This is a genomic window from Mesorhizobium sp. YL-MeA3-2017, from assembly GCF_030814575.1.
Classification (GTDB): Bacteria; Pseudomonadota; Alphaproteobacteria; order Rhizobiales; family Rhizobiaceae; genus Mesorhizobium; species Mesorhizobium terrae.
Map to the genome: position 1 here is coordinate 4,127,555 of NZ_JAUSVH010000001.1, position 908,447 is coordinate 5,036,001.

Sequence of the window (908,447 nt, forward strand, 5' to 3'; positions counted from 1 at the left end):
ATTCCGACGAATGGCAGGTCTTTCGACGCGTCACCTTGCCGTTGCTTTTGCCGGCGATCCTTTCCGGCGCGATGCTTGCCTTTGCCTCCTCGCTCGACGACTTCCTCATCAGCATGCTGCTGGCGGATGCCGGCCAAACCACTCTGCCCGTCTACATCTACGGAATGCTCCGCCTCGGTGTGTCGCCAGAGGTCAACGCGGTCTCGACGCTGCTTCTGGTGTCGTCCGTGGTGATCGTCCTCATTGCCTTGCGCCTGCAAGGCATGAGCAAAAACAAATAGCCATCAGAAACAGACAGGGGAAAACCATGCTTCGAACATTGAAACTCGTCCTGGCCGCCGGCATCGCCGCCTTTGCAGGTGTCGCCCACGCCGCCGACACGCTGCATATCTACAACTGGAACGGCTACATCTCGCAGGCGATGCTGACCAAGTTCACCGCCGAAACCGGCGTCGCCGTCGCGCTCGACACCTACGACAACAACGAGACTTTGCTTTCGAAGCTGCGCAGCGGTTCCGCCGGCTACGACATCGCGATCGCCTCGACCGATTTCATTCCGATCATGAAGTCGGAGCGGATGATCCAGCCGGTGAACATTTCCGAGCTGCCGAACTACGACCATCTCGACGGGCAGTGGAAGAAATCCGCCTGGGATCCGGGCAACGTCTATTCGATCCCATATTTCTGGGGCGTCACCTCCTATGCCGTCGATACCACAATCTACAAGGGACCAACCGACAGCCTGTCGTTGCTTTTCAATCCGCCTGCGGAATTGCAGGGCAAGATCGGCATGTTCTCCTCGCCGACTGAGGTGATCGCGCTGGCGATGCGCAGTCTGGACATCGAGCCTTGCACCACCGATCCCGAAAAGCTCAAGGCAGTGGACGCGCTGCTGCAGGCACAGAAACCGTTCGTGAAAATCTATGACTCGTCGGGCGTCATGGGGCGCCTGGTTTCCGGCGAAACAGCCATTTCGCAGGTCGCCAATGGCGAAGCGCTGACCGCCAGGCAGCAGAAGCCGTCGCTGAAATTCGTCTTCGCCAAGGAAGGCGGCGTCGCCTGGATCGACAATGTCGTGGTGCCGGCTTCTGCAGCCAGGCCCGACCTTGCCAAGAAATTCATCTCCTTCCTGATGGACCCCGCCAACGCGGCCCTGCAGCAGAAGGATGTCGGCTACCCGACTGGCGTCAACGGCACCGAGCCGATGCTGCCGAAGGAGATCGCCACGGCGCCCGAGGTTCAGGTTCCCGCCGACTACAAGAAGGTGGTCAGCCCGGTCTGCTCTGCAGAGGCCACCAAGAAATACGACCTGATCTGGACGCGCCTGCGCCAGTAGCAGCCCGTCTGCACGAGACAACAAGAAGACGGCCGCGAGGCCGCCAGGCTGAACTTTGTGCTGCCGCTTTCGTCCTTCCCTCGACGTTTGGACGGAAGCGGCTTTCCTTTTTTATGCCGGCACCGGCATCCGTGCAGACAATGGAGACATCGATGTCGAAGACCGTGAACAGCTATCTGATGCCGTTCTCCAACGTGGCGCATCTGCCGCTGGCCGAGAAATTCGAGGCCACGCGCATTGCCGGTTACGATGCGCTTTCCCTGATGCCCTACGAAGTGGATCAGCTTGAGGTCGCCGGTATTTCGCCGAAGGAAGTGCGCCGGCGTGCCGACGATGCGGGCATGCGCATCCTGCGGCTTGATCCGCTGAACACCTGGTCGCGTGTCTGGCTGCCCGACAATATGGACGACGCCTACATTGCTACCGTCGACACCAGGCAGGAGCGGGTGTTCGCGCTCTGCGCCGAACTCGGCTGCCGGTCGATCAGCCTCAACGCGACGTTTCCGCTAGGCTCGATGCCGATGGACGCGATCATCGAGGACTACGCCAAAATATGCGCCGCCTCGGCGCGCTTCGATCTCGACTGTTCGCTGGAATTCATTCCGCTATGGGGCGTGCCGACGCTCGCCATGGCCTGGCAGGTCGTTGAGGGCGCCGGCGCCAAAAACGGCGGGCTGGTCTTTGACACATGGCATTGCGTGCGGGGCAAGTCGAACCTCGCCGACCTGCGCAAGATCCCCGGCGACAAAATCCATTGCGTCCAGCTCAATGACGGCCCGCTCGAACTGCCGGCTGGCGTGACCATCAAGGACGATTGCTACGACCGCAAATTCCCCGGCGACGGTCAGTTCCCCAATGTCGAGATCGTGCGCGTCCTCACCGAGACCGGTGGCCTCAACCAGGTCGGCGCGGAAGTCTTCTCGCCCATGCTGAAAGCCATGAGCGCCAGAGAGGTCGGTGAAATTTCGCGCATGTCGGTGGAAGAGGTGCTGAGACTGGCGCTGAGCTGAGCGATTTGGTCGCGAGAGCCGGCGATCAACCGATCTTCTGGAACAGCCGGTTGCCCGGATCGATCTCTGCCTAGCCGGCTGGTAACCCGAGCTCGACCAGCGTCCGGATGAAACGCTGGCCCGCTTCGAGAAAGACCGGACTGGCGTTTCGCTTCGGCGGCGCGACATTGAGTGCCGTCGAACCGGGTCGCAAAACCATGGCTTTCGCCAGCGCCGCCTTTGCCTCGTCCGTCCGTCCGGAACCCTGCAGCGCGACGGCCAGCACCATATAGGGCCGCCCCGATGCCGGCGTGATGGCGATCGACTTCTGCAGCCACGGCACCGCTTCCTCACTGTGGCCGAGAAGCAGATTGGCCCAGCCTATTCCGAGCAGCCAGGTCCAGCGCGAGACTGCTGGCGTGTCGAAGCGATCCGCCTGTTTGAAGTTTGCCAGCGCGTCATCAAAGCGCCCGAGCTGAATCTGGGTAAGGCCCAGTTGATAGAGCGCCGACCCGTTCCATGGATCGAGGCTCAGCACCTTTGCGCAGGCCACCAGGCTTTCGACGAAATTGTTGGTGGCGGTGAGGAAACGGCAATAGGCTTCCAGCCCCGGCAGGTAGTTGGGCTTGGCCTGCAGCGCACGCTCCAGCCGTGATCTGGCGGCGCTCTCCGCCGCCGTACTCTCGGCGGCGCTGTACCAGTTCATCTGAATCCCGCGTGTCTGCAACGCGGACAGCGTGACCTGCAGGTCGAGATTGTCGGGCGCGTTGGCGAGCGCGCTTTCCAGCATCGTCTGCGCGGCCGTGAAGCGCTCGCGCGTCGTCTGGTTGATCGAGGCGAGCGCCTGCTCGACCACGACCTTTGTGCTGCCTGTCAGTGGGCTGGCCACGCCAGCTCTCGGATAAAGTACGGCGTTGATGCGGACGGCGAGTTCGTGTCCGACGCCGGCGGCGAGCCGGGATTGCTGGAGCGCCAGGTCTGTGTTTTCCGTGTCGACCGCCACAGAGGTGGTCCACTTGACCTCGCCGGTCGCGGCATTGGTCATGCGCGCTTCCAGCGTCCAGCTGTTTGCGCTCCGCTGCAATTCGCCGCTCACCACGAAGTCGGTGTCCGCCGGGCGTGTTGGCGCGTTGGCGAGTGAAGCGGTTGTTACATCCGACCGTGGCGTCACCACGCGGATCGTATCGATCTTGGCAAGGCCGTCGGCAAGGCGGTCCGTGACGTTCGTCGCCATCGATGTCGCTTGCGGGTCGCTGCCTCCATCGACGAAGGGCATCACGGTGATCGTCGGCGTGTTCTCAGGGGCAACGACGCCTGGCGCGAACATCGGCGCGGCGACGGCAAAACCGATGACCGCGCAAAGAACGGCGATGACCGCAGCGACGCGGCTACGCAGGCCGAACGAGAACTGCCGTTTCTTTGCCGGGCCGGCGACTGTAGCTGCAGCGTGGCCACCGGCTTGTTGTGCCAACCCCTCCTGCTCCGAAGCGGACGAAAGCCCGGCAGACGCGGCAAAACTGGCCGGATCGCCCGACACCTCGGCATCGAACAGATAGCCGCGGCCGGAGACGACCTTGATCAGCTGGCGTCCTTCGTCGCCGAGCGCTGTCCTGATTTCGCGAATGCACTGGAACAGGCTGTCTTCGCCGACATGGATGTTCGGCCAGATAGCCTCCATCAGTTCCTGTTTGCTGACGACGCGCCCGGCATTGGCGGCGAACAGGCGCAGCATGTCGAAGGATTTCGGGCGCAGCCGGATTGGCTCGCCGCCAGGCGCGCGGAGTTCGATACGTCGCTGATCAAGCTCAAATCCGGCAAACCGGAGCACCCCAACCCCCACAATCCGGAACCGTGCCAAGACCCGTTCAAATATCAGAAAATCTTCAGAAAGTCATCGACACCCGTTCAGGACAGCCCAGCCCGCCTGATGACATGAAATGCCGCAGATGCCGTTTCAGGGCAGGGCAGTTCGCGCGGGGGAATAGTATTGAAATCAAAGGCATCCGGACAGAAGCCTGTCCGTAGTGGCGAGGTTGCGCATACCCCATGCGCCCCACAGCCGAGATCGCCGAGCCCCGACTTTTTTCGGGTGCATCGGCTTTGCGCGGCGCGTGCGCCGCTGAGGCCCCCTTTTACCGCCGACATTGAAGCATGCGGAGCATAATCGTGAGTGCTGTAGGAATTTCCACGACGCCGGCCAATCGGTCCGCGCTGCGTATCGTCATCGCCTCGTTGACAGCCGCGCTGACGGCCTCCGTCGCACCGCTGGCGCTGATCGTGGCAGCGGGACCAGCGCTGGCCGACAGCATCGGCCAGAACGGCGGGAATGGCGGCAATGCGCCGAATTCCTCGACGGCGGGCTCCGGCGGCGGGGCTGGCCCCGCCGGGGACAGTTCGACGACGGGTACGGGCGGTGGCTGGGGAGCTACGGGCGGTTCCGGCAATGGCGGCGGCGGCGGCGGTTCGGACAGCGGCGGCGGCGGCGGCCAAGGCAAAGGTTACGGGTCGGGCGGCGGCGGCGGCGGCGCCGGCGGCGCCGGGCTCACACTGACCACGGGCCTTACCAACAACGCCACGATCGCCGGCGGCAATGGCGGCAATGGCGGGTCCGGCGCTTCACTATACAACCAATCGTACAACGTTGGTGGAGGAGGAGGAGGCGGTGGCGGAGGCTCCGGCATCATCGTCACGACAGGCGCGAATCTTACCAATTCCGGAACGATTACGGGCGGTGGCGGCGGCGGCGGGGCCGGGGGCGTCGGCCCGGGCGCTGGCGACGGCTTCGCAAATCCGTACGGCAACGGCGCAGGCGGCAACGGCGGCAACGGCATCACCGCAACGATTTCCAGTGGGCTGACGATCACCAATTCCGGTACGATCCGGGGCGGGGGCGGCGGAACAGACTTCCTGAATTACCAGCCCTATCGCCCGCAAGCCGGCGGCTACGGCATCATCGGCCAGAACCTGACCATCAACAACAGCGGCACGATCCTGGGCGGCGCGCGCGGGGGCGCGGGCGGCCTGTCTGGCAGCCTCAACACCGCGATCGTCATCACCGGCGGCACCAACAGCATCACCGCGCTCGCGGGCAGCAACATCGGCGCGATCGAGCTCGGCGGTAATACGAAGCTGGCGGGCATCTTCAACAATACGGTCCAGGTCAATGGCGGCGTCACCGTGACCGTCACCGGGGCAGACGCGTCGGGTGACGTTTCCGGCATCACGACGCTGACGAACTACGGGACCATCTCGGTCGGAAGCGGCCGTACCCTGTCGGCGGCCACCATCGGCAATGCTGGGACGATCAGCCTGGCTGACGCAGCAGTGCTTTTCGGCACCGGCAATACGCTGAACAACGGCGGTACCATCAATGTCGGCACCAACGGCATCGTGATGGACAATGGTAACATCAACAACAATCCCGGCGGCTTCATCAATTTTAATGGTCCGGGCGGTACGGCGATACTTTCTCCCGGAGCCGGATACGCCGTCAACAATAGCGGCACCATCAATGTCGTCGGCGGCGACGTCAACGTGCAGATGAGCCCCATCAACAACCAGAACAACGGCATGCTGTCGCTCACCGGCGGCGACATGTTCAATGTCTCCACCTTGGAAAATTCGGACACGGCGACCATCAATGTCGGCGCGGGCCGCAAGCTCAGCCTGCAAATCCTCAACCTCAATGGCGGCAGCGTTACCGGAACAGGCACGATCGAAGCCGCAAATTCGTTCAATATCTCGAATACCGGTACGATCGACGCGAAGCTGACCGGCACGGCTTATCTGCTCAAAGGTGCGCCCGGCACGATGGTCCTGACGGGTGCCAACAGCTATACCGGCGGTACGACGGTCAATGTCGGCATGTTGATGGCCGGATCGGCGGGCGCTTTCGTGGGCAACACGGCCTATACGGTCAATACCAACGGCGTGCTCAATCTAAGCAGCTTCGGGCTCACGATGTCGTCGCTATCGGGCACCGGCGGAATTGTCGCGCTTGGCTCGGCCGCTCTCACCGTCAACCAAACTGCGAACACCACCTACGCCGGCGCGATCACCGGCAGCGGCAGCTTGGCCAAGAGCGGTTCGGGGACATTCGTCCTCACCGGTCCCAACACCTATTGGGGCGGCACCACGGTGTCGGGTGGCACATTGCGTGCCGGTTCGGCCACAGGGTTCGTGGCGAACACCGATTACACGCTCACCGGTGGCACGCTTGACCTCAACGGCTACGACCTCACCATGTCGAGCCTCTCGGGCAGCGGCGGTGCGGTGGCGCTCGGCGCGGCCAATCTTACCGTCGACCAGGCTATCAATACGACCTTTGCCGGTGGGATTACCGGGACGGGTGCGCTCACCAAAAGCGGAACCGGCATACTCGCGCTGCTGGGTACCGGCAGCTATAGCGGTGGCACGACCGTGAACGACGGCACGTTGCGGGCGGGATCGGCGGGTGCCTTTGTGGCCAACACGGCTTACACGGTCAATGGCGGCACGCTCGACCTTAACAACTACAATCTCACCATGTCATCGCTGTCGGGTACCGGCGGCACCGTGGCGCTCGGTTTGGGCAATCTCACCGTCGATCAAGCGACGAACACCACCTTCGCCGGTGCTACCTCGGGTGGAGGCACCCTCACCAAGAGCGGCGGCGGCGCGCTGACATTGACCGGCGCCAATGCCCATACCGGTGACACCACGATCAGCGGCACCGGGGCATTGCGCATTGGAGACGGCGGCACCAGCGGTTCGATGGCTGGGAACATCATCGACAACTCCGTGCTCCAGTTCAATCGGTCGGATACCTCCACATATGCCGGCAACATCTCGGGAAGCGGGGTAGTCGAGCAGATCGGCACCGGCAGGACGATCCTGACCGGCACGCACAGCTATAGCGGCCTCACATCGATCCACGGCGGCACGCTGCAGCTTGGCGATGCCGGCACGACCACCACCATCGCCGGCCCCGTGAAGGTGTGGGGCGGCGGCACATTGGACGTCGTCAATGCCAATATGAGCGCCATCGGCAACGTCGAGAACGCCGGCACCACGAATTTCCGCAATGCGGCAAACGCTGGTACCGCTCAGATTACCAACGATGCGGGCGCGACCCTCGCCTTCCACGATACCAGTACGGCAGGTACGGCCAACATCACCACTCATGGTGGCAGCGTTGCCTTCAACAACGATAGCAAGGGCGGCAGCGCCACGATCACCAGCGTCTCCAACGGTTCGCTGGCGTTCAACGACACCAGCAATGCCGGTGCCGCCACCATCATGAACACCTTCGGTTCGTTGACCTTCAGCGGCGATAGCAAGGCTGGAACCGCTGGCATCACCAACCACAGCAGTTTCGCGTTCAGCAACAACAGCTCGGCCGACAGCGCCGTCATCACCAATCTCGGCGGTACGCTGAATTTCAACGGCACGAGCCTGGGTGGCAGCGCGACCATCATCAACTCCGCCACCGTCGCCTTCAACGACACCAGCAGCGCCGGTCGTGCCAACATCGAAAACAACACGGGGCTCAGTTTCAACAATTTCGCCACGGCGGGCGATTCCATCATCACCAACAAAAGCGGCGCGACGCTGGATTTCAACGACACGAGCAACGCCGGGGGCGCCAACATCACCAATGATGGCACCGCGACATTCTCTGCCGACGCGAGCGCCGCAAACGCCATCATTACAAACAACAACAGCCTGACGTTCCAGGGCAACAGCACGGCAAGCGCCGCGGCCATTACCAACAATGCCGTCTTGAACTTTACCGGCAATGCCACGGCATACAGTGCCACCGTGACCACCGACGCCGGCGGCGCCACCCGCTTCCAGGGCAGCAGCAACGGCGGCACCGCACGCTTCATCACCAAAGCCGGCGGCCTCTTCAACATTTCCAGCCTGACCGGGACCGGCACGACCGCGGGTTCGATCGAAGGCGCCGGCGCATATTATCTCGGTTCGAAGACGCTGACCGTCGGCGGCAACCACCAGTCGACCGAAGTCGATGGCGTCATAGCCGACAATGACGGCGGCGCCATTGCTGGCACCGGCGGTTCGCTCGCCAAGACCGGTGCCGGAACGCTGACGCTTTCAGGCGACAACACCTACACCGGTGGCACGACGCTGCTGGGGGGCGCCGTGCAGGCTTCGAGGGACGCCAATCTGGGCGCAGCCTCCGGCGCCCTGACCTTCAACGGTGGAGCGCTCAAACTCGGCGCCGCGTTCAATCTCGCCGCGACGCGCCAGATCACGCTCGCCGCCGCCGGCGGCACGATCGACACCAACAGCTTTGGCACTGAGATATCGCAAGGCATCACCGGCACCGGCGGATTGACCAAGACGGGTCTTGGGACCCTGACGCTTTCCGGCGATAGCGACTATACCGGGCCAACGACGGTGAGTGACGGCAAGCTGCTGGTCAACGGTTCGATCAAGTCGACCGTCACGGTCGACACGGGCGCCACGATCGGCGGCACCGGAAAACTGTCGAATACGATCGTCAACGGCACGCTTGCGATCGGCAACAGCCCGGGCAAGCTGACCGTCGATGGCGACCTGACCCTTGGGGCAAGCTCCACCAGCCTGTTCGAACTCGGTGCGCCCGGCATCGTGGGCGGGCCGCTAAACGATCTTGTCTATGTCACCGGCAACCTCACGCTCGGCGGCACCTTGCAGACGCCGGCTGCCGTCTCCGGTTACTACCGGCTCTTCAACGTCGATGGCACCGTCTCCGGCGACTATTCCAGCGTGCCGACGGACGCCAGCGTGCAGACCGCGATCCCCAACCAGGTGAACCTCTTCATCCAGCATGCGGGCCAGATCGTGCAATTCTGGGACGGCGCGGACAGCGCCGGCAATGGCTCGGTCGACGGCGGCGCGGGGACCTGGAGCGCGGGTGGCACCAATTGGACGGGCGCACCCGGCGCCGCTAATTTCAACGACCAGTGGCACGGCTCTGTCGGCGTGTTTTCCGGCACCGGCGGCCTGGTTTCGGTCAGTGGGCCGGTCGCGTTCGAAGGCATCCAGTTCACGCAAGACGGTTACAAGATCGCCGGCGACGACCTGATCCTGAGCGGCGACAGCGCCGGCAATACGGCCGCAAGTTTCATCACTATTGCAGGTGGTGCGAATGCGGAGATCGAGTCGGTGATCACCGGTGCCGCCGGCATCGGCATCGACAAATACGGCAGCGGCACACTGACATTGACTGGCGCCAGCACCTATACCGGCGCCACGACGATCAAGGCGGGCACGCTGGCGCTGGCCGGCAAGGGCAGCATCGCGCAATCCAGTGTCGTGGCGGTGGAAGACGGCACATTCGACATTTCGGCAACGACCTTGCCGTTCCCCGCGATAACCAGCCTTGCCGGAACCTCCTCGGGAACGGTCCAGCTCGGCACGAAGGGGCTGGTCATTGGAAACGGCTCGACCGAGTTTGCCGGTTCGATCAAGGGCAATGGCGGACTGGAAATCGCCGGTGGCACGCAGACCTTGTCCGGCGTCAACACCTACACCAACGCCACCCAGATTGATAACGGCGCCAAATTGGCGCTGAAGGGAGCGGGTTCGATCGCCACTTCCGCCTATGTCGGCTTCGCGCTCGGTGGCACGCTGGATATTTCGCAGACGACGACCGGCGCCAGTGTCCGTGGCCTTGCCAGCACGACGGGGACCGGCATCGTTGCGCTTGGCTCGAAGACGCTGACCATCACCAACGGTTCCGTGTTCGGCGGTTCGATCCGCGATGGCGGCATCGCGGGCGGCTCGGCTGGCAATGTGGTGATCGCCAACGGCGCCACGCAGATGTTCTCCGGCGTCAACACGTATGCCGGTTCGACCACTGTCGATGCCGGCGGTACCCTGCAGCTTTCCGGCGACGGCAGCGTGTTTACCTCCAGCGGCGTCGTTGCCAACGGTGTCTTCGACATTTCCGATCAGAGTACGGGCTCCGGCCCGGGCATCAAATCGCTGACCGGCGGCGGAGCCGTCTATCTCGGCGGCCGGGATCTCACCATCGCCAACGCCGGCGGCACTTTTTCCGGCGTGATCAGCGATTGCGGCGCGACGGGTACGGACTGCTACGCCGGTTCGACCGGCGGCGGCCTCGTGCTCGCAGGTGGCACGCTGACGCTGACGGGCGCCAACACCTACAGCGGTGGCACTACGGTGGGTTATTTCGGAGCGCCGGAAAGCACGACGCTGGTGGTGACCAACAATCAGGCGGTCGGCACCGGTCGCGTCCTCTTGAACGCGGCGGGTATCTTCAAGGCGGGCGCTGACGGGCTGACCTTCAACAACCGCTTCGCGGTCAGTCCGAGCTACGGCACGATCGACACCAACGGCCACACCATGACGATTGCCGGCGTTATCGCCGACAACGGCGATCCGGGCACCCTGCACAAGATCGGCGCTGGCACGCTGGTGCTGACCAATGCCAACACCTATGGCGACGGCACGGTCGTCAAGGCCGGCACGCTGCAGCTCGGCAACGGTGGCACCACCGGCTCGATCCTGGGCAACGTCGAACTCGGCGGTATCCTCGCCTTCAATCGCTCCGACGCCTACACCTCCTCCGGCGTCATCTCGGACATGGCGGGCAGCCACGGCCAGGTCGTGCAGAATGGTACCGGTGTCGTGAAACTGACCGGCACGAACAGCTATTCGGGCGGCACTTTCCTCAACAAGGGCGTTGTCGCTGTCTCCAACGACGCCAATCTTGGCAACGCGGCTGGAGGGCTTACCTTCGATGGCGGTACGTTGCGCTACGACGCGGCGTTCGATCTCGCCGCTACGCGTACGGTTACGCTCGGCAATGGCGGCGGCACTTTCGACAGCAATGGCTTCACCGCGGGCGTTGCATCAAACATTGTCGGTTCGGGCGGACTGACCAAGACCGGCACCGGCTCATTGGTGCTGTCCGGCACCAACAACTACACCGGCCAGACCACGGTTTCGGAAGGCGCGCTCACCGCGAGCAAGGCCAACGCCTTCTCGTCCCACAGCGCGGTTTCGGTGGCGAGCGGCGCGCGCCTCGATCTCGGCGGTCTCGACCAGGTCATCGGCACGCTGTCCGGTGCCGGCTCCGTCGCCATGGGTAGCGGTGCCCTGACCGTGAACGAGACCAGCAATTCCACCTTCTCCGGCGGCATCTCCGGCGGCGGAAGCTTCACCAAGACCGGCGCTAGCAAGCTGATGCTGTCGGGAACGAGCACCTACACCGGCCAGACCTTCGTCAAGCAGGGCACCCTGTCGGTGAACGGCTCGATCGCATCGTCGTCGGGCATCACGGTGGACGCTGGCGGCACGCTCGGCGGCACCGGCACGGTGTCTTCGGTCACCGTCAACAGTGGCGGCACGCTGGCGCCGGGCAATTCGATCGGTACGGTCAACGTCGCCGGCAATCTGGCGTTCGGTGCTGGCTCGACCTATGCGGTCGAAGTCGATCCCGCTGCTGCCGACCGCACCAATGTCACCGGCACCGCCAATCTGTCGGGTGGCACCGTTGCGACCAGTTACGCCACGGCGACCTACATCCAGAAGACCTACACCATTCTCAACGCGTTGGGCGGGCTCGGCGGCACCACATTCGCCGGGCTGACCGGGACGACGCCGACCGGCTTCACCCAGAAGCTCGCCTATGACGGCACCAACGCCTATCTCGTGCTCGACCTCGACATACGCGAGCCTGGAAATCCCGGCGGGCCGGGCAACCCAGGCAATCCTGGTGGGCCAAGCTTCGATCCGCTCAACCGCAACCAGCGCTCTGTCGCCAACACCATCGTCGGCTATTTCGACGCCAAGGGCGGTCTGCCGGCGGAATTCGGCGCTCTTGACCAAACCGGTCTCTCGCTTGTGTCCGGCGAGGCAACGGCGGGTGCGATCAGCGCTGGCATCCAGAGCACGGATCAGTTCCTCGGCCTGCTGGCGGGCGAGGCGTTGACGGGTCGCGCCGCGCCGGCCGCTTCCGCTGGAAGCGGTACGGCCGCCTATGCCGAAGAGCCGACCGATGGGAAGGCGCAAACCGAACTTGCCGCTCTCGGCGGCAAATCCGGTCGTGTCGCCGATCCTCTTGCCAGGATATTCGACAGCCGCTGGCAGAGCTGGGGTGCGGCCTATGGCGGCTCGGCCGAGATCGGCGGAGACGCGGCCGCCGGCTCGCATGATACGGACCTGAACACGTTCGGGCTTGCCGGCGGCATCGCCAGGCGGTGGAACGACGGCGTGCTCGGCATCGCGCTTGGCGGCGGCTCATCCGACTTCCACCTCGCCGACAAACTGGGTGGCGGTCAGGCGCGCTTCTTCAATGCCGGCGCATTCGCAAGGCACGACTTCGGCGACGCCTATGTTGCGGCGGCTGCCGCCTATACATTCTATGATGTCGAAACCAGCCGGACCGTGCTTGGCAATTCGCTCTCGGGCGATTTCAACGCACACGCCTTCTCCGGACGCGTCGAGGCCGGTTATGGCATCGAGACGCCGGTTGCGACGCTCACGCCTTACGCGGCCTTCCAGGCGATCGCCTACCGGATACCGGGTTATGCGGAGACCGGCCTCGGCAGCTTCGGGCTCGCCTACAAGGGCAACACCACGACCGTCACCCGCACCGAGCTCGGCGCCCGGCTGGACCGTACGGTCGGCCTCGAGAACGGTGCAGCCTTGGCGCTTTCGGGACGTCTCGCGCTCGCCATCAATGGCGGCGACAGCATCGGCTTCACGGCCGGCTTCCCGGCGTTGGCCGGTACTTCCTTCTCCATCGAGGGGGCAAATCCGGACCACTATTCAGCGCTGGTCGATGCCGGTGCCGAATACAGCACCGCATCTGGTTTCTTCGCTGGGCTCTCTCTCCAGGGCGAGTTCTCCGGCAATGTCCAGAACCTGTCTGGAAAGGCCAAGGTCGGCTTGCGCTGGTGAGGTAACGGCATCATCGCTACTGGCGTTCAGACGAAATGAAAACGGCGGCCCTCAGGCCGCCGTTTCTGCAATGAAGGAGCGGGGTTTCCTAGATCTTCACTGTCCCGTCTGCCGGTTTTATCGCGTGAAGCTTTGGGCGTTGCCCGCGTCGACATTGATGATGTTGCCGGTCGATTTGGCCGACATGTCGGAAGCCAGGAAATAGACCGCTTCGGCGATGTCTTCGGGAAACACCGAACGTTTCAGCATCGAACGCTTGCGGTAATGTTCCTCCAGATCGTCCGGCTGCATCGCATAGGCGGCGGCGCGTTGTTCGCGCCATTCGCCGGTCCAGATCTTGGAGCCGCGCAACACCGCGTCGGGATTGACCGTGTTGACGCGGATCTGGTGCTCCGCGCCCTCCAGTGCAAGACAGCGCGCAAGGTGGATTTCAGCGGCCTTGGCCGTGCAATAGGCTGCGGCGTTGGGTGAGGCGGCCAGGCCGTTTTTCGAAGCGATGAAGACGATGTTGCCGCCGAGCTTCTGTTGCTTGAAGGTGCGGAAAGCCTCGCGCGAAACCAGGAAATACCCCTTGGCGAGGATGTCCATGTTGCGGTTCCACATCGACAGTTCCGTATCTTCGATCGGTGCCGAGGATGAGATGCCCGCATTGGAAACCAGGATGTCGACGCCGCCGAATTCCACCGCGCTGTCGGCATAGGCGGCCGCGACGCCGCTCTCGTCCGTCACGTCGAGCCTGGCAGCGCGCACGAAATCCTTGCCGAAGGCGTGGCCCAGTTCTTCATGCGTGGCGGTGAGCGCCGCCTCGTCGATGTCGGCAAGCACCACGCAGGCGCCTTCCCGCAACAGCCGTATCGCCGTCGCCTTGCCGATGCCGCCGGCGCCGCCGGTGACGAAGGCGATCTGGCCGGCCAGCGATTTCGGCTTCGGCAGGCGCTGCAACTTCGCTTCTTCCAGCGGCCAGTATTCGATGTCGAAGGCTTCCTGCGCCGGCAAGCCGACATAGGACGACACGGCGGAAGCGCCGCGCATGACATTGATGGCATTGACGTAGAATTCAGCCGAGACGCGTGCCGTCGCCTTGTCGGCGGCGAAGGTGAACATGCCGACGCCCGGCATCAGATAGACGACGGCGTTAGGGTCGCGCATGGCGGGTGAATCCGGATGCTTGCAGCCGTCGTAGTAGGCTTGATAACCGACACGATACGCTTCGATAGCGGCGGGCAGGGCATCGGTCACGGCATCGATGTCGGGCTTGGCCGGGTCGAAGCCAATGACCAGCGGCCTGATCTTCGTGCGCAGGAAATGGTCGGGGCAGGATGTTCCGAGTGCCGCCAGCGCGTCGAGTTCGCGGGAATTGACGAATTCCAGCACTGCTTGAGAGTCGTCGAAATGACCAATCTTGCGCATGCCAGACGATGAAATCATGCCCCGGATCCGGGGCATCAGCCGCGCCGCGATGGCACGGCGTTCCTGTACGCCAAGCGGCGCGACCACGGCGCCGCCAAAGGCCGGCTTGCCCTTGGTCTCGTGTTCGAACCACTCGATCGCCTGGTTGATCGTGTCGATCGTGGTCGTGTAGCAGGCCTCCGGCGTGTCGCCCCAGGTGAACAGGCCGTGGCTTTCCAGAACCGCGCCCTTGGCCGCCGGGTTTTCCTGGCAGAACTTTTCCAGCCAAAGTCCGAGTTCGAAGCCCGGCCGTTTCCACGGCAACCAGCCGATCGCCTCACCGAAGACCTTTCTGGTCAGCTCGCGTGAATCCCGCGCGGCGGCCAGCGCGATGATGGCGTCGGGGTGCATGTGGTCGACAAAGGGCTTCGGCACATAGGCATGCAGCGGCGTGTCGATGGAGGCCGCGCGCGGATTGAGGTTGAAGGTGCAGTGCGGCAGATAGCCGACCATCTCGTCTTCATGCGCGAGACCGCGATAGAGCCCCTTCAGCGCACGCAGCTTGTCCATATAGAGGGTGGCGAAGCCGTCGAGCTTGATCGACGCGCTGTCGCCGCCCGAGCCTTTAACCCAGAGCACCTCGGCATCCTCGCCGGTCAGCGGGTCCTTCTGCAGGACTTTGGATGAAGTGTTGCCGCCACCATAATTGGTGACCCGTTTGTCGGATCCCAAAAGGTTCGACCGGTAGACGAGCCGTTCCGGCTCCGTCATCGCGGCAGCCTTGCGATCGTCCCACAGATTGGCGAGCCGTGCGGACTGTTTGTCGGGCATCTCGGATCCTCCCGCCGCGCCGCCTCGGGCGCGATACTTTGTGCATCAATTCAAGCCACGACGTGCACTTTGTCAATCGCAAAAGATCAAACTAAATCACAGTGCATTGCAATATGACGTATGTGCAGCGCAATATGATTGATATTTTCCACAAACCGCTTGCGTGATTGTCTGTTTTGCGTAACTTAGCTCATGACACCTAGTTTCTGGTGTCACGGGAGGATTTGGCTTGAACGATTTGGTCCGCCAGCGGCAGATCATCGAGCTTTTGCGTGATCGGCCCTTTGCGTCGGTGCGCGAGCTGCAGGAGCGTCTCGGCGTGTCGGCCGCGACGGTGCGGCGCGACATCGACAAGATCGACCTGTCCGGCGGAGCGCGCAAGGTTTATGGCGGCGTCTCCGCGTTGGACGGTTCCGCCCAGGCGCCGGCGTTTGCGCGTCCCTATGATGAGAATCGCGACCTTGCCGTCGATGCAAAGCGCCAGATCGCCGATCTCGCCGCGACCCTGGTCGTCGATGGCGACACCGTCATCGTCAATGGCGGCTCGACCTGTTATCACCTCGGCGTCAAGCTTGCCGACCGCAACATCCGTCTCTTCACCAGTTCCATGCCGCTCGCCGCCTATCTCGGCGAGCACGGCAAATGCAGCCTGACCATCGCCGGCGGTGAACTCCACCGCGAACCGGGCGTGATCTATTCACCGTCGCAGCCGGCGAATTTCTTCGCGTCGAAATTGTTTGTCGGCGCGCAAGGGGTCAGTGCCGACGGTCTGCTGGAATCGCATCCGCTGATGGTACGGGCCATCCAGGAACTGAGCCACAATGTCGACCAGGTCATCGTGCTGGCCGACAGCCGCAAGTTTTCCATCCATGCCCGTCATGTCGCGCTGCCTTTGTCGCGCGTCGGCATGCTGATCACCGACGACGGTTTGTCGGACCAGCACGCCAAGATGCTGGACGCGGCGGGCATCGCGCTGCGCATCGCCCCGAATGGGTGGCTTGCATGAGCGGAGCGCTTGCGGTTTTTGACCTTGGCAAGACCAACTCGAAACTCTTCGTGTTCGCGCCCGATGGCACGCTGCTGGATGAGCGGCGCACCAAGCCGGTGTGGAAGCCGTTTCGCGGACGCAATGTGCTCGACGACGATCGCCTGTTTTCCTGGATGAGAACGGAACTCGCCGAAGTCGTCGCCGCGCACGATGTTGGCGGCATGACGGTCTCGGCGCATGGCTGCGCCTTCGCGCTCGTGCGCGGCACCGAGCTTTTGCACCCGATCCTGGACTATGAGCAGGAAATCCCGCAGCCGACCGCCAAAATCATCGATCCGATGCTGCCGGATTATTCGGAGACCTACACGCCCTGGCTGCCGCTGGGTTTTTCCATCGCCCGCCACATCTACTGGCTGGCGACGGAAGAGCCGCAGACATTTGCCGCCACCGAGGCGATCCTCTGCTATCCGCAATATTGGGGCTGGCGCTTCGCCGGTCGTCCGCTGGCGGAATGGTCCTATCTCGGTGCGCATAGCCAGCTATGGGCGCCCTTGAAACGCGACTTCTCCTCGCTGGTTGACCGGTTGGGCTGGCGCGAGAAATTCTCCGAGATCGCGCCGGCCGGCGCCGTCATCGGCGAGGCCAGGATCGAGCTGGCCGATGGCACAAGCCGGTCGATCTCAGTTCACAACGGCGTGCACGATTCCAACGCCGCGCTCGCCTACTACCGCATGACCGGACTGACGGGTTTCACCCTGGTCTCGACCGGCACCTGGGTCATCATCATCAATCTCGACTGTCCGCTGGGCGCCCTCGACCGCGAGCGCGACATGATCGCCAACGTCACGGTCGACGGCGAACCGGCGCCTTCGCTGCGTTTCATGGGCGGCAGGGAATATGATCTGATCAGCGACGGCTGGAATCGGCCGATCTCGCAGGAGGCGGTCGAGCGTGTCATGGCGCGCGGCATCTTCGCCATGCCGTCCTGGGCAGCAGGCGGACCGTTTCCTGAGATCAGGGGCCACATCGTCGGCGGCGAGGTGGAAGGAGAGGAACGTGCCGCGGTGGCAGCACTCTATGTGCTGATGATGACGGACCTGTCGCTCGATCTGATCCATTCCGACAATCTGCTTGTCGTCGACGGCGGTCTGGCCAAGATCGATCTGCTCACCGCCATGTTGGCTCAGTTGCGCCACCGGCAGACGGTCGTTCATTCAACGACGAGCGAGGGCTCCGCCACGGGTGCCGCCGCACTCGCCTTCAAGGCGCTCGGGCGGTCGCCGTTCCGGGACGAGACTGTCCCCATCGCGGCAAGCGAGGTATCCGGCCTCGAAACCTATCGCGACCGCTGGCGCGAACTGGCCGACCGGGCCCGCGCGGCCGCGCGGGCAGAGCTACGAAGCGCCAATGGTGTGGCAGGAGTTGGCGCATGAACGCGGCCGCCCCTTATGTCAGCCTCGCCGGCATGTCGAAATCCTTCGTCGGCATTAAAGCGCTGAAGGATGTCTCCTTCGACGTGCGTCCGGGTGAAGTGCATGCGCTTCTCGGCGAGAACGGTGCCGGCAAGTCGACCTTGATCAAGATGATGTCGGGCCTCTATGCGCCCGATGCCGGCACCATCACGGTCGACGGCAGGCAGGTGAAATTCGCCTCCACGCGCGACGCGTCGGCCGCCGGCATCGCCACCGTCTATCAGGAGCTGTTGCTGTTTCCCGAACTGACGGTCGCTGAGAATGTCTTCCTCGGCAATTATCCGCGCCGGCCGGGTGGCTGGATCGACTGGGGCGAGGTGAGGGCGCGCACGCGCGCGCTGCTCGACCAGCTCGATACGTTCGACCTCGACGTCGACGCCAAGGTGCTCACGCTATCGGTGGCGCAGCGCCAGCGTGTCGAGATCGCCAAGGCGCTCTCCAAGAACGCGCGCATCCTGATCATGGACGAGCCGACCGCCTCGCTGGTGGAATCGGATGTGCAGCGCCTCATGACGGTGGTGCGCCAATTGCGCGAGCGCGGCGTCGGCATCGTCTATGTCAGCCATCGCATGTCCGAGATTTTCGCTTTGGCCGACCGCGTCACCGTGCTGCGCGACGGCGGCTTTGTCGGCACCAGGGACATCGGCGAGGTCGACGAAGCCAAACTGGTTTCCATGATGGTCGGTCGGCCGATCGACAGCCTGTTCCCCAAGGCCGAAGCCGCCATCGGCGACACTGTGCTGGAGGTGAGGAACCTCAATCATGGCCGGCATGTCCGCGACATTTCCTTTTCCCTGCGGCGCGGCGAAATCCTCGGCGTCGCCGGCCTGGTCGGCAGCGGCCGCACGGAACTCGCGCTCACCCTGTTCGGCATGACGCCGGCGACCTCGGGCGAAATCACCCTTGAGGGCAAGGCGGTGCGCATCACGTCGCCGCGCCAGGCGCGCGACCTTGGCATCGCCTATGTGCCGGAGGACCGCGGCCAGCAAGGGCTGGTGAAGCAGATGGCCATCCGCAAGAACGTCTCGATGGCGTTGATCGAGCACTTTTCGACAGGCATCTTCATCAAGGCCGGCGAGGAAGCGCAGCGTGCGCTCGCGGCTGTGAAGCGCTTCAGTGTCCGCTGCCGCAACATCGGCCAGGCGGTTGGCGAATTGTCCGGCGGCAATCAGCAGAAGGTGGTGATCGCCAAGTGGCTGGAGACCAGTCCCAAGGTGCTGATCCTGGATGAGCCGACGCGCGGTGTCGATGTCGGCGCCAAGGCGGAAATCCACACCATCATGGGCGAGCTGGTGAAGCAGGGGGTGGCGATCCTGATGATCTCGAGCGAACTGCCGGAAGTGCTCGGCATGAGCGACCGCGTCCTGGTGATCAGCGGCGGCTGCATCACCGGCGAGATCGCCCGGGCCGACGCCACGCCGGAACGGGTCGGCATGGCGATGACCGCGCACCGGGCTGGAGAGGCGGCATGATGACAACCGCCGTCGACCTTCCGCCGACCCGGCCGGTCTCTGGCGTGCAGAGACCCGGGTTCCTCAGGCGCCTGTTCTCGGACTATGGCCAGGAACTGGTCGTGCTCGGTGCCATTGTCGCGCTGTTCGCGGTGGTGACGCTGGTCAATCCGCGCTTTGTCAGCGCCAACAATCTGACCACGATCTTTTCCGGCAACGCCTATATCGCCGTCGCCGCCATCGGCATGGCAATGGTCATCGTCACCGGCCATATCGACGTGTCGGTAGGTGCGCTCATCGGCGTGCTGGCGACTATTTCCGGCACGCTTGCCGTCGCCGGCTATCCTGTCTGGGTGGCATGGCTGGCACCCGTCTTGGTCGGCATGGCCGTCAACGCGATCATCGGCGTCCTGGTCGCCTATGCGCGCATCCCATCCATCGTGGTGACGTTGGGCGCGCTGTCGATCCTGCGCGGCGGTTTGATCAGCGTGACCGGCGGCACCTGGATCACCAACCTGCCACCCGATTTCCTGATCGCGCAGAAAGATGTGTTCGGCCTGCCGGTCCCGCTCGTCACCATGGTCGTCCTCACTGTTCTCGCCGCCCTGTGGATGCGCTTCTCGGCCTTCGGGCGTTCGCTCTATGCCATTGGCGGCAATGCGGAAGCAGCGCTCGCCACCGGCATCCCGGTCGAGCGCCGCACCGTTGCGGTGTTCGTCATCCATGGCGCCTTTGCCGGGCTGGCCACGATCCTGTTCGCCACGCAGCTGCAGGTGATCCAGTCCACCGTGCCGCCCAATCTCGAACTCACCGTCATCACCGCCGCCGTCATCGGCGGCGTGTCGATCCTCGGTGGCTCCGGAACCGTCATCGGTTCGACGCTGGCAACGATCCTGTTCGCCACGATCGGCTCGGCGCTGATCTTCGTCAATGTTTCGGCCTATTGGCTGCGCGCGGTGATCGGCCTGCTGATCCTGGCAACCGTGCTTGCCGACATGCTGCGCCGTCGTAGCCGGATATGAGGATGGCCGGATGAACCTCAGATCCCTGATCCGTCACGAAACGTTCCTGGCTTTGCTACTGGTCGTCGTGCTGATCGTCTTGTCGTTCCAGTCGGACCGTTTCTTCACCGTCTCCAACCTGCTCAACCAGGGCCGGCTGATGACCGAGATCGGGTTGATCGCGATCGCCATGACCTTCGTCATCGCAACCGGTGGGATCGATCTTTCGGTCGGCTCGATCCTTGGGCTGACCGCGATCCTGACCGGCGTCTTCTGGCAGAATGTCGGCATGCCGCTGCCTGCCGCTGCTGCGGCCGCGATCGCGGTCGGCACGCTGGCCGGTTTCGTCAATGGTGCCATCATCACCCGTTTCGGCGTGCCGCCGTTGATCGCGACGCTGGCGACATTGGCGCTCTATCGTGGTCTTGCGGAAGGCATCAGCCAGGCGCGCTCGGTTCGCGGTTATCCGGACTGGTTCTATGTTCTTGGTCAGGGCGAGGTGCTGAGCGTTCCGACCCAGCTCTGGATCCTGGCTGCGGCAGCGGTCGTCGCTTCCATCATCTTGGCCTATACGCGCTGGGGCCGCACGGTCTACGCCATTGGCTCCAACGAAGTCGCCAGCCGGTTTTCCGGCCTTTCGGTGGAGAGGACGAAGCTCGCGCTCTACACCGCCTCGGGTTTCGCCGCCGCCGTCGCCGGGGTGATCTTCGTGTCGCGCGTCTCGACCACGCGCTCCGATATGGGCACCGGCATCGAGCTCGATGCCATCACCGCCGTCGTGCTTGGCGGCACCTCGATCTTCGGCGGTCGCGGCACCGTCGTCGGCACCATGATCGGCCTCTGCCTGATCCAGGCGTTGAAGAACGGTCTGTCGCTCGCCGGCGTCAAGGGCGACGGCACCATCATGCTCATCGGCGCGGTACTCATCCTGGCGATCCTCGCCAGCAACCTCTTCGAGAGGAGCGGCACTCGATAAAACAAGGGAGAAGCGTCCTTCACTGCCGCTCATCAGTGTCCGGACGAACAATTGGAGGATGAAATGCGTAAAATAGTGCTTCCCGCACTCCTGGCTCTGTCCTTCTCGACAAGCCTCAGCCATGCCCAGTCGCCGTGGACCGGCGGCGACGAATTGCCGACCAACCCTCTCGCCTGCGATGCAACGCCGGCAAAGGTGGCTTCCAAGCCTTACGATGGCGGCAAACCGACCAATGCGCCGGACCGCAAGGGCAAGACGCTGAAAGTTGTGGATGTGCCGAAACTCGTCGGCATCGGCTACTTCAACGCCACGTCGAAAGGCATCGCCGACGCGGCCAAGGAAATGGGCTCGATGGAGGCCAAGACCGACGGTCCGAGCAAGGCCAATATCGACGACCAGATCACGCTGATCGACAACTACATCACCTCCGGCGTCGACGGCATCCTGTTTGCCGCCAACGACCCGGTCGCCATCGCCCCGGTGCTGAAGAAGGCGCTCGCCGCCGGCATCAATGTCGTCGGCTACGACGCCAATTCGACGCCGGACGCCCGCCAGTGGTTCGTCAACCAGGCCGAGTTCAACGGCATCGCCAAGGCGATGGTCGATTCCATGGCCAAGGAAGCCGGCGAGGATGGTGCCTTCGCCATCGTCACTTCCACCTTCACCACGCCGAACCAGGCGCGCTGGATTTCCGAAATGGCGGCCTATCAGGCCAAGTGCCATCCGAAGATGAAGTGGCTGGAAACCGTTGAGGCACAGGAGGACAACATCCTCTCCTTCAACCAGACCAACACGCTGCTCAACAAATATGGCGATGAGCTCAAGGGCGTCTTCGGCATGACCAGCGTTGCGACGCCTGCCGCCGCCGACGCGGTCACCCAGGCCAAGAAGTGCGGCAAGGTTGCCGTGGTCGGTCTCGCCACGCCAAATGCGATGAAGCCCTATGTCTCGACCGGCTGCGTGAAGTCGGTGGTGCTGTGGAACCCGGTCGATCTCGGTTATGCGGCCGCCTATGTGCTGCGCGCGACGGCCGACGGTACCTTGGCCGCAGGCGCCACCTCGGTGAAAGCGGGCAAGTTGGGTGATCTCTCGGTTATCAACGGCTCCGAAATCCTGCTTGGCGCGCCCACCGTGTTCACCAAGGACAACATCAACAACTTCGACTTCTGAGGTTGAGCGGGGACGATAGCCCCCCTTCCGCGCCGGCTTCAGGCCGGCGCGGTTACTGCATCGGCCAGAAAATCGGAATCGATTTTCGGTAGGCACGATGCAGCAGATAAAAAGTGCCAGAGCGTCCTTTGCGCGTCCAATTGGACGCGCGGCGCTCTAACCGGCCTGCAAGCGGTGATCGAGGAGGATGGCATGGAAATGATGATCGACGCCGATGCGGTCGAGGCGAGCAATGCCGCGCGTGAGCGGGCCTTGCGCGCCGATTATGCCGCGCTTGGCGAGCAGCTCGACCGCCGCGGCATCGCCATCGCCGAAATTTTGGACAAGGCCGAGGCCTTCGCGGTTGCCATCCCGTCCTGGGGCGTCGGCACCGGCGGCACGCGTTTCGCGCGCTTTCCGGGCGAAGGCGAGCCGCGCGACGTCTTCGACAAGATCGAGGATTGCGCCGTCATCCAGCAGCTCACCCGCGCTACCCCCACCGTTTCGCTGCACATTCCGTGGGACAAGGCCGATCCGCGGCGCCTGAAACAGGCGGCCTCGCGCTTCGGCCTCGGCTTCGACGCTATGAACTCCAACACCTTCTCGGACACCGCCGACCAGAAGCTTTCCTACAAGTTCGGCTCGCTGTCGCATGCCGACGCGGCCGTTCGCCGGCAGGCGGTCGACCACAACATCGAATGCATCGAGATCGGCAGGGAAATCGGTTCGAAGGCGCTGACGGTGTGGATCGGCGACGGCTCCAACTTTCCAGGCCAGGTGAATTTCGCCCAGGCCTTCACGCGCTATCTGGATTCGATGAAGGCGATCTACGCGCAGCTGCCGCCGGACTGGCGCCTGTTCACCGAACACAAGATGTACGAGCCGGCTTTCTATTCCACCGTCGTGCAGGATTGGGGCACCAACTACATCATCGCCCGCGAACTCGGGCCGAAGGCTTTCTGTCTGGTCGACCTCGGTCACCATGCGCCCAACGTCAACATCGAGATGATCGTGTCCAGGCTAATCCAGTTCGGCAAACTGGGCGGCTTTCATTTCAACGACAGCAAATATGGCGATGACGATCTCGACGCCGGTTCGATCGATCCCTACCGGCTGTTTCTCGTCTTCAACGAACTGGTCGAAGCCGAACTCTCCGGCGTCGACGGGTTCAACCCCGCGCATATGCTCGACCAGAGCCACAACGTCACCGATCCGATCGAGAGCCTGATGCTGTCGGCGGTCGAGGTGCAGCGCGCCTATGCGGCGGCGCTGCTGGTCGACCGCAAGGCGCTGGCGGCGTTCCAGGACGGCAACGACGCCTTGATGGCCACGCAGACGCTGAAAGCCGCCTACCGCACCGATGTCGAGCCGATCCTCGCCATGGCTCGTTTCAACCGTGGCGGGGCCATCGACCCCGTCGCTGCCTACCGCGCCAGCGGCTACCGCCGCAAGGCGGCGGTGGAGCGGCCGGCCGTCGCGTCTGGCGGTGGGGGCATCGTCTGACGCGGCGGCCGCGGGGTGTCTTTGTATGCGAAATCTCGATCGGGAGCCTGATCATGTCCAAGCGCATCGCCTTCCGGATGGTGCTCAATCCCGGGCAGGCGGCCGAATACAAGAAGCGGCATGACGAGATCTGGCCGGAACTCGCCAAGGCGCTGCGCGACGCCGGCATCTCGGACTATTCGATCTGGCTCGATCCCGAAAACCAACCATCTCTTCGCGACGCTTTTGCTGGCCGACAACAACACCATGGACAAGTTGCCCGAGACCGAGATCAACCGCCGCTGGTGGGATTTCATGGCCGACATCATGCTCTACGACGCGCGCAATCAGCCCGTCGTCGTGCCGCTCGACAACGTCTTCCACATGGCGTGAGAGCGTGTCGAAACCACCGCGGGGTGCCTGCATGCCGCGACCACAACAACGAAGGCCGATGCCGCGAAGTCTTTCCGGTGCCGACAGCAGAAAATGAAAGGCCGATACGATGAAGGATGCAGCGCTGCGCAAGGAGATGGTGGCAATCTGCCGTCGGATGAATGCCGCCGGCATCAACCAGGGCACGGCCGGCAATCTTTCGCTGCGCGCTGGTGACGGCTTTCTCGTCACCCCGTCGGGCATGCCTTATGAAACCATGGTGCCCGAAGACATTGTCGAAATGGATTTCGACGGCACCTATGCCGGGCGCCGGCCGTCATCGGAATGGCGCTTCCACCGCGATATCCTGAAGACGCGCGGCGATATCAACGTCGTGTTGCATTGCCATTCGGTCTACGCCACCACGCTGGCCTGCCACTACAAGACCATCCCGGCCTTCCACTACATGACCGGCGTTGCCGGCGGCTCGACGATCCGCTGCGCCAAATACGCGACGTTCGGCACGCAGGCCTTGTCCGACCATGCGCTGGTGGCGCTTGAGGGGAGGCTTGCCTGCCTGCTCGGCCAGCACGGCCAGATATCGCTGGGCGCGACGCTGGAGGCGGCGCTGTGGCTGGCCATCGAGGTTGAAACCCTGTCGCGCATGTATGTCCAGGTGCTGACCCTGGGCGAGCCGCCCGTCTTGCCCGACGACGAGATGGCCCGCGTGATCGAGCAGATGCGCAAGATGAGTTATGGCCTGGCCCCCGATGCCGAAGGCATCAACGACGCCGCCCGTGCCCGGGGCGGCTGACGGGCAGGTTCGCCGGCGCTGCCGCTATTCTCGTCGGCGCCGCCATGACGTCCATCACCCGTTTGCTTGAAGCCAGCTCGGCAGGCCACGTGCCTTTCACGCGGTCCGTTCGCAAATTACGGTCGGATAAGAACAATACCAGTTTAACACCTGAAAAAAATTCTGCATAAAGGTGCTGTCTCGAAGTGGATGGTTCCGATGGGCGATCAGGCGATCCTCGATTTTCTGGCTGCTGCACTGGCGGGTGAGAGCGGCGAACCGCTCTACCGCCGGCTCGAAGATGCCTTCAAACAAGCGATTGGCGCGGCCCGCCTCAAGCGCGGGGCCGTCACTCCCAGCGAGCGCGTGCTTTGCGATGCGCTCGGCATTTCGCGCGTCACCGTGCGCAAGGCGATCGACGGCCTCGTCGCCGACGGCCTGCTCGACCGACGCCAGGGCGCCAAGACCGTCGTCGCCTCGCGGGTGGAGAAGTCGCTGGCGACCATGACCAGCTTCTCGGAGGATATGCGTTCGCGTGGGCTCGAGCCCGGTTGCGTGTGGATTTCGCGTGTGATTTCGCGGCCTTCGCCGGTGGAAATGATGGCGCTGGGCATTTCGGCCGGCGAGAAGGTGGTGCGGCTGACCCGTCTGCGCACCGCCGACAACACCCCCATCGCCATCGAGACGGCGACATTGCCGGCGCGCTTCGTGCCGGATCCGCTCGCGATCCAGGCCTCGCTCTACGATTATCTCGAAGCCAATGGCGCGCGTCCGATGCGCGCGCTCCAGCGCATGCAGGCGAAGCCCGCCAGCGAAGAGGAGCGCCGGCTGCTGGCAATTCCCGAGGACGCCAGTCTGTTGATCATGGAGCGCCGCTGTTTCCTTGCCGACGGCCAGATCGTCGAATTCACCCAGACCAAGTACCGCGGCGACGTCTACGATTTCGTCATCGAGCTGACGCGATAATACCAGTTTAAAGCCTGTTGCAATCTGGTCTTATATTGCTACCGTGTTCCCATCGAGGGAGTGCCAGCGTGCCGATTGATATCCAGGCCCTGAAGAGCGGGTTGATCGTCTCGTGCCAGCCGGTAAAGGGCGGTGCGATGGACAATGCGGTGATGGTCGTCGGCTTTGCGCTCGCTGCCATCGACGGCGGCGCCGCCGGTCTGCGTGTCGAATCCGCCGATTATGTCGCCGCCGTGCGCAAGGCGACGCCGCGGCCGATCATCGGCCTTATCAAGCGCGACCTTGACGACAGCTCGGTGCGCATCACGCCATGGCTGGAAGATGTCGAGGCGCTGGCAGCCGCCGGCGCCGACATCATTGCCTATGACGCCACCCAACGCCCGCGCCCGGTTGCCACCAGGGTACTGGTCGACGCCATTCATGCGCGGGGTCGGCTGGCCATGGCCGATTGTTCCATCATCGCCGACGCTGAGCAGGCGCTGGCGGAAGGTGCCGACATCGTTGGTTCCACCCTTGCCGGCTATACCGGCTCGGTCGAGCCGACCGAACCCGATTTCGCGCTGATCGGTGCGATGCGCCGCTTGACCCCCTATGTGGTTGCCGAAGGCAACATCCGCACCCCGAAACAGGCCTCGCAGGCGCTGGTCGCTGGCGCCTCGATGGTGGTCGTCGGCTCGGCCATCACCCGGCCTGAGCATGTCACCGGTTGGTTCCGCGCCGCCCTCGATGAAACCGTCGCCAAGGCGGGTGCCCGATGGCCGTGAGCGAAGCCGAGACGGTCCTGGCGCTCGACATCGGCGGCACCAAGATGCTGGCCGCGCTTGTCGCGGGCCGCGAGGTCGTCGAAACGTCAAGAATGCCGACACCGGCCGGCGGCAATCCGGACGAATGGCTTGCCGCGCTGTTCGGCGAAATCTCGGCATGGCGGGGGCGCTATCGCAAGGTCGGCGTCGCCGTCAGCGGCGTTGTCGATGACGGGCTCTGGTCGCCGCTCAATCGCCGCACCCTCGACATCCCCGACCGCTTCCCGCTGGTCGCATCCGTCAGGCGCCTCAGCGGCCGCGACGCGGTGCTGGCCGCCAACGACGCCCAGGCTGCCGCCTGGGGCGAGTATTCATACGGAGCAGGGCAGGGCGTCGATATGGTGTTCCTCACCATTTCGACCGGCATCGGCGGCGGCATCGTCGTCAATGGCCGCCTGCTCGGAGGCATGGCCGGAAATTTTGGCCAGTTCCGCGGCCTGGACGAGGCGGCAGGCACGCTGGAGGACAGCGTGACCGGCCGCTGGATGGCGGCCGAGGCGGCGGCTTATCTGCCGGGCGCCACGGCGCGCGACGTCTTCGAGGCGGCAGGCACCCACGACTGGGCAAAGAGCATTGTTACCACCTCGGCCGGCCGCACCGCGGTCCTGTGCCGCAACCTCCAGGTCGCGCTCGACCCAAGGCGCATCGTCATCGGCGGCGGCATCGGGCTGGCGCCCGGCTATCTGGAAGCCGTGCGCGCGGCACTTTCCAGCCTGCCGCTGCGGCTGATGCCGCAGCTCCATGCCGCCACGCTCGGCGAAAGCGCGGGTGTCGTCGGCATCGCCAGCCTTTCAAACCAAGAAGACCAATCGGGAGGAAACTGAAATGACATTCGCAACCATCAGAAAGGGCGGCCTTCTGGCGGCCCTCGTCGCCAGCCTGCTGGCAAGCCCGGCCTTCGCCAAGGTGACCGTGCTGGGCTGGCCAGGCGGTCCCGAGGAGACCGCGCTGCGCGCCGCGGCCGACGCCTACAATGCCAAGGCCGGCGTCGCCGACAAGGACAAGGTCGAACTTCTGTTCTTCAACCGCGACGGCTTCTGGGACAAGCTGCAGGCAGACCTTGCCGCCGGCTCCAAGGCTTTCGACGTCAATCTGCTCGCCACCTACTCGATCGGCCGCTACGCGCCCTTCATGGAGCCGGTCGAACTCTCCGGGGAGGCGAAGTCGGTCTATGGCGACGCCGTGCTGAAGACGATGCAGTTCGACGGCAAGCAGTTTGGCGTGCCCACCGACCTGTCGCTGCACTTCATGTATTATCGCAAGGACCTGATCGACGCCTTGCTGAAGGACGATGCCGCCAAGGCCAGATATGGCGAGATTTCCGAAAAGCTGCTGGGCAAGAAACTGCAACCCAAGGCTCCGGACGAGTGGAACTGGGACGACTACGCCGCGACAGCGCTCTACTTCACCCAGGCCGTGAACCCCGACAGCCCGACCCGCTACGGCACTGTCCTGCAGCTGAAGAACCTCCTGTTCAACATCATGATCTGGCAGTCGGTGCCGCGTGCCTATGGTGGCGACTGGATGGACGCCAGCGGCAAGATCACTGTCAATTCCGACGCCTATCGCAAGGGGTTGGAGATCTACAAGCTGCTCTACGACAACGGCGCCACGCCGCGCGATTCGCTCTCCTATGAATTCGCGGAGGCCAATGCCGCCTATGCCTCCGGCCAGGTGGCGGCGATGCTGCAGTGGAACGCAGCCGCCGGCGATCTGACCAGCAAGGAGAAGTCGCCGGCCGTCGCCGAGGCGACCGAAACCATCGCGCCGCCTACCGGGCCCGCCGGGCGCTTCACCCACATTCACGGCCTCGGCTTCGGCCTCAACAAGAATGCCGAGAACAAGGACGGTGCCAGGGCGTTCCTGAAATGGCTGTCGTCCAAGGAAGCAGCACTCATCTACGCCAGGAACAGCGGCGCGCCGGCGCTGACCCCGGAAGTGGTTTCCGAAGTGGCCAAGGAGCGTCCCGATCTCGTCAAGCTCGGCGACTATGCCGGCAAGTACGGCTACGTCATGACCGGCGGAACCTCGGCGAAGGCGCTCACGGTCTATGAACTGCAGGCCAAGGAATTCACCGGCTACTGGTCCGGCCAGCAGAGCATCGACGATGCGCTGAAGAATGCCGAGAAGGGCATGGCCGAACTCCTCAAATAAACAGGGCCGATGGCGGCGGCCCGTCCGCCGCCGTCGCCGGGACAAACCGGTTCGATGACCACGCTCACGCAACGCGCCCAATCCTCGGAATTCAAGCTGCTGGCGACCCCGCTGGTGCTGTTCCTGCTCGTGTTCCTGGGCTTCCCCGCCGTCGTCAACCTCGTCTATTCGCTGTCCGAGGTTTCCTTCGAAACTCTGCGCCAGCCGCGCCTCACCGGCTTCTCCAACTTCGTCTCTGTGTGGAGCGACGGCGCCTTCTGGCGGGCGACCTGGTTTTCGCTGCGCTTCGGCCTGTTGACCGCTCTGCTCGAATGCGCGCTCGGCCTGTTCCTCGCTATCTTTCTTTCGCCGCTCATCGAAAAGCGCAGCTGGCTCCTCGCCATCCTGATGCTGCCGCTGATGGTGGCGCCGGCGCTCGTCGGCCTGATGTACCGGCTGGTGCTGCACGAGTTCGTCGGTCCGGTGCCCTATTATCTGTGGGCCTATTTCGGCGCGAGTTTTTCCTTCCTGGGACCGGGCTCGGCCTTCTGGATGCTGATCGTCGTCGAAACGCTGCAGTGGACGCCGTTCGCGCTTTTGTTGTTCTACATGGCCTATCAGGCCATCCCGACCGATGTCGTCGAAGCGGCCGCCATGGACGGCACCAACCGGCTGGAGCGGTTGTGGTATATCGAGCTGCCGCTGATGCTGCCCACCATCGCTGTCGCGCTGCTCATTCGCTTCATCGACGGCTTCCGCGTCTTCGACAATGTCTATGTGCTGACCGGCAGCGGACCGGGCGGTTCCACGGCCTCGCTGTCGATCTACATCTACGAGGCCTTCTTCAAGCAAGGCGCCATCGGCAAGGCGGTCGCTGCGTCGGTCATCCTGTTTGTCGTGTCGTTCGCTGTCCTCTATGGCTTGAACGCCTTTGCCGGACGCCGGAAGGGAGCCGCCCGATGATCGCCGCCCTTCGCTGGATCGTTTTCGCGATCGCCGCGCTTGCCATGAACTTTCCGATCCTGGTCACGCTGGTCACCTCGTTCAAGAGCGCCCGCGAACTCTCCACCAATCCGGGTCTGTGGGTCCGCGCGCCGACATTCGACAACTACCTCACCGTCTTCCACGTGTCGGAGCGGCTGAACATCTTCCTCTACCTGGCAAACAGCATGGCGGTCGCCCTGCTGGGCACCGGGCTTGCCGTGGCGCTGGCCCTGCCGGCCGCCTACGCGATTGCCCGGGGTAAGGTCGGCGAGCGCACGCTTTTGCCGCTCATCGTCAATCTGCGCGCCGTGCCGCTCATCATCTTCGCCATCCCGCTCTACATGATGTTCCAGTGGCTGGCGCTGCTCGACACGCGGCTGGGCCTCGGGTTGATCCTGGCCATCGTCAACCTGCCGCTGGCTCTCGTCATCCTGGTCAACGCCATTCGCGACATACCGGCCGAGCTTGACGAAGCCGCGTTGATGGACGGCGCCAGCCGCACGCAGATCCTGTTGCGCATCCTGGCGCCGGTCTGCCGTCCCGCCATCGTCACCAGCCTGATCTTTGGTTTCATCACGGCCTGGAACGAATTCCTGTTCGGACTGATGCTCACCACCTCGAAAGCCGTCCCGATCACCGTCGGCGCCTCCTTCTTCTTCGCCGCCAGCGGCGGCGGCGTGCAATGGGGCGTGGCCTCCGCCGTCATGGTCGTCGGTGCGCTGCCGCCGGTGCTGCTCGGCCTGGTTATGTACCGGCAGATCAGCGGCTCGATGACCGCCGGCGCCGTCAAGGGCTGAGACGGCGGTCGACGGTGTTGTCGCACCATGCGGATCGCTGACCGGCCGGTCTCACCCGGCGCTTACCGTCAGCTCGACGCGGTCGGCCGAGAAACGGGTCTGCGAATACTGGATCGGCCTGCCGTCGCCGTCGACATTGATGCCGCGCGCGACCAGCACGATGGCGCCGGGCGAAAGCTTGAGGTCGCGTGTGTCGGTGTCGTCGGCGTGCCTTGCCTCGATCGTCGTCGAGGCGCGGCGATAGTCGTTGATGCCGGACAGCGCGAGCGCCTCGGTGATCGAGTGTTTTTCCGCGAAGTATGAGGCGATGTCGGGAAACCGCGCGGCGGGAAACCAGGCGGTGGAGCGCGATACCGGCACCCCGTCGGCCAGGCCGCGCATTTCCAGGCGAATGACGTCCTCGCTGGGTCGAAGGTCGAGCGCCGTGGCGATGGTTGCCGTGGCCGGTTCATGGGTATGGCCGAGAAGTTCGATCTGCCGCTCGCGCACCTGGCCCTCCAGCCCAGCGGAAAAGCGCGTCCTTGCGCCGATCGGATAGGTGAGCCGCTTCTGCCGCCGCACATAGGTGCCGCGACCCTGCTCGCTCCGGAGTACGCCTTCGTGGATGAGGGCGGCGATGGCCGCGCGCACCGTGTGTCGGTTCACCCCGAAGCGGGCCGCGAGTTCGGCCTCGGGCGGCAAGCGCCCGTTTTCGTCTTCGAGGCCAGCGCCGATGCCGCGTCGGATCTCGTCGCCGATCTGCCGCCACAGCGCCACGCCGACGCCGCGGTGAAGCGCTGATTTCGCCAAATCCCCCTCCATTGCGATTGCTGTCATCTGCCCGTCATCCAACGGAGCTAAGACAAGTTAAGATATCTAGTTGTCTAGATCAATAGACAAATTTGAGGTCGCTATGAAAATGGATGCCGATCAAGCCGCGAGACGGGACCGCATGGCGGTGCTGGCGCGCTGCAGCACGACAAGGCTGAACGCGCTGTGGGCGACACTCGGGCTGCAGCCGGTCCATACGCCGTTGCGTGGGCCGGAAGCCGGCCTGGTCATGCTGCGTGGCCGCGTCGGCGGCACCGGCGAGCCCTTCAATGTCGGCGAGGCGACCGTCACCCGCGCCAGCATCAAGCTGGAGGACGGCTCGGTCGGCCATGCCATGGCGTTAGGCCGCGATCCGACGAAGGCCAGGCTTTCGGCGATCATCGACGCGCTCTGCCGCAACGCGGCAACGGCCGCGCGTATCGATGCCGAATTGATCGCTCCGATGCGGCGCGAACTCGACGCCGCCGACGAGACGCGTCGTCTCGAGACGGCGGCGACCCGCGTCGATTTTTTCACCATGGTTCGCGGAGAAGACTGATGTTGAGCGAAGCGATCGCCCTCGAAGGCGGGTTCTCCGATCCGGTCCTCAATGCCCAGTCCGTCTTTCGCGCCGTGATGGATGCGATGGCGCGACCCGCCACCATCGTCAAGGTGGATGCCGTGGTGACACCGCCTTCGCCGCTCGGCCGTGCGGCCGGCGCCATCGCCTGCGCGCTGATCGATGCCGACACGCCGTTCTGGCTGGATGCCGCGCTGGCCGAAAGCGCGGCCCTGCGCTCCTGGCTCGCCTTCCACACCGGCGCCCGTGAGATGGCGACGTGCGACGACGTCGCTTTCGCCCTCGTCGGCGCTCCCACCACCATGCCGGCCCTGGAGCGTTTCGCCCAAGGCAGCCAGGAATATCCGGACCGTTCGGCGACGCTGATCCTGCAATTGCCGAGCCTCGAAGGTGGCGCGCCGCTAACCTTCGAAGGGCCGGGCATCCGCGACCGCGTAACGCTCGCGCCGCGCGGCCTGCCAAAGGACTTCGCCCATCAGTGGAGCGCCAATCGCAAGCGTTTCCCGCGCGGCGTCGACCTGATCCTCACCGCGGGCGATGCCATCGCCTGCCTGCCGCGCTCGGCGCGCCTCGTCGAGATGGAGGGCTGATCGATGTATGTTGCAGTCAAGGGCGGCGAAGTTGCCATCGACAATGCCCATCGCCTGTTGGCCGACCGCCGCCGTGGCGACAGGACCGTGCCCGCGCTTACGCTCGACCAGATCGCCGAACAGCTGACCATCGGCGTCGACCGGGTGATGAGTGAAGGTTCGCTCTACGATCGCCGCCTGGCAGCGCTCGCCGTCAAGCAGGCGCGTGGCGACCTCATCGAGGCGATCTTCCTGGTGCGCGCCTACCGCACCACGCTGCCGCGCTTCGGCCACAGCGAACCGGTCGACACCGGCGCCATGCTGGTCGAGCGGCGCGTGTCGGCCTGCTACAAGGATTTGCCGGGCGGACAACTGCTTGGGCCCACCTTCGATTACACGCACCGTCTGCTCGATGAAGAGCTGGAAGGCGATCCCGAAATCGAAAGCGGCATCCTGCGCACCGGGGCCGCCGAGCCCATCGCGCGCGTCGCCGACATTCTGGGACAGGAAGGCCTGATCGAGGAGGACGATGTCCTTGATGCGGCGCTGGAGCCCGGCGACATCAACCAGACCCCGACCGAATTCCCGATGTCGCGCGCCATGCGGTTGCAGTCGCTGTCGCGCGGCGACGAGGGCTTCCTTCTCGCGCTCGGCTATTCGACCCAGCGCGGCTATGCCCGCAGCCATCCCTTTGCCGGTGAAATTCGCATCGGCGAGGTCGATGTCGAAATGTTCATGCCCGAGCTCGGTTTCGCCGTGCCGGTCGGCCGCGTCCAGGTCACCGAATGCCAGATGGTCAACCAATTCAAGGGTTCGGCCAAGGCGCCGCCGCAGTTCACGCGCGGCTACGGCCTCGTCTTCGGGCAATCCGAGCGCAAGGCGATGGCGATGTCGCTGTGTGACCGCGCGCTGCGCGCCGAGGAACTGGGCGAGGACATCGTCGCGCCGCCGCAGGACCAGGAATTCGTGCTGTCGCATTGCGACAACGTCCAGGCCACCGGCTTCGTCGAACATCTGAAACTGCCGCACTATGTCGACTTCCAGGCCGAGCTCGGTCTGGTTCGCACCATGCGCGCCGAATACGAGCAGCGCGAGGCGGCTCTTGAAACAAGGGAGGCCGCCGAATGAACGCGCACACCCAGGCATCCAACTACAACTTCGCCTATCTCGACGAGCAGACTAAGCGCATGATCCGGCGCGCCATCTTGAAGGCGATCGCCGTGCCAGGCTACCAGGTGCCGTTCGCCAGTCGCGAAATGCCGATGCCTTATGGCTGGGGCACTGGCGGCGTGCAGGTGACGGCGTCGATCCTTGGCCCCGACGATGTGCTGAAGGTCATCGACCAGGGCGCCGACGACACCACCAACGCCGTCTCCATCCGCAAGTTCTTCGAGAAGGTCGCGGGCGTCGAGACGACGACCAGCACCGGCGATGCCACCATCATCCAGACCCGCCACCGCATTCCGGAAGCCCCGCTGAAGGAAGGCCAGGTGCTGGTCTACCAGGTGCCGATCCCGGAACCGCTGCGTTTCCTCGAACCGCGCGAGACCGAAACCCGCAAGATGCATGCGCTGGAAGAATACGGCCTCATGCATGTGAAGCTCTACGAGGACATCGCCAAGAATGGCCATATCGCCACCACTTATGCCTATCCGGTCAAGGTCGAGGGCCGCTATGTGATGGACCCGTCGCCGACGCCGAAATTCGACAATCCCAAGATGCATATGTCGGAAGCGTTGCAGCTGTTCGGCGCTGGTCGCGAGAAGCGCATCTACGCCGTGCCGCCTTACACCGAGGTGGTCAGCCTCGACTTCGAGGATCATCCCTTCGAGGTTCAGCGTTTCGACAAGCCCTGCGCGCTGTGCGGCGCCGAGCAGGTCTATCTCGACGAAGTCGTGCTCGACGATCGCGGCGGACGCATGTTCGTCTGCTCCGACACCGACCATTGCGAAAGCCGCCGGGCCGACGGCCATCGCGGCGAACTCTCCGGTGAGGCCCTGTCATGAACGTCGCTGTGAATATCGACCAGCCGAATGTCGAGGTCGGCGACCTGCCGCTGATGTCGGTCAGGTCGGTCAGCAAGCACTACGGCGCCCGCATCGGCTGCGCGGATGTCAATTTTGATATCTGGCCGGGTGAGGTTCTGGCCATCGTCGGCGAGTCCGGCTCCGGCAAGACGACACTGCTCAATTGCATCTCGACCCGCCTGCCGCCAAGCGCTGGCACAGTGTCCTACCGCATGCGCGATGGTGAGATGCGCGACCTCTATGGGCTGGGTGAAGCGGAGCGGCGCCTGCTTTTGCGCACCGACTGGGGCTTCGTGCATCAGAACCCGGCCGACGGACTGCGCATGACGGTTTCGGCCGGCGCCAATGTCGGCGAGCGGCTGATGGCGGTCGGCGACCGCCACTATGGCAATATCCGCGCCACCGCCACCGACTGGCTCGGCCGCGTCGAGATCGATGCCGACCGCATCGACGACCAGCCGCGCGCCTTCTCCGGCGGCATGCGCCAGCGACTGCAGATCGCGCGCAATCTGGTCACCGCGCCGCGCCTGGTCTTCATGGACGAGCCGACCGGCGGCCTCGACGTTTCGGTGCAGGCGCGCCTGCTCGACCTGTTGCGCGGCCTCGTCCACGATCTCGGTCTCGCCGTCATTATCGTCACGCACGACCTCGCCGTCGCCCGCCTTTTGTCGCATCGCATGATGGTGATGAAGGACGGCCGCGTCGTCGAACATGGTCTCACCGACCGTCTGCTCGACGATCCGCAGGCGCCCTACACGCAACTGCTCGTTTCTTCGATCCTGCAAGTCTGAGGCGCGATCATGGCTCCTGTGCTTACCGTTTCCGGTCTCGGCAAGACCTTCATCATGCATCTGCGCGGCGGCATCGAGCTGCCGGTGATCGCGGACGCGGCATTTGTGCTGGAAGGCGGCAAATGCGCCGTGCTCGGCGGCCCGTCCGGCGCCGGCAAGAGCTCGATCCTCAAAATGCTTTACGGCAACTACGCCGTGAACGAAGGCGGCATCGAGATCCTGCATCGCGGCCAAATCGTCGATCTGGCATCGGCCGCGCCGCGCACCGTGCTCGAAATTCGCCGCGAAACCATCGGCTATGTCAGCCAGTTCCTGCGTGTCGTGCCACGGGTCAGCGCGCTCGACATCGTCGCCGAACCGATGGTGGAACGCGGCACCGATCGCCGCAAGGCCGCCGACAGGGCAGGCGAATTGCTGAGCCGTCTCAATTTGCCGGAACGCCTGTGGGCTCTGCCGCCCGCAACCTTCTCCGGCGGCGAGCAGCAGCGCGTCAACATCGCACGCGGCTTCATCATCGGGCACCCGGTGCTGCTGCTCGATGAACCGACTGCATCGCTCGACGCGACCAACCGCGCCGTGGTCGTCGACATGATCGCGGAGAAGAAGCAGGCCGGAGTGGCCTTGCTTGGCATCTTCCACGACACCGACGTGCGCAATGCCGTGGCCGACGTCATCATCGACGTGACCGGTTTCGCGCCCGACAAAAAGGCCGCCTGACCATGACTCGCCTGTCGGAAACGCCGCTGATCGACCCGACCGCGCAGCTGGAGAACTGCACGCTCGGCCGCTACACCGAAGTGGCGGAGGGCTGCCGTCTAGTCGAGACCGAGATCGGCGACTACTCCTACATCATGCCGAACGGCCAGACCTGGTGCGTGACGATCGGCAAGTTCGCCAACATCGCCGCCTCTGTGCGCATCAACGCCACCCATCATCCGATGTCGCGCGCCACGCTGCATCACATCACCTACCGCGCCGGCGACTATTTCGAGGATGCCGCGCACGAGGACGACTTCTTTGCCGCCCGCCGCGCCCGCCGGGTGACGATCGGCCACGACACCTGGATCGGCCATGGCGCCACCATCCTGCCGGGCGTCACCATCGGCGATGGTGCGGTGGTCGGCTCCGGAGCCGTCGTCACCAGGGATGTCGCGCCTTACACGATCGTCGGCGGCGTGCCGGCTAAGCTTATCCGCGAGCGTTTTCCCGTCGACGTCGCTCGGCGCATGCAGGCTTTGGCCTGGTGGGACTGGGACCATGCCGCGCTGCGCGCCGCGCTCGACGATTTCCGTGATCTCAGCGCCGAGGCGTTCCTCGACCGGTATGAAGGCCGGTCCGGCCACCAGATATCCGTGAATGGTCATGGAGCTGACATGAACGGTACATCCGACCGTCATCGAGAAGCGGTAACCGGATAACGAATTTGGGCGCGCCTTCGGCCGCAGGCCGGAGGCTGAGCCACGGCAAGCAACATGCGTGCATCGACGACCACTCCAGGGCCGAGGCCCGAAGCAGGAGCGATTTCATGAACGCCATTTCCGTACGCAACCTGTCGAAAGCCTTCGGCAAGAAGCGCGCGCTCGACAATGTCTCCATCGACATCGCCAAGGGCGAGATGGTGGCGCTGATCGGCGCTTCCGGCTCCGGCAAGTCGACGCTGCTGCGTCACATCTGCGGGCTGGAGACCGGCCAGTCGGGCTCGAGCACTATCGAGATCTTCGGCGCGGGCCTGCAGGCCAACGGCCGCCTGTCGAACGGCGCGCGTGACCTTCGGCGCAACATCGGCGTCATCTTCCAGCAGTTCAATCTGGTCGGCCGGCTGTCGGTCCTGTCCAATGTGCTGGTCGGCAATCTCGGCCGCATTCCGGTCTGGCGCGGCACGCTCGGCCTGTTCTCTTCCGAGGAAAAGCGGCTGGCTCGCGAGGCGTTGGCCAAGGTCGGCATTCCGGAAGTCGCTTGGCAGCGCGCCTCGACATTGTCCGGCGGCCAGCAGCAGCGTGCGGCAATCGCCCGCACTCTGGTGCAGCGCGCGAACATCCTGCTCGCCGACGAGCCGATCGCTTCGCTCGACCCGTCCTCGGCCCGCCGTGTCATGGAAGTGCTGGCCGGCGTCAACCGCGAGAACGGCATCACCTGCGTGGTATCGCTGCATCAGGTTGAATATGCGCGCCGCTATTGCCCGCGCACCATTGCGCTGAAGGACGGCCGCGTCGTGTTCGATGGCCCATCCACCATGCTCACCCACAAGACGCTGGTCGAACTCTACGGCTCGAACTCCGAAGAGTTGATCCTGCCCGAAGCTGTTCCGGACTTCGTGCCCGACTACACCCAGCCGGAACCTGCAACCGCCAAGAGCCCGGACCTGGCGCCGGCCTTCGCCTGACAAGAACCCAACAGGAGACGTTGACATGAACATTGTGCTCAAGGCCATCGCCGCCACGGCGATCGCCTTCACTCTGACCTGTGCCGCCTATGCCGAGGAAGTCAATTTCGGCATCATCTCGACCGAGTCCCAGCAGAACCTCAAGCCGAAATGGGAACCCTTCCTCGCCGACATGAAGAAGGAAACCGGCCTCGACGTGAAGCCGTTCTTCGCGTCCGACTATGCCGGCGTCATCGAAGGCATGCGCTTCGGCAAGGTGCAGATGGCCTGGTACGGCAACAAGTCGGCCATGGAAGCCGTCGATCGCGCCGACGGCGAGATCTTCGCCCAGACCGTCTCCGTCGACGGCAATCCCGGCTACTGGTCGCTGATCCTGGCGCCGAAGGACAGCAAGCTGAACACGGTCGAAGACCTGTTGAAGTGCGACAAGACGCTGAACTTCGGCCTCGGCGACCCGAACTCGACCTCCGGCTTCCTGGTGCCGACCACCTTCGTGTTCGCCGCCAACAAGATCGACCCGAAGGCCTGCTTCAAGACGCTGACCAACGCCAACCATGAAACCAACGCCATGGCCGTTGCCAACGGCCAGCTCGACGCTGCCGCCAACAACACCGAGAACATGGCCCTCATCGAGAAGAACCAGCCGGAAGCCTTCAAGAAGATCAAGATCATCTGGAAGTCGCCGCTGATCCCGTCCGATCCGCTGGTCTGGCGCAAGGACCTGCCCAAGGAAGCCAAGGACAAGATCAAGAACTTCATCCTGACCTACGGCACCGACAAGTCGAAGGGCGACGTCGCCAAGGAGAAGGCGGTTCTGGCCGGCCTGCAGTGGGCGCCGTTCCACGCCTCGACCAACGACCAGCTCCTGCCGATCCGCGTGATGGAACTGACCAAGGCCAAGGCCAAGGTCGAAGCCGACGCCAATCTCTCCGAAGCCGACAAGAAGGCCAAGATCGCGAAGATCGAAGCCGAGAAGGCCGGCTACGAAGCCAAGATCAAGGCCAACGGCCAGAGCTGATCGGCCTCAGGGCCGTCGATAGCCTCAACCCCAACGCCGGCCGGCTCATCGGCCGGCGTGCCCAGCGAGTACCACGATGACGCAATCGACCCATATTGGCGAAGCCACCAAACCACGTCCCGAGGTCGGGCGTGACTGGACCCGCGACGCCTGGACCGCCGTCACCTGGATCAGCCTGGCCTTGCTCCTGATCTGGAGCTGGGCGCCGGCCGAGATGTCCCGTTGGACCTATCTTTTCACCGACGCCGGCAACATGGCGCAATACGCCTCAGGCTTCGCACGGCCGAATTTCGGCGAATGGCGCTACTATTTCCAGGAAATGCTGGTCACCATCCAGATCGCGCTGTGGGGCACCTTCCTCGCGGCGGTGCTGGCGGTTCCCTTCGGCATCCTGTCCGCTTCCAACATGGCGCCCTGGTACATCGTCCAGCCGGTTCGGCGCCTGATGGATATGTTCCGTTCGATCCACGAGCTCGTTTATGCGGTGCTGTTCGTGGTCGCCGTCGGCCTCGGCCCGTTCGCCGGCGTCATGGCGCTGTTCATCCACACCACCGGCATCCTCGCAAAGCTGTTTTCGGAAGCCGTCGAGGCGATCGATCCGCGTCCGGTCGAGGCCATCCGCGCCACCGGCGCCACGCGCCTGCAGGAAGTGGTCTTCGGCGTGGTGCCGCAGGTTCTGCCGCTGTGGCTGTCCTTTGCGCTCTATCGCTTCGAATCCAACGTGCGGGCAGCCACCGTGCTCGGCGTCATCGGCGCTGGCGGCATCGGCCAGGTGCTCTTTGAATCCATCCGCGGCTTCTACTATCCCGAAGCGGCCGCCATGCTCATCATCATGCTGGTCACGGTGTCGCTGATCGACGTCATCTCGCAGCAGCTGCGCAAGTTGTTCCTGTGATGCGCTACGCCGTCTATTTCACCCCTCCGCAGGACGATGCACTGACGCAAACCGCCGGCGACTGGCTGGGACGCGACGCGTTTTCAGGCGAAAAGCGCGAGACACCCTCATTCAACGGTTTGCCGGCTCACGAAATCGCCGGGCTCGTCGGCGACCCGTGCCGCTACGGTTTCCACGGCACCATCGTGGCGCCGTTTCAGCTGGCCGATGGAGTTGGCCTGGCTGAGCTCGAGCTCAGCTTCGAGCGTTTCTGCCGGCAGACGGCACCCTTCAGCATCGAGAGGCTTCGGGTCGGGCAATTGGGGTCGTTCCTGGCGCTGTTGCCGACGGCGCCGGAATACCAGCTCGCGGCCTTCGCCGCCGACGCTGTCCTGCATTTCGCGTCGGTCAGGGCGCCGCTGTCGGAAGCCGAGATCGAGCGGCGCAATCCATCGGGCCTCACCCCGCGCCAGGCCGCCTATCTCAGGCGCCATGGCTATCCCTATGTGATGGACGAATTCCGCTTCCACATGACGCTGACCGAGCGGCTGCCGGCCGAGACGCTGTCGCGCGTGTTGCCGGTTCTGGAAAGCCATTTCACGCCCTTCACCGCGCGCCCGTTCCCCGTGGAGGGCTTGGCACTGTTCGTGGAGCCGGAGCCCGGCGCGCCCTTCACCGTGCATTCCTACCGGCGGCTGCGGCCGCTCGAAACCAGAAAGTCCGCCTGAGATGTCCCAAGAGATCGTTTTGAAGAATGCGCGCATCGTCCTCGAAGACGAGATCGTCAACGGGGCGCTTGTGCTGCGCGGCGGCAAGATCGCGTCGATCGATACCGGTATCGTCTCGGCGGGCGAGGATTGCGAAGGCGACTATGTGATCCCAGGCCTGGTCGAACTCCATACCGATCATCTCGAATCCCATTATTCGCCGCGCCCCGGCGTGCGCTGGGACTCGATCGCCGCCCTCCAGGCGCATGACGCGCAGGTGGTGGCTTCCGGCATCACCACTGTCTTCGACTGCCTGCGTCTCGGTTCCGACGAGGATGGCGGTTTCCAGAAGGGCGAGATGCGTGTCATCGCCGACGCCATCGAGGTGGCAGTCGCCGAGGACAGGCTGCGCGCCAGCCATCTGATCCACCTGCGCTGCGAGGTTTCGGCGGCCGATGTGCTCGACCAGTTCGAGGATTTCGACACCGACAATTTCGTGCGGCTCGCCTCGTTGATGGACCATGCGCCGGGCCAGCGCCAGTTCCAGACGCTCGAGCAGTACGCGCTCTACTACAAGACCAAGCGCGGGCTGGACGACGCGGCCTTCGAGCGCTTCATGGCCAAGCGCGTCGCCGCCTCGCAGAAGTATTCCGCCGCGCATCGCAAGACGATTGCCGATGCCTGCGCCGGACGCGGCATCGCCATCGCCAGCCATGACGACGCTACTGTCGAACATGTCGAGGAATCGATTGCCTTCGGTGTAAAGCTGGCCGAATTCCCGACCAGCATGGAAGCGGCCAGGGCATCGCATGAGGCTGGCATTTCGGTGATGATGGGCGCGCCCAACATCGTGCGTGGCAAGTCGCATTCCGGCAATATTGCGGCGCGCGAATTGGCCGAGGCCGGCGTGCTCGACGTGCTCTCGTCCGACTATGTGCCGTTCAGCCTCATGCAGGCGCCGTTCATCCTGGCCGACGGCCCGCAGGGCAGGCCCCTCAACGAAACGGTCCGTCTCGTCACGGCGGCCCCGGCGCGCACGGTGGGCCTGACCGACCGTGGCCGCATCGCGCCCGGTCTGCGCGGCGATGTCGTGCGCGTGCGCCACAACAAGGGCGTGCCGGTGGTGCGCTCGGTCTGGCGCGAGGGCCGGCGCGTTGCCTGATCCCGTGTCGGGTTCCCGGGGTTCGCCCGGCAGGCTCATTATCGTCGTCGGCCCGAGCGGCTCCGGCAAGGACAGCGTTCTTGGCTATGCCCGCGAGCGCCTGACTGAGCGAAGCGACATCCTGTTCGTCCGCCGCATCGTTACGCGCCCGGCGACCGCCGACGCCGAGGACCATGACAGCCTGAACGAGACCGATTTCGCGGAAGCCGCGCGGGCAGGGCGCTTTGCTGTCAGCTGGCAGGCGAACGGGCTGAGCTATGCGTTGCCGCGTACCGTGCTCGACCATGTCGAACGCGGCGGCACCGCCGTCGCCAACGGCTCGCGTGGAGCGCTCGACGACATCCGCGCCGCCTTTGCCAATGTCATCGTGGCGGGCCTGACCGCCCGGCCGGAAATCATCGCGGCCCGGCTTGCGTCGCGTGGACGCGAGACCGCCGAGGACATTCAGCGCCGCGTCGAGCGCGGCCTGAAGCTCGGCGCCTACGGCCAGGACATCACCATCGACAACAGCGCCGAGCTTCACCTCGCCGGCGAGGCGCTGGTCTCGATCATCGTCAGCCGGTTGTCTCTGGCGTCCTGAAGGGGCGGCGGCCGGCTTCAACGATCCCGCAGGATCATTTCCGACGCTTTTTCGGCGATCATGACGACGGGCGAATTGGTGTTGCCCGACACGATGGTCGGCATGATCGAGGCATCGACGACGCGCAGGCTGGTCAGGCCGTGCACGCGCAGCCTGGCGTCGACCACCGCCATCGCGTCCGAGCCCATCTTGGCTGTGCCGACCGGGTGGAAGATCGTTGTGGCGATGTCGCCCACCTTGCGCACCAGGTCCTCATGGCCGGTGAATTGCGGACCGGGCAGCATTTCTTCCGGTTCGAAACGGGCAATGGCCTTTGTCCGCATCAGGCGCCGCGCATGCTCTATCGAAGCGACCGCCACGTGCCGGTCGCCCTCGGTCGAGAGATAGTTCGGGCGTATCTTCGCCATCTCCCTGGCGTCGGCGCTTTCCATGTGGACCGTGCCCCGGCTTTCGGGCCTCAGATTGCAGACAGAGACCGTCACGGCCGGGAAGCGGTGCAGCGGTTCGCCCAGCCGGTCGGTCGAGAGCGGCTGCACGTGATATTCGAGATCCGGCGTCGCCAGCCGCGCATCAGAGCGCGCGAAGATGCCAAGCTGGCTCGGCGCCATCGACAGCGGCCCGCTGCGCCACAGCGCGTATTCCGCGCCCATGGCCGCGCGGCGCAGGAGGTTGTGGTAGCGCTGGTTCAGCGTGTCGGCGTTCTTCACCTTGAACACGGTGCGGATCTGCAGATGGTCTTGCAGGTTCTCGCCGACGCCGGGCAGCGCGTGTCGAACCTCGATCCCCAGCCGCGACAAAAGCTCCGGCTGGCCGACGCCGGACAGTTCGAGGATTTTTGGCGAGTTGATGGCGCCGGCGGCAAGCAGGGTCTCGCCGGCTTTCGCGACATGCAGGCCGCCTTCATGGCGGAAGACGACGCCGGTCACCCGGCGGCCGTCGAACTCCAGCCTCTCGGTTTCGGCGCCGGTCAGTACGCGCAGATTAGGGCGATTGGCGATGCCGCTCAGGAACGCCTTGGAGGTATTCCAGCGCACACCCTTCTTCTGGTTGACCTCGAAATAGCCGGAGCCCTCATTGGTACCGGCGTTGAAATCCTCGGTGCGCGGAATGCCGAGTTCTTCCGCACCGTCGCGGAAGGCGTCGAGGATCGGCCATGACAGGCGCTGCTTTTCCACCCGCCACTCACCGCCGGCGCCGTGCATCGCGCCGGCGCCGCCATGATAGTCCTCCGACTTGCGGAAATAGGGCACCACATCGTCCCAACCCCAGCCGGCATTGCCTGCCTGGCGCCAGCCGTCATAGTCGGCCGCCTGGCCGCGCATGTAGATCATGCCGTTGATGGAAGAGCAGCCGCCCAGCACCTTGCCGCGCGGATAGTTGAGGCTGCGTCCGTTGAGGCCGGCGTCCGGCTCGGTCTTCATCAGCCAGTCGGTGCGCGGATTGCCCATGCAATAGAGATAGCCGATCGGGATATCGACCCAGTGGTAGCGGTCGCTGCCGCCGGCCTCGAGCAAAAGCACCTTGTTACGCGGGTCGGCCGACAGACGGTTGGCCAGCACGCAGCCGGCCGAACCGGCGCCGACGATCACATAGTCGAATTCGCCGAACGGAGCGGGGCTGGTCACGACTGCGCCTGCATCTGAGCGATCCGTTCCCACATCGGGCTCATCGCCTGGTTGATCTCGCCATAGAGTTGGTAGCGCGCGGCATAGGCTTGGGCAATCGCGCCATTAGGCGCATAGCGGCGCGCCGCCGACGTCATCGCCGTGGCACCGGCGGCAAAGTCAGGGAAGATGCCGACACCGGTTCCGGCCGCGATGGCCGCGCCCAGGGCGCCGGTTTCGCGGCTTCGTGCCACGGTCACGGGCACGCCCAGCACATCGGCGAAGATCTGTGCCCATACGGCGCTGCGCGAGCCGCCGCCGGAAAGCACTGCCTCATCGAAGCCTGCACCGGCGCGGGTGAGCGTCTCGATATGGCGTTTGTGCTCGAAGACGACGCCTTCGAACAGCGCTCGCAGCATATGCGCGCGCCCGTGCCAGCCGGCGATGCCGTAGAAGCCGGCACGGGCCCGCCCGTTTTTCTGCGAGCCGTAGAGGAACGGGTGGTAGATCGGCACATCGCCGGCCGGATCGACCGAGGCGACCAGTTCGCTGGCGTGTTCGAATGGGGATTTTCCGTGGCCGGCCTCGTGTTCGAGGAATTCGCGCGCGATCCATTCGAGATTGGCGGCCGAGGTGGCGCTGGATTCGATTGCCAGATAGCGCTTGGGATCGAAGGTCGACAGCATGAAGATCGACGGATCGCGGATCGGCTCATCAGTGATGACCTGGTTGATGCTCCAGGTGCCGGCAATGATCGATGCGGCACCGGTGCGCGTCACGCCCGAGCCGACGGCGCTGGCCACCACGTCGAACAGGCCGGCCACCACGGGCGTACCCGCCTTCAGACCGGTCAGTGCTGCGACCTCCGGCGTGATATGGCCGGCGATCTCGGCGGATTCCAGCGCCGGCGGCAAAAGGTCCATGCAGTCGTTGAGGCCATAGGCGGCCAGCAGCTCCTGCTCATAACGACGTGCCGGCATCGACAAGAGCCCGCAGCCGGACATGTCGGTGGTGTCGCTCGACCGCGCTCCGGTCAACCGGTTGACGACGAAATCCTTGCACAGGAACACGGTGCCGATCCGGTCGAACAGGTCCGGTTCGAAGCGCTTGATCCAGGCGAGCAGCGTCGGCGTTTGCGCCGCCCATGGCTGCTGCAGGCAGTAGGGATAGGTGCGGTCGCCGACATTTTCGCCGGCCCATTCGGCGACGATGCCGACGCCGCGTGTGTCGAGCGACTGGATGCCGATCAGCGGCGCGCCGTCGCGGTCCAGCGCGTAGAGCCCGTTGCCGTGTCCGGCGCAGCCGATCGCGGCGATATCGCCGGCGTCGATGCCTGCTTCATCGATGCAGCGGCGGATCACCGTGACGGCATTGGCCCAGAGTTCGTTGAGATCGCGCTCGACATGGCCGGGTTTCGGCATCGACGAGCGGCCGTCGAGCGCGGCCATCGCCAGCTCCCGCCCGGCCGTGTCGAAGATGATGGCCTTGATGACGGTATTGCCGGCATCGAGGCCCAGTATGTAATTACCCATCAATCTCCTCCCGAAGTGTGCCGAGGACACTAACGTCCGACGTTTTCCCTTACCGGCCGCTTCGCGCTGTGTTCCCTTCTCCCCTTGCGGGAGAAGGTGGATCGGCGCGCAGCGTCGAGACGGATGAGGGGTGTTGGAAGAAATGAGGCGTTTCAAGGGTGTCCCCTGTCTTAACCTCATTCGAAGTCCGGAAGGATCGCACTCCGTCCAGCACCCCTCATCCGACCTCGCTTACGGCGGCTGTGCCGCCGAGCTCGGCCACCTTCTCCCTCAAGGGGAGAAGGGATGGCATCAGTCATCTTACGCCTGGTTGTACAGGTCGAAGGCCTTGGCGCCATCAGCGCCGTCATGGATGATCGCCATCAGGCCGCGCACCACCGCGCTCGGATTGGCGTGCTGGTAGATGTTGCGGCCATAGACCATGCCGAGCGCGCCTTGGCGCATCAGCGCCGCCGATTTGTCGAACACCGCGCGCAGATCCTCCTTGCCGCCGCCGCGCACCAGCACCGGGCAGCGCGCCGCCTCGACCACGCGGTGGAAGTCTTCTGCATTCGTGGTCGGGTCGGCCTTGACGACGTCGGCGCCCATCTCGCGCGCCAGCCGGGTCAGCGTCACGATTTTCTCGACGTCGCCGTCGACCATGTAGCCGCCATGTTCCGAGACCGGCAGCATGGCCAGCGGTTCGATCATCAGCGGCATGCCGTATTTCTCGCAATCGGCGCGCACGCGGGAAATGTTCTGCACGCACTGTTTGAACAGGTCCGGCTCGTCGGGCAGCATGAACAGGTTCACCACCACGCAGGCGGCGTCCATCTCGATGGCGCCGATCAGCGGTTCGGCCTCGTTCTGCAGCAAAGCCCACATAGCCCGGTGGCGGATCTTGTTGTAGGGGTTGCCCATGTCGAGACGCATCACCAGCGCCGGCTTGTCCTTGCCGGGAACGTCCTGCAGCAGGTCGGCCTGGCCGTAATTCATCTGGATGGCGTCGGGGCCGGCCTTCACCAGTCTGTCGACCACGCCGGCCATGTCCTCCAGCCCGACCAGGAAGCTCGGCTCGTTGCACACGCCATGGTCGATGGCGACGTCCAGGCAGCGGCCATTGCCGAACAGCCGGTTCATGCGGGCTTTTTTGTTCACGCGCATATCGCGCTCCTTTTCTTGTCGGTCTTGGAAGGGTTGGAAAGGTCGACGCCGTGCTGGTGCTTGAGCAATGCCAGGAACGCCGCGCGTTCCCGCGAGGCTTGCCCGGCGTCCCAGTTCTTGCGGGTGGCGAGGAGATCGAGCACGGCATCGACAAGCTCGCTCGTCAGGTCGCCGGTAATCGCGATGGTGGTGCGGCGCAGGAAGATGTCGGCCAATGTCTCGACCTGTTCGCGCTCCACGATCAGCCGGATTTCGCCTTCGCTGTAGTCGCAGCCCGGCAGCATTGCATCGGAGGCTACGGACAAGCCGGCTGCAACATCGCGCGCGGAAGTGCCGTAGCGCTCCAGAAGCACCTGCGCGCGCGCCTCGCTGATCTTGTGTTCGGCTGCCAGCTCCGCGCACCACACAACTGTATCAGGCGGAAAGTTCCGCCCGCCACCGATCGCCATGTCTTCGGTGCCGACTTTGCGGGAAAGCCCAAGCCGTTCCAGCGACATGTCGGCGGCCAGCGCGCCGAACGAGCGGAAGGTCGTCCATTTGCCGCCGATCATGCACAGCGTCGCCGGCAGGTGCCCGCTGGCCTCGACGAATTCGCAGAAATGGTCGCGTGGAATGCGTCCGGTGAAACTGTCGTCGCTGGCCGGCAGCGGCCGCACGCCGGCGAAGCGGAAGACGATCTCTTCAGGGGCGATCTCGATCGACGGGAAGACGAAGGCGAGCGACTGCAGGATGTATTGCAGCTCGTCGTCCTCGCAGCGCACCTGGTCCGGATCGTCGACGCGGATATCCGTCGAGCCGATCAGCACCTTGCCGAGATAGGGGAACAGGATGCAGATACGGCCATCCTCGTTCTCGTAATAGATCATCTGGCCGGCGAGCGCGTCGTAAAGCTCCCGGTTGTCGACGATGATGTGCGAACCCTTGGTGCCGCCCATCATGCGTGGTGCCGCGGCGCCGATCGCCGCATTCGTCAGGTCGATCCAGCCGCCGGTGGCGTTGATGACGAGGCGAGGGCGCACCGGCAGCGTCTCGCCCGAGATCGTGTCGGTCAGGATGAGGCCGTCCGCGTTGGAACCGACCTGTACGTAGTTGAGCGCCTGCGCCGAAGGCGACGCCGCCATCGCATCGTTCAGCATTTCAAGCCCGAGCCGCTCCGGCCGGCTCACCCAGGCGTCGTAATAGGTGGCCGAGCTGCGCGTTGCCGGGTTGATCGCCGGCCATGTCTTCAGCGTTTCTCTGGCACCGCGAAAACGATGCACGGGCATCAGCCGGCGCGAGGCGGTGAAGACGTCATAGAGCGTCAGCCCCGCCTTGATCACCACCGCGCCGCGCCGGCTGGGCCGCCGGGTGAGGCCGAGGAAGCGCACCGCGCCATTGGCGATGCCGGAGAAAATATCGAAGATCGGCACGGTCGTCGGCAGCGGCGCGACATAATGTGGGGCGTTGCGCAACAGCCGGTCGCGCTCCAGAAGCGATTCCTTCACCAGCTTGAATTCGCCGTTCTCCAGATAGCGCAGGCCGCCGTGCACCATGCGCGACAGTGCTGCGCTCGCCCCGCCGCAATAGTCGCCTTTCTCGGCCAGCAACACGTCGACGCCCTGCAAGGCGAGCTCGCGGAAGACCGAGATGCCGTTGATGCCGCCGCCGATGATGAGCACGGCAATGTCCGGCCGCTCTCGCAGCGCGGCGAGTGTTTCGTTGCGCGTCATTTTGGAAATGCCTCGGGGTTACTCAGGCATCCATCTGGGTGAGATGCATGGCTATCGCTTTGTCTATGACGGCGAGTTCGTCGGAACCCAGCCTGATCTCGCCGGCGCGCGCATTGTCGATCGCCTGCTCGGGATTGCGGGCGCCGCACAGCGCGAAGGTGATGCCCGGCTGCGCCAGCGTCCAGGCGATGACGATCTGCGCCATGGATGCCTTGTGCTGTTCGCTGATCGGCTGGATCGCTTTTTTCAGCGCCGCCACCTTCTGTCGGTTGGATGCCGAGAAGCGCGGATTGTCCTTGCGCTGATCGTCGCCGGAGAAGGCCCGGCCGGGGTCGATGGTGCCGGTCAGCAAACCGAGCGCCAGCGAGGAATAGCTGAGCGTCGCCACATCGTGCTTCCGCGCGATCGGCAAAAGCGTGCCTTCGATCTCGCGATCGATCATCGAATAGCGTTCCTGGATGGCGTCGAGCTGGCCGGCTGCCACATACTGCTCGAGGTCGTCCGCGCTGATATTGCTGGCGCCGATCGCGCGGATTTTTCCCGCCGTCTTCAGTTTCTCCAGCGCGGCCATCGTTTCGGCGATCGGCGTCGTCGGGTCCTGCCAGTGGGTGATGTAGAGGTCGATATGGTCGGTGCCGAGCCGCCTCAGGCTCTGCTCCAGCTCATAGGTGATGCCGTCGGCGCCGAGATAGCGGTGCACCGGTTTGTCGTCCTGGTCGAAGAAATGGTTGCCTTTGCCGGAATGCCAGTTCAGCCCGCATTTGGTGGCGATCACCACCTTATCGCGCTTGCCCTTGATCGCCTTGCCGACGATCTCCTCGCTGCGGCCAAGCCCGTAGGCGGGCGCGGTGTCGATCAGGCTGACGCCGGCGTCGATAGAGGCTTCGATGGCGCGGATCGAGGCCTGCTCGTCGGTGCCGCCCCACATCCAGCCGCCGATTGCCCAGGTGCCGAGACCGACACCGGACGCCTGGATGCCGGATGCGCCGATGGGGCGTTGGATCTGTCTGGAACTCATGCTGCTTCTCTTTCGGCAAGGTCGAGGATACCGAGGCCGGTGGCCTCGTCGGTGACGATGATGTCGAGATGGTTGCCGCGCATCGCCGACAGGATCGGCGCGATCTTGCTCGGCCCGCTGGCAATGCCGATCGAGCGCGGAATGGTGGCGAACTCGTCCAGCGTCAGCGAGACCAGCGAGCGGTTCAGCGTGTAGTCGCTGAGCTTGCCATCCCGGTCGATCAGATGCGCCAGCAATTCGCCCGATGCACCGGAACGCTCGATCGCCTGGCGGTCGGCGCTGGAAGAGGGGTGCAGGTCGTAATAGGAAGAATCGTCGGTCAGGATCGAACCGATGCCGACCACAGCGACCGTGGCTTCGCGCGCCCGGCGGAACACATCGGCCACCGCGCGCACCCCCATCAGCATCTCGCGCTGTTCCGGCGTGTCGGCAAACAGCGGCGCGTGGATCTGGTAGGCGCGGCCGCCCAGCCTGTCGGCCATCAGCGAGGCGACGTGATTGACGTCGGTATAGTGCTTGCCCTGCACCAGCCCGGTGGCGGGGATGACCTCGACGTCATAGCGGCGGCCTGGCTTCAACCCCGCGACCAGCGCGCTGACACCCTTGCCGCCGGTGATCGAGATGGTGTCGCCGTCCTTGATGGTTTCGAGCAAAAGATTGGCTGCCGCTTCGCCGACGCGCTGCAAGGCCGTCTGCGGGTTTTCCGAGACCGTCGGCACCACCACCGCGCGCTCGATGCCGCCGAGCGCGACAAGCCGCGCCTCGAGGTCGACCAGATGATCGATCGGCGACTTGATCTTGATCTCGACCAGGCCGAGCTGATGGCCGCGCTTGATCAGCCGGTTGACGGTGGCATGCGAGATGCCGAGCTCCTTGGCGATCTCGGCCTGCGTCTTGCCTTCCACATAGTGGAGGACGAGCGCCTGGTGCATCTGGCGCACGGTCGAGATGTCGTCGCGAGTGTTGGGGGGTGCCATCGTGCCGCGCCTCGATCTCAGGATTTCTGGCGATGCAGGAAGTGGTCGGCCGACACGGCGGCCAGGAGGATGCAGCCCTTGATCATGTCCTGCCAGTAGACCGAGATGTCGAGTAGGATCAGCGAACTGGTCACCACCGAGAGCAGCGCGATGCCGAGGATGGCGCCGAAGATCGTGCCCGAGCCGCCCTTCAGCGAGGCGCCGCCGATGACCGCCGCGGCGATGATGTTGAGCTCCATGCCGGCGCCGAAGGTCGGCGTGGCGGCGCCGAAGCGGGCCATGTAGATGACGCCGGCGACGCCCGACAGCGTCGCGCACAGCACCGTCACCCAGAATTTCACCTGGTTGGTCTTGATGCCGGAGAACTGCGCTGCCTTCTCATTCGAACCGGTATAGAACACCTTGCGGAACGCGGTGGCGCGCCTGAGCAGGAAATCGAAGATCGCCACCACCACCACGAAGATGATGATGACATAAGGCACGCCCTGGAAGCTGCCCTGGCCGATCGCCTTGAATTCCGGCGGCAGCGTGAACAAAGACAGCGGCGTGCCCTTGGTGATGACCAGGCACAGCCCGCGCACGATCACCATCGCCGCCAGCGAGGTGATGAAATGGTTCAGTCCCACCACCGTCACGAAGAAACCCATCACCGCGCCGATCAGTGCGCTCACTGCGATGCCGATCAGGCTGGCGGTCCATGGGTCCAGCCCCATCAGGAACAGCGCGCCTGAAACCACCATCGAGAAGCAGACCACCGAGCCGACCGACAGGTCGATGCCGCCGACGATCAAAAGGATCGTCATGCCGACCACGACGATGCCTTCGATCGAGAAGCTCATCAGCATGGCGCGGAAATTGCCCCAGGTCAGGAAGTGCGGCGAAGCGAAGCTCATGGCGATGCACAGCGCCAGGATGATCACGATCAGGCCGGCCTCGCGCATCGAGGCGAGCCGGGCGAAGCTGGAACGGCCGGCGCCCGTGGCCCTGATCTCGGCATGCATGACGGTTTCTCCACTCTCAAGCGACATTGTGGGCCTGTCCTTGGCTCGTTTGCGCCGGCTTAACGCCCGACGCGAGCATGATGATGGTTTCCTCGTCGAGTTCGCCCGCGCCGAGTTCGCCGGCGATGGCGCCTTCGCGCACGACCAGCACGCGGTCGCACAGGCCGATCAGTTCGGGCAGTTCCGAGGAAATGACGACGATGCCGACGCCCTGGTTGGCGAGGTCGCGCAACAGGCGATGGATCTCGACCTTGGCGCCGACATCGATGCCGCGCGTCGGCTCGTCCATGATGATGACCTTGGGCGAAACCGAAAGCTGCTTGGCGATCGCCACCTTCTGCTGGTTGCCGCCGGAAAGCGTCGATACGGCAACGTCGATGCCGGCCATGCGCACGCCGAGCCGCTTGGCGAGGTGTGTTGCCTGATTGGCTTCCGCGCGGCGGTCGAGCAGGCCAAGGCGCCCGGTGAGCTTGCCGAGGTCGAGCGCCGAGACATTGGCGGCGATCGACAGATCGAGGAACACGCCCGAGCCCTTGCGGTCCTCCGAGAGATAGACGAGGCCGGCACGCACGGCGTCGGCATAAGAGCGGATGGCAAGCGGCTTGCCGTCCAGCGCGACACTGCCGGCGCTGGCCTGCCTTAGTCCGCAGATCGTCTGCGCGATCTCGCTGCGTCCGGCACCGATCAAGCCGCCAATGCCGAGGATTTCGCCGGCTTTCAGGTCGAGATCGACATCGACGAAACGGCTGCCGTCCGACAGGCCGCTAACAGAGAGCAGGGACCGTCCCGGTACCGCGTCGGCGGGGAGCTTGTCGGGATAAAGCTGGGTGATCTCGCGGCCGACCATCTTGCGCACGACATCGTCGGGCGAGGTCGCCGCGATGGCCTCGGTCGCGACATAGCGCCCGTCGCGAAAGACGGTGACGCGGTCGCACAGCGAAAAGATTTCGGCCATGCGATGGCTGATATAGATGACCGAGATGCCGCGCGCTTTCAGGCCGCGCACGATGGAGAACAGGCGCTGCGCTTCCGTCTCGGTCAGCGCCGCGGTCGGCTCGTCGAGGATCAGCACCTTGCAGTCGAGCGTCAGCGCCTTGGCGATCTCGACCAGCTGCTGGCTGGAAATGGAAAGGTCGGCGACTTTGCTGCGCACCGGAATGGGCGCAAGCTGGTTCATCGCCTTCTCGGCCTGCGCATAGACTTCCGCGTAATTCATCAGCGGCGCGCGCCGGGTATTGATCGCAGCCATGCAGATGTTTTCGGCAACCGTCGCGTCCTGGCAGAGCGCGATTTCCTGATGCACCAGTGCGATGCCGAGCTTCTGTGCCGCCGCCGGCGAGGCGATGGTCACGGGCTTGCCGTCGATCAGGATTTCGCCTTCGTCGGCCTGCAGCACGCCGCCGATCATGTTCATCAGCGTCGATTTGCCGGCGCCGTTCTCGCCGCACAGCGCGTGCACCTCGCCGCGGCGCAGTTCGAAGGCGACGCCGCTCAGCGCCTGGACCGGCCCGAACGCCTTGGAAAGGTTGCGGATCTGAAGGACGGGCGCGTCGGTCACGCCATGCTCCTGCGAAAGGTTCTGAAAAAGTGCTGGAAGGGAAAGCCCCTTCCAGCGAGAGCGATTGTGGGCCGAAGCTTACTCTTCGATGCCCTTGGTGCCACGCCGCTTGAGATACTTGTCCCAATAGAAATCGTCGGCGTTGTCCTTGGTCACGATCGAGAAGCCGTTGTCGACGAACGGCACCTTCATCGCATTGGAACCGGCGCGCTTGGCGTCGTTCATCGGGTCGATCAGCTCGGGATGCTTGGCCAGCCACAGAAGCATGAAGCCCATATAGCCCTGCATGCCCTGGTTGGGGTTGACCGAACCATAGATCTCGCCGGCCTTGATCATGTCGAGGATCTTGGCGTTGACGTCGGCCAGCATCACCTTGATCTTGCCGCCGCCTTCCTTGGCCGCCTGCGCGGCGCCGATCGCCGAGTTGGCTTCCGGCATGAACACGGCGCCGAGGTCGGGATGCGCCTGGGCAAGGCTCAGCACCGCCTGATAAGCCTTGGTCGGGTCCTGGTTGGACGCGGCGCGGCCGACTAGCTTCATATCCGGCCACTTGGTTTCCATGCGCTTGACGAAGGCCGAGACACGCTTGTCGTGATTGTCCTGGCCGGGGTTTTCGAGAACGGCGTATTCGCCCTTGCCGCCCATCGCGCCGGCAACGGCGTCGGCGGCGTAGGTGCCTTCCGCGAGATTGTCCGAGGTGATGAAGGAGACGCGTTTGGAATTGGGCGAGTCGGCCGCGAAGGTCACCACGGCGGTGCCCTGGTCGACGGCGCGGTTGATCGGCTCGATGAACGGATCGGAGTTCATCGGGTGCACCAGGATGCCGGCCGGCTTCTGGGCCAGCGCCTGGTCGAAGCTGGCGATCTGCTTGTTCACGTCATATTCCGGCGTGCCGGTATAGGCGGTCTCGCAGCCGAGCTGCTGGCCGGCCTGCTTGAACATCTCATAGACCGGGAACCAGTATTCGACGCCCGAGACCATGACGTTCATCACGTATTTTTCGCCGGGCTGGCATTTGAACGGATTGGCGGTTTCGGCGAGTGCCGGGGCCGGGCTCATAAAGGTCGATGCCGCCGCCGCCATGGCGAGCGTGCTTAAGAATTTGCGCAAGTTTCCTCCCTTGGCCGAAGCCATTCTTCAATAACCGTCGCGGCGCTTGGCACGCCGCTTCATGGATTGATTTGCAGCCGGACTTCCTCCCGAAGCCGGCAGCTGGATCATTGCAGCGCACGATGATACTGTCAATAAAATTCATATACTGAAATATATTTCACATCAATGGACGTTTGGGTTGAAAAACCGCACCATCTTAATTCGTCATTCCCGACCTCGTGAGGGAGCGCAGCGACCGGAGAGTGTCGGGAATCCATGCCGGACCGCCGATAGTGGCATGCCGGTCCAAAATTGCGCGTATGATCTTGAGCACAGAACATTTCGTGCTGCTTTTCTGACCGCTACCCGCTTTGAATCCGGATCGGCTCCACGTTATGAACGTTCCGGCATGGATTCCCGACACTCTCCGGTCGCTACGCTCCCTCACGAGGTCGGGAATGACGAACCGAGAGACCGAGCCGCTGGTCCAAAGGCTATGGTTGATCGGCAGCGCCGGAAGGCGGTTCGAGGAGAGGCAATGAGCGTCGGCATCAAGGACTTCGGTTTGACCTGCGGCACGCTGCCTTCCGGCACGTTGAATGCCGTCACCGACGTTCCGGGCGTGCGCGTCGGCCATGTCACGCTGCGCGACGGCGACATCAACACCGGCGTCACCGCCATCCTGCCGCATGGTGGCAATCTTTTCCGCAGGAAGGCGAGGGCCGCCTCCGAAGTCATCAACGGTTTCGGCAAGACGGTCGGCCTCGTGCAACTCGATGAACTCGGCACCATCGAGACGCCATTGCTGTTGACCAACACGCTGTCGGTCGGCACCTGCGCCACCGCGCTGATCCGCGAAGCCATTCGCCAGAACCCGGACATCGGCCGCCGCACGGGCACCGTCAATCCGCTCGTCGCCGAATGCAATGACGGCCCGCTCAACGACATCCAGGCGCTTGTCGTGAGCGAGGCGCATGCACTGGCCGCCATCGAGGCCGCCAGCGAAGGCCCGGTCGAGCAGGGCAGCGTCGGCGCCGGCACCGGGATGACCTGCTTCGGCTTCAAGGGCGGCATCGGCACGGCGTCGCGTCGCATCAGGCTCGACAGCCGCGATTATCATCTGGGTAGCCTCGTGCTTTCCAATTTCGGCCGCGCCGGCGATCTCGTCCTGCCCGATGGCCGCCGCCCCGATCCGCGCCGACCGACTGAGGCCGAGAGCGGTTCGGTGGTCATTGTGCTGGCGACCGACATTCCGCTCGAACACCGCCAGTTGAAACGCGTCGCCCGCCGCGCCGGTGCCGGCATCGCCAGGCTGGGTGCTTTCTGGGGCCATGGCAGCGGCGACATCGCCATTGCCTTCTCGACCGCGGATCCCGTCGATCACGACGAGAAGCGCGGTGTCGTGCCTCTTCAGGCTTTGAGTGAAACGCGTATCGATGCTCTGTTCCAGGCCGCCGCCGAGGCGACCCAGGAAGCAGTGCTGAACTCCATGCTCGCCTCGCCTGCCTTCGAGGGCAGGGGCGGCGCGCGCCGGCCGTCCCTGGCGGATTGGTTGCGGGCTAGCGCCTGACTTCCCTTCTCCCCCTGTGGGAGAAGGTGGCTCGGCGCGCAGCGCCGAGACGGATGAGGGGTGTTGGACGGAGCGCTACCCTGACAGATTTGGGACCGTGGTGAAGCCGGCACTTGTTCCCGCGCGGCCTCATTTCTTCCAACACCCCTCATCCGACCTCGCCTGCGGCGGCTGCGCCGCCGGCTCGGCCACCTTCTCCCACAAGGGGAGAAGGAAATGCACATCCCCGTCCCTCCACAAACCCTCCCTCAACACCGAAGTCTGTGGACATTAGTCTTGACAGAAATACATATGTTCAATACCCGTCAGGCATTCGAATAGCCTGATGTGGGAGGAGTGACCGGTATGGCTTCCAATATTGCGTTGACGGGCCTGGCCCGCGATCTTGAGGAACGCGGCAAGTCCGGAAAGCCGATCCGCATCGGCCTCATCGGCTCGGGCGAGATGGGTACCGATATCGTCACCCGCGTGGCGCATATGTCCGGCATCGAGATCGGCGCGATCTCGGAACTGAACATCCCCAATGCCCACAAGGCCGTCGACATCGCCTTCCAGGAAGGCGGCCATTCCAGGGAAGCATCGAACGCCTCGGCCATGACGGCCGCCATGGAAGCCGGCAAGGTCGCCGTCACCAACGATGCCGACCTGATCATCAACAACGACCTGATCGACGTGGTCATCGACGCCACCGGCGTGCCGGCCGTCGGCGCCGAGATCGGCCTGCGCGCCATGGAGCATGGCAAGCATCTCGTCATGATGAATGTCGAGGCCGACGTCACCATCGGCGCCTATCTCAAGAGCGAAGCCGACCGCCTCGGCGTCACCTATTCGCTCGGCGCGGGCGACGAGCCGTCCTCCTGCATGGAGCTGATCGAATTCGTCTCGGCCATGGGCCATCCCATCGTTGCCGCCGGCAAGGGCAAGAACAACCCGCTCAACATCGACGCCACCCCTCCCGCCTATGAGGAAGAGGCCGCGCGCCGCCACATGAACGTGCGCATGCTGGTCGAGTTCGTCGACGGCTCCAAGACCATGGTCGAGATGGCGGCGATCGCCAACGCCACCGGTCTGGTGCCCGACAAGGCCGGCATGCATGGCCCGGCCGCCACATTGGGCGAACTGAACAAGGTGCTGGTGCCGCAAAAGGACGGCGGCGTGCTCTCCAGGGTCGGCGTCGTCGATTATTCGATCGGCAAGGGCGTTGCGCCCGGCGTCTTCGTCGTCGCCGACATGTCGCATCCGCGCGTTTCCGAGCGCATGGAAGACCTGAAGATGGGCAAGGGCCCGTATTTCACCTTCCACCGGCCTTATCATTTGACCTCGCTGGAAGTGCCGCTTACTTGCGCCCGCGTCGTGCTCTACGGCAAGGCCGACATGGTGCCGCTGGCCAAGCCTGTCGCAGAAGTCTGCGCCGTCGCCAAGAAGGACATGCAGCCGGGCGACAAGCTCGATGCCATCGGCGAATATTGCTACCGCGCCTGGATCATGGCGGCCCCCGAGGCGCGCGCCGCCAAGGCCATCCCCTGCGGCCTGCTGCAGGGCGGTTCGGTGACGGCGCCCATCAAGAAGGGCGAGCTCATTACCTATGTCAACGCCGCTCCGGCGCCTGGCTCCAAGATCGCCGAGCTGCGCGCCCGGCAGGACAAGCTCGTCTACGGCAACTAAGGCAATCGAGGAAGCATCATCATGGCCACCGCCAGGAAAGCCGCCAACAGCGACGCGGCGCAACCCAACCTGCCTTTCGCCTTCCGCCAGTATACGGCTGAGCAGCTGCGCGAAGTGCTGCACAAGATGTATCTCATCCGCCGCTTCGAGGAAGGTGCCGAAGACGCCTACATGCGCGGTCTGATCCACGGCACCATGCACCTGTCCATCGGCCAGGAAGCAAGCGCCATGGGCATCTGCATGCCGCTCACCGATCAGGACCAGATCACCTCCACCCATCGCGGCCACGGCCATTGCATCGCCAAGGGCGCCGATGTGAAGCGCATGTTCGCCGAGTTCTTCGGCAAGACCACCGGCTACTGCAAGGGCCGTGGCGGCTCCATGCACATCGCCGACGTCACCAAGGGCAATCTCGGCGCCAACGGCATCGTCGCCGGCGGTATCCCGATCGCGGTCGGTGCCGCCCTTGCAGCCAAGAAGCTCAAGACCGGCAAGGTCGCGATTTCGTTCTTCGGCGACGGCGCCAACAATGAAGGCGCCTTCCACGAGGCGCTCAACATGGCCGCCGTCTGGAAACTGCCGGTCATCTTCGTGTGCGAAAACAACGGCTACGGCATGTCGACCTCGACCGAGCGTTCGACGGCGGTCAAGAACATCGCCGACCGCGCCAGCGCCTATGCGATGCCGGGCGTCATCGTCGACGGCAACAACTTCTCCGAGGTGGCGCAGGCTGCGAATGAGGCCGTCGAGCGCGCTCGCGCCGGCGAAGGCCCGACGCTGATCGAGTCCAAGACCTATCGCTACCGCGGCCACTCCAAGAGCGACCGCAACCGCTACCGCACCAAGGAAGAGATCGAGGACTGGATGGCCAACCGCGACCCGATCGCGCTGTTCGAGGCCGAGCTGAAGGAATTCGGCATCATCGACGACGCCGGCATCGAAGCGGTGCGCGAAGCAGTGAAAAAAGAGATCGCCGACGGCATCGAATTCGCCAAGGCGAGCCCGAGCCCCGAAATCCGCGACCTTGAGAATTACGTCTATACGGAGGTTGCGTGATGGACGTCGCAGTGCGTGAACTGAGCTATGCCCAGGCCATCCAGGAAGCCATGGCGATCGCCATGGAGCAGGATGAGCGCGTCTTCCTGATGGGCGAGGATATCGGCGTCTATGGCGGCGCCTTCCAGGTCACCGGCGATCTGGTCGAGCGTTTCGGTACCGACCGTGTCATGGACACGCCGATTTCCGAACTGGGCGGCGCCGGCGTCGCCGTGGGTGCGGCGTTGACCGGCCTGCGTCCCATTTTCGAGTTCCAGTTTTCCGATTTCGCCACGCTCGCCATGGAGCAGATCGTCAACCAGGCCGCCAAGATGCGCTTCATGCTGGGCGGCGAGGTTTCGGTTCCGGTGGTGATGCGTTTCCCGGCCGGTTCCGGCACGGGTGCCGCCGCGCAGCACAGCCAGAGCCTGGAAGCCTGGCTCGGCCACGTGCCCGGCCTGAAGGTGATCCAGCCGGCGACGCCGCATGACGTCAAGGGCATGCTGCTTGCCGCTGTCGCCGATCCAGACCCGGTCATGATCTTCGAGCACAAGCTGCTCTACAAGATGAAGGGCCCGGTTCCGGAAGGCCACTATACCGTGCCGATCGGCAAGGCCGACGTGCGCCGCAAGGGCCGCGACCTCACCATCGTCGCCACCTCGATCATGGTGCACAAGGCGCTGGAGGCGGCAGCCGCGCTGGAAGCCGAAGGCATCGACATCGAGGTCATCGACCTGCGCACCGTGCGGCCGATGGACAAGCAGACCATCATCGACAGCGTCAAGAAGACCTCGCGGCTTCTGTGCGTCTACGAGGCGGTGAAGACGCTGGGCATCGGCGCTGAAATCAGTGCCGCCGTCGCCGAAAGCGACGCGTTCGATTATCTGGATGCACCGATCGTGCGCCTTGGCGGCGCCGAAGTGCCGATCCCCTACAATCCCGAGCTGGAAAAGGCGACGGTGCCGCAGGTGCCGGACATCATCGCGGCGGCGCGCGATCTCGCCAAGGGAAAGCGCTGACGATGCCGGTCGAAGTCATCCTTCCCAAGGTCGACATGGACATGGCGACCGGGCAGATCTCGCGCTGGTTCGTCGCGGAAGGCGCCACCGTCAAACAGGGCGACGTCCTGTTCGAGATCGAGACCGACAAGGCGGCGATGGAGATCGACGCGCCGGCTTCCGGCACGCTGCGCAACATCACCGGCAAGGAAGGCGTCGACATTCCGGTCGGCGCGCCGGTGGCCTGGATTTATGCCGAGGGCGAGGACGCCGGCGCTGTTGCCGCCGCCGCGCCTGCGGCCGTTGCGGCCGAGCCGCAGCCTGTCGCCAACGGCAAGGCCGAAACACCGATGTCCTCCTCCCAGGACAAGGCCGCGCAGACCGCGCTCGCCGTGCAGGAAACGCCTGCGCCGGCCGGCGCGGTCCGCGCCACGCCATTGGCGCGCCGCTTGGCGCGGGAGGCGGGGCTTGACCTGTCCGCCGTCACCGGTTCCGGTCCGCATGGTCGTGTGGTGAAGGCGGATGTCGAGGCGGCGATTGCCGGCGGTGGCGTCGCCAAGGCCGCATCAGCACCTGCTCCGGCCGCAGCACCTGCCGCTGGCAGCGCACCGGCTGTCAAGCCGATGTCGGACGAGGCGGTGCTGAAACTGTTCGAGCAGGGCTCCTACGAGCTCGTCCCGCACGACAATATGAGGAAGACCATCGCCCGGCGTCTGGTCGAGGCGAAGTCGACCATCCCGCATTTCTACCTCACACTCGATTGCGAACTCGACGCGCTCTTGAAGCTGCGCTCCGAGCTCAATGCCGCCGCCCCGATCAAGAAGACCGACAAGGGCGACGTGCCCGCCTACAAGCTCTCGGTCAACGACATGATCATCAAGGCGATGGCGCAGGCGCTGGTTGCGGTGCCCGATGCCAACGCGTCATGGACCGAGACCGCCATGGTCAAGCACAAGCATGCCGATGTCGGCGTGGCGGTGTCGATCCCCGGCGGGCTGATCACGCCGATCGTCAGGAAGGCCGACCAGAAGACGCTGTCGGTCATCTCCAACGAGATGAAGGACCTCGCAAAACGGGCGCGCGACCGCAAGCTGAAGCCGGAAGAGTATCAGGGTGGCACCACGGCCGTTTCGAACCTCGGCATGTTCGGCATCAAGGATTTCGCCGCCGTCATCAACCCGCCGCATGCGACGATCCTGGCGGTGGGTGCCGGCGAGGAGCGGGCGGTGGTCAAGGGCGGCGAGATCAAGATCGCGACCGTGATGTCCGTGACGCTGTCGACCGACCACCGTGCCGTCGACGGTGCGCTGGGTGCCGAACTGCTCGGTGCCTTCAAGCGCATCATCGAAAACCCGATGACGTTGCTGGTTTAGGATTGGCGCGACTCTCCCTTCTCCCCTTGTGGGAGAAGGTGGCTCGGCGCGCAGCGCCGAGACGGATGAGGGGTGTTGGAAGAAACGAGGCGGTGCAAAATTCGCCTCGATACCATCCTAAATTCGGAGAGGTTGCACTCCATCCAGCACCCCTCATCCGACCTCACCTTCGGTTCGGCCACCGTCTCCCGCAAGGGGAGAAGGCAAGAGCGCTTATTCCTTCGCCTAACCCTAAAGCTTGAAACCCAGCCCGTTCAGCGTCTGCGCGATTTCAGTCCAGTTCGCGCAAGCGGCATGCGCGCCTTGCGCCTTCAGCTTCTCGCCATGGCCGGCAAAGGTGTGTCCGCCGCCGGTGTAGCCGATCGCGATCATGCCGGCAGCCACCGCGCCCTGCACGCCGAAGGGCGAATCCTCGATCACCACGCAGTTGGCCGGGGCCACGCCCATCTTCTCGGCGGCGTGGAGAAAAATGTCCGGCGCCGGCTTGCCGCGCTTGACCATGGAGGAGGAAAAGATCGCGTCGCCGAAATGCGGCGCCAGGCTGGTCACGTCGAGGCTGTGATGAATGCGTTCCAGCGACGAGGACGACGCCACGCAGCGCCCCGTCTTCAGTGTGCCGAGGAACGGCGCGATGCCGTCGGTCGGGTTGAGCTTTTCGCTGAACAGGTCGCGGGTCACCGTCCACAGGTCGATTTCCTGCTCCGGCTTAAGGTGATGGCCGGTCAGTTCCTTGATGCGGATGATGATGTCGGCCTGCTTCATGCCGACGCATTGGGCGATGATGCCGGGGCCGACGCCGCTCATGCCATGCTTTTCGTAGACGCGCTCATAGGCTTCCGCGGCCAGCGGCTCGCTGTCCACCAGAACGCCGTCGCAATCGAAGATGATCAACTGTTGTGCCGTCACGCCGTGCCTCTAAGCATCCGATGATTTCGGCACATCGCTATCGGCAATGAGACAAATGTTCAAGCTTTGCGTTCAGGCGCGACGACTGATTTCCGGCTTAGTTTTCGTGTCGAGCGCAGTGCGCATCGCCTGCCTCGACTGCGCGCTGTCGGGCATGATCCAGTTCGGCTCGGCGCCGAGGAAGCGGTCGAGGAAGGCCACCGCATAGGCCGGCATCTCGGTCACGTTCTCGCGATAGGACCACCAGGTGCGCAAATCGTCGGCGCACTGGTCGATGGTCGGGGCGTGCCCGAACTCCTGCTCGTGCACGGCCGCGATCGCCGACACGCAATAGTTGGTGTAGAGGAAACCTTCCGGCCAGAACCGCACGATCTCGGCCATGCCGGCGTCGACCGGCGGCAGGTCGGGCCGTTCGCCGGCGCCGACAACCTTGACCGGGTTCTGGCGGATCAGTTCGCGCAGCACCAGCCCGGCGGCGAAGATGATGAAGTCGGCGCGGTTCACCTCGGCGAAGCGCTTCTGCGCGTCCATGATCTCGATCCAGTCGAGAAAGGCCCTGGTCAGCCTGGTCTCGTCGATCTCGAAACGCAGGCCATAGGTCGCTTCCACCGAATGCGCGTTGGCGCGGAACGTCGCCCTGAACCAGCGCAAGCGCCGCAGCTGATGGCCGAGGTCCGGCATCAGCGCCAGTTCGTCTTTGAATCGCAGGTCCATGCACGTTCGTCCTTTGCCAAAGACAGTAGCACAGGCGCCGGCGTCTCCAAATGTCGTGGATCACCGGCCTTCATGCTTTCTCGAAAAATCATACATATTGACATTAAAGAAAACAAATGTTCTCTAACTTCATCCTGACGCCGGCGTAGAAAGTCGCGGGCTTCAGGGGCTTGGGAGGAGACGTCCTGATGGCAATCTGGCAGTGGGCCTTGCTTTCGCTCGCGCTCGTATGGGGGCTGCAGTCCCTCGGCGTATGGCTGCAGATGCGCCACTATTCGGATGTCTTCAAAGGCATCACCCAGAAATATGCCGACGGCTTCGTCGGCGCCGGCAACCATCGCGGCCGCTTCGCCAGGGGCACGATCGTTCTGGTGGTGGTGACGCCCGACCTGATCGTGCGCCGCCTGCTCGTCATGAGCGGCCGTTCGGTGTTCGCCAAGTTCAAGCGACATGAAGAATATGAGGGCGTTGCCCTCGACCGTATCCGGTCCAATCCCGCGATCAAGGGAGAGGGGGAGCCCGGTGTGGCCGAGGCCGTGAAGCGGGCGATCGAACAGATCGACCGGGCACGGTCGGAGCCGGGAAGGAAGCCGGGTCTCGCCGGCTTGAAGACAGTCAGCGCATAGAGCGAACACCACCGCCGTTGGGGACAGACGGCAGGCGGTCCAAGGAGGAGATATGTCTGTAATTTCATTGTTGGCGCAGCACGCCGACATGGCCGTCCAGCACCTGCATGTCGCGGGTGCTGTGGTCCAGGACGCGGCCTTGCACGGCAAGCTCGCGGTTACCCATGCCAGCGACAATCTCGTCGTTCTGGCGCAGGCCGACGCCGGCCCGATCACGGTCGAGCAGTTCAAGGAAAAGCTCAACGAAGTCGCCAAGGAGGAGCAGCTCGGCTGGCTCACCGCCATCGGCAAGTACTTCATCGGCATCTTCCAGAAGGGCGGCGAGGTCTTCGCCGGCTTCGTCACCGGCATCATCCCGACGCTGGTCGTGCTGATGACTGCCTTTTACGCCGTCACCGAGCTGGTCGGCGAAGAGCGTGTGCACGGGCTTGCCCGCGGCGCCGGTCGCATCGCGCTCACCCGCTACACGGTGCTGCCGCTGCTCGCCGTCTTCTTCCTCACCAACCCGATGGCCTATACGTTCGGCTCCTTCCTCGAAGAGAAGCACAAGCCCGCCTTCTATGACGCGGCCGTGTCTTACGTGCACCCGCCGCTCGGCCTCTTCCCGCACATCAATCCGGGCGAATATTTCGTCTGGGGTGGCGTGCTGGTCGCCCTGCTCGAGCTTGAGAAGAAGGGCGCCGTCGTTGCCGGCTACCACATCAAGGTGGCCATCTGGTACGCCATCGTCGGCCTCGTCGTCATCCTGCTCAAGGGCATGCTGACCGAGCGCATCACCGCCATCATGGCACGCCGCCAGGGCGTCGAGCTGTAAGCGGCGGGGAGGACATCATGGCAAAGACCTACAAGGCCGTAAAAATCTCCAGGGGCTCCGGAGGCTGGGGCGGCCCGCTCGTCATCGAGCCGACCGCGCAGCGCAACAAGGTCGTCTCCGTCACCGGCGGCGGCATCCACCCGATCGCCCAGCAGATCGCCGAGATGACCGGCGCCGAAGCCGTCGACGGCTTCAAGGCGCCGCCGATCGAAAGCGAAATGGCTGTCGTCGTCGTCGATTGCGGCGGCACCGCGCGCTGCGGCGTCTATCCGCGCAAGCGCATTCCGACCGTCAATCTGACGCCGGTCGGCCAGTCCGGGCCGCTCGCCCAGTTCATCCAGGAAGACATCTATGTTTCGGGCGTCAAGCCGGCCAACATCGTCATGGCCGACGGCTCCGAGGCGGTAACCACTGCAGGGGGAGCAGCGGCCATGAATTCGAGCAACAGCAATTCGCCTTCGGCGGCCGCCCGGTCCACCGAGATCGAAAACGGCGGCGGTCTTGTCGGGCTGATCTCTTCGATCGGCCGCGTCATGGGCCGTGTCGTCGGCATCTTCTTCAATGCCGGCCGCCGTACCATCGACCAGGTGGTGCGCAACGTCCTGCCGTTCATGGCCTTCGTCACCATGTTGATCGGCCTGATCCTCTATACCGGGATCGGCGACGTTCTGGCGCAACCGATGGGTCCGCTGGCCAACAACATCGTCGGCCTGCTGATCATCTCGGCCATCTGCGGCCTGCCGTTCCTGTCGCCCATCCTGGGGCCAGGCGCGGTCATCGCCCAGGTCATCGGCGTCGCCATCATCGGCCCGCAGATCGCCAATGGCACGATCTCGCCCGCAATGGCGCTGCCGGCGCTGTTTGCCTATAACACCCAGGTCGGCTGCGACTTCGTTCCGGTCGGTCTGGCGCTCGGCGAGGCCAAGCCCAAGACGATCGAGATCGGCGTGCCGGCGGTCCTCATCAGCCGCCAGATCATGGGTCCCGTTTCCGTGCTGCTTGCATGGGTAGTCAGTCTGCTGGTCCTGTAACGAAAAGAAGGAGTTTCGCCGCATCATGACGGTTCTGTTGGAAACGCGGGTAACCGCAGTTGGACCCGAAGTGGCGGATCTCGCCGAGGGCGGCGTGGTCATCCTGTTTGCGGATGGCTCGCCGCCGGAGCTCGCCGAGGTTTCGGTGATGCATAAGGCCGTACAGGGCCCCAGCGACGGCGCGCCGCAGGTCGGCGCGTCGATCGCCATCGGCGCGGTGTCGGCAACGATCACCGCGGTTGGCTCCACCGCGTGGAGCAAGGTGCGCGAAATCGGCCATGTCGTCATCTCGTTCAACGGTGCGACACATGCCGAACGGCCGGGCGAAATCTGCGCCAGTGCCGTCGATGCCGGCGCGCTCGTCCAGGCCCTGAAGCAGGATGCGCTGATCACCATCGCCGCCTGATACGCCTGGCGTCGCGGCCTGCGCAGGGCTCGCGGCGCTTTTTCTTTTGCTGCGCGCCCATTCCGGGTCGGAGCAATTCCAGGAAAAGTGTGTAGCGGTTTTCCGTCCGGAATTGCGTCAAGACAAGAAGAAGGCGCGTTTCACCGTTTCGGTGAAACGCTCCGGGTCCGGAATATCTGATAGGATTGCCCGTATGGAACGCTCGACCATCGTCAGAGTGCATGAAGGTTTGCACGCCCGCCCCGCCACCCGCTTCGTCAGGCTCGCCAAGAGCTTCGAATCGGAAGTCGAGATCGTGAAGGCGGGCAAGGCGGTCAGCGCCAAGAGCTCGGTCAAGCTGATGCTTCTGGGCGTCAAGGAGAACCAGGAAGTCACCGTGCGCGCCAACGGCGCCGATGCGGTCGAAGCCGTCGAGGCGCTGATCGGCTATCTGGAAAACCCGCGCGCCGGACTTGACGAGGACGATGCCACCAGTGAGCACAAGGAGATGAATGGCGAGGCCGCGAAGCCGGTCGTTGCCACCACCCCGATGCAAGTGGCCGCGCCCGCTGGCGGCCTGCGCGGCGTTGCCGCCAGCGAGGGCGTCGCGGTCGGCCAGGCCTTCGCACATTTCCCACCCGAAATCCGCCCGCAGGCGCGCACACTGTCACCTGAGGAAGCCGAAGCCGAGATCGTGCGTTTCGGCCATGCCGTCAAAGTTGTGCAGGCGCGCATGGACAAGGCATTGGCCAGCGAAGGGCTTGCCGGTGGCGATCGTGGCATTGTCGCCGCGTTGCGTGACCTTGCCGCCGACGACACCTTGATTGGCGACGCCGAGGCGATGATCCGCAGCGGCTCCGATGCCGTCGCCGCCGTCATTGCCACCGCCGCCAAACTCGCCGCCGAATTCGGTTCGGTCGACGATCCTTATCTCAACGCCCGCGCCGACGACGTGCAGGCGGTCGGCCGCCAGATTTGTCTGGCCCTGCTCGGCCAGGACGATGTCAGCCTTGAGGACATTCCGCAGGGCGCCATCCTGATCGCCGACGACATCGGCGCCTGGGACCTGTCGCGCGCGCCGCTGAAACGCATCGGCGGCATCGTCTGCGGCCACGGCGGCGCCACGTCCCACATCGCCATCATCGCTCGTTCGCACGGCATTCCGGCGGTGCTCGGGCTTGGCGCCCGCGTCTCGGAGTTGCGGACGGCGAAGGAAATCGCCCTCGACGGCAATGGCGGCACGGTGGTCGCCGATCCGGCCGATGCGGTGAAGGCCGAGCATCTCAGCCGCATCGAGGAGGCGGCGAAGGAACGCCACGCGCTCGACGTGTTCAAGGACGTGACGCCGAAGCGCGCCGACGGCACCGTCATCGAGGTGGCCGCCAATATCGGCTCGCTGGAAGAGATCGAGGCCGCGCTAGCCGCGGGTGCAATGGGCGTCGGCCTGTTCCGCACCGAGCTCCTGTTCATGCGCCATATGCACCTGCCGTCCGAGGACATGCAGGCCGAAACCTATGCTGCGCTGGCGCGGGCTTTCGCACCGCACCCCGTCATCGTGCGCACGCTGGATATCGGCGGCGACAAGCCGGTCGCCGGCATCGAATTCCCCGAGGAGGAGAACCCCTTCCTCGGCTGGCGCGGCATCCGCATGTGCCTCGACCGCCCGGATATCTTCAAGCCGCAGCTGAGAGCCCTGCTGCGCGCCGCCGTGCACGGCAACGTCAAGGTGATGCTGCCGATGGTGTCGGATATCGCCGAGGTGCGGCGGGCGCGGGCGCTGATCGATGAATGCGCGGCCGAGCTTGCGCGCGACGGCGTGCCGTTCGCCCGTTTCCAGCTCGGCGTGATGATCGAGACGCCGGCGGCGGTGCTGATCGCGCCGGCACTCGCCAGGGAGGTCTCGTTCTTCTCCATCGGCACCAACGACCTTACCCAATATGTCATGGCCGCAGACCGCCTGAACCCGACGGTGGGCGCCCTCAACGATGTCGCCAATCCGGCGGTGATGGTGGCGATCGCGATGACGGCGAAGGCCGGCGTCGAGGCCGGCATCATGGTCGGCATGTGCGGCGAGGCCGCCGCCCGGCCGGACCTGATCCCGGAATTCCTGCGCATGGGCCTGACCGAACTGTCGATGAGCCCGGCCTCGATCTCGCGCGCCAAGAAGCGCATCGTCGAGCTGGGCAAAGCGTAAGAGCCTTCGTCGCGCTGCGTTGAAGCTGCTTCTCTCTCCCTGTTTACGGGGAGAGATGTCCGGCAGGACAGTGAGGGGCAGAGCCAGCTTTTGCTCGCTTCGAGCCGCCCCTCATCCGGCCCTTCGGGCCACCTTCTCCCCGTGAACGGGGAGAAGGGAGAGAGCGCCTACGGCAGATGCGCCAGCAGCGTCGCGAACACCGTCGTCAGCTCGTCCAGCGGATCGTTGCCGTTGCAGGCCGCCAGGATGCGGTCGAGCCGGGCATCGGTGGCGAGCAGCGCGATCTCCAGTAGGTCGGGCTCGGGCTTGGCGCCGGTGTCGACGCTGGAAAGCCCGACCGCCAGCGCTACCGGCGCCAGGCAGGAGATGACAAAGCTGCGCCCCGGGCCGACCGCCGCCGTCGGCGCCTCGCTCTGCCGCAACGGGTCGTGGTTCAGGAATTCGATCAGCAGCGCCGCGCTCAACGCGGCGACCAGCGCCACGCGACCGGCCCAGTCGTCCTCGCGGGCGAGCCTCGAAAAAAGCTCGGCGTGCTGCCTTGCCATGGCGGTGTGGACGGCGGCGAAATTCGCCTCGCGCAGCCGGGCGCCGTCGGCCTTCTTTTCGGCAAGCACCGCCTTGGCCAGGGCGTACATGTCGCGCCGGAAAGCACGTTCGCCGGCAAGCGCTGCCTCGCCGGTCGCGAAATAGGTGCCGATCGGCTTTGGCGCCAGCCCGCTCATGCGGCCGCTGCGCTCGCCCGGCACGAAGGTCTCGGCGATCGACATCATGTCGTCGAAGGCGCTGGCGGCATGGCCGAGCAGCCCTTCGATCTCGCGGATGGGGAAGGGCTGGCGCGCGCTGTCCTCGCCCGGCCGGCCGGGCTGGGCCGGGCTGTCGTGCCGGTGCCTGCGGATGACGCGGCGCACGTCGCGCAGCCGGTCCTTCAGGTTGACACGGACCTCTTCGGAGATTTCACGCAGCATCGTGTGCTCTGCCCCTTATGCTGAAGCCGGTATAGGCGGCATGGTCGTATGAGCCAATTGTTTATATCGTGCAGGACCGGTCAAAAGGCGATAGTGGCCGTATGGCGAATCGCTGAACGGTTCGGCGGCAGCGCATTCGGGGAGGGATTGCATTGGCTAGGAAGCCGCAGCGGCAGGCAGCGTCGGGAATGGCGGCTGGCGGGGCAGCCGAAAACGGAGCAGTGGCGGCCGAAAGCAAGGCCGACCGCCTGCGCATCCGCGCCGCCTGGATGTATTTCATCGAGCAGATGACCCAGAACGAGATCGCCGATGTGCTCGGCGTCGGCCGTGTCACCGTCGTGCGCATGCTGGCCGAGGCGCGCGCCCGCAACGAGGTCAAGATCGCCATCGAGAGCGACTTGTCCGAGATCGTGCGGCTGGAACGGTCGCTGGAAAAGGTCTTCGGCCTCGAACAGGCGCTGGTGGCGCCGTTGTCCAGCCCCGACGCAGACCCCATCCCCGGCATCGCCGCCAAGACGGGTGCCTATCTGTCGGAGGCCATGCGCTCCGGCATGCGCGTCGGCGTCGGTTGGGGCCGCACGCTGTTTTCGACGCTGCCCTTCATCGGCGCCAAGTCGCTCAGCGACTTCAAGGTCATCTCGCTGCTTGGCGGCGTCGGCGTGGCCCGCCGCTACAATCCGGCCGAGTTCGCCTGGCGTTTTGCCCAGGTCTTCCAGGGCGACGGTTATCTGATCCCGGCGCCGGCGGTGGTCGACAGCGTCGAAACCAAGGTCGCGCTGGTGGAGCGCTGCGGCCTGCAGGAAATCTTCGAGATGGCCGACGCGCTGGACGCTGTGCTGTTGTCCATCGGCGGCATCGCCTCGGCCACCACCTTCTATCGCGGCGGCTTCCTCAAGGAGGCGGACCGCGAGGCGCTGGTGGCGCGGGGCGCCGTCGGCGATCTTCTGTTCCACTTCTTCAACCGCAATGGCGACCTCGTCGACGATCCCGTCAACGACCGGGTGATGTCGGTCGAGGTCGACCGCTTGCGCCGGGCGCCGCTGCGCATCCTCACCTCCGGCGGGCAGGAGAAGATCGAGGCGCTGCTCGGCGCCATGCATCTCGTCCAGCCGACGGTGCTGATCACCGACGAGGAAAGCGCGCGCCGCATGCTGGAGATGAAGGTGGCCGGCACACGCTGATCCGAGCAGCGTTTGGACCTCGCTCAGTCCGGTTCAGGCTGCCTCGTCGCCGCGGTAATGGCTGGGCGGCGCGCCGATCACCCGCTTGAAGGCGCGGCTGAAGGCGGCTTCCGATTCATAACCCAGTCGGTTCGCCACCACGGCGATCTTGAGGCGGTCGTGCACCAGCCATTGCCTGGCCTGGTGCATGCGAACCTGCGTCACATATTTGGCCGGCGTCTCGCCGACGATCGTCGCGAAACGTTCGGCGAAACCGGAGCGCGAGGCGCCCATCGTGCGCGCCAGCGTTTCCACGCTCCAGTCGCGGTTCGGTTCCAGGTGGATCGCCGCCAGCACCTTGCCGATCTCGCGGTCGCGCACCGCCGCGATCCAGCCCTTGGAATCGCCGCAGCCGCGTTCCACCCATGACCGGATGATCGAGGCCGCCAGTACATCGGCCAGCCGCGCCACGATGCCGCCGGAGCCGACGCGTTCCATCTTCACCTCGCGCGCCATCGCTTCCAGAAGATGCGGGATGGAGGGCTCGTAGGCTTCGAGTTCATGCGTGCGCATGGCGTCGGGCATCATGCCGAGCAACGGGTGCAGGCTGTCGAGGTTGAAATACATCGTGCCGCAGAACAACAGCGTGCCCGGCGTGCAGCCTTCATTCTTCATGCCATAGACGTTCTTGCAGATTTCGGTGACCTGGTAGCCCTGCAGCGGTGCCGTCGGCACGTCGGGCGCGCTCGCCAGCGCATGCGGCGCGCCGCGCGGCACCAGCACCGCGTCGCCGGCCTTCATCTCGACCCATTCGCCCGACGGCATCCGCATCCAGCACGCCTTCTGGCCGATGAAATAGAAGCGGGCGGCGCTCTGTTTCGGAAATTCCAGCCCCCACGGCTCCTTCATCTCGCAGCGCCCGTACTGGACGCCGTCGAGCCTCAGGCCGCGCAGGATGTCGGTTAGCGCATCGCCGGTCAGGGAAGAGGCGGCGAGGGGAGTTTTGGACGAACGGTCAAGCATAATGGGGTTTCTAGCATGGAAACTCCAGGCGGTCATCTCCATTTTTTGCACTGCAACCAAATCGGAGACTGACTATGACCGACCCCGCGACAGCGGCGCTGGACGCGCCCGTGCTGTCTTCAGCACTGCCCGAGGAACGAACCGCACCGGCCTGGGGAGCCGTCGTCTCGCTGGCGCTCGGCGTCTTCGGCCTGGTGACCGCCGAATTCCTGCCGGCCAGCCTGCTCACGCCGATGGCGCATGATCTTGGCGTCAGCGAGGGTGCCGCCGGCCAGGCGGTGACCGCCACCGCCATCGTCGGCGCCATCGCCGCACCCTCCATGGCGATCATGACCCATAGGCTCGACCGCAAGGTCCTGATGTGGGTATTGACGCTCCTGCTCATCGTTTCAAGCCTCATCGCCGCTTTCGCCTCGTCGCTCACCATGCTTCTGGGCGCGCGCGTCGTGCTCGGCATCGCGCTGGGCGGTTTCTGGGCGATGTCGGGTGCCATGACCATGCGTCTGGTGCCCGCCTACCTGTTGCCGCGCGCCATGTCGATCGTGCTTGCCGGCGTGTCGGTCGCCACCGTCTGCGCCGCGCCCATCGGCGCCTATGTCGGCGACATCTGGGGCTGGCGCAGCGCCTTCCTGATCGCCGCCATCGTCGGCGCCGTCACGCTGCTCGTTCAGGTGGCCACCATTCCCAGCCTGCCGCCGGCCGGTGTCGCCGGACTGCGCACGCTGCTGGACGTGGCCAAGCGCCCCGCCATCCGCGTCGGCCTGCTCTTCATCCTGCTCATCGCGTCGGGGCATTTCGCCGGCTTCACCTATGTCCGCGCCTTCCTCGAAAAGGTGCCGGTGTTCGATGTCGAAAACGTCTCGCTGGTGCTGCTGGCTTTCGGCATAGGCGGCTTCTTCGGCAATCTTGCCGGTGGCTTCCTGGTCGAACGCAGTCTGAAGCTCGCCGCCGGCCTGGCGCCGCTCTTGATCGCCATCTCCTCGCTGCTCTTGCTCGTCTATGGCGCTTCGCCGGCCATGTCGGCCATCGCCGTCACCACCTGGGGCTTCGCCTTCGGCGCGATCCCGGTGGCGGTGCAGACCTGGATGGTGCGTGCAGCGCCCGATCATGCCGAAAGCGCCGGCGGCCTGATGGTTGCCGCCTTCCAGGTGGCGATTGCCATGGGCGCCATCTTCGGCGGCCTGCTCGTCGACAATGCCGGCGTCGCCAGTGCCTTCGGCTATGCCGGTCTCGCCACGCTGTTGGCGGCGGTCACCGCCTTCCTGCTCGGGCCGAAGAAGGGCACCTTCGCCTGAACCTGAAATCGGCGGCGCGGGCACCTGTCCGCGCCGCTTCGGCGTTGCCCTGCCCAGGCGGCGCAAAATCGCGTCATCCTTTGGCCCCGGGCTGGCCCCGCCCGAAATCGAGGTTATGCTGCGGCGCTGAATCAGGGAGAGTGCCGAATGCCGACGACCATGAAGGGGCCAGCGATTTTCCTGGCCCAGTTCGCGGGCGATGCCGCGCCGTTCAATTCATTGGGCCCGATCGCCAAATGGGCCGCCGGCCTCGGTTACAAGGGCATCCAGATCCCGACTTGGGACGCGCGCCTGTTCGATCTCGCCAGGGCTGCTTCCTCCAAGGCCTATTGCGACGAGGTCAAGGGCATGTGCGCCGACGCCGGCGTCGAGATCACCGAACTCTCCACCCATCTGCAGGGGCAGCTCGTCGCCGCGCACCCGGCCTATGACAGCCAGTTCGACGGTTTCGCTCCGGCCGCCCTGCACGGCAAGCCGAAGGCGCGGCAGGAATGGGCGGTCGAGCAGATGCGGCTTGCCGCCGCCGCCTCGAAGAGCCTTGGCCTGAAAGCCTCCGTCTCCTTCACCGGCGCTCTGGCTTTCCCCTATTTTTATCCCTGGCCGCAGCGTCCGGCCGGGCTGATCGAGGAAGCCTTCGCCGAGCTTGGCCGGCGCTGGAAGCCGATCCTCGACGTCTATGACCAGAATGGCGTCGATCTCTGCTATGAGCTCCATCCCGGCGAGGATGTTTTCGACGGCGCCACCTTCGAGTTGTTCCTCGAAGCGGTCGGCGGCCACAAGCGCTGCAACATCAATTACGATCCCTCGCATTTCCTGTTGCAGCAGCTCGACTATCTCGCCTTCATCGACATCTATCACGAGCGCATCAAGGCCTTCCACGTCAAGGACGCCGAGTTCAACCCTACCGGCCGCCAGGGCGTCTATTCCGGCTATCAGGGCTGGCTGAACCGGGCCGGGCGCTTCCGTTCGCTGGGCGACGGCCAGGTCGACTTCGGCGGCATCTTCTCCAGGCTGGCGCAATATGGCTACGACAGCTGGCCGGTGCTGGAATGGGAGTGCTGCCTGAAACATCCCGAGGATGGCGCCGCCGAAGGCGCTCCCTTCATCCAGCATCACATCATCCGCGTCACCGAAAAGGCTTTCGACGATTTCGCCGGCGGCGGCACCGACAAGGCGCAATTGCGCAAGATGATGGGTTTCTGAGCCTAGAGGCGGCGCGCAACGATCAGGGAGGACAAAAATGGTCAGCGGCACGAAGATTGAATCGGGGGCCGGCCCCATCCGCTACGGCATGGTCGGCGGCGGGCAGGGCGCCTTCATCGGCGCGGTGCACCGCATCGCCGCCCGCATGGATGGCGATTTCCAGCTCGTCGCCGGCGCGCTGTCGTCCAGCCCCGAGCGTGCCCGCGTCTCCGCCGCCGAACTCGGCCTCGATCCAGAGCGCAGCTATGGTTCCTATCTCGAAATGGCCAAGGCCGAGGCGAAGCGTGCGGACGGGATCGAGGCCGTTGCCATCGTCACGCCCAACAATGTGCACTTCCCGGCCGCCAAGGCCTTCCTGGAAACCGGCATCCACGTCATCTGCGACAAGCCTTTGACGGCAACCCTGGCCGAGGCCAGGAAGCTGGAGGCGCTGGTCGAGAAGACCGGCAAGGTCTTCGTGCTCACCCACAACTACACCGGCTATCCGATGGTGCGGCAGGCGCGCGAGATGGTGGCCAGGGGCCAGCTCGGCGACATCCGCCTCGTCCAGGCCGAATACCCGCAGGACTGGCTGACCGAGGACCTTGCCGCCACCGGCCAGAAACAGGCGTCGTGGCGCGCTGACCCGAAGCAGTCCGGCGCCGGCGGCGCATTGGGCGACATCGGCACCCATGCCTATAACCTCGCCCGTTTCGTCTCCGGCCTGGAGCTGGACACGCTGTCCGCCGACATCGATGCCTTCGTGCCCGGCCGCCTGCTCGACGACAACGCCCATGTGCTGTTGCGTTTCAAGGCGAAGGGCAAGGAACACCCCGCCAAGGGCATGATCTGGGCAAGCCAGGTGGCGCCGGGCCATGAGAACGGGCTGCGGCTCAGGGTCTACGGCTCGAAGGGCGGTCTCGAATGGGTGCAGGCCGATCCGAACTATCTCTGGTACACGCCTTTCGGCCAGCCCAAGCAATTGCTGACGCGTGGCGGGGTCGGTTCGCTGCCGGCTGCCGGCCGTGTCACCCGCGTGCCGTCCGGCCATCCCGAAGGCTATCTCGAAGGCTTTGCCAACATCTATCAGGAAGCCGCCAGGGCCATCCGCGCCGCCCGCAGGAAGGGTGGCAAGCCGGGCAAGGACGTGGTGTTCCCGACCGTGCAGGACGGCGTCGAGGGCTTGGCTTTCATCGAAGCCTGCGTGCGCTCGGCCAAGAAGAACGGCGCCTGGACGAAGCTATAGGCGCTGCCCCTAACGCCGGCGCATCTCGATCGGTATGTCCAGATTGATGGCCGCGCTGGCGATCGAAGCCGGCGGCGCGGGAACGGGTGAGGCGCGGCGCACCAGCGCCACCGCCGCCTCGTCGACCGCCGCGTCGCCGGAGCCTCTGGCAAGCGAGGCCGATATCACCGTTCCGCTGGAATTGACGGCGAAGCGCACATAGGCGACGCCGCCGCGCCTGATGCCGGACGGCATCCTCAGATAGCGCCGGATATGGGCGACCACCTGCGCATTCCATTGTCTCGGCGATATCGCGCCGCCGCCGTTTTGCGCCGCTCCCTTGCGCTCTGTGGCGCCGTTCTGGGCGGATTTCTGCGCGGCGGCACTGTTGGCCGCCACCTTCTTTTGCGGCTTTTCAACCTTCTGCGGCGTCTCGGCCTTGGCCTGTTTCACCGGTTCGGGTTTCTTTTCGACCGGCTTTTTCTTCTCTACCGGCTTGGCCACCGGTTTCGGCTTTTCCGCCACCGGGCGCGGTTCCGGAATGGCCATCGCCACCTCGGGCAAGGGCTGCTCGACCAGGTCCGGCACGACCTCCTGCGCCGCCTGGTTTTCGGCCACCCGTTCCATCGGTTCCGGCGTCGCCTCGACGGTCTCTTTGGTCGGTTCGGCCGCCTCCGGCTCGATGGGCTTTATCTGTTCCGTGACCTGTTCAGGCGTCTCCGAAGCGGTGGAATCGACGAGATCGGCGGCGTCGAGCGGCACGGCCTCCGGCGCCACGGCCATCGGCGGCAGGTCGATCATGATGGCGTTCTCCGCCGGCGGCGCCGAAAGCTCGATGGGTGCCTGCCGGCCCAGATACCAGCCGCCGGCAGCGTGCAGCGATACCACGACGAGCGCGGCGCCCGACCACAGCGTCAGCTCGCGGCGGCTGATGCCGCCAAGCACGCCGCCAGGCAGGGCCAGGGCCGTCATTGGGCTGCGCCCGGCAAAGCGGGTGCGCCTGCCGGCACCGTCTCCAGCCCGACCAGTGCCACCTTCAGATAACCGGCGCCGCGCATCAGGTTCATCACTTCCATCAACTCGCCATAGACGACGCCTCGGTCGGCGCGCAGGAAGATGCGCCGCTGCTTGTCGCCCTTGGCGATGACATCCAGCTGCTGTTGGAAAGCCGACCGCGCCACCGCCTCCTGGCCGATCGCCAGGCTGAGATCGTCCTTCAGCGTGACATAGAGCGGTTCCTCCGGCCGTGGCGCCGGCGTCGCCGTCGAGGCCGGCAGGTCGACATTGATGTCCACCGTCGCCAGCGGCGCCGCCACCATGAAGATGATGAGCAGCACCAGCATGACGTCGATGAACGGCGTCACGTTGATCTCGTGGTTCTCCTGGAGATCGTCGTCGTCGAACGATTGTTTGATGCCGCCGGCCATCCTGTCGGTCCTAGGCCGCGGTTGCCGGGGCGTGGTGCCCGTTGGCCGATTTGGAGACGGGCAGGCGCTCGATAAGCGCATGCGGCGCGGTGCGGTCGAGATCGCGGCTCACCAGCTGCTGCACGCCGGCCGCCGCATCCGCCAGCCCCTGGCGATAGCCGGTGATCGAGCGCGCGAAGACATTGTAGATAACCACGGCCGGGATCGCCGCCACCAGGCCCACCGCCGTTGCAAGCAGCGCTTCGGCGATGCCGGGTGCGACGACGGCTAGGTTGGTGGTCTGCGCTTCCGAAATGCCGATGAAGGCGTTCATGATGCCCCACACCGTGCCGAACAGGCCGACGAAGGGCGCGGTGGAACCGATCGTTGCGAGCACGCCGGTGCCGCGGCTGAGCCGCCTGCCGGCCTGCGCCTGGATGCGCATCAGCCGGGATTCGACGCGTTCCTTGATGCCGGCCTTGATGTCGGCGACATCGCCGTTCCCGTCATCCTGCCGCGACAGTTCCAGTTCTTCGACGGCGGCCCGCACCAGCACGCCGCCGATGCCGGCATTCTTGCCGAGCACTTGCGCGGCGTCTTCCAGTCGGCGCGCGCCCGTTATTACGCGCAAGGCTTTGCCGAGCCGCGCCTTGGCGCCGGCGACCTCCAGCGATTTGGCCAGCCACACCGTCCACGTCACCAGCGAGGCGAAGGCGAGGCCGATCATCACCGCCTTCACCACCCAGTCGGCCGCCATGAACATGCCCCAGGGCGACAGATTGTGCGGCAGCGTCGCCTTGGCGACCGGCGCGGGGGCGACGGTTTTTGCCACGGGTGCAGTGGCCTGGACGGGAGCCATGGCCGGAGCGGTATTTTTGACGGGAGCGGTCGCGGGCGCCGCCTGCTGCGCTAGCGCCGGGCCGACGATCACCGCCACGAAACCGGCCAGGGCAACGATACGGGCCATCCGGCCGAAGGGGGGCTTCCGGCCGGTCCGGCTCGCAGCATTGGGGCGCATGGCATCTCGCAAGGTCTCGTCTCCCGATTGTGGAACCGGGAGAGCTGGCGGCCAAAGGCCGTCCGTTCGACATCCCGGCTCATACGAGCGAGAGCGGCCTATCATTGTTGACTGCGATTATCAAGAAATAGCGGCTTCACATTTCGCGCCTTTTCCCGGCGAAATGGGTGAACCGCGCGGCCGGGGGAAATTGTTTAAGCCGGCACCGCCGTCGTCAGCGGCACGCCAAGCCCCACCTTGACCCTGTCCATGGCCACGAAAGTGCGGAATTTCTTGACGTTGTTGTTGGCGAAGAACAGGCGCCGCGTCAGCGCCTCGTAATCGGCCATGGTGGCCACGGTTATGACGAGGATGAAATCCGCCTCGCCGGTCACGTAGTAGCACTGCTGCACCTCGGGTGCAGCGGAGAACTCCCGCTTCGCAGCGTCGAGCAGCGCCGCCGTCTCGCTGACCACTTCCACCTCCACGAAGATGGTGATGGCCTGGCCGACCTTGGTGGGGTCGACGATGGCGACATTGGCCTGGATCACGCCGGTTTCCTCCAGCCGCTTGATACGGCGCTGCACGGCGGGCGCCGAAAGGTTGACCGCTTCGCCGATCAACCGCTGCGGCGTGGCATTGTCCTTCTGCAATATGGCGAGGATCGCCAGGTCGAAACTGTCGAGATCGATCTGGGGTAAAGGCTTGGCCATGTCTCGCCTCACGAAAAAAACTTGCGCGCTAACCGCCGGAATACAGCGCAATTTGCGCCGTTGATGCAATACGGTTTCAGCCAACCTGCCGGAGGTGCCATGTTTCTGCTGAACACCCATCCCGACCACAATGCACCGCTAATGCCGGCCGATGCCGATTGCCTCGGCCCCGCCGGCGTCGCACAGGTCGAGCGTTTCCTGGCCTTTCGCGACAATGCCGCCGCGACGCCGATGCCGGCGCTGCCGTCGCTGGCGAAGGCGCTGGGCGTCGGCACCATCCACGTCAAGGACGAGGGCCAGCGCCTCGGCCTCGGCTCCTTCAAGGCGCTCGGCGGCTCCTATGCGGTGATGCGGCTTGTGCTGGAAGAAGCCGCGCGGCACCTCGATTGCGAGGTCGGCTTCGCCGATCTTTCCCGCCCGAGCGTGCGTGCTGTTGCTTCCAGGATGACCTTCGCCTGCGCCACCGACGGCAACCATGGCCGCTCTGTCGCGCAGGGCGCCCAGCTGGTCGGCGCAAAATCCGTCATCTTCGTCCATGGCGGCGTCAGCGACGAACGTGTCGCCGCCATAGCTCGTTTCGGTGCCGAAATGGTCCGTTTCGAAGGCAGCTATGACGAGTCCGTCGCGGAAGCCGCGCGCGTTGCCGAACGCGAGGGCTGGACGATCGTTTCGGACACGTCGTGGCCGACCTACGAGCGTATTCCCGGCCTCGTCATGCAGGGCTACACGGCGATCGCGCACGAGGCCTTGCGCCAGCTCGACCGGCCGCCCACCCATGTCTTCGTGCAGGCCGGCGTCGGCGGTATCGCCGCGGCACTTGCCGCACATTTCGCACTCACTCTGGGCGTCGACCGTCCCACCTTCATCGTCGTCGAGCCATCCCGCGCCGCCTGTCTTCTGGCCACGGCGCGCGCAGGCCGCCTGGCCAAGGTGGCGCATGACGAGCCGACCGTGATGGCGATGCTCGAATGCTACGAGCCGTCCATGATCGCCTGGCGGGTGCTGGCGCGCGCCGCCGATGCCTTCATGGCGGTCGAGGAAGAAGATGCCGTCGCCGCCATGAACCGGCTGGCGGGGCCGTTGGGCGCCGATCCGGCGATCGTCTCCGGCGAAAGCGGCTGCGTCGGCCTCGCCGGCCTGGTCCGCGCGCTCGCCGACCCGGCCCACAAGCGTGCGCTCGGGCTGGGCGCATCCTCCCGCATCCTCCTGATCAACACCGAGGGCGCCACCGATCCCGGCCTCTACGAAAAGCTGGTGGGTATCAGCCCGGCCGAGGTCGCCCGCCGCACCATGGAGGTTACGCCCGCATGACCGACCTGACCGCCCTGGAACGCGACATGACGGCGTGGCGGCGCGACCTGCACGCCCATCCCGAATTTGGCTTCGAGGAGAAGCGCACCGCCGCCTTCGTCGCCGCCAGGCTGCGCGAATTCGGGCTCGACGATGTCACCGAGGGCGTCGGCGGCACCGGCGTCGTCGGCACGTTAAAGCGCGGCACCAGCAACCGTGCCATCGCCCTGCGCGCCGACATGGATGCCTTGCGCATCGCCGAGCAGGGCACGGCCGACTACCGCTCCCGGATCGCCGGCACCATGCATGCCTGCGGCCATGACGGCCACACCGCCATGCTGCTCGGCGCCGCTAGGCGGTTGGCTGAAGAGGGTGGTTTCGACGGCACCGTGCGTTTCGTCTTCCAGCCGGCCGAGGAATGGGGCAGGGGCGCGCTCGCCATGCTCGACGATGGCCTGATGCAGCGCTTTCCGTTCGACGAGATCTACGGGCTGCACAATATGCCCGGCCTGCCCGTCGGCCATTTCGAAACCCGCGCCGGCGCCTTCATGTCGGCCGAGGATAATTTCGAGATCGTGCTGAAGGGCGTCGGCGGCCATGCCGCCCGGCCGCACTGGGGCAATGAGGTGTTGGTCGCCGCCTGCGCGCTGGTCATGAACCTGCAGACCATTGTCGCCCGTCGCCTGAGCCCAACCGACATCGGCGTCGTTTCGGTAACGGAACTGATCACCGACGGCACCCGCAACGCGTTGCCGGGCATCGCCCGCATCCTGGGCGATGCCCGCAGCTTCCGCCCGGAAGTCTCGGCCGAGATCGAGCGCCAGATGCGCGTCATCGCCGAAGGCACCGCACAGGCCTACAATGTCGGCGCCGAGGTCACCTACACGCGCGAATTCGTGCCGCTGGTCAACGACGCGGCGCTGGTCGAGGAGGCGTTCGCAGCCGCCGCGACCATCTACCGGCCGGACGCGATCGCCACCGCGAACGAGCCGATGACCGGCTCCGAGGATTTCGCGCGTTTTCTCGATCATGTTCCGGGCTGTTTTGTATTCCTCGGCAATGGCGAAAAATCCGCGCCGCTGCACAACCCGACCTATGATTTCAACGACGCCGGTTTGCTTCACGGCGCCGGCTTCCACGTCGCTATCGTCAGGCGGCGTTTGGCGGAAAGGTAGCGAGGCTCGTTCCCTTCTCCCCTTGTGGGGTGAGAAACGGTCCGCGTAGCGGACGAAAAGCCAATTGCTTGGCTTTTCGAGTTTCGAACGCCCCGAGCCCTGAGAGGGGCAGGGGCGCAGCTTTGTCCAAGCCCTCGGCATAGCCTCGGGCGTTCGAACCCTTTGAAAGGTCCACCGGACCTTTCAATTCACCTGCGGTGAACCGGGTTCTCACCCCGCAAGGGGAGAAGGTAAGCGCGGTGTCACTCGCCCCGCATCGTCGCCTGGAAGGTCGGCAGGTGCTTCTTCTGCGCTTCCAGCATGCGCTCGCGATAGACGCCGTAGATGACGTCGGTGTCGTGTAGCGTCACCCCGGCGATGGTCGGCGAGGCGAACACCGGCAGCTCGACGCCGCGCTTCGACAGCTGGTCGGCGGTGCGGGCGATCAGCTCATGCGCCAGGATCATGGCCAGCACCGTCGATGAGCCCGAAACCGGGCGGCTCCAGCCCTCCACCGGCACGATCGCGTCCTCGATCGGCGAGCAGGTGTCGATCACCAGGTCGGCGGCGTCGGCCAGCCGCTTGCCGGAGGAGTGCGTGGCCGGCTTGTCGAGATTGTTCTTCGAGGTCACCGCCACCACGAAGATGCCGCGCTTCTTGGCATAGAGCGCGGTGTCGATGCCGGAAGCATTGCGGCCGCTATGGCCGAAGATGATAATGGAATCGCCCTTGTTCAGCGGCTGGTGGTCGAGGAATTTCTCGGCGTAGTTCTCGGTGCGCTCCAGCCACAAAAGCTCGCGCACGCCGCCGGCGCCCAGCACATTGTGCCACATCACGCGCGGGTCGGTCAGCGGGTTGAAGCCGACATAGGTGCCATAGCGCGGGAACATCTCCTGGCAGGGCAGCACGGAATGGCCCGAGCCGTAGAGATGCACGAGCCCGCCATTCTGCAGCGAATCCGCGAAGCGGCTCGCCGCCTGCTCGAAGGCTTCGCTATTTACTTTCGATGCCTGTTCGATGAGGGCGGCGAGGCGGGGGATGTAGAAATCGGACACTTGGATACTCCTGCTGGTGTCAGTTTCGATTGTTGGCGGCAACGCGGCCGGCGCGCAGCGTCGAGCGGATCTCGTAGCGATCGCCGCGCATCACCGAGACGGTGAATTCGAAGGGGCCGCGCTCGTCGGTGGTGATGCGTTCGACGACGAAGGCCGGCATGCCGGCGGCAAGGCCGAGCAGTTCGGCGTCGGCCGCGGCCACGGTGCCGACGCGATAATTCTCGCGCGCCTCCACCGGCACGATGCCGTAGCGCTTCTCCAGCGCTTCGTAGAGCGAGCCTTGCAGCAGCCCGGAATCGAGGAAACCCGGCACGCGCGCGCCGGCAAGCAAGGCCGTCTGGATGCCGATCGGCTCGTCATTGCCGAGCCTCAGGCGGCGGATGCGCACCACCGGGTCGCCTTCCTCGATCTCGAGCGCTGCCGCTGCAATGGCGTCCGCCTTGCTCAGGCTGCAGTCGAGCAGCCGCGAGCCGGCAACCACGCCCATATGGCCCATTTCCTGGGTGAAGCTGGTCAGTTCGCGCGTGCCGGCCACCAGCGTGGTCGAGCGCACGAAGGTGCCGCGGCCGTGCTCGCGCCGCAGCAGGCCGCTTTCCTCCAGATTGCGCAGCGCGTGGCGCAGCGTGATGCGGCTCACCCCGAACAGCGCGCACAGCCGGTCCTCGGCCGGGATCTGGTCGCCCGTCGCCCATTCGCCGCTTTTCACGATGGCGCGGATCGCTTCTTCCACCTGGAACCACAGCGGTTCCGGGCGGCGGCGGTCGGGTTGCTGAAAACTGGTTTCGCTCATCGTATCTGCCTCCACAGAGGGCCAGTCGTGCCGGCAAGTGCGGCGCCGACCAGCCCGGCTAGCGAACCGAAGGCGCCGGGCCTGATGTCGATGCCGCGCAGATGCGGCGGCAATTGGCGGCGCAGCGCGTCTAGAAGCGGCTGCCGGATCGTGTCCAGCGCGTCGGCAATGCCGCCGGAAATCAGGATCGCCTGCGGATCGAGCAGGGCGACGGCGCCCGCCAGCGCGGTGCCGAGGCTGCGCATCGGCGCTTCGAGCCCCGAAATGGCCCCGGCATCGCCGGCCCTGGCCGCTGCGATCAGTGCCGCGCCGTCGGTTAGCCCGAGGCCCTGTGCTATGGCGTCCAGCGCCCGGCCCGACGCGGCGCGTTCCAGCCAGCCGCTGCGGTCCTCGCCGGCATCGTCGAGGTCGGCGCAGGCCCAGCCGAAGGAACAGGCCCCACCTTGCGCGCCGGCAACGATGCGGCCGCCGGCCAGCACCGCCGAGCCGATGCCGGTGCCGATGGCAAGCAGCAGCGCGTCGGTCAGGGTCTTTGCGCCGCCTTCCACCGCTTCCGCCAGCATGGCGATCTGCGCGTCGTTGCCGACGGCCACGGTCAGGCCGGGAAAGCTGGCTTGCAGATCGACACTGTCGAGATAGGGCAGGTTGGGAATCCAGCGGCAAGTGGTGCCGTCGACCAGTCCCGGCACCGCGAAGCCGATCGCGGCGATGTCGCCGGCTTCGTCGGCCAGCGCGCGGAGCCGGGCGAGGAAACCATCGAGCGTCACTGGCGCCGCCTCGCGCGTCAGCATGCGCAGCGCCCGCACGTCGCCCTCATGCAGGGCGGCGCGCAGATTGGTGCCGCCGAGGTCGATGGCCAGCGTGCGCGTCATGGATGGCGGTCGCTCAAACAAGTCGTGCAGTCGCCGTCGCCTCGGTCAAGGCCCGGTCTGCATGGGTGTCGCGCGGTGGAAATCATTCATCCTCTCGGGCAAGCGGCCGTGTTTCCTATGGCCGCTCGCATGGACAAGTGATTATAACGACATGTCGCGAACCGCAAGACCTTTCGATGGCCTGTTTTGTGCCGTTCGCGCTCTTCCATCTCTTCAACATGATATTATTTAATTGATTTATATACATAAATCTAGAAATGGCTGCTTCTGCAGGGATGCGAAAAAGCGCAGTTCGCCCCGCCTCGAAAAGATTGCGCTTGCAACGTCGTTATAACTTGTCATAACGTCGCGCCGGTTTAGCAGACGATGGGAGGGAGTGAATGTCGTTGGCTTGGACTTCGAAATTGGCGTTGGCCGCGGGCCTCGCTTTTGTGCCCGGCTGGGCTTCGGCCGCGGCGGTGAACATCTCCTATCTGACGCATTGGTCGCCGGAGACGGTGGCGCTTCTGGAAAGCGCGGCGAAGGACTACGCCAAGACCAATCCCGATGTGTCCGTAACCGTTCGCGCCGTGCCGTTCGGCGACCTGTTGACCACGCTACGCTCGCAGGGCGGCAGCGCCGAGGGCCCGACCATCGGCGGCATCTATGATCTGTGGCTGCCGGAACTGGTGCGCGACAAATTGGTGGCGCCGGCGCCGGACGCGGTGGCGGCCGAGGTCAAGAGCGCCTGGCCCGCGGGCGTCGTCAGCGCCGCTTCGGTCGGCGGCGCGCCCTACGGCATTCCCAACGAGATCGACGTCTATGCGCTGAACTACAACAAGGACCTGTTCAAGCAGGCCGGCATCGCCGCCGCGCCGAAGACCTGGGACGAGTTCCGCGCGGCGGCGAAGAAACTCACCAACAAGGATGCCGGCCAACAGGGTTTCGGCATGATCAATTCCTGGGCGGCGGGCGTCGTGCATCCCTTCGCCTCGCTGCTGGTTTCCAATGGCGGCGAACTCGTCGCCGGCGGCAAGCCGGCGCTCGACAGCAAGCAGGCGGGCGAAACGTTCGGGCTCTATGAGAGCCTGATCAAGGACGGCTCCAGCGATCCGTCTATGGCAACCGCCGACGCCAACACCACCGGCCCGTTCCTCGACAATTTCGTCTCCGGCAAAACAGGCATGATCATCATGGCCAACTGGTGGGAAAGCGCGCTGAAGACCGGCATGGGCGCCAAGTTCTCCAACATCGCCACCGCCCCCATTCCGGTCGGCCCGAGCGGCGACAAGCCGCATTCGATCTCCTATTCGTGGATGACGGTGGTCAACGCCAAGGCCGGTGCCGCCGAGCAGAAGGCGGCGTGGGATTTCCTGGCCTGGCTGAACAGCCCGAAATCCGGCAAGAACGGTGCCTCCGCCATGTCCGACATCCTGATGTCGATGGGCATCCTGCCGTCGCGCAGCTCCGACATCGAGGCGCACAAGGCAAAACTCGGCACCGAGTTCCTGGCTGGCTATGTCGGCGTGCTGGCCGACGCCAAGCCGTTCCCGGTGGTGGCCGGCGGGCAGGAATTCTCGGAATCGCTGCAACAGACGCTGGAAGCGCTGCAATACGGGCAGATTTCTGCCAAGGACGCCGAGGCGAAGGCGCAGGCCGACGCGGTCTCGATCCTCGATCGCGCCGCCAAGTGATGGCAGCCGCAAGCGGACGGCGGGTTTCGGAAGTCGGTCGATGAGCAAGGGCTATCGCGCTTCGGCGGGCATCATGCTGGCGCCCGCCGTGACGCTGATCGGCGCCTTCATCCTCGTGCCGATGCTGCTCACCGTCTGGCTGTCGTTCCAGGACTGGTCGACGCAGACACCGTTTTCCGCAGCGCGTTTCATCGGCCTCGCCAATTTCCAGGACATTTTCGGGTCGACCTCGGTCGGCCGCGATTTCAAGGGCGCTCTGGTCAATACGGCGATCTACACCGCCCTGTCGGTCGCCATCATCCTGCCTCTGTCGGTCCTGTTCGGCCTGCTTGTCCATCAACGCGACGTTGGTGGTGGCACGCTGCTCAGGACCGTTCTCTTCTCCACCTACATGGTGCCGATGATCGCGGTGGCGCTGGTCTGGTCAAAGCTCTATTCGCCGAGCGAGGGGCCGTTCAACCAGATGCTCGGCTTCATCGGCATCGGCCCGCAGCCCTGGCTGTCTTCGCCGCGCTCGGCGCTGGTCTCGATCGTCCTTCTCAATGTCTGGCAGCAGGTCGGCTATTTCACGGTGCTGGCCATCGCCGGCCTGACCCAGATCCCCGGCAGCCTCTACGAGGCCGCGACGCTCGACGGCGCCAGCCGCGCCGAGCAGTTCCGCTTCATCACCTTGCCGCTGTTGCGGCGCACGCTTCTGTTCAGCGCCGTCATCGCCATCATCAACGCCGTCCAGGTGTTCGAGCCGGTGGCGCTCATCACCCAGGGCGGCCCGGTCGGCTCCACCAATGTGCTCACCTACCACATCCGCCGCGTCGGCATCGAACGCGCCCAGGGCGGGCTGGGTTCGGCCATGGCGGTGATGCTGATGCTCACCCTCATCGTCGTGGTGTGCGCGCTGTTTGCCTTCATGAACCGGAAGGACGACGAATGAGCGCCGCCGTCCAGGCTGGGTCGTCCAGCGCGCTGCCGCGCCGCCATCCGTCGGGGCGCAAGGCGCTGGTGGTCACGATGATGCTTGTCGTCGCCGTCGCCTCCGCCTTCCCGCTGGTGTGGATGGTGCTGTCCAGCCTGAAGACTGTCGCCGAGAGCATGCAGGTGCCGCCGGTTTGGCTGCCGCGCACGCCGAGCCTCGAGGCTTATGAAAAGGTCGCCGGCGTGGTCAATGTCGGGCGCTCGATGTGGAATTCGCTGGTCATCGCCACCATCACCACGGCCGGCATCCTCATCACCAGCCTGATGGCCGGCTACGCCTTCGCCAAATACAGTTTTCCGGGCCGCTCGCTTCTGTTCTCGGTGCTGATCGCCACCATGTTCCTGCCGCCCATCGTCACGCTCATTCCGCTCTACCGCATGGTCGGCTCCATCGGCCTCGGCGCCAGCCTCGCCGGCATCATCGTGCCCAATCTCGCCAACGCCTTCGGCATCTTCCTGATGCGGCAGTTCATCGCCGGCGTGCCCGACGAGTTGATCGACGCCGCCCGCATGGACGGCGCCTCCGAACTGCTCATCCTGTTCAAGATCGTGGCGCCAACCGTGGCGCCGGCCATCGCGGCGCTGGCACTGTTTGCCTTCGTCTATCACTGGAACAGCTATCTGTGGCCGCTCACCGTGCTGCAGGGCAATGCTGACAGCTACCCGATCGTCATCAGCCTTAGCCGGCTGTTGAGCTACAATCGCGGCGCAATGAACACCGGCCTGGTCATGGCCGGCGCCACGCTCGCCGTTCTGCCGCCGCTCATCCTGTTCGTCTTCCTGCAACGTTTCTTCGTCGATTCCATCGTGAGTTCGGCGGTCAAGGGGTGAGAAGCGGTCCGCGTAGCGGACGAAAAGCCAACTGCTTGGCTTTTCGAGCTTCGAACGCCCGAGGCTATGCGGAGGGCCGGGGCGGCAGTCCGCGTAGCGGACGAAAAGCCAACTGCTTGGCTTTTCGAGCTTCGAACGCCCGAGGCTATGCCGAGGGCCGGGCGGCGGTCCGTGTGGAACTCCGTCATTCCCGACCTCGTGAGCGACCGAAGGGAGCGGAGAGTGTCGGGAATCCATGCCGGAACATGGGCGACGACAAAACCGGTCGAAGCCGGGACACGCAAAGCAAAGAAGGGCATAGCGCCACTGTTCACGATCTTGTGATCGATCCGCCGACGCACTCCGGATCGCGCTGTCACAATGGCGACACACGCTTGAAAATATGGCTTGCTGTAATGCTTCGACGGTGAGACGAAGCGTTTTAACCGACTTCGTCCTTTACCCCTTCGCGCCGGGGGCACCCGCATGGCAGTCCAGAAACACGCTCCGCTGGCCATCCGGCGCTCGGTCCTGCCGAGTGTCTGGGATTTGATGGCGCTTTTGTTGGTGGTCGGCGTCATCGTGCTGATCGCCTATGGCGCGGAAGTCACCACGGCACCGCTGTCGACGCTGGATACCACGCCGCTGTCGCTCGATCCGGCCAATCTGCCGGTCTACGCCTTGCGCACCACGCTGCGCATGCTGCTCGCCATCGTGCTGTCGCTGATCTTCACCTTCATCTACGCGGCGGCGGCGGCCAAGAGCCGGCGCGCCGAGATGGTGCTGATCCCCATTCTCGATATCCTCCAGTCGGTGCCGATCCTTGGCTTCCTGACCTTCACCGTCACCTTCTTCCTCAACCTGTTCCCCGGCAGCGTGCTGGGCGCCGAACTGGCCTCGGTCTTCGCCATCTTCACCAGCCAGGCCTGGAACATGACCTTCTCCATGTACCAGTCGATGCGCAATGTGCCGGGCGACCTCGAGGAGGCGACGCGCAGCTTCCATCTCAGCGGCTGGCAGCGCTTCTGGCGGCTCGACGTGCCTTTCGCCATGCCGGGCCTGGTGTGGAACGCCATGATGTCGATGTCGGGCGGCTGGTTCTTCGTCGTTGCTTCCGAGGCGATCACGGTGGGCAACACCACGGTCACGCTGCCGGGCATCGGCTCCTATGTGGCGCTCGCCATCCAGCAGCAGAACATCGCCGCCATCGCCTATGCGGTCATCGCCATGCTGGTGGTCATCATCCTCTACGACCAGTTCCTGTTCCGGCCGTTGGTTGCCTGGGCCGACAAGTTCCGTTTCGAGACCACGGCTTCCGCCGAGGCGCCGGAATCCTGGATGCTCGACCTTCTGCGCCGGGCCCGCCTCGTGCGCGTCCTGTCCGCACCCTTCGCCTGGGCGATGCGCACGGTGTGGAACCTGCGTCTTCCTTCCTTGCCGTCGCTGCCGTCCTTCGATCTCGGCGGCCTCGGCGGCAGCGATGCCGCCCGCTCGCGCCTCGTCGACCGGCTGTGGATCGGCCTGATCGCCGCCGGCGCCGCCTACGCCGCCTATGTCTCGATCTCCTATCTGCGCACCGGCATCGGCTGGTCGGACGTGCCCGTCGTCGTCGGCGACGCCTTCATCACGCTGTTGCGCGTCATCGTGCTGATGACGCTGGCAACGCTGATCTGGGTTCCGGTCGGCGTCTGGATCGGCCTGCGGCCGAAGCTTGCCGAAAAGGTGCAGCCGCTGGTGCAGTTCCTCGCTGCCTTCCCGGCCAACATCGCTTTCCCGATCTTCGTCGTGCTCATCGTGCACTACGACCTCAGCCCGAATATCTGGCTCTCCCCGCTGATGATCCTGGGCACCCAGTGGTACATTCTGTTCAATGTCATCGCCGGCGCCTCGGCCTTCCCGAGCGACCTGAAGGAGGCGGCGCGCTCCTTCCATATCGAAGGCTGGCGCTGGTGGGTGAAAGTCATCCTGCCCGGCATCTTCCCCTATTATGTCACCGGTGCCATCACCGCCTCGGGCGGTTCGTGGAATGCCAGCATCGTTGCGGAAGTGGCGAGCTGGGGCTCGGAGCAGCTCACGGCGCGCGGCCTCGGCGCCTACATCGCCCAGGCCACCAGTAGCGGCGATTTCCCGCGCGTCGTGCTCGGCATCATCGTCATGTGCGTTTTTGTTACCCTGTTCAACCGTCTGGTCTGGCGCCCGCTCTATGCGTTCGGCGAGCGCCGGCTGCGTCTGGCCTGATCCAAAGGAGATCGTCGCCATGCTTGATCTCACCGCAAAGAAGCCGCTCATCGACATCCGCCAGGTGTCGCGTTCCTTCCCGAAGGGCAGCGGCAAGGACGTGACGGTGCTCGAAAATGTCGACCTGACCATCCGCGAGGGTGAACTGGTCGGCCTGCTCGGTCGTTCCGGTTCCGGCAAGTCGACGCTGCTGCGCATCATCGCCGGCCTCGTCGAGCCGTCCTCGGGCGTCGCGCAATGCCGCGGCGCCGAGATCGACGGCCCGCCGACCGGCATCGCTTTGGTGTTCCAGTCCTTCGCGCTGTTTCCCTGGCTCACCGTGCTGCAGAATGTGGAACTCGGCCTCGAGGCCCAGGGCGTCGACCGCGCCGAACGCCGCTCGCGCGCCTTGGCCGCCATCGACTTGATCGGCCTCGACGGTTTCGAAAGCGCCTTCCCGAAGGAGCTCTCCGGCGGCATGCGCCAGCGCGTCGGCTTTGCCCGTGCGCTGGTCGTCCACCCCGACCTTCTGTTGATGGACGAGCCGTTCTCGGCGCTCGACGTGCTGACCGCCGAAACGCTGCGCACCGACATGATCGATCTGTGGGTGGAAGGCCGCCTGCCGATCAAATCGGTGCTGATGGTCACCCACAACATCGAGGAGGCGGTGCTGATGTGCGATCGCATCCTCGTCTTCTCCTCCAATCCCGGCCGCGTCGCCCGCGAACTGAAGGTCGACCTGCCGCATCCGCGCAACCGTCTCGACCCGGTGTTCCGCCAATTGGTCGACAGCATCTACGCGCTGATGACGCAGCGCGCCGAAACCCGTACGCCGGCCATGGAAGGCATTCCCGGCACCGGCATCGGCCTGGTGCTCAACCACGTCTCCACCAACATCCTGGCCGGCCTGATCGAGGCGCTGGCCGGCGCGCCCTATGACGGGCGGGCCGACCTGCCGGTGCTGGCGGGCGCGTTGCAGATGGAGGCCGACGAGATCTTCCACCTCGGTGAAACGCTGCAGCTCTTGCGCTTCGCGCAACTGAGCGAAGGCGACATCGTGCTGACCGAGGCAGGCAAGCGCTTCGCCCATATGGAAACCGACGAACGCAAGAAGCTCTTTGCCGAACACATCTCGGCCTATGTGCCGATCTTCGGGTTGATCCGCCGTGTGCTCGACGAGCGTCCCTCGCACGCCGCGCCCGCCGCCCGCTTCCGCAACGAGCTGGAAGACTACATGACCGAGGACTATGCCGACGAAACCTTGAAGACGGTGGTGTCCTGGGCGCGTTACGCCGAGCTGTTCGCCTATGACGAACAGACCGAGCTGTTCAGCCTGGAGAACCCGCAGTAACAAGCAGGATGCGCGGCGCTGGAGCGCCGCGCTGTATTCTGGCTTAGGCCAGCCAGCCAGCAGCGGCGCCGGCGAGAAGCAGGATGCCGATCGCCGCGCGATAGAACACGAACGGCCAGGTCGAGAACCGCTCCAGGAACCGCATCAGGCCCCAGATCGCCGCGAAGGCCGACAGGCTGGCGATGATCAGGCCGAAGATCAGCACGTGCCAGGCTTCCGAAGGGATGTGCGCCTTGTGCAGCACCCAGATCTCGTGCAGCCCGGCCAGCGCGATCGCCGGAATGCCGATCAGGAAGGAGAAGCGCGCCGCTTCCTCGCGCTTCAGGTCGCGGAACAGTGCGGCCGTCAGCGTCGAGCCGGAGCGCGAGATGCCGGGGATGAGTGCGCCGGCCTGGGCCACGCCAACGATCAGCGCGTCGCGCAGCCGCATGTCCTCGACGCTGCGGCGGTGCTTGGCGATGCGTTCGGCGAGACCCAGCAGCACCGCCAGCGCCACCATCGACACGCCGATCACCACGATGCCGCGCAGCGGCGAATCGCAACGATTGAGCAGCGGCGACAGCGCGAGGCCGACAACGACGATGGGGATGGTCGCCAGCACGATGCCGACCGCCAGCCGCCAGGTCGGGCTGGAATAGTTGCCGGTGCGCACCGCGGTCACCGTGCCGCCGACCAGCCCGGTGACGTCGCGCCAGAAATAGCTGATCACCGCGGCCAGTGCTGCCAGCTGCATGGCGGCGGAAAAGGCCGAGCCCGGATCCTGCCAGCCGAGCAGCGCCGGCACGATGCGCATATGCGCGGTCGACGAGATCGGCAGCAACTCGGTTATGCCCTGCACCACGCCGAGCACCGCGACCTTCGCGTAACCCAGCGTCGCAAAGCCGATGTCGACGCCTTCCGAACAAGCATTCGCCATTAGTGGTCCCTCTCCACACCGCCGAAACCGCACAACGCAGGCCCCGGGCGCCTCAGTTCTAGCTTCTCTCGCGAAGCAGGCTGGCCGGATTAAGTCACGGTCTGTTGAACTTTCCGTGATCGTGGCTGTGGAAAGGTCAGATCCAGCCTTGCAGCCATTTGAGGCCGAAGGCGCCGGGCGCCAGTATGCCGGCCGCCCAGATCATCGCCGAGGTCACGTTGGCAAGCTGGAAGGCCATCGGCGACATGTCGCAAATGCCGGCCACCAGCGGCATGGAGGCGCGCAGCGGCCCGGAAAAGCGGCCGACGAAGACGCCGAGCGTGCCCCAGCGCTCGAAGAAGCGGTGGCCGCGCTGCAGCAGGTCAGGATTGCGCGACAGCGGCCAGTAGCGCACCACGTCGCCCTTCAGCTTCAGGCCGATCCAGAACGACAGCCAGTCGCCGAAGAAGGCGCCGATCGCCGCCGCCGCCCAGAGCGGCCAGAACGAGATGCCGCTTTCGCCGACGAGGAAGCCGACGCCGAGCAGGATGACGGTGGCCGGCACCAGCAGCGAAATGAACGCCAGCGATTCGCCGAAGGCGAGCAGCATGACGACGAAGAAGCCCCAGCCCTGATGGGCCCTGATGAACTCGACGGCGGTCTGGGTGAGTGCTTGAAGATCCATGCCTTGCACCTAGCCGATGGCGTCGCCTTGCGAAACCGGTTTCGGCGGGCGACGGCGGAAATCCGGCCGGTGAATGGTTTCCGGAACGTCGCTGGCGACAAGCTGTAGCGGGAGCAGGACCGACCTCCGCCAATGTCTACAAAATTAGTGGCATTAGCAAAAATTCACACCATCGGCCCGCCCGCCGTCGCGGGATTTTCTTGAAGCTTGGTTCGAAAGGTCGCTCATTCCTTTGTTTTCGCCCTGGCCGCTGCGAGGCTGATGATGTCAGCCAGAAGGGCCTATCCATGAGCAAGACCACCATCCAATCCATTCCCGTTCTCGACTTTTCCTTGTTCGAGACCGATCCGAAAACCTTTCTGGACGCGCTCAAGCCGGCCGCCCGCGACGTCGGCTTCTTCTACCTCACCGGGCATGGCATCGCGCAAAGCCTCATCGACGACGTGCTGTCGGCGTCGCGCCGCTTCTTTTCGCTGCCCGAGGCCGACAAATTGAAGATCGAGATGGTCAACTCGCCGCATTTCCGCGGCTACAACCGCGTCGGCCAGGAACTGACCAAGGGCCAGCGCGACTGGCGCGAGCAGATCGACATCGGCTCGGAGGCGGCGGCACTTCCCGTCGACGGCGGCCAGCCGGCCTGGACCCGCCTGCAGGGCCCCAATCTGTGGCCCGACGCCTTGCCGGAGCTGAAGCCGATCCTGCTCGAATGGCAGTCCGAGCTGACCAAATTGTCGACGCGCCTTCTGAAAGCCTTCGCGGTGGCGCTGGAGCAGGACCGCGACATCTTCGAAACCATCTATGCCGGCACGCCCAACCAGCTCATCAAGATCATCCGCTATCCCGGCCGCGACGCCACTGGCAGCGAGCAGGGCGTCGGCGCCCACAAGGACAGCGGTTTCCTCACGCTGTTGCTGCAGGAAAAGCAGAAGGGCCTGGAGGTGGAGACCGAGGACGGCCGCTGGATCGAGGCCGAACCCAGGCCCGGCACCTTCGTCGTCAACATCGGCGAATTGCTGGAACTGGCCACCGACGGCTATCTGAAGGCGACCGTGCACCGCGTCGTCACCCCGCCGGCCGGCACCGACCGGCTGTCGGTGGCGTTTTTCCTCGGCGCGCCTTTCGACGCCGAAGTGCCGTTGCTTGATCTCGCGCCGCATCTCAAGGCACAGGCCGGCGGCGTCACCCGCGATCCGCACAACCCGCTTTTCCGCAATTCCGGCCAGAACGCGCTGAAGAGCCGCCTGCGCTCGCATCCCGATGTCGCCGCCCGCCACCATGCCGACCTGTTGGTCGCGCAGGCGCGCGCCGAGGCCGTGCCCGTCGCCTGAACCGAAACGCCGACCCTCCCATGCCTAACCATCGAGATCGACCGAAGGAGCAAACGCTATGACGCTGGAAAACCTCTCCGCCGAAACGCTCGCTTTGCATGGCGGCGGCTGGCGCGCCGACCCGTCCACCGGCGCCGTCGCCGTGCCGATCTATCAGACCACCTCCTACCAGTTTCAGGATACCGGCCATGCCGACCGGCTGTTTTCGCTGGACGAGGTCGGCCACATCTACACCCGCGTTTCCAATCCCACCCAGGACGCCTTCGAGCAGCGCATCGCCGCGCTCGAAGGCGGCGCGGCGGCTTTGCTCTTGTCGTCGGGGCAGGCGGCTTCGGCCTATTCGGTGCTGAACCTTGCCGGTGCCGGCGACAACATCGTCTCCTCCACCGGCCTCTATGGCGGCACCTGGGCGCTGTTCGCCGCCACGCTCAAGCATTTCGGCGTCGAGGTCCGCTTCGTCGATCCCGCCGATCCGGAGAATTTCCGCCGGGCGACGGACGAGCGCACGCGCGCCTATTACGCGGAATCGCTGCCCAATCCGAAGCTGCAGGTCTTCCCGATCAGGGAGGTGGCCGATATCGGCCGCTCGCTCGGCGTGCCGCTGATCGTCGACAACACGGCGGCGCCCTTGATCATTCGCCCGTTCGACCATGGCGCGGCCGTCGTCATCTATTCGGCCACCAAATATATCGGGGGCCACGGCACCTCGATCGGCGGCGTCATCATCGATGGCGGCAATTTCCCCTGGGAAGAGCACACCGCGCGTTTCCCGACGCTGAACGAGCCGGACCCCAGCTATCACGGCAAGGTCTGGGTGGAGGCGGCCAAACCGCTCGGCCCCGTCGCCTATGTGCTGCGCATCCGCACCGTGCTCCTGCGCGACGTCGGCGCCGCCATCAGCCCGTTCAACGCCTTCCAGCTCCTGCAAGGCCTGGAGACGCTGCCGCTGCGCATCCGCCAGCACAACGAGAACGCGCTGAAGGTGGCCGAATTCCTGCGCGGTCACCCCAAGGTGAAATCGGTGATCTTCCCGCGGTACCAGCTGGGCGAAGACAAGCGCCGGGCCGAGGCCTATTTCCAGCCGGGCAGCTATGGCGCGCTGGTCGGTTTCGAGCTGAAGGACGGGCGCGAGGCAGGCCGCGGCTTCATCAACGGGCTGAAGCTGTTCTACCATGTCGCCAATATCGGCGACGCGCGCTCGCTGGCCATCCACCCGTCCACCACGACGCATTCGCAGCTGTCGGCGGAAGATCAGCTCGCCTCAGGCGTCACCCCCGGCTACGTGCGGCTGTCGGTCGGCATCGAGCATCCCGACGATATCATCCGCGACCTCGAACAGGCGCTCGACGGCGCGGTGGGCGAGGAGAAGCTCAAGGCTGCCTGACCACAGCGGCTTTGTGCATCCGGGGGCGGGGGCGCAACGACAGCATGGACAGATCGGAGGAACCCGAACATGACCAGAATTGTACCCGTCCTCGACCTCAGCCGTCTGGAGCAGGGTGCTTCCGAGCGGCGCACCTTCCTGGCCGATCTGCGCTCGGCAGCCCGCGATGTCGGCTTTTTCTATCTGGCCGGGCACGGCATCGCCGTCACCGAGATCGATGGCGTTCTGGCCGCCGCCAGACGCTTCTTCGAATTGCCGGAGGACGAGAAGCTCAAGATCGCCATGGTCAACTCGCCGCAGTTCCGTGGCTACACCCGCACCGGCGGTGAGTTGACGCGGGGCAGGGCCGACTGGCGCGAACAGCTCGACATCGGCGTCGAGCGCCCGGCGATCGCGCAGCGGCCGGGCCTCGCCCCCTGGGCGCGCCTGCAGGGACCGAACCAGTGGCCGGCGCTTTATCCTGATCTCAAACCCGCGCTGTTGTCGTGGCAGGCGCAGGTGACCGCGGTGGCGATCCGCCTTTTGAGAGCCTTCGCGCTGTCGCTTGAACAGCCGGAAGACGCCTTCGACGCCATCCATGTCGGCGAGCCTAATCACCGCATGAAGATCGTGCGTTATCCCGGCCGCGATCTCACCGGCGGCGACCAGGGCGTCGGCGCCCACAAGGATGGCGGCTTCTTGACCCTGCTATTGCAGGACCAGCATGAGGGTCTGCAGGTCGAATATGACGAGCGCTGGGTGCCGGTCGATCCCATTCCCGGAACGCTGGTCGTCAATATCGGCGAACTGCTCGAACTCGCCTCCAACGGCTATCTGCGCGCCACCGTGCATCGCGTGGTCACGCCGCCGGCCGGGGTCGAGCGCCTGTCGGTGCCGTTCTTCTTCGGCGCCAGGCTGGATGCCACCATCCCGCTGCTCGACCTGCCGCCGCATCTTTCGACGGAAGCGCGCGGCCCGGCCAGCGATCCCGAAAATCCGCTGTTTCGCGATGTCGGCACCAATGTCCTGAAAAGCCGGCTGCGCTCGCATCCCGACGTTGCCAAACGGCATTATTCCGACCTCATCGAAAGCGGCTTCGCCCCGGTCGCGGCCTGAGCTTTCCGTAGGGTTCCTCTGCTCTCGGCCGGGCGTTCGCCCGGCTTTCTTTTTCGCGCCCAACGCCCGTCATTCCGGGCAAGCGAGCAAAGCGAGCGCCGACCCGGAACCCAATGGTCATGGCGCGTCGAGCACGGCCCGGTCCTCATCTTGACACGTTCGGGCTACTCAAGCCGCCCGCTTCATCGATGCTCACGCGAAATGAGGACCCGGCTGCGCTGCTCAATAGGTTCCGGGTCGGCGCTCGCTTGCCCGGAATGACGGGGTTCCACCGCGCGGCTTCTCCTTCTCCCGCAAGGGGAGAAGGGAAGGTGCGCACCCCCTCCGCTCCTTCAACCTCCAAACCCGGCCCTTCGCGGCAAAGCGCTTCCCGAACGACGGCAAATTTGGATTGCCGTTCCTTAGTCTACAAATCTTATAGAGTTACCGTCTGCCTGGGTCGGCGAAAGGGGCTGAGCGCGATCGTTTCGGATCGGCCCGATTGGGAACCAGGAGTTATCGAGATGACATTTCTATCGCAACCAGGCAGCCTTTGGCGACGCGCGGTCGCGGCCTCGCTGATCGTCGCCACCGGTGCGTTCGCCACCGTGGCCGAGGCCGGCCCGACGCTGGACAAGATCAAGCAGCGCGGCGCCATCAAGGTCGGCGTCGGCACCACGCCCGGCTTCTTCGCGCCCGACGACGCCGGCAAGTGGAAGGGCTTCTTCGTCGATTACGGCAAGGCGCTCTCCATCACCGTGTTCGGCACGCCCGACAAGGTCGAGTTCACCAATTCCTCGCCGCAGCAGCGCCTGCCGGCCTTGCAGGCCGGCGAGTTCGACATCCTGCTTTCCGGCGTGACGGTGACGATCGCCCGCGCGCTGCAGCTAGGCTTCCATTTCGGACCGACGGTGTTTTATGACGGCCAGGGCATCCTGGTGCGTAAGGACCTCGGCGTGACCAAGGCCGCCGAACTCGACGGCGCCACCATCGGCGTGCAGAGTGGCACCACCGGCGAGCTCAACATCGCCGATTTCTTCCGCAAGACCGGCAAGAAGTTCACGCCGGTGACGATCGAGGAGACCGGCGAGTTCATCAACGCGCTGGAATCGGGCCGCGTCGACGCCATCACCCAGGACAGTTCCGACCTCGTCGGCAAGCGCACCCAGCTGAAGAAGCCGGACGATTTCGTCATCCTGCCCGAGCGCCTGTCCAAGGAGCCGCTGGCGCCCGCCGTCGCCGGTGGCGACGACCGCTGGCTGGAACTGGTCAACTGGACCGTCAACGTGACCATCCAGGCCGAGGAATGGGGCATCACCTCCAAGAATGTCGACGAATTCCTGAAGTCGCCCGACCCGGCCGTGCAGCGTTTCCTCGGCGTCGATCCCTCGCTCGCCCAGGCCACCGGCCTCGACCCGAAATGGGCCTACACCATCATCAAGACGGTGGGCAATTACGGCGAGATCTTCGACCGCAACCTGAAGCCGCTCGGCTGGGAGCGCGGCTACAACAATCTGTGGACGCAAGGCGGCCTGCTTTATTCGCCGCCGTTCCGCTGAGCCGTCCTCCGTCATGGCGGTGATCGAAACCGTGCCGGGCCCTGGGCGGCCCGGCCCCTTGCGGCGGCTGGTCGGCTGGTGGGGCGACCGGCCGTGGCTGCAGCTCGCCATCGTCGCGGCTGTCGTCGCGCTTTTCTGGCTGCTCGGCGCCAACATCGCCGAGACGATGCGGCGCATCGGCGTCACCCCTGGCTTCGACTTTCTCGGCCGCTCCGCCAATTTCGAGATCGGCGAGACGATGATCGCCTTCAAGGCCGGCGATCCCTATGTCCAAGCGATCCTCGCCGGCCTCTTGAACACGCTGAAGGTCGCGCTGCTCGGCTGCGTCTTCGCCACCATCCTCGGCGTGGCGCTGGGCGTCGCCGGCCTGTCCGGCAACCTGCTTCTGGCCGGGCTGATGCGTGGATACATCGAGCTCATCCGCAACACGCCGCTGCTCTTGCAGCTGTTCTTCTGGATCGCGCTGGCCAAGGCGTTTCCGCCGCCCCGGCAGGCATTGTCGGCCTTCGGCGCGCTGTTCCTCTCCAACCGCGGCGTCTTCGTGCCGGCCCTCGCCGTCGACGGTTTTTCCGCCGCGACCCTGCTGCTTTTGGCCGCCATCGGCCTGTCCTACGGCCTCTTTCTCTACACGGCGCGCCGACAGCGTCGCCTCGGCCTGAGCCGCGCCCTGCTTGCAACGCTGGTTCTCCTGGTCGCCGCCGGTCTCGCTTTGCCGGCCACCGGTGCTGCGATAAGCTTCGACCTGCCGGTTCTCGCCGGTTTCAACATTCGTGGCGGCCACAGCCTGACGCCGGAATTCGCTGCACTTCTCGTCGGCCTCACCGTCAAGTTCTCGGCCGCCATCGCCGAGATCGTGCGCGCCGGCATCCAGTCGGTGCCGTCGGGCCAATGGGAGGCGGCCCGCGCGCTCGGCCTGCATCCGGGCCAGATCATGCGGCTTGTCGTGCTGCCGCAGGCGCTGCGCGTCATCACGCCGATGATCACCTCGTCCTATCTCGACCTCACCAAGGATTCTTCCCTCGCGGTCGCCATCGGCTATCCCGACCTCGTCTCCATCATCAACACCACCGCCAACACCACCGGCCAGTCCTTCGAGGCGCTCGCCATCCTCATCGGCGTCTATCTCGTCCTGAACCTGTCGGTGTCGGCCCTCATGAACATCTACAACCGCAAGGTCGCCCTGCGCGGCGGAGTGCTGCGATGAGCCTGGTCGATATCGCTTCCTTGCCGCTGATGCGCCGCCCGGTCGATCTCAAGCCTCTGTGGAACGGCCTGTTCGGCACCAAGCTCAACACGGCGCTGACGCTGCTGACGCTCGCCTTCCTTGCCTGGATCGTGCCGCCGCTGCTCAGATGGCTGGTGCTCGACGCCATCTGGACCGGCACCGCGCAGGATTGCGCCGCCGCTTCCGGTGCCTGCTGGGCCTTCGTCACCGCCAAAATGCGTTTCATCCTCTTCGCTTTCTACCCGCAGGATCTGCAATGGCGGCCGCTGGCGGCGTTGCTCCTTCTGCTCGGCCTGCTTGCGGTCACCGCGCAGCCGAGGTTCTGGCGGCGCGAATTGCTCATCGCCTGGCCGCTCGGCGTCGGTCTCGCCTGGGCGCTGCTGTCCGGCGCGCTGACCGGCTCTCCGGTCGCCTCGAACCAGTGGGGCGGCCTGCCGGTGACGCTGCTGGTCTGGGCGGTGTGTTTTGGCCTGTCCGTCCCGCTCGCCGTGCTGCTCGCTTTGGCGCGGCGCTCGAAGATGGGCGGCCTGCGCACGCTCTCCGTGCTGTTCATCGAGCTGATGCGCGGCACGCCGATGGTCGCCATCCTCTATGTGGCGATGCTGATCCTGCCGATGGCCATCCCCGGCGGCCAGTTCCTCGACAAGACGCTGCGCGCCATCGTCATGATCAGCCTGTTCTGGTCGGCCTATGTCGCCGAGGTGGTGCGCGCCGGCCTGCAGGCCATCCCGCATGGCCAGGAGGAGGCGGCCAAGGCGCTCGGCCTCGGCTACTGGCGCACCATGCAGCTCATCGTGCTGCCGCAGGCGCTGCGCAAGGTCATCCCCGGGCTGGTCAACCTCGCCATCGGCTTCCTGCTCGCCACCTCGCTGCTCGCCGTCATCGGCATCCTCGACCTGCTCAACGCGGCGCGCGCCTCGACCACCGACCCGAAATGGCTCGGCTTCTACGACGAAGCCTATCTCGTCGTCGCGGTCATCTATTTCGTCTTCTGCTTCGGCGGCTCCCGCTACAGCCGCTGGCTGGAGCGGCGGCTGGGGGCGGTGCGGAATTGAATTTCACCGACCCTTGAAGTGATGAGTGCCGACGCCTCTATCTCCCCCCTTGCGGGGGAGAAAGCGATTTCAGCATCTTAGCGAGCACGCCCGCAGGGCGGCACAGTCTAAGTGCTAGAAATCGCAAGAGAGGGGATTTGTCGGCAATGCGCCAGCCAGTCAGACCGTCACATCGCGGCTTTGCCCGCTCTATGCGCGCCGACGCGACCATGCTTTGCAGGCTTTGCGCAACCGCCAACTCAACGGCTTGAAGTTCAAGCGACAGGTGCCGCTCGACGGCTATATTCTCGACTTCGCCTGTTTCGAGGCCAGGCTGATCATCGAGGTCGATGGCAGTCAGCATGCAGATTCACAAGGTGATGTCGCTCGCGATCGGCATTTCGAGATGCGAGGATTCCGCATCCTACGTTTCTGGAACGAGGAGGTGGAGAGGAACCTCGACGCGGTCTGCGAGGCGATCTTGCTGGCTGCCGACGGTCGCGGCTGAACATCCCCTTTCTTGCGATTTCTAGCACTTAGTTGCGCCACCCTGCGGGCGTGCTCGCTAAGACGCTGAAATCGCTTTCTCCCCCACGAGGGGGAGATAGAGGCGCGTTCGCTCACCCGTCTCCGGGCTCGTTACACCCCTAGCGCCTGCGTCAGATCGGCAATCAAATCATCCGCGTCCTCGATGCCGGCCGAAAGCCGGACCAGCGAATCCGAGATGCCGATTTCGGCGCGCTTCTCGGCCGGGATCGAGCCATGTGTCATCAGCGCCGGGTGCTCGATCAGGCTCTCCACCCCGCCCAGGCTCTCGGCCAGCGCGAACAGCCGCGTGTGTTCCAAAAAGCGCTTGGTGCCGGCGAGGTCGCGGTCGAGTTCCACCGTGATCATGCCGCCGAAGGCGCTCATCTGCGCCTTGGCGATTGCGTGCTGCGGGTGGCTTTCGAGGCCGGGATAGATGACGCGGCGCACATCGGAGCGCGCCTCCAGCCAGCGCGCGATCTTCAGCCCGTTGGCCGAATGCCGCTCCATGCGCAGCGCCAGCGTCTTCAGGCCGCGCAGCGCCAGGAAGCTGTCGAATGGCCCGGAAATGGCGCCCACCGCGTTCTGCAGGAATTTCAGCTGGTCGCGCAGTTCGGTGTTCTCGCCAACCACGACGACCCCGCCGACCATATCGGAATGGCCGTTGAGATATTTGGTCACCGAATGCACGACGAGATCGATGCCGAGCTCCAGCGGCCGCTGGATATAGGGGCTGCAGAAAGTGTTGTCGGCCACCGCGATCAGCCCCTTCCTGCGGGCGAGAGCGGCGACGGCGGCAAGGTCGACCACGCGCAGCAGCGGGTTGGTCGGCGTCTCCACCCACAGCATCTTCGTCTCCGGCCGGATCGCCGCTTCCACGGCGGCCAGGTCGGTGAAATCGACGAAGCTCACCTTCAGCCCGGCCGAGCGCTTGCGCACCCGCTCCAACAGGCGGAACGTGCCGCCATAAATGTCGTCGGTGGCCACGATATGGGCGCCGGAGTCCAGCAGTTCGAAGATGTTGGCGATCGCCGCCAGCCCCGACGCATAGGCGAATGCCGCCGTGCCGCTTTCCAGATCCGCCACCGCGCGCTCGAAGGCGAAGCGGGTCGGGTTCTGGCTGCGGGCATATTCGAAACCCTTGTGCACGCCGGGCGACTGCTGCGCATAGGTCGAGGTGGCGTAGATCGGCACCATGACGGCGCCGGTCGTCGGGTCGTGGCTCTGCCCGCCATGGATGGTGCGGGTGGAAAAGGCAAGCCGGTTGCGGCCCTGTATGGTCATCGGTTGCGCCTCAGATGGTTGATGAGATCGATGCGGGTGATGAGGCCGACGAATTCGTCATTGTCGAAGACGATGGCCACCTCGTTGCGGTCGAAGACGGGCAACAGCGCATCCAGCGTCTGGCTGGCCTGCAGCGTGTGCAGTTCGGCGCTCATCGCGCTGTGCACCGGCTGGTCGAAACGTTGCCAGCGGCCGTCATAGGGGCCGTCGACCTGGGTGAGTATGTCGCTTTCGTCGATGATGCCGACCAGCCGGCCTTCGTCCAGCACCGGCAATTGCGAGACGTCGCCGCGCCGCATGCGGCCATAGGCGGTCAAAAGCGTGTCATCCGGCCCGACGAACACCGTGCCGCCCTCGCGGTGCGAGCGGGCGACAAGGTCGGAGAGGTCGCCATGCTGCTCGCGTTCGGCCAGGCCCTGTTCGGCCAGCCAGAAATCGTCGAACACCTTGGACAGATATTTGTTGCCGCTGTCGCACACGAAGGTGACGACGCGTTTGGCGGTCTTCTGCTCGCGGCAATAGCGCAGCGCCGCCGACAACAGCGTGCCGGAAGACGAGCCGGCCAGGATGCCTTCCTTGGACAAGAGGTCGCGCACCGCCAGCATCGAATGCCGGTCGGAAATCGAATAGGCCTTCTTCACCAGCGAAAGATCGCAGTTCGGCGGCACGAAATCCTCGCCGATGCCTTCCACCGTCCAGCTGCCGGCCTCGATCATCTCGCCGGTCTTGACCAGCGGCGCCAGCACCGAGCCGACCGGGTCGGCCAGCACCATTTCGGTCTTGGGCGAGACCCCGGCGAAGAAGCGGCCGAGGCCGGTCAGCGTGCCGCCGGAGCCGACACCCACCACCACCGCATCGACATCGCCATCCAGCTGGCGCCAGATTTCCGGGCCGGTGGTGATCTCATGCGCCAGCGGGTTGGCCGGGTTGGAGAACTGGTTGGCATAGAAGGCGCCGGGAATCTCGGCGGCCAGCTTTTCGGCCATGTCCTGGTAATATTCGGGATGGCCCTTGCCGACGTCGGAGCGGGTCAGCCGCACCTCGGCGCCGAGTGCCCTGAGATGCTGCACCTTCTCGCGCGACATCTTGTCGGGCACGATCAGGATGATGCGGTAGCCGCGCGGAATGCCGACCTGCGCCAGCCCCAGCCCGGTGTTGCCGGCGGTGGCCTCGATAATGACGCCGCCGGGTTTCAGCCGTCCGTCGCGCTCTGCCTGGTCGATCATCGAGCGGGCGATGCGGTCCTTGATCGAGCCGCCGGGGTTCTGGCTCTCCAGCTTGATGAAGAGGCGGCACTTGCCGGTGTCGAACTTCTTCAGTTCCACCACCGGCGTCTCGCCGATCAGGTCCAACACCGAGGCGACCGGCGGCTGCAGCCGCTTCATCGCCTCGACCGGTTCTGCCTGCACTTTCGTGTTCATCGGGGGGCTCCCTCTCGGGGTCGCCGGATCGCTGTCCGGCATGCGTCCTGATCGCAGAAGCGACCGCTCTTTGTCGAAGGAAGAAATTTCCTTTGAAAGGCGATCAGTAGAATGTCGTTTCAGTTCTCCGGAATTGATCTGCCTTGTCGCCGTCTCCTGCCTGCGCATGAGAATGGTTTTCGCCGGTCGTGTCCATTCAATATGGTGCGCCGGTGGCGTCGGGGAAGTGGGGGAGGCCAATTGCACCATGGAGATCAAGGCGAGCGCGGCGCGCCTTCCTTCTCCCCTTGCGGGAGAAGGTGGATCGGCGCGCAGCGCCGAGACGGATGAGGGGTGTTGGACGGAGCGCTGCTTTGCGAATGTACGGCGGTGTCGATAGGGGATGCTGATTTTGAAACGTCTCGTTTCTTCCAGCACCCCTCATCCGACCTCGCCCAAGGCGGCTGCGCCGCCAGGGCTCGGCCACCTTCTCCCACAGGGGGAGAAGGGGAGGCGAGTTGTCGCCGTCAGCGCGAGTTTCAGCCCCGAGCCATGCTTCCCAACGGGTTGAGGGCTTACCCGGAATGAGGGCGTCAGAACATCCCTCAGCCTTTATCGACCCGCACCGTCTCGCCATCGGCCGGGACCAGCAACCGTTCCGGGCCGATGCCAGCCGCGTCGGCGGTTCTGCGCAGCGTTGCGCGGTCCACCGTTGCGTGGTCGAGCGCTTCCATATGCACGGCAATCACCTTGGCCTGCGGCGCCGAACGCGCCACCTCGACGGTCTGGCTATCGTCCATCACGATCAGCTCGCCGTCCCAGCGCGCGCCGCAGGAATGGGTGACGATGATGTCGGGCCTCGTCCTGGCGATGGTCTCAACCACCGGCGGATAAAGCACCGTGTCGCCGGCCCAGTAGAGTGACGGCTCGCCGGCCGCTTCCAGCGAAAAGCCGATCACCTGCCCCATCTTCTCCACCACCGGCCCCAGCCCGTGGCTGCCGTCGCGGCGGGTCAGCCTGATGCCGTTCCAGGTGAGTTCCGAGGTGAGCGGCGTGACGTCCTTGAAACCGAAGCCACGGATCTTGTCCTCGTCGCCGGGCTGGCAGATCAGCGGCAGGTCTTTTGGGATCACCGCCTGCGCCACCGTGTCGAAATGGTCGGCGTGCAGATGCGAGACGATCAGCAACTCGACGCCGTCGAGGATGTCGTCGACGCTGGCCGGCAGGTCGACCATCGGGTTGGGCGAACGACCGGTAAAGGAAGGCCGGCTGTGCTTGGCGCCAAGGTCGGGGTCGACCAGCAGCGTCCTGCCGGCGACCTCGATCTTCAGCGCGGCGTTTCGGAAGAGACGAATTTTCATGATGTCCTCGGCTGGGTCTGGGGCGTCGGCCTTGCCGAACGGGTCGGCTTTACCGAACAGCTTGGCTTGGCAAAACAGGTCGGCGGGCGGAAGGCGATTCCGGCATCTTAACCGCGCGTGTCGTCATGGCGAGGACCAGCGATAGGGCCAGCAACGCGGCATGGATGTTTCTTCGTGAAAACCGGCGGGACGTTAAGAAGTCGAGGGCCATTTTGAGGGCAGATCGCGGCCTGTGAATAAAAACAGGGGCCTCGCAGACGCCGTTTCCCGCGAAGCCTTGATGGCGCGTGCCAAAATTTTTTGACTCCGGCGCCGCCACCAGCTTCGTGTTCACATCGCGCGGTCGCCGGCGCGCCGGACGACTGCGGCGATCCGGTTCGCCACGGGACGGGCGCCGCCGGAAAAATACATGCAAACACATGTTTTCACGCGGGTTTCCGATTGGCGGGCGCCGCCACGAAGCTACCGCATCGCAGCAAAAGCAGCCTGCGAGGCCAATTATTTTAGCCTTAAAATGATATTTGCAAACGCATTTAAACTGCGCTAGCCTCCCCTTGGGAGAGCCGGTCTGGGCGCGATTGTCGAGCAACCGGTCGAGAAGATCAAGAATACGCAATCAGGAGGAACCGTCCATGACCGCAGCCGCCGCGCTCGCCAATTTCGCCGAGCTTTTGTTGAGTGGAAAGATCGAGGTCGTCGATCTCTCGGCCCCGCTCGGGCCCGACACGCCCTTGCTCAAGCTGCCGCCGGAATTCGCCGTCGACACGCCCAAGATCGAGATTCACACCATCTCCGAATACGACAAGAACGGCCCGTTCTGGGCCTGGAACTGGCTGAAGATCGGCGAGCATTCGGGCACCCATTTCGACGCCCCGCACCACTGGATCACCGGCAAGGAATATTCGGACGGCTATACCGACACCATCTCGGTGCAGAACTATGTCGCGCCAGTCAATGTCATTGATTGTGCAGCGGAATCCACCGCCAACAACGACTATCTGCTCACCGCCGACGCCATCAGGGCCTGGGAAGCCAAGCACGGCGCCATCGGCAAGGGTGAGTGGGTGGTGATGCGTTCCGACTGGGACAAGCGCAACGGTTCGGAGGCCGCCTTCCTGAATGCCGACGCCAATGGCCCGCATTCGCCGGGACCGACGGTCGACGCCATCGAATACATCATCGAGCGCGGCGCCATCGGCTGGGGCACGCAGTGCATCGGCACCGACGCCGGTGCCGCCGGCGGCATGAACCCGCCATACCCGGCGCACAATCTGATGCACAAGGCCAACCGCTACGGCCTCGCCAGCCTGTGCAATCTCGACAAGTTGCCCGCCAAGGGCGCGATCCTGATCGCCGCGCCGCTCAAGATCGTCAAGGGCACCGGCAGCCCCGTGCGTGCCATGGCCCTGGTGCCGAAGGGCTGATTGTAGAGGCCGATCATCGTGGCTTACGATCACGTCATCATCGGCAGCGGCATCAACGGCCTCGTGGCGGCGGCGATGCTGTCGAAACAGGGCGCGCGGGTGCTGCTTCTGGAGCGCGAGCAGCGCCTCGGCGGCTGCATGTTCAGCACCGAGGCGACGCTTCCGGGCTTCACGCATGACGTGATGGCGGCCACGTTCGTTCTGTTCCTGACCGGGCCGGCTCACGCTGCGCTCGGGCAGGACCTTGCCCGCCACGGCCTGGAATTCTGCCACACGCCGCATCCGACGGCGGCGCTGCGTCCCGACGGATCGAGCGTGGTGTTGACCACCGACCGCGCCGCCAATGTGAAGGCTTTCAATGCGCTTTCGTCCGGCGACGGCGACCGCCATGCCGTCGATGTCGGTTCGATCGAGGCCAGCGCCGAACTGCTGTTCGGCTTGCTCGGCGGACAACTGTGGAGCTTCGCCACGGCGAAGCTTCTGGCGCGCGAGGCGTGGCGGCGCGGGTTGCGTGGGCTGGTCGACTATTTCGGCGGGGCCCTGGCGCCGGCACGCGGCTGGCTGGAAACAAACTACAAGTCGCCGCGGATACAGGCCCTGCACGCGCCGTGGGCCCTGCATTGCGGGCTCTCTCCGGAAGACACCTATTCCGCCCAGATGGGCAAGGTCATCGCCTTTGCCCTGGAGGCGGCTGGCGCGCCTATCGTCAAGGGCGGTGCCGGCAAGGCGGTCGAGGCGTTCCGCGCGCTGATCGAGGAACAGGGTGGCGTGATCCGGACCGGTGCGGATGTCGAGCGCATCCTGGTTCGCGGCGGCAAGGCTGCCGGCGTTCGGCTGGCCGGCGGAGAGGAAATCGATGCCTCGAAATCCGTCATCGCTTCCGTCGCGCCGAGCCAGCTCTATGGGCGCCTGCTCGATACCGATGCTCCATCTCCGGCAAAGGATGCGACACGCGCCTACCGTCATGGCCGCGGCAATTTTCAACTGCACTATGCGCTGGATCGTGCGCCGCGCTGGCGGACCGAGGGTCTGGAAAAGGTCGCGCTCATCCATCTCACCGACGGCATCGACGCGGTTTCCAAATCGCACAACGAGGCGACCCGCAGCCTGCTACCGGCAACGCCGACCATGTGTGTCGGGCAACCGGCTTCGCTCGATCCGTCGCGCTGCCCGGAAGGCAAGGCGATCCTGTGGATCCAGGTTCCGGATGCGCCGCGCGCCATCAAGGGCGATGCGGCCGGGCAGATCGCCACGCAAGGCACATGGGACGAGGCGACGCGCGAGGCCTTCGCCGACCGCCTCGAGGCGATCCTGGCTAATCATATCGAAGGTTTCCGCGAAACCGTGCTGGCGCGACGCGCCTATTCGCCGGCCGATCTCGAAGCGATGAACATCAATTTGGTCGGCGGCGATCCCTATGGCGGCGCTTGCACGATCGACCAATTCTTCGTGTGGCGGCCGTTCGCCGGTTCGGTCAATCACCGCAGCGCGATCAAATCGCTGTATCATATCGGGGCCTCGACGCATCCGGGCCCTGGTCTCGGTGGTGGATCGGGTTTCCTCGTGACCAAGGAGTTCCGGTGAACGAACGCACGACCATCAGCGACGACGTCGACGGCCCGCGCCTCGGCGAAATCGGGTTGCAGCAATTCGCGCCCTACCTGATGAACCGCATCATGGGCCGCTACAACGCTTCGCTGCGCGAGGATCTGGCCAAGCTCGGCCTGACCACGCCGAAGATGCGCGCGCTGGCCGTATTGTCGGTGATCGACAATCTGGTGATCGGCAGGCTTGCGGTCTACGCGGTGGTCGAACAATCGACATTGAGCCGTGCGCTGGATGCGCTCGAGGCCGACGGGCTGGTCCGCCGCACCGTCGATCCCGAAGACAGCCGCGCCACGCGCATCTCCATCACCGAAGCCGGCCGTGCCGCCTTCGAGACGCTGTGGCCGACCATGCGCCACTCCTACAACCATATGTTCGCCGGCATCGACGCGGCCGAGCAGGCAGCCTTCGTGGCGACCCTGCAGAAGATGCTGGTGAATGTGCGCAAGCACGAATTCTAGGCGCGGCAAACCGGAAACGGCCGTTGCTGGCGCGTGGCTTCAACAAGGGGAACGACATGGGCAAACAATTACTGATCGCCGTTTTGCTGGCTTCTGCCGCTTGCGTAACGAATGCTGCCGCCGAGCCGATGCCGGGGGTTCGCGGCATCAACCACATCGGTCTCACCGTGCCGGACATAAAGGCGGCCGAGGCCTTCTTCGTCGACGTGATGGGATGCCAGAAGGCGATGAGCTTCGGCCCCTTCCGCGACGACAAGGGCGAATTCATGAAGGACCTGGTCGATGTCGACCCGCGCGCGGTGATCAACCAGATCACGCTGCTGCGCTGCGCGTCAGGTTCGAACATCGAGCTGTTCGACTACAGCGCACCCGACAAGAAGGAGGTGCGGCCACGCAATTCCGACGATGGCGGACACCACATCGCCTTCTACGTCGACGACATCGACGCTGCCGCGAAGTATCTGGCCGCCAAGGGCATTCGCACGCTGAAGGGGCCGCTGCCCGTCAATGACGGCCCCGCGGCAGGCCAGTCGATACTTTACTTCTTCGCGCCGTGGGGACTGCAACTCGAGGCCATCTCGTTTCCGAAGGGCATGGCCTACGAGAAGAATGGCGGCCCGGTGTTGTGGTCGAACACGGACCCGGCCAAGTAGAGGTTACCCCAATGGCAGAGCGCTCATTCGCCAAGGAAGTCCAGAAACTCAAACTGGGCGGCGGCGAGGAATTCACCGGCGAGGGGATTCTCGCCATCACCAAGGCGCTGCTGCAGTGCGGCGTCGGTTATGTCGGCGGCTATCAGGGCGCGCCGATCAGCCATCTGATGGATGTGCTGGCCGACGCGCAGGAAATCCTCGGCGAACTCGGCGTGCATTTCGAGGCGAGCGCCTCGGAAGCCACCGCGACCGCCATGCTGGCGGCCTCGGTGCATTATCCGATCCGCGGTGCCGCCACTTTCAAGTCGACGGTCGGCACCAATGTCGCGTCGGACGCGCTGGCCAATCTGGCCTCTGGCGGCGTTACCGGCGGCGCGCTGATCATCGTCGGCGAAGACTATGGCGAAGGCTCCTCCATCATGCAGGAGCGCAGCCACGCCTTCGCCATGAAGAGCCAGGTCTGGCTGCTCGATCCGCGCCCGAACCTGCCGTCCATCGTCGCGGCGGTGGAACATGGTTTCGAACTGTCGGAAGCCTCCAACACGCCGGTCATGCTGCAGGTGCGCATCCGCTGCTGCCACGTGCATGGTTCCTTCACGGCTAAGGACAATGTCCGGCCCGCCATGACGGTCGCCGACGCGCTGGACAATCCGCGCCGCGACACCCAGCGCATCGTGCTGCCGCCAGCCTCTTTCCTGCATGAGAAGGAAAAGATCTCCAAACGCCTGCCGGCGGCGATCGACTACGTCAAGCGCCACAGGTTGAACGAGACTTTTGGCGGTTCCGGCAAAGTCGGCATCGTCATGCAGGGCGGCATGTACAACGGTGTCATCCGCGCGCTGCAGCGGCTCGGCCTCGCCGACGTCTATGGCGAGACGGAAGTGCCGCTGCATGTGCTCAACGTCACCTATCCGCTGGTCGAGGACGACCTCACCGCCTTCTGCGCCGACAAGGACGCGGTGCTGATCGTCGAGGAGGGCCAGCCCGACTATATCGAGCAGGCGCTGGGCTCGATGCTCTACAAGGCCGGCGCCACGGTGAAGCTGGAAGGCAAGGGTGTTTTGCCGATGGCCGGCGAATATTCCGGCGACGTCATGTTGTCGGGCATCGGTGCCTTCATGCGCAAGCACGCCGGCGACATGCTGGCGCCGGAAATCCGCGCGCCCAACGTGCCGGCGCCGCCGATCTTCGACGATCTCGCCAAGACAGTGCCGATGCGCCCGCCGGGCTTCTGCATCGGCTGTCCCGAGCGGCCGATCTTCGCCGCCACCAAGCTTGCCGAGCAGGAGCTTGGCAAGCATCACATCGCCTCCGACATCGGCTGCCACCTGTTCTCGATCATGCCGCCTTTCGAATTGGGGGCAACGACGATGGGTTATGGTCTGGGGCCCGCTTCGGCGTCGGCCTTCAATTCGCCCGACGCCAAGCGCCGCTCCATCTCCTTCGTCGGCGACGGCGGCTTCTGGCACAATGGCCTGACGTCTTCGATCGGCAATGCCGTGTTCAACAAGAACGACGGCGTCATCGTGGTGGTGGACAATTATTATTCGGCGGCGACCGGCGGGCAGGACATCCTGTCGTCACGCGCCTCCAACCGCACGAAGTCGACCAAGCATCCGATCACCGATGCCATCAAGGGCATGGGCGTGAAATGGGTGCGTCACATCGAGCGCACCTACGATGTCGGCGCCATGCGCGAGGCGCTGAAGGAGGCACTGACGACGGAGGAGAAGGGACCGAAGGTCATCGTCGCCTCGTCCGAATGCATGCTCAATCGCCAGCGCCGCGAGGCGCCGCTGAAGAAAAAGGCGATCGCCGACGGCAAGCGCATGGTCAAGACCAAATTCGGCGTCGACGAAGACGTCTGCACCGGCGATCACGCCTGCATGCGCCTGTCCGGCTGTCCGTCGCTGACGGTCAAGCATCTCGACGATCCGCTGCGCGACGACCCGGTGGCGGCGATCGACGAGAATTGCGTCGGCTGCGGCAATTGCGGCGAGGTGGCGGACGCCGCTGTGCTCTGCCCGTCCTTCTATCAGGCTGACGTGGTTTCGAACCCGACCGGCTGGGACCGCTTCTGGTTCGGTCTGCGCCAGCGCGTCATCGCGGCGCTGCAAGGCTGGCGCGAGCGCAGGCGGCCCGTCTTCGGAGATGTCTCGGCATGAAATTCGGTTTGCCGGAAGGTCCGGATACCACCGGCCGTATCGTCAAGATCTGCATCCTCGCCGTGGGCGGGCAGGGCGGCGGTGTGCTCTCTGGCTGGGTGACTGACGTTGCCCAGCGTTCGGGCTGGCATGTGCAATCGACCTCGGTGGCCGGCGTCGCCCAGCGCACCGGCGCCACCATCTATTATGTCGAGATGCTGCCGCGCGATCCGGCGCGGCCCAACGACCGTCCGGTGCTGTCGCTCAGCCCGTCGCCGGGCGACGTCGATATTCTGATCGCCGCCGAGCTTGCCGAGGCGGGCCGGGCTGTGCTGCGCGGCTTCGTAACGCCTGACCGCACCGCCTTGATCGCCTCCAGCCACCGCATGCTGGCAGTGTCGGAAAAGATCGTGCCGGGCGATGGTCGTGCCGATTCCGACACGGTGTCGCGTCGCGCCGGCGAGGCCGCCAGGCGGCTGATCCATTTCGACATGGAAGAGATGGCCAAGAAAGCCGGCAGCGTTGTTTCGGCGAGCCTGTTCGGGGCGCTGGCAGGCTCGGGTGAACTGCCATTCTCCCGCGAGGCCTTCGAGGCGACGATCCGGGCCGGCGGCAAGGGCACCGAGGCAAGCCTGGCCGCCTTCGCGCTCGGCTACGACCGCGCCACCGGCGTCGAAGCGCCGGTTGCCGCGACTGGCGCGAAACCGAAGCAAGCCGAAGGCACCGCTCTGCCCAAGTCTCTGGAGCGGGGATGGCAGGCCTTGTCCGCGCGCGCCGCGGCGTTGCCGCAGCCCGTTCGTGAAATGGCGGAACCCGGCCTGCGCAAGGTGGTCGATTTCCTCGACCTTGCCTATGGCGATGAATATCTTGATCGGCTTGAAGGCATCGTAGCCGTCGACACCGAGGCCGACGGCTACGCGTTTGCGCGGGAAGCGGCGAAATACGTTGCCAACGCCATGGTCTATGACGACATCATTCGCGTCGCCGACCTGAAGACCCGGTCGGAGCGCTCGCGGCGCGTACGCGACGAGGTGCATCTGCGCAAAAACCAGACGCTTGCCACCACCGAATATTTCCACCCGCGCATGGAGGAAATCTGCGGCGCGTTGCCCGCCGGCCTCGGCGCCGCCATCGAGGCGCGGCCAAGGCTGATGAAGGCGCTGAACCGCTTCGTCGACCGTGGCCGGCGCATCCGCACCGACAGCGTCTTCGGTTTCGGCATGTTGTGGACGGTTGCCGGCATGCGCCGCTGGCGGCGCGGACTGTTGAGGCACAGGGTCGAGACCACGCATATGCAGGCATGGCTCAATGTCGCCGAGACCGAGCGCAGCGGCGACTACGCGCTGGGCGTCGAGGTGCTGAAATGCCGGCGGCTGGTGAAGGGCTATTCCGACACGCATGCGCGCGGCCAGTCCAAGTTCGACAAGGTGCTGGCCTGCCTGCCCATGTTGCGCGGGCGCACCGACGCCGCCGACTGGATCAGGCGGTTGCGCGAAGCGGCCTTGGCCGACGCCGACGGCGTGGCGCTCGACGGCGCCATCAGGACGGTGCGGTCCTTCGCCGACGATCCCGGCAAGCTGGCGGGCTGATCGCCATCGAGGCCGACCTGATTGACGGACCGGGCAGTTACTTTATGCTTTGATCATCGCGGATGGAGTCGAGGCCATCCGCTGGTCGTGCGGGATGCGCGGCCGCACGAGTGGATAAGGACGCCCGCATCATGCGGCAGGGGCGGTTCATCAATGGCTGAAACGGATATCCAGGGCTGGGTCGACAGCGAGACCAAGGCGGTCGAGGCGCCGGCCGATCATGGCGACGAGACGCGGCTATGGCTGCGGCTGTTGACGTGCACGACGCTGATCGAGGCCGAAATCCGACGCCAGCTGCGCGAGGAATTCGACTTCACCTTGCCGCGTTTCGACCTTCTGGCGCAACTCGAACGCGCCGAAGACGGCATGGTGCTGGGCGAGGTCTCGCGCCGCATGATGGTTTCGGCCGGCAATCTCACCGCGCTGGTCGAGCGACTGGTCGAAAGTGGCCATATCAGCCGCACCACCTCGCCGACCGACCGTCGCGTCCAGATCATCGCGTTGACCGAGTTCGGCAGGAAGGAATTCCGCAAGATGGCCGACCGCCACGGCGACTGGATCGGCGCGCTGTTCAAGGATTTGTCGGCGCGCGATCGGGACGTGCTGATGAAGGAACTCGGCAAGCTGAAAGGTTCGATCCGCGGCGCGCTGGCGGATGACGCCTGACTGGAAATCTTGGACACGCTGGCGGATGACGCCCGCGTCCCAGACATGAAAAACGGCCGCGCAGTTCACTGCGCGGCCGCCTTTGTCACTCCCGCATCACCTCGCGGGCGGCACCGGGCACTCGGCCGCGCTTCAGGCTGGGCAGCGCCAGCATCAAAAGCACGAACAGGCCGGTGGCGAGCTTGAGGTCGGGCGGCGGCATGCCGGCGGCAAGGCACAGCGAGACCAGCTGGTAATAGACGACGGCGCCGACGAAGGGCGCCGCGAGCTGCCGCAGCACTGTCTGCTTGCCGGTAATCGCCTCACCGATCATCAAAGCGGCCAGGCCGTTAATGAGGATGCCGAGGCCCATATTGACGTCGGCGAAGCCCTGGCTCTGCACCATCAGCGAGCCGCTGAGCGCCGAAAACGCGCTGGCCAGGCCGACGCCGCCGATGGTGGCGGTCCACACATTGATGCCTTGCGCTTCGGCCATGTCCGGATTGGCGCCAACGGCGCGGATGGCGGTGCCGCGTTCCGTCTTGAAGAACAGATAGAGCAGGACGAGCACGAGAAGACCCAGCGCCCCGGCGATGACGATCTTGGTGCTCGGGAAACCGGGCTGGCCGACGGGCGACCACTCGAACAGCGAAGGCATGCCGAACACCGAAAGGTTCGAGCGGCCCATGATGCGCAGATTGATCGAATAGAGCATCGTCATCATCAGGATGCCGGCGAGCAGCGTGTGGATGCGGAAGCGCAGGTGGATGAAGGCGGTGCAGCAGCCTGCGATGAAGCCGGCGATCAGCGCGGCGGCGATCGCCGTCAGCGGCGACTGGCCGGCGGCGAGCAGCACGCCGGCGACGCAGCCGCCGAGCGGGAAGGCGCCTTCGCTGGTCAGGTCGGGGAAGGAGAGCATCCTGAACGGGATCATGATGCCGAGCACGACGAAGGCCAGAATGAGGCTCTGCGCCAGCGTGACGGGAACGAGCGCGACGAAGCTCGAAAAGATATCCTGGATCATGGCCATATCGGTCAGCTCGCCAGCAGCATGCGGTCGCTCTTGACGGCGAAGTGGCCGATCAGGTCCGCGACGGTGGTTTGTTTTTTCTCATCGCCGCCGATTTCAAGGCGGACCTTGCCGGCGTCGAGCATGAGGATGCGATTTCCGTAGTCGACGGCGTGCTGCATGTTGTGTGTCACCATCAGCGTGGTGAGTTTCAGCGCTTCGACGGCACGGATGGTCGCCTTCATGACGATGTCGGCGGTGCGCGGGTCGAGTGCGGCGGTGTGTTCGTCAAGCAGCAGGAGCTCCGGCTCGCCGCCCACCGCCATGATCAGCGAAAGCGATTGCCGCTGGCCGCCGGAAAGCAGTTCGACGCGCGTGTCCAGCCGGTTCTCGAGGCCGAGGCCGAGCAGCGAGAGACGCTCCTTGTAGGCGGCCAGGCGCGTGGCGTTGAGGCCCTGGCGCAGCCGGCGCTTCTGGCTGCGCAGATCGGCCAGTAGCATGTTTTCGGCCACCGTCATCGAGGCGGCGGTGCCTTTCATCGGATCCTGGAAAACCCGGGCGAGCTTGGTCGCACGCTTGTGGACGGGCATTCCCGTCACGTCGGTCTCGTTGATCTGGACACGGCCGGAATCGAGCACTAGTGCGCCGGAAATGGCGTTGAGCATGCTCGACTTGCCGGCGCCGTTGGAGCCGATGACGACGCCGAAATCGCCCGTCTTGAGCGACAGGCTCAAGCCATCGAGTGCGATCTTCTCGTCAGCCTGTCCCTTGAAGAATATCTTGCGTGCCGATTTGATTTCCAGCATCCGCGCCCTCCTGGCGCAAGGCTTCGGCAGTCGTCCTGGATTGCCGGATGCGATGCGCAGATGAAATCTGTCAGGCGTTGTCGTCCGTCCCGATCGGCCGCCGCCCGGTTGTTATGAAGAAGCGGCGCCCGAGCGTTCAGTTCAGGCGCCGCCATGCAGTCCTTACCTTGCCGAACTCAGTCGGCGAAGCACTTGCAGCCGTCGAGCGCGGCCGGGATCTTGATGCCGAATTCGCCGGCGACCTTCTTCGAGATCAGCGGGCTGTGGTCCGAATAAGCCGGACGGAACGGCGGGATTTCCTTGGGGTCCTTGCCCTTCAGGATCTCCGCAGCGATCTTGCCGGCGGCCATGCCGACCTGCTCGTAGTTGACGGCGAAGCTCGCCGGAACGACACCCTTGCGCACGGCGCCGTCGTCGGAGTTGACGATCGGGATGCCGGCCTGGCGGGCGGCGGCCGAGACGGCGGCAATCGCCGGCTGCAAGAGGTTCGAAGCCGGCGTGTAGATTACGTCGGCCTTGCCCTTGAGCGAAGCGATGCGCTGCTGGATGTCGTTGACGTTGTCGACGCCGACGGGAACGACCTCGAAGCCGGCCTTGGGGGCTGCTTCCTTGATCTTCTCCAGCACGGCCACGTCATTGGCTTCGCCAGGATTATAGGGCACGCCGAAACGCTTGGCTTCCGGCAGAAGCTTCTTGGTGAATTCCATCACGGCCGCCACGTCCTGCAGGTCGGACGAGCCGGTGATGCCGGTGTCGCCGGCTTCCCACGACGGGACCAGCTTGGCCGCGACCGGATCGGTGACGGCGGTGAAGACGATGTTGATGCCGCTGCCGGCAAGCTGCTGCTTGGCGATCTGCGAGACCGGCGTGGTGACGGTGTAGATCAGCTTCGGCTTCTCGGCCTTCAGCTTTTCGATCATCTGCGGTACCAGCGTGGCGTCGAAATTGGTGTGGCTCTCGGTGAACACCACATCCTTGCCTTCAACGAAGCCGTTTTCGGCCAGCGCCTTCTTGAAGCCGGCGATCGAGGCGTTGAGCTGCGGATGCTCGCCGAAATTGGCGATGCCGATGCGGATAGGGTCGGCTGCCGCCGCGACGACGCTGGCGATGAGCGAACCCGCAAGTACTATTCCGGACAACCAGCCGGACTTCGACAAAATCATGTTTTCCTCCCAGATTTGGCAAGCCGCCGTCTCTCCCCGGCGCCCCAGACTGCATCATAACGGGTCGGCAAACCTTGTCAAAAGGTTTATATATAAACTATCCCCTGTGGATGTTTGATATATTATTTTGCCGATAGGTCCGCCAAATATATGATCCTTGCGTGGAGGAAAAGTGCGATGCGGGGTGAGGAGCCTTCGACCAAGACGGAAGCGGCCTATTCGCGGTTGAGGCGTGACATCCTCACCACGCGGCTGGAGCCCGGCTCGCCGCTGAAGCTCGGCGCGCTGAACCAGGCTTACGGCTTCGGCTGGACGCCGCTGCGCGAGGCCCTGTCCAGGCTGGAAGCGGAAAAGCTGGTCACCGCCGTCTCCAACCGCGGCTTCGCCGTCGCGCCCGTGTCGCGCGCCGAACTGGAGGACCTCATCCGGGCGCGGGAAGTGGTCGAGCTGCCGCTGCTGCAGGAATCGATCGAGAAGGGCGGGGCCGAATGGGAATCGGCCGTGGTCACCGCGCATTACCGGCTTTCGCGTTGCAAGTTCACGCCGGACGACCCGTCCGAGGCGGCGGTCGAGGAGTGGGACGAGCGTCACGCCGCCTTTCACGCCGCGCTCGTCAGTGCCGCCAGTTCCGCCTGGCTGCTGCGTTTCCAGGCGATGGTCTACGACCAGTTGCGCCGCCACCAGCATTTTCTCAGTCTTGCGCCGATGCTGCGCGCCGCGCGCGGCCGTGGCGGCAATTTCGAAATGGCGGTCGCTGCCTTGCACGATGCCATGGGCATCGACCATCACACCGCGCTGATGGATGCCGCCTTCGATCGCGACATCGAACGCGCCCGCGGGCTGATGACCGAGCACATCTCCTTCACCCTGCAGGCTTTCGTCACCTTCGAAGGTGTCGACGCCGGCAAGGCGGCGTAGCGTTTCCACCACGATTTTTGCAGTTCGCTCCCCGTTCTCTTCAGGTCCTGGGCCGAAGGCCTGCGCTTTCGTTTCGCCCTTTCCCTGTGGGGAAGCCTTCATCGGCGATGACTATCGCGGCATTCCAATAACTTTAAGCTTGAAATATCTTTCGATCCAGACCACACTCGTCTCATGGTTGACGCGCGGTCCGCTGGACCGTGAAGCAAGCGGAGATGGCCATGAAGATCGTATGCATCGGCGGCGGACCGGCCGGGCTCTATTTTGCCCTGCTGATGAAGAAGCAGAACCCCGAGCATCAAGTCACCGTGGTCGAGCGCAATCGGCCCTACGACACTTTTGGCTGGGGCGTGGTCTTCTCCGACGCCACCATGCAGTCGATGCGCAAATGGGACCCCGAGACAGCGGCCACCATCGAGGACGCCTTCAATCATTGGGACGACATCGAACTGGTGTTCAAGGGTCGCAAGATCCGCACCACCGGCCATGGCTTCGTCGGCATCGGCCGCAAGAAGATGCTCAACATCCTGCAGGACCGCTGCATCGAACTCGGCGTCGAGATGGTGTTCGAGCGCGAGGTGACGGGCGATCAGGAATTCCCCGACGCCGACCTCATCATCTCCTCGGATGGCGTCAATTCGCGCATCCGGGCGAAATATGCCGACGTCTTCAAGCCCGATATGGTGGTCCGGCCGAACCGCTTCATCTGGCTCGGCACCAACAAGGCCTTCGATGCCTTCACCTTCGATTTCCAACGCACCGAGCATGGCTGGTTCCAGGCGCATATCTACCGTTTCGACGACACCACCTCGACCTTCATCGTCGAGACCACCGACGAGGTGTTCCAGGCGCACGGCATCGACAAGATGGATCAGGACCAGTCGATCGCCTTCTGCGAGAAGCTGTTCGCCGAGACGCTCGACGGCCACAGCCTGATGACCAATGCCCGCCATATGCGCGGCTCGGCCTGGCTGAATTTCGGCCGGCTGATCTGCGGCAAGTGGAGCCATTTCAACGGCAACAGCCATGTCGTCTTGATGGGCGACAGCGCCCACACCGCGCATTTCGCCATCGGCTCGGGCACCAAGCTCGCCATCGACGACGCCATCGAACTGACCAACCAGTTCAACATTGCCGGCCACGACGCCAAGAACATCCCGGCCGTGCTCGAGGCCTATGAAGAGGTGCGCCGCGTCGACGTCGCCCGCATCCAGAACGCGGCGCGCAACGCCATGGAATGGTTCGAGGTGGTTGGCACGCGTTATGCCGACACGCTGGAGCCGGAACAGTTCATGTATTCGATGCTGACGCGCTCGCAGCGCATCAGCCACGAGAATTTGCGCCTGCGCGACAAGGACTGGCTGGAAGGCTATGAGCGCTGGTTCGCCGAGCGCGCCGGCGCGCCCGCCCAGCCCAATGGCAGGCCGGTGCCGCCGATGTTCACGCCGTTCAAGGTGCGTGGCATGACCTTGCACAACCGTGTCATCGTCTCGCCGATGGCGATGTATTCGGCCAAGGACGGCATGCCGAACGATTTCCATCTCGTTCATCTGGGTTCGCGCGCCATGGGCGGTGCGGCACTGGTGTTCCCGGAAATGACCTGCGTGTCTCCCGACGCGCGCATCACCCCCGGCTGCCTTGGCCTGTGGAACGAGGAGCAGAAGCAAGCCTGGAAGCGCGTGGTCGAATTCGTTCACGGCGATACGCCGGCCAAGATCGGCATCCAGCTTGGCCATGCCGGCCGCAAGGGCGCGACCAAGCTTGCCTGGGACGGCATCGACCAGCCGGTGACCGAGGGTGGCTGGCCGCTGATCTCGGCTTCCGCCATTCCCTATCTCAAGCATTCCGAGGTGCCGCGCGCGGCCACGCGCGAGGATATGGAGCGGATCAAGGGCGATTTCGTCCGGGCCGCGAAATGGGCCGACGAGATCGGTTTCGACATCCTCGAACTGCATTGCGCGCACGGCTATCTGCTGTCCGCCTTCCTGTCGCCGCTGACCAATCGCCGCCAGGACGAGTATGGCGGCGATCATGCGGCGCGGGCGAAATATCCGCTGGAAGTGTTCCACGCCATCCGCGCCGTCTGGCCGGAAGAGAAGCCGATCTCGGTACGCCTTTCCACCAACGACTGGTCCGACGGCGGCAACACGCCGGAGGATGCGGCGATCTTCGCCCGCATGTTCAAGGATGCCGGCGCCGACCTGATCGACTGCTCGTCGGGCCAGGTGGTCAAGGAGGAGGCGCCGGTTTACGGCCGCCTGTGGCAGACGCCGTTCTCCGACAAGATCCGCAACGAGGTGCAGGTTTCGACCGTCGCCGTCGGCGCGATCTCGGAGGCCGACCACGCCAACTCGATTATCGCCGCCGGTCGCGCCGACCTCTGCGCCATCGCGCGCCCGCATCTCGCCGACCCGGCCTTCGTCATGCACGAGGCCGCCAGGATCGGCTATGCCGGGCAGCTCTGGCCGAAGCAGTATTATTCGGGCCGCGCGCAATATGAGACCAATCTGGCGCGCGCGGCGGCCGAGGCGGCGGGCCGCAAATGAGCCAGCCGCGTCACGCCCTTGTCACTGGCGCCGGCAGCGGCATCGGCCGCGCCATCGCGCTGGCCCTGGCGGCCCGTGGCCATGTCGTGTCGCTGGCCGGCCGTCATGCCGCGCCGCTGGACGAGGTTTCCAGGGAGATCGCGGCGACGGGCGGCAAGTCCGTGGTGATCGATGGTTTCGACGTGACCGATGCGGCGGCGATTGCCGTCGGCAGCGCCAGGGCGATCGCCGCTTGCGGCGAGGTGGCGGTACTGGTCAATTGCGCCGGCGAGGCGCCGTCGGCGCCGTTCGAACGCACCGACGCGGCGCTGTGGAACCGCGTCATCGGCATCAACCTGACCGGCACGTTCCTGGTCACGCAGGCATTGCTGCCGTCGATCCGCAAGGCCGGCAAGGGCCGCATCGTCAACGTCGCCAGCACTGCGGGCCTGACGGGTTACGCTTACGTCTCCGCCTACTGCGCCTCCAAGCACGGCGTTGTCGGGCTGACCCGGGCGCTGGCGCTGGAACTGGCGCGCAGCGACATCACCGTCAACGCCGTCTGCCCCGGTTTCACCGACACGCCGCTGCTCGATGGCGCGGTCGAGACCATCGTCGGCAAGACGGGGCGCACCGCCGACGAGGCACGCGCCAATCTGGCACGCTCCAATCCGCAGGGAAGGCTGGTCGCGCCGCAGGAGGTCGCCGACGCCGTGCTGTGGCTGGTGTCGGAAGGCGCCAGCGCCATCACCGGCCAGGCGATCGCGGTTGCCGGCGGCGAAGTCATGACCGGCTGACGATAAATCACAAAAGGGGAGGAACGGATGACCGACAAGGCACTGGAAAAGGGCATTACCGAACACGGTACCGGGTTCGGCGGCACCGAATGGAACATTCTTGGCCAGCGCTATTTTCCAAAGGCGACCTGCGCTTCCAGCTTTGCCTTCGAGACCAACAGCGATCCCGGCCAGTTCGTGCCGGTTCACATTCACCCGATGCAGGAGGAATTCATCCTCGTGCAGGAGGGGCAGCTGGAATTGAAGCTCGACGGCAAGTGGTTCACGGCAAAGGCCGGCGATCTGGTGCGCATGCCGCGTGGCATCCCGCACGGTTATTTCAACAAGTCGGACAAGCCGGCGCGCGCGCTGTTCTGGGTCTCGCCGGCCGGCAGGCTCGAGGATCTGTTCAAGAAGCTGCACAAGCTGACCGATGTCGAGGAAGTGGTGAGGCTTTCGGCCGAGCACGACGTGGATTTCCTGCCGCCGTCGGCCAGCGACTGACGGCGAGACAAAAATCGGGCGACGCCTCTGCGGCTCGCCGAACCAAGCCAAGGATGGATGAGTGATGACCAACGCGATGCTGGACAAGAAGCGCCCGTTCAAGGGCCACAAGGCCAAGCATTTCCTCTTCGAGACCGACGAGGACGGTCGTGTGGCGACGATCACGCTCAACCGGCCGGAGCGCAAGAACCCGCTGACCTTCGAAAGCTACGAGGAACTGGGCGACCTGTTCCGTTCCTTGCACAAGGCAAGCGATGTGCGCACGGTGGTGTTGACCGGTGCCGGCGACAATTTCTCCTCGGGTGGCGACGTGTTCGAGATCATCGAGCCGCTGACTAGGATGGCGATGCCGGAACTCTTGTCCTTCACCCGCATGACCGGCGATCTGGTGCGCCAGATCCGCGCCTGCCCGCAGCCTGTCATCGCCGCCGTCGACGGCATCTGCGCCGGCGCCGGCGCCATCCTGGCGATGAGCGCCGATTACCGTGTCGCCACGCCCGAGGCCAAGACCGCCTTCCTGTTCACCCGCGTTGGCCTCGCCGGCGCCGACATGGGCGCCTGCGGCATTCTCCCGCGCATCATCGGCCAGGGCCGCGCGGCGGAGCTTCTGTTCACCGGCCGCTCGCTGTCGGCGGCCGAAGGCCACGCCTGGGGTTTCTACAATGCCCTGCATGAGCGCCCTGTGATGTTGGCCGAGGCGCAGCGCTTCGCCCGCAATCTCGCCGACGGCCCCTGGTTCGCGCATGCCATGACCAAGAAGATGCTCGACCAGGAATGGTCGATGGGCATCGAGGAACTGATCGAATCGGAAGCGCAGGCGCAGGCCATCTGCATGGCCACCGGCGATTTCCGCCGCGCTTTCGAGGCTTTCGCCGCCAAGTCGAAGCCGGTCTTCGAAGGAAACTGACGATGGACAGCCAACAGCGTTCCAGCGGCCCGACGCGCGACCATCTCGACTGGCCGTTCTTCGCCGACAGTCACAGGGCCTTGGCCGCCGATCTCGATCGTTTTGTCGCCGGCGGCGGCCTTGGCCATGTCGACCATCACGATGCCGATACCGCCTGCAAGGGCCTGGTGCGCAAGCTGGGCGCCGGCGGCTTCCTGCGCCACTGCGTGCCGGCCGAATTTGGCGGCGCCGCGACGGAGATCGACAGCCGCTCGCTCTGCCTGATCCGCGAAACGCTCGCCTATGCCGACGGGCTGGCGGATTTCGCCTTCGCCATGCAGGGGCTGGGCACCGGCGCCATCAGCCTGTCGGGCTCGCCTCAGATCAAGCAGGCGATCCTGCCGAAAATCGCCAAGGGTGAGCTGATCTCGGCCTTTGCATTGACCGAGCCGGAGGCCGGTTCCGACGTTGCGGCGATGAGCACGTCAGCCGAACGGCGGGGCGAGGAATTCGTGCTCAATGGCGAGAAGGTGTTCATCTCCAACGGCGGCATCGCCGATGTCTACACTGTCTTTGCCCGCACCGGCGAGGCGCCGGGCACGCGCGGCATTTCGGCCTTCGTGGTTTTCGCCGACACGCCGGGTTTCCACATCGCCGAGCGCATCGAAACCATCGCGCCGCATCCGCTTGCCCGCATCCGCTTCGACAATTGCCGCGTGCCGGCGGCGAACCTGCTCGGCCAGCCGGGCGAGGGATTCAAGATCGCCATGCGCACGCTTGACATCTTCCGCCCGTCCGTCGCCGCCGCCGCTCTGGGTTTCGCCCGCCGCGCGCTGGATGAAGCCGTGGCGCATGCCAAATCACGAAAAATGTTCGGGGCGACGCTGGCCGACCTGCCGACCGCGCAAAGCACGCTGGGCGAGATGGCGACGGCCATCGACGCTGCATCGCTGCTCACCGTGCGCACCGCCTGGCGGCGCGACGTGCAGAAATTGCCGATTACGCGCGAGGCCGCAATGGCCAAGATGACCGCCACTGAGAACGCGCAATGGGTGATCGACCAGGCGCTGCAGATGTTCGGCGGTCGCGGCGTGCGCGTCGGCGAGATCACCGAGAGCCTTTACCGCGAAATCCGCGCGCTGCGCATCTATGAGGGCGCCACCGAAGTTCAGAAGCTGATCATCGGCCGTGAGTTGATGAAAAGTGCCGGGAAATGACTGGAGTAGACATGAACGTGACCGTTAAGCCCGAACACAAGGCCGCCACGACGCCGCACCGGGTGCTGCAGCCGGAAGGCTGGGCCAAGCCCATCGGCTATGCCAACGGTATGGAAGCACGCGGCCGCACCATTTTCGTCGGCGGCCAGATCGGCTGGAACAGTCAATGCAAATTCGAGGCGCATGATCTGCCCGGCCAGATCAGGCAGACGCTGGAAAACATCGTCGCCATCCTGCGCGAGGGCGGCGCCGGCCCCGAACACGTCACCACCATGACCTGGTATGTGCTCGACCGCAAAGCCTATTCGGCTTCGCTGAAGGAGATCGGCGCGGCCTGGAAGGCGACCATGGGCCGCAATTTCCCTGCCATGGCAGTCGTCCAGGTCTCCGGGCTGGTCGAGGACGAGGCGCTGGTGGAAATCCAGGCGACGGCGGTGGTGCCAGACTAAACAGGTTCGACGTTTTTTGCTCGGCCGTGGGCGCTGCCCCTCACCCTTACCCTCTCCCCGTGAAGAACGGGGAGAGGCGGCGGCGGCGTTGCGGCCAATCTCTCTTCTCCCCGTTCTTCACGGGGAGAAGATGCCGGCAGGCAGATGAGGGGCGGCGTCATCTTGGCAATGCTTAAGCCAACAGCTCAAGCGTTCTACAGCCGGGTGCGAACGTTCCAAAGTTCCGGGAACAGCACCACCTCCAGCATCTTGCGCAGATAGGAGACGCCGCCTGTGCCGCCGGTGCCGCGCTTCAGGCCGATGATGCGCTCGACCGTGGTGACGTGGTTGAAACGCCAGCGCCGGAAATAATCCTCGAAATCGACCAGCTTCTCGGCGAGCTCGTAGAGATCCCAATATTTCTGCGGTGCCGCATAGACCGCCTTCCAGGCTTCCAGCACCTGCGGATTCTCTTCGCGGGTCTCGCGCCAGTCGGTGCGGCTCGCATCGGGGCCGATATCGAAGCCGTTGCGTGACAAAAGCTGCAGCGCCTCGTCATAGAGGCTGGGTTCGGCCAAGATGCCCTCAAGCTTGGCGATCAGCTCCGGGTCATGGGCGTGCGGGCCGAGCATCGCCGTATTGCGGTTGCCGACCAGGAATTCGACGGCCCGGTATTGATAGGACTGGAAACCCGACGACTGGCCGAGCGAATTGCGGAACTCGGTGTATTCGCTGGGTGTCATCGTGCGCAGCACGTCCCAGGAATTGTTGAGCTGTTCGAAGATGCGCGCCACCCGGGTCAGCATCTTGAAGGCAGGCTGTGGCCGGTCGGCCCGGATCGCGCGCATGGCCGAGCGGATCTCATGGATCGCCAGCTTCATCCACAGTTCGGACGTCTGGTGCTGGATGATGAACAACAGCTCGTCATGCGCGGTCGATAGCGGCTCCTGCGCATCCAGCACGCGTTCGAGATGCAGATAGTCGCCATAGGACATACGCTCCTTGAACGACATCTCAGCGCCTTCCTTGGAAGGGTCGTAAGGCTTGCTCATGTCACCAGGGCCTTCTTGCGGTATTGCGGTTCGTCCCAGCGCCGGTTGGTCATGACGTCCTCCAGCACACCGACCGCACCGAGCACTTCCTGCTCGCCTATATAGAGCGGCGTGAAGCCGAAGCGGATCGCGTCGGGCGCACGGAAATCGCCGATGACGCCGCGTGCGATCAGCGCCTGCATGATGGCGTAGCCTTCCGGGTGCCGGAACGAAACCTGGCTACCGCGTTCGGCGCCATTGCGCGGCGAGGCAAGCGTCAATTCCGGGCAGCGTGTCTCGACCTCGCGGATGAAGAGGTCGGCGAGCGCGATCGACTGCTTGCGGACATCCGCCATCGAAACACCTTCCCAGGCGTCCATCGCGGCATCAAGTGCTGCCATGGCGATCACCGCCGGCGTGCCAACGCGCATGCGGTCGATGCCGGCACCTGAGCGGTAGTCGAGGTCGAAGGCGAAGGGGCTTTCATGGCCGAGCCAGCCGGAAAGGGCAGGGCGCACCTTGTCGGTGTGTTTTGGCGCGACATAGATGAAGGCCGGCGCGCCCGGGCCGCCATTCAGATATTTGTAGGTGCAGCCAACGGCGAAGTCCGCCTTGGTGCCTTCAAGGTCGACGGCGAGCGCGCCGGCCGAATGCGCGAGGTCCCAGACGGTGATGACGCCGGCGGCATGGGCCTTGGCCGTCAGCTTCTTCATGTCGTGCAGGCGGCCGGTGCGGTAATCCACTTCGGTGATCATCAAGACGGCGACGCTTTCATCGATCGACGCCTCGACCGCTTCGGGTTCCACCACCTTCAGCTCGTAACCCTTGTCCAGCGAGCCCAGCAGGCCTTGCGCCATGTAGAGATCGGACGGGAAATTGCCGCTGTCGGACAGCACCACCCGTCGCGACGGGTTGAGATCGAGTGCAGAGGCCAGCGCCTGATAGACCTTGATCGACAGCGTGTCGCCGACGACGACGGTGCCTTGAGGCGCGCCGATCAGCCTGCCGATGCGGTCGCCCAGTTTGCGAGGCTGCATCATCCAGCCCGAAGCGTTCCAGCCGCGGATCAGCTGTTCGCCCCATTGGGCGGTCATCATGTCCTGCACGCGCTGGACGGCACTTTTCGGCAGCGGCCCCAGCGAGTTGCCGTCGAGATAGAAGACGCCTTCCGGCATGTGGAATAGGGCGCGTGTTCTGGCGAAATCGGTCATGGTCAATGGGCGTCTTTCAGGCGGAAGCGCTGGATCTTTCCAGTCTGGGTTTTCGGCAATGCGTCGATGAACTTCATCGAACGCGGATATTTGTAGGGCGCGATCGTCGCCTTGACGTGATCCTGCAGCCGTTTGCGGGTCAATTCGTCCGGCGCCACTCCCGCCATCAGCACGACATGCGCCTGCACGATCTGCCCGCGCTCCTCATCGGGTACGCCGATCACCGCGCATTCCTTGACGTCGGGGTGCGAAAGCAACGCCGCTTCCACTTCCGGGCCCGCGATGTTGTAGCCGGCGGAAATGATCATGTCGTCGGAGCGCGCGGCGAAATGGAAATAGCCATCCTCGTCCTGGATGAAGGAATCGCCGGTCAGGTTCCAGCCGTCGCGCACATATTTGCGCTGGCGTTCGTCGGCAAGATAGCGGCAGCCGGTCGGGCCGCGTACGGCCAGCCGGCCGACCTCGCCGCGCGGCACTTCGTTCATGTCGTCGTCGACGATCTTTGCCTGGTAACCGCTCACCGGCTTGCCGGTACAGGCCGGCTTGGAATCGCCGAAGCGGTTCGAGATGAAGATGTGCAGCATCTCGGTGGCGCCGATGCCGTCCAGCATCGGCTTGCCGGTCTTTTCCATCCATTCTTCGTAGACCGGCGCCGGCAGCGTTTCGCCGGCCGAGACCGCGGCGCGCAGCGAGGACAGGTCCGCGCCCTTGTCCATCGCCACCAGCATGGCGCGATAGGCGGTCGGCGCCGTGAAGCAGACGGTGGCGCGATAGGTCTGGATGATCTCGATCATGTTGGGCGGCGAGGCGTTTTCAAGCAGCGTCGCCGCCGCGCCAAAGCGCAGCGGGAAAATGGCCAGCCCACCCAGGCCGAAGGTGAAGGCGAGCGGCGGCGACCCGACAAAGATGTCGTCCGGCGTCACGCCCAGCACCTCCTGGGCATAGCCGTCGGCGATGATCAGCAGATCACGATGGAAATGCATCGTCGCTTTCGGCTCGCCCGTCGTTCCCGAGGTGAAGCCGAGCAGGGCGACATCGTCGCGCCCGGTGTTGACCGCCTCGAAACGCACGTCCTTGTCCAGCGCGACACGGTCGAGTTCGGCGTCGTGGTTGGCGGTCCCGTCGAAGCCGATGACCTGTTTGAGGAAATGGCTCTGCTTGGCGCAGGCCACCATTTCTTCCATCAGCCGCGTGTCGCACAGCGCCAGGCTGATCTCGGCCTTGTCGACGATCTGGGCGAGTTCGCCGGCGCGCAGCATCGGCATGGTGTTGACCACCACAGCGCCGGCCTTGGTCGCCGCCAGCCAGCAGGCCACCATGGCCGGGTTGTTCGCCGAACGGATCAAGACGCGGTTGCCCGGCTTGACGCCGTAATTCTCGACCAGCGCATGCGCCAGCCGGCTGGTCCAGTCGGCCAGTTCCTTATAGGTGCGGCGGCGTCCGTTGCCGATCAGCGCGGTGTGGTCGCCGAAACCCTTCTCCACCAGCCGGTCGGTCAGCTCGACGCCGGCATTGAGGCGGTCGGGATAATCGAAACGGTCGAGGAGAAAGTCGGGCCAAAGATCCGGAGGCGGGAGGTTGTCGCGCGCGAACGTGTCGATATGCGCCGTCGGCCCAAGCATCTCGTTCGATCTCCCAGCTTCCATATGATGTGCGCCGGCCGTCTTCATGCGGGTTTTGGTCATATCCGGCGTGGCGGTGCCGGTTCTTGGCCCGAACGGCCTTCGCCGCACGATCCGGATCGATCCCGCCGGGACGAACGCTCGCATAGGGCATGGGTTATTTCAAGCATAAAGTTTATCGTTGAAGCCTGCCTCCATGTGGCTATTGTACGGCACGACGGGATCGGCCAAACAGCCGGTGGTGGGCAGGAGACGCTTCGGATGATCGTTCGCAAAGTGCAGGATTGGGATGGCGCCTATTCCAACGGTGTCAACATCGCCGGCGGCGATCGGTGGCCGGAGGCCTGGGTGGCGCCGGCGGCCGCCTATCGCAAGGAACTCTCGGCCGCTGGCCGCGCGCAACTCGACATCGCGTATGACGGAGGCGAACGCAACCGCCTCGACCTGTTCCTGCCCGCCGGGGCTCCCAAGGGCCTGGTCGTCTTCGTGCATGGCGGCTACTGGATGGCGCTCGACAAGAGTTTCTGGTCGTATCTGGCGCGCGGCGCCGTTGAAAGCGGCTATGCGGTGACAATGCCGTCCTATACGCTGGCGCCGCAAGCGCGCATAACCGACATCACCGCTGAGATCGGCAAGGCCATTGAAAAGGCGGCGGAACTGGTGAGCGGCGACATCCGCCTCACCGGCCATTCCGCCGGCGGCCATCTGGTCACGCGCATGATTTCCACGACATCGCCGCTATCGGACGGCGTCCGTCGCCGCATCGTCAACACCGTCTCCTTGTCCGGCGTGCATGACCTGCGGCCGATCATGAAGACGGGGATGAACGACACGCTGAAGATCGATCAGGCCGAGGCCCTCGCCGAGAGCCCGGCTCTGCTGCCGCCGATGGATGGTGCGCGCCTGGTTTGCTGGGTGGGCGGCGGCGAGCGCTCCGAATTCATCCGCCAATCGGAATTGCTCGCCAACATCTGGACCGGCCTCGGCGCCGCGACCGGCTTCTACGCCGAGCCGGACCGCCACCATTTCAATGTCATCGACGGGCTGGCGGATGCCGCGCACCCGCTGACCCGAACCCTGCTGGAAGGCTAGCGCCTGTCTCAGGCCTGCCGCGTCTCGAAGCGACAGGCGGGCGCGCCGCAGGCCGCGCATTCGGTTTCGCGCGCGACAACATCGTCGCGGCCAAGCACCATGCGGCCGACCGCTGTCGCCATGCCGGCGATGGCGTGGCAGACGGGCTGCGATGAAGGACCGTAACCGGCGGCGAAGGGACTGTTGCGCACAGTCAGTTCGATGCCGGCCGCATCGCGGCTGAACGACCAGACACCCCAGCCGAGATCGGGGGCGGTGCCGGCCACTGTCGAGAGCAGCGCGTCGGCGTCGCCGCCGCCATGCGCCTTGTAGGCGCGGGCGCTGTCGCCGCCCATCTCGATGACCGAGGCGGCAAGCGCCTCGAAGGCGTTCCGTCGCCCCGTATCGTCGAGGCGGCGGAACAGGCCCATCAGGGCTTCCGGCCGCATCAGCATGTAGCGGCGGCTCTCGTCGAGCACCTGGCCGTTGGCGCTGTCGAAATCCAGGCGCTGGCGAAAGGGCGCCTTCACGATGCCGCCTCGGCGAAGCCGCGAACCGCTCCGTCGAACGCGTCGCGCACGACGTCGACATCGCTGGCCAGGACGACGAGGCTGTAGCCTTCCGCCCGCCGCTGCCGCGCCTTGTCGAGGCTGCCGGTGAAGATACCGCAGGGCACGCCGGCCCTGCTGCAGGCATCCTTCACCAGCCGGCAGGCGTCCTCGATGGCGCTGGCGTCCTTGCCGCGCGCCGCATAGGAGATGCCGAGATCGCCGGTGCCGATCAGCACAAAGTCCAGTCCGGGAACCGTCATGATCTCTTCGACATTCTCGACGCCCTTGGCGGTCTCGATCATGATGCCGACCGCGACCCGGTCCGCCCGTTCGAGATAGGTGCCAAAGCCGATTGCCAACGGCCTGACGCCACCACCGGAACGATGGCCGTGCGGCGGAAAGCGGGAGGCCGCGACCGCCTGTTCGGCCTGTTCGCGCGTCTCGATCAGTGGCACCAGAACGCCGTCGCATCCGGCGTCCAGCGCCGAACCGATCGCCGTCGTTGAACAGTCGGCGACCCGCGCGATCGTCGGCACGTCGCCGCCGGTGATGCCCACCGCCGTTTCCAGGGAGCGGCGATCCCACAGCCCATGCTGCAGATCGATGACGAGGGCGTCGGTGCCGGTTCGCGCGGCCATCTCGACGATGGAGGCGTGACCGAGCGTCAGCCAGACCACGCCGAGCTTTTCGTTGGCTGCAAGCCGTGCCTTCAGCCGTCCGGACAGGACAATGGACATCCGTTGATCTCCGCTACTGGAAGTTCGAGGTGACGAAGCGCCCATGCGCGTAGAAGATCGGCTCCCGCTCGGCGCGGTCGAGCGTGACGCCCGTGACCAGGCCGATGACGATGAGATGCGAGGCGCGCGCGATGATTTCACCGACGCGGCACTCGAAGACCGCGCGGGCGCCGACCAGCAATGGCGCACCGGCTTCTCCACGCACCCACGAGCCCGCCGAAAACCGGGCGACGCCCTTGGCAGTGGTCATGCCGCCGAAAACCCGCGCGACATTCTCCTGGTCCGCCGCCGGCAGGTTGACCGAAAAGGCCATGTCCTGGCTGGTCAGCGAGGCGAAGGTGCTGTTCCTGTGCACGCAGGCCAGAAGCGACGGCGGCTCGGCGCTGAACGAACAGACGGCGGTGGCCGTCAACCCGAAGCAGCCATGCTCGGTATCTTCCGCCGCCAATATGGCGACCGCGCCGGCCATGGCGCGCATGCCTTGCTTGAAGCCGCGCGGATCGACCGTGCCGTGCGCTGGCAGCGTGCCGGCGGTGGTCGTGGCGTCCATCAGTTCATCCTCAGGCCGGCCTGCCGCATCAACGGCAGCACGCGGTCGCAGAAGAACGGCAATTCGTAGGTGTAGTTGACGAAGGAAAGGGCGGCGCCCGCATAACCCTGCTCCATGATGCGGATCAGGTCGTCGACGATTTTCTCCGGCGTACCGACCAGCGGATAGGTGCCGGCGCCGCCAGCGAAGCGCTGGCGATATTCGGTGAACGCCTTCTCGTCATGCGAATGCGCGAATTCCTTCTTCTTCTTCATATGCTCGTCGACGGCGCCCTGGTCGGCGAGCTCCAGCGCATAGCGGCGGTAGTAGTCTTCCGCTTCCTGCTGCGTCTCGCGGCACACCACGTGGCAGACGGTGTAGACGCCGACATCGCGGCCTACTTCGGCGGCGCGGCCGGCAATGTCGACGACATGGGCGCGGCCCTCGGAAATTTCCGAGAAGGTCGAAAACAGATAGTCGCAATGTCGTGCCGCGTAGTTGCGGCCCGGCGCCCCGAATGCGGCGTTCATCGTCACAGGGCGCGGCGCCTGCAGGCTCGCCGGCCGGCTCACCACGCCCTTCAGATCATAGAAGTCGCCGGCGAAGTCGAACGGCTCACGCGATTTGTAGGCGCGCTCGATGATGGTGATCCACTCCTCGGCCTGGTCATAGGTGCGTTCGCCGACCGTCTGGCCGAACATGGCGAACTCGTCGGGATTCCAGCCACAGACGATGTTGAGGCCGGCGCGACCGCCGGAGATATGGTCGACGGTGGCGAGCGCCTTGGCCGCTTGCAGCGGATGCACCAGAGGCACGTGCACGGTCATGAACAGGGCGATGTTTTCCGTCGCCGTCGCCAGCCCCGCCGCCCAGGTGAAGGTCTCGAACGACCATTCTCGGGCATGGGTGACGCCGCCGAAACCGCGCCAGCGCGCGATCGGCAGCAGGAACTCCATTCCCGCGCGGTCGGCGATGCGGGCGGCATTCAGATTGTCGTCCCAGCGGGCGCGCCAGCGTTCCGGCGCGGTGGTCATCGCCAGCCCGCCATCGGCGTTCATCGAAAAGACGCCAAGCTTGAACTTGTTCGGCCCTTTTAGCGGATGCGGCTTCAACATCATGGCTGTCCCTGGCCGGCGGCGCGGCCCTTGTCCTGGCTGGAGTTTTCCAACTCTCTGCTGAGAGCGACGAACCTGTCTTCGGCGTGCTGGATGAAGGTGGTCATATGGTCGAAGGCGGCCATGGCGTCGCGGCGGATGAAGGCGTCGTAGAGCTTGCGCATGCCGGCAAGCACGACGGCTTGGGTCGGCAGGTGCGAGAGGGTACCGAGACGCACGACCTGAACGTGGTCGGCGAAGCGGGCGATGGCTGAGGCCAGCCGGTCGTTGTCGACGGCTTCCAGCCATGAACGGCGGAAGCTGACATTGGCCTGGAACAGCAGGTCCGCGTCGGCGGTGGCAACCGCCGTTTCGGCATCGGTAAGCGCAGCAGCCAGCCTTTCCATGCCGGCGGCGTCGAGATTGCGGGCTGCGTGGGCCGCCGCGCGCGGCTCCAGGCAGCGGCGCACCTCGAAGATATTGGCGACATCGGTCGGGGTCAGCGTCGGCAGCATGAAGCCGCGCGTGGTTCCCACCAGATAGCCTTCATGGGTCAGCTGCAGCAGCGCTTCGCGCACCGGCATGCGCGAGACGCCGAGATTGCCCGCGATCTCGACGTCGACGAGCCGGTCGTTGGGGCCGAGCCCGCCATGATGAATGCGGTCGCGAATGTCCTGATAGATCTGCGCGCGCAGGCTGCCGCCGCCATTCTTGAACGGCCTGGACACGTCATTGGACATCGGAACCTCCGCATATACGGTATACTGTTTCTCGCGTATCTATCATCGTATCGGCGGCGTTCTGTCGTGTCGTGATACGAACAATATGGAGAAACAGGGCAGTTTTTCGAAACTACGCCCCATTCCGATCAAAGCGCAAGCGTGCGGATAAAAAATTTTAGGCTTGAACGGTATACTGTTTCATGCGTTACTGAGGCAACAAGAAAGCGAGGCCGCTTGCCGTCCGGCAAACAGGCGCGCGGGAATCTGGGAGGTATCGCGAGCATGACCTTGAGCAGCCGTCGTGCATCCGCCTATCCGGCGAATGTCCGGCCTTTTCCGCCGCTGGAAGGCATCCGGCCGCAGATCCAGGATCTCCGCACGGAAAACATCGCCCAGCTGGCGGCGAAGGCGCAGAGCCTCGGCGACGTCATCCCGCTCTGGTACGGCGAGGGCGACATGGTCACGCCGGCTTTCATCAACGATGCGGCAAAGGCCGCGCTCGATGCAGGCCAGACATTCTACATTCCCAACATGCGCGGCATGGGTGCGCTGACCGAGGCGCTATCCGAATACCAGTCAGCACTTCATGGCCGACCCATCGCGGTCGACCGGTCGACAGTGACACCGGGTGGCATGCACGCGGTTCTTTTGGCCATGGAACTCCTGGTCGATGTCGGCACCAACGTTGTCTACATCGAGCCGCAATGGCCCAACATTCACAATGCCATCCACTTCGTCGGTGGCGAGCCGCGGCCGGTGGCGCTCGCCTTTGACGGCGAATGGCGGCTCGATCTCGATGCGGTTTTCGCGCGTTGCGACGCGCGCACCCGCGCCATCTTCCTGTCGACCCCGAGCAACCCGCTGGGCTGGACCGCCACGCGAGAGGAACTGCAGGCGCTGCTCGATTTCTCGCGGCGCACCGGCATCTGGATCGTCTCCGACGAGGTCTATGGCCGTCTCTATTTCGACGGCAAGGTCGCGCCGTCCATCCTGCAGATCGCCGAGGACGACGACCGCGTCCTAGTGGTGAACAGCTTCTCCAAGGCCTGGGCGATGACCGGCTGGCGCGTCGGCTGGCTGTCGCATCCGACCGGCGTCGCCGATCAGCTGGCCGCCATGACGCAATATGCCAACAGCGGCACCGCCGCCTTTGTCCAGGCCGGCGCCGTCGCCGCGCTGCGCCAGGGCGAGCCGTTGGTGGCGGAGATCCGCGACCGCGCCAAGCTCGGTCTCGACATCGCCTATGAGGCGCTGGTCAAGCTGCCGGGCATCATCCTGCCTTCCAAGCCGAAGGGCGGCATGTACGCCTTCTTCGCCTTTGAAGGGCAGGAGGATTCCCGCGAGGCCTGCGCCCGCGTCATCGAGAAGGCCCGCGTCGGGCTTTCGCCCGGCTATCTGTTCGGCAATGCCTCGCGTTCGTTCCTCCGAATGTGCGTGTTGCGCGATCCCGAACAGATCCGCATCGCCGCCGACCGCATGGTTTCAGAACTTGCATGACGAAGGGTCGCGTCCGGACAGACCCATGACAAACGCAGCCGGCCGAACCGGCGCACCAGGATAAGGGGAACCAAATGCTTCTCAACCGCCGCAATTTGATGGGCGCCTTCGCGGCGCTGACGATCGGCCTCGGCGTCGCCGGCGCCGCCCATGCCGAAACGCTGCTCGTCGGCGCCTATCCGGCCAACCCGCCATGGGAGAACAAGCTGGAGAGCGGCGAGTTCCAGGGCTTCGAGGTCGATCTGGTCAAGGAAGTCGGCAAGCGCCTTGGCGCCGAGGTCGAAATCCAGGATCTCGGCTTCCAGGCCCTGTTCTCGGCCACCGCCTCGGGGCGCATCGATCTGGCGATCTCGTCGATCACCATCAACAACGATCGCCTGAAGAGCCAGTCCTTCACCCAGGGCTATTATGACAGCGACATCGCCTTGGTCGCCAAGAAGGACACGCCGCTGAAGACGCTGGACGACATGAAGGGCAAGACCGTCGGCGCCATCTCGGCGTCGGTCGGCGAGGCCTGGATCAAGGCCAACACCGAAAAGTACGGGATCAAGGAATATCGCGGCTACGACACCCAGCAGAACCTGATCCTGGACGTGCAGTCGGGCCGTCTTGACGGCGCCATCGGCGATATCGCCGGCTTCCAGTTCGCCTTCATGAAGATGCCCGACATGGCCGTGGTGACGGCCATTCCGACCGGCGACAAGTTCGGCATCATGATGAAGAAGGGTTCGCCATGGCTCGAAAAGGTCAACGGCGCCATCGACGCCATCAAGAAGGACGGCACCATGGCTACCCTTCACAAGAAATGGCTGGGCAGCGAAGCAGCTGCCGATTCCTCGGTCAACAAGATCCTGCCCATCCCACAAGCACAATAAATCAGGGCAGGGCTTGAGCGATGCCGGCGACACGTTGGATGCCGCCGGCATCGCATTTTCGGAACCATTGCAAGCACGGCCCGCAGGCCGCAATCATGACCCGGCCGGCCGATGCCGGCGACAAGCGCGGGCCGGATGAAGATCGATCCGGCGGCAGCCGTATAAAGGCAGGCGGATCGTCACGATGGGATTGTTAGAGACCTTCTTCAACTGGGACGTTCTGGTCCGCGCCTTCCCGATGCTGTTGCGGGGGCTCGGCAACACGCTGCTGCTCGGCTGCGCTGCCATCATCTTCGGCGGATTGCTCGGCCTTGGTGTCTGCCTGATGCGTCTCTATGCGCCGAAGCCGTTGCGCCTCTTGGCCGTCGGCTTCATCGACATCTTTCGCGCAACGCCGATCCTGGTCGTGTTGATCATGATCTACTACGCGCTGCCTTTCGTCGGCGTCCGCCTTTCGGCCTTCACCTCGGCGACGCTGGCGCTGTCCCTGGTGTTGGGCGCCTTCACGGCGGAAGTCTGCCGCGCCGGCATCGAGAACATCCCGAAGGGACAGTTCGAGGCCGCCGCCGCGCTCGGTCTGCCGTTCTGGGCCGCGATGCGCAAGGTGATCCTGCCGCAGGCGCTGCGCATCGTCGTGCCGCCGCTGACCAGCAACGCGGTCTCCATTTTCAAGGATACCGCGCTCGCTTCCGTCGTCGCCATGCCGGACCTCTTGAAGCAGGCCACCGACGCCCAGGCATTGATGGCCAACCCGACGCCGCTGGTCGGCGCGGCGTTGATCTACCTGGTCTTCCTGTGGCCGCTGGTCAGGCTGGTCAGCTATCTGGAGCAGCGCTCCAAGGCGGAACCGCGCGCCTGAGGCGCGCCGGTCCTCACCCCATGCGGGCGAGGATCACCACCGGCCGGCCGCGCCTGTCGAGCAGCTGCAGCTTGCGGCGTGCGCGGTCGATGCGCCACGAGCGCACCTCGCCAAGTGCGGACAGGAACTTGGTTTCCTGGTCCATCACCGCCGGCGTGCAGGCCATTTGCGTGCTCATCATCGAACCAAAGCGAATACGGTTGCCCGCGATCGCCGCCTTGCCGCCATAGCCGTTGCAGCCGCCCTTGCCCGAAACCGTGCCGGAGCGATCGATCTCCAGCGTGGTCTGCGCATTGTCGATTACGCCGCGGCCGCGAATGTCCTCGGCCAGCCATTTGCCGGTCAGGCCGATTTCGGCTTCCGGCTCCGCCGCGACCCGCTCGACGCGGATCTCGGTGTTGTCGGGACCGCCGTCGAAGACGGTGTGGCGGGTGGTGTTGATGAACAGCAGGCGTTTGCCCTGCGTGATCCGCGCCTGCAACGCATAGGTATTGCCCTTGCGGATGCGGCTGTCGTCGAAACTCAGCCGAAAGCGGATCGGGCTGGCCGTTGCGCCCTTGATGACCTGGCGGGCAAGCGTGCGCGCCGGCGCGTCGGCGAGCGAAATGTCCACCAGCGTGACCTCGACCGTGGAATTCGGCGGCAGCATCATGCGCTCGCGATAGGTCACCGTCCCTGTGAGCGTGCGGGGGCGGGCCTGCGCATAGGTTGCGGGCACGACGAGGGCCGCCGCCATCAGTCCGATCATGTTGCGCCGGTTCAAGGTCATTTTGCTTTCCTTTCCATCGGTCGGTCCGCTTCCGTTTGTCTTACGAGGCAGTCCGCTGTTCCAGTCTGGTGCCGGTCATAGAAAGCCGAGCATGAACCCGCGCTGAACGGGTCGGCAAGACCGCGGCTGTGTTTCGATGACGGGCCGTCCCGCCGTTTTGAAATCCCGCCACGTCGCCTCTCCCCTTTGTCGGCCTGGCCGGATCGGCTATCATCGCACGAGGCCGCATCCCTGGTGCGATTGCCCTGTTTGACTTTTGTCAGTCGTCGTGAATAATGTCGAAAACGAGATTTCGACCATGGCGATCAGGGCAGCGGACCAGATCATACACAAGGCGGCGTGGCTTTATTACACGCACGGGCTGCGTCAGGACGAAGTGGCGAAGAAGCTCGACATTTCGCGTGCGTCCGTCGCCACCTATCTGCGCAAGGCGCGCGAGACCGGCATCGTCAACATCTCTACGTCGACCCAGCTTTTCACCGAGGATGCGCTGGCGCGGGAAGTCGAGGATGCGTTCGGGCTGAACACCGTCTGGATCGTGCCGCTAGACCTTCAGGCGCTGGACGCCGGCGCCGAAGTGCCGGCTCTCGCCGCCAGCGTTTTTGTCAGCCTCGTCAACCGGGGCGACCGTGTCGGTGTTGCCTGGGGCCGCACCGTCTATGCGGTCGCCGACGTCATGTCCTTCGCCGATCTGCAGGATGTCACCGTCGTGCAGCTGTGCGGCAATCTCGGCGCGCCCTACACTCAGCGCCCCGACCAGTGCACGATGGAGATCGCGCGGCGTCTCAACGCCAAGGGTCTCAATTTCTATGCCCCGCTGGCGCTCAGCTCCGAACGGCTGGCGCGCGAGTTGCGCGACGAACCCGTCATCCGCGAGCAGCTTTCGCTGGTTGCCGGCTGCGATCTCGCGCTGTTTTCGGTCGGCACCATCGATACCGAAAGTCACATCGTCAAATGCGGTGCCCTGACGCCTGCCGAGATGTTTGCGCTGCGTGACCAGGGTGCGGCGGGCGTCATCGCCGGCCAGCTCATCGACGCCACCGGCAACCTGCTCGACTGCGACTACAATCGCCGCGTCATCTCGGCCGATCTCGGCTCGATGCGCGCCATCCCCAAGCGCATGATGGTGGTGCAGGAGGACAGCAAGCTGGAACCGCTACAGGCCGCCCTTGCCGGCAGCCTCTGCTCCCATCTCGTGCTCACCGCCGCCATGGCCCGTCGCTTGCTCGATGCCAACTCCTCCGGCCTGTCGCAAAAGCAAGACCGGCCTAGCCTATAGAGAAAAACGATGGCCGTGCGGCGAGCGGAAATGTTCGCCGGCGGCCGATGCCTGTAACTCGAACCGGAATGTGGACGACCCGATGAAGAATCTCTGGAATGACGCCGAAGCCGAAGCCGTCGTCAAAACCTATGCAGCCAAGGGCGTTGGTCGCGATCTGGCGCTACGGGTCTACACCACGCGCCTGCTCGGCGGCGAGCCGCGGCTTGTCCTGCACGGCGGCGGCAACACCTCGGTGAAGACCAAGGTCACCGATTTCGTCGGCGACGAATGGGACGTGCTGTGCGTCAAGGGCAGCGGCTGGGACATGGCGGTGATCGAACCGCAGGGCCTGCCGGCGGTGAAGATGGCGCCGCTGCTTAAAGCGCGCAAGCTGAACAGCCTGGGCGATGAGGACATGGTCGCCCTGCAGCGCGCCAACCTCATCGACCCGTCCTCGCCGAACCCGTCGGTGGAAACGCTGCTGCACGCCTTCCTGCCGCACAAGTTCGTCGACCACACCCATTCCACCGCGATCCTCGCCATCGTCGACCAGGGCGCCGACAGCGAGGCGCTGTCGAAAAAGGTGTTCGGGAACAAGATGGGCTTCGTGCCCTACATCAAGCCCGGTTTCGACCTCGCCAAGGTGGCCGCCGACGTCTACGACGCCGATCCGTCCGTCGAGGGCCTGATCCTCGACAAGCACGGCATCTTCACCTTCGGCGACGATGCCAAGCACGCCTATGACCTCATGATCCACTATGTGACCATGGCCGAGGACTATGTCGCGAAGAACGGCGCAAATCCGCTGAAGCCGGCGGCGCTGCCGGCCAAGCTGGCAAGGCCGGAAGAGATTGCCTCGATGCTGCGCGGCGCCGTTGCCGTGTCCAGGGGCGAGGGCCGCTTCGACCGCATGGTCAGCGATTTCCGCACCTCTGATGCCATCCTCGAATTCGTCAATTCCGCCGCGATCGCCGATTATGCCGCCGCCGGCGTCTCGACGCCGGACCTGTCGATCCGCATCAAGACCGGGCCGATGGTGCTGCCGGCGCCGGACGCGGGCGATCTCGCCGCCTACAAGGCCGAGGTCGGCAAGCGCGTCGCTGCCTACATGGCCGACTACACCCGCTATTTCGAGGAAAACGATGCGCTGGACGACGTCAAGCGCACCATGCTCGACCCGATGCCGCGCCTGTCGCTGGTGCCGGGGCTCGGCATGTTCGGCCATGGCCGCACGCTGAAGGACGCCAAGATCGCCTCCGATGTCGGCGAGATGTGGATCGAGGCGGTGAGGGGAGCGGCAAGCGTCGGCACCTTCCGACCGCTCGCCAAGTCCGACCTCTTCCCGCTCGAATACTGGTCGCTGGAACAGGCCAAGCTCGCCTCCAACAAGCCGAAGCCGCTGACCGGCCAGGTCGTGCTGATCACCGGCGGCGCTGGCGCCATCGGCGCTGCCACCGCCAAGGCTTTCGCCCGCGAAGGCGCCCATGTCGTCGTGGTCGATCTCGACGGCGCCAAGGCGGCGGAGGCGGCCAAGGCAGCCGGCAACAACTCGATTGGCGTAGGCGGTGACATCACCAAGCCAGCGGAAGTGCGGGCGGCCTTCGACCAGGCGGTGAAGACCTTCGGTGGCATCGACATCGTCGTCTCGAATGCTGGTGCCGCCTGGGAAGGCATGATCGCTGACATCGACGATGCGCTGCTGCGCAAGAGCTTCGAACTCAACTTCTTCGCGCACCAGAACGTGGCGCAGAACGCCGTGCGCATCATGCGCGAACAGGGCACCGGCGGCGTGCTCCTGTTCAACGCCTCCAAGCAGGCCGTGAACCCCGGTGCCAAGTTCGGCGCCTATGGCCTGCCCAAGGCCGCGACGCTGTTCCTGTCGCGCCAATACGCGCTGGAATACGGCCCGATCGGCATCCGCTCCAACGCCGTCAACGCCGACCGCATCCGCTCCGGCCTGTTGACCGACGCCATGATCGCCAGCCGCTCCACCGCGCGCGGGCTTTCGGAAAAGGACTACATGTCCGGCAATCTGCTCGGCCAGGAAGTCACCGCCGAGGATGTCGCCCAGGCCTTCCTGCACCAGGCACTGGCCGAGCGCACCACCGCCGACGTCACCACCGTCGACGGCGGCAACATCGCGGCCGCGATGAGGTAATCAGCCTTCGCCGCCGAGTTCGCCGCGCGCCTTGCGGCCGCGCGCGATCTCGGTGTCGAGCGCCGCGAGCTTCGGCTCCCAGAAGGTGCGAAAGCGATCGAGCCAGCCATCGACGTCGCGCAGCGGCGCGGCGTCGATCGTATAGAGGCGGCGCGCGCCGTCGATACGCACGGAGGCGAAACCGCCTTCGCGCAGAACGCGCAGGTGTTGCGACACCGCGGCCTGGGTGATGCCGAACTCGGCCTGGATGATTTCGACGACCTGGCCGGAGCGCCGCTCGCCCTCGGCAAGCAGTTCGAGGATGCGTCGCCGCACCGGGTCGCCGAGGATGTCGAAGGCGTGCATCAAGTGCCCTCCGCCGTCTCGCCGGTGTAGAAAGCCGCCGTCTGCCGCGCCGCGTGCGTGGCCCGGCTTTCCGCTTCGCCGGAAGCGATATCGGCCCGGCGCCAGCCCTCCGCGCTGCCGCGCATATAGGCCTTGCCTTCGGAGGAGGCCGAAAACGTCGCCTCGTCGAACGGTGTTCCGGCGAGATACCCCACCAGGCCGAGCAGGCCGAGATCCCAGCCTATGCCGACGGCGCCGGGGCCGAATTTTGTCCAATGATCGTTGATCGGACAGATGTGGACGAGTGTCAGCTCGGCCTCCTGGCCCTTGGGCTCCAGTCGAAGCTCGACCCAGCTTACCCCGCCACCGAATTCCCACGTCACGTAAAGATGCCTGGGCGGTTCGCAGCGTTCGATCGTGCCGCCGGCATTGCCCTCGAGCTGATAGTGTCCGCCAAGCTTCAGGTCGCCGGAGATCGGCAGGAACCAGCGCCGCAACCGTTCGGGGTTGACGATGGCATCCCAAAGGTCCTGGGCCGTCGTGGCGTAGCTCCGGCTGAGCGTGACGGCGCGCATGGGCTCGCCTTGGCGCTTCAGCGTCTCGACCGACCGCGTGACCGCCCCAAGATAGGTTTCGACATCGAATTTCATCGGAAACCTCGTAACAAGCTTTCACTTATATAAGTGTAAGTTTATATCTTTGGCCGGTTCCGTCAACGGCGTTTGGGAACCGCATCGCCGTCATCGCTTGAACGGGCACCGCCTCTAGCCGGCACTTGGCGATGAGGTGCGAAATGCGGGTTTCGAGCGGCAATAAAAAAAGCGGCCCGCCGAAGCGGGCCGCCGTCCAACAAATCTTTGCCTGGCGCCTACTTGGCGTTCGGGTTCGGCATCCACTTCGGCATGGCGACATCGGCGTGGGCGAACTGGGGCAGCTTTGCCGACAGATCTTCCATGTTCTTGATGTCCTTGTCGATCAGCTCCTTCTGGGTGATCAGTGTCGGCGGCACGACGACGCTCTTGCCCGGGTCTTCGCCGGCCAGAAGCTGCGCCAGCGCGCGCACCGAGACCTGGCCGACCACGGCCGGGTTGGTGGCAGCGGTCGCTGCCCAGGCGCTGTCGGGCTCGCGCATTGCCGCGATGTCCGAGGTCGAGATGTCGGCCGAGTAGATCTTGACGCCCTTCGAGAGGCCGGCCTCGTCAACCGCGATCTTCACGCCCTTGGCGAATTCGTCGTAAGGCGCGAACATCACCTTGATGTCCGGGTTCGCCGACAGCACCGAACGCGCCTGGTTGGCCACCGAATTGGCGATCGGGTTGTCCAGCGTGCCGAACTGCGCGGCTTCCTTGATGCCCGGATACTTCTTCTTGAAGTCGACCCAGGTCTCGTTGCGGCGGTCGAGCGGCGCGATGCCGGCGACATAGACATAGCCGGACTTCCAGCTTTCGCCATTGTCTTTGATCGCCTGCTCGAGCGCGAGGCGGGCAAGGTCGCGGTCCGACTGCTCGATCTGCGGGATCTTCGGGTTTTCGACATTCACGTCGAAGGCCACCACCTTGATGCCGGCGTCGACCGCGCGCTGGGCCGCGTCCTTCATCGATTCCGTCAGGCCGTGCTGGATGATGATGCCGTTGACGCCAAGCGCGATGGCCTGGTCGACCATGTCGGCCTGCAGGGCTGCGTCCTGCTTGGAGTCCAGCACGCGCAGGTCGACGCCGAGCGCCTTGGCCTGCGATTGAACGCCGGCCAGATAGGCCTGGAAGAAGTCGCCGGTCGACAGATAGCGCACCAGCGCGATCTTGACCTGGCCCGGCTTGTCGAAGGGCGCCGGCTTGTCCTGCGCCAGCGCTGGCGAGAAGCCCAGCACCGTGGCGCCGAGCAGGCCGACGACCAGCTTGGCGAGTGTTCTGCGATCAAATTTCATCTAAGTCCTCCGCTTGGTTTTTAGTCGTTGATTGCCGCAATTACCGTTTGGCCCTGGTCGACAGGGCGAAAGTGAAGACGAGCGCGACCACGAGCACTCCGCCCTTGACGAAATCCTGGGTGTAGTAGGGAGCGTTCATCATGGTCAGTCCCTGCAAGAGCACGCCGACGAACAGCGCGCCGACAGCAGTGCCGAACGCATTGGGTTTGGAAGCACCCAAAACGGCGAAGCCGATCAGCGCCGCCGCCACCGCGTCGAGCAGCAGATTGTTACCCGAGGCGATGTCGCCGCGTCCAAGCCGGGCGGCGAGCAAAATCCCGCCGATTGAGGCGAATATGCCGGAAATCACGTAGGCCCAGATCTTGTATGCCTTGACAGGCGCGCCGGCGAGTTCGGCCGCCCGTTCGTTGGAGCCGACGGCATACATCATGCGTCCGAAACGCGTGTATTCGAGGAAGAACCAGATCGCTACCGCCAGCACCACCAGCACCACGACGGAAACCGGCACCAGGTTCGGCGCGAAGAAATCGAAGCGGTAGCGGCCGAGCGCCAGGAACGCGTCGCTGAATTTGCCGGGTGCCACCGAGCCATCGGGCATGGTCATGCCGGTGGCAATCGAGCGGCCTTCGGTCGGGATGCGCTGCAGGCCAAGCAGCAGGAACATCATGCCGAGCGTCGCCAGAAGATCCGGCACGCGCATATAGACGATCAGGAAGCCGTTGATCAGGCCGATCAGCACGCCGATGGCGAGGCAGACCAGCACCGCCACCAGCGCGTTCTGGTTCAGCACCACCATCACATAGGCGGCAGCCATCATCGAGCTCGTTGCCACCGAGCCGATGGAGAGGTCGAAACCGCCCACCACCAGCGTTGCGGTGACGCCAAGCGCCAGGATGCCGGTGATCGCCACCGACTGGAAGATGAACACCGCGCTCTGCGGCGACACGAAGCCGTCGGCGGTGGAGGCGAAATAGGCCACGAGCGCCACGAACAGCACCAGGAAGCCGTAGCGCACGGCAATGTCACGCAGGCTCATCTAGGCGCGACCTTCGCTGCCAAAAAACATGCCGGATTGCCGCGCCATTTGCGCCCCCTTCAAACTGTTCATTTCAGGCCGCGCCCCGCACCGTCTGGCCGGCGACTTCCGCCAGCAGCCGGTCCATGTCGACGCGTTCGTTCTTGTGTTCGCCGACGATCGTGTGCTCGGACATGACCAGGATGCGGTCCGCCGTCTCCAACGCCTCGTCGATTTCGGTGACGAAGACCAGCGTCGCGCGGCCGGCGGCACTTGCCCTGAGCTTGGCGGCGATGTCGCGGCGCGCGGCGATGTCCACGCCCTGGAATGGTTCGTCCAGCATGAACAGTGCGGAGGGCTGCGCCATCCAGCGCGCCACCATCACCTTCTGCTGGTTGCCACCCGACAAGGTCGACATCTCGTCCTTTTCGGTGCGGCAGACGATGCCGAGTTCGTCGATCTGCCGGCGAGCGATGGCGCGCTCAGTGCCTCGGCGCAGCACGCCAAAAGCCGAAATCCGCTTCAGAAATGGCAGGCTCATATTCTCGAAGATGTTGAAGGCGCCGACGATGCCGTTCTCGGCGCGGTCCTTGGCTACCAGGAAGGCACCGGCGCCGACCGCCTCGGCCGGCGAACGCGGGGCATAGGCGCGTCCGTTCAAGGTCATCGCGCCACGATGCGGCCGGCGCAGTCCGAACAGCGTTTCGGCGAGCGCCGTCTTGCCGACACCGACCAGGCCGGTCACCGCGACGATCTCGCCATCGCCGAGCGACAGCGAGATCGGTCTGGCGCCGTCGGCGATCACCAGATTTTCGGCGGAGAAGATCGTGTTGCCGCCGGATTTGGCGGCGAAGGCGTTCTGATGGACCTTGCGGCCGAGCATGGCGTTGACCGCGCCCTCATAGTCGAGCGGCGCCTTGTCGAATGTGCCGACGATCTGGCCGTCGCGCAGCGAAACGATGCGGTCGGCCAGGCGGCGGATGTCCGACATGCGGTGCGAGATATACAGAATGGCAACGCCATGCGACTTCAGCCGGTCGACCAGCGAAAACAGCCGGTTGGCCTCGGCGCTGGACAGCGACGACGTCGGCTCGTCGAGGATCAGAACCTTGGGCTCATGCGCCATGGCGCGAGCGATCGCCACCATCTGGCGGTCGGCCAGGGTCAGATCGCTGATGGCGGCGCTGAGATCGATGTCGAGGCCCATGCGCTCGGCCACGGCACGCGCCTCGCGTTGCACGCGGCGCGGGCTGAAGAGCAAAGGCTGGCCCTTGCCGCTCAGCCGGTCGAGCGTCAGGTTGGTGCCGACATCGAGCGCGGCGACGACGCCGTCGTTGATGTTCTGGTGCACGGTGACGACACCGGCGCGGATCGCCTCCGCCGGGCTCTTCGGCGCGAAGTCGGCGGCGCCCAGTGTCATGGCGCCGCCATCACGCGAATGCACGCCGCTGATCACCTTCACCAGCGTCGACTTGCCCGCCCCATTGGCGCCCATCAGCACCGTCACCTCGCCTGGATGCAGGTCGAGGCTGACGCCGCCGAGAACTTGGATCGAGCCGAAGGATTTCTTCAAATCCGCAATGCGGAACACGGCTTCTGCGGCCATTTTCTCCTCCTTGACCCTGACGCTAGGAACAATCTCGTCATTTGTCAACACGATTGACAAATGACAGAACCACTCCTAGCCTTTTACCTGTCATGACCGTTCGCTAACAGAAACGGCGACGCGGATCGGGAGGCCGACATGGCAAAAAATGCTTCTTTCGAGGCGCTGACTGTTGAAACATTGCCCGCGAGGCTCGGCGGCCTTGCGGCCCTGGCCGATCATCTCGGCAAGGACGTTTCGGCCTGGCGCGTTCGCGAGGTAGGCGATGGCAATCTGAACCTCGTCTTCATCGTCGAGGGCGCGAAGGGCTCGGTCGTCGTCAAGCAGGCTTTGCCCTATGTCCGGCTGGTGGGCGAAAGCTGGCCGTTGCCGCTGAAGCGTTCCTTCTTCGAATATCATGCGCTGGTCAGGCAGGAAGTGCGCGCCGGCAAGGGCTCGGTGCCAGCCATTCTGCATTTCGACGAGGCGCAGGCGCTGATCGTCATGGAATTCCTGACGCCGCACATCATCCTGCGCAAGGAATTGATCGCCGGTCGCCAGCCGCCGCGCATCGCCGAGGATCTCGGCCTGTTCGTGGCGCGCACCCTGTTCCGCGGCTCCGACCTGCATATGGCCGCGCGGGAACGCAAAGCCGATCTGGCGTTGTTCGCCGACAATGTCGAACTGTGCGACATCACCGAGAACCTGGTCTTCACCGATCCCTATTTCGAAGCGACGCTGAACCGCCATACGCCGGCGCTCGACCCGCTGGTTGCCGAATTGCGCGCCGACCGCGACCTGAAGGTCGAGGCCCAGCGTCTGAAGCACCTCTTCGCCGCCAATGCCGAGACCTTGCTGCACGGCGATCTGCATACCGGCTCGATCATGGTGACAGACGCCGATACGCGCGTCATCGATCCCGAATTCGCCTTCTACGGGCCGATGGCCTTTGACGTCGGCATGCTGCTTTCCAATTTCTGGATGTCCTATTTCTCGCAGTCCGGCCATGAACAGGATGGTTCGCGCGAGGCGATGCGCGCTTACCTGCTCCAGACCGTCACCGGTATCTGGTCCGTCTTCCGCGCCGAATTCTCGCGCCTGTGGCGCACCGAGCGCACCGGCATGCTCTATGCCCGCAGCCTGTTCGAGGATCGCGGCGACGCGCTTGGCGCCGAACAGGCGCTTGACGGGGTGCTGCACGACCTCTGGCAGGATCTGCTTGGTTTCGCCGGGGTCGAGGCGCATCGCCGCATTCTCGGCCTCGCCCATAATGCCGATTTCGAGACCATCGAGGACGAGGCGGAACGCGCCGTCTGCGAGGCCAAGGCACTGCGCTTCGGTCGCCATATCGCGGTCAACCGCCGCGCCATCCACAGCATTGAAGAGGTCAACGCGCTGGCCGCGCTGATCGAGAAGGGAGCATACGCGTGAACGTTGGCGGCAAGCATTTTCGCACCATCTGGCTGAACGAGGACGGCCGCTCGGTCGACATCATCGACCAGCGCTGGCTGCCGCATGAGTTCCGCGTCGTCACCCTGTCGACGGTGGACGATGTCGCCGTCGCCATTCGCGACATGTGGGTGCGCGGCGCGCCGTTGATCGGCGTCACCGCCGCCTATGGCATGGCCATCCAGATGCGCCAGGATGCGTCCGACGCCGCCCTCGACGATGCCTGGGAAAAGCTCAACGAAACGCGTCCGACCGCGATCAACCTGCGCTGGGCGCTGGATGAAATGCGCAAGCTCCTGAAGCCGCTGCCCGTGGCCGAGCGCGTCGCCGCCGCCTACAAGCGCGCCGCCGAGATCGCCGACGAGGATGTCGAACTCAACCGCTCCATCGGCGGCAACGGGCTCGCCATCATCAAGCAGATCGCCGCCAGGAAGAAGCCGGGCGAACGGGTCAACATCCTCACCCATTGCAACGCCGGCTGGCTGGCGACGGTCGATTACGGCACCGCCACCGCGCCGATCTATCTGGCGGTCGAGGCCGGCATTCCGGTCCACGTCTATGTCGACGAAACGCGCCCGCGCAATCAGGGCGCGCAGCTCACCGCCTGGGAAATGGCCGGCCATGGCGTGCCGCACACCTTGATCGTCGACAATGCCGGCGGCCACCTGATGCAGCATGGCGAGGTGGATATGGTCATCGTCGGCACCGACCGCACCACCGCCAATGGCGATGTCTGCAACAAGATCGGCACCTATCTGAAGGCGCTAGCCGCCAAGGACAACGACATCCCCTTCTATGTCGCGCTGCCGTCACCGACCATTGACTGGACCGTCTCCGACGGGCTGACGGAAATCCCGATCGAGGAGCGCTCGGGCGACGAGGTTTCCTACGTTCAAGGCAAGGCCGCTACCGGTGAGATCGTCCAGGTGCGCGTGTCGCCGGAGACGTCGCCGTCCGGAAATCCCGCCTTCGACGTGACGCCGGCGCGCCTCGTCACCGGCCTCATCACCGAACGCGGTGTTGCCAAGGCTTCGCGCGACGGGCTGGCGGCTTTGTTCCCGGAACGCAGGCAAGGCTGACCCCGGCCGCCGGCCGGTATCTCCCGTTCAACTCTGCCCCGACGAAAGCCCGCCATGGCTGATTGAGCCTTGGCGGGCTTCGCGATTCGCGCAATATGGGCGTTTCGGCGCGGTTGCCGCTTCGCGATCGTGGCCGGGCGTATGGGAGGTGTGAGATGAACGTCGTCGACAAGCACAGGGGTAGCCAGCCCACCGGCGCTGCCGCCTTTGCCAACCAGCCGCACCCCTACAATCCACCGGTGCCGTTCTCGCTCGACCCGATCGAGGCTGTCCGCGTCAATCTCTCCGCCGCCGAGCGGCGCACTGCGTCGCTGGCCGGCCGCCGCACGGTCAAGAAGGAATGGCAGGCCGCCTGGCTGGTCCGCGCCTTGCAGTGCATCGATCTCACCACGCTGAGCGGTGACGACACCGCCGGCCGTGTCCAGCGCCTCTGCGCCAAGGCACGTCAGCCGCTGCGCGCCGACCTGCAGGAGGCGCTCGGCCTTGGCGGGCGCACCATCACCACCGGCGCGGTCTGCGTCTACCACCGTTTCGTCGCCACCGCCGTCGAGGCATTGCAGGGTTCCGGCATTCCGGTCGCCGCCGTCTCCACCGGTTTCCCGGCGGGGCTGTCGCCGCTCGACACGCGGCTGAAGGAGATCGAGGCTTCGGTCGCCGACGGTGCCGAGGAAATCGACATCGTCATCACCCGCGAGCATGTGCTGACCGGCAACTGGCAGGCGCTCTACGACGAGGTGAAGGCCTGCAAGGAGGCCTGCGGGCCTGCCCACATGAAGACCATTCTCGCCACCGGCGATCTGCAGACGCTGCGCAATGTCGCGCGCGCCTCGTGGGTTTCGATGATGGCCGGCTCCGATTTCATCAAGACCTCGACCGGCAAGGAAGCGATCAACGCCACGCTCCCGGTCACGCTGGTGATGATCCGCGCCATCCGCGAATACCGCGAAATGACCGGCCATGTCGTCGGCTACAAGCCGGCCGGCGGCATCTCCACCGCTAAGGATGCGATGGCCTATCTGGCGCTGATGAAGGAAGAGCTCGGCAACGACTGGCTGCAGCCGAACCTGTTCCGCTTCGGTGCGTCGTCGCTGCTTGCCGACATCGAGCGGCAGCTCGAACACTATGTCACCGGCCGTTACGCGGCCTTCAGCCACCACGCGATGGCTTAACGGGCCGGACGGGGATCCTGCATGTCGATTGCTGAGATATTGGACACGATGGAATATGGCCCGGCGCCGGAGAGCGACAAGGAAGCGCGTGCCTGGATCAAGGGTCTGGGCGGCGAGACCAAGCTGTTCATCGGCGGCGCCTGGAAGAAGGCGAAATCAGGCGAAAGCTTCGAGACCATGTCGCCGTCGAACGGCGAGGTGCTGACACGGCTGGCGCAGGCCAATGCCGCCGACATCGACGCCGCCGTCAAGGCAGCAAGCAAGGCCCAGCCAGCCTGGGCGGCACTTCCCGGGCATGTCCGCGCCCGCTACCTCTATGCGATCGCCCGTCTCGTCCAGCGCCACAGCCGCCTGTTCGCCGTGGTCGAAACGCTCGACAACGGCAAGCCGATCCGCGAGACCCGCGACATCGATATCCCGCTGGTCGCCCGCCATTTCTACCATCACGCCGGCTGGGCACAGCTGATGGACGGCGAACTGGCCGACAAGGAACCGCTCGGCGTCTGCGGCCAGATCATCCCGTGGAACTTCCCGTTGCTGATGCTCGCCTGGAAGATCGCGCCAGCCATTGCGCTCGGCAACACTGTTGTTCTGAAGCCCGCCGAATACACATCGCTCACCGCGCTGCTCTTCGCCGAAATCTGCCAGAAGGCCGGCCTGCCCGAAGGCGTGGTCAACATCGTCACCGGCGATGGCGCGACAGGCGAGGCGATCGTCAATCATCCGGGCGTTGCCAAGATCGCTTTCACCGGCTCGACCGAAGTCGGCCGCCGCATTCGCGAGGCGACCGCCGGTTCGGGCAAGAGCCTGACCCTGGAACTCGGCGGCAAATCGCCTTTCATTGTCTTCGACGACGCCGATCTCGATGCGGCGGTTGAAGGCGTGGTCGACGCCATCTGGTTCAACCAGGGCCAGGTCTGCTGCGCCGGCTCGCGCCTGCTGGTGCAGGAAAGCGTGCAGGAGCGCTTCATCGCCAAGTTGGTGAGCCGCATGGAGACGCTGCGCGTCGGCGACCCGCTCGACAAGGCCATCGACATCGGCGCCATCGTGCACCCGGTTCAATTGGCGCGCATCCGCGAACTGGTCGATGTCGGCGTCAAGGAAGGGGCGATCCTGCATCAGCCCAAGGCGGGAGTGCCGGCCAAGGGCTGCTTCTATCCGCCGACGCTGCTCACCGGCGTGCATCCGGCCGCCACCGTCTCGCGTGTCGAGATTTTCGGGCCGGTGCTGGTCGCCACAACCTTCCGCACCCCGGCGGAGGCGATCGAGCTCGCCAACAACACCGAATATGGCCTTGCCGCATCGATCTGGTCGGAGACGCTGTCGCTGGCGCTCGACATCGCCCCGAAGCTGAAATGCGGCGTCGTCTGGGTCAACGGCACCAACATGTTCGACGCCGGTGTCGGCTTCGGCGGTTACAAGGAATCCGGCTATGGCCGCGAAGGCGGCCGTGAGGGGCTGGCCGCTTATTGCAAGCCGAAATGGCTGGCGAAGGCCAAGCCGATTGCCGTCTTGCCAACAGTCGAAGCCAATGGCGACGTCGTCTCGACCGGCTTCGTCGATCGCACCGCCAAGCTTTATGTCGGCGGCAAGCAGGCGCGGCCGGATGGTGGTTATTCGCGCCCCGTCGTCTCGCCCTCCGGCGCGCTGGTCGGCGAGGTCGGCGAAGGCAACCGCAAGGATATCCGCAACGCCGTCGAAGCCGCGCGCAAGGCGACCGGCTGGGCGACGACCGCGGAGCACAGCCGCGCGCAGATCCTCTATTACATCGCCGAAAACCTCGATGCCCGATCGGGCGAGTTCGCCGACCGTCTCGCCGCCATGACCGGCCGGCGCAAGCAGGATACGGCCAGGGAGGTCGCCGCCTCGGTTTCGCGGCTGTTCGCCTACGGCGCCTGGGCCGACAAGTTCGAGGGCGCGGTGCACAAGCCGCCGCTGCGTGGCGTTGCACTCGCCATGAACGAGCCACTCGGCATCCTTGGCATCGCCTGCCCGGAAGAGCATGGCCTGCTCGGCTTCGTCTCCACCTTCGCGCCGGCGATCGCCATGGGCAACCGTGTCGTCGTGGTGCCGTCATCGCGTCAAGCGCTGGCCGCCACCGACTTCTATCAGGTGCTGGAGACTTCGGATGTGCCGGACGGCGTCGTCAACATCGTCACTGGCGACCGCGACGCGCTGGCGCTGGAGCTGGCCAAGCACGAGGAGGTCGACGGCATCTGGTATTTCGGCGGCCGCGAAGCCGCAGCCAGGATCGAAAAGGCGTCAACCGGCAACCTCAAGCAGGTCTGGGCGGAGACCGTACAGCGCGACTGGTATGACGCACGCCAAGGCGAGGGCAGGGAGATCCTGTCCCGTGCCGTCCAGGTGAAGAACATCTGGGTGCCGTACGGCGAGTAGGGCATCGTCGAAGCTGCCTTTCTCGGCCCGCTTGCGGGGAGAGATGCCCGGCAGGGCAGAGAGGGGCAGAGCGAATCTTCGCCAGCCTGGCGCCGCCCCTCATCCGCCCTTCGGGCACCTTCTCCCCGTAAAACGGGGAGAAGGAAGAGAGCGCCATCGCTCCGAATCGGCTACCCGGTTCCGGACGAACCGAGGAACATCGCCTTGACCATCACCATGTACGGCATCCCGAACTGCGACACGATCAAGAAGGCGCGCGTCTGGCTGGAAGGCCGCAAGGTCGCCTACGCCTTCCACGACTACCGCGCCTCGGGCCTCGAAGCCGACCGCCTGCAGGGCTGGATCGACCGGCTCGGCTGGGAAGTGCTGCTCAACAAGGCGAGCACCACCTTCAAGGAATTGCCCGACGACAACAAGCAGGGCATCGACGCCAGGAAAGCCAAGGCGCTGATGCTGGCCAACCCGACCATGATCAAGCGCCCGGTGCTCGATCTGGGCGACCGGCTGCTGGTCGGCTTCAAGCCGGATGTCTACGAGCGCGAGCTCGGCTGAGGCGAGCTTCCTAGGCCTGCTTTCGTAGATAGTCCGCAAGCGCGACCGCATTGTTGAAACGCTCTTCATGGGCGCCGTAGAGCAGGGTGACGCGGCCATGTTCCAAAAGGCTGGCGAGTTCGCTGAGCGGCTCTTGCCTGCCGGACAATTCTTCATGATAGCGCGCCTGGAATTCATCCCAGCGTTCGGGCTTGTGGTCGAACCATTTGCGCAGGGCATCGCTCGGTGCTATGTCCCTCAGCCATAGCGTCAGCGCCGCCTTTTCCTTGGTCATTCCGCGCGGCCAGACGCGGTCAACCAGCACGCGCTGGCCGTCGGAAGCCGCCGGCGGCTCATAGACCCGTTTGACCGCAATATCGAATGCCATGGCCGTTTCCCCATGGCACCGGGCAGCATAACCGCCCGGTTGCCGTTCAGGCTGCCCGGCGCGTCAGGCCCATTCGCCCTTGCGCATCACCGGCACGGTCGAACCATCCTTGTTGACGCCGTCGATGTCGACCTTGCCGGAGCCGATCATCCAGTCGATATGGATGAAGCTCTTGTTGCCGCCGCGCGCCGCGATCTCGTCCTGGCTGAGTTTGTCGCCGCCGACAAAACACTTCGAATAGCACTGGCCGAGCGCGATGTGGCAGGAGGCGTTTTCGTCGAACAGCGTGTTGTAGAACAGGATGCCGCTGGCCGAGATCGGCGAGGAATGCGGCACCAGCGCCACTTCGCCCAGCCGGCGCGCGCCAGCATCGGTGTCCAGCACCTTCTGCAACACGTCTTCGCCCCTGGAGGCTTTCGCCTCGACGATGCGTCCTTCCTCGAACCGCACCGAAATCTCGTCGATCAGCGTGCCCTGGTAGGAGAGCGGCTTGGTCGAGGACACGTGGCCGCTCACGCGCATGGCATGCGGCGTGGTGAACACTTCCTCGGTCGGGATGTTGGGGTTGCAGGTGATGCCGTTCTTGGCGGTCGAGGCGCCGCCCATCCATTCGTGCCCGTCGGCGAGACCGACGGTGAGGTCGGTGCCCGGACCCCTGAAATGCAGGGCATGGAAATTGTGACCGTTCAGCCAGGCCGTGCGTTTGGCCAGCGCCGCATTATGCGCCTTCCAGGCACCGATCGGATCGTCATTGTCGACTCGGCTTGCCGAAAAGATCGCGTCCGCCAGCTTGGCCACCGCGACATCGTCGGTCTCGCCCGGAAACACTTGGCGTGCCCAGGCCAGTTCCGGATAGGCGATGATGTTCCAGTTGATGTCGAAGCCGGTGATCTTCTCCAGCGCTGGCTGATAGGCAATCGAATTCGCCTTGTTGGCGCGCGAAACCTTGGCGGGGTCCTGGGCTGACAAAAGCGACGGGTCGTCGCCGCGCACCGCAAGCCGCGCCGCATTGTTGGCGAAGGCCTTGGCCATGCCTTCATAGAGCCAGCCGGCGGCGCGGTCGAAACCGGCGTCGGCGCCATAACGGAAGCGCGCCAGCGTGATCTCGTCGTCGTTGAAGATCGGCGTCACCAGTCCGGCCCCGGCCTTGTAGGCATGCTCGATGATCTTGCGGGTCAGCGGAAGTGCCGCGATCGACGATGTCAGCACCAGGTCCTGGCCGGGCTGCAATTGCAGGCCAACCTTGATCGCGACCTCGGCCATGCGGTCGAGCTTCACCGGGGCGATGGCTGCGGAAAAATCGCGGGCGTGGCTGGTCATGGTCTGGCCTCGGCTGTTGGTGACATTGTTTCTACATAGACCGCCGGGGCCGGGCTTTCCACAACAAGCCATTGGTCCTCGGTCAGGCGAAGGCCGGTTCTGTCGGGGTGACGAAGGTGGCCATGGTCGCCGCGATCTCCTCGCGCAGCCATGCCTTGAAGTCGCGCACCTTGCGGCTCTCGGGGTCTTCAGTCGCGGTTACCATCCAGTAGCCGAGGCCGCTCGGCGCCCGCACGCCAAACGGCGCCACCAGGCGCCCGTCGGCCAGCGCGTCGGCGCACAACAATTGCCAGCCCAGCATGACGCCGTGGCCGGCGATGGTCGATTCCAGGCACAGCATCGGGTCGGTGAACGAGGCGCCCTTCAGCAATGTCAGCGGTTCGACGCCGGCGGCCCTGAACCAGCTCTCCCAGGCGATCATCGTGCGCTCGTCGGTGATCGCATAGGCGTTGGCGAGGTCGGCGACCGTCTTCAGCTTCGCCGCGATCGCCGGCGCGCAGACCGGGAAGATTTCCTGCTCGATCAGCAATTCGGCGCGCAGCCCCGGCCATTTGCCGTTGCCCAGCCGGATGCCGATGTCGACTTCCGAATTGCCGGGATCGACCAGCCGCACCGAGGCGTCGATGCGCAGAAGCACGTTGGGAAAGCGGGTGAAATGACGCGACAGTCTCGGCATCAGCCATTTCGAGGCAAAGGCTGGGGCAGCCGACACCACCAGCGTGCAGCGCGAAGCTTCGTCCGCCAGTGCCACCGCCTGCGTCAGCTCGCGAAAACCCTTGCCCAGCCGCGTCGTGAACTGGTCGCCGAAATCGGTCAGCGCCAGCCCGGCCGGCGTGCGTTCGAAAAGTGCGAGCCCGAGCTGCCGCTCCGTCCGGTTGATCTGTTGGCTGACGGCGCTCGGCGAAACACCGAGCTCGGCCGCTGCCGCCGACAATGAGCCCAGCCGCGCCACGGTTTCGACGGCGCGCAATCCGTTGAGATGGATTCGGTTCAAGGGGGCCATGAAGTTTTTCTAAACCGTGCGCACGTAAATCTCAATTGAATCCAAAGCGCATAGTGGCAAAATCGCCGGCAGAAACAGATCGAGGGATCTGCGGCCATGAAGCTTTTCTCCTTGCTGAACCCGTTTCGGGAAATCGGGCTGTACCGTCTGGCGGACGGTGACGTCGCCGGCTGGGTTCGCGACCCGCTTTCGCATCCCGTTCTCGACACGATGTCGGAACGCGAATTGGGCGACATGCCGTTCAGGCTGACCGCGCGGCGCACCACGTTCGAGACCACGCCGCGCTGCTGCGGCGCCTGACGGGCGCCGGCCAACTGGCCCAAGCGAAACGCATTGCTTCGCAAGCGCACGGTTTTATTGTGCGCTGCAATGAACACGACCTCGCCATCGCCGCTGCGGTTTGCCTTCGCCGGCATGATCGCGATGGCCGTCGCCATGGGCATCGGCCGCTTCGTCTATACGCCGATCCTGCCCGGCATGATGGAGGCGCTTCACCTTTCCCCCGGCGATGCCGGCCTGATCGCCTCGGCCAATTATCTCGGCTATCTGTTTGGCGCCTTTGCCGCCGCCGGCGGCTGGGCGCATGGTCGCGAGCGGGCGCTCATGCTGGGCGCTTTGGGCGCCAGCGCGGTCCTTGCCGGGCTCATGGGCCTCACCGACGCCATCTGGGTCTTTCTCGTGGTGCGCTTCCTGGCCGGCGTCGCCAGCGCTTTCGTCATCGTCTTCCTGGCCTCGATCGTCTTCAGCCATCTCGCGGTTACCGGCCGCAACGGCTTGCAGGCGCTGCATTTCGGCGGTGTCGGCCTCGGCATCGCCGCCTCGTCGCTGATGATGGCGATCCTGGTTTCGGCTCATGCCGGCTGGCAGGCGGGCTGGCTGTGGTCGGCGGCGCTGTCGGCGGCGGGTTTCGCCGTCGTAGCGCTGATGATCGATCGCGGCCCGGCGGCAAGCGTTTCCTCCGCCCGCGAGCCCGCCTTGCCGTGGAACGCGCCGCTCATCAAGGTCATCGTCGGCTACGGCCTGTTCGGTTTCGGCTACATCATCACCGCCACCTTCCTGGTCGCCATCGTGCGCCAGGGCGGTGGCAGCCGGCTCTTCGAGGCGATGGTGTGGATGGTCACCGGCATCGCCGGGGTGCCGTCGGTCTGGCTCTGGCAGAAGGTTGCCCAACGCAGCGGTCTTTATGTCGCTTATGCCGTGGCCTGCCTGGTCGAGGCTGCCGGCGTCACCGCCAGTGTCGCCATGAGCGCGCCGCTCGGGCCGCTGCTCGGCGGTTTCTTCCTCGGCTTCACCTTCATCGCCATCACGGCGCTCGGCCTGCAGGCCGGCCGGGTGCTGGCACCGCAGGCGCCGCGGCGTGCTTTCGCGCTGATGACCACCGCCTTCGGCCTCGGTCAGCTCATCGGCCCGCTGGTCGCCGGCGCGCTCGCCGAACGCGCCGGCGGCAGCTTCTTCGTGCCGTCGATCGCGGCTGCGGTCGTTCTTGTCGTCTCCTCAGCGATCGTCTGGTCGGCCGGCAGACACGCCAGGCGGTAAGGCCAAGAAGAAGCCGCCGCCGCAACGTGACGAAAAAGTAATTCGGCAGCCGGATCAGTCACCATTCCTTTGCCGCAAAAACTGTGACTTGATGCAGGCGAATCGCAACAGCGGCGCGCATATGCCGCGCCAGCAAGGAATTCGCCGCCGTGTTCGTATCCTTCTTCCCGAAGCCGAAGCTGTTCTTCCTTTCGGCGGCGGCGTGGAGTCTCTTCCTCGTTCTGCTGTGGTTCTTCGGTGGTCAACAGTTCGGTTCCGTCTTCGGTCTCGGACCGGCTGATCCGGCAGCCCCACCGAACATTGGCATTAGCGTATTTTGGTCGAACCCGTTCCTTTGGTTCTATATTTATTACACGGCAAGCGTACTGATATTCTATGCATTTTGGGCATGGTTCTCTCCGCACCCTTGGCAAAATTGGTCTATTATTGTCGCTTCTGTTGTCTTGTTCTTGATCTATTTTACTGTGCAAGTCAGCGTGGCAGTTAATAACTGGTACGGGCCGTTCTACGACTACGTGCAAGGCCTTATGTCAGGAACCAGGAAATCGACCAGCACCGAATTTTATTGGGGGGTCGCCAGTTTTGCTTGGTTGGCGCTACTCGGCATGAACGTGCAGGTGGTCAACGCCTTTGTCGTTCAACATTGGATCTTCCGCTGGCGCACGGCCATGAACGACTATTTCATGGCGAACTGGGACAAGCTGCGTCATATCGAGGGCGCCTCGCAGCGTATTCAAGAAGACACGATGCGCTTTTGCCAGATCATGGAGGATTTGGGCGCAACTTTCGTAAGATCGATCATGACGCTTATTGCGTTCCTGCCGGTCCTGATCCAGCTGCAGGTTCACATCACCGAGTTGCCGATCGTCGGAGTCATTGCTCATCCGCTCGTTGTTGCAGCGTTGGTCTGGTGTTTCTTCGGTACCATTGTGGTGATGCTGGCCGGTGTTAAGCTGCCCGGCTTGCAGTTTCGCAATCAGCGTGTCGAAGCCGCCTACCGCAAGGAACTTGTCTATGGCGAGGATCATGCCGACAGGGCGCAGCCGCTGACCACCAAGGAATTGTTCAACAACGTCCGCCGCAACTACTTCCGGCTCTATGGCCACTACATCTATTTCAATGTGGTGCGTTATACCTATCTGCAAGCCGATGGCATTTATTCTCTTTTGATCTTGGGACCTTCGTTGGTGGCAGGTAAGATTACGTTTGGCATATTCAGTCAGATTTCGAACGCCTTTGACCGAGTGGCCAACTCGCTGCAGTTCCTGCTGAATTCTTGGTCGACCATCGTCGAGCTGCAGTCGATTCATAAGCGCCTGCGCGCCTTCGAGGCGACGCTGGAAGGCGAACCGCTGCCGGATATCGACCAGCATTATCTCGATCGCCAGCAGGCCGGCATGGAGCCCAAGGACCAGCCGGTGCACTGACCGGCGCGTGTGGTGGGCGGCTCAGCCGCCCACGGCGGCGGGCTTGGTGGGTTTGCCTCTGCCCAGATAGTCGCGGTAGCTGATGCACTCGACGTCCGATTTCACGCAAACCTCGCCGGCGAAACGCTCCAGCGCGTTCCAGTAGGTGCCGTCGTTCATCAGCGTGAAGTGGAAGCCAAGCTCGAGCGGCACGCGCTCGCCGGCATATTGTTTGTCGAAGGCGGCGCGGAACGCGTCATAGGTGCGCTCCTCGAATTCCTTGGCCTGGCTCGGCCGCTCGAAGCCGCCGGAATGACGCACGAACAGATTGTAGTCCATCGCGATCACCGGCCGCCGTTTCGGCCCCTCGGGAATGAGCGGGAGCGAGAAACGCGTCAGGCCGCCGGCCGTGGTTGGCACGGCGGGGCCTTGCGAGACGCCGCTGGCGTCATAGGCGAAGCCGGCTTCCGGCAGCGCCTGGTAGAGGCCCTTGCCGGTCGACAGATACGGGGCGCGGAAACCGGTCACTGCTTTGGCAAGGTCGCGCCAGCCGGCCGGCTCGGGCGAGATGCCGTTGATCGCATAGGCGTTTTCCAGGATGCGCCGCGATGCCGCCAGTTCCGCCTGCCAGTCGGCCTTGCTCCAGTCCTTGCCGTCGAAATGGCCGCAGGCATGGCTGCCGAGATCGTGGCCCTCGGCGACCGCCAGGTTGATCTGTTCCAGCCGCTCGGCCACCTCGTCCTTCGAGGCGGCGAAACCGATATTCGACTTGCCGCTGCCCTTGGTCGGCGTGACATAGTCCTTGCGGGTGTCCTTCGACAAAAGGAAGACGCAGGACAGGAAATAGCTGAAATGCGCACCGGTGCGCGCCGCCAGCGCGCGGCTGCGTTTCCATTGCGCGATGTCGCGCGCATTGTCGAAGGAGATGATGACGATCTGCTTCGGCTTGGCCGGCACGGGCGACCGCGGCGGGTCCGCGAGGGCCGCCGTCGTCGTGGCAAAAGCCAGGCTGGAATACGCAAGCACGCGGAACGAACGGAACATTCTCGGACAATCGAAACGGGATTTCACAGGGCCAGACAGGCGCCAGATAGGCCATACGCCGCAGTCGGGCAACCGCGACTGGACTTCGCGCTAGCCTTCAAATGTGGCGCCGATAGGTCGCCAAAGCCAGTGCGCGAACGCGCCGTCCCGCCGATTTTCCGGCTCCCCCCTTCCATGCCGACAAAATTTCGCTACAAGGCGGGGCTCATCTTTAGGCTCGGTCCGCTTGGACTGGGCGGCAACGGTTTGATCGATGTCCGACGACAGTTTTATCCGCGAAGTCAATGAAGAGATCCGTGGCGACCGCGCCCGGGCGCTGTGGGATCGTTACGGCCCCATGCTGATCGCGGCCGCCGTGCTGATCGTGCTCGGCACCGCCGCCTTCGTCGGCTACCGTTATTGGGACACCTCGCGTGCCAACCGTTCGGGTGACGCGTTCTCGCAGGCGCTGAAACTCGCCAATGACGGCAAGCAGGACGATGCGCTGGCCGCCTTGGCCGCGCTCGAGAAGGACGGTTACGGCGCTTATCCGCTACTGGCGCGCATGCGCGCCGCCACCGTCAAGGCCGACAAGGGCGATTTCGCCGGCGCCGTGAAGGATTTCGACGAGGTCGCCGCCGACAGCGCGATCCCGGCTTCGATCCGTGACATGGCGCGGCTTCGCGCCGGCCTCATCCTGATCGACCACGGCTCTTTCGCCGATGTCTCCAGCCGCGTCGAGGCATTGACCGCCGACACCAGCGCGCTGCGTCATACAGCACGCGAGGCGCTCGGACTGGCCGCCTGGAAGGAAGGCAAGTCGCAGGACGCTTTAAAGCTGTTCGACCAGATCGCCGCCGACGAAGGCGCGCCGCGCAATGTGCGCGATCGCGCCACGCTGATGGCCGAGCTGATCCGCGGCACCGGCAACGCGTCGTGATGGGCAATGAGCTTCAAAGTCGCCATCATCGGCCGGCCTAACGTCGGCAAATCCACGCTTTTCAACCGCTTGGCCGGTCGCAAGCTGGCTCTTGTCGACGATACCCCCGGCGTCACCCGCGACCGCCGCGTTCATCCCGCCAAACTCTACGACATCTTTTTCGATGTGATCGACACGGCCGGCTTCGAAGACGCGCCGGCTGGGTCGCTGCCTGGCCGCATGCGCCTGCAGACCGAGATCGCCATCGAGGAAGCCGATCTCATTTTCTTCCTGATGGACGCCAAGGCCGGCTTGATGCCGGACGACCGCACCTTCGCCGAAGTCGTGCGCCGGTCCGGCAAGCCGGTGGTTCTGGTCGCCAACAAGGCCGAGGCGCGCGGCGCGCAAGGCGGCATGCTGGAGGCCTGGGAACTGGGCCTCGGCGAACCCGTGCCTGTTTCGGCCGAGCACGGCCAGGGCATGCCGGATCTGCGCGATGCCGTCATCGAGGCGCTCGGCGAGAAACGTGTGTTCGGCGAAGAAGACGACGCCGACGAAGAGATAGCCGCCTCCGAGGTGCTGATCGGCGAGGACATCGCCGATCCGGACGCCGAGGAAATCCCGGCCTATGACGAGGCTAAGCCGCTGCGCATCGCCGTGGTCGGTCGGCCCAATGCGGGCAAGTCGACGCTGATCAACGCGCTGATCGGCGAAGAGCGTCTGCTGACCGGGCCGGAAGCCGGCATCACCCGCGATTCGATCTCCGTCGACTGGGACTGGCGCGGCCGGCGCATCAAGCTGTTCGACACCGCCGGCATGCGCCGCAAGGCCAAGGTCCAGGAAAAGCTGGAGAAGCTGTCGGTCGCCGACGGCTTGCGCGCCATGCGCTTCGCCGAAGTGGTCGTCATCGTCTTCGATGCCACCATCCCGTTCGAAAAACAGGATCTCCAGATCGTCGACCTCATCGTCCGCGAGGGCAGGGCGCCAGTCATCGCCTTCAACAAGTGGGACCTGATCGATCACCCGCAGGAGGTTCTGGCGGACCTGCGCGAAAAGACCGCGCGGCTGTTGCCCCAGGTGCGCGGCATCCAGGCCGTCACCGTGTCGGCCGAAACCGGCCGCGGCCTCGACAAATTGATGGACGCCATTGTCAGGACGCACAGGGTCTGGAACAGCCGCGTCTCCACCGGCAAGCTGAACCGCTGGCTGGAAGGCATTCTGGCGCATCACCCGCCGCCCGCCGTCGCCGGTCGCCGGTTGAAGATCAAATATGTCACCCAGGCCAAGACCCGTCCGCCGGGTTTCGTCGTCTCGTGCTCGCGGCCCGACGCCATGCCGCAGTCCTATGTTCGCTATCTGGTGAACAGCTTGCGCGATGCCTTCGACATGCCGGGCGTGCCGATCCGCATGGCGCTGCGCACCTCCGACAATCCTTTTGCCGGCCGGGCCAAGAAGAAGAGCTGAGCCACCGCTACCAGCCTCGCTGCCGTTAACCTCCCGTCAAGGTTAATGCCGTTAACCGACCATCAAGGTTAATGCCGCATTGTGACCCTTCAGAATGGGGTTCCGTAGCGTCCTGGAGAGTTCAGTGCATCGACGTCTCGTAAAGCGGCTCGTGGCCGCCGCCGGTGGTCAAAAACGCTCCTTGCTCTCGCCGCTCGCCGTTGGTCTTGGCATCTGGATCGGCTTCCCGACCGCGGTCGCCTATCAGGACATGACCAGTCTGGTCTCCGGCCTCGAATCCTCAACCGTCCGCTGGAACGCCTATGTGCAGAAGTCGGCTGCCGGCTCGATTCACGCCGCCGAACTGCCCTTTGTCGACAAGGACGCGGTCACCGGCTCGCTCGCCGGTTCGGGTGTGCGCTTGCCTGGCGTCGGCACCGTCGCGCTGAGCGGCAGGGTGGCCAAGACCGGCGAGACCTCGGACGAGGTCAGGGTTTCCCGCGCCGGCAAGAAGGACCGCATCGTCAAGATCGTACCGGTGGCGCCGCCGAAGAATTTCTCCGCCGGCTCCATCTTCCAGCGCACCTCCTCGCTGCTACGCCCAAGCATGGACAGCGGCCTGAAACTCGGTTTCGCCAAGCCCGACATCAAGGGCAAGGAAGTGCAGATCGCGGCGGCCTTCCACCTGCGCGAGGACAAGAAGCCGGACACCGGCGTGCCGACCATGCTGGCCAGCCTCGTCAACAATGACAGCGCCGACATCCTGGCCACTGCCTATGCGCCTTCCGCGCCCGACTACGCCAAGGCGTCTCCGTTCGAATCGCTGCTGCAGGACGAAAAGCCCGGCGGCGGCCGCTTCATCCCGCCGATGTCGAAAGGCGATCATGCCTGGATGAAGAACCCGCTGCCGGCCTCGGTCTTCTCCAAGCCGGAACAGAAATGCCTGGCCAACGGCATCTATTTCGAGGCGCGGGGCGAATCGTTGCGTGGCCAGGCAGCCGTCGCCCAGGTCATCCTCAACCGCGTCCGCAATCCTGCCTATCCCAATTCCATCTGCGGCGTCGTCTACCAGAACGACGACTGGCTGAACCGCTGCCAGTTCTCCTTCGCCTGCGACGGTCGCCGCAAGCGCATCGAAGATCCGGCGCGCTACAAGATCGCGCAGGACGTGGGCATGGCTGTCACCGCCGGCAAGATCTTCATCCCCGAGGTCGGCTCCTCGACCCATTATTACGCCGCCTATGTGAATCCGGGCTGGGCGCGGGCGATGAAGAAGATGACCAGGATCGGTCTGCACATCTTCTATCGCACCTATGGTGGCGGCTGGAGCTGAGCCGGCGATATACGCACCGGACGCGCCGCGAAGGCGGGCGGAGAGCGGAGATTCTCTCCGTTGACGCCACGCTCCACACCGGGCACGATGTCGCACTTATTCAAGTTATTGATTTATAAGGCAAAAATACTTGCCGACAAAGCTTCCCCCTCGGCTTGACGGGGGAAGGGCCTCTAACTATGTTGCCCGCGACTTGGAAGCGGGCGAACGGCGACGTTTTGGCCGGGCAGGGAGGTTGCGATGGCCGACAAGAACGGGCCAGACGGAACCGGACGGACAAGCGGCAAAGGTACGCCGGGCTTCCACGACGACGATCTTGAGCGCCGCCGGCGCGAGCTTGGAGCAGTTCTTGCGACAAGGCGCCCGGACCGGAGCCAGGGGAAAGAGGCTGAGGGAGCCGGACGTGCCAGCGGGTATGGCCAGGCTTTCAAGTTGTCCAGCGAGTTCATTGCCGGCATCGTTGTCGGTGTGGTGATCGGCTGGACGATCGATCGTCTGGTGGGCACATCGCCCTGGGGGCTGATCGTCTTCTTGCTGCTGGGCTTCGTAGCCGGCATATTGAACGTGCTGCGCTCGGTTGGCGCGGTCGCGGAGCTGGACCAGCGTGGCGGCAAGCCGCCTGAGCCGAAAGAATGAGATCCGGCGCCCGTTGGCGGCGTCAGGGACAAGATGCAAGAAGCCGTATTCGCGGTTTTGGAGAGGGTTTAGAAAGTGGCAGCTGCTGACAAGGTCGATCCGATCCATCAGTTCCATATCAACAAGCTCATTCCGCTCGAGATCGGCGGTTATGACATCTCCTTCACCAATTCCGCGCTGTTCATGGTCGCGACCGTGGTTCTGGCGTCGGCATTCCTCTATTTCTCCACCTCTGGCCGCGCGCTCGTTCCGTCGCGCCTGCAGTCGGTTGGCGAAATGTCCTACGAATTCGTCGCTTCGATGCTGCGCGATTCCGCCGGCTCGCACGCCATGAAGTTCTTCCCGTTGGTGTTCTCGCTGTTCATGTTCGTGCTGACGGCGAACCTCCTCGGTCTGTTCCCCTATTTCTTCACCGTCACCGCGCACATCATCGTCACTTTCGCGCTGGCCGCGCTGGTCATCGGCACGGTCGTGATCTACGGCTTCTACAAGAACGGTTTCGGCTTCCTGAAGCTGTTCGTGCCGAGCGGCGTCCCGGTCTATCTGCTGCCGCTGGTCGTGCTCATCGAGGTCATCTCGTTCCTGTCGCGTCCCGTCAGCCTCTCGGTTCGTCTTTTCGCCAACATGCTGGCCGGCCACATCACGCTGAAAGTCTTTGCAGGCTTCGTCGTGTCGCTGAGCTCGCTCGGCGCCATCGGCATCGCCGGCGCTATCCTGCCGCTGATCATGGCGGTTGCCATTACGGCGCTGGAAGTGCTGGTCGCCGCCCTGCAGGCCTATGTCTTCGCCATGCTGACCTGCATGTATCTCAACGACGCGGTTCACCCCGGCGGACACTAAATCTACCCGGCGCAAGCCGGCCAACCGAAGCATTTTAGATTCATCAAGGAGTTAAGTGAAATGGACGCAGAAGCAGCTAGGTACATCGGTGCTGGTATCGCTTGCCTTGGCATGGGCGGCGCGGGCATCGGCGTCGGCAACATCTTCGGCAACTACCTGGCGGGCGCCCTGCGCAACCCGTCGGCAGCCGACGGCCAGTTCGGCCGCCTGATTTTCGGCTTCGCCGTGACGGAAGCTCTGGGCATCTTCTCGCTGCTCATCGCTCTGCTGGCGCTGTTCGGCTGATCCCGCTTTACGCCAGCCGCCCGCGTGATGGTGGGCGGCTGCGCGACAAGGCCAGAATGACAGGAAGCACGCGATGTTCGTGACATCAGCCTATGCTGAAGACGCCGTGCCTGCTGCTACCGGCGACCACGCCGCGCAGGGGCAGACGACTGCTGGCACCGCCGTGCCGGCCGAAGGCGGCCATGGTAAAGCCGTTTTCCCGCCCTTCGACCCGGCGACCTTCTCTTCTCAGCTCGTCTGGCTGGCGATCACTTTCGGCCTGTTCTACCTGTTCCTGAAGAAGGTGGCGATGCCGCGCATCGCCTCCATTCTCGACGTGCGTTCCAACCGGATCGCGCAGGACCTTGACCAGGCAGCCAAGCTGAAGGGCGAGGCGGATACCGCGGTCGCCGCTTACGAGCAGGAATTGGCCGAGGCCAAGATCAACGCCAACTCGATCGGCCAGAAGGCCCGCGACGAAGCCAAGGCCGAAGCCGACGCTGCCCGCAAGGATGTCGAGGCAGGCCTTGAGAAGAAGCTTGTCGAGGCCGAGGCGCGCATCGCCACGATCAAGGCCAGCGCCATGAAGGATGTCGGTGCCGTCGCTGAAACGACCGCCACCGCCATTCTGGAAAGCCTGGTCGGCAAAGCCGACAAGGGCGAAGTGGCCGCTGCCGTCAAAGCCGCGCGCTGAGGAGACCGCTATGGACGCCACATCTCTCGCGACAGTCTGGGCGACGGTAGCGCTCTTTATCCTGATCGCCTTGATGATCTACCTGAAGGTGCCGGGCGCGATGTCGAAGTCGCTCGATGCCCGCGCCGACAAGATCCGCTCGGAGCTGGATGAAGCCCGCAAGCTGCGTGAAGAAGCGCAGGCGCTGCTGGTCGAATACCAGAAGAAGCGCAAGGATGCCGAGAAGGAAGCCGCCGACATCGTCGAGGCCGCCAAGCGCGAAGCCAAGGCCCTTGCCGAGGAAGCGCACAAGAAGACCGAGGATTATGTCGCGCGCCGCACCGTCGTCGCCGAGCAGAAGATCGGTCAGGCCGAGCGCGAGGCAATCGCCGAGGTTCGTGCCAGCGCCGTCGACCTGGCGGTCGAGGCCGCCCGCAGCGTGCTTGCTTCCAAGGTCGACGCCAAGGCCGCGGCCGACCTGTTCAAGGCCTCCGTGCAGGACGTGAAGTCCAAGCTCAACTGAGCGCAGCGTTTCGTTTGATTTGAGAAAGCCGCCGGGGAAACCTGGCGGCTTTTTTCGTTTGGGGGATCACGCCCGGAACAGAATGCCGGGGCGTCCCTCGAGCGTCCGGAACGAGGCGCGGTGTTCTAGTCTTCGGAGGCGACACTGTCCTTGCGGAACGGCGCGAAGGACACGCGATGCAGGCGATGCAGCGGTCCGTGCGAGGCGATGGCCGAGCGGTGGCGGGCGGTGGCGTAACCCATATGCACCTCGAACCCGTAGTGGATATGGCACTGGCCACAGCCGGTCATCATGCGATCACGCATCACCTTGGCGACGATCGAGGCCGCCGCGATCGACTGCGAGCGCTGGTCGCCCTTGACCAGCGCGCGTCCCGCGCAGGGCAGGCCGGGCGGCACGTCGCGGCCGTCGGCCAGTGCCAGCTTGGGCTCGAGCGAAAGGCCGCACAGCGCCCGCCGCATAGCCTCCAGGCTGGCGCGCAGGATGTTGGTGTCGTCGATGCCTTCCGCCGAGATCGAGGCCATGGAAACGGCCTGGGCCCTGGCCAGGATCGTCTCGAACACGGCTTCGCGCTGGGCAAGCGTCAGCCGTTTGGAATCGTCGAGACCGTCGGGGATGTTGTCGGGATCGAGCACGACGGCGGCGGCCACCACCGGGCCGGCCAGCGGCCCGCGCCCGGCTTCGTCCATGCCGGCCACCGGCCACAGCCCTTCGGCGATGGCCTTCCTCTCGATGGAGAAATCCGGCCGCTCGAGGATTTCAAACAGAAGCGGAGAATCGGAACGCGCGCGAGCCATAATGCGGCGAAACTCGCATCGGTCCCGATTCTCCGCAAGCCCTCCCGGCCGGCTGGGGCGGCGGGCCGGAGGGTACCGTCTGACGGCCGGGGTCAGGGCCGGACGGGATCTTGTGTCGAGTGCCGGAGATGGTGCCGGCGCCCGATGGGGCAGGGCGATCCTGCCCGCCGGTCTACAGCAGCATCAGCTGCTCGAAGGGCCTTGTGGCCGGCGTGAACAGGTCGGTCCTCAGTTGCCTGCGCTCGACGTTGAGACCGAGCCGCTTGGCGGCGATCTCGAAGCGGCGGCCGATCTGCCAGGCATAAGGACCCGCACCCTTCATGCGTTTGCCCCATTCCGAATCGTAGTCCTTGCCGTCGCGCATCGACCGGATCAGCGACATGACGTGCCGGTAGCGGTCGGGGTAGTGGCGCAGCAGCCAGTCCTTGAAGATCGGGCTGACTTCCAAAGGCAGCCGCAGCACCACGTAACCCGCCTCGCGGGCACCGGCGGCGCGGGCGGAATCGAGAATGCGCTCGACCTCCGGATCGGTAAGGCCGGGAATGATCGGGGCCACCATCACCGAGGTCGGGATGCCGGCATCCGTAAGCTGCTGGATCGCCTCCAGCCTTTTGGTCGGCGTCGATGCGCGCGGCTCCATGGTGCGGGCCAGCATGCGGTCCATCGTCGTCACCGACAGCGCCACCTTGGCCAGCCCGCGTTCGGCCATGCGCGACAGGATGTCGATGTCGCGGGTCACCAGCGCCGATTTGGTGACGATGCCGACCGGATGGCCGCGCGCCTCCAGCACTTCGAGAATCTCGCGCATGATGCGGTATTGCCGCTCGATCGGCTGATAGGGGTCGGTGTTGGTGCCAATGGCGATGGTGCGCGGCTGATAGCCTTCCTTGGAAAGCTCCTTGTCCAGCAGCCGCGCCGCATCCGGCTTGGCAAACAGCTTGGCCTCGAAATCCAGCCCCGCCGACAGGCCCATGAAACTATGCGTCGGCCGCGCGAAGCAGTAGACGCAACCGTGCTCGCAGCCGCGATAAGGGTTGATCGAACGGTCGAAGGAAATATCGGGCGATTCATTGCGCGTGATGATGGTGCGCGGCTTCTCCACCTGCACTTCGGTCTTGAACGGCGGCAACTCCTCGAGCGATTCCCAGCCATCGTCGAACACATGACGGCTCACCGGTTCGAAGCGGCCCGACGGATTGATGCCAGCGGAACGGCCGCGATTGCGATCCGGCCGCACGCGCATACCGCTCTGTTCCATGATCGCATTGGCCATCTCGGCCCGTCCGGCGCCGAAGGCGGCAATGTCGGCACGCACGACCTGTTCCATTTTGGCTCTTTCCCAAGGGCTGTCTGCTGGGCGTCGAATCGCTGTTCTCATGAAATTATTCCTATTGCCTCCATGAGAACAAATCAAGAACTTTCGTCATCGAACTCGAAACTGGCGCGCGGCGCGGCTTTCCGCTATTCGGCAAAGATGCTCAGTGTGCTGATCGAAACCCGCAACGACGAGGAAGGGCTTGCGCGCACGCTCGCCTCGCTCGTCGGTGGCGTCGTCGAGGGCATGGTGCGCGAAGTGATCGTTTGCGATCTCGGCTCCACCGACCAGACCGCCAAGGTGGCCGAGCACGCCGGCTGCCGCTATCTGGCAACCGGTGGCATCAAGGCCGGCATCGGCGTGGCCAAGGGAGACTGGCTGCTTCTCTTGGAGCCCGGCGCCAGGCTGGTCGAAGGCTGGACGGATACCGTTGCCGATCATATCGGACGCCTTTCCACGCCGGCCCGTTTCGCGCCGACGCGCGGCGCGCGCCAGCCGCTGCTGCGGCGCCTGTTCGGCCGGCGGTCGCCGCTTGCCCATGGGCTGGTGATCGCCAGGAAGCAGGCGGCGGCGCTGGCCGGCACATCAGGCGAGGTGGAAGCGATTGCGCGCGCCGCGCGGGCGACGACCCTGCCGGCGGAGATCTGGCCCGCCGCCAGGTAGGTAGATACCACCGGCTCAGGCGCCGGGCGGTGCCCCGGCGATCGAGCCTCGCACCACCAGGTCGACCGGCCACACTTCGCCGCGGGCGCCGTCTTCCAGTTCCGAAAGCCGCGCCACCAGCCGCTCGGCCACCCGCGCTCCAGCGGCGCGGATCGAGGAGCGCGTCGTCGTCAGCGGCACCGAAAAATTCTCCGGTTTCAGCCAGGGAAAGACGTCATCATGCGCAATGACCGAAACGTCGGCGGGAACCGCTAAATTGAGGTCGCGCAGGGCTCGCATGACGCCGAGCGTCATGAACAGGCTGGAGCAGATGATCGCCGTCGGCTTGTCGTCCTGCTCGAACAGCCGCCGCGTCGCGCGGTAGCCGTTCTCGTCGGTCATCGCGTTGGAGATCAGCCGATGGTCCGGCAGCGCGAGGCCGCCGGCGTTCAGCGCCTTGCGCACCCCGCGCTCGCGATGGATGGCGAAGGTCTTCCAGTCTTCGCCGTTGACCAGCGCGATGCGGTTGTGCCCCAACTGGATCAATAGCCGTGCCGCTTCGTGGAAGGCGCCTTCATTGTCGATGTCGAGGAATGGATAGGCAAAGTCCAGCCCCTCGGAGCGGCCGTGCACGATGTAGGGAATGTGCAGCTGGTCGAGCAGCGTCAGGCGCTTGTCGGCCGGGCATGGCGACGAGACATAGACGGCGTCGACCTGCTTGTTGGCGACGATACGGCGATAGGTCGTCTCTTCCTCGTCGGCAGCCGTCGGGCTCAGCACCAGGTCGAGTTCATGCGAGCGCGCGAAATCGCCGAGCCCCGACAGGAACTCGACGAAATGCGGGTCGATATCAACCGTCGCCCCTGTCGGCATGACATAGCCGATCATGCCGGTCTTGCCGGTCGCCAGCCTCCTTGCCGACGGGTTTGGCCGGTAGCCGTGACGCTTGGCGGCGTCGGCGACGCGCCGGCGCGTGTCCTCGTTGACCTCGGGATAACCGTTCAGCGCGCGGCTCACCGTGGTCTGGGACAATTGCAGCATCTGCGACAGCTGCTTGAGGTTCACAGGCGCCTCCGGTCTTCAAAGCGCTTCGAATCCGATGCTGGCCTTTGCCGCCGGCATCGTCGGGGAAAATCAGCATAAGCTTGAAAAAGTCCGGTTTGAAGAAAATTTGCTGCTGCACTGCCAAAAAATAATGCTGCACCGCGATTTTCACCATGTCTTTCACCTATTTAAATCGATTTATTAACCGTGCCCTTGACTCTTCGCGGATTCGATGGCGAGATGCGGGAAGCCAAAGCGCTTTGAGTACCGGTTTCGAAAGGTTGCAGTCCCTTTCTTGCTCGGGCACAGTCGAGGTGATGTCGGCGGCGGAATGGAGGTTCCGTCGGTATTTCGATCCATTGGGAGGATTGCAATGAAGAAGACGTTTTTGCTGGGTACGGCGCTTGTGGCGCTGGCCTTTGCCGCATCCGCCGGGGCAGCCGAACTGAAGTTCAAGCCCGGCGAGGATTCCAAATTTCACTGGGCCAATTTCGATGACCTGAAGAAGGTCGACCTGAAGGGCGAGACGCTGACCATTTTCGGTCCGTGGCGCGGCGAGGACGAGGCCCTGGCCCGTTCGGTGCTGGATTATTTTGCCGCCGCCACCGGTGCCGAGGTCAAATACTCCTCGTCGGAGAACTACGAACAGCAGATCGTCATCGACACGCAGGCGGGCAGCCCGCCCAACGTCGCCATTCTGCCGCAGCCCGGCCTGATCCAGGATCTCGCCTCCAAGGGCCTGTTGTCGCCGCTCGGTGACGACACCGCCAAATGGGTCAAGGACAATTATGCCGCCGGCGATTCCTGGGCGGCGCTCGGCACCTTCAAGGACAAGGACGGCAAGCCCGGCTTCTACGCCCTGCCGTACAAGATCGATGTGAAGGGTCTGGTCTGGTATTCGCCGGACAATTTCGACGAGGCCGGCTACAAGGTCCCCAAGACCCAGGAAGAACTGACCGCGCTCGAGCAGAAGATCATCGCCGACGGCCACAAGCCCTGGTGCATCGGGCTCGGCTCCGGCGGCGCCACCGGCTGGCCGGCGACCGACTGGGTCGAAGACATCATGCTGCGCACGCAGACGCCGGACGTCTACGACAAGTGGGTCTCCAACGAGATCAAGTTCAACGACCCGCGCGTCGTCAACGCGCTCAGCATTTTCGCCAAGGTCGCCACCGACGACAAAATGGTCGACGGCGGTGCCGCCGCTGTCGCCGCGACCGACTTCCGCGACAGCCCGAAGGGCCTCTTCGCCGTGCCGCCGAAGTGCTACCTTCACCATCAGGCGTCGTTCATCCCGTCCTTCTTCCCGGAGGGCGTCAAGCTCGGCCAGGATGCGGATTTCTTCTATTATCCGGCCTATGCATCCAAGCCTGAACTTGGCACGCCGCTCGAGGTTGCCGGCACCCTGGTGATGATCACCAAGGATTCCAAGGCCTCGCGCGAATTCATCAAGTTCCTGCAGATGCCGCTCGCTCACGAATTGTGGATGGCACAGAAGAGCTTCGTCACCCCGCTCAAGGAAGCCAACAAGGAAACTTACGGCAGCGCCGCGCTCAAGAAGCAGGGCGAAATCCTGACCGAGGCGACCACCATCCGCTTCGACGGGTCCGACATGATGCCCGGCAAGATCGGTGCCGGTTCCTTCTGGACCGGCATGGTCGACATGGTCGGCGGCAAATCGCCGGAGGCGGTCGCCAACGACATCCAGAAGAGCTGGGACGCGATCAAGTAAAAATCCAGGAGTGCGGCCTCCCAGGGCAGGCCGATCCGGGCGAATAGGTCCCGGATCGGGCTCGGGGAGCCTGGGAAGGGGAACCGGCAATCAGCCCGGGTGGCGTCCATCGCGCTGCCCAGGTCTGGCGAAGTCATCGATCCGCAGCGAGGGGAGGAACCCATGGCGGCTCAGATCTTATCGGCCATTCTCGTCATAGTGATCGGCGTCGGCGGCTGTGTCGCCTATTTCTGGGGCGCCAACAAGCTCGTCGACCTCATCTTTCCTTCACGCGGCGTCTCCGGCGCGGCTGCCATCAACAATCTGCGTCGGCAAGGCATGGTCCGGCCCTGGCTGTTCGTCGGCCCGGCCATGATCATCCTCACCATCTACCTGATCTACCCGGTCATCGAGACGCTCAGGCTCTCCTTCCTCGACCGCGGCGGCACCTCCTTCGTCGGGCTGGCCAACTATCAGTGGGCGCTCGGCGACCGCGAGTTCCGCAACTCTATCCTCAACAACATCTTGTGGCTGGCCGTGGTGCCTGCGGCCTGCACCTTCCTCGGCCTCATCATCGCCGTTCTCACCGACCGCATCTGGTGGGGCACCATCGCCAAGAGCCTGATCTTCCTGCCGCTTGCCATCTCCTTCGTCGGCGCCAGCGTCATCTGGAAGTTCATCTACGAATTTCGCGGCGATGGGCAGACGCAGATCGGCATCCTCAACTCCATCGTCACCGGCCTGGGCGGCGACCCGCAAGTGTGGATCTCGCTGCCGTTCTGGAACAATTTCTTCCTGATGATCATCCTGATCTGGATCCAGACCGGCTTTGCCATGGTCATCCTGTCCTCGGCGCTGCGCGGCATTCCCGAAGAAACCATCGAGGCCGCCGTGATCGACGGCGCCAACCCGTTCCAGATTTTCTGGAAGATCATGATCCCGCAGATATGGGGCACCATCGCCGTGGTGTGGACCACCATCACCATCCTGGTTTTGAAGGTCTTCGACATCGTGCTGACCATGACCAACGGTCAATGGAACAGCCAGGTGCTCGCCAACCTGATGTTCGACTGGATGTTCCGCGGCGGCGGCGATTTCGGCCGTGGCGCCACCATCGCCATCATCATCATGATCGCGGTCATCCCGATCATGGTCTGGAACATCCGGCAGGCCAACAGGGAAACGGGAGGGCACTGAGATGGCCGGCGCATCCGGAAAATCCTTCATCGGCCGCTTCGGCGTCCACCTTGCCGTGCTGTTTTTCGTCGCCCTGTGGACGGTGCCGACGCTCGGCATCCTGATCTCGTCGCTGCGCGACAAGGATCAGATCGTCGTGTCCGGCTGGTGGACGGCGCTCGCGACCTCCAGCCAGACATCGGCCGGCCGCCTCGGCACCGCCAAGGACCAGGCGCAGAAGGACGGCAAATACATCATCACCGGCAATTTGCTCGCCGCCGGCGACGCCGGCACCGTCACTTCCTTCGGCACCCGTTCGCAGGAACCCGGCAAATACCAGGCCGGCGCTCCGGCCGATCTCGGCGACGGCGTGACCCTGCAGGTGAACGCCGACGGCTCCTACTTGTTGTCCTCGCCCAAGGCCTTCGAGGGCGATCGCGGCCAGCGCGTCTATTTCGAAGCCTCGGCGCCGCCGAAGTTCACCACCGACAACTATCGCAACGTCCTGTTTTCCGAAGGCATCGGCCGTTCGTTCCTGAATTCGCTGACGGTGACGATCCCGGCGACGATCATCCCGATCCTGATCGCGGCCTTCGCCGCCTACGCCTTGGCCTGGATGCGTTTTCCCGGACGTGCGCTGCTGATCGCGGTGATCATCGGCCTGCTTGTCGTGCCGCTGCAGATGTCGCTGATCCCGCTGTTGAAGCTCTATAACGGCGTCGGCCTGTTCTTCGGCGTGCCGTCGAAGACCTATCTCGGCATCTGGCTGGCGCATACCGGCTTCGGCCTGCCCTTCGCCATCTATCTGCTCAGGAGCTACATCGCCGGCCTGCCGCGCGAGATCATGGAATCGGCCCGCATCGACGGCGCCAGCGACTTCGAGATCTTCGTCAAGATCGTGCTGCCGCTGTCCTTCCCGGTGCTTGCTTCCTTCGCCATCTTCCAGTTCCTGTGGGTATGGAACGACCTTCTGGTGGCGATGGTGTTCCTCGGCACCGACGCCGATCAGATCGTGCTGACCGCCAAGCTCAACGCCTTGCTCGGTTCGCGCGGCGGCAATTGGGAAATCCTGACGACATCGGCCTTCGTGACCATCATCGTGCCATTGTTTGTGTTCTTCTCGCTGCAGCGCTACTTCGTGCGCGGCCTGCTCGCGGGCTCGGTCAAAGGAGGTTGATGGTGAAGCAGGCAGTGCAGCGCATGGCCGAGATGCCGGCACCGGCGGTCGATCGCGACTGGTGGCGTGGCGCGGTGATCTATCAGGTCTATCCGCGCTCCTACCAGGACACCGACGGCGACGGCATCGGCGATCTCAAGGGCATCACCTCCCGTCTCGGCTACATTGCCTCGCTGGGCGTCGACGCGATCTGGATCTCGCCTTTCTTCAAGTCGCCGATGAAGGATTTCGGCTACGACGTCAGCGACTATTGCGACGTCGATCCGATGTTCGGAACGCTTGCGGATTTCGATGCGCTGGTGGCCGAGGCGCATCGTCTCGGCCTCAAGGTCATGATCGACGAGGTGCTGTCGCACACCGCCGACATCCATCCCTGGTTCGTCGAAAGCCGCTCCAGCCGCTCCAATGCCAAGGCCGACTGGTATGTGTGGGCCGACGCCCGGCCGGACGGCACGCCGCCCAACAACTGGCTGTCGATCTTCGGCGGTTCCGCCTGGCAGTGGGACACCCGCCGCCAGCAATATTACCTGCACAACTTCCTGGCCGAGCAGCCTGACCTCAACTTCCACAACGCTGAGGTTCAGGACGCGCTGCTCGAGGCCACCCGCTTCTGGCTGGAGCGCGGCGTCGACGGTTTCCGCCTCGACACCATCAATTTCTATTTCCACAGCCAGGGCCTGGAGAACAATCCGGCGCTGCCGCCGGAGGAGCGCAACGACCAGACCGCGCCTTCGGTGAACCCTTACAACTACCAGGACCACATCTACGACAAGAGCCGCCCGGAAAACCTCGGCTTCCTCGAACGCTTCCGTGCTCTGCTGGACGAGTATCCGGCCGCAGCCGCAGTCGGCGAGGTGGGCGATTCACAGCGTGGCCTCGAAGTGGTCGCGGCCTACACTGCTGCCGGCAAGCGCGTGCACATGTGTTATTCCTTCGATTTCCTGGCGCCTGAAAAGATCAGCGCGGCCAAGGTGCGCGCCGTGCTCGAAGCATTCGGCCGCGTCGCCAGCGATGGCTGGTCGTGCTGGGCCTTCTCCAATCATGACGTGGTGCGCCATGCCTCGCGCTGGGCCGCCGGCGAAGCCGATCCGGTTTCTTATCTCAAAGTGGTCTCGGCGCTGCTGTTTTCGCTGCGCGGCTCGGTCTGCATCTATCAGGGCGAGGAGCTTGGCTTGAGCGAAGCGAACCTCGCCTTCGAGGACCTTCAGGATCCCTACGGCATTCGCTTCTGGCCGGAATTCAAGGGCCGCGACGGTTGCCGCACGCCCATGGTGTGGGATGCGGCTGCCGCCAATGGCGGCTTCTCCAAGACAAGGCCCTGGCTGCCGGTGCCGGGCGAACATCTTTCCAGGGCGGTCAATGTGCAGGAAAGCGACGAGGCTTCGCTGCTGCAGCACTACCGTCGTTTTCTCGCCTTCCGCCGCGCCCATCCGGCGCTGGCCAGGGGTGAGATCGAGTTCATGCCGAGCGACGGCGACACCGTGGTGTTCGCGCGGCGCGAAGGCAATGAACGCATCGTCTGCGCTTTCAATCTGAGCGGTCGTCCGACCGAAGTCGACCTTGGCGCTGGACGCGCCTTGCAACCTTTGCCGGGACATGGTTTCTCATCGCAGTCTGGAACAACCGGCAAGCTTCGCCTCGGCGGCTATGGTGCGTGGTTCGGGCGTGTCGCCTGAGTGGAAATGAACTGAACGGGAGGAAATAATGGCCGATCTGACGCTGAGGCAGGTGAAGAAGTCCTACGGCAACATTCACATTCTTCATGGCATCGACCTCGACATCAAATCGGGCGAGTTCATTGTTTTCGTCGGCCCGTCGGGTTGCGGCAAGTCCACCTTGCTGCGCTCCATCGCCGGCCTGGAGGAGATCACCTCGGGCGATCTCAGCATTGCTGGCGAGCGGGTCAACGACGTGCCGCCTTCGAAGCGCGGCATCGCCATGGTCTTCCAGTCCTACGCGCTCTATCCGCACATGACCGTCTACGACAACATGGCCTTCGGCATGAAGATCGCCAAGGAGAACAAGGCCGAGATCGACCGCCGCGTGAAGCAGGCGGCTGAAATCCTGCAGCTGACCAAATATCTCGACCGTCTGCCCAAGGCGATGTCGGGCGGCCAGCGCCAGCGCGTCGCCATCGGCCGCGCCATCGTGCGCAATCCCAAGGTCTTCCTGTTCGACGAGCCGTTGTCGAACCTTGACGCCGCACTGCGCGTCGCCACCCGCATCGAGATCGCCAAGCTGAAGGAATCGATGCCCAACACCACGATGATTTACGTCACCCACGACCAGGTCGAGGCGATGACGCTGGCCGATCGCATCGTCGTTTTGAAGGACGGGCATATCGAGCAGGTCGGCACGCCGATGGATCTCTACCGGAAGCCCGGCAATCTTTTCGTCGCCCAGTTCATCGGCTCTCCGGCCATGAACATCCTGCCGGGAACCGTGGACAAGACGGGCAGCTCGACCACGATCAGCCATCTCGGCGGCCGCAAGGCATCGGTGCCGATCGCCACGCCCGCCAGCGCGCAGGGCACTTCCGTCTCCTTCGGCGTGCGCCCCGAGGATCTCTTCGTCGCCACCGGCGCCGATTATCTGTTCGAAGGCAAGGTCGATTATGTCGAGCAACTCGGCGAGGTTCAGCTCGTCTATATCGACATCGGCCGCGCCGACCAGCCGCTGACCGCCAAGCTGCCGGGCAACGTCGCCGTCCAGCGCGGCAGCGTGCTGAAGCTCACCGCCAATGCCGAAGATCTGCATATCTTCGACGCCGACGGCCGTTCCTTCGCCCATTATGAGGCGACCGCCAAGGCCGCCTGAGGCACGATACCAAAAGAGGCTGCCGGAGACGGCACCGCTGGAGACGAAAAAGAGGGCCGCTAGGCCCTCTTTCTGTTTCGCGGTCCCTCTTCGTTTCGAAAGACCTTGATGTTGCGGCGATGAAAGTCAGTCGTCGCGCACGACGGTCAGATGCACCGCCTTTTCCGTCGGCACCCGCTCGGTGATGCGGTAGCCCAGCGCCGCGAAGTCGATGCCCGAGAACAGGTTTTCGCCGGAGCCCAGCAGCACCGGCGCGACGGCGAGATGCAGGTTGTCGATCAGCCGGGCCTTGAGATATTGCTTCAGCGTCGACACGCCACCGCCGACGCGAATGTCCTTGCCCTGTGCCGCTTCCTTCGCTTTGGCAAGCGCTGCCTCGAAACCGTCGGTGACGAAATGGAAGACGGTGCCGCCTTCCATGGTGAGCGGCGCGCGGGCGTAGTTCGTCAGCACGAAGACCGGCACATGATAAGGCGGGTTGGTGCCCCACCAGCCTTTCCAGTCCTCGTCCGGCCAGGGGCCGCGCACCGGGCCGAACATGTTGCGGCCGAGGATCCAGGCGCCGAGATTGTCGAAGCTGCGCGCGGCGAAGTCTTCGTCGGAACTCATCTGTCCGCCGCTCCCGCCGTGAATTGCCTTGAAGGTGGGGGTGTCGAAAAACCACTCGTGCAGTTTCATGCCGTTTTCGCCGAGCGGGTTTTCCAGGCTCTGGTTCGGCCCGGCGCCGTAACCGTCGACCGATATCGAGAATGCGCGCACGACCAGCTTGGACATTGCAAAATCCTCCAAAACCAATTGCAATTTGCAACTGGTTTATAGAGCGACAGATTTCAAATTGCAACCGGTTTTTGCACGGTCGATATTTCGGAGGATGAGCGTCGCCGGGAAATGGCATCCGGCGCTCGGCTGGCGGACGGCGGGAGATGCCGGCGGGCAGTCGGCTATGCGGTCTCGTGGAAAATCAAAAGCGGCGGGCAAGCCCGCCGCTTTTCGCAGTCCGTAGTCAGCCGCGCTTAGCGGTTGCCAAAATTATTGACGCGGTAGTCGATGGCCGCCTGGGCTGCCTTGTCGGCGGAGGTCTGCCGGTCGCCATTCAGCCACTGCAGCGTTGCGTCATGCTGGCGGATCGAGGCGGTGGGCAGCGTGTCGACCTTTGCCGTGGCCGCATAGGGGCTCGAACCGGCATAGGCGTCGAAATTGTCGCTGCCTGCAAAGGCGGCACCGGCGGTGACCAGAAGGGCGGCGGCGGTAAGGGCAATCGTTCTCATTTTCGTAACTCCAAGGTTCGGTTTTCCATCCGTCAATCGGCGTGGTTCTTGGGAGGTAATCGCGTCGTTCGGATATCAAGGAAATGGCGATGGGCCCCTAAAGGTTCCAATCACAAGAATGTTCATGCGTCGTGTGAAAATGCCCCTTGAAATTTGATCGGGCCGATACGAAAGGCGGAAATAACCAATATTTTACAGTGTGTTATGGGTGTGGTGCGGTCGCGTCTCGCGAAAGATACCGCCTGGCGTTCACCAGAGCCGACCGCAGTGTCGCCGCTGGCTGAACGTTGTTTCGCGGTTTGGTTTGGGGCAGCCGGCAACCGGAAAAAGGGGCGGGGACACGGGTGTCCTGAAACGAGAAAAGCGGTGGGCAAGCCCACCGCTTTTTTCACCGCCGTCGGCAAAGCCGACGGCCCAGTCTTTTGGCTATTAGCTGTTGCCGCCGAGACGCGGAGCGCCATCGGTGACCGGCTTCACGGTCGCGCCCAGATCATGGGAAACAGCCGAACCCTTCTGGGTCGAAGCGGTGTAGGAGCTGTCAACGTTCGAATAGGTGTAGTTCGAACCATAGTGGTCGCTGCCATTCGCAAAGGCAGAGCCGGCGGCAACCAGGAGGGCAGCGGCGGTAAGAGCGATCGTCTTCATTTTCGTACTCCAAATCTCAATGTTGCGTCCGTCAAGCGTCGTGGTCTTGGGAGGTAACTCGCGTCGTTCGGACAACACTGAAATGGGTTTGGGGGGTGAAAGGTTCCAATCACAAGAATGTTTATCAGCCATGCGAAATTGTCCCTTGAAGTTTCGTAAGCATGACATATGACCTTATTATTTTGTAGCAATTTCAATATCTTGCATTGTCACGGTCGCGGCGGTCGGTCCGGCATAATGAGCCGGCGTTCAGGACGGTCTGAACGCACCGTCAACGAACGGTGACCAATCTGCGGGTTTATGGGCGGTTTTTAGAGAACGGGCAGGGACGCCCGGTCATGCCGAGCGCACGGCTGATCCGGCCTGGTGGGTGCCTGTTCGGGAGGACGCGCCGCTCTCTAAGGAACTCTCTATATAGGGAGCGTCGCAAGGGCAGCGATGTCGATTGGAAAGCGTGCGGCGGGGATGCTTCATGGCGGCATGTCCCAGACGCAAAAAAGCGGCGGGCAAGCCCACCGCTTTTTGGTACCGGCAGTCGGCGCGAGCCGACGGCCGTATCAGCCGTAACTTAGCTGTTGCCGCCGAGGCGCGGAGCACCGTCGGTGATCGGCTTGACGTCCTTGATGCTGGCGTCGTGCGACACCGAACCACCCTTCACCGAAGCGGTGTAGGAAGAGTCGACCGTGGCATGCGGGTTCGAGCCGGCATAGGCGTTGAAGTTGTCGCTGCCAGCGAAAGCCGAACCAGCGGCAACCAGGAGAGCAGCAGTAGCAAGAGCAATCTTTTTCATTTTCGTACTCCGAATTTCAAAGTTCTGTCCGTCATGCGGCGTGTTCTTGGGAGGAATTCGCGTCGTTCGGACAGGGCATATCTGGGAGCGGCCCAGTCGACTTTCCAATCACGAAATTGTTCCGCGTGGATCAAGAAAACGCCCCTTGAAATTTCGCGGTCGGATTCCATCCTTTTTACTTAATCCTTTAATTTCAAATAGATAGATGAATTCACGCCTGGGCGATATGGAAAAAAATACTAAGCCGGCGTTCATAGCCTGGTAGACGCATCGTCAACGCCCGGTGCCCCAAAAGGCGTCTGTACGGGGCTTGAAGGGCCATTCCTTACCCGCCTCTGGCCTCACGCGCCTCCCGCCGCTGAGGCTTGAGCAGGCCCGTCTGGCAAGGCTAGAACTTTGTCGATAGGCTCTAAAAAACGGGTCGGTTTCATCGCCCGCCACCGGCGGGCCGGCTGTTACAACGGCCGCCAACAGGGAGAACATCATGCTGCGCAAGACGGATTTCTTCATCGACGGCAAATGGGTCGCGCCGGCGGCGCCGCGGGAGCTGGAGGTGACCAATCCGGCCGACGAGCAACCCTTCGCGGTCATCTCGCTGGGTTCGGCCGCCGATGTCGACAAGGCCGTCGCGGCCGCGCGGCGCGCCTTCGACGGCTGGAGCCGCACCAGCCGCGAGGAACGCCTGGCAGCGCTTGAGCGCCTGCTCGTTTCCTATAACAAGCGCATGAACGACATGGCCAAGGCCATCTCCGACGAGATGGGCGCGCCGATCAAGCTGGCGCTGGAATCGCAGGCCGCCTGCGGTGCCGGCCACATCAAGGCCTTCATCCGCACCCTGAAGGATTTCCATTTCGAGACGCCGCTCTCCGAGCGCGACAAGCAGGAGCACATCGTCTACGAGCCGATCGGCGTCTGCGGCCTGATCACGCCGTGGAACTGGCCGATGAACCAGGTCACGCTGAAGGTGGTGCCGGCCATCGCCGCCGGCTGCACGGTGGTGCTGAAGCCGTCGGAAATCGCGCCGATCTCGTCCATCGTCTTTGCCGAGATGATGGAGGACGCCGGCTTCCCGGCCGGTGTGTTCAACATGGTCAATGGCGACGGCCCCGGGGTTGGCGAGGCGATGTCGCGTCATCCGGGCATCGACATGATGTCCTTCACCGGCTCGACGCGCGCCGGCATCGCGGTTGCCAAATCGGCCTCGGAAAGCATCAAGCGCGTCGCGCTGGAACTCGGCGGCAAGTCGCCCAATATCGTCTTCGCCGATAGCGACCTTCCCGACGCGATCGCGCGCGGCCTTGCCCATTGCTTCGAGAACACCGGCCAGTCCTGCAACGCGCCGACACGCATGCTGGTCGAGCGCCCGGTCTATGACCGCGCCGTCAGCCTCGCCGCCGACTATGCCGCCACCGTCAAGGTCGGCAATCCGGCGGAGGATGGCGACCATATCGGGCCGCTTTCCTCGGAAGTGCAGTTCAACAAGGTGCAGAGCCTGATCGAGGCCGGCATCAAGGAAGGCGCGCGTGTCGTCGCCGGTGGCCTCGGCCGTCCGGAAGGCTTCAACCGCGGCTATTATGTCCGCCCGACCGTCTTCGCCGACGTTAACAACGACATGACCATCGCCCGCGAGGAGATTTTCGGGCCGGTGCTGGCGATGATCCCGTTCGATTCCGAAGACGATGCCATCGCCATCGCCAACGATACGCCCTACGGCCTTTCCGGCTATGTGCAGACCCAGGACAAGGTCAAGGCGCAGCGTGTTGCACGCCGCATCCGCGCTGGCATGGTGCAGATCAACGGCGCCGACCGTCCTTATGGCAGCCCCTTCGGCGGCTACAAGGCGTCCGGCCTCGGTCGCGAGGGCGGCAAATGGGGTCTTGAGGATTTCCTCGAGGTCAAGGCCATCTCCGGCTGGGACGAGCAGGTCGGTTAAGTCCGTCCGCACGGCGGACCGAAGGTCTGCGAAACAAGAAAGGCGTCGCCCGGTGCGACGCCTTTTTCTTTTCGGCGGGCTCCGCGTTGCCGCACGCCGCCGTCGAGCCGCGCGCTCAGCCGCCGTCGACCTGCGTGTTGCGTATCCCCGCCGGCCTCGAACCGCCGCTATCTTCGTCACCGTTCCGCCGGCTTCGGGCCCGCGTTCCGCCTTTTTGTTTGTTCTGAGCCGTCGGCAGCTGTTTCCGCGCGGCCGATATGTGGTTCTGCGTCGCTGGCGGTTTCTCCAGCGTTCCGGCATGGATTCCCGACACGCTCCGCTCCCTGCGGTCGCTCACGCGGTCGGGAATGACGAGACGCGTGGATGGTCTCGCCGATTGTCCATGCCCGGCTTTGCATCAGGGGCGCTGCGAACAACAGCGATCCCTAAAACCGTTGGTGTGAACAACGGCGGTCATCGAAACCGACGCGAACGACAGCTACTCTCAAAGCCGTTGGCGATTGACGAAAGCGTTTCAGAACATTCGTCATTCCCGACCGCGTGAGCGACCGCAGGGAGCGGAGCGTGTCGGGAATCCATGCCGGAACGCCGATGCGCCGGAGCGGTGCAGGATGTGGATTGAATGCGCGGCGGTGCGCGCAAGTCCAAAGAAAGAACCTCGCCTGTTCAGTCGCTTGCCGAAAACTGCGCAAGAAACCACGTCTAGATTTGCCCACACGTTCGGGGTTTGCACGACAATCGGCCCATCGCCCTCACGGGAACCTGGTGCGCACCGGGTATCAGGGAGGGCGCCGGTGCCGGACTGGCAGCGCTAACGGTGGCGCTGTCTGGTGACGAGCCCTAAGTCCGGGCCCTGGAAAAACCCGGCCGCCGAAAATGGCGGCTTCGAGGTCCGAAGTCTGCCGTCGCGAAGGACGGCGAGGTCGGTCCGGGGCAAGAACACCGGCGGGGCGCCCGGAAGGCGCCAGTATCAGAATAGCATGAGGCACCGACCCGGCGCCCCGCTTCCCACCTCCCGCAAGGGAGTGTTTTTTGACAATGGCCAGGGCGGATTTCCGCAGCGTGGCGATGAAGAAGTGTATCAACGCAACCGCGCGTCGGCGCGACTGCACCGCCTCCGTCATTCCGGCCGAGCGCAGCGAGAGCCGGAACCCATTGGCCGCACCATCGTCGAGCCCGGCCCGGTCCTCGTTCTGAACAGTTCACGCAGCCGGACCGGCGCCGCGTGCTTCATTCCCGTTGACGCGACCTTCGTTCCCGGCCGTGCTGCTCAATGGGTTCCGGGTCGGCGCTCGGCTCCGCCTCGCTGGCCCGGAATGACGAGTGCTTGGGATGCCGCTCCGTCACATCCCTCCGATGGCAAGAAACAGAATGAAGGCGACAACTCCACCGCCGTCATTCCGGCCGAGCGCAGCGAGAGCCGGAACCCATTGGCCGCCCATCGTCGAGCCCGGCCCGGTCCTCGTCCTGGACCGTTCATGCAGCCGAACCGACGCCGCGTGTTTCATTCCCGTCAACGCGACCCTCATTCCCGGCCGTGCTGCTTTATGGGTTCCGGGTCGGCGCTCGGCTTCGCCTCGCTGGCCCGGAATGACGAAGGAGTAGGATGCCGCCACGTCACATTCTTCGAGAGCATGGCCCGGTCCTCGTCCTGGCCAGAACCGAAGCCTCGTATTTCAGGTCGGCTTGCAGGCTCAACTACCAGTCGCAAGATAGGCTTGCGCGATCGCCCGCATCCTGTCGCGGTCGAAGCTCGGGCCGTGGCCGCCATGGCCGGTGCTGATCGGCAATTCGAGCAGCCGCCGCATGGTGTGGCGATAGGCAGCGCGGTCGGAATCGGGAAGATCGTCGAGCAGCGTGTCGTCATAGATGGCGTCGCCGCTGAAGAAGAGCCCGTCATGTTCGTCGAACAGCGCGATCGAATCCGGCGAGTGGCCAGGCAGATGCAGGACGGTGAAGCGCCGGTCGCCAAGGTCGACGCTGTCGCCTTCGGCAAGAATCCGGGTCAGCGGCGCCGGCTCGATGCGGTAGCTTTCAGCCCTCCAGCCGGGATGCGGCAGGCGCGAAACGGCACCCTCCAGTTCGCGGAATTCATGCGCGTAGGTGGCGGCATCGCCCATGCGGGCGAATTCGGCGGCACTTTGCGCCGGGCCGGCGCGGTCGGCGAATTCGTGCAGCGAGCCGACGTGGTCGAGATGGATGTGGGTGGCAACGACCAGCAGCGGCTTGCCGGCCGGCGTGTCGATCTCAGGCGCCAGCGGGCAGATACCCATGCCGGTGTCGACCAGAAGATCGACGTCGCGCCCTTTGAGGTGCCAGATATTGGCGCTCATATAAGGATGCACGAAGGGCTCGGCGATCAGCGTCAGCGCCGGGTCGAGTGCCTGTTTGCCGAACCAGCCGGTCATCGTCGCCCTCACACGAAAGGTTTGCCGACCTGGTATTTGGCCGGCACCAGCCGGTGCAGATAGGCAAGGCCGGCATCGGACAGGTCGTTGGTGTCCTTACGCAGGTAATCGTCGGGCATGTGCCGGGTCTTGGCGGCGACGCTGCTCAGCGGCACCTTCCTGAACACGGTCTTCTTGCCATCATATTGCAGAGCCACCGAGCCGCCGCCCTCGGCGGCGACGCCCGCCGCGAAGGCGCCGGCATCGAAAGCCTCCTGCGCATCCACCGGGCTCACCGCGCCGATATAGCCGCGCGGCATGTAGCCCAGCGCGTCGACGCGGGCGCGTTTGCCGGGCAGCCTCTCGGCCAGCGCCTGTTCGAAGGCGCGGTTCAGGTCGCTGCCCGAAAGCTTGACGTTGCCGTGGGCATCGCGCTCGACCTTGTCGGAACCGACAATGGTCTCGACCAGCGAACGCCCGTCCGCGGTGGAAACACCTTCGGAAACGGCGACGATGCAGCGCTTGTGCTTGGCCATGGTCGCCTTCACGTCGTCGATGAAGCGGTCCACCGAAAAGGCGCGCTCGGGCACATAGACGAGATGCGGCCCGCTATCCCCGTCCAGCCGCCAGGCGGCGGACGCGGCGGTGAGGAAACCGGCATGGCGGCCCATGACGATGCCGACATAGATGCCGGGCAGGGCGCGGAAGTCGAGGTCCACCGACAGGAAGGCGCCGGCGACGAACTCCGCCGCCGAGATGAAACCCGGCGTGTGGTCGTTCTCGACCAGGTCGTTGTCGATGGTCTTCGGCGCATGCACGAAGGCGATCTTGCCGCCCGCCGCGTCGGTGAGGATCTGCTGCGTGCCGGAGGTGTCGTTGCCGCCGATATAGATGAAGGCGTCGGCGCCGATCTTCTGCAGCCCCTTCAGCACCAGTTCGCAATAGGCGGCGTCCGGCTTGTCGCGGGTGGAGCCGAGTGCCGCCGACGGCGTGCGACCGATCAGCCGCAGCTGGTCCTCGCGCATGTCGGTGAGGTCGACATAGTCGCCGTCGCGAACGCCGCGAACGCCATGGCGGGAGCCGAGCACACGCGCGCCGGGATGGTTCTTGCGGATTTCGAGGACCGCGCCGACCACCGTCTGGTTGATGACCGCGGTAGGGCCGCCGCCCTGGGCGATGATGAAAGTTCCGGCCATCCTGCGATCCTCCCGATCCGTCTCAGCCAGAACTTTCGCCTGTATTCAGGCGTGACGCAACGGGAGATTTAATCGATTAGGAGGAGGCAGTCGGGGGTGGGCAGTCGGCAGTCGGGAATGGGCGATCTGCAGCTGTATTGGGCAACTTGCCAATGAATTTACGACTTGCGCTCGACGGGAAGGCAACGGAGCAGTCTCCGACTGCCGACTGCCGACTGCCGACTGCCGACTGCCGACTGCCGACTGCCGACTGCCGACTGCCGACTGCCGACTGCCGACTGCCGACTGCCGACTGCCGACTGCCTCATGCAACCACAATCGGCACCTTGGTCGGCGAGGCACGGACGCGGTTATAGAGGTCGATGACGTCCTGGTTGATCATGCGCACGCAACCGGACGAGGCCTGGGTGCCGATGGTCCACCACTCGGGCGAGCCGTGCACGCGATAGCCGGTATCCTGGCCGTCCTTGTAGATGTAGTGCGCGCGGGCGCCGAGCGGGTTGTCGAGGCCGCCCGGCTGGCCGCTCGCCCATTTCACCAGCTCCGGCTTGCGCGCGATCATTTCCCTGGGCGGCGTCCAGGTCGGCCATTCCTTGGTGTACTGGATCACGGCGCGGCCGCTCCATTCGAAGCCGGCCTTGCCGATGCCGACGCCGTAGCGCACGGCCTCGCCACCTTCCTGCACCCAGTAGAGATGCCGCTCGTTAAGCCGCACGACGATGGTACCGGGTGCCTCGCCGGTCGGGTCGACGACGATCTGGCGGCGAAACTCCTGCTTGACCTTCTGGAAGGGAATGGCCGGCACGACGAAGCCGTTGTCGGTCAGCGAGGCGTACATGGTGCCGTTGTCGGTGATGTTCTTGTCGACGCTGATCGGCGGGATCGGGCGGATCGAGCCGGTCGACATGTCGTCGAGCTGGGGCATGCCGCCCGACGGTCCGACCGGACCGAGCGAGGGGATATCGAGGGTCTGCGAGCAGCCGGAGGCGCCAAGCAGGGTCATCACGCCGAGGCCTGAAAGCACGGCGCGGCGCGAGATGAGGTGGTCGGATTCCGGGCTGGCGACGCCGGATGAATGCGTCAGGTCTTGCGGTTTACGCATGCACTCTTTACCCCAAACGAACAGCCGGGATCACATGCCCGGCGATAGAGCGCATTTTCAGGATTCATGGTTTAAAAAGCGTGAAAGCCTTGGGTGGCTTGGATTTGCGCTTCAGACAAGCCAGCGTGGCCGGTGATTTTGGACGCTTGGAAAGGTGCCAGGCATCAAAAGACCTCGGTTCCGTCACAATGCCGGCACGGCTCCCGGCTATCCGTTTCCCCGATCCTAAAGAGTTGATTTCGAACCTGGAACGGGCCTTCGCATGGCGGACCGCAACGACCGATATGGCACTGCTTTCAGCGGCCATCATGGCCATCGCGTGCGTTGCCGCCATCGCTGCAACGAGCGTGCCGACCGGCGCGAATTGACGCCCGTCTGCGCTTCTCGAAATTGCTGGAAAAACCTCTTTACATCGGCCTGAAGGCAGGGATTTATCCTCTTCTTTAACAGGAGAGATCCATGTCTTTCGAGAATTGGGCGGCCTTCGCCGCCGCGTCCTCCATCCTGCTTCTCATTCCCGGGCCAACCATCCTGCTCGTCGTTTCCTACGCGCTGGGACAAGGCTGGCGCACGGCGCTGCCCATGGCGGTCGGCGTGGCGCTGGGTGATTTCACCGCCATGACGCTGTCGATGCTCGGCATCGGCGCTCTGTTGGCCGCCTCGGCCACGGTGTTCACCGTGCTCAAGGTGATCGGCGCCGCCTATCTCGTCTATCTCGGCATCAAGCTGTTCCGGGCCGGCGGTGCGCTGGAAGCCACGCCGCGCCACGACGCCGTTTCGGCGGCCAGGATGATGGGCCATGCCTGGCTGGTCACCGCGCTCAATCCCAAGAGCATCACCTTCTTTGTCGCCTTCCTGCCGCAGTTCCTTGACCGGCACGGCAATTTCTGGACGCAGATGATGATCTTCGAGGCGACCTTCCTGACGCTCGCCTTCGCCAATGCCTTTGGTTACGCGCTGGTCGCCTCGCGAGCCCGCAACATCGTGCGCAATCCGAAAGCCATCCGCATTTTCAACCGCACCGGCGGCACGCTGCTGGTCGGCGCTGGCATCGCCACCGTGGCGATGCGGTCGGGCAACTGATGCCGCGGGCGGGGCCGAGATCCGGCCCCGCAACCGCACTCACCATTTGACGCTGAGACCGAGATTGCCTTCCCACACGCGCCGTTTGTCGCCGCCGAGATTGGTGGTGTAATCGGCGGTGGCGAAGACGCTCAGCGTGTCCGACAGTTTCGCCACCACGCCGCCACCCAGTTCCAGCGAGGTGCCGCCGCGTTCGGCCGAGATCGGGTCCGCGCCGAAGTCCAGTTGGTCGGTGCCGCCGAAGTCATGCCAGAGATTGGCCTTGAGGTAGGGCTGCACGACGGCGCTGCCGGCTGGCATGGTTCCTTGCAGGCGCAGGCCGAGACGACCGGTGAGGCTGTTGTCATTGTCGAAGGAGACGGACGAGAAGCGGTCGGCCTTACCGTCGAGCGACAGGTGCTGCCAGATCAGCTGCGCCTGCGGTTCCAGCGACCAGTCGGCGTCCAGCGGAATTGGATAGCCGCCCTCGAGTGAAAGCGTGACGCCCGTACCGTCGACATTGATGCCGATATCGCGGTTCGACGTCGCCTTGCCGTTGAACCAGGTGCCCATGGCGACGCCGTCCAGATACCAGCCGCCGGGGCCGATATGGGTCCAGTAGGCACCGAACGACGTGCCACCCATGTCCAGTTTTCCGACGCTGAGATTGTTCCAGCCAAGCGCCTGGCCGCGGATGTCGCCATCCATGCGGGTATGGCCGATGAACAGACCGGCCCGGTTCTCGTGACCGGAGGGGCCTTCCCAGCCGATCAGGTCGGTGCCCGCCTGGAAGCCGAAAAGATGTCCGTCGAAAGTCGGCGAGACGGTGCCGCCCCAACTGACTTCCGCGTTCTGGCCAAAGAGGCGCCCCCAGCTGGCGGGCACCATGCCGACGCCACCGAGCAGGGATTGCTCGCCGCGCCGTTCGTGGAACGTGCCGAGCGTAGCGCTCATCAGATGGTAACCGGCGGGGGGCAGTGCCGCGTAGGTCGGCACTTCGACGCGATAGAGCGGAACGACATCGCCGATCACCGGAGTGGCGCCGGGTGAGGGCGGTGCGACGCCTGGCGATGGAAGCGGCGTAACCTCCGTTGACACTTCCGGCGGCGGCGGTGGCGGTTCAGCTGGCGGAACTGCCGGTGGCGGAGGCGGGGCGACCGGTGCGGCGTCGGTCGGCTGGACCGGCGGAGCGGGATCGACGGGGTTCGGATTGGCTGGTGTCGATTCCGGCGGCACCGGCGGCGGCGGGGTTACAGGTGGCGGAGCCGGCGGCTCCGGCGCGGGCGCCACCGGTTGCGGTGGCGGCGGTGCAGGCTCCAGCACGCCTGGACCGGGCGCTACTGTCGGCGGTGGTTCGGTAGAGGGCGTGTTCACGAGGGTGGAGCGCAAATACCAGTTCTCCGCGCTGCCGGCGGTGACGCCGCCTCTGAACAGGAAGTACTCGTAGGCGCCGGCCGCTACCGGCCCGTTCAACGCAAAGGCGTTGCTTGCCGTGGTGCCGCCATTGACCGCCTGCACCACCATGATGCCGTTCTGCGTGGTGGCGGCTCCCGCGCCGCCGACATTGATGACGCTGATGCTGGTTTCGCCGCTCGCCTTGCCGCCGGAAACCACCAGCTTGTCGGAGGCGGAACTATCGTCGCCAAGCGCCGTTTGCAGCAGGAGCAGACCGTTGTTGCCGGTGTAGTTGCCGGCGATGGTGAAGGTGTCGGTCAGGCTGTTGCCGCCATTGGTGAGATCAATGCGCCCGGCATTGATGACATTGGCCATTTGCCCGGCGGTGAAGGCCGAGACCCCGCCATTGGCGCCGCCACCGTAGAGCGTGCTGGCCACGTCGACCGTCAGCGTCCCGGTTCCCGTGCCGGGATCGCCGAGCGTCAACGTGCCGTCGAAGACAAGCTGCGTGTCGTTCGTGGCGCTGATCGTTTCCCAGTTCTGCAGCCTGGCGATGCCGGTCATGCTGACATTGGAAAGGGTGAGCGTATCGACGCCGAGTCCGCCGCTGATCGCTTTGGTGGCGCCCAGATTGCCATTGTTAAGATTGCTCAGCGTGGCGGTGTCGTTGTCGCCGCCGAGGTCGATCGTGCCGTAGATGATGCCGCCATTGTTCCAGGTGAACGTGTCCTGGCCGACGCTCATCAGCACGTCGCCGCCGATCGAGCCGCCGGTGACGGTGACGCTGTCATTGCCGCCACTGGTGCTGATGTTGCCGCCGATCGTGCCGCCCGAAACGATGATGATGTCGTCGTCGAAGCCGGTCACGAGATTGCGGTCGATGATGCCGCCCGACATGTTGAAATAGTTCTTGTCGAGTTTCATGTTGACGCGGCCGATGCGGCCGCCGGTCATGATCGCGTAGTCGCCATCGTCGAAGAAATCGACGATGCGCCCACCTGACATGAAGAAAGTGTCGCGTGCGTCGCCTTGATTGAGCGAGCCGATTTGGCCGCCGGTCATCTGGAAATCGTCGATGCCTCCGCCTTGCTGGACATTGCCGATCACCGTTCCGGCGCTGATGATGAAAGAATCGGGGCCGTCGCCCTCATCTACCGTGCCGGTGATGGTGCCGGAATGCATCTCGATGCGGTCGGCGCCGGCGCCATAGGTGACGTTGCCGGTGATCTGGCCGGTGCCGCCGGCCGGAAAAATCAGCGTGTTGTTGCCACTCGTGTCGACGAGGTTTCCAACGGTTGTGCCGCTGTCGCAGATGACGGTGTCGTTGCCTGGAGAAGAGGAGAGGATGCAGGCGGCTGACGCCGGCGAGAGCGGTGCAATACCGAGCAGGAGTGATGTCGAAGCCAGCAAAGTCAGTTTTCGGGCGGCAGAAGTTCTAGCCCGCTTGGCCGCGGCCGAAATACATTGCTGCATCAATATGTTCCCCTCGAAAATCGCTTAAATGACGCTTGCTCGCCGACCTTCCACTCTTGAAACCCCATGACCGTCCCGGTCACCCCGCCTGGCCGATTGCCACAAAGAAGCCATGATTTGCCCTGCGCCTCCAAACACAGTTCGTTTCCATGGTTTATAATTTGCGAATATTAGGAATAACCAAGATGAAGACGACAGACACAACCGGCCTCGCGCTTTCGGGCACCTCGGAAACGGCCCTGCAGCACTATCTGCGCGGGGTTGGCGAGTTGCAGCGCTTCGTCGGCGATCCCGTTGGTTCGGCCGACGCCGCGATCGCCGAAGCGCCTGGTTTCGTCATGGCGCATGTATTGAAGGGGTATCTGTTCGGCCTGTCGACCGAGCGCGAGGCAATGGCGGTTGCCCGCTCCTGTCATCAGGCGGCGCTGCCGCTAGCCGCCAGCGCCCGCGAGCAGGGCCATGTCGCCGCGCTCGGGCATTTGGCGGCCGGGCGCTGGCACGAGGCGGCGCGTATCCTTGAGGATATCGCCATCGAGTTTCCGCTCGATGCGCTTGCCCTGCAGGCCGGCCACCAGATCGATTTCTTCACCGGCAACGCCCGCATGCTGCGGGACCGTATCAGCCGTGCACTGCCGGTCTGGAACAAGGCCTTGCCAGGCTATCACGCCATTCTCGGCATGCAGGCGTTCGGGCTTGAGGAGATGGGCGATTATCAGCGCGCCGAACGGTTCGGCCGCCAAGCGATCGAACTCGAACCGCGTGATGGCTGGGCTCAGCACGCGGTGGCTCACGTCATGGAGATGCAGAGCCGGCAGCGCGATGGCATCGCCTGGATGCGGTCGAATAGAGACGGCTGGACGAAGGAGAGCTTTCTCCAGGTGCACAATTGGTGGCACCTCGCGCTGTTCCACTATGATCTCGGCGAGACGGACGAGGTGCTGTCGCTGTTCGACGGGCCGATCTACGGCAAGCGATCGACACTCGCGCTCAACATGGTCGATGCCTCGGCGATCCTGTGGCGCCTGCATCTCGGCGGCGTCGATGTCGGCGACCGCTGGGTGGCGCTCGCCGCCAACTGGACGCCAAAGGCGGCGGCCGGCAACTATGCCTTCAACGACGCACACGCGATGATGGCCTTTGTCGGAGCCGGGTTGGAGACACCGGCCCAAACCCTGCTGGAAGCCCAGCGCGAGGCGATGTCAGCCAGCGACGACAATGCCGCCTTCACCCGCGATGTCGGTCATCCGGTCACGCTGGCCGTAAAGGCCTTCGGCGATGGCAATTACGCCGAGACGGTGCGGTTGCTGCGGCCGATCCGCGCCGTCGCGCCCGCATTCGGTGGTAGCCATGCGCAGCGCGACGTAATCGATCTGACGCTGATCGAGGCCGCCCTGCGCGACGGCGATGTGCCGCTGGCAAGGGCGCTGAGCGCCGAACGCGCGCTCGCCCGCCCGGAGAGCCCGCTGTCCGCCTTGTTCACGCGCCGCGCCACCGCTCTCGACATGAATTGACGCGACGCCAGCCTTACAGTAAAACCTGCCTGACTATATTTTTCGAGACTCGAAAAAAAGATGAGCAAGTGCTGAAAGGCTTTCAGGCCTCGAAGTGTCTTGGGGAGGTTTTCGGGTCTCGGTAAGCTGGTGCCGGTCCGCAGGCAGGCGGACCGAACGGGAGGAGAAGGCATGTATCTCGGGCTCGATCTCGGCACGTCCGGCGTCAAGGCGCTGCTCATCGACGGGCGGCAGGCTGTCATCGGCTCCGGTCATGCCTCGCTGGACGTGTCGCGTCCGCATCATGGCTGGTCGGAACAGGATCCCGCCGAATGGGTCCGTGCCTGCCGCCAGGCGATCGCCGAACTGAAGGCCGCTCATTCTCGCGAATTCGCGGCCATCAAGGGCATCGGCCTGTCCGGTCAGATGCATGGCGCGACGCTGCTCGATGCCGGCGACGCGGTGCTGCGCCCCTGCATTTTGTGGAACGATACGCGCAGCTTTGCCGAAGCGGCCAAGCTGGACGCCGATCCGCGTTTCCGCAAGCTCACCGGCAACATCGTTTTCCCGGGCTTTACCGCGCCGAAACTGGCCTGGGTGAAAGCCAATGAGCCGGCCGTCTTCGCCCGGGTGGCGAAGGTGCTTTTGCCGAAGGACTATCTCAGGCTCTGGCTGACCGGCGAGCATATTTCGGAAATGTCGGACGCGGCCGGCACCTCCTGGCTCGATGTCGAAAAGCGGCGCTGGTCACCGGAGCTACTTGCCGCCACCGAGCTCGATGAAAGCCATATGCCTACGCTCGTCGAGGGCACCGACAGGGCGGGCGGGTTGCGTGCCGAACTGGCCGCCGAGTGGGGTTTGACCCCGGGCATTCCGGTCGCCGGCGGCGCGGGAGACAATGCCGCCTCCGCCTGCGGCATGGGTACGGTCGGTGCCGGTCATGCCTTCGTTTCGCTGGGCACGTCGGGCGTGCTGTTTGCGGCCAATGCCGCCTATCTGCCCAATCCCGAAAGCGCGGTGCACACCTTCTGCCACGCTCTGCCGCAGACATGGCACCAGATGGGCGTGATCCTGTCCGCCACGGATTCGCTCAACTGGCTGTCGGAGATCACCGGCAAGGGCGCCGGCGAACTGACGGCCGAGCTTGGCGATACGCTGAAAACGCCGAGCGGCGTTTCCTTCCTGCCCTACCTGTCCGGCGAGCGCACGCCGCACAACGATGCCGCCATTCGTGGCGCCTTTGTCGGCCTGGCGCATGAATCGAGCCGTTCGGCGCTCACCCAAGCAGTGCTGGAAGGCGTAGCCTTTGCCTTCCGCGACAGCCTCGAGGCCTTGCGCAAGGCCGGAACGACGCTGGAGCGGGTCACGGCAATCGGTGGTGGCTCGCGTTCGCGCTACTGGCTGAAGGCAATCGCCACGGCGCTGGGTATTCCAGTCGATGTGCCGGCCGATGGCGATTTCGGCGCTGCCTTTGGCGCGGCGCGGCTCGGGCTGATCGCCGCGACCGGGGCCGATCCGCTTGCCGTCTGCACGGCCCCGGCCGTTGCCGCGACCGTCGAGCCCGAAAAGGCCCTGGCCGCGGCTTTCGAGGACGCCTATCGGCGGTACGGCGCCCTCTATCCGGCGATCAGGGGGACGATGTGACCGGCCGGACTGCGCCTGCGCCGACGGGCCCGTGCCCGTCGCCTTTCGCTTTATTGGGCGGGAATTTTGTCGAGGAAGCCGGTGACTGTCTTCAGCCGGCCGTTCTCGACAAAGCCGATGTCGGTGCCTTCGATGACCGAATCCACGCCCTCCGGTCCGAGGTTCCAGGAAAAGCGGATGAACTCGCCGAAACCGTCCGGCGTGCCGCGCAGCGAGAAGCGGAAGCCGGGGAAGCGCTGCTGCACACCTTCGATCAGCGCGGTGAGGCCGGCATGGCCGTCGCCCTGCATGATCGGGTCGCGGTAGCTGACATCGTTGGTGAAGGCCGCGTCGAGCAGGCCGACCCGACGCGCCGCATCGGTTTCGTTCCAGGCGGCGATGTAGTTGTGGGTGATGGCGGCGAGGTCGGTCATGGTCCGTTTCCTTTGTTTCGGGTTTCGACACGAGCCTTTTCGCCCGTCCCGCAAACGGAACCAATTACGCGGCAGGTAATCGGCACGATGTCGATGGGGCCGTTGTCCCGGATAGCGGGCAGGGCCCGTCCAAAGCATTCCAGAGGAGAAAGAGCATGAGCACCGGTTTCTTCGGCGATGTTGGCAAGATCGGCTATGAAGGGCCGGATTCGACCAATCCGCTCGCCTATCGTTTCTACAACAAGGACGAGGTGGTGCTCGGCAAGCGGCTGGAAGACCATCTGCGCTTCGCCGTCGCCTACTGGCATTCCTTTGCGTGGCCGGGTGGCGATCCGTTCGGTGGACAGACCTTCGAGCGGCCATGGTTCGGCGACACGATGCAGGCGGCTAAGCTGAAAGCCGACGTCGCCTTCGAAATGCTGTCGTTGCTCGGCGTGCCTTATTATTGCTTCCACGACGCCGACGTTCGGCCGGAGGGCGCAACCTTCGCCGAAAGCGCTACGCGGCTCGACGAGATCGCCGATGTCTTCGAAGCCAGGCAGAGCGAGACCGGCGTCAAGCTTCTGTGGGGCACCGCCAACCTGTTCTCTCACCGCCGCTACATGGCCGGTGCCGCCACCAATCCCGACCCGGAAGTGTTTTATTACGCAGCTGCCACGGTCAAGAAATGCATCGATGTCACCAAACGCCTCGGCGGCGAAAACTATGTGCTGTGGGGCGGCCGCGAGGGCTACGAGACCCTGCTCAACACCGATCTCAAGCGCGAGCGCGAGCAGGCCGGCCGCTTCCTGTCCATGGTGGTCGACTACAAGCACAGGATCGGCTTCAAGGGCACCATCCTGATTGAGCCGAAGCCACAGGAGCCGACCAAGCACCAGTACGATTACGACGTCGCCACGGTCTACGGTTTCCTCAAGGATTTCGGGCTGGAGAAGGAGGTCAAGGTCAATATCGAGCAGGGTCACGCCATCCTGGCCGGACACTCGTTCGAGCATGAGCTGGCGCTGGCCGATGCGCTCGGCATCTTCGGTTCCATCGACATGAACCGCAACGACTACCAGTCGGGCTGGGATACCGACCAGTTCCCGAACAACGTGCCGGAAATGGCGCTCGCCTACTATCAGGTGCTTCAGGCCGGCGGCTTCACCACCGGTGGCACCAATTTCGACGCCAAGCTGCGCCGTCAGTCGCTCGACCCGCAGGACCTGCTGATCGCTCATATCGGGGGCATGGACTGCTGCGCGCGTGGGCTCAAGGCCGCCGCGCGCATGATCGAGGACAAGGCGCTGTCGGCTCCGCTCGAGGCGCGTTACGCGGGCTGGGCCAATCCGCAAGCCAGCAAGGTTCTTGCGGGCAGCGTCACGCTGGAGGATCTATCGGCGAAGGTGCTCAAGGACGGGATCGAGCCTGAACCCCGCTCCGGCCGGCAGGAATATCTGGAGAATGTCGTCAACCGGTATGTCTGACAGCGCTGGCATAAAGCGCGGCGGGATCACCATCAGGCGCGGGATCGAAGCCGATTTCCCGGGCCTGAAGCGTGTGCTGCAGGAAACCTTCGAGAGCACCTGGCTGCCGGAAATCACCCCGGCTGCCGCGCGCAACTATGTCGAAGGCAATGTCGGCCACCGTTTCGTGGACGAACAGGGCCGTAATTTCCTCGTCGCGCTGGTCGGTGGCGAGGTTGCCGGGCTCGTCAACTGGCGGGACGATTTCATCGATGCCTTGCATGTCGGTTCGCGTCACCAGCGTCTCGGCGTCGGTCGCGCCCTGATGGTGGAGGCCGAGAAAGCCATCGAGGCGTCCGGCTACATCCAGGTTCGGCTGGAGACCGACAGCTTCAACCAACAAAGCCAGGCCTTCTACAAAGCGCTGGGCTACGAGGAAAAAGACCGCTATCCCGACCTTGAATGGGAGAGCGGATTGACAACGGTGTTGTTCGAAAAGAAATTCTAGGAACGGTTAGCCGGATAAGTCGTTGGCGGAATGAAATCACCGTTCCAGCACGATTTCGTGACTCAATTTTCTCAATCTGCCTTTCAATCGCCTTGAGCTTGCCTTCAAGAAGCCGTCACAGGTTTCCTATATACAGGCCTCGCCAACACGAATCGAAAGGAGGCGAAGAATGCAGATCGAACACGAAATCGACGCCCTTCTGTCGCGTGAGCATGCCGGTTCGATCATCGACCGGTTGATGTCGATGCCGCGTCCCAACGACGACGCCAAGGTATCGAACGAATGGGATCGCGCCGTGGCCGGCCGTTTCGAGATACACCTGGCCAAGCAGATGCGCGACCTGATCGACGGTGGAGACAACCGCCGCGCTGCCTGATCGGCGCGGCGTCAGCCGCGTCTCAACCTGACCGGCGCCTCGCCGAAAGCTCTTGAAAACGCTCTTGAGAATGCCGCAGCGGACGAAAAGCCCGTTCGCCCGGCGATGTCAGCCATGGCGATGCGTGTGTCCACCACCAGTCGTCTGGCGGCACCGAGCCTGAGCCTGAGGTAGTAGGCCCCGGGTGTTTCGCCGATCGAGGCTCGAAAGATGCTCTCCAGCGTGCGGGCAGTGATGCCCGCACGTCGGGCGATGGCCGCGATCGTCAGCGGTTGGTCGACATGCGCTTCCATCAGCCGGATCGCCTGCGCCAGGCGCGGATCGTAGCCATCGAGGCGGCCGAGCGAGACCAGGGGTTGCGCGTCGGTGGCGGCGCGCGCCTGATCGTAGATAAAGACCGAGGCGACATCGAGCGCCACAGCCATGCCAAGCCGCGAGCGCACCAGGTGTAGCATCAGGTCAAAGGTTGGCGAGGCGCCGCCCGAGGTGAAGACCGGACCGTCGATGACATAGCGGTCGGGGCGAACGTCGGTGCCGGGAAAGGCTGCGGTGAAATCCTCCATGTCTTCCCAGTGCGTGGTCGCGCTGCGCCCTTCGAGCAGTCCCGCACGCGCAACCAGCCATGTTCCGGCTTCGACGCCACCGACCGCGCGTGCCGTGCGCGCCGCGCGCCGCAAGCCGGAAAGCAGCGCCGAAGTCGCGTAGTTCTGCGTGCCGAAGCCAGCGATCACCACCAGCATGTCGGCGGCCTCGGCGGGGTCGAAGCGTCCGGACACAGCCACCGGCAGGCCACATGTCGTCACCGGTGCATCGCCCGTCATCGACACCAGCCGGTAGTCGAACAGCGTCTCGCCGGTGATGCGGTTTGCCGCGCGCAGCGGATCGACGGCGGAGGCCACGCACATGATCGACGAGCCGGAGAACACTAGCAGCGTCACCTTGAGCGGCGCGCGCTCGGCAAAAAAGATTGTCTGCCTTTCGGATTTGGCCATGTTTGTTTCGTAAAGCGCAAAGCAGACTTCGGCAAGCGGCGCAATGATCGGTGAAAAGCATTTCGGGAGGAAAGCTATGCCGCTTGCGATGAACCGCGAGGTCTTCATTACCTGTGCCGTGACCGGTTCCGGTGGCACGCAGGACCGCAGCCCGCATGTGCCGCGCTCGCCCAAGCAGATCGCCGATTCGGCTATCGAGGCGGCCAAGGCGGGTGCGGCGATCGTCCATTGCCATGTCCGCGATCCCGAGACAGGCAAGCCGCGCCGCGACGTGCATCTCTACCGTGAGGTGACCGAGCGCATCCGCGATGCCAATGTCGATGTGGTCTTGAACCTCACCGCCGGCATGGGCGGCGACATGGTGTTCGGCCCGGTTGAAAGCCCGCTGCCATTGAAGGAGCAGGGCACCGACATGGGCGGCGCCTCCAACCGCGTCGAACATGTGCGCCAGTGCCTGCCCGAAATCTGCACGCTCGACTGCGGCACGATGAATTTCAACGAAGCCGACTACGTCATGACCAACACGCCGGGCATGTTGCGTGCCATGGGCGGCATGATGACGGCGATGGGCGTCAAGCCGGAGATCGAGGCCTTCGACACCGGCCATCTCTGGTTCGCCAAGCAACTGGTCGAGGAGAAGATCCTGGCTCCCGACGCGCTGGTGCAGTTGTGCATGGGCGTGCCGTGGGGTGCGCCGGACGACCTCAACACCTTCATGGCCATGGTCAACAATGTGCCGAAGGAATGGACCTTCTCGGCCTTCGCGCTCGGCCGCAACCAGATGGCTTATGCCGCTGCGGCGGTGCTTGCCGGCGGTAACGTGCGCGTCGGTCTCGAAGACAATCTGTGGCTGGACAAGGGCGTGCTCGCCACCAACGCGCAACTGGTAGAGCGCGCGGTTTCTGTCGTCGAAAATCTGGGCGCCCGGGTCATCGGGCCGGAAGAGGTGCGCAAGAAGCTCAACCTCGTGAAGCGTGCGCCGATCGCGGCGTGATCGGAAAGTGTCGATCACGGAGAGGAGTTCGGCATGACCACGGTCAAATTCACCGCGATGAAGGATGGCGACAAGGACGACTATGCGTTCCTGACCGCCCATGAGATCGACTATGCCGCCAAGACAGGCGACCGCCTGCTCGACGCGCTCGTCCAACTCGACGAGGGATTGTCGGGTTACAAGATCAGCCGTCTCGGCCATTCGCTGCAGGCAGCCACACGCGCCTGGCGTGACGGCGCCGATACCGACTGGATCGCCTGCGCGCTCCTGCACGATATTGGCGACATATACGCGCCCTACAATCACGACGAATACGCGGCCACGATCCTGAAACCGTTCGTGCGCGAACAGTGCACCTGGGTGGTGGAAAAGCACGGCGACTTCCAGCGCCTCTATTACGCCCATCATCTCGGCGGTAATCGCCATGCGCGCGATAAGTTCACCGGCCATGCCTACTACGACGACTGCGACCAGTTCTGCGAACGCTGGGACCAGTCGAGTTTCGATCCCGACTACGAAACCCTTCCGATCGAGTTCTTCCGGCCCTTCGTCATCGAGGTCTTCGCCCGCAAGGCATACGATCCTTCCGTCATCCGTGCCGGCGAACGCGTCGCACTGGTCAACCCCGAAATCGCCAAGGAAAGAAGCGGAGCGCCCGCATGAGCACAATCGTCAAAGCAGCTGCCATCGGAGGCGGTGTCATCGGCGCGGGCTGGGTCGCGCGCCTCTTGCTCAACGGCATCGACGTTTCGATCTTCGACCCCGATCCTGAGGCCTCGCGCAAGGTCGCCGAGGTGATGAAGGGCGCGCGTCGCGCCTACAAGCAGATGGTTCCCGGCGGCCTGCCCAAGGAAGGCAAGCTGACCTTCGCCAAGACCATTGCCGAGGCGGTCGCCGACGCCGATTTCATCCAGGAAAGCGTGCCCGAGCGGCTCGACCTCAAGCACAAGGTGCTGGCCGAGATCGACCTGCATGCTCCCGCCAACGCGATTGTTGGCTCGTCCACCTCCGGCATCAAGCCGTCCGATATGCAGGTGGCGATGAAGAAACACCCCGAGCGGCTGGTGGTCGGCCATCCGTTCAATCCGGTCTATTTGCTGCCGATCGTCGAGATCGTCGGCGGCGCGCAGACCTTCCCGGAAGCGATCGAGGTCGCCAAGGAGATCTACGCGTCCATCGGTATGAAACCTGTCGTCATCCGCAAGGAGATCGAGGCTTTTGTGGGTGACCGCCTTCTGGAGGCGGCCTGGCGCGAGGCGCTGTGGCTGATCAAGGACGGCATCTGCACCGTCGAGGAACTCGACGACATCATGCGCTACGGCTTCGGCCTGCGCTGGGCGCAGATGGGCATGTTCCAGGTCTACCGCATCGCCGGCGGCGAGGCTGGCATGCGCCACTTCATGGCGCAGTTCGGCCCCTGCCTGCAATGGCCATGGACGAAGCTGACCAACGTGCCGGAATTCAACGACGAGCTGGTTGACCTGATCGCCGGCCAGTCCGACGACCAGTCGCAAAAATGGTCGATCCGCGAGCTGGAAAAGATCCGTGACGACAATCTCGTCGCGATCATGGATGCCCTGTCCAAACAGAACAAGGGCAAGGGCTGGGGCGCCGGCGCGCTGCACAAGAGCTATACCAAGCAGCTCGCCGACCTGGCTTCGATGAAGACGAAGACTTCGGCCGCCGCAGCGAAAGCCAAGGCGTCCAAGCCGGTGAAGAAGGCAGTCAAAAAGACCGCCGGAAAGAAGGGCTGAGCCATGGATTTCGGCCTGACCGAAGAACAGCAGCTCATCGTCGACACCACGCGTGCCTTTGTCGAGAACGAGCTCTACCCGCATGAACAGGAGGTTGAGCGCACTGGCCATCTGCGCATGGACCTCGTCAAGGAGCTGCAGGCCAAGGCGATCACCGCTGGTCTTTACGCGGCGAACATGCCGGCCGAAGTCGGCGGCGCCGGCCTCGATACGCTGACCTGGCTGCTCTACGAGAAGGAACTCGGCCGCGCCAACTATGCACTGCACTGGACCTGTGTCGCCAGGCCCTCGAACATCCTGCTCGCCGGTACGCCGGAGCAGCGGGAGAAATATCTCTTCCCCTGCATCCGCGGTGAAAAGTGGGATTGCCTGGCCATGACCGAGCCCGGTGCCGGCTCCGACCTGCGCGGCATGAAGGCGAGCGCGGTGGAGAAGGGCGGCGACTGGGTGCTGAACGGCACCAAGCATTTCATCTCGCATGCCGACATAGCCGATTTCGCCATCTGTTTCATGGCGTCGGGCGAAGAGGACAGCTCGCGCGGCAAGCGCAAGAAGATCACCGCTTTCTTCGTCGACAAGGGCACGCCCGGTTTCACCGTGCGCGACGGCTATCGCAATGTCTCGCACCGCGGTTACACCAATGCGGTCCTGGAATTCGACGACTGCCGTATCCCCAAGGAGCAGATACTGGGCGAAGTCCACAAGGGCTTCGAAGTTGCCAACAGCTGGCTCGGCGCCACCCGCTTGCAGGTCGCTTCGACCTGTCTCGGCCGCGCCGAGCGCGCGCTTCAGCACGCCATCGACTATGCCGCGCAGCGCGAGCAGTTCGGCCAGCAGATCGGCAAGTTCCAGGGCGTCTCTTTCAAGCTGGCCGATATGGCGATGGAATTGAAGGCGGCCGAACTCCTGACCCGCGAAGCCGGCTGGAAGTACGACCAGGGCACCGTGACCGACCAAGACATGGCGATGGCCAAGCTGAAGGCCACCGAGGTGCTCGCCTTCATCGCCGATGAGGCGATCCAGATCCATGGCGGCATGGGCCTGATGGACGATCTGCCGCTGGAGCGCATCTGGCGCGACGCCCGTGTCGAGCGTATCTGGGAAGGCACGTCCGAAATCCAGCGCCACATCATTTCCCGCGCCCTGTTGAGGGCGGTTGGGGGATAATCCAGCGAAATGGCGAAGACCGGCATCAGGGAAACCGACCTATATCTGCCTGTGAAGCGCCTGCTCGAAACGCAGGGCTACATGGTCAAGGGCGAGGTTGGCGCCGCCGACATCGTGGCGGTGCGCGATGGCGACGATCCGGTCATTGTCGAACTGAAGGCCGGCTTCTCGCTTTCCCTGTTTCATCAGGCCATCCAGCGTCAGACAATCAGCGACGCGGTCTACATCGCCGTGCCGCGTGGAACAGGCCGGGCTTCGCTGAAGGCGCTGGTCGACAACAGGAAGCTGTGCCGGCGGCTTGGTCTTGGCCTGATTACGGTCCGACTTGCGGATGGTTTCACGGAAATCCATTGCGATCCCGCGCCGTACAAGCCGCGGCAGTCGAAGCCACGCAAAACGCGGCTGCTGCGCGAATTCGAAAGATTGGTCGGCGATCCGAACCTCGGCGGCGCGACCCGCCGCAACCTGGTGACCGGCTACCGCCAGGAAGCACTGCGCTGCCTGAAACTGCTTGACGAACAGGGCCCGACAAAAGCGGCCGAAGTCGCTCGCCAGACGAATGTCGCGCATGCCCGCCGCCTGATGACCGACAACCACTATGGCTGGTTCGAGCGCGTCAGCGCCGGCATCTACGCGCTGAGCCCGAAAGGTGTGACGGCAACGTCGGAATATCTGTCCGAACTTGAAAATCTCCGCGCGGCGGCATCCGGCGCCGACAACATTTCTGTGATTGCAAAGCCATGACATTGCCTCGTATCCGCGACCTTTCCCGTTTGCTGCGTCCGAAATCCATCGCGGTTGTCGGCGGCGGCTTCTTTGCGCCCAACGTCGTCAAGCAATCGCTGAAGATGGGCTTTGCCGGCGAAATCTGGCCGGTCCACCCGACAAAGGACGAGGTCGCCGGGGTCAAGGCCTATCGTTCGCTCGCGGAGCTGCCGCACGCGCCGGATGCTACCTTCATCGGCGTCAATCGCCACCTCACCATCGACGTGGTGCGCGAATTGAGCGCGGCCGGTGCCGGCGGCGCCATCTGCTTCGCGGCCGGTTTTCGCGAGACCGCGCATTACGAGGCTGAAGGGCAGGATTTGCAGCAGGCGCTGATCGAAGCTGCCGGCGACATGCCGATCATCGGCCCGAACTGCTACGGGTTGATCAACTATGCCGACGGCGCGCTGTTGTGGCCCGACCAGCATGGCGGTCGCCGTTTGGTGGAAGGCGAGAAGGGCACCGCCATCATCACGCAATCCTCCAACATCGCATGCAACCTCACCATGCAGATGCGCGGCCTGCCGGTTGCTTTCCTGATGACGGCGGGCAATCAGGCGCAGACCGGTCTCTCCGAAATGGCGCTTGGCCTCATCGAGGACGACCGCGTTTCCAGCCTCGGCCTGCATATCGAGGGGTTCGACAAGGTCGACGGTTTCGAGCGGTTGGCGGCGCGGGCGCGCGAATTGAAGAAACCGATCGTCGCCATGAAGGTCGGCCGCTCCGAACAGGCGCGTGCCGCCACCATCTCGCACACTGCCTCGCTTGCGGGTTCAGACGCTGCGTCGGATGCTTTCCTCAAGCGGCTCGGCATTCCGCGCGTCGACACCATTCCGTCTTTCCTGGAGACGCTGAAGCTCCTGCACGCGGTAGGGCCGCTGGAGAAGCCGACCTTGTCCTCCATGAGTTGTTCCGGCGGAGAGGCATCCGTCATGGCCGATACAGCCGAGGGCCGGCTCGTGCATTTCCCGGCTTTGACTGAGGCGCATGGCGCGCGCGTGCAGGAGACGCTCGGCCCGCTCGTCGCTGTGGCCAATCCACTTGACTACAACACCTATATCTGGGGCAAGCAGGAGGCGCTGACGGCGACTTTCTCTGCGATGGTCTCGGGCGGTTTTGGCCTGAACATGCTGGTGCTGGATTTCCCGCGCACCGATCGCTGCTCGGACGCCGACTGGTGGCCGACGGTCAATGCTTTCGAGGAAGCGTTGAAGACCAACGGCGCGCGTGGCGCCATCGTTGCCTCGATGGGCGAAAACCTGTCGGAAGATCATTCCACTGAACTGCTCCGGCGCGGCATCGTGCCGATCCATGGTATAGCCGAAGCTTTTGATGCCGCCGAAGCAGCGGTCTTTGTCGGTGAAGCTTGGCGCAAGCCTGCCGTTCCCGCGTTGCTCGGAGGTCAATCCGGCGCGTTCGGGCAAGGCCGCAATACGCCCGATGAAGCCGCTGCAAAGGCCATGCTGGCGGCAGCCGGGCTGCCGGTGCCGCGCGGTCGTCGCGCGGCAAGCGTCGCCGAAGCCGTCGATGCGGCAGCTGCACTCGGTTTTCCGGTGGCGCTCAAGGCACTTGGCGTCGCCCACAAAAGCGAGCTTGGTGCTGTGCGCCTCAACCTCAAGAGCATCGAGGATGTGCGCGATGCCGCCACGGCACTGCTTCCGCTCGGTCGCGGTCTCTATGTCGAGGCCATGGTGGCGGGCGGCATCGCGGAGCTGATCGTCGGCCTGACCCGCGATCCGATCTTCGGCCCGGTGATGACGGTGGGAACTGGCGGCGTGCTGGTCGAACTTCTGAAGGACAGCGCCACGCTGCTCCTGCCTGCCACGCGACCCGAGATCGAGACGGCGCTGCGCAGCCTTAGACTGTTTCCGCTGCTCGACGGCTATCGCGGCCGGGCAAAAGCCGACCTTGGCGCGGCCATCGCGGCCATCGAGAAGATCGCCGGTTTCGCCATCGCCCATGCCGACGAGATCGAGGAACTGGACATCAACCCGCTGATCGTCTGCGCCGAAGGCAAGGGCGCATGGATCGCCGATGCATTGATGGTTACCACCGCCCACACGGCCACGGAAAAGATGGCAGGCGCTTTCGCCGAAGGAGAAGAAGAATGTCTGACGTCGTAACAACCCGCCGCGAGGGTGTCATCCTCGAAGTCACGCTCGATCGGCCGAAAGCCAATGCCATCGACCTGAAGACATCGCGCCTGCTGGGCGAAACCTTCAAGGCTTTCCGCGACGATCCGGAACTGCGCGTCGCCATCGTCAAGACCGCCGGCGACAAGTTCTTCTCGGCCGGCTGGGACCTGAAGGCGGCAGCCGCCGGTGACGCGGTGGATGGCGACTATGGCGTTGGCGGCTTTGCCGGCCTGCAGGAATTGCGCGACCTCAATAAGCCGGTCATCGCCTGCGTCAACGGCATGGCGGTGGGCGGCGGCTTCGAACTGGCGCTCTCTTGCGACCTGATCTACGCCTCCGACCATTCGAGCTTCGCGCTGCCGGAGATCCGCGCCGGCACGCTGGCCGATGCCGCCACCATCAAGCTGCCGAAGCGCATTCCCTATCACGTCGCCATGGACCTTTTGCTCACCGGCCGCTGGATGGACGTACAGGAGGCGCACCGCTGGGGCCTTGTAAACGAGGTGCTGCCGGCCGACAAACTTGAAGATCGCGTATGGGAGATTGCGCGCCTGCTGGCAGGCGGCCCGCCGCTTGTCTTCTCCGCCATCAAGGAGGTCGCGCGCGCGGCCGAGGCCATGACTTTCCAGGATGCCATGAACTGGATCACCAAGCGCCAGTTCCGCACCGTCGACGAGCTCTACGCCTCCGAAGACAATCTCGAAGGCTTCAAGGCTTTCGCCGAAAAGCGCGACCCGGTGTGGAAGGGAAGGTGAGCGGCCAACTGCCATGACCGACTATGCGAAGCTGATCGACGCCGAGACCTGGGCCTTCATCGAGAAGACCAATTCCTATTATCCGCCCGACACCATCGACTACACGATCGAGCAGCAGCGCGTCGTCTATGACCGCATGTGCCGCGAGTTCTTCGCCGGTTATCCCGAGGGCGTTACGGTGGAAACGACCGCGATCGAGACGCCTGATCGCGCCATTCCCATCCGCATCTATCGCCATCGGGACGAGGCAGCGAAGGCATTTGTGCTTTATTTCCACGGCGGCGGCTTCGTTGTCGGCGGTCTCGAAAGCCATGACGATGTCTGCGCAGAATTGTGTGCCCGAACCGGTTATGAGGTCGTCTCCGTCGACTATCGGTTGGCGCCGGAGCATCGCCACCCGGCCGCCTTCGACGACGCGGTGGCAGCGTTCCATTGGGCTGTCTCGAGCACTGCCTTGCCGATCCTGCTGGTCGGCGACAGCGCGGGGGGCAATCTGGCCTCGGCGGTTGCGCACGCCACGCGTGCCCACCCGCGCCGCGCAGTCGGCCAGGTGCTAATCTATCCCGGTCTCGGTGGCGATCAGACCAAGGGTTCTTACATCACCCACGCTGAAGCGCCGATGCTGACCATGCGGGATCTGATCTTCTACAAGGATATCCGCACCGGCGGTGAGGGCAGGATCGGCGATGCTACTCTCGCGCCGCTGCTCGATCGCGATTTTTCCGACCTGCCGCCCACCATCGTCATCACCGCCGAATGCGATCCACTGTCTTCGGATGGGGAGGCCTATAGGGACCGTATCCTCACCACCCGCGGCAAGGCTTTCTGGCATGAAGAACAAGGGTTGGTGCATGGCTATTTGCGCGCCCGCCATACGGTGAAGCGCGCCCGCGAAAGTTTTACGCGGATCGTCGAGGCAGTCGGCCGGCTGGGTGCTGGCGAATGGGTGTGGTGAGCCTACACCCTACGACGATGAGGCGCTGATCGACGGCCTGGGTTTCTCCCGCCGCCATATGCCGAACAGCTCAGCGCAGAAACGGTCCGGCCTGCATCGTCGCCGGTACCGCCACGCCGAGACGTTCCAATATGCTCGGCGCCAGTTGCAACTGGTCGAGCAGCGCGCCCGGGTCGGGGCCTTCCGCGGCGCCGAAATAATAGAGCGCGAAATCCTGCTGTTCGTCCTCGCGCCCGCCATGGTGGCCGCGGTCGGTCTGGCCGTGGTCGGCGGTGACGACCACCTCATAGTCTGCGTCCAGCCATTGCGGCAGGAAGGCCGCTAGCATGCCGTCCATGGCGTAGCAGGCATGGTCCATTTCGATGCAGTCGTGACCGAAGCGGTGTCCCATCGAGTCCAGCGTGCAGGTATGCAGGATGCCATAGTCGATCGAAAAACGCCGGGTCAGCATGGTCAGCGTGGCAAACAGGTCGACGTCGCTCGGCGTCATCTGGTTCTTGTGGTTGTAGCCGGTCATGGTGTGGAACCGGCCATGCGTGATCGGTCCGCCCGGTTCGTCATATTCCATGTCCTCGACGAGATCGAAGGGATAGCGCCGGAAGAACTCGGACCAGTAGGAATGGGTCACGGCGCCGGTCTTGCCGCCGGCCTTCGATATTTCGGAGAACAGGTCCGGCTGGGTGACGCGGAAGCGGTTCTCGTTGGAAAGGATTCCGTGCTGCTGCGGCGGCACCCCGGTATGGATCGAGGCGTAGCAACAGGCTGAGGTGGACGGCAGCACCGAGCGCATCTTCCACACCCGTGCCGCGCCCGATTGCACCCATCCCTCAAGGTTGCCGAACAGCCGCCGCCAGTTGCGGTACGGCACGCCGTCGAGAATGATGAGCAGAAGCTTGGATTTGAGCGCCATGCGGCAGTTTCCTTCTCCGCCGCATGGCGCGGCATTGCATTTCTCAGGCCTTCAGCCAGCACGAGGCCAGGGCATAACCGTCCATCATCTCGCCTTGCGGATTGGCGACCCAGCCATCCACCTTGCTGGTGGCCGCCGCATCGATGAACTGGTTGAAGAACGGCACGACCATGCCGCCCTGGTCGCGCACCAGCATCGCCATGTCATGGAACAGCACCTTGCGCTTGTCCTGGTCGAGTTCGCCGCGTGCCTTCATCAGCAACTGGTCGAATTCGGGCCGTTTGAAACGCGTGTCGTTCCAGTCTGCCGTCGAGACAAGCGCCGTCGCGTACATCTGTGCCTGGGTGGCGCGCCCGCCCCAATAGGAAAGCGAGAACGGCTTCTTGTTCCACACTTCCGACCAGTAGCCGTCGCCCGGCTCGCGCTTGATCTCGATCTTGATGCCCGCCTTGGCGCAGCTCTGCTGGTAGAGCTGGGCGGCATCGACCGCGCCGGGGAACGCGACATCGGAGGTGCGCAGCAGGATCGAGCCGCTGTGGCCCGACTTCTTGTAATGCTCGGCGGCCTTTTCCGGATCGAACTTGCGCTGTTCGATGTCGGCCGGGAAAAGCGGATAGGCCTGGTTGATCGGGAAGTCATTGCCGACGGACCCGTATCCGAACAGGATCTTGGTCAGTAGCTCCTCGCGGTCCATCGCAAGCTTGAGCGCCATCCTGAGGTCGTTGTTGTCGAAGGGCGCGGTGTCACAGAACATGTTGAAGGGATAGAAGCCGCGGCCTGAAGTTGCCTCCACGGTGACGCCGGCAACGCGCTTGACGAGGTTCACCACCTTCGGCTCGACGCGGTTGATGAAATGCACCTGGCCGCCCTGCAGCGCGGCCAGCCGCGCCGTCGCGTCGTTGATGACCACGATCTCGATCTGGTCGGCATGGCCGAGCTTGTCGCCGCCCCAGTAATTGGCGAAACGTTCGCCGCCATGGCGCACGCCCGGTTCGTTGACTTTGACCTTGTAAGGCCCGGCGCTGATGCCGGCATTCGGATTGTCCTTGCCGCCGTTCGGCTGGATGACCAGGTGATAGTCGGCCATCAGGTAGGGGAAGTCGGCATCCGGTTCGGCCAGCGTGACGATCACTTCCTTGCCGGCAGCCTTCATCGTCTTGATGTTCTTGAGCACGCCGAGCGCGCCCGATTTGGACTTCTCGTCGGCATGGCGTTCCAGCGTGGCGGCCACATCCTCGGCGCCAACGGTCTTGCCGTTGTGGAATTCAATGCCGTCACGGACCTTGATGGTCCAGACCTTGGCATCGTCGGACGAGCCGATCTCCTCGGCGATCATGTTCTCGAGACTGCCGTCCGGCTTCAGCCGGTTGAGGAACTCGCCCCACTGCTTGCAGAAATTGAAGGTGACCTGGCTGAGGTTCAACGCGGGATCGAGGCTGTTGGTCGACTCACCACCCTGCAGGCCTGCCTTGAGGATACCGCCCTTCTTCGGGGTCTGCGCGAAGGCGCGATCGGCAAGCGTACCCGCCATGGCTGCGGTCACGCCGAGTGCCGCGGCGCGGCCGAGAAAATCGCGGCGGCTGATGCCGCCCTTGCCGGCCAGTTTGGCGAGATGGTCGAGTTCGGTTGTCATGGTCTGCTTCCTTCCCTGTTTCGGGCCAGTCTGGCCTCAAGATGGTCACAGTGGCGGCCGCTCGTTGCGGGCCGATGACAGTTAGTTGCCGGCGCTCTCCATGCGCCGGCCCTTGATTGCGCCTTCCAGCCAACCCTGTTCCATCTCCGGCACGGAAGAGAGCAAAAGGTCGGTATAGGCATCGAAGGGCGGCGCCAGAACCTGGCTCTTCGGCCCGTAGCGAACCACCTCGCCGCGATACATGACGGCGATCGCGTCGGCGATCGACTTCACCGTGGCGATGTCGTGGGTGATGAACAGATAGGCTACCTTCTCTTCCTGCTGGAGCTCGAGCAGCAGTTTCAGAATGCCGTTCGCCACCAGCGGGTCGAGCGCCGAAGTCACCTCGTCGCAGATGATCAGCTTCGGCTTGGCGGCAAGCGCGCGCGCAATGCAGACGCGCTGCTTCTGGCCACCGGAAAGTTCGGCCGGATAGCGGTCGAGGAAACCCTTGCCCATCTCGATCTTGTCGAGCAGTTCGGCGACGCGCTGGTCGCGTTCCTTGCCCCGCATGCCGAAATAGAACTCGAGCGGCCGGCCGATGATGGTGCCGACGGTCTGGCGCGGGTTCATCGCGACGTCCGCCATCTGGTAGATCATCTGCAATTGTCTGAGGTCTTCCTTTGGCCGTTCGGCCAGCCGTTTCGACAGTGTGCGCCCGTCGAAGCTGATCGATCCCTCCAGCGGCGGCAGCAGCCCGGTGATGGCGCGCGCCAGCGTCGACTTGCCGGAGCCGGATTCGCCCACCACCGCCAGCGTCTGGCCGGGATGGAGGTCGACCGAAACATCCTTGAGCACCTTGACCGTGCCGCCGCCATAGGCGGCCGTGACGTTCTTGACCGAGAGGACGGGCGCGGGGCTTGCCGGCTTTTCGGTGTGGTCTATCTCGTGTACCGAAACCAGCGCGCGGGTGTAGTCTTCGTGCGGCTCCTTGATGATCTGGTGGGTGTCGCCGCGTTCGACCAGCCGGCCGTGCCTCAGCACCATGATGTCGTCGGCCACCTGCGCCACCACCGCAAGGTCGTGGCTGATGTAGAGGGCCGCGACGTGCGTGTCGCGGATCGCGTCCTTGATCGCCGCCAGAACGTCGATCTGCGTCGTCACGTCCAGTGCCGTCGTCGGCTCGTCGAAGACGATCAGGTCTGGCTCGGAACACAGCGCCATCGCCGTCATCACGCGTTGCAGCTGGCCGCCGGAAACCTGGTGCGGGTAGCGGTTGCCGATGGTTTCGGGATTGGGCAGGCTGAGTTTCTTGAACAGCGCGATTGCGCGCTTTTCCGCCTCGGCACGCGTGGCAACGCCGTGCAGCAGCGCGGCTTCCACCACCTGGTCCATCAACTTGTGCGCGGGGTTGAAGGCGGCTGCCGCCGACTGTGCCACATAGCAGACTTCGCGTCCGCGCAGCTTGCGTACCCCCTTGGTGCCGAGCTTCAGGATATCACGCCCGTTGAATACCACCTCGCCGCCGGTGATCTTCACGCCGCCGCGACCATAGGCCATGGAGGAGAGGCCAATGGTCGATTTTCCAGCGCCGGATTCCCCGATCAGGCCAAGCACCTTGCCAGGTTTCAGCGTCAGCGAAACATCGTGCACCAACGTCACCTTCTTCGGCGCTTCGCCGGGCGGAAACACCCTGGCTTCGATCCTGAGGTTGCGGATATCGAGCAGCATGTCGGGTTTGGGTGTGGTCGCCTGCGCCTTAGCCATTGCCGCGCCCTCCCTTCAGGTCCGAGGTGCGGTTCAGCACCCAGTCGGCGACGAGGTTGACGGAAATGGCGAGCACGGCAATCGCGGCAGCCGGGATTAGGGCCGCGGGAATGCCGAAGACAATGCCGTCCTTGTTTTCCTTGACCATACCGCCCCAGTCGGCGTCCGGCGGTTGCACGCCGAGACCGAGGAAGGACAGCGCCGACAAGAACAGCACCGCATAGATGAAGCGCAGGCCGAGTTCCGACACCAGCGGCGACAGCGCGTTGGGCAGGATTTCGCGGAAGATGATCCAGCCCATGCCTTCGCCGCGCAATTTGGCGGCCTCGACGAAATCCATGACGTTGATGTCGACCGCCACCGCGCGCGACAGCCGGTAGACGCGGGTGGAATCCAGAATGCCCATCACCAGGATCAGCGTGACAACCGTTGTCGGAAGCACCGACAGCACCACAAGTGCGAAGATCAGTGTCGGGATCGCCATCAGGAGATCGACGAAGCGCGACATCAGCATGTCGAACTTGCCGCCGACTGTCGCTGCCGTGAAGCCGAGAATGGAGCCGAGGCAGAAGGACAGCGCGGTCGCCAGTACCGCGATGAAGATGGTGATGCGGGCGCCGTAGATCATGCGCGAGAGCAGATCGCGGCCGAGATTGTCGGTGCCCAGCAGATGGTCCGACGACATCGGCGCCCAGACATCGCCGACGATCTCGCCATTGCCGAAGGGGGCAATCCAGGGCGCGAAGATGGCGCAGATCAGGAACAATGCGGTGAGGATCAGGCCGATCCAGGCGGTGATGGGGATATGTCTCAAACCAGTCACGCGGCCCTCATTTCGGATGCCTGAGCCGGGGATTGGCAAGGATGGCGGCGATGTCGGCGATGATGTTGAGCGTGATGTAGACGGCCGCGAAGATCAGCCCGACGGCCTGCACCACCGGCACATCGCGCTTGGCGACATGATCGACCAGATATTGCCCCATGCCGGGATAGACGAAGATCACTTCCACTACGACGACGCCGACCACCAGATAAGCGAGGTTCAGCATCACCACGTTCACCACCGGCGCGATCGCGTTGGGGAAGGCGTGTTTGCGGATGATCTCGAAAGGCGACAAGCCCTTCAGTTCGGCCGTCTCGATATAGGCCGACTGCATGACGTTGAGGATCGCCGCACGCGTCATGCGCATCATGTGAGCAAGCACCACAAGTGTCAGCGCGGTCGCCGGTAGCGCGATGGCCTTCATGCGTTCTAGGAAGGGCATACCGTCATAGACGGTCGAGATGCCCGGGAAGATCTGCCACTGCACCGCGAAGAAATAGACGAGCAGGTAGCCGATGAAGAATTCCGGCAGCGAAGTCGAGGCCAGCGCCAGGCCTGAAATCAGCTTGTCGACGAAACCGTTGCGGTAGCGCACGGCGAGCAGGCCGAGCCCGATGGCCAGCGGCACTGAAACCGCTGCGGCCCAAAAGGCGAGGAACAGCGTGTTCCACAGCCGTCCTTTGATGGAGGAGGCGATGTCCTGGCCCGACGAAAGCGCGGTGCCGAGATTGCCGGTCAAAACACCGCCCAGCCATTTGAAATAGCGGATGTAGGCGGGGTCGTTGAGGCCGAGTGCCTCGCGCAGGTTGGCCAGAGATTCAGCCGTCGCCGACTGGCCGAGGATGGACTGGGCGACGTCGCCCGGCAGGATCTGCGTGCCGACGAAGATCAACACGGAGACGGCGAAGAGGAGCAGAATGCCCAGCGCGATGCGCTGGGCAATCAGTTTCAGGATCGGCGAACTCATGCCCACGGACACCGGGCCCGGTTCACGCCTGCAGCCAGCATTTGGTCAGGGCGTGACCATTCATCAATTCGCTGTTCACGTCGTCCACCCAGCCGCCGACCTTGGCGCTGGTTGCATCGATATAGTCGTTGAACATCGGAACGATGACACCGCCTTCATCGCGCAGCATCACGCCGGCCTGGCGGTAGAGCGTCTTGCGCTTGGCCGCATCGAGTTCCGAGCGCGCCTGCAGGATCAGCTTGTCGAAATCGTCGCGGAAGAAGCGGGTATCGTTCCATTCGGCATTCTTGAGATAGGCGACCGAATAGACCTGATCCTGCGTCGGGCGGCCGGTCCAGTAAGACATCGAGAAGGGCTGCTTGTTCCACACTTCCGACCAGTACCCGTCGCCCGGCTCGCGCTTGACGTCGATCTGGATGCCGGCTTTCGCGGCGCTCTGCTGGTAGAGCTGGGCGGCGTCGACCGCGCCCGGGAAGGCGACGTCCGAGGTGCGCAGCAGCACCGGGCCGGAATGCCCCGACTTCTTGAAATGGAACTTCGCCTTGTCGGGATCGTATTTGCGCTGCTCGATATCGTCGGAGTACAGCGCGTAGGCCTTGCTCACCGGCATATCGTTGCCGACCGTGCCGTAGCCGCCGAGAATCTTCTGCACCATCTCGTCGCGGTCGACGGCGTATTTCAGCGCAAGCCTCAGGTCGTTGTTGTCGAACGGCGCGGTGTTGCAATGGGCGATGAAGACATAGTGGCCCTTGCCGGCGACGTTGCGGATGGTCACGCCCGGCACGCGCTTGACCAGCGACACGATCTTCGGTTCGACGCGGTTGATCATGTGGACCTGGCCACCCTGCAATGCAGAGGTGCGCGCGGTAGCGTCATTGATGACGATGATCTCGATCTGGTCGGCGTGGCCGCGCTTGGCCTGGTCCCAATGGCCCTCGTGGCGGGCGCCTGCGTGGCGCACGCCCGGCTCGTTGGTCACAACCTTGTACGGGCCGGTGCCGATGCCGGCGGTCGGGTTGTCCTTGCCGCCATTCGGCTGGATCATCAGGTGATAGTCGGCCACCACATAGGGCAGGTCGGCATTCGGTTCCTTCAGCTTGATGACGACGTTGCCGCCATCAGCCTTGACGGTATCGAACTCGGAGATGAAGGCCAGCGCCGCCGATTTCGAGTTCTTGTCGCCATGGCGCTCCAACGTCGCCACGATGTCCTGCGGCGTCAGCTCCTTGCCGTTGTGGAAGGTCACGCCCTTGCGGATCTTGAAGGTCCAGGTCTTGGCGTCGTCTGAAGCTTCGTAGCTTTCGGCAAGCTTGGGTTCGATGCCGCCGGTCGGCGTCACTTCCACCATCTGCTCGCCCCAGCAGCGACCGAACGTGTAGGGAACCTGGCTGGCCCAGAGTGCGGGATCGAGGCTGTCGGTGGCGGCGCCGCCCTGCATGCCTGCCTTCAGCGTGCCGCCCTTGACCGGGCCTTCGGCCTTCGCCGCGTCGGAAAGCAGCGTATTGGCAAACGCTGCGCTAACTCCGAGCGCCGCCGCGCGACCGAGAAAGTCGCGACGGTTCAGCTTGCCGGCAGCCACACGACGGCTCAGATATTCGAGTTCATTCGACATTGGTTCCTCACTCTTTTGGTTCGACCGTTTTGGTCGATTTCTTATTCTTGTGAGGAGGATAATGGACGTAAGGGAAACTTAGGCGCAAGGCAGGATGCGACATGCAGTGCCGCATATGGCGTGTCGTTTTTGAGCAGGTCGTGCGCGTGCGGTTTTTCGCCTTTTCGGAATTGGCGGCTCAGTTGCCGCTGATCCTCGGCTGTTGCGGGCAAAAATCGTGGATTCAGCGGGTCGAACGCGGATTCCTGGCCTAATGACGGGCGCCTTCTGCGCCATCGCTGGAAGAGTATCCTGTTTGCGACGCGGTGCGAGCGAGGCCGTGTCGATGTTCCTGTAACGCGCGGGTGGGCCGCGCGTAACCCCGTACCCTCGACATCAAAGGCGGTACCGGATGCCGAGAGCCTCTAGTTCAGCGGGATGTCGTTGTCGGCCTTGCCGTCCTGATATTCGGCCGAGAGGGCATCATATTTGCCGGCGATGGCGGCGATGCGGCCTTCCAGCCGAGCACGATCGGCCTGCGGCAATTCACGGACCAGGCGACGCAGCGAATAGCTTTTCCAATAGGCGTTCTCGGCATTGTAACCGCCCGGCTCGAGCGTGAAGACCTCTTTCAGGATCTTCAGATCGTGCGGGATCGCGAACGAGTCGCGCGAATCCTCATGGCTGAACAAATAGTAGAAATTGTCGAAGCCGGTCCAGGTGATCGCCGACAGGCACAGCGAGCAGGGCTCGTGCGTGGCCAGGAAGATGGCATCCTTGGTGTCGACGCGTTCGGCCTTCGGCATTTCATAGAAGCGCTTCAGGCAGTGCACCTCGCCGTGCCACAGCGGGTTCTCGGTCTCGTTGTTGGTTTCCGCCAGCACGAGCGAGCGGTCGCTCTTGCGCAGGATGGCCGCGCCGAACAATTTATTGCCGTGTTCGATGCCGTCTTCGGTTTTCGGCACGATGTCGTGCTCGATCACGTCGAGCAGCCGGTCGATCAGCGAAATATCGGTCATGCCTGGAAGTCCTCGGGCAAATGGATTTCGTAGGGATGCGAGAAATAGAATTCCTCGAGGTTGGTGCCGTCGCCACCGCGGTCCACCACCAGGAAATCCTGCGGCTGGCCGATCGGCGTCAGTACCCAGTGCCACAGGTTGCGCTTGTAGTTCACGCCCTGGCCAGGCTTGGTCAGGAAGGCATGCGGCTCACCGGGCCCCGAGCCGTCATCGTCGCACACCACCACCAGGAATGGCCGCGGCGACAGCGGTATGAAGGCCTGGCTGCCCAGCGGGTGGCGCTCCACCATCGCCAGCTTCAGTGGAAACGCGTAGGGCGCGCATTTGAAGATGTTGATGATGACGCGGCCGTTCGGTCCGCCGGCCTCGGCCGTGGCCAGCGCATGGTAGCGTTCGCACTTGCCATCGTTGATCGGATAGTGGTGGGCGCCCTCGGTCTCGATGACCTCGCCGAACCGGGCGAAGGCTTCGCGGGTGAGCGGTTGCGTCTTGACGATCCGGTCCATGCGCAAATCCATCCTGCCGGCTAGCCCCTGGTGAACGGCGTGCCGAGTTTCATGTGTCGGTTGACGTCCTTGTAGAGGAGGTAGCGGAAGTTGCCGGGACCACCGGCATAACAGGCCTGCGGGCAGAAGGCGCGCAGCCACATATAGTCGCCGGCCTGCACCTCCACCCAGTCCTGGTTTAGGCGATACACCGCCTTGCCCTCCAGAACGTAGAGCCCGTGCTCCATCACATGTGTCTCGGGGAAGGGGATGACGCCGCCCGGGCCGATGGTGACGATGGTGACGTGCATGTCGTGGCGCAGGTCCGTCGGATCGACGAAGCGGGTGGTCGCCCATTTGCCTTCCGTGTCGGGCATTGCGATCGGCGCGATGTCGTTCTCATTGGTGAAGATCGGCGTGGGCGCCTCGATGCCGTCGACGAATTCATAGGCCTTGCGAACCCAATGGAAGCGGGCGGTACCGCTGCTTTCGTTGCGTAGGCTCCATTTGGCCGCCGGCGGCAGGAAGGCGTAGCCACCCGGCTTCATTACATGGCTCTTGCCGTCGAGGCGTACGGTGATCTCGCCCTCGACCACGAACAGCACGCCCTCCGCGCCGGTGTCCGGCTCGGGTTTGTCGCTGCCGCCGCCCGGTTGAACTTCCATGATGTATTGCGAGAAGGTCTCGGCAAAACCCGACAGCGGCCGGGCGATGACCCAAAGCCGGGTCTTGTCCCAGAAGGGCAGGAAACTCGCTACGATATCGCTGAATTCGCGCCTGGGGATCACCGCATAGGCTTCGGTGAAAACTGCGCGGTCGGTGATCAGGTCGGTCTGCGGCGGCAGGCCGCCCTTGGGCGCGTAATAGGTGCGGTCGGTCATCTTCATCATATCCATCGGTTCAGACCTAAGCAGGCAAGATATCTTTCAGGCGCAGCAACGCGATGCGTTCCACCTGCTTGCAGGCGGTCTCGAATTCCTCGCTACGGCTGTTGCCGATGCGGGTTTCGAAGGCTGCCATGATCTCTTGTTTGGACTTGCCCTTCACCGCGATGATGAAGGGGAAGCCGAAAGTGGTGACATAGGCGGCATTGAGCTTCGAGAACAACTCGCGCTCCTGATCGGTCAGCGCGTCGAGACCGGCGGAGGCCTGTTCCCTCGTCGATTCCTCGGTCAGTCGCTTGGCTTGCGCCAGCTTGCCGGCAAGGTCCGGGTGCGCGGTCAACACGCCGAGGCGCTCGGTCTCGTTGGCCGAGCGGAAGGCGCGGCAGAGCGCGTTGTGCAGGCCGCCGGCGCTGTCATGCGCCGGGCCGAGTTCCAGTTCATAAGCGCGCTCGGCGATCCAGGGCGAATGCTCGAAGATGCCGCCGAAGCGCTGCACGAACTCGCTCTTGTCCATGCGCGAGGGGCGCAGCGCCGCCGGCTCGTAGGGGTGATGTTCGCGCCAGTGGTTGGCAATGTCGATCCGGCGCGGCAACCATACCTTGTCGTGGTTTTTCACGTAGTCGACGAAACGCTGGAGCGCGGCTGCGCGGCCGGGCCGGCCGATCAGGCGGCAATGCAGGCCGATGCTCATCATGCCGCCGCGCCCTTCCTTGCCTTCGGCATAGAGCGTGTCGAAGGCGTCCTTCAGATAGGCAAAGAACTGGTCGCCAGAATTGAAACCCTGCGGCGTGGCGAAACGCATGTCGTTGGCGTCGAGCGTGTAGGGGATGACCAGTTGCGGCGGGATGGCATTGCCGTGGCCGTCATGGTCGAGCCAGTAGGGCAGGTCATCGTCATAGGTGTCGGAAATCCAGGCGAAACCGCCCTCGGCGGCCGCGAGCTTCACCGAGTTCACCGAGGTGCGGCCGACATAAAGCCCGGCCGGACGCTCACCCACCACTTCCTTGTGCAGACGGATCGCTTCCACCAGGTCAGCGCGCTCGACCTCTTCGGCGTGATCGCGGTAGTCGATCCACTTCAGGCCATGCGAAGCGATCTCCCAGCCGGCATCGGCCATCGCCGCGACCTGGTCGGGCGAGCGGGCGAGTGCGGAGGCAACGCCATAGACCGTCACGGGCACGCCGGCCTCCGTGAACATGCGGTGCAGCCGCCAGAAGCCGGCGCGGGCGCCGTATTCATAGATGGATTCCATGTTCCAGTGGCGCTTGCCTGGCCAGGGCGCCGCGCCCACCACTTCGGACAGGAAGGCTTCCGAGGCGGCGTCACCATGCAGGATGCAGTTCTCGCCGCCTTCCTCGTAGTTGACGACGAACTGTACGGCAACGCGGGCTCCACCGGGCCATTTCGGGTCTGGCGGATTGGCTCCGTAGCCGCACATATCCCGTACGTAACGCATCATTCCTCCCTGCCGGTTGCTCCGGAAGTAATGCCAAGATATCCAAAGCGTTGAACGGCCATTACCACGAAATTTTTGAAACTGCTTTTTGGCTTCGTCCGCTCGACCGGGGCTTATGCATCGCCTTTAATTGGCGCACAATTCATCACTATGTTCGATTGTACCGAGATGGGAGGCGGCAGTTGGCAGAAACCTCGCACACCAATGGCGGGCGTCTGACGACGCACGTGCTTGATACGGCGACAGGCAAACCGGCGGCCGGGCTGCTCGTCGATCTGTTCCGTCTCGACGACGGCAAGCGCGTCCACCTCAAATCCGTGACCACCAACAGCGATGGCCGTTGCGACGCGCCACTGCTGGCCGGCGACGAATTCAGGCCGGGCGAATACGAGCTGGTGTTCTCGGCCGGCGATTACCTGCGCCGCCAGGGCACCAAACTGCTCGAGCCTGCCTTTCTCGACATCATCCCGATCCGTTTTGGCATGGCCGAAACCAAACATTATCACGTGCCGCTGCTGGTCTCGCCCTACAGCTACTCGACCTACAGGGGAAGCTGAGCGCATGGCCAAGCTGAAAACCCGCGCCGAGTTGCGCTTCATCCTCAACGGCCGCGATGTCGCGCTGACCGATGTCGCGTCCGACCAGACGCTGCTCGACTGGCTGCGCCTGTCGCGTTCGCTGAAAGGCTCGAAGGAAGGCTGCGCCGAAGGGGATTGCGGCGCCTGTACGGTTCTGGTTGGCAAGCTTGTCGCCGGCAAGCTGGTCTATGAGAGCGTGAATGCCTGCATCCGCTTCATGGGCTCGCTCGACGCCAGCCACGTCGTCACCATCGAGCATCTGGCCGGCGAGGCCGACAAGCTGCACCCCGTGCAGCGGGCGATGGTCGATTTCCACGGCTCGCAATGCGGTTTCTGTACGCCGGGCTTTGTCATGTCGCTCTATGCGTTGTGGATGAGGTCGCCCGAACCGTCCGACGCCGAAATCGAAAAGGCGCTGCAGGGCAATCTCTGCCGCTGCACCGGCTATGAGGCGATCATGCGGGCGGCGCGCGCCATCTCCAGCTACGGCAAGGCGGCAAAGGACCCGCTGCAGGTCGAACGAAAGGCCGTGATCGCGCGTTTGACGGAGCTGCGGGACGGCGCCCGCGTCGAGGTCGGCACTGGCAAGCACCGCTTCATCGTCCCGGCCGATGTCGACGATTTCGCCAACCTGCTGGAAGCCGAACCCAAGGCCACCATCGTTGCCGGTTCGACCGATGTCGGCCTGTGGGTGACCAAGCATATGCGCGACATTTCGCCGGCGGTGTTTATCTGCGGTCTGGAAGGCCTGCGCACCATCTCGGAAGACAAGGGCGTCATCGTCATCGGCGCCGGCGTCACCTACACGGAAGCCTTCGCACTGCTCGCCAAGCGCATTCCGGCACTCGGCCCGCTTATCGACCGTATTGGTGGCCAGCAGGTTCGCAACATGGGCACGATCGGCGGCAACATCGCCAATGGCTCGCCCATCGGCGACACGCCACCGCCGCTGATCGCGCTCGGTGCAACGCTGACTCTGCGCAAGGGCAGCAAGCGCCGCACCATCTCGCTTGAGAAATTCTTCATCGCTTATGGCAAGCAGGACCGCGAGCCCGGCGAATTCGTCGAATCCGTGCAGGTTCCAGCGCCGGCCGCCGACGAAAAATTCGCCGTCTACAAGATCACCAAGCGGCGCGACGAGGACATCACCGCCACGCTCGGTGCCTTCAGCCTGAAACTGGCCAAGGATGGCACGGTGGCCGCGATCCGCATCGCCTATGGCGGCATGGCGGCAACGCCGAAACGCGCCACTGCCGTTGAAACCGCGCTGCTCGGCAAGTCGTGGACCGAGGCGGCGGTGGAAGCGGCGATGGAGAAATACGCGGAGGATTTCGCGCCGCTGACCGATATGCGCGCTACCGCCGAATATCGTGCACTGGCGGCGAAGAACCTTCTGCTGCGCTTCTATGCGGAGACCACCGGCACCAAGGCACCGTTCCAGGTGTCGCGTTACGAGGCGGCGTGAGATGACCAAGCACACTCCCAACCTCAAGGCGCAAAAGATCGTCGGCGGTGTCCACACCGACCAGCGCCACGATTCCGCGCACAAGCATGTCGCCGGCACCGCGGTCTATATCGACGACCTGCCGGAGCCGGCCGGCACGTTGCATGTCGGGTTGGGGCTCGCCGCCGTCGCGCATGGCAAGCTGAAGACCGTCGATCTGTCGGCGGTGCGTACCGCGCCCGGCGTGGTCGACGTTTTGACCTACCGGGACGTCCCCGGTGAGAACGACGTGTCGCCGAGCGGCATGCATGATGATCCAATCTTTGCCGAGGGCAAGGTTCAGTTCCACGGCCAGCCGGTCTTCGCGGTCATCGCCGAGACGCGCGAGGCGGCACGCAGCGCCGCGCGGCTGGCCAAGATCGAATATGAGGAATTGCCGGCGATCCTCAACATCTGGGGCCTCGACCCGAACAAGGATCGGCAGGTGGTGACACCGCTGACCCTGAAGCGCGGCGATCCCGATGCGGCGATCGCTGCCGCGCCCCGCCGCATCAAGAGCAGCATGCGGCTCGGCGGCCAGGACCATTTTTATCTCGAAGGCCAGGTATCGCTGGCCGTGCCGGGGGAAGACGACGAGGTTACCGTCCATTGCTCCACGCAGGGGCCGAGCGAAACGCAGCATTTGGTTGCCCACGCACTCGGCGTGCCCAGCCACTCGGTGACGGTGGAAGTGCGCCGCATGGGCGGCGGCTTCGGCGGTAAGGAAACGCAGGCCAACCAGTGCGCGGCCATCGCCGCCATCGCCGCCAAGAAACACAAGCGCGCGGTGAAGGTTCGCCTTGACCGCGACGAAGACATGACGGCCACCGGCAAGCGGCATGATTTCGTCATCGACTACGACGTCGGTTTCGACGACGAGGGCAATATTCTGGGCGTCGACTTCATGTTCGCGCTCAATGCCGGCTTCTCGGCCGACCTCTCCGGCCCGGTCGGCGATCGCGCGCTGTTCCACTGCGACAACGCCTATTTCTACCCGCACGTGCATGCCAAGTCGGCGCCGCTCTACACCAACACGGTCTCCAACACCGCCTTCCGCGGCTTCGGCGGCCCGCAAGGCATGGTCGGTGCCGAGCGTATCATCGAGGAAGTGGCCTTCGCCGTCGGCAAGGACCCGCTCGAAATCCGCAAGCTCAATTTCTACGATGCGATGGGCGCGAAGGGCGAACGCAACGTCACGCCCTATCACCAGAAGGTCGAGGACAACATCATCCACCGCATCGTCGCCGAGCTCGAGCAGAGCGCGGACTATGCACGGCGCCGCCGCGAGATCGCGGCGTTCAACGCCAACAGCCGCTTCGTCAAGCGCGGCATCGCGCTCACACCGGTGAAGTTCGGCATCTCCTTCACCAAGACCGAGTCCAACCAGGCCGGCGCGCTGGTGCATGTCTATAACGACGGTTCGGTGCACATGAACCATGGCGGCACCGAAATGGGCCAGGGTCTGCACCTCAAGGTGGCGCAGGTGGTGGCCGAGGAATTCCAGATCGACCTCGAGCGCGTCAAGATCACCGCCACCACCACCGCCAAGGTGCCCAACACCGCGCCCACGGCGGCGTCTTCCGGCGCCGATCTCAACGGCATGGCCGCCCAGAACGCGGCGCGCCAGATCAAGCAGCGGCTGATCGACTTCGCCGCCGAGAAATATTCCGTACCGGCCGACCAGGTGGTGTTCCTGCCCAACCGGGTGCGTGTCGGCAACCAGGAGATTTCCTTCAACGATCTGGTCAAACAGGCCTATCTCAACCGCATCCAGCTTTCGGCGGCCGGTCACTACAAGACGCCGAAAATCCACTGGGATCGTGCCAAGGGGCGTGGTCACGCCTTCTACTATTATGCCTATGGCGCGGCCTGCTCCGAAGTCACCATCGACACGCTGACCGGCGAATACATGGTCGAACGCACCGACATCCTGCACGACACCGGCCGCTCGCTGAACCGGGCGATCGACATCGGCCAGGTCGAGGGCGGTTTCGTCCAGGGCATGGGCTGGCTCACCACCGAGGAATTGTGGTGGGACGGCAAGGGCCGGCTGCGCACGCATGCGCCGTCCACCTACAAGATCCCGCTGGCGTCAGACCGGCCGAAGATCTTCAACGTGGCGCTGACCGACTGGTCGCAGGCCTATGAGCCGACCATCCATCGCTCCAAGGCCGTTGGCGAGCCGCCGCTGCCTCTGGGCATCTCGGTTTTGCAGGCTCTCTCCGACGCGGTGGCGAGTGTTGCCGACCACAAGATCTGTCCGCGCCTCGACGCGCCGGCGACGCCGGAGCGGGTGCTGATGGCGGTCGAACGACTGAAGAAGGAAGCGCGCGGCAGGGTCTGAAGCCGCCGCGCGGGCAATTTGAAGCGAAAAATGCTATATTCCCAGGGCGGGAATGCGATCATGACCTCGAAAGTCCAGGATCTGAAAGAATTTCTCGGCAGTGCTGGCGCGATTGCACTGGTTGAGGTTGCCGGCACGCGTGGCTCCACCCCGCGAGAGAAGGGCGCGTATATGCTCGTCTCGCCGGAAGCCATTTACGGCACGATCGGCGGCGGTCAGCTTGAATACATGGCGATCGACAAGGCCCGTCAGATGCTGGGCGTTCCGCTGAAACGCGGCGGCAAGCAGGTTGCTGCGCAGCGCATCGATGTCCGCGAGGTCTGTGCGACGCTGGATGTTCCGCTCGGGCCGGAGATCGGCCAATGCTGCGGCGGCCGCGTCGAGGTGCTGATCCGATTGGTGGACGAGACGCGTGCAGCCGAGTTGGTCGCGGCGGCGGAAGCCGAGGAGGATCACCTGCCGCATCTCTACATCTTCGGCGGTGGCCATGTCGGCAAGGCGCTGGCCGCCTCCATGTCGCTCTTGCCGGTGCATGTCGTCGTCGTCGAGAGCCGCGCAGAAGAACTGGACGGCATCACCGACGCGGTCGAGACAAGGTTGACGGCGATGCCGGAGGAAATGGTGCGCGAGGCGCCGTCGGGCTCGGCCTTCGCCGTGCTCACGCATGACCACGCGCTGGATTTCCTGATCGCCGCCGAGGCGCTGAAGCGCACCGACACGGCCTATGTCGGCATGATCGGCTCCAAGACCAAGAAGGCGACGTTCAGGAACTGGTTCCTAAAGACCGCGGGCGGCACCGAGGCCGAATTCGAACGGCTTGTCTCGCCGATCGGCGGCGATGCCGTCAAGGACAAGCGCCCGCCCGTGATCGCGGCTCTGGCCGCCGCCGAGATGATGACGGCGCTCTCGTTGCACCAGGCACGGGCAGGCGCGGAAGTCGCTTAAGCCTTCGCGTTGCCGCCCTAATTGACGCTAAGCACCGCCGCCCCTTCACTCCTTCTCCTGAGTGTGGGCTTCCAGGAACCACAGCGATTTGTCGAGCGCACGCGAATAGGCGGTGAAGATGTCGGCGGTGTCCGCGTCGCCGGCTTCGCTGGCCTCGTCGATCGCCGTGCGGGCGGACTTCGCCACCGCCGCATAGTGGCTGATCAGCGCGGCGAGATGATCCTTGGTCTTGTGGATGTCAGTCGGGTAGGGCTTCAGTGGGCTGGCCTTTGCCACTTCCTGCGACGTGCCGATGGCCGTACCGCCCAGCTGCACCGCGCGCTCGGCGATGGTGTCGACATGGTCGTCCAGTTCGGTCCTGAAACCGTCCAGCATTTCGTGGATCGCGATGAACTGCGGTCCCTTCACATTCCAGTGCGCCTGCTTGGTGATGAGCGCGAGGTCGATGGCTTCTGCCAGCCGCGCGTTGAGAATGGCGATCGAGGTCGCCCTGGTGTTGGATTTCAGGTCGTTCTTGGTGTGGATGGAAGCCATTGGGGGTCTCCTGGTTTCGCTGCGGATTTGCAGGATGGGGGAATGGCGGACCAAGATTGGCGTCCCCGTGCGGTTCCCGCAAGCCGCAATCATCGACCCTGCGACTCGTTCCGCCTATTTTCCGGCCAGGATGTCCTTGATCAATTTCTGGCAACGATCCGCCATGAAGTCGAGCAGCAGCCGCACCTTCGGGTCCTGCAGCTTCTTGTGCGGATAGACGGCGGCGAATTGCACCGGCGTCGGTGGCGTCTTGGTCAGGATGACCTTCAGCCGCTGCTCGCGGATGAACGGTTCGACCTCGAAGCGTGGCTTGTTGATGATGCCGCGTCCCGCCAGCGCCCATTCGGTCAGCACGTCGCCGTCGTCGCTGTCGAAGGGGCCGTGCACTTCGAACTTCACCGGGCCTTCCGGCATCTGCAGCATCCAGAAGAATTCGCGCGAACCGGGATAGCGCAGCATCAGGCAATCGTGCTTCTTGCCCATCATCTCGCTGGCATCGCTCGGTTCGCCGCGCGCCTCCAGATATTTGGGCGAGGCGACCAGCACGCGCTCGCATTCCATGATGCCGCGCATCCTCAGCGAGGAATCCTCGATCACACCCAGCCGGAAGGCTACATCGATGCCTTCCTTGAGGATGTCGACATTGTGATCGGAGAGCCGCAGGCGCACTTCGATGTCGGGATATTTGTCGTGGAAATCCGGAATGCCGGAGGCGATCAGTCGGCGCCCGAGGCCGAGCGGCGCGGTGACGCGGATGGTGCCGCGCGGCTGGCCGGACAGCGCCGAAACCGCCGCCTCGGCCTCGGTGATGGCGTCCAGAACCTGCTTGGCACCGCTATAGAACACCGTGCCGTGCTCGGTCGGCATCAACTGTCTCGTCGTGCGGTTGAACAGCCGCACGCCGAGGTGTTTTTCCAGTTCCTTGATGCGGTTCGAGGCGACGGCCGGCGAAATGCGCATATCGCGACCCGCCGCCGACAGGTTGCCCAATTCGACGACGCGGACGAAGACGGCGATGTTATCGAGATAAGCCATTGTGTCGGCGTCCCCCTCTGCGCCTGATTTAAGATAACGCTACTATTTTCCAATTTTTTTTGAAAGTCATCGTGTTGTCTACCTCTTTCCGTTTGCGCGGCAGCCCGTAATGTCGCCTCATCGGCACGAAAGGGTGGAGCATGCTGGACTATGTGATCATCTGGGATTGGCTGGCATTCGCGGTGCGGTGGCTGCACGTCATCACCGGTATCGCATGGATCGGCTCGTCCTTCTATTTCGTCGCGCTCGACCTTGGCCTGCGTCAGCGGCCCGGCCTGCCTGCCGGCGCCCATGGCGAGGAATGGCAGGTCCATGGCGGCGGCTTCTACCATATCCAGAAGTACCTGGTGGCGCCGGCCGAAATGCCGGAGCATCTGACCTGGTTCAAATGGGAATCCTACGCCACCTGGCTCTCGGGTTTCGCCATGCTGGCCATCGTCTATTACGCCGGCGCGGACCTGTTCCTGGTCGACCGCAACGTGCTCGACGTTTCGGCACCCGTCGCCATCCTCATCTCGCTGGCCTGTCTGGCGTCGGGGTGGATCGTCTACGACCTGCTCTGCCGCTCGCCGCTCAAGAACCACGACACGCTGCTGATGCTGGTGCTCTACTGCGTGCTGGTCTTCATGGCCTGGGGCCTGACGCATCTGTTCACCGGTCGCGCCGCTTTCCTGCACCTCGGCGCCATCACTGCCACGATCATGTCAGCCAACGTGTTCATGGTCATCATTCCGAACCAGAAGATCGTCGTCGCCGACCTGATCGCCGGCCGCAAGCCGGACCCGAAATACGGCAAGATCGCCAAGACCCGTTCGACGCACAACAACTACCTGACGCTGCCGGTGTTGTTCCTGATGCTGTCGAACCATTATCCGCTGGCGTTTGGCACGCAGTTCAACTGGATCATCGCTTCGCTGGTGTTCCTGATCGGCGTGCTCATCCGCCATTATTTCAACTCCCAGCACGCCAGGAAGGGCAACCCGACCTGGACCTGGCTGGCCGCTGCCATCCTGTTCGTGATCATCATGTGGCTGTCGACCGTGCCCAAGGTGCTAACCGGCGAGCAGAAGGTCTCCTCGGCCGCCGGGATCTACACCGCCTCGGCACATTTCCCTGCCGTGCGCGACACCGTGCTCGGCCGCTGCTCGATGTGCCACACGCCGGAGCCGGCCTATGAAGGCATCTACCATGCGCCGAAGGGCGTCGTGCTGGACAATGATGCTGCCATTGCCGAACACGCCAAGGAGATTTATCTGCAGGCCGGCCGCAGTCATGCGATGCCCCCGGGCAACGTTACCCAGATCACCGACAAGGAGCGCGCGCTTCTGGTCACCTGGTTTGAAGAGTCCGGGAAAAAGCAGAACTAGACCAGCGATGTCCTTATCGGGCGCCTTCGCGTTTCGTTTCTGACCGCCCTCGCTCGTTTAGCGGGGCACGGCGGCTGCCGCGGCAAGGGCTAAATCCTCCCCGCTTGTCGGAGGATGGCGGCCTCAAGAGCGAACGATGTTCGCGTATTTTGACATGGAAGTTGGAGCGATATGACCACTACCCTCCTGCGCGGCCGCACCCTCTCTTTCCTGCGTTGGCCGGAAAGCGTCGACGATCATGCCGCCTATGCCTATGAGGAGGACGGCGCCATTCTGGTAGCCAATGGCAAGATCGTCGCCTCCGGTCCTTATGCTCAGGTCGCCGCTCGCGCCGGTTCCAGCGCCCGGGTGATCGACCACCGCCCGCATCTGCTCATGCCGGGCTTCATCGACGCGCATGTACACGTGCCGCAGATGCAGATCATAGCCAGCTACGGCGCCGAACTGCTCGACTGGCTCAACACCTACACTTTCCCTGAAGAATCGACCTTCGAGAACGCCCAGCATGGTCGCCGCATCTCGCGCCTGTTCCTTGATGAGATGATCCGCCACGGCACCACCACGGTCGCCGCCTACTGCTCCGTGCACAAGCAGTCGGCCGAGGCATTCTTCGCCGAGGCCTATGATCGTGACATGCTGGTGATCGCCGGCAAGGTCATGATGGACCGCAACGCGCTCGAAGCCGTGCACGATACGCCACAGTCGAGCTATGACGATACCAAGGCGCTGATTGCCGCCTGGCACGGCAAGGGCCGTGGCCTTTATGCGATCACGCCGCGCTTCGCCATCACCTCGACGCCCGAGCAGATGGAAATGGCACAGGCGCTGGCGCGTGAGCATCCCGACCTGCATGTGCAGACGCATCTGTCGGAAAACCATGCCGAGATCGCCTTTACCCAGCAGCTCTATCCTTGGGCGAAGGACTACACCCATGTGTATGAGCACTACGGCCTGATGGGTTCGAAGACGCTCCTCGGCCACTGCATCCATCTGTCCGAGCGCGAGGCCGATGTCTTGTCGGACACTGGCTCGGTGGCGGTGTTCTGCCCGACGTCCAATCTGTTCCTCGGCTCCGGCCTGTTCGATTATCAGCGCTTCCGGCGCCGGGAGAAGCCGCTGCGTATCTCCACCGCGACCGATGTCGGCGGCGGCACCAACTATTCCATGCTGCGCACGATGGACGAAGCCTACAAGGTGATCGCCCTGCAGGGCGAGAAGCTCAATCCGTTCCAGTCCTTCTGGCAGATCACACGCGGCAATGCCGAGGCCCTGTCGGTGGTCGACCGTGTCGGCACGCTGGAAGCCGGAACGGACGCCGACATCGTCGTGCTCGATTCTGCCTCGACGCCATCGATGCGGCTGCGTTCAGAGCGTATCAAGACGCTGGCCGAGGAGCTTTTCCTCATGCAGACGCTTGGCGACGACCGCACGGTCAAGGAGGTCTATGTCGCTGGCAAGCCGGCCAAGAGCGATCTCGTGGTGAGCAATTCCTGATCGGCACTTGACCTAAGGGCCGATTACCGTAAACGCGAAAGGCTGGTCCAAGCCGTTCTGGGAGGAAACATGGCCGCGAGCGACGATATCGAGGCGATCAAGCGCCAGGAGGCGGCGCTCGTCTTCGAAAGGTTCGACGAGGCCGTTGCCTTCGAAATCGGCAGCGCGATCCGGACACGGGCTCTCCGGGAGAACCTGCCGATCATCGTTGATATCCGCACATTCGACCGGCCGCTGTTCTATGCCGCGATGCCAGGCTCCAATGCCTCCAATCCGGATTGGGCGCGGCGCAAGATCAATGTGGTGAAACGCTATCTGCGCAGCACCTATCGTCTGGTGCTGGAACAGCAGCGCCCGGATCGCACCTTCAAGGTGGGCGAGGGACTGGACATTGCTGAATACGTGCTGGCCGGCGGTGGCTTCCCCGTGACGGTGAAGGGCGCTGGTGTTATCGGTGTCATCGCCGTATCCGGCCTGCCGGAGCGCGAGGACCACAACGTCGTCGTCGACGCGCTCTGCGATCATCTCCGCGCCGATCGCGCCAGCCTTACCCTTCCCGCCGCCGAAGCATGATCCTTCGGCCGCATTGACGTGACAGCCGCACAAGGCCCGCAGATGACCCTCGACCCGAAGACCTTCCTCACCTCGATCTTCGATGCTGCGGTGGCCGCGGCTGACCCCGAATTGACCATTCGCCAGCATTTGCCGGCGAAGCCGAAGGGCCGCACCGTCGTGATCGGCGCCGGCAAGGGCTCGGCACAGATGGCGGCGGCCTTCGAAAAGGTGTGGGATGGGCCGGTCGAAGGGCTGATCGTCACGCGCTACGGTTATGGCGCGCCGACGAAACATCTCGAGGTGGTGGAGGCCGCGCATCCGGTTCCCGACGCCGCCGGCCTCGCCGCCGCCAAGCGGCTGCAACAGGCCGTTTCCGGCCTCTCCGAGGATGATCTCGTAATCGCGCTGATCTGCGGCGGCGGTTCCGCGCTGCTGCCCGCACCGGCGGGCGACCTCACATTGACGGACGAGATCGCCGTCAACGAGGCGCTGCTCGCCTCGGGCGCGCCGATCTCGGCCATGAACACCATTCGCAAGCATGTCTCCGCCATCAAGGGCGGGCGCCTTGCCGCCGCCGCCTGGCCGGCCAGGGTTGTGTCGCTGGTGGTGTCCGACATTCCGGGCGACAATCCGGCCCTTGTCGCCTCCGGCCCCACTGTCCCGGACACTGGCAGCCGCGCCGACGCGCTTGCCGCGATCGCTGCCTACGGCATGAAGTTGCCAGAGGCAGTCATGGCGCACATCAATTCGCCAGCCGCCGACGCACCGCATCCGGACGATCCGAAATTCGTGCGCAACGAGGTGCATGTCATCGCCTCGGCAGCCGTCTCGCTGGAAGCGGCCGCAGAAGAGGCGAAGCGCCAAGGCATTGAAGCCGTCATCCTTTCCGACGCGCTGGAAGGCGAGGCGCGGGAGGTGGGCTCCGTCCATGCCGCGATCGCGCGCGAAGTGGCGACACGCAACCGGCCGTTCAGGAAACCGGTGCTGATCCTCTCCGGTGGCGAGACCACGGTGACCTTACGCGCGAAGGGCAAGGGCGGCCGCAATTCGGAGTTCCTGCTCGCTTTCGCCATCGGTATCGACGGCGTCGCCGGCATCGATGCCATGGCCGCCGACACCGACGGCATCGACGGTTCGGAAAACAATGCCGGCGCCTTCTGCACCGGCTCGACCGTCACGCGCATGCGCGCCGCCAACGTCGACGCCAAGGCCATGCTGGCCGGCAACAATGCCTGGACGGCGTTCAACGCAGTCAACGATCTCTTCGTGCCGGGGCCGACCGGCACGAATGTCAACGACCTCAGGGCTGTTCTGGTGCGGTAGGTAGGGCTCTACAGGCGAGCCCGGCGCTGCCTCACACCTCGTGCAGATAGAGGTGGTAGTCCAACTCGCTCACCGTGCGGGCGACTCGCAGATATTCCGCCCATTTGATCTCGACGAAGGTCTTGTGTAGATCGGGGCCGAGCGCTGTCGCGAGGAAGGACGAACCGCGCGCGGCGTCGATGGCGGCGCGCCAGTCCACCGGCATCTTGCTCTTGGCTTCGCCGGCCGCCTCATAGCCGTTTCCGGTCACTTCCGCACCCGGATTGAGCTTTTCCTCCAGCCCCTTCGCAACGCCGGCCAGAATTGTCGCCGCCACCAGATAGGGATTGGCATCGACGCCGGAAGGGCGGTGCTCGATACGGCGGTTCCTGGCTTCGCCGGCCGGCACGCGCAGTGCTACCGAGCGGTTGTTGACGCCCCAGGTCGGCGCTACTGGTGCATAGGACTGCGACACGAAGCGCCGCCATGAATTGGCGTGCGGTGCAAACACCAGCATGGATTCGGCCATGGTCTCGGCCAACCCACCCAGCGCATGGAGCAGCAGTGGTGACCATGTGCCGGGCATGGTTTCGGTGAAGACGTTCTTGCCGGCGCCGTCGAGCAACGAGACATGGAAATGCATGCCGGAGCCGGCATATTTTTCGATGGGCTTGGCCATGAAGCAGGCGGTGACGCCGTGGCGGCGTGCCTGCATGCGCACCAGCCGCTTCAGCATGACGAGATCGTCAGCGGCACGCATCACGCCCTTGCGGTAATTCAGCGTCAGCTCGTACTGGCCGGGCGCATATTCCGAAATCACTGTTTCGGCCGGAATGCCTTGCGCTTTGGCTGCCGCATAGATGTCCGAGAACAGCGGTTCCATGCCGTGCAGATGATCGACCGAATAGACCTCCGTCTTTCCGCTCCTGCGTCCATCTAGCACGGCATTCGCCGGCTGCACCTTGCCGTCGGCATCGCGCTCATTGGCCAGCAGGAAGAATTCCAGCTCAAAGGCGCCGGCAGGATGCAGGCCCTTGGCCGCCAGCGCCTCGACCTGGCGGGCGAGCGCATGGCGCGGGTCCGATGTCATGGCTTGGCCGTCGAGATGATACATCGCCATCAGCACCTGGCCGCGCGGCGGGTTGGTGCCGTGCAGCGGCACCAACGTACCGGGGATCGGCCAGGCGCGCAGGTCGCCGTCGCCGGAATCCCAGATCAGGCCTGTCTCGTGCACGTCCTCGCCGGTGATGTCGAGGCCGAGGATCGAGATCGGCATGTGGCGGCCGTTCTCATACACGCCCATGAGTTCGTGTCTGCGCAGGATTTTACCGCGCCCGACGCCGTTTGCGTCGGTCAGCACGATGTCAAAGGCTTCGATTTCGGGGTGGGCTTCGAGGAAGGCAGTGGCTTCGGCGAGCGTCGAGCCGGAAGGTGAGGTCATGATGGCACTCTGAAGGGTGATTGTGTGGCTTGTCTCATGCCGCGAGCTTGGCGGCAACATCGGCGAAGGCGGCGATCAGCCGTTTCACCTGGCTTGCCGTGGTGACGGGCGAGACGAGCATCATGTTGTGGAACGGCGCGATCAGCACGCCGCGATTGACCAGCGCGACATGCACGGCCGCTTCCAGTTCCGGCACGTGCGCGCCTTCGGCCTCGGCGCCATTGCTGAGCGGGCCGGGCGCGCAGATGAACTCGACGCGGGCGCCGACGCGCATCACATGCCAGGGCAGCCGGTTGCGCTCGATTGCGGCGGCAAGCCCCTTGGCCAGTTTGTCGGCCAGCCGTTCCATATGCGCGTAGTTCTCCGCCGTCATCACCTGTTCCAGCGTTGCGCGCATGGTGGCGAATTGCAGTGGGTTGGCCGACAGTGTCGTGCCCATGCCGGAATAGCCGGGCTCCTTGGCGTGGTTGTAAGCGGCGTAGCGCGAGGCCGTTTCTTCGCTCATGCCCCAGATGCTGGCCGGCACGCCGCCCGCCACCGGCTTGCCGAGCACGAACAGGTCCGGTTCGAGACCGCGGGTTCCGGTGTAGCCGCCACGGCCGGTCGAGATCGTGTGCGTCTCGTCGATCAGCAGTAGCGTGCCGGTCTCGCGGGTCAGGCGCCGCAGCGCTTCATGGAAACCGGGTTCAGGCAACACCATGCAGGAATTGGTCAGCACCGGTTCGGTGATAACGCAGGCGACATCCTTCGCCTTCAGCGCCGCTTCCAGTGCCGGCAGGTCATTGAACTCGACGATTTTGGCACGCTGGGTGAGGTCGCGGAATTCGCCGGCCAGTCCCGGCCGGTTGATCGGCTTGCCGTCCTTGATGCGCACCATCGTCTCGTCGACCGAGCCGTGATAGCAGCCGTTGAAGACGAGGATCTTGTCGCGGCCGGTCACCGCGCGGGCCACGCGCAGCGCGAAGCGGTTGGCGTCGGTGGCCGTGGTGGCGATCTGCCAGTAGGGCAGGCCGAAAAGCTCCTGCAGCAGCGTGCCGACCGCCAGCGCGTCCTCGGACGGCAGCATGTAGGTCAGGCCGCGTCCGGCCTGCTTGCGGATGGCACGCGCGACTGGCGCCGGCGAATGGCCGAACATCGAGCCGGTATCTCCGAGGCAGAAATCGTCCAGCCGGTTGCCATCGATGTCGGTGATCGTGGCGCGTGTCGCGCTGTCGACCAGGATCGGGAAGGGCGTTGGCCAGTCGGTCATCCAGTGCATCGGCACGCCGTCGAAATAGCCGGCGATGCCGTTGCCGGTGCGGGCCTGCGATTTCGGGCGGGCTTTTCGGAAAATTTCCGCTTCGGTTGCGCGCAGTTTTGCGACACGTTGGGCATCGATGCCGCCGATGATACTGTTCGACCTGGTGCTTACGCTCATTCATTCCCCCTGTTGGCGCGGGGCACTCTAGCCAGAGGCGGCGACAAACCGCAATTGGCCGCCGCGCCAGGGAGCATTGGTTCAGGGGTAGGGGTGACGGCCCGGCATCCAGCCGTCATTCGTCGTGCATGGCGGCGATGGCCCGCCGCATCAGCGCGAGGAACTGTTCTTTCTCGTCATCGCTGAAATTCGCCAGGGCCGCCCCGTTTTGGGCGCGGGCGGCGTCGGTGGCCGGGCCTTGCAGCGCCGCTGCGATCCGCGTCAGGTGGACGGATTGTGAGCGGCCATCGTTAGGGTTGGAACGCCGCACGATCAGCCCGTCGCGCTCCATCCGGGCGAGTGTATTGGCCATGGTGGCCTGTTCGACGTCGAGCCTGCGCACCAGTTCGCTCTGACTCAGCCCGTCCTCGTCCCATAGCGCCAGCAGCGTCATGAACTGCGCCGGCGCCAGTCCAAGCGGGCGGATGCGTTGTTGCAACCCCTTGGCGAACAGGCGTGCCATCTGGTTGGCGAGGAAACCGGCGGAGCGTTCTTTCTGAAAGGGCATGGTGTAGAGATAGCTGTTGAATAGCATGCTATGCAATGATATATAGCTTGCTATTCAAATTGGTGGAGGATCGCATGAAAGCGAAGATCCACGCGGCGGCCGGTTCCGTCGCGCTGCTTGCTGTTGTCTGTTTCTGGCTGTCGACGGCGGTCGCCGAAATCTCGGGCGACGCCGATACCGTCGCGGCGGTCAAATCGGGCATTCTCGTCGGCATGGTCGTGCTGGTTCCGGCCATGGCGATTGCCGGTGCATCGGGCTTTTCGCTGGGCAAGGGCTGGAAGAGCCCGGTCGTGGCGCGCAAGAAGCGTCGTATGCGCGTCATCGCCGCGAACGGCATGCTCATCCTTTTGCCGTCGGCCTATCTGCTCGCGGGCTGGGCGGGGCAGGGCCGCTTCGATGCGGTATTCATGATGGTGCAGGCGCTGGAACTGGCGGCCGGCGCCGTCAACATCGTGCTCTTGTCGCTGAATATGCGCGACGGGTTGGCTTTGCGGCGCAGACCGTCGGCGGTGGTGCGCGCCGGCTGATGCTTAAGCAGTGATGTCGATGATCCCGCAGTCGCCGGTGGCACTGCCGAAGGCGACGCGGCGTTCCTCGCGGTCCCATGCCAGCGCCGTGATGGCGCCCTTGCCGGGGCGGCGCAACAGCACTTCCTTGGCATCGGCGAAGCGGGCGGCGATCACCATGCCGTCCTCATAACCGATCGCCACGACGTCTTCGCTCGGGTGGCATGCCACTGCGGTGACCATGGTGTTGCCGCGCGTGCCGAGTTCCAGTGGTGCCTTGCCCATCGGTCCGTCCTTGGCCTGGAACGGCCATACGATCGCCGCCGGCGCGCCGGAACTGGCCAGCCATTTGCCGCGCGCGCTCCATGACAGGCTCTTCACCTTGGCGGGGTAGCCTGACATGCGCATGTGCTTGCCGTCGGCCAGCTTCCAGCCATGCAGGGCGTTTTCCTGCATCGTGGTCACGAGGAAATTGCCGTCGGGCGAGAAGGCGACGCCGGTATGGGCGCCGGCCCATTCCAATTCCGTCGGCTTGCCTTCAGTGGCGGGGAAATGCAGCGTCGCGCCATTGTAGCGGGCAACGCCGAAGCGCATGCCCTTCGGTGCGAAAGCCAGTCCTTCAACCGTGCGCGGGTGTTGGAATTCCTTGGTCTTGCCGTCGGCGAAGCGCACGAAGGCGCTCTTGCCAACGCCATAGGCGATGGCGCCCTGGGGACCTGCGGCGACACTGGTTACCCATTTCCTGCCGGCCGTCGCGAGTTCCTCGACCACGCCATTGGCCTTGACCGAAAACACCTTGCCGTCCTCGCCGCCGGTCACCAGCCTGTCATTGGCCGTGTCGTGGAAAGCGGTCAGCAGCCCGTCATTGGCTTGAACGGTCTTGTGACCGTGGTCCAGCCTGTGCACGGCGCCGTCGGCGAAGGCGAAATGCGGCACGTCGTCAAGGAAGACGGCGGTGATGCAATGGCCATCGATATCAAGCGGGGCGACTGTCGGCATCAGGCAGAATTCCGTGCAAATATTCGAATGGCGGCGCCGAAAAATTCAGCCCCTCACCGGCTTTCGTAGCCGGTGAGGGGCTTACTCGACCTTTCCGCTCCAGGCAAGGAAGCGCGCCGCGACACTCAGGCCGCCTGGCAGGCCTCGAAGCTCGACTTCAGCCGTTCGGCGTCCAGCTTGCGGCCGATGAATACCAGCCGGCTTTCATGCTTCTCGCCGTCTTTCCAGGCGCGCTGATGGTCGCCTTCGATGATCATGTGCACGCCCTGCAGCACATAGCGGTCCGGATCGTCCTTGAGCGCGATGATGCCCTTCAGGCGCAGGATGTTCGGCCCTTCCATCTGGGTGATCTTCTCGATCCAGGGGAAGAACTTCTTCGGGTCCATCTCGCCGCCGCGCAATGACACTGACTGCACCGTCACATCGTGGATAGGCGAAGCGTGGTGATGATGGTCATGATCGTGGTGGTGGTGATTATGATCATGATGATGGTGGTGATGGTCGTGGTCGCAGTCCGGGCCGCATTCATGATCGTGGTCGTGATCATGCGCGTCGAGGAAATGCGGGTCGTTGTCCAGCGCGCGCTTCAGGTCGAAGGCGCCACGGTCGAGCACTTCCGACAGCGCAACGCCGGAACGTTGGGTGCGGTGGATGCGGGCCGAAGGGTTGATGGCGCGGATCGTCGCCTCGACGCTGGCGAGTTCTTCAGGCGTCACCAGGTCGGTCTTGTTCAGCACGACCACGTCGGCGAAGGCGATCTGGTCCTCGGCCTCCTTGGAATCCTTCAGGCGCAGCGGCAGGTGCTTGGCGTCGACCAGTGCGACGACCGCGTCGAGCTTGGTCTTGGAACGCACGTCGTCGTCCATGAAGAAGGTCTGGGCCACCGGTGCCGGGTCGGCAAGACCGGTGGTCTCGACCAGGATCGCGTCGAAGCGGCCGGGCCGACGCATCAGGCCTTCGACGGTGCGGATCAGGTCGCCGCGCACCGTACAGCACACGCAACCGTTGTTCATCTCGTAGATTTCCTCGTCGGATTCCACAATCAGGTCATTGTCGATGCCGATCTCGCCGAATTCGTTGACGATCACGGCATAACGCTTGCCATGGTTTTCAGAGAGAATGCGGTTGAGCAGCGTCGTCTTGCCGGCGCCGAGATAGCCGGTCAGCACGGTTACGGGGATCTGCGTCTGTGTCTCGCTCATATCGGGGCCTCGAGAGGGAATTTGCCTCCATATAGGACGCCGCTGGCGCTTTTGCACCTGCCAAACCGCTGATCCAGGATGGTTTGCCGCCTCGATCGCACTGCCTTTTCGCAGCGCGATAATCCTTTGTCATCTAACTGAAATAATGATCTGTCATTAGCCACGGCGACTGTTGCGTGGCTTGCCGGCAAAGCGCTTCGTTTGGCCGGCCTCTTTGAACAATGATTGCCAATCCGAGCGCCACGGCTATTGTTGCCCGGTCCGGCGCGGTCGAGGAGACTGACCATGGCCAAGGCTGATAAAAGTGCGACGATGAGCCGGCTGCATTCCGCAGCCCGGCTGGCGCGAACCGCGCTCGCTGCCAGATTGCTGGCGCACGGGTTTTATGCCGGGCAGGACCAGATCATGCTGGCGCTGAGCCGCGAGGACGGCCAGACCCCCGGCACTCTGGCCGACCGGCTGGGCGTACGTCCGCCCACCATCACCAAGACCATCAACCGGTTGCAGGCGCAGGGCTTCCTCGACAAGCGCGCTTCCAATGCCGATGCCCGCCAGGCGCATATCTTCCTCACCGATTCGGGCCGCGAGACCATCCACGCCATCGAGAAGTCGGTGAAGAAGACCGAGAAACAGGCGCTGCGCGGCCTCGACAAGAAAGACCAGAAGACCCTGTTCAAGCTGCTCGCCCGCATCGAGGCGAACCTGTCGGACGAAGAGATCGTGCTCGCCGACGAGGAAGAGGAAGAACAGGACGCCTGACGCCCGGCTTCGGCTTACGCCGCTTGGGCCTGGCCCGGCGCTTTGCGACGGATCAATGACGACCAGCGCCCCGGTGTCAGGCCAAAGGCCTTCTTGAACTGCCGGTTGAAATGGCTCTGGTCGCTGAAGCCGGCCGCCGCCGCGATTTCCGCCAGCGGCATGTCTGCCCTCATCATCCGTTTTGCCTGTTCCAACCGCCGCATCAGAAGGAAGCGATGTGGGCTGGTGGAGAAGGCGGCGCGGAAATGGCGTGACAGCGCATAGCGGTCGAGGCCGGTGACCGCTTCCAGCGCGTCGGACCGCACCAGTTCCAGTGCATTTTCCCTGAGATAGTCGCGCGCACGATTGGCCGCGCTCCAAGCCGTTTTACCCAACACCTTGTCCGGGCGGTTAGCGTGCCGCAGCAGGAAGCCGGCAAGCTCGGCCACGAAATCGTCGACAAACAGCGGGTCCAGCCCACGGTCGAGTTCGTCGAACGCACCGGCGAGCGTTGTACGGAACGCCGCGTCGTCGACGACTGCCTCGGGCACGAAGGGCAGCGGCGCGCCACCCATGGCGTCGGCCAGCAGCGACGGTTCCAGATAGAGCATGTGATAGCGCAGTTCCGTGTCGGTGCCGGCGCCGCCATCATGCACCTCGTCCGGGTGTAGCACCATCAGCTGGCCGGGCAGGCTGTGGCGTTCCGCGCCCCGGTAGTGAAAGCTCTGCACGCCCGACAATGTCACGCCGATCGCATAGGTGTCGTGTCGATGCGGGTCGAAGACGGGGCCATGAAACCAGGCTTCCATGCGCTCTATGCCGTTCAGATCAGGCGCCTGCACGATGCGGTCGCCGCCGTCATGCGCGCACAAACGTCCAAGACCCTGGAAGGCCTCATTGGATAAATCGGTCGGCATCATCTCGGTCATCGGAACTGATATAGGAAGCTGCCATGTTCGACACCAAGTTTACAATCGTGCTGAGGGAAGATCTGGCCGTCTGGCAGAAACTCAACGTCGCCGCCTTCCTCAGCACCGGTGTCGCCGCCCAGTTTCCGCAGATGATCGGCGAGCCCTATCGCGACCGTGCCGGCAACATCTACAACGCCTTGTCGATCCAGCCGGTTATTGTTTTGTCGGCCGACCAGACCACCTTGTCCACCATCCACCGCCGTTCGCTGGAACGGGGTGTGACGATCTCGCTTTATGTCGAAGAGATGTTCTCGACCGGCTTCGATTCGCTGAACCGCGAGACCTTTGCCAAATTCGCCCCGGACGACGCGAAAGTGGTCGGCATTGCCATGCGCGCCGACAAGAAGATCGTCGACAAGATCACCAAGGGCGCGCGTATGCAGGCCTGAGTGCCGAGCTGCTGCCTCGGCACCGTGGAATCCCGCGCCAGCGGCATCTTTTATATTGCCGCCGGCCGCCGTTTCCCGCACAAGCTGGTCACGATCGAACTTCGTGACGCCTTGCAGCCGTGAACCAGCCCAACAGACAGGAAGAAAGTGCGACGCCACCGGCGGCGATCGCCTACATGCTGTCTGTCTACGTCTCGTTCTCCTTTCTCGACACCTCTTCCAAATATCTGGTGCTGGCAGGCATCGCCCCGCTCTTCATCGCCTGGATGCGCTTCACCGTGCATGTCGTGCTGGTCATGGGTCTGTTCCGCTCCTGGCAGGGGCTGGCGCGCTTTCGGGCTGCGAACCTGCCGGCGCATATCCTGCGCGGCGTGCTGCTGCTTGGCTCCACCTTGTTCAACATCCTGGCGCTGCGCACGCTGCAGCTTGCCGAAACCACGTCGATCTATTTCTTCGGGCCGATGGTCATCACCGCACTGGCCGGCCCGTTGCTCGGCGAATGGGCCGGCTGGCGGCGCTGGTTGGCGATCCTTGCCGGCTTTGTCGGCGTGCTGGTCATCACGCGGCCGGGCGTCGGCGTCTTCGGTGTCGGCCATCTCCTGGCGCTCGGCTCGATGCTGTCCAATTCCTTCTACGTCATCATGACGCGGCGCATGGCCGCCAAGGAGACGCCTGAGAGCCTGATCCTCTATTCGGCGCTTGTGCCATCCTTGCTGCTCCTGCCGACCTTGCCCTTCTCGGCGACGCTGCCGCCGGATGGCTGGCACTGGCTCATCCTGCTTCTGCTTGGCGTTTTCGGAGGTCTTGGCCACTGGCTGCTGATCCGAGCCTACAAGCTGGCCACCGCCACCGCGCTGGCGCCTTATCCTTATTCGCAGATGATCTGGATGATCGGCTTCGGTTATTTCATCTTCGGCCAGTTCCCGGACGGATGGACGCTCGGCGGTGCCGCCATCATCGTCGCCAGCGGCCTCTACATCCTGCACCGTGAGCACAGGCTGAGGGTTCGCAACCGCGCCGCGCTCGACGCCGAAACCGGAGAGCTGGCAAAAAAGCTTTGATTTGCCGTCGTTCGATGGCATAAGCCGCTTTTAAACAGTTTAAATTGAGCGGGAGCCAAGGGCGCTGGCACAGAAGATCAAGCTTTCGACCATTGCCGACGCACTCGGCGTTTCAACCGCCACAGTTTCGCTGGCGCTGCGCGACAGCCCGCTGGTGGCTGGCGCGACCCGCGAGAAGATCAAGGAACACGCCCGCGAGATCGGTTACATCTACAACCGCCGCGCCGCTTCGCTGCGCACATCGCGCTCCGGCATCGTCGGCGTCGTCGTGCACGACATCATGAACCCGTTCTATGCCGAGATCCTGCGCTCCATCGAGCACGAGCTCGACCGCAGCCGGCAGACCTTCCTGCTCTCAAACCACTACGACCAGCTCGACAAGCAGCGCACCTTCATCGACACGCTGCTGCAGCTTGGCGCCGATGGCGTCATCATGTCGCCGGCCATCGATACGCCGGCCTCCGACATCATCATGGCGGAGGAAAATGGCCTCCCCGCCGTGCTGATCGCGCGCGATGTCGAAGACGCGCATGTGCCCGTTTTTCGCGGCGACGACGCCTATGGAACGGCGCTCGCCACCAACCATCTGATCTCGCTTGGCCACAAGCGCATCGCCATGGTCGGCGGCACCGACCAGACCTCGACCGGGCGCGACCGCTATCAGGGCTATGTCAACGCCATGGAGGCGGCAGGGCTTGAGATCATGCCGTCCTGGCGCATTCCCGGACCCCGCACCAAGCAGGGCGGGTTCGAAGCCGCCGCGCAGTTCCTGGCGTTGAAGGACAAGCCGACCGCAGCCTGCTGCTGGAACGATCTCGTCGCCATCGGCCTGATGAACGGCATCGCCCGCGCCGGCCTGATGCCGGGCGTCGACATCTCGGTGACCGGTTATGACGATCTCGAGGAAGCGCAGATCGCGACGCCGGCGCTGACCACTGTGTGGAACGGCCAGCGCGAAGTCGGCCGCCGCGCCGCCAGCGCGCTGCTCGACAAGCTGAACGGCCAGACGGTGCGCCCTTCGCAGGAGCTCATCAAGCCGGAACTCCACGTGCGCCAGTCGACCGGCCGCCCGGTCGAACGGCACTAGCCGCCCTTCACGTCAGCCAGTTCTCCCGCTCACACGTGTTTGCGGCCGCCGGCGGCGCGGAACCATTCGTCCGGATAGGGATACCACCAGTCCTGGATGGTCGGCTTGTGGTCGATGATCACCATCTTCGAGCGGCGAAAGGCATCCAGCCCTTGCCGGCCGAGTTCGCGGCCGAGCCCCGAGGCCTTCCAGCCGCCGAAGGGCAATGCGTCATTGTCGATCAGCGGGTTGTTCACCCACACCATGCCGGCTTCCAGTTGTTCGGCCGCTTCATGCGCTTCGGCGAGATCGCTGGTGAAGATCGAGGCACCCAGCCCGAATGGGCTGTCATTGGCCAGCCGGATCGCCTCGTCGAAATCCTTCACCCGGCAGATCGCCGCCACCGGTCCGAAACACTCCTCGCGGCAGATCGCCATATCGGGCGTCACCCCGGTCAGGATGGTCGGCTCGTAGAACCAGCCGGTCGTCTGCGCCGGCGGAATGCGTCCGCCCGTCACCGCGGTCGCACCGTTGCGCACGGCGTCATCCACCAGACGCATCACCTTGGCGCGGGCGGCTTCGCTGACCAGCGGGCCGATCTCGCTCTTGTCGAGCCCGTTGCCGATCCTGAGTGCCCGCGTCCGCTCGGCGAACAGTTCGACGAAACGGTCATGCACGCTGTCGACCACATAGAAGCGCTCGGCCGAGGTGCAGACCTGTCCGGTCAGATGGAATGCGGCGGTCACCGCGCCGGCGGCGGCGACGTCCAGCGGCGCATGCGCCGACACGATCATCGGATCGCTGCCGCCCGCCTCGATGACGCAGGGTTTCATGCGTTCCGCGCAGGCCACCGCCACCGCGCGGCCGGCCGCAACGGACCCGGTAAAGGCGACCGCATGCGTGCGTTCCGAGGCAATCAAAGCCTTGCCCGTCTCGGCTCCGCCCGGCAGGCAGGAGACCAGCCCTTCCGGCAGCGTGGCGAACACGCGCATGAATTCGAGCGTCGACAGCGTCGTCGCCTCGGCCGGCTTGATCACGCAGCCGTTGCCGGCGGCCAGCGAGGCGGCCACCGTCCAGCACATCAAAAGGATCGGGAAGTTGTAGGGCATGATGTGCACCGAGACCCCGTAGGGTTCGTAGCGTGCATATTGGAACGAGCCGGCCTGGGTGGTCCCGGCCACCTTGCCGGCGTCGTCGCGCGCCATTTCGGCATAGTAGCGGAAGATCGGCGCGCAATTGGCGATCTCGCCGATCGCTTCCGGATAGGGTTTGCCCATCTCGCGCACCATCAGCTCGGCGCAATGCGTGAAATCGGCCGCCTCGATGGCGTTGGCCACCGCGTGCAGCTGCTTGGCGCGGCTCTTGGCATCGAGCCTCTTCCAGCCGAACTGGGCTTTGGTCGCCGCCGCAAGCACCGCGTCGATCTCCGCATCGGTCGCCGCCGCGATGGCTCCCACCGTCTCCAGCGTGGCGGGGTCGATCACCGCCTTGGCCGTGCCCATCATCGGCCGATAGCCGGGATTGACGAACAGGGCCGGTTGATGGGCCGAGAAATCCATATGCACCTCCCGATCCGCTCAGCGGATCATGTAGACCTTCTTGATCGTCTCGTGGACCGTGCAGACGCCCTTCCAGTCCTGCGGGAAGAACGCCGCCGTGTCGGGCTCGATCTCGATGACCTCGCCGGATTCGTGCACATAGGTGCAGCGGCCTTCCAGGAAGTGGCAGAACTCGTCGCGGGTGACGTGGCATTCCCATTTGCCGGGCGTGCAGATCCACAGGCCGCATTCGGAACGGCCCTCCGGGCCCTTGTGCAGGACCTTGCCCGAGGTGTGCGACTGGCCCTCGATCATGGTGGGGATGACGCCCCAGTCGACCAGGTCGGCCATGGCAAGCGGCGATTTCCAGACAGGTGTCGGCATGTTTGTTCCTTGGTTGGGCCGGTTTCAGGCCAGCATGTAGATGTTGCGGATGGTCTCATGGACCGTGCATTCGCCGGTCCAGCCGGCGGGGAACATCGCGGCGGTGTTCGGTGTGACCTCGACGACTTCGCCGTCGTCGCTGCGATAGGTCGCGCGACCGGCGACGAAATGGCAGAACTCGTCGCGGGGAATGGCAAGCCGCCAGCGGCCAGGCGTACACACCCAGATGCCGGACTCCGGCTGGGTGTTCGGCCCCTTGTGCACCAGCCGCCCGGTGGAGTGGGAAGCGCCCTCGATCGCGTTGGGCTGCACGCCCCAGTCGACAAGGTCGGTGCGGGTCGAGGCTTGGGTCAGATGCGGGGCCGAGCTCATGCCGCGGCCTCCGCCAGCAGGCCTTCCAGCAGGCGCGCCGCCTTGGCCGGGCCGTCCTGCGCCTGCATATGTGCCGAGGTGGCGGTGAGGCGGGCCTTGAGGCGTGGATTGGTCAGGCAGTCCTCCAGTCTGGCGACGAGCTCGGCCTCGGTCCAGTCATAGCGCGGCATCTTGAAGCCGTGGCCGGTTTCCTGCACGCGCGTCGCATTGTCATGGCCGTCCCACACATAGGGCATGATGATGGCCGGCTTGCCGAAGAACAGGCTTTCGGTGAAGGAGTTGTTGCCGCCGTGGTGGATGACGGCGTCGACCTGCGGGATCACCGAGGGCTGCGGGAACCAGCCGTCGATGATGACATTGGCAGGCACGTCCCCGTATTGCTCCTTGTAGCCGCCGACATTGACGAGCGCGCGGTAGCGGGTTTTGCCGATCGCGGCGATGATGCGCTTGAGCAGCTCCGTGTCGCCGGCCCCAAGACTGCCGAAGGAGACGTAGATCAGCGGCCCGTCCTTGTTGGCGGCGAAGGCCGGCACCTCATATGGCACCTCCTTGCGCACGCAGCCTTCGAGGTACTGAAACCGCCCGGGGTCGAGCGGATGACGACGTTTGAACTTCGCCGCCTCCGGATAGAGCAGGAGGTTGAGATAGGGCGACGCCTCGAAGAACTGGCCGAGCGGATAAGGCGCTTCGCCGGAACCGGCGAGGAAGGCGTTGAAGTCATCATGGATCGGCCTGATCACCTGGTTGAAGTGGTCGCGATAGGCGGCATGCCCGGCATGATCGTTTTCGCCGCAACCGGAGAGATGCGGCGGGATATCCTCGTCCTCGATCTCATTTTCGGAGCACGAGATGATGCGCACCCACGGCTTGCCATACTGCTTGATGGCCGGAAACAGAACGACATTGTCGACGCAGATCACGTCAGGCCGGATTTTGGCGAGAATGCCTGGCAGATCCTTCTGCGCCCATTTGGCGCTGTCGACGATCGCCGTCCAGCAATCCTTCACATAGTTGTCGACCTGGTCGTAGGGCGATTTGCGGAAATTGGGGATGTGGCCGTTGATGAAGTCTTCCCAGAATTTCGCCATCTGCTCGGCCGGCATCGGCTCGGACAGGTTCACCGGATGGGCCTCGAAACCGTAACCTTTGTAGACGTCGACAAAGCCGGGGTCGGAGAGGAAGACCGCCCTGTGCCCGCGCGCCTCCAGCGCCTGGGCGATGCCGACCGAATTCAGCGCCGGGCCGAACGCCGCTTCCGGAAAAAACGCCACCGTCTTTTGCATCATGTCCTCCTCCTCAAATCACTCGGGAAAAATGCGCGTGTCGGCCGCGCTCCAGCCGGCTTCGACGCTCTCGCCAACGCGCGGCGGGCGCCGGTCGGCGGCATCGGCGGTAAGGCGGATCGTGAATGGCGCCGGGCAGGCGTCGGTGCGGATGTGCACCTGCAGGTCCAGCCCGTGATAGGCGAGCGCCTCCACCGTCCCGCGCACGCGGTTCTCGGTCGGCTCTGTCGGAAACAGCGCGATGCGCTCCGGCCGCACCGCCGCCACCGCGGCCGCACCCGCTGCGAGATTGGCCGGTACGGCGCCTGAAACCTTGGCGCCGCTCGCCAGATCGAGCCCGTCGCCATTGGCGCGGCCGGGCAGGAAATTCATGACGCCGATGAAATCCGCGACGAACCGGTCGGCCGGCCGCTCGTAAATGGCGTGCGGCGTGTCGCATTGCAGCAGCCGGCCGTTGCGCAGCACCGCCACGCGGTCGGCCATCACCAGCGCTTCTTCCTGGTCGTGAGTGACGACCACGAAGGTGATGCCAACCTCATGCTGCAGGCGCTTCAGTTCCAGCTGCATGGCGCCGCGCAGCTTCTTGTCCAGCGCGCCGAGCGGCTCGTCGAGCAGGAGCAGGCGCGGCCGCTTCACCAGCGCGCGCGCTAGCGCCACACGCTGCTTCTGGCCGCCCGACAATTGGTCCGGCTTGCGGTCGGCTAGCCCTGCGAGCTGCGTCGTCTCCAGCATCGCGTCGACCCGCGAGCGGATTTCGGCCGCAGGCAGCCTTTCCATCTCCAGACCATAGGAGATGTTGGCGCGCACGGTCATGTGCGGAAACAGCGCGTAGGACTGGAACATCAGGTTGACCGGGCGCCGGTTAGGCGGCACCCGCGCGATATCGTTGCCATCCAGCAGGATGCGCCCTTCGCTTGGCATTTCGAAACCGGCGAGGATGCGCAACAAGGTGGTCTTGCCGCAGCCTGACGGACCGAGCAGGGCGAAGAACTCGTTCTCGCGGATGTCGATCGACACGGCGTCGAGCGCGGTCACCGCGCCGAACCGCTTGTTCACCTGGTCGATGCCGAGCAGTGTCGCCTTTGCGCTCATGATGCGATGACCCCGCGGTTGAGGCGTTGCGACAAAGCGAGCGCCGTCACGCTTACCGCCATGACGATGCTGGCCAACGCGTTGATCTCCGGCGTGATGCCGAAACGGATCATCGAATAGATCTGCATCGGCAGCGTTGTGGACGAGCGCCCGGCGCCGGCCGTGAAGAAGGCGATGATGAATTCGTCGACCGAAAGCGTGAAGGCGAGCAGCGCGCCGGCAATGACGGCCGGCAGAATGACCGGCAGCGTCACGCGGCGAAACGTCGTCACGCCCGATGCGCCAAGATCGGCCGACGCCTCGATGATCGACCAGTCGAAGCTTTTTAGCCGCGCCCGCACGACGGAGCAGACGAAGGCGAGATTGAACACCACATGCGCCATGATGATGGTGTGCAGGCCCATCGGCATGTCGAGCATTGAAAAGAAGGAGAGCAGCGCGATCGCCAGCACGATGTCGGGAATGATCATCGGCGCGAACACCAGCGCTTCCAGCATGCGGCCGCGCCTGCGGCGAACCTCCATGCCAAGCGCCAGCAACGTGCCGAGCAGTGTGGCGACGGTGGTCGATATGAGCGCTACGATCAGCGTGTTGAATGCCGCCGACAGTATGGCGCGGTTACCCGCCAGCGCCGCATACCATTTCAGCGAGAAGCCGGACCAGGCCGTCGGCAGTCCACCCTCGTTGAAGGACAGCGCCACGAGCACGGCGATGGGGATATAGAGGAATATGAAGACGGCGATCAGAACGAGCTTCAGCCCGTGCGGCATGGAAGCACTATTCATCGGCGCCCGCCTTGGCCCTGCCGATGCCTGAGGCGCGTTCGGCCACCATTGCCTGGATCGTCAGCAGGAGCATCATGATGGCGATCAGCGTCATCGACAGCGCCGCGCCGAACGGCCAGTCATTGGCTGTCAAAAACTGGTCGTAGACGAGGTTGCCGATCATCTGGAAGCGGCCGCCGCCGAGCAGAGCCGGCGTCACGAAATTGCCGATCGACAACACGAACACGAACACCGCGCCGGCGGCGATGCCGTGGAAGGTCAGCGGTAGCGTCACGCGCCGGAAGGTGGTGGCGGCCGAGGCGCCGAGATCGCGCGAGGCCTCGCGCAGTTCCTGGTTGAGCCGCGACAGCGGCGCATAGCAGGCTAGAATCACGAAGGGCAGGTAGTTATAGACAAGCCCGGCGATGACCGCGCCTTCGGTGTAGAGCAGGGAAGGCGGCTCGCCCTGATAGCCGAACCAGCGCAGCAATTGCGTCACCAGGCCTTCGCGGTTGAGCAGCACGATCCAGGCGTAGGTGCGGATCAGGTAGTTCGACCAGAACGGCAGCACCGCGAGGAAGAGCAGCACCGGTTGCCGCCGTCGCGGAGCCGAGGCAATCGCATAGGCCGCCGCATAACCGACGACCGCTGCGATGACGGTGGCGAGCCCGGCGATCCGCGCCGAATTGAGGAAGATGCCGGTATAGAGCGGGTCCAGCACTCGGCCGAAATTTTCGAGCGTGAAAGTGTATTCGATGCCGCCATAGATGCCGCGTCGAAAGAAGGCGAGCGCCAGCACCAGCGCGCAGGGCAGCACCATGAGCGCGGTGAGCCAGGCGAGCGCCGGCGCCATCAACACAGTCGAACGGGTTTGCACTTGCGACACGGGTTGCACTTGATCCGGTATTGGGAGGGCTTCTGACCCCGGCGGCGGGTCTTCGCCGCCGGGGGATGGCGGTTTATTGCGCCGCCTTGATCTCGCTGACCGTCTTGGAATAGTCGCGCTGCGCATTGCCGACGTCGCGCAACTGCTCGAATTTGACGAGTTCCACGACTGGAATGGTCAGGTTGGGGAACTTGGTGAGGAACTCGGCCGGAAGGCTTTCCATCGCCGGCTTGTTCGGCACCTTGTAGTCGATGTTCAGCGCCGCCCAGGCATGCGTCTTGGCATCGAGGATGTAGTTGATGAACTTGAAGGCCTCGTCCTTGTGTTCGGACGCCTTCATCACCACCATCGTGTCCAGCCAGAGGTCGGAGCCTTCTTTCGGGATCACATATTTGATGGCCGGGTTCTTATCGATGCCGTAGTTGCACCAGCCGTCCCAGGCCTGCACCATCAGCGCCTCGCCGGACACCAGCTTGGAATAGAAGGTGGTGTCGTCATAGGCGAGCAGCGTTTTCTTGGCCGCGATCAGCGTGTCCTTCACTTCGGCCAGCTTGGTCGCATCGGTCTCGTTCACCGAATAGCCCTTGGCCAGGAAGCCGGCGGCAAGCAGCCAGCGGTCGGTCGCCAGCATCGTCGTCTTGCCCTTCAGGTCGGCGGAAGGCGCCAGAAGATCGTTCCATGACGACGGAGCCGCCTTGACCAGATCCGAACGATAGCAGAGGCCGGTCGTGCCCCAGGTGTAGGGCACCGAGAAGGTGTTGCCCGGGTCGTAGGGCAGCTTGGTGGCTTCCGGGTACAGATTGGCGAGATTGGGCACCTTGGCGTGGTCGATCGGTTCGACCAGGCCGAGCTTGTTCAGCACCTCGGCGAAAGGCGATGATACGAACACCACGTCGTAGCCCTTGCCGCCCGAGGCGACGAGCTTGCCCATGATCTCCTCGTTGGTGGCATGCACCACCACCTCGGCGCCGATGCCGCTGGTGGCCTTGAAGGCGTCGACCGTGTCGGGCGCCATGTAGCCGTCCCAGTTGGAAATCACCAGGTCGGCCGACGCCGCCGGCGAAGCCAGCGCGAGCGCAAAGACAAGCATCGCCGAACCGGCTCCGCGCCGGCGGCATGGCAGGACAGTCATGTCGAAACCTCCAATTGTTCGAGCGTCAGCGTTATGGCTGGTCGAAGGCGGCTATGATCCGCTTCTCCGAAGTGTTCCCAGTTTCTTGTCGTTTTGAGAGACAGTACTATTGTGAGAAAAAAAACGTCAATCGATATTTTTTCGCCTACTTCATCGAAGCCACTTGTCCTTTTTGAGACAATCGGCCAAGTCTGAGGGCGACGGCACCAAGCCCAGAGTTGTCATGCAAGCAGCAGACCGCCGACCTCGCGCCAACCATCTGGATCTCGCGCAGCGTATTCTCGACGTTGTGCGGCAGCGGGGTTTCGGTATTGGGGCACGGCTGCCGGAACAGCAGATCGCGCAGCTCTGCAATGTCTCGCGCACCCCGGTGCGAGCGGCGCTGCGGCTGCTGACCGAGCGCGGCATGGTGGAGTGGCAGGCCGAGACCGGTTATCGGCTGGCCATCGATCCGGCCTGGCAGATGGTCGGCGCGGCCGAATTGCCCAGCGCCGAGGAAGACGACATCGCCGACGCCATCCTGCGCGACCGCTCCGCCCGCCGCATCGACGAGACGATTACCGCGAGCGGACTGATCAGGCGCTATGCGGCTGGTCGCGGCGCGGTACTAAAGGCGCTAAAGAAACTGGAAACGGAAAACCTCATCGAACGGGCGCCGGGACAATCCTGGGTGTTTCGGCCATCGCTCGACGGCAGCGAGGCCCGCGCTGAAAGCTACGAGTTCCGCCTCGTCATGGAGCCGGCCGCGATCCTGGCGTCCGGGTTCCGGCTGGACGGTGCGCGCGCCGTTACGCTGCGCCAGCGCATGGAAGCGCTGTTGGCCCTACCGGACACGGCCTTCGACATCCGCGCCTTCCAGGCGATCGACGCCGAGTTTCACGCCATGATCGCGCAGGGCGCGGCCAATCGCTTCATGGCCGAGGCGCTCGCCGGCCATCTCAAGCTCCGGCGCCTGCCGGGCGCGATGTCGGGCGTCAGCGTCTTCCGGCTGCGGCAATCCACGCACGAGCATCTCGGTATTCTCGATCACCTCGAGAGCGGCCAGTTTGAGGTCGCTGCCGACCTTCTGCGCGCGCATTTGCGTGTTTCGCGCAACCAGCGTCCGCATGCGGCCAGTCGCGGGGCGCCAGCCCTGTTCGGCGCCATCGGCAGGCCGAACTGACGTCCCATGGCAGGCGGCGCGCGTCCCACCATCGCCCTGTTTCCGGAAGCCAGTTTCGGCGCCGCGCTGAATTGCGTCGGCATCGCCCAGGCGCTGCAGGCGCGTGGCGCCCGTGCCGTCTTCATCTGTCACGCCGGGTTTTCCGGTGTCTTCGCCGACTACGGTTTCCAGGAATACCAGCTGCCCACCGACGACCGGCTGTCCGAGAGCGAGCGGCAGAACTACTGGCAGGCTTTCGTGAAACGGCATCTGCCGCATTTCCGGCTCGACCCGATCGATCAGATCGAGACCTATGTCGCGCCGACCTGGGAGGCGATCGTCGATACGGTCATCAAGGCCGAGGCGCCGCTCTGCGAGCTTTTGCCGAAGCTTCACCCGGATGCCATCGTGCTCGACAATGTCGCCATGTTCCCGGCGCTGGCCAATGCCGGCTGCCCATGGGTGCGGGTGGTGTCCTGCGCGGAAACCGAACTGCCCGATGCCGCCGTGCCGCCCTATCTCTCGGGATTTGCGGCAGAGGACTCCGACGGCCGCCATGCCTTCGAGGCCCGCTATGTCGATGCCGTCGCCCCCGCCCATGAGCGTTTCAACCGGTTCCGGGCCAGTCGCGGCCTGCCGCCCCTGCCGCCGGGTTCGTTTCTCGAGCCGTCGCCGTCGCTCAACCTTCTGCTCACGCCGGACATCGTGCGCCGGCAGCGCGCCGCGCCGCTCGATCCCGCCAGATATGTCTATCTCGAAGGCTGCGTGCGCACCGAAGGCCCCTACGAGGTGCCGGTGTTCCCGCGGGATGCCGGGCCGCTGGTCTATATGAGCTTTGGCAGCCTCGGTTCCACCGACGTCGACCTCATCGAGCGCATGCTCAAGGTGTTCGCCGCCATGCCGGCGCGCTTCCTGGTCAATGTCGGCAATCTGCGCGATGCCTATCGCGCCGTGCCCGACAATGTCCATCTCGACACCTGGTTCCCGCAGCCGTCGGTCGTCGCCATGGCCGACCTGTTCATTCATCACGGCGGCAACAACTCCTACTGCGAGGCGCTGCGCTTCGGCGTGCCGTCGCTGATCATGCCCTATTGCTGGGACGGCCACGACAATGCCCGCCGCGCCGAGGAAACCAGCACCGGCAAATGGCTGGACCGCGCCCATTGGACGCCGGACGAGCTTGCCGCCGCTGTTGGCGGTCTGCTAGGCGACGATGCCATGCGCGCGCGGTTGGCGGCCAACGCCGCGCATATGGCGGCGCGCCCCGGCGCCGAGCGCGCGGCCGAAGCCATTCTGGCGCTTCTCGACCACTGACCATCAATAACCCAGGAGGACAAAATGCAGATTGACGACCAACGCCCACGTTCCGGCCCTCTGCCCGGCAAGCCGCTCGCAACCTCGGACAAGATTACGGCATGGCGGATAGTGGTGGTGGGACATGACTGATACTGCGAAATGGCTCGAACAGCAGGCGATCTCGGAAGTCGAGTGCCTGGTTCCTGATATGAATGGTGTGCTGCGCGGCAAGATCGTACCCGCGCCGAAACTTCTGGCTCCGGCCGCCGACGCGGCGATCATGCTGCCGAACAGTGCCTTCATGGTGGCGATCACCGGCCACTACAGCGGCGCCGCCGACGACGAAAGCGCCTACCAGGATGCCGATATGCGGCTCCAGCCGGACCTCGCCAGCCTTTGCCCGGCGGCGGGAAATCGCCCCGGTCGCGCTTATGTCTTCGCCGACGCTTTCGCTCAGGACAGAACGCCCTGGCCATCCGCGCCGCGGCAAGTGCTGAAATCGGTGATCGAACTCTATGCGGCGCGCGGCTGGCGTCCGGTGATGGCGCCGGAGCTCGAATTTTATCTGACCGCGCCGAACCCCGACCCCACCGTGCCACCGGCCGCGCCGATCGGCCTTTCGGGTCGTGCCGAGACCTCGGCCAATCCCTACGGAATGGAAGCGCTCGGCGAGTTCCAGCCGGTCATCGATGAGATCTACCGCCGCGCGCAGGTGATGTCCCTGCCGCTGGACACGATGATCCACGAAACCGGCGCCGGCCAGCTTGAGATCAACTTCAAGCACGGCGATCCGCTGCAGCTCGCCGACCAGGTGCTTCTGTTCAAGCGTCTGGTGCGCGAGGCTGCGCGCGAGCACGGGCTGGCGGCCACCTTCATGGCCAAGCCGATCGCCGAGCAGGCGAGCAGCTCCATGCATCTGCACATGTCGGTGGTCGATGCGGTGAGCGGCCTCAACCTGTTCGCCGGCGAGGACGACCGCGACAGCGTGCTGTTCTCGCAGTTCGTCGGTGGGCTTCAGGCCTATGTTCCGCAGGCCATGCCGTTGTTTGCACCGAACGTGAACTCGTTTCGCCGGCTGCGTCCCTCGCTCAGCGCGCCCACCAATGTCGAATGGGCGCGCGACAACCGCACCTGCGGCCTGCGCGTGCCGGCATCGAAGCGGATCGGCCGGCGCGTCGAGAACCGGTTGCCGGGCGCCGACGCCAATCCCTATCTCGCCATGGCCGGGTCGCTGATCTGCGGCTATCTCGGCATCGAGGAGGGACTTGAGCGCAGGCCCGAGGCGCCCAGCAACGCCTACAAGGTGAAATCCACCTTGCCGCGGACGCTGGAGGACGCGCTGTCGCGCCTGGCCGAGTGCGAACCAGTGCGCCATCTGCTGGGGCAGACCTTCACCGACGCATTCCTGCGCCTGAAGCAAGTTGAGCTCGAGAACTTCCAGGGTGTCATCACCGCCTGGGAGCGCGATCATCTGTTCGCGAAGGCATGATCATGGGCTTCAATTCAGGTCTTGATATTGAACGCTCCTATTATGCGGCGACGGCCAATCCGTCGCCGCTTCATGCGCCGCTGACGGGCGAGGTGGATGCCGATCTTGTCGTGGTCGGTGGCGGCTGCACCGGCCTGTCGGCCGCGCTCCATGCCGCCGAGCGTGGGATGAAGGTGGTGCTGCTCGAAGGCGGGCGTATCGGCTGGGGCGCCTCCGGCCGCAATGGTGGCCAGATGATCGTCGGCCTGCGCAAGGGGGCGGCGGAACTGGTCAAGCTCTATGGCCGCGAACGCGCAAAGGCGTTGTTCGACCTCGCCTTCGAGGCCTGGGGGCTGGTGCTGGAGATGATCGAGCGCCATGCCATCGACTGCGACCTCAGGAAAACCGGCCATCTGGTCTGCGCGATCAGCGCTGGCGACATGGCCTGGTTCGAGCGCGAGCTCGAATGCCTGACCACCGTCATGGACTATCCGCACATGCGCATCCTGTCGGCGGCAGAATCGCGGGCGGCCGTCGATTCGCCCTATCACGGCGCTCTCTACGATGCGCTTGGCGGCCACATGCATCCGCTCAACTACACGCTTGGCCTCGCCCGCGCGGCGATAGCGGCGGGGGTGACGATCCACGAGGCGTCGCCAGCCTTGCGGGTGGACCGTCGCGGCGGCATCCGGGTCGAAACGGCGAAGGGTGCGGTACGCGCCCGCCACGTCGTTCTCGCCGGCGACGCCCTGCTGCACGGCATCGATACGAAGGTGGAAAGCCGCATCATGCCGGTGGGCAACTACATCGTCGCTACCGAACCGTTGGTTGATGCTGGCGAGGTCATCCCGAGCAATGCCGCCGTCTCGGACTCGCGTTTCGTCGTCAACTACTACAGGCTCTCAGCCGATGGGCGCCTGTTGTTCGGCGGCGGCGAGCGCTACACGCCGAGCCCGCCGGCCGACATCCAGGCCTTCGTGCGGCCGCATATGGAGCAGACCTTCCCGCAGCTCAAAGGCCGCCGCATCGACTATGCCTGGGGCGGGCTGGTGTCGGTCACCACGTCCCGCTTTCCGCATGTCGGCCGTGACGGTGAGGTCTATTTCGCACACGGCTATTCCGGCAAGGGCGTCATCTTGTCGACGCTCGCCGGCAAGCTGCTAGTCGAAGCGATCGCCGGCGAAACCGGCCGCTTCGACTTGTTCAAGGGACTGAACCCGATGCCGTTCCCTGGCGGTGCGGCCTTGCGAGGGCCGCTCTATGTGCTCGGCATGTTGTGGTACGCCATGCGCGATCGCCTGAAGCACTGACGGCCATTTCCACCGTCGCGCGCTGGCCCTGAACGGTCGGCGCGGCCCGGCGCCAAAGTGGCGCCAAGTTATTGTTTTCATATCATAATATCACGCCAGAAAACGGCGCTCCGAGATATCGTTTCCGGGGCGCCGTTCGCGTTTCGCTGCAGTGCGAAAACAAACTTGACTCATTTAGTAAAGTTATTTAGGCGCGGTTGCAAGGGCCGCGAGAGGGCGTTGCTGGCCCCTGAAAGTTCCATGGAGGGGCGTTATGCAGAAGCTTGCCATCGTGTCGTTGTTGTCTTCCTCGATCCTGGCCGGACCGGCCTTCGCGCAGGACGCGCAAAAACCGGCCCGCGGCACCACGACCACGCTGGACAAGATCATCATCACCGGGCGCGACGACCGCTCGATCTCCACGGTCGCGCAGTCGGTGCAGGTGATCGATCGGGCCGAGGTCGAAACGGCTGTCGGGCAGAACGAAAACGCCTCCGACTTGGTCGCGCGTCTGGTTCCGGGTTATGCGCCGCGAAACCAGACCATCTCCGGCGCCTCGGAAACTTTCCGTGGCCGCAGCGTGCTGATCATGGTCGACGGCGTGCCGCGCAACACGCCGCTCCGCGACGTCTCGCGTATCCTGGCCACCATCGATCTCGACACGGTCGAGCGGGTCGAAGTCATCAACGGTGCCTCCAGCCTCTACGGCGCCGGCGCCACTGGCGGCACCATCAATTTCATCACCAAGCGCGGCACCTCCGACACGCCGAAGGTCACCGTGCGTACCGGCGTCTCCGGCTTCACCGAGAATCTCGGCAAGTCGGCCGGCCCGACCGGCAATGTGCAGGTCGAGGGGCGCAGCGGCGATTTTGACTATTTCGCTTCCGCTTCGGGCAATTTCAGCCGCACCACCTATGACGGCCACGGCAAGGAGATGGCTTCCGACGCGATGCTGGGGCAGGGCGGTGGCGACCGCACTGGCTGGGGCGATCTCTCCGGCGTGCTCGGTTACGAGAACGGTTCGAAGCGTTTCGAGGTGAGCGCCGACTGGACCTATGCCCGCCAGAAGCCCGACTGGTTCACCAACTATCTGGTGAACCCGGTCGCGCCCAATTTCACCGATCCTTACACCGGTGAGCCGCTGGTCGAGGATTCGAAATATCTGACGGCCAAATACACCGACAGCGACTTCGCGCTCGGCAAGCTCGAGGTGAAGGCCTTCTACAACGACATCTTCAAGCAGTCGCCCTTCACCAAATTCTCCAGGGTGAACTCACAGGTCTATATCCCTACCAATCCGGCCCGTCCGACGCTTTTGCCGCTGAACCGGGACCCGACCGCCTCCTTCAATCAGACGGCGCTGGAGGTGCAGCGCACCGGCGTCAACCTCACCATCAACACGCCGGTCGACTTCGTCACCCAGGGCAGCAACCTCACCTGGGGCGTCGACTATACTTTCGACAACACCACCCAGTCGCTGCTCAACGGCCAGGACGCGATCGCGCCTTCGACGCAGAATTCAGTCGCCGCCTTCGCCCAGGCCGAAGTGCCGGTCACCGAGCGTTTCCGTATCCAGGGCGGCGTCCGCTTCGAGCAGTTCTATCTGGATGTCGATAACTTCAAGCGGCCGGCCGCGGCCATGCTCGTCGGCTCCAACCTGGTCGCCCTGCCGGCCATAGATGTCGTTGGCGGATCGTTCGACTACAACGCTGCCACCTTCAATGCCGGCGCCGTCTTCGACATCACTCAGGAACTGCAGGCCTTCGGCAATTTCTCGCAGGGCTACAGCCTGACCGACATTGGTGGCTTCACCCGACGCGCCGGCTTGAACACCAATGCCGAGACCTGCGACGCCTACGGCACCAGCATCAGGCCGCTGCTGCCTTGCACCAACGCGCCGGACTACAAGGTCAGCTACGCCGACATCGCGCCGGAGCCGCAGCTCGTCAACAACTGGGAGGCTGGTCTGCGCGGCGACTGGGGCAATGTGCGCGGTGGCGTCAGCGCCTATCTGTCGACCTCCGACAACGGTGTCAGTTACGACATCGCAGCCAACCGCGTCTCCCAGCAGAAGGAGCGCATCTGGGGCTTCGAGGCCAACGCCGAATATGACCTCACAGACATGTTCACGCTGGGTGGATCGGTCGGCTATGTCGAGGGCAAGTACGACGCCAACAAGGACGGCAAGATCGGTTCGAACGAGTATCTGCCCAACAACCGCATCCCCACCACCTACAAGGGGTTGGCCTATGTCGTCACGCATTTCGACAACAACCTGACGCTGCGTACCGAGCTGGAGATGTTCTCCGGGCGCGACCGCATTCCCACCCAGCAGCTAGACGGTGCGGTGCTGGCCAATATCGGCGTGACCAAGAAGTTCGCCGGCGGCCAGGAGCTCAATTTCGCGGTCCGCAACCTGTTCGACACCTACTACATTAACCCGACCGCCTCGGCGACACGCGGTGCCGACGTGCCCGGCCTCGGACGCACCATCGCCGCGTCCTTCAAGGTCACCTTCTGACGGCGGTGGCATGAGCGTTTCACTCACCCTCGAACGATCGGTCGCGACACTGTCCGGCTTCGCACCGGCGCGCGAGGACGACGCCGAACGCTACGTCGCCGCCTTGCATGCGGTCACTGCGCTGGAGGAGGGATTTGCCCTCCTCGTCGAGTTCGCCGTACCGATCTTGCTGTCGCCGGAGCAGAAGAAGGCGCAGAATCTCTGGTACAAATCGAGCCGGGAACGCCTGAACCGCGCTTGCGTCGCTTGCGCCATCGTACGCCCGACCGCCGATGAGGAGATGCAGCGCACCTTCCAGGGCCTGTTCGCCTTCCCGTTGTTGGCAACGCGCGACCGTGCCGAAGCGCAGGCTTTCCTGGCCCAGCATCTGGCGGGGAGGGTGCCGGCATGAGCCCGGTCGCGTCGCCCCGCATATCGCCGGCCAACTCGCGCATGCGGCTCTTCGCCGTTCTTGGCGGGCTCTATCTGGCGCAGGGCATCCCCACCTATCTGTTCGCCGCCGCGATCCCGCCGATCCTGCGCGAGCAGGGCGTTTCGCGCACCGCCATCGGCATGCTGTCGCTTTTGATGCTGCCGCTGGTGCTGAAGTTCCTGTGGGCGCCTTTGATTGACCGCTACCGTCCGTTCGCGCGGGCGCATCGCGCCAGCTGGGTCATCATTACCCAGCTTGGCATCATCGCGGCGTTGCTCGGCATGCTTGTCGTCAAACCCACCGACGTCATGGCGATCTTCTGGATCGGCTTTTTCGTCGCCATGCTTTTATCGGCACAGGATATCGCCACCGACGGTTACGCCGCCAAATATCTCGACCCGGCCGACCGGCCTGTCGGCAATGCCATCCAGGGCGGCGCCGTGGCGCTTGGCGTCGTAATTGGCGGCACGCTCGGCCTTGTCCTCTATCACCGCTTCGGCTGGGACGCCGCCATGGTCACGATCGCGGCGCTTTCGTTCATTCCGCTGGTGGCCGCGTTCGCCATGCGCGAGACCGACCCGGCCGGCACTGCGGAGGCCGCGCTCAGCAAGCCGTCGATCCGCAATTTCCTCGCCCGGCCCGAAGCGCGGCGGATCCTGTGGATCGCGCTGGTCTACCGCGCCAGCGAAGGATTGGTGAAGTCGATGGAGGGCGCCTATCTCGTCGATGCCGGCGTGCCGCTCGACTGGATCGGCTATCTCTCCGGTGGCGCCGCCGTCACCGTTGGCCTCGGCGGCTCCTTCATCGCGGCGCTGCTCCTGCACAAATACGGTTCGGCAACGGTGCTGGCGCTGCTTGGTGGGCTGCGCACCATCTGCTTCGCCATCTTCATGCTGCACGCATTCGCGTTGTTCACGGGCGCCGCGCCAATCTTCGGCGCTTCCTTCCTGCAGACGATGGTGCGTTACATGGAAATCGTCGCGCTCTACAGCCTGTTCATGTCGGTCACTTCGTCCGACCAGCCGGGCACCGATTTCACCATCCTGTCCTGCGCCCAGCTCATCGTCTATCTCGTCGGTTCGATGCTGGCCGGCCGTCTCGCAGATCTTCTGGGCTACGGCCCGCTTTTCGTGCTGGCGACTGCGATCTCAGGCCTCGCCGTGATCATGACCTATGGCATGCTGCGCAGCGCGGCGGCCGCCGAGCGTCAGGCGGAGGCCATCTCATGACCGCGCGCGGGTTGATGGTTTCAGCGGTGCGTTTCCATGCGTCCGCGCAGCGCGACGGCGATTGCCGCCGCAACGACAGCCAGGCCCGCGCAACCGACCAGCGGCAGCATCGGTGCCAGGTGAAAGGCGAAGCCGCCGACCAGGGCCCCGACCGTCTGCCCGACAATATGGGCGCTCGACAGCCAGCCGGCGGCCGCCCCCTGTTCCTGGGTGTCGACGCGTCGCGCAAGCCAGGCCGTATAGGCCGGCGTCGCCAAGGCCGTGCCGAAACCGGTCGTCACAAGCGCCGCGGCGCCAGCGCCATAACCTTGCGCCATGACGAGGCCGGCCATTCCGGCCACGATCAATCCGGTGCCGGCAAGAATGCCGCTGCGCTCGCTCCAGCGCAGTCTAGGGATGGCAAGAACCTGCACCGTGATCATGGCGACGGCGACCAGCGCCAGCGCGGCACCCGTTGCGGCGGTCGCCCCGCTGGCATTGAGGCCGAGCTTCCATTGCAGCAGCGGCCCCAGCATGATCTGCACCTGCCCGAAACCGGCGGTGAGGCTGACGCCTATCAGCAGGAAGGGCAGGATGCGGTGGTCGAGCGGCGAGAGCCTCGGCACGGCAACGGCCCCCGGTTCCAACTTGGTAGCGCCTTTGGGCGCCAGCCACAGAAGCAGCGGCGCCAGGGCGAACAAGGCCACGGTCAGTTGCGCCGTGATCGCGGCCAACGCACCCGCCAGCGAACCGGCCAGTCGGCCAAGATTGAGGCCGGCGCCGAGCAGGCCGAAGGCGGCTTGCCGACGCTCGGCTTCGATCGTGCCGGCGAGCCAAGCCTGAGCCGTCGGCATCACGCCGGCGGCCGCGAAACCGTAGATCAGCCGGGAGGCGACCAGCCCGGCCAGCACGAAAGCATAGGCGCTTTGCCCCATCAACAATTGCGCTACCAGAAGCGCCTGAGCACCCAGCATGGCAAGCCCGAGCAGGCGCATCAGGCGGCCATGGCCGATGCTGCCGCCGACGCTGCCCCACAACGGCGCGCCGACCAGGAAGGCGAGGGTGCCCGCGGCCACCGCAAGACCAAGATCGATGGTCGCCAGCCCGAGCCGCGCCATGATCAGCGGTATCAGCACGACGAAGGCCGACTGGCCGAAACCAATAGACATGACGCCGAGTGCGAGGCGTCGAACGAGTTTTGTATCAGTGGTGGAAATGGGTGGGGTCATGTTTCGTCAAGTTGCCGCGGATTATTTCGAGTAATTCCAATTCCACAGCAGTTTTATGATTACAAGTACTTTAGGCGATCGAGATGTATTTTGATATAAATCGAGAAATACAAGACATTATATTGCCGTCGGTCGACAGGTTGCTCAATTCCTTGATCCGGGAGTGGGGCGGCTGCCGCTTCGATACCGCCGCGCGTTTTGCCTCCTCTCTCGGCGCGGCCGAGGTTCTCGTCCTCGATCTGCCGGCCAGCGATGTCGTGGTGTTCGTGCCGGTGCGGCACAGGTCCAGTGTCGGCTATCACGGTTTCGCGGGGCCGCTGCGGTTGCTGTCGGGCGGCAGGACCGACCCGGTCGAAATCGGCCTTTTCGACGTGCTCGCCATGTTGCTGCGCGAGCCCGACATCTGCGAACACTCCAGCCTGGCCAGTCGGCTCAACCTGTTCCGGCGTGCGGCGGCTAGTGTCGCGGCGGTGGCAGAGGTAGCGACCGCGCGGGGCAAGGTGCGGCCTTTCGCCGACGGTATTCCCGATTTCATCGGGGCGGAAAGCGCGCTGCGCTTCGGCCACGCCGTGCACCCCACGCCGCTGAGCCGCGACGAATTCTCCAGCGAGGATTCGCGCCGCTTCGGCCATGAATATGGCGGCTCGTTCCAGTTGCGCTGGTGGGCGGTCCATCCAGATGTCTTCGTCAGCGGCTCCGTCGCGCCACACGATGTCGGGCGAATGGTGCAGGGGCTCGCCGGCGGCGATACCGGCCTGCTCGCAAAGGCCGAGTGCGCCGAAGGCATGCGGCTTTTTCCCATGCATCCCTGGCAGGCCTCGCGGCTGATGCTGATGCCGGCGGTGCAGGCATTGTTCGAGGCTGGCTTGGTGCGCGATCTCGGCCTCGGTGGCCCGCCTTGGCGCGCGACGACCTCGCTGCGCACCATTCACTGCGCCGATTGCGACTGGATGATGAAATTCTCGCTCGATCTCAAGCTCACCAATTCCCGCCGTGTTATCGAGCGCCGCGAATGCGACCGCGGCATGTCCGTGCACAGCTTGATCAAAGGCGCTCTGGGCGAGCGGTTGGCGCAAGAATGCCCGACGCTTACCGTGCTTGGCGAGCCGGCCTGGATGGCGCTGCGCGACGGCCTCGACTGCGCCGTTTTGGCTAGCACGATCGTCTCGTTTCGCGAGAATCCCTTCCGGCACGGCGATGCGCCGAAGGCGGCGGTGCTTGGCGCGCTTTGCGAGCGCCACCCCGGCCAGGCGCAAAGCCACCTGTCCGATCTCGTTCATTTTGTTGCGAAGCGGGAGGGGTTGCAGCCGCAGGCCGCCGCCGAACGCTGGTTCGAGCGTTTCCTGGACGTGGCGGTCGAACCTTTCTTCCTCGCCTTCTCTGAATTCGGACTGTTGTTCGGCGCCCATCAGCAAAATCTCGTCGTGGGCTTGGATGACGGCTGGCCGGACCGGCTCTATTTCCGCGATTGCCAGGGCACCGGCTATGTCAGCGAATTCCTACCGCTGCTGCGCAAGCACCTGCCCTCGGCCGGCGGCAAGGGCGATCACGTCTTCGACGCACCTGCCGCCGCGCAATTGCTCGGCTACTACCTGGTCATCAACGGCGTCTTTGCCGCTATCTCGGCGCTGGCCGATGCCGGGCTTTCCAGCGAGGACGACCTGCTCGCGTATTTTCGGCGGCTGCTGGAACGGCTCGCGGCGCGGCCATCCGGCAACCTGGCCTGTCTCGACTATCTGCTCCGTTCACCGACACTCGGCACCAAGGGCAATTTCCTGTTTTCGTTGAAAAACACCAACGAAAACACTGAGGTCACCGACCCGCTTGCCGGCTACGTCCAGATGCCAAACCCGCTTTTCACGAGGAAGCCTGCATGAACATCCAGCAGAGAGAAAGGCCCGGCGAAACCGCCGGCATATTGGCCACGAGCAAGCACTATCTGGGGTCGGACGACGGTGCCTTCGAAGTCCATTTCGACGGCGCTCATCTCAAGCTCGCGTCATCCGTCGGTGCCGCGATGGCACGGGCGACGCTCACCCGGCATGAGGCGGGCCTGCTTCTCGAAGACATTGCCTTCGAGCCGGGCCGGCGGGATCAGCCGCAGATGCTGGCGGCGCTGGCCGACGCTATCTTTTGTCGTTTCCACGAGGTCAGGCAGATACTGCTGCCACCGGTCGAGGAAGCCTGGCCGGTGATCGCGCTCGCCACGGCGCATACCGACGAACCCGTTGCCAGCAGACAGCGCACAATTGTCGAGAGGTCGAAGTTCAACCAATTGCCGCTTTTGTGGCGCAGGCAGGCCTCGCACCTCACCTATCCCACGCTCGAAACCGGAATCGGTCCGGCCGACCGGTTGCCGCCGCTGCGCCCGCCGCGCCCGAACGGCATGCTTTATGAACGCTGGTTGCCGGAACTTGGCCTCACCATCGCTTTCCGGCCAATTGACCGCCACCGCGATCTCGATCTCTTCCATGATTGGATGAACGATGGCCGGGTGTCCTTCTTCTGGGAACTGGCGCAGAGCCGCGAGGAGCTCAATGCCTATCTCTCCGCACAGGAACAGGACCCACACATTTTCGGCGCCATCGCCAGCCTGGACGGCGAGCCGACCGGCTATCTGGAATTCTACTGGGCCAAGGAGGATCGGCTCGGACCCTGCTACGAACCGCAGGACTACGATCGCGGCTGGCACGCGCTGATCGGCAACAAGCGCCATCTCGGCCGGCCGAAGACCTTGGCGTTGTTCCGCTCGGTCACGCACTATTTGTTCCTGGACGATCCCCGCACCCAGCGCATCGTCGGCGAACCGCGCGCGTCGAACCACAAGATGCTGAGCTATTGCGCCCACGCCGCCTACGACAAGGTCAAGGAGTTCGATTTCCCGCACAAGCGCGCCATGCTGGTGTGCTGCGAGCGCGAGCGCTTCTTCCACGAGGTGCCGCTGTGACGGCGCCCGGTATGGCGCTCGGCCCGTTGCAGAAAGGGCGGGTCGTCACCGGCGAGCTGTGGCGGCGGGCCAACCGCGCCATCCTGGCGCGTGCGATCTCCGAGCTCACCTACGAGGAGGTGTTGACCGCCCGCCCGCTCGATGCCGCCAACAGGCGTTGGGAAGTGCCGCTCGGCGAAGGGCTCGCTTACCGCTTCGGCGCGGCGCGGCGCATCTGGGGTCAATTGTCGATCGATCCCGAAACGCTTGTCCGGGCCGCGCCCGAGGAAAAGCCGGCCGACGATGCCGTCGCCTTCTTTGTCGATGCGCGGACCGTGCTCGACATCTCGGCGCCCACGCTGAGCACCTATGCCAGGGAGCTCTACAACACCCTCATGGCCGATACGCGCATTCTTGCCGAACGCCAGCCGCTGACCGCCTTCGACCTTGCCCGTCTGCCGGATCTCGATTTGCAGCGCCTGCTCGACGGCCATCCGAAGGCTCCCGCCAACAAGGGCCGCATCGGCTGGGGGCTGGAGGCATTTCAGGCCTATTCGCCGGAATTCGGATCGGAGTTCCAGCTGTTCTGGATCGCCGCGGCGCGCTCGCATCTGCGCCTGTCGCTCGATGCCGGTCTGGATGAAGCGGCACTTCTCAATGCGGCGCTCAACCGTAGCGAGCGGGCGCGCCTGGAAGCCGCGCGCGATGCGGCCGGCATCTCCGCCGACACGCATGCGCTCGTCCCGGTCCATCCCTGGCAGTGGCAGGCCATGCTCGCCGCAACCTATGCCGGGGAGATCGCCGCCGGCCGCATCGTCCCGCTCGGCCAGTTCGGCGATCGTTTCGCCGCGCAGCAGTCCTTGCGCACGCTGGCCAATGTCTCGCGGCCCGAGGCGCTGCATGTGAAGCTGCCGCTCACGGTGCTCAACACCTCGGCCTGGCGCGGCGTGCCCGGCAAATACATGGACATCGGCCCCGCACTGTCGCGCTGGCTGGCCGGGATGGCGGCAACCGATCCGGCGTTGGAACCGGTCCGGGTTCTGGGCGAGGTGGCTGGTGCCTTCTATCCGCACCCACAGTTCGAGCGCATCCCCGAAGCGCCTTACCAGCATCTCGAAATGCTGGGTGCCATCTGGCGCGAAAGCCCGTTGCAGGGGCTGCCGAAAGGGCGGCGACCGATGATGATGGGCGCGCTCCCGCAATGCGATGCGGGCGGCCGTCCCGTCATCAGCGCGCTGATCGAATTGTCCGGTCTCGGTCACGAAGCCTGGCTGGAGCGCCTGTTCTCAACCGTCTTCGTGCCGCTTTACCACTTCCTGTGCCGCTACGGCGTCGGCTTCATCGCGCATGGGCAGAACATCACGGTTATCCTCGAGGGCGATGTCCCGGTCGGCGTCGCGGTCAAGGATTTCCAGGGCGATCTCGATCTCGTCGATGTCGATTTCGTCGAACTCGCCACGCTCGATCCGGCGGTGCGCGCCACGCTGAAGAAGCGCCCGCCGGCGCATCTTTTCCAGCATCTGCAAACCGGCCACATCGCCAGCGTGCTGCGTTTCGTCTCGGCCGCGCTGGCCGATTTCGACGGGTTCGACGAGGCCGTTTTCTATCGCGTTCTGGCCGATTGCGTCGTTCGCTACCAGTCGCGACATCCGGAACTCGCCGAGCGGTTCCGCCTGTTTGACCTGCTCCAGCCAAAGATGCCGCGCATCGCCATCAACAAGGTCCGCTTCGCCATCGGTTATGGCGACGCTGGCGAACGCCCGGTCCCGGCACTCGGCACCGAACTCGACAATCCATTGTATCTCGGCCTGACGATCGGCCGGGGCAAAGCGGCCTGACCAACAACGGAGCTGTCCCATGACATCGCCAGTCCTCGACCTCGCCGGCATCGGTGTCGGCCCATTTCACTTAAGCCTCGCCGCGCATCTCGACGCCATCCCGGCCGCGAAGGCGCATTTCTTCGACGACAAGCCGGCCTTCGACTGGCATCCGGGCATGATGCTGGAGGGCGTCGAATTGCAGACCTCCTTCATGAAGGATCTGGTGACGGCGACACTGCCGACCAGCCCCTGGACCTTCGCCAGCTACCTGGTCTCGCAGAAGCGTTTCTATGAATTCCTCAACGCCGATTTCGATGCGATCCCTCGGCGCGAGTTTGCGCGCTATCTGGCTTGGGTCGCCGGTAACCTCGACAATCTGCGCTTCGGCCGCCCGGTGCGCGAGGTTCGTTTCGAGGACGGGCTGTTCCACATCCGCCTTGATGACGACGCATGCATGGCCCGCAACCTGTCGCTCGGTGTCGGCCTGAAACCGAACATCCCAGCCTGGGGGCAGGTGGCCCATGGCCAGTCCTGCTTCCATACCAGCGAAGCTGCTTACCGGCTGGAGGGTCTCAAAGGCCGACGCATCGTCGTTGTCGGCGGCGGCCAGAGCGGCGCCGAGATCATGCAGCATCTGTTGTCGCGACCCGAAGCAGCAAGCCAGTCGATTGCCTGGATCAGCCGCCGGCAGAACTTTCAGACGCTTGACGATTCCCCCTTCACCGACGAATTTTTCACGCCGCACTATGTCGAGCGTTTCCACGCGCTGCCGCATTCGCGCCGCCAGGCCACGGTGGCGCAGCAGAAACTGGCCGGCGACGGCATTTCGGCCTCGACGCTGCGCGCCATCTATCAAAAGAGCTATGCGCTGCGTCATCTGTCGGCCGACGAGCACGACCTCGCCTTCATGCCGCATCGCGAGGTTCTCGATTTGCGCTGCGAGGGCGGCGAGTTCCGGCTGGTGATGCGCAATGGTTTCGACGGCAGTGTCGAGATGGCCAGCGCCGATGCCATCGTTCTGGCCACCGGCTATGTCTTCACCGTGCCGGAGTTCCTGGCGCCGCTGGCCGATCGGCTCGATCTCGACGAGCGCGGTCTCTATCGGCTGCGCGACGATTTTTCGGTGGAATGGGATGGCCCGGCAAGCGCGCGCATCTTCGCGCTCAACGCTGGTCGCCACAGTCACGGCATCGCCGAGCCGCAGCTCAGCTTGATGGCATGGCGCAGCGCGGTCATCGTCAATGCACTGCTCGGCCGCCGGCATTTCGACCTATCGCCGCGGCCCTCGGCCATGCGCTGGACCGCCGATGCGGCGCCGGCACTGTCGCAAGCCGCGTTGCAGCAGCCTCAAGCGAGGGGGTGAGCCACCGGCGTCCAGATCACATCCTCGATCCTGTGGGCGCCGGTCGCCAGCATTGCCAGCCGGTCGAAGCCGAGCGCGATGCCGCTTGCCTCGGGCATCGTCGCCAGCGCGGCGAGGAAATCCTCGTCGATCGGATAGCGTTCGCCATAGATCTTTTCCTTGGCGTCCATGTCGGCGCCAAAGCGGATGCGTTGTTCGACCGGGTCGGTGAGTTCGCCGAAGGCGTTGGCCAGTTCCACGCCGCAGCAATAGAGCTCGAACCGCTCGGCGACGCGCGGGTCGGCTGGGCTCGGCCGGGCAAGGGCGGCTTCGGGGATGGGGTATTCGCACAGGATGGTCGCGCGGCCCATGCCGAGTTCGGGTTCCACTTTCTCGACCATCACCCGGCTGAACAGATCGGACCAGCTGTCGTCCGCCGCCGTGCGAAGGCTGGCTTGCGCAACCGCGGCATGAAGCGCGTCGCGGTCCGTGTCGCCGTTGGGCGAGACCGTGGCCAGGAGGTCGATGCCGGCATGGCGCCGAAACGCTTCGGCCACCGTCAATCGCTCGGGGGGCAGGAAAGGATCGGCCTCGCGGCCGCGATAGACAAAGCGTTTTGTGCCGGCGCATTCGGCCGCCAACGACAAAAGTTCAGCGCAATCCGCCATCAGCTGGTCGTAGGTCTCGCCGACCCGGTACCACTCGATCATGGTGAACTCGGGATGGTGCAGCGGCCCGCGCTCGCGGTTGCGGTAGACCGGGCCGAGACTGAAAATGCGCTTTTCGCCGGCGGCCAGCAGCTTCTTGCAGGCAAATTCCGGCGACGTATGCAGGTAAAGCGGCTGCCGGCCGCCATCCGGCCCGATCGCTTCCGTGGCGAAGGCGGACAGATGCGTCTCGTTGCCCGGCGATGTCTGCAGGATCGCCGTCTGCACCTCGATGAAATCGCCGCTGGTGAACCAGTTCCGGATCGCGGCGGCGATGCGGTTGCGCATCATCAACCGGGGTCGGCGGTCGGCGTGGACGTCAGGAGTCCACCAGGGCGAGGCTTCAATCATCGGTGCACTGTTTTGCTTTGAACACTGGCGGCGGTTCTTAAGATGCGCTAAGGCGCCTCACAAGGCATCGTCGAGCCGGATTTTGCCAAACAACTATGTAAGGTCGTGCCATGGTGAAGGTCATCGCCTCCTCCCTCCGCAAGGGCAACGTCGTCGATAAAGACGGCAAGCTCTATGTGATCCTGTCGGCGGAGAACATCCATCCCGGCAAGGGCACGCCTGTCACGCAGCTCGACATGCGCCGCATCTCCGACGGCGTGAAGGTGTCGGAACGCTATCGCACCACCGAGCAGGTCGAGCGCGCCTATGTCGAGGACCGCGAGCACACCTTCCTCTACCAGGACGGCGAAGGCTTCCATTTCATGAACCCGGAGACCTACGACCAGATCGCGGTCTCCGAAGACGTGGTCGGCGACGCGGCACCCTATCTGCAGGAAAACATGACGGCGACGGTGTCGGTGCACGAAGGCGTCGGCATCGCGCTTGTCCTGCCGCAGCGCGCCGTGTTCGAAGTGGTCGAGACCGAGCCGGTCACCAAGGGTCAGACGGCGTCGTCTTCCTATAAGCCTGCAATTCTCTCCAACGGCGTCAAGACCACCGTGCCGCCTCACATCGTCACCGGCACGCGGGTGGTGGTGATGACCACCGACGGCTCCTATGTCGAGCGCGCCAAGGACTGAGCGCGGCCGACACGAGCCCTACAGGCGGTGGTCTGCGCGTCGACGCAGGGCTGACGGCCAAGCGTCGTTCCTCTTTGCTGGATTTGCCCGCGTTCGCTTCAACCCCTGGTGGAAAGCGGCGCCGGGGGGCGCCGCGCAATCCTGCAGTCGCCATTTCGCTTGAGCGTTCCGGTAAGCCGACTTTTTTTGGGTGAATCCGGTTTGACTTGACCAAAGGCGTGATGCCGGCCTTAATTTAGGCTATAAGAATAAAGGGTTTGCAGGGCAGGGGCACTGCTTGGGGAGCGATTGGGGATCGGCTGGGCCGCGCATGGCGCGATCCGTGCACTGTGCTCGCATGAGGTGTGAGCGCGGCTTTGCGTGTGTCGGTTTGTGCCGGCGCCGCCGTCGGTTGCAGCCGTGCCGGTCGCATTCACAGTCCCATTTCATCTCCTCAATCACGTTAATCGACAAATCGTCAGCGCAGCCGGCATGGCAGCGCGGGCATGAGCGTGCGTTAGTAACGGGTGGGGGTACCCATGTCATATCGTCAGCCGCAAAAGGCACGTCAGGGTCGCGTGTTGCCGGCCAGGCCGAACGTAGCCAAGGCGGCGAAATCGAACCATGGGCCAGCGCTTGCGCTGAACTGGAAGCTGTTCTCCGCCATCCTGGCCTTTGGCATTGTCGCCGAGGCAGCGCCGCTTCGAGCCGCCCCCAATGACTGGCTCGGCACGTCCTCGGACTTCACCGACAATACCAATTGGAACGGCGGCACCGCGCCGGATGTGGGCTCCACGTCTATGGACGTCACGTTCGGTCCAGCGGCGGCAAACACAACGATCAATCTTGGCAATCCGGCGTCCGCTGGCAATCGCTCCGTCGGAGGTGTCACCTTCAGCGATCCCACTCGAGCCTATTCGATCGATATCTCGAACAGTTCCAATCTGGGTATCAACGGCAATGTCGTCAACGCCACCGGCCTGACGCAGACATTCACCGTCACCGGTGTGGCCTCGTCTCTCACGTTCAATGGCATCGATGCCGGGCAAAACGTTGTCTACCGGGCAGAGAGCAGCGGGAGCTTGCATCTGGATTCCACATCGGGGGCCGTCGGTGGCGCTGGCGCCAGGTTTGTCCTCGATGGTGGATCTCTGACCGTTGCCGGCTCTGGGTCGTTCTCGCTCGGATCACTTGAAGGCAGCGGCTCCGTCTCCAACACCGGTCCGTTCCCTGCCACTTTGAGCGTCGGTGCACTGGGCATCGGCTCTATTTTCGATGGACAGATCGCCAACTCTAGTGGGCTCGGTTTGGAGAAGATCGGCAGCGGAACACTGACCCTCAACAATGGCTCCAACAGCTACGCCGGCGGCACCACAATCCTTGGGGGAACGCTCAGCCTGGGAGCCACTGGTGCGTTGGGCACAAGCGCGGTAACTGCCTACAACGGCACCACCATCGATATTCAGAATAATGTCAACATCGCAAATACGCTGTTCTTCGACACGCGCATTGCGATGAATGTGTCCACCGGTACCGGAATCTACAGTGGCCGGATCGTCGATATCGGCGACGCTTCCGTGTTGGTCAAGACCGGTGCGGGAACCCTGGTCCTGGCCAATAACACCCCCGGGAGCGGTAACGTGATCTACGGTGGGCTTGAACTGCAGGCTGGTATCCTGCGATTTGACGACACGTCGGCAACCTCGACAGGCCAGGTCGTTTTCCTGGGCGGTTCCCTGCAGGCTGGCGCCAGCGGTACGCTGAACAACAACGGCTATTATTTCGGCGACAGCGGCGGCACCATCGACACCAATGGCTTCGATGTCACGCTGATCGGGTTGGTCGGGGATCAGGGCGCGAGAACAGGTCCTTTTACCAAGATCGGCGTCGGCACACTCACCTTGACCAACACGCTCAGCACCTATTCGCGGGCAACGCATCTCGTGGCCGGTACGCTCGCCGGTGGCGCAGCCAATGTCTTTGGCAACAATAGCGCCTTTACCATCGGCGCCCCGGCAATACTCGATCTTGGCGGCTACAATCAGTCCATCGGTTCCCTCTCGGGCAATGGCCTCGTCACCAACACCGGCGGCCCGGCCGCGATGCTGACGACGGGCGGCGACAACACGTCAACGACCTTCGCCGGCACCATCGAGGATGGCTCGCCGGCCGGCGTGGTCAGGCTTACCAAGACCGGCACCGGCACGCTGACGTTGACGGGTACGAATACCCATACCGGCGGCACGACGGTTGCGGATGGAGTAATCTCGGTCTCGAAAGACGCCAATCTGGGTGGTTTGGCCGGCGGTGTGACGATCACCAGCGCTTCGGCCTATGTGCCATCCACGGGGCTCGGCGCCGGATCGACACTGCAAACGACCAGCACGTTCACTAGCAATCACACGATCAACTTTGGTAACTTCGGCGGCCGCATCGATACGGCCACGGGCACGACGCTGACTTTGGCGGGCACCCTCACTGCCGGTGGCGGCGCAAATTTCGTCAAGCAGGGCGCAGGCACGCTTGTGCTGACCGGCGACAGCAGTGGCGGTTTCCTCGGCACGACGCGTGTCGACGGCGGCCTGTTGCGGATCGAGGCGGGCGGCCGGCTCGGCAGCGGTTCCGCGGCCGCCGGCTACATCTCGGATGGCGCCGCCGTGCAGGTGACGGGGCCTGGATCGAACTGGTCCACCTTTGGTCAGATCGTTGTCGGCGATCGTGGTTCAGGCACGATGTTGGTGGATTCGGGCGGCACGGTCAGCAGCGGCTTTAGCGGCATCATCGGGGCTGGCGGAGCGAGTTCCGTCACCATCACCGGCTCTGGCTCGCAGTGGGCGAGCGGCGGCACCGACTTCTTTGTCGGCCATTTCAACAGCGGCGCGCTGACCGTCGCGGACAGCGGGGCGTTGAGTGTCAGCGGCGGCACCGGCACGATCCATGCCGGCCTGTCGGCGAATGGAGCCGCAGGCACGATCAACATCGGTGCTGCGGAAGGTGCTGCCGCCCAGGCGGCCGGCCAGCTGCTTGCCGGCACCGTGGCGCTCGTCTCCAATGGCAGCAGCCTGGTCTTCAACCACACCGATCCGGCTTACACCTTCTCGCCCTCGATCACCGGCACAGGTTCGTTGCACCAGATCGCCGGCACCACCATCCTCACCGGCAACAACGACTATAGCGGCGACACCATCGTCGATGGCGGCAAGCTGGTTGCAGGAGCCGATACGGGATTTTCGGCCAATTCGGTGGCGTTCGTGAATTCCGGCGCCACGCTCAGCCTCGCCGACGGCGTCCATACCGATGTGCTGGGCCTCTTTGACGGTGCTTCCGGCGGTGGCGTGGTCAATATCGGTACCACGAATGACAATACAACGCTGTATGTTGGCGCAGCCGGCGCCGTCGACAGCGATTTCAGCGGCCAGATTACCGGTGCCGGTTCTCTGGAATTGGATCGCGGCTCACTCACGCTGAGAGGGGCGAGCAGCATCGGCGGCAACCTGCTGATCGCGCCCGACGCAACCGTGACCTTGACCGGGCCTGGCGCATCCTTCGATACCGCCGTTGGGGCGGGTCTCACCACCATGGGGGTTGCAACAGCCGGCTCGTTGAACGTGCTGGCAGGGGCGCACCTGTCGACCAGCAATCTCCTTGTTGGTGGCGCGTTTCTGGTCGACGGCATGAATACGAAAACGACTGTTTCGGGCTTCACCTTCGTCGGATTCATGGCCAATGCCGCTGCGATGACGGTCAGCGGCGGTGCGGTTGTGGATAGCCTAAGCGGGGCCCTTATCGAGAACCCGTTTGCTCCCGCGAGTGCCGTGGTTACCGGACCGGGCTCCACCTGGAATGTGTCGACCTTCCTCGGCGTCGGCCACTTGTTCGGTGGCGGCACGGGTTTGCTGACGGTTTCGGCGGGTGGCGCCGTCAATATCGCGGGCGACATGATTGTCGCCTCCGATCCCACTTCCACCGGATTGGGCCCGTCGCAGGTGGTGGTGACCGGCGCGGGATCCAGACTGACAACCAAAACGCTGATGATCGGTCTGCCGCCCTGCGGCTGCGGCGATTTCCTTCCCGGCGAGCTGATCGTGGCGGATGGAGGCTCCGTCGTCGTTACAACAGGCCCGGTCAAGATCGATCAAGGCTCGACGCTGTTCATTGGCAATGGTGGGAAATCCGGGTCGGTGATTGCGCCTTCCATCACCAATGACGGCGCCATTGTGGCTGATTTCACCGACACCGCGGTCATAGGCTTCCCGATTGAGGGGACCGGCTCGCTTGCCAAGTACAATTCCGGCACGCTGGTGCTGAATGGCGCCAACACCTATACCGGCGCCACGACGGTCCATGGCGGCAAACTGGTTGTCGGCGACGACACCCATCCCGGCGCCAGCCTGACCAGTGCGGTGACGGTGAGTGCGGGCGCATCGCTGGGCGGTATTGGAACCTTGGGTGGATTGGTAGTCGGCAGCGGTGGCACCGTCGCGCCTGGCAATTCGATCGGGACGTTGAACGTGGCGGGCAACATCGCCTTCGATCCGGGCTCGACCTACGCGGTCGAAACCAATGCGGCCGGTCAGTCCGATCGCATCGCGGTGACCGGCACGGCGACGCTTGCCGGCGGTACCGTCTCGATTTCGGGCCCGCTCCAGCTTGGCCATCGCTACACCATCCTGACCGCCGGTGGCGGCGTTGCCGGCACCTTCGCCGGCCTGTCGGCTGCTACCAGTTCTCCGTTCCTGGCACCGGCGCTGGCCTACGATCCGAATTCCGCCTATCTCGATGTCGTCCGCAGCGGGCTCGCCTTCGCCTCGGTCGGCCAGACGCCGAACCAGATCGCCACGGCTTCGGCGCTGGACGGCATGAGCCTGGACAATCCCCTGATCGGCGCCGTCGCATCGCTGTCTATCGATCAGGCTCGTTCCGCCTTCGATGGCCTGTCGGGTGAGGTGCATGCCTCGACGGTGACGGCATTGATCGAAGATAGCCGCCTGATACGCGCGGCGATGAATGACCGGCTCCGTTCTGCCTTCGAGACGGTTGGTGCCGCGCCGCTGCCTTTGATGGGTTATGACGAAGCGGCGGGCGGCAATGCCGCGCTGGAGGCGACGGCTTCGATCGCGTCGGCGAGTCCAGCGACAGCATCGGCTGCCGAACGTTACGGCGTCTGGGGTTCGGCCTTCGGTTCATGGGGCTGGACCGACAGCGATGGCAATGCGGCAAAGCTGTCGCGCTCGACCGGCGGTTTTGTCACCGGCATCGACGGCCTCGTCACCGACGACTGGCGGCTCGGTTTCCTTGCCGGCTACAGCCATTCTTCGTTCAAGGTGGATGACAGACGGTCATCTGCCTCCAGCGACAACTATCATCTCGGCGCCTATGGCGGCACGCAATGGGGTGCGCTCTCCTTGCGCTCCGGCCTTGCCTACACCTGGAGCGACATCGACAGCGGTCGATCCGTGTCTTTCCCCGGTTTCACCGACGCGCTGTCGTCCAGCTATCGTACCGGCACCACGCAGATCTTCGGCGAACTCGGTTATGGCATGAAGGCCGGCAATCTCGCCTTCGAGCCCTTCGCCAACCTGGCCTACGTCAATGTCCACACCAATGCCTTCACCGAGAAGGGCGGCGCGGCGGCGCTGACGGTCCGCAGCGGTTCCAGCGCTGTCACCTTTACCACCTTCGGCATTCGCGCATCTACCGACTTCGACCTCGGCGGCGTCAAGGCGACCGCGCGCGGCATGATCGGTTGGCGACACGGTTTCGGCGATGTCACGCCGACCGTCACCCAGGCTTTCACCGGCTCCAGCGCCTTCACCATCGCCGGCGTGCCGATCGCACGCGACAGCGCCGCACTCGAAGCCGGTCTCGACGTCGCGCTGACACCGACCGCTACGCTCGGCATCTCCTACCAGGGCCAGCTCGCCGCCGATGCCCGCGACCATGGGGTGAGGGCCGATTTGAACGTCAAGTTCTAGGGCGACGGCCGGTGATGACAACGCCCGCGTCGTCAGGCCGGCTCGGGCGTGATGTCATGTCCGCCCGCAATGCCCGTGGAGACCAGTGTTTCGAAATACTCGACCTTGATATCGAAGGATTTGAGCAGCTTCTGCGTGCTCGGCTTCACAACCGCGTCGTCAAAGTCGCCCTTTATGAAATGAGCAGCTGACGCCATATCTTCCCAAAAACTCATGACGACCAGTTCATTGTCGGTCCCTTTCACCTTGCGGGCCAGGGTGGCACCAAGATGGCCGGGCAATTCAGCCATCTCGACAAAGGTGGTTTTCTGGAGATGGTCCGCATAGACGGCCAACACCTCGTCCGAACCAGCGACGGCTCGCCAGAAACGAATGATCATCCGTTGTTTTCTCCTCGGTATGAACAAGGTCGCACCTTGAGAGAAGTCGCCCTCTCCCAGCCTCGTGACGATAGCTCAACGCTTCATGTCTCGCGAGCGATTGGTCGGGCGTCGGCTCCGATTTGGTCGCAGGTCTGCCTTCGTGCCTGTTTGCGAATGCGGGTGGCTGATTTTCTGCAAGGCGGCGAGGCGCCTGGTCATCAGGAAAGAGCATTATCCCGTGCGTTTTGGTGGGGCAGTCGTTTCCCGGATCACCAGCGGGCCGTCGATCTTGATCGTCATTGGCCTGAATTGTTTGTTGTGCGCCACCATATCGACGAGCACTTCCGTCGCACGCTGGCCCATTTCATAGTTCGGCAGCACCAGCGTCGACAGACGCGGATGGGTATAGCGCGCCAGTTCCTGGTCGTCGTAGCCCATGATGCTCAGTTCTTGCGGAACGTTGATGCCTTTCTCGTTGGCGGCCTCCAGCGCGCCCAGTGCCATCAGGTCGTTGCCGCAGAAAATGGCGGTCGGGGGATTGTCGGTCGACAGCAGGTCGCGGGTGTGGTGGTAGCCAGTCAGCGGCAACCAGTCGCCGCTGCGCACCAACGTCTCATCGAACGCGATGTCCACGGTTGCGAGCGCCTGCCGATAGCCCTTCAGGCGATCGACGGATGCGTCCATCCACGGCTCGCCATTGATGAAGCCGATGCGGCGGTGTCCAAGGCTGGTCAGATGCGCGGTCGCGGTGAACCCGCCGGCGACTTCGCCCGGCAAAATCGACATATGACGACGGGCTTCGGCGTAGCAGTTTAACAGCACGGTGGGGATGCCGTTGAGTGCAGGGGGCACCGTCACGCGCCGGGTGAAGATCGACGCATAGATCACGCCGACGATCGATTTGTCGCGCCGGATTGCTTCGACCGTCGCCGCCTCGAGCTCGGGGTTGGAGCGCGTCACATAGGCGGCAACCAGGAAATCCTGTTCGAAGGCGAAATCGCGAGCGCCGTCGAAGCTGACGACCGGGTGTGGACTGGTCGAAATCTCATCGACGATGAAGGCGATGGTGCGCGCGTCGCTGGCGGGCGCGATCTCACGCCTGATCCCCGGCAGTTGATAATTCACCTGCCTCGCCGCTTCGAGAACGCGTTGCCTAGTTTCCTGCGAGATGCGCGCGCCGGTCATCTGGTTGAGCACCAGGGACACGCTCGACTGCGACACGCCGGCGATGCGGGCGACATCCGTCATCGTCGGCCGCCCCTGGCGCTTTTCGGTGCCGTTATTCTGCGTCACGGCGCTGGCTTTCGATCTGGGTCCATAACCGTTCCCGCAGATGGCGATCATCGAGGAGTCGCGATGATCATACGCGCTAGATCTTAATGTTTTCAAGCGATGATCATAAATTTAGCAAGAATGATAATCTTATCATTGGTGACGGATATTGATCGCGACAGCTATGTCGCGATCGCCAAATTTGATTGTCGAGTCAGCTAATTGGCCGATTATTGGCTAAAGAATGGACCTTTTTGGTTCGAGCTGTGTCGCGCCCGCAGCGCTTTCCGAAACAGCGGCGCCACGCAATCTGGCCATTGACTGCTAATAAAATGATCGTAGGATAACTTGGTGATCCGCAAACCGCGCGTTTGCCCGGCTGGAGGAGCCGGCTGTTCAATTGGAGGAGCCTCTCATGTCACTGACCCGCCGCAGCTTTTTGTATGCAGCAAGCGCCGTTGGCGCGCTGACCCTGGTATCCGGCCTCGCCACGGCCGCGGAATTGCCGTCGCTCAAGAAGAAGGAAACCTACAAGGTCGGTTTCGCCCAGACCGAATCCAACAATCCTTGGCGTATCGCCCAGACCGAGAGCATGAAGGCCGAGGCGGCCAAACTCGGCTATCAGTTCGTCTACACGGATGCGGCCGGTTCCGCTGCCAAGCAGGTCGCCGACGTCAACTCGATGATCGCCCAGGGCGTCGACCTGATCTTCCTGGCGCCGCGCGAGGAGAAGCCGCTGATCCCGGCGGTGCTGGCAGCGAAGAAAGCCGGCATCCCCGTCATCCTTCTGGACCGTAGCGTCGACCCGAAACTGGCGACCGCTGGCAAGGACTACGTCACCTTCATCGGCTCGGACTTCGTCGAGGAGGGCAAGCGTGTTGCTGAATGGCTGGTCAAGAATGCCAATGGCAAGACCAAGATCATCGAGCTCGAAGGCACCACCGGGTCTTCGCCAGCCAACGACCGCAAGAAGGGTTTCGATGACGCGATCAAGGCTGCCGGCGGGTTCCAGATCGTCGCTTCACAGTCCGGTGACTTTTCTCGCGACAAGGGACGCCAGGTCGCCGAGGCGCTGCTTCAGGCGCATCCCGACGCCAATATTGTCTACGCCCACAACGACGAGATGGCGCTGGGTGCCATCGCGGCGCTTGAGGCCGCTGGCAAGAAGCCGGGCAAGGATGTGCTTGTCCTGTCGATCGACGGCGGCAAGGAAGCGGTAAAGGCGATCGCCGATGGCAAGATCGGCGCCGTGGTCGAGTGCAATCCGCGTTTCGGCCCGATCGCCTACAAAACGCTGAAGCGCTATGCCGCCGGCGACAAGATCGAGGCGTGGGTGAAGAACACCGACAAGTTCTACGACACGGCCAACGCTTCGGCCGAGGTTGGCAGCGCTTACTGATCGCATCCCAGGACTTGGCGGCCGGAGCGTCACGAGGACCGTTCCGGCCGCACTCTTTGGCCATGCCGCGACTGGGTGTAATGATCGTCGACAACGGGAGGGTTGCGATGCTGTTGTCGATGAAAGGCATCAACAAGAGCTTCGGCGATGTCCAGGTTCTGACGAACGCCGGGCTGGACATCGAGCCGGGCGAGATCATGGCCCTGATCGGCCAGAACGGCGCCGGCAAGTCCACATTGATCAAGATCTTGACGGGTGCGCATTCCTGCGATGCGGGCACCATACGGTTCCAGGGCAGGGACGTGCGCTTCGCCTCGACCGCCGAGAGCCAGGCGGCTGGCATCGCCACCATCTATCAGGAAATCAACCTGGCGCAGAACCGCACTGTGGCCGAGAACATCTTCCTGGCTCGCGAGCCGCGTCGTTTCGGCCTCGTCGATCGGGCCAGAATGCAGGCTGCGGCAAGGACCGTTCTCAGTCGGTTCAAGCTGGACATCGACGTGAACCGGCCGTTGCAGGATTTCGGCGCCGCCACTCGGCAGATGGTGGCAATCGCGCGCGGAGTCACCCAGAACGCAAGGCTTCTCATCCTCGACGAACCGACCTCCTCGCTGGACGAACAGGAGGTGGAGGTGCTGTTCGAAACGATGCGGACGCTCAAGGCAGACGGCGTTGCCGCCATCTTCATCAGCCACCGGCTGGATGAGCTTTACGCGATTTGCGACCGCGTCACCATCATGCGCGACGGCCGCACTGTCGCGGTTAGTCCGATGAAGGACATATCCAAGGTCGCGCTGGTCAAGACCATGCTGGGCAAGGAACTGGCCGCCTTCACAGCCAAGAAGCGGGCGCATGGCGATGGCGACGGTAACTCACTCGTCAATGTCAGCAATCTCGGCGCCGGCGTCAGGGTGCGCGACGTTTCGCTGGCGATCGGTAAGGGCGAAATCGCCGGCCTTGCCGGCCTTCTGGGGGCGGGCCGCACTGAAACCGCCAGGCTGATCTATGCCGCCGACCGCAAGGAGCGCGGGTCGGTAACCATGGCCGGCCGTGCGGCCGACTACGCCGCGCCCGCAGATGCGATCCGCGACGGCATGGGCTTCGTTTCCGAGGATCGCAAGGTCGAGGGCATCGTGCCCGAGATGAGCGTGCGCGAGAACATGACATTGGCGATCTTGCCAAGGCTGCAGAAGGCCGGCCTTGTCGACAGGGTTGCCCAGCGCGGCATCGTCGAGAAATATATCCAGGCACTCGGCATAAAATGCTCCTCGCCCGAGCAGCCAATTCGGGAACTCTCCGGCGGCAACCAGCAGAAGGTGCTTTTGGCCCGATGGCTGTGCATGGACCCGCGCCTGTTGATCGTCGACGAGCCGACGCGCGGCATCGACGTCGGCGCCAAGGCGGAGATCCTCAAATTGCTGCGCGGTCTTGCCGACGAAGGCCTGAGTGTCCTGATGATCTCGTCGGAACTCGAAGAGTTGATCGCGGCCGCCGACAGCGTCACTGTTCTCAGTGACGGCAAGTCGGTGCGACGGCTTGCGTCGGACGAGATCACCGAGGCCAATCTCATGTCAGCGATGGCTCATCAGGAGGTGACCGCTTGAGCGCGGCGGAAGGGGCCGCCAGCCGGCGCAAACTGCCTTTCAATCTTGCCTCTTGGTTGAGCCGTTATGGCACTTTCGTCGCTTTGATCCTGCTCATTGTCTTCAACGCCATCGCCACGCCGAACTTCTTGTCGCTGCAGACCTTCAACGTGAACCTGACCCAGGTGGCCACGATCGTCATCGTCGCGGTCGGCATGACGTTGGTGATCGCCACCGGCGGTATAGATCTTTCCGTCGGCTCGCTGATGGCGATCGCCGGCGCGCTCGCGCCGATGATTCTGCAGGGCACGATCGTGCCCACGGTCAACCCATTGCTTACGCTGCCTCTGGCGTTCATTCTGCCGCTCATCGTGGTGGCGATGCTGGGCTGGTTCAACGGCTTCCTCGTCACCCGCTATTCGATCCAGCCGATCGTGGCGACGCTGGTGTTGTTCACCGCCGGGCGAGGCATCGCCCAGGTCATGACCAACGGCAATCTCCAGGTGTTCAAGAACGACGCCTTCCAATTCGTTGCGCTCGGTTATGTGTTTGGAATTCCGACGCAGGTGCTGATCATGATCGTGGTGGTGGCCGCAGCCGCCTTCCTGGTCAAGAGAACCGCTCTCGGGCGGCAGATTCTCGCGGTCGGTGGCAACGAGAAGGCGGCGCGTCTCTCGGGCATTCCGGCGCAGCGGGTCAAGCGTCTCGTCTATCTCATCAGTGGTGTTCTGGCAGGCCTTGCCGGGTTGATCGTGGTGGCGCGCAATTCGGCCAGCGATGCCAATCTGGTCGGGCTCGGCATGGAACTCGACGCCATTGCCGCGGTCGCGGTCGGCGGCACGCTGTTGACGGGCGGCAGGGCGAACATTCTTGGCACTCTGCTCGGCGCCTGCGTCATCCAGCTCGTCCGCTACACGCTTCTCGCCAACGGCGTGCCCGATGCTGCCGCCCTTGTCGTCAAGGCGGCGCTCATCGTCGCCGCCGTCTACATCCAGCAAAGCGCGGGCCCCGGTCGGACATGACGCAGACACCTTCGAGCCAGACCATCCTGGAGGCATTTGTTCCGCGCTCCAATCTGCAGCTTGCCAGGTTATGCGTCATCACGGTGGTGGTCGCTCTGCTGATTTTCGGCGCGCTGCGCTACGACCACTTCCTGTCGAGCTACAACATCCTGTCCTTCCTGCGTTACAATTCCATGTTCATGCTGATTGCACTGGGCATGGCGCTGGTGATCATGACGGGTGGCATCGATCTCTCGGTCGGTGGCACGGCTGCCATGGCGAGTGTCGTCGCAGCGTTGTTGTCGCCCTATGGCTGGGCGGTCGGGCTCGCTGGCGGATTGCTCGCCGGCCTCGGCGTTGGAATGATCAACGGCCTTGTCGTGACGCGGCTGCGCATTCAACCCTTCATCGCCACGCTCGCTGCAATGCTGGCCAGTTATGGCACCGCATTGCTGCTGGCCGGCAATCAGTCGGTATCGGTTTCCTACGACACCGCTTTCACCTTGATCGGTCAGGACGATTTCCTTGGCTTTCCGATCCCGGCCTGGATCGCGATCGCTGCCTATGTCGCGGGTTGGGTCGCACTGGAGCGACACCCCGTCGGTCGCCGTATTCTGGCGATCGGCGACGGCGAAGCCACCGCGAAGCTGATGGGTTTGAAGGTGGAACGCACCCTGTTTGGCGTCTATGCCGCCTCCGGGCTTCTAGCGGGTCTCGCCGGCGTCATCCTGGCCGCCCAGTTCGGCGCCGGACAGCCCACCGAAGGTGTCGGCTGGGAGCTCTTTGCGATCTCCTCGGTCGTCGTCGGCGGCACCGTGCTTTCAGGCGGCGTCGGCTCCGTCGGGGCAACGATGGCGGGCGCGCTGCTGCTCGCCATGGTCTTCAACATTCTCAATTTCGAGAATGGGCTCGGCGTCATCTCCCTGTCGGCCTACTGGCAGTCGGTCATCCGTGGTGCGTTCCTGCTGGTCGTCGTTGTCCTGCAGGCAAAGCTCGCCAGCGCCAGGCAAAACCCCTAGCTTCCCGCGCAAGGCCCGGTTGCTGCGCGGGTCCGCACTAGATCGTTGGATAGTGGCAGGCGACCTTGCGGCCTGGCCGATGCTCTCTTGGCTCCGGTCGCTCCGTACGGCATCGGTCGGTGGCGATCGGACATCTGGGATGGAAACGGCAGCCGGATGGCGGATTGAGCGGACTTGGCACGTCGCCGGTCAGGATGATGCGCCGGCGCGTGCCGCTCGGCGTCGTCTCCACGACGGGAACGGCGGAAATCAGCGCCTGGCTGTAAGGATGAGCCGGTGCCGAAAAGACCTCTTCCGCCGGGCCTTCTTCCACGATCGAACCGAGATACATGACCGCGATGCGGGTCGAAACCTGTCGCACCACCGACAGGTCGTGTGCGATGAAGATGTAGGTAAGTTTCAACTTCTCCTGGAGATCGGCGAGCAGGTTGACGATCTGCGCCTGCACCGACACGTCAAGCGCCGAGACGGGTTCGTCGAGCACGACAAGGTCCGGGTTGAGCGCGATAGCACGCGCGATGCCGACACGCTGGCGCTGCCCGCCGGAAAATTCATGCGGATAGCGCATGACGTGATCCGGCAGCAGGCCGACAAGATCGAACAGTTCCGCCACGCGCTTGGCGATCTCGCCCGACGAAAGCTTGGTGTGGATGCGCAGCGGCTCCGCCACCAGGTCGCCGACGCGCCGACGCGGGTTGAGCGAGGCCGAAGGGTCCTGGAAGACCATTTGCAGACGCCGCCGCAGCGGCCTGAGTTCGCCCAGCGACTTCGAAGTGATGTCGTCGTCTTCGAACAGCAATTCGCCGTCGGTGATGTCATAGAGCCGGACCAGGCAACGCGCCAGCGTGGACTTGCCGCAGCCGGACTCACCGACCAGCCCGACGGTCTCCCCACGCCGGACCGTCAGCGAAACATTGTCCACCGCATGGACGGTTCGCTTGCCCTCGCTGGAAAAGCGGCTGCCGATCGAGAAACGTTTGCCGAGCGCGCGCGTTTCGAGAATTGGCCGGTCTTGGTCGGTCATCGGTCCGCTCATGCTTGCGCCACCCGGAAGCAAGCCGCAGCGTGGGTGCCGTCGCCAAGGTTCGGCTTGCCTGCCACGCAAGGTTCGTACTGTACCGGGCAGCGTGGCCCGAAGGCGCAACCTTGCGGCAATCGCAGCAGCGACGGCGGTGAGCCGGGAATGGCCGGCAGTCGGCGCGGCTTCTCGCCAGTCAGCGGCGGGATCGAGCCGAGCAGGGCACGCGTGTAGGGGTGTCGCGGATCCGAGAACAGCTCCGCACGACCGCCGCGTTCCACCACGCGGCCGGCATACATGACCATGACGCGGTCGGCGAGTTCGGAAACAACGCCCATGTCATGCGTAATGAAGACGACCGCGGAATTGTGCGTCGCGCGCAGCTTGCGCACGAGATCGAGGATGCCGGCTTGCACGGTGACGTCGAGCGCGGTGGTCGGCTCGTCCGCCACCAGCAGCGCGGGATTGCAGGACAGCGCCATGGCGATCACCGCCCGTTGGCGCATGCCGCCGGAAAGCTGGTGCGGGTAGCGCGACATCGCCTCGCGCGGATTGGGGAAATTCACCTCGGCCAACAGTTCCTCGACGCGCTCCAGGGCCTTGGTCTTGCTGATAGTTCTATGCGCGCGGATCTGTTCGGCGATCTGCCAGCCGATCGTGTAGACCGGGGTCAGTGCCGTCATCGGGTCCTGGAAGATCATGGCGATCTCATTGCCGCGCAGGCGCCTGAGTTCGCGCGCCGGCAATCCCACCAATTCACGGCCCTTGTAGCGGATCGAGCCTTCGATCACCGCATTGGGGTCGGTGATCAGGCCCATGACCGCCAGCAGTGATACGGTCTTGCCGGAGCCGGATTCGCCGACCACGCCGAGGATCTCGCCTTCCTCGAGGTCGAAGGAAACGCCGTCGATGGCCCGCACCAGGCCGTCATCGGTGCGGAACGATACCCGAAGGTCACGCACAGACAGCATCATGACGTCCTCACGCGCGGATCGAGAAGAATGTAGACGAAATCGACCACTGCGTTGGCAACGACCACGAACATGGAAGCGTACATGACCGTCGCCATGATCATCGGCAGGTCGAGGTTCTGCAGCGCGTCATAGGTGAGTTTGCCGATGCCATGCAGTCCGAAGACCACCTCGGTAAGCAAAGCCGAGCCGCCCACCAGTGCGCCGAAGTCGAGTCCGAACAGGGTCACGAAAGCGATGAGTGAAGTGCGCAGCGCGTGGCGCAGCAGGATGCGCGTCTCCGACAGGCCCTTGGCGCGGGCCGTGCGGATATAGTCTTCCTGCATCGATTCGATGATCGCCGCCCGCAGCACCCGCCCATAGATGCCGATATAGAGGATGGCGAGCGTGATCCATGGGATGACCAGTGTCAGGAACCAGCCCTTCGGGTCGTCGGAGAAATTCTTGTAGCCGAGCGGCGGTACCCAGGAGAACAACCAGCTGTCGTGGTAGCGGCTCTGGGTGATCAGGTTCATCACCTCGCCCAGCCAGTAGACTGGCATGGAGATGCCGAGCAGTCCCAGCGCCATCAGTAGTTTGTCGAGCCAGCTGTCGCGGGTCGCTGCTGCGACGATACCGATGATGACCGACACGACCACCCACAGGATCGCCGCCCCGAATACCAGCGAAAGCGTGACCGGGATGGAATCCAGCACCGCCGGCACCACTTTCCAGCCGCGATTGACGAAGGAGGTCAGGTCGCCGGTGATGAAGATCTTCTCCATCATCCGCACATATTGCACGTAGAGCGGTTGGTCGAAACCGAAGTTGTGGCGCACCGCTTCCAGCACTTCGGGGGAAGCGTTGCGGCCAGCGATGCGCGCCGCCGGGTCGGCGCCCGGCGTGGCGAAGAAAATCAGGAAGACGATGACCGAGATGCCGAACATTACGAACAGCATCTGACCGAAACGGCGCAGGATCGCGTAGATCATCAGTCGCGCCCCAGCCGAACCTTGGAGCGCGGGTCGAGCGCGTCGCGCAGACCGTCGCCGAAGACATTGAGCGCCATCACGGAAATCGCGATGGCAAGGCCCGGCGCCAATGCCACCAGCGGTCGCGTATAAAGCAGCGCCTGCCCATCCTGGATGATCGTGCCCCAGCTTGCGGCCGGTGGCTGCACGCCGATCGAAAGGAAGGAGAGGGCTGATTCCGTAAGCATGTTCAGTGCCATCATCAACGGCACGAACACGATGAGCGTGGTGGTGATGTTGGGCAGGATGTCGCGCCAAAGGATGCGCGATCCCGGCACGCCGAGATTGATGGCCGCCATCACGAATTCGCTGTTGCGCAACGACAGAACCTGTCCGCGGATGGGGCGCGCCACATAGGGCACATAGACGATGCCGATGATGATGACAGGCAGCCATAGGCTGCCGGATTGGATGACGATCGGCCCGATCGAAATGCCTTGCGCAATCGTGACGATGGAAAGCGAGATCGCCAGAAGATAGATCGGAAATGCCCACAAGACGTCGAGAAAACGCGACAGCACCGTGTCGGTGATCCCGCCGAAATAGCCGGCGATCAGGCCCGCCGCCGTGCCGAGGATCAGGGTGAAGATGGTGGCCGCCCCGGAGATCAACAGCGAGCTGAGCCCACCATAGAGCATCCTGGCCATGACATCCCGGCCCTGGCTGTCCGCGCCGAGAAAGTAGTTGCCAAGCCGCCAGGTCGGACCGAGCGGCGTGTAGCCAAGCCCGAGCCCCTCCGTCGACTGCTCCATCACCGGAACGTCGACGCCGTCGATCTGGATGGTGGCGTCGAGCGTAGAGGCGAATGGGTCCACACCTGCCCAGTGCGCATACAAGGGCGCACTGAAACAGGCGAGGACGATGAGGAGGAACACGGCCAGGGACGCCATGGCGGCCCTGTTCCTTGTCAGCTTCGCAAGCGCGACGGCCCAAGGCCCTCGCGTCTTGCGCGGCACGGCAACGGCTTCAATCGACACGGACGTGTCCCCTCGCGGTTCGTTACTGCACCCAGGACTGGGTGATCATCCAGTTGAACTGCCGATTGAACTTGAAATTGCCCAGGCGCTTGCTGACGAAGTCGAGCCGCTTCGGCGTAAAGAGGCCGACGGCCGGCGCCTTGTCGGTCACCTGCTTATCGATTTCGGCCCACATCTTGTCGGCCGCTTTCTGGTCGGTGACGCCGAGGTCCAGTGCCTTCTGCATCTTGGCGTCGATATCCTTGTCGCAGAAGCCCGAAATGTTGATCGAAGCGTCGGAGCCTTCACGGAAAGATGCGCAGCTGAACAGGATGTTCAGGAAGTCCGAAGCTGCGGGATAGTCCTTGTACCACTGGGTCACCGACATCTGCACTTTGTTGTTGGTGTTCTGGATGTAGGTGAACTGGATGTTGGTCGAGATCGGCTTGACGTCGGCGGCATAGCCGATGCTGGTCAGCACGCTCTGCAGATAGACGCCGATCGACCGCGATACGGCGGTGTCCTCGACGATGATGGTCACCTTCTGGCCCTTGGTGCCGGATTCCTCGACAAGCTGCTTGGCCTTGTCGAGATCAGGTGCCGACCATTTGGCGCCGGGGTTCTTGGTGAAGGGGCAATAATCCTCGTGGCCGGGGAAGTCTGGCGGCAGAACCTGGCACACCGGAGCGCCAAGCACCTTGCCGCCGAACAGCTTGACCAGAGTGTTGCGATCGACCGCATAGGCCACTGCCTGCCGCGCCTTTTCATTGTCGAACGGCGCGAGGCGGGTGTTGAGCGGGGCATACCACCATGCGGAAAGTGGCGAGATGTGGAGTTGGTCCTTGAACTTGGTGCCGAGCTCGACCAGGCGGTCGCTTGGCAGCGGGTCGAACATCCAGTCCGCTTCGCCGTTCTGGATCGCGGTGACCGCCGCTTCCTCGGAGAGGCCGAAATCATATTGGACGACATCGGGATAGCCGTCCGGCTGGGCTTCCTCGCTCCACTGCTTGAAATGCGGATTGCGGGAAACTGTCATGCCCTTGTTGGGGTCGAAGGCGGAGATCATGTAAGGGCCGGTGCTGGGAATGGGCCTGGATCCCATGTCTTCTGCGGGCGTATCCGCCGGCAGGGTCACGGCATGCGGCAACGCCAGCTTGTAGAGAAGTTCGGCATCCGGCTTGATGATGTTGATCGTAACCGTTCCGGCCGCCTCGTCGCCGACGATGCCGCCTTCGAGCGTACAGCTCTTGGTGTCGGCCAGGCATTTGTCGGCGCCGACGATGCCGGCATAGAAGGTGCCGGAGGTTGGTCCCGAAATCTTGAAGATGCGCTGGAACGAGGCGACCACGTCCTTCACGCCGAGGTCCTGGCCGCTGGAGAACTTGATGCCCTTGCGCAGCTTGAAAGTGAAGGTCTTGCCGTCATTGCTGACTTGCGGCAGCGCCTCTGCCAGGTCGGGGACGATGGTGAAGCCGTCCATGCCTTCGGCTTTGCGAAAGGCGACCAGGCCGTCATAGATCGGCTGGTACATCTGCCAGCCCTGATCGGTGTAGTTGATATGCGGGTCGAGCGTTCCGGCCGCGGCGCGGGCCAGAAGGCGAATGGTGCCACCGCGATGTTCCTTGAGATATTCGGCCTGTGCCGGAGCCAGCCATGTGCCGGCCAAGAGTGCCGCGGCCGAAGCCGCCAAGAGCAGTTTCTTCATTCTTGATTCCCCTTTTCTTAGCTGTCGTTGTGGTCCAGGAAGTCTCCCACCACCCGCATGCAGCGTTCTTGCTCTTCCACATGCGGCATGTGGCTGGAATGCTCGAATATCTCCCAGCGCGATCCCTTGATGCCGTCCTTGTAGGGCTGCACGGTCGCGGGTGTGGCCTCGTCGTAACGTCCGGAGATGATCAGGGTGGGAACATCGATGGCTGCCAGGCGGTCGACGATAGTCCAGTTCTTCAGCGTGCCGATGACGTGGAACTCGTTCGGCCCGTTCATCACATTGTAGACGGTGGGATTGCGCGCCACCTGGGCGAAGCTTTCCGCCACTTCCGGCGGAAAGGGCACGACACGGCAGACATGCCGCTCGTAAAACACCATCGTTGCCTGCTGATAGTCCGGATGGTCGGTCGTGCCGGCCTTTTCATGCCGGGTCAGGGTTTCCTGGACGTCCTCCGGCAGGTCGGCGCGAAGCCGGTTCGCTTCTTCGACCCACAGCTTCATGGAAGCCGGCGAATTGGCGATCGTCAGCGACTTCAAGCCTTGCGGGCGTGTCACTGCATATTCAGCCCCCAACATGCCGCCCCAGCTCTGGCCGAGCACATGGAAGCCACTGCGGATGCCAAGGTGGTCGACCAGGTTTTCAAGCTCGTCGATGAAAAGTTGTGGCGTCCAGAAATCGGCGCCCTTCTCCGGCAACAATGTGGAATTGCCGCATCCCAACTGGTCATAATGGATGACGGCGCGACCCCCGCAGGCGAGAAGCTTGTAGGCATCGACATAGTTGTGCGCGACGCCGGGGCCGCCATGCAGGATCACCACCGGCGCTTTGTCGCCGAGCTCGCCACTGATCCGGTACCAGGTTTCGTAGCCACCGAAGGCGGCGCGTCCTTCCTTGCGATTGATCCCTGACGACATTCCGGTTCCTGGCATTGTTGAAGGCATATTGTCGGTACCCCGCGCCACCGCCGTCTAGTTCTTGGCCCGGTTGGCCTGCACCCATTCCTCCAGCATCTGCACGCCGAACGCCGTGGCGCCCTGCCTGGCGAGCGGACGATCGGTGTCGGTCAATTCCTTGCTTGCGATGTCGAGGTGCACCCAGGGGCGGTCTTCCGTGAAATGGCGCAGGAAGGCCGCGGCGTAGGGGGCATCGCCATCTTCCATATCCTTGGCGTGATGCCTGAGATCGGCGAATGGCGACTTCAGGCCCTCGTCGTAGGCGCGGTCAAGCGGCAGTCGCCAGAACCGTTCGCCCACCGTTTCCCCCGCCGCGATCATCTGCGAGGCGAGCGCATCGTCGGTGCTGAACAGCCCTGCGAATATCGAGCCCAGGCCTCGGGTCACCGAATAGGTCAGCGTGGCCAGATCGACGATCACCGATGGGTTGAAACGTGTGGCGGCGTAGTAGAGACAGTCTGCCAGCAACAGGCGACCCTCCGCGTCCGTGTCGAACACTTCGACAGTCTGTCCCGAGGCAGTGGTGATGATGTCGCGGGGTTTCAACGCGGTGCCGGACGGCATGTTTTCGGCGATGCCGAGCACGCCGACCGCATGGACGGGGCTGCCCTGCCTGGCCAGCGCGATCAGCAAGCCGACCACGGCGGCCGCGCCACCCATGTCCCCCTTCATGTCGAACATCTGCGATCCGCCCTTGATGCAGAGGCCGCCGGAATCGAAGCAGACGCCCTTGCCGACGAAGGCAAGTGGCTGCGCGGGCGAGCCTTTGCCGCGATAGCGCAGAACGGCGACGCGCGGCGCGCGCACCGAGCCTGCTCCGACAGCGAGCAACGCGTTCATGCCGAGCTCCGTCAGCTGCGCCGCATCGAGCATTTCGACCTCGATCCCGGCTTCGCGCAAAGGCTCCAGATGATCGTGGAAACTGTCGGGGTGGAGATGGTTCGGCGGCAAGTTGACCAGCGTCCGGGCATATTCGACGCCGTCGGCGATCGCATTGATCCGCGCCAGCGCCGGGGCGAGTTCCGCGTCGCTTGCGCCGACCAATTGTACCCGCAGGGTTCGATCCGCTCCGGCACCCTGCCGCTGATTGCGCATGTCGAAACGATACCTGCGCAGCCGCATGCCAAGCGCGACGCGCGCCAGGATTTCGGCACCGGACTGGCACACATCGGCAGTGGGGTCGAGGACAAGGGTGGCCGTGCTTTCGCCCTTGCTTTCCAGATGCGCGGCCAGGGCGCCGCCGGCGCGCGCCAGCGACAGCGCGGTCACGGCTTCGGCCTTGCCCAATGCCAGGATGATCACGCGCTTGGCCGCGATTGCCTGCGGGGCAATGACATCGATGCAAGTGCTGGATTCTGCCAATGTGGCCGGGTCGGAACAAGCGCGGGACAAAATCCCACCGATCTGAGCGTCCAGTGCCGCAGCCCGTGGGCCGAAACCACTGCGGGCGGTTTGCAAGATCACGATGACGGAGGCTTCCTTGGAAATCTCGTCTGCCGCTTCGAAGACAGGCACTGGCGATTGAGGCATAAGCAGGCATTCTCCCATGCTATGGCGACGCCGGGCGAGGGCTGCTTGCGACATGCTCCTTGCGTCGAAATGCGGTTCGTCACCCATTTCGAGCTTTTGAGGTCATGCGTCAGGCTGCGTCGGCCACCGGTCAAATCCGGTAAAGCCGGCTATCGCCGTTCGTTGAATGGTGTCGGAGTCCCGAAGAGTCGTTTTCTCGTGACGACTTAGTTGTTCTTGCCTTTTTGGTATCCCCGAACGTGGGAGGTGATCAAACGCCAATTTTGTCCATATCGATTGACAAAAACTCAACTGAGAATTCATGATCGAGGAATGGCCTTACCCTCACTCAATGGCATGCGCGCTTTCGAGGCTGCCGCACGTCTCGGCAGCATCAAGGATGCGGCGGAAGAGCTGCATCTGACGCCTTCGGCGGTCAGCCGTCACATCCGTGCGCTCGAACGGAACCTCGGCCAGGAATTGTTCGAACGCGGATTTCGCCAGGTAACGGTGACGCAGCGGGGGTCCTATTACGCGCGCAGCCTCTCCGAAGCTTTCGACGCCATCTGGCGCGCAACCGACGATGTCAGCCTTTACGATGGGCCGCGTCGCAGCAAGCTCCAGCGTGTCAGGCTGCTGTGCGAACCGACTTTTCTGAACCTCTGGCTGGCGGACCGGCTGCCGAGTTTCCGTCGCGAGCATCCGTCGGTGGATCTGGAGATTTCGACTTCCGGCAAGCGGACCAACTTCGATTTGGCTATCGTCGACGAGTTTGTCTACAAGGCCGGTCCGGCGCTCACATTGATGATCCCGCTCCTGCTGACGCCGGTCTGCGCGCCTTCGCTGCTCGATGGTCCCGTACCGCTCAACTCGCCCGCAGACCTGCTCAACCATCACCTGATCCACGAATGCGAGACCACGAGGTGGAAGCAGTGGCTGGAGCAGGAGGGTATTCAGGATGGCATGCCGCATTCGGGTGCGGTTCTGCATGATTGCACCTTGATCATGCGAGAGGCGATGAACGGTGCCGGCATCGCGCTTGCCGACACGATCATGGCGCAGGACCTTTTGCGCCAGGGCAGGCTTGTCGCTCCGCTGGAGGCCCGCCACACCTATCCGGCCGGCTATTATCTGCAGCAGCGCCGCAGTGTCGGCAACAAGCCGGGCACCGGCCTGTTTCAGGATTGGCTGCTTTCCGAGGTTGCCGACCACAAGCGGGCAATGGCCATCGTCTAGGCGAAACACCAGCCTCAACGATTGCTCGTATCGCATAATCTGATTGAACGTTCATTCAATTTCTGTGGACGCGCTCCTTAACTCGTGGCAGATTTGGTTCGAGGGAGAGACGCGGCAATCATGAAAAATTGGGATGCGATCATCATCGGCGGTGGCCACAACGGTCTCGTCAATGCCTGCTATCTGCAGCGCGCCGGCCTGGATGTCGTGGTTCTGGAGCAGAAGGATTGGGTTGGCGGAGCCGCCACGAGCCGCTCGCTGACGCCGGGCTTCATCTACTCCAACTGCTCCTATGTCTGCTCGCTGTTCCGGCCAGAGATCATGCGCGACCTGGAGCTGCCGCGCTTCGGATTGCAGGTCATACCCTATGAGGGCGGGGCCGTGTTCACTCGCGACGGCGACTATCTCGCCAATTATCGCGACCACGATGCGCATCGCCGCGAATTCGCGCGGTTCTCGCCGCGCGACGCCGAAGCATATGGGCGCTATTCGCGCGACGTCACCCGTCAGTGCCGCTTCATCCAGCCGCTGCTGATGCGGACCGCCCCCGATCCGACGAGCTTCAAGCCGCGCGACATCGGCGAGCTGCTCTATCTGGGAAAGAAGTTCGCCGGTTTGACCGCCGAGGAGATGGCGCTGACATTGCGCTTCTGGACGATGTCGATTTCGGACTTCCTTGACGAATATTTCGAGACCGATGTCATCAAGGCGAACTTCGCTCTGTCGGGCATTATCGGCACGGCACTTGGGCCAATGTCGCCCGGCACGGCCTATGTTTTGCTCCACCACTATATGGTCGAGGTCGACGGCTCGGTCGGTGCCTGGGGTTATGCGCGCGGTGGCATGGGTGCCGTCACCCAGGCGCTGGCGGCCTCCTTCCAGGCTGCTGGCGGCACCATCCGCACCGGCGCTGAGGTCGAGCAGGTGCTGGTCCGCAACGGCCGCGCGCGCGGCGTGGTCCTAGCCGACGGCGAGGAGGTTCTCGGCAAGCTTGTCGCGTCCAATGCCGACGTCAAGCGCACGTTCCTCGGACTGGTCGAGGCCAAGGAACTGCCCGACATATTCCTTCGACGGGTCAAGAACTTCAAGATCCGCGGTTCGTCCGGCAAGGTGAACATCGCGCTCGATTCCATGCCGGTCTTCCCGGCATTGCCCGAGGATTCGCCCTGCTATCGCGGCGACATGCATTTCACGGATTCGGTCGAGCGCATGGAGCGCGCCTATGACGACTGGAAGGCAGGTCGCTGGTCCGCCGACCCCTTCCTCGACATGGTTATCCCGACCACGCTCGATTCGACCATGGCCGCCCCTGGCAAACATTTCATGAGTTGTTTCGTGCAATACGCGCCGCCAAAGGTGCAAGGGCGCGAATGGACCGATGCCGACCGCGACGGCTTCGCCGAAAGCGTCATCGCCCAGATCGCCGAGTATTCGCCGGGTTTCAGGGACCGGATCGTCCATATGGAGGTCCGCACGCCACGCGAGATCGAGGCCGAAACCGGCCTCACCGAAGGCAACATCTTCCAGGGCGAACTCACCTTCGACCAGCTTTTGTTCAATCGCCCGGTGCCGGGCTATGCCCAATACCGGTCACCGGTCGACGGCCTCTATCTGTGCGGTTCGTCCACGCATCCGGGCGGCGGTGTCATGGGCGCACCCGGTCGCAATGCCGCCTGTGAAATTCTGCGCGATCTCAAGCGCAGCGCCAATCATGTGAGCGGAGCCCACGATGTCATTTGATGCGATCGTCGTCGGCGGCGGCCACAACGGCCTGGTTGCGGCAACAGTACTTGCCAAGGCCGGCCGCAAGGTAACCGTGCTGGAGGCCGGCGATGCGTTTGGTGGCGCTGCGCGTACCGAGAGCTTTGCCCCCGGTTTCCGGACTTCCGTCGCGCATGTTCTCAATCGCCTGCATCCCGATGTCATAAAAACACTGGAGCTTGAGAAACATGGCCTGGCGCTCGATCGGGTCCAGCCGGTCCCGACCGTCGTGCTGGCGCAGGATGGCGAAGCGCTGGTATTGCATGGCGCTTATGGCGAACGCCTGACCGGCGTTCAGGTCCAGGAGGAACGAGCCTGGCTCGACCTGCGTGCGCAGCTCATTCGCTATGCGGGAATTCTCAAGCCGATGCTGGCGCGGCGGCCGCCCGATCTCTCCGGCATGTCCTTCGCCGAAAGCTCCGCACTTGGCATGACTGCCCTCTCTTTGCGTCGGCTTGGCAAGGAGGACATGCGTGATTTCCTGCGCATGCTGTTGATGAATGTGGCCGATGTCGCCGACGAACATCTCGGCGACGACAGGCTGAAGGGGCTCCTCGCGTTCGATGCCGTGCTCGGCAGCCATCTCGGTCCGCGCTCGCCCACCTCGCTGCTCGGGCTCTATTACCGTCTGGCGGGCGAGGTCGGTGGACAGGCGGGCGCGCAGCTCATCCCCAAGGGTGGGCTTGGCGAAATCATCGCCGCCATCACGACGAGCGCGGAAAGGGCCGGGGTTCGGCTGCGCAGCAAGGCCAAGGTCGCCAAAATACAGATCGAAAAAGGCCATGTGGTCGGCATCTTGCTGGAAGATGGCGAGCGGATCAGCGCGCCGATCGTCCTGGCCGCGGTCAACCCGGCTGCGCTCTTCATGGAACTCGTCGGTCCACGCCAACTCGACACCGGCCTGGTGCGCAAGGTCAAGAACATCCGCATGCACGGCTTCGCTGCCAAACTGCATCTCGCGCTCGACGAACCGCCGCGCTTCACCGGGGTCAGTCCCGATGACCATCGGGGCAGGCTGGTGATCGCGCCGTCGACCGACCATGTCGAACTGGCCTTCAATCCTTCGAAATATGGCGAGTTCTCATCGGAGCCGGTGATGGAGATCACCTTGCCCAGCCTTTCGGATCCGTCACTGGCTCCGGCGGGGGCGTGTATGCTGTCGGCCGTTGTTCAATTCGCGCCCTATGCACTGAAGCAAGGTTGGGATGTTGGCAAGTCGCTGTTCCTGCAGGCGATCATGGCGCAGCTGGAACGCTTTGCGCCGGGCATTGGCAAAAGCGTGCGGCACGCGGAACTCCTGACGCCGCTCGACATCGAACAGCGCTATCATATGCCCGGTGGCCACTGGCACCATGGCGAACTGCAGGCCGACCAGATGCTGATGTCGCGCCCGATCGCTGGCTGCGCCGGTTACAACACACCCATCGACGGTCTGTTTCTGGCGGGATCGGGTTCTCATCCTGGCGGCGGCGTTTCAGGTGTGCCGGGGCTCAACGCGGCACGACGTGTCTTGGCGAGGGGATGAGGCGATGCGCAACACCGATATGACCAATGCCCCATCCGGACACGTACTGCGGATTGCCAGGCAGCAGCATTTCCGCACCCTTCGTTTGCCGACGCCATTCCAGCCACGCATCGAAGCGTTGGCCGCCAGGCAGGATTGGTACAGCTGGAGCGGCTACAAGGCGCCGTTGTCGCTGTGGGATGAAGAGCTCGAATATTTCGCAATTCGCAGCCAGGCGGCGCTCTTCGACATTTCTCCCATGGTCAAATACCTCGTCGAGGGCGATGATGCCGAGGCGTTCCTCAATCGGGTAACGCTCCGGGACGTCGCCAAGCTCAAACCCGGCAAGGTTCACTATACGGCGTGGTGCGACGATGGCGGCCATGTTCTCGACGACGGCACGCTATTTCGGTTCTCCACCGACAGGTTCCGTCTGTGCTGTCAGGAACGCCACCTGCCATGGCTGTTGGACAGCGCTATCGGTTTTGATGTCAGTGTATCTGAGGAGACCGAAGCGGTTGCCGGTCTGGCCCTGCAAGGTCCGACCGCCTATGCCGTCTTGCGCGATGCCGGCTTTGCCGGTGTAGAGAAGCTACGGATTTTTGATCTTGCCGATTTTCCGCACGAAAACGGCGCGGTGACGATCTCGAGAACCGGATTTACCGGTGATCTCGGCTACGAATTGTTCGTGCCGTCCGATCTGGCGCTCAGCCTGTGGGACCGGCTGGTGACGGCCGGCCGCGAGCACGGCATCCGCCCGATCGGTTACACCGCACTCAACCGGGCGCGCATCGAGGCGGGATTGATTGTCGCCAACGCGGATTTTGTCACCGCGGACCACGCCATTCGCGCCGATCGTCCGTGCATGCCCGACGAGATCGGGCTCGGCTTCATGGTCGATCCCGACAAGGGGCATTTCAACGGGCGTTGAGCGATCCTGGCCGCGCGGCGCGACAAGACGCTGAAGCGCATTCTGGTGGGTCTGGAAATCGAGGGCAACGTTCTGGCCGAACACGCCATCGTCTATCATCGTGGCAAACGCGAAATCGGCCTGGTCACCGCCGCGATCTGGTCGCCGACGGCAAAGCGCAACATCGCGATTGCCAGTTTGCAGCGACCTTACGGCGATACGATCGTTGACGATCTCTGGGTCGAAATCTATGCGATGCGGGAATTGCAGTATCACAAGATGATGAAGCGGGCGAAAGTCGTGCCGCGACCCTTCATCAAGCTGGAGCGTCGCTCAGCCTTCCCGCCGGGTGAGCGTTAGAGGCAAGGGATGCCGGTTGCTTGCGGGTCGCAACGATGCGACCGTCGGTGCGGTGCCGGCCTCGCGTTTATCTGGCGGCGTCGGCTAGCGCGGCAAGCTCGGTGTGCGTCAGCGTGATCGTGTAGTGATAGTTCGAGCCTTTCGCATACATGTCGCGTGCGACGATCGACAGCGATACGCCACCGTCTCGCGTGGAGACATCCTCCTTGGCCAATCGGCGGTCAAAAAGCTCTTTGACATCGCCGTCGCGTTTCGCGGGTCGCACACACATACGCATCTATGTTCGCCTCCTGCCTGGTTTTAACGCGGACCGAACTCTTGTCCGAACAACAGCGCTCGAAGAGCGGCCGGTTGATCTCTGCCGGCCTACAATCGACCCGACGCGCACCGCCAACCATGAAATGGCTCACACTGGGTCGCGTCCGCCGATCGGCTCGCGGCATCGGCCCGTGTTTATCTGTCCTGCGAGACCGTGGGTTTTGCGGTCGACGGGTCTCGGGTGTATAATTTCGCTGTTCAGTCGGCGGCCGAAATCGGGCTCGGCTGCATGGGGCGACACACCAGCCCTTTGAGGAGGGAGTGCTATGTCATTCCTTCATCTGGACACGAAATATCCCTCGCGGTTCCTGAGCGATTGGGGCGTACCCATCGTCGCCGCCATCATCATTCTGTTCTCGGTCTACTTGATGATCTGAGGCGTCCCGAAGATGGCGGAACTGGTTGTTTTGAGGTCCGCGTGCGACCGGAGGCGATCTGCGCCGGCCGAACTGAAAACTGCCATGTCGGCAATCGCTGAAACGGGCTTGCCGCGAGGCATTTCCCGCTTGCCCCAACAATACATGTAAGTTTCGCATTCCTGTAACAAAGCTGCTAGCATCAGCTTGTCGTTCTCAGTATGACAGCTGCACTTTGTTGTCGGCTGGAGCGGTTGGAAGGCGGATGGGTTACGTGTCAATCAACATGCCGAGGTAGTGACTTTGGCTCAACGGCAAAAACAGATCGCGTCACAGGAAAACGAGGAGCGGAAACTCCGCTATCTGGTCGTTCATGACTGGATCCTCGATTTCATTGCCACGAACAATTTGAGCGGCGGCGACAAATTGCCGAGCACGACTGAACTCGCCAAGTTGACAGGCGTCAGCCTGATCTCGGTGCGTCATGCGCTGGACAAGCTGGAACATTCCGGCCGGATTCACCGTCATCAGGGCATCGGGACCTTCGTCGCCAGGGATCGCATCGTCAGCGAACCCAGTCGGGCTGGGCGCCTTCTGGAAACGCTTTCACCTTCGGGCAGCGGGCCTGAGCTTGCCACGGAACTGCTCGGCATCAACATCGGTTCGCCCAGCCCCGAGATCGCCAAGGCGCTGTCGATCGAACTCGGCCAGCCGGTCTGGGAGATCATCAGGCGGCGCAGCTTTCGGACAACCCCGGCGATCCTGGAACAGGCGGTGTTGCCGCTCAGCCTCGTGCCGGCGATCGACGACAAGGATCTCGAAGCGGGCGACTCGCTTTATGCCTTGCTTGCCGAACGCTACGGCCTGCGGGACGACTATGTCGAACAATCGCTGGAAGTGGACAGGCCGACACCCACCGAGCGCGAGATACTCGACCTCGGTTCGCGCGACCAGGTCGTGCGCATCAGGGGCGTTTCCTTCACCGCCGACGGCAAGGCCTTCGATTGTTATCAGCAGACCTACAAGGCCTCGGATTTCGTATTCTATACGTCCGGGTCGGGAAGCCGGCACCTGCTGCAGCCAACCGACATGAAACAATGGGTGGTGCTGCCACTGCATGGCAGCAAGCGCTCGGTTCTGCCGGTTGCGAAGAAGTCGTCCGGGCGCTCAGGCCGTTAAATCGGCCAGCGCGGACCGTTCCGGATCAGGATGGGGAATGCTGGCCAGCAACGCGCGCGTATAGGGCGCCTTGGGCGAACCGACGACCGCTGCAGCGTTGCCTTCTTCCACGATCCTGCCTTGATGCATGACGGCGATGCGGTCGGCGTAGTGAACCGCTGTCGACAGGTCGTGCGTGATCATAAGGATACCCATTTTGGAATCCGTGCGCAGCTCATTGAGCAGTTCGAGCACGCCGGCGCGCACTGATACGTCGAGCATCGAAACCGGCTCATCGGCCAACAGCAGTTCCGGCTTGAGCACGATGGCGGCTGCAATTGCAACGCGTTGCCGCTGACCGCCGGAAAGCTCATGCGGGAACCGGTTGAGATAACGTTCGACGGGCGTCAGCCCGACGCGTTCGAGAGCCGCGCAGATCAGCATCTCGCGCTCCTTCGCCGTGAGGCCGATGCCATGAACACGCAACGGTTCCTCGACCGTGGAGCGGACGCGATAGCGCAGGTCGAGCGACTCGTAGGGATCCTGGTAGATCATCTGGACATGGCGTCGAAGCGGTCGCCAATGGCGGCTCTTGAGATGAGTGACGTCGTGGCCGTTGATACGAATGGAACCGCTGCGCGCCTTGATCATGCCAAGCACGGCCTGCAGCGTCGTCGTCTTGCCGCTGCCGGATTGGCCGACAAGTGCCACCATCTCGCCGCGGTCAACATGGATCGAGACGTTCTCGACGGCGGCGGGGATTTGAGGGTCTTGCCCACGTATCATGTCGCGGAAGGTGCGGGCGCGTGGGTATGATACGGTGATATCCCGCACGTCGAGCAGGGGCGAGGCACTTGGTGCCTTGTCCGGCGCCGCTGAACCGCTTTGGTTCGCCTTTGCCGCCGAGAACACGTCAGGCGTCGCCTCGAAAAGCTTGCGAGTGTATTCGTGCTGGGGGCGATGATAGAGATCGCCAACCTCTCCCTGTTCGATCACTTCGCCTTTCAGCATCACGGCCGCGCGGTGGCAGCTCTGGGCGACGACGGCGAGATCGTGGGTGACGAGCACAAGCGCCAGGTTCAGCTCCTTGCTGAGCCGCACCAGCAGCTTCATCACCTGATCCTGCACCATCACGTCCAGCGCGGTCGTCGGTTCGTCGGCCAGCAACACCTTGGGTTCGCAGGCCAGGGCCATCGCGATCATGGCGCGCTGGCGCATGCCGCCGGAAAGCTGATGCGGAAAGCGCCCGGCGTGATCCGCAGGTATGCCGACCAGTTCCAGAAGCTCACCGATCCGGCGCGCCATGGCGACACCGCGCGCGACACCGTGCATCTGCATGGCCTCCGCGATCTGCCAGCCTATGGTCTTGACCGGATTGAACGCACTCATCGCGCCCTGGAACACCATGGCGATGTCCTTCCAGCGGTGGGGGGCGATGCTTGCCTCGCCGTTCCGCAGAATATCCTGTCCGCCAAGCAGGATGCGGCCGGACACTTCCGCGTTTGCCGGCAAAAGTCCCATGGCGGCAAGGATGGTGGTTGTCTTGCCGGAACCGGATTCGCCGACCAGTCCAATGCGCTCGCCAGGTGCGAGTTCGATGTTGACGTTCTTCACGACATGAAATTCGGCGCGGCGGCCGCCGGCATTGGTGCCGAACCAGATATTCAAGTCCTGGATTGCGAAGGCGCTGCTCAACCTGGAGTTCCTTGTCATATCGCGTCCGGTCCACGGCCGACGAGCGGGCGCAGTTTCCAGCCATGCAATGAAAGATATGAGACCTTGAGCCGTGGGTTCAGCCCGTCTTCGATGGAGCGGCCGAGCATGTAGCAGCCCATGATCAGCACGGCGACGGCAACGCCTGCCGGGACGATCGCCCACCAGGCGCCGCTGCTGACGGCCGCACGGTCGAAGGCGTGCTCCATAATGGTGCCCCAGGTGATCGCCGTGGGGTCCGAAAGGCCGAGGAATGCGAGCGCGGTCTCGTTGAAGATGGCGACTGTGATGGCCAGCACCGTGTTGGCGACAAGAAGCGGCCCGATCTGCGGGATGATGTGGCGCATGATGATGTGGAGATGGCTGGCGCCCAGCGCCTCGACCCGCTTCACATAGACCCGTTCGCGCAGGCTCTTGACCTGGGCGCGGATCAGTCGTGCCGTGCTGGTCCACATCAGGGCGCCGATGACGATGATGACGTGAGACAGGCTCGGCCCCCACACCGCGGCGATCACGATCATCAGCACGATCTGCGGGATGACCAGGAAATAGTCGGTGATGCGCATCAGAACAGTATCGACCCAACCGCCGAAATAGCCCGAAAGAACGCCGATCGTGGCGCCGATGCCGATGGCGATCAGTGTCGCGATGGCGCCGACGATCATGGAAATGCGGCCGCCGCGCAACACAAGGCTGAACACGTCGATGCCGCCATCGTCGCAGCCGAACCAGTGTTGCCAGGAAGGCGGCTCGAAAACGGCGCATGTCGCTTCATGGACGCTGTAAGGTTCGATCAGCGGCGAAATGAGCGCGAGCAGAACGAACACGGCAACGATGGCCGAGCCCACCAGTGCCGCGGGTTGATGCAGCACATCGTTCAACATCGGCCAGAAACCGAGACGCGTCTCGGTTTCTGGGGCAGTGGCCCCAGGCAGGGAAAGGGTCATGTCGTTATCCGGGGATCAAGCTTGTAGTAGATGAGGTCGGCGATCAGGTTGAAGGTGATCACCACGACGGTGATGGCGAGGAACCCGCCCTGCAGCATCGGATAGTCGCGCTTGAGCACCGCAGTGTAGAGCGCGCGGCCGATACCCGGCCATGAGAAGATGACCTCGATCAGGATGGAGCCGGTGACGACCGCACCGAGCGACATTGCCACCATGGTGACGATGGGCAGCATGGCGTTGCGCAAGGCGTGCGCGCGGATGAGCCGGTGGCGCGGCACGCCCTTGGCCTTCGCCGTCAGGATATAGTCCTCGCCCAGCGTTTCCAGCATGGCGGAACGGACGATAAGCGCATTCTCGGCGAAGAGTGTCAGCGCCAGCGTCGCCACCGGCAGGATCATGTGTTTGAGCGTGTCGAGAAAGACATCCCACTGCGAACCGCCGATGGCGAATGGGTCGCTCATGCCTGCGGAAGGCAGGACCCCGGCGAAGATGATGAGAAGCATCATGCCCAGGAATTGCGTTGGGAACGCGTAGAACAAGACGGCGATATTGGTGCTGAGGTGATCGGTCGCGCTGCCCCGGCGCACGGCGGAAATCACGCCGACGAGGCCGCCCATCATCAGCGCCAGGACCGTTCCCGTCGCCACCATGGGGATGGTGTTGCCAAATGCCTCGATCAAATTGTCGAGCACGGGCTGACGGTTCATGTAGGAAACGCCAAGATTGCCGTGCAGCGTCTGTTGGAGATAGAGCAGATATTGCTCCCAAATCGGCTTATCGAGGCCGAACTGCGCGGTAAGCGCCTGCTTGAGCGCCGGGGATGCGTTCGGCACACGCGATATCTGGCTAATAGGCCCGCCAGGAAGGACGCGGAACAGGATAAAGTTAAGCGTCAGGGCAACGAAAACCGTGACCACAGCGAAAACGATTCGCTTCCATACAAAGGCCGAACCCCGCAATGCCTCGCTCCTCCCAAGCACCTTGACATGCACTTATCATACTCAGTAGCCTGAATATGAAGCAAGTACCCATTTTGGGGATTCTTGCATCTCGGGAGATGACAATGAAAAAGAAGCCTCACCAGAGTTGGAACATGCGTACCCTAACGTTTGCCGCAGCGGTCGCCGCCGCGACGGTCTTTCAGGCGCCGTTTACGCCAGCTGCCTCCGCGGCCGAGATCCTGCGCATCGGCGCCACGCAGCCGATCGACTCACTCAATCCATTTGTCTCGGATTCAGACTACAGCTCGGTCATGTACCAATATGTGTACCCACATCTGACCGAATATGATGCCAAGCTGCAGATCGTGCCATCGTTCGCGACCAAGTGGGAGGTGTCGGAAGAAGGCAAGGTCTGGACGTTCCACACCATTCCGGGAGCAAAATGGTCGGACGGCGAGCCGCTGACGGCAAAAGACGCGGCCTTCACCTTCAATATGATCCGCAAGTTTCAGACCGGAACTACAGGCAAACTGGCCGGCTGGGTCGCCCACATGGCGGATGCCCAGGCTTCCGACGACAACACCCTGGTGCTCACCTATAAGCTGCCGGTCGCCAATGTGCTGACGCAACTCCAGGCGCTTCCTATTCTCCCGCGGCATGTGTGGGAGCCCCTCACGGAAGGAAATGGCGAACAGATATCGACCTTCCCCAACACGGCACCGGTTGTGGCGGGTGGTCCCTTCGTGCTGACCAAGCACGACAATGAGCAGATTGCGCTCTTCGCTCGCAATCCGAACTGGTGGGGTAAGAAAAAGCCGGTCATCGACGGTTTCGGCCTGCAGTTCTTCGCCAATGACGATGCCATGATCACCGCCCTCGTGACCGACAAGCTCGACATGATTGGCGAGCAGACACCACCGACTGCCGTGGAGACCCTGAAAAAGGCCGGCATGACGGTGCTGAGCGGGCCGAGCGTTGGAATGAAAACGCTCATCATCAACACCAGCCCGGACAAGCCCAAGAACCGGGAACTGCTTGATCCGAAGGTGCGCGAAGCGCTGGAATACGCCATTGATCGCGAGACTATCGACAAGATCGTCTGGCTCGGGTTCTCGGCGCCCGGTTCGACCATCGTAGCACCGGCAACCGGCTTCCACGACGAGGCGATCAAGCCGCTGCCCTATGATACCGACAAGGCCAACGAAATCCTGGAGGGCAAGGGGTTCAAGAAGGGGGGCGACGGTATCCGGGTCGTGGACGGCAAACGCATGTCCTACGAAGTGATCTTCCCGACGGAAGAGAATGGCACGGGCGATCGCGCTTTCCAGATCATCCAGGCCGGCTTCAAGAAGATCGGCATCGAGGTAACCCAGCGCAAGATGGATCCAGGTGCGGCCACCGAGGCCATTCACGCGCCTGAGGCCAAATACCTTGATTACGACTTCGCGATGTGGAGCTGGGTGCCGCCGGTGGAGCCGGACTTCATGCTGAGCATCGTTACCTGCGGGGCGCGCGGCGGAAACAGCGACAGCGGTTACTGCAACGCCGACTACGACAAAATGTATCTGAAGCAGGGCACGCTGCTCGACAAGAAGGAGCGGTTGGCCGAGATTTCGGCGATGCAGAAGCACATTTTCGAAGCGCGTCCTTACATCGTGCTCAACTATCCAAACGTCATCGAAGCCCACAGCCCGAAATGGGATGGTTTCGTGCTTTCGCCTCTGGTCGGTTCGGTCAACAATCTGTCGACTGAGACGCTGATGAACGTCCACAAGGTGAAATAAGCATGATCGAGGTGCGGCTCAGCAGCGACCGTGCGGTCCTTAAGAATGCGGACATCCTGGTGATGCCCGCATTCGCCGGGCCCCACGGCCCGGAGTTTGCCGACGCCGGGCTGTCCGGCAGTTCGGCGCATGGTCAATCCGTCGCCATGCTGCGTCGCGACGGTCTGTTCAAGGGCACGTCCGGCCAGCTTTCGGCGCTGCTGGTGCCCTCGCAGGACGGACCGGCCGTGCTTGCGGTTGGCGTCGGGTCGCGGGAAGCCTTCACCGCAAACATCCTGCGCGAGGCCTTGATGCCCGCGGCGCATTTCTTGCGGGACAGGGGGCGATGTGTCGTCAGCCTGGACGGGCTCGGTTCAGACCAGGCCTCGATAGCGCGAGCTGCGGCGGAAGCTTGCCTGATCGGTACCTATGACCGGTCTGACAAGGCGGAGACGGTCGTCGACCTGCTGGCGACCGGCGCCAACGTGAAACGCGGCTTCGAGATTGGCAGGGTCGCGGGCAGGGCGGTCAACTGGGTGCGCGACCTTGTCGAGACGCCGGGCGGCGATCTCATCCCGGAGCGTCTGGCGCAGGTGATTGCCGAACGCGCGCAGCAGTTGGGCATCGATGCCGAGATATGGGACGAGGCGGAACTCGCCAAACGCGGCTTCGGAGCGACGCTGGCGGTGGGCCGCGGCAGTTCCAACAAACCGTTCGTGTTGTGTCTCAATCCGGCTCGGTCGAAGGCGCGGTTGGGATTGGTTGGCAAAGGCATCACCTTCGATTCCGGCGGCATCAACCTGAAACGCACCCTTCAGGAAATCGCCTGGATGAAGGCCGACATGGCCGCCGCTGCCGCGGTGGCTGGCGCCATTTTCGCGGCGGCGGAAATTGGCCTAGACCCGGACGTGACCGCACTGTTGCCGCTGGCGGAGAACATGCCGGGCGGTCATGCCTTGCGCCCCGGCGATGTCGTTCGTCATCCCGACGGACGGCGCACTGAAGTTGTCGACACCGATTGCGAGGGCCGCTTGGTGTTGGCCGACGCTGTCGCCTATCTGGCGCGCGGCGGGGTCGGTGAGATCATCGACGTTGGTACGCTGACGGACGGCGGTGGCGTTGGTCCCTTGCTGTGGGGTTGCTGGTCTACGTCGCCCTCCCTCGCGCAAGAGCTGGGTGGAGCCGGCGAGATCGCGGGCGAGCCGGGCTGGCACCTGCCGCTGCGAGTGGAATACGAGCGTCTGATTGAGTCGAGTGTCGCCGACATCGCTAATGCCCCGCTCTCGGTGCCCGACAGTGGTCAGTTAGCCGCCACTTACTTGCGGACATTTGCCGGCAATACGCCCTGGCTCCACCTCGACAATGGGTCGAGCGCCTATCTGGATCAGGGCTTTGCCCCCTGGCCTGTCGGAGCCACCGGCTCGCCGGTGCGGGCATTGTTGCAGCTCCTGCTCAGCCGCGCGGGTGAACAATGACATCTTCGGAAACCGTGCTGCGCCGGCTGCGCGAGCTGGCGCATGAGTTCACGCAACATTGGCCTGTGCCGGGCGGGATCATCGTCGCCGTTTCGCGTGACGCGACCCTGCTCGAGCTGCCCTTCGGCCAGGCCAATATCGACGCAGCCTTGCCCGTGGGACGCGATCATCTGTTTGCGATCGGTTCGATCAGCAAGGCCTTTGTCGGCCTGACGATCCTGCAGCTTGCCGGGGAGGGAAAGCTCGACCTCGACAAGCCCATCACCACCTATCTGCCCTGGTTCAGCGTCGGCTCAGACTATCCGATGTTTTCGCTCCGCCACCTGCTGAACCATTCCGCTGGATTGCCGGCTGGCACGGACTCGTTGCCGGACGAACTCGGTCAGGGGTGGTGGCTGAGGGAGCTATCGACCGGTTTTGAGCCCGGAACAGCCTTTCACTATTCCAACATCGGCTACATCCTGCTGGGGCTTGTCGTGTCTGCCGTAACCGGCAGGCCGACGGTGGAGGCGTACAGGGAAAGACTGCTCGAGCCGCTTGGAATGGCGGATAGTGTCGCCTGCATCTCCAACCGGGAGCGTCACCGCTTCGCCGTGGGCTATGCGCCGATGGCAGACGATCGCCCTTGGGTTCCTGGCGATGTCTTGGCGCCCGCGACATGGTTCGAAACCAACACCTCCGATGGAAACATCGCCGCGACCGGCCCGGATCTCGCGCGTTTCGTGCGTATGCTGCTCGGTGCCGGCCGCCTGGATGGAAGAGCGGTTGCCAGCGAGAATGCATACCAGCAGCTGACCGGCCTTCTGGCGCCGTGCGGCGAACCGATCGTGGAATTTCTGGCAGACGCCGGCGTCGAAAAGAGCGTCTATGGTCTCGGCATCAATGTCGAAACGATCAGGGGTGCTCGCTGTCTCACCCATGGCGGCGGCATGGTGGGTTACGCCACCTTCATCCTGGCAGACCTTGACCACGACGTCGGCATCGCCGTGTTGACCAACGCCAATGGCGACTGCCCGGCAGCGCAGGTGCTTGCCCGCGCCGCGCACGCATGGCTGACAGGCGCGGAAATGGAAATGCCGGCCACGGAGCTCGATCTGGATGTGCGCGATCCTCTCGCCTTCGAACCCGCGATGCTGGGCGATTTCTCTGCCCGCACGCCCGAAGGCGAATTGATAACGCTCACCTTTACAGTCGACGAGAACGGCAAGGTTTTGGTTTCGGGCAAGAGCGCTACGGCGCGCGTCTTCAAAACCTGGTCGACGCGATATGTCACTAATCATCCAGCCTTGAGCACGTTCCACCTGACCTTCGCTTCGACGCAGAATGGCGACGATCAAGAGGTCATCTGGAACTGCGGCCCGCTCGAACTGCGCCGCGTGCCGGCGCCGTTGACCAAGAGCGGCAAGGCTGCGCCCGCATGTGTTGGTCATTATCGCTCGCATTCGCCCTGGTTCACCAATTTCCGCATCGTGTCACGTGGCGGGCGGCTGTTCCTGATCGCGCCGGGCGGCGTCGAGGCACCTGGCGAAGACCTGGAACTGGTGGAGTTGAAGTCAAGTGTCTTTCGGATCGGGGCCGAACTCCATGCGCCGGAGCGCTTGGTGCTCGGACCAATGGTCGACGGCAAGATTGTTTCGGTGACCAGGGACGGCAATCGCTATTCGCGGACTTTCACCGATTGATCCAGGCCGGCGACGCCGCGATCGGCGGGCCGACCGTCAAAACCGATTTCTTTGTCTCCACGAATATTCGTTCCCGCATTGACAGCTCATCATACTCATTATAATAAGTATGCAAACTGTTCTCCAGGAGAGATTTTATGCCAGCATACAAGACGCCTTCGCGCACGACCCGGAGTCGCGACTATTTCGCTCGCTCCAGCGAGATCATCCCAAGCGGCGTCAACAGCACGGCGCGTGCGGTGTGGTCGGGCTGGGATCCCTATCCCCTGTTCGTCGACCGTGGCACCGGCTCGCATATCTTCGATGTCGATGGGAATGAATACATCGACTACCTGCTCGGGCTTGGGCCGATGATCCTCGGCCATCGGCCGCAGAAGATCACGGAAGCCGTCGTTGATTTTATCCAGAACCGCGGCACCGTCTTTGCCATGCCCGCCGCCGAGGAGATCACGCTCTCCGAAAAGATCATCGCCGCCGTGCCGGCGATCGAACAGGTGCGCCTGTGCAACACGGGAACCGAGGCGGTTCTTTATGCGGTTCGCCTGGCGCGCGCCTTCACCGGCCGAAAGAAGCTGATCCGCTTCGAGGGCATGTATCACGGGTTTTCGGATGGTGTTTACTGGAGCAAGCACCCGACCATCGAAACTGCCGGTCCCGACAAGGCGCCGAAGGCGATCCCGCAGGGGCCTGGCATGCCGGCCGGTCTCGACGACTCGCTCGTCATCCTGCCGTGGAACGATGTCGAGGCTCTGCGTGACGCGATCGCCCGGGAAGGGCACAATATCGCCGCCGTCATTACCGAGGCGGTCATGTGCAACACCGGCTGCATCCTGCCGGAGCCGGGTTATCTCGAGGCGATGCGGGACCTGACCGCCAAGGCGGGGATCATCCTGATCTGCGACGAGGTCATCACCGGCTTCCGGCTCAGCCTGGGCGGCGCGCAAGGCTATTATGGCCTGCAGCCCGACCTTTCCACCTTCGCCAAGGGGCTCGGCGGCGGTTTTCCTGTCGCGGCGCTCGGCGGCCGCAAGGACATCATGGCGCTCGTCGCCGACGGCACCGTCTCCATGGCCGGCACATATGCCGCCAACGGAATTGCCGTGACAGCTGCCAATGCGACGCTCGACCATCTGGCAACTCCCGGCCTCTACGATACGCTCTACGGGCGCTGCCAGAAATTGTTCGACGGGCTGGCCAAGGTGATCGCGGACAATGATATCCCGGCCTATGTGACCGGCGTCGGGCCTGTCATGCAGCTGTGGTTCGCCGACCAGCCGATCCGCAACTATCGCGACGCTGCCCGCCATGCGCGTCACGATGTGTTCCGGACGTGGTGGGAGGAGATGCTCGATCGCGGCGTTCTCTTCCACCCGGGTGCGTTCGAGAACCTGTTCATCTCCTTCGCCCATACCGACGACGACATCGCGCAAACGGTCGCCATCGCGGGCGAGGCGATGCGCGCGGTGAAGGCAAAACACTAAACTTACGATCCAGCGCCTTTTCATGCAGGCATGATGCTTGCAAAGCTGAGGCGCTGTTTCCTACCAGGCATCGCAATGAAGAACGATAACGTCATTCTCGGTATCGATCTTGGCACGTCGGCCATCAAATGCGTGGCGATGTCTGCCGCGGGACAGGTCGTCGCCACCGCCGAGGCGTCGTTCCCGGTGACACGGGAATTGCCGGGCCAGGCCGAGCAGAATCCGCTCGACTGGCTGGCGGCGATGGAGACGGCGATCAGGCAGCTTGGCGGGGGTGTCGCCGCGAGCGTCTCTGCCATTGGCCTGACCGGCCAGCTGCCCACTCTTGTCTGTATGGAAGGCGATCGACCGCTTGCCTCCGCGATCACCTGGATGGACAGTCGTGCCGACGCCTGGACGTCAAGCTTCCTCGACGAGGCGAAGCGGCGGATGATGTATGAGCGTACGGGCATGCCCATCGACGGGCGTTACCTCGCGCCGATGTTCCGCCATCATCTCGACTGTTTCGGCGGTAGTGTCGGGTCGATCCTCTCGGCCAAGGACTTCCTGCATTTCGCATTGACCGGCGAGCTGACGACCGATCCGTCGACAGCCGCGGGTTATGGGCTCTACGATCTGGACGCGAAGACCTGGTCGCAGGAGTTGTGTGCCATTTGGGGTGTCTCCGAAGCCCTGTTGCCCGTCATTGGGCCGGCCCGCTCGACCAGCCCGCTCACGGCTGACATGGCCGCTCGTCTCGGTCTGCACTCCGGATTGCCGGTGACGGTCGGTTGCGCCGACTCCGTCGCCAGCGTCCATGCCATGACCGGCTTGGAAGAGGGCACGGTTTGTGTCACCACCGGTTCCAGCACCATCATCATGGACAATCTGCGCAAGTCGTTGCGCGATCCCCTGCGGCGTTATCTTTTGACGCCGCATGTCGTGGACGGCGTGTTCGGCCGCGAAATGGACCTGCTCTCGACCGGCACGAGCTATCGCTGGCTGAACGACCTTCTCGGCTGGGACAACGGGCGGATCGACACGGCCGCCGCCGCTTCGCAGGCCGGCGCCAACGGCCTGATGTTCGCACCCTATCTCGCCGGCGGCGAGCAGGGGGCGTTGTGGAATCCCAATCTGCGCGGGGTCCTGCATGGCCTGACGGTGCAGCATGGCGCGCATGATATCGCCCGCGCCTATTTGGAGGGCGTGCACTTCGAGATCCGGCGCTGCATCGACATTCTGGCGGAGACTTCGCGGATCGAGAGCGTCGTTCTGGCGGGCCATGCCGTTTCCCATCCTTCGACGCGGCAGATGTTGGCCGATATCCTCGGTCGCCCGGTGACGACCTACGACCATTCTTCTCCGGCCGCGATTGGCGCCGCGCTGCTGGCTGCTCCGCAGGAGGGTCGCCCGGCATCACTTAGCGCAAGCGTGGTGACCCCTTCCGCCGCTTCAACCGACTACGAAAAAATCTACAGGCGCTATTCAGCGCTCTTCCCCACGATTGCCGAGGCATCCGACTGATATGACGAAACTGGACGTGACCTGGGCGGCAGATCGCGCCGCGATGGCGGAGCTTGCCGCGGATTATGTTTGTGCCTCGCTGGCGGACGGCTCGGCAACGAGCCTCGCCCTGCCGACCGGGGATACGCCGATCGGAATGTACAAACATCTGGTGGAACGCTGCCGCCGCGGCGAAATCAGCTTCAGCAATGCCGAACTGTTCAACCTAGACGAATATACGGGCATGTCGCCCAACAACCCGCGCAGCTACCACGCCTTCATGCGACGGCATCTTATCGATCATATCGACGTGCCCGCCGAGCAAGTTCATCTGCTTCGCGGGAATGTCGCCGATCCCGCCGAGCAATGCCGCGACTTCGACCGCGCGATTGCCGCCGCTGGCGGCATCGACCTTGCCATATTGGGGCTTGGAGCCAACGGGCACATCGCCTTCAACGAACCCGGCGTGTCGTGGGAGCTCGACACCCATGTCGTCACGCTCGACGAAAAGACTCGGCACGCCCACAGGCCGAACTTTCCCGATGAGGCCAGCGTGCCAAGCACCGGCGTGACCATGGGCGTCAACACGTTGCGTTCCGCAAGGAAAGTGTTGTTGCTGTGTGCAGGTGAGAGCAAGCGCGAGGCGTTGGCTGCTCTGCTCGCCGGTCGGGAAGATCGTGCCTGGCCGGTCACCAGCCTGCTCGGACACACCGATTTGTCGATCTTGGCGGAAGCGGCGTTGATGCCGGCCTCAAAGCAATTTGCCTGAAGCGCGCTCGGCATTCTGCCAGGTGACAAGAATAGAACAAAGTGGGAGCCGAACATGACCTGGACTGGTGTCTTTCCTGCGGTGACAACCAAGATGGATGCTTCGGGTACGATCGATTTCGAAGCAACCCAGGCCAGCCTCGATCGGCTGATCGGCAACGGAGTGTCCGGTGTCATCGTGCTGCCAATGTTGGGTGAAAACGCGGCGCTGACGCAGGCCGAGCGCGATGCGGTCGTGCGCGCCGCCAAGGAAGTGGTCGCCGGGCGCGTGCCTCTGCTTTCCGGACTGGCGGAACTGTCCACGGACAACGCGATCGCCGCCGCCCGCAACTATCAGAAATTGGGCGCGGAGGGCTTGATGGTATTCCCCAGCCTCGCCTACCGCACCGACCGACGCGAAACCGCAGCCTGGTACAAGGCCGTTGCGGGAGCAAGCGATCTTCCGGTGATGATCTACAACAACCCTCTCGCCTACAAGGTCGACGTCGATGTCGAGACCCTGAAGATGCTGGAGGATGTTCCCGGCATCGTCGCCGTCAAGGAAGAGACCGGCGACATCCGGCGCGTGACCGACCTCTTCAATGCGTTCGGCGACCGTTTCGATATCTTCTGCGGCGTCGACGATCTTATCCTGGAGAGCCTGGCGCTGGGCGTTGTGGGTTGGGTGTCAGGCATGACCAATGCCTGGCCCGCCGAATGCGTGAAACTGTTCGAGACAGCGAAGCGCGGCGATTTCGCCTCGGCATTGCCGCTCTATCGCCTGCTGACGCCGGCGTTTCATCTCGATACTGACGTCAAGTTGGTCCAGTACATCAAGCTCGCCGAACATCTGGTCTACGGCGCTCCCGAACACGTTCGGCTCCCACGGTTGCCTGTCGTCGGCGAGGAACGTGCGAGAGCTGAGGCGATCATCAGCGATACGATCGCGTCCCTGAAAAAACGCAGCTGATCGATCTTCCGACGGCGCGGAGCGACACAGCGCGAACACATTATGCCAGAGGCGTCAGGCTGAAACCTGGCGCTGTCGGCGCGTGTTTTTCCGTCTCCATATACCTAGGTATATCGGGCAGAACCCAACGTATAGCGATCTGACGAAACCAGATACTGGCGCAACGTGCTGCCAGGGAGTAAGCCGGCAATTGTCAAACGGACGGGATGCGTCCCGCCGGGACCAACAGGAACAACGAACCATGCCAAGCGACAGTAGTCGAGAGAGCACGCCGCTGCGGTCGCCCGGTCGGGTCTAGTTCCTAGTCTCACCCGCGACGCCTGCAGTGGCGCGCCATTGAGGTGAGACATGAAAATCACAATCTTTGCCCATCGCTGCATCCGGGCCATCGCACGTCTTTGCGGTGGCGTCGGATATGCGGCGCACCCAGCCCACAGGCAAACCGCTGAGATCATCCGGCTTCCGGCCGCGCCCACCCGGCGCGTCGCCCGCGGACCGGTAATCCGTTGGCGGACAAACCCCGTATCCGGCCGGCTCGAATGCCGCTGGACCGTTGTCACCAACGCGCCTGTCGACAGCGCCGAGACGTCGCGCTTTGAGCGTTTCGGTGCCATTCTCGACGACCGTCAGCGCGCCCATGCATGGGACTGAGACCTTGATCAGAACCTTGCACATCTATCTGCCCGACAGACGACGAAGCGGGTCCGCCGCCACCGGCTAACCACCGGAGCGGCGGACACTTTCCTGAAACAGCTCTTCAAGAACCGACAGTAATCGGCGTGGCCCGGAATGACGTCGCACGCCCGCTCGACGGGTGAACGACGTATTGCGTCCGTGCCGTCCTCCAAAACGACATGAGGATCAAGACCATGAACATGATGATGAAGGGAGCGCTTTCCGCCACAGTGCGGAAGGACGAGCGAAAACTGTCGATGCGGGCGGTTCGGGAGGCGCAGAACAGCATCGACCTGACGCTGTCGAACGTAAAGGGCCACAGCGATGGCCTCGTCGTGATGGACGCCATCGAACGCCTGGCGAAGGATGGGCCGAACGAGGTGGCGCATGACAAGCGCCCGCATGCCCTCGTGCAATTCCTGGCCGCCTTCAAAAATCCCTTCATCATGGTGTTGATGGTGCTCGCCGCCATCAGCGCCTTCACTGACATCTGGCTGCCCCTTCAGGCGGGCGAAGATGCCGACCCGACCAAGGTCACCATCATCCTGGTCATGGTTCTTCTCAGCGGGGTGATGCGTTTCGTTCAGGAGTACCGGTCCGGAAAAGCGGCCGAGGCTCTAAAAGCCATGGTGCGCACGACGGCGACGGTGCTGCGCCGCGCATCTGCTGGAGCCAGGCCGGAAACGATCGAGATTCCCATGCGCGAGCTTGTCGCCGGGGATATCGTGCGGCTTTCGGCCGGCGACATGATCCCGGCCGATATACGGCTGATCGAGTCGCGCGACCTGTTTGTCAGCCAGGCGTCGCTCACCGGTGAAGCCATTCCCGTCGAGAAATACGACACGCTTGGCGCCGTGGCCGAGAAGTCCGCTGCCGGTATCGCGACCGAACAGATGGACATGCTGGATGTGCCCAACATCTGCTTCATGGGTACGAATGTGGTCAGCGGAACGGCTACCGCCATTGTCGTCGCCACCGGTGCGCGGACCTATTTCGGGTCGCTCGCGAAATCCATTGTCGGCACGCGGGCACAAACCTCGTTCGACCGCGGCATCAACAGCGTCAGCTGGCTGCTCATCCGTTTCATGCTGGTGATGGTGCCGATCGTCTTCCTGATCAACGGCGTGATGAAGGGCGATTGGGTGGAGGCGCTTCTGTTCGGTCTGGCGGTTGCGGTCGGCCTGACGCCGGAAATGCTGCCGATGATCGTCTCCTCCAATCTGGCCAAGGGCGCGGTCGCAATGGCACGGCGCAAGGTCGTGGTGAAACGTCTCAACGCCATCCAGAACTTTGGCGCCATGGACGTTCTGTGCACCGACAAGACGGGCACGCTCACCCAGGACAAGATCATCCTTGAACATCATGTCGATGTTCGCGGCGCTCGTGACGACGCCGTCCTGCAACTGGCCTGGCTGAACAGCCATCACCAGAGCGGCGTCAGGAACCTGATGGATCAGGCTGTGGTGCGCTTCGCCGAACAGGCGCCCAAGCCTTTCCACTTGGCGCAGACCTACAGCAAGGTCGACGAACTGCCATTCGATTTCGTGCGCCGCCGCCTCTCCGTCGTCGTCGAAGGCGTCTCCGGCGAACATCTGCTCGTCTGCAAGGGGGCCGTCGAAGAGATGCTGGCCATCTCCACCAAGGTTTCCAAGGGAGGTGGGACGCGGGACCTGGACGACGCCGAACGCAACCGGCTTATGGCGATGGCGCGTGCCTACAACGCGGATGGTTTCCGTGTGCTGGTCGTCGCCACGCGCGAGTTTCCGGGCGTCCACTCCAAGGCCCGTTATGGCATCTCCGATGAGAAGGAGCTTGTCGTTCAAGGCTTCCTCACCTTCCTCGATCCACCAAAGGAGACCGCCGGGCCGGCGATCGCGGCACTTGCCGAGCATGGCGTGACGATCAAGGTGCTGACCGGCGACAATGAGGTGGTCACCACCAAGATCTGCCGCGAGGTCGGTTTGGAACCCGGCCAGCCTGTCCTTGGCCGCGAGATCGAAGCGATGGACGAACAGGCATTGCAGCGGCTAGTCGAGGAAAGGACGATTTTCGCCAAGCTGACGCCGTTGCAGAAGTCGCGTGTGTTGAAGGCGCTTCAGGCCAATGGCCATACGGTCGGCTTCCTCGGCGACGGTATCAACGATGCGCCGGCACTGCGTGACGCCGACGTCGGCATCTCTGTCGACAGCGGTACCGACATCGCCAAGGAGTCTGCCGACATCATCCTGCTCGAGAAGAGCCTGATGGTGCTGGAGGAGGGGGTGGTTAAGGGACGCGAAACCTTCGGCAACATCATCAAGTACCTGAACATGACCGCCAGTTCGAACTTCGGCAATGTGTTCTCGGTGCTGGTGGCGAGTGCCTTCATCCCGTTCCTGCCGATGTTGGCCATCCATCTGCTCATCCAGAACCTGATGTATGATATCTCGCAGCTCTCGCTGCCATGGGACCGGATGGATAAGGAGTTTCTGAAGAAGCCCCGCAAATGGGACGCCAAGAACATCGGGCGCTTCATGATCTGGATCGGGCCGACCTCGTCGATCTTCGACATGACGACTTTCGCACTGATGTGGTTCGTCTTCGGCGCGAGCAAGCCGGAATTGCAGTCGCTGTTCCAGTCGGGTTGGTTCATTGAAGGCCTTCTGTCGCAGACGCTGGTGGTCCACATGCTGCGTACTCAGAGGATCCCGTTCATTCAAAGCACGGCCGCACTTCCGGTCATGCTGATGACCGGGCTGGTCTGCGTGCTTGGCATCTACATTCCGTTTTCGCCTCTGGGCGCGATGGTGGGGCTGCAGCCACTGCCTTGGCAGTACTTCCCGTGGTTGGTCGCCACACTGCTCAGCTACTGCGTCGTGGCCCAGACCATGAAGACGATCTACATCCGTCGTTTCGGACAGTGGTTCTGAGACCAAGGCTACGGCAGATGACGGGGTTCGGGCGGCTTTGGCTGCCCGAACCTGCTTTAGCAAGACCGGACTGCCGGCAAGACCGGACTGCCGGCAACACCGGACTCATTCCTGGAATTTGACGGCGTTGCCGATGCTTCCCTTGAGCTCAGCCGCCGGACGGAGGTCAATCATGTTCATCGACGCTCTTGCGCTGCTCTTTGCTGCCGACCATTCCCGCCGCAACCCGAAGCGCAGGCGAGGCAATCGAACGCCAACACGGTATCTGGAACGGCGGAAGCCGCTTGGTCTTGGCAGCGAGTTTGCTCGACGCATTGACGATGAACTGAACCGCGGGCTGTGCTGGGCGTTCGCCGCATCGGGCACGACGCTGTTCAAGATCGCGGCCCGCCTTGCGAGAAACGGCATCCTCACGCGTCGGCAATCGTTGCGTCTCATGTGCTGGTCGACGCGCCTTCACCGCATCGCGATCATGCTGTTGCGGCGCAAGGACTGGTGATCGAAACTGGTCACGCGGGGCATATGCCGCCGGCTGTCATCTTTCCGTAGACCGGACCCGGTATGCGCTGCTTGAGCCATCGAGATTGCTTCCATGAAATTTCAGCAGACATTTGAATTCTACCCCTTTCTGGACACGGTCGTGGCGCTCGTCGCCGCCTTTGTGCTCGGCACGCTGATTGGGGCCGAGCGCCAGTATCGCCAGCGCACGGCCGGACTGCGTACCAATGTTCTTGTGGCGGTTGGCGCCGCCGCCTTTGTCGACCTCGGACTGAGGGTGGCTGGATCGGCGGAGGCCGTGCGGGTCATCTCCTATGTCGTCTCTGGCATCGGCTTCCTCGGCGCCGGCGTTATCATGAAAGAGGGCATGAATGTGCGTGGCCTCAACACCGCGGCAACGTTGTGGTGCTCGGCCGCCGTCGGCTGTTGCGCGGGAACCAGCATGATCGCGGAAGCGACGCTTCTCACGGCATTCGTTCTTGCCGGAAACACGCTGCTCAGGCCGCTCGTCAACATGATCAACCGCATCCCGATCGATGACCGCGCGACGGAGGCGACCTACGAAGTCAGCATCATCTCGAGCCACGAGGCGATGCCTCAGATGCGGGACCTTCTGGTCGAGCGCCTTGAACAGGCCAACTATCCGGTCAGCGACGTCGAGATCGTCGAGCGTGGCGACGATACGGTCGAAATCGTGGCGACCCTCGTTTCCACCGCCGTCGATCCGCACGAGATCGAAGCCGTCACCACCTTCCTCGAACGGCAGGCCGGTGTCACAAACGCCACTTGGGACGGCAGCACCAAGGATTGAGGACAGGGTGGTTTTTCGGGGCTCGTGTATCGTGGTGAATGCATGAAAGACGCCGCTGGCCAGGGATGGATGCTGTGTATAATGCGCCGGCTTGCCAATGATGAGCGCGATGAAGATCAGGCAGAAAATCCCGTTCCGTCACGACCAATTGTTCGTCATCGTGCTGTTGCTCGTGGCGATGGCGGCCATCTTCGTGGCCGACACGGTGACCGACTACGCGATCGCGGCCGCCGTCTTCTACACGGCGGTCATTCTGGTCGCCACCCGCATGCTGCCGCGTCGCACGGTCGTGGCGCTCGCCTGCACCTGCGTTGCCCTGACGCTGCTGAGCTTCGCGCTCACCCATTCCGGCCTCTATGAGGTCGGTCTCGTCAACACCGGCATCAGTATCGTGGCGATCGGGGTCACCACCTATCTGTCCTTGAAGCTGGTGACGGCGGAGGCCGCCGCGCATGATAGCCGCGAGCGCCTGCTGCGCATGGCGCGCGTCACCAGTCTTGGCGAGCTCACCGCCTCGATCGCGCATGAGGTGAACCAGCCGCTGGCGGCGGTCGTGACCAGCGCGGGTGCCTGCAAGCGCTGGCTGGCCCAGGATCCGCCCAGCATCCAGAACGCCCAGCGCGCAGTGGATAGGATCGTGGAGGAGGCAAACCGCGCCAGCGCGGTAATCGCGCGGGTGCGCGGCATTGCCAGCGGCAAGGCACCGCAGAAGGACAACTTCGATTTCAACGATCTGGTGCGCGAGATCGTGGCGCTGGCGCACGACCAGATCGACAGTCACGACATCTGGCTAAGACTTTACCTGCAGCAGGGGCTGCCGATGGCGGTCGCCGATCGGGTGCAGGTTGGGCAGGTCGTTGGCAATCTGGTGCTCAACGCGATCGAGGCGATCGCGGTCTCGGCCAACGGGGCCAAGGAGCTGGAGATCACGTCGGAGATCGAGAATCGCGACAGGATCCGTTTCTCGGTGGCCGACAGCGGTATCGGCTTGCGCCCCGGGGAGGCCGAGCATCTCTTCGATGCTTTCTGGACGACCAAGAAGGACGGCATCGGTCTCGGCCTCACCATTAGTCGCACGATCATCGAGGCGAATGGCGGACGGATATGGGCTGAAGCCAATGACGACGGTGGCGCGGTTTTCCTGTTCAGCCTGCCAGCCGCGAAGAAGGAAACGGAATGAGCGCAAGAGTGCCCGACGCAGCGATAGCGCAGCCGATCGTCTACATCGTCGACGATGATCGCTCGGTTCGCGAATCCCTGGAAGATCTTCTTGCGTCGATCGCGCTGCGAACCCGGTCCTTCGCCTCGGTGCAGGAGTTCCTCGGTTCAGAGTTGGCCGACGCGCCCGGATGCCTCGTTCTTGATGTCAGAATGCCGGGGCAGAGCGGCATGGATTTCCTTGGGCATATGGCGCAGCAGGGCATGCATCTTCCGACCGTGATGATCACGGGCCACGGCGACATCGCCATGGGTGTCAAAGCCATGAAGGACGGCGCGATCGAATTCCTGACCAAGCCGTTCCGCGATCAGGACCTGCTCGACGCCATTCACCACGGCATCGAGATCGACCGCGGCCGGCGCCAGCAGGCGGCGGCTGCGTCCGAGCTGCGCCAGCGCTGGGAGACGCTTACGCCGGGCGAACAGGACGTGGCGCGACAGGTGGTGGAGGGGCTTCTCAACAAGCAGATCGCCGCTGATCTGGGCATCAGCGAAATCACGGTCAAGGTGCGCCGCGGTCACCTGATGCGAAAGATGGGGGTCAGGACGCTCGCGGAACTGGTCAGGCTGTTCGATCGAATCCACGGAACAGCGCGTTGAAACAGTGCCGGTCCAAACGAATGGCGACCTGACGGGACCGGCTTACCATCGAGTGGTTGGATCGGGCGTCGGGATGGCGTCGAGCAGCTCGCGGGTATAGGCGTGTTGGGGCCGCTCGAACAGTTCGGTCGTCGCCGCGTCCTCGACGATTTCACCGGAGCTCAGCACGATCACCCGGCTGCAAAGGCGGCGGATGACGGAGAGATCGTGGCTGATGAAGGCGAGCGTCAGCCCAAGAGCCTTCACCAGTTCTTCCAACAGCATCAACACCTGCGCCTGCGACGACACGTCGAGGCCTGACACGATCTCGTCGGCCAGGATGAAGTCGGGCCGCATCGCGATGGCGCGCGCTATGCCGACGCGCTGGCGCTGGCCGCCAGACAGTTCATGCGGGTAGCGCCGGGCGAAATGGGCAGGCAGTCCGACCTGCTCAAGCGCCTCCGCGACACGCTTGTCGCCGGCCTTCGCGCGCAGGGGCGCGGCAATGATGCGGCCGATCGTCAGTCGTGGGTTGAGCGACGACATCGGGTCCTGGAAGATCATCTGGATGCGCGGCCTGATCGGCCTGAGTTCGGCGTCGGACAATTGACTGATGTCGCGTCCATCGAACCGCAGTTGGCCGCTGCTTGGTTCGGCCAGCCGCACCAGCGTGCGCCCAAGCGTCGTCTTGCCGGAGCCCGAACCGCCGACAATGCCGAGGATCGCCCCGCGCGGAATGTCGAAGGTTAGCCCCTTCAGGATTTCCAGCCTGGGTGCCGGACCGAACAGCGGTTTGCGTGTCATGTCGGCGACATCGACGCGAAGATCCGAAATCTCGAAGATATTGTCAGGCATGGGCGCTCCTCGACGAGCGCCACGTCGCGTCGCTTGCCGCGACTTCGGCAGCGACCACATCGAGCACGCCGGGCGGTACCGGTGTCAGCGACGAGGAGGGATCGGTATGGCGAGGCGTCGCCGCAAGCAATGCGGAAGAATAGGGGTGTTGCGGAGCGGCGAAGAAACGCTCGGTTGTGGTGTCCTCCACCACCTTGCCGGCATAGAGCACCGAAAGCGTGTCGCATGTCTTGGCGACGACGCCGAGGTCGTGGGTAACGAAAAGCAGGGCCGTGCCGTGGCGCACCTGCAACTCGCCGATCAGCTTGAGAATCTGCTTCTGCACGGTCACGTCCAGCGCCGTCGTCGGTTCGTCGGCGATGATCAGCTTCGGTTCGGCGGCAAAGGCGGAAGCGATCAGGATGCGCTGGCGCATGCCGCCCGACAGTTCGTGCGGGTAGAGGCGCATGGTGCGCTCTGGCTCGGGAATCCGCACTTCCGCCAGCATTTCCAAGGCGCGGTTCGTGGCATCTGCCCTGGTCCAGCCAAGGATATCGACCAGTCGGTCGGTGATCTGCGGGCCGATGCGCCGGACCGGGTTGAGCGCCGTCAACGGGTCCTGCGGGATCAGCGCCGCCTTGGCACCGATCAGCCGCCGCCGTTCGGCCGGAGAAACCTTCTGCAGATCCTGTCCATCCAGCAGAATCTCGCCCTCGATGATCTCGACAGCCTTGGGCAAAATGCCAAGCACCGCCTTGCCGATCATGCTCTTGCCGGCGCCGCTTTCGCCCACCAGACCGCGCACGGTCGCGGCGGGCAATGCGATGTCGACCGAGCGGAGCAGTCGTTGCTCGGTGCCGCGCAGGCGGGCGGAAAGTCCGCGTATCTCCAGGAAAGTGCTCATCGCAGCACCGGGTCGAAGCGCTCGCGCAGGCCTTCGCCGAGTTGCGCGAACGAAAGCACCGTCAGGAACAGCGCGATCAGCGGGAACACCAGCACCCACCACGCCTGGTAGATACTGGTGCGGCCCTCGGCGATCATGCCACCCCAGGTCGGCTGGTCGGTGGAGATCGACAGGTTGACGAAGGACAGGATCGCTTCGACGATGACGGCGATGCCCATTTCCAGGGTCAGCAGCGCCACGATGGTCGGCAGCACGTTGGGCAGGATCTCGGCGACCAGTGTCCGTAGCCTGGTGAAGCCCGCCACCTTGGCGCTGTGCACATAATCCATCTTCGACTGGTTCAGCGTTTCGGCCCGCACCACCCGGCAGAACCGTGTCCAGTCGATGATGACGATGGCGAGGATGACCGAGGTCAGGCCAGTGCCCAGCACGGCAATCAGGAGAATGGCGAACAGAACCGGTGGAAATGCCATCCAGATGTCGACCAGCCGGCTGATCACCCGATCGGCCCAGCCGCGATAGAAGCCGGCGAGGAGGCCGAGCGCGGAACCGATCAGGCAGGTGACCGTACCGGCCACCAGGGCGACGATGAGTGCAACACGCGCGCCATGGATGATGCGCGACAGCACATCGCGACCAAGGCTGTCGGTGCCTAACCAGAAGCCCGGCTCGGCACCGGACATCCAGGCCGGCGGCAGGCGACCCAGCATCAGGTCCTGCGCCAGCGGGTCATGTGGACTGATCAGCGGTGCGAATATGGCCGCAAGCACGAACAGTGTCAGCCACGTGCCGGAGAGCCAGAGCCTTGCGCCGGTGCGCCGGCGTACCGAACCGCGACCGTCAAGCATGGCGCAGCTTCGGGTTCAGAAAAGCGTATGTCATGTCCACGGCGAGGTTGATGAAGGTGAACAAAATGGCGAACAGAATGACGATGCCCTGGATCAGCGGCAGGTCGCGGTTGATGACCGCGTCGATCGCCATGTTGCCCAATCCCTCATAGGAAAACAGCCGCTCGATGATAACGGTGCCGCCGATGAGGAAGGTGAATTGCACGCCGACCAGTGTTAGCGTTGGCAGGATCGAGTTCGGCAGGGCTTCCGACAGGATCACCTTTGTTTCCGAGTAACCCTTGGTGCGGGCAAGCACGGAATAGTCGAGATTGACGGTTTCCTTGAGCGATTGCTTGAGCAATTGCGAGATGATCGCCGCCAGCGGCAGCGCCAGTGCCAGTGCCGGCATGAACATGTGGCCGAGCAGGTCCGCAGTGATGTCGAAGCGCAAACGCAAGATGCTCTCGAACAGGTAGAATTGGCTGGTAAAGGGCAGCTCCAGTCTGGGCGAGACTCGGCCCGAAATCTGGAAGATCGGCCACAACACGCCGAACAGCAGGATCAGCGCCAGCCCCCACAGGAAGTCGGGCACGGACAGGCCGATGCCGTTGGCGACATCGATGCCGACCTCCGCCTTGCGGCCGCGCAGGCGCGTGCCGACGATCGCCAGTGTCCCTCCGATGACCACTGCGATAACGAGTGCCATGAGCGACAGTTCGAGTGTCGCCGGCAACCGGTCGAGCACCAGCGACAACACCGGCTGGCGTGTCGAGATCGAAGTGCCGAAATCGCCATGCAGCACGTTACCAAGCCATATGGCGAATTGCTCGATGATGGATTTGTCGAGACCGTAGAGTGTCTTCAATCGGTCGATATCGGCTTCGGACGCGCCGGGCGGCAGCATCATGGCGATGGGGTTGCCGGGCACCACGCGGATGACGACAAAAACGATCACCGCCACGCCGAACAGGGTGATCAGCGTGGTCAAGAGCCGGGAGAGGGTAACGCGAACGAGCATCATGATTGGATTGTGCTGCTGGCCGCGCGGAAGCCCGGCCAGCAGTGTTCCACGCTCAGGCGCGGCGGATGAGATGCGGCAGCAGCGCGCCGGACTTGTGCGGCGTCACCACCAGGCCGTCGCGGTGGACGATGGGCTGCGCGAATTGCAGAAGCGGCAGCACCAGCCCTTCCTCGGCGATGTAGCGGTCGACATCCTTCCAGCCCTGGATGCGCTTGGCCTCGTCCTTCTCGCCCCACAGCGGTCCGATGCGATCGCTCAGCGCCTGGCCATGCCAGCCCGAGTGCGGGCTCTTGTTGAACATGGCGAAGCCGGTCGAGGTGGTCGGGTCGCCGACGGAGTTGCCCCAATTATAGAAGGCGGCAGGTGCCAGCTTGTGGGCGGCCCGCAGCTCGTAGTGCTGGGCGATCTCGTAAACCTCGATCTCCGCCTCGATACCGACCTTGCGCCACATGCCGACGATCGCCTGGATCATCTCGTAGTCTTTCGGCTTGAAGCCGCGCGTTGTCTGGATCTTGAACTTGACCGGCTTTTCCGGCGAATAGCCGGAGGCGGCCAGCAATTTCTTGGCCAGTTCGGCATCGTGCGTGACCTTGATCGAGGCATCGTAGGCCGCATATTCCGGCGTATCGAGCGTTGCCAGCGGCACGCCGTAGCCACGCAGCAGGCGGTCGATCAGAAGCTGCTTGTCGACGGCGTGGATGGCGGCAAGGCGCACATTCTTGTCCAGCATCGGATCGACATCGGAAATGAAGATCATAGCGATGTCGGACACCGTCTCGCAGGAGCCCTTGAGCTTGCCGGCAATCAGCCGGTCATACTCCTCGTAAGGGATTTCCAGCGTGACGTCGGAATTGCCGGATTCGATCTCGGCGACGCGGCTGGCGGCGTCGGTGACGAATTTGATGGTGACGGTGTCGAAGTCCGGCTTGCCGTTCCAGTAGTTGGGATTGGCCTTCAATCGCACAAAGGCGTTGCGTTCATAGCGCTCGACCATATAGGGGCCGGTGCCGATCGGCTTCTGCTCGAAACCGGCGGCGCCGACCTTTTCATAATAGGCCTTGGGAAGCACGTAGCCGGTCAGGAACGACATCCATTTGAAGATGGTCGGGTCGAACCGCAGCACATCGGCCTCGATCCGGTTGCCATTGACCTTGAAGTTCCCGACAGTCGACCAGACGAACTGGATCGGATTTCCCGTTTCGGCTTTGCCGGCCCGTTCCAGCGACCAGGCGACGTCTTCAGCGGTGAAGGGACTGCCATCATGCCATTTGACGCCTTCGCGCACGGTCAGGAAGATTTTCGTGCGGTCTTCGTTCCAGCCCCATTCGGTGATCAGGCCCGGCGCGAAGCTGAGATCCGGCTTCTGGTGAATGAACATGTCGAAGACGGACTGGTAGAAACCCTGGATCGTCGGGTTCACCGCCGATGGGCCGACCGTCGGGTCCCACGAGGGCAGGTTGACGTTGTAGGCGATGGTCAGTTCGTCCTTGCCCGCGGCAAACACTTTGCCAGGCAGCGTCAGGCTCGCCGCTGCTACGCCAGCGCCGGCCAATTTAAGCAGGGTGCGTCGATTTGGATGTCCGTTCATGTTTGTGTTCCCCATTGTTTTGATCGTTGTGACGTGAGGCGGTCGATGCCGCGCAACTAGAGTGCTGCGGTGGCTTCGATCTCGATGAGAAATTCCGGCATTGCGAGTGTCTGGACGCCAATCAAGGTGTTGGCTGCCGGCGCGGCGTCGCCAAAGAAGGCTGCGATCTCGGCCGTGATCGGGCCGAGTTTGTCGGGCGTATGGTTGACGACATAGGTCCTCAGCCGAACGACATCGGCGGGCATGGCGCCCACTTCCGCCAGCACGGCCTTGAGATTGGCCAGCGCCTGGCGTGCCTGCGTGGCAAGATCGCCAGGGCCGACGAGCTCGCCGGCGCTGTTCCAGGCGACTTGGCCGGCCAAATGCAGGGTGCGTCCGCTGTTCTGCTCCACGGCATGAGAGAAGCCGAACGGCAGCGATTGATACATGCTGTCCGGGTTGATTGCCTTGCGCTTCATATTGTTCCTCCTGCCTCTTGAACCCGCCTCAAACAGCGGGCCTTTTTGTTGCTAGTCGCCGTCAGCCGCCGGCCAGCTGTTTGGCGAGAAGGAAACCCGAACCCGCGCCGACGCCGGCGCCGGGCCAGGTTGCCGCGCCCGCCAGGTGGAAATTACGCACCGGCGTGCTCCAGTCGGCAAAGCCGGGAGCCGGGCGGAAAAGGAAATTCTGCGCGAGATGATGGCTACCGCAGATCTGGTCGCCGCCGACCAGATTGGCATTGCCGCGTTCGAGATCCAGCGGGCTCATGACTGTACGTTTGATAATCTTTGCCGAGAGCCCAGGTGCATAGCGCTCGATGATCGAGATCGCCCGGTCGGCGTAGGCTTCCCGCACCGTTTCCCAGTCGCGGTCCGTGATGATGCCCGCGGCATCGCCCTTGATCTCGGCCGGCACGACGCGCGTCTGCAGCCACAGAACGTGTTTTCCGTCCGGTGCGCGGCTGGGGTCGATCGCCGTCGGCTGCCCAACCACGACCACCGGCTCCGCGGGTAGAAGCCCGGCCTGCGCTTCCTGATAGGCTCGCGCCATCACGTCGAGCGAAGGTGCGACATGCACATAGGCGAAACGTTGTAGCGCCGGGTCCGCCCAGTCCGGCAGCGAGTCCACCGCTAGGTGGATCATCATCGTGCCGGGTGCATGCCGGAATTCACGCACTTTGCGATCGAAACGGGCATTGCCGGACCCTTGTGGCAGCAGCCCGGCCAGGGCGCGCGGCGAAATGGTTGCGACGACGGCGCGGCTGGCCTCGATGCGGCGCCCGTCAGCCAGGACCACGCCGACGGCGCGGCCGCCTTCGACCACCAATTGCTCGACGCGGGCGTTGCATTCGATGGTGCCGCCATGCGTCTCGACCATGGCGGCGAGCGCCTTGACGATGGTGTCCGCTCCGCCCTTGCCCAGCACCATGCCGAAGTTCTGGTTGGCCATGCCTTCGAGGTAGGGGAAGACGGCGCCGCCGGCGATATCGGGAGCAAAATCCAGATGCATGCCCCAGGCGCCCAGCAACGCCTTGACCTCGGAACTCTCGAAAGTCTCGTCCAACCAGGCTCGTGGGGAGGACAGCAGGAAGCGCCCCAGATCGAGCGTGCCCGAAAGTCCGTCCCGTCGCAGCAGCGTGAACAGGATACGTGCAAGTGCACGCTTTTTCATGGGCGCGCCGAGAATGGAGAACAGTCGCTCGGCGCGTGCCGGAAACGCCTTGATCAGACCTTCCCAGGTCTCGGCGTCGCGCGTCGAAAAGGCCCGGATACGCGCCGTGGTAGCGGCAGGGTCGGTGGAGACGCCGAGCCAGCGGCCATCGGGAAAGACCGAGGCGAAACAATCCTGCACAGGGGCGAATTCCAGTCCCAGCCGGGTCAGTTCCGCGCCATAGGTCCGGTTGAAGGCCGAGCCCGCGAACAGGCTGAGGTTCATCGCCGCGAGGTCATGGCGAAAGCCAGGCTCGGTCAGTTCGAGCGTCTTGACTGCGCCTCCCGGGAGATCGGCTGCTTCGAACAGACCAACCTTCCAGCCGCGCTTGGCGAGATGAGCGGCACAGGCAAGTGCGTTGTGCCCCGCGCCAATGAGAATGGCGTCATATTTGGTCATGAATTAGTTCACCCTTAAAACAATATTTGCATATGCAAGTAATCTCGTCCAGCCTGATTTTCGGGAAAAACCGGTGGACCGGGATTGCCGGGCGGGTGGCCGACAAGATCCGGAAAGGCGTGGTCTGGCGAAAGCGACCGAGCTTGGCCATCGGTTCTCGGCGGATCTCCCCGAAGAAGGAGATCCGTTTTAACAAGGAGGTGCCGTTCGCCGGGGAAAACCGTTCGCTACTGCCCGCAAGCAAGGTGATATTGGGGCGACCTTTGCCGGCCCGATTTGGCCGCGAGTTATCGGCCTGCTGGCCGTGAGAGGTAGTCGCGGTGACGTCCTACGGCCGCAGGAAGCGGCGTACGAGGCTTGAAGGGGAGCCCGATCAGTTCGTCAACTGGCGGTGTTTCTCGGCGGCCACGGCCGCATTGCCACGCAGGTTGATCGACAGCCAGATGTTCGGGTTCTGCTGCGACTGGCGCTTGACGAAATAATAGCCCGTCGCATCCCACGGCCGCACGACGTCGGCGAGGTTGTCGAGAACGAATTCGCCCCGGTCCGTCTTTACCGTGAGAATGGTGTGACCTTCTCCGTTCAGGTCGTGCACGATCGTCATCAGCAGCGCCTGGCGCGGAAATCCAGCGTCGAGAAGCAGCTTGCGCTTGAAGAGCGCGTAGATCTTGCAATCGCCCTTGCCGTCGACGGGGTAATCCCAGTGATCCAGTCGCGTGCCCCAATGTTCGAGATTGCCCTCTGGGACGATAAATCCGTTCACCTGCCGGTTGATGCGATCGAGCTCGTTCCAGGTTTCGCGCGTCAGCTTCAGGCTCTTCGCCGGCAGGGACGGAACCTTGCACTCTTCCGGTCGCCGCCCGCAGAAATCCATCCAGCCATAGGGAACACTGGTTTTGCCGCCGGTGGCGGCGAAGCTCGCAGAGCCGACGACCATGCTGCGGGCCGACGCCGTCTGGAAGTCTTTCACGTATCGATCGAAGGATAGAATATAGGCGTCCTTGCCGCCTTGCGATCCGACAGGCCCGGCGCTCGTTGACGTAACTCCGCCAAGCAGCGCCAAAAAGGCGCCAACCACAAACCCACGCAACATCACCGTCACCGCCACGCAACGACACCATTGTCAGCCTTAGCTAACGCGATGATGGCGGCCCGGGTCAACTAAATGTTTAATAAAAGGTTAACGATAGGCGTCCCTATGAAGATAGGCTGCGCAACGATCATGTTACCGCAGCCTACCGAGCATCCGATGCGTCGCGGCGCAGCCCCTAGATATCCAGATTGGCGACGCTCAGCGCGTTCTCCTGGATGAACTCGCGGCGCGGCTCTACCTCGTCGCCCATCAGTCGGGCGAACAGCGAGTCCGCGTCGGTCGCGTCGGTGACCTTGACCTGCAGCAGCGAGCGGACGTTCGGATCGAGCGTCGTTTCCCAAAGCTGCTCGGCATTCATTTCGCCAAGACCTTTGTAGCGCTGCATGGTCAGCCCCTTCCTGCCGGCCGCGAAGACGGCGTCGAGCAGGGCGAGCGGGCCGGCTATCGCCTCCGAGGCCTCGCGGCGGCGCAGCAGCGGCGGCTCGGCATAGACCTCCGCGAGGCGGGTGGCGTAACGGTCGAGCTGGCGCGCATCGGCCGAATTGATCAGCCCCATGTCGAGTTGCACCACCTCGCGCACGCCACGCACGGTGCGCTCGAACAGATAACCGCCCAGCTCGTCATTGGAGGTGGCGGTACGGCCTAGCCAGCCGCGCTCGGTGTCCTCGGCGATTGCGTCAAGGCGCTTGGCGATCGTCTCGGCCATCGCGTTGGCGCGGCCAAGATCGTTGAACACAGCCGGGTTGAGGCCGCCGGCGATCGCCGTCTGCTCCACGGCGGCACGGTTGTAGCGTGTATGCAGTCCGTTGATCAGCTGGCGCACGCCAAGCGCATCGGTAACAGCGGAAGCGAGGTCTTGGCCGGTGCGCACTTCGCCCGACGACAGGGTGAGCGAGGCGTCTTCGAGGCCGGAGGAAATCAGGAAGTCCTCGAAAGCGCTTTCGTTCTTGATGTATTGCGAGCTCTTGCCACGGCTCACCTTATAGAGCGGAGGCTGCGCGATATAGAGATGGCCGCGCTCGATCAGTTCCGGCATCTGCCGGAAGAAGAAGGTGAGCAGCAGGGTACGGATGTGGGCGCCGTCGACGTCGGCGTCCGACATGATGATGATCTTGTGGTAGCGCAGCTTGTCGGCGTTGAATTCGTCCTTGCCGATCGAGGTGCCGAGCGCGGTGATCAGCGTGCCGATCATGTCCGACGACAGCATCCGGTCGAAGCGGGCGCGCTCCACGTTCAGGATCTTGCCGCGCAGCGGCAGGATCGCCTGGTTCTGGCGCGAGCGACCGCTCTTGGCCGATCCGCCCGCCGAGTCACCCTCGACGATGAAGATTTCGGATTTGGCCGGGTCGCGCTCTTGGCAGTCCGCCAGTTTGCCGGGCAGCGAGGTGATGTCGAGCACGCCCTTGCGGCGGGTGAGCTCGCGCGCCTTGCGTGCGGCCTCGCGCGCGGCGGCGGCTTCCACCACCTTGCCGATCAGCGTCTTGGCATCGGAAGGATGTTCTTCCAGCCATGTGCCGAGCGCTTCGTTGACCAGGCTTTCCACCACCGGCCGCACTTCCGACGACACCAGCTTGTCCTTGGTCTGCGAGGAGAATTTCGGGTCCGGCACTTTCACCGACAGAACGGCGGTAAGTCCTTCGCGGCAGTCGTCGCCGGTCAGCGTCACCTTTTCCTTCTTGGTCAGGCCGGACGTATCGGCATAGCCGGTGACTTGCCTGGTCAAGGCTCCGCGGAAACCGGCCAGATGGGTGCCGCCGTCGCGCTGCGGGATGTTGTTGGTGAAAGCCAGCACGTTCTCGTGGTAGCTGTCGTTCCACCACATGGCGACTTCCACCGTGATGCCGTCGCGTTCGTTCCTGATGGCGATCGGCTTCTCGATCAGCGGCTTCTTGGAACGATCGAGATATTTGACGAACTCTTCCAGGCCGCCTTCATAATGCAGTTCCTGGATCTTGACGTCGGCATGGCGCTTGTCGGCCAGGATAATGCGCACGCCCGAATTCAGGAAGGCCAGTTCGCGCAGCCGGTGTTCCAGTGTACCGTAATCGAACTCGGTCACGCCCTTGAACGTGTCGGAGGAGGGCAGGAAGGTGATTTCCGAACCGTTGCGGCCTTCATAGGTGCCGGCGACCATTTCCTGCTGATAGGTACCCGTCACCTTCAGCGGTGCATCGGCATCGCCATGGGTGAAGCTCATTTCGTGGATCTTGCCATCGCGGCGGACCTTGATGCGCAGCCACACCGACAACGCATTGACCACCGAAACGCCGACGCCGTGCAGGCCACCGGATACCTTGTAGGAGTTCTGGTCGAACTTACCGCCGGCATGCAGCTGGGTCATGATGACCTCGGCCGCCGAAACGCCTTCGGTGGGGTGCAGGTCGGTTGGAATGCCGCGACCATTGTCGATCACGGTGCAGGAGCCGTCGGGATTGAGCGTCACCGTCACCAGGTCGGCATGGCCGGCAAGCGCCTCGTCGATGGCGTTGTCCACCACCTCATAGACCATGTGGTGCAGGCCCGAACCGTCGTCGGTGTCGCCGATATACATGCCAGGCCGCTTGCGCACGGCGTCCAGGCCCTTGAGAACCTTGATGGAATCGGCGCCATACTCGGCGCTGCCGCCGTTGGCGTTTTCGCTCTGATCGCTCATGAAAACCTGTTTGTTCGATACCGTTCTTGAAGGCGCAGGAAGCGCCCGAATCGTGCTCGTCCCGAATAGAGAGATATAGGAGCAAAAGGCGGTTTTTCCAAGGTTTGCCGGGCCTTTGGGCGGGGAAAACATCGGTATCGGCCGAGGTCGGGATCGAAGCCGCAGCCGCGCTCGTCGATCGGCCGCATGGACGCCGCTTTCCGGGCTCACTACATTGAATACAGCAGCGGAAGACCTTGATGGACACAAAGCCCGCCCCCTTCGTTCCGCCGGCGCCGAAGCCGCGCACCGTGCCGCCTTCGACGTTGGAGATGATGCGCATCGTCTACCGCAATCCGCTGGAGCTGTGGGGCGAGCCTTCCTACAACGAGCCGTGGATTTCGGTGAACGGCATCGGCGGGCCGCTGGTCGTCGCCAACGACCCGGCCTTGATCCGCCACGTGCTGGTCGACAATGCCAGAAACTACAAGATGGCGACGGTGCGCCAGAAGATCCTGCGCCCCATCCTGCGCGATGGCCTGCTCACCGCGGAGGGCGAGGTGTGGAAGCGTTCGCGCAAGGCGATGGCACCGGTGTTCACGCCGCGCCACATATTCGGCTTCGCCGCGCCGATGCTGAAACGCACGGTCGAGTTCGTCGAGCGCTATCAGGACGGTGTGGTCAGCGATATCGCTCACGACATGACCATGCTGACCTACGACATCCTGGCCGAGACGCTGTTTTCCGGCGAGATCGCCGGCGAGCCGGGCAGCTTCGCCAAGGAGATCGACCGGCTGTTCGAGACGATGGGCAGGGTCGACCCACTCGACCTTCTGCGCGCGCCGGACTGGCTGCCGCGCCTGACCCGCATCCGCGGCCGCAAGGCGCTGGCCTACTTCCGCAACATCGTCACCAACACCGTCGCCATGCGTGAACAGCGCCTGAAACGCGACCCGGACGGCGCGCCGCAAGATTTTCTCACACTGCTGCTCAAGGCGGAGGGGCCGGACGGGCTGACCCGCGCCGAGGTCGAGGACAACATCATCACCTTCATCGGCGCCGGCCACGAGACCACCGCAAGGGCCTTGGGCTGGACGCTTTATTGCCTAGCCGAGGCGCCGTGGGAGCGCGAGCCGGTCGAGGCCGAGATCGATGCCGTGCTGGCGCATGAGCCGGATCCGACCAAATGGCTGGACCTGATGCCGTTGACCCGTGCCGTCTTCGAGGAGGCGCTCAGGCTCTATCCGCCGGCGCCGTCGATCAACCGCGAGCCGATCGAACCGGAAACCTTCAACGGGCTTTACATCCCGCCGCGCGCCGCCGTTCTGGTCATGCCCTGGGTGGTGCACCGCCATCGCAAACTATGGGACAGGCCGGACGCCTTCCTGCCGGAGCGCTTCCATCCCGCCAACCGCGACCGCATCGACCGTTTCCAGTATCTGCCCTTCGGCGCCGGTCCGCGCGTCTGCATCGGCGCCTCCTTCGCCATGCAGGAGGCGATCATCGCTCTCGCCATCCTGCTCTCGCGTTTCCGCTTCGACACCGTGGCCGAGACGAAACCATGGCCGGTGCAGAAGTTGACCACGCAACCGCAGGGCGGTCTGCCAATGCGAGTGACAAGGCGATGAGCGCTGCCGGCGCGGCTGTTCTGGTGCATGTCACCGGGCGCGTGCAGGGTGTCGGTTTTCGCTACTGGACTTTGGAAGAGGCCGTGCGGCTCGGCATCAAGGGCTGGGTGCGCAACGAGCCCGACGGTTCGGTCCGAGCTCTGATCGTCGGCTCCGACGAAGCGGTGGCCGCAATGCTGGACGCGTTTCGGCGGGGGCCGCCCGGCGCTGAGGTCGGAAATATCGAGGCGGCGCCGGCTGATCTGCCCAGCCGGCCGGTGGATTTCAAGATCACCCATTGACCGGATGAACCAATCCGCCGTCTAGCGCATCGTGCTTACCGAAAATCGATTCCGATTTTCGGTAAGCACGATGCGCAAATTCAAAGTGTTAGAGCGTCCTTTGCGCGTCCGAACGGACGCGCGGCGCTCTGATGCGCTCAAGGCTTCGGGAACGGCTCGACCGTGCCTTTGAGCTTGATGGTGATCGGCTGACCGAAACGGTCCTTGGATTTGCCGGCCGGGGCGCGGATCCAGCCTTCGCTGACGCAATATTCGCTGACATCCTCGCGTTCGCGACCGTTGAACAGGATGCCGACGCCACGCTCCAGCACTTCCGCGTCGAAATAGGGGCTGCGCGGGTCGTTGCTCAGCCTGTCGGGAAAGGTCATAGGGTTCTCCAATGGCACAAGGTGCGTGCGCGAAGGCGCGGACGCGCAAGGTCAAATTTGGAAAGCGCTGTTAAGGGCATTTGCCATCAGGGTAAAGACCTGGGGCTAGTCACGCCCTTGAAAGATGTTCTCGACATGCACCGGCCAGCGCCAGGGCAGTACGGCGACCATGTCGAAACGGATGGAGAGCTTGCCGAAATCCGGCTGGCGCGACAGCCACAGATCGGCGGCACCCTCTATCCGGCGCTCGGAACCGCTCGAAACCGCCTCCATAGCCTCGGTTAGTGTCCGCCGTGCCTTGACCTCGACGATCAACACCAGATCGCCACGCCGAGCGATCAGGTCGATCTCGCCGAGTTTTGTGCGATGGCGGCGCGCGAGGATGCGATAGCCTTTGAGCATCAGCGCCGCTGCCGCCAGCCACTCCCCGCGATGGCCGCGGCGGTAGGATTTGCGTCGTTTCGCGGTCGTGGCGTCAGCCACCGCCGGCGTCCTTCAATTCCAGCAGCCGGCGATACAGGGCTTGTTTCTGGCCGCCCGTCATCTTCGCGGCCTCGGCCGCCGCCTTCGAGGTGGGCATTTCCGCGCTCAGCGACAAAAGCAGCCGGTCGATATCCGCCGGCCCCTCGGTCCGTTGCAGCGGCGGACCGACGCAGATGACGATCTCGCCTTTCGGCGTGTCGGCCTCGGCATAATGTGCGGCAAGCGCGCCGAGCGTGCCCGGCCGCATCTCCTCGAACGTCTTGGTCAGTTCCCGCCCGATCGCGGCGGGACGTGCGGCGCCCAAAACCTTCGCCATGGCGCCAAGTGTTTCCGCCAGCCGGCGCGGCGATTCGAAGAAGATCAGCGTCGCCGGCACCGCCAGCAGTTCCTCGAGCCGCGTCTGCCGCTGCCCGGCCTTGGACGGCAGGAAACCGGCGAACAGGAAGGTGTCGGATGGCAGGCCGGAGGCGGTTAGCGCTGCCAGCGGAGCCGACGGTCCGGGGATCGGCACGACGCGGATGCCGCGCTCGATCGCTTCTCCCACCAGCCGATAGCCGGGATCGGACACCAGCGGGGTGCCGGCGTCCGAAATCAGCGCGACGCTTTGTCCGCCTTCGAGCGCGGCGATCAGTTTCGGCCCGGCCTCGGCGGCATTGTGTTCGTGATAGGCGGTGGTGCGGCGGCGTATGCCGTAGCGTTCGAGCAACACGCGCGAAACGCGTGTGTCCTCGCAAGCGACAAGGTCGGCGGCTGCCAGTGTTTCCAGGGCACGCAGCGTGATGTCGGCAAGATTGCCGATCGGCGTCGCCACCAGGTACAGCGCGGGCTGCAACGGCCGGACGGCAATTTCCGTCTGCCCGATCACATAAGTTCTTTTTGCCGCATCGGCGCTCATCGTGCCCTCCGTTGGCCCTGTTTGGCACGGCACGCCTTGCGTTGCAAAAGCGCTGTCATTGCCATGCCTTTGCCACAGTGAGGCAGGACACAGACAGCGGCGGATTTGCGGGTGATTCTCGGAAGGTATGATGCAGCACCTTCGCACTCAGGACGTTGCCGGACCCGGCTGCGGGACGCCCTCTGCATTCCTGATTGGCCGGCTGGAAACGGCGCCGCCTTGTGTCCGACGAGGTTGATGCGTCCCCAACATCCCCCTTTTTGACGGAGCAGTGATCCCACGATGGCCAATCGCTTCGATATTTGCATAACCAGGCTGGAAACCCGCGCGGCCCGCGAGGCGTTGCCGTCACATCCGATAGGCGACCAGAACCGCGCCCGTCGCGATAAGGACGACGCCAAGCCAGTTCGTGGCGGAGAGGCGCTCGCCCAGAAACGCGGCGCCAAAGACAGCCACAAGCACCACGCTTAACTTGTCGACCGGCGCGACCTGCGCCGCCTGCCCAAGCTTCAGAGCGCGGAAGTAGCACAGCCAGGAAGCGCCCGTCGCCAGTCCCGACAGGACGAGGAAAGCATAGGTCCTGGTCGAAATCGAGCCGAGTGCCTGCGCCTGGCCCGTGGCCATGACGATGGCCGCCAGCACCAGGAGAATAACGACGGTGCGAATGAGGGTGGCGAAGTCGGAATTGATGTTCTCGATGCCGACCTTGGCGAAGATCGCCGTCAGCGCGGCGAAGGCCGCTGACGACAGCGCCCAGAATTGCCAGGAAGAGAGAGCGGAATTCATCGGGCTGGCTCCTGGAGCGATTTGCGGGAGGGTTTGCCGATGCTGACCGCATCCGAAGCACTAGCGCAAGAGACACAATGGAAAAGCGGCGGCGGCGCTATCTGGCGAGATCGGCCACCACCGCGTCCAGCACGATCATGCCGGCCGGTGTGGCGCGCAGCCGCGAATTGCCGATGGATGCGACCAGCCCTTCTTCCTGCAGGATCGACAGGCGGGCAGAGGGCAGGGCGCGACCTGAATATTGCTCGTAGCGGGCAAGGTCGATGCCTTCGGCAAGCCTCAGCCCCATCAGCAGGAACTCGTCGGCTTCTTCCGAACGGGTCAGCACCTCGCCGCCGGTCACGCCATGCCCCTTGGCTTCGACGAGGTTGAGCCAGGTTTCCGGCACCTTTTCCGCCACCGTCACCACCCGTGTGCCCTTCTCGACGAAACGGCCATGGGCGCCGGGGCCGACGCCGACATATTCGCCATAGCGCCAGTAGGTCAGATTGTGCCGGCTCTCCGCGCCCGGGCGGGCGTGGTTGGAAATCTCGTAGGCTGGCAAGCCATGGGCGGCTGTGATCTCCTGCGTCAACTGATAAAGGTCGGCGGCGTGTTCGCCGTTGGGGATTTCGAATTTCTTCGCCGCATGCAGCGCGTAGAACGGCGTGCCTTCCTCGATGGTGAGCTGGTAAAGCGACAAGTGGTCGGCGGCATAGCCGATTGCCTCTTTCAGCTCCGCCGCCCAGGCTTCCGGTGTCTGGCCGGGACGGGCATAAATCAGGTCGAAGGAAAGCCGCGGGAAGATTTCGCGGGCGAGCCCGATCGCATGCAGGGCCTCGTCCACATTGTGCAGCCGGCCGAGGAACTTCAGGTCGCGGTCGTTCAACGCCTGCACGCCCAGCGAAACGCGGTTGACGCCCGCCGCGCGATAGCCGCGAAAACGCTCGGCCTCGACGGATGAGGGGTTGGCCTCCAGCGTCACCTCGATGCCGCCTGGAACAGTCCAGTTCCTGGCGACGGCATCCAGCACCGCGCCGACGGTTTCCGGCTTCATCAGCGAAGGCGTACCGCCGCCGAGGAAGATCGAGGTCACTTCGCGCGGGCCGGTGCGTTCGCGCATCGTCGCCAATTCCTGCTGGAAGGCGCTGGCGAAACGTTCCTGGTCCACCGGTTGGTGGCGGACATGGCTGTTGAAGTCGCAATAGGGGCACTTCGCCGCGCAGAACGGCCAGTGGATGTAGACGCCGAAGCCGGGCGACCGATCAAGCAGCATCAGGCCGAGCCCAGCCTTGCTCGCGCGAATTTCTGGAAGGCCCGGGCGCGATGCGAAAGCGCGTCCGGCTGGCCGGGTTTCCAGCCATGCTTCTGTTCTGCCGTCATCTCGCCGAAAGTCTGGTCATAGCCCTCTGGACGGAACACCGGGTCGTAGCCGAAGCCTTTTTCGCCGCGCGGCGGCCACACCAGGGTGCCGTGGGCCTCGCCGCGGTAATATTCGGCCTGGCCGTCGGGGAAGGCAAGGCAGATGACGGCGACGAAACGCCCCTTGCGCTGTGCCGCTTCGCCGGCACCCACTTTCTGCAGTGCATCCTCGGTCTTCTGCATCGCCATGCCGAAATCGCGGCTGCCGTCGGGCTTTTCCGCCCAGTTGGCGGTGTAGACGCCGGGCGCGCCGTCGAGCGCGTCGACGCACAGGCCGGAATCGTCCGACAGCGCCGGCAGGCCGGTCGCCTGGGCGGCGGCGAAGGCCTTGATATAGGCGTTTTCCTCAAACGTCGTGCCGGTCTCGTCGGGTTCCGGCAAGCCGTATTCCTTGGCGGACTTCGCCTCGAAGCCGAATGGACCCATCAGGTCGGCGAATTCCTTAAGCTTGCCGGCATTGTGGCTGGCAACGACGATCTTCTTTCCATCGAGCGAATGCATCTAAAGCTTCCAGATTTTCGGTTCGGCGAATTCCAGCGAATTACCGGAAGGGTCGCGCAGATAGATGGAGCGGCCGCCCTGCGGCCATTCGAACTCGGCCTCGATGGCCACGCCATGCGATGCCAGACGTGTCTTCCAGCGGTCCAGTTCCTCAGGCGTCGCCGAGAAGCACAGATGACCCGGGCCGACGGTGCCATGCGGCGGCACCGGCAGGCGGGCATCGGGCGCCGGCGTATGTCTGGTCGCTTCCGCGTTGAACAGCAGAAGCACGCCTTGGCCGCAGCGGAAAAACACATGGCGGCCTGCCACCTTGCCGATCTGCTCCAGGCCGAGAATGTCGGCATAGAACGTTTCCGCCGCCTCCAGATCGGTGACGTAGAGCGCGGATTCAAGGATGGCGGCAGGCTGCATGGCTCGCCTCAAGCCACCGCCATCTGCTGCAGCGACACAAGGCGGCCAATGCCTTTCTTGGCCAATCCCATCAGTGCCGCGAACTGCTCCTCGGAAAAGGGCTCGCCCTCGGCAGTGCCCTGGATTTCGACGATGCCGCCCTTGCCGGTCATGACAAAATTGGCGTCGGTGCCGGCCGACGAGTCTTCCAGATAGTCGAGGTCGATGACCGGCTGGCCGTCATGGATGCCGCAAGAGATCGCCGCGACATGGTCCTTCAACACCTTGTCCAGCTTCACCATCTGCCGCGCTTCCATCCAGCGCAGGCAGTCATACAGCGCTACCCAACCGCCGGTGATCGAAGCGGTGCGGGTGCCGCCGTCGGCCTGGATGACGTCGCAATCGACGGTGATCTGTACTTCGCCGAGCGCCTGTAAATCGACCACGGCGCGCAGCGAGCGGCCGATCAGGCGCTGGATTTCCAGCGTACGGCCGCCTTGCTTGCCGGCCGAGGCTTCGCGGCGCATGCGTTCGCCCGTCGAGCGCGGCAGCATGCCGTATTCCGCCGTCACCCAGCCCTTGCCGGAATTGCGCATCCAGCCCGGCACCTTCTCTTCCAGGCTCGCCGTGCACAGCACATGTGTGTCGCCGAACTTCACCAGGCAGGAGCCTTCGGCGTGTTTGGAAACGCCGCGCTCGAAGGAGATGGCGCGCATTTCGTCTGGCTGGCGTTTGGAGGGGCGCATGGAACGTCTTTCTTCTTGTTTCTTGTGGTTTGGGGACTCGTGGCCGGCTTGTAACTGCAATAGGGGGCGAGGCGCAAAGGAAAACGGGTTGCTTGCGCGGCCCCGGCTCCGATCTATATCGTAAGTCCCGGAGGTCCTATTGCCGATGACCAAGCCGATCGTCGACCCGACATTGCAATCGCCTGCGTTCCAGTCGCTCGACATCCGTTCGCGCGACATATTTCGCCGTATCGTCGATTCCTACCTGAGGGACGGCGAGCCGGTCGGCTCGCGCTCGCTGTCGCGCATCCTGCCGTCGTCGCTGTCGCCGGCCACCATCCGCAACGTGATGAGCGATCTCGAGCATCTCGGCCTCATCTATGCGCCGCATGTCTCGGCCGGGCGTCTGCCGACGCAGGCCGGCCTGCGCTTCTTCGTCGACGCTCTCCTGGAGTTTGGCGATCTGACCGACGAGGAACGTCGCAGCATCGAGACGCAGGTGAAGGCTGGCGGCAACGGCATGTCGCTCGAACACATGCTGACCGAGGCGAGCCAGATGCTGTCGGGTGTTTCGCGTGGCGCCGGGCTGGTGCTCACCGCGAAGAACGAGGCGGCGCTCAAGCACATCGAGTTCATCCAACTGGAGCCGGGCCGGGCGCTGGCGGTGCTGGTCTCGCAAGGCGGCGATGTCGAGAACCGTGTCATCGACCTGCCGGCCGGCACGACGCTGTCGCAATTGCACGAGGCGTCCAACTTCCTCAACGCGCATATCCGCGGCCGGACACTCGCCGAGGCGCGCGGCGAGATCGCGCGCCTGAAGGAGGAAACCCGCGCCGCCCTCGACACGCTGTCGCAGGATCTGGTCGAAAAAGGGCTCGCCGTCTGGGCCGGCACCGAAAGCGGCCTGCCGGCGCGCCTGATCGTGCGCGGCCGCGCCAATCTGCTCGAAAACGTCACCGCCCAGGCCGACATCGAGCTTCTGAAACATTTGTTCGAAGACCTCGAAACCAAGGACGGGCTGATCCAGCTGCTTGATCTGGCGGAAGAGGGCTCCGGGGTCCGCATATTCATCGGTTCCGAGAACAAGCTGTTCTCGCTGTCGGGCTCGTCGCTGGTCGTGGCGCCCTATCGCGACAAGGATGCCCGCATCGTCGGCGCACTGGGCGTCATCGGCCCCACACGGCTGAACTATGCGCGCATCGTTCCGATGGTCGACTATACGGCGCAGCTGATTTCGCGCATGCTGCGCTGAGACAGTCGCCGCCAGCCAAGGAGGGAACGCCATGGCGTTGGAAGAAATCCAGGCTCGCATCAGCCTGCTTCTGCAGGAAATGGTCAACCAGCCGGAAGACGAGCACGAAGTGCAGGAACAGCTGCGCGAAAAGCTGTCGGAACTGCGCGCGCTTGGCCTGCCGCTGCCGGACGATCTCGTCGAGCTGGAAAAACAGCTCGATGCCGGCTTCGTGATGAAGACCTGACCCACAAGCCCATTCCTGGTGTGGTGGCTGGCCGGTCGCCTCCCTATGTTCGTGCCCAAGACGCAATGGGTGACGCGAAAAGGGGGATGGCGTGAACCGTATCGCGAATGCGCTCGCTCTGTTGCTGGCCTTGCCGGCCTGTTCCGCCTTCGCCCAAGAAACCGGCGTTCTCAAGGGCGAGGCTGCCTTTGGCGGCTGGCGCGACGACCGGCCGGGCGTGCGCCGCCTGTTTGCGCCACAGGATTTGCCGAAGCCATTCGCGACCGAATCCGCCGGCAATGGCGCGGAGGAGGTGGAACGACCTGAAAATGCCAAGCCGACCCTGCCGCCGGGTTTTTCCGCCGAACTGGTCGCGTCCGGCCTGCGCAATCCGCGCGTGGTGCGCGTCGCTCCCAATGGCGACATTTTCGTCGCCGACAGCAGCACCAACCAGATCCGCACTTACCGCCTCGCGGCGACGGCAGGTCAGCCGGCACAATCGGAAATCTTCGCCAAGGGCCTGCGGGCGCCCTATGGCATCGCTTTCTACCCACCCGAAAAACCCGAATGGGTTTATGTCGCCAACACCGGTTCGGTCGTGCGCTTTCCCTACAAGCCGGGCGATCTTGAAGCCTCCGGGCCGCCGCAGGCCGTGATCAAGGACATCCCGACCGGCGGCCACTGGACCCGCGACATCGCCTTCTCGCCGGACGGCAAGGTGCTTTATCTCTCCGTCGGCTCCGCCTCCAATGTCGCCGAGGGCGACGCCAAGGCGCCGAAGGGCGGGCTGGAAGGCTGGACACGAACCCAGGTCTTGGGTGCCCCCTGGGGCGACGAGCAAGGCCGCGCCGCGGTCTTCGCCTTCGATGCCGACGGCAAGAACCGCCGCACAGTAGCCACCGGCCTGCGCAACTGTTCGGGGCTTGCTGTGCAACCGGCCACCGGCGAACCTTGGTGTGTCGTCAACGAACGCGACGCGCTGGGCGACAACCTGCCCTTCGAATATGCGACGTCGGTGAAGGAAGGCGCCTTCTATGGCTGGCCCTGGTATTACATCGGCGATCATCAGGATCCGCGCCATGCCGGCGCGCGGCCCGACCTTGCCGGCAAGGTGACTGTGCCGGACGTGCTCATCCAGCCGCATTCGGCGCCGCTCGGCATCGCCTTTTACGAAGGCGATCAGTTTCCGGCGGCATACAAGGGAGATGCCTTCGTCGCCCTGCACGGGTCATGGAACCGTGCCCTGCGCACCGGCTACAAGGTGGTGCGGCTCCTCTTCAAGGATGGCAAGCCGACCGGCGAGTACGAAGACTTCATGACCGGCTTCGTCATCTCCGACGACGCCGTCTGGGGCAGGCCCGTCGGCGTGGCCGTCGCGGGCGACGGCTCGCTGATCGTCACCGAGGATGCCAGCGGCACCATCTGGCGCGTCACCTATAACGGCCAGAAGTAAGCGCCTCGGGAAGGACGTCTACCGGGTATCAGCCGAATTTGCGCTGCGCGTCGAGCGCCAGGCCCAAGCCCACCGAGCCGAAGGCATCGCCCTGCACGACCTTGGCCTGCGGCACCAGCGCCAGGATGCTGCGCCGCGCCAGCGGGATGGCAGTCGAGCCGCCGGTTAGGAACACGGCGGTGATGTCTTCTGGGCGTATGCCGGCCTGCCTCAGTGTCTCGGCGACGGTGTCCGTCACCCGGCCTATCTCGGTGCGGATCGTCTGTTCCAGCCCTTGTTTTGTCAGGCTGGCGGTAAATGTCGCGCCGGGCAGGTCCACGTCGATGTTGGCCTGTTCGGCGTCGGTCAGCTCGATCTTGGCCTTTTCAACGCGGCCGGCGAGCGCATGGCCGAAACGATGCTCGACCACTTCGATCAGCCGGTCGACAAGGTCGGGCTGGGCTGCCTCGTAGCGGATCTGGCGCAGATCAAGCATCGCCTTCGGCGTATAGAGCAGGTTGATGCGCTGCCAGGTGGCGAGGTCGATGAAATAGCCGGCGGGCAGGTTGCGCTTGCCGTCCTTGGTCTGGGTCAAATAGCCGAGCTGCGGCATCACATGGGCGATGCTGAGCAGCCGGTCGAAATCCGTGCCGCCGATGTGAATGCCGCGATTGGCGAGGATGTCGTCCTTGCGGTCGTTGGCGGTGGCGCGCTCTGGTGACACGCGCACGATGGAAAAGTCCGAGGTGCCGCCGCCCATGTCGACGATCAGCGCCAGTTCTTCGCGGCTGACCGTATGTTCATAGTCAAGTGCTGCCGCAATCGGCTCGAACTGGAAGTCGATATGCTTGAAGCCCTGCTTGCGCGCCGCCTTTTCCAACTCGCTTTGCGCGGCCGCGTCGGCGGTATCGTCCTCGTCGACGAAGCGCACTGGCCGCCCCAGCACCACGTTTTCCACGGCCTGGTCGTTGTGGTTGTCCAACTGCGTTTTCAGATGGGCAATGAACATGCCGATGATGTCGGTGAAGGCGATGGAGCGCGCCTTGATGCGCGTCTTCTCATGCACCAGCGAGGATCCCAGCACGCTTTTCAGCGCCCGCATCAGCCGTCCCTCGACGCCGTCGGTATAGTTGCCGATGGCATTGCGGCCGAACAGCGCACCGCCATCCTCGAAATTGAAGAAGATCGCCGACGGCAGCGTCGCGCTGCCGCTTTCGAGCGCCACCAGCCGCGGGCGGCCGTTCTCGATCACGCCGACGGTGGAATTGGAAGTGCCGAAGTCTATGCCGCCGAAAGCCGGTCGCATCGTCTCGTCCTGAATGTTGAGCGTGAAAGGGCGCGGTCCTGTCGGGCAGGGTCGCGGCGGGACCGTGCGCCTACAGGACCGGGCGGCGAATGTCGATGGCTTTCCTGCCATCTTCCCTGAAAATTGACCGGCTGGACCAGCATCCGCGCATTTTCAGCAGCGGCCGGTTCGTGCGATAGAAGCGGTCGCCAATCGCTGCCGAGGCTCGACCATGACCCTTGCCGGATTTCTTGCCTATTCCGCCGCGCTCGCCGTGGCCGCCGCCATTCCCGGCCCAGGCGTAACCGCCTTGGTGGCGCGGGCGCTGGGCTCCGGCTTTCGTTCGTCGCTGGCCATGTCGCTTGGTCTCGTGCTCGGCGATCTCACCTATCTGACCGCCGTGGTGCTGGGCCTGGCACTGGTGGCGCAGAGCTTCGGCATGGTGTTCCTGGTCATCAAATGGCTCGGCGTGCTCTATCTCGCCTATCTCGGCTGGTGTTTCTGGACCGCTGGCATCACCCCGGAGACCATTGAAGCCAGGCGTGGCCGGGACGGGTTCCTGCCCTCCGTGCTGGCCGGTCTCACCGTCACGCTGGGCAATCCGAAGACGATGATCTTCTACCTCGCCATCACGCCGACCATCGTCGACCTGAAGTCGCTGACCTTCGCCGATTACGGCATCCTCGCCGCCATCACCGCATGTGTGCTTCTGGTGGTCCTCGTGCCCTACCTGGCGCTCGCCGCCAAGGCGCGCTGGTTCCTGCGCTCGCCGCGCGCGCTCAAGGTGTTGAACCGTACAGCCGCCGGCTTCATGGTTGGCGCCGCGGCAGCGATCGCCGCCCGTCCATAAGGGTGTTTCGGCAAAATCGAACCTGAAACAGCGTTTTCCAAGAAAAATTCTTCCGAAGCGATGCGGTTTTCAGTACGCCGCCCACTCGGATATTTTCCGGTGGCGGCCTATCTTCCTGTGTTGAAAAACCGCATAAGCCAGCCTCGTCTCAGGGAGCAAAACCAATGAACAAACCTGTCTCCTCATCCCGCGTCCCCGGTCGCGGCCGCGTCTACAACTCCATCACCGAGACGATCGGCGACACGCCGCTGGTGCGGCTCGACAAGTTCGCGAAGGAAAAGGGCATTGTCGCCAACCTGATCGCCAAGCTGGAATTCTTCAACCCGATCGCCTCGGTCAAGGACCGCATCGGCGTCGCTATGATCGAAACCCTCGAAAAGGCCGGCAAGATCACGCCGGGCAAGACCACGCTGATCGAGCCGACCTCGGGCAACACCGGCATCGCGCTGGCTTTCGCCGCGGCCGCCAAGGGCTACAAGCTCATCCTCACCATGCCGGAGACCATGTCGGTGGAGCGCCGCAAGATGCTGGCGCTGCTCGGCGCCGAGTTGGTGCTGACCGAGGGGCCGAAAGGCATGAAGGGCGCAATCGCCAAGGCCGACGAGCTCGCCGCCTCGCTGCCGGACGCCGTCATTCCGCAGCAATTCGAGAACCCGGCCAATCCCGAAATCCATCGCCAGACCACGGCCGAGGAGATCTGGAACGACACCCATGGCGAAATCGACATCTTCGTTGCCGGCATCGGCACCGGCGGCACCATCACCGGCGTCGGCCAGGTGATCAAGCAGCGCAAGCCTTCGCTACATGTCGTGGCGGTCGAGCCGGATGCCTCGCCGGTGCTGTCGGGCGGCCAGCCCGGCCCGCACAAGATCCAGGGCATCGGCGCGGGCTTTGCCCCAAAAATCCTCGACACCACCGTCTATGACGAGATCGTCAAGGTTTCGAACGAGGATTCCATTGCCAACGCCCGGCTTGTCGCCCGCCTCGAAGGCGTGCCGGTTGGCATCTCCTCGGGTGCCGCGCTGCAGGCCGCGATCGTCGTCGGCTCGCGCCCCGAGAACAAGGGCAAGAACCTCGTCGTCATCATCCCGTCCTTCGCCGAGCGTTATCTGTCGACCGTACTGTTCGAAGGGCTCGGAGCCTGAGGTTCTCCTCCAACTGACTGGAAGGGTTGGAGAAATTCTCCTTCCCGGTACGCTGGCATGATCGTTTTCCTCCCTTTTTGGGGAGGAGGCGGTCGTACTGGACCTCTCGAAAAAACCCGTGGCGCGGCTTGAGCGCGCCACGGCTTCCGGTGCACATCTCTCCCGTCCGGTTTGAGTCCGGATTGGGAGGATCACATGTACAAGCTTTATACCCGCGCCGGCTCCGGCGGTTTCGTCATCGAGGCGGCGCTGAAAATCGCCGGCGTGCCGTTCGAGCAGATCGAGGTGCCGAAGCGCGCCGAGCCCGATCCGGAATTCCTGAAGATCAGCCCGATGAACCAGGTGCCGGTGCTGGTGCTGCCGGACGGTCACGCCGTGCCGGAAACGGCGGCGATCTGCATTCTTCTGGGCGAATTGCACCCCAATGCCGGGCTCGGGCCGGTGGCGGGAGAGCCAGGCAGGGCGGACTTCCTGCGCTGGCTGGCCTTCATGACGTCCTCCGTCTACATGGCCAATCTGCGCTATTATTACCCGCACCGCTCGACCACCGACACCGCCGGCATCGAAGCGGTCAAGAAAGCCGCCATCATCGAAATGGATAAGGAAATCAGTGTCCTGGACCGTGCATTGGCCGGCCGCGACTGGCTGGTTGGCGACAGCCGCACCATTGCCGACATCTATATGCTGATGCTGGTGTGCTGGTATCCGGGCCTCGACAAGCTTCCGACCTGGCCGAATGTCCAGCGGGTCTGCGCCCGCTTGCGCGCCGATCCGATGCTTGCCGCCCTCAACGATCCGCACGAGATGTGGGCTGCCTGAGGCGCGGAAATCGGGGCCGATGTGGATAATTCGGCCCCAAGGCGCCCAGAGTCAAATAATTTTGGCAAGCGGAACCAAGGGCTTGCGGAAATTTCGGCGCCACGCGGCGCCAAACGAATTCACCCAGGGCAATTTCCGCGCAAAATGCGTCCATTCCGATCGCATCGCGGCGGTTTTCTTCGAAGTTTGTTCAATTGACCAGCGCGGCCTGCTTTGCCGTGAGGAACCGCCGCACGGACTCGTCGCGCTCCAGCCCGATCGCCCGTTCATAAGCCTGCCTTGCCTCGTCGGCGCGGCCGAGGTCGCGCAGCAGGCCGGCCCGCGCCGCCCAGTAAGGCTGATAGTCGTCAATGCGGCGATCGTCGCCGATGGCGTCCAGTGCCGAAAGCCCGGCGGCCGCTCCTTGCGTCTCGGCGATCGCCACGGCGCGGTTGATCGCCACCACGGGCGAACCGGCGACCAGCGCCAGCGCGTCGTAGAAACTGCACAGCGCCTGCCAGTTGGTGACGCCGGTGAAGCGCCGCGCCGCATGCACCGACTGGATCGCCGCTTCGATCTGGTAGCGGCCGAGTTCGCGCGAATGGCCGGCGTGCCTCAGCAGCGCGTCGGCCTCTCCCATCAGCTTGGTATCCCAGCTGCCCATGTCCTGCTCGCTGAGCGGCACGAAGTCGCCGCTGGCGTCGCGGCGGGCGCCGCGCCGTGCTTCGGCGTAGAGCATGAGCGCCAGCAGCGCCAGCGCCTCCGGCTCGTCCGGCATCAGTCCGGCGACAAGCCGGCCGAGCCAGATCGCCTCGGTCGCCAGGTTGCGGCGCCGTGTCTCGGTGCCGGCCGGGTCGGTCCAGCCTTCGGCGAAGGCGGCATAGATCGCCTCCAGCACCGCTGAAAGCCGCTCGGGGAATTCCGCCCGTTCCGGAATGCGGAAGGGAATGCCGGCCTCCCGGATACGCGCCTTGGCTCGCACCAGCCGCTGGCTCATCGTCGCCGGCGAGACCAGGAAGGCGGAGGCGATGGTGGCGGCATCGAGGCCGAGCACGGTCTGCAGGATGAGCGGTGCGCGCACGCCGGGCTCGATGGCCGGATGCGCGCAGGCGAAGATCAGGCCGAGACGGTCGTCCGGCAGTTTTTCGCGCACGGCCTCCTCCTCCATCTCCTCGCTGATCAGCTTCAGGTGGGGGTGCGCCGCCTCGTTGGTCTGGCGGCGGCGGTGCTGGTCGGTGGCTCGACGGCGCGCCACGGTGAGCAGCCAGGCCTCGGGATGCGCCGGCACGCCGGAAACCGGCCATGTCGCCAGGGCTTTGGCGAAGGCGTCGGCCAGCGCGTCCTCGGCGCCGGCGACGTCGTGCGAGCGGGCCGAGAGGAAGGCGACCAGCTTGCCATAGCTGTGGCGGGCGGCCGTTTCCGCCGCCGCCCGCGCCAGGGCTGCCTTGTCCGTCATCGGCGGCGTACGGTCAGTGCGTCGGCCAGATCGGCCGCACCTCGACCGTGCCATGGCTGGCGGCGGGGCAGCGCGCCGCCCAGGCAAGGGCCGCGTCGAGGTCCGGCGCCTCGATCAGATAGAAGCCGCCGAGCTGTTCCTTGGTGACGGCGAAGGGGCCGTCGAGCACTTCGGTCTTGCCGTCGCGGATACGGACCGTGGTCGAGGCATGCGAGGGCTGCAGCCTTTCGCCCGCCACCATGGCGCCGGCCTTGGCCAGTGCCGCGTTGTAGGCCTGGTAGGGCTCGGTCATCAGCCCGACCATCTCGGGCGTCATCTTGGCGAAAGCCGTTTCGTCGGCATGGATGAGAAGGATGTATTGCATCGGAAATCTCCCACTTTTTCAAAGGCCGCATCGTTGCCAGCCGAACGAATGTCGCGCGAGCTTGCCCGATTTCGACAGTGGTTGGAAAATTTTCTTCGATGGCGGTCGAAAAAAGCAGAACCGCCGGCGCGGGAGGACGCCGGCGGTTCAATTCATGCGGAAATCGACGCGGCTCGAGCCGGCGCCGGCGTGCCTCAGACGCGCGCGGCAACCGCCGGGCGCTGCGGCCGGTAGGTGGTCGTGCGATGATCACCAGCGGGGCGGGCAACCCGGCTGTCGTGGCGGCTCTCGAGCGTCATCAATGGGCGCTCACGCCGAGCGTATGGGCGCGGCGGGCGCAGGCCGGGCCCGGGCCGCGCATGTAATGACGCTCCGGCCGGTAGGTCGGTGCGATGAATTCGCGGATGGCGGCGGCGTAGCCCTTGAACTGGCTCCAGATGGTCATTTCTCTATTCCCTGTCTCGATTTTCGGATGCCCGGTCCGAATTGGATGCATCCTAACGAGAAGGCGTGAATAGTCGGTGAACGGGATGTTAATCTTCGGGCAAAACCTTTCCCGATCGTGGCCGGAAAGTGGCGGATTAGCGGTGTTTTGGTGCTTTTTGACGCCTTGCCGGATGGTGTTGTTTTCGCGCCACACCGGCTTTCGTTTGGGACTCGAAAAAGCGCGGTTCGGGTTCGGAGTGAGAGCGCGCTTTTTTTGGCGTGGAGAGGGTGGTGGGATCTTGCCCGGGGGGAGGCAGAGCGGTTCTAAATGAGCCTCCGATCTTGCCGCCGCGCACGCCTTGCGCACCGCCGAAACGTATCGGGCCTGACCTGAGAGGATGCGCAATGGACATGTGGCGGTTTATCGATTGTATCAATCCGGCGGGCGAACGCCCGGCGCGGCCGGAAGACCTGCAGCGGTTCGAGGAGACGACGGGCATCTATCTTCCCGACGACTACTGCGCCTTCCTCCTGGCATGCGCCGGCGGCATCTGCCGCCAGACAGTGTCGTTCGATTTTTCGAACGGCGTCTGGGCCGGTTACGTGCAGGATGTCGGCGGTTTGCAGGAGGACCCGGTTTATTCCCTGCTGCACAACTGGAAATCTCCACCCTGGCCGCTCCGCAAGGATCTGTTGTGGATCATGAACGACCATGGCGGCAACCCGATCTGCCTCAGGCTCGACGAGGGCAATGAAGGCAAGCTCTGCTTTGTCGATCACGAGCTTGCACCCGAGAACAACGAGTGGACCCTGGAAGAAGCCTCCGCCGACGATTGGGGTTATGTCCTGCCCCTGGCCTCGTCCTTTACCGCCTTTGTGAGCAACCTTCGGCGCAAGTGAGCGTCGTCGTCAGGTAGCGCTAGGCCAAAAACGCCTTCTCGAAGGCCACGCGGCCCTTTGGCGAGAAGGTGACGACGCGGCTGTCCTTTTCGCGCCGCGCCCATTTCTCGGCGAGGATCTTGTCGAGGATGGCGGCGCCCAGCCGTCCGGCCAGATGCGAGCGGCGCACGCTCCAGTCGAGACAGTCGCGGCAGACCGGCCGGCGCGAAGGGCCGGGATCGCCAACGTCGATGCCGACGGCGGCGAAATGCGCGGCACCCTTCGGGCCAAGCCCGATCGCCCCGCCGTCCCGCACCAGTATGTCGCGGGCAAGGAAGCCGTCCAGCATCTTGACGGCATGTTCGCCGGCCAGATGATCGTAGCAGACGCGCGCCTCGCGCATGGCGGGTTCACGGGGGCCGGGCCGGGCCCGTTTCGGGCCGGCGCCGGCGGCGACGCCCATGATCGCTTCCAGCATCGACGCCACCTGCGGTCCTGCGAGGCCGTAATAGCGGTGCCGGCCCTGGGCCGCGACGGTGAGCAGCCCGCCCTCGATCAGCTTGGCGAGGTGCGACGAGGCGGTGGCCAGGCCAACGCCGCCTTCCAGCGCCAGTTCGCTCGCCGTCAGCGCCGAACCAGTCATCAGCGCGGTCAGCATGTTGGCGCGTGCCGGGTCGCCGACCAGGCTGGCGACGCGGGCAATGTCCGGTCCGTCTTTCATAGTTCGATCTCCATCAAAGCATTATCGCCAGGGAAGCACTAATCTGGTGGCAGTTCAAGGAGACGGCAGCGCCGCCGATGCGGACTGCTGACACTCTAACGATCTTTGCCAGGCAATGTTTCGATCGCGCTCGAAGCATCGGCATCAACCCATAAGGAGACGACCATGAGCATCACCTGCTTCACCCGCTACGAGATCGACCCGTTCAGGAAGGATGCGTTCGAGGAGTATGCACGCGCCTGGGGGCAGGCCATTCCACGCTGCGGCGCTGATCTGATCGGCTATTTTGCTCCGCATGAAGGTTCGGCCACCACCGCCTACGCGCTCTATACGGTCGAGAATCTCGCGGCCTATGAAGCCTATCGCGCCCGTCTCGCCAAGGACCCCGAGGGCAAGGCCAATTTCGAATTCGCCCGGCGCGAGCGGTTCATCCTCAAGGAAGACCGCATCTTCCTGAAACTGGCCTCAGTGCCGCATGCGCCGCTGGTGACGCCGTGATATCGGGCGACGTTTTCATGCTGGCCGGCGGTGCCGGCGAACCGCGATTGCTGGTCAGGCGTTTGGTCTCGGCAGGTCCGGCGGTCCTCTACGTCCATGGCGCGACGTTTCCCTCGGCGCTGTCGGTCGCCTACCGCTTCGAAGGCCATTCCTGGATGGACGACCTGCATCGGCGCGGCTTCGATGTGTGGGCCTTCGATTTTGCCGGTTATGGCGGTTCCGGCCGTCCGGCTTCCTTTTCGCGCTCGCCGGTTGGTCGGCCGCCCGGCGGTCGCGCGCCGGCGGCCTGCCGGCAGCTTGCCCGGGTCGTCGCACATGTGCTGGCCGCCACCGGCGGTTCGCGGGTTTCGTTGATCGCGCATTCGTGGGGCTCGCTTGTCGCCGGGCGTTACGCGGCGGCCAGGCCGGAGACGGTCGACCGCCTGGCGCTTTTCGGGCCGATCGCGCGGCGCGAGGCAACCGGGCAGACGGTTGCGGATTTTCCGGGCTGGCGCCTGGTGTCGATTGCCGACCAGCTGTCGCGTTTTGTCGAGGACGTGCCGGCGGGGCATCCGCCTGTCCTGATCGAGCCGCAACTCGCATCCTGGGGGCCGGCCTATCTCGCCACGGATCCCCGAAGCGGGGCACGCACGCCGCCTGCCGTCCAGATCCCGTCCGGTCCGGTGGCCGACATCGCCGCCGCATGGGCTGGCCGCTTGCCTTACGACCCGTCACGCATCGAGGCGCCGACGCTGATCGTGCGCGGTCAATGGGACAGCGTTTCCAACGACGCCGACGCCGCCTGGCTGATGGGGCGGCTGGGAGGCCGGGTCAAGCTCGACCGCAAGCTTCCGAAAGGCACCCATCTGATGCATCTTGAAACCGGCCGCGCGGCATTGTTTGAAACGGTCGGCCGTTTCCTCACAGGAGAAACGAACCCATGATCGCCGTCATTTTCGAAGTCACCCCGGCGGAAGGCAGGCGTGACGCCTATCTCGGCATCGCCGCCAATCTGCGTCCGCTTCTCGACGGGATCGACGGGTTCATCTCCATCGAGCGGTTCCAGAGCCTGTCCGATCCGGCACACGTCCTGTCGCTGTCGTTCTGGCGCGACGAGGAGGCGGTGAAACAATGGCGCAACACCGAGGATCATCGCCAGGCCCAGAAAGCCGGGCGCGGCGGCGTCTTTGCGGATTACCGCCTGCGCATCGCCCATGTGGTGCGGGACTACGGCATGTTCGAACGCGCGGAGGCCCCGGCCGACAGCCGGGGCGTGCATGACGGCGCGGCGCTCTAGCGGCGGCGAAGCGCCGGCTGGTCAGGCATTGCCGATGAGCACGCCGGCGGCGAAGACCAGCGCGCCGCCAAGCACCACCTGGAAGGCGGCGCGCAGGAAGGGCGTTTCCATGTAGCGGTTCTGGATGAAGGCGATCGCCCACAATTCGAAGAACACCACGATCGCCGCCACCGTCGTCGCGGTCCAGAAATCGGTGATGAGATAGGGCAAAGCGTGGCCGAGGCCGCCCAGCGTCGTCATGATGCCGTTGGCGAGCCCCCGCTTCAGCGGCGAGCCGCGCCCCGACAATTTGCCGTCGTCATGCGCGGCCTCGGTGAAGCCCATCGAAATGCCGGCGCCGATCGAGGCCGAAAGACCGACCAGGAAGGTCTGCCAGGTGTCGTGCGTGGCGAAGGCGGCGGCGAAGATCGGCGCCAGCGTCGAGACCGAACCGTCCATCAGGCCGGCCAAACCCGGCTGCACATAGGTGAGGATGAACTGCCGCCGCTCGGTCGCCGCCTCCTGGTCGCGCACTTCGCCCGGCACATAGCGCTGTTCGAGCTTGTGGGCGAGGTTTTCGTGGCCCTGTTCGGCCGCTGCTAGGTCGCCGAGCAGCTTGCGGGTCGAGGCGTCGGAAGTGCGTTTGGCGGCCTCCAGATAGAAAAGCTGCGCCTGCCGCTCCATCTCCTCGGCCTGGTGACGCACCTTGTCGATGCCGAGCGGCCGTACCAGCCAGTCCGGCTTGCGCTCGTAATAGCCTTTCACATGCTCGCGCCGGATCAGCGGAATGCGTTCGCCGAAGCGTTTGCGGTGCAGTTCGATCAGCATGGCGCGGTGCTTGTCCTCTTCCGTCGCCATTTCATCGAACAGCCGCGCGGAGCTCGGGAAATCGGCTTCCAGCCCTTCGGCGTAGGAGCGGTAGATGCGCGCGTCGTCCTCTTCCGAGGAGATGGCGAGCGCCAGGATTTCCTGTTCCGAGAGCGAGGAAAAGGGGCGGCGGCCGAAACCGAAGACACGGGAAAGCATGATGGGATGTCTCTAGTTTAGAATTATTCTAAACTATGCAATCAATACGGTGCGGTCAACCGGCGCGACGCCTGCGCGGGGCGTGGCGTGCACAAAAATGTGAGTTGTCTTTTTATCGGCGAATGTTTGCCTATATCGAAGGGCAGCCCGCATCGGTGCAAACAAAGGCAGGAGCTTCTTCGCATGACGGCAGCCAAGCGCGAAAAATCCTTCGACCCCAAACCCGTTCTCGACCTCATCGTATCGATCGAGGCGGATTTGAAACGGCTGAAGGAGATGGTCGCGCTGAGGGTCGAGGCTTTCGACCCCGCCAATCCGCACAACAAGACGACGGATGGCAAGCTGACCAAGGAAGGCGTGGAATGCTGCTATCGCATGTTCGACAAGGGCGAGACGCGTTATTCCGTTTCGCAGCAGATGAAGATTTCCTTCGCCGCCGCCACCCATCGCTTCAGTTCCTGGCGCAAGGCCGGCGGCGCCAAGCGCAAGAAGGTGCTGCTGGGCTGAACAAGCTGGCGGCCGGCAAAAGGGCGCCAAGGGCGGCCGTACGGATCACCCGGTTGGATTGTCGATAGCATATGAAAAACGGGCGCCCTGGGGCGCCCGTTTTGTTTTCGAGGTCGTGCGACCTATTTTAGTTCAGCACCGGGCAGCGCGGGTCGCGGCGGGCGAACACCACGCTGGCGCGGTCGCCGCTGCGGGTGATGCCGCGCACTTCGATGGTGCGGCGGCCGACACCGACCACGCGCACACGGCGCAGGCCCATGCGCTCGGCCTTGTCGAGCGCGCGGTTGGGGCTGCATTCGGCGCGGCGGTATTCGCCGTCGTCACCGCGGTCGCGGTCGCTGCGCCACTCGTCGGGGCGGCGGCGCCGGCCGTTGTCGTCGTCGCTGCGCCATTCGTCGGAACGGCGGCGGTCGCCGCAATATTCGCGGTCGGGGTCGCAGCGGCGGTCGCGGGTGACGATCTTCGGACCGTCCGGCCCGATCTGGATGTTGAGCTCTTCGGCCGAGGCCGTGGCCAACGGCATGCTGGTCAGCGCCATGGTGAGGGCGATGGCGGACAGGGACAATATCTTGCGCATGGGAGGCCTCCTCTCTTCGCCGCCCAATGGTCAGGCGGCGTCTTCCGTTTCAAGTCAGATTTCGCTTACGGCAGAAACAATTGGTGAGCACCGCCGATGTCCCCGATGAGCCGTGAAGGCGAAGCATGCAAACATTGTCACGGTCACATCTTTTCAATGGCGCTCAGCCGCGCTTGGCGCACATGATGACGGCGAATGTGTGTTCGGGAAGCCTCTGATGACTGTCCAGCCCCCTGCAATCGCCGATGTCCGCGCCGCCGCCAGCCGCCTCGCCGGTTTGATCGTCGAGACGCCGCTGATCGAATCCAGCGTGCTCAACGAACGCTTTGGCGGCCGCATCCTGTTCAAGCCGGAAACGCTGCAGCGCACCGGTTCGTTCAAGTTTCGCGGCGCCTACAACAAGATTTCGTCCCTGTCGCAGGAAGAGCGTCGCCATGGTGTCGTCGCCTTTTCCTCCGGCAACCATGCGCAGGGCGTGGCTGCCGCCGCTGCCATCTTCGGGCTGAAGAGCGTCATCGCCATGCCGAGCGATGCGCCCGAAACCAAGGTCGCCAATGTGCGCCGGATGGGCGCCGAGGTGGTGCGTTTCGACCGTTTCCGCGACGACCGCATGGCGGTGGTGCGGCCCTGGATGGAGCGTGGCATGGCGCTGGTGCCGCCCTTCGACGATCCCGCCATCATCGCCGGCCAGGGCACGATCGGGCTGGAGTTGATGCGGCAGGCGGCGGCGCTCGGCGTCACCCTCGATGCCGTCGTCATGCCTTGCGGCGGCGGCGGCCTGTCGAGCGGCATTTCGCTGGCGGTGAAGGATGCTTCGCCCGGCACCGATGTCTGGGTGGCGGAGCCCGAACATTTCGATGATACACGCCTTTCGCTGGCCGCCGGCCGGCGTGTCGCCATCGAGCCCGGACACAACTCGATCTGCGACGCCATCCTCACTGCCGAACCCGGCATCGTCACCTTCGAGATCAACCGCCGGAACCTCGCCGGCTCCGTCGCCGTCTCGGACGCGGCGACAGCGGCGGCCATGCGCGACGCCATGGCGCACCTCAAGCTGGTGGTGGAACCGGGCGGCTGCGTCGGCCTCGCCGCGCTGTCGTCGGGCGAGATCGAGCTCGCCGGCAAATGCGTGGCGGTGGTGCTGTCTGGCGGCAATGTCGACTTTGGCACCTATGCGAAGATCTTGGCTGCCGCCTGATTTCTGGATCGGCAGACGGCGACGGACAGGAGGACTTTCCCGACTACCCGCTCAATCCAGCGTGCGGCGGAAGCGCACCAGCGCCAGGCCAGCGAACAGCACGACGAAGAAGGCCAGCCAGCCGACCTCGCCGGCGATGGCGGGAAAATCCGCGCCCTTCAGCATCACCGCGCGGATGATGCGCAGGAAATGGGTGAGCGGGAAGATTTCGCCGAAGCTTTGCGCCCAGTCCGGCATGCCGCGATAGGGGAACATGAAGCCTGACAACAGGATCGAAGGCAGGAAGAAGAAGAAGGTGAGCTGCAGCGCCTGCATCTGGGTGCGCGCCACGGTGGAGATGGTGTAGCCCAGCAGCACCAGCGCCAGCACGAACACCAGTATGGCGCCGAGCAGCAGCGGCAGCGAGCCGACGAAGGGCACCGAAAACAGCGATTTCGCGGTAAACAGCACCACAACCACCTGCACCGCGCCGACCGCCAGATAGGGCAGGATCTTGCCCAGCATGATCTCCAGCGGGTTGGCCGGCATGGCCAGCAGGTTCTCCATCGTGCCGCGCTCGGTTTCGCGCGTCAGTGCGATCGAGGTCATCATCACCATGGTCATCTGCAGGATGACGCCGAGCAGGCCGGGCACGATGTTGTATTGCGACACGCCTTCGGGATTGTAACGACGGTGCACCACCACCTGCAGCTGGCTGCTGGCGGTCTCGGCGGCGGCCGCCTGCATGCCTTGCGCCCTGAGCAGCGCCTGCGAGGCGACGGTGCCGAGCGTCGAGATGGCGCCGCTGGCCACCGCCGGGTCGGTGGCGTCGGCCTCGATCAGGATCTGCGGGCCGTCGCCGCGCTCGACGCGGCTGGCGAAATCGGCCGGGATCGTCACCACGAAGGAGACGGTGCCGCTCTCGATCAGGAATTCGGCTTCCTCGGCGCTTTGGGCGACATGGTCGAAACGGTAGTAGCCGGTGTTTTCCAGCGCCGACACCATGGCGCGCGTGTACTGGTCGTTGCTGGTCGCCACCAGCGCCGCCGGCAGCCGCTTGGGGTCGTTGTTGATGGCGTAGCCGAACAGCAGAAGCTGGACGAGCGGCACGCCCAGCATCATGGCGAAGGTGATGCGGTCGCGCCGCATCTGGATGAATTCCTTGATCAAAAGCGCGCCGAGCCTGGCGAAGGAGAACAGGGTCATGGCGCGCTCTCGATTAAGGTCGGAAGCTGTCGCCCGCGATCCCTTCTCCCCTTGTGGGAGAAGGTGGCCGAGCCGAAGGCGAGGTCGGATGAGGGGTGTTGGACGGAGTACCGCTTATCGAGACCGGGAGCGCAACCGAAACGCGCGGTACTTTCCGCATCGTCTCGTTTCTTCCAGCACCCCTCATCCGTCTCGGCGCTGCGCGCCGAGCCACCTTCTCCCGCAAGGGGAGAAGGGGTCGCCATCAATCTCGCCATGTCACCACAGAACCCGATCACGACATATTGTCCTTCGAGCCGGCCATGAACTGGATGAAGACGTCTTCCAGGCTGGTTTCGCCGGGCATCACCGTCACGCCGTCATGCGTCTTCTCGACATCGGCCAGGGCGCGCTCGAGTGCTGCGCGGTCGGAACCGACGACATGCAGAGTCGCGCCGAACGGCGCCACCTGGTCGACGCCCGGCCGGCCGGTAAGCTCGGCGGAAAGGCGGTCGAGGCGGGGTCCCGCGACGATGAAGGTGGTGAGCCCGGCATTGGCCACCACTTCGGCCACGGTGCCGGTGGCGATCAGCTTGCCGTAGGAAATGTAGGAGATGCGGTGGCAGCGCTCGGCCTCGTCCATGTAATGGGTGGAGACCAGCACGGTCAGTCCGCCATGGGCGAGGCGATGGATTTCGTCCCAGAACTCGCGCCGCGCCTTGGGATCGACGCCGGCGGTCGGCTCGTCCAGCAAAAGCAGGCGCGGCTTGTGCATGATGCAGGCGGCGAGCGCCAGCCGCTGCTTCCAGCCGCCAGACAGCGTGCCGGCCAGCTGGTTGCGCCGGGTGGTCAGGCCGAGTTCCTCCAGCGTCGCGCCGATATGGTCCTCCAGCGGTTTCAGCCGGTAGAGGCGGGCGACGAATTCGAGGTTTTCGGCAATCGTCAGGTCCTCGTAGAACGAGAAGCGCTGCGTCATGTAGCCGACCTCGTGCTTGATCTTCAGGCTTTCGGTCCTGAGGTCGTGGCCGAGAACGGTGCCGTCGCCCTCGTCGGGGGTGAGCAGCCCGCACATCATGCGGATGGTGGTGGTCTTGCCCGAGCCGTTGGGACCGAGGAAACCGACGATCTCGCCCTCGGCCACGCTCATGGTGACATGGTCGACCACGGTGCGGTCGCCGAAGCGCTTGACCAGGTTCTTGACGTCGATGGCGTACATCAGGCGCTGCCGCTGGCGGTCGGGTTGAGGAATGGCAGTCGGCAATCGGCAGTCGGCAGTCGGAACTGCGAATGACCGCAAATGAACCTTGAGGCTTTGCCCATCTCGAATTGCCCTTTTCTGCCGACTGCCGACTGCCGACTGCCGACTGCCGACTGCCGACTGCCGACTGCCGACTGCCGACTGCCTACTGCCGACTGCCTACTCGCTACTCGCCAAATCCACATCCACGATCTGCCCCGGCTGCAGCGGGCCGGCGTTGCCGAGCGGCTTGGCTTCGACCAGGTAGACCAGCTTCTGGCGGTTCTCGAGCGAGTAGATGACCGGTGGCGTGAATTCCGGATCGGGCGAGACATAGCTGACGCGCGCCTTCAATCCGCTCGGGCAGCCGTCGCAGCGCACGGTAAGCTCGCCGCCGACCTTGACCGAGGAGAGACGCGGCTCCGCAACATAGACGGTGAGCTTCACCGCACCGTCCGGCAGCACCGAAAGCACCGGCGAGCTCGGGCCCGCCGTATCGCCGGGATAGCGGATGATGTCGTTGACGCGGCCGGCGGCGGGCGCCTGCAAGGTGCGCTTGGACAGCCGCCACTCGGCCTGCTCCAGCCCGGTCTGCGCCTGCTTGACCTGGTTTTCCGCGGCCTTGATCGTTTCCGGCCGCGCCGGCAGGCGGCCGACCGCAAGGTTGGCCGTGGCCTGGCCGATGGCGGCGTCCGCCACCTCGGCCTGGGTGGCGGCATCGTCATATTGCGCCTGGGTGGCGACGCCGCGCTTCAAGAGGTCCTGCGTGCGCGCCAGCGTGCGTGCGGCGTCCGCCGCCTGCGCCTTGGCCGAGCGCAACGACGCCTCCAGCACCGCGATCTCTTCCGGCCGCTTGCCGACCTGGAGATCGGCGAGCTGGGCCTCGGCCTGGGCGAGTGCCGCCTTGGCCTGCGCCACCGCGATCTGGGCATCGGCGCTTTCCAGTGTCGCCACCGGCTGGCCGGGGCCGACGCGGTCGCCGCGCTTGACCGAGACGGTCTTGACCTCGGCCACTTCGATCGGCGCGAGCAGCGCATAGTCGCCCTCGACATAACCGACCGCCAGCGGCGCACCCGGCCCGCAGGCGGAGAAAAGTTGGGCTGCCAGCGGCAACGAACAGAGCAAGCTCATCTACCTTTCTCCCTTGGCAACACACTCCGTTCCTTCTCCCCTTGCGGGAGAAGGTGGGTGGCGCCGGCTCGCCACCCAGCCTTTGCCGTGGCCGCCAAAAAATTGGCACCTCATCGCTTCGTCTCCCGCGCGGCCAGCATGGCGTCGAGATTGGTGTTCAGCACGGCCAGCACCTTGGCCGCCTCGTCGTCGCCGATCGTTTTCCAGCCCATGCGCCGCATCACCGGCTCGCGGCCGATGCGGAAATAGACGGTCTGGCCGATCAGCGAGAAGACGGCGAGGCGCGCGCTTTCGCTTTCCGCCGGCTCGCCGGTGGCGCGTTCCCAGATATGGCAGAGCCGCCGGTGCGTGGGCTCGAACACGCCGCCATAGATGCGGTCGAGCGTCGGCGTCGGATGGGCGAGTTCGCGCAGCATGAATTGCACGATCTCACCGGCGTCGGGGCTGGCGACGATGAAGGCGACCATGCCGTGCAGCACGGTCTTGAGCTGCTGGCGCGCCGCCTCCGGCGTCAGCGATGCCGGGTCGGGACCGTCGAGCCCGCCCAGCGCCTGGCCGGCGATCGACTGGATGGTCGCAACGATATGGTCGGCGACGGCGGCGCGCAGGCCCTCCTTGCCGCCGAAATGATAGGCGATGGAGCCGATATTGGCCTTGGCCGCGGCGGCGATCTCGCGGGTCGACGTGCCGTCGTAGCCTTGCCGGCCGAACAGCTTCAGCGCCGCGTGGATCAGCGCCGTCTGCGTCATGTCGGCGGGCGAGGGCGGCGGTCGGGTCGGGGCGTTGGCCATGACCGGAGTTTAATCAATCGAATGATTAATGTCCATGGCAGGCGCGGTGCATGCCCGCGATCCCGCCAGCCGCCGGAGCGGCGGCCGGGTTGGCGGTGACAAACCTCACGGGTTTGTGAGGCGCGGCGCGGGCAGGGTTGCGGCAGGATGGGGATGAGCGTCCGCCGCTTTCGACCGACGGTCGCCGCTTGATCGGGTCGCGGCTTGCGGCTGGGTTTTTCCGGCTCTCGTATCGAAAAGTGAATTTCGGAGAGATGACAATTATCGCGTATTGGGATGCTAGATCTATTTATTTAGATAAAAATAAATAACTTAATAATCGCGTTAAATAATAACTGCGCGAGATGATACGATATATTTTACTTCAAGATTGAGACAACTGCGCAAATTGCGGACGTGGCGACGGTGAACAAAATTTAATTTTCAATATCGTTGCGCGTGACGGGATGCTCTGGAAGAGTGAGGTGCGCCCACCCAAAACCCAGTTATCGTCCGAGCTCGCAACAAACGGGCGCCAAGGAAGGAGAAGTCGTCATGTCTTCGCTGCCCACTATCGTTTTGGTTCATGGTTTCTGGGGCGGTGCCGCCCATTGGAGCAAGGCAATTATCGAGCTTACCAAGCTTGGGCACACCGGCCTGCATGCCGTCGAAGTGCCGCTGACCTCGCTCGCCGACGATGCCGAACGCACGCGCAAGATGGTCAGGCAGATTGACGGGCCGGTGGTTCTGGTCGGCCATTCTTATGGCGGCGCGGTCATCACCGAGGCGGGCGACCTGCCCAATGTGGCAGGGCTGGTCTACATCGCCGCTTTCGCGCCGGATGCCGGCGAAAGCCCCGGCGGCATCAGCCAGGCCAAGGCGCCGGCCGCCTTCCCGAACATCGCCCCCGACAGCGACGGCTATCTCTGGATCAAGCCCGACAAGTTCCATGAGAGCTTCTGCCAGGATCTGACCGCCGACGAGGCGCTGGTGATGGCGGTGACGCAGAAGGCGCCGCTCGGCTCGACCTTTGGCGACAACATCACCGCGCCAGCCTGGAAAAAGAAGCCGGTCTGGTACCAGGTGTCGTCGGAAGACCGCATGATCCACCCCGAAAACCAGAAGATGATGTCGCAACGCATGAAGCCGAGGAAGATCGTCGAGCTGAACGCCAGCCACGCCTCGCTGGCATCGAAGCCGAGGGAAGTTGCGGCACTGATCGACGAAGCCGCGCGCAGCGCCGCCTGATCCGACGCCATGGGGCGGGGCGGCGATGCCGTTCGGCCTCGTGGCATCATCGGTCGCGAATCTTCGCTCTTGCGTGCAGCGAAAGCTGCCTTATGGTTTGCCCCCGATGGCCAAGGAAGTCGAACGCAAGTTTCTCGTGAGAGACGAGGGGTGGCGCAAGGCGGTGGAGCGCAGCGTCTCCATCATCCAGTTTTACCTGGCCATCTCCTCCGAACGCTCGATCCGTCTGCGCATCAGCGATGGCCGCGCCGCCAAGCTGACGCTGAAATTCGGCTCGGACATGAGGATACGCGACGAATTCGAATATCCGGTGCCGCTGGCCGAGGCCCGCGAGATGATGGGTTTTGCCGTCGGCAACGTCATCCGCAAGGTTCGCCACCATGTTCGCCACCGCGGTTATGTCTACGAGGTCGACGTGTTCAACTCGACGCTGGACGGGCTGGTGGTGGCCGAGCTGGAAACCAAGGACATCGTGCCCGACGACAAGCTGCCGGCCTGGCTCGGGCGCGAGGTGACCGGCGAGCTCCGCTACTCCAACGCCTCGCTGGCGCTGAATGGCTTTCCCGAGCTGGTGACGTGAGCCCGCGCCTGCATGCGACGCTGCCGCTGGCAAGCGACGTGACGCGGCTTCTGAGGCAGGAGATTACCCGTGCGCTGGAGCATCTGGCGCTGGCGCGGGCGGAACCGGAGGAGCGGCTGCACAAATGCCGCCGCCGGCTGAAAACCGTTCGTGCCCTGCTGCGCCTCGTCCGCTCCGGCGACGAAGCCTTCTTTGCCGAGGAGAATGCCCGCTATCGCGATGTCTCGGCGCGGCTTTCGGGGCTGCGCGAGGCGAGCGCCATGGTCGAGACGGCGGAGCGGCTCGGCAGGGCCTATCCGCGGCGGGCAGCATCGGTTGCGGTGCTGCGGCAGATGTTGGCCGTGCGCCGGGAGGCGGCGATGCAGGACACCGCCGCGTTCGGCACCGCAGTCGACGCAGCACTCGCCGCCTGCCGTCATGGCCTGCTGTGGCTCGGCGCGCTTTCCCTGCCGGCCGATGCCGATGCGGCGAGCACCGTTGTCGTAGACGGCGCGCAGGCTGGCCTTGGTCGGGCCCGAAAGGCGTTCAAACGGGCGCGTTCGCGAGGCCGGGACATCGATTTCCACACGCTGCGCAAGGCGGTGAGGGCGCATGCCACCCAGCTTGCCTTGCTGGAAGGGTTGTGGCCGGAGCGGAGATCGGCACGACGCCACCGGCTGGGCGTTCTCGACAAGCGGCTCGGCGCGCTGAACGACATCGCCGTTCTGGGTGCCCTTGTGCGACGGCAGCCGCCGGCGCTGGATCTGGAGCCCGAGGTGCTGGCCGACGTGGAGAAATGCCTGAAGCGCGAAGGCAAGCGGTTGAGGAAGCAATGCCTGGCCGACGCAAAGCGGCTCTTCGCGCGCGATTGGAAGCGCAAGATTGTGCGCTTGACCGACAGTCTGCGGCAGCGGCTTGCCGCCACGCCGGTCACGGCGCTGCGAGCGGCGTAGGCACGCGGTTCCTTTGTGGGCGGGATGACGCTGCCCTAGCGGATCCCTGCTTCCCGCACCGCCGCCGAAAAGCTGCGGCTGACCGGCAGCAAGGTGCCGTCCTTCAGCTTCAGCAACAGCTTGCCGTCGCGGCGCGCGGTGCCGGCCACCGCTTCCAGCGCCACCCAATGCGAGCGGTGGATCTGCAGGCCGGGCTCGCCCTCGGTTTCGCCGATTGCGTCGGCCATGCGCATCAGCACCAGCGTCGAGCCCTTCTCGGTGTGCACCTCGACATAGTGATCCTGCATGGAGAGCCGTGTCAGCCGGCCGCGTGAGGGCAGCGGCAACCGTTCGAGCAGCGGTGGCCGCCTCTCGGGCCGGGGCGGCGCGACATCCACGGCGGCTGGCGTGGTCGGCGTTTCGGCTGGTGGCACGGTGTCGGCGCTGGTCTCGCCGGCGATCAGAACCGAGGCCAGCGAAATGGCCGCGGCGATCAGCGCGCAGTTGAGGAACAGGGTCAAGGCCGCGCGCGGCGACGGCATTGGCGCCGACAGAACCGCCGCGTCGAACGCCAGAACCACCAGCGCGATGGGCAGGCCGGCGATCGCGCCGGTGATCAGCGCTCGCAGTAACCGTGGCGCGTCGCGGCCCTCGAACAATGTCTGGCCGGCCAGCCGCACAATGGCGTAGCCGATCGTGAAGGTGGCGAGCGCCAGCGCCAGCCAGTAGGCCAGGCGCGGCAACAGCGCCAGCCGCTCATAGGTGCCGAACGGACCGGTCACGCCGAGCACGGCGGTGGCGAGCAGGATCAGCCCCCAGAAGCGCGGCGAGAAGGCGAGAGCCTGCATTTCGCGAAGCGTGGAATGCATGGGGCCGTGCTTCACGTATCGGATCGTCCCTTCCCGAAACCACGTTTGCCGAAGCGGCACCCGACCGCGATGGTGCCGGCCAGCCGAGGCGGTGACGACACTGGTAGCGCGCCGCCCCGCCGCCTTCAACCGACGAGATTTTCGACAGGAGCATTCCATGCCATCGCAGTCCACCACCCCCGGTCTTCTCGACATCGTCACCCACACGCCGCTCTGGGTGTGGCCGCTGATCGCCTATGCGCTCTATGCCGGCTGGGCCCGTACGCGGGACCGCATCGTCTCCCCGGCACGCCTGCTGGCCTTGCCGGTAATCCTGGTCCTGCTCGATGTCTTTGAACTGGTGCGCCACGGCCTTTCCGCGTTCGGCGCCGCCGGTCTCGCCTTCGGCATCGCCGCCGGCACGCTGGCCGGTCTGGCAGTGGCGCGCCACACGCCGACCTGGGCCCTGCCTGACGGCCGGTTGGCGGTGAAGGGACATTGGCTGCCCTTCGCCATCGTCGTCGCCATTGTCGTGGTCAGCTATGCGCGCGGTGTCGCGCTGGGCGTCGCCCCCGCGCTCGCCGCCGATACCCGCTTCGTTATTGCCAACGCCATGCTGGCCGGCTTGCTGCCGGCGCTGATGCTGGCCCGCACGCTTGGCTCCCTGCCGCGCGGGTATTTGAGGATGGCGTGAGGCGCGGTGCCTTTCCTTCTCCCCTTGTGAGAGAAGGTGGATCGGCGCGAAGCGCCGAGACGGATGAGGGGTGTTGGAAGAAACGAGGCGATGCGGAAAGTAGCGTTCGCTTCTGCTGTGGTTCCAGTTCGGACAGGCCGCACTCCGTCCAGCACCCCTCATCCGACTTCGCCTATGGCGGCTACGCCGCCGGGGCTCAGCCACCTTCTCCCACAAGGGGAGAAGGAAAGGATGCTACCACATCCACCAGCTTCTCAGGATTGCGCACCGTATAGATGGCCGAAATGGCGCCGTCGGCGTTGACCGCGAAACCCACGGTCTGCTCGATCTGGCCGGCGATCGAGACGACCAGCCCCGGTGCACCGTTGATGATGGCGGGCGCCACCACGGTACGCGCCGGGTCGGGGTTCTTGCGCACCACGCCGAGCATGAATTTCACGACGACATCGCTGCCGGAAAGCACGTTGATCGCCGCAAGCACCTTGCCGCCGCCATCGGCGACATATTCGACGTCGCTGGCCAGCAGCGCCTTCAGCGGCTCGACATCGCCGCCGAGGGCGGCCCGCTCGAATGCCGCCACGAAACGCGCCACGTCCTCGCCGGTGGCCGGGAAACGGTTCTGGTCTTGCCTGAGCATCTTGCGGGCGCGCGAGGCCATCTGCCGGCAGGCCGCCGGCGTGCGCTTCAGCGTTTCGGCGATCTCCTCGAACGGCACGTCGTAGAGGTCGTGCAGGAACAATGCCGCCCGCTCCAGCGGCGACAGCCGTTCCAGCGCCCGCATCACCGAAAAGGAAATGTCGAGTGCGGCGTCGTTGGCGTCCGGTTCGACCGCGCCGGCCTTTTCCACGATCGGCTCCGGCAGCCATGGCCCGACATAGGTTTCGCGCCGCGCCTGCGCCGAACGCAAACGGTCGAGGCAAAGATTGGTGACGATGCGCGACAACAGCCTTGCCGGGTGCTCGGCTTCCGCAGTCGCTGAAAACCGCAACCAGGCATCCTGCACGATGTCCTCCGCCTCGCTGGCGGAACCGAGATAACGATAGGCGAGCCGGATCAGCCGGGGGCGTTCGCCAAGATAGGCGGCCAGCCGGTCCTGTTCTTCAACCATGGGTCATCCTGGCCATTGATCTGCCCGGCACTTCGTCGGCTCTCTTCGTTTCGGCGGCAAGCCACGCCAGAACGGGCTCGCAGGTATTGCCGTGGCCGAGCCCGCGTTTCAAGAGCGGGTAGAAGGAGCCCGAAACCGTGGCCGCAGCAAGCCCCGCCAGGCCACGCTTGCCCCAGCGCGCCTCGCAGGCCCCGACGATCTGCGGCAGCGTCGGGTCGTTGGCCAAAACCGCTTCGGCATAGTGACGGGCAAGCGCCATCTCGCGCGGCGCTCTGCTTGCGTCATCCGAAAGCATGGCGCTGATGGCGGCCATCGGCACGCCGGCCTCGCACGCCCTGGCGATGGCAAGGCGCAGGCAGGAGCCGCAGTCGGTGTGTCGCACCGCGGTGATGCGGGCGGCGAAATAGGGCGCGGCCTCCAGCCCGAAGCGGTGGTCGGTGAAGTACGAGACCAGCGCCAGCTTGAAGCCGCCGCCGGCGTCGAGGTCGACGAGTTCGGTGAGATAGGCGGTGTCGTAGCCGTAGCGGGCGCCGAAGCGGCGGAAGGCGTGTTTGAGCAACGGGCCGAGCATCAGGCGGTCCTCTTTTGTGGGTCGAAGGCGGGAATGGCGGCGAGCGGCAAGAGGCCGGGCAGCACGATCAGCGCGATGTCGCGCAGCGCGTCGGCGAATGTCGTGCCGTGTTGCATCTCGGCGAGATGCAGGAGCGCATGGCCGCCGAGGAAGATCGAGGCGACGATGAGCATCCAGCGGTCGCGCTTCAGTGCGCCAATGATGAGGCCGGCAGCCGCAGCGATGAAGGCCAGCCCAATGTCGCGGATGAAATGCGGGTTGGCCGGGCCGGTGGCGGTGACGCCGGGAATGGTGACGTACCAAAGCGCCGGTGCCGCCAGCATGAACAGGCCGTTGGCGCCCTGGTAGAGGCCGATGAGGATGAGCAGGGTTCGCATGTCGTTTTTCTCCTCAGCCCATGACGGGACAGGGTGGAGAGGTGTGACATGAGGCGGGAGATTTTTTGGGGGGCGGGCGACGGCTTTCCTTCTCCCGCAAGGGGAGAAGGAAGGGCGCTCACCCCATCCTTAGCTGTGCCTTTGCGTCCTTCACTGACGCGGCAAAGGTCACCAGCGGGCGCTTGACGCCGTGGGTGATCAGCATGCGCCTGGTTTGCGGCGAGGCACCGGCGATGATGAAGCGCACGCCGGCTTTCTTGGCCTTGTGCGCGGTGCTTTCGATGACATTGGCTGCGGTGGAATCGAACAGCGGCACGCGGGAACAGTCGAGGATGAAGTTCTTGCGCTGGTCGGCGATGCGGTCGAGCACGGCGGCAACGGTCGAGGCCGCGCCGAAGAAGAAGGCGCCGGAGATGTGGTAGACGACCGTGTCGGGATCGCTGGCCTCGCTGGCGTCATAGGCGCGGCGGTCGCCATTGGTGGCGTCGGCGACATCGTCGGCCACCAGCGGCTGCTCGCTTTCGGCGATCGCCACCGCTTTCGCCATGCGGTCGATGAACAACACCGCGCCGAGTGCAAAACCGACGACGATGCCTTCGGTGAGATCGCGGAAGACGACGATCAGGAAAGTGGCGCCGAGCACCACGGCGTCGGCCGGCGAGGAGCGCAGCAGCGCGGCGATGGCCTGCTTCTCCACCATGTTCCAGCACACCACGGCCAGCACGCCGGCAAGGGCGGCCAGCGGGATGTAGCTGGCGAGCGGCGCGGCCACCAGCATGAAGACGAGCAGGAAGGCCGAATGCAGCATGCCGGAGACCGGCCCATGCGCGCCGGCCCGCACATTGGTGGCGGTGCGGGCAATGGTGCCGGTGGCGCAGATGCCGCCGAACAGCGCCGAGCCGATATTGGCGAAACCCTGCGCCACCAGTTCGCAATTGGAGCGATGACGGCGCCCGGTCATGCCGTCGGCGACCACCGCCGAGAGCAGGGATTCGATGGCGCCGAGCAGCGCGAAGGCAATCGCGTCCGGCAAGACGGCGATGGCCTTGTCGAGGCTCATCGGCGGCAGCGCCGGCAGCGGCAGGCTGCGCGGAATGCCGCCGTAACGCGAGCCGATCGTGTCGGCCGGCAGCGCCAGCAGCGCCACGACCAGCGAGGCGAGCGCCACCGCCACCAGCATGCCCGGCCAGTGCGGCCGCCATTTCTTCAACGCCACCACGGTGACGATGGAAAGAAGCGCGATGCCGGCGGCGGACGGGTTCAGCGTGCCGCCTGCCTGCCACAATGCCATCAGCTTCGGAACGAAGGGGCCAGGCTCCTTACCGGGCAGTTTGAGGCCGAGCAACTCGACGATCTGGCCGGAAAAGATGATGACGGCGATGCCGGCGGTGAAGCCGACCGTGACGGGGTAGGGGATGTATTTGATGTAGGTGCCGAGCCTTAAGTATCCGATGGCGAGCAGGAACACGCCGGCCATCATGGTGGCCAGCAAAAGCCCGTCCACGCCCTGCCGGTCGGCGGTGGAAGCCACCAGAACGATAAAGGCGCCGGCCGGCCCGCCGATCTGGAAGCGGCTGCCGCCGAGCGCGGAGACGATGAAACCGCCGACGATCGCCGTGAACAGGCCGCGCTCCGGCGTCACGCCGGAGGCAATCGCAATCGCCATGGACAGCGGCAGCGCCACGATGGCGACGGTGAGGCCGGCCAATGCGTCGGCGCGCAGCTGCGGCAGGCCGTAGCCTTCGCGCAGCACCGTCACCAGCTTGGGCGTGAACAGTTCGGAAAATGTCGGCGCTGCTCTGTGGGCCTGCCGGCGCTGGACCTGTTCCATGGCGTGCCTTCCGCAAAAGCGGCGGCATCGTCGGCATCGCAATGATCTTGCGTAACGTCGGCGGTCGCCGTCGCGAACCAAAAAGCCGACCCTGGCGGGAATCCTACATGGAGCCCTTGAGCCGCACGCCCCTGCCGCCGCGTTCGCTGGCCTGGTTGTCGCCGATCAATTCCACCCCGGCCTCGTCGAGCGCCTGGATGACCTTCATCAGCGTATCGACCACGCCCCGCACCACGCCGTCGCTGGCCTCCATGCGCTGGATGGTCGGCAGCGAAACGCCGGCGCGTTCGGCGAGCGTCTTCTGGTCGATGCCGGCCAGTGCCCGCGCCGCACGCATCTGAGCTGCGGTGATCACCGGTCAGAACTCCCGTCTGAGTCTGCAATATGAATGTATGATACCTTCATAGTGATGTGTCAAACATGAATATGGGTTGAAAATACCTTAACTCGGCTCTTCGTCGCCGTTCTTGCCGCGCGGCAGGAAGCGGGCCGCCAGCCAGCACAGCATGGCCCAGGCGAAGCCGGCGCACCAGCCCGCCAGCACGTCGGACGGCCAGTGCACGCCGAGATAGAGGCGCGACACGCCGACCATCAGCGTCACCAGTACGGCCAGAACGAAAACATAGATCTTGGTGACGCGGCCGGGCAGGAAGCGCGCCGCCAGCGTGCCGAGCGTCAGATAGGTGACGGCGGCTAGCATGGCGTGGCCGGAGGGGAAGGACAGCGACGTCTCGACCGCGAGCTTCGAGACCAGATCGGGGCGCGGCCGGTCGATGCCGATCTTGAGCAGGCTGGACAGGATTTGGCCGCCGCCGACCGTTGCCAGCACGAAGAAAGCGGTGCCCCATCGCTTGATGAGCAGGAAATAGATGATGGTGGCGGCGGTGATCAGTATCAGCACTACGGCGCTGCCGAGCGCTGTGATGTCGCGTACCGCACCCTCCAGCCGAGGCGAACCGATCGGATTGCTCGGGTTGCCGGCTTCGCGGAAGGCGAGCAGGATCTGCGTGTCGAATGTGTGCGGGGCGACGTCGCGGGCCACCTCCATCAGTTCGAGAAAGCCCCACAGCCCGCCGGCCACGACGATGCCGGCCAGAAGAACGGGGAACTCGATCTTGTCGAAGAGGGAAGAAAGGGTCTTTCGCATCAATCCTGCCGCTATTGCCGCGCCGGCTTTCGAGGTGGGCGGGCTTTAGCCAATCCCGGCGCTGGTGTCATCGGCCCTGCAAATAGGGCCCAAGCGTGACCAATGCCACTGCCACGATGGCGAGAGCGACACCCGCGCCCTGTATGGGGGTAAGCCGTTCGCCGAAGAAGGCCAGCGCCACGGCATTGACCGCGACCAGCTGGATAACCGCCGAGAGGCTGAGCGAAATCGACATGCCGAAGTCGCGGATCAGCTTCAGCATGATCAGGTTGCCGAGGGTGTAGAGGGCGAGCGTGATCAGGATCTTGCCGAGGCTCGGCGCCAGCGCCCAGTGCTTGGCCGCCGTCGCGGCGAGCAAAAAAATCACGGTGGAAACACCGAGTTGCGCCATGCCGAATACGTTCACCGATTGCCTCCGCCAAGCCCTTATGCCCTGCGCAAGCTTGTTTCCGAATGGTGGACGCCGGTCAAGGGGTGGGAGCGGTCCGCATGAGCGGACGAAAAGCCGAGGGTCTGGCTTTGTGCTTCGAAGGTTACGAGCCCGCGAGCGGCTGGCGCATGTCGGCGCCGACCGGTTTCCGGGCCAATGCGCTAGCGCACCAGAACCGTCTTCGGAAACTCGATCACCTGGCCCTTCGGCTTGGCGTGCTGGGCCGTGACGATGGCCTCGATAAGGATGTCCAGCGCCTCGCAGGCCTTCCTGCTGGTTTGGTCGTTGCCGCGCAGATAGTGGCTTGCCCGCTCGAGATGCAGGCGCGCGGCGGCAAAATCACTGTTCATCGAATACTCCGTTTGGCCCACCGCTCGACAAAGCATGGAACGATTCGGTTGCGGGAACAGAAATTCCCGCAGTGGCATTTGATTCAAAATTGCTGATTTTGACGGTCTCGCGGGCCCTTGCCGGCGGCGGCGCGAACGCTGCAAGATGGCCTCCATGTCGTGGAACCTTGATGAGACTGTGGCGACGTCCGCGGGAGTTGTGGCGGCGGGCCGGGCGGGCAGCGGGCCGGCCCTGGTGCTGGCGCATGGCTGGCCGTGGTCGTCCTTCTCCTGGCACCGGCTCATCCCGGCCCTTGCCAGGCACTACCATGTCCACTGGTACGACATGCCGGGCTATGGGCGCTCGGAAAAGCGGGCGGCGCAACGCACCGGGCTCGATGTGCAGGGGCAGGTGTTCGCCGAGATGCTGGCGCATTGGCGCTTGGAGAACCCGGCCGTTGTCGCCCATGATTTCGGTGGCGCGACTACGCTGCGCGCCCACCTTCTGCATGGCTGCGACTTTGATCGTTACGTGCTGATGAATGTCGTTGCCATGCGCCCCTGGGGCTCGGCGTTCTTCGACCATGTCGGCCGCCATGTCGAAGCATTCCTCGGTCTGCCGCCGCACATCCACCGGGCGGTGGTGGAGGCCTATATCAAGGGCGCGCTGGTGACCGAGCTGGCGCCGGGCGATTTCGAACGGCTCGTCGAACCCTGGTTGAGCGAGGAAGGCCGGCAGAGCTTCTACCGGCAGTTCGCCGAGGCCGACGAACGCTATACGGCCGAGGTCGAGCCGCTGTTCGGCGAAATCCGTTGTCCGGTGGCGATCATCTGGGGCGAGGACGACCCCTGGATACCGCTGGAACGAGGCCGGGCGCTGCATCGCCTCGTCCCGCAGGCATCGTTCGAAACGCTGGCCGGCGTCGGCCACCTGCCTCAGCTCGAGGCGCCGGATCGTGTGCTGGAGCGGTTGGGGGTGTTTCTCTCTGGCGGCGATGCGGGATGAGGGGCGTCATCCCGGAAGCCGGAGTGCAGCGAAGGCTATCCCGGACCCATTGGCTGCATCATCGTCGTGAACGGCCCAGTCCTTGTGCTGAGCCGTCTGCGTTTCCCTGATCGTGCCTTTCGCCGTCGACTGCCCGAACTTTGATCCCGGCCGCGCTGCTCAATGGGTTCCGGGTCGGCGCTCGCTTTGCTCGCTTGCCCGGAATGACGGGCGAGGGGCGTGCTACCCCTTGCCCGCAATCTTCGCCGCGATGGCCTTGGCTTCCTGGCCGGCGGTGTAGAAATGGCCGAGCACGCTCGGGCGCATGGAAATGAACCACAGGCCGGGCTGGTTGCCTGGCTCGGCGCCATTGGTCTTCGGCGCGCCGTTGCTGTTCAGCACGCCGAGCCCGTCCAGCATCGGCTCCAGCCCGGTGCGGTAGCCGGTGGCGGCGATGACGATGTCGGCCTCTATCGCCGAGCCGTCGGCCAGCACGATTTGCTCGGGCTCGAAGCGGGCGACGGACGTCACCACCTTGATGCGGCCGGCCTTGATGGCGGCGATGGCGCCGTCGTCGGCGGCGATCGCCACATGGTCGTCCCTCAGCCGGCTGATGGCGCCCTTCTTCACCGGCGCGAAACCGAGTTTGCGGAGATCGCCGAACATCGCGCGCTGCAGGAGCGCCACCATGAAATTGCCGATCGGCACCGGCAGCGCGTTGGTGATCCTGGAAAAGCGCTGCACGGCGATCTTGCCGATGCGCTTGGGCAGGACCGAGGGGCCGGCGCGCCCCGCCACCGTGATCGACGCCGCCTTGGCGCCGACCAAATAGTTCAGCGCGTCGAAGCCGGAATTGCCGGCGCCCACCACCAGCACGCGCTTGCCTTCATAGTCTTTCGGGCTGCCGAATTTCGCGGCATGGATCAGCCTGCCGCCGAATGTCGCCGCACCTGGCCAGTCCGGCATCCACGGCACCTGGTCGTGGCCGGTGGCAATGATGACGTTGCGCGCATGGCGCACGCCCTTGGCGGTATGGACGGCAAAGTGGTCGCCGTCGCGCGTGACACGCTCGACCGCCATGCCGAATTCGACGGCGATGCCGCGTTGCCTGGCGAACTGTTCCAGATAGGCAATGACCGCGGCCTTGGGCGGAAAGGCCGGCACGCCGCGCGGATAGGGCATGCCGGGCAGAAACGACATGTCGCGATGCGTGTTGAGCGCCAATCGCTCATGGCGCTGGTGCCACGGCTCGGCGATGCGCTGTTCGCGTTCGAACACACTGGCCTTGATGCCGTGCCGGGCGAGTGCGTCCGCCGCCGCGAGCCCAGCCGCGCCGGCGCCGATCACGATCACCGGTTCGATCGTTTCGGTCATATTTCCACCAAATCCTTCCGCGACACCGACGCCGCAACCAAGAACGAGGCAAGGCCGGACGGGTTCGACCCAACCACGTCTCGCTCTACTTGCGCTATGTGGCATGGACGGCGATATGGCAATAGATGGTTGAGGGGTGGTGGTGGCTGCTGATTCGAGGTTCGGGTCGCGCGGCCGCTAGTTGGGTATCATCTGGGCATTGACCATGGGTTCGCTCCGCAAGAGCATAGACCGCTTCCTCGACGATCGTGCACCGGCCATTCCGCGGGCCGAGCTGCCGCTCGCCAAACGCTTGGCAATGCTTGCCCAGCATGGCGATTTCTCGCTCGCCTATTCGACGGCGACGCAGCCGCTTCTTTCCTATTTCGGCGACGAAAACGGTTATGTCGCCTTCCAGACGATGATGGGCCGCCACTACGCGCTGGCCGATCCGGTCGTTGGCGAGGCTAATCGCGCTGCGCTGATTAACCGCTTCGTCGAGATCGCCGATTCGCCGTGGTTTGTGCAGATCGGCGAGGCGAGCGCGAAAATCCTGTCCGGCCTCGGCTACCAGGTCAGCCGCATCGGCTTCGACACCAGGCTGTCGCTGCCGGCTCACGATTTTTCCGGCAAGCCCAACGAGACCGTGCGCTATTCCGAGCGCTGGCTGGTCAAGAAGGGTTTTACACTGACCGAGGACAAGGGCGGGCTGGTCGATGCCGACGAGGTGCGCCGCCTTTCCGACGAATGGCGCGCCGGCCGCATCGTCAAGCGCCGCGAGATGGCTTTCCTCAACCGCCCGTTCCCGATCCTGCCCGGCCCCGGCATGCGCCGCTTCGTGCTGCTCGATCCGGACCGCAAGCTGACTGCGCTGCTCGACTTCGACCCGATCTACAAGGACGGCAAGGCCGTCGGCTACACCACCGCCTTCAAGCGCAAGCTGGCGGACGCGACGCCGCATGCCGAGATCGGGCTGACCAAATTCGCCGTCGACCAGTTCCGCGGCGAGGGTGTCGCCTCGGTGACGCTGGGTCTGTCGCCGCTCGCCGACACGGCGCCCAGCGGCTTCCCCGAAAGCACCTTCTGGCGTGGCGCCTTCGGCCGGGCGTTCGACTCCAAACTGGTCAATCGCCACCGCTTCAACCTGCAGGGCCAGGCGGCGTTCAAGCGCCGCTTCCACGGCACCGAGGAACCCGCTTACATCGCGTTCCGGCGCGGCACCGCCTCCGGAATGCTGGCGCTGCTCAGATTGCTTAAGGCGATTTGAGGTAGAGCGCCGACGCCCTATCTCCCCCCTTGCGGGGGAGAATGGATTTTCACGATCTTAGCGGCGCTCGGCCGCCAGGCCGATCTTGGCGCCACTAAGTCGTAGAAAATCCAAGAGAGGGGATATTCAGCTATGAGCGCCCCTCCGTTTATGCTCGGCTGAAGTCCAAGACGTCGATGCTCGTTCGAAGGTGAAAAGCCGCAACCTTGCGGCTGAATATCCCCTCTCTTGCGATTTCTAGCACTTAGACTGCGCCGCCCTACGGGCGTGCTCGCTAAGATGCTGAAATCGCTTTCTCCCCCGCAAGGGGGGGAGATAGTAAGGCGCCGCCCTACGTCCTCAGCCGATATCCGGTCTTGAAGATCCAGGCGACGACGCCGATGCAGACGGCGAGGAAGCCCAGCGTGATGGCGAGGCTGATCTCCACCGACACGTCGCCATGGCCGAAGAAGGCCCAGCGGAAGCCGCTGACCAGATAGACGACCGGGTTGAACAGCGAGATCGTGCGCCACACGCCCGGCAGCATGTCGATCGAATAGAACGAGCCGCCGAGGAAGGTCAGCGGTGTCACCACCAGAAGCGGGATCAGCTGCAGCTGTTCGAAGCCGTTGGCCCAGATGCCGATGATGAAGCCGAACAGCGAGAAGGTGACGGCCGTCAGCACCAGGAAGCCGAGCATCCAGAACGGGTGCTGGATGTGGAGTTCGACGAACAGCGAAGCGGTTGCCAGGATGATCAGGCCGATGCCGATCGACTTGGTGGCTGCCGCCCCGACATAGGCGATCACCACTTCCAGATAGGAAACCGGCGCCGACAGCAATTCGAAGATGGTGCCGACGAATTTCGGGAAATAGATGCCGAAGGAGGCGTTGGAGATCGACTGGGTGAGCAGGGTGAGCATGATCAGCCCCGGCACGATGAAGGCGCCGTAGCTGACGCCGTTCACCTCCGTGATGCGCGAGCCGATGGCGGCGCCGAACACCACGAAATAGAGCGAGGTCGAGATGACGGGCGAGATGACGCTCTGCATGATGGTGCGCAGCGTGCGCGCCATTTCCACCTTGTAGATCGCCCAGACGGCGCGATGGTTCATGCCTGCCTCCTCACCAGGGAGACAAAAATCTCCTCCAGTGAACTGTTTTCGGTGTTGAGGTCGCGGAACTGGATGCCGGCCTGGTCGAGGTCGCGGATCAGCGAGGCGACGCCCGGCCGTTCCGCCTGGTTGTCATAGGTGTAGGTGAGTTCGTTGCCGTTCTGGGAAAGCTCGAGATTATAGCCGTCGAAACCGGCGGGCACCGCAGTGAGCGGCGTGCGCAGCTCCAGCTTGAGCAGCTTGCGGCCGAGCTTGCGCATCAGTTCCGCCTTCTCCTCGACCAGCACGATTTCGCCCTTGTTGATGACGCCGACGCGGTCGGCCATCTCCTCGGCTTCCTCGATATAATGGGTGGTGAGGATGATGGTGACGCCGGATTCACGCAGCCGCCGCACCAGCGCCCACATGTCCTTGCGCAGTTCCACGTCGACGCCGGCGGTCGGCTCGTCAAGGAACAGGATCTTCGGCTCGTGCGACAGCGCCTTGCCGATCATCACCCGGCGCTTCATGCCGCCCGACAGCGTGATGATCTTGGAATCGCGCTTGTCCCAGAGCGACAGGTCCATGAGCGTCTTCTCGATGAAGGCCGGGTCGGCCGGCTTGCCGAACAGGCCGCGGCTGAAGGCCAGCACCGAGCGCACGGTCTCGAAGGATTCCACCGTCAGTTCCTGCGGCACCAGCCCGATCAGGCTGCGCGCGGCGCGATAGTCCTTCGAGATGTCGTGGCCGTCCACGGTGACCGTGCCGCCCGAGCGGTTGACGATGCCGCAGATGATGGAAATCAGCGTCGTCTTGCCGGCGCCGTTGGGGCCGAGCAGGGCGAAGATTTCACCACGCTTGATGTCGAGATTGATGTTCTTCAGCGCGCTGAAGCCGGTGGCATAGGTTTTCGAGACACCGGAAACGGAGATGACGGATTGCATGGGGGCAAAGGTCTGATTGGAAAGGATTTGCGATTGTGAATGCTCAATGTCGGTCAGCCGGCCGCGAAGTCAATGCCGCTGCTGACACTTCGGAACATCTCCTGACATACTGACCGGACCGCCCGTCGTCCAGGCACGATGACTGGGACGATCGTGGCGCCCGGAAATTGTGCTATAGGGGAGTGGGGCGAGGGTAAGTTCCGGCAAGCGCATGGCGCGTGCCGTCTGGAGGATTGCCCATGCGCGCCACGATGGCCGTTGCAGCCGCTGCCCTGCTTGCGTTCTCGACCCTTGCCGCCTTGGCCAAGGAGCCGCCGCCGAGCGGCGCCAAGAAGCTTTCCGAGCTCGTCGCCCTGGTCGAGCAGCGCGCGGATTTCGCCTACATCGCCGACGTCGAGTGGAGCGACAAGGGTTACGACGTCACCTACTTCACCAAGGACGGCGCCAAGGTCGAAATCAAATACGATCCTGTCACGGCAACGCCGATGAACCTGCAATAATGTGTGTGCCGGCAGCCCGCCAAACCTGCGACCTTGCGCCTCGCGTGGCGCAGAGCCGCGCGGCGGACAGCCGCTTTGACGGGCCCGTCGGGCAGGAGTAGCTTTGCCTTATTGAATACAAGCAGGAGTCGTCATGGACCCGCTCATGTTGTCGCGCATCCAGTTCGGCGCCAATATTTCGTTTCACATCCTTTTTCCTACCATCACCATCGCCCTCGGCTGGGTTCTTCTTTTCTTCAAGCACCGATACAACGTCACCGGCGACACGGCCTGGATGCGCGCCTACTTCACCTGGGTGAAGGTCTTCGCCATCACTTTCGCCATGGGTGTCGTCACCGGCATCACCATGAGCTTCCAGTTCGGCACCAACTGGCCGGGCTATATGGAAACCGTCGGCAACATCGCCGGCCCGTTGCTTGCCTATGAGGTGCTGACCGCGTTTTTCCTGGAGGCGGCCTTCCTCGGCATCATGCTGTTCGGCTTCCGCCGCGTGTCGAACCGCGTGCACACCTTCGCCACCTTCCTGGTCGCCTTCGGCACGACGGTCTCGGCCTTCTGGATCATCGCGCTGAATTCCTGGATGCAGACGCCGACCGGCTTCGAGATGCGCAACGGCCAGGCCCATGCGGTCGACTGGTGGGCGATCGTTTTCAATCCGTCCATGCCCTATCGCCTGACGCACATGCTGCTGGCCTCGGGCCTCACCGTCTCCTTCCTGGTCGCAGGTCTCTCGGCGCTGCGCTACATCTGGGGCGACCGTTCGGAATCGATGTGGAAAGCGCTGCGCACCGGCGTCTTTCTCGGCGCGGTATTGATCCCAATCCAGATTTTCGTCGGCGACCAGCATGGTCTCAACACGCTCGAGCATCAGCCCGCCAAGATCGCGGCCATGGAGGCCAACTGGAAGACCGGTCCCAACATCCCGCTGGTGCTGTTCGCGCTGCCCGACGAGAAGACCAAGGAAAACAAATTCGAGATCACCATCCCGAACGGCGCCAGCCTGATCCTGCGCCACAGCGCCGATGGCGTCGTGCCGGGCCTCGACCAGTTCGAGGGCAACCACCCGCCGGTCTTCCCGGTGTTCTGGGGTTTCCGCATCATGGTGGGCACCGGCTTGCTCATGCTGGCGGTATCGTGGGCGGCGAGTTTCTTCCTGTGGCGGCGCCAGAGCCTGCCGCAGCCCCTGGCACTCTTGATGGTGCCGATGGGTCTCTCGGGCTGGGTGGCGACGCTGGCCGGCTGGTACACCACCGAGATCGGTCGCCAGCCCTGGCTGGTGACCGGCGTGCTGAAGACCGCCGACGCGGTCGGTCCCATCGCCGGCGGTCAGGTCGCCTTCACGCTCGCCATCTATCTCATCCTCTACGCGCTGCTGCTCGTCGCCTATCTCGGCGTACTGGTGCATCTGGCGCTGAAAGCCGCCAAGGACGGCGACACCTCGCCGCTGCCTGGCGCGATGAATGCGGCACTTTCCCAGCAGGCTGCGGGGGAGTGAAACAAGGCAAGGTCGGTACCGGTAAATCGGAAGCGGTTTGAAACGAAGGGGAGTTGACGATGGCTCACAGTCGCAAGGACGAGGCGAGGGCGCTCAGCGCCGACGAACGGACGCATGTCGATCAATCCCGTCACCCGCAGGTGCAGGAACTTTCCGATACGGCTCTCGCCGATCTGATCAAACTGGTGCGCGAGCGCCGCGACAAGGCGCAGTCGGAGGCGGCCCGCCGTCGCCGCGAAATGCGCGGCAAGGCGGCGGCCAAGGGGGCACGACCCTCCGCCGACGACACGGGCTCGCGGCTGAAGGTCGAGGTGCTTGCGATGGCGATGCGCCGCCTCAATGGCGAGGCCGAACGCCGTCGCAGCAAGGCGGGTCGCGAGGCGCTGATCGCCAACGCGCGCAATGCCCTTGCCTTGCGCCAGTCGCGTGTCGCGGCCAACAAGGGCGGGTCGACCCACACCGCCGGCGAAGGCATGAGGGCCGTGGAAAACACCAAGGCCGAAAACCTGACCCGTCGCAGCGAAGTGGGTCGGGTGTCGCAAGCCACCAAGGTTGCGCAGGCCAAGCGCGATAGCCGCTGACCGGCGTCTGAAATCGGATTGTTGCCGCGGGCACGGCATCGGGAAAGGAACGCAGCGTCATGACCCTCGACTGGCCAACTCTTCTGCCCTTGATCTTTGCCGGCTTGATGGGCCTGGCCATCCTGGTCTATGTCGTGCTCGACGGTTTCGACCTCGGCATCGGCATCCTGTTCTCGCTGGCCGGCGACAAGGACAAGGATACGATGATCGCCGCCATCGGCCCGTTCTGGGATGCCAACGAGACATGGCTGGTGCTGGCGGTCGGCTTGCTGCTCGTCGCCTTCCCGATGGCGCATGGCGTCATCCTCACCGCGCTCTATCTGCCGGTCTTCGTGCTGTTGATCGGGCTCATCCTGCGCGGCGTCGCCTTCGACTTCCGCGCCAAGGTGCCGTCGGGCAAGAAGCAGCGCTGGAACCGCTTGTTCTTCGCCGGTTCGCTGATCGCCTCGCTGGCGCAGGGCTATATGCTGGGCGTCTATGTGCTCGGCCTGCAGAGCGGGCTGGCGGCGACGGCCTTCGGCGTGCTGGTGGCGCTCTGCCTTGCCGCCGCTTACGCCGCGATGGGCGCCGCCTGGTTGATCTACAAGACCGAGGGCGACCTTCAGACACGGGCGGTGCGCTGGCTGCGTTCCGCCCTGGTGCTGACGGTGCTCGGCATGGCCGCGATATCGCTGGCCACCCCGCTCGCCAGCCCGCGCATCTTCGCCAAGTGGTTCGTCTTCCCGGAGATGCTCTATCTGTCGCCGCTGCCGATCCTGTCGGCGCTGCTGTTCATCTGGCTGTGGCGGCAGACCTTCCACCTGCCAAAGGAGGGCGACCGCCACTCGCTGTTGCCGTTCCTGACGCTGGCAGCGATCTTCACGCTCGGTTTCGCCGGTCTCGCCTGGTCGTTCTATCCCTATGTGGTGCCGGACAAGCTGACCATCTGGCAGGCGGCCTCGGCGCCGGAAAGCCTGGTGGTCATCCTGGTCGGCGCCATCATCGTCTTGCCGATCATCATCTTCTATTCGTTCTACGCCTACCGGGTGTTCGCCGGGAAGGCGACGGACCTGACCTACGACTGAGAAACCGATGATGCCGGGCTGCAAATGGCGTGGCGCTGGCATGAGGCGATGCGATTTAGCGACGACCGTCGGGAATGACGGACCCAAGCCTCGAAGATCTTGCCATCACACGGGGCGACCGGGCATGCGAACCAACCCTCAACTCTTCGGGCTGGCCATGACCAGCACCGGCTTGTCGGCGTAAAGGTCCGGGAACATCGTCTTCAGGTTCTCGATCTTCGGCAGGTCATTGTAGACGATGTAGGGATAGGTCGGGTTCCGGGCGAGGAAGTCCTGATGGTAGTCCTCGGCGGGGTAGAACGCCTTACCGGTCTCCAGCGTCGTCACGATCTTGTTCGGGAACGCCTTCGTGGCTTCGAGCTGCGCGATGTAACCCTCGGCGATCTTCTTCTGCTCGGCATTGGTTGCAAAGACAGTGGAGCGGTACTGCGTGCCGTAGTCCGGCCCCTGGTAGTTGAGCTGGGTCGGGTCGTGGGCGACCGAGAAATAGATCTGCAGGAGCTTGCCATAGGTGATCTTGGACGGGTCGTAAGTGACCTCGACGGATTCGGCGTGACCGGTGTCGCCGGAGCCGACCGTCTCATATTCGGCGGTATCCTTGGTGCCGCCGGCATAACCCGAGACGGCGCCGGTGACGCCCTTGACGTGCTGGAACACGCCTTGCACGCCCCAGAAACAGCCGCCGGCGAAGACGGCTTTTTCCGTGCCGGGGGCCGATTTCTCGTCGAGCGCCGGTGGCGGGATTTTTACCGCCTCCTCGGCCGCGCGCGACGGCGCCTGCAGGAAGGTCAGCGCCGCCGCCGCGACAACGAGGCTGGCGGCGGTGCCGGTGGCAAACACTTTCCACGGCTTGCGCGAAGAATTGCGGTGTCTGGGCATGGCTTGGCTCCTTCATGGCGCCGGCGGCGTTTCCGGCACTATACGATGGCTGGTCTCGAACGGCTCTCACGATCCCGTGCTGTTGTCCGGCGGCGGATTGGGGACGGCCTCCCCCTCATCGGGCCGGCTCCCGTGCTACGCACCCTTCTCCCCGCGGGGGAAAAGGGTTTGGCGCCGACGCTGGCCGCCTCTTCTGACCGGAGAGGCCGGGTGAGGGGCTCCGAAATTTACTGCGTCTTCGGCTTCATCTTGTCGGCAGGCTTCATGGCGTCGGGTTTCATCGCGCCCTCGGATTTCATGGCACCCGCGTCCTTGCATGCCTTCATCGCCTTTTTCTTCATCATGGAATCCTTTTCCATGCCGGCCTTTTTCTTGCAGTCGGCCATCATCTTGCTGGCCGCCATCTTGTCGGCGGGCTTCATGGTGTCCATCGCGCTGGCGCCGATGGCACTGAACGCGGTCGCCGCAAAGGCAAGCGCCAGGGCCGGCAGGCTGATGGTGGAAAGACGGATCATGTTCTGCTCCTTCGAGGTTGGGCGGCGCATCTGACGGCGCCTGTTTTGCCGGGCCACGGCCCGGCAATTCCTGGACAAGGCCCGCCGCTCGGCGGGCCGGCGTTCGGCTACTCGGTGGCGGCGGCGAGGATCGGGCCGCCATGCGGCGCCTGCACCAGAACGGCGGTGGCAAGACCGCTCTTGGCCGCCGGCAGCGGCAGGGTGGTGGCCGCTCCCGTCCAGCTTCCCAGCCGGGTCAGAGCGCGCACGACATTGGCGTGCGGCAGCGTGTGGCCGCTGTTTTCGCCGCGCCCGACCGGCACCTCGACGACACCCGGCCGGTAATGGACCAGCCAGACATCCGCCCCGCCGGCCGGCGCGGTGCCGGCTCCGATGGCAGCACTACCGCCGGCGAGCGAAAGTGCTGGACCGGCGACGGGCTTGTCACGGCTGATCAGCGTCTCGATTTCGGAAAGCTGATTGCCGATCGTATCGGTGTGGCCGTTGACCACCATCTGCGGCGTGAACGGGCCGCTGCGGCCGAGGCCCGGCTCGTAGCTGACCTGCCTCTCTGTGAATTCCGGCCTGCCGAACGTGTCCTTCCAGCCGAGATAGTCCCAGTAAGTGACGTTGAAGGAGAGTGCCAGCACGCTCGGCCGGTCCTTCAGCTTGATCAGATTGGCGTTGGCGGGCGGACACGAAGAGCAGCCCTGGCTGGTGAACAATTCCACCACGGTGAGCGGCCTAGCCGTCGCTGCGCCGGTGGCCGCGAGGGCGAGGGCAATGCTGATGGCGAGGCGTTGTGCCCCGGTTCCCATGCCGCGCCTTGATCCGCTTGCGTTCATCGCCGCTCTCCCGTCTCGGACCGGTCCTGGCCGGTCACATCGGGGGTTTCGCCGGGGCGCGGCACTTCGTTACGCCGATCACCGCTTCGTGATCGAGCACCCTGTCGCGCGGCAAAAAAAGAACCCGCCGAGGACAGGGTCCGGGCGGGTTGAGCAGACGAGAGGGAACTGGAGGTTCCGGTGGAACTATTGTGTCAGCGTCGTTCCGGACGGGCGCTGCGAGAAGGCGCATTTGCCAGTGACGGAGTAGAAGAAGTCGGCGTTGACGATCGGCGCCGGTACCGGGCTGCCGCCGTCCTCCCAGGCCTGCTGGCTGGTCTGGCCGCACGGCACGGCGTTGAAGATGTTGACTTTCGTGCCGGTGGCCACTTCGACACCGTCGATATAGAGCCGGTTCGACGTCGTCGGGTCATCGCTTCTGACCTTCGTCGGATTGCCCTGGGGGACGTCCATCTGAAGGAACAATGTATCCATCTTGGTGACGTCGATGGCCGCGCCCTTGCCGCCGGTTGTGTCCAGCGTGATCGAGCAGGTCGTCATCTTGTTGCCGTTGATGATGGCGCCGGCGGGAGGGTTGTTCGTCGTACTGGTGGTCGTGCAGGTCTGCGTCTGCACCGCCTGGAAGACGCCGTTGAGGTTCGGCACCGAGATGGTGGTTGTGCCGTAACCCTTCGGGTCGCCGCCCTTGTTGTAGGTATAGGTGATCTTCATCAGCATCAGGGGAGGGTTGGTGCTGCCATAGGGCGTGCCGAACAGCGACACGGTTTTGTCCCACCAGCCCGACACCTTGGTGACGTTGAAGGTTGCCTGCACCAGCGCCGGCGGCTTGGTTGCCGACGAATTGACGTTGATGGTGACGTTGTTGATCGCGGCGACGCGCATGAAGTTGGTCGGCATGCTGTAGCTGGCCGAGGTATCGACCTTGGCGGTGCCGATATTGTCGACCGTGAAGCTGTTGAGCGTCGCGGTGCCGTCGGCGCCGTTGGCCGCGTAGAAGGCCTGCAGCTTGTCCTGCCTTTGCGCCAGCGTTGAGTCGATGGGCAGCGTGGTTATGGCCAGCGTTGCCGCGTCCAGCGCGTTCTGCATGTTGGAGCGCGTCTGCACGCCCGACGTGTAGTCGGCCGACACGCCCAGCACCGCAAACAGCGGCACCATGGAGATGGCGAACAGCGGCGTATAGGAGCCATTCTCGGATTTCAGGAAGTGCTTGAAGGACTTCAGCATGGACATATCCCAGCGACGATCTGGGCGGCAGATAGCACGCAGTCTTCAAACTCCCCGCTAACGGAACCCGTAAAGATTTAACGGTCGTGCGGATTCCCTTGGAACGCCGCCGCTTGCCCGCGCATCCGGCCCCTGATAAAGGCCGCGCCATGAGCACGCCCATTTCCAACATCCGCAATTTTTCCATCGTCGCCCATATCGACCACGGCAAGTCGACGCTGGCCGACCGCCTGATCCAGACGACTGGCGCGCTGGAGGCGCGCGAGATGACGGAGCAGGTGCTCGACAACATGGACATCGAGCGCGAGCGCGGCATCACCATCAAGGCGCAGACCGTCCGTCTCAACTACAAGGCCAATGACGGCCAGGACTATGTGCTGAACCTCATCGACACGCCCGGCCATGTCGACTTCGCCTACGAGGTGTCGCGGTCGCTGGCCGCCTGCGAGGGTTCGCTCTTGGTCGTCGACGCCTCGCAGGGCGTCGAGGCGCAGACGCTGGCCAATGTCTACCAGGCCATCGACAACAACCACGAGATCGTCGTGGTGCTGAACAAGATCGACCTGCCGGCCGCCGAGCCCGAGCGTATCCGCGAGCAGGTCGAGGAGGTCATCGGCATCGACGCCAGCCAGGCCGTGCTGATCTCGGCCAAGTCGGGCATCGGCATTCCCGACGTGCTGGAGGCGATCGTCAAGCAATTGCCGCCGCCGCGCGAGGGCGATGCTTCGAAGCCGCTCAAGGCCATGCTGGTCGATAGCTGGTACGACGCCTATCTCGGCGTCATCGTTCTGGTACGCGTCATCGACGGCGTACTCAAGAAGGGCCAGACCATCCGTATGATGGGAACCGGCGCGAAGTATCCGGTCGAGCGCACCGGCTTCTTCACGCCGAAGATGGTGCAGGCCGAGGAGATCGGCCCTGGCGAATTCGGCTTCATCACCGCCTCGATCAAGGAAGTGGCCGACACCCGCGTCGGCGACACCATCACCGAGGACAAGCGCCCGACCACGACCGCGCTGCCGGGCTTCAAGCCGGCGCAGCCGGTGGTGTTCTGCGGCCTGTTCCCGGTCGACGCCGCCGATTTCGAGGACCTGCGCGCCGCCGTCGGCAAGCTGCGTTTGAACGACGCCTCGTTCTCTTATGAAATGGAAACCTCAGCCGCGCTCGGCTTCGGCTTCCGCTGCGGCTTCCTCGGCCTGCTGCATCTCGAAATCATCCAGGAGCGGCTGGAGCGCGAGTTCGACCTCGACCTCATCGCCACCGCGCCGAGCGTCGTCTACCGGCTCAATCTGCGCGACGGCACGACCAAGGAACTGCACAACCCGGCCGACATGCCGGACGTCATGCAGATCCTGGCCATCGAGGAGCCGTGGATCCGCGCCACCATCCTCACCCCCGACGACTATCTCGGCGGCATTCTGAAACTCTGCCAGGACCGGCGCGGCGTCCAGGCCGACCTGTCTTATGTCGGCAAGCGCGCCATGCTGGTCTACGACCTGCCGCTGAACGAAGTGGTGTTCGATTTCTACGACCGGCTGAAGTCGATCTCCAAGGGCTACGCCTCCTTCGACTACCACCTGACCGACTATCGTGAGGGCGACCTCGTCAAGATGTCGATCCTGGTCAATGAGGAGCCGGTCGACGCGCTCTCCATGCTGGTGCACCGTACGGCGGCCGAAAAGCGCGGCCGCGCCATGTGCGAGAAGCTGAAGGACCTGATCCCGCAGCACATGTTCAAGATCCCGATCCAGGCGGCCATCGGCGGCAAGGTGATCGCGCGCGAGACCATCTCGGCCCTGCGCAAGGACGTGACCGCCAAGTGCTACGGCGGCGACGTCACCCGCAAGCGCAAGCTGCTCGACAAGCAGAAAGAGGGCAAGAAGCGCATGCGCCAGTTCGGCAAGGTCGACATCCCCCAGGCGGCGTTCATCGAAGCCTTGAAGATGGGCGATAACTGACGACGGCGGTCTGACCGCAGGTCAGTCGCAGGGAAATCGATCCGGTGGATCGATGCGAGTGCAAGTCCGGGTGGGAACTGCCGGAGGCAGCGGGTCCCACCCTGGGGCACCGGTCGATGACGGACCGCGACGCCTTACTTTCCATTCTTGGAACAAGGCGCGCCTACCGCCCGCCCCACTATTTCTTCACGGAAAAATCCACGGTCTGCTTCAGCGTGCCGTCGACGGAGATCTGCACCTGATAGGTGCCGACCGGCCAGCCGGCGTTCGGCTTGGTCATGGCGGAATCGACGTGGTTTTCCAGCGCGCCGATCTCGAAGCTGACTTCGTCGATCTTGTAGTTCGCCGGCGCCGCGCCGCCGGAATCGACCGCGATCCAGCTCACGGTGAGTTTTGACCCCGAAGCCACGTCGTCGGTCATGTCGGCGGAGAGGAAAATCTTCGCCGTGTCGGGCGTAAATGTCGTCTGGGTCTCCTCGGCGCCCTCGCTGGCCGACAGGACGATGTTTTCAAACCCTTCGGCCTGCGCGCGCGCAGAAAATGCCCCGACCGCCACCAGTGCCGCCGCCCCCATGATCATCGACCGAATGCGCATGCTCTTCCCCAAGATTGAACCCGCCGCCCGCGCCCGACTCACGCGATGCGCGCCAGCGGCTGCATGGTAGAACGCAGGGGCTGGGGTTTGTCTATGAGGGGGTGAGACGCGGTCCGCGTCAGCGGATGAAAAGCCAATTGCTTGGCTTTTCAAGCGACGAACGCCCCGAGTTTACGAGAGGCCGGGTGCGGTTGGGTTGTTCGGTCCAGCACATCCCCCAGTGGGGAAGACGGTGCTATCATCGCGCCCAAATAATACGGCGCCGCCGCATTAGCTTGTGGCTGTGCTTTCGAAATGGAATTGGGGATACCTTTCAAGCAATAGCCCGTCAGGGTGGAGTAAGCGGTTCATTTAGTTTACAGGTCGTCTCTACTGCTTCAGGGGTTGGACGATCGTGGAGAATGGCATAAAGCCCGAGCCCTTTTTGAAGTGGGCTGGGTCGAAACGGAAACTCCTTCCCGCCCTAGAGGGGCTTATTCCGAAATCATTTGGAACGTATATAGAACCTTTTTTAGGGTCGGCTTCCCTTTTTTTTCATCTGGCGCCGACTGACGCATACTTGGCCGATGCGAACAAAGACTTAATTAATACTTACTTGGCTGTTCGCGATAATCCAGAATTGGTTTCGCGACATTTGAGCCGCATGCGCGTTGATCGAGAGGTTTATTATTCGATTCGATCTAAACGTTCTAACGGCCTATATAAGAGAGCGGCTGAGTTTATTTATCTGAATAAAACTTGTTGGAACGGCTTGTACAGGGTGAACCTAAAGGGGGAGTTCAATGTTCCATATGGTGCACCAAAAAATTCCAAGGTCTTCGAAAAGGAGAATTTATTCGGCTGCTCATGCGCTCTGTCTAGCTCGTCGATCAAATTAGCTTGTGCGGATTACAGTGCCGTTGAGAAGATAGCAAAAAAAAATGATTTTGTATTTTTGGATCCGCCCTATGTTACAACGCATAGCAACAATGGTTTTATTGAATACAATGAAAAGATATTTAGCTGGGATGACCAGGTTCGGTTGGCTTCAATGTGTGAGAGGCTTGCAAACCGAGGTGTTCGTGTTCTCATAACAAATGCAAGTCACGACGCGTTGCGGAACCTATATGCCGGATTTGAATCAAAGGAGATTGTTCGGAAGTCCACCTTGGCTTCGAGTTCAAAATTCCGGAGAGAGGTTAAAGAAATTGCGTTTTTTGCATAGGCAAATCAATGGCTGAAAATATTGCGCTAATTGAGCCGCATAAGATTCATCCTAATGAAGAGAATCCGAGAATAATATTCCGTGAGGATGAGCTTCTGGCTCTGGAAGACAGTATTAAAAGGCAGGGCATACTTGTTCCTCTGACTGTCTTTGCGGATGGAAAAAACTATACCATCCTTGACGGTGAGAGGCGGTGGCGTTGCGCATCGAAGCTTGGGTTGTCTCAAGTCCCGGCGATTGTTCAACCCAAGCCAGACAAGCTCCAGAACATCATGATGATGTTCGCGATACATAAAACTAGACGAGACTGGGATCCTCTTCCCACAGCACAAAAACTACAGCAGCTAGAGAATGAGCTGGAGCGACGGTATAGTAGTAAGCCGACAGAAGACGCTTTGGCATCTGCAGCCTCCATTACGAGGGGGAGGTGCGGAGATATCGCCGTATCCTTGGCTTGCCGGAAGACCTGCAATCCGAACTCATGGAGGAATTGAACAAACCCCGATCCGAACAAATTCTAACGGTGGATCATGTGCTTGAATCAACTCGAGCTGTGGAAGCTATTGTTAAACGAGACATAGTCACAGTTGAGGAGGGGGAGAGGCTTTCTAGTGCGTTGATCGACAAGTTTAGGTCGCAAGTGGAACGAAGCACTGTGGGTCCACGTCAGCTGCCAAAAATTGCAAGGGCAGTGGAAAGAGGTGACGTATCTGTTTCGTCTGCGCAGAATGTGTTGCGTAAACTGATCGTCGATCGTTTTTATACAACGGATGATGCTTTCCGTGAAGTGGGGGCTGAATCAGAGGCGTCCAGAGATCTTCAGTTGGCTGCGGATCGTTTAGCGGAAAAAATCGGGGAACATCTTTTAAAGAGATACCCGGTGTCTAGGCCTCTGAAAGAATCTTTGGTTATTCTTGGTAAGAAAATAGAAATTTTAATTAGCTGATATTCTCCTAATGGCGGCGGGTTCATATAGGACATTGTCTGAATCGTCTTTGGCGGCGGCTGCTGACGCTGAACAACATTTTGCCGATCTGGGGTATGTAATTAGACGTGAACCAAATGAACTTGGGTTTCCGTTCACACCAGCTTTTGTTGCGGTACGCAAGCCAACAAGAGTGGTTGTGGAGGTCGTTTCCGAAATTGATGCTGACCGTGTTGATGAATGGAAATGTTATTGCAATGCTTGTGAGACGGACACTCAGCTTATGTTCGTAACAACAAAAGCCGTCTCTGAAAATACGATGGCGCTGTTGGCAAAGAGGAAAATAGGCTTAATTTCATTCGCAAATAATACCAGAATCCACCTTCTTGATGCGAGCGACATCGCATTTCAGATAACTTTGCCTGTTCTTGCCGGGCTTTCTAAGCCGCTTAGAGTGGAATTGGGTCCGGCTTATGAGAATTTTGATAAAGGCAACTGGCGCGAGGGGTTCGAGGATGCATGTATTGCCTTGGAAAATCGCGTTCGCCCCTATCTCTGGGCAGCAATTCAGTCGACACGACTGACTATCTACTCAAAAAAAGGGAAGCCTGCGAATCCAACCAGAGCTTCCGTATTCAAGATGACGTTGGGGCAATTGGCACATACACTTCGCAATGCAGCTCCTGTAAATCACTTAGACTCATTTATTGCGGATCTTATAACGAAGATTAACTCGGAGCGAATTAAGGTAGCTCATAAGAAATATAAAGCAGAGAAGACTTTACGACAGAAAGTTCCTCTTCATACGGTGTCGATTATAAGCTGTATGAAGAAATTCAGCTAGTGTATTCTGTGAAATTGGTGGGCATAGTGCCGCGGCGCCTCCGCCGCCATCGCCTTCCCTTCGCACGCGCACATCAATTGTTGCGATGCGAAAGGCCGTCCGTTAGGCTCGGTCACCTTCCGGTGGCTGAATGGGCTTGGGTCGCCCGCCGGGTTCTGTCTGGTCAGGGAGTTGATCTTGACGACGGCGACCATCGCGCGGCTTGAAGCCGCGCCAGCCCAGGCCGTGCGCGCCCGGCTTCTTTATCTCGACGGCTGGCGCGGCCTTTCCATCGCGCTGGTGCTCATCGGCCATTTCCTGCCGGTGCCGGGCATCAATCTGGCTCTGCTCGGCGTCGAGTTCTTCTTCGTTTTGTCCGGCCGGCTGATGGCCGAGATCCTGTTCATCGAGAATTATCCGCTAAAAGCTTTCTTCAAGCGGCGTTTCTCGCGCATCTACCCGGCGTTGCTGGTGTTCGTGCTGGCCGGCATGGTGCTCTTCGCCGGCACCTTCGTCGCCTATAAATGGAAGGCGGCGCTCACCGCGCTCACCTTCACCTATAATTATGTCGGCATCCTCATCAACCGCGCCGGTGCGCTCGACCACATCTGGTCGCTCTGCGTGGAAGAGCACGCCTATGTGGCGCTGGCGCTGATCAGCGTGCTGGTCGCCCGGCGCCGGCTGGCCGTCGTGCTGGCCGCACTTGCGGTGCTTTCGATGGTCAGCGGGGCGGTGTCCTACTGGGTGTTCCAGCTCGGTTTCGATGCCAGCTACTGGCGCACCGACACCCACATCGCCTCGATCCTGGTCTCGGCGCTTCTGTGCTGGCTGAAGACGTTTCCGCGCTGGCGCGCCGCCATGCAGCACCCGGCGATCGCGCCGGTGGCGGTTTTGTTAGGCACGCTGTTCTTCCTCGACGCGGTGCCGATGCCGCTGCACTACATGGCCGGAACCCTGTTCCTGGCGATCGCGGTCAACACGCTGGATTTCGCGCCCGTGCGGCTGACCGGCCTGTTGTCGTGGCGCCCGGCGGCGCAGCTCGGCCTGTGGTCCTATTCGCTCTATCTGTGGCAGCAGCCCTATTACAAGTTCGTCTATTTCAAGGGCAGTCCGGCGCTGCCGATGCTCGGCCTCACCTTCGCCTGCGCGCTTGGCAGCTATTATCTCGTCGAAAACCCGGCGCGGCGCTGGCTGAACCGCAATTGGTGAGACGGCGCTGGGTCGGTGAAAGGGCGGGGCTGGCGGTTTCCCTTCGCCGGCGGCTTGCGTTAAGGGCTTGGGCAAAGTTGCTTCCCATGCCGGACCACGCAGACCATGAACGCCAGATCCCGACCCCAATCCAACAACCCGCTGTTCCCGGGCCCGCTGTTCCTGGGCATCGACACCGGCGGCACCTATACGGACGCGGTTCTGTGGTCGGAGGGCTCGACGGGGTCCAAGGGCACCGTGGTCGCCAAGGCGAAGTCGCTGACCACCCGGCACGATCTCGCCGTCGGCATTTCGGGCGCGGTCGGCCAGGTGCTCGAAAAGACCGGCGCCGATCCGGCCTCCATCAAGCTGGTCTCGATGTCGACGACGCTCGCCACCAACGCCCTGGTGGAAGGGCAGGGTGGGCGCGTGGCGCTGATCATGATCGGCTTCGGCGAGGCCGATCTGGAGCGCGACGGCCTCAAAAGCGCGCTCGGCACCGACCCGGTGTTCTTCTGCCCCGGCGGTCATGACGTGCACGGCAATGCCGCCGCCCTCGACCTTTCCGAGCTGGAAGCGGCGCTGCCGGAGCTTGGCCGCTCCGTCTCGGGTTTTGCGGTCTGCGCCTATTTCGCCACGCGCAACCCCGCCCACGAGCTCGCCGCGCGCGAACTGATCCGCGAAAAGACCGGCCTGCCGGTCACCTCCAGCCACGAATTGTCGTCCAAGCTTGGCGGGCCGCGCCGGGCGCTGACGACACTGCTCAATGCGCGGCTGATCGCCATGATCGACCGGCTGGTGGCGGCGACGGAAGGGTTTCTGGCCGAGCGCGGCATCGCAGCACCGCTGATGGTGGTGCGTGGCGACGGCGCGCTGGTCTCGGCCGATTTCGCCCGCCAGCGGCCGATCGAGACCATTCTTTCGGGCCCCGCCGCCTCGCTGGTCGGCGCCCGCCACATGACCGGGCTGGACGATGCGGTCGTCTCCGACATCGGCGGCACCACTACAGACGTTGCCGTGCTCGACAAGGGCCGGCCGCGGCTCGATCCGGAAGGCGCCACCGTCGGCGGCTTCCGCACCATGGTGGAGGCGGTGGCCATGCGCACCTTCGGTCTCGGCGGCGATTCCGAAGTGGCATTGGAAGAGGGCGGGCTGTCGCCGAAGATCCTGCTTGGGCCGCGCCGTGTCGTGCCGCTGGCGCTGGCCGGCCTTGCCCATGGCGAGGCGGTGATCGCCGAGCTGGAACGGCAGCTGCGCGCGCCGAACCCCGGCCGCATGGACGGACGCTTCGCCGTGCGCACTGGTGTGCCGGAGCGGCTGGCGGCGGGGCTGACCACGCCGGAGGCCAAGCTCTACGAGGCAATCGGCGCCGTGCCGCTGCCGATCGACCGGCTGCTGACCTCCAACGCGCAGAACGCGACGCTGAACCGGCTGGTGGCGCGCGGCCTGGTGCATGTCTGCGGTTTCACCCCGTCGGATGCCGCGCACACTCTGGGCAAGCAGGCGAACTGGGATGCCAAGGCCGCCCGGCTCGGCGCCGAACTCTTCGCCCGCCGCAAGGACGGGCGCGGCCAGCCCATAGCGGCCTCGCCGGAAGAGATTTCGGAACGCGTGCTGGTGGCGCTCACCCGATTTTCGGCTGAAGTCATCCTGGAAACCGCCTTCGCCGAGGACGGGCTGGATGGCGCCGCCACAGTGGCACACGCGCTGGTGCAGCGCGCGGTCGACGCCCATCCCGGCATCGCGCGGCTGACCGTGGCGCTCGACCGGCCGGTGATCGGCCTCGGCGCCTCGGCGCCGTTGCACTACGCGGCGCTGGCTCCGCTGGTCGGCAATGAATGCGTGGTGCCGGTCGACACCGATGTCGCCAACGCGTTGGGCGCGGTAGTCGGCCAGGTGCGGGTGACGGCGGAAGCCCGCGTCAGCCAGCCGAAGGAAGGTCTGTTCCGGGTTTCCTCGGGCGAGGGCGTGCGCGACTTCCTCAATGAGGCGGATGCGCTCGCCAAGGCCGAGGCCGATGTCAGGAAGCTGGTCGCCAGCCGCGCCAACGAGGCCGGCACCGACACCGCCGAGATCGATGTGGCGCACGATATCCGCGCTTCCGTCGTCGAGGGCCAGCGCATGTTCATCGAGGCGCATATCGTGGCAACGGCCGCCGGCCGGCCGCGTATCGCTGCGTAACCGGGTTTGCTCCCCCGCGACACCGGCTTTGCGACTGACGACGAATTGACCGGGCAGCGCTGGCGTGCCAAAGGCCGCGCATCCTACCCGCCCTTCTCCCGGGGCGGCATTTCTGGAGACTGTAGATGACCGATCGGATCGAGATCGCCGGATTGCAGATCGCCCGCGAACTCCATGACTTCGTCGCCAACGAGGCTGTTGCCGGCACCGGCGTGAACGCCGCCGACTTCTGGGCCGGCTTTTCCAAACTGGTGCACGATCTCGCGCCGACGAACCGCGCGCTCCTGAAGAAACGCGACGATTTCCAGGACAAGATCGACCGTTGGTATCGCGACAATGGCGCGCCGGTCGATGTCGCCGTCTACAAGGATTTTCTCAAAGAGATCGGCTACCTATTGCCTGAAGGCCCTGCCTTCAGCGTCTCCACCGACAATGTCGATGCCGAGATCGCGGTGGTGGCCGGCCCGCAGCTGGTGGTGCCGGTGATGAATGCGCGCTACGCGCTGAACGCCGCCAATGCCCGCTGGGGTTCACTCTATGACGCGCTCTATGGCACCGACGCCATTCCCGAGACCGACGGCGCCGAAAAGAGCAAGCACTACAACCCCAAGCGCGGCGAGAAGGTGATCGCCTGGGCGCGCAATTTCCTGAACGAGGTTGCACCGCTGGATGGTGCACTGTGGCAGGATGCGCGCTCCTTTTCGGTCAATGCAGGCGCGCTGCGCGTGTCGCTCGCCGGTGGCCGCACCACCGGCCTCAAGCGGCCGGACCAGTTCGCCGGCTATCTCGGCGAGGCGGCCGCGCCCGGCCAGTTCCTGCTCGCCAACAACGGCCTGCATATCGAGATCCTGATCGATCCCAGTTCGACCATCGGCAAGACCGACGCCGCCCACATTTCCGACGTCTGGCTGGAATCGGCACTCACCACCATCATGGACTGCGAGGATTCGGTCGCGGCCGTCGATGCCGAGGACAAGGTCGTCGTCTACCGCAATTGGCTCGGCCTGATGAGGGGCGACCTCCAGGAGGAGGTGGTGAAGGGCGGCAAAAGCTTCACCCGCAAGCTCAATCCCGACCTCGATTACACCGCGCCCGACGGCTCGACCTTCCCGCTCAAGTGCCGCTCGCTGATGCTGGTGCGCAATGTCGGCCACCTGATGACCAATCCGGCCATCCTGTTGTCCGACGGTTCGGAAGTGCCCGAAGGCATCATGGACGCGGCCATCACCGGCCTGATCGCGCTGCACGATGTCGGCGAAAACGGCCGCCGCGCCAACTCGCGCGAGGGTTCGGTCTATGTCGTCAAGCCGAAGATGCACGGACCGGAGGAGGTCGCCTTCGCCGTCGAGATCTTCGGCCGCGTCGAGAAGCTGATCGGCATGAAGCCCAACACGATCAAGATGGGCATCATGGACGAGGAGCGGCGCACCACCGTCAACCTCAAGGAATGCATTCGTGCTGCCAGAGAACGGGTTGTGTTCATCAACACCGGCTTCCTCGACCGCACCGGCGACGAGATTCACACCTCGATGGAAGCCGGCGCCATGCTGCGCAAGGGCGACATGAAGCAGGCGGCCTGGATCTCGGCCTATGAGAACTGGAACGTCGACACCGGGCTGGAATGCGGCCTCGCCGGCCATGCCCAGATCGGCAAGGGCATGTGGGCGATGCCCGACCTGATGGCGGCGATGCTGGAACAGAAGATCGCCCATCCCAGGGCCGGTGCCAACACCGCCTGGGTGCCGTCGCCGACGGCCGCCACGCTGCATGCCACGCACTATCACAAGGTGGACGTGCACGCCGTGCAGGAAAGCCTGAAGAGCCGGCCGAAGGCCAAGCTCGACGACATCCTGACCGTGCCTGTGATCAAGCGCCCGAACTGGACGCCGGACGAAATCCAGCGCGAGATCGACAACAACGCGCAAGGCATACTGGGTTATGTCGTGCGCTGGATCGACCAGGGCGTCGGCTGCTCCAAGGTGCCCGACATCAACGATATCGGCCTGATGGAAGACCGCGCCACGCTGCGCATCTCCTCGCAGCACATCGCCAACTGGCTGCATCACGACATCTGCTCGCACATCCAGGTGCTGGATTCGCTGCAGCGCATGGCCGTCATCGTCGACACCCAGAATGTCGGCGACCCGAACTACCGCCCGATGGCGCCGGACTTCGACCAGTCCATCGCCTTCCGCGCCGCCTGCGACCTGGTGTTCAAGGGCCGCGACCAACCGAACGGCTATACCGAGCCGGTCCTCCACAAGCGCAGGCTCGAGCTCAAGGCGAAACTGAACGGCGGCGCTGGCGCTTAGTCCAGATGGCGCCATCGCGCTGCCCGTGCCCGGCTAAGCATCGAGTCCGCTTGTAGGCAGCGCGGCGATCGGTTAGGCGAAGCTGGGATGAAACTGCTCGCCATCGATTGTTCCGCCAGCCTGTGCGCCGCCTGTGTCTACGACGCGGCGACCGACACGATGCTGGGTCGGCATGTTCTCGATCTCGGCAAGGGCCATGCCGAGCATTTGATGGCGGTCATCGACAAGGCACTTGGCGAGGCTGGCGTCACCTATGCCGATCTCGGTGCCATCGCCGTCTCCGTCGGGCCCGGGTCTTTCACCGGCATCCGCGTCGGCGTCTCGGCCGCGCGCGGGTTGGCGCTGGCGCTGAAAATCCCGGCGATCGGCGTCACCACGCTGGAGGCGCTCGCCGCGGAAGTGGCCACAGCCTTCCCGAACCGCACCGTCCTGGCCGTGCTCGATGGTGGGCGCGGCGAAATCCATGCCGCCCTGTTCGGCGCCGATGGGGCTGCCGTTCATGGTCCTGCCATCGCCACGCTGGCCGAAGCGGCGGCAATCGCCAACGAGAACAAGCCGGTGCTTGCCGGCAACGCGGCTCGGACGGTCGCCGAGGCGGCTGGCGGCGCCTTCGATTTCGGCCCGCTTGCCGCCACCGCCGACATCGCCACCTATGCGCGCCTGGCTGCCCGCAAGGGGCCGGGCGACAAGCCAAAACCCGTCTATCTGCGCGATGCCGATGCTAAGCCGCAGGCCGGCTTTGTGCTGCCGAGGGCGGGCTGATGCGTATTCCTTTTCTCACCTCGCGCCGCGACTATGCGCTGGAACCTTTGTCGGTCGCCGATGCCGCCGCCATCTCGGCCCTGCATCGCGAGGATTTCGTGCGGCCCTGGACCGACGGCGAATTCGCGACGTTGCTTTCGCAGGACACCGTCTTCGGCTTCACGGCGCGTGAAGTCGGCCAGGGCGCCAAGCCGCCGGTCGGCTTCGTGCTGGCGCGGCTCGCCGCCGGCGAGGCCGAAATCCTGACCGTGGCGGTTGCCCGAACGCATCGCAGGCAAGGGCTCGGCTGGCAATTGATGGATGCGGTGCTGCGCAACCTGCACGCCGAACGCGCCGAGGCGCTGTTCCTGGAAGTCGATGAGACCAATGTCGCGGCGCTGGCGCTCTACCGCCGGCTTGGTTTCCGCGAAGTCGGCAAGCGGCCGAATTATTATCGCTCGCCCGAGCATGGACCGACCGGCGCGCTTGTCATGCGCCGCGATCTCCGCTAGCGCCGTTACGCAGCGCCCGGGGGCAGGATGATCGGAAAAATCAGGACAGTTCTGGCTTTTGGATGTGTCGTTGCGGCGACCGTCGTGCTGGTGCCGCTGCAGCTCATTTCGATGAAGACGCGATTGTGGCCCGAAACCTTCATCCTGAAGATCTGGCACCGCGCCGTGACGCGCGCGCTCGGCATCAGGGTGCACACCCACGGCACGCTGTCCAATCAGCGTCCGCTGCTGGTCGCCTCCAACCACATCTCCTGGACCGACATCCTCGTGCTCGGCTCGCTGGTCGATGTGAAGTTCATCGCGCGCGCCGACATGGAAAACTGGCCGGCGATCGGCAAACTGTCGAAGCTGCAGCGCACCGTCTTCATCGAGCGCGAACGCAAGCGCAGCTCGGGGGATCAAGCCAACGAGATCGCTTCGCGGCTGGCCAAGGGCGATGCCATGGTGCTGTTCGCCGAAGGTACCACCGGCGACGGCAACATGGTGCTGCCGTTCAAGACCACGCTGTTCGGTGCCGCCTCGATGGCCATCGCGGAAGGCGCGGCGGAAGAAGTGTTCATCCAGCCGGTGGCGATCGCCTACACCCGTCTCCACGGCGTGCCGCTCGGTCGGCGCTGGCGCCCGGTGGCGTCGTGGATCGGCGACCAGGATCTCGGCCCGCACCTCAAGCAGCTGCTTGCCGAGGGTGGGTTGGACGTCGAGGTGCATTTCGGCGAACCGATCGCCTTTTCCAAACGCTCCAACCGCAAGGAGACGGCGCGGGTGGTGGAAGCCCGTGTGCGCGAGATGATGCAGGCAGCACTCGGCGAGCCGGTCAAATAGGGCATCTTCCCTTCTCCCCTTGTGGGAGAAGGGACGCGGGCGCAGGGTCGCGCCTCGAACCCCTGTCCTTCAATGCGGAAAAGCGTTAGAAGCCGCCGCATGGAACTGGAAACGCTTTCGCTGAACACCGAAAACGGCGCCGAAACGGCACCGGCGCCGAAGAAGGTCTTCGTCAAGACCTATGGCTGCCAGATGAACGTCTACGATTCACAGCGCATGACCGACGCGCTGGCCGCCGACGGCTATGCCGCGACCGAAATCATCGAAGACGCCGATCTTGTGCTGCTCAACACCTGCCACATCCGCGAGCGGGCGGCGGAGAAGGTCTATTCTGAGCTTGGCCGGATCCGCGAGCTGAAGCAGGAAAAGGCGGCGGCGGGTCGCGAAATGCTGATTGGCGTCGCCGGCTGCGTGGCGCAGGCGGAGGGTCGCGAGATCATCCGGCGGGCGCCGGCGGTCGATCTGGTCATCGGACCGCAGACCTATCACCGCCTGCCGGACGTGCTGCGCCGGGTGCGTGGCGGCGGCCGTGTCGTCGAGACCGAATACGCTGTCGAGGATAAGTTCGAGCATCTGCCGCAGCCGAAGCGCGCCGACGTGGCCAAGCGCGGCGTTGCCGCCTTCCTCACCGTGCAGGAAGGCTGCGACAAGTTCTGCACCTTCTGTGTGGTGCCCTATACACGCGGTTCGGAAGTCTCGCGCCCGGTTACGCAGATCGTTGCCGAGGCCGAGCGCCTGGCCGAGGCCGGCGTGCGCGAGGTGACGCTGCTCGGCCAGAACGTGAATGCCTGGCACGGCGAGGGGGCGGACGGCGCCGAATGGGGGCTTGGCCGGCTGCTCTATCGTTTGGCGGAAATCCCCGGCATTGCCCGCCTGCGCTATACCACCAGCCATCCGCGCGACATGGACGACGAACTGATCGCCGCCCATCGCGATCTGCCGACCTTGATGCCTTATCTGCACCTGCCGGTGCAGTCGGGCTCCGACCGCATCCTCAAGGCCATGAACCGCCGCCACAAGGCTGTGGATTATCTGCGCCTGCTCGATCGCGTTCGCGCCGCCCGTTCCGATATCGCCCTGTCGGGCGATTTCATCGTCGGGTTCCCCGGCGAGACCGATGCGGATTTCGAGGACACGATGCGACTGGTGCGCGAAGTGGGCTACGCGTCGGCCTTTTCGTTCAAATATTCGCCGCGCCCCGGCACGCCGGGCGCCGAAATGCCGGACCATGTGCCGGAAAAGGTGAAGGATGAGCGCCTGCATACGCTGCAGGCTCTGCTCGTCGAACAGCAGCAGGCCTTCACCCAATCCATGGTCGGTCGCACCATGACGACGCTCATCGAGAAGCCCGGCCGCCAGGCCGGCCAGAAGGTCGGCCGATCGCCATGGTTGCAGCCGGTGATTGTTGATGAAAAGGCCGGCGAAATCGGTGACATTATCGAGGTGCGAATCACGCATCCGGGCTTCAACAGCCTGTATGCCGAACCTATCTGAATGCCTGATCAGATGAGGAGAGACGTTTGAGCGCCACTGAATTGAAGAATGCGCCCCCAAGCACTGCATCCGGGGCCTCGGATATGGCGCATATCGTCCTGACCTTCGACAACAACAAGCTGGCCAGCGCGCTGTATGGCCAATTCGACGAGAACCTGGCGCGGCTTGAACAGAAGCTCGGCGTCGACATCCGCTCGCGCGGCAACCAGCTGACCATCAAGGGTTCGCCCACGGCTGCAGAACAGGCGCGGCGCGCTTTGGACAACCTCTACGACATTTTGCAGAAGGGCGTCGATATCGGCCAGTCCGACGTGGACGGCGCCGTGCGCATGGCGGTGGCCGCCGACGATCAGCTCGTGCTGCCGACGCTTGAGCGCAAGGGCAAGGTGTCGGCCGCCCAGATATCGACGCGCAAGAAGACGATCTATGCCCGTTCGCTGAACCAGGACGCCTATATGCGCGCGCTGGAACGCTCGGAACTGGTTTTCGGCATCGGTCCCGCCGGCACCGGCAAGACCTATCTGGCCGTCGCCCATGCCGCGATGTTGCTTGAGCGCGGCATGGTCGAGCGCATCATCCTGTCGCGGCCCGCGGTGGAAGCGGGCGAACGGCTCGGCTTCCTGCCTGGCGACATGAAGGAAAAGGTCGATCCCTATCTGCGCCCGCTCTACGACGCGCTCTACGACATGATGCCGGCCGACAAGGTCGAACGTGCCATTGCCGCCGAGGTCATCGAGATCGCGCCGCTCGCCTTCATGCGCGGCCGCACACTGGCGCATGCCGCCGTCATCCTTGATGAGGCGCAGAACACCACCCCGATGCAGATGAAGATGTTCCTGACGCGTCTGGGCGAAAATTCGCGCATGATCATCACCGGCGACCCGACCCAGATCGACCTGCCGCCGAACACGCGTTCGGGCCTGGTCGAGGCCCTGCGCGTGCTGGACGGGGTGCCCGGTGTTGTTACCGTGCGTTTCAACGAGGGCGACGTCGTTCGCCACCCGCTGGTGGCCGAGATCGTTAAGGCTTATGATCGCGACGGCAAGGTTGCACGCGGCCTGGGTGCCGAGAACTGAACCAGCGTGTCTTTTGCCCATCAGGACAAGGTCCGATGACATCGCCTGATCTGCCGCTGGATATCGACCTTGCGGTCGAGGAAGGCGCGTGGCCGCCGGAATCCGTACTTGAGGCGCTGGTCGGTCGCGCTGCGGGGGCAGCCTTTGGCGAACTTGGCCTTGCCGATAATGGCCGGGCGGAACTCAGCGTGGTCTTCACCAACGACGCGGCGATCAAGACGCTGAACGCCGAATGGCGTGGCAAGGACAAGCCTACCAACGTCTTGTCCTTTCCTGCGTTTCCCACAGCCAAAGGTGGCCCGCTGCCGCCGATGCTGGGCGATATCGTGCTGGCGGCCGAGACCGTGGCGCGGGAGGCGGACGAAGAAGGCAAGCCGCTCGAAAACCACATCAGCCATCTCGTCATCCACGGCCTGTTGCACTTGCTGGGTTATGATCACGAGACCGACGACGAGGCGGAAGAGATGGAGGCTGTCGAGCGCCTGGCGCTGGCAAGACTTGCCATTCCCGATCCGTATGCGTAACTAAACGATCAATTGACCGGAAGACGATGAACGAGAAATCAGAGACTGCCGCCCCCACGGACGCCGGCAGTGCCGTAAAGGCTTCCGCGAAGACGGAAGAAGCTCCCAGTCCGAGTACCAGCGCCGGCAGCGTAGCGAGCGAGCCTTCTCCTGCCGGGCCTTCCCTGTTCGAGCGTGTTATCGGCCTGTTCAGGCAGCGCAACGGCACCTCGCTGCGCGAGGAAATCGCCGACGCGCTGGCCGAGACCGAAACCGGTGCGGAATCCTTCTCGCCTGGCGAGCGCGCGATGCTCAACAACATCCTGCGTCTGCGCGAAGTGCGTGTCGAGGACGTCATGGTGCCGCGCGCCGACATCGAGGCCGTGGAGATTTCGACCCGGCTGGGCGATCTCCTGGTGCTGTTCGAGCAATCCGGCCATTCGCGCATGCCGGTCTATTCCGAGACGCTCGACGATCCGCGCGGCATGGTCCACATCCGTGACGTGCTGGCTCACATCACGCGGCTTGCCCGCGTCAAAAAACCGGGCCGCGCCAGCCGCAAGACCCCGGCGGCCGCTTTGTTCGACCTGACCCAGGTCGACCTTGCCCGCACGATTGGGGATCTGAACCTGATCCGACCGGTACTGTTCGTGCCGCCGTCGATGCTGGCATCCGACCTGATGGGCCGCATGCAGGCCGCCCGCACGCAGATGGCGCTGGTCATCGACGAGTATGGCGGCACCGACGGCCTCGCCTCGCTGGAGGACATTGTCGAGATGGTGGTCGGCGACATCGAGGACGAGCACGACGAGGACGAACCGATGATCACGCAGGCTGGCGACGGCATCTATGTCGTCGACGGCAAGGCTGAGATCGATGAGGTCGCTAAGATGATCGGCGGACATTTCGCCGCCGGCGAGCATGGCGAGTCCGTCGACACCATCGGCGGCATGATCTTCAACACGCTGGGCCGCGTGCCCGCGCGCGGCGAAGTGGTGCAGGCCATTCCCGGCTTCGAGTTCCATATCCTTGACGCCGATCCGCGCCGCGTGAAGCGCGTGCGCATCGTCGAGAGCCAGAAGGCGGACGAACGCCGCCGTCGCGCGGTCCGCACCGAACAGGCCTAGGCCCTCGGGTTTTCGGCGGGCTGCCGCGTTTTGCGGCGGCCGCCTGTGTTGCGAGACCTCTTTCCAGGCAACTGGACCGTTTCGACGGCGACTGGATGCACGCCATTCGCCAGTCCCCGTATGGGGCGCCCCCTCCTGTCTGCGACCGCGCGTCCATTTGGAGCCGAAGCCGCGGCCTGATACATCTTCCGCCATGATTCTCGCGACTCGGAAGACCGCATGGAGCGCCTCGCCGGCCGGATAATTCTGCTTTGGGGTTGGCGACGCGCATTGGCGGCCTTTCTGGCCGGTGCGCTGGCGGTTCTTGGTCAGGCGCCTTACGATTTCTTCGCCGCTTGCTTTGTCTCTTTCCCCGTCCTGGTGTGGCTGCTTGATGGCACGACCGGCGAGGCTTCGCGAGGGCTTTTCAGGCGCCTGCGTCCCGCCTTCGCGGTCGGCTGGTGGTTCGGGTTCGGTTACTTTCTGGCCGGCCTCTGGTGGATCGGCCAGGCATTGCTGGTCGAGGCAGACGACTATGCCTGGGCGATGCCTTTCGCGGTGGTCGGCATCCCGCTTTTGCTTGCCTTTTTCTACGGGTTCGCGGCGGCACTTGCCCGTCTGTTGTGGAGCAGCGGCATCGGTCGCATCGCGGCGCTCGCCTTTGCCTTCGCTTTGGCGGAATGGCTGCGCGGCTTTTTGTTCACCGGCTTTCCGTGGAATGCAGTCGGCTACGCCGCGATGCCGGTGCCGCTGTTGATGCAGAGCGTTTCCGCCATTGGCATGAGCGGCATGAATGCGCTCGCCGTGTTCGTCTTCGCCATGCCGGCGCTGCTTGCCGGCCGTCGCGACCTGGTGGTCGGGGCTGCAATCGCCGGCATCCTCGTGGCGGTGCATCTCGGTTTCGGTTATTACCGGCTTACCACGCCGGTCCAGGTTGCCAAGACGCTCGATGTCCGCATCGTGCAGCCGGCGGTCGACATGCGCGAGAAATGGGACGCTTCCGTTCGCGACCGTATCTTCGCCACGCTGCTCGGCATGTCGTCGAAGACGCCGGCATCGGGCAAGCCCAAGCCGCAACTGATCCTGTGGCCGGAAACCTCGGTGCCGTTCCTGTTCACCGAGCGGCCGGACGCCTTGACGGCACTGGGCGAGATGCTGACCGACGGCCAGATGCTGGTTGCCGGTGCGGTGCGGGAGGAGGGGGCTTCGGCCAATGCCGCCACCCGCTATTACAATTCCGTCGTCGCCATCAACGACAAGGGCGAGATCGTCGACGCGGTGGACAAGGTCCATCTGGTGCCGTTCGGCGAGTATCTGCCCTTCGCCGACTGGCTGCGCCGCGTCGGTATCGAACAGTTGGTGGCAGGGCCCGCGATGTTTGCCGCGGGCAACGAACGGCACCCGATATCGTTGCCCGGCGCAATCAGCGGGTTACCTTTTGTTTGCTATGAGGTGATTTTCCCTGACCTGGTGTCTGTTGACGCAACGTCAAGTCAGCTTATTGTGAACCTTACCAATGATGCGTGGTTCGGGGATACCCCAGGCCCCTATCAACACTTCCGTCAAGCTCAGATACGCGCGGTGGAGAATGGCTTGCCTCTGTTACGTGCGGCTAACAATGGCATTTCCGCGGTCGTCGATGCGCGGGGCAGGATCGTCGATGCGCTCGCCATCGACGCCCGCGACACCATCGACGCCCGTGTCGCCGTGGCGACGTCTCAGGACGTCGTTTCGGCCGCCCAACGGCGCGTTAACGGATACCTGCTTATGCTCGCCCTCGCCCTGATTGCTTTCGTCTTATGCGTAAGGCACAAGCTACCGGCGAATTGACAGCCAATATATTAGGAACCCATATTGTAGAGGGTTGGCATCTTTCGCACTTAGTCGCGCTTTATCGGGTGAGGGGGTCGTATAAACCACAGGGTAGGCGTCAAAAAACACGAACAGCCGGAAGAATTCGGCGAGGAAAAAATGGTAGAAGAAAACAAGAAAAAACCAAACCCAATTGACACCCACGTCGGTAGCCGCATCAGACTTCGGCGTAATATGCTTGGAATGAGCCAGGAAAAGCTTGGCGAGAACCTTGGCATAACCTTTCAGCAGATTCAGAAGTATGAGAAAGGCACGAACCGTGTCGGCGCCAGTCGCCTGCAAGCGATCGCCTCGATCCTGAGCGTGCCGGTCGCTTTCTTTTTCGAGGATGCGCCTGGCCAGGATGGTGGCCCGCCGCGCGGTTTCGCCGAGGACAGCGCCATGGCGCTGGCAGCGGAATTCTGCTCCACCCCCGAAGGGCTTCAGCTCAATCGTGCCTTTGTGAAAGTAGCGGATCCGAAGGTTCGCCGGCGGATCATCGACCTTGTCAAATCCCTCGCCGGCGACGAGGCCAACTGACGGCGAAATCGGCCTGTTCGGCTCGTATTTAGAGTGGAGTGGGATGTTTCGGCCCAATCTCCTCTTTGTCGGGAATATTCTTCCGTCACGCCGCCGGGCTTTGATATCCGATACCCTCCAATCGTCTTGACGAGACTGGCGCGCCCCCGCTAACACGTGGCGCGCCAGATCGGCAGCCTGCCGGTCTTTTTCAAGAGGGGACACCCGTGTCGCGGCAGAACTACCTTTTCACCTCCGAATCCGTTTCCGAAGGCCACCCCGATAAGGTGTGCGATCGAATTTCCGACGAAATCGTCGATCTCGTCTACCGCGAGGCCAAGAAGGCCGGCATGAACCCCTGGGACGTGCGTGTCGCCTGCGAGACGCTGGCCACCACCAACCGCGTTGTCATCGCCGGCGAAGTTCGCGTGCCGGACACGCTGCTGAAGAAGGCCAAGGACGGCTCGATCCTGACCGACGCGGGAGATTTCCCGGTCATCAACCCGGCCAAGTTCAAGTCGGTCGCCCGCAAGGCCATCCGCGCCATCGGCTACGAGCAGAGCGGGTTCCACTGGAAGACCGCCAAGATCGACGTTCTGCTGCACGGCCAGTCGGCTGACATCGCCCAGGGCGTCGACAACGCTTCCGACAAGCAGGGTGAAGAAGGGGCAGGCGACCAGGGCATCATGTTCGGTTATGCCTGCCGCGAGACGCCGGACCTGATGCCGGCGCCGATCTATTACAGCCACAAGATCCTCGAATTGCTGGCCGACGCCCGTCACAAGAACAATGGCGATGCCGGCAAGCTCGGTCCGGACGCCAAGAGCCAGGTCACGGTCAAGTATGTCGACGGCAAGGCCGCCGAGGTTACGCAGATCGTGCTCTCGACCCAGCATCTTGAAGAGAGTTGGGATTCGAAGAAGGTCCGCAAGGTGGTCGAGCCCTATATCCGCGAGGCGCTGGGCGACCTGAAGATCGCCAACGACTGCAACTGGTACATCAACCCGACCGGCAAGTTCGTGATCGGCGGTCCCGACGGCGATGCCGGCCTCACCGGCCGCAAGATCATCGTCGACACCTACGGCGGTGCTGCTCCGCATGGCGGCGGCGCGTTCTCCGGCAAGGACACCACCAAGGTTGACCGTTCGGCCGCCTATGCCGCGCGCTACCTGGCCAAGAACGTGGTTGCCGCCAAGCTTGCCGACCGCTGCACGATCCAGCTGTCCTACGCCATCGGCGTCGCGCAGCCGCTGTCGGTCTATGTCGATCTGCACGGCACCGGTTCGGTCGACGAGGCCAAGCTGGAAGACGCCCTGCGCAAGGTCATGGACCTGTCGCCGTCGGGCATCCGTAAGCATCTCGACCTCAACAAGCCGATCTATGCCAAGACTTCGTCCTACGGCCATTTCGGCCGCAAGGCCGGCCGCGATGGCTCCTTCTCCTGGGAGAAGACCGACCTGGCCAAGGCGCTCAAGGACGCCCTGGCTGCCTGACGGCGGATCGGACCATGGAAGAGCAGGGCAGGCGCAGCCGGACGAGCGAGGCTTTCTTCGGCCGGCGGCGCGGCAAGACCATCCGCCCCGCGCAGGCGGTGGCGCTGGAGACTGGACTCCAGCGCTATCGGCTGAACCTCGAGCAGCCGGCACCGGCTGCTCTCGGCGGCCTGTTCGAGGCGCCAGTCTCCTCGATCCGCCTCGAGATCGGCTTCGGCGGTGGCGAGCATTTGCGTCAGGAAGTCTCGACACACCCGGCAACCGGCTTCATCGGTGCCGAACCCTTCGTCAACGGCATGGCCAAGATGATGATGGCGTTGACGCGGGAGCCTGCCGGCAATCTCCGCGTCTTCGACGATGATGCGGCGCTGCTGCTGGATTGGCTGCCCGAGGCGTCGCTCGACTGGATCGACCTGCTTTACCCGGACCCCTGGCCGAAGAAGCGGCATTGGAAGCGGCGTTTCGTCAGCACCGTCAATCTCGACCGTTTCGCCCGGGTCCTGAAACCGGGCGGTAAGTTCTGCTTCGCCTCCGACATCGACACCTATGTGAACTGGACGCTGCAGCATTGCCGCGCGCATGCCGCCTTCGAATGGCAGGCGGATGAGGCGACGGACTGGCATACGCCTTATCCGGGATGGCAGAGCACGCGTTATGAGGCGAAAGCCATCCGCGAGGATCGGCGTACCGCCTACCTGACCTTTACCCGGCTGTAGCGGCGGTCTCTTCGCCGGCTTTCGCGGTCGCTGCGTATGCCAAAGGCAGCGTCACGCGGGCGCAAAGGCCCTTGCCGGTAGCCGGTGTCTCCAGCGCCAGCCTGCCGCCGAACAGTCCGGCGATTTCCTCCACGATCGGGAGCCCGAGCCCGCTGCCCGGCTTGTCCTGCACGGCACCTCGCGAAAAGCGCGCCCGCACCGCGGCCAGCTGTCTGGGCGGAATGCCGGGCCCATTGTCCTCCACCTCGAACACGGCTTCGCTGTTGGCAAAGACACGCACCGTGATTTCCGCCCCATCGCCGGCATAGGCGATGGCGTTGTCGACCAGATTGCCGACCAGTTCGCCCACCAGCAGCGCCTCGCCATGGATGACGACCGGCTGACCGCCCTCGAAGCCGAGATCGACGCCTGCCGCGCTCGCCTTCACCACCCTATCCGCCACGCAGTCCATGGCGATGGCTGCAAGGTCGACCGAGGTCGTCTCGATCCTGTTCGAGGCGGCGGCATCGATGCGGGCAAGCAGCAAAAGTTGCGCGAGAATACGTTCGGCGTGAACCACCGCCGCGTCGGCCGTTTGCGCGGCCGCCCGTGCCTCACTGAGTGACTTGGCGCGTCCGGCGAGCGCAAGCTGCGTGCGCACGATGGTCATCGGCGTACGCAATTGGTGGCTGGCATTGCCGGTGAAGTTGCGCAGGCCTGACAGCGCGCCACCCAACCGCACCATGAAGGAATTCATCGTATCGACCAGACCGCGCACTTCGCTGGGCACCCGGTCGTCGATGGGGTGCAGATCGTCCGGACTGCGTTCGGCGATCGCCGCGCGCAACCGGTAGAGCGGCTGCAGCGCGGCGTTGACGGCAAACCAGGCGATCAGCGCGGCGCCGCCAATCAGGATGGTCAGGCGCAACGCCGAATGCAGCAGGATGGTGCGGGCCAGCTGGGTGCGAGCGATGGTCGTCTCGGCGACGGTGACGACAAAGGGAATGGAATCGACGCCGGTCGAAGCTGAACGCGCCAATGCCGCCAGCCGGATCGGCTCGCCACGGAAGCTGGCGTCGGAGAATTGCGGTTTCTCCGGCACCGGCGACGGCATGATCGGCAATCCGTCATAGCCGGTGATGAAGGTGCCGGGCGGTCCGTCGACGCGATAGAAAACGCGGTCCTGCGCCGCCGAGGTCAGCATCTCCAGTGCCACATAGGGAATGTCGACCTCCAGCGTTCCTTCCTCGGAAACCACGACGCGCTCGGCGATCGCCAGCGCTGAACCCGCAAGCACCCGGTCCGACGCGGCATTCGCCGTGTCCACCGCCTCGCGCCAGGTGTCGACCAGTGCGATCAGGCCGATCGAGATCAGCGGCACCAGCAGCCAGAACAGCAGCCTGCGGCGCAGGGAATGAGGTGCCGCGACGACCATCAGCGGGCCAATTCCATGGTCCGGCTACACTTTTTCAAGGTAGTAGCCGATGCCGCGAGCGGTGCGCACCGTCACCCCGTAAGGCGCAAGGCGCCGCCGCAGCCGGCTGACATATTGTTCGATGGCGTTGAAGGAGAGCTCCTCGTCGAAGCCGGCCAGCGATTCGAGAATGGACTGTTTCGGCACCACCTTGCCGGCGCGCAGGAACAAGGTTTCGAGCAGGCTCACCTCGCGGGCCGGCAGATCGAGCAGCGCGCCGCCGCCGGCAAAGCTGCGCGAAGTGAGGTCGAAGGTCACTTCGCCGAAGGTGACGGTGCTCGATTTCAGGCCGGCATGGCGGCGCAGCAGCATGCGCACGCGCGCTTCAAGTTCGTCGACGTCGAAAGGCTTGGTCATGTAGTCGTCGGCGCCGAGGTCCAGCCCCTTGATCTTGTCGTGCAGGTCGGCGCGCGCGCTGAGGATGAGCACGCCTGGTCCATCCTGGCGCGCCCGGATGCCGCGCAGCACCTCCAGGCCGTCCATACGCGGAAGGTTGAGGTCTAGGATGACGAGGTCGAAATGCTCGGCCGAGAGCACGGCCAAAGCCGAAGGGCCGTCAGTGACATGATCGACGGCATAGCCGCTGCCTTTCAGCACGGCCACCAGCCCATCCGCCAGCGTTTGCGTGTCCTCCACAACCAGTATGCGCAACCGGAGCTCCTTGCCGGGTCTTTTTCCCGGCGACCAGATTAGCAGGTCTTCCCAGTGGGCCAAACCATCGCGCGGCGCTATCCACGCCACTGTGCCGCGACTTGTGGAGCGGGTACCGGTCATGCAATTTGGCCGCCATGCGTTTTGTCGTCCTCGTCATCGCGGCCTTGCTGCCGGCCCCGGCCGTCGCCGAGACCACCCTGTTCCCTGCGCTCGACGGAGAAGCCGGCGCGCGCACCTTGGTCGTCTATTCGGCGCTCGACGTTCCGCTCGCCAAGGGCATGATCGAAGGTTTCCGGCGCGCCAATCCGAGTATCGCCGTGCGCTACGAGGAACTGCTGACAGGCGATATCTACAGCCGCATCGTCGAAGAGACCAACGCCGGAGGGAAGACAGCCGACATGGCCTTTTCCTCGGCGATGGATCTGCAGGTGAAGCTCGCCAATGACGGTTATGCGCAGGAGAGCACCTTGCCGATGAGCGCTCGCTGGCCGCGCTGGGCGAACTGGCGCAACACCGCCTATGCGCTCACCTTCGAACCGGCGGTCTTCGTCTATCACAAGCCGAGTTTCAGCGACGCGCCGCCGCCGGCGACCCGTGGGCAACTGGTCGACTATATCGAACACAACGCCGATACCGTTCAGGGGCGGATCGCCACCTACGACATCGAACGTTCGGGCGTCGGCTTCATGTTCATGGCACGCGACCAGGAGCAATTTCCCGACATCTGGTCGATCGTGCGCACCATGGGCAAGGCCGGTGTGAAGCTCTACTCCAAGAGCTCGGCGATCCTCGAGCGCATAGCCGATGGCCGCGCCATCCTGGGCTACAACATCCTCGGCTCCTATGCAGCGGACTGGGCGGCGCGCAATCCTGATGTCGGCATCGTCATGCCGAAGGACTACACCATCGTCATGTCGCGCATCGGCCTGGTGCCGAAGGCTGCCGGCTCGCCGGATCTCGGCCGCGCCTTCCTCGCCTATTTCATGTCGGCGGAAGGCCAGACCATCATGGCGCGCGATCTGCACATCGCCGCCGTCAATCCCGATGTGTCGGGCGAAAACACCGCCAACGCCATCCAGGCCACGATGGGTGCGCAGTTGAGGCCGGTCCCGGTCAGTCCGGGCCTGCTGGTCTATCTCGACCAGGTCAAGCGCAACCGTCTCGTTGAACGCTGGAACAACGCTTTGCAGGGCCGCTGACAGCGGTTCGGCGGCAAAACCATGGCGTTTTGACCCTCATTCCGGCCTTTCCGACACGATGTCAGTCAGATGTCAGCTTGTTCGGCTAGGGTCCGCGCCGGTCCGGCTGTTGGAGGCGGCCTGGCCAACAGGTCTGGGAGGAGAGGACCACGCGGGTTAGCACCTGGCCACGAAGGCGAGACCTTCGGTGGCGATCGTGGCGGGACGCACTCATTTCTCCCCGGTTTGTCTCATCGCGATGTCGTTCGTTCGGCAACGCGAACCAATGCCAACACGGCGCCGCGTTGCCCCAACGACCGGCGTCCACAGGGAGAGAAACAGTGAAGAAATTCCTTCTGGCGACTGTTCTGATGGGCGCGATGGCAATTCCCGCCTTCGCCGCCGATTACAAGATCATGGCGCCCGCCGCCCCCGGCGGTGGTTGGGACCAGACCGCCCGCTCAATGCAGACCGCGCTGCAGGACGAGAAAATCTCCTCCAGCGTCCAGGTCAACAATGTTCCCGGTGCCGGCGGCACCATTGGCCTCGCCCAGTTCGTCAACCAGGCCAATGGCGACCCGGCGCAGCTCATCGTCGGCGGCTATGTCATGGTCGGCGCCATCCTCACCAACAAGTCGCCGGTGACGCTGGACCAGGTCACGCCTATCGCACGCCTGACCGGCGAATATGAGGCGCTGGTCGTACCGGCCGCCTCCGACATAAAGGACATGGCCGGCCTCGTCGCCAAGCTGAAGGCCGATCCGGGCTCGGTGTCCTGGGGCGGCGGCTCGGCCGGCGGCACCGACCACATCACCGCAGGCCTGATCGCCAAGGCGGTGGGTGTCGATCCGACCAAGGTCAACTACATCGCCTTCTCCGGCGGCGGCGAGGCGCTGGCGGCTCTTCTCGGCAACCAGGTCACGGTCGGCATTTCCGGCTATGGCGAGTTCTCCGAACAGGTGAAGGCCGGCACGCTGCGCCTCATCGGCATCTCCAGCGACCAGCCTGTGGCTGGTATCGAGGCGCCGACCTTCAAGCAGGCCGGTGTCGACGTCTCCATCCAGAACTGGCGCATGGTCGCGGCGGCGCCCGGCATCAGCGCCGAGCAGAAGGCAGCCGTTCTGGCCGACGTCGACAAGATGGCGAAGTCGGCAGCTTGGCAGAAGATCCTGGCCGACAAGGGCTGGGCCGACACTTATCTCGCCGGCGACGACTTCGCCGCACAGCTCAAGAAGGAGGCCGAAATCACCGGCGGCATCCTGAAAGAGATCGGTCTGGTCAAGTGAGCGAGAACGCTCCCAACAAGACGACGCGCCGCCCTGATTGGGCGGCGCTTGTCATCGCCGCGGGGCTGGCGATCGTCGCCGCCGTCATCGTCTGGAGCACGGCGAACCAGAGTGGCACGGCGAGTTATGCCCGGATCGGCCCGACGACCTTTCCATATGTGATCGCCGGCGCTCTGTTCGTGTTGTCGTTGTGGACGGCTGTCGAAGCATGGCGCGGCGATTTCCCGGAGCGCGAGCAACAGGAGATCAGCCCGATCCTGTGGATCGTCGGCGGTTTGGCCGCGCAGATGTTGTTGCTCAAGACAGCCGGGTTCTCGATCGCCACCGGGCTGCTTTTCGCCGCCACCGCCCGCGCATTCGGGCGCGGTCCTTTGTGGAAGACGATCCCGCTGGGCATCGTGCTCGCCTTCGTCGTCTGGTTCATCTTCGCCAAGGGTCTGCAGCTTTCGCTGCCCGCCGGCCCGCTCGAACAGCTGTTCTGAGCGTTATGAGGGAGCGAGGCTTTTCATGACTACGTTCGAACTGCTGGCGCATGGGCTTGTGATCGCCCTGCAGCCAGCCAATCTGCTCTATGCGCTGATCGGCGTCACACTCGGCACCGCCGTCGGCGTATTGCCCGGCATCGGCCCGGCGCTCACCGTCGCGCTGCTGTTGCCGGTTACCTACAAGCTCGATCCGGCCGGATCGCTCATCATGTTCGCCGGCATTTATTATGGCGGCATGTATGGCGGCTCGACCACGTCGATCCTGCTCAACACGCCGGGCGAGAGCGCGTCGATCGTCACGGCGCTGGAAGGCAACAAGATGGCGCGGGCCGGGCGCGGCGGACCGGCACTTGCCACCGCGGCAATCGGCTCTTTCGTCGCCGGCCTCATCGCCACCATCGGCCTCGCCTTCATCGCGCCGACCGTCGTCAAGCTGGCGCTGTCTTTCGGTCCGGCCGAATATTTCGCGCTGATGGTGCTGGCCTTCATGACCGTTTCGGCGGCCTTCGGCGAATCGACCCTGCGCGGGCTGACCTCGCTGTTCCTCGGCCTGATGCTCGGCCTGATCGGCATCGACCTGCAGACCGGCCAGGCCCGGCTTGCCTTCGGCATTCCCGATCTGCTCGACGGCATCGAGGTGACGACGTTGGCCGTCGCCCTGTTTGCCATCGGCGAGGCGCTTTCGGTCGCCGCTTCAAAGGGCGGCGATTCGACCATCCAGGCGATCAAGGGCTCGGTGTGGATGACGCGCGAGGACTGGCGCCGTTCATGGAAGCCGTGGCTGCGGGGCACTGCCATCGGTTTTCCGATCGGCGCCATGCCGGCCGGTGGCGCCGAAATCGGCACTTTCCTGTCCTATTCCGTGGAAAAGCAGATGGCGGAAAAGCCGGAGGAATTCGGCAATGGCGCCATCGAAGGCGTCGCCGGACCTGAGGCCGCCAACAATGCCTCGGCGGCCGGCACGCTGGTGCCCTTGCTGACGCTCGGCCTGCCTACGACGGCGACCGCCGCCATCATGCTGGCCGGTTTCCAGCAGTTCGGTCTGCAGCCGGGCCCGTTGCTGTTCACCAGCAATCCGCAACTCGTCTGGGGCCTGATCGCCAGCCTGCTGGTGGCCAATCTGATGCTTCTGGTGCTGAACCTGCCGCTGATCGGCCTATGGGTGAAGCTGTTGACCATCCCGACGCCCTGGCTCTACGCCGGCATCCTGATGTTCGCGACGCTTGGCACCATCGGCGCCAATCCGTCGACCTTCGAACTCGGCATGCTCCTGGCGTTCGGCCTGCTCGGCTATGGCCTGCGGCGTTTCCACTATCCGATCGCGCCAGTGGTGGTGGGCTTGATCCTGGGGCCGCTGGCGGAACAGCAGCTGCGCCGCGCCGTGGCCATCAGCCAGGGTGATCCGTCGGTGCTCTTCCATTCCTGGATCGCGGTGGTTCTGTGGTTGCTTGCCGCTTCGGCCGTCCTGGTGCCGCTCTATCTGCGCTGGCGGGGCAGGGGGCAGATGCTCACCCAGCTCGCCGGCAACGAGGACTGACCAACACGGGAGGTCGGCGGGTGATCGCCGGCCCACATAAACAAAGCGGAGGCATTTGCCTCCGCTTTTCACTCACTGCCGTCAGCTGCGGCGGATCTTGGCGAATTCGACCGGGTCGATGCCGAGGCGGCGCAGGTCGCGGCCCTTGGGCGCGTGATGGCCTCTAACGGCGCCCGCGGCGTTGATCGCGCTGCCGAACACGTTGAACAGGCTGTTGAGGGCCGCAACGGTTCTGCTGGTACGCATGGGTCTGCTCCATCTGGTTGCCACAACGTTTATGTTGCAGTGCAACAAAGATAGGAATGGACAGACGCCGTTAACAGAGGGGCTTAGGCAAGGCTGCCATGCGGCTGGCGCATGGATGCCGCTGTTTTCCCCAGCCTTGCATTTTGCCGCCGCCATTGTTATATCGGCTTCAAATTCTTGGTCGGTATGACGAAGAGTGGGTCCACCCGGTCCCGCTCTTTTTTGTTACCGGCCGGCGCCTAGAGATTCGAGCGACAGAGACCGGATGACCTTGACCGAGACCGACGGCGACGACCGTATCGTCCGCGAAAGCGGCATCGATGCCCGTATCGCGCTGATCGTGCAGCCTGTGCTGCGCGGCGCGGGTTTCCGCCTCGTGCGGGTGCGTCTGTCCGGCCAGCACGGCCTCACCTTGCAGGTGATGGCCGAGCGCGAGGACGGTACGATGACGGTCGAGGACTGCGAGGAAGTCAGCCGCGCGATTTCGCCGGCGCTCGACGTCGACGATCCGATCGAGAAAGCGTATCATCTGGAAGTGTCCTCGCCGGGCATCGATCGCCCGCTTGTGCGCAAGTCGGATTTCACCACCTGGGCCGGCCATCTGATCAAGATGGAGACCTCGGTCATGATCACCGACCGCAAGCGCTTCAAGGGCAAGATCGCCGAAGCCGATGATGATGGCATTCTGCTCGAGCGCGACAAGGCGGCCTATGGCGAGGAGCCGACGGTGCGCATTCCTTACGACGCGATCGCCGAAGCGCATTTGGTGCTGACCGACGACCTCATCCGCGAAGCCCTGTCGAAGGACAACCGGGCGCGCAAGGATGCCAAGAAACATCGCGGCGACAATGACGACGCCGCAGACGAAACTGAAATCGAGAAGTGATTGAACGGCCGCCGATGCCGGCGGCCCCGTTCAGGGAGACAAAAATGGTTGTAAGCGCCAACAGGCTCGAACTGCTGCAGATCGCCGACGCGGTCGCCCGCGAGAAGTCGATCGACAAGTCGATCGTCATCGCCGCGATGGCCGATGCGATCCAGAAGGCCGCGCGTTCGCGTTACGGCCAGGAGACCAACATCCGCGCCGACATCAACCCGAACACCGGCGAGATGAAGCTGCAGCGCCTGATGGAAGTTGTCGAAAAGGTCGACGACTACGCCATCCAGATCGCGTTGTCCTCGGCCCGCGAACGCAATCCCGACGCCCAGCTCGGCGACTTCATCGCCGAACAGCTGCCGCCCATGGATTTCGGCCGCATCGCCGCCCAGTCGGCCAAGCAGGTCATCGTGCAGAAGGTGCGCGAGGCCGAGCGCGACCGCCAGTATGACGAATACAAGGATCGCATCGGCGAGATCGTCAACGGCACCGTCAAGCGCGTCGAATACGGCAACGTCATCGTCGATCTCGGCCGTGGCGAGGCGATCATCCGTCGCGACGAGCTGATCCCGCGTGAAAACTACAAGTATGGCGACCGCGTCCGCGCCTATGTCTACGACGTGCGCCGCGAACAGCGCGGCCCGCAGATCTTCCTGTCGCGTACCCATCCGCAATTCATGGCGAAGCTGTTCACCATGGAAGTGCCGGAAATCTACGACGGCATCATCGAGATCAAGTCGGTTGCCCGCGACCCCGGTTCGCGCGCCAAGATCGCCGTCATCTCGCGCGACTCGTCGATCGACCCGGTCGGCGCCTGCGTTGGCATGCGCGGTTCGCGCGTCCAGGCGGTCGTCGGCGAGCTCCAGGGCGAAAAGATCGACATCATTCCGTGGTCGCCTTCGGCAGCCTCCTTCATCGTCAACGCCTTGCAGCCGGCTGAAGTCGCCAAGGTGGTGCTGGACGAGGATGCGGAACGCATCGAAGTGGTGGTGCCGGACGACCAGCTGTCGCTGGCCATCGGCCGCCGCGGCCAGAACGTGCGCCTCGCCTCGCAGCTGACCGGCTGGGACATCGACATCCTGACCGAACAGGAAGAGAGCGAGCGCCGCCAGAAGGAATTCGTCGAACGCTCCAACCTGTTCATGGAAGCACTCGACGTCGACGAGATGGTCGGACAGGTGCTGGCTTCGGAAGGCTTCACCTCGGTCGAGGAAGTGGCCTATGTCGATGCCGGCGAAATCTCCTCGATCGACGGTTTCGACGAGGACACTGCCACCGAAATCCAGAACCGCGCCCGCGATCATCTGGAGAAGGTCGAGGCCGAACACGACGCCGCCCGCAAGAAGCTGGGCGTCAAGGACGAACTGCGCGAGATCTCCGGCATCACCACCGCCATGATGGTGACGCTTGGCGAGGACGGCGTGAAGACGATCGAGGATTTCGCCGGCTACGCCGCCGACGATCTCGTCGGCTGGAAGGAACGCAAGGACGGCGAGACCAAGGTGTTCCCGGGTGTGCTGGCCGCGCACGGCGTCTCCAAGGCCGACGCCGAGCAGATGGTTCTGGCAGCACGCCTCAAGGCAGGCTGGATCACCGAAGAAGAAGCTCAAGCCGAGGCTGCTGAAGCCGAAGCCGTCGGCGAATAAGATGAGACCGGCTGGAGCAACCCTTGCCCGAGATGAACGATCGCACCTGCATCGTCACAAGGAAGACCGCCGAAACGGATGAATTGATCCGTTTCGTCGTCGGCCCGGATTCGGCCGTCGTTCCAGATCTCAAAAGGGTTCTCCCAGGCCGTGGCTGCTGGGTCAGCGCCGATCGCGCCACGATCGACAAGGCAGCGGCCAAGGGGCACTTCGCCCGCGCGTTCAAGAAACAGGTAATCGTCCCGCCGGAACTCGGCGCGATGATCGATGGGCTGCTCGTAAGGTCGGCGCTGGGTTCGCTCGGCCTTGCCCGCAAGGCCGGCGCCGTGGCGCTTGGCGCGGCCAAGGTGGACGGCGCCGTGCGCTCGGGCAAGGCATTGCTCGTCCTTCATGCTTTCGAAGCCTCCGACGACGGCGTGCGCAAGATCACCCAGGCGCGCCGTGCAACTGTCCATCTCGGTGGGCCCGCCATCCCCGTTTACAAACTTTTCCCTGAAGCGGATTTGAGTTTGGCAATGGGGGGGGCAAATGTGATACATGCTGCCGTTCTCGCGAGCGACGCGGGTAAGGCGGCCGTGAAGCGCATGGTTGCGCTCGACCGTTACCGGGGCGGTTCTCCGGACGATCTGGCAATGATTGCGGCTGTTGCCGGCGATGATGATGCCGCAGAGGATATGGAATGAGCGATACGAATTCGGGCGATGACAAGACGTTGAACGTTACGCCCAAGAAGACACTGACGCTGAAGCGCCCGGGCATCGAGCAGAGCACGGTGCGCCAGAACTTCTCGCACGGCCGCACGAAGTCGGTTGTCGTCGAGACCAAGCGCAAGTTCGTCAAGCCGGGCGAGCAGGCGGCGCCTGCTGCGCAGTCCGTGTTCACGCCCAAGCCAGCAGCGCCGGCGCCGCAGCCGCAGCCACAACCGCAGCAGGCCGCGCCGGTCGTGCAGGAGCCGCGGCGCCCGCCGCCTCAACCCGATCGCGGCGGCATGGTGCTGAACGAACTCTCGCGCGGCGAGATGGAAGCCCGTCGCCGGGCGCTCGAAGGCTCCCAGGCGCGCGAGGTTGAAGACCGTCAGCGCGCCACCGAGGAAGCCAAGCGCCGCGCCGATGAAGAAGAGCGCCGCAAGCGCGAACGCGAAGACTCTGCCCGCCGCCAAGCCGAGGAAGAAGCCCGTATCAAGGCCGAAGCCGAAGCCCGTCGCCGCGCCGAGGAAGAGGCGCGCCGCCGCGCGCCGCAGACCGCCGAACAGGTGGCCGCCGAAGAGGAAGAAGAAGCAAAGCCCCGCAGTCGCGGCGCTACGCCTTCGACCGCCTTGCCGCCGCGCCGTCTCGCCACGCCCGAACTGGCGCGCCCTGCCAAGCCGACCAAGGCCGAGGAAGACCGTCGTCGCGGCAAGCTGACGCTCAACACGGCGCTGTCCTCGGAAGATGGCGCCGACCGCGCGCGCTCGCTGTCGGCCATGCGTCGCCGTCAGGAGAAGTTCAAGCGCGCCATGCACAACGAGCCGCGCGAGAAGGTCGTGCGCGAAGTGACGGTGCCTGAAACCATCACCATCCAGGAACTGGCGCAGCGCATGTCCGAGCGCGCGGTGGATGTGGTCAAGTACTTCATGAAGCAGGGCCAGATCCTGAAGCCGGGCGATGTCATCGACGCCGACACCGCCGAGCTGGTGGCTTCCGAATTCGGCCACACCGTCAAGCGCGTTGCCGAGTCCGACATCGAGGAAGGCCTGTTCAACATCGCCGACCACGCGGAAGATCTGGTGACGCGGCCGCCGGTGGTGACCATCATGGGTCACGTCGACCACGGCAAGACCTCGCTGCTCGACGCTATCCGTCACGCCAATGTCGTCTCGGGCGAAGCCGGTGGCATCACCCAGCATATCGGCGCCTATCAGGTCGAGCGGAACGGTCAGAAGATCACCTTCATCGACACGCCCGGCCACGCCGCCTTCACGGCGATGCGTGCTCGTGGCGCGCAGGCGACCGACATCGCCATCCTCGTGGTGGCGGCCGACGACAGCGTGATGCCGCAGACGATCGAATCGATCAGCCATGCCAAGGCAGCCGGCGTTCCGATCATCGTGGCCATCAACAAGGTCGACAAGCCTTCCGCCGATCCGCAGAAGGTGCGCACGCAGCTGCTCCAGCACGAAGTGTTCGTGGAATCGATGGGCGGTGAGGTGCTCGACGTCGAAGTGTCGGCCAAGACCGGCGCGGGTCTCGACAAGCTCCTGGAAGCCATCCTGCTGCAGGCCGAAATCCTCGACCTCAAGTCGAACCCGGACCGTACCGCCGAAGGCGTGGTCATCGAAGCGCGTCTCGACAAGGGCCGTGGTCCGGTCGCCACCGTGCTGGTGCAGACCGGCACGCTGATGCCGGGCGAAATCCTCGTCGCGGGCAATGAATGGGGCCGCGTGCGCGCTCTGGTCAACGACCGTGGCGAACACGTCAAGGAAGCGCCGCCGGCCATGCCGGTGGAAATCCTCGGCCTCCAGGGAACGCCTCAGGCCGGCGACCGTTTCGCGGTCGTCAACAATGAGGCGCGTGCCCGCGAGATCACCGAGTATCGTCAGCGTCTGGCCCGCGACAAGGCGGTCGCCAAGCACGCCACGCAGCGTGGTTCGCTGGAACAGATGATGTCGCAGTTGCAGGCGAGCGGGCTGAAAGAGTTCCCGCTCATCATCAAGGGCGACGTGCAGGGTTCCATCGAGGCGATCGTTGCGGCACTGGACAAGCTTGGCACCGACGAGGTCCGGGCGCGCATCGTCCATGCCGGGGCCGGCGCCATCACCGAAAGCGATATCACGCTGGCCGAGACGTCGGGCGCCGCGATCATCGGCTTCAACGTCCGTGCAAACCCGCAGGCGCGCGCCGCGGCGGAAGCCGCGGGCATCGAGATCCGCTACTACAACATCATCTACAACCTCGTGGATGACGTGAAGGACGCGATGTCGGGCCTGCTGTCGCCGGAGCGTCGCGAAACCTTCCTCGGCAATGCGGAGATCCTCGAGGTCTTCCACATCACCAAGGTCGGCAAGGTCGCTGGCTGCCGTGTCACCGAGGGCCGCGTCGAGCGTGGTGCGGGCGTACGCCTGATCCGCGACAACGTGGTTATCCACGAAGGCACGCTGAAGACGCTGAAGCGGTTCAAGGACGAAGTTCCGGAAGTGCCGGTCGGCCAGGAATGCGGCATGGCCTTCCAGAACTACGAGAACATCCTCGCTGGCGACATCATCGAGTGCTTCCGCGTCGAGATGGTGACCCGGAAGCTCTAGGCCTTAAGAAAACGATGGGAGAGCGGTTTCGCCGCTCTCCCATTTTGACAACCGTGATTGCGGTCCAATCCCGCAAACGGGATCGTTTTGAACCATGTCCGGGCTTCTCGGACCTTGTTCCGGTAGTTCGGCTTTGGCGAGACAATCCGGCATCCATGAACCGGCCGAACCGGTGTGGGCAACGATCCTGACTGAGAGATCGAGATGAGCAGACAACAATCCAATGCCCCTTCCCAGCGCATGCTGCGCGTCGGCGAACAGGTGCGCCACGCCCTATCCGAAACGCTGCAGCGCGGCGAGATCATCGATCCGCTGATCGAGAACGCGGTTATCTCCGTGTCCGAAGTGCGCATGTCGCCCGATCTGAAGATCGCCACTGCCTTCGTCGCGCCGCTCGGCACCAAGGATGAGGCAGCCGTGGTCGAGGCGCTGAACAAGCATGCGAAGTTCGTACGCGGCCGCGTCTCGGGCGCGCTGCGCCAGATGAAATACATGCCGGAATTCCGCTTCCGGCTGGATACCAGCTACGACAATTTCTCCAAGATCAACGAGCTGTTGCACTCGCCGCAGGTGGCGCGCGACCTCGGTCATGGCGAGAGCGACAGCGACGAAGGGAATGACAAATAATGGCGCGTCGCGGCAAGAAAAAGGGCCGGCCGATCTCCGGCTGGCTGATCCTGGACAAGCCGGTCGGCATGGGCTCGACCGAGGCGGTATCGAAGGTCAAATGGCTGTTCCAGGCCGAAAAGGCCGGCCATGCCGGTACGCTCGACCCGCTTGCCTCCGGCATGCTGCCGATCGCGCTGGGCGATGCCACGAAAACCGTTCCTTATGTGCAGGACGGTGCCAAGATTTATCGCTTTGCGGTCGCCTGGGGCGAGGAACGCTCGACCGACGACCTCGAAGGCCCGGTGACGAAGACCTCCGAGACGCGCCCCTCCGAGGCCGACATCCGCGCCCTGCTGCCCAACTACATCGGCGTCATCATGCAGACGCCGCCGCAGTTCTCCGCCATCAAGATCGCCGGCGAGCGCGCTTATGACCTCGCCCGTGAAGGCGAGACCGTCGAGATACCGGCGCGCGAAGTGGAAATCGGGCGTCTGGATATTGTCGAACACGGCGCCGACCGCACTATCTTCGAGGTCGAATGCGGCAAGGGCACCTATGTGCGGTCGCTGGCGCGCGACATGGGCCGCGATCTCGGCTGCTTTGGCCATATCGCTGACCTGCGCCGCACCGAAGTCGATCCGTTCACGTCGGAAGATTTCGTCACTGTCGCGGAATTGGAGGCAGCGTTGCCGCCGGTCAGCGAAGGCGAGGATGCGCCGTTTTCCGGCGTCGACCGCTTCGCGGCGCTCGATGCATTCCTGATCGACACGGCGGCGGCGCTGGAATGCCTGCCGCAAGTGGCTATCTCCGATGAGGCGGCCTCCAAGATCAGGCTCGGCAATCCAGTGATCGTGCGTGGGCGCGACGCCCCGGTCGAGGCCGAGGAAGCCTGCGCCACCGCGCGCGGCAAGCTGGTCGCCATCGGCGCCATCGAGCAGGGCATGTTCAAGCCCAAGCGGGTCTTTGCCGGTTGAGGCGTGCCCGATAATCTCCGCGTCAGGATTCGCACGAGGCCCGGATGGCAAAGGCTGAGACCGCTTCGCTTCATGTAGCGCGATCCGCACGGCGTGTGCCGGCCGGTGCTTCTCCGGGCACATTGATCGCCGATCCGGCGGCGCATCGCAGCGAGCTCCGTCTGACGCTGATGTCGCCCGACAAGGTCGAAACCATCGCCAATGCCAGCATCGACGACCTCACCGTCCATTGCGAGAAATGGCCGCTGATCTGGCTCGACTGCGTCGGCCTTGCCAACATCGCGCTGATCGAGGAGATCGGCCGCATCTTCGACCTGCACCCGCTGGCCTTGGAGGATGTGGTCAACACCGGCCAGCGGCCGAAGGTGGATTTCTTCGAGGATCATGCCTTCGTCGTCATCTCGATGATCGACGACGTCGCCACCAACCGCTACGAACAGGTGTCGGTTTTCTTCGGAAAGAAGTTCGTCATCACCTTCCAGGAGCGTGAGGGCGATCCGTTCGACCCGGTGCGCAAACGCATCGCCTCCACCGCACCCAGCCGCCTGCGCTCGCGCGGCGCCGACTATCTTGCCTATGCGCTCATCGATGCCGTGGTCGACAGCTATTTCCCCGCGGTGGATGCATCGAGCGACATCATCGACAGGGTCGAGGACGACATGATGCGCGGCCCGCAGAAACAGCAGATGCAACAATTGCACCAGCTGCGCCGGCGTACCGGCGTCTTGAAGGGTGCGCTGTGGCCGCTGCGCGACGCATTGGCCACGCTGATCCGCAGCGACGCCGCCTATGTGAAGGCCGAGACCAAGATATTTCTCAATGACACGCTGGACCACGCGCTTCGCCTGATTGAGCAGGTGGAAACCCAGCGCGACATGACGACCGGGCTGATCGAGATGCATCTTTCGCTCAGCCAGGCACGCACCAACGAGGTCATCAGCCTGCTGACCATCGTTTCGGCGATCTTCATCCCACTGACCTTCCTGGTCGGCGTGTGGGGCATGAATTTCGACCCGGCATCGTCGCCCTGGAACATGCCGGAGCTGCATTCTCGCTATGGCTACCCGGCCGCGCTGGTTTTCATGGCCGCGATCGCGTTCGGCCTGATCTCTTTCTTCAAATGGAAGAAGTGGCTGTAGGGGCAGGGCGCGTCACGCCCCCGGCTCAAGGCAGCCATGTGAATATGGGCTGGCTTTTTGCGATCATTTGCACTATACGCGCCGCAACATCGCGCCGGACTGCGTGATGATCATTGACCCTTGCTGGACGACATCCCGGCTATGGGCGCCTCGTTTCCTCCCTTTAGAAAGGAAAATACGATGTCGATTACTGCTGAACGCAAATCGGAACTGATGACCGAATTCGCAACCGCCAAGGGTGATACCGGCTCGCCGGAAGTCCAGGTTGCAATCCTTTCCGAGCGCATCAAGAACCTCACCGAGCACTTCAAGGACCACAAGAAGGACAACCACTCCCGTCGTGGCCTGCTCGCCCTCGTTTCCCAGCGTCGCAGCCTGCTTGACTATCTCAAGCGCAAGGATGACGCACGCTATCAGACGCTGATCGACAAGCTCGGTCTGCGCCGCTGACGAATTGGCCGGCGGACCCTCTCGGAGGGTCCGCCGGTCGCGCATTCGGGCCCTGAAAGGCCCGGCCCGGTTTCATCTGGCAGAGGGCCGCATGAAACCGCCCGTGGACGGTCATGGGGCAGGATTGCAGGATGCTTGGCTCGGGCGTGGCCCGCACATATTCAAGCCTCCCGTTGTCTTGCCCGTGGCTGCCCGAGAAAGGAAGCCAGGAAGGGGGCGTCGCGCATGATCGTATGGCGCGGCCCCTTCCGCATATGAAGGACAAGATATGTTCAATTACCACAAAGTCGAAATCGAATGGGGCGGCCGTCCGCTCATCCTGGAAACCGGCAAGATCGCCCGCCAGGCCGACGGCGCCGTGCTCGCCACCTATGGCGAGACCGTCGTTCTGGCCACAGTCGTTTCGGCCAAGGAGCCGAAGCCGGGCTTCGACTTCTTCCCGCTGACCGTCAACTATCAGGAAAAGACCTACGCCGCCGGCAAGATCCCGGGTGGCTATTTCAAGCGTGAAGGCCGTCCGAGCGAGAAGGAAACCCTGGTTTCCCGCCTCATCGACCGCCCGATCCGTCCGCTCTTCGCCGACGGCTACAAGAACGACACGCAGGTTGTCGTCACCGTCGTGCAGCACGACCTCGAGAACGATCCGGACATCCTGTCGATCGTTGCCACCTCGGCCGCGCTGACCCTGTCTGGCGTACCGTTCATGGGCCCGATCGGCGGCGCCCGCGTCGGCTACATCAACGGCGAATACGTTCTGAACCCGCACATCGACGAGATGCAGGAATCCAAGCTCGACCTCGTCGTCGCCGGTACGGGCGATGCCGTTCTGATGGTCGAGTCGGAAGCCAAGGAACTGCCGGAAGACGTTATGCTCGGGGCCGTCATGTTCGGCCACAAGGGCTTCCAGCCGGTGCTCGACGCGATCATCAAGCTCGCTGAAGTTGCTGCCAAGGACCCGCGCGATTTCACCCCGCCGTCCTTCGGCGACCTGGAGAAGGACATGCTCGGCGTTGCCGAGGCTGATCTGCGCGCCGCCTACAAGATCACCGATAAGCAGGCCCGTTACGCCGCTGTCGACGCCGCCAAGGCCAAGGTCAAGGCTGCCTTCACCCCGGCCGAGGGCGAGGAAGCGAAGTATTCGCCCGAGCAGGTCGCGACCGTGTTCAAGGAACTCCAGGCCAAGATCGTGCGCTGGAACATCCTCGACACCTCCGCGCGTATCGACGGCCGCGATCTCTCGACCGTCCGCCGCATCGAATCGGAAGTCGGCATCCTGCCGCGCACCCACGGTTCGGCCCTGTTCACCCGCGGCGAGACCCAGGCGATCGTTGTCGCCACGCTGGGCACCGGCGAAGACGAGCAGTATGTCGACGCGCTGACCGGCATGTACAAGGAGACGTTCCTCCTTCACTACAACTTCCCGCCCTACTCGGTCGGTGAGACGGGCCGCATGGGCTCGCCGGGCCGCCGCGAAATCGGTCACGGCAAGCTCGCATGGCGCGCCATCCGTCCGATGCTGCCGGCTACCGAGCAGTTCCCCTACACGCTGCGCGTTGTCTCGGAGATCACCGAGTCCAACGGTTCGTCCTCGATGGCCACCGTTTGCGGCACCTCGCTGGCGCTGATGGATGCCGGCGTTCCGCTGCAGAAGCCGGTTGCCGGCATCGCCATGGGACTGATCAAGGAAGGCGAGCGCTTCGCGGTACTCTCCGACATCCTCGGCGACGAGGATCACCTCGGCGACATGGACTTCAAGGTGGCCGGTACGACCAACGGCATCACCGCCCTGCAGATGGACATCAAGATCGACGGTATCACCGAAGAGATCATGAAGGTCGCGCTTGGCCAGGCCAAGGACGGCCGCCTGCACATCCTCGGCGAAATGGGCAAGGCGCTCTCCGGCGCCCGCTCGGAGCTCGGCGAGTTCGCGCCGCGCATCGAGGTCATGCACATCCCGACCGACAAGATCCGTGACGTTATCGGTTCGGGCGGCAAGGTGATCCGCGAGATCGTCGAGAAGACCGGCGCCAAGATCAACATCGAAGACGACGGCACCGTGAAGATCGCTTCCTCCAACGCCAAGGAAATCGAGGCGGCGAAGAAGTGGATCCACACCATCGTTGCCGAGCCGGAAGTCGGGGAAATCTACGAAGGCACGGTCGTCAAGACCGCCGACTTCGGCGCCTTCGTCAACTTCTTCGGCCCGAAGGACGGTCTCGTCCACATTTCGCAGCTCTCCAACGAGCGCGTCGGCAAGACCTCGGACGTCGTCAAGGAAGGCGACAAGGTCTGGGTCAAGCTGATGGGCTTCGACGAGCGCGGCAAGGTTCGCCTGTCGATGAAGGTCGTCGACCAGGCCACCGGCAAGGAAATCGTGCGCGAGAAGAAGGCGGAAGGCGAAGAAACCGCCGCCTGATAGCAGCACTTTTTGATATGAAGCGGGCGCGCCGTGAGAGTGCGCCCGTTTTCGTTTGCGGCGAGCCTCCAAGCAGGTACGAAATAGGAAGCCGGAATGCGCGATGCGCTCAAGACCTTGTTCTATCCCTTCGAGGCGGATGCGGTCCCTTTGCCTCGGAAAGGCACGCGCGCGCTGTTCCTGGGCGCCGAGCCCGGCTTTCGGCTGCCCGCAGGCTTCGAAGCTGAGCTCTTTCCCGTTCAGGGATTTCGCCCCGACTTCCGGCTGCTCCAGGCATCCGGCCATACCGTCACGCCCGAGGCGGAAGGGGTAGGCTACGACCTGGCTTTTGTCCTTGCCGGGCGTCATCGCGGTCTCAACGAGTTGCGCATTGCCGATGCTGTCGAGCGCACGGGCGAGGGCGGCTTGATCGTGGTTGCCGGCGGCAAGGAGGACGGTATCGCCTCGCTGCGAAAGCGCGTCGGCGAGCTGGTCGCGATCGACGGGCATCTGCCCAAATATCATGGCATCGCCTTCTGGTTCCGGCGGCCTGCCGGCGAGGCTATCGCCACGGTGCTCCGTGCCGCCAATCCCTCGCTCATGGTCGAGGATCGTTACGAGACGGCGCCCGGCATGTTCTCCTACGACCGGGTCGATGCGGGATCGCGCTTCCTTGCCGAGCACTTGCCGATCGACATCAAGGGCCGGGTCGCGGATTTCTGTGCGGGCTGGGGCTTCCTGTCGGCAGCGCTAGCGGAGCGCTGTTCGAACCTTGCCGGCATCGATCTCTACGAGGCCGACTACCCGTCAGTGCAGGCTGCGGGGCGTACACTGGCCCGCCTGGCGCCCGGCCTGCCGGTTCGGCTGTTCTGGCACGATCTAGCCGGCGAGCCGCCCAGCGAACGTTACGATGCGATTGTGATGAACCCGCCCTTCCATCGCGGCCGCGCAGCCGAGCCGGAATTGGGCGCCGCCATCATCCGCGCGGCAGCGAAGGCGCTGAAACCGGGCGGTCGGCTTTTCATGGTGGCGAACCGGCAGCTGCCTTACGAGCCTGTTCTGGCCGGTGCCTTTTCCAGCCATGCGGAAGTCGCCCGCAACGACGCTTTCAAGGTTCTTCTGGCCCGGCGCTGACAGGCGGGCGCTCTGCGCCCGCAGCACATCATCCCGATCGATGAATTTGCCAGTTGGATCAGTGCATGCCGGCGCTGCCGCGCCTCTCCTGCACGATCTGTTCCACGGAGTGCGTCTGGCCGCCGATGACACGCAGCGGCGCCGGCTTGCCAAACAGATAACCCTGCACCACTTCGCAGCCAGCAGCCCGCAGCATGGAGGCCTGGCTCTCGGTCTCGACGCCTTCAGCGATGGTGCTGACGCCGAGCGCCCGCGACAGGCCGACGATGGTGGAAACCACGGCGCCGGAGCCGGAATCGGTGTCGATGCGGCTGACGAAGGAGCGGTCGATCTTCAGTTTGCGGAACGAGAAGTCGATCAGGTAGCTCAGGTTGGAATAACCAGTGCCGAAGTCGTCGACGGCGACCGAAATGCCCATGTCGGACAGTTCCCTTAGGATCGCTGCGGCGCGGTCCTTGTCCTGCATCATCGCCGTTTCAGTCACTTCCAGCTCCAGCCGCGACGGCTTGATGCCGGTGCTGGCTATGGTGTTGCGCACCATGGCCAGAAAATCCTTGGTCATGAACTGCACCGGCGAGATGTTGACCGCCACGAAGCACTCTTCCGGCAGATGGCGAGCATCCGAACATGCCTTGTGCAGCACCCATTCGCCGATCGGGCCGATCATGCCGGTCTCTTCCGCCAGCGGGATGAATTCCATCGGCGGGATCATGCCGCGCTCGGGATGGTTCCAGCGGATCAGCGCCTCATAGCCGACGACCTTGCCGGTCGGCAGGTCGAGCTGCGGCTGATAGTGCAGGTCGAAGTCGCCGCGTTCGAACGCGGTGTGCAATTCGGATTCGACCCACTGGCGGTGGTCGGCAACCTTGCCCATTTCCGGCTGGAACACCGACCATGCACCGGCGGCATTGGTTGCGCGGGCGTTCTGCAGGGCGAGATTGGCACGGCGCAGCACCAGCACGGGATCGATGCCGTCCTTCGGCATGGCAACGACGCCGATCGAAAGGCTGATCGACTGCAGATGCGTCTTCAACTGATAGGGGGCGACGAGATCGTCTACCAGCTTCTCGACCAGGGCTTCCATGGAGCCGAGCAGCCGCTTGTCGGGATAGAGCACGGCGAACTCGCCGGGACCAATGCGGCCAACGACGGCCTCGCGCGGCAGAAGGGTTTTCAGCCGCTGCGCGAACAGCTGCACCAGGTCGTCGACCTGCGCATAGCCGATAGCGTCATTGATCTGCTTGAAGCGGTTGACGTCGATGTCGAGCAGATAGACCGGTTCGCCGGTCTTCAGTGTCTGCGAGGCGGCTTCCGCCACCTTGCCGACCATCGCATGCTTGGCCAGCGTTCCGGTCAGCTTGTCGAAATTGGTTTCGGAAAACACATAGTCGGCCGATTCATCGACGCCGGCGAAGAACGACATCGCGGCCACGGCGGCGGCCAGCGCGCACAGAGCGGCAACGACGGCCGCGATAGCGTTGACGGGGAGTTCAGCCAGTCCGTCGCCGACGCCGAGCTTAAGCCCCCACAAGCCCAGCATGAAGCTGCCCAAGCCGGCGGCGGCGATGGTTATCAGCCGGAAAAGTGGCGTTCGGCCAGGATTTTTGTCGGCGGGCATACGCAGGTTCCCAATCTGCCGGATGTTCTAACCGCGTTCCCCTTAAAATAAGTTTCCTGCGATTGGTCGCATTTTATTCGCGGCTAAGCTTGCCTAACGTTTCATTAAAATGCGTCAGAAAGCAAGGGCTTGCTGAGGGTTGTGAAAATCGGGCAATTTTCTTGGCAAACAAGGCGTTTTGGGGCAGGAAGCGCGCCGTTCCTATTCCTTGCCGCTGTCCATCCGCTTCAATTCGTCCAGCACCGGCATCGAGACGATGTGGTACCCCGAATCAACATAGTGGATTTCGCCCGTCACGCCGGAGGAAAGGTCCGACAGCAGATAGAGCGCCGAGCCGCCAATCTCGTCGAGGGTGACTGTACGGCGAAGCGGGGCATTGCGCTGCTGATAGCTGTACATGTAGCGCGCGTCCGAAATGCCGGCACCCGCCAGCGTTCGCACCGGGCCGGCCGAGATGCCGTTCACGCGGATGCCGCGGCTGCCATAATCGTTGGCGAGATAACGCACGCTTGCCTCCAGCCCGGCCTTGGCGACGCCCATGACGTTGTAGTTGGGCATGACACGGACGGACCCGGCATAAGTCAGCGTGATCATCGAACCGCCGTCCTGCATCAGCGCGGCGGCATGGCGGGCGACTTCGGTGAACGAATAGCAGGAGATCACCATGGTGCGGACGAAGTTCTCGCGCGTGGTGTCGGCGTAGAGCCCCTTCAGCTCGTTCTTGTCGGAAAAGCCGATGGCGTGAACGATGAAATCGAGCTTGCCCCATTCCTGCTTGAGCGTTTCGAAGGTCGCTGCCACAGAAGCGCTGTCCTCGACGTCGCAAGGCAGAACCAGCGAGGCGCCGATCTTCTCGGCCAGCGGCTTGACGCGGCGGCCGAACGCCTCGCCCTGATAGGTGAAAGCCAGTTCCGCGCCGTGCTGGGCGAGCTTGTCGGCAATGCCCCAGGCAATCGAATGATCGTTCGCGACGCCCATGATGAGCCCGCGCTTGCCCTTCATCAATCCGTCCATGTCGAAAACCCTATGCGGAGTGGCGCTGGAAAACGAGCGTGGCGTTGGTGCCGCCGAAGCCGAAGGAGTTGGACAGGACGGTGTCGATTTTGGCGTTGTCGATGCGCTTGCGCACGATCGGCATGCCTTCGAATTCCGGGTCCAGCTCTTCGATATGCGCGCTTTCACCGATGAAACCGCCCTGCATCATCAGGATGGAATAGATCGATTCCTGGACGCCGGCCGCACCCAGCGAATGGCCGGTCAGCGACTTGGTCGAGGTGATGTTCGGCATCTTGTCGGCGAACACTTCGCGGATGGCGCCCATTTCCTTCGAGTCGCCCACCGGCGTCGAGGTACCATGGGTGTTGATATAGTCGACCGGGCCTTTCACCGTCGACAGCGCCTGGCGCATGCAGCGGATAGCACCTTCGCCCGACGGCGCGACCATGTCGAAGCCGTCCGAGGTCGCGCCATAGCCAACCAGTTCGCAATAAATCTTGGCACCGCGCGCCTTGGCATGTTCGAGCTCTTCGAGCACCAGCACGCCGGCACCGCCGGCAATGACGAAGCCGTCGCGGTTGAGGTCATAGGCGCGCGAGGCAACGGCAGCACGGTCGTTGTATTTGGAGGACATTGCGCCCATGGCGTCGAACAGATTCGACATCGTCCAGTCGAGGTCTTCGTGGCCGCCGGCGAACATGACGTCCTGCTTGCCCCACTGGATCATCTCGGCGGCATTGCCGATGCAATGCGCCGAGGTCGAGCAGGCCGACGAGATCGAATAGTTGACGCCGTGGATCTTGAACCAGGTAGCGAGCGTCGCCGACGCGGTCGACGACATCGCCTTCGGCACGGCGAACGGGCCGATGCGCTTCGGGCTGGTGTTCTTCAGCGTGATTTCGGAGGCTTCGACGATAGTCCGCGTCGAAGGGCCGCCCGAACCCATGATGATGCCGGTGCGCTCGTTGCTGGAAACGACACTTTCCTCGAGCCCGCTGTCGGCGATCGCCTGCTTCATCGCGACATGGTTCCACATGCCGCCTTGCGACAGGAAACGCGCGGCGCGACGGTCGACGAGATCGGTCGTGTCGAGGTTGGGGGCGCCCCAGACCTGGCACTTGAAGCCGTGCTCGGCGAAGTCATTGGAGAAGCTGATGCCGGACTTGGCGTCATGAAGCGAGGCGCTAACCTCGGCGGCATTGTTTCCGATGGACGATACGATGCCGAGGCCAGTTACTACGACCCGTCTCATATTGCGCTCCTCGTCTGTTGTTGAGTGCGGGCGTCAGGCAGCGGACTGCTTTGACAGACCCACTTTCAGATCCGTGGCTGAATATATGGGTTCGCCGTCGGCCTTCAGCCAGCCATCGGCGATGCCGAGCACCAGCCGGCCGCGCATCACGCGCTTGAAGTCGACACCGTACTCCACCTTCTTGACCGAAGGCGTGACCATGCCCTTGAATTTCACTTCGCCCGTCGACAACGCCATGCCCTTGCCGGGCTCGCCGAGCCAGCCGAGGAAGAAGCCGGTCAATTGCCACAGCGCATCGAGGCCGAGGCAGCCGGGCATGACCGGATTGTCGATGAAGTGGCAGGGAAAGAACCAGAGATCGCGATGGATGGCGAATTCGGCGCGCAGGAAACCCTTGTCGAACGCGCCGCCGGTTTCGCTGATCTCGGTGATGCGATCGAACATCAGCATCGGCGGGTAGGGAAGCTGGGCATTGCCGGGGCCGAACAGTTCGCCCTTGGCGCAAGCCAGCAGATCGTCGTAGTCGTAGCTCGATTTCCGATCCGCCATTTGATCCTTCCCCATCGTTCGCCCGGCGATGCGGTGCCTGCGCCCTGACATTAACTAACACAGTCCGCTTCACGCCGGAAACCGACGCCGCGAGTATCGCGGAGGCTCTAGCCTGCCCATTCCCCCGGGTCAATGCGCGCTATTGATCGGATTTGGGCGACAGAATATATCTGGCACAATGCAGGGTATCCATTTCGGCCTGACTTTTGCCTTTCTCAGCAGGCAAGGCAGGCGGAAACAAGACAACGGGTCGATCGGTTTGGACGGACGCAAGAGCGGCATTGGTGTGGACAAGCGGGTTCGCGAAGCGGGCCTGAGGCCGACTCGCCAGCGTATCGCGTTGGCCGATCTGCTGTTCGCCAAGGGCGACCGCCACCTTTCGGCCGAGGAATTGCACGAGGAGGCGCTGGCCGCTGGCGTTCCGGTCTCGCTCGCCACGGTCTATAATGCCCTGCACCAGTTCACCGAGGCCGGCCTGCTGCGTATCCTCGCGGTTGAAGGGTCGCGCACCTATTTCGACACCAACACCTCCGATCATCACCATTTCTTTATCGAGGGCGAAAACCGCATCTTCGACATCGAGAGCGGTCCGGTGACGATTGCCAACCTACCGGCTCCGCCGGAGGGCATGGAAATCGCCAATGTCGACGTGGTGGTGAGATTGCGCCCCAAGCGCGGCGTCTGAACGTCGCGCTGGCATTGCGGCTGGGTCAGCCGCTCCAAGCGCTCGCAAAAATCTGTGAATTGGCTTAGGAACCTGGGCTGGCGATCACGCCCGCTGCGCGGTCTGTCTGCTGTCGTAACGCGACGTCGTGAGCGAATGCCCAAGGCCTGATGTCGACGGATAGCCCCGATGGGCTCAGTCGTTGATCCTTTCGCCCGGATACGCGCCCCAGACCAGTCCCTGGTTGATCCAGCCGGTGCGGCCGCCAAGGGTCATTTCGCACCATTGGCCGTCGCATGCCTTGATCGTGCCAATCACGCCCGGCTCGACGATCGCCACCACGCTGGCATCCTTGGTGGCATTCTTGAGCAGGTTGATGCGGGTGTCCTTGCCGCGCTGCCAGGGTGCTATGATTGCCGTGCGCTTGCCCGAAAGCAGGGCCTGGCTGACCCAGCCTTCCGACCCGTCGGCATCACGTACGCGCCGCCAGGTGTCGAATTCCTGGATGATCTCCATCGGCATGCCGGCCTTGGTGTACATCCAGTCGACGGAATAGTTGGCGCCGGGGCCGACGCGCGAATTGACTCTGGCGGATTTTAGACTGACGAAGCGCGGCAAGGGCAGGCCGGAGGGGCCGAGCGTCACCGTCTGGACCGGCGCGGCGGCGTTCTGCGCCGAAGCGGCCGGAGAGAGCGTGAGCAGGCCAAGCACTGTCGCGGAGAGAATCAGCCGTAGCGACGCGAAACCAGACACGTTCATTTCCTTGTATGGCGCCCGCCAACCACTGGCGACGGCGCCCCTTTTTCTTTGTCTTCGACGGCACTGCTTGTTACATGAGACATAGCGGCCGCGACCGGTTTGCAGTTTCGCCGGTCTTGGTTAAAGAGGTCTCAACACCACCCCGGAAACGAGGAAACGATGGCCGGCAAGAAAAAGCCTCTCGTTGTGATCACGCGCAAACTGCCGGATCCCGTCGAGACGCGAATGCGCGAACTGTTCGACGCGCGGCTCAATGTCGAAGACCGGGCGATGACGCGCGACGAACTGGCCGCCGCCATGTGCGAGGCCGACGTGCTCGTTCCCACCATCACCGACCGTGTCGATGCCGAACTGATCGAGCAGGCCGGCCCCAACCTCAAACTGATCGCCAGCCTGAGCAACGGCGTTGACCATATCGACGTCACGGCGGCGTCCAAAAAGGGCATCACCGTCACCAACACGCCGAACGTGCTGACGGAAGACACCGCCGACATGACCATGGCGCTGATGCTTGCCGTGCCGCGGCGGCTGGCGGAAGGGGCGAATGTTCTGCCCAGCGACAAGAAATGGGCCGGCTGGTCGCCCACCTGGATGCTCGGCCGCCGCATCTGGGGCAAACGCCTGGGCATTGTCGGCATGGGCCGCATCGGCACCGCCGTTGCCCGCCGCGCCAAGGCCTTCGGCCTGTCGATCCACTACCACAACCGTCATCGCGTGCTGCAAAGCGTCGAGGACGAACTGGAGGCGACTTATTGGGAAAGCCTCGACCAGATGCTGGCGCGCATGGACATCATTTCCGTGAACTGTCCTTCGACACCAGCGACCTTCCACCTTTTATCCGGCCGCCGGCTGGCGCTGATGCAGCCGACCGCCTATCTCGTCAACACGGCCCGCGGCGACATCATCGACGAGGATGCGCTGATCAAGCTGCTGCACGACGGCAAGCTGGCCGGGGCCGGCCTCGACGTCTATGAAAACGAGCCGGCGCTGAACACCAAGCTGTTGAGGCTCGCCGCCAAGAACAAGGTCGTTCTTCTGCCGCATATGGGATCTGCGACGCTGGAAGGCCGTATCGACATGGGCGAGAAGGTCATTATCAACATCCGCACCTTCTTCGACGGTCACCGTCCGCCGGACCGCGTGCTGCCGATTCGGACCTGATCGGCGCCTGACGCGCCGACAAATCAGGCGGCGCGCGGCCTCAGTTCAGAATATCGAGATCGCCGTCGGGCCCGACTTTGACCCGGGCGCCCGCGAAGGCTGGATAGCCCGCCCGGTCTAGTTTCACCGCCACCGGCGTCTCCCAGCCCATCTCGCGCGCCACGATCAGGCCGAGCAGCAGGATGGCGTCGTGCTCGTTGAGCACGAGTGCCGCTGGCGCGTGGCCGGCATGGACAAGCTCCATCAGCACCGCCGATGCCGACGACGAGCCGATGGTGCCGGGCAGGAACAGCACTTTTCCGGCGATGTTTTGGCCGCATTCGGGATGGCGGACATCGGCGATGCGTCCGGATTTGGGGTCGACGCCGCCCCAGAAACTGATCGGTGCCGACAGCACCAGGGCCTCGCCTTCGCCTGTATTGCCCGGCACCAGGATTTCGGCACGGGTACTCATCAGCCGAGCCTCGCAAATACCGGTTTGCCGGCAACCGCGCTCTCGACGCAGTCGGCCAGCGAGCCATAGAGCACGGAATAGCCGGTATTGCCCGGCGCGTAATGCGCGAACTTGCCGGAATTGGTCATCAGCACGCCGTTTATGCGGTCCGGCATGATCGGCGTGACGACGACACAGGTGTCGGCAACCACCACCACGCCGCAGGCTTCCAGCGCCTTGCGGCGCCCATCGCGCTCCAGTCCGGGCAGGACATGGCGCCCAGTGCAGGCATAAAGGGGGACGCCGAGCCGTCGGCCGGCGACGAGGCGTTCGAGCGTCTCGAATTCGGCAAGCGAAAGATGCGGGCTGCCGATCGCAACCGCATGGATTGCCTCCGGCTTCTCGGCGGTCGAAAGGCGCGCCCGTGCCGCTTCCGCCATTTCGGGGGTGACGCGGATGGTGGTTTCGGGCGCCGCGCCGCCAAGCGCGCTGTCGAGATCGGGCGCCTCGGGCGTCACGCCGGCAATGTGAAAAAGCCCGACCGCACCCGAAGAGGCCGCGGCGGCGCCGAACGCCTTCAACGCGTCCTCGCCGGGATGCGGCGGGATGCCCGTGACCACGCCGATCGCATCGCCCACCTCGCGCCCGTAAAGGCTGCCGAGGACCGGCCAGGCGGTTTCCGCGGCCAGGAAGGCGGCCGACAGGCCCGAGACGTCGAAGATCAGTCGCGCCTTCCGATTCTCCAGCCGGTGCAGCCCATAATCCGGTGCGCGGGCCGCGATCGCGCAGGCGATGTCGAGGAAATCGCCATAGCGGTTCGTGCGCGCGCCAAGCACGGAATTGCAGAACACCACGGCGTTGGATTCGCCCCAGGCGACGTCGGTGCCTTTCGCGGGTCGGTGGCCGGCCTGATAGGGCGCGCAGGTCCAGCTCTGCTCGCAGCCGAGCGCGCGATAAGCCTCCATCATGCGCCGCGCCATGCCGCGCTGCGGTTCCTTCAAGCGCACATGCGCGCAGCCGGTCAGGTCGAGCGCGCCGACATTGAGCGTGGCACGCACGCCGACACGCCCGCCGCCCGCCACCAGCCTTTCAGCGAATAGCGTGCCGGAATCGCCGTGATAGAGCGCGCCGTCGATATGGGCGGAAGCGATCGGGATCAGGCGCCGCGCACCGAGCAGCCGCGCGCTTTCGGCGACGATGCGCATCGCCATTGCCGCGCCCTCGCCATCACGCCCGGCGGCGATCGCCTGCTCGTCGACGGTGAGCATGAGCGTCATGGCAGGATCTTGCGCATGGTCACCGAGGTTGGCCGATGATAGCCCGCATGCGCCGTGCGCTCCGTCTCGACGAAACCCAGCCGCGCGAAAGCCGCCTGATTGCCCGTCAACTCGATACGCGCCTGTAACTCCAGCACCGGCTTGCCCGCCGCGCGGGCCATCGTCTCGACCGTCTCCAGCAGTTGTCGGCCGACATTCTTGCCCTGGAAGCCCGGTTCGACCGCCAGCTTGCCGACATAGACGTGCCGGGCATGTTCGGCTGCGAAGATGCAGCCGACGATGTTTTCGCCCTGCATCGCTAGGAAGCATGTTTCCTGGCTGGCCTTTTCGCGCAAGCCGTCAGCCGTCAGATTGTGGGCGGAGGAGGGCGGGTCGATCACGCCGTCCATGTAAGCGAAAGCGCGCAAGATGAGACCGAGAAGGTCGTGCCAGCGCGTGAAATCCGGCGGCATGCGGCGGATGACGATCTCGCCGCTCATGCCGGGCTCCTGTAGCGGATCGTGTCGAAGCGGGCGCCGAGCGCATCGTAAAGCAGCAGGCGGCCGACCAGCGGTTCGCCAATGCCGGCGATCAGCTTGATGGTTTCCATTGCTTGCAACGTGCCGATCACGCCGGTCAGCGCACCGACAACGCCGGCCGTCGCGCAAGACGGCACCAGGCCGGACGGCGGCGCTTCCGGGAAGAGGTCGCGATAGCTGGGATGGGGGCGGCCGTCAGCGCCGGTCGCGAATGGCATCAGCACGGTGACGGAGCCGTCGAAGCGGCCGACAGCGGCATGCACCAGCGGTTTTTTCTCGGCCGCGCAGGCATCGGCCAGCGCATAGCGGGTCTCGAAATTGTCGGAGCCGTCGACCACGACGTCATAGCCGCGCACGATCTCCGCCGCGTTTTCGACGGTCAGCCGCAAAGTGTGCAATTCCACCGTCACATGCGGATTGATGCGGGCGATCGCGGCCCTGGCGCTTTCGCCCTTCGACTGGCCGATGGCACCGGTGTCGTGGATAATCTGCCGCTGCAGGTTTGAGAGCGAGACGACATCGTCGTCGACGATGCCGAGCGTGCCGACACCCGCCGCCGCCAGATACTCCAGCACCGGCGCGCCGAGCCCGCCGGCACCGAGCACGAGAACGCGGGCGCGCTTCAGTTTCTGCTGGCCCGGCCCACCGATCTCTGGCAGCACGACATGGCGCGCGTAGCGTTCCAGTTCTTCATCGGAAAGGGCAGGGGTGTTCATGGACCGATCCTATCGCCCCGCCGATGGCTTGTCAGGCGCCAGCCGTTGGCACAACCGCGCCGTGATCGACCGTCAGGAACTGGGCACGACCGCTCAGGCTGGAAAACAGTGCGGCGTCGGTGCCGGTCATGAAGGCCTGGCAGTTCAATTCCTCCAGGATGGAGAACAACGCCGCGCGCCGGCCGGCGTCGAGATGCGCGGCGATCTCGTCCAGCAGCAATATCGGCGTCAGCCCGGACATCTCGCCCGTGAGCCGCGCATGCGACAGCACCAGCCCGACCAGCAGCGCCTTCTGCTCGCCGGTCGAGCAGAGTTCGGCTGGCATCGCCTTTGGCCGATGGCGCACGACGAGATCGGCGCGATGCGGCCCGTCCAGCGTGCGACCGGCGGCACGGTCTCGCTCGCGCCCGCTGGCCAGCGCGCGCCGGAATTTTTCCTCGAGGTCGACAGCCGCCATGGAGCCGATTTCGGCCTCCAGTTCGCCGGCAAGGCCGATATCGGCCTGCGGAAACGGTCCGTCGCCCGGCAGTTTTTCGATCATGGTCGACAAAAGCCGCACCATCTCGCTGCGCGCGGCGGCAATCGCCACGCCTGTCTCCGCCATCTGGGTCTCGATCGCCTCGAACCAGGCGCCATCGCGGGAACCTTCGGCGAGCAACCGGTTGCGACCGCGCATGGCTTTTTCGTAGTCGAGTGCGCGCTGGCCGTGGCCGGCGTCGATCGCCAGCACCAGCCGGTCGAGGAAGCGGCGCCTGTCGCCGGCGGGGCCGGTGAACAGCGCGTCCATCGCCGGCGTCAGCCAGATCACGCGCAGCCAATCCAGCATGTCTTCGGCCGAGCGCGCCGCCGCACCGTTGATGCGCACACGGCGTCCGCCTTCGCCGGCGGCCTCGGCGCCGGCGACACCGGTGCCTATTTCGGCCTCCCCGGCCGGGCCGTCGAGGCGAACATGCAGGGCAAAGCCGCCGTCACCGCCCTCGCGCGCGACGTCGTCATAAGGCGCGCGGCGCAACCCGCGTCCCGGCGTCAGGAACGAAATCGCCTCGAGCAGATTGGTCTTGCCGGCGCCGTTGTCGCCGGTGAAGACGACGGCGCCCGGCTGGAGCTCCAGCGACAGCGCAGCATAGTTGCGAAAGTTGGTGAGCGTGAGCCGGGTGAGGTGCGTCTGCGCGCGTCTCGCGTCTTCCCGGCTCTCGAAACTGTTCATCGGGTCAAGGCAATGCGCGCCTTAAACGCGCATCGGCATCAGCACGTAGAGAGCGTTCTCGTCGCTGGTGTCGTGGATCAGCGTCGGCGATCCGGCGTCGGCGAGCATGAACTTGGCATCGCTGCCGCCGAGCTGTGCGGCGACATCGAGCAGATAGCGCGCGTTGAAGCCGATCTCGATCGGGTCGGAGGCATAGTCGGCGGCCAGTTCTTCGGTGGCGCTGCCGGAATCCGGGTTGTTGACCGCCAATGTCACCTGGCCCTCGGCGATCGAGAGCTTTACCGCGCGGCCACGTTCCGAGGAGATGGTGGAAACGCGGTCGACCGCGGCCGCGAAGCTCTGTCGGTCGATCACCAGCTGCTTGTCGTTGCCGGTCGGGATGACGCGCTGATAGTCGGGGAAGGTGCCGTCGATCAGCTTGGAGGTGAGGATCACGCTGCCGATGGTGAGGCGGATCTTGGTGTCGGACAGCTCGGTGGTCACCGCGACGTCCGGATCGTCGACTAGCTTCTGCAGCTCCGAGACGGTCTTGCGCGGGATGATGATGCCCGGCATGCCTTCCGAACCCGCTGGCGCGTCCATTTCGGCGCGCGCCAGGCGATGGCCGTCGGTCGCCACCGAACGCAGCTTCAGCTTGCCGCCAACCTCATGCGTGTGCAGGAAGATGCCGTTGAGATAATAGCGCGTCTCTTCCGTGGAGATGGCGAACTGGGTCTTGTCGATCAGGCGCTTCAGCGCCGTCGAATCCAGCCGGAAAATGTGTGAGAACGACCCGGCCGACAGTTCGGGGAAGTCCGATTGCGGCAGGCACTGGAGGCGGAAGCTCGAACGGCCGGAAATGACCGTCATGGCGTTGCCGTCTTCGTCGGTCTTCAGCATCACCTCGGCGCCGTCGGGAAGCTTGCGCACGATATCGTAGAGAAGATGCGCCGGCACCGTGGTGGCGCCCGCCCGCTCGACCTTGGCGGGAGCGGCTTCCGTGATCTCCAGGTCGAGGTCGGTTGCCTTCATCTCCAGGCTGCCGCCTTCGGCCATCAGCAACACGTTGGACAGGATCGGTATGGTGTTGCGCCGCTCGACCACACGATGGACGTGGTTGAGGGACTTCAGAAGATTGGACCGTTCGAGAATGACACGCATGACGATGTAGGCTCGCTTGAATGGCTGTCGGGTCTCCGCTGAGCGGCGCCCCGCGAAAGGTCTGAGCGCACTCAGATTCTGGCCAAGCTGACAGGAAAATACCTGTGAACGCAAGCCCACGGAGCCGGTTGCGACCGGTTCCGTGGGCTTTCTCGGGGATAACGGGATTGGTGGGCAGTCAGGTTGCCGCCCGCCTGGTCAAGCCTGGTCGTTGATGAGCCGGCGGAGCAGTTCGAGCTCCTGCGCCAGCGTGTTGTCGGCGCCCGACAGGTCCTCGATCTTGCGCACCGCATGCAGCACGGTGGTGTGGTCGCGGCCGCCGAACCTGCGGCCGATTTCCGGCAGCGAGCGCGGGGTGAGCACCTTCGACAGATACATGGCCACCTGTCGCGGCTTGACGATGGTGCGAGTGCGGCGGTTGGACAGAAGCTCGGTCTTCGACACGTTGTAGTGCCGTGCCACGATGCGCTGGATATCCTCGATGCGTACCCGCTTCGGCTCGCCGGTGCGGTAGATGTGACCGAGAATCTCGTCGATGCGATCGATGCTGATCTGCGGCTCGAAAGACTGACGGAACAGGAGCTGGTTGAAAGCGCCTTCCAGTTCGCGGCCACTGCCGGTCACGGTGCGCGCCACGTGGTCGAGGATATCGTCGGCGATGTCCAGCGAGGTGTCGTCATGCTTGGCGGTCGCCAGGCGCTGCTTCAGCATGGCAAGCCGCATCGAATAGTCGGGCGCCGACATTTCGAGCGCCACGCCGCCATTGAGGCGCGAACGCACGCGCGGCTCGAGCGATTCCAGCTCGGAAGGCGGCCGGTCGGCGGCAACCACCACCTGCTTGGCGCTGTCGAGCAGCATGTTGATGAGATGGCAGAACTCGTGCTGGATCGACTTGCCCTGCAGGAACTGCATGTCGTCGATGATCAGGAGGTCGATGTCGCGCAGCTGCTCCTTCAGCGTCAACGCATTGTTGTCGCGGATCGCGGTGGCGAAGCGCCACATGAAATATTCGGCGGTCAGGTAGACGACGCGCGATTTCGGATTGTGCCGCAGCGATTCCGCTGCGATCGCCTGCAGGAGATGCGTCTTGCCGAGCCCAACGGTAGCGTGGAGGAACAGCGGGTTGAAGCGCACGGCGCTGGAGGCGGATTCCGCGACGGCGCGCGCGGCAGCGAAAGCCACCCGGTTCGACGGGCCTTCGACGAAGGAGCCGAAAGTGTAGCGCGGGTCGAGCGGGGAGCCCAGCACGTTCTGGCGGAAATCGGGTTCTGCGGCGACGCCGCGCGCCATCGGTGCGCGTTCCTGCTTGCCGGCGCCGAGCACGGTGCCGGACGAAAGCGCGGCCTGCGACTGCTTGGCGACCTTGCGCACCGGAGCGGCTTCCAGATCAGGGCTGGCATGGCGCGTGGCACTGCGCACCACGACCTCGATCTTGAGAATGCTGGCATCCTCCTGCTTCCACAGCTCGGCGATGACATCGCTATAGTGGCCATTGATCCACGAGCGCAGGAACGCCGTCGGCACCGACATGCGCGCGACGCCCTTGGAGAGCTCGACAAGCTTCATGCGGCCGAACCAGCTGGAATAGACCTCGGAGCCCAGGCGCGCCCGCAGCTGCGCCTTGATGCGTTCGAAACGCTGGTCTGCCTCATTGCCCGCAGCCATTGCGCCTTCTCCTACCAGGTCACCGGAAAGAGGAAAGCCGCCGCCAAGCTCTCTGTTTGTGCCACCGTGTATCATCAAAAATCCTCGTTCATTTTCCAGTTTGCACCGGCGGGCTGATCTTCGCAGCCTTCTTCCGGCACTTTCCATCGTTCCACGGACCTTGCCGCCGCTGGCCGGGCACGCGGTGACGCGCAAGGGCGAAGCAATGAGCCCCTGGCATTTGATCGGGAGCGACAGGGCAAACGAAACCGCCCGGTGAGATACCGGCCGTTTCGACCTGCCATGCCCTTTTTAAACCCCGGTCCCCACTACGCATCGAAAGGGCAAACCTATGCCTTCGCGGAATTGCTCCCGCGCCGCAGATTTTTCGGTTTTTGGGCTAGGTCGAGAGCCTAACGGCCCGCCCCTCTCGATGGCCAGACATTACCGAAATCGCTGTGGAAAGGGCAAGGCCGCATCTAACGGATTTTTAACGAATCTGGTTACCATCGGGGGGCATCTAAGTGTGTTTGCGGGCGCCTCCACGGGCAAAGCTGTTGTGATTCAAACCCTTTTCCGGCGAATATGAAAAAGGGTAGCTGGCGCGAAATAATTTTTAAAAAATCGCTTGACATTGAGTTCTTTCGGAAGCCCGCCAAGCGATGTGAACAAGCTGTGGACAATTCCGCCGCGACCTCAGCTAACCCACTGAAGTTAAATCATTATTTATGCCGCGAGGAATGTGACTGTCGCCAGGTGCGCAGTCCCGGAACAAAGATGCCGGCAAAGTTCCCGACATGTTCGAAAACTGCCGCTGCGGTAGTTTCCGAACGTTCATTTCAAGCCATTGCCGGCAAACGAAAAAACCCGACGCAAGAGCGCCGGGTCTTCAGAATTTCGTGATGCCTGGAAGGCTTAGGCCGACAGCGTCTTGAGGCGCTGGGCGAGGCGCGAAACCTTGCGCGATGCCGTGTTCTTGTGCACGACGCCCTTGGTGGCGGCGCGCATCAATTCCGGCTGGGCGTCCTTGAAGGCGGCTTCGGCTGCGACCTTGTCGCCAGCGGCCAGCGCTTCTTCCATCTTGCGCACATAGGTGCGAACGCGCGAACGGCGGTTCTTGTTGACTGCCGCTCGGCGGGCGATCTTGCGCGTAGCCTTCTTGGCCGACGAGGTATTGGCCATGCTGCCTCTCTTCCGATCTCTATGGTGGGCGCTTGCGGCATGCCGCTGGGCGCAAAAAACAAATGGGCAGCCACGGGCCGCCTCAATCGATGCGGCTTATAGTTCAGCTTTTCAGGCGCGTCAACGCCGAAGGCGCGCATTTTCCGTGCATTGGCAGCCTCAGCTGTTGGTGAAATTTGCTTTCCGCTTCTCGGCGAAGGCGGCCATGCCCTCTTTCTGGTCGTCGAGCGCGAACATCGAGTGGAAAACGCGCCTTTCGAATCGCAGCCCTTCCGCCAGCGTGGTCTCATACGAACGGTTGACCGCCTCCTTGGCCATCATCACCGCCGGCAGCGAGAAATCAGCGATCTTGGCGGCGGCCTTCAAGGCTTCGTCAACGAGGTCAGCAGCGGGCACGATGCGGGAGACAAGGCCGCAGCGTTCCGCTTCCGCGGCATCCATCATGCGGCCGGTCAGCACCATATCCATGGCCTTCGACTTGCCGACGAAACGGGTGAGACGCTGCGAGCCGCCCATGCCGGGCATGACGCCCAGCGTGATCTCGGGCTGGCCGAACTTGGCGCTGTCGGCGGCGATGATGAAATCGCACATCATGGCCAGTTCGCAGCCGCCGCCCAGCGCGTAGCCGGCCACTGCCGCGATGATCGGCTTGCGGGCCCGCGTCAGTTCCTCCCAGCCGACGAAGAAGTCCTGCAAAAAGGCTTCGACATAGGTCTTGGTCTGCATTTCCTTGATGTCGGCGCCGGCGGCGAAGGCCTTTTCCGAGCCGGTGATGACCATGGCGCCGATTTTGGGGTCGGCCTCGAAGGCCTTCACGGCGTCCAGAATATCGGCCAGCACCTGCGAATTCAGCGCGTTGAGCGCCTTCGGCCGGTTCAGCGTGATCAGCCCGACCTTGCCACGCGTTTCGGCGATGATGGTTTCATGGGCCATGGCTCGGTCTCCTCATTGCAGGCGATGAGACCGATCTAGCCTACTCCTGGCAGGAGCGGCAATAGAAGGTAGAGCGGCCGCTTTGCACGATCCGTTCGATATGCCCGCCGCAGCCGGGTTTACGGCAGGGCTGGCCCTCGCGGTCATAGACCGCGAAGGAATGCTGGAAATAGCCGAGCGAACCGTCGGCCTGCACATAATCCTTCAACGAGGAGCCGCCGGCGGCGATGGCGTCCGCGATGACCGAGCGGACGGCCTCCGCAAGCTTCTCGCTCCGGTCTTTCGCTTTCTTGCCGTTGCTGGCGATGGTGCCGGCGGAACGCGTAGGCAGAAGGCCGGCGCGCCACAGCGCCTCCGAGACATAGATGTTGCCGAGGCCGGCAACCAGCCGCTGGTCGAGCAGCGCGGCCTTCAGAGGTGCTTTTCGGCCCTCGAAGAGCGAAGCCAGCAGCGGACCATCCAGCGCATTGCCAGTCGGCTCGACGCCAAGATCCTTCAGCATGGGATGGTCGCCCACCGCACCTTCGCCAAACAGCATGAAGCCGAAGCGGCGTGGGTCGTTGAATACCACACGCGCCTTACCGCCGGCAGCGGGCGCAAGATGGAAAACGACATGGTCGTGGGCGGCAGCTTTGGAGCGCTCGTGCTGGAACTCGCCGGGAGTGTCGATGCCGTCGGCTTGCTCGACGCGAAACGAGCCCGACATGCCGAGATGGCAGATCAGCGTTGGCCCATCCTCGATATGCATGGTCAAATATTTGGCCCGGCGGCCGAGCGCGCAGATCAGCCGGCCTTCGAGGCGCTCCGCGAAGCGTTCAGGAAAGGGAAAGCGCAGATTGGGCCGGCGGACCTCGACGGCGAGGATGCGGGCGCCTTCCATCGTCGGCTGCAGCCCACGCCGAACGGTCTCAACCTCGGGAAGTTCAGGCATTGGCGCCAAGCCTGGGAAGGAATGAGGTACCGTAGTGGCCGGCGGGGAGGCCGAGATGTTCGGCCACCGTCTCTCCGATGTCGGCGAAGGTCAGCCTGAGCCCGATATCGCCGCCCTTGAGGCCCTGGGCAACTCCGAATACCGGAATGCGTTCGCGTGTATGGTCGGTGCCGCGCCAGGTCGGGTCGTTGCCGTGGTCGGCGGTCAGGATGAGGAGGTCGCCGGGCTTCAGCTTCGCCAGAGCCTCTGGGACGCGCTTGTCGAAGGCCTCCAGTGCAGCCGCATAGCCAGTGACATCGCGACGATGACCGAATTCGGTGTCGAAATCGACGAAGTTGGCGAAGACGAGGTCGCCGTCGCCGGCGTCGTCCATGGCGGTCAGCGCTTTGTCGAACATGGCCATGTTGTTGGGGGCCTTGCGCACGTCGGAGATGCCGCGATGGGCGAAGATGTCCCCGATCTTGCCGACGGCAAGCACGCGGCTGCCGCGCGCGGTCAGCCGGTCGAGCAGCGTCGGCTCGGGCGGTGGAACGGCGAAGTCGCGGCGGTTCGGCGTACGCTTGAAGGTGGCGCGGGTTTCGCCGACGAAGGGCCGCGCGATGACCCTGCCGATCTTGAGCGGGTCGACCAGCCGGCGCACCACCTTGCAGAATTCATAGAGCCGTTCGAGGCCGAAATGCTCCTCATGTGCCGCGATCTGCAGCACGGAATCGACGGAGGTGTAGCAGATCGGCATGCCGGTGCGGATATGTTCCTCGCCGAAATCCTCGATCACGCCGGTGCCCGGCGCGTGCCGGTTGGCGAGGATGCCAGGCACCTTGCCTTCGCGGATCATCGCTTCGGTGAGCGAAGTCGGAAAGGCCGGGATGGTATCCGGGAAATAGCCCCAGTCGAAGCGCACGGGCAGGGCGGCGATCTCCCAGTGGCCGGACGGCGTGTCCTTGCCGCTGGAAACCTCCTGCGCCGCGCCATGGAAGGTGGCGGGGGCCGCAGGCGCGCCAGGGAAGGAAAGCCCCGTCGCGGTTCTGGCAGCGCGACCAAGCCCGAGAGCAGCCATGTTGGGCACGGCGAGTGGCCCGCTGCGCAGCCCTTCCTGGTCCGCCTTGCCGGCTGCGCAAGCCTCGGCAATGTGGCCGAACGTGTCGGCGCCGGCATCGCCATATGCCTCCGCGTCTGACGCACCGCCGATGCCGAAGGAGTCCAACACGAAAATGAAAGCGCGCGCCATTCGAACCTGTCTGCAAATTTGTCCGCCAAGACATAGGAGTGCCTAGCCGCCTTGGCAATTCGGAAACCAAACGGCAACGGCTTCCATGGACAATGGCTGTCAGTGGCGCGGTCCGACTTGTGTCGCGCCAAGATCGTGAAGGTTGATCGATTCCGGATGAAGCTTCGTCGTTTGCGCCTCCAATGCCTGATCGGGGCCTCCTTGATGGCCCTGGCGCTCTCCACGATTGCCCTTGCGCCGGCTCGCGCCGAGACCACCGGTAAGAGCGGCGCCTTCCGCATTGGCATTCTGGCCGAGCCTGGAGCCGGCAACACCGTGCCGGGGCTGTCGCAACTGACGCGCGCCTTTTCGATGGCGCTCGGCCAGAAGGTCGAATTCCTGGTCGCGCCCGACTATACCGCCCTGATCGAGGCGCAGACCGTCGGCCGCGTCGACTATGCGGCCTATTCGGCCATGGCCTATGCCGTGGTTGACGAGAAATGCGGCTGCGTTGAACCGTTGGTCGCGCCGACCGACGCGGACGGTGCGGTGGGCGTACGGTCGGTGCTCGTCACGCGCGACGACAAATTACCCTCCTTGGCGGCAATGCCGTCCCATCGCATCGCCGTTGCGCCAAGGCAGAACCTTGCCGGTTGGCAATTGCCCAGGGCCGAGCTTGCCGGAACGCCCTCGGCTTTTGCCGAGGGGGCGACTTTCCTGGAACGCGCCGAAACAGCGACGGAAGCGGAGGCCATGCTGGCCGACGGGCGGGCGGACGCGGTCTTCGGCTGGGCGCCGGCCGGTGCCGCCAGCGCCGAAACTGTCTCCGGTGGCACGGTGGCAAGACTGATCGAAGCGGGCGTGCCGGAAGCGGCGATCCGGGTGATCTGGAAGTCCGGCCTGCTACGCTATGGCCCGCATGCCGTTCTCAAGAGCATCGACCCGGAAGCCAAGCGGCGGCTCGGCGTGTTCCTGACCAATCTGAAGGGGCAGTCGCCACAAATCTACGACCTTCTGGAGCCGAAGCATTCGGGCGGCTTCGTCGCGGTCGGGCGGGAAGATTACGCCGTCGCGCGAACCATTCTGAAGGCTGTCTCGGAGGCTGAGCCGAAAGCCGATCAAGGACGCGATAAGGTCACGCCTTAGCAGTCGGTACAGTCCAGCTTCGTCAGGGTGCGCGGGCGAAGCAGATAGCTCTCGCCCATGGTTATCCCGTTGAAGGCGGTCAGGTTGAGGGCGTTGTTTCCACCCGCCACCCAAGCGAGTACCGGCTGGTAGGCGAGGCTGCTGTCGACTTTGATCAGGAATGTGTTCTGGATGGCCAGGGCCGGCGGTATCTGAACCGGACTGCCGACCGCCAGGCCCTGGCTGAAAGTGCCGTTGACCATCTTGCGCGACCAGGCGACCGTGGCCGTCGGCGTGGCGGCGGACGACAATTGCACGCCGGTGATGGTGATGGTCGGAGCTGATCGCGCATAGGGCAGCAATGCCGTCTGCCCGAGTTTCATGATACCCTCGAGGTCGGACTTGGTGGAACTGTTTGTTATCTGGCCGGCAAGATCAGCCACCATGCTGCCGAGGCGCGCGACCTTCTTGCTGGTCTCGATGGCCTGCGACGCTTCCATGGTCATGAAATACATGACGAGCAGGATCGGAGCGAGAAAGGCGAATTCGACGGCGGCGATGCCGCGCCTGTCCAAGCCGAACCGACGGGCCAGTGTCCGCAGGGGTCCACGCTTCGACCAGATTTCAGCACGAGACGACATTTTCTTTTCTTTTCTTCGTCTGTCGCGGTTCGCGATCAGGGTTAATATGTTTCGTTTTTCCAGGTGGTAGTCGCGAACTGCAGCGTGTTGCCGCCATTGAGGTTGGCCATCGACTTGGCCAGGAAGTCAGTCATAACCGGCCATTTGTAGAAGACGCGCAGAATGCTGATGGCTCCCGACCCTCCGGGCTCGGCAACGAACTGCTTCGGATCGACCTGAGCCGCCTTCATCAGCACGATATCGCCATTGGATATCTTGAATGTGTAGTTCGCGGCATCGGCGAAAGAGGTCGGCGTGCGTAAGTCGACCAGCAGGCCGGGGCAATCCTTGGCGACGATGATCTCCATGTTCTTGCAGATCATCTGCTTCAATGAGGTCACGGTAACTGTAGCTGGCTGAACCTGTCCGGTTCGCAACTGCCGGGCTGCGGTGTCCATGCTGCTCGTCATCAGTTCCTGGCCGGCGAAGGAGATACAGCTTTCCAGGATGGCGAAGACCAGCATCGCGAACGGGATGGCCAGCATGGTGAATTCGATGGCCGTGCTGCCCCGCCGGTCGCGCCCGAAACGCGCAAGCAGTCCGCGGCGTCGCGCCGGCTGCCCAGTGCCCTCGCAATTGCTTGTCTGCCCCATAGTGTCTGCGGACCCTCGCGCCTTACCTTCGCAAGCCTAGACGAAATCCGTTGAAGGCCCGTTTTCCCGGTCCCTAAACTATTGGCAGAGGTCTTTACCGGAGCTTAACCGAGGTCTGACGAGAGCGGTGAAAAACGCCTATTGGCCGGCTCTCATCTCGGTTTCCGACACTTTCTCGGCCTCGTTCTTGGTGGCGCTCTCGCAATAGGGCGTGCACGACATGGTCTGCACCTGCGAACGCCGGTATATCCGCACCGAACTCGCGCCTTGCCTGACCACGGTGATTTGTTCATCGAGGATCGGACTGCCTTGGCGGTCGAGCGCCACGAGATTGGTGACGCCGAACCCCTTGCCGGTCAGAACGATGGTCGATGCATCCTGCACGGCGGCGTCGGCGATCGCGGAATTGCCTATGACCACGGTGTCGGCCGCGCGCGGCAATTTGACGATCTTCGCCTGGTTCATGGTGACTTCGATGCCGACGTCGGCCTTGCTTGGCAAGGCAATGACCGTGGCGGCAAGCGCGGCGGCCACGATCAGCGGTTTCGACACGGACATTTCGGTCTCCGGAGACGGCGGAACTGGCAAGGAAGATGAACGAGATTGGTGAATCAAGGGTTAAATGGCGCTTGGCGATCAAGGGCGACTGCGAACTTGTCGGCGCGCGATATGGCCGGCAAATGCCGGTGAAAGGCGGCATTTGCCGGGGCGGGCTCATCGATCCTTAACGGAGTTCGGCTAGGCTGCCGCCAGATTGCAGCTCTTTTTCGTGTCAGGCCATGCTTGTAGCGCTGATCTTTGTCATCTTTCCGTTCTGCATGCTGTTCGCCGCCATCTCGGACATGGTGTCGATGACCATCGCCAACCGCGTGTCGGCGGTGCTTGTGGCCACCTTTGTCGTGGTCGCGCCGCTGACCGGCATGGATTGGACAGCTTACGGATTGCATCTGGCCGCGGGCCTGCTGGTGCTCAGCGTGACGTTCACCCTGTTCGCGCTCGGCGGCATGGGCGGTGGCGACGCGAAGCTGCTGGCTGCGACATCGGTCTGGATGGGGCTCAGCATGACGCTGATCCAGTATCTGGTGATCGCCTCCATCATCGGCGGCTTCCTCACCCTGGCGATCCTCGCCTACCGCAAGTCAATCCTGGCGGTCTACACCAAGCAGAACATGTTCCTGCGCCATTTCGCCGATGAGAAGGTCGGCATTCCCTATGGGGTCGCGCTGGGCATTGGCGGTCTGCTCACCTTCCCGGAATCGCCACTGGCGATGTGGGCACTGCAGCGCCTGGCTTCCTAGCCAGAAGTACCGTCAGGCCCGAGTACACTCCCGCAGAGAGAAAGGTATCCGGTCATCCCGGGGAGCCCGCATCGGGCTATCGTTCAAATTTGTATAAACACTAAATTAATCACGATCGTAAGCATTCCATTAACCGTAATTTGACGATTTCGGCAGCACAGTCCGGCCTGGCTAGATGGCTTGGTAGGGCGAGGTTGGACGAATGCCGGCATCCCGTTTGATTATCTTGGGCGTGGCCGCTGCCGCGGCCGGCGGGGCTGGCTATGTGGCCAAGAACATGGCTGTTCCAGTGCCGCAGATCATCGAGGCGGGCCCGCAGCAGCCAGCGATCGCCCTTCAGGATGTTCTGGTGCTCGGCGGCGACGTGCCGATGGGAAGCCCGATCCAAGCCAATCTTAAATGGGAGTCCTGGCCCCAGGACGGCGTCAATCCCAATTTCATCACCCGCGCCAACGAGCCGGATGCCTTGGACAAGCTGAAAGGCTCGGTCGCGCGCGTGGCTCTCTACTCCGGCGAGCCGTTGCGGCGATCGAAACTGGTCGACGGCGGCAAGAGCTTCATGTCGTCGATCCTGCCGTCCGGCACGCGCGCGGTGGCTACCGCGATCGCGGCCGATACTTCGGCTGGCGGCTTCATCCTGCCGAACGATTTCGTCGACGTCATCATGGTCCGCAAGTCCGATCCGGCGGCGGGCGCCGGCGGCGGGTTCACCAGCGAGACCATCTTGAAGAACATCCGCGTGCTCGCCATCGACCAGACGATCCAGGAAGACGAGGAAGGCAAGAAGACGCGCGTCGGCCAGACGGCGACGCTGGAGCTGACGCCGCAACAGGCCGAGATCATCACCGTCGCCCAGCAGATGGCGGACCGCCTGACGCTTGCGCTGCGCTCGGTCAAGGACGCGCAGGAAAAGGCGACCGGTGAAGCCGACTACCTCGTTAATGGCAACGGCCGTCGCGGCACCGTTCGCCTCATCAAATCCGGTGAAGTTTCCGAAGTGGGAGCAAGGAAATGAGGCTGAACGCCAAATCGCGGATCGCCGCTGCCCTCGCCGCCGCTCTCCTGCTTCTGGGTGTTGATACGCTTGGGACGATTGGGGTCAACGCCGCGAACGCCAAGGCGCGCGTCGGCAACAGCGTCGCTGGCCAGCGCGTCAAGCTCGGCTTGAACAAATCGGTGGTGATCGACCTGCCGAACGATGCCTACGACATCCTCGTTGCCAATCCGAGTGTCGCGGACGCCGTGACGCGAACCTCGCGCCGCATCTACCTGTTCGGCAAGGCGGTGGGCGAAACCAACATCTTCGTCTTCGGCGCGAATGGCGAGCAGATCGTCAGCCTCGACCTTGCCGTCGAGCGGGACGTCGCCGGGCTGGAGGACTATCTCAAGCGCTTCATCCCGAATTCCAGCATCAAGGTTGAGCTTATCAACGACAACGTCGTGCTGACGGGCAACGTGGATACGCCGCTGGACGCCAAGCGCGCGGTCGATCTCGCGACTGCGTTCGTTACCGGCGGTGAAGCGACCACCGGTCAGTATTCGCAGACCGCGACGGGCGGTGACAGGAATAGTGGCGTCGCCATCGACAACCCGGATTTTACGCGCCAGAAGAGCCAGATCATCAATCTCATCCAGATCAGCGGCGAGGATCAGGTTACGCTGAAGGTGACCGTCGCCGAGGTGAGCCGCTCGGTGATGAAGCAGCTTGGCGTCAATATGGTGGGCAATGGCGGTTCCGATGGGATCAGCTGGAGCTCGTACAGCTCGCCGTCCTACGGTCTGGGCAAGCCGCTTTCCGCGTCGTCGGGCTTGGGGATCGGCAACTCGTCTTTGACGGCATATGTCAACGCCATGGAACAGGCCGGTGTCATGAAAACACTGGCCGAGCCGACATTGACGGCGGTTTCGGGCGAGAAGGCGACGTTCAAGGTTGGTGGCGAGTTCAATCTCATCACCTCAAGAACCAACGCCACATCGACAGACAACCAGAAGGGCGACGTCGTCTACGAGAAGGAGCGCCTCGAATATGGCATCGGGCTTGAGTTCCAGCCGGTCGTGCTCTCCGCCGGACGCATAAGCCTGAAGGTGCGGACCTCGGTTTCCGAACCGACGGCGGAAGGCGCGACAACGCTGGAAGGTTTAAGGGGTTTGCCGGGGACGACCTTGTTGTCGATCCGCAAGCGCCTCGCCGACACGACAATCGAGTTGCCCTCCGGAGGCTCGATGATGATCGCCGGTCTCGTCCGCGACGACATCAGGCAAGCCGTAGGCGGTCTGCCCGGGCTATCCAAGATTCCCGTACTCGGCGCCTTGTTCCGCAGCCGCGACTTCGTTCGCAACGAGACCGAGCTGGTCATCATCATCACGCCCTACCTGGCCCGACCGGTGGCGCGCAACGAACTGGCCAAGCCGGACGACAATTTCAACGCCGCCAGCGATGGCGCGGGCATGTTCCTCGGCCGCGTCAACCGCGTCTACGGCACCATGCAGACCGACAAACCCGCCGGCCGGTATCACGGCGTCGTCGGCTTCATCTACAAGTAAGCGGGGAGCGGAACATGTCCCATCAGGCAATTAAGACAATCTCGCTGGCGGCGACCCGCGTCCGCGTGTCCGGCCATCGGCTGGCAATACCGGCGGCCTTGGCGGCGGCGGTCCTATTGGCCGGTTGCGCAAACCGCGACTCAATCACGGTGGGCTCGGTCCCCGACGACTACCGTACCAATCATCCGATCATGATCTCGCAGCAGGATCAGACCATCGACATTCCGGTCGGCGCCAGCGACCGGGGGATGACCAAATCGCAGAGCCAGTCGCTACTGGGCTTTCTGGAGGGTTATGATCGCAGCGCCGGCACGGTGCTGACGATTTCCGTGCCCTCGGGCTCCGCCAACCAGATCGCTGCGCAATCCGCTGCCCGCGGCTTTGCTAAGGTCGCTGCCGCCAACGGGATACGCCGCGACCGGATCGCGTTCATCTCCTACGACGCCGGTGCCGCCGATGTCGCCGCACCCGTGCGCGTGACCTATTCGGCCATGCGCGCACACACCGACAAATGCGGGCGCTGGACGGGCGACATCGCCGATACGACCGACAACAAGCACTACACCAATTTCGGCTGTTCTTATCAGAACAACCTGGCGGCGCAGATTGCCAATCCGGCCGATCTGCTCGGTCCGCGCCAGCAGACCCCAGTCGACGCGACACGGCGCATGAAGGTTATCGACGGGTATCGCAACGCGCCGTTCTACACGCCGGCGCCGAGGCAGGAAGTTGATTACTGACAGCGGTTATCTGTCAGGGGACAGGATAAAATGACGAATCTGGCCTACGGCACCGCCGCGGAAGACGATGAAATAACGCAGCAGGAGCTTGCCGCCATGCAGGCGCTGCGGCCGATCCCGCGCATTTCGATCCAGGCGTTCTGTGAAACGGATGGCGTCGCCAATCCGATGGAGCGCGCCGGGCAGGACCGGCGCATGGCCAAGGCCCATCTCAAGGTTCATATGGGCGGCATCCCGACGGCTATCGAGTTCTACCATTCGGCGCCGACGCCCAACTTGATCGTGCTGGAAACGCGGGCGGAACCGAAAGAAATGCTCGATCAGCTGGGAAGGCTGGCCGAACATTGCGATCCATCCTCGAAAGTGGTCGTCATCGGCCACTACAATGATGTCGGGCTTTATCGGGAGCTCATTCGCTCCGGCATTTCCGAATATGTGGTGGCGCCAGTGTCGATGGCCGACATCGTGGCGGTCGTCGCCTCGATCTTTGTCGATCCGGAATCGGAACCTATCGGCCGCTCGGTCGCCTTTGTCGGTGCCAAGGGCGGGGTCGGCTCCTCCACGATAGCCCACAACGTCGCCTGGGCGATGTCGTCGCTGTTCAAATCGGAAGTTGTCGTCGCTGACCTCGATCTCGCCTTCGGCACGGCCAACATCAATTTCGACCAGGACCCGGCCCAAGGTATCGCCGAGGCGGTCTTTTCGCCGGAGCGCATCGACGAGGTCTATCTCGACCGCCTGCTGGCGCAATGCGCGGAGCATCTGTCTCTGCTCGCCGCGCCGTCGACGCTGGAACGCGTCTATGATTTCGAGCCGGAAGCCTTCTCCCACATCATCGACACGGCGCAGCGCAGCGCGCCGATGCTGGTGCTCGACGTTCCGCATATCTGGAGCGGTTGGAGCAAGAACACGCTGATCAAAGCCGACGAGATCGTCATCACGGCCACGCCGGAGCTGGCCAATCTGCGCAACACCAAGAACATGGTCGACATGCTCAAGCGGCTGCGCCCCAACGATCCGCCGCCCAGGCTGATCCTCAACCAGGCTGGTGTGCCGAAGCGGCCCGAAATCTCGGCCGCCGATTTCGCCGAGCCGCTTGGCATTTCGCCTATTGCCGTGATCCCGTTCGAACCGCTGTTGTTTGGCAACGCGGCCAACAACGGCCGCATGCTGGGCGAGATGGATGCCAAGAACCCGGTCGTCGCCATCGTCAACGAGATCGCGCATGTGCTGACGGGCCGCAGCGAGCCCAAGACAAGGAAGAAAGCCGGGCTTGGCGGTCTTCTCGGTAAATTCCGGCGTGGCAAGAAGTGACCGCGCAAGCGGGATTGGTAGTTGATCATGTTTGGTAAGAGAGGCAACGACGACACGAGCCGCACGGTGCCGGAATTCCGGCAGCCGGCGCCTGTGGCGTTGGAGGCCGCACCTTCGCGGCCCTCGGCTCCTGTCGCGCCTCAGCTTGGGCCCACCCCGTCCGCCGCCCCAGCCCGGCGCATGGTCGATGCGCCCGCCATGGCGCCCGAACCACGCCGTGGGTCGCGCGAGCGCGGCGAAGCCTATTACGACACCAAGAGCCAGGTGTTTTCGGCGCTGATCGACACGATCGACCTGTCGCAGCTGGCCAAGCTGGATCCCGAAAGCGCGCGCGAAGAAATCCGCGACATCGTCAACGACATCGTCGCGATCAAGAATTTCGCGATGTCGATCGCCGAGCAGGAGGACCTGCTCGAGGACATCTGCAACGACGTTCTGGGTTACGGGCCGCTGGAGCCTTTGCTGGCGCGCGACGACATCGCCGACATCATGGTCAACGGTTCCCACAACGTCTACATCGAGGTGAACGGCAAGGTTGAGACGACGGGTATCCGTTTCCGCGACAACCAGCAGCTTCTCAACATCTGCCAACGCATCGTTTCCCAGGTCGGCCGCCGCGTCGACGAATCCTCACCAATCTGCGACGCGCGCCTGCCGGACGGTTCGCGCGTCAACGTCATTGCGCCGCCGCTTGCCATCGACGGCGCCGCGCTGACCATCCGCAAGTTCAAGAAGGACAAGCTGACCCTCGATCAACTGGTCCGCTTCGGCGCGATATCGCCGGAGGGCGCCGAGGTTCTCAAGATCATCGGCCGTGTCCGCTGCAACATCGTCATCTCCGGCTCCACCGGTTCCGGCAAGACCACGCTGCTCAACTGCCTGACCAACTATATCGATCGCGAGGAACGCATCATCACCTGCGAGGACTCGGCAGAGCTGCAACTGCAGCAGCCGCATGTGGTGCGCCTCGAAACGCGTCCGCCCAATCTTGAGGGCGAAGGCGAGGTGACTATGCGCGATCTGGTCAAGAACTGCCTGCGCATGCGTCCCGATCGCATCATTGTCGGCGAAGTGCGTGGACCTGAGGTGTTCGACCTGTTGCAGGCCATGAACACCGGCCATGACGGCTCTATGGGCACCATCCACTCCAACAGCCCGCGCGAGTGCCTGAACCGTATCGAATCGATGGTCGCCATGGGCGGTTACACGCTGCCGCAAAAGACGGTGCGCGAAATCGTCGTCGGTTCGGTGGACATCATCATCCAGGCAGCACGCCTGCGTGACGGTTCCCGCCGCATCACCCACATCACCGAAGTGATTGGCATGGAAGGCGACGTCATCATCACGCAAGACCTCGTCCTCTATAACATCAAGGGCGAGGATGCGAATGGCAGGCTGATCGGAGAGCACGTGTCGACCGGCATCGGGCGGCCGCATTTCTGGGATCGGGCGCGCTATTATGGCGAGGAACAACGCCTGGCTGCCTCGCTCGAGGCCATGGAGAAGCGGGCGGAATGACGGCCCTGAAGGTTTGAGGAACCTTGCCGATGTTCGGTATCGACACCACGGTTCTGGCTTTCGTCCTGCTGGCCGGCATCAGCGCCGGCGCGGTGGCCTATGCCTTGCTGTTCAAGCGCATGAGCGTGGAAAAGCAGGTCGGCAAACGACTGGAGACGATCAAGGCGGCCGAGACCGACCGCGCCGTGGTCAAGGCTGCCCGTGACAAGATGAACGAGGCGGCCAAGCGCCGCAAATCGCTGCAGGACACACTCAAGGACCTCGACGACAAGCAGAAGGCGAACACGCGCACCGTCAAGAGCCCGCCGCTGAGGATACAGATCCGGCAGGCTGGGCTCTCCATGACGATGGAGCGCTTCTATGTCTATTCGGCGCTTTGCGGTCTCGTGCTCGGCATATTGGTATTTTTCCTGGGCGCGCCGCTCTTTGCGGTTCCGGCGGCCGTGCTTGTCGGCGGCCTCGGCCTGCCGCGCTGGTTCATCTCGATTTGCCGCAAACGCCGGGTCAAGGCGTTTCTCAACGAATTTCCCAACGCGCTCGACGTCATCGTGCGCGCGGTGAAGTCAGGCCTGCCGCTCAACGACGGCATCCGCCTGATCGCCAATGAATCGGCCGAACCAGTCAAGGGCGAATTCCGGCGCATCGTCGACGCGCAGCAACTGGGCTTGTCGATCCCGGATGCCGCATTGCGCATGCCGGAGACCATGCCGTGCCCGGAGGCCGGCTTTTTCGGCATCGTCATCCAGATCCAGGCGCAGGCCGGCGGTAACCTTTCGGAAGCGCTCGGTAATCTTTCGCGCGTGTTGCGCGACCGCAAGAAGATGAAGGCCAAGGTTCAGGCACTGTCGATGGAAGCGAAGGCGTCGGCCGTTATCATCGGCGCGCTGCCGTTCATCGTCGCGTTCCTCGTCTACCTGACCAGCCCGAACTACCTGATGCCGCTGTTCTTCACGAGCACCGGCCATCTTATCCTCGGCTTCTCCGCGATCTGGATGTCGATCGGCATCTTGGTGATGCGCCGCATGATGAACATCGAGATCTAACGGCCATGAGCGGACAGACCATCAAAACCCTGACCGACCCGACCTTCCTGATCGCCATCCTGGTGGCGATCGCGGTGTTCGCCACCGCGTTCACGCTTCTGCCGGCATTCGCCCGCGATCCGCTCAAGGCGCGGATGAAGTCGGTGGCGCTGGAGCGCGAGGAACTGCGCGCCAAGCAACGCGCCCGCCTGGCTGCCGAAGCGGATCGGCGCCGCAAGGGCCTGCGCGAAGAGCAGTCGGTCGGCATGCGCAACATCGTCGAGAGGCTCGACCTCAAACGGGCGCTGGCCGACGAAGGCACCATGCAGAAACTCAAGATGGCGGGTTTTCGCGGCCAGAACCCGCTCACCAGGTTCCTGTTCTTCCGCCTCGTGCTGCCTTTTGCCGGCTTCGCCGTGGCCATCTTCTACGTCTTTGTGGTTGGCACTCTTTCGGAGCAGCCCCTCATCGTGAGGTTGTTCGTCTGCATCGTCGGTGCCTATGTCGGTTTCTACATTCCGGTCCTCTACGTTTCCAACAGAGCCACCAAGCGCAAGCAAGCGATCACGAAAGCCTGGCCGGACGCGCTCGACCTCATGCTGATCTGCGTGGAATCGGGCATGTCGGTGGAAGCGGCGATGCGGAAAGTCGCCGACGAAATCGGCGCGCAGTCAGTGGAGTTGGCCGAGGAATTCATCCTGACCACCGCCGAGCTCTCTTATCTGCAGGAGCGCAAGCAGGCTTATGAAAACCTAGCAGGTCGTACCGGCCTCGATTCCGTCAAGGCTGTGTCGCAGGCGCTGATCCAGGCCGAACGCTACGGCACGCCGGTTGCTCACGCCTTGCGCGTGCTTGCCTCCGAAAGCCGTGACATGCGCCTGAACGCGGCCGAGAAGAAGGCGGCGGCGCTGCCGCCCAAGCTGACCGTGCCGATGATCCTGTTCTTCCTGCCGGTGTTGTTCGCCATCATCCTCGGGCCGGCCGGTATCACCATCAGCGAGCGTGGCGTATTCGGCGATAAGCCGCACTCGACCGAACAGCAATAGTAGGCCAAGCAACCCACTCGTCTGCAGCGAACAGGGAGCCGCGACGCCTCTTCGGCGGGTTTCGGAGTGTTGCTGTGAGCTTGGCCTTTGTCTTGGCCATGCGCCCGTTGCGGCCGGGCGTCGCTAGTTGACCGCCTTGGCGGCCTGCGACTTGGACTTGTCCTGCGCCTTCAGCTGATTCCAGGCGTTCTGCTGCGAAAGCATCTGTCTGAGATAGGCGACATTGGCCTGTGCCTGCTCGGGCGACAATTCCTGCGAGGCGATCTTTTCAGCCTCGTCGAAGCGGCCTTGCAGGCCGACGGCAAGTGCCAGGTTCTGGCGCACGCGGCTGTCGGCGTTGGGCTGCGAGGAGGCCGACCGGAGATAAGTTTCGGCTGTGCGCAAATCACCTTCCAGCAGGTAGGACATGCCGAGATTGGACAGGATTGATGGCTCGTTCGGTTTCAGGTCCTGCGCCTTGCGGTAGAGCTGGCGCGCTTCGTCGCGCTGGCCGAGCTGGTCGAGGATGGCGCCTTCGGCCGACACCAGTCTCCAGTCCGGATATTCCGGCGTCTGCGCGCGGCGCACCGCGTCCAGCGCCGGTTCGAACTGGCCGTTGGCGGCCAGTGCCTTGCCATAGGCGGCAAGCACGTCGCGGTCCTTCGGATAGGAAATGGCCAGCTTGCGCATCACCGCCAGCGACTGATCGGCGTCGCCGTTCATCTGCAGCACCGTCGCATACTTTAGCGCGATGTTCTTGTCGGTCGGATTGCTCGCATAGGACTGACCCAAGCGGGCCGTGGCATCGCGCAATTCGCCGGAGCTCATCAGTTCCACCGGCTTGCCGCTGGTGCGGCCGATCGAGCCGGTCGACATCCGGTCGGTGCCGCAGCCCGCAACACCCACGGCAAGCACGGCCACGAAAGCGGCGGTCAGCAGCCGCTTGCCGGTCGCGCTGGCGGGGAGGGTGATGGGCATGGGGGCGGGCTCCATTCTTCCGGGGGCCGTTCGCCGGCCGTCTTCCCTAGCCGAGAAATATTCTGTTAACCCTAATGGATCGTTAATAGCGCCGAGTCTGCGGCGTAGTTGGAGCGTTGAAAATGCCTGTCGAGCTTGTCGAAAAGAAACCGCGCAAGGCCTTGCCCGTCCATCTGGTTCGCAAGGACGGTCTGGAGACAGCAGGTCTTTCGCCGCAAGCTCTTGCATGGGCCAAGGCCAACGGTTTTTTGGGCGAGGCGGGCAAGACGCTGGTTCTGCCTGGCAAGGACGGAGAGCTGAGCGGCGCGCTGTTCGGCCACGGCGAGGGATCGCTGCAACTCGGCGCCCTGGCTAAGGCGCTGCCGGAGGGCGATTGGCATTTCGCCGATGTTCCGGCCGATCCGGAACTCGCGGCCCTGGCTCTGGCGCTCGGCGGTTATGTGTTCACCCGCTACGGCAAGAAACCGGGCAAGGCGCTGCGTTTTGTCTTGCCTGCGGGCGCGGACGCGGCGCGCGTCGCCAGCCTCGTGGAGGCCGTCCACCTTGTCCGGGATCTCGTCAACACACCGACCAGCGACATGGGCCCGGAAGCGCTGGAACAGGCCGTGCGGACACTGGCGCGCCGGCACAAGGCCGATGTCGCGGTGACCAAGGGCGACGATTTGTTGAAAAAGAACTTTCCGATGATCCATGCCGTCGGCCGTGCCTCGGCCGAGGCGCCACGGCTGATCGATCTGACCTGGGGGCTGAAAAATGCGCCAAAAGTGACATTGGTCGGCAAAGGGGTATGCTTCGACACCGGCGGTCTCGACATCAAGCCGTCGGCCTCGATGCTTCTGATGAAGAAGGACATGGGCGGCGCGGCCAATGTGCTGGGGCTTGCCTCGATGATCATGGCGGCGGGCTTGAAGGTCAGGCTGCGCGTGCTCATTCCGGCCGTCGAGAATTCGATCTCCGCCAACGCCTTCCGGCCGGGTGACGTACTCACCAGCCGCAAGGGCATCACCGTCGAGATCGGCAATACCGATGCCGAGGGCCGCCTTGTGCTGGCTGACGCACTGGCGCTTGCCGACGATGAAAAGCCGGAACTGCTGGTCGATATGGCGACGCTGACCGGCGCGGCGCGGGTGGCGCTCGGCCCCGATCTGCCGCCTTTCTATACCGATGACGAGACGCTTGCCGGCGAGCTGGCCGCGGCGGCCGTTGCGGTCGAGGACCCGTTGTGGCGCATGCCTTTGTGGAAGGCCTATGACGGGAAGCTCGCCTCCAAGGTGGCCGACATCAACAACGTCACCCCCGACAGTTTCGCCGGTTCGATTACCGCCGCGCTTTTCCTCAAGCGCTTCGTGGAGAAGGCGCAAAGCTGGGCGCATTTCGATATTTTCGCCTGGAACCCGTCCGAGCGTGCCTACGGGCCAGCCGGCGGCGAGGCGCAGGCGATCCGCGCGCTGGAACGGGTCATTTCGGGGCGCTTTGGCTGATGGTATCGCGCCCGGCGGGTAAGGGCGGCATTTGCAGCCACTCCTGCCGTTTGACTGAAACGGAAGCGAAACGATTTCCCGTCATACTGGAGGGATGTCGATTTCGCTGCGCCCCAGCCAGGCCTTGCGACTGTGGCAGCAGGTCATGCTGTCTCAGGTGCGTGACGACGCGCCGGACCTCACCGCGCGGCAGCTCGCGATCCTGCTCACCATCTATCTCGAACCGCCGCCGCATACGATCCGCGCGCTGGCGGTCCGGCTCGACGTCACCAAGCCTGTCATCACCCGGGCGCTCGACACGATGGGCGCCCTCAAGTTCGTTTCGCGCCATCGCGACGAGCTCGACAAGCGCAATGTCCTGGTCAAGCGCACTGTGGAAGGGGCGCTCTATGTCGAGCGCCTTGGCGATGATATCATCGCCAAGGCCCATGAATTGCCGATCTGACCCCGAACAGCAGAGTTACCGATTTGACTGCCCATGACGCTCGCCTGCACGCCTTTCGCACCGATCTTGCCGATATTCGCCTGAAGGGCGAGGTGGCGGCGGAACGCTTTGTTACCGGCCGACCGGCCCGCATTTCCGTCGCGGTCGCCGATCTGCGCCGCGCGCCACGTGCTGATTCCGGCATCGACACGCAGTTCCTGTTCGGTGACGAGGTGCTGATTTTCGACGAGGCGGAAGGCTGGGCCTGGGTGCAGGGCGAGCGCGACGGCTATGTCGGCTATGTCGCGGCGGCGGAACTCAGCGGTCGCGAGGCTGCCCCAACCCACATCGTCTCGGCGCCGCGCACCTTCGTCTATCCGGGGCCGGACCTGCGCTTCCCGCGTAGCGGGCAATTGTCGATGGGATCGACCGTGGCGGTCACCGGGGCTGCCGAGACGCGGGGCACCCGTTACGCTGTGCTGGCGTCGAGCGAAACAATGATTGCCGGCCATCTGCTGCCGATCGGCGATCATGCGCCGGATTATGTCTCGGTCGCCGAGATGTTCCTCGGCACGCCCTATCTCTGGGGCGGTGTCTCGGGTTTCGGCATCGACTGCTCGGGTCTGGTGCAGCTTTCCATGCGCATGGCCGGCCGCGATGTGTTGCGCGACACTGATATGCAGGTCTCGGCTCTGGGAGAGCTACTCGACATCGGGCCGGACTATTCCGGCTTGAAGCGCGGCGATCTGGTGTTCTGGAAAGGCCATGTCGCGATCATGACCGATGCCGAGATGATGATCCACGCAAACGGCCACACCATGACCGTGGCGCGCGAGGGGCTGAAGGAAGCGGTCGCCCGCATCGGCTATCTCTATGGCGGTCCGACCGCTTTCCGCCGGCCTTGAGGTTCAGGCGCTTTTGCCGCTGCCGCGCTTCAGGTGTTCATCCAGCCTGGGCATGATTTCCACGAAATTGCACGGCATGTGGCGGTAGTCGAACTGCGCCTTGAGGATGCCGTCCCAGGCATCCTTGCAAGCACCGGGCGAGCCCGGCAGCGCGAAGACGAAGGTGGCGTTGACGACGCCGGCCGTCGTCCGGGACTGGATCGTCGAGGTGCCGATCTTGTCGTAGGAGATGCGGTGGAAGACTTCCGAGAAGCCGTCCATGCGCTTCTCGAAAATCGGCTCCAGCGCCTCCGGCGTCACGTCGCGCCCGGTGAAGCCGGTGCCGCCGGTGGTAATGACCACGTCGATAGTGGGGTCCTCCGACCAGCCCAGAACCTTGTCGCGTATCTTGTCGCGATCGTCGGTGACGATCGCGCGGTCCGCCAGCACGTGCCCGGCTTCGACAATGCGGTCGGCCAGTGTCTGGCCGGATTTGTCGTCGGCGAGGTTGCGTGTGTCGGAGACGGTCAGCACTGCGATGCGGATCGGAATGAACGGCCGGCCGAGATCAGGCGTGTTCATGTGCGGAACCTTCCGATGCCATTGAGCGTGTCGCTGCAACGAACCAGTCTGGGTGGCGCGTTCGGATGGTGGCCGCCGCACGCTTGGCGACGTTGCCGGTCTCGAACAGGCCGAAACAGGTGGCGCCCGAGCCGGACATGCGGGCAAAACCTGCCCCGGCTTTCAGCAATGCCGCCCTTGCCTTGCCGATCAGCGGCGCGATTGCCTCGGCGGCGGGTTCAAGGTCGTTGCGTGTTATTTCAAGCCAGCCGCGCAAGCTGTGGAAGTCGATTGCCTTGGGCAGCGGCGGCAGACCTTCATTGTCGCGGCGCGCAAGCGTTGCGAAAACTGCGGCTGTGCCGACCGCAACGCCGGGATTGACCAGAACCAGCCCCAAAGCTGGGAAATCGGCTACCGTCGAGACAGTTTCGCCGGCGCCATGAGCCAGCAATGGCTGCGCCTTGAGGCACATCGGCAGGTCGGCGCCGAGCGAAAAGCCGATCCGCGCCAGTTCCGCTTCGCCGATGTCGAGGTTCCAGATCGAGGCCAGCGCGCGCAGCGTCGCCGCCGCATCGCTGGAACCGCCGCCGACGCCGGAGGCGACTGGCAGGTTTTTTTCAAGGGTGATGGCGACTGCCGGTGCCTTCAGCGGGCCGACATGGTCGCGCAGCGCGTCGCGCGCCTTGAGGATCAGATTGGTCTCGTCGGCCGGCACCAGGCCGGCAAACCGACCGGAGATGTCAAAGCGGTCCTGCTCCGCGCCTTGCGCCTCGACGCGGTCGCCGAAACGGGTGAACACAGCCAGGCTTTCGATGACGTGATAGCCGTCATCTCGCTTGCCGGTGACATGCAGTGCAAGATTGATCTTCGCGGGCGCCAGGCGGGCGTCCACGGCAGCATCTCTAACTGCGGGGTCGAGTTCTGCGGTGCTCAATCCTTGGCCAGCCGGTATTCGCCGGTCTTGGGATCCTTCACCAGGGTTCCCATCGTGCCGTTGGCCCGTTGCTGCTCGGCGCGCCGCACCTTGGCGGTCACGCGCTCGGCTTCCTTGATGAAGGAACGATATCCAACATAGGCGACGACGCCGACGACGATGAAGAAGACGATCTGCGGCATGTCAAAACTCCTTCCTCAATGGCCCTCCATCGCGGAGGTTCAGGTCGGGCAAGAAATTATCGTAGACCGTTCCCGTGGCTTTTCAAAGGCCGAAACGGCTCCACAATGCGCGTTCTTCCGCCGCATCGAACAGGGCATCGACGCCTGCCGCGGCCACGGCGGGAGCCGTGAGGCTCTGCGACGATCCGAACAGCCCGAAGCGGCTGAACAGTCCGCGCGGCTGGGTGACCAGCCGGAGTTGCGTCTTCGGGCCGAAACGCTGCTTGAGCACGCCGCGCATGTCGCCGAGGGAATCGACAAGGCCGAGTTCCTGCCCCTTCTTGCCGGACCAGAACAGGCCGGTGAACAGGTCCGGATCGTCCGCCAGCTTCGCCGCGCGCCGTTCCCTGACGAGATCGATGAAGGTCTCGTGCACCTCCAGCATCAGCGTTTCCAGCCGCTCGACGTCTTCCTTCTTCTCCGGTTGGAACGGGTCCATGGAAGACTTGTTCCGGCCGGCGGTGTGCACGCGGCGCTCGACGCCGATCTTCTTGATCAGGTCGGTGAAGCCGAACGTGCCCGAAATGACGCCAATCGAGCCGACGATGGAGGAGGGGTCGGCAATGATCTCGTCGCCGGCGACCGCGATCATGTAGCCGCCGGAGGCCGCGATATCCTCGACGAAGACCAGGACCTGCTTGTTCTTCTCGGCCGCCAGGTCGCGGATGCGCTTGTAGATCAGCCGCGACTGCACCGGCGAGCCGCCGGGCGAATTGATCGAGATCGCCACGGTCGGACCGGGGAAGGAGAATGCCTTTTCGATCAGGCCCGCGGTGGAAGCCAGCGACAGGCTCGGCCGGAACTGGCTGCCGCCTGCCATGATCGCGCCATGCAGCCTGATGACAGGCACAACGACATCGGTGGAGCGCCAGGATTTCGGCAGGATGGGGTTTAAAAGGCGACGCACGGGATGCGGTTCTCCAGTTTGAGCCCATGGTTTGAGCCTGTGGCATGTAGGCATTCGCCATGCGACGGCAATGGCGAAGCCGGTTCAATCTCCGAAAAGCGAGGCCACTCCGTTGCTGATGGCGTCCGCGCGCGGCAGCAGGCCCTTGTGGTTCGCGTCGTGCAGGACGAGCGGCGGCAGCAAGGCGAGCTTGCCGCGCAAACCGAGAAAGGCACGCAGGACGATGCGGATCGCGGCCTGATCGGCACGCGGATGCACCGGTATGATCTGGGCGCTGCCGAACCGGCCCGCCAGCGCGTCGAGGATCGCGACAAGCGATTCGGGTCGCGCGATGATCGCGATCCCGCCGCGCGGCTTGACCACGGCGGCGGCGCTGCGCACCCAGGCCTCGAACAGCCCGTCGTCCATCACATGCGCCTCGCGCCGCAAGGCATCGGGCGTTGCGCGGTCTTCGCCGGCATTGAACGGCGGATTCATGATGGCGAAATCGAATTTGTTGTCGGCCAGCCCGGCGGCGGTCCTTGCCTTGCCGACAAGCGTCACGTCGGCGCGCAACACCTCCACCCGGTCGCTGAGATGCTGGTTCGCCGGATGGCCGAGCGACGCCTCGGCGAAAGCGGCCATATCAGATGATCGTTCGACAAGCGTTGCCCGGGCGCGCTCGCAGCGCGAGACCACGGCGAGACCGGCAGCACCCGCGCCGGCGCCGAAGTCAGCCACCTGTCCGCAGAAATCGGACGGGACGGCTGCTGCCAGCATCATGGCGTCCATGCCGGCGCGGTGTCCGCCCTTGGCCGGCTGCACCAGCCAGAAGCCGCCGCGATGGAAGGCATCGACCGTGTGCTCGGGAACCGCGCCGGGCGCCGTCGCCGTCATGTCCGGCGGATTTCGTCGGCGATGCCAGCGTCGGTCAGGATCCGCCGCGCTTCGTCGATACGATCGCTCTCGACCAGGACACGGCGCGGCAGGATGCCGATCGACCCGTCGAGCACGCTCATATTCTGGTCGGCGGTGAGAAAACCGATGCCGGCGTCGCGCATCAGCGATTCGACAAAGGAGATGATGACAGCATCATTGGTGCGCAGGAGCTCGATCATGGCGGCAAAATCGCAGTTTGGATCAACGATGTAAACGGCACCGTCGGACGTCCCGTCCTGCGGCCCGCGCCAATTCGCCACTTGCCGTATACGCGCACGCCGCTAGAGTCTAAATCAAGGCAGTGTACGGTCGCGCGGCGGACGGGAGTATGGTTGTGGGTGTCGTTCTCAATCTCGAAGACGGGAAGCGGGAAGCCGCATCGATCAAGGATCTGATCGACCTGACGGCCGCTGATATGGGCCGCGTCAACGAGTTGATCCTGTCCAAGGCCGGTTCCGACGTGCAGATGATTCCCGAGATCGCCAATCACCTGATTTCCTCGGGCGGCAAGCGGTTGCGACCGATGCTGACCTTGGCGGCCGCGCAGATGTTCGGCTATTCCGGCGATGGCCACGTCAAGCTGGCGACCAGCGTCGAGTTCATGCATACAGCCACGCTGCTCCATGATGACGTGGTCGACGAGAGTGGCATGCGGCGTGGCAAGAAGACGGCGCGCATGATCTGGGGCAACCAGGCGAGCGTGCTGGTAGGCGACTTTTTGCTCGGTCAGGCCTTCCGCATGATGGTCGAGGTCGGTTCGCTGGACGCACTCGATATTCTTTCCACCGCCGCCTCCATCATCGCCGAAGGCGAGGTGATGCAACTCGCGGCCGCCAAGAACCTCGATACGACCGAGGACGAGCATTTCGCGGTCATCAAGGCGAAGACCGCGGCGCTGTTCTCCGCCGCCGCCGAAGTTGGCCCGGTGATCGCCTGCGCCTCGCGTACCGACCGCGCGGCGCTGCGTTCCTATGGCATGAATCTCGGCCTTGCCTTCCAGCTCATCGACGATGCGCTGGACTATGGCGGTTCGAGCAAGGACCTCGGCAAGAATGTCGGCGACGACTTCCGCGAGGGCAAGGTGACGCTGCCGGTGATCCTCGCCTATCGGCGCGGCACGGCGGCCGAGCGCACCTTCTGGAAACGCGCCATCGAGGAGAATGTCGCCGACGATGCCGGGTTGGAGAAGGCGATTGGCCTGATGACCCGCCATGGCGCGATCTCCGACACGATCAGCCGCGCCCGCCACTTCGGCGAGATCGCCCGCGACGCGCTGGCGCCGCTGGAAAAGACGCCGCAGAAGGCGGCGCTGATAGACGTCATCGATTTCTGCATCAGCCGCGTCAACTGACGTGAAACGCGGCCGGCCGCGTCAATGGCCACCGGTCTGGACGGGCCCGGGTTCGCCCTCGGCGGAGCGGACTGCCGCGCCATGCTTTGTTAAGGGGATGTCCGCATTGTGACCGCGAGTCGGATTGATGCGCGACCCCAAAAAGGCCATGCTTGACCGGAATGATGGATTCTTTGGCGATCCCCGCCGGAGCGGGTGATTGCCTGCCAGAAAGGATTACGATGCGGCAAAGACGTGTTCGCTGGCTCTCGGGCCTGGCCCTTCTCGCTGGTCTTGTGGCGCAGACGCAGGCCGGCCTGGCAAGCCAGGCGACGGATCCCGTTGAAATCAATTCGTTTTCGGGTGCCTATCTTTCGGCCAGGATCGCCGAGAACGACAACGATCTCGACAACGCCATCGCCTATTACAAGCAGGCATTGGCCTTCGCGCCCGAGGACACGCAGCTGCAGCAGAGCCTGATGTTGTCGCTGATCGCGCAGGGTCGCTTCGAGGAATCGCTGCCTTATGCCGACAAACTGAAGGAAGTGCCGGATGTCGAGCGTTTCTCGCGTCTGGCGCTGGCGGTCGACAGCTTCAAGAAGAAGGACTTCGCCAAGGCTCAGTACTGGCTGAAGCTCTCGCTCGGTGCCGATCTCGACAAGCTGATTTCCGGCGTCATGACCGGCTGGGCGATGCAAGGGGCCGGCCAGGGCGCCGATGCCATCGATTATGTGCGCAAGCTGGAAGGACCTGAATGGTTCGGCCTGTTCAAGTCGTTCCATCGTGGGCTGATCGCCGAGGCGGCCGGGCTGAACGACAAGGCCGACGCGGCCTATTCCGAAGCGATAGGCAACACCGCCGCCGGCAGCGCGGCACCCGAGACCTGGATGCGCGCCGCCCAGGCTTACGCCACCTTCCTGGCCCGCCAGGGCGACAAGGAAAAGGCGCTGTCCGTGCTCAAGCAGGCGGAGGAATTCGGTTCCGGCAAGGTCGAGATCGCGGCGCTGCGCGACAAGATCAACAAGGGCGACAAACCCGAACCGCTTGTCGCCGGCCCCGCCGACGGCGCGTCCGAGATTTTGCTCGATCTCGCCACCGCGCTTAACCGTGGCGGCGGCGAGCCCTTCGTGCGGCTTTATCTCGAATACGCGCTGGCGTTGAAGCCGGACGGCGACGCCGTGCTGGTGCAGCTTGCCGCCGTGGCCGAGCAGCTCAAGGACGGCAACCGCGCCATCGAGTTCTACCGTCGCATCCCGGCATCCTCGCCGTTGAAGGAAGTGTCGGAGCTGCAGACCGGCCTGAACCTCGCCGATCTCGGCCGCAACGACGAGGCGATCGCGCAGCTGAAGACGCTGGTCGAGGCCAATCCCGGAGACATGCGCGGCTATATGGCGCTCGGCGGCGTTTATTCCTCCAAGCAGGATTTCCGCTCGGCCGCCGATCTCTACGACAGGGCGGTCGCGGCGCTGAAAAAGCCGACCAAGGCCGACTGGAATATCTTCTACCAGCGCGGCATCGCTTACGAGCGGGTCAAGGAATGGCCCAAGGCCGAGCCGAATTTCCGCAAGGCGCTCGAGCTCTACCCGAACCAGCCGCAGGTGTTGAACTATCTCGGTTATTCCTGGGTGGACATGGGCACCAACCTCAAGGAAGCGCTGGATATGATCAAGAAGGCCGCCGACCTGCGGCCGAGCGATGGATACATCGTCGATTCGCTAGGTTGGGCCTACTACAAGCTCGGCCGCTACGATGACGCTGTGCGCGAAATGGAACGCGCCGTGCAGCTGAAGCCGGAAGACCCGGTGCTGAACGACCATCTGGGCGACGTCTACTGGCGCGTCGGCCGCAAGCTCGAAGCCACGTTCCAGTGGCGCCACGCGCGCGACCTGAAGCCGGAGCCCGACGTGCTGGCCTCGGTCGAGCAGAAATTGCTTAAGGGCCTGCCGCCGCTCGAGAACAAGACCGCGCAGGAAGCCCCGAAGCCCAAGCCCCCGAAGGGGTGAGAAGCGGTCCGCGTTAGCGGACGAAAAGCCAATTGCTTGGCTTTTCGAGCTTCGAACGCCCTGAGCCTGCGAGGGGCCGGGAAGCGGCCATGTAGCGAATTGGAAGGTCCGGTGGACCTTCCAAAGGGCTCGAACGCTGGGGAGCTGTCGCAGGCAGCGGGCGCCCGGCAGGTGAATCCCTAAGCTAACTGCTTGGCTTTTCGAGCTTCGTTGCAGGTATCGAACTCCGGTGAGGGGAAGATCAGCGTCTTCCTTCCACCACCACTTGCCTTGACGCTCTCAGAGCAGGGCACTAGGGAGTGGCGCATTCCGCAGCACCCATCGAGGCCGCCGTGACCGCCGAACTTCCAGCAAATCTCGATCCCAAGCGCTCGTTCCAGGGCCTGATCCTGACCCTGCATAATTACTGGGCCGCGCATGGTTGTGTCATCCTGCAGCCCTACGACATGGAAGTGGGCGCCGGTACCTTCCACCCGGCGACGACGTTGCGGGCGCTCGGTCCACGCCGCTGGAACGCTGCCTATGTACAGCCGTCGCGCCGGCCGAAGGACGGCCGCTACGGCGAGAACCCGAACCGGCTGCAGCACTACTATCAGTATCAGGTCATCCTGAAGCCCAATCCGCCGAACCTGCAGGAGCTCTATCTCGGCTCGCTGAAAGCGATCGGCATCGACCCGCTGCTGCACGACATCCGCTTCGTCGAGGACGATTGGGAAAGCCCGACGCTCGGCGCCTGGGGCCTCGGCTGGGAGTGCTGGTGCGACGGCATGGAAGTGTCGCAGTTCACCTATTTCCAGCAGGTCTGCGGCATCGAATGCGCGCCGGTCGCCGGCGAACTGACCTACGGGCTGGAGCGGTTGGCCATGTATGTACAGGGCGTCGACAATGTCTACGACCTGAACTTCAATGGCATGGAAGGGCCGGACCGCGTGTCCTACGGCGAGGTCTTCCTGCAGGCCGAGCAGGAATATTCGCGTCACAATTTCGAACACGCCAACACGGCCATGCTTTTGCGCCATTTCGAGGATGCCGAGGCCGAGTGCAAGGCGCTGCTCGATGCCGGTGCGCCGGCCTCGAACACCAACATCGCCATGCACAAGATGGTGTTCCCGGCCTACGACCAGTGCATCAAGGCCAGCCACGTCTTCAATCTGCTCGACGCGCGCGGCGTCATTTCGGTCACGGAACGCCAGAGCTACATTCTGCGCGTGCGCAACCTGGCCAAAGCCTGTGGCGAGGCGTTTCTGCTCACCGATGCGGGTGGTTTGGCGGCGTGAGGCGAAGCTGTGCCACAACCAACAGACGATGCGGAGCGAGAATTCCTTAGCATCATCGAGCGCTATCGCTGGCACGTGATGATGGTTGGCGCCGACGTGGACAGCCCGGGCTTTGCCTATTCCACGGGTATCTTCCGTTTGACCGGCATGCCCGAACTGATTGTCTTCAGTCTTGCTCTGGATGTCGCCCATTTCGTCATCAATGAATATGGGAATCGGGCCCATGCCGGTGAGAGTGTGTCTCCGGGCGCGTTTTACGACGGATTTGTGGAAGGCCATCCCGTGACTTTCCTTCGCGTGGATTCACCGGACCGAGATCGCGAATACACGACATGGACCAGTTGGTTCTACGACCGAAAACCCTTTCCTGTATTGCAATTGATCTATCCCGACAGCCGATCTGGGGCATTTCCCTGGCAGCCTGGCTACCGAGAGGAATGGCGTGATCTTCAGCCACTGCTTGGCTCCCTGCCTTCCCATCATTGAGAGCTGAAGTGGGCGTCGCTGTGCAGGATGGAGTAGGCGTTAGCGTAAAGATTGTACTGGGGTGAAGTGGGCAGAGGTCGCGAGTATCTGGAGCGCCCTGCGGGTGCCAGGCATTGCCAATGCACCGTGCACCTGCGCTGTAAAGCACGCGCCAAGCGCCAGGATCTGCAGCAATGTCGATGCGGTCTTCATGGTCTTCAGCCAATGGTTTCCCGTCCGGGCGGAAGCCCGCCCGGCGCTTCGTTTCGATGATGTCGCTGTGCCCTTAGGACGGCTCAGGCCGCCGCTTGCCGACATGCCCCGCGAAATTTTCAAAGGCTCGTGGCCATGCACCGAGGGTGACAGGGCGCGGGCGACTTGCTATTGCCGCGCCAGCCATCCCGTTTGAGACCGACCATGCCCGATCTTCTGCTTGAACTCCGTTCCGAGGAAATCCCAGCGCGCATGCAGCGCAAGGCTGCCGGCGACCTGAAGAAGATGCTGACTGACGGTCTGGTCGAGGCAGGTCTGACCTACGAAGCGGCACGCGAATACTGGACGCCGCGCCGGCTGACGCTCGACGTCCGCGGGCTCACCGCGCGCTCCAAGGATGTGCGCGAGGAAATCAAGGGCCCGTCCACCAAGGCGCCGGAGCAGGCCATCCAGGGTTTCCTGCGCAAGGCCGGCCTCGCCTCCGTCGCCGAGGCGCATGTCCATGCCGACCCGAAGAAGGGCGACTTCTACGTCGCCCACATCTCCAAGCCCGGCCGCGCCGCCGAGGAGGTCATCGCCGAGCTGGTGCCGGCCATCATCCGCACCTTCCCGTGGCCGAAGTCGATGCGCTGGGGCCCCGCCTCGGCCAAGCCCGGCGCGCTGCGCTGGGTACGTCCGCTGCAATCCATCGTCTGCACCTTCGGCCCCGAGACCGAGGAGCCGGTGGTGGTCGATTTCGAGATCGACGGCATCCGCGCCGGCAATGTCACCTATGGCCACCGCTTCCATGCGCCAGGCGCCATCACGGTCAAGCGCTTCGACGACTATGCGGCGAAGCTCGACGCGGCCAAGGTCGTCATCGACGCCGAGCGGCGCAAGGAGATCATCCTGGCCGACGCCCGCAACCTTGCCTTCGCCAACGGGCTCGACCTTGTCGAGGACGAGGGCCTGCTGGAGGAAGTTTCCGGCCTGGTCGAATGGCCGGTCGTCTTGATGGGCGAATTCGAGCAGGACTTTTTGGCCATTCCGCCGGAAGTGATCCGCCTCACCATCCGCGCCAACCAGAAGTGTTTCGTCACCCGCCCGCAAGGTGAGGCGGAGAACCTGTCCAACCGCTTCATCCTCACCGCCAACATCGAGGCGAAGGATGGCGGCGCCGAGATCGCGCATGGCAACGGCAAGGTGGTGCGTGCGCGCCTGTCGGACGCGCTCTATTTCTGGCACACCGATCAGGGCGATCTGCCGGACCTTGGCGCGCTGGAGGGTTCGGCGGCCAAGTTCGGTCTCGATCTGAAAAAGCCACTCGACCAGCGCATGGCGCGGCTCGATCACCTCAACGTCACTTTCCACGCCAAGCTTGGCACGCAGGGCGAACGCGTCCAGCGCATCCGCAGGCTGGCAACCGAGGTCGCGCCGGTCGTTGGTGCCGAGCCGGCGCAGGCCCAGCGCGCGGCGGTGCTGGCCAAGGCCGATCTGCAGACCGAAGTGGTCGGCGAGTTCCCGGAATTGCAGGGCGCCATGGGCCGCAAATACGCGTTGCTGCAAGGCGAGAGCATCTCCGTCGCCGCGGCGATCGAGGAACATTACAAGCCGCAAGGCCCGTCCGACCGCGTGCCGACCGATCCGGTTTCGGTTTCGGTAGCGCTGGCCGACAAGCTCGACACGCTGGTCGGCTTCTGGGCCATCGACGAGAAGCCGACCGGCTCCAAGGACCCTTATGCGCTGCGGAGAGCGGCGTTGGGCGTGATCAGGATTGTCGTTGAGAATGAGGTGCGGTTGGGGCTGAACCTTTCCTTCCATACCGCCAACAACCTCATCTCAGACCAATATTTCGCTAGAGTTGGTGTTGAGAAGCAGAGAGTCTCGGATCGAGCCGAATTGATAGGCGTCGAACTCAAAAAGAGTACAAGTCCAAGTTTCAAAGAAGTCACGAGAGCCGTTGCGGAAGATCAAGCGGCATCTGGCGTCGCGATGAACTGGGTAGTAGGCTCTGCTCGCGCCAACCTCCTCTCCTTCTTCCACGACCGCTTGAAAGTCTATCTCCGTGACCAGGGCGCGCGGCATGACCTGATCGACGCCGTCATCACGCCGGATGCCGACGATCTGTTGACCGTCGTTCGCCGCGTCGAGGCACTGGGCAAGCTGCTCGACACCGAGGACGGCAAGAACCTGCTCGCCGGCACCAAGCGCGCCGCCAACATCCTCGCCGCTGAGGAAAAGAAGGGCACGGCGGTCGCCGCCGCCGTCGACCCGGCATTGTTCCGCGAGGATGCCGAAAAGAAGCTGTTTTCCGCGATCGATCAGGCGGAAGCGCGGGCCGGCGAAGCCATTGGCAAGGAAGATTTTTCCGCAGCCATGGTGGCGCTCAGCGCGCTCCGCGAACCTGTCGATACCTTCTTCGACAAGGTCCTGGTCAATGAAGAGGATGTCGCCGTGCGGGCGAATCGTCTTGCGCTCTTGTCACGCATCCGCGCCGCCACCGACCGGGTCGCCGATTTCTCCAAGATCGCCGGCTGATAGCCGGAAATCGGAGCCCCCCCGGGCGCTCCGGCGAGGCATTTCAGGGACTTGTAAAATAGCCGCGCGAGCCGGCTTACAGTCATATGGCGATGATGTCGGCGTGGGACATTTCGGGTGTTCACTCGAACCCACGGAGGCTTTCATGACATTCGTTGCCGAACCTGAATTGCTGGACGATATCCTGGCCTCTGACGAGGCGCTGCTCGAAGCCACGCCGGAACACGAACTGGCCGGCCGCGACGACGATGAAGTGGTGATGTCCGACGACGAGGACGATCACGACGACGAAGAAGCGGAAGACGAGGACGAAGAAGGCGAAGACACCGAGGACGGCGAGGAAACCGCCGAGGACGAAGAAGAAACCGACCACGAAGACGATGGCGAGGAAGAAGCCAAGGCCGCGGCCTGAAGCTTTTCGCCGGGGCAGGGCGGCGATGCCGCCTTGCCGCTCTGATGGTTTGTTTAACGCAGCGCTTCCGGCTTGAGTTTGCCGGAAGCCGGCAGTTTTCCATCGGCCTTGGCCGGAATTGGTTTGGCGGCGTTCGTGCTTTGGGCCACGGCCGGTTTCGTCATATGGCGCGGCAGCGCGCTGCCCACCACACCGTCTCGGATTACCATCGGCGCGCTTTCGGGTCCGCGATCGACCGGAATGGCCGAGACTGTCTCGCCAGTAACGGGCGGTTGCGCCTCGCCCATAGAAATCACTGACGAAAGCGTCGCCTGTTGCCCATCAATGCCGACGAAGAGCACCGACGGGGTCGAGGCTGGTTTTTCTTCCTTGAAATAGACGAGCGACGATGCCTGCGCGGCGCCTGCCGTGCAAACCATGAAGACCGCGATCGCGACGCTGCGCATATTGAACCCCCGCCCATACCCAATGCCTGCCATGAGCATAAAGCAGGCACCTTGATGCCGGCTTTCGCCGATCCTTTGCATTTTAGCGGTCGGCGTTTTCGCGGCCAAAGGCTTGCCGGGCGCGGCCAGCCGTATTACGCAGCCGCCTCGAAGAAGGTTCGAAACATGGCTGAAATCCTTGCCGTCCGCGATGCGATGGAACAGGCGCTGGCATTGCTCAACGCCGGCGCGGTCGTAGCCATCCCGACCGAGACTGTCTACGGCCTCGCCGGCGATGCCACCAATGGCGCGGCCGTCACCCGCATCTTCGAGGCCAAGGGCCGGCCGCGCTTCAACCCGCTGATCGCTCATGTCGCCGATATCGCCATGGCCGAACGCATCGCCGGTTTCGACCCGCTGTCGCGCAAACTCGCCGAAGCCTTCTGGCCGGGCCCGCTTACCCTCGTCTTGCCGCTGCGCGAAGGCGCCGGCATTCATCCCCTGGTCACCGCCGGGCTGGACACCGTCGCGCTGCGTATGCCGAAAGGTTTTGGCGGCGAGCTGATCGGCCGGCTCGGCCGGCCGCTGGCAGCGCCCTCGGCCAATTCCTCGGGCCGCATAAGCGCCACCACCGCTGAGGCGGTCGCTGCCGATCTCGGCCCGCGTATCAAGCTGGTCGTCGATGGCGGCGCCACGCCGGTCGGGCTGGAATCGACCATCGTCAAGGTCGATGCCGACGGACTGCATCTTCTGCGGCCGGGCGGCATCGCCGCCGCCGATATCGAGGCGATAGCCGGCGTGCGGCTGCGGCGCGGCGCCACCGGCATCCAGGCGCCGGGCATGCTTGCCTCGCACTATGCGCCGCGCGCGGCGATGCGGCTGGATGCCGGCGAGGTGCGGGCTGGCGAGGCGCTGCTCGCCTTCGGCCCGGCGCGTGCCGAAGGCTGGCGGGATGCTGTTGCGATAAAAAACCTGTCGGAGCGCGGCGACCTTGCGGAGGCAGCGGCCAATTTGTTCTCCTTCATGCAGGAACTCGACCGCTCAAAGGTAGCGGCCATAGCGGTCGAGCCGGTGCCGTTCGACGGTCTTGGCGAGGCGATTAACGACCGGCTTGCCCGCGCGGCCGCTCCGCGCGACGAACCGCTCGCCGGAGCCTAGGGCGCCGCGCGTCGTCACGGTTTGCTGGGGACGCTGCAACGCCTCGCCCTGGCGCATCATCCTTTCCGGAAATCGGGCCTGATTTTACGGTCGCGTGCTGGACGACATCGCACCGGCTGGGCCAAGATGCGGCTGCTTCCCGTTTCGATCCGTTTGGAATTTTGTCCCGCCCGATGACCGATACGCTTTCCCAACCGTCCGCCGATCTTGTCCAGCGTTTCGCCGCCATCGTCGGTGACCGCTACGCCCTGCGTGATCAGGCCAACATCGCCCCGTATCTCGCCGAGCGCCGCGGCCTGTGGCATGGCCGCACCTCGCTGGTGCTGCGCCCCGGCAGCGTCGAAGAAGTCAGCCGCGTCATGCGGCTAGCCACCGAAACGCGCACGCCGGTCGTCCCGCAGAGCGGCAACACCGGCCTTGTCGGCGCGCAGGTGCCGGACGCCTCGGGCCATCAGATCGTTCTGTCGCTGTCCAGGCTAAATCGTATCCGCGAGATCGACGTCAGATCGAACACAGCTACCGTCGAGGCCGGTGTCATCCTGCAGGTGCTGCAGGAAGCGGCCGACGCCGCCGACCGGCTATTTCCGCTGTCGCTGGCCGCCCAGGGCTCGTGCCAGATCGGCGGCAATCTTTCTTCCAATGCCGGCGGCACCGGCGTGCTTGCCTATGGCAACGCGCGTGAACTCTGCCTCGGTGTCGAGGTGGTGCTGCCGACCGGTGAGATTTTCGACGACCTGCGCAAGCTGAAGAAGGACAACACCGGCTACGATCTGAAGAACCTGTTCGTCGGCGCCGAAGGCACGCTGGGTGTCATCACCGCCGCCGTCATGAAACTGTTTCCCAAGCCGAAGGGCAGGGAGGTCGCCTTTGTCGGTCTGCCGTCGCCGGAAGCAGCCCTTGCTTTGTTCAGTCTCGCCGAGGACCATGCCGGCCCGGCGCTGACCGCCTTCGAGCTGATCGCCAGGACGCCCTATGATTTCACGCTGCGCCACGGCGCCGGCGTCACCCGGCCACTGGCCGACGACTGGCCCTGGTATGTGCTGATGCAGGTTTCGTCCGGTCGCTCCGCTGAGGATGCCAGGGCGTTGATCGAAGATATCCTGTCGGAAGGGTTGGAAAAGGGCCTGGCCGACGACGCCGTCATCGCGGCCAGCCTTTCCCAGGCCGATGCCTTCTGGAATTTCCGCGAAACCCTGCCGGAAACGCAGAAGGCGGAAGGCGCTTCCATCAAGCACGACATATCGGTGCCGATCGCCACGATCCCGACCTTCATCGAGCGCGCGGCGAAGGCGGTCGCCTCGGTCAGCGCCGGCGCTCGCATCGTCTGCTTCGGCCACATGGGCGACGGCAACCTGCACTACAACATCTCGCGTCCGCTGGATGGCGACGATGAGGCCTTCCTCGATCTCTACAAGCCCATGAACAAGGCCGTGCACGATGTCGTGCGTTCGCTGAACGGCTCCATCTCGGCCGAGCACGGCATCGGCCAGTTGAAGCGCGACGAACTGATCGCCACTGCGCCGCCGATGGCCATCGACCTGATGCGCCGGGTAAAGGCCGCCTTCGATCCGGCAGGCATCATGAATCCCGGCAAGGTTATCTGATCCTTTCAAAGCATAGTTCTTGGTTGCAATCCGATAACCATCTGTCAGATCAGCAAAATTTAACCGACTTTCTTAAGCGGGGCGGTAAGGCGCCAGCGCTAGTCTCTTCCCATAACGAGGCGGGAAAACCCGCACGGAGATGACCGGGAACCCGGCTCTCAGGAGAGACAGGAAGGCATTTCATGAACACCGGACTGAAGCCAGTCTGGGCTGGGCGCAATATGCGCCTCGACCCATTTCGCCTGCCGCAGATGGTCAGCTACGCCGCCCGCGACGACGTCGGCGACATCACGCTCACCATCGACCGGCGCGGTGCCATCATGCGCCGCACGCTGCAGATGAGCGGCATGCCGGTGGTCATCGCCCTGCCGGCGCGCGCGTTCCGTGGCGTTGCCGCTCGCGCCATGGAAGATGAGGACGGCAATGTCACGGTGACGCTGGAGCTTTTGCACAGCGATCCGATGCTGTCGGTGCCGCTGCTGGTCGCCGACGACCTCGACGATATCGCGGCCGACTGGCGCGCCTGGGCCGAAGCCTTCGGCCTGCCGATGCTGCTGATCGAGGCGGACGGTGTCGCCCGCACGCTGGAGGAATCGCTCGGCGCCGCCATCAAGACGCAGCCGCCGCGCGATCGTCGCAAGGGCCGCATCTCCACCACGCGCCGCCCGCGCTTCCTGGCCCGCCGCCGCACCGGCGATCTGGGTCTCAGGCTGGTTATCGGCGGCGAGGAGATCATCGCCCGCCAGTAGGGACTTGCCCGTCCGGAGCATGAAAAGCCGGGCGACCGGCTTTTCGAGTTTCCAGCGCCTCGAACTCTCGCGCGGTGCGCCTTCGCTTACATCAGCGGCTTCACTGCCACCCAGATGGCGCCGCCGATCAGGCCAAGGAAGATCAGCCAGCCGACCTGGTTGTTCGACTTGAACAGCTTCAGGCATTGGTCCGGATTGTCGATGTCCAGCGTGATGATCTGGCGAGCCATATGCGCGCCGGCTGCGATCAGGCCGGCGAGCGCCACCACCGGTGCCTGCGCCGAGGCAAAGGCGACGGCGAAACACATCAGCGCGCCGGCATAGAGGCCGACCAGCCAGGATTTGGTGTTGTCGCCGAACAGCCGGGCGGTGGAGCGCACGCCGACGATGGCGTCGTCTTCCTTGTCCTGGTGGGCGTAGATCGTGTCGTAGCCAATCACCCACAGGATGGAGCCGATATAGAGCAGGAAGGCCGGCGCATCGAGGTCGGCGAATTCGCTGGCCCAGCCCATCAGCGCGCCCCAGGAAAAGGCGAGACCAAGCACGAATTGCGGCCAGTTGGTGAAGCGCTTCATGAACGGGTAGACCGCGACGACGGCCAGCGAGCAGACCCCGAGCAGGATGGCGAAGCCGTTGAACTGCAGTAGCACCACCAGCCCGACCAGCGCCTGCAGCACCAGGAATATCCAGGCCTGCCGACGGCTGACCTTGCCCGACGGCAGCGGGCGCGAGCGGGTGCGCTCGACCTGGTTGTCGATGTCCTCGTCGACGATGTCGTTGTAGGTGCAGCCGGCACCGCGCATGGCGATGGCGCCGAGCAGGAACAGGATCAGCGTCGACGGCAGCGGCAGGAGCGACAGCAGCGTGTCGTCGACGCGCGCATAGGCGCTGGCGGCAAGTGCCGCCGACCACCAGCACGGCCACAAAAGCAGCTGCCAGCCGATCGGTCGGTCCCAGCGGGCGAGCTGGGCATAGGGCCACAGCCAGCGCGGCAGAACGCGGTAGACCCAGTGCCCGCTCGGCGCGTCGGCGACGCGGCCCTGAGCCGATTTCGACTGTATGGTTTCCATTGGCTTGGAGTGACAGGCTGCCGCGCGGGCGTCAAGCAGACACGATGTCTCGGCGGCCTGGCGCCACTCACATTAACCGTGCCCCGCCGGTCGGGCCCAAGCTTCACCGCCTGAAGGGCAGATACCAGAACAGCGCGATCTCGCGCGTGTCGGGACAGAGCCCCCGGTAGAAGAAGCGGTCGAACCCGCCGAGCTCGAAGCCCTGGCGTTCGTAGAAGCGGCAGGCGTTCAGGTTGTTGTTCTGCGTTTCAAGCGTCAGTCCGGGCAGGCCATCGGCCTCCGCCCAGGCCTTGGCCTGCTCGAACAGCCTGCCGCCGATGCCGCTGCCACGATGGGCGCTGTCGACGCCGAAGTCGTCGAGCAGGCCATAAGCGTTCCAGTTGCGCGTCACCGAAAGCCGCCCGATCGGCCGATTATCGAGCAGGGCGACGAACAGCGCGCTGTCTTCGTCCCATTCCTGCTCCTCGTCCTCCTCTTCCAGCTCGTCATAGGTTTTCACATAGGGCTCGACCGGAATGCGTTGCCATTCGGCCACCGGCCGGCCAAAGGCCGGTTCGTAATAGGCGTCGACCCTGAAGCTGAAATCGGCCTTGCCGGCCGCGGCGAAAAGCAGAGGATGGGCACGTTCGATGGTGATCGGCATGGCTTTCCCTTCTTGTCGTCGATCCCAGATAGGCCGGCGGTGGGCGCCCGACAATGCCGTTGCGGTTGAAAGGCGCCATCTTGCCTTGACCTGCCGCGCCATCGCCAATAGCCAGAGCCGGGCGATATGGGTGAGCGCGAGGTATTCGGCATGAAAGTTCTTCTCCTCGGTTCCGGCGGCCGCGAACATGCGCTGGCCTGGAAGCTCGCCGCCTCGCCACTCCTGACCAAGCTCTACGCAGCACCCGGCAATCCCGGCATCGCCCAACAGGCCGAACTGGTCGCGCTCGACATTTCCAACCATGTCGCCGTCGCCGGCTTCTGCCGCGACATGAAGATCGATCTCGTCGTCGTCGGCCCTGAAGCGCCGCTGGTGGCGGGCATCGCCGACGATTTGCGCGCTGCCGGCATCCGCGTGTTCGGACCGTCCAAGGCGGCGGCCAGGCTGGAGGGCTCGAAAGGCTTCACCAAGGACCTGTGCGCCCGCTTTGATATTCCGACCGCCGCCTATGGCCGCTTCGACAATCTGGCGGCCGCGCGCGCCTATGTCGAAAAGGTCGGCGCGCCGATCGTCATCAAGGCCGACGGGCTGGCCGCCGGCAAGGGCGTGACCGTCGCCATGACGCTGGCCGAGGCGCTGGATGGGCTGAATGCCTGTTTCGACGGCTCCTTCGGCAGCGCTGGCGCCGAAGTCGTGGTCGAGGAATTCCTGACCGGCGAGGAGGCGAGCTTCTTCTGCCTGTGCGACGGCACCACGGCGCTGCCTTTTGGCACCGCGCAGGACCACAAGCGTGTCGGCGACGGCGATATTGGACCCAACACCGGCGGCATGGGCGCCTATTCGCCGGCGCCGGTGATGACGCCTGAAATAATCGAGCGCACCATGCGCGAGATCATCGAGCCGACCATGCGCGGTATGGCCGAACTCGGCTCGCCCTTCGCCGGCGTTTTGTTCGCCGGGCTGATGATCGACGAGAACGGTCCCAAACTGATCGAATACAATACTCGCTTCGGCGATCCGGAATGCCAGGTCTTGATGATGCGGCTGAAGGACGATCTGCTGGTCCTTCTCAATGCCGCGGCCGACGGCCAGCTTTCGCATATGTCGGTGCGCTGGCGGGACGAAGCGGCGCTCACCGTCGTCATGGCCGCCCAGGGTTATCCCGGCGCGCCGGAAAAGGGCTCGGTCATCCGCGGCATCGATGGCGAGCGGGGCGATGGTACCCAGATCTTCCACGCTGGCACCGCCATCAATGCCGGTGCGCTGGTCGCCAATGGCGGCCGCGTGCTCAATGTCACGGCCACCGGCGCGACGGTCGGCGAAGCGCAGCGTCAGGCCTATGCCGCCGTCGATCGCATCGACTGGCCGCAGGGCTTCTGCCGCCGCGACATCGGATGGCGGGCGGTCGAGCGAGAAGCGGGACGATGAGCATCATCATCTACCACAATCCCGACTGCGGCACCTCGCGCAACGCGCTGGCCATGATCCGCGCCTCCGGCGAGGAACCCGAGATCATCGAATATCTGAAGACGCCGCCCTCGCGCGGCAGGCTGGTCGAGCTGATCCGGCAGATGGGCATGACGCCCCGCCAGATGTTGCGCCAGAAAGACACGCCGTACACCGAGCTTCGCCTCTACGATCCAAGATGGAGCGACGAGGAGCTCCTCAATTTCATGATGGAGCACCCGATCCTCATCAACCGGCCGATCGTGGTGACGGAAAAGGGCGCGGTGCTGGCCAGGCCCTCGGAGCGGGTGCTGGAAGTGCTGGCCAATCCCGACATCGGCGACTTCATCAAGGAAGACGGCGAAGTGGTGCGCGCGCCGGTTCGGCGCTGAGCTTTCCGCCCGGACCTTCCGTGTCGCACAGGTCAGCGTCCGGCGAAGGGCAGGGCGGGTGCGGGTTTCGGGCCGATCGAACCGGTGGTGACGGGGTCTATGCCCACCGGCGGGGCAGCCTCGGAGACGAGGGCGGGATGGATGCGCTGGCGCATCTCCGCGACATAGCCAGCGATGCCGCGCAGCGGGTTGGACAGCCTGTTGGCCGCCACAAGCGGCGGCTTGCGGAAGCCGTCCCGGAAGGATGTCCAGCGCGCCTTCAGCACGGCGACCAGTTCATCCAGCGTCGGCGGGGCGGCAACGGCAGCATAGGTGAGCCTTTCGCCGCGCAGCCCAGCCTCGCGTGACAGCGGCACCGGCACGCTGGCCAGATAATCGGCCGGTACGTCGATCAGGCCGCCGAACGGCCATTGCCGGCGCAGTTCGCCGGCATCCATGGGCGCCACATTGACGTCGATGTCCATCGGCGTTCCCGCCGGTCGGTAGGGGCAGGCGACACGGCCGCAATTGGCCTGGGCGGCGAATTGCCAGAGCGCGTAGCCGTTCCAGTGGCCTTTCGGGAACGAGGCGCCGACTTCCGGCTTGTAGCGCGCGTACCAGAGCGGCAGGCGCGACAAGAGTCGGTAGCGGTAGCGGTTGGCGGCGATGTGGCTGGCCGTCACCTCATTGGTGTAGAGGATCGGGAAACGGCCGACGCGGCGGTGCACCTGCCGCACGAATTCCTCGGCGTCGTCCAGTGACATCCATTTCTGCGGGTCGTTGTCCTCGATGTCGATGGCCAGAAGATCGTCGGGGCTGGGATCGGCGAAATCGACGAAACTATCGGCCTGTTCGACCGGGTTGCCCGGCCGCGCCAGATGATAGGCGCCCCATTGCAGGCCGAGCGCCCGTGCCACCACCTTGCGCGTCTGGAACAGTTCGCGTGCCACCGCGTGGCGTTTCCACAACGCCTTGCACAGCCGCTGCTCGGTGTCGGTGCCGCCGCATGCATAAGGTGGCGGCAGCCCGTCGGAGGCCTTGTTGATGAAGCCGACAATGCGCTTGTCGGAGGCAAGCGCCGGCCAGTCGATGGGGTTGTATTCATAAGCGTCGATGACGAGTGCCCGGTCGTCCTTCTTCCATGGTTCGGAGAAGTCGGATGCCGCACCGGCACCAGTGCCCGCCACCAGGCCCGCTGCCAGCGTCAGGATGCGGTGGAACTGTCGCGTGCGGCCTTTCAAGAGCATATCCCGCTGACTGAGGGTTGATCCTGAACCGGCATGGTTAACGAAGGGTTTTTCGCCATGGCACGCGCGGAAACGTTCCCGCGCCATGGGCCGGGTTTTGAAGCGGGGCGCCGGCAAAGTGTGGATGGGAGGCCGGCGATTTTTCTCGGTCGTTTCGGCTAATGCCTTGATCGCGGTGGGGTGTTTTTCAAGCCAGGTGTGGAAGTGGGGCGGGGATGTTTACGTCGGGCGGGGGCGTCTGATCTCGGGATGGGGGCAACATCTTTTGCTCGTCATTCCCGACCTCGTGAGGGAGCGGAGCGACCGGAGAGTGTCGGGAATCCATGCCGTGACTAACGCGCCGCGAACACGTGCGAAACCGGGCGCGGGAACGTCGCGTTCCCCCATCCCCTGTTCTGAAAGGGTTCCATTACGGAAATGTTCCGGCATGGGTTCCCGACACTCTCCGCTCCCTGCGGTCGCTCACGAGGTCAGGAATGACGGAGCTTCACGGGGTGTGCCAAATACCTCGAAGGGTGCATGGCGGGATCGACCGGTGCTCGTGCCGTCTTTAGCGGCGCCGTATGCGGAAGACGAGTGGCGCGACCTATCCGTCCGTCATTCCCGACCGCGCGAGGGAGTGGAGCGACCGCCTAGAATTCAAACGGGTCGGGCGCCGGCTTGTCGCGCAGCGTTCCCTCGGCCTGGCGCCGCTTGTGATGGGCGAGCGAGCAGCGCGGCGAGCACAACACGCCGCGGTCTGACCAATAGGCCGCGCCATGCTCGATCCTGCCCTCGTGATAGTGAAACCCGTCGGCGCGGTAAGGCAGCCCGCATTCGATGCAGCGGAAGGTTTCAGGTCTGGCCAGCATTTTTTGAGGTGCTCCTTTGTTGTGTTCCTTACACCTGTTGGGACAAAAAGGTGAGCGTCAAAAAGCGCGACCCGCAGGGGTACTGCGCCTTGATCGCCTCAATATCTTGCCCGAGCCAGGCGGCTTATTCGTAAGGGCAAGCGCCTGTGCGGCTGCTGGCGCTCTTCAAAAACACAGCGACATCCCAAATGAATCCGGCTTTCCCACACTTCGCTCGACCGTATCTTGTATAGGATAACCCCCTATGCTATAGGATTGCCCTATGAGCCATACGACTCGAGAAAAGCAGCAGCTGTTGGCCCGCGTGCGCCGCATCCGCGGCCAGGTGGATGCGATCGAGCGGGCGCTGGACACCGAGGCCGGCTGCGAGAAGGTGATGCACCTTCTGGCAAGCACCCGTGCGGCGATGTCCGGGCTGATGTGCGAGGTGATCGAAGGCCATGTGCGCACGCATCTGGTCGACGAGGAGCGATATCCCGGCGCGCTCAACCATGACGGCGCCGAGGAACTCCTGGCGGTGGTGCGTACCTATTTGAAGTAGGGTTGTTCAAATGACCAATCTCGAAGTCTCTGCCGCCGGGCACAGCCACGTCTTCCTTGGCGAAGGCCATGAACATGCCGAACGCCGGACCTGGATCGTCATCTGGCTGTGCGCGGCGATGATGGCGCTGGAAATCGTCGGCGGCGTGCTGTTCGGCTCGATCGCCTTGGTTGCCGACGGCCTGCATATGAGCACCCATGCCGGCGCGCTGCTGCTGGCCGCTCTTGCCTACAGCTATGCCCGCCGGCATGCGCGCGATGCCCGCTTCACCTTCGGCACCGGCAAGCTCGGTGACCTCGCCGGTTTCACCAGCGCCGTCATCCTGGCGATGATTTCGATCCTGATCGCCTATGAGGCGGTCAGCCGCCTGGTCGCGCCCGTTCCCATCCATTTCGCCGAGGCCATTCCGATCGCCGTCCTCGGGCTGGCCGTGAACGTCGTTTCCGCCCTGGTGCTGGCGAGCGGCGGCCACCACCACCATGGCCACGGCCATCACCATGATGGGCATGGACACGACGAGGAGCACCGCATCGCGACACCGCATGGCATCGTGCTGCTCAGCGTGTTCGAGACGAACCATCCGCCAGTCTTCCGCGTCAAGGCGAATGGGGCTGACGCGTCGTCCATCACGGTCGAGACCGTGCGGCCGGACGGCGCGCGCCAGACCTTCCGCATGGAAGACCATGGCGATTATCTGCAAAGCGCCGAGGAGATTCCCGAACCGCACGCCTTCACCGCCCGCGTCACCATCGATGGTGCGGATTACCCGATCCTGTTCGAGGAGCACGAACACGGTCACGGCAGCACCGCGCATCGCGACAACAACATGCGCGCCGCCGTGGTGCACGTCATGGCCGATGCCGCCGTCTCGGTGCTGGTCATCGTCGGCCTTTTGCTGGCGCGTGCCTTCGGCTGGCTGTGGATGGATCCCGTGGCGGGCATTGTCGGCGCGCTTGTCATCGCCAGCTGGTCCTACGGCCTGATCCGGGACACGGGGTCGATCCTCTTGGACATGAACCCGGACAAGGATGTCACCGAAGGCGTGCGCAAGGCGGTGGAGCAGGATGGCGATCACCTGACCGACCTGCATGTCTGGCGTCTCGGCCCGGGGCATCTCGGCGCCATCGTCTCGGTGGAGACGAACAGCGAGCGCGGGGTCGATTTCTATCGCGACCGGCTTCGCCGCTTCGGTTCGCTCTCCCATGTCACCATCGAGGTGCAGCGGGCCGCCTGAGCGGCCCTCAAGCTCGTCTCGATCCGCTTTTGGCTGCGCGGTATCAAGTCTTCAGGCTGGGTCTTTCGTATAGTCAGGCCCAACACGTGTCGGCAGGCCGTCGCCGAGTTTCAGCCAAGGGAGCTTCTCCTCGAAAGCGACATGCAGCGTCGGCGCGAATTTTTCCGGCTCCTCCATCGCCGCCGCGAAAAAATGCATGACGTTGGACATCTTCCTTGAGCGGAAGGACAGCGGCGTGCCGCAGTGGTCGCAAAATGTTCTTTCCACGCCGGGAGAAGAGTTGAACACCTTTGGCAGCTTGCTCAGCCATCGCCATTGGCCGTCCAGGACGCCAATGTAGGCGGTCATCGGCGCAGAACATTGCCGTCGGCAACTTTCACAATGACAGACCACGCAGGCCTGGGCCGGACCATCGACTTCGAAAGCAATGGTGCCGCATAGGCAATGACCACGCATACGAATTCTCCTTCAGGCAACAGACGCAGCCTAGTGCCGGGGCGGATGGGCGTCGCCAGGAAATGCGCCGAACTGGCGCTCAATCCCGACATTCGGCGCCGGCGATTGTGAGCGCGTTTGCGGGGCGTTGGCTCCAAGCTGACCTCATCCGCGCCTTCTTGTCGAACATGGCCTCGGCGACCATCGGATCGTCGTTTCGCTTTTATGAGTCCTCAACCCGAAGGCTGCATCGCGATCCCAGCGGCTAAATCGACGTGACGATCGCCCAGCCATGAAACCTCTCCGGCCATCGTCAAAATCCGCGTGACAAAGTTTGACGTTTACGTAAAAGTAGTTCGAACGAGCGTGGCGTGGCGAGATGGCGGTTGCCATGCGGTGGCGCCTCGCGGCAGGATCGGCCCTGCATCGGAGGAGGAGTTCAAGGCATGTATCGGGCACCGGTCGCGGATATCGCCTTCACGCTGAAACATGTCGCCGGCCTGAGGCCCGCGCTCGAGGCGGGCGTCTTCGGCGATCTCGGCGAGGATCTGGTCGACGCGGTGCTGGAGGAGGCCGGCCGCTTCGCGACGGAGGAGGTGGCGCCGCTCTACCAGATCGGCGACGAGACCGGCGCGGTGTTGAAGGATGCCGCCGTCACCATGCCGCCCGGCTGGAAGGATCTTTACCGGCGCTGGATCGAAGGCGGCTGGAACGGCCTGTCCGGGCCCGAGGAATTCGGCGGCCAGGCGCTGCCCAACATGCTGGGCGTTGCAGCACTGGAAATGTGGAACTCCGCCGCCATGGCCTTCGGTCTCGGACCGACGCTGACCATGGGTGCGGTGGAGGCACTGCACAAGCATGCCTCCGACGACCTCAAGGCCAAATACCTAGCCAAGCTGGTATCAGGCGAATGGATGGGCACCATGAACCTGACCGAGCCGCAGGCCGGTTCAGACCTTGCCGCGCTGCGCAGCCGCGCCGAGCCCGCCGGCGACGGCACCTACCGCATCTTCGGCCAGAAGATCTTCATCACCTATGGCGAGCACGATTTCACCGACAACATCGTACATCTGGTGCTGGCGCGGCTGCCTGACGCACCGGCCGGCACGCGCGGTATCTCCCTGTTCCTGGTGCCAAAATTCCTGGTCGGCGACGATGGCGCGCTCGGCGCTCGCAACGACGTGTTCTGCTCCGGCATCGAGCACAAGCTCGGCATCCATGCCTCGCCCACCTGCACCATGATCTATGGCGACGGCTTCGGTGGCACCAAGCCCGGCGCCATCGGCTGGCTGGTCGGCCAGGAGAACAAGGGCCTGGCCTGCATGTTCACCATGATGAACAACGCTCGCCTCGCCGTCGGCATGCAGGGCGTGGCGGTGGCCGAGGCCGCTTATCAGAAGGCGCTGGCCTATGCCAATGAGCGCCGGCAGGGCAAGGCGGCCGATTATACCTGCGAGGGCATGGCGCCGATCGTCCACCATGCCGACGTGCAGCGCAATTTGCTGACCATGAAGGCGCTGACTGAGATCGCGCGCTCGATCAGCTATTGCTGCGCCCACGCGCTCGACATGGCGCATGCCGCCGAGGGCGATGCGGCTTGCCACTGGCAGGACCGCGCCAATCTCCTGACCCCGCTGGCCAAAGCCTTTTCCACCGATACCGGCGTCGATGTCGCCTCGATCGGCGTGCAGATCCATGGCGGCATGGGTTTCATCGAGGAGACGGGCGCGGCCGCCTATTATCGCGACGCCCGCATCGCGCCCATCTACGAGGGCACAAACGGCATCCAGGCGATCGACCTGGTGGCTCGCAAGCTGCCGCTCGGCGGCGGCGCCCACATCCACGGCTATATCGACGAGCTGAAGGCGGTGGCGGCCGAGATCCGCACCTCGAACCTTCCCGGTTTCGGCCGCAGCGCCGACCTGCTCGACCGCGCGCTGGCCGACGTCGTCGAGGCGACGCGCTTCCTGCAGGCGTGCACCGCCGATGGCGGCATGGAGACGGCGCTGGCGGGTGCCACGCCTTATCTGCGGCTGGTTTCACTCGCCGCCGGCGGCGCCTATCTGGCGCGCGGCGGGCTGGCCGGGGCCGAGCCGCGCATCGCGCTTTGTCGGTTCTTCGCTGAAAACCTGTTGGGCGAGACCGCAGCACTCAAGGACCGCGTCGTCGGCGGCGCCGACAGCCTGGCCGCCGCCGCCCGGGCGCTGGTCACGGCCTGAGCATTCTAGGAAAGAGGATTTCATTCGTGACCGACCAGATCATCGTCGAGCGCCGCGGCGCCGTTCAGATCATCCGCATGAACCGCCCCGACAAGAAAAACGCGCTAACCCGCGCCATGTACCTGGCGATGCTGGCGGCGCTGACCGAGGCGGATGCCGACCCGGCGATCCGCGTCAGCGTCTTCCTCGGCGTGCCCGGCGCCTTCTCGGCCGGCAACGACATGGCCGATTTCCTGGCCATGGCGACCGGTGGCGATGGTGGCCGCGACGTGTGGGATTTCCTGCATGTGCTGGCGAAATTCGGCAAGCCGCTGCTGTCGGGCGTCGATGGTATCGCGGTCGGCATCGGCACCACGCTCAATTTGCACTGCGACCTGACTTTCGCCACGCCGCGCACGGTCTTCCGCACGCCTTTCGTCGATCTCGGCCTGGTGCCGGAAGCGGCCTCCAGCCTGATCGTGCCGCGCATCGTCGGCCGCCAGGATGCCTTCGCGTTACTGGCGCTGGGCGAGGGGTTCTCCGCCGAGCGCGCCAAGGCGGCGGGGCTGATCTATGAGATCGTCGCGGAAGACGCGCTGGAGGCCACGGTGCTGGCCAAGGCCGAGGAGATCGCGGCCAAGCCGCCACAAGCCCTGCGGATCGCGCGCGATCTTCTCTTGGGCAGACGCGACGAGGTTGTCGCCCGCATAGACGAGGAGGGCCGGCATTTCGCCGAACGCCTGAAATCCGACGAGGCGCGCGCCGCCTTCGTCGCCTTCATGAACCGCAAGAAATAACCCCGCCGGAGCGGGGTCGTTCGCCTGGTCGGCTATCAGAACGGCGCGTCCATGGGGACGCGCCGTTTCGGCATTCAGCGCATGTAGGGCGAGATGCATTCGCGACGGATGTTGCCGGAGGCTAGGTAGCTATTGTCGGACGCGCGATAGGACCGGTAGCGGTCGTAGCACCAGCGGACATGCGCGTCGCTGAGCCGGTAGGCGCGGCGATAGACCGGTGGCGGGGGCGGCGGCGAAGCGAGCGCACCGCCGATGATGGCGCCGGCCATGAAGGCCGCCGGGGGGAACCACCAGCCGTTGTACTGGCGCCAGCCCGGCCGGCCGTAGCGATAGCCGCGATGGCCGTTAAAATAATAGAAGCCGCGGTCGTTGTAGAAACCGCGCCGGTACAGGACGGGCATGATTTCGGCCGTGCCGGTAGCAACGGCGGGCCTTGGCATCGGCGCCGCCACCCCGGGAGCGATGGAAGCGGCGACGGTCGTCAACAAGGTGGCGGCCGCGCAGCAGGCGGAAACGAACTTCTTCATAGGGTTCCTCATCTCGGTTGATACACCCCGGACGCGAGCGAGTATCCCGGCGGATCGGTGAACCGAAACTGAACGCCCCGATTAAATCTCTGTAACGTTAGAACATCCTGAAATGGCGGCGCGGCCCGGATACGAAGGTCGTGCCGCAAGGGTTCTCGACCGTCTAGTCGATCCTTTTCGCCGGACTGGAGGCGCCGTTCTGGTGCAGGACAAGACGCGTGGCCTTGCCGTCGCCATTGGCATCGAAACTGATCTGGGCGTTGAGGACCTTGAGGAAGAAATTGCGCTCGTTTTCCGGGAATATCTCGAAACGCTCCTGCCCGGTCGCCTGGACGTACAGTCTGTCATTGTCGCGGGTGACGGTGAGGATAAAATCCGGCGCCAGCTGGTAGCGCCCGATATAGCGGTCGTAGAGAGCGGGATCGACGGCGGCAGCCACCCGCACCTTTGGCGCCTCGGCAAGTTTCGATTTCGGGTTGAGCAGATGGCGACCGATGTCGTCGATGCCCAGTTCGGTCGACGTGTTGGACAAGACGACGACACCCACCTTGGCCTTGGCCAGGAAGCCGATGAACGACCGGTAGCCGCCGGTGCCACCATTGTGCCAGATCATCTCGTCTTGGCCGGCCTTGGCGATGAACCAGCCGAGGCCGGTGTCCTCGCCGCCGCCGATGGCCTGGCGCTCGCTCAAGGCAAGCCGGAAAGCCGGCGTCAAAGGCGAGCTTTGCCCGTCCATCGCCGCCTTGAGGACGGTCAGCATGTCGTTGGCGCTCGAATTGAGCGCGCCGAGGCCGGGCAACGTCGGCATGTGCCAGTTGGGCGCTTTGTCGAGCGCCTGGTCGTGACCGGGCGTCTGGCGCGCCTGCTGTACCGGCGAAAGCGAGACGACGGTGTTTTGCAGGCCGAGCGGCGTGGCGATGCGGTCGCGGATCAGGCTCGCATAATCGGCGCCGGTATGTTGTGCCAGCACATGGCCGAGCAGGCCGTAGCCGAGGTTGGAATATTCGAATTTGCTACCGATATCGCGCGTCAGCGTGTAGCCCGAGAGGAAGCCGTAGAGCTGGTCGACGGTGTAGTCCGCATAAGGATCGCCACCGTCCTTGGGCGCGAAATTATCCGGCAGGCGCGGCAGGCCGGACATGTGGGTGGCGAGATCGCGCAGGGTGATCTTGCGGCCCCCGCGCTCTGGCATGGTGACGCCAGCGGGCAGGTATTTGGCGACGGGATCGTCGAGCGACACTTCGCCCTGCGTCGCCATCTCTGCCAGCGCCAGCGCGGTGAAAACCTTGGTGACGGAACCGATCTCGAAGATGGTGTAGCCGTCGACCGCGCGCGCATCGTCGGCGCCAAAGCGGCCATGCGCGACGATGCGCCGGCCGTTGGCGTCGATAACGCCGACGACGATGCCGAGGCTCTGTTTTTCGATGTCGATGCGCTGTTGAAGGATACGGTGGATTTCAGGATCAGGCGGGATGGGGGAGGGTTCTTCGGCCTTGGCGCTGATTTGCGCGGCGATCGCGAGCAGGCCTCCGAGAAGCAGACGCAGCATTTTTTCTCCTGTCACCCCAGTCCGGGCGGATATGGTGACAGGCTGCTGCGTCCGCAATAGGCGCGGCGGGTTACGGATAGAGGCGCGTCTTGTCCCAGCCTCCTTCGGCGTTGCGGCTGAAGACCATGCGGTCATGCAAGCGGAACGGCCGGTCGTGCCAGAACTCGATGCTCTGCGGCACGATGCGGAAGCCGGACCAGTGCTTGGGTCGCGGAATGTCGCCGATGGCGTAGCGGGCAGTGTATTCGGCCACCGCTTTTTCCAACGCGAAACGGCTTTCCAAAGGCCGCGACTGCTTCGAGGCCCAGGCGCCGATGCGGCTGCCGCGCGGGCGCGTCGCGTAATAGGCGTCGGCCTCGGCGTCGGTGACGATCTCGACCGGGCCTCGTATGCGCACCTGGCGGCGCAGCGATTTCCAGTGGAAACACATCGCCGCCTTCATGCTGCCCAGAATCTCGCGGCCCTTGGCGCTTTCGAAATTGGTGTAGAAGACAAAGCCGTGTTCGTCGAAACCCTTGAGCAAAACCATGCGCACGTCGGGCATGCCGTCGGCATCGACGGTTGCCAGCGCCACGCCATTGGGGTCGTTGGGCTCGGATTTCGAGGCGTCTTCGAGCCAGGTGGCGAACAACCGGAAAGGCTCCGCGCTCTCCGTGAAGTCACCTGTTGTTAACACTGTCTCGTTCATAGTTTTTCCGATTTGAAGCTGGCCGAGGAATTGCCGATTGTCGCGCATCGCGCACCATTTTGACAGCCGGCCAGTGGGCACTTTCCTTTCGTCCTGTCTCAGGGCGGCGACGCCATGCGCGCTGCTTTTGCTCGCCGGTTGCGGCGCCGGCGGCTTCAGCCTGGAAAAGGCCGAGGTCGACCGCTCAATCGTGACCGGCTCGATCGCCAAGACCGCGACGCCCGATACAGCCGATGCCGGCATGGCCTCCGACCAGGAGACGATACGCAACGCCGCCTCTTCTGCAGACGTGCAAGGGCTGGCCGGCCAGGCAGTGCCTTGGGCGAATACCACCACCGGCTCGCGCGGCGCCATCACCCAGATGGCCGAAACAGGCGACGCCGTGAGCGGCCGCTGCCGCCGCTTCGACGTGTCGCGCGAAAGCTATGACGGGGTCGCCATGTACAAGGGCAGCGTCTGCATGACCGGCGCCGGCATCTGGCAGATGCAGGATTTCAAGGCGCTCTGATTTTCCGCTTTCCATGTCATGGCTACTGGAATTTCTTCCTATCAGGGCGCATATAGTGGGCAACTCTAAATTTACCTATTCCATGAGCAGGATTGATGCGCGACCCCTATGAGGTGCTGGGAGTTGCCAGGAACGCTTCGTCCAAGGACATCAAGTCGGCGTTTCGGAAACTCGCCAAGAAGCACCACCCGGACCAGAATCCCGACGATCCCAAGGCCAAGGATCGTTTCGCCGCGGCCAACCAGGCCTATGAGATTCTCGGCGACGAGAAGGCGCGCGCCGCTTTCGATCGCGGCGAGATCGACGCCGACGGCAAGCCGCGCTTCCAGGGTTTCGAGGGGGGCGCCGGCGGCGACCCGTTCGCCGGCTTCCGCCGCCAGCAGGGAGCGGGCGGTCCCCATTTCGAGTTCCGCTCGTCCGGCGGCACCCCGTTCGGCGAAGGCGCCGGCGACATTTTCAGCCAGATTTTCGGCGATGCCTTCAGCCAGCAGCGCCCCGGCGCCGCCGGCGGTGGTCAGGGCGGCGAGCGCCGTCGGCAGGCGCCGGCCGGCGCCGACATCAATGTGGTCCTCGACGTCACCATCGAGGAAGCCGCCACTGCGGAGAAGGTCACCGCCATGTTCCCCGGCGGCCGCAAGGTCGCGGTGAAGCTGCCCAGTTTCGTCGAGGACGGCCAGACCATCCGGCTGAAGGGGCAGGGCGAGCAGGGTTATGGCGAACCCGGCGACGCGCTGGTCAAGATCAGGTTCCGCCGTCATGCACGTTACCGCGTCGAGGGCCGCGACCTGCACGCCGATCTGCCGGTGGCGCTGCGCGACGCCGTGCTTGGCGCCAAGCTGGCGGTGGAGACACCGACCGGGCGCATCGCGCTCAACGTGCCGGCCTGGTCGAGTTCCGACAAGGTGCTGCGCATCAAGGGGCGCGGGCTGCCGGAAAAGGCCGGCGGCCATGGCGACCTCTATGCCCATGTCCGCATCATGCTGCCGGAGAGCGGCGATCCGGAACTGGAAGCGTTGGTCAAAAAGCAGAACTGAAGCGTCCTTGCCGTTTTGGCGAAATCTGGCCCAAGATATTGGATCAGTCGATCCATTGTCGTCATCGGCGCGGTGAAGCTAGGAATGCCGCAGTCCATCAAAACAGCGGCCTTCAAAAATGTCCTCTCAGATCATCGTCCGTCCCGTCGCCCGCCAGGATTTCGAGGGCTGGCTGCCGCTCTGGACCGGTTATAACGCTTTTTACGGACGGTCTGGACCGACGGCGCTGCCCGATGCGGTGACACAGACGACCTGGTCGCGTTTCTTCGATGCCTATGAGCCCGTGCACGCGCTGGTCGCCGAAAACGAAGGCCGTCTGGTCGGGCTGGTGCATTATATCTTCCATCGCTCGACCAATGCGATCGCGCCGAACTGCTATCTGCAGGATCTGTTCACCGCGCAGGATGTGCGCGGCAAGGGCGTCGGCAAGGCGCTGATCGAGGGCGTCTACGACCGCGCCCGCCAGGCCGAGTCGTTGCGTGTCTACTGGCATACGCACGAGACCAACCACACCGCGATGCGGCTCTACGATCAGGTCGCCGAGCGCTCCGGCTTCGTGGTTTACCGCCGGCTTTTCTGATCCCGGCCTGTCCCCTGCACGCCGGCTAAACGGGCCTGCAGGCCTGCAGTCGGCTTGGTTCGCGCCGCGAGCGGCCGAAAACCAATGCCTTGGCCGCATGCCATCATCGCTTGAAGGTGCAAAGCGCCTGTGCGATAGGGCACATCAAAGCAGAACAGTATGCGGAGAGCGCTCATATGGTGGGTGGACAGGGCCTGATGGCCGGCAAGCGCGGCCTTATCCTCGGTGTGGCCAACAACCGTTCGATTGCCTATGGCATCGCCAAGGCCTGCGTCGACCACGGCGCCCAGGTGGCTTTGACGTATCAGGGTGAAGCCTTCAAGAAGCGCGTCGAGCCGCTGGCGGCGGAACTCGGCGCCCATGTCGTCGGCCATTGCGATGTCACCGATCCGGAGAGCCTGGACACGGTGTTCGACAATGTCTCCAAGCTGTGGGGCGGGCTCGACTTCCTGGTGCACGCCATCGCCTTCTCCGACAAGGAGGAGCTGACCGGCCGCTATGTCGAGACTTCGCGCGACAATTTCCTGCGCACCATGGACATTTCGGTGTTCTCCTTCACTACCATCGCCAAGCGCGCCGAGCCGCTGATGACCAATGGCGGCTCGCTGCTGACGCTGACCTATTACGGCGCCGAGAAGGTGATGCCGCATTACAACGTCATGGGCGTGGCCAAAGCGGCGCTGGAAGCCTCGGTGCGGTACCTGGCGGTCGACCTCGGCTCGAAGGGCATCCGCGTCAACGCCATTTCCGCCGGCCCGATCAAGACGCTTGCCGCTTCCGGCATCGGCGACTTCCGCTACATCCTCAAGTGGAACGAATACAATGCGCCGCTGAAGCGCACGGTATCGCCCGAGGAAGTCGGCGATTCGGGCCTGTATTTCCTGTCGGACCTTTCGCGTGGCGTTACCGGCGAGGTCCATCACGTCGATTCGGGCTATCATGTCGTCGGCATGAAGGCGGTCGACGCGCCCGATATTTCCGTTCTCAAGGACTGAGGCCGGCTACGGGGCGGCCGTCAACGGCCGCGCCCGGTCTTGTCGCCTCGGTTTTCCAACGCCCGTCCGGAGTTTTCGCGCACCATGCCTGCGCTTATCTATGTCGTGCGCCACGGCCAGACGGATTGGAATGCCGAGCAGCGTCTGCAGGGGCAGGCTGACACCGACTTGAACGCCACCGGGCGTCGGCAGGCGAGCGCGAACGGCGTCAAGCTTGCCGCATTGATCGGCGACGCCAAGGGCGCGTTCGACTATGTGTCGAGCCCGATGCGCCGCACCTGCGAGACGATGCAGCTGATGCGAGCCGCCATGGGGCTCGATCCCGCCGGCTATCGTACCGACCCGCGACTGGTCGAGCTCAATTTCGGCGACTGGCAGGGTTTTACCTATCCCGAGCTGGAACGGCGGTTCCCGGGTGCTAGCCAGGCGCGGGCGCTGGATAAATGGGACTTCACGCCGCCGGGCGCCGGCGCCGAGAGCTACCAGACGCTTCTGTCGAGAATCCAGCCGGCCTTCCAGGCCATGCAGCGCGACACGGTCTGCGTCACCCATGGCGGTGTCATACGTTGCCTGTTCCGGATGATCGCTGGCTGTTCGAAGGATGAGGCGGCTGCGCTCGAAATCCCGCAGGACCGTGTCCTGAAAATATCGGGCCGCCGCCTGGAGTGGCTCTAGGCCATAAAACGAGAGGGCTTCCGACGCCGCATGTAGTTCGATTGCATCGCGGTGGAGATGCCCGTTTCTCCTTAATCCTCCTTCAAACAGCGGCTGGCAGTATAAGAGGATGAGAATAACCTCCATCACCAACTGGGCCTACGGCATCACGGTCATCCTGACCGCGCTGTCCGGTGGCGCCTTCATGATGTCTTCGCGCAGCGCCCTCCAGGAACGCGCCGCGGTCGAGGAGCATCTGACGCTCGACACGCTGGCCGAGGAACTGGCGCTTGGAGCCGAGTTTGGAAGTGACGAGGCGCGGCTCTACGTGATGCGCGGCGATGAGCGCTACCTCAAGGAGTTTCAGGCGCAGGAGAACTCGGAGCGGAACGTCGAGGCCACAGCAACCAGGCTGGCCGGCAAGGGGCTGGCGCCGGGCGAGGCGGAAGCGCTGAAAGCGGTCGTCCGGGACGCGGATGCGCTGGACAAGATCGAACAGACCGCGGTCGAGGCCTTCCAGCGCGGAGACAAGATCGCCGCCCAGGAAGGCCTGTTTGGGGCCGAATACGAGCGGGTCCAGAAGGCGCTTCTCCAGACGGTCGCGCATTTTCGCGACCTGACGGGCGCGCGCACTGGAGCGCAGCTCGAAGCCGCGCGGGACCGCAGCAACTGGTGGAGCCTTGTCGCAAAGGTCATGCTGGCGGCTACCGGCGCGCTGTTTTTGGCCGTGCTTTATTTCGTTCTGAGGCGAAGGGTGGTGAAGCCGCTCATGCAGATGACCGGGATCGTCAGCCGGCTCGCCAAACAGGACTACACGGTCGAGATGCCGGTCGAGCGGCGCGCCGACGAGATCGGCGAGATGAACGATGCGATAGGGATATTCCGCACGAATCTCATCGAGCGGGAGCGGCTGGATGCCGAGCGTAGGGCCGACCAGCGCACCAAAGACATGATCCTGCAGATGATGCATCGGGTGCAGGCATGCCAGAACCAGGGAGAGCTTGCCGAGGTCGTGGTTCGTTTCATTCCCGAGATATTCCCCGACTTCGCCGGCGGCCTCTATATCCTCAACGATAGCAAGACGGCACTGATACGCGCCGGCGCATGGCTCGAACCGCAACGTTCGTTGGCGGCGTTTCCCGCCTCTGCCTGTTGGGGGCTTCGTCGTGGCCGTTCTCACGAAAGCGGGGCGAATGGCGCTGACGTTCCATGCCGACACCTCGATGCGTCGGGCGCGACCGCGCTCTGCATGCCGTTGACAGCCCAGGGAGACATGATCGGCCTTCTCTACCAGGAAGAGTGTGGAGAGAAAGCGCTCGGGTTCGCCGGTGCCAGGCTCTATCTCGAGCTGATCGCGGAAAATGTCGGCCTAGCGATCGCAAACCTGCAATTGCGGGAAAAACTGATCGAGCTGGCCGTGCGCGATCCTCTCACCGGCCTATTCAATCGTCGCTTCCTGGATGAAACCTTGCAGCTGCACCGGCAGGATCGCAGCGGCGAGCAGCTCGCTTGCCTGATGGTCGATATCGATCATTTCAAGCGCTTCAATGACGAGTTCGGCCACGACGCGGGAGATCTGGTCATGCAGTATGTCGGGCAGACATTGCGAGAGACGGTGGGTACAGCCGGCAGTGCCTACCGTTTCGGCGGTGAGGAATTCACCGTGCTCCTGCCCGGGCTTGACGAACAGGAAGCTTCGGAGCTCGCGGACGCGCTGCGGCAGAAAATCGGTGGCGCCACGCTCTCCCATTCCGGCCGGGTTCTGGGCGCGGTGTCAACGTCCATCGGCGTTGCAACAGCCCCGCTGAATGGCTCGATCGAAACGCTCGTTACACGTGCCGATGCAGCCTTGCTCCAGGCAAAGGCCGCGGGTCGCAACAGGACGGTGGTGGCAAGCCAGATCAAAAGCTCGGCGCTGCTGTGAAAACGGATACCGCACGACCAGCATCGCAACCGAGATCGTCACTCACAGCGTGCTAGCGCCCTGCAGCGAGCTGTCGCCGGCTTGCCCTACTGCGGGATTTCCATGTCGGTGATGACGTTCTCGCCATTGGCGACGTCAAAGGCGATGACGACGTCGACGCCGGGTTTCAGCGCCTCGAGGTCCATTTCGGAATTCAGCTTGTAGATCTTGCCGTCGTCCAGCGTCATGGTCAGCGCGTCCCTGTCGACCTTCTTGATTTTGCCTTCGGTCTGGCCGGCGAATGCCGCGGTCACGATGAGCAAGGTGGCGGCAACTGCGCCGAGCAGGGTACGCATTGTTTGTCCTCAATGTTTGTTGTTGTACGCCATTCCCAGCGGCGGCCGCGTGCGGCGACGGAGACAAGCAGAAACCAACCGAATGTGTCAAACCTAAGTCACCGCCGGTGGACAACTTTGCCCGGCTTGTTTTCAGGTGCGTTGAAAAAGGGCGCGTTTCAGCCGCGTTCGAGCACCGCGACATGCATGGCCGATCGCAGCCTGAAGCCGATCGTTTCATAGAGCCGGATCGCGGCCTGGTTGGTCGCATAGGCATGCAGGAACGGCACCTCGCTACGCTCCAGGATGCGGCCGGCCACATACATCGACAGAAGCCTGGCCAGGCCCTGGCCGCGCGCCTCGGGATGCGAGCAGACGCCGCTGATCTCGGTGAAACCGTCGGGTTTCAAGCGCTCACCCGCCATCGCGGCAAGCCGGCCGTCGATCTTGACGCCCCAGAAGGAGCCGAGGTCGAGCGCGCGCGGCGTGAACGGCCCGGGTTTAGTGAGGTCGGCCAGTGCCTGCATTGCAGGGATGTCGCTTGCGCCAAGCTGCTCGATGCGATCGTCATGCTCGATCGTCGCCGGCTGCTCGGCTATCATCTGGACGGCTTCCGCCGTTGAGACGGCTACAAGGCCGGACGGCACCACCACTGCGTCGGCCTGCAGCAGGAGCAGGCCGGAACCCGGTTTTGCCAGCGTCGCCAGCGCTAGCAGGGCGGGCGGGCTGTCGTCACGTGCCGCAGCGAAGGCGCTGACGGCGGGATCGTAGCGGCGCGCCAATGCGTCGCCGTCAGCGAGTGCCGCATGGCGGCCGGTCAGCGCGCTCCAGATGGGGCGGTCAAGCGGATGTCTGTTCATGGTCCTGTCCAAGACGGTTGGCGACGCGGCGGTGCAGAGGGATCGCCTCGAGGTCGCGTTCGATTGCGGCGAGTTGTTGAAGCAGGGGACCGGTCAGCGGCGCGCAGACCTCGGCGACGGCGCGTTCGATATGCGGCCACAGATCGCGCTTGGAGGTCTCGACGAGGTTTTGGCCGGCTTCCGACAGGCTGGCGATCTTGCGCCGCTGGTCATCCTTGCCTTGCCGGATGTCGATCAGGCCGGCCTCCGCGAGTTGGGTGGCGATGCGGGTGGCGCCGGGCTGGGTCATGCCGAGCGCTTCGGCCAGATCGCCGATTGTCAGTGGGCCGAGCCGGTCGATGGCCGCTAGCGCCGGGAACTGGCTGGACGGGATGGCGGCGCCCGCCCGGTCCAGAATCCGCTGCACCTCCGATTGCAACTGCTCGCCGATGCGCCTGAAGCGGCTGCCGAGGGTGAGATAGCCCAGGTCGCGAACGACATCCTCAACCATAGTCTATCTCCAAAGGCATTTACATAACAGATTATATAACATGTGATGTTTATCTGTCCAGCCCGCCGCCGACCTTCGTCCCGCTGCCGTTGCCGGCAGGGCTTGCTTCGTTTGACCGCCGCAAAAAACGCTAATAGAAGGCAGGCCATGCCGGGTGAGGCCCGCGCGAGGGCTGCTACCGATGTCGCACAACACCTTCGGCCATCTTTTCCGGGTGACCACCTGGGGCGAAAGCCACGGCGCCGCCCTTGGCTGCGTTGTCGACGGCTGTCCGCCCGGCATCCGCTTCACCCGCGACGACATCCAGGCCGAGCTCGATCGCCGCCGTCCGGGCCAGTCGCGTTTCGTCACCCAGCGCCGCGAGCCGGACGAGGTCAAGGTACTGTCGGGTTTCGTCCTGGATGAGGACGGCGTCACCATGATCACCACCGGTACGCCGGTGTCGATGCTGATCGAGAATGTCGACCAGCGCTCCAAGGATTATGGCGAGATCGCCCGCCAGTACCGGCCGGGCCACGCCGACTATGCCTATGAGGTCAAATACGGCATCCGCGACCATCGCGGCGGCGGCCGTTCCTCGGCGCGCGAGACGGCGGCGCGTGTCGCTGCCGGTGCGCTGGCCCGCAAGGTGGTTCCCGGCCTCGTCGTGCGCGGCGCGCTGGTCGCCATGGGCGAGAAGGAGATCGACCGCGCCAACTGGAACTGGAATTTCGTCGGCGACGCCGAGAACCCGTTTTTCACGCCGGACCCGCACTCCGTGCCCGTCTTCACCGCCTATCTCGACGGTATCCGCAAGTCGGGCTCCTCGGTCGGCGCGCTGATCGAGATCGTTGCCGACGGCGTGCCGGCGGGCCTCGGCGCGCCGATCTACGCCAAGCTCGACCAGGACATCGCCTCCAACCTGATGTCGATCAACGCCGTGAAGGGCGTCGAGATCGGCAATGGCTTCGAGGCGGCGAAGATCACCGGCGAACAGAATGCCGACGAGATGCGCATGGGCAATGACGGCAATCCGGTATTCCTGTCCAACAATGCCGGCGGTATCCTCGGCGGCATTTCCACCGGCCAGCCGGTGGTGGCGCGCTTTGCGGTCAAGCCGACCTCGTCGATCCTCAGTCCGCGCAAATCCATCGACAAGGACGGCAGGGACGTCGATGTCGTCACCAAGGGCCGCCACGACCCTTGCGTCGGCATCCGCGCCGTGCCGATCGGCGAAGCGATGGTGGCCTGTGCGATTGCGGATCATTATCTGCGCCATAGAGGGCAGACGGGAAGAATTTAGGGGAATAAGGGAATAGGGCAGTAGGGGGATAGGGCAGGTCGCAGCCGGACCTTTCCCTCAATTCCCTATTGCCCTAATGCCGTAGTGCCTTATTGCCTCAGCAAGCGAAGCGAGCGCCATGCCCTACGATCAAAAGAAAATTGTCGAAGCCCTGCGCGCTTTCGAGCGCGGCGAGATCGTCGTGGTCATGGACGATGACGGGCGCGAGAACGAGGGCGACCTGATCGTGGCCGCCGTGCATTGCACGCCGGAGAAGATGGCCTTCATCGTGCGCCACACCTCCGGCATCGTCTGCACGCCGATGCCGCGCGAAGAGGCCAAGCGGCTGAACCTGGCGCCGATGGTGGCCGACAACGATTCGGCGCACACCACCGCCTTCACCGTCTCGGTCGATTTCAAGCACGGCACCACCACCGGCATTTCCGCCGAGGACCGCACGCTGACCGTACGCAATCTCGCTAACGGCAATGTCGCCGGCAGCGATTTCGTGCGCCCCGGCCACATCTTCCCGCTGATCGCCCGCGAGGGCGGCGTGCTGATGCGCTCGGGCCATACCGAAGCAGCGGTGGATCTGTGCAAACTGGCCGGCCTGCCGCCGGTCGGCGTCATTTCCGAGCTGGTCAATGACGACGGTACCGTCAAGCGCGGCCCGCAGGTGGCGGCCTTCGCCGAGGAGCATGGCCTGAAGCAGGTGTCGGTGGCCGATCTCATCGCCTACCGCCAGCGCAAGGAAACGCTGGTCGAGCGCGTCGCCTGTTCGGACATCGAAACGCCCGGCGGCAAGGCCACCGCGATCGCCTATTCGCTGCCCTGGGAAGCGATGCATCACCTTGCCATCGTCTATGGCGACATTCGCGACGGCGAGGACGTGCCGGTGCGCCTGCATCTGGAGGATGTGACGGCGGACGTGTTCGGCACGCGCACCGTGCTCGATGACATCATGAAGACGCTGGGCGAGCGCAAGCGCGGCGTCATCGTCTATTTGCGCGAGGGTTCGGTCGGCGTCGGCAGCCATGGCGGCCGAAACCGCCAGGCCGGCGGCGAACGCGAAGACCACGAGGAAGCGCGCCGGCGCGAGAACGAGTGGCGCGAGATCGGCCTCGGCGCCCAGATCCTCAAGGATCTCGGCATTTCCTCCATCAACCTGATCGCCTCGCGCGAACGCCACTATGTCGGCCTCGAAGGTTTTGGCATCCGCATCGCCAAGACGGAAATTCTCTAGCCGTCGCGGCCGCGCCCGACCTCACCGGGGCGGTAGAAAGCTCGTAACAAGCAGAAAGGGCGCGTCCAGAGACGCGCCCTTTTGTTTTCGATGGTCTTCTCAGATCACGCAGTCGCCGCGACCGCCGACGAGGGCGCCGGCACCCGCAGGATGCGCTGGCCGGCGAGCGCCACGACCAGGGCAAGCAGCCCGGCCACGATTGAAACCCAGAAGCCATTCGCCGCGCCGAAGGCGTCGATCGTCCAGCCGGAGGCCGAAGAGCCGACCGCCATGCCGATGTTGATGCCGGTGATCGCCCAGGTCATGCCTTCGGTCAGCTGAGACGACGGCGCCAGCTTCTCCACCAGCGCCATCGAGATGATGATGGTGGGCGAGACGGCGACGCCAGCCACGAAGAAGACGACCGCAAGCGCGGTGATGTTGCCGACGATGAGCAACGGTAGCGTGGTCAGCGCCGCCAGAACGATGGCAATCAGCAACTGGCGGCCGAGCGGCAACTTCAGCTTCAGCGCGCCAAAGGCCAGCCCCGCGACCAGCGAGCCCGCCGCGTAGCTCGACAAAGCGAGGCTGGCGGCGGCCTTGTTGCCCTGCATCTCGGCAAAGGCGACCGCGGTCACCTCCGATGTTCCGAAGATGGCGCCCATGGCAAGCAGGGTGAGAATGAGGATCTGCATGAAGCCGAAGCGCACGATGGAGCGCCCGCGCTGCTTTTCGCGCGTGTGGATGGGCGGCTCGGTCGCCGTCTGCATGGTGAAGATCACGGTGCCGAAAGCTAGGAACAGCGTCGCCACCAGCGGCCCGGCCTGGGGAAAGACGGTCACGCTGAGGCCGATCGCCAGCACCGGACCGATCATGAAGATAGTCTCGTCGACCACCGATTCGAAGGCGAAGGCCGTGTGCAGCCTGGGGTTGCCGCCGTAGATGTTGCTCCAGCGCGCGCGCACCATGGCGCCGATGCTGGGCATGGTACCGGCGGCGATCGCCGCCGCGAACAGGGTCCAGTATGGCGCCTTGAAATGCGTCAGCAGCATCAGCGTCGCCAGCGCCGCCACGGTGATGGCGGTGGCCGGAATGAGGACGCGGCGTTGGCCGTGGCGGTCGACGAGCCGCGAAACCTGCGGAGAGACCACGGCATTGGCGAAGGCGAAGGTGGCGGCGACGGCGCCAGCCAGCCAGTACTCGCCATAGGTTTCGGAAAGCATGGTGACGATGCCGAGCGTGACCATGGAAAGCGGCACGCGGGCAATGAAGCCGGCCGCCGAAAACGCCCTGGCGCCGGGCGCCTTGAATATTTCGCTATAGGGATTGCGCATGCTGGCGACCTGCAAGGGGACGATATCTCAAAACCGATGCGAGCCGCCTCAATCGGCGGCCCGCTATGCCTGTCAATACCGAGCAGGCTTCGATACTGCCGCCATCTTCGCCGGTAAATGACCGGCGTTGGCTTGGGGCAGTCTTACTTCGCCGATTGTGGCACGGCCGATACCAGATTGCCCTCGTCTTCGCCGGCCAGTGCCTTCTGGCCGGCGAGCACTGTCACGAAGGCGATCATGCCTGCAACCACTGATACCCAGAACCCGTTCTGCGCGCCGTAATTGTCGACCACCCAGCCGGCCACGAAAGCACCGAGCGCCATGCCGATGCCGATGCCCGTCATCACCCAGGTGATGCCTTCGGTGAGCATGGCTTCTGGCACGCGGCGTTCGATGATGCCGAAGGCCATGATGAAGGTGGGCGAGATCGCCACGCCGCTGAAGAAGATGGCGATTGCCAGCAGCGGCACGGTGTTGGCGACCAGCAGCGGCAACGTGGTCAGGCTGATGATGGCGAGCGAAATGGCGAGCAGGCGTTGCTTCGGCGCCTGCAGGTTGAGCGCGCCGACGATCAGGCCGACGGCGAAGGAGCCCAGCGCATAGACGCCGATGACGAGGCTGGCAGCACCCGGTTGGCCGAGTTCCTTGGTGATGGCCACCGAACTCACCTCGGCGGTGGCGAAGATCGCGCCGACGAAGATGAGGGCGAAGGTGACGATGCGCACCGGCCAGAGCGCGATGGCCGAGCCGCCGCTGCCATGTTCGAGCGGCCTAACCTTCGGCTCGCTGGCGCGCTGCAGGATGAAGGCCGTCATGCCGAAGGCGAGGAACAATGTGCTGGCCAGCATGCCGGCTTCCGGGAACAGGGCGACGGAGAGGCCGACCGACAGCGAGGCGCCGGCAATGTAGACGAGCTCATCCGCCGCCGATTCGAAGGCGAAGGCGGTGTTGAGCTCAGGCCGGTCGCGGAAGATTTCGGTCCAGCGCGCCCGCACCATGGCCGGCACGCTGGGCATGGCGGCGGCCAGGAAGGCCGAGACGAACAGCGTCCAGGCCGGCCAGTCCTGGTTGGTGGCGACGAGAAGTGCTGCGAAGGCGATGATCGAGACGATCGTCGTCGGCACCGCGACGGCGGTCTGGCCCATGCGGTCGACCAGCCGCGATATCTGCGGCGCCAGGAAGGCGTTGGTGAAGGCGAAGGTGGCGGAAACGCCGCCGGCCAGCCAATATTCGCCGCGCGTCTGCGACAGCATGGCGACGATGCCGATGGGCGCCATGGCGATGGGCAGGCGGGCGATGAAGGCCGCGGCCGCAAAACCCTTGGTTCCCGGGGTTCGGAAGATTTCGCTGTAAGGATTGTGCATCGGAGCACTCCTGGATTTTCGAAGGGGTGCCACATACATACGTGGCGTATGCGAATGAGATAATTGCATACGTTGCGTATGTCAATTAATATGCGGTGCGTATGTGAAAAAATATACGCGACGTATGTGAAAAGGAACGACCAGATGAGGACCGCGCACAAACCTCGCAGCGAAATGATCGCCGAGACGCGCGCCAAGCTGATCGCGGCGGCGCGGCGCGCCTTCGCCACCGTCGGTTACGCCAACGCCTCGATGGACGACTTCACCGCCGAGGCGGGGCTGACCCGCGGCGCGCTCTATCATCACTTCGGCGACAAGAAGGGATTGCTGGAGGCCGTCATCGCCGAGCTCGACGCGGAGATGAACGAGCGGCTGTGCGTCATCTCGGCCCGGGCGACGGACCGCTGGCAGCGCTTCGTCGATGAGAATGTCGGCTATATCGAAATGGCGCTGGAGCCGGAAATCCAGCGCATCGTGCTGCGCGACGGTCCGGCAATCCTCGGCGACCCGTCGCAATGGCCCAATGCCAATGCCTGTATCACCTCGATAACCGGCAACCTCACCGCGCTGAAGGAGGAGGGCGTGGTCGGCGACATCGACCCGGAGGCGATGGCGCGCATCGTCAGCGGCGCCTCGCTTTACGCCGCACAGTGGATCGCCAACGCCGACGATCCGCATGAGACGTCGAAGAAGGCGGTCAAATCCTTTCGCGCGCTTCTGGAAGGGCTGCGCGTGCGCGACAATCAGGCTGCCTGACGGTTACCGGTCCGCGCCGGGTGCAACGCAGGCGGCCTTCAGCGCCTCCTCGCCGGCGCCGGCATAGGTCTCGCTCATGATGAGGTCGGCCAGCGGCAGCCGCGAGGCCCAGCCGCTGTGCTCCAGGTCCGGCCGCGCGGCGAACTCGCGGACATGGCCGACGCAGAGATAGGCGATGGGCACGACCGGCTCGGGAATGTCGAGCAGGCGCTTGAGCGCGTCGGCATCGAGAATGCTGACCCAGCCCACGCCGATGCCTTCCGCCCGCGCCGCCAGCCAGAAATTCTGCACGGCGCAGACCGTGCTGAAGAGATCCATCTGCGGATTGTGCCAGCGGCCGAGCGGCGAGCCCTCGCTGCGGCGCCGGTCGCAGGTGATGCAGAGGTTCAGCGCGCTTTCGCAGATGCCTTCCAGCTTGAGCTTGCGGTAGAGCGCCTGCCGCTCCCCGGCGATGTGTGGCAGTTCCTCGTTGCGCGCCGCGAGGAACAGGTCGCGCACCGCCTCGCGCCGGCCCATGTCGCGGACAACGACGAAGTTCCAGGGCTGCATGAAGCCGACCGAGGGTGCGTGATGCGCGGCCGTCAGAAGCCGCGCCAGCACGGCGTCGTCGATGGGGTCTGGGCGGAAATGGCTGCGCACGTCGCGGCGCGTGAAGATGGCGCGGTAGACGGCGTCGCGTTCGAAATCCTCGAACGAATTGTCGGGGGAGGCTGGAGTGCGGACGGCGTGCATCGCGTTTCCCTTGCGATCGGAACCATACCATCCGCCCGTCCATGCGGATGACCATTCCTGCCCGGCCGGTCTTCTGGCTTGGGTTCGTCCCGCTTGCGGCGCCTTCCCGTTCCGAAAAACAGTGGCCTTTGCCGAGCGGTCCCCCATACAGCGCTGGGCACGCCACGGATTTTCACCGTGTTCCCGATTCTCCCGCCTCGCAGCGGGCACCTGGCAGCGATGTCATCTTAGCGCATTGCCGGCGTAAGAACAGCCGGGAAGCCGACGCCAAATGACGCGCCGGGCATTTTCCCCAGCGCCATGCCGCTTGTCGCGTGGCCATCACGACCATTGCTGATAAGATAGGGCGATGACGACCCGCCTTTATTCGCATCCGATCTTTCTGGAGCACATCACGCCGCCCGGCCACCCGGAGCGGCCGGACCGGCTGCGCGCCATCGAGCGTGTGCTCGACGACGAGGCTTTCGCCGCGCTCGACCGGCGCGAGGCGCCATTGGGCGACGAGGCGACCATCCTCTATTGCCATCCGAGGGATTTCGTCGAACGCGTGCGCAAGGCGATCCCCGCGACCGGCCTTGCCCAGATCGACACCGACACCACTGCCAGCCCGAAGACCTGGCAGGCTGCGCTGACCGCGATCGGCGCTGCCAATGCGGCGGTGGACGATGTCTTCGCCGGCGATGCCGACAATGTCTTCGTGGCGGCGCGGCCGCCCGGCCACCATGCCGAAAAGACCACCGCCATGGGCTTCTGCCTGTTCAACACTGCCGCGATTGCCGCGCGTCACGCGCAGGAAAAGCATGGCGTCGAGCGTGTCGCCATCGTCGACTGGGACGTGCACCACGGCAACGGCACCCAGGACATTTTCTGGGACGATCCCTCGGTGCTCTACTGTTCGACGCATCAGATGCCGCTTTTCCCTGGCACCGGCGCCAAGAACGAGACCGGTGCCGGCAACATCGTCAACGCGCCGCTGGCGCCAGCCACCGGCAGCGATGTCTTCCGGGAGGCGTTCCGCACCCGTGTCTTGCCGGCGATCGACGCCTTCGCGCCGGATCTCGTCATCATCTCGGCCGGCTTCGACGCGCATCATCGCGACCCGCTGGCCGAGATCAACCTGACCGAGGACGATTTCGACTGGGCGACCGGGCAGCTGATGGACAGCGCCCGCCGCCACAGCGCAAACAGGCTGGTCAGCCTGCTCGAAGGCGGCTACGACCTGCACGGATTGGCATTTTCGGTCGCAGCGCATGTCGGCCGCCTGATGAAAGGATAAGGGATGGCCGCGGAAGCGAATGAAGACGTCAAGGCGATGAGCTTCGAACAGGCGCTGGATGCGCTGGAGAAGATCGTCGACGATCTGGAGCGCGGCGACGTGCCGCTCGACCAGTCGATCCGCATCTACGAGCGCGGCGAGGCGCTGAAGGCGCATTGCGACCGCCTGCTCAAGGCGGCCGAGGACAAGGTGGAGAAGATCAGGCTCGCCCGCGACGGCAAGCCGGTCGGCACGGAGCCGCTCGACGGGGATTGATGCGGTGAACAAACCGTCGTCGCATCGCCGGTATGCCTGAACCGGGCAGGGGTATAAGTTTCCTTCCATGAGGCGGCGCCGCCGCCGGATGGAGCAACACCCATGAGCTTCTTTCCCGGAAACGATCCCGAACCCGGCGACGCCTTTTCCTGCGACGCCATCGAACTGATGGTTATCGCCAACGCCAAAGACATTGGCGGTTTCGAGGTGCGCCGCGCATTGCCGATCGCCAAGCGCCGGCTGGTCGGTCCCTTCATCTTCTTCGATCGCATGGGGCCCGCCATCCTGCGCGCCGGCAAGGCGCTGGACGTGCTCCCTCATCCGCATATCGGCCTGTCGACGGTGACTTATCTGTTCGACGGCAAGATCAGGCACCGCGATTCGCTTGGCACCGAAATGGTCATCTCGCCGGGCGACGTGAACCTGATGACGGCCGGGCGCGGCATCGTTCATTCCGAACGCACGCCAGAGGAACTGCGCGGCTCGCCGATGTCGATGTCGGGCCTGCAGACCTGGATCGCGCTGCCCGACAGAGACGAGGAAATGGCGCCGGTGTTCGAAAACACGGCGGGCACGTCGCTGCCGGCTTTCGAGGCTGAAGGTGTGTCCAGCCGCCTCATCATCGGCGAACTGGAAGGCCGCCGCGCGTCGGTCACCACCTATCACGACACGCTTTACGCCGACATCCGGCTGGCGCCCGGCGCGAAGTACCGCATCGCCGCGGATGCCGAGGAACGCGCCATCTACGTGCTCGACGGCATCGTCACCATTTCGGGCGATCGTTTCTCCGAGAACCGCCTGCTGGTGTTCCGCCCCGGCGACGAGATCGTCGTGTCGTCGGAACAGGGGGCGCACTTCATGCTGTTCGGCGGCGCCTCGCTCGGCTCGCCGCGCTACATCTGGTGGAATTTCGTTTCCTCCTCGAAGGAACGCATCGAGCAGGCCAAGCAGGAATGGAAGACAGGCCGCTTCGATATCGTTCCTGGTGATGAGAAGGAGTTCATTCCCCTGCCGGAGAGCTGAGTGTGTCGCTGCGGCACATTTACTTTCGCTAATCGGCAGCCTATTCGACTTGTAAATACTCTTGACCGCGAGTTCGATCGGGCCAGCCAGTGACCGCCAGACCCAAAACACCGCTCCTCGACAAGGTCCGCATTCCGGCGGATCTGAGGACGCTCTCCGAGAGCGAGCTGCCGCAGCTGGCCGATGAATTGCGCGTCGAGCTGATCGACGCCGTCTCGCAGACCGGAGGTCATCTCGGAGCCGGTCTCGGCGTCGTCGAACTGACGGTGGCGCTGCACTACGTCTTCGACACGCCGAACGACCGCGTGATCTGGGATGTCGGCCATCAAGCCTATCCGCACAAGATACTGACCGGCCGGCGTGACCGCATCCGCACCCTGCGCCAGGAAAACGGTCTTTCCGGTTTCACCAAGCGCGGCGAAAGCGAATATGACCCGTTCGGCGCCGCCCATTCCTCGACCTCGATCTCGGCCGGCCTCGGCATGGCCGTGGCGCGCGATCTCTCCGGCGGCAAGAACAACGTCATCGCCGTCATCGGCGACGGCGCGATGTCGGCGGGCATGGCCTTCGAGGCGCTGAACAATGCCGGTGCGCTCGACGCCCGCCTGATCGTCATCCTCAACGACAACGACATGTCGATCGCTCCGCCGACCGGCGCGATGAGCGCCTATCTGGCGAGGCTCGGCTCCGGCAAGACCTATCTCGGCCTGCGCGACTTCGGCAAGAAGCTGACATCCTATCTCGGCAAGCGGGCCGACCGCGCCATCACCCGCGCCGTCGAACATGCGCGCGGCTATGTCACCGGCGGTACGCTGTTCGAGGAGCTCGGCTTCTTCCACATCGGTCCGATCGACGGGCACAATCTCGAACACCTGATCCCGGTGCTGAAGAATGTGCGCGACAACGGCAAGGGCCCGGTGCTGATCCATGTTGTGACGCAAAAGGGCAAGGGCTACGCGCCCGCCGAGGCGGCGTCCGACAAATATCACGGCGTCAACCGTTTCGACGTCATCACTGGCGCGCAGGCCAAGGCGCCGGCCAATGCGCCGACCTACACCAACGTGTTCGCCGAAAGCCTGATCCGCGAGGCCTGCGAGGACGAGCGCATCGTTGCCGTCACCGCCGCCATGCCGACTGGCACCGGGCTCGATCTGTTTGGCGAGGTCTTCCCGAACCGCACCTTCGACGTCGGCATTGCCGAGCAGCATGCGGTGACCTTCGCCGCCGGTCTCGCCACCGAGGGCTACAAGCCGTTCGCGGCGATCTATTCGACCTTCCTGCAGCGCGCCTATGATCAGGTCGTGCACGATGTGGCGATCCAGAAACTGCCGGTGCGTTTCCCCATCGACCGCGCCGGTTTCGTCGGCGCCGACGGGCCGACCCATTGCGGTGCCTTCGACACCACCTTCCTCGCCTCGCTGCCGGATTTCGTCGTCATGGCGGCGAGCGACGAGGTCGAGCTTCGTCATATGGTGCGCACCGCCGCCGAGTATGACGAGGGTCCGATCTCTTTCCGCTATCCGCGGGGCAATGGCGTCGGCATCGACATGCCCGAGCGCGGTTCGCCGCTCGAGATCGGCAAGGGCCGCATCGTGCGCGAAGGCACCAAGGTGGCGCTGCTGTCCTTCGGCACGCGCCTGCAGGATTGCCTTGCCGCCGCCGACGAACTGAACGCCGCCGGCCTTTCTACGACGGTGGCCGACGCGCGCTTCGCCAAGCCGCTCGACCACGATCTGATCCGCCGGCTGGCGCGCTCGCACCAGATACTGGTGACGGTGGAGGAGGGCGCCATCGGTGGCTTCGCCACGCAGGTGCTGCATTTCCTCGCCCATGAGGGCCTTTTGGAAGGCGGCCTCAAGGTGCGCCCGCTGGTGTTGCCGGACGTCTTCACCGACCATGCCAAGCCGGAGAAGATGTATGTCGATGCCGGGCTGGATTCGACCGGCATCGTGCGGACCGTGTTTTCAGCACTTGGCCACGCGAGCAGCGCGCAGCGCGCCTGATTCTGAACATCAACGACTTGAATCAGTTTGCGAACGGCTTGAATCGCCGTCTCAACACGCCGAATCCGTTTCTCCGATTGTCGCGTTAACTTATTGTTAATGCTGCATTTTGGTGATCCGCTTACCCTGTCCCTTGGCCCTTTCTCAACAGCCCCCTGCTAGGAAAATGGCAGGCAGGGAGACAGTTCATGAAGGCGCTTCTGTTCGGCGCGGCCGGCATATTCTCGCTGGTCGTCCCGGCGATCGCGGAGACGCAATACGATCGCTCGCTTGAAAAGGCGGCGATCGATATCGTCGCCAACAACATCGGCACGCTGCGCGGCGGCTTCTCCTTCAAGCAGCTGCCGCAGATGGTGGCCGGGCAGGAGCCCGCGCCGCAGCCGTCCCCGCGCAGCGCGCCGGCCGATGGCCTCGTGCCCGCCGTCGAGCGGCCGCCGGTAAGCCAGCTGTTCTAGGATAAGGTCTCCAACAGTCTCGGCTTGCCTTCGGCCGCAGCTTTCGTCAATGAAGGCCGATGCGTTCCCACCAGCCAGCCAGCCAGCGCCAGCGGCTCGACGATCTTCTCGTCGTGAAGGGCCTGTTCGCCAGCCGCTCACGCGCCCGCGACGCTGTCGAGCGTGGCGCCGTCGCGGTCGACGGTGCGGTGGTGACGAAGCCCGGACAGGGCGTCTCGCCCGGGGCGCAACTGACGGTGGACGACCCGGCGCGCGGCTATGTCTCGCGTGCCGCGCTGAAGCTGATCGCCGGGCTCGACCATTTCGCTCTCGATCCGAGCGGCCGCGAGGCGCTCGATATCGGCGCCTCCACCGGCGGCTTCACGCAGGTGCTGTTGGAACGCGGTGCCGTCCATGTCACGGCGATCGATGTCGGCCATGGCCAGATGCACGCCTCGATCGGAGGGGACCCGCGCGTCACCGCGATCGAGGGATTGAACGCACGCGCGCTCGACGAGGCAGATCTTGGCGAACGGCTGCCGGAATTCGTCGTCTCCGACGTCTCCTTCATCTCGCTGAAGCTGGCGCTGCCGCCGGCGCTTGAGCTGGCGAGGCCCGGCAGTCATGCCCTGCTTCTGGTCAAGCCGCAGTTCGAGGCCGGGCGCGAGGCGATCGGCAAGGGCGGCCTGCTGAAGAACCCGGCGGACGCCGAAATCGTCGCCGCCGCCTTGCGCGAGTGGCTGGACGGCCTTGCCGGCTGGCGCGCGCTCGGCCTGTGCCCGTCGCCGATCGAGGGTGGCGACGGCAACCGTGAATTCCTTTTGGCCGGAGTGAAAGACCGATGACGGCACGGTTCGAAATAGCCCGGCTGGGCGCGCAGGGCGATGGCGTCGTCGACATCGGCGGCGGCCATCTCTTCATCCCCTTCACGCTGCCCGGCGAAGTGGTGACGGCCGCGCGCGAGAAGGACCGGGCGCAACTGCTCGCCGTACTCGAACCGTCGCCCGAGCGCATCGCGCCTGTCTGCCGCCATTTCACCGAATGCGGTGGTTGCGCCATCCAGCATCTCGAGGCGGGCGCCTATCATGCCTGGAAGCGGAGCCTTGTGGTTCATGCCCTGAAGGCGAAGGGTATCGACGCGCCGGTGGGCGACCTCGTCGCCTGCGCGCCGCACAGCCGGCGCCGCGCCGCCTTCACCGCGCGCAACACCGAGACCGGGCTACACCTGGGCTACAACCGCGCCTTCTCCAACGTGCTTGTCGACATCGAGGAATGCCCGGTTCTGCTGCCAGTCATTGTCGAGGCCGCGGGTGTGCTGCGCCATCTGGCCGGCATCGTCGCCAACACCTCGAAGCCGTTTCGCTTCCTGGTCACTGCCACCGCGTCTGGTTTCGATGTCGCCGCCGCCGATTGCGGCAAGCCGACCGAAGCGATCCGCCGCGCCGCCACCGATTTCGTTCTCAAGGCCGGCATCGCCAGGCTCTCCATCGACGGCGAGATCATCGTCGAGGCGGTGAAGCCGACGTTGACCTTCGGCACCGCGACCGTAATGCCGCCGCCGGGCGCGTTCGTGCAGGCGGTGGCCGAGGCGGAGGCGGCGATGGCGGGGCTTGTCATCGGCCATGTGCGCAAGGCGAAGAAGGTCGCCGATCTTTTTTCGGGATGCGGCACCTTCGCGCTGAGGCTGGCGGCCAATGCCGAGGTCCATGCGGTGGAAAGCGACGGACCGGCTCTGGCCGCGCTCGACCGCGGTTTCCGTTTTGCCGGCGGCCTGAAGCGGGTGACGACCGAGCGCCGCGATCTCGATCGCCGGCCGCTGACCTTCAAGGAGCTGGCCGCCTACGATGCCGTCGTGTTCGATCCGCCGCGTGCCGGCGCAGAGGACCAGTCCAAGCAGATCGCCCGTTCGGATGTGCCGCTAGTGGCCGCCGTCTCATGCAATCCCGTCACCCTGGCGCGCGACCTGCGCATCCTGATCGACGGCGGCTATCAATTGAAAAGCGTGACGCCGATCGACCAGTTCCTGTGGTCGCCGCATGTCGAGGCGGTCGTGCTGCTGGAGAAGCCCAAACGGCGCCGCTGAATCGGGGGCGTCAGCGGCCTGAAAGCAGACGCTCGACAAAGGCCGGCACGATCTCTGTCGCCTTGCCGAGGATGGCCTCGTCGAAGCTGGAATGCCCGTCCGAGGGTTCGAGGTTGAGCTCGACGGTTCGGGCGCCGGAAAAGCGTGCCTCCCCGACGAAACCGGCGGCCGGATAGACATTGCCGCTGGTGCCGATCGAGACGAACAGGTCGCATTGGGCAAGCGCGGTGCCGATGCGCTCCATCTGATAGGGCATCTCGCCGAACCAGACCACGTCGGGCCTGAGGTAGCCGATGCTGCCGCAGGCCGGGCATTGCGACAGAACCGACATGTCCTTTTCCCAGGGAGAACTCTGTTCGCAGGCCTGGCACAGCGCCTTGCCGAGCTCGCCATGCATGTGGACGAGGCTGGCCGAACCGGCGCGTTCGTGCAGGTCGTCGATATTCTGCGTGACGAGCAGGAACGCGCCGCTAAACTCTCGCTCTAGCCTCGCCAGTGCCGTATGCGCGGCATTCGGCCTGACGCCTTTCATGCCGCGCCGCCGCTGGTTGTAGAAGTCGTGCACCCGCGCGGCATCGCGGACGAAGCCCTCGGGCGTCGCCACATCGCGATAGTCGACCTTCGACCAGATACCGTCCTTGTCGCGGAACGTGTCGACGCCCGATTCCGCCGAAATGCCGGCGCCGGTCAGGATGACGATGGATTTGTATGCGGGCATGTCGGCTGGATACGGGTTCGGCGGCTCAGACCTGCGTGCCGCCGACCGTGATCTGGTTCATCCTCAGATGAGGTTGGCCGACGCCGACCGGCACGCCCTGGCCGGCCTTGCCGCACATGCCGATGCCGGTGTCGAGTTTCATGTCGTTGCCGACCATGGTGACGCGGTGCATGGCATCCGGCCCATTGCCGATCAGCATGGCGCCCTTGATCGGCCGCGTCACCTTGCCGTCCTCAATCATGTAAGCCTCGGTGCAGCCGAACACGAACTTGCCCGACGTGATGTCGACCTGGCCGCCGCCGAAGGAGACGGCGTAGATACCGTTCTTCACCGAGGCGATGATCTCGTCCGGCGTGTAGTCGCCGGCGGTCATGTAGGTGTTGGTCATGCGCGGCATCGGCTGGTGGGCGTAGGATTCGCGCCGTCCGTTGCCGGTGGCGGCCATGCCCATCAGGCGGGCGTTCTGGCGGTCCTGCATGTAGCCGACCAGCTTGCCGTCCTCGATCAGCACGGTGCGGTTGGTGGGCGTGCCCTCGTCATCGACGGTGAGCGAGCCGCGCCGCTCGGCGATGGTGCCGTCGTCGACCACGGTCACGCCCTTGGCGGCGACCTGCTGGCCCATCAGGCCTGCGAAGGCCGAGGTCTTCTTGCGGTTGAAGTCGCCCTCCAGCCCGTGGCCGACCGCTTCATGCAGCATGACGCCCGGCCAGCCCGAGGAAAGCACGATGTCGAAGGTGCCGGCCGGCGCCGGAACCGCCTCGAGATTGACCAGTGCCTGGCGCAGCGCTTCCTTGGCGGCGTGTTTCCAGGAGTGCTCGAGCAGGAATTCGCCGAAGCCGGTGCGGCCACCCATGCCGTAGGAGCCGGTTTCCTGGCGGTCGCCGTCGCCGACCATGACGGAGATGTTGAGGCGCACCAGCGGGCGGATGTCGCGCACCAGCTGGCCGTCGGCGCGCAGGATCTCGACATGCTGCCAGGAAGCGGCGAGTGCGGCCGTAACCTGCCGAACGCGCGGGTCTTCGGCTCGTGTCCAGGCGTCGATTTCCTGCAGCAGCTTGGCCTTGGCCTCGAAGCCGGGCGAGGGGATCGGGTTTTCATCGCCGTAGAGACGGCGGTTGGTGCGCGGTGGCGCTTCGGCCAGCGTGCCGGAATAGCCGGCCTTGACGGTGGAGACCGCGCTGGCGGCGCGCAGCAGCGCTGCTTCCGACAGGTCGCCCGCATGGGCATAACCGCTCGCCTCACCGGCGACGACGCGCAATCCAAAACCCTGGTCGGTGTTGAAGTTGGCCGTCTTCAGGCGGCCGTTGTCGAACATCAGCGCCTCGCTCTCGCTGTATTCGAGATAGAGCTCGCCATCGTCGGCGCCGTTGATCGTCTCGGCGACAATCTTGCGCAGGCGATCGTCGGAGATGTCGAATTGGGTCAGGAGGTTTTTCATCATGCCGCCGTTTTCGGGAAATGTTCAGCCAGATGTAGGCGCTGGACATGGCTTCGGCAATCGCGTGGTCCCGCCAATCTCGGCTGCCCATTGCTGCTCTGGAAAACATGGAACCACGCGGCGCCGCCATTCGCCGTCAATCCGCCACGCCGGCGGGCCGAACATTATTGCGGCAGCTAAGTAATAGTCGATACGATTACATTGCCAGTAAGGAAAAATTCGATTTTCTGCACGGCGCGACAAAACATCTTCCCCGCGATTGACAATTTTCAGGCGCCGGAAGAACGTGACGGCGCCTGATATTAAATTCGTTCGGGGGACGGTTTAATGACGATGCTCGGGGTTTTCTACAAGGGTGGCACCGACAATTACGGCCTCCACTCCTGCTCTTTCGACGGAACGACATGGTGCGGCGGGGCGGATGTTTCCGGCCAGCCTGGCGGTATCAATGCGAAAACCGACAAGGCGCTCGGGGCCTGCCTCTACGAGAACCGCCTCTATGTCGCCTACAAGGGCTGGACGAGCGACGATCTCTACATCGCCGTATTTGACGGCACGACCTGGGGTGGCGACGTCAAGATCCGCGACATGCCCGGCGGCATCGACGCCAGATCCAATACGCCGCCGGCGCTGATCGTCTTCAACGACCTGCTTCACATTTTCTACAAGGCCCATGACGGCGACCAGATTCGAGCCGCCTGGTTCGACGGCCTGCAATGGGCTGGTGGCAACGCGATCGCGGAGCTTGCCGGCGGCATCAATCCCAGGACGGATACAGGCCCTTGTGCAGTCGTCTTCGGCAATAAGCTCTACCTCTTCTACATGGGCGCCGGCGGTATCAAGCTCTATTCGTGCTGGTGCGACGGCGCTACCTGGGGAGACGCGGCTATCGGCAGCATCGATCCGTGGTCGGACGATCCACCGACGGCGGCGGTCTTTGGCGGCAAGCTATTCCTCGTCTATCGGGGCGCTGGCTCCCAGTCGATCTTCGTTTCCCGGTTCGATGGCACGGCCTGGTCCGGCGACAAAGCCATCAGCGGCATCAATCCGCAAACCGACAGTGGCCCCAGCCTCATCGTTTTTCAGAACCGGCTCTGCCTGGTCTACAAGGGCAAGTACACCGAGAGCCTCTACGTCGCATGGTACGATGGCACGAACTGGTCGGGCGACGTTCCCATCGACAGCCAGGCCGGCGGTATCGGCCCTTCGTCGGACGCAGCGCCGATGCTCTGCCTGTTGCCGAACCAGGTGCCGCCCCGCGCGCCGCCGGCTTCGAACCATGTGATGGACATGGTCCCCAAGACCATCGGCGGGCCAAGCGCGCCAGCCGTCAAGAAAGGAACGGTTTCGATCGACTACGCGACCCCGGCCGGATCGAAGGATAACCTGCTTGCGGTCGATCAATCCGATCTCGCCGACCCACTGATCTGCGACATCAACCTTGTCGGCACGCATGACAGTGCCGCCATCAGGGACCTGTGGCCCCGCCAGTTCCTCTATGCCTGCCAGAACCTGACGATAGGCCGTCAATTGGACCTGGGCATCCGTGTTCTCGACGTGCGGCTGGAGATGTTCCACGACAACGACGGCCAGTTCACCATTTACACCTGCCACGGCGACCGCGCTTTCGGCCGCCTCCGTTCGAACCGGTACCAGACGCTCCAGTCGCTTCTCGACGAATGCAAGGAATTCCTGCGCCTCAATCCGCACGAATTCATCGCAATGCTGCTCCAGGTCGATTACTGGAACAACACCCCTGACCATGCAGCTGCATACCGCGAACTGGGCACATTGTTGGCACGCTACCCGATCATCAACAGCAGGGCCGACATGCCGCGACGATCCGGGGCCGCCGGCAAGATCTATCTCATAAACCGGATGAACGACGATCCTACGCTCGGCGTGCCGATCCACTGGGATTTCAACATTGTAAGGACGCCGCTTGCAGCCACGACCAACCGCAATTTCGCGGCCTGTGTCCAGGATCTGTGCGACATCGATTCCAGCAATGGTCGGGAGCGCAAGCTGAGCCAGTTCTGGACCACTGCGGCCTACAAGACGCCCGGCCAACTCATGATCAATTTCGGCAGCGGCAACATCTACAAGGTGGTCGGCGTCTATATTCACGCGGCCCTGATCGCCCGCATCGGGGCGCTGTCCGCCGCCTCGCGCCCACGGAATTTCGGCTGGTCCCTGTTCGACTTTCCCGACATTGCCGTCCAGACCGACAAATACGGTTCGATCACCCTTGTCGATCTCATCAAGGATGCGGCTTCGGGCTACGCGCGTTTCAAAGATACCTTCGCGGTCACCGAAGACGGCCGGTCGCAACTCGTTCGTTGGGAACCCCGGCCGTAGTGGGCGTTGCGCAGTCTACGAGTGGCGATAACAGAGCCGGCTCAGCTCACGGCAGGGCGGAGAAGCCGTCGGCAAAGCCTTTGAGGTCGACCGGGATGCCGATGCCTTCCTCCGGCGTCTGGAAGACGATGAAGGTGGCGGCCTTGCCGCTCTTCAGCGTGTCGAGCAACGGCTTTTCGAGGATCACTTCGGCATAGCAGCCATCCTGGAAGCAGCGCACGAAATAGGCGCGGCCGATATCCTTGCCGTCGACATTGAGGCCGAGGCCGTTGGGCAGGAGCACGCCGAGCGGCGCCAGCACGCGCAGGATCTCAGCCTTGTTGTCAGCGGTGCGCAGCACGACCACCGAAAGCCCCATCTCGGGACGGTCTTCGGCGACGACGTTCTGCATCATCACGCATTGCTCGGACGTGGCGCCCGCCGGCGTGTCGCAGATGATCGACCATGCGCCGTGCGTGGACTTCACCGTGCCGCTCGGTTGCTGGGCGGCGGCCATCGCCTGTCCGGCACCGGCGAGGGCGGCGAGAAAGATGACCTTCGCCAAGGTTCTCGAAACCCAAGAGTTCATAACGGCTCCATTCCCGAATCACGCCACTTTAAGCCCGGGCAATGCTAAGGAAAAGCGCGGGACGACGCGCAATCCGTTGCAACTGCGGCAACAATGCGGACTTCTTTTCCGAAATAGCCGGTTTTGCCGCGATTGTCTCTGCCATGGCGATACGACAGGCGCATAATCATGCGAGCGCCTTGTGGACAGGCGCCTTCTGCATTGCCGCGCGCAAAAATGCCGCATGGTTTTGGGCGCTCCTTTCTTGCGGCGGGAAAGAGAGTATGGTTTGAACCAATCTGGACCGGCCGGGATTCCCTGTCCCGGTGTTATCGCGTATTCCTGCCACCTGATTGCAGGAGGGGACTGGGAGATGAAGAGGGCGATGAAGAAGTTTCTTGCAGGCGCTGGCGCCGCATCCATGGTTTTCGCCGGGTCTGTCGCCCATGCCGCGCAGCCCCAGCCGTGGGAGATGACGTTCCAGCCGGCGGCAACCGCTATCATGAGCCAGATCACCTGGTTCGAGCGTTATACGCTGTGGTTCATCGTGCCGGTTACGCTGTTCGTGCTCTTCCTCCTGGGCTGGTGCATCCTGAAGTTCCGCGCCAGCGTGAACCCGGTGCCGTCCAAGACCAGCCACAACACGGCGATCGAGGTTGCCTGGACGCTTGGCCCGGTCCTGATCCTTCTGGCCATCGCCATCCCGTCCTTCCAGCTGCTCACCGCCCAGTACACCCCGCCGGAAGAGCCGAAGCTCACGGTGAAGGCGACCGGCAACCAGTGGAACTGGGACTACGAATACCAGATCGACAAGCCGCTCTCCTTCAACTCGGCGATCCTGGCGGACGCCGATCGCGCCGGCCTCGGCAAGGAAGACAAGACCAAATATCCGCGCCTGCTTGCGGTTGACCACGAGCTGGTCGTGCCGGTCGGTGTCGTCGTGCGCGTGCTCGTCGTCGGTTCCGACGTGATCCACTCCTATGCGGTGCCGGCTTTCGGGATCAAGGTTGACGCCGTGCCCGGTCGCGCCAACGAGACCTGGTTCAAGGCCGAGAAGGAAGGCCTCTATTACGGCCAGTGCTCGGAACTGTGCGGCAAGGACCATGCCTTCATGCCGATCGCCGTGCGCGTCGTCTCGGAACAGCAGTATGAAACCTGGCTCGCTGCGGCCAGGACCGATCTGCCGGGTGCCAACAAGGCACTGATGGCTCAGGTCGATGGTACCAACAAGGTTGCGTCCGCCGGCAACTAAGAGCCGCGGTCGAAACAAGGATAGGGAACGGAGCGGAACATGGCGCAGGCAGCGGCTCACGACGATCACGACCACAAGCCGAAGGGCTGGGTGCGCTGGGTCTATTCGACCAACCACAAGGATATCGGTACGCTGTACCTGATCTTCGCGATCATGGCCGGCATCGTCGGCGGCTTCCTGTCGATCATGATGCGCTGGGAGCTTGCCGAGCCGGGTATCCAGATTTTCCCGGGCCTCGCCTCGATGGTCTACGGTGTCACCGGCGATGCCGCGCTCGACGCCGGCAAGTCGATGTTCAACGCCTTCACCACCGCGCACGCCCTGGTCATGATCTTCTTCATGGTCATGCCGGCGCTGATCGGCGGCTTCGCCAACTGGATGGTGCCGATCATGATCGGCGCGCCGGACATGGCGTTCCCGCGCATGAACAACATCTCCTTCTGGCTGCTGCCGCCGGCCTTCATCTTGCTCATCACCTCGATGTTCGTGCCGAGCGCTCCCGGCGCCTACGGCGTCGGTGGCGGCTGGACGATCTATCCGCCGCTTTCGACATCCGGCCAGCCGGGGCCAGCAATGGATCTGGCGATCTTGTCGATCCACATCGCCGGTGCCTCGTCGATCCTCGGTGCGATCAATTTCATCACCACCATCTTCAACATGCGCGCGCCTGGCATGACGCTGCACAAGATGCCGCTGTTTGCCTGGTCGGTGCTGGTCACCGCCTTCCTGCTCTTGTTGTCGCTGCCGGTTCTGGCGGGCGCCATCACCATGCTGCTCACCGACCGTAATTTCGGCACCTCCTTCTTCGTGCCCGAGAATGGCGGCGACCCGATCCTGTTCCAGCACCTGTTCTGGTTCTTCGGTCACCCGGAAGTGTACATCCTGATCCTGCCGGGCTTCGGCATCGTCAGCCACATCGTGTCGACCTTCTCGAAGAAGCCGGTGTTCGGCTATCTCGGCATGGCCTACGCCATGGTCGCGATCGGCGCCGTCGGCTTCGTCGTGTGGGCACACCACATGTACACCACCGGTATCTCGCTCAACACGCAGCGCTATTTCGTGTTCGCCACGATGGTCATCGCGGTGCCGACTGGCATCAAGATCTTTTCGTGGATCGCCACCATGTGGGGCGGCTCGATCTCCTTCCGCACGCCGATGCTGTGGGCTGTGGGCTTCATCTTCCTGTTCACGGTCGGTGGCGTGACGGGCGTCCAGCTCGCCAATGCCGGTCTCGACCGTTCGCTGCAGGACACCTACTACGTCGTCGCGCACTTCCACTACGTGCTGTCGCTCGGCGCCGTGTTCGCCATCTTCGCCGGCTGGTACTACTGGTTCCCGAAGATGACCGGCTACATGTATTCGCCGGCGATCGCCAACAGCCACTTCTGGATCATGTTCATCGGCGTCAATCTGGTGTTCTTCCCGCAGCACTTCCTCGGCCTGGCGGGCATGCCGCGCCGCTACATTGACTATCCGGACGCGTTCGCCGGCTGGAACTATGTTTCGTCGATCGGCTCCTACATCTCCGGCGTCAGCGTTCTGATCTTCCTCTACGGCGTCTTCGAGGCGTTCCGTAAGAAGCGCGTCGCGGGTGCCAATCCGTGGGGCGAGGGTGCCACGACGCTGGAATGGCAGCTGCCTTCGCCGCCGCCCTACCATCAGTGGGAACAGCTGCCCAAGATCAAGTAAAGGCAGCAGTTTCGGGTTTCGAAACCGCCGGCTGAGCCGGCGGTTTTGGCCAAACGGAATGAGTGGACTTCAAGTACGCAATGGCCCTGGTTGACAACTCACGCATGGAGCAGACAACCTCCCGAATGTCGGAAGCGACGGCGGGGGATTTCTTTGCGCTTCTGAAGCCACGCGTGATGTCGCTGGTGGTGTTCACGGCCTTTGTCGGGCTGATGGCCGCGCCGGCGACGATCAACCCGCTGCTCGCCATCATCGCCATTCTGGCGATCGCCATCGGCGCTGGTGCGTCGGGCGCGCTCAACATGTGGTACGACGCCGACATCGACGCTGTAATGACCCGCACGGCCAATCGCCCGGTGCCGGCCGGTCGCGTTCTGCCCGGCGAGGCGCTCGCCTTTGGCCTGGTGCTTTCTGTGCTTTCGGTGATGACGCTGGGCGTGCTGATCAACTGGCTGTCGGCGGCGATGCTCGCCTTCACCATCTTCTTCTACGCGGTCGTATACACGATGTGGCTGAAGCGCTGGACGCCGCAGAACATCGTGATTGGCGGCGCCGCCGGCGCCATCCCGCCGGTGATCGGCTGGGCGGCCGCGACGGGTGCGGTGAGCCTCGAAAGCGTGATCCTGTTCTTCATCATCTTCCTGTGGACGCCGCCGCATTTCTGGGCGCTCGCGCTGTTCAAGTCGGGCGACTATGAACGCGCCGGCATTCCGATGATGCCGAATGTCGCCGGCGAGGCTTCCACGCGCCGCCAGATCTTCGCCTATGCGCTGATTCTGGCGCCGATCGGCGTGTTGCCCTGGGGGCTCGGCTACACCACCGCCCTCTACGGCGTGGTGGCGACCGTGCTTGGCATCGGCTTCGTCTGGTATTCCTGGGCGGTGCTGCGCATGCCCGACAGCGACCGCGTCATGAAGCCCGCCAAGGCGCTGTTCGGCTTCTCGCTGCTTTATCTGTTTGCCATCTTTGCTGCCTACCTTGCCGACAGCATCGTCGAGCGGGCACTGGTTCTTGGTGGAGCATGAGTACGATGCAAGACAAGCTTGAAACCGTCGAGCTGACAGAAAACCAGAGGAAGGCCCGCCGCAGCCGTTCGGTTGCCATTGGCTTTGCGCTGGGCGTTTTGGTCATCATCTTCTATGTGGCGACCATCGTGAAATTCGGTCCCTCCATCCTCAGCCGGCCTATGTGAGGCGGTGATGGAGAGCGAGACGACCGCCGCCGAGCAGAAGAAGCACAAGGCCAACCTGGTCGTTGCCGGCTCTTGCCTGGCGTTCTTCGGCGCCATGATCGGCATGGCCTATGCGGCGGTGCCGCTCTATTCGATGTTCTGCAAGGTGACGGGTTACGGCGGCACCACCCAGCGCGTGACGCAATATTCTACCAAGGTCCTTGACCGCGACATCATCATCCGCTTCGACGCCAACACGATGGGCGTGCCGTGGGAGTTCGAGCCGGAGCAGCGCAGTGTCACCATCAAGCTCGGCGAGACGACGAAGGTTGCCTACAAGGCCACCAACAAGTTCAGCGCGCCGACCACTGGTCGCGCCACCTTCAACGTGCAGCCGGAACTGGCGGGCGCCTATTTCAACAAGGTGGAGTGCTTCTGCTTCACGAATCAGACACTGAAGGCCGGCGAGACGGTGGACATGCCGATCGTCTTCTATGTCGATCCGGACATCCTCAAGGTGCCGGAACTGAAGGACATCAAGACCATCACGCTTTCCTATTCCATGTATCAGGTCGAGACGAAGCAGCCGCTCGCCGCGACCCTGAACAAGGATGCCGCGAAGACTATTTCCAATACCGAAGCAAATCTCGGGGGATGACATGGCCGACGGACACGCCAAACCAAACCACGACTACCACATAATAGCTCCAAGCCCCTGGCCCTTCCTGGGTTCGGTAGGTGCTCTGGTCATGGCGTTCGGCGGCGTGATCTATATGCAGTATCTGAAGGGCACGCCCTTCCACCTGTTTGGCCTGGACGTGTCCAAGGCGCATTTCTGGGTGCTGCTGATCGGCCTTTTGATCGTGCTCTACACCATGTTCGCCTGGTGGTCTGACACCATCAAGGAAGCGCATGAGGGCCATCACACCCAGGTGGTGTCGCTGCATCTGCGCTATGGCATGATCATGTTCATCGCCTCCGAGGTGATGTTCTTCGTAGCCTGGTTCTGGGCTTATTTCGACGCCAGCCTGTTCCCGAACGAGGCGATCCAGGCGGCGCGCACCACCTTCACCGGTGGCGTTTGGCCGCCGAAGGGCATGGAAGTGCTCGATCCCTTCCACCTGCCGCTCTACAACACCATCATCCTGCTGCTGTCGGGCACGACGGTGACCTGGGCGCACCATTCGCTGATCCACGGCGATCGCAAGGGCCTGATCAACGGCCTCGTGCTCACCGTCGGTCTCGGCATGCTGTTCACCATGGTGCAGGCCTACGAGTACATCCACGCTCCGTTCGGCTTCAAGGATTCGATCTACGGCGCCACCTTCTTCATGGCGACCGGCTTCCATGGCTTCCACGTCATCATCGGCACCATCTTCCTGCTGGTTTGCCTGTTCCGCGCGATGAAGGGCGACTTCACGCCGAAGCAGCATTTCGGCTTCGAGGCGGCCGCCTGGTACTGGCACTTCGTTGACGTGGTCTGGCTGTTCCTGTTCGCCTCGATCTATGTCTGGGGCTCGGCCGGCGCGGTCATCGAAGGTCACTGATCCCCGTTCAATCGGGTTTGATTGGAGGCGGCTGCGGCAACGTGGCCGCCTCTTTCTTTTGGGCCGACCGTTCAACTTGAGCCTGAAAGGTTCTAAGAAGATCGGCATGAGCGAAGATAAGGCAATCTGGCCGCCGGTCGACCCGATCCAGGCCGGCCTCAAGGGGCGCTGCCCGCGCTGCGGGGAAGGGCGCCTGTTCTCCGGCTTCCTGACGGTCGGCAAGCGCTGCATGAACTGCGGTCTCGACTATTCCTACGCCGATGCCGGCGACGGGCCAGCGGTCTTCGTCATCCTCATCATCGGCTTCATCGTCGTCGGTCTGGCGCTTTGGCTGGAAGTGACCTTCGCGCCGCCGCTCTGGCTGCATTTCCTGCTGTGGATCCCGTTGGCAATCATGCTGTGCCTGACGGCGCTGCGGCTGATCAAGGGCGTGCTGCTCACCCTTCAATACCGCAACAAGGCGGCCGAGGGTCGGCTGGACCGACCGCAATGAGCGCGGTCCCACAGCCGTCGACGGGTCGCCGCGGGCCACGCACGGCCTTGGCGCTCGGCCTCGGCCTGATCGCCTTCCTTGTCTTGATCGGCCTCGGCACCTGGCAGGTCGAGCGTCTGGCCTGGAAGGAAGCGCTGATCGGGACGATCGACCGCCGCATGAACGCAACGCCGGCGCCGCTAGCGGAAGTCGAGAAGCAGTTCACCGAGACCCGTGACATCGACTACGTTCCGGTGACGCTGACCGGCACGTTCCTGCATCAGGGCGAGCGCCATTTCTTCACCACCTGGGACGGCGAGACCGGGTTCAGCGTTTATACGCCGCTGAAACTCGCCGACGGCCGTTTCGTGCTCGTCAACCGGGGTTTCGTACCCTACGACATGAAGGACCCTGCCAAGCGCCAGAAGGGCGAGGTGGCGGGCGAGGTGACGATGACCGGCCTGGCGCGCAATCCGCTTGCCGGCAAGCCATCGATGATGGTGCCCGACAACGATCTGACCAAGAACATCTTCTACTGGAAGGACCGCGACGCCATGGCGGCGACTGCAGGCCTGCCGGCCGGCGCCGTGGTCGTGCCGTTCTTCGTCGATGCTGGCAGGGCGCCCAATCCAGGCGGCTTACCCGTTGGCGGCACGACGCTGCTCGACCTGCCCAACAATCACCTGCAATACGCGATGACCTGGTATGGCCTCGCAGCGGCCCTGGTCGGTGTCATGGCGGTGTGGCTGGCGAAGAACCGGAAGAACAGGTGAACGCCCGCCAGGCCGTTCCGCGCCCTTGACAGAAGGGGGTGGCGGACATCATGTCCGCACAATCCGACCGATGGGCCAGACAGTGGGAATCCGCGTTGCAGAAAGCCGTTAAGCCACCCCTCATAATCAGGCTTTGCCAGCCGCGCGGCTTCTGCGCCGGCGTCGATCGCGCCATCCAGATCGTGGTGCTGGCGCTGAAGAAATATGGCGCGCCGGTCTATGTGCGCCACGAGATCGTGCACAACCGCTACGTGGTCGAGGGGTTGCAAAATCTCGGCGCCGTCTTCATCGAGGAATTGTCCGAGATCCCGGACGATCACAAGCAAAGCCCGGTTGTCTTTTCCGCGCATGGCGTGCCGAAATCGGTGCCGGCGGACGCCGTGGCGCGCAACCTGTTTTATCTCGACGCCACCTGCCCGCTTGTCTCCAAGGTGCACAAGCAGGCGATGCGCCATCAGCGGCTCGGCCGCCACGTGCTGCTGATCGGTCATGCCGGCCATCCAGAGGTGATCGGTACCATGGGGCAACTGGCGGAAGGCGCGGTGACCTTGATCGAGACCGAGGCTGACGCGGCGACCTTCCAGCCCGCCAACCCGCAGGCGCTGGGCTTCGTCACCCAGACGACGCTGTCGGTGGAAGACACCGCCGGCATCATCCGCGCCTTGCAGGAACGCTTCCCGGACCTGCAGGCGCCGGCGGCCGAATCGATCTGCTATGCCACCACCAACCGCCAGGACGCGGTGAAGGAGACCGCCTCCGGCGCCGACCTCTACCTGGTGGTCGGCGCCCCCAATTCGTCGAATTCGCGCCGCCTTGTCGAAGTTGCGGAACGCGCCGGAGCCAGGATGTCGCTTCTCGTGCAGCGCGCCTCCGAAATTCCGTGGGATGACATCGGCGCCATCTCGACGCTCGGCCTCTCCGCAGGGGCTTCGGCGCCGGAGATCATCGTCGACGAGATCATCGATGCCTTCCGTCAGCGTTTCGACGTTTCGGTCGAACTGGCGGTGACAGCGACGGAAACGGAGGATTTCCCGGTCATGCGGGTATTGCGCGATGTCGAACTGACACCGGCCGACATGGCCTTCGTCAACGGAACCGTGTGATGGCGGTTTATACCGATGTGACGGAGGGCGAGCTTTCCGCTTTCCTGCAAAATTATCCGGTCGGCCAGCTGCTCTCCTACAAGGGCATCGCCGAAGGCACGGAGAATTCCAACTTCCTGCTGCACACCACGGCAGGCTCCTTCATCCTGACGCTGTACGAAAAGCGCGTCGAGAAGGCGGACCTGCCTTTCTTCCTCGGGCTGATGGATCATCTCGCCAAGAAGGGCATCTCCTGTCCGTTGCCGGTGCATCGCCATGACGGCTCGATGATCGGCACGCTGGCTGGCCGGCCGGCCGTCATCATCACTTTTCTCGAGGGCATGTGGCTGCGCAAGCCGGGCGTCGTGCATTGCCGGGAAGTCGGCGAGGCGCTTGCCGCCATGCATCTGGCCGGTGCCGACTTCACCATGCATCGCGCCAACGCGCTGGCGATCGACGGCTGGCGCAAGCTGTGGGAAGCCTCGCGCGCCCGCGCCAACGAGGTCGAGCCGGGGCTGGCGGCAGAGGTCGATGGTGATTTCGCGGATTTCGAGCGCAACTGGCCGTGCGATCTGCCGACCGGCATCATCCATGCAGACCTATTTCCAGACAATGTGTTCTTCCTGGGCGAAAAACTGTCGGGGCTGATCGACTTCTATTTCGCCTGCGACGATTTTTATGCCTACGACCTCGCCACCTGCCTCAACGCCTGGTGCTTCGAGAAGGATTTTTCCTTCAACCTCACCAAGGGCACCGCGCTGTTGGCCGGTTACCAGAGCGTACGACCGCTGAGCGAAGCGGAAAAGCAGGCATTGCCGATGCTGGCGCGCGGCTCGGCGCTGCGTTTCATGCTGACTCGCCTCTATGACTGGCTGACCGTTCCCGACGGCGGGCTGGTGATGAAGCGCGATCCGACCGAATACATCCGCCGCATACGGTTCCACCGCGCCATCGGCTCGGCCAGCGAATACGGGTTGAAATGAAACAGATCGAGATTTTCACCGACGGCGCCTGTTCGGGCAATCCCGGCCCGGGCGGCTGGGGCGCTATCCTGCGCTTCAATGGCACGACCAAGGAACTGTCGGGCGGCGAGGCCGAGACCACCAACAACCGCATGGAACTTCTGGCGGCGATCAATGGCCTGAACGCGCTGAAGGAGTCGTGCACCGTAGCACTTCACACCGACAGCAAATACGTCATGGACGGCATCTCGAAGTGGATCCATGGCTGGAAGCGCAACGGCTGGAAAACGGCCGACAAGAAGCCGGTGAAGAACGGTGAGTTGTGGCAGGCACTGGACGAGGCCAACCGTCGCCACACAGTGACGTGGCATTGGGTGAAGGGCCATGCTGGCCACCCCGAGAACGAACGCGCCGACGAACTGGCCCGCATGGGCATGGCGCCGTTCAAGAAGAGCTCGGGCCGCCCGCAGCCGGCACCGGCGCTTCGCCCCTCGACAGGCGACACGGCCACGAAGACGCCTGGCAGAAAGCCGCCGCGCCGCTCATCGCAGAGTTATTGAGACTAGGAGCCCCCGCCCTCCCATCGGAGAGGGCAGGGTCGGAAAATCTCTCAGAGCTGTTCGATCAGTCTGGCGGCGCCGGAATCCACGGCCTGGCCGGTGCTGTCCTCGATGTTGAGCGCCGTGACGGTGCCGTCGTCGACGATCATCGAGAAACGTTTCGAGCGCAGGCCGAGACCGTTGGCGCTGAGGTCGAGGTCGAGGCCAGCTGCCTTGGCGAAGGTGCCGCTGCCATCGGCGAGGAAGAGGATCTTGCCTTCGGCGCCGGTGAAGCGCGCCCAAGCGCCCATCACGAACTGGTCGTTCACTGCAACGACCGCGATCTGGTCGACGCCGCGCGACAGGATGGCGTCGCGGTTCTCCAGATAACCCGGCAGGTGGTTGTTGTTGCAGGTCGGGGTGAAGGCACCGGGAACGCCGAACAGCACCACCTTCTTGCCGTCGAAAACCTCGGCGGTGGTCAGCGCCTTGGCGCCGTCGTCGGTCATCGTCTTGAAAGTCGCTTCGGGCAGCTTGTCGCCAACGGAAATGGTCATGGCAGTCCTCATGTCTGAGAGGGAAGGGGAAGACGTGAAAGCGATAGCGCCTTCCGCGTTGGCCCGCAATCTGACCGGTCCGGCCGATTGTCACGGATAGGGCAATAGACCTTCAACCGCGCCCATGGGGGTCGTCAGCGTGTAGGGCAGGCCATCGCCTTGCGGGCGCGTGTCCGGGCGGCCGATGATCGGCAGCGAGAACACCAGCTTGCCGTCCCTCTCCGCGCGTGTCGGCGCTCCGAACAGGTAGCCTTGCTCACCGGCGACGAAGAGATCGGCGGACTGCAGCAGGCCAGGCACTGTCGCCTCCACCGTCAAGACCTCCTTGCCGCCGGGCACGGCCATGGCCGCGAAACCGTCGCTGGGCTTGGCCGGCAAGGCGGCACGCGCGGCCGCGATCAGCCAGACATCGTCTGCATTGTCGGGGTCGGCTGTGGGGTCGACGGTGAGCCGTGCTTGCAGCGGAATGCAGATGGTCTGGCAGATGCCAACGAAGACGCCGGCTTCGATGACGGCCTTTTCGCGTGGATTGGCGAGCGTGAAGGTGACCGGCAGCGAGACGCTGCGGTCATAACCCGCCCATTCGCCATAGCCGTCACTGTGACGGCCCGGCGCCGGGTAGGAGAACTCGGCCTTAGCGATGTTGGTGGCCTTGCTGACATCGATCTGCGGTGGCACGCCGCTAGCACCGGGGTCGCGCCAATAGGTCTTCCAGCTGGGCTTCAGCTGGATGTGGAGCACGCCGTTCAGGCGGCCGGACTCATCCGGCAGGCCGGCGGTAACCAGCCTGATCCGGCCGCCCTCGCTGTCCGCCCAGCGGGACGACGAGGCGGCGGCCGGCAGGGCAGATGCTGCCAGAAGTGCCAGGCCGAGCGGAAGTTTCAAGCAATTCATCACGTTGGTTTGACCGTCCCAAACTGTCCGCGCAACCGATTTCGCACGACAGGCCCCATCATATTTGTGTGACATGGCCGACTTGTGGCTGGGGCGAATTGCACCAATGGCATCTTTCAAGCATGCCGGAAACGCGTTACGCTTTGCCTATGGAGCTCCTGCGCAACAAGAAGACAGCCGGAAAGAACGGCTTCCTCGACGACCAGTTCCTCATCGCCATGCCCGGCATGAAGGACGAGCGGTTCGCGCGTTCGGTCATCTACATCTGCGCGCATTCGGATGAGGGCGCCATGGGGCTGATCATCAATCAGACCCAGCAGATGCTGTTTCCCGACCTCCTGGTCCAGCTCGGCATCATGAACGAGCAGGAAGCAATCCGCCTGCCGCAGGAGGCGCGCGACTTCGTCGTTCGCAATGGCGGGCCGGTCGATCGCAGCCGCGGCTTCGTGCTGCACACGGGTGATTATCGCGTCGAATCCTCGCTGCCGGTGTCGGATGACATCTGTCTCACGGCAACAGTCGACATATTACGCGCGATCTCGACCGGCCACGGGCCGCGTCATGCGCTGATGGCGCTGGGTTATTCCGGCTGGGGTGCCGGCCAGCTCGAAACCGAAATCGCCGAAAACGGCTGGCTGACCTGCCCGGCGACGCCGGAATTGCTGTTCGATCCGGACATCGATCGCAAATATGATCGCATCCTGGCCAGCATCGGCGTCAACCTCGCGCATTTCAGCGCCGCCGCCGGGCACGCCTAGGCGGACTTCCATTCCTTATAGAGGCTGAACCGCCTTTGTCGGGAGGTGTTCTGTCGGCGGCTTCCATCCGAGAGCGCAGAGCTACCCCTCATCCACTCTTCGGGCGCCTTCTCCCCGTGAACAGGGAGAAGGAACAAAGGTCAGGCCTGGGTGAGCGGATATTGTTCGCGCAGCAGCTTGATGACGGCGTCGGCGTTCATCGGCGCGCCGAACATGAAGCTCTGTACGTATTCGCAGCCCATCTGGCGCAGTTCCAGCGCATCGCTCTGGTCCGAAATGCCTTCCGCCACGACCGAAAGGCCGAGTTCATGGGCCATGTTGACCATCGAGCGCAGCAGCACCGCGCGCTTCGGCGAGGTGTCGTCGATGAAGCTCTTGTCGATCTTGATCGTGTCGAACGGGAAGCGGGTCAGATAGGACAGTGAGGAGTAGCCGGTGCCGAAATCGTCCAGCGACAGCCCTATGCCGAGCTGCTTCAACTTATTGAGTACATGCGCGGCCTGCTCGGGATTGTCCATGACCAGCGACTCGGTAAGTTCCAGCCTGAGACAGCGCGGCTTGAGTCCGGCGCGGGCGATGACCGAGCGCACGTCGGTGACCAGGTCGCGCCGGATCAGCTGGCGGCTGGACAGGTTGACCGAAACCGACAGCGGCGCGTCACCGATCTGCTTCTGCCAGATCGCCAGGTCTTCCGCCGCCTTCTGCATGGCGAACAGGCCGAGCTGGACGATGAGACCGCAGCTTTCGGCCACCGGAATGAAGTCGGCCGGCGGGATCATGCCGCGGCGCGGGTGGTCCCAGCGCAAAAGCGCCTCGAAACCGGCCACGCTGGAATCTTCGAGCCGCACGATCGGCTGGTAAGCGAGGGTGAATTCGCGCCGTTCGATGGCGCGGCGCAAATCGGATTCGAATTGCAGCCGGTCGGTGCCGACCGTGCGGAAGGCCGGACGGAACGGTTCGATGCGGTCCCCGCCAAAGCGCTTGGCCTGGTGCATGGCAAGTTCGGCATCCTTGACCAGGTCGTCGGCCGAGACTTGATCCGTCGTCCAGGTGATGAGGCCGATCGAGGCGGTCAGCACGATCTCGCGCTTGGCGAAGGTGATAGGTGAACTGATCGCGTGCTTGATCGCGTCGGCTACGGCGGCGATGCGGGCCGGGTCCTGCTCGGACAAGAGCATGAGCGCGAACTGGTCGCCGGCGAAACGCGATAGCGAATCCTTCGGCTTCAGCAGGCGGTGCAAGCGCCGCGCCACGGTGAGCAGGATGGTGTCGCCGGCCGAGATACCTAGCCCGTCATTGACCTGCTTGAAGCGGTCGATGTCGATGACGAAGACGGTCGGGCGCACCTTGTCCTCGGTGCGGGCGATCGAGATGATCGCTTCCAGCCGGTTCATGAACAATTCGCGGTTGGGCAGGCCGGTGAGGTTGTCGTGCACGGCGTCGTGCAGCAGGCGCTCTTCCGATTTCTTCTGCTCCGTCACGTCGACCATCGTGCCGACGCAACGGATGACCTCGCCGTCGGAGCCGATAACCGGGCGGGCCCTCAGCGAGAACCAATGATAGTGGCCGTCGGCGCCGCGCAGGCGGAAATTCTGCGCCACACGGCCGCGGCGATGCTCCAGCACCACATCGAGCGTGGTGCGGAAGGTGTCGCGGTCATCGGCATGCAGCACCGGCAGCCAGTTGCGGGCGGCGCCGCCAAGGCTGCCCGGCGCGAGGCCAAGCTGCAGGCTGACATCGGGGCGGGTGACGACGCGGTCGCGCAGCACGTCCCAATCCCACACGGTGTCACCGGAGCCGGCGACGGCCAGCGCCTGTCGCTCGAGGTCGGAGAACAGGCCCTGATGCAGGGCGCCGCCGGCGAAGGCGTGCTGCATGACGGTGAAGCCGATCAAAAGGATCACCAGGATCAGCCCGCCGCCCAGCGCAGGCTGCACGATGTCGTTGTCGAGCAGGCCGGTAATCGCCATCCACGAGCCCGCCGCCCATAACAACACCATCACCCAGCTCGGCACCAGCATGATGGCGCGATCGTAGCCGCGCAGGCCGAGGAAGATGATGAGCCCGAGGCCGGTGACGGCGGTGGCGGCGAAGGAGATGCGCGCGATGCCGGCGGCGATTGCCGGGTCGATGATGGCGATGCCAGCGATGGCGGCGAGGCCAAGCACCCAAACGACGGCGCCGTAGCTGAAATGGCCGTGCCAGCGGTTGAGGTTGAGATAGGTGAACAGGAAGACGACGAAGGTGGTGGCAAGCGCCACTTCCGCGCCGGCGCGCCACACTTGCTCTGAGCCCGGCGCCACCTGGATGATCTTGGCCAGGAAGCCGAAGTCGATGCAGATATAGGCGAGCACCGCCCAGGCGAGCGCCGCTGTGGCCGGGAAGAGCGAGGTGCCCTTGACTACGAACAGGATGGTCAAGAACAGCGCCAACAGGCCGGCAATGCCGATGACGATGCCGCGATAGAGCGTGTAGGAATTGACCGTGTCCTTGTAGGCCTCCGGCTCCCACAGATAGACCTGCGGCAGCTTCGGCGACGCCAGTTCGGCGATGAACGTCACCACCGAGCCCGGGTTCAGCGTGACCCGGAAGACGTCAGCATCGGGGCTCGCCTGCTTATCGAGCGCGAAGCCTTCGGAAGGTGTGATGGCCGCGATGCGGGTGGAGCCGAGGTCGGGCCAGAAGATGCCGGATTTGACCAGCCGGAAATGCGGCGCCACGATCAGCCGGTCGATGACGTCGTCGGTGGCGTTGGCCAGCGCGAACACGGCCCAGTCGCCGGTCGAGCGCTTGTCGTTAGCCTCGACCTCGATGCGCCGCACGATGCCGTCCGAACCTGGTGCCGTCGAAACCTGGAAATTCTCGCCCTGGTTGCGGTAGATTTCCACTGCACCCGAAAGGTCGAGCGCCACATCATCGCGGGAAATCTTGATCGGTTCCACGGCATAGGCGGAAGCGGCGGCGAAAAGCGTCACCATCGTCGCCAGGACGAAGGCAAGCACCGGCCCGTTTCGCAGGAATTTCGTCAAAATCAGCCCTTCGTTGCGGATGCCGGCGGATCGTCGGCGATCCGGGCATAGAGATAGTGGTCCTGCCAGGCCCCGTTGATCCGAAGATAGGAGCGCAGAAGTCCTTCACGCTGGAATCCGGCTTTTTCAAGCACGCGGATCGAACGAATGTTGTCGGGAATACAGGCAGCTTCGATCCGGTGCAACTTGAGCGTATCGAAGGCGAAGCCCGCAAGCACCTTGACGGCGTCGGTCATCAGCCCCTTGCCGGCATAGCGCTCGCCGATCCAGTAGCCAATATGGCCGCTCTGGGCGACGCCGTGGCGAATGTTGCCTAGGGTGATGCCGCCGGCGAGCTTGCCAGAGCTGCGCTCGAAGATGAAGAGGGCGACGGCCGTGCCCTGGGCGTAGTCCTCGCGGTAGCGGCCGATACGGTGGCGCCAGGCCGAGCGCTCAAGCTCGTCGGGTGTCCAGCGTGGCTCCCACCGCTCGAGAAAGGCGCGGCTTTCGCCGCGCAGCGTCGACCACTCCCGATGATCGCCCGGCAGCGGAACGCGCAGAGCGACCTTTTCCCCTTTCAGTACCGGCTGGTCCCGGCGAAAGAAAGGAAGCGCGAACACGGCCGCCGGCCTGGATCAGACGGCAAGCTTGCGGGCCGCGACCTCGATGCCCGGAAGCGTGTCGAGAACCGCCTCATAGGGCGCCAGCGTGCCGATCGGTCCGACGGCAGCCAGGGTCGGCCGGGTCGAGAACAGGCGGGACGATAGGTCGGTCAGGCGCTCGATCGTCAGCGCGCCGAGCCGTTCCATCAGCTCTTCCTTCGGGATAGGCCGGCCGAACAGCAGAAGCTGGCGGGCGATCTGCGAGGCGCGGCTGGCGGGGCTTTCCGCCGACATGATGAGGCCGGCGCGGTATTGCGCGCGCGCACGGTCGAGCTCTTCCTGGGCGATCGCTTCGCCGGCCCGCTGCAATTCGCGCACGATCACCGGCACCAGTTCGGCAATGTCGTTCTGGCCGGTCGCGGCGTGGACGCCGAAGATGCCGGTGTCGGAAAAGCCCCAGTGGAAGGCATAGACCGAATAGCAAAGGCCGCGCTTCTCGCGCACTTCCTGGAACAGGCGAGACGACATACCGCCGCCGAGGATCATCGACAGCACCTGCGAGGCATAGAAATCGCGCACGTGATAGGCGCGGCCCTCGAAACCGAGCACGATCTGCGCGTCCATCAGGTCGCGGTTCTCGCGGAAGTCGCCGCCGACATACTGGGCGTATTGCGGCGCGGCGTTTTCGGCCTTGGAGCGGAAGGAGCCGAGCTTCTTTTCCACCTCGCGCACGAACTCGTCATGCTTCACGTCGCCGGCAGCGACCATCACCATGCGTTCGGCGCCGTATTGGCGCTCCATGAAATCGTGCAACTGCCTGGAGGTGAAGGATTGCACCGTCTCCGGCGTGCCCAGGATCGAGCGGCCGATGGTCTGGTGGCGGAAGGCGGTTTCCGTGAAATGGTCGAAGACGACGTCGTCGGGCGTGTCGTGCGCAGCGCCGATCTCTTGCAGGATGACGTTCTGCTCCCGCTCCAACTCCTCCGGATCGAATTCCGATTCCTGCAGGATGTCTGCCAGGATATCCACGGCCAGCGGAACGTCGTTGGATAGAACGCGGGCGTAGAAGGATGTTGTCTCGACGCTGGTGGCGGCGTTGATTTCACCGCCGACATTCTCGATTTCCGAAGCGATCTGGAAGGCGGAACGCCTCCTCGTGCCCTTGAAGGCCATATGCTCGAGAAGATGCGCCATCCCATGCTCATCCTCACGCTCGTTGCGGGCCCCGGACTTGACCCAGGCGCCGAGCGCGACGGATTCGATGCTTGGAAGGGTTTCGGTGGCGACTGTCAGGCCGTTCGACAGACGGCTTACCTCAACACCCATATAGTTCAGACTCCCTAACGCGCCGCCCGGGAGCGGCGACGAACATAATCTTCCACCATTTTCAGGTCGGATGGAAGTACCGCATATCTTTCCTCCGAATTCATTAAGTCGGCAAGCCATGCCGGCAGAGCGGGATGGATGCCGCTCGCCGCTTCCACCGCCGCCGGAAATTTCGCCGGATGCGCGGTACTAAGCACGATCATCGGCACTGCGCTCGCCGTCTGCGTGGCGGCGACGTGGACGCCGGACGCCGTATGCGGGTCGAGCAGATATCCCGAGCCGGCCAGCGTGGCGCGGATCGTCTCGGCGACTTCCGATTCGGTGGCGCGGCCCGCGTCGAATTCAGCGCGGATACGGGCGAGCCCACCGGCCTCGATGGTGAAGGCGCCGGACTGCTTCAGCGAATTCATATAGCGGCGCACGGTTGCGGCGTCGCGGTCGGAAGCCTCGAACAAAAGCCGCTCGAAATTGGACGAGATCTGGATGTCCATCGAGGGTGATGTCGTGGCGACGACGCCTTTCATGCGGTATTCGCCGCTGGCCAGCGTGCGTGCCAGGATGTCGTTGTCGTTGGTGGCGATCACGAGTTGCTCTATCGGCAGGCCCATGCGCTTGGCGGCGTATCCGGCGAAGATATCGCCGAAATTGCCAGTCGGCACGGTGAAGGAGACCGGACGATCGGGAGCGCCGAGCGACAGTGCCGACGAAAAATAATAGACGATCTGGGCCATGATGCGGGCCCAGTTGATGGAATTGACGCCCGACAGCGCGACGCCGTCGCGGAAGCCATGGTCGTTGAACATGTCCTTCAACATGCCCTGGCAGTCGTCGAAATTACCCTCGATCGCCAGCGCGTGGACATTGGCCGCGGTGGACGTCGTCATCTGCCGCTGCTGCACCGGCGAGACGCGGCCCTTCGGGAACAGGATGACGATGTCGGTGCGCTCGCGCCCGGCAAAGGCCTCGATGGCCGCGCCGCCGGTGTCGCCCGATGTGGCGCCGACGATTGTCGCCCGCTCGCCGCGCTCGGACAGCACATGGTCCATCAACCGCGCCAATAGCTGCATGGCGACGTCCTTGAATGCCAGGGTCGGGCCGTGAAAGAGTTCGAGCACGAACGTGTTGTGCCCCGTCTGTACCAGCGGGCAGACCGCCTCGTGGCGGAAGGTGGCGTAGGCTTCGCGCACCAGCTTCTCGAAGATAGCCGGCGCGATCTCGCCGCCGAGAAAGGGCGTCAGCACGCGGATGGCGAGGTCGGCATAGGGCAGACCGCGCATGGAATGCAGCTCTGCGGCCGAGAAGTGCGGCCAGGTTTCGGGCACGTAGAGGCCGCCGTCGCGCGCCAGCCCGGCCAGAACCGTGTCCGAAAATCCGAGCGCGGGGGCCTCGCCGCGTGTACTCACATAGCGCATTGTCGACTTTCCATTTCAGCGGCCTGACGGCCAATTGCCCTTCTGGCGGCGAAAGCGTGAATTTGTGCGCGCCCTCAGTCGCATTTTTGCCGTCTCGTTGCTATAGGTCGCCTGCTTCGCGTGAGGGAACCGCATTTCATGGTGTTTCGTTCGTCCAACAGCCGCTTTGTCGCGGGTTTCATGTCGATGGGCTTTATGCTGATCGTCGCAGGCTGCCAATCGAGCGACGGCGGCAGTTCCGGCGGCGGCTTCATGGGTATGGGCAAGAAGGACGATGCGGCCATCAACGCCGAAGTGGCGAAGGTCAAGGCCTCCGATCTCAGAGCCTTCTGCCCGAAGGTGACGCTGCGCGAAGGTACCGCCTTCTACAGCACCTATGCCAAGGCAGGAGCGAAACCGAAGGCCAAGAAGGGCCAGGACGCCGCGGCCGTCGACACCAGCAATGCGCCGCAGGACGATTCCTCGCGTGTCGTCTACCAGGCTTCGATCGGCGAAGTGACCCGCGACTGCACCCGCAACAACGGCATGCTCAACATGAAGATCGCCGTTGCCGGTCGCGTCGTTCCGGGCCCGATGGTGACGCCCGGCACCATAACCATGCCGATCCGCATCGCCGTCGTCGAAGGCGACAAGGTGCTTTATTCGCAGATCTATCAGCACAAGGTGCAGATTTCCGACACCTCGTCGGCCACCCAGTTCGTGCTGAACGATTCCAATATTTCCATTCCCGAGCCGACCGCCAACACCTATCAGGCCTTTGCCGGCTTCGATGAAGGGGTGACCAAGAAGGTCGAGAAGCCGAGCGAGCAGAAGCCGGTGAAGCGTCGGGTTCACAAGCCGAAGCCGAAGGCGGCTCCGGTCGCGACCGCGCCGGCAGCGCCCGCTCAGGGTAGCCAGACCACGATCTCGGATATTCCTCGCTAGTCTCCGTCAAGGACAGCCCTTCTCGCTTGGGGAAGGGCTGCCGCGTCCAAGCGTCAGGCGTCCGACCACTCGGAGAGAGCGGCAAGAACGCCTTTCAGGTCGGACCAGCGGCTGATAGCGGTTTCGGCACCGGCTTCGGTCAGTGCATCGGCATGGCCCGGGTAGCTGTGCGAGGCACCGGTGAAGCCGATGACGCGCATGCCGGCGGCGCGGGCGCCCTGCACGCCATGGGCCGAATCCTCGATGACAAATGTGTTGGCCGGGTTCGCCTTGAATTTCTCGGCTGCGTAGAGGAAGACGTCCGGCGCCGGCTTGGTTTTCTTCGTCGGGGTCTCCAGCGCCGAGAAGATACGGCCCTGGAACAGCGGCAACAGCCGCACCTTGTCCAGCATGAAGGTGATGCGTTCGCTGCGCGAATTCGAGCAGATGCAGTGTGGCGCGGTGATCGCGGCAACGGCCTGGTGCACGCCGTCGATGGCGCGCACGTCGGAGCGTAGCTTGCGGTCCACCAGTTCTTCGGCGCGAATGATCATCGAGGCCTGGAAGGGGATGTTCGCCTTCTCCTCGATCGCCATCATGATGTCCTTGAAGGTCAGGCCGGCATAGGTCTCGGCGATCTCCTCGGCGCCGATCTCGAAGCCTGCTTCGGTGATCAGCTCGGCTTCGACGCGAGCGGCGATGATTTCGGAATCGACGAGCACGCCGTCGCAATCGAAAATGACAAGGTCTGGCTGGGGCATGTCGGTCCATCTGCGGGAAAGGAAGCCGGCGCGGCATACACCAAGCGTCGGTTACCCGCAAATCACGGCTTCACTTCATTAAATATTTACTGGGAACGGTAACCATAACGGCTGGTAAATGTAACGCGTGCTTCGGGTTGTCAGAATGTCTGCCGTGCGTCTCCTCGACGAACTTTCCCATGCCCCTCAGCAGTCCGAGTGGTTGGACACGATCCTGAAAGGCGATTGTGTCGCTGCGCTCGATCGGCTGCCGGAAAAATCGGTGGACGTGATCTTCGCCGATCCGCCCTACAACCTGCAGCTCGAAGGCGATCTGCACCGCCCGGACCAATCCAAGGTCGACGCGGTGGACGATCACTGGGACCAGTTCGAGAGCTTCGAGGCCTATGACGCGTTCACCCGCGCCTGGCTGCTCGCCGCCCGCCGGGTGTTGAAGCCGAATGGCACCATCTGGGTGATTGGCTCCTATCACAACATCTTCCGCGTCGGCGCCAAGATGCAGGATCTCGGCTTCTGGATCCTCAACGACGTCGTCTGGCGCAAGACCAACCCGATGCCGAATTTCCGCGGCCGCCGCTTCCAGAACGCCCATGAGACGATGATCTGGGCCTCGCGCGACCAGAAGTCGAAGGGTTACACTTTCAACTACGAGGCGCTGAAGGCTTCAAACGACGACGTGCAGATGCGCTCCGACTGGCTGTTCCCGATCTGCACCGGCGGGGAGCGGCTGAAGGACGACAATGGCGACAAACTGCACCCGACGCAGAAGCCGGAAGCGCTGCTCGCCCGCATCATGATGGCGTCGACAAAGCCCGGCGATGTCGTGCTCGACCCGTTCTTCGGCTCCGGCACCACTGGCGCGGTCGCCAAGCGGCTCGGCCGCCACTTCGTCGGCATCGAGCGCGAGCAGACCTATATCGACGCCGCCTACGAACGCATCGCCGCGGTCAAGACGCTGGAGGACGCCGACCTCGCCGTTCTCACAGGCAAGCGCGCCGAACCGCGCGTTGCTTTCGTCAGCCTGATCGATACCGGCCTGGTCAAGGCCGGCACCACGCTCTACGACGCCAAACGGCGCTGGTCGGCCAAGGTGCGCGCCGACGGCACGCTGGCAATCGGTGACAATGCCGGCTCCATCCACAAGGTCGGCGCCGAAGTACAGGGGCTCGACGCCTGCAACGGCTGGACCTTCTGGCACTATGAACGCGCCGGCGGCCTCACCCCGATCGACGAACTGCGCAAGATCGCGCGGCTCGGCATGGAGCGGGCAGGGGCGTAATCCCGAAGGTCGCGGGAATAGCTCCGCGCCGCCGTCTCAGATCCAGACGTCGTTCTGCGCGGTGCGATCGCCGCCAACGTGACCGGTGTTGAGCACGCCGCGCGGCTCGACCAGCAGAAGCTGAACTTCCTTCTCGGCATAAGGCTTGTGTTCGACGCCCTTGGGCACGACGAACATTTCTCCAGGCCCGATGGTGACTGCCCCGTCGCGCATATCGATGCGCAACTGGCCGCTGAGAACGATGAACGCCTCATCGGTTTCCGGGTGATCGTGCCAGATGAAGTCGCCCTCGATACGAACCACCTTGAACTGGTAATCGTTCAGTTCGGCGACAACGCGTGGCTGCCAGAGCTCGGTGATTCTGGAGAGTTTTTCGGAAAACCTGACCGGCTGGTATGTCTTGTCCATTCCGTAGGCTCCATCGTTGGATGGACTGCCTACGGAATATTCGAAGCTACTGTCTTGGACGATTGTGCGGGGCCCGTTATCCGCGAGCCCCGCGAGGGTGGCTCTAGCCCTCGACATCCACGCGCACGATCAATCCATCGCCGTTGAGCGTGATGGTCTCGGCGCCAATGCGTTCGCGCCACACGCCCGTCTTGGTGCTGGTGCCGGTGAGTCGCCATTCGGAGCGGGCGCTCATGGGCGACAGGGCTTCCAGCTTCTTGTCTTCCGCTTCCTGGTCCGGATATTCCGTGAAATAAGTGCGGAAAGCCGCCATCACTGCGTCGCGGCCCTCGATGCGGCCGCCAACGCCTTGCGAGATATAGACGACCTCGGGCGCGAACATCGCCTCGATGGCGGCGAAGTCCTGCGCATTGGTCACGTCATGGAAACGGGCCAGCGTCTCGGCGGGATCGTGGGCGGCGCTCATGCGATAACTCCGAGATTGGTCAGGTCGCGCTTTAGCGTCGCGGGGTCGGTGAACAGCACGGCTTGCCAGCCGGCTTCCTTGGCGCCGTCGACATTCTTCTGGCTGTCGTCGATGAACAGCGTCGCCGCCGGCTCGAGGCCGAAGGATTTGACGTGGTGGTCGTAGATGGCGCGGTCGGGTTTTAGCAGCCGGATATCGGCCGAAACGGTGACGCCGCGCGGCCGTTTCAGGAAGGCGAACCGCTCCTGCGCTTCCCGGAAGGTGTCGCCGGCGAAATTGGTAAGCATGGTGACGTCGCGGCCGTCGTCGATCAGCCGTTCCATCAGCACCACGCTGTCGTCATAGGCGTGCGGCACCATCTCGTGCCAATGGCGGCGGAAGTTGCGGATGTTTTCGGCATGATCGGGGTGGGTGTCGATCAGCAGCGCCTCGGCCTCTTCCCAGGTCCGGCCGCGATCCTGCTCGATGTTCCAGTCCGACGTGCAGACATGATCGAAGAACCACTGCCGCTCCGTCTCGTCCGGGATCAGCCGGTTGAACGGCAGGCTGGGGTCGTAGTGCAGCAGCACCTTGCCGATGTCGAAGACGATATGGCGGATTTCGGTCATGCTTTCCTCTTGTGCGGGCCCTTCTGGGTCGAGCCGGGCATAGCCGCTTCGATTGCCTTTTTCATGACAGTCGGCAAGGCCTCGTCATTGATCCAGCCGGGCCGCGACCAGAAAAACCCCTGGGGTGGCGCGGTGAAATCGACATCGGCGCGGTAGACGGCGAGTTCGAGCCCGAAATGGGTGAAGACATGGCCGATGCTGCCCGCCGGCCGCCAGTTGGCCGCGAAGGGTGCGGCGTCGGTTCCAGTGGCGCCGTCGATGCGCGCGGTCCAGCCGGTGGTCGGCACCTCGCTCATCCCTCCAAGCAGGCCTTTTTCCGGGCGTTTGCGCAAAAGCACCGCGCCGTCGTTGCGGATGGCGACAAAGGCGGCGCCCTTGCGTTGCGGCTTTTCGGGCTTGGCCAGTTTCACCGGGTAGAATTCGGGATCGCCGGACAGGATGGCGCTGCAATCTTGCCGCAGCGGGCACAGCATGCAGCGCGGCCGGCGCGGCGTGCAGATGGTGGCGCCGAGATCCATCGTCGCCTGCGCGAAATCGCCGGGCCTGTCCGCCGGCACCAGTCGCTCGACCTCGGCGCGGATATCGGGCTTGGCCGCCGGCAGCGGCATGGCGATCGAAAACAGGCGTGTGATGACGCGCTCGACATTGCCGTCGACCACGACCGCCGGCCGGACGAAGGCGATCGCGGCGATCGCAGCCGCCGTATAGGCGCCGATGCCGGGCAGGGCGCGCAGTCCGTCCTCGGTATCGGGAAAAACGCCGCCCCGCGCCGCGATGCGATCCGCACAGGCCTTCAGGTTGCGTGCCCGCGAATAATAGCCGAGCCCCGCCCAGGCCTTCATCACGTCGTCGGTGCTTGCCGCGCCAAGCGCCTGCACGGTCGGCCAGCGTTCGAGAAAGGCCTGGAAATAGGCTTTGACCGCCTCGACCGTGGTCTGCTGCAGCATGACCTCGGACAACCAGACGCGATAGGGATCTGGCCGGACGCCGCTTGCCAGTTCGCGCGGCGGCACCCGCCACGGCAAGTCACGGTGATGGGCGTCGTACCAGGCAAGCAGCCGGTCGGCGATGCCGGTGACAGGCCGGTCTGCAGGCTTGCGGGTCGAGGTGAGTGATGCCATTGATCTTCCGAGGGAGTGGTTGATTTCGGCCGCTCCTGCTGTCTGACGGAGCACGCATGACAGGGAAAAACCGCTACGGCAATCCCGTGCCGGTCAGCGATCTCGCCACCGGCATCCTCGAGCCGGTGTTGCGCAAGCGCGCCGGAATCTCGATCGGCCTCGTCCAATCCTGGGAGGAGATCGTCGGGCCGCGTCTTGCCGGCACCTCGCGGCCGGAAAAGATCCAGTGGCCGCGCCGCATGCGCGAGGACGATCCGTTCGAGCCGGCTGTGCTGGTGGTGGCGTGCCAAGGTGTCGCGGCGCTGCACCTCCAGCATCAGGCCGACGAGATCATCGGTCGCGTCAACGCCTTTCTTGGTTTCCAGGCGATCGGCCGCATCCGCATCGTCCAGAAGCCGCTGACGGAAACCAGGCGACGCACGGCACAGCCTGCCAGGCCATTGACGCCATTAGAGAAAACGCGTCTGGAACGGGTGGTTGAGGGCGTCGAGGACGACGGCCTGCGCGCTTCACTGGAGCGGCTCGGCGCGACCATCATCGGCCAGCGCAAGTAGAACTCACCGGCGTCTCGCGTTTTCGTGATCGTTTCGACCGGATTTCGCGATTGGACTTGTGGGCCGCGATGCCTTAATTCGCCCGGACTCTCGCTTTTTCTTGATCTTCCATTGCAAAATCCAACGCTAATCAGGTGATTCGATGACCCGTCTCTTGTCCCGCAGAACCATTCTGACCACGCTGGCCGTCGCTCCGGCAGCGCTGGCACTCGCCGCCTGCAACAAGGCTGGCGAGGCCGAGGCGGAAGGCTCGAAGCCCGCCGAGACGACCAAGACCGCCGATGCCACCAAGCCGGCAGCGACGCCCGCGGCCGCAGCCCCGCAGTCCTCCGGTTCGGTCAACATGGCTGAACTGCTGAAGCCGGGCGTGTTGCCGGAAAAGCAGCTTGGCAAGGACGACGCCAAGGTCACCATCATCGAATACGCGTCGATGACCTGCCCGCATTGCGCGCATTTCCACGAAACGACGCTGCCGGAACTGAAGACGAAATATATCGACACCGGCAAGGTGCGGCTGATCTTCCGCGAGTTCCCGTTCGATCCGCGCGCCGAGGCGGGTTTCATGCTGGCGCGCTGCGCGGGCGACAACTATTTCCCGATGGTCGACGTGCTGTTCAAGCAGCAGCAGAACTGGGCCGCGGCCGAAAACGTCAAGGACGCGATGTTCCAACTGTCCAAACTGGCCGGTTTTACACAGGAGAGCTTCAACTCCTGCTTGACGGACCAGAAACTTCTGGACCAAGTCAGATCGGTGCAGAAGCGTGGACAGGACGAATTCAAGGTCGACTCGACGCCGACCTTCTTCATCAACGGGCAAACCTACAAGGGTGCGTTGTCGATTGCGGAAATGTCGGCCATCATCGACCCTCTGCTGTGACGTTCCGGTAGCGCCGGGGCGGCAGCGCCTTGGCGTTCGCGCCCGAACGGGGTTGCGCGAATGAAATTCTCGCGCCTGCGCCTGCTCGGTTTCAAATCCTTCGTCGAACCCGGTGAGTTCGTTATCGAACGCGGCCTCACCGGCATCGTCGGGCCGAATGGCTGCGGCAAGTCGAACTTGGTGGAAGCGCTCCGCTGGGTCATGGGCGAAAGCTCCTACAAGAACATGCGTGCGTCCGGCATGGACGACGTCATCTTCTCCGGCTCCAACACGCGCCCAGCGCGCAACACCGCCGAAGTCACGCTGTTCCTCGACAATGTCGACCGCACGGCGCCATCCGCCTTCAACGATGCCGACGAATTGCAGGTTTCGCGCCGCATCGAGCGCGAGGCGGGGTCGGTCTATCGCATCAACGGCAAGGAGGCGCGCGCCAAGGACGTGCAGCTTCTGTTCGCCGACCAGTCCACCGGCGCACGCTCGCCCTCGATGGTCGGGCAGGGCCGCATCGGCGAGCTGATCCAGGCCAAGCCGCAGGCGCGCCGCGCCCTGCTGGAAGAAGCCGCCGGCATTTCCGGCCTGCACACCCGCCGTCACGAGGCGGAGTTGCGGCTGAAGGGCGCCGAACAGAACCTCGAGCGGCTGGACGATGTGGTCGGCGAGCTGGAAAGCCAGATCGAGAGCCTAAAGCGTCAGGCCCGCCAGGCCTCGCGTTTCAAGAACCTCTCGGCCGATATCCGCAAGGCCGAGGCCACGCTGCTGCATCTGCGCTGGACGCTGGCGAAGACGCAGGAAGGCGAAGCACGTTCGGCCCTGGCGACGGCGACCGCGCTGGTCGGCGATCGCGCCGCAGCCCAGATGAATGCCGCCAAAGAACAGGCGATCGGCGCCCATCGCCTGCCGGACCTGCGCGACGCCGAGGCCAAGGCAGCCGCCGCTTTCCAGCGCCTGTCGATCGCCAAGTCGCAGATCGAGGAGGAGGCCGGCCGCATCCGCGCGCGCCAGACCGAGCTCGACCGCCGTCTGCAGCAGCTCGACAGCGATATCGAGCGCGAGGAGCGCATGGTGCGCGACAACGCCGCCGTGCTGGAGCGGCTGGCGGCGGAAGAAACCACCCTGAACGGCGAAAACGCCGGTGCCGCCGAGCGCGAGGCAAATACGCGCGCCGCTTTTGAAGAGGCCACCGCGACGCTGGCGACCAGCGAAGGTGCGCTGGCCAGGCTGACCGCCGAACGGGCGGAAGCGGCGGCCGGTCGCAACCAGATCGAGCGGACATTGCGCGAAACGGCGGAACGGCGCGATCGTTTCGCCCGTCAACTCGCAGATGCCGACCGCGAACTGGCCGAGATCGCGCAGCGCATCTCGGCGCTGGCCGACCCGACCGAAAAACGCGTGTTGGCGGAAGCAGCCGCCGAGGCGCTGGAAGCGACCGAGGCCGCCGCCGAGCTTGCCGAACAGGCGGTTGCGACGGCGCGCGAGGCCGAGACCGCCGCCCGGCTGCCATTGCAGGAGGCCAAGGCCGAGCTCGCCGGCATCGAGACCGAGGCGCGCACGCTTGCCAAGATCATCAATTCAACCAGCGGCGGCGACCTGTTCCCAGCCGTGCTGGAACAGATGAGCGTGGAGCGTGGTTTCGAAACCGCGCTGGGTGCCGCACTTGGCGAAGACCTCGAGGTGCCGCTCGACCGCAGTGCGCCCGTCCATTGGGGCGAGAACGCGGTGCAGGCGAGCGACCCGGCGCTGCCGGAGGGCGTGCGCAGCCTCGCCTCGGTGGTCAAGGCACCGTCACAATTGGCGCGTCGCCTCGCCCAGATCGGCATCGTCGAGGCATCGGATGGCAAGCGCCTGCAGGCCTTGCTGGCGCCGGGCCAGCGGCTGGTGAGCAAGGACGGCGCGCTGTGGCGCTGGGACGGCTTCACCGCCAGCGCCGACGCGCCGACCGCCGCCGCCCTGCGGCTGGCCCAGAAGAACCGCCTGACCGAACTCGACGCCGAGGCCGTCGCGGCAACCGTGGCGGTGCGCGCCGCCGAAGAGGCGCTGCGTAACGCCGAGACCGGCCTGCGCAACGCGGTCGAGGACGAAAAACACGCGCGCCAGGCATGGCGCGACGCGCAGCACGCGCTCGACGCGGCGCGCAATGCCCTGGCCCAGGCCGAGAAGGCCACCGGCGAATTGTCGACGCGGCGCGGTGCGCTGGAGGAATCGCGCGGCCGTGTCGTCGAGGCGCATGAGGAAGCCACCGCCATCTATGTCGAGGCGGAAGAACAGCTGCGCGGTGCGCCCGATCTCGGCGATTTGCAGTCGAGGCTGGAGCAGGCTGCCGGTCACGTCTCGCGCGATCGCGCCGCTCTGGCCGAAGCGCGCGCCGTCCATGACGGCCTGAACCGCGAAGCCGAGGCGCGCACGCGCCGCCTGCAGGCGATCGCCCTCGAACGCGGCAACTGGCTGTCGCGCGCCGAGAACGCGTCGACGCAGATCGCGGCACTTGCCGAACGCAAGGCCGAGGCAGCCGCCGAGCGAGAGGATCTGGTCGAGGCGCCGGACGAGCTCGACCAGCGCCGCCGCGCGCTGCTGTCCCAGCTCTCGGAAGCCGAGGCGCTGCGCAAGAACGCCGCCGACCGCTTGCAGGAAGCGGAAAACCGACAGGCCGAGCTCGACAAGGCGGCAACGGCCGCCATCACTACCTTGGCCGAAGCGCGCGAGGCGCGCGTGCGCGCCGAGGAAAGGCTGACCGCCGCCGACGAGCGCCGCCAGGAGGTGGAGGCGCGCATCCAGGAAGCGCTTAACACGCCGCCGCACCTGGTTATCCGCCACACCGGCCTGGAGGCTGACAGCCCGATACCCGACATGGGCGAGATCGAGCGCCAGCTGGAACGGCTGAAGATCGAGCGCGAGAGGCTGGGCGCGGTCAACCTGCGCGCCGAGGAAGAGCAGCGCGAACTGTCCGAGCGGCTGGAGACGATCGTCTCCGAGCGCGAGGACGTCATCGAGGCGATCCGCAAACTGCGCCAGGCCATCCAGAGCCTGAACCGCGAAGGCCGCGAACGGCTGCTGGCCGCCTTCGACGTCGTCAACGCGCATTTCCAGCGGCTGTTCACCCATCTATTCGGTGGTGGCACCGCCGAATTGCAATTGATCGAATCGGAAGATCCCCTGGAGGCCGGCCTGGAAATCCTTGCCCGTCCTCCGGGCAAGAAGCCGCAGACGATGACGCTGTTGTCGGGTGGCGAGCAGGCGCTGACGGCGATGTCGCTGATCTTCGCCGTGTTCCTGACCAATCCGGCGCCGATCTGCGTGCTGGACGAGGTGGACGCGCCGCTCGACGACCACAATGTCGAGCGTTTCTGCAACCTGATGGACGAGATGTCGGCCTCGACCGAAACGCGCTTCGTCGTCATCACCCACAATCCGATCACCATGGCGCGCATGGACCGCCTGTTCGGCGTCACCATGGCCGAGCAGGGCGTCAGCCAGCTGGTCTCCGTCGACCTGCAGGCGGCGGAGGCGATGCGCGAGGCGAGCTGACGCGGCCGGACCCATCGTTCCCGGTTGAACCCGAGACGGCCCCGGTGGTAGCACTGCGCCGGCGGTGCGGCCGGACCGGCGCGGCGCAATTGTTCGGAGAGCACGCTTGCCCATTCTTGTCACCGGCGCCGCCGGCTTCATCGGCAGTCATGTCTGCCATCGCCTTCTCGACCGGGGCGAAGAGGTGATCGGCGTCGACAATCTGAACGATTATTACGACCCGGCGCTGAAGCAGGCGCGGCTGGCGCAGTTGCTTGAGCGAAAGGGGTTCTCGTTCCGCCGGCTGGATATCGCCGACGAGGGCGCGTTGGCGGCACTGTCGGGGCTCGGCATCCGGCGCATCGTGCACCTCGCCGCGCAGGCCGGCGTACGTTATTCGCTCGACAATCCGCGCACCTATATCCGCTCCAACGTGGTCGGGCATCTGGAGGTGCTGGAATTCTGCCGGGCGCTGCCCGGCTTCGAACATCTGGTCTACGCTTCGTCGAGTTCCGTCTATGGCGGCAACCGCAAGGTACCGTTCGCCGAGGCCGACAAGGTCGACACGCCGGTCTCGCTCTATGCCGCCACCAAGAAGGCGGACGAGCTGATGAGCCACACCTACGCCCATCTCTTCGCCATCCCGCAGACAGGCTTGCGCTTCTTTACCGTCTACGGGCCGTGGGGCCGTCCGGACATGGCGTATTGGCTGTTCACCAAGGCGATCCTGGAGGGCAGACCGATCCGCGTCTTCAACCAGGGCGAAATGTGGCGCGACTTCACCTATGTCGACGACGTCGTCGAAGCGGTGGTGAAGGTTCTGGACACGCCGCCGTCGGGCGCGGTGCCGCCCAGCCGGCTGTTCAACATTGGCAACAACAGCCCGGTGCGGCTCGGCGATTTCATCGACATGCTGGAGCGGTTGATCGGTATCGAGGCGAAGCGCCAGTACGAGCCGATGCAGCCGGGCGATGTCGAGTGCACCTATGCCGATGTCACCGAGCTCGACCGCGCCATCGGCTTCAAGCCGAACACCTCGATCGAGGACGGCCTGCGCAAATTCGTCGACTGGTATCGCGGCGAGTGGGTCAGATAGTTCTGGGTCTGGAAGGATAACTCCGAAGCCAAGCGCTTCTCGATGGCGTCGTCGGGGAATGCCTCAATGGCGAACGGGTTCGCGTAGCGAGGCCAGCGCCTCGGCCTGCGCCAGCCCAGCGCTGAAGGAACAGATCAGCGGAACGTCGAATTCGGGCTGCAAATCGTTGGCGACGCCCGCCAGCGCCGCGCCGCCGACGATGATCACATCGGCGCCATGCTGTTCGCGGGCCTCCGAGATCAGTTCAGCCACTTTGCGGCGCGCACCTTCCGCGCTTGCCGCCACCTCCAGTGCATGGCCGTTGATCGCCAGCGTGGCACAACAGCGGTCGTCCAGCCGCTGCTGGCGCATCAGTTCGCGCAGCATCGACGGCCAGCGTTCGCCGACGGTGACGATGGCGAAGCGTTCGCCGAGCTGCATCGCCGACAGGATCGATGCCTCCGCCATGCCGACCACCGGAAACGGGTAGATCTCGCGCGCCGCGCCGATGCCGGGTTCGCCGAAACAGGCGAGAAGGCAGACGCTGATGTTTTCGGCGCCGTATTCCTTCACCTCAAGTGCGATCGTGTCGACGATGGCGCGGGCGGCGACGACGGCATCGGCACGCGCGCTGATATAGCCCGGCCCATAGATGGCCGTTGCCCCTATGATGTCGCGTTCGGGAGGCAGGGCGACCCTGGCCCGCTCGACCAGCCTGTCGGTCAGCGCGGCATTGGTATTGCCGTTGACGAGCAGCAGCCGACGAACCCCTCCCTTGTTTGCCATAACCTTGCTCCCGCACATTTCCTGCTTGCCCGACAGCGGTCGACTGCCGCTGCCTGGAAAAATAATAGTATACAATTTTTTGATATGATAGCATACAAAACAACGAATTCACGGATGCATTTCTGTGCGGTATAAGAGCCGTCTCGGATGGAGGACGGTTGCAGAGATGAATGACGACGTTTCGGTCAAACGCGTGAAGCGCCCCAATCTCCCACGCAGCGAAGCCATGTATCATGGCCTGCGACGCGCCATCATCGAGCGTGCGTTGAAACCGGGTGACAAACTGCCCGAAGACGTCATCGGCGAACGCTTCGGCGTCAGCCGTACCATCGTGCGAAGCGTGCTCGGCCGCCTGAACAGCGAGGGTCTTGTCGACCTCATTCCGAACCGGGGCGCGGCCGTCGCCCAGCCGACGCTGGAAGAGGCCTACGATATCTTCGAAGTGCGCCGCAGCCTGGAGCGGGACGTGGTGCGCAGGCTGGTCTCCAAGATCACCAAGACAGACGTTGAGCAGCTCAAGGCTCATGTGGCGCGCGAGGAGGCGGTGAAGGCCTCCAATACCGCCGAGTCGATCCGGCTGGCCGGAGAATTCCACATTCTGCTCGCCGAAATGGCCGGCAACGCCGTCACCGCCCGCTACATCAACGAATTGGTCTCGCGCTGTTCGCTCATCCTGGCGCTTTACGGCCGGCCGCATTCCTCCGACTGCGCCGTCAACGAACATCTGGAAATCGTGGCGGCCCTGCAGAAGGGCGACAGCGAAAAAGCGCTGGAGACCATGGACCATCACCTCGAGGCGGTGACGGAGCGCGCTTTGTTGAGTGCGCCCGTCACCCAACACGATATCCGCGCCATTCTGGACGAATATGCCAAACCCTGAAAACACGTCCTCCGCGCTTGCTCTCGATGAGGCTGGCGTTGCCCGAGCCTCTGCGCGCTTTTTGTCTCCAGCGGCGCGCAGCATGGTCGCTGGCATCGTGCTGTTGGCGGTCGCGCTCAATCTGCGCCCGGCTCTGTCCAGTCTTGCGGTGCTGCTGGCGCCGGTGCAGCAGGCATTCGGTCTGTCAGGCGCCTCCATCGGCGTTTTGACGATGATGCCGTCGCTGTGTTTCGGCCTGGCAGGCGGCGCCGGCCTTGCCATGGCGCGGCGCGTCGGGCTGGAGAAAGGCCTTGCGGTCTCGCTGGTTATCATTACCGCTGGTCTTCTCTTGCGTATCGAACCGTTGGTGCAGGCGCTGTTTGCCGGCACTGTCCTTGTCGGTGTCGGCATCGGCATTGCCGGTGTGCTGGTACCGGCGATCATCAAGCGCGACTATGCCGGACGGCTTGGTCTTGCCACCGGCCTCTACACCATGACGATGTGCGGAGGCGGCGCGCTGGGCGCGGCCTTCACATTGCCGCTTGCCCATGCCCTTGGAACCGGCTGGAATGCAACGATCGGCCTGTGGGCGGTGCCCGCCGGCCTGGCGATGCTGGCCTGGCTGCCCTTCGCCGCGGGCACCGGCGCGACTGCCAAGGCCGGCACCGACGGCGCCACCGTCAATCTGTGGCGCGACGGCATTGCCTGGGGCGTTACCGGTTTCATGACCTTGCAGGCAGCACTCGCCTTCATCGTGCTCGGCTGGCTTCCAGCGATCCTGCAGAGCGGCGGACTGGATCCGCTTGGTTCGGGCTATGTCACCTCGGCTTCCGTCTTCTCGCAGACCTTGACCGCGCTGGTGGTGCCGATCTTCGCCGCTCGCCTGCGCAGCCAGAAGCTGCTGGTCGTCGCCGCACTCGGCTTTTCGGCCATCGGCTTTGCCGGACTGACTATGGGTTGGTTGCCGGGTTCCCTGTTCTGGGCGGTTGTTCTGGGCCTCGGGCAGGGCGCCAATTTTGGCCTCGCGCTGGTCTTTATCGGGCTGCGTTCGGCCAACGCCAACATCGCCGCGCGGCTTTCCTCCATGTCGCAAAGCGTCGGCTACACGCTTGCCGCCGGCGGCCCGCTGCTGGCCGGGCTGGTGCGGCAATGGTCGAGCGCCGCCGAGGGGCAGGTGGTGCTGTTTTCGGCTATCGCCTTCCTGGCTCTGCTGTGCGGCCTGGTCGCCGGCGCGCAGCGCACGATCGGCCAAACGAGGCTCTAGCGCTTCCACCTACCGCCCATCCTTCGGAGAAAATTGGCCGCTCGCCGCGAAAAGGGCTTGCACGTCATGTGCGCGCACTTCATAATGTATACAAAATTATAAATACTCGTATACATAAGAACGACGAAAAATACGAGTTGGGTCATCCGGCACGGATGCCGGCAACGAGCCGGTGAAGCCGGCGATGGGAACAGTGAGGAGCAAGCAATGAAGCGTTTGAAAATGCTGCTGGCGGCCGCATCCGCCTTGTTGGTGGTGGTCACCGCCGCGGACGCCGCCACCCTGAAGTGGGGCGCCGCCCGCGATATCGATTCGCTCGATCCCTATTCGTTCGGCAGCACGTTCACGCTGGCTTTCCTCAATCACATCTATGAGGGCCTCACCCGCTACGACGAGAACCTCAAGCTGGCACCCTCGCTTGCGGAATCGTGGGAGGTTGTCGAGCCGACGGTGTGGCGCTTCAAGCTGCGTCATGGCGTCAAGTTCCACAATGGCGACGACTTTACCGCCGACGATGTCGTCGCCTCGCTGAAGCGGGTGAGCGACGAGGCTTCGCCGCTCAAGGGCAATCTTCCGGCCTATAAGGATGCGCGCAAGATCGACGACTACACCGTCGAGATCGTCCTGAAATCGTCCTATCCGCTGCTCGCCAATGACCTGACCAACATCTTCATCTTCAGCAAGAAATGGCTGGTCTCAAACAACAGCGAACGGCCGACCGACGTGGCCAAGGGCGTCGAGGGCTACGCCACCCATCACGCCAACGGCACCGGACCGTTCATGTTGGAATCGCGCCAGACCGACGCCACGACCGTGCTGGTCGTCAATCCGAAATGGTGGGACAAACCCAAGCACAACGTCACCCGTATCGAGTTCACGCCGATCGCCTCGGCGCCGACGCGTGTCGCGGCACTTCTGTCGGGCGACATCAACTACACGGAAAGCGCGCCGCTCCAGGACATCGAGAGGCTCAAGGCTTCCGGCGCCATCAAGGTGCTTTTGTCGAACGAATTGCGCACCGTCTTCTTCGCGATGAACCTCGGCGACAAGCTGGTCGGCTCCGACATCACCGACAAGAACCCGCTGAAGGACCCCAAGGTTCGCAACGCGCTCTATCAGAGCCTCGACATGGGCCTGATGCAGAAGAAGGTGATGCGCGGCCTTTCGCGCACCACCGGCGCGCTGGTCGCGCCGGCGATCCCCGGCTACAACGAGGAGCTGGACAAGCGGCCGCCGGTCGATGTCGAGGGCGCCAAGAAACTGCTTGCCGAAGCCGGTTACCCCAACGGGTTTTCGCTGTCGCTGCTGTGCTCCACCGATTCCTACGTCAATGAAGAGCAGATCTGCCAATCCGCGGCTTCGATGTGGGCGCGCATCGGCATCAAGGCCAACATCACCAGCGGCCCGCGCAGCATCATCAATCCGCGCCGCGTCAAGGGCGACTTCGACATCACCACGCTGGGCTGGGCCAACGAACCGGCGCTCGACGCCTATTCGCTGCTGATCCAGGTGGTGCACTCGAAATCCGGCAGCGCCGGCCTGTTCAACTGGGCGAACTGGGGCGACCAGCGCATCGATGCATTGGTCGACAAGTCCGCCGGCGAGCTGGACAGCGCCAAGCGCGTGCCGATGCTGACCGAGGCGATGAAGATCGCCAAGGACGAGACGCTGTTCCTGCCCCTGCACCAGCAGCCGATGGCCTGGGCGATCGGGGAAGGGGTGTCGAGTGTGATCCAGCTGCCCGACAACAAAGCCAGGCACTGGTTCACACAGATGAAGTGAGGCGCGGGGCCGTGTCCGCCCGGCGGGCGCGGCCCTTTGTTCCTTGCCATTTCGATCCAACAAAAAGGTTCTGATCGATGCTGGCCTTCATTCTTCGACGATCGGTCAATGCCGTAGCCGTCATGCTCGCCGTCGCGCTGATGGCCTTCATGATCTTCCGCTTTGTCGGCGACCCGGTTGAAATGATGCTGAACGAGCAGGCGACCCAGGAGCAGCGCGATGTGTTGCGCGAACGGCTTGGGCTGAACCTCTCCACCGGCATGCAATTCGTGCGGTTTGTCACCAATGCCGCCCAGGGTGATTTCGGCATCTCCTATCGCAACCAGCAGGACGTGTTCTCGCTGATCGCCGAACGGTTCCCGGCGACGCTTGAGCTGGTGCTGGTGGCGACGCTGCTTTCGCTGGTCGTCGGCGTACCGCTCGGTGTGCTGACCGCCGTGCGTCGGGATTCGCTGATTGCGCAGGCGCTGCAATTCCTGTCGATCGTCGGCATTTCGCTGCCGAGTTTCGCTCTCGGCATTCTGCTCATCCTGGTCTTTTCGGTCCAACTCGGCTGGCTGCCGGGGTTTGGCCGCGGCGACGTGGTCAAGATCGGCTTCTGGTCCACCGGTTTCCTCACCCATTCCGGCCGCATGGCGCTGATCCTGCCCTCGATCACGCTGGCGCTGTTCCAGATCACGCTGGTCATGCGGCTGGTGCGCGCCGAGATGCTAGAAACGCTGCGCTCGGACTTCATCAAATTCGCGCGGGCGCGCGGCCTGCCGGCACGGGTCATCAATTTCCGCCACGCGCTGCGCAACTGCCTGATGCCGGTAATTACTATCACCGGCATGCAGATCGGCAATCTGATCGCCTTCGCGCTGATCACCGAGACGGTCTTCCAGTGGCCGGGCATGGGCCTGCTGTTCATCCAGGCGGTGACCTTCGTCGATATCCCTGTGATGGCCGCTTATCTGGTCATCGTTTCCTTCATCTTCGTGTCGCTGAACACCGCCGTCGATCTGCTCTACGGTATTATCGATCCCAGATTGCGGGCGCAGGGCGGAGTGGGAGGCGGTCATGGCTGACACGACGACGTCAAGGGAACCTGCAGGCTTGCTCGCAAGGATCGCGGCAAGCGACCTGTGGTGGAATTTGAAGCGCAGCCCACTGGCGCTGATCGCCGGCGTGTTGCTTGTGCTCATCATCGCCGCCGCCGTTTTGGCACCGCTGCTCGCGCTGCAGAACCCATACGATCTGTCGCAGCTCGACCTGATGAATGCCGAGTTGCCGCCGGCCTGGATCGATGGCGGCCAATGGGCGTTCCCGCTAGGCACCGACAGTCAGGGCCGCGATGTCTACTCGGCCATCCTCTATGGCTCGCGCGCCTCACTCATCATCGGCTTCTCGACGGTTGTGCTGTCGCTCGCCATCGGCGTTCTGGTCGGCCTGACCGCCGGCTATTTCGGCGGCTGGGTCGACAATGTGCTGATGCGCGTGGGCGACACGCTGCTCAGCGTGCCGACCATCCTGGTCGCCATCCTGGTGACGGCGGTGTTCCGTGAATTGCTGCCGGTGGCGTTGCGGGAAACCTTCACCATCGTCATCCTGATCTGCGCCATATCGCTGACCAACTGGGTGCAATATGCCCGCACCGTGCGCGCCTCGACCCTGGTCGAGCGGCGGAAGGAATATGTCGCGGCGGCGGCGTTGATCGGCGTGAGGCCGTTGAGGATCATGCTCGGCCATATCCTGCCCAACACGCTGACGCCGGTGATGGTCACCGCTACGCTCAATCTCGGCTTGGCCATTCTGGTCGAGGCCACCTTGTCTTTCCTCGGCATCGGCATGCCGCCGACAGAACCGTCGCTCGGCACGCTGATCAGGGTCGGCAACGAGTTCCTGTTCTCCGGCCAATGGTGGGTGGTGGTGTTTCCGGCCGCCTATCTCAGCTTGATCGTGCTCGCGGTGAACCTGCTTGGCGACTGGTTGCGCGATGCCCTCAATCCGAAGTTGAACTGAACGCAAAGGACGGCCCCATGTCCAGAGATTTTCTGCTTTCCAATGTCAGGCCGAATGGCGGGCCCTCGACCATGGTTCTGGTGAAGGACGGGCGTTTCGCACCCGTCGACGCCGCACCGAACATCAATAGCCTCGATGTCGTCGACGGCGGCAACGCACTGATGCTGCCCGGCCTCGTCGAGGCGCACACCCATCTCGACAAGACGCTCTACGGCATGGGCTGGTACCGCAACGAGGTCGGCCCCCGACTTATCGACAAGATCGACAATGAACGGGCGATGAAGAAGGAACTGGGCATCGACCCGGCCAGACAATCGGCTCGCCAGGCAGTGCTGTCGGTCGGCCATGGCACCACCCATATCCGCAGCCATGTCGATGTCGACACTGATATCGGCCTCGCCGGTATCGAGGGTGTCATGGCGACCCGCGAGAAATATCGCGACATCGTTGACATCGAGATCGTCGCCTTTCCGCAGAGCGGCGTGCTGGTGCGTCCTGGCACCGTCGAATTGATGGAGGAAGCGCTCAGGATGGGCGCCGAAGTCGTCGGCGGGCTCGATCCATCGGGCATCGACCGTGATCCGAAGGGGCATCTCGACATCGTGTTCGGATTGGCCGAGCGTTTCGCCCGCCCTATCGACATTCATCTGCACGAGGCCGGCGAACTGGGTGCCTTCGCCTTGGAATTGACGGTGGAGCGCACCAAGGCGCTCGGCATGCAGGGCAAGGTGACGCTCAGCCACGCCTTCTGCCTCGGCATGCAAGACCATCTCGCGGTCGGCGCGCTGATCGACGGCCTGCGGGAGGCCGGCATCCACATCATGACGACCGGACCGTCCTCGCGCCCGGCACCGCCGGTCAAGCGGCTGCTGGAGGCCGGCGTTGTCGTCTGTTCCGGCAATGATGGTATTCGCGACACCTGGGGTCCTTATGGCAACGGCGACATGCTGGAGCGCGCCACGTTTGTCGGCCAGCGCAACAATTTCCGCCGCGACGACGAACTGCAACTGGCACTCGACGTTTGCACCCATGGCGGGGCGAGCGTGATGGCACTGCAGGATTATGGGCTGAAGCCGGGCTGTTCTGCCGATTTCGTGCTCGTCGATGCGGAAACCGTGGCCGAGGCGGTTGCCGCGCATCCGCCGCGCAAGCTCGTCGTCAAGAAGGGTCGCGTCACCGCCCGCGACGGCCGCGCTTTGGTGGCGATGCCATGATCGCGAACGGCGCTTCCTCGATGAATGGCGCGTCGCCGCATTCGCCGGTTCCGACCGGCCAGGTAGCCGGGCCGACGCTGGTCACCGCACGCTGGGTTGTCGGCCATGCCGGCAGCCGCCATCACCTGCTCGAACATGGCGAGGTCGTCTTCCACCGCGACCGCATCGTGTTTGTCGGTCACGATTACCAGGGCGAGGTGGCGCGACGCGTCGACTTCGGCCAGGCGCTGATCGGTCCGGGTTTCATCGATCTCGATGCGCTGGCCGACCTCGACACCACCATACTGGGCTTCGACAACCAGCCGTCTTGGGAGAAGGGCAGGATATGGCCGAAGACCTATATGGATCGCGGCCCCTACGAGATGTACACGCCGCAGGAACTGGCTTTCCAGAAGCACTATGCCTTCGCCCAGTTGATCCGCAACGGAATCACCACCGCGCTGCCTATCGCCTCGCTGTTCTATCGCGAATGGGGTGAGACGACTGAGGAATTCGCTTCGGCCGCCGACAGCGCCGAGGCGCTTGGCCTGCGCGTCTATCTCGGCCCGGCCTATCGCGCCGGCAACACTTTCATCCATGACGACGGCAAGATCGATTTCCATTTCGACGAAGCGCGGGGCCTCGCCAATCTCGACGAGGCGATCGCCTTTTGCCGTCGCTTCGAGGGCATGGCCGACGGGCTGGTGCGCACCATGCTGGCGCCCGACCGCATCGAGACGGCAACCGCCGAGCTGTTGCGGCGATCGGCGGCGGCAGCGGCCGATCTCGACGTGCCGATCCGCCTGCATTGCTGCCAGTCGAAGCTGGAATATGACACGGTCGAGCGGCTGCATGGCATGTCGCCGCCCGAATGGTTGGCCAGCATCGGCTTTCTGTCGGAGCGCGCCCTACTGCCGCACGGCACCTATGTCACGGGCTCGAGCCGCATCGAAAGGTCCGGCAACGACCTTGAGATCATTCGCGACGGCGGCGCCACCGTCGTCCATTGCCCGCTGGTCTCGGCCCGCCACGGCAGCACGATCGAATCCTTCGCGCGCTACCGCGCCATGGGCCTCAGGATCGGCATGGGCACCGACACCTGGCCGCCGGATATGGTGCTCAACATGCAGGTGGGCATGATGTTGTGCCGCGTCGTCGACGCCTCGACGATGACCGTCCGTTCGGAAGACTATTACGATGCGGCGACTGTCGGTGGCGCCGATGCGCTGCGCCGGCCCGACCTCGGCCGGCTGATGCCGGGCGCCAAGGCCGATATCGTCGTCTTCGATCTTGGCCACGACCGCATCGGCCAGGTGATCGATCCGATCCAGACCATGATGTTGAACGGCGCCGGGCGCGACGTCTCGACCGTCATCATCGACGGCCGTTTCGTCATGTCGGACGGCGTCATTCCGGGCTTCGACCCGGCCGAGGCGCAGCGGCGCGCGCAGGCGCAGTTCGACCGGCTGATCGGCCTCTATCCCGAGCGCACGTGGAAACATCCGCCCGTCGGAGACATCTTCTCCTCCAGCTATCCGGTGACGAGGCCAGCCTCATGACCGAGCGCAACGCATCATCGACAGCGCCGATCCTCAGGGTTCAGGACCTGCGCGTCGAATTTCCGACGCGGCGGGGAAACCTGGTCGCGACCAGCGGCATTTCCTTCGACATCGCGGCGGGTGAGATCCTCGGCATGGTCGGCGAATCCGGCGCGGGCAAGTCGCTGACCGGTATGGCCATCATCGGCCTGCTCGACCCGCCCGGCTATCAGGCCGGCGGCGAAATCCATCTTGAGGGTCGCCGCATCGACAACCTGCCGCCGAAGGAGCGGCAGCGGCTGCGCGGCGCCAAGATCGGCGCCATCTTCCAGGACCCGCTGACCAGCCTGCACCCGCTGTTCACGGTGGGCCAGCAACTGGCAGAGACCATCCGCTATCATCTCGGCCTGTCGGCCAGGCAGGCGCGGGCACGGGCGCTCGACCTGATGAAGGAAGTCGGCATTCCGGCCGCCGAGGAGCGTATCGACAATCATCCGCACCAATTCTCGGGCGGCATGCGCCAGCGCATCGTCATCGCCTTGGCACTTGCCGCGAACCCGCGCCTGATCGTCGCCGACGAGCCGACCACGGCACTCGACGTGTCTATCCAGGCGCAGATCACCGCGCTGTTGAAGCGCCTGTGCCGCGACCATGGCACCGCCGTGCTTCTGGTCACGCACGACATGGGCGTGATCGCTGAAACCGCCGACCGGGTGGCGGTCATGTATGCCGGACGCATCGCTGAGATCGGCCCGGTGGAGGATGTGGTGCGCCGCCCGTCCCATCCCTATACGCGCGGCCTGATGAACTCGATCCCCGGCCTGCGCGAACGGGTCGCGCGCCTCAACCAAATCGATGGCGCCATGCCGCGCCTGCACGCCATGCCGACGGGCTGCGCCTTTCACCCGCGCTGCCCGCAGTCCGGGCCGCGGTGCCTTGCCGAGCGGCCCGAGCTCGCGCCGGTCGTCGGCGGTCACACATCCGCGGCATGCTGGCTGCACGAGGGAGGTGTCGCCCATGCCGCATGAGGCTCCACTGCTCGAGGTCGACGATGTCGCCTGCTGGTTCGACGTGTCGCCGCCATTTCTGAACCGGGTCATCGAAGGCAAGCAACGCAAGGTGCTGAAGGCGGTGGACGGCGTCTCATTCTCGGTGCCGCGCGGCAAGACGCTGAGCATCGTCGGCGAGTCCGGCTGCGGGAAATCAACCATCGCGCGGCTTCTCGTCGGCATGCACAAGCCGATGCGCGGCAGCGTCCGGTTCGGTGCGGGCGCCAGCGGTCCGCTGCGTGTCCAGATGATCTTCCAGGACCCATATTCCAGCCTGAACCCGCGCTGGCGTGTCGGCGACATCATCGCCGAGCCGATCCGCACCTTGCGGCTGCGCGCGACGCTTGCCGAGGTAGACGCCCGTGTCGCTGAGCTGCTCCAACTCGTCGGCCTGTCGCCCGGCGACGCCGACCGCTATCCGCACGCCTTTTCGGGCGGGCAGCGCCAGCGCATCTCTATTGCCAGGGCGCTGGCCACCGAGGCGGAATTCCTGGTCTGCGACGAGCCGACCTCCGCCCTCGACGTTTCGGTGCAGGCACAGGTGCTCAACCTGATGCGCGACCTGCAGAAGGAACTCGGGCTCACTTACGTGTTCATCAGCCACAATCTTTCGGTCGTGCGCCATATGTCGGACCGGGTGGCAGTGATGTATCTCGGCCGCATCGTCGAGGAGGCCGACGCCGACACCTTGTTCGCCAATCCGCGGCATCCCTATACAAAGCTGCTTTTGGATACGATTCCCGACCTGGAAGCGCCGAACCGCGACCGTCACCCGCTTGCCGGCGAGGTGCCGAGCCCGATCGACCCGCCGCGCGGCTGCGCCTTCAATCCGCGCTGTTCATTGGCCTTCGATCAGTGTCGACGGGAGCAGCCCGAACTGATCGGCGGTGAAAATGGCGGCAACGTTGCCTGTTTCGCGCTTTAGGGCCGTAAATGGCGCCAATGTGAGGGCTGAACGCCCTTAGGGTGGTGTTTTAGGGTGGGGTCTAAATTGCGCACAATTATTGTATAAATTCTATTGCAAGATTGTATGCAGTTTGGTTGAATTGCCGTGTGTCAGGATGCGAAACCGTAGGCAGAGACCCGGCCGCATCGTTTTTAAGGGAGGAATGGCATGGTGACGTTCAAGGCAGCCCGCAGGATCGCTGCGGCCGCTGGTATTCTAGTCGGCCTGTCGGCCGTCAGCGCTCAGGCGGCCAGCACGCTGGAAACCGTGAAGGCGCGCGGCAAGCTGATCTGCGGTGTTTCGATGGGCACGACCGGCTTCGCGCTGGCCGATGCGCAGGGCAAGTTCGCCGGCTTCGACGTCGACGTCTGCCGCGCGGTCGCTTCGGCGGTGTTCGGCGATCCGAACAAGGTCGATTTCGTGCTGACCAACATCAACACCCGCTTCCAGGCGCTGCAGTCCGGCGAGATCGACATCCTGTCGCGCCAGACCACGATGACCTTTTCGCGCGAAGCCTCGCTCGGCATCGATTTCGGGCCGGTCGCCTTCTACGACGGGCAGGGCCTGATGGTGTCGAAGAGCCTCGGCGTGACCAGCGCCAAAGACCTCAAGGATGCCGCGATCTGCACCTTGCCGGGCACGACCACGGCACAGAACCTGGCCGACTTCTTCCGTGCCAACAACGGCAAGTTCGAGCTGGTCGTCTTCGAGAGCCCGGACGAGAACAACAATGCCTTCTTCTCCGGCCGTTGCGATGCCGTGTCGTCGGACCGTTCCGACCTTGCCTCGATCCGCGCCGGCTCCAAGAACCCGAACGACTATGTCATCCTGCCGGAGACCATCTCCAAGGAACCCCTGGCGCCCGCGGTGCGGCAGAACGATTCCAACTGGCGCGACATTGTCTCGTGGTCGCTCTGGACCCTGACAGCCGCTGAGGAAAAGGGCATCACCCAGGCCAATGTCGATGAGATGGCCAAGAGCCAGGATCCGGAAATCCAGCGCATGCTGGGCGTCACCGACGACCTCGGCCCGATGCTCGGCCTCGACAAGAAATGGGCCTACAACATCGTCAAGAATGTCGGCAACTATGCCGAGGTCTTCGACCGCAATCTGGGCGAGAAGACCGCGCTGGGTCTCAGCCGCGGACCCAACGCTTTGTGGAACCACGGCGGGCTCCTTTACTCTCCGCCTTATCGCTAAAGGGGGTGGCGCGCGCCGCGGTGGCGGCGCGCGGTTTCCCGACGGAGGAGCTTCAGTGACGACCGTGCTGACAGGATTGCTGCGTGACCAGCGCGTTCGCGAATGGAGCTACCAGCTTCTGTGTGTAGGCGCCGTACTGGCGGTCGCCTGGTATTTGTTCGACAACGCGCTCACCAACCTGTCCAAGCAGGATATCGCGACCGGTTTCGGCTATCTCGGCCGCGAGGCCGGTTTCATCATCAGCGATACGCCGATCGCCTATGAGCCGACCGATACCTATGGCCGCGCGCTGCTGGTCGGCATCCTCAACACGGTCAAGGTCGCTCTCTTGGCGACCATATTGGCAACCATCATCGGCGTCGCCGTCGGCGTGGCTCGGCTTTCGAAGAACCCGCTTTTGGCGCGGCTGATGCTTGCCTATGTCGAAGCGCTGCGCAACGTGCCGCTGCTGCTCTACCTCTTCCTCTGGTATGCGGTCATCATCTTCACGCTGCCGCCGGTCAAGCAGGCGGTCATGCTTTTGCCGGGCGTCTTCATCTCCAACAGCGGTCTCGTCGTTCCGGCCATGGTCTGGAAGTCCGGCTTCTGGGAAGTCGCGGCGGCGCTGGGCGTTGGCTTCGCAGCCGCCATCACCTGGCAATTTTATGTGCGGCGCACCCGCATCGCCACCGGCGAGGCGCTGCCGGGCTGGCCGCTGGCGCTGCTTTTTCTCGTCATTCCGCTCGCCGGCGTTCTCGCCTTCGGCAATGCCGACTGGACCTTCGATCCGCCGGTGCTTGGCCGCTTCCGCCTGACCGGCGGTTCGCATCTCAAGCCGGAATTCGTTGCGCTGCTGATCGGGCTGACGCTCGGCGCCTCGGCCAGCATCGCCGAAATCGTGCGCAGCGGCATCCTGTCGATCGGGCGCGGCCAGAGCGAGGCGGCGGCGGCGCTCGGCCTCTCGCAGGGGCGTATCATGCGCCTCGTCGTCCTGCCGCAGGCGTTCCGGGTGATCGTGCCACCGCTCACCAACATCTACCTCACCACCTTCAAGAACAGCTCGCTGGCGATCGCCATCGGCTACCCGGACCTGGTGATGGTGTCGAACACCATCATGAACCAGACCGGCCAGGCGATCGAGCCGATCGCGCTGTTCATGCTGGTCTATCTGGTGCTGTCGATCGCCATCTCGCTCATCATGAACTGGTACAATGCGCGTGTTGCGTTGAAGGAGCGTTGAGCATGAGCGATCCGCTTGCAACGCAGCCCATGCTGGCGCCGGCGGCCCCCGGCGGGCGCTGGCTGAAGGTCTATTTCGGCACGCCGGGCAATACGGCGATCACCGTCGTCTGCGCGATCCTGATCGGCCTCGCCTTGAAGGTGGCGCTGACCTGGCTGCTCATCAACGCCGTCTTCATCGGCTCGCCTGCCGATTGCAAGGCGGGCAGCGGCGCCTGCTGGCCCTATCTCGCGGCGAAACTGCGTTACATGCTGTTCGGTGTCTACCCGATGGAGGAGCAATGGCGTCCGCTGGTCGCGGTGTTGATCTTCCTCGGCGCGCTGGCCGTTTCGGGCGCGCCGCGCTTCTGGGGCCGCAGGCTGCTTCTCGCCTGGTTGGTACTGATGCCAGTGCTCTATCTGCTCGTGGCTGGCGGCGCGCTCGGGCTGGCTGCGGTGCCGACCTCGCAATGGGGCGGTCTGCCGCTCTCCTTCATGCTGTCTTTTGTCGGCCTGGTCTGCGCCCTGCCGCTCGGCGTCATGCTGGCGCTGGGCCGCAGTTCCAACCTGCCGGCGATCCGTGTGCTGTCGATTTTCTTCATCGAGCTGGTGCGCGGCGTGCCGCTGGTCAGCGTGCTGTTCATGGCATCGGTGATGCTGCCGCTGTTCATGCCGCAGGGTGTCACCATCGACAAGCTGCTGCGGGCGCAAGTGGCGATCATCCTGTTCGCCGCCGCCTATATCGCAGAGGTCGTGCGCGCCGGCCTGCAGGCGCTGCCCAAGGGCCAGACCGAGGCGGCGCAGGCGCTCGGCCTGCACTATTGGCAATATACGTTCTTGGTGGTCATCCCCCAGGCATTGAAGACGGTGATCCCGCCGCTGGTCTCGCTGTTCATCGGCTTCTTCCAGGACACGACGCTGGTCACCATTGTCGGCCTGCTCGATTTCCTCAACACCGTGCGCACCGCGCTGCGCGACCCTAACTGGCAAGGCATCGCCGTGCTGGAAGGCTATCTGTTCGCCGCCGTCGTGTATTTCCTCTTCAGCGCCCTGATGGGCAGCTACAGCCGCTTTCTCGAGAAACATTTCAGGATGGGTCATGACTGACAGCGTTACCGTTATTCGCGATGCGGAGACCATCGTCGGCTACGACCCGGCAAGCGACGGGCACGTCTATCTGTGCGGCGGCGACGTTGCCTTCAATGAGGCCGGGCTGCTCTGCGTTGGCGGACGGTACGAAGGGCCGGCCAGCACCGAACTGTCCGGCAAATCACGCATGGTCATGCCGGGGCTGGTTAACATCCATTGCCATTCGCATGACGAGCCGCTGGCCAAGAGTATTTTCGAGGATGCCGGCACCGCCGCCCTCTGGGGTCAGGCCATGTACGAATTCTCAAGCGTCCTCGATGGCGGCGATGACGCCCGCGCAGCCTGCCTGACCGTCATGCTGGGCGACCTCATGCGATCGGGCGCCACCACCATCCTCGACATTGCCGGCGCTCACGACATCTGGCTCGACATCGCGGCCAGAAGTGGTGCGCGGGCTTATCTAGCACCGGGTTTCCGCCAGGCCGGCTGGGTTGTGCGCGACAGCCACAAGCTCGACTATGAATGGAGCGACCAGGCCGGCCGCGACGCCTTCGTGCGTGCGCTGGACTTTGCCGAACGGGCTCGCGCGCATCCGAGCAGCCGGCTTGACGGCGTCGTGTCGCCCTCGCAGGTCGAGACCTGCCGGACCGACCTTCTGGTCGACGCGGCAGAGGAAGCGCGCAAGCGCGGCATGAAGATCACCGTCCATGCCGCCCAGACCATGGCCGAGCATGAGGAACTGTTACGCCGCACCGGACTGACCGCTGTGCAGTATCTCGACCGCCTCGGCGTGCTCGGCTCGGATGTCATCCTCGGTCATTGCATCTTTGCCGACCACCATTCCTGGACCCGGCAACGGACGCAAAACGATCTCGTCACGCTGGCCGAACGCGGCACCTCAGTCGCCCATTGCCCGGTCACCTTCGCCCGCAGCGGCATGGCGCTGGAGACGCTCGGCGCCTATCGCCGCGCCGGCGTCAATGTCGGCATCGGCACCGACAGCTATCCCTTCAACATGCTGGAGGAAATGCGGCAGGCGCTGATCTGTTCGCGGCTGGGGGGCAAGTCCGTCTTCGACATCACGACCGGCGATGTCTTCGATGCCGCGACGCTCGCTGGCGCGCGCGCGCTCGGGCGCTCCGACATCGGGCGCCTCGCCGTCGGCGCGAAAGCCGACCTCGTTGTCATAGACCTCGACACGCCGACCATGCGCCCGGTCTACGACCCGCTGCGCAGCCTGCTGCATTGCGCCGCTGAGCGGGCGGTCGAGCGTGTCTTCGTCGATGGACGTTGCGTGGTCGAGAACGGCAAGCCGTCCTTCATCGACTATGACGGCGCGATCCACGAACTGCAGCAACTGCAGGATTTTGCCTGCGCCAAAGCCGGCGGACTAGACAGCAAAGGCCGCGACATCTCCGCCATGGCGCCGCTGTCGCTACCGCTGGGAAGGGCTTGAGCCCGGAGGCGCTAGGCGCCGCGAAGCGAAGACGCGGCGCGGTGGGTTGAGTGACAGTCTGGCACGGCTGACGGTGAGGTGCGCGGACCTTGCCAGATCGCTGCGATTAGCTGCGCGTGGCAAGCTCGTGGGCCGCCAAGGTCGGGAAAATCAGGCATTCTTGAGAGTTTGGCTGGGGCGCCAGGATTCGAACCTGGGAATGTCGGTACCAAAAACCGATGCCTTACCGCTTGGCGACGCCCCAAGATCCGATTGCTTGAATCGGATGTGAGCGGCCTTATAGGCAGAGCCGCGCAAAAGTACAATCGACATTAAGCGACCGCGCGTCCTTTCGGACGCGTAGGAAAAGCTCCTTCGCTTCGACTTGGCGCATGCTCCAAAATCGGTTCCGATTTCGGATAAGGGATCGTGCGCTGGGTATCGTCGGCATGTTGAGCGGCGGAGCCGCGCCTGGCCAGACGCACGTTATTCGCCCCACACCGCCAGCTCGTTGCCGGCCGGGTCGGTGAAGTGGAAACGCCGGCCGCCCGGAAAAGAAAAGATCGGCTTGACGATCGTGCCGCCAGCGCTGGTGACGGCATTCAGCGTCTCTTCCAGCTTCTGCGAATAGAGCACCGGCAGCGGTTTTGCCGCAGCGGCCGTGGCATCGGCGTCGAAGCCGCCATCCAGTCCTTCGCTGAAGGCCGAATACGTCGGGCCATAGTCGGTGAACGACCACGAGAACGCGGCGCTGTAGAAGGCCTTGACGTTGTCCAGCTTGCCGCCGGTGGCCGGCATTTCAATATAGTCGAGCTTTCCTGTCTGCCGCATGATGGTTTCCTTGTTCTTGCTATGTTCTAGTCGATCGCGGGGAGAATGACAAGAATTCAAGCGGTTGGCGATATGAAGATAGTGCGTGCCCGTACTTTGGCGCTGATACCTTTCGCCGGCGCAGGGGTTATGCCCGCTGATTCCGCGGCCTTGCCGCGTAAGCAACCGGCGGCGATGCATCCCGCCACTCTTGTGGATAGGTCGGGTTGCCCGATTTCAGACACATCACCCACCCCTAAAATGGCTTAATCGATTGTAGGCGCCGGCCAAGGTTTCAAGCGCTTGCCTTTCGCAGCGCAGCATCCTAGGCAGGCCGCAAGGCTTACCCCGGGGCGAGGCCCCGCGGCGCAAACAGGCTGAGGAGCAAGCATGACCAAGTGGGTCTACACCTTTGGCGACGGAGCGGCCGAGGGCCGCGCTGGAGACAAGAATCTGCTGGGTGGCAAGGGTGCCAACCTGGCCGAGATGTGCAGCCTGGGGCTGCCGGTGCCTCCGGGCTTTACCATCACCGCCGAAGCCTGCACCCATTATTACGCCAACGACCGCGCCTATCCGGTGACACTCGAAGCCGATGTCGAGGAGGCGCTCGGCCATATCGGCCGCATCGCTGGCCGCCAATTCGGTGATCCCGGCCAGCTGCTCTTGGTTTCGGTGCGTTCGGGATCCCGCGCGTCCATGCCCGGCATGATGGACACCGTGCTCAATCTCGGCCTGAACGACGAGACGGTCGAGGCGCTGGCCGCCGATTCCGGCGACGCGCGGTTTGCCTATGACAGCTACCGCCGTTTCATCCAGATGTATTCCGACGTCGTCATGGGCCTCGACCACGAGGTCTTCGAGGAAATCCTGGAAGACCAGAAGGCCGGTCTCGGTTATGAGCTCGACACCGAGCTTTCGGCCATGGAATGGCAGGGCGTCATTTCCCTCTACAAGGCCAAGGTCGAGGAAGAATTGGGCCGGCCCTTCCCCCAGGACCCGCGCGAGCAATTGTGGGGCGCGGTCGGAGCAGTGTTCTCCAGCTGGATGAACACGCGCGCCATCACCTATCGCCGCCTGCACGACATTCCCGAAAGCTGGGGCACCGCCGTCAACGTGCAGGCGATGGTGTTCGGCAATATGGGCGAGACTTCGGCCACCGGCGTCGCCTTTACCCGCAATCCGTCCACCGGCGACAAGATGCTCTATGGCGAGTTCCTGGTGAACGCGCAGGGCGAGGATGTCGTTGCCGGCATCCGCACCCCGCAGAACATCACCGAGGCCGCCCGCATCGCCGCCGGCTCCGATAAGCCATCGCTGCAGAAGCTGATGCCCGAGGCCTTCGCCAGTTTCGTCGCCATTTCGAACCGGCTCGAAAAGCACTATCGCGACATGCAGGACCTCGAATTCACCATCGAGCGCGGCAAGCTGTGGATGCTGCAGACCCGTTCGGGCAAGCGCACCGCCAAGGCGGCGCTGAAGATCGCCGTCGACATGGCCACTGAAGGCCTGATCTCGAAGGAAGAGGCGGTCGCCCGCATCGATCCGGCTTCGCTCGACCAGTTGCTGCACCCGACCATCGACCCGAAGGCCGAGCGCCATGTCATCGGCATCGGCCTGCCGGCCTCGCCGGGGGCGGCGACCGGCGAGATCGTGTTCTCGTCGGACGATGCCGAGGAACTGAAGTCGCAGGGCCGCAAGGCCATCCTCGTTCGTGTCGAGACGAGCCCCGAGGACATCCACGGCATGCACGCCGCCGAGGGTATTCTGACCACGCGCGGCGGCATGACCAGTCATGCGGCGGTGGTGGCGCGCGGCATGGGCAAGCCGTGCGTGTCGGGCGCCGGCTCGCTGCGCGTCGATCACAAGACCGGCACGCTGATCGCGCTTGGCGCCGCCTTCAAGAAGGGTGACGTCATCACCATCGATGGCGGCAATGGCCAAGTGTTGAAGGGCTCGGTGCCGATGCTGCAGCCCGAACTGTCCGGCGATTTCGCCGCGATCATGGAATGGGCCGACGCCACGCGCCGCATGAAGGTGCGCACCAACGCCGAAACGCCGGCGGATGCCCGCATGGCGCGCTCCTTCGGCGCCGAGGGTATCGGTCTTTGCCGCACCGAGCACATGTTCTTCGACGGTGCCCGCATCATCGCCATGCGCGAGATGATCCTGGCCGACACGGAGAAGGACCGCCGAGCGGCGCTCGCCAAGCTGTTGCCGATGCAGCGCTCGGACTTCCTCGAGCTGTTCGAGATCATGGCCGGCCTGCCGGTGACCATTCGCCTGCTCGACCCGCCGCTGCACGAGTTCCTGCCCAAGACCGAGGAGGAGATCGCCGAGGTCGCCGCCGCCATGAACGTGCCGGCCGACAAGCTGCGCCAGCGCACCGAGGCATTGCACGAGTTCAACCCGATGCTCGGTCATCGCGGCTGCCGGCTCGCCGTCTCCTATCCTGAGATCGCCGAGATGCAGGCGCGCGCTATCTTCGAGGCGGCCGTCGAGGCCGGCCGCAAGGCGGGCGCGCTGGTGGTGCCCGAAATCATGGTGCCACTGGTCGGCATCGTGAAGGAGCTGGACTACGTCAAGACGCGCATCGACCAGGTGGCCAAGGCGGTGATGGCCGAGACCGGTGTCAAGATCGAGTATCTGACCGGCACGATGATCGAACTGCCGCGCGCGGCGATCCGCGCCCATGTCATCGCCGAGACGGCGGAATTCTTCTCCTTCGGCACCAACGACCTGACGCAGACCACTTTCGGCATCAGCCGCGACGACGCCGCATCCTTCCTCGAGACCTATCGCCAGAAGGGTATCATCGAGCAGGACCCGTTCGTGTCGCTGGACCGCGACGGCGTCGGCGAACTGGTGCGCATGGCCGCCGAAAAGGGCAGGGGTACAAGGCCTTCGATCAAGCTCGGCATCTGCGGCGAACATGGCGGCGACCCGGCCTCGATCCATTTCTGCGAGGAAGTCGGGCTGGACTACGTTTCCTGCTCGCCCTTCCGCGTGCCGATCGCCAGGCTGGCGGCGGCGCAGGCGGCGGTAGCTGGCAAGTAAGGCCGGTCAACTTCGCCTGATCGGGTGGCGGAGGTCACGAGATCGCCGCTTTCCGGCGCCAATGCGGGTTGAAACGAAACAACGGGAGCCGGGATGCGCCTGTTTTCCAGCGTTGCCCTGGCGGCCCTGCTTCTGGCGGGAGTCGCCTCGGCCAAGGACCAGGACCTCGTCGAGCCCACCCTGCGCATCGCGCCGGGCGGCAAGGCTTCGCCGCGTGTGGCACTGACCTTCGATGCCTGCATGGGCAAGACCGACCGGCGCATCCTCTCGACACTGATCGACAACCGCGTGCCGGCGACCATCTTCGTCACCAGCCGCTGGCTGAAGCGCAACAAGGACGTGCTGGCCGAAATGCAGGCGCATCCGGACCTGTTCGAGATCGAGGATCATGGCGCCACGCATGTGCCGGCGGTCGATCGGCCGGCCAGTATCTATGGCATCGCGGCTGCCGGTTCGCCTGACGCCGTAAAGGCGGAAGTGGAAGGCGGTGCCGCTGCCATCAAGGCTACCGGTGCCGTGGCGCCGCGTTGGTTCCGTGGCGCCACCGCCCGCTACAGCCCCTCGGCCATCGCGCAGATCCGCCAACTCGGCCTGCGCGTCGCCGGCTATTCGGTGAATGGCGACGGCGGCTCGCTGCTGGGTGCGGCGACCGCCCAGAAACGCATCGCCGCCGCGCATGATGGCGATGTCGTCATCGCTCACATCAACCAGCCGACCCATGCCGCCGGCGACGGTGTCGCCAAGGGCATCCTCGACCTCAAGGCGAAGGGCTTTTCCTTCGTCAAATTGTCCGACGTGCCGGCCGAAGGCTCGCACGGCACCACCGCGCAAACCGTGGCGGGGTACTGAGGGCCGCCTCCCGTTTCCTGCTAGTTTGCTTACAATTTCAGAGGCACGGGCCGACGGCGCCTCCGGAATTGAAAAGTGTGCCAGTTTCGGCCTAGTCGAGTACGGCCACGGCTTCCACCTCGAACAGCATGCCGTCGAGCGCCAGCTTCGGCACCGGGACCAGCGTCTGCGCCGGCAGCGCCGCGCCGAACATCTCCTGGACGTTCTGGGTCAGCACGCCAAGTTTGGACATGTCGTGATCGACCACGAAGATCGTGAGCTTGATGACCTGGTCCGGTTTCGCCCCGACGCCATCCAGCACGGTGCGCAGATTGGTATAGGCCTGTTTCACCTGAACCGCGAAATCGGGCGACAGCGTGCCGGTGCTGTCCATTCCGCCCTGGCCAGCGATGTAGGCAACCCGGCTTCCGGCGGGCGCGACGACGGCATGGCTGTAGCCGAACGGGGCGGGATCGTAGAGACCTTGCGGATTGACGATGGTCGGTTTCCGTCCGTTCTCGCTCGCCTTCGCGGCTGTGGGAACTCCTAGGGTCATGATGATCAGGCCTCCAATAAGCAGATTGTTGATTGTGCGTGACATGGTTTTCCCCTGGCTCCGCGGATTGCCGTAATAAGCCCTCGCGGCCGGTCTGGTTCATCTCCAACCTCGTCGTCCCGCGATTGACTCGTACGTTATACGAGTCATTATATGGTACAACGTACGAGTCAACCGTCCGGCATCGACATTCCTGACGTCGCCTGCCAAAAACAGAGGTTCCGATCAGCGAGGAAGACGGATGTCAGCCAAACCTAGCGGCGCCCGCAAAAACCGGTCTCCACGGACAAGTGCGCAGCCTCAGCCGGCGCAGGAGCCGCGTGGTGAACCGTCGCTTTCGCGCGAGCGTATCGTGGCGACGGCGGTGGAGTTGCTGGACGCCGCAGGGGTGGACGGATTGACGATGCGTGGGCTGGCCGATCGCCTTGGCTCGGGCGTAATGAGCCTGTATTGGCACGTCGACAACAAGGAGGATGTCTTCGATCTGGCGCTCGACGCGGTGCTTGACTATGGCGGACCGCCTGAAATCGTTGAATCTCGGGATTGGCGTGCGGAAGTCGCTCACATGCTCGAAGACTGGCGCGCGAACATGCTGCGCCATCCCTGGTCGGCGTCGCTGTTGCCGCGCCGGGCGCTCGGCCCGAATATCCTCGGTCGCTTGGAGCTCTTGAGCAGGACATTGTCCAAAGCCGGTGTGACGGACGCGGATTTGAACGCCGCGATATGGTCGCTTTGGAACTATGTGATGGGCGCCACCATCACCCGGGCGAGCTTCGGCCCATCGGACGACGACAGGGCCGCCGCGCAGCAGCGCCTGACACGTCTCGGCGAACGATACCCGACAATCGAACGCTCCCGCCTGCTGTTGGACGACGATTGGGACGGCACCTTCCGCAAGGGCCTCGACTTCCTGCTTGATGGCCTCGCGCCGCAGCGGAGTTAGTGGACAGAGATTGCCTCGCTATCAGCGAGGCCGGTATGTCGCTCGCACTTGGGATCTGCCCGGCCTATTTCCAGAGCGATATCCCTTCCTGGGACATGGCACGTTGCACGGCCGCGCGTGCTTCCAAGCGGCTGGCATGCGCGGTCCAGGCCGGATAGCCGTTGCGCATGTCGATGGCCATGCGGTTTCCCCACCGGTAGAAGACCAGCAGATAGGGGTCGACGACGGAGTAGCTGTCGCCCACCGCCCAGGTCCGGTCCATCAGCTTGGTTTCGATGAGTGTGAATGCCGAGAGCAGGTGCTCCTTGCCCTTGTTGACCAGGGGTTCGTACAGGGTCTCGTCTGGCAGGAAGAAATCGGGTCGCCAGACCATGCGAACCGCCACGGCGTGAACCGCGCTCGACAGCCAGTTGAACCACTCGACCGAGCGGACGATGCTCGGCGCATCGCTTCCCAATAGCCCCGCGTCGGGATTGGTGAGGCCAAGATGCAGGAGGATTGCCGGGGCTTCGGTGAGGTTGAAGTTCACGGCGAGCAGGACCGGGATACGCCCCTTCGGGTTCAGTCGGCGAAACTCCTCGGTTCTGGCTTCAGGATGCCCGGGCGACATCAGCGCCAGCGAATAGGACCGCCGATCTCTTCAAGCACGATGTGAGGCGCGAAGGAGCACGAACCTGGCGCGGCGTGGAGCGTGTAGTGCATATGCTTTCCCGGAATTCCTGTGTTCGAAGCCCCAGTATCGGCGGATATGCCGCGTCAGGTTGGGCCTCGGCGGACCTATCGGAAGAGCCAGGTCGCCGGCCGTGAATCGGTACCGTCGCGCAAGAAAAGGACCTTTTGCTGCTGGCCATTTTCGAAGTTGGATCAGGCCCGGGGTGGAAGTTGGCGCCGAAGAAGCGGTGCGTCCGCATGATCGCTGGGTTCGCAGCCGAGCGAGCCTCCTAGGTGGACTATGCCCCGCTTGTCCGGATATCGACCCGGTCGGGATAGAAAGCACCGTTGTCCTTGATGGCGAGCATCTCGTCATAAGGGTCCTGGTAGGCCCACATCACATCCCTGCACGTTTCGCCGCCAGCGCCGGCGCTCCAGTAGCTGGCGTCGCCCTTGTAGGGACAATGGGTCGAGGTGTCGCTCGGGGTCAGCGCATCGAAGCGGATGTCGGCGAAGGGCATGTAGAGCACCGGCGGATAGTTCGCTTCTTGCAAAAGTTGCGCACGGTCGGAGGTCGCAATCACCGCGCCGGCGAAACCGACGGTCACCGTACCCTGATAAGGTCTGACGGTGATGGTGTGGCCGGGATTGCGCTTGAAGCCGGGCGAGGGATTTCGGTCCATGAGGCACCTCCGTTGCTCAAGCCCAATATAGGGCAGGGCAGCGGGCCCAACCAGCAATGCAGCGACGCTGTCGCCGGCAGAGGCCTCGACCTTACGCGGCGACCTTCAACGCATCCATCAGCCCGGCATAGGCGGCGGCGATGCCGGCCACCGGGTTGTCGCTCTTGGATGCGGTTTCCACCTTTAGCGAGCCGCCTTGCGTCGGCAGCGACAAGAGCAGGAACTGCCGGCTCTCGCCTTCGCCGACCGAGGCGGCGGCGACATGCTCGTCGGTGCCGTTGTTGGCCACGCACATGCTGAACAGCAGTTTTCCGCCGACGGCTTCAAGCGCGCCATCTACCACGGAAGCAAAGTCTTCGGTGGAGACCGCCTTGGGCACCGACGTCAGTTCGCCGAGGCTTTCTTCAAGCGCGGATTCCAGGGCTTTATCGTCGATTTGCGGGTCCATGCGAACCTCATTCGTCTCGCCAATTGCGTCCCGCCGTCTCAAATCTATGCAGACTTTGGCCGACTTGACAATGGTAGAGGCAGATTCGCCCGGGTATTGGGCTTTTTGGGGTGTGCCACTGACCTTGCGGCACTATGGACTTTCCCGCAGTTCCTTCCACAATGCTGCAAAAAATACAGAAGAGGAGGAACCGCATGCTTGGACTGATGCAGCAATGGCCGCTGCTTTGCCACAAGATATTGGACAATGCCGCCACCCAGCACGGCAAGCGCGAGGTGGTTTCGCGCTCCTGCGAGGGGCCGATCGTGCGAACCACCTATGCCGAGATCAGGCAGCGCGCCCTAAAGGTGGCGCAGCGCCTGGATCGCGACGGTTTCCGGCTCGGCGACCGCATCGCCACGCTCGCCTGGAACACGGCCCGCCACATCGAGGCCTGGTACGGCATCATGGGCATCGGCGCCGTCTATCACACGCTCAATCCACGCCTGTTCCCCGAACAGCTCGTCTGGATCATGAATCACGCCGAGGATAGGGCGATCTTCGTCGACCTCACCTTCATGCCGCTGCTGGAAAAGATCGCCGGTTCGGTGACGTCGCTGAAGAAGGTGATCGTCCTGACCGACAGCGCGCACATGCCGGCAACGGCGCTGCCCAATGTCGTGGCCTATGAGGAGTGGCTGGCCGAAGCCGATGGTGATTTCCGCTGGGCAAGCTTCGACGAAAACACCGCCGCCGGCATGTGTTACACCTCCGGCACGACCGGCGACCCCAAGGGCGTCCTCTACAGCCATCGTTCCAATGTGCTGCACGCCATGATCGCGGCCATGCCCGACGCGATGGGCATCTCTTCACGCGCCGTCATCATGCCGGTGGTGCCGATGTTCCACGCCAATGCCTGGGGGCTCGGCCAGTCTGGCCCGATGATCGGCGCCAAGATGGTGATGCCCGGCGGCAAGATGGATGGCGCCTCCATCTATGAACTGCTCGACACCGAAAAGGTGAGTTTCACCGCAGCCGTGCCGACGGTGTGGCTGATGCTGCTGCAATATCTGGAGGAGACCGGCAAGAAGCTGCCCTATCTCGACAAGGTGGTGATCGGCGGTTCGGCCTGCCCGCGCGCCATCACCCAGAAATTCCAGGAAAACTACGATGTACAGGTCATCCACGCCTGGGGCATGACCGAGATGAGCCCGCTGGGCACGCTGGGTTCGCTGAAGCCGGAATATGTCGGCCTGACCGGCGAAGCGCGGCTCGACATTCAGCAGACCCAGGGTTTCGCGCCTTTCGGCGTCGAGATGAAGGTGACTGATGACAATGACAACGAGCATCCCTGGGACGGCAAGACCTTCGGCCGACTGAAGGTGCGCGGCCCGGCGGTGGCGCGCGCCTATTATGGCGGCGCGGGCACCGAACAATTCGACGCCGACGGTTGGTTCGACACCGGCGATGTCGCTCATATCGATCCCAACGGCTATATGCAGATCACCGACCGTGCCAAGGATGTCATCAAGTCCGGCGGCGAGTGGATTTCGACCATCGAGCTCGAAAACCTTGCGGTCAGTCATCCCGACATCGCCGAGGCGGCGGCGATCGGCGTGCGCCATTCCAAATGGGACGAGCGGCCGCTGCTGGTGGTGGTGAAGAAACCCGGCAAGGATCTGTCGAAGGACGAGATCCTCGGCTTCATGCAGGGCAAGATCGCCAAATGGTGGATGCCCGATGACGTCGCCTTCGTCGCCGAGATCCCGCACACGGCCACCGGCAAGATCCAGAAAAGCACGCTGCGCGCCCAGTTCCGCGACTATCGCCTGCCGACCGATTAGGCCACGACCTGGGGAGAATCGATCTCCCCGGAAAAGGCGAGAGGATTGCCGCCTTTCATCTTCAATCCGGCGCCGAAACGCTCTAAACCTCGGACCGGACTGGGGAAACTGGTGGCGATGACGGAATATCCCGAACGGCAGGTGGCAAGGGCGGCTGGCTGGTCCAGGCGCACCGGTGCCTTCTCGGCGGTGCTGCTGATCACAGCCTGGGTCGGCCACCATTATGGCTTGGTCGAAACCGGCGGCTTCCTCTGGGTGCTGGCGCTGGTCGCCATTCTGGCCGCATTTGCCCTACTGTTCGCCGGCTTCGCCCTGGCGAGGCTGTGGAGCCATGGCGCCATCGGCGGACGCAACCTGTCGGTCGGCGCCTTGCTGGCGGTGCTGGTGCTGGCGCCCTACGGCTATGCCGGCTATCGGATCGCCTCCTATCCGCCATTGCGCGACATCTCGACCGATCTCGACAATCCGCCGCGACTGGACGTCAGCACGCGCACGCCCGCCATGAACGCGCTGTCGGCGCCGACGCCGGGCGAGGCGCGGCTGCAGGCGGATGTCTATCCGCTGGTGACCGGCCACCGCTACGACCTGCCTTTCGACGAGACGGTCGACGCGGTGGAGAACGTGCTGGACGGGCGCGGCTGGACAATCGTCGGCGACCTGCCGGCGCCCCAGGAAGGCCAGATCGAGGTAACCATCAACGCGCTGGCCACCTCGCTTGGGCTCGACCTGCCCTCCGATGTGGCGATCCGCATCACCGCCGACGGCGAGACGACGCTGGTCGATATGCGTTCCGCCTCGCGTTACGGCCGCCACGACCTTGGCGACAACGCCCAGCGCATTACCTCTTTCCTCACCGAGCTCGACCAGGAGGTTTCCGCCCAGATCGGCGCCACCGCGGCGCAGTGAATGAGGCGGGCCTGAGCGGCGGCTGGCGCATGGCCCGGAATTCGGAGCAGTTTTCGGGAAGGATCATGCGCCAAATCAAAGCGCTGGAGCGTGCTTTGCGCGTCCGTGAGGACGCACGGTGCTCGATCGCTGCTTCGATCGCAGCATTGTCAGCGACGCCGGGCCGACAGGTGTTATGATGCCGGCAGATAGACGCCGTCGATAGAAATCGCGCCCTCGGTGACGACAAGGCCGCGAGCCACCAAATCTTCCAGATGCGCCAGCACGGAGAGCCCGGCGGCGCCGTGCAGTCTGGGATCGGTCTCGCGGTAAATCGCCTCGACCACCGCCTTGATGGTGCGGTCGCCTTGTTTCAGCCGTTCCAGCACCGCGCGCTCGCGCATCTTGCGGTGCGCCTTTAGCCCGCGGATGAAGGTTTTGGGCGCCGTCACCGGTCCGCCATGGCCGGGCAGCAGCACACGGTCGTGCCGCTCCAGCAGGCGGTCGAGCGAGCGCATATAGTCGGCCATGGCGCCATCGGGCGGCGCCACGATGCTGGTCGCCCAGGCCATGACATGGTCGGCCGAGAACAGGATGCCGGTGCCTTCCAGGGCGAAGGCCGCATGGTTGGCGGTGTGCCCGGGCGTCAGAACTGTACGGATCGCCCAGTCGTCGCCTGTGATGACGGAATCGTCCGGCAGCGCGATGTCGGGCCTGAATTCGGTGTCGGCGCTGGCATCGAGCGGATTGGTCTCGCCTATCCTGAGTGGCCGGGCCGGGCGGTGTGGCCCCTCGGCCAAGACAACGGCCCCGGTCGCGGCCTTCAGTCTGGTGGCCAGCGGCGAGTGATCGCGATGTGTGTGGCTGACGAAGATATGGCTTACCGGCCGCCCGGCGATCGCCTCGACCAATGTCTTGAAATGCGCCTCGTCCTCCGGCCCGGGATCGATGACGGCCAACGTGTCGCGACCGACGATGTAGGAATTGGTGCCATGGAAAGTGAACGGGCTTGGATTATTGGCAGTGACGCGCAAAACGCCCGGCGCCACCTCCACCGCCACCCCATAGGCGGGCTCGAACCGGGCATCGAATTTCGGGGGCATAACCTAAGGTCTCCATTTTACTTGGAGTCGAATAGAGTTCAGTCAGCGTTGTGGGAACAGATTTCGACATTAAGTCGATCGGGGACGATCGAATATGTCTAGCAATCGCCGTCCAAAGTATCTTGAACTGTCGATTGGGAAGAAACACCGAAACTAGATTGCTGGAGATCGAATTCCATAGATGCCGATAACTAAGGTTTTTTCATAACCGTTTCTGAAACTGGTTGGGTGGGGTCGGTATACTCTCTACGATATTCTGGCACGATATGGGAAAGCAGATCGATGCTGCGTTCTACGTCATTTCGTTCTACGGCTTCGGTTAGACCCTTCAGTGTTCGCTCAAGCAACGCTTGGTCGATCACGCGCGGCGCGGCAATCACGTAACCTTGTTCGGTACGGCCATCCTGTATTTCCGTTGGATCGAAGAGCTCTTCGTACAATTTTTCGCCGGGGCGTAACCCGGTAAAAACTATGTCAATGTCGATGTGTGGCTTGAAGCCAGCTAACTGGATCATTCGCTCGGCCAAGTCGACGATTTTGACCGGCTCCCCCATGTCAAGAACCATTATCTTGCCGCGCTCAGTTGGGCGCCCCATGGCTTGGGCAGATGCGTGCAAAACCAGCCGTACCGCCTCCGGTATTGTCATGAAGAACCGAACAATATGTGGATGGGTTACAGTCACGGGTCCGCCAGTAGCGATCTGCTCCTGAAAGCGTGGAACAACAGATCCATTGGAACCAAGCACATTGCCGAACCGAACTGTCTTGAAACGCGTGTGGGGGGACCCTACGTCCAGAGACTGACAATAAGCCTCCGCCGCTCGTTTCGTAGCGCCCATAATGTTGGTCGGATTAACAGCCTTATCCGTTGATATCATAACGAAAGTGGATGTTCCGTTCGCCACCGCCGCATTTGCTACGTTACAGGTGCCAACGACGTTCGTCTTCACGCCTTCAACAGGGTTGTCTTCGACCAACGGCACGTGTTTCAGCGCGGCCGCGTGGAAGACGACATTTGGCTTAAATTGTGCAAATAGCTGGTTGATGCGCCCCTCGTCGCGAACATTGGCAATGCGAGTAACAATCGTGAGGTTTGGATGTGTCTCACGCAATTCCTTGTCGAGCATATAAAGATGGAATTCGGAACTGTCCGTGATGATTAACTGATCTGGGCCAAACGTTGCGATCTGTCGGCAAAGTTCTGAGCCGATTGAGCCGCCCGCACCGGTCGCAAGTACCCTGCAGCCCTTGATCAATCGCGCGACACCGTCGATATCGGTATGTACCTCAGGACGACCCAGTAAATCTTCCAGCTCGATGGGCTTCAGTTCAAAAACCGTTCCATTGGTAAGTGTCGCTGGTTGCGTGTGGTCTGGTATTTTCGATATTTTCAGGCCACAAGCAGTCGCTTTCTCAACAATTACCCCCAGTCGACGGCGATCGGGCATATCTTCGGTGACGATAATCTCAGTTACCTGCTTCCGGCCAGCAGCCAGTCGCCTAAGTATTGCTTCAAGATCGTTGAACGCTCCTACAACCCGCACTCCGCGGACGGCACGTGCCTCATTGATATGGGAATCATCAAGAATTCCGACGACATTGATGTTCGAATTTTGCTGTCGGTTTACTGCTCGGATGAAACTTTCCGCGTGATCTGACAGCCCAAGGAGCAGAACTTGCCGAGTACCCCCCGGACGCCGTGAATTGGAAATTGCGGGAAAAAGCTCCGCTCGTTCGAGACTCAGTCGGTAAGCAAGTCTCGCAGCTGAAAGTCCTACCACCTGAAAAAAGAAAGTGAGAACTGGCACGCTTCGAGGAATGTTGTCGCCGCGGAAGAGAAGAAAAGCGCCGATGGTGTAGATAGCTATGGCGAAAAGCGAAGCTTTGATGATTGAGATAACATCCGGGATTGAAACATAGCGCCAAGACCCTCGCGTTAGTCCGAATACCCAGAACATGATGCCGCTAACAGCAGCAAATGCAAAAGTCTTGATGAGAACCCCGCCGGCGTCAACAGCCGAAATGCTGCCATAAGCGGTTATATAAGCGGCTAGAAATGCCAGTGCTGCAACTGCAATGTCGCAGAGATTTGCCAAACGGCGCAGAGTGATTTTCCTGGACAATGTTCTCTTACTCGATCTTCAAATGGGCATACTCGCAGGCCGGCATACAACGAGCAAATTATGTCAACAAGGCATCTGGCAATATGCCTTCCACCTTTTACGTGATCGGCATTAGCTTTTGAAGGTGATGACGCGACGATTCGTGGTTCGAGGCTTCGATTTGATGTCTCGTTGATCGTGGACGCGGAGCGCGTTGATCGGGCGGCTGTCTTGACCTGGATGGTTTGACGACATTAGACAATGGCCGCTCTGTTTGAAGAGCCTTGGCGGCCGAAACCTAAGTTGCTGAAAAATTGACGAGCGCGTTATGGTCATTTTGATCGTTATCATTCTTTTGTCTTTTGTTTTATGTGCCGGTCTCACTTTTGCGATGATGCCGGTTTTCGCGCGTTACTTGACGGCTCAACCGAACGAGCGGTCAGGACATCGCGTTCCGACCCCTCAGGGAGGTGGCGCAGCTGTGGTGATCGTGACGGTGCTGTGCGTCTGGATCGGTATTGTCGCCTCAGATTACAACGTTAATGGATTGCGGCTGCACATCTTAGCTTGTTCAGCGGTTTTCTTGGCTATCGTTGGGGCTCTGGACGACAAATGGGATGTGCCACCTTTGGTGCGATTCATTGGCCAGGTTGCCGCAGTTGCAGTCGTTCTTATGTGGGGGGTAGATGGGTCAAATATTCTAGAAGCATATATGCCGTACCAGGTTGTTTTTCTGGTTACGATACTTGCTGGTACTTGGTTTATCAATCTAGTAAATTTTATGGATGGCGTGGACCTTATTGTGGTCGGCGAAATGGTGCCCCTTACTGCTTGTATCGGATTGTTGGGATGGTTCGGATTTTTGGGGTCGTTGGAAAGTTTAGTAGCTGTGGCGCTTTGTGGCTCCTTATTGGGTTTTGCTTTATTCAACTGGCCGCGAGCAAAGCTGTTCTTGGGGGATGTTGGATCGCTTCCAATAGGGCTTATCGTAGCTTGGTTGTTGTATGAAACAGCGGCGCAAGGGTATTGGGCGGTAGCAATCCTTCTGCCTTTGTATTTTTGTGCCGACGCAACGGTGACTGCCTGCCGGCGTTTGGTGAATCGCGAGCAGCTTTGGAAGGCGCACCGTACCCATTATTATCAAAGAGCGGCGGATAGCGGTCTTTCGGCGCTGCGCATCTCTTCGACGGTCTTTGCTCTCAATTTGGTGCTTTGCGCGTTGGCCATAGCGACAGTTTTTTGGCCCACGCCTGTGGTTCAGGTTGCTGCTGTTGTTGGCGGTGGTGGACTGGTTGGAATCTGCATGCGCTCATTCTCGAAGCGTATGTGAATCTTTTTGCGGAACCGTTTTCTGTTGTATCGCGGGTGAGTATGGTCGTTGAAAATCTCGACATGTAAAATGAAAAATGGCATTAAGCCGCGTCTTTGTGATCGACGCAGCAATTCTGAATTTGGGCTTTGATGAAAATAACGGTTTTCGGTAGCGGCTATGTTGGACTGGTAACAGGCGCGTGCCTGGCCGACGTCGGCAATGATGTTGTTTGCGTCGACGTCGACCGGGATAAAATCGAGAAACTGCGCGATGGCATTGTGCCGATCTATGAGCCCGGTCTGGGAGCGATGATCGAAACCAATCGAGTTGGCGGAAATCTGGATTTCACAACTGATGCTGCCAGAGGCGTTGCCCATGGCAACATATTGTTTATCGCTGTGGGAACCCCGCCGGACGAGGATGGGAGTGCCGACTTGCGTTATGTAATGGCGGTCGCGCAAACGATCGGCATCCATATGGGAGAATACAAGCTCATCGTAAACAAGTCTACGGTTCCCGTTGGGACGGCTGACGCTGTCGAAAGCGAGATCAAGAAGCAGTTGATGGCACGCAATCAGAGCATCGATTTTGATGTTTGCTCAAACCCTGAATTTCTCAAGGAGGGTGCTGCAATCGACGATTTTACAAAGGCGACACGTATCGTCATTGGCGCAGAAACTGCTCAAGCCCTAGAGTTAATGCGCGAACTCTATGCGCCTTATAATCGCAATCACGACAAAATAATTGCGATGGATATCCGGTCGGCTGAACTGACTAAATATGCCGCAAATGCCATGCTGGCGACCAAAATTAGTCTCATGAATGAGTTGGCGAATATCGCCGAGCGCATTGGAGCAGATATTGAGCATGTGCGCATCGGCATCGGCTCTGATCCACGGATAGGCTATCATTTCATATATCCGGGGTGTGGCTACGGCGGCTCCTGCTTTCCTAAGGATATAAGGGCACTCACTCGTTCCGCTGCGAGCTTGGGACTGGATGCCGGCGTGCTCGCCGCGGTAGAGTTGGTCAACGAAAACCAAAAACAAAATTTATTTGCCAAAGTTTCTGACGCATTCTCTGGGAACCTGGCAGGAAAGACAATCGCCGTTTGGGGACTCGCCTTTAAGCCAAATACGGACGACATGCGTGAAGCGCCAAGCCGAACTCTGATGGACAGTTTGTGGGCAGCGGGCGCTCGGGTTCGGGCATTTGATCCGAAGGCGATGGAAGAATGTAGTCGTATATACGGTGATCGGGCTGACCTAGTTCTTTGTGAAACTGCAATCGATGCGCTTCATGGTAGCGATGCGCTGGTGATATGTACCGAGTGGAAGGCCTTCCGGACAGTCGAACCCTCGCTGTTTACTCACACTCTAGCCCATCCGATCGTGATAGATGGGCGCAACATATACGAACCCTCACGAATGCGATCGGCGGGCATCGTCTACTATTCGATCGGTCGTCAGACGGTTCGTCCTTCGTCATAAATTTTTACAGCAACTGTGCGGTAGCCAGTACGACTGGTGTCGCCCGATAGTCAGGAACGCAACGATATGGATCGTTGGAAGTTTGGTCTTGTTGGATGTGGCCGCATAGCAAAGAGACATTCGGAACTGCTTGGACACAAGGCTGTTCCCGGTGCCTCGCTGGGCGCAGTTTGCGACGTTGTGCCAGAGAGAGCCAAGGCCATCGCTGACGAATTCGGAGTTCCTTGGTTCGTCGATATGCACGAAATGATGCGGTCGGGTTTGGTAAACGCAGTGTCCGTTTTGACTGAAAGCGGAAAACACCCCGACCAGGTCATAGAGCTTGCAGGTTATGGCATGCCAATCGTCGTTGAAAAGCCGATGGCTTTGAGCCTAGACGATGCTGATAGGATGATTCTTGCATGCGAGGAGGCGAATGTAAGGCTGTTCGTCGTCAAGCAGAACCGTTTCAACGTCCCTGTGATTAAGTTACGTGATGCTCTGCAGCGTGGTCGCTTTGGCAAACTGGTCCTTGGCACCGTGAGGGTACGCTGGTGTCGACCGCAATCGTATTATGATCAAGCTTCGTGGCGAGGTACCTGGGCGCTCGATGGTGGTGTGCTGACCAACCAGGCCAGTCATCATATAGATCTATTGGAATGGATGATGGGCGAAGTGGAGTCAGTTCAGGGGATGGCAACAACGTCCCTTGCCCATATCGAAGCAGAAGATACTGCCATCGCGACTTTGAAATTCGCTAGCGGAGCACTCGGGGTCATAGAAGCGACAACAGCTGCACGCCCAACAGATCTAGAGGGTTCCTTGTCCATTTTGGGGTCAGAAGGCACTGTCGTAATTGGTGGCTTTGCGGTCAACAAGATGCTGACTTGGCGTTTTACTCACGAAGAGGAAGGGGACGCAGAGGTGTTGGAAAGATACTCAGTCAATCCTCCAAGCGTCTACGGCTTCGGCCATCAAGCCTATTATCAGCATGTGGTTGATTGTTTGGATCGATCAGTACCGCATCTAGTTGACGGCACCCAAGGACGACGGAGTCTCCAACTTATTCACGCGATCTATAAGTCTATCGAAACAGGACAGCGAATCGATCTCAAGTCCGCCCCGGTCTTTCCTTTGCTGGGTAGACGCGATGGCTGACGTTAGACGCCTCTCGGCGGGAATCGTAGATGTATCGTTCGGGCGTGACGTCACCGTTATCGAGCCGTGCAACCTCTACGGCTGCAATGTCGAGGACGAAGTGTTCATCGGCCCCTTTGTGGAAATTCAGAAATCGGTCACCGTCGGCCGGGGTAGCAGAATACAGTCGCACAGCTTCGTATGTGAATTCACAAGCATCGGGGAAGACTGCTTCATCGGTCACGGTGTGATGTTTATCAATGACCGGTTTTCGCGCGGGGGGCCTGCGCGTGGCGATAAGAGCCTATGGCAATCAACACGGGTTGGAAACCGGGTCTCGATCGGCAGCAACGCTACGATACTGCCAGTATATATATGTGATCGGGCCGTTATCGGTGCCGGCGCAGTCGTCACCAAAGATATCACTGAAGCCGCCATTTATGCTGGCAACCCGGCCCGCAAGATCAAGGATCTGCCATGATCAAGTTTCTTGACCTCAATACGCAATATCAGTCGATAAAACCGGAGATCGACGCGGCCATTGCCGCCGTTATCGAAGAATCAGCTTTCATAGGCGGGCGTCACGTTCGTCAGTTCGAGGAAGACTTCGGGAATTGGGTGGGTTCATCGGACTGCATTGGCGTTGCTAACGGCACCGATGCCCTGGAGATCGCGATAGAAGCGCTCGGGTTGCCAGCCGATAGCGAGATTATTGTACCAGCCAATAGTTTTATCGCTACATCCGAGGCGGTCGGCCGGGCAGGACATAAAATCGTGTTCGCCGATGTCGACCCGCACAGTTATACGCTAACCGCGGAAACGGTGCGCGATAAACTATCTGTCCATACTAAAGCAATTATTGCAGTCCATCTATATGGTCATCCCTGTGACATGGACGAGATCATGGGGCTTGCTGGTGAATACGGAATAAAGGTTATCGAAGACAGCGCTCAAGCGCATGGTGCCGAATGCCGCGGTCGAAAAGTTGGCACGCTCGGGGATGTGGCGACGTTCAGCTTCTATCCCGGAAAGAATCTGGGTGCGTATGGCGACGCTGGCGCGATTACAACCAGCGATATTGATCTAGCGCGGCGGATGCGGATGATTGCCAATCACGGCCGCGTCGCGAAATATGACCATGAATTTGAAGGGCGAAACTCGAGGCTTGACGGCATGCAAGCTGCCATCCTGTCAGTCAAATTAAAGCATCTGGACGCGTGGACAAATAAGCGAATCGCTCTTGCAGACCGGTATCTTGAGGTGTTGTCCGGATTTCCGGAGTTGACCTTGCCGATTCGAAAGAATTGGGCAAAGCAAGTTTATCATCTTTTTGTTGTTCGAACAGAACGACGTGATGAGCTTGCCAAGCATCTTGGCGACCGGGGCATTCAAACAGGGGTTCATTACCCTATAGCGTTGCCTAAGCTGCCTGCCTACAGGAAGCATCCTCAAGCGAAGGAAGACATGTTCGCATGCCGAAGTGACAGGGAATTGCTTTCCCTGCCAATTGGCGAGCATATGTCGAATTCGGATATTGATCGGGTGGCGGATGCTATAGGGGGGTTCTTTCCCGGATGAGTTCGGCGAAAGCATCCTCCAATCTGCGACTATCTACGTTGTTACAAGTGCGCTCGCGGCAGCGGTTCCGTAATTACCACTGCCCATCTTGACGAGGAGGCTTCCACCAGAAGATTATGGTATGGTAGCGATGTTCGCTGTCGTCGTACAGATGCTTGGTGCTTTAATGGCCTAAGTGTACGCGGTGCAGTCGCATGCGTTTCTTTGACCGGGGGTGATCGACTTTCCCCGTTATGTCGTATCCCGCTCACTGATCCTTGCGGTCAGCGAAACTGTTGTTTTTTGCAGTCTTTTTCCTCGCCAACTGGCTGTTTGAGTTCACCAAGTTGCCGTTGGAGTGGCTTATGATCGCGGTGCTGACCTCGGCAGCAGGTTGGCTATTCAAATACAACTTTCCATTTGGCAATCTGCACGGAAACCGTAGCGGTTCGGCTTGCTCAGGTTGACTCAAGCCACGCTTGATCTTGGGCTTTCACTATTGCTCATTCTGGGGTTAGCCATGGTTTGGCAGGGGCGGAGAGGAGCTTCCGTTCTTGCTGTTATCCGCCACCGCAGGCATGCTCAAATCCGCGCTTCCTAGCTGCTATTGAAGAGCAATGGCCTTGCTGGAGTTGAGCAGACGTTTCTGTTCGTGCAGATGATAATGTTTGCCGGAACATTTTTTTGTTGCTCGGAGAGCCCATCCGATGCCGTGGCCTGCGCCCTTTGCGTCTTGGCACCAATCGGATTTTCGGTTGCCAACACCTGGAAAAGGCGAATAACACGCTGATTGCTGGCGGCGCCGGCGATCGTGTTTCCATGCGAACAACGCAGTATCCTTAAGAAGGAAGTAACGTGCTGGACATTTCTATCGCAGTGATCGGTGCTGGTTATATGGCGCGCGAACATTTGCGCGCATTCGAGGGTTTGTCCGGGGTGCGGTTAGCGGGAATAGTATCCCGCACACATGAACGCGCTGCGCAGTTGGGTAAGGAATTCAATATTCCTGCATATCCTTCGATTCAGACTCTGTATGAGGCTACCAAGGCAGATTTAGTGGTGGTCACGGTTCCTGAACTGTCGACGGCTGCTGTCGCAAGTCAGTGCTTTGCCCATCCGTGGTCAGTGCTTCTGGAAAAGCCCGCCGGTTACAACTTGGCTGATGCGACGTCTATTCGAGACGCCGCGCGTGGTCGCAACGTTTATGTGGCATTCAATCGCCGCGCGTATTCATCGACCCGCGAGGCTCTAAAGGCATTGGAAAATGTCGATGCCCCACGGTTCATCAAAGTGGTTGATCAGCAAGATCAGGAGGCAGCCATGCGCAACCATGGTCAGCCTGAATTGGTGGCCGAAAACTACATGTTCGCCAATTCCATTCACGTAATCGACTATTTCAGGGTTTTCGGCCGAGGCAAGATCATCGACGTCACGCCGGTTATCGCCTGGAATCCGAAGGAACCGGGAGTTGTCATAGCCAAGGTGACCTTCGATAGCGGTGATGTTGGCCTTTACGAAGGTATATGGAATGGGCCCGGACCGTGGAGCCTAACTATAACCACGCCTCACAAAAGACTTGAATTGCGCCCTTTGGAGCAGGGGAGCCTACAACTCCGCGAAACACGTACGCAGATTCCGCTCGAAATTAGCCAGGACGACACCATGTTCAAACCGGGTCTCCGCTGGCAGGCAATGCAGGCCGCTGCCGCTGTGCGAGGGCAAATGCACTCACTCGCTACGATCGACGATTCGTGGGAATCGATGAAGCTTGTCGCAGACATATTCGGAATGAGATGATGGCCCTATCAAGGGCGACCAGGTCGGAGCCGGAAATGGCTTCGCTGCTTCGCGGTTTTGAGACGCACAACCACGTTTGCGATTTGGTCGTCGACGGTATTTCGCTCTGGCGGTTTCTGCGTTTCGAAATTGGCTTGGCACTTCAGAATCTGGGCTTGCGTCGGATCCCGATGACAATAGCTTCTCTCATTCGGGCGCTTTTTCAGGGAGGCTGGGGTTACGTCAGGGCGCCGCGCGGATTCCGTTACATTGGAAAGACATCGAATTCGGGGTTAAGAGGTCACGATGGGTGCGGCCGTTTCGACGTCTATTTTGATGATCTGATCGACGCTGTTCCTGGTGGCGAGATGTCGTCATTGGACGCCGGACGACTGGAGCTTAATGAAAGAAACGCCTATGGGCGGGCGGTGTTTGACTGCACGTCGTTGTTAATCGGCCGTGCCAACCTTGGTTGTTTTTCGGTTGAGTCCCACGGTCGAGCCGTGCTGCGGAAGACGTCTGAGCTGCTTGTTGGCGGGCTGAGCCTAGCGGAATTCAGTTCTAGTTATCTTCAGAGAAAACTCAACGTGTTTAAGAGGCGGACATTATGTGATTCTGCCGCGGAATTTGATGACCCGGTAATCCGATCAGACAGGCGTGTGACTATCGGTTCGGGTAATGATAGTCCCGTGACGCACGAGGTGATTGCCTTGCCTGATTTGCATGTGAGCGTGTTTTCGGCCTGCACTACGATTCACTCGGGATTAGAACTCCAACTGCCGTTGTCCCCATGGCCAGGATACCAAGCTGTGCAAGATCTTCTCAACGAAGGAAGCGCCTACCTTCTCAAGTCGCCGCAACATCTCGCCGATATCGTTAGGGTGCGCGATTTTGGCTGTGTGTCACCTCAGACGTCAGAATATCCTTGATGGGCTAGAAAGAGAGATGGCTTCCCGATGATAACTATTGTTGATTATGGGACGAGTAACCTCGGCTCCATGCAGAACATGTTAAAGAAGATTGGGGCTTCTTCCAGATTGGCGTCGACGTCAGGGGAACTTCGAGATGCTGACAAGATAATCTTGCCTGGGGTCGGCTCTTTTGACGCTGGAATGAAGAGGCTCAACGAGAGCGGCATGGTGCCCATATTAACCGAGAAGGCACTGGTGCAGAAGGTGCCTGTGCTTGGTGTCTGTCTCGGCATGCAATTGATGACCCGAGGTAGTGAGGAGGGTACTTTAAATGGTCTCGGTTGGCTAAACGCGGTTGCAAAACGGTTTGACCAGCGGGATGATCCTGATCTCAAGGTTCCACATATGGGATGGAACGAAGTTTTTGTAAGAAAAGATGATGTCTTTGCGAGCGCTCTACCAACCAGCGCTCGATTTTATTTTGCTCATTCCTATCACGTGGTATGCGACAGCCAAGATGACGTACTATTGGAGGCCCGTTACGGGAAGGCAGCAATTACTGCGTCGATCGCTGCGGGGAACGTAATCGCTGCACAATTCCATCCCGAGAAGAGCCATAAGTTCGGAATGTGGTTTCTAAAGAGGTTTGTCGAGCGGCGATAGCTGTCTCGAATAGGTATGCGACAGAACTGAAATCGATAGCGGGGTCTTTAGGCTAGATGTTGAGGATTCGCGTGATTCCCACATTGCTACTTCGTGGCGCAGGACTGGTGAAAACCACGAATTTCGCCAAACCCAAATATGTAGGAGATCCCATCAACGCCATAAAGATATTCAACGACAAAGAGGTCGACGAACTAGTTTTGCTTGACATAAGTGCAACCAGAGAGGGAAAGGGTCCCGCTTATGAAGTCGTGGAGAGCATAGCAAGTGAATGCTTCATGCCTGTTGCGTACGGAGGCGGGATTCGAACGATCGAGGAAATGCGACGAATCCTTAATACTGGTGTCGAGAAAATCATTATCAATAGTGCTGCAATTCATGATCCGAGCGTGATCGAGGCCGCTGCCCGGGAATTCGGTAGCCAAGCCGTGATCGTTTCTGTTGATGTCAAAAGAAATTTCTTGGGTCATTATAAGGTCTTTTCAAGCAGTGGATCGAAGACGACCAAACTCGATCCCGTCGCTTGGAGCAAGCATGCGCAGGAACGAGGCGCGGGTGAAATTCTTCTCACTTCAATCGATCGCGACGGAACGATGAAGGGTTATGACACCAACCTGATATCGGCGGTTAGCAAATCGGTGAATATTCCCGTAATTGCCTCGGGCGGCGCCGGTAGTCTTACGGATTTCAGCAAAGCGGTGAAGGATGGTGGTGCTTCCGCAGTTGCTGCAGGCGCGATGTTTGTCTTTCATGGCCCGCACCGGGCTGTTCTGATAACCTATCCAAATCGGGAAGAGCTTGAGGCGGTCTTTGCATGACGCGATTTTGTGCGTGCTCCCGATTACCATCATATGCCCGCTTTGCGATGATTGCCCGCATGGGAGCTGAGAATGTGCAAAACCTGACACAATGTCTTTCTCGTTCTTGAAAAGGCGAGGTGCCCTTTGTTCGTGGAATGCTCTCTTGCTCCATCTGCCGTAGCCGTGGCTAAGGGCTGGTTGTTTTTTTGGTTGATCCGATTCTCCAGAGCGTCCATTGCACTTGGCATAGAACGCAACTGATCTGTCTGAGTGCACTCACAGCGTCAGGGATTTTGTTTGGAATTTGATATGACGATTATCTGTACCCGCTGCATAATGGATACGACGGATCCTGACATCGTGTTCGACAACGATGGGGTCTGCAGCCACTGTCATCGTTATGATAGGGTTTCGATGCAAAGGCTGATCCCGACCGAGCAACGGACTGCTCGACTTGAGGCGCTCGTTTCAGAAATTAAAGCAGCGGGAGCCGGCAAAGATTACGACTGCGTTATCGGCGTAAGTGGCGGTGTCGATAGCACTTATGTTGCTTATGTCGTTAAGAATTTGGGTCTGAGACCACTAGCTATTCATCTCGATAATGGCTGGAATTCGGAACTTGCGGTTGCAAATATCCAAAAGACGTTGGATGTACTTGGAATTGATTTACATACTCATGTCATCGATTGGGAGGAATTTCGAGATCTGCAATTATCTTTTCTGAAAGCCTCAACTCCGGACGGAGAAGTCCCGACAGATCATGCTATCTTTGCCTTGCTCTACGAGATGGCGAATAAATACGGCCTCAAGTATGTTATTACTGGGACAAATATCGTTTCCGAAGCCATTTTGCCAGAAAAGTGGGGGTATGGCTATTTTGACTGGAGGTATGTGAGCGACGTGCATCGCCGTTTTGGCTCCACAAAACTGGCAACGTACCCGCATTTTTCACTTGCTCGCTTATTTTATTATGTATTTTTTAGAAAAATTAGATTGATATCTATTTTAAACTATATTGACTACGAAAAGAAAGAGGCGATGGATGTTCTTCAGGGTAAGCTTGGGTGGGTGTATTATGGAGGTAAGCACTATGAATCTATATACACTAGATTTTATCAGGCTTATTGGCTGCTGCGGAAATTTAATATCGATAAACGTAAAGCGCACTATTCGAATTTGATATTGTCAGGTCAGATGACTCGTGATGAAGCGTTGCGCGGATTAGAGGAGCCCGTATACCCGGAAAATCTCCTCATCGAAGATCGCGACTATGCTACAAAAAAGTTGCGTCAGACGCCGGATAGCATGGAAGCAATGATGCAGGCGCCAAACAAGACTTTCTTAGACTATAGAACCAGTCACTCGTTATTCGAGAAAGCGAAAACCTTAGTCAACGCGACGCGCCGCTACATCGGCTGACACGGACAATTGATGCTGACGGTCCTTTACATTCATATGACTGGCGCTTTTGGCGGCTCGTCCCGCAGCCTTTCAGAGGCGATCGGCGCTTTCCCAAAAGGGGCCGTGAAAGCATTCTTTGTAGCGCCGTCCGGGACGGCGACGCGCTTCTTCTCTTCCCTCGGCGAGGTTGTTGAAGCAAGAGGGCTTAGTCAATTCGATAACACGCGATATGGCAGATACTGCGGTTTGCGGTGGCTCGTGTTAGCTCGCGAAATTGCCTTGTTACCAGCCACCTTCGTGGCATTGCGGCGGGCGCGCCGGCTCTGGCCGAAGGTCGATATCATCCATGTCAACGAGTTCACCGGATTGTTGCCTTGGCTGTTAGCACGTTGGTGGTTCAAGGTTCCGGTTGTTGTGCATGTGCGATCTGTGGCCTCCAACGACAAGTCGTTGCGTACCCGTTTTGTAAATCACCTATTACGGGAGAAGGCTGAAGCGGTTGTGGCCATTGATCAAACCGTACGACGCAGCTTGCCAGAGGACTTGCCCACAGAGGTCATTCACAATGCCTTTACTCCATCTGGCGCGGCCGCTGACGATGGCAGCTTAACTCGTCTTAAACTCCGCGAAACGTCGCTAAAGATTGGTTTTGTCGGCAATCTACTGAAAGTGAAGGGAATTCATGATCTTGTAGAAGCGGCTCGTATCTTGAATGAGCGAGGCGTTGACGTTGAATACATCGTGGTTGGCGATGATGCCGCGCCGTCGCGCGGACTGCGCGCACGAGCACTCGGGCTGTTGGGGCTGCGCCAAGATATGAAGGCTGAGGTCGAAGTAGCCATCGATGCTTATCAGCTTCGCAATCGGTTCCATATGGTCGGATTCAGTCATAATATTGCGAAGGCTTATGCGCGTATGGACGTGCTTTGTTTCCCCTCGCACTATGATGCACCTGGACGCCCGATTTTCGAGGCGGCCTTTGCCGGTGTTCCAAGCATAGTTGCAATCCAAAACCCGACTTCCGACACGTTGATCAATGGAGAGACGGGCCTTGCCGTGCCGCCTCGTAATCCGATAGCGCTTGCAAGCGCCATCGAGAAGCTAGCCCGCGAGCCGGAATTGGCTTTCAGGATGGGTGTTGCGGCAAAGGCAATGGCTCAACGCAACTTTGACCCGCAGATGAATTCTGCAGAATTGCTAGCGCTCTATCGCCGGGTTTTTGCGAAGCAATAGCTGTTTAAGTATCCTCGAAGAGCGCCGATTTCTAGCTCTGACTGCTGCATGCATCAGAAAACAGATTACCCATGACGAACAGTTCCAGCACCCTTTGCGAAGCGGACCGTGGTGTTTGGAGCAGAAGATGTGGCCTGTCCCCTGAAAAGTGGTCCTCACCAAGGTATGGCTTTTGAGCCAGTGGAGGATTGTAGAAATGGCAAGAAGGAGACACTGCGCGAAAGAGTTCGTCACGAAGATGCGGCAGGTTGATGTTCTGAGCTCATAAGGAAAATCGGTTGCGGACGCGACTCGATCATTTGGTGTGAGGGAAGTTGCGTACCACCGTTGGTGCGCTGAATACGATGGTTGAAGGGCGGCCAGGTCAGGCGGTTGAAGGAGCTCAAGATGAAGAACTCACGTCTTCGCCGCGCCATCTCCGACCTGACGCTGGACAAACTGGTCCTGGTGGAAGCTGTGCGGGAAAACTTCCGAGCTCGCGCGCCGCCGTGCTTGTGTGTAAAATGTTGTTGCCGGAGCTTGGTCTCCGCGAGTACTGTGCGTGCTGGGTTCTCGGCCTGCATCGTTCCATGCAGCGCAAGGTTCCAACCACACCAGGTGATGAAGCGGCTTTGACTGCCGATATCATCGCGCTTGCCATCCAATTGGCCGCTACGGCTATCGCCGCATCACGGTGCTGCTGCAGCGTGCGGGCTAGGTAGTGAAAGTCAAACGGCCTGAACGGATCTGACTGCGCGAGGGACTGAAAGTTCCGCAGAAGCAGCCCAAACGAAGCCGCCTGTGGCTGAACGAGGGATCACGCATCCGGTTGCGGCCGGAATATTCCAACCATGTCTGGTCTTATGACTTTATCGAGGATTGCGCCCATAACGGAAGGAAATTCCGCATGCTCAACGTAATCGACGAGTTCATGAGGGAATGCATCTCCATCAGGGCCAATTGGAGGCTCAAAGCCGTCGATGTGATCGACGTTCTCACCGGCCTGTTCATCTTGCGCGGCGTCCCGCCAGATTTCGATCTGATAGTGGCACCGAGTTCATTGCCAAGGCTCTGCGTGAATGGATCGCCACCCCTGCGCTAAGACCGTTTACATCATGCCTGGCAGCTCTTGGGAAAATGAGTGGTGCGAGAGCTTCAACTTGAAGCTTTGTGACGAACTGCTCGATTGTGAAAACTTCCACGCGCTGAAGGGAGCCCTGATCGGCATAGAAGTTTGGCGCCAGTATCATAGTACCGTGCGGCCAAATTTATCGCTGGGTTACAAACCGCGTGCGCCGGAAGCATCCCCTTGGCCGGCCGCGCGATCCGGATCAGCTTCGCCGGTCACCCCGGCCGTAGAGCCGGGCCATCATACATTAACATTCAACTAGGCCCACTCGATGCAGGCAGGCCCCTCAAGGCAACTGTTATTTTCCGATCTTGCGATTGACTGCCAAGGAAGTGGTAGCCATCTGGGAGTTTGTGATGTAGAAGCGCGCCGCCGCCCACCACAGAAGAGTTTCGACCCTTGAGTGCTTTGTCAGACAAATGCCTGCTGATTACGGGAGGAACCGGATCGTTCGGCAACGCAGTCCTTCACCGCTATCTGGCGTCTTCGGTTGCGGAGATTCGGATTTTTAGCAGAGATGAGAAGAAACAAGACGATCTTCGTAAGGCGTTCAGCAGCAAGAAACTAAAGTTCTATATTGGCGACGTGCGCGATTACGGAAGTATCCTTACAGCTACCCGCGGTGTGGATTATATTTTCCACGCTGCTGCGCTGAAGCAGGTTCCGTCTTGTGAATTTCATCCGCTGGAGGCCGTTAAGACAAACGTTCTCGGTACAGAGAACGTGCTGGAGGCGGCTATAGCAAACAAGGTAAGGAAAGTCGTCTGCCTTTCCACGGACAAAGCCGTCTATCCGATCAATGCCATGGGGATTTCGAAAGCCCTGATGGAAAAGGTTATGGTGGCTAAATCCAGAAACCTTGACTCTCGCGAGACGATCGTTTGCGGTACCCGTTACGGCAATGTGATGGCCTCACGTGGCTCGGTCATTCCGCTGTTCGCCGACCAGATTGGCTCGAGCAAGCCTATCACGATCACCGATCCGGGGATGACCCGTTTTATGATGACGCTGGCCGATGCCGTTGACCTCGTGGCTTATGCCTTCGATCGGGGAGGCAACGGTGACATCTTCGTCCAAAAAGCCCCCGCAGCTACGATAGGTACGCTTGCGACGGCCCTTTGCGAGCTCTTAGGTCAGCGAGAATATCCGGTCGAAGTAATTGGCACCAGGCATGGTGAAAAGCTATTCGAGACATTGCTGAGCCGCGAGGAGTTGGCGGGTGCTGAAGATCTGGGAGATTACTACAGAATCCCACCAGATTTGCGCGACTTGAATTATTCAAAGTATGTTGAAATGGGAGAAGAGCAAATCTCTCGATCAGAAGAATACAACTCCCATAATACGCGACGCCTTGATGTGCCCAACATGAAGGAATTGCTGATGAAGCTTGACTTCATACGCGAGTTAATGGCTGGGAACCGGCCTCGTCCGGAGGAATAATTGAAAAAAATCGCAGTCACGGGGTGTCGCGGCTTTATTGGTCAAAATTTGGTGCGGCGTCTCGAAGAATTAGGCTTCGAGATAGGGCGCATTTCCCACGATGATGATGACGTCTCGGTACGTGCAGCTCTAGCCGGCTCGTGTGCTGTGTTTCATCTGGCGGGTGTTAATCGACCAACCGATGAGGTCGAGTTTCAATCCGGCAATGTCGGCATGACTCAAAGGCTGATTGGTCTTCTTCGGGAAGACCAAATGCGCCTGCCGGTCATCTATGCTTCTTCAATTCAGGCTGAGCGCAACAATTCTTATGGCAGAAGCAAGCGCCAGGCGGAAGAATTGGTGGCTGCGTTCGGTCGAGAGCAGATGACGGCGGTCCACATCTTTCGATTGCCTAACGTCTTTGGGAAGTGGGCTAAGCCGAACTACAATTCGGTTGTTGCCACATTTTGCTACAACCTTGCTCGAGATTTGCCCATCGTTGTCAACGACCCCGAAGCGCCCTTGAGGCTGGTCTACATAGATGACGTAGTGGATGCATTCATTGCTTTATTGGATGATGCCGAGAGTGCCGTCCGCGACGGTGTGGTCAAACCGGAATATGTGACAACAGTAGGTTACGTCGCGGCTCTTATTCAAAGCTTCCGCGACAGCCGCCGTACCTTGTTAACCGATGCAGTGGGATCTGGGTTAATACGTGCGCTCCATGCGACGTACTTGAGTTATTTACCTCCTGCCGAATTCAGCTACACGCTGAAGAGTAATACCGATCCACGCGGAGCTTTCGTGGAGGTTCTGCGCACGGTCAATTGCGGGCAATTTTCTTATTTTACCGCTCACCCAGGAGTGACACGAGGCGGGCACTACCATCACACCAAGACCGAGAAATTTCTTGTTGTGCAGGGCAAGGCTCGATTCGGGTTTCGTCATATTTTGACCGGCGAGAGGTTCGAGGTGTTTGCGTCCGGTAGTGAGCCGATGGTGGTGGAGACGGTGCCTGGCTGGGTGCATGATGTAACGAATATCGGCGACCAAATGATGATTGTTCTGTTGTGGGCCAACGAGCTGTTCGATCAGAGCCGGCCTGATACCATCGCAGCGAAGGTATAGTTGTTATGTCTAAGATGAAGGTCGTGACGGTTGTCGGCACGAGACCGGAAATCATTCGTCTTTCCCGCGTTTTGGCTAAACTCGACGAATACTGTGATCATCATTTGGTCCACACCGGGCAAAATCATGACTACGAGCTGAACGAGATTTTCTTCGAAGATTTGGGCGTAAGGCGCCCAGACGCATTTCTCTGCAGCAGGTGCGAATGCTGCTGAAACGATTGGCAACGTGATCATCGGCTTTGATCGGTATTTGGCAAGTCATCACCCAGACGCCTTGCTGGTTCTAGGTGATACGAATAGCTGCCTTGCTGCAATTCCAGCGAAGCGACGAAAGATCCCAATTTTTCACATGGAGGCTGGTAATCGTTGTTTCGATAGCCGTGTTCCCGAAGAAATCAATCGACGTATCGTCGATCATACAGCCGACATCAACCTGACCTATTCGGATATTGCGCGCGAGTATTTGCTAAGAGAGGGGCTTCCACCTGATCGTATTATTAAGACTGGTAGCCCAATGCTGGAAGTGCTCTCATATTATAGAAAAAACATACAGAACTCAAGTATTTGCGAACGGCTTTCTTTGACGCCCGGGAAGTATTTCGTCGTCAGCGCACACCGCGAGGAGAATATAGATACTGAAAATAATTTCAGTAAGTTAGTCGATATGTTGAATGCAGTGGCGGTTCGTTTTGATGAGCCGCTTATCGTGTCGACACATCCGCGTACTCAAAAACGCATTGATGCTGTGAATGCTCGCTTCCACAAAAACGTTTGCCTGATGAAGCCTCTGGGTTTCTTCGACTATGTGCGGCTGCAGCAAGACGCAAGAGCGGTGCTGTCTGACAGCGGAACGATTACCGAGGAGTCGTCCATTCTGAACTTCCCAGCCCTCAACATTCGAGAGGCGCACGAACGGCCGGAAGGGATGGAGGAAGGTTCGGTTATGATGTCCGGTTTGGGCAAAGAACGGGTATTGCAATGCCTTGACATTCTTGGAACGCAATCGCGTGGGGAGAGGCGTGACCTTAGGCTTGTTTCGGATTATTCGGTGACCAACGTTTCTGACAAAGTGGTGCGTATCATCCACAGTTACCGTGACTACGTTCGTCGTGTGGTCTGGCGCGAAAACAGCTAATTCAGAACTTAACGAATGGTTGAAAAGACGCTCGAGGTGTCATGGGGATGCCCAAAAATGGCAGAGGCGCCCTACTGGCTCCCTGAGGTGCGGTATGCCTAAAAGTGACAATCCGCCTTCTAATCGCTCCTTGCGCATTCTCGTTGTCAGTCAATATTTCTGGCCTGAGAATTTTCGTATCAACGATCTTGTTGATGCGCTAGCGGTCCGTGGTCATGAGATTACCATACTGACGGGGAGCCCCAACTATCCCGACGGCGTCGTCTTCAGTGATTTTGCCGCTACGCCGGCGAAATACTCCAGCTATAAGGGTGTACCCGTCTTTCGGGTTCCGATGGCTGCCAGGGGAAGTGGCGCATTCCGTCTGGTGTTAAACTACATAACCTTTGCTGTTTCTGCGGCGATAATCGGTCCGTTGAAATTGAGAGGCCGCAGTTTCGATGCTATCTTCGTATTCGAGCCATCACCAATAACAGTTGGATTTCCAGCGATTGTCCTGCGAAGGTTTAAGCGCACGCCGGTCGCCTTGTGGGTTCTGGATCTTTGGCCAGAATCGTTGTCTGCAGTTGGCGCTGTGCGTACCCCCACTGTTCTTCGGTTGGTGGGACGCCTCGTTTCATTTATTTATCGACGTTGTGACTTGATATTAGCGCAGTCTCGCCGCTTTATTCCAGAGATTCAGCGGCGGTGTGGGTCCGTTCCAGTAGTTTACTTCCCCAATTGGGCTGAAGATACATTTGCAGCGACCGATGCGATTCCTGCGCCTGAGATTCCAGCCGCGGCTAACACATTCGATATTGTGTTTGCTGGCAATATAGGAGAGGCGCAGGATTTCCCTGCCATATTGGATGCTGCAGACCTTCTGAGGGATGAGCCTGTTCGTTGGCTTATTGTGGGAGATGGCAGGAAACTCGAATGGGTGCGTCGTGAAATCGCAGTCCGTGGCCTCGGCGATAAGGTGTTGTTGATCGGAAGGTTCCCTGTTGAGCGTATGCCCGAGTTTTTTGCCGCAGCAGATGCGCTTTTGGTATCTTTACGCAGTGAGCCGATCTTTGCTCTGACAATACCCGCAAAACTCCAAGCCTACCTAGCGGCCGGCATACCGATATTGGCGATGATCGATGGCGAAGGCGCTGACGTAGTGCGCGATGCGCAGGCAGGCTTAGCTTGCGCGGCCGGTGATAGTGCTGGCCTCGCAGAGGCCGTCAAGGCTATGGTCGCATTACCCGAGGCCGAAAGGTTCTCCATGGGGCAAAGAGGGCAAGAGTTTGCAAGACGGGAGTTCAGTCGCGATATGCTGATCGAGGCACTCGAGCACTGGCTCGGTGCCTTGAGTGAAAAAGTTACAAGGTAGGTACAAGGGGCCAATGGATGATCGTCGTGACTGGCGCTTCCGGTTTCGTGGGTAATGCACTCTGCCAGGAGTTGTCTCAACGCAATATCGATTTCCGACCTGTGAGCCGCAGCGGAAAAAGCTCTACGTCTGTCGGAGACATCGACGGCACCACCGATTGGCGACGCGTCCTACAAGAGGCCGATGCGATCGTTCATCTGGCTGCTCGTGTACATGTGATGAAAGACGATGCGGTCGATCCATTGGCAGCTTTCCGCGAGGTCAATGTCGATGGAACCGTGAACCTCGCCAAGCAAGCTGCGATGGCGGGGGTCAAGCGGTTCATTTACATGAGTTCCATAAAGGTAAATGGGGAGGGGACTGAACCTGGGCGACCATTCACGACCGAGAGCCCTCCCTCACCGAGGGATCCATATGGTATCTCAAAATGCGAAGCTGAAAACCTCCTCTTTGCTGTGGGCGCACAGCACGGGATGGAAGTGGTCGCCATTCGCCCGCCTTTGGTCTATGGACCAGGCGTTAAGGCAAATTTCCGCGCAATGATGACGTTGGTCCAGCGGGAGGTTCCATTGCCGTTGGCTTTGGTCGACAACCGTCGCAGTCTTACCTACGTGGAGAACTTAGTTGATCTCATCATCTGCTGTCTCACCCACGATCAAGCTGGAGGGAAAGTCTTCCTAGGTGGCGACGGAACTACGTTATCCACACCGCAATTAATGCAGAGTCTCGCTCGAGCCATGGGGCTGAATGCTCGCCTTTTTCCTGTGCCTGTTTCTCTTCTGAAATCCGCTGCGGCGCTGTTTGGTAAACGGGATATGGCGCAGCGATTGCTTGGCTCGCTGGAAGTGGATATCACCGCGACAAAACAACATCTGAATTGGGTTCCTCCAATCTCACTCGATGAAGCCATGAAGCGAACCACCGCCGCCTTCCTGGAACACAGGCTGTAATCTTGAAAACCCTCGCAATCATTCCCGCGCGCGGCGGCTCTAAACGATTGCCCGGTAAGAACATCAAATCGTTCGCAGGTGTGCCACTTATTGTGTGGTCGGTTCGGTTTTCGCAGTCGATTAAGTGGTTCGATCGCATCGTTGTTTCCACTGATGATCCGGAGATCGCGTCAGTTGTGGTCTCGCATGGTCTCGATGTGCCGTTTCTTCGGTCAGCAGAGTTGGCTACAGATACCGCCACGACAGTGGATGTTGTGTTTGATGTTCTGCAGCGCGAGCGTGCCGAAGGGCGATCTTACGACTTTGTAGCGTTACTACAGCCGACTTCACCGGTTCGGCGAGCAGAACGCTGGGAAGCGGCGAGGATGCTGTTGAATAACGACGATTGCCAAGCCGTTATCGGTGTGGCTCATGCTCGAAATCATCCCTCTCACCTGTTCGATTGGCAGTCTCCCCCCTCTCTGGTGCCATTCACTGACAACCAGGAGCGGTTGCTTCGCAGCCAGGATCTGAGTCCAGTCGTCTACATTGCTGGCAATCTTTATCTGGCACGTACGAGTGTGCTGGAAAGTGGTCGGACATTTTTCCCTGATAAGACTTTTGGGGTGCTATGCGATGGTCCGTGTGAGTCAATCGACATTGACACGGAGGACGATTGGATCATGGCGGAAGCCCTGGCGCAAAGATATGGTGAACAACCATGAGGGCGGTGCGCAAGGTTTGCTATGTTACTGGTACTAGGGCTGACTTTGGCCTTATGAAATTAACACTTGAACGTATTCATGGAAGCAGCGCACTTGATCTCAGCCTCCTTGTTACGGGCATGCATCTCTCGACGCGATACGGATTGACAGTAAGGGAGATTGTGGCGTCCGGATTGCCCATCGGCGCTCAGGTTGAGGTCGAAGACGATATACCTTCTGGTCCGCTAATGGCTCGGAACATCGGGCGGATGTTGGTGGGATTTGTCGATGCGCTGGAAGTCGAGCGACCTGACATCGTTCTCTTGCTTGGTGATCGGGGGGAAATGTTGGCTGCCGCTATCGCCGCGCTGCATCTGGGGATTCCCGTCGCGCATGTACATGGCGGCGAGCGTTCAGGGACCGTTGACGAGCCTGTGCGCCACGCTATTTCCAAACTGTCGCGTTTCCACCTGACAGCTACCGAAGAAAGTAGGCAACGGCTTGTGTCAATGGGAGAACCTGCTTCTCAAATATCGGTGGTCGGTGCCCCTGGACTGGATGGCTTGACAGAGATTGCTACGAAGTCGCGAGAGCAAATTTGTGCAGATTTCCATTTGGAGGCTGCCGGGAAGATCGCACTTCTCCTTTATCATCCGGTTGTTCAAGAAGCGGCGACGGGAGGGGCAGATATTGCCAGGATCATCGCAGCATTGCGTGCGTACCAGTTTCAAATCCTGGCTTTGATGCCAAATTCCGACGCAGGCAGTGATGAAATTCGGAAGGTGCTCGACGAAGCATCCAGGAGACACGAGATCAAGGCAATCACGCATCTTGCTCGATCGGATTTTGTCTCAACGATGAAAGAGGCCGACCTCATGATCGGCAATTCCAGCAGTGGCATTATTGAGGCGGCCAGCTTTGGAACGCCGGTGGTCAATATTGGATCTCGGCAAAATCTACGACAGCGAAACAGCAACGTGATTGATGTGAAGCCGACGGAAGATGCGTTAAATTCCGCACTTGAATTCGCTCTCAAGAAAAAGCGGTTCGCCAAGTCGAATGTTTACGGTGACGGCAGCGCGAGTATGCGAATTGTTAGTTTTCTTTCTTCTGTGCGACTGGACGCATTGAGCCTTGTCAAAGAAAATACGTACTGAGATGATAAATCTTGTGGGGGCTGGCGGTCACTCGTTAGTGGTTATAGATTCTTTGCTTGCTGGTGGCTGGAGTCTGGAACATATTTGCTTGTGGGATGAGGACGTCAGCAGGACGACCAGCAAGCGCCTCGATATCCAAGTTCGTCTTTTTGACCCATCTTTGCTTTCTGGGCAGCCGTATCACGTTTGTATTGGCAATTCTAAAGCACGTGCGAATTTGGTTGAGTGTCTGGACTCGAAGGGAGGATACACTCAGTCTATTTATCATCCGGCGACCTCTATTGCTGGCAGTGCAAAAATCGGTCCGGGGACTTTTCTAGCTTCTGGAGCCATAGTTGGGCCTCTGGCACATATCGGCCGAAGCGTCATCGTGAATCATGGCGCCGTCGTCGATCACGAGTGCACTGTGGGTGATTTCTCCCATATAGCTCCGGGCGCTACGCTCGGCGGCAATGTCCGTGTGGGGGAGGGCGTACTGGTTGGAGCTGGAGCGAGTGTTTTGCCTGGGATACGAATCTGCGATGGAGCGGTCGTTGGTGCGGGAGCGGTGGTCGTTGCTGATATCGCGCAACAAGGTGTCTATGCGGGGATACCTGCCAATCGGATTGGATAGGGGTTTTGGGCGTGGATATTTCGAAAATCGCCATTGGCAGAGATGCCACACTTCATGATGCGCTAGCCTTGCTCGACCGAACGGCGACGGGCGTTCTGCTTCTCTCATCGGCAGATGAGCGTTTTGAGCGAACGGTCACCGACGGAGATATCAGGCGCCTTTTGCTTGATGGAGCGAATCTGAACGACACGCTCTCTCTGCTTTCCGATCGTCAATCGGTCACCTTGCAATTAGGCTACACTCGTCGCGAAGCGTTGTTGTTGATGCAGGCCAATGTGGTGAACCATCTGCCTGTCGTTGATGACAACGGCAAAGTTGTTGAACTCGTCGAAAGATCAAAGATCGATCAGCCGGTCTTGTTATCGACCCCACATATGGGGGAGAGCGAGATCGAGTTTGTCACCGAAGCATTTCGGACAAATTGGATCGCGCCGCTAGGGCCAAATGTAGATGCTTTCGAAATCGAGCTGGCTGAAAAATTGGGGATCGCAAACGCCGTTGCTCTGAGTTCGGGTACTGCGGCGATCCATTTGGCCTTGCGCCTGTTAGATGTTGGGCCGGGGGACTATGTCTTTTGTTCGACGTTAACTTTTGCAGCCAGCGTTAATCCGATCGTTTACCAGGGTGCTGAGCCAGTCTTGATCGATTCCGAGCCAGAGAGCTGGAACATGTCGCCACAAGCGCTTGAACGCGCCTTGGAGGTGGGCAGAAGAGAAGGCAAACTTCCGAAAGCTGTTATTGTCGTTAGCCTGTACGGTCAAAGCGCCGATATGGATCCTATTGTTGAGCTGTGCGACCGGTTTGATGTTCCGATCATAGAGGATGCAGCAGAGTCCTTGGGCGCTACCTACAAAGGCAAGGCTTCGGGAAGCTTTGGTCGCATGGGTATATATTCCTTCAATGGTAACAAGATCATCACCACGTCGAGCGGGGGGATGTTGGTTACCGAAGAGAAGGCGTTTGCTGATAGGGCTCGCTTCCTCTCAACTCAGGCGCGAGATCCTGCGCCGCACTACCAGCATTCGACGATCGGCTACAATTATCGAATGAGCAATATTCTTGCGGGCGTCGGCCGTGGGCAGTTAAAGGTACTCGAGCAACGAGTGAGCGAACGCCGCAGGATATATGAAACGTATCGCAAAGAACTATCCGACATCGAGTGGATTGAATGGATGCCGGAGCCCGCTTGGAGCTATTCTACTCGCTGGTTGTCAGCTTGCACGCTTCAGCAGGGCGGGAGCAACCGATCAGCGTCGGCGCTTATTCAATATCTTGCAGGTGAATTGATCGAAGCGCGCCCCATCTGGAAGCCCATGCATCTGCAGCCTGTTTTCTCAGACTGTAGTTTTTTTGCGCATGGCAACCAGCCCATTTCAGACCGGTTGTTCGATACGGGGCTCTGTCTTCCGTCTGGGTCAAACATGTCTGAGCAGCAACTCGAACGGACGATAAACGCAATTCGTCGCTACGCGCATGCGTAGCGACATTTGTTCGAGAGGTGGCTTTCTGCGTTTTCCCGCATTATGATTTTAGGAAAGCTTTGAGGAGCGATTGACCTGCTGCAGCGCTGCGCTCCGGATGAAATTGAACCCCCACAACGTTGTCTCTCCGGATCGCTGCCGTTATCGCAACTCCATCGTAGTCTGTGTAGGCAATCCGCTGGGCTGGATCATTCGTTTGGCAATGGTACGAATGGACGAAGTAAACGGCGGCGCCAGTTGTCTCCATAGCAGATAGAGGCGCTGTTTCCCAGCCGCCGCCCGTATGGTGGTCGGTTTTCAACGTGGCCCAGCCGATATGTGGCACACGCAAGTGGCTACGATCAGGAGTCTGATCGGGTATACGCTCTACCTGCCCCTCTATGAATCCCAATCCTTGGTATGTGCCGAATTCCGTACTTTGGTCCATTAGTACTTGCATGCCGATGCAGATTCCAAGAAATGGCCTGCCGGTCTCGACAAAAGCCCTTAAGGTCTCGTCAAGACCTCGTTGGCGCAAGGCTTCCATGGCGCGCGCAAAGGCGCCCACGCCTGGTAGGATTACACGGTCAGCATGACGAATCTGGGATAAATCTCCTGTTAGCTCAGCGCTTCCACCAACTTGCCGGATGGCATTGCACACTGAGAATACATTGCCGATCCCATAGTCGACGACGACGGTTTTGCCGCTCATGCCGCCACCATAGTCTGTGTAGAACGCACCGGGACGCCGGCTGCAACACAACTTTCCTTCAAGTCTTGTATCGACAATTGATTCATATGAAGCGTCTTGGCGACAGCAACGGCGCTCACGTCGGGATTCTGGAGTACATTGATAACGTGTCCAACGGTCCCGACTCCCCCTGACGCTATCACTGGAATGTCGACTTCCCGTGCAACAGTTGCGATCAGATTTTCATCCATTCCGCGACCAGTTCCATCCTGGTCGATCGAGGTAATCAACAACTCGCCAGCGCCAAGCCTCTGGCCCTCAACAGCCCATTTGACGACATCCCGTCCACTGCGATTGCGACCGTTGTCCGTCATCGCCTCCCAGCCGCCTGCCGGCTGTCGTTTCGCCTCGATCGAGAGAACCGTAGCCTGCGACCCGTAGGTGTCGGATATTGCCCGCAGGATATCCGGATCGATTGTGGCGGCCGTGTTTATTGCCACTTTGTCTGCACCCACCGCAAGAAGATCGTGCACCGCTTTCAGATTGCGTATGCCCCCTCCAACGGTAATAGGAATGAACACTTCCGAGGCGACATTGCGCACGATACTCGAAAGATTGTTGCGATCATAAAGGCTTGCCACTACATCCATGTATAGCAACTCGTCCGCACCCTGTTCATAGTATTGTCTAGCGCGCTCTTTGGGGTCTCCCATCTTTCGCCATCCCTCTAGATGGACACCTTTTATGAGATGTTCCATCTTAACATCGAGGCGTGCAATCAATCGTCTATTCACCGGCAGGGCCCCTATGTGCGTTGCTGTTCGGCGACATGCACATCTTAGTTCTCCTGAAACACGGTGCGCCGAAGGCTCCACTCACCGCCCTCGTATTGCCACAGGTGAGGCGGGCGGAATCTGTTCGCGAGCGTGTCGAAATAAGCCCGATCCATAACAGGTGCTTCAAACTGCTTAGCGGCCTCGGGGTACTGTTCTGGCGGAACACTGAGGTAATCAAATAGTTCGTTTGCGAAACGCTCTGGGAATTCTCCATCATATCGCTTCACCAGCGCCACTCCTTCTTCGCGCTCGATGTCGCCCGATCGAATTTCCTGAGCTGCGTCGTAGGAACTGCGACCAATACCGAACTTAATAAAGGTCGTGTAATAGTGCAGGTCGTCGATCCGATCATCGATCGAGTTGTACTTGGAATACGTTCCAGGAGTACGTTCCGGAGATGCCTCGAAGCCGCCATGTTCGACAGCAAAATAGTAGGCTGCTTGCGGGTGCCACTTCAAATAGTAGCCAAGATAGTGAACTTCGATTCCCTTTTCTTCCAGAACCTTCGGGTCAGAGGGCATGTACGCCGCCAAGTCGGCTCTACGTACTCCGAATTTTTCGATCAAATCCGCTACCGAGACACCGCCAAGGTAAGTCTCGTCGTCGCTTGTGGCTGAAAAATAGTTGTAATCACGTTTAGCGGTTTCGTTGTCCGCGATCGGATTACCGTACTCGGCCTCGTTCTCTCCGTAAAAGATCAACGGGATGCCCATTTTTGCCGCAAATGCTGGAGCAAAACCTTTTTGACCGATGATGAATGGTTGAAAAGGATGAAATAGGTTCTCGACTGCAAGTCGTGTCATTAGCCGCTTTACGCGACCGTTTGGCGTCAAAAGAAAATTGTCGAAGCCGGAATGGATCCAATGGTTGAAGTTACGCTGTCCCCATTCAGTGTAAACATGCGGTGCCCAAGTGCATGTCAACGGGTTCATGCCGAATTCGTATTTCAGCATCCATGATTGGTAGAAGCTATCCTTGCCGCCTGAGCCTGGGACCAAGCAGTCATATGAGCCGTTGCGCGAACGATATTTGTCGCACAAGACAACCAATTCTGCGCGTCGACGCTCCCAATCAACGACCGCATGTTTGCGTTCGGCGTTCCGACAGGCATCGCATACGCCTTCGTCGTCGAAAGCAATGACTGATTTCTTGCTCTCGGCAGTATGCTTGTACTCCACAGCGGAATTCGGCCTCTGGTTGGATATCACGCATTTTTTGCAGAAAACAACCGAACGTGGCAGGCCGTATTTGGTTGGCGGCGAAGCGAGCGTCGGGGAATAGAGAGAGTAGTCAACTATTTCGGTGCGGGGATCGGCATAGATCATCGGCCGGCCTTCTATCTCGTATTTTCCTAGTTTGCGTCTTATGAGGACGCGCTTACTCGAAGTGGGAGTAGTCCAGGGGGTCGCCTGGTGCAACCGCTTTTGAAAGGCGTCGGCCAACCAGCGATTTGTAGTACTCTGGTGAAAGGCCGGTGGCCGGTCTGAGGATGGCAATATCCGACAAACTTAACACCTCACCCGCCGGCATGGCGCGCGCGGCCTTTAACCCGCGTCGCACAAGTCTGCGGGCTTCTTCTTCAATTGGACGAACCTGCTTGGTGCCGTCGCCTAGAAGGGTTTCTGTATTGGCAATTGCTTGCATCATGTCGGATAGTTCGTAGGGCTCGATTGAGGCGGAATGATCCGGCCCTGGCATCGCTCGATCCAGCGTTATGTGTTTTTCAATTACGATTGCGCCCATGGCAACGGCGATCGGCGGTACCAGTATTCCGGCTGTGTGATCGGAATAGCCAACAGGTACTCCAAGTTCCCTAGCCATGGTTGCCATCGCTCGCAGGTTCACATCTTTGAACGGGGAAGGGTATGCACTCGTGCAATGAAGGACGACCAGAGGAGGCAGTCCAGCGGGGTCTTTAGGGAGATCCGCAGGGGTGCCTGCAGTCACAACTTCTACCGCACGCTGAACTTCAGCAAGATTTGCCATGCCCGTGGACAAAATAATTGGAAGTCCACGTCTCGCGCAATCCTCAAGATAAGGCTCGTTGTTGACTTCGCCGGAGGGGATTTTGATTCGGCGAATGCCGATGTCGCACAGCATGTCGAGCGATGCAGTGTCGAAGGCAGTTGACATAAATTCGATGCCTAAATCTCTACAGCGAGCGGCAACTGCCTTGTGATCGGCTTCGCTAAGTTCCAGATCCTTCAGCATCGCATGCTGATCCTGCGCGCCCGAGACTTGCTGATAAGCGACGGTTGCTGTGTTCTTTGCCGTAATAGAATCGGCCTTGAACGTTTGAAATTTTGCGGCATGTGCGCCGGCGTTGGCGGCCTTTTCGACTAGCTCCAGTGCCAGTGCCAGCTTTCCATTGTGATTTACGCCGATTTCGGCAATTACGAATGTCTTCATGTTTGAATTTATCTCATTACCAAGTCGGCTGCAGATTATCGACACTTGCCGGCACCATTGAGCAGCCAGGGGAAGAGCGCCTGTGTTAGTCAACTTTCGTTGAAAATAGCAAGCATTCGCGACAGAGGGAGGGCTATTTGCAGCTATCTCTCATTCTCGCTAAGCTACAACTCCAACCCTACCTTGGTCTCCCGTTGCTGCCAATTGAGAATGCGAGCGCTGCTTACAATTGCAGTTGGGCGTATGCGTCGCGTCCCTTAGGCCGAGGGCGGAACGAAGTTCGCCACTGCGGAAGATCGAGCTATCAGTGTTTTGTGTGTTGATTGGAATGTTGAGGGGATTTTCAAATAATACTCCGGTTATGTGAAATTAAATTGCTACGCAATTTAATTTCACGATCGCCGTGCAATGATTTAATGTATAAATTTATATATATTGAATGATTGTGATTTAATGAAGTGAAATCGGGTGTATTTTTTTTTAAGGTCGTATTTCGTGGTATCTTGCGCAGTTGAGCGCGGCAGTTTCATGCGGGTCTCGTATCAGAACCTTATTCCTTCCCGTTCAATCATGAGCTCGCATTGCTTCTCGGCGCCATGTGAATACGCCCCACCTCTCATGACCGTCGGCGAAAAATTTCGCCCCACGAAAACAGCCGTTTGCGACAAATCTACTGACATCGTGCCTTTGATTTTATTCACCACCACTGCCGCGCCCGCAAAATCGGGCAAACGCAGAGGGTGCCATGAGCGAACAGACCAAACTTCTCGAACTTCCCTACATCCTTCCTTCGCAAGCCCAGAAACACGTCATCCACAATGAGGCGTTGCGTCGGCTGGACGCCGTCGTGCAACTTGCGGTGCTCGACCGTGACCTCGCCGCACCGCCGGCAAGTCCGCAGGAGGGCGACCGCTATCTGGTCGCTGTCTCGCCGACGGGTGCCTGGGCGGGCAAGGCCGGCATGATTGCCGCCTGGCAGGACGGCGCCTGGGCCTTCCTGGTGCCACGGCGGGGCTGGCTGGCCTGGGTGGCGGACGAGACACGGCTCCTTGCCTTCGATGGCGGTGTCTGGGCCGCGGTCGGCGAGGCCACCTCGCTGCAGCGGCTTGGCGTCAACGCCACCGCCGATGTCACGAACCGCCTCGTGGTGCGTTCGGAGGCGGTGTTGTTCGACAATGTCGGCGCCGGCCATCAGGTGAAGGTCAACAAGGCAGGCGCCGGCCACAGCGCCACCGTTTTGTTCCAGACCGGCTATTCGGGCCGCGCCGAATTCGGGCTCGCCGGCGATGACGACTGGCGCGTCAAGACCAGCGCCGATGGTGCGAGCTGGAACGAGGCGCTGGTCGCCGACAAGGGCACGGGCGCGGTGCGATTTCCGGCCGGCGTCGAGCATGCCGCGACGCGCAAGCCACTGAGCGGCATGATCCTGACGCCCGGCGGCGATGGGCAGGTGTCGATCTTGCGGCTTTCGCGCACCCGCAGCCAGGATCCGCGCCAGGCGACGTTGTCGGCGGTCGCCGGAAGCGTGCTGACGCTGGCCGCCAACGACGCAGACCTGTTCTTCGACACCACGATGCGCGACGTCTCCTATGTCAGGGTGTGGAATGTCTCCAAGGCGGCAGCGCAGCCGGCGTGGATCAAGTGGAACCCGGCCGCCAACCAGCTTCAGGTCACCAGCGCCGCGGACGTGGCGGGATGGGTGGCCGGGGAAGTTGTCCAGCTTGGCGATATTGCCGGCCGGCCTGGTGTTCCCGCCGGCTTTACCCGTGGCTATGCGCTGGATATCTCGCCCATGCTGCAGAACCAGTTGGGCGCCGTGTTCCGCCAGGCGGCGATCACGTTCAGATGCGATGTGCAGGGCATCGGCACAAGGGTCGGCGTTCTCTTGTCGCGCGATACCGGCGCGGGGTCGTTTTTCGGCGGCAACAGCCTGTCCGACGGCGCGGTCAACACCACCATGCACATCGTGCCCACCACGCAATTGTCACCGGTTTCGAACTCGAACCTCGTTTATGTGCGCGAGGACGGCAATGGCGCCAACACGCTGGGAGCGACCACCATCTCGGTCTGTGGTGTCTGGGTCTGACGGGGGATGGGGTGCCTATCCCGCTTCTGGTGTGCCGCGTGCGATACTCCTGCGAACGACAGGGCAATGGCATATGGCGGCTGCCAATCTTGGCGTCGGGCGGTTGAAGCTCGTCATTCCCGACCTCGTGAGGGAGCGAAGCGACCGGAGAGTGTCGGGAATTCATGCCGGAACATCTCCGTCATGGGCCCTCCAGACGGGAAAACTGAAAAATGTAGAGTTCGCCCTGCCCTCCAGCATTTTTTTTGCAGTTCCTCGGTCACGGCATGGATTCCCGACACTCTCCGCTCCTTCGTCGCTCACGAGGTCGGGAATGACGAGGAGCCTCTGCACCCATCTTGAAACCATGTGCGATAGCTCTCCCGTGAACGGGGAGGGGCGGCGTGCTGGCCCGTCCCTACGGCCCGCTCCCTGCCAAGCGGGGACAGATGCACCCCGTAGAAGAGGGGAAGGCTGATGCCGGCCTTGTTCGCTTGCCCTGATCCGCGGCGGCGCGGACGCCGCGTCATCGTGGAAACAGAACGATCCAATCGAAGCAGGCAGTGCTCGCGCACGTCAGGCCGTAGAGAATTTCCAAGAACGGCCATTTGCGCGAAAAATTCAACTCATTGCGCAAGGCGAAAGAGCCTTGGCAATGTTGGCGACAGCGGTTTCTACCGTTAGAAGGTGACAGGTTCGGCAGCCGGCCAAGAACCGCGACAGCTTGTTCCGCCAGCGGTTGTTCGTTCCTATCTATCCCGTGGCGGGGCCGCGGCGACCAGAGACCCAATCGATGAACATGGCACTCACCCATCTCCAGCGGTTGGAAGCCGAGTCCATCCATATCTTCCGCGAGGTCGCGGCGAATTTCTCCAAGCCGGTCATGCTTTATTCGGTCGGCAAGGATTCCTCGGTGCTAATGCACCTGGCGATGAAGGCCTTTTATCCGGCCAAGCCGCCATTTCCCTTCCTGCATGTCGACACCACCTGGAAGTTCCGCGAGATGATCGCCTTTCGCGATCACATGGCGGAAAAGCTCGGCTTCGACCTTTTGGTGCACGTCAACGAGGACGGCGTGCGCGACAACATCAACCCGTTCGACCACGGTTCGAACGTGCACACCCACGTCATGAAGACGGTTGGGCTGCGCCAGGCGCTCGACAAATACGGTTTTGACGCGGCCTTCGGCGGCGCCCGCCGCGACGAGGAGAAATCGCGCGCCAAGGAGCGCATCTTCTCTTTCCGCAACGCCGCCCACGCCTGGGACCCGAAGAACCAGCGGCCGGAAATGTGGAACATCTACAACACCCGCATCGCCGCCGGTGAATCGATCCGCGTCTTTCCGCTCTCCAACTGGACCGAGCTCGACATCTGGCAGTACATCCTCCAGGAAGATATCCCGATCGTGCCGCTCTACTTCGCCAAGGAGCGGCCGGTTGTGGAACGCGACGGCATGCTGATCCTGAAGGACGACGACCGCATGAAGCTGAGGCCCGGCGAGACGGTGGAAAACCGTCTGGTGCGCTTCCGCACGCTGGGCTGCTATCCGCTGACCGGCGCCATCGAGTCCGACGCCGACACGTTGGAAGCCATCGTCGGCGAGATGCTGACGGCGCGCACTTCCGAGCGCCAGGGCCGCCTGATCGACCGCGACGAAGCGGGCTCGATGGAAAAGAAGAAGCGCGAGGGTTATTTTTGACGATGCGTCATGTACCGGCAAAAACCCTGGCGCCCAGCAGCGACGTGCGCGACTATCTGGCCGCGCAGGAGAAGAAGTCGCTGCTGCGCTTCCTCACCTGCGGTTCGGTGGACGACGGCAAGTCGACGCTGATCGGTCGCCTTCTGTCCGACACCAAGCAGATCTTCGAGGACCAGCTCGCAGCCCTTGAGCGCGATTCCCGCAAGCACGGCACCACCGGCGAGGATATCGATTTCGCGCTTCTGGTCGACGGCCTGGAGGCCGAGCGGGAGCAGGGCATCACCATCGATGTCGCCTACCGCTTCTTCGCCACGCCGAAGCGCAAATTCATCGTCGCCGACACGCCCGGCCACGAACAATATACGCGCAACATGGCGACCGGCGCCTCCACCGCCGATCTCGCCATCGTGCTGATCGACGCGCGCCAGGGCGTGCTGCGCCAGACCCGGCGCCACTCCATCATCGCCTCGCTGCTCGGCATCCGCCACATCGCGCTGGCGGTGAACAAGATCGACCTGGTCGACTTCGACCGCGTCACCTTCGATCGCATCGTTGCCGAATATCGCGATTTCGCCCGCGATCTCGGCTTCGAAAGCATCGCACCCATCCCGATGTCGGCGCGCTTCGGCGACAATGTCTCGGCGCGCTCCGAACGCATGGCCTGGTATCAGGGCCCGACACTGATCGAGCATCTCGAGACGGTGCCGGTCGACAGCGCCGCCGCCGGCCAGCCGTTCCGTTTCCCGGTCCAATATGTCAACCGGCCGAACCTCGACTTCCGCGGTTTCGCCGGTACCGTCGCTTCCGGCACCGTTGCGCGCGGCGACGAGGTCGTGGTGGCCAAGTCCGGTCGCGCTGCACGCGTCAAGCGCATCGTCGCCCATGGCGGCGACCTCCAGCAGGCCGTCGCCGGCCAGGCGGTGACGCTGGTTCTGGACGAAGAGGTCGAGGTCTCGCGCGGCAACATGCTGGTGCAGGCGGACGCCCGCCCGCAGGTGGCCGACCAGTTTGCCGCCAATCTGGTCTGGTTCGACGAACAGGCGCTGTTGCCCGGCCGCTCCTACATCCTGCGCACCGAGACCGACCAGGCGAGCGCGACCGTCACCGAACTGAAGCACCGCCTCAACATCAACGATTTCTCGCACGAGGCGGCGAAGTCGCTGGAGATGAACGAGGTCGGCGTCGTCAACATCTCGACGCGCACGCCGCTGGTCTTCGACGCCTTTGCCGAGAACCGCTCGACCGGCGCCTTCATCCTGATCGACCGCATCACCAACGCCACCGTTGGCGCCGGCATGATCCAGCACGCGCTGCGCCGCGCCGAGAACATCCACTGGCAGTCGCTCGACATCGACAAGCGCGCCCGCGCCGACATGAAGCACCAGCGGCCGGCGGTGTTCTGGTTCACCGGCCTGTCGGGTTCGGGCAAGTCGACCATCGCCAACCTGCTCGAGAAGAAGCTGGCCGCCACCGGCCGCCACACCTATCTGCTCGACGGCGACAATGTGCGCCACGGCCTCAACCGCGATCTCGGCTTTACCGATGCCGACCGTGTCGAGAACATCCGCCGCGTCGCCGAGGTGGCCAAGCTGATGGCAGATGCCGGCTTGATCGTGCTGGTCTCCTTCATCTCGCCCTTCCGCGCCGAGCGGCGCCTGGCGCGCGAACTGATGGCCGGCGGCGAGTTCGTCGAGGTGTTCGTCGACACCCCGTTCGAGGAATGCGCGCGGCGTGACCCGAAGGGCCTCTATGCGCGGGCAATGCGCGGTGAGATCAAGAACTTCACCGGCGTCGATTCGCCTTACGAGCCGCCGGAAAATCCGGAAATCCGTCTCGAAACCGTCGGCCGCACGGTCGAGGAGATGGTGGATATTCTGGACGACTGGCTGGCCGAGCGCGACAAGGCCGAAACGCAATATGAGAGCGGCGGCGGCATCTAGATGAGCGCGGCCCACATAGCAGAAGAAGCGGCCGACGCGGCGATGCTCGTCGTGTTCGAAAGGCTGGCTCTCGTTGCCGGCCAAGCCATCATGCGCATCTTTCACGAAGGCTGCGCCGTCGATGCCAAGGCCGACGCCTCGCCGGTGACGATCGCCGACCGCGAGGCGGAGGTGATCATCCTGGCTGGCCTGCGCGACGCCTATCCGGCCATTCCTTGCGTGGCGGAAGAAGAGGTCAGCGCCGGCATTTTGCCAGAGGCGCTGGGTAACGCCTTCTTCCTGATCGACCCGCTCGACGGCACCAAGGAGTTCGTCAAGCGCGGCAACGACTTCACCGTCAACATCGCGCTGGTGCGCCATGGCGCGCCGGAAGTCGGCGTGGTCTTCGCGCCCTGTTCGGGGCATCTCTATCTTGGCCGGCCGGGCAGGGCGGAAGTAGCGGAGGTCGATGCCGGTTTCGCTGTCGGTTTGCGGCGCGAGATAACAGTGCGCCGGGCGGGTTCGCCGCTCGCTGTCGTCGCCAGTCGATCGCACCGCACGGCGGAGACCGATGCCTATATCGCGACGCTGGGCGAAACCGAGATCGTCTCGGTGGGATCGTCGCTGAAATTCTGCCTGCTGGCGCAAGCTTCGGCAGACGTCTATCCCCGCTTCGGCCGCACCATGGAATGGGACACAGCGGCAGGCGATGCGGTGCTGCGCGCCGCCGGTGGCACCACGCAGACGCTTGACGGCACGCCACTCGCCTATGGCAAGCGCAGCCAGCCGCACGACGCGGATTTCGCCAACCCGTTCTTTATTGCCCGGGGAAGGTAATGAGGTTTTTCCGTCTCCCGCTTGCGGGGAGACGGAGACCCGAAGAGGCGGCTACTCGGCCGCCTGCGCTGAATTCGAGCCGATATAGTTGCGGATCGTCTCGATGACGCGGTCCTGGTCGGATGTGCTGAGATACGGGTGCATGGGTAGACACAGGATGCGCTTCGGCAGGTCTTCCGACACGGTGAGCCCGGTCGGCGTGCGCGGGAAGTGGCGATAGGCCACCTGCTCGTGCAGCGGCTTCACGTAATAGATGACCGAGGGAATGCCCTTTTCCTGCAGATGCGCCTTCAGCCCGTCGCGCTTCGGCGTCTCGATGGCGTATTGCGCCCAGGCCGAGCGGCTGCCGTCGAGATTGCGCGCGGCGGTGACGATGTCGCCGAGGCCTTCGGCATAACGGGCAGCCACCTTCTGTCGGGCGATCATCTCGTCCTCGAGGATGGCGAGCTTCTCGATCAGGATCGCCGCCTGCAGCGTGTCTAGGCGCGAATTGATGCCGACATGGACGTTGTCGTATTGCGTCGCGCCCTTGCCGTGGAAGGCGAAGGAACGCAGCTTGTCGGCGAGCGCCGCATCGTTGGTGAACATGGCGCCGCCATCGCCATAGCAGCCGAGCGGCTTGGCCGGGTAGAAGGAGGTGCCGGCGACATGGCCGAAGGCGCCGCATTTGAGACCGTCGGCGGTGCCGCCGATCGACTGGGCGGCGTCCTCGATGACCAGAAGCTTCTCGCGCTTGGCGATCGCCATGATGGCGTCGTAGTCGGCGGAAAGGCCGAACAGGTCGACCGGGATGATCGCTTTCGGCGTCAGGCGGCCCTCGGCCTTGACCATGGCGATGGCTGCTTCAAGGCTCTCGATGTCGATGTTGTAGGTCTTGGCGTCGACATCGACGAAGACCGGCTCGGCCTTGGCGAGCGCGACGACCTCGGCGGTGGCGGCGAAGGTGAAGCTCGGCACGAACACGGCGTCGCCAGGCCCGATGCCGGAAGCATAGAGCGGCAGGAGCAGCGCGTCGGTGCCGTTGGCGCAGGCCACCACATGCTTGACGCCGACATAGTCGGCGAGCTTGGCTTCGAATTCGGCAACCTGCGGGCCGAGGATGTATTTGCCGTCTTTGACGACGCGGTCGATCGCCTGCGTCAGGCGGTCCTGGATACGCTCGCGCTGTGCGCCAAGATCGATGAACTGCATGTCGGCCCCAATATTTGCCTGATAACGCGCCGCTGGTAACAGAGTTGCACGGCGCCGAAAAGCCGCGCGGGCAGGGCGCGACCACAGGCAGCAGCCGGCCATGTTACCCGGTTCCTGGCGCGATGAGCCGGCAAAGGCCGGATTTACAGGCGTTTCCGGCCGTTCGCGGGCGGCGAGGCGAGCGTCGGCCGCCGGATCGAAACATAATGTGATTGGCGAAGTCCGCTTTGGCGAGCCCGACCGAGATCGACCCGGCGTATCTCAGGCGAGTTCGCGCCGCCAGGGCGGATTGGCGCCGGCGCGGGAGACCGTGATGGCGGCAGCTTTGACGCTGAAGGCAAGCATTGTGCGGATCTGTTCCTCGGACAGCGTGGCGATCGCCTGTTTGGAAAGCAGGCCCTGGTCGCGCAGCGAGGCGAGGATGCCGGCATTGATGGTGTCGCCGGCGCCGACCGTGTCGACGACGGTGACCGGCGTTGCCGGCACCGAGACGGCATGGCTCTTCGAAAAGGCCAGCACACCCTTGGCGCCCTGCGTGACCACCATCAGGCTGGGGCCGAGCTGTAGCCAGCGCGCGGCGATTTCCTCCAGCGAGCCGCTCTCGCCGAACCAGTCGAGGTCCTCGTCCGACAGCTTGACGATGTCGGCCATGGCCAGCATGCGCTTCATGCGGGCTAGGTGTTTCGGCTTGTCCTTGATGAAGTTCTTGCGGATGTTGGGATCGAACATCATCACCCGCTTGCCGTGCTCGCGCCGCATCAGCGCCTCGTAGGTCGCGCCGCAGGGCTCCTGGATCAGGCTGACGCAGGAAAAATGCATCGCCTCGACCGCGTCGCCGACTGCTGGCAGGTCGGATTCGACCAACATGCGGCCGGCGGTGTTTTCGTCGTAGAACAGGTAGCTGGCGTGGCCGCCGCTGAGGCGCACGAATGCCAGCGTCGTCGGCAGGTCGGCGAATTTGATGAAATCCAGCGTGACATTGCTGGCAACCAGCGCGTCGCGCAGCATGTCGCCATAGAAGTCGGTCGAGATGCCGGTGAAGAAGCCGGCCGGCAGGTCGAGCCGGCCGAGCGCGACCGCCGTGTTGAACACTGCGCCGCCGACATAAGGCGCGAAGGCCGCTTCGCCGGCGGTGGTCTCGCGCGGCAGCATGTCGATCAGGGCCTCGCCGCAGCAAAGGATCATGGGCGTCAGGCTCCGGTCGGGTAGATGACGCCCTTGCGGACGACGATGTTGGCGTAGAGTCTGGGTTCGGAGGTCGCGACGATGACATGCGCGGCCTTGACCCTGGCGTAGAAGTCGGCACCGGGCAGGGCGACGACCTTGCGGCCGGGCGCGCGCCGGGCGCATACCGCCTCGATCTCGCCATGCACAGGGTCGACCAGCTTCGGGTCGCCTTTGGTGGAGGAGCGGAACAGCGCCTCTTCGACGAAATCGTCCACCGGCAGCACGGTGAGAATGGCGTCCAGCACCGGGATCAGGTCGAGCCCGTCGGCGCGGATCAGCCGCTTGGCCTGTTCCTCGGCCGGATAATTGCCGTCGACGATGGCGATCTCGTCGCCATGGCCCATGGCGCGCAGGACGGCCAACAGTTCGGGGCCGAGCAGGGAAGGGATTCCAATGAGCATAATCAGGACGTTCCGGATGCCGAGGGTGGGCCAACAAGGAAGCGTTCGGACAGCGGCAGGCTGGCGCCGCCGAGCGCGCGGGCGTGGATGCCGACTGTGCCTTCGCGCACGGCGGGCAGCTTGAGGCCTTCGGCGTCGATCCGGCCGATCGCCGCGTTGACGGCCTCGACCAGGCTGCGGCGCACGGGCGCGGGCAGCCAGCCGTCGATCACCGCCTCCTCGAAATCGATTACAGAGGCGGCAGCGACGATGGCATAAGCAAGTGCCGCGGCCGCGTTCGCCACCCAGCTCTCCAGCTCGGGGCCGATCTCGCCCCAGTCCTCGGGCGAAGTCCAAAGATGTTGGGCGTCGATGCCGCGTTGGTTGAGGGTTTTCTCCAGCGTGGCGATGGAGGCAACGTCGATGAGCTGGATTGGCCTGCCGTCCGGCCCCGGAACCGGCATCGAGCCCAGCGCGCCGGCATTGCCGGTCGGGCCGCTATAGATGCGGCCGTTGAGCACCACGCCGCCGCCGGCAAAGGCGCCGATGTAGAAATAGACGAAATCGCGCACGTCGGAGACATTGCCGAACACCAGCTCCGCGCCGCAGGCCGCCGTTGCGTCGTTCTGCAGATAGACGGGGAAATCGCACAGCGCCTGGATGTCGGAGCGGATGTCGCGGTGGCGCCATTCCTCCATCACCGAGCGCGGCGCGCCGGCCGCGTCCGCCCAGCTCCACAGTTCGAATGGCACGGCGATGCCGAGGCCGGCGACGCGACGATCCTGTGCAGGCGTCAGATCCGCCCGCAGCTTGGCGACGCCCTTGGCGACGAAATCGACGGTCTCCGACGGTTCGGGATAACGATAGGAATGGTGCAGCATGGCGCGCACCTTGCCAAGGAAGTCGATCAGCACCAGTTCGGCGCTGCGGCGGCCGATCTTGAGGCCGATGAAGAAGGCGCCTTCCGGGTTGAGCGCCATCGGGATTGAGGGCTGGCCGATGCGCCCGCGCAGCGGCTCGCGCCTGACCAGCAGGCCCTCGTCCTCCAGTTCGCGCATGATGACGGAGACGGTCTGCGCCGAAAGGCCGGTCATGCGGGCAATGTCGGATTTGGCCAGCCCGCCATGCTGGCGCACGAGCGAAAGCACCAGCCGCTCATTGTGGTCGCGCATGCCGCTCTGGTTCGTGCCGCGATGAAGACGGCTCGCGGCCGGCTCAGACGAACCGTGCTTTTGAACGCCGTCGTCCAAACGCTCCTCCCTCCGGTCTTTTCTTGTCTGACTTTTGGCCGAGAATGTGCCGGCTCCGCAAGTGTGTCAATAATAAATAAGAGTGATTTAATTATTGACTCATGTCGATGTTTGGTGTTTCGTTCGTGCCAGGCGCTCCACCGGGAAGGCATTCGGGCGCCGTGGCGCAATGCCCGGCAGGCGGGCCGCCAATCTTGGTTCTGGGAGGAGTACCTATGCGAATTTCCGTTTTGAAGACGTCCGTGTTCTGCGCGGCGGTTGCCGCGCTTGCCGCCTTCACCGTTCCCGCTTCGGCGGCCGGGGTCGGTGCGTGCCTGATCACAAAGACCGACACCAATCCCTTCTTCGTCAAGATGAAGGAAGGCGCCACCGCCAAGGCGAAGGAACTGGGCGTCAACCTGAAGACCTATGCTGGCAAGATCGACGGCGACACCGAAAGCCAGGTCGCGGCGATCGAAAGCTGCATCGCCGACGGCGCCAAGGGCATCCTGATCACCGCTTCCGACACCAAGGGCATCGTGCCGACCATCAAGAAGGCACGCGACGCCGGCATCCTGGTGATCGCGCTCGACACGCCGCTGGAGCCGGCAGACGCAGCGGATGCCACCTTCGCCACCGACAACCTGCTCGCCGGCAAGCTGATCGGCCAGTGGGCCGCCGCCACACTGGGCGACAAGGCCAAGGACGCCAAGGTAGCCTTCCTCGATCTCACCCCGTCGCAGCCGACCGTCGACGTGCTGCGCGACCAGGGCTTCATGATCGGCTTCGGCATCGACCCCAAGGACCCGACCAAGATCGGCGACGAAACCGATCCGCGCATCGTCGGCCACGACGTCACCAACGGCAACGAAGAGGGCGGCCGCAAGGCCATGGAGAACCTGCTCCAGAAGGACCCGAGCATCAATGTTGTGCACACGATCAACGAGCCGGCCGCTGCAGGCGCCTATGAGGCGCTGAAGGCCGTCGGCGTGGAAAAGAACGTGCTGATCGTGTCGGTGGACGGTGGTTGCCCGGGCGTCAAGAACGTCGAGGCCGGCATCATCGGCGCCACTTCGCAGCAATATCCGCTGCTGATGGCTTCGCTCGGCGTGGAGGCGATCAAGAAGTTCGCCGACAGCGGCGAGAAGCCGAAGCCGACCGAAGGCAAGACCTTCTTCGACACAGGCGTGGCGCTGGTCACCGGCAAGCCGGCCAAGGGCGTCGACTCCATCGACGTCAAGACCGGCCTCGCCAAGTGCTGGGGTTGATCTGAACGCCTGACGGCGTGACAGTGTCTGGCGCATCGGCCCGAAAGTCGGATCCGATTTTCGGGCCAATATGCAGATTGAAAGTGTTGGAGCGTTCCGTGCGTCCAGATGGACGCGCGGCGCTCCAGCAGGGTGCCTCGAAGGCGGAGCGCCCTATCTTCCGGACGTCTTCTTCTCCTGCCGGGGAAGGTGATTGCAGACCAGCAACTCGCGTGTCGGTTTTTGACGCGAGGCTGGTCGGAGGACAGGGCATCGGCACGTCGACGGGCATTACGTTGGGCGTATGACGGGGGCAGAGATCCCCGATCGGGAGGAGCCGACATGACCGACGCTTCGGCGGACGCCAGGCGACCGCAGGAATTCGAAAAGGTACTCACCGGCGCCGACACGGCGGTGGCTGATTTCGACACGCACACACGTTCGAGCGTGGAGAAGGTGCAGCACTTCCTGCATTCCAATCCGGCTGCGGTGCCGCTGATCGTGCTGGTGGTCTCGGTGCTGATCTTCGGCGTCATCATCGGCGGCAAGTTCTTCTCAGCCTTCTCGATGACGCTGATCCTGCAGCAGGTGGCGATCACCGGCGTGATCGGCGCGGCGCAGACGCTGGTCATCCTGACGGCCGGCATCGACCTTTCGGTCGGCGCCATCATGGTGCTGTCGTCAGTGGTGATGGGCCAGTTCACCTTCCGCTACGGGTTGCCGCCCTCGCTGGCGATCCTGTGCGGCTTCGGCGTCGGCGCGTTGTGCGGCTGGATCAACGGCGCGCTCGTCGCCTATATGAAACTGCCACCCTTCATCGTTACGCTCGGCATGTGGCAGATCGTTCTGGCCTCGAACTTCCTCTATTCGGCCAATGAGACGATCCGCGCCCAGGACATCGAGACACAGGCGCCGATCCTCCAGTTCTTCGGCACCAATTTGCGGATGGGCAATGCGGTTTTCACCTATGGCGTCATCGCCATGGTGCTGCTGGTGGCCATCCTCTGGTATGTGCTGAACCACACCGCCTGGGGCCGCCATGTCTACGCGATCGGCGACGATCCGGACGCGGCGGAACTGTCCGGCGTACGCGTCAAGCGCATACTGGTCTCGGTCTACATGCTGGCCGGTCTGATCTGCGCGCTCGGCGGCTGGCTGCTCATCGGCCGCATCGGCTCGGTATCGCCGACCGCCGGCCAGTTCGCCAACATCGAATCCATCACCGCGGTGGTGATTGGCGGCATCTCGCTGTTCGGCGGCCGCGGTTCCATCCTCGGCATGCTTTTCGGGGCGCTGATCGTCGGCGTCTTTTCGCTCGGGCTGCGCCTCATCGGCACGGACCCGCAATGGACCTATCTGTTGATTGGCGTGCTGATTATCAGCGCCGTCGCCATCGACCAGTGGATCAGGAAGGTCGCAGGATGACCGGACAGCCAGAACCCATTCTCACCGCGCGCGGACTGGTCAAGCGTTATGGCCGCGTCACCGCTCTGAACAATGCCGATTTCGATCTCTATCCGGGCGAAATCCTCGCCGTCATCGGCGACAACGGCGCCGGCAAGTCGTCGCTGATCAAGGCGATTTCCGGCGCGGTCACGCCGGACGAGGGCGAAATCCGCCTGGAGGGCAAGCCGGTGCAGTTCAAATCGCCGATGGAGGCGCGCAACGCCGGCATCGAAACGGTCTACCAGAACCTCGCTCTGTCGCCGGCGCTGTCGATCGCCGACAACATGTTTCTCGGCCGCGAACTGCGGAAGCCCGGCATATTGGGGTCGTGGTTGCGCATGCTCGACCGCACGGCGATGGAGAAGCGCGCGCGCGAAAAGCTGACGGAACTCGGCCTGATGACCATCCAGAACATCGGCCAGGCGGTCGAGACGCTGTCCGGCGGCCAGCGCCAGGGCGTTGCGGTGGCGCGCGCCGCCGCCTTCGGCAGCCGTGTCGTCATCATGGACGAGCCGACGGCGGCACTCGGCGTCAAGGAAAGCCGGCGCGTGCTGGAACTGATCCTCGACGTGAAGCGGCGCGGCCTGCCCATCGTGCTGATCTCGCACAACATGCCGCATGTCTTCGAGGTGGCCGATCGCATCCATATCCACCGGCTCGGCCGGCGGCTGACCGTCATCAACCCGAAGGACTATTCGATGTCGGATGCGGTCGCCTTCATGACCGGGGCCAAGGCGCCGCCGGAGATGGCAGGGGCCGCTGCCTGAGTTCCTGATTGCGCCCGGAGTGCATTGCGATAAGCTCTGGGTGCAACGCGGAATATTAGCGAACTTAAATCGATTGAAAAATTCTAGTCAACTGTCTGGTATGGGCTAGATGGTCCTGCTATGCATGCTTGTTGAAAGGCAAAATCGGTTCCCGGCGAGACGGAGAGGTCCTGATTGCCGGTTGCGCGAGAGGCAACATGACCCGCACCAAGACGCTTAGTGCTTCGCTGCCCGCTCTCGACCATCCCGACCCGCAGACGCTGGCGTCCGAGGTGCTGATGGCCCTCAAATACCGGGTCGGCAAGGACACCACCGTCGCCACGCCCTATGACTGGCTGACCGCCTCGATCAAGGTGGTGCGCGATCGCATCATCGACCACTGGATCAGCGCCACCAAGGAAACCTACGAGCAGCAGGAAAAGCGGGTCTACTACCTGTCGCTCGAATTCCTGATCGGCCGGTTGATGCGCGACGCCTTCTCCAATCTCGACATCATGGACCCGATGCGCGAGGCGCTGGCTTCGCTCGGCGTCGACCTCGACGAAATCGCCACGCTGGAACCGGACGCGGCACTCGGCAATGGCGGCCTCGGCCGGCTCGCCGCCTGCTTCATGGAATCGATGGCCACCGTCGACGTGCCGGCGCATGGCTATGGCATCCGCTACGCCAACGGCATGTTCCGCCAGGAAATCCAGGATGGCTGGCAGGTCGAATTGCCCGAAACCTGGCTCGACCACGGCAATTCCTGGGAGTTCGAGCGCCGCGAGCGCTCCTTCGAGGTCGGTTTCGGCGGTTCGGTGGAGTCCGTCACCGCCAAGGACGGGCGCCTGGAGCGCCATGTCTGGAAGCCGCTGGAGCATGTGCTGGCGGTTGCCTACGACACGCCGGTGGTCGGCTGGAAGGCCAAACGCGTAAACACGCTGCGGCTGTGGTCCGGCATGCCGGTAGACCCGATCCTGCTCGACAAGTTCAATGCCGGCGACCATATCGGCGCGCTGGCCGAGAGCAACAAGGCCGACGCGCTGTCGCGGGTGCTCTATCCGGCGGATTCGCACAAGGCCGGCCAGGAACTGCGGCTGCGGCAGGAATATTTCTTCTCGACCGCTTCGCTGCAGGACATCGTGCAGCGCCATCTCAGTCAATATGGCGAGCTCGCCTCGCTGCCCGACAAGGCCGCGATCCATTTGAACGACACCCATCCGGCGGTGGCCGTGCCGGAGCTGATGCGGCTGTTGATGGACGTCCACGGCATGGATTTCAGCCAGGCCTGGGACATCACCAAGCGCACCTTCGCCTACACCAACCACACGCTGCTGCCCGAGGCGCTGGAAAGCTGGCCGGTGCCGCTGTTCGAGCGGCTTTTGCCGCGCCACATGCAGATCGTCTACGCCATCAACGCCGAGGTGTTGCAGGAGGCGCGTTCCTCCAACCGCTTCTCCGGCGACCAGATCGCCGCGATCTCGCTGATCCAGGAGAATGGCGACCGCCGCGTGCGCATGGGCAATCTCGCCTTCGTCGGTTCGCATTCGATCAACGGCGTGTCGGCACTGCACACGGAGCTGATGAAGCAGACCGTGTTCGCCGACCTGCACCGGCTCTATCCCGACCGCATCAACAACAAGACCAACGGCATCACACCGCGCCGCTGGCTGATCCAGTGCAATCCCGGGCTGACGGCGCTGGCGCGACAGGCCATCGGCGACCGTTTCCTCGACGACATCGAGGCGATCAAGGAACTGGACCGGTTTGCCGGGGATGCAGCGTTCCGCGACAAGTTCGCCGCCGTCAAACGCGCCAACAAGACGCGGCTGGCCAATCTGGTCGCCGACCGGCTGGGCATCCGGGTCGATCCGTCGGCGCTGTTCGACATCCAGATCAAGCGCATCCACGAATACAAGCGCCAGCTGCTCAACATCCTGGAGGCGGTGGCGCTCTACGACCAGATCCGCTCGCATCCGGAAAAGGACTGGACGCCGCGCGTGAAATTCTTCGGCGGCAAGGCGGCGCCCAGCTACCACAACGCCAAGCTGATCATCAAACTGGCCAATGACGTCGCCAAGGTCGTCAATGGCGACCCGGCGGTGCGCGGTCTGCTGAAAGTGGTGTTCGTGCCCAACTACAATGTCAGCGCGGCCGAGATCATGATGCCGGCCGCTGATCTGTCGGAACAGATCTCGACCGCCGGCATGGAAGCGTCCGGCACCGGCAACATGAAGTTCGCGCTGAACGGCGCGCTCACCATCGGCACGCTCGACGGCGCCAATGTCGAGATGAAGGAACATGTCGGCGACGACAACATCTTCATCTTCGGCTTGAAGGCCGACGAAGTGGCCGAGCGCCGCCGTGGCGACTACCAGCCGCGCGCCATCATCGAAGCTTTGCCGGAACTGGCGCAGGCCATTTCGGCGATCTCGTCCGGCGTTTTCTCGCCGCACGATCCCGACCGTTATCGCGACCTGATGAACGGGCTCTATGACAGCGACTGGTTCATGGTCGCCGCCGATTTCGATGCCTACGCCGCCACGCAGCGCGAGGTCGACGCGGTCTGGAATGATCGTGCCGACTGGAACGCCCGCGCCATTCGCAACGTGGCGCGCATGGGCTGGTTCTCGTCGGACCGCACCATTCGCCAATACGCGAAAGAAATCTGGAACGTGCCTGTGTGATGTGATTGCATGAAGGCCACGCCAAAGTGGCCGGATACCCAGGGAGGGGTACCGCTTGACGAAAAAGCCGCGCGCGACCGCGACGAGCGACCAGGCCGAAGGGCTGGCCTCGGCCAGCGACGTCAAGGCGATCGTGGCGGGGACGCATGGCAACCCTTTCGCGGTGCTCGGCGTCCAGCAGACTGGCGTCGGTTTTGTCGCCCGCTGCTTCATCCCCGATGCAGAAACCGTCACTGCCCATACGCTCGCCGGCAAGCCTGTCGGTGAACTCTTTCGCCGCAACGAGGCCGGGTTCTTCGAGGGACCAGTCTCGATCACCCGGCGTCAGCCGCTGAAATACCATGCCCGCAATTCGGGCGGCGAATGGTGGATCACCGACCCATACACCTTCGGCCCGGTGCTCGGTCCGATGGACGATTATTACATGGCGCAGGGTTCGCATCTGCGCCTGTTCGACAAGCTGGGTGCGCATCTCATCGACCATGAAGGCGCCAGCGGCGTGCATTTCGCCGTCTGGGCGCCCAATGCCAAGCGGGTCTCCGTGGTCGGCGATTTCAATGCCTGGGACGGCCGCCGCCATCCGATGCGGTTGCGGCAAGACACCGGCATCTGGGAAATCTTCATTCCCGGCCTTGGCGAGGGCCGCCCCTATAAATACGAGATCGTTGGGGCGAGGGGCGCGCGCCTGCCGCTCAAGGCCGACCCCTTCGCCTTCCGCTCGGAACTGCGCCCGGCCACCGCCTCGGTGACGGCGGCGCCCTCGCGGCACAAATGGGGCGATGCCGCGCATCGCAAGTTCTGGCGTGAAACCGAAGCGCGGCGCCAGCCCATCTCCATCTATGAGGTCCATGCCGGTTCGTGGCAGCGCAACGAGGATGGCAGCTTCCTGACCTGGGACGAACTGGCGGAAAGGCTGATCCCCTATGTCGTCGACACCGGCTTCACCCATATCGAGCTTTTGCCGATCTCCGAGCATCCCTACGACCCGTCATGGGGTTACCAGGCGACCGGGCTCTACGCGCCGACCGCCCGCTTCGGCGATCCGGAAGGTTTCGCGCGCTTCGTCGACGGTGCCCATCGCGCCGGTGTCGGCGTCATCCTCGACTGGGTGCCGGCGCATTTCCCCACCGACGAGTTCGGACTGGCGAAGTTCGACGGCACCGCGCTCTACGAGCACGCCGATCCACGCAAGGGCTACCAGCCCGACTGGAACACGCTGATCTACAATTTCGGTCGCGGCGAGGTGCTGTCCTTCCTCGTCAACAACGCGCTCTATTGGGCGGAGAAATACCACGTCGATGGCTTACGCGTGGATGCGGTCGCCTCGATGCTCTACCTCGACTATTCACGCAAGGCCGGCGAGTGGATCCCCAACGAGAAGGGCGGCCGCGAGAACCTCGAGGCCGTCGCCTTCCTGCAGCGCATGAACAAGGAAATCTACGGCCATCATCCCGGCGTCATGACCATCGCCGAGGAATCCACCTCTTGGCCAAAGGTCTCCCACCCGGTTCACGAAGGCGGGCTTGGCTTCGGCTTCAAGTGGAACATGGGCTTCATGAACGACACGCTGGAATATCTGGCCCGCGAGCCGTTGTTCCGCAAATACCATCACAACCAGATCACCTTCGGCCTGACCTATGCCTTCACAGAGAATTTCGTGCTGCCGCTCTCCCATGACGAGGTGGTGCACGGCAAGGCGACGCTGATCGGCAAGATGGCCGGCGACGACTGGCAGAAGTTCGCCACGCTGCGTGCCTATTACGCCTTCATGTGGGGCTATCCCGGCAAGAAGCTGTTGTTCATGGGCCAGGAATTCGCCCAGCGCCGCGAATGGAGCGAGGCCCGCGCACTCGACTGGGACATGCTGCAATATGCACCGCACAGCGGCATGCGCGACGTGGTGCGCGATTTGAACCGCCTCTATCGCGAAAAGCCGGCGCTGCATGCGCGCGACTGCGAGCCGGAAGGTTTTGAATGGCTGATCGTCGACGACCGCGAGAACTCGGTCTTTGCCTGGCTGCGCAAGGCGCCGGGCGCCAACCCGGTCGCCGTCGTCACCAATTTCACGCCGGTGCCGCGCGAGAACTACCGCGTGCCGTTGCCGGAGGCCGGCACCTGGCGCGAGATCATCAACACCGACGCTGCCGCCTATGGCGGCTCCGGCAGGGGCAATGGCGGCACTGTCGAGGCGCGTGCCGAAGGCGGCCGCACCGCCGCCGTGATGGTGCTGCCGCCGCTGGCGACGGTGATGCTGGAATTCATGCCCGCGACCGAAGGCAGGAAGGTCGCGGGAAAGGCGAAGTCGGCTACGGCGGCGCGCATCAGGAAAAGCGCGGTTCCGAAGGCAAAGCAGGGAGGCTGAGAATGGCGGATTTCAAACGGACGCAACCGCTGGCGCGCGATGCGATGGCCTATGTTCTGGCCGGTGGGCGCGGCAGTCGCCTCAAGGAGTTGACGGACCGTCGCGCCAAACCTGCCGTCTATTTCGGCGGCAAGACCCGCATCATCGACTTCGCTCTGTCCAACGCGCTGAATTCCGGCATCCGCCGCCTCGGCGTCGCCACGCAATACAAGGCGCATTCGCTGATCCGCCACCTGCAGCGCGGCTGGAACTTCCTGAGGCCCGAACGAAACGAGAGTTTTGACATCCTGCCCGCCAGCCAGCGCGTTTCAGAGACGCAGTGGTATGAAGGCACCGCGGACGCGGTCTACCAGAACATCGACATCATCGAGGCCTACGGGCCCGAATACATGGTGATCCTCGCCGGCGATCACATCTACAAGATGGACTACGAGATGATGCTGCGCCAGCACGTCGATGCCGGCGCCGACGTCACCGTCGGCTGCCTCGAAGTGCCGCGCATGGAGGCGACCGGTTTCGGTGTCATGCATGTCGACGCCAAGGACAACATCATCGCTTTCGTCGAGAAGCCGGCCGATCCGCCCGGCATCCCCGACAAGCCGGACTACGCGCTGGCCTCGATGGGCATCTATGTGTTCAAGACCAAGTTCCTGATGGAGCAGTTGCGCCGCGATGCCGCGACGCCCGATTCCAGCCGCGACTTCGGCAAGGACATTATCCCCTACATCGTCGAGCACGGCAAAGCCGTCGCCCATCGCTTCGCCAAGTCCTGCGTGCGTTCGACGGCGGAGGCCGGGCCCTACTGGCGCGACGTAGGCACCATCGACGCCTATTGGGAAGCCAATATCGACCTGACCGACATCACGCCTGAACTCGATCTCTACGACCGCGACTGGCCGATCTGGACCTATGCCGAATTGAAGCCGCCGGCCAAATTCGTGCATGACGACGAGGGGCGGCGCGGCATGGCGGTGTCGTCGCTGGTGTCGGGCGATTGCATCGTGTCGGGTGCCTCGCTGAAGCGCAGCCTGATCTTCACCGGCGCGCGCATCAACTCCTATTCGAGCCTCGACCATGTCGTCATGCTGCCGGACTGCACGGTTGGCCGCAACGCGCGGCTGACCAATGTCGTCATCGACCATGGCGTGAAAATCCCAGAAAGCCTTATTGTCGGCGAAGACCCCGTCGAGGATGCCAAGCGATTCCGGGTTTCGGAAAAGGGTATCTGTCTGATAACGCAGGATATGATCGACAAATTGGGGTCGTAGCGCATGCAGGTTCTGTCCGTGACGCCGGAGATATTCCCGCTGGTCAAGACCGGCGGGCTGGCCGATGTCGCCGGCGCGCTGCCGATCGCGTTGGCCGGCAAGGGCGTCGCCATGCGCTCGCTGGTGCCCGGTTATCCGGTGGTGATGGACGCCTTCAAGAAAAAGAAGCCGCTTCTGTCCTATCCGGCCCTGCATGGCGGCAAGGCGGCGGTCTATGCGGCCGAGGTCGCCGGGCTCGATCTCCTGGTGCTCGACGCGCCGCATCTGTTCGACCGCGTCGGCGGGCCTTATGGCGATGCCGGCGGCCGTGACTGGCCCGACAACTGGCGCCGGTTCGCGGCCTTGTGCCGTGTCGGCGGCGACATCGCCGGCGGCGGCATCGACGGCTACAAGCCCGACATCGTGCACGCCCATGACTGGCAGGCGGCGATGACGCTGGCCTATATGCGCTACGGCAAGGCGGTCGGCACGCCCTCGCTGATCACCGTGCACAATCTGGCCTTCCAGGGCCAGTTCGGCGCCGGCATTTTCGGCGAACTCAGCCTGCCGGCGGAGGCGATGAGCCTCGACGGCGTCGAATATTACGGCGGCGTCGGCTATCTCAAGGCCGGCCTGCAGGCGGCCTGGGCGATCACGACCGTCAGCCCGACCTATGCGCAGGAAATCCGCGTGCCGGAATTCGGCATGGGGCTGGACGGGCTGATCAATCTGCGCGCCGCCGACCTCCACGGCATCGTGAACGGCATCGACACCGACATCTGGAACCCCGCCACCGACAAGCACCTGGTTTCGACCTACACGGCCGACACCCTGGCCAGGCGCGCCGCCAACCGCGCGGCGGTCGAGGAGCGCTTCAATCTTGCCAGCGACGGCAGCCCGATCGTCTGCGTGGTCAGCCGTCTGACCTGGCAGAAGGGCATCGATATCCTCGCCGCCATGGCCGACGGCATCGTCGCCGCCGGTGCCAAACTGGCCGTTCTAGGCTCCGGCGATCCGGGTCTCGAAGGCGCGCTTTTGGCCGCCGCCGCCCGCCATCGCGGCCGTGTCGGCACCGTCATCGGTTATGACGAGGCGCTGTCGCATGTCATGCAGGGCGGCTGCGACGCCATTATCATCCCATCGCGCTTCGAGCCCTGCGGGCTGACCCAGCTCTACGGCCTGCGTTATGGTTGCGTGCCGGTGGTGGCGCGCACCGGCGGTTTGGCCGACACCATCATCGACGCCAATGAGGCTGCGGTCGCCGCAGGCGTCGCCACCGGCTTCCAGTTCGCCGCCAACAATGGCGATGCATTGCTGCACGCCGTGCGCCGGCTGCTGCAGGCACATGGCGACACCGACGCCTGGACCTCGATCCAGCGGCAGGGCATGAAGGCGGACGTGTCCTGGGACCGCAGCGCCGGAAAATATGTCGAGCTCTACCGCTCGCTGCTTGCAAGGAAGGTTGCCCAACGATGATACGCACCGTCGCCACCAAGCCCTATGACGACCAGAAGCCCGGCACGTCGGGCCTGCGCAAGAAGGTTCCGGAATTCCAGCAGGCGAACTATGTCGAGAATTTCGTGCAGTCGATTTTCGACGCACTGCAGGGCTTTGAGGGCAAGACGCTGATCCTGGGCGGCGACGGCCGCTATTACAACCGCGAGGTGGCGCAGAAGGTGATCGCCATTGCCGCCGCCAACGGCTTCGGCAAGGTGATGGTGGGGCAGGGCGGCATCCTGTCGACGCCCGCCGCCTCCAACGTCATTCGCAAATACAAGGCCTTCGGCGGCATCATCCTGTCGGCTTCGCACAATCCCGGCGGCCCGCACGAGGATTTCGGCATCAAATACAATGCCGAGAATGGCGGCCCGGCGCCGGAGAAACTGACCGACGCCATCTTCGCGTGCACCAAGGCGATCAAGGAATACAAGATCGCCGACATCGCCCCGATCGACCTCGATACGATCGGCACGGTCAAGGCCGGCGGCATGACGGTGGAGGTGATCGATTCCGTCGCCGACTATGCCGAGCTGATGGAGGCGCTGTTCGATTTCGACGCGCTGCGCAAACTGTTCAAATCGGGCTTCCGCATGCGCTTCGACGCCATGCATGCCGTGACTGGTCCCTATGCCAAGGAAATCCTCGAGCATCGGCTGGGTGCCGCCGCCGGCACCTGCCGCAATTTCAAGCCGTTGCCGGATTTCGGCGGCCATCATCCGGATCCGAATTTGGTCCACGCCAAACATCTCTATGATGAGATGATGGGCCCGGACGCGCCGGATTTCGGCGCCGCTTCCGACGGCGACGGCGACCGCAACCTGATCATCGGCAAGGGTATCTTCGTCACCCCGTCGGATTCGGTCGCGATGCTGGCCGCCAATGCGCGCCTGGCGCCGGGCTACAAGGACGGCCTCAAGGGCATCGCCCGCTCGATGCCCACCAGCGGCGCCGCCGACCGCGTGGCCGAAAAGCTCGGCATCGGCATCTACGAGACGCCGACCGGCTGGAAGTTCTTCGGCAATCTGCTCGATGCCGGCATGGCCACCATCTGCGGCGAGGAAAGTGCCGGCACCGGCTCCAACCATGTGCGCGAGAAGGACGGGCTATGGGCGGTGCTGTTGTGGCTGTCGATCCTGGCGGCGCGCGGCGAAAGCGCCTTGCAGATCGTCACTGAACATTGGGCGACCTACGGCCGCAACTATTATTCGCGCCACGACTATGAAGGGGTCGACAGCGACCGCGCCAACGCGCTGGTCGATGAGTTGCGCGCCAAGCTCGCCTCGCTGCCCGGCACCACGGTGCGTGGCCTGAAGATCGTCAACGCCGACGACTTTTCCTACCACGACCCGGTCGACGGCTCGATCAGCGAGAAACAGGGCATCCGCATCCTGTTCGAGGGCAACTCGCGCGTGGTGCTGCGCCTATCCGGCACCGGCACTTCGGGCGCGACGCTGCGCGTCTATATCGAGCGCTATGAAGCGGACAAGGCCAAGCACGGCATCGACACGCAGGTGGCGCTGGCCGACTTGATCGCCGCGGCCGACGACATCGCCGGCATCAAGCGCCATACCGGCCGCAACAAGCCGAGCGTGATCACCTGAGGCCGTTCGGAGGCGCCGTTCCCTTTTGACGACCGCCGCTGTTGTTACTGGCGGATATCGGGCTCGACCACATTGGCGAGTTGCAACAGCGATTCCTGCCAGCCGAGATAGCAGGCGGCTTCCGGGATCATATCCGGTATTCCGGCCTGCTCTATCTTGATGTCGGTGCCGCAGAACACTTCGGTGAGTGCGACCGTAACCTTGATCTCGCCCGGCAGATTGGGATCGTCGAAGCGGTCCGTATAGACCAGCTTGCGATGGGGCTCGAGTTCCAGAAACTCGCCGCCGAACGAATGCGCCTGGCCGGTCGTGTAGTTCTTGAATGACATGCGGAAGGTGCCGCCGACCTTGGCATCGACATGGTCGACACTGCACAGGAAGCCGTAGGGCGGCAGCCAGCGGCGCAATGCATCCGCATCGAGAAAGGCGCGATAGACCTTTTCGGGCGGGGCCTTGAGGACGCGATGCAGATGGATGGTATAGGGCATGACCTTACTCCTCATCGATTATGGGCGGGAAACGACGTCCCTGGCTCAGGTTTCAGGTGCACCTGACCCTCTCGATCCCTGGCGAATTGTCCAGCCCGAGTGCGTCATTTGGTTGAAGAGTGCTGCAACCTCCTGACAGGCACTCGACGGCTTCCGAGATGCGGCAAGGTTGCTATTGTTGGATGCTGGCGAGTCGCCGGTGACGATGATTTCGTTCCAGGAGTATCGCCATTCTCGGAGCACGCCCCGACAAATCCGGTACTGAATTCACGGTCTGGTCGAGCCAGGCCGGCAAGATCGAGCTCTGCCTTTTCGACGCGGATGACCGCGAGACACAACGCCTGCCGATGGCGCGCGGGGCTGACGATATCTTCCGGCTGCGTGTGGGCGGCATCGGCGAGGGCGCGCGTTACGGCCTGCGCGCCGACGGCGACTATGCGCCGGAACGCGGCCTATGGTTCGATCCTGAAAAGCTGCTGGTCGATCCCTATGCCGTCGAGATCGATCGCCCCTATGTTTACGATGCAAGGCTTGCCGCCCGGCGCGGCGAAGGCGGCGACACCGCGCCGTTGATGCCCAAGGCGGTGGTGCGCGCCTTGTCCGATCCGGTGTCGGCGCGGGCGCCGTTGTTCGAGCCCGGCGGGTTGATCTATGAATTGTCGGTTCGCTCCTTCTCCATGCGACACCCGCAGGTGCCGGACGAGGATCGCGGCACGCTGCGCGCGCTCGCCCATCCAGCGATCGTCGATCATTTGAAGAAGATCGGCGTTTCGGCGGTGGAGCTTATGCCGGTGACGGCGAAGATCGACGAGCGCCATTTGCCGCCGCTCGGCCTGACCAATGGCTGGGGCTACAACCCGGTCACCTTCATGGCGCTGGACCCACGCCTGGCGCCGCGGGGTATCGCCGATCTGCGCAGCACGACCAAGGCCCTGCATGGGGCCGGCATCGGCGTTATCCTCGACCTGGTTTTCAACCACACCGGCGAGAGCGACGAGCGCGGCCCGACCCTGTCGCTGCGCGGGCTGGACAGCCGCGCTTATTATCGCCACGCGCCGGACGGGCGCCTCGTCAACGATACAGGCACCGGCAATACGCTGGCCTGCGACCACCCGGCTGCGCGCGATCTGGTGCTGGCCAGCCTGCGCCACTTCGTGCGAAACGCGGGCGTCGACGGCTTTCGCTTCGACTTGGCGCCGGTGCTGGGGCGTAACGACCAAGGCTTCAACGCCAATGCGCCGTTGCTGGCCGCCATGCGCACCGACCCTCTGCTTTCCGACCGTATCCTGATCGCGGAACCCTGGGATATCGGCCCTGGCGGCTATCAGCTCGGCCGGTTCGGTCAGCCCTTCCTGGAATGGAACGATAAATATCGCGACGACGTCCGCCGTTTCTGGCGCGGCGATGCCGGCATGGTCGGCCGGCTGGCGACGGGGCTGGCCGGCTCCTCGGATGTGTTTCCCGGCACGGCGAGCCGCACGGTCAATTTCATCGCCGCCCATGACGGTATGACGCTGGCCGACCTCGTCAGCTACGAGAAGAAGCACAACGAAGCCAATGGCGAGGCCAATCGCGACGGTCACGACGAGAACCTGTCGTGGAACCATGGCGTCGAGGGCGAGAGCGACGATGCCGGCGTCGCGTTACATCGGGCGGGCGACCAACGCGCGCTGCTTGCCACCCTGTTTGCCTCGCGCGGTGCTATCATGCTGACCGCCGGCGACGAGTTCGGGCGCAGCCAGCGCGGCAACAACAACGCCTATGCGCAGGACAACGCCATCACCTGGCTGGACTGGGCCGGCCGCGACCGCGCGCTGGAAGACCATGTCGCGGCACTCGCAGCCTTGCGCGGTGCTGTACCCGTGCTGCGCGATCCGACCTTGCTCACTGGCCAGCCGCAGAAGGGCGATGCATGCGCCGACGTCGAGTGGCTGACCGAGACCGGCCAGCCGATGGACGACAGCGCCTGGAACGACCCGCGCCGGCGACGCCTGGCGATGGTTCTGGGCGTGGCAGGCGTCGACGGTGGCCGGCTTGCTGTGCTCGTCAACGGCGACCGCCGCGCTTCCTCCTTCGTGCTGCCGGTGCGCGATGGCTACAACTGGGTCGACGCGCTGGACCCTGCCGCCGATGCAGAGGCCTGGCGCCGGGTCGAGGGCAGGGCGGTGGTGTTCATGAGCGAACGCAAGCGGTGACCAGACAAGGGAGAGGCGAAATGACCACTGTCGGTCATGAATGGTGGCGCGGTTGCGTCATCTACCAGATCTATCCGCGCTCCTTCCAGGACACGACGGGCGACGGCAGCGGCGACCTCAACGGCGCCACCGCGCGTCTCGCTCATGTCGCTTCGCTTGGCGTCGATGCGGTCTGGCTGTCGCCCTTTTTCAAATCGCCGATGGCCGACATGGGCTACGACGTCTCCGATTATCTCGACGTCGACCCGATCTTCGGCTCGCTGGCCGATTTCGACGCGTTGGTGGCGGAGGCACATCGCCTCGGGCTGAAGGTCATCATCGACCAGGTGCTGTCGCACACCTCCGACAAACACGCCTGGTTCCAGGAGAGCCGCTCCAGCCGCGATAACCCCAAGGCCGACTGGTATGTCTGGGCCGAACCCAAGCCGGACGGTTCCGCACCCAACAACTGGCTCTCCGTGTTCGGCGGCCCGGCCTGGGAATGGGACGCGACGCGGCGGCAATATTACATGCACAATTTCCTGGCCGCCCAGCCCGATCTCAATTTCCATAACCCCGCGGTTCAAGCCGCGCTTCTGGAAACGGTGCGCTTCTGGCTGGAGCGCGGCGTCGACGGCTTCCGCCTCGATACAGTGAACTATTTTGTTCACGACCGCTGGCTGCGCTCCAACCCACCGCTGGTTGCCAGCCTCGCCGGCACGCTCAACGAGACCAACCCGTATCTCTTCCAGGAGCATCTGTTCGACAAGACGCGGCCGGAGAACCTGGAGTTCCTCAGGCGTTTCCGTGCGTTGATCGACGAATATGGAAACCGTGCCGCGGTCGGCGAGGTGGGCGACGAAGGGCGTTCGCTGCAGACCATGGCGGCCTATACGTCGGGCAATGACCGTCTCAACATGTGCTACACCTTCGACCTTCTGGGCGGTGCCTTCTCGGCCGCGCATGTGCGCGGCTGCGTCGAGGCATTCGAGAAGGCGGCGCCGCAAGGCTGGGCCTGCTGGGCCTTTTCCAATCACGACGTGGTGCGCCATGTCAGCCGCTGGACGCCGCCGGGCGGCGATACCGATACCGTGGCGAAGTTCGCGGTCGGCCTCATTGTCTGCCTGCGCGGTTCGATCTGTCTTTATCAGGGCGAAGAACTCGGTCTGCCGGAGGCCGAACTCGCCTTCGAGGATTTGCGCGATCCGTATGGCATCCGCTTCTGGCCGGGTTTCAAGGGGCGCGACGGCTGCCGCACGCCAATGCCGTGGCAGGTGGGCGCCGACAATGCCGGCTTTTCGACCGCGAAACCCTGGTTGCCGGTGCCGGACCAGCATCGCGCCCGTGCCGTCGATGTCCAGGCTGGCGATGATGGCAGCGTGCTGGCCGCCTACCGTGCAGCGCTTGCGCTGCGCCGAGTTCACCCCGCGCTGGTCAGGGGCTCGATCCGTTTCCTCGATGCGGAGGGCGACGTGCTGGCTTTCATGCGCGAAGCGGACGGGCAGCGGCTGCTCTGCCTGTTCAATTTCGGCGGGACGGAGAGCTCGTGGCCACTGCCGGATGGGTTCGAGATCGCCGAGGTGTTCGATCTTTCAGGAGCGCGGGCGACGCTCGGCGATAGCGGGGTCTTGCTGCCGCCACTGGGGACGCTTCTCGGCCGGCTGCGCTAAACAGAAAAGTAGCGGGAGAGCTCTTGCGAGCCTCCCGCCTTCAGCATTTCGGGCAAGGGTGGGGAAAACCTGCCTACAGCACAAGAACCGATTGGCCGCAGGTAGCACCGGTGACGCGGACGTCGGCCTGGCCGAGGCCGATGCCGAGCGACTGAAGCAACCCGGCAAGCAAATTATCCAGCGGAGCGGTGACCGTCTGCAGGATCGGCATCAGAGCCGGTGTGATCGTGTTGGTAATAAGCCCTGTCAGGACGGCGAGATCTAAGCCCGCCACGGTGACGCTCAGGTCAAGATTCCCGAGCAGCGAGGTGGTCGCGGAGTTCGTGAAGTTTGAGGAGGTGACGGTCTTTGGGGCCTTCGACGTTATGTCGGAATTGTTGAACGTCAGCGGCGTCGTAATCGTGTTGCCGATATCGACGTCCGCATAGGCGTTCACAGTTATGAGGCTGAGCTGGAGCAGCAGCAGGTTGATGCTCACATTGACGATGGGAGCTGCACTGAAGCTCTGCGGCTGCGTGAAGTCGGCGAAGCCCGTGCCGCTGGTCTGCGCGATCTTGACGCTGCCAATTCCCGGCCGCGCCGCGATCGAGACCACGCGGCTTGCTGGCAATCCCGTCGGGCAGCTGATGTCGGTGAGCGTGCCCTCGGCATAAGCGAGTTCGACATTGACCGGCAGTGTAATCACCGCCGAGTTCAATTTGACGCCCGCGGCCGGCTGACTGGTGCTGGGAATGACCTGGACGAGCAGTTTCAGCCGCGTCTGGGCGGTGCGTACTACGGAACCCTTCTGCCCGACCCTGAACCAGGGGGCGGATTGCGGCGGCTGGCCGACGGCGACGGAGGCGGTAATGCTGAGCACGCCTGGGATATTGATCGCCGTACCGAGGTCGATCTGCTTGCCGCCGTTTGCGAGGCCGGCAGCGGCGGAGACCATGCCGAGCACGCCGGCATCGACGGTCAGGCCAGCTGGCCGCTGGCCGAGGCCGAGACGACCGACATTGCCGAGATCGACCAATGCATTGAGCGGGATCTTGATGAGATTGGTCGCGCCGGCGGCCATTGTCTGCAGGGCGAGCTGGCTGCGCGAATCCAGTCCGGGCACGCCAGCCAGCGCGCCAAGTATCTGCCCGACCGTCGCCTTGGACGCCAGCACATCCGAATAGCTGACGCCGGTGAGATTGAGCTTGATGGCGAGCTGGTCGAGGAAGGAAAGCACGTTCACGTCGGCGCTGAGCAGCGAATTATAGTCCATCGCGTTCAGCGCGACATTGGTGCCGAGGAAGCCGCCGAGCAGCGCGTTGAGCAAGGGGCTCTTGCTGGTGTCGACCGAAGCGAGCCGCGAGCCGATGGAGAAGGTGGCCTGCGGCGTGGTCGAGGCGATGGCGCTCGCGCCGATCTGCGGTGGTGCCATGAACGCTCCACCGAAATACAGCGTACCGATCTTGCGCATCGACACTGAGACGGCATTGTAAGGCGTCACACCGGCCTGGAACCGCTGACCCAAGGCCGCGGTTGGCGTGTAGCGGCCGCGCACGACGCTGACCACCGGCTTGCCGGCCGTCGGCGTGCCCGAGCCAGCTGCTACCACTGTGGCGCCATTCAACCCATTGTCGCCGAAAGCCGCCAGCACCGCCGCCTCCGCATTGGTGATGTTGGAGCCGGCGGCGATTGCCGCGAGATCGGTCAGCGATTGCGCCGCGCGCCGCTCATTGTAGAGCGAGCCTTCGTCGACGGCCACCGCCATGGCTGCCACCGCCACCGGTGTGCACAAGGCCGCCATGATGGCGATGTTGGCGCCGCGATCGCGCAGGAAACGCCGGCCAAGGGCCGCAAACTCTGCGAGGATGCGCATCATATCCCCCCGACGCGGATCGTTGATTGGCGGGAAATGGTGGTTCCCGGCAATGGCAGGCCGGACAGCAGATTCCAGATCGGCAGGTTGCGCGCGTCATAGCTGACGGTAACGACGAACTGGCTGCCGTCGGCTTTGCTGTCCTGCGCTAGGACCGTGAGCTTGGTGCTGTCCACGAAGGGATAGCCGGCCGCATTGTTGGCAAGGAAGGTGGTGACGAGCGACTGTCGCTCGGTCTGATTGGCCCCGCCTATGGCGGTTCTGGCCGCATCGGCCGCCAGCTGTTGCACCGAATGGCTCGCGCCGAAGTAGATGCCATATGCAACTATTCCGAGTACAAACAGGATGAAGAGTGGCGCAAGAAAAGCAAATTCTACCGCTGACGTGCCTTTGCCATCAACTTTCCATCTCGAAAGTATCGAACGAATTTTTAAAGCTGAAGTTCCTCGTATACTATGCATGCTTTCTCCCGCCTAAAAAAGAAAAGCCTACAAAAGTACGGTGAAATGTAACCGTCGGTTGCTTAATGGCGCATTAATATTTTAGCCGCGTGTCAAGTAATCCGGCGTTGTAGGGGCGCTAAGCCGTTTAATGGTTAGCTACAGGTTACGCTTTTGATTTCATTGGTTTTTCAAAGGCTCTGCACAATATTTGTTTCCGGGTGACGTTGGGGAAGGTTGCGCGGATGTTGAAATAAAAAATCGCGGCGTTAGTGTCTGCCCATCTGCCGCGGAGAGGGAACCGCGGCTCGCCCAAGGGAGAGGCCGGTGAACGGTCAGCGGGCGTCAACACCTCCGCGGGCCCGACAGGAAGCCCGCACGACTAAGGGAGATTTGTTTTCATGCTGAAAAACATGCTGAAGGCGACAGTGTTCGCCACCACCTTCGCTTTGGCTGGCGGCGCCTTCCACGCGGCCGCCTATGCCGAAGTCGTCTATAACCGCGGCAGCGCCGCCGAGCCGGAAACGGTCGATCCGCACAAGACCTCGACCGTCTATGAAGCGCATGTGCTGCGCGACCTGTTCGAAGGCCTGGTCATGCAGGATGCCAAGGCCGGGCTCATTCCGGGCGCCGCCGAAAGCTGGACGGTTTCCGACGACGGCAAGACCTATACGTTCAAGCTGCGCAAGGACGGCGTGTGGTCGGACGGCACCCCGGTAACGTCCGAAGATTTCGTCTATGCCTTCCACCGCCTGGAAGATCCCAAGACCGGCGCTGAATACGCCTCCATGCTCTATCCGGTCGCCAATGCCGAGGAAGTCAACAAGGGCAAGGCCAAGCCGGAGGAAATGGGCGTCAAGGCGATCGATGCCAACACGCTCCAGATCACGCTGAAGGCACCGACCCCGTACTTCCTGGAGATGCTGACCCACCAGGCGACCTACCCGATCAACAAGGCATCGTTCGAAAAGCTGGGCGCCGAGTGGGTGAAGCCGGGCAAGCTGGTTTCCAACGGCGCCTACACGCTGGCCGAATGGGTACCGAACGACCATATCAAGATGGTCAAGAACCCGAAGTTCCATGATGCCGCCAGCGTCAAGATCGATGTGGTCAACTTCATCCCGACCGAGGACCGCTCCTCGGCGATGAAGCGCTTCGAAGCCGGCGAAATGGACAGCTATGACGATCTGCCGACCGAGCAGCTGCCTGACCTGAAGGCGAAGTTCGGCGACCAGATCCGCGTCGCGCCGTATCTCGGCACCTATTATTACGCCATCAAGACCGACAAGAAGCCGTGGGACAATCCGGAACTGCGCAACGCCATCTCGATGGCGATCGACCGCGACTTCCTGGCCGAGAAGGTCTGGAACAACTCCATGTTCCCTGGCTATTCGATGGTCCCGCCCGGCATCAAGGGCTACACGCCGGCGATGGCCAAGTTCGCCGAGATGTCGCAGATCGACCGCGAGGATGCGGCAAAGAAGATCCTGGAGAAGCTGGGCTACAGCCCGAGCAATCCGCTGAAGATGGAAATCCGCTACAACACTTCGGAGAACCACAAGAACACCGCGGTCGCCATTCAGGAACAGCTGAAGCCGCTGGGCGTCGAGGTGACGCTGCTTAACACCGACACCAAGACCCACTACGCCTTCCTCCAGGAGAAGGGCAATTACGACGTCGCCCGCGCTGCCTGGATCGCCGACTATCAGGATCCGGAAACCTTCCTCGGCATCACCCGCAAGGACAGCGGCAACAACTATTCGAGCTACAACAGCCCGAAGTTCGAGGATGCCATGAACAAGGCAGCCGCCGATGGCGGCAAGCCTGAGCTGCGCATGAAGGATCTCGCCGAGGCCGAACGCATCATGATCGACGACGTCGGCCAGATCCCGCTGCTCTACTACAGCTTCCACAACATCGTTTCGCCGAAGCTGCACGGCTTCGAAGACAACGTGATGGACGTTCATCCGTCGCGCTTCATCAGCAAGGACTGACAAGTCCTCCAGAGCCGCCGTCCCTCAAGGGGCGGCGGCTTCCCTTTGCAGGTGAGGTACGGCGGCCATGCTGCTTTATGTGTTCAGGCGGTTGCTGACCGCCATCCCGACGCTATTCGTGATTGTCACGCTGGCGTTTTTCCTGATCAGGGTCGCTCCTGGCGGGCCCTTCAACCAGGAGCGTGGGCTGAACCCCGTGATCCAGGCCAATCTGGAAGCCCAGTTCGGCCTCAATGATCCGCTCTGGAAACAATATCTCAACTATATCAATAATTTGCTGCATGGTAGTTTCGGGCCGAGCTACAATCTGCCCGACTTCACGGTGGGCGAACTCTTCGCCAAGGGCCTGCCGATTTCGATCCAGCTCGGCTCCTCGGCGCTGATCCTGGCGCTGATCCTGGGCTCCATTCTCGGCATCACGGCCGCGCTGAACCAGAACAAGGTCGGCGACTATGCGGTGATCGCGCTGGCCACCGCCGGTTCCACCATCCCTACCTTCGTCATCGCGCCGCTGATCCAGCTAGTCTTCGGGCTGAGTTGGAAGCTGCTGCCGATCGGCGGCTGGGGCGATGGCGCACTCGTCAACAAGATCGGCCCGGTGCTGACGTTGGCGCTGCCGCAGATCGCCATTGTGGCCCGCCTGATGCGCGGCTCGATGATCGAGTCGCTGCGCTCGCACCATATCCGCACCGCCCGCGCGCTCGGCCTTTCCGACTGGTCGGTGGTGGTCAAGCACGCCCTGCGCGGCGCGCTGTTGCCGATCGTCTCTTATGCGGGGCCTGCCGCGGCGGCTCTGCTCACCGGCTCGATCGTCGTCGAGACCATCTTCTCGATCCCGGGTGTCGGCCGTTACTTCGTCGATGCGGCACTGAACCGCGACTACACGCTGGTCATGGGCACGGTGGTGGTGATCGCCATCTTCACCATCATCTTCAACCTCATCGTCGATATTCTTTACGCCGTGGTCGATCCGAGGGTGCGCTATGACTGATATCGCAGCCACCTCCGCCCCGCATGTCGCCGGGCGTTCGCTCTGGGGCGATGCCTGGGCGCGTCTCAAGGCCAACCGCGCGGCCATGTTCAGCCTCTGCTACCTGATCGTAATGGGCGTCGTCTGCATCGCCGGTCCGTGGTTCGTGCCGCACGACTACACCGCCATCTACTCCGACTATGTGCGCACGGCTCCCAGCCTGTCGGCCTATCCGAAGGAGGATATGGTCAAGTCGGCGCTCGGCGACGTCGTCAAGCGCATGCGCGTCGACATCAAGGAGATGAAGCAGGATGGCGACACCCTTGCCGTCACGCTGACCTCGCCGAAGCCGATCGACGAGCGCTATCTGCGCTATCTCGACCGCTCCGACACGTTCGAGGGCGCATCGATCACCAGCAAATCCGCCGACGGCACCGAGATGGTGGTGGCCACCAGGGTGAAGCAGCAATATTTCCTGTTCGGCACCGACAATATCGGCCGCGACTTGCTTTCGCGTACGCTGATGGCCGGACGCATCTCGCTGGCCATCGGCCTGCTCGCCGGCGTCGTTGCCGTCGTCATCGGCGTGCTCTACGGCGCGACCGCCGGTTTTGCCGGCGGCAAGGTCGACGAGGTGATGATGCGCATCGTCGATGTGCTCTATTCCTTGCCGTTCATCTTCTTCGTCATCATGCTGGTGGTGTTTTTCGGGCGCAATTTCGTGCTGATGTTCCTGGCCGTTGGCGCGGTGTTGTGGCTGGACATGGCCCGCATCGTGCGCGGGCAGGCGCTGTCCATCCGCCGGCAGGAATATGTCCAGGCCGCCGAGGCTCTGGGCGTGCGGCAAGGCGGCATTCTGATCCGCCATGTCATCCCCAACCTGCTCGGCCCGGTCGTCATCTACATGACGCTGCTGGTGCCGCAGGTCATCATCCTGGAAAGCTTCCTGTCGTTCCTCGGTCTTGGCGTGCAGGAGCCGATGACGAGCTGGGGCGTGCTCATTTCGGCGGGCGCCAAGAACATCGGCACCGCCAACTGGCTGCTTTTGTTCCCCGCCTTCTTCCTGGTCTCGACGCTGTTCGCGCTGAACTTCGTTGGTGACGGCCTGCGCGATGCGCTCGACCCGAAGGATCGCTGAGATGGCCAACGCGCAAACCGTTCTCGACGTTCGCGACCTCAAGGTCCGCTTCCGCACGCTCGACGGCGCCGTCGAGGCCGTCAAGGGCATCAACATCAACGTCAAGGCCGGCGAGACTGTCGCGGTCGTCGGCGAGTCAGGCTCCGGCAAGAGCCAGACCATGATGGCGGCAATGGGCCTGCTCGCCTCCAATGGCGAGGCGACTGGCGCCGTCGACTACCGCGGCGCCAACCTGCTCGCCATGAAAAAGGGCGAGCTCAACAAGGTGCGCGGTCGCAAGATCAGCATGATCTTCCAGGAGCCGATGACATCGCTCGATCCGCTCTACTCGATCGGCAATCAGCTGATGGAGCCGATCCGCCGCCATCGGGGCCTGAGCGCCGCTGCGGCGCGCGAGGAAGCGCTGAAACTCCTGCGCCTCGTTCATATTCCCGACCCGGAACGGCGGCTGAAATCCTATCCGCACGAAATGTCGGGCGGCCAGCGCCAGCGCGTCATGATTGCGATGGCGCTGGCGAACGATCCCGACATCCTGATCGCCGACGAACCGACGACGGCGCTCGACGTCACCATCCAGGCGCAGATCCTGGTGTTGCTCGCCGAGCTCCAGAAGAAGCTCGGCATGGCCATCGTCTTCATCACGCATGACCTCGGCATCGTGCGGCGTTTCGCTGACCGCGTTTACGTGATGCGCTCGGGCGAGGTGGTGGAAGAGGGCGAGGCGGCCTCGCTGTTCGCCAATCCGCAGCATGCGTACACCAAAATGTTGCTGGCGGCCGAGCCGACTGGACGCAAGGCGCCGCCCGCGCCCGACGCTCCCGTGCTTCTGGAGGGCCGCAAGGTCGAGGTGACGTTCAAGATCGGCGGCGGCTTCCTGGCGGGCGATCCCGTGGTGTTGCGCGCGGTGGACGACATTTCCATTCGCCTGAAACGCAACCAGACCATCGGCATTGTCGGCGAGTCCGGTTCAGGCAAGTCGACGCTGGGCCGCGCCCTCTTGCGACTTCTGCCCAGCGAAGGGCAGATCCGCTTTGGCGGCAATGACATTTCCGGCGCCGACAAACAGGCTATGCGGCCGCTACGCCGCGAACTGCAACTGGTGTTCCAGGACCCGTTCGGCTCGCTGTCGCCGCGCATGACGGTTGGCCAGATCATTACCGAGGGGCTTTTGGTGCACGAGCCGGCGCTGTCGGGCAAGGAGCGCGACAAGCGCGCCGTCGAGGCGCTGAAGGAGGTCGGGCTCGATCCGATCATGCGCAACCGCTATCCGCACGAATTTTCGGGTGGCCAGCGCCAACGCATCGCTATCGCACGCGCCATGATCCTCAAACCCAAGGTGGTGGTGCTGGACGAGCCGACCTCGGCGCTCGACCGGTCGGTGCAGAAGCAGATCGTCGAATTGCTGCGCAAGCTGCAGGCCGACCACGACCTGTCCTATCTGTTCATCAGCCACGACCTGGCGGTGGTGCGCGCCATGGCCGACTACATCATCGTCATGAAACAGGGCAAGATCGTCGAGGAAGGACCGACCGAGGCGATCTTCGATCATCCGGCCGAAAAATACACCCAGACGCTGATGGCCGCCGCGATCGACTCGACGCATTTCAGGGCGAGCGCTTGAACCCCGCTGAAATGGCACCGCCCGCACAACTGGCGGGCGGTGTCTTCATTCCTTGAAAGAATTGCCTCGGACGCCGCCAGGCTTTCCCGGACAGGTTTGGCATTGGTTTGGTCACCGGGCGCCGAAATCGTTGCGCCCGGACAGAACCTCAGTAATCGCCGTTGTAATAGCGATCGTCGCACGGCGCGGTGTAGATGCGGCCGGAACGGTCCTGATAGCGGCACATTTCCTGGCCACGGCGCTGCGGCGTGGTGGACGAACCGACGGCCGCGCCAAGCAGCGCGCCGGCGCCCGCGCCGATCAGCGTGCTCTTGGTGTCGCGGCCGATCGCCTGGCCGACCAGTGCGCCGCCGGCACCGCCGATCAACGCACCGGTACCGGCGCGCTGGCCTTGTTCCGACGTTTCGCAGCCGGCAAGCGCGACTGTCATCAGAATGGCGGCGATAGATGTATGAAGTCGCATTGAAAAATCCTCTCCACATAGCCCCGCTGCTCCCCTGACGGGCCATTGCGGCGGAACGGGGGCAGGGGAATGCGTCGTTACCGGCGGCAACGCAACGTGATCGGCAAGGGTTCTGCGATACAGGCCGAAGCCGGCCCACCTAGAAATAGGTCTTCGGCTCGACCAGGCCCTTTTGCTGGCGAAGATAAAAACAATAGAAGCCGAAGGCGGCGGCAACCCACATGAAGGACTCGCCGATCGCCAGCCGGTTGTTCGAATTGCTGAGGATGGTGATGGCGAAGAAGACCAAGGTCGAGATGAAACACGACCACGCCGCCGGGGCGACGAGCTTGGCGCGCACGGCTAGCACGACCTGCCTGGACGACCAGATGTAGAGAAACGCAAAGAACGCCAATCCGACCACACCGTAGCGCACGGCGATTTCCAGATAACCGTTGTGGAAGATGTCGTGGATGCTGGGATGATAGGTCCTGCTCTCCCATTCGGTGAGCCAGGCCGAACTTGCGCCGAAGATCGGATGACGTTTCCAGACCTCAATCGCATCGGCCCACAACATCAGCCGTTCCTTGGCGCCAAGGGGCGTTGTGTCGCTCGCGATGGCAGCGGAAATCGCCTTGCCCAGGCCTTGGCTGAAAGTATCTGAAACCAAGGTCTTGACGAAGATCATGGTATCGCCTGCGGTGGACCAGAAGAGGTTGTGCGTGGCGACAACGCCGGCTGCCACGACCGCCAGCACGCCAGACCCGACCAGCAATTCGCGGCGATGGCCTCTGGCAAGGGCCATCACTGCCAGTACGAGGAGCGCAAGGGCGACGGCGAGCCAGACGCCTTTCGAGCGCAGCGCGATGATGTTGACGAGGGCAAACAGCAACACAGCCGCCGAAAGTGCCCAGTGCCAAGCCCTGGCGCTGCCGCTCAGGTCCGTTCTTTGCGCTGTATGGGCGATGAACTGCAGTGTGCACAGGAAGATGAAACCAGCGGCCACCGCCGCATGGATGGGGTTGTTGAACAGCCGTGCGTCCGGCTTGATGCCGTGCAGAATGTCCGAGTAGCCCGTGTCGGCAGCCAGGAAGACCAGGCTCAGGATCATGAACCAGAGCACCAGCTGTGCGGGGCGTCGGGCGAACAGCAAGAGAGAGAAACCGGTCGTCGCGTAGAGCAGCGGAAACAGATAGATGCCTTCGGCGCCGCCCAGCTGGCCCGTGCCGAAATAGACGATCGCCAGCCGGATGAAGACATAAAGCGACCAACCCAGGCACAGATAGCCGACACCGCCGATCAGCGGTTTGCTGTAGGTCCAAAGGTCCTGCCTGAACCAGCGAAAAATCGTAGCCCCGGCAAGCGCCAGGCCCGCGACGCGGTAGGTGTCGGCCTCGCGCCATACCGTGGACACCATGGCCAGAATAGCGAGGGACGCAAGCACCAGTATGAAGTTATTGCGCGGCGCGTCGTCTCTGGCGTAGTCCGGCGTTTCGCGCGGCAGCGGCGGCCTCAAGAACGTGTGATGCAGGCGGCTGAGCTGATCCTTGGCCCGGAACGCGGCGGCACCCAATCGGCTCGGCCACGGAAAACGTGCGAATTTGTAGCTGCCCGACGGACCGGCAATGCCGGAGACCGCGCTCGACGCGGCAAAGCGCACGACGTTGCGGCGCACCGTATAGACCCGAAGGCCGGTGTCCCAGAACCGTTCGAGGGCGACGTCCCACGGCATGGTCATCACCGCGAGCTTCGAAAGCAGCCCTTGTGCTCCTTCCCGGGTCACCAGATAGGCGGCGGCTGAACCCTGCGGGCCATGTAGCGCGCGGCCGATCTCGTCGCCTTGCGTCGTCGTGGCGGCGCGCAGGAACAGGCTCATGCGATGGTTGGCGAGTTTGATGACGTCGAAATCCGGCACCGCGGCGATGATGGCTTCGATGCGCGGTTTCGTGTCCTCGCCGAACAGGACATCGTCCTCGACGATCAGGCCATACGGGCTGCCGTCGGCGAGGAACGTTTCCAGCGCCTGGACGTGGCTGCGATAGCAGGCATATTCGCCTGGCAGAATGTCGCGCCCGTTCAAATTCTGCGCGGTTGGAAGATCGATCTCCGTCCAGTCTTTTTGGGCAAGCGTGCGGCCGTCGATTGCAGCGATGCGATGCAAGGTCAGGCCAGCCGCTTCGGCACTGGCATGCAACTCGCTCCAGCGGTTGGCGTCACGGTCGAGGTTAATGGCGAAGATCGGAAGGTTCATTGAAGTCCATTTTCGACTGCGCCACCCCTCTTAGTCGAATCGTCGATCAGACTGGAGGGAAAGAGAGTGGTATTCAAGACGAGACTGTTTCAAACCACACGCAAAGAAGTGGCCCAATTTGCCGCGATTGCGTTAGCATCGTGGCAAAGATTTGACTATCGCCTCGGCGAAGGCGTTTCCGGCGACTGCCGAAGAAGCAGACTCGCTGGCCAATCAGATTCATGGAAAAGGTCGTCAGGGTGCTCTCGGGCGCAACCCTTTGAATTTTCTGGTCGGAGTGGCAGGATTTGAACCTGCGACCCCATCGTCCCGAACGATGTGCGCTACCAGGCTGCGCTACACTCCGCGACCAGACGGCGGGCTTATAGCTGCCGCATCCCGATCCTGCAAGCGGCAATGGTGCAACTTTGGTGGCTTTCGTCAGCTTTGTTGACCGACCGCCTGCTGCAGTAAGTTTCCTGTTAGGCTAACGTGCTAAGAGAGGCGGCTGAACCACGTTTACGCACTTGTTGCCGGGGTTCGACCACAGGGGAGTCTCTTTGTTTTGACCTTCAGGATTGTCGCCGAAGCCAAGCCCAATACGTTCGCCTTCGAGACGTCGGCGCTCGTCAAGCCATCCGGCTTTCGTGAATATGACGCGCGCTGGTGGCTCGGCCATCCAGGCTCGACGCAGCAGCCGGAACTCAACCTCGTCGGCGTGCAGGCGCTGGGCATGGGGTTGGGCACGCTGATTCGCCGGCTGGGAGCCGGTCCCTATATCGTCACCGGCCATGATTTCCGATCTTATTCGCTTTCCATCAAGCTTGCCCTGATCTCCGGCTTGATGGCGGCGGGCGCACGCGTCAAGGACATCGGACTGGCCTTATCGCCCATGGCTTATTTCGCGCAGTTTGCGCTCGACACGCCGTCGGTCGCCATGGTCACGGCTTCCCACAATGAGAACGGCTGGACCGGCGTGAAGATGGGCGCGCAGAGGCCGCTGACCTTCGGCCCGGAGGAGATGAGCGCGCTGAAGGCAATCGTCCTGTCGGGCGACTTCGATCTGGTAGGCGGCGGCAGCTACGAGTTCGTGGCCGATTTCCGCGCGGCCTATATCGACGATCTTGTTGCCGGGGGCCGCATCGCGCGCAGGCTCAAGGTGGTGGCGGCATGTGGCAACGGCACTGCCGGCGCATTTGCCCCCGAAGTTCTGGAGCGCATCGGTTGTGAAGTCATTCCGCTCGATGTCGAACTCGATCACAGCTTCCCGCGCTACAATCCAAATCCCGAAGACATGAAGATGCTGCATGCCATCCGCGACAAGGTTCTGGAGACCGGCGCGGATGTCGGTCTGGGTTTTGATGGTGATGGTGACCGCTGCGGCGTCGTCGACAATGAGGGCAACGAGATCTTCGCCGACAAGGTCGGCGTCATGCTGGCTCGCGACTTCTCGGGACAACATCCTGGCTCTACATTCGTGGTCGACGTCAAATCGACAGGCCTGTTCAACACCGATGCGGTGCTGCGCGCCAACGGAGCAAAGACCGATTACTGGAAGACCGGCCATTCCTACATCAAGCGCCGCGTCGCCGAGCTTGGCGCCATCGCCGGTTTCGAGAAGTCCGGCCATTTCTTCTTCAACCCGCCGATCGGCCGTGGTTATGACGACGGGCTGGTGACGGCCATTGCCGTGTGCCGGATGCTCGACCGCAATCGACAAAGCTCGATGGCCGACCTTTATCGCGCCTTGCCGCTGACCTACGGGACGCCGACCATGTCTCCGCATTGCGATGACGACAAGAAATATGGTGTGGTGGACAGGGTGGTGGCGGATTTCCAGGCGATGAAGGCCGGCGGCGAAATCTTCGCAGGCCAAAAGATCGTGGACCTGATCACGGTCAACGGCGTTCGGGTCGTGGCAGAAGACGGCACCTGGGGGTTGGTAAGGGCTTCATCGAACAAGCCGGAACTGGTCGTGGTGGTGGAAAGTCCGGTTTCAGCCGAAAGGCGCCTGCAGATGTTCGAAGCGGTCGATGGGGTGTTGCGGCGCAGTCCTGAAGTCGGCCCTTACAACCAGACATTCTAGGACCAATCGCGAATGTCGATTGGTGACAAGGTTAGCGGGGCGACGCAACGAGCGTCTGGGGGTGGGATGAGCGAACGCATTGTCGGTTTCGTCATGAGTGGCGGCGTTGGCTCCAGGCTGTGGCCGTTGTCGCGCGAGGACAATCCCAAGCAGTTTCATGACCTGTCGGGCGACGGGTCGATGCTGGTGAAGACGCTGCAGCGTCTTGCCGCGCGCAAGGGCGGCGAGACGCCGGTTTTCCTGATCGCCTCCGAGCGTCATGCCCAGCGCGTCGGCGCGGACCTCACTGGTATCGATCTGCGTGGCGGCGACGCCCTGTTTGAGCCGGTCGGCCGCAACACCGCGGCCGCCGTGGCACTGGCGACACTGCGCACCCTTTCCGACTATGACGACGCGTTGGTGCTGGTGGTGCCATCGGACCACGAAATATCGACGACAGCGCAATTCTGGCAGACGGTTGAGGCGGGCGTTCCCGCGGCCCGCGCCGGAAGGCTTGTGGTGTTCGGCGTCAAGCCAACCCAACCCGAGACAGGTTACGGATATATCGAGGTCGGGGCGGAAAACAGCGGTACGTTCGACGTGTCGCGTTTTGTCGAGAAACCGAATTTGGCGACGGCAGAAAGCTATCTTGCGGCCGGCAATTTCTACTGGAATGCCGGCATCTTTCTGTTCCGCGCCAGCGCCATGCGCGATGCGTTCCTGTCATTTCGTCCCGACATATGGAAAGCGACGGAGGCTGCGTTCAATGCCGCCACCACCGATGTGTCCGGTCTTTACATGGCGCAGCATCTATACGAGGCAATCCCGTCCATCTCGATCGACTACGCGATCATGGAGCGGGCGAGCGACATCGCCATGGTGCCGGCCGGGTTCCGCTGGAACGACCTCGGCTCGTGGCAGTCGTTGCTCGATGTCGGCCCGGCCGACGTGGATGGCAATGTCGTTATCGGCGACGTTGTCGCCATCGACTGCGAAAACTCCTACATCCGCAGCGAAGGCCGTCTGCTGTCCGCGGTCGGTCTGAAAGACATCGCCATCGTTTCCACCGCCGATGCCACTTTCGTCGCTCCGGTCAGCCATAGCCAGAATGTGCGCAAGGTGGTCGAACAGCTCGAAAAGAGCGGGCGTCTCGAAACCAAGTTCACGCCCACGCATGACCGCGTGGTTGAGAACGGTGCCTGGCGCAAGCGCGTGCATCATTGGTTGTTCGACGAGACCATGCCCTTGTGGTCCACGGTCGGCGTCGACGACCATCATGGCGGCTTCCATGAAGCGTTGGGCTTCGACGCCGTGCCGTTGGTCAAGCAGAAACGCATGCGCACGCTGGCCCGCCAGGTCTATGCCTTCGCCGTCGCCAAGACGCGTGGCTGGGACGGGCCCGCCGACCGGTTGATCGCGCATGGACTTGAGTTCATGACCAGAAATGGCCGCACCGACAAGGGCGGCTGGGTGCGCACGCTGAATGTCGACGGCAGCGTCGCCGACGCGGCGGAAGACGCCTACGACCACTCCTGCGTCCTGCTGGCGCTGGCCCATGCGCATATGTGCGGTAATCCCGACGCGCTGCGACTTGCTCAGGAGACGTTCTCCTTCCTCGACGCGCATCTGGAGGATGAGCGCCTCACGGGCTTTCTGGAGACGTCGGGGGGAGAAGGCGAACGCAGATCCAACCCGCATATGCATCTGCTCGAGGCATTCCTGGCCTGGCACGCGGCGACCGGCGACCGCACCTATTTGCGCCGTGCGGCGCGATTGGTCGATCTTTTCCGCAGTCATTTCTTTGATCGCGAGAGCTGGACGCTGGGTGAGTATTTTGACGAAGCGTGGAAACCGGCCCCGGGCGACCGGGGTGAGTGGACCGAACCCGGCCATCACTTCGAATGGGCGTCGCTGCTGGTCGATTTCGCCGGGCGCAGCCACCGCGACGATCTCGCCGGCTACGCACGCAAACTTTACGCCTCAGCCATCGCCAACGGCCTTAACCGGGCAACAGGGCTGGCTTATGGCGCCGTGTCGCGGGATGGGCTGCCGCTCGACCGCATTTCGCGCAGCTGGCCGCAGACTGAAGCGATCAAGGCAGCGATCGCCCTCGATGGCACTGGCGGACCTGATCTGAAACCGGAAATCGAAGCGCGCGTCGGTCGTCTGTTCCGCTGGCACATCGACCCCGCTCCCGTCGGCCTGTGGATCGACCGCATCGATGAACGCGGCCGCTCGCAGGCGACGGAAGTGCCGGCCAGCATCTTTTATCATCTGGTCACCGCGCTTACGCAGTACCTGGACAAGACCGAAGGGACTGGGGCGAGGCGACGAGCCTAATACGGGCTCGCCACGTCGCCGGTTTCGACATAGATCGCCTTCTCCTGCGAGTAGTGCGTCAGTGCCGCCAGCGAGTTCTCACGGCCGATGCCGGATTGCTTGTAGCCGCCGAAGGGGATTTCCACCGGCGTCAGATTGTAGGCGTTGATCCAGCATGTGCCGGCCTGCAAGGCGCCGATCACCCGGTGGGCGCGAGGCAGGTCGCGGGTGAAGACACCGGCGGCAAGGCCGAATTCGCTGTCATTGGCGCGCTCGATCACCTCTTCCTCGTCGCTGAAGGACAGCACGCTCATCACTGGGCCAAATATCTCTTCGCGTGCGATCCGCATCTGGTCGGTCACATTGGTGAAGACGGTCGGCTCGACGAAGAAACCGCCGCCGAAACCTTGCAAGGCGGGAACGCCGCCGCCGCAGGCAAGCGTGGCGCCTTCCTGCTTGCCGACGTCGATATAGGACAGCACCTTGTCGTGCTGCACCTTGTTGATGAGCGGGCCCATCTGGGTATCCGGGTCGAGCGGATCGCCGATACGGATCGCCTTGGTGCGCTCCACCAGCCGCTCCACGAAACGGTCATGCAGGCCCTTCTGCACGAAGACGCGGGTGCCGTTGGAACAGACCTGGCCGGTCGAATAGAAATTGCCGAGCATCGCTCCGCCGATGGCGTTTTCGAGGTCGGCATCGTCGAACACGACGATGGGCGATTTGCCGCCGAGCTCCATGGTGGCATGTTTCATCTTGGAGCCCGCCAGCGCCAGCACCCGCTTGCCGGTCGGCACGGAGCCCGTGACCGATACCTTGGCGACGACCTCATGCTCGACCAGGGCCGCGCCGACGTCGCCATAACCCTGCACCACGTTGAACAGCCCGTCCGGCAGGCCGGCCTCGCTGTAGATTTCGGCCAGCGCCAGCGCCGACAAAGGCGTGTTTTCCGACGGCTTGAACACCATGGCATTGCCCATGGCGAGCGCCGGGGCCGATTTCCAGCCGGCGATCTGGATCGGATAGTTCCAGGCGCCGATACCGACACAGACGCCGAGCGCCTCGCGCCGCGTATAGGCGAACGGTCCGCCGAGATCGATGAACGAGCCGTTAAAGGAGCCGACCGCGCCACCGAGATACTCCAGGCAGTCTGCGGCGGACGGTGCGTCGGCCACCAGAGTTTCCTGGATGGCCTTGCCGGTGTCGAGCGTTTCCAGTCGGGCGAGCTCGGCATTGCGGGCGCGCAGTATGTCGGCGGCACGGCGCAGGATGCGGCCGCGCTCTACCGGCTTCAGCCTGGCCCAGGCCGGCTGCGCGGCGCGCGCGGCCTCGATCGCCAGCTCGACGATGTTGGGCGTCGCCGAATGCAGCGTGGCGATGGTCTCGCCGGTGGCCGGATAGATCACCGGCAAGGGCGCGCCCTGCTCGTCATCGACGAAGCGGCCGTTGATGTAGTGCGATGCCTTGGGTTGGGCGCGCATGGAATACTCCGAATTCTGTGGCTGCCGGATGCGGCGGCCGATGATGCTCTATCTGTCCGAGACCTGCCAGCGCGGATTGATCCAGGGCTCCTGGTTCGACGGCGCGAGCATGGGGCGGCCGAGAATGTGGTCGGCCGCCTTTTCGCCGGTCATGATCGACGGCGCGTTGAGATTGCCGTTGGTGACGCGTGGGAAAATCGAGGAGTCGGCGACGCGCAGGCCGTCGACGCCGATCACCCGGCATTCGGGGTCGACAACGGCGAGACGGTCGTCGGCACTGCCGATGCGGCAGGTACCGCAGGGGTGGTAGGCGCTCTCGCTGTGGGCGCGGATGAAGGCGTCGAGTTCGTCGTCGCTCTGGACGTTGCTGCCGGGCGAAATCTCCTCGCCGCGGAAGGGGTCGAAGGCTGCCTGGCCGAAGATCTCGCGGGTGAGGCGGATGCAGTGGCGGAAATCGGCCCAGTCGTCGGGGTGCGACATGTAGTTGAAGCGGATCACCGGCTTGGCGTTGGGATCGTGCGAGCGCAGCGTCACCGAGCCGCGCGACTTCGACCGCATCGGCCCCACATGCGCCTGGAAGCCATGCGACTTCGCCGCCGCCTTACCGTCATAGCGCACGGCGGCCGGGATGAAGTGGTACTGGATGTCGGGATAGTCGATGCCGGGCGCCGAACGCACGAAGGCGGCCGCCTCGAAATGGTTCGTCGCGCCGAGCCCGCTTTTGAAGAACAGCCAGCGCGCGCCGATCAGCGCCTTGGAGAAGGGGTTGAGGATCGAGTTCAGCGTGATCGGCTGGGTCGATTCCTGCTGGATGTAGAGCTCCATATGGTCCTGCAAATTCTGGCCGACGCCGGGCCGGTCGGCGACGACCGGAATGCCGTATTCGGCCAGATGTTTGGCCGGGCCGATGCCGGACAACATCAGGATCTTGGGCGAGTTGATGGAAGAGGCGGCGACGATCACCTCACGTCGCGCCTTAACGACCTGAATCTGTTTGTGAGCTTCGATCTCGACGCCGACCGCGCGTTGATTCTCAATCACCACGCGCCGCGCGAAACCCTTGACCAGACTCACGTTTTTGCGTTTCAGCGCCGGCCGCAGATAGGCATTCGCCGCCGACCAGCGCTGGCCGTTGCGGATGGTCTGCTCCATCGGCCCGAAGCCTTCCTGCTTGGCGCCGTTGTAGTCGTCGGTCAGTTCGAAGCCTGCCTGGCGACCGGCTTCGACGAAGGCGGCATAGAGCGGGTTGGCACGGGCGCCGCGCTGCACATGCAGCGGGCCGCCTTGGCCCCGCCAGCCGTCTTCGCCGCCATGGCTGTCTTCCATACGCTTGAAGTAGGGCAGCACGTCGGCGTAGCCCCAGCCGGCAGCACCCTGTTCGGCCCAATGGTCGAAGTCGCGCGCATGGCCGCGCACATAGACCATGCCGTTGATGGAGGACGAGCCGCCGATTACCTTGCCGCGCGGAGTCGCGAGGATGCGGCCGCCGAGATGCGGTTCCGGCTCTGAGGCAAAACCCCAGTCATAGAGCGGCATGTTGAGCGGGATCGACAGCGCCGACGGCATCTGGATCAGCGGGCCGGCATCGGTGCCGCCATATTCGATGACGATCACCGAATGTTTGCCGTCCTCAGACAGGCGATAGGCCATGGCCGAGCCGGCCGAGCCGGAGCCGATGATGACGAAATCCGCTTCAAGCATTTTGCATATGCGCCATGAAATCGGCGAGCGATACGTTGCCGCCGGTTGCGATCACCAGCACCGTCTTGCCAGCGACGTCGACGCCGCCGCCAAGAAGTGCCGCCAGCGATGCGGCGCCCGAAGGCTCCAGCACCAGTTTCATCCGCTCGAAGGCGGTCTTCATCGCCCGCCGCACCGCAGCGTCGCCCACGGTGATGCCTTCGGCGCCGGCCGTCTTCAGCGCCGCGAACGGGGCCGCGCCCGGCGCCCGCGCCATCAGCCCGTCGCAGATCGATTTCGGGCCGAGCGGCATTGTCTCGATGGCGCCACGCGCCAGCGACGAGCCCATGCCGTTGAAGCCTTCCGGCTCCACCGCGAAGATGCGGGTTTTCGGCGACAGATAGTGGAAGGCGAGCGAGACGCCGCCGATCAGGCCGCCGCCGCCAACCTGGCAGAACAGGAGATCGACAGAGGCATTGCGCGCGGCCAGCTGTTCGAGCGCCTCCAGCCCGGCGCCGGCCTGACCGGCGACGATCTCGGGATCGTCGAAAGGATGGAGCAGCGCGAGGCCTTCGGTAGCCGCGATCTCACGCGCTTTGGCCGCTGCCACTTCCTCGCGGGCGCGGTCGCCATGTTCGGTCAGCACCACGCGCGCGCCGTAGCCGGCGGTCGCCTCGCGCTTGGCCGCCGGCGCGTCGAACGGCATGACGATGGTGACGGGAATGCCGAGCACCTGGCCGGCCGCCGCCAGCCCTTGCGCGAAATTACCCGAGGAATAAGCGACGACGCCTTTCCTGGCTTCCTCGGGCGACAGCTGCTTCAGTCGCCAATAGGCGCCACGCACCTTGAAGGAGCCTGCCCATTGCAAGGATTCGGGTTTGACGAAGACACGGGCAGCGCCGGTCTCGCGGGCGAGCGCGGTCGATTCGAGCAGCGGCGTCATCTGCGTTGCCTTCGCCGTCTCGGCATAGGCGCGCCTGATATGGTCAAGGGAGGGAACGAGCGGTTCGGTCATCATTCGCCTCGCGGAAAGCGCTTGCTGTCCTCGAGCGTGTCGAGGTTCATGTGGTTGCGCATGTAGCGTTCGGACGCCTTCTGCAGCGGCTGGAAATCCCACGGGTAATAGGCGCCGTTGCGCAGCGCCGGGTAGATCACCCAGCGGCGCGCCTGGCTCTCGCGCACCGCGGCGTCGAACTGCGCCATGTCCCAGCGCGCCCGCACGGCTTGCATGAACTCCGCCACCAGCGCCGCCTTGGTTGGGTCTTCGGCGAGGTTGTTCCGCTCCAGCGGATCGTTTTCCAGATCGAAGAGCTGCGGTGGATCGAGCTCGCAATGCACGAACTTGTAGCGGCCCTGCCGAATGGCGACGAGCGGCGCGTAACTGCCCTCGGCCGCGTACTCCATCAGCACCGGCGCCGTGCGGATGCCGTCGCCGGTGAGTGGCACCAGCGACTGCCCGTCCGTCCACGGCATGATCGCCGACATGTCGATGCCGGCGAGTTCGCAGAGTGTCGGGCAGATGTCGAGGTTCGAAACCGGCGTCCTGATCAAACCCGCCTGCACGCCCTTGCCAGCGATCATCAGCGGCACGCGCGCGGAGCCCTCGAAGAAACTCATCTTGAACCACAGGCCGCGCTCGCCCAGCATCTCGCCATGGTCCGAGCAGAACACGATGACCGTGTCGTCGGCCATGCGGGTGCGCTCGAGGAGGTCGAGCAGTTCGCCGATCTTGTCGTCGACATAGGAAATGTTGGCGAAGTAGCCGCGCCGCGATTTCTGCACGTTGTCGCGCGTGATCTCGAAGGACGCGTAGTCGCTGGCGCGGTAGAGCCGCTGTGAATGCGGGTCCTGCTTCTCTTGCGGAATGAAGCCGGCTTCGGGATCGAGCGCCTGGCAGTTCTCGTAGAGATCCCAGTATTTGCGCCGCGCCACGAACGGGTCATGCGGATGCGACAGTGAGACGGTCATGCACCACGGCCGCCGCGCCGCATTGTCTTGTGCTCGCGACAGCTCATAGAGCTTCTGGCCGGCGAAAAACACCACTTCGTCGTCATATTCCATCTGGTTCGTCGTTTCAGCGACGCCAGCGCCCGTCACCGAACCCAGATTGTGATACCACCAGTCGATGCGTTCACCGGGCTTGCGGTAGTCCGGCGTCCAGCCGAAATCGGCCGGATAGATGTCGGTCGTCAGCCGCTCCTCGAAACCGTGCAACTGGTCCGGCCCGACGAAATGCATCTTGCCCGACAGGCAGGTGTAGTAGCCGGCGGCGCGCAGGTGATGGGCGAAGGTCGGGATGGACGAGATGAACTCCGCCGCGTTGTCGTACACCCCCGTGCGCGACGGCAATTGCCCGCTCATGAAGGCGGCGCGGCCGGGCGCACACAGCGGCGAGGCGGTGTAGTTGTTGCGGAACCGCGCCGAGCGCGCGGCCAGCGCCTTCAGGTTCGGCGCGTGCAGGAAATCCGCCGGACCGTCGGGGAACAGCGTCCCCGTCAACTGGTCGACCATGACGATGAGGATGTTGGGCGCCCTTGTCATCGTGCTTGCGCCAGCTTGGCATCGATATAGTCCTCGACCAGCGCACTGGCGCTGACCGGGTTAGGAAGGCCGTCGCGCAGCGCCCGGCGGATGTAGAGCCCGTCGATCATGGCCGCGATCGCTTCGGCCATGCGCGCGGCTTCCTCGCGCGGCACCAGCGGCGCAAGGCCGCTCATCAGGTTCGAATGCAGCCGGCGCGCATAGACGCGCAACAGCCGCCTCAGCGGCAATGAGTTCTGCGCCTCGACATAGAAGGCGAGCCACGCATGCACGGTCTCCTCGCGGAACTGGCCGGCGTTGAAGTTCACGCCGACAATGGCCGAGAGCCGTTCGCGGGGCGTGCCGGCCTTGTTCAAAGCCGCGACGGCATCGGCGCCGAGATCGGCCAGAAGATGTCGCATCGTGGCGAGCAGCAGCTCGTCCTTTGGCCCGAAATAGTGGTGGGCGAGCGCCGAGGACACACCGGCGCGGTCGGCGATCTCCGACATGGTGACGTTGAGCGAGCCACGTTCGCCGATCGCCGAGATCGTGGCGTTGATCAGCGCCCTGCGGCGCAGCGGTTCCATTCCTATTTTCGGCATATCAGCTTCTCCCGCTGGGTAAGTTATTTTTTATTGACTAATCAATCAACAAAAATCCCGCCATGCGGTGTGATCATTGCGACGTGGGGGAGGGTAGAGTGCCATGCCGTGGCCTATATGTTCATGATTGAACAGTTACGCCGAGGGGCTTACTGTGCTAGGAAAGACAAGGCCAATCTGGAGAACTCCCATGACGGCAAGCATCGTCGGTTGGGCGCATTCGCGCTTCGGCAAGCTGGAGGGCGAGACGCTCGAAGGCCTGATCACCAAGGTGGCCGCGGAGGCGCTCGAGCATGCCGGCATCGGCCCGGGTGACGTCGATGAGATCGTACTCGGCCATTTCAATGCCGGCTTCTCGGCCCAGGATTTCACCGCGAGCCTGGTGCTGCAGACCGACGACCGGCTGCGCTTCAAGCCAGCGACCCGCGTCGAGAACGCCTGCGCCACCGGTTCGGCCGCAGTGCGCCAGGGCATCCGCGCCATCGACGCCAACGCTGCCCGCATCGTGCTGGTGGTGGGCGCCGAGCAGATGACGACGACGCCGGGACCCGAGATCGGCAAGAACCTGCTCAAGGCCTCCTATCTGCCGGAGGATGGCGACACGCCGGCCGGTTTCGCCGGTGTCTTCGGCAAGATCGCGCAGGCCTATTTCCAGCGTTATGGCGACCAGTCCGATGCATTGGCCATGATCGCTGCCAAGAACCACAAGAATGGCGTCGACAATCCCTACGCGCAGATGCGCAAGGATTTCGGCTTCGACTTTTGCCGTCAGGAAAGCGAGAAGAATCCCTTCGTCGCCGGTCCGCTGAAGCGCACCGATTGTTCGCTGGTTTCGGACGGCGCTGCTGCCCTGGTACTTGCCGACACCCAGACCGCGCTCGGCATGCGCCGTGCCATCACCTTCCGTGCCAACGAGCATGTGCAGGACTTCCTGCCGATGTCGAAGCGCGACATCCTTGCCTTCGAAGGCTGCGAACAGGCGTGGACGCGGGCGCTGAAGAAGGCAGGCGTGGCGCTGGGCGATCTCTCCTTCGTCGAGACGCATGATTGCTTCACCATCGCCGAGCTCATCGAATACGAGGCGATGGGACTGGCCAAGCCTGGCGAGGGTGCCAAGCTGGCACTGGAAGGCTACACCGCCAAGGACGGCAAGCTGCCGGTCAACCCATCAGGTGGCCTCAAGGCCAAGGGCCATCCGATCGGCGCCACCGGCGTTTCCATGCATGTGCTGACCGCCATGCAGCTTGCCGGTGAGGCCGGCGGTATCCAGGTCAAGGATGCCAAGCTCGGCGGCATCTTCAACATGGGCGGCGCCGCGGTCGCGAACTACGTCTCGATCCTCGACCGCATCCGCTAGGATGTTCTGATATTCAAGCGAGGCCGGCCTGCAAATGGCGGCTTTCTGCGCTTCCGGTACTCACGTACTTGAATGTACGCTCCGTTCCGGTTCTCGAAAGCCACCATTTTCGGCTCGCCCTGGCTTGAATCTCAATACATCCTCCACCCAGGCTCTCTCCTAGCTCATGCGCGGGCAGGCGCATCCTCGGGCAGGATCATGGCTTTGGGCACATTGGCGTTGCCGCGCGCCAGGAAGTAGTAGAGCAGCGACGTTGCCACCAGGGCGACGATCCAGGAAATGTCGGCATCGCCCAGCAACACCGCGATCGGGCCTTCATAAAGCGCCTGGTTCAGGAACGGGATCTGCACCACCACGCCGAAGAGATAGCAGCCCAGCGCCGTCCAGTTATAGGCGCCGTAGCGGCCGGCTGGATCGTAAAGCGCCGGAATATCGACCTTTTCCTTCGACACCAGATAGTAGTCGACGAGGTTGATCGCGCTCCACGGCACGAAGACGGCGAGCAGGAGAAGCACGAAGTTCTTGAACGCCGACAGGAAGTTGGCGCTGGCGAAGATGGCGATTGCCACCGAGGCCGCCACGAAGGCGACGATGTAGGCGATGCGCACCGCCTGCGAGACGCGCTGTTGGCCGGTGAAGGCGCTGACTGTGGTCAGCATCGTCATCGAGCCGCCATAGGCGTTCAGGCAATTCACCGTCAGCTTGTTGGTGACGATGACGATGTAGGTGAGCAATGCGGCCAATCCGGCGCCGGCCAGTTCGCCCATGAAACCGACCTGGTTCTGCAGGAACTTGCCGCCAAGTGCCGCCACGATCACACCGAAGCTCATGGCGATTTGCGCGCCGATGGCCGAGCCGAGGAGGGTCGACCAGAAGGTCGTAGGGGCCGGCGTCTTCGTCGGCAGATAGCGCGAATAGTCGGCCACATAGGGTGCAAAGGTCATCTGCCAGCCGGCGGCCAGCGCAATGGTGAGCAGGAAGGTGGCGACAGTGAAGGGTTTCTGGCCGAACGCCTCTGCTACATTGTAGTGCGATAAAAGCTGCACCGAGAGGTAGCCGAAGCCAAGAATGCCGACCACAGTGGCGATGCGTCCGATGACGTGGATGAGATTGTAACCCACCACCGCGACGATGACCGTGATGAGGCCGAAGGCCAGCATGCCGAAGGCGGGCGTCTGGACGCCGAACATCAAATTGATTGCCTGGCCGGACAAAACGGTGCCGGTGGCGGCGAAGCCGAGATACATCAGAACGGTGAGGATGAGCGGCAGGGCAGCGCCCTTCACGCCGAACTGCGCCCGGCTGGAGATCATCTGCGGCAGGCCGAGGCGAGGGCCCTGCGCAGAATGCAGCGCCATCACCGCGCCACCAAGCAGATTGCCGATGGCAAGGCCGATGATTGCGGTCAGCGCCTCGGCGCCGAACACGATGGAGAGCGCGCCGTCGACGACGGCCGTGATCTGCAGGTTCGCGCCGAACCACAAGGTGAACTGGTTGATGGGAGAGCCGTGTCGCTCGCTCTCCGGAATCCGGTCGATCGTGCGCCGTTCGGCCACGCCCGTTGATGCCGCTGCCATGATGTTCCTCCCGAGACCCGGTGGGCCTATCCACCTGGGGTAGAATATGTATATACATAAAATTGCATTGCGCGATGCCGAGAGTCAAGAGCCGCGGTTTTAGGCTGTGCCCATCGATCCTGGTTGCGAGCGGACCACTGAGCCGCTACCCCTTGCCGAAAGTACAGCTTGTTCGAGGGATTCATGGCCAATCCGGTTCTGGTCGAAGTGTTGCGCGGCGCTGTCGTCGAAAGCGCCCATCGCGGTGCGGTTGCGGTGTTGGACGGCGATGGCCGCACGGTGCTGGAGATCGGCAACACCGCCCATCCCGTCTTTCCGCGCTCGGCGGTGAAGGCAATCCAGGCGCTGCCGCTGGTCGAGAGCGGCGCGGCCGACGCCTATGGCTTCGGTAATCGCGAATTGGCGCTGGCCTGCGCCTCGCATTCGGGCGAGCCGGAGCATGTGGAATTGGCGGTTGCTATGCTGGCCAAAGCCGGCCTCGACGTCAACGCGCTGGAATGCGGCACGCACTGGCCGTCGAGCCATGATGCGACCGTCGCGCTGGCGCGCCAGGGCGGGGTGCCCAACGCCTTGCACAATAATTGTTCGGGCAAGCATTCCGGCTTTCTGTGCGTGTGCTGCCACGCCGGCGTCGACCATCGCGGTTACGTCGCGGCCGGCCATGCGCTGCAGGAGATGGTGCGCGATGCCATGCAGGCGGTGACCGGGGCGACGCACGATACCGCCCACCAGGCGACCGACGGCTGTTCGATCCCGACCTATGCTGTGCCGCTGCGCTCCTTCGCGCTGGGCTTCGCCAGGATGGCCACCGGCAACGGGCTGGGCACGGAACGCGCCAGGGCGGCGCGCCGGCTGCTCGGCGCCTGCATGGCCGAGCCCTTCCTGGTGGCCGGCAGCGGCCGTGCCGACGTCGCGCTGATGCAGGCCGCCCCCGGCCGCACCTTCGTCAAGGTCGGCGCCGAGGGCGTCTATTGCGCGGCGCTGCCTGAACTCGGCTTCGGCATAGCGCTGAAATGCGATGACGGTGCCGCCCGCGCCGCCGAGGTGATGGTGGCGGCGGTTCTGGCGAAGCTGTTGAGCGGCGACCGTGAAGTCTCCGCCAAACTCACCGAACAGGCCAATCCCGCCATCGAAAGCCGCATCGGCGCGGTTGTCGGCGGCATGCGGCCGACGGCGGCGCTGGCCTGAACGGCCGTCGGCAACTCAGCTTGCCCTGTTGCGCTCGATGACGAGGTGCGGATAGCCGCTGGTGCCGCTCTGGGCGAGATCGCCGGTGGCGGGCTTTGCCCAGCGGTGGCCAATGATGGCGCCGTTGGTCACGCCGTCGATGATGTTGTCGGCAATGATGGCGCTGCCGGCGCCTTCCACGACGCTGACGGCGATGCCGGTGCCGGCGTTGCGGATGACGTTGCCGGTGGCCACGACGTTGCGCAGATAAGGCCCCCAGCCAAGCTGCATGCCGTAGAGCGGCGCGTTTTCCACGATGTTGCCGGAAACGGTCGTGTCGGCCTCCACGCCGATGCCGATGCCGAAACCGCCGACTTCCGGTGGATACGGACCAGTGGTCGACAGGTTGCGCACGATGTTGCCGCTGCAGGTCGCCATGCGCCCGCCCTCGTTGAAATTGACGATGGAAATGCCGTTGGCGGCGCCGTCGACAACATTGTTGGCGATCACCGCGCCCTCGAAGGTGAATTCGGAATAGAGTGCCGTTTCGCCGGAGCGCAGGCAGGAATTGCCGGTGATCTGCACGTTCGAGCCGGAATTCGCGCGGATCGCCGAGAAAGCGCAGTCGGCAACGACATTGCCGGAGACCAGCACGCCGCCTGCGCGAAAGACATTGATGCCGTTGCCGTTCTGGCCGGTGCCGCCATTGCGCGCCGCGATGCGAGAAATGCGGTTCGCGGTGACCATCGTGCCGTCCTCGGCCGTCTGCCGGCGATGGACAAGGATGCCGCCATTGGCGCAATCGATCACGCTGTTGCCGCTGATTGAAAGGCCGGCTCCGTCGACCGACCAGATGCCGGCGTCCGCGGCGCCCGAAATGAAACAGCGCTCGATGCGCCCGGCCGCGCGCTGCAGCGCAATGCCGTTTTTCGAGGCGCCGTTCACCTGGCAGTTGTCGATCGACAGTGTCTTCACTGAACGCAGGTCGAGAAGGCCCGAAACGCTTTCGCCGAGATATTGGTTGGCGCCGTCGAAGACGAGGCCGGAGAATTCGACATGGTCGGCGTTTTCGCCTGATAGAAACGGCCCGCCGCCGCCATGGATCAGCCGGGTGGCGCCGGCAGTGCCGGCCAGCCGCACGCGCGGCGGCAGGATGAGGCCGGACACGATATAGGTGCCCGGTGGCAGAACTATAGGCTGGTTGGCGTCGCTCGCCGCCTTGAGCATTTTGCCGAACGCCTTGCTCTGGTCGTCCGTGGCGCTGGGCCTGACTCCAAAATCGCCCGGATCGATCCCGCCGGTTCTGGACGAAGACTTCGCGCCCGAAGCCTTGGCCGCGGCTGCCTTGCCAGGCACCAGGCTGAACATGGCAGCGCCGGCGGCAAAGCCCAGAAGGCTGCGTCTATCCAACATCGGCTCGGTTCCCGTCTTCAATGAGGCTGGGCGACCGTGCCATGGCGTGGCAGTGATGGCTAGTGCAAGTAGTGAGCCTGCAAACGCAGCGAGAGCAAAACTCAGAATCCGGTTACATGTGTTGTGAACAAGTCCCGGTTTGCGGAAACAGGCATTCGCGTTGGTGCGTGGCGACCCAGAAATTTATGTGATACGAACCTATCTTGAGAACGGGGTAGGGAACCATTGTGAGAAATTTTATATGCTTTGGAAGCTCTGCTATCGTTTGTATATTCACTTCACTTCTTCTTTTCCATAGTATCTTGCCTCCCATCGGATATCTTATGTTTTATTCGAATGATCTTGGCGCGCCGTTCTGGCGGTGGATTGTCGTTTTGAGCATGGCATGCGCTGCGTATGTCGCCTCGTGGGTTCCAGCATGGTTTGCTCTCAGCCGCACACCTCTTTTTATTGGACTGACGATGGTCCTTTCCGTTGGTCTGGTCGGTGCCTACGCAGAGCGTTTGAGGCGAGTGAAAGTTTTGGAATTCGCACCGGATAGCTATGTTGAAAAACCATTCTTCCGCTCGTTGCAGGAGGCACCAAACGAATTTCAGTTCTTTCTCCACGCTGCCGCTTTGAAACACTGCAAGCCATATGCGTGGAGCTATCGTGAGATGGATTTTTACGAGCTACCTCCGAACGCTGCGGTGAATGTATTGCCGGCCGAGTGGATTGAGCGCTGTGCCATCGAGCGCAGTCATAATTGAAGCTCGCAACGAGGTGCTTATGACGGCTTTCGCTCGATTTAAGCGAAGCCGGTTTCCAGATTTCTGCGTTCTGCATCGTTTCTCGAACTCTCTGGTTGGCATCGCTCGCCGCCTTGAGCATTTTGGTGAACGCCTTGCTCTGGTCATCCGTGGCGCCGGGCCGCACATCGAAATCGGCCGGATCGATCCCGCCGGTTCTGGACAAAGCCTTCGCGCCCGAAGCCTTGGCCGCGGCTGCCTTGCCCGGCATCAGGCTGAGCACGGCAGCGCCGGCGGCAAAGCCCAGAAGGCGGCGTCTATCCAACATCGGCTCGGTTCCCGTCTTCAATGAGGCTGGGCGACCGTGCCATGCCGTGGGTTGGCTGACTAGGGTGCGTGGATGTTCCAGTTCGCCATGTTTTGAAACTCAGGACATCCGAGCTTCGACCGGTGCTTGTTAAGCCAACTCTCCGGCCTTAAGTTTCCTTCATGAGCAGAGCTTTCACCCGTGAAGAAGACAGCGAGAACGCCATCGCCGGTATTGGCGAGCGGCCTGTCAGCCAACACCGCAATCTGGTCACGCCCAAAGGGTTGGCGATGATCGATGCCGAACTGGCAGGCTTGCGGGCAGCACTGGCCAATGCCGAGACGGCAAGCGACCGTGAACGCATCGCGCTGGTCTCGCGCGACCTGCGTTATTGGAACGCGCGCCGCGAAAACGCGGAGCTTTCCGTGCCCGAGCCGAACAGCGGCGTGGTGCGCTTCGGCATGACGGTTTCGCTGGAAGGCGAGGACGGCGCAGCGGTTTCCTGGCACATTGTCGGCGAGGACGAAGCCGACCCCGCCAAGGGTTCGATCTCGCATGTCTCGCCGGTGGCGCGGGCTTTGTTCGGCAAGGCCGTTGGCGATACGATCGCGGTCAACGGCCGCGAATGGGAAGTGGTGGGGCTGGGGTAGGGGCTGTCTGTTCCTTGCCGCCTACGCCGGCAACGTTTGCGTCGGTTTCGCGCAGCAGCCGGTCGAGCGTCAGCAGCGGTACCAATTCCGACTTTATCCCAGCAGCCTGTCCACCAGCCGTTCGGCCGCTTGTGGGATCACTGTGCCTGGCGGGAAGATCTCGGCCGCACCCGCCTTCAACACGGCGTCGAAATCTTGTGGCGGAATGACGCCGCCGGCGACGATCAGCATGTCCTCGCGGCCGAGCTTCTTCAGTACGGCCTTCAGTTCCGGGATGAGCGTCAGATGGCCAGCGGCGAGCGAGGAGACGCCGACGATGTGGACGTCGTTCTCCACCGCCAGCTTGCCGATCTCGTCTGGCGTCTGGAACATCGCGCCCACCGTCACGTCGAAGCCGAGATCGGCGAAGGCGGTGCCGATCACCTTCTGGCCGCGGTCGTGGCCGTCCTGGCCGAGTTTGGCCACGAGAATGCGTGGCTTCGCCCCATTCTTCTTTTCGAAGACAGCGATCTTGTCCTGCAGCCGGTCGACTTCGGGATTGTCGCCGAGCGCGGCGCGGTAGACACCCGAGATCATCAGAACCGAGGCGACATGGCGGCCGAACGCCTTTTCCAGCGCCAGCGAGATCTCGCCGACGGTAGCCTTGGCCCGTGCCGCCCGGATGGCGAATTCCAGCAGATTGCCGTCGCCCTGCGCGGCTTTCGTCAGCGCATCCAGCGCGCTCTCGACGGCGGCGACTTCGCGCGTGCCCTTGAGCCGCTGCAGCTTGGACAATTGCCTGGCCCGAACTTCGGCATTGTCGATTTTCAGGACATCGACTTCGATGTCGCGCTCGGGCTGGAAGGCGTTGACGCCGACCAGCACCTGCTCGCCTGAATCGATACGTGCCTGTGTGCGGGCGGCGGCTTCCTCGATGCGCAGCTTCGGAATGCCCTTTTCGAGTGCGGCCGCCATGCCGCCGAGCTTCTCGACTTCCTCGATATGGGCGCGGGCGCGCGCGGCCAGTTCATGCGTGAGCCGCTCGACATAGGCCGAGCCGCCCCAGGGGTCGATGATGCGGGTGGTGCCGCTTTCCTTCTGCAGGACGATCTGCGTGTTGCGGGCAATGCGCGCCGAATGGTCGGTCGGCAGTGCCAGCGCCTCGTCGAACGAGTTGGTGTGTAGCGACTGGGTGTGGCCTTGCGTGGCGGCCATCGCCTCTATCATCGTGCGCACGATGTTGTTGTAGGGGTCCTGCGCCGTCAGCGACCAACCGGACGTCTGGCTGTGAGTGCGCAGCGACAGCGAGCGCGGATCCTTCGGCGCGAAATTCTTCTCGATGAGTTCGGCCCAGAGCAGGCGCGCGGCGCGGAGTTTCGCGACCTCCATGAAAAAGTTCATGCCGATCGCCCAGAAGAAGGAGAGCCGCGGCGCGAACTTGTCGATGTCGAGGCCGGTGGCGACGCCGGCGCGCACATATTCGATGCCGTCGGCGATGGTGTAGGCGAGCTCCAGGTCGGCCGTCGCCCCTGCCTCCTGCATGTGATAGCCGGAGATCGAGATCGAGTTGAACTTCGGCATGTTCTTGGATGTGTAGGAAAAGATATCCGACACGATCCGCATCGAGGGTTTCGGCGGATAGATATAGGTGTTGCGCACCATGAACTCTTTCAGAATGTCGTTCTGAATGGTCCCAGTGAGATCCTTCTGCGCCACGCCCTGTTCTTCGGCGGCGACGATGTAGAGCGCCAGGATCGGCAACACCGCGCCGTTCATGGTCATGGAGACGGTCATCTCGCCGAGCGGGATGCCGTCGAAGAGCTGGTGCATGTCGAGAATGGAATCTATCGCCACGCCCGCCATGCCGACATCGCCGGCCACGCGCGGATGGTCGCTGTCATAGCCGCGATGGGTGGCAAGGTCGAAGGCGATCGACAGGCCCTTCTGGCCGCCGGCGAGGTTGCGCCGGTAGAAGGCGTTGGATTCTTCTGCCGTGGAGAAGCCGGCATATTGCCGGATCGTCCAAGGCTGCTGGACATACATGGTCGGGTAGGGGCCGCGCAGATACGGCGCGAGACCCGGCCAGGTGTCGAGATTGCCGACGCCCTCCAGATCGGCCTGGCCGTACTGGCGCTTGACCGCGATGCCTTCCGGCGTTTCCCAGATGCCGTCGACCGTGGCGGATGGCATGCGCGGCGCCGTCCACGCCATGCTGCTGAAATCTGGGATCAAACCATGCCTCCGACCGACGCGTCGTCGCGGACCGGCGGCAGCGGTTCGCAGAAGACCGTACCGTCGCTGGGCGCGATGCGCGGCGTCGCCTCCAGCGTCTCCACCGGCCGTTCGGTCTTCACCGGATGCAGCGTGGTGCCGACTATGGCGCGCTCGCCGCTGCGATAGGCCTCGGCGCGTGCCTTGCGCGCTTCGCCGATGCGGCTCTGGATGTGGCCGTCCTTCAGGCTCTGAAGAACGCCGCCTTCCTTTTCGATCTGCCTGAATTCCTTCCAGGCCGCTTCGCACAGGCTGTCGGTCAGCGCCTCGATGCCGCCCGAGCCGAAGGCCGGATCGCCGACATGGCCGAGATGGCTCTCTCGGGCGATGACAAGCTGGGTGTTGCGGGCGACGCGGCGGGCGAAGGCGGCCGGCAGGCCGTGCGCGATGGTGTGCGGCAGGATCGCGATGGAATCGGTGCCGCCCACGGCAGCCGCGAAACAGGCGATGGTGGAGCGCAGGATATTGGTTTCGGGGTCGGCGGCCGTCACCATCCTGTAGGAGGTCTCGGCGTGCACGCTGGCCGGCGTCGGCTGAATCGAGCTTGCCTCCAGAACGCGCATCCACAGCCTGCGCAGCGCCCGGATCTTGGCGATGGACAGGAACTGATCCTGGTTGACGGCCAATGCGAAGCCGATATGCGGCGCGGCATAGATCAGCGCCTGGCGTGCTTCCTCGAACAGGCGCAGGTAAGACACGGCCGAAGCCAGCATGATGCCGAGTTCCTGCGCCTCGGTGGCGCCGGAATTGTGGAACACGCGCCCATCGGCCTCGAGCAGCACGCCCGGCACGTCCATGGCGAAGAAATGCGCCAGCGACTGCGGCATCGAGGCCTGCAGCGCCTCGATCGACATGCGCAGCCGCCCGGTGCCGGCAAAGATCGCGGCCGGGTCGATGCCGAAGGAAAGGTTCAGCCTCGCCGGATCGACACGCCGCTTGGCGAGAAAGGCGGTCAGCCAGTCGGCCATGGCGCGGCTGGCCGGATGCACGTCGACGCGCAGATAGGTCTGGTCGAGCGGCACGCCTTCCAGCACACGGTCGATCGTGTCGGGCGCATAGGGCAGGCCATAGCCGAATGAATTCGGCGCGCCTTCGAACACAAGCGAAAGGCCGGTCGCGCCCTGGGCGATGTCTTCGGCCACCTGCGCGCGGGCACGCTCGACATCCGGGTCGTCGACGCGCTGCGAAACGATCCAGGGCTTCAGCGGGTTGGCGCGCAGGCTGTGCTCATGCCCGCTGGCGCGCTCGTAGAGCGGATTGATGCGAATGCCGTCATCGCTGTGCGAAACCAGCTTTTCCTCGAAGGAAGCGCCGGCCAATGCCTTCTCGGCCAGCGCCAGCCAGCGCTGCCGCTGCGGACTGTCGGGTTCGCTCGGTTCGTCGATGGCTTTGCTGCCCATCATCCATCCTCGTCTGCCGGCCGCACCAGCCATTGCAAATCACTCTAAGGTCCATTGCCGCGCATCGCAATGCAGCAACATGGCAAGTGTGGTGTGTCAGGTTTGAAGTGCAGGTGTTTGAAGGAGCTACGCGGCCGTCCGATTGCCATCTGATCAGGCAGTTGACTGACCACGATCCGACAACAGCGCCAACAAGGCAGGGTTTATATAAAGGTTTTCCCGCCCGGCCTTTGCCTCGTGCAGAAACCCTTCCGACGTCAACGCCTTGAGATAGACCGCGGCTGTCTGGCGTTTGGCCACGCCGGAGTCAACCAGATCGCTAATCCGGCAATAGGGGTTCACGAAGATCAACTCGGCCAGTTCGCGGGAATAAATCTTCGGCAGGTTCTGCCGCATCCGGTCGGCCGTCTGCTCCAGCAGATCGCGGATGGCGCCTATCCTTGCGGTGGTCCATTGGGCTGTCGTCCTGATCGCCTCCAGCATGAACAACACCCACTGCGTCCACGAACCGCTGGTCGTAACCTCCAGCAAATATCTGTAGTAGGTCGCCTTGTTCTGGATTATGTGCCGGCTGAGATAGAGCACGGGAATATCCAGCAGTTTCTTGTCCACCAGATAGAGCAGATTCAGTACGCGCCCCGTCCTGCCGTTGCCATCAGCGAAGGGGTGGATGGCCTCGAACTGATAGTGCATCACCGCGAGACGGATTAGCGGGTCCGTTTCCTCGACCTCGTGGATATAACGCTCCCAGTTTGCGAGCTTTGAGCGTAGAAGGTCGGCTCCTTCCGGAGGTGTATAGATCACGGCGCCGGTCGCGTCATTCACCAATGCGGTGCCGGGCGTATTGCGGATATCGAGATCGACGCCCTTGATTGTGCGGCATACCTCGACGGCGATGGCTGTCGAGAGCGGACGTTGATTCAGCATCCCGAAACCGCGATGCAGCGCCGTGCGATAGCGCAGCGCCTCTCTGGTCGCAGGATCGGCTTGCCCCTGCGCGTCGTTGGCGAAACGAAACAACCGGTCACTGGTGGTGACGATGTTCTCGATCTCGGAACTGGCCTGGGCTTCAAGCAAGGGGATCGAGTTGATCAGCACCGCTTGATTGGGGATGAGTTGCCCCGAGACCCTCAACTCTGCCAAGGCGGCACGTGCCTCGATACAGGCTTTCAGCACTGCTTTGGTTTCGATGTCTTGCGCCGGTGGCAGGGGCGGAAGATCGTTGAAAGGCTGGTCCGGGCGGAAGCTCATGGTGATAATCTGCCGTTTGATCGACATGAAGGGCAGATATGTCGATGTCTTCGACACATGAGGTTATTGTGTCGATTTTTTCTGACTTTATCGACATGTTATCTGATCTACAAGAGCATTGACAGATAATCGGCGCGAATGAATGCCAGATTTTGGACCGTTGCAGCCCTCGCCGCCATTCCGGCATGGATTCCCGACACTCTCCGGTCGCTTCGCTCCCTCACGAGGTCGGGAATGACGACAATCCGAGAGCTACCCCGCCACGCTCCTCGAACTTCGCACCTTTGATTTTGACGACTGCGTTACTATACCTGCGGCGGAACGGGTTTGTGACGATGCGCACAGCGGCTTTGCGGAGACGAGACAATGGCTGACGAGACGAGCATTTTCCTGGGCGCCAGCCGCAAGCCGGATGACAGCTACCAGAAACCGGAACAGCTCTTGCTGCGTTATGGCAACCGCCACGGCCTGGTCACCGGCGCCACCGGCACCGGCAAGACGGTGACGCTGCAGATCATGGCCGAAGGTTTTTCGAACGCTGGCGTGCCGGTGTTCTGCGCCGACATCAAGGGCGACCTTTCCGGCATCGCGGCCATCGGCGAGGCCAAGGATTTCCTGGTCAAGCGCGCCAAGGATGTGAAGCTCGATCCGTACCAGTTCCAGGAATTTCCGGTCATCTTCTGGGACCTGTTCGGCGAACAAGGCCATCCGATCCGCGCCACCGTCTCGGAAATGGGGCCGCTGCTTCTGTCGCGGTTGATGAACCTCACCGAGGCGCAGGAAGGCGTCATGAACATCGCCTTCCGCATCGCCGACGAGGAAGGCCTGCTCCTGCTCGACATGAAGGATTTGCAGGCGCTGCTCGCCAACATCGCCGAGCGCGCCGCCGAGATATCGGCCCGCTTCGGCAATGTCACCAAACTGTCGGTCGGCGCCATCCAGCGCTCGTTGCTCATCCTCGAACAGCAGGGCGGCGCCAATTTCTTCGGCGAACCGGCGCTCAGGATCGCCGACATCATGCGCACCACCCGCGACGGCCGCGGCGCCGTCAACGTGCTGGCGGCCGACAAGCTGATGGCCAATCCGCGCCTCTATGCCACCTTCCTGCTTTGGCTGATGTCGGAGTTGTTCGAACAGCTTCCCGAGATCGGCGATCCCGACAAGCCGAAATTGGTGTTCTTCTTCGACGAGGCGCATCTTCTGTTCGACGACGCACCGAAGGCACTGGTCGACCGCGTCGAGCAGGTGGTGCGGCTGATCCGCTCGAAAGGCGTCGGCGTCTATTTCGTCACCCAGAACCCGCTCGACGTGCCGGAAACGGTGCTCGCCCAACTCGGCAACCGCGTGCAGCATGCGCTGCGCGCCTATACGCCGCGCGAGCAGAAGGCGGTGAGGACGGCGGCCGAAACCTTCCGTCCCAATCCCGAATTCGACTGCGCCACCGCCATCACCCAACTCGGCACCGGCGAGGCGCTGGTTTCGACGCTGGAGGAGAAGGGCGTGCCGTCGATGGTCCAGCGCACGCTGATCCGCCCGCCATCCTCCAGGCTCGGCCCGATCACTGCGGAGGAGCGCCGCAAGCTGATCACCGAGAGCCCGGTGGCCGGCCAGTATGACGAGACGATCGACCGCGAATCCGCCTTCGAGGTCCTCCAGAAGAAGGCCGCCGAGGCGCAGGCCCCGCAAAGCGGCGGTTCGGGCTGGACCTTGCCGGACTTCGGCGGCGGCGGCCGCCAGCAGCCTGGACAACGCGCGCCGGCGCCAAGGCCGTCGAACCGGCAGACCGTCACCGAGGCGGCGATCAAGTCCGTCGTGCGTTCGGTTGGCTCCTCGCTCGGCCGGGCGATCGTGCGCGGAATCTTGGGCAGCCTTACGCGGCGGTGATCCGCATCGCTGTTTGGCGCTTAAAGGGTAGTCCCTGACAGTCCGGTTTTGCGCGTGATCCTTTGCGAAAATCGACGCCGATTTTCAGGCGCACACTAAACCGGTTGCTGTTGGGTCGTGCAATGAATGCCGCCGCCGCCGGCGGCGATGCCGTCGATGTTCAGCTGAATGATTTCTCGCTTCGGGAACAGGTCCGATAGGGTGTCGTGGGTCGTCCTGTCGGCGTCCTTGTCGCCGAATTCGGGCGCGATCACCGCGCCGTTGCAGGCATAGAAATTGATGTAGCCGGCGGCGAACTCGCGGTTCTCATAGTCCTCCCGCACGCTTGTCGGGCCGGGCAGGGTGACGACGCGCAGGCGCCTTCCCTTGGAGTCGGTCGCCTGTCCCAATATCTCCAGATGCCGTTTCGTGACGGCATGGTCGAAGGAGGCGGGATCGGTATCCAACCCCGCCACGACGACACCGGGACCGGCGAAGCGCGCGTAGAAATCGGTGTGGCCGTCGGTGATGTCCTTGCCGGCTATACCGGGCAGCCAGACGATCTTCTCAAGCCCGAGCAGCCGGAACAATTCCTTCTCGCAGGCGGCTTTGGTGAGATCCGGGTTGCGGTTCGGATTGAGCACGCAGCTTTCGGTAATGATGGCCGTGCCTTCGCCGTCCACCTCGATGCCGCCGCCTTCCAGCACCAGATCCGTTTCCAGGAACCGGGCGCTGGCCTGGCCGGCGACGAACGCGGCCACCTTGGCATCGCGCGAATGGCTTTGCTTGTCGCCCCAGCCATTGAAGTTGAAGCCCGCGCCGCCAAGTTGACCGGACTGGTCCTTTACGAAGACCGGGCCGGTATCGCGCATCCACAGATCGTCGATCGGCTGGACGACGAGCTCGATCGAAGGACCGCACAGGCGCTGTGCCAGGTCGTACTCGTCTTCCCGCACCAACATCTTCACCGGCTCATAGGCCGCGATGGCCTTGGCGATACGGGCGAGGTTTTCGCGTACAACCGGCAGCAGCTGCTTGCCCCAGATCCGGGTGCTCGGCACGAACGCCATCCATGTGGCGGCGTGCGGCTCGCCCTCTTCAGGCATGTGCCATTGCCGGGCTGCGTCTTCCGCGCGGGCGGCGACGCCGGTCATGCTTGCTCCAAGGATGCCGCCGCCCGCGGCCAGCAGACCCTTTGCCAAAAATGCTCTGCGTGTCGGCATGGCGATCTCCCGAGACAGGCTGCATCCGCGCACGTTACGGACAACGGATATCCGTATTCCCGACCTGCTTCAACGCGCGCGGCGGGTTGGAGCACGGCGCGTCGGCCGAGCGTCAAACGAAAACGGCCGCTGTCCGAGCAGGGCAGCGGCCGTTTCGCGATATCGAACGGTGTTTAGAACCAGGAGCGGCCGGCGGGGCCGAGCAACTGCGAGCCAGCGGGGACGCCGCTGTCGATCGGGATACCCTGCTCCTGGTCGTAGGAATTGGCGACCAGCGGCTGTCCGGCGCGTTCGGTGACGATCACCTTGGCGCCGTTCTTGACCCGATCAAAGAGATCGATGACGTCCTGGTTGATCAGGCGCACGCAGCCGGACGAGACCGACTTTCCGATGGAGCTCCATTCCGGCGAACCGTGCAGGCGGTAGAGCGTGTCCTCGCCATTCTGGAACAGATAGAGCGCGCGGGCGCCGAGCGGGTTCTTGAGGCCGGGCGGCATGCCGCCATTGTCGGCGCTGAACTTGCGCAGTTCCGGCTGGCGCTTGATCATGTCTTCGGGCGGCGTCCACTTGGGCCACTTGCGCTTCCACTGCATGACGGCGGTGCCCGACCATGCGAAGCCGGCGCGGCCGAGGCCAACACCATAGCGCAGCGCGCGACCACCCGGCAGCACGACATAGAGGAAATGCGTCGAGGTCTCGACAACGACCGTGCCCGGCTTCTCGCCGGTCGGGTCCGGAACGACCTGGCGCAGGAACTGCTGGTCGATCTTGCGGTAGGGGATCGCGGGGATCTCGTAATTCTCGTCGACCACCGGGCCATACATGACGGCGTAGTCGGGCAGGATCGGATCGGCGGGCGGCGGCGGGGGAGGCGGTGCTACCACCGGCGGCGGCTCCTGGCTGACGGTGGTACAGGCGGCCAGCGCCATCGAGGCGGCGCCGACCAATGCGGTGTTCAGGAACCCCCGGCGGGTCATGGGGATGGTGGGCGTCTTGAGCATAATGGCCTTGGATTAGTTCGATATGTCGAAGAAAGCGTGAATGGGCGTTGGCCCGCTTGACGGTCGTGCCGTTGTGATGGGGGCGATAGGCGTTTCTGATTCCGGCGGCAAGGTGGACAAAAAGAGGCGAGGGGGTGACGGTCCGGCTAGTGTTGCCGATCGGCAACGCCATTTTCATGGCTTTCGCCGGGCGCGGCCTCCTTTCAAGCTGGCTCCGGTCGCGCAAAGCCTTGTTTGACATGGTTTTCTTTATGATTTTCGCGCCAGCCGATCACATCTGCGTGACGGGGTTGCGGATACGGAGCGGTCGCCGCTGGCCTCACCAATTCCGGCCGATGCCGGTTGACGGCACCATCGCCTCGCGCCCAATCTTGCCAGCCTCATCGGCAGCAACGGGATCCGACCATGACTTTGGCGAGCGCCGCACTTTCAACCACCTGGACCTTTGTCGACGGCGACTGGCATGAGGGCAATGTCGCGCTAGTCGGGCCGCGCAGCCACGTGTTCTGGCTGGGCTCGTCGGTATTCGACGGGGCGCGCTGGTTCGAGGGCGTCGCCCCGGACCTTGACCGCCATGCCGCCCGCGTCAACGCCTCGGCTGTCGCACTCGGCCTGGAGCCGACCATGACGCCGGAAGCGATCATCGGCCTGACCTGGGAAGGGCTGAAGAAATTCGACGGCAAGACCGCCGTCTATATCCGCCCAATGTACTGGGCCGAGCATGGCGGCTATATGGGCGTGCCGGCCGATCCCGCCTCGACCCGCTTCTGCCTGTGCCTCTACGAGGCGCCGATGATGCCGCCGGCCGGATTTTCGATCACCGTGTCGCCATTCAGGCGGCCATCGATCGAAACCATGCCCACCAATGCCAAGGCCGGTTGCCTCTATCCGAACAATGGCCGCGCCATTCTGGAAGCCAAGGCGCGCGGTTTCGACAATGCGCTGGTACTCGACATGCTGGGCAACGTCGCCGAAACCGGCTCGTCCAACGTGTTCATGGTCAAGGACGGGCACATCTACACGCCCGCCGCCAACGGCACCTTCCTGTCTGGCATTACCCGGGCGCGCACGGTCAAGCTGTTGGCTGATTACGGCTTCCGCACCACCGAAAAGACGCTGACGGTGCGCGATTTCCGCGAGGCCGACGAGATTTTCTCGACCGGCAACCATTCGAAAGTGGTGCCGATCACCCGCATCGAGGATCGCGACCTGCAGCCTGGTCCGGTCGCCAAGAAGGCGCGCGAGCTCTATTGGGAATGGGCGCATTCGACGCCCGCCGGTTAGCAGCCTGTGGACGGTTAGGCCTCCATAAGATGCGACCGGCCACCCTTACCTACGTCATTCCCGGGGGCGCTTAGTGGAACCCGGAATGACCGCTTGCGAGTTCGATCTCGAACTGCCCACACGGCCTGGCGACCGCTTGAAAATTAATTTTCCAAGTGTTCCCTTAGTATATTTTTTCGGGTAAACCCGGTTCCATGGCGAAAACGGCCTGCCACTTTCCGGTGCGATGCTTTAGAAGGAACCGCACACCAGTTTCATGGGTTGTCGCGAGACAGTTCCACCATATGTCTGTCCGGTGAGAGATTGCCGGAAATTGCCAACGAAGGAGTACGACCATGGCTTTTGAACTGCCCGCCTTGCCTTACGATTACGAGGCGCTTCAGCCCTTCATGTCGAAGGAAACGCTGGAGTACCACCACGACAAGCATCACAAGGCCTATGTCGACAACGGCAACAAGCTGGCCGCAGAGGCCGGCATGGAAAACCTGTCGCTGGAAGAGGTGGTGAAGCAGTCGTTCGGCAAGAATGCCGGCCTCTTCAACAACGCCGCCCAGCACTACAACCACGTCCATTTCTGGAAGTGGATGAAGAAGGGCGGCGGCGGCAACAAGCTGCCGGGCGCGCTGCAGAAGGCGGTCGACAGCGATCTCGGCGGCTATGACAAGTTCAAGGCTGACTTGATCGCCGCTGGCACCACCCAGTTCGGCTCGGGCTGGGCCTGGGTCTCGGTCAAGGACGGCAAGCTCGCCATCTCCAAGACCCCGAACGGCGAGAACCCGCTGGTTCACGGCGCTACCCCGATCCTCGGCGTCGACGTGTGGGAGCACTCCTATTACATCGACTATCGCAACGCGCGCCCGAAATATCTCGAGGCTTTCGTCGACAGCCTGATCAACTGGGATTACGTGCTGGAACTCTACGAAAAGGCGTGAAGACCGCTCTTTCGGTCCACTGAATTTGATCTGGAGGAGCCCCGCTTTTGCGGGGCTTTTTCTTTGGCCCAGCGGCCCGGGCTTGGCCGTCCTGCCGATCTCGCGACCATTCAACTGAGGTTCAAAGGCGCGTGAGTGGATATTCCGGAATTTTTGGGCCACCTTGGCCGTTGTCCCAGGCATACGAATGTCTCGATCGTCAACCAAGGAACTCACCGAATGAGAAAGCTTGTCCTCGCCGTCTCGATGCTTGCCTTCGCGGGCTCGGCCGCCTTCGCTGATCCGATCGCCGACCGTCAGGCCCTGATGAAGGAGCGCGGCAAGCTCGTGGGCGGCCTTGCCAAAGTGGTCAAGGGTGATGCCGCTTTCGACGCGGCCGCCGTGCTCGACCAGCTCAAGGCCCTGGAAGCGAATGCGCAGAAATTCGATGTCGCGACGATGTTCCCGGCCGGCAGCGACAAGGGCGAAACCGAAGCCGCTCCGAAGATCTGGGAAGACCCGAGCGGCTTCAAGGCCGCTGGGGATAAATATCTGGCCAATGTGAAGGAAGCCGTGGCTGCCGCGCCCGACAGCGTCGACGCGCTGAAGACCAGCTTTGGCGCGGTGACCGCCAATTGCGGCGGCTGTCACCAGCCCTATCGCCTGAAGAAGAGCTGACGGGACGCGCCCGGTGTGGGGCAGGATAGTCGGCGCCGGCGTGGCGCTGGCCGGCATTGTCGCCGGAGCCGGATGGATTTTGTCCGCGCCGGTCGGGCTGGATGCAGCCACCGTTGCCGGGCTCGGGGCGGGCGATGCGGTGCGCGGCAAACGCATCTTCAACGCCGGCGGCTGCACATCCTGCCACGCGCGGCCCAAGGCTGAAGGCGACGCCCGGCTGGAACTGGTGGGTGGGGTCGAACTGAAGACCGGGTTTGGCACCTTCGTTGCGCCTAACATCTCGCAGGACAGACAAGACGGCATCGGCGCCTGGTCATTGGAGGACTTCGCCAACGCCATGATGCGCGGCGTCTCGCCTTCCGGCGAACATCTCTATCCGGCCTTTCCCTATACTTCCTATGCCCGCATGAAGCCGTCGGATGTGGCCGATCTCTACGCCTATCTGAAGACGCTGCCAGCGGTTCCCGGAAAGGCGGCGGCGCATTCACTGTCTTTCCCCTTCACCATTCGTCGCGGCATCGGCCTTTGGAAACGGCTCTATCTAGACAGCAACCCGGTTGTGGCGCTCGCCGCCGACGCACCCGCCGCGGTCGTCGCCGGACGCTATCTGGTTGAAGGGCCCGGCCATTGCGGCGAATGCCACACACCGCGCGATGTCTCTGGCGGACCCGACAAGACACAATGGCTGGCCGGCGCGGTCGCCGCCGAAGGTGGCGGCATCGTGCCGAACATCACGCCTGGCAAGGGCAGCTTCGCCGGCTGGTCGGCCGCCGACATCGCCAACTATCTGGAGACCGGCTTCACGCCGGAGTTCGATTCCGTCGGCGGTTCGATGGCCGACGTGCAGAAGAACATGGCGCAACTGACGACCGAAGATCGCGCCGCGATCGCCGCCTATCTGAAGGCGATACCGCCGCACGCCAATGGCTATCCGGCGCGGAAGTAGCGAAGGCCGTCGGCAATCGGCAGTCGGGAAGAAAACCCGTCGCAGTGTCGGCTGCGACAGGCGAGACGGCGAATTCCACGTCAACAATCTCTTCCGACTGCCGACTGCCGACAGCTCAGGCTTCCATCTTCCCCGTCACCTTGAGAGCAAAAGCATAGGTGAAGGCGATCTCCTCCAGCCTGGAGAAGCGCCCGGACGCACCGGCATGGCCGGATTCCATGTTGATCTTGAACAGGACCGGGCTGTCGCTTCGTTTCATTTCGCGCAGCCGCGCCACCCATTTCGCCGGCTCCCAATAGGTGACACGCGGGTCGGTCAGCCCGGCCAGCGCCAGGATTGGTGGATAATCGAGCGCGCCGACATTGTCGTAGGGCGAATAGGCCGCGATGGTGCGGTAGTCGTCCGCCGAGGCGATCGGGTTGCCCCATTCGGGCCATTCTGGCGGTGTCAGCGGCAGGGTCGCGTCCAGCATGCTCGTCAGCACATCGACAAAAGGCACTTCGGCGACGATACCGCCGAATGCGTCGGGCGCCATGTTGGCGATGGCGCCCATCAGCATGCCGCCGGCCGAACCGCCCTGCGCCACGATGCGGTCATGGGCGGTGTAGCCTTCGGCCACCAGATGCCGGGCGGTCGCGATGAAATCCGTGAAGGTGTTCATCTTCGTCGCGCGTTTGCCGTCCTCGTACCAGGCGTAGCCCTTGTCCTTGCCACCGCGGATATGGGCGATCGCATAGACGAAGCCGCGGTCGACCAAGGAGAGGCAGTTGGTGTTGAAGGATGCCGGTATGGCGATGCCGTAGGAACCGTATCCGTAGAGCAGGCAGGGCGCCGATCCGTCGATGGGCGTGTCGCGGTGGTGGATCAGCGAAATCGGCACCAATTCGCCATCGTGAGCGGGGGCCATCAGCCGTCGGGTGACATAGTGGCTGGCATCGTGGCCGGACGGCACTTCCTGCGTCTTCAACAATGTGCGCTGGCGCGTGCGCATGTCGTAGTCGAACAGCTGCGACGGCGTCGTCATCGACGAATAGGAGAACCGCATGATTTCGGTGTCGTATTCGTAGGACCCCGACAGGCCAAGCGAGAAGGCCTCCTCGTCGAAGGAGATCAGATGTTCCTCGCCGCTCGCCCGCTCGCGCACGACGATGCGCGGCAGGCCGTCCTTGCGCTCCAGGCGTACCATGAAGTCCTTGAAGCCGATGACCGAGAGGATGAGGCGTCCCGGCTCGTGCGGCACCAGCTCGCGCCAGTTGGCGCGCACAGGGTCGTGTGCCGGCGCGGTCATGATCTTGAAGTCCTTGGCGCCGTCGGCATTGGTCAGGATGAAGAAGACATCGCCGCCTTCCTCGAGGTCGTATTGCAGCCCGATTTCGCGTGCCGCCACCAGCTTCGGCTCGGCAAGCGGCTCGCCGGCGCGCAGCAGCCTGTATTCGGAGGTCTCGTGATCGTTGATGCCGATCATGATCCATTCGTTGCTGCGCGTTCCGCCAACATTCATGAAGAAACCTGGATCTTGTTCTTCGTAGACAAGAAGATCTTCTTGCGAATTGGCGCCGATCGCATGGTAGAAAGTCTTGGATGGGCGATGATTGGCATCGAGCCTGGTGTAGAAGAACCCGCTGTTGTCGGCCGCCCACACGCCGCCGCCGCCAGTATCCTCGATGCGGTCGGCAAGATCGTTTCCGTCGGCAAGATCTCGCACGTATAGCGTGTAGAATTCGGAGCCCTTGTCGTCGAAGGCCCACAACAGCCTTTTGTGGTCGGAAGAGTGGTCGACGCCGCCCAGGCGGAAGTAGGCCTTGCCTTCGGCTTCGAGGTCGCCGTCGAGCAGGATCTGCTGTTCGCTGCCGTCGCGCGGCGTGCGGAAATAGCGCGGCTGTTCGCCGCCGAGCTTGAAGGAGGAGCCGTAGGCGAAGGGGCCGTCCTTCATCGGCACGGAGGAATCGTCCTCCTTGATGCGGCCCTTCATCTCGCCGAACAGAGCTTTCTGCAGGTCGGCGGTGTCGGTCATCAAGGCCGCCTGGTAGGCATTCTCGGCCTCCAGATGCTTGCGGATCGTCGGATCGAGCACGGAGGAATTCTTGAATACTTCCTGCCAGTTGTCGGCCCGCAGCCAGGCATAGTTGTCGACCCGGGTCACGCCGTGGTGGGTGTCGGAATGGGGTCGCTTTTCCGGGCGCGGTGCAGTGGCCTGGGGAAAAATTGCAGGTCGGGTCATCCAAATCTCGCTGTGCAGAATCCGAGTTGCGACTGAACACGGCGAGGCGGCGGCATTCAAGAGGCGCCCGCTTCTTTACGCGGCGGACGGCGGTCGAGGGAGGCGCTGCTCAGTAGTTGACGTTGGGGAAGGTTGGGAAACGCTCGCCGGCGGCCCGGATGTAGTTCAAGATGTTCTCCAGAGCCGCGGTTCGATTAGGCCAAGCGATAACGCAGAAGTTGTACGGAGTACGGAAAAATATCCACCCGTCAAAGAATATTTTCTTGAGCAGTATTAATATAGTTGAAGAATGAATTGACTTACTTGTCTATCAAGTCCATTAAAGCCCCGTGACACGACTCGCGGGCAACAGCCTGTGCAGAAGCGTGCAGCGCCCTCTCCAGAATGGGCAAGACTTAACTCTCGTTGGGACCCGAACGCTATGGATATTGTCGAAACGCCTCCAAAAAACAGCGATATGCTGATCGAGTTGACCGCAGACGTGGTTGCCGCATACGTCAGCAACAATCCTGTTCCGGTGGGTGAGCTTCCGAATCTGATCGCCGATGTTCACGCTGCCCTTGGCCGCGTGGGTGGAACGGTGGAACAGCCGCCTGCCGACAAGCAGAAGCCGGCTGTCAATCCGAAGCGCTCGGTTCATGACGAATACATCGTCTGCCTCGAGGACGGGAAGAAGTTCAAGTCGCTCAAGCGCCATTTGATGACCCATTACGGGCTGACCCCCGACCAGTACCGCGAAAAGTGGGGCTTGGACGCCAACTATCCGATGGTCGCCCCGAACTATGCCGCCGCGCGCTCGCAGCTGGCCAAGAAGATGGGCCTCGGCCGCAAGCCGAAGGGCCGGTAGTTCCAGGCTTTTCACGGGTTCACGGCTTCGCCAAGGAGTTGTTGCCCGCGTGATCGAACGGCGCCTTCGGGCGCCGTTTCATTTTTCGGGCATGGCTGCGCGCCCGGTTTCCGACATGGCCGCCATCCTCGCTTTGCGCCGGCGCTTCGCCGCGCAGCCGGTCCAGTGCCTGTTTCAGCGCGATATGACGGTTGAGATCGTAGCTCCAGTGGCGGCGCATGCCCTTTAGCCGCTCGCGTTCGATGACCCGCTCAAGCCTTTGCATCAATTTGGCTTTCGTCTCGGGCGGCGCGGTAAACGCGGCCGCCAGATCGATGCCGCATAACAGGCTCGTCGCCGCGAGCTGGCGTGCCTCGTTTGCCTGCGCTGTTTTCCTGGCACCGAAACTTTTCGCTTCTTCCTCGAACCGCTTCATCCGTCCTGCCTCGCTGTTGCTGTGACGGTGAGATCATCTCCGCTACGCGGGGCGTGGGGAGAAAGGACAAGCGCGCTTCGGGACGGTGAAAATTATTCGCAAGTCATTTCAAGACTTTGCGCGCTATTTGCCAGATTCAATGTTCTTGATTTGTTCACATGTACGGCGTATCCGGCTACAAAGGAACTTATTCCTATAACGGGAGGGGTTTCGTGCAATTGATGACCGTCCTAGCCGATGAACCGGGCGAACCTGCCACCAGCGGGCTCGTATTTTCGGAAGGGTCTCACCCACATGCGAAGCGACGCGACGAGATCGTGTTCGAACTTTGCGAAGGGCTGATCGACATGACCGCGGCGCTGTTTTCGGTGTCGAGCAGGGAACTGCGCAAGGCGCAGCGCACGTCGGCGCCGGTGACGCGGGTCCGGCAGATCGCCATGTATGTCGCGCATGTCGTGCTGCAGTTCACCCAGGGCGAGATCGGCCGCGCCTTCGGCCGCGACCGCACGACGGTGGTTCATGCCTGCCACCTCATCGAGGACATGCGCGACGACGCCGAATTCGACCATCTCGTGCTGGTGGTCGAACGGATTGCCTATGCCGCCTTCCGCGACCGGCTGGGGCGCTGAGATGGAGGCGTGCGCGACTGTGGTTTCAAGCGAAAGAAGGCTGCTGCATTTTCTGATGCCGGGCCCGGCCTCGCTGCGGCCGGCCTCGGTCGCGGGCCGGCTGCTTGTCGAGGCTTCGGGGCGGGGTGCGATCGCGGTGGAGGAGCATGTGCTTGCCACGCTCGCTTCCGGCGGCGTGATCAAACGCGAAGGGTTCAGCCTGGCATTGACGGCCAGCGGCGCTGCGCTGGCGCAGCGCCTGTCCGCGCCTGCCGACGCATTTGGCGGGCGACAACGCGAACTTGGCGTGGTGACCGCCGATACCGGCACCTGTCCGGTTTCGGTCATGGCCAATCTGTCGGAATCGCCGCTGGCGCAACTGGTGCGGCGCAAGACCAAGGACGGCAAGCCGTTTCTGAGCCCACCGGAATTCGAGGCGGGCGAAAGGCTGCGCGCCGACTATACGCGCGGCCAGATCATGCCGAGGCTGGGCGCCAACTGGGAGGCATCGGTCTCGTCGGGCCGGCGCGCCGACGGCCTCGCCGACCTGACCGACGCCGCGCTCGCCGCGCGCCATCGCGTCGAGGCCGCGCTGGCGGCGGTCGGCCCGGAACTGTCCGGCGTTCTGGTCGATGTCTGCTGTTTCCTGAAGGGGCTCGAACGGGTCGAAAGCGAACGCGGCTGGCCGCTGCGCTCGGCCAAGATCGTGCTCAAGACCGGCCTGGCAGTACTGGCGCGGCACTACCGCCCGCCGGCGCGTGGACCAAGGCAACCCCTGCATTGGGGCGCGCAGGATTATCGCCCGCGCATCGCGTGACGGTAGATAGTCTTTCGCGAAACGCTCAGGCGGTCTGCTTCAGCGCCGCTTCGGCATCGTGCTTGATGCGCTTGACCATGGAGCGCAGGCCGTTGGCGCGCTGCGGCGACAGATGTTCGTCCAGCCCCAGCGCTTTCAGCGTGGCTTCCGCGTCGGTCTTCAGGATATCGCTGGAAGTGTGGCCGGAAAACAGCGCCAGCATGATCGCCACCAGCCCACGCACGATATGCGCGTCAGAATCGCCCTGGAACGTCAGCACCGGATCGCCGCCGCTGCCCTGTTCGGTGGTCAGCCACACCTGGCTGACGCAGCCGGGCACCTTGTTCTGGGGTATGCGGGCGGTATCGGGGAATTCCGGCAGCGCTTCGCCCAGCTCGATCACATAGCGATAACGGTCTTCCCACTCGTCGAGCAGGGAGAAGTCGTCGCGTATGGCTTCGATGGTGGCGCTCATGCAGGCGATATAGTCACGCCGGCCGCTACAGTCACGGAAAAAGAAAACCGCAGGCGCCGAGAGGGAGGCGGCCTGCGGGTGATGCCGAAGATCGGCAAGGGGATTTTCGCGACAAAAGTGGGATCGGGGCCTGGCGCCCCGGCCGATCAGTTGTTCGGATCGGGGCGGGCGGACGGCGTCGGGATGACGCTGCCGGTGATGGTCGTGGTGTCCGACGGGCCGGCCGGCGCGGCCTCGGCCTGCTTGGCCGGCTGGTCGTCCAGCATGTCGGCGGCGATCTTGGCGGTTTCCTTGGCGCGTACCGAGATGGTGTGCACCGCGGCCTTGCCGGTTTCGCAGACGTCGGGCTTGCGTTCGCACATGCCGGCAATGTCGCCGACCGCGTCGCGCGCCGCCAGCAGCGCCTGGATGGGGTTTACGCTCTGGCCCTGTTCGTCGGAGCCGACGCTGAACGGCAGCACGAGCAGCACGAGCGAGAACCAGAAAGCGGCTCTGAGCAGAAAGAACATGACACGACCCTCTCGTTGTGACCGGACCGGGCATCGTTGTGCCGCAGTCTCGTTTGTTGAGGATGATCCTGACACAGCCGCGCAAAGGACGGCTTGCGGTCCATGCGAGAATTTGCCTCAAATTTTAGACAATCTGGAAAGGCCCGATTTTCGATTTAGACAAGGCTAAAATGCGGCCTTTTTCGTTAGGGCTGCGGTAACCATCTAAGATGCTGTGTTTATTCGTCTTTTCCGGCACTGCTCCGATAGCGTCCGAAATGGCCGGAAAAGTCCTGAAGGCGGTCCGGCTAACCCGGTGTTTACCATGACCGCAATCGGCTGGGCATGGATGCCGGGGGATACCGATATTCGCACCGTGATCGGCCTAGTTCGGCCCGGTTTTATTCATTCCTTAAAGGCTGGATGCGAGTTTCAGATCAACAAAAGCGATCTGCAAAGCAGACCAGTGTGAGTGCGTTGCGTTGAATTCGATAGCGACCCGATACGTTGATTTGCCCGACGCCGTGGCCGCAGGCTGCGAGCGGTTGGTGCATGCTGGCGTTACCGATCAGGCCGCCCGCCGCAGCCAGCGCCGTTTCATCGGCCTGATGCTGGCGGCACCTTTCCTGTTCGCCAGCGCCGCCGTTGTCCTGGTCACCGCCAGGCTGGGTGCCGATGTCACCGTTGCCACCATTTTCGCGATCTTCGGTCTGTCCTGGTTCACCGCACTGCTGGTGGCTGCCACGGGCCGCCTGATGCCGGCCGCTGGCGTGGCACTTGGCGCCGGCGCCGTCGGCCTTGCCGGCCTGGTCGCCGCCGGTGGCGGTCTCGCGTCGCCGCTGGTCATCCTGGCGCTGGCCCTGTCGGCCGAGGCTTTCTGGATTGGCAATTCGCGCCGCGCCGCGGGCATTGGCCTCGCGGCTGCGCTCGCCGCGCTCGTTCTGCAATTCGCCCTGGCGCCGTTGCTGCCGGTGGAAGCACCGACCGCCTGGCACTGGCTGTTCCCGGTCGCCTGGGGCCTGACCTGGCTGCCGCGCGTTCGCGGTCTCGGACGGTCGCTCGCCGATGACGACGCGACGCCGGAGGCAACGCGCCTGGAAGACATTATCGACGCCGTGGTGCTGCGTTTGGCGCAGAACGGCGAGGTGCTGGAAGCGTCGGCGCAGTCGCGCGGGCTGTTGAAGCTCGCGCCTGAACTCCTGTCCGGCAACGGGTTGTTCGACCGCATCCATCTGGCCGACCGCGTCGCCTACCTGTCGTCGCTGGCCGACATGCGCGAGGGCGCTGCGCTGCGCAGCGTCGAGATGCGCGTGCGCCTCCCCAGGGGCGAGGCGGGCGATGGCGCCTCCAACCACCAGCCGTTCCGGCTCGACCTGATGCGCGCCGGCGATGGTTTCGTCGCGCTGCTGCGCTCGAACGAAGAGATGCAGGACCTGAAGCATGCGCTGGCCGGCGCGCGTGAATCGGCGGCTGGCGCCGATGTCGCCAAAGGCAGGTTCCTGGCCGCCGTCAGCCACGAGTTGCGTACGCCGCTCAACGCCATCATCGGCTTCTCGGACATGCTGCTGAACGAGATATTCGGCGGCTTCAAGGACCCGCGCCAGAAGGAATATGTCGAGCTGGTGCGCGATTCCGGCCACCATCTGCTCGCCGTCGTCACTTCGATCCTCGACGTGTCGCGCATCGAATCGGGCGCCTATTCGGCGCAGCCGGAGCCGTTCCGCTTCGTCGACGCCGTCGAGATGTGCCAGTCGATGATGCACATGCAGGCCGAGGCCAAGAACATCCGGCTGACCACGCAGATCGCCGCCGATTCGGGCGAGATCAACGCCGACCGCCGCGCCGTGCAGCAGATCCTCATCAACCTGACCTCGAACGCCGTCAAGTTCACGCCGGACGGCGGCGCGGTCTCGATCGGTTCGCGCCGCATCGGTTCGCGCCTGCATTTCTGGGTGAGCGATACCGGCATCGGCATAGCCGAGGCGGATCTGTGCAATCTCGGCAAGCCGTTCATGCAGATCCAGAACGACTATACACGCCGCTTCGAAGGCACCGGCCTCGGCCTGTCGCTGGTCAAGGGCCTCGTCAGCCTGCACGAAGGCACGATGTCGGTCGAAAGCGCGCCGGGCGAGGGCACCAAGGTGACCATCAGCCTGCCGGTGGATGGTCCGAAGGGGAATGCCCCCAAGTCGACCGTGCTGCCGTTGACCCAGCCAAGGAACGAAAAGGAGGCCGGCCTTGGCTCGCTCCGCAAAACAGCCTAGGAAAGGCGCCCGCAACAAGCGCCCCGGCATGCTGCAGACCGGCACCGCGGCGCTGGGCGAGATGATCGCCAACAACCCTGTCCTGGTCGGTGGCTCGACCGCCTTCCTGGTGACGCTATTCTACGTCTCGGCCAACGCTCTGTGGTATCAGCCGGGCCTGCACACCGGCGCCTTCTTTGCCACGCGCAGCTTCCAGCAATTCCCGGTACCGGCCGTGCCGGAGCCGGAGACCACCATCAACATTGAGCGACCCGACCCGAATGCGGCGGCAGTCCCCGCCACTTCGCAGCAGGCAGTCGCCAAGAGCGATCCGGTCGTGCAGCGGGTGCAGGGCGTGCTGAAGGAGATCGGCTATTACGACGGTACCGTCGACGGCCTGACCGGGCCGGCGACGCGCAAGGCGATCGAGACCTATCGCCAGAAGATGGGCCTCTCTGTTTCCGGCGCCATCGACGGAGCGTTGCTCGACCATCTCGGCATTGCCACCACCGCCTCGGTGGTGCCGCAACCGGCGCCGCGCAGCGACACCACAGGCACGGTCCCGAAACCGGCGCCGGCCAATGCCATGACGGATCAGCAGAAGACCGACGCCCGCCTCGTCAAGATCCAGGCGGGCCTGCGCGCCTTCGGCAATAACGACATCAAGATGGACGGCGTCATCGGCGCCCGCACCAAATCCGCCATTCGCGAGTTCCAGTCGCTGTTCGGACTGCCCGAAACCGGCGAGCCGGACGAAGTGGTCTATGCCAAGATGCGCGAGATCGGCCTGACCAACTGAGGTCGGGTTCTCCGCCCGCGGGCAAAACGGCGACGGACCATGCGCTGGACACAAGCGCACGCCCTGCTACAGCAATCACCTATGAAAAAGCATTTCCCGCAATCCGCTTCTCGCGGAGCCCGCCCATGCGTGTGACCACCGACCTGTGGGTGTCGGCGCTGGTGCGCCGGGCCTTTTCGTCGAGCGGCTTCGCGGCGATCCTCCAGCGCGGCGCCACCGAGGCGGGCGCCGTCTTCGTGCTGACGCGCGATCGCTTCGGCGAGGTGACACTCTACGGCCCGGCGCCGCAGACCAGTTATGACAACGCGCGGCCCGACGAGCGCCTGTTCGGCAAACTCGAGACGACGCTGGACGAGGAGGTCGTCATCAAAAGGCTGGAGCGGGAGAAGAAGTTCGACCCCGACATCTGGGTGGTCGAGATCGAGCCGGGTTCGGAACCGGTGGAAGAACTGATCGCGATCAGGACGCCTTGAACGCCGGCTTGCCCTGCTGCGTTGCCGCCGGCGTGTCGGAATTGGCGGTTGTCTCGCGCGCGTCGCGCAGGCCCGGCGACAGCGCCTCGGCCTGCCACTGCGCCAGCTGGCCGCGCGCCACGTCCAACGGCAGCAACCTGTAGCGGTCGAGGAACAGGCGGATCGACTGCGGATGCGGAAACTGGCCGGGAAAGACCGCCACGGCGATCAGGAAGGCGTGGTCGTCGCCGAGTTCGAGTGTGCGCAGTGCGGTGAGCAGCCGCGAATAGTCGTCCGCCGCCGCGATCGAATGCGCCGTGGCGAAGTCGATCCGCAACGCGTCGGCGAGCGCGGTCTTGAAGAAGGCGGCGTTGCCGCTCAGCGCCATGTCGCGCAGCTTCCGGTAGGGATTGGTGTCGGCTCTGGCCGGAGCGGTGGTGGCGGTGTTGTTAGGGTCGGCCATCACCGCGCGCAGGCGCTGGCGCACCGCCTCGGCCGCCTGGCCAGGCATGGGCTTGGCCGGTCCAGGCGCCTCAGTTGCGGTATCGCGCATCTCGCGCGACCGGCCCTGTGCTGGCCGTTCCAGTGCGCGGATCAGATGCGAAATCGCGGGGTTGAGGTCCTTGCGGCGGGCGATGGCGCGCGCATGGGGCAAGCCATGACGGCCGATCAGGGCGATGAGGTCAACATCCGTCAACGCCCGCGAGCGGATCAGGAGCGGCGCCGCGATATCGACCTTGGCGTCGGCAAGCCTGAGCACCAATTGGCGCGGCGCGTATTCGGTTTCCGAAAGGGCGGCTGCGCCGAAGCGCAGCGCCTCATTGGGCGTATCGTCGAACAATGGCAGGGCAAGGTCTTCCAACTGCGCTATCTCGCGGCGCGACGGGCGCGGCAGCGAGCAGAACGCCGAAATGGCGGCCCGGAAAAGCCGCTCGGCCTTTCCCGTTTCCATCCGCACCGCGATATGCCGGAAGTCAGAAGATGACACGAGTTACGCCTGTACAAACACACGGCGCTCCGATCCCGACGCGGACAACAGTCCGGCCGAGGGCGCGCGAACAAGCATCAAATTAGCCGCGATCCGTTAGCGCTCCGTTAACCCTCTAGGCGCCTAATCAACCCTGTAGGCGTTGCGTTTGTGCTCTGGGTCGAACCGAGAGGAATGCGCGAACCATGGGACAGGTACTGTCTTTCCAGCCGCGGAACGCGGCACCAAACAGACTTCCGCGAAGCGTTGATACGGCCGCGTCCGTCATCATCTTTCCAGGGGTGCGCTACGAGCGGCCGCAGGAAGGTGCGGCAACGGCATCGGGCGCCGAGACGGGCACGCAAGGCGCGCCGTCGTCGAAGCCGCGCCACTGAGGCGGCGTAAGTCGCTTTCCGATCAGAATTGCTGCAATTCGCAGGAACTCTGATCGAGGAAACGCGCCACCGCCGGCTTCCAGCTTTCATCCGGCACGAAGGCGCGCACCACCACGATGCCTTCCTCAATCGGCGCCTCGACAAAGATCGAGCCCTGGAACCCGTCGGGCAGGGCCTTGCGCACCTCGATCATCTGCGCCGGCGTCAGCACCACCGCATCCAACTGGCCGTTTGTCGCGCTGCGATCGTTGAAGCTGTAGATGTTGTGGCCGTTGCGGTCGTAGACCGAGACCGACCAGAACGGCACCGAGCCCGGCGCGGTCAGCTGTATCATGCCGTCGGCGAGGTCGAAGCGGCAGGCGGCGGCGTAGAATTGCGGATCGATCGACTTCACCGGCGCCGGACTGCCGGCATCCGCGTCAAGCCGGGCCATGGTGTAGAAATCCGACTTCATCGCCAGGTTCGACCAGGCGTCGCGCTCGGAAAACGTCGGCACCAGCAAAAGCACGGCGATGTGTACGATGGCCGCGCCGACGAGGCCGAGCAGGATGGCGTGGAACAGCCTAGCCATCGCAGCCGATCCTCAGGATGGCCGGCAGCTTGACGTCGGAGAGCCCGGTCGAGGCGGCAATCGGCGTGTCGTAGAAATTGAGCACGAAGCGCAGCGGACCGGCGCCGGCGACGGGAAGCCAGTTGCCGGGCGCCGCGTTACTGGCCACCGTAATGACGGTGGAATTGTCGGCCTGGCGCAGGATCTCGTGCGACTGCAGCGCCGCCTGGCGCGGCCGGCCGGACACGATCGGGTCAAGCGCCTGGTCGGCGGCGTGCAGGGTCCAGAACCGCGCCGTCGGGAAACTGCCTTCGATGGTGTAGCTGCATTCGCGCCGCAGGCTTTCGCCGTTGGAATCGGCCTCGGCGACGAAGGAAAGACCCTCGGCGCGGCCAAGCGCCAGCGCGCCCTGGCGGGCCACGCGCGCCTGCGAATAGGGATCGGCCTCCGCTGTGCCGATATCGGGAAAGGCCGTCCACGGCCCGATGCGGATGGCGCCGCCGCCGCTCTGGGCATCGAGCGCGTACCAGACGCTGCCGCCGCCCAACCCGATGGCGATGGCGAGAGCCAGAAGCGTCAGCAATGCGTTCTTCAGCATGGAGGCTCGTCAGGGCAGGGGATCATTGCGACATGGTGGCCGGCATAGCGGCGGTGCGGGGCTGGTGCAAGGCTGTGGGCTGCTTCACAGCGCCGAGAGCGTTTCGGGTTTGGTAGGCGGGGTGAGCACCGGCGCATCCTCGAAGGTCTTGCTGAGCGTGCGCAGGGTCTGCGTGGTGCGGCTGGACAGAACGGGCGGCCGCTCGGCGGCCACCTTGGCCTGGTCGTCGGCTGCCGGCTTCTTCTCGGGCTCGGTCTTGGCCGCCACCGTCTTGTCGACGAAGGGCTGGTCGATGCCGGGGATCGGCTTCAGGTCGATGTTCTGGTGCGCATAGACCATCATCCGCTGCCAGATCATCGCAGGCAGCGAGCCGCCGGTCATGTTGTTGGTGGGGCGGAAGTCGTCATTGCCGAGCCAGACCGCAGCCGTGTAGTTGCCGGTGAAACCGACATACCAGGCGTCGCGGTAGCTCTGCGTGGTGCCGGTCTTGCCGCCCGAAACGATGTTGGGCAATGCCGCGCGGCGGGCCGTGCCGATGACCGGCACCTGCACCAGCATCGAGTTCATCGAATGCAGCGCCTTTTCCGACAGTACGCGGCGCGGCGGCGGCGCGTCCTTGGCCCAGTCGTAGACGACCTGGCCGGTGTGAGTGACGAGCTGGGTGATGCCGTGGCGCGTGCCGACAAAGCCGTTCTGGGCGAAGACCGAATAGCCGGTCGCCTGGTCCATCACCGTCATGCCGGAGGTGCCGAGCACCATGGTCTTGTGCGATTCCAGCGGCGATTCCACGCCCATGTCCTCGGCCATCTTCTTGATCGGCGGGATCGACAGCGAATCCTTGGCCAGCCGCACCGGCACGGTGTTGATGGATTTGACGAAGGCGGTGAGCAGCGTGATCTTGCCGCCGAAACCACCGCTGTAATTCTTGGGCGTCCAGTTGCCCCAGCTGACCGACGCGCTCGAAATCACCGATTCCGGCGTGAAACCATGCTCCATAGCGGTCGCATAGACATAGGGCTTGAACGACGAGCCGGTCTGGCGCAGCGCCTTGGTGGCGCGGTTGAACTGGCTGGCGCCGTAGTCGCGGCCGCCGACGATGGAGCGCACGGCACCATTGGTCTCGATGACCACGACCGCACCTTCGGTGACGCGATAGTCCTTGCCGTATTGGCGCAGGTGGAACTCGACAGATTCCTCGGCGGCGTCCTGGATGTTGGCGTCGAACGTGGTGTGGGCGACCAGCGAATGCGTGCCCTTGGGTGCGATGCGCTTGACCTCGTCGAAGGCCCAGTCGAGGAAATAGTCCGGGCTCTTGCGCTCGCCGCGGTCGACGACATTGGCCGGATGCAGCCTTGCCTGCAGCACCTGGCCTTCCGACATGAAGCCGCTTTCGACCATGTTGTTGAGCACGACGTTGGCGCGGGCGCGCGCCGCCGGCAGGTTGACGTGCGGCGCGTATTTGGTCGGCGCCTTGAACAGGCCGGCCAGCATCGCCGATTCCGCCAGTGTCAGGTCCTTCACGCTCTTGCCGAAATAGAAATCGGCCGCCGCCTCGATGCCGAAGGTGCCGCCGCCCATGTAGGACCGGTCGAGATAGAGCTGCAGGATCTCTTTCTTGGAAAGATTGGCTTCCAGCCAGAGCGACAGGAAGGCTTCTTTGACCTTGCGCTCCAGCGTGCGTTCGTTGGTGAGGAACAGGTTCTTGGCCAATTGCTGGGTGATCGAGGAACCGCCCTGGACGACCGAATTGGCGCGCACGTTCTCGGTCATGGCGCGCATCAGGCCGAGGACGTCGATGCCGTAGTGGTCGAAGAAGCGGCGGTCCTCGGTCGCCAGCACAGCCTTGATGACATGGTCGGGCATCTGGTCGACCGGCACGGAATCGCGCTGGATGATGCCGCGCTGGCCGATCTCGTTGCCGTAGCGGTCGAGGAAGGTGACGGCGAAGTCGCCCTGGGCGCGCCAGTCGCCCTTGGTTTCCTGGAAGGCCGGCAGCGCCAGCGCCAGCATGACGACGGCGCCGCCGGTGCCGAGCGTAAAGCCTTCCGACAGGATCTCGACCAGCCAGCGCCGCCAGCCTTTGACCTTGAAGCGGCGGAAGAAGATGGTGGCGCTTTCCCAGAACTCGCCGGCCCGGTAGCGCAACTCGTAGAGGCTGGAATCGAGCCAGGCATCCAACGACAGGAACCAGGCGGCGATCGGGCCTCTTTTCTTGCGCGGTTCCTGGGAATTGCTCATCGAGGACGGTTACTGGCTTCGGATGGTTGCGCGGTGATCGGATTATACGCGTTCGCCGCGCAAACGGGAACGCGGACGGCGCCCTCTCGGCGGTCAGGGCCGACTATTCGTCGATTGCTGCGGCACTGGCAAGGGCTCAGCCATTGGACGCGCGATTGGTGAAGGGAGGGTAAAGGCAAACCATTAGGGATAAACGATATTAGCGACCAGCTAAGCGCTGAATTTGATCAGTTTCCAACCGACAGCGATTGTTTCAGCATGTCGAGGTCCTGCAGGCGCCGGTTGGTCAACAGCTTGGCGTTGTTGTTTTCCTGGATAAGCCTGTCGAAGAAGGCGGGATTGATTGGCTTGACGGGCGGTTGCGTGGCGCTGCCGCCTTGCTTGGCCTCGATCGCCGCTATGCGCTCGTTCGACGATTTCAACGCGTCGGCGACGCCCGCGATATCGGCGTTGATCTTGGCCAGTTGCGCGCTGTTGGCGGCGATCTGCTCGGCCAGTTGCGAGCCCTGGTCCCGGGTGGTGAACCTGATGCCGCTTCCGGTCCATTCGAAATTGGCGACATAGGGCAGCGCCAGCAGCGCCGCGCCGATGACGATGATGGCCGAATGCCCGGCCGAAACTTCCAGCTTCTTCAGGATCAGGATGATCGCCAGCACGACCAGGACGGTGCCGGCCACGGCGAACAGGATATCGATGTTGGACATGACGCTTCCCCCAAGCGGGATTTCCATACAACGGAAACCGCCCGACTGAATGTGAGGAAGGTCACGGAGATCGCCGTGCCAGAAGCGCGCGACCATCAGGCCGTTTCGAAGTGCCGCCGCCAATTGCGGGCTTACGACGACAAACGGTGATGAACGGCCATTTTCAAAAAATAGGAAAATAGTCCTTGACACCGTTACGATGCTTTGCTAGGATTTGGTTATCGTCGGAAAAGTGTAGGTGGCGCAGCGGCGCCCCGGCGATTTCCCCTTAATATCTAGCCTGCCGGTCTCTGCACCAGCACCAGACGATGCCGGCGCGCGGCACCTGCATGGTTGTTCGGCTGCCGGCGCACTTTGAGTAACCGTCAGGTTCCGACCGTTTTCAGGAAAAGCAATGCCGAGTTCGAGACCGAACGCGAAACAGCGGGCGTTGCGCGCGCTGGCGGAAGGCGCACGGGTGACGCTCGATCTTCTGGCCGATGCGTCCGGCCGCTCGCTGCAGGCGCTGAAGAAACAGGCCGAGCGCGAAGGCTGGGCACACGCGCGGCGACCTAGCACCGACGCGGCTGAGCGCGTGCAAGCCATCGCGGCGCAGGCGCTGGAGCGGGTGGAGACGTTGTGCAGCGCACTGCTGGCCAATGAGAACATCGACAAGGCCCGCTTCGATGCGCTGACGGCCGCCATCCGCGCGCTGGATCGCATCGCCGAGATTTTGCGCACCGGCGGCATCGCCAGGGAAAGCCAGATCAAGCGCAATGAAGACCTCGCGGAGGTTCTTGGACGCATCAATGAACGCATTGTCGAACTTGCCACCCGGATGGCGGCCGAAATGGTCGCGGATCAATCGTTACTGGATGACGAGCCAGGTCGGCCTGCGGGGCGCCGAGCTGGCATGGCATGAGTGGTTTCTGAGCGCCCATGGCGTGCAATATCCGGTGGGGCGCCCGACGCCGGCGACCTGGCTGGTCACCGGCGGGCGCGGTTCCGGCAAGACCAGGCTGGGCGCCGAATGGGCGACCGCGCTGGCGCGGTGCCTGCCGCCCTTCGCCGAGTTCGGCAATCGCTACGACCGCATCGCGCTGGTGGGCGAAACGCTGGGCGATGCGCGCGAGGTGATGGTGGAGGGGCCTTCCGGCATCCTCACCATCGCCCGCGAGGACCGGCCGCGTTTCGAGCCGACGCGCCGGCGGCTGTTGTGGCCGAGCGGCGCGGTGGCGCAGCTGTTCTCCTCGGAAGATCCGGAGAGCCTGCGCGGGCCGCAATTTTCAGCCGCGTGGTGTGACGAGCTTGGATGCCCGGCGACCGACAAGGGCCCGAACCAGCCCAATGTCTTTCCCGATCCCAAATCGGTGGAGAGCGCCGCTCCCTATTTTTCCGACGGCAGCCGCTCCGACATCGCCCAGCGCCGGTTCATCGAGGCCCATCTGCAGCATTGGGATGCGGCTGGGCCCGGCTTCCAGCAGGCCTGGAACCCGGTTTCGCCAGCCTATGGCGGGCGTATGCTCGATCTGTCGCGCATCTATCTGTGGGCGTGGGACGCGCGGCCGTTTCCGGCTTTTCCGCAGCGCGCCGATGTGTGGTCGGACGGCGTCAACTGGGAGCGTGGACACTGGCTGAACGGACGATTGGCGAGCCCGGACCTCGGCGCGCTGATCAACGCCGTCCTGGCCGATCACGGCTTGCCGGCTGCCGACGTTTCCGGCGCCGACGGCGTCGTGCATGGCTATGTCGTCGACGACCCGTCCTCGGCGAGGGCAAGCCTCGAACCGTTGGTCGATCTGTTCGACCTGACAGTGATCGAACAGGCCGACGGGCTGGTGTTCCGGCAGGCGGGCCAGGCTGGCGCCGCTGTGTCGGTAACAGAACTGGTGCTGGACGACGACCGTCCGGCGGTCGAGACCATGCGCGTGCCCGACCAGCAACTGCCCGCCGAGGCGCTGCTGGCGTTTCGTGATCCTTTCTCGGACTACCAATCCGCAACCGCACGCTTCGCGCGGCAGGGTGCGGCCGGCGCCCGCCAGCAGGTGCAGTCGTTTTCCGGAGTGCTCGAAAAGGGGCAGGGGCAGGCGCTGGCCGAGGACTGGCTGCGCCGCACCTGGTACGAGCGCGAGACGATCGGCTTTTCGGTGGCCATGCCCGACGACGCACTTGCGCCCGGCGCCGTGGTGACGCTGCCTGCCTCGGGAAATCCGTCCGAATTCCTGGTCACGGGCGTCGAGGATGGGCTGGTGTGCCGCGTCTCGGCAAGGCAGATCGCGCGCGGTGCGGTGCCGCGCTGGCGCAGCGTCGTGCCGAGGCCGCCGGTTCCGCCGGTCATCGTGTCAGGACGACCGCACGCGGTCTTTCTCGATCTGCCGGCGGGTGTCGGCGAGGGCAGCCTGCACGACCAGCTTCGTGTTGCGGTCTGGCAAAAGCCGTGGCGGACGCAGGCGCTCTCCGCATCGCCGGAGACGACCGGTTTCACCGCGCGCGCCATGGTGGCGAAATCGGCGGTTCTGGGCCGCTTGACCGCCCCGCTCGCCCCCGGTTTCGAGGGACGTATCGACCGTGCCGGGGCGATCTTCGTCGAGCTTTTCGATCGCCAGGCCGAGAGCATCAGCGTGGCGCAAATGCTCAACGGCGCCAACGCGGCGGCGGTGCGGTCGACGGTCGGGGTGTGGGAAGTTCTGCAATTCCAGCAGGCCACGGAAATCGAGCCGCAGCTCTGGCGACTGTCCGGTCTGCTGCGTGGCCAGCTCGGCACCTCGGACGCGATGGCCGCCGGCGCCGCCGAAGGCGCGGATTTTGTCCTGCTGGACGACGCGGTCGTGCCGGCCGGCCTGCGCTCCAGCGAAGTTGGCCTCGTGCTGAACTGGCGGGTCGGGCCGACCGGCCTGGACGGTTCCGGCCTCAATGTTGCCGAGAGCACGGCTGTCGGCGGCCAGCGGGCTGCGTTGCCACTGGCGCCAGTGCATCTGCGCGCACGGCGAGCCGGCGCCGACGTGGTGTTTTCCTGGATCCGCCGTGGCCGTGTTGACGCCGATGGCTGGGATGCGAGCGACATCCCGCTCGGCGAAGCCGTCGAACAATATCGCGTCGAGATTGCGGCGCCTGGCGGCATGCCGGTGCGTACGGTCGTCACCGCGGAACCGCGTTGGCTCTACGAGGCGGCCATGATCGTTGCCGACTTCACCGCGCCGCCTGCCGCGATCGATGTCACGGTGCGGCAGTTCAGCGTCACCGCAGGTTGGGGCGTACCGGTCTCCAAGCGCCTCTCCATTGCCTGAGAGCTCTACTTTCCGTCGAAAGGAACGAAGATGAAAACGATGAAACCCTGGTATCTTTCCCGCACCATCTGGGCGGCGCTGGTGACCATCCTGACCGGCGCCGCCGGACTGGCTGGCGCTTCGCCTGAACAGGTCGACGAAACGGCGCTGACCGACGCCTTGCTGCAAGGCGTCGGCGCGATCGCCGGGCTGGTGGCCCTGTTTGGCCGGTTGTCCGCCACCGACCGCATAGGTTAAGCTTCCTGCAACTCGCCATCCGGCCGCGATGGTGCGAGGTCAAAGGGGACGCAGCCGCCGGTGTTCATTTCGTGTTCAGCCCCGGTGCGCTAGTAAGGGCACCATGAAAAGCTTTCGTTCCAATCTCCGGTCGATTGTGCTGGCGCTCGGCGCCAGCGGGCTGTTTGCAGTGCCGCCGGCAGGGGCGCTTCCGATCACCCCTCTCGACAGCCCCAGCCAGGTTTTGACGGTGGCGTCCGATTGCTACGCCATCGGCCAAGAGGTCGCGGCGCAGAACGGCGGCACGCTCGCCAAAGCCTCGCCGTCAACGCGTGGCGGGCAGCCGGTTTGCGTGGTCGTCATCCTCGTGCCAGGCAAGGAAGGCGAACGCCCGCGCCGGGCCGAAGTGGTGGTGCCGCAGGGCTGAGCGGTCGTCTTACCGCCGGAATCGGCTTATATCTCAGCAACCGAAAGCAACGACACGAGGCACGATGCGCGTATTGGTGGTAGAGGACGACAAGGAGTTGAACCGGCAGTTGGCCGATTCACTCGTCGATGCCGGCTATGTGGTCGACCGCGCCTATGACGGCGAGGAAGGGCATTATCTCGGCGACACCGAGCCCTATGACGCGGTCGTGCTCGATATCGGCCTGCCGCAGATGGACGGCATCAGCGTGGTCGAGCGCTGGCGCCGCGATGGCCGCAAGATGCCGGTGCTGATACTGACGGCGCGCGACCGCTGGAGCGACAAGGTTTCCGGCATCGACGCCGGCGCCGACGATTATGTCACCAAGCCGTTCCACATCGAGGAAGTGCTGGCCAGGGTGCGCGCACTGATCCGCCGGGCCGCCGGCCATGCCTCGTCGGAACTGACCTGCGGTCCCCTGCGCCTCGACACCAAGGCTTCGAAAGCCGATGTCGACGGCGTGCCGCTGAAGCTCACCTCGCACGAGTTTCGCCTGCTTGCCTACTTGATGCACCACATGGGCGAGGTGGTGTCGCGCACCGAACTGGTCGAGCATCTCTACGATCAGGATTTCGACCGCGATTCCAACACGATCGAAGTGTTTGTCGGCCGGCTTCGCAAGAAGATGGGCGTCGACATGATCGAGACCGTGCGCGGCATGGGCTACCGCATGCGTGAACCGGAGGCGTAAAGCGGAACCGCTTCCCACCAAACGGGTCAAGACGAGAGCGCCGCTGCGGTTCTGGCTGCGCTCGCTGACCTTTCGCGTCGTGGCCTTTTCCTCGATGTGGGCCGTGCTGACGCTGGTCGTCATCTTCACCCTGATCACGACGCTCTATCGCCAGGCCAGCGAACGCGGCTTCGACAGCCTGCTTTCAGCCCATCTCTTCAACCTGATCGGCTCGGTCGGCATTTCCGACAAGGGCGTTTTGATCGGCGCGCCGGATCTCGGCGACCTGCGCTTTTCCGAACCGTTTTCGGGTTGGTACTGGTCGGTGGAGCCTGCGTCGGACGGCGTCGGCGGCCATCTGCGTTCGTCCTCCATGGTGCAGGCAATTCCCTCGCCGAGCATCAGCGACGTCCCGTTCAATTCCAGCTTCCAGCGCAGCTACGCTGCTCACGGGCTGAAAGGCGAGGAATTGCAAATCTTCGAGAGCGAATTCGTGCTCGATTCGAAGAACCACATCGCCCGCTTCCGCGTCATGGGCAACAAGAGCGAACTGGAAGAAGAGATTGGCTCTTTCCAGCGCCGGCTGCTCACCTACCTGTCGCTGTTCGGCGTTGGCATGATCGCCATCAACGCCATTGCCATCCTGTTCGGCCTGCAGCCGCTGCGGCGCGTGCGCGCCGCCCTTGCCATGGTACGGGAAGGCACGGCGAAGCGGCTCGACGGCCGTTTTCCGTCCGAAATCGAGCCGCTGGCCGACGAAACCAACGCGCTCATCGAGAACAACAAACGCATCGTCGAACGTTCGCGCACGCAGGTCGGCAATCTCGCCCATTCGCTGAAGACGCCGCTTGCCGTGATGCTGAACGAGGGCCGCGCGCTGGGCGGGCCGAAAGGCGAGCTGATCGCCGGCCAGGCGGCCTCGATGCAGAAACAGGTCGAGCACTATTTGCAGCGCGCCCGCATCGCCGCGCAGCGCGACAGCGTCGTCTACCGCACCCCGGTGGCGCCACTGGCCGAGCGCATGGTGCGGGTGATGCAGAAGCTCAATCCCAACGTCGCGCTGTCGCTATCACTGCCGCCGGAGGGCATTATTTTTGCCGGCGAGCGCGAGGATCTCGAGGAGGTTTTGGGTAACCTTCTGGAGAATGCGATGAAGTGGGCGAATGGCGCGGCCAGGGTCACGGTCCGGCCATTGGCAACGGGTGGCGAAGGCGGCGAACCGTTCGAAATACTCATCGAGGATGATGGCCCCGGAATCCCGGAAGACAAGGCGCGCGATGCCTTGCAGCGCGGCAAACGCCTCGATGAAACCAAGCCCGGGACGGGGCTTGGTCTGGCCATCGTCGCCGACCTCGTCAACGAATATGGCGGCAGCCTCGCGCTGGAACGTTCGGACCTCGGTGGGCTCAAGGCGATTGTGCGCCTGCGAAGTGTCCGGTGAGGAACAGAGTTATGGGATTGGCATGCGGCCCAATTTCAGCCCAATATCGGCACTATCGCCGCGACCGTCGCCCAGTGCGTGGCGAAGAGGGGACTTTTGAGAGAATGACGATTCGCATTGGCTTCGTTGCCGGAATGTTGCTGCTGACCGGCTGCGCCACGACCGGGTTGACCGGCAATGGTTCGGACACCGCGCCGAAAGCCGGCAAGGACAGCGGTTCGGTCACATCGACCGTGCTCGAGGAACTGGGTGACGGCCTGATCGGTGGCAATATCGGCTCCGGCTTGACCGCGGCCGACAAGCGCAAGGCGCTGGAGGCCGAATACAAGGCGCTCGAATACACCGCCAGCGGCCAGACGGTCACCTGGAAGAGCGACCAGGGAGGGCGCTATGGCGAAGTGGTTGCCGCGCAGCCCTATCGCGTCGGCTCGCAGGACTGCCGCCAGTATCGCCACACCGTCTATTCGGGCGGCAACGGCCAGATCGCCCGTGGCACGGCTTGCCGCAACACCGACGGGTCGTGGACGCCGCTGACCTGACGTTGGAGCGCCGCGCCTCCTTTTTGGACGCGCAAAAGGACGCTCCGACAATTTGATTTGCGGTGAAGGCGCTCGAACTGCTTCGAATGTCCGATTTCGATTGAGCGTTTGCGCTCGATCAAGTGCGGCCGGCCGTAATTCTGTCAAAGCGTCGCAGGACGCTTGTGTTGGCAGGACGAAGCCGGACCGCTATTGGAAGTTCCATGCTGTTTTGGGTCATAGCCGCGGTGCTGACGCTGGGTGCGAGCCTGGCGGTGCTGCTGCCCCTCGCGGGGAGCGCGAAGGAGCGGGATTCGCAGGACGCCCATGACCTCGAAGTCTACCGCGACCAGCTTTCCGAACTCGACCGCGATCTCGCCCGCGGGCTGATCCAGCCGGTCGAGGCCGAGCAGGCGCGCGCCGAAATCGCCCGCCGCATCATTCGGCTGGGAACTGGCGAGACGGCGGCCGCCGCGCCTGGTACGATGCCGAAGCTGGCGGGGCTGTTGTCGATGGCCGCCGTGCTGGCCGTGCCGCTGTTGAGTTGGGGCATCTACAGCCGTATCGGTTCGCCCGATCTGCCGTCCCAACCGCTCGCCGAGCGGCTGGCGAAGAACCCGGCCGACAGTTCGGTGGACGAACTTGTCGCGCGCGCCGAGGCGCATCTGACGAAGAACCCGTCGGATGGCCGTGGCTGGGACGTTCTGGCCCCGATCTATCTCAGGATCGGTCGTTTCCCCGATGCCGTCACCGCCTACCGCAATGCCATTCGCTTGGCAGGCGAAACGGCTGCGCGCCAGGCCGGACTTGGCGAAGCCATGGTCAATGGCGCCGGCGGGGTCGTCTCCGCCGAGGCACAGGCGGTGTTTGAGGCAGCCCTCAAGCTTGAGCCCGCCAACCCCAAGGCGAATTTCTATCTCGCATTGGCGCTGTCGCAGGAGGGTCGCAAGCCCGAGGCCGTGGCCATGCTGCAGAAGATGCAGGCATCGCTGCCTCAGGATTCGCCGTGGCGTCGCGCCGTCGGCCAGGCGCTGGCCGCTGAAGGTTCGCGGCCGGCCGCAGGGCCGAGCGAGGACCAAGTGGCCGCAGCCTCCTCGCTTTCCGACGAGGACCGCAGCGCGATGATCGAGACCATGGTTGCCGGCCTCGATGAAAAACTGAAGCAGAATCCACGCGACGCGGAAGGGTGGATGCGCCTCATTCGTTCTTATGCCGTGTTGCGCAAGCCCGACGAGGCGCGTGCCGCGCTGCGCCGTGGCATTGCCGTGTTCGGTGCCGACAGCCCGGAGGCCAAGCAATTCACCGCCTTTGCCGGCACGCTCGGCCTGACGGCGACAGAGTAGGGGCGAAACGGGATCATGACACGCAAGCAGAAAAGGCTGTCGGTGATCGTGGCGGGGCTGGGTTTCCTGGCGCTGGCCGCCGGCTTGACCTTCTATGCGCTCGGTCAGAAGGCGTCCTATTTCTACATGCCTGCCGATATCGCCGCCGCCAATCTGGCGCCCGGCCAGCGCATCCGGCTGGGCGGGCTGGTGGAGAAGGGCACGATCCTGCGCGGGCAGGGGACGACGGTTTCCTTCGCGGTGACCGACACGCACAATTCGGTCAAGGTCACCTATACCGGCATCCTGCCCGACCTGTTTCGCGAGGAGCAGGGCGTCATCACCGAAGGCGCGTTTGGTCCGGATGGCACTTTCGTGGCCGACAGCGTGCTGGCCAAGCACGACGAGCGCTACATGCCCAAGGAAGTCGCCGACGGGCTGAAGGCCAAGGGCGTGTGGCAGGAGACGAAGAGTGAATAGCGGACGCCGCCATGGTTGAGATCGGTCACTTCGCCCTCGTACTCGCCTTCGCGCTGGCGCTGGTGCAGACCGTGGTGCCGCTGGTGGGCGCTCGCGCCGGCAATGAGCGCATGATGGCCGTAGGCGGTCCGACCGCGATCACCGGCTTCGCGCTGACCGCGCTGTCTTTCGCCGCATTGGTGTCGGCCTATGCCGGTTCCGATTTCTCGGTGGTCAATGTCTGGGAGAATTCGCATTCCCTGCAGCCGATGATCTACAAGATCACCGGAAGCTGGGGCAATCACGAAGGCTCCATGCTTTTGTGGGTGCTCATCCTCACCTTCTTCGGCGCGCTGGTCGCGGCCTTCGGAAGCAATCTGCCGGCGACGCTGAAAGCCAATGTGCTTGCCGTGCAGGGTTCGATCGGCACCGCCTTTTTCCTGTTCATCCTGACCACGTCCAATCCCTTCGCGCGGCTGTCGCCGGCGCCGGTGGAAGGGCGCGATCTCAATCCTATCCTGCAGGATCTCGGCCTCGCCATTCATCCGCCGCTGCTCTATCTCGGCTATGTCGGCTTCTCGATCTGCTTCTCCTTCTCGGTCGCCGCGCTGATCGACGGACGCATCGATGCCGCCTGGGCGCGCTGGGTGCGGCCGTGGACGCTGGTCGCCTGGATTTTCCTGACCGGCGGCATCGCCATGGGCTCTTACTGGGCCTATTACGAACTGGGCTGGGGTGGTTTCTGGTTCTGGGACCCGGTCGAGAACGCTTCCTTCATGCCGTGGCTGGCCGGCACGGCGCTGCTGCATTCGGCCATCGTGATGGAAAAGCGTTCGGCGCTGAAAATCTGGACGCTGCTGCTCGCTATCCTCACCTTCTCGCTGTCGTTGCTGGGCACCTTCCTGGTGCGTTCGGGCGTGCTCACCTCCGTGCATGCCTTCGCCACCGACCCTTCGCGCGGCGTCTTCATCCTGTGCATCCTTTTGTTCTTTATCGGCGGGTCTCTGGCGCTGTTTGCCCTGCGCGCCGCTTCGCTGACGGCCGGCGGGCTGTTCCAGCCGATTTCGCGCGAGGGCGCGCTGGTTCTCAACAATTTGTTCCTGACCACGGCGGCGGCCACCGTCCTGGTCGGCACGCTCTATCCGTTGGGGCTGGAGGCGCTTACCGGCGACAAAATCTCGGTCGGCGCACCGTTCTTCAACCTGACCTTCGGCCTTTTGATGCTGCCGCTGCTGTTGTTGGTGCCGTTCGGCCCGCTGCTGGCCTGGAAGCGCGGCGATATTCTGGCCGCCGCCCAGCGTTTGATGGCCGCCTTTGGCGCGGCGCTGCTGGCAGCGATTGTCACGCTCGTTTTCATCGACGGCAGTTCCGCCCTTGCCGCGCTCGGCGCCGGCCTGTCCTTCTGGCTCATCATGGGCGCGCTGACCGATCTCGCCGCCAAATCCGGCTTCGGTTCGGTGACATTCCCGATCATGCTGCGCCGCTTTGCCGGCCTGCCCCGTTCGGTGTTCGGCACGGCGCTCGCCCATGCCGGCCTCGGCATCACGCTGATCGGTATTGTCGGCACACTGGGGTTCGGCAGCGAGCATATTCTGACGATGCGTCCGCAGGAGACCGTCGAGATCGCCGGCCGTGTCGTGCACTTCGACGGCCTGATGCCGATGAAGGGACCGAACTACAGCGAGGATCGCGCCCGCTTCGAACTCATCGGCGCGAACGGCCAGGTGACGGGCGAAATCAGCTCGGCCAAGCGATTCTACCCGGCGCGCCAGATGCCGACTACCGAGTCCGGCATCAAGACGATCGGCTTCAACCAGCTCTACATCTCGCTGGGCGATGAGGCTGCGGACGGCTCGGTTGTCGTGCGCATCTGGTGGAAACCGCTGGTGACGCTGATCTGGCTGGGCGGGGTGGTGATGATGGCGGGCGGCACCGTGTCGCTGGCCGACCGCCGCCTGCGCGTCGGCGCGCCTGCCAAACGCAAGGCCAAGACCGTGCCTGCCGGAAGTCTGTCGTGAAGCCCGTGGCCGGCATCGTTCGTTCGCTGGCGGCATGCGTGCTGGTGCTCGGCGTTCTGGCATCCGGCACTGCCCTTGCGGTGAAGCCGGACGAGGTTCTGTCCGATCCCGCGCTCGAGGCTCGCGCCCGTGCGTTGTCGTCCGGCCTGCGCTGCATGGTCTGCCAGAACCAGTCGATCGACGAATCCGACGCGGACCTCGCGCGCGACCTGCGCATCCTGGTGCGCGACCGGCTGAAGGCGGGCGACAGCGACGGGCAGGTGATCGATTATGTCGTGTCGCGCTACGGCGAGTTCGTCCTTCTGAAACCCCGTTTCGAATGGCGCAACGCCTTGCTGTGGGGGGCGCCGGTGCTGCTGCTGGTCGTCGGCGGCGCCTTCATGGTGCGCGCCGCGCGCCGCCGCAAAGCGCCCGAGACCGCAGCCCTGTCCGACGAAGAAAAGGCCAGGCTGGACGCCATCCTGAAGCAGGATTGAAGCGTCGGGCAACCGCCCAAGATTACCAAAATTTCATGCACCGGAAATGGCGCCGTAATGTCGGCGATCTTATTCCTTTTGTTCGAAGGGTGCTTTTGGCACCTGCGTGCAAAAGGACAACAGACCGATGACTGCTTCCCCCATTTCCTCCCGCACCCGCTCGCGCCTGACTGCTGCCGCTGCTTCCGTGGCCATCGCCGGCGCGATCGGCTTCGTCGCCGTGACCACCGGCACCGCCCCCGTGATGGCCGAGGCCGTGCGCGTCCAGGCTCCCCAGGTTGCGGGTTTTGCCGACCTCGTCGAGAAGGTCTCGCCGGCGGTCGTCTCCGTTCAGGTCAAGGCCAAGGTTCAGCCCGCTGCAGACGACGGCCAGGCGAGCCCGTTCGACGGTCCGGACTTCTTCCAGGACAACCCGCAGCTGAAGCGCTTCTTCAAGGAATTCCGCGGTCCCGACGGCCAGGGCGGCCGCCGCTTCCAGCACCGCGATAACCCCAATCGCGAACCGCGCCCGGTGGCGCAGGGCTCCGGCTTCTTCATTTCCGAAGACGGCTACATCGTCACCAACAACCATGTTGTCGATGGCGGCAGCGCCTTCACCGTCGTCATGAAGGACGGCAAGGAGCTTGACGCCAAGCTGGTCGGAACCGACCCGCGCACCGACCTCGCCGTGCTCAAGGTCGACGGCGGCGGACAGAAATTCACCTATGTCGACTTCGCCGACGATGCCAAGACCCGCGTCGGCGACTGGGTCGTGGCCGTCGGCAACCCGTTCGGCCTCGGCGGCACCGTGACCGCCGGCATCGTCTCGGCCCGTGGCCGCGACATCGGCGCCGGCCCGTATGACGACTTCATCCAGATCGACGCCCCGGTCAACCGCGGCAACTCGGGTGGCCCGACCTTCGACCTCAACGGCCAGGTGGTCGGCATCAACACCGCCATCTTCTCGCCCTCGGGCGGCAGCGTCGGCATCGCTTTCGACATTCCGGCCTCCACCGCCAAGAATGTGGTGCAGGTTCTGATGAAGGGCGGATCGATCGAGCGCGGATGGCTCGGCGTCGAAATCCAGCCGGTCACCTCCGACATCGCCGAATCGCTCGGCCTGAAGGGTGAAAAGGGCGCGCTGGTCGCTGGTTCGCAGGACAACAGCCCGGCCAAGAAGGCGGGCATCGTTGCCGGCGACGTCATCACCCAGGTCGACGGCAAGTCGGTCGAGACGACCAAGGATCTGGCCCGCACCATCGGCAACTACCAGCCCGGCAAGTCCGTCGACGTCACCGTCTGGCGCGGCGGCAAGGAACAGTCCATCAAGGTCGATCTCGGCACCCTGCCGAAGAACGACAAGATGGCCTCGGCCGAACAGCAGTCGGCGCCGGCCAAGGACCACAATTCGCTGACCGACCTCGGTCTTACCGTCACCAAGTCCGAGGACGGCAAGGGTCTGGTTGTCACCGAGGTCGATCCCGACAGCGATGCCGCCGACCGTGGCATCCAGGCCGGCGACGTGATCACCGCGATCAACTCGCAGGAAGTCACCGCGGCGTCCGACATCAGCAAGGCGATGACCGACGCCCAGAAGGCCGGCCGCAAGCAGGTGCTGGTGCAGATCACCCGCAACGACAACAACCGCTTCATCACCTTGCCGGTCGCCAAGGGCTGATAGTCTTCCGTTTTCCGATGCGGCGGTTTCCACACCCCCGGATCGCCGCAAAGGAAACCTGGTCGGAACAGTCTGTCAGTCTTCGGTGTCCGACCTCGGCGGCAGCGGGCCTCGTCGCCCGCTGCCGCAAAACTTTAGGGATGTTGCAATGACTGCCGCCAGAGCGTCCGAAATTGCGTATAACGATCCCATGAAGATTCTCATCATCGAGGATGATCGGGAGGCCGCCGACTATCTGGAGAAGGCGTTCACCGAGGCGGGTCATACCGCCCATGTCGCCGGCGACGGCGAGACCGGTTTTGCGCTCGCCGATTCCGGCGAATACGACGTCATGGTGGTGGATCGCCTGTTGCCGCGCCGCGACGGGCTGTCGGTGATCGCCGGCTTGCGCTCGCGCGGCAATGCCACCCCGGTCCTCATCCTTTCCGCGCTCGGCGAGGTCGACGATCGTGTCACCGGTCTGCGCGCCGGCGGCGACGACTATCTGACCAAGCCCTACGCCTTTTCCGAACTGCTCGCCCGCGTCGAGGTGCTGAACCGCCGCGCCGGCGCGAAGGAGACCGAGACGGTCTATCGCACCGGCGATCTCGAGCTCGACCGTCTGTCCCATTCCGTCAAGCGAGCGGGCAAGGAAATCGTGCTGCAGCCGCGCGAGTTTCGGCTGCTTGAATATCTGATGCGCCATGCCGGCCAGGTGGTGACGCGCACCATGCTCCTGGAAAATGTCTGGGACTATCATTTTGATCCGCAGACCAATGTCATCGACGTGCATGTGTCGCGGCTGCGCGGCAAGATCGAAAAGGGTTTCGAGAAGCCCATCCTGCACACCATCCGCGGCGCCGGCTACATGCTGAAGAGCGGCTAGCTGCCTATGGCGCTGACCTTACCGGCCATCATGAGGACGACGGCGGCGCGGCTCTCCGCGCTGTATCTGTTGCTGTTCGCGCTCTGCGCCATGCTTCTGGTCTTCTACATGACCTCGCTGTCGGCGCGCATGCTGACCTCGCAGACGCAGGAGACCATCAACGAGGAAGCGCTGGGCCTTGCCCGCGCCTATCAGCGCGGCGGCCTGCCTTTCCTGGTGCGCACCGTGGAGCGACGCTCGCGGGCGCCGGGCGCCAATCTCTACATGATCGCCGATCCGAACGGACAGATCCTGACCGGCAACGTCCAGAGCATCGAACCCGGCGTGATTGCCCGCGAAGGCTGGACCGAATTGCCGTTCTCCTACGAACGCTACGGCGAGACCGGTGGTGAGCAGTCGCAGGCGGCGGGTGACAGCAGCCATCCTGCTGCCCAGGCCAAGCAGAGCAAGGGGCACAACGCCATTGCGCTGGTGGTGCGCCTGCCCAACCAGATGATTCTTTTGGTCGGCCGCGACATGGGCGAGCCGGAGCAGTTCCGCTCCGTCGTGCGGCGCGCGCTCATGCTGACGCTCGGCATGATGGGGCTGGGTGGCCTGGCGATCTGGTTCTTCGTCGGCCATGCCGCACTAAAACGCATCGACAACGTCTCGGAGGCGAGCCGGCGCATCATGGGCGGCGACCTCACCGGCCGCCTGCCGGTTACCGGTGCCGGCGACGAGTTCGACCGCTTGTCGGAAAACCTCAACGCCATGCTGGCCCGCATCGCCACGCTCAACGAAGGGCTGAAGCAGGTCTCCGACAACATCGCCCATGACCTCAAGACACCGCTGACCAGGCTGCGCAACCGGGCCGAGGCCGTGCTGTCCGGCAAACACAGCGCCGCCGACTACAAGGCGGCGCTGGAGGGCACGATCACCGAGTCCGACCAGCTCATCAAAACCTTCAACGCCATCCTGATGATCTCCAGGCTGGAGGCGGGTTATTCGTCCGAGAACGTCACGCAGGTCGATCTCGCCGCCGCCGTGCGCGACGTCGTCGAGCTCTACGAGCCCGTGGCGGAGGAGGCCGGCGTGATGATCGAGGCAGGGCTGACCGGACCCTATCTGGTCGACGGCAATCGCGAGCTCGTCGGGCAGGCATTATCGAACATCGTTGACAACGCCATCAAATATTCGACCGACGCGACCGCCAAGCCGGTCGTCAAGGTTTCGCTCGAACGCGTCGCCGGCAAGATCATGCTGTCAGTGGCCGACAACGGCCAGGGCATACCGGACGACGCCGACCGGGCGCGGGCCACCGAGCGTTTCGTGCGTCTTGAGAAGAGCCGTTCGCAGCCGGGCTCGGGGCTGGGGCTCAGTCTCGCCAAGGCAATCATGAAATTCCACAAGGGCACCCTTGATCTTAAACCCGCCGATCCCGGACTATGCGTCGTCATGAGCTTTCCCGCGCGGGAAGGTTTCTAGGGGAGAGACGGAATGATGGCAGTCGCGGCGGGCAAGGAAAAGACCAAGGCATTGTGGCGGTTGGAGCCGAAGGCGCGGCTTTCGCCGCTGGATGCCCGGCACGCGCAAGACGAGCTGGCCGACGTTGCCGCCGCTGCAGCCGAGGACGAGCTGCCGCGTCTCGCCCGGTTCCTGTCCGCCAAGGGGCCTGTGCAGGATTTCCTTGCCGCCGTTTTCGACCTTTCTCCCTTCCTGCGCGATCTCGCCCGGCGGCGGCCGCAGATACTCGACGCGCTGTTCGATGAAACCGTCGAGGAGCGGCTCGCGGCGATCGGGCAGGCGATTGCTATGGCTCCCCGTGCCGAGGGCGTTTCGGAACAGAGCCTGATGATGGAGCTTCGCCAGTTCAAGGCGGAGGCGCATTTCCTGATCGCGCTTGCCGAGCTCGCCGGCGTCTCTGAAACGGTGCTCACCGTTCGCCGCCTTTCCAGCCTGGCCGATGCCTCGATCCGCGCTGCGGTCGATTTCCTGCTGCGCGACGCGCATGGGCAGGGCAAGCTGAAGCTGGTCGATCCCGAGAACCCGACGCTGAAATCCGGCTGGGTCCTGCTCGGCATGGGCAAGCTCGGCGCCAACGAGTTGAATTTCTCGTCCGATATCGATCTGGTTGTTTTCTTCGACCCCTTCGCGCCGGCGGTGATCGATCCGCTGGACGCCACGGAACTGTTTTCGCGGCTCACCCGCCGCCTTGTCCGCATCCTGCAGGACCGTACCGAACACGGTTATGTCTTCCGCACCGATCTCAGGCTGCGTCCTGATCCGGGCTCGACGCCGCTGGCCATCCCGGTCGAGGCGGCGCTCAATTATTACGAGGGCAGGGGCCAGAACTGGGAACGCGCCGCCATGATCAAGGCGCGGCCGGTTGCCGGCGACATTGCGGCCGGCGAAGCCTTCCTCAAGGAACTGCAGCCCTATGTCTGGCGCAAATACATGGATTACGCGGCGATCGCCGATGTCCATTCGATCAAACGCCAGATCCATGCGCATAAGGGCCATGGCGAGGTGGCCGTGAAGGGCCACAACGTCAAGCTCGGCCGCGGTGGCATCCGCGAGATAGAATTCTTCGTGCAGACCCAGCAGCTGATCGCTGGCGGCCGTTTTCCGGAACTGCGCGGTCGCGAGACCGTGCCGATGCTGGGCGAACTGGCCGGGCGCAACTGGATCACCGCCGAGGCGCGCGACGTGCTGGCCAACCAGTACTGGTTCCTGCGCCGGGTCGAGCACGCCGTGCAGATGGTGGCCGACGAACAGACCCATATGCTGCCGGAGGACGACGAGGGGCTGGAGCGCATCGCCCGCATGCTGGCTTACAAGGACGCCGAGACCTTCGCCGCAGCCTTTCGCGCCGCGTTGCTACAGGTCGAGGGTCATTACGCCGCTTTGTTCGAGGCGGCGCCGGAGCTTTCGGCCGGCGTCGGCAACCTCGTCTTCACCGGCGATGTCGACGACCCCGACACCTTGCAGACCTTGCATCGCCTGGGCTTCCAGCGCCCGAGCGACATTTGCCGCGTCATCCGCACCTGGCATTTCGGCCGCTACAGGGTGACGCGCTCGGCCGAAGCGCGTGAGCGGTTGACCGAACTGACGCCGGCGCTACTCGAAGCCTTCGGCAAGACGCGCCGCGCCGACGAGGCGTTGATGCGCTTCGACGAGTTTCTCTCCGGCCTGCCCGCCGGCATCCAGCTTTTCTCGCTGCTGCAGTCCAATCCCGGCCTGCTGCGGCTGATGGCGACCATCATGGGCGCGGCACCGCGGCTGGCTGCCATCATCACGCGCCGTCCACATGTGTTCGACGGGCTGCTCGATCCTGCACTTTTGACCGAACTGCCGAACCGCGCCTATTTGTCTGCCCGGCTTGCCGCCTTCATCGATGGTGACCGCGCTTATGAGGACGTGCTCGACCGGTTGCGCATCTTCGCCGCCGAGCAGAAATTCCTGATCGGGGTGCGCCTGCTGGCCGGCTCCATCGACGCCACGCGCGCCGGCCGCGCCTTCTCCGACCTCGCCGACCTCACCATCGGCGCGGCACTCGAAGCGGTCAGCGCCGAATTCGCGCAACGTCATGGCCGCATCGCCGGCGGGCGCGTCGCTTTGCTCGGCATGGGCAAACTCGGCAGCCGCGAACTGACCGCCGGCTCCGATGTCGACCTGATCCTGCTCTACGATCACGACGAGGATGCCGAGGATTCCGATGGCGAGCGGCCGCTGGCGCCGTCGCACTACTTTGCGCGCATGACACAGCGCCTGATCGCCGCCGTCTCGGCGCCGACAGCCGAGGGTGTGCTCTATGAACTCGACCTCAGGTTACGCCCGTCCGGCAATAAGGGGCCGGTGGCGACCCATGTCGGTTCGTTCCGCAAATACCAGCGCCAGGAGGCCTGGACCTGGGAACAGATGGCGCTGACCCGCGCCCGCGCCATCGCCGGCGATGCCTCGCTGGGAGCGGAGCTCGAAGCGGAAGTGGCCGCGATCCTGGCTTTGCCGCGGGATGCCGCCAAGGTGCGTGCCGATGCCGGCGAAATGCGCAAGCTGATCGAAGAGGAGAAGCCGGCGCACGATCTGTGGGACATCAAGCTCATTCCGGGCGGGTTGATCGATCTCGAATTCATCGCGCAGGTGGCGACGATCACCGGCCGCCTCACCGGTGCCGAACGCACGCCGGGCACCGCCGAGACGCTGGCGCGGCTGGCGCCCGACTATGCCGATGCGACCACGACGCGCGAGCTCTGCGACGCATATTCGCTCTATTTGTCGGTTACCCAGATGATCAGGTTGTGCCTCACCAGCGCCTTCGACAAGAACGATGTGCCGCCCGGTCTGGCCGACCTTCTTCTGGCAGCAACCGATCTGCCGGATTTCGGGGTGCTGGAAGCGCACCTCAAGGAGACGTCGCAAAAGGTGCGGAAGGATTTCGACCTTTTGCTGCGTGGGAAGCGGTCATGAGGCACTGACACCTCGCGCCCCTTCCCGAAGCATCGGGGGTAACGATGCAACAGGAGATACCGATGAGAAAATCGACAAAACTGGCATTTGCGTTCGTGGCCCTGGCCGGTGTGGTTGGCACGGCCGCTTATGCGCAGGAAAAGGGCGACGGCATGCGCGACGGTGTCCGCATGCGTCTGCAGAAGGCGTTGAAGGATAACGACGGCGGCATCACTTTCGACCAGTTCGAGGCGGCGATGAACCCGCAACTGACGAAGATCCTCGCCGACAATGGCGGCAAGGTCACCGTTGAACAGCTTGCCGCGGCGCTCGAAAAAGCCCGCTTCGAGCAGATGGCCAAGCGCATCATCTCCCGCTACGACACTAAGGGTGATGGCGTCCTGACCCAGGAAGATGTCACTGCCCGCCAGAAGAAGGTCTTCGCGCTGCTCGACAAGAACAACGACGGCAAGATCGAGAAGAACGAATTGCCGAAGGGTGGCCGCGGCCACCGCCTCGAAGGCGCGGAGTAAGCGCGGTCGATGAAGCGAGCACGCCGGCGACGGAAGTCGCCGGCCATTGCCTGACGGGCATTGCGGAAAGTTAGGCCGCCGCCTTCACCGGCTGCTGCGCCTTGCGGATCGGGATGCGCACCGAAACGATGGTGCCGGTTCCTTCCGTGGAGCGGATCTTCAACGCGCCGCCATGCAGTTCGGCCAGCGAGCGCGAGATGGCGAGCCCGAGACCGGAACCGGTGTGGTTCTTGGAAAACTGGTTCTGCACCTGTTCGAACGGCCGGCCGAGCTTGCCAAGCGCCGTCTTCGGAATGCCGCAGCCATTGTCCTCGATGGTCAGCGTCAGCGCGCCCGACGCATTGCGCGCCCTGACCACGATATGCCCGCCCTGGCCGGTGAACTTGACGGCGTTGGACAGGAGATTGATGACGATCTGCTTGATGGCGCGGCGGTCGGCCACCAGCGTCAGGCTGTCGGCGATGCGCGTTTCCACGGTGATCGACTTCTGCGCGGCCTGCAGCGACACCACCCGCACCGTTTCGCTGATCAGCGGGTTGAGATCGATCTCCTCGCGGTCGATCGAGAACTGGCCGGCCTCGATCTTCGACATGTCGAGAATGTCGTTGATGACGCCGAGCAGATATTTGCCGGACGAATTGATGTCGGTGGCATATTCGTCGTAGCGCGACGAGCCGAGCGGCCCGAACAGCCCCTGTTCCATCAGCTCCGAGAAGCCGATGATAGCGTTGAGCGGCGTGCGCAGCTCATGCGACATGTTGGCCAGGAACTCCGACTTGGCCTGGTTCGCGGCCTCGGCGCGGTCCTTCTCGCGGATGTATTTGCGGTTCAGCTCCACCAGTTCGCGGGCGCGCTCTTCTTCGGCGCGGCGGGCGAGACTGAGGTCGTGGATCGTCGCCATCAACCGGCGCTCGCTGTCCATCAGCTTGTCCTGATGCTGCTTGATCTGGGTGATGTCCGAGCCGACCGAGACGGTGCCGCCGTCGCGGGTCTTCAATTCGTTCACCTGCAGCCAGCGGCCGTCGCCAAGCTGCCGCTCGATGCTCACGCCGCCATTCGGACCGTTGGTGTTGGCCAGCCGCCGCTCCGAGGCGAAGGCCAGCATGCGTTCCTCGATCTCGGTGCGCTCGGTGCCGGGCATGACGCTGCGGTCCGACAGGCCGTTGTCGTACTGGAACTTGGAATTGCACATCACCAGCCGCTCGGCCGCATCCCACAGCACGAAGGATTCGTTGATGTTCTCGATCGCGGTGCGCAGGCGCAGGTCCGCGGCCTCCGAGCGCAGTGCCAGATGGCGCTGCTCGGTGACGTCGACGGCAATGCCGATGAGCTGGATTTCGGGCGCGTCCGGGTCCATCACCTGCGCCCTGGCGCGCATCCACACCCATTGGCCATTGGCATGGCGCATGCGGAAGACCTGGTCGATCTGGTCGATTTCGCGGGCGACGATGCGTTCGGCCAGTTCGAACAGATTGCCGTCCTCGGGATGGATGATCTCGTCGACCTCGCCGAAGGACAGCATCGTCTCGCAGGGCTCGTAGCCCAGCATGTCGTACATCGAGCGCGACCAGTACATCTTGCCGCGCACCATGTCCCAGTCCCACAAGCCGCAACGGCCCCTGACCAGCGCCATGTCGATGCGCTGCAGCGATTCTGCCAGGATGCGGTCGGCGCTCTTAGCGCGCGTCACCTGGCAGAAATAGGCGTAGAGCACGACGAGCAGCACGCCGGCGGTCAGCACGAACAGCGTCACATTGAGCGAGACGGCCTTGCGCCATTCGACGAAGACGGCGTCCTGCGGCACCAGCACGGCGGCGGCGCCCTTGCCATCGGGTCTCAGATCGACGGCGGCGTACCAGTTCTGCTCGCCGATCTGCACGTCGAGCACGCCGGCGCGTTCGCCGAACAGGAACAGAGGCTGTCCGCCGGACACGACCGTATCCAGCGCGCGGCCCTGCCAGCGCGTCGATTTGGGCGATACCGCCAGCACCTTGAAGTTCCGGTCGGTCAGCGCCAGCACATGGTCGGGGCTGAGCGAGCCCTGGCGCACGGCCTCTTCGATCAGGTCCTGCGGGTCGCTGGCGCCGCTAGCCGGACCGGACTTCGCCAGTTCGCCGGCTGCGAGTGTCAGGATCGCCTTGGCGTTGCGGTCGATCTCGTCGTGCCAGTTCATCAGCGACAGGCAGCGCAGGCCGGCGATGGCAATGAGAAACAGGATGATGAGCGAGGGGATCAGCCGGCGCAGAACCGGCTCGGCGGCGAGCAACTGGCCGTAGGTCGGAGCAGAGATGAGCCGGGCATTGCCTGCGAAGGCGCCACCGCGTCGCGATTGCCCGCGCCGCTCAAAAGCTGTCCGTCCGGGCGCGCGCAACGCGTCCGCCTTGGCCATTGACTGGCTCTCCCCAAAAACCCCGATGATGACCCGGTTACACCGCACTTCCGAATCGTCACTAAAGAATCAAAGGTGATTCGCCTTGTCCAGTGGGCGGGGAGAAAATATTAAAGATTTAATAAATTTGACCGGCGTTTTCTGTATCGCCGGCCAAAGCTTCCACTTGGGCCGGTTCAGGCCAGCGTGCGCTCGATGATGTCCTTCAGATCGGCCGAGAGCTTTTCCACCTTGAGGATCGACACCAGCGCCTCGCGCGCCTTGCCCTGGCGCACCGGTTCCAGCGACCGCCAGGAGCGCATCGCGGTGGCGAGCCGCGCCGCGACCTGTGGATTGCGCTTCTCCACCTCCAGCACCGTCTCGGCAAAGAAGCGGTAACCCTCGCCGTCGGCGCGGTGGAAGCCGGTCTGGTTGGCGCCGGCGAAGGTGCCGATGAGCGAACGGACGCGGTTCGGGTTGCCGATCGAGAAGGCGGGATGCGCGGTCAGCCCACGCACGGTGTCCAACGCGGCGGGTCCCGGCGCGCTGGCCTGGATCAGGAACCATTTGTCCATCACCAGCGCGTCGCTGGAATATTCGTTTTCGAACCGCGCCAGTGCATCCACGGCCTGCGGCGTGCCGGCATGGCGATGCGCCAGCGCGGTCAGGCCGGCGGCGCGATCGGTCATGTTGGTGGCGCTGGCGAAGTGCAGGGCGGCGAATTCGGCGCCGCCTGGCAGCAGCGCCAGATAGTCGAGCAGCACGTTGCGCAGGGCGCGCCGTCCGGCGCCGTCGGCGTCGGGCCGGAACGGACCATCGCTGTTCAATTCAGCGTAGAGCTGCCTGAAACCCTCTTCATTGACCGTCGCGATCGACCGGGCCAGCGCTTCCCGTGCGGCGAAGATCGCGTCCGGGTCGATGCCCTTGCCGATCTCGCGGGCGATGTCGGCTTCGGCGGGAAGCGTCAGCGCCAGGGCGCGGAAGGCCGGCTCCAGCGACGCATTTGCGGCGATGCGGCCGGCAAGCTCGCCGAGCGAGGCGGCGAACTCCGGCTGCCTGTTGCCGAGCATGCGGCGGAAGCCGGCAATCAGCGCGTCGGTGAGCAGCGTGTTGAAGGCCTGCCAGCGCGAGAAGGCGTCGCCGTCATTGCCGGCGAGGAAGATCCGGTCCTCGGGCTTCTGCTCCAGCGACAGCGTGATCGGCGCGGAAAAGCCTCGGTTCAGCGACAGCACCGGCCGTTCGCTGAGGCCTTTGAAAACCACTGTCTGCCGGCGCTTGTGCAGGTGAAGGACGCCGTCTTCCACCGTGGCGCCGCTCACCTCGCCAAAAGCGAGGTCTTCACCATCGGGGCCAACAAGCCCGAAGGCCAGCGGAATGTGCATCAGCCGCTTGCGGCTCTCCGACGGCGTCGGCGGCGACGACTGTTCGATCTCCAGCGTGAACTCGTGGGTGCTTGCGTTGTAGGCAGAACTCACCGTCACATGCGGCGTGCCGGCCTGGTGATACCAGAGCGCGAATTGCGACAGGTCCTGGCCGGAAACGTCCTCGAACACTTTCAGGAAGTCGTCGATGGTGGCGGCGTCGCCGTCATGGCGCTCGAAATAGAGGTCCATGCCGGCGCGGAACATCTCGGCGCCCAGGATGGTGCGGATCATGCGCACCACTTCCGAGCCCTTCTCGTAGACGGTCGCCGTGTAGAAGTTGTTGATCTCGCGGTAGCGGCGCGGCCTCACCGGATGCGCCAGCGGCCCCTGATCCTCCGGGAACTGGTGCGCGCGCAGCGTGCGCACTTCGGCGATACGCTTGACCGGGCGCGAACGCTGGTCGGCCGAGAATTCATGGTCGCGATAAACGGTCAGCCCTTCCTTCAGGCAGAGCTGGAACCAGTCGCGGCAAGTGATTCTGTTGCCTGTCCAATTGTGGAAATATTCATGCGCGATGATCGCCTCGATATTGGCGAAATCGGCGTCGGTCGCGGTCTGTTGGTCGGCCAGAACATATTTGTCGTTGAAGATGTTGAGGCCCTTGTTCTCCATCGCGCCCATGTTGAAGTCGGAGACGGCGACGATGTTGAAGACGTCGAGGTCGTATTCGCGGCCGAACTTTTCCTCGTCCCATGTCATCGAGCGCTTGAGGGCGTCCATCGCATAGCTGGCCAGCGCTTCCTTGCCGTGCTCGACATAGATGCCGAGTTCGACCTTGCGGCCGGACATGGTGGTGAATTCGTCTGCCAGCCTGCCGAGATCGCCAGCCACCAGCGCGAACAGGTAGGAGGGCTTGGGGAAGGGGTCGTGCCATTCGGCGAAGTGGCGGCCGCCGGCAAGTTCGCCATGGCGGACCGGGTTGCCGTTGGACAACAGCAGCGGTGCCTCGGCCTTGGGCGCCTCGATGCGCACCGTGTAGACCGACAGGATGTCGGGCCGATCGAGGAAATAGGTGATGCGCCGGAAACCCTCGGCCTCGCATTGCGTGCAATAGACGCCGTTCGAACGGTAGAGCCCCATCAGGGCGCTATTGGCCGACGGGTTCACCTCGGTCTCGATGGTCAGGCTGAAGCGTGCGGCTGGCGGAGCAAGGATCGTCAGCTGGTCGGGCGTTACCGCATAGGCGGCCTCTTTCAGCGGCTTGCCATCGATCTCGACGCGGACCAGCTTCAGCTCGTCGCCGTCGAGCAGCAGCGGCGTGCCCGCGGCCACGCCTTGCCGGCGTTCCACCGTCAATGTCGCCACAACCCTGGTTGCGTCCGGTGCAAGTGCGAAAGCCATGTCGATGGCGGGGATGAGATAGTCGCTTGGACGGTAGTCTTCGAGCTTGAAGACCTGGCCGGTGTCTGTGCGCATCCGTGGCTTTCCTGAAAGGCTGGCGAGACCAGCAGACGCTGGTTCAAGATTATTGAGGTTGCGGCTCTTTACACGAAACCACCCCTCGACAAAACTGGCGGTAGGTCTATCTCAACCTGATCCATCCTTTCGCCATCCGCTGCGAGGTTCCCATGACGGCCGTCACTCCGAAATTCGGGATGGGCGCCGCGGTCCGCCGCGTCGAAGACGTCAGCTTCATCACGGGCCGCGGTCGCTATACCGACGATATTCGCCCAGACGGTGTCCTGCACGGCTACGTGTTGCGCTCGCCGGCGGCCAAGGCGCGCTTTTCCATCGGCTCGACCGAGGCCGCTAAGGCTGCGCCCGGCGTGCATCTGGTGCTGACCGGCGCCGATCTCGGTCATCTGCGGGCTTTGCGTTCCACGGTGATGCAGCCGCAGCCGGACGGCACGCGCGCGCCGACGCGCGACATCCCGATCCTGTGCCATGATCAGGTCAACTATGTCGGCGATGCCGTGGCTTTCGTCGTCGCCGATAGCCGGGCGCTGGCGCAGGACGCTGCCGAACTGATCGAGGTCGATTACGACAGCCTGGACGCCGCCGGCGCCACCGCGACGGCGCTCGATGCCGGAACACCGCTGGTTTGGCCCGAACTCGGCTCGAACCGCGCCTACGCCTATCATATCGGTGACAAGGCCAAGACCGACGCCGCTTTCGCCCGCGCCAAGCGGGTCACCCGCATCGACTTCGTCAACAACCGGCTGATCTGCAACTATATGGAGGCGCGGGCCGCCATCGGCGAATGGAATGCCGATGAGGATCGCTTCGTTCTGACCACCGGCTCGCAGGGCGTGCATTCGATGCAATATGTGGTGGCCGGCGTCTTCGGCATCGGTCGCGACAAGCTGCGCGTCATCACCCCCGATGTCGGCGGCGGCTTCGGTCCGAAGGCTTTCGCGTACCGCGAACACGTGCTTGTGCTGGAGGCGGCCAAGCGGCTTGGCACGCCGGTCAAATGGACAGGCGACCGCACCGAACATTTCCTGACCGACGCGCATGGCCGCGATAACCTCGCCACCGCGGAAATGGCGATGGACGGCGAGGGGCGTTTCCTCGGCTTGCGCATCGGCCTCACCGCCAATCTCGGCGCCTATGTTTCGCAATACGGTCCCTACATTCCCGTCGTCGGCGTTTCGATGTCGACCGGCGTCTATGACATCCAGGCGCTCGATGTTTCGGTGACCGCCGTCTACACCAACACCACGCCCGTCGACGCCTATCGCGGCGCCGGCCGGCCCGAGGCGGCATTGCTGATCGAGAAGCTGGTCGACGCCTGCGCGCACGACCTCGGCCTGCCGGTCGAGGAGATCCGCCGCCGCAACTTCATCCGCCCACAGCAGATGCCCTATCGCACCCAGACAGGCAGGCTCTACGACACTGGTGAATTCGAGGGCCACATGAGCCAGGCCATGCAACGGGCTGCGTGGACTCAATTTTCAGAACGGCTGGAGGACGCAAAACGGCGCGGCAGGATACGCGGCATCGGCATGGCCACCTATGTCGAGGCCTGCGCCTTCCCCGGTTCCGAGCCGGCCCATGTCGAGCTGAATGGCGACGGCACGGTGACGTTGAAGATCGGCACGCAGTCCAACGGCCAGGGCCACGCCACGGCCTATGCGCAGTTCCTGGCCGACAAGCTCAACCTGCCGATCGACAGGATCCACGTTCGACAGGGCGACACCGACGAATTGAAGGCCGGCGGCGGCACCGGCGGTTCGCGCTCGATCCCGCTCGGCGGTGTTTCCACCGCGCGTGCCGGCGAAGACCTCGCCGAGAAGATCAGGCGCATTGCCGCCGACGAGATGGAGGCGGCCGCCGCCGACATCGAGCTCGAGGGCGGCATGGCTCGCATCGTCGGCACCGACCGGTCGATGGATTTCGCGGCGATTGCCAAGGCGGCCAAGCGACCGGACGATCTGCGCGGCTTCGGCGAATTCCTGCAGGACGAATGCACCTATCCCAACGGCACGCATATCTGCGAGGTCGAGATCGATCCCGACACCGGCGCCACCGCGATTACGCGTTACACCATCGTCGACGATTTCGGCGTAACGGTGAACCCGCTGCTTCTGGCCGGGCAGGTGCATGGCGGCGTCGTGCAGGGCATCGGCCAGGCGCTCACCGAAGACACGGTCTACAGCGAGGACGGGCAATTGCTGACCGCCAGTTTCATGGATTACGCCATGCCGCGCGCCGACACCGTGCCGTCCTTCCATTTCGAGACCCGCAACGTGCCGTCGACCACCAATGCGCTCGGCATCAAGGGGGCAGGCGAGGCCGGCACCATCGGCGCTACGCCGGCGACGCTCAATGCCGTCACCGACGCGCTCTACCGCGCCTACGGCATCAGGCACATCGACATGCCGGCAACTCCGTCGCGCATCTGGGGAGCGATCCAGGACGCTGGCATGCAGTGACATCGGACGCATCGTCCGGCCAGCAGCGCACGCTGGTCGGCATCACATTCAAAATCTGTTCAGTCGCCGTCTTCGTAGCGATGTCGTCGCTGATCAAGGCCGCCGGTGAACTGCCGGCCGGCCAGATCGTCTTCTTCCGCTCCTTCTTCGCTATTTTTCCGATCCTGATCTTCCTCGGTTTCCGGCACGAGCTGCGCACCGCCTTCTCCACGAAACGGCCGCTCAACCACATCGCGCGCGGCGTGGTCGGCGTCAGCGCCATGGGTTTCGGCTTCTTCGCGCTGACCCGGCTGCCACTGCCCGAGGCGATCACGCTGAACTATGCCCAGCCGCTGCTGGTCGTGGTGTTCAGCGCGATCTTCCTTGGCGAAACCATCCGCATCTACCGCTGGGGCGCGGTGGCGGTCGGGCTGGTTGGCGTGCTCATCATCTCCTGGCCGACCCTGACGCTGCTGCGCTCGGGCGCCGCACTTGGCGACCAGGAAGTCCTCGGCGTCATCGCCGCCTTCATCGCCGCCGCGATTTCGGCGGTCGCCATGCTTCTGGTACGCAGCCTCGTTCACAGCGAGCGCACCGCCACCATCGTCCTGTGGTTTTCGCTGACCGCCAGCGTGGTAGCATTGCTGACGGTGCCGTTCGGCTGGCAGGCGCTAGCCACCCGTCAAGTGTTGCTGCTCATCCTTGCCGGCTTCTGCGGCGGGCTCGGGCAGATATTGATGACCTCGGCCTATCGCCACGCCGAGGCGTCGGTGGTGGCGCCGTTCGAATACACGTCCATGCTCTTGTCGATCGTCGTCGGCTATTTCGCGTTCGGCGACGTGCCCACCCTGCACATGCTGGTGGGCGGCGCCATCGTGGTCGCCGCTGGCCTGTTCATCATCCTGCGTGAGCGGCAGCTCGGCCTCGAACGCGCCGCCTCGCGCAAGGCGTCGCAACCGCCCGGCTGATCAGGCCTTGCCGACTGCCTTTGTGCGTTCGAGCGCAAGGCAGGCCAGCGCGTGGCGCGTCTCTTCGTCGGCCGGGAAAAAGGTCTCGATGGCGAGTTCCGACAGCGTCACGTCGAGCGGTGTGCCGAACACCGTGGTGGTGCTGATGAAGGACAGCACGGTGCCGTCCAGCTTCAGCCGCAGCGGGTGCACGAAGGCGTTGGCCTCCGGTTTCGGTGCCCGCGTGGCGGACAGGACGGGATAGGAGCGCAGCTCCTCCTCTAGTTTCTCCAAAACAGGGTCGGCCGAAGCCGCAACCTGCTGCTTCAGCCGTTCAAGCAGATGCGCGCGCCATTCCGCGAGGTTGACGATGTTGGGCGCGACGCCCTTGGGGTGCAGGCTGAGCCGCAACACGTTCACCGGCGCCTCGAGCAGGGCAGGATCGGTGACGCCGGCAAGCAGCGGCGCCAGTGCCGCGTTCGCGGAAATCAGGTTCCAGTGGCGGTCGACTGCGAGCGCCGGGAACGGTTCATGCCCCTTCAGCACCAGCTTCACCGCGTCCATGGCCGGTGCCAGGTCGGGATCGGAAAGCTTGCGCTCCGAGAAGGACGGAGCGAACCCGGCAGCCAACAGGATCTGGTTGCGCTGTCTGAGCGGCACCGCCAGCTGCTCGCTCAGCCGCAGCACCATGTCGCGAGAGGGCATGGCGCGGCCGCTTTCTACGAAGGAGAGGTGCCGCTGCGAGATTTCCGCCTCCATGGCGAGGTCGAGCTGGCTCATGCGGCGGCGGGTGCGCCATTCGCGGATCAGGCTGCCGGCTGAGGTTTCGGGCGTGGTCATCGTGGTCTTTTCTTTCTTGTCGCGCGGACGGCGGGCAATGCAGGCCAGCAGCGCGTTGAAGCTCCTCGGATGGCTGCAAATCTATGATCGGAAGAAAGTTATTTCCATTACCTGGCGCGTAATCGCCAGGCATGAACGGCCTTGGCATTGTCCGGTCATCAGATGCCGGAACGGTCCGCCGCATCACCAACAGGAGAAAGCCAATGCCGATCACTGTCACCCCGTTCCTCCGCAACGTGCTGCTGCTTGATGCCGTCGCCACGGGCGCCACTGCCGTCCTGGCGCTTGCCGGCGCGTCGTTGCTCGGCCCGCTGCTCGGCATTCCTTCCGGCCTGCTGTTTTGGGCGGGCGTTGCCCTGGTGCCTTTCGTGGCGATGGTCTTCGCCGTGTCGCGCCGTCAGACGGTGTCGCGGGCCATGCTGGTCGAGATCATCGCCATCAACGTGCTCTGGGTCGTCGCCAGCTTCGGCTTGCTCGTCTCGGGCGCCATCTCGCCGAACCTGCTCGGCATCGCCTTCGTCAGCGCCCAGGCCGTGGCGGTCGCGCTGTTCGCCGAGCTGCAATATGTCGGGCTGCGCCGTCAGCCTGCCTGAGAATGAACTGGCCAAAGTGCCGAACAAATCATGCGCCGAGAACCGGATACGGGTCGCGGCGCTTGGTTTTTGTCGTCAGGCGAGGGAGCGCAGCTTGATCTTGGCTTCGACGAAATCGCGCCAGGCCAGGCGCTTGTGGGCGGGCGTGCGCAGCAGATAGGCCGGGTGCAGCGTCGGCATCGCGGGAATGGCGGTGCCGCTGGCCGTCATATGGACGCGCCAGTTGCCGCGCAGCCTCAGAATCCCCTCGGTGGTGTTGAGCAGGGTTTTCGCCGAAGGCCCGCCCAGATTGATCAGCACCTTCGGATTGACCAGCTCGATCTGGCGCTCGATGAACGGACGGCAGATTTCGGTCTCGTGCGGCGTCGGCGTGCGGTTGCCCGGCGGACGCCAAGGGATGACATTGGCGATATAGGCCGAGCTGCGGTCGAGGCCGATGGCCTTCAGCATGCGGTCGAGCAGCTGGCCGGAACGGCCGACGAAGGGCAGGCCTTCCAAATCCTCGTCGCGGCCAGGCGCTTCGCCCACCAGCATCAGCGCCGCATTGGGGTTCCCATCGGCGAAGACCAGGTTCTTGGCGGTGAATTTAAGGTTGCAGCCGTCGAAGCCGGCCATGGCCTGTCGCAGTTCGTCCAGCGTCGAGGCCTGGGCAGCAAGCTGGCGCGCCAGGGCCGCCTGCGCCTCATCCGGCACGCTCGCTGAGGGTTGCGCCGGCATGGGCGGGGGCGCCGACCGTGCGGCTGGCGCCGGGGCCGCGCGCGTCGGAGCCGTCGCTTCACTGGCTTGCGCCGCTGCAATCGGCGCAGCGTTGACGGCCTGCCGCGCTTCGGCGAAGCGGTCGATCGGCTCGTCGCTCAGCGCTTCATCCACGCCGGCTTCGGCATAGAAGGCGAGCAGCCCGTAAAGGTCCGCGCCATGGTCGAGATTGGGGGCAGTCATGCCGGCACCATCTGCCGGCCGGCCGCGATTTGCAAGAGCGGAGCCCGCGCGAAGAGGCCGCTGTTCACATCACCGGCACGCGCGGTTCCTGCAGGATGTAGATCGCCAGGCGTGGCGTGTAGTCGGTCACCAGATATTCGAATTCCGCGACATGCTTGGGGTCGACCTGGCCCTTCTTGAACAGAAGCCGGTCATAGGGGCGCAGCTCCCGGTGGTATTGGGCATAAGTGCTGGAGTGGATGTTGTCGGGGGTCACGTTGCGCTGGTCGAAGGAAAGACCGTCGGTGTCGTCGCTCGGCTGGCCGAGAACCGACTGCAGTTCGAATTCGAACTCCACCCACGGTTCGCCGCTGTTGTTGAGCGCGTTGATGCGCAGATAGAGCTGCCCCGAGGCATAGTCGCCGGAAGGATCGAAGGGCACGATCGGGCGGGTGGTGCGGATGGTCAGCGTCACGGGCTCGGGCGAATCCAGCTCCTCGTCGATCACGATGGGATCGGTGCGCGTGCCCTTGCCGGAAGCGCCCGAGATGCGGAAACCGCCGAGTTCGTCCGAGACGGCGTAGGGGCCGCACGGCCACGCCTTGTGTTCGCCGGCATGGCTGTGAGGTGCTGATACTGCAAGGAAACCGGGAAGGATCGCCAGGCTCGCAAGGCGCCGGGCGGTGGGAAGGCACCAAGCTGGAAACCACCTCTGGCCGGTGCTGCGCATGACGCAAGTATGACTGATTGCGGGCTTTTCGGAAAGCGGCGCGCCGCGTCGGCCTCGCACTATGCTGACAAGGCCCTGCGGCCACCCTTCGGGCCGGCCGCCGCCAGGGTCTCGCAGGGTGGAAACAATCGTTCAGGTCGAGGGAATGCGCGGGTCCTGCACGATGTAGAAGGCCCAGCGCGGCGTATAATCGGTGATCAGGAATTCGAACTCGCCGGACTTTTTCGGGTCGATCTTGCCCTGCGAGAACAGCAGGCGGTCATAGGGCTCCAGCAGCCGCTCGAATTTGGCGAAGTTGGACGACGAGACATGCTCCGGCTCGGGGTCGCGCTGGTCGAAGGAGAGGCCATCGCTGAATGTGCTCGGCTCGCCCAGTATCTTCTGCAGCTCGAACTGGAATTCCTGCCAGGGATGGCCGCTGTTGTTCATCGTGACGACACGCATGTAGAGGATGCCGCTGACATAGTCTCCGGACGGATCGAACGGGATGACCGGGCGGATCGCCCTGATGGTCAGGGTAATCGGCGTCGCCGACCTCAGCTCTTCCTGGATGACGATCGGGTCCTGCCGCGTGCCCTTGCCGGAAACGCCGGTGATGCGGAAACCGCCCAGCTCGTCGGAGAAGGAATAGGGGCCGCTGTCCCAGACCTTTTGCTTGTCCTGCGCCGCGCCAGTCGAGATCGTCAGGAGAAAACCGAGGATGGCCGCCGGCCATAGTCGGCCTGGGGCAGGGGATAGGCGCGATAATGTTAAGCCGGCTGGCCCACGACTGCGCATGAACAGGACTATGACCGATATCCGGTTCCGCGAAAAGCTCCCGTTTTCAAGGGTTGCGCTCTATTTGACGTTTACGTGAACGTCAAATATTCTGCGCCAACGTGAAGCTTTGCCGGCCGGCGGAACGGTGCTGTCGTTGCGAGCCGGTTTCGCGTCGCGGAATGATGCGCTATGGAGCGCATGAGCCAGCAAGATGCCGGAACGGCAAGCCAGTGCGGAGGGACCTGATGAGCGAGATCGAACGGGAGAGCATGGAATTCGACGTGGTGATCGTCGGCGCGGGGCCGGCGGGGCTCGCCGCGGCGATCCGGCTCAAGCAGGTCAACCCCGATCTTTCCGTTGTCGTCCTGGAAAAGGGCGGCGAGGCCGGCGCCCACATCTTGTCCGGTGCCGTCGTCGACCCGATCGGCATCGACCGCCTTCTGCCCGGCTGGCGCGAGGAGAGCGACCACCCTTTCAAGACCGAGGTGACGGCTGATCATTTCCTGGTTCTGGGACCGGCCGGTTCCTTCCGCCTGCCGAACATCCTGATGCCGCCGCTGATGAACAATCACGGCAACTACATCGTCTCCCTCGGCAACGTCTGCCGCTGGCTGTCCGGCAAGGCCGAGGCGCTCGGCGTCGAAATCTATCCGGGCTTCGCCGCCGCCGGGCTGCTCTATAACGAAGAGGGCGCGGTCACCGGCGTCTACACCGGCGACATGGGCGTCGAGAAAGACGGTTCGCATGGCCCGAACTTCGCGCCCGGCATGGCGCTGATGGGCAAATATGTGCTGATCGGCGAAGGCGCGCGCGGCTCGCTCGCCAAGCAGCTCATCGCCAAATACAACCTCGCCGAAGGCCGCGAGCCCGCCAAGTTCGGCATCGGCCTGAAGGAACTCTGGCAGGTCAAGCCGGAGAACCACAAGCTCGGCCTCGTCCAGCATTCCTTCGGCTGGCCGCTCGACATGAAGACCGGCGGCGGCTCCTTCCTCTATCACCTGGAAGACAATCAGGTTGCGGTCGGCTTCGTCGTGCACCTGAACTACAAGAACCCTTATCTGTCGCCGTTCGAGGAATTCCAGCGTTTCAAGACGCATCCGGCGATCGCGCCGACCTTCGCCGGAGCCAAGCGCATCGGCTATGGCGCGCGCGCCATCACCGAGGGCGGCTGGCAGTCGGTGCCGAAGATGTCCTTCCCCGGCGGCGTGCTGATGGGCTGCGCGGCCGGCCTCGTCAACGTGCCGCGCATCAAGGGTTCTCACAACGCCGTCCTGTCCGGCATGCTGGCGGCCGAGCACGTCGCGGAAGCCATCGCCACCGGCAGGGCCAATGACGAACTGGCCTCTTATGAAGAAGCCTGGCGCGGCACCGACATCGGCAAGGACTTGAAGAAGGTTCGCAACGTCAAGCCGTTGTGGTCGCGTTTCGGCACCATCGTCGGCGTTGGCCTCGGTGGCCTCGACATGTGGCTGAACACGCTGTTCGGCGTCTCGCCCTTCGGCACGCTGAAGCACGGCAAGACCGACGCCGCCGCGCTCGAGCCGGCATCGAAGCACCAGAAGATCGTCTATCCGAAACCGGACGGCGTGCTGACCTTCGACCGACTGTCGTCTGTCTTCCTGTCGGGCACCAACCATGAGGAGGACCAGCCGGTCCATCTCCAGGTCAAGAACCCGGCCTTGCAGGTGAGTTCGGAGCACGACGTCTTCGGCGGACCGTCGACGCGTTATTGTCCGGCGGGCGTCTATGAATGGGTCGACGCGGAAGGCAATGCCGCCGCTGATCCGACGGCCAAGGATGTGCGCTTCGTCATCAACGCCCAGAACTGCGTGCACTGCAAGACGTGCGACATCAAGGACCCGAACCAGAACATCAACTGGGTGCCGCCGCAGGGTGGCGAGGGGCCGGTCTATCAGAACATGTAGTTGGGGACTAAGGCGCTATGGGGCACCTTAGCGCCTTAATTCGACCGCAGAGACGTAGCAAGGCTCGATCAAGCTTCCGTGAAAAAGACGACCATTGAAGGTCTGGCGGAGGGTTGGGAGGAACATTGATGCGTCACGCCGCGGTTCGCTGTCTGGCCGGACTTTTGATTGCAGGAAGCCTGCCCGGCCTCGCCATGGCCGGTGCCAAGGTGGTCGTCCACACCACGAATTACGATATCGCGGGCGACAGCGGTAAGGCGCTGGTCGCCGCCATGGACCAGAGCGGCCCGCGGCACGGCTTCACCACGCGCGCCATCGCCCGCACGTCCTACACCCTCAATTGGGATTACAAGACCGAGCCGTCAGCTGGCGGCTGCCGTTTGCTGCGCGCCGACGGAACCCTGGACCTCACCTACCAATATCCGCGCGTCACCTCGAAAATGTCGCCGGCGCTGCGCAAGCGCTGGCAGGTCTTTTTCGCCGGCGTGCGGGCACATGAGGAAACCCACGGCCGCATCGCCCGCCAGATGGTCGCGGCCGGCGAGCGCTCCGTTTCCGGTCTCAACCTCGCCAACGATCCGCAATGCATCAAGACACGCCGCGAAGCCGAGCGCAGGACCGCCGCCGCCACCGCCGACTACGAAGCCAGGCAGGTCGCCTTCGACATGCGCGAGCACAGCCCTGGCGGCCATGTCCAGAAACTCGTCACCGCCCTGCAGAAAGCGCAATAAGGTCTTCGCCTGAAATCCCGGGAGGCGCCGGCGGTCAGCCGCCGCGTACCAATTTGCGTTGTTCGGGTCGTTCGGCCGAAACAGTCGCCGTTTTCGGTCCGCCCTCCGGTTCCGCCGCCGCCGGCTTCAGCGAGAATTCGACGAGGACCGGCCGGTGGTCCGAGCCGGTGTCTTCCAGAAGCGTGGCCGAGTGGACCACCACGGCGCCCTTGTACAACACCTGGTCGATCGGCAGTCCGGCAAAGGACAAAGCGGCGGGCAGCCTCCGGTAAAACCAGGTCGGGCCGGCGGAGGGCACCAGCGTCAAGGCGCCGGCTCTGGCGAACCGTTGCACCGCCTCGCTCCACGGCACGGCATTGAAATCGCCGGCGACGACGGCGTCTTCGCCCAGTGTTGCCAGCGGGTGGCTCAGGCTGCGGATCTGGCGGAACTGGTTGAACGGCCACGGCCAGCCAATATGGACGGCGGCGACCGCCACTTCCGTGCCGCCGAAGTCGATATGGGCCGTCGCCATCGATCCACGGTCATTGCATTGCGGCTCGCTGCCTTCGACAAAGGGCTGCCTGGACAGCAGCGCCACGCCGAAGAAGCCGTTCGGAAACGGGCAGGCGATGCTGTAGGGATAGACACCGGACAGGAGCTTCAGCTTGCCCGCCCACATGTCGGAAACCTCGTTCAGCGTCACCACGTCCGGCTTGACGCTGTCGATCAGCGACAACACCTTTTCAGGCGTCGGGTTGTTGTAGCGCAGGTTCATCTGCAGCAGCCGGTAGACGGCGCGGTCGTCCGGCTTGGCGGTGAAGCCGGCCTGTGATTTGCCGAGGCCCGGAAGGCTGGTCGTCGTCGCAAGGCAGGCGATCGCAAAAACCAGGAACGGCACCGCCTGCCAGCGCGGGCCGGCAATGATCATCACCAGCGCCAACAAGACGAGCAGCGCCGCGAGGTGGGTGCGGAAATGCGAGAAGGAATCCAACGCCGGATGAAAGGCGCCGAAGAATCCGGCCAGAAGCGCGACGGAGGACGCCACCGCGCAGGCGGCGATCAGGAATTGAAACAGGATACGGGCGCTGTCCATGGCGGTCATAGCTCGAAACATTGCGGCTCATTGATGGTAGGGCAAGCGCTCTCTATGGTGCGCGCGAAAAATGCAATGCCCTATCCTGGAAACGCGATGATCTTGAAGAACGGACTTGTCCTGCTGACGGCTACGGCCGGCTTTGTCTTGGCGGCCTCCTCCGCGCAGGCCGGTGGCCGCACCATCGAACAGGAAAAGCCTTATGCCATCACCGGCGCATCCGGCGCTGAGCTCTACAGTTCCATCGGCCAGAACGGCCCGGCGGTGGGCAGCAGCGGCCGCCGCGTCATCGCCCACACCTTCTTCACGCTCACTTGGTCCAGGAATTACGTGCCGCAGGGCGGCGGCTGCACGCTGGTGTCGGCGACGCCCAAGCTAACCATCACCTATACGCTGCCGAAGCCCGCCAATGCGCTTGCGCCGGCGGTGCAGAAACGCTGGGACGTCTTCATCGACGGCATCCGGCGTCACGAGAAAGTCCATGGCGACCACATGAAGGCGATGTTGAAGCGGATCGAGGCGACGACCATCGGCGTTTCGGTGCCGAATGACCCCGGCTGCCAGAAGATCCGCAAGCAGATCCAGACGCCGCTGTCGGAGGCCTCGCTGGCGCAGCGCCAGGAGAGCAGCGAGTTCGATCGCGTCGAGATGGGGCCGGGCGGCAACATCCAGCGGCTTGTCCTGGGGCTGGTCAACGGCGACTGAGATACTCGGCGAGTGCGAGAGCTGACGGCGACCTTTTCTCCGGTAGCGCGCCTGCCCGGCATCCAGATGCCTTATGCGGTGCGGGGTCGCCACGGCTCGTGCTCGTGCGCGAGCCAGACCAGTTCGGGGTCGAGCGCGCGCACCCGCAGCTGGCCTTCGGTCTGCGGCTCGTCGAGCTCGCCAAACCAGACCGCCACGTCGCCGCCAACGACGACCGGGTGCCCGCCAGTCTCAACGACGACGACCTGCATGCCGGCTGTGTGGCCGGGCGCCGGGACAAGCCGGAGCCCGGGGAGTAGCTCGAGCTCACCGTCGACTGGCACGTACTCCACGCCGGGTGCATCGACCCACTCGCGAATGGTGTAGTCGTCCTCGTTGCGCGCGTTGTCGAGTTCCCGGCGCTGGACGTAGATCGGCTTGCCGGCGAAGAGATGGTTGCCTCCGCAATGGTCGGCGTGCAGGTGCGTGTTGACGACGATGTCGATGCCGGCGAGGTCGAAGTCCTGCTTGCTCAGCGGATACAGGCGCGGACTGAAGGCGGCCACCACTGCCGGGTGCAGCTCCGTCATGCCGGTGTCGACCAGTATGCGCCCGTTGGGATGGTCGATGACGTGCACGTAGACTGGCATTCGCTCGCCCTCGACGAAAAGGTCGGCAACGAGGATTGGCGAGATGGTGATAGAGGCGGGGGCATTCATCTTTTCGTCTCCCTCAACAGTTTTGCACGCTGCTGCGAACAGGGTTTTGGGATCATCTAGATAACGCCGTCGGTCTTGAGCATCCCTCCGCCTCCATCGCTTGCAATCAGCCACGCGGCATATCTGCCTGACTGATTGCATCTCGCAACCGGTTGTAGGTTACATAAACTGATTTTATATTGCAATCGGTTTTTGGAGTGCGCGTGAATGCCCTGCGCTGGGCTGCCCGATCAATCGGATTCTCGAGGCCCTGGGGGATCGCTGGAGTCTGATCGTCATCGGCGACCTGATGTTCGGCAACCGCCGTCACTATAGTCGGTTGAGGCCGACGCCGCACACCGCCGCTCGGAGTACGGCCTCCTACTGGAACGCCGTCTCCGAGAAGCTGCGCAGCTTGCGTGAATGCAGCCGCTCCATCGGCATTTCGGCCAGCTTCTGCATGGCGCGAATGCCGATGGTCAGGTGTTGCGCCACCTGCCGCTTGTAGAATTCGGTCGCCATGCCGGGCAGCTTCAGTTCGCCATGCAGCGGCTTGTCGGAAACGCACAGCAGCGTGCCGTAGGGCACGCGGAAGCGGAACCCGTTGGCGGCGATGGTTGCCGATTCCATGTCGAGCGCGATGGCGCGCGATTGCGAAAGCCGCTGCACCGGCCCGCGCTGGTCGCGCAGTTCCCAGTTGCGATTGTCGATGGTGGCGACCGTGCCGGTGCGCATGATGCGCTTGAGGTCGTAGCCGGAAAGCCCGGTCACCTCGGCCACCGCTTCCTCCAGCGCCACCTGCACCTCGGCCAGCGCCGGCACCGGCACCCACACCGGCAGGTCGTCGTCCAGCACATGGTCCTCGCGCACATAGGCATGCGCCAGCACATAGTCGCCCAGCGCCTGCGTGTTGCGCAGGCCGGCGCAGTGGCCAAGCATCAGCCAGGCATGCGGGCGCAGCACGGCGACGTGGTCGGTGATGGTCTTGGCGTTGGACGGACCGACGCCGATATTGACCATGGTGATGCCGCCATGGTCCGGCCGCTTCAGATGATAGGCGGGCATCTGCGGCAGCCGTCCCGGCGCGGTGCCTTCGCTGAGCAGCGGCGTGCCCGGCCTGGTGACGACATTGCCCGGCTCGACGAATTCGGAATAACCCTCGCCACCCTTCGCCATCAACTCGCGCGCCATCGCGCAGAACTCGTCGATGTAGAACTGGTAGTTGGTGAAGAGGACAAAATTCTGGAAATGCTGCGGGCTGGTCGCCGTGTAATGCGTCAGCCTGTGCAGGGAATAGTCGATGCGCTGGGCGGTGAAGGGCGCCAGCGGGCGCGGGTCGCCCAGCGCCACCTCGAAGGTGCCGTTGGCGATCTGATCGTCGGTGCCGTCGAGGTCCGGCACGTCGAACAGGTCACGGATCGGCCGGCGGATGCGCTCGGCGGCGGCACTGTCGACATAGGTTCCTTCCAGGAAGGCGAAATGCAGCGGGATCGGCGTCTCCGATTCCGAAACGATCACCGGCACGCCGTGATTGCGCATGATCAGCCTGAGCTGTTCGGTCAGGTAGCTTTCGAACAGATGCGGTTGGGTGATGGTGGTCGAGAACTGCCCCGGCGTCGGCAGATGGCCGTAGGCCTGGCGCGAGTCGACCTGGGTGAACGAGTTGGTGACGACGCTGACCTCCGGATAGAAGGCGCGGTAGCGCTTGTCGTTGCCGCCGCCGGCGGCAAGTGCCGAGAAGGAGTCGCGCAGGAATTTGGTGTTGCGCTCGTAGAGCACCTTGAGCGCGGCGACGGCCTCGCCGGCATCGTCGAAGGATTGCCGGGCATAGGGCTCCGGCATGACCAGGGTCTCGATGGCTTGTGGATAGATTCGCTTTTCCATGACCCATTATAGAGATGGAACATGACACTGGGGAGGGGCCGCCCCGCCAAAGGCTCATTGGCCCATGCTTTTTTAGTGGTCCGTGTTTTCTAGCTGCCCGTGCTTTTAGCTGATTGAGCAATCAGCTTGATCAGCCGCGCTGCAGGCTGACCAGAAGAACCAGCCCGATGCCGTTCTTCTTGAGTGCCGGCGCCTCGATGGTCGAGCCCGTGCCTGTCCGCATCATCGGCACGGCCAGCACCGGAGCAGCCAGCAGCATCAGGATCAGCATGGCGCGCGGCAACAGCTTCAGAACGGCGACGGTGTTTTCGGCGATGCTGTTCATGGCGGCGGCTTTCGATACGAGGTGTCGGGTGTTCAACGGGTGTAGCTGTCGGGGCAGGCGAGACCGCAGAGCCGCAAGCCGGCCTGATCCCAGGCCCGGGCGGAGCGGCCGTCTCCGGCAACCAGTGTCGCGAAGCCCATGCCGAACAACGTCATCAGCAGGCAGACGATGGTGAAGCGGCGCGCAAGCATTGGTCTCTCCCTCAATGCTGGAGAGAATGCCCGAGCGCGGCTGAACCCCTTCTGAGGCCACCGTTCATCCAGGGTTCAAAATGATTGACGGAAATTCAGATGCAGCGCCCCTTCTCCCGCAAGGGGAGAAGGAGAGGCAACTGCAACCGCAGCTCCCAAAACAAAAGGCGTTCCCGCATGGCGGAAACGCCTTGTCGTCAACCGGGTCTGCTGTTCGGCTTACATCTTGGTCCAGGTCTGGCTCTTGCAGATGAGGCCGCCCAGCACACAGCCGCTCATCTTCAGCGACTTGCCGGAGATCGAGGCCTTGCCGTTGTAGGTCTTGTCGTTCTCCGGATCGGTGATGGTGCCGGCATATTTGCCTTCACCCGTCGATTTGAACGAGCCGATCGTCTTGCCGGCATGCTTGCCGGTCTTCAGCGTGATCGAGAACGAGCCGCTGCCCGAGATCGCCGCCGTGGCACCGGATGCCGTCTTCCAGTTGCCTTCGATCGGGTCGGCCCAGGCCGCGCCCGCCATGATCAATGTGGCCGCAACAGCCAAGCTGAGTTTGCGAAACATTCCTTCCTCCCTGTGCGCTCCGCCGGACCTGCGGGTCCAGCCTCTCCATCCCTCACGCCCAAGCAGGCTAATCCAGTCCCCAATAAAACAAAAGCCGTGCCGCTGGGGAAGGAAAAGCGCTTTTTCATCGGCGTTCGAAAGGGCATTTCGCCGGCTGCTGAGGCATTTCTCAATTCGCGAAGCTTTCGCGTGGTTAGCGAAACCTTGTTTTGCGAGGTTCGGATTTTCGTCGAATTTGAGCGAAAACCCAGCAATCGCGGACTTCCTATCCTTAACGGTTTCTCACGTTTACTTCTTGTTTTAGCTTTGTTTTCTTCCAGTTAAGCAAGCCATTTAACGACGGATTCAAGCGTCCCCTTCATTCTTCGAAGCATCGGAAGAGCGCACACCCACTGAAGAAAAGGGTGGCGGCTTTCAGGAGCAGACAGGGTCAGACAAGGGGATTTGAAATGGCACGTTTCGAGATGCTGGAAGCAGGGTTCGGTACGATGGGCGCAACCGCTCAAGCCGACATTCTCTTCGAACTGGGCATGATGTATGCGACCGGCCGCGACTGCGAGACCGACGTAGTCACGGCTCACAAATGGTTCAACATCGCCGCGATCAAGGGCTCGACCCGCGCCGCGGAACTGCGGTCCGAACTTTCGGCTTCCATGACCAAGGGCGAGATCGCTCATGCCCTGCGCGAAGCCCGCGACTGGATGACCACGCACTGAATTCCGCCCCGCGAGGGGATGGTCTCGCCGCTCCAACGGCGAATTGAAGAAACGGAAGCGGCCAGCAAGGCCGCCCGGCGAAACAGGGAAGGCGGGTCGTTTTCGAAGCCATCTGGCTCGAAACCGCCCCGGCGAAAGAAAACCGCGACCGGTCGTTACAAGACCGGCGCGGTTTTCGCATTTTCGACCCGGCATTTGGCCGGCGCGATTAACCCGACGATTGCAAAAACGCTTCGACGGGCTTGACGAGCGGTGGAATTTTGAGGCCATTCTCGGCCAAGCGTGGCCAGGGGGTTGCGCAAGCCTTGGGAGGTTTAAAGTGAAGAAGACCAAATTTTTGAGCGCTGCCTTGTTCGGCATGGCGCTCAGCGCCTCGGCCGCTTATGCCGAAGACATCACCTTCGCGGTTGTCGGGCCGATGACGGGCCAGCTCGCCACCATCGGCGACCAGTTCAAGCACGGCGCGCAGGCCGCGGCCGACGCCATCAACGCCGCCGGCGGTGTCAACGGACGCCAGATCAAGATCGACATCGAGGATGACCAGTGCGACCCTAAGCAGGCCGTTTCGGTGGCCAACCGCATCGTCGGCAACGGCGTCATGTTCATTGACGGTCACGCCTGCTCGGGCTCGAGCATTCCGGCTTCCGCCGTCTATGCCGAAGCCGGCGCGCTGATGATGAGCCCGGCCTCGTCCAACCCGCTGATGACCGACGACGCCGCCAAGAAGGGCTGGTCGACGATCATGCGCCTCTACACCCGTGACGACGCCCAGGGCGCCTTCATCGGTCCGTGGATTGCCAAGAAGTATGCCGGCAAGAACGTCGTCGTGCTGCACGACAAGAGCGCCTATGGCCAGGGTGTCGCCGACGCCGTGAAGGCGACGATGAACGCGGGCGGCCTGAAGGAAGTGCTCTATGAAGGCATCAATTCCGGCGAGAAGGACTATTCGGCACTGGTCACCAAGCTGAAGAACCTGAAGGCCGATGTCGTCTATTTCGGCGGCTATCATCCGGAGGCCGGCCTCATCCTGCGCCAGTCGGCCGAGCAGAACTTCAAGTACCAGCTGATCATGCCGGACTCCATCGCCTCGCCGGAATTCTGGCAGGTTGCCGGCCCGGCTGGCGAAGGCACGATGTTCGTGTTCCCGGCTGACCCGCAGGCCCGCCCGGAAGCCAAGGAAGCGATTGAGAAGATCAAGGCCAAGGGCTTCGTGCCGGAAGGCTTCACGCTGTTCTCCTACGCCACGATCCAGGCTTTCGCCGAAGGCATCAAGCGCGCCGGCAGCGACGATCCGGGCAAGGTTGCCGCCGCGCTGAAGGACGGCAAGCCGATCAGCACCGTGGTTGGCGAAGTCATCTTCGACGAAAAGGGTGACCTGAAGAACGCCAAGTACGACATCAACCAGTGGCATGAAGGCAAGTACGCGCCGATCAAGGTCGACTGATCCCGCATGGGATGATTGATGAAAGCGGAATGGCCGGGCTTGTCCCGGCCATTTTGTTTGCTGGAGATCGTGGCGTGGATCGTCGGCGGCTCAGGCCTCCGTCTCGGCGAACCGCACCAGCACCGTTCCGTCCGTCACCTGCGCGCCCTCCGTAGCGATCTCGGCGATGGTGCCGTCATGCGGGGCGGCGATGGTGTGCTCCATCTTCATCGCTTCCAGGATGAGCAGCGGCTGCCCCTTGACCACCACGTCGCCAGCCACCGAGCGCACCACCTTGACCAGCCCCGGCATCGGCGCACGCAGATTGCCGACACCCGCGCCGGCATCATCAGCCTTGGCCAGCGGATCCGGCACGCCGAAACTATAGCCCGTGGCGCCGGCAAAGACGGTGACGTGGCCGGGCCAGCGCGCCAGCCGCTTGCCGCCGCCGGCCCGCAAGGCGTGCACGCCCGTCTCGGTCGCGACATCGAAGCCACCGTCGTCGCGCGCGGTGATGCGGGCAGCGATTTCCTCGTCGCCGGCTTTCAGCCTGATGCGGCGCGCGCCGGCGTGGAAATGCGCGTAGCCGACAAGTGACGACCATGGGTCGGAACCGTTTCGAGGGATGGAGACGTCCGCCGCCGCAAGTGCTGCCGTCGCGATGACATCGTCGCCGGGAAGGGCGATCGCCGTCAAAGCCTCCTGCTTGCGGCCGATAAGGCCGGTGTCGACATCGCCGGCGGCGAAATCCTCATCGGCGGCCAGCGCAGCCAGGAAGGCGGTGTTGGTGACAGAGCCGGCGATTTCGGTACCGGCCAGCGCTTCGCCGAGCGCGGCCAGCGCGCTCGCGCGGTCGGGCCCATGCACGACAAGCTTGGCGATCATCGGGTCGTAATAGGGCGAGATGGCATCGCCCTGGCGCACGCCTGTCTCGACGCGCATGCTGGCACCCGCCGGCGCGGTCTCGGGAAAGCGCAGGTGATGCAGCGTGCCGATCGCCGGCAGAAAGCCCTTGGTCGCATCCTCGGCATAGAGCCGCGCCTCGAAGGCATGGCCGGAAAGCGCGATCTCGTCCTGGGCCTTCGGCAGCTTTTCGCCGGAAGCCACGCGCAGCTGCCATTCGACGAGGTCGACGCCGGTGATCATTTCCGTCACCGGATGTTCGACCTGTAGGCGCGTGTTCATCTCCATGAACCAGAAGCGGTCGGCCAACAGTCCCTTCGAGGCGTCGACGATGAACTCGATGGTGCCGGCGCCGGAATACTGGATCGCCTTGGCGGCCTTCACCGCGGCATCGGTCATCGCCTTGCGCAGCGCCGGCGTCATATCGGGCGCCGGCGCCTCCTCGATCACCTTCTGATGGCGCCGCTGCGCCGAGCAGTCGCGCTCGTAAAGATGCACGGCATTGCCGAAATTATCGCCGAACACCTGCACCTCGATATGGCGCGGCTTGTCGACATATTTCTCGACCAGCACGCGGTCGTCGCCGAAGGCGGCCTTGGCCTCGCGCCGCGCGCCGGACAGTGCCTCGGAAAAATCATCGGGATGATCGACCCGGCGCATGCCCTTGCCGCCGCCGCCGGCGCGCGCCTTGATCAGCACCGGATAGCCGATCTCGCGCGCCTTGGTGGCCAACAGCACGATGTCCTGCGCCTCGCCGTGATAGCCGGGCACGACAGGCACGCCGGCCTTTTCCATCAGCCGCTTAGCAGCATCCTTGAGGCCCATGGCGCGGATGGACGCGGCCGACGGGCCGATGAAGACCAGCCCCGCCGCCGCCACCTGATCGACGAAATTCGGGTTTTCCGAAAGGAAGCCGTAGCCGGGGTGAATGGCCTCGGCACCCGTCTGCTTTGCCGCCGCGATGATGCGCTCGGCCCTAAGATAGCTCTCGCCGACCGGGGAGGCGCCGATATGGACCGCCTCGTCGGCCATGGCGACATGCAGGGAGGCGGCGTCGGCGTCGGAATAGACGGCGACCGTATCGATGCCCAGCTTGCGCGCGGTACGGATGATGCGGCACGCGATCTCGCCACGGTTGGCGATCAGGATCTTCGAAAACATCGGGGCCTCCAATGGTAAGGGCAATTAAGGTGCCGGACTTGATTATTTCGGCGTAATCACCACCGACGGCGCCGAGCGCTCGAAGGGGCCATGGTGGACGGCCTCGATGTTATTGCCGTCCGGGTCGAACAGGAAGGCGGCGTAGTAGCCGGGGTGATAGCTGCGCTCGCCCGGTCCGCCATTGTCCCTGCCGCCGGCGGCAAGGCCCGCCTGGTAGAATTTCGCCACCGTCTCGCGATCGGGCACCTGGAAGGCGAGATGCACGCGCGAGGTCTGGCCGCTGGCGGCGTCGATCCACAATTCGTCGGCCGAGAAGAAGGTCTCGCCCTCATGAATGGAGGAGGCGTGGCCGATGGCTTCGAGTACTGCGCGGTAGAAGCGCCTGGTCGTTTCAAGGTCGGCCGCGCGCAGATGGATATGGTCGATCAGGCGGCCGCGATGGAATTGCATCGGTAGTCTTTCCTCGTGTTGGTACCGGGTAGTTGTGGTGCTGCCGGCGCGCCATCGCGCGCCGGTCGCGTCTTCGATTGTTCCGCTGCTAGTCTGGCCGCCTCGGCAGCTCGATCCCATAGGTGCGCAACGGCTCGATGAGCTTATTGTGGTCGAAATCCTTGACGCCGAAGTATTCGTAGAGTTTCCAGCCGGCAGAAAGGCCAACGGCGACATATCCCTTTTTCGGGTCTTTCGGCATCCAATTGGCGACCAGAGATCCGAGTACAGGAATGGCTTTTTTGGGCGCCCACCCCATAACTCGGCCGGCCGCGCGCAGGCGCACTTCGGGCATCTCATGTGTCATCAGACGCTCAAGTGTATCGCGCCCGATTGGGGAGTTAACAAGCTCATCCAGCACGAGCCGCATCCGATCCACCTGACGGTTTCCTGCACGCGTGTCCTCGCGCTCCCGTGCGGCAATCTCGAGCTCATTGGCTTCGATCAGACGACTAACGAGGGTCGTGATACGCGCATCGGTAACGGGAGAGGCCATGGGCGAACTCCTTCCGGACGGGTTCGGAACGGCGGCCATAGGAGACCTCGCATCCCAAACACGCCGAACGTCGCGTCCGGGATTTGCACGTCGAATGCGGCGCTCGGGCCGAGCATCGACACTTGCCCCGTAGTGCCGGCCGCCACCATCATGGCAAGGCCGGCACGCAGCTGGACTTAGCAACGCGGCTTTGCGGCCGGAGAGACGCGCGCGGCTTACTTCGAAGCCGCGATCTCGCAGCTGCCGCCTATGTTGATCTTGCCCTTGTAACTGTCGCGGGTCCTCACGCAGCTTGCCATCGCCTTTTCTTCCGCAGCCGCCTGCGTCTTTGCGTTCAACGAATTGCCGCAAATGACGAAGATATCCCGCACGCGAGAATAGGGCGTGATTGCGTAGGCTGAGTGGCCTCCAGCCGCCACATAGGCCTTCCACGCTTTGGTGCAGGGGTCTTTCGGATTGTCCGGCAAAGTCGGAGGGAACCGCTTGTCGCCCTGATTTCCCGCCAATGATCCGGCGGTTGTTATGTTTGAAGTCGCTGCAAGAAGCATGCAAGCCAGAACGGAAATATTCAAAGAACGAAGATGTCGCAAATTTATCCCCATGTGCCCAATATTGAACACCGTAATCAATAGAAGAAATTGTCGCTGTCGGGCAATGCAATTCTTCGACTGGCCCATTTGAACAGCACTGTATTGGCTTCGGTGAAAACAAGTGCACGGCGTCACATCCTGAACACGCCGAATTTCGTGTCGGGGATCGGCGCGTTGAGCGCGGCCGACAGCGAAAGCGCCAGCACCTCGCGTGACCTTACCGGGTCGATGATGCCGTCGTCCCAAAGCCTTGCGGATGAATAGAGCGGGTGGCCCTCGCGCTCGTATTTTTCCAGCGTTGGGCGCTTGAATTCGGCCTCTTCCGCGGCCGTCCAGCTGCCGCCCTTGCGCTCGATGTTCTCGCGCCGCACCAGCGCCAGCACCATCGCCGCCTGCTCGCCGCCCATCACCGAGATGCGCGCATTGGGCCACATCCACAGGAAGCGGGGCGAATAGGCGCGCCCGCACATGCCGTAATTGCCGGCGCCGAACGAGCCGCCGATGATCATCGTCACCTTCGGCACCTGCGCGGTCGCCACCGCCGTCACCAGCTTGGCGCCATCCTTGGCGATGCCGCCGGCCTCGTATTTCTTGCCGACCATGAAGCCGGTGATGTTCTGCAGGAACACCAGCGGGATCTTGCGCTGGCAGCACAGTTCGATGAAATGTGCGCCCTTCACAGCGCTCTCCGAAAACAGCACGCCATTGTTGGCGATGATGCCGACAGGCATGCCATGGATATGGGCAAAGCCGGTGACCAGCGTGGTGCCGTAATTCTGCTTGAACTCGTCCAGCTCCGAGCCGTCGACGATGCGCGCGATCACCTCGCGCACGTCATAGGGCTGGCGCAGATCCGTCGGCACGATGCCGAGGATTTCGCGTGGGTCGTAGAGCGGCGCCACGGGCTGGCGCAAGTCGAGGCCGCTCTCCTTTTTGCGGTTGAGGTTGCGCACGATGCGGCGGCAGATCGCCAGCGCGTGTTCGTCGTCCATCGCATAGTGGTCGGCGACGCCGCTTTGGCGCGTGTGCAAATCGGCGCCGCCCAGTTCCTCGGCGCTGACATCCTCGCCGGTCGCCGCCTTAACCAGCGGCGGGCCGCCGAGGAAGATGGTCGCTTGCTTGCGCACCATGATCGATTCATCCGCCATCGCCGGTACATAGGCGCCGCCGGCCGTGCAGGAACCCATCACGCAGGCGATCTGCGGGATGCCGGCGGCGCTCATATTGGCCTGGTTGTAGAAGATGCGGCCGAAATGCTCGCGGTCGGGAAACACCTCGTCCTGGTTGGGCAGGTTGGCGCCGCCGGAATCGACCAGATAGACGCAAGGCAACCTGTTCTGCAGCGCGATCTCCTGCGCCCTGAGGTGCTTCTTCACCGTGACGGGATAATAGGTACCACCCTTCACGGTAGCGTCGTTCACCACCACCATCACCTCGCGGCCTTCGATGCGTCCGATGCCGGCGATCATGCCGGCGGCGGAAATGGCATCGTCATACATGCCCCAGGCGGCGAACTGGCCGATCTCCAGGAAGGGCGAGCCGGTGTCCAGGAGTTGCGCCAGCCGGTCGCGAGGCAACAGCTTGCCGCGCTGGGTGTGGCGGGCGCGCGCCTCTTCCGTCCCGCCGCGTTGGACCGTTGCCGCCTTGTCCGAAATGTCGGCGACCAGCGCCCGCATGCGCTCGGCATTGGCGCGGAAGGTTTCGGAGGAGGTGGAGACCGAAGAGGTGAGCGCTGGCATTAAGACCTCGTTTCAAATGGGTTCGTGCACGACCGCGAGCTTGCCGCCGCGCCGCTCGTAAAGCAGCGGCGACATGATATTCTGGTCGTCCTTGGTGAACTCGTCCATGAGCTGGCGCGCCATTTGCAGCCCTTGCGGCGCATTCTTGTTGAACGCGATGACGAAGTCGCGCTCCGGCACGCCCAGAAAATAGCCGCCGGGGAATCTCTTGGCGACATAACCGTGGAACCAGTCCGACAGCAGCAGGGCGGCCGAAAGCGGCGCATTGCCGTCGATCTCGAACACCGACACATCGTCGCCGATCCGCTGCTCGATCACCTTCTTGATCTGCTCTTTCAGGTTCTTGCGGCCGAGTTCGGCAAGTTCCTCGAGGCTGCGGCCGCCGGTTTCCGAGCGGTCGAGCGTGCGCAGCGCCGTCGGCTCGTCCATCTGGTAGAGCACGATCAGATCGCCAGCCAGTTCCTGGAAAACCGCGCGCTTTGTCAGGTCTCCCCCGCTTTGCATGAGGTAGCCCTTGGAGCGCACATTGGCGAAAATCCGCGCCGGATCGCTGGTGTACCCCTCTTGCAGGGTGGCGAAAGCGCCGATGAAGGTCTCGATCGCTTCTCCGGCCTCCGCCGGTGGAAGGCCCCGGACCTGGTCGAGCAGGTAGGTCACGTCGATGCGGATGCGGCCGCCTTCGCCGTTCTTGCGCGAAAGATCGATCTGCGCGGGGTCGTCGGGATTGGGCTTGATGTCGACAAAGCGGCCATCCTTGCGCAGGCGCTTTTCTACCGCCGCCGCCAGCTGCTCGACCGTTGCATAACCCTGCTGCTGCGCCGCCGAGACCGGGCTCGAAACCGCGAGCGGAACCGCGACCAGAAGCCCGAGCGGGATCAATAGCTTCAAGAGCTGTTTCAGTTTCATGATGTCCCCCCAATACGCTCCATTTGAACGTATGAGGAACTTATAGGGAACATTTCGGCGTTTTACTATAGTTTCGTCGCGATTTCTCGGCAGACCGGCCTTGCGGCGCAAATCGTTTCGATGTATTGGCCACGCCCCGCGCGAAGCCTCGTCTGTCTGGTCGCGCATGACACTGTGATGGAGGCGACGATGAAAAGCAGAATTCTGCTTTCCCGCGAATGTCTGCCTCGGGCGTGCGAGCAAGCCGCCTGAGGGCGGCGACTTTTTAGCCAGAAACATCAGCAAGTTTGAGGAGCGGCGCGCGGCGCCGCCAGTGTCATCATGTATGTGCGGTTCGTCACGCCGCTTATCCACCCCGACAGCCGGGTGGAGACCGGCTTCTTCCGGGCGTCCTGGTATCTCCACCGGATCGGCGCGCCGGACTGGATTCTGCGCGAGCTCTACGACGAGTTCGAATGGTTCAACGAGCACCTGCCGGTGCCGGGCCGGGTGGCGCGCCATTTCAAGCGGCGCAACTCGATCTGGGGCGTGTGCTGGTTCGACCACGACGCGCGCGAGATGATCGCCCGGGCGCATTATTGCGCCTGGCTGATCGAAGAGGGCGGCTTGCCGGTGCGGGCGGTCAGGATCGACCGCCACCGCGAAGTGCTGTGGCGCGACGCGCACCAGGTGGTGGTGAAGCCGACGTTCGAAGCGCCGCGCGGCTTCAACTGAAACGGCGGGGAGCCAGGTGCTCCCCGCCGACGCCACCGGTTTGTCCAAAGCCTCAGTTGCGCGAATGCAACAGGCACTTATCGCATTGGAAACAATACTCTTTCCGCACTTGCCCGAAATCCGTTGGCGGCCTAGAGAGCCGCCCCGTTCAACCGAAAGGAGACCCGTCCATGACCGCGAGACCGAGATCGACACATTCCGTGCCGGCGCTCGACGCGCGTCCGGCTGACAGGGTTTCACCAAGGATGAACGGCCATGGCCAAGTCCACGATCAAGCGCCGGCGCGAGGCCGAGCGCGAACGCATTGCCTGCTATGAAGCGACGCTGCGGCGTGTCCAGCGCGCGCCGCGTCCGGCTCCGGACTTCGCGCGTGCGCTGAACGACGCCGGGCAAGGGTTCGCCGGCGTCATGGCCCGCGAACCCGAGGCATGGCGCCCCATGTTGAAGACGCGCGATGCCGCACGCCTGCAGCTGGCCGCGGCACGCCATCTCTTCGCGCTCTACCCGGTTCCCTATGCGCTGGAAGAAATCTGGCTCGACGGTTCCGGTCTCGACGCCGACGAAATCGCGCTGCGCCGGCGCTGGTACGTGGTTGCCGCGCGCGGTCGTTCGCTGTGGAAGGAGGAGGCGCGAACGTGGCTTTCCCGCAAGGAAGTCCACTGGTTCCTCAACTCGCCCGGCGATCTCGGTTTCGACGAGGCGATCTGGCTGGCCGTGGCCCGCTCCTACACCGGCGACCTCGGCTCGGCGCTGCGCATTGCCCGTTCGAAGATCGCGCGGACGCCGCGTGCCGGCTTCGTCTTCTGGCGCGAGGTGGCACGCTTCTTCTGCGTGAACGTGGCGACCATCGCGGAGATCGACGATCTCTGCGACTACCTTGCCGCGCGGCGCGAGCGGGAGCCCGGCTACAGCCTCAACGGCCGTACGCTCGCCTCGCTGCAGCGCCAGATGGCCGAGTGGCATCGCGACCTCGAGACTATCGCTCGCATCGAGGCGGCCCGGCGCCGGGCCTTCCGGGCAGCGGGCGGCGAGCCCGAGGGGCGTTGGGCCGGTTCGCCGCTCGACGACTGGAGCTGGAAGCCGACGGCGGGGGAGGTGCGCGTGCGTAAGGAGCAGTTCACGGTGACGCAACTCGTCACCGCCGACGAGCTCGTGGCCGAGTCCCGCGCCATGCATCACTGCGTGTCCAGCTACGCGCAGAAGTGCATCTCCGGGCAGGCTTCGATCTGGTCGTTGCGTCGCTGCGTGGAGGGCAACATCAAGCGTCTGCTCACCATCGAGCTCAATCGCCAGCACCATGTGGTGCAGGTGCGCGGCCACGGTAATCGCCTGGCCACCGCTGAAGAGCGTCAGGTGCTTGGCCGATGGGCGAAAGCGAAAGCCATCGCGCTGTCCGAGCGCTAGAAGACAGCCCGCGCGGCGGAAATGTCGCGCGGGCTTCATCTCAGATCGCCTCCGCCATCATCTCGCGGCCGATCAGCCAGCGGCGGATTTCTGAGGTGCCGGCGCCGATCTCGTACAACTTGGCGTCGCGCAGCAGGCGGCCGGTCGCATAGTCGTTGATGTAGCCGTTGCCGCCAAGCAGCTGGATCGCGTCCAGCGCCATCAAGGTCGCCTTTTCCGCGGCAAAAAGGATGCAGCCGGCGGCGTCCTTGCGGGTCGTCTCCTTGCGGTCGCAGGCGGCCGCCACGGCATAGACGTAAGCGCGGCAGGCATTCATGGTCGTATACATGTCGGCGAGTTTGCCCTGCACCAGCTGGAAGGTGCCGATCTGCTGGCCGAACTGCTTGCGCTCGTGCACATAGGGCATCGCCACGTCCATGCAGGCGGCCATGATGCCGAGCGGGCCGCCGGCCAGCACCGTGCGCTCATAGTCGAGGCCGGACATCAAAACCTCCACGCCGCGCCCTTCCTCGTGCAGCACGTTCTCGAATGGCACCTCGACGTTTTCGAACACCAGTTCGCCGGTGTTGGAGCCGCGCATGCCGAGCTTGTCCAGCTTCTGCGCCACCGAGAACCCCGCAAAGCTCTTCTCGATGATGAAAGCGGTGATGCCGCGCGAATGCCGCTCCGGGTCGGTTTTGGCATAAACCACCATGGTCTCGGCGTCGGGGCCGTTGGTGATCCACATCTTGGTGCCGTTCAGCACATAGCGGTCGTTCTTCTTGTCGGCGCGCAGGCGCAGCGACACCACGTCCGAGCCGGCACCCGGCTCCGACATGGCGAGCGCGCCGACATGCTCGCCCGAACAGAGCTTGGGCAGGTATTTTTCCTTCTGCGCCGGCGTTGCCCAGCGGTTGATCTGGTTGACGCACAGGTTGGAATGCGCACCGTAGGAGAGCCCGACCGAGGCCGAGGCACGGCTGATCTCCTCCATCGCCACCACATGCGCCAGATAGCCCATGCCCGAGCCGCCATAGTCCGGATCGGCGGTCATGCCGAGCAGGCCGAGTGCGCCGAGTTCGGGCCAAAGATGCGGCGGAAATTCGTTGCTGGTATCGATCTCGGCCGCCAGCGGCGCGATCCTGTCCTGGGCAAAGCGCCGCGTCAGGTCTCGGATTGCCTCGACGTCCTCGTTCAATCCGAAATTAAGCGTGTGCGTGTACATGCCTTTGCTCCCCAGCAGGCTGTGGCGCGCCGACAAGGCGCATGGTCATGGATAGGTAGGTTTCGGTGACGCCGTCGATCGACAGCCGCTCGCCCGGCCGGTACCAGACGATGACGCCGGTCATCATCTGGATCAGTGCCATGGCGGTGAGGCCGATATCGTCGACGGCAAAGACGCCCTTCTCGGCGCCGTCGCGCAGGATGGTGCGCAATTCCTTCTCGTAAGCCGTGCGCAGTTTCAGGATGTGGGTCAGCCGCTCCGGCGCGAGGCTGCGCAGTTCCATGTTGGAGACATGCGTCGAGGAGCGGCGCTCGATGTGGAAGGCGATGTGGTTTTCGACATAGGCGGCAAGCCGCGCCGTCGGGTCGACCGTGGCGGGGCGTGCGCCTTCCCAGGCCGCGATCAGCCCGTTCATATGGTCCTGCATCAGCGTGTAGAGCAGGTCTTCCTTGGTCGGGAAATAGCGGTAGAGCGCGGCGGCCTGCACGCCCACCTCGGCGGCCAGCTGGCGCATGGAGACGGCCTCGTAGCCGTGACGCGCGATCAGCGACAGCGCCGCATCCCGGATCGCCGCCTGCGTCCTGCCGCCGTCAGAGCCCGTTGTTCTCGCCATCGTCTCCTCCCGATTGGAGGATAATAAAACGAACGTTCAATTAATTCAAGAGCGATGACACGCGCTGTGACGAGGCGGTTGATGTCCCGGGCGGATTTTCCGATTCAGGGCTGCAACTTGCAATTCAGTTGCAGCCTGCGCTTCGTTCGATGCCGGCGCGCGTAGCCTTTTTCAGGACCAATAAGGGCGTGGTCCAGGAAGACGAATTGGTGCCGCGCTGGGCAAGTCTCACGACACGACGTTTGAGTCGCGAAGCTCGAAAGAGACGAGCGAAAACCAGCCGAAGAGCACGACGCCGGCGCCTCCGATAATCACACCGGCAAAGGAAGGATTGGCTATGCCTGTCGCAACAAGCGCCGGGGCAAGCAGGGCCGTGGCGATGCTGTAGACCATCCAGCCGGGCTTGCCCGCGGCACTGAACCGGCGCGCAAGGACGAAGCAAGCCGCGATCAGTGACAGGAACGAGACCAGGAATGCCACCAGATGCAAGGCGCCGGTGGCGCTTATCTGCGGCGCTTGGCCCGGGGAAGGGAGCGGGTCGGGGCCGAACAATCCGGCCCCAATCATGCCAAGGCCGTAAAGGCCGACGAGGATGGGGCCAGCACTGCTCCCGCGCTGGTCACGCAAAACCCGGCGCAGCCCAACCGCGCCAGCGAGCGCCAGAAAACCGGTCAAAAGAAAGTTGGCGATCTGGATCCAGCCGAGCTCACCCAGCGCAAGAAGGCTGAGAGGCTGGGTCCGAATGTCATGGCTCGGCCTCAGCGCCAGTTGCAGGGCAACGACGGCGTAGAAGACCGGGGCAGTCGCAACGCCGCAGGCGAGGAGGGCGCGATCGACAGGCTGGGGCGAGGCGGTTTTCATCTGGCTCTCCATGAGTGAAGGGAATGGAATGGGACTGAATGGCCGTGGAAGGCGGCTCGCAGGCGATGCGGGCGCCGGTGCCGGTCGCCCGCAGCGGGTGGCGGCCATGGCCGGAGATGGCCACGGAGAACGCGTCGCCAAAATTGAAGGCGGGGGTGTCTGGAAATTCGAAAGTCAGCCGACGCGTCGGGTCATCCGTGCGCCATCACCATTCCGGCCAGATAGAGCACCAAGGCTACGGACATGATGATGAAAGGCACGCTGAACCAGAAACGCTTTGCAATCAGCACGATTGTGGCCAGGAACCCCGCGCCGACCGCGGACAAGGCGGGGAGTTCGAGCACCGCGGGCTGCAACAAGGCCAGATAGCCGTAAATCGCGCCGAACAGGATCAGGCCCAGGCTGTGGCTCGCGTTGAAGCCAATCCAGGCGCGCCACATCGATGCGCCGGGACTGACGCGCAGTGTCGCGCTGCGGAGTGTTTTCAGCGCCGTTTCTTCGCGAGGATGAAGTTCGGTTCCGAACAGCGTGTACACCAGGTGCATCGCGCCGATGACGGCGACGATCAGGGCGCAAACGGCTACAGGCCAGTTGATGGTCATATTGTTTCTCGCAATGAAAAGAGGAAATGGATCAACGAGGTTTCGCGCCGAGCATGAAGAACTCGAACGCATGCGCGAGCTCATCGCGCAACGATGCCGTCGGGCTTTCAAGCCAAGTCATCAGTGCGTAGAGAATGAGGAAATGCAGATAGTTGGCGAGCCGGATGGCGGATTCGTCGACGCGCACTTCGTCAACCTCCTGGGCTTTGGCGATGAGAGCCGCATAGGCGGCGGCCATGTCGGAGGACGTCTGCCCAGCCTCTCCTTGCTTCAATTGCTGGAAGCGAAAGCGGAGATAGGCGGCTGCGTATTGCCGGTGCTGCTCCCACCATAACGCGGACGCGTCCAGCAGGGTCGAGATGCGGGCCGAAAATGAACGCTGCGTCATGACCTGCCCTATCAAAGGGGCCAAATCTTCGGCCAGGCGTAGGTGCATCCATTCGACGAGCACGGCCTCCTTCACCGGGAAGTGGTTGTAAAGCGTTCCGCGTACGACGTCGGCTTCGATGGCGATCTGTTCCATGGTCACGGCGTCGAAGCCGTGGCGCTCGAACAGCGCGTGGGCGGTCTCGGCGATACGAAGACGTGTGCGCTGACTTTTCCCGAGTTGCGGTCTGCTGGCCATGGCGTGTTCCAAAAATATACAATGTCTAAATGCGAGTGACGTCTAATTCGCGTCCAACTACGCCGGCTTGGCGATGCATCGCCGTCGTTTTGCTGGACTGATCCCTGGCCGAGGAGTGCCTATGTTAGTTGCTCCGGTGCTCGGCGGGTTCAACCTTGCGGCAATAATTGAACTATGTGCAATATTAGACATTGTATAAAAACAAGTCAAGTGGGGGCTGCGTTCGCGAGCTCCGACGGAAGCGGGATCCAGCAACGCGGTCCAACTGCCGGGGAGACTGGGGTGTTGATTAGAGGAGGGCTTGAACAGCGCCTCCGTTCGCGAAACGCATTCTGGCGATGCCGAGCAAGGGCAACGCGACCGCCACCGCGTTTTCGTCCGGCGCGATCAGTCGCTAGACCATTGCCGGACGAAAACGCGTTGGACGAACCTGACTATGCATCGGGAGCATAAAGACGCAATGGCCGACCAGGTCCATGCCCCGGCTTCCGAAGGTCGTTCACCGTCAATTTCCTGAGTGACCCGGATCACCCACGACCACCTGCCCTTGTCTCGGATCGCTTCGCCCCTCAGGCCCTGAGCAGTTCGGCAATCGCGGCGTGGTATTTTGGCGTGTCACGACGCGCCATGTCGGGATTGACGCCCTGGGCCGCCGCCATGTGATAGGCGAAGAACTGCATCGGCAGCAGCGACAGCATCGGCGAGAGATGTTCGTCGGTGGAGGGCAGGGGGAAGACGGCGGCGTCGGTCGGCTGCTCCGGTGCGTCTCCCAGAACGAGCATGTCGGCGCCGATCATGTCGAAGACCCTGGCGGCCACGTTGACGCGGCGTGTCGAGGCGCCGGGGTAGTTCACCAGAAGCACGCCGTCGCCGGCGTTGAGCGATACGACCGGGCCATGCAGATATTGCTCCAGCCCGAGCCCGTCTATCTTGCCGAAAGCAGCCTCGCGAACCTTGATCACCACTTCCCAGGCCGACGCTTCGTTGGGCCCGGCGCCGACCGCGTAGTTCGCGCGGCTGGCCGAGCGGCGCGCGAACGGCGCCAGTTCTTCGCCGCGCTCGATCACCTCCTCGACCTGGCTCGGCATCGCCTCCAGGCATCGGCGGAAACCGGCGGTCCCGTCAGATCGACGGATATCCCCCAGTTCGGTTGCGATCTGGGCGATGGCCGCCATGGCGCAGAGGTGGGACGAGGTGTAGGCAGCCGAAGTCTCGCGCTGCGTCGTGCGCAGCACCGCATCGGCATCGCCGATCGCCGCCTCGGTTCCGGCAATGGCCACGACGCGGCAGCGCGCCTGCCTGGCGACATCGAACAGCACACGCGAATAGTGCTTCACGCCGGTGTGAGACAGGATGATGAACACGTCCTTTTCCGACGGCCGATAGGCATCCGTGTAGCATGCGAGGTCGTAGGAATTGACCGGCCGGGCATCGGCGCCGGCGGCGCGAAGCATCCAGGCGCCGGCCAGGGCCGCGCAATAACTCGTGCCCATGCCGGCCAGGAACACGCGCCGCGCACCGGCCAATATCGTGGCCGCTTCCGCCGCCGGCTTCCACTCTTCCGAGAGAACCCTTCTCAGGTCGGCGGGCTGCCGGTGGATGGTTTGATACAGTGCGGATTCGGTGCCAATGGCCATTGTCGCTTCTCCAGATGTCGGCCGCTGGTCATCAGCGGCTGTCCGCATGTTGAAGCGTTATCTTGTCCCACTTCCAGTTCCAGAAAATATCGGATTTCATGGGCCATTGGTCTTGAACGCGTCGCGGGGACAATGATGGCAACGAATATGGGTGAACTGGCACCGCTCGGCATCGACCGGCGGCAGGGACGTTCGCTCGGGCGCCAGCTCTATCACCAGCTGCGCGCGAAGATCCTCGCCGGAGAGCTGCCGCCGGGAACCCGGTTGCTTTCGTCCCGCAATCTGGCGCTGGAGCTGGACATCTCCCGCAACACCGTCGCTGAAGCGTTGAGCCAACTCGTCGCCGAGGGCTATCTGGAGGCGCGGGCCGGCGCCGGAACCTTCGTCTCCCGCATGCTTCCCGAACGCAGTTCGACGCAGCCGGCGCCTGGCGCCGACGTGCCGGAAGCACGGCCCGGGTCGGTGCTGTCCGCGCGCGGCCAGGCTACGCTGCGCCACGCATTGGCGCCGCAATCCCGCAATCCGGCCTTCACGCCGGGCTTGCCTTCGTCCGAGGCCTTTCCAGCCAAGGCGTGGGCGCAATGCGTCGCTGCCGCGTCGCGAACGACGCGTCATCAGCTGGCGGAACACGACGATCCACGCGGAAACGCGCAGCTGCGCTCAGTGGTCGCCGCCTATCTGAGGGCCGCCAGGAATGTCCGCTGCGAGGACGATCAGGTCTTCATTGTCGGCGGCGCCCAGGATGGCATTGATCTCCTGTGCCGCGCCCTTTTTGCGCCGAATGATGAAGCGATTGTCGAAGAGCCGGGCTACAGCGGCCTGAAGAGCGTGCTTGCCTCATGGGGACTGTCCGTTCGCCCAAAGCCCGTTGACGGGGAGGGGTTGATCGTCCCGGCCGACAGCGCCGAGTGGTCCGGGGCAAGGTTGATCTGCGCAACACCGTGCCACCAGTTTCCGCTCGGCATGACGATGAGCCCGGCGAGGCGGTTTTCGCTGCTTGCGGCGGCGCGCGCGGTCGGTGCCTGGGTCCTGGAGGACGATTACGACAGCGAATACCGGCATCTGGGCAATCCGCTGCCGGCGCTGCAGGGCCTGGATGGCGGCGAGCGCGTCATTCATCTCGGTTCCTTTTCCAAGATGCTGTTTCCCGCCTTGCGGCTTGCCTATCTCGTTGTTCCGAAGCCCCTTGTCGATCCGCTGTGCAACGTCCGCGCGGCGACCGGCAACCACGCACCGGCCGCAAGCCAGCTGGCGCTTGCCCGCTTCATGGAACGCGGTCATTTCACCCGCCATCTGCGCAAGATGCGGCGACATTATTCGCTTCGTCGCGCGCGTTTCGTAGAGCTGCTCGAAAACAATCTGTCCGCCTGGCTGAAAGTGTCAAACAGCGAATGCGGCCAGCATGTCATCGTGGAACTGGACGAAAACACTCTCCGAGGGATCGACGACCAGGCTTTGGCAAGGGCGGGCGAAAAGCTCGGCCTGACCCTGGTGCCGCTTTCCGCCTTCTACGAGGGCACGCCCCGCAAGCAGGGTTTTGTCCTGGGCTTCGGCGCGCTGTCGGATCAGGACATGCTGAAATCGGTCGAGCAGTTGCGCGGGCTGCTAGCGACATTCACCCCGAAGGCCTGACCGACAGTTGCGCACACGCAATTGCCGACGTCATGTCGCGCGGGCCGTGCCGAAGACCCGCACGACAATTCCGCCGACACAGGAGATTTCAAACCGAGGCTTGCCTTTTCAAAATATGTTACGTTATAACAAAACTACCTCGCCAAGGCGGGCACCGATGCCGGACGTGACGACACGGCCCGTCCGCACCCTTTGCCTCACCCGCCGCAGACCTCATCGTCATCCCCGGAAAGCAGCCATGCCCCAACCCAGTCCAAACCGCCTTCCCGTCACCGTGCTCTCCGGCTTCCTGGGGGCGGGCAAGACGACGCTTCTCAACCACATCCTGCACAACCGCGAGGGCCGCCGCGTCGCAGTCATCGTCAACGACATGAGCGAGGTCAACATCGATGCCGCGCTCGTCCGCGACGGCGGCGCCAACCTGTCGCGCACCAACGAGCAGCTGGTTGAGATGACCAATGGTTGCATCTGCTGCACGCTGCGCGACGATCTGTTGAAGGAGGTGCGCCAGCTCGCCGAGCAGGGGCGGTTCGACTATCTGCTGATCGAATCCACTGGCGTTTCGGAGCCGCTGCCCGTCGCCTCCACCTTCGAATTCCGCGACGAGACGGGCGCCAGCCTGTCCGACGTCTGCCGCCTCGACACCATGGTCACCGTGGTCGACGCGGCAAACCTGTTGCGAGACTATTCCTCCGCCGACTTCCTGCGCGATCGCGGCGCTTCGCTCGGCGCATCCGACGAGCGCGCTCTGGTCGATCTGCTGGTCGAGCAGATCGAATTCGCCGATGTCGTCGTGCTCAACAAGGTCTCGGCCTGCGCCGCGCCCGATCGCGAACTGGCGCGCAAGATCGTCCGTGCGCTCAACCCCGAGGCCGAACTGATCGAGGCGGATTTCGGCCGCGTCCCGCTCGGCAAGGTGCTCGACACCGGCCGCTTCGATTTCGAACGCGCCGAACAGCACCCGCTCTGGTTCAAGGAGCTGAACGGCTTCAAGGACCACATGCCCGAGACCGAGGAATACGGCATCCGCTCCTTTGTCTATCGCGAGCGCCGCCCCTTCGATCCAATGAAGCTGAAGGCATTCGTCAGCCGGCCGTGGCCGGGCGTGGTGCGCGCCAAGGGTTTTTTCTGGCTGGCGACGCGGCCAAGCCATGTCGGCGAACTGAGCCAGGCCGGCGCGCTGGTCAAAACCGGCAGGCGCGGCCTGTGGTGGGCCGCAGTTCCCCGCAACCGCTGGCCCGACAGCAATGAATGGCGGGACGCCATGCTGCCCTATCTCGATCCAATGTGGGGCGACCGCCGCCAGGAACTGGTCTTCATCGGCTGCAATCCCATGAACGAGGTCCATATCCGGGCCGAGCTCGATGCCTGCCTCGTCGATTGTCCGGTCTTCGCGCCGGAGCTGTGGCGCGACATGTCCGATCCGTTCCCGAACTGGGAAGGGCAGGCGGCATGATCATCGCTTCGCTGCGCAAACTGTTCACCGCCCGGAGCCATATCGACTGCGACTGCCACCGCCCGCGCGTTCGTTATACGCCGCCCGGCGATCGGCCCGCCGCCGGCTCCGCGGGCGAGCATGAATGGCCATTGCCACGCGGCGGCCGCCCCAATAGGGTGCCCGACGATGGTTCCCCGAATCGAAAGGTCCGGGGTGAAAAGGGAACATGGTGAGGCTCTTCGGGCCGAGGCCATGGCTGCCCCCGCAACTGTAAGCGGTAGCAAAGTCCGAAATACGCCACTGGCCGACAGGCCGGGAAGGCAGGACCGAGCCGAGACCCGCGAGCCAGGAGACCTGCCATCGCAACGAGTTGACCGGACGGGGTGTGCCGGGAGGAAGCTTAGAGGGCGGCGTCTGCCGTCATCCCGGCCATCCTTCCGCGCCTGATCGAAAGAGAGATCGGTGGAAGGTATTGCTGCTCTTCGACGCAAACGCGTATGCCGCGCGGCGGCCGCGTCGGTCTCGCCACGCACCTCACGCGTCGCATCGGACGTTCTGCCATGAACGGGCCGGTTCTTCAGGCCCGCGGCCTTTGTTACCGGCCTGAAACCGGCGTCAGCCTCGTCGAGGAAGTCGGCATCGACCTGGCAGCCGGTGAAAGGCTCGCCATCATCGGCCCCAACGGCGCCGGCAAGACGACGCTTTTGCGCATGCTGTGCGGCATGCTGCGCCCGAGCCGGGGCACGGTCAGCCTCGAGGGCCAACGGCTCGACCGGCTGTCGATGGCCGAGCGGGCGCGCAGGATCGCCGTCGTCGGCCAGTCCGACCAGCCGGACCCACGCCTGTCCGTCCTCGACTATGTCGGGCTCGGTCGCATCCCGCATGCCAGCCTGCATGGCCAGGCGGACGAGCGCGACATCGTTGTCGATGCGCTTGGTCAGACCGGCCTGCTGCCGCTGCAAGCGCGCGCCATGGGCTCACTCTCCGGCGGCGAGCGCCAGCGCGCCCAGCTTGCCCGCGCCATCGCGCAGCGGCCGACCGTGCTGTTCCTCGACGAGCCGACCAATCACCTCGACCCCCGCGCGCGCGGCGAATTGCTCGAATTCGTTGCCAGGCTGGGCATCGCCGTCGTCACCGTCTTGCACGACCTGCCGCTGGTCGCGCCCTTTGCCACCCATGTCGCCGTCATGGACAAGGCGCGGTTGCGCGCGCTCGGCTCGCCGGTCGAGACGCTGACGCCCGCTCTGGTGCGCGAGGTCTTTTCGATCGACGTGTTGCGGTTCCCCCATCCGGAAGAACGGGACCGCGAACTGACGGTCTTCGACGTTCCGATCCGCCTTTCCCGCTGAACAATCCCAACGGAGTTCCCATGAAACGTCTTGCGCTTGGTCTTGCCCTCTCGCTGTTTGCATCGGCGGCTTTTGCCTTCCCGGTCACCGTCGACAATTGCGGCGTTCCGCTGACTTTCGACGCGCCGCCCAAGCGCGCGGTCATCAACGATCTCAACATGTCTGAAATGGCCTTCGCGCTGGGGCTGCAGCCCGAGATCGTCGGCCTGACCGGCATCACCGGCTGGTACAAGGTCGATGCCGCGTTCAAGGCCGCCCAGGGCGCGATCCCGGAACTCGCGCCGAAGTATCCGACGCTGGAAAACCTGCTCGCGGTCGAGCCCGATTTCTTCTTCGCCGGCTGGTATTACGGCATGAAGCCCGGCGGCGAGGTGACGCCTGATACGCTGGCCCCGCACGGCATCAAGACGCTGCTTCTCACCGAAAGCTGTATCCACGTCGACAAGAACCGCCCGGCGGCGTCGATGGACCTGTTGTTTGGCGACGTCGAGAAACTCGGCAAGATTTTCGGCAAGGAAGAGAAGGCGAACGCCCTGGTCGCCGGCTGGAAGGAAAGGCTTGGCACTATCACCGCCAAGGTCGGCAACCGCAGCGGCACGCGCGTCTTCCTCTACGATTCCGGCGAGGACAAGCCTTTCACCGCCGGCAAATTCGCCATTCCGACCGCGATGATCGAGGCCGCCGGCGGCACCAACATCATGGCTGACATGCAGACCAGCTGGGGCAACACCGACTGGGAGACGGTCGCCGCCAGGAACCCGGAATTCCTGGTCCTGCTCGACTACCAGGATGCGGCCGGCTACCGGAAGCTGATTGATTTTCTTAAAAGCCACCCGGCCATGAAGGAAACGGACGCGGTCAAGAACAACCGCTTCGTCGCCCTTCGTTATGCGGAGCTGACGCCCGGGCCGGCCAACATCGAAGCCATCGACAAGATCGCCAAGGCCATGCACCCGGAGGCTTTCTGAACGTGACGAGGTCCTACGGCGCGGCGATCGGTATTGGCGCGGCACTGATTGTCCTGCTGGCGCTGCTGTCGATCGCCTATGGCTCGACGGTCATTCCGTTGGGAGACGTGATCGCGGCACTTGCGCGCGCCGTCGGCCTCGACGCGGCCGCCGTTTCGGTGCCGGTCGAGAAGATCGTCGTCGACTTGAGATTGCCGAGGGCGATCCTCGCCATCTGCGTCGGCGCTGGCCTCGGCGTCGTCGGCGCGCTGTTGCAGACGGTGACGCGCAACGATCTGGCCGACCCGTTCCTGTTCGGCCTGTCGTCAGGCGCGGCCGCCGGCGCGGTTTCGGTCATCACCGTCTTCGGCGACCGGCTCGGCATCTGGACCTTGCCGCTTGCCGCCTTCGCCGGCGGCATCCTCACCGCGATCGTCGTGCTCTTGCTTGTCGCCCGCATTCGCGGCCAGGGGCCGGAACGGCTGATCCTCGCCGGCCTCGCCGTCTCGTTCCTGTTCACGGCGCTGACCAATTACCTGGTCTTCGCCGGCGACCAGCGCGCCGCCCATTCCGTGCTGTTTTGGACCATGGGCGGGCTCGGTCTCGCCCGCTGGAGCAATATCGGCCTGGCGCTTCTCGGCGCCACCGTCATCCTGGCCTTCGCGCTGCGCTACCATCGCTGGCTCGACGCGTTCCTGGCCGGCGAGAACACCGCCGAAAGCCTCGGCGTTCCGGTCGCCCGCTTCAGGACCTTCACCTTCCTGGCGGCCGCCTTCTCCACCGCCATCCTCGTCTCGGTCGCCGGCGTCATCGGCTTTGTCGGCCTGATGATCCCGCATCTGGCGCGCCGTTTCGCCGGACAGCTCCATCTGCGGCTGGTCATTGCCTGCGCGGTTTTCGGCGCCGTCCTGCTCCTGGCCAGCGATCTCCTGGCCCGCACCTTGCTGCCGCCGCAGGAACTGCCGATCGGCATCATCACCTCCTCGGTCGGCGCGCTCTTCGTGGTCGCGACCTTGCTGCGCAATCGGCTTTGAGGGGGAGGACCTGTCCGCCTATTCGCGATCTTCGCAGGCATCGGCCCGATCGATGCCAACAGCACCGCCGCGCCGTTGAAGCGGCCGGCGAAGGCCGCTACACCAAGTCCCGGATCGGCTTTGCCGGTAAGGCAGGGACTGGAAGGCACCGCATGAAGATCGAAGTCACCGAGACCCCCGACCCCGTGGTGCTCGCCGTCGTTGGCGACAGCCTCGCGGCGTTCAACGTTCAGGATGTCGGCCCGGCGGAGCGGCGCGCGCTGGCGGTGCTGGTTCGCGATGACAAGAGCAGGCTGGCCGCCGGCATCTCCGGCTACACCGCCTGGGGTTGGCTCTACGTGCAGTGGCTCTGGGTGGACGAGAGCCTGCGCGGCCAGAACATGGCGGCAAGGATGCTGCAGGCGGCCGAGGACGAGGCCACCGCGCGCGGCTGCCACGGTGCCTATATCGATACCTTCAATCCGACCGCGCTGAAGGTCTATCAGCGCCAGGGTTATCAGCCCTTCGGAACCCTGCCGGATTTCCCGAAAGGCCGCACGCGGACCTTTTTGGCGAAGAGTTTGCGGGTCGGCGAAGAAGGCTGACCCGCCGCCCCGCGAGTGGGGAGGCGAGGCCGCCTGTCACCCCGCGATGCGTCCGCCGGTCATCGGCTTCGGCACGCCGGTGGTGCTGGGGAAGCTGATCGGCAGGCCGCGCAGCGCGCGCACCGCCAGGAAGGCGAAACACTCGGCCTCCACGGCATCGCCGCGCCAGCCGAGCTTGTCGGCGGAAACCGCATCGACGCCGGCGCGGCTGGTCAGCATCGCCATGAATGTCGGGTTGTGGCGGCCGCCGCCCGACACGAACAGCGTCTTCGGCCGCCGCGGCAAAAGGTCGAGCGCCTTGCCGACGCAGGAAGCGCTGAACGCCGTGAGCAGGGCGGCGCCGTCCTCATCGCTCAAACCGTCGGCCATTGCCGCGGTGAAGTCGAAGCGGTCGAGCGATTTCGGGAAGGGCGCCGCGAGATAGGGGTGCTCCAGCAGCTTCGCCAGCCGCGCCTCGTCCACCTTGCCGGCGGCGCCAAGGGCGCCGTCGCGATCCATTTCGCCCAAGCCCCGCGCCTTGATGAAGTCGTTGATCGGGGCGTTCGCCGGGCCGGTGTCGAAGGCGACGATGTCGCCCTTGCCGTCCCACCAGGTGACGTTGCCGACGCCGCCCAGGTTGAGGATGGCGCTGTCACCGTGCGCGCCGGCCGTACCAAGCAGCGCCGCGTGATAGACCGCCGCCAGCGGCGCGCCCTGGCCCCCGGCGCGGATGTCGGCGGTGCGGAAGTCGTAGACCACTTTTGTGCCGAGAATGGATTGCATCAGCGCGCCGTCGCCGAGCTGGCGCGTGTCGCCAGGCCGGCCCTTCTGCGGGCCGCGATGCAGCACGGTCTGGCCGTGGAAGCCGACGACGCCGATCTCGGCCATCGTCATGCCGGCCTCTTCCACCACCTTTTTCACCGCCGCCGATTGCGCGCGGGTCAATGCGGCCTCGGCCTCGGCGAAGATCGCCGGTTCCGGCCCCTCGAAATTCCAGACGCGGGCTGCAGCCTGCGCTTCCTCCAGCATGGGGCGAATGGGGGCGTCGTAGGGCACCAGCGCATAGGCCCCGAAAGTCTCGATGCGTTCGCCGTCGGTCTTCAACAGCGCGACGTCGATATTGCCGTCGAGCACGGTGCCGGTCATCAGCCCGACCGACCAGATGGGGTTCATGGTTCTGCTCCGTTCAAGAGGTCGCCGACCTGGCGGCGAAGATCGACAATGCCGCTGTCGAAATGGCGGGTCGGGTGAATGCGGTTGGTGAGCAAGGTCCAGGCGTGGCCTGCGTCGAAGTCGATCCACAGCCCGGTGCCGGTGAAGCCGGTATGGCCGATCGTGCCGGCACTGCAACCATCGCCACCCGACCAGCCGGCATAAGCGTGTTCCCAGCCATGTGTGCGCCTGGCCGACAGCGGTTTCCGCATCAGCGCGACGGCGCTTGCCGAGGCGCCGCTGCCGTCGAGCAGGCCTTGCGCGAAGTCGAGCACCGAACCGGCCGTGCCGAACAGCCCGGCATGGCCGGCGCCTTGCAGGGCGGAACAATTGTCGTCATGCACCTCGCCACTCAAAACCCGGTGGCGCCAGGTGCAGTCCTCCGTCGCCGCCGATCGCTCCGGTTCGGCAAAGAACGCGAAACCCGGCCCCGCGTCCATGGCGCGGATCGTCTTGCCGGACAGCCGCTCCATGGCGAGCCCGAGAAGAATAAAATTGATGTCGGAATAGACCGGCTCGTCCAGCCGGCGCCATTCGCGTTGCAGCACGAAGGTGCGCAACAAATCGGGGTCGCGGCCATAGGTGTAGATCGGCGCGACGGCGGGGAACGGCGTCTGGTGGCCGAGGCACTGGCGGAACGTCACCTGCCGTTCCCAGGCATCGGCATCGTATTGGCGCAGGTCCGGCAGGGCCGTGGTCAAGGGCGCATCAAGATCGATCGCGCCTGCCTCGGCCAGCGCCAGGATGCGCGGCGTCGTGAAGATCACCTTGGTAAGCGAGGCGAGGTCGAACCAGCTGTCCTCCCGCATCGGCCGCTCGCCCGGCACGCGTTGCGCCAGCCCGATGGCGCGGGTCAGCCGCTGGCCGTCGCGCGTCGCCAGGCCCAGCACGCCGCCGGGGATGCGGCCGGCTTCGATCGCCCCCTGCAGCGGGGCAAAGGCACGGTCGAAACGCTGGCGGAAATCGTCGCTGGCCATTCCTTGTTGTTCCCCTTCAGGCCTCCGCACGCACCTTGTGGTCGCGCCCATATTCGCGCCATGTCGCCGGCGGCGGCTCGAAACCGAGCGGCCTGACCAGCGAGGGCACCTGCCTTGTATCGAGCTCGAAATGCTGGCGCCGCCGCGCGATGGTCGGCACCGCGCCGATCAGCTTTTTCGTGTAGGGATGCTGCGGATCGGACAGCACCGATTTCGCCTCGCCGATCTCGACGATCTGGCCGGCAAACATCACGGCAACCCGGTGCGCGATACGTTCCACCACCGCCATGTCGTGCGAAATGAATAGATAGGCAAGGCCGTATTCGCGCTGCAGGTCGACCAGAAGTTCCAGCACGCGTGCCTGTACCGAAACGTCGAGCGCGGAGACAGCCTCGTCCAGCACCACCACCGAGGGGTTGAGCATCAGCGCGCGCGCGATGCACAGTCGCTGGCGCTGGCCGCCGGAAAACTGGTGCGGATAACGCGCCAGGCTGTCCTGCGGCAGCCCGACGCGCGCGAGCAGCGCCGTCATCCTGGCGCGCACAGTGGCGTCGATGCGCTGGCCGGCGGCGATCACCGGCTCGCCCAGTATCTGCTCGATGCTGAGGCGCGGGTTGAGCGAGGCATAGGGGTTCTGGAACACCATCTGCACCGGCAGCCGGCTTTGTCCGGGCCGCGCCGCATGTGCGTCGACCGAGAACGCGCCGCGCGTCGGCGCCACGAGACCAAGCACGGCGCGCGCCGTGGTCGACTTGCCCGAGCCGCTTTCGCCAACGATCGCCAGCGTTTCGCCGGGCAAAAGGTCGAAGCCGACGCCATCCACCGCGTGAACCGCGCCGAAAGGCCGGCTCAGCCAGCCGCTCTTCAAGGGATAACGCACGACGAGATCGTCCACCGCGAGCGTCGGTTTGGCCACCGTCGGCCGCATCTCGTCCGCCTGCGCGCGGATGGTGTCCGTCCGTGCCGCGTCGCCGCCGGAAAAGTGCGGCACGGCATGCAAAAGATGTTTGGTATAGGGATGCTGCGGATGGTCGAGGATCTGGCCGAGCTCGCCCTGTTCGACCGCGTGGCCGTCCTGCATCACCATCACGCGGTCGGCGATGCCGGCCACCAGGCCGATGTCGTGGCTGATGAAGATCATCGACATGCCGGTCTCGCGCCGAAGCTCGGCCAGCAGCGCCATGATCTGCGCCTGCACCGTCACGTCGAGTGCCGTCGTCGGCTCGTCGGCGATCAAAAGGCGCGGGTTGCAGGCCAGCGCCATGGCGATCATCACCCGCTGCAGCATGCCGCCGGAAAGCTGGTCGGGCGTGGCCGACAGGCGCCGCTCCGCATCGGGGATGCGCACCCGCTCCAGTGCCTCGCGCGCCGCCGCTTTGGCTTGTCTGCCGGTCAGGCCGCGATGCAGCCGGAACGCTTCTTCCACCTGCGCGCCGATGCTCAGCACCGGGTTCAGCGAGGTCATCGGCTCCTGGAAGATCACGCCGATTTCGGCGCCGCGGATTTTCGTCAGTTCCTGCGTGCTGGCGCTGCCGATGTCGGTGACCGTGCCGTCGGCGCGCAGCAGCTCGATGGTGCCGCTGGTGATGCGGCCGCCGGCATAATCGATCAGCCGGTTGGTCGACAGCGCGGTGACCGATTTGCCCGAGCCGCTTTCGCCGACGATCGCCAGCACCTCGCCGACGCCAACCTCGAAGCTCACGCCATGCACGACTTCCTTGGCATCGGGCGCTCGGCCAAAGCTGACATGCAGGTCGCGGACGGAGAGAATGGGTTTCATCTCACGCCCTCCTCGTCTTCGGGTCGAGGATGTCGCGCAGCGCGTCGCCGAGCAGATTGAAGCCCAGGATGGAGAGCATGATGGCCAGTGCCGGGAATGCCAGCAGCCACGGCGCCTGTTCCATCAAATTGCGGCTGTCGCTCAACATCAGGCCGAGCGAGGCGGCCGGTGGCTGGGTGCCGAGGCCGAGGAAGCTCAGGCCCGCCTCCGTCAGCAATGCCCAGGCGAGCGCCAGCGTCACCTGCACGGTGAGCGGCGCCACGAGGTTGAGCAGCAGGTGGCGGGTCAGGATGTAGAAACGGCTGGAGCCGAAGGTGCGCGCGGCGTCGACGAAGTCGCGGGTTTTCAGCGAAAGCGCCGGGCCGCGCACCACGCGTGTGAAGATCGGCGTGTAGACGATGCTGATCGCCACCACGCTGGTCCAGGTGCCGGGTCCGATGATCGTCACCACCAAGAGAGCCAACAGGATTGCGGGGAAAGCCAGCAGCACGTCCATCAGCCGCATCATCACCGTGTCCCAGCGTTTGCCGTACCAGGCGGCGGTGAGGCCGAGCACCGTGCCGGAGAGCGCGGCCGCCGCGACCGAGAAGAAGGCCACGGTGAAGGATTGGCCCACTCCCTTCATCAGCCGGCTCGCCACGTCGCGGCCGAACAGGTCGGTGCCCATCCAGTAGGAGGGAGACGGCCCGTGCAGCCGGTCGATGCGGTATTGCATCAGCGGATCGTGCGGGGTCAGGCCGAAGGCGCCGAACAGCGCGATGACAACATAGACCAGCACGATCGCGCCGCCGATGCGGCCGCTGGGATGCGCGAAGATGGCTCTGACCATGCCCATCACCGGCCTTCCAGGCGAATGCGCGGGTCGAGCGCCACATAGGCGAGGTCGACCAGGAGGTTCACGATCATGAAGTTGAGGGCGATGAACAGCACCGAGCCCTGCACCAGCGCGTAGTCGCGCTGCAAAATCGCTTCCAGCACCATGCGGCCAAGGCCGGGCAGCGCGTAGATCTGCTCGACGATGACGGCGCCGCCCAGCAGGTAACCGAATTCGATGCCGCTCAGCGTCACCACCGGCACCAGCGCGTTGGGCAGCGCGTGCCGCCAGATGACGCTGCGTTCCGGCGCGCCCTTGGCCCGCGCCGTGCGCACATAGTCGTCGCTCAGCACGTCGAGCATGGCCGAGCGCGACACCCGCGTCACCGATGCGGCGAAGGCGCAGCCCAGCGTGACCGCAGGCAGGATCATCTGGCCGAGATTCTGCAGCGGATCCTGCCAGAGCGGGGTGAAGGCGCCCATCGTCGGCAAAACGCCGAAACCCGCGGACAGGATGTAGATCAGCACCAGCCCGACGACGAAGCTCGGCGTCGACTGGCCGATCATGGCGGCGACGCGCACGCCAAGGTCCGCCGGCCGCTCGTTGCGGGTGGCGGCGAAGACGCCGGCCGGCACGCCGATCGCCAGCGCGATCAGCATCGACAGCAGCGCCAGTTCCAGCGTCAGCGGGAAACGCTCGAGGATCACCGCCAGCACCGGCTTGCCATAGGTGACGGAAATGCCGAGATCGCCCGAAAACAGGCCGGTGAACCAGCGCCAGTATTGCACCGGCCAGGGTTGGTCGATGCCGAAATAGGCAGCGAGCGACGAGCGCTGCTGCGGCGTCAAAAGGCCGGCCTCGGTGCCCAGCATCGCGGTGATGGCATCGCCCGGCACGAGACGGATGGCGATGAAGACGACGATCGAAACCCCGATCAGCACGAGGGGGAAGGCCGCAAGGCGCCGTATCAGATAGTTCACGCGACGTGCCCTTGTGTCGGGATGTGCGGGGTGTCGGGATGTGCGGGTTTCGGTCAGGCGAGGCGCCTTACCCTCCCGGTTGAAGGAAAGGTAAGGCCGTCCGCGTCATTGCCCGACGGTCACCTTGCCGAGGCTGGCCAGCGAGCCCGTCGGCATCGGCACGAAGCCCTGCACGTTCTTCTGCTGCGCCGTATAGCCATAGGAGGTGTAGAGCCACACCCAGGGCGATTTTTCGGCGAGCTCCTTGTCGAAATCGGCGAAGATCGCCTTGCGCTTTTCCGGATCGGTCTCGACGCGGCCCTTCTGCAGAAGCGCGTCCAGCGTGTCGTCGGCGAAGTTCGAGACCTTTTGCAGGTTGCCGTTCTTGGTCCAGTAGCGGTTGTACATCGTATATGGATCAGGCCGGCCGCCATTCAGCGCGATCGCCATGTCGAAATCGCCCTTCAGCCAGGTGTCGACATAGACGTTCAGCTCCATCATCTTGATGTCCAGCTTGACGCCGATCTCGGCGAGCTGCGCCTGCAGCACCTGCGCCTCGGCCGCCGCCGTCGGCGGCTCGCCGGTGGCGGCGATGACCGTGGCGGTGAAACCGCCGGTCATGCCGGCATCCGCCATCAGCTTCTTCGCCTTCTCCACGTCGCGCTTGTAGCAGAACAGCGTGTTCGGATCGGAGGCGAAGAACGGCATGGTCAGCGGGCCGGTCACCTTGCCTTCGCCAAGCGAGGCGGTGTCGAGCACTGCCTGCCGGTCGACGGCGCAGGAAATGGCCTGGCGCACCGCCAGCTCGTTCATCGGCTTGCGCGCCGGGTTCAATTGCAACACGTGATAGGCAAGCACCGGCGCGCGGTTCAGCTGCAGCTTCGGCTCCTTCGGCACCAGCGTGGCGATCAGCGGGTCGTTGAGCAGCGCGAAGTCGATCTGCCCGGTGCGCATCGCCGCCAGGATGGCGGTTTCGTCGGGCAGAACGCTGATCTCGATGCCCTCGACGCCGGTCGCTCCGCCGGCCCAGTCCTTGTTGGCGGTGAGTATTTCCTTGGAATTCGGGTCCCAGCGCTCCAGCTTGAACGGGCCGGAGCCGACGGCCTTGGTGCCGATGGTGCCGGCGGCGATGTCGGCCGCCGGAACGATCGAGGAATTGGTGTCGGTCATCGCGGTCAGGATCGGCGCGTCCGGCTGCGACAGCTTGAAGGTGACGGTTTCCGCGTCCGGCGTCTCGATGCTGGCGATCGACAGATAGTTGGCGCGGTTGGCCGCCCCCGTCTTCTCGTCGAGGATGCGCTCGAACGAGGCCTTGACGTCGGCCGGAGTGACCGCTGCGCCGTTCTGGAATTTCGCCTTGGGGTCGAGCTTGAAGGTCAGTTCCTTGCCATCGGCGGAGAAGGCCCAGCTCTTGGCGATGCCGGGCACGATCTTGAGTTCCGCATCGAGGCGCACCAGCGGCTCATAGATGAGTTCCAAAAGACGCAGCGAGGAAAAGGCTGTCTGCTTGTGCGGGTCGAGGCCGGTGGCATCCTGCGCCCAGGCCATGCGCAGCTTGGCCGCGTCGGCGGTGCCGGCAAATGCGGTGGCGCCGAGCACGATGGCCGCGGTCAGGCCGAGCAGGCGCTTGAATTGACTGGTCATTTCATCCTCCCTTTATGTTCTTCTTGGTCGAAATGGTCTTCTTTGTCCAAGTCCGGATCGATGCCGACAGCCTCACATCGCGGCAGGCCCGCCGTGTTCGATCGCTTTTCGCAGGAAGCCGTTAGCACCTTCCAGCGCAATCCGCGCCTCGGCGAGGTTCATCCCCGTCATTGTGATCAGGATGGCCAGCTTCACGTCGTTATGGGTCTTGGCAAGTGCCGCTTCAGCCTCCTCCAGCGTACACTCGGTCGCCTGCATGACGATGCGCGCCGCGCGCGCCACCAGCTTCCTGTTCGACGCCTTCAGGTCGACCATCAGGTTCTGATAGGTCTTGCCGATCTTCACCATGCTGGCCGTGGTCAGCATGTTCAGCACCAGCTTCTCGGCGGTGCCGGATTTCATCCGCGTCGACCCGGTCAGCGCTTCCGGGCCGACCACGGGCGAAATGGCAATCTCGGCGATATCGGCAATCGTCGATTGCGGGTTGCAGGACAGCGCCACCGTGGTGGCGCCGATCTTCCTGGCGTGGTTCAGCCCGCCGATGACATAGGGCGTGCGCCCGCTGGCCGCGATGCCGACCACCACGTCCTTCGCGGTCAGCCCGATCTCGGCCAGCGCCTCGGCGCCCTTGGCCTGGCTGTCTTCCGCACCCTCGGTCGCCTTCAAAAGCGCGTCATAGCCGCCGGCGATCAGCCCGACCACCATGGTCGGCGGCACGCGGAAGGTCGGCGGACATTCGGAGGCGTCGAGCACGCCGATGCGGCCGCTGGTGCCGGCGCCCATATAGATCAGGCGGCCGCCCTTCCGGAAGGCGGCGGCGATGCGGTCGACGGCGGCGGCGATCTCAGGGATCACCTTGGCGACCGCGCCGGCGACGCCCTGGTCCTCGTCGTTGATCCTGCGCAGCAATTCGACCGTCGGCAACAGGTCCATGTCCATGGTGCGCGGGTTCCGATCCTCGGAAACCAGTCGCTCCAGCTCCGCTATCAGGCCTTGTTCGGACACGATCTTCACCTGCGCATTCCCGTTTGGACCGCATCGATACCGGTCCGGTAGTATCCCGTTAACTTTTTAGAATGCATTATTCCTTTGTGTCAATATAGGATGGAATTAAATATTCCAAACCACCTCAAGGCGGGCAATTCGCCATCCGGCTACCGGCCCGCCGTGCCAGGATGATGGCGCCCGACACCGCGTCGCCATCGGCCGGTTTCAGCCGCCGGCGCACATCAGGCGCCAGCCACGGTTCCAGCGGGCTGGCCAATCCGCCTAACAAGGTGACGCGCGGCGCTCCCTTGTCGAACAGCGTGCGCACCAGCGTGTCGATCTGCTCGGCCGCCGCCTGCACGATGCGCCGTCCCGCCGCGTCGCCCTGGTCGGCATGGCGCATCACGGTCGGGGCGAGGGCCGCGTAATCGGTCGCCGTGGCGCGATCCATCCAGGCCACCGCCTCCATCGGATCGTCTTGAAAACGCTGCATGATTTCCGAGAGCAGGGCGGAGCGGTCATGGCGGCCGTCCTGGGCGCGCAGCGCCAGTTGCACTGCCTTCAGTCCTAGGTCGGCGCCGCTGCCTTCGTCCGAGATTGGAAAACCGTAGCCGCCGACGCGCAGATTGCGGTCCCCGACAAAACCCAGCCCGATCGAGCCCGTGCCGGCGATGACAATGGCGCCGTCGAGGCCCGAATGGGCGCCAAGGCAGGCGCCCATGCCATCGCTGGTGAAGTCGATGCCGAGAAAGGGATGCTCGATCGCCCGCAGCGCCTCCAGCGCGCCCTTGCGGCCGATGCCGGCCAGGCCGATGCCGGCGAAGGTGTGCTTGAGTTCGGCCCGGCCGAAGCCGGCCTCCTCGGCGGCCGCCCCGAAGGCGCGCGCGATCGAGGCCCATGCGGCTTCGATGCCAAGCCGCGTCGTCGCCGGTCCGGACAGGCCCTGGCCGAGCACCGTGCCGCCTTCGTCCTCGATGCGGGCGCGGCAGCCGGTGCCGCCGCCGTCGACGCCGAGATAGAAATGCGGCGCGGCGCTCATTCGCGGAACCGCTCGATCGTCGCGCCGCACATGCGCAGCTTGCGGTCGAGGCTCTCATAGCCGCGGTCGAGGTGGTAGACGCGGTTGACCACGCTTTCGCCCTCGGCCACCAGCGCCGCCAGCACCAGCGAAACCGAGGCGCGCAAATCGGTTGCCATCACCTGCGCCCCGCGCAGCGGGTTGCCGCCGCGCACCAGCGCCGAGGTTCCCTGCAAGGTGATGTTGGCGCCCAGCCGCATCAGTTCCGGCACGTGCATGAAGCGGTTTTCGAATACCGTTTCGCGCAGCAGTGAGGCGCCCGGCGCGCAGCACATCAGCGCCATGAACTGCGCCTGCAGGTCGGTCGGAAAGCCGGGATAGGGCTCGGTGGTGACGTCGACGGAACGCAGCGGCCCGTCGCGCGAGACGATCAGGCCACGGTCGCCGGGCCACACGCTGACGCCGGTCGCCTCCAGGATCTGCACCACCGAGGCGAGGTGCTCCAGCCGCGCATGCGTCAGTTCCAGCTGTCCGCCGGTGATGGCCGCCGCGATCGCATAGGTGCCGGCCTCGATGCGGTCGGGAATGGTGTGATGGCTGGCGGCGCGCCAGCGCGTATCGCCTTGCACGAGTATGCGGTGCGTGCCGGCGCCCTCGATGGTGGCGCCCATGGCGCCAAGGCAGGCGGCGAGGTCGGCCACTTCCGGCTCGCGTGCGGCATTGACGATCTCGGTCTCGCCCTTGGCGGCCGTTGCCGCCATCATCGCCGTCTCGGTGGCGCCGACCGAGGGCGAGCCGAGCACGATGCGTGCGCCGGTCAGGCCGTCCGGCGCGTTGGCCACGATCGACCCGCCCTTGATGCCGATGTCGGCGCCCAATTGTGCGAGTGCCTTGATATGCATGTCCACCGGCCGCGCGCCGATGGCGCAACCGCCGGGAAGCGATACCTGCGCCTGGCCGAAGCGGGCGAGCAGTGGCCCCAGCACCAGCACGGTGGCGCGCATCTTGCGCACCGTGTCGTATGTCGTCTCCCTGGAAGCGGCCGCACTGGTGTCGATCGTCACCGCCTGGGCCGAACGGCTGATCTGGGCGCCATGCTGGGCAATCACATTCAGCATGTTGTCCACGTCGCTGACCGCCGGCAGGTTGGTCAGTTCCAGCGGGGAGGGGCTGAGCAGCGATGCCGCGATCTGCGGCAGCGCCGCATTCTTGGCACCGGAAATGGCGACCGCGCCTTGCAGTCGCTGCCCGCCGACAATGCGCAATCTGTCCATGGTTCAGGGTCCATTCCGGCAGCTGTTGAACTGGCGGTACCATGGCGAGAGTTGACCGGGATATTCTTCCCTGTCAACCTGCGTTGGAATATTCTATTCCTTGCCCGATTGGCAAAGAAGCAGGCTCTATGTCGGTTCTCAAGAAGATCCACGCCACGCTCGACACCATGGCGCCGGCCGATCGGCAGATCGGCCAGTTCATCGTCGATAATCCCGACGAGATGCTGCAATTGTCGTCCGCGGCGCTGGCCGAGCAGACCGGCCGCAGCCAGTCCAGCGTCGTCAAGTTCTCGCAGAAGCTGGGTTATTCCAGCTATCAGCAATTGAAGCTCGCCGTCAGCGAGGCCAAGGCCAAGCAATGGCACGCGCCGGCCGGCATGGTGCATGGCTCGATCGAGCGCGGCGACGGCTATATGACCGTCCTGCAGAAGCTGGTCGCCTCCAAGCTCGCCTCCATGCAGCAGAGCATGTCGGTCAACAGCGAGCAGACCATCGGCGAGGTGCTCGACCGGCTGGACAAGGCCGGGCGCATCCATCTTGCCGGCGTCAGCGCCTCGGCGCTGGTGGCGCGCGATTTCGCCATCAAGCTGATGAAGCTGGGCCGCAACGTCCTGCACGACAGCGACAGCCATGTGCAGCTCGCCAGCGCCTCCTCGCTTGGGCGCAATGATGTTCTCTTCGCGCTTTCGCATTCCGGCGCCAGCATCGAGACGCTGCGTATCGCCGAACTGGCCAAGGCCCGCGGCGCCGCGGTCATCGTCATGACATCGCTGAAAAACAATCCGCTCAGCCGCATCGCCGATGTCGTGCTCTATTCAGTCGGCGACGACGATGGCGTGCGCTCCTCCGCCATTTCGGCCCGCGACGCGCAATTGGCGCTCACCGATCTTTTGTTCATCCTTCTGGTGCAACGCCAGCCCGACGCCAACGAACACATCCGCGACAGCGAGATGGCGGTGTCCGCGCTCAAGCAGGATGCATCCTAGGCTTCCTGCCGCTCCGGCTGTTCCTGGCTTTTTGGGACGCTCCTGTCGCTTTCGCGCGGAGCCTTGCCCATGATCCGCCGCATGCCGGCCTTGGAGAAGGGCTGCACGATCTGGCCGAGGAAGCTCTTGTCGATGGTTCCGCTGATGCCGATGTCGGTCGAGGATGGGCGCGGCGGGTTGAGATAGGTGCCGAACACCTGGTCCCATATCACGATGTTCTCGCAATAATTGGTGTTGCCTTCGCGCAGGTCGCGCGAATGGTGCCAGCGATGGATGCGCGGCGTGGTGAAGATCCGGTCGAGCAGGCCGGTGCGCATGTCGATGTTGCAATGGGTGAGCAGGCCGATGAACACCGAGACCGCGCCCAGCCACAGAAACACCGGCAGCGGCGCGCCCAGAAGATAGAGCGGCAACTGGCCAAGCAGCATCTTGAACAGCGAATCGACGAAGTGGAATCGCCCGGTGTTGAGCACCCACAGCCGCTCCACGCTGTGGTGCAGCGCATGGAACCGCCACAGCGTCAGGCGTTCGTGGCTCAGCCGATGCGCGAAATAGAGCCCGAATTCGGCGATCACCAGGCCGAGAACGGCTTGCACGAACATCGGCGCTTCGCTTGGCCACAGCGAATAGGAAGGGTGCAGCGCCGGTTGCGCGATGGTCGCGAACAGAAGCGGAAACGAGGTGGTGATGGCGGCGGCGATCTGCGTCAGCCCCTTGGTCACCGTGGTGTGGGCGACATTGTTGAACGTCTCGCCATCCGGCTCCAGCCAGCTCCGCTCATAAGGCATCAAACGCTCGAAAAGCGCGATGACGGCGATGCTGGTGAGGTAGACGACGTTGAACCACAGGATCGGATGGTCGCTTTCGAAAGCGAAATACGAGCCGATCATGCTGGCGGTGAAGATGACTGGCCAGAGAATGACGGAGAGAAGCCCGTAGATCATGCTCCGCGGATTGAAGTATGTCGCCTGCATGCTGTCCTTCTCGGGCTCGATCTGTCATCGCGGCTCAGTATGGCGGCCGGATTACAAGAGCCTTGCAAATCTCCGTCGCAGGCAGAAAATCGACGGATTGGTGAAATCGCATCCTATTGACCAGGACGCTGCGGATTCGCCGGGCAGTTTGAAAGCTGATCGCCGGACCCGCAAGCCTTGCGGGCAATTTCCTCCCCAGCCATGTCGAGCCGCGTGGCGCCGCCGCGCGCTGGACTTGTGCTAGCCTGCCGGCAGTTGGGGCCGTGATTCCAGATGCTTGCCTGATGCTCGTACGTCTTACCTTGATCTGCTGCGGCGCCAGCGCGGCCAGCCGGCGCGGCTTTTTCCCGTCCGACGAGCCGCTTGAGCCGAAGGCCGTGACCGCCGCGGCGCGCCTGGCCAGGCTTGTCGATCCGGCGGATAGGTTCCTCACCGCTCCAGCCCGGCGCGCGCGCCAGACGGCGGAAGCATTGGGGCTGGACGCAGTGGAAACGCCGGCGCTGCGCGACCAGCACTATGGCGGCTGGGCCGGCCTCGCCTTCGAGGCGGTCGAGCGGGTGGCCCTGGAAGCGGCGCAGGGCTGGCTGACCGATCCCGACACGTCACCGCCGGAAGGGGAGCCTTTCTCGGCTGTCGCGGCCCGCGTCTCGGATTTGCTCGACAGCCTTGTCGCCCAGCCAGGTCATACGGTCGCTATCACCCACGCCACGGTCGTCCGCGCCGCGATCCTGCATGTGCTGCAGGCGCCGCTTGCCGGCTTCCGCCACATCGATGTCGAGCCGCTCAGCCTCACCGACCTGCGCAGCGACGGCCGCCGCTGGATGTTGCGGTCATGCGGTTTGACGGCGCCGAAGCCCAGGCGCGCCTGAGCATACCGGTTCCGCGCGATAGGCTATTCTATTGAGTAGGCTGCGCTGGGTGTCGCGCCTAGTTGCCTCGGGCCGCCGCAACCGCGCCCGGCAGTTCCTCGGCCAGTATGTCGAGCTCATGATCGAGGCCGACACTGATGCGGATGCAGCGATCCAGCCCCTGCGCCATCGGCTTGCGGATGAAGACGTCGCGCGACAGCAGCGATTGCATGATTTTTGCCGCGAAGGCGCCGTCGCGGCCGCAGTCGACCGTGACGAAATTGGTGGCCGAGGGCAGGGGAGTAAGACCGTTGTCGCGGGCGATTGTCGCGATTCGCTTGCGCCCCGCCTCGACCTTGCCCACCACGGCCCGCAGCCAGTCCTGGTCGGCCAGCGCTGTGACGCCGGCCTCCTGCGCCATGCGGCTGACGCCATAGTGGTTGCGGATCTTCTCGAAGTCGCTGATCACTCCGGCTTCGCCGAAGGCGTAGCCAAGCCGTATGCCGGCCAGCCCGTAAGCCTTGGAGAAAGTGCGCATGCGGATGAGGTTAGGCCGGCTGACGTCGACCGCAGGCAGTGCCGAGGCAGGGCCGAGCTCGCCATAGGCTTCGTCCAGCACCAGCATGGTGGTTGCGGGCAGGGCCTCCATGAAGCGGTTGATGTCCGCCGCCTCCCACCAGCTCCCCATCGGGTTGTCGGGATTGGAGAGATAGACCAGCGGCGCGTTTTCGCGCTTTACCGCCGCCAGCAGCCCGTCGAGGCTCTCGCGATCCTTCTCATAAGGAACGGTGACCAGCCGCCCGCCGGTGCCGGCGACATGGAAGTTGAAGGTCGGGTAGGCGCCGAGCGAGGTTACGACCGCCAAGTCCGGCCCGGCATACATGCGCGTCACCAGGCCGAGCAGCCCGTCAATGCCTTCGCCGACCACGACGTTGTCGGCCGAGATGCCGAGATGCGCCGCCGCGGCGAGCTTCAGGTCGTGATTGTCGGGGTCGCAATACATCCACATCTCGCCGGCGATCGCCTTCATGCGCTCGACGACGCGCGGCGACGGGCCGAAGCTGCTTTCGTTGGCGCCGAGGCGAGCCCGGAACGGTTTGCCGCGGTCGCGCTCCTGCGCCTCCGGGCCGACGAAGGGCACTGTCGCCGGCAGCGCCGCGACGATCGGTGACAGCGGAGGATGTTTTGGCATGGAGAGGCCCCGGATGGTGTTTCGCGTTCTGGCTACAGCGACCGACCGAACCGCGCAAGCACTGGCTGCTGATCGCTGGAACGGCATGACGAAGGAAAAAAGAAAAAACCCGGCGGTTGCCCGCCGGGTTTTCAGAAAGTCCGTAGGGACTGTTCTTAGAAGTCGCGCTGGAAGCGGATGAGGCCGCCGACGCTGTTCTTCTTGTTGGCGTTGGTCCAGCTGCCGGTGTAGTCCGGCTTGCCGAAGTTGCCTTCGTTCAGGTAGTCGACTTCGGCCGTGACGGTGAAGCCCGGAACCAGCTGGTGCGCGATGTTTGCAGCCACGCCGAGGTTCTTGGCGTCGTCATACGAAATCTGAGCGTTGAACGAGGTCTTCTCGTTGAACTTGTAGGTGCCACCGCCCCACACAGCCCAGTTGCCGCCCCACTGCTTGTAGAAGCTGCGGTCGATATTGTCGTCGGTGCCGTAGCCGCCCATGATGAACAGGTCGATCTGGTCGGTCGCCTTCACATCCAAGCGAACCTTGCCAGCCCACTCTTCATAGTTGCTGTTGTAAGCAACGACGCCGGTGATCGCACCCCAGCCAGCGGTGTACTTCACGCCGCCAACCACGTGCGGGACGTAGCTGTCGATGGTGTTGTTGTCGATAACCCAGGTGTCGCCGGGGCGACGGATGCGCGATTCGCCACCCGAACCCTGTTCGAACGACACGATCGCCGAGAGGCCGTTGCCGGCATCGAAGGTGTAGCTGATCAGGTTGGTGTCGAAGTCGCCGTAAGGAACCAGCGTATCGTTGATGACGTTGCCGGCGTAACCGATGAAGGTGTTGAAGGCCGATTCATCCTTACCGACGCGCAGGCCACCGAGCTGGATCCAGGCGAAGTTCAGCGAGAAGCTGCTGGCCGTGCTGTTGGAGCCGTAGTTCTGCGAGTTGCCGAAGTTGAAGCGGGTCTCGGTGTAGGTCTTCAGGGTGCCGAGCTCGGTCTCCTGACCGGTCCAGGTCTTCAGCGCGAAGCGGCCGCGCTTCCACCAGGTGCCCTGGTCCTTGCCGGTGAGGCGGTCGTTGGCGCGAGCGCCATCGAACGAGCCGACGTCGCCGAAGCCAGCGTCATAACGGATGTAACCGCCGACGCTGTCGTCGTTGCCGAGCCGGAACCCGCTGAATACGTCAAGATCTGCGACGTCTACGGCGCTGGCTACTTCTACATCCCGGGCACCGAGACCTGCCTGCGCGTCGGCGGTTACATCCGTTATGACATCGGCGTGGGCGATCGCGAAGGCACCACGAATGTTCGTGACGTGCTGACCGGCAAGCTGCAGGATACCTATTGGAAGCGCGGCCGCTTCGCTCTGAAGACCTGGACCGGCCAGGAAACCGAGCTCGGCACCCTGAAGACCTACACCGAGACCCGCTTCGATTTCTCCAATTCGTCTGGGGATCAGGCCGGTGCCTCCAACTATGCTGCAGCCAACGGTGTTACGCTGAACTTCGCCTGGATCCAGCTCGGTGGCCTGCGCGTCGGTAAGGACGAATCGGCTTTCAACACTTTCTCGGGTTATGCCGGTAACGTCATCGACGATACGATCGTTGGTTATGGCCGTTTCGACACCAACCTGATCAGCTACACCTTCGACGCCGGCAGCGGCTTCTCGGCGATCGTCTCGCTCGAACAGGGTGACAAGGCCTACACCATCGACAGCTACGTGCCGCACATTGTTGGCGGCGTGAAGTACACCGCTGGCTGGGGTGGCATCGTCGGTGTTGTCGCTTACGACAGCAATCTGGAAGAAGTCGCCGCCAAGGTTCGCGTCGACGTCAAGGTCTCCGACCAGATCGATCTCTGGGTGATGGGCGGCTACGGCGGCGAAGACCTGGATAAGGGTATTAACCACACCTATTACAAGCAGTGGGACGGCAACTGGGCTGTCTGGGGTGGCGGTACCTACAAGTTCAACGAGAAGACCTCGTTCAACGTGCAGGCTTCGTACGACCAGGGTAAGACCTTCGGTCTCGCTGCGAACATCGCGCACCAGCTGGTTCCGGGCTTCACCATCACGGCCGAAGTTGATTACTTCAATGTCGGCAACAGCAAGTATCACGCCAAGTCGGACGGCGTTGGCGGTATCCTGCGCTTCCAGCGCGACTTCTAAGAGATGTCGCGTCTCCTATGACATATCGAACCCGGGCGTTCTGCGCCCGGGTTCTTTTGTTTCTGCGTTGGGCTTGGGAACGAAGAAGGATCAAGGGGGTGGAACGGTAGCTGAAGCAAGTTTGCAGGTCGCTTCGAAGGGATTCCGGTCGTTTGCCGGAATGAGGCGATTGCAAGTTGCTCTCTTGAAAGGACGGCTCCTTGTGGTTAAGCCTTTGGGCATCCACAGGGGGGTGTGGCAAAAAGATGTCTCAAGACGCGCTTCAGGAGAGCACGCTCTCCGATCGATTTGCAGTTTTTACGTCTCAGAATATCCGGGTGAAATACAACACCGGCAATATAAGGGAGGTGAAATCCTATCGGATCGGCGAACTATTTTCAGCCTATCGCGACATATTGTGGGACGATGGACGACATAAATACAATGTCAGTTCGTTCATCGGCGAAATAGACGAGATTTTGCTTGGCGAACGCTTTAGTACGTTCGACCAAGGCACTCTCGACAACCTGGTCGGTACCCTGCGCCAACGTGGCAACAGCAACGCAACCATCAATCGTAAGATGGCTGCGCTCAGTAAATTGCTGCGCAAGGCTCAAAAAATGGGGGATATCCACAGTCTGCCAGAGTTCCGTCGCCAGAAGGAGCGGGCGGGACGAATCCGTTTCCTCGAAAAGGACGAGGAGGCGCGGCTGTTCGCGGCCATTCGCAGCCGCAGCGAAGACGCTTACCGGCTCTCGGTCTTCCTGGTCGACACCGGCTGCCGCCTCGGCGAGGCCCTCGGGCTGATCTGGAACGATCTGCAGCCGATGCGCGTCAGCTTCTGGATCACCAAATCCGGCCGCAGCCGCACCATTCCTTTGACGCAGCGCGCGCGCGACACAGTCGCTTTTTCGGGTGAAGGCCGGCGGCCGAAAGGCCCGTTCGTCATGCTCAATCAGCCGCAATTCCGCCAGATCTGGAACGAGGCGAAGCAGGAAGTCGGCCTCGGCGCAGATGACCAGGTGGTGCCGCACATATTGCGTCATACCTGTGCTTCCAGGCTGGTTCAGGGCGGCATCGACATCAGGCGCGTTCAGATGTGGCTCGGCCACCAGACGCTGCAGATGACCATGCGTTACGCCCATCTGGCGACGAACGATCTCGACAGCTGTGTCGTGGTTCTTGAAACGCGGCCCGTCGAAAGCACCAATGCGGCCGCTGTTTCGCCGCTGGAAGCCGCTGCCCCGGCCGTCGTGAAGGCCCGTAAGCCGCGCGCAAAGAAGGCCTCGACCGCTGTCGGAGAGAAAAAGCGCGCCTGATCGTGCTCGGTTCGAAAACGAATTGGGCGCGATCCATTCGAAGAAGACCCTACGATTGATGCCTTGAGGTGTCTTGGCCGATCTCGTGAATGCGACGAGCGGCCGAAGCTATGATTGCCGCTCCGATCGATCGATGAAATTGGCGATCAGTTGCGGCAGATCACCTGTCTCCAAGAAAGGCGCGTGGCCTTGGCCGGGCACCGTCACCGTCTGCAATGTCGGGTGATGGCGCGCCATTTCATTCAGGGTCTCACCAGACAACAGCCTTGAATTGGCGCCGCGGATGGCCAGCATCGGTATCGAGGTCAGCGCGTCGAACTGCGGCCATAGGGTCGGCAAGGGTTTGGACAGATCGACGCCAGCCAGCGTATCCACCAGTTTCGGGTCGAAGTCCGGGGTGAGCTTGCCGTTTTCGGTACGATAGATGGCTGCCACCATGCGTCGCCAGTCGGTATCGCCAAGTGCCGGAAAGTCGGCACCGTGTGCCGATTTTTGCGCCTCAACGGCCTCGTCGAGGCTTTCCGGCCGCGGCGCCCTTTCCAGATAGGACTTGATGTGCGCGAGGCCCGCCATTTCCAGCGCCGGGCCGACATCGTTGAGCACGATGGCTTTCAGCACCGAGGGTTTCATCATGCCAAGCACATGGATGATCAGCCCGCCGCGCGAGGTGCCGATGAAAGCCGCTTCCGAAATCCCCAGCGCGTCGAGCCCGGCCAGAATGTCGCCGGCTTCAATGCCGACATTGTAGTTGGCCACATTGGGGTCGTAGGCGGATTGTCCCCTGCCGCGATAGTCGACGGCGACAACCTTGCGTTTTGTTTCCGCGGAGGTCGACAGACAAAGCGCCAGTTCATGAAAGTCTCGTGCATTGCGGGTTAGGCCCGGCAGGCAGACGACTGGCAGGACCTCGCCATGCTGTTCCCCATAAACCCTGGCGTGCAGCTTCAGCCCGTCCGGGGCGGAATAGAAGAAATCCGAAAAAGCTTCCGCCACGCCGAAGTGCCTCCCGATGCCGTAGTCTTCTTCAAAGGGCTACAGATGAGAGGAGGCGTCGTCAAATCAGGCGTTCGTTCAACGCAATCGAGCCGATTATCGAGGGATATTGCGTGGCGTGAATAAAAAATCCGCAACCTTTCCGCGAAAATCGCGCAGGTCATTGAAACAGGAAGACGATTCCATTTTACAGCTCACAAGCGGTGGCGGTTATTTCCACTTTTGACCTTTTATTTCACCTACAGGTTGTCTATGGCCGCGATCTGAAGACAGGCGTTTCGGGCGATCATTTTCGCCCATCGACCAGATCGCCGACAATGTCGAACTGGCCGGAGATCCGCATCTTGTAGACCTCGTAGTTTTCCATCACGCGCTGGATGTAACTTCTTGTTTCCGAATACGGAATCCGCTCGATCCAGTCGACGATCTCGTCGATCTTCTTGCCGCGCGGGTCGCCGTACCGGGCAACCCATTGGTCGGCGCGGCGCGGTCCGGCATTGTAACCGGCGAAAGTCAGCACATAGGAGCCGTTGTAGCGGTCCAACTGCTGCCCAAGAAACGTCGCCCCCAACGTAGCGTTGTAGCCGGCGTCGGTGGTCAGCTTGGCTTGGCTGAAGGCCATGCCGGCCTTTTTCGCCAGCTGTTCTGCGGTGCCGGGCATCAGCTGAAGCAGGCCGAGTGCACCGGCGCGAGAAACCGCGCTGACATTGAATTCGCTTTCCTGGCGGGCAATGGCATAGGCCAGCGCCTTGCCCGACCCGGAAATATTGGCGCTGTCAGGAATGACGCCGATCGGGTGCGACAATGCACCTACATTGATGCCATTGGCGGCGGCGATCTTGCCGATCCGAAGCGCCAGGAAATGATTGCCTTGTTTCTCGGCCATCGAGGCCAGCAATGCCAATTCGCCAGGACTGGTCAGTTGGCCGGCGAGATCGAGATAGAGTGTGTCGGCAAAGCGCTGATAGCCCGCTTCCTGCAGCCGCGTGATGGCCGCCACCGCCTCACGCGCCGCGAAGGTCGAGCGGTCGCTGTCGCTGGACTGCGGGTCGGCAATGTTCAGCGTACGGTTGCCGACGCGCTCTCCGGCGAGCTGGCCATAGAAGGTGGTGCCAAAGAGCGATGCCTTGGTGAAATAGGCCTTGGCATCGCCCGGTCCGCCAGCTTCAGCGGCGCGGCCGAGCCAATAATAAGCGCGCGACAGTGAAAGGGCGCCCTGTGCCAGAGTGGGGATGCGCGAAAAATGCTCCGCCGCCTTGGCCGGGTCGTTCAGCCCACGCAGCGCATACCAGCCTGCGTGGAATTCAGCGTCCGCTGCATTGATCGGGCTTTCAGCGGCATGCGCGGCGGCAATCTTGTATGCCGTCTTCATGTCGCCCTGGTCGACCAGTTCGCGCGACAGCACGCGCCGCTCGATCCACCACGCGTCGGGATCGACCAGCGCGGCACGGTCGGTCGGCGCCTTCAGCATAACCGCTGCCGCTTCAGCAAACTTCTTGCGCTTGCGCAGATATTCCGCCTGGGCAAACAGGTAGCCGGCACCGCGCTGGTCGGCCGGCACGGCTGCCAAAAGCTTCGGTGTCTTCTTGTCGCCTTGCGAGGCGGCCGCCCAGGCGTCGGCCAAAGGCTGCGCGCCGGCGAGTGTCGCGACGCGCTGCGCGGAATCGACGCGATCGGCATAGAACATGCGCTCCATGCGGTAGCGGTGATCCGCCACCGGGATGATCGGACCGAACTCATTGATGATGGCCGTCTCGTATCTGGCCTCCAGCTTTTCCGTGCGCCAGAAAGGTGACAGGACGGACTGTGCCGCCTTCGCGTCGCCTTTCGCCACATAGGCCCTGGCCAGCGCGATCGTTCCTTCCGCCGTCTGCGGCCGGCTGCCGTCGAAGGCCTTGATGACGATATCGGGCGTCGGGTTTTCCCGGGCGAGGGCGCGTTCGCTGTTGCGCCGCAGCGTCGTCATTCCAGGCCAGCCAGGCAGCAGTTGCGCGGCCGCCGTGATCTCATCGGATGGCACCTTGTCGCCGCCATAAAGCGCGATCGCCCAAGCCAGGATATGATGGTCGAGCGAGGAGACCGGCAGATTGTCGCGCGCCGCGCGCGCCGCGGCGAAGTTCCTGGCGGTGAGGGCGTCCAGCCCGCTTTTCAGTTGGGTGAGATCGAAGACGGGCAGGCTCGCCTTGTCGGGAGCCGGGAACATGGGCAGTGCTTCGGTCGGTCGCGTGTCGGCGCTGCTGCCGATCGCGATGGCAGGCGCCAGCGCGACCAGCGCCCCAAACAATGCATAACGATAGAACCGTCTGGCGGTCATGATTCCGGTCTGTTCAAAGTGGTTGCGCGCTACAGATAGGCATCGATTGCAAAGAGCCTAGTGAGCCGCGATGAAGAGATGGTGAACGAAAGGTTAGCGCCTCTGTTTCGTTTGCCGTCTTCTGCACCGGCTCTACTTGCTCCAGAACAGTGTCGAGACTATGGTGCGCGGCCCTTCGATGGGCTGGGGCCAACTGCCGTTTGGCACCACAAGAGAAACATTGAAACCGAAGCTTGGAACCCTCTGGGTCCGTGGAGTTTGAAGACATGCTGAGAGGCTCGCTTACTGCGCTCGTGACACCGTTCGAAAAGAGCGGGCGTTTCGACGAGAAAGCCTTTCGCGCGCTTGTCGCCTGGCAGATCGAGGAAGGCACAAAGGGACTGGTTCCGGTCGGTACGACTGGCGAGTCGCCCACGCTTTCGCATGAAGAACATCGCCACGTGGTGAAGGTCTGCATCGAAGTTGCGAAGGGGCGGGTGCCGGTGGTTGCCGGAGCGGGCTCCAACAACACCGAGGAAGCGGTCGGCCTGGTGCGGTTTGCCGAGGAAGCCGGTGCGGACGCGGCGCTGGTGGTGACGCCTTATTACAACAGGCCGACCCAGCGCGGGCTCTATCAGCACTTCGCCACGGTGGCCAAGGCGACCAAGTTGCCGATCATCATCTACAACATCCCGCCGCGTTCGGTGATCGACCTGATGCCCGAGACGATGGGGCAGCTGGCCAGCGAATTCAAGAACATCGTCGGCGTCAAGGATGCGACCGGCAAGATCGAGCGCGTGTCCGAGCAGCGCGCGACATGTGGCAAGGAATTCATCCAGCTTTCGGGCGAAGATGCTTCCGCGCTGGGCTTCAACGCGCATGGCGGTGTCGGCTGCATTTCAGTCACCTCCAATGTCGCGCCACGGCTCTGCTCCGAGTTTCAGGAAGCAACGCTCGCCAACGACAAGGAACGTTCGCTGGAACTGCAGGACAAGCTTTTGCCGCTCCACAAGGCGCTGTTCGTCGAGCCGGGCGTGTCTGGCGCCAAATACGCATTGTCGCGTCTCGGCAAGGTGGAAAATGTCCTGCGCTCGCCGCTGATGACGGTCGAAGCGAGCACGGCCGCCAAGATCGATGCGGCCATGCGCGTTGCGGGGTTGATCAACTAAGCTGTTACGGCTCTTGCGGGGCTAGCTTCGCATGACCATTTGATGGCTTCTTTTCAGATGCGTTTCCAACACTCCGTTTGCGGGGACGCATCGCCAATCATTTGAAATTGATGCCATGAACCAGGTCAGAAAAGCCGATCCCAACAACAAGGTCGCCGCGGAAAACCGCAAGGCGCGCTTCTCCTATGAGGTTCTCGACACAATCGAGGCCGGCTTGGTGCTGACCGGCACCGAGGTCAAGTCGTTGCGCCAGGGGCAGGCGAATATCCAGGATTCCTACGCTTCGGTCGAAGACGGCGGCATCTGGTTGATCAACTCCTATCTGCCGGAATATCTGCAGGCCAACCGTTTCAACCATGAGCCGCGCCGGCGCCGAAAGCTGCTGTTGAACAAGCGCGAGATGGCGAGGCTCTCGCAAAGCATCGAGCGCGAGGGCATGACGCTGGTGCCCCTGAAGATTTACTTCAACGACCGCGGTCGGGCGAAACTGCTGCTCGCGGTGGGGCGCGGCAAGAAGTTGCACGACAAGCGCGAGACCGAAAAGCAGCGCGACTGGGCTCGCGAAAAAGGCAGGCTGCTGAAGGAACGGGGCTGAGGCTCAACGTTACCATGCGAACGGTGGGGTGGCCGGCTTGCCGCTACCCTCCGTACCGAGCTTGCATCAGGCCGGACCGAGCTTATCCCTGATGTTGGCAAAGACCTTCACGAACATCTCCTGCGTCAACACGCCGGTATTCGTGTTGTAGCGCGAGCAGTGGTAGCTGGAGAACAAAGCAACGTTCCCGGCCTGATAGTGCGCGCCATGCTTGAAAGGGAAGGCCGCTACACGCAGGCCGAGCGCGCGCACGGTGGACTGATGCGCGATGGCGCCGAGCGTCAATATGGCCTTCAGCTTCGGAAAACGGCCTATGGTCGGAACGAGGAACGACCGGCAGGTGGCGATTTCCGGTCCGGTCGGCTTGTTCTCCGGCGGCACGCAGCGCACCGCATTGACGATCGCCGTGTCGACAAGTTCCAGGCTATCGTCCGGGCGCGCCTCGAATTTGCCGCGCGCGAAACCATGCGAAATCAGGGTCGAGTAAAGTAGGTCGCCGGCGAAGTCGCCGGTGAACGGGCGTCCGGTGCGATTGGCGCCGCGCAGGCCGGGCGCAAGGCCGACAATGAGCAGGCGCACATTGTCTTCGCTTGGCCTTGCCGCGGCGTCACGCGGCAGGAACGCCGGAACGGGACCGTTGAACCAGGCCGGCTCACGCTCGCGCCAGCCAGCGATGAAATCATGCAGGCGAGGGCAGAGCGGGCAATCGTGGGAGGGTTCGGTCGAGGCGGGCATGCCGCCTGCTACCATCAATATTCGTCTTCGTCATCATCATGCGCGACAGCCGGCTCGGCGCGGCGGACAGGCCGTTCGTTCGGATCGCGACCGACCTCGTTCTTCAAGGTCGCAAGGTCGATGAAGTGGTCGGCCTGACGGCGTAAATCGTCGGAAATCATCGGCGGTTGCGAAGACATGGTCGAGACGATGGAAACTTTGCGGCCGCGCCGCTGCAATGCTTCCACCAGCGTGCGGAAATCGCCGTCGCCGGAGAAGATGACATAGTGGTCGACGACGTCGGTGAGCTCCAGCGCGTCGACCGTCAGTTCTATGTCCATATTGCCTTTGATCTTGCGGCGCCCTGCGGCGTCGGTGAATTCCTTGGCGGGTTTGGTCACCACCTTGAAGCCGTTGTAGTCGAGCCAGTCGATCAATGGGCGGATCGAGGAATATTCCTGATCCTCGACAAGCGCGGTGTAATAATAGGCGCGCAGCAGATAGCCCCGCTTCTGGAAGCTGGCCAGCAGCTTTCTGTAGTCGATATCGAAACCGAGTGCGCGCGAGGTCGCGTAAAGATTGGCGCCGTCGATGAAAAGGGCGATTTTTTCGCGTGGATCGAACACGGCAATATCCTTCTTGAAAATAAGAGGCGCGATAAGTACGTAGGGCAAGGTTTCATAGAAAATACCCAGGCCCTTATTCTTGATGGAATAACGCCGGCATCATGGCATTCCAAGAGCAAGAGGGGCTGCGCAAGAAATTGTGATCAATCGCGAGCCGGCAAAGGCAGCCGAGGCGCGTCGTGCTTGTAATCCGGCCTGGTTCGGGCTATGGAGCCCGCCAGATTTCCAATAGATCAAGAGCATGAAAGGGGCATCGAATGGCCCGCGTAACCGTTGAAGATTGCATCGACAAGGTCGACAACCGCTTCGAGCTGGTGCTGTTGGCCGGCCATCGCGCCCGCCAGATCAGCCAGGGCGCACAGATCACCGTGCCGCGCGACAACGACAAGAACCCGGTCGTGGCGCTGCGCGAGATCGCCGACGAGACGCTTTCGCCCGGCGATCTCAAGGAAGATCTGATCCACTCGCTGCAGAAGCATGTCGAGGTCGACGAGCCGGAAGCGCCCGAAAGCGAAGCGATCACCGATCAGACCGGCACTGCCGTCGCGGCCGATGCCGACGAGCCGGAAGAGAACATCACTTTCGACCGTATGACGGAAGAAGACCTGCTGGCCGGCATCGAAGGCCTGGTCGCGCCGGAAAAGAACGACGATTATTGATAGCCGACGGGGCTTCGGCCCTTTCGCGCCATAGTTTTCGTGGCTATTTGTGACATGCGCCGCCGTCGCTGCGGCGCATGATTCATTTGAGCTTTGCGAGAATCCGCCCATGATGCGTCAATATGAGCTTGTCGAGCGCGTGCAGCGCTACAAGCCCGACGTCAACGAGGCGCTGCTCAACAAGGCCTATGTTTATGCCATGCAGAAGCATGGCCACCAGAAGCGTGCTTCCGGCGATCCCTATTTTTCGCACCCGCTCGAAGTTGCTGCCATCCTCACCGACATGCATCTCGACGAGGCGACCATCGCGGTCGCCCTGCTGCACGACACGATCGAGGATACCACCGCGACCCGCGCCGAGATCGACGAACTGTTCGGTCCGGACATGGGCAAGCTGGTGGAAGGGCTGACCAAGCTCAAGAAGCTGGACCTTGTTTCCAAGAAGGCCGAGCAGGCCGAGAATTTGCGCAAGTTGTTGCTGGCGATTTCGGAGGACGTTCGCGTTCTCCTGGTCAAGCTCGCCGACCGGCTCCACAACATGCGTACCCTCGACCATATGCGCGAGGACAAGCGCGTGCGCATCGCCGAGGAGACGATGGAAATCTATGCGCCGCTGGCCGGGCGCATGGGCATGCAGGGCATGCGCGAGGAGCTGGAGGAGATCGCCTTCCGCTTCATCAATCCCGAAGCCTACCGCACGGTGACCGCCAGGCTGGCGGAGATATCGGAGCGCAACAAGGGTGTGCTCGCCGAGATCGAGAACGCGCTTTCGGCCCTGTTCGAGAAACACAACATCAAGGCTGGCGTCAAAAGCCGGCAGAAGAAGCCCTGGTCGGTGTTCCGCAAGATGGAAGCCAAGGCGCTGTCCTTCGAACAACTGTCCGACATTTTTGGTTTCCGCGTGGTCGTCGACACGATCGAGGACTGTTACCGCGCTCTGGGCTTGATCCACACCAGCTGGTCGATGGTTCCCGGCCGGTTCAAGGATTACATCTCGACCCCCAAGCAGAACGACTATCGTTCGATCCACACCACCATCGTCGGTCCGTCGCGCCAGCGTGTCGAGCTGCAGATCCGTACGCGCGAGATGAACAAGATTGCCGAATATGGCGTGGCCGCGCATTCGATCTACAAGGATGCCAAGGGCAAGACCAACGGCGCCACCCACACGATCTCCAAGGAAACCAACGCTTATGCCTGGCTGCGCCGCACCATCGAGCAGCTGGCCGAGGGCGACAATCCCGAGGATTTCCTGGAAAACACCAAGCTGGAGCTGTTCCAGGACCAGGTCTTCTGCTTCACCCCCAAGGGCATGCTGATCGCGTTGCCGCGTGGCGCGACGCCGATCGATTTTGCCTATGCCGTCCACACCGACGTCGGCGACAGCTGCGTGGGCGCCAAGGTCAACGGCCGCGTGATGCCGCTGATGACGGAACTGAAGAACGGCGACGAGGTCGAGATCATCCGTTCCAAGGCGCAGGTGCCACCCGCCGCCTGGGAATCGATCGTGGTCACCGGCAAGGCGCGCGCCGCCATCCGCCGGGCTACCAAGAACGCCATCCGCAAGCAGTATTCCGGCCTCGGTATGCGCATTCTGGAGCGCGCCTTCGAACGCGGCGGCAAGACCTTTTCGAAGGAGAGCTTGAAGCCGGTGCTGCACCGCCTGGCGCGCAAGGACATCGAGGATGTGCTGGCCGCCGTCGGCCGCGGCGAACTCGCTTCGGCGGATGTGCTGAAGGCGGTGTTCCCTGATTACAAGGACGAGCGCGTCACTGTTGCCCAGCCCAAGCACCGCGAAGAGGGTTGGTCGCGCATACGCAACGCCGCCGGCATGCTCTTCCAGATGCCGGGCCGTGCCGCGCGGCGCGACAAGAGCCAGCCCAGGGATGCCGCCGTGCCGATCCGCGGCGTGCGTGGTGATCTGCCCGTGCGTTTCGCGCCGGAGGGTGCTGTGCCGGGCGATCGTATCGTCGGCATCATCCAGCCGGGGTCCGGCATCACCATCTATCCGATCCAGTCGCCGTCGCTGACGGCGTTCGACGATCAGCCGGAACGTTGGATAGACGTGCGCTGGGACATCGACGAGAACAATCGCGAGCGGTTTCCCGCACGTATTTCGGTGACTGCCATCAATGCGCCGGGATCGCTTGCTGATATAGCGCAAGTCGTGGCCGCTAACGATGCCAACATCCACACATTGTCGATGGTGCGCACCGCGCCCGATTTCACCGAAATGTTGATCGACATCGAGGTCTGGGACCTGAAGCATTTGAACCGGCTGCTGTCGCAGCTCAAGGAAAACTCCAGCGTCAGCGATGCGCGGCGCGTCAATGGATGATCGGAACCGCAGGCATGAACACGGCTGAAGTGCTGGATATCTTTCGCTCGGCGGGCGCGGTGCTCGAAGGGCATTTCATCCTCACCTCGGGATTGCGCAGCCCGGTCTTCCTGCAGAAGGCGCGTGTTTTCATGCATGCCGACAAGACGGAACGGCTGTGCAAGGCACTGGCTGGCAAGATCCGGGCAGAGGTCGAAGGGCCGATCGACTATGTCGTCGGTCCGGCGGTCGGCGGGCTGATCCCCGCCTATGAGACCTCGCGCCATCTCGGCGTACCGGCCATCTGGGTGGAGCGCGAGCAGGGTGTGTTCCGGCTGCGCCGCTTCGAAATCGAGAAAGGCGCCCGCGTCGTCATCGTCGAGGACATCGTCACCACCGGCCTGTCGATCCGCGAGACCATCGATTGCCTGCGCGACCTTGGCGCGGAGGTGCTGGCGGCTGCCTGCATCATCGACCGTTCAGCCGGAAAGACCGAGGTGGGGGTGCCCCTGATTGCCCTCGCGCAGTATGAGGTTCCGGCGTATCCTGCGGACAAGTTGCCGCCGGAACTTGCCGCACTGCCGGCGGTTAAACCCGGCAGCCGGGCGCTGTAACGATCGCGGCACTATAGAGTTTGGCCTGACATATGCTGTTCAAGCGAAGGGAAGCCGAGAGTTTAAGCGAGCGGTTGCGCATTTGGCTGTGGCCGCGCCGCTCCCTTTCGCGTTCGCTGCGTTATTTCGCCAAGCGCATCGTCCGGTTGAAGGCGACACCGCATGCCGTTGCTGCTGGCGTCGCCGCCGGCGTGTTCGCGTCTTTCTTTCCGCTCGGCCTGCATTTTGTCATCGCCGCGGTGGTGTGCTGGGTGGTTGCCGGCAACCTCGTCGCCGCGGCGATCGGAACGGCCGTGGGCAATCCGCTGACGGTACCGTTCCTGTGGGGCGCCTCCTGGGAAACCGGCAGGCTGCTGTTGAACGAGCATGTTCCTCACAGCGGTCCGCCGGCGCATCTCGGTGCCATGTTGCGTCACCTGAGCTTCGCGCAGCTTTGGGAACCAGTGCTGAAGCCGATGACCATTGGCGCCATTCCACTGGGTCTTACGGCCGGTCTGATCACCTATGGCCTGACCCGTTGGGGCATGACCAAATTCCAGGATCGGCAGCGCCGGCGTCTGGCCGAGCGCGCCGCGCGCGGCCATCCCGCGTCGGATGTGGGCCATCTGGGTTCTGCCACGCGATGATCATCGGCATCGGTAGCGATTTGATCGACATCCGCCGCATCGAGAAGTCGCTCGAGCGCCACGGCGAGCGTTTCGTCAAGCGTGTCTATACCGATGTGGAGCAGGCGCGGTCGGAGGGACGCAGGATGCGGGCCGCCTCCTATGCTAAGCGCTTCGCGGCAAAGGAGGCTTGCGCCAAGGCACTCGGCACCGGCATCGCGCAAGGTGTCTATTGGCGCGACATGGGCGTTGCCAACCTGCCAAGCGGCAAGCCGACCATGGTTTTGACCGGCGGTGCCGCCGAGCAACTGGAAAAGCTCGTTCCGGCAGGACACCGGGCCGCAATCCACCTGACCATCACCGACGACTACCCACTCGCTCAAGCCTTTGTGATTATCGAGGCGCTGCCTGTCGCATAAGCGCCACAGTGATAGGCGTTGGAAGGACTTATGGGCGTTGCCGGACAGGCAACGACCCCGTATATGAACCGGCGAGGCATCGAGGACGAGATGAGCGTGGCAGATAAATCCGACAAGAAAAGCGGCGGGCTTGGCGAGACCGTCAGTGTCATTGTGCAGGCCTTGCTTCTGGCGTTGGTTATCCGCACGCTGTTCTTCCAGCCATTTTCCATCCCGTCCGGTTCGATGCGTCCGACGCTTCTGGAAGGCGACTATCTCTTCGTCACCAAGTGGGCCTACGGCTATTCGCGCTACTCGCTGCCCTTCGGTCCGGACCTTTTCTCGGGTCGCATCTGGGGCTCCGAGCCGAAGCGCGGCGACGTCGTCGTCTTCAAGTTCCCGCCGGATCCGTCCGTCGACTACATCAAGCGCGTCGTCGGCCTGCCAGGCGACAAGATCCAGATGAAGGGCGGCCAGCTGTTCATCAACGATGTCGGCGTGCCGCGCGTGAAGGTCGGCCAGATCGACAATCCCGACATCACCGAGCAGAATCGCCCGGTCGACGTCTATCGCGAGACGCTGCCCAACGGCGTCTCCTACGATACGCTCGATTTGACGCCGAATGGCATCGGCGACGACACGCGCGAGTTCAAGGTGCCGGAAGGGCACTATTTCATGATGGGCGACAACCGCGACAATTCCAGCGATAGCCGCTTCTCCGTCGGCTATGTGCCTGCCGACAATCTGGTGGGCCGCGCAAACATCATCTTCTTCTCGATTTCCGGTGGTGCAAGCCCGCTCGAGATTTGGAAGTGGCCGTCCGAGATGCGTGCCTCGCGCCTCTTCAATTTTGTCCACTAGCCTATGACGGCACCGAAGCGTTTGACAGCCGACGCGCTTGCCGCCGTCCTGGAAAGCCGAACCGGTCACGCCTTCAGCGACCCGCAGCGACTGCAGCGGGCGCTGACCCATGCCAGCGCGCGTGGAAGCCAGGCCGGTGTCGACTATGAGCGCTTCGAGTTCCTCGGCGACAGGGTGCTCGGCCTTGTTATTGCCGACATGCTTCTCGCAGATTTCCCAAACGCGCCGGAAGGCGAGCTGTCGGTCAGGCTGAACGCTCTGGTCAATGCCGAAACCCTGGCGCAGATCGCCGACGAAATCGGGCTCGCGGAGTTGATCCGCGCCGGCAGCGAAGTTCGCAATCTGGCCGAGCGCAAGCGGGTCAACCTGCGCGCCGACGCGTTGGAATCGCTGATCGCGGTCATCTATCTCGACGGTGGCATCGATGTTGCCCGGCGGTTCATTCACACCTATTGGAAGCCGCGTGCCGGCGCCGTCGGCGCGGCACGTCGCGACCCCAAGACAGAGTTGCAGGAATGGGCGCACCAGGCGACAGGCGCCACGCCTGACTATAGTATCGAAGGGCGCGAGGGGCCGGACCACGATCCGGTGTTTACCGTTCGGGTCAAGGTTGGCGAAAGGGCGCCCGCAACCGGCAGCGGTCGTTCGAAGCGTGAGGCGGAACAGGCTGCCGCCACGGCCCTTCTGGTGCGAGAGGGCGTCTGGGTTCCGGAAGAAGGGGATATGCCGTGACGTCGATCGGTGAGAGTGAGCAGGCCACGCATTCGGGCTTCGTCGCCCTGATCGGCGCCCCGAACGCCGGCAAGTCGACGCTGATCAACCAGCTTGTCGGCTCGAAAGTGTCGATCGTCACCCACAAGGTGCAGACGACGCGTGCCCTGGTGCGTGGCATCGCCACCCATGGCGCCGCTCAGATCGTGTTGCTCGACACGCCCGGTATCTTCAAGCCGAGGCGACGCCTCGACACCGCGATGGTGACGACCGCCTGGGGCGGCGCCAAGGATGCTGATATCGTCCTGGTGCTGATCGATGCCGAGCGCGGCATCAAGGGCGACGCCGACGCCATCCTCGACAGGTTGGCGGACGTGCGCCAGCCAAAGGTTCTGGTGCTGAACAAGGTCGACCGCGTGAAACCGGAAGCGCTGCTGACGCTGACGAAAACTGCCAACGAACGCGTCGCGTTCGACAGGACATTCATGGTTTCCGCCTTGACCGGCTCCGGCTGCAAGGACCTGCTCGACTATCTGGCTGCGACATTGCCGTCCGGTCCCTGGTATTATCCGGAGGATCAGATTTCCGACCTGCCGATGCGCCAGCTGGCAGCCGAGATCACCCGCGAGAAACTCTATCTGCGCCTGCATCAGGAATTGCCCTACTCCTCCCATGTCGAGACCGAGAAATGGGAAGAGAAGAAGGACGGTTCGGTTCGCATCGAACAGGTCATCTATGTCGAGCGCGACAGCCAGAAGAAGATCGTTCTCGGCCACAAGGGCGAAACCATCCGCGCCATTGGCGAAGCCGCGCGCAGGGAGATCGGCGAGATCCTCGAACAGAAGACGCATTTGTTCCTGTTCGTGAAAGTGCGCGAGAACTGGGGCGACGATCCCGAGCGCTACCGCGAGATGGGGCTGGATTTCCCGCACTGACCGGGCGCCAGCGCCAGTCGCGCAACTGTCACAAACCGCACCTATAGCCGTGTACAGCCTAGGCATCATCCCCATGCCGAGGCAGCGGCGGAATGATGCGAATGAACGAATTCAACAGCGCGGCAAGCGGCGTTGTCCGCTCTGAGCTCGAGCGAGTTGTTGCGGCAGCGCTGGAACAAGCCCTGCGCGGTCGCGGTGGTGAGACATCCGAGAATGCCGTGAAGCTGGCGGCTATCGTCGGCGGCAGCGTTGCAACCGCGATCATCAATCTGTCGCCGCGCCAGCACAGAGCGCTCTCGGCTACCCTGAAGAACCCTTCCAAGCTGGCGCCCAAGATCGTCAGGCTGCTGCTGGCCGACGCGGCGCAAGAAACCGAATCGACGTCGGCAAGAGGCCAGCTCGATTCGATGGAGACGTCCGCCGCCTCGCAATCCGAGATGGCCAGCGATTCGCAGCCGCAGCGTGGCGGGCTGGCGTCGGCGCTCATCGAGGATTGGGCAGGGCAGGTGGCCGGCTCGACCTATCTGGAAGAGACGCTGCGGATACCGCGCTCCACGCTGCACCGCTGGCAGCGGCGCGGCGAGGTCATCGCGCTGCGTACCGGCGGCAGGAAACATGTCTTTCCGCTCGCCCAATTCGTCGATGGCCGGCCGGTGCCGGGCATTCGCGAGGTTTTGCAATTGATTGGGCATCCACGCACCGCGTGGTCGTGGCTGATTCGACCAGCCGCGGAGTTCGATGGCGAGGCTCCGATCGACCTTTTGACCAAGGATCGATCCGACGATGTCATCCGCGCCGCGGCGGCGGTTTCCGCCAGCACGGACCAGCTTCCGCAGACGACCTGAGCGCCTTCGTTCCCGGTTGTTTCACCGCCCTTTACGCTCCTTTCGAGAATATTATTCGACGAAGAGTGCGCCTTTTATGACAGTTTTCTGTCGTTGTGCCGTTTGTGCCAAAATCTGTTTAAAATCAACATCTTAGTTGTAAATATACAACAAGCTTCCGTTGAATCCGCGCGGACGGCGTTGTGCGGTGCAATATTCATTGAAAGCGAGAATTCGATGCGTATTGTCCCGATCGAAAGAGCGCGCTGACGTGCCTCCTTCAACAGGCGGTTGGCATTTTTTGGCCCTCGGCCGAGAACACGAAAACACATTTTGAAAAATTGACTGGAGAGGTCAAAATGAACATCAAGAGCCTTCTGCTCGGCTCGGCTGCGGCACTGCTCGCAGTCTCCGGCGCGCGTGCGGCCGATGCGGTCGTCGTTGCCGAACCGGAACCCGCTGAATACGTCAAGATCTGCGACGTCTACGGCGCTGGCTACTTCTACATCCCGGGCACCGAAACCTGCCTGCGCGTCGGCGGCTATCTCCGCTATGACGCCGGCTTCGGCGACATCGGCACCTTCGACGGTTCGGTGACCAATGATCGCCTGAACGGCGACAGGCAGCACACCTACTACAAGAACGCCCGCTTCGCGCTGAAGACCTGGACCGGTCAGGAGACCGAGCTCGGCACCCTGAAGACCTACACCGAAACCCGCTTCCAGTTCGGCAACACCAATGCCGACGGCACCGCGCAGAACAAGTCGGTGTCGCTGAACTTCGCCTGGATCCAGCTCGGTGGTCTGCGCGTCGGTAAGGACGAAACCGCCTACGACACCTTCATCGGCTACGCCGGTAACGTCATCCAGGACACGATCATCCCGTATGGCGGCAAGGACACCAACCTGATCAGCTACACCTTCGATGCCGGCAACGGCCTCTCGGCGATCGTGTCGCTCGAACAGGGCGCCGGCAGCTATTCGCGCGTCAAGCGCGTTGGCGACACCTGGGTCTCCGACAACAACACCATCGACAGCTATGTTCCGCACGTCGTCGGCGGTGTGAAGTACAAGGGTGACTGGGGTTCGGTGACCGGCGTCGTTGCTTACAACAGCGCCTTCGAAGAGTGGGCCGGCAAGGTTCGCCTCGACGTGAACGCCACCAGCGACCTCACCCTCTTCGTCATGGGCGGTTACGGTACGGACGACAACATCGACCGCAACCAGTACAAGCCTTGGGGCGGCAACTGGGCTGTCTGGGGTGGCGGTACCTACAAGTTCAACTCCAAGACCAAGTTCAACACCCAGATCTCGTATGACGACAACCGCAATCTCGCGATTGCCGCCAACGTTGCCTACGAAATCGTCCCCGGCTTCACCATCACGCCCGAAGTGGACTTCCTCCACAACGGCCGTTACGGCGAGGCAGGCTCGACCTGGACCAAGGCCGACAAGAAGAACAGCCTGGGCGGCATCATCCGCTTCCAGCGCAACTTCTAATCAGCTTCAAACCCTGGTTTTGCGGCCCGCGACAATCGTCGCGGGCCGTTTCCGTTTGGCGGCAGCAACTGTCCGGTTGTTCGCCTGCTTCTTGATTTCGTCTCAGAAGGCGTCAAATCTCCGCCCATGGAATGGCGCGACGAGGGAATCGTTCTCGGCACCCGCAAGCATGGCGAAACCAGCGCCATCCTTGAGGTGATGACACAAACGCATGGCAGGCATCTCGGCCTCGTGCGCGGCGGTCGTTCGCGCAAGATCCAGCCGGTGCTCCAGGCTGGCAATCGCGTCGATCTGATCTGGCGCGCGCGGCTGGACGAGCATCTGGGCACGTTCCAGGCTGAAGCGATCGAGATGAACGCTGCGCGGCTGATGGACAGCGCCGTCGCCGTCTACGGCCTGCAGCTTCTGGCCGCGCATCTGCGCCTGTTGCCGGAGCGTGACCGGCATGACGGTCTCTACGCCACCTTGGGCGTGATCGTCGAACATCTCCAGGATGCGGATCTTGCCGGCGAACTGGTGGCGCGTTTCGAATTGCTGGTGCTCGATGAACTCGGTTTCGGCCTCGATCTTACGGAATGTGCCGCGACGGGTACCAGGCAGGATCTGACCTATGTCTCGCCGAAATCGGGCAGGGCGGTGTCGCGCGAGGCGGGCGCGCCGTGGCACGACAAGATGCTGGTGTTGCCGGGCTTCCTGCAGAGAGGCGGCGGGCAGCATGCCGACCCAGACGCCATCGAGGATGCATTTCGCCTGACCGGTTTCTTCTTCAGGCGCCATGTCTACGAGCCGCGCGGCATCGAACCGCCCGATGCGCGTTCGGGATTTCTCGCGGCCCTGCGCAAACATCATGCCGGCCCGAAGGCCATTACGGGAGACAACGCCGCATGAGCGCAATGGAGCTTTACCCGGATCTGGTCTCGCCCATGGGTGTAGGCACCATCCCGCATGCCGAAATCGCTGACTGTTCGGGGCTGGAATTCCTACAGCGCATTGTCGATGGCCAATATCCGACCCCGCCGATGGCCTACCAGATGAATTTCGGCTTGACCGAGGTGGCGGAGGGGCGGGCGGTCTTTCGTGGCGTGCCCAATGAGAAGCATCTCAATCCCATGGGCGGCGTGCATGGCGGCTGGGCGGCGACCATCCTGGATTCCGCGCTCGGCTGTGCCGTACAAACCTTGCTTGCGAAGGGCGAGGCCTATGCCACGGCAGAGTTCAAGGTCAATCTGATGCGCCCCATCACGCCGAATAGCGGCGAACTGGTCTGCGAAGGCAGGGTCATCCACAAGGGGCGTACGCTGGCGGTATCGGAAGCGAGCCTGAAGGACAGCGCAGGCAAACTGCTGGCTTTCGGCACGGAAACCTGTTCGATCTTCCCACTGGGCAATTTGGCTGCCAGATAGGGCGTATCTGTAGTTCTCGGAAACTGTCAGACTCGGGGATTTTCGCATTGGATACAATCAGCATCATCGCGCTTGTCGTGCTGTTCGTGGTCGTATTGCGGCAACGCTCGCAGCTGTCGAGGATCGAGCGCGATCTTGCCGAATTGCGCGGTATGGCAGTTCCAGGAGCTGCAAAATCGGAAGCCGCGCTGGAGGAAATCCTCACCTCGGCCGGCAAGACGACGGCAATTTCCGCCGGAGCGGCACCGGATGCTGGCAAGGCTCAGGCCGAAACCACGTCGCCTGCAACGCTGCGGGTGGAAGCGGCCCAAGAGGAAAGCGTGCGGCCGGCCGCACATCAGGCCAATGCCCCTGAAGAGGCCGTCGCCGGGCCATGGGGAAGCGCCAGGGCGGAGGCCGCCGGCGATGCGGAAGCTTCGCCCGCGCAAGCGGATGCGTCGCGCAAGCCGGATATAGAAACGGCGCTGGGCACCCGTTGGGCGGTTTGGGTCGGTGGCATTGCGCTGGCCCTGGGTGGTCTGTTCCTCGTCCGCTACAGCATCGAAGCCGGTATCTTTGGCCCCGGTTTGCGCCTCACAATGGCGGCGATCCTTGGATTGCTGCTGATCGGCGGTGGAGAATTCATCCGCCGCACTGGTTACAAGGTGCCGGTCGAAGGTGCGGCCGGCGCCTACATACCGGCGATCCTGACCGCTGCTGGCGCATTCACCCTTTTTGGTACCGTCTATGCCGCGCATGGCATCTACGGCTTCATCGGTCCGGCGGCGGCTTTCGTGCTGCTTGGATTGATTGGTGTCGCGACGATCGCCGCGGCCCTTGTGCATGGCCAGGCATTGGCCGGAATTGGCTTGCTCGGCTCGTTGGCGACCCCGATGCTCGTTGCATCGCAGTCACCCAACCCCTGGGCCTTGTTCGGCTATCTGGCCATTGTGTTGGTCGCGACCGGGTTCATCGCCCGGATCCGCCGCTGGACGCCTTTGATGGCGGCCGCTTTTGCCGGCGTCGGCCTTTGGACCGTGGCTTACATGATCGAAGCGCCGATGCCGGGTTTTTCGGTCCTGGTCTTCATCAGCCTTGTCACGCTTGTCGTGCTCGCTTTCGTCTGGCTCGGCAAGGAACAGGACGCCGTTTCGGCGACGCTCGGCTTCGATCTGCCCTCGCTCGCTCCGGCTATCTTCGTGGCCTTGTCGGCATTGCTGCTGTTCGTTGAACCACGCTTCGCCGAGATCGGGGGCGCCTGGCCGGCGACTATTCTGATCGCCGCCTTGCTTGCGGCCGCACTGTTCAGGCCTCAGGCGCTGCCGCTGCTCTTCGGTGCAGGCGTGGCGACGGTCTTCGCCTATCTGCGCCTGACGCCTCTCGCGACCGCGTCGATCGATTTTTCCGGCTACGCGGTGATGGACACGATGCCGGTAGCGGCGGCGGCCGGAACCTCGATGGTTCGCATCGGCCTGTTGCTCGGTCTGCTCTTCCTCGGGACCGGCTTGTGGAGCGCTCGCCGCCATGTCTCGGCCAGCCTTGTCCAGTCGGCTTCATGGGCCGCTTGGGCGGCTGTTGCACCCTTGGTCATCGTCCTGTCGCTCTGGGTCACCTTCGGCAATCTCGACCGCGACCTTGTCTACGCCCTGATTTCCTTGCTGTTGCTTGCGGCCCTCGTCGCGGGCGGCGAATGGATCGCGCGTGCCGAAGAACCGCAGTTGACAGGTGGGCCGGCGGTTTCCTTCGCCCTTGTCGGCGCGGGTCTTGCCGCGGTCCTGATGCTGCACATGGCATTCGGGTCAGGCATAACGACGGTTCTGTTGGGTGCTGCGGCGGTTGTGCCCGCCTTGGCCACGCGCTGGCGCAGCTATCCGGTACTGGGCTGGCTGTCCGTCGGCGCCGTGGTCGGCGTGCTGGCGCGTGTCGCCTTCGACCCGACGATCGTCGGAGCGGATTTCCTGTCCAGAACGCCAGTCTTCAACTGGCTGTTGCCTGGTTATGGCGTGCCGGCGCTCGCCTTTGGCTTCGCCGCCTGGCAGTTGGCGCGCACCACCGATGGCCGACCGCGCCTTGCCATGGAAGCCGGATCCGCGCTGTTTGCGCTGCTGGGCGTTGCCATGCTGGTGCGCCATGCCATGCATGGCGGTGTCATCGACGACGGCCATGTCACCTTGGCCGAGCAGGCCATCTACACGTTGATCACGCTCGGCGCCGGCGCCATCCTGATCAGCATCGACATGCGTTCGCCGAGTTCAGTGTTGCGTTATGGCTCGCTGATCGCGGGCGTCGTGTCGGCGCTGACGATTGTCAGCCAGCACTTCGCGATCCTCAATCCGTTGTTCACCGACGAATCGACCGGCCGCATCCCTGTCTTAAACCTGCTCTTCCTAGCTTATCTTCTGCCAGCCCTGGCGGCTGGCGCATTGGCTTACTATGCGCGCGGCAAGCGGCCGAAATGGTACTCCGCGATGCTGGCTCTGATGGGAGCCTTGCTGGCTTTCGCCTATGCGACCCTGTCGGTGCGGCGTTTCTTCAAGGGCGAGTTCATCGGTCTGTGGAGCGGCATGGAGCAGGTGGAAACCTACAGCTATTCCGCGCTCTGGTTGCTGCTCGGCGTGATTCTTTTGGTGGTCGGCGTGCGGTTCCGTTCGCAGGTGCTGCGCATTGCTTCGGCGGCCCTCATTGCAATAGCGGTGCTCAAGGTCTTCCTGTTCGACATGTCGGAGCTGGAGGGCGTGCTGCGCGCGCTGTCCTTCATCGGGCTTGGCGCCGTGCTGATCGGCATCGGGCTTTTCTACCAGCGCCTGCTGTCGCGTGCTGCTCGGTAGGTAGCCGCGATGCTAAGAGAAATTTAAGGAACGTTACTCAAATATTACCGATAAATATTTGTTTTTGCTAAATTTTGCGCAATGTTGGCGTAATCCAGAGCGGTCATCTTCCGCATGCAACCAGCTAGCTGGTGCACGGGGCCTGACCGGCGGATTGCTTCCCCAGTCGCCGTACGGTCGAGGCCTTGTCAACGGGCTGCGGAGCTAACCGCTCCGCAGCTCAATCACTTTCGGAGCTAAAAACCATGACCAAGCGAAATCTGTTTCTCGTCATGTTCGCTGGCCTTGCACCTTTCGCCGTGCCGGCCACGGCAGCCGATCTGGCATCCAACAACTACGGCTCGCAAAACTATTCGGACGCTGCCTACAACTGGTCGGGCAGCTATGTCGGCGGCCATCTCGGCACGTCGTCCTCGGGTTTCCCGAACCCGTTCTCGAGCAAGAGCGGCTTGCAGTTCGGCGGCCAGCTCGGCACGAACTTCCAGAGCGGCGGCATTGTCTATGGTGCGGAACTTGACGGTTCTTATTCCAGGGGCGCCAAGCACAAACTCGACGATGGTGCCGAACTGAAGCGCACCTGGATCGGCGCCGCCAAGGTTCGCGCCGGCGTTTCCTTCGACAAGACCCTTGTCTACGGCACGGCGGGCTATTCGATGACCAAGGTCAAGCCTGGCGGTACCGTTGCATCCGGCGGCAGGTGGAAAGGCGGCTATCTGTTGGGTGGCGGTATCGAGCAGGCCTTCGCCGGCAACGTCTCGGCCAAGGTCGAATACAACTACGTCAACTATGGCGACGTCGACTACACGTTGCGCAACGGTGCCAAGCGGTCGGCCGATCTGTCCGCCCACACCGTCAACATGGGCGTCAACTACCGGTTCTGACACCGGCAAAACGAAGACTGTTCCAGCTCAGTCGTCGCAACGCCGCCGATCCACAAGGATCGGCGGCGTTGTCGTTTTCGGGCATTTTACCGTTCAGGATCGGGAATAATCCTTCGTCGGCCGCCGTTTTCCTGACGATGGCAACGAAGCGGGTATTTGCGCTGCTTGCGCCGATCGGCGAAGGCGCGTTCAATCGACCGGCAACGGAAGAAATTGGCGAACCGCCGCTCATGGACGAGAGGAAGGCAGCGATCCTTGGTGAGATTCCGCGCTTGCGCCGCTATGCGCGCGCTTTGGTGCGCGACCGCGATTCCGCTGACGATCTCGTCCAAGATTGCTTGGAACGGGCCCTGGTCAGGCTGGACAACTGGCAGACTGGCGAAAGCCCGAGGAAATGGCTGTTCACGATCATGCACCACCTGTTCATTGACCAGATGCGCAAGGTGAACCGGCGCGGCGAAGCGGCGATGCTGTCGCTGGATGGCGACGAGGCGCTGGCCGTGCCGGCAATCCAGGTTGAAAGTCTCGCTTCCCGCGAGATCATCGAAGCGTTGCACGCGATCAGTCCCGAGCGTCGCTCCGCATTGGTCATGGTGGCGATTGAAGGTTTCTCCTATGCCGAGGCCGCCGGCATCCTTGGTATTCCCGCAGGCACGCTGATGTCGCGCATATCGCGAGGCCGCGAAGATTTGCGCGTGCTGCTCGATGACAAGGCGCGCCGTCGATCGCTGAGGGTGGTCGAGAAATGACCGCACGCGATTTCACCGAACGCGATATCCACCTTGCTCTGGATGGCGAGTTGCCGGCCGAGGAGCGCGCCGCGTTCGAGAGCTGGCTGGACAGCAATCCCGAGATGAAGGCGAGGGGCAGCCGCTATGACGCCGACGGTGCGGCGCTGCGTGCCGCGTTCGCCGGGGTTCTTGAAGAACCGCTGCCTGCCCGCTTCACCGACATGGTTGCGGGCAAGGAACGTGTTTCTCGGGTAAGACGGTCGCCTTGGTGGCAGGCCGCCGCTGCTGCGGCGTTACTCGCGGTCGGCGGTGCGGGCGGCTTTGCCGTCGGCACGCGGGACTTTGGCTTCGAGGATCCGGCCGGAGATCGGCTTGCCGAGGAAGCGGTCGCCGCGCACGCCATCTACGCCTCCGAGAAACGCCACGCCGTCGAGGTGCCTGCATCCGACAAGGAGCACATGCAGACATGGCTGTCGGCGCGACTCGGCTTGAGGCTGGTGGCGCCTGATTTGACCGCGGACGGGTTCCAGCTCGTCGGCGGACGGTTGCTGCCTGCCGGCGAGAGCAAGGCGGCGATGCTCCTCTACGAAGACGAGGAAGGCAACCGTATCTCGCTGTTCGTCACCGGCGATTCGGGCAGCAACGCCAAGGGCACCTATGCCGCGCAGAACGGCCCGACGGCGGTTTACTGGCTGGACAAGGGTTATGGCTGCGCCGTGGTTGGCTCATTGCCGCGCGAACGGCTCGCCGCGGTTGCCAGGAACGCCTACGGGCAACTGGTTGCGGGTATCGCGAGTTAGCACCGCACCGTCTGACCGGGCGTGGCTTCGGGACTGAGGGTTGCTCGGGCTGACAGTGCGTCATCCGCAGACTTGGGGATCGCGGTCCATCAGCATCTGTTCCCTCGCTGCCCCGACGATGTTGGCCGCAATCAACAGGCAGGCCACCGTGCAGATGACGGCGATGACCAGATTGAGCCGGTCGCGAAAATAGTGCCCGTTCACCACAGCGCCAACGCCGTAGAGCAGCAAAGCCGGGATCGCGAACAGAAGCGCCGAGATCGGCCCGTCGCAATCGACTGCATCCACGCCCCCGGCCTTGTATTCGTTCGCCGGCATCGACATGGCCAGCAACGCCACCGGCGTGGCTGCGACCAGGATGGCGAGGCCGAGCCATCCAAGCCATTTCGGCCAGGGTCGGGATGGTTGCTGCTGATTGTGGGCGGTCATGCCCCTTGGTGGCATGGCAGAGCCCGGCTGCAAAGCACCATCTGTTGTGGGCTCGCTGTTTGGACGCCGGGTGTGATCGTCGCTGTCGCTTGAGACAATCGTCCGGTAGTCAAACACTTGCACTGGAGCGCTTGCATGTCCGGTGGGGAGAGCCGCTATATCGCTTGGCAAGCCAGCGGAATCTGTCACAATTCAGCCCAAATCGAAGCGCGAAACGCTGACCATGCGTCGGCTTTCCGGTTGGCGCGACGACGTTTCGATTGGGCACTTTCCCTGCCACGCACCGAGGTTTCTTAAGCCCTCATGCCTGCCGAAATCCGCACGGCCCGCCCGTCCGACGTCGATGACCTTGCCGCCATCGAAAACGCCGTCTTTCCCACCGACCGCATCTCGCGCCGCTCGTTCAGGCAATTGATCGAGCGCGAAACCGCCGAAACGCTGATCGCCGAGAGCGACGGCAAGGTCGCTGGCTATGCGATCATCCTGTTTCGCAAGGGCAGCGGCGTGGCGCGGCTCTATTCCATCGCGACAGGACCGGGGCGGGAAGGGCAGGGCATTGGCCGCCTGCTTCTCGATACGGCTGAGGACGTCGCCTTCGAGCATGATCGCATGATGCTGCGGCTGGAAGTGCGCGAGGACAACGCCCGCGCCATCCGCATCTACGAACAGTCCGGTTACCGTCGGATCGGGCGCGAGACAGATTACTACGAGGACGGCACGCCAGCGTTGCGTTACGAAAAGACGCTGCGTGGCCATGTGCCGGTTGCCACCTCGGTGCCCTTCTACGAGCAGACCTGCGATTTCACTTGCGGGCCTTGCTGCCTGATGATGGCGATGGCGAATTTCGACGGCACTTTTCGGCCCGATCCGGTGATGGAAGTGCGCCTGTGGCGCGAGGCGACCACCGTCTTCATGATGTCGGGTCCGGGCGGTTGCGAGCCGTTCGGCTTGGCGGTGGCGGCCTTCGAATACGGACTTTCCGCTGAGGTCTTCGTCTCCTTCGACGGACCGCTTTTCCTGCAATCGGTGCGCAGCACCGAGAAACGCCGGGTCATGCAACTGGCGCAGATCGACTTCCAGCGCCGTGCGGGCGAATACAACATTCCCGTGCGCTACAACGCCTTTTCGATCGACGACATTCGCACCGCGATCGCCGCCGGCAAGCTGGTTGTCGTTCTGGTCAGCGGCTTCCTGATGTTCGGTAAGAAAGTTCCGCACTGGGTTCTGGCGATCGGCGACGACGGTGACCATATCCTGATCCATGACCCGTGGGTCGAGGACGAGCGGGAAGAAACCGAGTCGGACGCTGCCAACATTCCCGTGCCTTACGACATCTTCATCAACATGGCGCAGTTCGGACGCGACGGGCTGCGCGCTGCCATCATCCTTGGAGCGCGTGACAGACAATGACCTGGGTCATCCTCACCGGCAGGCAGAACGACATCGACCAGGTGGCCACGCCGCACAAGATCATCACCAGCCGCGATTATCTGGCGCACCCGGGCCTCTTCCGCGGGCAGCGCCCGAAGGTCATCAACCTCTCCAACCGATATGACTACCAGAGCCGTGGTTATTATGCCTCGCTGCTCGCCAGCTCGCGTGGCCACAAGGTCATCCCGACCGTCGAGACGATGATCGACCTGTCCGAACGCAAGCTCTACGAGCATGCGCTGCCGGAACTGGAACTGGCCCTGAACAAGTGCCGCAAGGATCTTGGTGGCGCCTTTCCAGCCAAGATGCACGTCTTCTTCGGCATCGGCCCGAGCAAGGCCTGGGACCGTTTCGCCAAGCTTCTGTTCGACTGGTTCCGGGCGCCGGCACTCGAGGTAGCCATCACCGATGGCGGCGAGTGGGCCTCGATCCGCAAGATCGGTTTCTACCCGCTTGCGCGCATGACGGAAGACGAGGAGAAGCGCTTCCTCGAATGCCTGGATGTCTACACCGGCCGCGAATGGCGCGACACCAAGGCGCGCACGCCGGCGCGCTATACTTTCGCGACGCTGGTCGATCCGCACGAGCAACTGCCGCCTTCGGCAATCTCGTCACTGCGTTATTGGGCGAAGACCGCTGAGAAGATGGGCGTCGAGGTCGAGCCGATCACCAAGAAGGATCTGGCCAGGGTCGCCAACTACGACGCACTGTTTATCCGCGAGACGACCTCGATTTCGAACCATACCTATCGTTTCGCCCGCCGTGCCCAGCAGGAAGGCATGCCGGTGATCGACGACCCGCTGTCGATGATCCGCTGCACCAACAAGGTCTATCTGAACGAGCTGATGGCGTTCAACGATGTGCCGGTGCCGCTGACGGTGATGATCGCCGGTTCGTCCGACCTGGAAGTCGCCGCCGATACGCTTGGCTTTCCGCTGGTCTTGAAGATCCCGGACAGCGCGTTCTCGCGCGGTGTCAAGAAATGCAAGGATTTCGGCGAGTTGAAGAAACTGGCGACGGAGTGGCTGGAGGATTCCGACCTGCTCGTCGCGCAAAAATTCATTCCGACCGATTATGACTGGCGCATCGGCGTGCTCGGCGGCGAGCCGCTGTTTGCCGTTCAATATCTGATGGCCAAGCAGCACTGGCAGATCGTCAACCACGACCGTGCCGGCAAGCCGGACGAAGGCGGTTTCAAGACCTTCACCTTGAAGGATGCGCCGGCCCATGCCGTGCAAACGGCTGTCAAGGCGGCCCGCTGTATTGGCGACGGCCTCTACGGCGTCGATCTCAAGGAGACCAAGGACGGCGTTTTCGTCATCGAGGTCAACGACAACCCTAATCTCGACCACGGCTGTGAGGATACCGGCGAGAAGGACGAGGTCTGGGTGCGTCTGACGCAATGGTTCCTCGACCGCCTGGAGCGGAACGGAAAATAGCTGGCGGCTGGCCTGATACCGGCCGCCGCAGGCACCGCTAGCCGGGTTCAGGCAGGAGGGCGATTTATGCAGTTCGTCGTTATCGAGGATTTTCGCGGCGGCGATCCCAAGGCGATCTATCGCCGTTTCCGTGACAAGGGCCGGCTCGCCCCCGAGGGCTTCGTCGTCCATCACAGCTGGGTTGCCGCCGACATGAGCCGCTGCTTCATGTTGGTGGAGGCCGACGACGTGACGCTGGTCCAGCGCTGGGTCGTCGAATGGGCTGACCTTGTCGGTTTCGAAATTGTGCCGGTGGCGACCAGCAAGGATACGGTGGTCGGGCTCAGCCCCCATCTCTGACGCTGTAAGCCGCCACCGCGAAGTCAGGGCCTCAATCCAGCATCGAAGCGCCCGCGGGCGGCATCGAGATCGTCCGAATATCGCTCCGCCCACAGATCGAGGGTGATCAACGCCTCGCTGAGCGACGCGCCAAGCTTGCTCAGGCTGTATTCGACATGCGGCGGCACGGTCTGCATGTCTCGCCTGATCACCAGCCCGTTGCGCTCCAGATCCTTCAGCGTCTGCGTCAGCATCTTTTGCGAGATGCCGCCGATCTTGCGCAAGAGCGCGCTGTTGCGCATCGGGCCCGCCGACAAGGCGGGCAGGATCAGCATCGCCCATTTTGAAGCGATGAGCTCCAGCGCAAGCCGCGCGGAACAGGCGGAATCATAGACGTTGGGAGCAGCCATCGAAAAACCTATAGGCACCAAAAGGTGCGTAATTGCACTTTGGTTCCCATTAACACAAATCAGCCTTCGTCTGAACATCAAAGGAGGCCGGAATGGCTTGGTTTCTTCTTCTGCTCGCCAGCGTAGTCGAGATCGCGATGGGCGTCTCGCTGAAATACGCCGAAGGCTGGACGCGTTTCTGGCCGAGCGTTGGCGGCCTGTTCTTCGCTTTGCTCAGCGTTTTCATTCTCACCTTTGCCATGCGGCATCTGCCAGCCGGCACAGCCTATGCGATCTGGACCGGCATCGGCGCGATCGGCATCGCCACACTTGGCATCGTGCTGTTCGGCGATCCGGCCACTCCGCTGAGGCTCGGCTGTATTGCGCTGATCATCGTCGGTGTTGTTGGCCTGCGCCTCGTCGAAGGCTGAGGCAAATTCAGCGCAAGGCGCTTTCGATCTTCTGGAAGCGCGCCATGAACGCCTTTTCGACCTGCTTCGCCGGTTTCGGCGTCAGGTCGAACTGATCGGCGGAAAACCCGCGCGGGCGGCCGAAAAACTCGGCCGCTTCGGCTAGGTCGAAGCCGGCCAAAGCCGTAGCCTCGAAATAGGCAGCGATCTGGTCGGCGCGCTTGATGTCCTTCTTCACACCTTGCGCGGTCGCCGCCGGCAGCCCGAAGCGCAGATGGATGGCGTGCTGCAGGCGTTCCTCGCAGGATTTATAGCCGCCGCCGACCACTGATTTGAACGGCGATATCATGTCGCCGATCACATATTCGGGGGCATCGTGCAGCAGCGCCGTCAGTTGTGCCGTCGGCGAGGCGGCGGGTACGATCTGGCGGAAGATCTCCTCCACCAGGATCGAATGCTGGGCCACCGAAAAAGCGTGGTCCCCCGAAGTCTGGCCATTCCAGCGGGCGACGCGGGCAAGCCCGTGCGCGATGTCGCCAAGCTCGATGTCGAGCGGCGAGGGATCGAGCAGGTCAAGGCGCCGCCCCGACAGCATGCGCTGCCAGGCACGCGACGGGGCGCCGACGCGGTCCGCCATCAGGCGTCTTCCGAGCCGGCGGTTTCCGGGAAGGTGAAGCGCGCCCAACCGGGAATGGCAAGCGACAGGGTAACGCCGCCGGCGCTGATTTCCTGGCCGGCATCCATCGCCGTCTTGACGCGGTCGATGCGGGCGATCGCAAGACCATGCATGCCGGAGACCGAGCCGAGCGTCCCGACCGGGCGGCCGTCGACCGTCAACTCCGTACCCGGAGCGGGTAGGGGAGAATCGGCCTCGACCAGCAACACGCGCCGGCGCGCCGTACCGCGATGCTGCATGCGGGAAACCACTTCCTGGCCGATGAAACAGCCCTTCTTGAAGCCGATGCCGTCCAATTGATCGAGCAGCACGTCATGTGGGAAGGCGTCGTTCAGCGCATAGTCGTCGCCACTTTCCGCAACACCATGCGAAAGGCGGAAGGCATGCCAGTCGGCTTCAGTGGCATCGGGTGTGGGCAATGGCGCGTCGTAGAAGCGGAAGACGCGAGCGCCGAAGCGGGTGTCGCGAGCGCCCTTGCTTGAATCAACGCTTGAAGCAGCGGAATCACTTTGCGAAGCGTTTGAATCAGATCGCCATGAAACGGCAACAACGGTTTGATCCTGCTTGGAAATATCGGCCTTGGCGCGCAGGCGATAGAACATCAGGCGGCGCACGAAATCGTCAGCGATATCGGCGCGGCATTCCAGCCGGAACGCGGTTTCGCCGGCACGGGAGACCAGGAAATCGAACAGGATCTTGCCCTGCGGCGCCAGCAATGCGCCCGGTTTGGCTTCCGCGTTGCCCAGCCCGTCGAGATCGACGGTCAGGATGTTTTGCAGGAAGTGTTCGGCATCGGGGCCTGAAACGGAGACAAGGGCGCGGTCGGCGAGAAAGGTTGTCGGCATGGGCCTGATCTTGCAATTCGGAGAGCCATTACGTAAGCCGCAGGCAATTCCCACACAAGGGCCGGAGCGGATGGCAGCGATCTACGACCTCATCCTCAAGGGCGGCACGGTCGTCAATCATGACGGCATCGGCCTGCGCGACATCGGCGTCAAGGATGGCAGGATCGCCTCGATCGGCGATCTGGGTGCGGCGTCGGCCGGCCAGACCATCGATTGCCATGGCCTGCATGTGCTGCCCGGAGTGGTCGACAGCCAGGTGCATTTCCGCGAGCCGGGTCTCGAGCACAAGGAAGACCTGGAGACGGGTTCCCGCGCGGCGGTGCTGGGTGGCGTCACGGCCGTGTTCGAGATGCCGAACACCAATCCGCTGACCACCAGCGAAGCGGCGCTGGCCGACAAGATCAAGCGCGCGACGGGCCGCATGCATTGCGACTTCGCTTTCTGGGTTGGCGGCACCCGCGACAATGCCGGCGAGGTCGCCGAATTGGAGCGGCTGCCGGGCGCTGCCGGCATCAAGGTGTTCATGGGTTCTTCCACCGGTGATCTGCTGGTCGAGGACGACGAGGGCGTCGCCTCGATCCTGCGCAACACGCGCCGTCGCGCAGCGTTCCACTCAGAAGATGAATTCCGGCTGCGCGAACGTCTCGGCCTGCGCGTCGAGAACGACCCGTCTTCGCACCCCATCTGGCGCGATGAGATCGCCGCACTTCAATGTACCGAGCGGCTGGTGCGGATCGCGCGCCAAACGCGTGCGCGCATCCATGTGCTGCACATCTCGACGGCCGAGGAGATCGCCTTTCTCCAACAGCACAAGGATGTCGCTACCTGCGAAGCGACCCCGCATCATCTGACCATGAGCGCGGACGATTATGCCCGCCTCGGCACGCTGCTGCAGATGAACCCGCCGGTGCGGGCCGCCCGTCATCGTGACGGCATCTGGCACGGTATCGGTCAGGGCGTTGTCGACGTACTGGGTTCCGATCACGCGCCGCATACGCTGGCCGAGAAGGCAAAACCCTATCCGGCTTCTCCATCCGGCATGACCGGCGTGCAGACCCTGGTGCCGATCATGCTGGACCATGTGAACGCCGGTCGCCTGACCCTGGAGCGTTTTGTCGATCTCTCCAGCCATGGCCCGAACCGCATCTTCGGCATGGCGCGCAAGGGCCGCATCGCCGCCGGCTACGATGCCGACTTCACCGTCGTAGACATGAAGCGCAGGCAAACCATAACCAACGCCCAGGCCGGCTCGCGTGCCGGCTGGACGCCTTATGATGGCAAGCAGGTAACCGGCTGGCCGGTCGGCACCATCATCCGGGGAAGTCGCGTCATGTGGGAAGGCGACATCGCCACGCCTTCGCAGGGCAGGGCGGTGGAATTCTCCGAAGCGGTGATTGGATGACGGTGTTTTCCACTCCGCAAAGAGGCGCGGCCCCTTTCGCTGGGTGGTTCAGACAGCCTGCGTTCATGTTGGATCAGTAAGATTTCCGTCATCGTCCGCATGGACATTACGGAGACGACCCAATGAGCCTTTCCAAACTCGCGACTGCCGGTGCGGTATTGATGACGCTTGCCGTCACCGCCTGCTCGCAGACCGCGCAGCAACAGCGGGCGACCGGTGGCGCAGCACTTGGTGCGGCCGGTGGCGCTTTGGTCGGTCAGGCGATCGGCGGCAACACGGAAAGCACCCTGATCGGTGCCGGTGCCGGCGCGCTGCTCGGCGCGGTTTTAGCAACGTCCGGCGGACCGCAGCCGCGCGATCAGGAGATGTGCCGCTATCAGGACCGTTATGGCCGCATCTTCACCGCGCCTTGCGACGAGCGCTACTACCGTCGCGGCTACTAGAAACAGGCCGCTAAGGGCTTTCTTTCCCGCTCACCGCGCGAATGGGCGCGGTCTCAATCGCCCGCGACGAAGAATGTCCAGCGCCCCTGCGGCGTGATGCCGACGCGGTAGAAGATGTAAGTGCCGAACTGCTTCATGTCCTCGTAGTCGCCGGCGGTGACGATCTTGAACAGCTCGACCCTTTGGCGGGCGTCCAGCTTGGCCAGCGGATAGGCGAAGAAATAAGGCCAGACATAAAGTTCCTGCGGCGTACCCGGGTCGAGACGCACATAACCCGCGTCGAGAACTTCCTGCAGGATGGCGAGGATTTCCTGGCCTTCGGTATCGCCGGACAGCCCCTTCAGGAAGGTGACCGGGTCGCCCTCGATGTCGGTCAGCGACAGTTGCGTGATTGTATCGCCGCTGCCGATCAGCGGGCGAAGCTTTTCGATGTCGCCGCTCTTGCAGGCTTCCACGATGAGATCGCGCATGCGACGCACGGGCTCGGGTAATTTGGAAAGGTCGTATTCAACCGGCGGCAATGGCGCGGCGGGGTCGACCTGCGGTCTGGCAAGGTTGCCGCCACCCTCATTGGGTTTGGCTGGTTCAACCTGCTCCGGCTCATCTTGGCCGGGTGGCGTAGGCTTGTTGGCCGGCGGTATGCGCTGGATCGGGTCCGGCAGTGGCACGGCGCCCGGCTTCGCATTGTCCGGGGCTGCTTGCGGCTTGGCGGGCTGCTGAACGTCGTCGTGCTTGATTTCGCTGAGCGCGGCGGCGGGACGGACAGTGGTCACCCACACCGGCGGCAGCGTCAATGCGAGCAGGCCAACCCCGAACGCCAGGCCACGAGGTCTGTCGAAGGAAGAAATTCTCACCGGCCGCCTCTCCATGCTGCCGGGCAACAGCCCGGTCGGTATGCCGCTTCGTAGCGGGAGGCAGTCCCGCTATTCAGCGCCAGGCGTCAGGATCAGTGCCTTACTTGGTCGGGCCCAAACGCCCCGGCAATCACCTTTTCACGCATCCTGTCGAGCAGGGCAAGGGCCGCTGTCTCTCCATTGGCTCGCAGCATCTCGCAAAAAGCGGTCTCAAGCGCCGCCTCAGCGATGATGTCGGCCTCGATGCCGGCCGAAAGACCTTCGGCCCAGGCCTCGTTGTGACTTTCGACTGCCGTCAGGCGCTTTTCTTCCCTGACGAGGGCGTCGATATCGCTGACTGTGTGTTCCATACGCAACTACCACCCTTTTCAAGCGGTGATCCGTCAAATGAGGATCAAACTCGAACCGTCCCTTTAATGTCCCGTTAAGTTTCCTAGCACAGCACTGTGATGCTGTGCTGCCACAATGGTGAAAAAGTTAACAGCTTGCTAATTGCCGTAGCGCGAGGCGATGTCGCGCGACAGCGTTTCGCCTTCCTTCATGTAGCGGCTGATGGCTTCGCTGGCCGAGGCGGTGCACTGCGTATAGGTGCTGCCGAACGAGCGATAGCCTCGGTTGAAGGCGGCGATGAAGCGTGCGCGACGTTCCGGAGCGGGATTCTCCGAGGTCAGCAGCTTTTCCATCTCGGTCCGCCACTGGTCGCTCTTTTCGCCGCACAGATTGCGCAGGAAATGCAACGACCCGAGAACCTCGGCCAGCCGCATCAGGCCTGGCTCGAACGGAGCCTCGGCGGCAGTGGCAGGCCGCGCCGGGGAGCCGACGGCAAGGACCAGACCAAGGACAAGAAGGGCGAAGGCGCGAACCATAACGCTTTGTGGACAAACAATCTGTCGCCTGCAAGGCGCCTTCAGGCGTCGCCCAAAGGCTTTTTCAGTGGTGAGAGCAGATCGCGGGCAACCGAGAAGACCGAACCGGCCAGAGGCATCGTCTCCATCTCCGCCAGCGTGTAGAACGCAGCGGTCTCTGCATCGTCGGCGGCCTGCGCCTCGCCACCGATATAGCCTGCTCCGAAAACCGTGAGGAGATAGTCGGCCGGATGACTTTCGACCGAGCCGTCGATGAAAATCTCGATCAGGGGACGAAAATCAGCGGCCACGAGGCCGGTCTCCTCGAGAAGTTCCCGTTTTGCCGCCGTCTCCAACGCCTCACCGGCCTCCACCTTTCCTCCGGGGAAGGCGTAGACGCCCTGGGAGGGCGGCTTTGCCCGCTTGACCAGCAGCACACGGTCACCGCGCACGACTGCCACGGATACCGATGGTATGGGTTGCTTCTTGGTCATGACATTCGGCCTCTGGCAGGCTTCCTTGCGGTTCGCGATCAAAGCCTTGGCTGTGGATCGCGGTACCGGATCGAGCTTTAGCGGTTGCGGCGGCGTGGTTCCACCACCACCTTCAGGGCCAGACATCAAAGAGATTGCACCATGTGTGGACGTTTCGCCTTGACCGCGACGCCGGACCAGACGGCGACATTTCTGGGCGTTGACGAGATCGAACCGTTTCCGGCGCGTTACAACATCGCGCCCACCCAGCCGGTGCTGATGACATTGGCCGGCGCGCCGCGCGATCCGGGCTCAAATCGCTCAGACCGAACCGCTGTTCTGGTTCGCTGGGGACTGATCCCGGCCTGGGTCAAGGATACGCGCGACTTTCCGCTTCTGCTCAACGCCCGCTCGGAAAGTGCAGCCGAGAAAGCCTCGTTTCGCGCGGCGATGCGCCATCGTCGCGCCTTGGTGCCTGCCAGCGGCTTCTATGAATGGCGGCAGACCGGCGGCAGGAAAGGGCAGGCCTATTGGATAAGGCCGGCCCATGGCGGGCTGGTCGCCTTCGCCGGATTGATGGAGACCTATGCGGAGCCGGGCGGCTCGGAAATGGACACCGGCGCCATCATGACGACCGCCGCCAACACCGACATTGCCCATATCCACGATCGCATGCCGGTCGTGATCCATCCCGGCGATTTTTCGCGTTGGCTGGATTGCCGTGGCCAGGAACCACGTGACGTGGCTGATCTTCTGAGGCCCGCCGAGCCTGGCTTCTTCGAGGCGATTCCGGTCTCGGATCTCGTCAACAAGGTCGCCAATACCGGGCCGGAGATTCAGGAGAGATTCGTCGCCTCGTCCGAGGGCGATGCGCCGCAACAAAAGGCTGCCAAGCCCGGACGCAAAAAGCCGGGCGACGATACGGATCAGATGTCGCTGTTCTAGTCTTTGTGGATGCGCCGGCCGTGTCGGCGCGCATCGACCTGCACCGCCAGGCCGGTCAGTCGATCAGGCCGCGCGCGGCGAGGTAATCTTGTGCGCGGGCTTCTTGCTCTTCGGTGTGTGGAGCAGGGCGGCCGCGATGGCCGCCGGGCCTATGGCCCGATATTGACTGGCGAGCGCTGGTTGTTTGGCGCGACTGGCTTCTTGCTTGCTGCGTGGCATTTCGACTTCCCCAAGGTCAAGTTCACGTTGATGACGCTGCAAATGATGGCCGATTCCGACCAAATCGTGACGCCTTTCAAAGGAACAGGCGGATACTATAGCACTGAACCCACATGTTTAACAAAAGGTTGTTCGGCTACATGGTCTGTCATCAACCTGGCCTGAACCGGAAAGTTGCGACTTGACGGCAACACGGCCGGGCGCGATAAAGCCGCGCATGAAAACGTCATTCGCCATTTGTGGCATTTGCATTATTGGCTAGCGCACGCGCTGGTCCGGACGTTTTCGCCTCAATTTTCTCCCTGAGTAGACGAACGCCCCGGCCAGCAGGCTGGGTTTGAATTGCGCCTATGCGCGGCGGCCTGGATAGGCCGGGAAGGGGATGAATGTCTGAGGGTTCGAAGGGCCTGCGCCTCTACAATACGATGACCAGGACGAAGGAGGATTTTGTCCCCATCGACCCAACCAATGTGCGCATGTATGTCTGCGGCCCGACCGTCTACGACTTCGCCCATATCGGCAACGCCAGGCCGGTGATCGTCTTCGACGTGCTGTTCAGGCTGCTTCGGCACGTCTATGGCGCCGACCGCGTCACCTATGTCCGCAACATCACCGACCTGGACGACAAGATCAACGCGCGCGCGCTGCGTGATTTCGGTAGCGACATCGCGACCGGAAAGCTGTCGCTCAACGAGGCGATCCGTAAGGTGACCGAAAAGACGGCAAACCAGTTTCACAAGGATGTCGCCACGCTCGGTTGCTTGCCGCCGACCTTCGAGCCGCGCGCGACGGACTTCGTCCAGCCCCGATCAGACGGCAGGACCGACATGATCGGCTTGATTCAATCTCTCATCGAACGCGGCCATGCCTATGAAGCCGCAGGCGAAGTCCTGTTCGATACGGCCTCCATGGTCGACTACGGCCAGCTTTCTAAACGCCCGCTCGACGAACAGCAGGCCGGCGTGCGCATCGCCGTGGACGCGCATAAGAAGAATCCCGGCGATTTCGTCTTGTGGAAACTCTCCTCGCCGGAAGAGCCCGGCTGGGATTCGCCCTGGGGTCGGGGCCGGCCGGGCTGGCATATCGAGTGCTCGGCGATGAGCGCGGCCTATCTTGGCGAAGTCTTCGACATTCACGGTGGCGGTCTCGACCTGATCTTCCCGCACCATGAAAACGAGAACGCGCAGTCGCGTTGCGCCCACGGCACCGATGGGATGGCCAAGGTGTGGATGCACAATGGCTTCCTGCAGGTCGAGGGTCAGAAGATGTCCAAGAGCCTGGGCAACTTCTATTCCATCAACGAATTGCTGGAGACCGAAACTTTCGGCGGCCGCAAATGGCCGGGCGAGGTGCTGCGCCTCGCCATGCTGATGACACATTATCGCGAGCCGATCGATTTTTCGGTGCGCAAACTGGAAGAGGCTGAAAACACGCTTCGCAAATGGAAGCGCGCGGCTGATCTGGCAACCGGCGATAGCGGCCGGCTTCCCGAGGCGGTTGTCGAGGCGCTGTCCGACGATCTCGCTACCTACCCGGCCTTCCAGGTTCTGACGCAGCTTGCCGCCGAAGCATCGGAAGGAAACGAGGCTGCGGCCGGTCTCAAGACGGCACTTCAGTTCCTCGGTTTCAATCTTGCCACGGCGACCATTGACGAACAGGCGGTTTCGAACACCATTGCCGAACGTCTCGCTTTCATTGCCGCCAAGAACTGGGCCGAGGCTGACCGCGTCCGTGACGCATTGCTGGCGCAAGGCATTCAGTTGAAGGATGGCAAGGACCCGGCGACGGGTGAACGCGTAACGACCTGGGAGGTGAAGAGATGATCGATCATACCGGCATTTCCGTCGTCGATTTCGAAGCGGCCAAGACCTTCTACGACAAGGCGATGGCGCCGCTGGGCGCCTCGCTGCTCTACATGGTGCCTATCGAATATACGGGTGGCGAGAAGGTCGGTGGCTATGGCCGTGATCGACCGGTGTTCTGGCTGCATGAGGCGAAAGTGCCCGGACCTGGCCGACACTATGCCTTCGGTGCGACCAGCCGCGCCGACGTGGACGCTTTCCACAAGGCTGCTCTTGCGGCCGGCGGCAAGGACAATGGTGGTCCGGGCCTGCGCCCGCACTATCACGAGCACTATTATGCGGCCTTTGTCTTCGATCCGGACGGCAACAACATCGAAGCCGTCTGCCACAGGCCGGGATAAGACGATGAGCCTCGACAACAGACCTGTGTATGCGGGCGGCTGCCAATGCGGCGCGGTGCGCTTTCGCGTCGAAGGCGTGCTCGGCGACGCTTCGATCTGCCACTGCCGCATGTGTCAGAAGGCGAGCGGCAATTTTTATCAGCCGCTGGTTTCCGTCGGCGGCGCCAGGCTGACCTGGACACGGGTCGAGCCGAAGCACTTCCAGTCTTCGAATTTCGCCCGCCGCGGCTTTTGCCCGGAATGCGGCACACCTTTGACCTTCGAGGCACCGGACGGCATCGCGCTTGCAATCGCTGCCTTCGATCACCCGGAAGAAATCCCGCCGACCATCCAATGGGGCATCGAGGCGAAACTTCCCTATGTCGATACCATCCCGTCCCTGCCGGGCGGGGTGACCGAGGACGATCCCGAATCTTTGCCCTTCGTCACGTCGATGGTTTCTTACCAGCATCCCGATCACGATACTGAAACCTGGCCTCCGGAGAACAGATCATGACAGAGACGATCAGGACTGGTGGGTGCCAGTGCGGGGCGGTGCGGTTCCGTGTTCGCGGCAAATTGGGCCACGCCTCCATCTGCCATTGCCGCATGTGCCAGAAGCAGTTCGGTTCGTTTTTCGGCGCCTTCGTCACCGTGCCCATCGACGGCGTCGAATGGGTGCACGAGGAACCGACCTATTTCCAGTCGTCGGTGAACATCGCACGCGGCTTCTGCAAGCGCTGCGGCACGCCGATGACCTACAAGCAACCCGACGGTCTGGAAATCTCGATCGGCAGTTTCGACGACCGCAGCGATCTCGCGCCAGTGCACCAGGTCAACTACCCGGCGCGGCTGCCGTGGGTGGAGAAGATATTCGAGGCGCCCATCCATAAGAATCCGGACTATTACGCGCGGCAGGAGCAGATCATCTCCTTCCAGCATCCGGACCAGGAAACCGACAATTGGCCGCATAGCGGACTGAAACTGTGATTTTGGAGCTGTGATCTTGGACTTGCGTACACTTTATCCGGAGATCGAACCGTTCGAGACCGGCATGCTCGATGTCGGCGACGGCCACACCGTCTATTGGGAGCGCGCCGGCACCAAGGGTGCCAAGCCTGCGGTCTTCCTGCACGGTGGTCCGGGCGGGACTATTTCGCCCAAGCATCGCCGGCTGTTCGACCCGAAGCTCTACGATATCCTGCTGTTCGACCAGCGTGGCTGCGGCAAGTCCACGCCCAATGCCTCGCTTGATGCCAACACCACCTGGGATCTGGTCGCCGACATGGAGCGGCTGCGCGAGATGGCCGGCTTCGACAAATGGCTGGTTTTCGGTGGCTCCTGGGGCTCTACCTTGGCGCTCGCTTATGCCGAAACGCACCCCGACCGCGTCAGCGAACTGGTCGTGCGCGGCATCTACACGCTGACCCGCGCCGAGTTGGAATGGTATTATCAGTCCGGCGTGTCGGAAATGTTCCCCGACAAGTGGGAACGGTTCGTCGCGCCGATCCCGGTCGAGGAGCGCGGCGACATGATGGCCGCCTACCGCAAGCGGCTGGTTGGCAGCGACCGGCAAAAGCAGGTCGAGGCGGCCAGGGCCTGGAGCCTGTGGGAAGGCGAGACGATCACACTGCTGCCGGACCCCGAAACCAGCGGCAAGTTCGGCGAGGACGATTTCGCCATCGCCTTCGCGCGCATCGAGAACCACTATTTCGTCCATGCCGGTTGGCTGGAAGAAGGCCAGCTCCTGCGCGATGCGCACAAGCTGAAGGACATTCCCGGCACCATCGTCCATGGCCGCTACGACATGCCGTGCCCTGCGCGATATGCCTGGGCGCTGCACAAGGCCTGGCCGAAGGCCGATTTCCACCTCATCGAGGGCGCTGGCCACGCCTATTCGGAGCCGGGCATCCTCGATCGCCTGATCCGCGCGACGGACAAATACGCCGGTAAATGACCATGCAACGCGATCGCCTCTATCTCTTCGACACGACTTTGCGCGACGGCCAGCAGACGCCGGGCATCGACTTTTCTGTCGAGGACAAGATTGCGATCGCCGGCATGCTGGATGAATTCGGCATGGATTATGTCGAGGGCGGTTATCCCGGCGCTAACCCGACCGACACGGAGTTTTTCGCGAAAAAACGCACCGCGCGGTCAAAATTCGTCGCTTTCGGCATGACCAAGCGCGCCGGCGTTTCCGTGTCGAACGATCCGGGTCTGGCTGCTTTGATCCAGGCGAAGTCGGACGCCATCTGCTTTGTCGCCAAGAGCTGGGACTACCATGTCCGTGTCGCGCTCGGCTGCACCAATGAGGAGAATCTCGATTCGATCCGCGTTTCGGTGGCCGCGGCGGTGGCGGCCGGCAAGGAAGCGATGGTCGATTGCGAGCATTTCTTCGATGGCTACAAGGCCAACCCCGACTACGCGCTGGCCTGCGCGCGGACGGCTTACGAAGCCGGCGCGCGCTGGGTGGTTTTGTGCGACACCAATGGCGGCACACAGCCTTCGGAGGTGCGCGCCATCGTCGAACAAGTGATCAGTGCCGGCATTCCTGGCGATCACCTCGGCATTCATGCCCATGACGACACCGGCCAGGCGGTTGCCAATTCTCTGGCGGCGGTCGAGGCCGGCGTGCGCCAGATCCAGGGCACGCTGAACGGCATCGGCGAGCGCTGCGGCAACGCCAATCTGGTTTCGGTGATCCCGACGCTGATGCTGAAGCCGGCCTTCAGCGACCGCTTCGAAACAGGCATATCGGCCGAGCAATTGACGGGCATTTCGCGCCTATCGCGCGCCTTCGACGAATTGCTGAACCGAGCGCCGGAAGCGCAAGCGCCTTATGTCGGCGCTTCGGCTTTTGCCACGAAGGCGGGAATTCATGCCTCGGCCCTGGTCAAGGAACCGCAGACTTATGAACACGTGCCGCCGGAAAAAATCGGCAACCGCCGGCGGGTTATGGTCTCCGATCAGGGCGGCAAGGCGAATTTTCTCGCCGAACTGAAGCGGCGCGGCATCGATGTGCCCAAGGACGACGCACGCCTCGACGCGCTTATTTCCGTGGTCAAGGAGCGCGAGGCCGAGGGCTATGCCTATGAAGGCGCCGACGCCAGCTTCGAACTTTTGGCGCGCAAGATGCTGACTGGCCTGCCGGAATTCTTCGCCGTCACCTCCTTCCGCTGCATGGTCGAGCGGCGGTTCGACGCGAACGGCCAGTTGCGGACTGTGTCGGAAGCCATCGTGAAGGTGATGGTGGACGGCGAGGAGAAGATGTCGGTGGCCGAAGGCCATGGCCCGGTCAATGCGCTCGACCTCGCCTTGCGCAAGGATCTTGGCAAGTATCAGAACGAGATCGGCGATCTCGAACTGGCGGATTTCAAGGTGCGTATCCTGAATGGCGGCACCGAGGCGATCACTCGCGTGCTGATCGAATCGCATGATTCCACCGGCGCGCGCTGGTGGACGGTCGGCGTATCGGAAAACATCATCGACGCGTCCTTCCAGGCGCTGATGGATTCCATCATCTACAAGCTGATGAAGAACCGCGAGATGGCCGGGCTGGTGGCCGCGGAATAGAACCTCGAGGTGGCCTTAGGCAGTTCCGCGCGAAGATCGCCGGACTGCTCTGTTCCGTGCAATCCATCAGTGAAAATCTATGACCCATCAGAAATAGTTGATGGTCTTGGCTTGCTCTCTGGCGCATAGGGTTGGGCCATGACGAGCCAGACTGTGCCAATCCAAGCCGATTCCGACGCCCGCCGTGGCTTTGTGCTGGCGCTTTGCGCCTACCTGCTGTGGGGGCTGTTGCCTTTCTACATGAAGGCGGTGGCGCATCTGCCGCTGGCCGAGGTCATTGCGCACCGCATCATCTGGTCGGTGCCGATTGCGGCCGCCGTGCTGATCTGGCTCGGCCGCACCGCCGATTTCAAGGCGGCGTTGCGCTCACCACGCATGCTGGCCATGGCGGCGCTGACCGCTGCCCTGATCACGGTGAATTGGAGCATCTATGTTTGGGCCATCGCCGTCGACCGCACGGTCGAGACGGCGCTGGGCTACTACATCAACCCGCTTGTCAATGTCGTGGTCGGGGCTTTGCTGCTTGGCGAGCGCCTGACCAAGTTGCAGATGGTGGCGGTGGCTTTGGCGGCTGTCGCGGTCATCGTGCTCACCGTGGAAAGCGGCAAGCTGCCATGGGTCTCATTGGCCCTGGCTTTCTCGTTCGCCGCCTATGGGTTTTTCCGCAAGACGCTGCCCATCGGTCCGAGCCAGGGGTTCCTGCTTGAAGTGCTGCTGCTGTCGGTCCCAGCGCTGGGTTATGCCGTCTGGCTCGCTTCGACGGGGCAAGGGCATTTCGCAACCGGCAACAGCACGGATACGCTTCTTTTGATGGGAAGCGGGTTGGTTACGGCCGTGCCTTTGCTGCTGTTTGCCTTCGGCGCTCGTCTGCTGCGTCTGTCGACCATCGGCATCATGCAATATATCGCGCCGACCATCGTGTTCCTGATTGCCGTCTTCATTTTCGGCGAACCGTTCAACACGGTGAACGCAATTGCCTTCGGGTTGATCTGGGCGGCGCTGGCAATCTATTCCTGGTCGATGCTGACGGCGAGCAGGCAGCGCTGAGCAGGCAGCGCAGGCACCTACATCTTGTCGATGACCGAAGACACGCCGCCCGTCGGCGCATCGACGCTGGCGCCGGTGGCAAGAATGGTCGCGACCACCGCCTCAGGATCGTCCACCACCAGCGGCTTCACATTGTGGGCGGTATGGATGAAGCCTTCGCTGGTCATGTGGTCGATCAGCGCCAGCATCGGGTTCCAGAAACCCTTGACGTTGACGAACACCATCGGCTTGCGGTGATGGCCGAGCTGCGCCCAGGTCATGATCTCGACGATTTCCTCGACCGTGCCGATGCCGCCCGGCAAGGCGACGAAGGCGTCCGATTCCTCGAACATCCTGTGCTTGCGCTGGTGCATGTTTTCGGTGACGACCACTTCATGCAGCCGGTCGAGGGCACTTTCGGTCGCTTCCCGGTTCATCAGAAAGCGTGGGATGATGCCCATCACCTGGCCGCCGGCCCGCATCGCGCCATCGGCAACGGCGCCCATGACGCCCTTGGTGCCGCCACCATAGACAAGGCGCAGGCCTGAACGCGCGAGCGAGTGGCCAAGCAGACGTCCGGCCTCGACATAGATGCCGTCACGGCCCGGAGAGGAGCCGCAATACACGCACACGGATCGAATCGTATTCATGGTTCGATTGGTGATGCCGTCCATCATCGCGGTCAAGTCTGGAAGCGGGCTTTTTCTTGTCGGATTCGGCAAAAGCAGCTAGACCGTTGATAGGTGGCTAAGGGGGCAGAACGAATATGGCTACGGCGCTTGTCAGAGCATTGCTTTTTGCTGCCGGTGGTTCAGCCGCCGTTGCGGGCGTCGCCTATGTCTCAGGGGCACTCGACCCCTTCCTGAAACCGGCCCCGCCGGCACAGGTCGCGGCCGTGGCACCCGCCGCGCCGGCGACGCCGCAGCCTTCGGAACAGCAGGCACCAGCGCAGCAGCAGGCGGCCGCGACACCAGCGGCCGAAAAGCCGGCTGAGACGAAACCGGCGGTCGCCGGACCGGTCGCTCCCACCTTCGATGTGGTGCGCGTGGAGGGCAATGGCTCGGTGGTCATTGCCGGCAATGCCGCCGCCAACGCCAAGGTTGATGTCGTCCAGGGAACGACGGTGCTCGGTTCGGCAACGGCCGGGCCGGACGGTGCCTTCGCGATCGTGCTCGAAAACCCGCTCAAGCCCGGCAATTACCAACTGCAGCTGCATGCGACCGCGCCTTCCAATACGGTCGCAACCTCGGCGCAGACTGCGGTCGTCTCCATCCCCGAAAAGCCCAACGGACAAGTCCTTGCCATGGTCGAGGAACCGGGCAAGGCGGCAACGCTGCTTTCGGTTCCGAAGCCAGAGGAGAAGGCTGGCGCCGAAACAGCGGCAGCTCCCGCGGCAACCGCTCCCGCGGCCGAACAGCCTGCGGCGGCCGCGCAGCCCGCGGCACAGGCGACGGCATCGGCTGAACCTGCCAAGCCGGCCGAACCGGGTTCGCCCGCAGTGTCCCCTGAGGTGTCCAAGGTCGTGGTCGAGGCCGTCGAGATCGACGGTGGCAAGGTTTTCGTCGCTGGCACGGCGGATCCCGGCCGCAAGGTGCGGGCCTATGCCAATGACATGCTGCTCGGCGAAGCCCTGACCTCGCCCAAGGGTCAGTTCCTTGTCGAAGCGACGCGCGATCTGCCCGTCGGCAACTACACGGTGCGTGTCGACGCGCTCGATGCCGACGGCACCAAGGTGGTCGCCCGCGCTGCTGTTCCCTTCCAGCGCGAGCCGGGGGAGGCGGTCGCCGCCGTTGCACCGGCGCCGGCCGAAACAAAGGCACCGGAGACTGCTGCTGCTGGCAGCACCGCGGCAAAACTCGAGCAGGTCGACCACGCGGTCATCATTCGCCGCGGCGATTCGCTGTGGCGCATTTCGCGCCGGGTCTACGGCCACGGCATGCGCTACTCGACGATCTATCTGGCCAATCAGGAGCAAATCCGCGATCCGGACCGCATCTGGCCGGGCCAGGTCTTCAAGCTGCCGCAGAAGTCGAAAGAAGGCGAAACCGCCGACATGAACACGCTCGGCGACCAAATGACGACCGCGAAATAGAACCTCATTCGCCCATTCGGCTAGGTTGCGCAAAATAGGTTCATCGTCTATCGACGATGAACCATGCAAACATCGCTTTCACAGACATGCGGGGCGGGGCATCTCGCCGACACTCGGGCCGTCGCGGCAAAGCTTGCTGCGCTGGCGCATCCGGCGCGCATTGAAATCCTGAAGCGCCTTTCCGCCAGCAATTCCTGCTGCTGCGGCGAAGTGGTGGATCATCTCGATCTCGCGCAATCCACAGTCTCGCAACATCTGAAAATACTGGTCGAAGCCGGGCTGGTTCGCTTTACGCCGGACCGGCAACGCTCGCGCTACGCGGTTGATCATCAAGCGCTCGCCAGCGTCTCGGCTTCGCTCTCCGCCCTGGTCGAGACCTGCTGTCAGACCGGTTGAACCAAATAACAAGGCAAGAACAGTGGCCGACAAAACCGTCTCCGCCGACTCAGGCTCCACATTCAAGACTCTGCGCAATCTATGGCCGTATATGTACCCGGCCGACCGCCCGGATCTGCGCTGGCGCGTAACCTGGGCAACCCTGCTGCTGGTTGTCGCCAAGCTGGTTCTGGTGGCCGGTCCTTACTTCTTCAAATGGGCCACTGACGCCCTGACCGGCGAGGGGAAATACACGCCACCCCTGCCGGCTATCCTGCTCGCGCCGATCGCGCTGGTCATTGCCTATAATGTGCTGAGACTGGTGCAGCTTGGCTTCAACCAGCTTCGCGACGCTTTGTTCGCCCGCGTTGGCCAATATGCGGTGCGCCAGCTCGCCTATCGCACTTTCGTTCACATGCACCAGCTGTCGCTGCGCTTTCATCTGGAAAGGCGCACCGGCGGCCTCTCTCGCATCATCGAGCGCGGCACGAAGGGCATCGAGACCATCGTGCGCTTCATCATGCTCAACACGGCGCCCACCGTGCTGGAGTTCGCGCTCACCGCCGGCATTTTTGGCTTCACCTATGGCTGGAAGTATGTCGCGGTCGTCGCCGTTACGGTTGCCCTCTACGTCTGGTTCACGGTGAGGGCTTCAGACTGGCGCATCGCCATCCGCCGCGACATGAACGACAGCGACACCGACGCCAACACCAAGGCGATCGATTCCCTGCTCAATTTCGAAACCGTCAAATATTTCGGCAACGAGGCGATGGAAGCCTCCCGCTTCGATCGCTCCATGGCGCGCTACGAAAGCGCCGCCACCCGCATCTGGACGTCGCTCGGCTGGCTGAACTTCGGCCAGGGCGTCATCTATGGCCTCGGCACCACGGTCGTCATGTGCATGTCGGCCTATGAGGTGATGAACAAGACACAGACGATCGGTGACTTCGTCTTCATCAACGCCATGCTCATCCAGCTTTCGGTGCCGCTCAACTTCATCGGTTTCATCTACCGCGAAATCAGGCAGGGCCTGACCGACATCGAGCAGATGTTCGATCTGCTCGATGTTCAGCAGGAGGTTCTCGACAAGCCCGATGCCAAGCCTTTGGCGGTCGCCTCCGGTCGCGTCGAATTTCGCGACGTGCAGTTCTCCTACGACCCCAACCGCAAGATCCTGAAAGGCGTCAGTTTCGAGGTTCCGGCAGGCAAGACGGTGGCCATCGTTGGCCCGTCGGGCGCCGGCAAGTCGACGATTTCGAGGCTGCTGTTTCGCTTCTACGACGTGCAGGACGGAGCCGTGCTGATCGACGGACAGAATGTGCGCGACGTGACACAGGAAAGCCTGCGCTCGGCCATCGGCATGGTTCCGCAGGATACGGTCCTGTTCAACGACACCGTCGCCTACAACATCCGCTACGGCCGCGTCGACGCCGAAGAGGAAGAAGTCAGGCGCGCAGCCGAGCTCGCCCAGATCGGTCCCTTCATCGAGCGCCTGCCGGACGGTTACCGGACCATGGTCGGCGAGCGCGGCCTCAAGCTCTCGGGCGGCGAAAAACAGCGCGTGGCGATTGCCCGGACCATTCTGAAGGCGCCGCCGATCCTCATTCTCGATGAGGCGACCTCGGCGCTGGACAGTCACACCGAGCAGGAAATCCAGGCGGCGCTTGATCTCGTTTCGAAAGACCGCACCACGATCGTCATCGCCCACCGCCTTTCAACCGTCATCTCGGCCGATGAGATCATTGTGCTGAAGGACGGGCAGATCGCCGAACGCGGCACCCATGCCGACCTGCTTCAGCAACGCGGCCTCTATGCGTCGATGTGGGATCGTCAGCGCGAGGCGACGGAGGCGGAGGAGCGTCTGCGTCTTGCCCGCGAAAGCGACGATCTCGGCGTCGTCGTGCGTCGGCGAACGGCAGAGGTGTCCTGAACCATCGCATCCGAACAGCTGCGCTCTTGACTGGGGCAGCTGGCGGATGTTCGGTGGCGCTCGGCCGGTGAGGGGGCCTTACGGAGAAAGAGCAGCCGATGTTCTTCGCTATTCTCGCTTATCATGCCGAGGGTGTCGTGGAATCGTGGACGCCGCAGGAAGACGCCGCGCTGATGGACGATCTGCTTGCGACCCACGACAGGCTGGTCACGCAGGGTCATATGGGGCCTGCGGCCCGGCTCGGTCCCGTCGAACAGGCGCAAACTGTTCGAGGCCTTGGCGATGGCATGGTGATAGACGGCCCTTTCGCGGAAACGAAAGAACAGCTTCTTGGCCTCTATGTGGTTGATTTCCCGAGCCAGGAAGAAGCGGTCGAGGCCGCCCGGGAGCTGCGCCGCGCCAATCCCAGCGCTGTCTATGAAGTGCGGCCGATCATGCTCTATGTGCCCGGTGCATCGCTCGCCCGGCCGTAAGCTGCAGCGGGATATCCGAGTGATGCCGGATTGCCGCGTTGCGGCGGAGAAGTGTTTCCGGTAGACAAGCCGAACCCGAAACAGAGCCGCCCCAGCCCGATGAATCTTGTCGATACGGTCAAGAACGCGTTCGTGCCGATCCACCGCGAAGGTTATCCCTTCATCGCGGCTTTCGGCGCTGGAACGCTGCTGCTCGGCTATTTTTCGTCGATCCTGTTCTGGATCGGTCTCATCCTGACCGCCTGGTGCGCCTATTTTTTCCGCGATCCGGAGCGTGTCACGCCCGTTGACGACCGGCTGGTGATCAGCCCCGCCGATGGCGTGGTTTCCGCGGTCGGACCGGCTATACCGCCACGCGAGCTGGGTCTTGGCACCACCGAGATGACCCGCGTTTCAGTGTTCATGGACGTGTTTTCCTGTCATGTGAACCGCGCCCCGGTGCGCGGTCGCATCACCCGTATCGAGCACCGGCCGGGCAAGTTCCTCAATGCCGAGCTCGACAAGGCGAGCCAGGAAAACGAGCGCAACGGCGTCGTCATTGAAAGCCCGAATGGCACCGTGGCTGCCGTGCAGATTGCCGGCCTGGTGGCGCGGCGCATTGTTTGCTGGGCCGAAACCGGCGGTACGCTGGCGATCGGCGAACGCTTCGGCCTCATTCGTTTTGGCTCGCGTGTCGATGTCTTCCTGCCGGCGAATGCCGCGCCGCGGGTGGCTGTCGGCCAGACCGCCGTGGCCGGCGAGACGGTGATTGCCGAGTTCGGCGGTGCCCAGGCGGCGCCGCTGGTGCGCATCTCCTAGGGACGGCGCGATGGGCGCTCCCTTCAAGAAGTTCGAGGCGCATGGTCTTGGCGGGCCGCGCATCACCGAAATCCCGCTGCGCATGGTTCTGCCCAATCTGGTGACCGTTCTGGCGATCTGCGCCGGTCTCTCGGGCATCCGTTTCGCTTTCGAGAACCGGTTCGAGACAGCCGTGGTGATGGTGCTGCTCGCCGCCTTCCTCGATGGCATCGATGGCCGGCTGGCGCGGCTGCTCAAGGCCACTTCGAAATTCGGCGCGCAGATGGATTCGCTGGCCGACATCGTCAATTTCGGCGTGGCGCCGGCCCTGGTGCTCTATGCCTATCTCCTGGACAGGGCAGGTTCACCGGGCTGGATCGCCGCCCTCCTGTTCGCGATTGCCTGCGGCATGCGCCTGGCGCGCTTCAACGTGCTTGACGAGCAGACCGACCGGCCAGCCTGGCAGGCAGACTATTTCGTTGGCGTGCCGGCGCCTGCCGGTGCCGTGCTTGTCATGCTGCCGCTCTATCTCGCTTTCCTCGGCATGCCGCCGACGCGGCCGATCGCTTTTGCCGGCGTGGCCTTCACGGTGCTCATCGCCTTCCTGCTGGTCAGCCGCCTGCCGGTCTATTCCGGCAAGAGCGTCAAGATACCGGGCGACCGGGTGCTGCCGGTCATCCTGGCCGTCGTGCTCTACATGCTGCTTCTGGTCAGCTATCCCTGGCACACCTTGACCGCTTCGGTTCTAGCCTACCTGGTCTTCCTGCCGTTCAGCGTCAGGGCCTATTCGCGGCGTGCCAAGAAGGAAGGCGAGGCGGTTCTGCCGCCGGATGTCGACCACAAGGTCGTCGACGGCGAGAATTGATCCCAACCGCTCAGGCCGGCAGTCCCAGGCGTTCCATCGCCAGTTTGCGCGCTGACACATAATCGGTCTTGCCTGAGCCCAGAACAGGAAGCGCGTCCACCTTCACGATGTCGTTCGGCACCATGAGTTCGGCGGCGCCATGCGCCTTGCCGAACTTGCGCAGCGCATCGGCTTCGGCCTCGTCGGCCGTGGTCACCAGCACGATGCGCTCTCCCCGGCGCTTGTCGGGCACGGCCACCGCCGCATGGTTGTCCTCCGGCCAGAGCGACTGCACCAGCATCTCGACTGCGCCAAGCGATACCATTTCGCCGGCGATCTTGGCGAAGCGCTTGGCACGGCCGCGAATGGTGATGAAGCCGTCGCGGTCGACGGAAACGATATCGCCGGTGTCGTGCCAGCCTTGCAGCGGTTGCAACTCGCCGGGGCGGTCGGCGGTCATGTAACCCATCATCATGTTGGGTCCGTCGAGCCACAGCCTGCCGCCATTCTCTATGCCTTCGACCGGGTCGAGCCTCATTTTGATCGCGGGCAGCAGCCTGCCCACAGTCCCCTCGCGATTGTGAATCGCCGTATTGACCGACACGACGGGGGCCGCCTCGGTCAGGCCGAAGCCTTCGATGATCTCGGCCTGGAAACGCTCGCGATAGATGCGGCGCGTATCCGCTTTCACCGGCTCGGCCCCGGCCACGATGAAGCGAAGGCTGGAGAAGTCGCCGTCGCCGGCATGGCGCGCATAGTTGGCCAGGAAGGTGTCGGTGCCGAACATGACCGTCGGCCGCGCCTTGCGGGCGATCTCGGGGATGATCTTGTAGTGCAGCGGCGAAGGGTAGAGAAACGCCTTCACGCCGGTCAGCAGCGGCAGGATGGTACCGCCGGTCAGTCCGAATGAGTGGAACACCGGCAGGACGTTGAACAAGATATCCAGAGGCGAAATGGTGATGCGCGCCTCGGCCTGCATCGCATTGGCCAGCAAACTGCGATTGGAAAGCACCACCGCCTTGGGGGCGCCTTCCGAACCGGACGTGAACAGGATGACGGCAGGCTTGGCGGCATCCTGCGGCTGCAGCGGCCATCGCCAGAAAAGCATGGCGCTCAGCCGGTCCAGTGACGACGTATCGTCGCGCAACTCCTCAAGCCACAGGAACTGGGCGCCGCCTGCTTGCGCTGCCTCGACGATATCCGAAAGCGACGCCTTCTCGACGAATGCGCGCGAGGAAACGATGGTGCGGATCGTCGCTGTGCGTACGGCCGAAGTGATGCTTGCCGGCCCGGCCGTATAGTTGATCATGGCTGCCACGCGCCCGGCCGACAGCAGGCCGAGCAGGGAGATGGCGACGCCATTGGTGTTGGGCAGAAGCAGGCCGACGGCCTCGCCCGGTGCCGTCTTGGCTTCGACCTTTTGGCCGATGATGCGTGCGCCGGCGAAAAGGCGGCGGTAGCTCAGAGCCCCCGAAACCACATCCTCGACGATCGGATGAGAGGCCCCGAAACGGTCGGCGGCGTCCCGCATTGCCTGAAACAGGCTGCGGGTAAGGTCGGTGGCGGCGAAGCGGGCTTCGGCGACGCGATCGAACAGGGCGTTGCTGCCATTGGTCGCCGGCTCGCCGCCGCGCGCCGCCAGCTCGTCCACGGTCATCGGCGCAAGCACGCTGATGTCGAGCCTCGGGAACCAGCGCCGCGGCGCCTTGTTGGCGGGCGTGAGCGACGTAGGCAGCCAGCGTGCGCCACCGACGAAGATCGGCACAATGCGGGCGTCGGCCTGCATGGCGATGCGGGCGACCGCGCGGTATAGCCGGAACGACTTGACGTCCGGTTCCACGGCGTCGGGGAAATAGACGGCCAGCCGGCCGCGTCCCTTGAGAACGCGCACGAGCCTGCGGCTGACGAAGACATGTTCGGCATTAAACGCGATGGTGCGAGCAAGCTCCCGCCACGGTTCTAGCCAGAAGGAGTGCGCCGATGCCTCGTCCAGAATGTGAAGCGTATCCTCCGGCAGGAGCGACAGCATTAGCGCCGGGTCTATTCTCGACTGATGGACGATCACGTAGATGACTGGAGCGTCGCTGTCGCGGGCGAGCCTGATGCGGTGATCGGCGATGCGATAGGCCAGCTTGAACGGTGTGTAGAGCAGCGCCTGCGCGAGGCTGAGGCCTAGCCGGACCTTCTCGACAAGGCCGACGAGCAACCAGGCGATCGCGAGTGCTGCGAGCAGCCCCAGGGTCAGGATCATACCGCGTCACTCCCAATGCCGGTCAGGGTGTCGCGCGTCCGCTTGGACGCTCAATCTAGCGTAGTCGATCGCCGACCTTGCCGGGGCAAAACCTATCCGAAGTGATGCCAAGGTCAATGCGGAAGACGCGCACTGCCGACGACAAAGAAAAAGCCGACCAAGAGGTCGGCTCTGGAGGGGGAGCGGGCCGGGGGATTGGGGGGACTAGAGCGTGGCCCGCTAGACAATAATGCGTGTGCAACATGATGGTTCCGTGACAGCGCGACTATTTTGATGGTGACGCTACCGGCAGCGCCGCTGCCCGCCGTGCCTTGAACCAATCGCGGGCGCCGTGAGCCAGAACCGCGGCAAGCACGATCGCGCCGCCCAATATGCTGGCCGCAGGCGGCACCTCCGACAGGAACAGCCAAGCCAGCAATACCGCGGCGGGTACCTCCGCCGCGCCCAATAGTGCGGATTCCGGCGCCGGAATGAGTCGGCTGCCTTCGGTCCAGAGGATCGATGCCAATGCGAACGATGCCCCGAAGACAACGAGCAGCACGGCGTCCCAGGTGGTGATCGCCAGAGGGTCGGTGACGAACCAACCGAATATGAAGAGAAGAAAGGCCGAGACGGCACCGGCCCAGACGACCGGCGTGTCGCGAAACGCGCGGATCATGATCATGTAGAGCGCGCTGCCGATGGTCATCAGTGCCGCGAGCCCGTCGCCGAACAGATTGCCGGACCCGAACCCGGAATGAACCATGATGGCAACGCCGGTGAGCGAGACAATGGCCGCAGCCAGCGTCGGCGCTCGAAATGGCTCGCGCACGAGCAGCCATGCCAGCAAGGCGGTCACGAAGGGCGCTGTCGCGTAAATGACGGCGACATTGGCGACATAGGTGAATTTGAAGGCCGAGATGAAGGCAATGCTGGCGGCTGCACCGACCACGGCCACCAACCATCCACGCCAGCCAAGCCGCATGTTGGGCTTTTCGCCTGCCCTTCGGGGACGCCAGCGCACATAGGCTCCGATCAGCAGGAAACCGACGAAACCGCGCCAACAGGAGACGGTCAGGGCGTCGGCCGAAATCGATTTGGTCAGCACGCCGGTGAGGCCGAACACGATCGCCGATGCCGAGACCAGCAGGATGCCCAGCGTTCGTTCGTTCGAAACCCCGTTTGGTGGTGTCATCGGCTCCTCCGGCGCTGCATCACGATAGCGCCGGGCTACTGACAGCCTTCTGGCAGGAATGCGCGTTCAGGCGGCCGGTTTGCGGAAGCGCTCGCTGGCGACGATGACGAGGCCGGCGAAGACGATGATTGCCGCACCGATGAACACTTCGCTGCGCGGCACGTCGCCCCAGATCAGGAAGCCGAGCGCGAAAGCCCAGACGAGCGCCGTATATTCGAACGGAGCGATGATGGAGATGGGCGCCCGTTTCATGCCTTCGAACAGAAAATACTGACCGAGGCCGCCAAAGGCGCCAACGGCGATCAGCAGCAGGAGTTCCTGCCAACCGGGTGTCTGCCAGGTCCAGAACAGCGGCAGGCCGGCGATGACCAGGAAGAAGCCGTTGTTGAGCACGAGTTGCACCGTCGTGCGCTCCTGGGAGGCGACCTTGCTCAGAAGCACGATGGACAATCCCCATAGCGCGGCCGCTGCCAGCACCAGGATCACCGGCAGTGAAAAGCCGAGCCTGGCAGGATCGCAAGCGACGAAGACGCCGCCAAAACCGATCAGCACCGCTGCCCAGCGCAGCAAGGGAACCTTCTCGCCCAGCACGACGATCGACAAGGCGGTGACGATGATCGGCGCGGCGAAATAGATGGTGGTCAGTTCGGCGAGCTGCAGATCCTTGGCGGCCGTATAATAGCAAAGCCACGCCGCCAGGATGAGAAAGCTGCGCAAAAGCATGGATTTGAGGATCGGCGAACGCGCCGAATCCGCAAGGAGTCTCCAGCCGCCGGTGGCAACGCAGCCGGCAAGGATCGTGGCACTACGGAAGAACAGGATCTGCCAGACTGGCGCAGCCACCACCAAGAGCTTGATGGATGCATCCTGGAACGAAAACAGCAGATAGGAAAAACTGGTCAGCATGATGCCGGCCAGCACTTTCTCGCGTGTATCGGTGAGGACGACTTCTGACATGACGAGTCCGGCGACTGCTGAGGCGGCCGAACCCGAATCTCGATTGTTTCAGAGCCCACCGCAGCCGCTAGGCTACACGAGGCGCATCATCAGCGCTGCTAAGCCACAGAAGTGGTTGCGTTGGCGCAGTGTAGCAACAATGCGTCCTTACTGAGCCGGTTGCGCCGGCTGCGGCACTTGCGAGGCGCCCGGCTCGTCGTCTCCCATGTCGGCATAGGGCGAGGCGCTGGGGACGCACTGCACCGCCCAGCCCACCGGCGCCGGCTGCTTCTGATATTCGGCTATGGCCGCAGTGCACTGTTCGCGTTTGTCGAAAGTGCTTGGCAGCACCACCATGCCGCCTTGCGGGCCGGCCACCACGAGATACCAGACCAGGGCAACGGTCGATGACATGGGGAATCCTCTTTTCTGCGGATTGGAGATGACGGGTTGCGCGAGCCTAGCAAGTCTTGCCGGCAGGTGAAAGCGCACCGGTGACGCGGAGCCTCGAAGATCGGATCAACCTTTGGGGCTCGTTGCCTCCAAATGTGAACGCCTAAGTCCGTATGTTTCTTCCACAAATCGGATCGTGCCATTGCCGACGGGCCTGCGACGGTTGGTGCCGAACGGGGGCTTGCCCCCGATGACGGCCTTCTCCTCAGAACAGCCGATCTCAGGCCGGCATCTGGTACGACACCCAGCGGTTCGGCTTTGCTTGGAAGATCATGCCGGTTTCCGTCACTGAAGGACTGGCCAGCGGCACGATCCGGGCCGCGATCTCAGAAGGATGGGGCAGGGTGTCCGGGTTTTCGCCAGGTACGGCCTGAGCGCGCATGGCGGTGCGAGTAGCGCCGGGATCGACGGCGTTGACCCGCAGCGGCGAGTTCCTGGTTTCGTCGGCCCAGGAGCGAACCATCGCCTCTACTGCTGCCTTCGAGGCCGCATAGGGCGCCCAGAAGGCACGCGCCGAATGGGCGGCGCCGGACGACAGCACGATGGCGCGACCCGCATCGGAAAGCCTGAGCAGCGGATCGACCGAACGGATCAGTCGCCATGTCGACGTCACGTTGACCGTCATGACCTTCTCAAAGACCTTGGCTTCGACATGGCCGATCGGCGAAATGACGCCCAGGACGCCGGCATTGGCCACGAGTATGTCGAGCTTACCCCAGCGATCGTGGATGGCGCCACCCAGCCGGTCGATGCCGGTCATGTCGGCGAGGTCGAGCGGCACCAGCGTTGCTTCGCCTTTCCCGGTCCGGGCGCGTTCGGCCTTGATCTCGTCGTCCAACTCTTCCAACCCGCCGACGGTGCGGGCGACCGCGATGACGTGAGCGCCCGCCGCCGCCATCTGCTTGGCGATGTGGTAGCCGATGCCGCGCGATGCGCCGGTAACGACGGCGAGGCGGCCGGTGAGGTCAAGTGTCATTTCTGCCAGTACCTGCTGAGATTTGACGGGAAACTCCGAGCCTCGCGAAACACGGTTCAGCGCCGTTTGGCAAGGGGCGAGATGGACGCAGCCCATTTTTGCCTATAGCCGCCTCTACAACCTGTAATATTGTTTTGATAGCAATTCTATTTTAGGTTGCCGAAATTGATGGGGGAACCATATGAGAAAAGTAGCTTGTGTCGTTGGTGTCGTGGTCCTTGTGCAAGGATGCACATCCTATGCGGCCAATCAGGTGCTCGGAACGTCGGCAATTCCGCTCAGCGTGACGGCTGGCAAACGGCTGGAGCCTAAAAATATCTACAGGGTGAAATCGGGCGGCATGATCACTCAGGTCTGCCAGAAAGACATGGAGAACCGCAAGATAAAGGCGGTGGGTGTTGTGATGGGGGACGAGTCCGACGACACGATCACGGATCGGGTCGTTGGCGAGGCCATCACCTTAACCGTGCCGGGCGTGCCGACCATCCGCATGCCTTATCGGAAGATGCGCGTTCAGGGCTATACGGTGAGGGAGGCGAAGGCACCGTCCGGCGAAGACATCTACCAATATTACATGCAAAATGTCGGCTCGACGTGCCGCAAAATGATGTCGGAGGGTGGCCTTATCGTTGTCCAGAGCGAGGCGCGGGCCAAGAAATCGGCTCAGTTGCTGAAAGGACCGGTGGACGACCTGCCATTGGGACCGGGCACATTGGGCGGATTGGGTACCGAACAAGTCATCCGCGGTCCTTCAAACGTCACTTTTGGCATCGTGCCCGCCGAGCATTGATGACGGGCGCCCATCAAGATTTCCGACACCGCGGCGAAGGGACAGTGTTGTCCGCAACTCTCCTGTCATGGTCGCGCGCAGATCGTCTGCTCGTCTTCGCCAACGCTGCAATCGGCATCGTGCTCGGGTTGAACGACCGTGGGGTTGGATGATCACTTGAAGGCCGGTCGCGGGAATTTTCGGCGCCGCTGTCGGGAACGGCTGCGCTTCAACGTCCTTGAAGGTGAAACGAGGCTTCACAGGAGGAGACCATGGGCCGCACAATCGTAATTCTCGTCGCCAGGCTGATTTTCGCCGCTGTCTTTGCAATGGCCGTCAGCTTCAAATTTGCCGGCATGGCCAATACGGCCGCCTACATCGCAGCGGCTGGTCTTCCGTTTCCGCTGCTGTTGGCCTGGTTGGCGGCGATCTTCGAGGTCGGGCTGATTCTGGCTTTCCTCACCGGCGCCTACTTTTCCGACGCCGCCTTGCTCGCTGGAGCCTATGTGGTCTTTCTGGCCTTTGCTTTCCACGGTCCGTCGCACTGGCAAGCCAACCAGGACGAGTTCGGCTTCTTCATCGACCACTTCACCTTCCTGGCCGGGCTTTTGTTCGCCGCCGTGCATGGACCGGGTGAACGACTGGCGCTGCGAAAAGGTTTTGTCTGGAAGGACGAAGCGGCTTCCGCGAACTGACGCGGAAGCTTAAGGGCGGACCGAAACCTTATTGCCCGTTGGTCGCCAGCAGCGACAGCGTGCGCACATTGTCGGTGCCTTCATGATCGAGCAGCCGGGTCGGATACTGACCGGTGAAGCAGGCGTCGCAGAACTGTGGCTGTTCGTCGTTGCGGCCGGCTTCGCCGACGGCCCGGTAGAGGCCCTCGATGGTCAGAAAGCCGAGCGAATCGACACGGATGAATTCCGCCATCTCTTCGATCGACATGCGCGAAGCCAAAAGCTTCGATTTCTCCGGCGTGTCGACGCCGTAGAAGCAGGAGGCGCGGGTGGGCGGCGAGGCGATGCGCATATGCACTTCCTTCGCGCCGGCGTCGCGCACCATCTGCACGATCTTCTGCGAGGTGGTGCCGCGCACGATGGAATCGTCGACCAGCACCACGCGCTTGCCTTCGATCATGCGACGGTTGGCGTTGTGCTTTAGCTTGACACCCATGTGGCGAATGGAATCGCCCGGTGAAATGAAGGTGCGACCGACATAGTGGTTGCGGATGATGCCGAGTTCGAAGGGAAGGCCGGCCGCCTGGCTGAAGCCGATTGCCGCCGGCGTGCCCGAATCCGGCACCGGCACGACGAGATCGGCGTCGACGGGGCTTTCCATGGCAAGTTCGGCGCCGATGCGCTTGCGTACTTCATAGACATTGCGGCCCTCGACCGAAGAATCGGGGCGGGCGAAGTAGACATATTCGAAGATGCAGAAGCGTGACTTCTGCTGTTCGAACGGGAACATGCTTTCGATGCCCTTGGCCGTCACCACCACCATCTCGCCCGGCTTCAGGTCGCGGACAAAGCGCGCGCCGATGATGTCGAGCGCGCAGGTTTCGGAGGCCAGGATCCAGGCGCCGTCGAGATCGCCCAGCACCAGCGGGCGAATACCCAGAGGATCGCGGCAGCCGATCATCTTCTTCGACGACATCGCAACCAGCGAGAAGGCACCTTCGACCTGGCGAACGGCATCGATGAAGCGCGAATTGAGGTCGCGCTCCTTGGACGTGGCGACCAGGTGCAGGATGGTTTCGGTGTCGGAGGTCGACGAGAAGATCGAGCCTTGCTTCTGCAAGGCGCGCTGCACCGTCATGGCGTTGGTGAGGTTGCCGTTGTGCGCAACCGCGAAACCGCCGTCGGCGAGTTCGGCAAAAAAGGGCTGGATGTTGCGCACGCCGGCACCGCCGGTGGTGGCGTAGCGGGTGTGGCCGATGGCGCGGTTGCCCTTGAGGCTGTCGATGACCGCCTGCTTGGTGAAGGTGTCGCCGATCAGGCCGACATGCCGTTCGACATGGAACTGCGTACCGTCATAGGAGACGATACCGGCCGCCTCCTGGCCACGGTGCTGCAACGCGTGCAACCCGAGTGTGACGATGGCGGCCGCGTCCTGGCGGCCGAAAATACCGAAGACGCCACATTCGTCGTGGAAATGGTCGTCCGCCTCGGAGCAAAGCACGTCTGCTGCGTCTGCCATGCCGGGAGCCTCTTGTCCGCTAAAGCCGCGATATAAGGCGGTAGCGCTCCGAAAGCAACGTGCAGTCGTGACGGTTCACACCATCGTTAGTTATTCGTAGCCGGCGCATTGCCGCCGGCAGGGGCGTTGCCGCCTGCGGGAGGCTGGTCGGCGGGCGCTTCGTCGTCGGGAGCGGCGTTGTTGTCGGGAGCCGCATTTTCGTTGGCGGGCGCGCCGGTAGCGGGTGCCTCGCCAGCCGCGGGCGCCGTTCCAGTCCCGGCTTCGGGCAGCATGCCGTTCTTGTTGAGCTTCTTGAGAATCGTCTTTTCCGGATCTTCCGGCAACACGCTCTCTATATATTTGCCGATCGATTCCAGCAGCGGGCGCGACTTCGATGCGGCGATCCAGTTCGGAGCCTTGTCGCCGGCCAGCCAGTTGAAGAACATCAGGCCGACAGCCACGACCAAGATGCCGCGCGCCGCGCCGTAGAGGAAACCCAGCGTCCGGTCGAGCGCGCCGACCCGGCTGTCGATGATCCAGTCAGCGATCTTCATCGTGATGATCGACACGACGATTAGCGCGATCACGAAGACGATGCCGGCGGCAGCGCCCATCGCGATCTTTTCGTTGTCGATATAGGGTTTGAGGTAGGGGATGACCGGCTTGTAGAACAGGTAAGCCGCCACTGCCGCCGCCGCCCATGAGGCGATCGACAGAACCTCGCGCGAGAAGCCGCGAACCATCGCGAGCATCGCGGAAACGAGAGTGAAGCCGGCGAGAATTCCGTCAAGCAGCGTAATCGGCATGTCTTCGCCTACTCCATATGCCCTGTCATTCGTCTTCCGGAGTGCGACTGCGGCGGGTGCCGGCAATGCGCGCTACGAGATCGGCGAGCTCGGTAGGCTGGAAAGCACCGGCGCCTATCCCCCCGGCAATTTCCTCGCTGCCCAAGGGCAGGACTGCGCTTCCGAAGCCCAGCTTTTCCGCTTCCTTGAGACGCTGTTGCGCATGCGCAACCGGCCTCACGGCGCCTGAAAGGCTGATTTCGCCGAAATAGACGCAATCGGCGGGAAGGGCAAGACCGGTGAGCGACGACACCAGGGCGGCCGACACGGCGAGGTCGGCCGCCGGCTCGGAAATGCGGTAGCCGCCGGCAACGTTGAGATAGACGTCGTGCTGACCGAAACGTACCCCGCAATGGGCTTCCAGAACGGCAAGGATCATCGACAGCCGCGCGCTATCCCAGCCGACGACGGCGCGCCGCGGCGTGCCGAGCGACGACGGCGCGACCAGCGCCTGGATTTCCACCAGCACCGGCCTGGTGCCCTCCATTCCCGCGAAAACGGCGGCTCCGGGCGACTTTGCGTGGCGTTCGCCGAGAAAAAGCTCGGATGGATTGGCCACTTCGCGCAGCCCCTTGTCGGACATTTCGAAGACGCCGATCTCGTCGGTGGGGCCGAAGCGGTTCTTGACCGTGCGCAGGATGCGGAAGTGGTGTCCGCCTTCGCCTTCGAAATAGAGGACGGCGTCGACCATGTGCTCGACGACACGCGGTCCGGCGATCTGGCCTTCCTTGGTCACGTGGCCTACCAGCACGATCGCCGCGCCTGTGGATTTCGCGTAGCGGATCATCGCCTGGGCGGCGGCGCGCACCTGCGTGACGGTTCCGGGTGCCGAATCGGCAAGGTCCGTCCACAGCGTCTGGATAGAATCGATGATCACCAGGTCCGGCCGTTTGCCGTCGGCGATCGTGGCCAGGATGTCCTCGACATTGGTTTCGGCGGCCAGCTCGACCGGCGCTGATGCCGCGCCCAGCCTCTGGGCGCGCAACCTGATCTGCGCCACCGCCTCTTCGCCCGAAACATAAACGATGCGATGGCCTTGCCGGGCAAGCGCTGCCGCCGCCTGCGTCAGCAGGGTCGATTTGCCGATACCTGGATCCCCTCCGACCAACAACGCCGAGCCGCGCACGAAGCCGCCGCCGGTCGCGCGGTCGAGCTCGCCGATGCCCGAAGCAATGCGCGGGGCATCCTCGATGTCACCGGAAAGTGTGGTCAGCGCCACGGCACGGCCCTTGCGGGCGCTTTTCAGCGAAGCGGGCCCAGAGCCGATGCCGCCGGCGGTGCCTTCCTCGATCAGCGTGTTCCACTCGCCGCAAGCGTCGCATTTGCCTGCCCAGCGCTGATGCACCGTGCCGCAATTCTGGCAGATGAACTGGACGCGCGACTTAGCCATGAACGCGGCCGTGGTTGCGCTGCGATGCAGGGATGCAAATCAAGGCGTTACTCGAACCGCTCGGGCAGGTGATGTTCTTCGGCAAGATCGGAGAAGCGGGTGTATTGCCCCTCGAATGCGAGGTCGACCGTGCCGGTCGGGCCGTGACGCTGCTTGGCGATGATGAGTTCGGCCTTGCCCTTCACCTTCTCGAATTTGATCCGCCAGTCCTCATATTCCGGCGTGCCTTCCTCGGGCTGCTTGTTCTGCAGGTAATATTCGTCGCGATAGACAAAGAGGACGACGTCCGCGTCCTGCTCGATCGAGCCCGATTCGCGAAGGTCCGACAGCTGCGGGCGCTTGTCGTCACGGCTTTCGACCTGACGCGACAGCTGCGACAGTGCGATGATGGGAACATTGAGTTCCTTGGCCAGGGCCTTCAGGCCGGTGGTGATTTCAGTGATTTCCTGCACGCGGTTCTGCGAGGATTTGGCCGAGCCCTGCATCAGCTGGACGTAGTCGATGACGATGACGTCGAGACCGCGCTGACGCTTCAGGCGGCGCGCGCGCGCGGCAAGCTGGGCGATCGAGATACCACCGGTGGCGTCGATGAAAAGCGGGATCTTCTGCATGGTCTGCGCGCAGGCGACCAGCTTTTCGAAATCGGCCTCGGTGATTTCACCGCGGCGGATCTTCGATGACGAAATCTCGGTCTGCTCGGAAATGATACGGGTGGCCAGTTGCTCGGATGACATTTCCAGCGAGAAGAAGCCGACCACGCCGCCATTGGCGGCCTTGAACGAGCCGTCGGCCTGTTGCGCCGGCTGGTAGGCTTCGGCGATGTTGAAGGCGATGTTGGTGACCAGCGATGTCTTGCCCATGGCCGGGCGGCCGGCAAGGATGATCAGGTCGGAGGACTGCAGGCCGCCGAGCTTGCGGTCGACATCGCGCAAGCCGGTGGAGATGCCGGACAGGTGGCCGTCGCGCATATAGGCGGCGTTGGCCATGTCGACGGCGGTCTTGACCGCATCTGTGAACGCCTCGAAACCGCCATCGTAGCGGCCGGTTTCGGCCAGTTCGAACAGGCGGCGCTCGGCGTCCTCGATCTGTTCGGACGGCGACATGTCGACGGGCGCATCATAGGCGATGTTGACCATGTCCTCGCCGACGGTGATCAGCGCGCGCCGTGTGGCCAGATCGTAGATCGCGCGGCCATAGTCGGCGGCGTTGATGACCGTCACCGCCTCGGCCGCCAGCCGGGCCAGATATTGCGCCACGGTCATGTCGCCGACCTTCTCGTCGGCGGGCAGGAAGGTCTTGATGGTCACCGGGTTGGCCATCTTGCCCATACGGATCAGTTCCGCCGAGACCTCGAAGATCTTGCGATGCAGTGGCTCGTAGAAATGCGCGGACTTGAGAAAATCAGAGACGCGGTAGAAGGCGTCGTTGTTGACGAGCATGGCGCCGAGCAGCGCCTGCTCGGCCTCGATGTTGTTCGGCGCCTCGCGATAAAGCGGCGTTTCCGCCGCGCCGAATTTGAGAGCTGCTTCCGCCATGATTCCCCGATCCTGATCCCATCTGTCGGTAGCAGAACTGCAGCGGATCGATGCTGACTTATCTGCATCAGTGCCGGATCAGTCGACGATGTTTACCGTGATTCACAGCCAGGCATCTTCGTCCACAGGACGATATTCCGATGCCCCGAATCTGTTTGACTCGACAAGACGCAAAACCTAGCCGAATAACCGGAACATATCAAGAACCTGGTTAAATCGAAGTCAGCCCTGAACGAGGCTGTCGCCCCAGTCCGCCCGCCGCGCCGCCTTGAAGATTTCGCCGTCGCGCTTGGTCAAAAAGCGCTCTGATGCGAGGCCATCCGGCTGGCAGAGTTTCAGCGAGACCTTACCCGACCCGGCCTTTGGCGGTGCCAGTACGCGTGAATGGCGCAAAGCTGAGGGTGTACGGGATGCGGCGAGGTAGATGAATTTCTCGTCTTCCCACGGCACTTCGGCTTCCTTGGCCAGCCGGTGCAGGCGTGAGCGCGCCACGCGCCGGGAAAAGTGACACCAGTCGGGAGCGACAAGCGGGCAGGGCTCCGCATGCGGGCAGGGCGCCGCGATATGTGCTCCGCTTGCGATCAGCTGTGTTCTTGCATCGAGGATGCGGCGCCAGCCGGCCGGGGTTCCCGGTTCGACGATGAGCAAAGTGTCGGCGGTGAGGCGCCAAAGGCGGTCGATGAGTTTCGGCAGCGCCGCAGGCGCAACCTCGTCCATGACATAGGCCATGGTGACGAGATCGACGGCCGCCATGTCGGGAAGGTCGACGGTCACGTCGCCCTGCAGCCAGCGGATCTCGGCTGCGATGTTCTCTCCAGCCAGCATCTGCCCGACCTTGCGCGCGGCGGCACTGGCTTCGAACAGCGTCGCTGCCTCGATGGACGGCCACAGGTCGGACGCCGCCCACAGCACCGTGCCGGGCCCAGCACCAATGTCGAGCAATGTTCTGGGCGCGAGATTAGGCAGCGCCTCGCTGGTTGCCTCGAGACTTGCCCGAACGGCGGCATAGGTGGCGGGTAGGCGCGTGGCGAGGTAGGCCTTGGCGGCAATGTCGTCGCCCATATGCAGGCGTCCGTCGCGAACCTCAGCCCGATAGCGGTCGGACAGCGTTCTGGAAGCCTGTTTCAGCGTGTTGAGCGGCAACCCATCCAGCAGCCTCTCGACCGCCTGTTTTAACTGCGCCGGCAACTCCACTTCTATGCACTCCTTGGCGCAAGCAGGATCAGCGACGCGCCGGCGATACAGATTGCTGCTCCCACGATATCCCAGCGGTCGGGACGCACGCCTTCGACCAGCCACAGCCACAGCAGCGAGGCCGCGATATAGATGCCGCCATAGGCGGCATAGGCACGTCCCGCGGCATCGGTGGGGGCAAGCGCCAGCAGCCAGGCGAAAGCCATCAGCGAGATGACGCCGGGAACAAGCCAAAGTGGCGATTTTTCCAGCCGCCACCAGGCCCAGAACGAAAAGCAACCGGCGATTTCAGCGACCGCCGCCGCGACGAAAAGAACAATACCCATCAGGTCTAATAGCCTGTCCGCGAGGCAATGGCACGGGTCAGGCTTGCCGGAAAACGCCGCAGCAGCGACTTCGCCGCCGGCAGTCCGTGCACCAGCAGGGCCTGGCAGGCGATCCGCCCCTTGACGCTCAGCGGAATGACGAGGTCGCGCACCTTGGTCACGCCGTCGGCGTGACGCATCTTGTGCTCGCTGGCGGGAGTCAGCAGCTCGAAGACGGTATTTCCGCGTGCTTTGGCGGTGGCAAACACGTGATGCACCAGCACACTGCCGGCCCCGTCCTTTTCCGCGCAGGCGTCGGTGGCTATGACATGGCCGAAGCAATGGCCCTTGTGGTCGAACGACAGGTCGATCCCGATGGGCCGCTCGTCCCGTTCAAGCGTCGAGACGTTGATGGACGCCAGTGCCTCTTGATCGCCGGCCATTCTAGCGAAAAAAGCTTCGAAACGGGGATCGAAAAGGGTGGGTGCGCCGATCTTTTCGCGTTCCAGCCAAGCTTTCTTCATGACAACTGCCGCATGGGCCAGCCCGGCAGCCTCCGGCCCCGCCTGATATTGGCGCATCAGCAATTCGCCCGGTCCCGCCAGATTGCGCACCCTGCGGCGATAGTTCGAGCGGATCTTGGCCGAATAGGCGGGGCCGGGGCCGTCGTCGCCTATGCGGTCGGCCAGCACGCAAAAGGGAGCATCAAGCCGGGATAGAACCGCGGCGTCCTGATCGAACCCGACGCGGACGAACGCCGAATCCTGACGCACGAGCGGCGCATCGATGATGTCGGCGCGCAGAGCGCCGATCTTGGCTCGTAGCGCCTGAACAACGGGTTCTCCAGCGTCCGCGTCGATCAAAAGGTCGCTGAACCGTGCGACCGGAATGCCCATGAAGCGCAACGTGTCCAGCCCGAGCCAGCGTTGGCGCACCAAAGGCAGGATCGCGACGATGTTCGTGCCGCGATACGCCACGATGATCTGCAGGCGGTGCCGGGCGCCGAGATAGTGGCTCACCCAATGGCGGAGGAAGCCGAAATCCTGGAACAGCTGGTGCGGAGCCGCGGAGCGCTGGGCAAGCGCGTTCCAGTCGTCTTGGAGCGACTGAAAACCTTCGACCGTGTCGACCACTCGAAGATCGAGGTCTGATCCTTCGACGCCTTTTTGCTTTGATTTCGACGTGGTCCGGGTCACGTCTTTTGTGCCCGCCAGTAGGCCAGGATACGTTTTGCGCCGTCGAAGCGGAATTTTATCAGGAACGGTGCAAGAAGCAGCGGGTGCCGTGCGGCAAACGGGGCATCCTGTTCGACCAGATGGCGGATGGCGAGCACGGGCAGCGGCGCGCGCAATGGCCGGAACGCGGGGTTCCACAATCCAGGCGCCTCGTTGCCTGCATGCATGAAGCCGATCATGCGAAAGCGGCTCAGCGAATAAAACTTATGCCTTGCCTGCACACGTTGCAGCATGGCGACGCCTTCGTCATCGCTGCAATTCGGAAAGCCGACGATCACGGTGCGAAAATGCTTCATCCCGGCTTTGCAGGGGATTTTCTCAAGCTCGCTGAAGGCCCTGCGGATCAGCGCGAAGGCCTCTTCTTCATTGGCGGCGTCGGCGCTCGAGATCGCCAGCCTGACCGTGTCGATCTTCGCCGCCTGCCGGGTGAACGGGCAGACCGCTCCAGTTCGCCCAAGGTCGGGGTGATCGCGCATGAGGTAGGACTCGACCCAGCCGAGCAATGTCGACATGGCTCCGTCCGAGGCGGCGACGGTGCGGGCCTCGGCTATCGTCACAAGTGGGAGCGACCCGGTCGGCCCGGGGATTTTGTCGAGCATGGCGCAGCCTCAAACCCCAGGCTCGCGATATCAGCTCCGGTTTACGAAACCATTGACGAGGCGTCTAGCTTTGTTCTCAACAAGCGGCGCTAGCCGCGCCGCTGTTGGTCTTCTTCCTCACTCTTTCACCCTCCGGCGCCTTGCCGGCTTGGCGAAGAGCGGCTTTTGCGGCGCATCCCGCACTTCGAGCGCCTTTTCGCATTTGCCGATATAGTCGCGCGTCACCGGAAGCACGTCGTTCTTGTGCGTGAGCTGGATCTGGAACACAACGAGGTCCTGCCAGCGGAACGACGCTTCCGAACCGGAGAGGTAGAATTCCCACATGCGGCAGAAGCGTTCGTCATAGATCGCCTTGACCTTGTCGCGATTGGCCAGGAAGCGCTCGCGCCAGTGCTTGAGCGTGTCGGCATAGTGCAGTCGCAGGATCTCGACATCCGTCACCGCCAGGCCCGAGCGCTCGATATGTGGCATCATCTCCGACAAGGCCGGAATATATCCGCCGGGGAAAATATGCTTGCGGATGAAGGCATTGGTGGTGGTAGCCGGTCCGGTTCGACCGATCGTGTGCAAGAGCATCACGCCGTCCGGTTTCAAGAGCTTGGCGCTTTTGTCGAAGAAGGTTTTGTAGTGATTGATGCCGACATGTTCGAACATGCCGACCGAAACGATGCGGTCGAAGCGTTCGGATAGGTCGCGATAGTCGCGCAACTCGAAATGGACCTGCCGGTCCATGCCCTCGGCATGGGCACGGTCGGTCGACACCTGGTGCTGCTCGGTCGACAACGTCACGCCCAGCACATCGGCTCCGAAAGCCTCGGCGATATAGAGACCAAGACCGCCCCAGCCCGAGCCGATATCCAGCACGGTCTGCTCCGGCCGCACTTTCAGCTTGGCGGCGATGTGCCGTTTCTTGGCGAGTTGCGCCTCTTCGAGCGTCATGTCCGGTCGTTCGAAATAGGCGCAGGAATACTGCATGTCCTTGTCGAGGAAGAGTTTGTAGAGGTCGCCGGAGAGGTCGTAGTGGTGCGCCACATTCTTCCGTGACCGGTAGGCGTTGTTCAATTGCTGCAGAGGGCGGATCGTCAGCCGCGCCGAGTTGAGCAACTTGCCCCAGGTCGATTCCGCCCACGAAAGTCCGGTGTTCTGATAGACGAGCTGGAGGAAGGACAGCACGTCGCCTTCGACGAAGTCGAGTTCCTCCTCCATGAAAGCCTCCGGAATGGCCAGCGAGGGATGCAGCGTGATGGCGCGCTCGGCGCGGCGGGTGTGGATCACCATATGCACTTTCGGGCCGGTTCCGTCCCCGAAGGTGCGGGTCCCTCCGTTTGGCCCGGTGATGGCCAGGTTGCCTCTGCGCACGATGCGTTGGGCAATGCGTTCCAGGAAAACATTCATGACGAACCCTCAAAGAACGATAGTGACAGCCGTGCTGTCCAATCCTTCAAAAAAGGCGAGCGCGCCAAAAAGTTCCGTTGGCATAAAAAAACCGGGCGCGAGGCCCGGTTTCTTGATCCAGCTGCAAGGCCAGATTTGTGACAGATCCCGAAAGGATCAGGCTTCCTCTTCGCCCTCGAACTCGGCGTTCGGGTCGAAGAAGCTGTCCGGACGGGCATTCTCGTTGATGTCGTCGCCATAGATGGCTTCGGCGGTGGTCAGCATCTCACCCTTGGCCTGACGCTCGGCTTCTTCCGACGTGCGGGCGATGTTGAGCGTGACGGTGACTTCGACTTCCGGATGCAGCGCGATCGCCACATTGGTGAGGCCGATCGTCTTGATCGGGTGGTTGAGCTCGATCTGGTTGCGGGCGACGGTGAAGCCTTCCGCGGTCAGGAGATCGGCGATGTCACGGGTCGAGACCGAGCCGTAGAGCTGACCGGTTTCGCCAGCCGAGCGGACGATGATGAAGCTCTTGCCGTCGAGCTTGTCGGCGACCTGCTGGGCTTCGGCCTTGCGCTCGAGGTTGCGAGCTTCGAGCTGGGCGCGCTGGCCTTCGAACTTCTTCTTGTTGGCTTCGTTGGCGCGCAGCGCCTTGCCCTTCGGCAAAAGGAAGTTGCGGGCGAAGCCGTCCTTGACCTTGACGGTGTCGCCCATCTGGCCGAGGCGGGAAATGCGTTCGAGAAGGATGACTTCCATAGTTTTCTCCATATGCGCCATAGCGGGCGCTGTTCGGGAGACAGTCAGGAAGTGAAGGGCGCCTGGCGCCGGTTTCGCTGTCCTGCCTGTCGAGGCAGTTAGGGTCAAAAGACCCAACTCGGGATTTTAGATTCACCGGTCGTGCCCATCACGGCCGGGAAAACCCCGCAGGCGGCAACCGCCCGCGGGGAAAGGCGCTTAGCGGACCACGTAGGGCAGCAGGCCGAGGAAGCGGGCGCGCTTGATCGCCTGGGCGAGTTCACGCTGCTTCTTCTGGCTGACGGCGGTGATGCGCGACGGAACGATCTTGCCACGCTCGGAAATGTAGCGCTGCAGGAGACGCACGTCCTTGTAGTCGATCTTCGGGGCGTTGGCGCCGGAGAACGGGCAGGTCTTGCGGCGGCGATGGAACGGGCGCCGGGTCGGGATCTGGTTGATGTCGACCATTATTCTGCACCCCCTTCAAAGCTGCGCTGCGGGCGCGGGCCGCGGTCTTCGCGGTCGCCGAACGAGCGCGGACCACGGTCGCCGCGATCCCGGTCGCCGAACGAGCGCGGGCCACGATCGCCGCGGTCACGGTCGCCGAAGCCACCGCGCTCAGGGCGCTCTTCGCGCTTCTGCATCATTGCCGAGACGCCTTCCTCGTGCTTCTCGACCTTGATGGTCAGGAAGCGCAGGACGTCTTCCGACAGACCCATCTGGCGCTCCATCTCGTTGAGCGCTGCCGGCGGGCAGGTCAGGTCCATCAGCGTGTAGTATGCCTTCCGGTTCTTCTTGACCCGGTAGGTGAGGGACTTCAGTCCCCAGTTCTCGACCCGGCCAATCGAGCCGCCGCCTGCGGTGATGACGCCCTTGAAACGTTCAACGAGCTCATCGACCTGCTGCTGCGACAGATCCTGCCGGGCAAGGAACACATGTTCGTAAAGAGCCATAGTGCTTTTGCCTTTCTTCGTTTCTCTCCCGGTTCCCGGCGGCTAAAGCCTCTGCAACTTCTCTTAACCCGCAAACGCGGAGAAGAAAGGAGCATGACGAGACGGTCGAGAGCGGAGACACGGGAGGCGGAAGCGTTTTCGCTTCACGCGGCGGTTCCTTGAAGAAACCTCCGGCCCTCCGTTCAGCCCCCAGCTGGGACCGGCAGATTGCGCGCGTCTATACAGGAATTTGGCTGGAACACAACCCTTGCCGGTCAGTGGCGGGGTAATAACGGGCTGGTCGACTGCCTTGTTGATGGCCGGAAGCTAACCATTGTCCGAATTGTTCGACAATCCCATAGTGCCGCCTTCACAGCTTTGAGAGGGGAAGTCCATGTCGTTCCAGGCCTATCTCGACACGATCAAGAACAAGACCGGTCAGGGGCCGGAGGATTTGATGCGCCTCGCCGACGCGAAAGGCTTCTCGGAAGGTGGAAAACTTAAAGCGAGCGTCAAGGCCGGCCAGATCATCGAATGGCTGAAGGCCGACTATGACCTCGGCCACGGGCACTCCATGGCCGTCTACGCGCTGCTGACGGGCAAGAGAAAGCCCGGCGACTGACGACTGCCGGGCCGTTTCTCACGACGGGAAGCGACCGTCACCGGAGCGATTCCCGCTTCTGGAACATCCTTGAGGCCGATTTGGTTGGTTGTGCGAGGAGCGCGACTGAGCAATCACGGCTGATCGCCTCAGACCCCACCAGCATGGAGCCTCGGATGAGCAGGAAAGATCACGACCATTGGTCCGAAGTCGCTGCCGAGTGGATCGAATGGGCTCGTGCGCCCAACCACGATGCCTTCTGGGCCTACCGGCCCGCCTTGCGCGAATTTGTCGGGCAGGGCACGGGCGAAGCGCTGGAAGTCGGTTGCGGCGAAGGCCGGGTCTCCAGGCTCCTCAAGGAATGCGGCCATCGCGTAACCGCGACGGACCCGGTGGCGGCGTTCGTTGCCGCTGCCCGGGGCGCCGATTCGGCTGATCGCTACGAAGTTGCCCCCGCAAACGCCTTGCCGTTCGAAGCCGCCAGCTTCGATCTCGTCATGGCCTATAATGTGCTCATGGATGTCGAGGATGTTCCGGCCGCGGTGACGGAAATGCGGCGCGTGCTCCGCCCATCCGGCACGCTGTTCGTCTCCATCGTGCATCCCTTCGCCGATCGCGGCCGGTTCGATCGCGAACGGCCGGGCATGCCTTTCGTGGTTGACGGCACCTATTTCGGCCGCGAGCATTTCGAGGGCGCGGAAGAACGCGACGGACTGCGCATGCGCTTCGCCGGCTGGTCGCAGCCTCTGCAGAACTACATGGCCGCGCTGGAGGAGGCAGGTCTTGCCATCACCGCGCTGCGGGAGCCTGTTCCAGACACCGGCTCGCAATGGGCGGGGCTGCAGAACTGGGTCCGCATGCCGCTGTTTCTGTGGCTGAAGGCGCGTCCGTTGCCCTGACGGCTCTAGCCGGGTCCCCGCCTGAACGCGAGCCTCCCGATCGCCAGCACCATATAGGCGGCGAAGAACAGCGACAGCGCGCCGCCGAAGCCGGACGGGCCGAAAGCGTCCATGCCGATGCCGATCGCCTGTGGCCCCAGCACCATGCCGACACCGTAGCAAAGCACGAAGGCGGCGTTGGCGGATGCCAGTTCATGTCCTGAAAGCTGCGAGCCGAGATGGGCAAGGCCGACCGTGTAGAGCGCGGCGACGACGCCGCCCCACACGAACAGCAGGGCCGCCATCAGGTACCAGTTCTGCGCAAGATGCGGCATCACCAGTGTGCCGAGCAGCCCGACGGCGGCGCAGATCAACAACAGGTAGCGGCGGTCGCCGACCCGGTCGCTGATCATGCCAAGCGGTATCTGCAAGAGCACGTTACCGAGGCCGATCATGGTCAGCAGAAGTGCTGCATCCGCCTCGGAATAGCCGATACGGTTGCCATAGACCGGGAACAGCGCGAAACCGCCGGTTTCCACGGCGCCGAACACCAGGACGGCCGCGGTGGCCGTGGGAACAAGCCAGATATATTGCAGGAAGCCACTGGTCTCCTCGCCTTCGGCGCGGATGGGCGGGCTTTCCTTGCGGGCTGCCAGGACCGGTATCGCGGCAATCATCACCAGTACGACGATGACGCCGAAGGGCAGGAAACCGGAACTGCCGATTCGCGAGAACAGCCAGGGCCCGGCGGCGAAACCCAGCGACAGCACAGTGGCATAGATACCCAGCACCAGACCGCGCCGCTTCGGCGGCGCCGAAGTGCTGATCCAGAATTCGGACAGGATGAACAGGACCGTCAGCGCGATATGCAGCACCACGCGCAACGGAAACCACATCCAGAACGCGGTCGCGAAATGGAAGCCGACAAAGGCGAGCGCGCCGGCGGCGATCATAATCAGCATGGTCCAGGCGACGCCGAGGCGCGTGGCGATCGGTGTCGCCAGCGGTGCGCCTGCGATCGAGGCGAGGCCGGCCACGGCGGTATTGAGGCCGATCATCGACGCCGAATGACCGCGTGATTCCAGGATGACGCTGAGCAGCGGCATGCCGAGGCCGATGGCGATGCCGACCACGCTGATCGAGGAAATGGCCGCGATCATCGGCAGCCAGTGTACGCTCTCCTCGTCCTGCGACTTGGTTTCGACCGTCATGCGATGTCCGATAGCTGGAAGATTTTCGTGTTAAAGTACTTCGCGCACGAAGCGGTTGTGGAGCATCCTGTAGAACGGCACCGCGCCGCCGGGCCGCAACAGCGGATCGTCGCGAAGGCGCTTCTCGAGTTCTTCCAGGATAGTTCGGGTGATCGTCGGAATGTCTGCTTGTTTGGCCTCGCCGACCGGCAGCCAGACCAGCTCTTCGAGTTCGTTGGTCGGCCCGCCATCCGGCAGCGCAACGGCGACGTCGTCGCGCCATGCCGCCAGGAAACGTGTGTCGAAGCGGCGCACGCGGCCGGGCGGCGTAATGGCGCGAGCAATGAAGCGCACGGCCTCCAGGGAGGGCTGCACGCCGTGCTCGACGAAACCCTGCCAGTCGCGCTTGCCGGTGGTGAGCGCGCCCTTGCGGCCGATCAGCAGCCCGGCCTCCTCGTAAGTTTCGCGGATGGCTGACAATGCAATGGCGCGAGCGCGGACCGGGCCGGTACGTCCGGCGCCTGCCGTCAGCTTGGCCTGTTCCTGCGGATGCAATTGCGTTGCCACCGGCACGCGGCTGTCGGCGGGGTCAGTGCGGCCGCCGGGAAACACGAACTTGCCGGGCATGAACGCATGGCCGGCATGACGGCGGCCCATCAGCACGTGGAAATCGTTGCCTTTGCGGTCGAGCAGAATGAGGGTCGCGGCATCGCGCGGACGCTTCGGCCCCTCGCCAAGCGCCACATCGTTGCGCTCGGCCTTGTCGACTTCCGCCTTGGTCATACCTCGCATGCGACCGACCTAGCGGAAACTCATGTCAAATTAAAGAGGTTCGCGTCGGCTGGCGATTACGCCAGCCCGGGCTCAAGTCTCGGGATGCCCCTCGATATGGTCGACCTCGCCGCCGAAGCCGTGCATGTAGTAGGCCCATTGCAGGCCAACGACGGCCCCTTTGATCGGCTGCAGCAACGCCAACGACATGATGACGGTCAACGGTGCCCAGATCGCCAGATGCTGCCACGTGGTCAGCGTCGAGGTGGCTTCCACGCCCATGAAACCGCCAAGGACGACGTGGCCGACGATGACGATCACCAGATAGGCCGGCAGGTCGTCGGCGCGATGGTGATGGAATTCCTCACCGCAGACCTGGCAATTGTCGAAGGTCTTGGTGAAGGCGCGGAACAGCTTGCCTTCGCCGCAGTTCGGGCAACGGCAGAAAAAGCCGCGCTTCAGCGCCGGCCAAAGCGGGCGGACTACCCTCGCGGATTGCTGTTGGCCACCGAAAACCTGCTGTTGCATCATCGTCTCCTGCCGCGCGATCCTGAACGCGATTGCGAGGCGCGGGCGCGGCCCTTTGCCTTGTGGAACGATCGTTTCGAGCCGGGCAGGGGTTTGGGAGCGCTCAGCATTTCAAAGCGCATGGCGCCAGCCATTGGCGCCACCTCGACCAGGCGAACTTCTACCCGGTCGGCGAGCTGATATCCCTTGCCGCTGCGTTCTCCGAAAAGCGAACGCGCCGTTTCGTCATACACATAGTAATCGTCACCCAGAGACGACACCGGGATAAAACCATCTGCGCCAAATTGTGGCAATTGGACAAAAAGTCCTGATTTGGTCACGCCTGAAATGCGCGCGTCGAAGCGCTCGTCGATCCGTTCCGCCAGATAGCCCGCGATCAGGCGATCGACGGTTTCGCGTTCCGCCGCCATGGCGCGGCGCTCCGCCGCCGAAATCAGCGCGGCGGTCTCGGCCAATCTTTCCTCCTCGCCATGCGTCAGCCCGTCCGGCCCGAGGCCGAGCGTGGCGATCAGTCCGCGATGTACGATCAGGTCGGCATAGCGGCGGATCGGCGAGGTGAAATGCGCGTAGCGGCGCAGGTTCAGGCCGAAATGGCCGATATTGTCGGGGTTGTATTCGGCCTGGCTCTGCGAGCGCAGCACGACTTCATTGACCAGCGCTTCATTGTCGGCGCCGCGAACGCGTTCCAGGATGGAATTGAACTGGCTTGGCCGCATCTGTGCCCCGCGGGCCAGCGACAGGCCAAGTGTCTGCAGGAATTCGCGCAGCGATTCCTGCTTAGCCAGCGTCGGTCCGTCATGGATGCGGTAGACGAGCGCCTGTTTTTTTGCCTCGAGCGTTTCAGCGGCGGCGACATTCGCCTGGATCATGAATTCTTCGATCAGCTTGTGCGCATCCAGCCGCTCCGGAACAACGACGCGGTCGACGGTGCCGTCTTCCTTGAGCAGGATCTTGCGTTCGGGAAGGTCGAGTTCCAATGGCTGGCGCGCGTCGCGGCCGCGCTTCAGTACTGCATAGGCGTCCCATAGCGGCTTGAGCACGCCGTCGAGGATGGGGCTGGTCTTCTCGTCGGTTGCGCCGTCGATTGCCGCCTGAGCCTGCGGATAGGCAAGCTTGGCCGCCGATTTCATCATTACCCGGTGGAATGTATGCCGGACTTTTCGCCCTTCCGCCGAAAACGTCATGCGAACGGCAATCGCCGGCCGGTCCTCGCCTTCGCGCAGCGAGCACAGATTATTCGAGATGCGCTCGGGCAGCATCGGCACCACCCGGTCCGGGAAATAGACCGAGTTGCCGCGCTTCAGCGCTTCGCGGTCCAGCGCCGAGTTCGGCCGCACATAGGCGGCGACATCGGCGATGGCCACGGTCACCACCACGCCACCGGGATTATGCTCATCCGGGTCCGGTATCGCATAGACGGCGTCGTCATGGTCCTTGGCGTCGGCCGGGTCGATGGTGACCAGCGGCAGGTCGCGCCAATCCTCGCGCCCCTGCAGCGTCACCGGCTTCAGCGCTTCGGCTTCGGCCAGCACATCGGCGGGGAAGATATGCGGGATGTCGTGTGCGTGGATGGCGATCATCGAGACCGCTTTTTCGCTGGTCAGCGAACCCAGCACCGTCAGCACCTTGGCGCGCGGCAGGCCATAGCGGCCGGCTCGCGAAGGCTCGACCTCGACCAGATCGCCATGCTTGGCGCCGTTCTGGAATTCCTTGTCGACGATCAGTTCGGGCTGGCGCCGTTCCACCGGCTCGATGCGGAAAGTCCCGTCCTTCAGCACGCGGAAGACGCCGAGCACCGCATCGCTGCGTTTCTCGAACACTTTCATGATCCGCGCCGTGTAGGCGGGGCCGCTGACCTCGTCGGTCGGGAAGGTTTTGGCCAGCACGCGGTCGCCGATGCCGGCCACCGGGCCGCCGCGCGAAGCGCGGATCGAGACCACTGGCGGTTCGCCATTGCCCTGATGTTCGGCTGGCCGTCCGATAAGGCCGCCCTGGTCGTCGCGGCCAATCACGTCGAGCACGGTCACATGGGGCAAGGCCCCGGGCCGAATATGACGCTTGCGTTTCTGCTCCAGCAGGCCCTCGTCCTGGAGGTCGCGCAGCAGCTCCTTCAGCCAGACGCGATCGTCGCCGCGCAGTGCAAAGGCCTTGGCGATCTCGCGCTTGCCCGAGCGGTCGGGATTTTCCGCGATGTAACGCAGGATCTCGTCACGGGAGGGGCGATATTGGTCGCGCGGCCCCCGGCGGGTATCGGCAGCGCGGGGATCGCCATGGCTTCGTCCGGAGATCCTGCGCGCCAATGTCTTACCCCTTCTTCTTGCCGCGGAATGGCTTCTTGCCACCGCCGCCCTTGGCTTCCTTTTCGGCGATCAGCGCGACCGCCTCGTCCATGGTGACCGATTGCGGGTCCTTGTCCTTGGGCAAGGTCGCATTGATCTTGCCGAAATTGACATAGGCACCGTATTTGCCGTCGCGCACGGTGATCTTGCCGCCGCCGGCCGGATGGTCGCCAAGCTCCTTCAGGGCCGCCGGTGTGCCGCCATTGCGTCCACCCTTGCCCTTGGACTGTTTCTCGGCCAGCACCGAAACGGCGCGGTTAAGGCCGATAGAAAACACGTCCTCGATGCTTTCGATATTGGCGTAGGTGCCGTCGTGAAGCACGAACGGTCCATAGCGCCCGAGGCCCGCCGAGATCATCTTGCCGGTTTCGGGATGCTGGCCGACATCGCGCGGCAATGAAAGCAGCGCCAGCGCCTTCTCGTGGTCGATCGACGCCGCCGCCCAGCCCTTGGGCAGGCTGGAACGCTTGGCATCCTTGCCTTCGCCGCGCTGGACATAGGGTCCGAAGCGGCCGGAGCGCAGGGTGATTTCCTCTGCCGTATACGGGTCCTTGCCGAGGACCTTGGTGCCGTCCTCGACCGCGCCGTTCTCGCCATTGCCGTTCGGCCCGTCGAGCTGGCGCGTGAAACCGCATTCGGGATAGTTCGAGCAGCCGACGAAAGCGCCGAATTTGCCGAGTTTCAGCGACAGGTTGCCGGTGCCGCACTTTGGGCAGATGCGCGGGTTGGAGCCGTCTTCGCGCTCGGGGAAAACCAGCGGCGCCAATTCCTCGTTCAGCGCATCGAGCACCTCGGTGACACGCAGTTCCTTGATGCCGTCGACTGCACCGGAAAAATCCTTCCAGAAGTCGCGCAGCACGTCTTTCCAGGAGAGCTTGCCGTCGGAGATTTCGTCGAGCTTCTCCTCGAGCGAGGCGGTGAAGTCGTATTCGACATAGTGCTCGAAGAAGCCTTCCATGAAGGCCGTGACCAGCCGGCCCTTGGATTGGGGCATCAGCTTGCGGTTCTCGATCTTGATGTAATCGCGATCTTCCAGCGTCTTCAGCGTCGCGACATAGGTCGACGGCCGGCCGATGCCGAGCTCTTCCATCTTCTTGATGAAGCTGGCTTCCGAATAGCGCGGCGGCGGCTCGGTCGAATGCTGGGTGGCACTGATCTGTTCGCGCTTCAGCGTTTCCTCGGGGCGGATTTCGGGCAGACGACGATTTTCCTCGTCCTCCGAATCCTCGTCCTTCTGGTCGGTATAGGCGGCGATGAAGCCGTCGAAGCGGGTGACCGATCCGACCGCGCGCAGACCGGCGGTCTTCGCACCGTTCTTCGCCTCGATCTCCACCGTGGTGCGCTCGATCTCCGCCGGCTGCATCTGGCTGGCGATCGCTCGCTTCCAGATCATCTCATAGAGCCTGGCCTGGTCGGCATCGAGAAATTTGCGCATCTCGGCCGGCGTGCGGTTGAAGTCGGTCGGGCGGATCGCCTCGTGCGCTTCCTGGGCGTTCTTGGCCTTGGTGGTGTAGTGGCGCGGTTTCTCCGGCAGATATTTCGCGCCGAATTCCTTGACGATGGCATCGCGGGCGGCGGCGATCGCCTCCGGCGCCATCTGCACGCCGTCGGTTCGCATATAGGTGATCAGGCCGGTGGTCTCACCGCCGATGTCCATGCCTTCGTAGAGGCGCTGGGCAACCTGCATGGTGCGCTGCGCCGAGAAGGAGAGCCGCGACGACGCGGCCTGCTGCAGCGTCGAGGTGGTGAAGGGCGGTCCCGGATTGCGCTTGGTCGGCTTGGCTTCCACCGACAGTGCCCGGAACGAAGCGCCTTCGAGCATCGTCTTGATGTCGTCGGCCATGGCCTGCGAGGAAATGTCGAGCTTCTGCAGCTTCTTGCCGTCGAAGGCGGTTAGCCGTGCCTCGAAGTTTTCATTGCGCGGCGTGCCGAGGATGGCGGCGATCTGCCAGTATTCCTCGCGCACGAAGCGCTCGATCTCGGCCTCGCGGTCGCAGACGAAACGCAGCGCGACCGATTGCACGCGACCGGCAGAGCGGGCGCCGGGCAGTTTGCGCCACAGCACCGGCGAAAGCGTGAAGCCGACCAGATAGTCGAGCGCACGCCGTGCCAGATAGGCATCCACCAGCGGCGGATCGATCTCGCGCGGGTTGGCGATGGCGTCGAGCACCGCCTGTTTGGTGATCGAGTTGAAGGCGACACGCTTGATCGGCTTGTCCTTCAGCACCTTCTTCTGCTTCAGCACTTCCAGCACGTGCCATGCAATGGCTTCGCCTTCGCGATCCGGGTCGGTGGCGAGGATCAGGCCGTCGGCTTCTTTCACCGCCTTGGCGAGTTCGGACAGGCGTTTCGCGGAGGCAGTGTCGACTGCCCACGACATGGCGAAGTCATCGTCGGGTTTCACCGAACCGTCCTTGGCCGGCAGGTCACGGACATGGCCGAACGAGGCCAGAACCTTGTAGTTCTTGCCCAGATATTTGTTGATGCTTTTGACCTTGTTCGGCGATTCGACGACGACGACGTCCATGTGCGACTGCATTCCTGTGCGGCGCCAAACCGGGAACCGTGGCGCGGGAAGCTGAAAATCCGCCCGTCAAATGGCCGTGCTTTTCAGTCTGGTCAAGAGGCGGGGGTAAATTGGCGGCTTACAACGCGATGCAACTTTTGGGTGTTATGCATCAATATTGCAATTTTAGATTGTCATAATACACTGTCCGGACGGTCCGCTGTGTAGCCTTCGCGAAGTCGAACGTCGCGGACCGATGAAGCTGAATTCAGTTTCGCTGCAGGGGGAAGGTTCTGTCGATGCCTCAATCTTATCCGCAAGGGCGCACGGATACACTCGACTATATGCATGCGATGCTCGGCCAACTGCGCGGCATGGCGGAAGCCGAACGTTTCGACATGCTGACCTATCTCATCGAGATGGCTTATATCGAAGCGGGAGACATCATTCGAAACGAGCGGCCGGCACGGGTCTACCCTGTGAGGCGCAAAGGCAACGCCTGAACGACGGCTGTCGAGGGGCTGGCTTTCCTCCCATTGGTTTGACCTGATCGAGTAGGCTCTGCGCTGACTTGCCACAGAATGGTGATTGGAGCCTGGGCGCTTGGAACGCTATATCGTCGTTCGCATCGGACGGAGCGGCGAATGGCATTGGACATCGGCTATATCAGCGCAGTCGGGGCAGGGGCGATTTCGTTTCTGTCGCCATGCGTGTTGCCGCTGGTGCCACCTTATCTCTGCTATATGGCGGGCGTTTCGGTCGACGATTTCCGCGGTAATGCCGGCATCGCCGCCAAGGCCGGCGCGCGCGGCGCATTGCTGATCGCCTCCATCGCCTTCGTGCTCGGCTTCTCCACGGTCTTCGTCGCGCTTGGCGCCGGCGCCTCGACCATCGGCAGGTTGTTGCGTGTCTACCAGGAACCGCTGGCGATGATCGCCGGCGCGCTCATCATCTTGATGGGGCTGAATTTCCTGGGCATCGTGCGCATTCCGCTCCTGTCGCGCGAAGCAAGGTTCCAGTCGCAGGGCAAGCCGGCCAGCGCCGTAGCGGCCTATGTCATGGGCCTGGCCTTCGCCTTTGGCTGGACACCGTGCATCGGCCCGGTGCTCGGCCCGATCCTCACACTTGCCGGCGGGCGCGAGACGATGAGCGAGGGCGCTCTGTTGCTCGCCGCCTATTCGCTCGGCCTCGGCATTCCTTTCTTCATCGCGGCGCTGTTTTCCGGTGCCTTCATGCGCTTCCTCGGCAAGTTCCGCCTGCATCTCGGCCGTGTCGAAAAGGCGATCGGCGCCTTGCTTGTGGTTGCCGGCGTCTTCTTCCTGACCGGCGGCGTGCAGGTGATGGCCTATTGGCTTCTGGAGAATTTTCCGGCCCTCGGCCGCTTGGGTTAGAGTTCCGGCCTGTCACGCCGGCGCTCTAACCGGCATCTCGGAATTTAACCGTATTGGTACCATATCGCGCCGATGCTAGAAGGCTTCCACCTCTTCTCCATCGGTAGCTGCTCATGACCTCTAGAACCTGCCTGTCCGTTATCCTTGCCGCCGGCGAGGGCACGCGCATGAAAAGCGCGCTGCCCAAGGTCCTGCATCCGATCGCCGGGCTGCCGCTGGTCGCCCATGTCGTGAAGGCGGCGGAGGCGGCGGGGGCGACGGATTTGGCGCTCGTCATCGGCCATGGCGCCGACGAGATGCGCAAGGCGGCGGCGAAATTCGCGCCTGGCGCGGGCACCTTCGTGCAGGAACCGCGCCTGGGAACCGCCCATGCCGTGCTGGCCGCGCGCGATGCGGTGGCCAAGGGGTATGACGACATCCTGGTCATGTTCGGTGACACCCCGCTCATCGACGCCGCGGCTCTTGGCGAGGCGCGGGCGAAGCTTGCCGCCGGCGCGGCCGTCGTGGTTATCGGCTTCCGTCCGCCGAGCCCAGCCGGCTACGGTCGCTTGATCGAGAAAGCCGGCAAGCTGGTGGCGATCCGCGAAGAAAAGGACTGCACGGACGAGGAGCGCAAGATCGGCTTCTGCAATGCCGGCATGATGGCGGTCTCGGGCCGGCATGCGCTGGAATTGCTGGACGCGGTCGGCAACGCCAATGCCAAGGGCGAATATTACCTCACCGACATCGTCGAGATCGCCGGAGCGAAGGGCCTCGATGTGGTCGCGACCGAGGCCGGCTTCGAGAATGCACTCGGCATCAACAACCGCGCCGAGCTCGCCGAGGCCGAAGCGATCTGGCAGAAGCGCCGCCGCCAACAGGCGATGCTGTCGGGCGTCACGCTGATCGCGCCGGAAACGGTCTATTTTTCGCACGATACCGAGCTTGGACCCGATACGGTCGTCGAACCCAATGTCGTCTTCGGCCCGGGCGTCAAAATAGCCGGCGGCGTCAAGATCCATGCCTTCAGCCATATCGAGGGCGCGACAGCGGCAACCGGTGCCGATATCGGGCCCTTTGCCCGGCTGCGCCCCGGCGCGGACCTTGCGGCCAAGGCCAAGGTCGGCAACTTCGTCGAGGTCAAGAACGCCAGGATCGAGGCTGGCGCCAAGGTCAATCACCTGACCTATATCGGCGACGCGCGCATCGGCGCCGGCGCCAACATCGGTGCCGGCACCATCACCTGCAATTATGACGGCTACTCCAAATTCTTCACCGATATCGGCGAGGGCGCTTTCGTCGGCTCGAATTCGTCGCTGGTGGCCCCGCTCAAGCTCGGCAACGGCGCATACGTCGCTTCGGGCAGCGTGATTACGGAAGACGTGCCAGAAGATGCTTTGGCTTTCGGCCGCGCGCGCCAGAAAACCTTGCCTGGAAAGGGCAAGGAGTTGCGCGCGCGTCAAGCTTCCGCCGCGAAGAAGTGAGAGTTTCTCGCCGCTGGACTTGACGGAACGCTTGTCTTACGAGGCCACAGCGGCGGGCTAAGTCAAAAGACTGGTCGAAACGCAATGTGATTTTCTCAAGCTGTGGCGGTCGACTAAACAGCGACCGGGTTTTGGTCGCAAGGAATCGGGGCATCCCTCATGTGCGGAATTGTTGGAATTGTCGGACACACGCCTGTCGCACCGTTGATCGTCGACGCGCTCAAGCGGCTCGAATATCGCGGCTATGATTCCGCCGGTGTCGCCACCATCGAACACGGCGAGCTCGCGCGCCGCCGCGCCGAGGGCAAGCTGGTCAATCTTGAGCGCAAGCTGCACGCCGAACCGCTCGACGGCACCATCGGCATCGGCCACACACGGTGGGCGACGCACGGCGTTCCGAACGAAACCAATGCGCATCCGCATTTCTCCAACGGCGTGGCCATCGTCCACAACGGCATCATCGAGAACTTCGCCGAATTGCGCGATGAATTGATCGCCGACGGCTACAACTTCGCTTCGCAGACCGACACCGAAGTCGTCGCGCATCTCGTCTCGCGCGAAATGGCGCGAGGCGCCAAGCCGGTCGAAGCCGCCCACAAGGCGCTGAAACGGCTGGAGGGTGCCTTTGCGCTGGCCATCATGTTCAAGGGTGACGAGGACCTGATCGTCGGCGCCCGCAACGGCCCGCCGCTCGCCGTCGGCCACGGCGAAGGTGAGATGTATCTGGGCTCGGACGCCATCGCGCTGGCGCCGTTCACCAACTCCATCACCTATCTGGAGGATGGCGACTGGGCGGTTGTGCGTCGCAACGAGATCGCCATCTTCGACATGGACGGCAACAAGGTCGAGCGCAAGCGCCAGCAGTCGATCGGCACCTCGTTCCTTGTCGACAAGGGCAACCACCGCCACTTCATGCACAAGGAAATCCACGAGCAGCCGGAGGTCATCTCCCACACGCTCGGCAACTACATCGACTTCACCAACGGCAAGGCCAAGGCGCTGGAGTTGCCCTGGGATTTCGCCAAGATCGATCGTCTGGCGATCTCGGCCTGTGGTACGGCCTATCTGGCCGGCCTGATCGGCAAATACTGGTTCGAACGTCTGGCGCGCCTGCCGGTCGACATCGATATCGCTTCGGAATTCCGCTACCGCGAAATGCCACTGTCGAAGAACAGCGCGGCATTGTTCGTGTCGCAGTCGGGCGAGACGGCCGACACGCTGGCCTCGCTGCGTTATTGCCGCAAGGAAGGCGTGCCGATCGGCGTCGTCGTCAACGTGCGCGAATCGACCATGGCGCGAGAGGCGGACGTCATCCTGCCGACGCTGGCCGGTCCTGAGATCGGTGTCGCCTCGACCAAGGCCTTCACTTGCCAGCTTTCGGTGATGGCAGCGCTTGCGGTGCGTGCCGGCGTGGCGCGTGGACACATCTCGCCGGACGAAGAGCAGAAGCTGGTCAAGCAATTGGCCGAGGCGCCTCGCCTCGCCAGCCAGGTCGTCAAGCTGGAAGAGCAGATCGAAAAGGTATCGCGCGACCTCGCCCATCATCGTGACGTGCTTTATCTCGGCCGCGACACCAATTTCCCGCTGGCCCTGGAGGGCGCGCTCAAGCTGAAGGAGCTCTCCTACATCCACGCCGAGGGTTATGCCGCCGGCGAGCTCAAGCATGGCCCGATCGCGCTGATCGACGAGAACATGCCGGTCGTCGTCATCGCGCCCTACGACCGCATCTTCGAAAAAACCGTGTCGAACATGCAGGAAGTGGCGGCGCGCGGCGGCAAGATCATCCTGATCACCGACAAGAAGGGTGCCGAGAAATCGACAGTCAACACCATCGATACCATCGTGCTGCCCGACGTGCCCGAAATCATCGCGCCGATCCTTTATGCGCTGCCCGTCCAGATGTTGGCCTACTTCACCGCCGTGTTCATGGGCACCGACGTCGATCAGCCACGCAATCTGGCCAAGTCGGTGACGGTGGAGTAGCCCTCTCTGGGGCTCCGCTTTTCACCAAGCTGTCTCCTTTCCAAAGCCCTCGCGCCGCGACGGCTTTGTCGTTTCGATCGAAGTTCCGTAATTCAGCCTACGCAATGCCCTGCGGCAGGACTACAATCTAAAGACGCATATATTTGAATTATGTAACTAATAGTTGAAATTGCTGATGATCCGAATATCATCCTTCTTTTCAGGAGAGGGGGATCGACATGGCGACAGCTTTTGCGACCAAACTGGCCTCGCTGGCGGAGGCCGAGTACGACAATTACGGTGGCCATCATGAGACGACGTCGAGGATGGCGACGCGGATCAGAAAATACTGGGGCGACCTTGGTCTGGGGTTTCCAGGCGTCAGCACGCCTTGGTCGGCGGTTTTCGTGTCCTTTTTCGTGAAATCGGCCGGTGCAACGTCGTCGGAGTTCCGTTTCGCGCCCAGGCATTCCGAATTCGTCTTCCAGGCGATCAAGAACGGCAAGGCCGAAACCGGCGTTTTCCGGGGACGGCCCATCGTCAGTTACGCCCCGAAGATCGGTGACATCATCCAAAACAACCGCAACGGGAACCATTTCGACTTCGCGCACGCGGCGGCAAATCACGCCTACGAATCGCATTCCGCGGTCGTCGTCGAGGAAGGTTCCGACGGAAGCGGGCGTTATGTCCGCACTGTCGGTGGCAACGAGGCCGACACTGTTGGCGACCGGGTCGTTCGGCTGAAGTCGAACGGTCTGATCAAGCAGCCCCTTGCCGACCCCACGCGCTTCATCTGCGTCATCGAAACGCTGAAGTAGCCCGTCGCACAAGAAGTGCCGCGCTCTGTGCCGGAGCGACCCGCATGGGCGCCTCCGGCAAACGTCGGCAGCAGGTCGCAACGCAATATCGGTTGTCGGGCAGATGACTTGATGCTCTAAGATAAGTGCAGCGCACAATCCACCGAGCATCGTATGTCCGACAGCCACAAGACCTCGGCGATGGCCCGTCTGAGGAACTATTTCCTCGCCGGTTTCGTCGTCTGCGCGCCGCTGGCGATCACCGCCTATATCGCTTGGTCGTTCGTGGGCTGGGTCGATTCCTGGGTGAAACCCTATATCCCGGCGCGCTACAGTCCCGATACCTATCTGCCGTTCCCGGTGCCCGGTTTCGGGCTGATTGTCGCGCTCATCCTCGTCACGCTGATCGGTTTCCTGGCAGCCAACATCGTCGGCCGCGCCGTGGTGGGCTTCGGCGAGCGCCTGCTCGGTCGCATGCCGCTGGTGCGCGGTATCTACGGTTCGCTGAAACAGATCTTCGAAACCGTCCTGTCCAACAGGAACGACATGTTCCGGCAAGTCGGACTGGTCGAATACCCGCGCAAGGATGTCTGGTCGCTGGTCTTCGTCGCCGGCGAAAAACACACCGAGATCAACGAGAAGCTCGATGTGGAGGGCGACCCGCTGCTTGGCGTCTTCATGCCTTGCACCCCCAACCCGACCACCGGCTTCCTGATGTATGTCCGCAAATCCGAGATCGTCATGCTCGACATGACCATCGAGGAAGGCGCGCGGCTGATCGTGTCGGCCGGTCTCGTCGCGCCTGACCCCAAGAAGAAGATCAAGGGACCGGACGGGCGCTTGATCGATCTTGCCAACCCGCCGGCCGGCACCTTGCCTCAGCCGGCCCGCAAGAGCCGCACCGCCTCGTCGCGCCCGAACAAATAAAGCAGCAACCTGAGCGCTTGCCCACGTTCGCCCTGCAATTCCGGGTCGCGCGTCAGGATCAGCCTTGCGTCGTCGCGCGCGGCTTCCAAAAGATCGGCATGCGCCTCGATGCGCGCCACCTGGAATCCCGGCGTACCGGACTGGCGCGTGCCGAGCAGTTCGCCTTCGCCACGCAGTTTCAGGTCCTCCTCGGCGATGACAAAGCCGTCCTCGGTCTCGCGCATCACCGACAGCCGGCGTTTAGCCGTTTCGCCGAGCGGGTCCTTGTAGAGCAGGACGCAGCTCGACGGTTTCGAACCGCGCCCGACGCGGCCGCGCAACTGGTGCAACTGGGCAAGGCCGAAGCGCTCGGCGTGCTCAATCACCATGATGGTGGCGTCCGGCACGTCGACGCCGACCTCTATCACTGTGGTGGCGATCAGAACGCGTGTCTCGCCTTCCTTGAAGGCGCGCATCGCCTCGTCCTTCTCGGCCCCTTTCATGCGGCCGTGCACGAGGCCGATCCGCTCGCCGAAGACGGGCTTCAGCGAGGCGAAGCGATCTTCCGCCGACATCAGCTTGATCTCTTCCGATTCCTCGACCAGCGGGCAGATCCAGTAGATCTTCTGGCCTTCCGCCACCGCGTCGCGGATGCGGCCGACCAGTTCGTCGAGCCGCTCCAGGGGCAAAGTCACGGTTCGTATCGGCTGCCGTCCCGCCGGTTTTTCGGTGAGTTTCGACACATCCATGTCGCCAAAGGCGGTCAGCACCAGCGTGCGTGGGATCGGCGTCGCCGTCATCACCAGCATGTCGGGTGCGTCGCCCTTGGCCGTGATGGCAAGGCGCTGGTGCACGCCGAAGCGATGTTGTTCGTCGATCACCGCGAAGACCAGGTTCTTGAAGGCGACGGCCTCCTGGAACAGCGCATGCGTGCCGACGACGATGTCGATCGTGCCGTCGGCAAGACCGGCCAAGGTCTCGGTCCTTTCGCGGCCCTTTTCGCGTCCGGTCAGGATGGCTGTCCTGAGGCCGGCCTTCTCCGCCAGCGGCTGGATGGTGGCGAGGTGCTGGCGTGCCAGGATTTCGGTCGGCGCCATCAGTGCTGCCTGGCCGCCGGCTTCGACCGCGTGCGCCATGGCAAGCAGCGCCACCACTGTCTTGCCGGAACCGACATCGCCTTGAAGCAGCCTCAGCATGCGTTCGGGCGCGGCAAGGTCGGACAGGATTTCGGCAAGCGCCGTTTCCTGCGAACCGGTCAGCGAATAGGGCAGGGCGGATCGCAGTTGTTCGAGGATCGCGCCGCTGCCGGTCAGCGGCTGGCCGGAAAGCTTCCTGACGCGGGCCCGCACCAGCGCCAGCGACACCTGGCCGGCAAGGAATTCGTCATAGGCAAGCCGACGCCAGGCGACGCTGTCCGGCAAGGCATCGAGTGGACTTTCGGGGTTGTGCACGCGGTCGAGCGCGGCAGTGAAGGCCGGAAAAGTATGGCGTCGCATGAAGGCGCCGTCCTGCCATTCCGGCATCGTCGGCACGCGGCCCACCGCCTGGCCGATGGCACGGCGCAACACCTTTGTCGAAAGCCCGGCGGTGAGCGGATAGACCGGCTCGACCAGCGGCAGGCTGCCGGCTTCGCTGGCCAGAGCGATGTGGTCGGGATGCACCATGTTCGGGCGGCCGTTGAACCACTCCATGCGGCCCGACACCACCACCTGTTCGCCTTCCGGCATCGCCTTTTCCAGATAGCTGGCATGGGCATGGAAGAAGGTCAGCGCGATCTCGCCGGTATCGTCATGGGCGTAGACCCGGTAGGGCACCGATTTGTTGCCGCGCGGCGGTGGCTGGTGGCGGTCTATGCGCACATCCAGCGTCACGATCGCGCCCTCGGCCGCATAGGCGATACCCGGCCGGTTGCGCCGGTCGATGACGGTATTGGGCAGGACGAACAGAAGATCGCCGACGCGTGCGTCACGGTCGCCAAGATCGGCCGGCACCACCCTTTCGATCAGGGCGGCGACCTTCGACCCGACGCCGGCAAGCGCGGTGATGGGCGAGAATAACGGATCGAGCAGCGAAGGGCGCATGGCCTGCAATAAGCGCGGAACCCGCTGTTTGCGCAAGCCGTATGCAGCCGGCACCACAGGGAACTGCAAGTGGGGCCGACTGTCCGTCGCCGACAGGGTTCTATCATGGTGCTGTCGCTCCCTTGGGCATCACGAACCCTGTCTGCGTCGGACCAGCCGAAGCTGGGTCGCATCTGCCCGCGCCGGCCCGCGTTTCAAACCGCTCCAACAGATTTTCGGACGCGGTTGCCAGCGGCAACAGCAGCCCGTGGTCGTCGTGCAGATAGCCCCAATCCAGTGCGCGCTTCAAAACGGCGTCCTCTCCGATCCCGGAGAGATAAGCCGCCATGGTTGCCTCGTTGAGGATTTCGGCGTCGACATGGGCGCAGGCGCGGGTGTCGATCATCAAATAACGGCCGGGCGACAGGTCGAGAACGCACAAAACCGGCATGGTGCGGTCCGGCGCCCACGCCGCCTTCCAGGCCGCGACGCCGTCGCCCAGACGCCGGGCAAGGTCGGGTCTTCGCCTCAGGCTGGAATCGTAGTCGCCGATGAAATGATAGGCCATGTCGTCGGCGCGTTCGATCGCCGGGAAGGCCAGCCCGTAGGCCGGTATGGGACGGACATTGGTGATCTTGTAGTCGTCCCGCTTGTCGAAATACGGACTGAACCGTTCGATGCTGAGCTGGCCGACCCCTACCGGCGGCTGCAGGTGTTGGAGCAGCGGGATCAGCTTGGCGGTCGCTTCATAAGCGGCGTCCTCGTCGCCGGGGAAATCGGTCAGCAGGTTCCATGCCGCCTCAATGCCCAGCGCACGGGCAAAACGCAGGCAGTCGAGGTTGATCTTGAGTGTGCTGCCCTTGCGCATCAGTTTCAGCACCGAGGTCGCAAGCGATTCGATGCCGGGCTGGATGCGCTCGACCCCCGCCGACTTCAGCAGTTTCATCTTCTGGAAGGAAAGATTGGCCTTCTGCTCGTAGAAGATGCCGACCTTGTTCTCGGCCTTGGCCAGCTCCGGCAAAAGGGTCGAGAAATAGGAATGGGGCATGATGTTGTCGACCATCATGATCCGCGTCGCCTTGTGCCGGGCGACCAGTTCGGTGAGCTCGCTGAATGCCTTCTCGGCCGACTTCTGGCGGTGCTGCATGCCGTTCGCGTTGAGGCCGCAGAAGGTGCAATGCTGCTTCGCCCCCCACCAGCAGCCGCGGCTGGTTTCGTAGGGCAGCCAGATTTCTTCGGGGCGCAACCCGTCGGGATGGATGTCGCAGCCCACGGTCTGCGCCAGCTGCGTGAAATAGTCGTCATAGTCGGGCGTCGGCGATTCATCGAGCGCTTCCAGCGGCTCGCCCCGGATGATCCTGTCCGGGGTCGGCTTCGCCTCATGCAGGCCGTCGAGGAAATTCACGAAGGTGACATCGCTCTCGCCCGAGAAGATGTGGTCGATCGAGCCTGCGAGCGGCTGGATGCCTTCCGACATGATGCCGTCGACATTGGCGCCGCCGAGCAGGAAGATTTTGTCCGGCGCGGCCGCCTTGGTTCGCTTAGCGATCGATAGTGCCGCCAGCGTCTGCTCGAAGACGGTGCTGAAGCCGACGATCCGCGCCGGCATCTTCGCCAGATTGTCGGCAAAGGCATCGGTCCATTGCTCGGCCGCATTCTGCAGCCAGTCGAGCGTGACGACCGACGGACCGGTCGCGTCGGCGATGGCGCGTTCGACCTCGGGTTCCATGCGGCGGTCCGCCCGCGCTCCGAACATGGCACGGGCAAAGATCCGCTCCCCGATCAGGAGCCCGGTGGGCGTTCCGCAAAGTTTCTGGTAGCGCCGCACCCCGATGCGGCCGGCAAAAGAGAGGTTGGCGTAGAGAACCTTTGCCCGGTAGCCGGCCTGTTCGGCGCGCGCCGCGATCACATGGGGCCCGAGTGCCGGCCGGTCGGGGCTGGCGAAGGGCGGCACGATCACCAGGATGTCGGCCATTCTATAGTCAGCGTCGAACATTGTGCACCTGCGCGGTTTTTGGCGAAGCCTTCCGCACCGGCTGGCGGCGCGGAAGGCTTGGGACGACGGACGGATGCCGGGTTCTCTTGACCTGGCCGGAATTTCGCCGGCCAGGCTTAAGCGTCGGTCAGAACTTGACGCCGACCGACACGGTGACTTCGGTTTCAGCGGCCGCCGACCCCGCCAAGCCGCCACCGGGGCGCGCTCTCAGCTTTTCGACTTCGCGTGAAAGCCGTGATGCCTCGGCGTCGGAAATGACCAGGCCCTTGGCCTTCAGGGCCTTGGACGGGTCGCTGATAAAACTGTCGCCGAACTTGACGTCTGTGCTTTTCAAGCTGGAAACAGCGGTCTTACTGGGTGTCTTGATGGTGGTTGCCTTGACCATGTTCATACTCCCTGTTGCTGTGAGACGGATGCGGCTGATTTGCTGGCGCAGATGACCAGAAAATCGCCGGCACGACTGTGAGCGCGGTCACAGTCGGCCTGCCAAGCGGCCGATTGGGCAGTTGCTGGCATGAGCCGTACGCGGTCAGGCGTTGCGAGGCTGACACCGCCTCCTATCCACGCTATATCGCCCCTGCCAGTGAGGGACGCCGCCACCATGACCGCAACGACAGCATTGAATGCAGAGCGGACGAACGAGCATCTGGACCCGCGCCGCAAGAAACTTCTGTTCCGTTCCTGGCATCGCGGCATGCTTGAGGTGGACCTGATTCTCGGCAACTTCGCGGAGCGCGAGATCGCCGCCTTGACCGCCGACGAGATTGACCAATATGAAAGGCTCCTCGAAATCTCCGATACGGTGCTGATGCCCTGGCTGACCGGTGGCGAGCCGGTGCCGGCCGATACCGGATTGCCGATCCTGCAAAAGATCCTGGCGTCGCGCCAAACGATCGAATTCTAAGCCCGACATTGAAACGACCATGGTTCTGATCCCCAAAATCGGTCTGCCGAAGGGCCGCGCTACTTCCCTTATCGTCGACGGCGTCGCCGACGGCTTCGAGGCCTTCGCGCTGGTGCAGGCGGCGAGCGAGATCGCGCCCGACGGCCCGGTGCTGTTCGTGGCCCGCGACGGTCAACGCCTGCCGACCATCGTCGAGGCGCTTGCCTTCGCCGCGCCCGGCCTGCCGGTGCTCGAACTGCCGGCCTGGGACTGTTTGCCCTATGATCGCGTCTCGCCCGGCTCCGACGCCGCCGCGCGCCGGCTGGATGCACTGGCGGCGATGGTTGCTCTGGCGCGCAAACCGCACCGTGCCATCGTGCTCACCACCGTCAACGCCCTGTTGCAGCGCATGCCGCCGGCCGAACTGCTGGAAGCCCAGACCTTCCATGCCCGTCCCGGCAACCAGGTCGACATGAACAAGCTGATCTCGCGGCTGGAGAATTCCGGCTTCGAGCGCGTGCCGACGGTGCGCGATGTCGGCGAATTCGCGGTTCGCGGCGGTATTCTTGACCTCTACGCGCCGGGCTGGAGCGAAGGGCTGCGCCTCGATTTCTTCGGCGACACGCTGGAATCGATCCGCAGCTTCGATGTCGCCAGCCAGCGCACCAGCGGCCAGCGCAAGTCGATGTCGCTGCAGGCGATGAGCGAGGTGGCGCTGACGCCGGAAACCATCAGCCGCTTCCGCCGTTCCTACATCGAAGCTTTCGGCGCCCCGTCGCGCGACGACGGGCTTTACGCGGCGGTCTCGGAGGGACGTCGTTTCGCCGGCATGGAGCACTGGCTGCCGTTCTTCTACGAGCGGCTGGAAACGGTCTTCGACTACCTGCCAGACGCGCCGGTGGTGTTCGATCACCTTGCGCACGAAGCGCTGAGCGAGCGGCACGACCTGATCGTCGATCACTACGAGGCACGCCGCAAGCAGGCCGACGCGGCGCTGAAGGACGCGGTTCCCTATAAGCCGGTGGCGCCGGGGCTGATGTATCTGGCGCCCGACGATGTGAAGGCCGCGACCGGCGAACGCGAGGCGATCGAGTTCACGCCTTTCGACGCGCCGGACGCCGGCGGCCGCAAGGTATTCCACGCCGGCTCGCGCGCCGGCCGCTCTTTCGCCGAGGAGCGTGCCGACCCCAACGCCAATGTCTTCGACGTGGCGGTCAAGCACATCGCCGAGGAACGCGCCGCCAAACGCCGCGTCGTCGTCGCCGGCTGGACCGAAGGCTCGCTCGACCGTCTCGGCCAGATCCTGGCCGAACATCATCTCGGCAATTTCAAGCCGGTCGCGTCGCTGGCCGAGGTTGAAAAACTGGCGCCGGGCGAGGCGGCTCTCGCCGTGCTGCCGCTGGAGACCGGCTTCGAGACCGACGCGCTCGTCGTCGTCGCGGAGCAGGACATTCTGGGCGACCGCCTGGTGCGGCGCTCCAAGCGCAAGAAGCGCGCCGCCGATTTCATCGCCGAGGCCGCTTCGCTGTCGCATGGCGATATCGTCGTCCATGCCGACCACGGCATCGGCCGCTTCGTCGGCCTGAAGACCATCGAGGCCGCCGGCGCCCCGCACGACTGCCTCGAAATCCGCTATGCCGGCGACGACCGGCTGTTCCTGCCGGTCGAGAACATCGAGCTTCTGTCGCGCTACGGCTCGGATTCGGCGGAAGCCACGCTCGACAAGTTGGGCGGCGGCGCCTGGCAGGCGCGCAAGGCGAAGCTGAAGCGCCGCCTGCTCGACATGGCTGGCCAGTTGATCCGCATCGCCGCCGAGCGCCAGATGCGCGCCGCGCCCGCCATGGTTCCGGCCGACGGGCTCTATGACGAGTTCGCCGCGCGCTTCCCCTATGAGGAGACCGACGACCAGCAGTCGGCCATCGACGCCGTCACCGAGGATTTGTCCGCCGGCCGCCCGATGGATCGCCTCATCTGCGGCGACGTCGGCTTCGGCAAGACCGAGGTGGCGCTGCGCGCCGCCTTCATCGCCGCCATGGAAGGTTTCCAGGTGGCGGTGGTGGTGCCGACCACGCTTCTGTCGCGCCAGCATTTCAAGACCTTCTCGCAGCGCTTCTCCGGCCTGCCGGTCAAGATGCGCCAGGCCTCGCGGCTGGTCGGCGCCAAGGAACTGGCCGAGACCAAGAAGGGCATCGCCGACGGCACCGTCGACATCGTCGTTGGCACCCATGCGCTGCTCGGCTCGGCAATCTCCTTCAAGAGCCTCGGTCTTTTGATCGTCGACGAGGAGCAGCATTTCGGCGTCAAGCACAAGGAACGCCTGAAGGAACTGAAGAGCGATGTGCATGTGCTGACGCTGTCGGCGACGCCCATTCCGCGCACGCTGCAACTGGCGCTGACCGGGGTGCGCGAACTGTCGCTGATCGCCACGCCGCCGGTCGACCGCATGGCGGTGCGCACTTTCATCTCGCCCTTCGACCCGCTGGTCATCCGCGAGACGCTGCTGCGCGAGCGTTATCGCGGCGGCCATTCTTTCTACGTCGTGCCGCGCATTTCGGATCTGTCGGAAATCCAGGATTTCCTCAAGGCTGAGGTGCCGGAACTGAAGGTGGCCGTCGCCCACGGCCAGATGCCGCCCGGCGAACTCGACGACATCATGAACGCCTTCTACGATGGCCAGTACGACGTGCTGCTCTCCACCACCATCGTGGAATCCGGCCTCGACATCCCGACCGCCAACACGCTGATCGTGCACCGGGCCGACATGTTCGGCCTGGCGCAGCTCTACCAGCTCCGGGGCCGTGTCGGCCGCTCCAAGGTGCGCGCCTATGCGCTGTTCTCGCTGCCCGCGAACAAGAAGCTGACCGACACCGCCGACCGCCGCCTGAAGGTGCTGCAGTCGCTGGACACGCTCGGCGCCGGCTTCCAGCTCGCCAGCCACGACCTCGACATCCGCGGCGCCGGCAATCTGCTCGGCGAAGAGCAGTCCGGCCACATCAAGGAGGTCGGCTTCGAACTCTACCAGCAGATGCTGGAGGAGGCGGTGGCCGAGGTGAAGGACAGCGGCGAGGTGGCCGACACCGGCTGGTCGCCGCAGATCACCGTCGGCACCGCCGTGATGATCCCGGAAAGCTATGTGCCGGACTTGCAGCTCAGGCTGGCGCTCTACCGCCGCCTCGGCGACCTTGAGACCACCGAGGAGATCGACGGTTTCGGCGCCGAGCTGATCGACCGTTTCGGCCCGTTGCCGGAAGAGGTGAAGCACCTGCTGAAGATCGTCTTCATCAAGGTTCTGTGCCGCCGGGCCAATGTCGAGAAGCTCGATGCCGGGCCGAAGGGCGTGGTCGTGCAGTTCCGCAAGAAGGAGTTCTCCAACCCGGCCGGGCTGGTGCGCTTCATCGGCGAGCAGGGCTCCCTGGCCAAGATCAGGCCGGACCAGAGTGTCGTCTTCATCCGCGATTGGCCGACGGCCGAAAAGCGCCTGGCAGGTTCCGCCGTGGTGATGACGCAACTGGCGAAGCTGGTAGCGTAGAACATCCGGTCGTCATTCCGGGCAAGCGAGGCGAAGCCGAGCGCCGACCCGGAATCCATTGGGAAGCGCGGCCGGGACCTGGATTCGCGTGGGCCGCCGAGAAATATGGCACGGTGATCCGCGTTGGCCGGCGGCATTCATATGCCGGGGCGGTTACCCCGCCTTGTCGAGCTCGCCGCGTGCCTTGGCGGCGGCCACCTGCCGGATCGCGTCGGCGATCGTTTCGGTGTCCTGCGCGCCCATCACCGCATAACGCTCCTCGATCAGGAAACACGGCACACCGGTAATGCCCATGCGCGCGGCGGTGGCGATCTCGGTGCGCACGGCTTCGACATCGGCGTCGGTCGGCAACAGCGTTTCCACGACGGAGGCGTCCATGCCCGCCTCGCGCGCGGCCGCGATCAGCACCTGATGGTCGCCGGTGTTTTCGCCGCGCTCGAAATAGGCGCCGAACAGGCCGGTCACCAGCCGGTTCTGCACGGCCTCGCCGACCGGCCCGGCCCAGCGGATGACGCGATGGGCATCGAGCGTGTTGGGTGCCACCTTGATGGCGTCGAAGTCGAAAGAGATGCCTTCCGCGGCGCCGAGCGAAACGAGGTTGGCGTGAATTTGTTTGAGCCGGTCGCCGTCGCCAAACTTCGCCTGCATATAGGCCTTGCGGTCCTTGCCTTCCGCCGGAATGGTCGGGTCGAGCTGGAAGGGTCGCCAGCGCACCGTGACATCGACATCCTTCACCGCTTCGATCGCCTGCTCCAGCCGTTTCTGGCCGAGGAAGCACCAGGGGCAGACGACGTCCGACACGACATCGATGGTCAGGGAGGTTGTCTCGCTCATCCTCGATCCTTTCGGCAACTCAGTTCGGCCCAGCTCAGTTCGGCTTACGCCACCACACCGGCAACTGGTAGCCGAACAGCGCTGTCGCCTTGGGGTGATCCAGGTAGTTCCAATAGGCGATCCACTGCTCGGCATTGTATTGCATCGGCACCATATAGTTGCCCGAGATCAGCAGCCTGTCGAGCACGCGCACCGCGGCGACGAAATCTTCCTTGCTGTGAGCGTTCAGCATGGCGTTGATCGCCGCGTCCACCGCCGGGTCGGCGACGCCGGCAAGGTTGAACGAACCGTCGACCTTGGCCGCGGCCGAACCCCAGCGCATGGTCTGCTCGATGCCGGGCGAAAGCGAATTGTTGAAGCCGCTGGCCCCGATCAGCGACTCGAAATCGTAGCGCTGCTTGCGCGACTGGATCTGGTCGCCGTCCAGCGCGCGGATGGTCACCGCGATGCCGATCTTGGCGAGCGTGCGCTGGTAGAGCGCGGCCAACCGCTCCTCGTCCTGCGAAGCGGTGATGATCTCGAAGCCGAAGGGGTGGCCCTGCGCGTCGAGCATCTGGCCGTTCTCGATGTGATAGCCCTGCGTCTTGAACAGGTCGAAGGCGGCCTTCAGCACCTTGCGGTCCTGTCCCGAGCCGTCAGTGACGGGCGGACGCCAGCTGCCGTCCATGACGTCCGGCGGCACGCGGCCGGGGAAGGGTGCCAGAAGCGCTTTTTCCTTGTCGGAGGCCGGGTGGCCGAGCGCCGACAACTCCGACCCCTGCCAGTAACTCATGGTGCGGGTGTAGCGGCCGTTGAACAGATTCTTGTTGGCCCATTCGAAGTCGTAGAGCATGCCGAGCGCGCGGCGCACCTCAGGGTTGGAGAATTTCGCCAGCCTGGTGTTGAACAGGAAGCCGGTGACCACCGGCGGAATGCCGGTCTTGAAGGTTTCCGCCACCACGTCGCCGCGCTTGAAGGCGGGAAAGTCCATGTCGCGCTCGCGCTTGACCGGGTCGCTCTCGGTGTTGACGGCGCAGATGCCTTTCTTGAACGCCTCGAGCTGGGCATTGGCGTTCAGGAAATATTCGATGGTGATCTGGTCGAAATTGTCGAAGCCGCGCTTGGAGGGGATGTCCTTGCCCCAGTAGTCGGGGTTGCGCTTGAACACGATGCGCTGCCCGGGCGCCACCTGCGCCACGGTATAGGGACCGGAGCCGACCAGCGGCTTCAGCGTGGTCTGGTCGAACGTGTCCTTGTTGAAGGCGTGTTTGGGGATGATCGGCGTCAGCGCGATGATCAGCGGGAATTCGCGGTCGGACTGGTCGTTGAAGGTGAAGCGCACGCTGCGCTCGCCCGTCTTCTCCAGCTTGGCGATCTTCTTCATGCGGTCGGAATAGGGCGGGCGGCCCTTTTCAGTGAAGACGTTGTAGCTGAACAGAACGTCTTCCGGCGTCACCGGCTGGCCGTCCGACCATTTGGCCTTGGGGTCGAGGTGGAATTCGATCGACTTGCGGTCCTCGCTCATATCGGCGGTGTCGGCTAGCAGGCCGTAGAGGCCGAACGGCTCGTCGTAATTGCGCTGCATCAGCGGCTCGAAGACGAGGTTTCCGTAGACCGTGTCGATCATGCCGCGCGCGGTGGTGCGCAGACTCTTGATGATGAACGGGTTGAGATTGTCGAACGAGCCGACCACGCAATAGGTGACATTGCCGCCCTTCGGCGCTTCGGGGTCGGCATAGGGGAAATGCGTGTAGCCGGCTGGCAGTTCCGGCTCGCCCTGCATGGCGATGCCGTGTTTTGGCTCGGCCTGGGCAAGTGCGCTGCCGAGCAGAAGAAACGCGGCGGTCAGCCAGGGAAACGAGCGGCTCATGCCGTATCCTCGAACGAGATTGTGTGATTCGGGACGCAACCTAGCATGAGCTGTGGCCGTACCGTGGTCATAGCCAAGAAATACGGTCGTTGGGCTGGATTCGGCTGCAATGCCGGTGTAACACGCCGACCAAGCCATTCTGTTGCCTCATTTGGGCAAGAGGTAGCACGCCAAAGGGCCGAAGGCCGCTCGGGGATCACGTTAGAGGAATTCCATCATATGATGAGCTTGAACAGCAAAGCTTTCCGCCTCCCGCTCATGGTTGCCGGCGTCGCCGGTGTGCTGGGTGCTGGCGTTCCGGCTGCATCCGCCCAGCAGCAGATCCCGCAGGGTTGGTTCAAGGCCTGCACCAAGCAGGAAGACGTCGACATCTGCAACGTGCAGAACATCACCACCGCCAACAACGGCCAGCTGATCACCGGCGTCAGCCTGATCGACCTGCGCGGCAAGGTGAACCGCAAGGTGTTCCAGGTCACCGTGCCGACCGGCCGTCTGGTGCCTCCCGGCATCGGCCTGCAAATCGACGCCGGCAAGGCGCAGAAGCTTGACTATGTCATCTGCTTCCCGGACCGCTGCGTGGCCGAAGTGCCGCTGACCGACCAACTGGTTTCGTCCTTCAAGAAGGGCCAGCAGATCACGCTGACCTCGATCAATTTCCAGAACCAGCCGAACCCGATCAAGATTTCGCTGGCTGGCTTCGGCACCGCCTTCGACGGCCCGGCCATGCAGCAGTCCGACATCGAGGACCGCCAGAAGAAGCTCCAGGAGTTCGTCAACAAGAACAACCAGGACTTCTCCAAGAAGCTCAAGGAAGAGCAGGACAAGGCCAAGACCGCCAACTGATCGTCTTCCAGGGCGCCTGAACGCCCGGTAGAGAATTCGAAAAAGCCCCGCTTCGGCGGGGCTTTTTTGTTGGCCTGGCGGCGATGCGGGTTCCTGGCCACGTCTTTCGCAAGCCGGCTTCGTTCACGGCGCCGTCATGGCGGGCCGCTATTGCGGCGCCGACTGGTCCGGCACGGAGCGATTCTCAATGCGGATGGCGTGGTTGGGCGCGGCGGTGGCCGCGATGCTGGCGGCTTTTCCCGCGGTGGCGGCCGACACCGGCCGTGCCGCGCAGATCCTGGAGCGGCTGCACAACGCCAACCAGTGGCGCGACCATGTCATGGTCGTCGCCCATCGCTCCGGCGGGCTGCAGGCCGGTAAGGCACGGTTCCCGGAAAATTCGCTGGCCGCCGTCGAGGATGCAATCGCCGCTGGCGCCGAGATGGTCGAGGTCGATGTCCGTCGCTCGAAGGACGGCGTGCTGGTGATCATGCACGACAGCTGGCTCGACCGCACGACCACCTGCAACGGCGAGGTGGCGGAACGCACGCTGACCGAAATAAAGACATGCCGGCTGGTGATCGAGGCCGGCCGCGTCGCCACGCCAGAGACCGTCTCGACGCTACGCGAATTCCTATCGGCGACCCGGGGCCGCATCCTGGTCAATGTCGACAACAAGCTGGGCACCGAGGCGCTGCCGGCGATCATCGCCGAGGCGCGCGACCTCGGCATGGCCAATGAGGTCGTGGTCAAGGAAAACATCTGGAACGACGCCCGCATCGCCGAGGTGGGCGCGGCGTTGAAGGCGGCGGGACGCGGTTTTCAGTTCATGCCGATCGTTGCCGACGATGCCGTGCGCGATCCGGTTTTCGTCGCCAAGGTCGCCGGCGCCTTCGCCGTCGATGCGATCGAGCTGATCAACTGGCGCAACGGTGCCGAAAGGCTGACCGAAACCGGCGGCGCGCTGTTTTCGACAAAAGTGCGGGCGGCGGCCGTGCGCGGCGACTGGCATCTGTGGGCCGACACCTACGCCATCCTGAACAAGCCGGGCGGCTCTCTTGCCGGCGGGCGCGGCGACGAACTGGCGGTGGCGGCCAGCCTGCCGGCCGAGAGCTGGGGTTTCTGGGCCGAGCGCGGCGCCACCATCATCCAGACCGACGAGCCGCGCGCGGCGATCGAATGGCTGACCGCCAACGGCTATCGCGTGCCCTATGGCATGGCGCGACCGCAAATGCCGACGACGACGGCGAGCATCAACTGAGATCATCGTCCGGGGCGTAAGCACCATGGGCTTCGGTCATGGCAGCAGGGGGTGTTCTATACCGTGGCCGGAAATGCCTGCGTGATGGCCGCTGCCACCCGTTTCGGCGAATCCCAGTGCGGGTTGTGCCCGCAATCCGCAAGACGCATCGCCACCGCATCAGGAAACGCGGCCGCCAGCGCTTCGTGATGCGCCTTGCTGAACAGATCGTCGTCCGCGCCGCTGATGATCAGGACCGGCATGTCGATGCGCGACGCCTGTTCGGTCAGGTCGCAGTCGCGCAGAGCCTGCAGGATGGCACGCCACCTGTGCGCCGGCATGGCGGCGGCCTCCTCGGCCAGTCGCGCCAGAAATGTCTCAGGCACGCCTGGATGGCAGTGATGCCAAAGCTCGAAGAACGGAGCGTTCGGGTCGATAGGGTCGCGCAACGCGTTCACCCCAACGACGACCGGGTGATCATCGGCGAGTTCGGGCTGCAACGTTGCCGCCAGCAGGACGAGCCCTGCGAACGCTCCAGGTCGGGTTGCCGCCAGTTCGATCGCGACCATCGATCCGAGCGAATGTCCGACCAGCACGGCCGGCTCCATGTCCAGGGCGGTCATGAAGGCCGACATCTGCCGGGCGAGATCGGCTGGCGTCCAGCCATCATGGCCTGGCGCCGAGCCGCCATGGCCGGGCAGGTCCGCGATGATGAGGCGACGGCCCGCCAGTTGCGAGGTAATGAGCGAAAAGCTGCGGCTGCTGTCGGTAAAACCGTGCAGCAAGAGCAGCGGCGGGCCGGCCCCCTCGAATTCGACATAGGCGATGCGGGCACCGCCAGCGTCGACGAAGCGCTTGCGGCCCAGCCACGCGTCAGTGCCTGTCATAGGCCAAGCTTCGCCTTCACCGCGGCCAGTGCCGGCTGGCCGTCGAACGTGGTCACGCCGGCAAGCCAGGTCTCGAGCAGTGCAGGGTTCGCGGCGATCGCCTTGCGGCCCGCGGCGGTTGGCGCCATGCCGTCATTGATGAGGTAGCCCATGCCGGCATTTTCCAGCGCCACATTGAATGTCAGGTTCGTCAGCAATTTCGTGACGTTCGGGCAGGCGGCGGCATAGCCCTTTCGGGTCTGGGTGGAGACCGTCGCGGCGCCCAAATCGGGGCCGTAGAACTTGTCGCCTCCGGTCAGATAGCGCAGGTCGTAGCTGACATTCATCGGATGCGGCGCCCAGCCCTGAAAGACGATGAACTGCTTTTCCTTGATCTTGTAGCCGACCTCCGAGAGCATGCCGGCTTCGCTGGACTCCACCACTTCCCAGCTCGCGAGTTCCAGCGTGGGATCGGCAATGGCATCCATCATCAGCTGGTTGGAGCCGGGTTCGATGCCGTACATCTTGCGGCCGAACTTGTCGGCGAATTTGTGCAGATCCTTGAAATCCCGGACCCCTGCATCCCAGACATAGGCCGGCACGGCGAATGTGTATTTCGCCCCGACGAGGTTGAGCTTCAGGGTCTCGACCGAGCCGTCCTCCTTGTAGGGCTTGTAGTAGGTCACCATGGCCGGGTCCCAGTAGCCGAGGAACACGTCCAGGTCGTTGTTCTTCATGCCTTCGTAGATGACGTTGATGCCCAGCACATCGCTCTTCGGCTCATAGCCCAGGGCTTCGAACAGGACATGGGCCACGCCGGTGGTGAAGGCGAGGTCGTTCCAGCCGGGTTCCGCCATGCGAACCGCCTTGCATCCGGCGGGATCGGCGGCGTGGGCCTCGGTGGCGACGCCGCAGGCGATCAAGACGATGATGGCGAAGTTCCGCATGTCGAGCGCTCCCATTATCCGTTTGGTATGATTATTGACCCATGGGACAATAATTGATCTGGAGGGGCAGAAATGTCAATCTCGATTCATGCATGATCGTCCAGCCAGACTCACCCGCATCAGCGAGATCCGCCGCAAGGAACTGCGGCAGGCAGCCTTTGCCGTTCTGCAAAAGGAGGGGGTGGCAGGCATGACGCTGGAAAAGGTTGCCAGCCACGCCGGTGCCTCGAAGGGCATCGTCCTGCACTACTTCCGCAAGAAGCAGGAACTCTTCGAGCACACCATGCGCGAGGCCAACGCCGCACTTCGCGATGCGGTCGTGGCGCGGCTGAAACGCGCGCGCACACCCATGGAGCGGCTCGAGGCGGTGATCGACGGCAATTTCGAGCCCGAGCTGTTCCAGCCGCCGACCTGTCACGCCTGGCTGTCGCTGTGTGCCGAGGTGCCGCGCGACGAAAAGCTGAAGCGCATCCAGAAGGTCATTCATGCCCGCATGCATTCAAACCTGATGTCGGGGCTGTCTCGTCTTGTGGCGCCTGAACAGGCGCGGGACATCGCCCTCGGTATCAGCGCCCTGATCGATGGGCTGTGGCTGCGCCTTGGCCTGGAGGCGGGCAGTGTCGACCGCGACACGGCTGTCGCACAGGTGAGGGGCTATCTCGATTTGCGGCTGAGGGCTCTGTCCGCGCCTGTCTGACGAACTGTCGTGGCATTGGCGCAATGGTGTCGCCGGGTGATTGGCTAGCCACCAGCCCAAACAAAAAAGGCCGCCCGGAGGCGGCCTTTTCGTATTCGGTTCCGAAAAGCGCTTAGCGCTTCGAGAACTGGAACGAACGACGGGCCTTGGCCTTGCCGTACTTCTTACGCTCGACAGTACGGCTGTCGCGGGTCAGGAAGCCGCCCTTCTTGAGCACGCCGCGCAGCGCCGGCTCGTAATAGGTCAGCGCCTTGGAGATGCCGTGACGCACGGCACCGGCCTGGCCGGAGAGGCCGCCGCCGGTGACGGTGGCGATGATGTCGTACTGGCCGGCGCGGTTGGCCGCGATGATCGGCTGGTTGAGGATCATCTGCAGGACCGGACGGGCGAAGTAAGCGCCGAATTCCTTGTCGTTGACAGTGATCTTGCCGGAGCCGGGCTTCACCCAGACGCGGGCGATGGCGTCCTTGCGCTTGCCGGTGGCATAGGCGCGGCCCGACTTGTCGAGCTTCTGGACGTGGACCGGAGCAGCCGGCTGCGCGGTCTGCGCGACGGTGCCGAGTTCTGCGAGCGAGGAAAGCTCAGCCATTATCAAGCCCTCTTGTTCTTGGCGTTCAGCGCGCCGACGTCGAGCGTCACAGGCTGCTGGGCGGTGTGCGGATGCTCGGCGCCAGCATAGACGCGGAGGTTCTTCATCTGGCGACGGCCGAGCGGGCCGCGCGGGATCATGCGTTCAACCGCCTTCTCGACGACGCGCTCCGGGAAACGGCCTTCGAGCAGCTGGCGCGCGGTGCGCTCCTTGATGCCGCCGGGGTGGCCGGTGTGCCAGTAGTAGACCTTGTCGGTGTACTTCTTGCCGGTGAACGCGACCTTGTCGGCGTTGATGATGATGACGTTGTCGCCATCGTCGACATGGGGCGTGAAGGTGGGCTTGTTCTTGCCGCGGAGGATGTTGGCGACGATGGAGGCGAGACGGCCGACGACGAGACCCTCGGCATCGATCAGCACCCACTTCTTCACCACGTCCGCAGGCTTCTGCGAAAAGGTTGCCATGGTTACATGCTTTCGTTTGGGACCTTCAAAAGAAGGCGTTTCTTGTTGCTTTTATTGGCAAGAGGCCGGAGCCCTTGGTCAATAACAAAACGGCGGCCTTTACGGGCCGCTGCTTTGGATGGGCTTATAGGGGAGGGTGACGCCCCCGTCAAGGCGCGAAAAGTGGCCATCGCGCCGAAAATTCATTCAAAAACAGCATGTTATGAAAAAGGTATTATTTTACCTCATCCCGGCGGGCTGGATGAGCCCGCGTTTGGCACCATTGGCCGTGACCGCATTGTCGGCGCAGGCGCAATCTCGGTCGAAGCGATCCTGCGCCGCCAGCACCGCATCGATGTTGGCTTCGGCCCATTCCGTGATGGTGGAGAGCTTCTCCGAAAGCGTCCTGCCAAGCGGGGTGATCGAATACTCCACCGTCACCGGCACTGTGGGGAAGACCTCACGTAGGATCAGCCCGTCGCGGCCGAGCCGTTTCAGCGTCTGCGACAGCACCTTGGTCGAGATGCCCTCGACGTCGCGCCGCAACTGGTTGAAGCGCACCGGCTCCCGCGAGATCTTCCACAACACAAGTGCCGTCCATTTGTCGGCGATGTGGTCGAGCAGGAGCCTTGTCGGGCAATTCTCGGCATAGACATCGTATTTGCGCATCGGGCATCCCTTGAAGGCGATTTCCTGCTGGTAACCTGCATACCGGCGGCGGCACCTTGTAACCGCGAAGTGCTCTCTTTTTACCCAGCTATCCAGTCGCTAACAAGCTTCCGTTTGAAACCCACTTTCCAAAAGAAAGCGTCAAGGAGCTTGATATGTCCAAAGGAAAAATCCTGGTTCTGGCTGCCACCGGCAATGTCGGCGCGCCGCTGGTGGCCGAACTCCTCGGCAAGGGCGAGAAGGTCAAGGCAGCGAGCCGCAGCGCCACGCCTGCTCTGTCCGCCGGTGCCGAAGCTGTGCGGCTGGACCTCAGCGACCCGCGCGGCCTGGAGCCGGCGCTGGAAGGCGTCGACCGCATCTATGCGGTGTCGCCGACCGGTTATCTCGACCAGGTCGGCCTGCTCGGCCCCGTCGTCGAAGCAGCCGCCACGCGCAACATCAAGGTCGTGTTGCAGACGGCGATCGGTGTCGATGCCTCGGACGCCATCCCGTTCCGGCAGCTGGAATTGCGGCTCGAACGCTCCGGCGCGCCGTTCGTCATTCTGCGGCCCAACTGGTTCAGCGACAATTTCGCGACCTATTGGGCGGCTGGCGTCCAGGCCGGCGAAATCCGCGTTCCCGCCGGCGAGGGCAAGACGAGCTTCATCGATGCCCGCGACATCGCCGCCGCCGCCGCCGGCGCGCTGACCAGCGACCGGCACGACGGCAAAGCCTTCGCGCTCACCGGTTCCAAGGCCTACGGTTATGTCGAGGCGGCCGCGCTGTTGTCGAACGCGCTCGGACGCACGATCCAATACCGTTCCGTCGACGACCGCACCTTCGTCGCGGATACCGTCCGCAACGGGTTGTCGCAGGGCTATGCCGAGCTTCTGGCCGCGATCTTTCATCCCGTCGCCGAGGGCTGGGTCGCCGCCGTCACCGACTCCGTCGAGCTTCTGTCCGGCAAAAAGCCGCGTTCGCTGGAGGATTCGATCGGCGCTATCGCGGGAAGGCTTCAGGCTCGAGCGGCGTGACGAGGTAGTGCCGGCCTAGGCGGAGGGGCGCTACGTCTGATTGGAGAAGCGTCGTGCCCCTCGGTCGCCTTTGGCGACACCTCTCTCGAAATCGGGGGAGGTCTACGGCGTGAAAGCCTCGCTCAGCGCTTCGGCGGGATCGAATAGGTGCCGGTCGCGTGCGCGATCGTGTGGCCGCCGGCGACGATATCGATGTCGTAGACCATCAGGTTCTTGCCGAGCTTCAGGATACGGCAATGGCCGTCGATCGGCCCGGCCTCGGCCTTGCGCATGAAGTTGATGTTGAGATTGGTGGTGACGGACAGCGCGTCCGGCCCGGCATGCGAGAGCACGCAGACATAACCGCCGATGTCGGCCAGCGTGAACAGGCAGGGGCCGGACACCGTGCCGCCGGGGCGCAGGTGTCTTTCGTCGGCGTTGAGCCTGACCGTGCAGCCGCCGGGAAAGACGTCGACCGCCTCATAGGCCTGAAGGTCGTTGTTGAGTTGCGGATAGACTGATTTCAGCAATGCATTGACCTCTTGCGCCGTCAGCACTGGCTTCAGATTGTCCTGCTTCGGCATGGCATGGTCCGTTTGCTGTCGTGGCGCATGGGTGGCTATTCGGCGCCTGTTATGATCTTGCAGGGGTGAGAAAGCACGGCGGAAGCCTTTCCTTCAACCGGCAGCGTGCTAGTTCTTTTGTTCCATGGTGGCCGTCGCCGCCGACTGAATGAATTGCGGAGATCACGCGTGGCCGAAATCGTCGCCATCAAGACCGAGCCTGCCGGGCCCGTGTTTGCCGAACAGGCCAATGGCATCGCAAGGCTGACGCTGGCGAGCCCGCCGGCCAATGCGCTGTCGCTTTCGGTGATGGCCGCCCTGCAGGCCGAGCTCGACCGGCTGCGCGACGATCGTTCCGTGCGTGTCATCATCCTGGCCGCCTCGGGCAAGGTGTTCTGCGCCGGGCATGATCTCAAGGAACTCACCGCGCATCGCGGCGAAGCCGACCGGGGCAGGGCGTTTTTCGAAAAGACCTTCGCCGCCTGCTCGGCGCTGATGCAGACTATCGTGCATCATCCGAAGCCCGTGATCGCGGCGGTCGACGGGTTGGCCACCGCCGCCGGCCTGCAACTGGTCGCAAGCTGCGACCTGGCGATAGCCTCGCACGAGGCGACCTTCTGCACGCCGGGCGTCAACATCGGCCTGTTCTGCTCGACGCCGATGGTGGCGCTGTCGCGCAACGTCTCGCGCAAGCAGGCGATGGAAATGCTTTTAACCGGCGAGACCATCGATGCCACCACCGCCAAGGATTTCGGTCTCGTCAACCGCATCGTGCCGCGCGAATACTTGAATCAGGTCGTGACCAAATACGCGCAAACCATTGCTTCGAAATCGCCTTTGACCATCCAAACCGGCAAGGAAGCCTTCTACCGTCAGGCGGAAATGGGGCTTTCAGACGCCTATGCCTATGCTGGCCGCGTGATGGTGGACAACATGCTGGCGCGCGATGCGGAAGAAGGCATCAGCGCCTTCATCGGCAAGCGGCAGCCGGAGTGGAAGGGCGAGTGAAGCGGCCGGCTGTGGCCGTGTCGTTCGTTTCGCATCTCCTGGCGACTTGTCCCGCATGAAAAACAGCCCCGTCCTCGATATCCGGCCCAACACCGTCTGGCATGTCGAGGAGGCGTGCCGGCAGGCATGGCCGGCGGCGGTCGAGCAACTTGCCGACGGCTGGCTGCTCAGGCGTTCGGGCGGCGGCATCCGGCGCACTAATTCAGCCAACCCGCTTGCCGGCGAGCGCCATTGCGATGCCGGTCTGATCGACCGCGTCGAGACCTTCTATCGCGGCTTTCGCCAAATGCCGGTGTTTCGCCTCACCGATTTCACCCGCGAGATTTCCACCGAGCTCGACCGGCGCGGCTACACCATCGAGGCCAGCACGCGCACGCTGCTTGCCTTGCTGGCCGGCCAATCCGCGCTGGATGCCGAGGCTACTGTCGTGACCACGGAGCCGACCGAAAGCTGGTTCGACCTGCGCGACCGGCTGGCCAAGGACCCGCTGATTTTCCGCGACATGGTGGCATCGATCGGCCTGCCCAAGGCCTTCGCTTCATCGCGCGCCGGCGGGCGCACCGCCTCCATCGCCTATGGCGTACTCTGCCATGGCATGCTGGTGGTCGAATCGGTCGCCACTCATCCCGATCATCGCGGCAAGGGGCTCGCCAGGCGCACGGTCGGCGCGCTGATGAACTGGGCGCAAGGCGCCGGCGCCGACAAGGCCTGCCTGCAGGTTGTGGCCGACAACCATCCGGCTCTTGCGGTTTACCGGGCGTTGGGCTTCAACACCGAACTCTACAGCTATCACTACCGCTTCGCACCGGATGCAGCATGAAACACGATACCTATGACAACGCCTACATCGCCGGCATCCTGAATTCGGTGAAGACCATCGCCATGGTCGGCGCCTCGGCCAACGACGTGCGGCCGAGCTGGTTCGTGCTGAAATACATGCTGGCCAAGGGTTTTTCGGTGTTCCCGATCAATCCCGGCCATGCCGGCAAGGAAATCCTCGGCCGTTTGACCTATGCCAGGCTGGCCGACATCCCCGAGCCGATCGACATGGTCGACATTTTCCGCGCCCCTGCGGCGGTGCCCGGCATCGTCGACGAGGTGCTGGCGCTCGACCCGCTGCCCAAGGTGATCTGGATGCAGCTTGGCGTGCGCCACGACGAGGCGGCCGCCAAGGCGGAAGCCGCCGGCATCAAGGTGGTGATGAACCGCTGCCCCAAGATCGAATATGGCCGCCTGTCCGGCGAGATCGGCTGGACCGGCGTCAATTCCGGCGTGCTGTCGTCCAAAAGGCCGATCATGCGTTCCGGGTTCCAGAGTTTCGGCGTGCGCCAGAAGTAATCCGGAACGTTTTTTCGCGGTTGCGTCGAAACGTTGGCCCGCTGTTCGAAAAATAGCGGTCCAGGGGCAAAATCTTCTTTGCTTTCAGCGCGCCGCTCGCCCAAGAATGCCCGGCGATTTTCAGGGGCTATTTCAGGAGGTTTTCGATGAGCCAGCGCGCACCCGGTTTCAACACGCTCGCGGTTCACGCCGGCGCCAAACCCGATCCGGCCACCGGCGCCCGCGCCACGCCGATCTACCAGACCACCTCCTATGTCTTCGACGATGCCGACCACGCCGCCTCGCTGTTCGGCCTGAAGGCGTTCGGCAACATCTACACCCGCATCATGAACCCGACGCAGGCGGTGCTGGAGGAGCGCGTCGCCGCACTCGAAGGCGGCACGGCCGCACTTGCCGTGGCGTCCGGCCATGCCGCGCAGTTGCTGGTGGCGCATACCTTGCTCAAGTCGGGCGAGAATTTCGTCGCCGCGCGCCGGCTTTACGGCGGTTCGATCAACCAGTTCGGCCATGCCTTCAAGAATTTCGGCTGGGAAGTGCGCTGGGGCGACACCAGCGATCTCTCGACCTTCGAAAAGCAGATCGACGAGAAGACCAAATTCATCTTCACCGAGAGCCTGGCCAACCCGAACGGCGAATTCGTCGACATCGAGGCGCTCGGCGAGCTGGCCCGCAAGCACGGCATTCCGCTCGTCGTCGACAACACGCTGGCCACGCCCTATTTGATGCGGCCGATCGAGCACGGCGCCGACATCGTCGTCCATTCGCTGACCAAGTTCATCGGCGGCCACGGCAATTCGATCGGCGGCGTCATCGTCGACGGCGGCACCTTCGACTGGTCGAAGTCCGGCAAATATCCGATGCTGTCCGAGCCGCGCCCCGAATATGGCGGGCTGGTGCTGCACGAAACCTTCGGCAATTTCGCCTTCGCCATCGCCACCCGCGTGCTTGGCCTGCGCGATTTCGGCCCGGCGATCTCGCCCTTCAACGCCTTCCTGATCCTGACCGGGCTGGAGACGCTGCCGCTCAGAATGCAGCGCCATTGCGACAACGCCGCCGCCGTCGCCGCCTGGCTGTCAAAGCATCCGAAAGTGTCCTGGGTGTCTTATCCCGGCTTGCCGACTGACAAGAACAACGCCCTACAGAAGCGCTATTCGCCGCTTGGCGCCGGTGCCGCGTTCACCTTCGGCCTCAAGGGCGGCTACGATTCCGGCGTCAAGTTCGTCGAGGGGCTGGAACTGTTCTCGCACCTCGCAAATATCGGCGACACCAAGTCGCTGGTCATCCACCCCGCCTCGACCACACACCGCCAGCTCTCCGACGAGCAGAAGGTGGCGGCCGGCGCCGGCCCGGACACGGTGCGCCTGTCGGTCGGCATCGAGAATATCGAGGACATCATCGCCGATCTCGAACAGGCGCTCGCCAAAGCCTGATTGGCATGGCACAGAAGGCTCCGGATCAGACCGGAGCCTTTTTCATGACCGAGCCGAAATTCCTCTCCGTTTCCGTCGACGGCGTCGAGCCCGAACATGGTGCGCCGGCGCCCGACCGGCTGGTCTCGGGCGATCCGAAATTCCGCACCTGGAATGCCGAGGAGCGCGATGGCGGCCTTTACGCCGGCATCTGGGAATCGACCCCCGGCAAATGGCGCATCGTGTATGACGAGTGGGAGTTCTGCCACATCCTCGCCGGCGTCTCGGTGATCGCGGAAGAGGGCGGCGAGGCGCGCACCGTGCGTGCCGGCGACAGTTTCGTTCTGAGACCCGGCTTCAAGGGAAGCTGGGAAGTGCTTGAAACGACTCGCAAGGAATACGTGATCAAGCTCTGATCGCCGCTGCCTATCCGGGCACTCGCCCGGATAGCCTGAAGAAGGTGTGCGGCCTCACCAGCCCGCCCGGATTGGCTACATGGGCGTCAAGAACGGCCATGTCGTCATGGAGATCGCCACCTTGAGGCGAAGGTGTCCCACCGTCCGTGCCGATGTCTTGCCTGCTCATCGATTTCGCCCGCCTGTTCATGGCTTATGCCAAGATCGTCGAGTTGGTGGTCGTCGAGCATTGAGAGCGGTCTTTCTTGTTGCGGGTCGCGCCGATCCGCTTCCGTGCCGGGCGCGTCATAGTTCCGCCGCAGCACGATGATGGCCGCTCCGACGATCATGACTGCTCCGCACCACTGCGGCGGGCTCAGCCGTTCGCCGAGCAAGACAAACGCTCCGATGATCCCGAACACCGGAATGAGGTTGAAGAAGCTGCCGGCGATGCTTGCCGGCATTGAACGCAACGCCCGCAGATAGAGCCAATAGGCGGCGGCGTAATAAAGCAGCCCGGAGACGATGATCGTAGCAATGTCCGATATTGGGATTGTCGCAACGGGTGGCATTTGCGCCGATCGCAGTTCGATCGGCCAGATCGCCAGCATCCAGCCGAAAGCTACCGTCTGTTGCAAGGCGACGGTAAACAACGGATCGGCGTCGATGTTGCGCGCCAGCACCGTGTAGATCGCGCAGCACCATACACCGGCAAGGATGAGGACGACGCCGATATCGGTCGAAAGCGTCGAGCCGCTGGCGACCAGCCCGCTGACCAGGAGCACGCCGATGGTGGCGGCCGCGACCAGCATGGCGAGCTGGCGGTCGACCGGCTCCTTCAGAAAGGTCCAGGCGAGACCGAGGATCAGGATCGGCTCGAACGCCCACAGCAGCGTCGTCACGCTGGCGCTCGTGCTTGTCAGGCCGAACATGCTGAACGTATAGGCCCAGTCGGGATTGAGCAGTCCGAGCAATGCGATCGGCAACAGCAACCGTTGCGGCGGAACCGGCGCGCCGGTCGCGCCGACCGCCAGCCACAGGGCGACGACGCTCGGGGCAAGCTGGAACACAAGAACGGTGACGGGTGGAAACGAGGAAAGCAGGGTTTTGCTGAGGATCGTCCCGAGCGCCCAGCACAGGCACGCTCCGACGATCGCCACGCGTGGCGACAGTGATGGCATGGTAGCCCTCATGAGAAGGTTGAAACGACGGCGATGCGGGAATGCCGACGACTATGCGTCGTCGTCGCACCGATCGTAGGAAGGCCTTCTCTGAGGACGACTGCTCACCGGTTAGCTGACCTTGAACATCCGTTGGTCGCTGATTGCCTTTTGCTTATACCACATCGCGCCGCGGGCGAACATCGAGGTCGCCGTCGCGCGATCCGTGCAGCCTAGGCTGGGAGCAGAGGGGCTGCGATGACGATTGCCGTGCTGGCGCCGGAGCAGGCCACAAGCCACTTGCCGGCACTTGTCGAGATGCCGATCGCTGCACCTATCCCGGCACCCGCCCGGACAGCCTGAAGAAGGTGTGCGAGGTCACCAGCACGTCCGGATTGGCCACATGGGCATCGAGCACGGCCATGTCGTTTTCCAGATCGTCGCTTGCGACAAAACCCTGGTCGACCATCCTGTCGCGCACATTGGTGATGAATTGGTGCAGCATCGGTCGGCGATCGTGACCGGGCGGATAGACATGGTAGACGGCGTCGACATGGATGTCGCGGACGCCAGCTTCGCGGAACAGGCGGTGCGTGCGGCGGCCAACGAACAGGTCGATGCCTTGCGCGGCCGAATAAGCGATGTAGGCGTTGAGCAGCCGATCCCAGGCCGGCAGCGGCGGGTCGCAGAAATGGGCGACGAAATCGGCCTCGAAACTGGCGATCCAGCCGCCGGGCCGCACCAGCGCCACCATTTCGTTCACGATGCGCTGTGGCTCCGGCACGTTGACCAGCACCAGCCGCATATGCGCGCCGTCGAAGGAGCCGCGTTCCAGCCCGGTATCGTAGGCGTCGCCCTCGCGCACTTCCACTTGGGATAATGCATGGTCGGCCACGAAGCGCCGCGCCATCTCGACGAAATGCGGGCTGCGTTCGAGGCCGAGCACCCGTCCGGTCGGGCCGACCCGCTTGCCGAGCAGATGTAGCACGCCGCCCGGACCGCAGCCGAGATCGATGACGCATTCGCCCGGCCTGATGCCGATGCGCTCGAACTGGGCATCGGAATCGGGCGCCAGATTGGCGATCTGCCGTTTCAGCCTGGCTTCCTCGGCCGGGCCGCGGCCGAGCAGATATTTGTCCTGCCGCATGGTGCACGCTCCCCCTCATCGAGACGTACGGCGATGCGAAACTATGCCTGCGAAAAGGCGAGGATAGCACGGAACCGCCACGCTGGCGCAGGGAACTTCGCGCAGCGCTTGTGAACGTGGGGGAGCAGCCCGAGGACTGCGCCGTCAGGCCGGTTTCGGGAAATTCGCGCGGCTCCGTCACCGCGCTGTCATGGCCGCGCGGTAGCCCCAGCCTGTTTTTTCAACAAGCAAGGAGGCTCCAATGCCGACCCGCCGCAACATCCTCCAGGCAGGTGCTGCTACCGCGCTGCTGATGCCCTTCGCGGGCTTCACCGTCTCCCAGGCCGCCGCGCAGAACGGCCCGCTTTTCCGCTTCGGCATCGTTGCCGACCCGCAATACGCGCCGGTGGTGCCGAACCTGAAGCTCAACCGCTATTATTCCAACAGCCTGTGGAAGCTTTCCGAGGCGATAGAGGCCTTCAACAAGGAGGACCTGCAGTTCGTCGCCACGCTTGGCGACATCATCGACCGGCATTGGGAGAGCTACAACCATATCCTGCCGCTCTACGACAAGCTGAGGCACGAGCACTTCTTCCTGCTCGGCAACCATGATTTCGATATCGCCGCCGAATATCTGACCTCCGTCACCCGAACCGTCGGCATGGAGAAGGCCTATTACGACTTCACCGGCGGCGGTTACCGTTTCATCGTGCTGGACGGCAACGACGTCAGCCTGTTCGCACCGCCGAAGGACGACCCGCGCCGCGACATCGCCGCCAAGCGGCTGGAGGAGTTGACCGCCAAGGGCGCCGTCAACGCGCAGACATGGAACGGCTCGCTCGGCGATGCACAGTTCGCCTGGCTGGGCGAAACGATGAAGAAGGCGCAGCTCGCCGGCGAAAAAGTGATCGTCATGGGCCACTACCCGGTGTTCCCGGTGAACGAACACAATATGTGGGATTCGGAGCGGGTCGTGGAGTTGCTGACCGGCTTCGACAATTTCGTCGCCTATTTCAACGGCCACAACCACGCCGGCAACTATGGCGAGGTCAAGGGCAAGCATTTCCTCAACTTCAAGGGCATGGTCGATACCCCGGCCGAAACAGCCTATTCGGTGGTCGAAGTCTATGCAGACAAGATCGAGGTTCGTGGCCTCGGCCGCGAGCAGAGCCGCACGCTCAAGATCTGAGCGGTCTGATCCGCTGGCAAAACCCGATCCGCGCCATGCGGGTCGGGTTTTTCTTTCACCGCTGGACCGAAAGTTTTTCCAGCCCGTGGAAGTGATAGGTGTCGCGGAACTGCGGCTTCTCGGCAAAGCTCAGCGTCGGCAGGCGCTCGAACAGCGTCTTCAGCGAAACCTGCAATTCCAGCCGCGCCAGTGGCGCGCCGATGCAGAAATGGATGCCGGCGCCGAAGGACACGTTCTTCTGGTCGCCGCGCCCCGGAGTGAAGGCGTCGGGCTCCGCGAAGGCCGACGGGTCGCGATTGGCCATGCCAAGCAGCAGGCCGACCTGCTCGCCGGGCTTCACCGTCACACCGGGCACCACCTCGATCTCCTGATAGGCGTAGCGCGTGAACATGTGCAGCGGCGCGTCATAACGCAGGCATTCCTCCACCGTGGCGGCGGTCGCTTCGGGCGAGGTGAAGAAGCGAGACGGGTCGCCGCCCTGGGAAAGGATCGAGCGCACCGCATTGCCGGTCTGGTGCACGGTCGCCTCGTGGCCGGCATTGAGCAGGAGGATCGTCGAGGAGACCAGTTCGTCCTCGCTCAGCTTCTGGCCGTCCTCCTGCGCCGAGATCAGCAGCGACAGAAGATCGTCGCCCGGCTGCTTGCGCCGCTCGGTGACATAGCCGCGCAGGAAGTCGGAAAATTCGCGCGTGGCGCGGTTGGCTCTGTCCTCGGTCTCGCGGGTGCGGCCGTGCATGTACATGGCCACCATATCGTGCGACCAGTCGAGCAACTGCGGCCCCATCTCCACCGGAACGCCGAGCATTTCGGCGATGATGGTGATCGGCAGCGGCGCGGCATAGGCAGGCAGAAGGTCGACCGGCTTGCCCGGCTCGAAACGGTCGATCAGTTCGTTGGCGAGTACCTCGACGCGTGGCCGCAGCCGCTCCACCTGGCGCGAGACGAAGGCGCGGTTGACCAGCGTGCGCAGCCTGGTGTGTACCGGCGGTTCCAGCTCCAGCATCGAGTTCGCCTCGATGGCGTCGAAGTCTGTGAGGTGGCTGCGGTCCTGGTCGAGGCCGCGACTGTCGGGAATGCCGGCCGGGTTCTGCCGGCCGAAGCGGCGGTCGCGCAGCAGGCCGTTCACCGTGTCGTAGCCGCCCAGGCACCAGAAGCCGAATTCCTTCCAGAAAAAGGCCGGGCTCTCGGCATGCAGCCAGGCATAGGCCGCATAGGGGTTCTGCACGAAGGCCGGCTCATGCGGGTCGAGGCTCAGATGCCGGGTGGCGGGGTCGAAGGAGAGATAGGCTGGCTTGCTCGGCATATGTCGGGTCTCAGGCTGCGAAGGAAAGGCTCAGGATGGCGGCGGCACCCGCCTCGATGCGTCGCCAGTTCACGAAGGCCGCACTTTCGCAGAGTGCCGCGAGCAAATCCGGCCGTCGGCGTTTCAGCGCCTCGGCCTCGCTCAAATGAATGACGACGATGCCGCCTTCTTCCACATGGATGGCGGAAAGGCCAGCGCCGGGTTCGTCCAGATGCGACATGCAATCGATCCAGGCATCCCAATTGCGGCCGTAAAAAGCCGGAAAGCCAAAGGTTTGCGCGAAACGATCATGCAGATCGGCGGTGTCATTGATCTGCGAACAGTCGACGCGGACGAGGCGATGTTGCAAGACATGCTCCTGAGTGGCGAAATGATCAGACTTTCCCGCACAAGGGGGCACGTGCCAACATGAATGTCATCGTCGTCGGCGCCGGTATTGCCGGTCTCTCCACGGCCTGGTCGCTGATCAAGGCGGGCTACGGCGTAACCATTCTGGAGCAGGGGCCGATCCCCAATCCGCTCGCCGCCTCCGGCGATCATCACCGCATCATCCGCCGCGCCTATCGTGCCGGCACCGGCTATGGCCAGCTGATCAGCGAGGCCTATGCGGTGTGGGAGGAGTTGTGGAGCGATCTTGGCGAGAACCATCTCGACCAGCGCGGTTTCCTGTGTGTGTCGCGCGAGCCGGGCGACGAGGCCGAGGAATACCGGGAAGGCATGGAGGCGGGCGGCTGGCCGATCGAGCTCATGGACCCGGCGGCCGCGGTCAAGCGCTGGCCGTTCCTTGAGGCCGGCACCTTCCGCTACGCCTATTTCTCGCCGGACGGCGGCGCACTGCATTGCCGCAGGATCGCGGCGGGGCTGGCCCGGTGGCTGCGCTCCCATGGCGCCGACGTGCGCGAGAACTGCAAGGTGACGGCGGTCGATGCCGAGGCCGGCCGGGTCACGCTTGCCAGTGGCGAAACCCTGCATGCCGGCCGGGTGGTGGTCACCGCCGGCGCCTGGGTGCTGAAACTGTTTCCCGAGCTCGGCACCGAACTCAAGACCTATCGCACCGCGCTCGCTTATGTCGATCCGCCGGCGGACCTGAAGGCCGCCTGGGAGGCCGCTCCGGTCATCCTCGATATCGGCGGCAAGACCGACGGCTACATGATCCCGCCGACACGCGGCACCGGCATGAAGTTCGGCTCCGGCCTGCACAAGGTGCCGACGAGCGACGCCGACTGGAACCGCGTGCCGGTGCCGGGAGAGGGCGAGCAGATCCGCGACCTGTTTTCGCCGCCCATCGCCCGCATCGACGAGTATCGCGTCACCGAGGTGGTGACCTGCGCCTACACCTTCACCGCCGATGAAAAGTTCCTGGCCCGCGAAAAGGGCCATTGCCTGATCGTCTCGCCCTGTTCCGGCCACGGCTACAAATTCGGCGCCGCCGTCGGGCGGCGGGTGGCGCGGTCGGTTGACGACGGCGACATTGCCGGGCTCAAGCGCTGGCTGCGCGCCGAATTGGCGTAACGTGCACGCCGGGGGCGTGTCGATCGCCGCGTAGGCGGCGCCTGCGCGGCACCGCCAACCCAAATCCTGAAATCGAATCTGTGAACGCTGGTCCTCTGGGGGCGGCGCGCAGCCGCATGCGCCGGCCGTGCGGTCGCTGCGCCAGCCATGGCGCAACCCGTTGGCGGCCGGCCTGACCACGCGCCGCCCCGCGGACGAATTTTGTCCCGTTGACATTGCTATTCATTGACACTAAGTACCAGTAGTCAGTAACGCTTAGTAGGTAGGAAAGAGGCGCATGGGCAAGCAGATGACGGAAATGCTCAAGGGCACGCTGGAGGGTATCGTTCTCGCGATCCTGTCGATGCAGGCCGCGTATGGCTACGAGATCACGGCGCGGCTGCGCGAGCAGGGTTTCACCGACATCGCCGAAGGCACCGTCTACGCGCTGCTCGTCAGGATCGAGCAGCGCGGCCTCGTCGATGTGGAAAAGGTCCCCTCGGAGAAGGGCCCGCCACGCAAGGTCTACACCCTCAACGCGCAGGGGCGGGACTATCTCGACGAATTCTGGAGGACCTGGGGCTTCCTCACCGAACGGCTCGAACAGCTCAACACGGAAAGGAAATAGACATGGCCAAAGGATGGCTCGAACTGATCGCGGGGTCGCTCGAAGAAAAGAAGCGATACCGCCAATACAAGGCGCGCACGCAACAGCTTCCCGCCAATTACCGCGAGGCGGTCGAGGCGATCGACCGGTACCTGATGTATTTCGGCGGGATTACGAAAGGGGATGTGCTGGTGAAGATGACGGAGGATCTCATCGATCTCTTCGAGCAAAGTGCCGCGATCGGAACCCCGATCCGCGCGATCGTCGGCGAAGACCCGGTGGAATTCGTCGAGACGTTTCTCGAGAATTACGCGGATGGCCGCTGGATCAACAAGGAGCGGAAGCGGCTGATCGACACCATCGATCGCGTTGCTGGAAAACCGGAAGGGGCTGTTCAATGATGGCTCATCAGGCACAGGCGATCCGCGTGCGGGGCCTGGAGAAGTCGTACGAGGCACTGCATGTGCTGCGCGGCGTCGACTTCGACGTGGCGCGGGGCAGCATCTTTGCCCTGCTCGGCTCGAACGGGGCAGGCAAGACCACGGTGGTCAAGATACTGTCCACGCTTATCAAGGCCGACGCCGGCGCGGGCAGCGTCAACGGCTTCGATGTCGCCACGCAGGCGCAGAGCGTGCGGGAGACCGTCAGTCTCACCGGCCAGTTCGCGGCCGTCGATGAAATCCTCAGCGGGCGCGAGAACCTCATCCTGGTCGCCCGGCTGCGGCACCTCGACGATCCGGACAAGGTCGCCGACGACCTGCTCCAGCGTTTTTCGCTGACCGAGGCGGCGGCGCGCAAAGTGTCGACCTATTCCGGCGGCATGCGCCGGCGCCTCGACATCGCCATGAGCCTCATCGGCAACCCGCCGGTGATCTTCCTCGACGAGCCGACGACCGGGCTCGATCCGCAGGCGCGCCTCGAAGTGTGGCAGGCGGTCAGGGAACTCGCATCGCAGGGCACAACGGTGCTTTTGACGACGCAGTATCTGGATGAGGCCGAACAGCTCGCCGACCGCATCGCCATCCTGCACAAGGGCCGGATCATCGTGAACGGCACGCTGGCCGAGCTCAAGCAGCTGCTGCCGGCCACCACGATCGAATATGTCGAGAAACAGCCGACGCTGGAGGAGGTCTTCCTTGCCGTTATCGGCAACGACGATGCCGCCGGCAATGACAACGCGGCGGCCAACAGCCGCAGGGATAACTGAGGAACGACGATGACCACGCACTTTTTCGGCGATACTGCCGTCCTCTTGGGACGCTCGCTACGCCACATCGCCCGCAGCCCCGACACCATCATCACGACCACGATCATGCCGGTCGCCTTCATGCTGTTGTTCGTCTACGTCTTCGGCGGCGCCATCAATACCGGGGCGGCTTCCTATGTGAACTACCAGTTGCCCGGCATCCTGCTCATCACTATCGCCTCGGGCATCGCCTACACCGCGTTTCGGCTCTTCGTGGACATGAAAAGCGGCATCTTCGAGCGGTTCCAGTCGATGCCGATCGCCCGTTCGTCGGTGCTGTGGGCGCATGTGCTGACCTCGCTGGTCGCCAATCTGATCTCGCTTGGCGTCGTCCTACTGGTCGCTCTCATCATGGGTTTCCGCTCGGGAGCGGGCGTAGCGGCATGGCTTGGCGTCGCCGGCATCCTGATCCTGTTCACCCTGGCGCTGACCTGGGTCGCGGTGATCGCCGGTCTCTCGGCAAAATCCATCGACGGCGCCACCGGGTTTTCCTACCCACTCATCTTCCTGCCGATGCTGAGTTCGGCCTTCGTGCCGACACACACGATGCCCGGCCCGGTGCGCGCCTTCGCCGAGAACCAGCCGGTGACGGCTATCGTCAACGCCATTCGCGGCCTGTTCGCCGGGCAACCGGTCGGCGCCGACATCTGGGTTGCACTAGCCTGGTGTATCGGCATCCTCGTCGTCGCCTACGCTTTCGCCATGGCCACCTATCGCCGCAAGATCGCGTAGTCGCGGGTAGTATTGGGGCGGCGCGGACATTGAATGATGCTCCCGCCTGCGAAGATCTTCCTGCAAGACCTGCGACCGCCAGGACGAAAGCCGCCAACGGAAAAAAGCCGGGTCAGCGACCCGGCTCTTCCATCTCTATGACAAAACCGCTCAGTACTGGCAGTGGTTGCGAATGTGCACCCGGCGCCAGCCGGCCTCGCCTTCGGAGACCATCACCCTGCGCGCGACGCGCTGGTAGGTCGGCGGCACTTCCAGCACGCGCTGGGTTTCCTCCTGCACCACCACCTGTTCGGTCTGGTAGCCATATTCGGCGGGGATGACGACGCGGCGGCGGGCCTCCGGCTGGACGACGACCCTTTCGGCCACTTGCTCGTAGCGCGGCTTGTATTGGACCTTGCACAGCACCCGGCGGCCGTTGATGACGCGCCATTCCCAGCCATAACCGCCGTCGGAGACCTGGACGGTGCGGTAGCGGGTCTCAACCACGGCCGGCACCACTTCGTAGGTGACGCGCGCGGGGCGGATCATCACTTCGCGCTGGCGGGTTCCATAGATGGCGGGCGTCCGCACCACGCGGCTGTAGCCGGGGCTGACCTGGACCTCGCCGTAGACAGTGTCGTAGACCGGCTGCGTCCTGTACGGCTCGTAGCACTCGATCGCGCGGCCGCCGGCCACGGTTTCGGAGGCGGTACCGAGCACGATCAGTGCGGACACGGCCAGCGAAAGCTGCTTCTTCAACATATGCCACCCCTTTTTACGCGTACTGACGCCGCTCGCTGCAACTTTAGCGAAAGGCGAAGGCCGGAAAAGCGAATTCTTTAAAATTCGTTAACGCCGGCGCCGCCCGCGAAAATGCGCTGGCCGGATGGCTAGGCCGACCGGTCTTGCGCTAAGGTGAGGCGGCATCCTATTTACGGACACGACAGTCAGCATCGATTCCGCGCGTCCGCCGCGGAAATCCCATCCAGGCAAGGGACCATTTATGAAGAGCCCACTCGAAACCTACATGAACCTCGTTCCGATGGTGGTCGAGCAGACCAATCGCGGCGAGCGGGCCTACGACATCTTCTCGCGGCTCCTGAAGGAGCGCATCATCTTCATCACCGGCCCGGTCGAAGACGGCATGGCGACGCTGGTGTGCGCGCAGCTTCTGTTCCTCGAAGCCGAGAACCCGAAGAAAGAGATCAACCTCTACATCAACTCGCCGGGCGGCGTGGTGACTTCCGGCATGGCCATCTACGACACCATGCAGTTCATCAAGCCGGCGGTATCGACGCTGTGCATCGGCCAGGCGGCCTCGATGGGCTCGCTGCTTCTGTGCGCCGGCCACAAGGACATGCGTTTCGCCACGCCGAACGCCCGGATCATGGTTCACCAGCCTTCCGGCGGCTTCCAGGGCCAGGCCTCCGATATCGAGCGCCACGCCCAGGACATCATCAAGCTGAAGCGCCGCCTCAACGAGGTCTACGTCAAGCACACCGGCAAGGACTACGAGACGATCGAGAAGACGCTCGACCGCGATCATTTCATGACCGCCGACGAAGCCCGGGATTTCGGCCTCATCGACAAGGTCATCGAAAGCCGCGATCCGGTCGAGGCTTCCGCAGCCTGAAACCGAAGACGTTAAAATGGCAGTTGCTGGCCGCAGACCACGCTTTTGGTGTGGTTTGCGGCATTTCGGCCACAATTGGCTGTTTCCTCGACTGCGGCGATTGCCTACGTTAAGGCTATGTTGATTTTCGGCGGCTTAGCTTTCAGCGGGGTTGCAGGAATCATTGCCACGTTTTCTGATTTGTGTTTCGTACGGAATGCGTTGCAGGAGCCAGACCACTGGCCGGCGCGGAATCCCGCGATAGATAATTAGGTGTGCCATACGCCAAAGCATCGGCGGGTGCCCATGAAAGGACTGGGACGATGAGTAAGGTCAGCAACAGCGGCGGTGATTCCAAGAACACCCTCTATTGCTCCTTCTGCGGCAAGAGCCAGCACGAAGTGCGCAAGCTGATCGCCGGCCCGACGGTGTTCATCTGCGACGAATGCGTCGAACTGTGCATGGACATCATCCGCGAGGAGAACAAGACCTCGATGGTGAAGTCGCGCGAAGGCGTGCCGACACCGCAGGAAATCCTCAAGGTTCTGGACGACTACGTCATCGGCCAGCCCTACGCCAAGCGCGTGCTGTCGGTGGCGGTCCACAATCACTACAAGCGCCTGGCGCATGCCGGCAAGAACAACGACGTCGAACTGGCGAAGTCGAACATCCTTTTGATCGGCCCGACCGGCTGCGGCAAGACGCTGCTCGCCCAAACGCTGGCCCGCATCATCGACGTGCCCTTCACCATGGCCGACGCCACGACGCTCACCGAAGCCGGTTATGTCGGCGAGGACGTCGAAAACATCATCCTGAAGCTGCTGCAGTCGGCCGACTACAATGTCGAGCGCGCCCAGCGCGGCATCGTCTACATCGACGAAATCGACAAGATTTCGCGCAAGTCGGACAACCCCTCGATCACCCGCGACGTGTCGGGCGAGGGCGTGCAGCAGGCGCTTCTGAAGATCATGGAAGGCACCGTTGCTTCCGTGCCGCCGCAGGGCGGCCGCAAGCACCCGCAGCAGGAGTTCCTGCAGGTCGACACCGCCAATATCCTGTTCATCTGCGGCGGCGCCTTCGCCGGCCTGGACAAGATCATCTCCGACCGCGGCCGCAAGACTTCGATCGGCTTCGGCGCGACGGTTGCCTCGCCGGAAGATCGCCGCACCGGTGATCTGTTCCGCCAGGTCGAGCCCGAGGATCTGCTGAAATTCGGCCTGATCCCGGAATTCGTCGGCCGTCTGCCGGTTCTGGCGACGCTTGAGGACCTCGATGAACCTGCTCTGATACAGATCCTGACCGAGCCGAAGAACGCGCTGGTCAAGCAGTATCAGCGGCTGTTCGAGATGGAGAATGTGGACCTGACCTTCCACGAGAACGCACTGTCGGCTATCGCCAAGCGCGCCATCGAGCGCAAGACCGGCGCGCGCGGCCTGCGCTCCATCATGGAAGCGATCCTGCTCGACACCATGTTCGAGCTGCCGGCGCTGGAAGGCGTTCGCGAAGTCGTGATTTCGGAAGAGGTCGTCTCGGGCAACGCCCGGCCGCTCTACATCTATTCCGAACAGAAGGAAAAGAAGGGCAACGTCAGCGCCTGACGTGCCTTCCTCCAGGGTTGGAACGGCGCCGAAAGGCGCCGTTTTCGTTTCCTGGATGCGGGCTTGGCGAAAGGCCATGCCTAGCACTAAAGGCAGGTGCCGGCGGACCTTGATCTTTGCCGGCGCCGCATCCACTTAATCAGCGAAGGCCAAGGGCCGAATTCTGTGCTGCAAAACTCCCGTCACAATCGGTGGTAGGCGGAATGACCCGCGGTCGTTAATATGAGATTCGCGATTGGCTAAGGGCGGTCGCGAAGGAAAGGTTGGACAATGGCCAAAATATCCAAGGCTCCCGGCGACGGCGCCTTTGCGGTTCTTCCACTGCGCGACATTGTGGTGTTTCCACATATGATCGTTCCGCTCTTCGTCGGGCGTGAAAAATCGATCAAGGCGCTGGAAGAGGTGATGGGCCAGGAAAAGCAGATCCTGCTTGCCACCCAGATGAATGCCGCCGACGATGATCCCGAAGCCGATGCGATCTACGACATCGGTACGCTCGCCAACGTCTTGCAGCTCCTGAAGCTCCCCGACGGCACCGTGAAGGTGCTGGTGGAGGGCGTGGCGCGTGCCAAGATCGTGTCGTTCACCGACCGCACCGATTACCACGAGGCCAAAGCCAGCGTTCTGGCCGAGCCCGAGGAGGAAGAGGTCGAGGTCGAAGCGCTGGCGCGTTCCGTGGTTTCGGACTTCGAGAACTACGTCAAGCTGAACAAGAAGATCTCGCCCGAGGTGGTCGGCGCGGCCAGCCAGATCGACGACTATTCCAAGCTCGCCGACACGGTTGCCTCGCATCTCGCCATCAAGATCCCCGAGAAGCAGGAAATGCTCGCCACGCTGTCCGTCAAGGAACGGCTGGAAAAGGCGATGGGCTTCATGGAAGCCGAAATCTCCGTCCTGCAGGTGGAGAAGCGCATCCGCTCGCGTGTAAAACGCCAGATGGAGAAGACGCAGCGCGAGTACTACCTCAACGAGCAGATGAAGGCGATCCAGAAGGAACTCGGCGAAGGCGAGGACGGCCGCGACGAGGCCGCCGAGATCGAGGCGCGCATCAAGAAGACGAAGCTGACCAAGGAGGCCCGCGAGAAGGCGGAAGCCGAGTTGAAGAAGCTGAGGACCATGTCGCCGATGTCGGCGGAGTCCACCGTCGTGCGCAATTATCTGGACTGGCTGCTGTCGATCCCGTGGGGCAAGAACTCCAAGGTGAAGCAGGATTTGAGCTTTGCTCAGGAAGTGCTCGACACCGACCATTTCGGCCTCGACAAGGTCAAGGACCGCATCGTCGAGTACTTGGCCGTGCAGAGCCGCCAGAAGAAGCTGAAGGGGCCGATCCTGTGCCTCGTCGGCCCTCCCGGCGTCGGCAAGACCTCGCTCGGCAAGTCGATTGCCAAGGCGACGGGTCGCGAGTTCATCCGCATGGCGCTCGGCGGCGTGCGTGACGAAGCCGAGATCCGCGGTCACCGCCGCACCTATATCGGCTCGATGCCCGGCAAGGTCATCCAGTCGATGAAAAAGGCGAAGAAGTCCAACCCGCTCTTCCTGCTCGACGAGATCGACAAGATGGGCCAGGACTTCCGTGGCGATCCGTCGTCGGCGCTGCTCGAGGTGCTCGATCCGGAACAGAACGCAACGTTCATGGACCACTATCTGGAGGTCGAATACGACCTTTCGAGCGTGATGTTCGTGACGACGGCGAACACGTTGAACATCCCTGCGCCCTTGATGGACCGCATGGAGATCATCCGCATCGCCGGCTACACCGAGGACGAGAAGGTCGAGATAGCCAAGCGGCACCTGATGCCGAAGGTGGTGCGCGACCACGCGCTGCAGCCGAAGGAGTTCTCGGTTTCCGAGGACGCCATCCGTGCCGTGATCCAGACTTACACCCGTGAAGCGGGCGTGCGCAGCCTTGAGCGCGAGCTGATGAAGCTCGGCCGCAAGGCGGTGACCGAGATCCTGAAGACCAAGAAGAAGTCGGTGAAGATCACCGCCGTCAACTTGGCTGATTATCTCGGCGTCGAGCGCTACCGCTTCGGCCGTGCCGAATCCGACGATCAGGTCGGCGTCGTCACCGGCCTGGCCTGGACCGAGGTTGGCGGCGAGCTGTTGACGGTGGAAGGCGTCATGATGCCCGGCAAGGGCCGCATGACGGTGACCGGCAACCTGCGCGACGTGATGAAGGAATCGATCTCTGCGGCGGCATCCTATGTTCGCTCGCGGGCGCTCGATTTCGGCGTCGAGCCGCCGCTGTTCGACAAGCGCGACATCCACGTGCATCTGCCCGAGGGTGCCACGCCGAAGGACGGTCCGTCGGCCGGTGCTGCCATGGCCACCGCCATCGTGTCGATCCTGACCGGCATCCCGGTCCGGGCCGATGTGGCGATGACCGGCGAGATCACGCTGCGTGGACGCATCCTGCCGATTGGCGGCCTCAAGGAGAAGCTGCTGGCGGCACTGCGCGGCGGCATCAAGAAGGTGCTGATCCCGGAAGAGAACGCCAAGGATCTGGCGGAGATTCCGGACAATGTGAAGAACGGAATGGAGATCATTCCGGTCAGCAGAGTGGGTGAAGTGCTGCGGCACGCGCTGGTCAGGATGCCGGAACCGATCGAATGGGTCGAGCCCGTCAACACGCCGGCGAGCACCGATGCCGACGATGCCGGAAAGTCGCTGGCTCATTAACAGCGGCCAAGAGTGCGACGCACAAACGGAAAGCCGGGCCTTTGAGCCCGGCTTTCTTGTGAAAAAGCCCGGTTTTCCGGGCTTTTTTCGTCTTTTTGTCGGTCTTGCGGCTTGGTTGTGGGAACGCTTCTTTCTAAAGTCCAATCCCTGCCGGATGAGTCGCAAGTTCCGGTTTTCTCATGGAAGGGAATTTTTATGAACAAGAACGAACTGGTGTCCGCTGTCGCCGATGCCGCGAAGATCTCTAAGGGTGACGCGCAGTCGGCGGTGGATGCGGTGTTCTCCGTAATCACCGGCGAGTTGAAGAATGGTGGCGATGTCCGTCTGGTCGGCTTCGGCAATTTCTCGGTCTCGAAGCGCGCTGCCTCGACCGGCCGCAACCCCCAGACCGGTGCTGAAGTGAAGATCCCGGCGCGTACGGTGCCGAAGTTCACGGCTGGCAAGGGCCTGAAGGACGCCGTCAACTAAGACGTCCCATTGTTCAGAAATGCGAAAAGCCGGGCCTTGAGCCCGGCTTTTTTGTTGTCTGGTTGGTGCGCCGGCGCCATCGCCAAAAGGCTTGGCAATGGCTTCGGGCGCGCTGCGGCCGTGAGCGATGCGAAGGCGGGGAAGGGCGCGTGCAAGCGCCTGACGGGGCTGTGAGGCAACTGGATCGGTTGCTATCGCTATCCGTGTCTCGGCAATGCGTGTGGGAAGATCGATATCGCACAACCTGGCGCGCAGGTTAGCGGCGTGGCTGCAAAACCGCTTACGCGGCCGCGTTGCCCCGTTCCTTGCAAACAATGGCTTGGAGGAGAGAAAATGGCGCGAGTGACGGGGCTCGAACCCGCGACCTCCGGCGTGACAGGCCGGCACTCTAACCGACTGAGCTACACCCGCGCACTGGACGAATTCGGCTGGCCGCGTTCGTCGTTGGCGGCTGGATACGGGGTTCACCGGCAGGTGTCAAGCGGCGCGCCGTGGCTAATTGCAGTTCATGCGAAGGTTTTTTGACAGCATGCAGAAAAGCCGCGGAAGGACGGGTGGGGCGTCTCATCCACGCCGTCATTTGGCCTTGCGCAGCGCACGCTAACTGCTTAAAGGTCCGCCCCGGAGCGGGCGATTAGCTCAGTTGGTAGAGCGCTTCGTTTACACCGAAGATGTCGGCGGTTCGAGCCCGTCATCGCCCACCAGTTCCTTCATCAAGCCGATCCGGTCTAGCCATCGTTGAGTTGCGCGCCAACCATGCTCGGCGCGCTCGCACTTGCCCGTGGCCATGAAAAAGCCGCGCCGGAGGCCGGCACGGCTGGCAGTTGGCTCGGGAGGAGCGGCTCAGGCTTTTTTGCGCCGGTTCTGGCGTTGCTGGTCGATGACGACGGCGGCAACGATGATGATGCCCTTGATGATCTCCTGGTAGTAGGCGCCGACCTTGAGGAAGGTGAAGCCGGAGGTCAGCACGCCCAGGATGATGGTGCCGATCACCGTGCCGGAGATGCGCCCGACGCCGCCCGACAGCGAGGTGCCGCCGATGACCGCCGCCGCGATGGCGTCGAGTTCATAGGCGACGCCCATATTGGGCTGGCCGGAGGCGGCGCGCGCCGCCGTCACCACGCCGGCGAGACCGGAAAGCAGGCCGGCGATGGCATAGACCTTGACCAGGTGGTTGCCGATGTTGATGCCGGACACCCGCGCTGCCTGCTGGTTGGCGCCAATGGCGTAGGTGAACTTGCCGTAGCGCGTGTAGCCGAGCGCGATGTGGAAGATCAGCGCCACCAAAAGGAAGATGATGACCGGCAGCGGCAGCGGGAAGCCGAACACCTCGAAGCTCTTGCCGAACCAGGTGAATTTGTCGCTGAGGAGCGCCACCGGCTGGCCCATCGTGTACCATTTGGCGATGCCACGCGCCGACACCATCATGCCGAGCGTGGCGATGAAGGGCGGTATCTTGGTCTTGGCGATGATGAAGCCGTTGATCCAGCCCGCCAACAGGCCGACGCCGAGGCCGGCCAGGATGGCGAAGATCGGCGAGATGTCGGTGAGGGAAGGGTAGACGGCACGCGGATTGGCGGCCGTCTGCGCCAGGCTGGCGGCCACCATGGCGACCAGGCCGACGACCGATCCCGACGACAGGTCGACGCCACCGGTGATGATGACTTGCGTCACGCCCACCGAGATGATGCCGATGACCGACACCTGCAGGATGATGATCGACAGGCGCTGCTTGTTCATCAGGAAGCTGTCGCCGACCAGGATCCAGCCAAGGATCTCGAACACCAGCGCGATGCCGATCAGGACGGCAAGAATGGAAACCTCGGGCGGCAGGCGCTTCTTCGATCCTATGATGCTCGCAGGCCCTGCAACGTCATTCGTAGTCATGTTCGTCTCCACCCCAAACGGGCGGCGCGCTCAATGCGACGCCAGCTCCATGATCTTGACTTGGTTGGCTTCTTCCCTGTCGAGGAAGCCGGTGACCCGGCCCTCGTGCACCACCATGATGCGGTCGCTCATGCCGAGCACCTCGGGCATCTCCGACGAGATCATGATGACGGCGACGCCTTCGCCGGCGAGCTTCGAGATCAGGCGGTGAATCTCGGCCTTGGCGCCGACATCGATGCCGCGCGTCGGCTCGTCGAGGATGAGGATCTTCGGCTTGGTCAGCAGCCAGCGGCCGATCAGCACCTTCTGCTGGTTGCCGCCGGAGAGGTTGTTGATCGGCTCCGCCATATCGGGCGTCTTGACGCGCAGCGCGTTGCTGACCTCGACCGAAGCCTTGGAGAGCTGTTTCTGGCGCACGAAGCCGCCCTTGACATAGCCCGACTGCAACACCGCGATCTGGGTGTTTTCCTGGATGTCGAGCAGAAGGAAACAGCCGGTATCCTTGCGGTCCTCGGTCAGGAAGGCCATGCCGTGGCGCATGGCGGTCGCCGGGCTGTCGACGCGCACCGTCTTGCCGAACAATTCGATGGTGCCGGCATCGGCGGGCGTCACGCCAAAAATGGTCTCGGCGATGTTGGAGCGCCCCGAACCGACCAGGCCGGCGATGCCGAGAATCTCGCCGGCACGCACCTCGAAGGAGACGTCGGCGAACACGCCCTTCAGCGCCAGCCCCTTCGCCGACAGCACGACGTCGCCGATCGGCACCGTCTCCTTGGGAAACATCTGGGTGATCTCGCGGCCGACCATCATGCGGATGATGTCGTCGCGCGTCACCTCGGTGGAAAATTTGGTCGCGATGTATTTGCCGTCGCGGAACACCGAGAACTCGTCGGCGATTTCGAACAGCTCGTTCATCTTGTGGGTGATGTAGATGATGCCTTTGCCCTGCTCGCGCAGGCTGCGGATGATCTTGAACAGGTGATCCACCTCGCGCTCGGTGAGCGCGGAGGTCGGCTCGTCCATGATCAGCACGTCGGATTCGTAGGAAACCGCCTTGGCGATCTCGACCATCTGCCGGTTGGCGACGCTGAGCGAGCCGACCCTGACGTCAGGGCCGATGTCGATGTTGAGCCGCCGGAACAGTTCCATCGTCTTGCGGCGCATCTGGCCATGGTCGACGAAGCCGAAACGGTTGGTCGGTTCGCGGCGGATCCAGATGTTTTCGGCCACCGTCATCGGCGCCATCAGGTTCAGTTCCTGATGGATCATGGCGATGCCGTTCTCCAGCGCGTCCAGCGGGCCTTTCAGCCGGATGTCGCGGCCGTGGAATTTGAAGGTGCCGGAATCGGGCGTGTAGATGCCGGCGATGATCTTCATCAGCGTCGACTTTCCGGCGCCGTTCTCGCCCATCAGGGCGTGGACGCTGCCCGGGCGCAGGCGGAACTGTACATTGTCGAGTGCCAGCACGCCGGGGAATTCCTTGCGCACATTCTCGACCTCGAGAAGATAGCCGCTTGCGGGCGCAGCGCTGCTGTCGTGCGCGGCTGCCGCCGTTGCATGGCTCTGCATACCGATCAGTCCTCCCGGATCAGGTTCAGGCACTTGTCCGTCGATGGAAAAGATGCGCCGCCGCTCCTCCGGCGGCGCATCCCTGTTGCCTGCCGTCAGTTCTTGGCGGCGTACTTGTCCATGTTGGTCGGGGTCACCAGCTCGAACGGCACCCAGACCGGCGACTGCACCTTCTCGCCCTTGGCAAGCTTCATGGCCGTGCCGACGGCGCCGCTGCCCTGGGCAGCCGCGTTCTGGAAGACGGTGACGTCGAGGTCGCCGGCCTTCATATAGGCAAGCGCTTCCTGGGTGGCGTCGACGCCGCCCACGATCACGTCTTTCATGTTCCAGCCCGCCGCCTTCATGGCGTTGATGGCGCCGATGGCCATGTTGTCGTTGTTGGAGATGACGGCGTCCGGCTTGTGGCCGGCGGCGATCCAGTTGGTCATCAGGTCCTGCGCCTTGACCGGATCCCAGCCGGCGGTCTGCTCGTCGATGACCTTGATGAAGGAACAATCCGGCGTCGCGATCACATCATGCACGTCCTTGGTGCGCATGACGGCCGCCTGGTTGGCGAGGTCGCCCTGCATGACCAGGATGCCGGCCTCCTTCTTGCCGGCTTCCTTCAGCTGGCGGCAGATTTCCTTGGTCTCCAGCGTGCCGGAATCGACTTCGTTCGAACCGACGAACGCGGCCTTGTCGCCCAGCTTGTCGGTGTCGATCGGCTGGCGGTTGACATAGACGATCGGGATGCCGGCGTCGTGGGCGAGCTTGGTCATCGGCGCGGTGGCCGAGGTGTCGACCGGATTGACGATGACGGCGTCGACCTTGGCCGCGATGAAGTTCTGCACCTGGCTGAGCTGCTTGTTGACGTCGTCGTCGGCGATTTCGACCTGCACCGGCTGCTTGGCGTCGGCCGCCGCCTTCTCGATGCCCTTGCGCAGGACGGTCAGGAAGGTGTCCGAATTGGCCATCGAGACGCCGATGTCACCGGCGAATGCCGAGCCGGTCATCAGCGCGGCGAATGCCGCACCCAGAATAAAAGTCTTCATGTCTCTTCTCCTCCACGATTGGTGTCCGGTGGCACCTGAATGATCCGGATAACTGCCCCGGAAAGGGGAACTGCATGCGCCGCCGTCCGCACCGTTCACTTGCGGACTGACAGGTAAACGATGGGGAGGCTGGCCTCCCGAGTGTTAATTTCGGAATGATTGAGCCATTGATGGCTTCTTGTGAAATATTCATTCCATTTTGTCGCGCGCTCGTCAAGATGCAATTTGGGGTGGGGTCTCTGTCGGACCCGACGAGGGGATGGGTTGGCGGGTACGAAATCAGGGGCGCGGACTGGCACAGGCAGTTGCCGTTCGACGCCCTTGTCCGGCGCAGGCGCCTTGGCTAACTTCCGCTCCCGCGCGACTGGCGAACGACGGCGGGGAACCATCGGCAAGCACGGGTATCGACCGCCGCTTGCCCAAGCGATCTCAACGCCAGGAGGTGATTGCCATGTCGCCGCTCGCAGCCCTGCTAGCCATCGTTACCGCCGTACTGATCGGCGCGATCAGCCCCGGCCCGAGTTTTCTGTTTGTCACCCGCATTTCGATCGCCCAATCCCGCATGCATGGCTTGGCGACGGCGATCGGCATGGGGGCGGGCGGCACGGTTTTCGCCAGCTTGGCGCTGCTTGGCCTTGCCGCACTGCTCAACCAGGTCGCCTGGCTTTATCTCGCGCTGAAACTCGCCGGCGGCTGCTATCTGGTCTGGCTGGGGCTTCGCATCTGGCGTGGCGCCGCCGAACCCTTGCCGTCAATTGGCACCGTTCCGGTCGAAAACCGTTCGCTTTGGCGCTCGGTCCTGTTCGCCACCCTGACCCAGCTCAGCAATCCGAAGACTGCGGTCGTCTATGCCAGCATCTTCGCGGCGATGCTGCCTGCCGCGCCGCCGGCATGGCTTCTTCTGCTGCTGCCGCCGCTGGTCTTTGTTGTCGAGGCCGGCTGGTACGCGGTTGTCGCGCTGGTCTTCTCGGCGGATTATCCCCGGGCGGCCTATTCGCGCGGCAAGCTGTGGGTGGACCGGTTGGCCGGCACGGCGATGGGCCTGCTCGGGCTTCGCCTCATCATCGATGGCATCGGGCTGCGCAAGCTCTGAATTTCGCAGGCGCGCCGCGTCGGCGGCGCCTCATGAAAAGGGTCTAGAGGTACTTCTCGACCTTCTTGCCGACGCGCAGGAACCGCAGCGGGTCGATGGCTTCGCCGTCGTGGCGCACTTCGTAGTGCAGATGCGGGCCGGTCGAGCGGCCGCTGCTGCCGGTCTGGCCGATCACGTCGCCGGCCTTCAGCGTTTGGCCGACCGCCACCGAGATGCGGCCGAGATGCGCGTAACGTGTCGTGTAGCCCTGGCCGTGGTCGACCTCGACCATGCGCCCATAGCCGCCATTCCAGCCGGCCTTGGTCACCACGCCGGGCGCCGTGACGCGGGCAGCCGAACCGAGTGGAATGCGGAAATCCATGCCTGAATGCAGTGCCGCCGTGCCAAGCAGCGGGTCGGCGCGCACGCCGAACGGGCTCGTCACCGCCCGGCCGGGCGCTGGATTGGCCAGCGGCAGGCGGCGCGCTTCCTTGCGCAGGCGGTCGAGCTCGTCCAGCGCCTCGTCCAGTTCCTTGACCTTGGTGTCGAACAGCAAGGCGCTGTCGATCGGCACCAGCGGGCCGCCGACATCGCTTTCGTTCTTGCCGAAATCCTTGTCCACCGGCAGGCCGGCGGCCTGCAGTGCTTCCTTGATGGCGTCGGCATTCTCGTAGGTGGTGTCGGCAAGCTTCGTGACGCGCTGAAGTTGTTCGCTCTCGATCGCCCGCAGCGACTGGTTGATGGCCACGAACAGCTTGTCGGCACGATCGGCCGACGAGGCGTCGGGCGGCAGGTCGGCTCGGGTCGACCAGCGTGAGAACGGCTGGGCGTCGGCGCCGCTGAAGCTGGTCAGCATCGCAAGCTGCGGCGCTGCCTTGCCATCGATCAGGGCTGCGTGATCCTCGGGCTTGCTGCGGTCGCCGGGTGTGACGGCGGGGGCGGGCGCCTGCGTTTCCACGGCGGCCGGTTCGATCGCCTCTGCGCGCTCCAGGATCGGTCCCAGCCGGCCGTGGCGCTGGCTGAGCTGCGTCTGGCGCTGCAGGAGTTCGCCGACCTTGGTTTCCATCAACTGCTGGTCGAGCAATTGCCGGCTGGTGATGCGGTCGACCTGCGCGCGCAACGCGGAAATTCTGTCCTCATAGGCCTGCTGCATGCGTGCCTGGCGCGCTGTGGTGGCACCGATCAGATCGTCGCGGAAGACGAGATAGGAAGTGGCCAGAAGGTAGCCGATGATGACGGCGGCGATGGCCGAGCCGAAGCAGGCGATGAGCCACGGACGCACCGTGAAATGCCGGATTTCGTCACCACGGGCGATGATGACGGTATGCGGCTCCTTGCGCCTGCCGAAGACTGCCGACTGACCGTTTGCGTTCACCGAACCAGGCTTTCGTTTGCAACACCCGACAATGCCCATAAGACATTGTTAGGGTTAACAAAGCCTTGCGCGGCGAGCCTCCGGCCTCCATTTCCTGGAGGCGTCTCTACCGGCGCGGTCCGGGTGTTAAAGGGCGCGGACGGCCTCCAGCACCGCCTCGGCATGGCCCTTGACGCGCACCTTGCGCCAGATGCGCGCGATGCGGCCGTCGCGGCCGATCAGGAAGGTGGCGCGCTCGACGCCCATATAGGTGCGGCCGTACATCTTCTTTTCGACCCAAAGACTATAGGCCTCGATTACCTTGCGCTCCTCGTCGGAGGCGAGGTCGACGGCGAGCCCGTGCTTTGCCTTGAACTTGTCGTGTTTTTTCACGCTGTCCGGTGAAAGCCCGATGACGACGGCGCCGGTCTTTTCGAATTCGGGCCTGAGTTGCGAGAAGCTGATCGCCTCGTTGGTGCAGCTCGGCGTATCGTCTTCCGGATAGAAGTAGATAACCACCGGCTTGCCGATGAAGTCCGACAGTTTGAACGAGCCGCCGCCGTCGCGCGGCAGCGTGAAATCGGGCGCCAGATCGCCCATGTCGAGATCGGCCATAACCCTGCCTTTGTTTGAACCTATGCGCCGGCTCACGGTCCCGAAGCAGCCCAGGCCGGGACCGTGCGAGAACCTCAATAAATTGGCGCGCGCACGAACGCAAAGCGGGAATCCGCTTTTGGCGTTCGCGCCCGGCATCGGGTCGCTATAGTGTCGGCCGGGGATTCGTCCGCGAAAGAGGGCTGAAGACGGAGACTGCGTGGATCACGAGCTGCCACGGCACGAAAAGATCAGGTTCAGGCGCGAGGAGATCGCCGATCTCCACTCCTTGCCGTCTGCCAGCCCGACCCCGCCTCTGGGGCAGGCGAAGATCGGTCGCGGCGCGCGGCTCCTGATCCGTGTCGCCTTCGGCATCGGCGCGTTCTTTTTGGTCCTTGTCGCCGGCATCTACGCGATCGGCGCCTCCGGCGTCGGCTCGGAACGGCTGCGTATAGCCGCCGAACAGGCGATCGAAGGCATGGCCGGCGTCGATGTCGATGTGGCCGTCGGCCCGGCCTCGATCACGCTCGACAAGTCGAGTTTCCTCGCCCTGCAGGTTCGTGACGTCACCATGCAGACCGGCAACGGCAAGCCGATGATGGAAGCCGGCTTGATGCGTTTCGGCGTGCGGCTTTTCCCGCTTCTCACGGGCAAGGTCCAATTGACCAGCGCCAGGGTTTCGCAGGCGCGCCTGTTTGTCGACGCGCTTCCCTCGCAAGGCGGCGGCGATTGGGCCGGTTCGCTGCGCAACGCCGACGGCCTCGTCGACCCCGACAAGATCACCGATACGGTGTTCGGGGCGGTCCACCAGTCGCTGGACGCCATAAGGCTGGAATCGGTCCGCGAGATCGACCTCGACAATGTCGAGATCGTGCTGTCGAAGACTGGCGACCTGCGCCTGCTGACCATCGCCGAGGCCAATGTGGCGCAGTCGGGGCCCGGCGGCTTCACCTTCTCCTCCAGGCTCGATATCGATGGCCGCAAGCTCAGCGTCGACGCCTTGGCGGCGCGCGATCCCGCGGCACGCAAGGTCACCTCGCTGACCGCCGACATCGCGGTCGAGCCGATCGGCGCCGAACCGCAGGCGACGCCGGTCGCCGGCAGGGTGGGCGCATTGACGTTGCATCTGGAAGGATCGGAGGGCCAGGGCGACGCGCAGCCAAGGCTCGCCATTTCCGGCACGCTGGCCGGCGCGGTGCTCGACCTCGGCGCGCGCGGCATGCTGCCGCTCGACGCCAAATTGCAGGCCACGCTGCTGCGGGGCGCCAACAAGCTCGCCATCGACAAGCTCGACCTCCAGGTCGGCCGCTCGGATATCGGCATCGAGGGCTCGCTCGGTCCCAAGCCGCGCGAGGGCGTTGCCGGTGAAGACCCGTCCTACCGGTTCGATCTGGTCAGCGACAAATCGGTGCTGGCGCCGGCCGATTCCTCCGAACAGGCGCTGAGCATCGCTGCCCGCATTGCCGGCGATTACCAGACGGTCAGCCGCAAGCTTGTGGTGCCGACCATCGCGGTGCGCTCCGGCGCCGCCGGCGAGGTGCTGGGCAACGCCGCCCTCACTTTCGTGGAAGGCAAGGCGCCCGGCGTCTCGCTCGCGCTCAACGTGCACGACATGCCGGTCTCGCATGTGAAGCAGCTGTGGCCGTGGTTCTCCGCGCATGGCGCCCGCGAATGGGTGTTGCAGAACCTGTTCGGCGGCAGGGTCGTCGAGGCGAGCCTGCAATATCAGGTCGCGCCGGGTCGTGCCGGCAACGGCATTCCGCTCGACCGCAACGAGGTGTTCGGTCGCTTCCAGCTCGAAGGCTCGCGTTTCGATACGGCGGGCCAGATTCCGCCCATCCGCGACGCCAACGGCATCGTCGAATTCCACGGCAACGATGTCGACATCGCGTTGTCGTCCGGCACCGTCTATATGCCCAGCGGTCGCGTCGTCTCGGCCAGCAACGGCACGCTCACCGTCAAGAACGCCAATCTGCCGCCGGTGATCGGCGCGCTGAACATCGATGTCGTCGGCGATGCCGATGCGGTTGCTGAACTCGCCTCCTACGAGCCGATCAACGCCATGCGCCATGTCGGCCTGAAGCCGGAAGAGCTTTCGGGTACTGTCACCGGCAATGTCAGGGCCGACATCCCGTTGCAGCTCGGCATCGACACCTCCAAGCTCGGCTGGCTGGTCTCGCTGGACTATCAGAACCTGGCCATCTCCAAGCCGGTTGACGACCAGATGGTCACCGCCGCCAATGGCAGCATCGTCGTGGACCCGAAGAGCGCCACGGTGACGGCCAAGGCGCAGCTCAACGGCATCCCCGCAGACATCTCCCTGGTCGAGCCGCTCGAGCCGGACGGGCCGGCACGCGCGCGCCAGGTGTCGTTGACAGTCGACGACAAGATCCGCCAGACCATGATGCCAGGCCTGTCCGCCTTGCTTTCCGGTTCGATGAAGATCGCCCTCGACAAGAGCGACAACGACAACCAGCAGGTTGTCGCCGACCTGACCAATGCCAAGCTGAACCTGCCATGGGCGGGCTGGAGCAAGGGGCAGGGGGTGCCGGCGACCGCTTCCTTCACCATGAAGAAATCCGGCGCATCCACGAAACTTTCCGGCTTCAAGCTGGATGGCAAGACCTTTTCCGCCGCCGGGGCGGTCGAATTGTCCGACGGCAGCCTGGTGTCGGCCGACCTCAGCCATGTCCAGTTGAACCGCGGCGACGATGTCGCGGTCTCGGTCAAACGATCCGGCAAAGGTTATACCGTCAAGGTGGATGGCGATGCGCTGGACGCCCGCCCGCTGATCAAGCAATTCACCGCCGACACCGACAGCGCGACCAAGCCGGGTAGCGGCGATTCCATTTCGCTCTCCGCCGACGTCAAGGCACTGACCGGCTTCAACGACGAGACGGTGTCGAATTTCAGCCTCGACTACAGCAGCTCGGGTTCGAAGCTGAACGGGCTGAGCGTCAAGGCGCAGTCGAAGTCCGGTGCGCTGATCGATGTTTCCAACGACACGGCCAATGGCCGGCACACGCTGAACATGAAGTCGACCGATGCCGGCGCGGTGCTGCGGTTCCTCGATATCTACAAGCACATGCAGGGCGGCGCGATCACGGTGGCACTTGCCGGCGCGTCGGACGGGCCGATGCGCGGCACGGTCGACACCCGCAATTTCGTGATCGTCAACGAGCCGAAACTGGCGTCGATCGTCTCGACCAAGCCCACAGGCGACAAGCGTTCGCTCAACGATGCGGTGAAGGCCGACATCGATACCTCCCGTGCGGAGTTCGAGCGCGGTTATGCCGAGATCGACAAGGGCAATGGCTATCTGAAAGTGTCGAACGGCGTGCTGCGCGGTCCGCTGATCGGCACCACCTTCCAGGGCACGCTCTACGACCAGAACAACAATATGGACATGACCGGCACCTTCATGCCGGCCTATGGGCTGAACCGCATCTTCGGCGAACTGCCGCTGGTAGGCGCGCTGTTGGGCAATGGTCGCGACGGTGGGCTGATCGGCGTCACCTACCGCCTCAAGGGCAACGCCAACAAGCCGGACCTGCAGATCAATCCCCTGTCGGTGATCGCACCCGGCATCTTCCGCTCGATATTCGAATTCCGGTAAGCGGAGCCTGCGGGCAACCGGGCTCCGGAACCGTCGCCGGTTTCGGGTGCCGCGATCAGACCGGCTTGACCAGGATGTGTTTTTTCTTGCCGAGCGAAAGCTTTACGACGTTTTCCGGACTCAGATCCTGAAGCGTGATCGCCCGCCGCTCGTCGCTGACCGGCTGGTCGTTGACGCGCACGGCACCACCCTGGACGTGGCGGCGCGCCTCGCCATTGGAGGCGGCGAGGCCGGCCCGCACCACCAGTGCCAGAAGACCAATGCCGGCTTCAAGCTCCGCTCGCGCGATATCGATCGAGGGCAGATTGTCGGAGAGCGCGCCTTCCTCGAAGGTCTTGCGCGCCGTCTCGGCAGCTTCGTCGGCCGCCGCGCGGCCGTGCACGATGGCGGTCACTTCGGTCGCCAGGATCTTCTTCGCCTCGTTGAGCTCGGCGCCGCCGAGTGCTTCCAGCTTGGCGATTTCGGCTAGCGGCAGCCGGGTGAAGATTTTCAGGAACTTGCCGACATCGGCGTCCTCGGTGTTGCGGAAATATTGCCAGAAATCATAGGGGCTGAAGAGATCGCCATTGAGCCAGACGGCGCCGGACGCCGACTTGCCCATCTTCTCGCCGGACGATTTGGTGAGCAGCGGCGTCGTCAGCGCATAAAGCTGGGCGCCGCCCATGCGGTGGCTGAGGTCGACGCCGTTGATGATGTTGCCCCACTGGTCGGAACCGCCCATCTGCAGCACCGTGCCGTAGCGCTTGTTGAGCTCGACGAAGTCGTAGCCCTGCATGATCATGTAGTTGAACTCGAGGAACGACAGCGACTGCTCGCGATCGAGCCTCAATTTGACGCTGTCGAAGGTGAGCATGCGGTTGACCGAGAAATGCCGGCCGACATCGCGCAGGAACTCGACATAGTTGAGCTTCAGGAGCCAGTCGGCATTGTTGACCATGATGGCCGGGTTAGAGCCGTCATAGCGCAGGATGTTGCCATAGACCTTCTTGATGCTCTCGATGTTGGTCTCGATCTGCTCGATGGTGAGCAGCTTGCGCTGGTCGTCGCGGAACGAGGGGTCTCCCACCATGGAGGTGCCGCCGCCCATCAGGCTGATCGCCTTGTGGCCGGTCTCCTGCAGCCAGTACAGCATGGTGACGGAGATCAGATTGCCGATATGGATCGACGTCGCGGTGGCGTCATAGCCGACATAGCCGGTGATCGGACCTTTCAACGCCAGTGCGTCCAGCCCTTCCGGGTCGGATATCTGGTGGATGAAACCGCGTTCATCGAGGACGCGCAGGAAATCGGACTTGAAGGCGGGCATTTTCGTGCTTTCCGAAAGATCGTCGGCCGCGACCGGCCATGGCATAGGCGAATGCGCGCGTTTAGCATCTCAACAGGCGCAATCACAAGGATCGCGGTGCGCTTGCCGATTTGCGGGCATGCCCTACATCACGAATTCTTGAATTGAGGGGCTCTGCTTGCTTCGATGACGGTGCCAGCGTATGGAAGCGCGCGCCTGTTTGGGCGCGCCGCCGTTCCAGAGCTTGCTTCGGATCGACACGCGTTGCTTCAGTTTCGAAGAGATTGCCGTTTCAGATCAGTTTGATAGCCATGGCGGATGCATTGATCTCCATTGTCATTCCTGGCCGCAACGAGGCGGCCAATCTTCCCCTTCTGATCGACGAGATCGCTAGCGCGATGAGTGGGCGCGATTTCGAGATCATCATCGTCGATGACGGTTCGACCGACGACACGGCTGCCGTGCTCGCCGCCCAGGCATCCACGCAGCCCTTTCCCGTCCGTCACATCCGCCACGACAAATCGTCCGGGCAGAGCCTTGCCGTGCGGTCCGGCATTTGGGCCGCGCGCGGCGACATCGTCGCCACCATCGACGGTGACGGCCAGAACGACCCGCAATACATCCCGGTCCTGGTCGATGCCTTGCGCAATGCCGGCCCCGATGTGGCCGCGGCACAGGGCCAGCGCCTGAAGCGGCGCGACAGCAAGGCCAAGCAGCTCGCCTCGCGCTTCGCCAACTGGCTGCGCAACGCCATCCTGCACGACGAGACCCGCGACACCGGCTGCGGGCTGAAGGCCGTGCGCACCGAGGTATTCCGCAAGATTCCGTTCTTCGACGGCACCCACCGCTTCGTTCCAGCGCTGATCATCCAGGAAGGTTATGGCGTGGTCCATTGCGACGTCGTCGACCGCTCGCGCCGCCACGGCAAGTCCAATTACGGCATCTTCGACCGCGGCCTGCAGGGGACCGCCGATCTCGTCGGGGTATGGTGGCTGCGGCGCCGGCGCCGGCGAATGCCAAAGGCAAGGGAAGTGACCCATGGATAGCGTGTTGCAGGGCTTGGTTACATGGCTGCACGAGGTCTTCGTGCAGCAATTCGACGGCTGGGTGCTTTTGGGCTTCATCGCCCAGTTCTTCTTCACCATGCGCTTCGTCGTGCAATGGGTGGCTTCCGAACGCGCCAAGCGTTCCGTGGTGCCGATCGCCTTCTGGTTCTTCTCGCTCGGCGGCGGCGGGCTGCTCCTGGTCTATGCCATCCAGCGTCGCGACCCGGTCTTCATCGCCGGCCAGGGGCTCGGCCTGTTCATCTACGTCCGCAATCTTTGGCTGATTGCCAATGAGCGCAAGGCGGCGATGAGCAAGGTCGACTGACCGGATGGCCAGCGCGTCTTCGGCGGATCGCATCGAGGGGAAGGGGGCCGGACGCGTGGAGATGACCCGCAGATATCTCTTCCTGTTCCTGTTCAGCCTGGTGCTTTCGGCGTCGGGCCTGGCCAGCCTGCCGGTGGTCGACCGCGACGAGGCGCGTTTCGTCCAGGCCACCAAGCAGATGGCCGAGAGCGGCGACTATGTCGACATCCGCTTCCAGGATGCGTCCCGCTACAAGAAACCGGTCGGCATCTACTGGCTGCAGTCGGCGGCCGTGGCGCTGAGCGGCGATGGCGCCGCCGCACCTATCTGGGTCTATCGCCTGATCTCGGCGCTGGGCATCGCCGTCGCGGTCGTGGCTGTCGCCTGGACCGGCGCCAATCTGTTCGGTCCCAATGCCGGCGTTGCCGCCGGCCTTGTCGTCGCAGCCATCTTCGCCACCGCCTTCGAGGGGCGCATCGCCAAGACGGATGCCGTGCTGCTTGCCTGTTGCGTGGTCGCGCAGGGCGCGCTGGCGCAGATTTACGTCGCTTCCCGTCGCAATGAAGCTTCGCCCGGCTATCTACCTTGGCTATTCTGGGCAGCACAAGGCATCGGCATCCTGATCAAGGGGCCGATCACTCCGCTATTGTCGATCGTCACCATCCTCACCCTCATCGCCTTCCAGCGCGACTGGCGCTGGCTGGCAAGGCTGAAGGCCGGACGCGGCCTTTTGCTGCTGGCGCTGATCGTGCTGCCCTGGCTCGCCGCCATCACCTGGAAAAGCGGCGGCGCCTTCTGGCAGGAGGCCGTCGGCAAGGATCTCGTCGGCAAGGTCGCCGAGGGCCAGGAATCGCACGGCATGCCGCCGGGCTATTATTCGCTGACCTATTCGCTGTTCATGTGGCCGTTCGGCCTGCTGGCGGTCGCGGCCGGGCTGAGGGCGCTCAACCATACGCGCGGCGACCCGCGCCTGGCCTTCTGCCTGGCCTGGTATCTGCCATACTGGCTCTTGCTGGAACTGGTGCCGACCAAGCTGCCGCATTACGTGCTGCCGGCCTATCCGGGCCTGGCGCTGCTGGTCGGCTGGCTGTTGACGCTGACGCCGCAGCAGAGCGCGGAACCGTTGAAACGCTGGCAGAACTGGATGTATTGGGCGACCGCCTTCGGTCTGGTCGTCGTCACGCTGGGGTTGGCGGCAGTTGCCGTCGGCGCGCCGCTTTACCTCACCGGCACGTTTAACCCCTGGAGCGTTCCGGCCGCTGCCTTCGCCCTTGCCGCCGGCTATCTCGCTTTCCCGCGTAACCAGCAAATGCCGCTGAAGCGCATCGGCGCGGCCGCCGTCGCGGCCGGTGCCACCTATGCCGTGCTGATCGGCCTGATCGTGCCGGCGCTGACGCCGATCTGGCTGACGCCGCGCATCGTCGCCGCGATCAACCAGAGCCTCCCATGTCCGACCTCGGTACTGGCTTCATCGGCTTATCACGAGCCCAGCCTCGTCTTCATGGCCGGCACCAAGACTTTGCTCACCGATACGGCGGGCGCGGCTGCCCATCTCGCCGCCGATCCCGCCTGCGCGCTGGCTCTCGTGTCGGTCGCGGACGACGCTGCCTTGCAGGCGGCGCTGGCCACGTCAGGCAAGACGGCGGCGCGTGTCGCCGAGATCGACGGAACCAACTATTCGTCCGGCGACAAGCTGGCCCTGGCGCTCTATCGCGTCGCCAAACCTTGATCGTCCGTCCGCCAGGCCTTGATGATCGGTCATGATAGCGTCACGCTTCACATATTTTGGCTCCGCCGGTCAGCGGGGCCGGGCAAAGGGCCTCGATCATGAATGACGCTGGCGATCCGCACCGGTCGCTGTTGCCGCGGATGCTGGCGCGCAGCCGCCAGAATTCCAGCGCCACCTTCGCCATCATCGGCCGCCGCTTCCGCGTGCGGCCGGCGCTGTATGGCCACATCTCCTGGTGGCCGTGGGCGGCGGGCATAGCGCTTCTCGCCGCCTTCGCAGCCGCCTTCCTCGATCAGGCCTCGGTGCGGAACTGGCACGAGATCTTCGGCGCCTCGGGTGAAATCCTCACCCAGCTCGGCCTCGGGCAATGGTATCTGTGGCCGGCGGCGGGCTGGCTGCTGGTCGCCAACCAGATCGACTGGGCAAGCCTGCGCCGTGAGAAGCTGATGGCGGTCTATAACCGCACCTGCATCGCCATGTTCGTGCTCGTCGGCGTCGGCCTGCCGGGCTTGCTCAACATCGTGCTGAAGATCGTCTTCGGCCGCGCTCGCCCGAAATTGTTTGCCCAGGAAGGGGCGTTTTCGTTCCATCCAGGCGCGGTCAACGCCGTCTATGCGTCTTTCCCGTCCGGCCATGCCACCACCATGGGTTCGGTGGCCGGCGTGCTGGTGCTGTTGTTCCCGCGCGCCAAATATCCGATTTTGGCCCTGTGCATGGCGATCACCGCCACGCGCGTCGTCGTCGGCGCGCATTATCCGAGCGACACCATCGTCGGTTTCGGCATGGGTTTCGGCCTCGCCGTGGCGACGGGCCTGGTATTCGCGCGGCTGGGCTTTCTGTTCCGCACCATGCCGGCGGGCCTGCCGGTGCTCAAGCGGACCGTCTGGGGATCGCGCCGGAAAACGGCGCTAGCCTAGCCCTGTTCCACGCCGCCGTAGCGCCGCACCAGGCTTGCCATATCCCCCGATTGCTCCGGGTCCGTCTCGCGATCGAGGCCGTCGGCCACGCCGGCACGGTCGGCGACCGGACGGTTCTGGCTCACCTTCCACTTGCCGTGGATGGTCTGGATGTCGATCTCCAGCCCGACAATGCCCTTGATCTGCGCCTGGATGAATGCCGGCGGGGCGTCGGTGACCGCCCAGGCCTCCTGCCGCCCATTCTCCTGCTGTCTCGTCAGGTCGCCGATCTGCGTGGCCACCCAGGCGCCGTCCTCGATGATGCGCGCCGCGCCGCCCACCTGGACGATGGCGTAGTTCCAGGTCGGCACCACCTTGCCGGTCTCGCGCTTGGTCTCGTACCAGGATGGGGTGACATAGGCGTCGCTGCCCTGGAAGACGACCAGCACCTTTGCTTGCGGGTTGTCGGCGATCAGCCGCCAGTGCGGGTTGGCCCGGGCCATATGGGCGCGCAGCCTGCCATTGGCGCCGACTTCCGCGTCGAGCAGGAAGGGGATGAGATCGGCCGCCGGCCCGTCCGTACCGTTGGAGACCAGCAGCCCGAGCGGATGGGCGCGCATCAGCGCGTGAAGCACTTCGGTGCGGGTTTCGATGAAATGCGGCGGCTGGTACATGGCGACACCTCGTGAGGTGCCTTATTTTGACGCCGATGCAGGCGGCCGGCAATGGACTTGCCGGCGGCCATGCCATGGTTTCAGGCGATTTGCCGCAAGTGGAGCAATGGAAAGGGTTTTCCTGAACCATCGAGTTCGGAGCGCCCGACCTGGACGAAGCCGCATTTCAGATAGAAGGCCAGCGCGCCGGGGTTCTGTTCGTTGACGTCGACGTTGAGCGGGCCCTTCAGCCCCACAGCGTGGTCGACCAGCAACCGGCCGACGCCGCGTCCATGCTGTTCGGGATCGATGAACAGCATTTCCAGATTGGCGCCGTCCAGCCCGGCAAACCCCAGCACGCGGCCGTTGTCGTCTTCGGCGACATGCACCTCCAGCGCCGGAATGTGCAGGTCGCGCAGCCGCGGCAGGAAGAACTGGATGTCGTCCTCGATCAGGAAGTGATGCGTGGCCCGCACCGCGGCGAGCCAGATGTCGACCAGGCGCGCACTGTCGCGCTCGGTATAGCGTCTGATGTTCATGGTCAGTCTCGTTGCCGGGACTGGCTGGGAGAAAAACCTAGCGCAGTCGCTTCGGGCGCGGGTCGGCCAGTTCGCCGGCGAGGCGCCGGTCGAGATAGTCGGCGCATTCCTCGATCAGCAGCTCGGCGTCGTTGGAGAAGAAGTGGTTGGCGCCGGGGAGCGTCTTCTGGGTGATGGTGATGCCCTTCTGCGTATGCAGCTTGTCCACCAGCCCCTGCACGTCCTTGGCCGGCGCCACCTTGTCGGCGTCGCCATGGATGATCAGCCCGGACGATGGGCAGGGCGCCAGGAACGAGAAGTCATAGGTGTTGGGCTGCGGCGCCACCGAGATGAAACCCTCGATTTCCGGACGGCGCATCAACAATTGCATGCCGATCCACGAGCCGAAGGAATAGCCGGCCACCCAGCAGTTTTTGGAATCGGGATGCAGCGACTGCACCCAGTCGAGTGCCGCGGCGGCGTCGGAAAGCTCGCCCGTGCCGTGGTCGAATTCGCCCTGGCTGCGGCCGATGCCGCGGAAGTTGAAGCGCAGCGTGGTGAAGTTGCGCTTCTGGAACATGTAAAAGAGGTCGTAGACGATCTTGTTGTTCATCGTGCCGCCGAACTGCGGGTGCGGGTGCAGAATGATGGCAATCGGCGCGCTCTTTTCCTTCGAAGGCTGATAGCGACCCTCAAGGCGGCCGGCCGGACCGGTGAAAATGACCTCTGGCATAGATGACTCCTGAAATACGCACTACTGGCGTCGTCCGAACAATCCCCACTCTGGCCCCGTAATCTGGCCTTGACGCTGAGCGAGCGTCTACCTAGAAGCTAGTTTAGAACTGTTCAAAACTGGATGACAGGGATGTAAGACCCTGCCATCGCCGCCGCAAGCCGGGTAATAGGACGGCTGGCCTTGGAATTTCAAGGAAATAACGCTTTCGCCCCAACGGGCGGGTTTTGAAGGGAAACAATCGGGCAAAAATGGCTGCCGATCGCGCCTATCTCGACCACAATGCCAGCGCGCCGCTGCTTGCCGCGGCGCGTGAGGCTATGGTCGCGGCGCTGGATGCCGCCAACCCGTCCTCGGTCCATGCCGAGGGGCGTGCCGCGCGGCGGCTGGTCGAGGACGCGCGGCGCGACGTCGCCGCTCTCGTCAACGCCAAGCCCGAACACGTCGTTTTCACCTCTGGTGCCACGGAAGCCGCCGCCACGCTGCTGACGCCGGACTGGCGCATGGGCCGCGCCGCGCTGCGCATGGCACGGCTTTATGTGTCGGAGGCGGACCATCCCTGCCTGCTGAACGGCGGCCGTTTCGCGCCGGACAGGATCACCCGCATTGCCGTCGACGCCGACGGCCTCGTCGATCTCGATGCGCTGGCGGCAGCACTTGCCGGCCACGACAAGGCCGAGGGCCTGCCGCTGGTGGCGATCCATGGCGCCAACAACGAGACCGGCGTCATCCAGCCAATTGCCGAAATTGCGGCAATCGTCAAAGCCGCCGGCGGTGTGCTTGTGGTCGACGCGGTGCAGGCCGCAGGGCGCATTCCGCTCGATATGTCAGTGCCTTATGCGGATTATGTGATTCTCTCCTCGCACAAGATCGGTGGCCCGAAAGGCGTCGGCGCGATCGTCGCCGCCTCCGACCTGATGATGCCGAAGCCGCTGGTTGCGGGCGGCGGCCAGGAGAAGGGCCATCGCGGCGGCACGGAAAACCTGCCGGGTATCGCTGGTTTCGGCGCGGCCGCGCGATCAGCACTTGCCGGTCTCGCCACCATCGATGCGGTCGGTCAGCGGCGCGACGCCATCGAGGCGATCGTGAAGGAACTGGTGCCGGACGTCGAAATCTTCGGAAAGCGCGCGCCGCGCCTTGCCAACACGACATTCTTCGCTATTGCGGGCGTCAAGGCAGAGACGGCGCAGATCGCTTTCGATCTTGCGGGCGTAGCACTTTCGGCCGGGTCCGCCTGTTCGTCCGGCAAGGTCGGGGCCAGCCACGTGCTGAAGGCCATGGGCCGCGGCGAGAGCGAGGGCGCGCTGCGCGTCTCGATCGGCGCGTCGACCACGGCCGAGGATATCGAACGCTTTCGTTCCGTGCTCGCCGGCATCGCCGCGCGCCGGACCGGACGCGAAAAAGCCGCCTGAAGGCGGCGAAAAGTTCAGGCTTCGGCCTGGTAGAGCCGTGTGTTCCGCATTGGCCGGGTGATTTCCTGGCTGGAGCGCACTATATGGAACTTACGCCGCCAGCACGGCCCTTTGGGTCGGCGGTGCCATAGTTTGAAAACGGCCGGGCCTTGACCTCGGCATGGATGGAGAACGCTTATGCCTGCCGTGCAGGAGACGATCGATCGAGTCCGAAAGATCGACGTCGACCAATACAAGTATGGATTCGAGACCCAGATCGAGACCGACAAGGCACCCAAGGGCCTTTCGGAAGACATCATCCGTTTCATCTCCGACAAGAAGAACGAGCCGGCATGGATGCTGGAATGGCGCCTGGAAGCGTATCGCCGCTGGCTGACGCTGGAAGAGCCGACCTGGGCGCGTGTCGAATATCCGAAGATCGATTTCCAGGACCTTCATTATTACGCGGCACCGAAGAACCAGTCCGGCCCGAAGTCGCTGGACGAGGTCGATCCGGAACTGCTCAAGGTCTATGAAAAGCTCGGCATCCCGTTGAGGGAGCAGGAGATTCTGGCCGGCGTGCAGAAGGAAAAGGCACCGGTCGACGGGCTGGATGGTGAAGAGCTGGACGGCGAAGCGAGCGACAATGTCTACAAGTCCGGCCGCGTCGCGGTCGACGCCGTGTTTGACTCCGTTTCGGTCGTCACCACCTTCAAGGATGAGCTGGCCAAGGCCGGCGTCATCTTCTGCTCGATCTCGGAAGCCATCCGCGAACATCCGGAGCTGGTGAAGAAATATCTGGGCTCGGTCGTGCCGACCTCGGACAATTTCTACGCGACGCTGAACTCGGCCGTGTTCACCGACGGCTCCTTCGTCTTCGTGCCGAAGGGCGTGCGCTGTCCGATGGAGCTTTCCACCTATTTCCGCATCAACGAGAAGAACACCGGCCAGTTCGAGCGCACGCTGATCATCGCCGAGGAGGGGGCTTACGTCTCCTATCTCGAGGGCTGCACCGCACCCCAGCGCGACGAGAACCAGCTTCACGCCGCCGTGGTCGAGCTGGTTGCGCTCGACGATGCCGAAATCAAATATTCGACCGTGCAGAACTGGTATCCGGGCGACGCCGAAGGCAAGGGCGGCATCTACAACTTCGTCACCAAGCGTGGCGACTGCCGCGGCCACCGTTCGAAGATTTCGTGGACGCAGGTCGAGACCGGATCGGCCATCACCTGGAAATACCCGTCCTGCATCCTGCGCGGCGACGAGAGCCAGGGCAATTTCTATTCGATCGCTGTGTCGAACGGCTATCAGCAGATCGATAGCGGCACCAAGATGATCCATCTCGGCAAGAACACCAAGAGCCGGATCATCTCCAAGGGCATCGCGGCGGGGTTCTCGCAGAACACCTATCGCGGCCAGGTCTCGGCCCACCGCAAGGCGACCAACGCGCGCAACTTCACCAACTGCGACTCGTTGCTGATCGGCGACCAGTGCGGCGCTCACACGGTGCCCTACATGGAAGCCAAGAACTCGACCGCCAAGTTCGAACACGAGGCGACCACCTCGAAGATTTCCGAGGATCAGAAGTTCTACGTCATGCAGCGCGGCATCCCCGAAGAAGAGGCCATCGCGCTCATCGTCAACGGCTTCGTCAAGGATGTCATCCAGGAACTGCCGATGGAGTTCGCCGTCGAGGCGCAGAAGCTCATCGGCATCAGCCTGGAGGGGAGCGTGGGGTAGTGAGCGCGAGCCCCAAACTCCCTCGAATTGCCAACGTAATACAGTGGGCAATGATCGGTGTTTTGGGCTTGTTTCTCACCGCTGCAATTGGCGGGGCCGTCTTGGTATTGATTGGTGCGATGGGCGGCTGGCCAGAACTTAAAGCACTAGGCGGTTATGCAGCCGGAATTGGTGCTGTTGGATTTTTTCTTGGGTTGTTTGTGATGCCACCGTTTTTCAGGTTTGTGTCCGAGCTCTCAAGAGTGACTGACCGCGATAGAGCGCGGTGAAGAAATTGAATTTCTGAAGGTAAGAACGATGCTTGAGATCAAGAACCTGCATGCCCGCATCGCCGATGACGGCACCGAGATCATCCGCGGGCTGAACCTGACGGTGAACAAGGGCGAAGTCGCCGCCATCATGGGCCCGAACGGCTCGGGCAAGTCGACGCTGTCCTATATCCTCGCCGGCCGCGAGGACTATGAAGTCACCGAGGGCGACATCCTCTACAACGGCGAATCCATCCTGGAGATGGACCCGGCCGAACGCGCCGCCGCCGGCATCTTCCTCGCTTTCCAGTATCCGATGGAGATACCGGGCGTGGCGACGATGGAATTCCTGAAAGTGGCCATGAACGCCCAGCGCAAGGCGCGTGGCGAGGAGCCGCTGAAGGTTCCGGAATTCCTCAAGCTGGTGAAGGAGGCCGCCGCCTCGCTCAGCATGGACATCTCCATGCTGAAGCGTCCGCTCAATGTCGGTTTCTCCGGCGGCGAGAAGAAGCGCGCCGAAATCCTGCAGATGAAGCTGCTCGCGCCGAAGCTGTGCGTGCTCGACGAGACCGATTCCGGCCTCGACATCGACGCGCTGAAGATCGTCTCCGACGGCGTCAACGCTTTGCGTTCGCCCGACCGCGCCATCATCGTCATCACCCACTACCAGCGGCTGCTGGAGCACATCGTGCCCGACAGCGTGCACGTGCTCTACAAGGGCCAGGTCATCAAGTCCGGCGACAAGTCGCTGGCGCTCGACCTCGAAGCCAATGGTTACGCCGGCGTGATCGGCGAGGCCGCGTGAGGGGGCTGTCATGAATGTACATGCTCAACCGCAGCTGACCCAGGCCGAGATGGCGCTGATCGAGGCCTTTGGCGAGCGGCAGTCGCTGCTGCCGGGCGACGGCGACGTGATGGTTCGCCGCGACAACGCCGTCGAGGCGCTGAAGGGCGGCCTGCCCACCAAGCGCATCGAAAGCTGGCACTACACCAATCTGCGCACCTTGCTCACCGTGGTGCCGGGCTTCGATCCGGCGGCCAAGGCCAAGGCGCTCGCGCCGGTCGTCGAAGGTTCGGCGGTGGTCTCGGTGCTGAATGGCGCCTCCGCCGCCAAGTTCCCGGCAGTCGAAGGCGTTTCCTTCGCGCGCCTGTCCGACAAGCTGACCGACGGCAGCTTCGCGCCGGCGCTCGATCTTTATGGCAGCGATGACGCTATCGGCGCCTTGAACGTCGCCTTCGTTGCCGACGGTGTGCTGGTCGACGTCGCCGACGGTGTCGAACTGGAAAAGCCGATCGAGCTGCAGAACCTGCAGGCCGGAGGCCAGAGCCATGTGCGCCTGGCCGCGCGCGTCGGCAAGGGCGCCAAGGCCGTCATCCTCGAGCGGCAGGCCGGCGAGGGCGCCACGCTCACTTCGTCCGTCAGCCAGTTGACGCTGGACGACGGGGCTGACGTCACCTGGCTGATCGTGCAGGAGCAGCCCGAGACGGCTTCGCATCTTGCCCAGTTCAAGGCCTGGATCGGCAAGGACGCCAAGCTGACCCTGTTCATCATGAATGCCGGCGGCAAGCTGGTGCGCCAGGAAATCGTCGTGGCGACCAAGGGCGAAGGCGCCGACTTCCAATTGCGCGGCGTCAACCTCCTGGCCGGCGACACGCACACCGACGTCACCATGGTGCTCGACCACTCCGTGCCGCACACCACCTCGACGGAAGTGATCCGCAACGTGGTCACCGGCAAGGCGCGCGGCGTCTTCCAGGGCCGCATCAACGTGCATCAATACGCCCAGAAGACCGACGCCAAGATGGCCTGCAACACGCTTCTGTTGTCAGACGACGGCGAGTTTTCGACCAAGCCGGAGCTCGAAATCTTCGCCGACGACGTGCAGTGCGGCCACGGCGCCACCGTCACCGAGATCGACCACGGCCATCTGTTCTACCTGATGGCGCGCGGCATCGACGAGAAGACGGCGCGTGGCCTTCTGGTCAAGGCCTTCGTCGCCGAGGTCATCGAGGAACTGGACGACGAACAAATCGTCGAGGCGCTGGAAAGCAGGCTCGACGAGTGGTTCGCGACGCATGGCTAGTGAGTAGCGAATAGGGAGTAGCGAGTAGAGGCGGAAATCATAGAGCCGCACTCACACTACTGACTGACCACTACTCACTGTTCACTTCGAACGGGCAGGAAATGGACCACGTGCTGAACACTACGGCTCCCTATGATGTCGAGGCGATCCGCCGCGACTTCCCGATTCTGTCGCGCGAGGTCTACGGCAAGCCGCTGGTCTATCTCGACAACGGCGCGTCGGCGCAGAAGCCTTTGGCCGTGATCGAGGCCATCGACCATGCCTACCGCAACGAATACGCCAACGTGCATCGCGGCCTGCATTTCCTGTCGAATGCCGCCACCGATGCCTATGAAAAGGCACGCGAAACCGTGCGGCGCTTCCTCAACGCGCCGAGCACCGACAACATCGTCTTCACCTCGAACACCACGGCGGCGATCAACACGGTCGCTTACGGCTTCGGCATGCCGAACATCGGCGAGGGCGACGAGATCGTGCTTTCCATCATGGAGCACCATTCCAACATCGTGCCGTGGCATTTCATCCGCGAGCGCCAGGGCGCGAAGCTGGTCTGGGTGCCGGTCGATGATCTCGGCGCCTTCCACATCGAGGATTTCGAGAAGAGCCTGACCCCGCGCACCAAGCTGGTCGCCATCACCCAGATGTCGAACGCGCTGGGCACCGTGACGCCGATCAAGGAAATCTGCCGCATCGCGCATGAGCGCGGCATTCCGGTGCTGGTCGACGGCAGCCAGAGCGCCGTGCACATGCCGATCGACGTGGCTGATCTGGATTGCGATTTCTTCGTCTTCACCGGCCACAAGGTCTACGGCCCCTCCGGCATCGGCGTGCTCTACGGCAAGAAGGAGCGGCTAGAAGCCATGCGCCCCTTCATGGGCGGCGGCGAGATGATCGAGGAGGTGACCGAGGACATCGTCACCTACAACGATCCGCCGCATCGCTTCGAGGCCGGCACACCGCCGATCGTGCAGGCGATCGGGCTGGGTGCGGCGCTCGAATATATGGAAAAGGTCGGGCGCGAGCGCATCGCCGCGCATGAGGCCGAGCTGAAGGCCTACGCGCATGAGCGGCTGCGCTCGATCAACTCGCTGCGCATCTTCGGCGACGCGCCTGACAAGGGCGCCATCATCTCCTTCGAACTCAAGGGCATCCACGCCCATGACGTGTCGATGGTGATTGATCGGCAGGGCGTTGCCGTCCGCGCCGGCACCCATTGCGCACAGCCGCTGTTGAAACGCTTCGGCGTCACCTCCACATGCAGGGCATCCTTCGGCATGTACAACACGCGTGCCGAGGTTGACGCCTTGGTCGAGGCGCTGGAAAAAGCACGGAAATTCTTCGGGTAAGCACCATGCAGGACGCCGCCATCACCGAACAAGAGACGCCACCGCCGGCCGCTGCCGCCTCGGCCATTCCCGCCGACGAGCTGGCGCGCATCACCGACGACATCGTCTCGGCGCTGAAGACCGTCTACGACCCCGAAATCCCGGCCGACATCTATGAGCTCGGCCTGGTCTACAAGATCGACATCGAGGACGACCGTTCGGTCAAGATCGACATGACGCTGACCGCGCCCGGCTGCCCGGTGGCCGGCGAGATGCCGGGCTGGGTCGAGAACGCCGTCGGCGCCGTCGAAGGCGTTTCCGGCGTCGAGGTCAAGATGGTGTTCGACCCGCCATGGACGCCCGACCGCATGTCGGAAGAGGCGCAGGTCGCGGTCGGCTGGTATTAGGCCAGACGCCTGCCTCTAATAACAAAAATTGCGCCATTTTTGACATGTGCTATGATGCACTGACGCAAGGAGCCAAGTCATGAACGTTTCTCTTGGCGAGCGCTGGGAAAACTTTGTCGCGACGGCGGTCGAGGAAGGCCGTTACGGCTCCGCGAGCGAGGTTGTGCGCGAAGGTCTTCGCCTCGTGGAGGAACGGGAGGCCAAACTGGCGTCCCTTCGACAGACGATCAAGGCTGCCATCGATCGCGGCGGCAGCCATAGCGCCGAAGAGGTCGAAGCCGCGGTCAAGGCCCGGCTCGACCGGTTGAATCTCGGCGAAGCGTCGCGCTGATGAGCAGACTGCGCTTCACCAGCGAGGCGCTCGAGAATCTGGCTGACATCGCATTCTATATTGCAATGAGCACGGGCAGCCGCCCGCTTGCGGAGAACTTCGTTAAGCAGATAACGCAGAAATGCGGCCGCCTTGCATCTCTCCCTGGCACGCTTGGGCGCGACAGGTCCGAACTTCGGACCGGTCTACGCAGCATCGTATTGAAGGGCTACGTCATTTTCTTCCGCTATCGAGACGATATCGTCGAAGTGGTGACAGTTCTGGAAGGTCATAGGGATATAGATGGCTACTTTCACGACGAAGAAAGCTGACCGACTTGCCAATCGGCGCTTCATCGACCATCTATGGGGTATCCGCGGGCCTTGAACCCGCGCGAAAGTGGAGAGTGACATGGGACGCTTCGCCGTCATTTCGATGACCGACAAGGCCGCTGAGCGCGTGCGCGAGATCATGGCCACGCGCGAGAATGCGCATGGCATCCGCCTCGGCATCAAGAAGGGCGGCTGCGCCGGCATGGAATATACGGTCGACCTGGTGACCGAGCCCAATCCCAAGGACGACCATATCGAACGCGACGGCGCCCACGTCTATGTCGCGCCGGAGGCGGCACTGTTCCTGTTCGGCACCGAGATGGATTTCGAGCAGACGACGCTGCGCACCGGCTTAACCTTCCGCAATCCGAACCAGTCTTCCGCTTGTGGCTGCGGCGAATCGGTCGAGCTGAAGCCCGCCGACCTCAAGGCGCTGGCCGAAGCCCGCGCCCAAAGCGCGGCGTAAGGTTTTTGCGGCGGTGGGCGCGGAAGCCTATCGCTGGGCTTGCGCTTTTTCATGAGCGCTTCCATCTCGATCCGACCGGCCAGTGCCGCCGATCATGTGCGGCTTGCCGTTTCACGCGGCCTCGGCCGGGTCGACTGGACAGCCGATCGCAATAATTCTCGCCTGCTCGCTTTCTATGACGAAACCGGAGCTATGCGCGAGGAAGACAAGGTCTTCTTCCGCCTGAAGGGTGAAGCACTGAAGGAATTTGCCGGCGAGGACTAGCGCCTCTTTCTTCTCCCCGTTTACGGGGAGAAGGTGGCCCGAAGGGCCGGATGAGGGGCAGAGCTAGCTTCGAAAAGTCCGCGCCGCCCCTCATCTGCCTGCCGGCATCTTCTCCCCGTGAACGGGGAGAAGACAGAATCCTCATTCCACCCACATGCCGGTCCGCCGATGCCAGTCCGCGATCGATTCCTCAGGATAGAGAGCAAACACCTTGTCGCCGTCGCGGATGTTCGGCTCCGTCCAGCCGGCCTTGTATTTCAGCATCAGATGCGTGCGCTCCGGCGGCGCCGGCAGGTCGGTGTCGACGGCCGACGCGAAGGGATGCACGAGTTCGGGCCAGGTCGGATCGTAGAGCCACAGCGCCGAGCCGCAGTGCGTGCAGAAATTGCGCTCGCCGGTGGCGGTTTCGCAGACCGGCCGTTCGTCGTCCTGGATTTCGGCGCGATAGACGCCGAGCTTTTCCCCGCCGCTCACCTTCAGCGTCGCGGAGTTGGCGCCAAGATTGATCGCATAGCCGCCGCTGCCCTGCTGCTTGCGGCAGATCGAGCAATAGCAGAGCTGATAGGGCACGGGCGTGTGGCTCTCGACCTCGAAGTGGACGGCGCCGCAACGGCAGGAGCCTTGAAGAAGCATGGGCATGATCGTCTCCTCGCTGGATCGACCCTATCCTACAGCCGATCGGCTCGAAATCTGTCAGGAGAACTTGCCCGGCGTCGTGACGAGTGCGTCGGGGAGTGTCATGATCGTTTCATGGACAATGACGCTATCGCCGATCTTTTCGCCGGCCTCGGCCCGGTCGACATCCGCCGCCTGTTCGGTGGCAAGGGCATTTATTTCGACAATGTCATCATCGCCATCGATCTGCGCGGCGAATTGATGCTGAAGGGCGATGCCCAGCTGGCTTCCGAGTTCGAGGCCGCCGGCTGCAGGCAATGGAGTTATGTCGGCTCCAAGCATGGCAAGCAGGTTTCCATGCCTTACTGGACCGTGCCCGACGGTGCCGTCGACGATCCCGACGAAATGGCCGCCTGGGCGCGCAAATCCTACGAAGCGGGCCTGCGCGCCGGAAAATGAGGCGTCCGAAAATCCCTGCCGATCAACGGCAGGGATAGGCGTTCATCTTTTTCTCGAAATCGATATCGACGGACGACGTCAGCTTGCCGTTGAGCGCGTAGCCCTGAAACACGGAATAGGCGGCTGAGGCCGTAAAGCCGTGTTTTTCAAGGAATTTTACGTTCTCGGCTTCCGCCTCCTGGCTGCCCAGCTTATCGAAGCGAGCATACCATTTGCTGTAAGCCGTATAGGGCTTCTTGTTGTAGGGCGCCTTGGTCTGCAAGCCGGCGTCGATCCACTTCTTGAAGCTGGCCTCTTTCACGAATGCCCTGCCTTCCTTGATCTGCTTGGCCACCTGCTGCTCGTAAGGCGAGCATTTTGCGGCGGCCTGCGCGCCTGCCATGCCGGTTAGCAAAGCGGTGGCGCAAAAGGCAACGACGGTCAGTTTCCGCTGTATCGACATTCATCCCTCTCAACGACGGCGTTTCGTAAACTTAAGGAGTGTCCGGCAGGGCGCTCCTTTTCAGCGTCGAGACCCTACAGCGCCTTGGCAACCCGCGCCGCGACGCGGGCATTGTTTTCCACCAGCGCGATATTGGTCTTCAGGCTGCGGCCGTTGGTGAGTTCGAGGATTTTGCCGAGCAGGAACGGTGTCACCGACTTGCCGGTGACATTCTGTGCTTCCGCCGCCTTCTGCGCCGCCTCGATATAGCCGGCCATTTCGGCCGCCGGGATCTCGTCGGCGACCGGAACCGGATTGGCCACCAGCACGCCGCCATCGATGCCGAGCGCCTGGCGCGTCTTGAACAGCTTCGCGATCTTTTCGGGTGCGTCCAGCGTCAGCGGCGCGCGGAAAGGCGACTGCCTCGACCAGAAGGCCGGCATCGTCTCGCAGCCATGGCCGATCACCGGCACGCCGCGCGTCTCCAGCACTTCCAGCGTCTTTTCGATGTCGAGGATCGCCTTGGCGCCGGCCGACACCACGATCACCGGCGTGCGGGCCAGCTCGTCGAGGTCGGCGGAGATGTCAAAGCTCTTTTCGGCGCCCTTGTGTACGCCGCCGATGCCGCCGGTCGCGAACACCTTGATGCCGGCCATATGCGCGGCGATCATGGTTGCCGCCACCGTCGTGCCGCCGGTGCGGCCTTCGGCGACGGCGAAGGCGAAATCGGCGCGCGACAGCTTCATGGCATCGCCCGTCATGGCCAGCGATTCGCGCTCGCCGTCGGAAAGGCCGATCTTGATGCGGCCCTTGACCACGGCGATCGTCGCCGGAACCGCGCCTTCATCGGCAATGATCTTCTCGACATTGGCCGCCATCGCGCCATTGTCGGGATAGGGCATGCCGTGGGTGATGATGGTCGATTCCAGCGCCACCACCGGGCGCCCGGCTGCCAGTGCTTCCGCCACCGGGGCGTGGATGTCGATATAGGGGCGGGCGGTTTCAAGCGTCATTGGAAATCTCCGGTCGGCTGCCGCGCTGTCTGTGCTGCGCCGTCAACAATCTGTTCGGGCCGTCCTCATGCCACTTCCCGCGCCTGCGGCACAAGGGCCAGGGCTGCGGCAAAGGATGCCGGGGTGAAGTCGGGTATGGCGAGCGGGCTTTCGATGGCAAGCCCGGCCGCCGCCACGCCCTCGCGCAAGGCGGCGCGCAGCGGCTGGCCATGCAGCAATGCGGCGACAGTGGCGCCGGCCAGCGCATCGCCCGCGCCGGTGACGTCGACGACCGCGCGGGGCGGCGGCGGCGCGATCGAGAAGGCACCGTCCTTGTCGAAGCCGAGCGCCGGCCGGTCTCCCGCCGTCACCACGCCGCCGCGCAGGCCGATGCCGCGCAGGCCGGCCACCAGCTCGGCCTCGCCTGCGTCGCGCGCCAGGCCGGTCAGCGCCGATGCCTCGCGCCGGTTCATGAACAGCAAGGCAGGGCGCTCGAAGATCGGTGCCAGCCGCACCACCTTGGCCGGCGAGATGGCGATGACGAAGACCGGTTTTTCGCCGGCCGTCGCGGTCAGCCGCTCCAGCGCCGCCGTCGGCAAATTGGCGTCGGTGAGCACGGCGTCTGCCTGATCCACCGCCGTGCGCACGCTGGCGCGCCGCATCTGTTTGGGAAAGGCCAGCTCATAAAGCCCCATATCGGCGAAACCCACCACCAGCTCGCCGTCGCGGTCGAGGATCGCCGTGTAGCTCGGCGTGGTGCGGTCGAGGAATGTCGCGGAGAGGTCGGCGATGCCGGCCTCGGCGATGGCGCGCGCCACCGTCTCGCCGGCGCCGTCGCCGCCGCGTGTGGAGATGAGCGAGGCCGAAACGCCGCGCCGCACCACCGTGCGCAGCGCGTTGAAGACACCGCCGCCGACATCCTCGCGCATGGTGCCGGGGTTGGACGCCGCCGGCACATAGGCGCCCGCTACCTGGCCGCGCCGGTCGATATGCGCGCCGCCGGCCGCGAAAAGCTTGGGGGGCTGGTTCATGCCTGTGCCCCGATCAGGCCCGCGCGTGGCTGCGTCACGCTGCTCCTGCCGAATCGACCAGGCGTTTCCGGAGCGTTTGCCGCGATCGCATCTGGGGACAGGTTTTGCGGCTTGCTGACAAAACAAAAAAAGAACAAATACGGATAATTCATATTTTTCAACAGTTTGATGTGTCTTGCCAAAATAGAACAAAAAGGGTACATATTCACAGGAACCACCGGACGATCCGGCCTTCATTGACGACCAAGGGGTGATGTATCATGGCTCAGAATAGCTTGAGGCTTGTAGAGGACAATTCGGTGGACAAAACAAAAGCTCTGGACGCTGCGCTGTCGCAGATCGAGCGGGCATTCGGCAAGGGCTCGATCATGCGGCTCGGCGCCAATGAGCAGGTGGTCGAGATCGAGACGGTGCCGACCGGCTCGCTGGGACTCGACATCGCGCTCGGCGTCGGTGGCCTGCCACGCGGCCGCATCATTGAAATCTACGGGCCGGAAAGCTCGGGCAAGACCACGCTGGCGCTGCACACGGTGGCGGAAGCGCAAAAGAAGGGCGGCATCTGCGCCTTCGTCGATGCCGAGCACGCGCTCGACCCGGTCTATGCCCGCAAGCTGGGCGTCAATCTCGAAAATCTCCTGATCTCGCAGCCGGACACCGGCGAGCAGGCGCTGGAGATTTGCGACACGCTGGTGCGCTCGGGCGCCATCGACGTTCTGGTGGTGGACTCGGTCGCGGCGTTGACGCCGCGTGCCGAAATCGAGGGCGAGATGGGCGATTCGCTGCCTGGCCTGCAAGCCCGCCTGATGAGCCAGGCGCTGCGCAAGCTCACCGCCTCCATCTCGCGCTCCAACACCATGGTCATCTTCATCAACCAGATCCGCATGAAGATCGGCGTCATGTTCGGCTCGCCCGAAACCACCACCGGCGGCAACGCGCTGAAGTTCTACGCTTCGGTGCGCCTCGACATCCGCCGTATCGGCTCGATCAAGGACCGCGACGAGGTCGTCGGCAACCAGACCCGCGTCAAGGTGGTCAAGAACAAGCTGGCGCCGCCCTTCAAGGTCATCGAATTCGACATCATGTATGGCGAAGGCGTGTCGAAGACCGGCGAGCTGGTCGATCTCGGCGTCAAGGCCGGCATTGTCGAGAAGTCGGGCGCCTGGTTCTCCTACAATTCCCAGCGCCTCGGTCAGGGTCGCGAGAACGCCAAGCAGTTCCTGCGCGACAATCCGGATACGGCAAACGAAATCGAACTGGCGCTGCGGCAGAATGCCGGGCTGATCGCCGAGAAGCTCCTGCAGAACGGCGGCGCCGACAACGACCTAGACGACGCCGCGGAGGGGTGAGAAGCGGTCCGCGTTAGCGGACGAAAAGCCAACTGCTTGGCTTTTCGAGCTTCGAACGCCCCGAGCCTGCGAGGGGCCGGGCAGCGGCTCGCCTTGGAGCGAATTGAAAGGTCCGGTGGACCTTTCAAAGGGCTCGAACGCCCGAGGCCAAAGCCGAGGGCCGGGAAGCGTTCCGCGAAAAGCCAATTGACTGGCTTTTCGAATTTCGAGCACCCGAGGGCAGGCTTATCGCCCAACTGAGTTCACCGACCGCCGGCCTCGCGCCGGCGGTTCGCGTTTGAGCGCCTCATCCACCCGTCGAGACGGGCAGGAGCGCGCGACGCCGCGTGTTTCTGGACAGGGTGAAACGCTGCCGCTAAAAGGCCTAGTCCATTTCCGCCGCCTCGCGCGGCGGCTTCACCATAAAGGCAGTTTCGATGAGTGGCGTGAACGAAATCCGGTCGACCTTTCTCGACTATTTCCGCAAGGAAGGGCACGAGATTGTCGCCTCCAGCCCGCTGGTGCCGCGCAACGACCCGACGCTGATGTTCACCAATGCCGGCATGGTGCAGTTCAAGAACGTCTTCACGGGTCTCGAGAAGCGGCCCTATTCGCGCGCCGCGACCGCCCAGAAGAGCGTGCGCGCCGGCGGCAAGCACAACGACCTCGACAATGTCGGCTACACCGCGCGCCATCTCACCTTCTTCGAAATGCTCGGCAATTTCTCCTTCGGCGACTATTTCAAGGAACGCGCCATCGAACTTGCCTGGACCCTGATCACCAAGCATTTCGGGCTGAAGAAGGACAAGCTGCTCGTCACCGTCTACCACACCGACGACGAGGCGGCCGGCTACTGGAAGAAGATCGCCGGTTTTTCCGACGACCGCATCATCCGCATCGCCACCTCCGACAATTTCTGGGCGATGGGCGACACCGGCCCGTGCGGCCCGTGCTCGGAAATCTTCATCGACCGCGGCGAGCACATCTGGGGCGGCCCTCCCGGCAGCCCGGAAGAGGACGGCGACCGCTTCCTCGAATTCTGGAACCTGGTCTTCATGCAATATGAGCAGGTTTCGAAGGATCAACGCGTCGACCTGCCGCGCCCCTCGATCGACACCGGCATGGGGCTGGAGCGCATGGCTTCCATCCTGCAAGGGGTGGAGAGCGTCTTCGAGACCGACCTGTTCCGCCATCTGATCGACGCGGCGTCCTCCGCCCTCGGCCATGGCCCGAATGCCGATAATGTCGGTTCCTTCCGCGTCATCGCCGATCATCTGCGCTCCTCCTCGTTCCTGGTGGCCGACGGCGTGCTGCCCTCCAACGAAGGCCGCGGCTATGTACTGCGCCGCATCATGCGGCGCGCCATGCGCCATGCGCAGCTCTTGGGCGCTTCCGAGCCGCTGATGTGGAAGCTGGTGCCGGCGCTGGTGCGCGAGATGGGCCAGGCCTATCCGGAACTGGTGCGCGGCGAGGCGCTGATCACCGAGACGCTGAAGCTGGAGGAAACCCGCTTCCGCAAGACGCTGGTGCGCGGCCTCGGCCTGCTCGGCGAGGCAACCGACAAGCTCGGCGCCGGCGACATGCTGGACGGCGAGACCGCCTTCAAGCTCTACGACACCTACGGCTTCCCGCTGGACCTGACGCAGGATGCGCTACGCCAGCGCTCGATCTCCGTTGATCTCGCCGGCTTCACCGACGCGATGGAGCGGCAGAAGGCGGAAGCCCGCGCCCATTGGGCGGGCTCCGGCGAGGCGGCCACCGAGACCGTCTGGTTCTCCGTGCGCGACAAGACTGGCGCCACCGAATTCCTCGGTTACGAGACCGAGAAGGCGGAAGGCATCGTCGCCACCATCGTGCGCGATGGCAAGGTGGTCGACGACGCCAAGGAAGGCGATACGGTTGCCATCGTCGTCAACCAGACGCCGTTCTACGGCGAGTCCGGCGGCCAGATGGGCGATACCGGCACGATCACCGGCGAAGGTTTCCGCATCGACGTCACCGACACGCAGAAGAAGGCCGATGGCCTGTTCGTCCATCTCGGCAAGGTTGCCAAAGGCGCGGTGAAGACCGGCGTCGCCGTCGAACTCGAGGTCGACCATGCGCGCCGTTCGCGCCTGCGCTCCAACCATTCGGCCACGCACCTCATCCACGAGGCGCTGCGCGAGGTGCTGGGCACGCATGTCGCCCAGAAGGGCTCGCTGGTGGCGCCCGAGCGGCTGCGTTTCGACATCTCGCACAACAAGCCGATTTCGGCCGAGGAGATGGAAGTGGTCGAGCGGATGGCGAACGAGATCGTCGTGCAGAACAGCCCGGTCACCACGCGGCTGATGTCGGTCGACGACGCCATTGCCGAAGGCGCCATGGCGCTGTTCGGCGAAAAATATGGCGACGAGGTGCGGGTGGTCGCGATGGGCACCGGCCTGCATGGCGCCAAGGCCAACCGGCCCTATTCGGTCGAGCTGTGCGGCGGTACCCATGTGAAGGCGACCGGCGACATCGGCCTCGTGCGCATCGTCTCGGACAGCGGTGTGGCCGCCGGCGTGCGCCGCATCGAGGCGCTGACCGGTGAGGCGGCGCGCCGCCATCTCGATGAGCAGGACCGGCGCCTGAAGACGGTGGCGGCGACGCTGAAGATTTCGCCGGCCGACGTGCCCGCGCGGGTGGAAGCGCTGCTGGAAGAGCGCAAGAAGCTGGAGCGCGAACTGACCGACGCGAAGAAGAAGCTCGCCATGGGCGGCGGCGCTGCCAACGGCGCTGCCGAGACCGCGTCCGAGACGGTGGCCGGCGTCGGTTTCATGGGCAAGGCGGTGTCGGGTGTCGCGCCGAAGGACCTGAAGTCGCTGGCCGACGAAGGCAAGAAGGCACTGGGCTCCGGCGTGGTCGTGCTGGTCGGCGAGGCCGACGGCAAGGCGAGCGTCGTCGTCGCCGTCACCGAGGATCTCACCGCGCGTTTCAGCGCGGTCGATCTGGTGCGGGTCGCCTCGGCCGCACTCGGCGGGCAGGGCGGCGGCGGCCGGCCCGATATGGCGCAGGCCGGCGGCCCCGATGCCTCCAAGGCCGACGACGCGATCGCCGCGGTCAGGGCGACACTGGCGGCCTGAGCCACGCAAATTCTGGATGATCAATCGATGCCGGGCGTTTCGCCCGGCATTTTCTATTGTGCTGATGGGTGGCAATCACCGCCGACCCGATGCGCCGGTAGATCGCGTCATTCCGGCCGAGCGCAGCGAGAGCCGGAACCATTGGCCGCAACATCATCGAGCCCGGCCCGGTCCTCGTCCTGAACCGTTCATGCAGCAGGGCTGGCGTCGCATGTTTCACGGCTGTCTACGCGAACCTATTTCCGGGCCGCGCTGCTCAATGGGTTCCGGGTCGGCACTCGGCTCCGCCTCGCTTGCCCGGAATGATGAAGGTTTGGGATGCCGCTCCGTCATATTCCTCTGACGGCTCGAAACAGGGTGAAGATGGCGACACGCCGCCGTCATTCCGGCCGAGCGCAGCGAGAGCCGGAACCTATTGGCCCCACTTCGTCGAGCCCGGCCCGGTCCTCGTCCTGAACCGTTCATGCGGGAGGACCGGCGTCGCATGTTTTACGACTGTCTACGCGAACCCAAGTCCCGGCCGTGCTGCTCAATGGGTTCCGGGTCGGCGCTCGGCTTCGCCTCGCTTGCCCGGAATGACGAACGCCCGGAATGATGAGCGAAAGAAGCAGCGCGGGCGCGCCTCGAAGGCCGCACCTGATGCGCCTCGAAACGCGAGCGCTACTGAGCAATCACCGCCGGGCCGATGCGGTCGACGCGGTTGGTCCAGATCGCGCCGTCGAAGCGCGCCGGCAGCTTCTCCAGTGTCGTCAAATCGTCGACGCCGGTCGAATGTCTCGACCCGTCATTGTCGCCCAACACCACCAGCGTCGAACCGTTGGCGGCGAGCCGTTCGCTGAGCCGGTTGGGAAAACCCCAGGCAAACGGCGCGTAGTTGGCCGGCAGCATGAACAGCGTGTTGCGGCAGTCCGCCGGCACATGGCCGCTCCAACCAAGAGCGGCGTAACGCAACAGGCAGGGGATAACGCGGTCGGTGCCGAGCACCACCGCCTCCGGCAGCGCCGTCTTGTAGGCCTGCATCGCCTTGCCGCCGCCATAGACCATGATCGACTTCTGCCGCTCCGCCGGCATCGCGCCGATGACGTTGGCCAGCAGGCTTCCCTCAGTGATGTCGTCGCTCTTGATGTTGATGAGGAAACGCCGGTCGGGAAACGCGGCCAGCACCTCGTCCAAGCCGGGCATCAGCCCGACACCCTTGCCGCGAAACGGAAAGGTCTTGCCGCCGTCGGCCGTGTAGCCATAGCCGACATCCAGAGCCTTGAGTTCGGCCAGGCTCTTTTCGCGGGTCACGCCCTTGCCCTCCGTGCGGCAGTCCACCGTCCAGTCATGGAAGACCGCGAACTGGCCGTCGGTGGTCGGGTGCACGTCGAATTCGACGATGTCGGCGCCGGCCTCGAAAGCCGCCTTGAAGCCGGCAATGGTGTTTTCCAGGTAAGCATGCTCGGGCGGATAGATGCGGTCCGCCGTGCAGGTGTCGCGGCCCAGCCCGACATGCGAATAGGTCTGGCCAAGGCCGCGATGGGCGATCAGCATCGGGCGCCGCTCGCTTTGACCGGCCAGCAGGCTGCTGTTGGCGGCCCAGACGGCGCCAGCGGCGGCAAGGATGCCAAGAAAGGCGATTGTGCGCTTGCGCATGATTTTCCCCCGGGTTCGATGCGGCAACTATGCGCGGAACCGGGACGAAATCTGGACCAAGCTGTGCCGCTTTGAAGGCGGCTGTGGAAAAGGATGACGGGCGCCTGCCTTTCGGCAAGGCGTCCGTCGGTCCGCGAACGTCGATTGGTCCTACACCATTGCGAAAGTGTCGGGGTCGGGGCCGATCTTGCCC

At 63.6% G+C, this 908,447-nt stretch carries 834 protein-coding genes, 4 tRNA genes, 9 pseudogenes and 2 riboswitches (2 of these 849 running past the window's edge); of the genes and pseudogenes, 492 read left to right on the top strand and 355 right to left on the bottom strand.

The window, feature by feature from the left end; genetic code table 11:
* The 3 genes from QFZ88_RS19500 to QFZ88_RS19510 all read left to right on the top strand — a co-directional run.
* Positions 1 to 281: the 3' portion of an ABC transporter permease gene (locus QFZ88_RS19500; protein ID WP_024927048.1), read on the top strand. Its footprint begins 520 nt before the window's first position; the window shows 281 of its 801 coding nt (coding positions 521-801); its start codon lies off the left edge, out of view; the stop codon is at positions 279 to 281.
* A gap of 26 nt (positions 282 to 307) precedes the next feature.
* Positions 308 to 1,336, top strand: coding sequence for an extracellular solute-binding protein (locus tag QFZ88_RS19505; RefSeq protein ID WP_024927047.1), 1,029 nt, complete (start codon positions 308 to 310; stop codon positions 1,334 to 1,336).
* Between the two features lie 152 nt (positions 1,337 to 1,488).
* Positions 1,489 to 2,346 (top strand): sugar phosphate isomerase/epimerase family protein, encoded by an 858-nt coding sequence (locus QFZ88_RS19510; RefSeq protein ID WP_024927046.1) that lies wholly within the window; start codon positions 1,489 to 1,491, stop codon positions 2,344 to 2,346.
* 70 nt (positions 2,347 to 2,416) lie between these two features.
* Here the strand turns inward: QFZ88_RS19510 and QFZ88_RS19515 are convergent, their stop codons facing one another.
* On the bottom strand, positions 2,417 to 4,153 hold the full coding sequence (locus QFZ88_RS19515; RefSeq protein WP_024927045.1) for a winged helix-turn-helix domain-containing tetratricopeptide repeat protein: 1,737 nt from the start codon (positions 4,151 to 4,153) through the stop codon (positions 2,417 to 2,419).
* A 338-nt stretch (positions 4,154 to 4,491) separates the two neighbouring features.
* Between QFZ88_RS19515 and QFZ88_RS19520 the strand changes: the two genes are divergently transcribed.
* Positions 4,492 to 13,239, top strand: a complete 8,748-nt coding sequence (locus QFZ88_RS19520) for a beta strand repeat-containing protein (RefSeq protein WP_024927044.1) — start codon at positions 4,492 to 4,494, stop codon at positions 13,237 to 13,239.
* Between the two features lie 117 nt (positions 13,240 to 13,356).
* Here the strand turns inward: QFZ88_RS19520 and QFZ88_RS19525 are convergent, their stop codons facing one another.
* Positions 13,357 to 15,459 carry a bifunctional rhamnulose-1-phosphate aldolase/short-chain dehydrogenase gene (locus QFZ88_RS19525; RefSeq protein ID WP_024927043.1) on the bottom strand — a complete coding sequence of 701 codons (2,103 nt, stop codon included), beginning with the start codon at positions 15,457 to 15,459 and terminating at the stop codon, positions 13,357 to 13,359.
* Between the two features lie 229 nt (positions 15,460 to 15,688).
* Here QFZ88_RS19525 and QFZ88_RS19530 point away from each other — a divergent pair, with 229 nt between their 5' ends.
* The 14 genes and pseudogenes from QFZ88_RS19530 (at position 15,689) to QFZ88_RS19595 (ending at position 30,826) form a co-directional block, all read left to right on the top strand.
* The gene (locus QFZ88_RS19530; protein WP_024927042.1) at positions 15,689 to 16,465 is read left to right on the top strand and encodes a DeoR/GlpR family DNA-binding transcription regulator; all 777 of its coding nucleotides are present in this window, start codon (positions 15,689 to 15,691) and stop codon (positions 16,463 to 16,465) included.
* Complete coding sequence (locus tag QFZ88_RS19535; protein WP_024927041.1) at positions 16,462 to 17,880, top strand: FGGY family carbohydrate kinase; 1,419 nt, start codon at positions 16,462 to 16,464, stop codon at positions 17,878 to 17,880. Before QFZ88_RS19530 ends, QFZ88_RS19535 begins: the two co-directional genes overlap by 4 nt.
* Complete coding sequence (locus QFZ88_RS19540) at positions 17,877 to 19,391, top strand: sugar ABC transporter ATP-binding protein (RefSeq protein ID WP_024927040.1); 1,515 nt, start codon at positions 17,877 to 17,879, stop codon at positions 19,389 to 19,391. The genes QFZ88_RS19535 and QFZ88_RS19540 overlap by 4 nt, the downstream gene beginning before the upstream one ends.
* On the top strand, positions 19,388 to 20,392 hold the full coding sequence (locus QFZ88_RS19545) for an ABC transporter permease (protein WP_024927039.1): 1,005 nt from the start codon (positions 19,388 to 19,390) through the stop codon (positions 20,390 to 20,392). The genes QFZ88_RS19540 and QFZ88_RS19545 overlap by 4 nt, the downstream gene beginning before the upstream one ends.
* Positions 20,393 to 20,402: 10 nt before the next feature.
* A complete protein-coding gene (locus QFZ88_RS19550) occupies positions 20,403 to 21,347 on the top strand; it encodes an ABC transporter permease (protein ID WP_024927038.1) in 945 nt (314 codons plus the stop codon).
* Positions 21,348 to 21,410: 63 nt separating this feature from the next.
* Entirely contained in the window at positions 21,411 to 22,517 is a 1,107-nt protein-coding gene (locus tag QFZ88_RS19555; RefSeq protein ID WP_024927037.1) for a substrate-binding domain-containing protein, read from the top strand.
* 192 nt (positions 22,518 to 22,709) lie between these two features.
* Complete coding sequence (gene rhaI, locus QFZ88_RS19560) at positions 22,710 to 23,999, top strand: L-rhamnose catabolism isomerase (RefSeq protein WP_024927036.1); 1,290 nt, start codon at positions 22,710 to 22,712, stop codon at positions 23,997 to 23,999.
* A gap of 53 nt (positions 24,000 to 24,052) precedes the next feature.
* A pseudogene (gene rhaM / locus QFZ88_RS19565) lies at positions 24,053 to 24,371 on the top strand (L-rhamnose mutarotase).
* A gap of 109 nt (positions 24,372 to 24,480) precedes the next feature.
* Complete coding sequence (locus QFZ88_RS19570; protein ID WP_024927035.1) at positions 24,481 to 25,164, top strand: class II aldolase/adducin family protein; 684 nt, start codon at positions 24,481 to 24,483, stop codon at positions 25,162 to 25,164.
* A 198-nt stretch (positions 25,165 to 25,362) separates the two neighbouring features.
* Positions 25,363 to 26,109: a GntR family transcriptional regulator gene (locus tag QFZ88_RS19575; protein WP_024927034.1), complete on the top strand. Its 747-nt coding sequence runs from the start codon at positions 25,363 to 25,365 to the stop codon at positions 26,107 to 26,109.
* Between the two features lie 137 nt (positions 26,110 to 26,246).
* Positions 26,247 to 27,736, top strand: a pseudogene (locus tag QFZ88_RS19580) (putative N-acetylmannosamine-6-phosphate 2-epimerase).
* 1 nt (position 27,737) lies between these two features.
* Complete coding sequence (locus tag QFZ88_RS19585; RefSeq protein WP_024927033.1) at positions 27,738 to 29,066, top strand: extracellular solute-binding protein; 1,329 nt, start codon at positions 27,738 to 27,740, stop codon at positions 29,064 to 29,066.
* Between the two features lie 54 nt (positions 29,067 to 29,120).
* Positions 29,121 to 30,008 carry a carbohydrate ABC transporter permease gene (locus QFZ88_RS19590; protein WP_024927032.1) on the top strand — a complete coding sequence of 296 codons (888 nt, stop codon included), beginning with the start codon at positions 29,121 to 29,123 and terminating at the stop codon, positions 30,006 to 30,008.
* Positions 30,005 to 30,826 (top strand): carbohydrate ABC transporter permease, encoded by an 822-nt coding sequence (locus QFZ88_RS19595; RefSeq protein ID WP_024927031.1) that lies wholly within the window; start codon positions 30,005 to 30,007, stop codon positions 30,824 to 30,826. The genes QFZ88_RS19590 and QFZ88_RS19595 overlap by 4 nt, the downstream gene beginning before the upstream one ends.
* 51 nt (positions 30,827 to 30,877) lie before the next feature.
* On the opposite strand, the gene phnF is transcribed toward QFZ88_RS19595, so the two are convergent.
* A complete protein-coding gene (gene phnF, locus QFZ88_RS19600; RefSeq protein ID WP_373426391.1) occupies positions 30,878 to 31,642 on the bottom strand; it encodes a phosphonate metabolism transcriptional regulator PhnF in 765 nt (254 codons plus the stop codon).
* 82 nt (positions 31,643 to 31,724) lie between these two features.
* Between phnF and phnG the strand changes: the two genes are divergently transcribed.
* From phnG to phnN, 13 genes are all read left to right on the top strand, one after another.
* The gene (gene phnG, locus QFZ88_RS19605; protein WP_137901938.1) at positions 31,725 to 32,174 is read left to right on the top strand and encodes a phosphonate C-P lyase system protein PhnG; all 450 of its coding nucleotides are present in this window, start codon (positions 31,725 to 31,727) and stop codon (positions 32,172 to 32,174) included.
* Positions 32,174 to 32,785 carry a phosphonate C-P lyase system protein PhnH gene (gene phnH, locus QFZ88_RS19610; protein ID WP_024927028.1) on the top strand — a complete coding sequence of 204 codons (612 nt, stop codon included), beginning with the start codon at positions 32,174 to 32,176 and terminating at the stop codon, positions 32,783 to 32,785. Before phnG ends, phnH begins: the two co-directional genes overlap by 1 nt.
* Positions 32,786 to 32,788: 3 nt before the next feature.
* The gene (locus QFZ88_RS19615) at positions 32,789 to 33,892 is read left to right on the top strand and encodes a carbon-phosphorus lyase complex subunit PhnI (protein ID WP_024927027.1); all 1,104 of its coding nucleotides are present in this window, start codon (positions 32,789 to 32,791) and stop codon (positions 33,890 to 33,892) included.
* The gene (locus QFZ88_RS19620) at positions 33,889 to 34,770 is read left to right on the top strand and encodes an alpha-D-ribose 1-methylphosphonate 5-phosphate C-P-lyase PhnJ (protein WP_024927026.1); all 882 of its coding nucleotides are present in this window, start codon (positions 33,889 to 33,891) and stop codon (positions 34,768 to 34,770) included. Before QFZ88_RS19615 ends, QFZ88_RS19620 begins: the two co-directional genes overlap by 4 nt.
* A gap of 53 nt (positions 34,771 to 34,823) precedes the next feature.
* Positions 34,824 to 35,582: a phosphonate C-P lyase system protein PhnK gene (gene phnK / locus QFZ88_RS19625; RefSeq protein WP_036254231.1), complete on the top strand. Its 759-nt coding sequence runs from the start codon at positions 34,824 to 34,826 to the stop codon at positions 35,580 to 35,582.
* Between the two features lie 9 nt (positions 35,583 to 35,591).
* Positions 35,592 to 36,299 (top strand): phosphonate C-P lyase system protein PhnL, encoded by a 708-nt coding sequence (gene phnL, locus QFZ88_RS19630; RefSeq protein WP_024927024.1) that lies wholly within the window; start codon positions 35,592 to 35,594, stop codon positions 36,297 to 36,299.
* Positions 36,300 to 36,301: 2 nt separating this feature from the next.
* Positions 36,302 to 37,000 carry a DapH/DapD/GlmU-related protein gene (locus QFZ88_RS19635; RefSeq protein ID WP_024927023.1) on the top strand — a complete coding sequence of 233 codons (699 nt, stop codon included), beginning with the start codon at positions 36,302 to 36,304 and terminating at the stop codon, positions 36,998 to 37,000.
* Positions 37,001 to 37,107: 107 nt separating this feature from the next.
* Positions 37,108 to 37,965, top strand: coding sequence for a phosphonate ABC transporter ATP-binding protein (gene phnC, locus QFZ88_RS19640; protein WP_024927022.1), 858 nt, complete (start codon positions 37,108 to 37,110; stop codon positions 37,963 to 37,965).
* Between the two features lie 25 nt (positions 37,966 to 37,990).
* Entirely contained in the window at positions 37,991 to 38,983 is a 993-nt protein-coding gene (phnD, locus tag QFZ88_RS19645) for a phosphonate ABC transporter substrate-binding protein (protein ID WP_024927021.1), read from the top strand.
* Between the two features lie 76 nt (positions 38,984 to 39,059).
* Positions 39,060 to 39,878: a phosphonate ABC transporter, permease protein PhnE gene (phnE, locus tag QFZ88_RS19650; protein ID WP_024927020.1), complete on the top strand. Its 819-nt coding sequence runs from the start codon at positions 39,060 to 39,062 to the stop codon at positions 39,876 to 39,878.
* Positions 39,878 to 40,585, top strand: a complete 708-nt coding sequence (locus tag QFZ88_RS19655) for a DUF1045 domain-containing protein (protein WP_024927019.1) — start codon at positions 39,878 to 39,880, stop codon at positions 40,583 to 40,585. Before phnE ends, QFZ88_RS19655 begins: the two co-directional genes overlap by 1 nt.
* A gap of 1 nt (position 40,586) precedes the next feature.
* Positions 40,587 to 41,726: an alpha-D-ribose 1-methylphosphonate 5-triphosphate diphosphatase gene (locus tag QFZ88_RS19660; protein ID WP_024927018.1), complete on the top strand. Its 1,140-nt coding sequence runs from the start codon at positions 40,587 to 40,589 to the stop codon at positions 41,724 to 41,726.
* Positions 41,719 to 42,306, top strand: a complete 588-nt coding sequence (gene phnN / locus QFZ88_RS19665; protein WP_036254131.1) for a phosphonate metabolism protein/1,5-bisphosphokinase (PRPP-forming) PhnN — start codon at positions 41,719 to 41,721, stop codon at positions 42,304 to 42,306. The genes QFZ88_RS19660 and phnN overlap by 8 nt, the downstream gene beginning before the upstream one ends.
* A 17-nt stretch (positions 42,307 to 42,323) precedes the next feature.
* Here phnN and QFZ88_RS19670 read toward each other — a convergent pair whose 3' ends face one another.
* The 9 genes from QFZ88_RS19670 to QFZ88_RS19710 all read right to left on the bottom strand — a co-directional run bounded on the left by QFZ88_RS19670 (position 42,324) and on the right by QFZ88_RS19710 (position 53,958).
* A complete protein-coding gene (locus QFZ88_RS19670; RefSeq protein WP_024927016.1) occupies positions 42,324 to 43,931 on the bottom strand; it encodes a GMC family oxidoreductase in 1,608 nt (535 codons plus the stop codon).
* Positions 43,928 to 45,442: an FGGY-family carbohydrate kinase gene (locus QFZ88_RS19675; RefSeq protein WP_024927015.1), complete on the bottom strand. Its 1,515-nt coding sequence runs from the start codon at positions 45,440 to 45,442 to the stop codon at positions 43,928 to 43,930. The genes QFZ88_RS19670 and QFZ88_RS19675 overlap by 4 nt, the downstream gene beginning before the upstream one ends.
* 300 nt (positions 45,443 to 45,742) lie before the next feature.
* A complete protein-coding gene (locus tag QFZ88_RS19680; protein WP_024927014.1) occupies positions 45,743 to 46,585 on the bottom strand; it encodes a class I fructose-bisphosphate aldolase in 843 nt (280 codons plus the stop codon).
* Entirely contained in the window at positions 46,576 to 48,294 is a 1,719-nt protein-coding gene (locus QFZ88_RS19685) for a glycerol-3-phosphate dehydrogenase/oxidase (RefSeq protein ID WP_024927013.1), read from the bottom strand. Before QFZ88_RS19685 ends, QFZ88_RS19680 begins: the two co-directional genes overlap by 10 nt.
* 22 nt (positions 48,295 to 48,316) lie before the next feature.
* Positions 48,317 to 49,312: an aldo/keto reductase gene (locus tag QFZ88_RS19690; protein ID WP_024927012.1), complete on the bottom strand. Its 996-nt coding sequence runs from the start codon at positions 49,310 to 49,312 to the stop codon at positions 48,317 to 48,319.
* Entirely contained in the window at positions 49,309 to 50,289 is a 981-nt protein-coding gene (locus QFZ88_RS19695; protein WP_036254134.1) for a sugar-binding transcriptional regulator, read from the bottom strand. The genes QFZ88_RS19690 and QFZ88_RS19695 overlap by 4 nt, the downstream gene beginning before the upstream one ends.
* Before the next feature lie 17 nt (positions 50,290 to 50,306).
* Positions 50,307 to 51,290, bottom strand: coding sequence for an ABC transporter permease (locus tag QFZ88_RS19700; RefSeq protein WP_024927010.1), 984 nt, complete (start codon positions 51,288 to 51,290; stop codon positions 50,307 to 50,309).
* Between the two features lie 16 nt (positions 51,291 to 51,306).
* On the bottom strand, positions 51,307 to 52,848 hold the full coding sequence (locus QFZ88_RS19705; RefSeq protein WP_024927009.1) for a sugar ABC transporter ATP-binding protein: 1,542 nt from the start codon (positions 52,846 to 52,848) through the stop codon (positions 51,307 to 51,309).
* Between the two features lie 78 nt (positions 52,849 to 52,926).
* Positions 52,927 to 53,958, bottom strand: a complete 1,032-nt coding sequence (locus QFZ88_RS19710) for a substrate-binding domain-containing protein (protein ID WP_024927008.1) — start codon at positions 53,956 to 53,958, stop codon at positions 52,927 to 52,929.
* 520 nt (positions 53,959 to 54,478) lie between these two features.
* On the opposite strand from QFZ88_RS19710, the gene QFZ88_RS19715 reads away from it, so the two are divergent.
* The 5 genes from QFZ88_RS19715 to QFZ88_RS19735 all read left to right on the top strand — a co-directional run bounded on the left by QFZ88_RS19715 (position 54,479) and on the right by QFZ88_RS19735 (position 60,581).
* Positions 54,479 to 55,510, top strand: a complete 1,032-nt coding sequence (locus QFZ88_RS19715; protein WP_024926436.1) for a P1 family peptidase — start codon at positions 54,479 to 54,481, stop codon at positions 55,508 to 55,510.
* 345 nt (positions 55,511 to 55,855) lie between these two features.
* On the top strand, positions 55,856 to 57,175 hold the full coding sequence (locus QFZ88_RS19720; protein ID WP_024926435.1) for an NAD(P)H-dependent oxidoreductase: 1,320 nt from the start codon (positions 55,856 to 55,858) through the stop codon (positions 57,173 to 57,175).
* A 21-nt stretch (positions 57,176 to 57,196) separates the two neighbouring features.
* Complete coding sequence (locus QFZ88_RS19725) at positions 57,197 to 58,231, top strand: thiamine pyrophosphate-dependent dehydrogenase E1 component subunit alpha (protein WP_179654219.1); 1,035 nt, start codon at positions 57,197 to 57,199, stop codon at positions 58,229 to 58,231.
* Positions 58,231 to 59,229: an alpha-ketoacid dehydrogenase subunit beta gene (locus tag QFZ88_RS19730; protein ID WP_024926433.1), complete on the top strand. Its 999-nt coding sequence runs from the start codon at positions 58,231 to 58,233 to the stop codon at positions 59,227 to 59,229. The genes QFZ88_RS19725 and QFZ88_RS19730 overlap by 1 nt, the downstream gene beginning before the upstream one ends.
* 2 nt (positions 59,230 to 59,231) lie before the next feature.
* Complete coding sequence (locus QFZ88_RS19735) at positions 59,232 to 60,581, top strand: pyruvate dehydrogenase complex dihydrolipoamide acetyltransferase (RefSeq protein WP_024926432.1); 1,350 nt, start codon at positions 59,232 to 59,234, stop codon at positions 60,579 to 60,581.
* A 231-nt stretch (positions 60,582 to 60,812) separates the two neighbouring features.
* Here QFZ88_RS19735 and QFZ88_RS19740 read toward each other — a convergent pair whose 3' ends face one another.
* Both QFZ88_RS19740 and QFZ88_RS19745 read right to left on the bottom strand, forming a co-directional pair.
* Positions 60,813 to 61,487 (bottom strand): HAD family hydrolase, encoded by a 675-nt coding sequence (locus QFZ88_RS19740; protein WP_024926431.1) that lies wholly within the window; start codon positions 61,485 to 61,487, stop codon positions 60,813 to 60,815.
* Between the two features lie 72 nt (positions 61,488 to 61,559).
* Entirely contained in the window at positions 61,560 to 62,201 is a 642-nt protein-coding gene (locus tag QFZ88_RS19745) for a hypothetical protein (RefSeq protein ID WP_024926430.1), read from the bottom strand.
* 188 nt (positions 62,202 to 62,389) lie between these two features.
* On the opposite strand from QFZ88_RS19745, the gene QFZ88_RS19750 reads away from it, so the two are divergent.
* The 5 genes from QFZ88_RS19750 to ptsP all read left to right on the top strand — a co-directional run bounded on the left by QFZ88_RS19750 (position 62,390) and on the right by ptsP (position 67,251).
* Positions 62,390 to 62,827 carry a transcriptional regulator GutM gene (locus QFZ88_RS19750; RefSeq protein ID WP_024926429.1) on the top strand — a complete coding sequence of 146 codons (438 nt, stop codon included), beginning with the start codon at positions 62,390 to 62,392 and terminating at the stop codon, positions 62,825 to 62,827.
* Positions 62,828 to 62,879: 52 nt separating this feature from the next.
* Positions 62,880 to 63,641 carry a PTS glucitol/sorbitol transporter subunit IIC gene (locus QFZ88_RS19755; protein ID WP_024926428.1) on the top strand — a complete coding sequence of 254 codons (762 nt, stop codon included), beginning with the start codon at positions 62,880 to 62,882 and terminating at the stop codon, positions 63,639 to 63,641.
* Between the two features lie 17 nt (positions 63,642 to 63,658).
* Positions 63,659 to 64,672 carry a PTS glucitol/sorbitol transporter subunit IIB gene (locus QFZ88_RS19760; protein ID WP_024926427.1) on the top strand — a complete coding sequence of 338 codons (1,014 nt, stop codon included), beginning with the start codon at positions 63,659 to 63,661 and terminating at the stop codon, positions 64,670 to 64,672.
* 25 nt (positions 64,673 to 64,697) lie between these two features.
* Entirely contained in the window at positions 64,698 to 65,078 is a 381-nt protein-coding gene (locus tag QFZ88_RS19765; protein WP_024926426.1) for a PTS glucitol/sorbitol transporter subunit IIA, read from the top strand.
* A 193-nt stretch (positions 65,079 to 65,271) separates the two neighbouring features.
* Complete coding sequence (gene ptsP, locus QFZ88_RS19770) at positions 65,272 to 67,251, top strand: phosphoenolpyruvate--protein phosphotransferase (protein WP_024926425.1); 1,980 nt, start codon at positions 65,272 to 65,274, stop codon at positions 67,249 to 67,251.
* A gap of 167 nt (positions 67,252 to 67,418) precedes the next feature.
* Here the strand turns inward: ptsP and QFZ88_RS19775 are convergent, their stop codons facing one another.
* On the bottom strand, positions 67,419 to 68,216 hold the full coding sequence (locus tag QFZ88_RS19775) for a hypothetical protein (RefSeq protein WP_024926424.1): 798 nt from the start codon (positions 68,214 to 68,216) through the stop codon (positions 67,419 to 67,421).
* Positions 68,217 to 68,404: 188 nt separating this feature from the next.
* Between QFZ88_RS19775 and QFZ88_RS19780 the strand changes: the two genes are divergently transcribed.
* A complete protein-coding gene (locus QFZ88_RS19780) occupies positions 68,405 to 69,397 on the top strand; it encodes a sugar-binding transcriptional regulator (protein WP_051504904.1) in 993 nt (330 codons plus the stop codon).
* A gap of 33 nt (positions 69,398 to 69,430) precedes the next feature.
* Here the strand turns inward: QFZ88_RS19780 and QFZ88_RS19785 are convergent, their stop codons facing one another.
* Positions 69,431 to 70,399 carry an AraC family transcriptional regulator gene (locus tag QFZ88_RS19785; RefSeq protein WP_036254693.1) on the bottom strand — a complete coding sequence of 323 codons (969 nt, stop codon included), beginning with the start codon at positions 70,397 to 70,399 and terminating at the stop codon, positions 69,431 to 69,433.
* A 74-nt stretch (positions 70,400 to 70,473) separates the two neighbouring features.
* Here QFZ88_RS19785 and QFZ88_RS19790 point away from each other — a divergent pair, with 74 nt between their 5' ends.
* The 3 genes from QFZ88_RS19790 (at position 70,474) to QFZ88_RS19800 (ending at position 74,122) form a co-directional block, all read left to right on the top strand.
* Positions 70,474 to 71,694 carry an MFS transporter gene (locus QFZ88_RS19790; RefSeq protein WP_024926422.1) on the top strand — a complete coding sequence of 407 codons (1,221 nt, stop codon included), beginning with the start codon at positions 70,474 to 70,476 and terminating at the stop codon, positions 71,692 to 71,694.
* A gap of 147 nt (positions 71,695 to 71,841) precedes the next feature.
* On the top strand, positions 71,842 to 72,897 hold the full coding sequence (locus tag QFZ88_RS19795) for a sugar phosphate isomerase/epimerase family protein (RefSeq protein ID WP_024926421.1): 1,056 nt from the start codon (positions 71,842 to 71,844) through the stop codon (positions 72,895 to 72,897).
* 37 nt (positions 72,898 to 72,934) lie between these two features.
* Positions 72,935 to 74,122 carry a Gfo/Idh/MocA family protein gene (locus tag QFZ88_RS19800; protein ID WP_024926420.1) on the top strand — a complete coding sequence of 396 codons (1,188 nt, stop codon included), beginning with the start codon at positions 72,935 to 72,937 and terminating at the stop codon, positions 74,120 to 74,122.
* Between the two features lie 9 nt (positions 74,123 to 74,131).
* Here the strand turns inward: QFZ88_RS19800 and QFZ88_RS19805 are convergent, their stop codons facing one another.
* The 4 genes from QFZ88_RS19805 to QFZ88_RS19820 form a co-directional block, all read right to left on the bottom strand.
* Positions 74,132 to 75,073, bottom strand: a complete 942-nt coding sequence (locus tag QFZ88_RS19805) for a TonB family protein (protein ID WP_024926419.1) — start codon at positions 75,071 to 75,073, stop codon at positions 74,132 to 74,134.
* Positions 75,070 to 75,528: a TonB system transport protein ExbD gene (exbD, locus tag QFZ88_RS19810; protein WP_024926418.1), complete on the bottom strand. Its 459-nt coding sequence runs from the start codon at positions 75,526 to 75,528 to the stop codon at positions 75,070 to 75,072. The genes QFZ88_RS19805 and exbD overlap by 4 nt, the downstream gene beginning before the upstream one ends.
* A 10-nt stretch (positions 75,529 to 75,538) precedes the next feature.
* The gene (gene exbB, locus QFZ88_RS19815) at positions 75,539 to 76,474 is read right to left on the bottom strand and encodes a tonB-system energizer ExbB (protein WP_024926417.1); all 936 of its coding nucleotides are present in this window, start codon (positions 76,472 to 76,474) and stop codon (positions 75,539 to 75,541) included.
* A 245-nt stretch (positions 76,475 to 76,719) separates the two neighbouring features.
* A complete protein-coding gene (locus QFZ88_RS19820) occupies positions 76,720 to 77,217 on the bottom strand; it encodes an Lrp/AsnC family transcriptional regulator (RefSeq protein WP_024926416.1) in 498 nt (165 codons plus the stop codon).
* A 99-nt stretch (positions 77,218 to 77,316) separates the two neighbouring features.
* On the opposite strand from QFZ88_RS19820, the gene QFZ88_RS19825 reads away from it, so the two are divergent.
* Positions 77,317 to 78,528, top strand: coding sequence for a diaminopropionate ammonia-lyase (locus QFZ88_RS19825; protein WP_024926415.1), 1,212 nt, complete (start codon positions 77,317 to 77,319; stop codon positions 78,526 to 78,528).
* On the top strand, positions 78,525 to 79,682 hold the full coding sequence (locus tag QFZ88_RS19830; protein ID WP_024926414.1) for a M20 aminoacylase family protein: 1,158 nt from the start codon (positions 78,525 to 78,527) through the stop codon (positions 79,680 to 79,682). Before QFZ88_RS19825 ends, QFZ88_RS19830 begins: the two co-directional genes overlap by 4 nt.
* Before the next feature lie 242 nt (positions 79,683 to 79,924).
* Here the strand turns inward: QFZ88_RS19830 and QFZ88_RS19835 are convergent, their stop codons facing one another.
* From QFZ88_RS19835 to QFZ88_RS19845, 3 genes are read right to left on the bottom strand one after another with little or no spacing between them, the layout of a single operon-like run.
* A complete protein-coding gene (locus QFZ88_RS19835) occupies positions 79,925 to 80,716 on the bottom strand; it encodes a sugar isomerase domain-containing protein (protein ID WP_024926413.1) in 792 nt (263 codons plus the stop codon).
* A 19-nt stretch (positions 80,717 to 80,735) separates the two neighbouring features.
* Complete coding sequence (locus QFZ88_RS19840; RefSeq protein WP_024926412.1) at positions 80,736 to 81,506, bottom strand: GntR family transcriptional regulator; 771 nt, start codon at positions 81,504 to 81,506, stop codon at positions 80,736 to 80,738.
* A complete protein-coding gene (locus tag QFZ88_RS19845; RefSeq protein ID WP_024926411.1) occupies positions 81,503 to 82,378 on the bottom strand; it encodes an ROK family protein in 876 nt (291 codons plus the stop codon). The genes QFZ88_RS19840 and QFZ88_RS19845 overlap by 4 nt, the downstream gene beginning before the upstream one ends.
* A 380-nt stretch (positions 82,379 to 82,758) precedes the next feature.
* Between QFZ88_RS19845 and QFZ88_RS19850 the strand changes: the two genes are divergently transcribed.
* The 5 genes from QFZ88_RS19850 to QFZ88_RS19870 all read left to right on the top strand — a co-directional run bounded on the left by QFZ88_RS19850 (position 82,759) and on the right by QFZ88_RS19870 (position 89,401).
* Positions 82,759 to 84,051, top strand: a complete 1,293-nt coding sequence (locus QFZ88_RS19850) for an ABC transporter substrate-binding protein (RefSeq protein ID WP_024926410.1) — start codon at positions 82,759 to 82,761, stop codon at positions 84,049 to 84,051.
* A 40-nt stretch (positions 84,052 to 84,091) separates the two neighbouring features.
* On the top strand, positions 84,092 to 84,982 hold the full coding sequence (locus QFZ88_RS19855; RefSeq protein WP_024926409.1) for a carbohydrate ABC transporter permease: 891 nt from the start codon (positions 84,092 to 84,094) through the stop codon (positions 84,980 to 84,982).
* Positions 84,979 to 85,854 (top strand): carbohydrate ABC transporter permease, encoded by an 876-nt coding sequence (locus QFZ88_RS19860; RefSeq protein ID WP_024926408.1) that lies wholly within the window; start codon positions 84,979 to 84,981, stop codon positions 85,852 to 85,854. Before QFZ88_RS19855 ends, QFZ88_RS19860 begins: the two co-directional genes overlap by 4 nt.
* Before the next feature lie 465 nt (positions 85,855 to 86,319).
* Positions 86,320 to 88,071: an ABC transporter permease gene (locus QFZ88_RS19865; protein ID WP_024926407.1), complete on the top strand. Its 1,752-nt coding sequence runs from the start codon at positions 86,320 to 86,322 to the stop codon at positions 88,069 to 88,071.
* A gap of 19 nt (positions 88,072 to 88,090) precedes the next feature.
* A complete protein-coding gene (locus QFZ88_RS19870; protein WP_024926406.1) occupies positions 88,091 to 89,401 on the top strand; it encodes an AAA-associated domain-containing protein in 1,311 nt (436 codons plus the stop codon).
* A 43-nt stretch (positions 89,402 to 89,444) separates the two neighbouring features.
* On the opposite strand, the gene QFZ88_RS19875 is transcribed toward QFZ88_RS19870, so the two are convergent.
* A complete protein-coding gene (locus tag QFZ88_RS19875; RefSeq protein ID WP_024926405.1) occupies positions 89,445 to 90,317 on the bottom strand; it encodes an undecaprenyl-diphosphate phosphatase in 873 nt (290 codons plus the stop codon).
* A gap of 136 nt (positions 90,318 to 90,453) precedes the next feature.
* Positions 90,454 to 90,981: a DedA family protein gene (locus tag QFZ88_RS19880; protein ID WP_024926404.1), complete on the bottom strand. Its 528-nt coding sequence runs from the start codon at positions 90,979 to 90,981 to the stop codon at positions 90,454 to 90,456.
* A 287-nt stretch (positions 90,982 to 91,268) separates the two neighbouring features.
* Here QFZ88_RS19880 and QFZ88_RS19885 point away from each other — a divergent pair, with 287 nt between their 5' ends.
* The 7 genes from QFZ88_RS19885 to QFZ88_RS19915 all read left to right on the top strand — a co-directional run bounded on the left by QFZ88_RS19885 (position 91,269) and on the right by QFZ88_RS19915 (position 99,093).
* Entirely contained in the window at positions 91,269 to 92,309 is a 1,041-nt protein-coding gene (locus tag QFZ88_RS19885) for an isopenicillin N synthase family dioxygenase (protein WP_024926403.1), read from the top strand.
* A 58-nt stretch (positions 92,310 to 92,367) separates the two neighbouring features.
* Positions 92,368 to 93,693 carry an O-acetylhomoserine aminocarboxypropyltransferase/cysteine synthase family protein gene (locus QFZ88_RS19890; protein WP_024926402.1) on the top strand — a complete coding sequence of 442 codons (1,326 nt, stop codon included), beginning with the start codon at positions 92,368 to 92,370 and terminating at the stop codon, positions 93,691 to 93,693.
* A 69-nt stretch (positions 93,694 to 93,762) separates the two neighbouring features.
* Entirely contained in the window at positions 93,763 to 94,788 is a 1,026-nt protein-coding gene (locus tag QFZ88_RS19895) for an isopenicillin N synthase family dioxygenase (RefSeq protein WP_024926401.1), read from the top strand.
* 503 nt (positions 94,789 to 95,291) lie between these two features.
* Complete coding sequence (locus QFZ88_RS19900) at positions 95,292 to 96,326, top strand: amino acid ABC transporter substrate-binding protein (protein WP_024927226.1); 1,035 nt, start codon at positions 95,292 to 95,294, stop codon at positions 96,324 to 96,326.
* A 13-nt stretch (positions 96,327 to 96,339) separates the two neighbouring features.
* On the top strand, positions 96,340 to 97,530 hold the full coding sequence (locus QFZ88_RS19905) for an amino acid ABC transporter permease (protein WP_024927225.1): 1,191 nt from the start codon (positions 96,340 to 96,342) through the stop codon (positions 97,528 to 97,530).
* Entirely contained in the window at positions 97,527 to 98,606 is a 1,080-nt protein-coding gene (locus tag QFZ88_RS19910) for an amino acid ABC transporter permease (RefSeq protein WP_024927224.1), read from the top strand. The genes QFZ88_RS19905 and QFZ88_RS19910 overlap by 4 nt, the downstream gene beginning before the upstream one ends.
* A gap of 265 nt (positions 98,607 to 98,871) precedes the next feature.
* On the top strand, positions 98,872 to 99,093 hold the full coding sequence (locus QFZ88_RS19915) for an endonuclease domain-containing protein (protein WP_307419008.1): 222 nt from the start codon (positions 98,872 to 98,874) through the stop codon (positions 99,091 to 99,093).
* A gap of 131 nt (positions 99,094 to 99,224) precedes the next feature.
* On the opposite strand, the gene QFZ88_RS19920 is transcribed toward QFZ88_RS19915, so the two are convergent.
* From QFZ88_RS19920 to QFZ88_RS19930, 3 genes are all read right to left on the bottom strand, one after another.
* A complete protein-coding gene (locus QFZ88_RS19920) occupies positions 99,225 to 100,394 on the bottom strand; it encodes a trans-sulfuration enzyme family protein (RefSeq protein ID WP_024926104.1) in 1,170 nt (389 codons plus the stop codon).
* Positions 100,391 to 101,779 carry a pyridoxal-phosphate dependent enzyme gene (locus tag QFZ88_RS19925; protein WP_036254931.1) on the bottom strand — a complete coding sequence of 463 codons (1,389 nt, stop codon included), beginning with the start codon at positions 101,777 to 101,779 and terminating at the stop codon, positions 100,391 to 100,393. Before QFZ88_RS19925 ends, QFZ88_RS19920 begins: the two co-directional genes overlap by 4 nt.
* Positions 101,780 to 102,399: 620 nt before the next feature.
* A complete protein-coding gene (locus QFZ88_RS19930) occupies positions 102,400 to 103,155 on the bottom strand; it encodes an MBL fold metallo-hydrolase (RefSeq protein WP_024926102.1) in 756 nt (251 codons plus the stop codon).
* A 632-nt stretch (positions 103,156 to 103,787) separates the two neighbouring features.
* On the opposite strand from QFZ88_RS19930, the gene QFZ88_RS19935 reads away from it, so the two are divergent.
* The 7 genes from QFZ88_RS19935 to QFZ88_RS19965 all read left to right on the top strand — a co-directional run bounded on the left by QFZ88_RS19935 (position 103,788) and on the right by QFZ88_RS19965 (position 111,697).
* Entirely contained in the window at positions 103,788 to 104,579 is a 792-nt protein-coding gene (locus tag QFZ88_RS19935) for a cyclase family protein (protein WP_024926101.1), read from the top strand.
* A 15-nt stretch (positions 104,580 to 104,594) separates the two neighbouring features.
* A complete protein-coding gene (locus tag QFZ88_RS19940; protein WP_024926100.1) occupies positions 104,595 to 106,163 on the top strand; it encodes a phytoene desaturase family protein in 1,569 nt (522 codons plus the stop codon).
* Positions 106,160 to 106,645, top strand: a complete 486-nt coding sequence (locus QFZ88_RS19945; protein ID WP_024926099.1) for a MarR family winged helix-turn-helix transcriptional regulator — start codon at positions 106,160 to 106,162, stop codon at positions 106,643 to 106,645. The genes QFZ88_RS19940 and QFZ88_RS19945 overlap by 4 nt, the downstream gene beginning before the upstream one ends.
* Positions 106,646 to 106,701: 56 nt before the next feature.
* Complete coding sequence (locus QFZ88_RS19950; protein WP_024926098.1) at positions 106,702 to 107,298, top strand: VOC family protein; 597 nt, start codon at positions 106,702 to 106,704, stop codon at positions 107,296 to 107,298.
* 11 nt (positions 107,299 to 107,309) lie between these two features.
* Positions 107,310 to 109,463: an indolepyruvate ferredoxin oxidoreductase subunit alpha gene (locus tag QFZ88_RS19955; RefSeq protein ID WP_024926097.1), complete on the top strand. Its 2,154-nt coding sequence runs from the start codon at positions 107,310 to 107,312 to the stop codon at positions 109,461 to 109,463.
* The gene (locus QFZ88_RS19960; protein ID WP_024926096.1) at positions 109,460 to 111,031 is read left to right on the top strand and encodes an indolepyruvate oxidoreductase subunit beta family protein; all 1,572 of its coding nucleotides are present in this window, start codon (positions 109,460 to 109,462) and stop codon (positions 111,029 to 111,031) included. Before QFZ88_RS19955 ends, QFZ88_RS19960 begins: the two co-directional genes overlap by 4 nt.
* Before the next feature lie 153 nt (positions 111,032 to 111,184).
* On the top strand, positions 111,185 to 111,697 hold the full coding sequence (locus tag QFZ88_RS19965) for a MarR family winged helix-turn-helix transcriptional regulator (RefSeq protein WP_024926095.1): 513 nt from the start codon (positions 111,185 to 111,187) through the stop codon (positions 111,695 to 111,697).
* Between the two features lie 85 nt (positions 111,698 to 111,782).
* Here QFZ88_RS19965 and QFZ88_RS19970 read toward each other — a convergent pair whose 3' ends face one another.
* From QFZ88_RS19970 to QFZ88_RS19980, 3 genes are all read right to left on the bottom strand, one after another.
* Positions 111,783 to 112,706 carry an ABC transporter permease gene (locus QFZ88_RS19970; protein ID WP_024926094.1) on the bottom strand — a complete coding sequence of 308 codons (924 nt, stop codon included), beginning with the start codon at positions 112,704 to 112,706 and terminating at the stop codon, positions 111,783 to 111,785.
* Positions 112,707 to 112,711: 5 nt separating this feature from the next.
* Complete coding sequence (locus tag QFZ88_RS19975; protein WP_024926093.1) at positions 112,712 to 113,491, bottom strand: ABC transporter ATP-binding protein; 780 nt, start codon at positions 113,489 to 113,491, stop codon at positions 112,712 to 112,714.
* A 176-nt stretch (positions 113,492 to 113,667) separates the two neighbouring features.
* Positions 113,668 to 114,654 carry an ABC transporter substrate-binding protein gene (locus tag QFZ88_RS19980; RefSeq protein ID WP_024926092.1) on the bottom strand — a complete coding sequence of 329 codons (987 nt, stop codon included), beginning with the start codon at positions 114,652 to 114,654 and terminating at the stop codon, positions 113,668 to 113,670.
* 177 nt (positions 114,655 to 114,831) lie between these two features.
* Here QFZ88_RS19980 and QFZ88_RS19985 point away from each other — a divergent pair, with 177 nt between their 5' ends.
* The 7 genes from QFZ88_RS19985 to QFZ88_RS20015 all read left to right on the top strand — a co-directional run bounded on the left by QFZ88_RS19985 (position 114,832) and on the right by QFZ88_RS20015 (position 121,929).
* The gene (locus QFZ88_RS19985; RefSeq protein WP_024926091.1) at positions 114,832 to 115,572 is read left to right on the top strand and encodes a GntR family transcriptional regulator; all 741 of its coding nucleotides are present in this window, start codon (positions 114,832 to 114,834) and stop codon (positions 115,570 to 115,572) included.
* 221 nt (positions 115,573 to 115,793) lie between these two features.
* A complete protein-coding gene (locus QFZ88_RS19990; RefSeq protein WP_024926090.1) occupies positions 115,794 to 118,118 on the top strand; it encodes a bifunctional salicylyl-CoA 5-hydroxylase/oxidoreductase in 2,325 nt (774 codons plus the stop codon).
* Positions 118,115 to 118,894: an SDR family NAD(P)-dependent oxidoreductase gene (locus QFZ88_RS19995; protein WP_024926089.1), complete on the top strand. Its 780-nt coding sequence runs from the start codon at positions 118,115 to 118,117 to the stop codon at positions 118,892 to 118,894. The genes QFZ88_RS19990 and QFZ88_RS19995 overlap by 4 nt, the downstream gene beginning before the upstream one ends.
* 27 nt (positions 118,895 to 118,921) lie before the next feature.
* A complete protein-coding gene (locus tag QFZ88_RS20000) occupies positions 118,922 to 119,377 on the top strand; it encodes a cupin domain-containing protein (RefSeq protein ID WP_024926088.1) in 456 nt (151 codons plus the stop codon).
* Positions 119,378 to 119,441: 64 nt separating this feature from the next.
* Positions 119,442 to 120,284 (top strand): enoyl-CoA hydratase family protein, encoded by an 843-nt coding sequence (locus tag QFZ88_RS20005; protein ID WP_024926087.1) that lies wholly within the window; start codon positions 119,442 to 119,444, stop codon positions 120,282 to 120,284.
* Between the two features lie 2 nt (positions 120,285 to 120,286).
* Positions 120,287 to 121,480, top strand: a complete 1,194-nt coding sequence (locus QFZ88_RS20010; protein WP_024926086.1) for an acyl-CoA dehydrogenase family protein — start codon at positions 120,287 to 120,289, stop codon at positions 121,478 to 121,480.
* Positions 121,481 to 121,491: 11 nt separating this feature from the next.
* The gene (locus tag QFZ88_RS20015; protein ID WP_024926085.1) at positions 121,492 to 121,929 is read left to right on the top strand and encodes a RidA family protein; all 438 of its coding nucleotides are present in this window, start codon (positions 121,492 to 121,494) and stop codon (positions 121,927 to 121,929) included.
* 194 nt (positions 121,930 to 122,123) lie between these two features.
* Here QFZ88_RS20015 and kynA read toward each other — a convergent pair whose 3' ends face one another.
* Genes kynA through QFZ88_RS20030 form a run of 3 tightly spaced genes read right to left on the bottom strand, consistent with a single transcriptional unit; the run spans position 122,124 to position 125,772 of the window.
* On the bottom strand, positions 122,124 to 122,960 hold the full coding sequence (gene kynA / locus QFZ88_RS20020) for a tryptophan 2,3-dioxygenase (RefSeq protein WP_024926084.1): 837 nt from the start codon (positions 122,958 to 122,960) through the stop codon (positions 122,124 to 122,126).
* Positions 122,957 to 124,150, bottom strand: coding sequence for a kynureninase (kynU, locus tag QFZ88_RS20025; protein WP_024926083.1), 1,194 nt, complete (start codon positions 124,148 to 124,150; stop codon positions 122,957 to 122,959). The genes kynA and kynU overlap by 4 nt, the downstream gene beginning before the upstream one ends.
* A 2-nt stretch (positions 124,151 to 124,152) precedes the next feature.
* Positions 124,153 to 125,772: an AMP-binding protein gene (locus QFZ88_RS20030; protein WP_024926082.1), complete on the bottom strand. Its 1,620-nt coding sequence runs from the start codon at positions 125,770 to 125,772 to the stop codon at positions 124,153 to 124,155.
* 261 nt (positions 125,773 to 126,033) lie between these two features.
* Between QFZ88_RS20030 and QFZ88_RS20035 the strand changes: the two genes are divergently transcribed.
* Complete coding sequence (locus QFZ88_RS20035; RefSeq protein WP_024926081.1) at positions 126,034 to 126,864, top strand: alpha/beta hydrolase; 831 nt, start codon at positions 126,034 to 126,036, stop codon at positions 126,862 to 126,864.
* Between the two features lie 8 nt (positions 126,865 to 126,872).
* Here the strand turns inward: QFZ88_RS20035 and QFZ88_RS20040 are convergent, their stop codons facing one another.
* The 5 genes from QFZ88_RS20040 to QFZ88_RS20060 are packed head-to-tail and all read right to left on the bottom strand — an operon-like array spanning position 126,873 to position 130,494.
* The gene (locus QFZ88_RS20040; RefSeq protein WP_024926080.1) at positions 126,873 to 127,373 is read right to left on the bottom strand and encodes a V4R domain-containing protein; all 501 of its coding nucleotides are present in this window, start codon (positions 127,371 to 127,373) and stop codon (positions 126,873 to 126,875) included.
* Complete coding sequence (locus QFZ88_RS20045) at positions 127,370 to 128,131, bottom strand: HpcH/HpaI aldolase family protein (protein ID WP_024927290.1); 762 nt, start codon at positions 128,129 to 128,131, stop codon at positions 127,370 to 127,372. The genes QFZ88_RS20040 and QFZ88_RS20045 overlap by 4 nt, the downstream gene beginning before the upstream one ends.
* Before the next feature lie 13 nt (positions 128,132 to 128,144).
* Positions 128,145 to 128,681, bottom strand: a complete 537-nt coding sequence (locus QFZ88_RS20050; protein WP_024927289.1) for a flavin reductase family protein — start codon at positions 128,679 to 128,681, stop codon at positions 128,145 to 128,147.
* On the bottom strand, positions 128,681 to 129,775 hold the full coding sequence (locus QFZ88_RS20055; RefSeq protein ID WP_024927164.1) for an LLM class flavin-dependent oxidoreductase: 1,095 nt from the start codon (positions 129,773 to 129,775) through the stop codon (positions 128,681 to 128,683). Before QFZ88_RS20055 ends, QFZ88_RS20050 begins: the two co-directional genes overlap by 1 nt.
* Entirely contained in the window at positions 129,775 to 130,494 is a 720-nt protein-coding gene (locus tag QFZ88_RS20060; RefSeq protein WP_024927163.1) for a GntR family transcriptional regulator, read from the bottom strand. The genes QFZ88_RS20055 and QFZ88_RS20060 overlap by 1 nt, the downstream gene beginning before the upstream one ends.
* A gap of 264 nt (positions 130,495 to 130,758) precedes the next feature.
* Here QFZ88_RS20060 and QFZ88_RS20065 point away from each other — a divergent pair, with 264 nt between their 5' ends.
* The 3 genes from QFZ88_RS20065 (at position 130,759) to QFZ88_RS20075 (ending at position 133,707) form a co-directional block, all read left to right on the top strand.
* Positions 130,759 to 131,973 (top strand): pyridoxal phosphate-dependent aminotransferase, encoded by a 1,215-nt coding sequence (locus QFZ88_RS20065; protein WP_024927162.1) that lies wholly within the window; start codon positions 130,759 to 130,761, stop codon positions 131,971 to 131,973.
* 74 nt (positions 131,974 to 132,047) lie between these two features.
* Complete coding sequence (locus QFZ88_RS20070) at positions 132,048 to 132,848, top strand: ABC transporter substrate-binding protein (RefSeq protein WP_024927161.1); 801 nt, start codon at positions 132,048 to 132,050, stop codon at positions 132,846 to 132,848.
* Between the two features lie 184 nt (positions 132,849 to 133,032).
* Positions 133,033 to 133,707: an amino acid ABC transporter permease gene (locus tag QFZ88_RS20075; RefSeq protein WP_024927160.1), complete on the top strand. Its 675-nt coding sequence runs from the start codon at positions 133,033 to 133,035 to the stop codon at positions 133,705 to 133,707.
* A gap of 13 nt (positions 133,708 to 133,720) precedes the next feature.
* On the opposite strand, the gene QFZ88_RS20080 is transcribed toward QFZ88_RS20075, so the two are convergent.
* Entirely contained in the window at positions 133,721 to 134,476 is a 756-nt protein-coding gene (locus tag QFZ88_RS20080) for a YbaY family lipoprotein (RefSeq protein ID WP_024927159.1), read from the bottom strand.
* A gap of 298 nt (positions 134,477 to 134,774) precedes the next feature.
* On the opposite strand from QFZ88_RS20080, the gene QFZ88_RS20085 reads away from it, so the two are divergent.
* Positions 134,775 to 135,755: a sugar-binding transcriptional regulator gene (locus QFZ88_RS20085; protein WP_024927158.1), complete on the top strand. Its 981-nt coding sequence runs from the start codon at positions 134,775 to 134,777 to the stop codon at positions 135,753 to 135,755.
* An 82-nt stretch (positions 135,756 to 135,837) separates the two neighbouring features.
* The gene (locus QFZ88_RS20090; RefSeq protein WP_024927157.1) at positions 135,838 to 137,895 is read left to right on the top strand and encodes a bifunctional aldolase/short-chain dehydrogenase; all 2,058 of its coding nucleotides are present in this window, start codon (positions 135,838 to 135,840) and stop codon (positions 137,893 to 137,895) included.
* Here the strand turns inward: QFZ88_RS20090 and QFZ88_RS20095 are convergent, their stop codons facing one another.
* The 5 genes from QFZ88_RS20095 to QFZ88_RS20115 form a co-directional block, all read right to left on the bottom strand.
* Positions 137,896 to 138,240, bottom strand: coding sequence for an ArsR/SmtB family transcription factor (locus tag QFZ88_RS20095; protein WP_024927156.1), 345 nt, complete (start codon positions 138,238 to 138,240; stop codon positions 137,896 to 137,898).
* Complete coding sequence (locus QFZ88_RS20100; protein ID WP_024927155.1) at positions 138,240 to 138,869, bottom strand: SRPBCC family protein; 630 nt, start codon at positions 138,867 to 138,869, stop codon at positions 138,240 to 138,242. Before QFZ88_RS20100 ends, QFZ88_RS20095 begins: the two co-directional genes overlap by 1 nt.
* A 218-nt stretch (positions 138,870 to 139,087) precedes the next feature.
* On the bottom strand, positions 139,088 to 140,143 hold the full coding sequence (locus QFZ88_RS20105) for a substrate-binding domain-containing protein (RefSeq protein ID WP_024927154.1): 1,056 nt from the start codon (positions 140,141 to 140,143) through the stop codon (positions 139,088 to 139,090).
* A 40-nt stretch (positions 140,144 to 140,183) separates the two neighbouring features.
* On the bottom strand, positions 140,184 to 141,179 hold the full coding sequence (locus QFZ88_RS20110) for an ABC transporter permease (protein WP_024927153.1): 996 nt from the start codon (positions 141,177 to 141,179) through the stop codon (positions 140,184 to 140,186).
* A gap of 73 nt (positions 141,180 to 141,252) precedes the next feature.
* Positions 141,253 to 142,764, bottom strand: a complete 1,512-nt coding sequence (locus tag QFZ88_RS20115) for a sugar ABC transporter ATP-binding protein (RefSeq protein WP_024927152.1) — start codon at positions 142,762 to 142,764, stop codon at positions 141,253 to 141,255.
* Positions 142,765 to 142,902: 138 nt separating this feature from the next.
* Here QFZ88_RS20115 and mtnK point away from each other — a divergent pair, with 138 nt between their 5' ends.
* The 5 genes from mtnK (at position 142,903) to QFZ88_RS20140 (ending at position 149,389) form a co-directional block, all read left to right on the top strand.
* Entirely contained in the window at positions 142,903 to 144,174 is a 1,272-nt protein-coding gene (gene mtnK, locus QFZ88_RS20120; RefSeq protein WP_024927151.1) for an S-methyl-5-thioribose kinase, read from the top strand.
* Positions 144,171 to 145,271: an S-methyl-5-thioribose-1-phosphate isomerase gene (gene mtnA, locus QFZ88_RS20125; RefSeq protein ID WP_024927150.1), complete on the top strand. Its 1,101-nt coding sequence runs from the start codon at positions 144,171 to 144,173 to the stop codon at positions 145,269 to 145,271. The genes mtnK and mtnA overlap by 4 nt, the downstream gene beginning before the upstream one ends.
* A 155-nt stretch (positions 145,272 to 145,426) precedes the next feature.
* Positions 145,427 to 146,440 (top strand): deoxyribose-phosphate aldolase, encoded by a 1,014-nt coding sequence (gene deoC, locus QFZ88_RS20130; RefSeq protein ID WP_024927149.1) that lies wholly within the window; start codon positions 145,427 to 145,429, stop codon positions 146,438 to 146,440.
* A gap of 21 nt (positions 146,441 to 146,461) precedes the next feature.
* The gene (locus tag QFZ88_RS20135; protein ID WP_024927148.1) at positions 146,462 to 148,837 is read left to right on the top strand and encodes an aldehyde dehydrogenase family protein; all 2,376 of its coding nucleotides are present in this window, start codon (positions 146,462 to 146,464) and stop codon (positions 148,835 to 148,837) included.
* Positions 148,838 to 149,041: 204 nt separating this feature from the next.
* On the top strand, positions 149,042 to 149,389 hold the full coding sequence (locus QFZ88_RS20140) for an ArsC family reductase (protein ID WP_024927147.1): 348 nt from the start codon (positions 149,042 to 149,044) through the stop codon (positions 149,387 to 149,389).
* Positions 149,390 to 149,399: 10 nt separating this feature from the next.
* Here QFZ88_RS20140 and QFZ88_RS20145 read toward each other — a convergent pair whose 3' ends face one another.
* From QFZ88_RS20145 to QFZ88_RS20155, 3 genes are all read right to left on the bottom strand, one after another.
* Complete coding sequence (locus tag QFZ88_RS20145; RefSeq protein ID WP_024927146.1) at positions 149,400 to 149,756, bottom strand: DUF488 domain-containing protein; 357 nt, start codon at positions 149,754 to 149,756, stop codon at positions 149,400 to 149,402.
* 63 nt (positions 149,757 to 149,819) lie between these two features.
* Positions 149,820 to 151,076, bottom strand: coding sequence for an aminopeptidase (locus QFZ88_RS20150; protein WP_024927145.1), 1,257 nt, complete (start codon positions 151,074 to 151,076; stop codon positions 149,820 to 149,822).
* 82 nt (positions 151,077 to 151,158) lie between these two features.
* Positions 151,159 to 152,079: a LysR substrate-binding domain-containing protein gene (locus QFZ88_RS20155; protein ID WP_036255187.1), complete on the bottom strand. Its 921-nt coding sequence runs from the start codon at positions 152,077 to 152,079 to the stop codon at positions 151,159 to 151,161.
* Between the two features lie 96 nt (positions 152,080 to 152,175).
* On the opposite strand from QFZ88_RS20155, the gene QFZ88_RS20160 reads away from it, so the two are divergent.
* The 3 genes from QFZ88_RS20160 to sbmA all read left to right on the top strand — a co-directional run bounded on the left by QFZ88_RS20160 (position 152,176) and on the right by sbmA (position 155,042).
* The gene (locus tag QFZ88_RS20160) at positions 152,176 to 152,379 is read left to right on the top strand and encodes a hypothetical protein (RefSeq protein ID WP_024927144.1); all 204 of its coding nucleotides are present in this window, start codon (positions 152,176 to 152,178) and stop codon (positions 152,377 to 152,379) included.
* Between the two features lie 69 nt (positions 152,380 to 152,448).
* On the top strand, positions 152,449 to 153,615 hold the full coding sequence (locus tag QFZ88_RS20165) for a YbfB/YjiJ family MFS transporter (protein ID WP_024927143.1): 1,167 nt from the start codon (positions 152,449 to 152,451) through the stop codon (positions 153,613 to 153,615).
* Positions 153,616 to 153,764: 149 nt separating this feature from the next.
* Entirely contained in the window at positions 153,765 to 155,042 is a 1,278-nt protein-coding gene (gene sbmA / locus QFZ88_RS20170; protein WP_024927142.1) for a peptide antibiotic transporter SbmA, read from the top strand.
* Between the two features lie 21 nt (positions 155,043 to 155,063).
* On the opposite strand, the gene QFZ88_RS20175 is transcribed toward sbmA, so the two are convergent.
* Entirely contained in the window at positions 155,064 to 156,065 is a 1,002-nt protein-coding gene (locus tag QFZ88_RS20175) for a polysaccharide deacetylase family protein (protein WP_024927141.1), read from the bottom strand.
* A 253-nt stretch (positions 156,066 to 156,318) separates the two neighbouring features.
* Here QFZ88_RS20175 and QFZ88_RS20180 point away from each other — a divergent pair, with 253 nt between their 5' ends.
* From QFZ88_RS20180 to QFZ88_RS20215, 8 genes are all read left to right on the top strand, one after another.
* The gene (locus QFZ88_RS20180) at positions 156,319 to 156,984 is read left to right on the top strand and encodes a tetratricopeptide repeat protein (protein ID WP_024927140.1); all 666 of its coding nucleotides are present in this window, start codon (positions 156,319 to 156,321) and stop codon (positions 156,982 to 156,984) included.
* 6 nt (positions 156,985 to 156,990) lie between these two features.
* Complete coding sequence (gene der, locus QFZ88_RS20185) at positions 156,991 to 158,427, top strand: ribosome biogenesis GTPase Der (RefSeq protein WP_024927139.1); 1,437 nt, start codon at positions 156,991 to 156,993, stop codon at positions 158,425 to 158,427.
* A 124-nt stretch (positions 158,428 to 158,551) separates the two neighbouring features.
* Positions 158,552 to 159,739 (top strand): cell wall hydrolase, encoded by a 1,188-nt coding sequence (locus tag QFZ88_RS20190; RefSeq protein ID WP_024927138.1) that lies wholly within the window; start codon positions 158,552 to 158,554, stop codon positions 159,737 to 159,739.
* Between the two features lie 240 nt (positions 159,740 to 159,979).
* Positions 159,980 to 160,375, top strand: a complete 396-nt coding sequence (locus QFZ88_RS20195; protein WP_024927137.1) for an AtpZ/AtpI family protein — start codon at positions 159,980 to 159,982, stop codon at positions 160,373 to 160,375.
* A gap of 75 nt (positions 160,376 to 160,450) precedes the next feature.
* Entirely contained in the window at positions 160,451 to 161,215 is a 765-nt protein-coding gene (locus QFZ88_RS20200; protein WP_024927136.1) for a F0F1 ATP synthase subunit A, read from the top strand.
* A 60-nt stretch (positions 161,216 to 161,275) separates the two neighbouring features.
* A complete protein-coding gene (locus QFZ88_RS20205) occupies positions 161,276 to 161,500 on the top strand; it encodes a F0F1 ATP synthase subunit C (RefSeq protein ID WP_024927135.1) in 225 nt (74 codons plus the stop codon).
* 73 nt (positions 161,501 to 161,573) lie between these two features.
* On the top strand, positions 161,574 to 162,173 hold the full coding sequence (locus QFZ88_RS20210; RefSeq protein WP_024927134.1) for a F0F1 ATP synthase subunit B: 600 nt from the start codon (positions 161,574 to 161,576) through the stop codon (positions 162,171 to 162,173).
* Between the two features lie 10 nt (positions 162,174 to 162,183).
* On the top strand, positions 162,184 to 162,675 hold the full coding sequence (locus QFZ88_RS20215; RefSeq protein ID WP_024927133.1) for a F0F1 ATP synthase subunit B: 492 nt from the start codon (positions 162,184 to 162,186) through the stop codon (positions 162,673 to 162,675).
* 125 nt (positions 162,676 to 162,800) lie between these two features.
* Here the strand turns inward: QFZ88_RS20215 and QFZ88_RS20220 are convergent, their stop codons facing one another.
* Together QFZ88_RS20220 and QFZ88_RS20225 are read right to left on the bottom strand one after the other, a co-directional pair.
* Positions 162,801 to 163,472, bottom strand: coding sequence for a ribonuclease HII (locus tag QFZ88_RS20220; RefSeq protein WP_024927132.1), 672 nt, complete (start codon positions 163,470 to 163,472; stop codon positions 162,801 to 162,803).
* Between the two features lie 172 nt (positions 163,473 to 163,644).
* Positions 163,645 to 164,799: a PA0069 family radical SAM protein gene (locus QFZ88_RS20225; protein ID WP_024927131.1), complete on the bottom strand. Its 1,155-nt coding sequence runs from the start codon at positions 164,797 to 164,799 to the stop codon at positions 163,645 to 163,647.
* Between the two features lie 72 nt (positions 164,800 to 164,871).
* Between QFZ88_RS20225 and QFZ88_RS20230 the strand changes: the two genes are divergently transcribed.
* Positions 164,872 to 165,450: a glycosyltransferase family 2 protein gene (locus QFZ88_RS20230; RefSeq protein WP_373426392.1), complete on the top strand. Its 579-nt coding sequence runs from the start codon at positions 164,872 to 164,874 to the stop codon at positions 165,448 to 165,450.
* A 15-nt stretch (positions 165,451 to 165,465) separates the two neighbouring features.
* Here the strand turns inward: QFZ88_RS20230 and QFZ88_RS20235 are convergent, their stop codons facing one another.
* Positions 165,466 to 166,494 carry a LacI family DNA-binding transcriptional regulator gene (locus QFZ88_RS20235; RefSeq protein ID WP_024927129.1) on the bottom strand — a complete coding sequence of 343 codons (1,029 nt, stop codon included), beginning with the start codon at positions 166,492 to 166,494 and terminating at the stop codon, positions 165,466 to 165,468.
* A 352-nt stretch (positions 166,495 to 166,846) separates the two neighbouring features.
* On the opposite strand from QFZ88_RS20235, the gene QFZ88_RS20240 reads away from it, so the two are divergent.
* From QFZ88_RS20240 to QFZ88_RS20260, 5 genes are all read left to right on the top strand, one after another.
* Positions 166,847 to 168,205: an ABC transporter substrate-binding protein gene (locus QFZ88_RS20240; protein WP_024927128.1), complete on the top strand. Its 1,359-nt coding sequence runs from the start codon at positions 166,847 to 166,849 to the stop codon at positions 168,203 to 168,205.
* Between the two features lie 162 nt (positions 168,206 to 168,367).
* Positions 168,368 to 169,381, top strand: a complete 1,014-nt coding sequence (locus QFZ88_RS20245; RefSeq protein WP_024927127.1) for a carbohydrate ABC transporter permease — start codon at positions 168,368 to 168,370, stop codon at positions 169,379 to 169,381.
* 1 nt (position 169,382) lies between these two features.
* Positions 169,383 to 170,537, top strand: a complete 1,155-nt coding sequence (locus tag QFZ88_RS20250) for a carbohydrate ABC transporter permease (protein WP_024927126.1) — start codon at positions 169,383 to 169,385, stop codon at positions 170,535 to 170,537.
* Positions 170,538 to 170,560: 23 nt separating this feature from the next.
* Complete coding sequence (locus tag QFZ88_RS20255) at positions 170,561 to 172,213, top strand: alpha-glucosidase (protein ID WP_024927125.1); 1,653 nt, start codon at positions 170,561 to 170,563, stop codon at positions 172,211 to 172,213.
* Between the two features lie 28 nt (positions 172,214 to 172,241).
* Positions 172,242 to 173,354, top strand: coding sequence for an ABC transporter ATP-binding protein (locus QFZ88_RS20260; protein WP_024927124.1), 1,113 nt, complete (start codon positions 172,242 to 172,244; stop codon positions 173,352 to 173,354).
* 126 nt (positions 173,355 to 173,480) lie between these two features.
* Here QFZ88_RS20260 and QFZ88_RS20265 read toward each other — a convergent pair whose 3' ends face one another.
* The 4 genes from QFZ88_RS20265 to QFZ88_RS20280 all read right to left on the bottom strand — a co-directional run bounded on the left by QFZ88_RS20265 (position 173,481) and on the right by QFZ88_RS20280 (position 176,057).
* Positions 173,481 to 174,128, bottom strand: a complete 648-nt coding sequence (locus QFZ88_RS20265) for a dihydrofolate reductase family protein (RefSeq protein WP_024927123.1) — start codon at positions 174,126 to 174,128, stop codon at positions 173,481 to 173,483.
* Positions 174,129 to 174,367: 239 nt separating this feature from the next.
* Positions 174,368 to 174,622, bottom strand: coding sequence for a DUF680 domain-containing protein (locus QFZ88_RS20270; RefSeq protein ID WP_024927122.1), 255 nt, complete (start codon positions 174,620 to 174,622; stop codon positions 174,368 to 174,370).
* 429 nt (positions 174,623 to 175,051) lie between these two features.
* The gene (locus QFZ88_RS20275; protein WP_024927121.1) at positions 175,052 to 175,267 is read right to left on the bottom strand and encodes a DUF680 domain-containing protein; all 216 of its coding nucleotides are present in this window, start codon (positions 175,265 to 175,267) and stop codon (positions 175,052 to 175,054) included.
* A gap of 568 nt (positions 175,268 to 175,835) precedes the next feature.
* Positions 175,836 to 176,057: a DUF680 domain-containing protein gene (locus tag QFZ88_RS20280; RefSeq protein WP_024927120.1), complete on the bottom strand. Its 222-nt coding sequence runs from the start codon at positions 176,055 to 176,057 to the stop codon at positions 175,836 to 175,838.
* A 484-nt stretch (positions 176,058 to 176,541) separates the two neighbouring features.
* Here QFZ88_RS20280 and QFZ88_RS20285 point away from each other — a divergent pair, with 484 nt between their 5' ends.
* Complete coding sequence (locus QFZ88_RS20285; RefSeq protein WP_036255186.1) at positions 176,542 to 177,990, top strand: aldehyde dehydrogenase family protein; 1,449 nt, start codon at positions 176,542 to 176,544, stop codon at positions 177,988 to 177,990.
* 1,694 nt (positions 177,991 to 179,684) lie between these two features.
* On the opposite strand, the gene QFZ88_RS20290 is transcribed toward QFZ88_RS20285, so the two are convergent.
* The 3 genes from QFZ88_RS20290 to QFZ88_RS20300 all read right to left on the bottom strand — a co-directional run bounded on the left by QFZ88_RS20290 (position 179,685) and on the right by QFZ88_RS20300 (position 182,675).
* On the bottom strand, positions 179,685 to 180,398 hold the full coding sequence (locus QFZ88_RS20290; protein ID WP_024925889.1) for an MBL fold metallo-hydrolase: 714 nt from the start codon (positions 180,396 to 180,398) through the stop codon (positions 179,685 to 179,687).
* Between the two features lie 8 nt (positions 180,399 to 180,406).
* Positions 180,407 to 181,573 (bottom strand): diphosphate--fructose-6-phosphate 1-phosphotransferase, encoded by a 1,167-nt coding sequence (locus tag QFZ88_RS20295; protein WP_024925890.1) that lies wholly within the window; start codon positions 181,571 to 181,573, stop codon positions 180,407 to 180,409.
* Between the two features lie 304 nt (positions 181,574 to 181,877).
* Positions 181,878 to 182,675, bottom strand: coding sequence for a L,D-transpeptidase (locus QFZ88_RS20300; protein ID WP_024925891.1), 798 nt, complete (start codon positions 182,673 to 182,675; stop codon positions 181,878 to 181,880).
* On the opposite strand from QFZ88_RS20300, the gene QFZ88_RS20305 reads away from it, so the two are divergent.
* Positions 182,645 to 183,043, top strand: coding sequence for a hypothetical protein (locus QFZ88_RS20305; protein WP_139116420.1), 399 nt, complete (start codon positions 182,645 to 182,647; stop codon positions 183,041 to 183,043). The two genes, QFZ88_RS20300 and QFZ88_RS20305, sit on opposite strands and share 31 nt — an antisense overlap.
* Before the next feature lie 91 nt (positions 183,044 to 183,134).
* On the top strand, positions 183,135 to 183,758 hold the full coding sequence (locus QFZ88_RS20310; RefSeq protein WP_024925893.1) for a LysE family translocator: 624 nt from the start codon (positions 183,135 to 183,137) through the stop codon (positions 183,756 to 183,758).
* 39 nt (positions 183,759 to 183,797) lie between these two features.
* Here QFZ88_RS20310 and QFZ88_RS20315 read toward each other — a convergent pair whose 3' ends face one another.
* A complete protein-coding gene (locus tag QFZ88_RS20315; protein ID WP_036255387.1) occupies positions 183,798 to 186,605 on the bottom strand; it encodes an autotransporter outer membrane beta-barrel domain-containing protein in 2,808 nt (935 codons plus the stop codon).
* Positions 186,606 to 186,790: 185 nt separating this feature from the next.
* On the opposite strand from QFZ88_RS20315, the gene QFZ88_RS20320 reads away from it, so the two are divergent.
* Both QFZ88_RS20320 and xylB read left to right on the top strand, forming a co-directional pair.
* Positions 186,791 to 188,116, top strand: coding sequence for a tetratricopeptide repeat protein (locus QFZ88_RS20320; RefSeq protein ID WP_024925895.1), 1,326 nt, complete (start codon positions 186,791 to 186,793; stop codon positions 188,114 to 188,116).
* A 171-nt stretch (positions 188,117 to 188,287) separates the two neighbouring features.
* Positions 188,288 to 189,739 (top strand): xylulokinase, encoded by a 1,452-nt coding sequence (xylB, locus tag QFZ88_RS20325; protein ID WP_024925896.1) that lies wholly within the window; start codon positions 188,288 to 188,290, stop codon positions 189,737 to 189,739.
* Positions 189,740 to 189,789: 50 nt separating this feature from the next.
* Here the strand turns inward: xylB and QFZ88_RS20330 are convergent, their stop codons facing one another.
* Positions 189,790 to 190,152 (bottom strand): nuclear transport factor 2 family protein, encoded by a 363-nt coding sequence (locus QFZ88_RS20330; protein ID WP_024925897.1) that lies wholly within the window; start codon positions 190,150 to 190,152, stop codon positions 189,790 to 189,792.
* A gap of 155 nt (positions 190,153 to 190,307) precedes the next feature.
* On the opposite strand from QFZ88_RS20330, the gene xylA reads away from it, so the two are divergent.
* The 3 genes from xylA (at position 190,308) to QFZ88_RS20345 (ending at position 192,481) form a co-directional block, all read left to right on the top strand.
* Positions 190,308 to 191,618 carry a xylose isomerase gene (gene xylA, locus QFZ88_RS20335; protein WP_024925898.1) on the top strand — a complete coding sequence of 437 codons (1,311 nt, stop codon included), beginning with the start codon at positions 190,308 to 190,310 and terminating at the stop codon, positions 191,616 to 191,618.
* Positions 191,596 to 192,105: a GNAT family N-acetyltransferase gene (locus QFZ88_RS20340; protein WP_245317397.1), complete on the top strand. Its 510-nt coding sequence runs from the start codon at positions 191,596 to 191,598 to the stop codon at positions 192,103 to 192,105. The genes xylA and QFZ88_RS20340 overlap by 23 nt, the downstream gene beginning before the upstream one ends.
* Positions 192,106 to 192,274: 169 nt before the next feature.
* Positions 192,275 to 192,481, top strand: a complete 207-nt coding sequence (locus QFZ88_RS20345) for a hypothetical protein (protein WP_024925900.1) — start codon at positions 192,275 to 192,277, stop codon at positions 192,479 to 192,481.
* Between the two features lie 11 nt (positions 192,482 to 192,492).
* On the opposite strand, the gene QFZ88_RS20350 is transcribed toward QFZ88_RS20345, so the two are convergent.
* The gene (locus QFZ88_RS20350; protein ID WP_024925901.1) at positions 192,493 to 193,473 is read right to left on the bottom strand and encodes a GlxA family transcriptional regulator; all 981 of its coding nucleotides are present in this window, start codon (positions 193,471 to 193,473) and stop codon (positions 192,493 to 192,495) included.
* A gap of 76 nt (positions 193,474 to 193,549) precedes the next feature.
* Between QFZ88_RS20350 and QFZ88_RS20355 the strand changes: the two genes are divergently transcribed.
* Genes QFZ88_RS20355 through QFZ88_RS20390 form a run of 8 tightly spaced genes read left to right on the top strand, consistent with a single transcriptional unit; the run spans position 193,550 to position 201,998 of the window.
* A complete protein-coding gene (locus QFZ88_RS20355) occupies positions 193,550 to 194,467 on the top strand; it encodes a 3-keto-5-aminohexanoate cleavage protein (RefSeq protein ID WP_024925902.1) in 918 nt (305 codons plus the stop codon).
* A 33-nt stretch (positions 194,468 to 194,500) separates the two neighbouring features.
* Positions 194,501 to 195,130 (top strand): HD domain-containing protein, encoded by a 630-nt coding sequence (locus tag QFZ88_RS20360; RefSeq protein ID WP_024925903.1) that lies wholly within the window; start codon positions 194,501 to 194,503, stop codon positions 195,128 to 195,130.
* Entirely contained in the window at positions 195,127 to 196,221 is a 1,095-nt protein-coding gene (locus QFZ88_RS20365) for a 3-hydroxyacyl-CoA dehydrogenase NAD-binding domain-containing protein (RefSeq protein ID WP_024925904.1), read from the top strand. The genes QFZ88_RS20360 and QFZ88_RS20365 overlap by 4 nt, the downstream gene beginning before the upstream one ends.
* A 3-nt stretch (positions 196,222 to 196,224) precedes the next feature.
* The gene (locus tag QFZ88_RS20370; protein WP_024925905.1) at positions 196,225 to 197,388 is read left to right on the top strand and encodes an acyl-CoA dehydrogenase family protein; all 1,164 of its coding nucleotides are present in this window, start codon (positions 196,225 to 196,227) and stop codon (positions 197,386 to 197,388) included.
* Between the two features lie 9 nt (positions 197,389 to 197,397).
* A complete protein-coding gene (locus tag QFZ88_RS20375; protein ID WP_024925906.1) occupies positions 197,398 to 198,132 on the top strand; it encodes a DUF2161 domain-containing phosphodiesterase in 735 nt (244 codons plus the stop codon).
* On the top strand, positions 198,129 to 200,276 hold the full coding sequence (locus QFZ88_RS20380) for an acetate--CoA ligase family protein (RefSeq protein ID WP_024925907.1): 2,148 nt from the start codon (positions 198,129 to 198,131) through the stop codon (positions 200,274 to 200,276). The genes QFZ88_RS20375 and QFZ88_RS20380 overlap by 4 nt, the downstream gene beginning before the upstream one ends.
* Positions 200,261 to 201,043 (top strand): carnitinyl-CoA dehydratase, encoded by a 783-nt coding sequence (locus QFZ88_RS20385; protein ID WP_024925908.1) that lies wholly within the window; start codon positions 200,261 to 200,263, stop codon positions 201,041 to 201,043. Before QFZ88_RS20380 ends, QFZ88_RS20385 begins: the two co-directional genes overlap by 16 nt.
* 13 nt (positions 201,044 to 201,056) lie before the next feature.
* Positions 201,057 to 201,998 carry an alpha/beta hydrolase gene (locus tag QFZ88_RS20390; RefSeq protein WP_024925909.1) on the top strand — a complete coding sequence of 314 codons (942 nt, stop codon included), beginning with the start codon at positions 201,057 to 201,059 and terminating at the stop codon, positions 201,996 to 201,998.
* Between the two features lie 70 nt (positions 201,999 to 202,068).
* Here the strand turns inward: QFZ88_RS20390 and QFZ88_RS20395 are convergent, their stop codons facing one another.
* The 10 genes from QFZ88_RS20395 to puuE all read right to left on the bottom strand — a co-directional run bounded on the left by QFZ88_RS20395 (position 202,069) and on the right by puuE (position 213,512).
* Positions 202,069 to 202,908 carry an alkaline phosphatase family protein gene (locus tag QFZ88_RS20395; RefSeq protein WP_024925910.1) on the bottom strand — a complete coding sequence of 280 codons (840 nt, stop codon included), beginning with the start codon at positions 202,906 to 202,908 and terminating at the stop codon, positions 202,069 to 202,071.
* A gap of 43 nt (positions 202,909 to 202,951) precedes the next feature.
* Positions 202,952 to 204,541 (bottom strand): ABC transporter substrate-binding protein, encoded by a 1,590-nt coding sequence (locus tag QFZ88_RS20400; protein ID WP_024925911.1) that lies wholly within the window; start codon positions 204,539 to 204,541, stop codon positions 202,952 to 202,954.
* 81 nt (positions 204,542 to 204,622) lie between these two features.
* The gene (locus tag QFZ88_RS20405; RefSeq protein WP_024925912.1) at positions 204,623 to 206,287 is read right to left on the bottom strand and encodes an ABC transporter ATP-binding protein; all 1,665 of its coding nucleotides are present in this window, start codon (positions 206,285 to 206,287) and stop codon (positions 204,623 to 204,625) included.
* Positions 206,280 to 207,110, bottom strand: coding sequence for an ABC transporter permease (locus QFZ88_RS20410; protein WP_024925913.1), 831 nt, complete (start codon positions 207,108 to 207,110; stop codon positions 206,280 to 206,282). The genes QFZ88_RS20405 and QFZ88_RS20410 overlap by 8 nt, the downstream gene beginning before the upstream one ends.
* A 7-nt stretch (positions 207,111 to 207,117) precedes the next feature.
* Positions 207,118 to 208,077 carry an ABC transporter permease gene (locus QFZ88_RS20415; RefSeq protein ID WP_024925914.1) on the bottom strand — a complete coding sequence of 320 codons (960 nt, stop codon included), beginning with the start codon at positions 208,075 to 208,077 and terminating at the stop codon, positions 207,118 to 207,120.
* Between the two features lie 22 nt (positions 208,078 to 208,099).
* Positions 208,100 to 209,689, bottom strand: a complete 1,590-nt coding sequence (locus tag QFZ88_RS20420) for an ABC transporter substrate-binding protein (RefSeq protein ID WP_024925915.1) — start codon at positions 209,687 to 209,689, stop codon at positions 208,100 to 208,102.
* 404 nt (positions 209,690 to 210,093) lie between these two features.
* A complete protein-coding gene (locus QFZ88_RS20425) occupies positions 210,094 to 210,687 on the bottom strand; it encodes a nucleoside deaminase (RefSeq protein WP_024925916.1) in 594 nt (197 codons plus the stop codon).
* Positions 210,684 to 211,193, bottom strand: a complete 510-nt coding sequence (locus QFZ88_RS20430; RefSeq protein WP_024925917.1) for an ureidoglycolate lyase — start codon at positions 211,191 to 211,193, stop codon at positions 210,684 to 210,686. The genes QFZ88_RS20425 and QFZ88_RS20430 overlap by 4 nt, the downstream gene beginning before the upstream one ends.
* A 20-nt stretch (positions 211,194 to 211,213) precedes the next feature.
* The gene (locus QFZ88_RS20435; protein WP_024925918.1) at positions 211,214 to 212,053 is read right to left on the bottom strand and encodes a bifunctional allantoicase/(S)-ureidoglycine aminohydrolase; all 840 of its coding nucleotides are present in this window, start codon (positions 212,051 to 212,053) and stop codon (positions 211,214 to 211,216) included.
* 25 nt (positions 212,054 to 212,078) lie between these two features.
* On the bottom strand, positions 212,079 to 213,512 hold the full coding sequence (gene puuE / locus QFZ88_RS20440; protein WP_024925919.1) for an allantoinase PuuE: 1,434 nt from the start codon (positions 213,510 to 213,512) through the stop codon (positions 212,079 to 212,081).
* Between the two features lie 182 nt (positions 213,513 to 213,694).
* On the opposite strand from puuE, the gene uraH reads away from it, so the two are divergent.
* Genes uraH through xdhC form a run of 4 tightly spaced genes read left to right on the top strand, consistent with a single transcriptional unit; the run spans position 213,695 to position 218,862 of the window.
* The gene (uraH, locus tag QFZ88_RS20445; protein ID WP_024925920.1) at positions 213,695 to 214,069 is read left to right on the top strand and encodes a hydroxyisourate hydrolase; all 375 of its coding nucleotides are present in this window, start codon (positions 213,695 to 213,697) and stop codon (positions 214,067 to 214,069) included.
* Between the two features lie 4 nt (positions 214,070 to 214,073).
* Complete coding sequence (gene xdhA / locus QFZ88_RS20450; RefSeq protein WP_024925921.1) at positions 214,074 to 215,555, top strand: xanthine dehydrogenase small subunit; 1,482 nt, start codon at positions 214,074 to 214,076, stop codon at positions 215,553 to 215,555.
* 1 nt (position 215,556) lies between these two features.
* Positions 215,557 to 217,917, top strand: coding sequence for a xanthine dehydrogenase molybdopterin binding subunit (gene xdhB / locus QFZ88_RS20455; RefSeq protein WP_024925922.1), 2,361 nt, complete (start codon positions 215,557 to 215,559; stop codon positions 217,915 to 217,917).
* Between the two features lie 60 nt (positions 217,918 to 217,977).
* The gene (gene xdhC, locus QFZ88_RS20460; protein WP_024925923.1) at positions 217,978 to 218,862 is read left to right on the top strand and encodes a xanthine dehydrogenase accessory protein XdhC; all 885 of its coding nucleotides are present in this window, start codon (positions 217,978 to 217,980) and stop codon (positions 218,860 to 218,862) included.
* Positions 218,863 to 218,907: 45 nt separating this feature from the next.
* Here xdhC and dps read toward each other — a convergent pair whose 3' ends face one another.
* Together dps and QFZ88_RS20470 are read right to left on the bottom strand one after the other, a co-directional pair.
* Positions 218,908 to 219,396, bottom strand: coding sequence for a DNA starvation/stationary phase protection protein Dps (dps, locus tag QFZ88_RS20465; RefSeq protein WP_024925924.1), 489 nt, complete (start codon positions 219,394 to 219,396; stop codon positions 218,908 to 218,910).
* A gap of 114 nt (positions 219,397 to 219,510) precedes the next feature.
* Positions 219,511 to 220,431: a LysR family transcriptional regulator gene (locus tag QFZ88_RS20470; RefSeq protein WP_024925925.1), complete on the bottom strand. Its 921-nt coding sequence runs from the start codon at positions 220,429 to 220,431 to the stop codon at positions 219,511 to 219,513.
* A 140-nt stretch (positions 220,432 to 220,571) separates the two neighbouring features.
* Here QFZ88_RS20470 and QFZ88_RS20475 point away from each other — a divergent pair, with 140 nt between their 5' ends.
* The 4 genes from QFZ88_RS20475 (at position 220,572) to QFZ88_RS20490 (ending at position 225,170) form a co-directional block, all read left to right on the top strand.
* Positions 220,572 to 221,798, top strand: coding sequence for a urate hydroxylase PuuD (locus QFZ88_RS20475; protein ID WP_024925926.1), 1,227 nt, complete (start codon positions 220,572 to 220,574; stop codon positions 221,796 to 221,798).
* Positions 221,799 to 221,969: 171 nt separating this feature from the next.
* Positions 221,970 to 223,292 carry a guanine deaminase gene (guaD, locus tag QFZ88_RS20480; RefSeq protein WP_024925927.1) on the top strand — a complete coding sequence of 441 codons (1,323 nt, stop codon included), beginning with the start codon at positions 221,970 to 221,972 and terminating at the stop codon, positions 223,290 to 223,292.
* Between the two features lie 69 nt (positions 223,293 to 223,361).
* The gene (locus QFZ88_RS20485; RefSeq protein ID WP_024925928.1) at positions 223,362 to 223,865 is read left to right on the top strand and encodes a heme-degrading domain-containing protein; all 504 of its coding nucleotides are present in this window, start codon (positions 223,362 to 223,364) and stop codon (positions 223,863 to 223,865) included.
* A gap of 42 nt (positions 223,866 to 223,907) precedes the next feature.
* The gene (locus QFZ88_RS20490) at positions 223,908 to 225,170 is read left to right on the top strand and encodes a glycerate kinase type-2 family protein (protein ID WP_024925929.1); all 1,263 of its coding nucleotides are present in this window, start codon (positions 223,908 to 223,910) and stop codon (positions 225,168 to 225,170) included.
* Positions 225,171 to 225,201: 31 nt separating this feature from the next.
* Here the strand turns inward: QFZ88_RS20490 and QFZ88_RS20495 are convergent, their stop codons facing one another.
* The 3 genes from QFZ88_RS20495 to QFZ88_RS20505 form a co-directional block, all read right to left on the bottom strand.
* Positions 225,202 to 226,590, bottom strand: coding sequence for a glutamine synthetase family protein (locus QFZ88_RS20495; RefSeq protein WP_024925930.1), 1,389 nt, complete (start codon positions 226,588 to 226,590; stop codon positions 225,202 to 225,204).
* A gap of 34 nt (positions 226,591 to 226,624) precedes the next feature.
* Positions 226,625 to 228,007 (bottom strand): aspartate aminotransferase family protein, encoded by a 1,383-nt coding sequence (locus tag QFZ88_RS20500; RefSeq protein ID WP_024925931.1) that lies wholly within the window; start codon positions 228,005 to 228,007, stop codon positions 226,625 to 226,627.
* A gap of 115 nt (positions 228,008 to 228,122) precedes the next feature.
* Complete coding sequence (locus tag QFZ88_RS20505; RefSeq protein WP_024925932.1) at positions 228,123 to 228,554, bottom strand: MarR family winged helix-turn-helix transcriptional regulator; 432 nt, start codon at positions 228,552 to 228,554, stop codon at positions 228,123 to 228,125.
* 74 nt (positions 228,555 to 228,628) lie between these two features.
* On the opposite strand from QFZ88_RS20505, the gene QFZ88_RS20510 reads away from it, so the two are divergent.
* Positions 228,629 to 229,081 (top strand): hypothetical protein, encoded by a 453-nt coding sequence (locus QFZ88_RS20510; protein WP_024925933.1) that lies wholly within the window; start codon positions 228,629 to 228,631, stop codon positions 229,079 to 229,081.
* Between the two features lie 3 nt (positions 229,082 to 229,084).
* Here the strand turns inward: QFZ88_RS20510 and QFZ88_RS20515 are convergent, their stop codons facing one another.
* Both QFZ88_RS20515 and QFZ88_RS20520 read right to left on the bottom strand, forming a co-directional pair.
* Positions 229,085 to 230,059, bottom strand: coding sequence for a WD40 repeat domain-containing protein (locus QFZ88_RS20515; protein WP_024925934.1), 975 nt, complete (start codon positions 230,057 to 230,059; stop codon positions 229,085 to 229,087).
* Positions 230,060 to 230,184: 125 nt separating this feature from the next.
* Positions 230,185 to 231,261 (bottom strand): CobW family GTP-binding protein, encoded by a 1,077-nt coding sequence (locus QFZ88_RS20520; protein ID WP_024925935.1) that lies wholly within the window; start codon positions 231,259 to 231,261, stop codon positions 230,185 to 230,187.
* Positions 231,262 to 231,546: 285 nt separating this feature from the next.
* On the opposite strand from QFZ88_RS20520, the gene QFZ88_RS20525 reads away from it, so the two are divergent.
* On the top strand, positions 231,547 to 232,020 hold the full coding sequence (locus QFZ88_RS20525; RefSeq protein ID WP_024925936.1) for a MarR family winged helix-turn-helix transcriptional regulator: 474 nt from the start codon (positions 231,547 to 231,549) through the stop codon (positions 232,018 to 232,020).
* Positions 232,021 to 232,034: 14 nt separating this feature from the next.
* On the opposite strand, the gene QFZ88_RS20530 is transcribed toward QFZ88_RS20525, so the two are convergent.
* On the bottom strand, positions 232,035 to 232,916 hold the full coding sequence (locus QFZ88_RS20530) for an AraC family transcriptional regulator (protein WP_024925937.1): 882 nt from the start codon (positions 232,914 to 232,916) through the stop codon (positions 232,035 to 232,037).
* A gap of 35 nt (positions 232,917 to 232,951) precedes the next feature.
* Between QFZ88_RS20530 and QFZ88_RS20535 the strand changes: the two genes are divergently transcribed.
* The 3 genes from QFZ88_RS20535 to QFZ88_RS20545 all read left to right on the top strand — a co-directional run bounded on the left by QFZ88_RS20535 (position 232,952) and on the right by QFZ88_RS20545 (position 235,507).
* Positions 232,952 to 233,359 carry a DUF2000 family protein gene (locus QFZ88_RS20535; RefSeq protein ID WP_024925938.1) on the top strand — a complete coding sequence of 136 codons (408 nt, stop codon included), beginning with the start codon at positions 232,952 to 232,954 and terminating at the stop codon, positions 233,357 to 233,359.
* Between the two features lie 176 nt (positions 233,360 to 233,535).
* Positions 233,536 to 234,420, top strand: coding sequence for a DMT family transporter (locus QFZ88_RS20540; RefSeq protein WP_036255404.1), 885 nt, complete (start codon positions 233,536 to 233,538; stop codon positions 234,418 to 234,420).
* 64 nt (positions 234,421 to 234,484) lie between these two features.
* On the top strand, positions 234,485 to 235,507 hold the full coding sequence (locus tag QFZ88_RS20545) for a LacI family DNA-binding transcriptional regulator (protein WP_024925940.1): 1,023 nt from the start codon (positions 234,485 to 234,487) through the stop codon (positions 235,505 to 235,507).
* A gap of 29 nt (positions 235,508 to 235,536) precedes the next feature.
* Here QFZ88_RS20545 and QFZ88_RS20550 read toward each other — a convergent pair whose 3' ends face one another.
* From QFZ88_RS20550 to QFZ88_RS20585, 8 genes are all read right to left on the bottom strand, one after another.
* Complete coding sequence (locus tag QFZ88_RS20550; RefSeq protein WP_024925941.1) at positions 235,537 to 237,045, bottom strand: aldehyde dehydrogenase family protein; 1,509 nt, start codon at positions 237,043 to 237,045, stop codon at positions 235,537 to 235,539.
* An 18-nt stretch (positions 237,046 to 237,063) separates the two neighbouring features.
* Positions 237,064 to 237,408, bottom strand: coding sequence for a cupin domain-containing protein (locus QFZ88_RS20555; RefSeq protein WP_024925942.1), 345 nt, complete (start codon positions 237,406 to 237,408; stop codon positions 237,064 to 237,066).
* Positions 237,409 to 237,432: 24 nt separating this feature from the next.
* The gene (locus QFZ88_RS20560) at positions 237,433 to 237,780 is read right to left on the bottom strand and encodes a cupin domain-containing protein (protein ID WP_024925943.1); all 348 of its coding nucleotides are present in this window, start codon (positions 237,778 to 237,780) and stop codon (positions 237,433 to 237,435) included.
* Positions 237,777 to 239,066, bottom strand: coding sequence for a glycosyltransferase (locus QFZ88_RS20565; protein ID WP_024927305.1), 1,290 nt, complete (start codon positions 239,064 to 239,066; stop codon positions 237,777 to 237,779). The genes QFZ88_RS20560 and QFZ88_RS20565 overlap by 4 nt, the downstream gene beginning before the upstream one ends.
* 15 nt (positions 239,067 to 239,081) lie before the next feature.
* The gene (locus QFZ88_RS20570) at positions 239,082 to 240,155 is read right to left on the bottom strand and encodes an ABC transporter ATP-binding protein (RefSeq protein WP_024927190.1); all 1,074 of its coding nucleotides are present in this window, start codon (positions 240,153 to 240,155) and stop codon (positions 239,082 to 239,084) included.
* On the bottom strand, positions 240,152 to 240,940 hold the full coding sequence (locus QFZ88_RS20575) for an ABC transporter permease (protein ID WP_024927191.1): 789 nt from the start codon (positions 240,938 to 240,940) through the stop codon (positions 240,152 to 240,154). The genes QFZ88_RS20570 and QFZ88_RS20575 overlap by 4 nt, the downstream gene beginning before the upstream one ends.
* Complete coding sequence (locus QFZ88_RS20580; protein WP_024927192.1) at positions 240,933 to 241,772, bottom strand: ABC transporter permease; 840 nt, start codon at positions 241,770 to 241,772, stop codon at positions 240,933 to 240,935. Before QFZ88_RS20580 ends, QFZ88_RS20575 begins: the two co-directional genes overlap by 8 nt.
* A gap of 106 nt (positions 241,773 to 241,878) precedes the next feature.
* Complete coding sequence (locus QFZ88_RS20585; RefSeq protein WP_024927193.1) at positions 241,879 to 242,937, bottom strand: polyamine ABC transporter substrate-binding protein; 1,059 nt, start codon at positions 242,935 to 242,937, stop codon at positions 241,879 to 241,881.
* A 223-nt stretch (positions 242,938 to 243,160) separates the two neighbouring features.
* On the opposite strand from QFZ88_RS20585, the gene QFZ88_RS20590 reads away from it, so the two are divergent.
* The 7 genes from QFZ88_RS20590 (at position 243,161) to QFZ88_RS20620 (ending at position 252,293) form a co-directional block, all read left to right on the top strand.
* The gene (locus QFZ88_RS20590) at positions 243,161 to 244,099 is read left to right on the top strand and encodes a GntR family transcriptional regulator (protein WP_024927194.1); all 939 of its coding nucleotides are present in this window, start codon (positions 243,161 to 243,163) and stop codon (positions 244,097 to 244,099) included.
* Positions 244,100 to 244,105: 6 nt separating this feature from the next.
* Positions 244,106 to 245,392: a nucleotide disphospho-sugar-binding domain-containing protein gene (locus tag QFZ88_RS20595; protein ID WP_024927304.1), complete on the top strand. Its 1,287-nt coding sequence runs from the start codon at positions 244,106 to 244,108 to the stop codon at positions 245,390 to 245,392.
* 124 nt (positions 245,393 to 245,516) lie between these two features.
* Positions 245,517 to 246,863: a glutamine synthetase family protein gene (locus QFZ88_RS20600; protein WP_024922635.1), complete on the top strand. Its 1,347-nt coding sequence runs from the start codon at positions 245,517 to 245,519 to the stop codon at positions 246,861 to 246,863.
* Positions 246,864 to 246,865: 2 nt separating this feature from the next.
* Entirely contained in the window at positions 246,866 to 248,152 is a 1,287-nt protein-coding gene (locus tag QFZ88_RS20605) for an NAD(P)/FAD-dependent oxidoreductase (RefSeq protein ID WP_036255434.1), read from the top strand.
* Between the two features lie 253 nt (positions 248,153 to 248,405).
* On the top strand, positions 248,406 to 250,652 hold the full coding sequence (locus QFZ88_RS20610; protein ID WP_024922633.1) for a TonB-dependent receptor: 2,247 nt from the start codon (positions 248,406 to 248,408) through the stop codon (positions 250,650 to 250,652).
* Positions 250,653 to 250,662: 10 nt separating this feature from the next.
* Complete coding sequence (locus QFZ88_RS20615; protein ID WP_024922632.1) at positions 250,663 to 251,043, top strand: hypothetical protein; 381 nt, start codon at positions 250,663 to 250,665, stop codon at positions 251,041 to 251,043.
* Complete coding sequence (locus QFZ88_RS20620) at positions 251,040 to 252,293, top strand: MFS transporter (protein WP_024922631.1); 1,254 nt, start codon at positions 251,040 to 251,042, stop codon at positions 252,291 to 252,293. Before QFZ88_RS20615 ends, QFZ88_RS20620 begins: the two co-directional genes overlap by 4 nt.
* A 20-nt stretch (positions 252,294 to 252,313) precedes the next feature.
* On the opposite strand, the gene QFZ88_RS20625 is transcribed toward QFZ88_RS20620, so the two are convergent.
* Positions 252,314 to 253,501 carry an MFS transporter gene (locus QFZ88_RS20625; RefSeq protein ID WP_024922630.1) on the bottom strand — a complete coding sequence of 396 codons (1,188 nt, stop codon included), beginning with the start codon at positions 253,499 to 253,501 and terminating at the stop codon, positions 252,314 to 252,316.
* A gap of 122 nt (positions 253,502 to 253,623) precedes the next feature.
* Between QFZ88_RS20625 and QFZ88_RS20630 the strand changes: the two genes are divergently transcribed.
* Genes QFZ88_RS20630 through QFZ88_RS20645 form a run of 4 tightly spaced genes read left to right on the top strand, consistent with a single transcriptional unit; the run spans position 253,624 to position 259,610 of the window.
* Positions 253,624 to 255,378, top strand: coding sequence for an IucA/IucC family protein (locus QFZ88_RS20630; protein WP_024922629.1), 1,755 nt, complete (start codon positions 253,624 to 253,626; stop codon positions 255,376 to 255,378).
* The gene (locus QFZ88_RS20635; RefSeq protein WP_024922628.1) at positions 255,375 to 256,448 is read left to right on the top strand and encodes a GNAT family N-acetyltransferase; all 1,074 of its coding nucleotides are present in this window, start codon (positions 255,375 to 255,377) and stop codon (positions 256,446 to 256,448) included. Before QFZ88_RS20630 ends, QFZ88_RS20635 begins: the two co-directional genes overlap by 4 nt.
* On the top strand, positions 256,445 to 258,265 hold the full coding sequence (locus QFZ88_RS20640) for an IucA/IucC family protein (protein ID WP_244431350.1): 1,821 nt from the start codon (positions 256,445 to 256,447) through the stop codon (positions 258,263 to 258,265). The genes QFZ88_RS20635 and QFZ88_RS20640 overlap by 4 nt, the downstream gene beginning before the upstream one ends.
* A 19-nt stretch (positions 258,266 to 258,284) precedes the next feature.
* Positions 258,285 to 259,610, top strand: coding sequence for a lysine N(6)-hydroxylase/L-ornithine N(5)-oxygenase family protein (locus QFZ88_RS20645; protein ID WP_024922626.1), 1,326 nt, complete (start codon positions 258,285 to 258,287; stop codon positions 259,608 to 259,610).
* Here the strand turns inward: QFZ88_RS20645 and epmA are convergent.
* Entirely contained in the window at positions 259,595 to 260,647 is a 1,053-nt protein-coding gene (gene epmA, locus QFZ88_RS20650; protein ID WP_024922625.1) for an EF-P lysine aminoacylase EpmA, read from the bottom strand. The two genes, QFZ88_RS20645 and epmA, sit on opposite strands and share 16 nt — an antisense overlap.
* Positions 260,648 to 260,757: 110 nt before the next feature.
* On the opposite strand from epmA, the gene efp reads away from it, so the two are divergent.
* Together efp and QFZ88_RS20660 are read left to right on the top strand one after the other, a co-directional pair.
* Positions 260,758 to 261,327, top strand: a complete 570-nt coding sequence (gene efp, locus QFZ88_RS20655) for an elongation factor P (protein ID WP_024922624.1) — start codon at positions 260,758 to 260,760, stop codon at positions 261,325 to 261,327.
* Between the two features lie 518 nt (positions 261,328 to 261,845).
* The gene (locus QFZ88_RS20660) at positions 261,846 to 267,281 is read left to right on the top strand and encodes an autotransporter domain-containing protein (protein ID WP_150978920.1); all 5,436 of its coding nucleotides are present in this window, start codon (positions 261,846 to 261,848) and stop codon (positions 267,279 to 267,281) included.
* Positions 267,282 to 267,313: 32 nt separating this feature from the next.
* Here the strand turns inward: QFZ88_RS20660 and QFZ88_RS20665 are convergent, their stop codons facing one another.
* Together QFZ88_RS20665 and QFZ88_RS20670 are read right to left on the bottom strand one after the other, a co-directional pair.
* Positions 267,314 to 267,661, bottom strand: coding sequence for a hypothetical protein (locus QFZ88_RS20665; RefSeq protein WP_024926438.1), 348 nt, complete (start codon positions 267,659 to 267,661; stop codon positions 267,314 to 267,316).
* A 213-nt stretch (positions 267,662 to 267,874) separates the two neighbouring features.
* On the bottom strand, positions 267,875 to 268,987 hold the full coding sequence (locus tag QFZ88_RS20670) for a LacI family DNA-binding transcriptional regulator (RefSeq protein WP_244431373.1): 1,113 nt from the start codon (positions 268,985 to 268,987) through the stop codon (positions 267,875 to 267,877).
* A gap of 343 nt (positions 268,988 to 269,330) precedes the next feature.
* Between QFZ88_RS20670 and QFZ88_RS20675 the strand changes: the two genes are divergently transcribed.
* The 4 genes from QFZ88_RS20675 (at position 269,331) to QFZ88_RS20690 (ending at position 273,917) form a co-directional block, all read left to right on the top strand.
* Complete coding sequence (locus QFZ88_RS20675; protein WP_024926440.1) at positions 269,331 to 270,314, top strand: ABC transporter substrate-binding protein; 984 nt, start codon at positions 269,331 to 269,333, stop codon at positions 270,312 to 270,314.
* 107 nt (positions 270,315 to 270,421) lie between these two features.
* Complete coding sequence (locus tag QFZ88_RS20680) at positions 270,422 to 271,918, top strand: sugar ABC transporter ATP-binding protein (RefSeq protein WP_024926441.1); 1,497 nt, start codon at positions 270,422 to 270,424, stop codon at positions 271,916 to 271,918.
* Positions 271,915 to 272,919, top strand: a complete 1,005-nt coding sequence (locus QFZ88_RS20685) for an ABC transporter permease (protein WP_024926442.1) — start codon at positions 271,915 to 271,917, stop codon at positions 272,917 to 272,919. The genes QFZ88_RS20680 and QFZ88_RS20685 overlap by 4 nt, the downstream gene beginning before the upstream one ends.
* Positions 272,916 to 273,917 (top strand): ABC transporter permease, encoded by a 1,002-nt coding sequence (locus QFZ88_RS20690; protein WP_024926443.1) that lies wholly within the window; start codon positions 272,916 to 272,918, stop codon positions 273,915 to 273,917. The genes QFZ88_RS20685 and QFZ88_RS20690 overlap by 4 nt, the downstream gene beginning before the upstream one ends.
* Before the next feature lie 37 nt (positions 273,918 to 273,954).
* On the opposite strand, the gene QFZ88_RS20695 is transcribed toward QFZ88_RS20690, so the two are convergent.
* Genes QFZ88_RS20695 through QFZ88_RS20725 form a run of 7 tightly spaced genes read right to left on the bottom strand, consistent with a single transcriptional unit; the run spans position 273,955 to position 282,066 of the window.
* Positions 273,955 to 274,941, bottom strand: coding sequence for an ABC transporter ATP-binding protein (locus QFZ88_RS20695; protein ID WP_024926444.1), 987 nt, complete (start codon positions 274,939 to 274,941; stop codon positions 273,955 to 273,957).
* An 8-nt stretch (positions 274,942 to 274,949) separates the two neighbouring features.
* Positions 274,950 to 275,909, bottom strand: a complete 960-nt coding sequence (locus QFZ88_RS20700) for an ABC transporter ATP-binding protein (RefSeq protein ID WP_024926445.1) — start codon at positions 275,907 to 275,909, stop codon at positions 274,950 to 274,952.
* A complete protein-coding gene (locus tag QFZ88_RS20705) occupies positions 275,906 to 276,877 on the bottom strand; it encodes an ABC transporter permease (protein WP_024926446.1) in 972 nt (323 codons plus the stop codon). Before QFZ88_RS20705 ends, QFZ88_RS20700 begins: the two co-directional genes overlap by 4 nt.
* A complete protein-coding gene (locus QFZ88_RS20710; RefSeq protein WP_024926447.1) occupies positions 276,877 to 277,893 on the bottom strand; it encodes an ABC transporter permease in 1,017 nt (338 codons plus the stop codon). The genes QFZ88_RS20705 and QFZ88_RS20710 overlap by 1 nt, the downstream gene beginning before the upstream one ends.
* Before the next feature lie 22 nt (positions 277,894 to 277,915).
* Complete coding sequence (locus tag QFZ88_RS20715; RefSeq protein ID WP_024926448.1) at positions 277,916 to 279,577, bottom strand: ABC transporter substrate-binding protein; 1,662 nt, start codon at positions 279,575 to 279,577, stop codon at positions 277,916 to 277,918.
* Positions 279,578 to 279,594: 17 nt separating this feature from the next.
* Entirely contained in the window at positions 279,595 to 280,497 is a 903-nt protein-coding gene (locus tag QFZ88_RS20720) for a proline iminopeptidase-family hydrolase (RefSeq protein WP_024926449.1), read from the bottom strand.
* Between the two features lie 54 nt (positions 280,498 to 280,551).
* Positions 280,552 to 282,066: a leucyl aminopeptidase gene (locus QFZ88_RS20725; RefSeq protein WP_024926450.1), complete on the bottom strand. Its 1,515-nt coding sequence runs from the start codon at positions 282,064 to 282,066 to the stop codon at positions 280,552 to 280,554.
* Between the two features lie 312 nt (positions 282,067 to 282,378).
* On the opposite strand from QFZ88_RS20725, the gene QFZ88_RS20730 reads away from it, so the two are divergent.
* From QFZ88_RS20730 to QFZ88_RS20745, 4 genes and pseudogenes are all read left to right on the top strand, one after another.
* A complete protein-coding gene (locus QFZ88_RS20730) occupies positions 282,379 to 283,281 on the top strand; it encodes a LysR family transcriptional regulator (protein WP_024926451.1) in 903 nt (300 codons plus the stop codon).
* A 120-nt stretch (positions 283,282 to 283,401) separates the two neighbouring features.
* Positions 283,402 to 285,021, top strand: a complete 1,620-nt coding sequence (locus tag QFZ88_RS20735; protein WP_024926452.1) for a phytoene desaturase family protein — start codon at positions 283,402 to 283,404, stop codon at positions 285,019 to 285,021.
* On the top strand, positions 285,011 to 286,567 hold the full coding sequence (locus tag QFZ88_RS20740) for a phytoene desaturase family protein (protein ID WP_024926453.1): 1,557 nt from the start codon (positions 285,011 to 285,013) through the stop codon (positions 286,565 to 286,567). Before QFZ88_RS20735 ends, QFZ88_RS20740 begins: the two co-directional genes overlap by 11 nt.
* 4 nt (positions 286,568 to 286,571) lie before the next feature.
* Positions 286,572 to 287,816 (top strand): annotated as a pseudogene (locus QFZ88_RS20745) (aminomethyltransferase family protein).
* 67 nt (positions 287,817 to 287,883) lie between these two features.
* Here the strand turns inward: QFZ88_RS20745 and QFZ88_RS20750 are convergent.
* Complete coding sequence (locus QFZ88_RS20750; protein ID WP_137901164.1) at positions 287,884 to 288,093, bottom strand: hypothetical protein; 210 nt, start codon at positions 288,091 to 288,093, stop codon at positions 287,884 to 287,886.
* A 700-nt stretch (positions 288,094 to 288,793) separates the two neighbouring features.
* On the opposite strand from QFZ88_RS20750, the gene QFZ88_RS20755 reads away from it, so the two are divergent.
* Positions 288,794 to 289,669, top strand: coding sequence for a GntR family transcriptional regulator (locus QFZ88_RS20755; RefSeq protein ID WP_024926455.1), 876 nt, complete (start codon positions 288,794 to 288,796; stop codon positions 289,667 to 289,669).
* On the opposite strand, the gene QFZ88_RS20760 is transcribed toward QFZ88_RS20755, so the two are convergent.
* The 3 genes from QFZ88_RS20760 to QFZ88_RS20770 are packed head-to-tail and all read right to left on the bottom strand — an operon-like array spanning position 289,658 to position 293,300.
* Complete coding sequence (locus QFZ88_RS20760) at positions 289,658 to 291,343, bottom strand: dipeptide ABC transporter ATP-binding protein (protein WP_036255332.1); 1,686 nt, start codon at positions 291,341 to 291,343, stop codon at positions 289,658 to 289,660. The two genes, QFZ88_RS20755 and QFZ88_RS20760, sit on opposite strands and share 12 nt — an antisense overlap.
* A gap of 14 nt (positions 291,344 to 291,357) precedes the next feature.
* Complete coding sequence (locus tag QFZ88_RS20765; protein WP_024926457.1) at positions 291,358 to 292,308, bottom strand: ABC transporter permease; 951 nt, start codon at positions 292,306 to 292,308, stop codon at positions 291,358 to 291,360.
* On the bottom strand, positions 292,305 to 293,300 hold the full coding sequence (locus QFZ88_RS20770; protein ID WP_307419066.1) for an ABC transporter permease: 996 nt from the start codon (positions 293,298 to 293,300) through the stop codon (positions 292,305 to 292,307). The genes QFZ88_RS20765 and QFZ88_RS20770 overlap by 4 nt, the downstream gene beginning before the upstream one ends.
* A gap of 71 nt (positions 293,301 to 293,371) precedes the next feature.
* Here QFZ88_RS20770 and QFZ88_RS20775 point away from each other — a divergent pair, with 71 nt between their 5' ends.
* From QFZ88_RS20775 to QFZ88_RS20835, 13 genes are all read left to right on the top strand, one after another.
* A complete protein-coding gene (locus QFZ88_RS20775; RefSeq protein WP_036257095.1) occupies positions 293,372 to 295,033 on the top strand; it encodes an ABC transporter substrate-binding protein in 1,662 nt (553 codons plus the stop codon).
* A 2-nt stretch (positions 295,034 to 295,035) separates the two neighbouring features.
* Positions 295,036 to 296,487 carry a leucyl aminopeptidase family protein gene (locus QFZ88_RS20780; protein WP_024926460.1) on the top strand — a complete coding sequence of 484 codons (1,452 nt, stop codon included), beginning with the start codon at positions 295,036 to 295,038 and terminating at the stop codon, positions 296,485 to 296,487.
* The gene (locus QFZ88_RS20785; protein ID WP_024926461.1) at positions 296,484 to 298,169 is read left to right on the top strand and encodes a serine hydrolase domain-containing protein; all 1,686 of its coding nucleotides are present in this window, start codon (positions 296,484 to 296,486) and stop codon (positions 298,167 to 298,169) included. The genes QFZ88_RS20780 and QFZ88_RS20785 overlap by 4 nt, the downstream gene beginning before the upstream one ends.
* 137 nt (positions 298,170 to 298,306) lie before the next feature.
* On the top strand, positions 298,307 to 299,650 hold the full coding sequence (locus QFZ88_RS20790) for an aspartate aminotransferase family protein (RefSeq protein ID WP_024926462.1): 1,344 nt from the start codon (positions 298,307 to 298,309) through the stop codon (positions 299,648 to 299,650).
* A gap of 75 nt (positions 299,651 to 299,725) precedes the next feature.
* Positions 299,726 to 301,153, top strand: a complete 1,428-nt coding sequence (locus QFZ88_RS20795) for a xylulokinase (RefSeq protein WP_024926463.1) — start codon at positions 299,726 to 299,728, stop codon at positions 301,151 to 301,153.
* Between the two features lies 1 nt (position 301,154).
* A complete protein-coding gene (locus QFZ88_RS20800) occupies positions 301,155 to 301,901 on the top strand; it encodes a glucosamine-6-phosphate deaminase (protein ID WP_024926464.1) in 747 nt (248 codons plus the stop codon).
* A 54-nt stretch (positions 301,902 to 301,955) separates the two neighbouring features.
* Positions 301,956 to 302,849 (top strand): dihydrodipicolinate synthase family protein, encoded by an 894-nt coding sequence (locus tag QFZ88_RS20805; RefSeq protein WP_024926465.1) that lies wholly within the window; start codon positions 301,956 to 301,958, stop codon positions 302,847 to 302,849.
* 348 nt (positions 302,850 to 303,197) lie between these two features.
* Positions 303,198 to 303,500, top strand: coding sequence for a hypothetical protein (locus QFZ88_RS20810; RefSeq protein ID WP_024926466.1), 303 nt, complete (start codon positions 303,198 to 303,200; stop codon positions 303,498 to 303,500).
* Positions 303,501 to 303,718: 218 nt separating this feature from the next.
* Positions 303,719 to 306,433: a magnesium-translocating P-type ATPase gene (gene mgtA / locus QFZ88_RS20815; RefSeq protein WP_024926467.1), complete on the top strand. Its 2,715-nt coding sequence runs from the start codon at positions 303,719 to 303,721 to the stop codon at positions 306,431 to 306,433.
* 172 nt (positions 306,434 to 306,605) lie between these two features.
* Complete coding sequence (locus tag QFZ88_RS20820; RefSeq protein WP_024926468.1) at positions 306,606 to 306,932, top strand: hypothetical protein; 327 nt, start codon at positions 306,606 to 306,608, stop codon at positions 306,930 to 306,932.
* Positions 306,933 to 307,025: 93 nt separating this feature from the next.
* The gene (locus tag QFZ88_RS20825; RefSeq protein ID WP_024926469.1) at positions 307,026 to 307,742 is read left to right on the top strand and encodes an MgtC/SapB family protein; all 717 of its coding nucleotides are present in this window, start codon (positions 307,026 to 307,028) and stop codon (positions 307,740 to 307,742) included.
* A 109-nt stretch (positions 307,743 to 307,851) separates the two neighbouring features.
* Complete coding sequence (locus tag QFZ88_RS20830) at positions 307,852 to 308,922, top strand: sensor histidine kinase (protein ID WP_204367424.1); 1,071 nt, start codon at positions 307,852 to 307,854, stop codon at positions 308,920 to 308,922.
* Positions 308,919 to 309,560, top strand: a complete 642-nt coding sequence (locus QFZ88_RS20835) for a response regulator transcription factor (protein WP_024926471.1) — start codon at positions 308,919 to 308,921, stop codon at positions 309,558 to 309,560. The genes QFZ88_RS20830 and QFZ88_RS20835 overlap by 4 nt, the downstream gene beginning before the upstream one ends.
* Positions 309,561 to 309,602: 42 nt before the next feature.
* Here QFZ88_RS20835 and QFZ88_RS20840 read toward each other — a convergent pair whose 3' ends face one another.
* The 9 genes from QFZ88_RS20840 to gyrB all read right to left on the bottom strand — a co-directional run bounded on the left by QFZ88_RS20840 (position 309,603) and on the right by gyrB (position 320,550).
* A complete protein-coding gene (locus QFZ88_RS20840) occupies positions 309,603 to 310,394 on the bottom strand; it encodes an ATP-binding cassette domain-containing protein (protein ID WP_024926472.1) in 792 nt (263 codons plus the stop codon).
* The gene (locus QFZ88_RS20845) at positions 310,387 to 311,277 is read right to left on the bottom strand and encodes an ABC transporter ATP-binding protein (RefSeq protein ID WP_024926473.1); all 891 of its coding nucleotides are present in this window, start codon (positions 311,275 to 311,277) and stop codon (positions 310,387 to 310,389) included. Before QFZ88_RS20845 ends, QFZ88_RS20840 begins: the two co-directional genes overlap by 8 nt.
* Positions 311,274 to 312,125 (bottom strand): ABC transporter permease, encoded by an 852-nt coding sequence (locus QFZ88_RS20850; protein ID WP_024926474.1) that lies wholly within the window; start codon positions 312,123 to 312,125, stop codon positions 311,274 to 311,276. The genes QFZ88_RS20845 and QFZ88_RS20850 overlap by 4 nt, the downstream gene beginning before the upstream one ends.
* Positions 312,118 to 313,128 carry an ABC transporter permease gene (locus QFZ88_RS20855; protein WP_373426393.1) on the bottom strand — a complete coding sequence of 337 codons (1,011 nt, stop codon included), beginning with the start codon at positions 313,126 to 313,128 and terminating at the stop codon, positions 312,118 to 312,120. Before QFZ88_RS20855 ends, QFZ88_RS20850 begins: the two co-directional genes overlap by 8 nt.
* A 52-nt stretch (positions 313,129 to 313,180) precedes the next feature.
* Positions 313,181 to 314,716: an ABC transporter substrate-binding protein gene (locus QFZ88_RS20860; RefSeq protein WP_024926476.1), complete on the bottom strand. Its 1,536-nt coding sequence runs from the start codon at positions 314,714 to 314,716 to the stop codon at positions 313,181 to 313,183.
* A gap of 56 nt (positions 314,717 to 314,772) precedes the next feature.
* Entirely contained in the window at positions 314,773 to 315,174 is a 402-nt protein-coding gene (locus QFZ88_RS20865) for a RidA family protein (RefSeq protein ID WP_024926477.1), read from the bottom strand.
* A 61-nt stretch (positions 315,175 to 315,235) separates the two neighbouring features.
* Complete coding sequence (locus QFZ88_RS20870; protein WP_024926478.1) at positions 315,236 to 316,804, bottom strand: phytoene desaturase family protein; 1,569 nt, start codon at positions 316,802 to 316,804, stop codon at positions 315,236 to 315,238.
* A 373-nt stretch (positions 316,805 to 317,177) separates the two neighbouring features.
* Positions 317,178 to 317,897: a transglutaminase-like cysteine peptidase gene (locus QFZ88_RS20875; protein ID WP_024927551.1), complete on the bottom strand. Its 720-nt coding sequence runs from the start codon at positions 317,895 to 317,897 to the stop codon at positions 317,178 to 317,180.
* 175 nt (positions 317,898 to 318,072) lie between these two features.
* On the bottom strand, positions 318,073 to 320,550 hold the full coding sequence (gyrB, locus tag QFZ88_RS20880) for a DNA topoisomerase (ATP-hydrolyzing) subunit B (RefSeq protein ID WP_024926481.1): 2,478 nt from the start codon (positions 320,548 to 320,550) through the stop codon (positions 318,073 to 318,075).
* A 239-nt stretch (positions 320,551 to 320,789) separates the two neighbouring features.
* Between gyrB and QFZ88_RS20885 the strand changes: the two genes are divergently transcribed.
* Positions 320,790 to 322,157: a cytochrome P450 gene (locus QFZ88_RS20885; protein WP_024926482.1), complete on the top strand. Its 1,368-nt coding sequence runs from the start codon at positions 320,790 to 320,792 to the stop codon at positions 322,155 to 322,157.
* Positions 322,154 to 322,438 (top strand): acylphosphatase, encoded by a 285-nt coding sequence (locus QFZ88_RS20890; protein WP_024926483.1) that lies wholly within the window; start codon positions 322,154 to 322,156, stop codon positions 322,436 to 322,438. Before QFZ88_RS20885 ends, QFZ88_RS20890 begins: the two co-directional genes overlap by 4 nt.
* A 137-nt stretch (positions 322,439 to 322,575) precedes the next feature.
* Here QFZ88_RS20890 and QFZ88_RS20895 read toward each other — a convergent pair whose 3' ends face one another.
* From QFZ88_RS20895 to rph, 8 genes are all read right to left on the bottom strand, one after another.
* Positions 322,576 to 322,806 (bottom strand): DUF3297 family protein, encoded by a 231-nt coding sequence (locus QFZ88_RS20895; RefSeq protein ID WP_024926484.1) that lies wholly within the window; start codon positions 322,804 to 322,806, stop codon positions 322,576 to 322,578.
* Positions 322,807 to 322,911: 105 nt separating this feature from the next.
* Positions 322,912 to 323,289: a YraN family protein gene (locus QFZ88_RS20900; protein WP_024926485.1), complete on the bottom strand. Its 378-nt coding sequence runs from the start codon at positions 323,287 to 323,289 to the stop codon at positions 322,912 to 322,914.
* Complete coding sequence (gene rsmI, locus QFZ88_RS20905; RefSeq protein ID WP_024926486.1) at positions 323,282 to 324,184, bottom strand: 16S rRNA (cytidine(1402)-2'-O)-methyltransferase; 903 nt, start codon at positions 324,182 to 324,184, stop codon at positions 323,282 to 323,284. Before rsmI ends, QFZ88_RS20900 begins: the two co-directional genes overlap by 8 nt.
* 348 nt (positions 324,185 to 324,532) lie before the next feature.
* On the bottom strand, positions 324,533 to 324,970 hold the full coding sequence (locus QFZ88_RS20910) for an EamA family transporter (protein WP_024926487.1): 438 nt from the start codon (positions 324,968 to 324,970) through the stop codon (positions 324,533 to 324,535).
* Positions 324,971 to 325,067: 97 nt separating this feature from the next.
* Positions 325,068 to 326,225, bottom strand: a complete 1,158-nt coding sequence (gene hemW, locus QFZ88_RS20915; protein ID WP_024926488.1) for a radical SAM family heme chaperone HemW — start codon at positions 326,223 to 326,225, stop codon at positions 325,068 to 325,070.
* Positions 326,225 to 326,872 carry an RdgB/HAM1 family non-canonical purine NTP pyrophosphatase gene (gene rdgB, locus QFZ88_RS20920; RefSeq protein WP_024926489.1) on the bottom strand — a complete coding sequence of 216 codons (648 nt, stop codon included), beginning with the start codon at positions 326,870 to 326,872 and terminating at the stop codon, positions 326,225 to 326,227. Before rdgB ends, hemW begins: the two co-directional genes overlap by 1 nt.
* Positions 326,873 to 327,283 carry a VOC family protein gene (locus QFZ88_RS20925; protein WP_024926490.1) on the bottom strand — a complete coding sequence of 137 codons (411 nt, stop codon included), beginning with the start codon at positions 327,281 to 327,283 and terminating at the stop codon, positions 326,873 to 326,875.
* An 8-nt stretch (positions 327,284 to 327,291) separates the two neighbouring features.
* Positions 327,292 to 328,008 (bottom strand): ribonuclease PH, encoded by a 717-nt coding sequence (gene rph, locus QFZ88_RS20930; RefSeq protein ID WP_024926491.1) that lies wholly within the window; start codon positions 328,006 to 328,008, stop codon positions 327,292 to 327,294.
* Positions 328,009 to 328,153: 145 nt separating this feature from the next.
* Here rph and hrcA point away from each other — a divergent pair, with 145 nt between their 5' ends.
* The 3 genes from hrcA to QFZ88_RS20945 all read left to right on the top strand — a co-directional run bounded on the left by hrcA (position 328,154) and on the right by QFZ88_RS20945 (position 330,897).
* A complete protein-coding gene (gene hrcA / locus QFZ88_RS20935) occupies positions 328,154 to 329,239 on the top strand; it encodes a heat-inducible transcriptional repressor HrcA (protein WP_036255329.1) in 1,086 nt (361 codons plus the stop codon).
* 31 nt (positions 329,240 to 329,270) lie between these two features.
* On the top strand, positions 329,271 to 329,465 hold the full coding sequence (locus QFZ88_RS20940; protein ID WP_024926493.1) for a hypothetical protein: 195 nt from the start codon (positions 329,271 to 329,273) through the stop codon (positions 329,463 to 329,465).
* 91 nt (positions 329,466 to 329,556) lie between these two features.
* Positions 329,557 to 330,897 carry a PQQ-dependent sugar dehydrogenase gene (locus tag QFZ88_RS20945; RefSeq protein WP_024926494.1) on the top strand — a complete coding sequence of 447 codons (1,341 nt, stop codon included), beginning with the start codon at positions 329,557 to 329,559 and terminating at the stop codon, positions 330,895 to 330,897.
* Positions 330,898 to 330,925: 28 nt separating this feature from the next.
* Here QFZ88_RS20945 and QFZ88_RS20950 read toward each other — a convergent pair whose 3' ends face one another.
* A complete protein-coding gene (locus QFZ88_RS20950; protein ID WP_024926495.1) occupies positions 330,926 to 332,182 on the bottom strand; it encodes an Hsp70 family protein in 1,257 nt (418 codons plus the stop codon).
* Positions 332,183 to 332,393: 211 nt separating this feature from the next.
* On the opposite strand from QFZ88_RS20950, the gene QFZ88_RS20955 reads away from it, so the two are divergent.
* The 3 genes from QFZ88_RS20955 (at position 332,394) to QFZ88_RS20965 (ending at position 334,975) form a co-directional block, all read left to right on the top strand.
* The gene (locus QFZ88_RS20955; protein ID WP_024926496.1) at positions 332,394 to 333,011 is read left to right on the top strand and encodes a LysE family translocator; all 618 of its coding nucleotides are present in this window, start codon (positions 332,394 to 332,396) and stop codon (positions 333,009 to 333,011) included.
* Between the two features lie 164 nt (positions 333,012 to 333,175).
* Positions 333,176 to 334,156: a cysteine synthase A gene (gene cysK / locus QFZ88_RS20960; protein ID WP_024926497.1), complete on the top strand. Its 981-nt coding sequence runs from the start codon at positions 333,176 to 333,178 to the stop codon at positions 334,154 to 334,156.
* 195 nt (positions 334,157 to 334,351) lie between these two features.
* Complete coding sequence (locus QFZ88_RS20965) at positions 334,352 to 334,975, top strand: glutathione S-transferase family protein (RefSeq protein WP_024926498.1); 624 nt, start codon at positions 334,352 to 334,354, stop codon at positions 334,973 to 334,975.
* A 190-nt stretch (positions 334,976 to 335,165) separates the two neighbouring features.
* Here QFZ88_RS20965 and QFZ88_RS20970 read toward each other — a convergent pair whose 3' ends face one another.
* The 3 genes from QFZ88_RS20970 to QFZ88_RS20980 form a co-directional block, all read right to left on the bottom strand.
* Entirely contained in the window at positions 335,166 to 336,410 is a 1,245-nt protein-coding gene (locus QFZ88_RS20970) for an RNA polymerase sigma factor (protein WP_024926499.1), read from the bottom strand.
* 13 nt (positions 336,411 to 336,423) lie between these two features.
* Positions 336,424 to 336,774: a YciI family protein gene (locus tag QFZ88_RS20975; RefSeq protein ID WP_024926500.1), complete on the bottom strand. Its 351-nt coding sequence runs from the start codon at positions 336,772 to 336,774 to the stop codon at positions 336,424 to 336,426.
* Between the two features lie 298 nt (positions 336,775 to 337,072).
* Positions 337,073 to 337,219: a hypothetical protein gene (locus QFZ88_RS20980; RefSeq protein ID WP_137901158.1), complete on the bottom strand. Its 147-nt coding sequence runs from the start codon at positions 337,217 to 337,219 to the stop codon at positions 337,073 to 337,075.
* A 323-nt stretch (positions 337,220 to 337,542) separates the two neighbouring features.
* Here QFZ88_RS20980 and QFZ88_RS20985 point away from each other — a divergent pair, with 323 nt between their 5' ends.
* Positions 337,543 to 338,100, top strand: a complete 558-nt coding sequence (locus QFZ88_RS20985) for an SMI1/KNR4 family protein (RefSeq protein ID WP_150978919.1) — start codon at positions 337,543 to 337,545, stop codon at positions 338,098 to 338,100.
* A gap of 19 nt (positions 338,101 to 338,119) precedes the next feature.
* Here the strand turns inward: QFZ88_RS20985 and QFZ88_RS20990 are convergent, their stop codons facing one another.
* The gene (locus QFZ88_RS20990) at positions 338,120 to 338,800 is read right to left on the bottom strand and encodes an ArsR/SmtB family transcription factor (RefSeq protein WP_024926502.1); all 681 of its coding nucleotides are present in this window, start codon (positions 338,798 to 338,800) and stop codon (positions 338,120 to 338,122) included.
* A 165-nt stretch (positions 338,801 to 338,965) separates the two neighbouring features.
* On the opposite strand from QFZ88_RS20990, the gene QFZ88_RS20995 reads away from it, so the two are divergent.
* Genes QFZ88_RS20995 through QFZ88_RS21005 form a run of 3 tightly spaced genes read left to right on the top strand, consistent with a single transcriptional unit; the run spans position 338,966 to position 340,574 of the window.
* Positions 338,966 to 339,298, top strand: a complete 333-nt coding sequence (locus tag QFZ88_RS20995; protein WP_024926503.1) for an NIPSNAP family protein — start codon at positions 338,966 to 338,968, stop codon at positions 339,296 to 339,298.
* Positions 339,295 to 340,221 carry an alpha/beta hydrolase gene (locus QFZ88_RS21000; RefSeq protein WP_024926504.1) on the top strand — a complete coding sequence of 309 codons (927 nt, stop codon included), beginning with the start codon at positions 339,295 to 339,297 and terminating at the stop codon, positions 340,219 to 340,221. Before QFZ88_RS20995 ends, QFZ88_RS21000 begins: the two co-directional genes overlap by 4 nt.
* Positions 340,218 to 340,574: an antibiotic biosynthesis monooxygenase family protein gene (locus QFZ88_RS21005; RefSeq protein WP_024926505.1), complete on the top strand. Its 357-nt coding sequence runs from the start codon at positions 340,218 to 340,220 to the stop codon at positions 340,572 to 340,574. The genes QFZ88_RS21000 and QFZ88_RS21005 overlap by 4 nt, the downstream gene beginning before the upstream one ends.
* A gap of 21 nt (positions 340,575 to 340,595) precedes the next feature.
* Here the strand turns inward: QFZ88_RS21005 and mbfA are convergent, their stop codons facing one another.
* Positions 340,596 to 341,579 carry an iron exporter MbfA gene (gene mbfA / locus QFZ88_RS21010; RefSeq protein WP_024926506.1) on the bottom strand — a complete coding sequence of 328 codons (984 nt, stop codon included), beginning with the start codon at positions 341,577 to 341,579 and terminating at the stop codon, positions 340,596 to 340,598.
* A gap of 183 nt (positions 341,580 to 341,762) precedes the next feature.
* Here mbfA and QFZ88_RS21015 point away from each other — a divergent pair, with 183 nt between their 5' ends.
* Complete coding sequence (locus QFZ88_RS21015) at positions 341,763 to 342,086, top strand: hypothetical protein (protein WP_024926507.1); 324 nt, start codon at positions 341,763 to 341,765, stop codon at positions 342,084 to 342,086.
* A gap of 127 nt (positions 342,087 to 342,213) precedes the next feature.
* Here QFZ88_RS21015 and QFZ88_RS21020 read toward each other — a convergent pair whose 3' ends face one another.
* Positions 342,214 to 342,663 carry a hypothetical protein gene (locus QFZ88_RS21020; RefSeq protein WP_024926508.1) on the bottom strand — a complete coding sequence of 150 codons (450 nt, stop codon included), beginning with the start codon at positions 342,661 to 342,663 and terminating at the stop codon, positions 342,214 to 342,216.
* Positions 342,664 to 342,880: 217 nt separating this feature from the next.
* On the opposite strand from QFZ88_RS21020, the gene QFZ88_RS21025 reads away from it, so the two are divergent.
* Positions 342,881 to 343,861, top strand: coding sequence for a threonine ammonia-lyase (locus QFZ88_RS21025; protein ID WP_024926509.1), 981 nt, complete (start codon positions 342,881 to 342,883; stop codon positions 343,859 to 343,861).
* Between the two features lie 51 nt (positions 343,862 to 343,912).
* Here the strand turns inward: QFZ88_RS21025 and QFZ88_RS21030 are convergent, their stop codons facing one another.
* The 4 genes from QFZ88_RS21030 to QFZ88_RS21045 form a co-directional block, all read right to left on the bottom strand.
* A complete protein-coding gene (locus tag QFZ88_RS21030; RefSeq protein WP_024926510.1) occupies positions 343,913 to 345,046 on the bottom strand; it encodes an ABC transporter permease in 1,134 nt (377 codons plus the stop codon).
* Between the two features lie 274 nt (positions 345,047 to 345,320).
* Positions 345,321 to 346,241, bottom strand: coding sequence for an ABC transporter ATP-binding protein (locus QFZ88_RS21035; protein ID WP_024926511.1), 921 nt, complete (start codon positions 346,239 to 346,241; stop codon positions 345,321 to 345,323).
* Between the two features lie 201 nt (positions 346,242 to 346,442).
* Positions 346,443 to 347,393 carry an HlyD family secretion protein gene (locus tag QFZ88_RS21040; RefSeq protein WP_024924757.1) on the bottom strand — a complete coding sequence of 317 codons (951 nt, stop codon included), beginning with the start codon at positions 347,391 to 347,393 and terminating at the stop codon, positions 346,443 to 346,445.
* A gap of 110 nt (positions 347,394 to 347,503) precedes the next feature.
* Positions 347,504 to 348,184 (bottom strand): DUF1956 domain-containing protein, encoded by a 681-nt coding sequence (locus tag QFZ88_RS21045; RefSeq protein ID WP_024924756.1) that lies wholly within the window; start codon positions 348,182 to 348,184, stop codon positions 347,504 to 347,506.
* 534 nt (positions 348,185 to 348,718) lie between these two features.
* Here QFZ88_RS21045 and QFZ88_RS21050 point away from each other — a divergent pair.
* The 3 genes from QFZ88_RS21050 (at position 348,719) to QFZ88_RS21060 (ending at position 350,923) form a co-directional block, all read left to right on the top strand.
* A complete protein-coding gene (locus QFZ88_RS21050; RefSeq protein WP_024924755.1) occupies positions 348,719 to 349,411 on the top strand; it encodes an alpha/beta hydrolase in 693 nt (230 codons plus the stop codon).
* 106 nt (positions 349,412 to 349,517) lie between these two features.
* The gene (locus tag QFZ88_RS21055; RefSeq protein ID WP_024924754.1) at positions 349,518 to 349,991 is read left to right on the top strand and encodes a CYTH domain-containing protein; all 474 of its coding nucleotides are present in this window, start codon (positions 349,518 to 349,520) and stop codon (positions 349,989 to 349,991) included.
* A complete protein-coding gene (locus QFZ88_RS21060) occupies positions 349,988 to 350,923 on the top strand; it encodes a CHAD domain-containing protein (RefSeq protein WP_024924753.1) in 936 nt (311 codons plus the stop codon). Before QFZ88_RS21055 ends, QFZ88_RS21060 begins: the two co-directional genes overlap by 4 nt.
* Positions 350,924 to 350,958: 35 nt before the next feature.
* On the opposite strand, the gene QFZ88_RS21065 is transcribed toward QFZ88_RS21060, so the two are convergent.
* Positions 350,959 to 351,771 (bottom strand): LytTR family DNA-binding domain-containing protein, encoded by an 813-nt coding sequence (locus QFZ88_RS21065; RefSeq protein ID WP_024924752.1) that lies wholly within the window; start codon positions 351,769 to 351,771, stop codon positions 350,959 to 350,961.
* 157 nt (positions 351,772 to 351,928) lie between these two features.
* Here QFZ88_RS21065 and QFZ88_RS21070 point away from each other — a divergent pair, with 157 nt between their 5' ends.
* Positions 351,929 to 352,444 carry a DUF6622 family protein gene (locus QFZ88_RS21070; protein ID WP_024924751.1) on the top strand — a complete coding sequence of 172 codons (516 nt, stop codon included), beginning with the start codon at positions 351,929 to 351,931 and terminating at the stop codon, positions 352,442 to 352,444.
* Between the two features lie 196 nt (positions 352,445 to 352,640).
* On the opposite strand, the gene sigJ is transcribed toward QFZ88_RS21070, so the two are convergent.
* The 8 genes from sigJ to QFZ88_RS21110 all read right to left on the bottom strand — a co-directional run bounded on the left by sigJ (position 352,641) and on the right by QFZ88_RS21110 (position 358,258).
* Positions 352,641 to 353,552 carry an RNA polymerase sigma factor SigJ gene (gene sigJ, locus QFZ88_RS21075; protein ID WP_024924750.1) on the bottom strand — a complete coding sequence of 304 codons (912 nt, stop codon included), beginning with the start codon at positions 353,550 to 353,552 and terminating at the stop codon, positions 352,641 to 352,643.
* Complete coding sequence (locus tag QFZ88_RS21080) at positions 353,545 to 354,123, bottom strand: hypothetical protein (protein ID WP_024924749.1); 579 nt, start codon at positions 354,121 to 354,123, stop codon at positions 353,545 to 353,547. Before QFZ88_RS21080 ends, sigJ begins: the two co-directional genes overlap by 8 nt.
* Complete coding sequence (locus QFZ88_RS21085) at positions 354,123 to 354,500, bottom strand: hypothetical protein (protein WP_024924748.1); 378 nt, start codon at positions 354,498 to 354,500, stop codon at positions 354,123 to 354,125. Before QFZ88_RS21085 ends, QFZ88_RS21080 begins: the two co-directional genes overlap by 1 nt.
* Positions 354,501 to 354,618: 118 nt before the next feature.
* Positions 354,619 to 356,331: a SulP family inorganic anion transporter gene (locus QFZ88_RS21090; protein ID WP_024924747.1), complete on the bottom strand. Its 1,713-nt coding sequence runs from the start codon at positions 356,329 to 356,331 to the stop codon at positions 354,619 to 354,621.
* Between the two features lie 103 nt (positions 356,332 to 356,434).
* A complete protein-coding gene (locus QFZ88_RS21095) occupies positions 356,435 to 356,686 on the bottom strand; it encodes a helix-turn-helix domain-containing protein (RefSeq protein WP_024924746.1) in 252 nt (83 codons plus the stop codon).
* An 87-nt stretch (positions 356,687 to 356,773) separates the two neighbouring features.
* Positions 356,774 to 357,478 (bottom strand): phosphatase PAP2 family protein, encoded by a 705-nt coding sequence (locus tag QFZ88_RS21100; RefSeq protein WP_024924745.1) that lies wholly within the window; start codon positions 357,476 to 357,478, stop codon positions 356,774 to 356,776.
* Positions 357,479 to 357,545: 67 nt separating this feature from the next.
* Positions 357,546 to 357,869 (bottom strand): hypothetical protein, encoded by a 324-nt coding sequence (locus tag QFZ88_RS21105; protein ID WP_210271180.1) that lies wholly within the window; start codon positions 357,867 to 357,869, stop codon positions 357,546 to 357,548.
* Between the two features lie 200 nt (positions 357,870 to 358,069).
* Positions 358,070 to 358,258 (bottom strand): hypothetical protein, encoded by a 189-nt coding sequence (locus QFZ88_RS21110; RefSeq protein WP_024924743.1) that lies wholly within the window; start codon positions 358,256 to 358,258, stop codon positions 358,070 to 358,072.
* 154 nt (positions 358,259 to 358,412) lie between these two features.
* Here QFZ88_RS21110 and QFZ88_RS21115 point away from each other — a divergent pair, with 154 nt between their 5' ends.
* Positions 358,413 to 359,243: an alpha/beta fold hydrolase gene (locus tag QFZ88_RS21115; protein WP_024924742.1), complete on the top strand. Its 831-nt coding sequence runs from the start codon at positions 358,413 to 358,415 to the stop codon at positions 359,241 to 359,243.
* Positions 359,244 to 359,465: 222 nt separating this feature from the next.
* On the opposite strand, the gene QFZ88_RS21120 is transcribed toward QFZ88_RS21115, so the two are convergent.
* Positions 359,466 to 360,596, bottom strand: a complete 1,131-nt coding sequence (locus tag QFZ88_RS21120) for a flavin-containing monooxygenase (RefSeq protein WP_024924741.1) — start codon at positions 360,594 to 360,596, stop codon at positions 359,466 to 359,468.
* 205 nt (positions 360,597 to 360,801) lie between these two features.
* On the opposite strand from QFZ88_RS21120, the gene QFZ88_RS21125 reads away from it, so the two are divergent.
* Positions 360,802 to 361,842, top strand: a complete 1,041-nt coding sequence (locus tag QFZ88_RS21125; RefSeq protein ID WP_024924740.1) for a phosphatidylglycerol lysyltransferase domain-containing protein — start codon at positions 360,802 to 360,804, stop codon at positions 361,840 to 361,842.
* Between the two features lie 331 nt (positions 361,843 to 362,173).
* Here QFZ88_RS21125 and QFZ88_RS21130 read toward each other — a convergent pair whose 3' ends face one another.
* Both QFZ88_RS21130 and QFZ88_RS21135 read right to left on the bottom strand, forming a co-directional pair.
* A complete protein-coding gene (locus QFZ88_RS21130; RefSeq protein ID WP_024922264.1) occupies positions 362,174 to 362,935 on the bottom strand; it encodes an ABC transporter permease in 762 nt (253 codons plus the stop codon).
* Entirely contained in the window at positions 362,932 to 363,858 is a 927-nt protein-coding gene (locus QFZ88_RS21135) for an ABC transporter ATP-binding protein (protein ID WP_024922265.1), read from the bottom strand. The genes QFZ88_RS21130 and QFZ88_RS21135 overlap by 4 nt, the downstream gene beginning before the upstream one ends.
* Before the next feature lie 239 nt (positions 363,859 to 364,097).
* Here QFZ88_RS21135 and QFZ88_RS21140 point away from each other — a divergent pair, with 239 nt between their 5' ends.
* The 4 genes from QFZ88_RS21140 to QFZ88_RS21155 all read left to right on the top strand — a co-directional run bounded on the left by QFZ88_RS21140 (position 364,098) and on the right by QFZ88_RS21155 (position 367,498).
* Positions 364,098 to 364,358, top strand: a complete 261-nt coding sequence (locus QFZ88_RS21140; protein ID WP_024922266.1) for a PepSY domain-containing protein — start codon at positions 364,098 to 364,100, stop codon at positions 364,356 to 364,358.
* Between the two features lie 133 nt (positions 364,359 to 364,491).
* Entirely contained in the window at positions 364,492 to 365,853 is a 1,362-nt protein-coding gene (locus QFZ88_RS21145) for a cytochrome ubiquinol oxidase subunit I (RefSeq protein ID WP_024922267.1), read from the top strand.
* A 59-nt stretch (positions 365,854 to 365,912) separates the two neighbouring features.
* Positions 365,913 to 366,434: a hypothetical protein gene (locus tag QFZ88_RS21150; RefSeq protein ID WP_024922268.1), complete on the top strand. Its 522-nt coding sequence runs from the start codon at positions 365,913 to 365,915 to the stop codon at positions 366,432 to 366,434.
* Positions 366,435 to 366,493: 59 nt separating this feature from the next.
* On the top strand, positions 366,494 to 367,498 hold the full coding sequence (locus QFZ88_RS21155; RefSeq protein WP_024922269.1) for a cytochrome d ubiquinol oxidase subunit II: 1,005 nt from the start codon (positions 366,494 to 366,496) through the stop codon (positions 367,496 to 367,498).
* Between the two features lie 138 nt (positions 367,499 to 367,636).
* On the opposite strand, the gene msrA is transcribed toward QFZ88_RS21155, so the two are convergent.
* The 4 genes from msrA to QFZ88_RS21175 form a co-directional block, all read right to left on the bottom strand.
* Positions 367,637 to 368,377: a peptide-methionine (S)-S-oxide reductase MsrA gene (msrA, locus tag QFZ88_RS21160; protein ID WP_024922270.1), complete on the bottom strand. Its 741-nt coding sequence runs from the start codon at positions 368,375 to 368,377 to the stop codon at positions 367,637 to 367,639.
* 227 nt (positions 368,378 to 368,604) lie between these two features.
* Positions 368,605 to 368,892 (bottom strand): hypothetical protein, encoded by a 288-nt coding sequence (locus tag QFZ88_RS21165; RefSeq protein ID WP_137901152.1) that lies wholly within the window; start codon positions 368,890 to 368,892, stop codon positions 368,605 to 368,607.
* 107 nt (positions 368,893 to 368,999) lie between these two features.
* Entirely contained in the window at positions 369,000 to 369,689 is a 690-nt protein-coding gene (locus QFZ88_RS21170; RefSeq protein WP_036254948.1) for a DUF1223 domain-containing protein, read from the bottom strand.
* A gap of 213 nt (positions 369,690 to 369,902) precedes the next feature.
* A complete protein-coding gene (locus tag QFZ88_RS21175; protein WP_024922273.1) occupies positions 369,903 to 370,940 on the bottom strand; it encodes a TadE/TadG family type IV pilus assembly protein in 1,038 nt (345 codons plus the stop codon).
* 149 nt (positions 370,941 to 371,089) lie between these two features.
* Between QFZ88_RS21175 and lepA the strand changes: the two genes are divergently transcribed.
* The gene (lepA, locus tag QFZ88_RS21180; protein WP_024922274.1) at positions 371,090 to 372,898 is read left to right on the top strand and encodes a translation elongation factor 4; all 1,809 of its coding nucleotides are present in this window, start codon (positions 371,090 to 371,092) and stop codon (positions 372,896 to 372,898) included.
* Positions 372,899 to 373,076: 178 nt separating this feature from the next.
* Here the strand turns inward: lepA and QFZ88_RS21185 are convergent, their stop codons facing one another.
* Positions 373,077 to 373,493, bottom strand: coding sequence for a hypothetical protein (locus QFZ88_RS21185; protein ID WP_024922275.1), 417 nt, complete (start codon positions 373,491 to 373,493; stop codon positions 373,077 to 373,079).
* A gap of 394 nt (positions 373,494 to 373,887) precedes the next feature.
* Here QFZ88_RS21185 and QFZ88_RS21190 point away from each other — a divergent pair, with 394 nt between their 5' ends.
* The 18 genes from QFZ88_RS21190 (at position 373,888) to QFZ88_RS21270 (ending at position 392,959) form a co-directional block, all read left to right on the top strand.
* Complete coding sequence (locus QFZ88_RS21190; protein ID WP_161777438.1) at positions 373,888 to 374,697, top strand: DNA adenine methylase; 810 nt, start codon at positions 373,888 to 373,890, stop codon at positions 374,695 to 374,697.
* 8 nt (positions 374,698 to 374,705) lie between these two features.
* Positions 374,706 to 375,191, top strand: a complete 486-nt coding sequence (locus QFZ88_RS29580) for a ParB/RepB/Spo0J family partition protein (RefSeq protein WP_373426394.1) — start codon at positions 374,706 to 374,708, stop codon at positions 375,189 to 375,191.
* Entirely contained in the window at positions 375,125 to 375,643 is a 519-nt protein-coding gene (locus QFZ88_RS21195) for a hypothetical protein (protein ID WP_307419097.1), read from the top strand. The genes QFZ88_RS29580 and QFZ88_RS21195 overlap by 67 nt, the downstream gene beginning before the upstream one ends.
* Before the next feature lie 10 nt (positions 375,644 to 375,653).
* Positions 375,654 to 376,466, top strand: coding sequence for a hypothetical protein (locus QFZ88_RS21200; RefSeq protein ID WP_139116502.1), 813 nt, complete (start codon positions 375,654 to 375,656; stop codon positions 376,464 to 376,466).
* A 177-nt stretch (positions 376,467 to 376,643) separates the two neighbouring features.
* A complete protein-coding gene (locus QFZ88_RS21205; RefSeq protein ID WP_024922277.1) occupies positions 376,644 to 377,654 on the top strand; it encodes an acyltransferase family protein in 1,011 nt (336 codons plus the stop codon).
* A 105-nt stretch (positions 377,655 to 377,759) separates the two neighbouring features.
* Positions 377,760 to 379,814, top strand: coding sequence for a hydantoinase/oxoprolinase family protein (locus tag QFZ88_RS21210; RefSeq protein WP_024922278.1), 2,055 nt, complete (start codon positions 377,760 to 377,762; stop codon positions 379,812 to 379,814).
* 125 nt (positions 379,815 to 379,939) lie between these two features.
* Entirely contained in the window at positions 379,940 to 382,126 is a 2,187-nt protein-coding gene (locus QFZ88_RS21215) for a malate synthase G (RefSeq protein WP_024922279.1), read from the top strand.
* Between the two features lie 87 nt (positions 382,127 to 382,213).
* Complete coding sequence (gene tsaB, locus QFZ88_RS21220) at positions 382,214 to 382,888, top strand: tRNA (adenosine(37)-N6)-threonylcarbamoyltransferase complex dimerization subunit type 1 TsaB (protein ID WP_024922280.1); 675 nt, start codon at positions 382,214 to 382,216, stop codon at positions 382,886 to 382,888.
* A complete protein-coding gene (rimI, locus tag QFZ88_RS21225; RefSeq protein ID WP_024922281.1) occupies positions 382,888 to 383,379 on the top strand; it encodes a ribosomal protein S18-alanine N-acetyltransferase in 492 nt (163 codons plus the stop codon). Before tsaB ends, rimI begins: the two co-directional genes overlap by 1 nt.
* Positions 383,380 to 383,406: 27 nt before the next feature.
* Positions 383,407 to 384,201, top strand: a complete 795-nt coding sequence (locus QFZ88_RS21230) for a lysophospholipid acyltransferase family protein (RefSeq protein ID WP_024922282.1) — start codon at positions 383,407 to 383,409, stop codon at positions 384,199 to 384,201.
* 99 nt (positions 384,202 to 384,300) lie between these two features.
* The gene (gene miaB, locus QFZ88_RS21235) at positions 384,301 to 385,695 is read left to right on the top strand and encodes a tRNA (N6-isopentenyl adenosine(37)-C2)-methylthiotransferase MiaB (RefSeq protein WP_024922283.1); all 1,395 of its coding nucleotides are present in this window, start codon (positions 384,301 to 384,303) and stop codon (positions 385,693 to 385,695) included.
* Positions 385,696 to 385,721: 26 nt separating this feature from the next.
* Positions 385,722 to 386,771 (top strand): PhoH family protein, encoded by a 1,050-nt coding sequence (locus QFZ88_RS21240; protein WP_036254947.1) that lies wholly within the window; start codon positions 385,722 to 385,724, stop codon positions 386,769 to 386,771.
* Positions 386,772 to 386,806: 35 nt separating this feature from the next.
* Positions 386,807 to 387,295, top strand: coding sequence for an rRNA maturation RNase YbeY (gene ybeY / locus QFZ88_RS21245; RefSeq protein WP_024922285.1), 489 nt, complete (start codon positions 386,807 to 386,809; stop codon positions 387,293 to 387,295).
* Between the two features lie 26 nt (positions 387,296 to 387,321).
* The gene (locus QFZ88_RS21250) at positions 387,322 to 388,401 is read left to right on the top strand and encodes a hemolysin family protein (RefSeq protein ID WP_024922286.1); all 1,080 of its coding nucleotides are present in this window, start codon (positions 387,322 to 387,324) and stop codon (positions 388,399 to 388,401) included.
* A gap of 219 nt (positions 388,402 to 388,620) precedes the next feature.
* Positions 388,621 to 390,210, top strand: a complete 1,590-nt coding sequence (lnt, locus tag QFZ88_RS21255) for an apolipoprotein N-acyltransferase (protein ID WP_024922287.1) — start codon at positions 388,621 to 388,623, stop codon at positions 390,208 to 390,210.
* Positions 390,211 to 390,351: 141 nt separating this feature from the next.
* Entirely contained in the window at positions 390,352 to 390,771 is a 420-nt protein-coding gene (locus tag QFZ88_RS21260) for a helix-turn-helix domain-containing protein (RefSeq protein ID WP_024922288.1), read from the top strand.
* Between the two features lie 206 nt (positions 390,772 to 390,977).
* Entirely contained in the window at positions 390,978 to 392,243 is a 1,266-nt protein-coding gene (gene metK, locus QFZ88_RS21265) for a methionine adenosyltransferase (RefSeq protein ID WP_024922289.1), read from the top strand.
* A 14-nt stretch (positions 392,244 to 392,257) separates the two neighbouring features.
* Positions 392,258 to 392,959 (top strand): tRNA (guanine(46)-N(7))-methyltransferase TrmB, encoded by a 702-nt coding sequence (locus QFZ88_RS21270; protein WP_024922290.1) that lies wholly within the window; start codon positions 392,258 to 392,260, stop codon positions 392,957 to 392,959.
* Here the strand turns inward: QFZ88_RS21270 and QFZ88_RS21275 are convergent.
* Positions 392,946 to 394,373, bottom strand: a complete 1,428-nt coding sequence (locus QFZ88_RS21275; RefSeq protein WP_051504848.1) for a sensor histidine kinase — start codon at positions 394,371 to 394,373, stop codon at positions 392,946 to 392,948. The genes QFZ88_RS21270 and QFZ88_RS21275 overlap by 14 nt on opposite strands.
* Before the next feature lie 24 nt (positions 394,374 to 394,397).
* The gene (locus tag QFZ88_RS21280; protein ID WP_036254946.1) at positions 394,398 to 395,063 is read right to left on the bottom strand and encodes a response regulator transcription factor; all 666 of its coding nucleotides are present in this window, start codon (positions 395,061 to 395,063) and stop codon (positions 394,398 to 394,400) included.
* 137 nt (positions 395,064 to 395,200) lie between these two features.
* On the opposite strand from QFZ88_RS21280, the gene QFZ88_RS21285 reads away from it, so the two are divergent.
* From QFZ88_RS21285 to QFZ88_RS21300, 4 genes are all read left to right on the top strand, one after another.
* Positions 395,201 to 396,265: an ABC transporter substrate-binding protein gene (locus QFZ88_RS21285; protein ID WP_024922291.1), complete on the top strand. Its 1,065-nt coding sequence runs from the start codon at positions 395,201 to 395,203 to the stop codon at positions 396,263 to 396,265.
* A 320-nt stretch (positions 396,266 to 396,585) separates the two neighbouring features.
* Positions 396,586 to 397,530 carry a Bug family tripartite tricarboxylate transporter substrate binding protein gene (locus QFZ88_RS21290; RefSeq protein WP_024922292.1) on the top strand — a complete coding sequence of 315 codons (945 nt, stop codon included), beginning with the start codon at positions 396,586 to 396,588 and terminating at the stop codon, positions 397,528 to 397,530.
* A complete protein-coding gene (locus QFZ88_RS21295; protein WP_024922293.1) occupies positions 397,527 to 398,012 on the top strand; it encodes a tripartite tricarboxylate transporter TctB family protein in 486 nt (161 codons plus the stop codon). Before QFZ88_RS21290 ends, QFZ88_RS21295 begins: the two co-directional genes overlap by 4 nt.
* Positions 398,013 to 398,037: 25 nt before the next feature.
* Entirely contained in the window at positions 398,038 to 399,552 is a 1,515-nt protein-coding gene (locus QFZ88_RS21300; protein ID WP_024922294.1) for a tripartite tricarboxylate transporter permease, read from the top strand.
* A gap of 81 nt (positions 399,553 to 399,633) precedes the next feature.
* Here the strand turns inward: QFZ88_RS21300 and QFZ88_RS21305 are convergent, their stop codons facing one another.
* Positions 399,634 to 399,798 (bottom strand): hypothetical protein, encoded by a 165-nt coding sequence (locus tag QFZ88_RS21305; protein ID WP_162835313.1) that lies wholly within the window; start codon positions 399,796 to 399,798, stop codon positions 399,634 to 399,636.
* A 265-nt stretch (positions 399,799 to 400,063) separates the two neighbouring features.
* Here QFZ88_RS21305 and rimP point away from each other — a divergent pair, with 265 nt between their 5' ends.
* The 10 genes from rimP (at position 400,064) to QFZ88_RS21355 (ending at position 412,302) form a co-directional block, all read left to right on the top strand.
* Entirely contained in the window at positions 400,064 to 400,684 is a 621-nt protein-coding gene (gene rimP / locus QFZ88_RS21310; RefSeq protein WP_024922295.1) for a ribosome maturation factor RimP, read from the top strand.
* Positions 400,685 to 400,728: 44 nt separating this feature from the next.
* Positions 400,729 to 402,321, top strand: a complete 1,593-nt coding sequence (gene nusA / locus QFZ88_RS21315) for a transcription termination factor NusA (RefSeq protein ID WP_024922296.1) — start codon at positions 400,729 to 400,731, stop codon at positions 402,319 to 402,321.
* Between the two features lie 32 nt (positions 402,322 to 402,353).
* Positions 402,354 to 403,004 (top strand): RNA-binding protein, encoded by a 651-nt coding sequence (locus tag QFZ88_RS21320; RefSeq protein ID WP_024922297.1) that lies wholly within the window; start codon positions 402,354 to 402,356, stop codon positions 403,002 to 403,004.
* Positions 403,001 to 405,601, top strand: a complete 2,601-nt coding sequence (infB, locus tag QFZ88_RS21325) for a translation initiation factor IF-2 (protein ID WP_024922298.1) — start codon at positions 403,001 to 403,003, stop codon at positions 405,599 to 405,601. The genes QFZ88_RS21320 and infB overlap by 4 nt, the downstream gene beginning before the upstream one ends.
* Positions 405,602 to 405,805: 204 nt before the next feature.
* Positions 405,806 to 406,228 carry a 30S ribosome-binding factor RbfA gene (gene rbfA / locus QFZ88_RS21330; RefSeq protein WP_024922299.1) on the top strand — a complete coding sequence of 141 codons (423 nt, stop codon included), beginning with the start codon at positions 405,806 to 405,808 and terminating at the stop codon, positions 406,226 to 406,228.
* Complete coding sequence (gene truB, locus QFZ88_RS21335) at positions 406,228 to 407,184, top strand: tRNA pseudouridine(55) synthase TruB (protein WP_024922300.1); 957 nt, start codon at positions 406,228 to 406,230, stop codon at positions 407,182 to 407,184. Before rbfA ends, truB begins: the two co-directional genes overlap by 1 nt.
* A 44-nt stretch (positions 407,185 to 407,228) precedes the next feature.
* Positions 407,229 to 408,323: a magnesium/cobalt transporter CorA gene (gene corA / locus QFZ88_RS21340; protein ID WP_024922301.1), complete on the top strand. Its 1,095-nt coding sequence runs from the start codon at positions 407,229 to 407,231 to the stop codon at positions 408,321 to 408,323.
* A 180-nt stretch (positions 408,324 to 408,503) separates the two neighbouring features.
* Entirely contained in the window at positions 408,504 to 408,773 is a 270-nt protein-coding gene (gene rpsO / locus QFZ88_RS21345) for a 30S ribosomal protein S15 (protein ID WP_024922302.1), read from the top strand.
* Between the two features lie 268 nt (positions 408,774 to 409,041).
* Positions 409,042 to 411,189: a polyribonucleotide nucleotidyltransferase gene (pnp, locus tag QFZ88_RS21350; RefSeq protein ID WP_024922303.1), complete on the top strand. Its 2,148-nt coding sequence runs from the start codon at positions 409,042 to 409,044 to the stop codon at positions 411,187 to 411,189.
* Between the two features lie 96 nt (positions 411,190 to 411,285).
* Positions 411,286 to 412,302 carry a class I SAM-dependent methyltransferase gene (locus QFZ88_RS21355; RefSeq protein WP_024922304.1) on the top strand — a complete coding sequence of 339 codons (1,017 nt, stop codon included), beginning with the start codon at positions 411,286 to 411,288 and terminating at the stop codon, positions 412,300 to 412,302.
* Between the two features lie 58 nt (positions 412,303 to 412,360).
* Here the strand turns inward: QFZ88_RS21355 and QFZ88_RS21360 are convergent, their stop codons facing one another.
* The 4 genes from QFZ88_RS21360 to fabA all read right to left on the bottom strand — a co-directional run bounded on the left by QFZ88_RS21360 (position 412,361) and on the right by fabA (position 416,717).
* Positions 412,361 to 413,920, bottom strand: a complete 1,560-nt coding sequence (locus tag QFZ88_RS21360) for a putative bifunctional diguanylate cyclase/phosphodiesterase (protein ID WP_024922305.1) — start codon at positions 413,918 to 413,920, stop codon at positions 412,361 to 412,363.
* Positions 413,921 to 414,121: 201 nt separating this feature from the next.
* Positions 414,122 to 414,934 (bottom strand): enoyl-ACP reductase FabI, encoded by an 813-nt coding sequence (gene fabI / locus QFZ88_RS21365; protein WP_024922306.1) that lies wholly within the window; start codon positions 414,932 to 414,934, stop codon positions 414,122 to 414,124.
* A gap of 10 nt (positions 414,935 to 414,944) precedes the next feature.
* Positions 414,945 to 416,168, bottom strand: coding sequence for a beta-ketoacyl-ACP synthase I (gene fabB / locus QFZ88_RS21370; protein WP_024922307.1), 1,224 nt, complete (start codon positions 416,166 to 416,168; stop codon positions 414,945 to 414,947).
* Between the two features lie 33 nt (positions 416,169 to 416,201).
* Complete coding sequence (gene fabA / locus QFZ88_RS21375; RefSeq protein WP_024922308.1) at positions 416,202 to 416,717, bottom strand: 3-hydroxyacyl-[acyl-carrier-protein] dehydratase FabA; 516 nt, start codon at positions 416,715 to 416,717, stop codon at positions 416,202 to 416,204.
* 286 nt (positions 416,718 to 417,003) lie between these two features.
* Between fabA and irrA the strand changes: the two genes are divergently transcribed.
* On the top strand, positions 417,004 to 417,402 hold the full coding sequence (irrA, locus tag QFZ88_RS21380; protein WP_051504856.1) for an iron response transcriptional regulator IrrA: 399 nt from the start codon (positions 417,004 to 417,006) through the stop codon (positions 417,400 to 417,402).
* Between the two features lie 174 nt (positions 417,403 to 417,576).
* Here the strand turns inward: irrA and QFZ88_RS21385 are convergent, their stop codons facing one another.
* Positions 417,577 to 418,134: an SH3 domain-containing protein gene (locus QFZ88_RS21385; protein WP_024922310.1), complete on the bottom strand. Its 558-nt coding sequence runs from the start codon at positions 418,132 to 418,134 to the stop codon at positions 417,577 to 417,579.
* A gap of 165 nt (positions 418,135 to 418,299) precedes the next feature.
* On the opposite strand from QFZ88_RS21385, the gene QFZ88_RS21390 reads away from it, so the two are divergent.
* On the top strand, positions 418,300 to 419,301 hold the full coding sequence (locus tag QFZ88_RS21390; RefSeq protein ID WP_024922311.1) for a 2-hydroxyacid dehydrogenase: 1,002 nt from the start codon (positions 418,300 to 418,302) through the stop codon (positions 419,299 to 419,301).
* Between the two features lie 40 nt (positions 419,302 to 419,341).
* On the opposite strand, the gene QFZ88_RS21395 is transcribed toward QFZ88_RS21390, so the two are convergent.
* The 11 genes from QFZ88_RS21395 to QFZ88_RS21445 form a co-directional block, all read right to left on the bottom strand.
* Complete coding sequence (locus tag QFZ88_RS21395) at positions 419,342 to 419,755, bottom strand: aconitase X swivel domain-containing protein (protein ID WP_024922312.1); 414 nt, start codon at positions 419,753 to 419,755, stop codon at positions 419,342 to 419,344.
* Positions 419,755 to 421,011, bottom strand: a complete 1,257-nt coding sequence (locus QFZ88_RS21400) for an aconitase X (protein ID WP_024922313.1) — start codon at positions 421,009 to 421,011, stop codon at positions 419,755 to 419,757. The genes QFZ88_RS21395 and QFZ88_RS21400 overlap by 1 nt, the downstream gene beginning before the upstream one ends.
* Entirely contained in the window at positions 421,008 to 421,490 is a 483-nt protein-coding gene (locus QFZ88_RS21405) for a GNAT family N-acetyltransferase (RefSeq protein ID WP_024922314.1), read from the bottom strand. The genes QFZ88_RS21400 and QFZ88_RS21405 overlap by 4 nt, the downstream gene beginning before the upstream one ends.
* The gene (locus QFZ88_RS21410; RefSeq protein ID WP_024922315.1) at positions 421,487 to 422,245 is read right to left on the bottom strand and encodes a molybdopterin-synthase adenylyltransferase MoeB; all 759 of its coding nucleotides are present in this window, start codon (positions 422,243 to 422,245) and stop codon (positions 421,487 to 421,489) included. The genes QFZ88_RS21405 and QFZ88_RS21410 overlap by 4 nt, the downstream gene beginning before the upstream one ends.
* Positions 422,246 to 422,276: 31 nt before the next feature.
* Positions 422,277 to 423,452, bottom strand: coding sequence for a DNA replication/repair protein RecF (gene recF / locus QFZ88_RS21415; RefSeq protein WP_024922316.1), 1,176 nt, complete (start codon positions 423,450 to 423,452; stop codon positions 422,277 to 422,279).
* Between the two features lie 21 nt (positions 423,453 to 423,473).
* Positions 423,474 to 424,592, bottom strand: coding sequence for a DNA polymerase III subunit beta (gene dnaN, locus QFZ88_RS21420; protein WP_024922317.1), 1,119 nt, complete (start codon positions 424,590 to 424,592; stop codon positions 423,474 to 423,476).
* A 198-nt stretch (positions 424,593 to 424,790) separates the two neighbouring features.
* Positions 424,791 to 426,332 (bottom strand): chromosomal replication initiator protein DnaA, encoded by a 1,542-nt coding sequence (gene dnaA / locus QFZ88_RS21425; protein WP_036254945.1) that lies wholly within the window; start codon positions 426,330 to 426,332, stop codon positions 424,791 to 424,793.
* Between the two features lie 819 nt (positions 426,333 to 427,151).
* A complete protein-coding gene (gene rpsT / locus QFZ88_RS21430) occupies positions 427,152 to 427,418 on the bottom strand; it encodes a 30S ribosomal protein S20 (protein WP_024922319.1) in 267 nt (88 codons plus the stop codon).
* 159 nt (positions 427,419 to 427,577) lie between these two features.
* The gene (locus tag QFZ88_RS21435) at positions 427,578 to 428,351 is read right to left on the bottom strand and encodes an enoyl-CoA hydratase (protein WP_024922320.1); all 774 of its coding nucleotides are present in this window, start codon (positions 428,349 to 428,351) and stop codon (positions 427,578 to 427,580) included.
* Between the two features lie 40 nt (positions 428,352 to 428,391).
* Positions 428,392 to 429,282 carry a bifunctional DNA-formamidopyrimidine glycosylase/DNA-(apurinic or apyrimidinic site) lyase gene (mutM, locus tag QFZ88_RS21440; protein WP_024922321.1) on the bottom strand — a complete coding sequence of 297 codons (891 nt, stop codon included), beginning with the start codon at positions 429,280 to 429,282 and terminating at the stop codon, positions 428,392 to 428,394.
* Positions 429,275 to 430,510 carry a phosphopentomutase gene (locus QFZ88_RS21445; protein ID WP_024922322.1) on the bottom strand — a complete coding sequence of 412 codons (1,236 nt, stop codon included), beginning with the start codon at positions 430,508 to 430,510 and terminating at the stop codon, positions 429,275 to 429,277. Before QFZ88_RS21445 ends, mutM begins: the two co-directional genes overlap by 8 nt.
* 204 nt (positions 430,511 to 430,714) lie before the next feature.
* On the opposite strand from QFZ88_RS21445, the gene QFZ88_RS21450 reads away from it, so the two are divergent.
* Positions 430,715 to 431,635, top strand: a complete 921-nt coding sequence (locus QFZ88_RS21450; RefSeq protein WP_036254950.1) for a phosphate/phosphite/phosphonate ABC transporter substrate-binding protein — start codon at positions 430,715 to 430,717, stop codon at positions 431,633 to 431,635.
* Here QFZ88_RS21450 and QFZ88_RS21455 read toward each other — a convergent pair.
* From QFZ88_RS21455 to QFZ88_RS21465, 3 genes are all read right to left on the bottom strand, one after another.
* The gene (locus QFZ88_RS21455; protein ID WP_051504849.1) at positions 431,632 to 432,255 is read right to left on the bottom strand and encodes a TadE/TadG family type IV pilus assembly protein; all 624 of its coding nucleotides are present in this window, start codon (positions 432,253 to 432,255) and stop codon (positions 431,632 to 431,634) included. The two genes, QFZ88_RS21450 and QFZ88_RS21455, sit on opposite strands and share 4 nt — an antisense overlap.
* A gap of 41 nt (positions 432,256 to 432,296) precedes the next feature.
* A complete protein-coding gene (locus tag QFZ88_RS21460; protein ID WP_024922325.1) occupies positions 432,297 to 432,887 on the bottom strand; it encodes a TadE/TadG family type IV pilus assembly protein in 591 nt (196 codons plus the stop codon).
* 138 nt (positions 432,888 to 433,025) lie between these two features.
* Positions 433,026 to 433,445 carry a pilus assembly protein N-terminal domain-containing protein gene (locus QFZ88_RS21465; protein ID WP_024922326.1) on the bottom strand — a complete coding sequence of 140 codons (420 nt, stop codon included), beginning with the start codon at positions 433,443 to 433,445 and terminating at the stop codon, positions 433,026 to 433,028.
* A 35-nt stretch (positions 433,446 to 433,480) separates the two neighbouring features.
* On the opposite strand from QFZ88_RS21465, the gene QFZ88_RS21470 reads away from it, so the two are divergent.
* The 9 genes from QFZ88_RS21470 (at position 433,481) to QFZ88_RS21510 (ending at position 442,369) form a co-directional block, all read left to right on the top strand.
* Positions 433,481 to 433,615: a hypothetical protein gene (locus QFZ88_RS21470; protein WP_275041526.1), complete on the top strand. Its 135-nt coding sequence runs from the start codon at positions 433,481 to 433,483 to the stop codon at positions 433,613 to 433,615.
* 51 nt (positions 433,616 to 433,666) lie between these two features.
* Positions 433,667 to 434,185 carry an A24 family peptidase gene (locus QFZ88_RS21475; RefSeq protein WP_024922327.1) on the top strand — a complete coding sequence of 173 codons (519 nt, stop codon included), beginning with the start codon at positions 433,667 to 433,669 and terminating at the stop codon, positions 434,183 to 434,185.
* A gap of 202 nt (positions 434,186 to 434,387) precedes the next feature.
* A complete protein-coding gene (cpaB, locus tag QFZ88_RS21480; RefSeq protein ID WP_024922328.1) occupies positions 434,388 to 435,200 on the top strand; it encodes a Flp pilus assembly protein CpaB in 813 nt (270 codons plus the stop codon).
* The gene (locus QFZ88_RS21485; protein WP_024922329.1) at positions 435,197 to 436,729 is read left to right on the top strand and encodes a type II and III secretion system protein family protein; all 1,533 of its coding nucleotides are present in this window, start codon (positions 435,197 to 435,199) and stop codon (positions 436,727 to 436,729) included. Before cpaB ends, QFZ88_RS21485 begins: the two co-directional genes overlap by 4 nt.
* A gap of 14 nt (positions 436,730 to 436,743) precedes the next feature.
* Positions 436,744 to 437,469 (top strand): CpaD family pilus assembly protein, encoded by a 726-nt coding sequence (locus tag QFZ88_RS21490; RefSeq protein WP_024922330.1) that lies wholly within the window; start codon positions 436,744 to 436,746, stop codon positions 437,467 to 437,469.
* Between the two features lie 30 nt (positions 437,470 to 437,499).
* Complete coding sequence (locus QFZ88_RS21495) at positions 437,500 to 438,783, top strand: AAA family ATPase (RefSeq protein ID WP_024922331.1); 1,284 nt, start codon at positions 437,500 to 437,502, stop codon at positions 438,781 to 438,783.
* 27 nt (positions 438,784 to 438,810) lie between these two features.
* Positions 438,811 to 440,301, top strand: a complete 1,491-nt coding sequence (locus QFZ88_RS21500; protein ID WP_024922332.1) for an ATPase, T2SS/T4P/T4SS family — start codon at positions 438,811 to 438,813, stop codon at positions 440,299 to 440,301.
* A 29-nt stretch (positions 440,302 to 440,330) separates the two neighbouring features.
* A complete protein-coding gene (locus QFZ88_RS21505; RefSeq protein WP_024922333.1) occupies positions 440,331 to 441,344 on the top strand; it encodes a type II secretion system F family protein in 1,014 nt (337 codons plus the stop codon).
* 5 nt (positions 441,345 to 441,349) lie between these two features.
* Entirely contained in the window at positions 441,350 to 442,369 is a 1,020-nt protein-coding gene (locus tag QFZ88_RS21510; protein WP_024922334.1) for a type II secretion system F family protein, read from the top strand.
* A 123-nt stretch (positions 442,370 to 442,492) separates the two neighbouring features.
* Here the strand turns inward: QFZ88_RS21510 and QFZ88_RS21515 are convergent, their stop codons facing one another.
* On the bottom strand, positions 442,493 to 443,326 hold the full coding sequence (locus tag QFZ88_RS21515) for a tetratricopeptide repeat protein (protein ID WP_024922335.1): 834 nt from the start codon (positions 443,324 to 443,326) through the stop codon (positions 442,493 to 442,495).
* 122 nt (positions 443,327 to 443,448) lie between these two features.
* Here QFZ88_RS21515 and QFZ88_RS21520 point away from each other — a divergent pair, with 122 nt between their 5' ends.
* The 3 genes from QFZ88_RS21520 to QFZ88_RS21530 all read left to right on the top strand — a co-directional run bounded on the left by QFZ88_RS21520 (position 443,449) and on the right by QFZ88_RS21530 (position 446,136).
* Positions 443,449 to 444,807, top strand: coding sequence for a leucyl aminopeptidase family protein (locus QFZ88_RS21520; RefSeq protein WP_024922336.1), 1,359 nt, complete (start codon positions 443,449 to 443,451; stop codon positions 444,805 to 444,807).
* A gap of 94 nt (positions 444,808 to 444,901) precedes the next feature.
* Positions 444,902 to 445,252: a MarR family transcriptional regulator gene (locus QFZ88_RS21525; protein WP_024922337.1), complete on the top strand. Its 351-nt coding sequence runs from the start codon at positions 444,902 to 444,904 to the stop codon at positions 445,250 to 445,252.
* 23 nt (positions 445,253 to 445,275) lie between these two features.
* Positions 445,276 to 446,136, top strand: a complete 861-nt coding sequence (locus QFZ88_RS21530) for a C40 family peptidase (protein WP_024922338.1) — start codon at positions 445,276 to 445,278, stop codon at positions 446,134 to 446,136.
* 3 nt (positions 446,137 to 446,139) lie between these two features.
* Here QFZ88_RS21530 and moaB read toward each other — a convergent pair whose 3' ends face one another.
* From moaB to QFZ88_RS21560, 6 genes are all read right to left on the bottom strand, one after another.
* Entirely contained in the window at positions 446,140 to 446,697 is a 558-nt protein-coding gene (gene moaB / locus QFZ88_RS21535) for a molybdenum cofactor biosynthesis protein B (RefSeq protein WP_024922339.1), read from the bottom strand.
* Positions 446,684 to 447,568 carry a 4-(cytidine 5'-diphospho)-2-C-methyl-D-erythritol kinase gene (locus QFZ88_RS21540; RefSeq protein WP_024922340.1) on the bottom strand — a complete coding sequence of 295 codons (885 nt, stop codon included), beginning with the start codon at positions 447,566 to 447,568 and terminating at the stop codon, positions 446,684 to 446,686. The genes moaB and QFZ88_RS21540 overlap by 14 nt, the downstream gene beginning before the upstream one ends.
* A gap of 38 nt (positions 447,569 to 447,606) precedes the next feature.
* Positions 447,607 to 447,792: a hypothetical protein gene (locus QFZ88_RS21545; RefSeq protein WP_024922341.1), complete on the bottom strand. Its 186-nt coding sequence runs from the start codon at positions 447,790 to 447,792 to the stop codon at positions 447,607 to 447,609.
* A gap of 82 nt (positions 447,793 to 447,874) precedes the next feature.
* Positions 447,875 to 448,738: a S49 family peptidase gene (locus QFZ88_RS21550; RefSeq protein WP_024922342.1), complete on the bottom strand. Its 864-nt coding sequence runs from the start codon at positions 448,736 to 448,738 to the stop codon at positions 447,875 to 447,877.
* Positions 448,739 to 448,822: 84 nt separating this feature from the next.
* Positions 448,823 to 449,614: a tRNA1(Val) (adenine(37)-N6)-methyltransferase gene (locus QFZ88_RS21555; RefSeq protein ID WP_024922343.1), complete on the bottom strand. Its 792-nt coding sequence runs from the start codon at positions 449,612 to 449,614 to the stop codon at positions 448,823 to 448,825.
* On the bottom strand, positions 449,611 to 449,835 hold the full coding sequence (locus QFZ88_RS21560) for a DUF2007 domain-containing protein (RefSeq protein ID WP_024922344.1): 225 nt from the start codon (positions 449,833 to 449,835) through the stop codon (positions 449,611 to 449,613). The genes QFZ88_RS21555 and QFZ88_RS21560 overlap by 4 nt, the downstream gene beginning before the upstream one ends.
* Positions 449,836 to 449,990: 155 nt before the next feature.
* Here QFZ88_RS21560 and QFZ88_RS21565 point away from each other — a divergent pair, with 155 nt between their 5' ends.
* The 6 genes from QFZ88_RS21565 (at position 449,991) to QFZ88_RS21590 (ending at position 457,873) form a co-directional block, all read left to right on the top strand.
* Positions 449,991 to 451,007 carry a polyprenyl synthetase family protein gene (locus QFZ88_RS21565; RefSeq protein ID WP_024922345.1) on the top strand — a complete coding sequence of 339 codons (1,017 nt, stop codon included), beginning with the start codon at positions 449,991 to 449,993 and terminating at the stop codon, positions 451,005 to 451,007.
* Between the two features lie 221 nt (positions 451,008 to 451,228).
* Complete coding sequence (locus QFZ88_RS21570; RefSeq protein ID WP_024922346.1) at positions 451,229 to 452,989, top strand: tetratricopeptide repeat protein; 1,761 nt, start codon at positions 451,229 to 451,231, stop codon at positions 452,987 to 452,989.
* 332 nt (positions 452,990 to 453,321) lie between these two features.
* Positions 453,322 to 454,266 carry a glycine--tRNA ligase subunit alpha gene (locus QFZ88_RS21575; RefSeq protein WP_024926654.1) on the top strand — a complete coding sequence of 315 codons (945 nt, stop codon included), beginning with the start codon at positions 453,322 to 453,324 and terminating at the stop codon, positions 454,264 to 454,266.
* A gap of 9 nt (positions 454,267 to 454,275) precedes the next feature.
* Entirely contained in the window at positions 454,276 to 454,752 is a 477-nt protein-coding gene (locus tag QFZ88_RS21580; protein ID WP_024926655.1) for a DUF4262 domain-containing protein, read from the top strand.
* 396 nt (positions 454,753 to 455,148) lie between these two features.
* Positions 455,149 to 457,461 (top strand): glycine--tRNA ligase subunit beta, encoded by a 2,313-nt coding sequence (glyS, locus tag QFZ88_RS21585; RefSeq protein WP_024926656.1) that lies wholly within the window; start codon positions 455,149 to 455,151, stop codon positions 457,459 to 457,461.
* 145 nt (positions 457,462 to 457,606) lie between these two features.
* Positions 457,607 to 457,873 carry a hypothetical protein gene (locus QFZ88_RS21590; protein ID WP_024926657.1) on the top strand — a complete coding sequence of 89 codons (267 nt, stop codon included), beginning with the start codon at positions 457,607 to 457,609 and terminating at the stop codon, positions 457,871 to 457,873.
* 53 nt (positions 457,874 to 457,926) lie between these two features.
* Here the strand turns inward: QFZ88_RS21590 and QFZ88_RS21595 are convergent, their stop codons facing one another.
* Positions 457,927 to 458,427 (bottom strand): hypothetical protein, encoded by a 501-nt coding sequence (locus QFZ88_RS21595; protein ID WP_139116501.1) that lies wholly within the window; start codon positions 458,425 to 458,427, stop codon positions 457,927 to 457,929.
* 57 nt (positions 458,428 to 458,484) lie between these two features.
* Here QFZ88_RS21595 and QFZ88_RS21600 point away from each other — a divergent pair, with 57 nt between their 5' ends.
* The 3 genes from QFZ88_RS21600 (at position 458,485) to QFZ88_RS21610 (ending at position 461,809) form a co-directional block, all read left to right on the top strand.
* On the top strand, positions 458,485 to 459,456 hold the full coding sequence (locus tag QFZ88_RS21600) for an L-threonylcarbamoyladenylate synthase (protein WP_024926659.1): 972 nt from the start codon (positions 458,485 to 458,487) through the stop codon (positions 459,454 to 459,456).
* Between the two features lie 173 nt (positions 459,457 to 459,629).
* A complete protein-coding gene (locus QFZ88_RS21605; protein WP_024926660.1) occupies positions 459,630 to 461,060 on the top strand; it encodes an FAD-binding oxidoreductase in 1,431 nt (476 codons plus the stop codon).
* A 182-nt stretch (positions 461,061 to 461,242) separates the two neighbouring features.
* Positions 461,243 to 461,809 carry a DUF6101 family protein gene (locus QFZ88_RS21610; protein ID WP_024926661.1) on the top strand — a complete coding sequence of 189 codons (567 nt, stop codon included), beginning with the start codon at positions 461,243 to 461,245 and terminating at the stop codon, positions 461,807 to 461,809.
* An 86-nt stretch (positions 461,810 to 461,895) separates the two neighbouring features.
* On the opposite strand, the gene ubiA is transcribed toward QFZ88_RS21610, so the two are convergent.
* Together ubiA and QFZ88_RS21620 are read right to left on the bottom strand one after the other, a co-directional pair.
* Positions 461,896 to 462,879: a 4-hydroxybenzoate octaprenyltransferase gene (gene ubiA / locus QFZ88_RS21615; protein WP_024926662.1), complete on the bottom strand. Its 984-nt coding sequence runs from the start codon at positions 462,877 to 462,879 to the stop codon at positions 461,896 to 461,898.
* A gap of 103 nt (positions 462,880 to 462,982) precedes the next feature.
* Positions 462,983 to 463,522, bottom strand: coding sequence for a GNAT family N-acetyltransferase (locus QFZ88_RS21620; RefSeq protein ID WP_024926663.1), 540 nt, complete (start codon positions 463,520 to 463,522; stop codon positions 462,983 to 462,985).
* Positions 463,523 to 463,672: 150 nt separating this feature from the next.
* On the opposite strand from QFZ88_RS21620, the gene purD reads away from it, so the two are divergent.
* Both purD and arsC read left to right on the top strand, forming a co-directional pair.
* Complete coding sequence (gene purD, locus QFZ88_RS21625) at positions 463,673 to 464,950, top strand: phosphoribosylamine--glycine ligase (protein WP_024926664.1); 1,278 nt, start codon at positions 463,673 to 463,675, stop codon at positions 464,948 to 464,950.
* The gene (gene arsC / locus QFZ88_RS21630; RefSeq protein ID WP_024926665.1) at positions 464,947 to 465,360 is read left to right on the top strand and encodes an arsenate reductase (glutaredoxin); all 414 of its coding nucleotides are present in this window, start codon (positions 464,947 to 464,949) and stop codon (positions 465,358 to 465,360) included. The genes purD and arsC overlap by 4 nt, the downstream gene beginning before the upstream one ends.
* A 32-nt stretch (positions 465,361 to 465,392) precedes the next feature.
* On the opposite strand, the gene QFZ88_RS21635 is transcribed toward arsC, so the two are convergent.
* Together QFZ88_RS21635 and QFZ88_RS21640 are read right to left on the bottom strand one after the other, a co-directional pair.
* Positions 465,393 to 466,586 (bottom strand): glycoside hydrolase family 25 protein, encoded by a 1,194-nt coding sequence (locus QFZ88_RS21635; RefSeq protein WP_036254933.1) that lies wholly within the window; start codon positions 466,584 to 466,586, stop codon positions 465,393 to 465,395.
* 632 nt (positions 466,587 to 467,218) lie between these two features.
* On the bottom strand, positions 467,219 to 467,437 hold the full coding sequence (locus QFZ88_RS21640) for a hypothetical protein (protein WP_024926667.1): 219 nt from the start codon (positions 467,435 to 467,437) through the stop codon (positions 467,219 to 467,221).
* A gap of 262 nt (positions 467,438 to 467,699) precedes the next feature.
* On the opposite strand from QFZ88_RS21640, the gene QFZ88_RS21645 reads away from it, so the two are divergent.
* Positions 467,700 to 467,978: a metal/formaldehyde-sensitive transcriptional repressor gene (locus tag QFZ88_RS21645; protein ID WP_024926668.1), complete on the top strand. Its 279-nt coding sequence runs from the start codon at positions 467,700 to 467,702 to the stop codon at positions 467,976 to 467,978.
* A gap of 10 nt (positions 467,979 to 467,988) precedes the next feature.
* On the top strand, positions 467,989 to 469,212 hold the full coding sequence (gene dmeF / locus QFZ88_RS21650; RefSeq protein ID WP_024926669.1) for a CDF family Co(II)/Ni(II) efflux transporter DmeF: 1,224 nt from the start codon (positions 467,989 to 467,991) through the stop codon (positions 469,210 to 469,212).
* 51 nt (positions 469,213 to 469,263) lie between these two features.
* On the opposite strand, the gene QFZ88_RS21655 is transcribed toward dmeF, so the two are convergent.
* Complete coding sequence (locus QFZ88_RS21655; protein WP_081766976.1) at positions 469,264 to 469,668, bottom strand: GFA family protein; 405 nt, start codon at positions 469,666 to 469,668, stop codon at positions 469,264 to 469,266.
* A 425-nt stretch (positions 469,669 to 470,093) separates the two neighbouring features.
* On the opposite strand from QFZ88_RS21655, the gene QFZ88_RS21660 reads away from it, so the two are divergent.
* Both QFZ88_RS21660 and QFZ88_RS21665 read left to right on the top strand, forming a co-directional pair.
* On the top strand, positions 470,094 to 471,866 hold the full coding sequence (locus QFZ88_RS21660; RefSeq protein WP_024926671.1) for an acyl-CoA dehydrogenase: 1,773 nt from the start codon (positions 470,094 to 470,096) through the stop codon (positions 471,864 to 471,866).
* Positions 471,867 to 471,892: 26 nt separating this feature from the next.
* The gene (locus QFZ88_RS21665; protein WP_024926672.1) at positions 471,893 to 472,642 is read left to right on the top strand and encodes a crotonase/enoyl-CoA hydratase family protein; all 750 of its coding nucleotides are present in this window, start codon (positions 471,893 to 471,895) and stop codon (positions 472,640 to 472,642) included.
* Positions 472,643 to 472,716: 74 nt separating this feature from the next.
* Here QFZ88_RS21665 and QFZ88_RS21670 read toward each other — a convergent pair whose 3' ends face one another.
* The 3 genes from QFZ88_RS21670 to pdxH form a co-directional block, all read right to left on the bottom strand.
* A complete protein-coding gene (locus QFZ88_RS21670; protein ID WP_373426395.1) occupies positions 472,717 to 473,181 on the bottom strand; it encodes a BA14K family protein in 465 nt (154 codons plus the stop codon).
* A 151-nt stretch (positions 473,182 to 473,332) separates the two neighbouring features.
* Positions 473,333 to 474,718, bottom strand: coding sequence for a serine hydrolase (locus tag QFZ88_RS21675; RefSeq protein ID WP_024926673.1), 1,386 nt, complete (start codon positions 474,716 to 474,718; stop codon positions 473,333 to 473,335).
* A gap of 70 nt (positions 474,719 to 474,788) precedes the next feature.
* Positions 474,789 to 475,406, bottom strand: a complete 618-nt coding sequence (pdxH, locus tag QFZ88_RS21680) for a pyridoxamine 5'-phosphate oxidase (protein WP_024926674.1) — start codon at positions 475,404 to 475,406, stop codon at positions 474,789 to 474,791.
* A 37-nt stretch (positions 475,407 to 475,443) separates the two neighbouring features.
* Here pdxH and QFZ88_RS21685 point away from each other — a divergent pair, with 37 nt between their 5' ends.
* From QFZ88_RS21685 to QFZ88_RS21710, 6 genes are all read left to right on the top strand, one after another.
* Positions 475,444 to 475,914, top strand: coding sequence for an RT0821/Lpp0805 family surface protein (locus tag QFZ88_RS21685; protein ID WP_024926675.1), 471 nt, complete (start codon positions 475,444 to 475,446; stop codon positions 475,912 to 475,914).
* A 95-nt stretch (positions 475,915 to 476,009) separates the two neighbouring features.
* The gene (locus tag QFZ88_RS21690; RefSeq protein WP_024926676.1) at positions 476,010 to 476,948 is read left to right on the top strand and encodes a DnaJ C-terminal domain-containing protein; all 939 of its coding nucleotides are present in this window, start codon (positions 476,010 to 476,012) and stop codon (positions 476,946 to 476,948) included.
* Between the two features lie 118 nt (positions 476,949 to 477,066).
* A complete protein-coding gene (locus QFZ88_RS21695; RefSeq protein ID WP_024926677.1) occupies positions 477,067 to 477,528 on the top strand; it encodes a GNAT family N-acetyltransferase in 462 nt (153 codons plus the stop codon).
* Between the two features lie 176 nt (positions 477,529 to 477,704).
* Complete coding sequence (gene fabI, locus QFZ88_RS21700) at positions 477,705 to 478,523, top strand: enoyl-ACP reductase FabI (RefSeq protein WP_024926678.1); 819 nt, start codon at positions 477,705 to 477,707, stop codon at positions 478,521 to 478,523.
* 84 nt (positions 478,524 to 478,607) lie between these two features.
* Entirely contained in the window at positions 478,608 to 479,198 is a 591-nt protein-coding gene (locus QFZ88_RS21705) for a histidine phosphatase family protein (RefSeq protein ID WP_024926679.1), read from the top strand.
* A 109-nt stretch (positions 479,199 to 479,307) separates the two neighbouring features.
* The gene (locus QFZ88_RS21710; RefSeq protein ID WP_024926680.1) at positions 479,308 to 481,101 is read left to right on the top strand and encodes a diguanylate cyclase; all 1,794 of its coding nucleotides are present in this window, start codon (positions 479,308 to 479,310) and stop codon (positions 481,099 to 481,101) included.
* A gap of 86 nt (positions 481,102 to 481,187) precedes the next feature.
* Here the strand turns inward: QFZ88_RS21710 and QFZ88_RS21715 are convergent, their stop codons facing one another.
* The 3 genes from QFZ88_RS21715 to QFZ88_RS21725 form a co-directional block, all read right to left on the bottom strand.
* A complete protein-coding gene (locus QFZ88_RS21715; protein WP_024926681.1) occupies positions 481,188 to 481,436 on the bottom strand; it encodes a DUF1344 domain-containing protein in 249 nt (82 codons plus the stop codon).
* Positions 481,437 to 481,594: 158 nt separating this feature from the next.
* Positions 481,595 to 482,275: a GNAT family N-acetyltransferase gene (locus tag QFZ88_RS21720; protein WP_024926682.1), complete on the bottom strand. Its 681-nt coding sequence runs from the start codon at positions 482,273 to 482,275 to the stop codon at positions 481,595 to 481,597.
* Positions 482,256 to 482,765, bottom strand: a complete 510-nt coding sequence (locus QFZ88_RS21725) for a MarR family winged helix-turn-helix transcriptional regulator (RefSeq protein WP_024926683.1) — start codon at positions 482,763 to 482,765, stop codon at positions 482,256 to 482,258. The genes QFZ88_RS21720 and QFZ88_RS21725 overlap by 20 nt, the downstream gene beginning before the upstream one ends.
* 181 nt (positions 482,766 to 482,946) lie before the next feature.
* On the opposite strand from QFZ88_RS21725, the gene aroC reads away from it, so the two are divergent.
* Together aroC and ribB are read left to right on the top strand one after the other, a co-directional pair.
* Complete coding sequence (gene aroC / locus QFZ88_RS21730) at positions 482,947 to 484,047, top strand: chorismate synthase (RefSeq protein WP_024926684.1); 1,101 nt, start codon at positions 482,947 to 482,949, stop codon at positions 484,045 to 484,047.
* A gap of 118 nt (positions 484,048 to 484,165) precedes the next feature.
* Complete coding sequence (gene ribB / locus QFZ88_RS21735; RefSeq protein ID WP_024926685.1) at positions 484,166 to 485,269, top strand: 3,4-dihydroxy-2-butanone-4-phosphate synthase; 1,104 nt, start codon at positions 484,166 to 484,168, stop codon at positions 485,267 to 485,269.
* A 104-nt stretch (positions 485,270 to 485,373) separates the two neighbouring features.
* On the opposite strand, the gene QFZ88_RS21740 is transcribed toward ribB, so the two are convergent.
* Together QFZ88_RS21740 and QFZ88_RS21745 are read right to left on the bottom strand one after the other, a co-directional pair.
* Positions 485,374 to 486,582, bottom strand: coding sequence for an MFS transporter (locus QFZ88_RS21740; RefSeq protein ID WP_024926686.1), 1,209 nt, complete (start codon positions 486,580 to 486,582; stop codon positions 485,374 to 485,376).
* Positions 486,583 to 486,725: 143 nt separating this feature from the next.
* A complete protein-coding gene (locus QFZ88_RS21745; RefSeq protein ID WP_024926687.1) occupies positions 486,726 to 487,946 on the bottom strand; it encodes an MFS transporter in 1,221 nt (406 codons plus the stop codon).
* Between the two features lie 144 nt (positions 487,947 to 488,090).
* On the opposite strand from QFZ88_RS21745, the gene QFZ88_RS21750 reads away from it, so the two are divergent.
* Positions 488,091 to 488,702, top strand: a complete 612-nt coding sequence (locus tag QFZ88_RS21750; RefSeq protein WP_024926688.1) for a TetR/AcrR family transcriptional regulator — start codon at positions 488,091 to 488,093, stop codon at positions 488,700 to 488,702.
* Between the two features lie 3 nt (positions 488,703 to 488,705).
* Here the strand turns inward: QFZ88_RS21750 and bluB are convergent, their stop codons facing one another.
* Complete coding sequence (gene bluB / locus QFZ88_RS21755; RefSeq protein WP_024926689.1) at positions 488,706 to 489,434, bottom strand: 5,6-dimethylbenzimidazole synthase; 729 nt, start codon at positions 489,432 to 489,434, stop codon at positions 488,706 to 488,708.
* 45 nt (positions 489,435 to 489,479) lie between these two features.
* Positions 489,480 to 489,663: riboswitch (cobalamin riboswitch) on the bottom strand.
* Positions 489,664 to 489,783: 120 nt separating this feature from the next.
* Here bluB and QFZ88_RS21760 point away from each other — a divergent pair.
* From QFZ88_RS21760 to QFZ88_RS21790, 7 genes are all read left to right on the top strand, one after another.
* Positions 489,784 to 490,710, top strand: coding sequence for a histone deacetylase family protein (locus QFZ88_RS21760; RefSeq protein WP_024926690.1), 927 nt, complete (start codon positions 489,784 to 489,786; stop codon positions 490,708 to 490,710).
* 3 nt (positions 490,711 to 490,713) lie between these two features.
* Positions 490,714 to 490,965, top strand: coding sequence for an exodeoxyribonuclease VII small subunit (locus tag QFZ88_RS21765; protein ID WP_024926691.1), 252 nt, complete (start codon positions 490,714 to 490,716; stop codon positions 490,963 to 490,965).
* 102 nt (positions 490,966 to 491,067) lie between these two features.
* A complete protein-coding gene (locus QFZ88_RS21770) occupies positions 491,068 to 491,988 on the top strand; it encodes a pirin family protein (protein WP_024926692.1) in 921 nt (306 codons plus the stop codon).
* Between the two features lie 89 nt (positions 491,989 to 492,077).
* The gene (dxs, locus tag QFZ88_RS21775) at positions 492,078 to 493,991 is read left to right on the top strand and encodes a 1-deoxy-D-xylulose-5-phosphate synthase (RefSeq protein WP_024926693.1); all 1,914 of its coding nucleotides are present in this window, start codon (positions 492,078 to 492,080) and stop codon (positions 493,989 to 493,991) included.
* 188 nt (positions 493,992 to 494,179) lie between these two features.
* Complete coding sequence (locus QFZ88_RS21780) at positions 494,180 to 494,446, top strand: hypothetical protein (RefSeq protein ID WP_024926694.1); 267 nt, start codon at positions 494,180 to 494,182, stop codon at positions 494,444 to 494,446.
* Between the two features lie 59 nt (positions 494,447 to 494,505).
* Positions 494,506 to 495,270: a TlyA family RNA methyltransferase gene (locus tag QFZ88_RS21785; RefSeq protein WP_024926695.1), complete on the top strand. Its 765-nt coding sequence runs from the start codon at positions 494,506 to 494,508 to the stop codon at positions 495,268 to 495,270.
* Entirely contained in the window at positions 495,267 to 496,508 is a 1,242-nt protein-coding gene (locus QFZ88_RS21790; protein ID WP_024926696.1) for a class I SAM-dependent RNA methyltransferase, read from the top strand. Before QFZ88_RS21785 ends, QFZ88_RS21790 begins: the two co-directional genes overlap by 4 nt.
* 10 nt (positions 496,509 to 496,518) lie before the next feature.
* Here the strand turns inward: QFZ88_RS21790 and QFZ88_RS21795 are convergent, their stop codons facing one another.
* Together QFZ88_RS21795 and tldD are read right to left on the bottom strand one after the other, a co-directional pair.
* The gene (locus QFZ88_RS21795) at positions 496,519 to 497,226 is read right to left on the bottom strand and encodes an NAD-dependent deacylase (RefSeq protein WP_024926697.1); all 708 of its coding nucleotides are present in this window, start codon (positions 497,224 to 497,226) and stop codon (positions 496,519 to 496,521) included.
* A 25-nt stretch (positions 497,227 to 497,251) separates the two neighbouring features.
* Positions 497,252 to 498,664: a metalloprotease TldD gene (tldD, locus tag QFZ88_RS21800; RefSeq protein ID WP_024926698.1), complete on the bottom strand. Its 1,413-nt coding sequence runs from the start codon at positions 498,662 to 498,664 to the stop codon at positions 497,252 to 497,254.
* A 47-nt stretch (positions 498,665 to 498,711) separates the two neighbouring features.
* On the opposite strand from tldD, the gene QFZ88_RS21805 reads away from it, so the two are divergent.
* Positions 498,712 to 498,927, top strand: a complete 216-nt coding sequence (locus QFZ88_RS21805) for a hypothetical protein (protein WP_137901192.1) — start codon at positions 498,712 to 498,714, stop codon at positions 498,925 to 498,927.
* Between the two features lie 64 nt (positions 498,928 to 498,991).
* Positions 498,992 to 501,022, top strand: coding sequence for a hypothetical protein (locus QFZ88_RS21810; protein ID WP_024926699.1), 2,031 nt, complete (start codon positions 498,992 to 498,994; stop codon positions 501,020 to 501,022).
* A gap of 46 nt (positions 501,023 to 501,068) precedes the next feature.
* On the opposite strand, the gene QFZ88_RS21815 is transcribed toward QFZ88_RS21810, so the two are convergent.
* Positions 501,069 to 501,590 carry an invasion associated locus B family protein gene (locus QFZ88_RS21815; protein WP_024926700.1) on the bottom strand — a complete coding sequence of 174 codons (522 nt, stop codon included), beginning with the start codon at positions 501,588 to 501,590 and terminating at the stop codon, positions 501,069 to 501,071.
* A 364-nt stretch (positions 501,591 to 501,954) separates the two neighbouring features.
* Here QFZ88_RS21815 and coxB point away from each other — a divergent pair, with 364 nt between their 5' ends.
* From coxB to rnhA, 11 genes are all read left to right on the top strand, one after another.
* Positions 501,955 to 502,821: a cytochrome c oxidase subunit II gene (gene coxB, locus QFZ88_RS21820; protein ID WP_024926701.1), complete on the top strand. Its 867-nt coding sequence runs from the start codon at positions 501,955 to 501,957 to the stop codon at positions 502,819 to 502,821.
* Between the two features lie 39 nt (positions 502,822 to 502,860).
* Entirely contained in the window at positions 502,861 to 504,510 is a 1,650-nt protein-coding gene (gene ctaD / locus QFZ88_RS21825) for a cytochrome c oxidase subunit I (protein ID WP_024926702.1), read from the top strand.
* An 80-nt stretch (positions 504,511 to 504,590) separates the two neighbouring features.
* On the top strand, positions 504,591 to 505,535 hold the full coding sequence (locus tag QFZ88_RS21830; protein WP_024926703.1) for a heme o synthase: 945 nt from the start codon (positions 504,591 to 504,593) through the stop codon (positions 505,533 to 505,535).
* Positions 505,536 to 505,540: 5 nt separating this feature from the next.
* Complete coding sequence (locus tag QFZ88_RS21835) at positions 505,541 to 505,702, top strand: hypothetical protein (RefSeq protein WP_162531500.1); 162 nt, start codon at positions 505,541 to 505,543, stop codon at positions 505,700 to 505,702.
* A 7-nt stretch (positions 505,703 to 505,709) separates the two neighbouring features.
* The gene (locus QFZ88_RS21840) at positions 505,710 to 506,339 is read left to right on the top strand and encodes a cytochrome c oxidase assembly protein (protein ID WP_024926705.1); all 630 of its coding nucleotides are present in this window, start codon (positions 505,710 to 505,712) and stop codon (positions 506,337 to 506,339) included.
* Between the two features lies 1 nt (position 506,340).
* Positions 506,341 to 507,228, top strand: coding sequence for a cytochrome c oxidase subunit 3 (locus QFZ88_RS21845; RefSeq protein WP_024926706.1), 888 nt, complete (start codon positions 506,341 to 506,343; stop codon positions 507,226 to 507,228).
* A 106-nt stretch (positions 507,229 to 507,334) separates the two neighbouring features.
* The gene (locus QFZ88_RS21850) at positions 507,335 to 507,721 is read left to right on the top strand and encodes a DUF983 domain-containing protein (protein ID WP_024926707.1); all 387 of its coding nucleotides are present in this window, start codon (positions 507,335 to 507,337) and stop codon (positions 507,719 to 507,721) included.
* The gene (locus QFZ88_RS21855) at positions 507,718 to 508,473 is read left to right on the top strand and encodes an SURF1 family protein (RefSeq protein WP_024926708.1); all 756 of its coding nucleotides are present in this window, start codon (positions 507,718 to 507,720) and stop codon (positions 508,471 to 508,473) included. The genes QFZ88_RS21850 and QFZ88_RS21855 overlap by 4 nt, the downstream gene beginning before the upstream one ends.
* Positions 508,474 to 508,568: 95 nt before the next feature.
* Positions 508,569 to 509,576 (top strand): 4-hydroxy-3-methylbut-2-enyl diphosphate reductase, encoded by a 1,008-nt coding sequence (gene ispH / locus QFZ88_RS21860; RefSeq protein ID WP_024926709.1) that lies wholly within the window; start codon positions 508,569 to 508,571, stop codon positions 509,574 to 509,576.
* Complete coding sequence (locus tag QFZ88_RS21865; RefSeq protein ID WP_024926710.1) at positions 509,576 to 510,538, top strand: homoserine kinase; 963 nt, start codon at positions 509,576 to 509,578, stop codon at positions 510,536 to 510,538. Before ispH ends, QFZ88_RS21865 begins: the two co-directional genes overlap by 1 nt.
* Entirely contained in the window at positions 510,535 to 511,077 is a 543-nt protein-coding gene (gene rnhA / locus QFZ88_RS21870) for a ribonuclease HI (protein WP_024926711.1), read from the top strand. Before QFZ88_RS21865 ends, rnhA begins: the two co-directional genes overlap by 4 nt.
* 50 nt (positions 511,078 to 511,127) lie before the next feature.
* Here the strand turns inward: rnhA and QFZ88_RS21875 are convergent, their stop codons facing one another.
* A complete protein-coding gene (locus QFZ88_RS21875) occupies positions 511,128 to 511,613 on the bottom strand; it encodes a peroxiredoxin (protein WP_024926712.1) in 486 nt (161 codons plus the stop codon).
* Between the two features lie 90 nt (positions 511,614 to 511,703).
* The gene (locus QFZ88_RS21880; protein ID WP_024926713.1) at positions 511,704 to 512,507 is read right to left on the bottom strand and encodes a protein-disulfide reductase DsbD domain-containing protein; all 804 of its coding nucleotides are present in this window, start codon (positions 512,505 to 512,507) and stop codon (positions 511,704 to 511,706) included.
* Positions 512,508 to 512,656: 149 nt separating this feature from the next.
* Between QFZ88_RS21880 and QFZ88_RS21885 the strand changes: the two genes are divergently transcribed.
* Positions 512,657 to 513,265, top strand: coding sequence for a YqgE/AlgH family protein (locus tag QFZ88_RS21885; RefSeq protein WP_024926714.1), 609 nt, complete (start codon positions 512,657 to 512,659; stop codon positions 513,263 to 513,265).
* Between the two features lie 140 nt (positions 513,266 to 513,405).
* Here QFZ88_RS21885 and QFZ88_RS21890 read toward each other — a convergent pair whose 3' ends face one another.
* The 4 genes from QFZ88_RS21890 to thrC are packed head-to-tail and all read right to left on the bottom strand — an operon-like array spanning position 513,406 to position 519,613.
* Positions 513,406 to 516,294, bottom strand: coding sequence for an EAL domain-containing protein (locus QFZ88_RS21890; protein ID WP_024926715.1), 2,889 nt, complete (start codon positions 516,292 to 516,294; stop codon positions 513,406 to 513,408).
* Between the two features lie 2 nt (positions 516,295 to 516,296).
* Positions 516,297 to 516,893, bottom strand: coding sequence for a GNAT family N-acetyltransferase (locus QFZ88_RS21895; RefSeq protein ID WP_024926716.1), 597 nt, complete (start codon positions 516,891 to 516,893; stop codon positions 516,297 to 516,299).
* 15 nt (positions 516,894 to 516,908) lie between these two features.
* Positions 516,909 to 518,201: a M16 family metallopeptidase gene (locus QFZ88_RS21900; RefSeq protein ID WP_024926717.1), complete on the bottom strand. Its 1,293-nt coding sequence runs from the start codon at positions 518,199 to 518,201 to the stop codon at positions 516,909 to 516,911.
* A gap of 14 nt (positions 518,202 to 518,215) precedes the next feature.
* Positions 518,216 to 519,613 (bottom strand): threonine synthase, encoded by a 1,398-nt coding sequence (thrC, locus tag QFZ88_RS21905; RefSeq protein WP_024926718.1) that lies wholly within the window; start codon positions 519,611 to 519,613, stop codon positions 518,216 to 518,218.
* A gap of 138 nt (positions 519,614 to 519,751) precedes the next feature.
* Here thrC and QFZ88_RS21910 point away from each other — a divergent pair, with 138 nt between their 5' ends.
* Positions 519,752 to 520,537 carry a hypothetical protein gene (locus QFZ88_RS21910; RefSeq protein WP_024926719.1) on the top strand — a complete coding sequence of 262 codons (786 nt, stop codon included), beginning with the start codon at positions 519,752 to 519,754 and terminating at the stop codon, positions 520,535 to 520,537.
* Positions 520,538 to 520,590: 53 nt separating this feature from the next.
* Here the strand turns inward: QFZ88_RS21910 and QFZ88_RS21915 are convergent, their stop codons facing one another.
* Positions 520,591 to 521,277 carry an HAD family hydrolase gene (locus tag QFZ88_RS21915; protein ID WP_024926720.1) on the bottom strand — a complete coding sequence of 229 codons (687 nt, stop codon included), beginning with the start codon at positions 521,275 to 521,277 and terminating at the stop codon, positions 520,591 to 520,593.
* A gap of 145 nt (positions 521,278 to 521,422) precedes the next feature.
* Here QFZ88_RS21915 and QFZ88_RS21920 point away from each other — a divergent pair, with 145 nt between their 5' ends.
* Positions 521,423 to 522,556 carry a site-specific DNA-methyltransferase gene (locus QFZ88_RS21920; protein WP_024926721.1) on the top strand — a complete coding sequence of 378 codons (1,134 nt, stop codon included), beginning with the start codon at positions 521,423 to 521,425 and terminating at the stop codon, positions 522,554 to 522,556.
* A 36-nt stretch (positions 522,557 to 522,592) separates the two neighbouring features.
* Here the strand turns inward: QFZ88_RS21920 and QFZ88_RS21925 are convergent, their stop codons facing one another.
* The 4 genes from QFZ88_RS21925 to mutY all read right to left on the bottom strand — a co-directional run bounded on the left by QFZ88_RS21925 (position 522,593) and on the right by mutY (position 525,159).
* Positions 522,593 to 522,964 (bottom strand): cupin domain-containing protein, encoded by a 372-nt coding sequence (locus tag QFZ88_RS21925; protein WP_024926722.1) that lies wholly within the window; start codon positions 522,962 to 522,964, stop codon positions 522,593 to 522,595.
* Between the two features lie 103 nt (positions 522,965 to 523,067).
* Positions 523,068 to 523,430, bottom strand: coding sequence for a nuclear transport factor 2 family protein (locus QFZ88_RS21930; protein WP_024926723.1), 363 nt, complete (start codon positions 523,428 to 523,430; stop codon positions 523,068 to 523,070).
* Entirely contained in the window at positions 523,427 to 524,038 is a 612-nt protein-coding gene (locus tag QFZ88_RS21935) for an HAD family hydrolase (protein ID WP_024926724.1), read from the bottom strand. Before QFZ88_RS21935 ends, QFZ88_RS21930 begins: the two co-directional genes overlap by 4 nt.
* The gene (mutY, locus tag QFZ88_RS21940) at positions 524,035 to 525,159 is read right to left on the bottom strand and encodes an A/G-specific adenine glycosylase (protein ID WP_024926725.1); all 1,125 of its coding nucleotides are present in this window, start codon (positions 525,157 to 525,159) and stop codon (positions 524,035 to 524,037) included. Before mutY ends, QFZ88_RS21935 begins: the two co-directional genes overlap by 4 nt.
* Before the next feature lie 56 nt (positions 525,160 to 525,215).
* On the opposite strand from mutY, the gene QFZ88_RS21945 reads away from it, so the two are divergent.
* The 4 genes from QFZ88_RS21945 to QFZ88_RS21960 all read left to right on the top strand — a co-directional run bounded on the left by QFZ88_RS21945 (position 525,216) and on the right by QFZ88_RS21960 (position 531,187).
* A complete protein-coding gene (locus tag QFZ88_RS21945) occupies positions 525,216 to 525,713 on the top strand; it encodes a DUF721 domain-containing protein (protein ID WP_024926726.1) in 498 nt (165 codons plus the stop codon).
* Positions 525,714 to 525,855: 142 nt separating this feature from the next.
* On the top strand, positions 525,856 to 526,590 hold the full coding sequence (locus tag QFZ88_RS21950; RefSeq protein WP_024926727.1) for a DsbA family protein: 735 nt from the start codon (positions 525,856 to 525,858) through the stop codon (positions 526,588 to 526,590).
* A 60-nt stretch (positions 526,591 to 526,650) separates the two neighbouring features.
* Complete coding sequence (smc, locus tag QFZ88_RS21955) at positions 526,651 to 530,112, top strand: chromosome segregation protein SMC (RefSeq protein WP_024927277.1); 3,462 nt, start codon at positions 526,651 to 526,653, stop codon at positions 530,110 to 530,112.
* A 106-nt stretch (positions 530,113 to 530,218) separates the two neighbouring features.
* Complete coding sequence (locus QFZ88_RS21960) at positions 530,219 to 531,187, top strand: NAD-dependent epimerase/dehydratase family protein (RefSeq protein WP_024925164.1); 969 nt, start codon at positions 530,219 to 530,221, stop codon at positions 531,185 to 531,187.
* A 63-nt stretch (positions 531,188 to 531,250) separates the two neighbouring features.
* Here QFZ88_RS21960 and QFZ88_RS21965 read toward each other — a convergent pair whose 3' ends face one another.
* Positions 531,251 to 531,952 (bottom strand): aspartate/glutamate racemase family protein, encoded by a 702-nt coding sequence (locus QFZ88_RS21965; protein WP_024925165.1) that lies wholly within the window; start codon positions 531,950 to 531,952, stop codon positions 531,251 to 531,253.
* A gap of 166 nt (positions 531,953 to 532,118) precedes the next feature.
* Between QFZ88_RS21965 and QFZ88_RS21970 the strand changes: the two genes are divergently transcribed.
* The 13 genes from QFZ88_RS21970 to QFZ88_RS22030 all read left to right on the top strand — a co-directional run bounded on the left by QFZ88_RS21970 (position 532,119) and on the right by QFZ88_RS22030 (position 547,526).
* Entirely contained in the window at positions 532,119 to 532,832 is a 714-nt protein-coding gene (locus tag QFZ88_RS21970; protein WP_024925166.1) for a GntR family transcriptional regulator, read from the top strand.
* Positions 532,833 to 532,914: 82 nt separating this feature from the next.
* Positions 532,915 to 534,075 carry an MFS transporter gene (locus QFZ88_RS21975; protein ID WP_024925167.1) on the top strand — a complete coding sequence of 387 codons (1,161 nt, stop codon included), beginning with the start codon at positions 532,915 to 532,917 and terminating at the stop codon, positions 534,073 to 534,075.
* 207 nt (positions 534,076 to 534,282) lie between these two features.
* Entirely contained in the window at positions 534,283 to 535,857 is a 1,575-nt protein-coding gene (locus QFZ88_RS21980; protein WP_036254895.1) for an ABC transporter substrate-binding protein, read from the top strand.
* A 77-nt stretch (positions 535,858 to 535,934) separates the two neighbouring features.
* Positions 535,935 to 536,924, top strand: coding sequence for an ABC transporter permease (locus tag QFZ88_RS21985; protein WP_024925169.1), 990 nt, complete (start codon positions 535,935 to 535,937; stop codon positions 536,922 to 536,924).
* On the top strand, positions 536,917 to 537,858 hold the full coding sequence (locus tag QFZ88_RS21990; RefSeq protein ID WP_024925170.1) for an ABC transporter permease: 942 nt from the start codon (positions 536,917 to 536,919) through the stop codon (positions 537,856 to 537,858). The genes QFZ88_RS21985 and QFZ88_RS21990 overlap by 8 nt, the downstream gene beginning before the upstream one ends.
* Positions 537,859 to 537,875: 17 nt before the next feature.
* Positions 537,876 to 539,072, top strand: a complete 1,197-nt coding sequence (locus QFZ88_RS21995) for an amidohydrolase family protein (protein ID WP_024925171.1) — start codon at positions 537,876 to 537,878, stop codon at positions 539,070 to 539,072.
* Between the two features lie 20 nt (positions 539,073 to 539,092).
* Positions 539,093 to 540,610: an amidohydrolase family protein gene (locus tag QFZ88_RS22000; RefSeq protein WP_036254914.1), complete on the top strand. Its 1,518-nt coding sequence runs from the start codon at positions 539,093 to 539,095 to the stop codon at positions 540,608 to 540,610.
* Positions 540,607 to 541,617 (top strand): ABC transporter ATP-binding protein, encoded by a 1,011-nt coding sequence (locus QFZ88_RS22005; protein WP_024925173.1) that lies wholly within the window; start codon positions 540,607 to 540,609, stop codon positions 541,615 to 541,617. Before QFZ88_RS22000 ends, QFZ88_RS22005 begins: the two co-directional genes overlap by 4 nt.
* Positions 541,607 to 542,563, top strand: coding sequence for an ABC transporter ATP-binding protein (locus QFZ88_RS22010; RefSeq protein ID WP_024925174.1), 957 nt, complete (start codon positions 541,607 to 541,609; stop codon positions 542,561 to 542,563). The genes QFZ88_RS22005 and QFZ88_RS22010 overlap by 11 nt, the downstream gene beginning before the upstream one ends.
* Before the next feature lie 189 nt (positions 542,564 to 542,752).
* The gene (locus QFZ88_RS22015; RefSeq protein WP_024925175.1) at positions 542,753 to 543,784 is read left to right on the top strand and encodes an amino acid ABC transporter substrate-binding protein; all 1,032 of its coding nucleotides are present in this window, start codon (positions 542,753 to 542,755) and stop codon (positions 543,782 to 543,784) included.
* Positions 543,785 to 543,839: 55 nt separating this feature from the next.
* Positions 543,840 to 545,003 (top strand): amino acid ABC transporter permease, encoded by a 1,164-nt coding sequence (locus tag QFZ88_RS22020; RefSeq protein WP_024925176.1) that lies wholly within the window; start codon positions 543,840 to 543,842, stop codon positions 545,001 to 545,003.
* Positions 545,004 to 545,005: 2 nt separating this feature from the next.
* Complete coding sequence (locus QFZ88_RS22025) at positions 545,006 to 546,088, top strand: amino acid ABC transporter permease (protein WP_024925177.1); 1,083 nt, start codon at positions 545,006 to 545,008, stop codon at positions 546,086 to 546,088.
* Complete coding sequence (locus tag QFZ88_RS22030) at positions 546,081 to 547,526, top strand: amidohydrolase family protein (RefSeq protein ID WP_024925178.1); 1,446 nt, start codon at positions 546,081 to 546,083, stop codon at positions 547,524 to 547,526. The genes QFZ88_RS22025 and QFZ88_RS22030 overlap by 8 nt, the downstream gene beginning before the upstream one ends.
* A gap of 169 nt (positions 547,527 to 547,695) precedes the next feature.
* Here QFZ88_RS22030 and QFZ88_RS22035 read toward each other — a convergent pair.
* Positions 547,696 to 547,770: transfer RNA gene (locus tag QFZ88_RS22035), tRNA-Gln, on the bottom strand.
* A 221-nt stretch (positions 547,771 to 547,991) separates the two neighbouring features.
* Positions 547,992 to 548,336 (bottom strand): VOC family protein, encoded by a 345-nt coding sequence (locus tag QFZ88_RS22040; RefSeq protein ID WP_024925179.1) that lies wholly within the window; start codon positions 548,334 to 548,336, stop codon positions 547,992 to 547,994.
* Positions 548,337 to 548,705: 369 nt separating this feature from the next.
* On the opposite strand from QFZ88_RS22040, the gene ppdK reads away from it, so the two are divergent.
* Positions 548,706 to 551,369, top strand: a complete 2,664-nt coding sequence (gene ppdK / locus QFZ88_RS22045) for a pyruvate, phosphate dikinase (protein WP_024925180.1) — start codon at positions 548,706 to 548,708, stop codon at positions 551,367 to 551,369.
* Positions 551,370 to 551,462: 93 nt separating this feature from the next.
* Entirely contained in the window at positions 551,463 to 552,218 is a 756-nt protein-coding gene (locus tag QFZ88_RS22050; RefSeq protein ID WP_024925181.1) for a polysaccharide deacetylase family protein, read from the top strand.
* Between the two features lie 91 nt (positions 552,219 to 552,309).
* On the opposite strand, the gene QFZ88_RS22055 is transcribed toward QFZ88_RS22050, so the two are convergent.
* Positions 552,310 to 552,798 carry a RidA family protein gene (locus QFZ88_RS22055; protein ID WP_024925182.1) on the bottom strand — a complete coding sequence of 163 codons (489 nt, stop codon included), beginning with the start codon at positions 552,796 to 552,798 and terminating at the stop codon, positions 552,310 to 552,312.
* A 196-nt stretch (positions 552,799 to 552,994) separates the two neighbouring features.
* Here QFZ88_RS22055 and QFZ88_RS22060 point away from each other — a divergent pair, with 196 nt between their 5' ends.
* Complete coding sequence (locus QFZ88_RS22060) at positions 552,995 to 553,696, top strand: TetR/AcrR family transcriptional regulator (protein ID WP_024925183.1); 702 nt, start codon at positions 552,995 to 552,997, stop codon at positions 553,694 to 553,696.
* Positions 553,697 to 553,760: 64 nt separating this feature from the next.
* Here QFZ88_RS22060 and QFZ88_RS22065 read toward each other — a convergent pair whose 3' ends face one another.
* From QFZ88_RS22065 to QFZ88_RS22075, 3 genes are all read right to left on the bottom strand, one after another.
* Positions 553,761 to 554,306 (bottom strand): glutathione S-transferase family protein, encoded by a 546-nt coding sequence (locus QFZ88_RS22065; RefSeq protein ID WP_051504852.1) that lies wholly within the window; start codon positions 554,304 to 554,306, stop codon positions 553,761 to 553,763.
* Positions 554,307 to 554,646: 340 nt separating this feature from the next.
* A complete protein-coding gene (locus QFZ88_RS22070) occupies positions 554,647 to 555,030 on the bottom strand; it encodes a DUF427 domain-containing protein (protein WP_024925184.1) in 384 nt (127 codons plus the stop codon).
* Between the two features lie 91 nt (positions 555,031 to 555,121).
* On the bottom strand, positions 555,122 to 555,478 hold the full coding sequence (locus QFZ88_RS22075; RefSeq protein WP_024925185.1) for a hypothetical protein: 357 nt from the start codon (positions 555,476 to 555,478) through the stop codon (positions 555,122 to 555,124).
* Between the two features lie 194 nt (positions 555,479 to 555,672).
* On the opposite strand from QFZ88_RS22075, the gene QFZ88_RS22080 reads away from it, so the two are divergent.
* Both QFZ88_RS22080 and QFZ88_RS22085 read left to right on the top strand, forming a co-directional pair.
* Positions 555,673 to 557,301, top strand: coding sequence for a fatty-acid--CoA ligase (locus QFZ88_RS22080; RefSeq protein WP_024925186.1), 1,629 nt, complete (start codon positions 555,673 to 555,675; stop codon positions 557,299 to 557,301).
* Between the two features lie 117 nt (positions 557,302 to 557,418).
* Complete coding sequence (locus QFZ88_RS22085) at positions 557,419 to 558,207, top strand: DUF1499 domain-containing protein (RefSeq protein ID WP_024925187.1); 789 nt, start codon at positions 557,419 to 557,421, stop codon at positions 558,205 to 558,207.
* A 173-nt stretch (positions 558,208 to 558,380) separates the two neighbouring features.
* Here QFZ88_RS22085 and QFZ88_RS22090 read toward each other — a convergent pair whose 3' ends face one another.
* Positions 558,381 to 559,289, bottom strand: coding sequence for an MBL fold metallo-hydrolase (locus QFZ88_RS22090; protein WP_024925188.1), 909 nt, complete (start codon positions 559,287 to 559,289; stop codon positions 558,381 to 558,383).
* A gap of 191 nt (positions 559,290 to 559,480) precedes the next feature.
* The gene (locus tag QFZ88_RS22095; protein WP_244431222.1) at positions 559,481 to 561,412 is read right to left on the bottom strand and encodes a polysaccharide biosynthesis protein; all 1,932 of its coding nucleotides are present in this window, start codon (positions 561,410 to 561,412) and stop codon (positions 559,481 to 559,483) included.
* A gap of 307 nt (positions 561,413 to 561,719) precedes the next feature.
* Here QFZ88_RS22095 and QFZ88_RS22100 point away from each other — a divergent pair, with 307 nt between their 5' ends.
* The 21 genes and pseudogenes from QFZ88_RS22100 to QFZ88_RS22195 all read left to right on the top strand — a co-directional run bounded on the left by QFZ88_RS22100 (position 561,720) and on the right by QFZ88_RS22195 (position 584,680).
* Positions 561,720 to 562,721 (top strand): MraY family glycosyltransferase, encoded by a 1,002-nt coding sequence (locus QFZ88_RS22100; RefSeq protein ID WP_024925190.1) that lies wholly within the window; start codon positions 561,720 to 561,722, stop codon positions 562,719 to 562,721.
* Between the two features lie 131 nt (positions 562,722 to 562,852).
* Positions 562,853 to 564,193 (top strand): UDP-glucose dehydrogenase family protein, encoded by a 1,341-nt coding sequence (locus QFZ88_RS22105; protein WP_024925191.1) that lies wholly within the window; start codon positions 562,853 to 562,855, stop codon positions 564,191 to 564,193.
* Between the two features lie 66 nt (positions 564,194 to 564,259).
* Positions 564,260 to 565,330: a Gfo/Idh/MocA family protein gene (locus QFZ88_RS22110; protein ID WP_024925192.1), complete on the top strand. Its 1,071-nt coding sequence runs from the start codon at positions 564,260 to 564,262 to the stop codon at positions 565,328 to 565,330.
* Positions 565,323 to 565,790, top strand: coding sequence for an acyltransferase (locus tag QFZ88_RS22115; protein WP_024925193.1), 468 nt, complete (start codon positions 565,323 to 565,325; stop codon positions 565,788 to 565,790). The genes QFZ88_RS22110 and QFZ88_RS22115 overlap by 8 nt, the downstream gene beginning before the upstream one ends.
* Positions 565,787 to 566,887, top strand: coding sequence for a DegT/DnrJ/EryC1/StrS family aminotransferase (locus tag QFZ88_RS22120; RefSeq protein WP_024925194.1), 1,101 nt, complete (start codon positions 565,787 to 565,789; stop codon positions 566,885 to 566,887). The genes QFZ88_RS22115 and QFZ88_RS22120 overlap by 4 nt, the downstream gene beginning before the upstream one ends.
* A gap of 834 nt (positions 566,888 to 567,721) precedes the next feature.
* A complete protein-coding gene (locus QFZ88_RS22125) occupies positions 567,722 to 568,663 on the top strand; it encodes a Gfo/Idh/MocA family protein (RefSeq protein ID WP_024925195.1) in 942 nt (313 codons plus the stop codon).
* A 35-nt stretch (positions 568,664 to 568,698) separates the two neighbouring features.
* The gene (locus QFZ88_RS22130) at positions 568,699 to 569,571 is read left to right on the top strand and encodes a hypothetical protein (RefSeq protein ID WP_137901198.1); all 873 of its coding nucleotides are present in this window, start codon (positions 568,699 to 568,701) and stop codon (positions 569,569 to 569,571) included.
* A 27-nt stretch (positions 569,572 to 569,598) separates the two neighbouring features.
* On the top strand, positions 569,599 to 570,216 hold the full coding sequence (gene hisH / locus QFZ88_RS22135) for an imidazole glycerol phosphate synthase subunit HisH (protein WP_024925197.1): 618 nt from the start codon (positions 569,599 to 569,601) through the stop codon (positions 570,214 to 570,216).
* 56 nt (positions 570,217 to 570,272) lie between these two features.
* On the top strand, positions 570,273 to 571,034 hold the full coding sequence (locus QFZ88_RS22140; RefSeq protein WP_024925198.1) for an AglZ/HisF2 family acetamidino modification protein: 762 nt from the start codon (positions 570,273 to 570,275) through the stop codon (positions 571,032 to 571,034).
* A 291-nt stretch (positions 571,035 to 571,325) separates the two neighbouring features.
* The gene (locus QFZ88_RS22145; RefSeq protein ID WP_081766930.1) at positions 571,326 to 572,435 is read left to right on the top strand and encodes an N-acetyl sugar amidotransferase; all 1,110 of its coding nucleotides are present in this window, start codon (positions 571,326 to 571,328) and stop codon (positions 572,433 to 572,435) included.
* 12 nt (positions 572,436 to 572,447) lie between these two features.
* Entirely contained in the window at positions 572,448 to 573,650 is a 1,203-nt protein-coding gene (locus QFZ88_RS22150) for a glycosyltransferase (RefSeq protein WP_024925200.1), read from the top strand.
* 196 nt (positions 573,651 to 573,846) lie between these two features.
* Positions 573,847 to 575,020: pseudogene (locus QFZ88_RS22155) on the top strand (IS3 family transposase).
* 146 nt (positions 575,021 to 575,166) lie between these two features.
* Positions 575,167 to 576,198, top strand: coding sequence for a polysaccharide biosynthesis protein (locus QFZ88_RS22160; protein ID WP_024925202.1), 1,032 nt, complete (start codon positions 575,167 to 575,169; stop codon positions 576,196 to 576,198).
* Positions 576,199 to 577,305 (top strand): UDP-2-acetamido-2,6-beta-L-arabino-hexul-4-ose reductase, encoded by a 1,107-nt coding sequence (locus tag QFZ88_RS22165; protein ID WP_024925203.1) that lies wholly within the window; start codon positions 576,199 to 576,201, stop codon positions 577,303 to 577,305.
* Positions 577,306 to 577,310: 5 nt separating this feature from the next.
* A pseudogene (gene wecB / locus QFZ88_RS22170) lies at positions 577,311 to 578,442 on the top strand (non-hydrolyzing UDP-N-acetylglucosamine 2-epimerase).
* Between the two features lie 94 nt (positions 578,443 to 578,536).
* Entirely contained in the window at positions 578,537 to 579,796 is a 1,260-nt protein-coding gene (locus tag QFZ88_RS22175) for a glycosyltransferase family 4 protein (RefSeq protein ID WP_051504853.1), read from the top strand.
* A 17-nt stretch (positions 579,797 to 579,813) separates the two neighbouring features.
* Complete coding sequence (locus tag QFZ88_RS22180) at positions 579,814 to 580,746, top strand: UDP-glucose 4-epimerase family protein (protein ID WP_024925206.1); 933 nt, start codon at positions 579,814 to 579,816, stop codon at positions 580,744 to 580,746.
* Positions 580,747 to 580,748: 2 nt separating this feature from the next.
* Complete coding sequence (locus QFZ88_RS22185; RefSeq protein WP_024925207.1) at positions 580,749 to 581,450, top strand: cytidylyltransferase domain-containing protein; 702 nt, start codon at positions 580,749 to 580,751, stop codon at positions 581,448 to 581,450.
* A complete protein-coding gene (gene neuC, locus QFZ88_RS22190; protein ID WP_036254894.1) occupies positions 581,447 to 582,586 on the top strand; it encodes a UDP-N-acetylglucosamine 2-epimerase in 1,140 nt (379 codons plus the stop codon). Before QFZ88_RS22185 ends, neuC begins: the two co-directional genes overlap by 4 nt.
* Position 582,587: 1 nt before the next feature.
* Positions 582,588 to 583,199: a NeuD/PglB/VioB family sugar acetyltransferase gene (locus QFZ88_RS29585; RefSeq protein ID WP_081766932.1), complete on the top strand. Its 612-nt coding sequence runs from the start codon at positions 582,588 to 582,590 to the stop codon at positions 583,197 to 583,199.
* Positions 583,200 to 583,210: 11 nt separating this feature from the next.
* A complete protein-coding gene (locus QFZ88_RS22195) occupies positions 583,211 to 584,680 on the top strand; it encodes an aminotransferase class I/II-fold pyridoxal phosphate-dependent enzyme (protein ID WP_036254910.1) in 1,470 nt (489 codons plus the stop codon).
* Positions 584,681 to 584,720: 40 nt separating this feature from the next.
* Here QFZ88_RS22195 and hisH (QFZ88_RS22200) read toward each other — a convergent pair whose 3' ends face one another.
* Genes hisH (QFZ88_RS22200) through QFZ88_RS22215 form a run of 4 tightly spaced genes read right to left on the bottom strand, consistent with a single transcriptional unit; the run spans position 584,721 to position 588,595 of the window.
* Complete coding sequence (gene hisH, locus QFZ88_RS22200) at positions 584,721 to 585,371, bottom strand: imidazole glycerol phosphate synthase subunit HisH (protein WP_024925211.1); 651 nt, start codon at positions 585,369 to 585,371, stop codon at positions 584,721 to 584,723.
* The gene (gene hisF, locus QFZ88_RS22205) at positions 585,368 to 586,132 is read right to left on the bottom strand and encodes an imidazole glycerol phosphate synthase subunit HisF (protein ID WP_244431225.1); all 765 of its coding nucleotides are present in this window, start codon (positions 586,130 to 586,132) and stop codon (positions 585,368 to 585,370) included. The genes hisH (QFZ88_RS22200) and hisF overlap by 4 nt, the downstream gene beginning before the upstream one ends.
* Positions 586,133 to 586,188: 56 nt before the next feature.
* Complete coding sequence (locus QFZ88_RS22210; RefSeq protein WP_036254893.1) at positions 586,189 to 587,511, bottom strand: N-acetyl sugar amidotransferase; 1,323 nt, start codon at positions 587,509 to 587,511, stop codon at positions 586,189 to 586,191.
* Positions 587,512 to 587,563: 52 nt separating this feature from the next.
* Positions 587,564 to 588,595 carry an N-acetylneuraminate synthase family protein gene (locus QFZ88_RS22215; protein ID WP_024925214.1) on the bottom strand — a complete coding sequence of 344 codons (1,032 nt, stop codon included), beginning with the start codon at positions 588,593 to 588,595 and terminating at the stop codon, positions 587,564 to 587,566.
* Between the two features lie 745 nt (positions 588,596 to 589,340).
* Between QFZ88_RS22215 and QFZ88_RS22220 the strand changes: the two genes are divergently transcribed.
* From QFZ88_RS22220 to cysQ, 4 genes are all read left to right on the top strand, one after another.
* Positions 589,341 to 590,681, top strand: a complete 1,341-nt coding sequence (locus QFZ88_RS22220) for a DUF2793 domain-containing protein (protein WP_024925215.1) — start codon at positions 589,341 to 589,343, stop codon at positions 590,679 to 590,681.
* A gap of 772 nt (positions 590,682 to 591,453) precedes the next feature.
* On the top strand, positions 591,454 to 592,359 hold the full coding sequence (gene cysD / locus QFZ88_RS22225; RefSeq protein ID WP_024925216.1) for a sulfate adenylyltransferase subunit CysD: 906 nt from the start codon (positions 591,454 to 591,456) through the stop codon (positions 592,357 to 592,359).
* A 2-nt stretch (positions 592,360 to 592,361) separates the two neighbouring features.
* Positions 592,362 to 594,299: a sulfate adenylyltransferase subunit CysN gene (gene cysN, locus QFZ88_RS22230; RefSeq protein ID WP_024925217.1), complete on the top strand. Its 1,938-nt coding sequence runs from the start codon at positions 592,362 to 592,364 to the stop codon at positions 594,297 to 594,299.
* A 42-nt stretch (positions 594,300 to 594,341) separates the two neighbouring features.
* A complete protein-coding gene (gene cysQ / locus QFZ88_RS22235) occupies positions 594,342 to 595,115 on the top strand; it encodes a 3'(2'),5'-bisphosphate nucleotidase CysQ (protein WP_036254906.1) in 774 nt (257 codons plus the stop codon).
* 51 nt (positions 595,116 to 595,166) lie between these two features.
* On the opposite strand, the gene QFZ88_RS22240 is transcribed toward cysQ, so the two are convergent.
* From QFZ88_RS22240 to QFZ88_RS22255, 4 genes are all read right to left on the bottom strand, one after another.
* On the bottom strand, positions 595,167 to 596,306 hold the full coding sequence (locus QFZ88_RS22240; protein ID WP_024925218.1) for a DegT/DnrJ/EryC1/StrS family aminotransferase: 1,140 nt from the start codon (positions 596,304 to 596,306) through the stop codon (positions 595,167 to 595,169).
* Positions 596,307 to 596,567: 261 nt separating this feature from the next.
* Positions 596,568 to 597,491 (bottom strand): carbohydrate kinase family protein, encoded by a 924-nt coding sequence (locus tag QFZ88_RS22245; protein WP_024925219.1) that lies wholly within the window; start codon positions 597,489 to 597,491, stop codon positions 596,568 to 596,570.
* Between the two features lie 5 nt (positions 597,492 to 597,496).
* Positions 597,497 to 597,934: an RbsD/FucU family protein gene (locus QFZ88_RS22250; protein ID WP_024925220.1), complete on the bottom strand. Its 438-nt coding sequence runs from the start codon at positions 597,932 to 597,934 to the stop codon at positions 597,497 to 597,499.
* Between the two features lie 2 nt (positions 597,935 to 597,936).
* Positions 597,937 to 599,085 (bottom strand): ROK family transcriptional regulator, encoded by a 1,149-nt coding sequence (locus QFZ88_RS22255; protein WP_137901073.1) that lies wholly within the window; start codon positions 599,083 to 599,085, stop codon positions 597,937 to 597,939.
* A 293-nt stretch (positions 599,086 to 599,378) separates the two neighbouring features.
* Here QFZ88_RS22255 and QFZ88_RS22260 point away from each other — a divergent pair, with 293 nt between their 5' ends.
* From QFZ88_RS22260 to QFZ88_RS22295, 8 genes and pseudogenes are all read left to right on the top strand, one after another.
* Positions 599,379 to 600,410, top strand: coding sequence for a sugar ABC transporter substrate-binding protein (locus QFZ88_RS22260; RefSeq protein WP_137901058.1), 1,032 nt, complete (start codon positions 599,379 to 599,381; stop codon positions 600,408 to 600,410).
* 321 nt (positions 600,411 to 600,731) lie between these two features.
* Positions 600,732 to 601,814, top strand: coding sequence for an ABC transporter permease (locus QFZ88_RS22265; protein ID WP_024925223.1), 1,083 nt, complete (start codon positions 600,732 to 600,734; stop codon positions 601,812 to 601,814).
* Positions 601,811 to 602,602: an ATP-binding cassette domain-containing protein gene (locus QFZ88_RS22270; protein ID WP_024925224.1), complete on the top strand. Its 792-nt coding sequence runs from the start codon at positions 601,811 to 601,813 to the stop codon at positions 602,600 to 602,602. The genes QFZ88_RS22265 and QFZ88_RS22270 overlap by 4 nt, the downstream gene beginning before the upstream one ends.
* Positions 602,603 to 602,799: 197 nt before the next feature.
* On the top strand, positions 602,800 to 605,268 hold the full coding sequence (locus QFZ88_RS22275; RefSeq protein WP_024925225.1) for a glycogen/starch/alpha-glucan phosphorylase: 2,469 nt from the start codon (positions 602,800 to 602,802) through the stop codon (positions 605,266 to 605,268).
* Positions 605,269 to 605,371: 103 nt separating this feature from the next.
* Positions 605,372 to 607,525: pseudogene (gene glgB / locus QFZ88_RS22280) on the top strand (1,4-alpha-glucan branching protein GlgB); the annotation flags it as partial.
* A gap of 107 nt (positions 607,526 to 607,632) precedes the next feature.
* A complete protein-coding gene (gene glgC, locus QFZ88_RS22285; protein WP_024925227.1) occupies positions 607,633 to 608,898 on the top strand; it encodes a glucose-1-phosphate adenylyltransferase in 1,266 nt (421 codons plus the stop codon).
* A 3-nt stretch (positions 608,899 to 608,901) separates the two neighbouring features.
* A complete protein-coding gene (gene glgA / locus QFZ88_RS22290) occupies positions 608,902 to 610,353 on the top strand; it encodes a glycogen synthase GlgA (protein ID WP_024925228.1) in 1,452 nt (483 codons plus the stop codon).
* Positions 610,350 to 611,978 carry an alpha-D-glucose phosphate-specific phosphoglucomutase gene (locus tag QFZ88_RS22295; RefSeq protein WP_024925229.1) on the top strand — a complete coding sequence of 543 codons (1,629 nt, stop codon included), beginning with the start codon at positions 610,350 to 610,352 and terminating at the stop codon, positions 611,976 to 611,978. The genes glgA and QFZ88_RS22295 overlap by 4 nt, the downstream gene beginning before the upstream one ends.
* A 44-nt stretch (positions 611,979 to 612,022) precedes the next feature.
* Here the strand turns inward: QFZ88_RS22295 and QFZ88_RS22300 are convergent, their stop codons facing one another.
* Positions 612,023 to 612,466: an SRPBCC family protein gene (locus QFZ88_RS22300; RefSeq protein ID WP_024925230.1), complete on the bottom strand. Its 444-nt coding sequence runs from the start codon at positions 612,464 to 612,466 to the stop codon at positions 612,023 to 612,025.
* Positions 612,467 to 612,690: 224 nt separating this feature from the next.
* On the opposite strand from QFZ88_RS22300, the gene glgX reads away from it, so the two are divergent.
* On the top strand, positions 612,691 to 614,661 hold the full coding sequence (glgX, locus tag QFZ88_RS22305; protein ID WP_036254891.1) for a glycogen debranching protein GlgX: 1,971 nt from the start codon (positions 612,691 to 612,693) through the stop codon (positions 614,659 to 614,661).
* Between the two features lie 20 nt (positions 614,662 to 614,681).
* On the top strand, positions 614,682 to 616,310 hold the full coding sequence (locus QFZ88_RS22310) for an alpha-glucosidase family protein (RefSeq protein ID WP_024925232.1): 1,629 nt from the start codon (positions 614,682 to 614,684) through the stop codon (positions 616,308 to 616,310).
* A 73-nt stretch (positions 616,311 to 616,383) separates the two neighbouring features.
* On the opposite strand, the gene QFZ88_RS22315 is transcribed toward QFZ88_RS22310, so the two are convergent.
* Both QFZ88_RS22315 and QFZ88_RS22320 read right to left on the bottom strand, forming a co-directional pair.
* Positions 616,384 to 618,162 (bottom strand): pilus assembly protein TadG-related protein, encoded by a 1,779-nt coding sequence (locus QFZ88_RS22315; protein ID WP_244431227.1) that lies wholly within the window; start codon positions 618,160 to 618,162, stop codon positions 616,384 to 616,386.
* Positions 618,162 to 618,623, bottom strand: a complete 462-nt coding sequence (locus QFZ88_RS22320) for a TadE/TadG family type IV pilus assembly protein (protein WP_081766933.1) — start codon at positions 618,621 to 618,623, stop codon at positions 618,162 to 618,164. Before QFZ88_RS22320 ends, QFZ88_RS22315 begins: the two co-directional genes overlap by 1 nt.
* A gap of 380 nt (positions 618,624 to 619,003) precedes the next feature.
* Between QFZ88_RS22320 and QFZ88_RS22325 the strand changes: the two genes are divergently transcribed.
* The 4 genes from QFZ88_RS22325 to QFZ88_RS22340 all read left to right on the top strand — a co-directional run bounded on the left by QFZ88_RS22325 (position 619,004) and on the right by QFZ88_RS22340 (position 624,325).
* Positions 619,004 to 620,596: a peptide ABC transporter substrate-binding protein gene (locus QFZ88_RS22325; RefSeq protein WP_024925235.1), complete on the top strand. Its 1,593-nt coding sequence runs from the start codon at positions 619,004 to 619,006 to the stop codon at positions 620,594 to 620,596.
* Positions 620,597 to 620,663: 67 nt separating this feature from the next.
* Positions 620,664 to 621,587, top strand: a complete 924-nt coding sequence (locus QFZ88_RS22330; protein WP_024925236.1) for an ABC transporter permease subunit — start codon at positions 620,664 to 620,666, stop codon at positions 621,585 to 621,587.
* Positions 621,580 to 622,704, top strand: a complete 1,125-nt coding sequence (locus QFZ88_RS22335) for an ABC transporter permease (protein WP_024925237.1) — start codon at positions 621,580 to 621,582, stop codon at positions 622,702 to 622,704. The genes QFZ88_RS22330 and QFZ88_RS22335 overlap by 8 nt, the downstream gene beginning before the upstream one ends.
* Before the next feature lies 1 nt (position 622,705).
* Positions 622,706 to 624,325 (top strand): ABC transporter ATP-binding protein, encoded by a 1,620-nt coding sequence (locus tag QFZ88_RS22340; protein WP_024925238.1) that lies wholly within the window; start codon positions 622,706 to 622,708, stop codon positions 624,323 to 624,325.
* A gap of 148 nt (positions 624,326 to 624,473) precedes the next feature.
* On the opposite strand, the gene QFZ88_RS22345 is transcribed toward QFZ88_RS22340, so the two are convergent.
* The 3 genes from QFZ88_RS22345 to QFZ88_RS22355 all read right to left on the bottom strand — a co-directional run bounded on the left by QFZ88_RS22345 (position 624,474) and on the right by QFZ88_RS22355 (position 627,364).
* Complete coding sequence (locus QFZ88_RS22345; RefSeq protein ID WP_024925239.1) at positions 624,474 to 624,788, bottom strand: YMGG-like glycine zipper-containing protein; 315 nt, start codon at positions 624,786 to 624,788, stop codon at positions 624,474 to 624,476.
* Positions 624,789 to 624,927: 139 nt separating this feature from the next.
* On the bottom strand, positions 624,928 to 627,018 hold the full coding sequence (locus QFZ88_RS22350) for an O-antigen ligase family protein (RefSeq protein ID WP_024925240.1): 2,091 nt from the start codon (positions 627,016 to 627,018) through the stop codon (positions 624,928 to 624,930).
* A 269-nt stretch (positions 627,019 to 627,287) separates the two neighbouring features.
* Positions 627,288 to 627,364 (bottom strand) — tRNA-Pro (locus QFZ88_RS22355).
* A gap of 198 nt (positions 627,365 to 627,562) precedes the next feature.
* Between QFZ88_RS22355 and QFZ88_RS22360 the strand changes: the two genes are divergently transcribed.
* Together QFZ88_RS22360 and QFZ88_RS22365 are read left to right on the top strand one after the other, a co-directional pair.
* Positions 627,563 to 629,083 carry a phosphomannomutase/phosphoglucomutase gene (locus QFZ88_RS22360; RefSeq protein ID WP_024925241.1) on the top strand — a complete coding sequence of 507 codons (1,521 nt, stop codon included), beginning with the start codon at positions 627,563 to 627,565 and terminating at the stop codon, positions 629,081 to 629,083.
* A gap of 66 nt (positions 629,084 to 629,149) precedes the next feature.
* The gene (locus tag QFZ88_RS22365; RefSeq protein WP_024925242.1) at positions 629,150 to 631,402 is read left to right on the top strand and encodes a mannose-1-phosphate guanylyltransferase/mannose-6-phosphate isomerase; all 2,253 of its coding nucleotides are present in this window, start codon (positions 629,150 to 629,152) and stop codon (positions 631,400 to 631,402) included.
* Here the strand turns inward: QFZ88_RS22365 and betB are convergent.
* From betB to betI (QFZ88_RS22390), 5 genes are read right to left on the bottom strand one after another with little or no spacing between them, the layout of a single operon-like run.
* Positions 631,399 to 632,862, bottom strand: coding sequence for a betaine-aldehyde dehydrogenase (betB, locus tag QFZ88_RS22370; RefSeq protein WP_024925243.1), 1,464 nt, complete (start codon positions 632,860 to 632,862; stop codon positions 631,399 to 631,401). The genes QFZ88_RS22365 and betB overlap by 4 nt on opposite strands.
* A gap of 48 nt (positions 632,863 to 632,910) precedes the next feature.
* Positions 632,911 to 634,563: a choline dehydrogenase gene (gene betA, locus QFZ88_RS22375; protein WP_024925244.1), complete on the bottom strand. Its 1,653-nt coding sequence runs from the start codon at positions 634,561 to 634,563 to the stop codon at positions 632,911 to 632,913.
* Positions 634,556 to 635,557: a threonine/serine dehydratase gene (locus tag QFZ88_RS22380; RefSeq protein ID WP_024925245.1), complete on the bottom strand. Its 1,002-nt coding sequence runs from the start codon at positions 635,555 to 635,557 to the stop codon at positions 634,556 to 634,558. Before QFZ88_RS22380 ends, betA begins: the two co-directional genes overlap by 8 nt.
* Positions 635,557 to 637,083 (bottom strand): choline-sulfatase, encoded by a 1,527-nt coding sequence (betC, locus tag QFZ88_RS22385; protein WP_024925246.1) that lies wholly within the window; start codon positions 637,081 to 637,083, stop codon positions 635,557 to 635,559. The genes QFZ88_RS22380 and betC overlap by 1 nt, the downstream gene beginning before the upstream one ends.
* Complete coding sequence (betI, locus tag QFZ88_RS22390; RefSeq protein WP_024925247.1) at positions 637,080 to 637,664, bottom strand: choline-responsive transcriptional repressor BetI; 585 nt, start codon at positions 637,662 to 637,664, stop codon at positions 637,080 to 637,082. Before betI (QFZ88_RS22390) ends, betC begins: the two co-directional genes overlap by 4 nt.
* Before the next feature lie 190 nt (positions 637,665 to 637,854).
* On the opposite strand from betI (QFZ88_RS22390), the gene QFZ88_RS22395 reads away from it, so the two are divergent.
* On the top strand, positions 637,855 to 639,021 hold the full coding sequence (locus QFZ88_RS22395; protein WP_024925248.1) for an acetyl-CoA acetyltransferase: 1,167 nt from the start codon (positions 637,855 to 637,857) through the stop codon (positions 639,019 to 639,021).
* Between the two features lie 164 nt (positions 639,022 to 639,185).
* On the opposite strand, the gene QFZ88_RS22400 is transcribed toward QFZ88_RS22395, so the two are convergent.
* Entirely contained in the window at positions 639,186 to 640,598 is a 1,413-nt protein-coding gene (locus tag QFZ88_RS22400) for a purine-cytosine permease family protein (protein ID WP_024925249.1), read from the bottom strand.
* Positions 640,599 to 640,781: 183 nt separating this feature from the next.
* Between QFZ88_RS22400 and QFZ88_RS22405 the strand changes: the two genes are divergently transcribed.
* Positions 640,782 to 641,786 (top strand): asparaginase, encoded by a 1,005-nt coding sequence (locus QFZ88_RS22405; RefSeq protein ID WP_024925250.1) that lies wholly within the window; start codon positions 640,782 to 640,784, stop codon positions 641,784 to 641,786.
* Positions 641,787 to 641,801: 15 nt separating this feature from the next.
* Here the strand turns inward: QFZ88_RS22405 and QFZ88_RS22410 are convergent, their stop codons facing one another.
* Positions 641,802 to 643,178: a TIGR03808 family TAT-translocated repetitive protein gene (locus QFZ88_RS22410; RefSeq protein WP_024925251.1), complete on the bottom strand. Its 1,377-nt coding sequence runs from the start codon at positions 643,176 to 643,178 to the stop codon at positions 641,802 to 641,804.
* Between the two features lie 323 nt (positions 643,179 to 643,501).
* Here QFZ88_RS22410 and QFZ88_RS22415 point away from each other — a divergent pair, with 323 nt between their 5' ends.
* The 3 genes from QFZ88_RS22415 to greA all read left to right on the top strand — a co-directional run bounded on the left by QFZ88_RS22415 (position 643,502) and on the right by greA (position 644,863).
* Positions 643,502 to 643,927: a hypothetical protein gene (locus QFZ88_RS22415; protein WP_024925252.1), complete on the top strand. Its 426-nt coding sequence runs from the start codon at positions 643,502 to 643,504 to the stop codon at positions 643,925 to 643,927.
* Positions 643,928 to 643,946: 19 nt separating this feature from the next.
* Positions 643,947 to 644,258, top strand: coding sequence for a hypothetical protein (locus QFZ88_RS22420; RefSeq protein ID WP_137900966.1), 312 nt, complete (start codon positions 643,947 to 643,949; stop codon positions 644,256 to 644,258).
* A gap of 137 nt (positions 644,259 to 644,395) precedes the next feature.
* Complete coding sequence (greA, locus tag QFZ88_RS22425; RefSeq protein ID WP_024925253.1) at positions 644,396 to 644,863, top strand: transcription elongation factor GreA; 468 nt, start codon at positions 644,396 to 644,398, stop codon at positions 644,861 to 644,863.
* A gap of 93 nt (positions 644,864 to 644,956) precedes the next feature.
* On the opposite strand, the gene scpA is transcribed toward greA, so the two are convergent.
* The 3 genes from scpA to fic all read right to left on the bottom strand — a co-directional run bounded on the left by scpA (position 644,957) and on the right by fic (position 649,764).
* Entirely contained in the window at positions 644,957 to 647,074 is a 2,118-nt protein-coding gene (gene scpA / locus QFZ88_RS22430) for a methylmalonyl-CoA mutase (protein ID WP_024925254.1), read from the bottom strand.
* Positions 647,071 to 648,513 (bottom strand): methylmalonyl-CoA mutase subunit beta, encoded by a 1,443-nt coding sequence (locus QFZ88_RS22435; RefSeq protein WP_024925255.1) that lies wholly within the window; start codon positions 648,511 to 648,513, stop codon positions 647,071 to 647,073. The genes scpA and QFZ88_RS22435 overlap by 4 nt, the downstream gene beginning before the upstream one ends.
* A gap of 153 nt (positions 648,514 to 648,666) precedes the next feature.
* A complete protein-coding gene (gene fic, locus QFZ88_RS22440; protein ID WP_024925256.1) occupies positions 648,667 to 649,764 on the bottom strand; it encodes a protein adenylyltransferase Fic in 1,098 nt (365 codons plus the stop codon).
* Between the two features lie 366 nt (positions 649,765 to 650,130).
* Between fic and QFZ88_RS22445 the strand changes: the two genes are divergently transcribed.
* On the top strand, positions 650,131 to 651,648 hold the full coding sequence (locus QFZ88_RS22445; protein ID WP_024925516.1) for a helicase HerA-like C-terminal domain-containing protein: 1,518 nt from the start codon (positions 650,131 to 650,133) through the stop codon (positions 651,646 to 651,648).
* Between the two features lie 95 nt (positions 651,649 to 651,743).
* On the opposite strand, the gene QFZ88_RS22450 is transcribed toward QFZ88_RS22445, so the two are convergent.
* Positions 651,744 to 652,850: an agmatine deiminase family protein gene (locus QFZ88_RS22450; protein ID WP_024925515.1), complete on the bottom strand. Its 1,107-nt coding sequence runs from the start codon at positions 652,848 to 652,850 to the stop codon at positions 651,744 to 651,746.
* Between the two features lie 173 nt (positions 652,851 to 653,023).
* Positions 653,024 to 653,851: a L,D-transpeptidase gene (locus tag QFZ88_RS22455; RefSeq protein WP_024925514.1), complete on the bottom strand. Its 828-nt coding sequence runs from the start codon at positions 653,849 to 653,851 to the stop codon at positions 653,024 to 653,026.
* A gap of 405 nt (positions 653,852 to 654,256) precedes the next feature.
* Between QFZ88_RS22455 and QFZ88_RS22460 the strand changes: the two genes are divergently transcribed.
* The 4 genes from QFZ88_RS22460 to QFZ88_RS22475 all read left to right on the top strand — a co-directional run bounded on the left by QFZ88_RS22460 (position 654,257) and on the right by QFZ88_RS22475 (position 657,670).
* Complete coding sequence (locus tag QFZ88_RS22460; RefSeq protein WP_024925513.1) at positions 654,257 to 655,135, top strand: branched-chain amino acid aminotransferase; 879 nt, start codon at positions 654,257 to 654,259, stop codon at positions 655,133 to 655,135.
* 335 nt (positions 655,136 to 655,470) lie between these two features.
* Positions 655,471 to 656,067, top strand: coding sequence for a superoxide dismutase (locus QFZ88_RS22465; RefSeq protein ID WP_024925512.1), 597 nt, complete (start codon positions 655,471 to 655,473; stop codon positions 656,065 to 656,067).
* 219 nt (positions 656,068 to 656,286) lie between these two features.
* The gene (locus tag QFZ88_RS22470; protein WP_024925511.1) at positions 656,287 to 656,724 is read left to right on the top strand and encodes a c-type cytochrome; all 438 of its coding nucleotides are present in this window, start codon (positions 656,287 to 656,289) and stop codon (positions 656,722 to 656,724) included.
* Positions 656,725 to 656,737: 13 nt separating this feature from the next.
* Positions 656,738 to 657,670, top strand: coding sequence for a cytochrome c (locus QFZ88_RS22475; protein WP_036254888.1), 933 nt, complete (start codon positions 656,738 to 656,740; stop codon positions 657,668 to 657,670).
* A 115-nt stretch (positions 657,671 to 657,785) separates the two neighbouring features.
* On the opposite strand, the gene QFZ88_RS22480 is transcribed toward QFZ88_RS22475, so the two are convergent.
* Complete coding sequence (locus QFZ88_RS22480; protein WP_024925510.1) at positions 657,786 to 659,891, bottom strand: S9 family peptidase; 2,106 nt, start codon at positions 659,889 to 659,891, stop codon at positions 657,786 to 657,788.
* Positions 659,892 to 660,312: 421 nt separating this feature from the next.
* Between QFZ88_RS22480 and QFZ88_RS22485 the strand changes: the two genes are divergently transcribed.
* Positions 660,313 to 660,738 carry a MucR family transcriptional regulator gene (locus tag QFZ88_RS22485; RefSeq protein ID WP_024925509.1) on the top strand — a complete coding sequence of 142 codons (426 nt, stop codon included), beginning with the start codon at positions 660,313 to 660,315 and terminating at the stop codon, positions 660,736 to 660,738.
* 148 nt (positions 660,739 to 660,886) lie between these two features.
* Here QFZ88_RS22485 and QFZ88_RS22490 read toward each other — a convergent pair.
* Positions 660,887 to 661,153 (bottom strand): annotated as a pseudogene (locus tag QFZ88_RS22490) (cytoplasmic protein); the annotation flags it as partial.
* A gap of 221 nt (positions 661,154 to 661,374) precedes the next feature.
* Between QFZ88_RS22490 and QFZ88_RS22495 the strand changes: the two are divergent.
* Together QFZ88_RS22495 and QFZ88_RS22500 are read left to right on the top strand one after the other, a co-directional pair.
* Positions 661,375 to 661,782 (top strand): helix-turn-helix domain-containing protein, encoded by a 408-nt coding sequence (locus QFZ88_RS22495; RefSeq protein WP_024925507.1) that lies wholly within the window; start codon positions 661,375 to 661,377, stop codon positions 661,780 to 661,782.
* A 55-nt stretch (positions 661,783 to 661,837) separates the two neighbouring features.
* Positions 661,838 to 662,578: a DUF6456 domain-containing protein gene (locus QFZ88_RS22500; RefSeq protein ID WP_244431229.1), complete on the top strand. Its 741-nt coding sequence runs from the start codon at positions 661,838 to 661,840 to the stop codon at positions 662,576 to 662,578.
* Positions 662,579 to 662,603: 25 nt separating this feature from the next.
* Here the strand turns inward: QFZ88_RS22500 and QFZ88_RS22505 are convergent, their stop codons facing one another.
* Positions 662,604 to 663,032 carry a SufE family protein gene (locus QFZ88_RS22505; RefSeq protein ID WP_024925505.1) on the bottom strand — a complete coding sequence of 143 codons (429 nt, stop codon included), beginning with the start codon at positions 663,030 to 663,032 and terminating at the stop codon, positions 662,604 to 662,606.
* A 146-nt stretch (positions 663,033 to 663,178) separates the two neighbouring features.
* Positions 663,179 to 663,541 (bottom strand): DUF5330 domain-containing protein, encoded by a 363-nt coding sequence (locus tag QFZ88_RS22510; protein WP_024925504.1) that lies wholly within the window; start codon positions 663,539 to 663,541, stop codon positions 663,179 to 663,181.
* Between the two features lie 304 nt (positions 663,542 to 663,845).
* On the opposite strand from QFZ88_RS22510, the gene QFZ88_RS22515 reads away from it, so the two are divergent.
* The 4 genes from QFZ88_RS22515 (at position 663,846) to QFZ88_RS22530 (ending at position 667,035) form a co-directional block, all read left to right on the top strand.
* Complete coding sequence (locus QFZ88_RS22515) at positions 663,846 to 663,992, top strand: hypothetical protein (protein WP_161773083.1); 147 nt, start codon at positions 663,846 to 663,848, stop codon at positions 663,990 to 663,992.
* 73 nt (positions 663,993 to 664,065) lie between these two features.
* Positions 664,066 to 665,784: a sensor histidine kinase gene (locus QFZ88_RS22520; RefSeq protein ID WP_024925503.1), complete on the top strand. Its 1,719-nt coding sequence runs from the start codon at positions 664,066 to 664,068 to the stop codon at positions 665,782 to 665,784.
* Positions 665,759 to 666,562, top strand: a complete 804-nt coding sequence (locus tag QFZ88_RS22525; RefSeq protein WP_024925502.1) for a peptidoglycan-binding protein — start codon at positions 665,759 to 665,761, stop codon at positions 666,560 to 666,562. Before QFZ88_RS22520 ends, QFZ88_RS22525 begins: the two co-directional genes overlap by 26 nt.
* A gap of 125 nt (positions 666,563 to 666,687) precedes the next feature.
* Positions 666,688 to 667,035 carry a DUF1491 family protein gene (locus QFZ88_RS22530; protein WP_024925501.1) on the top strand — a complete coding sequence of 116 codons (348 nt, stop codon included), beginning with the start codon at positions 666,688 to 666,690 and terminating at the stop codon, positions 667,033 to 667,035.
* Here QFZ88_RS22530 and QFZ88_RS22535 read toward each other — a convergent pair.
* The 5 genes from QFZ88_RS22535 to QFZ88_RS22555 all read right to left on the bottom strand — a co-directional run bounded on the left by QFZ88_RS22535 (position 667,022) and on the right by QFZ88_RS22555 (position 672,466).
* A complete protein-coding gene (locus QFZ88_RS22535; protein ID WP_024925500.1) occupies positions 667,022 to 668,002 on the bottom strand; it encodes a DUF2336 domain-containing protein in 981 nt (326 codons plus the stop codon). The genes QFZ88_RS22530 and QFZ88_RS22535 overlap by 14 nt on opposite strands.
* 396 nt (positions 668,003 to 668,398) lie before the next feature.
* Positions 668,399 to 668,947 carry a DUF1254 domain-containing protein gene (locus QFZ88_RS22540; protein WP_024925499.1) on the bottom strand — a complete coding sequence of 183 codons (549 nt, stop codon included), beginning with the start codon at positions 668,945 to 668,947 and terminating at the stop codon, positions 668,399 to 668,401.
* Positions 668,940 to 669,524, bottom strand: coding sequence for a DUF1214 domain-containing protein (locus tag QFZ88_RS22545; RefSeq protein ID WP_024925498.1), 585 nt, complete (start codon positions 669,522 to 669,524; stop codon positions 668,940 to 668,942). Before QFZ88_RS22545 ends, QFZ88_RS22540 begins: the two co-directional genes overlap by 8 nt.
* Before the next feature lie 84 nt (positions 669,525 to 669,608).
* Positions 669,609 to 671,762: a transglycosylase domain-containing protein gene (locus QFZ88_RS22550; RefSeq protein WP_024925497.1), complete on the bottom strand. Its 2,154-nt coding sequence runs from the start codon at positions 671,760 to 671,762 to the stop codon at positions 669,609 to 669,611.
* A gap of 227 nt (positions 671,763 to 671,989) precedes the next feature.
* Positions 671,990 to 672,466 carry a hypothetical protein gene (locus QFZ88_RS22555; RefSeq protein ID WP_024925496.1) on the bottom strand — a complete coding sequence of 159 codons (477 nt, stop codon included), beginning with the start codon at positions 672,464 to 672,466 and terminating at the stop codon, positions 671,990 to 671,992.
* A gap of 457 nt (positions 672,467 to 672,923) precedes the next feature.
* Between QFZ88_RS22555 and QFZ88_RS22560 the strand changes: the two genes are divergently transcribed.
* The 16 genes from QFZ88_RS22560 (at position 672,924) to QFZ88_RS22635 (ending at position 690,798) form a co-directional block, all read left to right on the top strand.
* Entirely contained in the window at positions 672,924 to 673,367 is a 444-nt protein-coding gene (locus tag QFZ88_RS22560; protein WP_137900964.1) for a hypothetical protein, read from the top strand.
* Positions 673,321 to 675,732, top strand: a complete 2,412-nt coding sequence (locus tag QFZ88_RS22565; RefSeq protein ID WP_024925494.1) for a baseplate megatron protein TIM-barrel domain-containing protein — start codon at positions 673,321 to 673,323, stop codon at positions 675,730 to 675,732. The genes QFZ88_RS22560 and QFZ88_RS22565 overlap by 47 nt, the downstream gene beginning before the upstream one ends.
* A 30-nt stretch (positions 675,733 to 675,762) precedes the next feature.
* The gene (locus QFZ88_RS22570) at positions 675,763 to 675,969 is read left to right on the top strand and encodes a hypothetical protein (protein ID WP_024925493.1); all 207 of its coding nucleotides are present in this window, start codon (positions 675,763 to 675,765) and stop codon (positions 675,967 to 675,969) included.
* Positions 675,970 to 676,072: 103 nt separating this feature from the next.
* Positions 676,073 to 676,375, top strand: coding sequence for a hypothetical protein (locus QFZ88_RS22575; RefSeq protein WP_024925492.1), 303 nt, complete (start codon positions 676,073 to 676,075; stop codon positions 676,373 to 676,375).
* Positions 676,376 to 676,439: 64 nt separating this feature from the next.
* Complete coding sequence (locus tag QFZ88_RS22580; protein WP_024925491.1) at positions 676,440 to 677,105, top strand: response regulator transcription factor; 666 nt, start codon at positions 676,440 to 676,442, stop codon at positions 677,103 to 677,105.
* Positions 677,089 to 678,525: an ATP-binding protein gene (locus QFZ88_RS22585; protein ID WP_024925490.1), complete on the top strand. Its 1,437-nt coding sequence runs from the start codon at positions 677,089 to 677,091 to the stop codon at positions 678,523 to 678,525. The genes QFZ88_RS22580 and QFZ88_RS22585 overlap by 17 nt, the downstream gene beginning before the upstream one ends.
* A 104-nt stretch (positions 678,526 to 678,629) precedes the next feature.
* Complete coding sequence (locus QFZ88_RS22590) at positions 678,630 to 679,064, top strand: hypothetical protein (protein ID WP_024925489.1); 435 nt, start codon at positions 678,630 to 678,632, stop codon at positions 679,062 to 679,064.
* Positions 679,065 to 679,267: 203 nt separating this feature from the next.
* Positions 679,268 to 680,386, top strand: coding sequence for a c-type cytochrome biogenesis protein CcmI (gene ccmI, locus QFZ88_RS22595; protein ID WP_024925488.1), 1,119 nt, complete (start codon positions 679,268 to 679,270; stop codon positions 680,384 to 680,386).
* Positions 680,387 to 680,401: 15 nt separating this feature from the next.
* On the top strand, positions 680,402 to 680,845 hold the full coding sequence (gene ccmE / locus QFZ88_RS22600; RefSeq protein ID WP_024925487.1) for a cytochrome c maturation protein CcmE: 444 nt from the start codon (positions 680,402 to 680,404) through the stop codon (positions 680,843 to 680,845).
* Between the two features lie 11 nt (positions 680,846 to 680,856).
* Entirely contained in the window at positions 680,857 to 682,842 is a 1,986-nt protein-coding gene (locus QFZ88_RS22605; protein ID WP_024925486.1) for a heme lyase CcmF/NrfE family subunit, read from the top strand.
* 5 nt (positions 682,843 to 682,847) lie between these two features.
* Positions 682,848 to 683,318 carry a cytochrome c-type biogenesis protein gene (locus tag QFZ88_RS22610; RefSeq protein ID WP_373426409.1) on the top strand — a complete coding sequence of 157 codons (471 nt, stop codon included), beginning with the start codon at positions 682,848 to 682,850 and terminating at the stop codon, positions 683,316 to 683,318.
* Positions 683,319 to 683,445: 127 nt separating this feature from the next.
* Complete coding sequence (locus QFZ88_RS22615; RefSeq protein ID WP_024925484.1) at positions 683,446 to 684,975, top strand: Do family serine endopeptidase; 1,530 nt, start codon at positions 683,446 to 683,448, stop codon at positions 684,973 to 684,975.
* A 190-nt stretch (positions 684,976 to 685,165) separates the two neighbouring features.
* Entirely contained in the window at positions 685,166 to 685,840 is a 675-nt protein-coding gene (locus tag QFZ88_RS22620; RefSeq protein ID WP_024925483.1) for a response regulator transcription factor, read from the top strand.
* Between the two features lie 6 nt (positions 685,841 to 685,846).
* A complete protein-coding gene (locus QFZ88_RS22625) occupies positions 685,847 to 687,304 on the top strand; it encodes a sensor histidine kinase (RefSeq protein ID WP_024925482.1) in 1,458 nt (485 codons plus the stop codon).
* 15 nt (positions 687,305 to 687,319) lie between these two features.
* Positions 687,320 to 690,286, top strand: coding sequence for a bifunctional [glutamine synthetase] adenylyltransferase/[glutamine synthetase]-adenylyl-L-tyrosine phosphorylase (locus QFZ88_RS22630; protein ID WP_137901063.1), 2,967 nt, complete (start codon positions 687,320 to 687,322; stop codon positions 690,284 to 690,286).
* 62 nt (positions 690,287 to 690,348) lie between these two features.
* On the top strand, positions 690,349 to 690,798 hold the full coding sequence (locus QFZ88_RS22635; protein ID WP_024925480.1) for an EF-hand domain-containing protein: 450 nt from the start codon (positions 690,349 to 690,351) through the stop codon (positions 690,796 to 690,798).
* Between the two features lie 70 nt (positions 690,799 to 690,868).
* On the opposite strand, the gene QFZ88_RS22640 is transcribed toward QFZ88_RS22635, so the two are convergent.
* The gene (locus QFZ88_RS22640; RefSeq protein WP_024925479.1) at positions 690,869 to 693,187 is read right to left on the bottom strand and encodes a PAS domain-containing sensor histidine kinase; all 2,319 of its coding nucleotides are present in this window, start codon (positions 693,185 to 693,187) and stop codon (positions 690,869 to 690,871) included.
* A 176-nt stretch (positions 693,188 to 693,363) separates the two neighbouring features.
* Positions 693,364 to 696,006 carry an aminopeptidase N gene (gene pepN / locus QFZ88_RS22645; protein WP_024925478.1) on the bottom strand — a complete coding sequence of 881 codons (2,643 nt, stop codon included), beginning with the start codon at positions 696,004 to 696,006 and terminating at the stop codon, positions 693,364 to 693,366.
* Positions 696,007 to 696,158: 152 nt separating this feature from the next.
* Between pepN and QFZ88_RS22650 the strand changes: the two genes are divergently transcribed.
* The gene (locus QFZ88_RS22650) at positions 696,159 to 698,465 is read left to right on the top strand and encodes a xanthine dehydrogenase family protein molybdopterin-binding subunit (RefSeq protein WP_024925477.1); all 2,307 of its coding nucleotides are present in this window, start codon (positions 696,159 to 696,161) and stop codon (positions 698,463 to 698,465) included.
* Positions 698,462 to 699,412 (top strand): DMT family transporter, encoded by a 951-nt coding sequence (locus QFZ88_RS22655; RefSeq protein ID WP_036254885.1) that lies wholly within the window; start codon positions 698,462 to 698,464, stop codon positions 699,410 to 699,412. The genes QFZ88_RS22650 and QFZ88_RS22655 overlap by 4 nt, the downstream gene beginning before the upstream one ends.
* Here QFZ88_RS22655 and QFZ88_RS22660 read toward each other — a convergent pair whose 3' ends face one another.
* Positions 699,413 to 700,231, bottom strand: a complete 819-nt coding sequence (locus tag QFZ88_RS22660; protein ID WP_024925475.1) for a helix-turn-helix domain-containing protein — start codon at positions 700,229 to 700,231, stop codon at positions 699,413 to 699,415.
* A gap of 203 nt (positions 700,232 to 700,434) precedes the next feature.
* Here QFZ88_RS22660 and QFZ88_RS22665 point away from each other — a divergent pair, with 203 nt between their 5' ends.
* On the top strand, positions 700,435 to 700,824 hold the full coding sequence (locus QFZ88_RS22665; protein ID WP_024925474.1) for a hypothetical protein: 390 nt from the start codon (positions 700,435 to 700,437) through the stop codon (positions 700,822 to 700,824).
* Between the two features lie 75 nt (positions 700,825 to 700,899).
* Here the strand turns inward: QFZ88_RS22665 and QFZ88_RS22670 are convergent, their stop codons facing one another.
* The 3 genes from QFZ88_RS22670 to QFZ88_RS22680 all read right to left on the bottom strand — a co-directional run bounded on the left by QFZ88_RS22670 (position 700,900) and on the right by QFZ88_RS22680 (position 703,249).
* The gene (locus QFZ88_RS22670) at positions 700,900 to 701,763 is read right to left on the bottom strand and encodes a uracil-DNA glycosylase (protein WP_024925473.1); all 864 of its coding nucleotides are present in this window, start codon (positions 701,761 to 701,763) and stop codon (positions 700,900 to 700,902) included.
* A 64-nt stretch (positions 701,764 to 701,827) separates the two neighbouring features.
* Entirely contained in the window at positions 701,828 to 702,472 is a 645-nt protein-coding gene (locus QFZ88_RS22675; protein ID WP_024925472.1) for an MATH domain-containing protein, read from the bottom strand.
* Positions 702,473 to 702,604: 132 nt separating this feature from the next.
* Positions 702,605 to 703,249 carry a hypothetical protein gene (locus QFZ88_RS22680; RefSeq protein ID WP_024925471.1) on the bottom strand — a complete coding sequence of 215 codons (645 nt, stop codon included), beginning with the start codon at positions 703,247 to 703,249 and terminating at the stop codon, positions 702,605 to 702,607.
* Between the two features lie 227 nt (positions 703,250 to 703,476).
* On the opposite strand from QFZ88_RS22680, the gene QFZ88_RS22685 reads away from it, so the two are divergent.
* Together QFZ88_RS22685 and QFZ88_RS22690 are read left to right on the top strand one after the other, a co-directional pair.
* On the top strand, positions 703,477 to 705,156 hold the full coding sequence (locus tag QFZ88_RS22685; RefSeq protein ID WP_024925470.1) for an electron transfer flavoprotein-ubiquinone oxidoreductase: 1,680 nt from the start codon (positions 703,477 to 703,479) through the stop codon (positions 705,154 to 705,156).
* Positions 705,157 to 705,284: 128 nt separating this feature from the next.
* On the top strand, positions 705,285 to 705,887 hold the full coding sequence (locus tag QFZ88_RS22690) for a DUF922 domain-containing protein (protein ID WP_024925469.1): 603 nt from the start codon (positions 705,285 to 705,287) through the stop codon (positions 705,885 to 705,887).
* A 34-nt stretch (positions 705,888 to 705,921) separates the two neighbouring features.
* On the opposite strand, the gene QFZ88_RS22695 is transcribed toward QFZ88_RS22690, so the two are convergent.
* A complete protein-coding gene (locus QFZ88_RS22695) occupies positions 705,922 to 706,983 on the bottom strand; it encodes an endonuclease/exonuclease/phosphatase family protein (RefSeq protein ID WP_244431231.1) in 1,062 nt (353 codons plus the stop codon).
* Between the two features lie 75 nt (positions 706,984 to 707,058).
* Here QFZ88_RS22695 and QFZ88_RS22700 point away from each other — a divergent pair, with 75 nt between their 5' ends.
* Positions 707,059 to 707,667: a DUF922 domain-containing Zn-dependent protease gene (locus tag QFZ88_RS22700; RefSeq protein WP_051504854.1), complete on the top strand. Its 609-nt coding sequence runs from the start codon at positions 707,059 to 707,061 to the stop codon at positions 707,665 to 707,667.
* Positions 707,668 to 707,738: 71 nt separating this feature from the next.
* Here QFZ88_RS22700 and QFZ88_RS22705 read toward each other — a convergent pair whose 3' ends face one another.
* Positions 707,739 to 708,365, bottom strand: coding sequence for an MBL fold metallo-hydrolase (locus QFZ88_RS22705; RefSeq protein WP_024925466.1), 627 nt, complete (start codon positions 708,363 to 708,365; stop codon positions 707,739 to 707,741).
* A gap of 217 nt (positions 708,366 to 708,582) precedes the next feature.
* On the opposite strand from QFZ88_RS22705, the pseudogene QFZ88_RS22710 reads away from it, so the two are divergent.
* A pseudogene (locus QFZ88_RS22710) lies at positions 708,583 to 708,682 on the top strand (winged helix-turn-helix transcriptional regulator); the annotation flags it as partial.
* Between the two features lie 43 nt (positions 708,683 to 708,725).
* Here the strand turns inward: QFZ88_RS22710 and QFZ88_RS22715 are convergent.
* The 4 genes from QFZ88_RS22715 to QFZ88_RS22730 all read right to left on the bottom strand — a co-directional run bounded on the left by QFZ88_RS22715 (position 708,726) and on the right by QFZ88_RS22730 (position 711,305).
* Positions 708,726 to 710,228 carry an AMP nucleosidase gene (locus QFZ88_RS22715; protein ID WP_024925465.1) on the bottom strand — a complete coding sequence of 501 codons (1,503 nt, stop codon included), beginning with the start codon at positions 710,226 to 710,228 and terminating at the stop codon, positions 708,726 to 708,728.
* A gap of 130 nt (positions 710,229 to 710,358) precedes the next feature.
* Complete coding sequence (locus tag QFZ88_RS22720; protein WP_024925464.1) at positions 710,359 to 710,553, bottom strand: hypothetical protein; 195 nt, start codon at positions 710,551 to 710,553, stop codon at positions 710,359 to 710,361.
* Between the two features lie 32 nt (positions 710,554 to 710,585).
* Positions 710,586 to 710,744 carry a hypothetical protein gene (locus tag QFZ88_RS22725; protein WP_162835303.1) on the bottom strand — a complete coding sequence of 53 codons (159 nt, stop codon included), beginning with the start codon at positions 710,742 to 710,744 and terminating at the stop codon, positions 710,586 to 710,588.
* A gap of 219 nt (positions 710,745 to 710,963) precedes the next feature.
* Positions 710,964 to 711,305 carry a DUF2147 domain-containing protein gene (locus QFZ88_RS22730; RefSeq protein ID WP_024925463.1) on the bottom strand — a complete coding sequence of 114 codons (342 nt, stop codon included), beginning with the start codon at positions 711,303 to 711,305 and terminating at the stop codon, positions 710,964 to 710,966.
* A 449-nt stretch (positions 711,306 to 711,754) separates the two neighbouring features.
* On the opposite strand from QFZ88_RS22730, the gene QFZ88_RS22735 reads away from it, so the two are divergent.
* Together QFZ88_RS22735 and QFZ88_RS22740 are read left to right on the top strand one after the other, a co-directional pair.
* Complete coding sequence (locus QFZ88_RS22735) at positions 711,755 to 712,021, top strand: SEL1-like repeat protein (protein ID WP_024925462.1); 267 nt, start codon at positions 711,755 to 711,757, stop codon at positions 712,019 to 712,021.
* A gap of 319 nt (positions 712,022 to 712,340) precedes the next feature.
* Complete coding sequence (locus QFZ88_RS22740) at positions 712,341 to 713,465, top strand: ABC transporter substrate-binding protein (RefSeq protein WP_024925461.1); 1,125 nt, start codon at positions 712,341 to 712,343, stop codon at positions 713,463 to 713,465.
* 90 nt (positions 713,466 to 713,555) lie between these two features.
* Here the strand turns inward: QFZ88_RS22740 and QFZ88_RS22745 are convergent, their stop codons facing one another.
* The 6 genes from QFZ88_RS22745 to QFZ88_RS22770 form a co-directional block, all read right to left on the bottom strand.
* Positions 713,556 to 715,508, bottom strand: a complete 1,953-nt coding sequence (locus QFZ88_RS22745) for an acetyl/propionyl/methylcrotonyl-CoA carboxylase subunit alpha (RefSeq protein WP_024925460.1) — start codon at positions 715,506 to 715,508, stop codon at positions 713,556 to 713,558.
* A gap of 42 nt (positions 715,509 to 715,550) precedes the next feature.
* Positions 715,551 to 715,958 carry a VOC family protein gene (locus tag QFZ88_RS22750; RefSeq protein ID WP_024925459.1) on the bottom strand — a complete coding sequence of 136 codons (408 nt, stop codon included), beginning with the start codon at positions 715,956 to 715,958 and terminating at the stop codon, positions 715,551 to 715,553.
* Positions 715,959 to 716,046: 88 nt separating this feature from the next.
* On the bottom strand, positions 716,047 to 716,493 hold the full coding sequence (locus tag QFZ88_RS22755) for a DUF2019 domain-containing protein (protein WP_024925458.1): 447 nt from the start codon (positions 716,491 to 716,493) through the stop codon (positions 716,047 to 716,049).
* A gap of 215 nt (positions 716,494 to 716,708) precedes the next feature.
* A complete protein-coding gene (locus QFZ88_RS22760; RefSeq protein WP_244431233.1) occupies positions 716,709 to 717,170 on the bottom strand; it encodes a hypothetical protein in 462 nt (153 codons plus the stop codon).
* A 44-nt stretch (positions 717,171 to 717,214) separates the two neighbouring features.
* Positions 717,215 to 718,822 carry a carboxyl transferase domain-containing protein gene (locus QFZ88_RS22765; RefSeq protein WP_024925456.1) on the bottom strand — a complete coding sequence of 536 codons (1,608 nt, stop codon included), beginning with the start codon at positions 718,820 to 718,822 and terminating at the stop codon, positions 717,215 to 717,217.
* Between the two features lie 12 nt (positions 718,823 to 718,834).
* A complete protein-coding gene (locus QFZ88_RS22770) occupies positions 718,835 to 719,728 on the bottom strand; it encodes a hypothetical protein (protein ID WP_024925455.1) in 894 nt (297 codons plus the stop codon).
* A 321-nt stretch (positions 719,729 to 720,049) separates the two neighbouring features.
* Here QFZ88_RS22770 and QFZ88_RS22775 point away from each other — a divergent pair, with 321 nt between their 5' ends.
* Together QFZ88_RS22775 and QFZ88_RS22780 are read left to right on the top strand one after the other, a co-directional pair.
* On the top strand, positions 720,050 to 720,442 hold the full coding sequence (locus tag QFZ88_RS22775; RefSeq protein ID WP_024925454.1) for a hypothetical protein: 393 nt from the start codon (positions 720,050 to 720,052) through the stop codon (positions 720,440 to 720,442).
* 255 nt (positions 720,443 to 720,697) lie between these two features.
* On the top strand, positions 720,698 to 721,846 hold the full coding sequence (locus QFZ88_RS22780; RefSeq protein ID WP_024925453.1) for a PcfJ domain-containing protein: 1,149 nt from the start codon (positions 720,698 to 720,700) through the stop codon (positions 721,844 to 721,846).
* A 40-nt stretch (positions 721,847 to 721,886) separates the two neighbouring features.
* Here the strand turns inward: QFZ88_RS22780 and QFZ88_RS22785 are convergent, their stop codons facing one another.
* From QFZ88_RS22785 to QFZ88_RS22810, 6 genes are all read right to left on the bottom strand, one after another.
* A complete protein-coding gene (locus tag QFZ88_RS22785; protein ID WP_024925452.1) occupies positions 721,887 to 723,050 on the bottom strand; it encodes an isovaleryl-CoA dehydrogenase in 1,164 nt (387 codons plus the stop codon).
* Positions 723,031 to 723,663: a TetR/AcrR family transcriptional regulator gene (locus QFZ88_RS22790; protein ID WP_024925451.1), complete on the bottom strand. Its 633-nt coding sequence runs from the start codon at positions 723,661 to 723,663 to the stop codon at positions 723,031 to 723,033. Before QFZ88_RS22790 ends, QFZ88_RS22785 begins: the two co-directional genes overlap by 20 nt.
* A 228-nt stretch (positions 723,664 to 723,891) precedes the next feature.
* Positions 723,892 to 724,524, bottom strand: coding sequence for a DUF998 domain-containing protein (locus tag QFZ88_RS22795; RefSeq protein ID WP_036254882.1), 633 nt, complete (start codon positions 724,522 to 724,524; stop codon positions 723,892 to 723,894).
* A 191-nt stretch (positions 724,525 to 724,715) separates the two neighbouring features.
* Positions 724,716 to 725,126, bottom strand: a complete 411-nt coding sequence (locus tag QFZ88_RS22800) for an LIC_13387 family protein (protein WP_024925449.1) — start codon at positions 725,124 to 725,126, stop codon at positions 724,716 to 724,718.
* A 31-nt stretch (positions 725,127 to 725,157) separates the two neighbouring features.
* Positions 725,158 to 725,751 (bottom strand): TetR/AcrR family transcriptional regulator, encoded by a 594-nt coding sequence (locus QFZ88_RS22805; RefSeq protein WP_024925448.1) that lies wholly within the window; start codon positions 725,749 to 725,751, stop codon positions 725,158 to 725,160.
* A 569-nt stretch (positions 725,752 to 726,320) separates the two neighbouring features.
* Complete coding sequence (locus QFZ88_RS22810; RefSeq protein ID WP_024925447.1) at positions 726,321 to 727,388, bottom strand: SIS domain-containing protein; 1,068 nt, start codon at positions 727,386 to 727,388, stop codon at positions 726,321 to 726,323.
* Positions 727,389 to 727,520: 132 nt separating this feature from the next.
* Here QFZ88_RS22810 and QFZ88_RS22815 point away from each other — a divergent pair, with 132 nt between their 5' ends.
* From QFZ88_RS22815 to QFZ88_RS22840, 6 genes are all read left to right on the top strand, one after another.
* Positions 727,521 to 729,020: a PLP-dependent aminotransferase family protein gene (locus tag QFZ88_RS22815; protein ID WP_051512108.1), complete on the top strand. Its 1,500-nt coding sequence runs from the start codon at positions 727,521 to 727,523 to the stop codon at positions 729,018 to 729,020.
* A gap of 238 nt (positions 729,021 to 729,258) precedes the next feature.
* Positions 729,259 to 730,476, top strand: a complete 1,218-nt coding sequence (gene zigA, locus QFZ88_RS22820; protein ID WP_024925445.1) for a zinc metallochaperone GTPase ZigA — start codon at positions 729,259 to 729,261, stop codon at positions 730,474 to 730,476.
* A 152-nt stretch (positions 730,477 to 730,628) separates the two neighbouring features.
* A riboswitch (cobalamin riboswitch) is annotated at positions 730,629 to 730,835 on the top strand.
* Between the two features lie 183 nt (positions 730,836 to 731,018).
* Complete coding sequence (locus QFZ88_RS22825; protein ID WP_024925443.1) at positions 731,019 to 731,807, top strand: ABC transporter ATP-binding protein; 789 nt, start codon at positions 731,019 to 731,021, stop codon at positions 731,805 to 731,807.
* Between the two features lie 20 nt (positions 731,808 to 731,827).
* Positions 731,828 to 732,775, top strand: coding sequence for an ABC transporter substrate-binding protein (locus QFZ88_RS22830; protein WP_024925442.1), 948 nt, complete (start codon positions 731,828 to 731,830; stop codon positions 732,773 to 732,775).
* Positions 732,776 to 732,777: 2 nt separating this feature from the next.
* Positions 732,778 to 733,788, top strand: a complete 1,011-nt coding sequence (locus QFZ88_RS22835; protein WP_024925441.1) for a FecCD family ABC transporter permease — start codon at positions 732,778 to 732,780, stop codon at positions 733,786 to 733,788.
* Positions 733,789 to 733,940: 152 nt separating this feature from the next.
* Positions 733,941 to 734,372 (top strand): GNAT family N-acetyltransferase, encoded by a 432-nt coding sequence (locus tag QFZ88_RS22840; RefSeq protein ID WP_024925440.1) that lies wholly within the window; start codon positions 733,941 to 733,943, stop codon positions 734,370 to 734,372.
* A gap of 36 nt (positions 734,373 to 734,408) precedes the next feature.
* Here QFZ88_RS22840 and QFZ88_RS22845 read toward each other — a convergent pair whose 3' ends face one another.
* The 9 genes from QFZ88_RS22845 to murA form a co-directional block, all read right to left on the bottom strand.
* The gene (locus QFZ88_RS22845) at positions 734,409 to 735,524 is read right to left on the bottom strand and encodes an anhydro-N-acetylmuramic acid kinase (protein WP_024925439.1); all 1,116 of its coding nucleotides are present in this window, start codon (positions 735,522 to 735,524) and stop codon (positions 734,409 to 734,411) included.
* Positions 735,521 to 736,540: a serine hydrolase domain-containing protein gene (locus QFZ88_RS22850; RefSeq protein WP_024925438.1), complete on the bottom strand. Its 1,020-nt coding sequence runs from the start codon at positions 736,538 to 736,540 to the stop codon at positions 735,521 to 735,523. The genes QFZ88_RS22845 and QFZ88_RS22850 overlap by 4 nt, the downstream gene beginning before the upstream one ends.
* Positions 736,541 to 736,556: 16 nt before the next feature.
* Complete coding sequence (locus QFZ88_RS22855) at positions 736,557 to 738,320, bottom strand: ABC transporter ATP-binding protein (protein ID WP_024925437.1); 1,764 nt, start codon at positions 738,318 to 738,320, stop codon at positions 736,557 to 736,559.
* A 1-nt stretch (position 738,321) separates the two neighbouring features.
* Positions 738,322 to 739,155, bottom strand: coding sequence for an ABC transporter permease (locus tag QFZ88_RS22860; RefSeq protein WP_024925436.1), 834 nt, complete (start codon positions 739,153 to 739,155; stop codon positions 738,322 to 738,324).
* Positions 739,155 to 740,114 carry an ABC transporter permease gene (locus QFZ88_RS22865; RefSeq protein ID WP_024925435.1) on the bottom strand — a complete coding sequence of 320 codons (960 nt, stop codon included), beginning with the start codon at positions 740,112 to 740,114 and terminating at the stop codon, positions 739,155 to 739,157. Before QFZ88_RS22865 ends, QFZ88_RS22860 begins: the two co-directional genes overlap by 1 nt.
* A 105-nt stretch (positions 740,115 to 740,219) precedes the next feature.
* The gene (locus tag QFZ88_RS22870) at positions 740,220 to 741,737 is read right to left on the bottom strand and encodes an ABC transporter substrate-binding protein (RefSeq protein ID WP_024925434.1); all 1,518 of its coding nucleotides are present in this window, start codon (positions 741,735 to 741,737) and stop codon (positions 740,220 to 740,222) included.
* Between the two features lie 72 nt (positions 741,738 to 741,809).
* Entirely contained in the window at positions 741,810 to 742,742 is a 933-nt protein-coding gene (murQ, locus tag QFZ88_RS22875) for an N-acetylmuramic acid 6-phosphate etherase (protein ID WP_024925433.1), read from the bottom strand.
* 124 nt (positions 742,743 to 742,866) lie between these two features.
* On the bottom strand, positions 742,867 to 743,763 hold the full coding sequence (locus tag QFZ88_RS22880; RefSeq protein ID WP_024925432.1) for an N-acetylglucosamine kinase: 897 nt from the start codon (positions 743,761 to 743,763) through the stop codon (positions 742,867 to 742,869).
* A complete protein-coding gene (gene murA, locus QFZ88_RS22885; RefSeq protein ID WP_024925431.1) occupies positions 743,760 to 745,016 on the bottom strand; it encodes a UDP-N-acetylglucosamine 1-carboxyvinyltransferase in 1,257 nt (418 codons plus the stop codon). The genes QFZ88_RS22880 and murA overlap by 4 nt, the downstream gene beginning before the upstream one ends.
* Before the next feature lie 128 nt (positions 745,017 to 745,144).
* On the opposite strand from murA, the gene QFZ88_RS22890 reads away from it, so the two are divergent.
* The gene (locus tag QFZ88_RS22890; RefSeq protein ID WP_024925430.1) at positions 745,145 to 746,002 is read left to right on the top strand and encodes a MurR/RpiR family transcriptional regulator; all 858 of its coding nucleotides are present in this window, start codon (positions 745,145 to 745,147) and stop codon (positions 746,000 to 746,002) included.
* On the opposite strand, the gene QFZ88_RS22895 is transcribed toward QFZ88_RS22890, so the two are convergent.
* Entirely contained in the window at positions 745,999 to 746,976 is a 978-nt protein-coding gene (locus QFZ88_RS22895; RefSeq protein WP_036254879.1) for a sterol desaturase family protein, read from the bottom strand. The genes QFZ88_RS22890 and QFZ88_RS22895 overlap by 4 nt on opposite strands.
* 284 nt (positions 746,977 to 747,260) lie before the next feature.
* Here QFZ88_RS22895 and QFZ88_RS22900 point away from each other — a divergent pair, with 284 nt between their 5' ends.
* Positions 747,261 to 747,845: a histidine phosphatase family protein gene (locus tag QFZ88_RS22900; RefSeq protein WP_024925428.1), complete on the top strand. Its 585-nt coding sequence runs from the start codon at positions 747,261 to 747,263 to the stop codon at positions 747,843 to 747,845.
* A gap of 58 nt (positions 747,846 to 747,903) precedes the next feature.
* On the opposite strand, the gene QFZ88_RS22905 is transcribed toward QFZ88_RS22900, so the two are convergent.
* On the bottom strand, positions 747,904 to 749,016 hold the full coding sequence (locus QFZ88_RS22905) for a pyridoxal phosphate-dependent aminotransferase (RefSeq protein WP_024925427.1): 1,113 nt from the start codon (positions 749,014 to 749,016) through the stop codon (positions 747,904 to 747,906).
* Positions 749,017 to 749,171: 155 nt separating this feature from the next.
* Positions 749,172 to 750,134 (bottom strand): porin, encoded by a 963-nt coding sequence (locus QFZ88_RS22910; RefSeq protein WP_373426410.1) that lies wholly within the window; start codon positions 750,132 to 750,134, stop codon positions 749,172 to 749,174.
* Between the two features lie 6 nt (positions 750,135 to 750,140).
* Between QFZ88_RS22910 and QFZ88_RS22915 the strand changes: the two are divergent.
* Both QFZ88_RS22915 and QFZ88_RS22920 read left to right on the top strand, forming a co-directional pair.
* Positions 750,141 to 751,166, top strand: a pseudogene (locus QFZ88_RS22915) (porin); the annotation flags it as partial.
* Positions 751,167 to 751,411: 245 nt separating this feature from the next.
* Positions 751,412 to 752,464, top strand: a complete 1,053-nt coding sequence (locus QFZ88_RS22920) for a tyrosine-type recombinase/integrase (protein WP_024926776.1) — start codon at positions 751,412 to 751,414, stop codon at positions 752,462 to 752,464.
* Between the two features lie 108 nt (positions 752,465 to 752,572).
* Here QFZ88_RS22920 and QFZ88_RS22925 read toward each other — a convergent pair whose 3' ends face one another.
* Both QFZ88_RS22925 and QFZ88_RS22930 read right to left on the bottom strand, forming a co-directional pair.
* Positions 752,573 to 753,457, bottom strand: a complete 885-nt coding sequence (locus tag QFZ88_RS22925) for an alpha/beta fold hydrolase (protein ID WP_024926775.1) — start codon at positions 753,455 to 753,457, stop codon at positions 752,573 to 752,575.
* Between the two features lie 286 nt (positions 753,458 to 753,743).
* Entirely contained in the window at positions 753,744 to 755,771 is a 2,028-nt protein-coding gene (locus QFZ88_RS22930; protein ID WP_024926774.1) for a lytic transglycosylase domain-containing protein, read from the bottom strand.
* A 266-nt stretch (positions 755,772 to 756,037) separates the two neighbouring features.
* Between QFZ88_RS22930 and dapA the strand changes: the two genes are divergently transcribed.
* Together dapA and smpB are read left to right on the top strand one after the other, a co-directional pair.
* The gene (gene dapA / locus QFZ88_RS22935) at positions 756,038 to 756,919 is read left to right on the top strand and encodes a 4-hydroxy-tetrahydrodipicolinate synthase (protein WP_024926773.1); all 882 of its coding nucleotides are present in this window, start codon (positions 756,038 to 756,040) and stop codon (positions 756,917 to 756,919) included.
* A 115-nt stretch (positions 756,920 to 757,034) separates the two neighbouring features.
* On the top strand, positions 757,035 to 757,514 hold the full coding sequence (gene smpB / locus QFZ88_RS22940) for an SsrA-binding protein SmpB (RefSeq protein ID WP_024926772.1): 480 nt from the start codon (positions 757,035 to 757,037) through the stop codon (positions 757,512 to 757,514).
* Positions 757,515 to 757,580: 66 nt separating this feature from the next.
* Here smpB and QFZ88_RS22945 read toward each other — a convergent pair whose 3' ends face one another.
* Together QFZ88_RS22945 and QFZ88_RS22950 are read right to left on the bottom strand one after the other, a co-directional pair.
* Complete coding sequence (locus QFZ88_RS22945; RefSeq protein ID WP_024926771.1) at positions 757,581 to 758,249, bottom strand: uracil-DNA glycosylase; 669 nt, start codon at positions 758,247 to 758,249, stop codon at positions 757,581 to 757,583.
* Positions 758,250 to 758,263: 14 nt separating this feature from the next.
* Positions 758,264 to 758,854 carry an NYN domain-containing protein gene (locus QFZ88_RS22950; protein WP_024926770.1) on the bottom strand — a complete coding sequence of 197 codons (591 nt, stop codon included), beginning with the start codon at positions 758,852 to 758,854 and terminating at the stop codon, positions 758,264 to 758,266.
* Positions 758,855 to 759,111: 257 nt separating this feature from the next.
* On the opposite strand from QFZ88_RS22950, the gene rpoZ reads away from it, so the two are divergent.
* The 14 genes from rpoZ (at position 759,112) to QFZ88_RS23020 (ending at position 773,368) form a co-directional block, all read left to right on the top strand.
* Positions 759,112 to 759,513 (top strand): DNA-directed RNA polymerase subunit omega, encoded by a 402-nt coding sequence (rpoZ, locus tag QFZ88_RS22955; protein WP_024926769.1) that lies wholly within the window; start codon positions 759,112 to 759,114, stop codon positions 759,511 to 759,513.
* A 109-nt stretch (positions 759,514 to 759,622) separates the two neighbouring features.
* The gene (locus tag QFZ88_RS22960) at positions 759,623 to 761,851 is read left to right on the top strand and encodes a RelA/SpoT family protein (protein ID WP_024926768.1); all 2,229 of its coding nucleotides are present in this window, start codon (positions 759,623 to 759,625) and stop codon (positions 761,849 to 761,851) included.
* Positions 761,852 to 761,865: 14 nt separating this feature from the next.
* A complete protein-coding gene (pyrE, locus tag QFZ88_RS22965) occupies positions 761,866 to 762,444 on the top strand; it encodes an orotate phosphoribosyltransferase (RefSeq protein WP_024926767.1) in 579 nt (192 codons plus the stop codon).
* Positions 762,445 to 762,476: 32 nt separating this feature from the next.
* Positions 762,477 to 763,070, top strand: coding sequence for a DUF2062 domain-containing protein (locus QFZ88_RS22970; protein WP_024926766.1), 594 nt, complete (start codon positions 762,477 to 762,479; stop codon positions 763,068 to 763,070).
* Positions 763,067 to 763,468 (top strand): holo-ACP synthase, encoded by a 402-nt coding sequence (acpS, locus tag QFZ88_RS22975; RefSeq protein ID WP_024926765.1) that lies wholly within the window; start codon positions 763,067 to 763,069, stop codon positions 763,466 to 763,468. Before QFZ88_RS22970 ends, acpS begins: the two co-directional genes overlap by 4 nt.
* 90 nt (positions 763,469 to 763,558) lie before the next feature.
* Positions 763,559 to 764,308, top strand: a complete 750-nt coding sequence (lepB, locus tag QFZ88_RS22980; RefSeq protein WP_024926764.1) for a signal peptidase I — start codon at positions 763,559 to 763,561, stop codon at positions 764,306 to 764,308.
* Between the two features lie 3 nt (positions 764,309 to 764,311).
* The gene (gene rnc / locus QFZ88_RS22985; protein ID WP_024926763.1) at positions 764,312 to 765,040 is read left to right on the top strand and encodes a ribonuclease III; all 729 of its coding nucleotides are present in this window, start codon (positions 764,312 to 764,314) and stop codon (positions 765,038 to 765,040) included.
* Positions 765,037 to 765,954: a GTPase Era gene (era, locus tag QFZ88_RS22990; protein WP_024926762.1), complete on the top strand. Its 918-nt coding sequence runs from the start codon at positions 765,037 to 765,039 to the stop codon at positions 765,952 to 765,954. The genes rnc and era overlap by 4 nt, the downstream gene beginning before the upstream one ends.
* 101 nt (positions 765,955 to 766,055) lie before the next feature.
* A complete protein-coding gene (locus tag QFZ88_RS22995; protein WP_024926761.1) occupies positions 766,056 to 766,799 on the top strand; it encodes an antitoxin Xre/MbcA/ParS toxin-binding domain-containing protein in 744 nt (247 codons plus the stop codon).
* Between the two features lie 338 nt (positions 766,800 to 767,137).
* Positions 767,138 to 768,277: a porin gene (locus tag QFZ88_RS23000; protein WP_024927283.1), complete on the top strand. Its 1,140-nt coding sequence runs from the start codon at positions 767,138 to 767,140 to the stop codon at positions 768,275 to 768,277.
* A 126-nt stretch (positions 768,278 to 768,403) separates the two neighbouring features.
* A complete protein-coding gene (gene recO / locus QFZ88_RS23005; RefSeq protein WP_024923929.1) occupies positions 768,404 to 769,165 on the top strand; it encodes a DNA repair protein RecO in 762 nt (253 codons plus the stop codon).
* Positions 769,162 to 769,680 carry a PaaI family thioesterase gene (locus tag QFZ88_RS23010; protein WP_024923928.1) on the top strand — a complete coding sequence of 173 codons (519 nt, stop codon included), beginning with the start codon at positions 769,162 to 769,164 and terminating at the stop codon, positions 769,678 to 769,680. The genes recO and QFZ88_RS23010 overlap by 4 nt, the downstream gene beginning before the upstream one ends.
* A 47-nt stretch (positions 769,681 to 769,727) precedes the next feature.
* Positions 769,728 to 772,487 carry a DUF2339 domain-containing protein gene (locus QFZ88_RS23015; protein ID WP_024923927.1) on the top strand — a complete coding sequence of 920 codons (2,760 nt, stop codon included), beginning with the start codon at positions 769,728 to 769,730 and terminating at the stop codon, positions 772,485 to 772,487.
* Between the two features lie 245 nt (positions 772,488 to 772,732).
* Positions 772,733 to 773,368: an outer membrane protein gene (locus tag QFZ88_RS23020; RefSeq protein WP_024923926.1), complete on the top strand. Its 636-nt coding sequence runs from the start codon at positions 772,733 to 772,735 to the stop codon at positions 773,366 to 773,368.
* Here the strand turns inward: QFZ88_RS23020 and QFZ88_RS23025 are convergent.
* Positions 773,352 to 773,600: a hypothetical protein gene (locus QFZ88_RS23025; RefSeq protein WP_137902105.1), complete on the bottom strand. Its 249-nt coding sequence runs from the start codon at positions 773,598 to 773,600 to the stop codon at positions 773,352 to 773,354. The two genes, QFZ88_RS23020 and QFZ88_RS23025, sit on opposite strands and share 17 nt — an antisense overlap.
* On the opposite strand from QFZ88_RS23025, the gene QFZ88_RS23030 reads away from it, so the two are divergent.
* Positions 773,599 to 774,117: a sigma-70 family RNA polymerase sigma factor gene (locus QFZ88_RS23030; RefSeq protein WP_024923925.1), complete on the top strand. Its 519-nt coding sequence runs from the start codon at positions 773,599 to 773,601 to the stop codon at positions 774,115 to 774,117. The genes QFZ88_RS23025 and QFZ88_RS23030 overlap by 2 nt on opposite strands.
* Positions 774,114 to 774,899, top strand: a complete 786-nt coding sequence (locus QFZ88_RS23035; RefSeq protein ID WP_024923924.1) for an anti-sigma factor family protein — start codon at positions 774,114 to 774,116, stop codon at positions 774,897 to 774,899. The genes QFZ88_RS23030 and QFZ88_RS23035 overlap by 4 nt, the downstream gene beginning before the upstream one ends.
* A gap of 60 nt (positions 774,900 to 774,959) precedes the next feature.
* Here QFZ88_RS23035 and QFZ88_RS23040 read toward each other — a convergent pair whose 3' ends face one another.
* Entirely contained in the window at positions 774,960 to 775,328 is a 369-nt protein-coding gene (locus QFZ88_RS23040) for a hypothetical protein (protein ID WP_024923923.1), read from the bottom strand.
* A gap of 303 nt (positions 775,329 to 775,631) precedes the next feature.
* Between QFZ88_RS23040 and QFZ88_RS23045 the strand changes: the two genes are divergently transcribed.
* The 3 genes from QFZ88_RS23045 to QFZ88_RS23055 all read left to right on the top strand — a co-directional run bounded on the left by QFZ88_RS23045 (position 775,632) and on the right by QFZ88_RS23055 (position 778,537).
* Entirely contained in the window at positions 775,632 to 776,738 is a 1,107-nt protein-coding gene (locus tag QFZ88_RS23045; protein ID WP_024923922.1) for a peptidase C39 family protein, read from the top strand.
* Positions 776,735 to 778,198, top strand: coding sequence for a RimK family protein (locus QFZ88_RS23050; RefSeq protein ID WP_024923921.1), 1,464 nt, complete (start codon positions 776,735 to 776,737; stop codon positions 778,196 to 778,198). Before QFZ88_RS23045 ends, QFZ88_RS23050 begins: the two co-directional genes overlap by 4 nt.
* 66 nt (positions 778,199 to 778,264) lie before the next feature.
* Positions 778,265 to 778,537, top strand: a complete 273-nt coding sequence (locus QFZ88_RS23055) for a DUF3303 domain-containing protein (protein ID WP_024923920.1) — start codon at positions 778,265 to 778,267, stop codon at positions 778,535 to 778,537.
* Between the two features lie 23 nt (positions 778,538 to 778,560).
* Here QFZ88_RS23055 and QFZ88_RS23060 read toward each other — a convergent pair whose 3' ends face one another.
* Positions 778,561 to 778,926 carry a winged helix-turn-helix transcriptional regulator gene (locus QFZ88_RS23060; RefSeq protein ID WP_036253907.1) on the bottom strand — a complete coding sequence of 122 codons (366 nt, stop codon included), beginning with the start codon at positions 778,924 to 778,926 and terminating at the stop codon, positions 778,561 to 778,563.
* 92 nt (positions 778,927 to 779,018) lie between these two features.
* Between QFZ88_RS23060 and QFZ88_RS23065 the strand changes: the two genes are divergently transcribed.
* The gene (locus tag QFZ88_RS23065) at positions 779,019 to 779,336 is read left to right on the top strand and encodes a DMT family transporter (protein WP_024923918.1); all 318 of its coding nucleotides are present in this window, start codon (positions 779,019 to 779,021) and stop codon (positions 779,334 to 779,336) included.
* A gap of 7 nt (positions 779,337 to 779,343) precedes the next feature.
* On the opposite strand, the gene QFZ88_RS23070 is transcribed toward QFZ88_RS23065, so the two are convergent.
* Together QFZ88_RS23070 and QFZ88_RS23075 are read right to left on the bottom strand one after the other, a co-directional pair.
* A complete protein-coding gene (locus tag QFZ88_RS23070) occupies positions 779,344 to 779,955 on the bottom strand; it encodes an HD family hydrolase (RefSeq protein WP_024923917.1) in 612 nt (203 codons plus the stop codon).
* On the bottom strand, positions 779,952 to 780,836 hold the full coding sequence (locus QFZ88_RS23075) for a YgfZ/GcvT domain-containing protein (protein ID WP_024923916.1): 885 nt from the start codon (positions 780,834 to 780,836) through the stop codon (positions 779,952 to 779,954). Before QFZ88_RS23075 ends, QFZ88_RS23070 begins: the two co-directional genes overlap by 4 nt.
* A 70-nt stretch (positions 780,837 to 780,906) precedes the next feature.
* On the opposite strand from QFZ88_RS23075, the gene QFZ88_RS23080 reads away from it, so the two are divergent.
* On the top strand, positions 780,907 to 782,238 hold the full coding sequence (locus QFZ88_RS23080; RefSeq protein WP_024923915.1) for a dihydroorotase: 1,332 nt from the start codon (positions 780,907 to 780,909) through the stop codon (positions 782,236 to 782,238).
* Between the two features lie 122 nt (positions 782,239 to 782,360).
* On the top strand, positions 782,361 to 782,681 hold the full coding sequence (locus QFZ88_RS23085; RefSeq protein WP_024923914.1) for a YMGG-like glycine zipper-containing protein: 321 nt from the start codon (positions 782,361 to 782,363) through the stop codon (positions 782,679 to 782,681).
* Positions 782,682 to 782,734: 53 nt separating this feature from the next.
* On the opposite strand, the gene QFZ88_RS23090 is transcribed toward QFZ88_RS23085, so the two are convergent.
* From QFZ88_RS23090 to QFZ88_RS23105, 4 genes are all read right to left on the bottom strand, one after another.
* Positions 782,735 to 783,535, bottom strand: a complete 801-nt coding sequence (locus tag QFZ88_RS23090) for a hypothetical protein (protein WP_024923913.1) — start codon at positions 783,533 to 783,535, stop codon at positions 782,735 to 782,737.
* A 92-nt stretch (positions 783,536 to 783,627) separates the two neighbouring features.
* A complete protein-coding gene (locus QFZ88_RS23095; protein ID WP_024923912.1) occupies positions 783,628 to 783,885 on the bottom strand; it encodes a hypothetical protein in 258 nt (85 codons plus the stop codon).
* A gap of 138 nt (positions 783,886 to 784,023) precedes the next feature.
* Positions 784,024 to 784,401, bottom strand: coding sequence for a TIGR02301 family protein (locus QFZ88_RS23100; protein WP_024923911.1), 378 nt, complete (start codon positions 784,399 to 784,401; stop codon positions 784,024 to 784,026).
* A gap of 41 nt (positions 784,402 to 784,442) precedes the next feature.
* A complete protein-coding gene (locus QFZ88_RS23105) occupies positions 784,443 to 784,874 on the bottom strand; it encodes an NUDIX hydrolase (RefSeq protein WP_024923910.1) in 432 nt (143 codons plus the stop codon).
* A 141-nt stretch (positions 784,875 to 785,015) separates the two neighbouring features.
* On the opposite strand from QFZ88_RS23105, the gene QFZ88_RS23110 reads away from it, so the two are divergent.
* From QFZ88_RS23110 to rarD, 9 genes are all read left to right on the top strand, one after another.
* Complete coding sequence (locus tag QFZ88_RS23110; protein ID WP_024923909.1) at positions 785,016 to 785,798, top strand: SOS response-associated peptidase; 783 nt, start codon at positions 785,016 to 785,018, stop codon at positions 785,796 to 785,798.
* Positions 785,799 to 785,888: 90 nt separating this feature from the next.
* Positions 785,889 to 786,182 (top strand): hypothetical protein, encoded by a 294-nt coding sequence (locus QFZ88_RS23115; protein ID WP_162531497.1) that lies wholly within the window; start codon positions 785,889 to 785,891, stop codon positions 786,180 to 786,182.
* Between the two features lie 221 nt (positions 786,183 to 786,403).
* Positions 786,404 to 787,840, top strand: a complete 1,437-nt coding sequence (gene cysS, locus QFZ88_RS23120; RefSeq protein ID WP_024923908.1) for a cysteine--tRNA ligase — start codon at positions 786,404 to 786,406, stop codon at positions 787,838 to 787,840.
* On the top strand, positions 787,837 to 788,220 hold the full coding sequence (locus QFZ88_RS23125; RefSeq protein WP_024923907.1) for a VOC family protein: 384 nt from the start codon (positions 787,837 to 787,839) through the stop codon (positions 788,218 to 788,220). Before cysS ends, QFZ88_RS23125 begins: the two co-directional genes overlap by 4 nt.
* A 4-nt stretch (positions 788,221 to 788,224) precedes the next feature.
* Positions 788,225 to 788,716 carry a GFA family protein gene (locus tag QFZ88_RS23130; RefSeq protein ID WP_024923906.1) on the top strand — a complete coding sequence of 164 codons (492 nt, stop codon included), beginning with the start codon at positions 788,225 to 788,227 and terminating at the stop codon, positions 788,714 to 788,716.
* Complete coding sequence (locus tag QFZ88_RS23135) at positions 788,713 to 789,189, top strand: GFA family protein (protein WP_024923905.1); 477 nt, start codon at positions 788,713 to 788,715, stop codon at positions 789,187 to 789,189. The genes QFZ88_RS23130 and QFZ88_RS23135 overlap by 4 nt, the downstream gene beginning before the upstream one ends.
* A gap of 16 nt (positions 789,190 to 789,205) precedes the next feature.
* Positions 789,206 to 790,156 carry a prolyl aminopeptidase gene (gene pip, locus QFZ88_RS23140; protein ID WP_024923904.1) on the top strand — a complete coding sequence of 317 codons (951 nt, stop codon included), beginning with the start codon at positions 789,206 to 789,208 and terminating at the stop codon, positions 790,154 to 790,156.
* Positions 790,153 to 791,775 (top strand): citramalate synthase, encoded by a 1,623-nt coding sequence (cimA, locus tag QFZ88_RS23145; protein ID WP_171021053.1) that lies wholly within the window; start codon positions 790,153 to 790,155, stop codon positions 791,773 to 791,775. The genes pip and cimA overlap by 4 nt, the downstream gene beginning before the upstream one ends.
* Positions 791,776 to 791,913: 138 nt before the next feature.
* Positions 791,914 to 792,822 carry an EamA family transporter RarD gene (gene rarD / locus QFZ88_RS23150; protein ID WP_024923902.1) on the top strand — a complete coding sequence of 303 codons (909 nt, stop codon included), beginning with the start codon at positions 791,914 to 791,916 and terminating at the stop codon, positions 792,820 to 792,822.
* A 17-nt stretch (positions 792,823 to 792,839) separates the two neighbouring features.
* On the opposite strand, the gene QFZ88_RS23155 is transcribed toward rarD, so the two are convergent.
* Complete coding sequence (locus tag QFZ88_RS23155; protein ID WP_024923901.1) at positions 792,840 to 793,451, bottom strand: TIGR00730 family Rossman fold protein; 612 nt, start codon at positions 793,449 to 793,451, stop codon at positions 792,840 to 792,842.
* A 116-nt stretch (positions 793,452 to 793,567) separates the two neighbouring features.
* Between QFZ88_RS23155 and QFZ88_RS23160 the strand changes: the two genes are divergently transcribed.
* The 6 genes from QFZ88_RS23160 to pssA all read left to right on the top strand — a co-directional run bounded on the left by QFZ88_RS23160 (position 793,568) and on the right by pssA (position 799,313).
* A complete protein-coding gene (locus QFZ88_RS23160; protein WP_024923900.1) occupies positions 793,568 to 794,893 on the top strand; it encodes a LysM peptidoglycan-binding domain-containing protein in 1,326 nt (441 codons plus the stop codon).
* Between the two features lie 63 nt (positions 794,894 to 794,956).
* Positions 794,957 to 795,289, top strand: coding sequence for an ArsR/SmtB family transcription factor (locus QFZ88_RS23165; RefSeq protein ID WP_024923899.1), 333 nt, complete (start codon positions 794,957 to 794,959; stop codon positions 795,287 to 795,289).
* Positions 795,290 to 795,311: 22 nt separating this feature from the next.
* Positions 795,312 to 797,198, top strand: coding sequence for an ABCB family ABC transporter ATP-binding protein/permease (locus tag QFZ88_RS23170; protein ID WP_024923898.1), 1,887 nt, complete (start codon positions 795,312 to 795,314; stop codon positions 797,196 to 797,198).
* Positions 797,199 to 797,296: 98 nt separating this feature from the next.
* Positions 797,297 to 797,671: a YciI family protein gene (locus QFZ88_RS23175; RefSeq protein WP_036253915.1), complete on the top strand. Its 375-nt coding sequence runs from the start codon at positions 797,297 to 797,299 to the stop codon at positions 797,669 to 797,671.
* A gap of 51 nt (positions 797,672 to 797,722) precedes the next feature.
* Positions 797,723 to 798,469 carry a phosphatidylserine decarboxylase gene (locus tag QFZ88_RS23180; protein WP_275040860.1) on the top strand — a complete coding sequence of 249 codons (747 nt, stop codon included), beginning with the start codon at positions 797,723 to 797,725 and terminating at the stop codon, positions 798,467 to 798,469.
* Positions 798,470 to 798,479: 10 nt separating this feature from the next.
* Complete coding sequence (gene pssA, locus QFZ88_RS23185) at positions 798,480 to 799,313, top strand: CDP-diacylglycerol--serine O-phosphatidyltransferase (RefSeq protein ID WP_024923897.1); 834 nt, start codon at positions 798,480 to 798,482, stop codon at positions 799,311 to 799,313.
* 10 nt (positions 799,314 to 799,323) lie between these two features.
* On the opposite strand, the gene QFZ88_RS23190 is transcribed toward pssA, so the two are convergent.
* From QFZ88_RS23190 to QFZ88_RS23210, 5 genes are all read right to left on the bottom strand, one after another.
* A complete protein-coding gene (locus QFZ88_RS23190; RefSeq protein ID WP_024923896.1) occupies positions 799,324 to 801,543 on the bottom strand; it encodes an AMP-binding protein in 2,220 nt (739 codons plus the stop codon).
* A 265-nt stretch (positions 801,544 to 801,808) separates the two neighbouring features.
* Positions 801,809 to 802,717 (bottom strand): DMT family transporter, encoded by a 909-nt coding sequence (locus QFZ88_RS23195; RefSeq protein WP_024923895.1) that lies wholly within the window; start codon positions 802,715 to 802,717, stop codon positions 801,809 to 801,811.
* 66 nt (positions 802,718 to 802,783) lie between these two features.
* On the bottom strand, positions 802,784 to 803,674 hold the full coding sequence (locus QFZ88_RS23200; RefSeq protein ID WP_024923894.1) for a DMT family transporter: 891 nt from the start codon (positions 803,672 to 803,674) through the stop codon (positions 802,784 to 802,786).
* A gap of 147 nt (positions 803,675 to 803,821) precedes the next feature.
* Positions 803,822 to 804,067 (bottom strand): hypothetical protein, encoded by a 246-nt coding sequence (locus QFZ88_RS23205; RefSeq protein WP_024923893.1) that lies wholly within the window; start codon positions 804,065 to 804,067, stop codon positions 803,822 to 803,824.
* A 259-nt stretch (positions 804,068 to 804,326) separates the two neighbouring features.
* A complete protein-coding gene (locus QFZ88_RS23210) occupies positions 804,327 to 805,082 on the bottom strand; it encodes an SDR family NAD(P)-dependent oxidoreductase (protein WP_024923892.1) in 756 nt (251 codons plus the stop codon).
* A 181-nt stretch (positions 805,083 to 805,263) separates the two neighbouring features.
* Here QFZ88_RS23210 and QFZ88_RS23215 point away from each other — a divergent pair, with 181 nt between their 5' ends.
* Both QFZ88_RS23215 and QFZ88_RS23220 read left to right on the top strand, forming a co-directional pair.
* Positions 805,264 to 805,872, top strand: coding sequence for a hypothetical protein (locus tag QFZ88_RS23215; RefSeq protein ID WP_036257101.1), 609 nt, complete (start codon positions 805,264 to 805,266; stop codon positions 805,870 to 805,872).
* Positions 805,873 to 806,123: 251 nt separating this feature from the next.
* A complete protein-coding gene (locus QFZ88_RS23220; protein ID WP_024923890.1) occupies positions 806,124 to 806,546 on the top strand; it encodes a DoxX family protein in 423 nt (140 codons plus the stop codon).
* 28 nt (positions 806,547 to 806,574) lie between these two features.
* Here QFZ88_RS23220 and purF read toward each other — a convergent pair whose 3' ends face one another.
* The 12 genes from purF to rpsF all read right to left on the bottom strand — a co-directional run bounded on the left by purF (position 806,575) and on the right by rpsF (position 818,191).
* Complete coding sequence (gene purF, locus QFZ88_RS23225; RefSeq protein ID WP_024923889.1) at positions 806,575 to 808,044, bottom strand: amidophosphoribosyltransferase; 1,470 nt, start codon at positions 808,042 to 808,044, stop codon at positions 806,575 to 806,577.
* Positions 808,045 to 808,130: 86 nt separating this feature from the next.
* Entirely contained in the window at positions 808,131 to 808,829 is a 699-nt protein-coding gene (locus QFZ88_RS23230) for a CvpA family protein (protein WP_024923888.1), read from the bottom strand.
* A gap of 25 nt (positions 808,830 to 808,854) precedes the next feature.
* Entirely contained in the window at positions 808,855 to 810,258 is a 1,404-nt protein-coding gene (gene radA, locus QFZ88_RS23235) for a DNA repair protein RadA (protein WP_024923887.1), read from the bottom strand.
* Positions 810,259 to 810,305: 47 nt separating this feature from the next.
* Positions 810,306 to 811,793 carry a replicative DNA helicase gene (locus QFZ88_RS23240; RefSeq protein ID WP_024923886.1) on the bottom strand — a complete coding sequence of 496 codons (1,488 nt, stop codon included), beginning with the start codon at positions 811,791 to 811,793 and terminating at the stop codon, positions 810,306 to 810,308.
* Positions 811,794 to 812,015: 222 nt separating this feature from the next.
* Positions 812,016 to 812,987, bottom strand: a complete 972-nt coding sequence (locus QFZ88_RS23245; protein ID WP_024923885.1) for a small ribosomal subunit Rsm22 family protein — start codon at positions 812,985 to 812,987, stop codon at positions 812,016 to 812,018.
* A 2-nt stretch (positions 812,988 to 812,989) separates the two neighbouring features.
* Positions 812,990 to 813,313 carry a YnfA family protein gene (locus tag QFZ88_RS23250; protein ID WP_024923884.1) on the bottom strand — a complete coding sequence of 108 codons (324 nt, stop codon included), beginning with the start codon at positions 813,311 to 813,313 and terminating at the stop codon, positions 812,990 to 812,992.
* A gap of 5 nt (positions 813,314 to 813,318) precedes the next feature.
* A complete protein-coding gene (locus QFZ88_RS23255) occupies positions 813,319 to 814,425 on the bottom strand; it encodes a GNAT family N-acetyltransferase (protein WP_024923883.1) in 1,107 nt (368 codons plus the stop codon).
* A gap of 59 nt (positions 814,426 to 814,484) precedes the next feature.
* Positions 814,485 to 815,030, bottom strand: coding sequence for a DUF6875 domain-containing protein (locus QFZ88_RS23260; RefSeq protein WP_137900407.1), 546 nt, complete (start codon positions 815,028 to 815,030; stop codon positions 814,485 to 814,487).
* A gap of 213 nt (positions 815,031 to 815,243) precedes the next feature.
* The gene (locus tag QFZ88_RS23265) at positions 815,244 to 816,521 is read right to left on the bottom strand and encodes an SAM-dependent methyltransferase (RefSeq protein WP_024923881.1); all 1,278 of its coding nucleotides are present in this window, start codon (positions 816,519 to 816,521) and stop codon (positions 815,244 to 815,246) included.
* Positions 816,522 to 816,677: 156 nt separating this feature from the next.
* Positions 816,678 to 817,259: a 50S ribosomal protein L9 gene (gene rplI / locus QFZ88_RS23270; RefSeq protein WP_024923880.1), complete on the bottom strand. Its 582-nt coding sequence runs from the start codon at positions 817,257 to 817,259 to the stop codon at positions 816,678 to 816,680.
* Positions 817,260 to 817,457: 198 nt separating this feature from the next.
* Positions 817,458 to 817,706, bottom strand: coding sequence for a 30S ribosomal protein S18 (gene rpsR, locus QFZ88_RS23275; protein WP_024923879.1), 249 nt, complete (start codon positions 817,704 to 817,706; stop codon positions 817,458 to 817,460).
* Positions 817,706 to 818,191: a 30S ribosomal protein S6 gene (gene rpsF / locus QFZ88_RS23280; RefSeq protein WP_024923878.1), complete on the bottom strand. Its 486-nt coding sequence runs from the start codon at positions 818,189 to 818,191 to the stop codon at positions 817,706 to 817,708. The genes rpsR and rpsF overlap by 1 nt, the downstream gene beginning before the upstream one ends.
* Positions 818,192 to 818,564: 373 nt before the next feature.
* Between rpsF and QFZ88_RS23285 the strand changes: the two genes are divergently transcribed.
* Positions 818,565 to 818,792, top strand: a complete 228-nt coding sequence (locus QFZ88_RS23285; RefSeq protein ID WP_024923877.1) for a DUF4287 domain-containing protein — start codon at positions 818,565 to 818,567, stop codon at positions 818,790 to 818,792.
* A gap of 155 nt (positions 818,793 to 818,947) precedes the next feature.
* Complete coding sequence (locus tag QFZ88_RS23290; RefSeq protein WP_036253919.1) at positions 818,948 to 819,670, top strand: class I SAM-dependent methyltransferase; 723 nt, start codon at positions 818,948 to 818,950, stop codon at positions 819,668 to 819,670.
* 5 nt (positions 819,671 to 819,675) lie between these two features.
* On the opposite strand, the gene QFZ88_RS23295 is transcribed toward QFZ88_RS23290, so the two are convergent.
* The 5 genes from QFZ88_RS23295 to topA form a co-directional block, all read right to left on the bottom strand.
* Complete coding sequence (locus QFZ88_RS23295) at positions 819,676 to 820,860, bottom strand: MFS transporter (protein WP_024923875.1); 1,185 nt, start codon at positions 820,858 to 820,860, stop codon at positions 819,676 to 819,678.
* 30 nt (positions 820,861 to 820,890) lie between these two features.
* Positions 820,891 to 821,631, bottom strand: a complete 741-nt coding sequence (locus tag QFZ88_RS23300) for an NUDIX hydrolase (RefSeq protein WP_024923874.1) — start codon at positions 821,629 to 821,631, stop codon at positions 820,891 to 820,893.
* Positions 821,632 to 821,703: 72 nt separating this feature from the next.
* Complete coding sequence (locus QFZ88_RS23305; RefSeq protein ID WP_024923873.1) at positions 821,704 to 822,138, bottom strand: DUF983 domain-containing protein; 435 nt, start codon at positions 822,136 to 822,138, stop codon at positions 821,704 to 821,706.
* Positions 822,138 to 824,438 carry a ribonuclease R gene (gene rnr, locus QFZ88_RS23310; RefSeq protein ID WP_024923872.1) on the bottom strand — a complete coding sequence of 767 codons (2,301 nt, stop codon included), beginning with the start codon at positions 824,436 to 824,438 and terminating at the stop codon, positions 822,138 to 822,140. The genes QFZ88_RS23305 and rnr overlap by 1 nt, the downstream gene beginning before the upstream one ends.
* 4 nt (positions 824,439 to 824,442) lie before the next feature.
* Positions 824,443 to 827,004: a type I DNA topoisomerase gene (gene topA, locus QFZ88_RS23315; RefSeq protein WP_024923871.1), complete on the bottom strand. Its 2,562-nt coding sequence runs from the start codon at positions 827,002 to 827,004 to the stop codon at positions 824,443 to 824,445.
* Between the two features lie 278 nt (positions 827,005 to 827,282).
* On the opposite strand from topA, the gene QFZ88_RS23320 reads away from it, so the two are divergent.
* The 6 genes from QFZ88_RS23320 (at position 827,283) to QFZ88_RS23345 (ending at position 833,523) form a co-directional block, all read left to right on the top strand.
* Positions 827,283 to 827,486, top strand: coding sequence for a hypothetical protein (locus QFZ88_RS23320; RefSeq protein WP_024923870.1), 204 nt, complete (start codon positions 827,283 to 827,285; stop codon positions 827,484 to 827,486).
* A 141-nt stretch (positions 827,487 to 827,627) separates the two neighbouring features.
* Positions 827,628 to 828,374, top strand: a complete 747-nt coding sequence (locus QFZ88_RS23325) for a cytochrome c biogenesis CcdA family protein (protein WP_024923869.1) — start codon at positions 827,628 to 827,630, stop codon at positions 828,372 to 828,374.
* Positions 828,375 to 828,487: 113 nt separating this feature from the next.
* Entirely contained in the window at positions 828,488 to 829,837 is a 1,350-nt protein-coding gene (gene glmU / locus QFZ88_RS23330; protein WP_024923868.1) for a bifunctional UDP-N-acetylglucosamine diphosphorylase/glucosamine-1-phosphate N-acetyltransferase GlmU, read from the top strand.
* Between the two features lie 159 nt (positions 829,838 to 829,996).
* A complete protein-coding gene (gene glmS, locus QFZ88_RS23335; protein ID WP_024923867.1) occupies positions 829,997 to 831,820 on the top strand; it encodes a glutamine--fructose-6-phosphate transaminase (isomerizing) in 1,824 nt (607 codons plus the stop codon).
* A 218-nt stretch (positions 831,821 to 832,038) separates the two neighbouring features.
* Positions 832,039 to 832,617, top strand: coding sequence for a DUF2272 domain-containing protein (locus QFZ88_RS23340; protein WP_024923866.1), 579 nt, complete (start codon positions 832,039 to 832,041; stop codon positions 832,615 to 832,617).
* A 153-nt stretch (positions 832,618 to 832,770) separates the two neighbouring features.
* Positions 832,771 to 833,523, top strand: coding sequence for a DUF502 domain-containing protein (locus QFZ88_RS23345; RefSeq protein WP_024923865.1), 753 nt, complete (start codon positions 832,771 to 832,773; stop codon positions 833,521 to 833,523).
* Here the strand turns inward: QFZ88_RS23345 and recG are convergent.
* The 3 genes from recG to QFZ88_RS23360 form a co-directional block, all read right to left on the bottom strand.
* Positions 833,475 to 835,583, bottom strand: coding sequence for an ATP-dependent DNA helicase RecG (gene recG / locus QFZ88_RS23350; RefSeq protein WP_024923864.1), 2,109 nt, complete (start codon positions 835,581 to 835,583; stop codon positions 833,475 to 833,477). The two genes, QFZ88_RS23345 and recG, sit on opposite strands and share 49 nt — an antisense overlap.
* Before the next feature lie 103 nt (positions 835,584 to 835,686).
* Positions 835,687 to 837,558: a RiPP maturation radical SAM C-methyltransferase gene (locus QFZ88_RS23355; protein ID WP_024923863.1), complete on the bottom strand. Its 1,872-nt coding sequence runs from the start codon at positions 837,556 to 837,558 to the stop codon at positions 835,687 to 835,689.
* A gap of 127 nt (positions 837,559 to 837,685) precedes the next feature.
* A complete protein-coding gene (locus QFZ88_RS23360; RefSeq protein WP_137900408.1) occupies positions 837,686 to 837,943 on the bottom strand; it encodes a hypothetical protein in 258 nt (85 codons plus the stop codon).
* A 216-nt stretch (positions 837,944 to 838,159) separates the two neighbouring features.
* Between QFZ88_RS23360 and QFZ88_RS23365 the strand changes: the two genes are divergently transcribed.
* Together QFZ88_RS23365 and mfd are read left to right on the top strand one after the other, a co-directional pair.
* On the top strand, positions 838,160 to 838,462 hold the full coding sequence (locus QFZ88_RS23365) for a succinate dehydrogenase assembly factor 2 (RefSeq protein WP_024923861.1): 303 nt from the start codon (positions 838,160 to 838,162) through the stop codon (positions 838,460 to 838,462).
* Between the two features lie 19 nt (positions 838,463 to 838,481).
* Entirely contained in the window at positions 838,482 to 841,970 is a 3,489-nt protein-coding gene (mfd, locus tag QFZ88_RS23370) for a transcription-repair coupling factor (RefSeq protein ID WP_024923860.1), read from the top strand.
* Between the two features lie 153 nt (positions 841,971 to 842,123).
* On the opposite strand, the gene QFZ88_RS23375 is transcribed toward mfd, so the two are convergent.
* The gene (locus tag QFZ88_RS23375; RefSeq protein ID WP_024923859.1) at positions 842,124 to 842,804 is read right to left on the bottom strand and encodes a DsbA family oxidoreductase; all 681 of its coding nucleotides are present in this window, start codon (positions 842,802 to 842,804) and stop codon (positions 842,124 to 842,126) included.
* A 34-nt stretch (positions 842,805 to 842,838) separates the two neighbouring features.
* Positions 842,839 to 844,653 carry an extracellular solute-binding protein gene (locus QFZ88_RS23380; protein ID WP_024923858.1) on the bottom strand — a complete coding sequence of 605 codons (1,815 nt, stop codon included), beginning with the start codon at positions 844,651 to 844,653 and terminating at the stop codon, positions 842,839 to 842,841.
* Positions 844,654 to 844,872: 219 nt separating this feature from the next.
* Between QFZ88_RS23380 and QFZ88_RS23385 the strand changes: the two genes are divergently transcribed.
* Positions 844,873 to 845,496 carry an invasion associated locus B family protein gene (locus tag QFZ88_RS23385; protein WP_024923857.1) on the top strand — a complete coding sequence of 208 codons (624 nt, stop codon included), beginning with the start codon at positions 844,873 to 844,875 and terminating at the stop codon, positions 845,494 to 845,496.
* A 187-nt stretch (positions 845,497 to 845,683) separates the two neighbouring features.
* Complete coding sequence (locus QFZ88_RS23390; RefSeq protein ID WP_024923856.1) at positions 845,684 to 846,736, top strand: glycerophosphodiester phosphodiesterase family protein; 1,053 nt, start codon at positions 845,684 to 845,686, stop codon at positions 846,734 to 846,736.
* Between the two features lie 56 nt (positions 846,737 to 846,792).
* Here QFZ88_RS23390 and QFZ88_RS23395 read toward each other — a convergent pair whose 3' ends face one another.
* On the bottom strand, positions 846,793 to 847,602 hold the full coding sequence (locus QFZ88_RS23395; protein ID WP_024923855.1) for an alpha/beta fold hydrolase: 810 nt from the start codon (positions 847,600 to 847,602) through the stop codon (positions 846,793 to 846,795).
* Positions 847,599 to 848,528 (bottom strand): choline ABC transporter substrate-binding protein, encoded by a 930-nt coding sequence (gene choX, locus QFZ88_RS23400; RefSeq protein WP_024923854.1) that lies wholly within the window; start codon positions 848,526 to 848,528, stop codon positions 847,599 to 847,601. Before choX ends, QFZ88_RS23395 begins: the two co-directional genes overlap by 4 nt.
* 88 nt (positions 848,529 to 848,616) lie before the next feature.
* On the opposite strand from choX, the gene betI (QFZ88_RS23405) reads away from it, so the two are divergent.
* On the top strand, positions 848,617 to 849,225 hold the full coding sequence (betI, locus tag QFZ88_RS23405; protein ID WP_024923853.1) for a choline-responsive transcriptional repressor BetI: 609 nt from the start codon (positions 848,617 to 848,619) through the stop codon (positions 849,223 to 849,225).
* Between the two features lie 112 nt (positions 849,226 to 849,337).
* Here betI (QFZ88_RS23405) and rpsI read toward each other — a convergent pair whose 3' ends face one another.
* The 3 genes from rpsI to QFZ88_RS23420 form a co-directional block, all read right to left on the bottom strand.
* A complete protein-coding gene (rpsI, locus tag QFZ88_RS23410) occupies positions 849,338 to 849,814 on the bottom strand; it encodes a 30S ribosomal protein S9 (RefSeq protein ID WP_024923852.1) in 477 nt (158 codons plus the stop codon).
* Positions 849,815 to 849,816: 2 nt separating this feature from the next.
* Positions 849,817 to 850,278, bottom strand: coding sequence for a 50S ribosomal protein L13 (gene rplM, locus QFZ88_RS23415; protein ID WP_024923851.1), 462 nt, complete (start codon positions 850,276 to 850,278; stop codon positions 849,817 to 849,819).
* 219 nt (positions 850,279 to 850,497) lie between these two features.
* Positions 850,498 to 850,926: a winged helix-turn-helix transcriptional regulator gene (locus tag QFZ88_RS23420; RefSeq protein ID WP_024923850.1), complete on the bottom strand. Its 429-nt coding sequence runs from the start codon at positions 850,924 to 850,926 to the stop codon at positions 850,498 to 850,500.
* Positions 850,927 to 851,081: 155 nt separating this feature from the next.
* Here QFZ88_RS23420 and QFZ88_RS23425 point away from each other — a divergent pair, with 155 nt between their 5' ends.
* Positions 851,082 to 851,939, top strand: coding sequence for an NAD(P)H-binding protein (locus QFZ88_RS23425; protein ID WP_024923849.1), 858 nt, complete (start codon positions 851,082 to 851,084; stop codon positions 851,937 to 851,939).
* A gap of 122 nt (positions 851,940 to 852,061) precedes the next feature.
* Here QFZ88_RS23425 and QFZ88_RS23430 read toward each other — a convergent pair whose 3' ends face one another.
* Complete coding sequence (locus tag QFZ88_RS23430; RefSeq protein ID WP_024923848.1) at positions 852,062 to 852,502, bottom strand: PaaI family thioesterase; 441 nt, start codon at positions 852,500 to 852,502, stop codon at positions 852,062 to 852,064.
* Positions 852,503 to 852,670: 168 nt separating this feature from the next.
* Between QFZ88_RS23430 and QFZ88_RS23435 the strand changes: the two genes are divergently transcribed.
* The 5 genes from QFZ88_RS23435 (at position 852,671) to QFZ88_RS23455 (ending at position 856,652) form a co-directional block, all read left to right on the top strand.
* A complete protein-coding gene (locus QFZ88_RS23435; RefSeq protein WP_024923847.1) occupies positions 852,671 to 853,489 on the top strand; it encodes an enoyl-CoA hydratase in 819 nt (272 codons plus the stop codon).
* Positions 853,490 to 853,544: 55 nt separating this feature from the next.
* The gene (locus QFZ88_RS23440; RefSeq protein WP_024923846.1) at positions 853,545 to 854,309 is read left to right on the top strand and encodes a GNAT family N-acetyltransferase; all 765 of its coding nucleotides are present in this window, start codon (positions 853,545 to 853,547) and stop codon (positions 854,307 to 854,309) included.
* Positions 854,306 to 854,827 (top strand): CoA-binding protein, encoded by a 522-nt coding sequence (locus tag QFZ88_RS23445; protein WP_024923845.1) that lies wholly within the window; start codon positions 854,306 to 854,308, stop codon positions 854,825 to 854,827. The genes QFZ88_RS23440 and QFZ88_RS23445 overlap by 4 nt, the downstream gene beginning before the upstream one ends.
* 146 nt (positions 854,828 to 854,973) lie before the next feature.
* Positions 854,974 to 856,257, top strand: coding sequence for an O-acetylhomoserine aminocarboxypropyltransferase (locus QFZ88_RS23450; RefSeq protein WP_024923844.1), 1,284 nt, complete (start codon positions 854,974 to 854,976; stop codon positions 856,255 to 856,257).
* A 44-nt stretch (positions 856,258 to 856,301) separates the two neighbouring features.
* Positions 856,302 to 856,652 carry a cupin domain-containing protein gene (locus QFZ88_RS23455; RefSeq protein WP_024923843.1) on the top strand — a complete coding sequence of 117 codons (351 nt, stop codon included), beginning with the start codon at positions 856,302 to 856,304 and terminating at the stop codon, positions 856,650 to 856,652.
* Positions 856,653 to 856,756: 104 nt separating this feature from the next.
* On the opposite strand, the gene QFZ88_RS23460 is transcribed toward QFZ88_RS23455, so the two are convergent.
* Both QFZ88_RS23460 and QFZ88_RS23465 read right to left on the bottom strand, forming a co-directional pair.
* Complete coding sequence (locus tag QFZ88_RS23460; RefSeq protein ID WP_024923842.1) at positions 856,757 to 857,812, bottom strand: DMT family transporter; 1,056 nt, start codon at positions 857,810 to 857,812, stop codon at positions 856,757 to 856,759.
* A gap of 313 nt (positions 857,813 to 858,125) precedes the next feature.
* Positions 858,126 to 858,938: a methyltransferase domain-containing protein gene (locus QFZ88_RS23465; RefSeq protein WP_024923841.1), complete on the bottom strand. Its 813-nt coding sequence runs from the start codon at positions 858,936 to 858,938 to the stop codon at positions 858,126 to 858,128.
* 292 nt (positions 858,939 to 859,230) lie between these two features.
* Here QFZ88_RS23465 and QFZ88_RS23470 point away from each other — a divergent pair, with 292 nt between their 5' ends.
* Entirely contained in the window at positions 859,231 to 860,106 is an 876-nt protein-coding gene (locus QFZ88_RS23470; RefSeq protein WP_051504864.1) for a metallophosphoesterase, read from the top strand.
* Between the two features lie 55 nt (positions 860,107 to 860,161).
* Here QFZ88_RS23470 and QFZ88_RS23475 read toward each other — a convergent pair whose 3' ends face one another.
* Both QFZ88_RS23475 and QFZ88_RS23480 read right to left on the bottom strand, forming a co-directional pair.
* Entirely contained in the window at positions 860,162 to 861,409 is a 1,248-nt protein-coding gene (locus QFZ88_RS23475; RefSeq protein ID WP_024923839.1) for a cytochrome P450, read from the bottom strand.
* Positions 861,410 to 861,419: 10 nt separating this feature from the next.
* Positions 861,420 to 861,758 (bottom strand): barstar family protein, encoded by a 339-nt coding sequence (locus QFZ88_RS23480; RefSeq protein ID WP_024923838.1) that lies wholly within the window; start codon positions 861,756 to 861,758, stop codon positions 861,420 to 861,422.
* 59 nt (positions 861,759 to 861,817) lie between these two features.
* On the opposite strand from QFZ88_RS23480, the gene QFZ88_RS23485 reads away from it, so the two are divergent.
* From QFZ88_RS23485 to QFZ88_RS23505, 5 genes are all read left to right on the top strand, one after another.
* Complete coding sequence (locus QFZ88_RS23485) at positions 861,818 to 862,921, top strand: NAD(P)/FAD-dependent oxidoreductase (protein ID WP_024923837.1); 1,104 nt, start codon at positions 861,818 to 861,820, stop codon at positions 862,919 to 862,921.
* Positions 862,922 to 863,198: 277 nt separating this feature from the next.
* Positions 863,199 to 863,528, top strand: coding sequence for a PadR family transcriptional regulator (locus tag QFZ88_RS23490; RefSeq protein ID WP_024923836.1), 330 nt, complete (start codon positions 863,199 to 863,201; stop codon positions 863,526 to 863,528).
* Between the two features lie 2 nt (positions 863,529 to 863,530).
* A complete protein-coding gene (locus QFZ88_RS23495) occupies positions 863,531 to 863,908 on the top strand; it encodes a DUF1048 domain-containing protein (RefSeq protein ID WP_024923835.1) in 378 nt (125 codons plus the stop codon).
* Positions 863,905 to 864,714 (top strand): ABC transporter ATP-binding protein, encoded by an 810-nt coding sequence (locus QFZ88_RS23500; protein WP_024923834.1) that lies wholly within the window; start codon positions 863,905 to 863,907, stop codon positions 864,712 to 864,714. Before QFZ88_RS23495 ends, QFZ88_RS23500 begins: the two co-directional genes overlap by 4 nt.
* Before the next feature lie 9 nt (positions 864,715 to 864,723).
* On the top strand, positions 864,724 to 865,485 hold the full coding sequence (locus QFZ88_RS23505; protein WP_024923833.1) for an ABC transporter permease: 762 nt from the start codon (positions 864,724 to 864,726) through the stop codon (positions 865,483 to 865,485).
* A 150-nt stretch (positions 865,486 to 865,635) separates the two neighbouring features.
* Here the strand turns inward: QFZ88_RS23505 and QFZ88_RS23510 are convergent, their stop codons facing one another.
* Positions 865,636 to 866,226, bottom strand: coding sequence for a hypothetical protein (locus QFZ88_RS23510; RefSeq protein WP_024923832.1), 591 nt, complete (start codon positions 866,224 to 866,226; stop codon positions 865,636 to 865,638).
* A 241-nt stretch (positions 866,227 to 866,467) separates the two neighbouring features.
* Between QFZ88_RS23510 and clpP the strand changes: the two genes are divergently transcribed.
* From clpP to hupB, 4 genes are all read left to right on the top strand, one after another.
* On the top strand, positions 866,468 to 867,097 hold the full coding sequence (gene clpP, locus QFZ88_RS23515) for an ATP-dependent Clp endopeptidase proteolytic subunit ClpP (protein WP_024923831.1): 630 nt from the start codon (positions 866,468 to 866,470) through the stop codon (positions 867,095 to 867,097).
* 302 nt (positions 867,098 to 867,399) lie between these two features.
* Positions 867,400 to 868,674: an ATP-dependent Clp protease ATP-binding subunit ClpX gene (clpX, locus tag QFZ88_RS23520; RefSeq protein WP_024923830.1), complete on the top strand. Its 1,275-nt coding sequence runs from the start codon at positions 867,400 to 867,402 to the stop codon at positions 868,672 to 868,674.
* A 270-nt stretch (positions 868,675 to 868,944) separates the two neighbouring features.
* On the top strand, positions 868,945 to 871,353 hold the full coding sequence (lon, locus tag QFZ88_RS23525) for an endopeptidase La (RefSeq protein ID WP_024923829.1): 2,409 nt from the start codon (positions 868,945 to 868,947) through the stop codon (positions 871,351 to 871,353).
* Between the two features lie 195 nt (positions 871,354 to 871,548).
* Positions 871,549 to 871,821 carry a DNA-binding protein HupB gene (gene hupB, locus QFZ88_RS23530; RefSeq protein WP_024923828.1) on the top strand — a complete coding sequence of 91 codons (273 nt, stop codon included), beginning with the start codon at positions 871,549 to 871,551 and terminating at the stop codon, positions 871,819 to 871,821.
* Positions 871,822 to 872,155: 334 nt separating this feature from the next.
* On the opposite strand, the gene QFZ88_RS23535 is transcribed toward hupB, so the two are convergent.
* Positions 872,156 to 872,232 (bottom strand) — tRNA-Asp (locus tag QFZ88_RS23535).
* Between the two features lie 217 nt (positions 872,233 to 872,449).
* Between QFZ88_RS23535 and QFZ88_RS23540 the strand changes: the two genes are divergently transcribed.
* A tRNA-Val gene (locus QFZ88_RS23540) sits at positions 872,450 to 872,525 on the top strand.
* A 139-nt stretch (positions 872,526 to 872,664) separates the two neighbouring features.
* Here the strand turns inward: QFZ88_RS23540 and QFZ88_RS23545 are convergent.
* From QFZ88_RS23545 to QFZ88_RS23555, 3 genes are all read right to left on the bottom strand, one after another.
* The gene (locus tag QFZ88_RS23545; RefSeq protein ID WP_024923827.1) at positions 872,665 to 873,708 is read right to left on the bottom strand and encodes an ABC transporter permease; all 1,044 of its coding nucleotides are present in this window, start codon (positions 873,706 to 873,708) and stop codon (positions 872,665 to 872,667) included.
* A 30-nt stretch (positions 873,709 to 873,738) separates the two neighbouring features.
* Complete coding sequence (locus tag QFZ88_RS23550) at positions 873,739 to 875,277, bottom strand: sugar ABC transporter ATP-binding protein (RefSeq protein WP_024923826.1); 1,539 nt, start codon at positions 875,275 to 875,277, stop codon at positions 873,739 to 873,741.
* A 95-nt stretch (positions 875,278 to 875,372) separates the two neighbouring features.
* A complete protein-coding gene (locus tag QFZ88_RS23555; protein WP_024923825.1) occupies positions 875,373 to 876,308 on the bottom strand; it encodes a sugar ABC transporter substrate-binding protein in 936 nt (311 codons plus the stop codon).
* 451 nt (positions 876,309 to 876,759) lie between these two features.
* Here QFZ88_RS23555 and QFZ88_RS23560 point away from each other — a divergent pair, with 451 nt between their 5' ends.
* Complete coding sequence (locus QFZ88_RS23560; protein ID WP_024923823.1) at positions 876,760 to 877,401, top strand: LysE family translocator; 642 nt, start codon at positions 876,760 to 876,762, stop codon at positions 877,399 to 877,401.
* 43 nt (positions 877,402 to 877,444) lie between these two features.
* On the opposite strand, the gene QFZ88_RS23565 is transcribed toward QFZ88_RS23560, so the two are convergent.
* Together QFZ88_RS23565 and QFZ88_RS23570 are read right to left on the bottom strand one after the other, a co-directional pair.
* Entirely contained in the window at positions 877,445 to 878,755 is a 1,311-nt protein-coding gene (locus QFZ88_RS23565) for a M23 family metallopeptidase (RefSeq protein ID WP_024923822.1), read from the bottom strand.
* A gap of 126 nt (positions 878,756 to 878,881) precedes the next feature.
* Positions 878,882 to 879,349, bottom strand: a complete 468-nt coding sequence (locus tag QFZ88_RS23570; RefSeq protein WP_024923821.1) for a peroxiredoxin — start codon at positions 879,347 to 879,349, stop codon at positions 878,882 to 878,884.
* Positions 879,350 to 879,548: 199 nt separating this feature from the next.
* On the opposite strand from QFZ88_RS23570, the gene QFZ88_RS23575 reads away from it, so the two are divergent.
* On the top strand, positions 879,549 to 882,944 hold the full coding sequence (locus QFZ88_RS23575; protein WP_024923820.1) for a DUF3971 domain-containing protein: 3,396 nt from the start codon (positions 879,549 to 879,551) through the stop codon (positions 882,942 to 882,944).
* A gap of 55 nt (positions 882,945 to 882,999) precedes the next feature.
* Here QFZ88_RS23575 and tyrS read toward each other — a convergent pair whose 3' ends face one another.
* Entirely contained in the window at positions 883,000 to 884,250 is a 1,251-nt protein-coding gene (tyrS, locus tag QFZ88_RS23580) for a tyrosine--tRNA ligase (RefSeq protein WP_024923819.1), read from the bottom strand.
* Positions 884,251 to 884,540: 290 nt separating this feature from the next.
* Between tyrS and QFZ88_RS23585 the strand changes: the two genes are divergently transcribed.
* From QFZ88_RS23585 to QFZ88_RS23600, 4 genes are all read left to right on the top strand, one after another.
* Entirely contained in the window at positions 884,541 to 885,275 is a 735-nt protein-coding gene (locus QFZ88_RS23585) for a glycosyltransferase family 2 protein (protein WP_024923818.1), read from the top strand.
* Positions 885,268 to 885,600: a lipid-A-disaccharide synthase N-terminal domain-containing protein gene (locus QFZ88_RS23590; protein ID WP_024923817.1), complete on the top strand. Its 333-nt coding sequence runs from the start codon at positions 885,268 to 885,270 to the stop codon at positions 885,598 to 885,600. Before QFZ88_RS23585 ends, QFZ88_RS23590 begins: the two co-directional genes overlap by 8 nt.
* 61 nt (positions 885,601 to 885,661) lie before the next feature.
* Complete coding sequence (locus QFZ88_RS23595; RefSeq protein WP_024923816.1) at positions 885,662 to 887,308, top strand: ArnT family glycosyltransferase; 1,647 nt, start codon at positions 885,662 to 885,664, stop codon at positions 887,306 to 887,308.
* A 98-nt stretch (positions 887,309 to 887,406) separates the two neighbouring features.
* A complete protein-coding gene (locus QFZ88_RS23600; protein ID WP_024923815.1) occupies positions 887,407 to 888,225 on the top strand; it encodes a phosphatase PAP2 family protein in 819 nt (272 codons plus the stop codon).
* On the opposite strand, the gene QFZ88_RS23605 is transcribed toward QFZ88_RS23600, so the two are convergent.
* The 3 genes from QFZ88_RS23605 to QFZ88_RS23615 form a co-directional block, all read right to left on the bottom strand.
* Positions 888,222 to 888,878: an FMN-binding negative transcriptional regulator gene (locus QFZ88_RS23605; protein WP_024923814.1), complete on the bottom strand. Its 657-nt coding sequence runs from the start codon at positions 888,876 to 888,878 to the stop codon at positions 888,222 to 888,224. The genes QFZ88_RS23600 and QFZ88_RS23605 overlap by 4 nt on opposite strands.
* Positions 888,879 to 888,958: 80 nt before the next feature.
* Positions 888,959 to 889,396 (bottom strand): acetyltransferase, encoded by a 438-nt coding sequence (locus tag QFZ88_RS23610; protein WP_024923813.1) that lies wholly within the window; start codon positions 889,394 to 889,396, stop codon positions 888,959 to 888,961.
* Between the two features lie 37 nt (positions 889,397 to 889,433).
* Entirely contained in the window at positions 889,434 to 890,108 is a 675-nt protein-coding gene (locus QFZ88_RS23615; protein WP_024923812.1) for an alpha/beta hydrolase, read from the bottom strand.
* 251 nt (positions 890,109 to 890,359) lie between these two features.
* Between QFZ88_RS23615 and QFZ88_RS23620 the strand changes: the two genes are divergently transcribed.
* The 11 genes from QFZ88_RS23620 to QFZ88_RS23670 all read left to right on the top strand — a co-directional run bounded on the left by QFZ88_RS23620 (position 890,360) and on the right by QFZ88_RS23670 (position 898,675).
* Complete coding sequence (locus QFZ88_RS23620) at positions 890,360 to 891,520, top strand: cysteine desulfurase family protein (protein ID WP_024923811.1); 1,161 nt, start codon at positions 890,360 to 890,362, stop codon at positions 891,518 to 891,520.
* A gap of 177 nt (positions 891,521 to 891,697) precedes the next feature.
* Entirely contained in the window at positions 891,698 to 893,239 is a 1,542-nt protein-coding gene (gene sufB / locus QFZ88_RS23625) for a Fe-S cluster assembly protein SufB (protein ID WP_024923810.1), read from the top strand.
* Positions 893,239 to 893,508 (top strand): hypothetical protein, encoded by a 270-nt coding sequence (locus tag QFZ88_RS23630; protein WP_139116498.1) that lies wholly within the window; start codon positions 893,239 to 893,241, stop codon positions 893,506 to 893,508. The genes sufB and QFZ88_RS23630 overlap by 1 nt, the downstream gene beginning before the upstream one ends.
* A 28-nt stretch (positions 893,509 to 893,536) precedes the next feature.
* Complete coding sequence (gene sufC / locus QFZ88_RS23635; RefSeq protein WP_024923809.1) at positions 893,537 to 894,292, top strand: Fe-S cluster assembly ATPase SufC; 756 nt, start codon at positions 893,537 to 893,539, stop codon at positions 894,290 to 894,292.
* Between the two features lie 10 nt (positions 894,293 to 894,302).
* Positions 894,303 to 895,571: a Fe-S cluster assembly protein SufD gene (sufD, locus tag QFZ88_RS23640; protein ID WP_024923808.1), complete on the top strand. Its 1,269-nt coding sequence runs from the start codon at positions 894,303 to 894,305 to the stop codon at positions 895,569 to 895,571.
* A 101-nt stretch (positions 895,572 to 895,672) separates the two neighbouring features.
* Positions 895,673 to 896,917 carry a cysteine desulfurase gene (locus QFZ88_RS23645; RefSeq protein WP_024923807.1) on the top strand — a complete coding sequence of 415 codons (1,245 nt, stop codon included), beginning with the start codon at positions 895,673 to 895,675 and terminating at the stop codon, positions 896,915 to 896,917.
* Between the two features lie 5 nt (positions 896,918 to 896,922).
* The gene (locus QFZ88_RS23650; RefSeq protein WP_024923806.1) at positions 896,923 to 897,303 is read left to right on the top strand and encodes an SUF system Fe-S cluster assembly protein; all 381 of its coding nucleotides are present in this window, start codon (positions 896,923 to 896,925) and stop codon (positions 897,301 to 897,303) included.
* A 79-nt stretch (positions 897,304 to 897,382) separates the two neighbouring features.
* Positions 897,383 to 897,634: a type II toxin-antitoxin system ParD family antitoxin gene (locus tag QFZ88_RS23655; protein ID WP_024923805.1), complete on the top strand. Its 252-nt coding sequence runs from the start codon at positions 897,383 to 897,385 to the stop codon at positions 897,632 to 897,634.
* Positions 897,634 to 897,945 (top strand): type II toxin-antitoxin system RelE/ParE family toxin, encoded by a 312-nt coding sequence (locus QFZ88_RS23660; RefSeq protein WP_024923804.1) that lies wholly within the window; start codon positions 897,634 to 897,636, stop codon positions 897,943 to 897,945. Before QFZ88_RS23655 ends, QFZ88_RS23660 begins: the two co-directional genes overlap by 1 nt.
* Positions 897,946 to 898,024: 79 nt before the next feature.
* On the top strand, positions 898,025 to 898,411 hold the full coding sequence (sufA, locus tag QFZ88_RS23665; protein WP_024923803.1) for a Fe-S cluster assembly scaffold SufA: 387 nt from the start codon (positions 898,025 to 898,027) through the stop codon (positions 898,409 to 898,411).
* Between the two features lie 51 nt (positions 898,412 to 898,462).
* Positions 898,463 to 898,675 carry a hypothetical protein gene (locus QFZ88_RS23670; protein ID WP_024923802.1) on the top strand — a complete coding sequence of 71 codons (213 nt, stop codon included), beginning with the start codon at positions 898,463 to 898,465 and terminating at the stop codon, positions 898,673 to 898,675.
* 141 nt (positions 898,676 to 898,816) lie between these two features.
* Here the strand turns inward: QFZ88_RS23670 and QFZ88_RS23675 are convergent, their stop codons facing one another.
* Positions 898,817 to 899,314 carry a GFA family protein gene (locus tag QFZ88_RS23675; RefSeq protein WP_024923801.1) on the bottom strand — a complete coding sequence of 166 codons (498 nt, stop codon included), beginning with the start codon at positions 899,312 to 899,314 and terminating at the stop codon, positions 898,817 to 898,819.
* A 111-nt stretch (positions 899,315 to 899,425) separates the two neighbouring features.
* Between QFZ88_RS23675 and QFZ88_RS23680 the strand changes: the two genes are divergently transcribed.
* Complete coding sequence (locus QFZ88_RS23680; protein WP_024923800.1) at positions 899,426 to 899,749, top strand: TfoX/Sxy family protein; 324 nt, start codon at positions 899,426 to 899,428, stop codon at positions 899,747 to 899,749.
* 22 nt (positions 899,750 to 899,771) lie between these two features.
* Here the strand turns inward: QFZ88_RS23680 and QFZ88_RS23685 are convergent, their stop codons facing one another.
* The 4 genes from QFZ88_RS23685 to QFZ88_RS23700 form a co-directional block, all read right to left on the bottom strand.
* On the bottom strand, positions 899,772 to 900,191 hold the full coding sequence (locus QFZ88_RS23685) for a hypothetical protein (protein WP_024923799.1): 420 nt from the start codon (positions 900,189 to 900,191) through the stop codon (positions 899,772 to 899,774).
* A gap of 74 nt (positions 900,192 to 900,265) precedes the next feature.
* Positions 900,266 to 901,183, bottom strand: coding sequence for a pseudouridine-5'-phosphate glycosidase (locus QFZ88_RS23690; protein WP_024923798.1), 918 nt, complete (start codon positions 901,181 to 901,183; stop codon positions 900,266 to 900,268).
* A gap of 65 nt (positions 901,184 to 901,248) precedes the next feature.
* The gene (locus tag QFZ88_RS23695) at positions 901,249 to 902,193 is read right to left on the bottom strand and encodes a carbohydrate kinase family protein (RefSeq protein WP_065998109.1); all 945 of its coding nucleotides are present in this window, start codon (positions 902,191 to 902,193) and stop codon (positions 901,249 to 901,251) included.
* On the bottom strand, positions 902,190 to 902,411 hold the full coding sequence (locus tag QFZ88_RS23700) for a hypothetical protein (RefSeq protein WP_137900421.1): 222 nt from the start codon (positions 902,409 to 902,411) through the stop codon (positions 902,190 to 902,192). The genes QFZ88_RS23695 and QFZ88_RS23700 overlap by 4 nt, the downstream gene beginning before the upstream one ends.
* Before the next feature lie 42 nt (positions 902,412 to 902,453).
* Between QFZ88_RS23700 and recA the strand changes: the two genes are divergently transcribed.
* Positions 902,454 to 903,539 carry a recombinase RecA gene (gene recA / locus QFZ88_RS23705; protein ID WP_024923796.1) on the top strand — a complete coding sequence of 362 codons (1,086 nt, stop codon included), beginning with the start codon at positions 902,454 to 902,456 and terminating at the stop codon, positions 903,537 to 903,539.
* 416 nt (positions 903,540 to 903,955) lie between these two features.
* Positions 903,956 to 906,619: an alanine--tRNA ligase gene (gene alaS / locus QFZ88_RS23710; RefSeq protein ID WP_024923795.1), complete on the top strand. Its 2,664-nt coding sequence runs from the start codon at positions 903,956 to 903,958 to the stop codon at positions 906,617 to 906,619.
* A gap of 660 nt (positions 906,620 to 907,279) precedes the next feature.
* Here the strand turns inward: alaS and QFZ88_RS23715 are convergent.
* Together QFZ88_RS23715 and QFZ88_RS23720 are read right to left on the bottom strand one after the other, a co-directional pair.
* The gene (locus QFZ88_RS23715) at positions 907,280 to 908,254 is read right to left on the bottom strand and encodes a glycerophosphodiester phosphodiesterase family protein (RefSeq protein WP_024923794.1); all 975 of its coding nucleotides are present in this window, start codon (positions 908,252 to 908,254) and stop codon (positions 907,280 to 907,282) included.
* Positions 908,255 to 908,404: 150 nt separating this feature from the next.
* Positions 908,405 to 908,447 carry the 3' end of an aldo/keto reductase gene (locus QFZ88_RS23720; RefSeq protein WP_024923793.1) on the bottom strand. The gene runs 785 nt beyond the window's last position, so only the last 43 of its 828 coding nucleotides appear in the window; the start codon falls outside the window, past its right edge; the stop codon is at positions 908,405 to 908,407.

Coding starts and splice junctions, on each gene's coding strand:
- QFZ88_RS21270 (WP_024922290.1), top strand. CDS start 392,258: ATGGAAGAGCAGGGCAGGCGCAGCCGGACGAGCGAGGCTTTCTTCGGC.
- QFZ88_RS23075 (WP_024923916.1), bottom strand. CDS start 780,836: ATGCCGACAACCTTTCTCGCCGACCGCGCCCTTGTCTCCGTTTCAGGC.
- QFZ88_RS22010 (WP_024925174.1), top strand. CDS start 541,607: ATGCCGCATGAGGCTCCACTGCTCGAGGTCGACGATGTCGCCTGCTGG.
- QFZ88_RS20540 (WP_036255404.1), top strand. CDS start 233,536: ATGCTGTCTGTCTACGTCTCGTTCTCCTTTCTCGACACCTCTTCCAAA.
- QFZ88_RS21985 (WP_024925169.1), top strand. CDS start 535,935: ATGCTGGCCTTCATTCTTCGACGATCGGTCAATGCCGTAGCCGTCATG.
- QFZ88_RS21795 (WP_024926697.1), bottom strand. CDS start 497,226: ATGCCCGCATACAAATCCATCGTCATCCTGACCGGCGCCGGCATTTCG.
- QFZ88_RS23590 (WP_024923817.1), top strand. CDS start 885,268: ATGGATAGCGTGTTGCAGGGCTTGGTTACATGGCTGCACGAGGTCTTC.
- rpsR (WP_024923879.1), bottom strand. CDS start 817,706: ATGGTCGACATCAACCAGATCCCGACCCGGCGCCCGTTCCATCGCCGC.
- QFZ88_RS19685 (WP_024927013.1), bottom strand. CDS start 48,294: ATGACGCGCAACGAAACACTCGCCGCGCTGCGAGAGCGGCCGGACATT.
- QFZ88_RS20060 (WP_024927163.1), bottom strand. CDS start 130,494: ATGTCCAATGACGTGTCCAGGCCGTTCAAGAATGGCGGCGGCAGCCTG.
- betI (WP_024923853.1), top strand. CDS start 848,617: ATGCATGATCGTCCAGCCAGACTCACCCGCATCAGCGAGATCCGCCGC.
- QFZ88_RS23035 (WP_024923924.1), top strand. CDS start 774,114: ATGACCGCACGCGATTTCACCGAACGCGATATCCACCTTGCTCTGGAT.
- QFZ88_RS22295 (WP_024925229.1), top strand. CDS start 610,350: ATGATACGCACCGTCGCCACCAAGCCCTATGACGACCAGAAGCCCGGC.
- QFZ88_RS21805 (WP_137901192.1), top strand. CDS start 498,712: ATGGCTTCGGCAATCGCGTGGTCCCGCCAATCTCGGCTGCCCATTGCT.
- QFZ88_RS20785 (WP_024926461.1), top strand. CDS start 296,484: ATGACATCTTCGGAAACCGTGCTGCGCCGGCTGCGCGAGCTGGCGCAT.
- QFZ88_RS23190 (WP_024923896.1), bottom strand. CDS start 801,543: ATGATCCTGACCCTGGGGCTGCTCGCAGCACTCGCGATCGCCTGGTTG.
- QFZ88_RS20015 (WP_024926085.1), top strand. CDS start 121,492: ATGAACGTGACCGTTAAGCCCGAACACAAGGCCGCCACGACGCCGCAC.
- radA (WP_024923887.1), bottom strand. CDS start 810,258: ATGGCTAAGTCGCGCGTCCAGTTCATCTGCCAGAATTGCGGCACGGTG.
- QFZ88_RS22130 (WP_137901198.1), top strand. CDS start 568,699: ATGGCTTCGCTGCTTCGCGGTTTTGAGACGCACAACCACGTTTGCGAT.
- QFZ88_RS20240 (WP_024927128.1), top strand. CDS start 166,847: ATGAAGAAGACGTTTTTGCTGGGTACGGCGCTTGTGGCGCTGGCCTTT.
- QFZ88_RS22770 (WP_024925455.1), bottom strand. CDS start 719,728: ATGAAACTGAAACAGCTCTTGAAGCTATTGATCCCGCTCGGGCTTCTG.
- QFZ88_RS23360 (WP_137900408.1), bottom strand. CDS start 837,943: ATGGTCAAGGCAACCACCATCAAGACACCCAGTAAGACCGCTGTTTCC.
- QFZ88_RS19965 (WP_024926095.1), top strand. CDS start 111,185: ATGGCTGAAACGGATATCCAGGGCTGGGTCGACAGCGAGACCAAGGCG.
- QFZ88_RS20860 (WP_024926476.1), bottom strand. CDS start 314,716: ATGAACGGACATCCAAATCGACGCACCCTGCTTAAATTGGCCGGCGCT.
- QFZ88_RS22300 (WP_024925230.1), bottom strand. CDS start 612,466: ATGCCCTATACCATCCATCTGCATCGCGTCCTCAAGGCCCCGCCCGAA.
- QFZ88_RS20610 (WP_024922633.1), top strand. CDS start 248,406: ATGCAGAAGCTTGCCATCGTGTCGTTGTTGTCTTCCTCGATCCTGGCC.
- QFZ88_RS21145 (WP_024922267.1), top strand. CDS start 364,492: ATGGACCCGCTCATGTTGTCGCGCATCCAGTTCGGCGCCAATATTTCG.
- QFZ88_RS21250 (WP_024922286.1), top strand. CDS start 387,322: ATGAACGAGAAATCAGAGACTGCCGCCCCCACGGACGCCGGCAGTGCC.
- QFZ88_RS22140 (WP_024925198.1), top strand. CDS start 570,273: ATGTTGAGGATTCGCGTGATTCCCACATTGCTACTTCGTGGCGCAGGA.
- QFZ88_RS22055 (WP_024925182.1), bottom strand. CDS start 552,798: ATGTCACGCACAATCAACAATCTGCTTATTGGAGGCCTGATCATCATG.
- QFZ88_RS21570 (WP_024922346.1), top strand. CDS start 451,229: ATGCGGCAAAGACGTGTTCGCTGGCTCTCGGGCCTGGCCCTTCTCGCT.
- guaD (WP_024925927.1), top strand. CDS start 221,970: ATGACCACTACCCTCCTGCGCGGCCGCACCCTCTCTTTCCTGCGTTGG.
- QFZ88_RS20490 (WP_024925929.1), top strand. CDS start 223,908: ATGACCCTCGACCCGAAGACCTTCCTCACCTCGATCTTCGATGCTGCG.
- QFZ88_RS22675 (WP_024925472.1), bottom strand. CDS start 702,472: ATGCGCAGCACCGGCCAGAGGTGGTTTCCAGCTTGGTGCCTTCCCACC.
- QFZ88_RS23455 (WP_024923843.1), top strand. CDS start 856,302: ATGACCGAGCCGAAATTCCTCTCCGTTTCCGTCGACGGCGTCGAGCCC.
- QFZ88_RS23230 (WP_024923888.1), bottom strand. CDS start 808,829: ATGCCGATTACGCTGCTTGACGGAATTCTCGCCGGCTTCACTCTCGTT.
- QFZ88_RS20705 (WP_024926446.1), bottom strand. CDS start 276,877: ATGATCTACGCGATCCTGCGCCGTTTCGGTCAGATGCTGTTCGTAATG.
- ccmI (WP_024925488.1), top strand. CDS start 679,268: ATGCTGTTTTGGGTCATAGCCGCGGTGCTGACGCTGGGTGCGAGCCTG.
- QFZ88_RS21515 (WP_024922335.1), bottom strand. CDS start 443,326: ATGCCCATCACCCTCCCCGCCAGCGCGACCGGCAAGCGGCTGCTGACC.
- QFZ88_RS23340 (WP_024923866.1), top strand. CDS start 832,039: ATGGCGACAGCTTTTGCGACCAAACTGGCCTCGCTGGCGGAGGCCGAG.
- QFZ88_RS23490 (WP_024923836.1), top strand. CDS start 863,199: ATGGGCAAGCAGATGACGGAAATGCTCAAGGGCACGCTGGAGGGTATC.
- QFZ88_RS19925 (WP_036254931.1), bottom strand. CDS start 101,779: ATGAAGCGGCTGCAGCCGCCGGTCGCCTCGGTGTTGGACCTGATCGGC.
- QFZ88_RS22220 (WP_024925215.1), top strand. CDS start 589,341: ATGAGCGAACAGACCAAACTTCTCGAACTTCCCTACATCCTTCCTTCG.
- QFZ88_RS20390 (WP_024925909.1), top strand. CDS start 201,057: ATGACCGACTATGCGAAGCTGATCGACGCCGAGACCTGGGCCTTCATC.
- QFZ88_RS20075 (WP_024927160.1), top strand. CDS start 133,033: ATGGGATTGTTAGAGACCTTCTTCAACTGGGACGTTCTGGTCCGCGCC.
- QFZ88_RS22640 (WP_024925479.1), bottom strand. CDS start 693,187: ATGGCCAAGGCGGACGCGTTGCGCGCGCCCGGACGGACAGCTTTTGAG.
- QFZ88_RS20245 (WP_024927127.1), top strand. CDS start 168,368: ATGGCGGCTCAGATCTTATCGGCCATTCTCGTCATAGTGATCGGCGTC.
- lepA (WP_024922274.1), top strand. CDS start 371,090: ATGAGCACGCCCATTTCCAACATCCGCAATTTTTCCATCGTCGCCCAT.
- QFZ88_RS19790 (WP_024926422.1), top strand. CDS start 70,474: ATGACCGACCCCGCGACAGCGGCGCTGGACGCGCCCGTGCTGTCTTCA.
- cysK (WP_024926497.1), top strand. CDS start 333,176: ATGAACAAACCTGTCTCCTCATCCCGCGTCCCCGGTCGCGGCCGCGTC.
- QFZ88_RS23550 (WP_024923826.1), bottom strand. CDS start 875,277: ATGCAGAGCCATGCAACGGCGGCAGCCGCGCACGACAGCAGCGCTGCG.
- QFZ88_RS23595 (WP_024923816.1), top strand. CDS start 885,662: ATGACCCGCAGATATCTCTTCCTGTTCCTGTTCAGCCTGGTGCTTTCG.
- QFZ88_RS20660 (WP_150978920.1), top strand. CDS start 261,846: ATGTCATATCGTCAGCCGCAAAAGGCACGTCAGGGTCGCGTGTTGCCG.
- QFZ88_RS22695 (WP_244431231.1), bottom strand. CDS start 706,983: ATGTTTCGAGCTATGACCGCCATGGACAGCGCCCGTATCCTGTTTCAA.
- QFZ88_RS20965 (WP_024926498.1), top strand. CDS start 334,352: ATGTACAAGCTTTATACCCGCGCCGGCTCCGGCGGTTTCGTCATCGAG.
- rph (WP_024926491.1), bottom strand. CDS start 328,008: ATGCGCCCCTCCAAACGCCAGCCAGACGAAATGCGCGCCATCTCCTTC.
- QFZ88_RS23300 (WP_024923874.1), bottom strand. CDS start 821,631: ATGCGAGGTATGACCAAGGCGGAAGTCGACAAGGCCGAGCGCAACGAT.
- QFZ88_RS23065 (WP_024923918.1), top strand. CDS start 779,019: ATGGCTTGGTTTCTTCTTCTGCTCGCCAGCGTAGTCGAGATCGCGATG.
- tyrS (WP_024923819.1), bottom strand. CDS start 884,250: ATGCCCGCCTTCAAGTCCGATTTCCTGCGCGTCCTCGATGAACGCGGT.
- QFZ88_RS21470 (WP_275041526.1), top strand. CDS start 433,481: ATGAACGAGATTGGTGAATCAAGGGTTAAATGGCGCTTGGCGATCAAG.
- QFZ88_RS21445 (WP_024922322.1), bottom strand. CDS start 430,510: ATGGCGCGCGCTTTCATTTTCGTGTTGGACTCCTTCGGCATCGGCGGT.
- QFZ88_RS19880 (WP_024926404.1), bottom strand. CDS start 90,981: ATGGATCTTCAAGCACTCACCCAGACCGCCGTCGAGTTCATCAGGGCC.
- rsmI (WP_024926486.1), bottom strand. CDS start 324,184: ATGAGCGCCGATGCGGCAAAAAGAACTTATGTGATCGGGCAGACGGAA.
- QFZ88_RS20375 (WP_024925906.1), top strand. CDS start 197,398: ATGGCGAAGACCGGCATCAGGGAAACCGACCTATATCTGCCTGTGAAG.
- bluB (WP_024926689.1), bottom strand. CDS start 489,434: ATGCACGCCGTCCGCACTCCAGCCTCCCCCGACAATTCGTTCGAGGAT.
- QFZ88_RS22410 (WP_024925251.1), bottom strand. CDS start 643,178: ATGTTGGATAGACGCAGCCTTCTGGGCTTTGCCGCCGGCGCTGCCATG.
- rdgB (WP_024926489.1), bottom strand. CDS start 326,872: ATGCATTCGCTCGATGGAAAGAAGATCGTCGTTGCCAGCCACAATGCC.
- mutY (WP_024926725.1), bottom strand. CDS start 525,159: ATGGCATCACTCACCTCGACCCGCAAGCCTGCAGACCGGCCTGTCACC.
- QFZ88_RS23205 (WP_024923893.1), bottom strand. CDS start 804,067: ATGTCATCGACCGTTGCCCTGGTCTGGTATCTCGTGGTGGCCGGCCCG.
- QFZ88_RS19755 (WP_024926428.1), top strand. CDS start 62,880: ATGTCTGTAATTTCATTGTTGGCGCAGCACGCCGACATGGCCGTCCAG.
- QFZ88_RS23560 (WP_024923823.1), top strand. CDS start 876,760: ATGTCGCCGCTCGCAGCCCTGCTAGCCATCGTTACCGCCGTACTGATC.
- QFZ88_RS20925 (WP_024926490.1), bottom strand. CDS start 327,283: ATGCAGCCTGCCGCCATCCTTGAATCCGCGCTCTACGTCACCGATCTG.
- rplI (WP_024923880.1), bottom strand. CDS start 817,259: ATGGAAGTCATCCTTCTCGAACGCATTTCCCGCCTCGGCCAGATGGGC.
- QFZ88_RS23085 (WP_024923914.1), top strand. CDS start 782,361: ATGAGCCTTTCCAAACTCGCGACTGCCGGTGCGGTATTGATGACGCTT.
- QFZ88_RS23050 (WP_024923921.1), top strand. CDS start 776,735: ATGACCTGGGTCATCCTCACCGGCAGGCAGAACGACATCGACCAGGTG.
- truB (WP_024922300.1), top strand. CDS start 406,228: ATGGCGCGTCGCGGCAAGAAAAAGGGCCGGCCGATCTCCGGCTGGCTG.
- QFZ88_RS19725 (WP_179654219.1), top strand. CDS start 57,197: ATGGCCACCGCCAGGAAAGCCGCCAACAGCGACGCGGCGCAACCCAAC.
- QFZ88_RS20840 (WP_024926472.1), bottom strand. CDS start 310,394: ATGCCTGACAATATCTTCGAGATTTCGGATCTTCGCGTCGATGTCGCC.
- QFZ88_RS21600 (WP_024926659.1), top strand. CDS start 458,485: ATGGCTGAAATCCTTGCCGTCCGCGATGCGATGGAACAGGCGCTGGCA.
- QFZ88_RS20810 (WP_024926466.1), top strand. CDS start 303,198: ATGAAAATCACAATCTTTGCCCATCGCTGCATCCGGGCCATCGCACGT.
- QFZ88_RS20425 (WP_024925916.1), bottom strand. CDS start 210,687: ATGACCGATATTTCGCTGATCGACCGGCTGCTCGACGTGATCGAGCAC.
- QFZ88_RS19595 (WP_024927031.1), top strand. CDS start 30,005: ATGATCGCCGCCCTTCGCTGGATCGTTTTCGCGATCGCCGCGCTTGCC.
- QFZ88_RS20305 (WP_139116420.1), top strand. CDS start 182,645: ATGAATGCGTCAGGTCTTGCGGTTTACGCATGCACTCTTTACCCCAAA.
- QFZ88_RS23165 (WP_024923899.1), top strand. CDS start 794,957: ATGCAAACATCGCTTTCACAGACATGCGGGGCGGGGCATCTCGCCGAC.
- QFZ88_RS19535 (WP_024927041.1), top strand. CDS start 16,462: ATGAGCGGAGCGCTTGCGGTTTTTGACCTTGGCAAGACCAACTCGAAA.
- QFZ88_RS20980 (WP_137901158.1), bottom strand. CDS start 337,219: ATGACCATCTGGAGCCAGTTCAAGGGCTACGCCGCCGCCATCCGCGAA.
- QFZ88_RS23345 (WP_024923865.1), top strand. CDS start 832,771: ATGTCCGACAGCCACAAGACCTCGGCGATGGCCCGTCTGAGGAACTAT.
- QFZ88_RS21020 (WP_024926508.1), bottom strand. CDS start 342,663: ATGCGCAAGATATTGTCCCTGTCCGCCATCGCCCTCACCATGGCGCTG.
- fabI (WP_024922306.1), bottom strand. CDS start 414,934: ATGGACGGATTGATGAAGGGCAAGCGCGGGCTCATCATGGGCGTCGCG.
- QFZ88_RS23615 (WP_024923812.1), bottom strand. CDS start 890,108: ATGCCAGAGGTCATTTTCACCGGTCCGGCCGGCCGCCTTGAGGGTCGC.
- QFZ88_RS21815 (WP_024926700.1), bottom strand. CDS start 501,590: ATGAACTCTTGGGTTTCGAGAACCTTGGCGAAGGTCATCTTTCTCGCC.
- QFZ88_RS22115 (WP_024925193.1), top strand. CDS start 565,323: ATGGCTGACGTTAGACGCCTCTCGGCGGGAATCGTAGATGTATCGTTC.
- QFZ88_RS23130 (WP_024923906.1), top strand. CDS start 788,225: ATGAGCCTCGACAACAGACCTGTGTATGCGGGCGGCTGCCAATGCGGC.
- mfd (WP_024923860.1), top strand. CDS start 838,482: ATGGTTCTGATCCCCAAAATCGGTCTGCCGAAGGGCCGCGCTACTTCC.
- QFZ88_RS19510 (WP_024927046.1), top strand. CDS start 1,489: ATGTCGAAGACCGTGAACAGCTATCTGATGCCGTTCTCCAACGTGGCG.
- QFZ88_RS20530 (WP_024925937.1), bottom strand. CDS start 232,916: ATGCCGACCGATTTATCCAATGAGGCCTTCCAGGGTCTTGGACGTTTG.
- pnp (WP_024922303.1), top strand. CDS start 409,042: ATGTTCAATTACCACAAAGTCGAAATCGAATGGGGCGGCCGTCCGCTC.
- QFZ88_RS20230 (WP_373426392.1), top strand. CDS start 164,872: ATGAGAACAAATCAAGAACTTTCGTCATCGAACTCGAAACTGGCGCGC.
- QFZ88_RS19745 (WP_024926430.1), bottom strand. CDS start 62,201: ATGGACCTGCGATTCAAAGACGAACTGGCGCTGATGCCGGACCTCGGC.
- QFZ88_RS21120 (WP_024924741.1), bottom strand. CDS start 360,596: ATGACCGAAACGATCGAACCGGTGATCGTGATCGGCGCCGGCGCGGCT.
- QFZ88_RS22715 (WP_024925465.1), bottom strand. CDS start 710,228: ATGGAAAAGCGAATCTATCCACAAGCCATCGAGACCCTGGTCATGCCG.
- QFZ88_RS20845 (WP_024926473.1), bottom strand. CDS start 311,277: ATGAGCACTTTCCTGGAGATACGCGGACTTTCCGCCCGCCTGCGCGGC.
- QFZ88_RS20795 (WP_024926463.1), top strand. CDS start 299,726: ATGAAGAACGATAACGTCATTCTCGGTATCGATCTTGGCACGTCGGCC.
- xylA (WP_024925898.1), top strand. CDS start 190,308: ATGAGCACCGGTTTCTTCGGCGATGTTGGCAAGATCGGCTATGAAGGG.
- QFZ88_RS23555 (WP_024923825.1), bottom strand. CDS start 876,308: ATGAAGACTTTTATTCTGGGTGCGGCATTCGCCGCGCTGATGACCGGC.
- QFZ88_RS19970 (WP_024926094.1), bottom strand. CDS start 112,706: ATGGCCATGATCCAGGATATCTTTTCGAGCTTCGTCGCGCTCGTTCCC.
- QFZ88_RS21635 (WP_036254933.1), bottom strand. CDS start 466,586: ATGCTCTTGAAAGGCCGCACGCGACAGTTCCACCGCATCCTGACGCTG.
- QFZ88_RS20940 (WP_024926493.1), top strand. CDS start 329,271: ATGGCGTTGGAAGAAATCCAGGCTCGCATCAGCCTGCTTCTGCAGGAA.
- QFZ88_RS22785 (WP_024925452.1), bottom strand. CDS start 723,050: ATGTACACGCACACGCTTAATTTCGGATTGAACGAGGACGTCGAGGCA.
- QFZ88_RS22260 (WP_137901058.1), top strand. CDS start 599,379: ATGCGAATTTCCGTTTTGAAGACGTCCGTGTTCTGCGCGGCGGTTGCC.
- QFZ88_RS22590 (WP_024925489.1), top strand. CDS start 678,630: ATGACGATTCGCATTGGCTTCGTTGCCGGAATGTTGCTGCTGACCGGC.
- QFZ88_RS20000 (WP_024926088.1), top strand. CDS start 118,922: ATGACCGACAAGGCACTGGAAAAGGGCATTACCGAACACGGTACCGGG.
- QFZ88_RS20510 (WP_024925933.1), top strand. CDS start 228,629: ATGAAAGCGAAGATCCACGCGGCGGCCGGTTCCGTCGCGCTGCTTGCT.
- QFZ88_RS21110 (WP_024924743.1), bottom strand. CDS start 358,258: ATGAACAGTGATTTTGCCGCCGCGCGCCTGCATCTCGAGCGGGCAAGC.
- QFZ88_RS21760 (WP_024926690.1), top strand. CDS start 489,784: ATGACGACCCGCCTTTATTCGCATCCGATCTTTCTGGAGCACATCACG.
- QFZ88_RS22800 (WP_024925449.1), bottom strand. CDS start 725,126: ATGACCATCAACTGGCCTGTAGCCGTTTGCGCCCTGATCGTCGCCGTC.
- QFZ88_RS23030 (WP_024923925.1), top strand. CDS start 773,599: ATGGACGAGAGGAAGGCAGCGATCCTTGGTGAGATTCCGCGCTTGCGC.
- rimP (WP_024922295.1), top strand. CDS start 400,064: ATGACCTTGACCGAGACCGACGGCGACGACCGTATCGTCCGCGAAAGC.
- QFZ88_RS21085 (WP_024924748.1), bottom strand. CDS start 354,500: ATGCGAACCCTGCTCATCCTCATCGGCCTCTACCAGGGCGCCAACGGC.
- QFZ88_RS22450 (WP_024925515.1), bottom strand. CDS start 652,850: ATGCCGACACGCAGAGCATTTTTGGCAAAGGGTCTGCTGGCCGCGGGC.
- QFZ88_RS23210 (WP_024923892.1), bottom strand. CDS start 805,082: ATGACACTTGACCTCACCGGCCGCCTCGCCGTCGTTACCGGCGCATCG.
- QFZ88_RS20870 (WP_024926478.1), bottom strand. CDS start 316,804: ATGACCAAATATGACGCCATTCTCATTGGCGCGGGGCACAACGCACTT.
- QFZ88_RS20155 (WP_036255187.1), bottom strand. CDS start 152,079: ATGGCCCCCTTGAACCGAATCCATCTCAACGGATTGCGCGCCGTCGAA.
- QFZ88_RS21975 (WP_024925167.1), top strand. CDS start 532,915: ATGGTCGCTGGCATCGTGCTGTTGGCGGTCGCGCTCAATCTGCGCCCG.
- QFZ88_RS20855 (WP_373426393.1), bottom strand. CDS start 313,128: ATGATGCTCGTTCGCGTTACCCTCTCCCGGCTCTTGACCACGCTGATC.
- QFZ88_RS20065 (WP_024927162.1), top strand. CDS start 130,759: ATGACCTTGAGCAGCCGTCGTGCATCCGCCTATCCGGCGAATGTCCGG.
- QFZ88_RS22960 (WP_024926768.1), top strand. CDS start 759,623: ATGATGCGTCAATATGAGCTTGTCGAGCGCGTGCAGCGCTACAAGCCC.
- QFZ88_RS20625 (WP_024922630.1), bottom strand. CDS start 253,501: ATGACCCCACCCATTTCCACCACTGATACAAAACTCGTTCGACGCCTC.
- QFZ88_RS22420 (WP_137900966.1), top strand. CDS start 643,947: ATGACGGCTTTCGCTCGATTTAAGCGAAGCCGGTTTCCAGATTTCTGC.
- QFZ88_RS21695 (WP_024926677.1), top strand. CDS start 477,067: ATGTCCTCTCAGATCATCGTCCGTCCCGTCGCCCGCCAGGATTTCGAG.
- QFZ88_RS23250 (WP_024923884.1), bottom strand. CDS start 813,313: ATGGGTATTGTTCTTTTCGTCGCGGCGGCGGTCGCTGAAATCGCCGGT.
- QFZ88_RS20085 (WP_024927158.1), top strand. CDS start 134,775: ATGGCGATCAGGGCAGCGGACCAGATCATACACAAGGCGGCGTGGCTT.
- recA (WP_024923796.1), top strand. CDS start 902,454: ATGGCTCAGAATAGCTTGAGGCTTGTAGAGGACAATTCGGTGGACAAA.
- QFZ88_RS21810 (WP_024926699.1), top strand. CDS start 498,992: ATGACGATGCTCGGGGTTTTCTACAAGGGTGGCACCGACAATTACGGC.
- QFZ88_RS22465 (WP_024925512.1), top strand. CDS start 655,471: ATGGCTTTTGAACTGCCCGCCTTGCCTTACGATTACGAGGCGCTTCAG.
- QFZ88_RS20885 (WP_024926482.1), top strand. CDS start 320,790: ATGGACACAAAGCCCGCCCCCTTCGTTCCGCCGGCGCCGAAGCCGCGC.
- QFZ88_RS21670 (WP_373426395.1), bottom strand. CDS start 473,181: ATGAGGAACCCTATGAAGAAGTTCGTTTCCGCCTGCTGCGCGGCCGCC.
- QFZ88_RS20910 (WP_024926487.1), bottom strand. CDS start 324,970: ATGAATTCCGCTCTCTCTTCCTGGCAATTCTGGGCGCTGTCGTCAGCG.
- QFZ88_RS19990 (WP_024926090.1), top strand. CDS start 115,794: ATGAAGATCGTATGCATCGGCGGCGGACCGGCCGGGCTCTATTTTGCC.
- efp (WP_024922624.1), top strand. CDS start 260,758: ATGGTGAAGGTCATCGCCTCCTCCCTCCGCAAGGGCAACGTCGTCGAT.
- QFZ88_RS21400 (WP_024922313.1), bottom strand. CDS start 421,011: ATGACGCTCATGCTCACCGTCGACGAGCAGGCGATCGCCGCCGGGCGT.
- QFZ88_RS21155 (WP_024922269.1), top strand. CDS start 366,494: ATGACCCTCGACTGGCCAACTCTTCTGCCCTTGATCTTTGCCGGCTTG.
- phnE (WP_024927020.1), top strand. CDS start 39,060: ATGACGCAATCGACCCATATTGGCGAAGCCACCAAACCACGTCCCGAG.
- QFZ88_RS20790 (WP_024926462.1), top strand. CDS start 298,307: ATGCCAGCATACAAGACGCCTTCGCGCACGACCCGGAGTCGCGACTAT.
- QFZ88_RS20355 (WP_024925902.1), top strand. CDS start 193,550: ATGCCGCTTGCGATGAACCGCGAGGTCTTCATTACCTGTGCCGTGACC.
- QFZ88_RS23215 (WP_036257101.1), top strand. CDS start 805,264: ATGAGAAAAGTAGCTTGTGTCGTTGGTGTCGTGGTCCTTGTGCAAGGA.
- phnD (WP_024927021.1), top strand. CDS start 37,991: ATGAACATTGTGCTCAAGGCCATCGCCGCCACGGCGATCGCCTTCACT.
- QFZ88_RS21475 (WP_024922327.1), top strand. CDS start 433,667: ATGCTTGTAGCGCTGATCTTTGTCATCTTTCCGTTCTGCATGCTGTTC.
- QFZ88_RS22400 (WP_024925249.1), bottom strand. CDS start 640,598: ATGGCAGCGGCATCAACGGGCGTGGCCGAACGGCGCACGATCGACCGG.
- QFZ88_RS23465 (WP_024923841.1), bottom strand. CDS start 858,938: ATGCGGCAGGACAAATATCTGCTCGGCCGCGGCCCGGCCGAGGAAGCC.
- rpsI (WP_024923852.1), bottom strand. CDS start 849,814: ATGGCTGAGCTTTCCTCGCTCGCAGAACTCGGCACCGTCGCGCAGACC.
- QFZ88_RS19930 (WP_024926102.1), bottom strand. CDS start 103,155: ATGAAAATTCGTCTCTTCCGAAACGCCGCGCTGAAGATCGAGGTCGCC.
- QFZ88_RS21935 (WP_024926724.1), bottom strand. CDS start 524,038: ATGACCGAAATCCGCCATATCGTCTTCGACATCGGCAAGGTGCTGCTG.
- QFZ88_RS22930 (WP_024926774.1), bottom strand. CDS start 755,771: ATGACCGCCAGACGGTTCTATCGTTATGCATTGTTTGGGGCGCTGGTC.
- QFZ88_RS22365 (WP_024925242.1), top strand. CDS start 629,150: ATGAGCGAACGCATTGTCGGTTTCGTCATGAGTGGCGGCGTTGGCTCC.
- QFZ88_RS23160 (WP_024923900.1), top strand. CDS start 793,568: ATGGCTACGGCGCTTGTCAGAGCATTGCTTTTTGCTGCCGGTGGTTCA.
- QFZ88_RS20035 (WP_024926081.1), top strand. CDS start 126,034: ATGATCGTTCGCAAAGTGCAGGATTGGGATGGCGCCTATTCCAACGGT.
- deoC (WP_024927149.1), top strand. CDS start 145,427: ATGAACGTCGTCGACAAGCACAGGGGTAGCCAGCCCACCGGCGCTGCC.
- QFZ88_RS23135 (WP_024923905.1), top strand. CDS start 788,713: ATGACAGAGACGATCAGGACTGGTGGGTGCCAGTGCGGGGCGGTGCGG.
- QFZ88_RS23425 (WP_024923849.1), top strand. CDS start 851,082: ATGTCCAAAGGAAAAATCCTGGTTCTGGCTGCCACCGGCAATGTCGGC.
- QFZ88_RS20720 (WP_024926449.1), bottom strand. CDS start 280,497: ATGTCGTCAGGGATCAATCGCAAGGAAGGACGCGCCGCCTTCGGTGGC.
- QFZ88_RS22570 (WP_024925493.1), top strand. CDS start 675,763: ATGAAAACGATGAAACCCTGGTATCTTTCCCGCACCATCTGGGCGGCG.
- QFZ88_RS20670 (WP_244431373.1), bottom strand. CDS start 268,987: ATGATCGCCATCTGCGGGAACGGTTATGGACCCAGATCGAAAGCCAGC.
- QFZ88_RS22070 (WP_024925184.1), bottom strand. CDS start 555,030: ATGGACCGAAATCCCTCGCCCGGCTTCAAGCGCAATCCCGGCCACACC.
- QFZ88_RS20055 (WP_024927164.1), bottom strand. CDS start 129,775: ATGTTGAAGCCGCATCCGCTAAAAGGGCCGAACAAGTTCAAGCTTGGC.
- QFZ88_RS20400 (WP_024925911.1), bottom strand. CDS start 204,541: ATGACAACCGAACTCGACCATCTCGCCAAACTGGCCGGCAAGGGCGGC.
- QFZ88_RS22435 (WP_024925255.1), bottom strand. CDS start 648,513: ATGGGCAGCAAAGCCATCGACGAACCGAGCGAACCCGACAGTCCGCAG.
- QFZ88_RS19800 (WP_024926420.1), top strand. CDS start 72,935: ATGGTCAGCGGCACGAAGATTGAATCGGGGGCCGGCCCCATCCGCTAC.
- QFZ88_RS20740 (WP_024926453.1), top strand. CDS start 285,011: ATGTCATTTGATGCGATCGTCGTCGGCGGCGGCCACAACGGCCTGGTT.
- QFZ88_RS21745 (WP_024926687.1), bottom strand. CDS start 487,946: ATGCACAATCCTTACAGCGAAATCTTCCGAACCCCGGGAACCAAGGGT.
- QFZ88_RS22840 (WP_024925440.1), top strand. CDS start 733,941: ATGAAGATCGAAGTCACCGAGACCCCCGACCCCGTGGTGCTCGCCGTC.
- QFZ88_RS20620 (WP_024922631.1), top strand. CDS start 251,040: ATGAGCCCGGTCGCGTCGCCCCGCATATCGCCGGCCAACTCGCGCATG.
- QFZ88_RS22275 (WP_024925225.1), top strand. CDS start 602,800: ATGACCCGCACCAAGACGCTTAGTGCTTCGCTGCCCGCTCTCGACCAT.
- QFZ88_RS19855 (WP_024926409.1), top strand. CDS start 84,092: ATGAGCAAGGGCTATCGCGCTTCGGCGGGCATCATGCTGGCGCCCGCC.
- hemW (WP_024926488.1), bottom strand. CDS start 326,225: ATGCTGCTTGATCGGTCGCCCGGCTTCGGCGTCTACATCCACTGGCCG.
- QFZ88_RS22380 (WP_024925245.1), bottom strand. CDS start 635,557: ATGACCGAACCGCTCGTTCCCTCCCTTGACCATATCAGGCGCGCCTAT.
- ccmE (WP_024925487.1), top strand. CDS start 680,402: ATGACACGCAAGCAGAAAAGGCTGTCGGTGATCGTGGCGGGGCTGGGT.
- QFZ88_RS20115 (WP_024927152.1), bottom strand. CDS start 142,764: ATGGCCGCAGAAGCCGTGTTCCGCATTGCGGATTTGAAGAAATCCTTC.
- QFZ88_RS19575 (WP_024927034.1), top strand. CDS start 25,363: ATGGGCGATCAGGCGATCCTCGATTTTCTGGCTGCTGCACTGGCGGGT.
- QFZ88_RS21990 (WP_024925170.1), top strand. CDS start 536,917: ATGGCTGACACGACGACGTCAAGGGAACCTGCAGGCTTGCTCGCAAGG.
- QFZ88_RS20160 (WP_024927144.1), top strand. CDS start 152,176: ATGAAGCTTTTCTCCTTGCTGAACCCGTTTCGGGAAATCGGGCTGTAC.
- QFZ88_RS22080 (WP_024925186.1), top strand. CDS start 555,673: ATGCTTGGACTGATGCAGCAATGGCCGCTGCTTTGCCACAAGATATTG.
- QFZ88_RS22550 (WP_024925497.1), bottom strand. CDS start 671,762: ATGAGCAATTCCCAGGAACCGCGCAAGAAAAGAGGCCCGATCGCCGCC.
- phnK (WP_036254231.1), top strand. CDS start 34,824: ATGTCGGTCAGGTCGGTCAGCAAGCACTACGGCGCCCGCATCGGCTGC.
- QFZ88_RS23695 (WP_065998109.1), bottom strand. CDS start 902,193: ATGAACCAGCCCCCCAAGCTTTTCGCGGCCGGCGGCGCGCATATCGAC.
- QFZ88_RS21170 (WP_036254948.1), bottom strand. CDS start 369,689: ATGGGAACCGGGGCACAACGCCTCGCCATCAGCATTGCCCTCGCCCTC.
- QFZ88_RS21490 (WP_024922330.1), top strand. CDS start 436,744: ATGTCCCATCAGGCAATTAAGACAATCTCGCTGGCGGCGACCCGCGTC.
- QFZ88_RS20555 (WP_024925942.1), bottom strand. CDS start 237,408: ATGCCGACACCTGTCTGGAAATCGCCGCTTGCCATGGCCGACCTGGTC.
- QFZ88_RS19590 (WP_024927032.1), top strand. CDS start 29,121: ATGACCACGCTCACGCAACGCGCCCAATCCTCGGAATTCAAGCTGCTG.
- QFZ88_RS23585 (WP_024923818.1), top strand. CDS start 884,541: ATGGCGGATGCATTGATCTCCATTGTCATTCCTGGCCGCAACGAGGCG.
- QFZ88_RS21855 (WP_024926708.1), top strand. CDS start 507,718: ATGAGCGCGGTCCCACAGCCGTCGACGGGTCGCCGCGGGCCACGCACG.
- QFZ88_RS23055 (WP_024923920.1), top strand. CDS start 778,265: ATGCAGTTCGTCGTTATCGAGGATTTTCGCGGCGGCGATCCCAAGGCG.
- QFZ88_RS19995 (WP_024926089.1), top strand. CDS start 118,115: ATGAGCCAGCCGCGTCACGCCCTTGTCACTGGCGCCGGCAGCGGCATC.
- QFZ88_RS22015 (WP_024925175.1), top strand. CDS start 542,753: ATGGTGACGTTCAAGGCAGCCCGCAGGATCGCTGCGGCCGCTGGTATT.
- dnaN (WP_024922317.1), bottom strand. CDS start 424,592: ATGCGTGTCATTCTCGAACGGTCCAATCTTCTGAAGTCCCTCAACCAC.
- QFZ88_RS22515 (WP_161773083.1), top strand. CDS start 663,846: ATGACCGCAATCGGCTGGGCATGGATGCCGGGGGATACCGATATTCGC.
- QFZ88_RS22670 (WP_024925473.1), bottom strand. CDS start 701,763: ATGACTGCCCCCAATCTCGACCATGGCGCGGACCTTTACGGGCTGCTC.
- QFZ88_RS22680 (WP_024925471.1), bottom strand. CDS start 703,249: ATGCGCAGTCGTGGGCCAGCCGGCTTAACATTATCGCGCCTATCCCCT.
- QFZ88_RS22860 (WP_024925436.1), bottom strand. CDS start 739,155: ATGGGCATGGTCAGAGCCATCTTCGCGCATCCCAGCGGCCGCATCGGC.
- QFZ88_RS21485 (WP_024922329.1), top strand. CDS start 435,197: ATGAGGCTGAACGCCAAATCGCGGATCGCCGCTGCCCTCGCCGCCGCT.
- QFZ88_RS20360 (WP_024925903.1), top strand. CDS start 194,501: ATGACCACGGTCAAATTCACCGCGATGAAGGATGGCGACAAGGACGAC.
- QFZ88_RS22995 (WP_024926761.1), top strand. CDS start 766,056: ATGAACGAATTCAACAGCGCGGCAAGCGGCGTTGTCCGCTCTGAGCTC.
- QFZ88_RS22325 (WP_024925235.1), top strand. CDS start 619,004: ATGCTGAAAAACATGCTGAAGGCGACAGTGTTCGCCACCACCTTCGCT.
- QFZ88_RS22650 (WP_024925477.1), top strand. CDS start 696,159: ATGACGGCCGTCACTCCGAAATTCGGGATGGGCGCCGCGGTCCGCCGC.
- lepB (WP_024926764.1), top strand. CDS start 763,559: ATGAGCGTGGCAGATAAATCCGACAAGAAAAGCGGCGGGCTTGGCGAG.
- QFZ88_RS23305 (WP_024923873.1), bottom strand. CDS start 822,138: ATGCAACAGCAGGTTTTCGGTGGCCAACAGCAATCCGCGAGGGTAGTC.
- QFZ88_RS23375 (WP_024923859.1), bottom strand. CDS start 842,804: ATGAGCGAGACAACCTCCCTGACCATCGATGTCGTGTCGGACGTCGTC.
- pepN (WP_024925478.1), bottom strand. CDS start 696,006: ATGCGCACAGACACCGGCCAGGTCTTCAAGCTCGAAGACTACCGTCCA.
- QFZ88_RS23325 (WP_024923869.1), top strand. CDS start 827,628: ATGGCATTGGACATCGGCTATATCAGCGCAGTCGGGGCAGGGGCGATT.
- QFZ88_RS22780 (WP_024925453.1), top strand. CDS start 720,698: ATGGCCAAGTCCACGATCAAGCGCCGGCGCGAGGCCGAGCGCGAACGC.
- QFZ88_RS21520 (WP_024922336.1), top strand. CDS start 443,449: ATGCCTGTCGAGCTTGTCGAAAAGAAACCGCGCAAGGCCTTGCCCGTC.
- QFZ88_RS20220 (WP_024927132.1), bottom strand. CDS start 163,472: ATGGCTCGCGCGCGTTCCGATTCTCCGCTTCTGTTTGAAATCCTCGAG.
- QFZ88_RS22810 (WP_024925447.1), bottom strand. CDS start 727,388: ATGGCCATTGGCACCGAATCCGCACTGTATCAAACCATCCACCGGCAG.
- clpP (WP_024923831.1), top strand. CDS start 866,468: ATGAAGAGCCCACTCGAAACCTACATGAACCTCGTTCCGATGGTGGTC.
- purF (WP_024923889.1), bottom strand. CDS start 808,044: ATGGCAGACGCAGCAGACGTGCTTTGCTCCGAGGCGGACGACCATTTC.
- phnG (WP_137901938.1), top strand. CDS start 31,725: ATGGATGCCGATCAAGCCGCGAGACGGGACCGCATGGCGGTGCTGGCG.
- dapA (WP_024926773.1), top strand. CDS start 756,038: ATGCTGAGAGGCTCGCTTACTGCGCTCGTGACACCGTTCGAAAAGAGC.
- QFZ88_RS20100 (WP_024927155.1), bottom strand. CDS start 138,869: ATGAAATTCGATGTCGAAACCTATCTTGGGGCGGTCACGCGGTCGGTC.
- QFZ88_RS22665 (WP_024925474.1), top strand. CDS start 700,435: ATGCCGATCACTGTCACCCCGTTCCTCCGCAACGTGCTGCTGCTTGAT.
- QFZ88_RS20250 (WP_024927126.1), top strand. CDS start 169,383: ATGGCCGGCGCATCCGGAAAATCCTTCATCGGCCGCTTCGGCGTCCAC.
- QFZ88_RS22685 (WP_024925470.1), top strand. CDS start 703,477: ATGAGCGAGATCGAACGGGAGAGCATGGAATTCGACGTGGTGATCGTC.
- QFZ88_RS22745 (WP_024925460.1), bottom strand. CDS start 715,508: ATGTTTTCGAAGATCCTGATCGCCAACCGTGGCGAGATCGCGTGCCGC.
- QFZ88_RS22735 (WP_024925462.1), top strand. CDS start 711,755: ATGGCACGTTTCGAGATGCTGGAAGCAGGGTTCGGTACGATGGGCGCA.
- QFZ88_RS23645 (WP_024923807.1), top strand. CDS start 895,673: ATGGACCACGTGCTGAACACTACGGCTCCCTATGATGTCGAGGCGATC.
- QFZ88_RS23620 (WP_024923811.1), top strand. CDS start 890,360: ATGGCTGCCGATCGCGCCTATCTCGACCACAATGCCAGCGCGCCGCTG.
- QFZ88_RS21140 (WP_024922266.1), top strand. CDS start 364,098: ATGCGCGCCACGATGGCCGTTGCAGCCGCTGCCCTGCTTGCGTTCTCG.
- QFZ88_RS20110 (WP_024927153.1), bottom strand. CDS start 141,179: ATGAGCCTGCGTGACATTGCCGTGCGCTACGGCTTCCTGGTGCTGTTC.
- QFZ88_RS23505 (WP_024923833.1), top strand. CDS start 864,724: ATGACCACGCACTTTTTCGGCGATACTGCCGTCCTCTTGGGACGCTCG.
- QFZ88_RS20990 (WP_024926502.1), bottom strand. CDS start 338,800: ATGAAAGACGGACCGGACATTGCCCGCGTCGCCAGCCTGGTCGGCGAC.
- QFZ88_RS22850 (WP_024925438.1), bottom strand. CDS start 736,540: ATGGCCAGCGACGATTTCCGCCAGCGTTTCGACCGTGCCTTTGCCCCG.
- QFZ88_RS20805 (WP_024926465.1), top strand. CDS start 301,956: ATGACCTGGACTGGTGTCTTTCCTGCGGTGACAACCAAGATGGATGCT.
- QFZ88_RS20645 (WP_024922626.1), top strand. CDS start 258,285: ATGACATCGCCAGTCCTCGACCTCGCCGGCATCGGTGTCGGCCCATTT.
- arsC (WP_024926665.1), top strand. CDS start 464,947: ATGAGCATCATCATCTACCACAATCCCGACTGCGGCACCTCGCGCAAC.
- QFZ88_RS22000 (WP_036254914.1), top strand. CDS start 539,093: ATGAATGGCGCGTCGCCGCATTCGCCGGTTCCGACCGGCCAGGTAGCC.
- QFZ88_RS20415 (WP_024925914.1), bottom strand. CDS start 208,077: ATGAGTTCGCCGATCCTGAAACTGATTGCCCAGCGCATCGCGCTGGGC.
- QFZ88_RS19715 (WP_024926436.1), top strand. CDS start 54,479: ATGAGCGTCGGCATCAAGGACTTCGGTTTGACCTGCGGCACGCTGCCT.
- phnF (WP_373426391.1), bottom strand. CDS start 31,642: ATGACAGCAATCGCAATGGAGGGGGATTTGGCGAAATCAGCGCTTCAC.
- QFZ88_RS22795 (WP_036254882.1), bottom strand. CDS start 724,524: ATGAAAACCGCCTCGCCCCAGCCTGTCGATCGCGCCCTCCTCGCCTGC.
- QFZ88_RS29580 (WP_373426394.1), top strand. CDS start 374,706: ATGGCTGAAAATATTGCGCTAATTGAGCCGCATAAGATTCATCCTAAT.
- QFZ88_RS20165 (WP_024927143.1), top strand. CDS start 152,449: ATGAACACGACCTCGCCATCGCCGCTGCGGTTTGCCTTCGCCGGCATG.
- QFZ88_RS19695 (WP_036254134.1), bottom strand. CDS start 50,289: ATGGCACCCCCCAACACTCGCGACGACATCTCGACCGTGCGCCAGATG.
- QFZ88_RS22405 (WP_024925250.1), top strand. CDS start 640,782: ATGGCCAATCCGGTTCTGGTCGAAGTGTTGCGCGGCGCTGTCGTCGAA.
- QFZ88_RS22030 (WP_024925178.1), top strand. CDS start 546,081: ATGACTGACAGCGTTACCGTTATTCGCGATGCGGAGACCATCGTCGGC.
- clpX (WP_024923830.1), top strand. CDS start 867,400: ATGAGTAAGGTCAGCAACAGCGGCGGTGATTCCAAGAACACCCTCTAT.
- QFZ88_RS23220 (WP_024923890.1), top strand. CDS start 806,124: ATGGGCCGCACAATCGTAATTCTCGTCGCCAGGCTGATTTTCGCCGCT.
- QFZ88_RS21025 (WP_024926509.1), top strand. CDS start 342,881: ATGACTGTCCAGCCCCCTGCAATCGCCGATGTCCGCGCCGCCGCCAGC.
- QFZ88_RS22240 (WP_024925218.1), bottom strand. CDS start 596,306: ATGCAGTTCATCGATCTTGGCGCACAGCGCGAGCGTATCCAGGACCGC.
- QFZ88_RS22340 (WP_024925238.1), top strand. CDS start 622,706: ATGGCCAACGCGCAAACCGTTCTCGACGTTCGCGACCTCAAGGTCCGC.
- QFZ88_RS22245 (WP_024925219.1), bottom strand. CDS start 597,491: ATGATCCTTTGCTGCGGCGAGGCCCTGATCGACATGCTGCCGCGCGAG.
- rarD (WP_024923902.1), top strand. CDS start 791,914: ATGACGAGCCAGACTGTGCCAATCCAAGCCGATTCCGACGCCCGCCGT.
- QFZ88_RS22470 (WP_024925511.1), top strand. CDS start 656,287: ATGAGAAAGCTTGTCCTCGCCGTCTCGATGCTTGCCTTCGCGGGCTCG.
- dmeF (WP_024926669.1), top strand. CDS start 467,989: ATGACCAATCTCGAAGTCTCTGCCGCCGGGCACAGCCACGTCTTCCTT.
- sufA (WP_024923803.1), top strand. CDS start 898,025: ATGGGACGCTTCGCCGTCATTTCGATGACCGACAAGGCCGCTGAGCGC.
- QFZ88_RS22150 (WP_024925200.1), top strand. CDS start 572,448: ATGCTGACGGTCCTTTACATTCATATGACTGGCGCTTTTGGCGGCTCG.
- QFZ88_RS20270 (WP_024927122.1), bottom strand. CDS start 174,622: ATGAGAACGATTGCCCTTACCGCCGCCGCCCTTCTGGTCACCGCCGGT.
- QFZ88_RS22705 (WP_024925466.1), bottom strand. CDS start 708,365: ATGAATGCCCCCGCCTCTATCACCATCTCGCCAATCCTCGTTGCCGAC.
- ptsP (WP_024926425.1), top strand. CDS start 65,272: ATGGAACGCTCGACCATCGTCAGAGTGCATGAAGGTTTGCACGCCCGC.
- QFZ88_RS20095 (WP_024927156.1), bottom strand. CDS start 138,240: ATGCACGCCTTCGACATCCTCGGCGACCCGGTGCGGCGACGCATCCTC.
- QFZ88_RS20275 (WP_024927121.1), bottom strand. CDS start 175,267: ATGAAGACGATCGCTCTTACCGCCGCTGCCCTCCTGGTTGCCGCCGGC.
- QFZ88_RS22895 (WP_036254879.1), bottom strand. CDS start 746,976: ATGCAGGCGACATACTTCAATCCGCGGAGCATGATCTACGGGCTTCTC.
- QFZ88_RS22630 (WP_137901063.1), top strand. CDS start 687,320: ATGGCAGTCGCGGCGGGCAAGGAAAAGACCAAGGCATTGTGGCGGTTG.
- QFZ88_RS20370 (WP_024925905.1), top strand. CDS start 196,225: ATGGATTTCGGCCTGACCGAAGAACAGCAGCTCATCGTCGACACCACG.
- QFZ88_RS23510 (WP_024923832.1), bottom strand. CDS start 866,226: ATGTTGAAGAAGCAGCTTTCGCTGGCCGTGTCCGCACTGATCGTGCTC.
- QFZ88_RS21390 (WP_024922311.1), top strand. CDS start 418,300: ATGGCCGGCAAGAAAAAGCCTCTCGTTGTGATCACGCGCAAACTGCCG.
- QFZ88_RS23685 (WP_024923799.1), bottom strand. CDS start 900,191: ATGTCGATACAGCGGAAACTGACCGTCGTTGCCTTTTGCGCCACCGCT.
- QFZ88_RS22825 (WP_024925443.1), top strand. CDS start 731,019: ATGAACGGGCCGGTTCTTCAGGCCCGCGGCCTTTGTTACCGGCCTGAA.
- QFZ88_RS22500 (WP_244431229.1), top strand. CDS start 661,838: ATGCCGGGCCCGGCCTCGCTGCGGCCGGCCTCGGTCGCGGGCCGGCTG.
- phnH (WP_024927028.1), top strand. CDS start 32,174: ATGTTGAGCGAAGCGATCGCCCTCGAAGGCGGGTTCTCCGATCCGGTC.
- QFZ88_RS22620 (WP_024925483.1), top strand. CDS start 685,166: ATGAAGATTCTCATCATCGAGGATGATCGGGAGGCCGCCGACTATCTG.
- QFZ88_RS22725 (WP_162835303.1), bottom strand. CDS start 710,744: ATGCTTGCGCGCCGCTTCACCATCGTCTGCCTGCTGATGACGTTGTTC.
- hisH (WP_024925211.1), bottom strand. CDS start 585,371: ATGAGCGGCAAAACCGTCGTCGTCGACTATGGGATCGGCAATGTATTC.
- QFZ88_RS19840 (WP_024926412.1), bottom strand. CDS start 81,506: ATGAGCGAAACCAGTTTTCAGCAACCCGACCGCCGCCGCCCGGAACCG.
- QFZ88_RS20725 (WP_024926450.1), bottom strand. CDS start 282,066: ATGCCTCAATCGCCAGTGCCTGTCTTCGAAGCGGCAGACGAGATTTCC.
- QFZ88_RS22945 (WP_024926771.1), bottom strand. CDS start 758,249: ATGCCCGCCTCGACCGAACCCTCCCACGATTGCCCGCTCTGCCCTCGC.
- QFZ88_RS21880 (WP_024926713.1), bottom strand. CDS start 512,507: ATGAATTGCTTGAAACTTCCGCTCGGCCTGGCACTTCTGGCAGCATCT.
- QFZ88_RS23380 (WP_024923858.1), bottom strand. CDS start 844,653: ATGAGCCGCTCGTTTCCCTGGCTGACCGCCGCGTTTCTTCTGCTCGGC.
- QFZ88_RS23390 (WP_024923856.1), top strand. CDS start 845,684: ATGCGGATGGCGTGGTTGGGCGCGGCGGTGGCCGCGATGCTGGCGGCT.
- QFZ88_RS21495 (WP_024922331.1), top strand. CDS start 437,500: ATGACGAATCTGGCCTACGGCACCGCCGCGGAAGACGATGAAATAACG.
- QFZ88_RS20290 (WP_024925889.1), bottom strand. CDS start 180,398: ATGACCGGCTGGTTCGGCAAACAGGCACTCGACCCGGCGCTGACGCTG.
- QFZ88_RS19635 (WP_024927023.1), top strand. CDS start 36,302: ATGACTCGCCTGTCGGAAACGCCGCTGATCGACCCGACCGCGCAGCTG.
- QFZ88_RS22175 (WP_051504853.1), top strand. CDS start 578,537: ATGCCTAAAAGTGACAATCCGCCTTCTAATCGCTCCTTGCGCATTCTC.
- recF (WP_024922316.1), bottom strand. CDS start 423,452: ATGAACAGTTTCGAGAGCCGGGAAGACGCGAGACGCGCGCAGACGCAC.
- QFZ88_RS21275 (WP_051504848.1), bottom strand. CDS start 394,373: ATGGTCGTCGCGGCACCTCATTCCCTGCGCCGCAGGCTGCTGTTCTGG.
- QFZ88_RS23105 (WP_024923910.1), bottom strand. CDS start 784,874: ATGACCAAGAAGCAACCCATACCATCGGTATCCGTGGCAGTCGTGCGC.
- QFZ88_RS22790 (WP_024925451.1), bottom strand. CDS start 723,663: ATGGCGAGAACAACGGGCTCTGACGGCGGCAGGACGCAGGCGGCGATC.
- QFZ88_RS23175 (WP_036253915.1), top strand. CDS start 797,297: ATGTTCTTCGCTATTCTCGCTTATCATGCCGAGGGTGTCGTGGAATCG.
- miaB (WP_024922283.1), top strand. CDS start 384,301: ATGGAACTGGAAACGCTTTCGCTGAACACCGAAAACGGCGCCGAAACG.
- fabA (WP_024922308.1), bottom strand. CDS start 416,717: ATGGCGGATCGGAAATCGAGCTACGACTACGACGATCTGCTGGCTTGC.
- QFZ88_RS20580 (WP_024927192.1), bottom strand. CDS start 241,772: ATGGCGCCGGCGCTCGCCTGGCTCACCGCGCTCATGGTGCTGCCCTGC.
- QFZ88_RS20535 (WP_024925938.1), top strand. CDS start 232,952: ATGTTCGACACCAAGTTTACAATCGTGCTGAGGGAAGATCTGGCCGTC.
- QFZ88_RS20600 (WP_024922635.1), top strand. CDS start 245,517: ATGACTGATACTGCGAAATGGCTCGAACAGCAGGCGATCTCGGAAGTC.
- QFZ88_RS22145 (WP_081766930.1), top strand. CDS start 571,326: ATGACGATTATCTGTACCCGCTGCATAATGGATACGACGGATCCTGAC.
- QFZ88_RS22050 (WP_024925181.1), top strand. CDS start 551,463: ATGCGCCTGTTTTCCAGCGTTGCCCTGGCGGCCCTGCTTCTGGCGGGA.
- hrcA (WP_036255329.1), top strand. CDS start 328,154: ATGACCAAGCCGATCGTCGACCCGACATTGCAATCGCCTGCGTTCCAG.
- QFZ88_RS23025 (WP_137902105.1), bottom strand. CDS start 773,600: ATGAGCGGCGGTTCGCCAATTTCTTCCGTTGCCGGTCGATTGAACGCG.
- neuC (WP_036254894.1), top strand. CDS start 581,447: ATGAGGGCGGTGCGCAAGGTTTGCTATGTTACTGGTACTAGGGCTGAC.
- QFZ88_RS20750 (WP_137901164.1), bottom strand. CDS start 288,093: ATGCGTATGTGTGTGCGACCCGCGAAACGCGACGGCGATGTCAAAGAG.
- QFZ88_RS21740 (WP_024926686.1), bottom strand. CDS start 486,582: ATGCGCAATCCCTATAGCGAAATATTCAAGGCGCCCGGCGCCAGGGCG.
- QFZ88_RS21945 (WP_024926726.1), top strand. CDS start 525,216: ATGACAGGGAAAAACCGCTACGGCAATCCCGTGCCGGTCAGCGATCTC.
- rpsO (WP_024922302.1), top strand. CDS start 408,504: ATGTCGATTACTGCTGAACGCAAATCGGAACTGATGACCGAATTCGCA.
- der (WP_024927139.1), top strand. CDS start 156,991: ATGAGCTTCAAAGTCGCCATCATCGGCCGGCCTAACGTCGGCAAATCC.
- QFZ88_RS23285 (WP_024923877.1), top strand. CDS start 818,565: ATGTCGTTCCAGGCCTATCTCGACACGATCAAGAACAAGACCGGTCAG.
- rbfA (WP_024922299.1), top strand. CDS start 405,806: ATGAGCAGACAACAATCCAATGCCCCTTCCCAGCGCATGCTGCGCGTC.
- rpsT (WP_024922319.1), bottom strand. CDS start 427,418: ATGGCCAATACCTCGTCGGCCAAGAAGGCTACGCGCAAGATCGCCCGC.
- aroC (WP_024926684.1), top strand. CDS start 482,947: ATGTCGCACAACACCTTCGGCCATCTTTTCCGGGTGACCACCTGGGGC.
- QFZ88_RS19525 (WP_024927043.1), bottom strand. CDS start 15,459: ATGCCCGACAAACAGTCCGCACGGCTCGCCAATCTGTGGGACGATCGC.
- xdhB (WP_024925922.1), top strand. CDS start 215,557: ATGACCAAGCACACTCCCAACCTCAAGGCGCAAAAGATCGTCGGCGGT.
- infB (WP_024922298.1), top strand. CDS start 403,001: ATGAGCGATACGAATTCGGGCGATGACAAGACGTTGAACGTTACGCCC.
- QFZ88_RS23000 (WP_024927283.1), top strand. CDS start 767,138: ATGAACATCAAGAGCCTTCTGCTCGGCTCGGCTGCGGCACTGCTCGCA.
- QFZ88_RS23100 (WP_024923911.1), bottom strand. CDS start 784,401: ATGGTTCGCGCCTTCGCCCTTCTTGTCCTTGGTCTGGTCCTTGCCGTC.
- QFZ88_RS19845 (WP_024926411.1), bottom strand. CDS start 82,378: ATGACGCGCACGCTGGCCATCGACCTCGGCGGCACCAATCTGCGCGCC.
- QFZ88_RS23545 (WP_024923827.1), bottom strand. CDS start 873,708: ATGACTACGAATGACGTTGCAGGGCCTGCGAGCATCATAGGATCGAAG.
- QFZ88_RS22250 (WP_024925220.1), bottom strand. CDS start 597,934: ATGCTCATTGGAATCCCTTCCCTGCTCGGCCCCGAACTGTTGGCCGTC.
- QFZ88_RS19870 (WP_024926406.1), top strand. CDS start 88,091: ATGCTTGATCTCACCGCAAAGAAGCCGCTCATCGACATCCGCCAGGTG.
- QFZ88_RS19825 (WP_024926415.1), top strand. CDS start 77,317: ATGTTTCTGCTGAACACCCATCCCGACCACAATGCACCGCTAATGCCG.
- QFZ88_RS22455 (WP_024925514.1), bottom strand. CDS start 653,851: ATGCTCAAGACGCCCACCATCCCCATGACCCGCCGGGGGTTCCTGAAC.
- cysD (WP_024925216.1), top strand. CDS start 591,454: ATGAACATGGCACTCACCCATCTCCAGCGGTTGGAAGCCGAGTCCATC.
- QFZ88_RS20395 (WP_024925910.1), bottom strand. CDS start 202,908: ATGGCGCTCAAATCCAAGCTTCTGCTCATCATTCTCGACGGCGTGCCG.
- QFZ88_RS21765 (WP_024926691.1), top strand. CDS start 490,714: ATGGCCGCGGAAGCGAATGAAGACGTCAAGGCGATGAGCTTCGAACAG.
- QFZ88_RS21080 (WP_024924749.1), bottom strand. CDS start 354,123: ATGCTCGGCCCGTTGCTCAAACACGCCTTCCGCCGCTTCGGCGCCCGC.
- QFZ88_RS22025 (WP_024925177.1), top strand. CDS start 545,006: ATGAGCGATCCGCTTGCAACGCAGCCCATGCTGGCGCCGGCGGCCCCC.
- QFZ88_RS20310 (WP_024925893.1), top strand. CDS start 183,135: ATGTCTTTCGAGAATTGGGCGGCCTTCGCCGCCGCGTCCTCCATCCTG.
- QFZ88_RS21300 (WP_024922294.1), top strand. CDS start 398,038: ATGACTACGTTCGAACTGCTGGCGCATGGGCTTGTGATCGCCCTGCAG.
- QFZ88_RS20215 (WP_024927133.1), top strand. CDS start 162,184: ATGGACGCCACATCTCTCGCGACAGTCTGGGCGACGGTAGCGCTCTTT.
- QFZ88_RS21050 (WP_024924755.1), top strand. CDS start 348,719: ATGTCTTCGCTGCCCACTATCGTTTTGGTTCATGGTTTCTGGGGCGGT.
- QFZ88_RS23010 (WP_024923928.1), top strand. CDS start 769,162: ATGAGCGCAATGGAGCTTTACCCGGATCTGGTCTCGCCCATGGGTGTA.
- QFZ88_RS23445 (WP_024923845.1), top strand. CDS start 854,306: ATGAAACACGATACCTATGACAACGCCTACATCGCCGGCATCCTGAAT.
- QFZ88_RS21320 (WP_024922297.1), top strand. CDS start 402,354: ATGAACGATCGCACCTGCATCGTCACAAGGAAGACCGCCGAAACGGAT.
- QFZ88_RS21065 (WP_024924752.1), bottom strand. CDS start 351,771: ATGCATTCCACGCTTCGCGAAATGCAGGCTCTCGCCTTCTCGCCGCGC.
- QFZ88_RS20615 (WP_024922632.1), top strand. CDS start 250,663: ATGAGCGTTTCACTCACCCTCGAACGATCGGTCGCGACACTGTCCGGC.
- recO (WP_024923929.1), top strand. CDS start 768,404: ATGGAATGGCGCGACGAGGGAATCGTTCTCGGCACCCGCAAGCATGGC.
- QFZ88_RS21410 (WP_024922315.1), bottom strand. CDS start 422,245: ATGAACACCCCTGCCCTTTCCGATGAAGAACTGGAACGCTACGCGCGC.
- QFZ88_RS21850 (WP_024926707.1), top strand. CDS start 507,335: ATGAGCGAAGATAAGGCAATCTGGCCGCCGGTCGACCCGATCCAGGCC.
- exbB (WP_024926417.1), bottom strand. CDS start 76,474: ATGGCCCGTATCGTTGCCCTGGCCGGTTTCGTGGCGGTGATCGTCGGC.
- QFZ88_RS20735 (WP_024926452.1), top strand. CDS start 283,402: ATGAAAAATTGGGATGCGATCATCATCGGCGGTGGCCACAACGGTCTC.
- QFZ88_RS21555 (WP_024922343.1), bottom strand. CDS start 449,614: ATGACGGCGACGGCGCCCGGCGCGGTTCCCGAGCACACGGTCGATGCC.
- QFZ88_RS23040 (WP_024923923.1), bottom strand. CDS start 775,328: ATGACCGCCCACAATCAGCAGCAACCATCCCGACCCTGGCCGAAATGG.
- acpS (WP_024926765.1), top strand. CDS start 763,067: ATGATCATCGGCATCGGTAGCGATTTGATCGACATCCGCCGCATCGAG.
- QFZ88_RS20595 (WP_024927304.1), top strand. CDS start 244,106: ATGGCAGGCGGCGCGCGTCCCACCATCGCCCTGTTTCCGGAAGCCAGT.
- QFZ88_RS20820 (WP_024926468.1), top strand. CDS start 306,606: ATGTTCATCGACGCTCTTGCGCTGCTCTTTGCTGCCGACCATTCCCGC.
- QFZ88_RS21215 (WP_024922279.1), top strand. CDS start 379,940: ATGACCGATCGGATCGAGATCGCCGGATTGCAGATCGCCCGCGAACTC.
- QFZ88_RS21675 (WP_024926673.1), bottom strand. CDS start 474,718: ATGCTGCGTCTGCTTCTCGGAGGCCTGCTCGCGATCGCCGCGCAAATC.
- QFZ88_RS21105 (WP_210271180.1), bottom strand. CDS start 357,869: ATGGCGCAACTCGGTGTTTCCACCGTGATTTTTTTGCTCGCCGCGACG.
- QFZ88_RS19920 (WP_024926104.1), bottom strand. CDS start 100,394: ATGACCATACAGGGCCGCAACCGGCTTGCCTTTTCCACCCGCACCATC.
- smc (WP_024927277.1), top strand. CDS start 526,651: ATGAAATTCTCGCGCCTGCGCCTGCTCGGTTTCAAATCCTTCGTCGAA.
- rimI (WP_024922281.1), top strand. CDS start 382,888: ATGCGTATTCCTTTTCTCACCTCGCGCCGCGACTATGCGCTGGAACCT.
- ubiA (WP_024926662.1), bottom strand. CDS start 462,879: ATGGAAACCATACAGTCGAAATCGGCTCAGGGCCGCGTCGCCGACGCG.
- QFZ88_RS22755 (WP_024925458.1), bottom strand. CDS start 716,493: ATGGCCTCTCCCGTTACCGATGCGCGTATCACGACCCTCGTTAGTCGT.
- QFZ88_RS20635 (WP_024922628.1), top strand. CDS start 255,375: ATGAACATCCAGCAGAGAGAAAGGCCCGGCGAAACCGCCGGCATATTG.
- QFZ88_RS20315 (WP_036255387.1), bottom strand. CDS start 186,605: ATGCAGCAATGTATTTCGGCCGCGGCCAAGCGGGCTAGAACTTCTGCC.
- greA (WP_024925253.1), top strand. CDS start 644,396: ATGAGCAGAGCTTTCACCCGTGAAGAAGACAGCGAGAACGCCATCGCC.
- xylB (WP_024925896.1), top strand. CDS start 188,288: ATGTATCTCGGGCTCGATCTCGGCACGTCCGGCGTCAAGGCGCTGCTC.
- QFZ88_RS21780 (WP_024926694.1), top strand. CDS start 494,180: ATGAAGGCGCTTCTGTTCGGCGCGGCCGGCATATTCTCGCTGGTCGTC.
- QFZ88_RS23475 (WP_024923839.1), bottom strand. CDS start 861,409: ATGCCGAGCAAGCCAGCCTATCTCTCCTTCGACCCCGCCACCCGGCAT.
- QFZ88_RS20010 (WP_024926086.1), top strand. CDS start 120,287: ATGGACAGCCAACAGCGTTCCAGCGGCCCGACGCGCGACCATCTCGAC.
- QFZ88_RS21950 (WP_024926727.1), top strand. CDS start 525,856: ATGACCCGTCTCTTGTCCCGCAGAACCATTCTGACCACGCTGGCCGTC.
- QFZ88_RS22805 (WP_024925448.1), bottom strand. CDS start 725,751: ATGGCCAGCAGACCGCAACTCGGGAAAAGTCAGCGCACACGTCTTCGT.
- QFZ88_RS21500 (WP_024922332.1), top strand. CDS start 438,811: ATGTTTGGTAAGAGAGGCAACGACGACACGAGCCGCACGGTGCCGGAA.
- QFZ88_RS21915 (WP_024926720.1), bottom strand. CDS start 521,277: ATGCCCCAGCCAGACCTTGTCATTTTCGATTGCGACGGCGTGCTCGTC.
- QFZ88_RS22635 (WP_024925480.1), top strand. CDS start 690,349: ATGAGAAAATCGACAAAACTGGCATTTGCGTTCGTGGCCCTGGCCGGT.
- QFZ88_RS21505 (WP_024922333.1), top strand. CDS start 440,331: ATGTTCGGTATCGACACCACGGTTCTGGCTTTCGTCCTGCTGGCCGGC.
- lnt (WP_024922287.1), top strand. CDS start 388,621: ATGGAGCGCCTCGCCGGCCGGATAATTCTGCTTTGGGGTTGGCGACGC.
- QFZ88_RS20135 (WP_024927148.1), top strand. CDS start 146,462: ATGTCGATTGCTGAGATATTGGACACGATGGAATATGGCCCGGCGCCG.
- QFZ88_RS23610 (WP_024923813.1), bottom strand. CDS start 889,396: ATGAACATCAGACGCTATACCGAGCGCGACAGTGCGCGCCTGGTCGAC.
- QFZ88_RS20995 (WP_024926503.1), top strand. CDS start 338,966: ATGAGCATCACCTGCTTCACCCGCTACGAGATCGACCCGTTCAGGAAG.
- QFZ88_RS22855 (WP_024925437.1), bottom strand. CDS start 738,320: ATGAAACCCATTCTCTCCGTCCGCGACCTGCATGTCAGCTTTGGCCGA.
- QFZ88_RS22060 (WP_024925183.1), top strand. CDS start 552,995: ATGTCAGCCAAACCTAGCGGCGCCCGCAAAAACCGGTCTCCACGGACA.
- QFZ88_RS21040 (WP_024924757.1), bottom strand. CDS start 347,393: ATGAGCTTGCTCTGTTCGTTGCCGCTGGCAGCCCAACTTTTCTCCGCC.
- QFZ88_RS21660 (WP_024926671.1), top strand. CDS start 470,094: ATGTATCGGGCACCGGTCGCGGATATCGCCTTCACGCTGAAACATGTC.
- QFZ88_RS21100 (WP_024924745.1), bottom strand. CDS start 357,478: ATGCGAAAGACCCTTTCTTCCCTCTTCGACAAGATCGAGTTCCCCGTT.
- QFZ88_RS22270 (WP_024925224.1), top strand. CDS start 601,811: ATGACCGGACAGCCAGAACCCATTCTCACCGCGCGCGGACTGGTCAAG.
- QFZ88_RS21930 (WP_024926723.1), bottom strand. CDS start 523,430: ATGAGCGCCGCCCACGATCCCGCCGAGACGCTGGCCCGTTTCCATGAC.
- QFZ88_RS23420 (WP_024923850.1), bottom strand. CDS start 850,926: ATGCGCAAATACGATGTCTATGCCGAGAATTGCCCGACAAGGCTCCTG.
- phnL (WP_024927024.1), top strand. CDS start 35,592: ATGGCTCCTGTGCTTACCGTTTCCGGTCTCGGCAAGACCTTCATCATG.
- QFZ88_RS19865 (WP_024926407.1), top strand. CDS start 86,320: ATGGCAGTCCAGAAACACGCTCCGCTGGCCATCCGGCGCTCGGTCCTG.
- QFZ88_RS21200 (WP_139116502.1), top strand. CDS start 375,654: ATGGCGGCGGGTTCATATAGGACATTGTCTGAATCGTCTTTGGCGGCG.
- QFZ88_RS22310 (WP_024925232.1), top strand. CDS start 614,682: ATGACCACTGTCGGTCATGAATGGTGGCGCGGTTGCGTCATCTACCAG.
- QFZ88_RS22660 (WP_024925475.1), bottom strand. CDS start 700,231: ATGACCACGCCCGAAACCTCAGCCGGCAGCCTGATCCGCGAATGGCGC.
- QFZ88_RS22445 (WP_024925516.1), top strand. CDS start 650,131: ATGGCTGACGAGACGAGCATTTTCCTGGGCGCCAGCCGCAAGCCGGAT.
- glmS (WP_024923867.1), top strand. CDS start 829,997: ATGTGCGGAATTGTTGGAATTGTCGGACACACGCCTGTCGCACCGTTG.
- QFZ88_RS20830 (WP_204367424.1), top strand. CDS start 307,852: ATGAAGATCAGGCAGAAAATCCCGTTCCGTCACGACCAATTGTTCGTC.
- QFZ88_RS20340 (WP_245317397.1), top strand. CDS start 191,596: ATGTCGTCAACCGGTATGTCTGACAGCGCTGGCATAAAGCGCGGCGGG.
- QFZ88_RS23045 (WP_024923922.1), top strand. CDS start 775,632: ATGCCTGCCGAAATCCGCACGGCCCGCCCGTCCGACGTCGATGACCTT.
- QFZ88_RS20280 (WP_024927120.1), bottom strand. CDS start 176,057: ATGAAAAAGATTGCTCTTGCTACTGCTGCTCTCCTGGTTGCCGCTGGT.
- lon (WP_024923829.1), top strand. CDS start 868,945: ATGGCCAAAATATCCAAGGCTCCCGGCGACGGCGCCTTTGCGGTTCTT.
- xdhA (WP_024925921.1), top strand. CDS start 214,074: ATGGCCAAGCTGAAAACCCGCGCCGAGTTGCGCTTCATCCTCAACGGC.
- QFZ88_RS20210 (WP_024927134.1), top strand. CDS start 161,574: ATGTTCGTGACATCAGCCTATGCTGAAGACGCCGTGCCTGCTGCTACC.
- QFZ88_RS21465 (WP_024922326.1), bottom strand. CDS start 433,445: ATGTCCGTGTCGAAACCGCTGATCGTGGCCGCCGCGCTTGCCGCCACG.
- QFZ88_RS21690 (WP_024926676.1), top strand. CDS start 476,010: ATGCGCGACCCCTATGAGGTGCTGGGAGTTGCCAGGAACGCTTCGTCC.
- QFZ88_RS21845 (WP_024926706.1), top strand. CDS start 506,341: ATGGCCGACGGACACGCCAAACCAAACCACGACTACCACATAATAGCT.
- betB (WP_024925243.1), bottom strand. CDS start 632,862: ATGCGCGCCCAACCCAAGGCATCGCACTACATCAACGGCCGCTTCGTC.
- QFZ88_RS23430 (WP_024923848.1), bottom strand. CDS start 852,502: ATGCCGAAGCAGGACAATCTGAAGCCAGTGCTGACGGCGCAAGAGGTC.
- epmA (WP_024922625.1), bottom strand. CDS start 260,647: ATGATTGAAGCCTCGCCCTGGTGGACTCCTGACGTCCACGCCGACCGC.
- QFZ88_RS21900 (WP_024926717.1), bottom strand. CDS start 518,201: ATGGGTGTTGAGGTAAGCCGTCTGTCGAACGGCCTGACAGTCGCCACC.
- QFZ88_RS23320 (WP_024923870.1), top strand. CDS start 827,283: ATGCCTCAATCTTATCCGCAAGGGCGCACGGATACACTCGACTATATG.
- QFZ88_RS20775 (WP_036257095.1), top strand. CDS start 293,372: ATGAAAAAGAAGCCTCACCAGAGTTGGAACATGCGTACCCTAACGTTT.
- QFZ88_RS22005 (WP_024925173.1), top strand. CDS start 540,607: ATGACCGAGCGCAACGCATCATCGACAGCGCCGATCCTCAGGGTTCAG.
- QFZ88_RS22210 (WP_036254893.1), bottom strand. CDS start 587,511: ATGATCTATGCCGATCCCCGCACCGAAATAGTTGACTACTCTCTCTAT.
- QFZ88_RS21260 (WP_024922288.1), top strand. CDS start 390,352: ATGGTAGAAGAAAACAAGAAAAAACCAAACCCAATTGACACCCACGTC.
- QFZ88_RS23110 (WP_024923909.1), top strand. CDS start 785,016: ATGTGTGGACGTTTCGCCTTGACCGCGACGCCGGACCAGACGGCGACA.
- QFZ88_RS22040 (WP_024925179.1), bottom strand. CDS start 548,336: ATGCGGCAGACAGGAAAGCTCGACTATATTGAAATGCCGGCCACCGGC.
- QFZ88_RS21175 (WP_024922273.1), bottom strand. CDS start 370,940: ATGCTGAAGTCCTTCAAGCACTTCCTGAAATCCGAGAATGGCTCCTAT.
- QFZ88_RS19555 (WP_024927037.1), top strand. CDS start 21,411: ATGCGTAAAATAGTGCTTCCCGCACTCCTGGCTCTGTCCTTCTCGACA.
- QFZ88_RS20380 (WP_024925907.1), top strand. CDS start 198,129: ATGACATTGCCTCGTATCCGCGACCTTTCCCGTTTGCTGCGTCCGAAA.
- choX (WP_024923854.1), bottom strand. CDS start 848,528: ATGCGGAACTTCGCCATCATCGTCTTGATCGCCTGCGGCGTCGCCACC.
- QFZ88_RS21865 (WP_024926710.1), top strand. CDS start 509,576: ATGGCGGTTTATACCGATGTGACGGAGGGCGAGCTTTCCGCTTTCCTG.
- QFZ88_RS20080 (WP_024927159.1), bottom strand. CDS start 134,476: ATGACCTTGAACCGGCGCAACATGATCGGACTGATGGCGGCGGCCCTC.
- glyS (WP_024926656.1), top strand. CDS start 455,149: ATGCCCGATCTTCTGCTTGAACTCCGTTCCGAGGAAATCCCAGCGCGC.
- QFZ88_RS20875 (WP_024927551.1), bottom strand. CDS start 317,897: ATGTTGCGTGGGTTTGTGGTTGGCGCCTTTTTGGCGCTGCTTGGCGGA.
- QFZ88_RS19570 (WP_024927035.1), top strand. CDS start 24,481: ATGAAGGATGCAGCGCTGCGCAAGGAGATGGTGGCAATCTGCCGTCGG.
- QFZ88_RS20850 (WP_024926474.1), bottom strand. CDS start 312,125: ATGCTTGACGGTCGCGGTTCGGTACGCCGGCGCACCGGCGCAAGGCTC.
- QFZ88_RS22750 (WP_024925459.1), bottom strand. CDS start 715,958: ATGCAATTCCATCGCGGCCGCCTGATCGACCATATCCATCTGCGCGCG.
- QFZ88_RS22775 (WP_024925454.1), top strand. CDS start 720,050: ATGTATGTGCGGTTCGTCACGCCGCTTATCCACCCCGACAGCCGGGTG.
- msrA (WP_024922270.1), bottom strand. CDS start 368,377: ATGCCCAGACACCGCAATTCTTCGCGCAAGCCGTGGAAAGTGTTTGCC.
- QFZ88_RS21185 (WP_024922275.1), bottom strand. CDS start 373,493: ATGCGCATTCGGTCGATGATCATGGGGGCGGCGGCACTGGTGGCGGTC.
- QFZ88_RS19730 (WP_024926433.1), top strand. CDS start 58,231: ATGGACGTCGCAGTGCGTGAACTGAGCTATGCCCAGGCCATCCAGGAA.
- QFZ88_RS22485 (WP_024925509.1), top strand. CDS start 660,313: ATGGATATTGTCGAAACGCCTCCAAAAAACAGCGATATGCTGATCGAG.
- QFZ88_RS22350 (WP_024925240.1), bottom strand. CDS start 627,018: ATGAACCTTCCGATCTTCGCCATTAACCTCGACCGTGACGCCAACCGC.
- QFZ88_RS20045 (WP_024927290.1), bottom strand. CDS start 128,131: ATGTCCATTGTCCTGTCCGGACGGCTGAAGGCACGGCTTGCAGCCAAC.
- QFZ88_RS23080 (WP_024923915.1), top strand. CDS start 780,907: ATGGCAGCGATCTACGACCTCATCCTCAAGGGCGGCACGGTCGTCAAT.
- QFZ88_RS22970 (WP_024926766.1), top strand. CDS start 762,477: ATGCTGTTCAAGCGAAGGGAAGCCGAGAGTTTAAGCGAGCGGTTGCGC.
- QFZ88_RS22255 (WP_137901073.1), bottom strand. CDS start 599,085: ATGCGCGACCACAATGAGCGGCTGGTGCTTTCGCTCGTGCGCCAGCAT.
- QFZ88_RS20570 (WP_024927190.1), bottom strand. CDS start 240,155: ATGAGCGCAAAGGCGACACTGCTCGGCATCGACCAGGTGAACAAGCGG.
- QFZ88_RS19900 (WP_024927226.1), top strand. CDS start 95,292: ATGACATTTCTATCGCAACCAGGCAGCCTTTGGCGACGCGCGGTCGCG.
- QFZ88_RS21705 (WP_024926679.1), top strand. CDS start 478,608: ATGCCTGCGCTTATCTATGTCGTGCGCCACGGCCAGACGGATTGGAAT.
- QFZ88_RS21355 (WP_024922304.1), top strand. CDS start 411,286: ATGCGCGATGCGCTCAAGACCTTGTTCTATCCCTTCGAGGCGGATGCG.
- QFZ88_RS22905 (WP_024925427.1), bottom strand. CDS start 749,016: ATGCCAAAACATCCTCCGCTGTCACCGATCGTCGCGGCGCTGCCGGCG.
- QFZ88_RS22495 (WP_024925507.1), top strand. CDS start 661,375: ATGACCGTCCTAGCCGATGAACCGGGCGAACCTGCCACCAGCGGGCTC.
- QFZ88_RS19875 (WP_024926405.1), bottom strand. CDS start 90,317: ATGGCGAATGCTTGTTCGGAAGGCGTCGACATCGGCTTTGCGACGCTG.
- QFZ88_RS23660 (WP_024923804.1), top strand. CDS start 897,634: ATGAGCAGACTGCGCTTCACCAGCGAGGCGCTCGAGAATCTGGCTGAC.
- QFZ88_RS20950 (WP_024926495.1), bottom strand. CDS start 332,182: ATGCGACCGGCTTTCGGCGGCATAGACTTCGGCACTTCCAATTCCACC.
- recG (WP_024923864.1), bottom strand. CDS start 835,583: ATGCGCCCTTCGCTGCTCGATCCGTTATTCTCGCCCATCACCGCGCTT.
- QFZ88_RS21970 (WP_024925166.1), top strand. CDS start 532,119: ATGAATGACGACGTTTCGGTCAAACGCGTGAAGCGCCCCAATCTCCCA.
- QFZ88_RS20890 (WP_024926483.1), top strand. CDS start 322,154: ATGAGCGCTGCCGGCGCGGCTGTTCTGGTGCATGTCACCGGGCGCGTG.
- alaS (WP_024923795.1), top strand. CDS start 903,956: ATGAGTGGCGTGAACGAAATCCGGTCGACCTTTCTCGACTATTTCCGC.
- fabI (WP_024926678.1), top strand. CDS start 477,705: ATGGTGGGTGGACAGGGCCTGATGGCCGGCAAGCGCGGCCTTATCCTC.
- QFZ88_RS20800 (WP_024926464.1), top strand. CDS start 301,155: ATGACGAAACTGGACGTGACCTGGGCGGCAGATCGCGCCGCGATGGCG.
- QFZ88_RS22720 (WP_024925464.1), bottom strand. CDS start 710,553: ATGAACAGCATCGCCGAAAACACCGTCGCCGTTCTGAAGCTGTTGCCG.
- QFZ88_RS22085 (WP_024925187.1), top strand. CDS start 557,419: ATGACGGAATATCCCGAACGGCAGGTGGCAAGGGCGGCTGGCTGGTCC.
- rplM (WP_024923851.1), bottom strand. CDS start 850,278: ATGGCAACCTTTTCGCAGAAGCCTGCGGACGTGGTGAAGAAGTGGGTG.
- pssA (WP_024923897.1), top strand. CDS start 798,480: ATGGGCGCTCCCTTCAAGAAGTTCGAGGCGCATGGTCTTGGCGGGCCG.
- QFZ88_RS22065 (WP_051504852.1), bottom strand. CDS start 554,306: ATGTCGCCCGGGCATCCTGAAGCCAGAACCGAGGAGTTTCGCCGACTG.
- QFZ88_RS21030 (WP_024926510.1), bottom strand. CDS start 345,046: ATGACCCTGTTCTCCTTCGCCAGGCTCGGCGCGCTTTTGATCAAGGAA.
- QFZ88_RS21015 (WP_024926507.1), top strand. CDS start 341,763: ATGACGGCAGCCAAGCGCGAAAAATCCTTCGACCCCAAACCCGTTCTC.
- QFZ88_RS21590 (WP_024926657.1), top strand. CDS start 457,607: ATGACATTCGTTGCCGAACCTGAATTGCTGGACGATATCCTGGCCTCT.
- QFZ88_RS22330 (WP_024925236.1), top strand. CDS start 620,664: ATGCTGCTTTATGTGTTCAGGCGGTTGCTGACCGCCATCCCGACGCTA.
- QFZ88_RS22765 (WP_024925456.1), bottom strand. CDS start 718,822: ATGCCAGCGCTCACCTCTTCGGTCTCCACCTCCTCCGAAACCTTCCGC.
- QFZ88_RS22265 (WP_024925223.1), top strand. CDS start 600,732: ATGACCGACGCTTCGGCGGACGCCAGGCGACCGCAGGAATTCGAAAAG.
- QFZ88_RS20550 (WP_024925941.1), bottom strand. CDS start 237,045: ATGGATTTCTCGGCCCATCAACCGGCCCTGTTCGTCAATCCCGGCTAT.
- QFZ88_RS21875 (WP_024926712.1), bottom strand. CDS start 511,613: ATGACCATTTCCGTTGGCGACAAGCTGCCCGAAGCGACTTTCAAGACG.
- xdhC (WP_024925923.1), top strand. CDS start 217,978: ATGACCTCGAAAGTCCAGGATCTGAAAGAATTTCTCGGCAGTGCTGGC.
- QFZ88_RS20385 (WP_024925908.1), top strand. CDS start 200,261: ATGTCTGACGTCGTAACAACCCGCCGCGAGGGTGTCATCCTCGAAGTC.
- QFZ88_RS21925 (WP_024926722.1), bottom strand. CDS start 522,964: ATGGACAAGACATACCAGCCGGTCAGGTTTTCCGAAAAACTCTCCAGA.
- QFZ88_RS19935 (WP_024926101.1), top strand. CDS start 103,788: ATGACCGCAGCCGCCGCGCTCGCCAATTTCGCCGAGCTTTTGTTGAGT.
- QFZ88_RS20675 (WP_024926440.1), top strand. CDS start 269,331: ATGTCACTGACCCGCCGCAGCTTTTTGTATGCAGCAAGCGCCGTTGGC.
- cysS (WP_024923908.1), top strand. CDS start 786,404: ATGTCTGAGGGTTCGAAGGGCCTGCGCCTCTACAATACGATGACCAGG.
- rnhA (WP_024926711.1), top strand. CDS start 510,535: ATGAAACAGATCGAGATTTTCACCGACGGCGCCTGTTCGGGCAATCCC.
- QFZ88_RS21920 (WP_024926721.1), top strand. CDS start 521,423: ATGTCTGCCGTGCGTCTCCTCGACGAACTTTCCCATGCCCCTCAGCAG.
- QFZ88_RS23295 (WP_024923875.1), bottom strand. CDS start 820,860: ATGACGGTCGAAACCAAGTCGCAGGACGAGGAGAGCGTACACTGGCTG.
- QFZ88_RS20690 (WP_024926443.1), top strand. CDS start 272,916: ATGACGCAGACACCTTCGAGCCAGACCATCCTGGAGGCATTTGTTCCG.
- gyrB (WP_024926481.1), bottom strand. CDS start 320,550: ATGAGCGATCAGAGCGAAAACGCCAACGGCGGCAGCGCCGAGTATGGC.
- QFZ88_RS20405 (WP_024925912.1), bottom strand. CDS start 206,287: ATGGCTAAGGCGCAGGCGACCACACCCAAACCCGACATGCTGCTCGAT.
- QFZ88_RS20420 (WP_024925915.1), bottom strand. CDS start 209,689: ATGTCGAATGAACTCGAATATCTGAGCCGTCGTGTGGCTGCCGGCAAG.
- QFZ88_RS20070 (WP_024927161.1), top strand. CDS start 132,048: ATGCTTCTCAACCGCCGCAATTTGATGGGCGCCTTCGCGGCGCTGACG.
- QFZ88_RS21460 (WP_024922325.1), bottom strand. CDS start 432,887: ATGGGGCAGACAAGCAATTGCGAGGGCACTGGGCAGCCGGCGCGACGC.
- QFZ88_RS20330 (WP_024925897.1), bottom strand. CDS start 190,152: ATGACCGACCTCGCCGCCATCACCCACAACTACATCGCCGCCTGGAAC.
- ribB (WP_024926685.1), top strand. CDS start 484,166: ATGCCCTACGATCAAAAGAAAATTGTCGAAGCCCTGCGCGCTTTCGAG.
- QFZ88_RS23155 (WP_024923901.1), bottom strand. CDS start 793,451: ATGAATACGATTCGATCCGTGTGCGTGTATTGCGGCTCCTCTCCGGGC.
- QFZ88_RS23655 (WP_024923805.1), top strand. CDS start 897,383: ATGAACGTTTCTCTTGGCGAGCGCTGGGAAAACTTTGTCGCGACGGCG.
- QFZ88_RS19805 (WP_024926419.1), bottom strand. CDS start 75,073: ATGACGGCCCTGGCCCTGCCTGGCGGCGTGCTTGGCGGCATCAGCCGC.
- cpaB (WP_024922328.1), top strand. CDS start 434,388: ATGCCGGCATCCCGTTTGATTATCTTGGGCGTGGCCGCTGCCGCGGCC.
- QFZ88_RS19830 (WP_024926414.1), top strand. CDS start 78,525: ATGACCGACCTGACCGCCCTGGAACGCGACATGACGGCGTGGCGGCGC.
- QFZ88_RS21965 (WP_024925165.1), bottom strand. CDS start 531,952: ATGGCAAACAAGGGAGGGGTTCGTCGGCTGCTGCTCGTCAACGGCAAT.
- QFZ88_RS20225 (WP_024927131.1), bottom strand. CDS start 164,799: ATGGAACAGGTCGTGCGTGCCGACATTGCCGCCTTCGGCGCCGGACGG.
- QFZ88_RS21770 (WP_024926692.1), top strand. CDS start 491,068: ATGAGCTTCTTTCCCGGAAACGATCCCGAACCCGGCGACGCCTTTTCC.
- QFZ88_RS20265 (WP_024927123.1), bottom strand. CDS start 174,128: ATGTCCAAGCTGGTCGTGCGCGCATTCTCGATATCGGTCGACGGTTAC.
- moaB (WP_024922339.1), bottom strand. CDS start 446,697: ATGAACACGCCTGATCTCGGCCGGCCGTTCATTCCGATCCGCATCGCA.
- QFZ88_RS19620 (WP_024927026.1), top strand. CDS start 33,889: ATGAACGCGCACACCCAGGCATCCAACTACAACTTCGCCTATCTCGAC.
- QFZ88_RS21115 (WP_024924742.1), top strand. CDS start 358,413: ATGTCGTGGAACCTTGATGAGACTGTGGCGACGTCCGCGGGAGTTGTG.
- QFZ88_RS22075 (WP_024925185.1), bottom strand. CDS start 555,478: ATGGACCCGCAAATCGACGATAAAGCCCTGGAATCCGCGCTTGAAGAA.
- QFZ88_RS20300 (WP_024925891.1), bottom strand. CDS start 182,675: ATGCGTAAACCGCAAGACCTGACGCATTCATCCGGCGTCGCCAGCCCG.
- cimA (WP_171021053.1), top strand. CDS start 790,153: ATGACCATGCAACGCGATCGCCTCTATCTCTTCGACACGACTTTGCGC.
- QFZ88_RS20700 (WP_024926445.1), bottom strand. CDS start 275,909: ATGATGCTGTCTGTGCGTGACCTTCGGGTATCGTTCCGCACCGATGAC.
- QFZ88_RS22575 (WP_024925492.1), top strand. CDS start 676,073: ATGAAAAGCTTTCGTTCCAATCTCCGGTCGATTGTGCTGGCGCTCGGC.
- QFZ88_RS22615 (WP_024925484.1), top strand. CDS start 683,446: ATGACTGCTTCCCCCATTTCCTCCCGCACCCGCTCGCGCCTGACTGCT.
- QFZ88_RS19615 (WP_024927027.1), top strand. CDS start 32,789: ATGTATGTTGCAGTCAAGGGCGGCGAAGTTGCCATCGACAATGCCCAT.
- QFZ88_RS20575 (WP_024927191.1), bottom strand. CDS start 240,940: ATGAATAGTGCTTCCATGCCGCACGGGCTGAAGCTCGTTCTGATCGCC.
- betA (WP_024925244.1), bottom strand. CDS start 634,563: ATGCTTGAAGCGGATTTCGTCATCATCGGCTCCGGCTCGGCCGGCTCG.
- QFZ88_RS20680 (WP_024926441.1), top strand. CDS start 270,422: ATGCTGTTGTCGATGAAAGGCATCAACAAGAGCTTCGGCGATGTCCAG.
- QFZ88_RS19960 (WP_024926096.1), top strand. CDS start 109,460: ATGAAATTCGGTTTGCCGGAAGGTCCGGATACCACCGGCCGTATCGTC.
- QFZ88_RS19885 (WP_024926403.1), top strand. CDS start 91,269: ATGAGCAAGACCACCATCCAATCCATTCCCGTTCTCGACTTTTCCTTG.
- QFZ88_RS23460 (WP_024923842.1), bottom strand. CDS start 857,812: ATGCCATCACTGTCGCCACGCGTGGCGATCGTCGGAGCGTGCCTGTGC.
- fic (WP_024925256.1), bottom strand. CDS start 649,764: ATGAGCTTCCGCCCGGACCAGCCTTTCAACGATCTTCCGCCCCTGCCA.
- QFZ88_RS22345 (WP_024925239.1), bottom strand. CDS start 624,788: ATGCGACTTCATACATCTATCGCCGCCATTCTGATGACAGTCGCGCTT.
- QFZ88_RS22180 (WP_024925206.1), top strand. CDS start 579,814: ATGATCGTCGTGACTGGCGCTTCCGGTTTCGTGGGTAATGCACTCTGC.
- QFZ88_RS23125 (WP_024923907.1), top strand. CDS start 787,837: ATGATCGATCATACCGGCATTTCCGTCGTCGATTTCGAAGCGGCCAAG.
- QFZ88_RS23355 (WP_024923863.1), bottom strand. CDS start 837,558: ATGTTCGACGCTGACTATAGAATGGCCGACATCCTGGTGATCGTGCCG.
- QFZ88_RS19775 (WP_024926424.1), bottom strand. CDS start 68,216: ATGCTGCGTGAAATCTCCGAAGAGGTCCGTGTCAACCTGAAGGACCGG.
- QFZ88_RS21750 (WP_024926688.1), top strand. CDS start 488,091: ATGAGGACCGCGCACAAACCTCGCAGCGAAATGATCGCCGAGACGCGC.
- QFZ88_RS23385 (WP_024923857.1), top strand. CDS start 844,873: ATGATGAGCTTGAACAGCAAAGCTTTCCGCCTCCCGCTCATGGTTGCC.
- QFZ88_RS19540 (WP_024927040.1), top strand. CDS start 17,877: ATGAACGCGGCCGCCCCTTATGTCAGCCTCGCCGGCATGTCGAAATCC.
- QFZ88_RS19780 (WP_051504904.1), top strand. CDS start 68,405: ATGGCGGCTGGCGGGGCAGCCGAAAACGGAGCAGTGGCGGCCGAAAGC.
- QFZ88_RS21045 (WP_024924756.1), bottom strand. CDS start 348,184: ATGGCCAACGCCCCGACCCGACCGCCGCCCTCGCCCGCCGACATGACG.
- QFZ88_RS22700 (WP_051504854.1), top strand. CDS start 707,059: ATGATCTTGAAGAACGGACTTGTCCTGCTGACGGCTACGGCCGGCTTT.
- QFZ88_RS19720 (WP_024926435.1), top strand. CDS start 55,856: ATGGCTTCCAATATTGCGTTGACGGGCCTGGCCCGCGATCTTGAGGAA.
- hupB (WP_024923828.1), top strand. CDS start 871,549: ATGAACAAGAACGAACTGGTGTCCGCTGTCGCCGATGCCGCGAAGATC.
- QFZ88_RS21640 (WP_024926667.1), bottom strand. CDS start 467,437: ATGCTGGCCAGACCTGAAACCTTCCGCTGCATCGAATGCGGGCTGCCT.
- QFZ88_RS19950 (WP_024926098.1), top strand. CDS start 106,702: ATGGGCAAACAATTACTGATCGCCGTTTTGCTGGCTTCTGCCGCTTGC.
- QFZ88_RS20285 (WP_036255186.1), top strand. CDS start 176,542: ATGCTGCGCAAGACGGATTTCTTCATCGACGGCAAATGGGTCGCGCCG.
- QFZ88_RS21450 (WP_036254950.1), top strand. CDS start 430,715: ATGGCCCTGGCGCTCTCCACGATTGCCCTTGCGCCGGCTCGCGCCGAG.
- QFZ88_RS20865 (WP_024926477.1), bottom strand. CDS start 315,174: ATGAAGCGCAAGGCAATCAACCCGGACAGCATGTATCAATCGCTGCCG.
- QFZ88_RS20695 (WP_024926444.1), bottom strand. CDS start 274,941: ATGACCGACCAAGACCGGCCAATTCTCGAAACGCGCGCGCTCGGCAAA.
- QFZ88_RS20955 (WP_024926496.1), top strand. CDS start 332,394: ATGACCCTTGCCGGATTTCTTGCCTATTCCGCCGCGCTCGCCGTGGCC.
- QFZ88_RS21790 (WP_024926696.1), top strand. CDS start 495,267: ATGACGGCACGGTTCGAAATAGCCCGGCTGGGCGCGCAGGGCGATGGC.
- purD (WP_024926664.1), top strand. CDS start 463,673: ATGAAAGTTCTTCTCCTCGGTTCCGGCGGCCGCGAACATGCGCTGGCC.
- QFZ88_RS23715 (WP_024923794.1), bottom strand. CDS start 908,254: ATGCGCAAGCGCACAATCGCCTTTCTTGGCATCCTTGCCGCCGCTGGC.
- QFZ88_RS21645 (WP_024926668.1), top strand. CDS start 467,700: ATGAGCCATACGACTCGAGAAAAGCAGCAGCTGTTGGCCCGCGTGCGC.
- QFZ88_RS23680 (WP_024923800.1), top strand. CDS start 899,426: ATGGACAATGACGCTATCGCCGATCTTTTCGCCGGCCTCGGCCCGGTC.
- rpoZ (WP_024926769.1), top strand. CDS start 759,112: ATGGCCCGCGTAACCGTTGAAGATTGCATCGACAAGGTCGACAACCGC.
- QFZ88_RS22760 (WP_244431233.1), bottom strand. CDS start 717,170: ATGGGCCAGTCGAAGAATTGCATTGCCCGACAGCGACAATTTCTTCTA.
- QFZ88_RS20825 (WP_024926469.1), top strand. CDS start 307,026: ATGAAATTTCAGCAGACATTTGAATTCTACCCCTTTCTGGACACGGTC.
- QFZ88_RS21070 (WP_024924751.1), top strand. CDS start 351,929: ATGCCATCGCAGTCCACCACCCCCGGTCTTCTCGACATCGTCACCCAC.
- QFZ88_RS22120 (WP_024925194.1), top strand. CDS start 565,787: ATGATCAAGTTTCTTGACCTCAATACGCAATATCAGTCGATAAAACCG.
- QFZ88_RS23500 (WP_024923834.1), top strand. CDS start 863,905: ATGATGGCTCATCAGGCACAGGCGATCCGCGTGCGGGGCCTGGAGAAG.
- puuE (WP_024925919.1), bottom strand. CDS start 213,512: ATGCGTTACGTACGGGATATGTGCGGCTACGGAGCCAATCCGCCAGAC.
- QFZ88_RS20835 (WP_024926471.1), top strand. CDS start 308,919: ATGAGCGCAAGAGTGCCCGACGCAGCGATAGCGCAGCCGATCGTCTAC.
- QFZ88_RS23060 (WP_036253907.1), bottom strand. CDS start 778,926: ATGGCTGCTCCCAACGTCTATGATTCCGCCTGTTCCGCGCGGCTTGCG.
- QFZ88_RS21125 (WP_024924740.1), top strand. CDS start 360,802: ATGGGTTCGCTCCGCAAGAGCATAGACCGCTTCCTCGACGATCGTGCA.
- QFZ88_RS22890 (WP_024925430.1), top strand. CDS start 745,145: ATGTCGGTTCTCAAGAAGATCCACGCCACGCTCGACACCATGGCGCCG.
- QFZ88_RS19545 (WP_024927039.1), top strand. CDS start 19,388: ATGATGACAACCGCCGTCGACCTTCCGCCGACCCGGCCGGTCTCTGGC.
- QFZ88_RS20255 (WP_024927125.1), top strand. CDS start 170,561: ATGGCCGAGATGCCGGCACCGGCGGTCGATCGCGACTGGTGGCGTGGC.
- QFZ88_RS20260 (WP_024927124.1), top strand. CDS start 172,242: ATGGCCGATCTGACGCTGAGGCAGGTGAAGAAGTCCTACGGCAACATT.
- mbfA (WP_024926506.1), bottom strand. CDS start 341,579: ATGCTTTCCCGTGTCTTCGGTTTCGGCCGCCGCCCCTTTTCCTCGCTC.
- QFZ88_RS21710 (WP_024926680.1), top strand. CDS start 479,308: ATGAGAATAACCTCCATCACCAACTGGGCCTACGGCATCACGGTCATC.
- QFZ88_RS23470 (WP_051504864.1), top strand. CDS start 859,231: ATGCCCTTCGCGGGCTTCACCGTCTCCCAGGCCGCCGCGCAGAACGGC.
- QFZ88_RS21995 (WP_024925171.1), top strand. CDS start 537,876: ATGTCCAGAGATTTTCTGCTTTCCAATGTCAGGCCGAATGGCGGGCCC.
- QFZ88_RS20565 (WP_024927305.1), bottom strand. CDS start 239,066: ATGATGCAAAAGACGGTGGCGTTTTTTCCGGAAGCGGCGTTCGGCCCG.
- coxB (WP_024926701.1), top strand. CDS start 501,955: ATGAAGAAGTTTCTTGCAGGCGCTGGCGCCGCATCCATGGTTTTCGCC.
- QFZ88_RS22870 (WP_024925434.1), bottom strand. CDS start 741,737: ATGACCAGTCAATTCAAGCGCCTGCTCGGCCTGACCGCGGCCATCGTG.
- QFZ88_RS22580 (WP_024925491.1), top strand. CDS start 676,440: ATGCGCGTATTGGTGGTAGAGGACGACAAGGAGTTGAACCGGCAGTTG.
- QFZ88_RS22215 (WP_024925214.1), bottom strand. CDS start 588,595: ATGAAGACATTCGTAATTGCCGAAATCGGCGTAAATCACAATGGAAAG.
- betC (WP_024925246.1), bottom strand. CDS start 637,083: ATGACAAGGGCGCCCAACATCCTCATCGTCATGGTCGACCAGTTGACG.
- QFZ88_RS23240 (WP_024923886.1), bottom strand. CDS start 811,793: ATGGCGGAAGCAGCTCTCAAATTCGGCGCGGCGGAAACGCCGCTTTAT.
- QFZ88_RS19660 (WP_024927018.1), top strand. CDS start 40,587: ATGTCCCAAGAGATCGTTTTGAAGAATGCGCGCATCGTCCTCGAAGAC.
- QFZ88_RS20505 (WP_024925932.1), bottom strand. CDS start 228,554: ATGCCCTTTCAGAAAGAACGCTCCGCCGGTTTCCTCGCCAACCAGATG.
- QFZ88_RS20590 (WP_024927194.1), top strand. CDS start 243,161: ATGCAAGCAGCAGACCGCCGACCTCGCGCCAACCATCTGGATCTCGCG.
- rnc (WP_024926763.1), top strand. CDS start 764,312: ATGACGGCACCGAAGCGTTTGACAGCCGACGCGCTTGCCGCCGTCCTG.
- QFZ88_RS20320 (WP_024925895.1), top strand. CDS start 186,791: ATGAAGACGACAGACACAACCGGCCTCGCGCTTTCGGGCACCTCGGAA.
- QFZ88_RS23365 (WP_024923861.1), top strand. CDS start 838,160: ATGACCGCAACGACAGCATTGAATGCAGAGCGGACGAACGAGCATCTG.
- QFZ88_RS20365 (WP_024925904.1), top strand. CDS start 195,127: ATGAGCACAATCGTCAAAGCAGCTGCCATCGGAGGCGGTGTCATCGGC.
- QFZ88_RS22315 (WP_244431227.1), bottom strand. CDS start 618,162: ATGCGCATCCTCGCAGAGTTTGCGGCCCTTGGCCGGCGTTTCCTGCGC.
- QFZ88_RS23290 (WP_036253919.1), top strand. CDS start 818,948: ATGAGCAGGAAAGATCACGACCATTGGTCCGAAGTCGCTGCCGAGTGG.
- QFZ88_RS21150 (WP_024922268.1), top strand. CDS start 365,913: ATGGCTCACAGTCGCAAGGACGAGGCGAGGGCGCTCAGCGCCGACGAA.
- QFZ88_RS21395 (WP_024922312.1), bottom strand. CDS start 419,755: ATGAGTACCCGTGCCGAAATCCTGGTGCCGGGCAATACAGGCGAAGGC.
- QFZ88_RS20525 (WP_024925936.1), top strand. CDS start 231,547: ATGGCCAAGGCTGATAAAAGTGCGACGATGAGCCGGCTGCATTCCGCA.
- QFZ88_RS19850 (WP_024926410.1), top strand. CDS start 82,759: ATGTCGTTGGCTTGGACTTCGAAATTGGCGTTGGCCGCGGGCCTCGCT.
- phnC (WP_024927022.1), top strand. CDS start 37,108: ATGAACGCCATTTCCGTACGCAACCTGTCGAAAGCCTTCGGCAAGAAG.
- pdxH (WP_024926674.1), bottom strand. CDS start 475,406: ATGAACGAGACAGTGTTAACAACAGGTGACTTCACGGAGAGCGCGGAG.
- QFZ88_RS19765 (WP_024926426.1), top strand. CDS start 64,698: ATGACGGTTCTGTTGGAAACGCGGGTAACCGCAGTTGGACCCGAAGTG.
- QFZ88_RS20475 (WP_024925926.1), top strand. CDS start 220,572: ATGCTGGACTATGTGATCATCTGGGATTGGCTGGCATTCGCGGTGCGG.
- QFZ88_RS21005 (WP_024926505.1), top strand. CDS start 340,218: ATGATCGCCGTCATTTTCGAAGTCACCCCGGCGGAAGGCAGGCGTGAC.
- QFZ88_RS22540 (WP_024925499.1), bottom strand. CDS start 668,947: ATGGCTAGGCTGTTCCACGCCATCCTGCTCGGCCTCGTCGGCGCGGCC.
- QFZ88_RS21910 (WP_024926719.1), top strand. CDS start 519,752: ATGGTGTTTCGTTCGTCCAACAGCCGCTTTGTCGCGGGTTTCATGTCG.
- glgC (WP_024925227.1), top strand. CDS start 607,633: ATGGCGGATTTCAAACGGACGCAACCGCTGGCGCGCGATGCGATGGCC.
- ppdK (WP_024925180.1), top strand. CDS start 548,706: ATGACCAAGTGGGTCTACACCTTTGGCGACGGAGCGGCCGAGGGCCGC.
- QFZ88_RS19985 (WP_024926091.1), top strand. CDS start 114,832: ATGCGGGGTGAGGAGCCTTCGACCAAGACGGAAGCGGCCTATTCGCGG.
- QFZ88_RS21655 (WP_081766976.1), bottom strand. CDS start 469,668: ATGCGTGGTCATTGCCTATGCGGCACCATTGCTTTCGAAGTCGATGGT.
- QFZ88_RS19975 (WP_024926093.1), bottom strand. CDS start 113,491: ATGCTGGAAATCAAATCGGCACGCAAGATATTCTTCAAGGGACAGGCT.
- QFZ88_RS23095 (WP_024923912.1), bottom strand. CDS start 783,885: ATGGAACACACAGTCAGCGATATCGACGCCCTCGTCAGGGAAGAAAAG.
- QFZ88_RS21545 (WP_024922341.1), bottom strand. CDS start 447,792: ATGCCGCAGATCGTCTTCTTCATCGTCGTCGGCGTCGTCGCCTATGTT.
- QFZ88_RS20180 (WP_024927140.1), top strand. CDS start 156,319: ATGTCCGACGACAGTTTTATCCGCGAAGTCAATGAAGAGATCCGTGGC.
- QFZ88_RS22625 (WP_024925482.1), top strand. CDS start 685,847: ATGGCGCTGACCTTACCGGCCATCATGAGGACGACGGCGGCGCGGCTC.
- QFZ88_RS19585 (WP_024927033.1), top strand. CDS start 27,738: ATGACATTCGCAACCATCAGAAAGGGCGGCCTTCTGGCGGCCCTCGTC.
- glmU (WP_024923868.1), top strand. CDS start 828,488: ATGACCTCTAGAACCTGCCTGTCCGTTATCCTTGCCGCCGGCGAGGGC.
- QFZ88_RS23670 (WP_024923802.1), top strand. CDS start 898,463: ATGAGCGCTTCCATCTCGATCCGACCGGCCAGTGCCGCCGATCATGTG.
- QFZ88_RS20150 (WP_024927145.1), bottom strand. CDS start 151,076: ATGACCAGCCACGCCCGCGATTTTTCCGCAGCCATCGCCCCGGTGAAG.
- cysN (WP_024925217.1), top strand. CDS start 592,362: ATGCGTCATGTACCGGCAAAAACCCTGGCGCCCAGCAGCGACGTGCGC.
- QFZ88_RS19655 (WP_024927019.1), top strand. CDS start 39,878: ATGCGCTACGCCGTCTATTTCACCCCTCCGCAGGACGATGCACTGACG.
- QFZ88_RS22690 (WP_024925469.1), top strand. CDS start 705,285: ATGCGTCACGCCGCGGTTCGCTGTCTGGCCGGACTTTTGATTGCAGGA.
- QFZ88_RS29585 (WP_081766932.1), top strand. CDS start 582,588: ATGATAAATCTTGTGGGGGCTGGCGGTCACTCGTTAGTGGTTATAGAT.
- sufB (WP_024923810.1), top strand. CDS start 891,698: ATGCCTGCCGTGCAGGAGACGATCGATCGAGTCCGAAAGATCGACGTC.
- QFZ88_RS21405 (WP_024922314.1), bottom strand. CDS start 421,490: ATGAGCGGCGAGATCGTCATCCGCCGCATGCCGCCGGATTTCACGCGC.
- QFZ88_RS20005 (WP_024926087.1), top strand. CDS start 119,442: ATGACCAACGCGATGCTGGACAAGAAGCGCCCGTTCAAGGGCCACAAG.
- QFZ88_RS22460 (WP_024925513.1), top strand. CDS start 654,257: ATGACTTTGGCGAGCGCCGCACTTTCAACCACCTGGACCTTTGTCGAC.
- QFZ88_RS21510 (WP_024922334.1), top strand. CDS start 441,350: ATGAGCGGACAGACCATCAAAACCCTGACCGACCCGACCTTCCTGATC.
- QFZ88_RS20050 (WP_024927289.1), bottom strand. CDS start 128,681: ATGGACGCCACGACCACCGCCGGCACGCTGCCAGCGCACGGCACGGTC.
- QFZ88_RS20495 (WP_024925930.1), bottom strand. CDS start 226,590: ATGACCTCACCTTCCGGCTCGACGCTCGCCGAAGCCACTGCCTTCCTC.
- QFZ88_RS20090 (WP_024927157.1), top strand. CDS start 135,838: ATGAAGAATCTCTGGAATGACGCCGAAGCCGAAGCCGTCGTCAAAACC.
- QFZ88_RS19760 (WP_024926427.1), top strand. CDS start 63,659: ATGGCAAAGACCTACAAGGCCGTAAAAATCTCCAGGGGCTCCGGAGGC.
- dps (WP_024925924.1), bottom strand. CDS start 219,396: ATGGCTTCCATCCACACCAAGAACGACCTGAAATCCAACACCAGGGCG.
- QFZ88_RS22605 (WP_024925486.1), top strand. CDS start 680,857: ATGGTTGAGATCGGTCACTTCGCCCTCGTACTCGCCTTCGCGCTGGCG.
- QFZ88_RS20430 (WP_024925917.1), bottom strand. CDS start 211,193: ATGGACCGGATCGTCAAGACGCAACCGCTCACCCGCGAAGCCTTCGCC.
- QFZ88_RS19980 (WP_024926092.1), bottom strand. CDS start 114,654: ATGATTTTGTCGAAGTCCGGCTGGTTGTCCGGAATAGTACTTGCGGGT.
- QFZ88_RS19550 (WP_024927038.1), top strand. CDS start 20,403: ATGAACCTCAGATCCCTGATCCGTCACGAAACGTTCCTGGCTTTGCTA.
- ctaD (WP_024926702.1), top strand. CDS start 502,861: ATGGCGCAGGCAGCGGCTCACGACGATCACGACCACAAGCCGAAGGGC.
- QFZ88_RS22395 (WP_024925248.1), top strand. CDS start 637,855: ATGACGGCAAGCATCGTCGGTTGGGCGCATTCGCGCTTCGGCAAGCTG.
- sigJ (WP_024924750.1), bottom strand. CDS start 353,552: ATGGTTGAAGAACAGGACCGGCTGGCCGCCTATCTTGGCGAACGCCCC.
- QFZ88_RS23195 (WP_024923895.1), bottom strand. CDS start 802,717: ATGACACCACCAAACGGGGTTTCGAACGAACGAACGCTGGGCATCCTG.
- QFZ88_RS23265 (WP_024923881.1), bottom strand. CDS start 816,521: ATGAATGTTTTCCTGGAACGCATTGCCCAACGCATCGTGCGCAGAGGC.
- QFZ88_RS21605 (WP_024926660.1), top strand. CDS start 459,630: ATGACCGATACGCTTTCCCAACCGTCCGCCGATCTTGTCCAGCGTTTC.
- QFZ88_RS23650 (WP_024923806.1), top strand. CDS start 896,923: ATGCAGGACGCCGCCATCACCGAACAAGAGACGCCACCGCCGGCCGCT.
- QFZ88_RS20730 (WP_024926451.1), top strand. CDS start 282,379: ATGGCCTTACCCTCACTCAATGGCATGCGCGCTTTCGAGGCTGCCGCA.
- murA (WP_024925431.1), bottom strand. CDS start 745,016: ATGGACAGATTGCGCATTGTCGGCGGGCAGCGACTGCAAGGCGCGGTC.
- QFZ88_RS21360 (WP_024922305.1), bottom strand. CDS start 413,920: ATGCCCGCCGACAAAAATCCTGGCCGAACGCCACTTTTCCGGCTGATA.
- topA (WP_024923871.1), bottom strand. CDS start 827,004: ATGGACGTCGTCGTCGTCGAATCGCCGAACAAGGTCAAAAGCATCAAC.
- QFZ88_RS20105 (WP_024927154.1), bottom strand. CDS start 140,143: ATGAAATTTGATCGCAGAACACTCGCCAAGCTGGTCGTCGGCCTGCTC.
- tsaB (WP_024922280.1), top strand. CDS start 382,214: ATGAAACTGCTCGCCATCGATTGTTCCGCCAGCCTGTGCGCCGCCTGT.
- QFZ88_RS19860 (WP_024926408.1), top strand. CDS start 84,979: ATGAGCGCCGCCGTCCAGGCTGGGTCGTCCAGCGCGCTGCCGCGCCGC.
- QFZ88_RS19895 (WP_024926401.1), top strand. CDS start 93,763: ATGACCAGAATTGTACCCGTCCTCGACCTCAGCCGTCTGGAGCAGGGT.
- QFZ88_RS22480 (WP_024925510.1), bottom strand. CDS start 659,891: ATGACCCGACCTGCAATTTTTCCCCAGGCCACTGCACCGCGCCCGGAA.
- QFZ88_RS19795 (WP_024926421.1), top strand. CDS start 71,842: ATGCCGACGACCATGAAGGGGCCAGCGATTTTCCTGGCCCAGTTCGCG.
- QFZ88_RS22565 (WP_024925494.1), top strand. CDS start 673,321: ATGACGAGCCAGGTCGGCCTGCGGGGCGCCGAGCTGGCATGGCATGAG.
- QFZ88_RS21720 (WP_024926682.1), bottom strand. CDS start 482,275: ATGAACAGACATCCGCTTGACCGCCCCATCTGGAGCGCGCTGACCGGC.
- QFZ88_RS21455 (WP_051504849.1), bottom strand. CDS start 432,255: ATGTCGTCTCGTGCTGAAATCTGGTCGAAGCGTGGACCCCTGCGGACA.
- QFZ88_RS23450 (WP_024923844.1), top strand. CDS start 854,974: ATGAGCCAGCGCGCACCCGGTTTCAACACGCTCGCGGTTCACGCCGGC.
- QFZ88_RS22900 (WP_024925428.1), top strand. CDS start 747,261: ATGCTCGTACGTCTTACCTTGATCTGCTGCGGCGCCAGCGCGGCCAGC.
- QFZ88_RS20145 (WP_024927146.1), bottom strand. CDS start 149,756: ATGGCATTCGATATTGCGGTCAAACGGGTCTATGAGCCGCCGGCGGCT.
- QFZ88_RS20295 (WP_024925890.1), bottom strand. CDS start 181,573: ATGGCCGGAACTTTCATCATCGCCCAGGGCGGCGGCCCTACCGCGGTC.
- QFZ88_RS23495 (WP_024923835.1), top strand. CDS start 863,531: ATGGCCAAAGGATGGCTCGAACTGATCGCGGGGTCGCTCGAAGAAAAG.
- QFZ88_RS22100 (WP_024925190.1), top strand. CDS start 561,720: ATGGTCATTTTGATCGTTATCATTCTTTTGTCTTTTGTTTTATGTGCC.
- betI (WP_024925247.1), bottom strand. CDS start 637,664: ATGCCGAAAATAGGAATGGAACCGCTGCGCCGCAGGGCGCTGATCAAC.
- exbD (WP_024926418.1), bottom strand. CDS start 75,528: ATGGCCGGCGGCATCAAACAATCGTTCGACGACGACGATCTCCAGGAG.
- QFZ88_RS23020 (WP_024923926.1), top strand. CDS start 772,733: ATGACCAAGCGAAATCTGTTTCTCGTCATGTTCGCTGGCCTTGCACCT.
- QFZ88_RS23570 (WP_024923821.1), bottom strand. CDS start 879,349: ATGGCCGATCTCGACATGGGCGATCTGGCGCCCGATTTCACGCTGCCG.
- ybeY (WP_024922285.1), top strand. CDS start 386,807: ATGACATCGCCTGATCTGCCGCTGGATATCGACCTTGCGGTCGAGGAA.
- QFZ88_RS22510 (WP_024925504.1), bottom strand. CDS start 663,541: ATGTTCTTTCTGCTCAGAGCCGCTTTCTGGTTCTCGCTCGTGCTGCTC.
- QFZ88_RS23675 (WP_024923801.1), bottom strand. CDS start 899,314: ATGCCCATGCTTCTTCAAGGCTCCTGCCGTTGCGGCGCCGTCCACTTC.
- mgtA (WP_024926467.1), top strand. CDS start 303,719: ATGAACATGATGATGAAGGGAGCGCTTTCCGCCACAGTGCGGAAGGAC.
- QFZ88_RS23605 (WP_024923814.1), bottom strand. CDS start 888,878: ATGTACCAGCCGCCGCATTTCATCGAAACCCGCACCGAAGTGCTTCAC.
- QFZ88_RS21165 (WP_137901152.1), bottom strand. CDS start 368,892: ATGATCCGTCTTTCCACCATCAGCCTGCCGGCCCTGGCGCTTGCCTTT.
- QFZ88_RS21785 (WP_024926695.1), top strand. CDS start 494,506: ATGCGTTCCCACCAGCCAGCCAGCCAGCGCCAGCGGCTCGACGATCTT.
- QFZ88_RS21725 (WP_024926683.1), bottom strand. CDS start 482,765: ATGGTTGAGGATGTCGTTCGCGACCTGGGCTATCTCACCCTCGGCAGC.
- dnaA (WP_036254945.1), bottom strand. CDS start 426,332: ATGATACACGGTGGCACAAACAGAGAGCTTGGCGGCGGCTTTCCTCTT.
- corA (WP_024922301.1), top strand. CDS start 407,229: ATGGCAAAGGCTGAGACCGCTTCGCTTCATGTAGCGCGATCCGCACGG.
- QFZ88_RS20970 (WP_024926499.1), bottom strand. CDS start 336,410: ATGACGGACAAGGCAGCCCTGGCGCGGGCGGCGGCGGAAACGGCCGCC.
- QFZ88_RS19700 (WP_024927010.1), bottom strand. CDS start 51,290: ATGCATGCCGAGATCAGGGCCACGGGCGCCGGCCGTTCCAGCTTCGCC.
- QFZ88_RS21835 (WP_162531500.1), top strand. CDS start 505,541: ATGCAAGACAAGCTTGAAACCGTCGAGCTGACAGAAAACCAGAGGAAG.
- QFZ88_RS23690 (WP_024923798.1), bottom strand. CDS start 901,183: ATGACGCTTGAAACCGCCCGCCCCTATATCGACATCCACGCCCCGGTG.
- QFZ88_RS20175 (WP_024927141.1), bottom strand. CDS start 156,065: ATGTTCCGTTCGTTCCGCGTGCTTGCGTATTCCAGCCTGGCTTTTGCC.
- QFZ88_RS21135 (WP_024922265.1), bottom strand. CDS start 363,858: ATGCAATCCGTCATCTCCGTTTCCGGTGTCTCGAAAACCTATGCCACC.
- QFZ88_RS20515 (WP_024925934.1), bottom strand. CDS start 230,059: ATGCCGACAGTCGCCCCGCTTGATATCGATGGCCATTGCATCACCGCC.
- QFZ88_RS21980 (WP_036254895.1), top strand. CDS start 534,283: ATGAAGCGTTTGAAAATGCTGCTGGCGGCCGCATCCGCCTTGTTGGTG.
- QFZ88_RS22845 (WP_024925439.1), bottom strand. CDS start 735,524: ATGAACCCCATCTGGTCGGTCGGGCTGATGACCGGCACCGTGCTCGAC.
- fabB (WP_024922307.1), bottom strand. CDS start 416,168: ATGAGACGGGTCGTAGTAACTGGCCTCGGCATCGTATCGTCCATCGGA.
- QFZ88_RS19905 (WP_024927225.1), top strand. CDS start 96,340: ATGGCGGTGATCGAAACCGTGCCGGGCCCTGGGCGGCCCGGCCCCTTG.
- QFZ88_RS19750 (WP_024926429.1), top strand. CDS start 62,390: ATGGCAATCTGGCAGTGGGCCTTGCTTTCGCTCGCGCTCGTATGGGGG.
- QFZ88_RS20470 (WP_024925925.1), bottom strand. CDS start 220,431: ATGGCTTATCTCGATAACATCGCCGTCTTCGTCCGCGTCGTCGAATTG.
- QFZ88_RS20975 (WP_024926500.1), bottom strand. CDS start 336,774: ATGCAATACATCCTTCTCATCCATGCCGACGAAACGGCTTTCGCCAAG.
- QFZ88_RS20350 (WP_024925901.1), bottom strand. CDS start 193,473: ATGGCCAAATCCGAAAGGCAGACAATCTTTTTTGCCGAGCGCGCGCCG.
- sufD (WP_024923808.1), top strand. CDS start 894,303: ATGAATGTACATGCTCAACCGCAGCTGACCCAGGCCGAGATGGCGCTG.
- QFZ88_RS23200 (WP_024923894.1), bottom strand. CDS start 803,674: ATGTCAGAAGTCGTCCTCACCGATACACGCGAGAAAGTGCTGGCCGGC.
- QFZ88_RS20435 (WP_024925918.1), bottom strand. CDS start 212,053: ATGACCGACCGCACCTATTACGCGCCCAAGGGCGGCCTGCCGCCGCAG.
- QFZ88_RS22920 (WP_024926776.1), top strand. CDS start 751,412: ATGTCTCAAGACGCGCTTCAGGAGAGCACGCTCTCCGATCGATTTGCA.
- QFZ88_RS21560 (WP_024922344.1), bottom strand. CDS start 449,835: ATGATCGAGCTCCTGCGCACCAATGATGCTGTCATCATCTCCTTTGTC.
- QFZ88_RS22505 (WP_024925505.1), bottom strand. CDS start 663,032: ATGAGCGCCACCATCGAAGCCATACGCGACGACTTCTCCCTGCTCGAC.
- sufC (WP_024923809.1), top strand. CDS start 893,537: ATGCTTGAGATCAAGAACCTGCATGCCCGCATCGCCGATGACGGCACC.
- QFZ88_RS21620 (WP_024926663.1), bottom strand. CDS start 463,522: ATGCCGATCACCATCGAACGTGCCCATCCTCTGCTTTTCGCCGCGGCC.
- QFZ88_RS23600 (WP_024923815.1), top strand. CDS start 887,407: ATGAATGACGCTGGCGATCCGCACCGGTCGCTGTTGCCGCGGATGCTG.
- QFZ88_RS19820 (WP_024926416.1), bottom strand. CDS start 77,217: ATGGCCAAGCCTTTACCCCAGATCGATCTCGACAGTTTCGACCTGGCG.
- QFZ88_RS22105 (WP_024925191.1), top strand. CDS start 562,853: ATGAAAATAACGGTTTTCGGTAGCGGCTATGTTGGACTGGTAACAGGC.
- glgA (WP_024925228.1), top strand. CDS start 608,902: ATGCAGGTTCTGTCCGTGACGCCGGAGATATTCCCGCTGGTCAAGACC.
- QFZ88_RS21210 (WP_024922278.1), top strand. CDS start 377,760: ATGAACGCCAGATCCCGACCCCAATCCAACAACCCGCTGTTCCCGGGC.
- QFZ88_RS22110 (WP_024925192.1), top strand. CDS start 564,260: ATGGATCGTTGGAAGTTTGGTCTTGTTGGATGTGGCCGCATAGCAAAG.
- QFZ88_RS20895 (WP_024926484.1), bottom strand. CDS start 322,806: ATGACCTTTCCCGACAGGCTGAGCAACGACCCGCGCAGCCCCTATTTC.
- QFZ88_RS22815 (WP_051512108.1), top strand. CDS start 727,521: ATGATGGCAACGAATATGGGTGAACTGGCACCGCTCGGCATCGACCGG.
- QFZ88_RS22090 (WP_024925188.1), bottom strand. CDS start 559,289: ATGCCCCCGAAATTCGATGCCCGGTTCGAGCCCGCCTATGGGGTGGCG.
- QFZ88_RS21285 (WP_024922291.1), top strand. CDS start 395,201: ATGCGTTTTGTCGTCCTCGTCATCGCGGCCTTGCTGCCGGCCCCGGCC.
- cysQ (WP_036254906.1), top strand. CDS start 594,342: ATGCTCGTCGTGTTCGAAAGGCTGGCTCTCGTTGCCGGCCAAGCCATC.
- QFZ88_RS23440 (WP_024923846.1), top strand. CDS start 853,545: ATGAAAAACAGCCCCGTCCTCGATATCCGGCCCAACACCGTCTGGCAT.
- QFZ88_RS20765 (WP_024926457.1), bottom strand. CDS start 292,308: ATGACCCTTTCCCTGCCTGGGGCCACTGCCCCAGAAACCGAGACGCGT.
- QFZ88_RS21055 (WP_024924754.1), top strand. CDS start 349,518: ATGGCCAAGGAAGTCGAACGCAAGTTTCTCGTGAGAGACGAGGGGTGG.
- QFZ88_RS20345 (WP_024925900.1), top strand. CDS start 192,275: ATGCAGATCGAACACGAAATCGACGCCCTTCTGTCGCGTGAGCATGCC.
- QFZ88_RS22545 (WP_024925498.1), bottom strand. CDS start 669,524: ATGCTGAAGAACGCATTGCTGACGCTTCTGGCTCTCGCCATCGCCATC.
- QFZ88_RS19955 (WP_024926097.1), top strand. CDS start 107,310: ATGGCAGAGCGCTCATTCGCCAAGGAAGTCCAGAAACTCAAACTGGGC.
- QFZ88_RS22335 (WP_024925237.1), top strand. CDS start 621,580: ATGACTGATATCGCAGCCACCTCCGCCCCGCATGTCGCCGGGCGTTCG.
- hisH (WP_024925197.1), top strand. CDS start 569,599: ATGATAACTATTGTTGATTATGGGACGAGTAACCTCGGCTCCATGCAG.
- QFZ88_RS20585 (WP_024927193.1), bottom strand. CDS start 242,937: ATGACTGTCCTGCCATGCCGCCGGCGCGGAGCCGGTTCGGCGATGCTT.
- mtnK (WP_024927151.1), top strand. CDS start 142,903: ATGGCAAAAAATGCTTCTTTCGAGGCGCTGACTGTTGAAACATTGCCC.
- QFZ88_RS20520 (WP_024925935.1), bottom strand. CDS start 231,261: ATGAGCGAGACACAGACGCAGATCCCCGTAACCGTGCTGACCGGCTAT.
- QFZ88_RS20500 (WP_024925931.1), bottom strand. CDS start 228,007: ATGAGCGTAAGCACCAGGTCGAACAGTATCATCGGCGGCATCGATGCC.
- QFZ88_RS21230 (WP_024922282.1), top strand. CDS start 383,407: ATGATCGGAAAAATCAGGACAGTTCTGGCTTTTGGATGTGTCGTTGCG.
- QFZ88_RS22830 (WP_024925442.1), top strand. CDS start 731,828: ATGAAACGTCTTGCGCTTGGTCTTGCCCTCTCGCTGTTTGCATCGGCG.
- kynU (WP_024926083.1), bottom strand. CDS start 124,150: ATGACCGATTTCGCCAGAACACGCGCCCTATTCCACATGCCGGAAGGC.
- QFZ88_RS19785 (WP_036254693.1), bottom strand. CDS start 70,399: ATGCTTGACCGTTCGTCCAAAACTCCCCTCGCCGCCTCTTCCCTGACC.
- QFZ88_RS19680 (WP_024927014.1), bottom strand. CDS start 46,585: ATGCGCGTGAACAAAAAAGCCCGCATGAACCGGCTGTTCGGCAATGGC.
- zigA (WP_024925445.1), top strand. CDS start 729,259: ATGCCCCAACCCAGTCCAAACCGCCTTCCCGTCACCGTGCTCTCCGGC.
- pyrE (WP_024926767.1), top strand. CDS start 761,866: ATGAACACGGCTGAAGTGCTGGATATCTTTCGCTCGGCGGGCGCGGTG.
- QFZ88_RS20715 (WP_024926448.1), bottom strand. CDS start 279,577: ATGAAGAAACTGCTCTTGGCGGCTTCGGCCGCGGCACTCTTGGCCGGC.
- QFZ88_RS22320 (WP_081766933.1), bottom strand. CDS start 618,623: ATGCATAGTATACGAGGAACTTCAGCTTTAAAAATTCGTTCGATACTT.
- QFZ88_RS23395 (WP_024923855.1), bottom strand. CDS start 847,602: ATGACAGGCACTGACGCGTGGCTGGGCCGCAAGCGCTTCGTCGACGCT.
- QFZ88_RS19890 (WP_024926402.1), top strand. CDS start 92,368: ATGACGCTGGAAAACCTCTCCGCCGAAACGCTCGCTTTGCATGGCGGC.
- mutM (WP_024922321.1), bottom strand. CDS start 429,282: ATGCCTGAACTTCCCGAGGTTGAGACCGTTCGGCGTGGGCTGCAGCCG.
- QFZ88_RS21840 (WP_024926705.1), top strand. CDS start 505,710: ATGGAGAGCGAGACGACCGCCGCCGAGCAGAAGAAGCACAAGGCCAAC.
- QFZ88_RS21830 (WP_024926703.1), top strand. CDS start 504,591: ATGGCCCTGGTTGACAACTCACGCATGGAGCAGACAACCTCCCGAATG.
- QFZ88_RS21090 (WP_024924747.1), bottom strand. CDS start 356,331: ATGGAACAGGTCCAGCGCCGGCAGGCCCACAGAGCAGCGCCGACATTT.
- QFZ88_RS20485 (WP_024925928.1), top strand. CDS start 223,362: ATGGCCGCGAGCGACGATATCGAGGCGATCAAGCGCCAGGAGGCGGCG.
- smpB (WP_024926772.1), top strand. CDS start 757,035: ATGAACCAGGTCAGAAAAGCCGATCCCAACAACAAGGTCGCCGCGGAA.
- QFZ88_RS19735 (WP_024926432.1), top strand. CDS start 59,232: ATGCCGGTCGAAGTCATCCTTCCCAAGGTCGACATGGACATGGCGACC.
- kynA (WP_024926084.1), bottom strand. CDS start 122,960: ATGAGCAAGCCTTACGACCCTTCCAAGGAAGGCGCTGAGATGTCGTTC.
- QFZ88_RS23485 (WP_024923837.1), top strand. CDS start 861,818: ATGAATGTCATCGTCGTCGGCGCCGGTATTGCCGGTCTCTCCACGGCC.
- QFZ88_RS20665 (WP_024926438.1), bottom strand. CDS start 267,661: ATGATCATTCGTTTCTGGCGAGCCGTCGCTGGTTCGGACGAGGTGTTG.
- rpsF (WP_024923878.1), bottom strand. CDS start 818,191: ATGGCTCTTTACGAACATGTGTTCCTTGCCCGGCAGGATCTGTCGCAG.
- QFZ88_RS19910 (WP_024927224.1), top strand. CDS start 97,527: ATGAGCCTGGTCGATATCGCTTCCTTGCCGCTGATGCGCCGCCCGGTC.
- QFZ88_RS22730 (WP_024925463.1), bottom strand. CDS start 711,305: ATGTTTCGCAAACTCAGCTTGGCTGTTGCGGCCACATTGATCATGGCG.
- QFZ88_RS20605 (WP_036255434.1), top strand. CDS start 246,866: ATGGGCTTCAATTCAGGTCTTGATATTGAACGCTCCTATTATGCGGCG.
- QFZ88_RS22415 (WP_024925252.1), top strand. CDS start 643,502: ATGTTTTATTCGAATGATCTTGGCGCGCCGTTCTGGCGGTGGATTGTC.
- QFZ88_RS22880 (WP_024925432.1), bottom strand. CDS start 743,763: ATGAGCGCCGCGCCGCATTTCTATCTCGGCGTCGACGGCGGCGGCACC.
- QFZ88_RS19690 (WP_024927012.1), bottom strand. CDS start 49,312: ATGAGTTCCAGACAGATCCAACGCCCCATCGGCGCATCCGGCATCCAG.
- rhaI (WP_024927036.1), top strand. CDS start 22,710: ATGGAAATGATGATCGACGCCGATGCGGTCGAGGCGAGCAATGCCGCG.
- QFZ88_RS21305 (WP_162835313.1), bottom strand. CDS start 399,798: ATGCGTACCAGCAGAACCGTTGCGGCCCTCAACAGCCTGTTCAACGTG.
- QFZ88_RS20195 (WP_024927137.1), top strand. CDS start 159,980: ATGGCCGACAAGAACGGGCCAGACGGAACCGGACGGACAAGCGGCAAA.
- QFZ88_RS21435 (WP_024922320.1), bottom strand. CDS start 428,351: ATGGCCCATGAAACCATCATCGCCGAAACGCGTGGCAAGGTCGGGCTG.
- QFZ88_RS20030 (WP_024926082.1), bottom strand. CDS start 125,772: ATGCTTGGGCCGACGGCGCATATCGACACGTTCGCGCGCGACAACCTC.
- tldD (WP_024926698.1), bottom strand. CDS start 498,664: ATGAAAAACCTCCTGACCCAATTCGACATCTCCGACGATCGCCTGCGC.
- QFZ88_RS19675 (WP_024927015.1), bottom strand. CDS start 45,442: ATGGGTAATTACATACTGGGCCTCGATGCCGGCAATACCGTCATCAAG.
- QFZ88_RS22530 (WP_024925501.1), top strand. CDS start 666,688: ATGCGTGTGACCACCGACCTGTGGGTGTCGGCGCTGGTGCGCCGGGCC.
- QFZ88_RS21525 (WP_024922337.1), top strand. CDS start 444,902: ATGTCGATTTCGCTGCGCCCCAGCCAGGCCTTGCGACTGTGGCAGCAG.
- nusA (WP_024922296.1), top strand. CDS start 400,729: ATGGTTGTAAGCGCCAACAGGCTCGAACTGCTGCAGATCGCCGACGCG.
- QFZ88_RS19505 (WP_024927047.1), top strand. CDS start 308: ATGCTTCGAACATTGAAACTCGTCCTGGCCGCCGGCATCGCCGCCTTT.
- QFZ88_RS20205 (WP_024927135.1), top strand. CDS start 161,276: ATGGACGCAGAAGCAGCTAGGTACATCGGTGCTGGTATCGCTTGCCTT.
- QFZ88_RS20780 (WP_024926460.1), top strand. CDS start 295,036: ATGATCGAGGTGCGGCTCAGCAGCGACCGTGCGGTCCTTAAGAATGCG.
- QFZ88_RS21610 (WP_024926661.1), top strand. CDS start 461,243: ATGAACACCGGACTGAAGCCAGTCTGGGCTGGGCGCAATATGCGCCTC.
- QFZ88_RS22555 (WP_024925496.1), bottom strand. CDS start 672,466: ATGTCCAACATCGATATCCTGTTCGCCGTGGCCGGCACCGTCCTGGTC.
- thrC (WP_024926718.1), bottom strand. CDS start 519,613: ATGCGCTATGTGAGTACACGCGGCGAGGCCCCCGCGCTCGGATTTTCG.
- QFZ88_RS21715 (WP_024926681.1), bottom strand. CDS start 481,436: ATGCGTACCCTGCTCGGCGCAGTTGCCGCCACCTTGCTCATCGTGACC.
- QFZ88_RS21885 (WP_024926714.1), top strand. CDS start 512,657: ATGGAGCTCCTGCGCAACAAGAAGACAGCCGGAAAGAACGGCTTCCTC.
- QFZ88_RS21130 (WP_024922264.1), bottom strand. CDS start 362,935: ATGAACCATCGCGCCGTCTGGGCGATCTACAAGGTGGAAATGGCGCGC.
- QFZ88_RS21035 (WP_024926511.1), bottom strand. CDS start 346,241: ATGTACGCCATCGACGTCAAGAACCTGGTCAAGCGCTTCGGCGACCGC.
- QFZ88_RS20560 (WP_024925943.1), bottom strand. CDS start 237,780: ATGAGCTCGGCCCCGCATCTGACCCAAGCCTCGACCCGCACCGACCTT.